The following is a 909008-nucleotide window of genomic DNA, read 5'->3' on the forward strand; positions in this document are numbered from 1 at the left end:
GGTCGGTCCGCCACAGCCGCTGTCACGATAGGTCCGGCTGTTCTGCGACTGTGGCGGACTGCCGTGGCGAACCTCCCGGGTCGCGTGGTCATGCTCTCGGATCTGGTCGGGGGGAGGTGATGGATCGGGCCAGGGCTGAGAGGACGGTTGTCCAGTCGTTGGCCAGGTGTTGGATGTCGGCGGGGTCGAGGAGGGTTTCGGGGAAGCGGAGTTCGGCGACCAGGGCGCCGTCCAGGACGATGGCGGTGATGTCGAGAGGGGCGGCAACGGTGAGGTCGGGGTCGGGCATGGCGTTGTAGAAGGATTCGGTTATCTGGGTCCAGGGGGCGGAGGAGTTCGTGCCGGTGCGGATCTGGCCCAGGTAGTTGAAACAGATTTGGCCGGGCATGGCGGTGGGGAGGTGGCGGGCGGTGTCGGGGTTGAGATAGCGGAGCAGGGGGTAGCCGATGCCCTTGTCGGGGATTGCGTGGAGGCGTCTGCGGACGCCGGCTACGACCGTTGCGATTTCCGGCCCTCCCGCGGCGGCGGCAGCGATGTCGATAGTGGAGAGGTCGACGCGCATGGGGAACATGGTGTTGAACCAGCCGACGGTGCGGGACAGGTCGGCTCCGGCGATCTGCTCCTCGCGGCCGTGGCCGACCAGCCGGAGCAGCACGGATGGGATGTCGCGGTGGTAGCGGCGATGCCATTGGGCCACGGCCACTCCCAGGGTGGCCATGAGGACCTCGCTGACTTCGGCGTCGAGGGCGGCGGGGACCTCGCCGAGGATGGCTGCGGTCACCCGGGGGTCGACTCCCGCGTGGACTCGGCTGCATCGGGAGGTGATGTCGATCGCGGGGTTCAGGGGGCGGAGGCCGGGGAGGGGGTCGGGGCCGTCGAGCATCGACTGCCACATGGGTAGTTCGGCGGTGCGGGCGGGGGAGCGGGCCTCGGTTTCCAGGGCGTGCATCCAGGTGCGCATGGAGGTGCCTGCCGCGTCCAGCACCGGTGTGGCTCCCGCCGCTACCTGCGACCAGGCCGCCGCCAATTCCTCGATGACGATCCGTGCGGACACCCCGTCGAGCACCAGGTGGTGGGCGACCAGCAGCAGCCTGCCGGGGCGCTCGGGGCCGCTGTCGAGCCAGACTGCGCGCAGGACCGCGCCCGTGTGCGGATCCAGTTCGGCCACAGCCGATTCCCATACCTCGCCGAGGGGCGCCGAATCGTCGCCCACCGTCACCTGGCGCAGCAGGGCGGCCGCGTCCACCGATCCGGGCGGATCCGCGATGAGCCGCCAGTCCGGCCGGGCCCCGGTCCCGGTGCGGCGCAGGCGGGCGCGCAGCATGTCGTGCCGGTCCAGCACCGCCTGCAGGGTGGCTGTCAGGCCCGCACGGTCGATACCGCCCGGCAGCCGCACCAGGACCGAGAGGTGGAAGCGGTCGATGCTGCCGCCCAGGTCCATCAGCCAACGCGCCACCGGCGCCAGCGCCATGTCTCCGACACCGCCGCCGGTGATTTCGGCCAGCGCCGGGGCGGTGTCGCCTTCGGAGGTCACCTGCGCCAGGGCCGCCGCGGTCCGCTGTTCGAGCACATCGCGCGGGGTGAATGTCAGTCCGCGGGCACGAGCTCGTGCCACCACCCGGGTGGACAGAATGCTGTCGCCGCCCAGAGCGAAGAAGTCGTCGTCCACGCCGACCCGGTCGATTCCCAGCACGTCGGCGAAAACCGCGCACAGCGCCCCTTGCACGGGACCGGCGGGGGCGCGATAGGCGACGCGCTCGGTCTTCGGCGCGGGCAGGGCCGCTCGATTCAGCTTGCCGTTCGCCGTCACGGGCCACTCGGCCAGTTCGACGAAGTGCGCCGGAACCATATACGGCGGCAAGCGATCCACCGCGAATTCGCGGAGCGCCTCCGGCAGCGGCGCGGATCCGAGGCTGTTCGCGGCCGGCGCGACGGGCAGGATGTAGCAGATCAGCTGGGCGTCCCGCTCTCGATCCGGACGGTGCGCGATGACCACGGCCCGGTCCACCGCCTCGTGATCGGACAGTACGGCCTCGATCTCGCCGGGCTCGATGCGCACTCCGTGTATCTTCACCTGGAAGTCCGTGCGCCCCAAGTATTCCAGCGCGCCCGAGGATCCCCAGCGGACCAGGTCGCCGGTCCGGTACATGCGCTGATCGCGCTCGAAGGGGTTGGCGACGAAGCGATCCGCGGTCAGTCCCGGACGTTGCGCGTAGCCGCGCGCCAGTTGAATGCCCGACAGGTACAGCTCGCCGGGAACTCGGGGCGGCACCGGCCGCAACCAGGCGTCCAGGACGAAGGCACGGGTATCCGCCACCGGCGCGCCGATCGGCACCGGTTCGGAATCGGCGTCGCCGACGGGATGGAAGGTGACGTGGACTGTCGCCTCGGTGGGGCCGTACAGGTTGTGCACGGCGATCTGGCGCCCGCGCAGGCGGGCTGCCAGATCGGCGGGCAGGGCTTCGCCGGAGCAGAAGACCTGGCGCAGGGTGGGACAGGATTCGGGATCGGATTCGGTGAGGAAGACCGCCAGCACCGCGGGGACGAAGTGTGCGAGCGTCACCCGCTCGGCGGCGATGAGTGCGGCCAGGTACAGCGGGTCGGCGTGCCGGTCCGGTTCGGCGATGACCAGTCGGGCACCGGACAGTATGGGCCACAACAGTTCCCAGATCGACACGTCGAAGGTGATCGGGGTCTTGTGCAGCATGACGTCGCCGGGCTCGACCGGATATTCGGTCTGGAACCAGCGGAGCTGGGCGGTGATCGAGGCGTGGGTCACCATGACGCCCTTGGGTTTTCCGGTCGATCCCGAGGTGAAGATGAGGTAGGCGAGGTCGTCGTGCCGGAGCGGCGCGATCCGTTCGGCGTCGCCGATCGGGGTGTCGGCGAAGTCGTGCAGGGCGAGGCGGTCGATCTCCACCGTGCGCACGGCCGCGGGCACCGCGGTGAGCGCCCGGTCCCGGGCGGTGGTCAGGATGCACAGCGGCCGCGCCGTCTCGGTCATGTACGCGATGCGCTCGGCCGGTAGGGCGGGATCCACCGGGAGGTATGCGCCACCGGCCGCCAGGACCGCGTACATGCCGGTCAGCAGATCGATCGAGCGGGTCATGGCGACTCCGGCCACGGTGCCCGGTCCCACCCCGTGCGCGATCAGATATCGCGCCAGGCGGTTCACCTGTCGAGCGAACTCGCCGTAGGTCAGGGATTCTCCCGCGTAGCGCAGCGCCACGGTGTCCGGGCACGCCGCCGCGCGCGCTGCGAACATGGCCGGCACGGTCGAGTCCGACGCCGGATCGGCCAGCGCGGCGCCGATGCCCTGGCTCAGCACCCGGCGTCGCTCGGCGGGGCCGAGCAGTTCGATACGGCCGAGAGGCGTGTCGCCGGGCAGCGTCAGGAACTCGGACACGAAGTGCAGGAGCCGATCCAGCCGCCGCCGGATATCGGGCTCGGTGTACAGGTCGGCATTACCGATGAGGTTCACCGAGATCGGCGCATCGGGGCCGGTGCGGTAGATGTCCATGTGCAGGCCCTCGGTGCGGCCCGCGGTGAGAATCTGGACTTTGCCGAGGGTTTCGCCGAATCGGATGGTGGTGTCGAAGAACAGCAGATCGACCGTCGGCCCGAAGACATCGCGATCACCCTGTGCCGCACCGGCATCCCGGCGAATATCCTCGTACCGGTAGCGGGAATGCCGCAGCGCCGTCGTCACTTCGGCGGTGGCGGCACGGATCAGCTCGTCGCGGGTCACCGGGAATCCGCAATCGAGTCCGACGGGCACGAGATTGGCGAGCATGCCGCCGGAGTGCCTCAGGGCCGCGGTGGTGCGCCGCGCGGTGGCCAGGGAGAGGACGCCGGTGCGCTCGCCCGTCATGGCCGCCTCGAATGCGCACAGCGCCGCCACCAGCACCCGGGCGATACTCGTACGAGCCTCGGCGGCCATGGTCTCCAGCCGGGTGCACAGTGCGGCGGGCAGGGCGCCGTGCGCTCGGATTTCCGGCCGCCCGGACTCCGCGGCGGTGACGCTGCTGGGCCGTCGCAGTTCGGTCAGGCGTCCGGACCAGTAGTCGCGGTCGGAGCGGAAGCGATCCGAGGCGCGATATCGGTTCTCCAGGTCCAGCAGGTCCTCGGCGGACACGCCGCCATAGGGCGCGGGTTCACGGCCCGCGACCAGTGCCGAATAGCGGTCGGCGATCCGCGTCGCCAGTCCCAGCCCGCCGACCCCGTCCAGCACCGCGTGATGCGAGCGCATGTACCAGAAGTAGTGCCCGACACCGACTTTCAGCAATGCCAGCGAGGTCAGCGGATTGTCGATCATGGCCAGCGGCGCGGTGTGGTCGCGGCGCATCCACCGGTGCGCCGCGGCGATCGGATCGGCGTCGGCGGTCAGGTCCAGCGAGCGCATGGGCGGGCCGATGGAATCGGCCAGCCATTGGAAGGGAATGCCGTCCCGTTCGCCGAATCGGATCAATCCGGTGCCGGTCGCGGTGAATTCGTCCGTACAGGCGCGCTCCAGCAGCGGGGCATCGACCGCGCCCGATATCTCGACGCAGAGCGCGACGGTGCCCGCGGAGCCGTCGGCCGGCGGCACGGCCAGCCACTGGCCCAGCTGGGCGCGGGTGAGAGCCAGTGTGGGACGAACGATTTCCACCGAAAGAACTCCTCGAATAGTTGTCGGCGTGCCGAAATACGAGTGCCGGCGCGCCGATCAGGGGATATCCGCGCCCGCGGTCCGGAACTGCCCGGCGAGAAACGCCAGCAGGTCCGCCACCGCGGGCGTCAGCCCGGTGCACTGCCGGGCCAGCCCGGCGATCTGCTCGGCCTCGCGCGCCAGGCATTCCATCGCGACATCGGGTCGCGGGATGTACAGCAATTCGCCCTCCAGCTCGAAGGACGGCCCCGCCGTGCGGCCCGGCCGTCCGGAGGGCAGGGTCACGATCAGCTCGCCGACGGGGCGCAGCACCGCGACCATCAGATCCAGAGACCAATTCATCAGCCGCGACCGCCGCAGATTGCTGTCCGGGCAGTAGCCGAAATGCTGCACCATGAGCTGCATGGCCAGCTGATACGAGCGGTTGAACACGGTCATTGCCAGCCGCGCGGGCGGATGCGTGACGAGATCCTTGGCGGCGTCTCCGGCCCGCAGGGTCGGATTGCGCAGCACCGGGTAGGCTGGGTTCCACGGGATACGCCGTCCCGCAGGGTCTTTCGTGCGCTCGACGGCCAGCGCGTCGGAGATGCGCAGGAAGGTGTCGAAGTGCGACTCCTCCGCGGGTAGCAGCGAGCTGATCTTCCCGCCCTCCCCGTGCTCGGTCACGAAATCGATGGCGAACATCGCGCTCTCGACATCGTCGACCGCCAGCTGATAGTCCGGGTGCACGGCATTGACGGATTCGCGCATGAACAGGTGATGTGTTCCGCCGCTGTGGCCCTTGCGGGCGACCAGCGCGCCCGGCACGCGCTGAATGCCGTCGCGAATGGCGGCGTACAGCTCGCTCAGCGAGCCGTACGCGTGCGCCGCATCGGGCACACCGGTATCCCCGGCGAGGGCGGGCAGCAGATCGAAGGGCTGTTCCAGCGCGGCGAACCGCTGCACGGCAGCGAGACCGAAGGGCTCCAAGGAGAATTCGAGCGGTACGCACACCTGGCCGTTGAGTGCGCCGAAATCCAGCCGCGGCACATGGAACGGGCGGCCCATGGCCATCAGAATGTTGTTGATCGCCAGGAAGTGCATCATCTCCTCCCTGGCCACGTTCAGCAGCGCGCCGCGCCAGCCGTTGGCCAGCGTCCCGGCGCCGCGGCCGCAGGCGAGATCCAATTGCTCGGCACTCCATTCACCCTGTGCCACATACTGTTTCGCGGCACCGTGCGTCGGTATGGAGTACGCCGCGTACAGGTACTGGATCATGACGGCCAATTCGACGGTCAGCGCCTGATCCAGCGCCCGCAGCAACTCCTCCCGCGTGGTGATGACGCCGATCTCGCGGCGGCGCGAGGTCAGGGCGGGCGGCGTCTGCCGTTTCGCCTCGCCCGCTTCGAGATAGCGCAGCAGCAGCCGGATCTGCGGTGTGCCGAGGTCGCGGGTGGACGGCATGTAGAAGGTGCGGTCGCGATGGCGGGCGTCGCTGACGTGCCAGATCAGCCGGGCGTACGGTTCCACCTTGAACTCGTCGGCGAGGCTGAAAACCTCCGCGCGCATGAACGAGTACAGCAGCTCGTAGTACGCGAACACCTCGCGGTAGAGCACGTCGAAGGTGATCTCGTCGTCGGCCAGCTCGTCGAGGTGCCAGTAGTCGGGCAACACCCGCACCGCGAGACTACCGGCGGCGGACCAGTATTCGAACTCATCGTCATTGTCGTAGGCCGCGGTGGCCGTGGCGGCGGGCGGGGAGGGCGTGCCGCCCGGCTGCAGCAGCACCCTGGCGGCCCCGCCCCGCAAGCCCTTGACCGTGACCACGGCACGCCCGCGCGCATCCGTGCCGACGGTGCACTCGGCGGCGTACTCGGCGTCACCCGGGCCCCGGAACGCCACGACGGCAATGTCTTCCGGCCTGGCATCCGCAGCCTGTGCGACCGGATCGAGGGGCAGGGCGCGCGGATTGAAGAACTGCCGTACGTGAATCTCGCTGACATGCGCGGGTTCGCCGCGCACATAGCACCGCAGCGGAATCTCGACCGCGAAGTCCTCTCCGGTGCGGCTGTTGGGATGCTCCAGGAACAGGCACGCGTCATCGGACTGCACGACCGACTCGACCTCCTCCAGGAGCACCCGTCCCCCAGCGGAGATGTGCAGCGCGGCACCGGGATTACCACGCCCGTCGTCGAGGCGGGGCACGGTGACGATGCCCGAGGTTCGTTCGAGCTCCCGGTCCCCGTAGGCGCCGGCCGGGATGACGGCGACGAGTGTTCCGTGCGCCGTGCGCAATTCGAGATCCCCGATATCGGCGGCCGGGACGACGCGATGGGTGGGACCCGGGCCGCGTTGCGCGGCACGGTGTCCGGCGCGAATCGCGGTGACGAGATTCGCGGTCACCTCGGTGTCGCCGATCCGCACGCTCATGGTGTGCAGCGGGGCCGCCGCGCCGCCGGGCCCGCCTGCCGTCGCGCTCAGCAGCCGTCCGGCGGGATAGGTCCGCAATTCGTGTGCCCGCCACGGCCCGACCGTGCCGCGCACATCCCAGTGATCCGGCTCGTCCGGAGCGGTCGGCGTGGCCATATTGGTGAGCGCGAACTGCACCACCAGGCCGTCGGCGGAGCCCGAATCGACGAGCTGCCGCAGCGCGGCCAGGACCGGGGAGCCGGCGGCGCCCGCCAGCCAGTGCAGATCCTCGTCGCCGCGTACCGTGAACTGGTATACCACTGAGCGCCGAAACCATTGTGCGAGTGGATGTTCGCCGACCTCGCGAATATGGGCGAAGTCCTGCCAGCGCGGCGGGCTGCAGCCCTCGACGTCGCCGGTCACCAGATAACCGACCTCGTGCGAGCGCCCGAGCCTGCCCAGCGCCAGTTGCCCGACCATGACCGTGGTGGTCCAGTTCGAGGCCGGATCCACATCGAAGACCCGGGACCGATTGGCGGTGCCCGCGGTGTACTCGCAGTAGTGCCCCCAGAAATCGATCTGCCGCCCCACGATCGGATCCGAGGTGTCCACCAGCCCGGCCACCCGCTCACAGCCGGTCACCGCCGCGTCGATCCAGAAGTGCCCATTGCCCCCGCAGTGTTCGCCGCGTCGTTCCAGGAATTCGACGTATTCGCCGACCGGTCGATCCAGCGGAAACGGCCCGTCATCGGTCAGCGCGCGATTGGTGGCCAAATCCAGTAGTCCGGAGCGCGGCCCGGTCGGCAGCCGCGTCACCGCGACGCCGGAGAAATGCAGCCGCGGTGTTTCGAGGACGCTCATGCACCCTCCTTTCCCGCCGGAATTCGACGGCTCACGGCGCGTCCCACACCGCGCCGGTCATGGTCGGAATCAGATTCGGAGTGATCCGCACGCCCGGCAGCGCCGCCGCGTATTCGCGGGTGAATTCGGAGTCGGTGAGCGGCAGGCAGGTGGCGCTCATTTCCCGCCAGCGCGGATGCAGCATCATGCGCATGGAATCGACGGCGGCCTCCACATCGCCGGAGGCTTCGTAGATGATGCGGGCGGTATCGAACGCGTAGGAGCTCGGCAGCTCGGCCGGGGCGCCGTCCGGGCGGGTGACGTCGATGACGATCAGCCGGCCGCCGGGCGCGACCAGATCGCGCAGCCGTGGCAGCACCATCTGTACGGGACCCATGTGGAATACCGCGTTCACCGACATGACCAGGTCGAATCTGCCGTCTTGGGCCGGGTCGAGGCTGAGGGCGCTGCGGCAGTCGTACCGCACCGGAACCCGGCTGGGTTTCGCCGCCGCGATATCGAGCATGCGCTGGGCGATGTCCACGCCGACGACCTCGTCGTAGCGTTCGGTGAGCAGTACGCAGTTGTTGCCGCTGCCGCAGCCGGCGTCGAGGGCCCGGCTGCCCGGCGGCAATTGCTCGATGAGCCATTTCCGGATCGGGCTGGTGACCGCATCGCGAACCCGGGTGAATCGCTCGTACAGTTCGGCGAGGTCGTCGAAATAGGGTTCGGATTCTGGCACTGGCGTACCGGCTCGAGTGGTCATACCGCGAACGTACGTCCGCCGTCGCGGCGACGTCAGGGCCGAGAGCGGCCCGGACCGGGAAACCGCGCACTCGTGCGGGGTGGCCGCGGGCGAATGCGGGATATGGCGCGGCGGCAGGCGTTCACCCGGATATCGAAACTACACACCGAGGCGGTGTCCGAGCCGTCGAACACATGATGTGGTGCGCCCCGGCCCTTGGGAATACTCGCCGCATGAGCACCGAATTCACGCGGGTCACCGAATGAACAGCGAAGCCGTGCACGCCGACCACGATTGCGATGTGCTCGTCGCCGGAGCGGGCCCGAGCGGGCTGTGCGCCGCACTATTGCTGGCGCAGAACGGAGTTCGAGTACGCGTCCTGGATCCCAAGCACGGTCCGGTCGAGCAGGCGCGCGCCGCCATCGTGCACGCGCGCACCCTGGAGTTGTTCGATCGCCTCGGCGTCGCCGGGCAGGCCGTGGCACGGGGACTGCCCATCACCCATGTGGCCCTGCACGAAACCGGCCGCCAGGTGGGGGAGATGCCCTTGGCGGGCGCGGGCGCCGCCGATCGGACGCGTTTCCCCTACGCCTTGGCGCTGGAGCAATCCGAGACCGAACAGCTGCTGGTGGCCGCCCTCGCGGCGCACCAGGTGGAAATCGAATGGGGTTGTGCCGTCCAGGATCTCATCGAAACAAGCGAAGGTCTGCGGGTGCTCGCGCGACGCGGCGGGACCACCGTGGAGGTGACCGCGCGGTGGGTCGTCGGCGCGGACGGCGCGAGCAGCACCGTGCGGCGGCTGCTGGGACTGGACTTCGACGGCGAAACCTACACGCAGAGCGGCATGCTCGCCGATGTCACTCTCGACGTCGACCTCGGCATCGAGGGGATGCGGCTCAATCTCACCCCCGGCGGCTTTGTCGGGCTGCTCCCGCTGGCCAGCGGACGCTACCGGCTCTTCGGCGTGGTGCCACCGAGTCTGCACCGCGCCCCGGACGCCGGCGGCGCCCCGACCCACGAGGCGTACGCGCCGCTCGACCACGCGGATCTGCAGCGCTGGTTCGACGAGTACTTCCGGGTGGACGCGCGGCTGCGAGAGGTGGTGTGGGCCTCGATGTTCCGCTTCCACAGCCGGATCGCGCAGCGCTTCCGCGCCGGGAACGTCTTCCTCGTCGGCGATGCCGCGCACATCCACAATCCGGCGGGTGGGCAGGGACTCAATCTCGGTGTCGGCGACGCCGTGAACCTGGCGTGGAAGCTCGCCCAGGTGGTCAATGGGCAGGCGCCGGCGTGGCTGTTGGACACCTATGAGGTCGAGCGGCGCCCCATCGCGGCGACCGTGCTGGCGCGCACCGATATCGGCTTCAAACTGGAGACCGCCACCGATGCGGTGGCCGTGTGGATGCGTGCGCACGTCGCCACCCGGCTCATCGGCATTGTCAGCCGGCTGGCGCCGGTGCGGCGACTGTTCTTCCAGCTGTTCTCCCAGTTGTGGATCTCCTACCGGGACAGTCCCGCCGTCGCGACCGCGCGCGGGCGGGGGCCGCGGCCGGGCGACCGCGCACCCTATGCGCCGCTGGCCGAGAGTCCGGACGGCGCGCGCAGTGTGCTGGACTTGACGCACGGAACTGGTTATCACGCTCTGTTTTTCGGCGTCGACGGCAGCGCGCGGGCGGGGGAGCTGGCCGAGCTGCTGGTCACCCGGTACGCGTCGGCGATCTCCTGCCACGTGCTGCCGCGGCAGGAGGCCGCGGCATACGCCGCCTATCGCGTCGACGGCCCCAAGCTGGTGCTGGTGCGCCCGGACGGTCATATCGCCGCCATCGCGAATCCCGTCGACCCCGGCGAGATGGACTCCGTGCTGCGATATCTCGACTGGGTGCTGGTTCCCGTGGTGGCGGCATGACCGGCCGCGTCGCCGTCGTCTCCGGCGCCTCCCGGGGAATCGGTGCGGCGATCATCTGCGAGTTGGCGGCCGCCGGATATCTGACGGTGGGACTGCATGTCCGGCAGACGGATTCATCGGAGGCCGTGCGGGACCGGATCCGGGCCGTCGACTCGCGCAATGCGTTGATGGTGTGCGACACCACCGACCGAGCCCGCGTCGCGGAGGTGTTCGCCCGCATCACCGAGACGATGGGCGCGGTCACCGATCTCGTCAACTGCGCGGGCGTGACCCGGGACGGTCCGCTCGCCCTCATGCCCGATGCGAACTGGGATGACGTCGTGCGCACCAACCTGACCGGAACCTACAATGTGACAAGGCAATTCGTGTATCCCGCCATGCGGAACGGCTTCGGGGTCGTCACGAACATCTCCAGTATCTCCGGTGTGCACGGCAATGCGGGGCAGGCCAACTACGCCGCCGCCAAAGCCGGGCTGGACGGGTTCACCCGATCTCTCGCCAAGGAGGTCGGCAGATCGGGGGTGCGGGTCAATTCGGTCGCGCCGGGCTTCATCGACACCGATATGACCGCCGGACTCACCGAGACGCAGCGCAAGCGCGTCACCTCGTCGATCTCCCTGCGCCGGTTGGGCGTTCCCGGTGATGTCGCGAGCGTGGTCGCATTCCTGCATTCGGCGGGGGCCGGATACATCACCGGACAGACCATTGTCGTGGACGGCGGTACCCGGCTGTGAGCGCCTACGCCTCGTGCACCGGCGTCCCGGATTCGCTGCGCCGCGAGGGCGATGAGGTCGTGCTGGTGAAGCGCATCGCCGCGGACGAACCCTATCTGTCCGGGCACTTTCCCGGTGACCCGGTGTATCCGGGCGTCTTTCTGATCGACCTGTGCCTCAAGATGGTTCCGGAGCTGTCCGGCGCGGCCGCGGACCGCTTCACGCTGCGCTCGGTGCGCTTCTTCAGGCCCATCCGGCCGGGCGACGAGATCACCATCCGCGGATCACGGTCCGGCGCCGGAACCCGGTTCCTCGGACGCACACGGGACGGGACCACAGCGTTCACCCTGCACCTGTCGGGTGATTCGGCATGATCCTGTCCGGTAAAGCGCTGCGGTGCGTGCTGCCACACCGCCCGCCCATGCTGCTGGTCGATCAGGTCGATCTGGATCTCGCGGAGCGAACGGCCGTGGGGCACAAGAGCATTACCGCGGTCGAACCGTGCTACGGCCGGTGCGAATCGACCGGCGGCATCGCCTATCCACCCGGGCTGGTCCTCGAGTCCATGCTGCAAACCTGTGCGGCGCTGTGGGTTTCGCTGCGCCGCGTGGAGGTCGCCGAAGCCGGCGATCCCACCCTGCTGTTCGGGAAGGCGGAGCGGGTGCGGTTTCTCGGGTCCGCCCGGCCGGGACAGGTCCTGTGCCATCACATCGCCATAGCGAAGCAGATCGGCGGGGTCGCCTTCATGAGCGGCCGCACCACGTGCGACGGCGAATTGATGGTCGTCGCCGAATCGCTCGTCGGCGCAACCGGCCGGCCGCGTCCGGACCGGTCCGCATGACACCTATCGACGAAGGAGAGAAAATGGACGGCAATACCATCGAGCGCCGGACCGACCGCCTCGAGACCCTGCGCGGACTGATCGCCGCGGTCCTCGAGATCGAGCCGGAGGAACTGACCGACGAAGGGCAGTTCGGCGAGGAGTACGACGCGGATTCGCTCAGTGCCATCGAGATCCTGTCCCGCATCGACAAGGAGTTCGGCGTCGAGATCCCGACCGCGGAGGTCGAGCGAATGGACAACCTGGTGCACGTGTACGACGTGGTCGCCGCGTACGCCCGCTGGGATGCGCGGTGACCCGCGTCGCCGTCACGGGCCTGGGCCCGGTCTCGAGCATCGGCATCGGGCGGGCGGACTTCGAACGGAACCTGTTCGCCGGTGTCGTCGGCACCAGCGAGATCGAATCGTTCGACTCGTCCGGATTCCGGACCCACCGGGCCGGGGAGGTCAAGGGGTTCGCGCCGGACGACATCTGTGAACACGTGGAGGAGCGGGACTTCGGCAGAACCTCGCTGTTCGCCGCGAGCGCCGCGCGGCTGGCGGTGCGGGACGCCGGACTGTCGGGTGCGGATCTGGCCGCCGCGCGCACCACGGTCTGCATGGGCACGACGAAGGGCGAGTCGCGGGAACTCGAGCATGCGACCGAGCAGTTCTATCTCTCCACACCGGGCCATATGAGCCCCGTGGTCGCCGCCCGGCTGGCGCCCGCCGCCATCACCCGCGCGGTGCGTACGGAGATCGCCGCGGGACCCGGCCCCGACCATCTGTTCGGCACCGCCTGTGCGGCGAGCAACTACTCGATCGCCTACGGCGCATTGCTGATCGAGTCGGGGGCCGCCGATATCGTGGTGGCGGGCGGCGCGGACTCGGTGGTGCGGTGGGCGCACGCCGCATTCTTCCGGGTCGGCGCGCTCGCCCCGGATGTGTGCCGTCCCTTCGACGCCGACCGGCAGGGCATTCTCACCGCCGAGGGCGGCGTGGCGCTGGTGCTGGAATCCGAGACGCACGCCCGCGCACGCGGCGCCGAGATCCTCGCCTACGTGCTGGGCGCGGGCATGAACTGCGACGCCGCACACGTCTCCGCGCCCGATCGCGACTCCATCGCCCGCTGCATTCGCATGGCACACCGGCGCGCCGGGATAGCGCCCGGCGATATCGACTACATCTGCGCGCACGGCACCGGCACCCGAGCCAATGACGCGACGGAGGCCGCGGCCATCCTCGATGTCTTCGGAAGCCAACCCCCGCCGGTCAGTTCGATCAAGTCGATGCTCGGCCACACCATGGGCGCGGCCGCCGGGTTCGGGGCCGTGGCCTGCGTGCTGGCCTTGCTGCGCGGGCAGTGCCCGCCCACCGCGAACCTGCGCCGCCTCGATCCCGCCCTCGGCCTGCCGAATGTGGTGGCGGGCGCCGCGCAGCCCGCCGCGCTGCGCGTGGTGCAGAACCACGGGTTCGCCTTCGGCGGCAACAATGCCATTGTCGTCCTCGGAGCCGCCTGATGTGGATCTCGTGTCAGAGCGTCGGCGCGGTCACGCGATTCGGTCTCGGCTTCGATCCCGGCGCGGACTACACCGGGGCCCCGCGCGGCGACCTCGCGCTGCCGCCGTTCGATGCCAGGGAAGAGCTGGGACGCAAGGGATTCGGCATGCTGGATCGCACCGCCGTGCTCGCGCTGCTCGCCGCGCGCGATTGCCTGGCGGGCCGCGAGATCGACCCCGACGGCACCGGGGTGACGGTGGGCACGACCATCGGGGGATTCGAGGCCGCTGCCGACTTCGCGAGCCGCCCGCTGCTCGAGGAGAAGCCGTATGACGTTCCACCCCTCCGGTTTCCGACTGCGGTCATGAACTTCGCCGCCGGGCAGATCGCCATTCGACACCGGCTGCGCGGCGCCAACACCACCATCGCGGGCGGCGAGTCCGCCGGTCTCACCGCGCTGCGCTACCTGACCACCCTGTTCGAAGCCGACATGATCGAGGCATCGCTGCTGGTGGTGGCCGAGGAACTGTCGCCGCACCGGCTCGCCGCCTGCGCGCCGGCCGCCCGGCCGGCCTGCGCGGAGGCCGCCACGGCCTTCCTGCTCCGGCCGGGCAGTGTGGACGACCGCTTGTTCCGGATGCGCGTGACGCCGCCGGAACCGCCGCCGGACCCCGGGCCGCACCTCGATATCGATTCGTGCCGAAGGTCTTTCGGCAGTGTCGGCGCGGCCGTATTCGGCTGCCAACTGCTCATGGCCCAATCCATGCTGCACGTGGATGCCACACGCACGGTGTCCATTGCCGCCGCGCGCCCCGCCGTGACGCCCGGCTGCGAGGTCGCGCCATGACCCGGGGGATCGACGTCGGTCCGCACCGGGATCGCCACGCAGACCAGGCGAGCCACGCTGCCCACAACCGAGATGGCGCGGTGACCGGCGGAACGGTGGCGTGCACCGAACTCGAGACGGGGACACGGCGGTCGCTGCTGCGGTCCATGCTCGTCGCGCGCGGGATCGACGAGGAGGCGACCCTGCTGCAGAAGCAGGGTGCGGTGGACCTGTGGCTGTCCTGCCGCGGTCAGGAGGCCGCGCAGGTCGGTTCGGCGTTCGGCGCCGGAAGCGATCCGGTCGTGTTCCCCAGCTATCGCGAGCATGCGGTGGCGCTGGTGCGCGGGGTGCGGCCGGAGGAACTGGTCGCGCAATGGGCCGGGCGCACATTGTGCGGCTGGCGGCCCCGCGAGCTGCGGTTCTTTCCCTACACCCTGGTGCTCGCCGCACAGACGCTGCACGCGGTCGGGTATGCGCTGGGCAGGCGGCTGAGCGGGCATGCGGAGCCGGTGCTGGTCTACGTCGGCGACGGAGCGACCAGTGAGGGGGATATGTCCGAGGCGCTGAACCTCGCCGCCGTCGAATCGGCGCCGGTGCTGTTCCTGTGCCAGAACAACGGGTGGGCGATATCCAAACCCGTCGCCGAGCAGATGGCCACCACGCTGGCCGCGCGCGCCGGTGGTTTCGGCATCCGGGCCGCGCGCGTCGACGGCGGCGATCCCGAGATCGTGCACCGCGCCACCGCGCGCGCCGCCGAGAGCGTCCGCCGCACCGGGCAGCCCTATCTCCTCGAAATGAAAGTCGATCGCATGCGCGGGCATTCGACCGCGGATGCGCAACAGCTGTATCGCGATGCGGATGACATGGAGCGCGCCGAGGCCGCCGACCCCGTTGCCGCCTACACCGCGCGGCTGCTGGATGAGCGCGTCGTGGACCGCGAATGGCTGGACACCGTCGCCGCCGAGGTCGCGCACGCCCGGCGGGAGCTGGCGCGGAGGTATCAATCGCGGAGGGATCAATGCTGAACGAGAAGCGGTCGCCATGCCTGGCCGAGGCCATCAATGCCACCCTCGCCGGACTGCTGACCGATGATCCGCGCACCGTCCTGCTGGGCGAGGACATCGGCCGGCTGGGCGGGGTATTCCGGGTTACTCGTGATCTGCGGCGGCGTTTCGGGCCGGACCGCGTGCGCGATACGGTGCTGGCCGAGTCCAGCATCATCGGCAGCGCCATCGGGATGTCCCTGGCCGGGCTGGTCCCCATCTGCGAGATCCAATTCGACGGGTTCGTCTTCCCGGCGGCGAATCAGCTTGTCACCCAGGCGAGCCGAATGGTCGACCGGTGGAACGGCGACCTGGCGCTCAACCTCGTCGTGCGGGTGCCCAGCGGCGGCGGATTCCGCGGCGTCGAACACCACAGCGATTCCAACGAGGCGTTCTTCGCGCACGCGCCCGGGATTTCGGTGGCCTGCCCGTCCACACCCGGCGACGCGGCGCGCATTCTGCGCCACGCCGCGGGTCTCGGCCGCCCGGTCATGATCTACGAGCCGATTCGGTTGTACTGGCGCAGGGAGCTGCCCGAGCGCGCCGACATCGGCGCGGAGTCCGCGACCGGCGCGCGCATCGCCCGCACGGGTGCGGATCTCACGGTCGTGACCTTCGGGGCCATGACCTGCGATGTGCTCACGGCCGCGGCGGCGGCCGACGTGGAGGCCGAGGTCATCGATCTGCGCTGGGTATCGCCCATCGACATCGACGCCATTCTGACCTCGGTCGCCCGGACCGGCCGATTGCTGATCGTGCACGAGGCGGCCGGGTTCGCGGGCATCGGCGCGGAGATCGCGGCGATGGTGTGCGAGAACGGTTTTCATCACTTGCGCGGCCCGATTCGCCGGGTGGCGGCGCGGGGCGGCGGTTACCCGCCCGCCGATTTCGAGAACGACCACGTGCCCGGGGTCGAACGGATCATCGAGGAAATACGGAAGGCGGTCGGATGAATACCCACGCGGCGGTCGTACCGGTCCCGGCGCTCGGCCACGGGCTGGACGAGGCCCTGCTGATCGAATGGCGCGTCGCCGTCGGCGCGCGCGTGCGGCGCGGCGACCTGGTGGCGGTGCTCGAAACCGACAAGGCGGCAGTCGATGTCGTCGCGGAACGGTCCGGGTCGATCGTCGCCCGGTGCGTGGACGCGCGCTCCATCGTCCGGCCCGGACAGCCGCTGTATCGCCTCGCCGCCGAGGACGACGGCGAAGAGTCGGGGGCGCGATGAATTCCGGCATCGTGGATCTCGCGGTGGCGCGGCCGGGCGAGCTCATCGGCAATGAGCGGTTCGAAGCGATCGGGCTGACCGACGAGTGGATCCGCCGCCGCACCGGCATTGCCGGCAGGCACTGGTTGCCCGCGGACGGGTCACTGGCCGAGCTCGCCGCCGCCGCGTGCGCTCCCGTCATCGAACGGACCGCGGACGAGAACGCGATCGGGGCGCTGCTGGTAATCAATACCTCGGCGCGACAGCGCATTCCGGGAATCGCGCAGGAGATCGCCGAGCGCGCCGGACTGACCGGATCGGTCATGGCCCTGGATCTGAACGCGGCCTGCTGCGGATTCGTCTTCGGTCTGGTGAACGCGTTGTCGCTGTGCGACTCCGGCCGGGTCGGATCGGTGCTGGTGTGCACCGCCGAGGCCATGTCCGCGGTGGTGGACCGGACCGACCGCAAGACCGCCTGCCTGTTCGGCGACGGCGCGGCCGCCGTGCTGGTCGCGGCCCGCGCCGAATTCCGGCCCTTCCACTGTGTGGCGGGCGGCGACGGCGCGGGCGCGGCGCTGATGCGGGAGGACCCGGCCGGCGGCATCCAGCTGGACGGAATCTCCGTCTACCACCGTGCGGTCCGCAGGATGAGCGAGTCCGCCCGGCGCTTGTTCGAGGTCGACCCGAAACCCTCTGTGCTGGTGGGGCATCAGGCCAATGGGCGAATCCTCGAGCAGATCCGGCTGCACACCGCCGATCTGGGCGTGCCCTTCGTCAATCGCATCGCGCACTCCGCCAACACCTGCTCGGCGACCATTCCGCTGGCCCTCGCCGACGAACTGGATGCCGCCGCGCTGCCTCCGCGCGGGCGTCTGGGGGCGGTCGCCTACGGCGCCGGTGAATCCTGGGGCGGCGTTTCCGTGGACTACGACCTGCGGCGCGCGGCCGGGCCGCGCGCCGGATGAGGACCGCAGCCGGTCACGCGCGGCGGAGCCGGAGCAGTTCGGGGCCGTGGAAAACCATGTCGTGCGGGTATTCCACGGCCGCCACCGTGCATCGGTCCAGGATCGGCAGCAGCAGGCCGAGGCCGATCTCGAGCTCGGTCCGCGCCAGCGTCGCGCCCAGGCAGTAGTGAATGCCGCGACCGAATCCGAGGTGACCGGCGGTGGGCCGCGCCGGCAGGAAGGCGTCCGGCTCGGCGAAGCGGGCCGGATCGCGATTGGCGGCGCCGAGCATGGCCACCATTTTGGCGCCCCGGGGGATGCGCTGTCCGGCCAGCACCAGATCGTGCTGCGCCCAGCGGGTCACCGCCTGGACGGGCCCGTCGAATCGGATCAACTCGTCGACGGCGCGTGCGTGCAGGCGCGGTGCGGCGCGCAGGCGGGCCGCCGCATCCGGGTGCGCGGCCAGGGTGAGCACCGCCTTCCCGAGCGCGTTCGTGGTGGTTTCGTGCCCGGCCGTCATCAAATGCACACAGGTCGCGGCGAATTCGTCATCGGACAGGCCATCGCAGCGCAGCAGCAGCGAAATCAGATCATCCCGCGGCGCGGCGCGGCGCTGGGCCGCCACGGACAGGAAATAGTCGCGGAGGTCGTGCGCTGCGGCGTCTGCGGCCGCCAGGGTGTCCGCCCGGCCTCCGGCCCGGCTGCTGCTGGCCCCCTGAATGGCGACCGCACGCTCGCGCAGCCAGTCCCAGCGCTCGGCGGGCACCCCCAGCAGTTCACAGATGACCAGGATCGGCAGCGGCGCGGCGAAGGCGCGCACGAAATCGAATTCGGCGGCCGCGGCGATGTCATCGAGCAGCGCCGCGGCGATCTCGGTGATCCGGCCGCGCAGATTCGTCACCACCGTCGGCGAGAACTCCCGGCTCAGTGCCGAGCGAAGTGCGGTGTGCCGCGGCGGATCCAGGAAAACGAGCCAGTTCTCGACCATGGTCCGCAATGCGGCGAATCGGTCGGGCACCAGCGGGCGGGCCGCGCCGTCGGCCGTGTGCGCACGGCGTCCGAAGTCCCGCGCGGCCAGCAGGGTGGTCACCGCGTCATAGCCGAATACGTAATGCGTGCCGTCCTGCGCGCGGTGGACAGGGGCGGCTTCCCGGTAACGCCGGTAGACCGGATAGGGATTCGCGATATCCGCCGCGGCCCAGCCGGTCAGGCCGAAGGGCGGGAGTGTGCTCTCGGTCGTCACGGTCACCTCGCCACCCCGATCGCGCCGCGCACTCGGTCCGCGAGTTGTTCTGGGTTCGTGGGTAATTCGTCACCACGCCAGCCCACATGACCATCCGGGCGGACGAGCACGAACAGGCGCTCGTAGGCGGCGGCGACGCCGGGCACGGTGCACGGCACGATGTGCAACGGCACGTCGCGCGCGCGGAAGGCCGCCTCCAACCGGGGAATCCGCTCGGAGCCGGTGAAGCACAGCAGGACGAAGCCCGCGCCGAAGAGATCCAAGGTGGAGACTCCCGGTGCGATCCAGGCGTGCGGTGCGCGTGAGCCCGGACGCGTATTGGGCCGCCGGTCCGCGACATCGGATGCGCGCACGTCGGGATCGGGCAGCACCAGTGGCGAATCCGGGTAGGCGAAACCGAGATGGATCTCGGGGGCATCGAATTCCCGTTCCACCCCGGACTTTCCGAGCAACTCCCGGACGCGTTTGCGGGCCTGCTCTCCCGCCGCGGAATCCTCGTCCAGTTCCCCGGGCACTCGGCGCCGCATGGCGCGCACCAGATTCCGGTTCGCCTCCTCGATGCCCTCCATGGCGATGGGCCGCCGCTCGGTCGTATAGCTGTCCAGCAGCTGCGGGCCCGCCCAGCCGTCCAAGGCGGCGGCGAGCTTCCATCCCAGATTGGCGGCGCCGCAGATGCCGATATTCATGCCGAACCCGCCCGACGGCGAGAGCGAATGGGCCGCGTCACCGACCAGGAAAACCCGGTCGCGACGGAAATCCTCGGCCACGCGATGCACGAGATGCCATTCATTGTCCGAGATCACCTCCGTCGGGGTGTCGAAGGCGATGGCCCGGCGCACCAGCGTCTCGGCGTCGGCCGTGGATTCCGGATCGCCGTGCAGCCCCACGGTCAGGCGATAGAGTTCGCGACCGTCCAGTGCCCGCACCGGGAAGCGCAGCGCGGAGGAGATCATCAGATAGTAGAAACCCGCGGCGTGTTCGCCCAGTTCGGCGCGCAGCCGCGGTGCGCGGAACAGAATGTTGCGGAAGACCTGGGTCTCGTGCAACGCCGGTGCGGGAATGCCGCAGCCGTGCCGGATGGCCGATGAGGTGCCGTCGCAGGCGATGAGATAGCTCGCGTGCACGAGCGTCTCGGCGCCGGTGGCCACATCGGTTGTGTGCGCGTGGATTCCGTCCTCATCCTGATCGAATCTGTCCAGGCGGACGCGCATGCGCACCGGACCGTCCGGCGCCACGCCGAGCTCCTCGCGCAGCAGGGGCGCGAGCCAGTGCTGCGGGCAGACGGCGTCGGGTTCGGGCGTGTGCCGGAACTCCGGGCGGGTGTCCATGGTGAACCGCGGCAGGCGGAACAGCTCGTGCCCGCCGATCCGGGTGACCCAGGCGCAGTCCAGCGGATGGTCGCCCGGCCAGCCCGCCTGCCGAATCCGGTCCGCGACGCCCCAGCGCCGGAAGTATTCCATCGAGCGCGGCCCGATTCCGCTCACCCGCGGATGCGACAGCGCACCGTCACCGGCTTCCACCAGCACGAACTCCACACCCCGCGAGCGGAGTTCGAGCGCCATGGCCAGTCCGGTCGGACCGCCGCCGACAATGAGGACGTCGGTGCTCTCGACCCTGCGCGCCCTCATGCGGCGCCACCGGAAACGTGCTGGAATCCGTTGACCGACACCGTGATCGCCGGTGGGGCGCAGGCGTCGACAGCAGCCGCGGCGGCCAGGCCCGATTCGATGGCGCCCTCGATCCACGCCGGAGCCGTGGAACAGTGCTCCCCGGCGAAGAACAGCCGCCCCTGCGGCGCGGCGGCGAGCGCGCGTTCCGCCTCGGCGGTGTCGACATCCTTGCTCCAGCGCACCGAGGCCGCGCCCCGGCTCAGCGGATCCTCGCCCCACGCCTGCACCACCGTGTCGAGCACCATGCCCGGCCGGGCCAGTTCCGGGTGGATGGCGCGCAACTCCGTCAGCACCGTGGCGACCCGCTCCCGCGCCGGAATCCGGTCCAGCAGTTCGGCATCCGGACCGATGGTGTAGCTGGCCAGCAGGGCCGCGCCCAGACGCGGATCGTTCTCCACCGGCGGGTAGTAGGTCTGGCGCACGAGGCCGCCGGTGAACGAGCCGCCGCCGGTGATTCCGTCCTGCTCCCAGAAGGCCTCCCGGCAGTGCACGGCGATCTTGGTCGCCGGCCAGTACTGCATATCGTGGATCACCGCGGTCTTGTCGGCGGTCAACCCGGACAGCTCCATACCCCGGACCACCGAGAACGGCACCGTGCACAGCACGTAATCGCAGTGGGCGGTCACGGTGGTCAGGCCGTGCCGCTGCCGCACCAGGACGCCGTCGGGCGTGACGTGCAGGCCCTCCACCCGACGGCCGCGATGCACCGGCCCGCGCAGCCGTTCCGCCAGCCGCAGCGCGATCTGGTCGATCCCGCCCTCCAGCCGGAACAGCGCCGAGGACGTCTCCGTGATGACGTCGTCGAAGAAGTGCTGTAGGCGGCTCGTCGCGGCGAAATCCCGGTGATTGGCGAAGAAGCGGTTCAGGTCGATGCGCTCATCGGCGCCGTGCCGGACGATGAACGGCCGCACGTCGATTCGCTCCAGCAGGTCCAGCAGCTCCACATTCAGATCGGCTTCCAGGGTGCACCGGAACTTCGCGGGCGCAATGGCATTCACACTGGCCGCAAGCCAGGCCGCGCACAGCAGCGTCTCCGCACGGCAGTCGCGGTCCGGTGGTATGGCCTTGCGGAACTCCTCCACCAGGATCGGCGATGCGGCGAGCACGCGGGCATGACCGGCGGGAGTCTCCACGTAGGCGGCATTGTCGGAGAACAGCGTGCGGAACTGCCGGACCCGGTCGGCCAGGCCGAGCTGATCGATCATGCGCATGGTCCGGTGGTGCGCCGCCGGAATGCGCATCGCGCCCAGCTCCGCGATCGGCCCGCTGCCGTGCGGGGTGAAAGCGTGGGTGCGCAGCCGCCCACCCAGGCCGAGGCGCGCCTCCAGCACCCGGACCCGGTGCCCGAGCCGCTCCAGCTCGTGCGCTGCGGTCAAGCCCGCGACTCCCGCACCGATCACGGTGACGTGTTTGGGCCGCACGGCTCTTGCCGCGGTACGGCATTCCTCCGGTAGCAGATCCATCTGCGCTCGCTCCTCCTCGCCTCGGGTGACGACTCGGCCTCCATGCTCGTTTCGGGCAAATGGTCCGCACATCCCGCGCTATCGGAAGCGGCAGGTGGGTTTCGGCGACGCGACTCCCGGTAGCCCCGAGCCGATTTCGGCGCACACCGCACGAGTCGGCGGGATCGTCGCGCCACCGGTCCGGGCGGCGAACCCGGAGCGATACTGGGCATCGCACCAGGGAGGAGAACGGGATGACCGAGCACGGGAATCGCGGCGGCGCGGCCGCCGGCGAAATGGCAAGGAGCATGACCACTTACGACGGCCTGCGGCTCGCGGGCACGGCGGTCGTCACCTCCGGCGCAGGGGAGCACGCCGTTCTGCTACTGCACGGCGAAGGCGCCGACCGCGACCACGGCGGCTTCTTCCCCAGGCTGGCGGCCGAATTCGCGGCGGCGGGCATCGGCAGCCTGCGTTTCGACCTGCCCGGCCACGGCGAGAGCGAGGGGCGGCCGGAGGAGCTCACCCTGTCCGGTCTGCTCAATGTGGTCGATGCCGGACTGCGTGATCTGCGCACCCTGCTGCCGGGCGCGCGGCTCACGCTGTTCGCCTCCGGGCTCACCGGCGGAGTCGCGGCGGGCTATGCGGCCCGGCGCGGGTCCCGGATCGACCGGCTCGTTCTGATCAACCCGCTGATCGACTACCAGCGGCAGTTCGTGGACGAGTCCCCGATGTGGTCGGACGGCCGTCTCGATCCGGACGCGGCCGCCGTGCTGCGCGGCACCGGCCGCCTCGACCACGCGCCCGCGTACGTGCTCGGCCGCGCCATGCTCAACGAGGTGTTCTGGTTGCAGCCGCGCGGCGTGCTCGAGGCGATCACCGCGCCGGTGCTCATCGTGCACGGCGCGGGCCCGACGCCGGTGCCGGTCGACTCCTCGCGCACCGCCGCCGCGGCGCTGCTGTGCCCGCATCGGCTGGTCGAGATCGGCGACACCCAGCGACGGGAATGGCGCGCACCGGTCATTCGCGAATCCATCGAATGGATTCTGGCACCGGTGGATTCCGGCCGCGCCGAGGCCGAACCGCTGCCGACGGCGCGGTGACGCCGAGGGCAGCGGCGGCCCCGGCTCACGGCGCGAGCCGGGCCAGATCCACCCGCGAATTGACATCCAGCTTGCGATAGATCTGGCGGAGATGGAAACCCACGGTATGCGGCGAGATGAACAATTCCCGGGCCACCAGCCGATTGGTCAGGCCGCGCGCCACCAGGCGCGCCACCTTCTCCTCGGTGCTGGTCAGGCTCTCCCACCCGGATTCCGGGCGCGGCGCGTGATTCCAATGGCGTCGCCGGACCCCGAGCCGCCGCAGCCGTCGCCGCACCCGGGCGGTGTCCCGGTCCGCGCCGATGTCCTGATAGGCCGTGGAGGCCCGGATGAGCTGGGCGACAGCGGATTCCCGGTCGGACTCGCACAACAGCACGCCGCAGTCCTCCAAAGCGGTCGCCCGCACCCACGGATCGGCGTAGTCGTCGGCCAGTGCGGCGATGGCGGATCCGTCCCGATTCAGCAGGGCCCGTGCGTGATTCGCCGCCCTGGTGAGGACGGTGTGTCCGGGATTGGCCGCGCCGATCGACTCGGTCTCCCGCACCACGTCACCGGCGACGTCCTCGCGTCCGGCGGCGAGCAGCAGCCGCACGGACGACGGCGTGCCCACCGGATCCGACCGCACCAGGGTACGAACATCGCCCGCTTCCAACAGCATTCGCAGCGCCGATTCGTTCTCCCCGGAGGCCGCGGCCACGAACGCCGCCACCCGGCAGCGCATGATCCACAGCGGATGCTTCTCGTTGCGGGGCACCGTGTGCTCGAGCGCCCGGACCCGTTCCTGCGCCGTCCCCAGATCGCCCCGGCGCAACGCCGTCAGCGCGAGAACCGCGTGGAGCGCGGGCAATGGCAGCGCCATGCGCGTCTCGTGGCAGCGATCCAGGGCGTCGGTCGCATCGGCCTCGGCGCCCGCCAGATCGCCCCGGCCGAGCCGCACCCAGGCCCGCAGGGCCGGCGGTATGGCGGCCAGCACCTCGGTCCGGCTCGATTCGATGAGGGTGGTCAGAGTCGCGATCGCCGTATCGGCTTCGTCGAATCGGTGCAGCCGCATCAACATCCACGCCTGCTGCCACAACGGATACGCCCGCACCACGTCGTTGGACCGTCCGGCTGCCTGCTCGACCGCGTGGAAGGCCTCGTCGATGCGCCCGCCATCCCACAGTGACACCGCGCGCACCACGAAGGCCGCGGCGGCGACATCCTCGCACTGGTTCTCGGGCGCGGCCAGAATGTCCTCGGCCGCTTGGCCGGTGGCCTCGTCACCGGTGAACAGCGCGGCGCTGAGCCGGACCAGCTGGATACAGACGCCGCCGCACACCAGATCACCGCAGGAGCAGACCCGGGAGGTGAGTTTCAGCGCCTCCTCCAGATCGCCGCGCAGCAGATTGATCGTGGCCAGCCCCGCCTGCGCGGTCTGGCCGCTGATACCGGTGCCATTGGGCGTCTGCCAGACGATCTGCCCGGCGATCTCGGCGGCGCGATCCAGGCTGCCGCAGCGCACCAGCGCGGTCATGGCCGTCGAGGCCATGGCGAGGTGGTCCGGCCCGCCACGCTCGGCGATCTCCATACCGCGCACCGCCAGCGTGGCCGCCTCGTCGGGAGCGGCCTCGAGCAGCTGATGCGCTGTGCGGGTGATGGTTTCGATGGCCTCGGCGTCATCCGGCCGGGCGCAGTGCACGAGATGAGCGGCGGCCTCCTCGGTGCTCGCGCCCTCCCTGGCGAGCAGGATGGTCGCGGCCTGGCGATGCAGCAGCGACAGCATCGGCGGCGGAACGCCCGCCAGGACCGCACGCCAGATGGGGTCGCGGCGGAAGGTGAAATCCTCGGACCGGCTGACCAGGATGCCTTCGTTGAGCGCCTCCGCCAAGGGCTGCAACAGGGCCGCGGGCGGTTCGGCGAGCATGTCCGACAGATCCCGGGGCGTGAAGCAGCTGCCGAGCACGGCGGCCACCCGCAGCATGCGGCGGGTCGGCTCGGACAGCGTGCCCAGGCGCTGATCCATCAGCGACTGGAAGCGCCGGGGGATGGGCGCGGGTTCGGCGTGGACCGCGGCGGCGGGGGCATGGCCGCCGTCGGTCAGCCGGGCGACACCGCCTTCGATCTCGATCGCCTTGTCCCGGCGCAGGCCGTGGCACAGGTCGACCAGGGCCCGGACATCGGTGTCCAGACATTCGGCCAGGGCCAGGAGATCCGGATGCGGTGTGGCGTCGAGCAGATCCGCGGCGATCTCGGCCACCGTCGCCGCGGGCAATGCGCCGAGAGGTTCCAGCCATTCGGTGCGCTCGTGCCGGCCCAGAGCGTCCAGTACGGCGGCCGCGGCGCCGTGCGGGTGACCGGAGCGGATGGTGCAGAACCACACCAGCGGATGCTCGTCGAGCCGGATGGCGAGCGCGGCGAGTTCCACTAGCGCGGACGCGTCCAGCCAGTGCAGGTCGTCGAGGGCGATCAGGACGGGACCTCGATCGAGCAGGGTGATGAGCCGGTTCTCCCAGAGCCCGGCGGGTCTGCTCCGTCCCTCGCGGTCCGGGCCGGGCGGGCGCGGTCCGCGCGCGATCGGCCTGCAGGTGCTCGGTGGCCGCGATTCGGCGGGCGCGCTGTGCGGCAGTCGGTCCTCCCATCCGTCCACCACGGCGAAACCGCGCCGCTCGGCCAGGGCCATCGCCTCCCGCAGCAACCGGGTCTTACCGCTGCCCGCGGGCGATTCCAGCAGGATGATCCGGCCGCGGCGGGTGCCCGCCGCGGTGCTCAGGGCGCCGGCGATCCGCTCCACCTGGGCGGTGCGCCCGCGCAGCGGTAGCGGCCGGTTCGATACCGGCCTCGTATTCGTCATGGGGTGATCCCTCGATCATTGTCACGAGATACGCAATTTCAGGGGCGCGAGATTTCGCGAAATGTAATTTCGGAAATTCGCGAAGGAGTGCGCGCCGGCCGCTTGCCGGTGGCCATGATTGCGCTTTATACCGTGACGTTCACGAGTCTCGGAAAATGAAATGCGATCGGGGCGGCGAGGGCGGCGCTCGGTTCGAAACGTCAACCGTAGTCTAGGAATTCATGACTCTCGCGCAATGTCGGCTCTCTCTCGAAACGGTGCGGCCGGGCTGATCGGTGGCCGTCGTTGTCGATTCAAACAGCCGACGCTGAGAGATTGCTGAAGGTTGACTCGGACATCTTCAGCTATTCCCCGAAGGCCATTCCGCATACCGTCGCAGTCCGTAGAGCAGGGGCTCGCGGTCGCAGAGCCGGGTGGTCGCGAAGACCTCGCCGAAGATCACCGCATGGTCGCCGACATCGCGCCGGGACGCGATGCGGCAGTCGGCGATCGTATGCGCGGCCTCGACCAAATGCGGGCCGCCGTGCCCGGGCTCGAATTGCCAGGTCACCCGGTCGAAACGATCCGGCGCACCGGAGGCGAACAGGTCCGCGGTCCGGTGTGCGCCGCGGTGCAGCAGGTTCACGGCGAAGGCGCCCCGCTCCAGCATGGCGTGCAGGGCGGGGCTGCCGCGGCGCACGCAGACCAGCAGCGTCGGCGGGTGCAGCGCCACGCTGCACAGCGAGGAACAGGTCAGGCCGCGCGGCGTGCCGTCCGCGGCCCGGCTGGTCAGCACCGTCACGCCGGTGGGAAAGCGGGACATCGCATCTCGGAAGCCCGCCGGGGTGACGGCGTCGCCGAGCGCCGCCGCCTCGTGGCGCCCGGCAGCGCGCAGCAGTTCGGTCATCGTCGCTCCCTCAATGGAACTCGGGCTCGGTGGGATTCGAGCTCAGTGGAATTGGGCGAAGTACTCGTGCTGAGTGGGCAGCGACTCCCGGAGGCTGCGCGCCTGCGCGGCCACCCGGTCGAACTCGCGCCGGGCGGGCCGGTCGTCGAGCAGGCGCAGGGCCGGTGACGCCTGCAATCGGATGCCGCCGAGGCCGAGCAGCATGCACACGTACGAGTAGGGCTCGAAGCCGTGGTAGTACGGGTACACCGATTCCGAATCGGGCAGCTTGGTGCGCCAGCGCTCGATCCGCTCGGCGAGTTCGCCCGGGATCTCGCGCCGCTTGGTATCGCGCCAGTAGTCGTTGTCCGCGCGCGCCGCGCCGTAGTAGTGCAGCACCAGGAATTCGCGGACGCCGTCCATGCACCGGGCCACCAGCCGGTTGTAGGAGTCGCGCAGGGTCTCGTCCCAGGTCGGGTCGGGGAAGTGCTTGACCAGCTGTTCGATCGCGTGCTGGATGAAGAAGATTCCGGTCGATTCCAGCGGTTCGACGAAACCGCTGGACAGTCCCACGGCCACGCAGTTGCCGACCCAGGATCGCCGGCTGCGGCCGATTCGCATGCGAATGTGGTTGGCCTCCAGGTCATCCGCGGCCGGGCCGACGAAGGCGCGCAGCGTGCGCTCGGCCTCGTCGGCGTCGCAGTAGTCGCCGGAATAGACGTAACCGGTTCCGATGCGGCCGAACAGCGGGATGGTCCAGATCCAGCCCGCGTCCTGCGCGGTCGCGGTGGTGTAGGGCCGCAGCCCGGCCCGGTGCATGTCGACGGGCACCCGGAGCGCGACCGCGCGGTCGTTGGGCAGGCTGTCCTGATAGGACTCGAACGGTTCGCCCAGTGTGTTCTGCAGCAGCAGGCTGCGGAATCCGGTGCAGTCGATGAACAGATCACCGGTCAGCTCACCGTGCCCGCGGGTGCGTACCGAACCGATCCAGCCGCGATCGTCGCGTTCGACGTGGACCACGTCGTCGACTATGTGCCGGACGCCGCGACGCACCGCGTAATCGCGCAGGAAGTCGGCCAGCAGGCCGGCGTCGAAGTGGTAGGCGTAGGGGAACTGGGTGCGCTGCTCGGTGAGGGTGGTGCGGTGCAGGCCCTGCTCGGCGATCTGTTCCTCGAACAGCGCACCATTCAGGTAACGCGGGGATTTCTGGTTGTCGCACAGGGTTCCGACGAGGAAGCAGTCGCTGTCGAACCGGGTGGTCCGGGGGTCGTGCAGCCACCAGTCGGTCAGGCTGAATCCGTCCACCACGCGCTGCCGTTCGAACGGGTGATAGAAGTGGTGGCCCGGTTCGCGCCAGTTCTCGAAGCGGATGCCCAGCTTGTAGGTGGCATTGCAGGCGGGCATCCAATCGGATTCGGCGAGGCCGAGGTATTCGAAGAAGTGCCGGACGGTGCTGAACGTCGCCTCACCGACGCCGATCCTGCCGACGCTTTCCGACTCGACCAGGGTCACCGAGATCCGGTCGCCGAATGCGGCGCAGAGGTACGACGCCGTCATCCATCCCGACGTCCCGCCGCCGACGATCACTACTTTCTCCAACACCTATGTCTTCCTTTCCCATGTGCGGTGTGCGGACGTGTTCGGGCCGGAATCCGGTGCCGATGATCCGGCTCATGGCCTTCCGCAGAATTGGTACGCGCTCGAAAATCACCGGGGCTCTTGGTTTTCCGCCCTCGCGCAGGGCGCCGTCGATCCCGAATCGCTGCACCAGGCGTTGCAGGCCCTGCGACAGCGCGGTGGCGGCCACGCGCCGGCGCCGGACCGCGGCCAGGATCTCGTGATCGAATGCCGCGCCGTACTCCTGAGCCTGGTACAGCGGCCGCCACAGCGTGTTCGCCGCCGCGACGGCATCCTGAACGGCCAGGTTGACGCCGAATCCGGCGACCGGGGACATGGCGTGCGCCGCATCGCCGATGAACAGGATCCCCGGCCGGTGCCAGGCCGGGAGCCGGTCGATCCGGCATTCGAGCGGACTGAGATCGCCGATGCCGCGGATCTCGTCGACCCGGTCGGCCAGAAACGGCACCAGTTCCGCCAGATCCGCGCGGAATTGCGATAAATCGGTGCCGCTCAAGTGTTCGAAGGCGCCTCGGCTGGTCTCGTAGGACATCTGCCAGTACGTGCCGCGGTCGGTGGCGCCGAAGACCCTGCCGTTCCCGATCCGCACGCAGATGCCCTCGTCCGGATCGGTGTCCCGGCGCGAAATCCGGAAGAAGATCACATCCAGCGCGCTGGCGAAGTCCTTGGGAGCCATGCCCATTGCCCGTCGCAGCGCCGAGTGGCGGCCGTCGGCTCCCACGGTCAGCGTGGACCGCACCACGAACTCCCCACCGGGACCCCGCACCCGCACCCCCGCGACGCGACCGCCCGCGCGCACCACATCCACGACTTCGGCGTTCATGATGAGCCGGAACGTCGGATACCGTTCCGCCGCCCGGGCCAGCAAGGTGAGGAAGTCCCACTGCGGCACGAACGCCATATACGGATGACGCACCTTCAGCATCCGGAAATCCGCGATATCGACGCGCCTACCGCCCTGAACCACCCCGATGGTCGAGACGCGCTGATGGGGCAGCGCATGAAAATCCGCCCCGAGCCCGATATCGTCCAGGATGTCGAGAGTGGCGGGATGCACGGTGTCCCCGCGGAAGTCACGCAGGAAGTCGGCATGCTTCTCCAGGACGACGACCTCGATCCCCGCACGAGCCAGCAACAGCCCCAGCATCATTCCGGCAGGACCACCACCGGCGATGCACACGGTCGTCCCCAGCTCGTTCATCGCCGACCGGTCCTGCCCGGCCGAATATCCCCCGAACAGCGATCAGCGCTGGCGCGCAGGTGAATTCGAACCACAATGCCTTCCCTCGTCGCCGGGATGTCGGTCTGATACGACCATCCTGTGCACGACCCACGCACCACACATCCCCGACCGGAGCGAGCAAACGCGCAGTTTCCCGCGCCTGGTCCGCGTGCTACAGACCGACTCGGCCAACCACCTCACGCAATGACGCGGGTTATGGGCAGTCGCGCCAGAACGGCACGGTGGCGCGCGTGTGCCGCTGCCCGCCGGTCGGCGTCCTCGACGCGATCGAACTCCCGGGCCACCGGGTCATTCAGGTCAACCGGTGCGCAGGCAGCGGAACGAGCGTCGGCACACCGCGCAGCCACTGCCGTGCTCTGTAGCCACTGCCGTGCTCTGTCGACGGCGCGAGCCGATTCCGGTGCCCACGGTGGTGGCGAGAGCGCGCGTGGCCGGCGCGGCGAGTCCGTCGTGAGGGTGATCGGGCGGATATCGGGTACCGCGTGGGTGACGGGTGCGATGTGCGGGCTGCTGACGCCGGTGCACTTCGGCGCCGTGTTGACGCTCGCGTTCTGATCGGAGGACGAATGACCCATATCAGCAGCCTCACTTGGGTTTTCACCATCGGCGTGATCGTCGGACTGCTGGCGGTCGATCTTGCCCTCGCCGCGGCGCGCCCGCATCGGGTCGGGTTCGCCGAGGCGACTGTCTGGTCGGTGTTCTACATCGCTGTCGCACTCGGCTTCGGTGTCTGGTTCGCTACGCGCTTCGGCGGTGAGCTGGGCACCGAGTACTTCGCGGGTTACCTGGTCGAGAAGAGTCTGTCGGTCGACAACCTGTTCGTCTTCGTGATCATCATGACCACCTTCGCCGTGCCGGAGGCACACCAGCACAAGGTGCTCACCTTCGGCATCGTGCTCGCCCTGATCATGCGTGCGATCTTCATCGCGCTCGGGGCGACATTGCTGGCGCTGTTCTCGTTCGTGTTCCTGCTGTTCGGCGTGCTGCTGATCTACACGGCCGTGCAGCTGTTCCGCCACCGCGACGAGGACCCCGACATCGAGGGCAATGTCGTGGTCAAGGCGGCCCGCCGGATGCTGCCCATCACCGGCGACTACGTCGGCGGCCGGCTCACCGCCCGCGTCGAGGGACGGCGAATGGTCACCCCGCTGCTCGTTGTCCTGCTCGCCATCGGCAGCGTCGACGTGCTCTTCGCCATGGATTCCATCCCCGCCGTCTTCGGCGTCACCGACCAGCCGTATATCGTCTTCACCGCCAACGCTTTCGCGCTGCTCGGCCTGCGGGCCCTGTTCTTCCTCGTCAAGGGTTTGCTCGACCGCCTGGTGTATCTGTCCGCGGGACTCGCGCTGATCCTGGCGTTCATCGGCGTCAAACTCATCCTGCACTGGGCCCACACCGACATCGACGAGCGAATCCCCGAGATCCCCACTCCGCTCAGCCTCGCCGTGATCATCACCGTGCTCGCCGTCGTCACCGTCGCAAGCCTCGTCAAAACCCGCCGCGACCCCACCGCCACAGCCCATTCGGGCGCACTGCGCGCGCACCCCAGCCGGTCCGCCGCCGACGCGAACCGCTCCGCCCAACGTTGACCGAAACATCTCCCGCCGCACGCGCCGGCTGGAACGTTTGTGATTAGCCGACGATCGGTGGGTATCCGGGCGAGACCCGCGAGGTTGCGGAGGTATTCGAATGCGGGATCGCCCACGTGGCGCCGTCGGGACAAAACGTGAGAATTGCCTGCTCATCGTCTGAATTGCCCCACCGGGATAGCGGCTGGAGCAGTTGGGCTCCCCGTAGGCGTGTTGGACACGTTCGTGGCTACGGGCTGGATGCGAAGCCGATGAGTTCGACCTTCTTCTTTCCGGAGCAGGCCACGAGCACCGCTCCAGGGGCTGCCATCAGCCAGGATTCGTCGCACACCTGGTCAGGGTGGTCGTAGGGGATGCTCTGTACGAGACTGCCGTCGGCGCGGCTCCACGCCCGGACCTCGGGTCGGGCGTCGCCGTCGGGGCCGAGGTAGAGCGCCTGCTCCACCACTTCCGCTGACAGGAACATCGAGTCGTACAGCGCACCTTCCATGCCGGGGAGCGGGTATTTCACCGCACCGGTCTCGAGGGATACCACGGTGTATCGGCCGGGATCCGCTGGCGGCACAGTGGGATCGCGGACTATCGCATCCTGACCGTTCGGATCGGCGGTCTTCACGGAGTAACCCGATCGCGCAGTAACACGGGCGGTGGCAAGCTGTTCCGGCGCGCCGAGGGTGACCATCCCGGTTTGGCCTTCCCAGTCCCAGTCGATCCCAACCGAGTTCCCGTATCCCGTGAGGGTGGTGCTCCGGGAACCGCGGTCTGCAGGACGAGCCGATCGCCCCAGTTCACGCGAGCCGATCCGCGCACCGGTGCGCGGATCCAGAATCGTTGCCTGTATCCAGAATTCGGTGTCGTTGGCGCAGTCGTCCACCCGATAGACGGCCCGGTCGGTGACGGTGACCCGTTGCATCGTGCCCCAGCAGTCGGGCACGCTCGTCTCCGTGGACCATTGCCGCGCCCCGGTGCGGGCGTCGTAACCCGCGATCCTGTCCTCGGACGCCAGCACCAGTGGACCTCGACTGGGCGCGATGCTGGGCACGTGACGGTATCTGCGATCGTCCCTTTCGCCGAGGTCTCGGCTGAAATCCGATGTCTGCCACAACAGTTCACCGGTTGTCGCATCGAGTGCGGTCCAACCGCCGCGGCTCCACTCCGCCAGCACGACGCGCCCGTCATCGCGTGCGCGCAGCGTCTCGGCAGATAAGGTGATCCCGTATTCGCCATCGTGTTCGGCGCCAGTGCGCCGATAATGCCACCGGGGCTCACCGGAGGCGCCGTCATATCCGGTCAATCCCTCCCAGGTGGCGCTGACGAACCCAGCGCCCGCCGCCACGAAGGCACCGGAGGACGGCAGGCTCAGACGATATTTCTCGGTGCCGAGACGATCCGGCACCGCCGCGGGCCCGACCGCGGATGCGGTGACGTGGTCGATATTTCGGCGGTCATCGCCCGCTGTGATCGAGGTGGCCGCGATGCCGGCCGATATCAGCAGCCCGACCACGCTCGACAGAGCCACGACCCAGGTGCGCAGGTCGCGCATCCGCTCGGGCTGGACACCGACGCGCACGCCCAACATCGTGCCCACCACCAGCAGCAGACATGCCGCCACCGCGGTAGGCAAACGTTCGAACCAGGGATACTCGAACCGGATCTGCTGGTATGCCTCGGGTAATCGATTGTTGAACGCCATGTCCGGCAGAACCAGCAGGCAACCCAGCACGGCGGCGGCAACCAGCAAGATCGTGCCGCGGGAGGTTTCCCAGCGCCGCACGAGCCGGACACCGATGAGCGCCACCGTGGTCAGCAGCAGGCCACCGAGCACCACCGCCGCGGTGGCGAAACTATCGGCCACCCCCGACGCCTCCGCGCCACAACTCTTGATCTCGTTGCTCGCACAGCCGACCCAGACGTTCTCGAGGGCCACGGTCGAGGCGAAGAAGCGACTGTAAACCGCCAGGCATGCACCGCCCACAATCAACCCGGCCCCAACCGCCGCGGCCACGGCCCACACCCGCTTCACCCAACGCCCCCTCGGCGGTCGCCCTTCGCTGCGGCGGCAAGCCTACGGGAAGCCCGGGGTGCTTGCGAAAATCGGCTGCGGTGCACCCGAACTGCTGTTCCGGCACAGCAACTTCGAGCACGGAACTCGGGGAGCATATCGAGGAGTCTTCGGTCCGCAGCGCAGGGTCACCGACCTACGAGGATCACCGCCCACCCCAGGTGTCCTGCAACACTGGATGTTCCGCCGATCGCGGGCGCGATCAAACCGATCCCGAACAGCACCGTGAACGCCGCCAGCAACAGTCCCGTGACATCGGTTTGCTTCTTCATCCCCGCCTCACTGCATGCATTGTTTCGAGATAATGCCTCGAGCTTCGGTCGGTACGCGCGTCAGCCGTTGCATTGGGTCGTGACGAGATGGCCTTCGTCGTGCATGCCGGCCGCGCTGCCCACGGGCGGGAGGATGGTGGAGCGGTGCAGATCGGCGAACGCCTTCTCCTCCGCTTCCTCGGGGGTGGCACCCACCCCGAGGCCCTTGAAGGCCGGGCCGTCGTTGCCCATGGTCAGCGCCGCGCACCCGGCGGTCCATTCGAGCTTCGTCGAGCAGTTGCGTGTACCGCCACATTTGTTGATCGCGGCGCGATTGGCGAGGTCCTGGGTCGGGTAGTTCGAGGCGACTCCCCAGCTTCCGTTGTCGGCATAGGCGATCGAGCCGTAGTACTTGCCATCCGGTCCGCGCTCGGCCGCCGCCACCGAACCGCCAACCATGACCAGCGTTGCGGCCGCCGCGGCGATCGTCATGGACCTGAGCACAAACGACATCGAACATCCCCTCGGAGAACACTTTACGAACAAGACGCTCACGATCTTGCTCTGACGGAACACGATCGTTCAAATCGACAGCGGCACAATCCCCAAAATGGGCAACTCGCCGACCTGAGGCGATCACCCACCCGAACCTCGATGGCGTCAAACCAATGGTGTTCACCTCGTGCGGATTGCACCGGACCGGGCTCCGCAGTCGGCGAACCCAGCGTCCGCAGGTGAGTATCTTCGATCACCGGCGCCGGTACGGATTGCCCGAGCCGGTCACGCATTGTGCATCCTGTGGAGCGAGCTTGTCGGCCACGCAACGGATACGGTTCACGCTGTCACCGGCGTTGCGCAAGCTGGGCGTGCAGGGAGGGGATCAGCAGGGCGTTGGGGATGTCGGTGTCCACGTGAAGTGCCTCGGTCTGCGGCCGTCCCGACGGTTGCATGCGCACCCGGCTGCCCACTACATCGACCGTCCATACAGATCCGTCCCACCATCTGTCGCCGCCGGTTCCCGTTGGATCGGCGTACCAGCCCGCTTGCGCCATGGAAAATCCCCCGTGTTTCTGCCGACTGTGATCGCTGCATACCCACGGTCCGGATTGCTGCCGATCGCCCTCACCGCAGCGCAGGGCGCCCGATCCGAGGGCTACAACCGCCGGTCGCCGTCCACGCCGACTGCGCGGATCAGTCCTGCAAGTCGTGTGCGACCTGAACCAGGAACTCGGCCGCCGCCTGCACGTCATCGGCCTCGAGTAGCTCCTGGTGGGGGCTGTCCTTCACGAAACGCATCGCAGCTGACCAGGTTCCATCCTGGACATAGATCTCGGTCCAATACGGCAGTGGGGCACCCGTCCATGCCTTCCCTTCGAAACCCGCCAGGGGCAGGAGGTAGGAAGGGACCTCGAGCGGCTCAGCCGTTCGAGGATTGTGTACTTGCAACACTCCGATCAACTTGCCTCCGGTGTGCCGGCCATTGCAACTGGTCGACCAGCCGACGATGCCCCCTTCCTCGGTGCCGATGGGGCTGTCCGCGTACGCATCGGTGATCAGCAGTTTGCTGCTGAGGAAGCTGCGGAAGCGGTCGCACAACTCGACTCCGTTGTACTTCGACGGCGGGGTAGCAGTGACCGAGATCGAGGAACAGCCGACCAGACCGAACACCGCCGAAATGACCAGCATGACAAGACGCTTCATCGCAAATCCCGCTTCTCGATTGCCGTGGACCGTTCCAGCACCCCGGACACGATCGAACCGCTCCCATCGACTCCGGCCATGACTGCTCCTGGCAGCATCGGATGCAGACCGACTCTCCCGCACCCGCCTACCCCGTCAACTCCGAGAGACACTAGTGCGTGCCTTCGGCCCACGGCATCTCGCCGAGTCGGAGGGTTCATGGACAGCGTCGAACTGATTGTGGTCGTAACGATTGATTCGGTGGGGAGATGCCGCAGGACCATCTCGATGCGCGCGTGGACATCCACCGTTCGTATGCACTTGCCGCGGAGCGGTTGCGCCATCATGCGTCGCTGTGGTGGCCGAATGGGCCGCGTTGTCGGCTGGAAATGGACTGCCCCACGTCGTCGCCTTCGAGTTGCCGTCACCCGGGATAAGCACGCAGGTGCCCGCCAACAGGGTTCCAAAAACCGAGAGAAGGCGCGGCACGCCCCTTGGGGAGGGCTGGTTCGATCGCGGGGGCATCCAATGCGGTTGCAGATAATATGACGACCGGTCTACTATTCTCGGCATGGGAACGAAGGGTGCTGAGACGCGGGGGCGGCTGGTTGCGGCGGCGCGGTCGCTGGTCGAGTCGCGGGGGTATTACGGCACCGGGCTCAATCAGGTGCTGGAAGTTGGTGCGGCGCCGCGGGGTTCGCTGTACTTTCACTTTCCCGGGGGGAAGGATCAGCTTATTGCGGAGGCTATCGCGGAGGCCGGTGCGGAGATCGGCGCGGTGATCGGGTCCGTGCAGGCCGCTGATGCGCGGGGGTTCCTGGAGGAGTTGGTTGATCTGCTCGGTGAGCGGCTCGAGCGGTCGGGGTGGACCGCGGGGTGCCCGATCGCGGGGGTGGCGTTGGATGCGGCCTCGTCGAATGACATTGTGCAGCAGGCTTGTTCGGCGGCGTACGGGCAGTGGGAGGCGATACTGCGGCGTCGGTTGAGCGACTACGGTCATGCGGAACCTGAACGGTTGGCGACGGCGGCGCTGGCGTTGATCGAGGGCGGGATGATTCTGAGCCGGACCCATCGCGATCGGGCTCCGCTGCGGCGGATCTCCGACACCATCTCGACCCTGGTCTGAAATCGGGCCGTCGTGCGGCGGCCCCTTCGTTTGTCCACAGAATATGTAAATCGGTCTACTGAAAGTAGGATGTTGTGAACCACGCTGATTCGATCGTTTTCGGCGCCGCCGGATTCATCGGCCGCTCGCTCGTCGCCGAACTGCTGCGCGACGGGCGCCGCGTCATTGCCGCCGTGCGCGAGGGCGGCCGGGACCGTCTCGCCTCCTGGCTCGCCGATCAGGATGTGGACCGGAGCAAGGTGAGGATCGTGGACGCCGATATCACGCAACCGAACCTCGGACTCGCGGAGGACTTCGACGGCATCCGCGATGTCTACAACACCGCCGCGCTGATGAAGTTCGGGCTGAGTGCCGAACAGGCACAACGGGTCAACCTCACCGGTGCGCTCGAGGTCGTGCGCTGGGCGAGCGCACAACCCGGGCTGCGGCGGCTCGTTCATATCAGCGGCTATCGCGTCACGGTCGGCGGCGGATCCACGGGCGACTACCGTTCCGGCGCGTACGAGGCGTCCAAGACCGAGGCCGATCCGGCGGTGCGCGCACTGGCCGCCGAACTGGGTGTACCGCTGACCATTGCGAACCCGGCGTCGGTGCTCGGGCCCGGCCAGTATTTCGGGCTCGCCGATCTGGTCGAGCAGCTGTGGCGGGGTGCATTGCCCGCGCTGCCGGGGCGGCGGGATACTTTTGTTCCGGTTGTCGGAATCGACTATGTGGCAAGGTTTCTGGCTGCGGTTCCGGCGCTGCCGGAGGCCGCGGGGCAGGCCTACACCCTGCTCGACCCCGCCACCCCCGACCTGCCCGATCTGGTGCGACTGATCGCGGACCACCTGGGTGTCCGCGCCCCGCGCTTCAGCATTCCGGTGCCCATCCTGCGCCTGCTGCCCCGCGCCCTGACCAACGCCGACCCGGAATCACTGGCATTCATCACCGGCGACCGCTACGACACCAGCGCCGCCGACGCGGTGGCGCGCACCATCGGTCTCACGCATCAGCCGGTGGGAGATCTCTTGCGCGCCTGGGCCGATGGCGTCGTCGACAATAGCGTCAGAACGGGGCAGGGACGTCGATGATCAGTTCGGCGGGGTTGGGGTTGGTGCTGACCTGGACGGCAACACGGCCCGAGCCGTCGAGGGTGAAGAAGGCGGCGTGCCAGCCGTAGTGGCCGTCGTATTGGGTGGTGCGGGTTTCGGTTTTGCTGGCGCCGGTGTCCAGGTTGCGCATGGTGACGGTGGTGGAGATTTCGCAGTTGCCGCCGGGGGTCGCGGACATCGAGCCGACAGGGTTGGTGTCGGGGGTGAAGTTCACCGAGACCCTGGCGGTGCTGTCGATGAAGTTCGCGAACTCGCGAGCCTGTTGGCCCTGGCTGGCCGACAGTTCGGCGGTGACCTTGCCGGAACACCCGGGCTCGGGGCCGTTGACCTGGGCCGGCTCGAAGTAGAGCGGGTCTGCGGAGGCTGGACCGGCGGGAATCGAGAATGCCGCTAGGGGCAGGACCGCTGCTGTCGCGATCTTCAGTATGGCTCGCTTCATGGCTCCCATCCTTTCTCGCGTTTACCGCGGAGATTGGGCAACTGGTTGGCAAACCTGCGCTCCAGGCTACCTCCCTCGCGGCCGGTCCGCGCTGGGGGTGAGCGGGGACGGTGGATCCCAGGACCGGGTATGGAGCTGACCGAGAAAGTTCGAATGGAACGGGCGAACCATCGATCGCGCACGACTTCGGCGGAGCCGTATCCTTGCAGGCCGCCCTCCGGCACGGCCGTGATCCATTATCAACTCGCTCCGCGCCACCTCGACGGGCTGGTCGAACCGTGGCTCGCCACCCAATCGGGCCACCCGTCGTGGCCGACACTCCGATCGCTGTGCCCGCCGCGGGCGTGAGTTCGGTGGAACTCGTTCGGCAAACATAGAGCACCGTTATCGGAGATGTCGGTGTCGTGGCGGGGGAGCTGCGATCGGGTGGAAATCGGGCATGGTATAGGGCATGTGTCCGATAGCGCGGGGCTCGCGGTGCGTCGTAGTTTGAAGGACTATCTGTCGTGGTCGAATCAGGCCTAGGGACATGAGATTTCGCATTGGAGCTGAAGGAGATTCGTGCACCGTGAGGTGATCCGTCGAGTCGGCCGGACTGGTTATAACCGCGTCGGCTGCGTCCGTCGGCGGTGCTCGGCGGGGGTCGCGATCTCGTGGTTAACCGAACTGTTGACAGTTCAAGATCGGAACAATACTGTTCAGTAACCATGAATCCTGTGCTGTCGTACGAGAATCCGAGAGGGATCGTTGTGCAAATCCACATCGGCTTCGCGTAGGAGTTGCGATCGGATCCTGTTCGGAACTACCTCCTCGTGCGCGTGCCTCGATCCTCGGGCATGAACCCGCAGCGCTCGAGCCTTCGGCACGACCTGCCGAGCAATTGCGCTATTGATTCCGGTGACACCACCACACCCCTGTCCGGCCTGGCCTTTCAGGGCGCTTTGTCAACCCTTTATGGTGTAGAAATCCGTTGCGCCGAAACGGAATTGTCTGAGTCGGCTCAGCTTACCCAATCTTTACTTCAACGAAACTTAATGAAATCGCAAGTTTAGAACTGCGAATTAGACGGCAGATGTTGACGGGGGGAGCGTGCACTGAGGAAGGATGTTCAGGGGTGTCAGAGGTGACCGGGTCGGCTTTTGCCGTCGCTATTGTTGGCATGTCTCGCAGAATGCCGGACGCGGCCGATCCTGACTTCGCGGACACCACAGGGCAGTTCGACGCGGACTTCTTCGGGATCGCGCCGGACGAGGCCCGGAGCATCGATTCGCGGGAGCTGCTGGCACTGGAGCTGAGCTGGGAGGCGGTCGAGGACGCCGGCCTGGCCGGGGCGGCGCACGATGCCCGGCGATTCGGGGTGTTCCTCAGCGGCATCGGCGGTGGCGGTGCCGAAAACCGTGCAGCCCACCGTATTTCGAACTACTTCCGATTCAACGGCCCGAGCGTCGTGGTCGACAGCGCACAGGATTCCACACCCGCCGCCGTCCAGTTGGCATATGAGAGCCTGCGCAGCGGCGCCAGCGATCTGGCCTTGGCCGGGGAAATCGGGCAGGGCGCGGGCGGCGGTTTGGCGGTGCTGAAACCTCTTGCCCGGGCGGTCGCCGACGGTGACCGGATTCGTGCCGTGATCCGCGGCAGCGCGGGGGATTCGGGTACCGGCGTGATCGTGGAGGAAGCGCCCGCTGTCGACACCGCCGCGTCCCAGAGAGGCGACGCTGCCGGTGCGGTGCCGTGGGTGGTGTCGGCGCGCAGCGAGAGCGGCGTCGGCGCGCAGGCGGCCCGGCTGCGCGAGTGGGTGCTGCGCCATCCGGAGCTGAACGCCGTCGACGTGGCGCACTCGCTGCTCACCACACGTGCCCAAATGGACTGGCGCGGAGGCATTGTCGGACGGAACCGGGAGGAGCTGCTGGCGGGTCTGGCGGCCCTGGCCGACCCGTCCGCGCCCGCGCCGTCGATCGAACCGGTGACCGGGCGGGCCGAGCGGCGGCGGGTCGCGTTCGTCTTCCCGGGCAATGGCAGCCAGTGGGAGGGCATGGCGCTCGGACTGCTGGATGCGGGCGGGGAATTCGCGGAATCCATTGCGGAATGCGAAGCGGCCCTGGCGCCGTACGTCGACTGGTCGCTGACGGCGGTGCTGCGCCGCGAAGCCGGTGCGCCCGCGCTGGAACGCGTGGAGGTGGTGCAACCGGCGCTGTTCGCGGTCATGGTGTCCCTGGCGCGGATGTGGCGCGCGGCCGGGGTCGAACCGGATGCGGTGATCGGCCATTCCCACGGTGAGATCGCCGCCGCCCACGTGGCCGGTGGGCTGTCGCTGGCCGATGCGGGGCGCGTGGTGGCGCTACGATCCCGCGCGCTCGCCGAGGAGCTGGCCGGACGCGGTGGCATGGTCTCTGTCGGGCTCGCCCCGGATGCGGTGCGGGAACGTCTTGCGGCGCAGGGAGATCGGCTGTCTCTCGCGGCGGTGAACGGACCGGCGCAGACCGTCGTGTCAGGTGACGTTTCGGCGCTGGAGGATTTCCTCGCCGACTGCGCCCGCGATGGCGTGCGGGCGCGCCGGGTCGCCATTGATTACGCTTCGCATTCCCAGGCGATCGAGCGAATCCGTGACCGGTTGCTCGACGAGCTCGAGCCGATCCGCCCGCGGTCCGGGACGGTGCCGTTCTTCTCCGCGGTGGTCGCCGGCCGCGTCGATACGGCGGAGCTGGACGCCGAGTACTGGTATCGCTCGGAGCGGGAACCGATCCGCTTCGCCGAGGCCGTATCGGCGCTCATCGCGGACGGGATCACCGGATTCGTCGAGGTCGGCCCGCATCCGGTGCTCGCGATGGGCATCGGGTTGACCGCCGAGGCGGCCGGTGCGGGCGAAGACGTGGCGGTGGTCGGATCGCTGCGGCGCGGCGAGGGCGGCCCGGAACGGTTCCTGGCGTCGCTGGCACAGGCCTACTGCGCCGGATTCCCGGTGGTCCCGCGTGCGCTCGCCCCCGGTGGTGCGCGAGTCGATCTGCCGCCGTACGCATTCCAGCGCCGCACCCCCGGTGCCGGAGTTGCGGATATCGGGGATCGGACCCGAACATGGCACGACGGTCCGCTGGCCCGAAAACTTCTGGATACACCCGAATTCCAGCGCGGCACAATCGTTCTCGACATCGTCCGCGAGCACGCCGCGGCCGTCCTGGGTCACGAGTCGGCCCGATCGATTCACCCCGATCTGCCGTTCACCGAGTTCGGCATCGACTCCGTCAGCGGGGTGGAGCTGCGCAATCGGCTGATCCGCGCCACCGGTCTGCCACTGCCCGCATCACTCATCTTCGATCATCCGACCGCGAATGCCGTTGCGGCACTGCTGCAAGCCCGTGCATCCGGCGCCGAGGCAGGCGGGCGCCGGGTATCGCGGCGCGCGATCGCGGACGAACCCATTGCCATCGTCGGCATCGGCGCCCGCTTCCCCGGCGGGGTGCGCTCCGCCGAGGACCTGTGGAACCTGGTCGACGCGGGCCGGGACGTGATCAGCGAATTCCCCACGGACCGAGGCTGGGACCTGGACCGGCTGTTCGACCCGGACCCCGGCAAGCCCGGCACGGTCTACACCCGCCACGGTGGATTCCTCAGCGATGCAGGTGATTTCGATCCCGGATTCTTCGGCATCAGCCCGCGCGAGGCACTCGCGATGGATCCGCAGCAGCGGTTGCTGCTCGAGACCTCATGGGAAGCCCTGGAAGACGCGGGCATCGACCCGATGTCGTTGCGGGGCAGCGATACCGCCGTATTCGCCGGCGCCTGCTCCTCGGGTTACGCACGCCGGGTGACCGGCGACCTGGAGGGTTACCGGCTGACCGGCACCTCGCACAGCGTCATCTCGGGCCGCATCGCCTACGTGTTCGGTCTGGAAGGCCCGGCGGTGACGGTGGATACGGCATGCTCGTCGTCACTGGTGGCCCTGCACCTGGCCTGCCAGGCGCTGCGCCAGGGCGACAGCTCGCTGGTGCTCGCCGGCGGCGTGACCGTCGCGGCCGGCCCCTCCCTGTTCGTGGACTTCGCCCGCCAGCGCGGCCTGTCGCCCGATGGTCGCTGCAAGCCGTTCTCCGCCGCCGCCGATGGCGTGACATGGTCGGAGGGGTCGGGCGTCCTTGTCCTCGAACGACTTTCGGACGCACAACGGCGCGGCCACACTATCCTGGCCGTCATCCGCGGCAGCGCGGTGAACCAGGACGGCGCGAGCAATGGCCTGAGCGCGCCCAACGGTCCGTCGCAGGAACGGGTGATCGCGCAGGCCCTCGCCCATGCGGGACTCACGGCGGCCGAGGTGGACGCGGTCGAGGCGCACGGCACCGGGACGAAGCTCGGTGATCCGATCGAGGCGCAGGCGTTGATCGCCGCCTACGGACAAGATCGCGGCGATCGGGAACCGGTGCGCATCGGCTCCCTGAAGTCGAATATCGGCCATGCCGTCGCCGCCGCCGGTGTGGCCGGTGTGATCAAGATGGTGCAGGCCATGCGGCACGAGCGGCTGCCGCGCACCCTGCACGCCGAAACGCCGTCGCCGCACGTGGATTGGTCGGCGGGCGCGGTGCGCCTGCTGACCGAGGCCGAACCCTGGAGCGCCGGGGATCGGGTGCGCCGCGCGGGCGTGTCCTCGTTCGGTATCAGCGGGACCAATGCACATGTGATCCTCGAAGAAGCCCCGCCCGCATCGGTGGCGGCCGCCGGGGGCGGCACCGGAGACGATGCGGGGCAGTCGACCGTCACCGTGCCCGTCATCCCATTGCTGGTCTCGGGCAAGGGCGAAGCCGGTCTGCGCGCACAAGCCACCCGGCTGCGCACCTGGCTGTCGGAGCGGCCGGAGATCGATATCGCGGCGGTGGCCCGGGCGCTCGCGACGTCGCGAGCGCAGCTGGATTCGCGGAGCGTGGTCCTCGGCCGCGATCGGGAGGAGCTGCTCGAGCGGCTGGCGAATCTCGCCGAATCGGGGACCGGCGCCGGTGTGATCGCAGGCGTCGTCGGCACGGGCCGCACGGCCTTCCTGTTCACCGGTCAGGGCGCCCAGCGCATCGGCATGGGCGCCGGGCTGTACGAGGCGTTCCCGGTATTCGCCGAGGCGCTGGATTCGGTGTGCGTGCAGTTCGATCCGCTGCTGGGGTGCTCGCTGAAGGCTCTCATGTTCAGCGGTGTCGACGGCGTCGGAGCCACGATGCTGGACCGGACGGAGTTCACGCAGCCCGCATTGTTCGCCTACGAGGTGGCACTGCATCGCCTGCTGGAATCGTTCGGCGTCACCCCGGATGTGCTGATCGGTCATTCGGTCGGCGAACTCGCGGCCGCCCACATCGCGGGCCTGTGGTCGCTCGAGGATGCCTGCCGATTGGTGGCGGCGCGCGGACGCCTCATGGGCGCGCTGCCCGAGGGCGGAGCGATGCTGGCCATCGGGGCATCCGAAATTGAGGTGAACGATGCGATCACCCGGTACTCGGGGCGCGTGTCGGTCGCCGCGGTGAACGCGCCCGAGGGACTGGTCATCTCGGGCGACGAGGACGCCGTCGCGGAGATCGAGGACCTCTTCGCCGAGCGCGGCCGGAAGACTTCGCGGCTGCGCGTCAGCCATGCCTTCCACTCGCATCGCATGGAGCCGATGCTGGCCGAATTCGAGTCTGTCGCACAGGAATTGACCTACAAGCGGCTTCGGCTGCCGGTGGTGTCCAATGTGTCCGGCGAGCTTGCCGGGGACGAGGTGCTCGAACCCGCGTACTGGGTTCGGCAAGTACGGGCCGCGGTGCGATTCGCGCCGGGCCTCGAAACCTTGCTCGCGGCGGATGTGCGCCGGTTCCTGGAAGTGGGACCCGACGCGGTGCTGACCGCGATGGCCCGGCAGACCCTTCCGGAGGGCGCGGAGGCGATTGTCGCCGCGGCCGCGCGCCGGGATCACGATGAGCCCCAGCAGTTCCTGACAATGCTGGCGCAGGCCCACACGGCCGGTGTGCGCGTGGATTGGACGCCACTGTTCCGTCGCGGGCCGGCACCGCGAATTCCCCTGCCCACCTACGCCTTCCAGCGCCAGCGCTTCTGGCTGCCGCCGCGTCCCGAAGCCGCCGGCGGCGACCGGGCCCATCCGCTGCTCACCGGCGTGGTGCCGGTGGCCGGTAAGGAGGAGTTCGTCTGCACCGGCCGCTTCTCGCTGGCCACCGAGCCGTGGGTCGCCGATCACGCGACCTACGGCACCGTCGTGCTACCGAGTGCGGCCCTCGTCGAGTTCCTGCTCACCGCGGGCAGTCGAATCGATTGCGGCGTCGTCGAGGAACTGACCCTGGAAGCCCCGATCCCGCCGTCACACGACGACGAGGTGGAACTCCAAGTGTCGGTGGGGGAGCCCGACCACGCCGGGCGGCGGCAGTTCGGGTTCTACTTCCGTGCGGCGAGCGCGGCCGGTGAATGGGTGCGCAACGCCAGCGGCGTCCTCGCCCCGTCCCGGGGCGGCGAGGACGCGCTGCTGGATCAGCTCCGAGCCGAACCCTGGCCGCCGGCCGACGCCGAAACCCTCGATGCCGCAGCGATTCCCGAGCTGATCGCCGCAGGATCCGGCCTCGAATACGGCCCGGCGTTCACCGGCGTCACCGCCGCATGGCGGCGCGGCGAAACCGTCTTCTCCGAGATCGCCCTGAATACGACCGCCGCGCCCGACTCCGAGCGTTTCGACCTGCATCCGGCCCTGCTCGATCTCGTACTGCACGCCGGACTCGCCGGGCTCCTCTGGCGCGGGCAGGACAGCGATCCGGTCACCGGCCGGTTGCTGTTCCGCTGGGGCGGAGCACGATTGCATCATCCGCTTCCCAAAGCAACGACTCTGCGAGTCATCGCGACCTCCACCGGGCCCGAGACCATTTCCGTTGCTGCCGTCGATGATTCGGGGCAGCCCGTGGTCTCCGTCGACGCGGTCGTCATGCGGCCCTACGACGTCCGGCAACTGCGCGGCGCACTGGCCGGGAACGACACCGACCTCTACGAGATCCAGTGGACGCCCGCACCGGCCGCGAACGTGTCCCCGGCCCGGATGGCCGTACTCGGTTCCGAGCCGATCGCCGGAATCGGAACATTTCGCCCGAGCCTCTCGGAACTCGTTGCCCTCCCAGAGATCCCGGATGTCGTCATATGGGGTCCGGAGGCCGTAGCCGCCGATCCGGCGGCCGTGCGCGCCCACTTGGAAACGGTGCTGGCGACGGTACAGAACTGGCTGGCCGAGGCCCGCGTGGCCGACACCCGGCTGGTTGTATTGACGAGGAACGCTGCCGCACTGCCGGACGAGACACCGAACCTCGCCGCCGCGGCCGTCTGGGGCCTGATGCGCAGCGCCCAATCCGAATATCCGGGCCGATTCATTCTGATCGACACCGATCCCTCGGCCATTGCGGCCCCGAGTGATCCGACGCTCATCGGCGCGGTGATCGCGGCAGGCGAATCACAGGCCGCTGTGCGCGGCGGAACCCTACTCCTGCCGCGACTGGTGCGAGCACGATCCGACCGCAATACCGAGCGGGCACCGCACCAGCGCGATGGGTCCATCATCGACCGGATCAGCGGCCCCTCGGACGGCCACGTCGTTCAGGCCGACGCGTCGCATTCAGACGGGCGCGTCGATCAGGCCGACACGCCGCAATCGAACGGCCGCGTCGCTCGGGGTGACGCTGCGCAGTCGTACGACCGCGCCGCTTGGGGTGATGCCGCGCAGTCGGACGGCCACGTCGCTCAGGGTGAGGCGGCGCGGTCGGGCGGTCGGGTCGGGGAAGCTGGCGCGCCGCAGGCGGATGGTCAGGTCGATCAGGCTGATGCGTCGCAGTCGGACGGCGTCGTCGAGCAGGCCGGCGCGCCGCAGTCGGGCACTGACCTGTTGCGCGACCTCCATCGCCGATCGGGACGAGGCTCGGCGCTGCCGCTCGGTGAGGGCACCGTCCTGATCACGGGCGGTACCGGTGGCCTGGGTGCGCTGATGGCACGGCATCTGGTCGCCGCGCATGGCGTCCGCGACCTGTTGCTGGTGTCCAGGCGTGGTGAAGCAGCCGACGGTGCAAGAAACCTGGTGTCCGAGTTGGCAGCTGCCGGAGCCACAGTCCGGGTGGCGGCCTGCGATGTCGGTGATCGGGAAGCCCTGCGTGCGCTGCTGGAGTCGATCGCGGCCGAGCATCCGCTGACCGGTGTGGTCCATGCGGCGGGTGTCCTCGATGACGGCACGCTCGCGGGTCTCACCGGCGAGCAGTTGGGGCGAGTCTTCATCGCCAAGGCAGAGGCCGCCTGGCACGTGCACGAGCTCACTCGCGGCCTGCACTTGTCCGCCTTCGTCCTGTTCTCCTCTGTTGCCGCCACGATCGGATCGGCAGGCCAGGCCAACTACGCCGCGGCCAATGCCTTCCTCGACGCGCTGGCGCACCGCCGGCGCACCGAAGGACTGTCGGCGCTGTCACTGGCTTGGGGTCCGTGGAACTCGGCGACCGGTATGACGGGTCGCCTGGATCGCAGCGCCGTCGCCCGCTGGGAGCGGCTCGGTCTGCACCCGATCGAGAACGACGAAGGGCTGCGGTTGTTCGATGCGGCCATCGGCCGTGCTGCCGCGCATTTGACGGCGATCCGGTTCGACCCGGCGCAGCTGCGGCGCGAAGCGCGTGACGGCGTCGTGCCGGCGGTGCTGCGCGGCTTCCTGCCCCGCGCCACGGATCGCACTGCGGCCGCGTCGAGTTCGCTGGGCGCCCGGCTGAGTCGGGTGCCGGAGGCGCAGCGCGCCGATGTGGTGCTCGGCCTGGTCCGGGAGCACGTGGCAGCGGTGCTGGGGCACGCCTCCGCCGAAGATATCGGTGCCGGTGAGCGTTTCGACGCCCTGGGCATCGACTCGCTCGGCGGCGTCGAATTCCGCAACCGGCTGTCGAAGGCCTCCGGTGTCCAATTGCCGTCCACCTTGGTCTTCGACCATCCCACCGCCGCGGCCGTCGCCGCCCTGCTGCTCTCCAAGATCGAGGGCACGGAGTCCGGCGCCCAGCCGGCGCGGGTGTCGCGCCGGGCCCGCGTGGACGAGCCCATCGCCATCGTGGGCATGGCCTGCCGTTTCCCCGGCGGCGTCGAATCACCGGATGCGCTCTGGGATCTGGTCGCGACCGGAACGGATGCGACCGGTGAGTTCCCGGCGGACCGCGACTGGGACCTGGAGCGGCTCTTCGACCCGGATCCCGGCACGTCGGGGACGGTCTACACCCGTCGTGGCGGATTCCTCGACAACGCGGGCGATTTCGATCCGGGCTTCTTCGGTATCGGCCCGCGCGAGGCGACGGCGATGGACCCGCAGCAGCGGTTGCTGCTGGAGGTGTCCTGGGAAGCGCTGGAGCACGCGGGTATCGACCCGACCTCGTTGCGCGGCAGCGACACCGGCGTCTACACGGGCGTGATGTACCAGGACTACGAGGCGGTGATCGGCAAGGCCGGTCCCGAGGTCGAGGGCTATGTCCTCACCGGCGGCCTGGGCAGCGTGGTCTCGGGACGGGTGGCCTACGCGCTGGGTTTGGAAGGTCCGGCGATGACCGTCGACACCGCCTGCTCGTCCTCTCTGGTGGCGTTGCACCTGGCCTGCCAGGCCCTGCGTCACGGTGAGAGCTCGCTGGCCTTGGTCGGCGGTGCGACGGTGATGACGACACCGATGGTTTTCCAGGAGTTCTCGCGCCAGCGCGGTCTGGCCCGCGACGGCCGATGCAAGTCGTTCTCGGCCGCGGCCGACGGCGTCGCCTGGTCCGAGGGCGCGGCCGTCCTGGTCGTGGAACGCCTGTCCGATGCCCGCCGCCTGGGCCACGACGTCCTGGCGGTGGTGCGCGGCAGCGCGATCAACCAGGACGGGGCCAGCAATGGCCTGACCGCGCCGAACGGTCCCTCGCAGCAGCGGGTGATCGCCTCGGCATTGGCCAATGCCGGCCTGCGCCCGGAAGACGTGGACGTGGTCGAAGCCCACGGCACGGGAACGGCATTGGGCGACCCCATCGAAGCGCAGGCCTTGATCGCCACCTACGGGCGGGACCGTGCGGGGACGCCGCTGCGTATCGGTTCGCTCAAGTCGAATATCGGTCACTCGCAGGCGGCGGCCGGTGTCGGCGGCGTGATCAAGATGGTGCAGGCCCTGCGGCACGAGATGCTGCCGAAGACCCTGCACGTGGATGAGCTGTCGCCACACGTGGATTGGTCCGCGGGCGCGGTACAGGTGCTGACCGAGGCGCAGTCGTGGTCGGCGGGCGGCGCGGTGCGCCGGGCCGGGGTGTCCTCGTTCGGCATCAGCGGCACCAACGCGCATGTGATCATCGAGGAAGCGCCCGTCCCGACGGTATCGACGACCGAGAATGGTTCGGGCGGGCCGGATATCGATCTCGCCGTCGTGCCGTGGCCGGTGTCGGCCAAGTCCGAGGAGAGCCTGCGTCGGCAAGCAGAGCGGTTGCGGGCGTGGCTGGCCGATCATCCGGACGCCGATATCTGGGCGGTGGCACGGTCATTGGTGGCCTCTCGGGCGTTGCTGGACCATCGGGCGGTCGTCATCGGCCGGGATCGGGACGAGTTGCTGTCGGGCCTGGCCGATCTGGCGGCTGGTTCGCCGAATGCGATCCGGGGAACGGTAGGTTCGGGAAAGACCGCGTTCTTGTTCACAGGTCAGGGCGCACAGCGAATCGGTATGGGCGCGGGCCTGTATCGGGCGTTCCCGGTCTTCGCGGCCGCCCTGGACGAAGTCTGCGCGCAGATCGATCCGTTGCTGGGACGCTCGCTGCGGGACTTGATGTTCACCGATGCCGACGGCGTGTTGGACCGGACCGAATTCACCCAGCCGGCGTTGTTCGCGTTCGAGGTGGCGCTCTTCCGTCTGATCGAATCCTTCGGCATCACACCGGATCTGCTGATCGGCCATTCGATCGGTGAGTTGACCGCGGCGTACATGGCGGGTGTGTGGACGCTCCCGGACGCCTGTGCGATCGTGGTCGCGCGCGGTCGTCTGATGGGTGCCTTGCCACAGGGCGGGGTCATGCTCGCGGTCGCGATGCCGGAAGCCGAGACCACCGATTTGCTCGCCACTTATGACGGTCGAGTGTCGCTGGCGGCGGTGAACGGCCCGTCCTCGGTGGTGCTGTCCGGTGCAGCCGCCGCGATCGACGAGATCGGAGATCGGCTTGCCGGGCAGGGAGCCAAGACCTCCCGGCTGCGAGTGAGCCACGCATTCCATTCGGTCCTGATGGAGCCGATGCTCGACGAGTTCCGCTCTGTCGCCGCGGGATTGACCTACCGGGAACCATTGCTGCCGATCGTGTCGAACCTCACGGCGACCATGGTCACCGGCGAACTGACCGATCCCGAATACTGGGTCGCGCAGGTGCGAGGATGCGTCCGATTCGCACCGGGGATCGACACCCTGATCGAGGCGGGCGCCCGGCGGTTCGTGGAGATCGGACCGGATGCCGTGCTGGCCGCCATGACTCGGCAATGCCTGGCCGAAACACCCTCCGTCGAAGCCAAATCGACGGTGATCGCCACCGCCCGGCGCTCGACCGACGAACCGCCGCAGCTCGTGACCGCGCTCGCCCAGGCCGCTGTCAGCGGTATCGGGGTGGACTGGACACCGCTGTTCGCAGGCCGCTCGATGCAGCGAATGACCTTGCCCACTTACGCATTCGAGCATCGACGCTACTGGGCACGGCCACTCGAAACGCCGGACCCGTGGCAATCGGGCCTGGACCGAGCGGGCCATCCGCTGCTGAACGCCATGGTGCGACTCCCGGACTCCCAGGAGGTGGTGTTCACCGGAAGACTGTCACGATCCGCTCACCCCTGGCTGGCCGATCATACCGTGGCCGGAGTGGTGCTGCTCCCCGGCGCGGCCCTCGTGGACCTGGCTCTGCACGTGGGAACCACGGTGGATTGCCCATGCCTGGCAGAACTGGTGATCGAAGCGCCCCTGCCCATCCCGGCCACCGGGCCCGTCGACCTGCGCGTGGTCGCGGGCGCACCGGATGCCACCGGCGCGCGAACGGTGTCGGTGCACTCGCGCTCGACCACCGCCGGCTCGGAAACGCCGAATGACGATGCGGACCAGTGGATTCGCCACGCCGTCGCGACAGTCACCGATGATTCGGACGCGCCTGCTGTCGACGGTTCGACCACCCGGGTGCTCGCCGGTTCCCCCGATCCTTCCGGCGGGACTGCGGCTGAGCAGCTGAGCTGGCCGCCCGCAGGTGCGACAGCGATCGATCTGGACAATGCCTACGCTCACCTGGCCGAGCGCGGCTACGAATACGGCCCGGCATTCCAGGGCCTGACTGCCCTGTGGGCACGCGGCGGTGAGGTTTTCGCCGAGGTCGTCCTCCCGGAGTCCGCAGGATCGAACGACGCGAGATTCGGTGTACACCCGGCACTGCTGGATGCCGCGCTCCACGCCATCCTGCTCGGCGGCCTCGCTCCCGCCACCGAGTCCGGCCAGATCGCCGTCCCGTTCTCCTGGGAGAACGTCACGCTGTACGCGACCGGCGCGACCACCCTGCGAGTCCGTATCGCCAAGACCGGCTCCGGCCCGGGCGGCGATCGTATAGCCCTCACTCTCGCCGACCCCGCAGGTATGGCGGTGGCCGAGGTGGAAGCCCTGACACTGCGCAGCCTGTCGGCCACTGCCCTCGGCGCAGCGCAACGCCGCACCGAAGGCGTGGGCTACGAAGTGCACTGGATCGCACTACCCGAACCCTCGGGCGAGCCCACAACGGCCGACATCGCAAACGTCGCCGACGTCCCAGGCGGTGCCGACAGCGAGATCCCCGCCGGTGCCGCGAGGGCCGCTGGTTCCGTAGGCGTTCCCGGTGCGGGTGAAATCGTGCCGATCGCGGGGCACGGTGCAACAGAGTCGCGGCTCGATGCGTCCTCGTCGCGCGCTGAGACCGCGACGTTCGACGGTCATCTACAGCCAGCAGCCTGGAGTCCTGACTTCGACGGTGAGGCGCTTACGATCGCGGGTTGCGACGTGATGGTGCTGCGGCTCGACGTGCAGCAGTGGAACGCACTGTCGCCCGCCGAGTCCGCGTCCGCGGAGCGCGCGTCCGTTGAGTCCGTGTCTGCCGAGTCCGTGTCTGCCGAGTCCGCGTTCGCTGATCCCGCGTTCGCTGATCCCGCGTTCGCCGGGGCCCTCGCCGCCGAGCCCGCGTCCGTTGACGCGTCGTCTGCGGAGCTGTCGTCTGCCGAGCCCGCGGCCGTCGAGGGCGATCTTCCCGCGGCGGTACGGGGTCTTGTCGCGAGCGTGGCCGCGCGGGTGCAGCGGCTGCTGGTGCAGGATCGGCTTATTGTCGTGGTGACGCGGCAGGCGGTGGCGGTGCATGCGCACGAGTCGGTTGACCTGGGCACGGCGGCGGCGTGGGGTTTGCTGCGGACTGCGCAGAGTGAGAATCCTGATCGGATTCTCCTTGTGGATGTCGACGACTGGGCGGACGTTCGATCGGCGGTGGCCCTGGCATTGGCTACGGGCGAGGAATCTCAGCAGGCCGTCCGGGGCGGGAAGGCATATGCGCCGCGCCTGGATCGGGGTGAGTCGAGTGCTCTTGATCTCGGGGTGTCGAATTCCCCGGCGTGGGCGCTGACGCTGCGCGACAAGGGCACGCTGGCCGCGGACAACTTCGCGATCGGTGAGCATTCGAGTGCGCTGGAACCGCTTGCGCCGGGGCAGGTTCGGGTGAGTGTGCGGGCGGTCGGGCTCAACTTCCGGGATGTGCTGATGGCACTCGGGACCTACCCGGACAAGGCCGGCCGGCCCGGTGGTGAGGGGGCCGGGGTCGTCGTGGAGGTCGCCTCGGATGTGATCGAATTCGCGCCTGGTGACCGGGTTTTCGGGTTGATCCCGGGTGTCGGATCAATGGCGGTGGTCGACCGGCGACTGCTCGCGCCCATGCCGAGGGGCTGGTCGTTCACTCAGGCGGCGGCGATTCCGATCGTGTATGCGACCGCCTACTACGGCCTTGTCGACCTGGCTGCCGCGCAACCGGGCGAGATGCTGCTGCTGCATGCCGCGACCGGCGGCGTCGGCTTGGCGGCTGTGCAGATCGCGCGGCATCTGGGTCTGCGCCTGCTGGTCACCGCCAGCGAGCCGAAATGGAATGTGCTGCGCGGGTTGGGTTTCGATGACTCCGTCATCGGCAATTCGCGCACCTTGGACTTCGAGCAGAAGTTTCTCGATGTCACCGGCGGTCGCGGTGCGGACATCGTCTTGGACTCGCTGGCAGGCGAATTCGTGGACGCGTCGCTGCGGCTGCTGCCGCGTGGCGGCAGATTCGTCGAGATGGGCATGATCGACCGGCGGGATCCGGTCGAGGTGGCCGCCGAGTATCCGGGGGTCGACTACTTCAGCTTCATGCTGATGGAGGCGGGGCCGGATCGGCTGCGCGAGATTCTGACGGCGCTGGTCGAACTCTTCGAAGCCGGTGCGCTGGCGCCGTATCCGACCATCGCGTGGGATATGCGGCAGGCGCCCGAGGCGTATCGGTACCTGAGCCAGGCGCGGCATATCGGCAAGAATGTGCTCACCGTGCCTGCGCCCTTGCGGCCCGAGGGCACCGTTCTCATCACCGGCGGCACCGGAGGGCTGGGCGCTGTCGCCGCACGGCACCTGATCACCGAGCACGGCGTGCGCAGGCTCATCCTGGCGAGCAGGCGGGGTCCGGATACGCCCGGCGCGACCGAGCTCGTGGCCGAGTTGACCGCGCTCGGTGCGCATGTCGATGTGGTCGCGTGCGATGCGGCCGACCGGGGCGCATTGGAGGCGGTGCTGGCGTCGATCCCGGCGCGGCACCCGCTGACCGCCGTCGTGCATGCGGCGGGTGTCCTGGCCGACGGCGTGTTCGCCGCCATGACCCCGGAGCAGATCACGAAGGTATTGCGGCCCAAGGTGGATGCGGCCTGGAACCTGCACGAGGCGACCAAGGACATGGATCTGTCGGCGTTCGTGCTGTACTCCTCGATCGCCGGTGTGATCGGCAATCCGGGCCAGGCGAACTACGCGGCCGCCAATGCCTTCCTGGACGCGCTGACGCGACACCGGCGCGTGAGCGGGCTGCCCGCGACATCCATCGCCTGGGGTCCGTGGGAGCAGAGCGGCGGTATGACCAGCGGGCTCGGCGCGGCCGACATCGCGCGGTTGCGGCGCGAGGGGCTGCTTCCGGTGGGCGATGCGGACGGTATGGCGATGTTCGATGCCGCACTGGCGGGCGGTCGCCCGGAGTTCGCGGCCATCCGGATCGACCGGACCGCGCTCGGCGAGGCGCGACCGGACGAGGTGCGCGCGGTCATGCGCGGACTGGCGCGCCCGTCGAACCGGCGGGTGGTCGGAACGAGCGCGTCGCCGACGGCGTCGCACGGCGGCACCGCCGGCTCCGCGTCCTTGGTGGCGCGACTGCTCGGCCTCCCGGCGGCCGAACAGGATCGCGTCATCCTCGACGTGATCCGCGCACAGGCCTCGCTCGTCCTGGGCCACGCCAGTGCCGATGCGACCCCTGCGGACAAGCCGTTCAGCGATATCGGATTCGACTCCCTCGGCGTCATGGAATTCCGCAACCGCTTGAAATCCGCTGTGGGCGTGCAGTTGTCGGCCACGGCGATGTTCGACTACCCCACCCCGGAGGCCTTGGCCGGTCATCTCCGGCAGGAGATCGTTCCGGCCGATGATCCGGCGAAACGCCTTGCGGCCGAGGTCGAGTCGCTGGCGCGCAGTTGCGCCGCGGCGGAGCTGTCGGCGGCGCAGCGGTCCGAGATCGCGACCAAGCTGACGGCATTACTGCGTGAGCTCGAAGGCAAGGACGCCGATCTCGACGTGAGCGGCGTCGACGGTCTCGACGACGCGGATGATCGCGAGCTGTTCGACTTCATCGACCAAATCAGTTGACGCAGTTCAACACCCCTCTCAGCTGAGCACCCACGATCTGGAGTTCCACCCATGGCCGACAACGATGAGCTGCGCCGGTATCTGAAGAAGACCGCGAAAGAGCTCTACGAGACCAAACAGCAACTGCGTGCGCTCACCGACCGATCGCGGGAGCCGATCGCCATCGTCGGCATGGCGTGCCGCTATCCCGGTGGGGTGCGCTCGCCGGAGGATCTGTGGCGCACCACGGCCGAGGGTGTGGATGCCATCGGCGGCTACCCGGCCGATCGAGGGTGGGATCTGGACCGGCTGTTCGATCCGGATCCGGATGTGCCGGGGGGCATCTACACCCGGGACGGTGGATTCCTCGATGCCATCGGCGAATTCGACGCGGCCTTCTTCGGGATCGGCCCGCGTGAGGCCGCGGCCATGGATCCGCAGCAGCGGCTGATGCTGGAGGCGACCTGGCAGGCGCTCGAGGACGCGGGCATCGACCCGGTGTCCTTGCGCGGCAGCGACACCGGTGTTTTCGCGGGAGTCATCCACCAGAACTACGGCCCCCGCATCGGCGGGCCGAATATCAGCGCCGAGACCGAAGGCCATGCCTACCTGGGTGTGTCGAACGCGGTGCTGTCCGGCCGGATCGCCTACAGCTTCGGATTCCAGGGCCCGGCCCTGTCGGTCGACACCGCCTGCTCGTCGTCGCTGGTGGCATTGCATCTGGCGTGCCACGCACTGCGACAGGGCGATACGTCCCTCGCGCTCGCGGGCGGCGTGACCGTCATGTCGGATCCATCGCTGCTGATCGCCTTCGCACGCCAGCGCGCCTTGTCGCCGGACGCGCGGTGTAAGGCCTTCGCGGCAGCCGCGGACGGGACCGGATTCTCCGAGGGGCTCGGCGTGCTGGTGCTGGAGCGATTGTCCGACGCTCAGCGGCTGGGTCACACCGTGCTGGCGGTGATTCGTGGCAGTGCGGTCAATCAGGATGGTGCGAGCAACGGCCTGACCGCGCCCAACGGCCCCTCGCAGGAGCGCGTGATCGCGGCCGCGCTGGCGAATGCCGGTCTGGCCCCGTCGGATATCGACGCGGTGGAGGCGCACGGCACCGGCACCATGCTCGGCGATCCCATCGAGGCGCGGGCACTGATCAGCGCGTACGGCACGCGGCGGGAGAGCGGCCCGCTGCGCGTGGGATCGTTGAAGTCGAACATCGGTCACACCTCGGCCGCCGCGGGTGTCGGCGGTGTGATCAAGATGGTGCAGGCCATGCGCCACGGCGTGCTGCCCAAGACCTTGCACGTGGATGCGCCGACCCCGCATGTGGATTGGTCGGCGGGCACGGTGCGGCTGCTGCAGGACAGCGAGCCGTGGCCGGCGGGGGAGCGGGTCCGGCGGGCCGGGGTGTCGTCGTTCGGCGCCAGCGGCACCAATGCCCACCTCATCCTCGAAGAAGCGCCCGCTGCACCGGTCGCCGAAGCACCCGCCGCCCCAGCGCCTGCCGCCCCAGCGCCTGCCGCGCCTGCCGCCCCAGCGCCTGCCGCGCCTGCCGCCCCAGCGCCTGCCGCTCCTGCCGCCCCAGCGCCTGCTGCCGCCTCGGCGCCTGCCGCACCTGCCGCCTCAACACCTGCTGCGCTTTCCGCCTCAGCTCCTGTCGCTCCTGTCGCGTCAACACGGGGCGCATCTGTCGACTCAGCGCCTGCCGCATCTGTCGCCGGAGGAGCGGTCGCATCTGTTGCCGGAGCGTCGGTCGCGCCTGTTGCCGGAGAGCCAGTTGCGCCTGTCACCGGACCGGCTGACGCACCCGCCGCCGGGCCCGTTGCCGGGGCCGAACCGGCTGCGGCTGCGAAAACCGTTGCTGTCGATATCATTCCGCTGCTGATATCGGCGAAGTCCGAGGAAGCGCTGCGTGCTCAGGCGGATCGGCTGCGGCAGTGGTTGATCGCCGATCCCGAGGCCGATGTGTGGGATACGGCCTACTCTCTGGTGACGTCGCGGGCTCAGTTGGACCGGCGCGGTGTGGTTGTCGGGAGTGACCGGGACGAGTTGCTGTCCGGGCTGGCCGATCTGGCCGCGGGTGCGCGGGGCGCGATCGAAGGGCATGCCGGTTCCGATCGGACGGCCATTCTGTTCACGGGCCAAGGCGCGCAGCGCGCGGGCATGGGTGCGGGTCTGTACGAGGCGTTCCCGGTGTTCGCGGCGGCAATGGATGAGATCTGCGCGCAGTTCGATCCGCTGCTGGGCCGGTCGCTGAAGGACCTGATGTTCGCCGACGCCGAGGGCGTACTGGATCGGACCGAGTTCACTCAGCCCGCGTTGTTCGCGTTCGAGGTGGCGCTGTACCGACTGCTCGAATCCTTCGGTGTCACACCGGATGTAGTGATCGGCCACTCGATCGGTGAGCTGGCCGCAGCGTATGTGGCGGGAGTGTGGTCGCTCCCGGATGCCTGCACGCTGGTGGCAGCGAGGGGCCGGTTGATGGGCGCGCTGCCGGTGGGCGGCGCCATGCTCGCGGTGGCGGTCGGTGAAGACCGAGCGGCCACAATCATCGCCGCTTTCGCCGACCGCGTATCGATCGCGGCGGTGAACGGTCCGTCGTCGACGGTGCTGTCCGGCGACGCTGACGTCATCGACGAGATCGAGCAGCAACTGTCCGCCGCAGGCGTGAAGACGAATCGCCTGCGGGTCAGCCATGCGTTCCATTCGGCGCGCATGGATCCGATGCTGGCCGAGTTCCGTGCGGTGGCCAGCGGCATCGAGTTCCGTGCGCCGCGTAAGCCGATCGTGTCCAACGTGTCCGGTGAGCTCGCCGGAAACGCGGTGACCGATCCGGAGTACTGGGTGCGGCAGCTGCGCGGTTGCGTCCGGTTCGCGCCGGGCGTGGACACGCTGGTCGCCAGCGGTGTGCGACGATTCGTCGAGGTCGGCCCCGACGCGGTGCTGGCGGCGATGACGCGCGGCGTGCTGGCCGAGAACCCGGAGATCGAGTCGGCGTCCTCGGTGGCGGCGGCGTCGCGGCGGTCGGTCGACGAGGTCGAGCAGTTCGCTGCGTCCTTGGCGCAGGTGCATGTCGCGGGTGCGCGAGTGGACTGGGCTTCGTGGTTCGCGGGCCGCGCACTGCGCCGGGTTCCATTGCCCACCTACGCCTTCCAGCGTCGCCGCTTCTGGTTGGCGGGCGCGTCCGACGCGCCGCAGTCGTCCGCGGACCACCCCATCCTGACCGGCGTGGTCGGGCTCGCCGCCAGCGACGAGTGGCTGCTGACCGGCCGGTTCTCGCTGCGGACCCATCCGTGGATCGCCGACCACATGACCTACGGCGTGGTCGTCGTGCCCAGCGCGACCTTCATCGAGTTCCTCCTCGTCGCGGGCCGCCGGATCGGTTGCGGTGCGGTCGAGGAACTCACCCTGCAAGCGCCGATCCTGCCGACCACCGACGACGAGGTCGAGCTCCAGGTGCTGGTGCAGGCGGCCGACGAGTCCGGGCGGCGTCCGTTCGAGTTCTACTTCCGCACCTCCTCCGACGCCGAATGGATCCACAACGCCACCGGTGTGCTCGCGGCCGGGGCGCAAGGCGATGCGACGCTGCTGGCGCGCTTGCGGGACGCGCAATGGCCACCGGCCGCCGCCGAAGTCCTCGACAGCGAGCGACTTCCGGAGCGGATCGCCCACCTCGCCGGGCTCGAGTACGGGCCGGCGTTCATCGGAGTGCGCGCCGCCTGGCGGAGCGAGGACGCCGTCTTCTCCGAGATCGCCCTGAACACCGAGGCCGCGCCCGAGCCGGGACGGCACGTCCTGCACCCGGCCCTGCTGGATATGGTCATGCACGCGGGATTCGCCGGATTGCTGTGGCGCGACGCGGATTCCGATCCCGACAGCGGCAGATTGCTGTTCCGTTGGGGCGGCGCACGATTCCACGAGCCGGCCACCGAGGACGGGCAGTGGCCGTCCGAGGTGACCTCGTTGCGAGTCATCGCGGTCGCGTCCGGGCCCGAGACGATTTCGGTCGCGACCGTCGATCCGGACGGCAATCCGATCGTGTCGGTCGACGCGGTGGTGATGCGACCCTACGACGTGAAGGAATTCCGGAGCAGCCTCGTCGGTGACACGGCGGGTCTCTACCGGGTTCACTGGGAACCCACCACCGAGCCGATCACGGGAACCGGCCGCCCCGCACCGTCCCTGGCGGTACTCGGGGACGCGACGGTGGCAGGAATCGGCACGAACTATGCGTCGGTCGCCGATGTCGTTGCGGCCGAGGATATTCCCGCGGCACTGGTGTGGCGGGCGACCGAACCTTTCGCAGCAGGTTCGGCCGTCGCAGGCCCCGAATCGGTACGAGCCGGCGTGCAGGGCGCATTGGCGACGGTGCAGTCCCTGCTCGCCGAGCAACGCCTGTCCGGCGTCCGGTTGGTCGCGGTGACAACCGGCGCCGCCGGACTCCCCGATGAGGCTGCGAACCCGGCCGCGGCGGCGGTCTCGGGATTGCTGCGCAGCGCACAGTCCGAACACCCGGACCGATTCGTCCTCGTCGACGAGGATCCGGCCCGGCCGCTCGACGCCGATCGCATCGCGGCGGTGCTGCGATCGGGGGAGCCGCAGACTGCCGTCCGGGGAGCGGAGATTCTGGTTCCCCGAATGGTGCGCGCCTCCGCGGACTCGGGCCCAACGAAACCGACGTCGCCGGTGGGCGCTGTAACGCGGCCGTCGCTGGCGGACGGGACCGTGCTGATCACGGGCGGTACGGGCGGGTTGGGTGCGCTTTTCGCCCGGCATCTCGTCGCCGAACACGGTGTGCGCAATCTGCTGCTGACCTCGCGCCGGGGACCGGAATCACCCGGAGCCGCCGAACTGGTCGCCGAATTGGCGCGGGCCGGGGCCGAGGCGCGCATCGTCGCGTGCGATGTCACCGACCGCACCGCGGTCCGAAACCTCTTGGAGACAATCGATCCCGCCGCCCCACTGACCGCGGTCGTGCACACCGCGGGAATCCTGGACGACGGCACCATCACCTCGCTGACCGCCGAGCAGCTGGATCGGGTGCTCGCGCCGAAGGTCGACGGAGCCTGGCATCTGGACGAGCTGACCCGCGACATGAATCTGTCCGCGTTCGTCGTGTTCTCGTCGATCGCGACAGTGCTGGGATCCTCGGGGCAGGGCAATTACGCTGCCGCGAACGGTTTCCTGGACGCCCTCGCACACCAGCGGCGGGCCGCCGGGCAGGCCGCCACGTCGCTCGCGTGGGGGCCGTGGAACCAGGGCAGCGGCATGACCGGTGGTCTCGACCGCGCCGCCCTCGCCCGATGGAATCGCCTGGGCCTGAGCCCGCTCGAAAACGGTGAAGGCACAAGACTGTTCGATGAGGCGCTCGCACACACGGACGCCCGGCCGGCACCCATCCGGTTCGACGCGACTGTCCTGCGCCGCGAGTCCGACGCCGACACCGTCCCGGCGGTCCTGCGCGGCTTCGTGCGCCGCCCGGCCCGCCCGGCCCAACCCGCGGCCGGCGCCGCGGCGACGGGCACGCTGGCCGCGCGGCTGGCAGGTGTGCCCCAAGCCCGGCGTGGCGAACTGGTGCTGGAGCTCGTGCTCACCGAGGCCGCGGCGGTGCTGGGCCACGATTCGTCCGCCGATATCCGGCCCGGGCGGCGCTTCGACGAAATCGGTTTCGACTCCCTCGGCGGCGTGGAATTCCGCAACCGGCTCGGCAAGGCCACCGGCCTGCACCTGCCCTCGACCCTGGTGTTCGACTACCCGACCCCGGCGGCGGTCGCGAAACTGGTGCAATCCCGCGTCGAGCCGACGGTCGGCGAACCCGTCCAGAAGACCGCACGCCGCACCCGGGCCGACGAGCCGATCGCCATTGTGGGCATGGCCTGCAAATTCCCCGGCGGCGTCGAATCACCGGAACAGCTCTGGGATCTCGTCGCCTCCGGCACCGACGCCACCGGCGACTTCCCGACCGATCGCGGCTGGGACCTGGAGCGCCTGTTCGACGAGAACCCGGACAAGCCCGGTACCGTCTACACCCGTCGTGGCGGATTCCTCTACGACGCGGGCGATTTCGACCCGGCCTTCTTCGGTATCGGCCCCCGCGAGGCCTCCGCCATGGACCCGCAGCAACGGCTGCTGCTGGAGGTGTCCTGGGAAGCCCTGGAAGACGCGGGCATCGATCCGGCGTCACTGCGCGGCAGCGACGCCGGGGTGTACGTCGGCGCGGGCTACTCGGGCTATGTCGACCGGGTCGCCGGAGACCTGGAGGGCTACCGGCTCACCGGCACCACCAGCAGCGTCATGTCGGGTCGCGTGGCCTACGTCCTGGGCCTGGAAGGCCCGGCGGTCACCGTCGACACCGCCTGCTCGTCCTCGCTGGTCTCCCTGCACCTGGCCTGCCAGGCGCTGCGCCAAGGGGAGAGTTCGCTCGCCCTGGCCAGCGGTGTGACGGTGGCGGCCAGCCCGTACCTGTACGTGGATTTCGCACGGCAGCGCGGTCTTTCGCCCGATGGACGGTGCAAGGCGTTCTCCGCCTCGGCCGATGGCGTCGCCTTCGCCGAGGGCGTCGGCGTGCTGGTGCTCGAGCGGCTCTCCGACGCCCGCCGCCTGGGCCACAACATTCTCGCCCTCGTGCGCGGGACCGCGGTGAACCAGGACGGCGCGAGCAATGGCCTGACCGCGCCCAACGGTCCCTCCCAGGAGCGGGTGATCGCGGCCGCGCTGGCCAATGCCGGTCTGGAGCCGTCGGACATCGACGCGGTGGAAGCCCACGGCACCGGCACGACACTGGGCGATCCCATCGAAGCCCAGGCGCTCATCGCGGCGTACGGGCAGAACCGTGCCGACCGGCCGCTGCGCATCGGATCGATCAAGTCGAATATCGGCCACACGGTGGCGGCGGCCGGTGTCGGCGGCGTGATCAAGATGGTGCAGGCGCTGCGCCACGAAACCCTGCCCAAGACACTGCATGTCGACGCACCGAGCCCGCACGTGGACTGGTCCGCGGGTGATGTCGAGCTATTGACCGAGGCGCAGCCGTGGCCGGCCGGCGGACGGGTCCGCCGCGCGGGCGTGTCGTCGTTCGGTGTCAGCGGCACCAATGCGCACGCGATCCTCGAAGAAGCGCCCGCCCCGGCGGCGGTTGTCTCGGCACCGGCGGCCGATCGCCCCGCCCCGGTCCTACCGATGCTGGTCTCCGCCAAGAACGACACCGCCCTCCGGGCACAGGCGGCGAACCTGCGGCAGTGGCTCGCCGAACACCCCGACGCCGATCCGGCGGATGTGGCGTACTCGCTCATGACAACCCGCGCGCAGCACGAGGTGCGTGCCGTCGTGCTGGGCGGCGATCGCGACGAACTGCTGGCGCGCCTGGCGCAACTGGCCGCCGGATCCGCTACTGCCGGAGTGGTTTCCGGCACGGTCGGCTCCGGGAAGACCGCCTTCCTGTTCACCGGTCAGGGCGCACAGCGAGTGGGAATGGGCGCGGGCCTGTCCGAGTCCTTCCCGGTATTCGCCGCGGCGCTGGAAGAGATGTGCGCGCAATTCGATCCGCTGCTCGAATGCTCCTTGAAGCAAGCGATGTTCACCGGACACCTGCTCGACGATCAGGGAGTCGCCGCGGACACCGGGATGCTGGATCGGACACGGCTGACCCAGCCCGCGCTGTTCGCCTTCGAAGTGGCGCTGTACCGGCTGCTGGAGTCGTTCGGCGTCGTCCCGGATGTGGTGATCGGGCATTCGATCGGTGAACTGGCCGCGGCACACGTGGCCGGCGTGTGGTCACTCGAAGACGCCTGCCGGCTGGTCGCGGCCCGCGGGCGGCTGATGGAGGCGCTGCCGGAAGGCGGCGCGATGCTCGCGGTCGCCGCGTCCGAGACCGAGATCGAGGCGGCGATGGCCGGACTCGGGGATCGGGTGTCGGTGGCAGCGGTGAATGCCCCTGGGGCCGTAGTGGTCTCGGGTGACGAGGACCTCGTCGGCGCGATCGAGCGGCGGTTCGCCGAGCAGGGCCGCAAGACGAGCCGATTGCGGGTGTCGCACGCGTTCCATTCCCACCGGATGGAGCCCATGCTCGCCGAATTCGAGACCGTGGCGGGGAGCGTGGCCTACCACGCCCCACGGATTCCGTTGGTATCCAACCTCTCCGGCCGGATCGCCCAGGACGAGATCCTGGACCCGGCGTACTGGGTGTCACAGGTGCGCGGCGCGGTGCGTTTCGCGCCCGGCGTCGAGTCGCTGGCGGCCTCGGGCGTGCGCCGGTTCCTGGAAATCGGACCCGACGCGGTGCTGGCGGCGCTGACCCGGCAGACCCTGCCCGCGGATATCGAGGCGCGCTCGGTGGTCGCCGCGGCCGCCCGCCGCGATCACGACGAGGTCGGACAGTTCCTGACCATGCTCGGCCAGGCGCACACCGCCGGTCTGGCCATCGATTGGTCGCCGCTGTTCACCGACCGCCGGATGACACGAGTCTCCTTGCCCACCTATGCCTTCGAACACCGGCGGTACTGGCTGGAACCCGCCCTCACAGACTCCGGGCACACCGGTTCGGACCACGCGCTGCTCACCGATGTGGTGCGGGTGGCCGAGCGCGACGAGTGGTTGTTCACCGGGCGGCTCGCGCTGCGCACCCATCCCTGGATCGCCGACCACACCACCTACGGCGTGGTGGTCGTCCCGAGCGCCGCGCTCATGGAGATGCTGCTGGTCGCGGGCCGGCGAATCGGCTGCGAGGTCGTCGAGGAGTTCATCCTCGAAGCGCCGATCCTGCCGCCGCCGGACGGCGCCGTCGAACTCCAGGTCCTGGTGCGCGAACCGGATTCCACCGGACGCCGATCGTTCACGTTCTACTACCGCCTCACCGGCGACAGCGCGGGCATCGAGTGGACGCGCAATGCCAGTGGCGTCCTGAGCGGCCGGCCATTGGTCGACATCGGGCTCATGGATATGCTGCGCACCGCACCGTGGCCGCCGGTCGAGGGCGAACCGGTGGACACCGACTGGATTCCGGCGCACGCGACGCGCGTCTCCGGACTGGCCTACGGTCCCTCGTTCCTCGGCGTCGATGCCGCCTGGCACAGCGGCGGCACGACGTTCTCCGAAATCACCCTGAACCCGGAAGTCCCGGCCGACGGGTTCCAGCTGCATCCCGGACTGTTCGACATGGTGATGCACGCCGGGCTCGTCACCTTGATCTGGCCCGATCTCGGCAGCAATCCGGCCGAGGGCAAACTCTTGTTCCGCTGGGGCGCAACGCAATTCCACACCACATCCAGGGTCACCAGCCTGCGGGTGATGGCCGTCCAGCGCAGCAGCGAGGCCATTGCCGTCGTGGCCGTCGACCAGGACGGAAACCCGGTGGTGTCCATCGACGAAGTGGTCATGCGCTCCTACGACGTCCAGCAGTTCCGCGCCACGCTCTCGGGCGGACGGGCGGCACGGTACGGGTTGCGCTGGGCCGCAGTCGACCTGGCAGGCGGACTCCCGGTGACCGGGAGCATGGCCGTGCTCGGAACCGCGCGTGTGGCCGGAATCGACCAGCGGTACCAGGATCTGGCGGCACTCGCCGCGGCGGCGACCGTTCCGGAGATCGTGGTGTGGACCGAACCCGGTGCACTGCAGGATGGTTCGCGATCATCCGCGAGCGATCGGGTGAAGACCGCGCTCCACACGGTGCGAGATTGGCTCGCCGACGACCGATTCGCGCGGTCACAGCTGGTCGTGGTGACCGCGCGGGCGGCGGCGCTGCCCGATGCGGCGCCGGATACCGCGGCGGCCGCGGTCGCGGGACTGATCAAGAGCGCTCAAACCGAATACCCGGGCCGGATAGTGTTGCTCGACGGCGACGAATCCGAGGGAACCCGCATCTCCGCCGACTCGATCCGCGCGGCGATCGCCACCGGAGAGCCGCAGCTCGCGCTGCGGGGTGACCGCGCCCTGACCCCACGACTGGAGGCGGTGACATCCACTGCCGTGGAACAGGTCTCGTTCGGGTCCGGAACCGTGCTGGTCACCGGCGGCACCGGGGGATTGGGCTCGCTGGTGGCCCGGCGCCTGGTCGCCGACCACGGTGTGCGGCGGCTGCTGCTGGTGTCGCGCCGCGGCGAGCGAGCCGACGGCGCACCGGATCTCGCGGCGGAGCTGTCCGGCCTCGGCGCCGAGGTGAGCATCGCCGCCTGCGATGTCACCGACCGCGACGCACTCCGCGATCTGCTGTCGGGCCTGCCCGCCGAGGCTCCGCTCACCGGTGTCGTGCACACCGCGGGCGTGCTCGACGACGGCACCTTCCACACGCTCACCGACGCGCAGGTCGATCGGGTGTTCGCGCCCAAGGCCGATGCGGCCCGGCACCTGCACGAGCTCACCCGCGACCTGAATCTGTCCGCGTTCGTGCTGTTCTCGTCGATCGCCGGACTGATCGGTTCGGCCGGGCAGGCGAATTACGCTGCCGCGAACAGCTTCCTGGACGCTCTCGCCCTGCAGCGCCGGGCCGAAGGCCTACCGGCGCTGGCCCTGGCCTGGGGTCCGTGGCAGCGGGACCTCGGCATGACCGGCGCATTGGATCGCACCGCCATGAGCCGGTTGGAGCGACTGGGCATGGCCCCGCTCGACCGCGCCGACGGCCTGCGATTGTTCGACGAATCGCTCACCACGGCGGAACCGGTGTCGGCGCTGCTGCACCTGGACACCGACAAGCTGCGCATGGAAGCGCACGGCGGCCTGGTCCCCGCGGTGTTGCGCGGATTCGTTCGGGCGCCCGGCCGCTCGGCCACGACATCGGCCGCCGAACCGGCTCTCGGAGAACGGCTGCACGGCGTGGCGGAGGCCGAGCGCCGGGGCGTGGTCCTGGACCTGGTGCGCGAACACGCGGCGGCGGTGCTGGGCTACGAGTCGATCGACGACATCGGACCCGATCGCGGCTTCGACGAACTCGGCTTCGATTCCCTCGGCGGAGTGGAATTCCGGAACCGGTTGGCGAAGGCGACGGGCCTGTCGCTGCCCTCGACCCTGGTGTTCGACTACCCCAATGGGGGCGAGGTCGCCGGCTACCTGCTGGCGCAGACCGTGGTGACCGCGCCCGCGCAATCGACGCCGGCGGCCGCGGCGCCCGCCGACATCGCGCAGCTCGAGGCGCTGCTCGAACGCATCATCGCCACTGCCGGCGACAGCGACGAAACCGTCGCCGGACTGCGGGGCGTCAACGAGCGCCTGCGCGCCTACCTGGGGGGCCAATGGTCGGAGGGCGAGTTCGACGACCTCGAATTCACCTCCGACAGTGAACTTTTGGATCTGATCGACGAGGAGTTCGGCCCAGCATGAGCAACCCCGGCACCGGCAACGAGGAACGTCTCAGCCGGTATCCGCGGAAGGTGACCGTCCGAACTGATGCCTGCGCGGAGGAAACGCTCGATGTACGAAACTGAAGCCTGCCTCGAAGACGTGCGCAACGTCTTGGTCGCGCCTGCGGCGTTGCGGGACAGCGAATTGTCGGGGACTTCTTCGGGTCCGCGATCACGCCGGAGGAATTGGCATGCCCGTCAACGGCATCATGGCCTTCTGCACCTTCTACGACGGCCTCGACAAGCTGCGGCCCCTGACCGGCGACGCCTTCGACTACGGCGTGCAGCGCATCAGCGGACTGACCGAACTTCGCTTCCGCCTCAAGGATTCGGTCGAAGAGCGCGACAGCCGCACGCTCCCTGCACAATTCGACTTGACCCTCTATCCCGGCTCCGTCTTCTTCATGCCGCTGTCCACCAATCGCCTGTAGACCCACGAGATCCGGCCCTCGACATTGGACGCCGAACTGCTGCCGACCCGCCTCGGATACGTGGTGCGCTGCTCCAACACAGAAGCCGTCCACAAGGACGGCCAGACCTTCCTCGCCAGGAACGGAGACCTGGTGCAGCTCGGGCCGCCCACCCCGGACCTGGGAAAAGGCCGCCGAGGCGCCACCCTCACCAAACCCGATGCGGCAGGCCGCATACCCCTCGTCCGCACCACCACCCGATACCGCAACCCACCCCAGCCCTTCCGCGCCATCCACGAGCGCCCGGCCCACCGGATCCGAACGCAAGCCGGACTCCCACTCGCCTTCAACAACGCTCTACTCGAGACCTACACGAACGCCTACACCACCATGGGCAGCCATTCCGACCAGGCCCTGGACCTGGCCGACGAATCGTTCATCGCCCTCTTCTCCTGCTACCGGCACCCAGAAGCCACCCCACCAAGAATGCTGATCGTCGAACCAAAGGGCTTCCCGGAAAGATTCGAATTCCCCCTGACCCACCACAGCGTCGTCACATTCTCCGTCGCCTCGAACCGCCGACTCATACACAAGATCGTCCTACCCACCCCCGCCCACCTCCCGGACAACCAATGGCTGGGCATAACCTTCCGAACATCGAAAACCCTCCTCCACTTCCACGAAGGCCACCCCTACCTCCCCCAGGGCCCCCGCCTCACCCTCGCCGACGACGACCAGCAACGCGAGTTCTACCAACTCCGGCGCCGCGAGAACAACGAAACAAACTTCACCTACCCCCCGCTCACCTACACCGTCAGCGAAAGCGACCTGATACCACCCGCCCGATCCCGCCCGCTCCTGCCGTAACGACCCCGTGATTCCGAATCAACCGCATCCCAATTTGAAACACCATCGACCGGGAACTGATGGCGGCTCCTTCTCGGACTTCGCCGCCATCAGTTCCCGGTCGCTGTCGTTTCACATGCCGGAGGTCCCGGCCGCCCGGCTGTGGTTGTCGTATGTGCCTGGCGGAGGCCGACAGCGGGCCGGAATCACTTCAGGTGCCGGGTGAAGAACCGGCCCGCTTCCTCGCCTGCGTGTTGCGGGACGCCGGTATGCCCGCCCATGTTGGCGTTGAGCGTCTTCTCCTTGGAACCGAAGGCGTCGAACAGGTCGAGAGACCGCTGCCGGTCGTTTCCTTCGTCGTCCCACTGCAGCAGAACATGCAGCGGGATGGTGACCTGGCGGGCCTGTTCGAGGATGGCGCGAGGGACGAAGCTGCCCGCGAACAGGACGGCGGCGGAGATGCGTGGCTCGACCACCGCGAGGCGGGTGCCGACGGAGATCACCCCGCCCGAATATCCGACCGGACCGCCGATCTCGGGCAGCGCGAGGAGGGCGTCGAGGGTGGCCTGCCATTCCGGGACCGCCTGGTCGACCAGTGGGAGGATAAGGCGATCGATGATGTCGTCGGTGACCGGTTCAGCGGCGGCCAGCGCGCGGCGCAGGTCGGCGCCGGCCTGATCGGCGGCGGCGGAACGGGGTCGTTCACCGCTGCCGGGGAGTTCGATGGTGGCCGCGGCGAAGCCCCCGGCCACGGCGTAGCGGGCCCTGGCCAGCAATCGCGGGTACATCGTGCGCAGTCCGAGACCGCCGGGCTGGCCGAGCAGAATCAGCGGCACCGGTGCGGATGTGGACGCGGGTGTCCACAGGATGCCGGGGACCTCGCCGAGGGTGAATGCGCGCTCGAGCAGGCTGCCGTCATCGAGGCGCTGTTCGGAAGTGAAGTGCATGGTCGTGCCTTTCGGGAGTGCGGTAGAACGGCGCTCCCGGACGACCTATCGCCCGACCGTGACCCCGCAGGGGAGCACCCACGTCGATACTGCGTTCACGGGTACCACCTCCTCGGTCTTGCACGGCCTCCGGCACGGTAGCAGCGGCCGTCGCGGTTCGACAACAGGTTTTGCGGTGGCCCCGTGGCAGGACGCACGCGACTCGGCCCGCGCATGCTCAGGTGGCGGCGTGGTCGAGCCGGACATGACGGAAGCCGGAGACAGTCAATGACAGTGCTGCCAGAACGAGACCTGCGACGGCCGTCCACAGGGCGGCACGGGTCCCCGCCCAGGCGGCGAGCAGACCACCGAGCGGGGCGCCGATCACTATGGCGCCGCGGTTGAGGGAGCGGATGGTCGCGCTCGTTCGGCCCAGCAGCCGGTCCGGTGTGATCGATTGCTGGTAACTCATCTCGAGCGGGCTGTCGATGCCGACGGAAAGCCAGAAGACGAACTGTGCCGCACACAGGAGGGTGAAGCCAGCGGTTCCACTGTGCGCCAAGGGAATCACCTGCCCGCCGACCTGAGCGACCGCCGCGGACTGCTCGAGCCGCGCATTGGCCTGTACCAGTAGCGATCTGGGAACCAGTCCCGGCAGGAACGACCGATGGGCCGCGTCGTAGACCAACGACACCAGCCCGACAGCCAGCACGAGCACGATCAGTATCCGGACCGTCAGCACCTGAGTGAGGACCAGGAGCGGAATGAGGGCCAGCAGCACCGCGCGGGCGAGGTCCGCGCCCACCAGAATCGGCTTGCGCCGGCACCGATCGACGAAGACCCCGGCGAGCAGCCCGAACAGCAAGTAGGGCAACCAGTGTGCCGCCCGCAGAATCCCGAGTTCGAAGGCCGACGCGCCGAGCGTCAGCACCGCGAGCAACTGCAAAGCCTGCGCCGTGACATAGGTCCCGAACATCGACACCGAATCCGCGAACCAGAACAACACGAAGTTCCGCGACGAGCACAGCGTACGCGCGCGTGTCGCCCCCGGATCGGTTTGAAACACCATCGACCGGGAACTGGTGGCGGCCCCTTCTCGGGCTTTGCCGCCACCAGTTCCCGGTCGACGTCGTTTCACATGCCTGCGCGGGATCACGAGGGGCACGAGGCCGGATCGGCGAGCAATTCGGCGAGGAGGACTTCGCCTTCGGGCCAGGGGCCGTGGGCCCCGGTGAGATGTCCGACGGCGCCGATGTCGACCAGGCGTGCGCCCCAGGAGGCCGCGAGGGACGCCGCCCGGCCGGGCGTCATCCACCGGTCATCGCGACTGGCCGCCAGGATCGAGGGAAAGGGAAGCGCCACACGGGGAATCGGATCGAACCCGCGAACCTCCGGCTCGGGATTCTCCTCCACGTCCGCCGGCGTCACCAGCAGCGCGCCGCGCACCGGCCGATTGCCGCCGGCGCCGACCCAGTGCGCGATCGTCAGGCAGCCGAGGCTGTGGCCGACCAGCACCGGCGGCCGGCGACACCGCCCGATTGCCTCATCCAACCGAGCCACCCACGCCCCGCGCCGGGGCTTGTCCCAGTCATCCTGCGCCACCCGGACCGCATCGGGAAGGCGCTCGCACCAGATCGACTGCCAATCCTGCGGCTCCGGTCCATACCAGCCGTCCACGAACAACACCGTCATGAACGCCAGTGTGGCACTACACGTTTGGGGTCGCACTCAACTCGAACCAGCCCGGCGCCCCCAGCGGAGTCCGGCGATTGCGGGCAGTCCGAACCGGCGAGTCGTAGCGTCTCCGCAGTCCTGCCCGCTGCCACTGGCCTAGGTTGCAGTACATGTCCCGATACCAGGTCTTTCGTGCAGCGCACATCGCGGGCCATGTCGCGTGGTGGGCCTTCGTCGTGGCAACCATGCTGGCGGGAGGCATTACCTGGCTCGGTGACGATGTGCAGGACGACTTCGGGTGGACGGCCTACACGCCCCTGTCCGATCAGCCGCGCCGGTACGCGGACTACCTGCCGTCGAACGGGTTCGACGCCATGGGCGCCGTCTCGCTGACCGCGTTCTGCCTGCTGGTGCTGGCGGCGATCGCCGCGGCTGTCACGGCCGGGCGGCTGGCCGCCGGAATCGTCACCGTGGCAGTGCCATTCGCGGCCGGGGCGCTCATCTGGCTCGCGCTGCCACGCGGGCACTCGGGCTTCTCCCTCCAACCCGTTGCCACTCTGGTGGTGATCCTCATGGCAGTCGCGATCCGCGAGGTGTGGGAATGGAGGCTCGCACGCACGGCCGCACGCACATGACCGGCCGCGCAGGGTTCGAAGGAAATAGGCGCAAGGACCGGCCGGGCGACAGCGAGCTCACCTGGGCACGAGTTCCTTGATGAGATGTTCGACGCGGGTGCGGATTTCGTCGCGGATGGGGCGTACGGCGTCGAGGCCCTTGCCCGCCGGGTCGTCGAGTTGCCAGTCGCGGTAGTCGACGCCGGGGAAGTAGGGGCAGGTGTCGCCGCAGCCCATGGTGATGACGACGGTGGAGGATTCGACGGTGTCGGGGGTGAGGATTTTCGGGGTTTGGGCGGTGATGTCGATGCCGAGTTCGGCCATGGCTTGGACTGCGGCGGGGTTGAGGGTGTCGGCGGGGGCGGATCCGGCGGAGCGGACTTCGATGGCGTCGCCGGCGAGGTGGGTGAGGAAACCCTGGGCCATTTGTGAGCGGCCGGCATTGTGGACGCAGACGAACAGGACGCTGGGCTTGGAGTCCATGGGTGGGTGAACACCTTTCCGGGGGTGGGGGACGACGACCTGGTCGGCGATTTCGGCGGGGTGGGGGTAGAGGACCGTGATCAATGCGAGTCCGGCTGCGGCGCCGAGGATTTGGGCGGCGATGAAGGCGGGGGCGCTGGCGGGGGCGATACCGGCGAAGGTGTCGGAGAAGATGCGGCCGAGGGTGACGGCGGGGTTGGCGAAGCTGGTGGAGCTGGTGAACCAGTAGGCGGCGCCGATATAGGCGGCGACCGCGGCGGCGGAGAGGGCGGCCCGGCCGCTGCGGGCGAGGGCGAAGATGACCGCGATCAGGCCGGCGGTGGCGACGATTTCGCCGATGAGGTGGCCGGTGGTGATGCGGTCGTGGGCGGAGATCTGCCAGGCCGGCAGATCGAACATCGCATTGGCCAGGATCGCGCCGGTGACGCCGCCGCCGATCTGGGCGCATGTGTACGCGGCTACCTCGGGCAAGGTGAGTCCGGTGCCGTGGCGACGGCCGGCCCACCAGTCGGCCGCGGAGACAACCGGATTGAAATGCGCGCCGGAGACCGGGCCGAGGACCAGGATCAGCACGCCGAGTCCGAGCACGGTGGCGGTGGAGTTCTCCAGCAGCTGCACCCCGGTATCGCCGGGCGAGAGTTGCCCGGCGGCAATGCCGGAGCCGACGACAATGGCGACGAGCGCGGCCGTGCCGACGAATTCGGCCAGCAGGCGGCGGGGGAGGGCGATCACGAGACCGACTCGACGGCAGCGTAATCCAGCAGCTGCGACAAGCTCGCGAGGGTGGAGGGCACGAGCCGGTAGTACACCCACGAACCCCGGCGTTCACTGGTCAGCAGTCCGGCTTCGCGCAGCACCTTCAAATGGTGGGAGATGGTCGGCTGGGAGACGTCGAAGCCCTCGGAGATATCGCAGACGCAGGCTTCCCGCCCGGCGCGGCCGGCAATGATCGAGAGCAGCCGCAGCCGGACCGGATCGGCCAGCGCCTTGAGCGTGGCCGCCAGGGCGACGGCCTGCGGCTCGGTCAACGGCTCGCCGATCACGGCGGTCGGCTCGCAGTCCCGCGCGGTCACGTCCGTCAACGGCAGCTCTGATTTAGACACGCATCGATATTGATGGATATCGAATCAGCAGGCAAGCAAACATCCGGTGAACGGCCCGGCGAGCGACCCGCGGCCCGGGATCAGGCGCAGCCCGCGCCCCGGCGTTCCAGTAGCACGGTGTCGCGCCATTGCCCGTCGAGCCGGGCGATGCGTTCCCGCACGCCGACGGTGCGGAACCCGGCCGAATGATGCAGCGCGATGCTCGCCCGGTTCTCCGGGAAGATCGAATTCTGCAGCGTCCACAGCCCGTCCCGATCGGCCGCGAGGACCTGGGTGCGCAGCAGGGCCTTGCCGACCCCGCGGCCGCGCATGCCCGCGGCGACGTAGACCGAGGTCTCGGCGACCCCGCGATAGCACTCGCGCGCGGAAGCCGCTGTGGCCGCGGCCCATCCGACGACCCGGCCGTCGATCTCGGCGACCCACCGGTGCCCGGCCAGCCATGTGGCATCGAGTTGGTCGCGGGCGGGGACCTCGGTTTCGAAGGTGGCGTTGCCGGTGGCGATGCCCTCGCCGTAGATGCGCAGCACCGCCTCCCAATCGTCGTCGGCCAGCGCCCGGACGGTGACATCGTCGGGGATGTCGGCGGGGCAGCACGGCTGCGGCGGCAGCACTCCCATGACGACGTCGGCCGCGTGCGGCAGTCCGGTGCAGCACGCGGGGTTGATCGCGACGATCGTGCTGGTGCGGTCCTTGTGGATCGTCACGAATCCGACATCGGCCAGCTTGCGCACATGGTGCGATACCGTCGGCTGCCCGACCCCGAGGGCGTCGGCGATCTCGCCGATGGTCGTACCGGCGGGCTGGGCGGCGACGTGGTGCAGCAGCCGCACCCGGGTGGGGTCGGCCAGGCAGGCGAACCAGCTCGCATAGGTGGTCGCATCCGCGATCGGGAGGGCGTTCACGCGGTGCTCGGTCCGGACGACCGGCATGTCCAGCGACGTCATGATCCCACTATATCGATATTCGTCGATGCTTGCTTTCATCGACGTTCGTCGATACAGTTCTGGGCATTAAATCGATGAGTATCGATGAAAGGATGTCCCGATGAACGAGTTGCCCGTCGTCGTGGTCGGCGCCGGACCGATCGGCCTGGCCGCCGCGACCGAACTGCGCGAACGCGGCCTGACGCCGGTGGTGTTCGAGCGCGGCGCCACCGCCGGCGCCGCGGTCGCGGAATGGAATCACGTGCGGCTGTTCTCCCGCTGGGGCGAGCTGATCGCACCCGCCGCGCGACGGCTGCTCGAATCCGCCGGATGGGTTGCACCCCGGGCTGATTCGTATCCGACCGGCGGTGAGTGGGCCGCGGACTACCTGGCGCCACTGGCGAAGGCCCTGGGCGAGGACGTCGTGCGCCTCGGGGTGGAGGTCACCGGCATCTCGCGGCGCGGCCGCGACCGGGTCGTCGACGCCGGGCGGGACAGCGAACCGTTCACCGTGCGCGTGCGCCACGCCGACGGCCGCGAGGAACGCCTGCTCGCCCGCGCTGTCATCGACGCCTCGGGCACCTGGGGCGGACCCAATCCGCTCGGCGGCGACGGCCTGCCCGCGCTCGGCGAAACCGCTGCGGCACAGGCGATCTCCTACCGCGTCCCCGATCTCGACGACGAGCGGGTCCGTGCCCGCTACGCCGGCGCGCACACCGTGATCGCGGGCAGCGGGCATTCGGCGCTCACCGCCATCGTGGCGCTGGCGGGCCTGGCCGAACAGGCCCCCGGCACTCGCATCACCTGGGTGCTGCGGCGCGGTGAGGTCGGCAATACCTTCGGCGGCGGCGACGCCGATCAGCTGCCCGCGCGCGGCGCGCTGGGTCTGCGCGCCAAGGCGGCGCTCGATCGGGGACTGCTCCAGGTGGTGACCGGATTCCGCACCGCCGCGGTCGAATCCGGTGACGACGGTCGTGTCGCGCTGGTTTCGGAGGCGGGCGCCCGCATCGAGGGCGTGGATGCGGTGGTGACCCTGACCGGGTTCCGTCCGCAGCTGACGTGGCTGTCGGAGATCCGCCTCGGCCTGGACCCGGTCCTGCAGGCTCCCGTGCGCCTGGCCCCGCTCATCGACCCGAACGTGCACTCCTGCGGCACCGTGTATCCGCACGGCGTGACCGAACTGTCCCACCCCGAACCCGGGTTCTACCTGGCCGGGATGAAGAGCTACGGCCGCGCCCCGACCTTCCTCGCCCTGACCGGATACGAGCAGGTCCGCAGCATCGCCGCCGAACTGGCCGGCGACCACGAATCCGCGACGCGGGTGGAATTGACCCTGCCCGAAACCGGGGTCTGCGGCGGCGCGGGCGTGTTCGACGAGCCCGGCACCACCGCCGAGGAGGCGGGCGGCTGCTGCGGCGGTTCCGCTGCGCCGCAACTGATCACCCTCGGATCGGTATCCGGCACGAACTGATTCACCGCCGTACCCACCGCGAAACCGCCGCGCAGGCCGACTCGCTCACCCGAGTCGGCCTGCGCCGGTTACTAATTCAACAGCGCCTGCGCGCTGTGATCGCGGATCACCTGGGCTACCGGGTGGGCGTTCGCGTCCAGGAAGAAGTGGCCGCCGGGGAAGGATTTCGCGGCGAAGGACCCCGAAGTGTGTGCGGCCCAGCCCTCGATCTGCGCGAAGCTCGCGTCGGGGTCGCGGTCGCCGACCAGGGCGACGATCGGGGTGCCGACCAGCGCGCCGGTGCTGCATTCGTAGGTTTCGATGGCCCGGTAGTCGTTCCTGACGATCGACAGAATCAACTGCCGGAATTCCGGGTCCTCGAGCAAACCCGGTGGGGTGCCGCCGAATTCCAGCAGGTGCCCGGCGAGTTCCCGATCGCTCAGCAGGTGCATTCGGATCTCGGGCAACCCGGCCGATGGCGCGCGCCGTCCCGAGGCGAACAGAACCCGTGGGCTCGCGCCGAATTCCCGCTCGAGTCGCCGGCAGGTCTCGAAAGCCACGACCGATCCCATGCTGTGGCCGAACAAGGAGAATTCCCCGGCGTCCCCGAGGGCTTCGTTCAATTCGGGCAGCAAGCCGTCGACGAGGTCCGCGATATTCCCCACGAGCGGTTCGCGCCGCCTGTCCTGTCGCCCCGGATATTGGACGGCGAGCACCTCGTGGTCCGGCCCGACGGCTGCGGCCAAGGGGCCGTACGAGATTGCGGAGCCGCCGGCGTGCGGGAAGCACACCAGCGTGTGAGCGCCATCGCTCGATGCGGGGGACAGGCGACGTAGCCAGCTGTTACCCATGAAGCGTATTGAGCCTTTCGTTCACGGACCGGGCGCATGATGCGCGGATACATCGGCCACCACCTTCGCAAGCGGCGAAGGGCACTCGATGTCGCAACAAGGGCATCCACGGTCATGGATGCTGCCGAATTGCTCGAATAGATTCGTCTGCGCCGACACCCCCAACAACACCGCGTCGGCCCCCCGACTGCCCGCTCTGCCTCCTACCCCGGAGCGGGCAGTCACCTCGCCGGTCAGATATTGACGCCGTAATCGCGGGCGATCCCCGCCAGACCCGCGGCGTAACCCTGCCCGATCGCGCGGAACTTCCATTCCGCGCCATTGCGATACAGTTCGCCGAACACCATCGCCGTCTCGGTGGAGGCATCCTCGGTGAGGTCGTAGCGCGCCAATTCGGCGCCATTGCTGCGATCCACGACGCGGATGAAGGCATTGCGCACCTGGCCGAAGGACTGCTGACGCGCCTGCGCATCGTGAATGGAGACGGGGAAGAAGATATTGGTGATGGTCGGCGGCGTATTGGCCAGATCGACATTGATCACCTCGTCGTCGCCCTCGCCCTCACCGGTGAGATTGTCCCCGGTGTGTTCGATGCTCCCCTCGGGCGACTTCAGGTTGTTGTAGAACACGAAATGCTGGTCCGACAACACCTTCTGATCCGGTCCGCACGCCAGCGCGCTGGCATCGAGATCGAAATCGGTCCCGGTGGTGGACCGCACATCCCAGCCGAGCCCGACCGCCACCGCGGTCAGATTCGGCGCCTGCTTCGACAGCGAAACATTCCCGCCCTTGGCCAGACTGACACCCATAACCATTCCCTCCTGATCAACAATCGAGCCGGCCCCGCGGCAGCGGCCGGCCATTCCGCCCTCGACTGTAGTAGCCCCACCGCCCGCGGCCACCGCAGTTACTCGCCGCCCAGGCGAGTTGCTAATGTTAGCAATCAGGTCATACGGACAACCCGGGTGCGCGGGCCGGGATCAAGGTGCCGAGCCTGGTGGGTCTTGCCCAGCAGCGCGTTCCCGCCGTAACCCGAACCGTAGGACCAGATCTCGCGGCGCTCGGGGAAGTGGGAGATGTACTTGGTCTTGTCGCACGGCCACGGCACATCCTGCTGGCCGGGGCTCAGCGGTGCGCCCACCGAATGCAGGCACTTCACGAATTCGGTGTCGTCGGTGAGCTTCTCCCACACCTGGGCGCCGGACCGGGTCATGATCTGCATCGACACCGCGACGTATTCCGAATCGGTGATCTGCACACCGTATTTGGGATCCTCCGCATCCACCGGCCCCATGCAGAACGCGATCACGTACATGGCGCGACCGGCCATGGAACCCCGGTAGTGCTCGGTCATGACCGTGCGCATGTCCACCGGATCCACCCAGTTGTTGGTCGGCCCGGCGTCGCCGCGCTCCTCCGAGCAGATGAAGGTCCGATCCTCCACCCGCGCCACATCCTCGGGATCGGAGACGCACCAGAAGGAGTTCGGTTTGGCCTGTAGCGGCACGAACGTGCCCTTCGCGACCAGATCCTCGGTGAGTCGATCCCACTCCTCGCGGGAGCCGTCGCAGTAGACGATCCGCTCCGGCGCGGTGAGTTCGGCGACCTCGGCGACCCAAGCCAGGATGCCCTTGTGGTCGGTCGGCGCCAGCGCGATCCCGGCGGTGGTGGGGTCATCGGTCACGACTGCATTCTCCTTCGCAGAAACACTAGGTATTGAGTTTAGAAAATCTGCAACTAGCAGGCGCACGCGCACCCCGCATAGCAGGTTCGAGATCCGGTTACGCGGGCTCTTCGAGCGCTTCGACCTGGCCCGCGACGACGCTGGTGAGGATGATGCGCGCCGTCGCCAGCAGCTCCGCGACCTTGGGGGAGGTCAGCTCATAGGTGACCGAGAGCCCCTCGCGCCGCGCGGTGACCAGCCCGGCACGCCGCAGAATCGACAGCTGCTGCGACAGATTCGCCGCCTCCACCCCGATCTCGGTCAGCATCTCGGATACGGCATGCTCCCGCTGACTGAGCAACTCGAGCACGCGAATACGCACGGGGTGTCCGAGCGTCTTGAAGAAGTCGGCCTTCATCTGATAGAGCGGCCGCTGCATCCCTGGCATCCGAGCCGCTCCTTCCGCTGATGGCGGAATCCTGCCGACGGCCGCCGTATTGATTGCAGAGTTTAGCAAACAGCGCAATCACTCGTCGGCGCGCTGCCCGGCGACGTAGCGGATGACCTCGACGGGGTCGAGCAGGACCAGCCCTTCGATGCCGAGTTCGTCGAGTTGGGGCAGGAATTCGCGGATGCGCCGCTCATCATCGACGATGACGATGGCGACCGGCAGGTCCTGCGACAGCGACAGCAGTCGGCTGGTGTGGATGAGAGAGGTGGCGCCGTAGCCTTCCACGCCATGGAAGACCGACGCCCCCGCCAGCCCCGCGCGGTGGGCGCGATGCACGATCTCCGCCGAGAGCGGTTTGTGATGCCAGGTGTCGCTGTCGCCGATGAAGATCGTCAGCCGTAACGCACTACCCGCCAATCGCATCGAAGCTCACCCTTCCCGTAGTTCGGGTAACGCCGTGCCTTCATGGTCCCAGAAGGGTTGGCGGCCGTCCGGTGTGGGTAAAGAACTGAGCGTCTGTCGTCGTTCGATCTCGGGGGGACCGGTGTCCGATCTTGCTGGCAATAATCATGAAAATTCCACCGCCGCTCCCACATTCGTCTTCGTGCACGGATTGACGAGCAACAGCTTCTACTGGGCGCCGGTGGTTCGCGAACTGGCTCTGCTCGGGCACCGCAGCCTGCCGGTGGATCTGCCCGGACACGGGCTCGGCGCCTCGTTTCCGCTGTCCTACCAGGCGCAGGACATGGCCGCCTTCGCCGCCGGGCCGTCGCCGATGTCCGCGATCACGGTGCAGGACAACGTCGCCCACGTCATCGACGTCGTGCGACAGGTACGTGCCCATGGCCCGGTCATCCTGGTCGGCCACAGCCTCGGCGGCATTACGATCGGCCTGGTCGGCAATGCCATCCCCGAGGCCATCCACCGCATCGTCTACCTCTCCGCCTTCTGCCCCGCCACCCCGGAAGCGCCCAGCGCCATGGCCCTGAGCCAGACTCCCGAAGCCTCGAAAGACGTCCCCACCCCGAACCCGGACCACTCCCTGTTCCTGGGTATGGAGCCGGTCTCGCGCGGCCTCATCCGCTTCAACCTCCGCTCGGCCGACCCCGAAGCCCTCGAGGACTTCCGCCGCACCAACATGCCCGAAGCCACCCTCGAACAGATGCTCCCCCTCCTCAACTTCGGCATGCAACCCGAGGACGCCGCCCACACCAGCTTCGCCGACGCCCGAGTCGACCCCGCCACCTGGGGCCGCATCCCCCGCACCTACATCCGCCTGACCCTCGACAACGTCATCTCCCCGGCCCTCGCCGCCAAAATGATCACCGACGCCGACCACCTCACCCCGGACAACCCCTTCGACGTCCACACCCTGCCGGCCGGCCACGTAGGCGTAATCCTCCAGTCCCGCGAACTGGCCGCCATCCTCGCCGGCCTCACCTGAGCTTTCATGCACAGCATCTGTATGCGATCGCTGTGATCGCGGCGGATTCCCCCGGCGCGGGCGGCGTCGTCGTGGGCTCTGCGAGAACATCCGGCGGGCACGGCACCGGTTCGCAGGAGTCGAAAATTTCCGGGTGCTCGAACAACCACGCCAAACCCCACAGCAGCGCCGCCAGCAGCAGAACCGACACGAACGCAATTCGGAACTTCACCATCCGCATGCTAGTGCGCGACGGGCAGCCGCCCGTCTTGTCGCCCACCTGCGGCGCGACTCCCACCGTCTCCTCTACCGTGGCCTGAGGACGCGGTAGGAATCGGGGTGCGGACATGATGCGAAGGACGATGGCCAGAGAGCTCTACCGGGACGAGATCGATCGGTACGAACCGGTCGGGACGATCGAATTGGCGCTCAACCGGTTCGGCGCCGCCGATATCCACAGCGCCATCGACGAGGTGGCCCGCGCCGCCGCGGAACTGGGCGGCGAGTGCTTCTGGGTATCCGAGAGCCTGGGCGATCGGATTGTCGCCGAGGTGTTCCGGCGGCCGCGCATGCGCTGACAGCGACCCGGGAAACCGGTCGCCCGGGTTCAATGCCGGGTCGGAGCCGGCTGGGGCGGCAGACTGGTCGTATGGAGATCACAGCGGCGGTCGGGGCGGTGCTCGGGGCGTTCGGGTTGTCGGGGGCGGCGGGGCTCAATGCCTGGTTGCCGCTGCTGGTGGTGGGGGTCGCGGACCGGGTCGGGTGGATCGATCTGGGCAGCTCGTACGGGTGGCTGTCGTCTACTCCGGCATTGATCGTTATCGGGGTGGTATTCCTGCTCGACCTCGTGGGGGACAAGATTCCGGCGTTGGATTCGGCGCTGCACGGCATCGGGACGCTGGTGGCGCCCGCCTCCGGTGCGATTCTGTTCGCGGCTGAGACCAGCCTGTCGGCGCAGTTGCCGCCCGCGGTCGCCGCGATTCTCGGCGCCGTCACCGCGGGCAGTGTGCACGCCGGCCGGGCGGTGGCGCGGCCGGTCGTCACGGGAACGACTGCGGGCGTGGGCAATCCGGTGGTCTCGACGGCCGAGGACGGCACCTCGCTCGCGCTCACGATCCTGGCGCTGGCGGTGCCGGTGGTGGCGTTCGTGGTGATCGTGGTCTTGCTGATCGGCCTGGGCTGGTTGGCATTTCGGGCGGCTCGATGGCTGCGTGGTGGGCGCGAGCGCGGGTAGTTCGGGACTAGTGTTGGCCGGTATGGCGAGCAGGGACATTGTGGTGACGGTGGGCGAGGCTGACTGGCGCACGTTGAACGATGCCGCCGAATGCGCGGGGATGAGCGTGGAGGCCTATGTCTCCTGGGGTGTGCGGGTGCTGGCCATGCAGGCCAGACCCGGCGGGGCGAAGCAGGGCGGTGGTGCGGGCAGCCCCAGGGTGGGACGGCGCAAGCCCGGGACCACCGAGGAATCGGAGTCGGCCGCCTGGACCGAAACCTTCTCCGAGCGCCTGTCCCACCGCGCCGACCGGCACCACACCGACTGAGCAAAGCCCGCGGATCACGACCGCCCCGACGCGGCCGCCGCAGGACTCGGGCGTGTGGTCCAGCGGGCGTCGAAGGAGTAGGCGCCTGCGCCGACGAGGAGCAGGAACGCGCTGCCGCACAGTTGGGCGAGGTCGGTGCGGGATTCGTGGAGGAAGTCCCACCAGCCCGACTTGCCGCGGAACAGTGCGGCGTCGCTCCACAGGATGGGCAGTTTGGTGATCAGGAGCGCGCCGAGCATGTTCACGATCATCGGGACCACCGCGAGGCGGGTGAGCAGACCAGCGAGAATGAGTACGCCGCAGACGATTTCGAAAATCCCGTCCAAGGGGGCGAAGAATCCCGGTGCCGGGATCCCGGCCTTGTCGAAGCGGCCGGTGCCGAGAGTATCGGGCCGCAAGAATTTCAGAATGCCTTCGAACAGAAAGATCGCGCCCACGTAGGCGCGGATGAGAATCACCGCGGCGGGCGCCTGGGTCGCGATGACGCGGTCGAGGATACGAGTTCGGTTCTCGGACATGAGCTTTGCCCTCCACATAGGGAATGTCACGGCGAACTGCTTGCCGATCCAGTATCGACCGAGACGGCCCGGCGGCGCAGCGACCAGCGCCCGACCGCGTCGCGGTCAATCCAAGGGGGCCGACCAGCGCAATTGCGTCCCCGAGCCGTCGGCGCCGCGCAGCGCGGCGAAGGTTCCGCCCGCCAGTTCGGCGCGGTGCGCGAGGTTGTCCAGTCCGCTGGGGGTGATGGCATCGGGAATGCCGCGGCCATCGTCGGACACGGTGATGGTGAGATCGTCGGAGACATCGACTCGCACCGTGGGCGTGTCCACCCCCGAATGGCGGATGGCATTGGAAACCGCTTCGCGCACTACCGATTCGGCGTGATCGGCGAGTTCGGGCGCCACGACCGACAGCGAACCGGAGATCCGCGGCGAGGAGCGGATGTCGGCGTCGGCGGTGTGCAGCGCGAGGACGTGTTCGAGCCGTTGGCGCAGCCGGGTGCCGGCGCCGTTGCCGCCGTGCAGGGCGGGATGGTCGCCGATGTTCTGCAGCCGGATCGGCGTGTGCTGGGTGAACAGCAGGCCGAGGACGCCGTGACCGTGGGGCAGGTCCCCGATGAGTGTGCGGGTGTGCCCGTCGATGCCCTGGTAGACGAATTCGGTGAGCCGGCTGTCGCGCCCGCGCACTCCCAGCGCCCCGGAGCGGCAGTCGACCAGGGTGGTGGCGGTGTGCACGATGGTGCGCAAGGTGTCGTCGAGGTTCAGTCCGGAGGTGACGGTGAGCATGGCTTCGACCAGGCCGTCCATGCGGTCGCGAGCGTCGATGATCTGCTCGATGCGGTCCTTGACCTCGATGAGCAGCTCGCGCAACCGCAGCTGGGACAGGGTTTCGAGGACCGAATAGGCGTCACGGGGCTCCGCGCAGCACCGGTGGGGTCCTCCCATTTCTCGACACACGAATCTTGTTTCCCACCAGGGTGGGTCGCGCCTCCCGCGCCGAGGTAGGGCTCAAAGTCACACCTTTTGATAGCGAAAGAAACAGGGGCGGTGATGGTCAGGATGTCGGCGAGTGGTCGCCGGGGCGTGCGCGGGACCGGATCCGCATCCCTCGGCGCCATCCCGATCCGCACCATCACCTGCGGTACGCCGGAATGGATCGGTTTGCGGCTGAAGACCGGGAAGATCTCGGAGACGATGCCGAAGAACGGCAGCGCGATCACATACACCTCGGGATGGCCGAGGAACCAGAACCGGTGCTGGAACAGCATGACGCCGCCGGAGGCCGGATCGTAGATGTGCCCGCCCAGATGCCGGTCGTAGTACAGCGCCAGCGCGGCCGCAGTCAGCAGTGGAAACGCCAGCAGGATAAGGTAACTCGCGACGACGACATTCCAGGTGAAGATCGGCATCCGGAACATGGTCATGCCGGGGCAGCGCAGGCACACCACGGTGGTGAGCATATCGACCGCGCCCAGAATGGTGCCCAGGCCCGAGACGCCCACGCCGAGGATCCACATATCGGCTCCCACGCCGGGGGAGTGGATGATGTCCGACAGCGGGGTGTAGGCGGTCCAGCCGAAATCCGCCGCGCCCGCCGGGCGTGATGAATCCGGCGGTGGCCAGCGTCCCGAAATCGCGGCCAGCGCGGAGTGGATGTCGCTCCTGCGTGAACTGGGGACCGAATTCCACACTGCCGCAGTGGAAATGGATATCGAGCAACTGAGATACCAGTGGACGACGATCAAGCAGACGCCTGCGCGAATACACTGCAATGTAGATATGCGAATTTATGCATGTACGCCGCCGTGTCGCTCGAACATGACGACTGCGCCTGAAGGTTCTACGGGCTCGGACACGTGCCCACGGACTCCAGCGCAGACGAGGGCTGACGGCCCGGTGAGGTGATGACGTTGTTCCCTGGGGTGACCGGCCGGGGAGCGGGATGCTCGGAGCATCACCGGAATCAGGAGACATCATGGCTGACAACGTTCTTCCCGCGCCGGATGCGGGCAACCTTCCGATTGTGGCTGCCTCGGACGGGTCGGAGATCTCCTATCAGGCGGTGGCCTGGGCGGCGGCCGAAGCGGAGTTGCGGGGGTGTCCGCTGCGCATCATCACCTCGTATGCGATCACCGTCGGACAGGATCCGCGGACGGTGTACGGCGCGGCCGAGATGGCCGGGCTGCGGCGGGACGGTGAGCGCGTGCTGGGCGAAGCCCTGCGGATCGCCAGGCATGCCGTGCCGGACGAATCGCTGGAGATCACCACCGAGTTGACCTTCGACCTCATTACGCCGACTCTGCTCGGATTGTCGAAGCGGGCGCGCATGCTGGTGGTCGGCAATCGTGGGCGGGGTGCTGTCCGGCGGGCGGTGCTCGGGTCGGTGAGCACCGCGCTGACGCGGCATGCGCATTGCCCCGTCGCCGTCATTCACGGGCTGTCGGAGTCGGATCCGGGATCGTCCGGCAAGCCGGTGGTGGTCGGCGTCGACGGCACCGAGAACAGCTTGCCCGCAGTCGAAATGGCCTTCGACGAGGCCTCACGCCGCAAGGTGACGCTGATCGCGGTGCACGCGTGGAGCGACACCACCGGCTACGACCTGCCGGTGGTCGGCTGGGACGGGATTCGCGAAACCGAGGATGTGCTGCTGGGGGAGAGCCTGGCCGGATTCGGCGAGCGCTATCCGGACGTGCGGGTGGAGCGGGTCGTGGCCTGCGATACCCCGGTGCGCGCCCTGCTCGAGCAGGCCGACGGCGCCCAGCTGCTGGTGGTCGGCAGCCATGGCCGCGGCGGATTCTCCGGCATGCTGCTGGGCTCGGTGAGCACCGCGCTGCTGCATCTGTCCGGCTGCCCGGTGCTCGTGGTCCGGGAACCCTGAAACGCGAATTCCGAGGAAGGACAACCGATGCCGAGGACACATCCGGATCCCGAGACGCTGCGGGCGGCGCTGACCCTGGCGGTGCGCGCGCCCTCGGTGCACAATACCCAGCCGTGGTTGTGGCGCGTCGGCGACAATACCGTGCACCTGTACGCCGATCACGGCAGGCAGTTGCCGCACACCGATCCCGACTGCCGGGAGCTGGTGCTCAGTTGCGGTGCGGCGCTGCATCATCTAAGCGTGGCGTGCCGGGTGTTCGGCTGGGAGGCCCGGGTGCACCGGCTGCCCAATCCGGCCGAACCGCGGCATCTGGCCGCTGTGGAATTCGCCGCCGCCGCGCCCGATCCGGCGTCGGTGCGCCTGGCCCGGGCCATTTCCCGCAGGCGCAGTGATCGCCGGCGATTCACCTCCTGGGAGGTACCGGCCGGGCAGGTCGCGAGGATCACCGCCACTGGCACCGACCGGGGTGTCACGGTGCACGATATCGATGGGGCGGGCGAGCGGGCCCGCCTGCTGAGCGCCTTCCGGCAGGCCGCGGACGAGCACGCGGGCGATGCCGCCTATCGCGCCGAGCTGGCCGCCTGGAGCGGCCACCACGCGGCGCCGGAGGGCGTGCCCGCCCGCAACGCGGTGCCCGCCATCGACCCCACGGTGCGTCCGTTCGCGCAACCCGCGCTGGCCGAGGCGGTGGTGCGCGATACCGACGAGGCGGCGCGCATGCTGTTGCTGTGCACCGCCGCCAATGATCTGGAATCCTGGCTGCGAGCGGGCGAGGCCGCCAGCACGGTGCTGCTCACCGCCACCGCGCACGGCCTGGCCACCTGCGCGCTCACCGAACCCCTGGAGATCCCGCGGCTGCGTGAACGCATTCGCACCGACATTCTGGGCGGCTTCGGGCACCCGCAGCTGATCATCCGCATGGGCTGGGCGGCGACGAGTGCCGCACCGATCCCGGCGACACCCCGGCGCCCGCTGCACGAGGTCGTGCGGCCGCTGGAACCGGCCGACGCGAGGTGATCGGCGATGGCAGGCAATCCCGTCCCGCTGCTGCGCGTGTGGCGGCTGCAGCCGTGGAACCGTAATCCGCTGATGCGCGGTACGGACCGCTGCCAAGCGGTGATCCGGCTGCTGGTGATCGCCCTGCTGCTGATCGTCGTGCCGGTCGCGGGTGCGGCCGGCACCGCGGGCTACACCCGCACGGCCGACCGGATCGAATCGGAATCGGCCGCGAAAACCCTGGTCACGGCGACCCTGGTGACCGACTCCACGCTGAAGCCGGGAGTCGGTGAATACCAGGCGGGTCGTTACGAAGCGCAGGTGAGCTGGCGGCGGAATGGGAATACCGATACCGGGACGGCGACTCTCGACACGGCGGCGGCGATCGGCTCCGACGTGCAGGTGTGGCTCGACGCGGACGGGCGCCTCGCCGCCCCGCCCCCGGAAGCGGGAACAGCCGTCGGCGACGCGGTCGGTATCGCGCTCACGGTGCTGGTCATCGGCTGGGGCGGTGCGATGGCCCTGCACTGGGGTGTGGTCTGGCTCCTGGACGGACTGCGCAGCCAGCGGTGGGACGCCGAATGGCGTGCTTTCGCCAGACCTATCGGCACCGACTGAGACATCCACGGACTTGGAGGACATCATGACAGAACAAGCCAATTCCCCTGCGAAGCAGTTGAATCCGCCGGTAGTGGTGGCGGTCGACGGTTCGGCCCTGTCGTATCACGCCGCCGCCTGGGCCGCGGTCGACGCCGGGCTGCACGGCTGCGCGCTGCACATCGTCACCTCGGTGGCGGTGCCGACCGGCTTCGGTCCGGGCGCGGTGCTGACGGAGTCGGATATCGAGTGGCTGCGCACCGACGGCGAGCGCGTGGTGACCGAAGCCGCCCGGGTGGCGCGGACGGCGGCCGCCGGTGAGGCCATCACCATCGGCACCGAAGTCACCCTCGAACCGATCATTCCGTTCCTGATCGAGCGCTCGAAGCAGGCCCGGATGGTGGTCATGGGCAGCCGTGGCCTGGGCGCCTTCCAGCGCAGCCTGCTGGGCTCGGTGAGCACCGCGCTGAGCCGGCACGCGCACTGCCCGGTCGCGGTCGTCCACTCCACCGCGGGCACCGATCAGGTGTCGGCGGAGAAGCCGGTGCTGGTCGGCGTGGACGGCTCGCCCACCAGCGTGAAGGCCCTCGAGCTGGCCTTCGAGGAAGCGTCACTGCGCAAGGTGGGCCTGACCGCGCTGCACGCGTGGAGCGATTATCTCGGTGCGGATTACCCGATGCTGCCGGGCTGGGATGTGATCCGGGAGGAGGAGAGCGCGGTGCTGGCCGAACGATTGGCCGGCTTCGGCGAGCGTTATCCGGATGTCGCGGTGCGCCGGATCCTGGTGATGGACCGGCCCGTTCGCTCCCTGCTCGAGGAATCCGAGCATGCGCAACTGATCGTGGTGGGCAGTCACGGTCGCGGTGGATTCACCGGCATGCTGCTCGGATCCACCAGTGCCGCACTGCTGCACAGCGCGGACTGCCCGATCATCGTGGTGCGCGAACGCTGACCGCGGCGCCGTCGCATCGGATTCGATTCCGGTGCGGCGGTTCTGGGTGCGGCGGCGCTCAGTGCAGTGGCACCGACCACCGCAGCCGGGTGCCGCTGCCATCGGCATTGGGCAGAATGGCGAATTCGCCCCCGACCTGCTGGGCGCGGTGCTCGAGATTGTTCAGCCCGCTCGGCGTGATGGAATCCGGAATCCCGCATCCGTCGTCGGACACCACAATGGTGAGGTCGTCCTCGACTTCCACGGTGACGGTGAGGGTTTCGGCCCCCGAATGCCGCACCGCATTGCTGACCGCCTCCCGTACCACCGCTTCGGCGTGATCGGCCAGCTCCGGCTCGACCACCGACAGCGGCCCGGAGATGCGCAGCGAGGTGCGCATCTCGACCGATGCGGTGTGCTGTTTGATGATCTGCTCCAACCGCTGCCGCAGCCGCGTGCTCTGCCCGTTGCCGCCGTGCAGGTCGAAGATGGAGGTGCGGATCTCCTGCACCACGTCTTGCAGATCGTTGATGACCTCCGAAAGGCGTTGCCGCACTTCCGGAGTCCGGGCCCGCGCCACGGTGCCCTGCAGGTTCAGCCCGGCCGCGAACAGCCGCTGGATGACATGGTCGTGCAGGTCGCGGGCAATGCGATCGCGGTCGGTGAGCACATCCAGCTCGCGCATGCGCTGCTGCGCCTCGGATAGCTGAATGGCCAGCGCGGCCTGGTCGGTGAAGGCCGCCGCGAGTTCCAGCAGTTCGTCGGGGAACAGCGGCGCCGCCAGCGGCCGCACCATGACCAGGACGCCGAAGGTGGCGTCCTGGGCGTGCAGCGGCAGGATGAGCGTCGGCCCCGCGTTCGCGATCGGCTTGCCGAGGTCGATATCGTCGGCGCTGTCGAAGCGCAGCGGGGTGCCTTCGGTGAATACCTGGCCGATCGCGGTGCCGACGGTGCGGGCGACCGACACGCTGGGCCCGTCGGCCGGTCCGGACCACTGGGCGATACGCAGCTCCGTGACCTCCTGCGGGGTGCTCTCCGGGTCGTCGTTGACGGCGAGGAATGCCTGCTCGGACTGGGTGAGGGCGCGTGCATGGGCGACCACGTCGGCGAGCACGGCGTCGGCGTCGGTGCCGGCGAGGAATTCGGTGGCGATATCGCGGGTGGCCTCGATCCAGGCCTGCCGGGTCTGGCTCGCCTCGTAGAGCCGCGCATTGTCGATGGCGGTGCCGGCCGCGGCGGCCAGCGCGCGCACGATGACCTCGTCGTCCTCGGTGAACGGGTGCCCGCCGGCCTTCTCGGTGAGATAGAGATTGCCGAAGATCTCATCGCGGATCCGGATGGGAACACCGAGGAAGGTGCCCATGGGCGGATGGTTCTTGGGGAAGCCCACCGATGCGGGGTGGTCGGCCAGATTGAGCAGCCGAATGGGCTGGGGCTGGCTGAACAGCAGTCCCAGGACACCGCGCCCGGCGGGCAGATCGCCGATGTGGGCGGCGGTGACGCTGTCGATGCCCTCGTGAATGAACTGGGTGAGCTGCTGGTCGTGACCGCGGACGCCGAGCGCGCCGTAGCGGGCGTCGACCAGGCTGATGGCGGTGCGGACGATGGTGCGCAGGGTTTGATCGAGGTCGAGTCCCGAGGTGACCGTCAGCATGGCTTCCACCAGGCCGTCCATCCGATCGCGGGCGTCGATGATCTGCTCGACGCGATCCTTGACCTCGGTGAGCAGTTCCCGCAAACGCAATTGCGAAAGAGTCTCGCGCACCGAGTAGGAATCGCCTCGGGGATCCACGGTCATGGTCGTCTTGTCCTGTGTCTGTGGTCGCGATCCGGATGCCCCGCACCGCGTGCCCACATTCTATTTGGACAGGAATTCATTTGTATTCCACGCCGGACCGAGTCGCCGCATACACCCGAAAAGCACAGATTATTCGTCGATCCGGTGGGCGGTCGCGTGCTCGAGCAGGATCCGGCGCTCGGCCGCCGCGACGGTCTTGCGGGTGTGCGCGAGCGCATCGGGGGTCACCGAGACCGACGTGATGCCCATGCGCACCAGGTGTTCGGCGAACTCCGGGTGGGTCGAGGGCGCTTGGCCGCACAGCGAGGAGGTGATGCCGAGCCGGCGCGCGGTGGTGATGATGCGTTCGATCGCGTCGAGCACCGCCGCGTCGGATTCGTCGAACAGCTCGGCGCATTCCTCCGAATCGCGGTCCACGCCCAGCATGAGCTGGGTGAGATCGTTGCTGCCGATGGACACTCCGTCGATGCCCATGCCCACATACTCGGGCAGGCGGTAGATGACCGACGGCACCTCGGCCATGACCCAGCGGTGCAGGCCGCGGTGGCTGCCGAGGGGGCTGCGGTCCACCAGTTCCAGGCAGGCTTCCAGCTCCCAGCGGGTGCGCACGAATGGAATCATCAAGTGCAGGTTGGGGGTTCGCTCCCGGACCCGGGCCAGGGCGGCGAGTTCGAGGGAGAACATCTCCGGTTCGCGGACGTAGCGGTAGCAGCCGCGGAAGCCGATCATCGGATTGTGTTCCCGCGGCTCGTAGCGGGTTCCGCCCTCGAGCGCGCGGAATTCGTTGCTGCGCAGGTCGGTGGCGCGATAGACGACCGGCCGCGGCGCGAAGGCGGAGGTGATGCGATACAGCGCGTCCGACAGCCGCCGGACGAAGGCTTCACCCTGCCCGAGCGCGATGAGATCGCGCGGATGGCGGCCGTCGAGCGCCTGGGTGAGCAGGGTTTCCGCGCGCAGCAGCCCGACGCCGTCGACATCCTGGGCGGCCACTCGTTCGGCCACCTCGGGCAGCGCCAGATTGACGTAGACGCGGGTGGCCGTGGGCTCGGCGGCGATCGGGGCGGCGGCCCGGTCCGTGGCGGTGGCGGATTTTCCGGAACGTCCGGCGCGGATCTGCCCGGCCGTGCCGTCCACGGTGACCTCGGTGCCGGTATGCAGTTCGGTGGTGGCGGTACGGGTTCCGACCACGCACGGCACGCCGAGCTCGCGGGCGACGATGGCGGCGTGGCAGGTCATGCCGCCGCTGTCGGTGACCACGGCCGCGGCGCGCGAAATGGTGGGCAGCCAGTCCGGATTGGTCATCGGGGCGACCAGCACCTCGCCCTCGCGCAGCACCGCGCCCTCCGCGGGGGAGTGCAGGACCCGCACCAGACCGCTGGCGCGGCCGGGCGCGGCGCCCAGCCCGCTCGCCAGCACCCGGCCCGGAACCTCCTGGGCCATCGGGGTTCTGACGCCGGCGTGGTCGGGCAGCATGGTGATCGGGCGGGCCTGCACCAGCCACAGCTGGTCGTCGTCGAAGGCCCACTCGACATCCTGGGGGCGGTCGCCGTGATGCTGCTGCACTCGCAGCGAGAGCCGGGCCACCTCGACGGCTTGTGCATCGGTCAGGACTGGCGCGGCGGTCTCGTCGCCGGTGAGCTCCACGCGCCGATCGCCGTCGGGGCCGGGCACGATGGCGAAACTCTGCTTGCCCGGCCGGGTGGCCAGCAGATTCGGGCCCGCGTGGTCGAGCAGGTAGGTGTCGGGTTCGGTCGCCCCGGACACCACCACCTCACCCTGGCCGCGGGCGGCGTCGATGACGACCCGGTCGCGGCGACCGGTGGCCGGATCGGCGGTGAACGCCACGCCGGCGCTGCGGGCGGTCACCATGCGCTGCACGACCACCGCCATCTCGGGGCGATCGTGCATGCCGCGGCGGGCCCGGTAGGTCAGCACGCGCGGGGTGAACAGCGAGGCCCAGCATTCCACCAGGGCGGTCAGCAGCTGTTGTTCGCCGTGAATATTGGTGCGCGAGAGGTTCATTCCCGCGAACGAGGCCGTGGCGCTGTCCTCGCCCACCGCCGACGAGCGCACCGCGACGCCGATGTCCTCGCCGAGCGTGCGGTAGGCGCCGAGGATGGCCTCGTGCACCGCGGGCGTCAGCGGCGAGTCGTGCACGAGCTCCCGCATCCGGTGGCAGTATTCGTCGAGCCGCTGCTCGTCCGCGCGGGCGCCGCGCAGGGCGGCGTCGAGCGCCTGGGCGTGCAAACCGTCCAGTTCCTGTCCGTGCGGGCCGGCGCAGACCACGTCCTCGTAGCTCGAGCGCAGCACCACGAATCCGGGCGGCACGGGCAGTTTCGCCGCCACCAGCTCGCCGAGATTCGCGCCCTTGCCGCCCGCGCGATCGGCGTCCGCCATCCGCAGCTCACCCAGATCGGCCACATAGTCGCCCATTACGGCTCCGTCCCTCGCGTGTCGTCCCTACCAGCGTCGCTGGCGTGGCCGAGCGGGCGGCAGGGGAGAAGGTCCCGGCCTCGGCGGGCGTTGGACCCGCGCCGCGATCCGACCGGTTCGCGTGACGACGGTCACTCGCCGTGAGGACCTTCGGGACTCACCCGCCCGGTGCGGGCCGCGCAACGATGGAGTGGGTAATACCCATTCGACATAGGTATCGGTCATGACCGAATTACGACCGCTGGACGCGGGATTCATCGAGCTCGAGGATTCCGATCAGCACATCAGTCTTGGAATCGGCGCTGTGGCGATCATTTCCGGGCAGCCACCCACCCGCGCCGAGTTCGCCGACGCCCTGAACGGGCGGCTGGCCGACAATGCCCGGCTGCGCCAGCGCGTGCGGCGTGCGCCGCTGGACCTGGCGACCCCGGTGTGGGAGGACGATCCGAATTTCGATGTGGCGCACCATATTCGCTGGACCGCGCTGCCGGAACCCGCCGACGACGCCGCACTGTTCGAGTTCATCGCCACCGAGCTCGAGGAGCGCCTCGACCGCGATCACCCGCTGTGGCAGTGCGTCGTGGTCGAGCACCTGCGCGATGATCGCTGGGCGCTGCTGGTGAAGGCGCACCACAGCCTGGTCGACGGCGTTTCCGGGGTCACGCTGTTCGCGAGCCTGTGCGATCGCGAGGACGAGGGCCCGCAACTGACCGTGGTCCCCGCCGCGGGCGATGCCGCGCCGCGCACCGGTCTGCTCGATACGGTGACCGGGGCGCTGCGCTGGACCCTCGACGCGCCCCGCGCCCTGACCGGCATGGTGCGCAGCCTGATTCCCATCGTGGTCTCCGTCGTCACCCCGGCCGCCGGGTCCTCGCTCAACGGCCCGATCGGCCGCCAACGCCGCTATGTGGTCGCACGAGTCTCCCTGCCCGATGTCCGCGAGGTCGGCGCGGCCTTCGGCGCCACGGTCAACGATGTCGTCCTGGCGGCGATCGCGGCCGCCTACCGCGCCCTGCTCCTGGGCCGCGGCGAACAGCCCAGCCACGACAAGATGCGCACCCTGGTCCCGGTGTCCATGCGCCCCGAGAACGCGAAATACGTTCTCGACAACCGCGTCTCGGCCATGCTCCCGTTCCTGCCGATCGAGATCGCCGACCCGGTCGAACGCCTCGAGGTCATCCACCGCCGCATGACCAAACACAAGTCGCGCGGTGAGGCCGGCGCCGAGAAGTCCCTGATCACCATGGCTTCCCTGCTGCCCTTCGCCCCCATCGCCTGGACCCTGCGCCTGATCTCGCGCGTCCCCCAGCGCGGCGTCACCGCCGTCGCCACCAATATCCCCGGCCCCCGCCACCCCCTCACCGTGCACGGCCGCAAGGTCCTCGAACTGCTGCCCGCCGTCCCCATCGCCATGCGCCTGCGCACCGGCATCGCCATCCTCAGCTACGGCGACCAACTGAACTTCGGCATCACCGGCGACTACGACACCACCCCCGACATCGACGTCATCTCCACCGGAATCCAGCGCGCCGTCACCGAACTCCTCACCGCCGCCCGGCACGGCGCACCGCACGCATGAAAGACCGAGTCCCCTCCCACCCGGGGCAGTAGTGCTCTACGACGCCGATCCCGCGCCGACAACCATGGGCCTATGCGCAATGACGAGGACACCCAGAGCCGGTTCGTGATCGAGAGATTGACCACGCGTCATCCCGACGTGGCCCCGGGCATCATCACCGCGCTCGTCGGGCACGTCCGAGAATCCTTCGCCGGAGCCCGAATCCGCACCTTCGTCCCCCTGCTGGTCGAACGGCGCGCCGCCGAGCAACTGGCCGCGGTCCGGATCTGACGACCCGACAGCGCCCCGCTCACCCGCACAGCGGGTCGGGCGGGGCGCGGTCGCGTCGGCGGCCGCCGTGCCGTCACAGACCGGTCGGATAGGTCTCCGGTGTCGTTCCGGATTCCCAGCGGCTGCCCGGATACAGCGGCTCGAGCGCGGTGGTGCGGTCGATGTGGACGAGGGCGTCGTAGCGGTCGGCCGGGCGGGCGTGGAAGTAATGGCTCTGACGTTCGGTGGCGGGCTGGTAGATGACGCCGATGGCGCGTTCCAGGCGTGGGGCGCGCAGGATGTCGGCCGCCTCGGGGGAGGCGTCGGTGCGCAGGAACAGCGCCGGCAGGCCGATATCGTGCAGGAGCTCTTCGAGGCTGGTGGGCAGCGGCGGGCGGACGGTCTTGCGCTCGGCGTCGCCGCCCCAGTTGCTCGCCGCGGTGACGGTGCCCGAGCCGGTGGTGAATCCGATACTGCGGCACCGGTCTCCGTGGCGTTCGCGCAGCAGCTGGCCCAGCGAGAGCTGGCCGTCGGCGCCCATCTCGGTGGCGCGGGCGTCGCCGATGTGGGAGTTGTGGGCCCACACCACGATCCGGGCGGGGGCGCCGGGGCGGTCCAGATGGCGCAGCAGCGCGTCGAGGGTGTCGGCCATGTGCTCGTCGCGCAGATTCCACGACGACACCCGATCACCGAACATGGCGCGGTAGTAGGCCTCGGCGTCGCGCACGGTCCAGGCATTGCGCAGGGCGTCGAAATGCGCCTCGCCGTCCTGGATTTCGCCGAGGGCGGGGGTGTTGCGCTGCAGGTCGACCAGCTGGCGCACCACCTCGGCCTGACAGGATTCGCCGGCGCCGAACGCGGCCGCGAATCCGTAGGCCTGGCCGTCGTCGTCGGAGGTGCGGTCGAAACAGGCGTAGCGGCGTTTCGCCCGCTGCGCCGCCGCCGGATCCACCTGCTCGAGGTAGTCGATCACCTGTCGCATGGAGCGGTGCATGCTGTAGAGGTCGAGGCCGTAGAAGCCGGCGCACGCGCCACCGGCGCGGCGTTGCGCGTCATTGTGCAGGCGCAGCCAGTCGACGAACTCGCGGACCACGGTATTGCGCCACATCCAGGACGGGAACCGTTCGAAACCGCTGAGCGCCTGCGCGGGCGATCCGTCGGCGCCGCGGCCCCGCACATAGCGGTCGACGCGGTAGGCGTCGGGCCAATCGGCCTCGGCCGCGACCGCGCTGAAACCGCGCTCGCTGATCAGCCAGCCGGTGATGGCGGCGCGCGCGGCGTAGAACTCCCGGGTGCCGTGCGAGCTCTCGCCGATCAGGACGATGCGGGCATCGCCGAGGAACTCGGGCAGCGCCTGCTCCGGCGGCACGCCCGCGGGCGCTTCGATGGCCGCCGCGCGCAGGACGGCCACCGGATCGACCACGGGCGCGGGCGCGCCGATCGTCGGCGTGGCGAGCAACTGCCGCACCTCGTCATCGGTGACCTGGCTGAAGTTCCAGAACGAATGGCCGACCGCGAGGAACGGGGAAGGCATGGTGGCACAGACCATCTCGTCGACGAGCGCCCCGAACTCGCGGCAGGTGGATTCGGGCGCGGCGGGCACCGCCACCACGATGCGCTCGGGCTCGCCGGCGCGGATGGCCTCGACCGCGGCGAACATGCTCGCACCGGTGGCCAGCCCGTCGTCGACCAGGATGACCGTGCGCCCCGCCACCTCCACGGGCGCGCGGCCGGATCGGTAGGCGCTCTCGCGGCGAGCCAGTTCGCGGGCCTCGTCGCGGGCGATGGAGCGCACCTGTTCGGCGGTGAGCCGCAGCGCCCGGACCACATCGTCGTTCAGCACGACCCGGCCGCCGCCGGCGAGCGCCCCGATGGCGAACTCCGGCCGGCCCGGCGCGCCGAGCTTGCGGACGATGAGGGTGTCCAGCGGAGCGTCCAGGGCGGCGGCGACCTCCCAGGCCACCGGCACCCCGCCGCGGGCCAGGCCGAGCACCACGACGTCCGGATCGCCGCGATAGTGGGCGAGCAAGCGGGCCAGCGTCCGGCCGGCCTCGCTGCGGTCCCGGAAGATCTGCTGCGGTTCGTCCCGCAGGACCGGGGTGGCGTTCATCGGGAGCTCTTGGGGGAGTAGGGGATCGGGAGGCCGAGGGCGGAGCGGTCGCAGGCCAGGATGAGGTCGGTGGCGGTGACGATGCCCAGCAGTGGGCCGCCGGCGTCGGCCACCGCGAGGGCGTCGAGGTGGGGGCGGAGGACGGCGCGGGCGGCGACATCGGCGAGGCGCTCGTCGGGGCCGGCGATGGCGCCCGGGGGCAGGCGGCGGGCGATATCGGCGACTCGGGTGGTGTGGCGGGCGGATTCGGGGAGGGCGGCCACGTCCGACCAGGCCAGGACGGCGATGGGGTGGCCGGTGCGGTCGGTGACCGGGAAGACCCGGTGGCGGGTGTGCACCGCGTCGGAGGCGAGCAGCGCGGGGATGGGCCAGTCGGCGGGGATGGCCAGCGGGTTCGGGGTCATGACCTCGCGGATTCGGGTGTCGCCCAGGCGATGACGCAGGCCGGAGAGGACGAGTTCGGTGTGGGCGGCGGTGTAGAGGAACCAGCCGAGCAGCATGAGCCAGACGCCGCCGAGGTGGCCGATGGCGATGAACTCGGCGAAACCCAGTGCGCCCAGGGCGAATCCGAGGATCTGGCCGCTGCGGGCGGCGTGCGTCTCGGCGCGCAGGCGATCGCCGGTGCGCCACCAGATGATCGCGCGCAGCACGCGGCCGCCGTCGAGCGGGGCGCCGGGCAGCAGATTGAATACGGCCAGCACGGCATTGACGATGGCCAGCCAGCCCAGGGCGGCGGTGAGCGTGCTGCCGGGGGAGACCAGCGCGGTGAGCATCGCGGCAGTGCCCGCCACCGCGGCCAGCAGCAGGCTGGTGCCGGGCCCGGCCAGCGCGATGCGCAGATCCGAACGCGCATCGCGAGGTTCGCCGCTCAGCTCCGACACTCCGCCCAGCAGCCACAGCGTGATGCCCTGCACCTGCACCCCGTCGCGGCGGGCCACGAGGGAATGCGCCAGCTCGTGGGCGAGCAGACAGGCCACCAGTGCGATTGCGCCGGCGATGGCGGTGATCCACACCGTCGCGGTGCTGCCGGTGCCGGACAGGTAGACCCCGAGCACCCAGGCGAACAGGGCGATGGTGACGAGGGCCGACCAGTGCGCCGCGACCCGGACGCCCGCGATTCGGCCGAGTGGGAATGTTGCCTTCAGCATGTCGAATCCTTGGTTCCGGTTCCGATTACGGTCGGTGCTCGCTCGGGCGGGGCCGCGGGGTGCGCACGTCACCGGGCAGCAACAGCAGCGACAGCACCGGGACGGCGAGCGCGAGCAGCGCGAACAGCATGGTGGTGGCCGAGGCGCCGGCCAGCTGGAGTCCGGTGACGACCACCGGCAGGGCGATCACGAACAGTGGGGCATGGCGGATGGTCATGAGGGTGTCCCTCCGAACGGGGCGCGATCGGTGTCAGTGCGGACGGGCGGCGGGTCCGGTCAAGCCCTCCGCGAGCAGGATGCGATGAGCCTGTTGGGCGGCGGAAACCTGTGCGGTGGGGGCGGATTCACTGCCGGGTAGGGCTTCCAGGCCGCGCGCGAGCACCGCGACCGCGTCGGTGAGCGCCTGGATGCGCTGCTCGAGGTCGGCGAGGGGCGCGATATCCGGCGGGGTGAACACCGCCGCCGCCGCGAGGATGTCGCGGAAGTCCGCGCCCAGCAGGATCTGCCGCAGTTTCACCGGCAGCTGCGCGAGCACGTGATCGAGCTGGCCGGGGGAGAACAGTTCGGCGAACGCGTCGGTCACCGCCCCGGCCAGGGTCACCGCGTCCTCGGGGGAAACGCCGGCCTCGCGGGCGAATTGGCCGATGAACGCGGGCCCGTCGTGGGCGACGGGCACGTGGCCGGGGATCCAGCCCTCGTAGAAGATGCCGCGCAGGATCTCGGGCAACTGCGCGCTCAGATGCGCGGCCGCGCCGACGGGCAGGCGGTCGCGCACGGTGTGCAGCCAGGCCCGGACCGCCTTGTGGGCGAATATGCGGTCCTCGGTGCCGAGCCGGTCGGCGACGGTGCGCAGCCATTGGTTGGCGGTGTGCAGAGCCGGGGCGAAGGGGTCGGTGTGGTGGCTCATCGGATGCGCCTTTCAGGGGTGGGTCGGAATGGACTGCGGCCGCTGCAGTCTCAGCTCTTCGGCGATGTGGTAGGACCAGAGGCCGATGGCGGTCCAATCGCGCAGGTCGCCGTAGCGTCCGCCGCCCATGAGGCGGTACAGGATGCGGGCCTTCAAGGAGACGCCGACGCGCTCGTAATGCCCGGCGAAGCAGCGGTATTCCCGTGGGTTGATCGAATCGCGCAGGGCCGCGATCTTTTTCGGCACGCGCCGCCCGACGCGGCGGCCGATGGGGCCGCGCAGGGCCGGTCCGAGCCCGACGCCGAACAGCCACACATCGCGAGAGCCGAGCTCGGCGCGGTGGCTGTGCACATATTCGGTCGCGGCCGGCAGGAAATCCATGTCGTGGACGGCGCTACCCAGGATGACCGCGTCGAAACGGGTCAGATCGGGGGCGTGCTCGACATCGGCGATCTCGACGGTCGCGCCGCGGGCCGACAGATCCTCGCCGATGTACTCGGCGATCTCCCGGGTCGACCCCTGGGCGGTGGCGTAAACGACTGCGATACGGGGCTTGTGCTTTTCCATGTCGCCAGCGTGCCCGTGCACAGTGGCCTGGACGGAGAGGACTCGTGCCCGCACCGGCGGGACCATGGTCACCGCTCAGGACGCCGAGGCGGCCCGTTGCCGGAGGCTGTCGAGGGCCGCGGCGAGCAGCCGCCGGGCCTGCGCGGCGATCGGCTCCAGGGCCGGCTCGGCGGTGACCCGCATGAGCACCTCCGGATCGGCGGCCTCCACCAGGACACCGGTGTCGTCGGCGCGCAGCACGACATTGCACGGCAGCAGCAGCCCGGCCTGCCGGTCCGTGGCCAGGGCGCGGGCCGCCAGCTGCGGATTGCAGGCGCCCAGAATCAGGTACTCCTCGATGTGCTCGCCCGCCTTCTCCCGCAGCACGGCCTGCACATCGATCTCGGTCAGGATGCCGAATCCGTGCTGTTGCAAGGCTTTCCGCGTGCACTCCACCGCCTCGGGGAAGGTCGCGTCGAGATGCACCGCGATGGCCGGCGACGGCGCGACAGGGATCCGGATCTCGGTGATCAGCTGACGGGGATCGCTCACCTCGTCGGGGCCGATGAGATACGCCTCGGTGGGCGGGCCGACCGGCCGGCATCCGTTCTCGTGCAGCCATTCCCGCAGCACCCGGTACGCGGCGTCGATGGTGTGATAGCCGCCGCGATGGCAGGTGCGCGCGATCAGCGCGGGCGGCTGGATGACCAGTTCGGCGCCGGTACTGGGGCCCAGCGTCGGCGCGGTCTCCACGGGCAGCCCGCAGTCCACCGTGATCACGTCCGCGGCCGGCAATTCCCGATGGAACGTGATGGTCGGCGCGCCGCTGGCGGTGAGCCCGGCGCGCTGCGCGACCTCGGTCAGCCGCTCCATGGCGATCACGATGCCCTCGCTCAACAGGTCCGGGCGGATCTCGAGCGGTACGCGCAGCACGGTCTGCGGCGCCGTCTCACACAAGCTCACCCGATAGTCCATCGTCTGCCTCCTCGGTCCGGGTTCCTGCGTCCAGCGTGCGTCCGCTCCGCCGACCGGCCACAGAGGCGAAGGTCCTGCCGCCCCGGGCAGAAGCGCAGTGCCGTTTCCGGCGGAGGCGGAGGTCATCGCGGCAATGGTCTTTGCGCCCTGCCGGAGCGCGGCGCGGTCGGCGTTGACTTGATCCGGGAGGACCCATGAGAACCGTCAGCCGTGAGGGCGTCTCGGAACGCGAACCGATGCGCTGGGCACCTATCGACAAATCCACCGACCAACGATCCGCCGCCAACCTCACCGATTACCGGACGGCGTACCGGGAATTCAGCTGGCGCGCCGCCCGCGCCGCCCTCGGTGACATGCCCGGCGGCGGTACGAATATCGCCTACGAGGCGGTGGACCGGCATCTGGGCACGCCGCGGGCCGATACGGCCGCGCTGCGCTGGCTCGGCGCGAAAGGCAGCCGGGTGAACCTGACCTACGCCGAACTCGCCTCGCTGAGCAATAGATTCGCGGCGGTGCTGCGCGGCATCGGCGTGCGCCGCGGGGACCGGGTGTGCCTGCTGCTGGGCCGCACCCCGGAGCTGTATGTCGCGATTCTCGGCGCCTGGAAGGCCGGATGCGTGGTGTCACCGCTGTTCTCGGCGTTCGGACCGGAACCGGTGCGCCAACGGCTGGAGATCTCCGGCGCCACCACCCTGGTGACCACCACCGAGCACTACCGGCGCAAGGTCGCGCCCCATCGCGCCGCGCTGCCCGCGCTGCGGCATGTCCTGCTCACCGATGCCGGGGTGGAGGCCGAACCCCTCGACGACACCATCGAACTGTCCCTGGCGCTGGCCGCGGCCAGCGACGTATTTCCCATTGTGCGCACCGGATTCGAGGATCCGGCGCTGCTGCATTTCACCAGCGGCACCACCGGGCGGCCCAAGGGCGCGGTGCACGTGCACGGCGCGGTGCTGGCGCACCGCATGTCCGCGCAGTACGCCCTGGACCTGCGGCCCGGCGACATCTTCTGGTGCACAGCCGATCCCGGGTGGGTGACCGGCATGACCTACGGGGTGATCGCGCCATTGTGCCTGGGCGCCACCGTGATCAGCGACGAGGCCGAGTTCGACGCCCGGCGCTGGTACGACATCCTCACCCGCGAGCAGGTGACGGTGTGGTACACCGCCCCCACCGCGCTGCGCATGCTCATGCGCCGCGGTGACGAACTGCCCGCCGGCACGGATCTGTCCCGGGTGCGGTTCGCGGCCAGCGTCGGCGAACCGCTCAATCCCGAGGTGGTGGTGTGGGGTGCGCGCGTGCTGGGCCGCCCGATCCACGACAACTGGTGGCAGACCGAGACCGGCGCGATCATGATCTCCAATTTCGCGGCCGAGCAGATCCGGCCCGGATCCATGGGCCGCCCGCTGCCCGGCATCGAGGCCGCCATCCTGCGCCGCGGCGCCGACGGGCGTGCCGCCGTCGTGGACGGAGCGGTCGAATTCGCCGCCGACGACGAGATCGGCGAGCTGGCGCTGCGCGCGGGCTGGCCCTCGATGTTCCGCGGCTACTGGAACGATCCTGCCAGGTACGCACGGGCTTTCGCCGACGGCTGGTATCTGTCCGGCGATCTGGCCCGCCGCGACGCCGACGGGTATTTTTGGTTCGTCGGGCGCGCCGACGACGTGATCAAATCCGCCGGGCATCTGGTGGGCCCGTTCGAGGTGGAGAGCGCGCTGCTGGCGCATCCGGCGGTGGCCGAGGCCGGTGTCATCGGCACGCCGGACCCGGTGGCCGGGGAGCTGGTCAAGGCATTCGTCCTGCTGCGCCCCGGATATGAGCCCACGCCCGCACTGCACGACGAGCTCATCGCCTTCGGGCGCAAGCAACTGGGTGCGGTGGCGCCCAAACAGATCGTGTTCGCCGACAGCCTGCCGCACACCCGCAGCGGCAAGGTGATGCGGCGACTGCTCAAGGCCCGCGAACTCGGGCTCCCCGAGGGCGATGTGTCGACCCTGGAAGGGGCACCATGACCACCTCGCGGCGGCGGGCCGAATCCGGGCCGCCGAGCAACCGAAATACCCGGCGCGGGCGGAAAACGCCCGAATCCGCGCCTCCGGGTGGGCCGAACGGCGGCGGCGTGGTCGTTCCGGCCCCGGAGGCCGGCTCCGGACCGGGGCGCCGGCCCGCCCCGGAGCCGGGCCCCGGGCCGTTGCACCCGGTCGCGCCGGAGGCGGGCGTCGGGCCGTTGCACCCGGTCGCGCCGGAGGCGGGCGTCGGGCCGTTGCACCCGGTCGCGCCGGAGGCGGGCGTCGGGCCGTTGCACCCGGCCGCTTCGGAAAGGTTCGGGCCGGAGCATTCGCACGTGCCGGTGGCGGAGCGAATCGAGTTGCTGCGGCAGATGATTCGCATCCGGCGCTTCGAAGAACGCTGCGTGCGGCTCTACAGCGCCGAGGCCATTCGCGGCTTCCTGCACCTCTACATCGGTGAGGAGGCGGTGGCCGCCGGACTGCTGGGCGCGCTCGACCCCGGCGACGCGGTGGTCTCGACCTACCGCGAGCACGGGCACGCGCTGGCCCGCGGTGTTCCCATGGCGGCCGTGATGGCCGAGATGTTCGGCCGCGCAACGGGATGCAGTCACGGTCGCGGCGGCTCCATGCACCTGTTCGACGCCGAGCGTCGCTTCTACGGCGGCAATGCCATTGTCGGCGGCGGACTGCCACTGGCGGTCGGGCTCGCTCTCGCCGACGGGCTGCGCGAGCGCGACACCGTGACGGTGTGCCTGTTCGGCGACGGCGCGGTGGCCGAGGGCGAATTCCACGAATGCCTGAACCTGGCGGCGCTGTGGCAGCTGCCCGTGCTGTTCGCTTGTGAGAACAACCGTTACGCCATGGGCACGGCCCTGGACCACGAACACGCGGCCACCGATCTGGCGCTGCGTGCCGCGAGCTATGGGCTGCCGGCCTGGCCGGTCGACGGCATGGATCCGGTCGCGGTGACCATGGCGGCGCGGCGCGCGGCGGAATCGATCCGGGGCGGCGGTGGGCCGTGCTTCCTGGAGTTGCGCACCTACCGTTTCCGGGCGCATTCGATGTACGACGCCGACCGCTATCGGGAACGGTCCGAGATCGAGGAGTGGAAAGCCCGCGATCCCATCCCGCGTCTGGCCCAGGAGCTCAGCGCCGCGGGCGAATGGGGTCCCGAGGACCGGGCGGCGCTGGAAGCCGCGGCCGACGCCGAGATCGATGCCGCGGTCGCCGCGGCCGAATCCGCGCCACTGGAACCGGTGGCCGACCTGACCCGGCACGTGTATGCGGAGCGGACATGACCACCACCTATCGCGAAGCGCTGCGGGAAGCCTTGCGGGAAGCCCTGATCCGCGACGAGCGCGTCTTCCTCATGGGGGAGGACGTCGGCGCGTACGGCGGCTGCTTCGGAGTCAGCCGCGGACTGCTCGACGAGTTCGGGCCCCGGCGCATCCGCGACACCCCGCTGAGCGAATCGGCCTTCGTCGGCGCGGGCATCGGCGCGGCGCTGGGCGGCCTGCGCCCGATCGTGGAGGTCATGACCGTGAACTTCAGCCTGCTGGCCATGGATCAGATCCTCAACAATGCCGCCACGCTGCGCCACATGTCCGGCGGCCAGCTGGGCGTGCCGCTGGTGATCCGCATGGCCACCGGCGCGGGACGTCAACTCGCCGCACAGCATTCGCACAGCCTCGAGGTGTTCTACGCGCACATTCCCGGCCTGCGTGTGCTCTCCCCGGCCACCGTCGCCGATGCGCGCGGCATGCTGTGGACGGCACTGCAGGACCCGGATCCGGTGCTCATCTTCGAACCGATCGCCCTGTACAACAGCGAAGGCGACCTGCCCGCGGACGCCGGGGCGGTCGACATCGACAAGGCGGTCATCCGGCGCGCCGGAACCGATGTCACGCTCGTCTCCTACGGCGGCGCGCTGCGCGTCGCCACCGCCGCCGCCGATCAGTTGGCCGGTGAGGGGATCGACGCCGAGGTGATCGATCTGCGCACCCTGCGCCCCGTCGACGAGACCACGCTGCTGAATTCGATCACCCGCACCCACCGTCTCGTCATCGTCGACGAGGGCTGGCGCAGCATGAGCGTCTCCGCCGAAATCGCCGCCCGCGCAGCCGAACACGCCTACTACGACCTGGACGCGCCCATCGGGCGCGTGTGCACCGCCGAGGCGCCCATTCCCTATGCTCGCCATCTCGAGGAAGCGGCGCTGCCCCAGCCCGACGCCGTCATCACGGCCGTGCACAAGGCGGTGGGCTGAATGGCGGAATTCCGCATGCCCTCACTCGGTGCGGACATGACCGAGGGCACCCTGCTGACCTGGCTGGTTCACCCCGGCGACACCGTGCACGCCGGCGATATCGTCGCCGAAGTGGACACCACCAAGGCGGCCATCGAGGTGGAATGCTTCGACGACGGCGTCATCGGCGAAATCCTGGTGCCGGAAGGAACAACGGTCCCGGTCGGCACCCCGCTGGCAACCATCGAAACCAGCGCCGCCACCGACACCATCGGCGAAAGCACCGGGGCGAAAGCCGTTTCCCCGGCCGCCGAGCCGTTGCCCGCTGCACCCGAGTCGGTGGCTGCCGCATCGGAGCCGGTGCCCGCCGCACCGGGGCCGGTCCTTGCTGCACCTGGGCCGTTGCCCGCCGCACCCGAGCCGGCGGTTGCCGCACCCGAGTCGGTGGTTGCCGCACCCGAGTCGGTGGCTGCCGCATCGGAGCCGGTGCCCGCCACATCGGGGCCGGTCCTTGCTACATCTGGGCCGTTGCCCGCCGCACCCGAGTCGGTGGCTGCCGCACCGCAGCCGGTGGCTGCCGCACCCGAGCCGGTGGTTGCCGCATCTGGGCCGGTGCCCGCCGTACCCGAGCTGGTGCCTGCCGTACCCGAGCTGGTGCCGGCCGCATCGGAGCAGGTGCCGGCCGCATCGGAGCCGGTATCCGCTCGTGCTGAGCTGATACCCGCTGCCGCAGAGGCGGGTTCGGCCGCGAGTGGTCCGCACCGGCACGATGGGAATGGATCCGGGGTGCGGGCGACGCCGCTGGTTCGGCGTCTGGCCGCGCAAGCGGGCATAGACCTGGCCACCGTGCACGGGTCCGCGCCGGGCGGCAGGATCGTGCGGGCCGATGTGGAACAAGCCGTGGCGGATCGCGATGCGGTCCACGACATCGCTCCCGGAAAGTCCGGGCCGGGCGAAGCCGCTGACGCCGCTGGCCGGTCCGGCCGGGGCGGTGCTGCGAGTCGGCCGGGGGCCACTACAGTGCCGGGTCGCGCGGGCCGACGTGCGGACGGTGTCGACGTCCACGCCGGGCCGATCGCGCCGTTGCGTGCCTCCGACGCGGGCGTGCGTGCGGCCGGAGCGGACTCTGCTGTCGCAGAACGGGAGACATCGACTGCCTTGCACCATATGACTCGGGACGGGTGGGTGCGTGCCTCCGGGCTGGCGCGCCGGCTGGCGGGTGAGTTCGGTGTGGATCTGGCCGGCGTGACCGGAACCGGGGCCGGCGGTGCGGTGCGGGCCTCCGATGTGCGGGCGGCGGCCGCGGCGGAGCGGGTGTCCAACACTGTCGCGGCGGAAGGGCTATCTGGCGTTGCCCCGGCGGGGCTAGTGTCCGACCCCGCTGCGGCGGGGCAGGTGTCCGATAGTGCGGCGGAATCGGCTGTCTCGCAGGCGCGCCCGCGGTCGTCGGGTGCCGGTGGGCTGCCTGCGCGTGAACCGGTGGCGATTCGCAAGCAGATCGCGGCGGCCATGACGAGATCCAAACAGACTGTGCCGCACTACTATCTGTCGAGCACCATCGATATGGATGCCGCCACCCGCTGGCTGCGGTCGGCGAATCGCGAGCTGTCGGTCGCGGGCCGGATGGTGCCCGCGGCGCTGCTGCTCACGGCGACGGCGCGGGCCGCGCGGGCGGTGCCGGAACTGAACGGGCACTGGGTCGATGACCGATTCTGCCCGGCGGGGTCGGTGCACCTGGGTGTGGTGGTGTCGCTGCGCGGTGGCGGGATTATCGTGCCGACCATTCCGGATGCGGACACCCTCGACCCGCCCGCCATGATGGCGGCACTGCGCGGCATTGTCGAGCGCACGCGCACGCTGCGGCTGCGCTCGTCCGACACCGTGCCCGCGACCATCTCGGTGACCAATCTCGGTGAGCTGGGCGCGGATTCGGTATTCGGCGTCATTCCCGCCCCGCAGGTCGCCATCGCCGGCTTCGGCGCGGTGAGCGAACGCCCCTGTGCCGTGAACGGATTGCTCGGCGTGCGCGCCCAGGTGACCGCCACCCTGTCCGCCGATCACCGCGCCAGTGACGGCGCGGTTGGGGCCCGCTTCCTGCGCGCTGTCTCGGACCTGCTGCAACATCCAGAGGAGCTGTGAGAACAATGTCCACCACCCTGTCTCGCGAGATCGCCGACGGCATGGTCCGCGCCGCGCTGCGCGGCTTCGCCGGGGAGGCGGAACTGGCCGCGCTGCCGGTCGACGAGCCCTTGCGCCCGGCGCTGGACCTCGACTCGCTGGATTTCCTGACCTTCGTCGAACGGCTCTCCGCTGCGAGCGGACGGCGTATCGAGGAGGACGACTACCCTCGGCTGGCCACCATCGGATCCTGCGTGGAATTCCTCACCGGGACGCACTGACCCGCGGAAACGGGACCTCCGGTCTGGTACCGGGGTATTTGGTCCCTGGGCCCACAGGTTGTGCTCGTTGTTTGCTGAAGCGATCAACGGGACAACGAAGGGCCGACCATGATTACAGCCGCGTCCGAAGCGGTGACCGGGAATCCGGCGCCGTTCACCTGGGTCACCGCGCTCTCGATGATCGTGTTCGGTGCGATCCTGTGGGCGATCGTCCGCTACATGCAACTGCATCCCCGCGCCTCGATGTGGGTATGGGGGCTGTCGATTCTCACCTTCCCCCTGTGGATCTGGGGGCCGGGCCGCGATATCGGGCTGATCAACTGGTTCTCCTGGGCCAAGATCCTCTCGGTGCTCATCCCGCTGACCATCGTCGGCGCGATGCGCGTCTCGGTGGCCGAACAGCGGCCCGGCCGCGTGTGGACGCTGCTGCGCCACCCGCGGTTCCTCTGGTTCCCCTACGCCATCCTGTTCCTCAACATCACCGAGGCCACCCTGCGCGACGCCCAGATCGGCAACTACTGGAACGCCGCCGTCGGCCTCGGGCTCTGCCTCACCATCCCCTACACCCCGCGCTTCTGGGAGATCACCGCCGACGGCAATGCCGAACTCATCGCCTTCACCACCGTCGCCTGGAACTTCGTCTACACCTCGTGGAACCTGTGCTTCACCTACGGCGGCTACCCGCCACAAGAGGAGCATTTCGCCGGCAGCATCTGCATCCTGGCCGTGGCCGAGATCTACCCGCTGGTCATGCGCCGCCCCGAGCTCTACATCATGGCCCGCATCTACACCCTGCCGGTCCTCATGCTCGTGATCGGCATCTACAACATCTTCCCCACCGTCATGCCCTCCGACGGCTGGTTCAACGAACGCGTCTGGATCGTCTGGGGCGCAGCCAATTTCGTACTCATGATCCCAATGCTGTTCTGGCACACCTGGCAACTGCACACCGGGAAGGCGTTCATCACCTTCCGCCGCGGCCGCGCCCGAGCGGAATTCCTCGCCCGCCACGGTGACACCGTCGATCAGCTCATGGCCCTCGGGCGCTCCCTCGACGCCGGAACCGCGGCGCAACGGCCTGCGGCCTCCGCGACCCAGGCCACCGGCCCGGTCACCCCGGTGCGCCCGATCAGTGGCGGGTCCCGATGACGGCCGGGGTCGCGATACTGGTCGCGGCCACGATGGCCCATCCGATCGGGCCCAGCGGCCGGCAGCCGAAGAAGTAACTGGTCGGCGGGAACTGCACCAGAGCGAAAAGCGCTGCCGCCGAGCCCAATCCGGCGGCGAGCACCAGCGGATCGCCGTGCGCGCTGCGCGCGGTCTGCGCCAGCTGGGTGCCGACCAGCGCCGCGAAGCCGACCGTGCTCGCCTGCCGGGGCGGGCACACGACGCGGGCGGCGATCCAGGCCGCCGACGCCGCGGCGGCGGTGGCCAGTGCGCGCGCGGTGACATCGCGTTGCAGGGCATCGCCGACCGCATTGTCGGGGCCCTCCGAGAGCAGCATGTCCGGGGTGACGTCGCGGGGCGGCCGGGCCGCGACCACGAGGGCGGGCAGCAGATCGGTGAGCAGGTTCACCGCCAGCAGCTGGCGGGCGTTGAGTGCCGAGGCCGTCGAGAGCAGGGAGGATCCGACCGTGAAGGCGATTTCCCCGAGGTTCCCGCCGACCAGCATGGACACGCTGTCGCGCACCGAGCGCCACATGGCGCGGCTCTCGATGACGGCGTCGACAATGGTCTCGATGCGCTCATCGGTGACCACGAGATCGGCGGCCTGTTTGGCGGCCGGAGTGCTCTTGGGGCCCAGGGCGATTCCGACATCGGCGAGCCTGATGGCGGGTGCGTCGTTGGCGCCGTCGCCGGTGACGGCGACCGTATGCCCGGCACGCTGCAGGGCGCGCACGATGGCGGCCTTGTGCACCGGGCTGACCCGGGCGAAGACCGCTGTTTCGGCCACCAGCGCGGCCAGTTCCGCCTCGCTGCGCGTCTCGACCTCGGCGCCGGTGATGACGTGGCCGCCGGTGATGACGTGGCCGCCGGTGCGCAGGCCGAGTTCGGTGGCGATGGCCGCGGCGGTGTGCGGATGGTCGCCGGTGAGCATGACGGCGTCCACGCCCGCGGCGCGCAGATCGCGCACCGCCGCGGCGGCGGTCGGGCGGACCGGATCGGCCAGGCACAGCAGACCGGCGAATTCCAGCCGTTCGATCCGATCGGCATCCAGTTCGGAACGCTGCGAGGCCGCGCGTTCGGCCACCGCGAGCACCCGGAAGCCTTGTTCGGCAAGGGTATCGGCGGCCCCGGCGATATCCGCCGCGAGCGTCCCGGTGAGCGGTTCGCTACCGCCGTCGTGGCGGCGGGTGGCGCAGCGCGGCAGCACGATCTCCGGGGCGCCCTTGACGCTGATGAGGTGGCGGCCGTCGGTGCGGCCGAGGACGGCGTGGAAACCGCGCCCCGGCTCGAAGGGCAGCTCCTGCACCATGACCCAGTTCGCTTCCCCCTCGTCCCGCCGCACCTGCGCCGCCTCCGCGCCGCGCGTGACGGCGCGGTCGGTGGGATGGGGCAGGGCGTGGCCGAGCGGATCCACCGGGGTGGCGCGCAGCGCGGCGGCCAGTGCGGCGCGGCGGGCGGGGCGCAGTGCGTCGAGCGGCTCGTGCTCGAATCCGTCACTGACCCGGCGCAATTCGATGTGCCCGGCGGTGAGGGTGCCGGTCTTGTCGAAGCACACCGTGTCGACCCGGCCCAGCGCCTCCAGCGTCCGCGGGGTCCGCACCAGCACATTGCGCCGCGACAGCCGCCGCGCCGCGGCCAATTGCGCGACCGTGGCGACGAAGGGCAGCCCCTCCGGCACGGCGGCCACGGCCAGCGCCACCGCCGAGCCCACGGCGGCGGCCAGCCGCCCGCGCAACAGCCCGATGCCCAGCACCGCGCCCGCGGCGGCGACCGAGATCCGCATGGACAGCACCGTCAAAGCGTCCAAACGGGTTTCGACACCGGCGGCGTTCTCCGCGCTGTCGGCCAGCGTGCCGCTGCGGCCGGTCTCGGTGCCGCCGCCGACCGCGACCACGACGGCGGTGGCGGTGCCCGCGACCACGGTGGTCCCCGCGTACACCATGCTGGTGCGCTCGGCGACCACCGCCGAGTCCACCGGTGCGGGATCCTTGGGTACGGGCAGGGATTCACCGGTCAGGCTGGATTCGTCGACCTCGAGATGCTCGGCCTCGATCAGTCGGCAGTCGGCGGGGACGGCGTCACCGGCGCGCAGCACCACGATGTCGCCGGCGACCAGTTCCTCGGCGGGGGTGATTCTCTCGTGGTCGCGGCGGCGCAGCGTGGCGTGCAGCGCGCCGATATCGGCCAGTTGCCGCACCGCCCGCCCGGCCGCGATGCGCTGCACCGCGCCCAGCAGGGCATTGCCCGCCATGACCAGGGTGACCAGCCCCGCGTCGAGCAGGGAACCGCTGGCCGCCGATATGCCCGCGCCGGCGGCCAGCGGCGCGATGAGCGGGGTGTCGAGCTCGGAAGCCGCTGCCCGCCAGAATGTTTCCCCCGGCGCTCCGGTGTCGGCGGCGGTGCGGCGCTGGGCCGCCTGTTCGGCGGACAGGCCGGGCGGCGCGCTTCCCAGGGCCGCGAGAGCCCGCTCCACCGGCATGGCATGCCACGGCGTGGTGTCGGCGATCGGCGGCGGAGTGCGGCGCGCCAGCGTGCCCACCGACCAGATGCCGCCCGCGACGGCGATCAGGGCCGACAGTCCCACCGGCAGCGCGCCGCGCCGATAGGCGCCACGCGACGGGCCGAGCAGTCCCAGCAGCGCGCCCGACGCCGAACCGAGCAGTGCGAGCCGGACGGCGAATGCACTGTTGGCCTTGGCGGGAGCACAGGCCTGGAGCAGCAGCCAGGCATCGGAAAGCTCTGGGCCGCAAAGGATATCGGCGGCCCACGGTGGTGTGCGGCCGGGTGCGAGCATGCCGATGGCGCAATCGGCGGCGGCGAGTCCGGAGGCATTGTGCCCGGCGATGAGCGCCACCACATGGCCCTCGCGCTGTAATTGCCGCACCGACTCGGCCAGATGCCCGCCGCCGCCGATGCTGCCGTCGGCGCCCACCCGGGCGGCCAGCCCGGACGATCGCGGGGTGATCACGACCCGGCCCACCGCATGCGCGGCGGCCACGACGGCCTCGGTGTGCGGGTCCAGCGCCCCTGTCGCGGTGAGGAGTACATCGGCATCGATGACCACGGTGTCGATGCGATCCAGCCGGTGCAGGGCCTGCGGATCCCGGACGAGATAGCCCCGGCGGGCGAGCAGTCGGCCCAATTCGGCGGCATGGGCGGCCGCGCCCATCCGCGCCGCGCGCGGGGCCCCGAACGAGACCGCGCGGGCCGCCCGGAGTACGCCGCCGGTGGGCAGCAAGGCCGCGGCGGCGCCACCCGTGAGGACACCGGCCCGCTGCGCGTACCGCTCCACGGGACCGGGCGGCAGCGGCACCGGCCGGTCGCCGGACGCCGGTTGCGGCGCGGCCGCCGCCTGCCGGGCATGGGCGGCGAGCTCCGCCGCCCGCTCCTCCCAGGTGTGCCGGCGGGCCAGTGCGGCCGGCAGCTGTACCGCCCGCAGGCCGGCATCGGCCACGGCCGACAGCGGCGTGTGCGCCGCGGCCGCCACCACCGAACCCGCCAGCGCCAGTGCGGCATCCACGCGGACCGCGCCGAAGCGGGCCTGCAGCCCGGCCCGCAGTCCGGGCACCAGATCCACCGCGTGCACCACCGCGATCGTCTCCGGCGGCACCGCCGGCGGCGGCACGATCCGGCCCGCCAACCCGACGGCCGCCCCGAGCAGATCGGCCCCCAGGGCGACCAACTCGTCGAAGACCGGCTCGAAACCACCCGGGTGCATCGGCCGGTCGCGCACGCTGCGGTCCACGCCGAACTCGCGCTCCACCCGCGCCACGGTCTCCCGCAGCCGTGCGACGGTGACCAGATCCGGATCGAAATCGACGACGACATCGCCCAGTACGCCATTGACCGCCGCCCACCGCACCCCGTCGATCGCCCCGACCTCCCGGCGCAGCGCCGCCGCGTATCCGGGCGGCGCGTCGCTCCGGTGCACCGCCCGGGCCTCGATATGCGCGCGGCTCCCGCGCGCCCACGTCTGCCTGCCGGCGAGCTCGTTGCGCACCGCGCGCACCGTGTCCGCCGCGAATCCGGCCACGAACCGGGTGGCCCCCGCGATGCCGAGCACAGCCGAGTTCCTTGCGTCTACGCCGGCGTCTCGAGGATCGCTTTGATGTCCGCCAGGCGTTCGGCCAGGCGCGGCCGCAGCCGGCGTTCGATCAGTGGTCCCAGCCACCGGCCGAAGGCGCGCAAGCGCAGGGTCTCGCGCTGGTGCAGGGTGCTGCCATCCGCGACCGGCTCGATGGCGTAGTCCAGATGCCCGGTCAGCCAGCGGGAGCGGAAATCGATGCCGAGCAGATGCGGCTCGTGCACCTCCGACACGATGTTCTCGACGTGCAACCAGCAGCCGGGTGCGATCCGGACCGCCTCGTGCCAGCGGGTACCGGGCATGGTCGGGCCGGGTGGCTCCTTGTCCATGCGGACGGTCGCGGTGCGGGGAATGGGTTCGAAGTCCTGAATATCGGCCAATAGCGCGAACACCGCGGGCGGCGGGCGCCGAATCGGCACGGAGAGAACGAATATCGCCGGGCGGGTCGAGGCTGGGCGGTCGGCGAGGCCGGGATTCGATGTCTCCATGGAACCAGGGTCGGGGCTCGGCGCCTTGCTGTCGCGGGTCATAAGCCCCTTCCTGAGCGGCCGAAGGTGCCCGCGGCCGGGGTCTTTGGCATCGGTTGGATTCCGGAGGAAACGGGCACAGTCGATATATGAACAGCGACCCGCATACCGGCTCCGCCGGTCGAATCGAGCAGCAGCTCCTCGGCGTGAACTACGAGGTGCGATGGTCGCCGGCGGATTCGGCGTACCTCGCGTTCAGCGGCGACTTCCCGGAACTGATCAATACCGACCCCTGCTCATCGCTGGCGGCGCTCGATGGGCTGGAAGAGATGATTCGCCGCGCCTTGCACGCAGGACCGGACCGGCTGCTGTGCAGCACGTCATCGGAAAAGAGGTGAATCATGGACTGGCCCACCGCGGCGGTGCTCATCGCACTGCTCATCACCGTCGCCGCAATCGTGACGACCTATATCGGCGCCCGCAGCGGCGGGAAGAAATAGACCCGACAGCACGCGAACCCCGTGGGCCCGAACGAAGTCCGAGCCCACGGGGTTCGCGTGTCGTTTATCGCTGGGGCGGTAGGACCCGATCCTCGATCACCTCGACGTGGTGCACCCCGGAGACCACGCGGGTCAGCTCGGCGACGGTGCGCTGTTCGACATCGTCGGCGAACACGCCGCGCACGGTCACGCGGCCATCGGTGACCTCGATGTCCCATTGGCGGCGGCTGCCGGCGTAATCATCGAGCAGCGCACGGATTTTCGCCTCGATGGCGGCGTCGTCGTCGATGAGGGTGCGCAGCAGGTCGCGGCGGGAGACGATGCCGACCAGAATGCCGGATTCCACCACGGGCATGGAGCGCAACTGCCCGGTGAGCATACGGCTGGCGATGGCGGAGGTGTCGGTGCCGGGCGTGATGACCTCTACCGGAACCGCCATGACGGTCGCGACGGTGAGCCCGTCCGGATGCGTGACCGCGAGCGCGTCGGATTCGGAGAATATTCCGACCACCCGGTCCTGATCGTCGACAACCGGCAGTGCGGCGTAGCCGTGCGCGGTCAGCAGTGCGATCGCTTGGCGCAGTGAGGTTTCCGGTCGGACCGTGACGACCGGTCGGCTGAGGATATCGCGTGCGTGCATGGTGATCACCTCGCGGGTGGGTTGGTGGTGGACAGGCGCAGCCCGGCGACGATGGTCTCGGTCCAGGCGTGAATCTCGTTCCAGTCGCGCAGGTCGCCGTAGCGGCCCCCGCCCATCGCGAGATAGACGAGCCGAGCCCACCAGGCGGTCCCGGCGCGATGCATGACACCGGCGAAGGCGTGATAGTCGCGCACGGCGAGGGAATCGCGGACGGCGGCGATCTTGGACGGCACCAGCGCCGCGAACCGGCGGCCGATCGGCCCGCGCAGGGCGGGACCCAGCCCGACGCTGAACAGCCAGACCGGCCGGGCCAGCAGCTCGTCCTGATGGTCATGGATGTAGGCGGTCGCCTGGGGCAGCAGATCGGCGTTGTGGACGGCGCTGCCGAGGATGACCGCACCCGCCCCGGCGATATCCGGCGCCTTGCCGATGTCGGCCACTTCGACCTCGGCCCCCCGCTCGCGGAGTGCGTTGCCGATGAATTCGGCGATCCCCCGAGTCGATCCGGCGGCCGTCGCGTAAAGGATCACGATGTGTGCGGTGTCCTTTGTCATCTGTTCAGCCTGGCCGCACCGTGCTCGGATCGGCAGAGGACTGATGCCTTCGCGCGCGGGACCAACGGCCCCCGCGGGGCCGTCGCGCGTAACGACATCGATCGGCGAAAGGTAACGAAGGCAGTGACTTTCGCTTCTGTGGCCGACCGTGCGCCGGGCGGAGGATCGATACATGGCACGAATCGATTCGCCGACCGGATGGAGGGCGCGGTGAGCGTGAAGTACGAGACACCGGGACTGGGAGCATCGGCGGTGCTGATGGCATTGCGGCTGCCGACGGGTTTGTCGCACACGGTGGGTGAGCTGCGGTACGAGGGGCGATGGTCGGGACGGCGCAGAGCGTTGCCCGTGTCCTTCGTCCGAGCGGGCGACAGCGTGGTCGTCCGGGTTGCGAATGCCGGCACAAAGACGTGGTGGCGCAACTTTCGGGAACCGCACCCGGCGTCGATTCGCATCGACGGGGAGTGGTTCGGCGGCACCGGCCATGTCGTGTGGCCGGCCTCGCTGGAGCACGAGCAGGTCGAAGCGCTCTTCCTGCAAGCGCGGCCGCGGACACAGGCGTCGGCGACCGATCCGTATGTGGTGTTCGATGTGGGGCCGCGGGCCCGATCCGCACCGTCGGCGAGCCTGCGCCGCCGGTGGTTCACCCGGGTGACGCTGGGCGAGTTCCTCGGCTTCGCCGCGCCTGCTCTCGCCGGTGCGCTGGTCGTCGACGGCCGACCGGCCGTGGTCGCGGGCACGATGCTGCTCGCCGGAGCGGTCGAGGGCGCGGTATTGGGCGCCTTCCAGGCCGGCGTGCTGCGAACGGCATTGTCCCGGTTGCGCGTTCGCGACTGGGTGGCGGCCACCGCCGCGGGCGGAATCGTCGCCTGGTCGGTGGGTGTGCTGCTGATGGTGTTCGGTGAGAACCTCGGCGACTGGCCCGTCGGGGCGCAGATACCGGTGATAGCCGCCGGTGCGTTGATCATGGTCTTCGCCCTCGGCAGCGCCCAGTGGGTCGTCTTGCGCCGCTTCACCGATCGCGCCGTGCTGTGGATCTGGGGCACCGCGGTCGCCTGGGTGGCGGGCCTGAGCGCGTTCACATTGGTGACCAGCCCATTGTGGCAGCCCGGCCAGGCGGCGCCGCTGGTGGCGGCGATCGGCGCACTGGGCGGTCTGGTCATGGCGGCGGTGATGGCGGCGGTGACCGGAGCCTTCTTGACCCGAGTGCTGGCGGCCGGACATGCGACGCTCTCGAACTGAGACGGCCGGCCGAGGTCCCGGCACGGTTATCCGGATGGGCGATCAATGGAGGACCTTCGGCCCTGGCGAACCCGCGCGCCCGGTGGTGACATGGAGCGCGGGGTCTGTAGTAGGGGAGCACGGTAGAAAGGGTTGTTGCGACATGCGTCCGTCCGAGTCATGGCCGATCCGGGTGAGACAACACGGAGTGTTGTTCGATGCCGACGCCAGGATGCGAGCGGGTGATACGCGGTGAGCGGGTTCCTCGATGGCGACCTACCCCCGCGGGACACGGTTCACCTGACCCGCGAGGAAGCCCTGCGCCTGCTGTCCAGCGTCTCCTACGGCCGGGTGGTGTTCACCCGGGAAGCCCTGCCCGCGATCCGGCCGGTGAACCATCTGCTGGACGAGGGCGAGATCATTGTCGTACGCACTCGCCTCACCTCACGGCTGACCTCGGCGGTACGCGCCGATGCCAATGTGGTGGTGGCCTACGAGGCCGACGACATCGATCCGATCCGGCAGCTGGGCTGGTCGGTGGTGGTCACCGGCATCGCCCGGACCGTCACCGATCCCGAGCGCGTCGCGCGCTACGAGCGGCTGCTGCGGCCGTGGGTGACCGGCGCCATGGACACCGTGGTCGCGATCGAGCCGACCCTGGTCACCGGCGTCCGGCTGGTGGAAGCGGGCGAGAACGCCGCCGAGAAGTCCGCGTGACGGCCGGCCCGCGCCGGCGCGCGGGCCATCAGCGTGGCAGCGCCGTGCGCAGGCCGCGGGCGATCCAGCCGCCGGCGGCCACCTCGGCCACCGCGGGCAGCCAGCTCTTCGGCGGCGGTGGCGCGACCGATGCGCTGAGCTGGTCGAGCACACTGCGCCGCCGCAGCGTGTCCGCGAGTTCGAGGACCATATCCGGCATTTCGAGAGCCAGGCCGAGGTAGTCGATGCGCTGTTCGGAGAGCATCCCCCACAGATTGCGCGGTGTCGGCAGCAGGGCCATGAGCAGTTGCGGCAGCAGCGGCCGGAAGAGGATCGACAGATCCAATTCCGGCCGGATCACTCGCGCGGTGGATTCCAGGGTGACCAGCGACCGGCACAGCAGCATCAGCTCGCGCGGGAACACGATGCCGAAGGACCCGCCCAGCCCGAGATCGCGCAGCAGCAGCTGCGCCGCGGTCATCCCCGATTCGGCCTCGTACCAGTCCTCGACGAGATCGGCCACGGCATCGCGGAAGCCGCGCGGATCGGCTCCCGGGCGCAGCGTCGACATCCGCAGCAGCTGCATGCCGACCGCGTTGTAGTCGCCGCTGATCAGCGCCAGCAGCATCAGCCCCATCCGGCGCCGCTGGGTGCGGTCGAGCCGGCCGAACATGCCGAAATCGATGAGACAGACCCGATTGCGCGGCAGCAGCAGGATATTGCCCGGATGCGGATCGGCGTGGAAGAGCCCGTCGCTGAACAGCTGCCGTACCATCCAGCTGGCGCCCGCGGCCAGCACCCGGTCCGGATCGATCCCCGCCGCGGCCAGTTCGGCCGCCGGGGCCGGCTCGATACCGTCGATCAGATCGGTGGTCAGCACCCGCGCCGTGCTCAGCGTGCGGTGCACGGCGGGTACCACCAGGCGCTTGTCGCCCGCCGCATTGTGCCGCACCTGCTCGGAAACCGCTGCCTCACGCCGGAAGTCGAGCTCCCGCGTGGTGTAGGCGGTGAGTTCGTCGACCGCCTCGGTGGGCCGGAACGCCAGCGAGCCGTTGCGATGTTGCTCGACTTTCCCGGCCGCCCACCGCAACAGCGCCAGATCGCGGGACACCAGCGCGGCCACCTCCGGCCGCTGCACCTTGACCGCCACCGCCCGGCCGTCCCGCAGCCGGGCCCGATGCACCTGTGACAGGGACGCCGCCGCAAACGGTTTCGGCTCGAATTCGGCGAACAGCCGGTCCAGCGGAGCGCGCAGCTCGGTCTCGATGATGGCCTGCGCGATCTCGGCGTCGAACGACGGCGCGTGGGTGTGCAGCCGCTGCAGCGCCTGCGCATAGGGCAGCGGCAGATAGTCCGGCCGCAGCGCCAGCATCTGCCCGGCCTTGACGAAAGTCGGCCCCAGCTGTTCCAGGACCTCCCGAATCCGTTCCGGCAGTGGCCGTTCGATCGCCATATGGTGCTCGCACTGGCTGAACCCGGCCGCGCAGTGCAGCCGGCACCGCAACGACCCGCACTCCCGCACCCCCAGCGCATCGGCCACCCAATGGGTTTCGCTGGTCCACAGCACCCGGGTGATCTGCGAGATGCGCGACAGCCGGGCCCGGTAGCCCACATGCGTGTTCATGGTGTCCTCCGGAATGCCGAGACGGGGACCGGGCGGGCGGATGTGGTGCGCACGGGTGTGATCCGTTCAGGGGGCGGGCGCGTTCCAGAGCGGAAACCAGCGCTCGAGGTCGGGTTCGATGGGCAATTCCCGCGACAGCGCGGCACGGGCTCGCAATTCGAGGACGGTATCGCGCCGCTGGGGCCCGCTCGGCGCGAACGGGTAGAAGGTGCCGCGTTTGAACAGGTACACCAGGCCGAGCCGGCGCGGCGGCGGGTCATCGGTGACGAAACCGATGACGGTACACAGCAGCAGCGATCCGAAACCGTTGTCCGACAAGGTGGCATTGATCGCGTGCAAGGCCGTCACCAGCGCGGCGGTGTCGGCGCTCGGCCGGCGGCAGACGATCCAGGTGAAGCCGTACTCGTCGGCCGTGACCTCGGTCGTGAGCTCCGGATCCAGCCGCAGCAGCGCCAGGATCTCCTCCCGGGAGCGCCGTGCGCCGCCGCCCTCGGCGTCCCGGAAGCACACCGCGCCCACGCCGCTGGGGTGCAGGGCCAGCGCCGCCTGCAGGGTGCAGGCGGCGGGCGCGACGGTGAACAGCACGTCCAGATTCGGCGGCGCCGCGGGGGTGCGGCCCAGGAGCGCGTCGAGAAAGCCCATGCCGCTCACGCCTCGAGTTCACTGGTCAGCCGGGCGAGCTGGTCGAGCCGAGTCTCGAGGCTGGGGTGGGTGGACAGCAGCGTCGACAGGCCGGCCCCCGCACCGAGCGCGGGCACCACGAAGAAGGCGTTGAACGCCTGCTGGGCGCGCAGATCCCGGCTGGGGATGCGGGAGATATCGCCGCTGATCTTGGTCAGCGCGGCCGCCAGCGCCGAGGGGTGCCCGGTGAGGGCCGCCCCGGCGCGGTCCGCGGCCAGTTCCCGGTAGCGCGACAGCGCGCGGATGAGCAGATAGCTGAGGGCGTAGACGGCCGCCGAGACGGCCATCACCAGCAGCACGACCAGAAAGAGGTTGTCGCCGCGGCGATCCCGGCCGCCGCCGAACATGGTCGAGTACAGGGTGAATCGGGCGACGAGTCCCGCGAGCACGCCGAGGAACGACGCGGTGGTCATGACCACGACGTCCCGGTGCGCGATATGCGAGAGCTCGTGTGCCAGTACGCCGTCGAGCTCCTCCGGGTCCAGCCGCCGCAGCAGCCCCGTGGTCACGCACACCACCGCGCGCCGCGGGCTGCGGCCGGTGGCGAAGGCATTCGGCAGCTCGATATCGGCAATGGCCACCTGTGGTTTGGGCATGTTCGCCGTGGCGCACAGCCGGTCCACGACACCGTGCAGGCGGGGCTCCTGCTCCGGGGTGACGATCCGGCCGTGCATGGCGTAGAGCGCGATTCGATCGGAGAACCAGAACTGTGCCCACAGCAGCGCGCCGACGAGGGCGAGGACCACCACCACCTGCTCGATGAGCATCACCAGCGCGGCGATGAAGGCCACATACACCAGCCCGAGCAGGAATACGGTCAGCGCCATGCGCGCGGTGAGCTGATGATCGGGGCGGAACCTGCTGCGCACGGCGCTATCCCGGGATCAATCCGTCGGATCGCAGCAGCGCCCGCACATCGGCGAGCGGCGTGTCCGCCGCGGGCAGCACGAGATCGGAGGGGAGCAGCGCCTCGGCCGGGACCGCGGCGCCGAGTTCGCCGACGGCCGCGAGCAGTTTGCGCAGGGTGAGCGCGAATCCGACGGCGTCGTCGGCGTCGACCGCGAGCACCAGCTGATCGTCGAGGTCGTTGAGGACGGTGACGTGCGCATCGTCGACGGTGAACTGGCCCTCGCCGAGAATCCGGATGATCATCGCGAGCCCTCCCGCCGTGTCGCGTCGATCATGGTGAGCTGGTTCTTCAAATGCGCGAGTTCGTCCTCGACGGCGCCGGTGCCGCGGGCGGCGTCCAGAGCGGCCTGAATGTCGTCGCGCCCACCCGGTTCCGCGGTCGCATCGTCGAGCGCACCGCTGGCGATGAGCTCGTCGAGCGCCTGCGCACGCGCGCTCAGTTGCGCGGTCTTGTCCTCGGCGCGCTGGATGGCCAGCCCCACATCGCCCATCTCCTCCGAGATGCCGGTGACCGCCTCGCCGATCCGGCTCTGCGCCTCGGCGGCGGTGTAGCCGGCCTTGATGGCCTCCTTGCGGGTGCGGAAGGCCTCGACCTTGGCCTGTAGGCGTTGTGCGGCGGTGGTGAGTTTCGTCTCCTGCGCGGCCAGCTCGTCGTGCTGCGGGCGCAGGCGCTCCCGCTGCTCCTGCACGGCCGCCCGGCGGGTCAGCGCCTCCCGGGCCAGATCGTCTCGGCCCTGTGTGACGGCCTGCCCCGCTTGGCGCTGCAATCGGTCGGCGGACTGCTGTAATTGGTTGTCCTGCAATTCGATGCGCTTGCGGCTGGTCGCGACGTCGGCGAGCCCGCGCTGTACCTGGGCGAGCAGCTCCAGCTGCCGCTGATACGAATAGTCCAGCACCTCACGGGGATCCTCGCTGCGGTCGAGCAGCTTATTGGCCTTGACCCGGAACAACAGGGCCAGGCGGCGGGCGATACTCACGGCTGTTCACTCCTCGAAGAGTCGGTGTACCCACCCTCGCCCGCGCGCGGGCGCGCCGATAGGGACGTTGGTGGCCCATCCGTGGGCACTCGGTCAATTGCTCGCCCGGTCCCGGGTCTTTCGTCGCGCACCCGGGGCTGTTCGGCCCTGCACCGGCTCGGTGGCGCGGCCAATCCTGAAGGCGGGAAACAGATCACGTGTCCGGCAGTGATCCGGAGCGGATCGACGCACTGCCCTCGGTAAGGAGCCGATATGAATCCCGAGAACACCGTCGCCGGGCCGGTCCGGTTACGCGGCGATCTGGACGAACCGCTGTCGCGGTGGTTGTGGCTGGTGAAGTGGATCCTGGCGATCCCGCACTATGTCGTGCTGTTGTTCCTGTGGGTCGCCTTCTGGGTGCTCACGGTGGTGGCGGGTTTCGCCATCCTGTTCACCGGGCGGTATCCGCGATCGCTGTTCGACTTCAATGTCGGGGTGATGCGCTGGTCGTGGCGGGTGCAGTTCTACACCTATGCGGCGCTGGGCACCGACAAGTACCCGCCGTTCACCCTCGGCGCCGCGGACTACCCGGCCGATCTGGAAGTCGACTACCCCGCACGGCTCTCCCGTGGACTGGTGCTGGTGAAGTGGTGGCTGCTGGCCATCCCGCACTATCTGGTGCTGGCGGCCCTGTTCGGCGGTGGCGTCGTGCTCGGCGGCAATGAGAACACCGACGGCACCACCACCATCGGCCTGCTCGGCGTGCTCATCCTGATCGCCGCCGTGGCGCTGCTGTTCACCGGCCGCTACCCGCGCGGCCTGTTCGATTTCGTGCTCGGTGTCAACCGCTGGTTCTACCGCGTCTTCGCCTATGCCGCCCTCATGCGTGACGACTACCCGCCCTTCCGGCTCGACCAGGGCCCGCGGGAGCCGGTGCGGAGCACGCGGACCGCGACGCCCGGCGCCGACCCGGCCGGCACGCTCACCAGCTCAGGGAGCGGCGGCGAGCGCTAGCCCGATCAGCGTGACCACCTTGGCGATCTCCAGCCCGACATACCAGTGGTGCGCGGAGGATCGCGGCAGGTCCGCACCCGCCAGCACACGGTTCGAGCGGCGGGTGAGGACCGGCCGTACCGCCAGCACCTGGACGGCCAGGATCGCGCTCGCGGACCCCAGCCACCACCAGGTCGCGGCCCCGGGGCCCACGCCGGCCGCCGCGGCGAGCAGCGCCACCGCGAGCACGGCCTCGGCGGTGTTCAACGCCCGGAACACGAGTCGGCCGATACCCAACCCCAAGGGCACGGTGATCCCCGGTGCGCGAAACTTCAGCGGCGCTTCGAGAAACGAGATCGCCAATACCATGCCGAGCCACAGCATCGGCAGAAACCACAGCAGGTGCTGCCCAATCGACTTCACGATCATCGACGCTACCCACGCCGGCGACCGTCGCCAGGGTCTTTTGTCCCTTATTGCGTGATCCGGAAAACCGGGTAATCCGCGGCGATGCGCTGATAGTCCGTGAGCGGCGCATTGCGCCCGACCGGAATGTGCGGGCGCGCGCCCGGTGCTATCTGCACATAGCGCCGCAGAACGGGAGGTCTGTCCGTCGGCTCCACCTCGGTGAGGCGGACCTCCTCGCGGCGGCCGTGGCGCAGCACCGCCCGGCCTTGGGCTGCGGCCAGATTGCGCACCCAGTTGACGTCCGGGCCGAGCATCGACACCACATACCGCTGGCCGCCGACCTCGGTGAGCACTATCGGGAACCAGATCAGCCGCCCGCTGCGCCGGCCCACGATGCCGAGCGCGGCCACCCTGCGCGGAGCGACGCCGAGCGCGAACAACCACGCCGACGCCCGATTCTGCACCCGGGCAAACCAATTGGGCCGACCCGTTCGATACAGCCAGCGCAGATAATCGCTGTAGCTTCGCATGACAACCCCGTACGACGGACTCCTCGCCACGGTAACACAGTGCGGCGCAGCCGAATCCCGGCGTGATGCAGGCCGGCCGACCGGCCCGCATCACCCTCCGCCGCCGCTCAGAAGTTGCCGATCACCGAGGTGAACAGGCCGAGAATCAGCTTCACCAGGCCCATGCCGATGCCCGCGGAACCGCTGGAGGCGAGTGAGGATCCGCTGCCGAGGGAATTGCCGCCGCCGCCCGGGGCGGAACCGGAGGCAATGTAGTTCACGGTATCCATGGCGCTCAAGAAAACAGACATAGCTCGAAACCACCTGTCTTGAAATGAATTTCCATCCGAAAGGCATCGGATCGACGATGCTCGGATAAAGGTAACAACCACAACGTAATTCGGTACTCCCCAGACATCCCCAGTCGAAATGCACACGGCCGCTGTGGTTCTACTGAAATATGAATTCCGGAACGGCACGGTTCTCCGCACCCGCTGTCGAGCGGACGGCGGGGGGAGGAAGGTCCCCCGGGATGAGGACCATCCGCCCTGGGGGCCGGCGCCCGTTGCGGCGCACCATGTGTCGATGAAGCTGACGGCCACCACGACCGCGCGGTCGCCCGGCCCCGGCGGCACGGCCGCGGGGCCGGCCCTGTCGTGCCGGCATGTGACCCGGCGATACGGCGATCTCGTCGCCGTCGACGATCTGTCGTTCACGATCGCGCCGGGGGAAACCTACGGGCTGCTCGGCCCGAACGGGGCCGGGAAGACCACGGCGATCTCCATGGTGGCCGGAATCCTCGCCGCGGATGCGGGGGAGATCCGGCTGGCGGGCCGGCGGATGACCCCGCACGCCGTCGCGGTCAAGGCCGAGATCGGGTATGTGCCACAGGAACTCGCGCTGTACCCCGATCTGTCCGCGCGCGAGAACCTGCGGTTCTTCGCCGGGCTGTACGGCATATCGGGGCGGGCGGCGCGGACCCGGATCGCCGAGGTGCTCGACGCCGTGGGGCTGGCCGAACGCGCGGGCGACACGGTGTCGGAGTTCTCCGGGGGAATGCAGCGGCGATTGAACATCGCGACGGGGCTGCTGCACCGGCCGCGGCTGCTGATCCTGGACGAGCCCACCGTCGGCGTCGATCCGCAGAGTCGCAACTCGATTCTCACCGGGGTGGAAGCGCTGGCCGCACAAGGCATGTCGGTGCTCTACACCACCCACTACATGGAGGAGGCGCAGCGGCTGTGCCGGCGGGTGGGCATTCTCGACGAGGGCCGGATGATCGCGGAGGGCACGCCGCGCGAGCTGACCCGGCTGGTCGGTGAGCACGATCGGATTCGACTGGCCGCGGCGGGCGAGGTGACCCGGGCGGCGGCGGACCTGGCCGCGATGGCCGCGGTCGTGCAGGTCGCCGCAACCGCGGACGGGCTCGATCTGTCCGTCGAGGACGCCCGGACCACGCTGCCGGACGTGCTGGCCGTGGTCGGCCGCGCCGGTGCGGTGGTGCGCGCGGTCACCGTGCACGAACCCGATCTGGAGGCGGTCTTCCTCCACCTCACCGGAAAGACCCTGCGGGATTAGGGAGGGCGCGGTGCGAGCGGTGTGGTGGATCGCGGGCAAGGACTTGCGGCAGCGGCTGCGGGACCGCTCCGCGATCCTGCTGGCGGTGGTGCTGCCTGTGGCATTGGCCGGCATCTTCAAGCTGGTGGTCGGTTCGGCGGCGACTCCGCGCGCCTTCGACTACGCCGTGGCCGATCTGGACCATGGCCCGGCCGCAACGGCTTTCACCGCTGAGGTGCTCGGCGGGCCGGCGGTCGACGGCGTGCTCACGGTGCGCCGCGTGGATTCGCGCGCGGAGGCCGAGCGGCTGGCCGCGGACGGCTCCATCGACGCGGCCTTCGTGCTGCCCGCCGATTTCAGCGCCGCCGTGCGGACCCTGGCGCCCGCCGCGATCGAAGTCATCGGCAATGCGGACGCGCCGATCGGCGCATCCGTCGCCCGTGCCCTGGCCGAGTCCTATACCGCTGAGCTGCAATCGGTCCGGGCCGCGGTGGCCGCGGTCGCCGCACAGCGCCCGCTGACCCCGGAGGAGGCCGGACAGGCCGCCGCGCGGGCGCGCGACACCGCCGCGCCGGTCGCGCTCACCGACGGCTCGGCGGCGGCCAAGGTGCTCGACAGCACCACCTACTCCGCCGTCGCCATGTCGGTGTTCTTCCTGTTCTTCACCGTGCAGTTCGGCGTCACCTCGATACTGGACGAGCGCGCGGGGGGAACCCTGCGCCGGCTGCTGGCCGCGCCCATTCCGCGCGGCGCGATCCTGGCCGGAAAGCTCACCGTCAGCGCACTGCTCGGGCTGGCGAGCATGGCGGTGCTGGTCGTGGCCACCTCCGTGCTGCTCGGGGCCCGCTGGGGCCCGCCGCTGGGCGTGGCCGTGCTGCTGACCGCCGGTGTGCTCGCGGCGACCGGCATCACCGCGGTCGTGGCGTCGCTGGCGCCCACCGCGGACGCCGCCGGGAACGCCCAGTCCGTGGTGGCGGTGGTGCTGGGCCTGCTCGGCGGGGCGTTCTTCCCGATCAGCGAGATCGGCGGGCCGATAGCGACAGTGAGCCTGGTGACGCCGCATGCCTGGCTGCTGCGCGGGTTCGGTGACCTGGCCGGCGGAGGAGTGGCCGATATCGGACCCGCCGTGGCGGCGCTCGCCGGGTTCGCGCTCGTCGCCGGAGCCGTCGCCGCCATTCGACTGGGCACGGTGATCCGGCTGTGAGAATCCCGAAACCACTCGCGCTCGCGGCCATCGACCTCCAGCGAAACTCCCGGCAGCGCAGCAACTATTTCTTCGTTTTCGCCTTCCCGATGCTGCTCATCCTGGTTCTGGGGATGGCCTACGGGGGCGGTGTCGAACCGCGGGTGGGCGTGCTGGTCGGCGGCGCCGGGCCGCGGGCCGAGCAGCTGGCGGCCGAGCTGCGGGCGGCCGACGGTATCGACGTGCACGTGATCGGCAGTGAATCCGATCTGGTCAGCCGGGTCGAGCACGGCGAACTCGAAGCGGGCGTGGTGATTCCGGCCGGTTACGACACCGCGGTGGGCGCGCCGTCGGGCGCGGCCGAGGTCCGGTTCCTGGCGCGCCCCGGCATACGAGGGGAGCAGGTGCGCTCGGTGGTGACCGCGGTCGTCGTCCGGGAGGCGAGCATGCTGCGCGCCGCGCGCTTCGCCGCGGCCGAGACCGGCGCCGATTTCACCGGCGCCGTCGCCGGTACCGAGGACGCCGCCGAGCGGACGCCGCGGATCAGCGTGCTCGCCCACAGCGCGGGCACCGCGGATTTCCCGGAAGAGCTGGGGCGCTTCGACACCGGTGCGAGTTCACAACTGGTGCTGTTCATCTTCATCACCTCCTTGACCACGGCGACCGCTCTCATCGAAACCCGCCGCCTGGGCGTCGCCCGCCGCATGCTCGCCTCGCCCACGCACGTCACGACGATCGTGCTCGGCGCGGCCCTGGGCCGCTTCGGCGTGGCGGTCGTGCAGGGCGCGTTCATCATGCTCGGATCGGCCCTGATCTTCGGGGTCAGCTGGGGTGATCCGCTCGCCGCGGTCGTCCTCATGCTGGCGTTCTCCCTGGCGGCCGCCGGTGCGGGCATGCTGCTGGGCTCGACCATGCGTACCGTCCAGCAGGCCATTGCCGTCGGGCTGCTGCTCGGCCTGGGGTTCGCCGCCCTCGGCGGCACCATGATGCCGCTCGAGTTCTACACCCCGGCCGTCCGCATGCTGGCACACCTGACGCCGCACGCCTGGGCGGTCGACGGCTACGCCGAATTATTGCGCCGTGACGGCGGAATCACCGATATCGCCACCGAACTCGGTGTGCTGTCGGCGACCGCCCTCGTCCTGTTCGCGCTCGCGGCCCGGCGATTGCGGCGCTCGATCAGCGCGTGAACCCGGACTCCCCAGTCGTCCCCACTCGAAATACGTTCGGAGACTGTGGTTTTACTGGAATATGAATTCGAAGAAGGGCACGGTTTCGTGCATACGCTGTCTATTCACCGCGCTCGTGACCGCCGGGCTCACCATGGGTTGCGCAGCCGTGGCCTCGGCCGCCGCGCCACCGCCCGCGAGTTGCGCGGCGACATTCAACCTGTTCATTCCCGGCACCTGGGAAACCGACGAGAAGGCCGATCCCACACGGCCCGTGGGCATGCTCGGGCCGATTGCCGAGGCCGTCGAACGCGAGCAGGGGGCGGAATCGGAGATCTTCTTCACGCCCTATATCGCCCGCGCCTTCGACGACGGCCACACCTACGCCGACAGTAAGAACACGGCGATACTCAATGCGGGGAATGTATTGCGCGACTACTTCACGCGGTGCCCGGATGCGTTGTTCACCATTACCGGGTACAGCCAGGGCGCCGATGCCGCCGGCGATATCGCCTCCGCCATCGGCAACGACCGTGGCCCGGTGCCCGCCGACCGGGTGCTGGCCGTCGGCCTGCTCTCGGATCCGGCGGCGGGGACGGCGGGGGAAACCGTTGTCGGGCCGCGTCCGGTCGGCACCGGGATCGCCGATCCCCGGCCGCTGGGCATGGGCGCGCTCACCGGGCGGGTCTCCTCGATATGCCATCCCGAGGATCTGTACTGCGCGATCAGCAAGAGCGACAGTCCATTGCTCGGGCTGCTGGGTTCGGTGCTGAGCAAAACCTCCAGTGGCGCTGCGATATCGGATGAGCCGGGCATGTTCACCGATAGCGCATTCCCCGATACGGCCGACACCACGGATACCGATCTGGGCACGCTCCTCGACGAAGGCATCGATATCGCGGAGTTCTACGCCTCCGGCGTGCACGGGGGATATGGATCTCTCGTGGTCGACCAGCTGGGGCGCACGGCTTTGCAGTGGCTCAGCGATTGGCTGAACCGGCTGATCGGCAGCGCCACACCCGAATAGCACCGAATGGAGAGGCCGGTCCCGAGGGACCGGCCTCTCACTGTGCTGCCGCTCTATCGGCCGAATCGTAGTGCCCGGCCCTATTTCCGGTCACCGTCGCCGAACGGCCAGGCTGCCTCCTCCTCGGACTCGGGCGCCTCCTCCGTCTGCTGCACGGTCCGATCGCCCAGGCTGCCCGGGTACAGGTATTCGTCCGCGGGCCGCTCGGTGCCGTTCAGCCAGGCATCGAAGAAGCCCGTCAGATCCTCGCCGGTGCGGGACTGGAAGAACTCCCGCAATTCCGGGATCGAGGCATTGCCGTTTCGATGGTCCTCCGCGAAATCACGGACCGCGGTGAAGAACACATCGTCGCCGATGGTGCGGCGCAGCGCGTGCAGGAACAGCGGTCCGCGGGAGTAGACGGTGGTGAACTCATTGCCCTTGCCGGCGTCGTAGAGCGGTATCGACCAGATGTCGCGCTGTTCGGCGCGGGCGAGAGCGCGCAGATAGATGGCGTCGGGATCGCGATGGTTCTTGCGTTCCGGCCACAGGATGTCGGCGGTGTAACTGGCGAAGCATTCGTTCAGGCAGACATCACGCCACTGCTTCACCGACACCGAATTGCCCCACCACTGATGGGCGTTCTCGTGGACCACGGTATTCATGTCCGTCCACGGCGCGTAGATGGGCCGGGTCTGGGTTTCCAGCGAGAAACGCAGATCGGTGTCCACATAGATGCCGCCACCGGATTCGAACGGATAGGACCCGTAGAGGTCCTGCAGGACCGTGAGGACGCCCGGCAGCTGCTTCTCCAGTTTCTGCTTCTGCTTGGCCGCGTCGGGGGCGAAGTAGCTCTCCAGATTCACCTTCTCCGACAGCCGCTGTTCGAGCTTGGTGAACTTGTCGATCGCGACCGTGGTCAGATAGCCGATGATCGGGTCCTTCGCCTCCCAGGTGACGGTGTGACCGCCGTCGGCGGGCACATCGCCGGTGCGGATCCCGTTCGACGCCACCTCCCAGCCGGTGGGCACCGTGGCGTGGACGGTGAACGTGGCCTTGTCCAGCGGTGTGTCGTTGAGCGGGTACCACGTGGTGGCGGAATGGGGTTCGCCCGCCGCGAAGGCGCCGCCGGTCGGTGTGTAGGTCCAGCCGTTGCCCTTGGTATCGGCCGCCGTCCCGGCGTAGTCGACGACCACGGTGAACGACTGTCCTTGCGGCAGTGGCGCTCCCGGGGTGATCACGAGTTCGTGTTCCCCCTGCCGCTGGAACTGCGCGGGCGCGCCGTTCACGGCGACGGATTCGACCGGGGGACCGGCGAAGTCGAGATTGAAGGCCGACAGATCCTGGGTGGCCTTCGCGGTGACCGTGGTGGTGCCGTCCAGATGATGGGTCGGCGGGTCGTAGTCGATGGCGACGTCGTAGTGGACGGCGTCGTACCCGCCATTGCCGTCCTGCGGGTAGTAGGGGTCGCCGAGCCCGTCGGAACCGGGTGTGGCCGCGGTCGTGCCCGCGGTGGCGTCGGAGGCGTTGTCGGGCAGCGCGATTGCCGGCGCGGCCGTCATGAGGCTCAGTGCGAGAGCCAGCGCCGAGGCGGAACGAAGGTGGATGGACATGGAACACAATCCCTTTCGCGAAGCATCAAGAGGGGAGGGGGCCGGGCGTCGCACCCGTGCGATGCGACACCCGGCCCCGAAAGCGGTGGGAATCAGGCGGATACGTCGAGCGACGGCATCTTCACGGCCTTGGTGGCCTTGACCACCTGTGCGCAATCGGCGGCGGTCGTGCCCGCCACGTTGTTCTGCACATTCGTCCGGCACGCGGTCGCCAGCGTGCTGCTCAATGTCGAATAAGTGGCATTCGACGACAGCAGGGTCTGCGCCGTGAAGTACAGCTGCGACGCCTTCTCGACGCCGATACCGGAAACGGTTTCACCATTGAGGCTGCCGCCGTCGGTGATCAGCTGCGCGGCCTTGTTGCCCACCCCGCTGTTGATGTGGACGAACGCGCTCTGATTACTGCCGCTGTACCAGTTCGGGCCCCGATAGGTATCCGGATCGCCGAGCGCCCCCGGATTGTTCATATCGCGGATGACCCCGAGGGAACTGCCCTCACCCAGCTTCCAGCGGTTCTGCGGAGTATCGTCCGTGCTGCCATTGGTCAGGTCGGTGAGTTCGCCGAAGATATCCGACATCGATTCATTGATCGCGCCGGATTCATTGCGATAAACCAGCCCGTTGACCCGTTCGGTCACGCCGTGCGTGAGCTCGTGCCCGGTGATGTCGTCGGTGCTGACGCCCTCGCCGTAGGCCATCTGCTCGCCGTTCCAGAACGCATTGGCGTACGGGCAGCCCGGATCGCCGCTACTGGGGTAGGTGCAGACGCGGACGGTGGCGCGCAGCGCCTTGCCATTGCCGTCGCCGGTGTCGAATCCGATCAGGGCGGTCAGATCGCGCAAGGCGGTGTGCTGGGCATAGAACTTGTCGGTGTCACCGAGGAATTGGTAGATATTGTTGACATCGGCCACGGCGGCCGGGCCCTGGCCCTCGGTGCGGGCCGGTTTGATCGCGGAGGTCGCGCCGCATCGGACCGAGGAGTTCGACAGGCTGACAACCTTTCTCGCCGCATCGCAGACCACGCGGTTGATGTGCTTGGTCTCGCTCCACTTGTCGAGCACCTGATCGGTCTTGTTGGCGTCGACGAAGACCGACCAGGTCACCGGCTCGCCATCCTCGACGGTCTCCCCGCCCTTGACCACCGTGACCAGATAGGCCGGGACGGCGACGCTGCGGGCATCGGCCACCGATGCGAGTTTCGGGTCGTACCAGCGGGATTCGGAGCCAGCGACGGTGAGCTGGTCGGCGGGCTGCCCGCTCTCGGCGGCAATGGCGGCGAGCGCGGTCTGCGCGGCGGCCTCCGGCGGGGCGCTCACATCGCCGGGGAACTCGCCCTGCGATTCCTGGGTCAGCGCGCCGGTCACCGAGATGAGCGCGCCGTCGGCGGCCAGTGACTGGGCCACCGACGCGCCGTAGACCGGCACCGAGTTGATCTCCTGGCGCAACCGCACCGTGGAGCCCTCGCCGATCTCGAGCACCTGATCGACGACGAGATCGCCGACCGGCTCACCGCCGAACAGCTTTTCGACCGATTCGGCCTGCGCCGCCGCGGCGGCCGGGGCCTCGGCCGGGGTGCCCGGGGGAGCGGGCACCGGCGCCTTCGGCACCACCTGGGTGACCACGCCCTGCGGGTCGGTCAGCACCTCCTTCGGCGCGGACTCGAGATCGGTGCCCTCCGGCGCCCGCTCGGTCGTGGGTGCCTGCTCGGTAGTCGGCGCCTGCCCCGTGGTGGGGGCTTGCTCGGTCGTCGGGGCCTGCCCGGTAGTGGGCGCCTGCTCAGTGGTCGGCGCCTGCTCTGTGGTGGGTGCCGGCGCGGTGGTGGGCGCCGTTTGGGTCGTGGGCGCGGTCGGGGAAACCGGGGGAGTGGTCGGCTGCTGGGCGAGGGCGCCGTTGCTGGTCGCGAAAACCGTTGCCGCGAAAGCGATCGCCGCGGTGGCGGTGAGGCGCTTCGCCCTTCGATTCATCGAATTCATATTCAAGTAGAACCACGTTCGAGGCGTTTTCCTCGACTGGGGACGACTGGGGAATGCATTGTGCCATAGCGCTATTCGCGCAGAGAAATAGCGCAACCGCGCAACCGTCCACAGGGTCGCGCAGTTACGCTATATCTTTCGAATCAGCGCGTGCCTTCAACTGCGCAGGCGATCGCCGACTCGGGCCGCGAAATCCTGCCAGTTGGCCGCATTCTGCCGCGCCATATCCAGAATGAGGTTCAGGCAGTGCTCGGGAATGCGATCGGCCAGATCCACCGATTGGGTCGGCGTGCGCGGGCTGGCATCGAGCCAGCGCAGCAGCGTGCGTCCCGCCTCGGTCAGCCGCAGCGACGGATCACGTCGCAGACTCTGCAACACCGCCGCGGCGCACACCCGCTCCATCGGCACCGGAGCCGGTGGCGTAATGCCGCCGCCGGCACAGTTTTCGGTGCGACCCTCGCGCTGCGCGGGCGTATCGCGCACCCGCCGCATGCGCCCGTCCCGGCCGAGCCGCTGCCGGGTCTGGGGAACATCCCCAGACGACTGCTTGCGCACCGCGCCGACCGTCTTGTGGTCCAGCCCGGTCACCTCGGCCACCTTGCGATCCGACCAGAGCGGGTACATCCGCATGATCCGCAGCGCCGCCGCCTTGCGTTCGACCACCGAGAGCGGCAGGCCGTGCGTGATATTGGCCCGCACCGCCAGCACGAAGGCCTCCTCCTCGGTGCCGTCGAAGAAGCGCGCTCGAATCATGGTTGCGCCCCTGGATTTCGCGGCTTGCAATCGGTGGGCGCCATCGATCAGCCGCATGGTTTGCCGATGCACGAGGACCGGCGGCAACTCGGTCTCGGCCCGCGCCAGCAGGTTCGTATGCCGGCCGTACTCCGTGCGCACACGCAGTGCGCCACTGGTTTCTATCGAGTCGACGGGAATGTCGACGATCGGGTCCACACTCCCTCCCCTCGTCATGACATCGTCCGCGTCCAAACGGGTTTCGTTCACGGCGGTACTCTCCTGCTCCGAAGCTGCGATCACATTCCGTAGCCCATCCAGCACCCCTCACCGCCGACCCCGAACAGCTCGAAACAACGGCAATGATCGGGAGAGAAGACACCGCGCCGTGTCCGGTCAGTGAAGATCATCCGGTGCGGTCAGCAATATTTCACATTGGAACTTTCGCGGCAATGTTTCCGCGCGCGGGGATTCTCGCAAACCCTTCGGCAGCAGATTGATTCGGTGCGGACATGACCGCATCGCGAAGGCGCGACAGCGCCGACTATCGGCGCGCAAAAGAATCGATCGGCGAGCCCGCAGACCGACTACAACTGCGCCACAGGATATCTCACTCCGGCCTACTCCCATTCCCATTCGCACAATTACTCTCGCAATCCGAACTGTGAAACGTTGCGATGGGGCGTGCGAACAGGTTTCGGCGGCCGATCCGGCGCCGGTAGGGTCCATGGCTGCTCGCGCGAGAGACCGCTGCACCGCCCGGCCACCGTCCGCGGCACGGGGATCGGTCTCATGCCCACCCTGGACGAGGTCCTCGCCGCGTTCCCGGCGCAGCGGCCGGCCACCGAGAATCCGGATCGGGACCGGGCGCTCGGGCATCCTGCTCGTAGCTTCCGGCTCACCCTTCGGTGGCGGCCCGGATCACGGTGAGCAGTTCGCTTGTGCACGTGGTGAGATCGAAGTCGGGATCGGCGGCAGTGCGCGCGATCACGCCATTGCGCAGTGACAGGATGAACCCGGCCATCATATCGGTGTCGAAATCCCGGAATTCGCCCGCACGTTGCCCGCTCGCCAGCAGATCGGCCAGCTTCGCTCGATCCGAAGCCGCCAGGATTGCGGCGTTTTCGCTGTCGGGTGCGGCGGTCTGGATGCGCAGCATCGCCACCAGATGGTTGCGATGCTCGCGCAGGAATTCATTGTTCGCGACTATGAATGCGGCGAGCCGTCCGGCGGCGGTGTCGGCCGCGCTGCGCGCCACCACGAAATCGGTGAATTCGGCCAGAACCGTGCGCATCACCTCCGCGATCAGGTCCTGTTTGCCCGCGAAGTGATACGAGATCATCCCGGTGCTGCTGAGCCCCGCCCGGCGTGCGATGGCGGTGAAAGAGGCACGGGCGTAATCGGTCTCGGCAATCGTGTCGATGGCCGCCCGCACGATCTGTGCGCGCCGGGCCTGCTCGGTCACGGTGAGCGCGTCGCGTTGCTTTGCCGCCACGATCCTCACAGCCCCCTGATCGCGAGCACGAAGGCATGTTGTTGCGGCGCGGCTTGTTGCGGCTCGGCCTCGGCCGGCAATTCGACCTGCAGATCGCCGCCGCGTTGCTGCCAGGCCAACGCGGGCGCGCCACCCACGAGCCCGATTGCGGCACCGGCGGGGATAACCACGTCGCGCAGGGTGATCGCCCCGGCGGGCTGATCGGCGAGCACGATCGCGTACACGGCGTCGCGACCGCTGGTGAACCGCACGGCGTGTCCATCGGTCGTGGTGGTGGAACACCGCTCCCAGGGCACCGTGTCGTAGATTGCGCCCGAATTCCGCGCGAGCCAGGCGCCGAGCGCCCGCAACGGCTCCCGCTGCAGATCGGGTATCCGGCCGCGCCCATCGGGGCCGACATTCAACAGGAGATTGCCACCCTTGGCGACCACGTCCGCCAGCAGGTGGATCACCTCGCCCCCGGTGAGCGTATCCGCGGCGGTTTCCGCAGCGTTGTACCCGAACGACCTGCCCAACCCCCGGGTGAGCTCCCACGCCCCGGACGGAACATCGGCGGGCGCGGCGTATTCATGCGTCGCGAAGTCGTAGTGAAAGTCCTTGGTCGGGTCGGGAATCGGTTTGCCGAGCCTGCCCATCGCCCGCAACGCCACCCCGATGAACCGCAGATACGCCGCCCGGGCGAGCCGATTCCCGGGCAGCTTCGCCTGCACCCAGCGATCGTTCACCACACCATCGGGCACGGCGTCGTAGTAATGCGCCATGATCTCGTGCGGATCCACCTCGGCCGGCCAGCCCATATCGTTCCAAAGAATCGACGGCGCATAGGCATCGATCAATTCCCGCCACTGCGCGGCGGCATAGCGCGCGTACTCCGCCCCCAGCGCCTGATGCCGGATCAGATCGGTCATCGTCCGTATCGGCGTCGTCCGGAACGTCCAGTCCATGCCGCCGCAGTAGTACAGGCCCATCCGCAGCCCCCGCTCCCGGACAGCCCGAGACAGCTCCCCGACCACATCGCGAGGCGACCGATAGTCCTCCGCCACGTGCGGATTACCAATGCCCTTCGGCCACAACGGATACCCATCGAGATGCCGTGACACCAGCACCACATACCGAGCCCCCGCCCCCGCGAACAGCTCCGCCCATTCAGCGAAGTCGACCCGCCGGGCAGCGTCCTCGAAGTCGCCCTGAAAGCCGCTGTACTCGAACCGTTCTCCATAGGTGGCCGCATGATGAATCGCGGTGGGAGACCCCGGAACTCGCATCGAATTGAGATACCACTCGGCATACGGAATCCGATCGGCAGTCGTCGCGCCGCTGCTGAGATCTCGCATGAATGCCGTGTAATCCCCAGCTCCGCCCGCTGCGAACCCCGGCACCGAATACAGCCCCCAGTGCACGAAGATCCCCAGCTTGGCACCGCGGTACCAGTCCGGGACCTGCCGCCCTGCCAGCGACTGTCGATTCGGCGCATAACTCATCGGCACTCCTGGAAGTCGTACGGTCCGCCCTACGGCCAACACTCTTGCTTGGCCAAGCAAAAATCAGCATACATAAGCAAACAGGCTGCCGCCCAGGCTCACTCCACGACCCGCAAATAGCCACTGACCGCCATATCCAATCGCCGACGCTCCGCAGGCCGCAGGCCGCGGCCGGCATCCCAGCGCGTCAACACCATCTCGTCACCCCGCCACTCGGTATGACTCACAGCATCGATATCGACCGCGAAAAACCGCCACGAATCCCGCGGCCGCCACCCACTGCGCGCCTCGACCGCCGCCGCAGTGGCCGCCCGCTGCCCCTCGTCCCCGACCTCCCGAACCCGCCCCCGCACCGAACTCTCGTCCCCCGGCTCCGCGGCATCGCACACCGGCGTTCGCACCAGAGCACGCGGATCACGCCCGAGATCCCGCACCTTGTACGTCCCCGCAATCATCACCAGCATCAATTCGCCACGCACGAAATGGATCTCCACCGGACTGATCCTCGCCGTCCCATCGCGCCGAACCGTCCCCACCAGCCCGAACCCGAACCGAGCAAACCCCGCGCCGACCAGCGTCGCCAACTCAGGCGCCGCCCCCTCGAACTGGCCCCACCTCACCCCTCCACGCTAGCCCCATCCGATCCGAAACGGCATCGACCGGGAACTGGTGGCGGACCCTACTCGGCCGATGCCGCCACCAGTTCCCGGTGATCACTTGACCAGCTCAGTTCCTCGGCTAACCCGTTCAGGGGCGGGATGCAGGGCGCGGTCGAGGCGGGCGGCGAGGAAGCCGAGGGTGGCCAGGGCGGCGACGGTGAGGAGGTCGGTGGGGGAGAGGGGCTCGGTGTGCAGGAGGTCTTGGAGCGGGGGGAAGTAGAGGGCGGCGGATTGTAGTGCGAGGGCGGCTGTTACGGCGACGAGGAGCATGGGGTTGGCGAGGGAGAAGAGGCGTGTTCGGGAGCCCAGGGCTACGCCGAGTTGGGTGGCGCCGAGGGCGAAGAAGGCCATGGTTTGCCAGGGGCGGTCGGTGTGGTGGGCCCAGACTGCGACGCCGAGGGTGACGGTGGTCAGGACGAGGGCGATGCGTAGGACGCGCTGCCACAGGCCTGCGCCGAGAATGCTCTCGGTTGGTGGGCGGGGGGCGCGGCGCATGGTGTTGGGGTCGGCGGGCTCGCCGCCGAGGGCCACGCCGGGGAGGCCGTGGGTGAGGAGGTTGATCCAGAGGATCTGGGCGGGGGTCAGGGGGAGGGGGAGGCCGAGCAGGGGGCCGGCGAGCATGACCGCGATTTCGGCTGTGCCGCCGGATAATCCGTAGACCAGGAAGCGGCGGATATTGGCGTAGATGCGGCGGCCTTCCTCGACCGCGTGGACCACGGTGCCGAGCTCGTCGTTGGCGAGCACCAGATCGGCTGCCTGCCGGGCGACTTCGGTGCCGCGCCCGCCCATGGCCACGCCGATGTCGGCGCGGCGCAAGGCCGGTCCGTCGTTGACGCCGTCGCCGTTCATGGCGACGATCTGGCCGTCGTGGCGCAGCGATTCGATGATGTCGAGCTTCTGGCCGGGGGTGGCGCGCGCGTAGACGGTCGCGTCCGGCAACCGGTCGGGATAGGTGCGGCAGTCGATGACGGGATCGCCGGTGGCGATGATCCCGGTGTCCATGGCGATCGCGCGGGCCGTGCCGGGATGGTCGCCGGTGATCAGCAGCGGGCGGATGCCCGCGGTGCGGCACGCGGCGATGGTGGCGGCCGCGGCGGGCCGGGGCGGATCGAGGATGGCGATCAAGCCGAGCAGGTGCAGCCCGTGCTCGGGATCCTCCGCGGCGGTGGGCATATCGTCGCGATCACCCTGGGCGACGGCCAGCACCCGGAAACCGTCGTGCGCCAGTTCGTCCGCGCGATCGGCCGCGCGCCGCAGCAAGGCCGGATCATCGGCCAGCACGGCGGAATTCAGGAGGGCTTCGGGAGCGCCCTTGCAGATGACGCGAAAGCGGCCGTCGGGTAGCCGGTGCACGGTGCTCATGCGTTTGCGATCGCTGTCGAACGGGCGCTCGGCACAGCGCGGCGACCGGGCCAGCAGCGCGTCGCGATCCACGCCGAACCGGAAAGCCGCGGACAGCAGCGCGATTTCGGTGGGATCGCCCAGGAATGCCTCGCCCTGCTGCGCGCCATCGGGCGGCATCAGGTGCGCGTCGTTGCACAGCGCGGCCGCCGACAGCAGCTGTTCGGCTTCGCCGCGCGGTCGCGCCGCGCTGGCGGGGTCGATGTCCTCCAGCGTGAATTCCGTTGCCGGGGTCCAGATCCGGCGGGCGACCATGCGTCCCTCGGTGAGGGTGCCGGTCTTGTCGGTGGCCAGCACCGTGACCGCCCCGAGCGTCTCGACGGCGGGCAGCTTGCGGATGAGCGCGTGCCGATCCGCCATCCGCCGCGCCCCGAGCGCCAGGCTCAAGGTCACCACGGCGGGCAGCGATTCGGGAACCGCGGCCACCGCGAGACTGATGGCGGTGACGGCCATGAGCTCCACCGATTCACCGCGCGCCAGTCCCAGACCGAGCACGATCAAGCACAGTCCCACGGTGACGGCCGCCAGCAGCCGGCCGACATCGATGAGCCTGCGCTGCAAGGGTGTCAGCCCTTCGCGCTGCTCGAGCAACCGCGCGATGCGGCCGGTGGCGCTGCGCGCGCCGATGGCGGTGACCACGGCCCGGCCGCGGCCCTTCACCACGACGGTCCCGGCCGACAGCGCGCGGTCGCCGGTGACCGATTTGTCCACCGGCACCGATTCGCCGGTCAGGGCGGACTCGTCGACCAGCAGGGACATGGCCTCGGTCACCGTCGCGTCGGCGGGGACGATATCGCCCTCCGCGAGGACCAGCAGATCACCGATCACCACCTCGGCGGCGGGGATCTGCGCCTGCTGCCCGTCCCGGGTCACGCGCGCCGTGGGCGCGGTGAGCTGCGACAGCGCCGAGATCGCCCGGTCGGCACGCAGCTCCTGACCCACTCCCACCGCGGTATTCACCACGACGACGAGCAGAATCACCGACATATCGGTCCAGTCGCCGATCACCGCCGTCAGCGCGGCGGCCACCAGCAACACCATGATCAGCGGATCGCGCAACTGGGTGGCGACGCGCTGCCACCACCGCACCGGCGCTGGCTGGGGCAGGATATTGGCGCCGTCGCGGGCCCGCCGGGTCGCCGCCTCGGCGGACGACAACCCGGCGAACGTGGTGGTCACCGCTACCGCTCGTAGGCTCTGGCGAGGCGCGCACCGATGATCATCGCGATCGCGATCACGAACCCGGCGACGGTGATCACCCGGTTGACGTCGACGGCCGGCTGCCAGCGCAACTGCCCGTCCTTCAGCACGAAGGCGCCGACCGGTTTGGCGCCGATGCCGTAACCGCCGCCGGATCCCTCCTGCCCGTCCTTGTCATGGCCGCCACCGCCGCCCGCGCCCCCGGAGACCGCGGCCGCCGCGATCACCGTGACGCCGTCCCGCTCGACCGGTTCGGCGTAGACGCGTTTCACCGTAGCGCTGTCCTTCGCGGCCGCGAACAGTTCTTCGACCTTCATGATGCTGCCTCCGTGGTAGGTGTCGGGCACTACCCAGTCTCGGTCGGCCCCGGCACCGCGGACAGGGGCCGATGGACCCCGCCACCGTGCGCGAAAGGCCCCAGTGCGCTGCCGCGGTCAGGTTCGCCCGCCCGGAACGGTGAAGGTCAGACTGGCGAGAACCGTTCCGTCCCAGCGCTTACCGCTGAGCGTGACGCTGACCTCGGCGCCGTTGTCGGTGATATCGAGGACGCCGTACTGGCCGCCGCCCGGGAAGACGCCCTCGCTGTACGGTCCGCCCTTGACGCTTCCGGGCCGATCCAGCGCCGCGGCACTGAGAATCGGGAACCCGTACCCGCCGCGCGCGGAGTAGTCGCTGTTGGTGCCGTCGTCGATGGCGACCATGTGCGCGTCACCGGAGACCATCACCAGATTCCGGATTCCGGCGCCGGCGATCGCCTCGCCGATGCGCTGCCGTTCGCCGGCGTGACCGGGCCAGCCGTCGCCGCCGGGCTGTGCACCGCTGATCCAGGGCAGCGAACTGCCCCACACCACCAGGGCGTGCGTGCGGCTCGAGCGCACCAGTTCGTCGATGAGCCAATCGGTTTGGGGCGCGCCGAGCAGCGAATCAGCGGTCTCGGCCGAGCGCGAATCGGTGAGCACGAAACGCACCCGGCCGATGGTGAAGGTCTGATTCACGGTGCCGTCCGGGGAGACGAACCGATAGTGCGGAACCGTGGTGTCGAAGGCGGTCCGGGAGGCCGCCCGTCCCGGGAAGGCCGCACCGGCATCATTGGGGCCGTAGTCGTGGTCGTCCCAGACGTAGGCGATCGGTGCGCTGCGGTAGAACGCCGCTTGTCCGGGCTGTGTCAGCAGCCGGTCGTAGGCGTCGTAGAACGGCCCGGTGGAGGTGGCTTCGATATTCGCGTAGTGCAGGTCGCCCAGTGCGAGGTGGAACAGCGGGTGTTCACCGGTGAGAGCGTCGAAGACGGCCCCGTTGGAGCCGACCCGGGCGCATGCGCCCGCGGTGACCCGGAAGGACATGGGCCCCTCCGATGGCGTCATGAAATGCCCTGTGCCGCGCGAGGAGTCGGCGACGCCGTCGACGACGAGGGTGTAGGTGTAGGCCGTCGCGGGGCGCAGGCCGTCGGCGTTCAGGCGGACGATCCGATGGTCCCCCGCGTCCACCGCCGCCGTGTCCACCGCCGTCGAACCGTCTCGGGGCTGCAGCCGCAGGAAAGCCTCCCGGTGGCCCGATGCGAGCCGCGCGGTGACCGTCACGCCGTCGGCGCGCAGCGCGCCGGACCACACCCATTCGACCCGGTCCACGGCGAGCGCGGGCGCCGTGCTCGCCGGATGCGTGGGACCGAAATAGATGGCGTACACCCGATTCGCGCCCACCCACGTCGTGCCCAGCAGCAGCATGGTCACCAGCGCCAGCACGACCAGCTCCAGCGCGGTGCGGCGATGCTGCCAGCTCAGCCACAGCATGACCGCGGGCACCAGGGCTCCCGCCGTCAGCAGGATGGCATAGCCGGGCTGATACTCGATCGCGGCGAAGATGCCCAGACAGGTTGCGGCGAAAGCGATCAGCACCGCCCCGACCGCCTCCCAGCGCCACCCCACGAGAGCGCCCAGCGACACCACGCCCGCCAGCGCCAGCTGGACCGGCCGCTCGATATCGGAGCCGAAGACGAATCCCTCACCGCTGGCGGGCACGCCGACGGTCACCGTGAGCACGGCCAGGGTCACCGCGACCGCGGCGGCCGACAGATGCGCCAGCATCCGCACCACCGAGGCCGCGGGCACGGTGAACGGAATGGACCCGTGCGGCGGGTGCGGGTGCGCGGACTCGGCCGGCGACCACGGGCAGCCACGGCAGGCGACGTGCGCGCGGGGCGTGTCGATGATCCAGCGTGCCCCGAGGACCAGCATCAGGCCGATGGCCGCACCGCCGAGAACATCGGTGGGCCAGTGCAATCCGTCGGCGACCCGGTCGAAGGCGGTGCCGGCGGCGGCGGACCCGAGCACCAGGGTGAGGGGGGCGACGACCGAACGCCGCCCCAGCAATGTGGCCGCGGCCAGCGGGACCAGCCCGGCGACGATGACGGCCTGGATGACATGGCCGGACGGATAGGAATCCCACGCGCCGGCCAGCGGCCCGTCGGGGGGCCGGAACCGCTCGATGATGCCGCGCAGCACGACACTGGCCAGCAGCCCGAAACCGGTTGCGGCGGCATAGGACACGGCGAGCGCCCGGCAGCGCATGGCGGCCAGGCCGACCAGCACCGCCAAGGCCAGGATCGTGGGCGTGGCGAAGGCCAGATTCGTGAACCGCGTCCAGAACGCGACCGACATGCCGTCGAACCAGTCGGCGACATAATGGTCGAAACCATCCACCACGTAGGGCGAAGCGCCCACGACCAGGGACAGCAGCCCGGATACGGCGGCGGCGGTCATGAATCCGGCCCCCAGCCGCCAGGACGGCCGCCCCTGCCATTGCGCGCCGTCCACCGGCCTGGTGGTCAGCAGTGAGGTGGTGAGCACGCGGTTCAACCGCCGCGGCGGCGTCGGATACCGCGCGAACACGATGGCCGCCACGATGCCATAGCAGCACGCCGCGGCGCCCACCAGCAGCGAAACCCACAGCAGCCAGGCGATATCGGCGACCCAGCCCGGCTGCTGGAAGTAGTTGGCCACCGACCCGATGGTCACGTACACCGTGCCGCCGAGCAGGGCCAGCGCGGTGAGCAGATAGACCGGGCGGGGGCGCAAGCCGCGGCGTTCCGGCGGATCCGGTTCGCGCGCACCGAGAGTCAGGCGCGCGACCGCGTGGCCGTCGATACCGGCGCGTTTGGCGCGTGAGGCGTCGTCGCTGTGGCGCACCAGTTCCCGCAGTTCGCTGGCCAGCCAGAACAGCAGCCCGACGCTCATGACCGCGGGCACGAAGATGTGCAGGCCGTCGGCGCCGAACAGTTCGGCGCGGCGGCGGGCGCGGGCGGAGGATGTCATGACCGGACCTCGTCGTCGAGCAGTGTCACGATGCCGGTGTCGCCGTCGACCTCCACCCGGCGCCCGTCGAGAGCGCGCGCGGCGCCGGGCAGGTTGAACACGGCCGGAACCCCGAATTCCCGCGCCAGGATCGCCGCGTGCGACAGCGGGCCGCCCTGTTCGATGACCATGGCCCCGCAGCGCATGAGCAGCGGCGCCCAGGACGGGTCGGTGGTCACCGCGACCAGCACCTCGTCCAGGCCGATCGGCTGGTCGGATGCGGTGAGATAGCGTGCGGTGCCGCGGAATCGGCCGCTGCCCGCCGCCCAACCGGTGAGCCGCCGGCCGAGGGGTGCGGGTGCGGCGGCGGGCGCGGGCCGCCCGTGGAAGTGCTGTGGCAGCGGATCCTGCTGCTCGTGCCGGGTCAGCCAGCGGCGGCGGCGTTCGAGCAGCGCCGGAGCGGGTGCGGGGCGCCCGCGCAGCGCGCCGCGCACTTCGGCGACGGTGAGCAGTTCGACATCGGCCGGTGCGGGCAGCGCGCCGGAGCCGGCGAGCCGGCGGCCGATCTCGAGGTGCACGCGCCGAATCTCACCGCCCAGCAGCATGATCGCCTGCTTGGCGCGTTCGCGTCGCTCGAGTTGCGCGGCGGCCTCGTGGGCGAGCCGTTCGATCTGCCGTTGCCGCAGCCATCGGCCCGGAGCGGACTCCGGCCAGCGCGTGCTCGCCTCGATGTCGTGCATGACGTGGTCGAAGGCCTCGGGGTGCAGGGCGCGCGCGGCCGGGGGCGGTTCGCGGTGCGATTCGAGCCAGGTCGGGCCGCCCGGTATCGCCGCCGAGGCGCGCGCGGAGACGGTGACGGTCGTGGCGGGGACCGCCAGCAGATCCGCCAGCCGTCCCGCTTCCGGTCCGGGGGCGTAGCGGCCGAGCACCGTCCGCAGCCCGGCGCGGATGGCGCCCGCATCGGCGGCGACGCTGACCTCCGCGGTCATGGCCCGGACCCCGAGGTCGAGCAGCGCGAGCTGGTAGCGCAGCAGCTCGTCGTCCGGCATGGGACCCGGATCCGGTGCGGCAGCGTCGATTTCGCTCGCCGCCCGGATCACCACGTCGGCATCGAAACGAGCCCGCCGGCGCACCGCCGCGGCACGGAGCCGATGCCGGGCCGCCGCCACCCGGGACCGCGCGGGCGCGGTATCGGCGATGCTGCCGCCGAGGTCCGCGTCCAGGGCCGCGCGGCCGTGCACGCGCCGCAGCAGCCGATGCGGCGCCCGCCCGTCGGGCGGCGAGCCGAGCCCGTGCAGCAGGCCGCGCAGCCCCTCCTCGACCAGGAACGAACAGACCTCCCAGCGCAGCGGCGGCAACACCCCGGGCAGCATCTCGGCGATGCCGGCGGTGGTGTGATGGCGGCCGGTGAGTTCGGCGGCCGGGCTGTCGAACGGGTCGGCGGCGTCGGCGCGCACGGTGATGGGCCGCGCCTGCACAATGGACAATCGGCTGCCGTCCCACGCCCATTCGACATCCTGTGGCCGGCCGGCGCGCCGTTCGATCTCCCGCGCGGTCGCCAGCAGCGGGGCCACCTCCGGGCCGGAGCCGGGCGGCGGCGACCCGTCCGCGATCCGCAGCACCCGCGGAGTTCGCTTGCCGGACACCAGCACATCGGCCAATCCGGTGACGGTTTCGATGCGGACCGTCCCATCGGGGCCGGTCGGATCCTGGGTGAAGAGCACGCCGCTGCGCTGGGCGGGCACCATGGGCATGATGAGCGCGGCCATGGCGACGTCGCCCTCGTCGATGCCGAGCGCCCGCCGGTACGCGCGCGGGGCCGCATGGTGCAGCGATGAGAACACCGTCAGGACAGCGTGTTCGAGCGCATCGGCGGCGGCCGCGTCGACATCGAGGACCGATTCGTACTGACCGGCGAAGGACGAGGCGTCCATATCCTCCACGGTCGCCGAGGAGCGCACCGCCACCGCCCGCCCGCCACTGATCCGCGCGACGGCTTCGCGCAACTGCGCGATGATCTCGGTGGGCAGTCCGGCGTGCTGGAACGCGGCATCGATGGCGGCGGCGGGGATCTGCTCGCCGCCGCGCAGTCGTCGCAGGAGCGCGGCGACGTCGGGCTCGGCGGCGACCGCCCGGTAGGCCGCGGCGGTGACGCACGCGGCGGGGGGCACCGGCATGTTCCAGCCGATGAGGCGGTCCAGTGCGGCGGCCTTGCCGCCGACCAGCTGCCCGCCCGCGCCGCTGCCGTCGAGAATGCGGACCGTCTCTGCGCCGGCCGGTGCCGTGACCTGAGAAACGGTGCTGGTCATGAGATTTCACCCTCGTCGGGGCCGCCGGTGAGTCCGGCCCGGTAGGCGGCCACCGCCCGGTCGGCGAGCCGGCCGGTGGGTTCGCCGCCCTCCGCGGCCCGCAGCGTCAGCCAGCGGGCGAGGTCGGCGCGCAGGCTCACCGTGCGCCGCCCGCCCAGCCGGGCGGCGGCGAGCCCGCCGAGCGCCAGGATCGCCGCGAAAATCGCGACCAGGTCCCAGGTCCGCGCGGTCGCGGCGTCGATCAGGCCGATGAGCGCGGCCGCGACGACGGCCAGCAGCAATGCTCGTGCGCGCGAATCGAGGGTCATGCCGGGCCTCCGCGGTGGATGTCATTGCTGAACATGGATTTCTCCTTCATCGGACCGCGGGCGCCGCTGTCTTCCGGTGGCACGCGGCCGTTCAGTCATTCGAGCAATCACGAGAGCGGCGCGAGTAGGGGCCCGGGTCCCCGGATGAAGAGGCATTGGACCTGCGCCCTTGCGCACAATGGAACTACTCGGCCGCCCCCGGGCTGCCGACGATAGGGTCATGACCTATCCCGCAGTATTCATCGCCGGCCTCCGGAAGACGTTCGGCACGGTGGCAGCTCTCGACGGGCTGGATCTCACCGTGAACGCCGGTGAAGTGCACGGATTTCTGGGGCCGAACGGCTCCGGGAAGACGACGACCATCCGAATCCTGCTGGGGTTGTTGCGCGCCGACGGCGGCACCGTCCGGCTGCTGGGCGGTGATCCGTGGCACGATGCCGTCGCGCTGCACGCGCGGCTGGCGTACGTGCCCGGCGAGGTCGCCCTGTGGCCGGGCATTACCGGCGGTGAGGTGATCGACCTGATGGGCCGGCTGCGCGGCGGGGTGGACCGGCGGCGGCGCGCGGAGTTGCTGGAACGGTTCGAGCTGGATCCGCGGCAGAAGGCGCGAGCCTATTCGAAGGGCAACCGGCAGAAGGTCGCGCTGATCGCCGCGCTGGCGTCGAATGCCGAATTGCTGTTGCTCGATGAACCGACTGTCGGCTTGGATCCGTTGAAGGAGGCCGAATTCCGGGCCTGTGTGCGGGAGTTGCGCGAGGCGGGCCGGACGGTGCTGCTGTCCAGCCATATTCTCGCCGAAGTCGAGGCCCTCTGCGATCGGGTGAGCATCATCCGGAGCGGCCGGACCGTGGAGAGCGGATCCCTGGCCGAGCTGCGGCATCTGACCCGCACCACGATCACCGCGGAGACGGAATATCCGGCAACGGGTTTCGAGGATCTGGCAGGGGTGCACAATGTGGTGCGCGAGGATTCCCGCATCGAATTCGATGTCGACACCGCGCATCTGGACACCGCGCTGCGCGCGCTCACCGAGCGCGGCGTACGCGGCCTGACCAGTGTGCCGCCGACGCTGGAGGATATCTTCCTGCGGCACTACCGCTCCGAACCGGTCGGCGCGGAGCTGTCATGACCGCCACCCTCGCCTCCCGTATCGCCGTCGGCGAAATCGGCACGGGCGCGGGCATATTGCTGCGCTTCGCCCTGCGCCGCGAACGCTTCAGCCTGCCCTGCTGGCTGCTCGGCGCGGCGGCGCTGCTGGCCTTCCAGTCCGTCGGCAGCCAGAAGTTCTACGACACCCCGCAGAAGCTGGCCCGGTTGCGCGAGACCATGAGCGGCAGCGCTGCGACCGTGGCCATGGCCGGTCCGACACGGCTGCTCGACACCATCGGCGGCGAGGTCGTCTTCGAGATCTTCGCCTATCTCGCGATCGTGATCGCGCTGATGAACATGTTTCTCGTCGGCCGTCACACCCGCTCGGATGAGGAGACCGGGCGCGCGGAACTGATCCGATCCGCGCGAGTCGGCCGCCGCGCCACCGCGGTCGCCGCACTGGGGTTGGCCGCCCTCGCCGATCTGATCGCGATACCCGTCCTGTTCGCCGCATCGGCCGGAACCGGGTTGCCCGTGGGCGGCTCGCTGCTGCTGGCCGTGGCCGTCGCCGGGGTGGGCATCACGTTCGCGGCGGTCGCGGCGGTCGCGGCCCAGGTGTTCGAAAACCCGCGCAGCGTCTACGGTTCCGTCACGCTGCTGCTGGCGGCCGCGTACGTGGTGCGGGCCGTGGGCGATGTCGGCGACGGCGGCCTCTCCTGGCTCTCGCCCATGGGGTGGGGCCAGCGCACCTATCCGTTCGTGGACGACCGCTGGTGGCCCGTGCTGCTGTTCGTCTTCGCGACCGCCGCGCTGATCGCCCTCGCCTTCGCATTGCTGGACCGGCGCGACTTCGGGGCCGGACTGCTCCCGTATGCGATGGGCCGCCCGACGGCGTCCCGGGCATTGGGGTCGCCGCTCGGCCTGGCCTGGCGTCTACAGCGCGGATCCCTGCTCGGCTGGATGATCGGAGCCCTGACCCTCGGGACGGCCTACGGATCGTTCGTGAACAGCATCCAGGACTATCTGGACGACAACCCCGAACTCGCGGCCTTCATCCCCGGCGGCGCCGACGACGCGGTGAATGCCTATCTGGCCCTGACGATCTCGATGTTCGCGCTGGTGGCCTCCGCCTACGGAATCAGCAGCGTGCTGCGCGCGCACGGCGAGGAGGCCGCCGGCCGCGCCGAGCCGGTGCTCGCCGCCGTCGTGAGCCGCCGCGCCTGGCTGGCGAGCCATCTCACCATCGCCCTGGCCGGCAGTGCGATCGTACTGGCCTGCGGCGGTTTCGCCGCCGGCTCGGCTTACGCCCTGACCATCGGAGACGCGGGTCAGGTCCCGCGTGTCACCACCGTCGCCTTCGTCTACCTGCCCGCGGTCTGGGCGATCATCGCGGTGGCCGTGCTGGCCTTCGGCTGGTTGCCCCGAGCCGCCGCGGCGGTGGCGTGGACGGCGTTCGCCTACTGCGTCGTCGGAGTCCTGTTCGTCGAATCCTTCGATCTGCCGGGCTGGTTCGACGACGCCTCACCGCTCACCCACATCCCCCGGGCGCCGCTGGAATCGGCCACCGCGGCGCCACTGCTGATCGTCGCCGCCGTCGCAATGACATTGGCCGCCCTGGGATTCGCCGGATTCCGGCATAGGGATCTGGACACCTGAGGGCACCCGGGGCACGCGCCCGCCGAGCGTGATTCCGGCAGGGCCTTCGGTCATATCCCCGGGGCCGGCCGTCCTCGTTTCCCACTACCGGATGCCCTATCGATCGATCCGGGCACTGAGCGAGATTGAGTGTGTCGGAACACTATCCATTCCCTTGGGAGGAACCATGAGTCTGCTTCCGGTCCATCGTCAGCCGGGTACGCTGCTGCCCGATTTCGACGATCTCTGGAATGCGTTCGGCGCGCCGCTGGCCGTGCGGGCATCGATGTTCGGTCCGCATCTGCTGCGGGTCGAGGAATCGGTCGAGGAGGGCCGCTACGTCGTTCGCGTCGAAATGCCCGGCATCGATCCGGCGAAGGATGTCGAGGTCACCGTCGGCGACGGACATCTGACGATCAAGGCCGAGCGCACCGAGAAGAAGGAGGACAAGCGGTATTCCGAATTCCGCTACGGCTCCTTCGAACGCACGGTCACCCTGCCCGCGGGCGCACTGGAGGAGAGCGTCGACGCCCGCTACGCCAACGGCGTTCTCACGGTCAGCGTCCCGATGAAGGAGCAGCCCGAGGCGCTGACGCGGAAAGTCGAGGTGAAGTCCGGCGAGTGAGCCACTACCCGTGCCCGCGCCACCATGGCGCGGGCATTCGCGTGCCCGGGTGCCGCGGGACGCTGGACGCACTGCGGCGCAGGGTCGAAATGGGTTGGGCACAAGGTCCTTCTACCCTGCCGGAGCGCGCCGGGATGGCGGATCGTCGAGGGTGACAACGGATCCGCGGCACGACTTCGGGGAGATGAGCGATGGACCCTGTAGCCGATGTGACGATCTCGGCGAGCGTACCGCTGGCCGACGGTGGATGGGATGCGAGCTGGACGGTGCGGGAGAACGGCGCGCGACCGGAAGTGGCGAATCCGGCGGTATTCACCGTGGGGTCCGGCGGCAGCGCGACCCGCGGGATGCCGGAGGAGGACGAGAGCGACCCGGCGGCAGGGGTATTGGTGGCGGGTGTTTATGCGGGCGCGGGGCCCGAACAGCATTTGATGCCGGGACCGGTGTGGACCGCCGTGAGGCTGGACCCGCCCCCGATGGCCGCGGAACGGGTGCTCGACCTGCGCGCGGGCGTGCTGTACCGGGTCGATGTGCTCGGGGATTTCCGCAGTATGCGGTTCGCCTGCGCCGACCGTCCCGGTGTCATGGCCATGCGGGTGGAGACCTCGCCGGCACGCATCGACGCGGGACACCCGCTGTGCGCGGCCTCGCCGGATCCGGCGGCCGTCGTGACCGACATCCAGGTGCGCGCACCCGGCCCTCCGGACACGCGAACCCGCTGTGTGCGAATGGAATCTGACGCGGGCGCTGCGATCGTGTCGGCCGCGGCGCAACGGCGTTCGGACCTGGATGGGCGATGCCGGGTCGACCGGATCGCGGTGGTGCGCGCCGACAGCCCCGCGGCCGACGGCGCCGGGGCGGTGGTCGCGGAATTGCGGCAGGCGTGGAAGCAGGGCGTGGACGATCTGCTGGCCGCGCATCGCGCGACGTGGGCGCGGCGCTGGTCCACCGCCGGCATCGAGCTGCCCGATGATCCCGAGACCGCGCTGGCGGTGCGGTTCGCGCTGTATCAGCTGTGGACGAATGCCGGGCGGCACGGGGAGTCCGCGGTGGGTGCGCGCGGTATCGCCGGCACCGGCTACCGCGGCCATGTGTTCTGGGACGCCGATGTTTTCGTAATGCCCGCGATGGTGAGCATCGATCCGGAGGCAGCCGAAGCGATGGTCACCTACCGGCTGCGGCGGCTCGAGGCGGCGCGGGAGCGCGCTCGCGCGGAGGGATACCGGGGCGCCCGATTCCCGTGGGAGTCGGCGGCCGATGGCGGCGATGTCACCCCGCGCGCCGGATTCCTCGGTGGCACCTCGGTTCCCATCCACACCGGAACCCGCGCGGAACACATCACCGCCGATGTCGCGTGGGCGGCGGACCGCTACGCGCAGTGGACCGGCCGGCGCGATTTCGCCGAGACCACCGCGCGTGAGCTGTTCGTCGAGACCGCCCGTTACTGGGCCTCGCGCGTGCGCGTGGACGCCCTGGGACGGGCCCATCTCGAAGGGGTCATCGGCCCCGACGAATACCACGAATCGGTCGACGACAATGCGTTCACCAATGTGATGGCGCGATGGAACCTGCGCCGCGCCGGGCGGCTCGAACCGCGAAACCGCACGGAAGCAAGGGAATTCGCGGAGTGGCGGGAACTGGCCGATCGCATTGTCGACCAATTGCGACCCGACGGGCGCTACGAGCAGTTCCGCGGCTACTTCGGGCTGGAACCGCTGCGGGCGATGGACGTCGCGCCGCCACCGGTCGCCGCGGACGTCCTGCTCGGTCAGCGCCGGGTCACCGGCTCGCAGCTGATCAAACAGCCCGATGCGCTGATGCTGCACTACCTGGTGCCCGAAGAGGTCGCGCCCGCGACCCTGCGGCCCAATCTCGACTTCTACCGATCACGCATCACGCACGGCTCGTCGCTGTCACCGGCGGTGCTGGCCCTGTTGCTGGCGCGGGCGGGCCGGCCCGACGCGGCGCTGGAGATGCTGCGCCCGGCCCTGCGGGTCGACCTGGACGACCGCACCGGAACCACCGCCACCGGACTGCACATGGCCGCGCTCGGGGGAGTGTGGCAGGCGATGCTCACCGGCTTCGCCGGGGTGCGGGTCCGCGACGGAGTGCTGCGGGTACGGCCGATCCTGCCCGCGCGCTGGTCACGCTTGGCGATCTCCTTCCGCGCGCTGGGACAGGGTGTGCGCGTGGCGGTTTCGCGGACCGGTATCGAGATCCGCACCGACGGGCCGGTGACGGTCGCGGTCGGCGCTCATCCCGCCGAAATCGTGACGGGCGAATCGCGCTGGCCCGCAACAAGGAAAGGAAGACAATGAATCACGTAATCGTCCGCTCCTCGGAGCCGGCCTTCGCGGTCGCCGGAACGCTCGCGAAGGTCATGGAGGCCTCGGTGCACTCGGTGCCCGCCGACATCGCCGCCGCCGACTTCGTGCGGGCGCTCGCCGATCCCGACGCCGTGCTCGGCATCGTCGCCAATGACGACGGAGTATGGGATGTCTTGCGGCGCTGCACGGTTCCCATCGTGGTGGTGCCCGCCGACACGACAGCCGCGCCATACGATATCGACCGCGTGCTGGTGCCGCTGGACGGCACCGACGAGGCCGCGCACGCGGTGTCGGAGACCGTGCGGCTGTTCGGGGCGGCGGGCGTCGAGATCGTCGTCCTGCACGTCTTCGATCGCAGCACCGTTCCCGCACACTGGGATCAGGCGGCGCACGCCCGCGATTCGTGGGAACACGAATTCCTCGCCCGGTACTGCGCGCCCTACTTCCCCGGTCTGTGCCAGACGCTGACGCTGCGCAGCGGGGTGCCCGGGGACGCGATCGTCGATGTCGCGACCGAACAGGCCGATCTGATCGTGCTCGGCTGGTCACAGCGACTGCTGCCCGGGCGCGCGCAGAGCGTGCGCAGGGCCGTCGCGGCCGCCTCGGTGCCGGTCATGCTGGTGCCCACCGCCGCCTGCCGGGAAGCCCGGGCAATGGCCGTGTCCCGCCCCGCCGGCGCGGTGTGAACCCATGAATACGCGAAGACCCGGCGCGGGACCAACGGCCCGTGGTCAGGAGCCGATCGAATCTGCCCGGCCCGGCCGGGCGAGCAGGACGCTGGAGGCAGGACGCCGGAACCGGTTCGGCAAGGCCTTCGGGAAAGGGAAGAGGTCATGATTTCTCCGCACATCCTCTCGGGCAGCGCCAACCCGCGGCTGGCGATGGCGATCGCCGAGCAGTTCGAGACCACCGCCACCGTCGTCGTCCCGGAACGCTTCGCCGACGGCGAGTTGCGCCCGGTCGTGCGGCGCGTTCGCGGCGACGACGTGTACGTGGTGCAGCCGACCGCGCCGCCGGTGAATGATCACCTGGTCGAGCTGCTGCTCCTGCTGGACGCCTGCCGCCGCGAGCGCGCGGGCCGGATCACCGCGGTGGTGCCCTATTTCGCCTACACCCGCCCGGATCCGGGCGCGGTCTCCGGCGCCACGCCCGGTATGCGGATGATCGCGGACGCCATCGCCCGCGCCGGCGCCGATCGGCTCGTCGTAATGGATCCGCACACCACCGAACTCGCGGCCGTCAGCCCGATCCCGGTCGAGACCCTCACCGCCGTTCCCGTCCTGTCCCGGCACCTGGGCTTCGACCCGTCCGGGCACACCGTGGTGGTGGCCCCCGATCTCGGCGCGGCCCGGCTCGCCGAGCGCTTCGCCGCACCCGTGCAGGACACCGTCGCCATCGTGCGCAAATTCCGCCAGAGCGGCGCCGTCGTCAATGCCGTCGAAATCCTCGGCGATATCGAGCGCCGCCCCGTCGTCCTGGTCGACGACATGATCTGCACCGGCGCGACCGTCGAAGCGGCCCTGCGCCTGCTGCACGGCCACGCCGCCGATATCGTCGTCGCGGCCACCCACGGCCCCCTCACCGCCGCCGGCGCCACCCGCCTGCGCGCATTGGGTGTGCGCCGCATCGTGGTCACCGACAGCATCGCCCTGCCCGACACGGCGCCGCCCATCGAAGTGTGCTCGATCGCGCCCCTGCTGGCCGAGGCCATCGCCGATCTGCACAGCGACAGCGACCGGCCACTGGGAAGCACTCTGCAGCCGCTGTGACAACCGGTGTGCGGCCGCCCGGATACCGTTGCGTCCCAGCACCTACGGCCCGTGCGGTCCGATCGCGCGGGCCGGCTTCACGGTCGGCCGGCTGCGCCCGGGCCCGCCCATGCCGCGGGCGAAGAGCAGGGCCGCCACGATCGCGAGTCCCGCCGGCCAGGCCAGCGCGAGCAGCAAGGCGCCGGGCAGATCGAAATCCGCGGTCAGACCGGTATCGATCAGCAGGCGATTGACCGCGTATCCGGGCCACAGGCGCGCCGACGTGGTGGGTTCGGGGCGCAGCATGGTCGATTGGGCGATGCCCAGATCGAGGAACGGGATCAGGAATGCGATGAAGACCCCGGCCACTCGCCCGAACAGCGGGGCCAGAATCGTGCCGACGAGCGCGTAGGTGAGCGCGGTGAGCACCATGGCGGCCGCGAATCCGAAGCCTTGCCGCGGCGTGAAAACCAGTGCGGTGACCGCGATCGCGGCGCCGGTGACCACACCGAGCGCCGCGGCGAGCACGCCGAGCCGCACCCCGGACAGCACGCCGAGCCGGTATCCGGCCAGGTGCAGCCGCCGATCGCCGGGGCCGGTGTCGGCCATGAGGAACAACCCGGCCAGGGTGGCGAGGGCGGCGACCGCGATCGGCGCCATCACTCCGGCATGGACCTCGGGAAACCAGAAGGACGCCACCGTTTCCCGGCCGTCTTCGACCACGGTGAGGGTGATGTCGCGGGCGGGCGTGGTGACCTTGGCGAGCAGGATGAACACCACCGGGACCACGATCAGCAGCACACCGAGAACCGGGTTGCGCCACAGGTCGAGCAGACCCAGTCGCAGCCCCGTGCGCAGCTGCCCGGCCGGGCGGCGAACGGGGGCGGCGCCGCGAGCGCCGCGCATGAGCACGAGGGCACCGATGAGCAGCGCCGCGCCCACCCACAGCAGGGCGAAGCCGAGATCGCTGACCCGGCCGCCGTGCCCGGAGGGCAGGTCCACCATCCACAGCGTCACGAAATGTGTTGGCAGCCAGCGTAGATAGATCTGATCGGAGGCATTCCGGGAGGGGCCGAAGAACACGTCGATGATCCACACGAACAACAGCAGCGCCGCGCCGTTGACCGGGTTGCCGGCCGCGATCGCGATCACCGCCCCGATGGCCAGATAGATCACCGCGAACATCAGTGTCCCGGCCACGGCCCGCACCGGATCGTCCATCCCGGTGCGGACGGCGAGCGCGGCCAGCGACACTCCGGACACGAGCACGGCGAGCAGTCCGTCGGTGCAGGCGCGGGCGGCCACCAGGCGGTGCGGTGGCAGCCCGGCGAGCACCATCCGCCGGTCGGCGGCCCGGGCGGAGCGGACCTGGAAATACATCGCCAGTCCCGCGAGGAATCCCGCGGACCAGCCCGTGACAGCGGTCTCCACCGACATCCCGAGGCCGCCGAGCAGCTCCATGGCATCGGAAATCGCACCGGCCGCGAAGAATACGAACAACGCGGGCACTATCGCCAGGACGAGCAGATTGACCGGATTGCGGGCGTAATCGGTGATGAAGGCGCGCACGAACGGAGCCGGGGACGGAGTCATCGCGGTGTCACCAGACCGTCGCGGACCCGCAGGATCCGGTCGAAGCGGTGCTCATCGGCCACGAAATGGCTGATGATGAGCACCGATCGGCCCGCCGTGCGGCGCTGGGCGACCAGCTCCCAGAACCGGAGGTAGGTGTCCCAGTCGAATCCGGCGTAGGGCTCATCGAGCAGCAGCACCGCCGGATCGGCGAGCAAGGCCAGGGTGAGATTCAATTTGGCCAGCGTCCCGCCCGACAACCGATTGGCGCGGGTCCGGGCGTAACGTTCGAATCCCAGCGCCGCGTACAACTCTCGCTGCGCGCGATGCTGGGCCTCGCGGGTCATGCGGTAGGCGCGGGCGAACAGCTCGATATGCTCGTCACAGGTCAGGCGCTCGTAGACCACGGGCTCCTGCGGGCAGTAACCGAGCACCCCGGAACGAGTGACCGTGCCGGCGTCCGGGCGCAGGTCGCCCACCAGGATTTTCATCAATGTCGACTTGCCCGAGCCGTTTTCGCCGACCAGCCCGACCACCTCGCCGGGGCACAGCGCCATGTCCACGCCGCGCAGCACGGATTGTCTCTGCGCGAAGGGCCGTCCGGTGCGGCGGAAGGACTTCTCGATGCCGGTCGCGACGAGCACCGGATCACAGCGCTGCGGCTCGGCTTCGCGGGCCGCGCCGCCGGGGATCGGAGCGGGGGCGCTCTCAGTGAGATTCTCCGCGACATCATGGGTTTCGCGGGAAACCGTGCGTTCGGTCATAGCGGAACCTGCCCTCCTAGGGTGCGGTCCAGACACCGGTCACCTCGGTGGGCAATCCGGTGAGATGCAATTCCACCGTGTCACCGGAGCGGATCGGGACCTCGAACCGCAGCGTGCCCGCACGATGGTGCCCGCCCGGTCCCGGTCCGTCCCAGGCCGGGGTCGTCGCGACCGCGCTGCCCGCGACCCGCAACGTCGCCGCGGCAGCCGGATCGAGATCCAGTGAGCCGGTGTGGGTTTCGAATTCGATCTCGAACTCGGCGCGCGCGGGCCCCAGTGCTGTCGCGGTCATGGTCACCTCGATGTCACCGGCGCTCGCGGTCCGTGTGCCCAGGCCGCCGGCCTCGTCGCCGACCCGCCCGAACACCACCCATGCCGCGACCGCCGCGGACAACAGGATCAGTACCGCCGGAATCACAATTCGGCGGGTCGGCGGAAACAGACTGGTCATTGCGGCTCACCTCCGGAGAGCACCGGCACCGGTAGCCGGCGCAGCTTGCGTGCGGCGAGCACCACGCCCACCGCATTGACGGCGATTCCGGCCGACATGATCGGCACCCGGAATTCGGTGAGGAACACCGCCGCACCGGATGCGCCGATGACCGGTGCGAGATCGGCGATGTGGTGCGCGCAGCAGGCGACCATGCCCACCGCCGACGCCGCCGCGCCGGTACCGGCCGTCGCGCGCATCGCCTGCTGCAGACGGCGCCGCCGCCGCAGCTCGAGGAACAGCGCGATCTGGGTGCCGAACCCGGCCAGAATCGCCAGCAACCAGGGCCAATCCGCGACGGCCTGCTGCCCGAGATGCTCCACCCCGCCGACCCAGCCGACCACCACGCCATAGAACGCACCCAGTACGGCCGCGCCGACCACTCCGCCACGCAGGCTGCCCGGGCTCATTGCGGGCTCCTCGGTGAAGCCGAGGGCCGCAATTCATTCGCCTCGCCGGATTCCGGCACCGTGATCGGTTGCAGCGCAGGTGTGGTCGCCGGGAGGCGGAGGCGTTTCAGGGCGAGGGCGTTGAGTGCGACGATGAGGCTCGAGCCCGACATGGACAGGGCGGCGATTTCCGGGCGGAGGGTGAGGCCGAGGGCGGGTTCGAAGACGCCGGCGGCGATCGGGAGGGCGATGGTGTTGTATCCGATTGCCCAGCCGAGGTTCTGGCGCATCTTGCGCAGGGTGCCGCGGCCGATGCGCAGGGCGGTGGGCACATCGAGGGGGTCGGAGCGCATGAGCACCAGGTCGGCGGTTTCGATGGCGACGTCGGTGCCCGCGCCGATGGCGATGCCGAGGTCGGCCTGGGCCAGGGCGGGGGCGTCGTTGACGCCGTCACCGACCATGGCGACGATGCGGCCGTCGCGCTGAAGCCGGGCGATCGTGGCCGCTTTGTCGCCGGGCAGCACCTCGGCGATGACCGTGTCGATGCCCAGCCCGGCGGCGATGCGGTCGGCGGTGGCCTGGTTGTCGCCGGTGAGCATGACGACCTCGATGCCGAGATCGTGCAGCGCCGACACGGCGGCGGAGGCGGTGTCGCGGGGTGCGTCGGCTATGCCGATGACCGCGACCGCGGCGCCGTCGACGGCGGCCAGCACGGCGGTGCGGCCGGTGGCGGCGAGCCGGTCACGGTCGGCGGCCAGCTCGCCCAATGGGATTGTCTCGCGCTCGAACAGCTTTCGGTTGCCGACCGCCACGCGCCGGCCCTGCACGGTGGCGATGGCGCCGTGGCCGGGCACACTTTCGAAATCGATGGCGAAGGCGTCGCTCACGCCATGGGCGGCGGCGCGGCGGACGATCGCCGCGGCGAGCGGATGCTCGGATTCGCGTTCGACGGCGGCGATGAGCCGCAGCACCTCCGACTCGGTCCGGCCGGCCGCGGTGATGATCTCGGTGACTTCGGGTTCGCCCTTGGTGAGGGTGCCGGTCTTGTCCATGACCACCACCTGGATGCGCGCCGAGGTCTCCAGGGCCAGAGCGTTTTTGAACAGCACCCCGCGCTGGGCGCCGAGTCCGGTGCCGACCATGACCGCGGTCGGGGTGGCCAGGCCCAGGGCGTCGGGGCAGGTGATGACGACGACGGTGATGGCGAACAGCATGGCGGCGCCGAACGGGCGATCGGTCGCCAGCAGCCACACCGCCAGCGTCAGGCCGCCGCCGATGAGGGCGACCAACACCAGCCAGAAGGCGGCCCGGTCGGCGAGCCGCTGGCCCGGAGCCTTCGAATTCTGGGCCTGCTGAACGAGTTCGACGATCTGCGCGAGTGCGGTGTCGGCGCCGACCTTGGTGGCGCGGACCCGCAGCGTGCCGGTGGTGTTGATGGTCGCGCCGAGTACCGCGGCGCCGGGTTCCTTGTGCACCGGCAGGCTTTCGCCGGTGACCATGGACTCGTCGACCTCGCTGTCGCCGTGTTCGACCACGCCGTCCGCGGCGATCTTCGTGCCCGGCCGGATCAGCAGCAGATCGCCGGCCACCACCTCGGCGGTCGGAATCTCTGTCTCCGAACCATCCCGCAGCACAATGGCTTTCGGCGGAGCGAGATCGAGCAGGGCGCGGATGGCCGCATTGGCGCCGCCGCGGGCGCGCATCTCGAACCAGTGCCCCAGCAGCACGAACGACGCCAGCACCGTCGCGGCCTCGTAGAACACCTCGCCACCGCCGGTGAGGGTGATGACCAGCGAATAGCCCCAGCCCGCGCCGACCGCCACCGCGACCAGCACCATCATGTCCAGGGTCCGCCGGCGCAGCGCGTCGACGGCGCCGGCGAAGAAGATCCGGCACGAGTAGAGGATCACCGGCAGGCTCAGCAGCAGCGCGAAGACGTCCTGGCGCAGCCCGAACGGCACCGGCAACTCCACCCCGAACAGCTGCGTGCCCATCGGCGACCACAGCACGATCGGGATCGAGAACAGCAGCGCCACCAGGAAGCGGTTGCGCATATCGGCGACCATCGCCGCCATCGGCATGCCCTCGTGCGCCATGCCCTCGTGCGCGCCGTGCGCCATGTCCTCGTGCGTCGTGGCCGCTCGCCCGGGCGAGGCCGCCGCTGATCGCTCCGCCATCGGATCGCACAGATGGGCCGGTACCGACCTACCGGCGCAATGGAATCCGCAGTCCCGGATCCAGTCGGCCAACTCGGCCACGGAGGTGCGGTCCGGGTCGTAGACGACGCTCGCCGTCTGCGACACCGGATTGGCGGATACCTCGAGGACACCGGGCCGACGGCCCAGCACGGCCGTGAGCGTGCTCTGCTGGGTAGCCCACAGCATGCCCCCGGCATCGAGAACGGCGGTACTGCGCCGCGTGTGTTTGTTCATCACCGGCCTCCTGTGTCCATGGTCACCAGCGTGGATGAGCCCGTGCCAGGGGCGAAAGTCCGTTTCGGTCAAGGGCTCCCGCCGCCCGCCCGGCGCCATCCGGCCCTGTCGTCGCGCTGTCGGCCGCCGCATCCTCGACAGCACAGCGGTGCCGGCCGGCACCGCGGCGGACCGAGGAGATGAACGGGCCATGACGGAACTGCACCGGATCCTGCACACGATGATGATGTGGCTGCACCAGCAGGGTGTCTTCCCGCCGATGGAGATGGATATGGGCATGATGTGACGGTTCCGAACGGCGGCTGCGCGCGATCGCTGTCATGGTGCGCGCCCGGCGACGGGAGTCCCCCCGGCGTACGTGCCGTGCACATCGACCTTGCCGTCGGCGGCGGGCACCCGAGGTGGCCGCAGGACTTGATCGCGGCGGCTGCCGGTGCGATAGACGGTGACGCCCTTGCAGCCGGCGCGCCAGGCATGGCGGAAGATAGTGCGCACCTGATCGATATCGGCGGATTCGGGCAGGTTAACGGTTTTTGCGACGGCCGCGTCGGTGTGCTCTTGCACGGCGGCCTGCATGCGGACATGCCAGTACGGATCGATCTCGTGCGCGGTGACGAATCGGCGGCGCAGATCGGCGGGGACGCCGGGGTGGGCGGCGGTGCCGGTGGCGGCGATCTCGGCCGCCAGGTCCGGAGTCCAGAGGCCGCGGTCGGCGGCGAGGCGTTCGAACAGCGGCTCGACCTGAACGAAATCGCGTCCCAGCAGATGCCGGGTGTAGGCGAGGGCGAACAGCGGTTCGATGCCCGCGGAGGTGCCGGCGAGCAGGGCGATGGTGCCGGTGGGCGCGATCGAGGTGAGCTGGGCGTTGCGCATGGGCGCCGGCGCTGTCGCGGCCCAGCGGCTGCGGTCGAACAGCGGGAAGGGGCCGCGCTCGGCGGCGAGTTCGCGGGAGGCGGCGTGCGCCCACTGCGCGATCCGCGACATGAGATGGCGGGCGAACGCCACCGCGGGCGCGCTGTCGTAGGGAAGCCCGAGTGCCGCAAGGGTTTCGGCGAGCCCCATGACGCCGAGGCCGATCTTGCGGGTGGCGTGGGCCGCCGCGGCGAGCTCGGGCACGGGATAGTCGGCCACATCGATGACATCGTCGAGAAACCGCACCGCCACCCGCACCGTCTCGGCGAGGCGCTGCTCGTCGAGGCGATCACCGGCCAGGAACCGGGGGAGTGCGAGCGAACCGAGATTACAGGATTCGTACGGGGCCAGCGGCACCTCCCCGCACGGGTTGGTGGCCTCCAACCGGCCCCGTGACGGCAGCGGATTGGCGCGGTTGATGGTGTCCAGGAACAGCATTCCCGGCTCTCCGGAGCGCCACGCCTGTGCCGCAATGGTTTCCAGCAGCGCGCGGGCCGAGATCTCCCGCACCACCCGTCCGGTGTGCGGATCGATCAGCGGATGGGGGCGATCCGCCGTCGCGGCCAGCATGAACTCGTCGGTGACCCCGACCGAGAGGTTGAACGTCGGCAGCGCGGTGGGGCCGGACTTGGCGCGCACGAATTCCTGGATATCGGGGTGGTGCACGTCGAGCACGGCCATGCTCGCACCGCGTCGCCGTCCGCCGCGCCGAATCACCTGTGCGGCGGCGTCGTACAGCTCGATGAACGAGACCGGTCCGCCGGCGCGGGCTCCGGTGCAGGCCACCGCATCGTCGCGGGGACGGAGATGGGAGAACGAGAAGCCGGTCCCCGCGCCGGCCCGATGCAACAACGCCGCGGTGCGCAAAGTGCCGAAGATCGACCGCAGCGAATCCTCGATCGGCAGGACGAAGCACCCCGACAGCACACCCACGCCCGTGCCCGCGTTCATCAATGTCGGTGAGTTGGGCAGGAATTCACGGCTGCGCAGCAGCTCGGCGAACCGCCCTGCCCACTGGTCGGGCTCCCGCGTCCGGTACGCGTCCTCGGCCTGCGCGACGAACCCCGCGACACGGTCCATCATCTGCCCGGCCGTCTCACAGATCCGCCCCTGGTCGTCACGCCGCAGATAGCGCTGTTCGACGACCGTGCGCGCGACCGGCGAAAGACCCAGATCGTCGATATCCGCTGTGCGTCGCGCCTGCGCCATCACCACTCACCTCCGGGCCCAGCATCGACCGCCGCCGTACGTGCCCGCTGCGGTCGAAGGGCCCGAACCCGCCCGCCGAACGACCTCCGCGCGGGCGGGACCGTCCTATCGGAACAGGGTTTCGAGCTTGGTGACGGCTCGGTCCAGTTCGGCGCTCGTGGCGGAGCGGAGCCGGCCGGTGCTCAGCTGCCGCAGTATCGGTCCGCTGAGCACGGTCCGCAGGGTGATGCTGCTCGAACCGCCGTCGATCGGCTGCAACTGCGCGCCGTAGGAGATCAGCAGTCCCGGGGCGGTGGCGCCGAGCTGCAGGGCCGAGGAGGGCGTCCATTCGGTGATCGTCCAGCGGATCGCGTGGACGGCGCCGAAAATCGTCACCTGCTCGGTCGCGGACCGCCCTCGCCTCGGTGGGGACGGCAGGGGCTGCTGCCAATGATCGTGGCACGGCAGCCATTCCCCGCTGCGGGACAGATCGGAGATCAGGGCCCAGACATCGTCACTCGATGCGGACAGTTGGCGCGATGCGGAACTGGACCATCTCATCCCGGGCACTCCCTCTGCGACCGACACCGATTGGTGACACTCCGTCACCAATTGACGCCCGGGCGGCGCGGTGTTGTCAAGATGGGTTCATGCCTTCCCCGCACACCTGGGGCGGCCGCACCGCCGAGGCCCGGCGGGCGGCTCGCCGCGACCGCCTGATCGACGCCGCCATCGACGTCTGGTCCGAAGGCGGCTGGGGCGCGGTGAGTTTGCGCAGCGTGTGTGCGCGGGCCGGTCTGAACGACCGCTACTTCCGGGAGAGCTTCAGCGATCGGGACGCCGTTCTGGTGGCGGCGTGGGACCGGGTGCGCGACGAGACCACGGCCACCCTGACCGCCATTCTGGGCGAGTTCTCCGGCGAGCCCCCACTCGCCGTCTTGTACCGGGCGATCGAGACGGTGGTCGTCAACTTCGCCGACGACCCGCGCCGCGCGCCGGTGCTCTTCGGCGACCACGCCGGCTGCGCCGTCCTCGAGCGCCGCCGCCACCAACTGATCCTCGGCGCGACAGAGGTTCTCGCCACCGGCATGGCGCCGCATCTGCGCCCCGGCCGGGACCGCGAACGGTTTCGCGGATCGGTCCTCATGGCCGTCGGCGGTTTCGTCGAACTGACCACCGCCTGGCGGGCCGGTTTCGTCGCCACCGATGCCGCCGGAATCATCGATCAGACAAAGCATTTCGGGACAGCGCTGGCCGCTTACTACCTCGTGACCGACGGCTGAGGGTAACCTCGGACGGCCACCTCTGCGGCCGAACTCAGCGACAGAGCAGGATCGGGCAGGGGGCATGATGCAGCAGATCCCGGCTCGTCGAACCGAAGAGCGCGGCGGTCGCGGTATTGCGGGCGCGGGTGCCGACCACCAGCAACTGCACCTCGCGCCCCACCTCCGCCAGGACGGTTCCGGGCACACCGGGCACGGCCACCTCGGCGACCTCGACCTCCGGATGCGCGCTGCGGTGCGCGATGAGCGCCTCCGCCAGCACCGCACGCTCGGCGTCCGTGCGATCGGCCGCGCGGCCCACCGGTTCGATACGGGTGGACGGCCAGCAGTGCACGGCCCGCAGCGGCACCCGCAAGGCCGCCGCCAACTCGAATCCCACCTGCACCGCCGTGGCGCTCAGCGCGGTACCGTCCACGCCCACCGCGATCGGTTTGCGGCGGGGGATCGGGCGGCCCGCCGCGCCGCGCCAGACCGCGACCGGGCAGTGCGCGTGGCGGGCGACCTCCATGGTGGTCGGGCCGATGAGCCGGGTGTCCCATGCGGTCTGCGCCCCGACCACCAGCATCCGCGCCCGCGCGCTGAGCGCGACGAGCGCGGAACCGGCTGCCTCCGAGAGGGTCTCGGTGCTGATCGGCAGGTGCGGGGCGCCGCGGCGGACCAGCGTGGCGGCGCGTTGAGCCGCACGGCCGGCGGCGTCGTGCCAGCGCGGCGCACTGGCGATGACCAGCGGTTCGTGAATCGCCTCGGCGATATAGGCCGCCCATCGGACGGCATTGAGCGATGTCGCGGAACCGTCGGTCCCGACGACCACGGCGCTGCGATCGGAACGGCTGTCGGTCATCTCGGCTCGTCAGGCGGCGGGGGTGAGCAGCCCGTAGTGGCCGTCGTAGCGGTGGTAGAGGACGCGGCCGCGATCGGAGGCGCGGTCGCGGTAGAACACGAACGGCCACCCGGTCAGCTCCAGCCGTGCGATGGCGCCGGCGATATCGGTCACCGGCGCGTGCGCCGGGCTGAGAGTGAAGGGCGCGCGGCCGCGCCGGACGGCCTCCGGATGGGGAGTCAGCTGGGCGAGCCGGTACCGGCCGCCACTGCGGTAGAGCACGCTGTCGGTGCGGCTGCCGAGTTCGGTGAACAGCTGGAACTCGTAGTCCATCATCTCCATGTCGAACGCGGCCTCGTCGCAGGTCTGCTCGGCGAGCGCGAATGTCTTGCGGCGCACCACCTCCCGCTGTTCGGCCGCGCGCGGGAAATACGGCAGCGGAATGCGCGGCGGCGCATCGTGCTGCCATTCGTGCGGCCCGGCGGCCGGGCGGCGGCCGCGGATGGCCTCCCAATGCCGGGCGAGCCGTTCGAATCGTTGCTTGAGCCGGGCCGCGAGCCGGTCGACAGCCTCCCGAGTCGTCGGTGCGGTGACCTGCACTCGGATTCCCCGGCCGTTCATGTTCACATTCGCCTGGGCGACAACCGGATTCACCGCGGCCGGATCCCGGTGCCCGGTCAGGCGCACCCGCGCCGACAGCACCGGCTCGGGAGCGCAGGCGAGAATACGGCCGATCTTCTCGCGGGCGTAATCGGCCCCGCCGGCCGAGACATGGTGACCGACCGAAACCTGAACAATAGCATCCGTTTTCGTCGCTCCAGCGCGCATCATTGCCTCCATTCCGGAAACTGTGTCACCGCGGCCACCGCTCACATGAGAGCCGAACGTCACCACGCCCCGGCCCATTCGGCCGCAAAAGGCCCCGAATCCGGCAGCTGCGCCGGTATCACGACGGGGCGCGACCCACCGCCATCGGCAATGGCCGATCGTCCCTTCGAACGGTTGACTTCGGCCCTCCTGCCCATGCCTACCAGCAGCGATGGTGAAGTGATGACGAAGATTTCGAAACCGTCCGCACCGGAACGGCGAGAGCTGGCCGAACGCGTCCTGAACTCGATGGTGCATCGCAGCGAGCAGGTCATGGTGCACGTGCGCTGCGGTCGCGGCCACCATGTGGCCATGGTGCTCGACACCCCGATCGGCCCGGTCTACCAGTCCTCGACCGGACCCCACGCCCACGGCTCGCGCGATTTCGTCGACACCGCCCACGGCGCGCACCGGCACGGCACCCGCTTCGCCGATCTGCTTTCCGGCGACGAACTCTCCGACGACGCCCTCCCGGCATCCTGCGAATGCGGCCCGCACACCTTGTCCCGCACCCGCCTGCAGCAGGCCATCGACGCAGGCGAGCACACCATCCAACTGCCCTGACGGTGACCCCCGGCGTACGTGATCCGCGGACTTCGCACATCGGGAATAGTGTGGATTCCCTGCCGTTGCTTGTGTTTCCGCGTTCAGGCGGCGCCGGGTGCGGTGGGGACGGCGGCGATGATGTCGCGGCGGTCGGCGCGGGCCAGGATGCGCCGGTAGAGGGCCACGTGGTCGCGGGCCATGCGGGTGAGGCCGAAGTGGGTTTCGGCGGCGGTGCGGCAGCCGCGGCGGTCGATGGTGGGTATGCGGTCGATGGCTTGCTGCATGGATTCGTCATCGGCGCACAGGAATCCGGTGCGGCCGTGGTCGACGATCTCGGGGGCAGCGCCCTGGGGGCAGGCGAGGACGGGGGTGCCGCAGGCGAGGGCTTCGGCCATGACGAGGCCGAAGGGTTCGGGCCAGTCGATCGGGTTGAGCAGGGCGTCGGCCGATCGCAGTAGTCGCACCCGGTCCGCGGTGGGGAGTTCCCGGGGCTCGGGATCGTCGGGGCCGAGCAGCGGCCGCACGTGTTGTTCGTAGAAGGCGTGTTCCTCGGCTTCGCGGATCTTGCTGACCAGCACCAGTTTTCGCCCGGCGGCGCGAGCAATGCGGACGGCGCGGTGCGGGCCCTTGGCCGCGCACATGCGGCCGATCCACATCAGGTAGCCCCCGCCGCCGTCACCGTAGCGGTAGGTGTCGAGATCGATACCGTGGTGGATGACCGCGGTGACGGGGATGGGCGCGGCGAATCGCTTCTGCGCGTGGGAGATCGCCACCAGCGCGACCCGGTCGGCGTAGGCGGCGATATTGCGGGAGTTCATGGGATCGAACGGGCCGTGGCAGGTGGACACCACCGGCGGTCCGTCCGGGCGCGGGCCGATGAGCGGGCCCAGGGCGGTGTGGTCGTGGATGATGTCGACGTCGGCGAGTTCCTCGTAGGCGGCCAGCACGTGGGCGGCCTCCGGCACGGCCACGCCGATCGGGCTGAAGGGCTGTTCGTAGAGGTACGACCGTGGTACGGGGCAGGTCGACTCGCCGACGGTGAACAGCCGCACCTGGTGGCCGAGCGCGGCCAGGCCGCGGGCGAGATTGTCGACCATCGCCTCGGTGCCGCCGTAGGCCGGGGGCGGCACGGGAACCCATGGGGGAGCGATCAATCCGATACGCATGACTTCTCCTTTGCTACACCGGCGGCTGTGTGGGATCGCCGATGGTCGTCGACGGGCGCGAGTGTGGTGGGCTCGCGGAGAGTGCGGTAACCCGGGTAGCCGGCGCAGGGCACGATTTCAGAACACCCGATGATCGGTGTCGGGCCGAAGAGGCATTCGTCACCCCGGCGGTTACCGCGGCTGCACGTGTTCGAGCCGAAATCCTCTTGCGGGACCGAGGCTCCCGGCCCATGTCAGGAGGCCGGCCGCGCGGCCGGGCAACGCGCCGCGGGCGACGGTTTTCAGGGACCTTCGTCCATCCGACGACGGCCGGATTCCACTGCCGCGCCCTGGCTGCGGGCGCGCACACTCGGCGCAGTACGTCCACCGAGGAGGGAGAAGACGATGGTCACAGGCATCGTGCTGACCGTCGTGAGCGCGGTGGCGGTGGGATACGCGTGGTGGGCATTCGTCGAACCCCTGGCCAAGCGTCATCGCTCCACCGGCGATCGTCCCACCGCCGCGTCGGCCGTATACCGCCGCGACCCCCCGCTCACCGCGGAGTCCGACACCCGGATACCGCCCCACCTGACCGCCGACTGGGCCGACCACGCCCAGATCTGGTCGGCCCTGCTGGCCGAGAACGCGCTGCTGGCCGACAGATTGGCCAACCGCCTCGACCGGAACACCTACCGCACCCTCATGGCCGAACTGGCCCAGCGCTGTGAGCCGGCCCAGGGCGACCGCAGATGAAACGCGTCGTCGTTTCCCGCTACGGCGGTCCGGAAGTCCTCACCGTGGTCGAGGAACAGCCGCCCGCGCCGGGGCCGGGGCAGGTGTGCGTGCGCGTGCGGGCGGCGGGTGTTTCGTTCACCGACAAGCTGCTGCGGGCGGGCACCTATCCCGGTGGACCGAAGCCGCCGTTCACTCCCGGCTACGAGTTCGCGGGTGTCGTCGAACGGGTGGGCCCGGGATGCTCGGCGCTGCGGCCCGGCGACCATGTGGCCGCCCTGGTGGTGTGGGGCGGATATGCCGAAATGGTCTGTGTCGACGAGGAATTGGCCATCAAGGTGCCCGCGGAGGTGGACCCGGCGGTGCTGGTGAGCGTGATCTTTCCGTATATGACCGCATACCAGCTGATCCACCGGGCGGCGAGAGCCGAACCGGGGGAGACGGCGCTCTATCACGGGGCGGCGGGGCGCGTCGGGGTCGCGCTGCTGGAACTCGCCGAGCCCGCGGGACTTCGTGTGTACGGGACCGCCGCACCGCAGGACTGTGCGCTGGTCGAGAAGCTCGGCGGAGTGCCGATCGACTACACCTCCGAAGATTTCCTGGCCCGGGTGCGCGCCTCGAGCGATGGCGGGGTCGATATCGTGTTCGACGGCATCGGAGGGCCGGTGTCGCTGCGTTCCTATCGGGCACTGCGGCGCGGCGGCAGGCTCGTCCTCTTCGGTCACTACTCGACGCTCGCACGCGGCCGTCGCAGCCGGCGTGGCCTGATCGAGTTCTACGGTTCGGGAGCCGCCGCCATGCTGGCGGGGCTGATTTCGCCCGCGCGGCGGGTGTCGACGTACCGCATCGCGAAACTCCGTGACCGCCATCCCGACTGGTTCCGGACCGACCTGTCCGAACTGATCGGTTTGCTGCGCGAGGGGCGAATCCACCCGGTGGTCGCCGAACGCATGCCGCTGACCGAGGCACGCCGGGCACACGAGCTGCTGGATACGACGGCCGCCACCGGCAAGATCGTCCTCGTTCCCTGATGGGCTGTCATCCTGTGCGGCTGTCGAATTCGGCGCCCAGCGCGGCGGTCAGTTCCGCGAGGTGGGGGAAGTGGTCGGGGTCGGCCGCGATCGTCACGGTGAGTGTGCCCGCGTAGGAGAGCACTTCGAAGTACACCGGGGTGTTGCCGCCGGGGCCGACGCCGATGGGGATCGCCGAGGTGATGGGGAATCCGGCGAATGTCACCTGCTCGGCGGGGCCTCGGACGTGGGAGACCAGGGTGTGGAATCGGTGCTGATGGTTCATGTACCAGCGGAAGGCGCCGAGGGCCGCCAGCGGGCGGAACAGCCAGCCCAGCACGGCGATCGGCGGCGGGCCGGAGGCGGCGGCGCGGTGCGCGCGAACCTGGGCGGCCACCTGCCGAAGCCGTTGCGGCACAGGGCCGGTGGCGGGTACCGATACCAGCATCGGCCCGACCGCATTGCCGAGATTCGGATCAGCGGCGCGGCGGCCGGCGACCGGCACGGTCATGACGATCGGGTCGAGGGATTCTCCGTGCGCCAGCAGCACGTCGTGCAGTGCCGCCGCCACCGCGACGAGCAGAGCGTCATTGGCCGTGGCGTCGTGCCGGTGCGCGGCTGCGCGCAGCGTCGCGAGGTCGGCGCGGGCCACCGCCAGTCGCAGGCGTGGCCCGGTGCGCTGGTTGAGGGATCCCGGCGCCGCCCGAACCGGCCGGAGACCACCCGCGGCGTGCAGGGAACCGCGCAGCATGCGTACGGCCCGGGGCAGGTTCCGCACGGCGCGCCGCCGGGTCGCGAAAGCCTCACGGGCCAAATCGGATATGGCGGGCGCGGGGCGGGGAAAGTCGTCGCGGGCCGGAGCTCGGACCGGCACGTCGACGAGGCCGGCCAGCACCGCGAGCCCGCCGACGCCATCGGCGAGCACATGGTGCAGCACGACCACGAGTGCATGACCATGGTCCGCCATTCCGGTGATCAGCACCGCCGACCACAAGGGCGCGTTCCGCGGCAGCGGGCTCGTGATCACCGCCAGCGCGGTGTCCAGCAGTGCCTGCTCATCACCGGGTGCGGGACATGCGATCGCACGGACATGGTCGTGTATATCGAATCTCGGATCGTCCACCCACACCGGCCCGCCGCACCCGAAGGGCGTGCGAACGAGCCGCTGCCGCAACCGGGGCACGCTGTGCATGCGTTCGGCGAGCAGCCGGCGGGCGCGGTCCAGATCGAGCGTGCCGCCGCCGAGGACCAGGACGGCGCCGAACTGTTCGGGCATCGGCCCGGTATCCATGGCCAGGAATGCCCGATCGGTAGGACTGGCGCGCTCGATCATGACCAGGCAGTCACCGGCTTCCCCTGTCGGATCGATTCACTGTATCCCAATAGTCTTCGCCGACAGCACTATTCGCGTGGCGGAGAGGACTCGGGGCCCGCGGATCCGGGACCAACGTCCCTGCTCGCCGGACCGGTGGAGCGGGCATGGTGAGGCATGCGCTCGTTCATTCGCCGGAGGTGACGCGATGGCATTCGGCCGGAACAGGATTGCGGCACTGGCGGCCGCCGCCGTCGTGGCATTGGTCCCGATGGCCGCCGGGGCCGCGGACGCACCGCCGCCGGCGGCCGCGGTGTTCACCCGCGCCTACGACACGACGACCAAATCGGTGACCCTCACCTTCGACGCGGACTGGTGGAGTCCCGGCAAGCCGGACGACGTGGTGCGCATTCTGCGGGACAACGGGATCGTCGCGGGGTTCTCGCTCACGGGCCGCTATGTCGAGAAGTATCCCGATCAGACGCGGACGCTGCTGGCGGCCGGGCACAAGCTGATCAACCACAGCTACGACCATCCTACTTCACCGGCCTGTCCCAGGCGGACCGCTGGGCGCAGCTGGATCGCGCGGAGGCGGCGTTCAACCGGCTCGGCTACAGCTGCGGCGGTTGGTTCCGCGCCCCCTACCGCGACGGATACCAGGACGCGGGCGTCAACGGTGACCTCGCCACGCACGGCTATTACGTCAACTACGACTGGACCTTCGACACGACGGGATACGCCGGCGCGAGTCTCGACACCATTCTCGCGCGCGTCCGGCAGTACACGGTGCCGGGCGCGACGATCGTGATGCACCTGAGCAACGAGTCGACCGACACCGCGGCGCTGCCCTCGATCATCGCGACACTGCGGAACATGGGCTACGGCTTCACCGATCCCTACCGTTCCGTCACCCGAGGTCTGATCGCGGCCAAGTACGCCGCACTCGGTGCGCGGTCCTCGGTGCTCGGTGCACCGCGCTCGGGCGAGATGGCGGCCACCACGGCCGGAACGAGTGCGGTGCAGTGGTTCGAGCGCGGCCGCCTGTACTGGCGCAACGACATCGGCGCCTTCGAGGTGCACGGCGCGATCGGCGGCAAGTACTTCGGGCTCGGCTCGGTGACCTCGTTCCTCGGATACCCGGTGACGGACGAGACCGCCACTCCGGACGGCGCCGGCCGCTTCAACCACTTCCAGGGCGGCTCGATCTATTGGAGCCCGGTCGGCCAGGCGCACGCGGTCTACGGCGCGATCCGCGACAAGTGGTCCGCAATGGCCTGGGAGCGCGGATTCCTCGGCTACCCGATATCCGACGAAGTCGGCGTGACCGGTGGCCGGGCCTCGCAATTCCAGGGCGGCAACGTCTACTGGTCGGCGGGCACCGCCGCGCACGAGGTGCACGGCGCCATCCTGTCTCGTTACCTCCAGTTCGGCGGCACCGGCAGCACGCTCGGCCTGCCGGTCAGCGACGAGTACGACATCACCGGCGGTCGCCGCAGCGACTTCCAGCACGGCGCGATCGAGTGGAACGCGACCACGGGCGTCGTGACCGTTGTTACCGGCTAGCAGCTGTTCCCGGGCCCGGAACGGCTGCCTTCCGTGCGGTGGCGCGGTTGCGGGTGGGCGGCGCGGAGTGCGAGTGGCCCTAGGTCACTCGTGTCCGGGCACATAGCATCTGACGATGTCAGCGGTGGTGCGGGACCGTAAGGGTATGGCGCTCACCCGATTCGTTCGAGAACTCGACACACGGGAATCCGTGCTCGTCCTGCTGTCCGGATTCGTGGCGATCTGGGCGCTCGCCGGAGCGCTCGGCCTCGTGACGGGAGTGATCGACCTGGGGCCCACCATCAGCGACCGGCTCCCGTTCGACAGTCCGGTCTTCGGCGGCATCGCACTCGCCGTCGTGGTGGGCCTGCCCATGACCCTCACCGCCGTCTTCGCCGCCCGCGCCGACGCCCGCACCCCGGAGCTCGCCATGCTGAGCGGTGGCATGCTGATCTGCTGGATCATCGTGCAGGTGTACACCATTCGCGTATTCGTCTGGCTGCAGCCGGTGTGCGTGGCGCTCGGCCTCGCGGTGCTCGCGCTCGGCATGACCGTGCGTCCGGGCGCGCGCTCCTCGCGGTGATCGGCGGGGCGCGAACGACCATCGAACAGGGCGGACAGCAGGTGAACGGCACATTCCGTGATCCGGGAATCGACGACGGTGAGAAATCGGTGTATCGCATCGGGATCGCCGACCGGTCGCAGAGGTTCCTGGTCGGGCATACCGTCGGACACGACGGCGACAGATACGTGTCGGTGCTGACGGCGGGGGTCGGCGAGAGCTTCGAAATCACCGTGGAGCAGCGGTTCCTGCGGGCAGGAGGGCACCTGCGCGCGGAAAGTTATCGCGCGCGGACGCGGTCCGGCGATGTGGTCGTCTCGCGGGAGGAGGCGTACTTCCTCGGGACCAGGCACCTGCAGTTCGGTGGCGCTATCGAACCGTTCCCGGCGAACGTCATGCCCTTGATCGGCGGTCTCACGCTGCTGCGCGGCCTGGAGTTCCGCAAGGGAGCGAAGGCGGAATTCGATGTGTGGCTGGCATTCTCGGTACACTGGCCACTGCGCACCCGCGTGGAGAAGCTGACCGCCGTGGCAGTGCCGCCGGGTCGGATCGACTGCTGGCAGGTGCGGGTCCGCCCCAGCTTCGCGCACGTGAACACGGTGCTGGACACGGTGATCGCGGGCTTCCTGCCGCCCTTCGTGGCGCATTTCGCCGCGCAGGCGCCACATCGGCTGGTGCGCTTCGGATTTCCCACCGGCCCGATGCCGTGGAACCCGCGCGGCGTACTCGAACTCGTGTCCTGAGGGCTCGGCGCGTCTCAGCGTCCGGTGAATCGGTGCAGGATGCCCACGTTCTCCGGGGGCGGCGACGGCAGCTGGGTGTCGTCGAGGTCGGCGGTCAGTTCGTTGTGCACGTCCACCACGCCGTCGACGGCCTCGGTGAGCACGGTGATGATCTCGATCATGCTCCGCCGCTCCACGTTTCCGCGTAGGGTGACGATTCCGCCGCGGACCTCGACGGTGACCCGGCGCGGCGGCACGGTCATGGCGCGGGTGAGGACCTCCTCGCGGATCTCGGCGGCCAGGTCGGCATCGTGGCGCAGGTAGACCGACAGCAGGTCCTTGCGGCTGACGATGCCGCGCAGTGTTCCGTCGGCATCGAGTACGGGTGCGCGTTTGACGCCGTGGCGGGCCAGGATCGCGGCGGCGGCGGGCAGCCGGTCGTCGGCGGACACCGTCACCACGGGTGCGGTCATCAGGTCGGCGGCGGTTCGGGTCGCGCCGCTGCGGGCGAAAGCCTTGTGACGCAGCAGATGCCACAGCGCGGACCCGTTCGCGCCGCCGGCGCGGGCCTGGCGGCCGAGCAGATCGGCCTCGGACACCATCCCGACCACGCGGCCGTCCGCATCGAGCACCGGGACGCCGCTGACCCGGTGCTCGGCGAGCATGCGCGCCACCTTCCGGAACGGGGCGTCGGCCGGCACCGTCACCACGTCCCGGGTCATGACATCGGCGACTCGTTTGTGCCTCATGAGCTTTCACCTGCCGAAGCGGATTCGGAGTATTGGAGCAGGCCGACGATCGCGCCGCCGGGATCGGAGAACAGCGCGAAGGTCATACCGTCGCCGATCGCCGACGGCGGGACGACGGTCTCACCACCGAGCCCGCGGATCTCGGCCAGTTTCGCCTCCAGGTCCGGCACCCGCACGTAGACGGTCACATACGGCGGAATGTCCGGGCTCGTCTGCATGATTCCGCCTGCCAGGCCGCCTTCCTCGGCATTTACGAGGGTGTAGTCCGGTCCGGCGCCGGTCATCGTCCAGCCGAAAACCTTGCCGTAGAACTCCCGCAGCGCGGCCGCGTCGGGCCCGCCGATCTCCCAATGCACCACTGGTTCACCCATGATCGTCCTTTCGAATCGGCCCCCGTTCCCACGGTGCGGCATCCGACCGGTCCACCGGCAGGGCCGAACGTCCACCGGCGGCGGGCATATCCTCCCTGGGGCGGCACCGCGGCAGGGGCCACAGGCGCACAGTGCAATTCCGGCAATTCGGTTAGGTCGAAATGTCGGCGTATCGGAGTCGCGCGGCCGGTTTAGCTCTGCCTATTCTGGGTAAAGACCGCCCTCGGCGGGTGAGCGGGAGGTGAGGATGTCGGATGTGGACTTCCGCGCGGTATTCGAGTCGGCTCCGGGCCTGTATCTGATTCTCGATCCCGACCTGCGCATTGTCGCGGTGACCGACGCCTACGCGCGGGCGACCATGACCGAGCGAACCCGGATTCTCGGGCGGCACATCTTCGAGGTGTTCCCGGACAATCCGGACGACCCCGAGGCGGAGGGCGTCCGGAATCTGCGGGTTTCGCTGGAGCGGGTCCTCCGCGACCGCTCGGTGGACGCCATGCCCGTGCAGCGCTACGACGTACGGCGACCCGACGGGCAGTTCGACGAGCGGTTCTGGAGCCCGTCCAACTCACCGGTGCTGGGCGCGGACGGCACGTTGCGCTACATCATCCATCGGGTCGAGGACGTCACCGACTTCATGCGCCTGCGGGCCTCCGGCGCCGCCCAGCAGCTCGAGACCGCCGCGTTGCGAGAATCCACCGAGCGGATGGAGGGCGAGGTGTTCGCCCGCGCCCGCGAGGTGGCCGAAACCAGCCGGCAACTCAAGGAGGCCAATCGCGAGCTGGCCGAATTGTATGAGCGCACAAAGGAACTCGATGAACTGAAGAGTCATTTCTTCGCCGGCGTCAGTCATGAGCTGCGCACTCCGCTCATGCTGATCCTGGCTCCGGTGGAGAAGCTGCTGGAAACCTGTACCGATGATCTGCTGCGCGCCGATCTGGAGCTGATCCTGCGCAATGCGCACCTGCTGCTCGGGCAGGTGAACAATCTGCTGGACGCGTCCAAGCTGGAGGCCGGGGCGTTGCGCCCGGACTATGTCCGGGTCGACGCCGCCGCGCAGGTCCGGCTCGGCACCGCGTTCTTCGAAACCGCGGCCGCCGACCGCGGGATCCGATTCGACACCGTGGCCTCGGCGGCGGTCTCCGCGGAAGTGGATCCCGAGCACCTGCAACGGATCCTGCTCAATCTGCTCTCCAACGCCTTCAAATTCACCGAGGCGGGCGGAGCGGTGCGCTGCGCGCTCCGGTACAGCGACGACCATCTGATTCTCGAGGTCGCCGACAGCGGTCCCGGTATCGCCGCCGAGGACCGGCAGACGGTCTTCGAACGCTTCCGCCAGCTCGACGGCGGCAGCACCCGCACCACCGGCGGCACCGGACTGGGCTTGAGCATCGTCCGCGATCTGGTGCGCCTGCACCGGGGCAGCGTGGCGATCACCGACGCGCCGGAGGGCGGTGCCATGGTGGTCGTCGAACTGCCGCGCACGGCGCCGCCGGGCACCGCGGTCCGAGCCTCGGCGGCCAGCGATGCGGACGGCAACCGCGCCCTCGCTGCGGCGACGCTCGCCCAGCTGGCCGCCACGGCCGGTCCGGAGAATCCTGTCGACGCGGACGACGACGAGCCCAAACCGGTGGTGGTCCTCATCGAGGACAATCTCGACCTGAGCAACCTGGTCCGGGAAACGCTGGCGCCGCAGTATCAGGTGATCACCGCCTACGAGGGAGCCACCGGCCTGCGGCTGGCCCGTGCCCACCGTCCCGATCTCATCGTGTGCGACATCATGATGCCGCAGCTCAGCGGTGACGAACTCGTGCGGCGGGTGCGCGACGACCCGGCCCTGCGGGATACCCCGGTGCTCGTCGCCAGCGCGCGCGCCGACGAGCGGACCCGGCTGGGCTTGCTACGCGCCGGCGCCAACGACTTCCTGGCGAAACCGTTCGCGCTCGCCGAATTGCGCGTCCGCGCCGACAATCTGGTGAATATCCGCCTGGCCGAGACGCGGCTGCGCGCCCTGCGGATCGTCAATGAACGCGACCGGATGGCGCGGGAACTGCATCGCACGGTCATCGACCACCTGTTCGCCGTCAGCCTGCGGCTGGGCGGAATCCGGCCGCTCACCCGCGACCCGAAGGCCATTGCCCGCGTCGACGAGGTCATCGGTGAACTCGACGCGATGATGCGCCAGATCCGCCGCACCATAGCCGATCTCGGCGCGGAATCCGGTGAGGGCGCCGGATTCCGGCTGGAGGCAGCCGATATGGTCGGGGAGACGGCCGAATTCCTCGCGGCCCGATCGCAGTTCGACTGCACCGGGCCGGTCGGCACTCTCGACAGCACGCTCGCCCGGCCAACCCTCGAGGCATTGCGCGCGCTGCTCACCACCGTGCGGCGCCGCGCGGTGGCGCAGGAGATCTCGGTGATGGTGGCGCTGGGTGCCGAGCTGACCCTGACCGTCACCGAGCGGGCCGCTGCGGCGACTTCACCGGCCCTGCCGGACCAGGACCTGACATCGCTGCCGGAGCGGCTCGGCCAATACGGTGCGGCCCTGTCGATGACGACACCGGGTCCGGCCACGACCAGCTGGACCTGGACGATGCCCCTCGCCGCGGCCGGGTAGGAACCGCCGGTCGCGTCTCAGCCGTGGTCGAGCTCGGCCGCGATGCCCTTGGCCCAGGACTGAATTCGATTCCGGTCGCGGAAGTCCCCGGAGTGCGTCTTGGCCATGGACGAGGCGGGGAAGCCGCGCGCCGTGCGCTCCAGGCGTCCGCCGAAGAAGGTGAGCCCGCGCGCGTCGAGGCGCTCGGCGACCTTGCGCGCGGAGTTGGCGCCGAAGATCTTTCCGCCGTCCGGCCGGTCGGCCGAATCGTCGAGCGGGCCGCTGCCGAACAGCCAGACCGGCAGGCCGCGCAGGTGGCCGGCGAAATGCCGGGCGAATCGGCGGGCGTCGCGATGCCAGCGGCCGGAATACAGCGCACCGCCGAGAATCACCGCGCCGTAGTCGTCCACCGAGCGCACCTCGCGGGCGGGCCGGACCTCCGCCGTGATCCCCGCCGCCTCGAGCGAATCGCCTATCCACTGCGCGATTTCCGCGGTGCCACCGCGTTTCGAACCGTATGCCACCAGAACGGGTTGCTGGGTCATGGTGGAGCCTCCTTCGCCGTCGGTGCCTTCGATCCCACTCGCGGGCGCGGGCGGCGCACAGGGCCGAAGGTCCTGGCAGGTCGATGCCTTCGACTCACGCTGTGCCGCGCCGGGCTGGGCAGACTCACATCCGGGGTCGCCGACAACGGCGGCCGCCAGGCGAAAGGCGGGCGGTATGGGATCGGGAGCGGTGATCGCGTTCGTGGTCATCGGCGTCATGGTGGCCGCCGTGCTGTGCTTGTGCATCCTGCTGTTCGCGGTGCACTGGACACGCCGGCATCCCGATCGCCGCCACCCCCGGAAGCATCCCGGAGCACGCGTATAGCGCGTTCGGCAGCCATTCGACGGAGTGGTCCATGAGTACGCTCGATCAGGGCGAAACAGCGCCCGGCACAAGCTTTCCCGGCCAGGCCGGGTCGTCCGAGCGGGCGGCCCGGCCGCAGGGATTGACCACGGCCGAAGCGGACCGGCGGCTGGCGGCCGACGGCCCCAATGCGCTGCCCGTGCGGCGCGGCGTCCCCGCCTGGCGTCGCTTCGCCGCCGAACTCGTGCACTTCTTCGCGCTGCTGTTCTGGGTGGCGGGGGGATTGGCCTTCATCGCCGGGATGCCGCAACTGGGCGTCGCGGTGTTCGTGGTGGTGGTGCTCAACGGCGTGTTCGCCTTCGCCCAGGAGCAGCGGGCCGAGCATGCGGCCGAGAAACTGCGGAGTCTGCTGCCCCGGCAGGTCACCGTGGTGCGGGACGGCCACACGATCGAGATCCCCGCCGACCGGCTCGTGATCGGCGATGCGGTGCTGCTGTCCGAAGGCGACCGGGTGTCGGCCGATCTGCGGTTGGACCGGGTGCACGCGCTGGCGGTCGACACCTCGGCGCTGACCGGTGAGAGCGTGCCGGAGCATCCCGCCACCGGTACCGGCGTGCACGCCGGGTGTTTCGTCGTGGAGGGCGAGGCGCGGGCCACCGTGGTGGCCACCGGGGCGCGAACCCGCTTGGCGGGCATCGCGAATCTCACTCAGTCACGGCGGCCTGCGGCCACCCCGCTGCGGCGGGAACTGGATCGGCTCTCACGCATCATGGCCGCGGTGGCGATCGGGGTGGGGGCGGTCTTTTTCGCGGCGGCACTGCTGCTGGGCACGCCCGCTTCGGACGGGTTCCTGTTCGCGGTCGGCGTCACCGTGGCCGTGGTGCCGTGCGGGCTGCTGCCGACCGTGACGCTGTCGCTGGCCATGGGCGCTCAGCGGATGGCCGACCGACATGCGCTGGTCCGGCATCTGGAGGCCGTGGAGACGCTCGGCTCGACCACCTTCATCTGCACCGACAAGACCGGAACGCTGACCCGCAACGAGATGTCGGTGGTCGAGGTCTGGCTGCCCGGCGGCACGGTGCGCATCAGCGGCGAGGGCTATCAGCCAGTGGCCGAGGTGGTGTGCACGCCGTCGAGCAGCCTGGCGGCGGCGCGGCGGCTGGCCTGGGCGGCGCGGCGCTGCTCATCGGGCCGGGCGGTGCCGCGCGACGGCAGCTGGGAGGCGCAGGGCGATCCGATGGAGGCGGCGCTGGACGCCTTCGCGCACCGCATCGGGGCCGAGGACGACAGCGCCGTGTCGCCGGAGCGGGCCCGGTTCCCGTTCGATGCGCGGCGACGGCGCATGTCGATCGTGGTGGGGGAGCGGGTGCTGGTGAAAGGCGCACCGGATGCGATCTTTTCGCGCTGCGCCCCCGATCCGGCGGCGACGGCGGCGCTGCACCGGCTGGCCGGCCGCGGCCTGCGGGTGCTGGCGGTGGCCGAGCGCGCGGTGACCGCCGGGCTGCCCGCCACCCCGGAACAGGCCGAACAGGATCTGACGCTGATCGGTCTGGTCGCCCTGGAGGATCCGCCCCGGCACGGGGCCGCGGACGCCATCGCCGCCTGCCGCCGCGCCGGCATCCGGGTCGCCATGATCACCGGCGATCATCCGGAGACCGCGCGCGCCATCGCCCGTGAGGTGGGACTCGGCGGTCCGGCCGATCCGGTCCATATCGGCAGCGACCTGCCCGGCGACACCACGAAATTGGGTGACCTGCTGGACCGCGACGCCGTCGTGGTGGCGCGGGTGACGCCCGAGGACAAACTCCGGATCGCCGAGGCCCTGCAAGTCCGCGGTCACGTCGTCGCCATGACCGGTGACGGCGTCAACGACGCACCCGCGCTGCGCGCGGCGGCCATCGGCGTCGCCATGGGCCGTTCGGGCACCGATGTGGCGCGCGAAGCCGCCGACCTGGTGCTGCTGGACGACGATTTCGGCACCATCGTGGCCGCCGTGGAACAGGGCCGCTCGACCTACGCCAATATCCGGCGGTTCCTGACCTATCACCTCACCGACAATGTCGCCGAGCTCGCGCCGTTCGTCGTCTGGGCCCTGTCCGGCGGCGGATTCCCGCTCGCCATCGGGGTATTGCAGGTGCTGGCCCTCGATATCGGCACCGATGTGCTGCCCGCCCTCGCCCTGGGCGCCGAACCCCCGGCTCGCCATGTGCTCGACCGTCCGCCGGCGCGCGGGCATCTGCTCGATCGCAAGCTGTTCGCCCGCGCCTTCGGTGTGCTCGGTCCTGTCGAAGCGGTGATCGCGCTGTCCGCATTCGTGCTGTCGGCGCTGGTGTCGGGCTGGCGTCCGGGCGAAGCGTTCCCGACCGGTCCCGCGCTCGCGGCCGCGTCCGGAGCCGCCTTCACCGCGATCGTCTTCGGCCAGGTGGCCAATGCCTTCGCCTGCCGCAGCACCGTTCGCGCGTTCTGGCGCTTGCCGATTCGCACCAATCGCCTGCTGGGCTACGCCGTGCTCGCCGAACTGGCCACCCTGGCCACATTCCTCTACATCGGCCCGATCGCCGGTCTGCTCGGCCATAACGGCCCCACCCTCGCGGGCGCGCTCATCGCGCTGCTGGCCATCCCCGCCGTGCTGCTCGCCGACACGCTCCAGAAACACCTCACCCGGTCGCGCGCTCGGGACCTGCGCGCCGAGCGTGACGGCCGCTCATGACGGGACGATGGTCATCCCGGCGCCTGCCCCTCGGCCCTGTCCGTCGGTGCGCGCTCGGCCGATGCTCGAACTGTCCGCCCCTCCGGCCGGGCACAGGTCGACGGAATCAGGAATATGTCAATGACTTCCACGGATGAGACGGCGAACGCGCCTGCCGCGCCCGCACTTCCGGAATCGAACGACCGAGAACCGGGAACGGGCCGCCGGGCCGTCATGCTCACGCTGGCCACCGTCGGCTTCACGGTCAACTTCTGGGCCTGGGCGCTGCTGAGCCCGCTGGGCCCGCTGTTCAAGGATTCCCTGCGGCTCAGCGCATTCGAACAGGCCCTGGTGGTGGCCGTCCCGGTGGTGGTCGGCTCGCTCGGCCGCATCCCGGTCGGCGCCCTCACCGACCGGCTCGGCGGCCGCGTCATGTTCCCGGCGATCTCGGTGTGCACGATCGTCCCGGTCCTCGCGCTCGGCCTGATCGGCCACGGATCGCTCCCGGCCCTGCTGGCGGGCGGTTTCTTCCTCGGCCTCGGCGGCACCACCTTCGCCGTCGGCGTCCCCTTCGTGACCGCCTGGTTCCCGCCCGAGCGCCGTGGCCTGGCCGTGGGCATCTTCGGAATCGGCACCGGCGGCACCGCCCTCAGCGCCCTGACCACGGTCCGCCTGGTGGATGCCGGCTCACTGAGCACCCCCTTCCTGCTGACCGCGGCCGTCCTCGCCGGCTACGCCCTGATCGCCGCCCTCGTACTCCGCGACGCGCCCGGCCGCGCGATCCCCGCCGAATCGATCATCCACCGCCTGCGCCGCACCGCCCGCCTTCCCGTGACCTGGCAGGCCGCCACCCTCTACGCGGTGTCCTTCGGCGGCTTCGTGGCCTTCTCGGTCTACCTGCCCGCCTACTTGAAAACCGCCTACGCCCTCACCCAATCCGACGCCTCGGCCCGCATGGCCGGATTCGTCCTGCTGGCCGTCGCCATGCGCCCCGTCGGCGGCTGGCTCGCCGACCACGTCGGCCCGGCCCGAGTCCTGACCCTGTCGATGTCCGTCGTCGCCGTCGGCGCCGCCGTGCAAGCATTCACCCCACCCCTGATCCCCCTCGGCACCATCGCTTTCCTGTCCATGGCCGCCGCCCTCGGCGCGGGCAGCGGCGCGGTCTTCGCCCTGGTGGCCGCCACCGCCCCCGCCCCGCAGGTGGGCTCGGTAACCGGCGTGGTGGGCGCCGCGGGCGGACTCGGCGGCTTCGTACCACCCCTGGTCATGGGCGCCGTCTACGGCGTATTCGACTCCTACGCAGTCGGTTTGGCCGCCCTGTCGGCCGTCGCCGCCGCCATGGTGGTCTTCACCGCCACGACGGTGCGACGCGATCCGCCACGCCGGGACGGCCGTGAATCACCCGGCAGTTGAACCCGGCGACCGCACACAGGAAAGCGGCCCGGTCCTCGCTGCCGGTGTCGTTCGGTGGTGCCGTGCGGGCCTTTGGACTCCTGACCGGGGAGCGGCGCCCTGCGACGCTGGGACGGTGGATTCATCCTGTAGGGGAAGGACCTCGCCGTGACCGATACCGCGTACCCGCTGCGTGATCTGACCAAGTGGGTCGCCGCGACGATCACTCGCCGCCGAGTGCATCCGCGGCTCATCCGCGCCGGGGGAGCACTGCACCGGGCGCTGTTCCGGTTCACGCGCGGAGCGGGACCGCTCGGCGCCGACACCCTGATCTTGACCACGCGCGGCCGGTCCTCGGGCAGACCCCGATCGACTCCGCTCTATTACGCTCGATCCGGCGAATTGCTGTACATCGCGGCGTCGTTCGCGGGAAGCGATGCCCCACCGCAATGGTTCCGGAACCTGGTGGCCGACCCGGAGGTCGAGGTCGAGACCGCCGGCGAGCGGCGCGCCTGCGTCGCCCGCGTGCTGACCGACGAGCAGGCGCAGACCGTGTGGCCGAGGCTGGCCGCGATCTACCCGCCGTTCACGCGATACCGTACGCGCACACGGCGAACGATCCCGGTCATCGAACTCCGTCCCGTCGGCGCGACCCGGCATGTGTCGTGAGTTCCGGCCGTGATCGACCGCGGACATGACGGGAACAGCCCGGTCGAAGGAGGTGGCATGGGAACGGCGGACTTCCGCTTCGACGACGTCGTGGTGGTGCGCGGCGATGCGCGGGCGCTCGACGGGTTCAGTGCTGTGGTTCCCGGGCGCGGCGTGACGGCGATCGTCGGGCCGTCGGGGTCGGGCAAGTCCACGCTGCTGCGGTTGTGCAATCGGCTCGAGGTGCCCGCCTCCGGGCGGGTGCTGTTGGGCGGCAGGGATATCGCCGATCTCGATCCGCTGCGGCTGCGTCGCAGGGTCGGCATGGTGTTCCAGCGACCCACGCCGTTCCCCGGGACGATTCTGGAGAATCTGCGTACCGCGAGTCCGGATGCGGGGCGGTTCCGGATGGAACAGGCGCTGGCTCGCGTCGGCTTGCCCGGTTCCTGGCTGGATCGTGACGCGAAAGAGCTCTCCGGCGGTGAGGCGCAGCGAATGTGCTTGGCGCGCACGCTGATCACCGAGCCGGAGGTGCTGCTGCTCGACGAGCCCACCTCCGCGCTCGACGAAGCGGCGGTGGGCGTCGTCGAACGGGCGGTGCTGGCGTTGGCGCGCGACGGCGTGACGGTGCTGTGGGTGACACACGATCCGCGGCAGGTGCGCTTCGTCGCGGACCGGGTGCTGCGCGTCGAGGCCGGACGCTGCGCCGGTCTGGATCCGGTCGACCGGCCGCCGGAATCCCGCACCGAGGTGGTGGGCGCGTGAACGATCTGATCGGAGCCGGTGGGCTGGCGACCTCGCTGGCATTGATCGCCGTCGCGGCCGCCGTCTCACTGTGGCAGCGGCTGGGGCTGGAGCGGCAGATCGTCTGGTCCGCGGCCCGGGCGCTGGTGCAATTGCTGCTCGTCGGAGCGGCATTGACCCTGCTGCTCGAACCGGGCAGATCCGTGGCGTGGTCGTGGCTGTGGGTCGCGGCCATGGTCGCCTACGCCGGCGATGTCGCGCGGCGGCGCGCGCCGGAGGTGCCGCGCGTCATGCCGCTGGCCATTGTCGCGTTCGCCGCTGCCGCCACCGTCACCCTCGGGGTCGTCTTCGGCTTCCGGGTGCTTCCGCTGGAAGCGCGCACACTGGTTCCGATAGCCGGAATGATGGTCGGAAACTCCATGACCGCAACGGTGCTGGCCGCCCGTCGCCTCGTGGACGAACTACGCGACAAGCGCGACGAGGTCGAAGCACGGCTCGCCCTCGGCCATCCCTCGACCAGGGCAGCGACCCCCTACGTGCGCGCGGCATTGCGCTCGGCGCTGACCCCGCAGATCGAGACCACCAAAGCCACCGGCCTGGTCTTCCTACCCGGCGCGATGACCGGCCTCATCCTCGCCGGCGTACCCCCGGTCCAAGCCGTCCTCCTCCAGGCCGTTGTCATGTTCCTGATCCTGGCGTCGGTCGCCACCACCACCGTGGTCGTCACCCTCGGCCTGGTACGCCGCGTCTTCACCACCGACCACCGCCTGCGCCCGCTGCCCCGCCCGGCCTCCGATACCGCCCGCTCCACCGCATGACCGCCGATCGAGCCGAGTCCTCGTCTCGTCGGAGAGTGCAAGCACCGCATACCATTTCGGAGTTGGCTGACCGAGTGCTCGATGGCCGCCGTCGCCGGTCAGGTGCGCGAGCGCGGCGGTCTCTCACCCTTGCTTGCGCAGGCTCATGGGCATGAGGTCGAAATGCAGGGTGGTGGCGCCGGTTTCGCGGTCCTCGGCGAAGAGGACCCGGGCGGTGCCGATGCCGAAGGCGGACAGGTCGATTCGGAAGGCGAAGGGGTCCTTGTCGTCGTCGGGGTGGAGGGGGAGGCCGCGGTAGAGGGAGGGGATGGGGGTGAGGACGCGGAAGACCGGGATGCCGCCGCGGATGCGGATGTCGATGCCGGCGCCGACGCTGAGGCGGGCGCGGATATCGGTGAGGGAGCCGGGGAGGCGGTAGCGGCCGCAGATCTTGGTCCAGATGGCGGGCTGGTGGGGGATATCGGTGCGGATGGTGGGGGCGGGGGCGTTCAGGATGGCGCCCAGCAGGCCGGCTGATTCGCCGGGGAGCCAGAGCAGGGCGCGATGGCCGCCGGTGACGAAGGCCAGGACGGCGGTGTCGTCGTCGTGGGCCAGCCAGAGCTGGGAATTGAAGCCGGGCAGGATGCCCTGGTGTTCGACGACCGCGTGGCCGGCGAGGTCCTGGCGGAAGAAGCTCAGGCCCATGCCGGGTAGCCGGGGGTCCGGGCGGTAGTGCGGTGCGAACATGGTGGCGAGGGTGGCGGGGCGCAGGATGGAACCGTGTGTGTTCGCTCCGCCGCCGAGCAGGGCGGCCGCGTAGCGGGACATGTCTCGCGTGGTGGAGTACGCCGAGGAGGCGGCGGCGGTGACCCAGTCGCGGTGCACCACGGCGCGGGGGCCGCGGGCGCCCACGGTGTATCCGGTGGCGAGCGGCGTGCGGGGCGCATCCCATGGCGTGAGTCCAGTGTCGGTCATCCCGAGCGGGTCGAAGATGTTGTCGCGCAGGTACTCCGGCAGCGGAGTGCCGGAGACGTCCTCGACGATCTGGCCGAGGGTGGCGAAGCCGTGGTCGGTGTAGGTCCAGCGGGTGCCGGGCTCGGCGCGGACGCGCAGCTCGCCGCGGTAGTACTCGGCCAGGGTGGGCAGCGGCCGGCCCGGGTCGACGCTCTCGCCGAAATCGGGGCGCAGCGCCTGGGCGGGGTGCAGGGTCTCGCCGATGCCGGAGGTGTGGGTCAGCAAGTGGCGCAGGGTCGGTGGCCGGAATCGCCCGGAGTCGAGGCGGTAGGCGCGCAGATGGTCGCGGGCGGGTCGAGATCGACGCGGCCGCGTTCCCACAGCTGCATGACCGCGATGGCGGTGAATGTCTTGGTAATGGAGGCGATTCGGAATGCCGTGTCCGGGGTGACCGGCTGTTCCGACTCGATGTCGGCCACGCCTTGGCCGGCGAAGAACTCCAGTTCCCCGTTCCGCACCACGCCGACCGCGAGACCGACGGCGGGATGCCGGTTGAGCAGTCCGCAGACCTGATCCGTCAACGCGATCCGATCGATTCCATGCATGCTGGCTCCATTCGCGTCACCCGACGCCCTGTGCGCCCGGCGGGTTTCATCTGTCGGCCGGACCGCTACCGGTGCTGAGGTTCGCGCAGCTTGCCCCAGAGTTGCAGGGCCTGCGCGATCGTCTCGCTGATCGGGCGATCGGTGTCGAGGGTGCTTGCCTCGGGCCAGGGCGCGGCGTCGGCGGCCATGGCGTCGGCAATGGCGGGCGTGGCCTCCGAATCGCCGTGCGGTCTCTTGCCGATGCGTGCGGCGGCCACCTCACGGGGGCACTCGCAGTGCACGGCGATGAGCTCCGCATGGGTCTGCGCGGCCAGGGCGGCGGCGCGTTCGCGGTGCGCGGCGTCGAGCCAGCTGGCATCGAGAATTACCGAGACGCCTTGACCGAGACGGTTGCGGGCGAGGTCGAGCAGCCGGTCGTAGACGAGGGCGCGGGCGGCGTCGCTGTAGGCCCCCGCACCGTAGTGGCCACCGGCGCCGGCGATGGTGTGCGCGGCGCGCAACCCCGCACGGATCTTATCGGTCGAGATCAGCTCGGCATCGGTGCGGGCCGCGAGTTGCCTTGCCACCGTGGACTTTCCGGTTCCGGGCAGGCCGCCGACCAGAACCATCCGGACCGCGCCCCGCTCGAGATGCCGCACGGCCAGTTTCAGATGGTCGCGGGCGCGGGCGGGCGCGTTCGGATCGCCCTGCCCGGCGCGGATGCGGTCGGTCTTGGCCCGCACCATCGCGCGGTAGGCGATGTAGTGGTGGCGCAGCGCGGCCGGTGGCGCGTCGGCGGCCGCGCGCAGATAGTCGTCCAGGAATTTCTCGGCCAGCAGCGGCCGGCCGCGGAATTCCATGTCCATGGCCAGGAACGCGGCATCGTCGAGGCAGTCGACGTGGCGCAGTTCATCGTCGAAGTCCAGGCAATCCAGGATGCGGAAGCCGTCCGGCAGTACGAAGATGTCCTCGGCGAGCAGATCCCCGTGCCCGTCGACCATGCGGCCGGCGGCGATCCGGGCGGCCAGCAGCGGCGCCCGGCCATCGATGAAGCGCATCGCCAATTCCTCGGTGCGCGTGAGATATTCGGCGTCGACGGGATCGGCGGGCGGCACGACGCGACTGTGCAGCAGGCCGTGCCAGCGCCGGCGCAGCGCCTGCGGCGTCCCGGCCCGGTCGATTTCGTCCCCGCGCCGCGCGGTGGCGTGAAATCGCGCGAGTGTCGTGGCCAGCGTGGACAACTGGCCGGAACTAATGCGATGCTCGGCGAGCATGGTCGCTAACCGGCGCGCGTCGGGCATGCGGCGCATCACCAGCACCGGCTCGCTCGGACCGCCCTGCGGATCGCTGAGATGGGCGATCCCCAGATATACATCCGGCGCCAGGCGGCGATTGAGCTCGAGTTCCCGGCGGCACGCGCGTTCCCTGGCCTCGGCCGTGCCGAAGTCCAGAAAGTCCGTCACCACGGGCTTTTTCGTCTTGTAGGCCCGATCGCCGTACAGCAGCACGACGCCCGCGTGCGTCTCCCGCACCTCGGCGAAGGGCGCATTCTCCATGGCGTTCATCGCGGTAGCGCCTTCGCCGCGGTGGCGGGCAGCGCCGGACTCGACACCGGTCCCGGCATCACCACCACCGGACAGCTGGAGTGGCACACCAATTCGTGGGTGACGCGACCGAGCCGATCCGGACGCAAGGCGTCGGCATCGTGGCCCACGATGACCAATTGCGCCGCGGCGCTGAACCGCTCTATCTCGGCCGGCCCATCACCGACCACGGTGATCGGTCGCACCGTCACCGTGGGGAAGTCGCGCTGGTGGCGCTGGAGCTGGGCATCGGGAACCAGCGCCGCGCCGCCCGCATGCCCGGCCGTCGCGTCCGCCCACGGCCGGGCATGGCCGTTCGACCACACCCGGCCGTGCCAGATACGCGCCACGACCAGGTCGACGCCCCGGTCGCGCGCGGCGCGCAGGCCCGCCAGCAGGGCGGGTTCCGCCGTATCCGACGTGGTCACCACAACCAGGACCGGCCCGTCCGGCACCGCGGAGCGGCGGACCAAGGCCACCGGGCAGCGCGCCTCCCGGGTGACCGCCAGCGCGGTGGAGCCGAGCACCATGTGCGAGAAGAACCCGATGGCGGCCGATCCCAGCACGAGCAAGGACGCGGACGCCGACATCTCGACCAGCAGGCGATCGGCCTGCCCGCGCGCGAGCACCACATCGACCTGCAATGGCTCGGCATCGGGGACCTGCGACTGTTGTGCGCGCACCATCCAGCGCGCATTGTTCAGCGTCCCGAGGGCGCTGCGATAGCGGGTGCCGCCGGGGCGGAACGCCGGTTTGTCGATGGCGGGCAGAATCTGGACCAGCCGTAGCGGAACCCGGCGGGAAACCGCTTCCGCGGCAGCCCATTCGGCGGCGTGCAGGGCGGTGGTGGAACCATCGATCCCGACCACGATCGGTGCGCGCGGATCGGTGTCCGAGCGGCTGCCGATGCGCTCGTCGAGGTGTTTCGCGTCCATGTCCCCAGGCTGCACCGCCGCCGCCGGCCCGGATAGGGACGGCACGCACGAGGCGATGGGACCAAAGCCCTCACAACAGGAGGCTTGCCGACCCTGCTGTGCGCTGCTCGTTCGCGGGAAAGTTGTCGATGCCGGCCCCGACGAGCCGGGGCAGAAATGAGCAGACGATGAACGTCCGACCCCGGGACTGGATGGCTGTACGTGCCCATCGACGCGCGACCGCCGCCGCGAACGCAACCGAGATGTTGCGGGCGACGCTCGATGAGCACCACGAAATCCGGCCCGCGGATGTGGACGAGGTCGCCGATCGGTCAGGTCTGCCCCCGGCCGCCGTGGCCGGCTCAGCCTCCTTCTACGCCGACTTCACGGCGCCGCCGGGCACCCGGATCTGTTCCGGCACGGGGTGTTTCGTCGCCCGCGACGGCCTTCCCGCCGAGCCGGGGCCCTCGGTGTACTGCCTGGGCTGCTGCTATGCGGCGCCTGCCGCGTTGGTGGGCGGGACCCTGGTGGCCGGGCCGGATGGCTCGCCGGCGCCGCCGATCCCGTACGCCTGCGCCGCGCCGGAACCCATTGTGCTGGCCGGACTTTGCGGTGACGACCGGCCCTGGGAGACCTGGTCCTCGATCCTGCGCAACCGGCTGTGGCGTGGCATTCTGGCCGAGATCGCCTGGTCGGGCCTGCGCGGCCGCGGCGGCGCCGAGTACCCGGTGAGCGCCAAATGGCGTGCCGCGCGGGGACTCGCCGGACCGCGCTATGTCGTCGCCAATGGCGACGAGGGTGATCCGGGATCGTACTGCGACCGCCTGCTGATGGAATACGACCCGGACCGGGTGCTCGCGGGCCTGGCGCTGTGCGGCTGCGCCGTCGGCGCGAGCGAGGGCCTGGTGCTGGTCCGCTCCGAGTACCCGGCCGCGGCGGCCGCCCTTCGTACGGCGGTTGAAAAGGCTCGTGCGGCGGGCTATCTCGGCGAGAACCTGTACGGCAGCGGTATCGACTTCGACATCACGGTGCACGACGGTGCCGGATCGTATGTCGCGGGGGAGGAGACCGCACTGCTGCGCTCGCTGCAGGGCTTGCGCGGGAGCGTCCAGGCCCGGCCGCCGTATCCGGCCGAGTACGGGTACCGGGGCAGACCGACCGTCGTCCAGAATGTCGAAACCCTCGCCGCCGTCCCGTGGATCGTGCGGCACGGCGGCGAAGCCTATGCGCGGCTGGGCCGCACGATCGAAACCGGGACCAAACTCGTCTGCCTGAACTCGGAATTCACCACGCCGGGCATCTATGAAGTGGAATTCGGCACGCCGCTTCGGCACATCGTCGAAGAACTCGGCGGCGGGCTGCGCCGGGGGCGTTTGCGTGCGGTACAGATCGGCGGCCCGCTCGGCGGCTTCCTCGCTCCCGAGGAGCTGGACGTCGGCCTGGCAAGCGCCGATCTCGCCGCATACGGTGTCAGCCTCGGGCACGGCAGTCTGGTGGCGATACCCGACGCGGTGCCGCCCGCCGCGCTGCTGCGACACCTGTGGATGTTCGCGCGGCGGGAAAGCTGTGGCGCCTGCGCGCCGTGCCGAGTGGGCACACAACGCGGACTGGAGATGTGCGACGGGGTGGATGAGCAATTGCAGGCTGTCGGAACGCGTTTCGACACGCTGCTGGACATCATGCGGACCGGCAGCCTGTGCGCGTTCGGGTCGGGAATGGCGATCGCGGTGCGCAGCCTGCTCCGCGTGTACGGCACGGAGACGATCGGGGGACTGTGATGGCGCGGGTGTTCGTGGCCGCCAAGGCGGTCGAGATCGACAATACGGCAACGGTTCTGGACGCGATCCGCGCCGCGGGCGGACAGGTGGCCACACTGTGTCACGACGACCGGCTCACCCCGCGCGGATTCTGCCGGGTGTGCCTGGTGCGCGCCGATCACCGAGTGGTGGCCGCGTGCGCGACCCCGGTGCGCGACGGCATGATCATCGAACCGGACAACGAGCAGGCGCGGCGGGCGGCGCGCGGCGCGCTCGAGCTGATCGTGTCCGAACTGCCGCCGCGCGCCCTGGAAATCCCCGCCCAGCACAGCGAACTGGTGCGATTGTGCGAGCAGTTGGGTGTCCACGGCGGTGAATTCGGCGGAGCCCACCGCAGCGGCGGAACCGACGACTCCCATCCCTATATCAGTTTCGATCAGGACCTGTGCATCGCCTGCGGCCGCTGCGTGGCCATGTGTTCGGAGGTGCAGGGCAGTTTCGTCCTGGAACTGTCGGGCCGCGGCTTCGGCACGGTCGTGGCTCCGGGGCACGGCGGTTCGTGGGCGCAGTCGCCGTGCGTGTCGTGTGGGAGTTGCGTCGACTCGTGCCCGACCGGCGCACTGCACGAGAAGCGCGCGGGGCGGCGCACCTTTACCGACACCACGACCACCACCTGCGGCTACTGCGGGGTCGGCTGTGCCCTGGATGTGCACACCGACAGCGCGGGCATCGTCTCGGTCACGCCCACCCGCGACGCCCCGGTCAATCGCGGGCACGCCTGTGTGAAGGGCCGATTCGCGCACGGCTTCGTCAGTTCGGGGGACCGGCTCACCCGGCCGCTGATCCGCTCGGCCGGGCGCGGCTCGCCGCTGCGGCCTGCCACCTGGGACGAGGCGCTCACCGTGGTGGCGCGTGAACTGGCCCGGATCCGCGATACCTACGGCGGCGCGGCCATCGGCATGATCAGCTCGGCGCGCGCCACCAACGAGGAGAACTACCTCGCGCAGAAGTTCGCGCGAACAGTGCTGGGCACCAACAGCATCGACAACTGCTCGCGACTGTGCCACGCGCCCACCGCGGCCGGGCTGAGCGCCTCCTTCGGGTACGCCGGCGGCACCGGATCCCTCGACGACCTGGATCGCGCCGATTGCATCCTGGTGGCCGGAGCCAATCCGACCGAGGCCCATCCGGTGATCGGCTCGCGCATCGTGCACCGTGTCACCGCGGGCGCGTCGCTGATCGTCGTCGATCCGCGCCGCACCGAACTCGCCGACCTCGCCGAGGTGCACCTGCGCGGTGCGCCCGGCTCGAATGTCGCGGTCTTCAACGGCCTGGCCCATGTCCTGGTCGACGAGGGCTATATCGACGACGATTACCTCGAGCAGCGCACCAGGGGATTCGCGGAGCTGATGCGGCTGTTGCGGGACTACCCGCCCGCGCGGGTCGCCGATATCGCCGGTGTTCCGGCGGAATCCGTCCTGGAAGCCGCCCGCTTGTTCGGGCGCGCCGAACATCCGGTCATCGTGTACGGGCTGGGCGTCACCGAGCACGCGCACGGCACCGACGGTGTGCGCACCCTGGCCAATCTGGCTCTGCTGCGCGGCACGGTGGGCACCCCGGACGGGTGTGGCGTGCTGCCGCTGCGCGGGCAGAACAATGTGCAGGGCGCCTCGGACATGGGCGCGCTGCCCGATGTGCTCCCCGGCTATCAGAAGATCGCGGATCCCGCTGTGCGGCAACGCTTCACCCGGGACTGGGGGACGCCGGTCCCGGAGCGGCCCGGTCTGCGCATCCCCGCCATGTTCGGCGCGGCGCTCGATGGCAGCCTGCGTGCGCTCTATGTGATCGGCGAGGACCTGATCACCTCCGATCCCGATGCCCACCACGTCCGCGCCGCGCTGGACGCCTGCGAGTTCGTCATCAGCCAGGACCTGTTCTTGTCCCGCACCGCCGAACAGGCCGATGTGGTGCTGCCCGCCGCCGCCTTCCTCGAAAAGGACGGTACCTTCGTCAATTTCGAGCGGCGCTTCCAACGCGTGCGTCCCGCGCTGGACCCGCCCGGCGAGGCCCGCTCCGATTTCGCCATCCTGCACGCGCTGGCCGGGGCCATGGGCGTGGACCTGGGCTGCCGCACCCCCGCTGCGGCCATGGACGAATGCGCGCGTCTCACACCACTGTTCCGCGGCATATCGCACAGCAGGCTGGACGCGCTCGGCTCCCTGCAATGGCCGTGCCCGGACCGCGGTCACCTCGGTACCCCGTCGCTGTACCAGCACCGCTTCGCCACCCCGGACGGCCGCGCCGCGCTGGCCGCCCGCCCCTACCTGCCGCCGGGCGAGCAGCCCGATGCCGAATACCCCTTCATCCTGGTGACCGGACGCCGCTTGCAGCACTACAACACCGGCTCCATGACCCGCCGCACCCCCAATACCGCACTGCTGGACGCGGAGACCCTCGATCTGGCGCCCGCCGACGCCGCCACCCTCGGCGTCGCCGACGGCGATCTCCTCGAGGTCCGCAGCCGCCGCGGCCGGATCGTGCTGCCCGCCCGCGCCACCGACGAGGTGGTACCGGGTGAGCTCTTCGCCGCGTTCCACTTCCCGCAGGCTCCCACCAACGAACTCACCTCGCGCTGTACCGATCCCGTCACCGACTGCCCGGAATACAAGGTCACCGCCGTTGCCCTGCGCCCTGTCCCACGCCACCACGGAGGTGAACCGTGTCCATCGTGACACTGACGATGAACCCGGCGATCGATATCGCCTCCAGCACCGGCCAGGTGCGGCCGACCGACAAGATGCGCTGCGCGGCACCGCGATTCGATCCGGGCGGCGGCGGGATCAATGTCGCGCGCACGGTCGCGGCGCTGGGTGAGCCGGTGCGCGCGGTGTTCCCGGTGGGCGGCCCCCCGGGCGCGTTGCTCGCGGAGCTGGTGCGCGATTCCGGCGTCCCGGCGCGCACCGTCGAAGTGGCCGGCGCCACCCGGGAGAGTCTCGCGGTCACCGACACCAGCTGTGGCGCGCAATACCGCTTCGTCTTCCCGGGCCCGCGCCTGACCGCACCCGAACAGCATCGCTGCCTGGCCGCAGTGGAACGCGCCGTGCCAGGCGCGCGGTTCGTGGTCGCCAGCGGCAGCCTGCCGCCGGGCGTCGCGGTCGACTTCTACCAGCGCCTGGCCGAACTGCTCGCGGATCTGGACGTCCGTCTGATCCTCGACACCTCGGGCGCTCCGCTGCGCGCCGTGCGCGGCGGGGTGCACCTGGTCAAACCGAGCGTGCGCGAACTCGCCGAGTACGCCGGGCATCCGCTGCCCGATCGGGCCTCGCAGCTCGCGGCGGCGCGGGCGCTGATCGCGGCCGGGGTGAGCGAGATCGTGGTGCTGTCGCTGGGCGCGGATGGCGCCCTGGCGATCACGGCGGCGGGCGCGGAGTATTTCGCGCCCATTCCGGTCACCGTGCGCAGCGGAATCGGCGCCGGCGATGCCATGGTCGGCGGAATCAGCGTCGGTCTGCTGCGCGACTACCCACTCTCGGATGCGGTGCGCTTGGGCATCGCCGCCGCGACGGCGGCGCTCGGTACGCAGGGGACCGGTCCCGGGCATCCGGCGCGCATCGCGGAGCTGTTCAGCGCCGCCGCGCCGGTGCGCTGACGCGCCCGCTACTCCGAAGAATGCTGTGTCGTACGCAGTTTCGACGCCAGCACGGCGGCCTGGGTGCGTCGCTCCATGCCGAGCTTGGCCAGCAGCCGGGAAACGTAGTTCTTGACGGTCTTCTCCGCCAGGAACATGCGTTCGGCGATCTGCCGGTTGGTCAGGCCGTCGCCGAGCAGGTCGAGGAGTTTGCGCTCCTGTTCGGTGAGCCCGGCGAGGGGGCCGTCGGGCTGGGTGCTGCGGCGCAGCCGCTCCATGAGCGCGGCGGCGGCGCGATTGTCGAGCAGGGAGCGCCCGGAGCCGACTTCCTTGATGGCCTTGGCCAGTTCCATGCCCTTGATGTCCTTGACGACGTAGCCGCTGGCGCCGGCCAGTATGGCGTCCATCATGGCCTGTTCGTCGGTGAACGAGGTGAGGATCAGGCAGCGCAGGTCGTCGAGGCGGGAGAGCAGCTCGCGGCACAGTTCGATGCCATTGCCGTCGGGCAGCCGCACGTCGAGGACGGCGACATCGGGGCGCAGCGCGGGAATGCGGGCGAGCGCCTGGGCCACATCCGAGGCTTCGCCCACCACGGAGAGTTCGGGATCGCCTTCGAGCAGGTCGACGAGACCCCGGCGGACGATCTCGTGATCGTCGACTAGAAAAACCTTGATCATGGCCGCATCCGATCTCGTGACAAGTGGTTGTGACGTCCAACATATCGCGCGGTGCGGCACGGCAGGCATGGCCGAAAGTCCCTACCTGCGGCGGTCGAACTCCCCCGGGTCGAGCCGGGGATTTGCTAGCGGCCGGGCGCCGCGGTCACGATCTCGAGAATCTGGCCCAGCGGCAGGCGCGGAGTAGGCCAGGCCGGCGTGTCGTCGTCGGGAATCATCCCCACCCGGACCAGGGCCTGCGGTCGCTGCGGGAGGCCGGTGAGCCTGCGAACAATGGCGCGGCTGTCCGGCAGTTCGATCACGTGGGTGAGCGTGCAGGTGGCGTACCCGGCGACCGTGCACTCCAGCAGCAGCGTGGACAGGGCCTCCCCGCAGTGCACCAGCTCCTCGCCCGTATCGCCGGTCGTGGACAGGACCAGCACGACCGACTGGTCGGCGGTCACCGCGGTCCGCCGGGACAGATCGGGGACGGTGGGCAGCGTGCGGCCGACATCGACGCGCTCGCGCTCCGCCGCGGAGACCAGAGCGCTCGGCGGCACGCCCGTGGTGGCGAAGGAATGCCCTGTCCACCAACGTAATTCGGCCTGGTACGCGTGATCGTAGCGGCGGATGGCGGCGGTGAGCCGGGAGGCTCGCGCCAGGTCGGACCGGGCCTGGTCGGGCAGCGAGGTCAGCACGGCGTCGTCGCGCGGAATGAGTGTGCGCATGACGATCTCGAAGTCGGCCCAGCCCGCGGGCGGGAGGAACGGCAGCCGGTCGGTGTGGCGGCGCTCGATGGCCGCGGCCCGATCCCGGTCGGCCTCGGTGACAATGGGGGCGGGCTCGAAGACGACCGTGGCCAGGTGATCGTGGCGGGTGGGATTGGGGAAGTACGCCACCGTCGCGCACCAGCCGGCCGCCGCCAGCGCGGCCCGCAGATGCCCCAGCGCGATGCCGCAGCTCAGCAGCAGCTGCCTGCCGGAGCTGTCGGTGGACGAAAGCATTCGCGCCGGAACGGAATACAGCTGCAGCACGGCGCCGTCGAACACCCAGCGCCACGGCTGGCTGTTGTGCAGCGAGGGCGCGCGCCCCGCGAGCCGCACGGCCGTTTTGATCGTCTCCACGCCGGGTATCTGGCTCATATGCTCACGCTAAGCGGCGGAATCCCGTGTGGGAGGGGTCCTTGGTCCCTGCTACGCCGGGCTTGGACCCGAGTTCGACATCCCTCGGCGCAGCTGACCCATGGCGATGGGGTCGAGGACCTGCGGCACTTGCCTGCTCATGCCTGATCGTCCCAGGCTGGAAATCGTGCGAGACAGCAAAACGGCGGGCCCGCTGATCGATTCACGCCGCTACGACGCGGTGATCTTCGAGATGGATGGCGCGGCCACCGCCGAGTCGACGATCGCGCTCATCCGGGAGGTGCAGGCCGCGGATCTGGCTACCGCGGTCCACTCCGCGGGGCATGCGGCCGCCGAACTCCTGACCGGCGCCGATATCGGCGACCTGCCGGCGCCGGTGGGCGAACCCGAGGCGGCGCTGCTGCTCGACGCCGCTCGCCGCATGGGCGCCGATCCGGGGCGCACCGTGGTCGTCGAGGACACCGAAGCGGGCGTGACGGCCGGGCGGGCGGGCGGATTCGGCCTGGTCATCGGCGTGGCGCGGGACGGTGACGGCGCTCGGCTGCGCGACCGCGGCGCCGATGCCGTGGTGGACGATCTGGCCGACGTGCGGCTGCGCAGCGGCTTCCGCCGGGTGGCGCGGTTGCCGGACGCGACGGAATGCTGGTCGCGGATCGGCGATCTGCTCGACGCCAGAAATCCCGCGGTCCTGCTGGATTTCGACGGCACCCTCGCCGATATCGTGCCCGAACCGCACGCCGCCGCCCTGGTGGACGGGGCCGCCGATGCGCTGACCAAGCTTGCCGCCCAGTGCCCGGTCGCCATTATCAGCGGCCGCGAACTCGCCGACCTGCGCGAGCACATCGGTGTGGAGGGCATCTGGTACGCGGGCTGTCACGGCTTCGAATTGCTCGCGCCCGACGGCACCGAGCACCTGCACGAGGCGGCCCCCGCCGCCGAAGAGGCCCTGGCGAAAGCGGCGGGCGAACTGCAGGACCGATTGTCCGCGGTCGCGGGTATCCGGGTGGAGCACAAGCGATTCGCCGTCGCCGTGCACTACCGGCAGGTCGCCGAGGCGCAGGTGGAGGAGGTCGTGTCGATCGTGCACGAACTCGCCCGGCACTCGGGTCTGCGCATGACCGGCGGTCGCAAGGTGGTCGAGTTGCGCCCGAATCTGGACTGGGACAAGGGCACTGCGCTGCGCTGGATCCTGGACCACCTCACCGTGCCGGTGCTGCCCATCTACATCGGCGACGATCTCACCGACGAGGACGCCTTCGACGCCGTGGAATCCGATGGCCTCGGCATCGTGGTGCGCCACGACGAGGACGACGGCCGGCGCACCTCTGCGCGATTCTCCCTGGCCGGGCCCGCCAGGGTGCGTGACTTCCTGGACCGGCTGTCCGGGCTGCTGCGGGCCGAGAACGACACCGCCGCTTCGGATTCCTGGATGCTCACCTACGACGGCTACGATCCGGACCGGGAACGCCTGCGCGAAGCGCTGTGCACCGTCGGCAACGGCTACCTCGCCACCCGCGGCGCCGCTCCGGAGTCACGCGCGGGCGACCGGCACTATCCGGGCACCTACGTGGCCGGGGTGTACAACCGGCTCTACGACGAGATCGCCGGGCGCACCGTGGACAACGAGAGCATGGTGAACCTGCCGAACTGGCTGCCGGTGACCTTCCGCATCGGCGACGGCGACTGGTTCGACATCGATGCCGTCGAAATCCTGTCCTACCGGCAGCAATTGGATCTGCGCCGGGCAGTGCTGGTGCGGCGCTTGCGATTCCGGGACGCGTCGGGGCGGATCACCCAGGTGAGCCAGCGGCGCTTCGCCGCCATGCACAGTCCGCACCTGTGCGCGCTGGAGATGTCGGTCACCGCCGAGAACTGGTCCGGGACCATGGTGATGCGCTCGGCCATTGATGGCGGGGTGCGCAATGCGGGGGTCGCCCGCTATCGCAGTCTGGCCGATGCGCATCTCGAGCTGGTGCGGGCCGCCGCGCTGTCGGCCGAATCGGTGCTGCTGACCATGCGCACCACCCAGTCGCGGGTCACCGTGGCGACCGCGGCGCGCAGCACACTGCACCGCGGCGGCGCACCGGTCGCGAGTGCCGCCGAACTCGTCGAACACGACGGGTTGATCGGCCAGGACCGGACGGTCGAGATGAGCACGGGGGAGACCATCACCCTGGAGAAGATCGTCACCGTGGTCACCGGACGCGATCACGCCGTCTCGGCACCCGATGAGCAGGCGGCGCGCTGGCTGGAGACCGCTCCGGATTTCGCCGGGCTGCTGGCCGCGCACACCGCGGCCTGGGAGCATCTGTGGGACCGGCTGCGCATCGATCTCGACGGGGCGGACCGCCCGGTGCGGGTGCTGCGGTTGCATCTGCTGCATCTCGCGCAGACCCTCTCACCCCACACCACCGACCTCGATGTCGGTGTTCCCGCGCGCGGCCTGCACGGCGAGGCGTATCGCGGGCACGTCTTCTGGGACGAGCTGTTCGTCTTCCCGGTGCTCAATCCGCGCTTCCCGGCCTTGACTCGCGCGCTGCTGCGCTACCGGCATCGCCGCCTGCCCGAGGCGCGTCGCGCGGCGGCCGCGGCGGGGTTGAAGGGGGCCTTGTTCCCGTGGCAGTCCGGCAGTGACGGGCGTGAGGAGAGCCAGCGCCTGCATCTGAATCCGCTGTCGGGACACTGGCATCCGGATCCGAGCCAGCGGGCGCATCACATCGGCAGCGCCATCGCCTACAACGTCTGGCAGTACTTCCAGGCCACCGAGGACATCGAATTCCTCACCGAGTGCGGGGCCGAACTGCTGGTGGAGATCGCCCGGTTCTGGGCGAGCCTGGCCGAATACGATCCGCGCCAGGATCGCTACCACCTGCGCGGCGTCATCGGACCCGACGAATTCCACTCCGGCTACCCGCACGCGCCGGGGGACGGGGTGAACGACAATGCCTACACCAATGTCATGGCGGTGTGGGTGATCGAGCGCGCCCTGGAGGCACTGGACCGGATCGCCCCGCGCGCTCGCGCGGAACTGCTGGAGTCGCTGGGGGTTTCGCCCAGCGAGCCCGCGCACTGGGAGGTCGTCGGCCGCCGTATGTACGTCCCGTTCCATGACGGCGTGATCAGCCAGTTCGATGGCTATGATCAACTGGCGGAACTGGATTGGGAGCACTACCGGCAGCGTTACGACGATATCGCGCGCCTGGACCGCATCCTCGAGTCCGAGGGCGACGACATCAACCGCTACCGCGCCGGCAAACAGGCCGATGTGCTCATGCTGTTCTATCTGCTCTCGGCCGACGAATTACGGGAAGTGCTGGGACGACTCGGGTACGAGCTGCCCGGCGCGATGATCCCGCGCACCATCGAGTACTACCTGGCCCGCACCTCGCACGGCTCCACTCTCAGCGCCCTCGTGCACGCGTGGGTGCTGGCCCGCGCCAACCGTCCGCAGGCGATGGAGTTCTTCCACCGCGTCCTCGACTCCGATATCGCCGACATCCAAGGTGGCACCACCGAGGAGGGCATCCATCTGGGCGCCATGGCGGGCAGCGTCGATCTGGTGCAGCGCTGCTTCTCCGGCCTGGAGATTCGCGCGGACCGCCTGATCATCGACCCCGCCTGGCCCGCCGCGCTGGGCGAGCTGACTTTCCCGATCACCTATCGCGGGCATCGCCTCACCGTGCGCATCCACGCCGAGGAGGTCGAGGTTCGCGCCGATCCCGGCAATGCGGCGCCGGTCGAAATCCATTGCCGGGATTGCACCGAGGCGCTGCCGGCCGGATGGACCATGCGGCTGCCGCTACCGCCCAAGCATCCGGTGTCGCCGGAGGGTCACGACCGGAGCTGACCGACGCCCCAGCGCACCAGACCCGCCGCCACCGCGATGTATTCGAAGAAGGCGAGATAGACCAGCACCGCGCCGTACAGGTCGGCCCAGCCGGCCAGCCGCGTGAGCGCGGCGGGTACCGCGATGACCATGAGGACGCCGAGCATTACCGCCGGGATCCCGAGCGAATTCGCGGACGCGTGCGATTTCATGGTCGACAGCCTGCTTCCGCGGGGTGCCGCCGGTGAGAGTCGATCTGCCCGACCGCGGCAGGACCAAGGGCCATTACCGGCCCGAACCGGATGCGGACGATAACCGGCTCACCTCGGATTTCATCGCGGACCCGGCGGTCTTTCGGCCCTGCGGCCGGTGACGATCGGCCGCAGTCGCGGGCCCGGCGGCATTCCTACCGTGAGGTAGGGGCCCGACCGGGCGTCCGGAACCGCACACGGAGGTCGCGATGACACAGCAGGACTATGACGATCCGCATCGATTGGCCTCCGCGGCCGTGGTAGTGGGCGTGGACGGGACGCCGGGAGCCGAGCTCGCCCTGCACTGGGCGGCGCGCTACGCGGCGCGGCACGGGCGGGAATTGCAGATCCTGCACGGACTCGATCTGGTCGGCGTCAGCAAGGTGCTGGGCACTTACGAGGTCGTCATTCCCCGCGTGGTCGACACCATGCGCGCGCACGGCAAGGCGCTTGTCCTGCATGCCGAGCGGACGGCCCACGAACTGGAGCCGGGGGTGCGCGTCTCCGTGCACCTGTCCGCCGACAGCGGCACCAGCCTGCTGCTCGAGCACAGCGCCACGGCCAATGCGGTGGTGCTGGGCGCGACCGGTGACCTCGGCACGCTGGCGCATCTCGGCTCCACGCTGCTCGCGGTGACCGCGCATGCGAAGGGCACGGTGATCGTGGTGCGCCCGGATCCGGACGCCGACAATGCGGTTCGCGACTCCGGCCCGGTCGTCGTCGGCGTCGACGGCAGCCCGGTCAGCGAGGCGGCCATTGCCGCGGCCTTCGCCGAGGCGTCCGAGCGGCGCACGAATCTGGTGGCCGTGCACGTCTGGAGCGACTGGAGTTTCGGCAAATTCGCCGGTGACGACGCCCTGCTGTCGCTGACCGAGCTCGAGGCGGTCGAGGAGATCATCCTCAACGAACGGCTGGCCGGCTATCAGGAGAAGTACCCGGAGGTCGAGGTGAACCGGCGGGTGTATTTCTCCGGCCCGGCCGCCCACCTGCGAGAATGGTCGAAGTCCGCGCAATTGGTGGTGGTCGGCAACCGAGGCCGCGGTGGTTTCCTCGGCATGCTGCTCGGTTCGACCGCGCACAACCTGGTACAGCATGCGCAGTGCCCGGTGATGGTCGTCCATTCCGCACGCTGAAGCGAGGAGTCCTCCCATGACGCGAACCATGACCGGCGCCGGCACCGAGATCGGCGGCGAACTGGCCGATCTCGATGCCTGGTGGCGGGCCGCGAACTATCTGGCGGTCGGGCAGATCTACCTCATGGACAATCCGCTGCTGCGCGAGCCGCTGCGGCCCGAGCACATCAAACCCCGCCTGATCGGGCACTGGGGGACCGTGCCCGGGGTGACGCTGACCTACGCCCATCTCAACCGGGCGATCATGCGCACCGGTCAGCGCATGCTGTTCGTGCTCGGTCCCGGTCACGGCGCGGCCGCGCTCAATGCGGCCACCTGGCTGGAGGGCACCTATTCGCTACGGCATCCCGAGGCCGCGCAGGATCTGGACGGCATGCGAGAGTTGTTCCGGCAGTTCTCTTTTCCCGGCGGCGTGCCCAGCCACGCATCGCCGCATCTGCCGGGGTCCATTCACGAGGGCGGTGAGCTGGGGTATTCACTGGCCCATGCCACCGGTGCGGCGCTGGACAATCCGGATCTGGTGGTGGCGTGCATGATCGGCGACGGCGAGGCCGAAACCGGGGCCCTCGCCACCAGCTGGCATGCGCCATTGTTCCTGGACCGCATCACCGATGGCACCGTGCTGCCGATTCTGCACCTCAACGGCTACAAGATCGCCAATCCGACCCTGTTGTCGCGCATGCTGCGCAGTGATCTGGACGCGCTGCTCAGCAGCCATGGCTGGGAGCCGATCTACGTCGAGGGCAGTGACCCGGCGAAGGTCCACGAACGCTATGCCGCCGCCCTCGACGACGCGCTCGAGCGGATCCGGCAGATTCGCGAGGACGCCAGTCTCGGTGCCGGGCCGCGGGATCCGTGTCGGCCCATGATCGTGCTCGTCACCCCGAAGGGTTGGACGGGACCCAAGGTGGTCGACGACATTCCGGTCGAGGACACTTTCCGCGCCCACCAAGTGCCGCTTTCGGGTGTCCGGGAAGATCCGGAACACCTTGCGCAACTGGAACAGTGGCTGCGTTCCTATCGTCCCGAGGAGCTGTTCGACGCCGACGGCGCGCCCGGGGACCGGATCGCGAGCCTGCACCCCGAACATCTGCGCATGAGCGCCGACCCCGCCGCGCACGGCCACACCAGTGTGGACCTGCGCCTGCCCCGGCCCTCCGACTATGCCGTCGGATTCGAGAGCCCCGCAACGGAATTGGCCGAATCGACCCGTGTGCTCGGCGAATACCTGCGCGACGCCCTGGTCGCGAATCCGCGCAATCTGCTGTTCTTCTCCCCGGACGAGCACACCTCCAATCGCCTCGACGCGGTCCTGGAAGTGACCGGCCGCCGCTGGCGCATCGCGCGCCGCGCCGGTGACGACCGGCTGGCTCCGGACGGCCGCGTCTTCGAAGTGCTCTCCGAACACTTGTGCCAGGGCTGGCTCGAGGGCTATCTGCTCACCGGCCGCCACGGCGTGTTCTCCACCTACGAGGCGTTCGCCCACATTGTCGACTCGATGGTGGTCCAGCACGCCAAATGGCTGCACATGGCCGCCGAATTCCCCTGGCGTGAACCGATTCCCAGCCTCAACTACCTCATCACCTCGCACGTGTGGCGCCAGGATCACAATGGCGCCTCCCACCAGGACCCCGGCTTCATCGACCACGTCCTGGGCAAACGCCCCGAGGTCAGCCGCGTCTATCTCCCCCCGGACGCCAACTGCCTGCTGCACGTCTTCGACCACTGCCTGCGCAGCCGCGGCTATGTGAACGTCGTCGTAGCGGGCAAACAACCGGCCCTGCAATACCTCGACGACGAACAAGCCCGCATCCACTGCGAGCGTGGCCTCGGCGTCTGGGACTGGGCGAGCTCGGACACCGACCGCCCCGCCGACGTGGTCCTGGCCTGTGCCGGCGACGTCCCCACCCAGGAAACCCTCGCCGCCGCAGCCTTATTGCGCGAACTCGCCCCCGAGGTGGCGGTACGCGTGGTGAATGTGGTCGACCTGGCCCGCCTCTTCCCGCCCGACCGGCACCCGCACGGCATCCCCGACTCCGAATACACCCGCATATTCACCGGCGCCCCGGTAGTTTTCGCTTTCCACGGCTACCCGTGGCTCATTCACCGCATCGCCTACCGCCGTCCCGGCCACGACGTCCTGCACGTCCACGGCTTCACCGACAACGGCACCACCACAACCCCGTTCGACATGTGCGTCATGAACGGCATCGACCGCTACCACCTGGCCCTGGCGGCACTCGAGGAAGTCCCCGCCCTGTCTTCCCGTCTGGATTCCCTCCGCGAGCAGCTCCTGTCCCGCCTCGACCACGCCCACACCCATTCCCGCCGCTTCGGCGAGGACCCACCGGAGATCACCGACTGGTATTGGCAGACCTGAAAAGGCACAAGCGAATACGGCTCCGACAGCGATCAGCGGCCGACCGCCCACGTCGCCCGCGCGCCCGGTCCGGGTCGGCGAATCGCGCTGATATGATGCGGACATGATGTTCTTCCACCTGCGCTGACGGTTCCGTCGGCGCAGCGAGGATTCCCGTTGCCGACGAGGCGGGACGACGTGGTGTCGTCCCGAACCGTCCTGTGGGAGAAGAACCTTCATCATGTAAGTTTCGCCACAAGGCCTCCTCACCACCGGCCTGAAACCCCTGTGGACCGAACTACGCCGAGTGCTCAAACCGAAGGCTCAGCCATCGTCCTGATCCCCGACACCAGAGAACTCGCCACCGCGATCCACACCGGATTCACCCCGACACACATCCAGCAAGTCCGCGTATCCGGCAAACCCTCGTTCACCGTCCGCCTCACCCCACCGCCCCGACCATGACAATTTCCTCGTTCGGAGTTGTTCCAGCAGTATGGATTCGATCACACAGCACCGGAAAAGGCCGGTGAACCACCCCTCAGCCCACGCCCCCGGACTGCCCAGCGTGGTCGTCGTCCCGAATCACTGACTGCCTCAACCTGATTGCTGGGCTCGGCGTGGTTAGCATCGCATCATGCGACCGCAATGGCTCATCGATCTCGATGAGGAATTCCCCGGCTCCGCTCTCGTCGCGGCTGCGCTCGACGATGCGCTGATTGTTCAATCGCGGGATGCGATGACCGGACGCTGGCCCGTTGTCCGAGACGGTCGCCCGGTCGTCGGGTACGGGACCATGCCCACGATGAGAAGTCTCCGTCGCGTGCCGCGGCTCGGGGAAGCGGTCTTCGATGACTACACGCTGCTGCGCTGCTCGTTCTACTACCGGCACGTGTACGAGCTGCTGGGACGCACCGCGGTCTTCGTGCCGTTCTCGGCGGTTCCCGGTCTACCGCTGGCGCGAATGTTCGACAGTGAGCAGGTCTTCCTCCGCAGTGACACGAACTACAAGCTGTTTCCCGCAGGCGTGCATGCCATCACGGAGCTGGGGCACTGGCTCGAGACCTACGGCCGGTACCGAGACGAGCTGGTTGTCGTGTCCGAGGTCGTGTCCTTCGAGTACGAGTACCGCTGCTTCTGCCGCGACGGCCGCTTCGTCTGCGGAAGTTCGTATCCGATCGAGCCGTATCTCCCCGTCCCCGATCACGTTCGCGGCTTCGCGGAAACCGCGGCGGGGCGACTGCTCGCTCACGGCTGCACCATGGTCACCGTCGATGTCGGCGTCGGCCCCGACGGCGTGCTTCGCCTCGTCGAGCTCGGCGGTGTGAACAGCTGGGGCATCTACGGATCCGACGTCACCGCCTTCATCGCCGCGATGGAAGCCGAGGCCCTCGCCCGCGCGGACATGTAGTGCATGATCCGCGGCATGTTTCGCAGGCCGAGCGGTGCAAGACCATCCTCGTGGCGAGCCGGTTCGGAACGCACGCACATGGCGCGTACCGAGCGGTCCGAATCGGCCATCGAGGCGTGAGCGGGTCGCTGTCAGGCCGGTTCGCAGATAACCACCGGGATATCCCGTGCGGTGCTGCGCTGATATCCGTCGTACGGGTTGGCGAAGCCGCGGGTGATCTCGGGCCAGAGCTCGGCCTTCTCCTGTGTGGACGCGGTGCGCGCGATGTACGGCTTGGTCTCACCGCGCACGGTGATCTCGACAGTGGGATGGGCAACGAGATTCAGGTACCAGGCGGGGTGGTGCGAAGCGCCGCCGAGCGAGGCGACCAGCACGATCCGCTCCGGAGTGAAAAGGGGCGAGCTCAACAACGTGGAGCGCCGCCGACCGGTCTTGCGCCCGATGGTGTGCAGCTCCAGCGCCTGCATCGAGCCGAGCCGGTGCGGCCAGCGACCGCCGGTCAGCTTCAACAGGGTGCGGTGTCCGTTTTCCAGCACCCATGCGCCGCTTTCGGCGACCCAGTCGGGGGTCTTCTGCTTGTCGCCCATGGCCTCTCCACTTCAGTTGGCCGGCATCTGCTGTCGACATCTTCGCGAGCTTTCGTGACTGCATCATGTGTGGCCGCTGCGAGTCAATGACTGGAGCCGACACGAGCCAGAACACCCTCTATTGCCGATTACCGAGTGGCGGTTGCCGAACAGGCGTTGGTATCGTGCGGGTGATAGTCCGGTGGACCGCACCGCGAGCGCGACGCCATCCACCATCGACCGCACGCGCGGCGGTAAACGCTCGAGGAGGAGCGCGCGTATGCCGATGGTGCGCCGGTTCTGGATCGAATTCGACGTGCGGGAGTGCTCGCCCCCATGGTTCGGAAAAGCCATCGGTGTGACCGGATTCGACGTGCGGGACTGCTTGGCGATGGCGGCGGATCTGATCACCGACGGACCATTGCCGCCCGTGCGTCGAATCGTCGCCGACATCTCCCTGGCCGAGCCCCTCCCCGTGAATCCTCGCGGACTGGGAGTCCCGGTGTGGCGAGGCGTGTGGTACCCACCCCGAAACCTCACAACCGGACCAATCCACGACATCGACCGCAGAGGCGCACCGCCGGACCACCCGGCACCGGTCACAGAACCACTGCGCCGAGCGCGAGTCAGCGAGAGCATGGGCGCGAGCACCGCATGGTGGGACGAGATTCCGCATATCGACGGTCTGCTGTGGCCGCTGGTCGACATGCACCGTGCCCGGTACGCGCGCGGGATGCGGCTCAGCGCTTCGGCACTGCGCGACGCCCTGGCCAGGGATACGACCTATGGGAAGATGCTGTGCGAAGCCCTCGACTTCATGATCGCGTGGCGCCCGACGCCGGAGGAGTGGTTCGACCCGACCGGAATCAGATTCGCTGATCAGTGGGAGTTGGACGAGTACCTACGAGCTTTCCGCGACTACTTGTTCGGAACTCGCCAGGAGCCGATCTGTCCGCCCGGTGCGGGACAGCTTCCACTCGAAGCCGAATCACAGCTTCTGACCGACGACTGAAACCCTCTGGGAGTCAGCGAGTCCTGCGCTTGCCGCCGGACGTTCCGCGCGTCGAGCATCCGGTACTGCCTGCGGGCTGCCCGAAGCGGCCAGGGCCCGCCCACGGGAGATCAACGGGACCGGGGTCAGTCGGCCGCGTTGTGATCGGATCGGGCGTAAAAGTCGATAACCCGAGGCGACAGGAGTTGGCGATGTCCCTACGCGCCGACGGTGGTTACCTGGACCTGTTTCCCGGTCACCGCGTCGTACTGATCAGCGACGGACACGGCGGGTACGAGGGCCCCGCGTATTTCGTGTGCGTGCCCTTGGGGGCTGCCATCACCCTCGAGCAGTGGCTTCCCAAGCTGCGGTGACGCACCCTTCCTCCCAGTGCCACCACCCCTGTTCTGCACCGTGTTCCAACAGCTTGCGGATCTTCGGCAGGTCCGCCTCCGGCGGTACATCCAAGGCCACCATCCGGTAGCGCTCGATGCCTTCGCCTGTCGTACCGAGGTGGTGGAAGGCCTTCAATACGCTCTCCCGAGCGGCAACCGAGCCATTGTCTTTCAACACGATCAACCGGATGGTGCAGTTCTGCGACGGCTGGACCGTCTGACCGGCCCAGAGAACACCCTCATCGTCCGGCTCCACCGTGACGATGTCCCCGCTGGCGGTCCCCCGGACGAACCACGGCGTGTTGTCCAACCGCGCTGTACCGTCACCGAGGTCTACCGCCCACAGGCTTTCGACGCTGACGGGCGGCCAGCCGTTCTCATCGATGTCCATGGCGAAGTGGACTTTCACGTGGTCGTCCCTGATCTCGGTCACCGGCCTATCATCCAACATTCGCAAATGCCGCGGATCGCTCGATTCGAACCGGCTGACACGACGCAGCGGAAGATCAACGGGCGGTGGCTATCCGATCCGGGCCGAACGCACTGATCTGCCGGCACGGCGGCAAGCAGAGCGCTGTCGAAGTAGTCCGCGTCCGCGGAGACCAGCCGGCCGTGCTCGACGACCCGGAAGGTGAGGTTTTCCCGCCTTGGCCCAGAACTGCCCCAGCAATTCCGGCAGGACATCCACGGCCATCTGGTCGACCTCGGGGAAACGCGCGGCCATCATTTCCCGCCACCACGACTGCCACCACTGGAAACGGACCGCTGGATCATCCGGGATCCACGGCCCCTCACTGACGCCTCGTCGTATGTACTGGGCGGTCCCCTGTTTCGATCCCAGGGTGGAGGAGAGCGCGGGTGGCGTAGTGTCGTGGCAACGAGGCCGTTGAGGTCTTCCAAACAAAGGGCGTACCAGTTGTCCGACAAATCTCCGCGTAGCAAGATGTCCAATGCTCAGGGGAAGACCCTGAAGGAGAAACGAGCGGAGAAGAAGGCCAAGTTGGCCAATCCGCAATCCGGGATCGAAGCCACGGAGAACAGAGGGCGGAAGCGCAGGTAGCCAAGGGGTTTCGGCTTCGAGGACGGCGACCGCGCCGACCGGAAGGTCGGCGCGATCGCGTATTCGGTGGCGTGTCAGTGGTGTTTGACGGTGAAGATGTCGGTCAGGGGGCGGCGGGGGGTCGGGGTGGCTTGTTCGTATTCGGGGGCTGCGCCGATGCGGATCACCAGTTGAGGGGTGCGGTGTTCGGGGACGAGGTTGGTGAGCAGGGTTCGGCCGGTGGGCAATTCGGTGATGTGGGTGAGGGCGCAGGTCGCCAAGCCGGCGACCGTGCATTCCAGCAGCACCGCCGAGAGGGCTTCGCCGGTGCGGAGCCATTCGGGCAGTGAATCGCCGGGGGAGCTGAGGACCACCAGGCGGGCGTGGTCTTCGATGATATCGGCGCGCCGCGCGGAGTGCGGGGCGTGCGGGAAGGTGCGGCCCACGCCGACCCGGGCGAATTCCGCATCGGAGACCAGGGCGTCGGAGGGAACTCCTTCGGGCATGCCGGAATGTCCTGCCCACCAGCCGATTTCGGCTTGGTACATCATGTCGTGGCGGCGCAGCGCGGCGGCTTGTTCGGAGGCCGCGGTCAGGCGGGCGCGGGTGTTGTCGTCGATGGTGTCGAGTTCGAGGTAATGGGGCGAGACCAGCATGCGCAGCCGGGGGAGCAGGGCGGGCCAGTCCGGCGGCTCGGACATGGGCAGGCGGTCGGTGCGGCGGCGGTCGATGGCCTCGGCGCGGGCCACCAGACCGGCCGGCGGATGCTCCCAGGGGCGGAAGCGGATTTCGGCGAGATGGCCGGGTTGCAGGGGCTCGGGAACGCGCACGGTGTCGGTGTGCCAGCCCCATGCGCCGAAGGCGGTGCGCACATGGTGCAGCATGGCGCCGCAGCTGATCACCATTTGGCGGCCGCGCGGATCGGCCGCGGTGAGCAGCCGATCGGTATCGGTGTACAGGTGCAGGACGTCTCCGTCGAGGACCCAGCGCCACGGCTGGGTGTTGTGCACCGACGGCGCGCGGGACGCCAGGCGCAGTGCCGCGAGGATCGTCCGATGGTCGGGTCGGGGAACGTTCGAAGCGGTCATATCTCGAGTGTTCGCGTCACGACGGCCGGCGCATACGGGCTTTCCGACCGCTGTTCAGGGCCGTTGGTCACCAGCAGGGACGAAGGCGGCAGCGGCGTCCGCTCGGCGCGCTCCTTGATGCCGAGCAGCATCTTGCGTTCCATCACCAGGCTGCCGGGCTCCATGGCCAGCGACCACGCCAGCCGCCGCACCGGTCCGTTTCCGGGCACGGTGATCCGATTGCGGCTCACCAGCCGCGTGCCCTCGGCGGCCGGATACAGCCCGAACGCCCACACCCAGCGGTGATCTTCGGAGACGAAGACCAGTGCGTGCCCGGGATCGAGCACCGCGACCCGCATTCGCGGCCCCTTCTCGCCGAGGTTCATGACCTCCCCGGCCGCCAAATCCTGGAATCGCGGCAGGATCTCATCGGCGCTGTGCATGTCGAGGCCCATGAGATTCTCGATCCAGTCATAGGTGTACGCCCCGCCGCGCCCCGGACCGATCTGCACCAGCCACGGCCAGATCGCCTCCGGCGCAGCGGAAATCGTGACCGCGCGCGTCGTCACCACATCCGGCTCGGGCAGCAGCCCGTCCCCGGGCATGGCCCGCGCCGCCTCCTCGGCGCTCGCGCCCCAGTGCAAGCACTTCTCGCGCGCCAGCACCCGGTATCCGGCCGCCAACCCCGCCGCCGCCGACACCGCCCCGACCGCACCCGCCGTCATCCTGTTCATCGCATTCCTTCCGATGGTCGATGACCTGATCGTCGGCCGCGCACCGGGTCCGCGAGCAGGGCCACAGGACTGCGGCATCGGTGACCTTCGGCCGTCACATCCACCCCACCGCGCGCGGAATGCTCGATGTCGACACATGATTCCGATCGGGAGCGGAGGCATCACCATGACAGCTCTGGAAGGCAGCAGCGCGATTGTGACCGGCGGCGCGCGCGGCATCGGCGCCGCCATCGTGACCGAACTGGTCAAGCAGGGAATGGGCGTGGTCATCGCCGACCTGCTCGAGCACGACGGCGCCGAGCTGGCGCGAGAGCTGGGCCCGCGGGCCCGCTTCCACCGCCTCGACGTCACCTCGGAGGAGGACTGGCGGCGGGTGCTCGAGGAGACCGAATCCGAATTCGGTCCGCTGTCGGTGCTGGTGAACAATGCCGGCATCCTGAACTTCGGCACCGTGGAGTCCGAATCCCCGGCCCTGTTCCGGCATGTCGTGGATGTGAACCTCTACGGCTCCTGGCTCGGCATGCATCTGGCCGCACCGTTGCTGCGGCGTGCGGGCGGCGGCGTCATCGTGAACATCTCCTCGATCGCGGGCATGGTCGGCTACGCCGGAATCGGCGCCTATGTGGCCAGCAAGTGGGGCCTGCGCGGGCTGACCAAGACAGCGGCGCTCGAGCTCGGCCCGGCGAATATCCGGGTGTGCTCGGTGCATCCGGGCCCGATTCACACCCCCATGACCGCCGGTCTCGGGGAAGCCATTGCTGCCGGGCAGCCGCTGCCGCGGTTCGGTGAGCCCGAGGAGGTCGCGGCCCTGGTGCGCTTCCTGGTCACCGAGGGCAGCTACTCCACCGGGTCGGAGTTCGTCGTCGACGGTGGCGCCATCGCCGGGCAGGCCCCGGTCTTCGAGTCATCGAAAGGATAGTTCTTCATGAAAGGCCGAATTCTGGTCGCCTACGCCACCCGTTACGGTTCGACACGCGAAGTCGCCGAGCGGGTGGCGGACACCCTGCGCGCGGCGGGGCTCGAAGTCGACTGCCGGGCAATGGAAGACGTGGACGCGATCGACGACTACCGCGGCTTCGTCCTCGGCGCGCCGTTCTACTACGGCCGCTGGCCCCGCCCGGCGCGCCGCTTCCTCACGCGCTTCTGCACGACGCTGGGTCATCGTGACGTCGCCGTGTTCGCCACCGGGCAAGTCGATGTGCGCCAGCCCATGTCGGAGGTCAGCGCGCAGATCGAAGCGCTCACAACGCGATACGACTGGCTGCATCCGATCGCCGTCGGAATGTTCGGCGGGCGCTGGGATCCGGCGCTGCTGACCGGATGGCATCGCGTGCTGCGCCGGCTCCCGGCCTCCCCGATGCGGGTGCTGCCCGCCTCGGATCTGCGCAGCTGGCCGGATATCGAGAAGTGGGCGGGCACGGTGGCGACGAAATTGAAGTCGCGTGCCGCGCAGCCGGATACGCCGACTCCCGAGCCCGGCCGGGTATCGCGATCCGGCGCCTCGCTGTCCATGATCGGCGAGTACCTCGCCGATCAGCAGCGTCCGCGCCGGAAGGCTTGAACCCCCGGGTTCAAGCCTCGACGGTGAGGATATCGGCCAGCGGCCGTCGCGGTGTCCGCGGCGGCCGTTCGCCGTCGGGCGCGACACCAATGCGGATCACCACCTGCGGTGTGTTGCGATGCGGAATCAGATCGGCGACGGCCCGCCGGGCGGCGGGCAGCTCGGTGACATGGGTCAGCGTGCACGTCGCCAGCCCCCGCGCCGTGCATTCCAGCAATACCGCCGACAGCGCCTCCCCGGTGTGCAGCCAGCGCGCCACCGTATCGCCGCTGGGCGATCCCAGCACCACCAGCCCCGCCTCATCCTGGAGATCAGCGCGCCGGGCGGAGTGCGACACCACCGGAAATGCGCGTGCCACGCCGACGTACGCCTGCTCGGCCGTGGAGGCCAGCGCCGTGGGCGGGACTCCCTCCGGAGTATCCGGATGTCCGGCCCACCAATCCAATTCATCCTGATACATGGAGTCGTATCGCCGTGCCTCGGTGGCTCGCCGCGAGGCGGCGGCCAGTTGGGTGCGGGCATTGTCGACGAGTACATCGAGCGTCAGATCGTGCGCCGCGACCACGCGGCGCAGGTCGATCACGAGATCGTTCCACCGCGGTGGTTCCCGCAGCGGCAGCCGGTCGGTATAGCGATCCGCGATGGCCCGCGCCAGTGTCGCGGCCTCCGCCGGCGGCTGTGGCCACGGCCGGAAGATGAGCGTCGCCAGATGGTCGGGCCGCTGCGGATCGGGCAGCCGCACCGTCTCGGTGCGCCAGCCCCGCGCCGCGAACACCGTGCGCGCGTGGTGCAGGATCACACCGCAACTGATCACCCATTCCCGTCCGTGCGGATCGGTGGCGAACAGCTGCCGGTCGGTATCGCCGTAGAGGTGCAGCCGGTCGCCGTCGAACACCCAGCGCCAGGGTTGCGTGTTGTGGATCGAGGGCGCGCGTCCGGCGACCCGGATGGCCTCCGTCAGGGTCGCGTGATCCGGCACGCTCGCCGCGGAATGTGTATCTGTACCAGTCATATCGGCGAGTCTGCTCGGCGGGCGGGTGACCGCGGTACGGCCTTAGCGCCCGCATTCCGGGGCCCATGGTCCCACCGGGCCGTTGGTAACCGCAGGTGAGGGCAATCGCCTCTGCCCGCCGGACCGCCGCCGGACGCACAGTGACAAGGCACCGCCGAGCACCGGTTCGGCGGGCTCAACCGCACTGCGAGAGAGGTGCTGTCGTGATGTTCTGGTACGACCACGGAATGAGCGGCTGGGGCTACTTCGGCATGGGTCTGGGAATGCTGCTGTTCTGGGCTCTGCTGATCGCCGGGTTCGCGGTCATGATCCGCATCGCGGTGTCCGACCGCGACCGCCCGGAACCGCCGCGCCCGGAACCGCCCCGCGCGGAAGAAGTTCTCGCCCAGCGGTTCGCGCGCGGCGAGATCGACGACAAGGAATACGCGAGCCGGCTCGCCACCCTGCGCGAGATCGCAGCGACCGGCTAGGGCGCGGCCCGTCGGCGCCGGGAGCGATCCGCGGCGACCGGCTGTGCCGGGCATGGTCAGCGGCCGGGCGCGCCCGCGAGGTATCTGGTCCAGTCGATGCGAGCGAGCAGGACAATGCCCGCGAGCAGCGCGATCTGAACCGCGATGCCGTAAGGCGAAGTCAGCGAGGCCGACAGCGTGTCGCCCAGACTCCGTTCGGCGACCCCGGCCGCGCCGATATAGAGCGAGTAGCTGACCAGCCGCCCCAGCACGTGCGCGACCGCGAGCGGAAGCAGGCGCAGTCCCAGCAGCCCGGCCGCCTCGAACATCTGCGCCGACGGCAGCGGTGACAGCAGGAACAATCCGAGTCCGGCCAGCGATCGGCCACGATGGCCGGTGAGATAGTCCTTGGCGGCTTGCAACCCGGCCTTCCGGTGGTCGCCGAGGCGATTGCGGAGGCGATTGGTCGCCGTGGCGAGGAGATAGCGACCGGTGCCGGAAACACAGGCGCCGATGATGACCAGCGCCACCGGTTCCAGATGCCAGTTCAACCGGAACAGCACCAGCACCAGCGCGGTGGGCGGGCCGAACGCCGGCAAGAGGTTCACCAGGAATACCACGGCGACCACGGCGAGGTAGTACGCCAGCACGGTGCTCGCCGCGTCGTCCGCCATCGCGTTCATCTGTTCCCTCACCTGATATGACTCGTATTCCCCAGTCCACCAGCAGGATTCGACGGTGTACAGGGAACAAGGTCACGTGTGGCGGGGCGATCAGGTCGATGGCCTGGCGGCCTGGGCGCGGACGGCGTCGAGCTGGGTGGGCGTGCCGAGGACGATGAGGATGGTGTCGGCGTGGAGGTGGATGTCGTCGGTGGGGTTGGCGATGAACCGGCCGTTGGCGGTGCGCAGGGCGAGCAGGAGTGCGCCGGTGGTGCGCCGCAGATCGGTATCGAGGAGGGTGTGGCCGATCAGCGGCGAGTGCGCGTCGAGCGAGATTTCCTCGATGCGGTATTCGAGCGCGTCATCGTGCATGACGACGTCGAGGAACTCGGCCACATTGGGCTGCAATGCGAATGCCGCCATCCGGCGGCCGCCGATCAGCTGGGGGTTGACCGCTCGATTCGCGCCGGCGCGCCGCAGTTTGGATTTCGAGCTTTCGGTGCGGGCCCGCGCGATGATCACCAGATCGTCGCGCATGGCCCGGCTCGACAGCGTCACGTAGACGTTGTCGGCATCACTGTCGAGCGCCGCGATGAGTGCGTGGGCGTGGGCGATACCGGCCGCCTCGAGCACGCTGTCATCGGTGACATCACCCAGGATGTGCGGATATTCGATGCCCTGCAACCGTTCCGGATCGCGGTCGACGACCACGATCTGCTTGCCGAGGCCCCGCAGATACTGCGCGGTCGAGCAACCCACTCTGCCCCAGCCGCAGACGATGATGTGCCCGCGCATCCGGTCGATTTCCCGGTTCATTCGTCTCCGCTCCAAGTGGTCGCGTAGATGTTCGTCGATGAGCACTTCCAGCAGCACCCCGAACATATAGAGCACGGTCCCCGCGCCGATCAGGATCAGCGCCATGGTGAACACCTGCCCCACCGGTGTGAGCGGATGCACCTCGCGGAATCCGACCGTCGAAATCGTCGTCACCGTCTGATAGAGCGCATCCAGCGCCCCGAACCCGAGCAGCGTATAGCCGACCGTTCCCGCCAGCACCACCAGCACGAACGCGACCACCACACGGCCGAGGCGACGCATCGGATTCACGCCAAGATTGTGACACCGCCGCGCCTCGCGGCGCGGCTTCCGCCCGGCATCGGTGACCTCTGAGGACTTTCGGCCCTGTCTCACGGCCCACCCTGATGGTGGCATGGGTCTGGTCGTAATCGGTGCACGATGAACAGGATCGGAGGCTTTCGTCCCGTGGGTACAGGCGAGGCGAGGATGGCGACGGAACAATACGTGGAGGTCGCCGGCCGTGGTGACGTGACCGCCATGCAGGTGATGCGAGCCCGCCGGATGATCGGCCAGGTCATGCACCGCCATCATCTCGACGGCCCGGCCCGCGTCCGCCTGAGCGGCGGCTCCACCGACGGCCGCACCGTGACACAGGTGACCCTGCGTTTCGGGCGCACCCCCGTCCGCACGCAGGCCGACGGCCCCGGCGGCTTCGCCCTCACCTTCGCCGCCGAGCGCCTGGACCGCCAATTGGACCGCCTGACAGGCCGCTCCGCGCCCCGCTGGTCCCCGGATCCCAACCGCGCACCCCTGGCGTACGTGACCGCCGACCGTCCCATCGTCCGCCGCAAGTCCGCCGCTCTGCGCACCTGTGGCGTGGTCGCGGCCGTCGCGGCCATGGACGCCATGGATTATGAGGCGCATCTGTTCACCGATACGGAAACCGGCGAGGACGCGATCGTGTATTGGGCCGGCCCCTTGGGTGTCCGGATGGCCCGGCAGCGCCGCACCAAGCCGCCCCGCGACGCCTCGGCCCTGCAACTCACCATGAACCCCCATCCCACCCGCACCCTCACCGAATCCGAAGCCGCCCTGCGCCTCTGCGGTTACGGTCTCCCTTTCCTCTTCTACACCGACCCCGCGGACAGCCGAGGCCGCCTCCTCTACCGCCGCTACGACGGCGACCTCGGCTTGGTCCTGCCGACCGCCGGTTAGCCCGCTGCTACGAGGGCGACAATGTCCTCGGTGCGGACGATTTGGCCGCGGGCACCCCAATTGCCTTCGGGGACTTCGTTGATGTGGACCCAGGCGGAGGCGGTTTCGGTGAAGCGGGCCGGGTCGTCGTCGGCGTCGGCGAGGACGCGGGTTACTCGTTCGACGATGTCGCGGCGTTTGTCGTCGTTCATGGTGCCGGCGGGGACGCCCACTCGGACTACGTATTTCGGCTTTTCTCCGGCGGGGAGCCGGCGGCCGCCGATGAACCAGGCGTCGATCTCGTTGACCACCAGCCAGGAGATGGAGCGGGCCATTTCGGTGTCGGGAGCGCCTTCGGCGAGCATCACTTCCGATACCAGGCGGCTGCCGATCTTCTCGCGGTGCTCCTGGTCGAGGGAACCCTTGGGGACGAACAACTCTACGAACGGCATTGGTTAGTCCTTTCATTGAACTATGCGGACAACGCTACGCCGGGTGAGTTCAATGAATCAACCCTCTAGACTGTGGGCATGCAACGGACCAGCTTCGCGGAGATGCACTGCTCGATCGGGCAGTCGCTGGAACTCGTGGGTGAGTGGTGGACGCCGCTGATCGTGCGGGATATCTACCTTGGGCTGCACCGATTCGACGACATCGCCGAGAATCTCGGGATCTCCCGCAACCTGCTCACGCGCCGGTTCGAGGGCCTCGTCGCCGACGGCATCGTCGAGCGTCGTGCCTACCGGGAGCGACCGCCGCGGTACGAATACCATTTGACCGCAGCCGGTCTCGAACTCGTACCGGTTCTGATGGCGCTCATGGCGTGGGGCGACAAGTGGGCGACCCCGCCCGGCGGACCGCCGGTGCAGCTGGTGCATCAGGACTGCGGCAAGGCGTTCACGCCGCAGGTCTGCTGCTCGGAGTGCGGGGAGCGGGTGCACGCCGCGAAGGTGACGGCTCTGCCCGGGCCCGGCGCGGCTGCCGGTCCGGGGACCCGGGTCCTGGCCCGTCGCAGCGCACTCTGAGGAGTCCCCGTTCAACGAGGACGACTCGATCGAATCCGAGTACTCGGCCGGTTCCTACTACACCTCCCCGCCGATCTGCCGCACTTCAGCGGCTGCGCGCCGGGCGCGGACTGCCTGCTGTTCCAGTGCCGGTCCGATCACCTCTATCTCGTCTCGACCGTGTCTCCCTGACGCGCCTCGCCCTGTTCGCCGGATCGGCCGCCGTTGACGGTGGCCGATCCGCGGGTACGCTATTCGTACGCGTACAAAAATAGGATGGAGAGCGATGAACGCCATCGACCTTGCCGAGCCGGGGGAGCGGGCCGCGGCTGCGGCGGAGTCCGAATCCGCGGCGGGGCACAGCCTTTCGACGCTGCTGCGCCCGTTTGCCGGGGGGTTCGCGGCGGTGGTCGTCCTGCAGGTGATCGGGGCGGTGGCGGGGCTCGCGCCGCTGCTGGCGGTCGTCGAATTGGGGCGGACGCTGTTGTCGCCGGGGCCGATCGATCACGGTCACGTGTGGGCCGTGGTGCTGGTGGGCGCGGCCGGGCTGCTGATCAGGCTGCTGTTCACGGCCGCGTCGTCCGGGGTGGGGCACCTGCTCGACGGGCGGGTGCAGCTCTCGTTCCGGCGTCGGCTGGCCGCGCGGCTGGGGCGGGTGCCGATCGGGTGGTTCTCCCGGCGGCGCACCGGTGAGCTGGCCAAGGTGGTGGGCGATGATGTGAGCGCCGTGCATCCGTTCATCGCACACACGCCGGCGGAACTGGTGTCGGCGTTCGTGGTGCCGCTGGTGTCGGCGGTCTATCTCTTCACCATCGACTGGCGGCTCACGCTGATCACAGTGATTCCGGTGGTGCTGGCAATCGCGTTGGTGCCGTTGATGATGACCGCCACGCGGGTGCGCGAGCAGGAGGAGTTCGATGCGGCCATGGGCCGGATCGCGGATTCGGCCGTGGAATTCGTGCAGGGGATCGCGGTGGTCAAGGCGTTCGGCGGATCCGGGCGGGCGCATCGCAAATTCCTCACGGCCACAGAGGAGTTCGCCGCCACCTTCTATCGGTGGGTGCGTGGTATCTCCGGCATCGCCGCGGGCATGCAGTTGGTGTTGTCGCCGCCGTTCGTGCTGCTGGTCGTGCTGATCGGCGGTGCTGTGCTGATCACGAACGGGGGTCTGGCGCCCGCCGATCTGCTGCCGTTCCTGCTGCTCGGGCTGGGGCTGACGGCGCCGGTGGCGGCGCTCGGTCACGGTTTCGACGATATCCAGGCCGCTCGGCGTGCGGTCGGGCGAATCCAGGATGTGCTTGCGGTGCAATCGCTTCCGGAACCCACGCGGCCGATCGCGGCGCGCGGCCACCGGGTGGAACTGCGCGATGTCCGCTTCGGCTATGACACCGGCGCGGAGGTGCTGCGCGGCATCGACCTGGTGCTCGAGCCCGGGACCGTCACCGCGATCGTCGGCGCGTCGGGCAGCGGAAAATCTACGCTGGTTCAGCTCTTGCCGCGATTCTTCGACCCCACCCACGGGTCGGTCGTGCTCGGCGGCGTCGATCTGCGCGACCTCGACAGCCGCGAGCTGTATCGGACGGTGTCGTTCGTCTTCCAGGACGTGCGCCTGCTGCGCGCCTCGATCGCGGAGAACATCGCGCTGGCGGTGCCGCAGGCCGACCTCGACGACGTGGTGCGGGCCGCGCGACTGGCGCACATCCACGATCGGATTCTCGAGCTGCCACGCGGCTACGAGTCGGTGATCGGTGTGGACGCCAATCTCTCCGGCGGTGAGGCGCAACGGATCTCGGTGGCCCGCGCCCTACTCGCCGACACTCCGGTGCTGGTGCTCGACGAGGCCACCTCGTTCGCCGATCCGCAGACGGAATACGCGGTGCGCCAAGCGTTGACGGCGTCCGGGCGAGATCGGACGGTGCTGGTCATCGCCCATCGCCTGGAGACGGTCGCCGACGCCGACACCGTCGTCCTGCTGGAGAACGGGACGATCGCCGAGTCCGGCGCACCCGCCGACCTGCTGGCCCGCGGCGGCAGGTTCGCCGAATTCTGGCAATCGCGCGCCGCACTCGACCTCACCGATGAGCGACTGCAAGGAGAATTCCGATGATCCGCATGCTGCTGCGCGTGCTCGGCGACGAGTACGCCCGGCCGGTGCGCCGCACCGTGGCCTTGATGACCGTGACCGCCCTCGCCGAAGGCCTGTCCTACGCCCTGCTGATTCCCGTGCTGCGGGCGCTGTTCGGCAGCGATCCCGCCGACGTGTGGCCCGCGCTCATCGCCTTCGGGATCGCGGTCGCGGCGTACGCGATCCTGCGCTATCTCAGCGATCTGTCCGGATTCCGCGTCGGGACAACGCTATTGCGCGGCATGTACCACCGCCTCGGCGATCATCTGGCCCGCCTGCCGCTGGGCTGGTACAGCGCCGACCGCGTCGGTCAGGTGTCGGTCCTCGCGAGTCGCGGTGTGCTGCAAGCCATGAGTGTGATCGCGCATCTGCTGTCGCCGTTCATCTCCGCCTGCGTGACCCCGCTGACCATTGTCGCCGTCATGCTCGCCTACAACTGGCAACTCGGCCTGGCCGCCCTCCTCGCCGCCCCGGCCGTGGCCGCGATCCAGGTCTGGACCGGCCGTTCGATGGCCGTCACCGATGCCCAACGGCACGAACGCGATCAAGAGGCCGCCGGACGCGTCATCGAATACCTCCAGGCGCAACCGGTCCTGCGCGCAGGCGGCCGCTCGACCGAACGCTTCGGATTGCTCGACGACTCCCTGCGCGACGTGCAGCGCGCCACCCGCGCCTCCGCCCTGTCGGCCCTGCCCGGCATTGTCGGCCTGACCCTCGCGGTGCAGCTGGTATTCACCGTGCTCCTGGCTCTCGGCGCCTATCTCGCACTCGGCGGAAGCATCGGCGCCGCAGAGGTGCTGGCCATTCTGGTGCTGGCCGCCCGCTGCGCCGAACCGCTGCTGTCGCTCTCGGATATCGGCGGCAAACTGCGCAGCGCCCGCGCCGAACTGATCCGGCTCGACACGCTGCTGCGCACCGAACCGCTGCCCGAAGCCGCCGAACCGATCCAGCCGCTCGACCACGGCCTGGAGTTCGAGTCCGTCACCTTCCGGCAGAACGGGCGCACCATCATCGACGACCTGTCGCTGTCCGTGCCGTCGGGCCGGCGACTGGCCGTGGTCGGCCCGTCGGGTGCGGGCAAGAGCACGCTGCTGCAACTGATCGCCCGCTTCTACGACGTGGACGCGGGCACGGTCCGCATCGGCGGCGCGGATGTGCGATCGATCGGCGCCGAGGAGCTCATGCGCGATATCGCCATCGTCTTCCAGAACGTCTACCTTTTCGACGGCACCATCGAGGAGAACGTCCGCCTGGGCCGCCCCGACGCCACCCCGGATCAGGTGCGGGCCGCCGCCACCGCGGCGGGCTTGGACGAGGTGATCGAGCGCCTGCCCGGCGGCTGGGACGCAGACGTCGGCGAGGCCGGTGCCCTCCTGTCCGGCGGTGAGCGCCAACGCGTTTCGATCGCCCGCGCCCTGCTGAAGGACGCGCCCGTCGTCCTGCTCGACGAGGTCACCTCCGCCCTGGACCCGGTCAACGAGGCCGCCGTCCACGCGGGCATCGAACGCCTCATGGCGGGCCGCACCGTGGTCATGGTGGCCCACCGCATGCGCACGGTCCAGCGCGCCGACCGCGTCGTCTTCCTCGACAACGGCCGGATCATCGAAACCGGCAGCCACGACGAACTCCTGAATCGAGGCGGCCGCTACGCCGACTTCTGGAACATCGCGCTGGCGACAGCGCGCGACTGACCGCTGCAGATCCGAGGGGACCGCGGCAGGCTAGCGGCCCCGCGGCACCATCCCGTCGACAATGGCCGCCAGCCCCTCGCGATGTGAATCGCGAGTGCTGAGTTCGGCCCAGCGATCGGCGACCGCCGCGATATGCGGGTAGGCGCCGGGCGCCAGATCGGCAATGGCCTGATCGCGATAGATCGCCTTGCCGGCCTGGGCCCGGCGCCGCCCGCTGTTCACCCGGATGAGCAGATTGCCGACGATGTAGTACCAGATCGTGCGATACACATCGACGGCTTGCTCGGGCGTGCAACCGCATTCGACGGCCGCGCCGATGAGGTTCTCGACGAACCAGAGCGCGGTCGGCGCGAACAGATCGTCAGCCGTCAGCACCTCGACGATCCACGCCCGCTCGGACAGCAACTCGTACAGCAGCACCGCCGTCGTGACGAGCCGCTCCCGCGGATCCTCGGGAAGCTCGGGCCGCGGAATGCTCCGCGCATGCGCCTCCAGCACCCGCAGCAACAGCTCGTCCTTGTCGCGCACGTGGTAGTAGACCGCCATCGGCGCGCTGCCCAGCTCGTTCGCCAGCCGCCGCATCGAAAGCTTCTCCGGCCCTTCGGCCGCCAGAATCCGATCCGCCGCGGCGATGATCGCCTCCAGCGACAGACGCGGCGGCCGGCCGGCGCTCTTCACGCGCTCTCCTTCAACGGGCATCCGTCCATCCTCCCCGATGCCCCGCGGCATCCGCCGTCGGCTCGGCGATCAGCCGTCGGCGATCGTGACGGGCGCGGTCACCAGCACTTGCCCGGCGATCGTGCCGAGGGCGCCGATGACGTAGCCGATGGCAATGGAGGCGGGGTATACCCCGGCGGGCGGGGCCAGGACGACGATGGCGGTGGCCGATGCGGTGGCAATCGCGGTGAGCGGGACGAAGGTCCGCATGACGACGGCTCCTCTCACTCGCCGAGGGAAACCCCGTACCCCGCTTCGTAGATGCGGCGGAGTACCTCCCAGGATTTGAACTCGGTATTGGTCTGCACGGAAATGACATGCTCGCCGTCGGCGGTGCTCACCGTGAAGAACATGGTTCCCCAGTAGCTGCCGCCCACCCCGCGCAGCACCCGCCCGTCGGCGGCGGTCTTGTCGAACTCGAACAGGCCCAGGCCGTACCGGGTGTGCGGCAGCCAGTTCGCGCCTTCGGTGGAGACCGTGGTCCACATCTCGTGGTGCTGGCCAGCGGCAGCAGGCTGCCGCTGGCCAGCGCGCTGACGAACCGGATCATGTCGCCGGTGGTGGAGACGATATTGCCGGGCGTCCACGAGGTCTCGAATTCGGTGACATCGAGCGGCGCCAGGCTCGGATCCTCCAGGACCGACTCCCAGTTCTCCGCGGTGACCGTGGCCGTGGCGATGAAAGCCTTTCCGCCGCTGCCGACCTGCGCGTATTCTCCCGGTCGGCGGGGCGCTCCGGTCTCGAGGTCGGCCGCGCCCGCGGTGCCGAACCAGGTCCGGTCCCCGTCCTTGCTGTCGATCACGATGCCGGGGATGCCGTTCTCGGCCACCGCCCAGTCCATGACTTGCTGAATGTCGTTGTGTGTCATAGGACAAGAGTTGCGTTGCATACACGATCCGATCAATCAGCTCTTGCTGAAGCAACGCTGATATGCACTGGTAGACAGGCGAATATCGTTGCGAGCTATTGCTGGGTAATGCAATGATCGTGGTGCGTGAGCGGTGTGGACACGGAGGGATGACGGTTTCGGATGCCTGGAGAAAGGCTTACTCAGCAGGACCGGCGCAGGATCGCCGCGGGCCTGCGTGAAGGGTTGACCTACGCCGCGATCGGACGCCGCATCGGGCGGCCCACCTCGACGATCACTCGCGAGGTGCTGCGCAACGGCGGACCCGGCGACTATCGCCCGGATCAGGCTCACCGGGCCGGTGCGCGAAACACGCACCGGCCCGGCAGCACTCGCCCGAACCGGTCACCCGGCAGCGCGGAACTCGGCGGCCGCGATCCGCGACTCGTGAACGCGGTCGCCGCACGCAATACGGAACTGTTCATCCAAACCGGCCTCCCGCGGATGATGGCCAGGGTGCTGGCCGCCCTTCTCACCGCCGACAGCGGCAGTCTCACCTCGGCCGAACTCGTGCAACGCCTGCGCGTCAGCCCCGCCTCCATCTCCAAAGCCGTCGGCTACCTGGAGGCGAGAGAGCTCATCAACCGCGAACGCGACGCCGAACGCCGCGTGGAACGCTATGTCATCGACGACGACGTCTGGTTCCGGGCCGCCATGGCCAGCGCCCGTATCGACAACCAGATCGCCGCCGCCTGCCGCACCGACGCCCAGCGACTCGGCGCCACCACCCCCGCCGGGGCCCGGCTCGACAAAATGGGCCAATTCCTCCAGCGCGTGAGCGACGATCTGGTCCGCTCGGCCATGCACTGGCGCCAGGTCTACGCCGCCCCTCCGCCCGTCGAAGCCGGCGGCGAAGCGGCGCACTAGATCACGAGGCAGGAACTGCCTAGATCACGAGGCAGGAACTGCCCGCATTGATCCCGGTGCCGACCGTGAGCATGATCGTCTTGGAATCGCCGTCCTGGGTGATCAGGATGGCGTGCGTCCCGGTCGTCGCCGGGGTCCACGGCGCCACATGCGTCTTCGGACTGGAACTCCCTTGCGTCGCGCCGAACCACACGCCGTTGTCATAGAAGTTCATCCCTGCACCGGAGCTCGAGTTCGCGACCACCTGATAGTTGCACCCCGTCCCGAACCCATTGCTGAGGCCACCGCCCGCGATCATGACCTGAGCCCCGATCTCGGCCGCCGCCTGCGGCGCATTGAACCCCACCCCGACGGCCAGCCCGATCGCGATCGATCCAGCGATCCGAAGATTTCCCATCGACTACCGACTCCTCACCTGACATCCGACGAATATCCAGCCATGCTGCCAGGCAACAACTTCCGGCTCTATCGGGCGAATGCCCTACAGTCGATGCGCTAGGCGTGGCGATGGCGGAAGCTGGCGGGAGACATGACCTAGCGGAGGTCGTCGCCGAGCCGGGTGTCGTTCAGGAAGACGGTTCTCGGCGTCAGTGTGTCCTGGGGGTCGCGGGTGCGGGCCTTCTCCCGCTCACGTCGGAATGCGGCTGCCGCATCGCTCCCGGTCTGCGTCTTCGCGAACGCGCTGCTGCGCACGTGGTTGCCGTCCTTCCATCGGCTGAGCAAGGCGGTCGTGATCCCCGCGGCCGTCGGCGAGGCGGGTCACGGGTCGATGGTGCTCGGCGCGTCGCGGAATGAGATCGGGGTGGGGGCACTAGCTTGGCTCTGTCGTTTCCCTATGTGGAGGTGCCTTTGACTGTTGAGAGATCAGTGCACGGCAATCCCACCTTGGTTGATATTTTGTCGGCGCGTGTCAGGGAAACTCCATGTCGGGTCGCCTATTCGTTCTCGAGTTATCGGGAGGAATCCGAGGATTTCGATTACGGGCGGTTGTGGGATCGGGTAGGCGCGCTTGCGGGGCGGGTGCGGGAAGTGACCGCGCGCGGTGATCGGGTGGTTTTGCTGTGCCCGCCGGGGCCGGGGTTCGTCGAGGCGTTCTATGCGTGTTTGGTGAGTGGGCGCATCGCGGTGTCGGCCGCGCTGCCGTCGTCGGTGCGGCATGCGGCGACGCTGGCGGCGATCATTCGCGATAGTGGCGCAATGGCGGCGATTGCGCCGTTGGCGTCGGCGCCGGTCAGTGCTGAGCTGCTCGGGGTGGATATCGAGATTATCGACAGCAGTGCGATCGGGGAGGGCGACGGGTCGCCCGCGTGGTCCGATCCGGGGCCCGCGCCGGATGACGTCGCATTTCTGCAATACACCTCGGGATCGACGGGCATGCCAAAAGGCGTTGTAGTGTTGCATCGGAATCTGACCCACAATCTCGGGCTGATGATGCGGAAGTTCGAGTTGACGCCGGACAGCACGATTGTTTCGTGGCTGCCGCCGTATCACGATATGGGGCTGATTCAGGGGATTCTGCTGCCGATGTTCGGCGGATTTCGGGGCACCCTCATTCCGCCGATGAGTTTTCTGCGGGATCCGCTGACCTGGTTGCGTGCGATATCGGGGCGGGCGCATGTGATGGCGGGCGGGCCCAACCTGGCCTATGGTCTCTGCGTGAAGCGGGTGCCCCCGGCGGAGGCGGCGCAGTTGGACTTGAGCGGATGGGACAATGCCTTCGTCGGCGCGGAACCGGTCGACCCTGGAACGCTGAGGCAGTTCGCGGAGATGTTCTCGGTCAGCGGGTTTCGCGCGGAAAGCTTCATGCACTGCTATGGACTGGCCGAGTCCACGCTGTATGTCACCGGTGGGCAGCGCGGCGCGGGCCCGCGCTCGCGGTACTTCGCCCCGGCGGATCTGGAGCGCGGCATCGCCACGGAAGCACCTCAGGGGCGCGAACTTCTGGGTGTGGGCAGTGCGGACCCGGAACGGATCGCCGTCGTCGATCCCGAGACCCGGCAGCGTTGTCAGGACGATCGGGTCGGCGAAATCTGGCTGCGCAATCCGAGCGTTGCGGCGGGTTACTGGAACAAGGAGGCGGAAACCGAGCGCGTCTTCGGGGCGCGGATCGACGGCGAGGAGGGCGCGAAATACCTGCGGACCGGCGATCTCGGATTCGCGAGCGACGGGGAGATGTATATCTCCGGCCGCATCAAAGAGTTGATGATCGTGCACGGCCGCAATATCTTTCCGCAAGATATCGAGCGCACGATTATCTCGAGCCATCCCATGCTGCGCCCCGGTGGCTGCGCGGTGTTCGCGGCGAGTATCGGCAATGAGGATCGCGTCATGGTCGTGCAAGAACTCAACGACGCACTGGAGTGGGACAGCGCCGCACAATTGGAAGGCTCCATCCGCGATATCGTCAGCCGGGTGCACGCGATCAGCCTGCATCAGGTGGTTTTCGTCGGTAAGGGTGAAGTGCCCAAGACGACCAGCGGCAAGATTCAGCGGCAGCGTTTGCGAGAGGCCTACTCATCCGTAGCGGTATCCTAGGAGAGCGCGAAATGAGTGAATCAGCGCACGGCACCAGCGTTCTGGAATTCTTCGTGGACTGGGTGTCGGCCCGATTGGAGCGAGATTCCGTCGATCCTCATGCACCACTCACCTCGCTGGGCCTCGATTCGGTGAAAGCCGCGGAATTGATGACGATTCTGGAGGACAGGTATCGGACGGAGATCACCGCCGAGGAGATCTTCGACGGCCTGAGCCTGTCCGATATCGCGAAACTGGCCGGCGCGCAGGCGGATCCGGTCGCCGAGAGCTTCGGTGAATCGGCCACGGACCGGCTCGAATTCAGCCTGCTCTTCTTCTCCAGCGACGCCCAGCAGCACCCCGATTCCCGCTACCGGCTGTTGCTCGACAGCGCGCGCTTCGCCGATACGCACGGATTCCAGGCCATCTGGATCCCGGAACGCCACTTCCACAGCTTCGGCGGCCTCTACCCGAACCCGGCCGTGCTCGGCGCCGCCCTGGCCACCGCCACCGAGCGCGTGCGCATCCGGGCGGGCAGCGTGGTTCTGCCACTGCACAATCCGGTCCGCGTCGCCGAAGACTGGTCGGTGGTCGACAATCTGTCGAACGGACGCGTCGACCTGGCCTTCGCCACCGGCTGGAACGCGGACGATTTCGTGCTCGCCGGCGACAACTACGCCGACCGCGTCGAGGTCACCCGCACCGGCATCGAGACCGTGCGGCGGCTGTGGCGGGGCGAGTCGATCGCGCTGCTCAATGGCACGGGCGAAGAGCGCTCGGTGCGAATCTTCCCGGCCCCGGTCCAACCGGCCCTGCCGACCTGGCTCACCTGCAGCGGCGGTATCGAACGGTTCGAGATGGCGGGCGCGCTCGGCGTGAATGTCCTTACCGCCCTGCTGTTCCAAGAGGTCGACGAGCTGGCGGAGAAGGTCGCCGCCTACCGCAAGGCGCGGGCGCACCACGGTCACGGCGCCGAGGAGGGCACCGTCACCGTCATGCTGCACACCTTTCTCGGCGAGCAGGAGGCGCAGGTGCGCAAGACCGTCGAAGGCCCGTTCAAGCGCTACCTCGAGGATTCCGTCGACCTGTGGCGGCGCGGCTCGGCCGCGCTCGACAGCCTGGACGAGAAATCGCGAGCCAAGGTGCTGGACTTCGCCTTCGAACGCTACTACCGCAATAACGGCCTGTTCGGCACGCCGGATTCCACGCTGCCGATGGTGACTCGCCTGCGCGAGATCGGCGTGAACGAGATCGCCTGCCTCATCGATTTCGGCATCCCCGACGGCGCGGTGCTGACGGGCCTGGAATCGCTTGCCGCACTGCATCGGATGGCGTCGCCCGTCCAGTAACTCGTCCCGTAGCCACGAGCCGCAGGAGCAGAATTGACCGGCGTTGGTTCATGTCCTTTTCCGCTGTCGGCCGCGCAGCAGGGCATCTGGTTCGCCCAGCAGTTGACCGGTGCGACGCCGGTCACCAATGCGCTGTGCGTGGACCTGCACGGTGATCTGGATGCCGAGCTGCTGCTGAGCTCGTTCTGGCGGGTGGCGGGCGAGTTCGAGGCCGGCCGGCTGCGCCTGATCGAATCCGATGGCGAGGTGCTGCAGGCGGTGGACCGGCCCCTGGACGAGCCGATCCGGTATCTGGATCTGCGCACCGAGCCCGATCCGGCGGCCGCGGCCGAGGACTGGATGCGCGCCGAATACAGCGCGCCGGTCGACCTGCACCGGGACCGGCTGATCGCGACCGCCGTTCTGCGCGTGGCTGATCGGCGCTGGTTCTGGTACGTGCGCGCCCACCACATCGCCATCGACGGGCTCGCCGCCATGACGATGCTGAGCCGCATCGGCGAGGTGTACACCGCCCTCTCCGAAGGCCGGGAACCAGCGGCCTCGAAGGTGCAGACCTTGGCCGAACTCGTCGCCGCGGACGAACACTACCGGGCCTCCGAGCGTTTCGAGACCGATCGGGAATTCTGGCGTCGACAGCTGGAAGGACTGCCCACACCGGTCAGCCTCGCCGGCAAGAGCGATCAGGCCGACGCGCACCCGATCTCGGTGAGCGGCGCGCTCCCGGCCGAGACCGCCGACCTGCTCGCGGCCGTGGTCAAGGCGGCCTCCACAAATCCGGCGGTGCCGATCCTGGCGGCGTTCGGAGCCTTCCTCGGCCGCATGACCGACAGCGCCGACATCGTGCTGAGCCTACCCGTCTCCGCGCGCGTCACGACCGCGGCCTTGCGCTCGGGCGGCATGCTGGCCAATACCGTCCCGTTCCGCATGACGCTGAATCCGGTTGGGACCGTGGGGGATCTGCTGCACGCGGCACAACAGCGGCTGATCGAGGTACTGCGGCGGCAGCGGTACCGGCAGGAGGACATGTTCCGCGATATGGGCCGCCTGACACCGCAAACCCAGGTGTTCGGACCGTACGTGGACTTGATGATGTTCGATACGAAGATCGTCCTGGGCTCGATCGCCGGGCAGCTGCGGGTGCTGACCCCGGGCTTGGTCTCGGATCTGTCGGTGAGCTTCTATTCCGGTTCCGGATCCGCCGCCACGCGTGTGGATTTCGCCGGCAACCACAATCTGTACACCTCCGCGGAGCTTGCACACCATCATCGGCGGTTCCTGGGGTTCTTCCATGATTTCCTGGCCGCGATCGTCACCGATCCCGCAACGCCGGTGCGTGCCATCGGCCTGCTCGATGCCACCGAGCGCGGATGCGTGCTGCGGGACTGGAACGACACCGCTACCGCCATCGACTCGTCGGCAACCCTCGTCGATATGTTCCACCGCCAGGCCGCGGCGACCCCCGACGCCACCGCTGTGCTCGACGGTGCGCGATCCATTGCCTACCGAGAGCTCAGCGCACACGCGGACCGACTGGCCACGGCGCTCTCGACACGCGGCGGCGGGCCGGAAAGCATTGTCGCGGTGGCCCTTCCCAAGAGCATCGAGCTCATCACCGCGATGCTGGCCATCCTGAAGACCGGCGCCGCCTATCTCCCGCTGGACCCGGCATCGCCGCCGGAGCGGCTCGCCTACATTCTCGCCGATGCCGCGCCCGCACTGGTCATCGTGGACGACAGCACGTCGGCGCTCGTCCGGGCCGCCGACACTCCTGTGCTGCATATCGATCGGATTCCCTCGCACCCCGGCGATGTCGACGCCGTGGCCGCCCGCCCGCGTCCGGGCAACCTCGCCTACCTCATCTACACCTCGGGCACGACAGGAAAACCCAAGGGCGTGGCCATAACTCACGCCAACGCGGTCTCGCTGTTCCAGGGCGCCCAGTCGTGGTGCCGATTCGGCCCCGACGACGTCTGGTCCTGGTGCCATTCCCAGGCCTTCGATTTCTCGGTGTGGGAGATCTGGGGCGCACTCCTGTACGGCGGACGAGTGGTCGTCGTGCCCCGCGGATCGGCGTATTCACCCGCGGAACTGTGGGACCTGCTCGTCGAGCACGGCGTGACCATCCTCAATCAGACGCCCTCCGCCTTCTACGCGCTGCTCGAATCCCGCGCCGCCGCACACGATCACGCCGCCTTGCGCATGGTGATCTTCGGCGGCGAAGCCCTGGACCCCACACGATTACAGCGCTGGGAGCCGATCGAGCATCCGGATGGTCCGGCCATGGTGAACATGTACGGCATCACCGAGACCACCGTGCACGTCACCAGACAACCGCTCGATCACCGCCACTGGACCGGCGGGGAGGGCGTCAGCCCCATCGGTACGCCCTTGGCCAATCTCCGGGTGTACGTGCTCGATTCCTGGCTTCGGCCGGTCCCCGCCGGTGTCGCCGGAGAACTGTATGTGGCCGGAAATCAAGTCGGCCGAGGCTATTACGCACGCTCGGCCCTGACCGCCGCCCGCTTCATCGCCGACCCGTTCGATCCGTCGGGCAGCGGCGGGCGCCTGTACCGCAGCGGTGATGTCGTGCGCTGGACGGACTCCGGCACACTGGAATACCTCGGCCGAGCCGACGAACAGGTGCAGATCCGCGGCTATCGCATCGAACTCGGCGAAATCGAAAGCGCCCTCGCGGCCCAGGACGCCGTCGCCCGCACCGTTGTCACCACCCGCGTCACCGGCTCCGCCGACTCCGGCGCCCAACCGTCCACCCGGCTGGTCGCCTATCTGGTTCCCGACCCCGATCGGGCCCCCGTGGCGGCGAAATGCCTGGAGTTGCAACGCGACGGCGTCATCGACCCCGCCGAGCTGCACGAAATGCCCAATGGCATGCCGGTCGTGGGCCGCAACCGCTCGAATATCGAGTTCCTCTACGAGGAGATCTTCGAACAAGCCGAATACTGCCACGGTGGCGTGACCATCCCGCCCGCGGGCTGCATCGTCGATATCGGTGCGCACGTCGGCATGTTCTCCTTGTACGCCAAGCGCACCTCGCCGGATATCAGGATCTACGCCGTCGAGCCCATGCCCGAACTCCGGCGCATGTACGAGGCCAATTCGGCCATCCACGGCTTGAACGCCACATTGGTGCCCTGCGCGATCGGCGCCGAGGTCACCACCGACGTCTTCACCTACTACCCGGAAATGTCGGTCCTGTCCGGCCGCGGCACCGACAGCAGTGTGCAACGCGACATCCTGGAATCGTTTCTGCACAACGAGTTCAACGAGCAGAGCCGGGACGTGGGGGACAGCTATGTCGACCAGCTGATCGACGACCGCCTCGACTTCGTGCAGGTCGAGGTCCCCGTGCGCACGTTGTCGCACGTCATCGAGGAGCACGGCATCTCCCATATCGACCTGCTGAAGATCGATGTGGAGGGCAGCGAGCTCGATGCTCTGCTCGGTATCGATGCCCCGCACTGGCCGCTGATCGACCGCATGGTGATCGAGGTCCACGATGTCGAGGACCGGCTGACCCGCATCGAAGATCTGCTGCACGCCAACGGATTCACCGTGGACGCGCGGGTGTCGCCCAATGTCATCGGAACCGACCTGCACATCGTCTACGCCGTCCGCAACGCCCACGCCCCGAGCGGCGGCCCCGAGCAGGCGGAAACCGCCGACCTTCTCGAGCCGGACGAGAAATGGTGCGCGCCCGCAGCTCTCGGCAAGCTCGTGCGCCGGCGTCTCGGTGACCGCCTGCCCGGCTACATGGTGCCGGACGTGGTGATGGTGCTCGACAGCCTGCCGTTGACGGTGAACGGAAAGGTGGACAAGGCCCGCCTGCCGGATCCGGTGGCGGCGGGTGCGGGTTATCGCGCCCCGTCCACGCCGACCGAGGAGATCGTCGCGAACGTGTTCGCGGAGGTGCTCGGCCTGGAACGCGTCGGCGCCGACGACGACTTCTTCGTGGCGGGCGGGAATTCGCTGTCCGCCGCTCGCTTGTCGGCGCGGCTGGCGGACGGCGTCGGCATCGCGGTCGGCGTGCGCGATGTCTTCGAGGTGTCGGTCGTGGGGGAGCTGGCCGCGATGCTGGCGGCCCGGGCGGCCGATGCGGGCGTGGGCGTCGGGCCGCAGCTGCGCGCCGTCGAGCGTCCGCCCCGCATGCCCCTGTCGTTCGCGCAGCAGCGCATGTGGTTCGTGAACCGCTTCGAGCCCGCCTCGGTGGCGTACAACATTCCGGTGGTGTTCCGCCTGTCGGGCGCTGTCGATGTGCCCGCATTGGCAGCGGCGGTACGGGATGTGCTGGCGCGGCACGAGGTCCTGCGGACGCGCTATCCCGACACCGATGGTGTACCGCATCAGGTGGTGGCGCCGATCGAGGACCTGACCGATGCCGCCGACGCGAACATGACGCCGGAGCCGGTGGACCCGGCCGGGCTGGAGGCCGCGATCTCCGGCATCGCGACCATGAGCTTCGATGTGGCCGAACGTATTCCGGTACGTGTGCGATTGCTGTCGGCAGGACCGGAGGAATTCGTCCTGATGATGGTGATGCACCACATCAATGCGGACGGATTCTCGATGGCCCCGCTGACCCGCGACCTGGCCGCCGCCTATACCGCCCGCCGTGCGGGAAGGACTCCGGACTGGAAGTCCTTGCCGGTGCAATACGCCGACTACACGCTGTGGCAGCGGGAGCTACTGGGCTCGCCCGACGATCCGGATTCTCTGCTGTCGCGTCAATCGGCGTACTGGCGTTCCCAGCTGGCCGATCTCCCAGAGGTTTTGGAGCTGCCATCGGATCGCCCCCGGCCCGCGGTGGCGTCTCATCGCGGTGCGACGCACGGCTTCACGGTGGAACCGGCGGTGGTCTCGGCATTGCGGGCATTCGCCCAGGCGCGCGGCGTCACCGTGTTCATGGTGTTCCACGCGGCCCTGACCATCGTCCTGTCACGCCTGTCCGGCAGCACCGATATCGCGGTGGGCACACCGGTATCGGGACGCGGATCGGCCGCTCTCGATGACCTGGTCGGCATGTTCGTGAACACCATCGTGCTGCGCACCCGGGTCGATGAATCGCTGCCTTTCACCGAATTCCTGGCCGCGGTGCGCGCCGTGGACCTGGACGGCTTCGCCCATGGCGAGGTGCCGTTCGAGCAGGTGGTGGATGCCGTGGATCCGCCCCGCAGTCAAGCGCACCACCCGCTGTTCCAGGTCATGCTCGCCTTCCACAACCTCGACGAAGTCCGCCTCGACTTCCCCGGACTCGCGGTGACGGCCTCGGGCGCTGCCACCGGCGTCGAACGATTCGATCTGACGCTCACTCTGACCGACGCACCGGATGACACAGGGGCGATGCCAGTCGAGATCGGCTATGCCACCGACCTTTTCGATCCCGGCAGCATCATGAGTTTCGCCCGCAGCCTGCAACTGGCGCTGCGCGCGGTCACCAACGACCCCGCGGTACCGGTCCGCGATATCGATATCGTCCCGGCCCCCGAGCGAGACCGCTTGCTGCGCGACTGGGGTCACCTCGGAGATTCGGGCGGGAAAACCGGCGACCCGGTGACCCTGCCGGAACTGCTCGCGGTCGCGGCGGATAATGCGGACGGCATCGCGATACTGGCGGGCGGAGAACCGATCTCGTATCGAGAACTCGACGAGCGCTCGAACCGCCTGGCGCGTTTCCTCATCGACTGCGGAGTCGGCCCGGAGTCGGTGGTGGTGGCAGCCTTGCCCCGGTCGGCCGAGTGGGTTCTCGCGGTCTGGGCCGTAGCCAGAACCGGCGCGGCCTTCCTGTCCCTGGATCCCGCGCATCCGCTGGAGCGGAATCGGTACGTGTGCGCCGATTCCGCTGCACGAGTGGGCATCACCATCGACCGGTACACCCCAACGCTGCCACCCGATGTCTCCTGGTTGACCCTCGACGACCCGCACACGGCGGCAGCGATCGAACTCTGCGCGGGGACGGCGGTCACCGACACCGACCGGTGTGCGCCGGTGCGCCGGGCGAATACGGCCTACGTGGTGTACACCTCCGGATCGACCGGGCGACCCAAGGGCGTGGCCGTCACGCACTCCGGTCTGGCGGCTCTGACCGCCGACCTGTTGCGGCGCTGCGACATCGACGCCGATTCGCGAGTACTGGCCGTGGCGGCACGGACTTTCGACGCAGCGGTCCTGGAGTTCCTACTGGCAGTGTCCTCGCGCGCAACACTGGTGATCGCGCCCCCGGAGGTGTACGGCGGGCAGCCGTTGCGGGAGCTGTTGCACGAGCAACACGTCACCCATGCGTTCCTGACGCCCTCGGTGGCATTGTCGCTGGAGCCGACCGGCCTCGACGATCTGCGCGTGGTGCTCACCGGCGGCGACAGGTGCTCGCCACAGTTGGTGTCGCGCTGGGCCGCAACCGATACCGCGGGCATCCGACGGGTCCACAACCTGTACGGCCCGGCCGAGGCCACGATCTGGGTCACCGGTACCGAGCTGCGCCCGGATCGGGCGGTGCGCATCGGCGCGCCCATCGCGGGAACCGGCGCCGCGGTGCTCGACGCGTGGCTGCGCCCGGCGCCCAGCGGGGCCGTGGGTGAGCTGTACGTGTGCGGTGCGGGTGTGGCGCGCGGCTACCGCGGCCGGGCCGGTCTGACCGCGACACGATTCGTGGCCAACCCGTACGGCGCGCCGGGAGACCGGCTGTACCGCACCGGCGACCTCGTCCGCTGGGTCATGGACGAATCCGACTCGGGGTCGGGCGTTCTGGAGTTCGTCGGCCGCGCCGACTTCCAGGTGAAAGTGCGCGGGCAGCGGCTCGAGCTGGGCGAGGTCGAGGCCGCACTGGCCGAGGCGGCGGGAGTCGGACAGGCGCTGGCTGTCATTCACGCACCGGGCGCGGACGCCGCGGTGCGGCTGGTGGCCTACGTCGTGGCCCGTTCCGGGTGCGCGGTCGATCCGGCGGCGATCAGGGAATCGGTGGGTGAGCGGTTGCCCGGCTACATGGTGCCGGATGTGGTGATGGTGCTCGACGAGCTGCCCTTGACCGCCAGCGGGAAGGTGGACCGGCGGGCCTTGCCGGCCCCGGTCTTCGCTCCCGAGGCGTTCCGAGCGCCGTCCACCCCGGTCGAGGAGATCATCACCACGGTGTTCACCGAGGTCCTCGGCCTCGATCAGGTGGGTGCGGACGACGACTTCTTCGCTCTGGGCGGTGATTCGATCGTCTCGATCCAGGTGGTGTCACGAGCCCGTGCCCGCGGCGTACTGTTCGGCCCGCGCGATGTGTTCGAGCAGCGCACCCCCGCCCGGCTGGCGCTCATCGCGCGCGCCCTCCCGGATGACCTCGGCGACCAGGCGCCCGAGCCGGTCGGCGGCGGTATCGGCGCCATGCCACTGCTGCCCGTGGCGCGGTGGATGGTGGAGTGGGGCAAGGGTTTCGATCGATTCGAGCAGCACATGGCGCTGCGCATGCCCGCCGGGCTGGAGGAACAGGACGTGCTGGCGGCCCTGGCCGCGGTCCTGGACCGCCACGACGCCCTGCGGTCCCGGCTGCACCGAGACGACACCGGTGCGTGGACCATGGTCGTCGCGCCCGCGGGCGGTGCCGACGCGGCCGGGGTGCTGCATCGCCGCGTGCTCGATCCGGCCATCGACATCGATTCGGCCGACGGCCGTGCGGCGGTGACGGATATCGCCGCCGCCGAACTCTCCGCCGCGGTCCATCGGCTGGATCCCCGGGCCGGGGCGATGATTCAGTTCGTCTGGCTCGAGTCCGCCTCCGCACCAGGGTGGTTGGTGATCACAGCGCACCATCTGGTGATCGACGGTGTGTCCTGGCGGATCCTCCTCCCGGATCTGCTGTCGGCTCTGGAGCAGGCCCGCACGGGTGCGGTGCCGATCCTGGCCCCGGTGGGAACCTCGATGCGACGGTGGGCGCACAGCCTGGAAGCCGCGGCGGCCGACCCGCGCCGAGCCGCGGAATCGAACCTGTGGCGGACGATGGTCACCGGCCCCGATCCACTGTGGGGCGAGCGCGACCTGGATCCGGACCTCGACACCGCGTCGTCCCTGGACCGGGTGCGCCTGGAGCTGCCGGAATCGGTGACCCGCGCCGTACTGTCCCGCGTGCCCGCGGTGTTCCACGGCGGGGTCGAGGACGGGCTGCTGGCGGGTTTGGCTGTGGCGGTGCGGTTGTGGCGCGCACGCCGTGGCATCGACGAGCCGTCGGTGCTGATCCGCCTGGAGGGTCACGGCCGCGAGGAACAGATCGTCCCCGGCGCGGACCTGTCGCGGACGGTGGGCTGGTTCACCTCGATGTTCCCGGTCCGGTTCGACCTGAACGCGATCGATATCTATGAGGCGGCCGCCGGTGGCGCTGCGGTGGCCGAGGCGGTGCTGTCGATCAAGGAGACGCTGCGCGCGATCCCGGACAAGGGGATCGGCTACGGCCTGCTGCGCCACCTCGATCAGCGAGCGGCGCAGGCTCTTCCGGACCACATGCCGGGCCGCATCGGCTTCAACTACCTGGGCCAGGTCTCGCCCGGTGATCTCGGTGCGGGCGGGTTGTACGGCGGCTTGGGAGAATTGGAGATCCCACCGGACCCGGATATGCCGGTGACGCTGGCGGTGGACGTGAGCGCGCTGGTGGTCGACGACCGCCTGCGGGCAGAGATACGGTTCCCGCGCACGCTCCTCGATCGCGATGAGGTCGAGGAATTCGCGCAACTGTGGTCGCACGTGCTGACGGCAATGGCGAGCCATGCCGAACAGCCCGGTGCGGGTGGGCATTCACCGTCGGACTTCGCCCTGGTGCCGCTGACCCCACCGCGGGTGACGGCACTGGAACGCGGCTACCCGTCCCTGACGGATGTGTGGCCGGTGACGCCCTTGCAGGCCGGTCTGCTGTTCCACGCCCACCGCACCGGCAGCGGCGTCGATGCGTATGTCGCGCAGGTGGTTCTGCACGTGGCCGGTGCCCTCGACGTGACGCGCTTGCACGCCGCCGCCACCTCGATGGTGGCGAGCCACGACGTGCTGCGGACCGCGTTCACCGCGACCGGCGCGGGCGAGAGCGTGGCGGTGATCTGCGATGCCGTCGAAGTGCCCTGGCAGGTCATCGATCTGGCCGAACAGCCGGATCCGGAAGGTGCGCTCACACAGTTGGCCGCGGCCGAGAAGGCACGGCGGTTCGATCTCGCCGTCGCGCCATTGATTCGGTTCACCGTGGTCGCGGTGAGTGCGGATCGCTGGGCGCTGATCGTCACCAACCACCACGTCATTCTCGACGGCTGGTCCCTGCCGCTGCTGATCACCGACTTGTTCACCCGATACGTCGACGGCGGTGGCAAGACCGTTCCCGCCGGGTCGTTCCGGCACTTCCTGGCGTGGTCGGCCGCTCGTGACCGCGACGCGGCGCTGGCGGCGTGGACCGCGGCGCTGGACGGCGCCGAGCCCACCCTGATCGCGGCCACCGCCTACACCGATCCGGCCGCGACGGCGGAAGAGTGGATCGAGATCGACAGCACCGGCGCGCAGGACCTGGCGGCCGCCGCGGCTTCCGCCGGCGTGACGCTGAATACCGTGCTGCAATCGGTGTGGGCGATGCTGCTGGCACAGTCGACCGGCCGGACCGATATCGTGTTCGGCGCCACCGTCTCCGGCCGTCCCGCTGAGTTGCCGCAGGCGGCGAGCACGATCGGACTCTTCGTCAATACCGTCCCGGCACGGATCCGACTGGATCCCGCCGAGACCGTCACCGGGTTGTGGACCCGCATCCACGGCGAGCAAGCGGCCCTGCTCGACCACCACCACCTGGGACTGACCGACATCCACGCCGCGACCGGGAACGACACCCTGTTCGACACCGTGATGGTGCTCGAGTCCTATCCCGTCGACCTCCAGCACATCCGGGAGATCACCGGCCGGGGCGACCTGGAGATCACCGGCGTCGCCGCCACCGATGCCACGCACTATCCGCTGACGTGCAGCATTACCGTGCAGGACGGGCTGCGCATCCGATTGCAGTACCGGCCGGACGTATTCGACCAGGCCACGATCACCACCCTCGGCGAACGACTACGGCGGATCTTGCACGCGGTCACCGCCGACCCGGGCGTCCCGGTGCGAAATATCGAGGCACTCACGGCATCCGAACGACAGCGGCTGCGGCGCTGGGGTCACGGCGGCATTGTCGAGACCCTCGGAACACCCGGCATCCCAACCCGTGGCGCGACGCTCCCGGAGTTGCTGGCCGCCGCGGTCGCTCGCCATCCCGAGGGGGACGCGGTGGTGGACCGCGATCGACGCCTCACCTACCGGGAGATGGACATCCGGTCGAATCGCCTGGCGCGCTTCCTGATCGACCGCGGAGTGGGCCCCGAATCGGTGGTGGCGGTGGGGCTGCCGCGCTCGCTGGAATGGGCGCTGGCGGTCTGGGCGATCGGCAAATCCGGCGCGGCGTTCGTCTCACTCGATCCCGAGCATCCGCGCGACCGCAACCAGTTCATGTGCGCTGATTCCGGTGCGCGGGTGGGTATTACGCTGTCCCGCTACACCGGTGCGCTGCCCGGGGAAGAAACGACGTGGCTGGTGCTCGACGATCCGGACACGGCGGCGCGGATCGAGCTGTGCCCGCGCACCCCGGTGGCCGATGCCGGTCCGGGCGCGACCTCCCATCCGGGAAGGGCGGCGTATCTGGTCTACACGTCGGGTTCGACCGGTCGCCCGAAGGGCGTGGAGATCACCCACACCGGCCTCGCCAATGTCTGCGCCGCGCAACGACACCGGTTCGGCACGAGCCCGGATGCCCGGGTGCTGAGCGTCGCCGCCCGCACCTTCGACGCGGCGATCTTCGAACTGCTGCTGGCGATTTCCGGCGCCGGAACGCTGGTCATGTCCACGCCGGAGGTCTACGGCGGCGAGCCCCTGGCGGAATTGATTCGCGCCCACCGCGTCACGCACGCCGTTCTCACGCCGACCGTGGCATGCGCCCTGGATTCCGCCGGGCTCGACGAGCTGCGGGTATTGATCGCGGCGGGCGAAGCCTGCCCACCCGCTCTGCTGTCGCGTTGGTCGCGCACCGATACCGCGGGCAGGCGGCAGGTCTTCAACCTCTACGGCCCGGCCGAGGCCACCATCTGGGTGACCGGCAGCGCCGAGCTGCGCGCGAACGATCCCGTGACCATGGGCTCGGTCATCGGCGGGCTGGACGTGGTGGTGCTGGATCGCTGGTTGCGTCCGGTACCGGCCGGGGTGGTGGGCGAGCTGTATGTGTCGGGAGCCGGTGTGGGACGCGGATATCGATCGCGGCCCGGCCTGACCGCCGTCCGGTTCGTGGCCGATCCCTTCGGAGCGGCGGGCGACCGGTTGTACCGGACCGGCGACCTGGTCCGCTGGGTCGCGGAGGAATCCGGCTCGGGCGCCGGGGTTCTGGCCTTCGTCGGCCGCGCGGACCTCCAGGTGAAGGTGCGCGGCCAGCGGCTGGAGCTGGGCGAGGTCGAGGCCGGGCTGTGCGCGGTGGAGGGCATCGAGCAGGCGGCGGTCGTCGTGCACGCCCATGAGGCCGGTGCGCGGATGGTGGCCTATGTGGTGGCGGACGCGGGCCGTGCGATGAACCCGGCGGCGGTGCGCCGCGCGTTGGGTGAGCGCCTGCCGCGTTTCATGGTCCCGGATGTGGTCATGGTCCTCGACGAGCTGCCGCTGACGGTCAACGGCAAGGTGGACAAGGCCCGATTGCCGGAACCGGTGACGACGGGTGCGCGCTACCGGGCGCCGTCCACGCCGGCCGAGCGGACCGTGGCCGGGGTGTTCGCCGAGGTCCTCGGACTCGATCGGGTCGGCATCGACGACGATTTCTTCGCACTCGGCGGCAATTCGCTGTCCGCGACCCGCGTGGTGGCGCGTCTCGGCGAGGCCGCCGGCGTCACGGTGGGCGTGCGCGAGGTGTTCGAGGCCTCGGGTGTCGCGGAACTGGCGGAGCTGCTCGCCGCGCACCCGGGCTCACCGGCAACCGCTACCCGGCTGGGCCTGCTGGCGCGTCCGGAACGGATGCCCCTGTCGTTCGCACAGCAGCGGATGTGGTTCGTCAACAGGTTCGCGCCGGGTGCGGCGGCGTACAGCATTCCGATGGTGCTCAGGATGTCCGGCGCACTCGACATCGCCGCCCTGTCGGCAGCCGTCACCGATGTGCTGGCACGGCACGAAGTCCTGCGCACGCGGTATCCGGACGCCGACGGCGTGCCGTTCCAATCGGTGGTCCGCGTCGAAGACCTGGCGGATGCGGCGGATATCGACCTCACACCGCGACCGGTGACGGAAAGAGAGCTGACGGCAGCGGTTTCCGTCATTGTCGGCACGGGATTCGATGTGGCGGAACGTATCCCGCTGCGCGTGCGGCTGCTGTCACTGCGACCCGATGAGTTCGTGCTGGTGATCGTGGCGCACCACATCTGCGCCGATGGATTCTCCATGGGCCCGCTGGCCCGGGATCTGGCCGCCGCCTACACGGCCCGATCCACGGGCCGGGATCCAGGATGGGCCCGGCTACCGGTCCAGTACGCCGACTACACGCTGTGGCAGCGCGAACTGCTCGGCTCCGCCGCCGACCCGGATTCGATGCTGGCGCGGCAGCTGACGTACTGGCGCACACAATTGGCGGACCTGCCCGAGGTTCTGGAGCTGCCGTCCGACCGGCCCCGGCCCCCGGTGGCGTCCCATCGTGGCGCGACCCACGGATTCGTCCTGGACGCGCAGGTGGTCCAGGGCTTGCAGGCCGTGGCACGGGCCCAGGGCGCGACGGTGTTCATGATGTTCCATGCCGCCTTGGCGATCGTGCTGTCGCGGTTGTCGGGCAGCGGCGACATCGTGATCGGCACACCGGTGTCCGGCCGCGGCTCGGCGCACCTGGACGACCTGGTCGGCATGTTCATCAATACGATCGTGCTGCGCACGCACATCGACGAGTCCCTGCCGTTCCGCGAACTGCTCGAACACGTCCGCACCGTGGACCTGGACGGCTTCGCCCACGGCGAGGTGCCCTTCGAGCAGGTGGTGGAAGCGCTGGACCCGCCGCGCAGCCAGGCGCACCACCCGCTGTTCCAGGTGCTGCTCGCCTTCCACGATCTCGACCCCGCGAGCGTCGCGTTCCCGGGCCTCGAGGTCACGCCGTCGGGCGCCGACACCGGTGTCGAACGGTTCGACCTGACGCTCACCCTGTCGGACAGGCCGGACCGGAACGGGCAGATACCCGTCGATATCGGCTACGCCACCGACCTTTTCGACCGGGCCACCGTCGTCGCCATGGTCGAACGCCTGTGCCGCGTCCTTCGAGCGGTCACCGCCGACCCCGCAATCCTCGTCCGCGACATCGACACCTTGTCGGGCAGGGAACGACAGCGGCTACTGGCCGAATGGGGCCACAACCTCCCGGTCACCGAACCTGCCACCCTGCCGGAAATGCTCGCCGCCGCCGTGGCGAACAACCCGCACGGTGATGCGGTCGAAGACGGCGACCGGCGGATCCCGTACCGAGAACTCGACGAACAGTCGAATCAACTCGCGCGCTACCTGATCCAGCACGGCATCGGCCCCGAATCGGTGCTCGCGATCGCGCTCTCGCGATCAGTGGAATGGATGCTCGCCGCCTGGGCGGTCACCAAGACCGGAGCGGGATTCCTGTCCCTGGATCCGGCCCATCCACTCGATCGCAACCAGTTCATGTGCACGGACTCCGCTGTGCGGCTCGGTATTACGCTGGACCGGCACACCTCCGCACTGCCCCGGCAGGGCATGTCATGGCTGCTGCTCGACGATCCGGCGGTGACCGCGTCGATCGCACAATGCCCGAAAACCCCTGTGACCGACGCGGACCGCCACGGGGCGCTGCACACCGGCAATACCGCCTACGTCGTCTACACCTCCGGCTCGACCGGCCGTCCCAAGGGCGTCGAGGTCACCCACGCCGGATTGGCCGCGGTCGCCGCCGCCCACTCGAGCCGGTACGCCATCGACGCCGCGGCCCGCATCCTGGGCGTCTCCGCGCGCACCTTCGACGCGTCGGTGCTGGAGATCCTGCTCGCCGTGCCCGCGGGCGCGACCCTGGTCCTGGCGCCCGAGGACGTCTACGCCGGACAGCCTTTGGCCGACCTGATGCGCGAGTGCCGCATCACGCACGCCTTCCTGACGCCGTCGGTGGTGGCCTCGCTCGATCCGCGCGGGCTCGACGCGCTGCGCGTGGTGACGGTCGGCGGTGAACGGTATTCCACCCAGCTGGTGGCGCGCTGGTCGCGCACCGACGGGGCGGGCATGCGCCGGTTCTTCAACACCTACGGGCCCACCGAGACCACCATCATCATGACGATCAGCGACGAGCTGAGCGCCGGCGATCCGCTCGACATGGGTTCGGGCATAGCCGGTATGGACGTGCTCGTCCTGGACGCCTGGCTGCGCCCGGTCCCCGCCGGGGTCGTGGGCGAGCTGTATATCTCGGGTTCCGGTGTGGCGCGCGGATATCGAGGCCGCGCGGGCTTGACGGCCACGCAGTTCATCGCGAATCCCTATGGGAAGCCCGGAGACCGGCTGTATCGGACCGGCGATCTCGTCCACTGGACCGCGTCGCGGCCGGAATCCGGCCGCGACGCCGCGGCCCTGATGTTCGTGGGCCGGGCGGACTTCCAGGTGAAGCTGCGCGGACAGCGCATGGAGCCGGGCGAGGTCGAAGCCGGACTGTGCGAGGTGGAGGGCATTGCGCAGGCGGTCGTGCTCGTGCACGCGGCGCGGGCCGATTCCGGTGCGCGACTGGTGGGATACGTGGTGGCCGGGCCGGGATGCACGCTGGACCCCGCGGTGGTCCGGCGCTCGGTGAGCGAGCGGTTGCCCGGCTACATGGTGCCCGATGTGGTGATGGTGCTCGACGAGCTGCCGTTGACGGTCAACGGCAAGGTGGACAAGGCGAAGCTGCCGGAGCCCGCCGCGGTGGGCGCGGGTTACCGAGCGCCGTCCACACCATCCGAGGCGATCGTGGCGCAGGTGTTCGCCGAGGTGCTCGGCCTGGACCGGGTGGGCATCTATGACGACTTCTTCGCGCTGGGCGGCGATTCGATCGTGTCGATCCAGGTGGTGGCGCGGGCGCGGACACGCGGAGTGGTCTTCGGGCCGCGTGATGTGTTCGAGCAGCGCACCGTCGCGCGATTGGCGGAATGTGCGCGCCACACCGACGGCGAGAACGCTGCCGGGTTGGCCGAGCTGCCCGGTGGCGGGGTCGGCGAATTGCCATTGCTGCCGGTTGCACGGTGGATGGTGGAGTGGGGCAAGGGTTTCGATCGGTTCGAGCAGCATATTGTGCTGCGCTTGCCCGTCGGTGTGGACGAGGCGAGCTTGGCGGCGGCGGTGGGCGCTGTGCTGGATCGCCACGACATGCTGCGTTCTCGCCTGCGGCGCGACGAATCCGGTGAATGGTCGATGCAGGTGGCGGCCCCCGGCAGTCTGGACGCCGCAGCGGTTCTGCTCAGGCGTCCGCTCGACCCGGGTATCGACGTCGACTCCGACGCCGGTCGGACGCTGGTGACGGATCTCGCTGCCGCGGAACTGAACTCCGCGGCAGAGCGGCTGGATCCGGTCGGCGGGATCATGACGCAACTGGTCTGGCTCGACCCCACCGACCACGCGGGTTGGCTGATTTTCGTCGTGCACCATGCCGTGGTGGACGGCGTCTCGTGGCGGGTGCTGGCGCCCGATCTGATGTCCGCGCTCGACCAGGCCATGCACGGCGTCACGCCGGTGCTGGAGCCGGTGGGAACGTCGATGCGAGCGTGGGCGCACGGACTGCTGACCGCCGCGAGCCAGCCCGGGCGAGCCACGGAACTGGCGCTGTGGCAGTCGATGCTGACAGGTCCCGACTCGGCACTCGGCGCCCGCGAGCTCGACTCGGCCGTCGATACCGCGTCGATGCTCGAACAGGTGGACGTGGAATTGCCCGAGCCGGTGACGCGTGCGCTGCTGACCCGGGTTCCGGCGGTCTTCCACGGCGGCGTCGACGACGGGCTGATCGCGGGTCTCGCTGCGGCCGTGCGGATCTGGCGCGCGCGGCGCGGTATCGACGAGACCTCGGTATTGCTGCGTCTGGAAGGTCACGGCCGTGAGGAACAGGTCGTCGGCGGCGCGGACTTGTCGCGCACGGTGGGCTGGTTCACCTCCATGTTCCCCATGCGATTCGACCTGTCCGGCATCGATCTCGACGAGGTGATGGCGGGCGGCGACGCCGTGACGGCGGCGGTGCGGTCGGTGAAAGAGACCATGCGCTCGATCCCGGACAAGGGCATCGGTTACGGCCTGCTGCGCTACCTGAACCCGGAAACCGCTGCGCTGCTGCCGGATCGAATGCCGGGGCAGATCTGCTTCAACTATCTGGGCCGCATCGGGGGCGGCGATGTCGGTGCGGACGGAGTGCACGGTGGCCTGGGTGAACTGATTGCCGCACCCGACCCCGACATGCCGGTGACAGTCGCCGTCGATGTGTCGGCGATCGTCATCGAAGACCGGCTGCGGGTGGTATTCCGGTTCCCGCGCACACTGCTCGATCGCGGCGCGGTCGAGGAACTGGCGGGCTTGTGGTCGCAGGCGCTCACAGCGGTCGCCACCCACGCCGAAATGCCGGGCGCAGGCGGACATTCGCCGTCGGACTTCACATTGGTGACCCTGCCGCAGGCCGGTATCACCTCGCTGGAGCGGCGATACCCGTCGTTGGCCGACGTTTGGCCGGTGACGCCGCTGCAGGCCGGTCTGTTGTTCCACGCGCAGCTGGCCGATGCCGAGGCCGCCACGGATGCCTATGTCGCACAGGTGGTTCTCCACCTGACCGGTGGCCTGGACGCGGAACGCCTGCGAGCGGCGGCGGCCTCGATACTGCGGCGGCACGAGGGTTTGCGCACCGCCTTCACCGCCACGGACAGCGGCGAGCACATCGCGGTGGTCTGTGACGACATTGAAATGCCCTGGAACACCGTGGATCTCACGACTCGGTCGAATCCCGCGACCGCGCTCGACGAGTTGGCCGCACAGGTGAAGGCGGTCCCGTTCGACCTCGCCGAGCCGCCGCTGCTGCGCTGCACCCTGGCCGCCGTGGGAACCGATCGGTGGGCATTGATTCTCACCAACCACCACGTGATCCTCGATGGCTGGTCCATGCCATTGCTCATCACCGAGCTGTTCTCCGCCTACGCCGGACAGCAACCGGCGGCTCCGGCCGGTTCGTATCGGGACTTCCTGGCCTGGTTGGCCGTTCGCGATCACGCGGCGGCCCTGTCGGCCTGGGCGGCGGCCCTGAACGGCGCCGAACCCACCCTCATCGCGGCGGGCGCCGCAGGCGATCCGGCACACGTGGCGGACATTTCGATCACCATCGACAAGGCCGACACCCGCAACCTGGTCGCCGCGGCGGCCGCTGCCGGGGTGACGGTGAATACGGTGCTGCAATCGGCATGGGCGATCATGCTGGCGCAGCTGAGCGGCCGCACGGATCTGATATTCGGTGCGACCGTCTCCGGCCGTCCCGGCGAGCTCCCCGCCGCCGCGCACACCATCGGCTTGTTCATCAATACGATTCCGACCCGGGTCCGGCTCGATCCCGCCGAGACCGTCACGCGGCTGTGGCGCCGTATCCACGACGAGCAGGCGGCCCTGCTCGAGCACCACCATGTCGGACTGCGCGATATCCACGCGCTCACCGGCAACGACAGCCTCTTCGACACCTTGATGGTGCTCGAGTCCTACCCCGTCGACCTGCACGGCATCGCGCACACCGCCGGCGACGGCGATCTCGAGATCACGCGGATCGTGGCCGGCGACGCCACGCACTACCCGCTCACCTGTACCGCGGTTCTTCAGGACGCCTTGCGCATCCGGTTGCAGTACCAGAGTGGGGTTTTCGATACGGCCACGATCGAAGCCTTCGGTGAACGTCTGCGCCACGTGCTGCACGCGATTGCCGGGGACCCCACGATGCTGGTGCGGGATATCGACGTCCTGTCGCCGCCGGAACGGTATCGGCTCCTGCACGAGTGGGGCCGCAACGGTGTGCTGGACCTCGATCACGCCTCCGTTCAGGGCATTCAGGGCGTCGGTGCGAGCGGGCGCGGCCCGGCCACCTTGCCGGATCTGCTGGCGGCCGCGGCAGCCGCCGATCCGGCCGGGGACGCGGTGCTGGACGGTGACCGGCACCTGTCCTACCGTGACCTCGATGAGCGATCGAATCGTCTGGCGCGCTCGCTGATCGGGCGTGGCATCGGCCCGGAGTCGGTGGTCGCCGTCGGTGTGCCGCGATCGCTGGAATGGGTGCTGGCGGTGTGGGCCGTCGCCAAGACCGGTGCGGCATTCGTATCACTGGATCCGGCGCATCCGCAGGAGCGAAACCGGTTCGTGTGCACCGATTCCGGCGTCACCTGCGTACTCGCTCGCAACGATCTCGAGCTCGGCGTGGACGGCGTGGACACCATCCGTCTCGATCGGCTCGACCTCGCATCCGAGAGTCCGGCCGCCGTGCTGGATGCGGAGCGGCGCACGGTGCTGCGTGCGGGCAACCCCGCCTATGTCGTCTATACCTCGGGGTCGACAGGTCGCCCGAAGGGCGTCGAGGTCACCCATGCCGGGCTGGCGGCCTTGATAGCGGATCTGCGGTCCCGGTGCGCGATCGATCCCGCTGCGCGCGTGCTGGGCGTGGCATCCCGGACTTTCGATGCGGCGATCCTGGAATTGCTGCTGGCGGTATCGGGTTCGGGCGCACTGGTGATCGCGCCGCCGGATGTGTATGGCGGACAGCCACTGTCCGAGCTGCTGCGGGACCAGCGTGTCAGCCACGCCTTCCTCACTCCGGCGGTCGCGTTGTCCCTGGAATCGGACGGCTTGGATGGGCTGCGAGTCGTACTGACAGGCGGCGATCGGTGTTCCCCGCATCTGGTTTCGCGATGGGCGGGCACCGACGCGGCGGGCTCGCGCCGGGTGCACAACCTGTACGGCCCCGCGGAGGCCACCATCTGGGTGACGGGCACGGAATTGCCGCCCGGGGGCTCTTCCGGGATCGGCGCTCCGATCACGGGTATGGCTGCGGTGGTGCTGGATTCGTGGCTGCGCCCGGTTCCCGCCGGTGTGGTGGGTGAGCTGTATGTCGCGGGCGCCGGTGTGGCCCGCGGGTATCGAGGCCGATCCTCGCTGACCGCGTCGCGCTTCGTCGCCAATCCGTTCGGGAAGATGGGCGACCGGTTGTACCGGACCGGCGATCTGGTCCGCTGGACGGTCGACGAGAGCGGCTCGGGCGCGGGGGAACTGGTGTTCGTCGGTCGCGCCGACTTCCAGGTGAAGGTGCGCGGTCAACGTCTGGAGCTCGGCGAGATCGAGGCCGCACTGACCGAGGTGGAGGGCGTCGAACAGGCTGTGGCGCTGCTGCATTCGGTTCCCGACGCAGATTCGGCCGCCGGTGCGCGGCTGGCCGGGTATGTGGTTGCGGCATCGGGGTACGACCTCGATCCGGCGTTGGTCCGTGAACGGGTGGGCGAGCGGTTGCCCGGATACATGGTCCCGGACGTGGTGATGGTGCTCGCCGCATTGCCATTGACGGCGAGCGGAAAGGTCGACCGGCGGGCATTGCCCGAGCCGCAGTTCGATTCGCGGGCTTTCCGGGCCCCGTCGACACCGGCGGAGCAACTCGTGGCGAGCATATTCGCCGAGGTCCTCGGGCTTGAACAGGTCGGAGTCGACGACGATTTCTTCGCGCTGGGCGGCGATTCCATCGTATCGATCCAGGTGGTGGCCCGCGCGCGGACGCGGGGCTTGGTCTTCGGGCCGCGCGATGTGTTCGAGCAGCGGACAGCGGCGCGGTTGGCGTCGATCGCGCATGCGTCCGGTGACGGGGTGGACGATGCTTTGGCCGAGCTTCCCGGCGGCGGGGTGGGGGAGCTGCCGTTGTTGCCGGTCGCGCAGTGGATGGTGGAGTGGGGCAAGGGTTTCGCTCGGTTCGAGCAGCATGTGGTGCTGCGCTTGCCGGTCGGAGCGGACGAGGCGAGCCTGCTCGCGGCGGTGGGCGCGGTGGTCGACGGCCACGATATGCTGCGCTCCCGGCTTCGGCTCGACGGGTCCGGCGCATGGTCATTGATGGTGACCCCGCCCGGCAGTGTCGCCGCTGCCACGGTATTGCGGCGTCGCGAGATCGCCGCGGATGCGCATTCGTCGGAGGTCGCGGATCTCGCTGGGGAGGAAGTCAACTCGGCCGCGGACCGCCTGGATCCGGCGGCGGGCACGATGGTGCAGTTCGTGTGGCTCGACGCCGTCGGTGAGCCTGGCTGGCTGGCGGTCGTGGCGCATCACCTTGTCGTCGACGGCGTCTCGTGGCGCGTGCTGGTCCCGGATCTGATGGCGGCGCTGGAGCAGGCGATGCGCGGCGGGACGCCGGTACTGGAACCGGTGGGTACTTCGATGCGGCGGTGGGCGCACGCACTGCGGAACGCCGCTCTGGACCGGAACCGGGTGGGGGAGTTGGGCCTGTGGCAGTCCATGACGGCAGGCGCGGATCCCCTCTGGGGCGGCAGGGATCTGGATCCGTCGCTGGACACGGCGTCGGTCCTCGAGCACGTGGATGTGCGACTGCCGGAATCGGCGACGGGCGCCCTGCTGTCGCGGGTGCCGGCGGTGTTCCATGGCGGCGTCAATGATGGCCTGCTGGCCGGTTTGGCTGCCGCGGTTCGGATTTGGCGGGTTCGACGCGGCATCGGCGAATCCTCGGTGCTGATCCGGATGGAGGGTCACGGCCGCGAAGAGCAGGTCGTCCCCGGTGCGGATCTGTCGCGGACGGTGGGCTGGTTCACCTCCATGTTCCCGGTGCGATTCGACCTCGCGGGCGTCGACGATGTGCTCTCGGACGGGGATGTGGCGGCCCTGGTGTGGTCGGTGAAGGACACGCTGCGTTCGATCCCGGACAAGGGAATCGGGTACGGGATGCTGCGCTATCTGAATCCGGAAACCGCTGCGCTGCTCCCGGATCGGATGCCGGGACGAATCGGCTTCAACTATCTGGGGCGGGTATCGGCGACGGATATCGGGGCCGACGGAGTGCTCGGCGGATTGGGCGAGCTGGAGGTGGCGGCCGACCCGGCGACACCGGTGACGGTGGCGGTGGATGTCTCGGCCATGGTGGTCGACGACCGGCTGCAAGCCGTCTTCCGGTACCCGTCCACCTTGCTGAACCGCGCTGACATCGACGAGTTGGCGAATCTGTGGACCCGGGCGCTCACCACGATCGCCGAGCACGCCGAAAAGCCGGGCGCGGGCGGGCATTCGCCCTCGGACTTCGAACTGGTGACCTTGACTCAGCCGCGGGTAACCACGCTCGAGCGGTTGTACCCGTCGCTGACCGATGTATGGCCGGTGACTCCACTCCAAGCCGGATTGCTGTTCCACTCCCAGTTGTCCGGCAGCGCCCCGACCGACGTCTACACCGCGCAGGTGGTGCTGCGTCTGACCGGGGAGCTGAATCCCGAACGTCTGCGGGCGGCAGCGGCAGCGGTACTGCGGCGACACGACGGCTTGCGCACCGCATTCGCTGCCACCGGTACCGGTGACAGCGTGGCGGTCGTCTGCGGTGAGGTCGAATTGCCCTGGCAAGTCGTGGATCTCACGAGCATTGTCGACGCGGAGACGGCGTTGACAGAACTCGCCGCAGCCGAGCAGGCCCGCCGATTCGATCTCGCCGCGCCGCCGCTACTACGGTTCACCCTGGTGGCCCTGGGTCCCGAGCGGTGGGCATTGATCCTGACGAACCACCACGTGATCCTCGACGGCTGGTCCATGCCCTTGCTGGTCGCCGACCTGCTCACCGCATACCACGGTGCGATGCCGGATGTTCCGGCCGGATCTTTCCGGGATTTCCTGGCGTGGCTGGCATCCCGTGACCGCGAGGCAGGTGGGGCGGCGTGGAGTCGTGCACTCGAGGACGCCGAACCCACCTTGATCGCCGGAACCTCGGGCGCTGCCTCCGGGCCGGTCGCGGATGAGTGGATCACCATTGACAGTGCCACTACCCGTGATCTGATGGCCGCAGCGGCGACCGCCGGCGTGACCGCGAATACGGTGCTGCAATCGGTGTGGGCCATCCTGATCGGTCAGCTCACCGGCCGCACCGACGTGGTGTTCGGTGCGACCGTATCCGGCCGCCCCGGCGACCTGCCCGCCGCCGAACGCACCCTCGGCCTGTTCGTGAACACGATCCCGGCCCGGGTGCGGCTGCGACCGGCCGAGACCGTCGCCGAACTCTGGACGCGAATCCACCACGAGCACACCGCGCTACTGGACCACCAGCACCTCGGCCTGGCGGAGATCCACGCCCTGACCGGCAACGACAGCCTCTTCGACACCCTCATGGTGCTCGAGTCCTACCCCGTCGACCTCCACCACCTCGACCAGGCCACCGGCGACGACAACCTGACGGTCACCGCGGTCACGGCCGCCGACTCCACGCACTATCCCCTGACGTGCAGCGTGATCCTCCAGGACACCGCCCGGATCCGGCTGCAATACCGGACAGACCTGTTCGACGCGGCCGCGAGAGACGGATTCGCCCGCCGGCTGCGAGCAGTGCTGCACGCGGTCACCCGCGATCCGTCGGCGGCGGTCCGTGATGTCGAGATACTGCACGCCTCCGAGCGGCGGCAGCTGCTCGACGTGTGGGGGCGCTACGGCCGCAGTGCTGTTCGCGATGGCGATACCACCGAGCGTGCCGAGACCATGTCGGATCCGGCTGTTCCGGTCCATGAAGCCGGTCTGCTGTCCGCCGGTGACCCTCACCTGCTTCCGCGTGAGCGCGGGAAGGGCGGTGCGTTCGAACCAGTCGGCCGCAGTGTGCCCGGCGACGCTCTCACCTTGCCCGCGCTGCTGGCTGTCGCGGTGGCCGCGAATCCGCAAGGTGCCGTGGTGATAGACGCGGGCCGGACAATCTCCTATGCCGAGCTGGATGAGCGATCGAACCGGTTGGCGCGCTGTTTGATCGGCCGTGGCGTCGGCCCGGAGGCGGTTGTGGCGGTAGGCGTCCCGCGCTCGCTGGAGTGGGTGCTCGCGGTCTGGGCGGTCGCCAAGACCGGCGCGGCATTCCTGTCTCTCGATCCCGCGCATCCCCTCGACCGCAATGAGTCCCTCTGCGCCGATTCCTCGGTGCGAGTGGGTATTACATCCACCGAACACGGCGCGTCCCTGCCGCGCGAGGACGTGTCCTGGCTGATTCTCGATGACCCCGTGGTGGTCGCCGAGATCGACGGTTGCGCACCCGCGCCGGTGTGCGACGGCGATCACCATGGGGCGTTGCGACCGGGCAACCCGGCGTACGTGGTCTACACCTCGGGATCGACGGGCCGTCCGAAGGGTGTCGATGTCACCCACCGCGGCTTGGCGGCGGTGGTCTCGGATCTGGTGCACCGGAGCACGGTCGACCGAGATTCGCGCGTGCTGTGCGTGGCTTCCCGGACCTTCGACGCGGCCATCCTGGAGTTGCTGCTCGCGGTGGCGGGCGCGGGTGCGTTGGTCGTGGCCCCGGTGGATGTGTATGGCGGGCAACCGTTGTGGCGCGTGCTGCGGGACCGGCGGATCACTCACGCATTCCTGACACCGGCCGTGGCGCTGACGCTGGAACCCGCGGGCTTGGACGACCTGCGCGTCGTGCTGACCGGCGGCGATCGGTGCGGACCGCAACTGGTGTCGCGATGGTCGGGCACCGATACCGCGGGCCTGCGGACGGTGCACAACTTGTACGGCCCGGCGGAAGCCACGATCTGGGTCACGGCCGCGGAACTGTCGCCGGGCCGGCAGGCCGGAATCGGCGGCCCGATCCCCGGTGTCGGTGCGCTGGTACTGGATTCGTGGCTGCGCCCGGTGCCCGCCGGGGTGGTCGGTGAACTGTATGTGTCGGGTCCCGGTGTGGCGCGCGGATACCGGGCCCGTTCCGCATTGACGGCCTCTCGCTTCGTGGCCGATCCCTATGGCGCGGAGGGTGATCGGTTGTACCGGACCGGCGATCTGGTGCGCTGGATCGCCGGTGCGGCGGGTTCGGGTGTGCTGGAGTTCGTGGGCCGCTCCGATTTCCAGGTCAAGGTGCGCGGGCAGCGTCTCGAGCTCGGTGAGGTCGAGGCGGCGCTGTGCGAGGTGGCCGGGGTCGAGCAAGCGGTAGCGGTCGTGCACACACCCGACGCGCATTCCGATACCGCCGCGGATACCGGTGTGCGAGTGGTGGGATACGTGGTGGCCGCAGCGGGATGCACGGTGGATCCGGTAGCGGTGAAACGTTCGGTGGGGGAGCGGCTGCCGGGATTCATGGTTCCGGATGTGCTGGTGCTCGACGAGTTGCCTGTGACCGCGACCGGAAAGGTGGACCGGCGCGCACTCCCCGCACCGGTGTTCACCCCGCAGGAGTTCCGTGCCCCCTCGACTCCCGCTGAAGCAGCCGTGACGAGGGTGTTCGCCGAAGTCCTCGGGCACGATCGGGCAGGCGTCGATGACGATTTCTTCGCGCTGGGCGGCAACTCGCTCTCCGCCACCCGGCTGGTGGCGCGGCTCTCCGAGACCCTGGGCGCCGAGGTCGGCGTACGCGATGTGTTCGAGGCTCCCCGGGCGGGTGAGCTGGCTCGGCGGGTGACCGAGCGCGCGGCGGGCGCGGCGGTCACGCCGCGATTGGGCGTGATGGCGCGTCCGGAGCGCGTGCCGTTGTCGTATGCGCAGCAGCGAATGTGGTTCGTGAACAGGTTCGCTCCCGGATCGGTGGCCTACAGCATTCCGCTGGTGCTGCGGCTATCGGGTGCGGTGGACGCCTCGGCCTTGTCGGCAGCGGTGACCGATGTGCTGGGACGGCACGAGGTGCTGCGCACCAGGTACCCGGATGTGGATGGCGTGCCCTTCCAATTCGTGGTTCCTGTCGGGGAGTTGGCGACTGCGGTCGACCTCGACGCGACGCCGGTACCTGTGAGGGAATCCGAGCTGGCGGCCGCGGTGACGGCCGTGGTGTCGACGGGTTTCGATGTGACGCAGCGAATTCCATTGCGGATGCGGCTGCTCCATAGCGGACCCGACGAATTCGTCCTGGTGCTCGTGGTGCACCACATCAATGCCGACGGCTTCTCGATGGCTCCGCTGGCGCGTGACCTGGCCACGGCGTACACGGCGCGCTGCGCGGGGCGTGGCCCGGCATGGACGCCATTGCCGGTCCAGTACGCGGATTACACACTGTGGCAGCGGGAGTTGCTGGGCTCGGCCGACGATCCGGAATCGGTGCTCACGCGGCAGCTCGGGTACTGGACCGGGCAGCTGGCGGGCCTGCCCGAGGTGCTGGATCTGCCGACGGACCGGCCCCGGCCCGCGGTAGCCTCGCACCGGGGTGCGACACACGGATTCACGATCGAACCCGAAATCGTTTCCAGATTGCAGAGTCTCGCGCGGACACAGGGCGCGACGCTCTTCATGGTCTTCCATGCGGCACTGACCATCGTCCTGTCCCGACTGTCCGGCAGCACCGATATCGCGGTGGGCACACCGGTTTCCGGACGCGGATCGGCCCTGCTGGACGACCTCGTCGGCATGTTCGTCAATACGGTCGTGCTGCGCACCCGCGTCGACGAGTCGGTGACCTTCGCCGAGCTGCTCGACCGCGTGCGCGGGGTGGATCTGAACGGGTTCGCGCACGGCGAGGTGCCCTTCGAACAGGTGGTGGAAGCCCTGGATCCGCCGCGCAGCCAGGCGCACCATCCGTTGTTCCAGGTGATGCTGGCCTTCCACAACCTCGATCGGGCGCGCCTGGAACTGCCGGACGTGGTCGTGACCGGCATGGGAGCCGAGACCGGTGTCGAGCGATTCGATCTGACGCTCACCTTGACCGACACACCTGACGACGACGGCGCGATCCCGGTCAACGTCGGCTATGCCAGCGAACTGTTCGACGAGGCCACGATTGCTGGTGTCGCGCACCGGCTGTCGCGGGTGCTGACGGCGATCTCCCAGGAACCGAACATCCTTGTGCGCGACATCGAGCTGCTGTCCGCAGCCGAGCGGCGCCTGCTGCTGCACGAGTACGGGCACGGCGGAGCGCTCGTACCAACAGGTTCGGGCGTCGGTGCGAGCGGTGCGGTCGCGGGCGATCGGACCTTGCCCGGCCTATGGGCCGCCGCGGTGGCGAGTAACCCGCACGGAACCGCGGTCGTGGACGGGGACCGGGCGCTGTCCTACCGGGAGATCGACGAACGGTCCAATCGCCTGGCGCGCTTCCTCATCGGACGCGGTGCGGGTCCGGAATCGATCGTGGCGATCGGCATACCGCGCTCGGTGGAGTGGGTCGTGGCACTCTGGGCGATTGCCAAGACAGGTGCGGCGTTCCTGTCGGTGGATCCGGCGCATCCGGTCGACCGCAATCGCTGGGTGTGCGCCGATTCCGGTGTGCGGGTCGGCATAACACTGGACAGGTACGCGGTATCGCTGCCGGAGGGCACGGCCTGGGTGGTCGTCGATGACCGTGCGGTAGCGGCGGAGATCGACCGCTGCCCGAATGCCGCTGTCACCGAAGCGGATCGGGGCGCGAAGGTGCGGCTCGGCAACACCGCGTACGTCATCTACACCTCCGGTTCGACGGGCCGTCCGAAGGGTGTGGAAGTCACTCATGCCGGGTTGGTGGCGCTGGTCGCGGCGCAAGTGCGTGACTACGGGGTCGAATCCGCTGCACGCGTATTGAGTGTCGCCTCACGGACATTCGATGCCGCGATCCTGGAATTGCTGCTGGCGGTCTCGGGTGGTGGTGCTCTGGTGGTCGCGCCGGTGGATGCGTATGGCGGGCAACCGTTGTGGCAGCTGCTGCGCGAGCAGCGCATCACGCACGCCTTCCTGACGCCTTCGGTCGCGCTGTCACTGGAGTCGGCCGGCCTGGATGATCTGCGGGCCGTGCTGACCGGCGGTGATCGATGCTCGGCGCAACTGGTCGCGCGCTGGTCGCGCACCGACGCCGCGGGCCGGCGCCGGGTGCACAATCTCTACGGACCCGCCGAGGCCAGCATCTGGGTGACCGCGAGCGACGAGCTGCGGCCCGGCGAACCGGTCACCCTGGGCTCGGTCATCGCCGGAATGGATGTGCTGGTGCTGGATTCGTGGCTGCGTCCGGTGCCCGCCGGTGTCGTGGGCGAGCTGTATGTCTCGGGCGCCGGTGTGGCACGCGGTTATCGGGGCCGCCCCGGGTTGACGTCCGCACGATTCGTGGCCAATCCCCATGGGGGAGCGGGGGATAGGTTGTACCGCACCGGTGACCTGGTGCGGTGGGTTGCCGATGGCTCGGCTTCGGGGCCGGGCGCTCTGGTATTCGTGGGCCGCTCCGACTTCCAGGTGAAGGTGCGCGGACAGCGACTGGAGCTGGGCGAGGTCGAGGCCGCCTTGTGCGCCCTGGACGGAATCGAGCAGGCCGTGGCGATCGTGCACACCCCGGACGGTGGGACGGACAGCGCCGCAACCCGATTGGCGGCCTGCGTGACAGCCACACCGGGAAGCCCGGTGGACCCGGTGTCAGTGCGCCGATCGATGGCCGAGCGCGTCCCGGGCTTCATGGTCCCCGATGTCGTGCTTGTGCTCGCCGACCTGCCGTTGACCACCAGCGGAAAGGTCGATCGAAATGCCCTGCCCGCGCCCGTGATCGCACCGCGCATATGCCGCGCACCGAGCACCCCGAGCGAGCGCCTGGTGGCGGAAGTATTCGCCGAAGTCCTCGGCGTGCCCCGGGTCGGCGCCGACGACGACTTCTTCGAACTGGGCGGAAACTCGCTCAGCGCGGTACAAGTCGTCTCCCTGGTGCGGTCGCGCACCGGCAGGCAGCTCCAGTACGGCCACCTGTTCTCCGACGCCACCCCCGCCTCGCTGGCCCGCGCCCTGGACAGCGGTGACCAGCTGAACATTGCACTGGGCGTGCTGACCCCGCTGCGGTCCGCGGGCACCCGCCCGCCGCTGTTCTGCGTGCACCCCGGCGGCGGCCTGGCCTGGGTGTACGGCTCCCTGGCGGGCAACCTGGACCCCGACCGCCCCGTCTACGGCTTGCAGGATCCCTACATCGTCGCCGACGAATCCCGCCCGGAATCGGTTGCCGCCTACGCCGACCGCTACGTCCGCGAGCTTCTCGACCGCTTCCCCGGCGCCACCTACAACCTGCTGGGCTGGTCCCTGGGCGGCCAGATCGCCCACGCCATGGCCGTGCGCCTGCAGGAACTCGGCCACCCGGTCGGCCTGCTCGCCCTCGTGGACGCCAGCCCGGAAACAGGCCCGCACGACGCACCCGAACCTGAGCCGAAGGAGGTGGCGGAAGCCGTCGGCCGCATTCTCGGCGGCTGGCGAGAAGCCCTGGGCCTGGACGATATTCCGGCCATCGACAACCTCGACGAGTTCTACGCCCTGCTCGCCGATCGAATCACCCGGGCCGGAGTCCTCACGCCGCGACACGTCGAACGCGTCCTGGAGAGCTTCTCCAACCCGGTGCCCTACACCCCGGGCCGTTTCACCGGCGACGCGCTGCTCTTCACCTCCGCCCGCGAGCCCGGCCGCGACCGGCTCGCCGACACCTGGCGCGAATACATCACCGGCCGAATCGATCGCGTCCCCATCGACGCCTGGCATACCGGAATGCTCAACGCCGACAAGGCAACCGAGATCGCCCCGATCCTGGAATCCCGCCTCCCCGCCGGAGGTGACTGACCCGGGCGGATATCCACGACGCGGCGTCCGAAAATCGCGTGTAATTCACCGAGATCGTGCTCTACGTTCGGTGCACGGTGCTGACCGTTCGATCCGACCAGGGACGTGCCATGACGGCCGCCGCCGTGACCGTGGTGCTGTGGGCCTCTCCAACTCCAATGGCGCCGCCGTCCACGGCGTCATCCTGTGCGTGCTCGCCGCGGCCAACTGGGCCATCTCGGTCATAGCCCAGAAACCCGCCCTGGCCCACGCCTCGGCCCGGCAAGTCACCACCGGCGGCGGCACGCGCCGCGAACCCCAGGACACCGAGCCGAGATAATCCCTGCGAGATTACGCTGACGACCATGCTGGTGGGACGGGACGCCGAGCTGGCCGAAATCGATGGGCTGCTGGCCGCTGCGGCGGCGGGGCGTGGTCGGGTGCTGGCGATTCGGGGGGAGGCGGGGATCGGGAAGACGGCGCTGCTGGAGTATGCGGCCGGGGCCGCCGGGGGAATGCGGGTATTGCGCGGGGTCGGAATCGAATCCGAGGCCGAGTTGGGGTTCGGGGTGCTGCACATGCTGCTGTATCCCTTCGCGGAACGGATCGACGGGTTGCCCGGACCGCAGGCGGCGGCGCTGCGGGCGGCGTTCGGGCAGGACGAGACGTCGGAGGTCAATCGATTCCTGGTCGGTGCGGCGACATTGACGCTGCTGGCGGAACTGGCTGCCGAGACGCCGACGCTGCTGCTGATCGACGACGCGCAGTGGATCGACCAAAGTTCCACGGATGCGCTGTTGTTCGCTGCCCGGCGGTTCGGTGCGGATGCGATGGCGATGATTCTCGGGGTGCGTGAAACCGCGCTGCCTTTCCCGACTCCGGGGATCGCGACCATGCGGTTGTCCGGGCTGCCGCGGGCGGCCGCCGTCGGCCTGCTCGACCGGCATACGCCCGGCCTCACCGTTCCGGGCCGTGAGCGGGTCCTGGCGGAATCGGCTGGGAATCCGCTGGCCTTGCTGGAATTGGGCGGTGCGCGGCGCACCGCGGAAACCACCGGGCGCATCGATCCGGGGCACGAGGTCGGTCCCGTGGCGGTGTCGTCGCGGGTGCAGGAGAGTTTTCGTGCCCAGATCGCCGAACTGCCTGCGGGCACGAGGACTCTGCTGCTGATCGCGGCGTCGGACAGTGGCGCCGATATCGGCACGGTGTTCGAGGTCGCCGCCCTGCAGGGGCTGTCGAATGCGGATCTGGAGCCGGCGGAGCGGGCGGGGCTGGTCTCCGCCGAGACCGATCGGATCGTCTTCCGGCATCCGCTGATTCGGGCGGCCGTCTATCGGAACGCACCGCATCATCAGCGGATCACCGTGCACGAGAATTTCGCCCGGGCGCTGACCGAGCCCGTGGACGCCGACCGCCGCGCATGGCATCTCGCGGCGGCGACCACCAAACCCGATGAGCGCGTGGCCGCCGCGCTCGAGCAGACCGCTCAGCGTCAGCAGCGCCGCGGCGGCGCCATGGCCGTCTCCGCGGCCTACGACCGTGCCGGACGGCTCAGCGTGGATCCCGAACGGAAGGCGCATCGCATTCTGCTCGCTGCCCGCGCCGCGTACGACGCGGGCAAACCGGATCGCGCCACCCGCCTGGCCGCCGAGGCGGTATCGCTGACCGAGAACCTCGGAATCCACGCCGACGCAACGCATATCCGAGCTCAGGTGGAATACGAGCGGACCTCGCCCGCCGCCGACGCCGAACTCAGTTTGCAGGCGGCGGCGCTGATCGCGGACAGTGAACCCGAGCGGGCGGCGTTCATCTTGGCCGAGGCGATCTGCTGTGCACGGGACGCGGCGGATCGCGAGCTGCTGGTGCGGGGCACCGAGCTGCTGAATTCCATTCGGCTACCCGAGAACTCGCCACTGCGCCCGCACGTGTCGGCGCAGATCGCCTGGGCGGAGCTGCTCGACGGCAACCCTGCCCCTGCGGTAGCGGTCATGGCCGCGCAAATCCGTGCGGCACACGGGGAGTCGGTGGATGACCTGCACAAGATCGTCGCGGGATTCAGCGGATTGATGCTGGCCGACGATGCGGCCACCGCCGCGATCATGGACGAGGTGGTCTCGTGCGCGCGGGCGACCGGTGAGCTGCAATGGATTCCGTACGCGCTCGAACTCGCCGCGCTCGCGCACGCGTTCACCGGCGCCTTCGGCGAGGCCGGAACAGCCGTGGCCGAGGGCATCGCGCTGAGCGAGGAACTCGGCATGCCGACCGAGGCGGCCGCGCTGCGGGCGATCGAGGTATGGCTGGCCGCGGTCGGCGGGGACGAGCCGGGATGCCGGGCCCTGGCCCGCGAGATCCTGCCGGGTCTGTCCGGGACGCACCGGACGCACGCGGCGCTCGCCGAGTGGGGACTCGCGATCGCGGACCTGGCCGGAGGCGATCTGACAGCCGCGGTGGACCGGCTCGACGGCGTCTGCACCGGCCCCGCCGCCCACGACTTCCTCCTCCGCGCCGTGCCCGACCACGTCGAGGCCGCCGTGCGCGGCGGTGACCGCGACCGGGCCGAGAAGCACTTCGCCGCCTTCGGCCAATGGGCCGAGAGCGTCGGAAGCCCTGCGGCGGAAGCACTGTCGAGGCGCTGCCGTGCCTTGCTGTCGACCGGCGACGACGCGGAAGAGCATTATTCAGCCGCGCTCGCGCAGCACGGCAGCCCCTATGACCGTGCGCGAACCCAGCTGGTCTACGGCGAATGGCTGCGCCGCCGCCGCAGACGGTCCGATGCTCGCGGCCAGCTGGTCGCGGCACTGGACACCTTCGACCGCCTCGGGGCACGCGCCTGGGTGAGCCGGGTGCACGCCGAACTCGCCGCGCTCGGCGAGCAGCCGGCGACAGCCCGCCGCACCGATCCGCTCGCCCAGCTGACGCCGCAGGAACTGCAGGTGGTTCGCCTGGCGGCCGCCGGTTACAGCAATAAGGAGATCGGCGCGCGACTGTTCCTCAGCCCGCGGACCATCGGCCATCACCTGTACAACGCCTACCCCAAGCTGGGTGTCGCGCGCCGAGCCGAACTCGCCCAGCTCGGGCTGTGACCTAGCCGAATGACTCATTCGACCCCGGTCATCGTCCCGGGACGCCGGTAAGTCGACCGATGTGGCCGAAACTACTGTCGAAATAGCGTCTTTCGTGTCAGCAGGATTCCCTCGCACGAAAGAGACGCTCATGCTCCTCGAGAACAAGACCGCAGTCGTCTACGGCGCCGCCGGTGACATCGGCTCCGCCATTGCCGCGGGCTTCGCGGCCGAAGGCGCGAACTGCTTCCTGGTCGGCCGCACCGCCGCCACCCTGGACGCCGTCGCCGACAAGATCCGCGCCGACGGCGGCCGCGTCGAGACCGCCGCCGTGGACGCCCTGGATGCCGCCGCCGTGCACGACCACGCCGCCGCCATTGTCGAAAAGACCGGCAGCCTGGATATTTCGGTGAACGTCATCGCCCAGGAGTCGCTGTTCGGCATGCTCGCCGATATCCCGGTGGCCGACTTCGCGCACTCCATGTCCCGGCTCGTCACCTCCCAGCTGATCACCACCCAGGCCGCCGCCAAGCACATGGTCGCCCAGGAATCGGGCGTGATCCTGTTCTTCGGCGGCTCCGATTACGGCAACCGGGCGCCCGGGCTGGGCACCGTGCAGATCGGCAGCGACACCATCGAAGCGCTGCGCCGCCAGTGGGCCTGCGAGCTGGGCCCGCACAATGTCCGCGTCCTCACCCTCCGCACCAGCGGCATCCCGGAATCCCTGCCCGATATCCCGCAGACCGAGATGGCGAAGCAGAGCATTGTCGACAGCACCCTGCTGAAGCGGGCCGCCACCCTCTCCGACGTCGGCCAGGTCGCCGCCTTCGCCGCCTCCGACCGGGCTCGTACGATCACCAATGCCCAGATCGACATTTCGTGCGGCGCCTATGGGGGGTGATCCGCGGTAGCCGGGCCGCCCGCGCTGGTTGGGAGGGTCGCCTGCACCGGCCTCGATCGCAGCGCAGTATGGTTGCCGGACTATCAAGGCATCGAGGGCGAGTCATGCGGGCGGCCCGAACCATCCTGCGCGACAGGTGATTCCGCCACCGGATCGATGCGGGAGAGATGGAAGGATTCAGGGTGGGCGCATCTCCGTTGCTGCGCGGGGTTTTTCGCGACTTACGGGAGAGCTGGGGGCTGGAGGACGACGGCTACGTATTCGAGGGCGGACCGGGACCGATCGGCCGCGTGGACGTCTTCATCTTCCACCCCGCCGACGATGTGCCCATGACCTCGTTCGCCACCATCGGAATGTCGGCGGGCGAACTGCCCACCACCCCCGGACCCGGCAATGGCGGGCGCGCCGAACTCCGCTTCGCCTGCCGGGGCTGGCTCGACCGCTCGGTGGAGGAGGCCATCGCCCGCCAACTGGCCAACCTCGCCGTCTACCCCTGGCTCACCGGAAACCAGGTGAACTGGGGCCACATGATCGAACTCGACGAGGACTTCCCCGGTTTCCCCGGCTGCGACGCCATCTTCGTTGCGGGCCCCCTCACCCCCAACGGCCAGGACTGCATCTGGATCGACGACGAGCCCATCCGCATCATGAACGTCGTCCCCATCACCGATGCCGAACGCGCCCACGCCCGCCGCATGCGCCCGGGTGATTTCCTCGAAGAACTCATGGCCAATGTGGACATCTTCACCAGCCGCGAACCCTGGAGCGGCTAGCTCAGCCGCGCCAGATGCCGCTGTGCAGGAATCGGTCCCACTGATGCCCGCTGAAGACGAGCGCGGGACCGGCGGGGTCCTTGGAATCCCGTATGCCGACGTGACCGGCTTCGTGGCCGACGAAGGCAATCTCGACACACTCGCTGGCATTCGAGGACCGGGAGGATTTGAACCATTCTGCGCCGGACAGATCGATAGTCACGCCGCGTACTCCTTTGCAATTTCGAGCACCATGTCTCTGGTGTCTTGCTCACTCAACGCTACCGCTCGCAACTCCGAGATCGCTTCCCGATAGCGATCGATGACGTCCTCGCGTTCGTGGTAGAGAGCGCCGACCGCACCCTCCAGGTACACCACGGGAGGCACCGTGAGACCGCTGGAGCCGCGCGGAAACTCCAGCAGCGTGAACGATTGGATGTTCAGCCCGCGATGCGGACCGACCCGGAACGGAATGACGCGGATCCGGATATTGTCACGTTCGCCCGCCTCCGCGAGCCAGCGCAGTTGCGCCGCCATGACTGCTGGGCTGCCCGGCTGATGCCGCAGCACGGCTTCGGAGACAAGGGCATTCATCTGGAAGTCGGCATCGTCGAGCCTCGCCTGTCGGCGCGCCGCGAGTTCGACGCGGCGTTCGGTATTCACCGCGGACAACTCCGGGACATCGATTTTGGCGATAGCGCGGCGATAATCGGCAGTCTGGAGAAGTCCTGGGACGAGCACGAGCTGGTGTGAAGTGACGCGGTTGGCCGCGCCTTCCAGCCGTAGATAGCGCGGAAAATGAGATGCCACCTGATCCGCGTACGCCTGCCAGTATCCCTTTGAATTCCCTTGCGCTTTAGCAGTCTTATCCTGCTCTTTGATTTCTCCCCACAGCATCAGCGCTTCAGCCCGCGTCTCGGTGTCAGCTCCGTAGAAATCGAGCAGGCTCTTGAGCTGCGGAGTCGTCACCTTGGTCGGCAGCCCCTCCTCGAGGCGCATGATCGTCTGGCGAGAGACTTCCAGGTGCAGTCCGGCAGCGAGCGTGCTCCGCGCCGCGCGCGTTCGAAGCTCGTACATGAAGTTCCCGAAATCCCTACGAGAGACCGTTGATCCGGCCATTTTGTTAGCCTCGCTATCTGGGGAGTGACTTCCGCGGGCATGTCCGTCGTGGACGTCCAGTGTATTTCAGTGGATGTCCCTTGTGAACGTACAGCATCGCGTGAAATGGGTGTCTACTGAACATGTCCGCCAGCCCACGAACAGTATTCGCGAGGGGCACCGAAATGCTTTGGGAAACAGTTTCATTGGTCGTAGTTCTACTCGGCTGTCTCGCCGCCGTGGCGGGTGCGCTGCGGATCGCTGCCGACGGCCATCTCCCGACTTCACCCGCGCCTGATGCTCCACCGCTCGTAGCCGGTGGCCGTGAACTCCACCGCGTCCCTCTCCGCAATACGCATCGCCTGCGCGGCAAGCATCGGGCGTGGTGACGGCATGCCCTCGGCCGACAGCACACGCGAACTCGAAATCCAGGTCCTGGCAGACGTTATCGCCGCTGCCGAGTTCCTGCTGCAACGCACCGAAGCCGCCGGCAGAGCCGTCGCCGTCCCGCGCCCCGAGGTCTACGCCATCATCATCCAAGCCGTCATGGCCAGTGCTCGCGCCAGCGGCCACTATGGTCCCGGCAGTCTGGCCTATGCACCGCTGCTGGATGCGATTCTTGCCGGGGTCGAGGCGAACCCTTGGGATGCGGCGGTATTCACCGTCCTCATCGAGAGTGTCGTCCTCGATTGAAGTCGGGACACCCAGCCGACGATGCGTGGCCGGTCAGGGCTGGGAGTGCGTGGTGGCCGCGATGGCGCGTTCGCCGATGGCGCGAATGAGCGGAGCCAATTCCGGTGGGGCGAGCAGGGTGTAGGGGATGGGGAGCAGGGCGATGTTGTAGGCGGTGTAGTGGGGTGCGTCAGGGTAGGTGGTGAGGGTGCAGGTGTGCTCGTCGGTGGGCTCGAGCAGGCCCTGGCGTGCGCTCAGGCGGTGACGGGCCGTTTCGACGGGCTCGTGCAGCAGGACGCGGGCTTGGATGGCGCCGGTGCGGCGCAGCGAGCGGGTGAGCCAGGCGGCGGCGTCCATGCCATCGGGGAGTTCGCGGGCGGGCACGCGGAGGCCGGTGCGGTGGACGGCGTCGATGCGGTCCAGGCGGAAGGTGCGCCAATCGCCGCGGTCGGAGTCGAAAGCGATGAGATACCAACGGGTTCCGGCGGCAATGAGGCGATGGGGTTCGACGAAGCGTTTGGAGACGTCCTCGCCGGCCTTGGTGTAGGTGAAGCGGACCTTCTCGTGGGCGCGGCAGGCGGCGGCCAGCGCCGCCAGGGTTTCCGGGGCGATCGGGGACCCGGGCACGGGCAGCACGTCGGCATCGGACACGTCCGAGAGGCGGTGGCGCAATCGGCTGGGCAGCACCTGTTCGAGTTTGGCCAGGGCGCGCAGTGCGGCGTCCTCGATGCCGGTGATCGCGGCGGTGGTCGCGGTGCGCAGGCCGACGGCGATGGCGACGGCTTCCTCGTCATCGAGGACCAGCGGCGGCATGGCGGTGCCCGCGGCCAGTCGGTAGCCGCCGATATTGCCCTGGGTGGCGTGGACGGGATAGCCGAGTTCGCGCAGGCGCTCGATGTCGCGGCGAATCGTTCGCGGGGTGACTTGCAAACGTTCGGCGAGCTCGATACCGGTCCACTCCCGCGGGGACTGGAGCAGGGAGAGCAGTTGTAACAGCCGGCCTGATGGATCACGCACAAACCTCATCCTGACACCTCAATAGGTCATTTGATGACCTATTGGACTTCTAGCGTCGTGGCAACGCGAGTCAACGCAGAATGAAAGGGGTCATCGTGAAGGTCGCGCTTCTCGGCACGAGCATCGCCCAGGCGCACGCCGCCGGGTTCAAGGCTCATCCGGACGTCGACGTGGTCATCTACGGGCACACGCCCGCCAAGGCCGAGCAGATGGGCGCGCGGTTCGGCTATCCGACCACCACCGATCTGGACTCGATCTACGCCGATCCGAGCATCGATCTGATCGACATCTGCCTGCCCACGCGCCTGCACACCGAACACGTCCTGCGCGCCCTGGCCGCGGGCAAGCACGTACTGACCGAACTGCCGCTGGCGCCGGATATGGACGACGCCCGCCGCATCGTCGCCGCCTCGGCCGCGAGTGACAAGCAGGTGTTCGTGGATATGTTCAACCGTTTCGTGCCGCAGAGCCGCATGCTGGTCGACGCCGTCACCGCAGGGGCGCACGGCCGGCTGTTGCAGCTCACGGTGGAGACGAATACAGCGCTGTTGTGGCCGGGCGCGAGCATCGGCTTGAAGGAGATACCCCTGGATTCGATGCTCGGCGATCTCGACACCATCGTCCGGGCGCTGGGCGTGCCCGGTGATATCGAAGTCGCCGCCACAGCCAAGGATTCCGAGGCCGCCGCGGTGGACGCGCTGCTCGCCTATCCGAGCGCGCTCGTCCGCTGCTCGACCTCGTCGATGCTGCCGATGAGCTACGGCTGCCGCGGCGGCTATCGCGCCGTCTTCGAAAAGTCCACGCTCGAATGCACTTTCACCATGGGCTTCGACGGCAAGCCCGACTCCGCCGTCACGCTGTACTCCGCCGCAGGCGCCGACCGCCTCGAGGTCCCCGACGTCAACCAGTACTCCGCCATGATCGACCACGTCCTGGACTGCCTGAACGGCAAGGCCGTCAACACGATCGGACCGGACACCGTACTCGACAGTCTCGACGTGGCGCTGCGCATCGACAGGGCCGTCAGCGGTGTGGCTTGATACGGAGTCGGCGGCGTTGCAGGGCCCACCACAGGCCGAGGATGTGGTCGGGGTGGTTCAGTTCGATGCGGAGAAGTTCCTCAACGCGGCGCGGGCGATAGCGAACCGTCGTGTGGTGCAGGCGCATTGCGGCGGCCCGGCGTCGTCTCGATCTGAAACATCATCGACCGGGAACCGGTGGCGGGCCCTTCTCGGGCTTTGCCGCCACCAGTTCCCGGTCGATGTCGTTTCACATACTGCGGCGGGAGCGGTGTCTGAAGGGGGGCGCCGGTTTGGCTCGGGCGGGTGGGTTGTTAGGGTGGGGGCGTGAATTCTCCGGAGGCATCCGAACGGTAGCCGCCTGGCCTGTGTGCCGGGCGGCGTTGTGAGTGTGGTCGTGCCAGTTGTCGTGTGGCTGGCGGTGTTTGGCTGCTCGCAGCGCCGGACGATGTCCTTTCGTGCGGTCGGGTGCTGGATCACCCGTTATCGCGCCACATCTCGGGTGCCCTGATCGTGGCCCCTGTATCCGGAGAGTTGCCTCTTCATGCCTATTGTCGTTTTCGTGCTCGCGGTCGCGGTTTTCGCCCAGGGCACATCCGAGTTCATGGTCTCGGGACTGCTGGAGCAGATCGCGACCGATGTCGGGATCTCGCTCGGCGCAGCGGGATTGCTGACTTCACTGTTCGCCGCCGGGATGGTGCTGGGTGCGCCGGTCATGGCGATGACGGCCGGTCGGCTGCCGGTCAGATACTCGCTCGGGGCGTTCTTGGCGGTGTTCGCCCTGGCCCACGTAATCGGCGCCGTGACAGACGGATTCGCGATGCTGCTCGTGACGCGTGTGCTCGCCGCGATCTCGAACGCCGGGTTCCTGGCGATCGCACTGGCGGCGCTGCCGCGGCTGGTGGGGCCCGCCGCGGTCGGCCGCGCGACCGCTGTGGTGGTATCCGGGGTGACGGTGGCCTGTATCGCCGGTGTTCCCGCGGGGACGGTGCTCGGCCAATTGTGGGGATGGCGTTCGGCGTTCTGGGCCGTCGCGATCCTCAGCGCGATGGTTCTCATACCGCTGTGGGTGCTGATCGGCCGTGCGATGAGCGAGGCCGGCCAGCATACCGGGCGCGGCCCGTCGATCCTGCGCGAATGGTCGGTGGTGGGCGACCGATCCATCCTCATCGCCGTCACCGCGGGCATCCTGGTCAACGCCGGAACCTTCGCCGGATTCACCTACCTGGGCTCGATCACCGCCGGCGTACCGGGAATGGGTGATCAGTGGGTTCCCGTGGTGCTGGGCATTTTTGGCGTCGGCTCTTTCGTCGGCGTCCTGCTCGGCGGACGCTTCGCCAGCCATTCCGCGCGAGTCATCAAGATCGGAACGTGTGCCCTGATCGGCATCTGGGCGCTGGCCGCGCTGGCCGCACACACGCTCCCCGGCGTTCTGACGGCATCCGCGATAGCGGGTGCGGCCGCCTTCGGCGTCGGCTCCGTGCTGATCGGCACAATCGTGCAATCCGCCGCCCCGACCGCACCCCATATCGCGGGCGCCTTGGCGACAACCGCTTTCAATCTCGGCGCCGTCCTCGGCCCCGCCATTGCCGGTGTGGTCGTCGACAACACCGGCCACCCGTCCTCGGCACTGTGGTCCAGCGCGGCCTTCGCCCTGATCGCGCTGACCGCGGTCCTGCTACCCACCCCTGCGCCGGTGCATTCCCGCGGGTGAACTAGTTCGTACGGATACGGAGGCCGGGATTCTCGGCGAGAACCGCGCTGACGGATTGGGCCACGACTCGAAAGAGATCCTTGCGAGTCTGGTCCTGCCAGCGAGGATCCAGATAGGCCCGAGGATCGACGGGCAGATCCAGCTTGCTCTCCAGCCTGCTGACAATGCCCACGGCCTCCGTACCGGTGATGACCGGCCCTCCGCTGTCCCCGGAGAATTGGAAAGCGGTGTGGCTGAACGACTGCGGCGGACCGTCATCGGAGGGTTCGTCCACGTCGACGATCACCCCGCAGGTGAAGCCGGTGGTATGGCCGAGCTTGCACACGGGAGCGCCGACAATCGGATCGGCGACACCGGTGATCCGCAACCCCTGCATGCCACGGCTGCGAACGAAGTTGTTGTCGAACAATGGCCGGGCCTCGTCATTGATCCGAACAATCGCGTAATCGCGCTCGCTCGTCTTGAACGTCAATGACTTCTTGAAAACGCCGACCGGCGTGTCCACCCCGTTTTGTGTCGACGGCGCGAACACCTGCAATGGATGCGGTTGCTCCTTCTCCGCCTCCATATCGCAATGCCCCGCGGTCACATTGACCGCCGCCCCATCCTGATCCACCCCATTGAAGCCCCAGGAACACATCCCGAAACCCACCTTCTTTCCCCGCGGCGGCATGGCCACGAAGGGATCCCCACCGGCGACCTCCCTCGCCGCCTCCCGTTCCCCGCCCTCCTGCACGGGCGCAGGGCGGGCCGGGGAGCCGGGCAGCTCCACCGTCACCGCATCCCGTACCTCGAATCCGGCCGCAGCGGCCGCACTTCGAACGAGTTCCGCGCCGACATTCGGCGCCAGTGCGAGCACCCCCTGCCCGGCTGCGCCCAACCCCACCTGCTCGACCGCCCCCGGAAACAATTCCCGCGCGGTAGCCGCGAACCCCGCCAATTGCCGCGCCACCCGCGCCCGTCTCAAATACTCCTCCCCGGACATATGCAGATCCCGGGAAATAGCCTCCACCATCTCATCCGGCAACACCCCCATCGGCTGCACAGGCTCGCCCTGCGCCACCACCGGCCCCCCGGCACAGGCAACCATCAGCCCGACCACAACACACCGCCACCAACCCCGCACGCCGAGTCCCTTCCTGCGCTGTCGAACAAACCAAATAGGCCGACAATCCCGGAAAACCGCATCAATAATTCCATTGCACGGCTCTATTTCCCCGCAGGCAGCAATGGGCGCGGCGCATGCACGATTCGCTGGAGGAACGATGCGGGTTAGAACCCCGCCAGGCCGACGTGGCGGTACTTCACGAATGCGCGATCCGCACCAATTGCTTGCCGAGGTTGCCGCCCTCGAAGACCGCGCGCAATGCGCTCGGGGCGGATTCCAGTCCACTGCTCACGGTTTCGGCGATCGTGATATCGCCCCGGGCGTGCCAGTCGCGCAGGGCGGTGAAGGCTTCCGGGAATCGGCCCAGATAGTCGACGAAGATGAAGCCTTCCATACGCGCTCGATCGAGGGCCAGGCGCATGCAATTCCGCGGCCCGTGCGCAGGATCGGAGCCGGTTTTCCGAGTCGAGGGTCGTGCGGAGTGGCGGCAGCCGCGAGGATCGATCAGCCCGCCGCGAAGAAGACCACCACGATCGTGACCACCGAGAGGGCGGCGTAGATCGCCGCCGCGACCCGCAGTCCGAAGCGGAGCAGGGTCCGTTCGGAGGTGCCGGAGTTCTTGGCGTGGTCACCGGCCACGGCCAGGATCAGCATGATCATCGGGAGGGAGGTGAAGACGGCGTGGCCCGCTCCGCTGTTCTGCACCGCCGCGAACCAGGTGTCCAGGCCGGCCGGGGCGAGCTGCTGTTGCAGGGGCAGCATCAGGACGTTGCCGCCGACGTTCGAGCCGGTGACGAAACCGCTGAGCATGCCGAGAGCGGGGGCGGCCAGGGCTACCACCAGCAGCGGGGCCGAGGCGACCGCCGCGCCCAGTTCGGTGATCATGCCGCTGTCGGACATCAGCCGGCCGAGGGCGACGAAGCCGGTCAAGGCGAGCAGCGGGCGGGCGACGCGCACCAGGGCGGCGCGGGCATCCGGGAGGTGCGGGCGGCCGCGGTCCAGCAGCAGGGCGGCGGCCAGCAGCGGCAGACCCGGCGAGGACAGCAGCGCGAAGCTCGCGCCACCGGCGTGCAGGCTCAGCGGCGGGACACCGGCGGCGGTCGCTGCGCGCAGGATCGCGATGCCGCCCAGAACGAGGCCGTACGCCTGCAGGACGGCACGGGGAGGCAGCAGGCCGCCCGTGGCGGGTTCGGCCTGCTTCAGACTGCGCGCACCGCGCCCGTGAATCTCACCGGTCGTCTCGCCGCGGGCGAACTGTGCTGCGGGTGAGCCTGTTTCGGAGTTGTGCCGGTGCCATACGGCGGCCAGCACCAGCGCGGTGGCCGTCGTGAACAGCCCGGCCAGCACGCCCGCCGGTGCGACGATGCCCAGCCGATTGAAGGTCAGCAGTCCGGCCGAGAGCAGAGCGCCCGCGCCGGCGGCGAGGGCCGCGGCGCCCAACCGCCGCGAGGGGCGAGCCAGCAAAGCCGCCCACACGGCCACCAGGGGGAAGACCAGGCTGCTGGTGATCGCAGTCGCGGTGCCCAGCGTCGCCGTCGGAAGACTGATGAGTTCGGCGCCGATCACGGTGGCCAATCCGAGCGTCCCCCACGGCATGATGTTCATCCCGAGCATGGCCTGCCGCAGTGCGGTCGGCGGCGATGCGAGCGCCAGCAGGGCCGGCACGGTGACCAGCAGCGACACCCCGAACCCGGTGAGCGCCTCCACCGTTGGCGCGATTCCCGCGATCACGAGCGCGACCTTCGCGGGGACCGGCAGAGGCAGCCCGCGCACCCATTCCTGCAATGAGTTGTGCACACCGCGGCGGGTGAGCACCTGGCTGAGATAGACACCGGGAAGCATCACCGCGGCCGCATTGAGCACCAGCAGACCGGCTCCGCCCGCGGCCCGGCCGAGCGCGCTACCCGGCAGCGTGAACTCCGGCCGCCACCAGATCAACAGCGCCGCCACGGCGACACCCGCGGCCGCGGCCAGGTGCGCCGGCTTGCGCCATCCCATGATCGTCCCCAGCACGACGACCAGCGGGAACACCGCCAATACCCACATCATCGTTCCCACACGGCCTTTCATCGCTCACAACATTCGCGACAGAGCTTGACGGTCCGTATGGTTCGCGGTCTTGAACAAAAATCTCGAGCGGCCGAGCCGGGCTCAGGGCCGGATCGCCCCCGGCGTCACCCCGAAGTAGCGCTTGCAGATCCGGGTCAGGTGGGCCTGATCGGCGAAACCCGCCGCGACCGCCACCTCCGCCGGCGCCTGCCCGGCCAGCAACAGCCGGCGCGCGCGATTGGCCCGCAACCGCAGCAGATAGGCGTGCGGCGGCAGCCCGTACGCCTCCCGGAAAGCGGGAATCAGCGAGGCCCGCGGCACCCCCGCCGCAGCGCTGAGCTCGGCGACGGTCACGGCCTCACTCCACCGATCGTGCAGCAGCTGGCGAGCCACCTCGATACCCCGCCGCGGCAGCACCCCGCCCGCCGCCACCGGGCCGCGGCGAGCATGTCTGCGCAACACCGCATCCAGCCCCGCCAGCAGCAGCGACTCCGCGGTCAGCGGGTCCCCGGCGAGCTCCTGCTCCCGATGCACCGCCCGCAACCGCGCGAACAATTCGTCATCGCGCACAGCGGTTTCGGGAAACCACACCGCACGCGTACCCAGCCGCTCACCCGCCAGCTCCTCCACCAATGCGGTATCGAAATAGAACATCCGATACCGCCATCCGGAATTCACCGCGGCAAACCCGGTGTGCACCTGCTCCGGATTGATGATCACCAGCTGCCCGGCGGGAATCACCACCTTCCCGCCCGCCATGTGCAGCCCTTCCGCCCCCTCCTCGATAACCCCGACCGACAGCTGCTCATGACTGTGCTTATCGAAGGCGAACGTCTCGAACCGAGCGGTGAGCAGATCCACCTGCGGGCTCGCCGGCGCCGTCCACAGCCGCGCATGCTCACCCACCGATTTCACCTGCGAATGCTAGCAATTCGGTGGCCGAGCGAATCGGCCGGCGCGGGCGCCCGGAAGCTCCACCGGCCGAGATGAGCCACGGGTTGTGGCGAGCGGCGGGCAATACCGTGGCTGTATCAATGTCGTACATCATCAATGTCGTACATCCGAATCCAGGGCGAGTCATGGGCGAGCCGACGGTGCGAGCGTGAACGGAAAACCCGGCGACGCCGGTGGCCGTCGTCGCGATAATTACCGGCGTGGAAGAGGTCGAGGTCGTTGTCGCACACCACGAGCGCGCGACCTTGCGCGTGGGCGAGGTGTTCCTGAAGGTCGACGCTGATCAGGGGCGTACCGATATCGAGGTCGAGGCGATGGCTCTGGCGCCGATCCCGACTCCGGAAGTGTTGTGGCGCAAGCCGCCTGTACTCGCGCTGGCGGCGCTGCCGGGGAGGGCGCTCGGCCGCCTCGGCGAGCCGTCGAGCGCGTCGTCGGCGGCGTGGGCGGCGGCGGGGGCCACCGTACGGAGGCTGCACGACGCACCGCTGCCGCCGTGGACCGGTCGCAGCCTCGATGAGTTCGCGGCGCAGCTCGACTACGAATGTGGGTGGATCGTCGCGAACGGTGTTCTTCCCGCCGAGGTGGTTGGCCGCAACCGGCGGATTGCCGAGGCTGCGCTGCGGCCGTGGACGCCGGTGTTCACGCACGGGGATGTGCAGGTCGCGCATGTGTTCGCCGACGGTGACGAGATCACCGGGGTGATCGACTGGTCCGAGGCGGCGCCGGGCGATGCCATGTTCGACCTCGCCACATTGACGCTCGGCCACGAGGAACATCTCGGCGACGTCGTCGCGGGCTACGGCGGCGATGCCGACCTCGAGGTGATTCGTGCGTGGTGGTCGTTGCGCAGCCTGCTGGGCGTTCGCTGGCTGGCCGAGCACGGCTTCGACCCGAATTCGCCGGGGTCCGAGGTCGACGTGCTGAGAAGACAGGCGGCGCGAGACCGGGCACGAGACGTCCGGTCGGGTCGTCCGGTATGAGGTCTCGGGTCGTCCGGTACGAGGTCTCTCGGCGGCGGTAGGGGACCCGGTGGCCCGGCGCACAACTCCGGGTTGCGGTGACGCGGATCATGGTCACATTTGCACGAAATTTGCTAATGCCGCTCGGATGTCTGGTCGATGATCTCTGCGTGGTCGCTGATCACGCTTTCGAACAGTCCCGTTGTGTGGCGTGCGCGGACCGGGGAGTCGGCCCTTCGACCTTCCGTCCGTGCCGCGAGAAAGGCCGGCAATGAAGCGTTTCGCAGCAGTACTGACAGCTACGACCAGCATGATCGCGGTGCCGCTGATCGCCTCCGCGACCGCGAATGCCGATGTGTGGCAGCCGGCCCCCGGCATTTCCATTCCCCTGCCCGACGGTGTGTTCACCGGCAGTGCCGGCGTGAGGCCGAACCCGGCTCCGGCGCCCAACCCGGGCCCGCCGCCCGTCGAAGGCGAGCCGTGCGGTGACCAGGGCGGCCACTGGGTGCACCTCGACGGCGGCAATGCCGCCCACTACGGCACCGAATGGCTGTGCCGGGTCCCCTGAGAACCACGCCCCGAGGCGCGAATCCCGCGTTGAGCCCGCGAATCGCGCTCGCGCACATGTGAAATGACATCGACCGGGAACTGGTGGCGGCAAAGCCCGAGAAGGGCCCGCCACCAGTTCCCGGTCGATGATGTTTCAGATCGAGACCGCCGGTGCGAGGACCTGTTCGCACCATGTGCGGAAGCTCGTCGGGCCGACGGTCGCCGCGGTGCGCGGGACCCCGTCGTCGAGGCCGTTTTCCTTGGCGCGCATCATGTCGACGTAGGCGGTCGCGATCGGGTCGCCGATGCCTCGCGCGGTCAGGGTGGCGCGGAAGTCGTCGAGGGACTGGTGCCGGTAGCGGATGGGGCGGCCGAATACCTCGGACATGATGTGCGCCATGTCGTTCGGGGTCAGGTCCTCCGGTCCCAGTACCGGGACCTCGCCGGTTCCCGTCCAGGAGCGGTCGAGCAGCAGGTGGGCGGCCGCGGCGGCGATATCGCGGGTGGCGACCATGACGGACGTGCGGTCAGGAGCCACTGTGCCGGTGAAGACGCCGTCGTCTCGGATCGAAACCGCTTGCCACAGCAGGTTGTCCATGAATGTCGGGTTGGCCAGCGCCCGGTAGGCGACGCCCGTGCTCGCGATGAGGTCGTCCATTGCCAGCGAGGCCGTCACATGCCCGGCGCGAGCCGCGACGGGAGTGCCGCGCCCGAGCGCCGAAACGCCGACGACGTGGCCGATTCCGTGGGTGGTGAACGCTTTCGTGGCGGCGCGGGTGAATCCGAGGTACGCGGCGTCCAGGCTCGGTGCGTGCAGATCGGGCGGCGCCAGCCAGAAGACCGCGTCCGCGCCGGTGAAGGCCCGGTCCACGACATCGGGGTCGCCGTGCGATCCGGTGGCGATGTCGACGCGGGCGCGGACCGCCTCCGGGAGTTTGCCGGGGTCGCGCACAATGACGCGCAATTCCTCACTGCGAGTGGGTGTTTCGAGCAGAATCTCGAGCAGTCGGCCGCCGATGTGGCCGGTGGGGGAGGTGATGACGATCATGCTTCGAGTCTGGGGAACGGCGCCTCTCGGCGTCCAAGACCCTTTCCGTCGATTGATACCGTGAGGGTATGGATCTGGATCTGCGCAAGCTGCGCTACTTCGCCGCGGTGGCCGAGCACCGGCACTTCGGCCGGGCGGCGGCGCAGCTCTACATCGCTCAGCCCGTATTGAGTCGCCAGATCAAAGCCTTCGAACAGGAACTGGATTGCGAGCTGTTCGTGCGGACCACCCGCACCGTGGAGCTGACCGCCGCCGGACAGCAGCTCCACGAGGAGGCGCAGCGGATCCTCACGGCCGTCGACGCGGCGGTGCGGCGCGTCCACGATGCCGATCGCGGCGTGCGGCGGCTGGTGATCGCCTTCTCGGCCGGACTGTATGTCTCCGAAGCGATCCGGGAGTTCTCGGTGCGGCGCCCGGAGGTCGAAACCGACGTCGTCCCGGTGCGCTGGTGGGAGCCGGATGCGCCACTGCGTGACGGTCGCGCCCAGATCGGTTACCTGCGAAGGCCTTTCGATGAAACCGGGTTGCGCACCATTCCGGTCGGTCACGACCCCAGGGTTGCCTGCATGCCCGCCACGCACCCGCTGGCCGCGCGCCGCGAACTCACCCGGGCCGACCTCGACGGCGAACGGATGCTCGACACCCCGGCCAGACGGTCATCGTCACTGGAGGAAAAGTTCGAGCGCATCGCTTCCGGGCACGGCCTGGCCCTCGTCCCACTGACCGTGGCCCGCGCCTACGTCCGCCCCGACCTCGTCCACCGCCCCGTCGCCGACGCCCCCGCGGCCGAGACCTGCCTGGCCGTCGCCGCGGACAATCGCGACAAGCTCGTGCGCGAATTCCTCGACATCGCCACCGCGACGCTGCGACCCTGAGCCGCTCGATCGGCCTGCCGGCCGCTACGGAGGGGATCGGATCATGGGTCTGTCTCGTCGAGGACGGCGCCGCAGTAGGGTCGAGATCATGATTGGTGATGGTCCGGACCCGCGGCAGGGTCGGCGGTGGCAGGGGTCCGCCCCGGCCGCCCGCCCCGCCTCTGCCGATCTCGCGGTGAGCCCGTATCGGGTCGATCGGGATCGGATCATCGCCTCCCCGTTCTTCGCCAGGCTCGGGGGAGTGACGCAGGTGGTCAGCGCGAGCGGTTCCAGTCTGCTGCACAACCGGTTGACCCACAGCTTGAAGGTCGCTCAGGTGGGACGGGCGATCGCGGAGCGGCTGGCGGCCGATGAGCGGTTCCTGCCGTTGTTGGATGAGCTCGGCGGTTGTGATCCCGATGTGGTGGAGGCGGCCGGGCTGGCGCACGACCTCGGTCATCCGCCTTTCGGGCATCTCGGTGAGCAGGTGCTCGACCGGCTCGCCCGGGAGCGGTTCGCACTGCCGGACGGGTTCGAGGGCAATGCGCAGAGCTTGCGGATCGTCACCAGCACCGATGCGGGTGGGCCGATCGGGGTCGGGCTCGATCTGACCGCCGCCGTGCGCGCGGCGATATTGAAGTACCCGTGGACGCGCCTGTCGCATCCCGACCCGCATCCCCGCGACATGGCTGATCCGCCACGGGGCGCTTCCGCGCCCGCCGATGCGCCGGACAGCGGGTCGAGCAAGTTCTCCGTGTACATCACCGAACTCGACGAGATGGCCCAGGCGAGAGCGCCTTTCGCCGGGAAGCTGGCGGGCTGGCAGCAGACGGTGGAGGCCTCGGTGATGGATATCGCCGACGACATCGCCTATGCCATCCACGATCTGGAGGACTTCCACCGCATCGGCGTGCTGCAGCACGCGCCGGTCGCCGCCGAGCTCGGCCAATGGCGTTCTCATGCAAGGGAACTCGCCGCGATCGACGACACCGAATTGGCCAAGTGGTCGCGGCGACCCGGGCAGTCCCTCGAGTTGCTGCGTCGCCGGCTGCACAGCAGGGATTCCTGGATCGTGGACGACGATGCCTTCTCCGCCGCGGTGTCGCGGGTGCAGGCGGAGCTGGTGGAAGGTCTGCTCGCCATGCCGTTCGACGGCTCGGCGGAGGCCGAGCAGGCGGTCGGGCGGTTCTCGGCCGGGTGGACGAGCCGGTTGGTGTCCGGGATCGGTGTGGTGCCGGATCCGCCGACGCGGTCCGGGCACGTACTGCTCGCGCCCGCGCAGTGGCACGAGGTTCAGGTGCTCAAGTTCGTGCACAAGCAGTTCGTGCTGCTGCGGCCGGATTTCGCGCTGCATCAGCGTGGACAGGCGCGGCTGGTGACCGCGCTGGTGGAGGCGCTCGACCGCTGGATCGGTGATCGCGACGAGGCGAGCCGGCTACCGCGCCGGCTGCAGGATCTGGCCGAACGCGCCGAGGCCGAATATCGCACGCTCGCCGCAACGGACATGTCCGCGGTGTTCGGTGCGGCAGGACCGACCGGGCGGGTTCCCGAAGTGATCCATGAACTGGCGCGTGGGCGCGCGATCATCGACTTCGTCGCCTCGCTGACCGACAGCCAGGCCGCGGCCTTGCTCGCCGCGCTGTCCGGCCGGACCACCCAGCCCTGGTCGGACATGTTCGTGTTGTAGCGGTGGCCGAGGAGCTGATCCGGCAGCGGGCCGAACGTCAGCGCGCCTGAACCGCGGCTGGGCGCGCAATGCGGTACCGGGACACCGGTTTCGTGGGCTGCCGCCCGGGTAGGCGAGGGACACGACGATCAGAGGAGACCCCGATGAGCACCATCACCGCGTCGACAGAGGTGCACGTGCCCTTGCGTACCGCCTACAACCAGTGGACGCAGTTCGAATCGTTCCCGCATTTCATGGAGGGCGTGGAGCGGATCGATCAGCTCGATGCGACCCATACGCACTGGAAGGTCAAATTCGGTCCGGTGGAACGCGAATTCGATGCGACCATCACCGAACAGCATCCCGATGAGCGGGTTGCCTGGCATTCCGACAGCGGGCCCTGTCATGCCGGGGTGGTCACCTTCCACCGCATCAGCGACGACACCACCCGCATCATCACTCAGATGGATATCGATCCGGAGGGATTCGTCGAGAACGTCGGCGACAAGACCGGGCTGCTCGATCGCCGGATCAAGGGAGATCTGCGCCGATTCAAGGAGTTCATCGAGGATCGGCCGCACGAGACCGGCGCCTGGCGTGGCGATGTGCCACGCCCCGGGCGGTGAGAGGTCAGGCGGTTCCCGGGAAGAAGGAATCGCCGTCCTCGGGTGCGCCGGAGACCTGCCCGCGATGACGGCGGGTCGGCCGGTCATCCTCTGTGTCAACGAGGTTCGGGTCGTCGAGGTCGGCCGTCGATCGGCCGTCGCCCTCGGCGACCTCCTCGGCCAGGCGATCGGCGTGTGATTCGCCCTCACGCTGACCGCGCGCCGTCATCTCGTCACGATCGGCGGCCTGCCACTCGTCGGGCGGCGCGACGACCTCGTCACCGTCCTCGTTTCGGACATCATCGGAATCGAGGCTCTCGGTCGCGTCGAGCATGTCCGCTGGATCGGTTTCAGGGTTCATGCCACGCGGGTGCCCTGCGATAGCGGGACGAAACCGGATGATCATGCCGATTCGGCCTACCCGGGTAATGTCGGCCTACGTGGGACCGGATGACCCGGTCACCATCACCGTTCCCAACCCGGCCGCGCGATATCTACGACGAAACCAAGCTCGAGGCCGAAACCCTCGTCACGAGCGCTCATCACCCGTTCACATCGAGCGTGCTGCGCATCGCCCGCTGCTTCCCCGAGCCGCCCGCCATCCAGGCCGCACACCGCCTCTATCGGGGAGTCGACGTCCGCGACGTCGCTCGCGCGCACCGGCTGGCCGCCGAACGCCCCAATGTCACCGGCACATTCAATATCGCCGGTCCAATGCTGTTCCACCGTCAAGGCTGGCCGTTACCGGTCAAGATCGACCGCGTCTACGATTCGCGCAGCGCGGGCGATCACCTCGGCTATCACCCCGCTCACGGTGTCGCAACGCTCGTACCGGCACCCAGATAGCACCAGATCGTCGATGACCAGGGAAAGTCGGCCTTCTCACTTTCATGTGCGCGCCACCGGCCCGCGTCCCTACTTTCAGATCCATGACGGAGAAGGCAATTCCCAGACTCATGGCCCGATCGATCGACCCGGTGGCCGACTTCTACACCGCCCTCGGTTTCGAGATCACTTTCCGGCAAACGGCGCCCTACCAGTTCCTCAGCGTGAAACGCGGCGGCATCGAGCTGAACTTCTACGGAGACAAGAAGTTCGACCCAACCACCTCCACCCACGGCTGCCTGATCGACACCGATGACGTTGACTACCTGTACGCGGCCTTCACAGAAGGACTCCGGCAAGCCTTCGGATCCGTACCCACACAAGGACTTCCGCGAGTAGGAGCGCTGAAGAACAAAACCTACGGCGTCCGAGAGTTCCTGCTGAACGACCCCGCCGGCAACACCATCCAGATCGCCCAGCCGATCAGCGACGACCAGCGCCACCGCCCGCTCCCGAAAGAAGCCTTCGCCCGCGCCATCCACATGGGCTCTCTCTTCGCCGATTCCAAACAGGACCTGGAACTGGCGGTGAAAGTCCTCGACCGAGCCCTCCATCGAACCGACGAGCAACCAACCCCCACCCAACTCGTCAAACTCCTGGTCCTCCGCGCCGACGTAGCAGTCCGCCAAGGCGATTCGACCCTGGCCGAACGACTACTGACCCGCGCCAGGTCCACCGGAGCCACCGGCCCAGAACTGGCCGACGACTTCCGTCGAGCCGCCGAACTCGAAGCCGGGCTGTGAGTGGAACCCATCCGAGCATGGACGGATATCTCAGCACGACAGGTCCTCTCGGTCACGTCCGCGAGGTCAGCGTGGTGGGCGGAGGATCTTCAGGGCGGCTTTCACTACGGGGGCCGGGACGCGGTCGCGCATGTTGAGGGCGGTGGCTGCGGCTTTGGTGCGGGCTTCGGCGCCGCGGCCGAAGAGTTTGCTCAGGGGGCCGCCGGAGGGGGCGAGGTCGACGTGGAGGGGTGGGCGGTCGGGGGCTGCGCCGAGGGCGTGGGAGATTACTATGCGCTGGATTTCGCTGGTGCCCTCGAAGATGGTGTAGAGCTTGGCGTCTCGGAACCATTTTTCAACGGGGTGGTCGGTGATGTAGCCCCAGCCGCCCAGGGTTTGGATTGCGCGTTCGGTGGCTCGGACCGCTAGTTCGCTGGCGGCGAGTTTGGCCATGGAGCCTTCGCCGCGGTGGAAGGGGACGCCTCGTGCGGCCATCCAGGAGGCGCGCCAGGTCAGCAGGCGGGCGGCGTCGAGTTGGGTGGAGAGGTCGGCGATGGGGAAGGCGATGCCCTGGTTGTCGATGATGGGGGAGCCGAAGGCCTCTCGGTGCTTGGCGTAGGTGGTCATGTATTCGATTGCGGCTCGGGCGATTCCGAGGGCCTGGGCGGCGACCATGGGGCGGGTTTGCTCGAACGTACCCAGGGTTGCCGAGCCGGAGCGGCCGTCGCCGCGGATGGCGGCGCGGCGGGTGGCCAGGGAGCGCTCGAGTCTGTCGATGCCGCCGAGCAGGTGGTCCAGGGGGATGCGGACATCGGTGAACGTCAGCTCGGCGGTGTGGGAGGCGCGGCAGCCGAGTTTGTCGAGCTTGCGGACCAGTTCCAGGCCGGGCGTGCCGCCGGGGACGATGAACAGGGCCTGGCCGCGGTGGCCGAGCTGTTCGTCGACGACGGCGTTCACGACGTGCACGTCGGCGATGCCGCCATTGCCGATCCACATCTTGTGGCCGTTGATGATCCACTCGTCGCCGTCGCGGACGGCGCGGGTGCGCAGGTTGCGCACATCGCTGCCGCCCTCGGGTTCGGAAATGGCCAGTGCCGCCAGTTTCAGATCCCCGGGCGTGCCGAAACATTCGGGGGCCCAGCGCAACATCTGCTCGGGTGTGGCGGCCCGGCCGATCGCCGACAGCGCCAGGGCGGGCATGACGATCGCCAATCCGATCCCGGCGCAGCCCCAGAACACTTCCTCCATGAACATCGGCAGTGACAGCCCGGTCGAATCGCCGATGAGGTCGCGATAGAACAGCGGGCTGTAGAACCCTCGATCGGCGGCCTCCTCCAAGATCGGCCACGGAAACTCCTGGGCCCGGTCATAATGCGCCGCCACCGGCCGGATGCGGTCGCGGGCGAACTCGTGCGCCCGCTTGGCCAGGTCGTGCTGCGCTGCCGTCGGAGTCAGATCGAACGTCACGAATGGTCGATACCCCGTCAGCGCTCCTCGACACGCTGCCGCGCGAAACACCGCTCACGTCAGCGACCGCACCCCCGCGATGTCGTATTCGGCCACCGCGGCGGACCGAATCGCGGCGGTCTGCTCCGCGCTGGGCCCGCTGCCGCGAAACGCCTGCACCGCGGCACGCGTCTCCCAGCGCTCGAAGATCACCACCCGCTCGGGGTCCAGCAGGTCCGCGCTGACGGAGAAATCGAGGCAGCCGGGCGTGGTGCGCGCCTGGTCGACCACGGCGACGCAGCCCGCGAGGTAGGAGTCCCGCTCGGCGGCGTCCACGCGGATATGCCCTGCGACGATGATCATCGGCTGCTCCTGCTCGGCCGGTCACTTGCGCCAGAAGAAATGATGGACCACCGAGCCGCCCGGGCTCGGGACCTTCTCCAGGTGGAAGCGGTCGAGGAGGTCGTCGGGGCTGTTCCAGAGGCGTTCGCCGCGGCCGAGTTCGATCGGCGAGACGGCGAAATGGAGTTGGTCGATGAGGTCGGCGTCGAGGAACTGGCGGACGGTGGCGACTCCGCCGCCGATGCGGACGTCCTTGCCGCCGGCGGCCTCGAAGGCCTGGGCCAGGGCGTCCTTGGGGGAGGCGTCGAGGAAGTGGAATGTGGTCTCGCCCAGCGTGAACGACGGGCGCGCGTGGTGGGTGAGGACGAAGACCGGGGTGTGGAAGGGGGGTTCGTCGCCCCACCAGCCCTGCCAGTCGTAGTTCTCCCACGGTCCGCGCTGCGGGCCGAATTTATTGCGGCCCATGATTTCCGCGCCGATATTGTTGGCGTAATCGCGGGTGATGTAGTCGTCGAGGCCGTAGGTCCCGCCCGGATCGGTGCGGTTGGGCCAGTGCGCGGTGGCGCCCGCCCAGGCGAAGAAGGCGCCCGGGTCGGCGTGGCCGAAGGGACGGTCGAGGCTCTGGCCCTCGCCGGTGCCGTAGCCGTCTGCGGAGACCATGAAGTTTTGAACGCGGACCAGCTGTGCCATGAGAAATCCTTCTGGTTGCAACGTGCAATCGGTTGCGAATCTACCTAGACTGATCTCGTGTCGCAACCAGTTGTTCATCGCAAGCTGCCGGTGCCGCCCGGAAAGTCGGGCTGCCCGATCAATATGACCGTGGAGCTGCTGGGGGATCGGTGGAGCCTGATCGTGTTGCGCGACATGATGTTCGGCGGGCACACGCATTTCCGGGAACTGCTCGCCGCATCCCTGGAGGGCATCGCGTCGAATATTCTGGCCAACCGGCTCGCCAAGCTCGTCGACGCGGGCCTGTTGACCCGGCACGACGATCCGAGTCATCGGCAGAAGGTGGAATACCACCTCACCGAGGCATCCATCCAGCTGGTGCCGGTCCTCGCGCAGCTCGGCGCGTGGGGCGCGGCCTGGTTGCAGACCGCGCCGGAACTGACGGTGCGAGCGGAATTGCTCGCCGCCGGTGGGCCACCACTCTGGGAACGGTTCATGGCCGAATTGCGCGCCACCCACCTGGAGGGCGCGCCCGCCCCCGCGGATGGAGTGCTCGCGGAATTGACCGCCGCCTACCTCGCGGCGGTCGCCGAGTCCTAGGCCATCTCGGCGGCAGCGGTCAGCGCGGCCTGCATGGCGACACTGTGCGATCGACCCGGAACGCTAGTGGCCCTTCGGGTCTCGGAGGCTCTGTCCGCGCTGGGCTCGAACCCTGCGGTGCTCGAGCAGGATCAAGGCGCTGCCGCCGATCAGGCATACCGCTCCCGCGACCGCGGCGATGACGGCCCAGCCGGCGAAGCCGTAGCCGGCGGCGGTGAGTGTCGCTCCGAGACCGACCACGCTCAGCAGGATGAGGATCAGGCCGGGCCAATTGCGGTTGTCGAGAATGGTTTCCCCGGCGTGGGTTCGCGTCGTGCGCGCATCATCGGGGATATCGGCACTATCGGGCATCGGAATTCCTCCTAGCGGCGGTTACCCGCGCTCGACTACAAGATCGGCCGGCCACCGGTCACGGCGACCCGCGCACCGGAGATGTAGCTGCCGTCGTCGCCGGCCAGCAGCACATAGGCCGGTGCGAGCTCGGCGGGCTGACCCGCCCGGCCCAGGGGAGTGTCGTCACCGAACGCGGTCACCTTCTCCACCGGCATGGTCGAGGGAATCAACGGCGTCCAAATCGGCCCGGGCGCAACGCTGTTGACGCGAATCCCGCGCGGGCCCAGCAGTTGCGCCAGGCTGGCCGACAGATTCGCGATCGCGGCCTTCGTGGCGGCATACGGCGCGAGAGTGGGCGAGGGCATATCGGAGTTCACCGAAGAGCTGCCGATGATCGAGGCGCCCGCCTTCATATGCGGGAGAGCGGCTTTCACCAAGGTGAAGTAGGCCGACACGTTCACCTTGAAGGTGTAGTCGAACTCCTCGTCGCTGATTTCCTCGAGATTGTCATGGGTCATCTGATAGGCCGCATTGCTCACCAGCACGTCGATCGTGCCGAATTCCTTGACGGCGGTATCGATCAGGGCATAGCAGCGCGTGCTGTCGGACAGGTCGCCCGGTACGAGAACGGCACGGCGACCGGCATCGCGCACCAGTTTCTCGACCTCCGCGGCATCCTCGTGCTCGCTGAGGTAGGAGAGCACCAGGTCGGCGCCCTCGCGCGCGAACGCGATGGCCACCGCCCGCCCGATTCCGCTGTCCGCGCCGGTGATCACCGCGATCTTGCCGGTCAGCTTGCCCGAACCGCGGTAGCTGTCCTCGCCGCAATCCGGCGCGGGGCGCATCCGCTGCTGTGATCCGGGAACCTGCTGTTGTTGCTCGGGAAATCCCACGATGTACTCCCTTCGGCGCGGATAGGGCGGATGCTGCGGCCATACCCGGGCATCCGGTGCGAAAACCTCGGACGCCGTCACAGGGATTGGCGGGGCGCGGGCGGGGTACGCCGATCAATGCCGGACATTCCCGTAACCGAGGAGTTGCCCAGTGCGGCGTTTCGCGAAAACCGACACCACGAGACCGCTGCCCCGCCCGCGCGGCGAAGTGTCGATGGCGGTGGCCGAGACGCTGCGGCGGCAGGCCGGAACGCCGGTTCCGGTCTGCCGCGACGCCGACCCGTACGGCGATGATCTGCAGCTTGCGCTGCACACCTGCTACGCGCTGCACTACGACGATCTCGAGGGCGTGGATCCGGGCTGGGAGTGGGATTCCGGGCTGCTCGGTCTGCGTGCGGAACTCGAACGGCGGTTCCTGACGGCCCTGCGCGACGGCACGGCCGGAGGTGGCGATCTCGACGCGGAACTCGAGGAACTGCTGACGGTTCCCGCCGAGGAGACCGGTCTCGGCGCCTACCTGCGTGACCACGGCCTACCGTGGCAGCTGCGCGAGTATTTCGTGCATCGCTCGATCCTCCATCACCAGGAGGCCGACCCGTACGCGTGGTTGATTCCGCGGCTGCGCGGGCAGGCCAAGGCCGCGCTGGTCGCCGTCGAATTCGATGAGTTCGGGGGTGGGCGTGGGGATCGGATTCACCACCGGCTCTACGCGGACCTGCTGGCGGGCGCCGGTTTGGATCCGGGCTACCTGCACTATCTGGATGTCGTTCCGGCCCCCATGCTCGCGCTGGTCAACATGATGTCGCTGTTCGGCCTGCACCGCGATCTGCGGGGCTCGGGGATAGGTCATTTCGCGTCCGTGGAGATCACGTCCTCACCGGCGTCCCGGCGTCTGGTCGAGGCGTTGACCAGGTTGGAAGCCGACCCCGCCTGTGTGCTGTTCTACCGCGAGCACGTCGAGGCCGACGCGGTCCACGAGCAGCTGCTGCGCCGTGAGGTCATCGGCGATCTGCTGACCCGTGAACCGGGACTGCGCGAGGACATTGTTTTCGGAATCCAGGCCACCGCACTGCTCGAGGACCGATTCGCCGAGCACGTGCTGACCTGCTGGAATCAGGACCGCAGCTCCCTGCTCGCGGACGTGGCGGGTCCCTCGATCGACCCGCGGGGGACCCGGCATGCGGATTAGCGAGCGGTTCACCGGCTATCCGGTACTCGTGATGTTGATACGCGCACCGGGTGTCTACAAGCCCCAAGCCGATACCCGCATGCTCCTCCGAGCCTTCGCCGACGCGGGTACGCCGCCACACGGCCGGGTCCTCGATGTGTGCACCGGAACGGGCGTGCTCGCCCTTGCCGCCGCCCGGGCCCGCGCCGCCTCGGTGACGGCCGTGGATATCTCTCGTACCGCGCTGGTTTCGGCCTGGCTCAACAGCCGCCTGCGCGGCGCCGGGATCGAGCTCATCCGCGGCGACTTCCGAAACGCGCTGCGCGGGCGGCAATTCGATGTGGTGCTCGCCAATCCGCCCTACATGCCCGCCGCAGCGGCCGGCCCGCCCCGCGGCAGGGATCGATGCTGGGATGCCGGGTTGGAGGGCCGGTCGGCCATCGACGCCCTGTGCCGGCTCGCACCGGAATGGCTGTCCCCCACGGGCTTTCTGCTCATGGTCCACTCCGGGCTCTGCGATGCCGACCGCACCGTGACCGGCCTGCGCGACGGCGGGTTGAAGGCCGCCGTGGTCGCCCGCGCGACCATCCCGTTCGGGCCGGTCTTGCGCCGCCGCGCGGGCTGGCTGACAGCGCGCGGTCTGCTCATGCCGGGCCAGCACGACGAGGAATTGGTGGTGATCCGTGCCGACCGACCCCGAAAGTAACCGGCGGACAATCACTTACACCGCCGACGGCCCGGCCCTGGTCGAGGGCCCGGTGGAGCTCGTCACCGCCGACGGTCGCGTCATCCGGTCCGACCGCTGCGTGGTCGCGCTGTGCCTGTGCCGCCGCTCCGCGATCTATCCGCTGTGCGACACCAGTCATCGCAAGCGCCGGCGCGGCACGGACAAGGGCGATCAGCCGCCGGCTCAGGACGCCGAGCAGAGGGCGGCGTCGACGACCTTCCCGACATCGGCCGTGGCCTGCGACTGCTCGGGAACCTGATTGACGCTCACGGTGACCGCGCGGCCATCGCTGGTGACGCCGCCGCGGGTCTCGAATCCGTCGATATCGCCGCCGTGACCCCAGCTGTCCTTCCCGCAGGACAGCGTCTGACGCATCAAACCCAGTCCGTAGCCGATCGACACGTCCGGAACCGGCACGGGCACTGTGCGTTTCATTTCCGCGAGCTGATCGGCCGGGAGCAGTTCCCCATCCAGCAAAGCCATGAAGAACCGGTTCATGTCCGCGCCGCTCGAGACCATCGCGCCCGCCGCACCCGCCCACGACGGGTTCAAATTCGTGTAATCGACCAGCGTTCCACCCAGCGCGCTGTATCCGACAGGATGCGGACCCCGGATCTCGATCTCCTCGGGCCCCGGATAATAGGTGTCACGCAAGCCCAGCGGCTCGATGATCCGGCGTGTGATCTCCTCGCCGACCGTGCCCCCGGTAACCCTTTCGATCACCATTCCCGCCAGCGCATAGTTGGTATTGGAATACGCCCACTGCGCGCCCGGCTCGAAATCCGCCGGCGCGGTCAACGCATTACGCACAACCTCAGCAATATCGGTCTTCATCCACCGAGTCCGCTCGTTGTAGATATCGAGCTGCCCGGGCTTGGGCGTGACCCCGAACTCCGCCGCATACTCCGGCAGTCCACTGGTGTGCTGCAACAGATTCCGTATCGTAATCCGATTCCCGTCGATCCCCGGCCCCTGCACCACCCCCGGCAGGTACTCCTCCACCGCCGCATCCAATTCAACCTTCCCCTCCGCCGCCAACTGAAGCACGGCAGTCGCCACAAACGTCTTCGTATTGCTCCCGATCCGCACCCGCGCATCCTCGGGAAACGGCGTCCCCCTCTCGACATCCCCCACCCCCGCGGCCCTCACCCACACCCCGCTCCGATCACTGACCACAACCTGCGCCCCCGGCAATCTGTCCCCCGATACCAAATGTTCCAGCGCCGCAATGACTTCCGCCCGCCCGATCTCCGCACCCTCCGCCCGACCCTGAACGACCTCCCCCGAATCGCACCCCGCCAACACAGCGACCGCCACCCCCGCCGCGACCGCGGTGGCCAACACCCGACGACTCTGCCTGATACGCAAAACAATTCCCTTCTGCTGCGGACACAGTCACGCTACGAGTCGCCCCGCCCCCCTCCCCAGCTGGCGAACCCCCTTCTTTCCGGTGGTGCTAACCCCACCATGCCGCCCGTCTCCGCCCCTGGCGACGATCGCCACCGAATCCTGGCTAGCTGTCGACGACCTCGCCTGGTAGGTCATGGCAGCGGCGCGGACCCGAGTCGGTCGAGCTCCGCGCCGATCGCCTGGCGGATGTCGTCATGGCCGGGCGACAGGGCATCCCCCGGATCGTTCCACCGCTCGCGCGGATAGAGCCATACCGGCATGTGCACGAATTCGTCCGGCTCCCAGTCGTATCGCGGCCACACGTGGGCGTGCAGGAACGGATCGGTATTGCCGAGGATTTCCAGGTTCACCCGCCGGAACGCCGGATCCATTCTCCCGCAGACTCGCTCGACGGCTTCGCCGAGGTGATCCATATCGGTCAGGAAGGCGGCGCGCTTGGTGCGTGAAAGGTCGGAAAGCCGCTCCACGCCCGGTTCATCGACGAGCAGGACCGAATAGCCGGGAAGAAATTGGACCTCCCCGATCACCGCGAATCCGCCCGTCAAACGGCGGATGACTGTCGGGTTCTCGCCTCGCAGCGCGGTGCCGATCCGGTCGTGGCGGTAATCGTCACTCATGCGTGTCACCCCAATGAGCTTGTCGCCGTGCATCTACGCGGGATCAAGCATCCTACTTCAGTGACACCACCCGAAGGGTGTGTAGCTCGGAGTCTGCGGGGTCGGGGACGTTCATTCCCACTGCGGTTCCGGAGCGGAGGTAGTCGATTACCGCCTCGTCGATGAGTTCGCCGGGGACGAGGACGGGGATGCCCGGGGGGTAGGGGGTTACTTGTTCGGCGGCTATGCGGCCGGGGGCCTGGTCGAGGGGGACCGATTCGCAGGGGCCGAAGAAGGCGTCTCGGGGGAGCATGACCTGTTCTAGTTGGAGGTCTCGGGGGGAGGGGAGGGTGATGGGTGGGGGTGAGGTGGTGGGGGTGGTGGCGCGCCAAGTGGTGAGGGCGTCCACGAGGGTGTCGATGGTGGTTTGGTCGTCGGAGGTGGAGAGGGTGGCGAGGATGCGGCGGTGGTCGATGAGGCCCAGGTCCAGGCGGCGGTTGGTGCGCAGCCAGTCGGCTATGTCGTATCCGGTTGCGCCGGTGGGGGAGACGTCCATGAGGACTTGGAGGCGGTCCAGGTCGTGGGAGGCTGCTACGCCCAGGAGTTCGTCTGCCATGACGGTGATGCCGGGGATGCGGGCCAGGGCGGAGCGGGCTTTGGCGGCGGTTTCGAGGGCGGCGTCGAAGAGTTCGCGGCCGTGCTGGACCATGGTGCGGCGCCAGCCGTCGATGGCGGCGTAGAGGAGGACGTTGGGGCTGGTGGTCATGAGGAGGTCGGCGCACAGTTCGAGGCGGTCGCGGTCGATGAGGTCGCCTTGGACGTGGAAGACCGAGCCCTGTTCGAAGCCGGTGCCCATTTTGTGGACGCTCACCACGCAGACGTCGGCGCCGGCGTCCATGGCCCAGGTGGGCAGGTCGGGATGGAACGGGAGGTGCGCGCCCCAGGCCTCGTCGACGATGAGGGGCTTGCCGTGTTCGTGGCAGATGTCGGCGATGCTCTCGATATCGGCGCAGGTGCCGTAGGGGCTGGGGCTGACGATGAGCGCCCCGGCCGCGTCCGGATGCCGTTCCCAGCCCTCGCGCACCTGTTCCGGTGAGGGCGGGTGGGAGAAGTGGCGTTCGGCGTCCCAGCGGGGCGCGATCCAATACGGTTGGACGCCGGAGAACACGAGTCCCGCCACGATCGACTTGTGGCTGTCGCGTCCGAGAATCAGCCCGCCGTCACCGCCCGCCACCGCCAGCATGGCGGCCTTGACCGACAGCGAACTACCGCAGGTCGAGAAGAAGGCCCACTCGGCGCCCACCGCATCGGCCATCAACTCCTCGGCGTCGGTGAGATAACCCTGCCGCGCCAGCCGGTCGTCCAACCCCGGTGAGGCCAGCACATCGGCCCGCATCGCCCCGCCCAGGACCTCGAGAATCCGCGGATCCACATTCCGGCCCTGCCGGTGCCCCGGCGGCGTGAATCCATAACGCCCGAGCCTTTGGTAATCGGCCAGCGCGTCGAGAATCGGTGCGCGTTCATGATCCATCGCGGCTGCGATACCCCGGTTTCGCCCTGCCAAACACCCGCATCGCCGTCCCGTGAGCAGATCACCCGCAAACACGTCACTGAGCTGTGGAATCGTAGCGTTGCTGGGCCTGCTCGAACGGTCGGCGCGATCATCGACCGGCGGTTAGCCCCTGCGCCCCGAGTGGCGGCATCGAATCCGGCCGAGTCATCGCTGTGCTGAGCCGTCCGGTGCAGACGATCCAGCCCGCGACCGCCCCGAGCGGCACGGCCAGCAGCAGGGTGACCAGGGTGTCGCCCAGGGGTTCCGCCAGCAGATCGCCGACCAGCAGGGACAGCACCAGGTTGTTGCCGGCGTGCGCGAGGCTGGGCACCCAGATGGTGCGGCTGCGCAGGTAGAGCCAGGTGAGGATGATCTCCTGGGAGAGGAACGACACTGTCCACACGGCCAGCCCGGCGAACACATCGCCGAAATGGACGTAGCCGATGAAGGCCAGCGGGTAGTGCCAGGACGCCCAGATGAGACCCGTTGCGGTGACCGACGCGAGAGGTCGTCCCGGGAACAATCGCGGGCGCAGGTATCCGGTCCAGCCGAACTCCTCGCCGAAGTACAGCGGCGTCAGCACGATCACCGCCGTCAACAGGATCGGCGTCAGTCCGGTGATCGGAATACCGAAATCCGAATCCAGCCATGAGGAGTCCGGCCACCACAACCGGATCAGCACGGCCACGGCAATGCTGGCCACCGCCAGGACCAGCGGACCGAGCCACGCGATCAGATACCACCGGAGTTCGCGAAACCGCGGCGCCAGACCGGCATCGGCGAACCCCTCCCGCGTCACCCAGCGCCGGACGACCAGCGCCGCGACCGCCGGCGCTACCGCCATCGGCAACTGCACGATCGGATTGATCACCGAAAACCCCAGCCACACCACCGCGAACAACAACCAGAGCCAGGAGATCCCGAAGGCGAGCAGCAGAAATACCGCCACCCCCACCGGATTCGCGACCGCTGACCGTCGTTGCCCTGCTCGTCCATCGACCATGCTTCGATCCCACCGCGTCCGGCGACGAAGATCAGCGGTGCGAGCCCCCCTGATTCGAGGTGTAGCGAGCTACACCGCTCAGCCGGCCGGATCGCCGGGAATGCTCCTGGCGGCGTGGAACTTCCGCCAGAATTCACCCAGCGCCGCCGGATCGTCCTCGATCAACTCGCGGAAGCGGTCGATGAATCGCAGTTCGGCTTCGATCAATTCGAGGCGGTAGCGGTATTCGATGAGAAACAGCGCATCGACCTCCCGTGCCCGGTCGAGAACCGCATGCTGTTGCGCGGCCTGGTCCTCGAGGGCCTGCCGGCGCTGTGCGAGCAGCGCGGGAACATCCTCCGGCGGCAGCACGACAATGAGGGACAGCGCCGCCTCGAATTGCCGATACTCCTTGCCCGGCACCGCGACCATCTCCCGCATATGGTCCCGCAGCCGCTCCTCACCGGCCGCCGTCGGGGTGTAGACGGTCCGCTCCGGCCGCTGCCCGTCGCGCTCGGTATGCACCGCGGTGATATACCCGGCGCGAGCGAGCTGGTCCACGACCATGTAGAGCGACGCGTGCTTGTAACCGATATTCCGATCGGCATTGCGCTGCTTGAGCAATTTCCCGATCTCGTACGGGTGCATGGGCCGCTCGAGCAGATAGGCGAGCACCGTGAGCGCGAGCGGATTGTGCAACGGGTCCCGCCGAGTCGCCACGGGCCCCTCCTCGATCACCGGCTACACGTCGAGCTCGATGCGCTCGCTGCGCGCACGAGACACGCAGGGATAGATGATATCGACCCGGTCCCGCTCACCGGCCTGCAGCACATCGTCACGATGATCGGGCACCCCGGCCAGCACCCGGGTGGCGCAGCTCCCGCAGACGCCGTCCTCGCAGGACAGATCGACGGTGGGATCGACCTCCTGAATGGCGGCGAGCAGCGTCCGGTCGGCGGGCACCTGGACGACGACACCGGAACGGCGCAGCACGGCCTGGAACGGCGTGGCGGCCTCGTTCGCGCGATTGCTCGCGGCGAAGCGCTCGGCGTGCACGGCCACGTCCGGGCGTTGCGCCGCAGCGCTTTCCACGGCGCGCAGCAGACCTTCGGGACCGCAGCAGTACACCGCCGCATGGCGTGGCGCTCCGCCCACCAGCGCCGCGAGGTCCGGCCGGGCGTGCGTATCGCCCGGCAGCAGCGTCACCCGATCCGCGTACTGCCCGCGCAGCGCGGCCGCGAATGCCATGGCCGCCAACGACCTGCCGCGATAGATCAGCCGCCAGTCGGCCGCGGAACGAGACAGCCGGTGAATCATCGGCAGGAACGGCGTGATCCCGATACCGCCCGCGACGAACACATACGCGGGCGCGTCGACGAGCGGAAAGTTGTTGCGCGGCCCCCGGATACCGACGCTCATCCCGGCGCGCAGCCCGTGGATCTCCGTCGACCCGCCGCGGCCCGCGGGCTCGTTCAGGACCGCGATCCGATAACAGCCGCGGTCGTCCGGATCGCCGTAGAGCGAGTACTGCCGCACCCGCCCCGACGGCAGCACCACATCGATGTGCGCACCCGGCTGCCACTCCGGCAGCGGCTCCTCCCCGACGGCTCGCAAGGTCAAAGCGATTGTCCCCGTCGCGAGTTCACGGCGATCCGCCACCGTCGCACGAATCTCCCGCGTGGCCGCGCGCGCCGGCAGCAGCCGCCGGCCCCGCCTGGTCTTCCCGCCCGGCTTGTACAACGACAACAGCACCGCGATCACCAGCGCGAGCAATGAGGACCCGAACCCCCAGAAGACCACATCGGCGCCGCCGGTGAGATCCGCGGTCGTGCCGCCCGTGGCGGCCAGCCGCACGGCTTCCGCATGCGCCTGCTCCAGTGCGTCGTGCAGGAATCCGAACGCCATCACCAGCACGCCCACGGCAATGGTCAACTTGATCGTCACCCAGTAATACCTGATCAGCCCCCACCCGGTCGTCACGCCGAGCGCGAGCCCGGTGAGGACGGTGGCGAAATTCGCCCACGGCAGCAGCGTGACGTCGAAGAGCGTCATGAGCTCGTAGGTGGTCACGCTGGTCTCGAGGGTCCCGGTCGTCATGGCCACCACCGCCATGGCCGTAATGGTCAGCGCGATACCCACCCAGCAGGCCGCCGCGACGGCGTGCGCCGCGACCAGCGCCTTGCGCGGTCCGGGCCGCAACTGTCCGGCCAGCCGCGCGACAGCCGGTACGACGAGCCAAGTCGCGAACATCGCCGCTCCATCGCCAATGGCGAACGCCTGCAGCACGGTCGCGACGATCAGCGCCCAGCCCAGCGTCGTCACCAGTGGCCGCGGGACCTGCGGCCACCCCGTCACGAGCGCTGCCAGTCCACCGGCGAGCGCGGCGAGGAAGTACCACATCGGAGCGACCGCATCCGGCAGATACGGCGGGAACAACGGCGGTAGCTGCGCGGCGACGAGCGCGAGAATCGCGAAGCCCGCCAAGTTGTTTCGCGCTCCGGTCGCGGGCCGAGCGGACGGGCGGGCAGGTCGGGTGGCCGGGCGAACAGCGGTCTGGGTCTGCATGGTGCGTCTCCGCGAACTCTATTAGTCGATATCGACTATTCGAGTATGTGCGCCGAACTTGCCCGTCGCCATCGGGAATCACCCTGATACCGGGAAAATCGCAGCGCGGAGCCGGCCGCTCCTCACCCCCGTGGTGCGGGGCCGTCATACCTGAGAGTGATATTCCAAGACCCCTCCGCAGCGGGATGCCGCGGGCGGCAGCGGTTTCTAGCGTCCACAGGGTGAGGAAAGCTTGCCGATCGCGTCGACGCCCGAGCCCGCCGTGGCCGATAGTGATCTCATGACCTGGCTGACCCGAGCGGGCCCGCGGCCATGGTGGGCACCGGTTTTCGCCGCCACGCTGGTGCTCGGCGTGGCGGTGTTCGGCATCGTCACGCACACGCTCATGTCCGATACCGGTCTGTCCGACCGCCGCGCCCTCGGGCTGGCCCTGGTCCAAGCCCTCGCACTGGTGCTGGCGGTGCGGCTTCCGGTGATCGCATGGGCCGCGTCGGCGGCGGCGGTGTCACTGGCGTCGTTCTGGTCCGGCACCGGCCTCTGGGTGGACGCCATGGCCAACAGCTATCTGATGGTGCTCGGCGTCATCGCGCTGACCGTGCCTACCCGGCACGCGGCGGCGTACTGGGGCGCGACCATAGCCGCCGGGCTCGGCCTGGCCGCCGCGCTCCGCCCGCGAGCCTGGCTGCCGGACCTCCTCGAATTCGCGGTCCTGGCCGGCCTGGTCCTGCTCGCCGGCGCCGCGGTGCGCGGCCTGGCGGTGGCCCGGCGCGGACTGCGCGACCAGGAGCAGGCCATGGCCCGCCAGCGCGAGCGAAACGCGGTGCTGGAGGAGCGAACCCGCATTGCTCGCGAACTCCACGATGTGGTCGCGCACCACATGTCGGTGATCGCCCTGCAGGCCGAGGCCGCGCCGTTGCGGGATCCGGAATCCGCGCCGCAGACCTTCGCCGCCATTCGCGAGAGCGCCGTGATCGGGCTCGCGGATATGCGGCGCATCCTCGGCGTCCTGCGTTCCGCCGACACCGGCACGGCTCCCGCGCCCACTCTCGCCGATATCGGCGGCATGGTGGAACTGGTGCGCGGCACCGGAACTCACATCGATCTGGACGTCGAGGGCGATCTCTCGGCCGCCCCGCCCGGCGTCGGCCTGTCGGCCTACCGCATCGCGCAGGAGGCGCTGAGCAATGCCGTCCGGCACGCGCCCGGCGCACCCGTGCACGCGCGAATCACGCTGGACGACAGCCAGATTCGAGTTGACATCGACAACCCGCTCACCGGCCCGGCGCTCACTGCCGGGCGCGGGGGTCATGGTCTCACCGGAATGCGCGAGCGCGCAGCGGCTTTCGGCGGCGCCTGCACCGCCGGGCCGACCGGCGACGGCCGTTTCGTGGTCTCGGTCACGCTGCCGTTGCGGGAGCCGCGATGACATCCATCCGAGTCGTCGTCGCCGACGACCAGCACGTGGTCCGGGAGAGCCTGGCGGTGTTGCTGAATGCCCAGCCCGGCATCGAGGTGGTCGGTCAGGCCGCCGACGGCGAGCAGGCCGTCGCCGAGATCGCGCGATCCCGGCCGGACATCGTGTTGATGGATGTCCGCATGCCCATCCTGGACGGCCTGGAGGCCGCCGCGCACATCACCGCGGCCGACCACCCACCGAAGATCATCATGCTCACCACCTTCGACCTCGACGAATACGTCTACGCCGCCTTGCGCGCCGGCGCCAGCGGCTTCCTGCTGAAAGACGTCTCCGCGCACGCTCTCGGCGATGCCGTGCGCGCGGTGGCCCGCGGCGACGCCATGCTCGCGCCCTCGGTGACCCGTCGCCTGCTGGAGCGGTTCACCCGATTCCCGGATCGGTTCGCGCCGCTGGTCCAGCGATCCGAGGAGCTGACCGCCCGCGAGAACGACGTCCTGGTTCTCATCGCCCGCGGCCTGTCCAATGCCGAAATCGCCGGAGAACTGGTCATTTCCGAGCAAACCGTCAAAACCCACGTGGGCCGCATTCTCGACAAACTGCACCTGCGCGACCGCACCCAGGCCGCGATCTACGCCTACGAGGCCCGCCTGATCCAGCCCGGCTGAGCGCCGGAAGCGGATGGACGCCAGCGGGATTCGTCACATTCGACTTCTAAAACGGGCGACCGGTTTGCCAGACCGGCATCTTTACGGAATCATTACCTACCAGGTGGGCCGGGAAATCTGGTCGGCAAGGGACTCCACGAGTCCGTTTCATCGTGGATCGACCCGAAAGGAGCCGCCCGTGGCATTCACGCATTCCGCGTATTCGACAATGCCGTACCTCTCTCCCCGGACGGCGGGCCGCTAGCCGAACGGCTGTACGCGGCGCCGGTTAGGGTGGGATGTGTGAACGTCGAGGTTACACAGCTGCCCGGCATCGGGGTGCGCAAGGAATTCTCACTGTCGGGCGCCCGTCGCCGGATCGGGATCATCGATCACAAGGACGGCACGATCGACCTGATCGTGAGCAAACCCGGCAATCCCGATGCGACGGACCAGATCCCGCTGTCCGCGCAGGAGGCCACGGTGCTGGCGAATCTGCTGGGCGCACCACAATTGGTGGCGCAGCTGCGCGAGGAGCACCGCGACTACGGAGAGCTCGAGACCCGGCAGTTCACGGTGCGGAGCCGGTCACCGTATGACGGACGGCAACTGGGCGACACCCAGATGCGCTCGCGCACCACGGCTTCCATTGTGGCCGTGATGCGGGCGGGGCATGCGATTCCCTCGCCGGGCCCCGATTTCGTCTTCACCGCCGGGGATGTGTTGGTTGTTGTCGGTACGGCGGAGAGCCTAACGGCTGCCGCCAGAATTTTGACGGATGGCTGAAAGTAGATGGTGGCACACGAAACCGCGCTCGCGCTGATTCAGCTGGGCGCGGTCTTTTTTGGTCTGGGTTTGCTGGGAAGGCTCGCCGCGCGGATCGGGATGTCGCCGATCCCGTTGTACCTCATCGGCGGATTGGTGTTCGGCACGGGCGGACTGGTCGAGCTGGGGCATGTCGACGAGTTCATTCACCTGGCCAGCGAAATCGGTGTGGTGTTGCTGCTGCTGTTGCTCGGATTGGAGTACAGCGCAAGCGAACTGGTGACCGGTCTGCGGGGTTCCTGGCAGGCCGGTGTGGTCGATCTGGTGTTGAACGCGACACCCGGTGTGCTGGTGTCGTTGTGGCTCGGGTGGGGTGTGACCGGGGCGGTCGCCATGGCGGGCGTCACCTATATCTCTTCCTCGGGCATCGTGGCCAAGGTGCTCGGCGATCTCGGCCGGCTGGGCAACCGGGAGACGCCGACCATCCTGTCGATCCTGGTGTTCGAGGATCTGGTGATGGCGGCCTACCTGCCGGTGCTCACCGCCATTCTGGCCGGAGTTGGTTTCGCCGCGGGGCTGAAGACGCTCGGTATCGCGCTGGCCGCGGTGACGGTGGTGCTCGTGGTGGCATTGCGCTACGGCAGGTACGTGTCGATGATCGTCGACAGCGACGACCGCGAGATCTTCCTGCTCAAACTGCTCGGCGCGGCACTGCTGGTCGCGGGTGTCGCGTCCGCGCTGCAGGTGTCGGCGGCGGTGGGCGCCTTCCTGCTCGGCATCGCGATCTCCGATTCCACGGCCCACAATGCCACCAAACTGCTCGAACCCCTGCGGGATCTGTTCGCGGCCCTGTTCTTCGTGCTGTTCGGCCTGACCACCGATCCGCGCAGTATTCCGCCGGTGCTGGGCTGGGCGATCGTGCTGGCCGTGGTGACCACCGCCGCGAAGCTGTTCACCGGCTGGTGGGCGGCCCGGCGCGCCGGGGCCTCGCGCTACGGTCGCGCCCGGGCCGGCGCGGCCCTGGTCGCGCACGGCGAATTCTCCATTGTCATCGCGGGTTTGGCGGTCGCTGCGGGTGCGGTGCCCAGTGAGTTCGCGGCGCTGGCCACCACCTATGTGCTGCTGATGGCCGTGCTCGGTCCGATTGCCGCGCGTGTGGTGGAACCGCTGCTGCGGCAGTTCGAGCGGCCCAAGGCGGTCGTCGACTAGCGGGGTGCGAGGTTGTAGTCGCGCCTTGACGCCGGTGATGGGCGGTACCAGCATGGATGGCGGGGAGTAACAGGTCACCATGAAGGGACCGCCATGGGCAGTGCTGCCGTCATCGAAATCGCGGGGCTGAGGAAGACTTTCGGCCGCACCACGGCTCTGGGAGGATTGGATCTCATCGTGGCGCCGGGGGAGGTGCACGGTTTTCTGGGGCCGAACGGGTCGGGCAAGACCACGACCATCCGGATTCTGCTGGGCCTGCTGCGGGCCGACGCCGGAACGGTCCGGGTGCTGGGCGCCGATCCCTGGGTCGATGCGGTCGCCCTGCACGAGCGGCTGGCCTACGTCCCGGGGGAGGTGGTGTTGTGGCCGGGGATCACCGGCGGCGAGGTGATCGACCTGATGAGCCGGCTGCGCGGCGGGATCGATCGGCGGCGGCGAGACGAGCTGCTGGAACGGTTCGAACTCGATCCCCATCAGAAGGCGCGCGCGTACTCCAAGGGCAATCGGCAGAAGGTCGCCCTGGTCGCGGCGCTGGCCGGAGCCACGGAACTGCTGTTGCTGGACGAGCCGACGGCGGGTCTGGATCCCATCATGGACGCCCGATTCCGCGAGTGCGTCCGGGAGTTGACGCGGCAGGGCTGCACGGTATTGCTGTCGAGCCACATCCTGGCCGAGGTCGAGGCGCTGTGCGAGCGGGTGAGCATCATCCGCCACGGCCGCACCGTCGAGACCGGCACGCTGACCGAGCTGCGCCATCTGACGCGCACCACCATCAGCGTCGAGACCACGGGATCGCCCGCCGAGCTGGAAAAGGTGCCCGGCGTGCACGATCTGTCCGTGAACGGCTCCCACGTCCGGTTCGACGTGGACCCGGCGCATCTGGACGACGCCCTGCGGGCGGTGGCCGCACTGGGCGTGCGCGATCTCGTCAGCACGCCGCCGACGCTGGAGGACATCTTCCTGCGCCACTATCGCGACGAGGCCGAGCCGGTGGGTGAGCGCACATGACGACCGGTGTGACGGGACTGCGCGCTGACACCGCGGGGGCCGGGGTGCTGCTGCGATTCGCCGTGCGGCGGGAGCGATTCCCGCTGCTGGCGTGGCTGTGCGGGGCCGCCGCATTGCTGGCCATGCAATCGCTGAGCAGCCAGCGCTTCTACGACACCCCGGAGAAGCTCGCTCAGCTGCGCCGCACCATGGGCGGCAATGCGGCCGCCGTCGCCATGGGCGGTCCGGAACGCCTGCTGGACACCATCGGCGGTGAAGTGCTGTTCGAGGTGTTCGGCTATGTGGCGATCGTGGTCGCGCTCATGAGCATGTTCATGGTCGGCCGCCATACCCGCACCGATGAGGAGACCGGGCGGATGGAGCTCATCCGTTCCGCGCGGGTGGGTCGGCGGGCACCGGCCATTGCCGCACTGGCGCTCGCCGGTATGGCGGATCTCCTTGCCGGACTGGCGGTTTTCGCCGTCGCCGTCGGAACCGGCCTGCCGGTGGGCGGATCGATACTGCTCGGGGCCGCGATCACCGGAGTCGGGCTGACTTTCGCGGCCCTCACCGCCGTCGCCGCGCAGGTCTTCGAGAATCCGCGCAGCGTCTACGGTTCCGTGGCGTTGTGTCTCGCATTGGCCTATGTGCTGCGCGCGGTGGGTGATGTCGGCGACGGCACGCTGTCGTGGGCGTCCCCGCTGGGCTGGGGCCAGCGCACCTATCCCTATGTCGAGAATCGCTGGTGGCCACTGCTGTTGTTCGTGGTCGCGACCCTCGTCCTCACCGCGCTGGCATTCGCGCTGCTGACCCATCGCGATTTCGGCGCGGGCCTGCTGCCGTACGCCACCGGGCGGGCGCGGGCGACCTGGGCGCTGCGCTCACCGGCCGCATTGGCGTGGCGGCTGCAGCGAGGGACGTTGGCGGGCTGGGTGATCGGCGTGTTCGGGCTGGGCGCGGCCTACGGTTCCTTCGCCGACAGCATCGAGCAGTATCTCGCCGACAATCCGGAGTTCGCCGCCTTCCTGCCCGGCGGCGCGGAGGATGCGGTGAATTCCTATCTCGCGCTGTCGCTGTCGATGCTGGCGCTGCTGGTGTCCGCGTACTCGATCACCGCCGTCCTGCGCGCCCGCGCGGAGGAGGCCGACGGCCGCGCCGAACCGATCCTCGCGGCCCCGGTGAGCCGATACGCCTGGTTCGGCGGTCACCTGGGCGTGGCGCTGATCGGCAGCACGCTGGTGCTGGTCGCGGGCGGCTTCGGTCAGGGCCTGACGCACGGCCTCATGACCGGCGATGCGGGCGAACCGGCCCGGCTGGCCGCCGCCTCCCTCGCCTACCTGCCCGGCGTGTGGACCATCGCCGCCGCGGCCGCCATCGCCTTCGGCTGGCTACCGAAGATCGCGCTGCCCGTCGCCTGGTCGGTCTTCGCCTACTGCGCGGTCGCCACCCTGTTCACCGACTCCTTCGACCTGCCCGACTGGTTCGACGACGCCTCCCCGTTCGCGCACACACCCCTCGCGCCGCTCGAGGGCGTGACCGCGGCGGCGCTGCTCATCCTGTTCGGCATCGGCGCGGCGGGTATCGCGGTGGGACTGACCGGCTTCCGCCGTCGCGACGTGGGCGCCTGACCCCGCCGACCGTGCGGGTATCCACCGGGACCCGCCCGTTCGCAGGGTGACGGGCGTCACCGAAAGATGCTGTCAGGAATTCGGGGCCTGTCTCGTTCAGAGTGCACGCGAACCAGACAGGAGCGAATCATGAAGCACCGCATCGTCGTCCTCGGAGCCGGATACGCCGGAGCCTTCACCGCCGGATACCTGGCCCGCACCCTGCACGCCGACGACGTCGACATCACCGTGGTCAATGCCGAAGCCGATTTCGTGGAGCGGCTGCGCCTGCACCAGCTCGCCGCCGGACACGAGCTGCCGCACCGGCCGCTGGCGGAAGTATTCGCCGGCACCGGCATTCGGCTGCGGCTGGCACGGGTGACCGGTGTCGACGCCGAGCACCGGACCGTCACTGTCGTGGACGGCGAGGGCATCGGCGAGCTCGAATACGACACCCTGCTCTACGCGCTCGGCAGCACCGTCGCCGACCACGGTGTTCCCGGCGTCGCCGAGCATGCCTTCCATGTAGCGGGCCGGCCGTCCGCGCTGCGGCTGCGCGCCCGCCTGGACGAGCTGGGCGAGAACGGGAAGGTGCTGGTCGTCGGCGGCAACCTGACCGCCATCGAAGCCGTCACCGAAATCGCCGAAGCCCGCCCGGGACTCGAGGTGAGCCTCGCCACCAGCGGTGAGCTGGCCGGCTGGCTGGGTCCGAAGGCCCGCCGTCACCTGCTGCGCGCCTTCGACCGGTTCGGCATCACGCTGCACGAGCACACCGCGATCGAGCGCGTCGAGCAGACGGGCGCGGTCGCCGCCGACGGCACCGTCTTCGCCTCGGACGCGACCGTGTGGGCGGCCGGTTTCGCCGTGCACCCGATCGCCGCCGCCAGCGGACTCGCGGTGGAAGCCAACGGGCAGATCACGGTCGACCGTCAGATGCGGTCGATCTCGCACCCGAATGTGTACGTGGCAGGTGACAGCGTCTTCGTCATCGGCGAGAACGGACAGCCCCTGCCGATGTCCTGTGCTTCAGCGGGATTCACCGGCTCGCAGGCGGCGGCCGCGATCGTCGGGGATCTGACCGGCCGCAAGATCAAGGCGACCGCGCTGGCCTATGTCGGCAACCACATCAGCCTCGGGCGCAAGGACGGGATCTTCCAGCTGGTCGACGGTGACGCGCACTCGAAGTCCGGGGCCCTGTGCGGCCGGTCGGCGGCGCGGGTCAAGGCGGCGATCGTGGCGACCAGCGCCTGGGCCATCAGCCGCCCGACCTACGGCATGCCGAGCCGCCGGCACCGGTTGGCAACCACCCCAGCGCATTCGGTCGACATGGTCCCCGCATAGATTGGTGGCCATGGACACTGCCACCGTGGCGAGATTCGAGGCCAGCCGGAATCGGCTGGCCTGCCTGGCCTACCGTCTGCTCGGATCGGCCGCCGACGCCGAGGACACGGTGCAGGACGCGTTCCTGCGGTGGCAGGCCGCCGACCGGGACCACATCGAGGTCCCCGAGGCCTGGCTGACCAAGATCGTCACGAATCTGGCGCTCGACCGCCTCCGTTCGGCGAAACTGCGGCACGAACGCGCGGTCGGCGCCTGGATGCCCGAACCGCTGCTCGACGGCGACCCGATGCTGGGTCCCGCCGACACCGTCGAGCAGCGTGAGTCGGTGACCCTGGCGGTGCTCACCCTCATGGAGCGCCTGTCGCCGGTCCAACGAGCCGTTTACGTTCTGCACGAAGCCTTTTCCTACAGCCATGCCGAAATCGCCGAGATCCTCGGCATCACCGAGTCCGCGAGCCAGCAGCACATCCACCGCGCCCGACGCCGGATCTCCGCCGCCCGCAACGGAATCGGCACCGACCAAGCCTCCGCCCGCCGAATCGTCGAGGCGTTCATCGACGCCGCCTCCTCCGGCCGCACCGAACAATTGGTGGCTCTGCTGACCGCCGATGCGACCGGCGTCTCCGACGGCGCCGGGGGATTGGCCGAGAAGCTCATCCGGTACCTGAACCCCGAACAGATCGCCGCCGCGGTGCGGGCCGGCCTGAAACCGACTCCGGCCAAACGCAAACTCGCCGGCGGCTCGCCGTCCATCCATGCGGGTGTTGTCAACGGTTGCCCGGCCATGCTTTTCACGATCGACGGCCGGGTCGCGGGCGTGCTGATCCTGGAAATGCGTGACGACAAGATCGCGGGCGTCCGCGGCATCGCCGCCCCGGCCCGCATCGCTCGTCTCAGCGCGGCATGGCAGCGGCGGGAGCACGATGCTCCGCTGATCGAGTCATGGTGACGGACCGAGGCGTTCACCGCACCGTCCGCCCAGGGCCCCTCGGTACGGCGACAAATCCATGATCGCCTGCGGGAGGTCCATGATGGTCCGAAGAAGGACAGGATCATGGCGAATCCGAACAGCGCCGCCGCGAACTCTTCGGTGAGGAGATCGGTCAGCCGAGTGCGAAGTAGCGCAGCCACAGGTACGGTGCCGCGATCGCGATGGTGATCGCGGTGACGACGGCGCCCTTGCGGGTGAACTCCCAGAAGGAGATCGGGTGGTCGGAGCGGCGGGCGATGCCGAGCATGACCACATTGGCGCTGGCGCCGATGGCGGTGAGATTGCCGCCGAAGTCGGCGCCGAGCGCCAGCGACCACCACAGCGCGCCGGCCTGGGGATGGTCGAGGCTGCCGACGAGGTCGGCCACGATCGGGCTCATGGTGGCGACGTACGGAATGTTGTCGATGATGCCCGACAGCAGGGCCGAGACGACCAGGATGAGCATGGTGGCCAGCAGGGCGTCGCCGCCGGTGGCCTCGGTGGCCAGCTCGGCGAGGCGTTCGATCACGCCGGTCTTCACCAGGGCGCCCACCATGATGAACAGGCCCGCGAAGAACAACAGGGTCTCCCACTCCACCGCGGAGAGGTAATCGCGCTGGGGGAGTTGGGATATCAGGACCAGCACACCGGCGCCGAGCAGGGCGACCACGGACGGCTCGACGTGCAGGACGGAATGCCCGATGAATCCGGTGAACACCGCCGCCAGCACCACCGCGCACTTCACCAGCAGCCTGCCGTCGCGAATGGTTTCGCGTTCGTCGAGGGACATGATGTCGGCGACGCGTTCGGGATCGACGGTGAACGAGCCGCGGAACAGGCGCGGCAGAATCAGCGTGAACACCGCCAGCTCGATCACCACGATCGGGGCCATGTGGATCAGGAAGTCGTTGAACGACAACCCGGCCCGGCTGCCGATGATGATGTTGGGCGGATCTCCGATGAGCGTGGCCGCGCCGCCGATATTCGACGCCAGCACCTCCGCGATGAGGAAGGGTACCGGGTTGATCGCCAGCCGATCGCACACCAGCAGCGTCACGGGGGCGATGAGCAGGACGGTGGTGACATTGTCGAGGAATGCCGAGGCGACCGCCGTGATGAGCACCAGCAGGATCATGATGCGCAGCGCGGATCCCTTGGCGCGCTTGGCCGCCCAGATGGCCGTGTACTCGAACGCGCCGGTCTGGCGCAGCACCCCGACGATGATCATCATGCCGAGCAGCAGGAAGATGACATCCCAGTCGATGCCGGTCTCGTGGGAGAAGAAGGCGTGTTCGGAGTCGGTGACGCCCAGTGCCAGCACGATGGCGGCGCCGCCGAGTGCCGCGGTGGTCTTCGGAACCCGTTCGCTGGCAATGAGAATGTAGGCCACGGTGAATACCGCCACCGCCACGGCGGTCATCGGGGTCCGCCCCCGATGCGGTCCCGGATACGGGGCGGGATCAGGAGTAGCGCAACATCGCGGCCAGCAGCCGGGACGCGGTGATCACGCCCGCGAGAGCGCCGTTGTCCATGACGGCGATGATCGGGGAGCGGGATCGGGCCATCAGCGCCGCGACCTCGAGCACGGTGTCGTCGGCTCGGACCGGCGGGATCTCGCTGAACTTCTCGGGGATGACATCGCGAACCTTCTTGCCGCGCAGCTTCTCCGCGATCCGGTCGGACATGGCCTCGTTCAGGACCCCCGCCAGCGACGGATCGTCCTGCACATAGGTCGGGACCAGGAACCGCACGACCTGGGAGGCGGGCAGGATGGCCTGTGGCTCGCCCTTGCCGTCGACGACCACCAGACCGGGCAGCCGATGTTCGGCGAGCAGCCGAGCCGCATCCAAGGCGGTGGTGTCCAGACCGACCACCGGGTATTCCTCGGCGATTTGAGCAGCGTGCACACGTGCAGAATACGACTCGGCGGGTTGTCGCCGAGAGGAAAGACGTCGAGGTGGAGCGCATATCCGTCACGCCGACTCCGGTTTCGTCGGGTCACGGTCCGAGGGGTTTCGGACCGCGTATCGCCGACCAGACTTCCCGGCACGCCTACATAAAGATGCCGTAAAAAACGGCCCAAGAGCAAGTCGAACTGCCGTTGACGAACACCATATTCGGAAAGATGGCTACCTCGCTTCCGAGCCGCGCACGACGGGTTCGCGGGCCGAAGGCGTGAGCCTGCGTTCGAAGTAGCGGGCCATCTGTTCCCAGTACACGAGTAGCAGCGCCATCTGCACCAGCGTCGCGACCGCGGCGGGCAGCAGTCGCCGGCGCCGGGCCGAGATCACTGCGACGAGACCGGCCGCAGTGGCGGCGGCGTTCACCGCGAGTGCGGCGTCCCTGGGCCGCTCGGTGATCCACCGCTCCTCGCCCAGTATCACGCGGGTCGCCCAGGCCCGGTCGTCGGCGGGGCGCGGGAAGATCACCGGATTCACGGCGAGCCAGACGCCGACCACCGCCGCATGACTCGGCCGCCGGGTCCACACCGGTACGAGCACCAGCGGGGTACTCGCCCACCGGGTCCACGCGCTCCACGGGTTCGAGTGCCGCGCGAACACCACCCGGCGCCACTTCACCAGTTGCCCAGCCATACCGAATCTCCGTGTCATCCCGTCGCCGTCACCCCGGCGACCACTTCCACCGTAACCACGGTCGCGTCCGGACCTGCGCCATAGATAAAGAGTGGAATCCCCGGTCCAACACATGATCTGCACGATATGCTTTGTAAATCATGTACGCGGGAAGGCGGGTGTGCTGATGGCGGACGGGGATGCGGTTTCCTATGGGCCCGGCGGGCGCGGGTTCTACGGGGCGGTCACGATCAGTGAGCGGGGGCAGATCGTGATTCCGGCGCAGGCGCGGCGTGATCACGGGATTGCGGCGGGGGACAAGTTGCTGGTGCTCGGGGATCCGGAGCAGGGGCTGGCATTGATGAAGCTCGAGGTGCTGATGCGCAACTTGCAGGGGTCGTCGGAATTGTTGCGGCAGATCCTCGAGCAATCCCAAGGAGGTTCCGCGCGAACGGAACCCGATGATGCGTGACGCGATCGTGTGCCGGAATGTGGGGAAGAGTTACGGTGGGCTGCGGGCTGTCGACGGCGTGTCCTTCGCGGTGCGCGCGGGCGAGATATTCGGCATGATCGGGCCGAACGGGGCCGGTAAGACCACGCTCATGGAGTGCGTCGAGGGGATGCGCCGGCCCGATGCCGGCACCATCGAGGTACTCGGGCTGGACCCGATCGGTGATGCGCGAGAACTGCGGGAGCGCATAGGGATTCAGCTCCAGTCCGCGGCGTTGCCGACACGGGTGAAAACCGGTGAGGCGCTCGAACTGTTCGCTTCGTTCTACGATCAACCGGCCGACTGGCGTGCGCTGCTGACGCGATTAGGGCTGCGGGGCAAGGCGAATGTCTATATCGACAAGCTGTCGGGCGGGCAGCGGCAGCGGGTGTTCATCGCCTTGGCGCTGCTCAACAATCCCGACGTGGTGTTTCTCGACGAGCTCACCACCGCGCTGGATCCGCAAGCCCGCCTGGCGATCTGGGACATCATCCGCGATATTCGCGATCGCGGCGCCACGGTCTTCCTCACCACGCATTCCATGGCGGAGGCCGAACAGCTCTGCGACCGCGTCGCCATCGTCGATCACGGTCGTCTCGTCGCGCTGGGTACCGTGCCGGAGCTGGTCGCGGGTATCGCGGCCGAGAGCAGCCTGAGTTTCACCGTCGCCGGCGAGGCGCCGATCGATCGGATCGGCGCGGTGGCCGGCGTGACGCGCATCGATCGATCGGGGTCGCGAATCACGGTGCACGGGAAGGGAAACCGCTATCCGCAGGGTGTGATCGAGGTGCTCTCGGCGGCCGATCTGTGGGCCCGGGACCTGCGCACCGACCAGGCCGGGCTCGAAGAGGTCTTCCTCGCCCTGACCGGTCGCCGGATGCGAGAGGAGCGAGCGGCATGAGCGCGGCCTTCGCCAAACTCCTGGAGATCCAGACCAAGCGGACGCTGCGGGAACCTGCCGCCGCCTTCTTCATGGTCGCCTTCGGCCCCTTGTTCGTCGTGCTCATGGGCACGGTGTTCGGCAATGCTCCCGCCGCGGAATTCGACGGCCGCGGCTACCTCGACGCCAATCTGGTCGGCTTCTCCGCGATCGTCATCGCGATCGTCAGCCTGATCCTGGTGCCCGTCGATATCGTCTCCCAGCGGGAGAACGGCTCGCTGCGCCGCTTCCGCGCCACCCCGCTGCGCCCGCTGACCTACATCGCCGCCGACGTGCTCGTCCGATTCACGGTCTGCCTGTTCAGCATCGGCGCGATGATCGGTATCGGAGTCCTCGTCTTCGGCGCCCGTCCGCACGGCAATCCGCTCGCGGTGCTGGCAGCGGTCGCGCTCGGCGTGCTCGCCTTCCTCGCGGTCGGGTACGCCCTCGCCGCGCTGCTGCCGAGTCAGGCGGTCGCGCAGACCATCGGGAATGTGCTGGTCTACCCGTTGATCTTTCTCTCCGGCGCCGCGGTTCCTCTCGCCGTCCTCCCCGATGGCGTCCGGCGGGCGGCCGAGTTCTCGCCGCTCACCCAGTTGGTCACCTGGCTGCAGGGGTTGTGGAGCAATGGCGCCTGGTCCGATGGTCGGTTGCCGCTCGCGCTGCTGCTCGGGATTCTGGCGGGCGCGACGGCCGTCGCGACCCGCTGGTTCCGCTGGGAGTGAGCGGAGGCGGCGTCACAGATCCTGGGCGGGCCAGCCGGGGAAGGGCGGTTCGGGCGCCGGGGGCGGATTCGCCGGTGCGCCATCCTGTCTCGTGCCCATGACGTCGACGCGCTGGTTGTCGCGGGTCCACGTGGTGCAGTTCGCCGCGAGGGCGGCCTCGTCCGGCGTGCGCGGTGAGGGGCCCCAGGCGGTGGTGACCTGCCAGCCCTCGAAGGCGTTGTAGTTGGGTGCTCGGTCGGTGCGGGCCGTGGTCGACGCCGAGGGTGCGGACGGCTGCGTGGTGCCGGCGGGATCGACGCGCGCCGTCAGCCAGATCGGCCAGCCGGTGGGCGAGGTGCCGCCGAAACCGGTCCGGACCCAGCGATAGGTGGCGCCGCCGTCTCCGGATACCGCGACGCCGTCGAAGTCGAGGCAGTAGGCGGCGGTGAAGCCCTCGGGTCCGGTATCGATCCGCAGAATACGGGCGTAGAAGGTGCCGGCCCAGCGCAGTACCCAGTCGCCGCGGGTGGCGCCGGGCGGGTATTCACCACCCTCGGGAACCCGGAGCCAATCGACCGGTGCGACGGCGCGGGCGTATCCGGGATAGGACAGGTCGGAGCCCACCGCCATCGACAACCGCTTGGCCTCCGCGAAGGCCCGGACGAATACGGCCTCCGGGGTCGCCTGATCAATGGGCTCGGCGGCGCTCCAGCGGAAGGTGAAGTCGCCCGCCCACTCGGTGGGAAAGGTGTAGTCCGCCGCCGGCACCGGCGTCGGATGCGCCGGGCGCGGCGGCGCGGCGGTATCGGCGCGGTGGCCGATGGCACAAGCGGTGGTGACCAGGAACAATAGCGCGACGGCGGTGCACAAACCCGTACGCTGCATCGAGCGCATGAAGTTCGTCCTTAGGTTGGCTGACTTGCCCCGGAAGCGTAGCGCCACGATTGCCGACACGCGCACACAACGCGACGGTCGATGCAGTCGCCTCGAGATTCATAGCCGTCGCGGCCCGATGCGGGCACCTTACATCGATGTGACCAATCGGTAACTGACGGTGTTGCCGGGTATGCGAGGATCTCGGGCGTTGTCGTCACCTCGAGGGAGCACGTGTTTTGACTGAATTTCTGGACACCCTGAACGGGTATATCTGGAGCAAAGGCCTGATCTACCTGTGCCTCGCGGCGGGTGTCTACTTCTCGCTGCGCTCGCGGTTCGTACAGATCCGCCAAATCCCGGAGATGATCCGGCTGATGCTGCAGGGCGAGAAGTCGTCGTCGGGTGTGTCCTCGTTCCAGGCGCTGGCCATGTCGCTGTCCGGCCGCGTCGGCACCGGCAATATCGCCGGTGTCGCCACCGCCATCGCGTTCGGCGGGCCGGGTGCGCTGTTCTGGATGTGGGCGGTGGCGTTCCTGGGCGCGTCGACCTCGTTCGTCGAATGCACCCTGGGCCAGATCTACAAGGCCCGCGATCCGCTCACGGGCGAGTACCGCGGCGGGCCCGCCTACTACTTCAGCAAGGCGATGGCGCATACCCGCGCCGCCTCGGCGTTCAAGGTCTACGGCTTCATTTTCGCGGCCGTGACCGTGCTGGCCTGCGGTCTGCTCATGCCGAGCGTGCAGTCCAACTCGATGGCCTCGGCCATGCATCAGGCCTGGGGCGTCGGCGAATGGGTGGTGGCGGTCGGCACGGTCATCGTGCTGGCGTTCGTGATCATCGGCGGCGTCAAGCGCATCGCGGCCTTCGCCGCGGTCGTGGTGCCGTTCATGGCCATCGTCTACATCGCGCTGGCGCTGGTGGTCGTGATCGTCAATATCGGCGAGCTGCCCGGGGTGCTGCGCCTGATCTTCGCCAGCGCCTTCGGCGTCGACTCCGCCTTCGGCGCGATCATCGGATCCGCGGTCATGTGGGGCGTCAAGCGCGGGGTGTACTCCAATGAGGCCGGGCAGGGCACCGGCCCGCACTCCGCCGCCGCGGCCGAGGTGTCGCATCCGGCCAAGCAGGGGCTGGTGCAGGCCTTCGCGGTCTATGTCGACACGCTGTTCATCTGCACCGCAACCGGATTCCTCATTCTGTCGACCGGCGCCTACCGGGTGTTCGAGGGTGAGTCCGCGAACGGCGCGGTGATCGCCGAGGGCGGCGCGCTGCCCTCGAACGCCGCGGTCGGCCCGGCCTACGCGCAGGTCGGCTTCGACACCATGTGGAGCGGCGCCGGATCCACCTTCATCGCGGTGTCGCTGGCGTTCTTCTGCCTGACCACGATCATCGCCTACTACTACATGGCCGAAACCAACCTGCGGTTCCTGCTCGGCAAGGCCGCGTCCATCCCGGTCCCGTTCATTCGCGGCACCATCGGCTCGAACTCCACCCTGCTGCTGCAAGCGCTCATCCTGGTCTCGGTCGCGGCGGGCGCGGTGTCGACCGCGACCGACGCCTGGACCCTGGGCGATATCGGTGTGGGACTGATGGCCTGGCTCAACATCGTCGGCATCATCATCCTGCAACAACCGGCCTACAAGGCGTTGCGGGACTACGAACGCCAGCAGCAGGCGGGCAAGGATCCGGTCTTCGATCCCGTGGCATTGAGCATTCCCGGCGCCACGTTCTGGGAGACCTACGATCCGCAGGCCGACAAGGAGAAGGCGCCGTCCCTGGCATAGCCGCCGGGACGGCCCGGGTCGAACTCGGGCCGTCCCGCCGGGCTACGCGCCCGCCGCGGGCGGAAAGAATCCCGTCTCGATGAAATAGTCGAAATAGCGGGCGAGTACCGCGGCGCCGACGCCGGGGACATGGACGACGGGGTGGTCGCGGACCGGTTCGCCGGTGGTGTTCCCGGCGTCGCCGGGGGTGGGCTGCGCGGCGTAGTTGGTGCTCAAGGCCGCTGCGCGCGAGAGCGATTCGTCTCCGGAGGCGACGCGTTCCTCGGCGGCCGCCGTCAGTGCTCCGGGGAAGTGCTCGGGCGCGACCAGATTGAGTCGATAGCCCCGTCGCCGGACCTCGTCCACGATCGCGTGCAGCGGCAGTGCGGTGTCCGGCGCCAGGTCCACCGACCCGGTGTGCTCCTGGCCGGAGGCGGAGGCGGAGCGCACGATGGCCGCCGCGACGTGATCGACCGGCAGCATGGCGATTTCGGCGTCGGTGAGGTCCGGGGCGGTGCCGATGACGAGCATCGACCGCAGCATCGTCCACCAGGCGTCATCGGTTCCGGCGGCGCCGGTGCGGGAATCGCCGGTGATCAAACCGGGGCGATAGACGGTGGCGGGTATGCCGCGGTGTGCGGCGGCGCGGACGAGTTGCTCGGCAACCCATTTCGTGAGGACGTAGCCGGGCAGTCCCGTGGGCAGGTCGGTGGTGTGCGGGGCGGAACTGGTCGATACGTAGTGGACCGGTTTGAGCCGGGCGGTGGTGGCCAGCCGCAGAATCTCGCTGGTGCCCGCGACATTCGCCGCGCGCATGCGCTCGTAGGGTTCGAGATGGTTGACCAGCGCGCCATTGTGGTAGATCGCGTCGATGCGCGCACCGAGTTCGGCGAACCGCTGCTCGGTCAGGCCGAGTCGCGGCCGCGCCAGGTCGCCTGGAACGGCGACAATGCGGGATTCCATGTCCGCCAAGGAGATCCGGTATCGCGCCGCGGCTGCCAGGATCCGGGCACGGGCGGCGGCGTCGGCGTCGGCTCGGGAACTTCCCGGGATCTCAGGATTCTCGGGGGCCCGCACGAGGCAGTAGATCGTGGCCCGGGTCCGGTCGAGGAGTTCCCGCAGGAGGAACGCACCCAGGAATCCGGTCGCGCCGGTGAGCAGGATGGCTGCGGGCGCGCCGGGCCGCACCGGAGACCGGCCGACACCGGTGATCGCCGCGTCCAGCACGGTATCGGCCAGCGGATCGGCGGCCGTGGCACCGGAACGCGGGGCGAGATCACCACCGCGCATCACCAGGGCAAGCTCGCCGACCTGCGGATGAGTGAACAAGTGCCGCAACGGCACCGGAACACCCAGGCGTTCGGCCAGCGCCGCCCGCACCTTGACCGCCGACAGCGATGTACCGCCGAGAGCGAAGAAATCATCATCCCGGCCGACCCGGTCGACGCCGAGCACCGTCGCGAAGACCTCCGCGACGATCCGCTCGTCGGCGGTGCCGGGGGCACGGTACGCACGCACGGGGATCCGGGGATCGGGCAGGGCGGCGCGGTCGAGCTTGCCGGTCGTGCCGAGCGGGAATTCGTCCAGGACCATGAGATGCGCCGGAACCATGTAGCCCGGCAGCGTTTCTCGCAGCGAGGCCAGCACCTCGGCGGTGTTCACCGTGGCGGCCTCGGCGGCGCTCACATAGCCGATCAGCTGTTCGCGGCGCACCGCGACCGCCGCGCAGCCGACCGTCGGATGCGCGCGCAGGGCGGCCTCGATCTCGCCCGGTTCGATGCGCTGCCCGCGCAGCTTCACCTGCGCATCGGTGCGGCCGAGGTATTCCAGATCGCCGGTTCGATTGCGGCGCACCAGATCACCGGTGCGATACAGCCGCGTGCCCGCAGGGCCGTGCGGATCGGCGACGAAACGTTCCGCGGTGCGACCGGTCTGGCCCAGATAGCCGCGAGCCAGCTGGGGCCCGGCCAGATACAGCTCGCCGGGTGTCCCCGGCGGGACGGGATGCAGGCGTGCGTCCAGGACGTAGGCCAGGCAGTTCCCGTGCGGACGGCCGATCGGCACCGGGCCGTCACCACGGTCGGTCACGTCGCAGCCGGTAATGGAGACCGTCGCTTCCGTCGGCCCGTACAGATTGTGCAACCGGGCGGCGCAGGCGGCGGTGAACCGGCCGATGGTCGCGGCGGGCAAAGGTTCGCCGCCCACCCACACCGCGCGCAGCGACGACAACGACCGCGGCGGAGCCGAATCCAGCAGGACCTCCAGCAGTGACGGCACGGAGGCCGTCGTCGTCACCCGGTGCTGGGCGATGAGGCGGGCCAGCCGTGCGGGATCGGTGCGTTCCTCCGCTGCGGCGATCACCAGGTGCGCGCCGACGCTGAGCGGCGCGGCATAGCCGATCAGCGACGCATCGAAGGTGGCGGGCACCGACTGGAGCAGAGTATCGGTCGCGGCCAGCCGGTATTCCGCGGTGAGAAAGGAGATCTGGTTGACGATCGCCGCGTGCGGAACGCCTACGCCCTTGGGGCGTCCGGTCGATCCGGACGTGAAGAGGACATAGGCCAGGTCCTGCTCGCGCAGCGGCCGCACGCGGTCGGCGTCGGTCAGCGGTGCGTCCGAGAACGCGGACAGCGCACCGGAATTCGCCGGATCGTCCACGTGCAGAACCGGCCTGTCCCGGATGTCGACGCCCGCACCGGCTGTCAGGACGCAGATCGGGTCCGCGGTGTCGAGGACGTCGGCGATGCGGGCCGCGGGCTGACCGGGATCGATCGGCACGAAGGCGCCGCCGGCCTGCACGATCGCATACATGCCGACGACCAGGTCCGGTGCCGGATGCATCGCGAGGCCCACGGTCGCACCCGGACCCACTCCCATGCCGATCAGCTTGCGGGCCAGCCGATTCACGCGACCGGACAGCTCACCATAGGTCAGCGATCCGCCCGCACCGCTCACCGCCGGCGAGTCGGGGGAGCGGCGGGCCTGCGCGGCGAATCCGTCGAGGAGCAACCGGTGCGGCAGGGGCAGGCGCGGCCCGGCCGCCGCGGCCGGCTGGGCGGTGCGCTCCGGCTCGTCCAGCACCGGCAGATCCCCGGTGGGCCGCTGCGGGTCCGCCACGGCCGCCCGCAGCAGGATGGTCAGCCGGCGGCCCAGGTCCTCGACGGTGGCGGGGTCGAACAGATCCCGCGCGTACCGCCAGGAACAGAACATTCCGGCGGGGCCCTCGGAATCCTCCTGCGGCACAACGGTCAATTGCAGATCGACGGGGGAGACCGCATCGCCGAGGTCGATCGGCGCGATGGTCAGCTCCGGCAGTCGCAAAGCCCGGCCGGGGAAGTTCTGGAACGACAACGCCACCTGGAACAGCGGGTGATGCGCCCGGCTGCGCGGCGGGTCGAGCTCGGCGACGAGCCGCTCGAACGGGATATCGGCATGGCCGAAGGCGTTCAGATCGTTCTCCCGCACCCGGTCGACCAGCTGCGCGAAACTCTCGGAACCATCCGTGCGGGTGCGCAATACGAGGGTATTGACGAACATGCCGACGAGATCGTCGAGTTCGCGCTCGCCGCGCCCGGCCACCGGCGTCCCCACCGCGATGTCCGCGGTGCCCGACAGCCGGGCCAGCAGTAATGCCAGGGCGGCGTGCACGACCATGAACAGTGTGGCGTCGCGATCCCGCGCGAACTGTTCGAGCGTGCGATGCAGGGCCGGATCCAGCTGGAAAGCCTGGGCCGCACCACGATTGCTCGCCACCGGCGGGCGCGGGCGGTCGGCGGGCAGATCGAGCACGGCAGGCAGGCCCGCGAGGGCCTCGCGCCAATACCGCAGCTGTTCGCTCAGCAGCGAATCCGGATCCGTTGCCGCACCGAGCGCCTCGCGCTGCCAGAGCGCGAAGTCGGCGTACTGCACCGGCAGTGGCGTCCACGCGGGTGGCATGCCCTGCGTGCGTGCACCGTATGCCAGCATCAGGTCTCGCGTCAGCGGCGCCAGCGAGGAGCCGTCCGCCGCAATGTGATGGACCACCAGCGCCAGGACGAACTCGGTGTCCGTGAGCCGGAATATCCGGGCGCGCAACGGCACATCGGTTGTCACGTCGAATCCCGTGCTCAGGTATTCGGTGAGTTCCCGGCGCAGCTCGGTATCGGTCGTCTCGGTGGGCGTCAGATCCAGCGTCACCTGTTCGGCGGGCAGGATGCACTGGTAGCCGGCGCCCTCGTGCTCCGGGTAGATCGTGCGCAGCACTTCGTGCCGTTCCAGCACATCACGCATCGCGGCAGTGAGTGCATCGATACGCACACTGCCCGAAAGACGCAGTGCCACCGGAATATTGTTTGCGGGCGACGCCGGATCCAGCCGGGCCAGGAACCACATCCGCTGCTGCGCCAGCGACAGCGGGGTGTGCTCGCCGCGTTCACGGGCGGTCAAGGGCACATACCGTGCGGGCGTGGTGGCGAGCGCGTCCAGGGCCGCCGCCAAGGCCGTCACGGTGGGATGCTCGAATACGGTGCGCGCCGGGACACGGATCCCCAGCGCGGCCCGCAATCGGCCCGCCGCCCGCGTCGCGAGCAGCGAATTGCCGCCCAGCTCGAAGAAATCGTCGTCCGCACTCACCCGGGGCGCGCCGAGCAGCTCGGCGAAGACCTCGGCCACGGTGCGCTCGGCCGGCGTCACCGGTTCCCGATACGCCCGCGCGGTGAACACCGGCTCCGGCAGGGCCGCGCCATCGAGCTTGCCGACCGGCGTGAGCGGAATGCTGTCGATCGCCATAATGGCGGCGGGCACCGCGTGCCGGGGCAACTGCCGTCGCGCACAGTCCCGCAGCGCCTCGGCATCGAACGGCGATCCCGGCGCCGGAACCACATACGACACCAGGGCGTCCGCGCCACTGGGCAGCCGCCGCACCACCGTGGTGGCGAAGGCCGCCGCGGGGGAGCTCATGAGCGCGGCGTCGATCTCGCCCGGCTCCACCCGGAATCCGCGAATCTTGATCTGCGCATCGGTGCGGCCGAGGTACTGCAACCGCGCGATGCCGTCCTCGCTGGTCATCCAGCGCACCAGATCGCCTGTGCGGTAGAGCCGTTCACCGCTGCCATCGGGATGCGCGATGAACCGGGCCGCGGTCAGCCCGGCCCGGCCGTGATAGCCGCGCGCCAATCCCGGTCCCGCCAAATACAATTCGCCCGCCACCCGATCGGGCACCGGCGCCAGGCGCGCATCGAGCACCAGCGCCGTCATCCCGGCGACCGGCCCGCCGATGGTGACCGGATCGCCCGGCAGCAGCTCCTCGCTGATCGTGGCCGCCACGGTCGTCTCGGTCGGGCCGTAGAGGTTGAAGAACGCCCGCCCGTGCGCCCAGCGCTCCATCAGCTCCGCCGGGCACGCCTCGCCGCCGACGATCACCGTGCGCAAGTCCGGGAGATTCGTATTCTCGAGCCCCGCCAGTGCCGCCGGGGTGATGAACGCGTGCGTCACGCACTCGTCCCGCAGCAGCTCGGCCAGTTCGTCGCCGCCGTAGATGTCGGGCGGGACCACGACCATGGTCGCTCCGGCCCCGACCGCGAGCAGCAGCTCCAGAATGGACGCGTCGAAGCTCGGCGAGGCGAAATGCAGGGTCCGCGATGCCGCGGTGGTCCGGAACCGCCGCGCCTGCTCGGCGCACAGTCCGGCCAGGCCGGCGTGCGTCACGGCCACGCCCTTCGGCTTGCCGGTCGATCCGGACGTGTAGATCAGATAGGCGAGGTCCGCGCCGTGCAGCCGCCGCACGCGTTCGCTGAAGTGCACCGGTTCCGCCGCGGCGCGCGCGAGCTCCTCGGCGCATGCGGGGGTATCGAGTTCGAGCCACCGCACGGCCGCATCCAGTTCGCCGCGGAACGCCGACAGCGTCAGCCCGAACGCGGCCCCGCAATCGCCGACCATGTGCGCCACGCGCTCGCGCGGGTAGCGCGGATCCACCGGAACGAATGCCGCCCCCGCCTTGGCCACCGCCCACACCGCGACCACCGAGTCGATGGATCGGGGCAGCGCCAGCACCACCGCATCGCCCGGTCCCAGCCCGCGCCCGATCAGCACCCGCGCCAGCCGTGCGGACCGCGCGTCGAGTTCGGCATAGGTCAGCGACTGACCGGCGAATCGGAGCGCGCACGCCTCGGGATCGAGGTCCACCGCCGTCTCCAGCAGCTGCGGCAGGGTGCATACCCGCGGCTTCCGAATCCGCGGCCGACGGGCACGACGGACCGCGAGAGTCTCGGCAGACACCAGCTCTAACCTTCAACCTTCGATTCGTCGCGCAATTCCGGCTCCTCGACCGTACCAGAGCAACAGTTCAGCTATTTTCCGCTTCGTAGTGGAGAAAATACTGACGCTCCGCCCTCGCGAGTGTGGCCGAAAGTCGAATGCCGCTCCCGCGGTATGCGATTCGCAGAGTGATGGCTACCGGCGCGGCGCATCCCGGCGCCATCGGCCACGAGAGCCCTTGACCTCAACGCGAATTGAGGTTCTAGCGTCGTTGCGGATCGGTCACTACGCGCGAAAAGAGGCTGTTCATGATTCTTGTCACCGGATCGACCGGAAACATCGGCGCCGCCCTGCTGCGGCAATTGCACGACCACGGCGCGGGCCCGCTGCGCGCCCTCACCCGCAATGCCGCCCGCGGCGCCTTCCCCGTGAGCGTCGAGGTGGTCGAAGCCGACTTCGAGGATGTGGCCTCGCTCGAACCGGCCTTCGCGGGCGTGCGATCGATATTCCTGCTGCCGCGGCTCGGCCCCGACGCCGAGATTCTCGCCGCCGCGTGCCGCGCGGGCGTGCGGCATGTGGTGCTGGTGTCGTCGATTACCGTCCAAACCCACCCGCGACTGGGTCCCGCCATCGAGAACGCCGAGGTCGAGCAGCTGCTTCAGCGCAGCGGCATGGACTGGACGATCCTGCGGCCCACGCAGTTCGCGGCCAACAGCCTGATGTGGGCGGACACGATTCGCGCGGGCGAGACGGTCCGCGCGCCCTACGCCGATATCGGGCTGCCCACCATCCACCCGGCCGATATCGCGGCGGTGGCGCGGGTGGCGCTCACCGAACCGGGCCACTACGGCCGGACATACGCCCTGACCGGCCCGGAACGGGTGACGGCCCGGCAGCAGGTCGCGACCATCGCCGCGGCGCTGCGCCGCGAGATTCCGTTCACCGAGATCACCCGGGAGCAGGCGCGCGCATTCATGGTCGCGGTCTTCGGCGATGCCGCCGATGCGGTGCTCGACGTGACCGGCGGCGATATCACCGACGACTCGGTGCGGGTGCGCGACACCGTGGAACGGATCACCGGAATACCGGCCAGGCCGTTCCGGCAGTGGGTCGCCGAGAACAGCGCGGCATTCGATGCGCCCGAGATCGGCGCTGCCGGATCGATCGGCGCTGCCGGATCAGTGACAGAGGAGACGGCCGGCCTGAAGATCAGCTCGCCCGATCGGCGGATCGGGCGAATTTCGTTCGATACAGTTCCTGGGTGAGGAAATCACCTTCGACGCCCGGACGGCCGGCGGAACCCCCTCGGCCACCGGCCCCGATCGATGACATCGACCGGGTGCTGGTGGCCGAACTCTCCCGCGACGGGCGCATCACCAACAATGCGCTCGCGGCCGTGGCGGGCATCGCGCCGTCCACCTGCCTGGGGCGGGTGCGCGGCCTCATCGAGCGCGGCGTGATCCGGGGGTTCCACGCCGATATCGACCCGGCCGCGCTCGGCCGCGCGCTGCAGGCCATGATCGCGGTCCGCGTCACCGCCGAAGCGCGCCACAATCTGGCCGCCTTCGGCGAGCAGATGGCGGCGCTGCCCGAGGTCGAGAACGTGTATTTCATTGCGGGAGCCGATGATTACCTCATCCACGTGGCCACGGCCGACTCCACGCAGCTGCGCGGGTTCGTGCTGGAGCATCTGAGCGCGCATCCGGCGGTGGCCTCGACGGAGACCATTCTCATCTTCGAGCACGTGCGACCCGGCGGGCGGCAGTCGCTGTCCTGACCGCGCCCGCCGGATCGGGATGATCAGGCCACCAGGCTCTGCGCGGTGTAACCGTGTGCGGCGGCGACGGATTCGGACAGCAGCACGCCGTCATGGGTGCTCAGGCCCGCGGCCAGGCCCGGATCGGCGGCCGTGGCGCGCTGCCAGCCCTGCTCGGCCAGGGCGATGGCGTAGGGGAGGGTGGCATTGGTGAGCGCCACGGTCGAGGTGTGCGGCACCGCGCCGGGCATATTGGCCACGCAGTAGAAGATCGAATCGTGCACCCGGTAGGTCGGGTTCTCGTGCGTGGTGGGGCGCGAGTCGGCGAAGCAGCCGCCCTGATCGATGGCGATGTCCACCAGCACCGAACCCGGCTTCATCTGCGCCACCAGCTCGTTCGACACCAGGGTGGGGGCCTTGGCGCCGGGCACCAGCACCGCGCCGATGACCAGATCGGCCTCGCGGACCAGGGTCTCCACCTCGTGGCGGTTGGACATGACGGTGCGCACCTGCCCGTGGTACAGATCGTCGATCTCGCGCAGGCGGGTGATGTTCAGATCCAGCACCGTGACCGCGGCGTGCATACCGTGCGCCACGGCAATGGCGTTGCGGCCGGACACGCCCGCGCCGATCACGACCACATTCGCCGGCCGCACGCCCGGCACGCCGCCCATGAGCACGCCGCGGCCGCCGCCGCTGCGCATCAGATGGTATGAACCGGCCTGCGGCGCAAGCCGTCCGGCGACCTCGCTCATCGGCGCCAGCAGCGGCAGCGAGCCGTCGCGGCCGGTGACCGTCTCGTAGGCGATGGAGGTGATGCCGGAGGCCAGCAGCGCGTCGGTGCATTCCTTGGACGCGGCCAGGTGCAGATAGGTGAACAGCGTCTGGCCCGCGCGCATGCGCGAATACTCCTCGGCCACGGGCTCTTTCACCTTGAGCACCAGATCCGCGATGCCCCACACCTCATCGGCGGTGTCCAGCACCCGCGCGCCGGCGTAGCGGTAGGCGTCGTCCTCGAAGGTGGACCCGGCGCCCGCGCCGGTTTCGATGTACACCTCGTGCCCGCGCGAGACCAGTTCGCGCACACCGGCGGGGGTGCAGGCAACCCGGTACTCGTGGTTTTTGACCTCGCGGGGGATTCCGACCTTCATTTCACACTCCTCGGAGTCATGTCGACTGAACCGGCAGGTCATGCCGGGTGATGGTGTGAAGTATGAAGATTATGCGGGTAGATCGCCATAGTGTTGAAGAATATTCTCTGAACTAGTGGTTCACTATTCGATCCAACGGATCCGTGTCCGATCCGGGCAGATCATCCGAAGCATCTTCGGCCAATCGCGCAAACCTGCCGGTCCGCCCGCGAGGCGGTTTGCGCCGGCTCGATTCATACGGCATCTTTACGGGTACAGCTCTGGCGGAAGGAAATCACGTGGTGTCCAACGCGTTCCGCGACGACCGCGGCGCGAGCCCCGAATACATCACCGTCGGCCTCGGCTGGGACCCCTCCCTGGGGCGCGCCCCCGATATCGACCTCAATATCGCCGCCTTCCTCTTCAGCGCCGACCGACTCGTCGACGTCGTCTACCACGAACAGCTCAACTCCGCCGACGGCGCCGTCCGCCACCACGGCGACAGCATCACCGGCGAAGGCCGCGGCGACAACGAGGTCATCTCGGTGGACTTCACCCGTCTGTCCTCCTCGGTCACCACGGTCCTCTTCCTCGTCACCTGTTACACCGGCCAATCCTTCGCCGAGATCGCCAACGCCTACTGCCGCGTCGTGGACCAGACCTCGAACACCGAGATCGCCCGCAGCCAGCTCAGCGGTCTCCCGAACAGCGGCCTGGTGCTCGGCGCCCTCGACCGCGTCAGCGGCTGGCGATTCCGCCCCATCAACCAGGGCATCGACGCCCAGCACCCGGTCGAAGCCGCCCCGCAATTGGTGTACTACCTGGCGTGAGCCGCGGCGGGCAGGCGGAACAGGGCGAGGCCGTAGGCGATCAGCCAGACGATCCACATCAGCCAGCTGACGAGGCCGATCAGGGTGAGGGGGCCGCCCTGGTCGAGCATGGCCGGGGTCAGGAGGGCGGAGAGGAATTGGCCTGCGGCGGCGACCAATCCGAGGGTGTAGTGCCAGGGGCGGAGCAGATCGGCGTGGCGCCCGGCCAGGGAGAAGCCGAGCAGGGCCAGCGCCAGGAATGTGCCGTTCAGCAGGAAGATCGCGTCGTGGAGGGTCCACAGGCCGGCGATGGCGGGGGTGGAGTGGTCGGGGGTTGCGGCGAGGGCGGAGCGGAGGGCCACCACCATGGCGAAGGCCCCGTTCTGGAGGAGTACTCCGGCGAAACCCACCAGGGCCCAGGCGGATACGGTGCGGCGTTCGGTGGACCAGAGTGCCGCGACGCCGCTGGCGGCGAAGACGGTTGAGAGGATCCAGCCCAGGGGGATGACCGCCATGATCGCGCCGGCGGAGTCGCCGTGGTCGGTGTAGAACGCGGCGACCTTGTCGATGGCAGCGCCGGTTGTGGGTGGACGAATGGGTAGCAGGGCCAGGTTGACGCCGAGAATGACGAGCGCGAAGCCGATGGCGGACACGCCGCCTATCCGGGCGTGGGAGAGGGCGTCCCCACTGGTGAGTTTCTGTATCATATATTCAATATAAGCACCGAAAAATGAAATGGGGAAGAGATGGATTCGGAGCCGGAGCGGCGCCGGTACGACTCGTTGCGCCGGGCGGCGCAGGCGAAGCAGACGAGTGCGGAGATCGCCGAGGCGGCGCGAAAGCTGTTCCTGGCCCATGGGTGGGCGGCCACGACCGTGCGTGATGTGGCGCGGGAGGCCGGGGTTTCGGTGCCCACCGTGTACGCGGCCTACGGGAACAAGTCGGGGTTGACCAAGGCGCTGGTGGATGCGGCCGATCTGTCGGCGGATGCGGCGCGGATGATCGCCGGGCTCGAAGCGGATGCGGGTGATCCGGCGCGGCAATTGGGCGCGATCGCGGGATACGACCGGCGGCTGTTCGAGCGGGCGGGGGATGTGATCATGCTGGTGCGGGAGGCGGGGCGTACCGAACCCGAACTGGCGCAGGCCTATCGGGATGGCCGGGCCGCAGGTGATCGAACCCGCGTGCAGGTGTTCTCGTCCTGGCCGGAGGGCACGCTGCGCGCGGGGCTGGATGTGGCGTCGGCAGTCGATATCTATGCCGCGCTGTGCAATATCGATGTGTATCTGACGCTGACCGTCGAGCGCGGGTGGTCCGCGGATCGGGTCGAGCAGTGGTGGTGCGGAGTGCTGGTCCGCGAACTGCTGGCCTGAATGCGGCCGGCAGTTCGCGGTGGGTTATCCGGCGACCGGCTCGTGGGTGGCGCCGAGGGTGCGGCCGGTGAGTTCGACCGAGCGGATGCGGTCGGCGATCTCGGTGGCGTAGTGGGCGGTGATGAGTTCGTCGGCCCGGATGGAGGCGGCGAAGTCGGCGAGGTAGGCGTCGACCTCGGCGGGGGTGCCCACGGCGGTGTATTTGGTCATGGCCATGAGGTGGCTTCCATTGGGGGAGGCCAGGAATGCGTCGATCTCGGCGTCGGTGTAGTTGGGGGTGGAGGGGCCGCGAGCGATCATGGCGCGAGCGCGGGAGCGGTAGGCGATGGTCTTCTGGGCTTCGGCCGCATCGCGGTCGTCGGCGGCGAAGACATTGATACCGGCCATGACGTAGGGCTCGGCCAATTGCTCGGAGGGCTGGAAGGTTTCGCGGTAGACATCCACCGCCCGATGCAGGGCGTCGGGGGCGAAATGCGAGGCGAAGGCGTAGGGGAGGCCCAGGTGCGCGGCGAGCTGGGCGCCGAACAGCGAGGAGCCCAGGATGTAGAGGGGGACACCGTTTTCCGGGCGCGGGACGGCGTTGACGCCGGGCACGCGGGTATTTCCGTTGAGGAAACCCTGGAGTTCGAGCACGTCCTGCGGGAAGGAATCGGCCGAGGCCGGATCGCGGCGCAGTGCGTACATGGTCTTCTGATCGCTGCCGGGCGCGCGGCCCAGGCCGAGGTCGATACGGCCCGGATGCAGGGTTTCCAGGGTGCCGAACTGCTCGGCGATCACCAGCGGGGAGTGGTTGGGCAGCATGATGCCGCCCGCGCCGAGCCGAATCGTGCTGGTGTGATTGGCGATATGGGCGATGAGCACGCTGGTGGCGCTGGAGGCGATGGAGCGCATGTTGTGGTGCTCGGCGTACCAGACGCGGCGGTAGCCGCTGCGCTCGGCGGCCTGCGCCAACTGCACGCTGTTGCCGAAACTTTCGCGCGCGCTCTGGCCGGGCGCGATGGTCGCCAGGTCGAGGATGGACAGCGCCAGGGGCATGGGAGGACTGCCTTTCGATATCAGAGCCGGCTGTGCAGGAGAGCGGTGAACTCGCGGATGCGGGCCTCGTCGCGGCGGTAGTACATCCATTGACCGCGCCGGGTCGCGGTGAGGAAGCCGGCGCGTTGCAGGATCGCCAGGTGTGCCGAGATGGTGGAGGCGGAGGCGCCCGCCTTCTGCTGGATGAGGCCCGCGCACACGCCCAGTTCGGCCGTATCCGCCGCACGTCCGGGGAAGTGCGTCTGCGGCTGCTTGAGCCACTCCAGGATTCGCAACCGGGTCTCGTTCGCCAGTGCCTTGCACTCGTCGAGCACGCCACCATCCTTCGTTATTTCGCTAATTCCCGAAATTAGTCCGGATGCGGGCGGTTGGCATCGTGACAACGGTCACCTCCGGGCCATCGCGGACATCCCGGCCGAAAAGTTGCGACCGGTTCGCTGAATGTCAGAAGGTTGGCACGATTCGTCATCTCATCAGGCGCTGGATGTCGGATGCGCGCGGTTACTGTGGTCGGCGGTCCGGACAGATGGTGTGCTGCCGGTACCGATCGAGGGGTGAAGGTCTCGCCCTGCGCTCCCGGTGGCTGTCCAATCGCGGGGTGAGACCTTCACGCCGGCAACGCTCGACGTGAGGTGAGTGCGGATGATGGCGACCAGCGCGCAGCGCCTGCTGGCCGAAGTGCTGCCGCGTTACGGGTCGGTGGAGGCCTTCATCGCGGAACTACGCCGCGCGGTGGGTGATCCGCGGCGCGACGATCCGGGTCCCGATCACCCGACGCTCGAATTGCCGCCCGCGCGTGCGCATCCCGTGACCGATATGGGAGGCAGGCATCGGCGGCCGGATCCGGAGTGAACCCGGCGGCGCGGCGAGGGGTCGACGCTGGGGGACTGCTGGATTGTCGTCGATGTGCAGCGCTGGCCCGGATGAGCCAGCAGCCAGGTCGGCGGGAACATGTTCGCAATCCCGTTGTAAGGAAGCCGTCAAGAAACAGCCGGTAGCTGGAGTGCATAACGGCTGGTGGTCGGCGTTTTGCCGCCTCGCGGCCCTATGTGGAGGGCCATTGTCCGGTTTGACGGTTAGCTGAACGGGTACTCGCTATCTTCGTGTGCGGCGTGCAACCGATGTCGCTCGCCGAGGGCGCGAACGTGTCCGCTGTCGAAGAGGATGGGTGATGGGTGCGAACCTGATGATCGTGGAAGACGACGACCGGGTCCGCGGGGCATTGCGGGTCGCCATGGAGGACGAGGGCTACGAGGTCGCCGAGGCCTGGGAGGTGGACGCGGCGCTCGAACATCTCCGCAATCACGGCGAACCCGATGTCATGATCGTCAATCTCATGCTCGGCGATATGGATGGATTCACCTGTATCCGGGAGGTGCGGCGCGATTCGGATGTGCCGATCATCGTCATCAGCGCGCGCGACGACACCCACGATGTGGTGGCGGCGCTGGAAGCGGGCGCGGACGACTTCGTGAGCAAACCGTTCGTCATCAAGGAGATTTCGGCCCGCATGCGCGCGCTGCGGCGCCGGGCCCGGCTGGCGGAGCGGGACAACGGCGCCGACGATCTGCCCGAACCGCTGACAGAGATTGTGCTGGAAGACCATTCGGATCATCCGCTGGTGCTCTCGCCCGACGGCGGCCTGGTGCGCAGGGGTGAGGAACCCCTGCATCTCACCGTCACCGAATTCCGGCTGCTGTGTGAGCTGGCCACCAATGCCGGGCGCGTGCTCAGTCGCGGCGTGCTGCTCGAACGGGTCTGGGACGGAGAGTTTTTCGGTGACGAACGCATTGTAGACGTGCACGTGCGACGGTTGCGGACCAAGATCGAGCGCGATCCCGGGGCTCCGCGCCTGGTCGTCACCGTGCGCGGACTGGGCTATCGGCTCGATGTGCAGAGCGATCGTCATGAGATCGCAAAGATCTCGCACGGGAGTTCGTAAAGTTCCTTTGAAAGTCTGAAGCGGTCATGCAGACACAATTCAGGAACTCTCACGCTAAAACTCAGCAAACCCTGCTGACCAAGCCCGTGCGATCCGCGATGCCACCGGCATCGTCTGTGAAACCATCGATCCTGGTACGCAATCCGTTACTGGACGACGGCGGCCGGATGTGGCGCATCGCCAAGGACTCCCGGGTTCTGGACGCGAATTCGAGCTACGCGTATCTCCTTTGGTGCCGCGACTTCGCGACCACCTCCGTCGTCGCCGAAATCGGCGGTGAAGTAGCCGGATTCGTCATCGGATACGTACGCCCGCAGCAGCCGGACACGCTGTTCGTCTGGCAGGTCGCCGTCGATCACGCCTTCCGCGGTCGCGGCATCGGCGTCGCCATGATCGACGTGCTGCTGGAAAGCCTTGCCGATCAAGGCGTTTCCCTGCTCGAGACCACCATCTCGCCGGACAACACCGCCTCCATCGCCATGTTCGGCGCGCTGGCGCGCCGGCGCCGGTCCGCCATGACCAGAACCCCGCTCTTCACCCCCGGCCACTTCCCCGACAGCCATGAAGCCGAGCTGCTGTACCGCATAGCGCCGGCAAACGATCAGGAGATTCGCCGATGACCACCACCGAGATGACGATCTTCGACGCCCTCGAGTCGAATGTGCGCGGCTACTGCCGCTCCTGGCCGACCGTGTTCGACACCGCCTCCGGTGCCTGGATCCACGACGAGAACGGCCGGGACTACCTGGACTTCTTCGCCGGCGCGGGCGCGCTGAACTACGGGCACAACAACCCGGTGCTCAAGGACGCGCTGCTGGAGTACATCGCCGGCGACGGGATCACCCATGCGCTGGATATGTCGACCGTCGCCAAGCGGCGGCTGCTCGAGACGGTGCAGCGCCTGGTGCTGGAGCCGCGCGGGCTCGACTACAAGGTGCAGTTCCCGGGGCCGACCGGCGCCAATGCGGTGGAGGCGGCGCTCAAGCTGGCGCGCAAGGTGACCGGGCGCACCGAGATCCTGAACTTCACCAATGCCTTTCACGGGATGACGCTGGGCGCGCTGGCGGTCACCGGCAATGCTGCCAAGCGGGCCGGAGCGGGCGTGCCGCTGCAGCACGCCACCTCGCTGCCCTATGACGGCTACCTGGCGGATATGGACACCGATCCGTTCCAGTGGATGGCGCGGGCGCTCGACGACCGCTCCTCGGGGCTGGACAAGCCCGCGGCGGTGATCGTGGAGACCGTACAGGGCGAGGGCGGCGTGAATGTCGCGCGGGCCGAATGGCTACGCGGACTGGCCGATCTGTGCGCGGCGCGGGAGATCCTGCTCATCGTCGACGATGTGCAGATGGGCTGCGGGCGCACCGGGCCGTTCTTCTCCTTCGAGACCGCCGGGATCACGCCCGATATCGTCACTCTGTCGAAATCCATTGGCGGCTATGGGCTTCCGATGGCGCTGGTGCTGTTCAAACCGGAGCTGGACCAGTGGAAGCCGGGCGAGCACAATGGCACCTTCCGCGGGAACAACCCGGCCTTCGTCACCGCGCGGGTGGCGCTGGAGCACTACTGGGGCAGTGACGCCCTGGAGTCGGCGACCCTGGCCAAGGGGGAGCGGGTGCACCGGGCGCTCAGCGGTGTGGTCGCCGCATTCGACGGTCTGTCGGTGCGCGGGCGCGGCCTGGTGCACGGAATCGCGTTCGACGATGCGTCGCGCGCGGGCAAGGTATCGCAGGTCGCCTTCGAGAACGGGCTGCTGGTGGAGACCTCGGGCTCCGAGGACGAAGTGGTGAAACTGCTTCCGCCGCTGACGATTACCGATGCCGAGCTCGATCACGGCCTGGAAATCCTGGCCGCGTCGGTGGATGTGGTGTGCGGCGGGCGGGGGCACTGACATGATCGTGCGCACCACGGCGGAAATCACCGGCACCGACCGCGATGTGGCGGGCGTGGGCTGGCGCAGCAAGCGCATCATCCTCGGCGGCGACGGGGTCGGATTCTCCTTCCACGAGACCACCATCGACGCCGGCAGCGTGCACGAATTCCACTATCGGCATCATGTGGAGGCCGTGTGGCTCATCGAAGGCGAGGGCACGCTCACCGATCTCGACAACGGCGTCACCTATGAGCTCGGCCCCGGCTCGATGTACCTGCTCAACGGCCACGAACGGCACCGGCTCGACGTGCGGGCGCGCATGCGCATGCTGTGCGTGTTCAACCCGCCGGTCACCGGTCAGGAAGTCCATGACGAGAACGGCGTCTACCCGCTCGTAGCGGTTCCCGCCCAGTAACGAATCACAGGAGTCCCCAACGAATGTCGTTGCCCGACACCACCCGCATCGACCGTTACCCCACCCGCACCGCGCAACCGCTCCCGCATGTGGAGCGGACCGACCGCACCGTGTGGGGTGAGATCGGCACCCCGGCCCTGTCGAACTTCGAGGCCGACGGCTTCGCGGTCGTGAACCGGCTGCTCGATCCCGATGAGGTCACCGATTTCGCCATCGCCATCGATCGCCTCGGCCGGGAACCCGAGCTGCGGCTCGATGACCGGGTGATCATCGAAAAGTCCTCCAACACCGTCCGTTCCATCTTCGAGGTGCACAAGCTGAGCCCGATGATCGCGGATCTGGTGCGCGAGACCCGCGTCGCCGGCCTGGCCCGCCAGATCCTGGGCTCGGACGTCTACCTGCACCAGACCCGGATCAACTACATGCCCGGCATGAAGGGCACCGGTTTCTACTGGCACTCGGATTTCGAAACCTGGCACGCCGAAGACGGCATGCCCGCACCCCGCGCGGTGAGCCTGTCCATCGCCCTGACGGACAACTACCCGTACAACGGCAGCCTCATGGTCATGCCCGGCTCCCACCGCACCTTCGTCCCGTGCCAAGGCGAGACCCCGGCCGACAACTACCAGAATTCGTTGCGGGAGCAGCAGATCGGCGTCCCCTCGCCCGCCGACATCGCCGATCTGGCCGGCAAATACGGCATCACCCAGTTCACCGGCCCCGCAGGCTCGGCATTGCTGTTCGACTCCAACATCATGCACGGCTCGTCGAACAACATCACGCCCTATCCCCGCTCGAATATCTTCCTGGTCTTCAACAGCGTGGAGAACACCCTCGTAGACCCCTACGCCGCGGCGTCCCCCCGCCCGACCTACATCGCGAGCCGGGACTTCACCCCCCTCTGACCGCGGCCGCTCCCTCCAATCCGAGCGCACCGCACCCGAGCAGGTCCTCGCACCGTCCCTCCCGCGAGGACCTGCTCGCCTCTCTCGGCTACCGGGCCGTTGTGCGCGAAATACGCCCGCGCGCAACGAGTTCGATCGTCGTCGCGACCGCGCACGACTGCGCGAGCAGCAGTCCCAGCAGGACCAGTACCTGGACAGCGGCGGCCTGCGCCGCGGACCCGCTCGCCATCAGCACTCCGACGAAAGCCCCTGGCAGCGTGACCAATCCGACGGTCCGAGTCTGATCGACGCCCGGCAGCAGGGCATCCCCGGCGGTCGTCCGAATAATCTCGAGCCGCGCATCCCGATCGGTGAACCCCAAACTGAGCGCCGCCTCCACCTCCCCATGGCGATCCCGCAACGTATCCAGCGCCCGCCGACCGGCCAGCGATGTCGCAGTCATGGTGCCCCCCAACACAATCCCTCCGATCGGCACCACCGCCACCCCGGTCAACGGCACCACACCGCTGACCAGAATCGGCGTCAGCGTCGCCACAGCACCCACCCCGATGGACACCGTCACCCACGCCCCCGACCACCCGGCCCCACTCCGCCGCGCCGCCGTGACCACCGCCGCCCCGAACATGACCCCCAGCACCAACACCGACGACCACAACCGCGACAACGCCACCGCCAACACCAACGCCACCACCGTCAGCTGCCCCACCGCCCGCACCGCCGCCCCCGGCGCAACCGCCATCGCCCCCAACCCGGCCACCCGGTAAACCACGACCGTCCCCGCCACCAACACCAAACACAACGCCGCCAACCCCACACTCGGCGTCGCCACCGCGTTCACACCCACCTCCGAAGCTCGGACCATTCCGCTCTGCCGGGACCATACGACGCGCGAGATTTCCTGCGCACACGGCGGTGTTGCCCGTTCGGGACCGGCTCATCCCTCGGCGATGAGCGTCATCCAATTCTGTGGATCCGTCAGAGGGGCGAAACCGGCCTCGGCGTACAGGCTGTGGGCGTCGAATGTCACCAGCGCGATTCGCCTGATCTTGTAGGACGCGAGGTGGTCACGAACTGCGGCGACGAGCCGCCTGCCGAGACCTTTGCCGCGATGCTCGCGATCCACATAGACATCGCAGAGCCAGGCGAAGGTTGCCTTGTCGGTGACAACACGAGCGTAGGCAACCTGCTCCCCGTCGGCGTCGTATACACCGAAGTTCAGTGACCCGCGGATCGCCCGCTCGACGATCTCCCACTCACGTCCCAGCGCCCAGTACGTATCGGTCGACAGCCAGTGGTGGACTCGATCCACGTCGATCCGCTCCGGGTCGACATCGATGCCGTATCCATCTTCATCGCGCGGTGTCATCGCCCGATGCTAACCGCGTGACCATGAACCGATAACGTCTGTCCGCGAAGGCGATAACTCGGAACGAGGGGGAGTCGATGCCTGGGGACGAATCCGCAGTTGTGCGGGTGAAGCGGGGCTGGGCCCAGCACCGGCAGACGCGGTATCGGATCGCGGCAGGCTTCGCGATCCTCGGCGCACTCGTATGGCTCATGCTGGCATTCGGCATGTGGATGCAGTCCCAGGAAGGCAAGTGGCAGGACAACGACTACCTGTCGATCGGCGATTCGACGATCTCCGCCGACGACCTCATGTCGTTGCTCGGCATCGCATTCCTGCTCATCGCCGCCCTGCTGGCCAGCGGCGCGGTATTCCTGTTGCGAGGCAGGCCATCCGGACGCTCCCTAATATTGGCGGGAGCATGGCTGGTCACCCTCGGCCAGTTGTTCGCGGCAGTGCTCGCCCGGATCCCGATCGACGCCTTCTACTACTCCACGCCCCCCAGCCCCGTCTTCATAACGCCGTTGGTGATCTTCCCGCTGCTGACGATCCTCTGCCTGACGGGCCGAGCAGATCCCAGCGGTTCCCCGACACATCGATGAACACGGCAACCCGGCCGTAGTCCTCATCCCGAGGCTCGCTCACGAATTCCACTCCCGCGGAAGCCATCCGACGATAAGCACCATCGAAGTCCTCCACACGAAGAAAGAACCCCACCCGCCCCGCCACCTGGTCCCCAACGACAGTCACCTGCCGCTCGCCATCGGCGCGAGCAAGCAGAATCCCCGTACCCCCGCCCGGCGGCCGCACCACAACCCACCGCTTCGGCCGACCATCATTGGTCACCGACGGCGAATCCTCCGCCAATTCGAACCCGAGCGCCCCCACAAAGAAGTCGATCGCCGGCTCATACTCCGCCACCACGATCGTCACCAGCTCCAAGTGCACGTCCCGAGCCTAAGCCCCTTTCTTTCGCGGGCGGCGATGAATCTCGAGACCGCGCTCCGTCCTATCCGGTGAACGCGCTACCAACCCGGCGCGACCGACCAGAAGGACCCGACATGACCACCGCGAACCCCACCGCCAACTTCTCCACCGACCTCGCCCACCGCCCCGGCAAGACCCGCAACCGGGTGCTGTGGACCCTGCAGATCGTGCTCGGCCTGTTCTTCATCATCGCCTCCGGCGGGCCCAAGCTCGTCATCCCGAACATGCTGATGGACAACGCCCCCGAGAATCTCACCATCCCGCTCGGGCTGCTCGTCTTCATCGGCGTGGTGGAGGTCGCCGGCGGTATCGGCCTGATGGTGCCGCGACTGAGCGCCCTGGCTGCGGCGGGGCTGTCGGTGCTGACCGTGCTCGCCGCGGGGACGCAGGCCTTCATCGCCGACAAGCCGTCGATGGCGATCTTCCCGCTGGTGCTGGCCGCGATCTTCGGCTGGATCGCCTACGAGCGGCGCGCCACCGTCACCGATCTGCGGAACTCGCTGTCGCGGTGACAGATCCATCCGAACGACCGGTGATCGGTGGCCTGGCCCACCGGTCGCCGGTAACGCGTGTCTCGATCGCCTGTCGGGTTGGCGGGCGATCGATGTGGAGCGGAATAAGAGCTGGAGTGGTCGGCTCTGGTCGATGATCATGATCGGGTGTCGAATATCTTCACGTGCTTCCTGCGCGTTTACGCCGCACATGGTCATCGGATCGACCGCCGCGAGGCGGAGTGGATTGCGGCTGCGGTGAGCTCGAACGATGGGGATCCGTGGAGGAGTACGGACGGTTCCTACTGGGTCCCGGTCCATTACCGGGTTCAGGATGGGGGAGGGTATGTCGATATCCAGTACGGCGATGGCAAGGGTATCGGGCTGGAACATTTCATCGACGACAGCTATACCGAGACCCGGTACCGGGCACTGTGGCGACGCAGTCACAACGAGGGCAGTGATGAGGACGTCGTAGCTCGTCGGGACGTCGTGGATGAAGGTCGGGTCTGCCGTTACGGTTTCGACGAGTTGCGGGTCGAAACCACGACCGGTGGATATCCGTCCGCTGGCCTTCCATCGTGGTGGAGACCGGCTGGAGACGGCATCTGGACTATGGCGGTTGTCGGAAGCTATCGCACCGGAAATGACCGCTCTGACATGGGAATCGGACCATGCGCGACGCTGACCGACCGGTCATCGCCGCCGGGGCCATCGGACTTGATGACGCCCACCACGCCTTGCTATTACGGGAATGATGTGTCCGCGGTGGATCCGGCCTGGTTACAGCCGTTGATCAATGGCCACCCCGACGTAGTGCGAGCCCAATGTCGCTGGCGCGGGAGGGTGGTGCACCAAGCCGCCTTTGAAGACACCGAGTGGGGCGGCGTTCAGTGGTGTCACCGCAACGCGGACGACTGGGACAACTTTCTCGATCCTGAATTCCTCCGGTACGAGGGTGTCACTGAGTAACTCGTCGCAGATGAGGTCTACCGACTCGACAGCCGTGACCGGCTCAGGTTGGGCGGAGATTGGTGACTGGTAGGCCGGTATGGGTGCTCAGGTGGGTGGCTACGAGGGAGCGGTGGCAGGCTTCGGGGTCGCGTTCTACGCAGAAGAGGGCGATGGTTCCGGTGGGTGGGAGTTCGGAAAGGAGGGCGGGGAGGTTGTAGGGGGTGAGGATTTCTTGGGTGTAGCGGGTGGTGTAGGCGGGGGAGAGGGATTTGCGGTTGCGTTTGCCTACGCCTTGGCGGGCGTCTTCGCGGTATTGGAGGTGGCGGAGGGCGGTGGTGGGGGCCAGGGCTTTGAGGTGGCGGTAGGGGATGTTTGCGGTGGCTAGGGTGTGTTGGAGGCGGGTGGCGTTGGCCCAGGAGTAGTCGGGGCCTCGGACGCCTCGGCGTTGGCGGAGGTCCAGGAGGAGGTCGACGCCTTCGGTGGTGAGTTGGGTCAGGAAGGTTTCGGCGGTGAAGCCGTAGACGCCGATGGTGGTGATTCGGTTCATTGCAGCTTGGTGGGGGCGTTTTTGTTGGACATGCTGGTTAGGCTGCCAAGGAAACGTGACATCTTGTGTCGGGTATTTCTGAGAAGGTTTTTGCATGCGTGCTGATCGGCTGGTCTCGCTGGTGTTGCTGTTGCGGCGGCACGGGCGGTTGACTGCGCCGGAGTTGGCTCGGGAGTTGGAGGTTTCGACTCGGACGGTGTTGCGGGATATCGAGGCGTTGTCGGCGGCGGGGGTGCCGGTGTATGCCGAGCGGGGGCGGCATGGGGGGTTTGCGTTGTTGCCCGGGTTTCAGACCGAGTTGACGGGGGTGAATCACGAGGAGGCGCTGGCGCTGCTGGTGGCTGGATCGCGGCGGGGCGCACAGGCATTCGGGCTGGGGTCGGCGCTGGCCTCGGCCATGCGGAAAGTGGTCGACGCGTTGCCCGAGAGCAATCGGGTCAATGCGACGGACGCGGCGGAGCGGTTGCTGATCGATCCGGAGACCGATCTGCTCTCCCGGCGACTGGTGGCGGAGGAGGTGCCCGATGCCGTGGTGGCCGAGGTTCGGAAGGCGGTGTTCGCCGGGCACAAGCTGCGCATTCACTATGCGGCCGTGGATCAGAGCCCGAAATGGCGCACGGTGGACCCGATCGGGCTGGTGATCGTGCGCGAGCACGTCTACCTGCTGGCCACGAGGTCGGGTGCGGATCGCACCTATCGGCTGTCCCGGATTCTGGCGGCCGAGGCGCTCTCCGAACCTGCCCAGCGGCCGGAGCGGGTGGATCTGGACCGGGCCTGGCAGGAACGGAGCACGCGGTTTCGGAACGGGGGCGACCTGATCACCGTGCTGGTGCGGGTGGACCCGGCGCGGCGGGAGGAACTGGTGGGCACCGCGCTGGCAGTGCTCACCGAGGAGACCGACGCGGATGGGTGGCTGCGGCTCGAGGTGAGCTTCCAGGATGCGAGACATGCCGAATGGGCGCTGTGGCAGCTCGCCACGCACGCGGAAGCCCTTGCCCCGCAATGGTTGCGGACCTCTCTGAGCGACCGCGCCGCCGCACTCGCCACCCGTTATGGACTGTCACCCTGAGAGGTCGTCGACGCTGGGGGTGGCCATGCGCTCGGCTTCGTCCCCGAACGCTACCCGGCCTATCGAGAGAAGCTGTCCACACCGGTGAGGTCGCGGGACAGGGTCCAGAGGCGGGATGCGGAAATCGGGTCTATCGCCCAGGGTTTGACGCCGCCGATGAGCATGTCGTCGGTGGTGGCGGGGGCGGCGACGGTGCAGTCCTGGCAGTAGGCGCCGCCGTGGGCGGTGAGTTCGGGGGCGGTGGCTGCCCACAAGGCGGTTGCGGCGCCTTGTTCGGGGGTTTTGAAGCCGTCGGCGTGGTGGCCTTCGGAGGTGATCCAGCCTTGGGCGAGTTGTTCCTCGTGGGGGATGTGGCGTTGGAGAGGCGTGAGGATGCTGCCCGGGTGGACGGCGAAGGCGTGGATGTCGTGGGGTGCGGCGAGCGCGTCGAGGTGGACGGCGAACAGGGCGTTGGCGGTTTTGGATTGGGCGTAGGCCGTCCAGTGGTTGTAGGAGTGGCGCAAATGCGGGTCGTCCCAATGGATGTCGGAGAGGAAGTGGCCGGAGGAAGTCACCGAGACGATGCGGGAGCCGGGGCCCAGAGCGGGGCGAAGCCGGTTGACCAGGGCGTAGTGGCCGAGGTGGTTGATGGCCAGGTGGGCTTCCCAGCCGGGGCCGATGAGGTGGCGGGGGTAGGCCATGACGCCCGCGTTGGTGATGATGATGTCGAGGGGGCGGTCGGTGCGCAGGAACCGGTCGGTGAAGGTGCGGACGCTGTCGAGGTCGGCCAGGTCGAGTTCGTGTACTTCGACGTTGTCGAGGTCGTGGAGTGCCTGCCGCGCCAGCGCTGGACGGCGCGCGGGGACAATGACTTTCGCGCCGGCGTGGACCAGGGCCCGGGTGGCTGCCGCGCCGAGACCGGAGTAGCCGCCGGTGATCAGGACGTGCTTGCCGGTGAGATCGATGCCGGCGAGGACCTCGGCGGCGGTGCTGTGGGCGCCGAAGCCCGAGTCGATCGTGTGCTGCGCGGTAGTCCTGGCGTGCTGCTCTGTTGTCATGAGGCGAACGCTAGGATCTAGAGTGCGATCTAGGTCAAGCTCTGGCAGGGCGGTTCAGCGGTAATGAGTGGACTTTCCATTGGCGACGTCGCGGAGGCGACCGGTCTGGGCGTGCACGCCCTGCGGTTCTTCGAGCGCGAAGACCTGTTCCTGCGCCCGATTCCCCGTACCGCTGGTGGGCATCGCAGCTATGACAAAGCGGATGTGGAGTGGCTGCTGCTGTGCAACCGCCTGCGGGAGTCGGGGATGCCGATCGCCACACTCCGGAGGTTTGCGGGGCTGGTGCGGTCCGGGCCGGGCAATGAGCCGGAACGGCTCGCGCTGCTGGAAGAACACGAGCGGGCCGTGCGGGCCAAGATCGCGGATCTCACCGCGAATCTCGAGATCATCCACGGCAAGGTTGTCGCCTACCGGCAGCACGTGCGGGACGGGACCGCCGTGGGCGTGTGGTCGCCGGAACCGCCGGCATAGCCGTTGTCTCCGAAATCGCTGCGGCGCAAAGCCGGGATTACACTCACGTCGGTGGGATTGGTTTTCGAGACGCGGGCTTCGGATTCGCCGTGGATCGACTCCGTGTGGACGTGCCGCAGCGAGCAGGTCGCGGAAATGACCTCGGTGGCGTGCGAGACCTGGGGGTTGGTGTTCTGGAAGCAGGATGGCGTGGCGTACGCGTCGGTCACGGGGCCCGAAAGCCGGACCGGAACCGCGCCGGTGCCCGAAGGGGCGGATTTCGTGGGAATCCAATTCGCGGTGGGCACCTCACTGCGCGCGGTGGCCGCGCCGACCCTGGTCGACAGCGGGATCGTGCTGCCGGATGTGACGCACCGCGGCTTCTGGCTGGACGGCACCCGCTGGGAGACACCGTGTCTGGACGATGCCGAGGCGCTCGTCGAACGGCTCGTCCGAGACGGCGCGGTGGTCCGCGACAGCCTGGTCGCGGACGTGCTGCGGGGCCACCGCCCCGCGGCCACCGATCGCACGGTCGAGCGCCGCTTCCGCGCGGCGACGGGCCTCACCCGGGGCGCGGTGCGGCAGATCGGGCGGGCCCGCACCGCCGCGCTCCTGTTGTCCACGGGTGAGAGCCCGGCCGATGTCGTCGACAAGCTCGCCTACTACGACGAACCCCATCTCGCCCGGGCGCTGCGGCAGTACGTCGGGCGCACCGCGCGGGAACTCCGCGAGGGCCGCGGCGGTGCGATCGCGCTCGATGCCGGTCAGCGCACCACGTCGTAGATGAGCTTGGCGACGCCATTGGAGTAGGTGGCGGACTCGCGCAGGCGCAGGTTCTGCTTATCGCGGTCCGCCCGGCTGAACAGGCTCTTGCCCGCGCCCAGCAGCACCGGGAACACCAGCAGGTTGTAGCGGTCGATCAGATCCGCGTCGGCCAGCCGCCGCGCCAGCTCGGCGCTGCCGTGAATGAAGATCGCGCCGCCGTCGCCCTTCTTCAGCTCGGCGATATCGTCGACCGACCGCAGGATGGTGATCGGACCCCAGCCCTCGATCAGCGCATCGTCTTTGAGCGTGGTCGACACGACGTACTTGGGCAGCTCCTTGTACGCGGCGTGATCCTCGGAATCGCGCCAGATCGGCGCGAACGCCTCGTAGCTGTTGCGCCCGAACATGAGCGCCGAGGTGTCGGCCAGTTCCTCGCCCTTGAGCGAGTACGCCTCGGGGACGAATTCGGTCTCCATCACCCAGCCGCCGCTGCGATGACCCTCGACCTTGCCGCCCGGCGAATCCACCACGCCGTCCAGCGACATGAAGCCCGTGTAGACCAGTTCCCGTGTCAAAACATCCTCCTGAAGATCAGCGGCGAAGTGTGCCGGTCGTAAGCCTACGGACGAGCGCCGCCGCCGTCTTGGACAAAACCGACACGCTTCCGCATGGCTGATCGTCGCACGCTCAGCGGCGCGACCAGCCGGTGTACCCCTCGGCGAAATACGCCGCACCGTGCCGGGACCCGGTGACGAGCGCGAGCTCGGCGCGCTGTCGTTCGCGGTCGAAATCCGAGGCGCCGTCGATGCTGTGCAGCATGGTGGTCGCCCAATAGGAGAAGTGCTGCGCCTTCCACACGCGGTCGAGCGCGCGCGGAGTGTAGCGCTCCAGTGCGTCCTCGTCGCCAGCGAAGTATTCGGTGAGCACCTCGTGCAGGACGCTCACGTCCGCGAGCGCGAGATTCAGCCCCTTGGCTCCGGTCGGCGGAACGGTGTGCGCGGCATCCCCGGCGAGCAGGATCCGGCCGTGCCGCATGGGCGTGGTGACGAAGGACCGGAACGGGAGCACCATCTTCGCGCTGATCGGCCCCTCCTGCAGCGCGAAACCGTTGCCGTTGACGCGGCGGCGCATCTCGGCCCAGATACGGTCGTCGTCCCAATCCTCCGGCCGTTCGGCGGGCGAGCACTGGAAGTACATGCGCTGCATGGCCGGAGTGCGCTGGCTGACCAGGGCGAAGCCGTGCTCGGAGCGGGCGTAGATCAACTCCGGATGGGATTGCGGCGCCTCGGTGAGGAATCCGAACCAGGCGAAGGGATATTCACGGAACCATTCGGTGCGGGAGCCCGGCGGGAAGGCGTGGCGGCAGATCGAGCGGGACCCATCCGCGCCGACCACCAGATCGGCGTCCACTCGCGCGGGCCTGCCATCGGCCTCGACGAAGGTGACCACCGGACGCTCGCCCGAAACATCCACCGCCGTATCGCGAATCCCATACCGCACATCGCCGCCATCGGCCTTACGGCGCTCGGCCAGATCGATGAACACCTCGGTCTGCGGGTACAGCCACACGGATTCGCCCACCAGCTCCTGGAAATCGATGCGGTGATTCTCGCCGTCGAACCGCAGCACCACGCCGTCGTGGCGGTCGCCCTCGGTGACGACCCGATCCGACACCCCCGAATCCACCAGCAGCCGAACCGATCCCGCCTCGAGAATGCCCGCCCGGATGGTGGTCGCGATCTCCTCGTGCGTGCGGATGTCCAGCACCACCGAATCGATTCCGGACCGGTGCAGCAGGTGCGAGAGCATGAGCCCGGCCGGCCCGGCGCCGACGATCGCGACCTGAGTCCGAGTGGATTTCATACGGTTTGCCCCTTCGAAGTCTCGGCGGCCACCGGTGCGGCCGCGCCTGTTGCCAGCCCGGCGACCGCCGCCATGGCGAGCATGCCCAGGCCCGCGACCGCGGCGAAGAAATAGAAGCCCCACGGATACGCCGACCCGGCGGCAATGAGCCATCCGGTGAAGGTCGGACCGAGAATCGCCCCGAGCCGCCCGACGCCCGCGGTCATGCCGAGCGCGGTCGCCCGCACCGCCGCCGGATACGCCTGCGTGACATAGGCATAGATGAGCACCTGCGCCGAGAACACGAAGATGCCCGTGACCAGCACCAGCGCATTGAGCAGCAGGGTGCTCGGCACCTTCACGCTCAACAGCGCGAGCAGTACCGCGGCCGCCGCGAACCACAGCAGCACAATCGGTTTCGTCCCGCGCCTGTCGGCCAGGAGGCCCGCCGCCACCAGGCCGATGATCGCGCCCACGTTCAGCACCAGCAGCAGCGTCAGCGAGGTCGACATGTTGTATCCCGCATCGCGCATGAGCTTCGGCAACCAGGTGTTGAGCCCGTAGACCAGCAGCAGACCCATGAACGACCCGACCCACACGCCCAGCGTGGTGCGCAGATACCGGGGCGCGAGCACGACGGTCGCCGGAACCCGCTCGGGCGCGGCCCGGGCGGCCAGATACGCCTCGGACTCGGGCAGTTTGGCCCACAGCACCGGCAGCAGGAGCAGACCGGCCAGGCCGCCGGCATAGAACAGCGGCTCCCAATGCGGAATCAGTTGCAGCGCCAGCACGGAGGTCAGCACCGCACCGGCGTGATAGCCGGTCATGGTCAGGGTGCTGGCGAAGGCCCGCCGCTCGAGCGGCACCTGCTCGGCCATGAACGTCAGCGCGGTCGGCAGGCAGGCCCCGAGCCCGATCCCGGCAATGAGCCGGAACGCGCCGAAGACGGCGACCGACCCGGCCAGCGGGACCGCGGCGGTGCAGACCGAGAACAGTGCGATGGCGCCCAGCAGGACCTTGCGGCGACCGTATCGATCGGCGACCGGCCCCACCAGCACCGCGCCGATGGCCACGCCGATCAGCGAGATGGTCGCGGCGAATGTCGCACGCGCCGCGGTGAATCCGAGGTGATGCTGCTCGATGAGCGTGGGAATGACCGCTCCGAGAACGACGAGGTCGTACCCCTCGAGCACGACGATGAGCCAGCACAGCACGGCCGGCGTCGACGGCAGTTTCTTCATGATGATGTTCGTTTCTCATGTGTCGGCCCGGCCACAGCCGGCGCCGAATAGTGATGGCAGTCACGGTAGGCTGACCCGCTGGCAGAAATCCAATAGATGTATTTTTCGATTTGTATAGAGGAGATCGATGGCCGCCGAGTTCGACCTGAACCTCGTCCGCACCTTCGTGCTGCTGTACGAGACCCGCAGCGTGACCGCCGCCGCGGAGTTGCTGGGCGTCACCCAGCCGACGGTCAGCTACGGGCTCGGCAAGCTGCGCCGGCGGCTGCACGATGAGCTGTTCGTGCGCGGACCGGGCGGGTTGGTCCCGAGTTCGGAAGCCGAACGGCTCTACCCGCCGCTGCGCGCCGCCATCGCCGAGGTCGATGAAACACTCGGCGCCGCTACGGAATTCGATCCGAGCCGCCCGACACGGTTCTCCCTCGGCCTGTCCGACCTCGGCGAGGTGACCGTGCTGCCGCTGGTGCTGTCCGCCCTGGCCGCGCTCGCACCGCGAGCGAGCCTGGACGTGGAGGCCTTCGATATGGACACCGCCACCGATCGCCTGGCCCGCGGCGCGGTCGACGCCATCGTGGCCAGTCCGGTCCTCGACTCCCCGCGCCTGACCCGGACCCCGCTGTTCCGCGAGGGCTACGCCGGATTGGCCGCGGCCGGGCATCCGCGGCTGCGCGGCGACACCGTCACCGAAGCGGATCTGCGCCGCGAACGCCACATCGTGGTGGAGGGCGTGACCGGACATCCCGGTCCGCGCAAGGCATTACACGATCACGGCCTCGAAGACCGGGTCGCGGTGCGGGTCACCCGCTTCGCCACCCTGCCGTACGTGGTGCAGGACAGCGACCTGGTCGCCATCGTTCCCGAGCGCGTCGCCCGCGCGCTGGCCCGCACCCATCCGGTGCGCGTATTCACCCTGCCGTGGTCGATCGAACCCGTGGAAGTGGCGGCCTACACCCGGCGCGCCCCCGGACGCGGCGCCGCCCAGCGCTGGTTCCTCGGCGTGATCCGGGCCGCACTGCACGACCTGTCCGCCAGCTGACGCACGGTGCTGCGGATTCGCTGTCCTGTCGGCGCGCCCCGCTAATCTGCTGGGATGGTCAGACCGGAGTCGGCGGTGCGTCGCCTGATGCGCGAAACGGGAAAGCTGTTGCAGGCCTACGGGTTCGAGGGCGCCGAGCCGACCTGGACGCGTGCCGGTGCGGGCGGTGTGGCGACGGTCGGCCGCACCCGGGTGACACGCACCTGGACGGCCGGTCAGCAGGCACTGAGCTTCGGGCTGACCCTGGACGCCACGCCGACCGGCTGGTGGGAATTCCGCAACTGGCGCGAGACACGAGCGGGCAAGCCGCCCATCCCGATCGAGCAAGCCGCGGGACCCGGGCTGATCACCGACTTCGGCATCCCGGCCCAATTGTGGTCCCTGCGCGTGGATTCGACCCAGCAGGGCCAGCACGCACGGCAGACCGATATCGACGCCATCCGCGCCGCCCTGCCCAAACGGGTGCACACCTGCGCCCGCGCCGCACTACGGCTCGCCGAACCGGGCCGCTACCTCGAGGAGTTGCTCGCCCGCCCCGACCCCGGAATCGGAACGTGGGAAGCGATCGTGGTCCTGCTCGCCGACCAGGGCCCGAGCCCCGAACTCGACGACGCCATCGAGCAGCTCCGCGCGTGCTACGCGCACCGCGACGCATCGGCCTACGCCGAAGACGTCATCCTCGCCTACGTGAGTTTCCGGGCCGCGCTGGTCTGAAGCAGGGCAGGGAGCGGACATATCCGACTGTGTGGCAATGTGTAGAGCCGGATGTCGGTGTGTGCTCGGAGGGCTGTGGGTTTGGATTCGTGGTTGGGACGCAAGAGTTTTCACCTGATCCGAATCGTGGCCTTCGGTTTAGTGGTGGGTGCGGGGGTTTTCGGGAATCCGGTGCCGGCGGCTGCGGGGGAGGGGGCGGACGCCTATCTGGACGGGTTTGCCGCGGCGGCGAAAACCCCTGTCCTGCAGTGGGCCGACTGCGCTGACGGTTTCCAGTGCACGACCGCGCGGGTGCCGCTGGACTATCAGCGGCCGCAGGCCGAGCAGATCGATCTGGCGGTCATCAAACTGCCCGCCGCCGATCCGGCCGCGCGAATCGGCACGCTGTTCGTCAATTTCGGCGGTCCCGGCGCTTCCGGCGTGGATCGACTACGTGAGCGGGCGAGCTGGCCGTGGCTGTTCTCCACGGAACTGCGCGCGCGGTTCGACATCGTCTCGTGGGATCCGCGGGCCACCGGCCGTAGCGCCACCGCACGCTGTTTCGCCAATACCGAGGAGCAGCTGGCGTTCCTGGGCGGCTACCCGGATATGCCCGGCGACGCCTCGGGCGAGGCGCCGTTCTTCGGCTACTCCAAGGATTTCGCCGATCGCTGCCGCGAATCGGCCGGTCCCATCCTCGATCACGCCTCCACCGCCAATACCGCCCGCGATCTGGACCTGCTGCGTCGCGCGGTCGGCGATGCGCAGCTGACCTATCACGGCATCTCCTACGGCACGCAGCTCGGCGCGATCTACGCCAATATGTTCCCGAGCCGGGTGCGCGCCATGGTGTTCGACGGCTCCCTCGATTTCGAGGGCAATGCCAACGGGCACGGCGGGCAGGGCGCGACCGTACCCCTGGACACCCGGCAGAATGTCGCCTCCGGCATCTCGGCCACCTTCGACGAATTCCTTCGCCTGTGCTCCGCGGCCGGGCCGAAGTGTGCGTTCTCCGAGGGTGATCCGGCCCTGAAATGGCGGGTGCTCGCCGAACGCGCACGCCTGGCCCCGATCCGCGTGAACGGTGAATCGTACACGTATTCGTCGATCATCAATGCGGCAGCGAGCCTTTCGCAGCCGTCGGTGTACCCCGACCTCGCCCGGCTGCTGCAAAGCCTGTTCGATGCGGGCACGACCTTCCCCGGCATTCTGCCGATCGCCGACTCCGCCGCCTACACCGCCAACCGCACCGAGGCCTTCCATGCCATCCAGTGCAGTGACAGCATCGTCCCCACCGATCCGGCCGTCTACAGCCGCGCCGCGATCACCGAGGACCTGCGCGTGCCCTACTTCGGGCGGATCTCGGTCTACTCGGTGATGGCCTGCGCCTACTGGCAGGGCCACGACGCGGACCGCTACACCGGTCCGTGGAATCGGCGGACCTCCGCGCCGATTCTGGTGCTGAACAGCCGATTCGATCCCGCGACACCGCTGGACGGCGCTCGCGCGGGCGCGGCACAGCTGTCCCATGCGCAGGTGGTCGTCGTCGAGGGCGCGGGCCACAGCAGCATGTACGTGCCCAGCACGTGCGCCGAACAGGTCAAGCGGGAATACCTGTTCTCGGGTGAGCTCCCGCCCGCCGGCACCGGATGCGCCGCCGACGCCTCACCCTTCGGCTGATGGCCGTCGTTCCCGGAACCGGCGGCCCGATCGTGCCAGACTGAGCACCGTGAGCGAGCCAAAGATCGAATCCGGCCGGGACGAATCGGCCGACACACCGCCGGACCGGGGCGCCATCATCGGGCAGGGCATCCTCTGGCTCGCCAAATGGTCGCTGTGCATCGTCGCCATCGCCGCGGGCGCGTGGGTGCTCGGCTTCGTCATCGCCAAGTTCTGGGTGGCATTGCTGCCCATGGCTTTGGCGCTGGTGGTCTCGACCGTGCTGTGGCCGCCCACGCGCTTCCTCACCGGGCGCGGCCTGCCGCCCGCCCTGGCCGCCTCGATCACCACGGTCGGATTCCTCGGCATCCTGGCCGGGGTCATCGCGCTCATCGTGCCCTCGGTGGTCGATCAGGCGCCGGAACTGGCCGACCGCTCCACCGAAGGCATCAACAAGGTGCGCCAATGGCTCGAGGGCCCGCCGCTGAACATCCGTGAAGAGCAACTGAATTCGGCGGTCGACGCGATCATCTCGCGCCTGCAGTCCAGCGCCGAGCGCATCGCCACCGGCGTCTTCACCGGCGTCAGCACCGCCACCTCGGCCATTGTCACGCTGTTCCTGGTGCTGGTGCTGACCTTCTTCTTCGTCAAGGACGGGCCCAAGCTACTACCGTGGCTGCATTCCATCCTCGGCAGCCGCAGCGGCCGGCACATCGAAGAGGTGCTGAACCGGGTCTGGGTCACCCTCGGCGGTTTCATTCGCACCCAGGCGCTGGTGAGTCTCATCGACGCCGTGCTCATCGGCGGCGGCCTGGTCATTCTGGGGATTCCGCTGGCCGCGGTGCTGACCGTGCTCACCTTCCTCGGCGGCTTCATCCCGATCGTGGGCGCCTTCGTCGCCGGTGCGCTCGCCGTCCTGGTCGCGCTCGTCAGCAAGGGCATGACCTCGGCGCTCATCGTGCTGGCCATCATCATCGTGGTGCAGCAGCTGGAAGGCAATGTGCTGCAACCGGTTCTGCAGAGCCGCAGCATGCAGCTGCACGCCGTGGTGGTGCTGCTCGCCATTACCGTCGGCGGCGGCCTGTACGGCATTGTCGGCGCATTCCTCGCGGTGCCGACGGCGGCCGTGCTGGCCGTGGTGCTGCGCTATCTGGGCGAGCAGATCGATGCCCGCACCGCCGAGCCCGCACCCGCGCCGGGCGAAGGAGATGTCGAGTAGAGCGTTCGGCTGGCTACTCTGGGTCTGGTGAATGCTCCAGTTGTCGCATTGGTGAAGATCGCCGCTGATCTCGACGCGGTGACCACGACCGGACCCGAGGACGATCCGGCCGAAGCCGGGCTGACGCCGCTGGCCGTCGACTCGATCTGGGAGTCGGTGCAGGCGTGGTACCGGATGGGCACCACGCCCGCCATTCAGGTGTGCCTACGGCGCAACGGGAAGATCGTGCTGAATCGGGCGATCGGCCACGGATGGGGCAATGCGCCCGGTGATGGGCCCGAGGTGGAGCCGATCCCGCTCACCCCCGATATGCCGTTCTGCGGGTTCTCCACCGCCAAGGGCGTTTCGGCGGCCTTGATGTACATGCTCATCGAACAGGGCGCCTTCCGGCCAGAAGACCCGGTCTCCGCCTACATTCCCGAGTTCGCGGCCAATGGCAAAGCCGGCATCACCATCGCCGATGTGCTCTCGCACTCCGCCGGTGTGCCGTTCGTGACCAAGCCGTATCGCGGCTACGAACTCGTCGTCGACGAAGAGGTGGCCGCGCGGGCGCTGGCCGATCTGAAGCCGAGCTGGCCGGCGAACCGCTTCCGCGTGTATCACGCCCTGACCAGCGGGTTGATTCAGCGGCTGCTGGTGCAACGGGCCACCGGCAAGCCCCTGCGCGAGCATCTGAGCGAGCAGGTCCTGCGACCGCTCGGATTCCGCTGGACCAATTTCGGGGTCCGCCCGGAGGAGGTCGACCTGGTCGTGCCCAGCGTCAAGGTCGGCCCGAATCCCTCACGGATGTGGAGCTATCTGGCCCGCAAGGCGCTCGGCGGCGGCATGGGCGGACCCGTGTCCGAGGCCGCCAACCGCGCGTTCCTCACCGCGGAACTGCCGTCGGGCAACCTGGTCACGACGGCCGCGGAGCTGTCGCGGTTCTATGAGATCCTCGCTCGCGGCGGCGAATTGGACGGCGTACGCATCATGCGGCCGGACACGCTGCGGGCGGCGGTGGCCCCGGCCAATCGGATTCCCGGCGCGGCGGGCCGCGTCAGCCGGGCCGGATACGAACTCGGCGCGCGCCGCTCCAAGTTCGGCCGCGACACCGAATCGCATTTCGGCCGCAGCGGTTTGACGACCCAATACGGCTGGGCCGACCCGGCTCGCGGCCTGTCGGGCGCGATCCTCACCAATGGCAAGGCCACCACCGACCTCGATCGGCCCTGGAAGCTGGTCGAGCAGATCTCCGGCACGATCCGCGAACTCCGCCCGGAGGCACAGATCTTCACCCTCTGATCCCGGGTTGCGGGATGGTCGCGGATGGTGATCGGCGGTTGCCGAATCGCGGTGGAGAGCAGGTCTGCGGGAGTAGCATGAAAGCCCGCTGACCTGCGATGGGACTGCGTCGGCGTCTATCACCCGAGGACTCGTCATGAACGGTCTCGCCCAGATCGCCGCACTCGTCGGCGCGATCGCCTACATTGGGGCCGCGCCCCTGGAGATGTTCTTCTACGGCCGCCCCGCCGTCCGCCGACTCCTGCACGTCGACACCGACAACCTCGACGACGTGCGCATGTGGGCCTTCGTCGTCGGATTCCGCAATCTGCTCGGCGGCGTCGGCACCCTCATCGGCCTGATCATCCTGCACAACGGCGACGAGACCGTCGGCCGCACCGTGGTGCTCACCGCCTCCTGGTACATGCTGCTGGCCAGCCTCGCCATGCTCATCGCCGACCTGCTCGGGCTCTGGCGGCCCAAGTGGGGCAGCGTGCTCGGCACCATCGGCTCCAGCCTGCCGCCACTGGTGGCGATCATCGCGGCCTCGGTCTAGGCGGCCGCCGCCTCAGCCGACAATGAGCAGCGGCTGTGTTTCGGTTGCGGGGGAAAGGGTTTCGACAACGGCGGTCAACCGGATCCGTGCGGCCCCGATGGTCCCGGTGAACGCCCGCCGGCCATCGGCGGCCTCCCGATCGGTCGTCGACTCCACCATGTCCAGGGCGCGCGCCCATTGCAACAGCTGCGCGCTCGCCTCGGCATCCGGTAGGTCCGGATGGACGGTGCCCCGGAACTCCGCCTCACCCGACGCGGTCGCGAACCGCGAACAGCAGTCCCACATCCACGTCATGTGCGGCAGCGGCATACCGGCCACCGCGGCGGCATAGGAGTTCACCGTCTGCGAGACGGTGTCGATCGCGGCCATCGTCAGCGAATCGGTCACAGCGACAGGGTGCCATCCGCGCGAACCCGCACGCCGTAACCGCTCACGCGTGTCGGGCAGCCGAACCTGAGAGAACTCCAAGGAGAAGCACAGACTCCTGCCAGAACCGAACGGCAGTCTGGATGCGGAGCGGAGCGGATACGAGAAGTCGAGGTGCGGAATGGTCGAGCTGGAAGTCCACGGGACAACCGTGACGGTGCACGTGACCGGCGCACACCGCGTGCTGGCGCTGCGCGAACACGTGAGCTTCGATCTGAATCAGGTCAGGGGCATTACCAAGGCCGAGGTGGATCTGCGGCCGCCGTGGCTGCGCGCGCCCGGAACCTTCTTCCCCGGTGTGATCGCCGCCGGCACCTTCCGCGGCAAGGGCCGCAAGGAATTCTGGGACACGCTCTTTCACGAACAGGCGGTGCGCATCGATCTGGCCGGGGGCGAGTTCACCCGGCTGGTCATCGACGTGGAGGACCCGGATCAGGCGATCCGGATGCTCGCCGCCGCGGCCTGACGGCTCAGCGTGGCCGTGAGCACGGAGAGCGCGGCGATCCCGCCCAGCACCAGATAGGCGCGGGCGTAGCTGCCGGTCCACGAGGACAGCAGGGTGCCCGCCCACGGGGCCAAGGCCATGACGACGATCATCGGTGCGGTGAGGATTCCGTTGAGGCGGCCGTAATGTGTTGCGCCCCAGCGGTCGGTGACGGCGGTGGCCTGGATCAGGGTGAACAGGCCGCGGATGAGGCCGGAGCCGATCGCGCAGGCGATCAATGTCGTCACGGTGGCGCCGAGACCGAGCAGGGCGGTGGCGATGGCGGTGGCCGCCAGAATGGCGATGGTACGGGTGGTCACCGTGGTGTGCGCGGCCAGCCGCAGGTAGCCGAGGCGGCCGAGCACCTGGCCGGCGCCGCCGAGACCGAGGGCGAAGGCCGCGAGCGCGGGGGAGAAGCCGCGTTCCTGCAGCAGCGGAACGAGATTGAACACCGCGGCCGCGGTGGTGAAGGAGCCCAGGCTCAAGGTGAGCATGAGCGCCCGGAAGCCGCGGCTGCGCACGATGGCGGCGTGATCGGCGAAGCGCGCCACGACCGGAGCGGGCGGATGCGGCCAAGGGCCGCGCAAACCGAACCAGTGCGCGGGCACGGTGATCGCGGCCAGCGCGACGGCGAGCGTGAGATAGGTGGTGCGCCAATCGGAGTGCTCGTTCAGCAGCGCGGTGAGCGGAGCGAAGACGGTGCTGGCGAGTCCGGCGACCAGGGTGACGATCATCAACGCCTTCACCCGCTCGGCGCCCCACCAGCGGGTCAGGGCCGCGAAAGCGGGGGAGTACAGCACCGCGCCCATGGCCGCGCCGCTGGCGAGCCAACCGGCATAGAAGACAAACAGATTCGGCGATACCGCCACGACGAGCAGGGCCAGGGCGCCCAGCGCGGAACCGGCCGTCATCACCGCGCGCGGGCCGCGGCGGTCGAGGATACGGCCGAGGGGGATTCCGATGAGCGCGGCGGCGAGCTGCCCGAGGGAGAAGGCCGCGGTGAGGACCGGCAGTGACCAGCCGGTATCGCGGGAGATGGAAACACCGAGCACCGCGAACGCGTAGTAGAGGATGCCCCAGCTGGTGATCTCGGTGAGGCACAGCACGGCCAGTACGCGCCGCATACCGGGACGGGTGAGACCGCCCGTCTGCGAAGAGGTTTCGGTGTCGGTCATCACCCCATCGTCACCGTGCGCGACCGCGCGCGGGGCGGATCGGGCGAGGCGCGGTGAGGTGACCGTCACTCTCGCCGCCACCGTGGCAGGTCAGCGGCGGCGGCGCAGGACCGATAGGCTGGATGGCGAGTCGCACGTGGTGGAAGGGGTGGCTGAGTGAGTGAGAACCCGATCTCCGCAGCGGCACCGGAATCGAGTGATCCGCAAGCGGTTCTGGAGCGGTCCACGGCCCGCTTGTCCGAGGAGTTCGCCGGCATCTTCGATGCCGACACCGTGGAACGCATGCTGACCTCCTCGTTCGAACGGCTGTCCGCGGTATCGGATCATCCGCAACTGCTCGTCGAGCGATTCGCGCGTGAGCGTTTGACCGCGTCGGCGAAAGCGGAAGGGCGTGCGACGAGCACCGGGCCCGCCGTCTTGTTCGTGTGCACCCACAATGCCGGGCGCTCCCAGATGGCCCTGGGCTTCTTCACCCGTCTGGCCGGTGACCGGGCCTGCGGGTGGTCCGGCGGGTCGGCTCCCGATATCGCCGTGAACCCGCTGGTCGTCACGGCCATGGCCGAACGCGGCATCGATATCGCCGCCGAATTCCCCAAACCCTGGACCGACGAACTCATGCGGGCCGCCGATGTGGTGATCGATATGGGCTGCGGCGACACCGATCCCATCGTCTCCGGCCACCGTTTCGAGCAGTGGCCGCTGCCCGATCCAGCCGGACAAGGGCTCGACGATATCCGCACCATCCGCGATGACATCGAAACCCGGGTGCGCCGCCTGGTTGCCAATCTCGGCCTGGCGGCCCATCCGGACCCGCTCGGCAGCCCCTAGCTGACGGCCTTTTTCACGAGGTCGGCGATTTTCGCTTCGTCGGCGGCGGTCAGAGTCGTAATGCCGAAAGCTGTCGGCCACAGGGTGCCGTCGTCGATATTCGCGATGTCGTTGAAGCCGAAGGTGGCGTAGCGGGTTTTGAACTTGGCCGCCGCCTGGAAGAAGCACAGGACCTTGCCGTCCTTGGCATAGGCGGGCATGCCGTAATAGAGCCGCGGGGCGAGGTCGGGTGCATTCTCCTTGATAATGGCGTGAATGCGTTCGGCGATGGCGCGATCGGATTCCGGCATCTCGGCGATCTTGCCGAGGACATCGTTCTCCCCATCCGCCCTGGTGGCCTTCGAGCCGCGGCGGGCCGCCGTTTTCAGCTCGGCGGCATGCTCCTTCATCGCGGCGCGTTCCTCAGCGGAGAATCCCGCGGAATTCTGGTTCCCGGCGGACTTCTGTGCGGCCATTGTCGAATCCTCCCTACCAGGGTTTTCCTGCTGTCGGATGCAATGTTAGGGACCCAGGCCATCCGGCGGCTTCTGCAAAGCTGATCGGAATTCGAGTCTTCATCATCGATATGACCGCCGAGGTTTCGCCGACCCGTCCGGGGTAATGCTGAAAATATGCTTACCACTCCACGATGGGTCACGCGGAACCGCTTCGCCGCCTGGTCAGGATACTTTTGCATACTGGTTGCCTCGGCAACGCTGGCAATGGCCATCACCGCCGCCGCCTCGGGGCACACGGAGTACGCCATGGTTGCCGGCATCATCTGCGCCGTGACCGCCCTGTTCGGGATCACCATCATGACCACCACCTGGCATCGCGACACCGCGCAGCACCACAATGTGCCCAGCCTGCTCAACGACACCTGGGAGCGCACCCCGCCCTTCGCCCGCCGGCGCGGCAAGCCCTGGGGCATCGAAACCGACCGCAGGCACTGATCGCTCGATCCGGCTTCCGGAGGCCGGACGGTTCGATACCGCGGACGCAGTAGTCGCGCGGCCGCTACGGCGTGTGCAGCAGCGGGGTACGGCGGTGGAGGCAGGGTGAATTGTCCACGCGTGCACGATGATCGGGAGTGGGGCGGGGGGACATGATGAGGGCATCGAGTCGTTCGAGCAAGGAGCATCTCATGTCCGTCCGTCATCTTCCCACCATTGTCCTGGCCGCGCTGAGCGCAGGTATCGCGGTGGCCGCACCGGCGGCAGCGTCGGTTCAGCACAGCGCCGCGGTCACCGGAATGACCTCCGGGCGGCTCGGGCCGACGCTGACCGCGCTGGTGGGGTTGTTCGCGGTGGTGATCGGGGGGCTGGCGCTGGCTCGCGCCGGGCGTCCCGGAACCGGCGATGGGCGGCGAGGAGCCGTGGCGGCAGTGGTGGCGGGGTTGATCAGCACGGTGCTCGGTGGCGTGTTCGCGGCCACCGCGGACGGCGGGCCGGGGACGGGCAACGGGATCGTGGGCGCCTTCATCGCCGTGGTGCTGGGAGTGGTCGGCATGGTGCTCGGCGGGTTGGTGCTCAAGCGCACCCGTATCGGCGTGACCAGGTGAAACACCTCGAGATGGACGTGTCAGGCCGGTGACAGCCCGGTGTCGGGCCGGACGTCGAAAGTTACTGCCATGACGAAGAACAGCATTACCTCGACCAACTCGACCTGGACCGGCATGGTGGCGGTGGACGATACGGCGCTGGCCGTGACGGACACCGGCGGCTCCGGGATCCCGGTCATCTACGCCAACGGCCAGTTCGCCACACAGGGCTACTGGAAGCGGGTCATCGTCGAACTCGGGCCCGAATTCCGGCACATCACCTTCGACGAGCGGGCGCGCGGCAAGTCGCGGAAGTCGGCCGACTACTCCTTCGGAACATGCGTGCGTGATGTCGATGTCGTGCTGGCGGCCCGGGGCGTGGAGCGGGCATTGATCGTGGGCTGGTCCTACGGCGCGTTCGTCGGGGCGCACTGGGCCAGCCGCAATCCCGAGCGGGCCATCGGCGCGGTGCTCGTCGACGGCGCGGAGCCCTACGACTGGCTCGACGACGCCATGGAGAAGCGGATTCGCCGGCTGTTCAAACTGCTGAGCCCGGTCACGGCGCTGCTGCGTCCGACGGGCCTGACCCCGCGAATGACCGCCGCGCAGCAGGCCGAGAGCAATATCGAGCTCGGCAAGATCTCCCGCGCGGCCGATCTGGGCCCGGTGCTCGACGACATCGTCGTTCCGACGCGGTACGTGCTGGCGTCCGGGGCGTCGTTCGGCAGCAAGGGCGACGAGCAGGAGAAGATCCGGGCCAGCCTCGATGCGGTGGTCGCCCGCAACCCGCATCTGCGCATCAGCGCGAAGGTCGCGAGCAACCACGATCACATCCTGCGCAAGGACTTTCGCGCCATCGCCGCGGCCGTGCGCGAGGCCGCCGCTGGTCAGCGGGTGCCGTGACCGACCGCGGTGAAATGCTCGACGAGCAGCCGGGAGACCGGGCCGGGCGCCTCCTCGGGGATCCAGTGCGAGACGCCCGGCAAGACCTCCAGCCGGTACGGGCCGTCGGCGAAGCGGCGTGTCAGCTTCACCCCGGTGCTGTGCACCGCGGTGTCGCTGTCACTCCACACCTGCAGGACCGGGACGGTGACGCGGCCGCGCAGGAAACGCGGGGAGGAGAAGGGCATGCCGCGGTACCAGTGCAGGCCGCCGCGGGCTATCGCCCTGTCGCGCAGGCGATCTGCCTCGCGTTGCGCCATATCGGCGGACTGGCCCGTCTGCCGGAGCATTCGGCGGAACAGGGCGGTGCGCACCGTGAGCTCGGGGAGCAGGGGTAGCTGGAAGAAGTACATGTACCAGGAGGCCACCGACTGCCGGCTCGTCATCATGGCCCGTGCGAAGGCGCCCGGATGCGGGACCGACAGCGCCGCCAGCGACAGGACTCGGTCGGGGCCCGAGATGGCCGCCGCCCAGGCCGCGGCCGCACCCCAATCGTGGCCGACCACGTGCACCGGTCGGCCGATGGAGTCGATGATCGCCAGCACGTCCGCGGCCAGTTCGTCGAGGCGGTACTGCCATCGCCAGCGCGGAGCGGCGGTCGGCGTCGCACCACGCAGGTCCGGCGTAAGGTCCGGTAGCCGGCCTGGTTCAACAGCGCCGCCACGGTATGCCAACTGCGGGAATCCTGTGGCCAGCCGTGCAGCAGCAGGACGGGCTCACCGGTGATCGGCCCGGAATCGCGGACGGGGAATGTGAGATCCCCGCGGTGGAAAGCGGTGATTCGTTCCGGCTCGCTTGCGCCGCCGCCGGATTCGTGAACGGATACTTCGGTCGCCATTGACACCTGCACCTCTCGTGTTCGCAACACTGCCGGTCCAGCGTGTCACACGAAAGCAGTTGGCGCTACTCGCGGTAACATATAAATCTGCCGGATTTCGGGGAGGACCGCGCCCATCCGGAACCGTTCGGGCGACGAATATGCCGCTAAGGCCAGTGCGGCATTGCTGGACCACCCGTTTCGTCCCCTCGTTCCGGGAGGATTCGCATGTCGATCAGCAGGGTTTCGCGACGGCGGCTGTTGAGCACCGCGCTGGCCGCGGGGGTCGTCGCCGGCGCGACCGCGACCACGGCGTGTGCGCCCGTTCCCGCGCAGAGTGCCGAGGGTGATCGCTCCCGCGACCGCAGCGAGTGGCTCGCGCGGCAACTGCTGGGGGTCGACGAGAACGGTGACGACCTCACGCTGGCCTATCTGAAGATCCTCATCGACACCGGCCTGCCCGCCACCGGCAGCCGCAAGAAGATCATTGTCGTCGGCGCCGGACCGGCCGGGCTGTGCGCCGCGAACCTGCTGGCCGACGCCGGGCACGAGGTCACGGTGCTGGAGGCCAACGGGAATCGCACGGGCGGGCGGATCAAGACAGTGCGCGGGGTCTTCTCCGATCCGGCGCTCCATGCCGAGGCCGGGGCCATGCGGTTGTCCAGCGTGCACCCGATGGTGCTGGCGCTCGCGGACAAGCTGGGCGTGCGGCGCAGGCCGTTCTACGGCTCCGACGTGGCCGTGGATACTCGGGCGCCGCTCACGCCTCCGGTGCTCTACCGCTCCTTCACCGGGGAGGAGTGGTCCAACGGGCCGGGGCTCGACTACCGGCCCGCGTCCCCGGTGCGGCGCAGCCTCATCCACGTCAATGGAATGACCTACACCCGTGGGGAATACGCCGCGAATCCCGCCGCGGTCCACGCCGGGTTCGGCTGCGACATGACCGAACCCAGCCGCGCGGTTCTCGGCGCCGCGCTCCGGCAAACCGCACTGACCGATCAGCCGATCCGGCGGCAGATCGACGGCTGGACCGAACTGCTGCACACCTACGAAAACCATTGCCTACGCCGCTATCTCATGGACCAAGGCTGGTCGAAGGAACACCTCGAAACCATCGGCACCCTCGAAAACCTCACCGCCCGACTGCGATACAGCGTCGTCTTCCCCCTCGTCGACCACACTCTGCTCCCGCCCGATATCACCCACTGGGAACTGGAGGGCGGCATGGCCTCGCTCACCGACGCCCTGACCCGGCGGCTCGGCCCGGCAATCCTGATGGGCAAGCGCATGACCCGCCTGGAGCAGACCGACCACGGCGTGCGGATCCGGACCACCGCAGAGACCGGCACCGAACACTCAGACGGCGCCCCGGCCGCCCCGGTCGAATCCTTCGACGCCGATTACGCCATCCTGGCCATCCCGCTCACCGCCGCCAGGTTCTGCACCTTCGACCCGCCGCTGTCCTACGACAAGCGCCGCGCCATCATCGAAATGCACCACGACGCCGCCACCAAAGTATTGCTGGAGTTCAAGACCCGCTTCTGGGAACAAGGCCCCACCGGCTTCCGCGGCGGCCGCTGCACCACCGACTCCCCGAACCGCTCCATCTACTTCCCCTCCCACGTCGAGGACTCCGACGGCGGCGTGGTCCTGGCCTCCTACACCTTCGGCGACGACGCCATGCGCTGGGACTCCCTCACCGAGGGCGAACGCCTCCACTTCGCCCTCTCCGGCCTGCGCGATCTCTTCGGCCCCCGCGTCGACGCCGAATTCACCGGCGTCGGCATCACCCAGAGCTGGGTCCGCGCCCGCTACGCCCTCGGCGAAGCGGCCATCCCCGCCCCCGGCCAACTCCACGAACACCACCGCGCCACCCGCTCGGTAGAAGGCCGAGTCCACTTCGCCGGCGACCACACCAGCCTCAACACCGCCTGGATCGAAGGCGCCCTCGAAAGCGGCGTCCGCGCCGCTCTGGAACTGCACCGCCGCTGACCGCCCCGGCCACAAAGTCGCGCGGCTCTGCACGTTCACCACTCGCCGACTCAACGCCGGTTGCTATGCCTACGCGCGTTCCGACCCGAGTCGAGATCGAGCGAATGACACGTCGCCCGGGCGCATGGGCCGCCCACGAGCGACGTGGTCGTACTTCCAGGTATCAGCGGCGGCCTTGACGCTGCGACGTCGAACGTTCGCCCTGTGCTGCGGGGGCTCCGGCGCGGCGGCGGGAGGTTCGGGCGTGTGCGCGGCCGGTGCCGGATGTCGCTGTGCGCGTGCCGGAACCTCCCGTCGGTCGGTCGTCCCGGCGGTTCGTGGCGCGGCCGTCGCCCGAGGAAGTCCGTTTGCTCCGAGACCAACAGCGGGATCGCGCGTCACTGGCGGCACATGGATCGCCGCGAGTGACGTGGGTGCCCGTGTGAGGTGTCAGCGGCGGCCCTGGCGCTGGGATGCCGAACGGTCGCTCTGTGCTGCGGGGGCTCCGGCGCGGCGGCGGGAGGTTCCGGCGTGTGCGCGGCCGGTGCCGGATGTCGCTGTGCGGGTGCCGGATGTCGCTGTGCGGGTGGCGGATCCGTTGGTGGGGCGGTCGTCGCGACGGTTCGCGGCGCGGCCGCCGGTGGAGCGCGTGGTGTCGGCGTGGCCGGGGGTGCGACGGGCGGCGCCGCGGACGTCCTCGGACTTCGCGCGGCGCGGTCCATTCGCGGTGGTGCGGGATTCCGCGCGCTGGCTGTTGGTCGCACCGCGGGAGGAAGCGGTGGCCGTTGCGCGCGAATCGGTTGTGGCGGCGCGGGAGGTGCTGCCGGTTACTGTGTGCGAACGGCGGTTTCGGGTGCCGCGGGGTGATTCGCTGCCGGCGGTGCGGGGGTTGCCGGTGCCGCGCGGGCCGCTCTTGGGGGAGGCGCCGGTGGAATCGGGACGTGCGCCGCGGCCGTTCGACCGGCGGCCACCGCGAGCAGCGGGCTTTTCGCGGGGCTCGGAAGTCGTTGCGGCGGGCGCCGTTCGGGGTGCTTCCAGGGGTGCGATCGGGCCGACGAGGGCGGTCACCGGGGTGGATTGGGCTGTCACGCGCTGGGGTTCGACGGTGATGCCGGCCTTGCGCAGCAGGGCGGCCACGTCTTTGCGCTGGTCGGGGAGGACGACGGTGACGACGTCGCCGGAGCTGCCGGCCCGGGCGGTGCGGCCGGAGCGGTGCAGGTAGGCCTTGTGCTCGGCGGGCGGGTCGACGTGGACCACCAACTGGACGTCGTCGACGTGGACGCCGCGGGCGGCCACGTCGGTGGCGACCAGGACGCGGGCGGCGCCGTCGGCGAAGGCGGCCAGATTGCGGTCGCGGGCGGCCTGGGAGAGGTTGCCGTGCAGGTCGGTGGCGGGGATGCCGACGGCGGTGAGCTGTTTGGCCAGGCGGCGGGCGTGGTGTTTGGTGCGCATGAACAGGATGCGGCGGCCGGTGCCGGAGGCCAGGGTGGTGATCAGATCGCGCTTGGCGTCGGGGCCGGTGACCTCGAAGACGTGGTGGGTCATATCGGGGACGGGGGAGTGGGCCTCGTCCACCTTGTGCGACAACGGGTTCCGCATGAAGCGCTTGACCAGCTTGTTGACGCCGTTGTCGAGGGTGGCGGAGAACAGCAGGCGCTGGCCGTCGGCGGGGGTGGCGGCCAGGATGCGGGTGACGCCGGGCAGGAAGCCCAGGTCGGCCATGTGGTCGGCCTCGTCGAGAACGGTGACGCGGACCGCGTCCAGGGAGACCAGGCGCTGCTGCATGAGGTCCTCGAGGCGGCCGGGGCAGGCCACGACGATATCGACGCCGGCCTGCAGGGCCTTGGCCTGGCGGTTCTGCGGGACGCCGCCGAAGACGGTGGTGACCTTCAGACCGCAGGCGGCGGTCATGGGTTCCAGGGCGGCCGCGATCTGGGTCACCAGCTCGCGGGTGGGCGCGAGGATCAGGCCCGTGGGATGGCCGGGCTTGCGGGTGCTGCCGACCAGGCGCTCGACCAGCGGAATCGAGAACGCCAGGGTCTTGCCGCTGCCGGTGCGGCCGCGGCCGAGCACATCGTGTCCGGCCAGCACGTCCGGCAGCGTCGCCGCCTGGATGGGCTTGGGCTCGGTAATGCCGTTCGCGGCCAGCGCGTCCACGATCTGCGCGCGCACGCCCAGTGCGGAGAAGGACAGGGCCGGGCTCGATGAACGAGTCGTCATAAGTGTTTCAGGTGCCTTTCGAGCATCGGGGTGAACCGCAGTGGTGCGCAGGACTGTCGTCCCGCCTGCTGATCCGCTGCGTAGCCGACGCGAAGAGAAGACATCCACGACGGAATGAGTATGCAAGATCGCTACTCGACTGCTGAACACCATATCCCAGGAGCCGATCTACGACGTACGTTGGTGGCCAACGTCATCTTCCGTATCAGTGCGGATACGGTCGCGCCAGCCGCGTTTCCCGGATCCGCCCGCGCAGGGTCACCCGCTCACCGAGCTCCCAGTGCTTGCGCTCGACCTCGTCGGCGGAGTCCACCGCGGCCGCCGAGGCCAGCACCCGGCTCTGGTCCTGCTTGGCCAGCTCACACAGCCGGGCGGCCTCGTTGACGGCGTCGCCGATGACGGTGAACTCGTAGCGGCGATGCGCGCCCACATTCCCGGCGACCACCCGACCGGCGGCGATACCGATGCCCGCGTCGAATTCCATGGCGGCATCGCGCAATCGGGACCGGATGGCCCGCGCGGCGGCCAGCGCCGATCCGGCGGCGTCGAGCAGCGGTGCGGGGGTGCCGAAGACGGCGAGCGCGGCATCGCCCTCGAACTTGTTGACGTGCCCGCCGTAGCGTTCCACCTCGTCCACGACGATCTCGAAGAACTCGTTGAGCAGCGCCACGATCTCGTCGGCCGGCCGGGTCGCCGTCATGGTGGTGGATCCGATGATGTCCACGAAAATCGCCGCAGCCTCGCATTCCTCGCCGCCGAGCTCGGGATTGCGGGCCAGCGCCGCCGCCGCGACATCGTGCCCGACATGGCGGCCGAACAGGTCCCGGATGCGTTTGCGCTCACGCATTCCCGCCACCATATGGTTGAAACCGCTTTGCAGCTCACCCAATTCGGTGCCGTCGTAGACGGTGACCACCACATCGAGATCGCCGTCCTCCACCCGGCGCAGCGCGTTGCGCACCCCGCGGATGGGCGCCACCGCCGCCGCGAGGGTCTGCGTCATCAACAGCAGCCCGAACACCAGCGTGGCGCCGCCCAGCGACAGCACGCACACCGCGAGCCGATTGGTGCTGATGTCCATCCCGGCCAGATCCAGTACCGCCACCGTCATCAGCAGGGCGACCGGCGTTCCGGAACCCAGCATCCACACCAGCAGCGAGCGCCCGAAAACCCCGAGCCCGCGCCGTCGCCGTCGCGGCGCGGCCTCCAGGACCCGCGCGGTCACCGGCCGCAAGGCGAATTCCGCCAGCAGATAGCTGTTCGCGCACACGACGATGGCACTGAACCCGGTCCCGAGCAGCACCTTGGGAACGTAGGCGGGATCGACCAGCCCGTAGAGCGGGCTGAGAATCAGCATCCCGCCGAACCACAGCAGCGCCTGCTGCACCACCAGCCGCCGGGGCACCCGCGCGGTGGCGGCCTGCTCGGCCTCGGTCGGCACCCGATCCGGGTCGGTCGCCCACCGCAGCGTCCGCAGGCTCCCCACCGTTCCCCAGACGAACCCGGCGGCGAACGCGGCACTCACATACACGGGCACCGCGACGAAATTCAGCAGCACCGTCTCGCTGGTGAACAGCGGCGGCCCCGGCAATACCACCCCGATGAGCAGGCTGGAGACCGCGATCCCGGTCAAATTGGCGAACACCAGCGGCACGGTCAGCAACAGCTGCACCCGCAACCGCCGCGACAGCGCCCCCTCATCGGCCGACCCGAGCAGCCGCGATCCCCACGGCGCAGCGCCCAGCGCGGCAGGCGTCACATCGCTGTCCACCATGACCTGCAGCCTATGTCGGACCAACCAGTCGGCCCGCGCTGCCCACCCGTCCGTGAGTGTCGCGCCATCGCGACACGTGGCGTGGCTGCGGCCACGAGTTGCCGTGGGCTACCGCGTGCGCAGACGGAAGCCTCGGCCGTCATCCTGGCGTGCCTTTGGCCGGGATCTGCGACAACGCGGTTGATTCCGGCCAAAAGCGCGCCGGAATGACCAAGGACCATTTCCGGCCAGGTGGTCGAGGCGGCTGTGTCCATGAAGAACTTCCGGCTGGGCGGTCGAGGCGGCTGTCTCCATCTAGGACCGGCTGTGGCTATTGCCGAGTGGCTGTGGCCATCGTGAGCGGCTGCGGCTCAGCCTGCTGCGTCGGTCCGGCGGGAGCGCATGTCCACCGTCCAGGCGGCGGCCGGTGAGGGGAGCTGGGGGAGTGCCTCGGAGTGCAGCCAGGTGTCCCACAGCGGACGCAGGGAGGTCGGGCTGTAGTGGGCGGCGAGGTCGGTGAATTCCTCGGTGGAGATCGAGGAGTGGCGGTAGCGGGCGGTCCAGGCGCGCAGGAGGTCGAAGAAGGCGGTGTCACCGAGCTGCAGCCGGAGCGCGTGGAGGGTGAGCGCGCCGCGTTTGTAGACGCGGTCGTCGAACATCAGGTGGGGGCCGGGGTCGGCGAGGAGGAGGTCCTGGGGGAGGCGGGACAGGTTCTGGTGTGCGGTGCGGGCCAGGTGGTCCGCGGTCGGGCCGCCGGAGGCTTCGGACCAGATCCATTCGGCGTAGCAGGCGAAACCCTCGTGCAGCCAGATATCGCGCCACTGGCGGAGGGTGAGGCTGTTGCCGAACCACTGGTGCGCGAGTTCGTGGGCGACAAGGCGTTCCGAGCCGCGATGGCCGTCGCAGTGGTTGGCGCCGAATACCGAGATGCCCTGCGCCTCGATGGGGATCTCGAGTTCGTCGTCGGTGACCACGACGGTGTACGCCTCGAACGGGTACGGGCCGAACTTGTCGATGAACACCTGCATCATGTGCGGCTGGCGCGCGAAGTCGTGATCGAAGTTCGCGCGCAGCCGCGGCGGCAGCACCGCGTGCATGGGCACCGGATCGTGCGAGGTCTCCAGGCGGTGCTTGCGATAGGGGCCGATCTGGATGGTCGCCAGATAGCTGGACATCGGTTCGGGTTGCTCGTAGACCCAGGTGGTCTGGCTCGCCTTGGTCTGCTTGCGCACCAACGTGCCATTGGCGACCGCGTAGAACGGCGAATCGGTGGTGATCGAGATCCGGTAGCTCGCTTTGGAACTCGGGTGATCGTCACACGGGAACCAGGAGGCGGCCCCATTGGGCTGGCTGGCCACCAGCGCGCCCTCGGTGAGCTCCTCCCAGCCGACCTCGCCCCACGGCCCGCGCACCGGTTTCGGCGTGCCCGTGTACTGGATGGACAGCGCCAGCGCCCCGCCCGCCGGAATCTTCTGCTGCGGCGTGATGACCAGTTTCCCTTGCCGGTGCGTGTATTTCGCCGCCTTGGCGCCATTGACGAGCACCTTGGACACCGCCAGCGCCGTCGACAGATCCAGCGCGAACCGATCCCGCGGCCCGGTCGTCACCGCGGTGATATCGGCCCGCCCCGCCAGCCGGTTGCTGGCGACCTTGTAGGTCAGGTCCAGCTCGTAGCGGGACACGCGATACCCGCGATTCCCGTTCTGCGGCAGGTATTCGTCGATGGGTTCCTCGTAGAACTTCCCCGTCATCGCCGCACTGCTTCCGTGCGGCCCGGCCACGGCGCGATCGGATTGCCCCACCACCGGGTGGACGGCGGCACACTGTCACCGCGCATGACCAGCGACGCCGGCCCGACGGTGGCGCCCGCGCCGATCCGCGCGGCGGGCAGGGCGACGCAATGCGGTCCCAGCGTGGCGCCCGCCTCCAGGGTCACGGTGTCCATGGCCATGATTCGATCGTGGAACAGATGGGTCTGCACCACGCAGCCCCGCTCCACGGTCGCGCCGTCGCCAAGAGTCACCAGGTCCGCCTCGGGTAGCCAATAGGATTCGCACCATACCCCGCGGCCGATCTTCGCGCCGAGCCCGCGCAGCCACAGATTGAGCACGGGCGTACCGGTCGCCGCGCGCGCGAACCACGGCGCCGCAACATGTTCCACGAAGGTGTCGGCGACCTCGTTGCGCCACACGAACGAGCTCCACAGCGGATGCTCCTCCGCGCCGATCCGCCCGACCAGCAACCATTTCGCGATGACGGAACTGAGCCCGGCCACCGCGCCCGCGCCCATGAGCACCAGCCCGCTGAGCAGCGCGGCGGGCAGATGACCGAGGGTGCGCGCGAGCCAGGCCAGCGCGAACAGCACCCCGAGTCCGATGCCGAAGGTCACCAGCACCGGAATCAGCCGGCAGGTCTCCACGATGCCGCGCGCGATGCGCAGCCGCGGCGGCGGATCGAAGGTGCGTGCGGTATCGGCGGTTTCGGCCGCGCGTCGCAAGCGCACCGGCGGGCTGCCCAGCCACGACGAGCCCGCCTTGGCCTTGGAGGGCGCGGCCGAAAGCACCGCGACCAAGCCGTTTTTCGGCACGCGCCGGCCGGGCGCGGTCATTCCGGAGTTGCCGAGGAAGGCGCGCTTGCCGACCTTGGCCTCACCGATGCGCAGCCAGCCGCCGCCGAGCTCGTAACTGGCGATCATGGTGTCGTCGGCCAGGAACGCCCCGTCGGCGACGGTGGTGAACTTGGGCAGCAGCAGCACCGTCGACGCTTCCACATGTTTGCCGACCTTGGCGCCGAGCAGGCGCAGCCAGATCGGGGTCAGCAGGCTGGCGTAGAGCGGGAACAGGAAGGTGCGCGCCGAGTCGAGCAGGCGCTCGGTGGCCCAGGCCTGCCAGCCGATCCGGCTGCGGACGGGGTGATAGCCCTCGGTCAGGCCGATGCTGAACAGGCGCACGGCGATGACCGTGATGACCGCGTAGACGCCGAGGCTGAGCAGCATGGCGACCGGCAGGATGGCGAACGCGCGTCCGAGACCCGCGGTGAGCGTGGCGGTATCGCGTATCCACCAGGCGATGAACGCGCCGCCGGTGGCGAGGCCGAGAATCGGCACGGCCGCGAGCACCATGGAGGTGATGCCGAAAACGGCGACCCAGTGCGCGGCCCGCGCGGGCGTGTGGTCGGGCCAGCGATGCTGGGCCTTACCGACTTTCACCGCGGGCGAGCCCGCCCACTCCTGATCGGCCTTCACCTTGCCGGCGACCGCGGAGCCGGGCGCGATCTCGGCATTGCGGCCGATGGTGGTGCCGGGCAAGAGAATCGACCGCGCCCCGACCACCGCGCCCGGACCGATGCTGATCGGCCCGATGTGCACGAGATCGCCGTCGATCCAGTACCCGGACAGATCCACCTCGGGTTCCACGCTGCAACCTTTGCCGAGTTCGAGCATGCCGGTCACCGGCGGCAGCGTATGCAGGTCGACGCCCGTGCCGATCTTGGCGCCGAGCGCGCGGGCGAACGGCACCATCCACGGTGCGCCCGAGAGGTTCTCGGCCCCGCTGGCCTCGGACAGCCGCACCGCGGTCCACAACCGCAGATGCGTCCACCCGCCACGCGGATAGCTGCCGGGCCGCAGCCCCCGCAACAGGATTCGCGAGCCGATCACGCACAGCGTCATGCGCCCGGGCGGCGAGATGAACAGCAGGAAGGCCGCCAGCGCCCACCACCACGACAGCTGCGGCAGCCAGGGCAGCGATCCGGACCAGGCGGCGATATTGCCGACGACACCCAGCCAGGTGAGCCACTGCAATCCGGTCAGCGTGGTCAGCGGAATGGTCGCGAGCACCTGGAACAGCTGCGCGGGCAGGGGAGTGGGCCGCACCAGGCGTTCCTCGACCGCCGCCGCCGGCGCGCTCTCGTCCAGATAGGCCGCCAGCGCGCCCAGCCGGGGATGATCGTAGAGATCGGCGACGGCGATGTGCGGGTAGCGTTCCCGCAGCGCGGCGACGAGCTGCGCGGCGGCCAGCGATCCGCCGCCCACATCGAAGAAATCGGTGCCCGGGTCGGTGACCTCCGCGCCGAGGATCGAATCCCACAGTCCGGCAACCCATTGCTCGGTGGCGCTGAGCCCGGTCTCGGCCTCGGCGGCGGCCGCCTTGGGCAGCGGCCAGGGCAGCGCGTCCCGGTCGACCTTGCCCGAGGTGCGCGTCGGCAGCTCGGCGACCACGGCCAGGCGGGGCACCAGTGGAGCCGGAAGCTGTTCCGCGAGCAGGGTTCTGGCCGCTTTGAGGTCGTATCCGGCCTCGGGCCCGGTGAGGTATCCGACCAGGATCTTATTGCCCGCCTTGGTGCTTCGGATGGCGGCGGCCGCACCGGTCACTCCCGGCAGATGCTGCAGCGCATTGTCGATCTCCCCGAGTTCGATGCGCCGTCCGCCCAGCTTGATCTGATCGTCGGCGCGGCCCAGGAACACCAGGCCCGCACTGTCATTGCGCACCATATCGCCACTGCGATAGGCGCGTTCCCAGCCGACCGACGGCAGCGGCGCGTACTTCTCGGCGTCCTTGGCCGGATCCAGATAGCGCGCCAGCCCGACGCCGCCGATGACGAGTTCCCCGGATTCGCCCTCGCCCACCGGATTTCCGGCCTGATCCACCACCGTGAGATCCCAGCCGTCCAGCGGCAGCCCGATCCGCACCGGGAAGCCGCCGTTCAGCAGCGCGGCGCAGGCCACCACGGTGGCCTCGGTGGGCCCGTAGGTATTCCACACTTCGCGCTCATCGGTCCCGGCCAGGCGTTCGGCGAGCTCCGGCGGCACCGCCTCGCCGCCGAAGATCAGCAGTCGCACCGATTCCAGGGCCTCGGCCGGCCAGGTCGCCGCCAGCGTCGGCACCGTGGACACGATGCTGATCTCCCGGCGCACCAGCCACGGCCCGAGATCCGCGCCCGTGCGCACCAGCGCCCGCGGCGCGGGCACCAGGCAGGCGCCGTGCCGCCAGGCCAGCCACATCTCCTCGCACGAGGCGTCGAAGGCGACCGAGAGACCGGCCAGCACCCGATCCTCCGGGCCGATGGGGGCGTCCTGCAGGAACAGCCGCGCCTCGGCATCGACGAAGGCGGCGGCGTTGCGATGGGTCACCGCAACGCCTTTCGGGGTCCCGGTGGAGCCGGAGGTGAAGATGATCCACGCGTCGTCCGCAGGGGCGGGCGCGGCGACGCCCGCCTCGGTGTCCCTGGATTCGAATGCGGCGGCGGTGGTTTCGATCCCGTCGATGGTGACGATGGCGGTGACCTTGGCCTCCCCGAACACCAGCCGCGCCCGCTCGTCCGGGTCGTCCGCGTCCACCGGCACATATGCCGCGCCCGCGTGCAGCACCGCCAGGATCGTCACGTACAGCGCGCTGGTGCCCGACGGCATTCGCACGCCGACGCGATCACCCGCGCGCACGCCGGCGGCCGCGAGCCTGCCCACTTCCAGGTCGATGGCGGCCAGCAACTCCGCGTAATTGAGCACCGCCTCGCCATCGTCGATGGCGGGTGCGTCCGGATGCGCTCGCGCGGTGGCCGCGAGAATGTCGACCAGGGTGCGGGCGGGCGGCGCGAGTGCGCCTCGCAGCAAGGGGGAAGCACCCATCGCGGTCTCGACCTGCGGCGTCACGCCATGTCCACCTCTCATAGAACGATCAGCGCTGTGCGCGTTCGTTGTTTCACACGAGGGTTACCAGCGGGCAAACTCCACGGTGACCAACCGTCCACTTTACTCGGGCCGGGGTGTCTCACCTGGGCAGACCTGTGGGCACTCCGCTTCGATCAGACCATCCGGCCTGATGTCAGGGTGCACGCCACGCCCAGCCGCGATCGCACCGACCGATAGCGTTGCCGGGTGGAACTGCGACAGTTGCGGTACTTCCTCGCGGTCGCGGCGGAGCGGAACCTCACCCGGGCCGCGGAGGTGGTCGGGATCAGGCCGACCTCGTTGAGCGAGCAGATCATCGTGCTCGAGCGCGAATTCGGGATGGCGTTGTTCGTGCGCACATCCTCGGGCATGACCCCGACGCGGGCCGGTACGCGGTTGCCGGCGCATGCCCGGGCGGTGGTGGAATCGGCTCGGCGCGCCCGGGAACCGGTGCGGGAACTGTTCGCCTGATCCCGCGGCCGGATCAATCCCAGTGCAGGAGTTCGGCGATGGACAGGCGGCCCGTGGGGATCGCCGAAGGCGAGGAAATATCGGCCGGATAGCCGATGGCCACCGCATGTCCCGGCCGCCAGCCAGGGGGAAGATTCAGCAATGCGGCGACCCGGGACACATTGGGATCGGGGTGGAAGGTCGTCGGGCAGGTGCCCAGCCCGAGTTCCCGCGCGGCCAGGCAGATGGACTGGGTGACGCGGCCCATATCGAAAACCGTGTCGGAGAAGCTGTTTTCCACCGACGCGAGCACCAGCACCACGGGGGCCGTCCCCAGATGCACGGCATAGGCGCCGCAGCGGCTCAGCTCCGCCCGCCGCACCGGATCGGTGACCGCGACGAACCGCCACGGCTGGCGGTTGCGGGCCGAACCGGTCCAGCGGGCCGCGTCGACAATCTGCTCGATGAGCGCGCGGCACCGGGTCGGGACGGTATCGGCGGACAGCGCGCAGCGCTTTCAGCGATCGGTGCACCGCGGCCATCCTAGTAGCGGACAATCCGAGGAGATGAACCCCTGTTCCCGGCGGGTTCGGCAACGCCACCGAGGATGACGAAATGACAGCGCTGCATGCGGCTTTCGAGCAGCTCATCGACACCTACTGTGCGGCCTGGAGCGAGAGCGATCCGGCGATCCGGCGCGCGGTCCTCGAGAAGGTGTGGGCTCCCGACGCCACCTACACCGACCCCACGGTGCAGGTCACGGGCCTCGATGGGCTGCTCGCCCACATCGAGACCGTCGCGGCCCGCCGCCCCGGCGCCACCGTGCTGCGGACCAGCCGCGTCGACGCCCATCACGACCTGGCCCGCTTCGCCTGGCACGTGGTGCAGGCGGACGGCACGGCGCTGCCGGACGGCCTGGACCTGATCGAATTCACCGGCGACGGGCGAATCCGCCGCGTCGTCGGCTTCTTCGGACCGCTCTGAGCGCCTACGCCGCGACGGGCCGGGTGCGCCGCCAGGCGTAGCCGAGGAAGGCGATCAAGCCCAGCAGCGGAAGGCTGCTGAGGGTCCAGCTGAGCGCGAGCGGCGGTCCGGGCTGGGGGAGAACCGCCAGGTCACGCAGTTCGCCTTCGCCGCGGCCCTGGGGACCGTCGATGGTGAAGCGGAAGATCCAATTGCCCTCCTTGTTCAGCGACCGGACGTCCAGGCCCCACACATCGCGTTTGCGGGGATGGCGGGAGAGCGGTTCGCCGTAGCGGGTCTTGCCATTGGGCAGGACCTCGGTGAGAGTCCCGGACTTGTCGGCGATGCCGCCGTCGGGGATGAAGGTGAAGTCCAGTGATTGCAAGGCGCGCACGGGCCACTCGCTGAAACCGATGGTGAGGCCGTACGGGCCCGCCTGCACGCGTTCGGTGTGCACGATATTGACCGGTTCGTAGGCGGACGCGGTACCGGTCGTGGCCGTCAGGACAGTAATGAGGGCCAATACCGTTGCGGCGGTGGAGAACAGGCGCGCGATCATGCCCGGACCTCCGTGACCGGGGCGGTCAGGCGCAGCATGAGGCCGAAGCGGCGGCCGAGGAACCCGGCGAGGGCTCCGAGCGCGGCCGCGGCGATCACGGTGGCGATGGTGACCGCCGCGGGCTCGAGGCGCGAGTCGTAGATGATGACCCGCTGCACGGGGGCGAGGGCGGCGATGATCGCACCGCCGCAGGCGCCGGCCAGCGCCGGGAGCAGCCGCGTGCCGCCCGCGGACCGCCGCACCAGCAGATCGATCACCAGACCCACGGCGATCAGGCAGAACGGGATCAGCGCCGGTGTCGCGGGAATCACCCGGATGTGCTCGCGCAGCGGCAATCCCACGTAATCCGCATACGTGCGGGCGGCCCAGGGCGCGAACCACCAGAACACCGCCTGGATCGCCGAGGCGTACACCGCCACGAGGGTCGCGCCGCCCCGCACAAGGGCCGCGCCCACGATCAGCAGCAGGACCACCATGAACGCGGTGACGGCGACCGTCCAGCGGATATTGCCGACAGTGAGCTGCTGGACGGCCAGCGCGGTGACCGTGCTGTCGGTCAGCAGCTGGGCGAGCGCGAACAGGGCGATCAGCCGCCCCCAGCGCTGGGCGCGCGCCGCGGCGAACACGATCACGATGCCCACCGAGATGACCGTGCTGGACAGGAACAATCCGATGTGCGGCGGGGAATCGATGACCGCGTCGAAGCCGTAGACGCTGTGCCACCACAGATCCCACAGTCCGTACAGCAGGAACGACGCCGCGCCCAGGGCGGCGACCATATAGCCCAGCGGTGCGGTGAAGGTGCGGCCGAAGACGCCGATGCCCGGACCGCCGAGCGCACCGTCCACCCGTCGTCCGGCCCGCGCGGCCGCCGTGGTCGCGAGAATGACCGCGAGACCGGTGAATCCGGCGACGGCCGCGCTCGCGTAGATGAACAGGTGCGGCAGGGTGAAGAAGGTGTCCGGGCCGACATCGGAGTGCCACTGGATATCCCAGGTGGAGCCGATCCCGAACGTCGTGCTCGCCAGGAGCAGGATGGACGCGGGCAGCCACGGGCGCAGCGTGAACGGCGCGGCCGCGTCCGCGGTGAGCCCGCGGCCGTCAGCGGTGAGATCCATGCTGTTCCTTTCCTCGATTCGATTGGACTGCATGTCAGTTGGCCTGCGCGGAGAAGGTGGCGCTACCCGAACCCTGCGGTCCCGACAGGTGCACGGCGATCTCCCACTGTCCCGGCATGGGCAGGTGCACGGTGGCGCGATAGCGGCCGGGGGTCACGGTGCCGGCGATGGCGGGCGGGACGGCGTGGCCCATCTGCGGCATGGCGGGTTCCACCGACACTCTGTCCGGGGTCGCGGGAATGCCCTGCTGGTCGGTGATTTCGATGTCGACGGTGTTGTCGCCGGTGCGGGGCGCGCCGTCGGCGATCGTCAGCTGGACGAGATACGGGCCCGCGGTCATGCGCGGCACGGTCTTTCCGCCCGGGCTCGGCCACAGCCACCAGGCCGCCACCGCTGCGGCGATGAGCGCCGCCGCCACGAGGAGTACCCGGCGCGTCCTGACCGTGCCGCCCCTGCGAGGAGTGTCCGGCGCGGTCATCGTGCCGCTCCCGCGCGGACATCGACGGTGGCCGGCACCGTCAGCACCGAATAGCCGCGCTCGGCCTGCACCCAGACCAGATAGCGGCCCGGCAGTGGAAATGTGAAGGTGAACGGGACATCCGGGCCGTAGGCGGCGACCGTTTCGTCCGGTGGCTGCCCGCCCGCCGGGGGCAGCGGCGTCATGGCATGCGCATGCGCCCAGATCGCAGCGGTCCCGGCGGCCGCTCCCGGGGCGATATCGGCGGGCAATGGGCCGACCGCGATGAGGTGGCCGAGCATGCCGAGCCACGGCTGGAGGTCGGCCGCACCGCCGAATGTGGCGGTGAGCGTGGTGGGTTCGCCCGCGACCGGATCGCCGATGACGAGATCCGCCCCGGGCGGGGTGGGATCGGCTGCGCCGGGCGGCGATTCGCCGGTGATCGATACCGTGGACCGCAGCAGCTGCACGCCGCCGCCCCGGCGGGCGATCTCGGCGGCGATCGCGTATTCGCCGGATTCCGCACCGCCCAAGCCGACCTGGAACTCACCCGGGGCGGTGCGAATGGGATGGCGGTGCCACAGGCGGCCGGAGGGGCCGACGACCATCAGATGCAGCAGCGCGTCATCGTTCACCAGCAGATCGTCCACCGGACGCCCGGTGGCGGAGTCGGTCAGCGACAACCGGACCTCGGCGGGCCCGCCGCCGTCCGGCCGGTCGGCACGCACCGTCATATTCACCGGTGGGCGTGAGTATTTCGTGGTCAGCGGCAGATCGACCTCCGGATACGGGTCGCCGACGGTATCCGACGTGGGATCGAGCAGACTGCCCGCCGCGCGCGGCGGTGGCGTGCTCGACGACAGCACCGCACCCGTCACCCCGACGCTGAGCGCGGCGATCATCGCGCCCGCGGCGACCAGCGTCGGCCAGCTCCGCCGAGCCAGGACCGCACTGCCGAGAGCCACCAGCAGCAGTGCGCCCGCCGCACAGAATCCACCGTAAGCGGCTCGCTCCCACGGGGTTACGACCTGCGCCGCGACCACGAAGGGGATGCGGGCCGTGCGCTGGCCATCGGAGACGGTCAACTCCCACGGCCCCGCGTGCACCACCCGCAGCGTCGCTGGATACGGCCCTGGCCGGTCGCCGAGTTCGACACTGGCGGAAGATGTTTCACCAACCTGATCGGTCGGCGCGGCGGTGAGTGTGAGGGTCCCCGCTGCGGTACCGCTGTGGGCCACCACATCCACGCGCAACGGCCCCGGCACGGGCTGGGCCCGCCGCACGATGACCGTCAACTCCCGATCGCCCAGCGACTGGGCGACCGAGAGATCGGCGCCGCTCGCCATCCCATCGGCGCGCACCGGCGGAGCGGTCACCAGCGTCGCGCCCAGCGCGAACGCGCCGAGCACACCCACCACCAGCCAGCCGCGCAAGCGAACGATCAAGGGCCACCGCATTATTCCGAAGGTACCGAAATCGCGGCGGCCAGAAATCCGACCTGCGGAGGATGCCGGAATGGGGCCTTACCGGGGTAAGGTCCGGCTCCGGCGCACTCGGGTGCGGCCCCGGCACCCCGCTCAGGGGGCGATTTGCTGCCCGCTCAGCAGACCGCGCCGCGCCTCGTCCACGGCGTCCGGCCAGGACCCCTCGTTCAGCTCGGTGACGCCCGATTCGCCCATGAAGGCGCTCGAAACGATGACCTCCGGGTTGAGCTCGGCGAGCACGTCGAGGGTCTCCAACAGCGCCTCCCGGTTGCTGTGGCCTTCGATATATCCTGCCCACCAGCCGTTTTCACCCCGCACGATGGTGTCGCCGGTGAACAGATGGCGGCGGCCGGAGACAGTGGCCAGATAGACGGTGCTGCCGGGCGTGTGACCGGGGACCGGAATGACCTCCATATCGCCCAGCGCCGTATGACGTTCGGTGAACGGATCATCCACCGTGGTGGTCTGGACCAAGTGCGCCTCGGACCCGTGAATATGCAGCTTCGCACCGAACCGCTGCTTGATCGTGGCCAACGTCGAGGTGATCTCGTCCTGATGGCTCAGGTACTGGTGGGCGACGCCGCCCAGCTCGGCCATCCGATCCAGTTCACTTGCCAGCGTGGTGTTGTAGAACAGCACATTGCCGTCCGGACGTGTCCACAGATACGCACGGGTGGTCAGCCCGGGAAACGGGTTCTCGGTCTCGGTGACCCACAGGTCGGGGGAGATCTGCTCCATGGTGTGCTCCTTCCGCGGTGGCCTCACGGCCACGGATTTCGCTGTCACCGATAAGGCGCGAGATGCGATCCAGCAATGCGAGATCCGGGTGAGACCAGACGTTCGTGCCCAGCTGCGGCCTGTTCAGAGCGCCCAGCGAATGTCACGCGTGGGCTGATAGCGGCAGACCAGACCGAGCGAAACGCACGCACGCAGGTGCTCGCCCAGCTCGGGATGCCCGTGGTCGATGCGCCGCAAGGTATCCCGTATGCGGGCCGACACGGTCTTGCGCGCCCGTTCGCCCTCGTCGCCGAGTCGCCGGGTACGCCCGGCCAGTCCGGCGGCGCGGCGCAGTTCGTCGAGCAGAGCCGCCCGCTCGGCATCGAGCGCGGCCGCGCGCCGGTCGTCATGGCGCTCCGCGGCCCGGTCGATCTCCTCGTCCAGCCAGTGCAGACGGCGCCGATACTCGGCCTTGGCCCGCTCATCGAGCACCGCGTCCGCACCGAGCCGCCGCGCGGCGCGCGCGGTGTCGTCGATACCGCCGAGCAATTCGAGCGCCGCGACATCCTGCCCCGGATGCGACAGCAACATGTGCAGATCACGCAACCCCTTCGCATCCGGCAGATGCTGCGTGCGCCCCGCGAACCGCAATGTCCACACCGCGTCCTCGAGGCGAAAGACATTGTGATCCGGCTCGATAGCCGAATGCGCCCGTAGCGCCGCCGACCGCACCGGCGACGCGACCCCGGAATCCAGCCGCGCCAGTTCACGTTCCGCCGCCTCCGCCCACGGGGCCGCGCGCAGCCGCCGCGCCGAGGCCATCGCCGCCGTGAATTCCGCTGCGGCGGTGGCAATATCCCCCTCCGCCGCGGCAATCCGCCCGAGCCAATAGGAGTAGGGCCCGTACACCGCGCCGCCGCCCGCCACCACCGCCCACAGCTCACCCAACGGCTCCAGCACCTTCCGCACAGCGGCCCGCAGCCCGGAATCATCCAGCACGACAGCCGCATACGCGAGCGCCACCAACGGCCCAGCATGAAAATGCCGCGGATAATTCTCGAGTAACGCCCACACCCCATCCACCCCACCGCGCACAGCCTCGAGATCCCCCCGCCGCGCAGCCCCGACCAACCGCGGCACAGCCGGATACACCCCACCCAATTCGCGATACCGCACGAGCACGATGTCCGCGTCCCCGCGGAGACCCGTCACATCGCCCCCCTCGCCCATTCCGCCACCACCCGGATCGCGCGCATCGCCGCCCGGGGGTTTCGCGTGGCCGTCGGGGCTCTGTGTGTCGCCGTCGAGCTGCGGTGGGCTGCCGCCCGGGGGTTTCGCGTGGCCGCCGGGGCTCTGTGTGTCGCCGTCGAGCTGCGGTGGGCTGCCGCCCGGGGGTTTCGCGTGGCCGTCGGGGCTCTGCGTGTCATCGCCGAGCTGCGGTGGGCTGCCGCCGAGGTGCGTCGTGTCGCCGCTGAGCTGCGCTGCGTCGCGACCGAGGTTTGTTGTGCCGCCGCTCGGGCTGTCGGCGTCGCCGCGGAACGCTGTTGGATGGGCGCTGGTGCTGCTTACGTCGCCGTCCATCCCGTTCGTCTCGGCGCGCGGGGTGTTCCTGTCGCCGCTCGGGCTGTTCGCTTCGTGGTCAAGGTGTTTCGCGTCGCCGTCCGGGCCGCTCAGGGCATGGCCGGGGTCGTCCGCGCCCAGATCGGCGGTCAGGGCCAGGACCCATCGTTGTTCCAGCCACAGCGGCATGCGGTCGACTTCTCCGATTCGCTCGCCCAGGGCGTACGCGGCGTCGATCGCGCGGGCCGCCTCGTCGAAGCGACCGGCCAGGGTGGCGAGCGCGCCGGCGCGGGAGCGGGCGATGAAGCGCGGGCGGGGCAGTCGCGTGCGCTCGGCGTAGGCCATGAAGTTCGCCTGTTCGGTGTGGGCGCGTGGGTCGCCGAGTTCGAGCAGGGCCGCGATGCGCAGGACGAAGCCTTGGACTCGGAGGTCGTCATCGTGGCTGCGGTCGGCGACCGCCCGGATTTCCTCGGCCAGGGCGAGTCGCCGCGCGGCGGTGCCGGGCCGCCAGAGGGCGTCATGCCTCGCCACCAGGCTCAGGCCCAGTGCGTGGTCGTCGCCGGAGGCCCGGGCCAGCCGGACGGCTTCGGCGCTCATGGTTTCGGCCGTCCGCGTCGAATCCGCGGGCTGCCGGGAGCGGCCGGTATGCACCCGGACCCGGCTCGCGGCAGCGAGCAGGCGCACCGCCAGCGGATCGGAGGGCGGACGCTCCCGGGTGAGCAGGCGGTGGGCTTGGTCGACGAGTTCGATCTCCTGTTCGGCGCGACGTTCCGGGTCGGGCATGCCGAGTTCGTGTAAGCCGAGCGCGGCACGAGCGAACAGTTCGGGTTCGGAGTGTTCGCGGGCCAGTCGCAATACCTCCCGGTAGGTGCGTCGCGCCTCGGTCAGATCACCGGCGTCGTGCGCGGCGGCGGCCAAGTCGAGCCCGAGGCGCCCACGCTGCGCGAACTGCCCGACGGGCACGAGCGACAGCGCACGGCGCAGATGCGTGGCGACCTCACCCGCCGCCATGCGGCCGCAGGCATCCGCCGCGGCGGCCAGCAGGTACCGCAACGCTCGCTCATCCGCGGCCGGGTCGCCCGAGTGCGCCGCCTGATACGCATGCTGTGCGAAATCGCCCGCTGTCGCGCCGGACAATTCACGAGGCAGCCGCTCCAGTGCGGCCAGCACACCTTCGTGCCCGGACCGCATCGCGGCCGGACTCACCCGCCCGAGCAGTGCCTCCCTGATCAGATCGTGCACAAAGGCGAACCGCCCGTCCCCGCGCGAATTCACCAGCCGCGCACGCACCGCCGCAGCGAACGAGGCCGCGAGGTCGACCGGCGCGATGCCTCCAGCCGCGGGCTCGGCCTCCGCTGCGGAGAGCACCCCTTCAGCGGTCGCGGGCGCACGTTCCGCTGCCACGGACGCGGTCCCTGCCGCCGTCGGAGCAGTCACTGCTGTCGTGGGGGTGGCCTCGGCTGTCGTGGGGGTGACCTCGGCCGTCGTGGGGGTGGCCTCGGCCGTTGTGGGGGTGGCCTCGGCTGTTGCGGGGGTGACGTCGGCTGTTGCGGGGGTGACCTCGGCCGTCGTGGGGATGACCTCGGCTGTCGTGGGAGCCTCTGCACCTGGCGCGTGGGTGGGCTTCGTTGCGGCCGTTGAGTTCACCACGGTCGGCGCTGTCCCCGCTGTTGGCGCATCCTCTCTCGTGGCGGGTGAATCCCCCGCGGCGGCACCGCTGTTCACCGGCGCCGGTGCCAGCGATATCGCGGCGGCGACCACCGGGATCGCGAATTCCCGGCCCACGAATGCCGCCGTGGTGAGCGCGTCGAGCACGCGCTCCGGAAGTGGCGTGAGCCGGGCCTCGAGGGTCTGTCGTACGCCCGGCGTGAGGGTTTCGATCGAGCTGCCGGCATGCCAGAGACGGGCGGTCTGTTCGGCGAGGAAAGGATTGCCGCCGGTGAGTACCGCGATGCGGGACACCACGTCGGCGGGCACGGGACCGCCCGTCAGCAGTGCGGCCAATTCGCCGACCTGGCTGCCGGTGAGGCCGGTCAGTTCCACGACGCGCGCTGTCGCCCACAGTTCGGCGAAAGCCTCGTGCAGCGGGTGTTTTTCGGTATCGACCTCGGTGTCGCGGACGGCCGCGACCAAGGCGATGCGCTCGAACCAGGAATGCCGGGCAACGAAGGTCAGCAGCTTCACCGATTCCGGGTCGGCGCGGTGCAGATCGTCGATCACGACGATAACCGGTTGTTGTTGCGCGGCGGCGCACAAGGCGGTGGTTACGGCGTCGCCGATCCGGAAGAGGTTCGTGTTCGGCTGTGCCGCAACCGGTTGGGCGGATCGCGAGGTGCGGGGCGGCGCGGGATCGTCGGTCAGGATGGACAGTGCGGCGCCGGCGGCGTCCGTAATGGCGGTCCACTGGCCCGGATCGCACATGCCGCGCAGGCGGCGCAGCACCTGCAACCACGGCCAGAAGCCGGGAACGCCGTCGCCGCTCCACGCGGTGGCCGTCAAAACCAGTGCGTCGCGGTCGAATTCGCCGACCATCTGGGTGATGAGCGCGGTCTTGCCGATGCCGCCTTCGCCCGCGACCAGGATCAGTCCGCCATGGCTGGATACGGTGCGGCGCAACTCCTCACGCAGCACCGACTCCGCGTTCTCCCGGCCGATCAGCGGCACTCGCCCTCCTCGAAGCTGCTGTTCGAAGCCTATCGGACCGCGCCGTGCACGCGCCGTCCCGATCGCCCGCGAATCGAACCCGCGAATATCGGCCCGCGCGGGCGCTGGCATCGGTAGTGTGTGCTCGTTCCACGTCCGGGATATGCGGTGGTCGGCGCGGGTTTTTGTCGTTCACCGCATGGAGCTCACTCGATGCTGGATCCCATCCCCGCCCGCGCCCCGCAGGCCCCGTTCGACGAGTTCGGTCCGCGCGTGCCGCTCTACACCCCGGAGTTCGCCGCCGATCCGCACCGGGCCTACCGGGAGATGCGGGCTCGGTTCGGGGCACTGGCTCCGGTGGAACTGGCGCCCGGGATTCCCGCCACCCTGGTGCTCGGATATCGCACGGCGGTCCGCATTTTCAATGATCCGGAGCGTTTCCCGGCCGATCCGCGCACCTGGCAGGAAGGGGTGCCCGCCGACTGCCCGGTGCTGCCGATGATGCAGTGGCGGCCGAACGCCCTGCGCAATGCGGGCAATCTGCACGCGCGCTATCGGCAGACCAATACCGCGGGCCTCACCGGCATCGATCGATACCGCCTGCAGGGCACCGTGGCGCGGGTCGCGGTGTCGCTGACCAATTCCTTCTGCGCCACCGGTTCGGCGGATCTGGTGCGCGACTACGCTTTTCCGCTGGCGTTCAAGGTGCTGAACCACCTGCTCGGCTGCCCTGCCGATATCGCCGGCCAGGCGGCGGAAGGCATGCGCGCCATCTTCGAAGGCGTCGGCGCGGGCAATGGCAACAAGCTGCTCATCGACGCCCTGCAGCGCCTGACCCTGTACAAGCGCGCCCAACCCGGCGATGACGTCACCACCCGCATGCTGCACCACCCCGCCGACCTGACCGACACCGAGATGGTGCACCAGCTGGCCACCCTCTACGGCGCGGGCATCGAGCCGCAACAGAATCTGATCGTCAACACCCTGCTGCTCAGCCTGACCGACGACCGCTTCGGCGGCGGCGTCCTGGGCGGTTCCCTCTCCACCCGCGACGCCCTCGACGAGGTCCTCTTCGACGACCCGCCCATGGCCAACTTCTGCATCAGCTTCCCCCGCCAGCCCATCCTGGTGGACGACCGCTGGCTCCCCGCCCACCAGCCGGTCGTCATCAGCATGGCCGCCTGCAACGCCGATCCGGAAATCCGCACCGGCCAGATCTCCGGCAACCGCTCCCACCTGGCCTGGGGCGCCGGCCCGCACGCCTGCCCCGCCAGCTCCCTGGCCTACCTCATCGCCCAGGAAGCCGTCGACCAACTCCTCGACGCCCTCCCCGAAATCCACCTGGCCGTCCCGATCGGCGAATTGACCTGGCGCCCAGGCCCATTCCACCGCGCCCTGACCGCCCTGCCCGTCACCTTCACCCCCTCCCCGACCCTGCCCGAGCCGATCTGATCGGGCGCGCATCCACGGTGAGGTGACCGGGCCAGCAGACACCCCGCCCGGGAACGCTCCCCGCGAGCGTGATCCGGTACCTGCGCGGCGGCCACGTCTACGCCCAGCTCATCCGCTTCGCCCTGGTAGGCGGCGTCAGCAACGCCGCCTACATCCTGCTGTTCCTGGCCGTCCGCGGCATCGGCCCCTGCTCGCCAATATCGCCGGATCGATCGTCAGCACGGTGATCGCCAACGAACTGCACCGCCAGCTCACCTTCCGCGCCGCCGCCCGGGGCGGCTGGCTCACCGCCCAGTGGGAAGCCGGCGGACTGGCGCTGTTCGGCCTGCTGCACAGCACCGCGGCCCTGGCCGCCCTCGACCTCTGCGCACCCGGCCTCGGCGAATTCGCCCGAGCCGGCGCCATCACCGCCATCATGGCGGCAGTCGGTGGCCTGCGCTTCCCGGCCCTGCGCGGCTTCGTCTTCTGAAGCCTCGCCGAGACGCCCGAGCCGACGGCGCACCCGCTCGGGGTGATCGCACGACGATCACGTCAGAAGTAGCCGGTTCTGCCGTCGGCATCCATCCACTCGCCGCGAGCGCCGACGACCCAGTCGTCTATGCGGTCGCAGGTGGCGTAGGAGTAGTTGCCTATCGATGCCCAGGAGCCCGCCTTGCCGTAATAGAGACCTGGCGCGTGAAACTGCTTGCAGGTGATGTGGACCCGGGCGCTGCCGACTCCGGAGCTGCATTTGGCCTTGCGCCCGTCGAGGTCGGCATAGGAGTGGTCCTCGACCGCGCAGCCGGTCGGTGGCGGCCAGCCGGCGTTCGCGGTCGCGGCCGGGACACCGGCCATGGCGGCTGCCATGGTTACGGCTGCGGTCAGGTGGATCGCGAGCTTGGTCGCTGAGACGCCGTTGAACTGAAAATTCGACATGAACCGGACAGTAGGTGCGCTGTTCGCTATCGGCCGATGGATTCGGTTGTGGCCGAATCCATGTCGAATATCCGGCGGGGCCGGTTGTTATGCCGGTCGCTATTCGGAGGCTTCCTCGGCGATGTAGTCCTGATACTCGCTCGCGGAGAGCAGGTCCGTCGGCGCGCTCGCGTCCGTCACGGTGATCTGCACCAGCCAGCCGTCGGCGTACGGGTCGTCGTTGATCTGTTCGGGTTCGGATTGGAGCGAGTCGTTGACGGCGGTGACCGTGCCGGCGAAGGGCATGTACAGCTCGGAGACGGCTTTGACTGATTCGACCGATCCGAAGGGCTCGGCGGCGTCGTAGGTTTCGCCGATTTTCGGTAACTCGACGAACACGCACTCGCCCAGCTGTCGTTGTGCGTAGTCGGTGAGGCCGATGGTGGCGTGATCGCCCTCGAGGCGGGCCCACTCGTGATCCTTGGTGTAGCGCAGTTCGTTCGGAATGGTGGTCATGGCGAACTACCTCCCACTGGCAGCTGCTCGGATCGCGGAAGTGGGCGTAGGCGGAGAGCTGCCCTGACACCCGGGCCGAAACCATTGTGGCAGAGGCGGTCCGGCGACATGCCGGAAAAATCGCGGCCGCGTGCGTGACGTCGCCGCGTCGCTCGAGGGGCGTGTCGCGAGTGACCACGGAGTCGCCTCCGGGCAGTGACCTGCGCCACGGCCGTGGCGCGTCATCGCAGGACCGGGGCGGGAGGCGGTGCGGCGTCCGGTAACGGGAGGTGTGCTCGATTCGGCTTCCGGGTGCTCACGCCGGTAAAATGGGTGGTTCTTGTGTGCCTGCTGGCGGCACAATCGGATCGTTTGTCACCACCGATATCGAGGAGACCCTTGTGATCACCGCGACCGACCTGGAGGTCCGGGCCGGAGTCCGCACTCTGCTGACGGCGCCGGGCTCGGCGCTGCGGGTGCAGGCCGGCGACCGGATCGGCCTCGTCGGCCGCAATGGCGCCGGCAAGACCACGACGCTGCGCATCCTCGCCGGCGAGGGCGAGCCGTATGCGGGCAAGGTGATTCGCTCCGGAGATCTCGGATACCTGCCGCAGGACCCGCGCGAGGGCGATCTCGATGTGCTCGGCCGCGACCGGGTGCTGTCGGCGCGCGGCCTGGACAAGCTGATCCGCGATATGGAGAAGCAGCAGGCCATCATGGCCGAGGTCGCCGACGACAAGGAACGCGAGCGGGCGGTCCGCAAGTACGGCCAGCTCGAGGACCGCTTCTCCGCGCTGGGCGGCTATGTGGCCGAGAGCGAGGCGGCCCGCATCTGCAACAGCCTCGGCCTGCCCGATCGCGTGCTCGCCCAGCCGCTGCGCACCCTCTCCGGCGGTCAGCGCCGCCGTATCGAGCTGGCGCGCATCCTGTTCGCCGCCTCCGACGGCAGCGGCGGCAAGTCCGACACCACGCTGCTGCTCGACGAGCCCACCAACCACCTCGACGCAGACTCCATCAACTGGCTGCGCGGCTTCCTGCAGAACCACGACGGCGGCCTCATCGTCATCTCCCACGATGTCGAGCTGCTGAACGACGTCGTCAACAAGGTGTGGTTCCTCGACGCCGTGCGCGGCGAGGCCGACATCTACAACATGGGCTGGAAGAAGTACCTCGACGCCCGCGCCACCGACGAGCAGCGCCGCGTCCGCGAGCGCGCGAATGCCGAGAAGAAGGCGTCCGCGCTCAAGCAGCAGGCCGCCAAGCTGGGCGCCAAGGCCACCAAAGCCGCTGCGGCGCATCAGATGGTCAAGCGGGCCGAGCGCATGCTGGCCGAGGCCGATGAGGTGCGCGTGGCCGACAAGGTGGCGCGCATCAAGTTCCCCGAGCCCGCGCCCTGCGGCAAGACGCCGTTGATGGCCACCAACCTGACCAAGCTCTACGGGTCGCTGGAAATCTTCACCGGCGTGAACCTGGCCATCGACCGGGGCAGCCGGGTGGTGATCCTGGGCCTCAACGGCGCGGGCAAGACCACCATGCTGCGCCTGCTCGCCGGGGTCGAGACGCTGACGGCCGGGCAGATCGATCCCGGCCGCGGCCTGAAGATCGGATACTTCGCCCAGGAGCACGACACCCTCGACGATCAGGCCACGGTGTGGGAGAACATCCGCCATGCCGCGCCGGATGCGGGTGAACAGGATCTGCGCGGCCTGCTCGGCGCGTTCATGTTCTCCGGCCCGCAGCTGGATCAGCCCGCGGGCACGCTCTCCGGTGGTGAGAAGACCCGTCTGGCCCTAGCCGGACTTGTCTCTTCTGCCGCGAATGTCCTTCTGCTGGACGAGCCCACCAACAACCTCGACCCGATCTCGCGCGAACAGGTCCTCGACGCGCTGCGCTCCTACGCCGGCGCGGTCGTCCTGGTCACCCACGACCCGGGCGCGGCCGAGGCGCTCAACCCCGAACGCGTGATCATGCTGCCCGACGGCACCGAAGATCACTGGTCGCAGGATTATCTGGAGCTCATTCAGCTCGCCTGACGCGCACCCGTCGTCCGCGATATCGCCGGCCGCGCTGCCGCGGACGACACCGCGCGGGTTGCGCTGCCCCGACGCCGATTTCGCGAACCGCGCAGTCTCCGTGATTCTCATCACAACATTTCGTTGATCACAGCCATCCGAGTATCTAACCTGGAATAAGGCGCCCACGGCGACTCGGAGGAAGTCATGAGTGACAGGCCCGGACAGGGTAAAGCCGTATTGGGTAAGGGCACGCGCGTGACGGGAAAGTCGCGAGACCGCCTGCAATCCCAGTTGAAGAAGCAATACGAGGCGGGGGCCAGCATCAGGTCCCTGGCCCGGGAGACCGGGCGGTCGTACGGCTTCATCCACAATGTGCTGGTGGAGTCGCATGTGCAACTCCGCAGCCGCGGTGGGGCCAATCGGCGGAAGTCCACCGCCAAGGCGAGCAGCAAGTAGGCTCGTCGCCCTGAACTTGCGGCGAGAATCGTTGGACACTCCGCGATTTCGCGCGCCGCGAGGCGGTGTTCGGACGGCGGTCGATCGTGTGCGTGCGGCGGCGAACGGGTGCCTGCGCCGATATCAGTGCGGCACGGTGCCGTCGCCGAACACCAGTAGGTTGGCCAGGCTCTCGAAAATCGGCAGACCGGTTTTGATTTCCAGATAGGCGAACTGCCCCTGCGGGTTCACCTCCAGGAACCAGAACTCGCCGTCGCGGCCGACCCGCAGATCCAGCACGCCGAAAGCCAATCCCAGCGTGCCCATCAGGGTGGTCAGGGATTTGCTCACCGAGGCGGGCAACCGATCGGCGGTGAAGGCCACCGAGGTGTCCAGGCGCGAATCCACGCGTCCCACACCGGCTTGCGAATCGATCCGCACCACCCACTCGATCCCGTCCACCCACACGACGCGCAGATCGCATTCGGCGTGGATGTAGTCCTGGAAGATGGTGGGGGAGTTGCGGATCGTGGGCAGGCGGGGGATATCGGCCGCGGTCACGATGCGCGTCTCGGTGAATGTGCCGCGCCCGGTGCCGGTGCGCTTGTAGACCACCGGACCGGGGCGCGACTCGAGGAAGGCGCGCGCCTCCTCGACATCATTGGTGATGAGCGTTTCCGGCACCGCGAAACCCGCGCGATAGGCCGTCTCCAACTGCACGATCTTGCGATTGGCGGTGCGGTCGGCGCCCGGATCGTTGACCCACAGCGCGGGCATCGACCACAGCAGCCCCTGCAGGAAGCCGTCGCATTCGGCCTGCCGGTAGGCGTCGTCCTCGCCGCTGGTGCCCAGCGGCACCCGGCACGGCTGCGGCCGGCGCCACCACACCGCGGTGACATCGTCCAGGCCCAGCACATGGGACAGGCTGCGGGCGGTGCCGTCGCGGCCGAGCCGGAAAGTGCCGTTCTCGCGCGGGAAGTCGCGCATATCGAGTCGAATCGGGCTGTGCGCGTGCAGTTTGCGCAGGGTGGCGGCGAGGGCGTCGCCGTGCAGGTCGTCGGATTCGGTGACCATGAGCACCGATCCCGTTGTGCGGGCGGCCATGCGGGAACTCAGTCCAGGCTGTCGCAGGCGGCGCCGTCGTCGCTGCCGTGATGCGAGCGGGTCTGGCAGCAGGTCATGGTGGCGCCGCCGATACCGGGACGCGTGGTCAATTCCAGTGCGCGCGCCCAGATTTCGGTGAGCTCCCGTAATTCCTCGTCGCCGCGGGCGGGGGTGTGGTCCTGCGGAATGGTCAGCGGGCGGTCGACGAGCTCGATGCGCCGCGGGACGGTGAAATCGGCGGTGGCGCCGGTACGCACACGCACCAATACCGGGCGACCCTCGCAGAAACCCTGCGTGGACTCAATTTCCCAGTCGGTGAGATCGATAATGTCGGCGCGGCGGAAGGTCCAGGTGCCGTCGCTGACGCGCACGCTGATATGCCGGTCGGTGGCGGCCACGAGGTAGCCGGATAGCGGTGCTGCGATGCCTGCGACACTGGTCCAGGCAGGTGGGCGGAGGGCGCCGGTCATGCTGAACTCCGATCTGCTCGGGATTTGCTACGAGGCCGAGCGTGATCTGAATCATATCCCCTGACCGGGGGAGTCCGGTTCGCAACGAAAGATTTCCGCTACTCCGGCAAACTCTGCCGGAGTCCCGGAAACCGCTACGGCCGAAAGTTTTTCGACAGCCCTCGCCCGCGGCTAGAGGCCGAGCACCTCGGGGGAGTCCGACAGCGAGCGGAACACCTCGGCCGGATTCGGAACGAGCTTGCGCGCCTTCAGATCCATGAGTCCGGTCACCACGTCCACCTGTGCGGATACGGTGCCGTCCAGTTTGCGGATCTCCTGGCGCATCTTGAAGACCTTGCCGCCGGTCCATTCGAATTCGCAGCTCACGGTGACTTCATCGCCCAGATGCAGCTCGCGGAAGTACTTGATGTTCGTTTCGAGGACAACCGGCCCCACGCCACTGGCCACCAGCTTCTCGCCGGGCGCACCACTCGAGCGCAGTAGCTCCCACCGTGCGTGTTCGGCGTACTGCAGGTACACGGCCTGGTTCAGATGACCGTTGATATCGAGCTCATAACCGCGCACGGTGACGGGAACGGAGAAAACCATACAACCACCAACCTGTCGTCCGGGGCGTCCATTCCTCATTTTCAGTGGTCTACGGCACAATTCCGGCGATTGCCAGGCTACCCCGGGCAATTCCGGTCGCGGAGGCATTGCCCCGGGTTGGCGAGGTTGGCCGGAACATTACCGCCGGTTCGCAGTGCGCTCGGCCCACCAGCGCGGCGCATCCACGAAATGATTGTCGAACTCCTCCTGGGAGGCCGCCAGATCCTCGAAGGTGGCCTCGCCCTTCCTGATCCGATCCAGCAGCCGGAAGTATTCGAAGCGCTCCACGCCCGGTATGAGCGCGATCATGATCTTCGCCGCGCTGTCCGGCGTCGCCCCGAACGCGTGCGGCATGAATTTCGGCACCACGATCGACCCGCCCGCGCCCACCGTGACGATACGGTCGCCAGCAAGTAGCTGCAGCTCGCCATCGGCCACATAGAACAGCTCATCGGACTTCGTGTGGTAGTGCGGCGCAGCCCCATCCGCGCCCTGGGCCATGGTGACCTCGAGTGTGCTGACCGTGCCGCCGGCCTCGTTCGAATCGATGAGCAGGCGCACGCGGGCGTTCTCGTTCCCGAGGGTCTCGGCCTCGTGCGGCCGGCGGATGGCGACCTGGCGAGCTGTGATGTTCATGGGAAGCTCCGAATTATTCGGTGGTTGATAGTTCGGTACCGAACTATACGGCATCGAATAGAATCCTGTCCATGGGTGAGATGAAGATCGATGCGGTCGACGCCATCGCCGCACAGTGGCGGCGCGAACGACCCGACCTGGACCTCGAGGCCATGGCCATCATCGGCCGCCTGGGCCGCCTCTCGGTCGTGGCGGGCAAGGAGATCGAGGCGGTCTTCACCGCCCACGGCCTGCAACGCGGCGAATTCGATGTGCTCGCCGCGCTGCGCCGCTCCGGCGCACCCTATGAACTCAACCCGTCGGTCCTCGCGGACACCCTGATGCTCTCCCGTGCCGGGATGACCGGCCGCCTGGACCGCCTGGAATCGGCGGGTCTGGTCCGCCGCGCCGCCGACGCGGGGGACCGGCGCGCCATCCGGGTCGCCCTCACCGACCGCGGCCTCGAACTCGTCGACCTGGTGGTCACCGAGCACACCGAGAACGAAACCCGTCTGCTCTCAGTGCTTTCCGCGAAGGACCGCAAGGAACTCGACCGCCTGACCCGCCTCCTGCTCGCGGACCTGGAGGGCCGGCAATAATGTGCGAGCTCGTCGTCAGGGCGTGACGACGAGCAAGTTGTTCCCGGCGAGGACGTAGGCGCGATGGGTCACCGGGTCGATCACGGTCGGCGTTCCCCTGCCCGTGGCATCGCCCAGGCACACCAGGTCCACGCTTGCTCCGCGGATGGGATCGACGAGGGTGAGAAAGCCGCTGGAGCACGTGCCCAGCGGGTCGAGCCCGTTCACATACGCGTTGGTCACGTAGACGGTTCCGGTCGAGGTGTCGAACGCGATGTCGTGGCCCAGCTTGCGGGAGCGCACGGTGGCGGTGACGGCGCGGGTGTTCAGGTCGACGATGGTCAGAACCGTGTTGTACGGCGTGATGGCGTCCTCGTGCGGATCATCGTTGGTCGCATACAGTTTGCCCGCGTGCACCGCGAGCCCGAGCGCGATCGTGTCGATGGTGCCGGTGCGCGTCCCGGTGACGCCGTCGAAGATCCACACCCCCGAATATCCGGAAACGTAGACCGAGTGCGTGTCCCGATCGACCGCTATGGGACCCGGTGGAGCGTCGAGCGCGAATTCGCCGGTGACGGACCGGGTATCGAGATCGACAGCCACCACCGACTGCGGAGCGCCGTCGTCCCCGGCCGTGACATACAGTGCGCGAAGTCCCGGATCGATCGCCATGGCGCCATTGGATTCCCGGCCCAGTGGCACGATGCCAGTGGTCTGCCGCGTGACCGCGTCGATCAGAACGAGGTGCCCCTTGCCCGCCTGGTCGTTCACCGCCATGACCAGCGTGCGACTCCGCTCGTCGACAACCAGTCCAACGGCGGTCCAGTCATTCGCCGCGGCCGGAATCGTGCCCTGCACAGTGTTCGTGCCGAGATCGACGACCCGCACGCTGCCGTTCAGATTCGCGACGAACGCCGTACTCCCGTACAGGGCAATGTGCTCCGGATTTTCCCCAACGGCAATGCTGTCGCTCACGTACGGCCGGGACAGCCCCCCGCCGTCGGCCGACAACGAAAGCTCCCGCGTCACCTCGATATTCGTCGCCGCAACCCCCGCGACCGCGAAGAGCACCCCTACAGCACCGACAATCACCCATTTTCGAAAATGGCTGCCCGGCAAACCATTCCCAGGTCGATACATTCTCTGCCTCTCACACCTTCTCTCCTCGCGGTGTGAATCCTATCCCGTGTGAGGGCGGGTTATCGGATGCGCTGGTAGGCCCAGGCGGTCCGGAAGCGGATCACGAATCCGAGCAGGACGAAGGCGAGGACGCCGCTGCCGAGGTCGGTGACGTAGGTGGCGATCAGCGCGAGGTGGCGGAGGCCGGTGGCGGGCCAATCGACGGCGAAGAATCCGATGCCCTGGAACAGCCAGGTGGGCAGCACGATCCAGAAGACCCACGCCTTGTTCCATACCGCTGCGATGCCGAGCGCGTTCAGGAGGAGGAAGGCGAATCCTACTGTGCGGTAGGCGAGTAGCCATTGGTCGACTTCGGCGGGTTCGATGTCGGTGCGCGCCAGGAGGACTTCCGGGGTGACGTAGCCGAGGACGAGGGCGGTGCCGACCGTGGTGGCGACCGAGTAGACCGACGTGATCCGCTGTAGCGGTTTGGTCCAGACGGTCGCCTCTAGTGAGCCGCGCATTCGTCGACGCTAGTGGCGCTCTTCTGCTGGCGCGTCCGGGGAAACCCCGAAATCCGACGGAGAAACTACCGAACGCTCACGGTTTGCGGCGGATGGAGGCTTCTACGAGGTCGAGGACGGCGGAGAGGTTGTCGTTGGCGTGGCCGGAGGCTATGCGGGCGATGAGGCCGTCGAGGACGAGGTCGAGGTAGCCGAGCAGGACTTCGGTGGGGACGTCGTCGCGGAGGGCGCCTTCGGCTTTGCGCTTCTCCAGACGGGCCACGGTGGCGGCGGTGAGTTCCTCGGAGCGCTGTTCCCAGTTGCTGCGGAAGTCCGGATCGTTGCGCAGACGGCGGGCGATTTCCAGGCGGGTGCCGAGCCAGTCGAAGTCCTCCGGATGCGCGAGCATATCGCGCATGACCTGGACCAGGCCCTGGGTGGCGGCGACTTCGGCCATCCGGCCGGCGTCCTCCTGGGCGAGCGCCAGGAAGAGGGCGTCCTTGTCGCGGAAGTGGTGGAAGATCGCGCCCCGGGACAGGCCGGTCGCCTCCTCGAGGCGGCGGACGGTGGCGCCCTCATAGCCGAATTCGGCGAAGCAGCTGCGTGCTCCGTCGAGGATCTGGCTGCGGCGGGCGGCGAGGTGGTCGTCACTGACCTTGGGCATGGACTCCTCCGAAACGGGGTGTGCGGGATTCCGCACCGGAAGCATCCGGCGCGGAATCCCGCACGAGCGACGAGCGAAGCGATCCGGGCGGATCGCGCGGCGGGCACGGCGAAAACCGGCGCCCGTCACCAGGACTCGGCTGTGAAACAGCCCTTCACAGCCGAGCCGCGGTGTGTTCTTAGCCGCGAATCATATTGCGCAGCACGAACTGCAGGATGCCACCGTTGCGGTAGTAATCCGCTTCACCGGGGGTATCGATGCGGACCACCGCGTCGAAGACGACCTTCTCGCCGTTCTCCTTGGTGGCGGTCACCTTCATGGTCTTCGGAGTCACACCCTCGTTCAGCTTGGTGATGCCCTCGATATCGAAGACCTCGGTGCCGTCCAGGCCCAGCGACTTGGCCGACTCGCCCGCCGGGAACTGCAGCGGGACCACGCCCATGCCGATGAGGTTGGAGCGGTGGATGCGCTCGAACGACTCGGTGATGACGGCCTTGACGCCCAGCAGGCGGGTGCCCTTGGCGGCCCAGTCACGCGAGGATCCGGAGCCGTACTCCTTGCCGCCCAGCACGACCAGCGGGATGCCCGCGGCCTGGTAGTTCTGCGAGGCGTCGTAGATGAACGCCTGCGGGCCACCCGGCTGGGTGAAGTCGCGGGTGTAACCGCCCGAGACGTCGTCCAGCAGCTGGTTGCGAAGACGGATGTTGGCGAAGGTGCCGCGGATCATGACCTCGTGGTTACCGCGCCGCGAGCCCAGGGAGTTGTAGTCCTTGCGCTCGACGCCGTGCGAGTCGAGGTACTGCGCCGCCGGGGTGCCCGGCTTGATCGGACCGGCCGGGGAGATGTGGTCGGTGGTGACCGAGTCGCCCAGCAGCGCCAGCACGCGCGCGCCCTTGATGTCCTCGACCGGGGCGGGCTCGAGCTCCATGCCGTCGAAGTACGGCGCCTTGCGGACGTAGGTGGAGTTCTCGTCCCACGCGAAGGTGCTGCCCTCGGGGGTGTTCAGGCCCTGCCAGCGCGCGTCGCCCTTGAAGACGTCGGCGTAGGACTTGGTGAACATCTCCTTGTTGATCGCCGACTTGATGGTGTCGTCGATCTCCTGCGGGGACGGCCAGATGTCCTTGAGGAAGACGTCGTTGCCGTCCTTGTCCTGACCCAGCGCGTCGGTCTCGAAGTCGAAGTCCATGGTGCCCGCGAGCGCGTAGGCGATGACCAGCGGCGGCGAGGCCAGGTAGTTCATCTTCACGTCGGGGGAGATGCGACCCTCGAAGTTGCGGTTACCGGAGAGCACCGCGGTGACCGACAGGTCGTTGTCGTTGATCGCCTTGGAGATCTCCTCCGGCAGCGGACCGGTGTTGCCGATGCAGGTGGTGCAGCCGAAGCCGCCCACGTAGAAGCCGAGCTTCTCGAGGTACGGCCACAGGCCGGCCTTCTCGTAGTAGTCGGCGACGACCTGCGAGCCCGGGGCCATATTGGTCTTGACCCACGGCTTGGAGGACAGACCCTTCTCGACCGCGTTGCGGGCCAGCAGGGCCGCACCGATCATGACCGACGGGTTGGAGGTGTTGGTGCAGGAGGTGATGCCCGCGACCACGACGGCGCCGTGATCGAGGACGAACTCGCCGCGCTCCGGATCGGAGACCTTGATCGGCTTGGACGGACGGCCGGTGTTGCCGTTGGCGGCCGACGGCAGGATGGCGTCGTCGTCGGCGAAGGACAGCGCGGCGGCATCACTGGCCGGGAAGGACTCCTCGATGGCCTCGTCCAGGTGCGAGTGCGGGGTGACGGCGGCGGGGCCGCTCTCCGCGTCGCTGGTGTAGTTGTGGATGTCCTTGCGGAAGGCGGTCTTGCTCTCCGACAGCAGGATCCGGTCCTGCGGGCGCTTCGGGCCGGCGATGGACGGCACCACGGTGCCCAGGTCCAGCTCCAGGTACTCCGAGTAGGCCGGCTCGTTGTCGGCGTCGTGCCACATGCCCTGTTCCTTGGCGTACGCCTCGACGAGCGCGAGCTGCTCGTCGCTGCGGCCGGTCAGGCGCAGGTAGTTGATGGTCTCCTCGTCGATCGGGAAGATCGCGGCGGTGGAGCCGAACTCGGGGGACATATTGCCCAGGGTGGCGCGGTTGGCGAGGGGCACCTCGGCGACGCCCTTGCCGTAGAACTCGACGAACTTGCCGACCACACCGTGCTTGCGCAGCATGTCGGTGACGGTGAGCACGACGTCGGTGGCGGTGACGCCCGGCTTGATCTCACCGGTCAGCTTGAAGCCGACGACGCGCGGGATCAGCATGGAGACCGGCTGGCCCAGCATGGCGGCCTCGGCCTCGATGCCGCCGACGCCCCAGCCCAGCACGCCCAGGCCGTTGACCATGGTGGTGTGCGAGTCGGTGCCGACGCAGGTGTCCGGGTAGGCCTGGCCGTTGCGGACCATGACGGTGGGGGCCAGGTATTCGATGTTGACCTGGTGCACGATGCCCATGCCCGGCGGGACGACGCGGAAGTCGTCGAAGGCGCCCTGGCCCCAGCGCAGGAACTGGTAGCGCTCGGAGTTGCGCTCGTACTCGAGGTCGACGTTGCGCTCGAGGGCGTCGGCGCGGCCGAAGACGTCGAGGATGACCGAGTGGTCGATGACCATGTCGGCGGGGGACAGCGGGTTGACCTTGTTCGGATCGCCGCCGAGGGCGGTGACGGCCTCACGCATGGTGGCGAGGTCGACCACACAGGGGACACCGGTGAAGTCCTGCATGATCACGCGGGCGGGCGTGAACTGGATCTCGGTGTCGGGCTGGGCGTTGGGGTCCCAGTTCGCGATGGCGCGAATGTGGTCGGCGGTGATGTTCGCGCCGTCCTCGGTGCGAAGCAGGTTCTCCGCGAGGACCTTGAGGGCGTAGGGCAGCTTCTCGGTGCCGGGCACGGCCGACAGGCGGAAGATCTCGTAGGAGTTCTCTCCGACCTGCAGGGTGCCCTTGGCGCCAAAGGTATCGATACTCGTCACGTTCAGCTCCACTCGTCTGTGAATGGTTGGCCACCGGCGGGGCTGTGCCGATGGCTCGTCGAGGCGCAGGCCTCGTCCGTGTTCGAGCCTAACAGTACGCTTGTCCTGTGAACGCACGGGGGAGGGTTCCGACCGGCCAGTGCAGCTTACGGCGTGCCGTGGTGAGGTGATGTGACAAGTTGTCGCGTACTGTGCCTTCGTGACCGTCTCGCGTACCTCGGTTTTCGCGCCCATGAAGGCGGAACTACCGCCGAACACCGACCTGAAGGCAATCCTGCTGGATCTGGCCGATAATCACGTCGCCGCGCCCAAGGGCCGTGATCAGGACAAGCTCGCGGCCATCGCCGCCGACGCGCGTGAGCACGGCATCGATCTCAACATCATTGTGGTGCAGGGTAACCCGGGCATCGAGGCGAACCTGCGCGATCTCGCGACCGAGGTCGGCAAGGAGGAGCACGGCACCGTGGTCGTGTTCGGCGACGACTGGATCGGCACCTACAGCGAGCAGTTCGCCCGTGCGCGCCTGGAAAGGGCCGAGGACAAGGCCAAGTACCTCGGGCCCAATCGCACGTCGGAGGCGGCGCGGATCTTCGTCGATCGGCTCGAGCAGCCGGAGACGGTGTCGTGGACGGTCATCACGCTGGTGATACTGGCGGGTCTGCTCGCGGTGATCGGCGGGCTCTACGTGGTGAAGAGGAAGCGTTCGGAGACGTCTGCCGAGCAGCACACGCCCGTCGCCTGACCGATCTCCCGCTGTTTGCTGCCAGAAGGCAAATCACTGGCAACGAACAAAATTCCTTCGGGTCTCCCTGGCGCGCCTGAAGCCCTGAAACCCATAAGTGTCGTACGGTTTCGCGATGGCACTGATGGGGACAGAGTGTCGTAAGGGGCGACCGGGAGGTGCGATGCGACAGCCGAGGCGGCGACGTCTGCGCACGCTCAGGATCGCTACCGAGTTGCTGGTTGTGCTGATCGTCCTGGTCATCGGGGCGACTTCCGGCCATGCCGTACCGCCGCCACCGCCCAATCCCAGCGACGGCGAGATCGCCGATGCGGGCGCCCAGGTCGATGCGAACCTCGGTGAGGTCGGCGCGCTCATCAATCAGGTGGCCGGTGTCGAACAGCAGCTGCGCCAGCTCGACGATGCCGTCGCCGCCCGCCGCGAAGCCGTCAACAAGGCCCTGGTCGACCTGCAGATCGCCCGCGACGCCGCCGATGCCGCGGCGCGCGCGGTCACCCAGTGCCAGACCGAGCTCACCGCGGCCGGCACGAATGTCGATCGCGCACACGACGATTTCGACAAGTACGTGGCCCAGGTCTACATGCGGCCGGGTTCCACCTCGCTCATCAACTACCTGGCCGCCCCCAGTCCGGAGATCGCGCTGGCCCGCGCCCAGGTGCTGACCATCGCCTCGATGAACCAGCAGGACGTGGTCAACGATCTACGCCGCGCCCAGGTCGATCAGGCCAACAAGACCGCCACCGCCAAGCAGGCCCAGCAGGTCGCCGACGCCGCAGCGGCCGACGCCGAGGTCAAGAAGACCGAAGCCCAGAACGCCGTCGCCGCCGCTCAGGCCGAACTCGACCAGCAGACCACCCGCCGCAACGACCTGCTCGCCCAACGCGATTCGGCCCAGCAGCGCCTGGATTTGGCCCGCTCCCAGGTCGCCGGCCTGCAAAGTCAGCGTGACGCCTACCTGGCCTGGGACCAGCAGCGCCGCGCCGAGGAAGCCGAAGCCCGCCGCGCCGCCGCCGAAGCCGCGGCCCGCGTAGCCGCCGACCGCGCCTCCAACGACCGCGCCGCCGAAGCGGCCCAGGGCCACCGCCCCCACACCGCCCTCGACGACTCACCCCCGCCCTCCCGCTACAACCAGCAACCCGCGCGCCCCAACGGCTCCCGCGCCGACCTCGTCGAAATAGTCGTCGACCGCGCCATGTCCCAACTCGACGTCCAATACGCCTGGGGCGGCGGCGACGAAGACGGCCCCACCCTCGGCATCCGCGACGGCGGCGTGGCCGACAGCCACGGCGACTACGGCAAAGTAGGCTTCGACTGCTCCGGCCTCATGATCTACGCCTTCGCCGGAATCGGCGTCTCCCTCCCGCACTACAGCGGCTACCAATACACCATGGGCACCCGGGTTCCCGTCTCCGACCGCGAACGCGGCGACATGATCTTCTGGGGCCCCGGCGGCAGCCAACACGTAGCCCTCTACCTGGGCAACGGCAAAATGGTCGAAGCCCCCCAATCCGGCGACGTAGTCCGCGTCTCCCCGGTCCGCGAAGACGGCATCATGCCCTACGCCGTCCGCATCGTCTCCTGAGCGAGCCCGCCTGACCTGGAGCTGTTGCCCAGCCAGGCCGAATCATTGCTGCGGCGGCAGCCACCCCGAGTCCGCCAACTGCTGCGCCGGCGAGTCCGCTTGGCGTACTCCGCGGCGGAAGGCTTCCGGCCAACTGGCGAGGGGATCGGCGGCATAGGTTTTGTAGACGTCGATCATGGCGGCGTCGGGACCGAACGGCACGACAGCCCCCGCCGAGGTCCCGACCATCGAGCCGGCTGACCCCAAATCGATTCCCCGGCGGCGCAACCCGGCAGCCAAGCCGGTCATCCACGCAGTCCCGGGAACGCCGCCCCCACCAGCACGACCGAACGCCGAACAGTCCCCCCGGACGTCCGCTCGAAACCAATCTCCATGTGGGCCACACTGACCACGCTGTTCGTCACGCCCGAGCGGGCCGAGACCAGGACCTACGCCTGATGGATCCAAGCGGGTACAATCCGCGTCTCGCTGATCCGCCACCCCGCCGGCGTCCGCACCACGGTGCTGGTCTGCCGGAGACCGCCCGTCTGGTGGGGTGCTTGGGCTGCGCTCGCTCGACTGCTCACGTACCGGCCGAACCCGCCCCCGGGAATCGCCGGCGCGGGACAATGGCGGTAATGCGTTGGCCGGTAGTGGTTCTTGCTCTTGTGGCCCTCCTGGTGGGTGGGTGTGGTTCGCCGCGGTCGGGGGATTCGCCGGGGAGGCCGTCGGCGGGGGCCGGGGTGGATGTTCCGGGGGTGTTGCGGGAGGGGTTGGAGCGGCGGGGGTTTGAGGTTGTGGGGGAGGTGCCCGGGTTGAGTGCGGAGCCCAGGAATATCGGGTCGGGGGAGAGTGGTGGGCGGCCGTGGATCTTGCCTGGGTTCAGTGCGCAGTTGAATGCGGCTCTGCGGATGACCGAGGTGGGGATTGTGCGAGGGGTGGAAGTTGGGTGGTTCCATGTGAATGTCTATGAGTACGCGGGGAGTATTCCTGCGGGGGCCGAGCCTTGTCAGGTGCCGTGGGATCAGCCACTGGAGGGTGCGGACTGTCGGGTGGAGGCGGTGGGTGAGGGGGAATCGCTTGTGGTACGCGACTATTCGAATCTGCGGGAGGTGTACGTCATTCTCGAGGGCACGGTGGTGGGGACGGTTACCGCGGCGGGGGAGTTGAACGGGGAGCTGAGTGCGGCGGCGCCGATCGTGGATCTGGTGCAGCAGCGGGGGATTACGGAAGAATTGGCGGAAGTCGTTCGTTGATCGAGGTACGAGGAGGAACGATGACCGCGGGTGGATACGAGCAGAGCATCGGGCGGGGCGTGGGAGTGGCGCCGGCGGGGATCGGAGGGCGGGCGGTGGCCCGGTTCATCGACTGGATCATTGCCGGGATCATCGGCGCGATCGTGTTCTGGTTGCTGGATCGGGCGGCGGATCTGCCGGGGTGGATTTCGGTCCTGCCGGGGGCCGGGTTCGGATTCCTCTATTTCGTATTGTTCGAGGTGGCGACCGGGTCGACGCCGGGCAAGAAGATTCTCGGCCTGCATGTGAACGGGGCCGGGGGCGCTGCGAAGCCGAATGCGAAGGAGTCGGCGCTGCGCAATGCGTACATGCTGCTCAATCTGATTCCGTGGATCGGCGGGATTCTGTGGTTCTTCGCCGCCATCGGGATCGCGGTCACGGTGAGTGCGAGTTCGACGAAGCAGGGCTGGCACGACAACATCGCGGGCGGAACGCAGGTGGTCAAGGGCTGACGCGGCTTCGGGGCATCGGCATCTCGATGGCCGGGGCGTGCGAGCTGATCGCCGAGGCCATCGAAAGCCGTTGTGGCGGCGGGTGACGAGCGAGTCCGAGATCAGTAGGCGATGAACAGGATTTCGTCGCGGCTGTAGTCGTGGTCGGGGTGCTTCTCCGCCAGGTGGGCCTGGGTCTTCTCGACCAGGTCGTCCTCATCGGTGCCGAGGATGTACTCGCCGCAGGGGCAGTTGAGCCGAGTCTTCATGTGTTGCTGTTCCTTTCGAGGATTCGTCCGGTCCATCGTGCCCGATGCGCGAGCGGTCGCGCAGACGGCTAGGGCTTGAAGCGGCCGGCGAAGGCACGCAGCGGCAGATCCGCGCTGGTGATCACGCCGGGCGGTGCGGCGACCACGGATGTGATGGCGTTGAGGGCGGGCAGGCCGGTGACCGTCATGCCGACCGAGGCGAAGGAGGCGGGGTTGGCGAAGTCGGTGCCGGGTTTGGGGAGGATGCGGTGCTTGCTGGAGATGTAGGGGTCGCCTTGGATTGTGGTGATGTAGCAGCCCTGGACATTCCAGTGCGGGTCGGTGTGCGGTGTCATCTGCCATTCGATGTGGACTTCGACCTTGGGTACGCCGTCGACGATGCCTTGGTACTTCAGGTAGTTCGCGCCGAGTGAGCCCTTGGGCAGGTGGTACCAGCCGAGGTCGATGTCCTTGGTGCAGGCGCCGAGTTCGTAGGTGAAGACCACATCGTCGAGTTCCAGGCCGAAGCAGTCGGCCATGAGGTACACGCCGTCGGCGAAGACCCGGGTTCCCTGCTCCAGCATGGCCGGAAGGGCCGGGTCGTCGATGGGGCGGCCGTAGCCGACCATCTGCCAGGAGTCCACGGAGTGATGGCAGGAGACGTCGACCGATTCGATGACGGTGACATTCTCCAGGTCGGCCACATCGCAGGTTTGGACGATGCCGAGGATCTGCATGAGGCCCGGATTCATGCCGGTGCCGTAGAAGGTGGATCCGCCACGGCGGCAGGCCTCTTCGAGGATTTCGGTGGTGGGCCTGCCGGAGGGATGGGGGTGGTTCCGGTTGCGGTGGTGGCCGGTGATCCAGTCGGCCGTGGTGACGATGTCGATCCCGGCTTCCAGGACCTTGACGTAGAGGTCCTCGTCCGGGAACACGCCGTGGAAGGTGAGCACATCGGGTGCGGCGGCGAGGATGTCGTCGACCGAGCCGGTGGCTATCACTCCGAGCGGTTCGAGCCCGGCGATCTCCCCGGCGTCACGGCCGATCTTCTCCGGTGTGTAGCAGTGCAATCCGATGAGTTCGAGATCGGGGTGATTGCGGATGCGTTTGATCATCTCGGTGCCGACATTGCCTGTGGCGACCTGGAATACGCGGATCGGGGTGCAAGTCTCGCTCATGGTGCGGTCTTTCCGGCTGGGTCTGGATAGAACTGGGCGGCCCACGTCCGCAGCGCCTTGAAGCCGGCGTATTCGGCGCGAGCGAGCGCGGGCGGGTCGGAATAGCGCTGGTGCGACCAGATATGGATGTCGGCGAGGAACTGGCCGATGACGGCCTGGCCGAATTGCGCTGCGCTGCGGGAGGGTTGGCTGCGATCACGGCCGGGCGGGCAGCCGATCCAGACCGTGAACCGCACATCGCAGGTGCCCTCGTCGACCGGGGTGACCGCCGAGATCGTGCGATTGTCGATCATGCCCCAGCTCTTGGTCACCGCCACCCCGAGCCCGGCATTGACGGCCTCCACCCCGCTGCGCACCTCCTCGGCCGACACGCCGGTCTCGGCGTCGAAGGTCACCGTGAAATCCACATACGACACCGGCCCGTCGAACTCCTGGCGAGTGAACGTCGGCACGAACGGCACCTTGTGCACGAACTTGAAGTGCGCGAAGTCGACGCCGTTCTCCAGCACATACTGCGGATGCAATTCCAGGCGTTCCCGATACAGCGTTCCGCCGGGATAGGCGGGGTAGTAGTCGGCGGCGGTGCGCCCGTCGCCGAATCCGGTGAAGACATCGGGCACATCGAAGTAGGGCTTGCGCCCCGCGACGTCATGCCAGATGTAGATGGATTCGTTCCGCTCGATCACGGGATGACTGCGTATGCGCCGCACCGGATTCGGCCGATCCTCGTACGGAATGCGCACATTGCGCCCGTCGCGATCCCACTCCCACCCGTGGAATGGGCAGACGATGCGCTCACCTTCGACATGCCCGCCGAACCCCAGGTGCGCCCCGAGATGCTCGCAGTAGGCGTCCATCACGCTCACCTGCCCCGCCGCCGACCGCCACGCGATCAGCTCGCGCCCGAAGTATTTCATCCGATGCACCGCGCCGACGGGAATCTCGGCCGCCCACGCCACCTGGAACCAGCCGGTCGGGACCATGGACAGCGGTGGTTTCGCCATCCCAGAATGGTAGAGGGTTCTTTGAAACCTGGGAAGACCTGGAGCCATGGCGATTCCACGCCTCGCACGCGCACTAGGATGCCGAAGATGACCGAGACGGAGAGCAACGGCAGGCGCGCCAACCGCCGGGGTATCGCCACCCGCGAGACCATGCTCGACGCCGCAGTGCAGGCCCTCGCCACCGGCGACCGCACCGCGGTCTCGGCCAACCGCATCGCCAAGGAGATCGGCGCCACCTGGGGCGCGGTCAAATACCAATTCGGCGATATCGACGGCCTTTGGGCCGCCGTCCTGCACCGCACCGCCGAACGCCGCGGCGACCTCCCCGTCTCGGTGGTGAATCCGCGAGCGCCCCTGCGCGACCGCGTCGCCGCCACCGTCGAGATCCTCTACCGCGGCCTGACCTCCAGCGATTCCCGCGCCATCGAAACCCTCCGTGCCGCCCTGCCGCACGACCGCGCCGAACTGGAGAACCAATACCCCCGCACCGCAGCCGAACTGGCCTCCTGGAAAGACGCCTGGGCCCATGCCTGCGAGCGCGCCTTCGCCGGACTCGACGTGGACCCCGCGCGTGTGCGCGAGGTCGCCGCCTTCCTCCCCGGCTCGATGCGCGGCATCACCTCCGAGAAACAGCTCGGCACCTATTCCGACCTGGACGAAGCCCGCCGCGGCCTCACCAACGCGATCGTCGCGTATCTCGAGGGCTCGCGGCGGACTCCGTGACGCTCCGCCCTAGGCGGCGGGCTTCCAGTCCACTTGCGGGGAACGATAGAAGTTGATGCCCTGTGCGATCCAGATCTGCCCCTGTTTCGCGAGCCGTTCCCGGTAGTTCTCCCAATTGTGCGTGGCACGCGGGGACCAGGCGATTTCGGCGGCCCCGGCCAGCCTCGGGAATGCCATGTACTCGATGTCGGCGCTGGTCCGCAGCGTCTCCGACCACAGCGGCGCCTCGACGCCGATGATCTGGCTTTCCGAGACGCCCTCGAGGAACGTGGCGGGATCCCAGTCGTAGGCGTCCTTCACCTCGACATAGCCGGCCCAATGCAGGCCGAGCGGGCTATCCGGGTTGTACTTCATATCCAGATACGCCTTGTTGGCCGGCGACATCAGAATCTTGTTGCCCCGCGCCGCGGCCGCCGCGGTATCGGCATTGCGGTTGGCGGTATCCCAATACTGCGGAATCGCCGAGGTGGGCGGATTCGTCACGGCGAAGTTGTGCCAGCCCTGAATCTTCTTGTCGTATTGGGCGGCCAATGGCGTCACCTTCTGAAAGAAGGTGTTGTAATCCTCGGCCGAGGTGTTGTGGGCCTCGTCGCCGCCGAGATCGATATAGGGTCCCGGTGTCAGCGCCGCGATCTCGCGGATGACGTCCTCGACGAATCGATAGGTCGTCGGGCTGGAAATGCACAGTGAGCTGTAACCCACCTCGATATCGGTGCGCGGCGGCACCGGTTTGCCATCGCAGTTCAATTCACCGTAGGAGGCCTGCGCGGCATTGACGTGTCCGGGCATATCGATCTCGGGCACCACGGTAATGTGCCGCGAGGCCGCATAGTTGACGATGTCGGTGTACTGCTCCTGGGTGTAGTAGCCGCCCGGGTCGCCGTTCACCGCGGTCTGCCCGCCGATCTCGGCCAGTCTCGGCCAGCTCTTGATCTCGATGCGCCAGCCCTGGTCGTCGGTCAGATGCAGATGCAGTGTGTTGATCTTGTATTGGGCGATCTGGTCGATATACCGCTTCACCTGATCGGGGGTGAAGAAGTGCCGGGCCACATCGAGCATCGCGCCCCGTCGCTCGAAGCGCGGGTAGTCCAGCACCGTGCCGCCCGCGACCGTCCAATCCCGTTGCTGCACAGACGATTCGTTGATCGCCGCCGGGAACAGCTGCCGCAGCGATTGCACGCCCCCGAACAGTCCGTCGGTGGTGTTGGCACTCAGGGTGATTCCATCCTCGGCCACCGCGAGCCGATAGCCCTCATCGCCGACCTGCGGACCGGCGTCGCCGAGTTCGAAGGTGATCCCCGGCTGCTCCCGGTCGCTCGGATCCACCACCGGGAGTGGGAATCCGGTGGCGGGACGCAACAGGCCGCCCAGGTAGTCGGCGACCTCCTGGGCCTGGTACTCCGCCCGGATCACGCTGTCGGCGGTCAGCGTGAAATTCGCGGTCGAGTCCGGTTCGGCCTGTACGGGAATGGGCACGATATCGGTCACGCTGCGTTCGGTCGGCGGCGGGTTGTTCGCGGCGGCGGAATCGGCCAGAGCGGGCAGGCCGACGACCGCCAGACCCAATGCCGCACCGAATACCAAGGGAGATAGTAGATTTCGCAAGACACACCTCTGGTCCAGTGGAGAGGCGTCAACCATCGCACAGTCGGCCGCGCGGTGGTCTGGGGAATTCGAGTGGGGAATGATTCCGCGGGCGCGAAATCACTGTTCCCCAGTCGGCTGACATGGTCGCAAGTCCAGTTCGAAACGTTAGTCTTTGCCCCTCTCTTCGAGGACGGAGACAATGATGAAATCGAAAGCGTCCCTGCTCATTCAGCTCACCGCCATCGCGCCCTTGGCGCTCGCGGCCACCGGTGCTCTCGCGTCACCCACGGGAGCTGCGCCGCTGAATACGACGACGGTCAATTTCCAATGTCAGGGCACCCCGCCGATCGGCGGTCCCCAGACCATGACGATGACCATCGACGTGACGGGCACAGCACCCGCATCCGCCGATCCCGGCGCCCCCGTCGTGATTACGCTGACACCGGCGGCGGGTTCGGTCCCCGCCACCGCCGGCGGCTACACGATCAACAATGTGCACGACATGCAGCTGCTGGCGCCGTACCCGGCCAACTCGACGTATGTCTCCGCCTCGCTGTCGGGCGGCACGGTCGCCGCCACTCTCGACGACTCGGGCGGCAGGCTCGCGGTCAGGGTGACCGAGCCGATCCGGGGCGGCTCCACCTTCACCCTGCCGTCGATCACGGCCACTGTGACGGCGGGCGATGCGGGCGCCATCACCACCACGCTGGCGGGCACCAGCTATGCCGACCCGGGTCTGACGCTCACCGCCAACGTCCGAACACCCTTCGGCCCCTTGGACATCCCGGTCGCGTGCTACCCCAACCCCGCGCCCACCTTCACCACGACCGCCATCACCAGCCGGGACTGATCAAGACACCGGCCGAAGTGCCTCGCGCGTCAGGTCCGCGAGCGCCGGGTAGCCGTCGACGGCCATGATGAGGTCGGCCTCGGCGAGCAGGGTGCGCAGGACGTGCACGATGCCGTCGGCGCCACCGAGGGCGAGGCCGTAGGCGTACGGGCGACCGATGCCTACGGCTGTCGCGCCGAGGGCCAGGGCCTTGACGATATCGGCGCCGCTGCGGACGCCGGAGTCGAACAGGACCGGGACGCCATTGGCGGCCTCCACGACGCCGGGGAGTGTATCGAGGGCCGGGAGGCCGCCATTGGCTTGGCGGCCCCCGTGATTGGAGCAGTAGATGCCGTCCACCCCGCCGTCGATGGCGCGGCGGGCGTCATCGGGGTGGGAGATGCCCTTGACGATCAGGGGAAGATCGGTCAGGGAGCGGAGCCAGGGGAGGTCCTCCCAGGTGAGCGGGTTGCCGAAGACCTGGATCCAGCGCAGGATCGCCGATTGGGGGTCTTCCTCCGGGGTCTTCTGCAGGGAGGCGCGGAAGACCGGGTCGGTGAAATAGTTGGCCAGGCAGTGGCCCCGGAGTTGGGGGAAGTTGGCGGTGGACAGGTCACGGGGCCGCCAGCCGGTCACCCAGGTGTCGAGGGTGACGACTATGCCCTGGTAACCGGCCTTTTCGGCGCGCTGCACCAGACTGGCGGCGAGATCGCGATCGGTGGGCGTATAGAGCTGGAAAAGTCCTGGGGTGTCGCCGAATTCGGCGGCGACGTCCTCCAAGGGATCGACCGTGAGAGTCGAGGCGACCATGGGCACGCCGGTGCGGGCCGCCGCCCGCGCGGTGGCGAGATCGCCGTGGCCGTCCTGGGCGCACAGGCCGATGACGCCGATGGGGGCGAGGAAAACCGGTGCGGGCAGGGTCATTCCGAACAGGTCGACCGAGAGGTCGCGTTCCTTGGCGCCGACGAACATGCGGGGGACCAGGCCCCAGCGGTCGAAGGCGGTGACATTGGCGTCCTGGGTGCGCTCGTCGCCGGCGCCGCCGGCCACATAGGACCAGATCGAGGGCGGCAGCGCGGCCCGGGCGCGGTCGCGCAGCTCCGCGAAGTGCACCGGCAGGGTGGGAACCACGCCGCGCAGGCCGTTGAAATAGATCTCGTTCTGATAGTCGCCGAACGCCATTGCCGGGACCTTCCTTCCTCGACGGTATGCCGTTCACCGTGCAGGATTAGCCTGTCGATACGGTGCAAGTGCAGGAAAGAAACGGATCGAGTGCCTCTGATGCAGGATAATCGCGAGTTGTTGAGCGAGGACGAGCTCGCCCTCATTCACGCGCTGCAACTGCGGCCCCGGGCCTCGTGGACCGAGCTCGGGACCGCGCTCGGCGTCGACCCGGTCACCGCGGCGCGGCGCTGGCAGCGTCTCAACGGCCGGGGCGCGGCGTGGGTCGGCACCTCTCCCGGTCCCCGGCTGCTCGACCTGATCTGTACCGCGTATCTCGAAATCAGCTGCGCCGCCGGGCAGGCCGCGACCGTGGCCGCCGAGCTGGCGCGGCATCCGCACATGCTCACCCTCGAACGCGTGGCCGGTGGACACCACATCTGGGCCACGGTGGGCACCGGCGATCTGGCCGCCATGTCGCGCTACACCCTCGATATCCTCCCGGCCGTCGCGCACCTCGCCGAGGTCCGCGCGCACCTGATCACCCACCTGTTCACCGAGGGCGGCGACTGGCGCATCGACGCCCTCGCCCCGGATCAGCGCACTCAGCTCGTCACCCCGCCCGCGCGGCCGGCCTCGGCCCGCGACCGCAATCGCGTCACCGACCTCGACCGCGACCTGCTCGCCGCGCTCGCCCACGACGGCCGCGCCTCCTACGCCGCACTCGCCGCCGCCCTCGGGACCGGCACCGCCACCGTGAAACGCCGGATCGACGAGCTCACCCGGCTCGGCCTGCTGCGCTTCCGCTGCGATTTCGCGCGTCCGCTCGGCGGCTGGCCGGTGGCGGTCACCTTCCGCGCCGCTGTGCCCGCGGCCGACCTCCAGCGCATCGGCCATGCCCTCGTCGCGCTGCCGCAGACCCGCAATTGCGCCGCGGTGAGCGGCCCGCACAACCTGGTGCTGCAAGCCAGCCTGCATTCCGTCGCCGATGTGCTGCGCTTCGAATCCCGGCTCACCGCAGAACATCCCGAACTCCATATCGCCGAACGCCTTGTGACACTGCGGCACGAGAAGTTGCTCGGGCACCTGCTCGACCCGCAGGGCCGCTCGATCGCGGTGGTGGTCCCGGATATCTGGAGCGAGCCGGGAATTCGCTACTGACAATGCCGCGCCCGGCGCGGAAGTGACCCTTGCCACTGCCTGGTACGTCGCTGTACCGTCAGACCGGTACACAGGTGTACCACGCTGGGAGATGCGGCATGACCACGGTGAAATTGCCCGACGGGCCAACGACTCCGGACTTTCTCCAAGGGTTGGAGGTGATGGTCGGGCGCACCCGCGCGTGGCGACGCCTGCACGACCGATACGGTTCGGCCTTCACCGTCTATATGCCCCGATTCGGTCGCATGGTGGTGCTGTCGGATCCGGCCGAGGTGAAGGCGCTGTTCACCGCGTCCCCGGAGGTGGCCGACAATGTCGATGTCAATCTCGGGCAGTTCCTCGGGCCGGGCTCGCTGTTCTCGCTGCGCGGGGCCGAGCACCGCAAGCAGCGCAAACTGCTGACCCCGCCGTTCCACGGGCGCAGGCTCGCCGTGTACGAGGCATTGATCGAGGAGGAGGCGGTCCGGGAGTTCGCCACCTGGCCGGAGGGGCGCGAGTTCGCGACCATGGAGTCGATGATGCGGATCACGCTGAATGTGATCCTGCGGGCCGTATTCGGCGCCGAGGGCAAGGAATTCGACGAACTGCGCGAGCTGGTGCCCAAGCTCGTGCTGCTCGGTTCGGCGCTGGCCGCCGTGCCGGTGCCGGAGAAGTTCCTGGGGCGCTTCGGCCCGTGGTCGCGCTTCACCGCCCATCGACGCCACTACGACGAGATCGTCGGCCGGCTCATCGACCGCGCGGCCGCCGATGAGCGACTCGGCGAGCGCGACGATGTGCTGGCGATGATGCTGCAATCGCGATACGACGACGGCGGCGCCATGACCCGCGGTGAAATCGCCGATGAGCTGCTGACCCTGCTCACCGCCGGGCACGAGACCACCGCGACCTCACTGGCCTGGACGGTCGAGCGGTTGCGCAGGCATCCGGATGTGTTGCGGCGCTTGGTGGCCGAGGCCGACGCCGGCGGATCGGAACTGCGGGAAGCGACGCTGCTGGAGGTGCAGCGAGTGCGGCCGGTCATCGATTCGACCGTGCGCAAGGTGCGGGCCGAGTCGCTGGAGCTCGGTCGGTGGACGCTGCCCAAGGGGCAGAACGTGCTGGTCAGCATTCGGCTCATGCACGACAACGAGACGCTCTTCCCGAAGGCCCGCACCTTCGATCCGGACCGTTTCGTCGGCGTCCGGCCGGGCACCTTCAAGTGGATCCCGTTCGGCGGCGGCGCCCGGCGGTGCATCGGGGCGGCCTTCGCCACCATGGAGATGAACATCGTATTGCGCACGCTGCTAAGGGATTTCACACTCGAGCCGACCACCGCGCCGGATGAGCGCACGCACTTCCGGGGGGTCGCGCTGGCGCCCGCCAAGAAGGGCCGCGCCGTCGTGCACCGCCGCCCTCCGCGCCCCGCCGTCGTGACCGAGACGCACAGCGCGCAGGTGACCGCATGACCGAGCGGCTCGCGGATGTGGGCCGCGGCGTCACGCTGTGCTACCGGCGATCGGGCGGTGGCGAGGTGCCCCTGGTTCTGATCGCCGGTCTGGGGCAGCAGCTGCACGAGTGGCCGGACGGATTGTGCGCGTTGCTCGCCGGGCGCGGTTACGACGTCGTTCGTTTCGACAACCGCGATGTCGGCAAGTCGACGCATTTCCGGTATCGGCCGCCGAAGCCGGTGGACCTGCTGCGAAAGCACTGGCACACAGAGCAATACGATCTCGGCGAGATGGCCGCCGATACGGTGGGGCTGCTGGATGCGCTCGGAGTGAAATCCGCGCACCTGGCGGGCATGTCGATGGGCGGGATGATCGCGCAGACCGTCGCGGCCCGTTATCCGGACCGGGTCGCCTCGCTGACCTCCATCATGTCGACCACCGGTGCGGCGCGGGTAGGCCGACCGGCGCTGTCGACCTGGCGATTGATGTTCGCCCGCCCGGCCCGCACCCGCGACGAGCACATAGCGAGCGCGGTCCGCATGTATCGGCACATCTCCTCGCGCGGTTATCCGTTCGACGAGAACGCGGTGCGCATCGCGGCGGCGCTGACCTGGGATCGCGACCCGCGTCCGGCGGCGGGCGTGGGCCGTCAACTGGCGGGCATCCTCAAATCCGGTGACCGCACCGGGGAACTCGCCGCCATCGTGGCCCCGACCCTGATCCTGCACGGTGACCGGGACCTCATGGTGAATCCGACCGGCGCGACGGTCACCGCGCGGGCCATCGCGGGCGCACGGTCGCAGACGCTGCCCGGTATGGGCCACGACCTGCCCGCCGGTGTCTGGCCGGCGCTCACCGATCTGATCGACTCCCACATCCGCACCGCCAGGAGTACCGATGCCCCGCACACGTAGACCACTGTCCGGACATCCCGTCATGATCACCGGGGCCGCCTCCGGCATCGGCCGCGGCCTGGCCCAATTGCTGTCCCGCCGCGGATCACCCGTGGCGATCGCCGATATCGACGAGAGCGGTCTGAAGCAGACCGCGGCCGCGCTGACCGGTCCGGTGCTCACCCGGGCGCTCGATGTGAGCGACGCCGCCGCGCAACTGGCCTTCGCCGCGGAGGTCCGCGACTGGCTGACCGCGCCGCTGGCGGCGGTGTTCAACAATGCCGGTGTCGCGGTGGCGTCCTCGGTGCTCGACGCGGTCCCCGAGGACGACGAGTGGTTGCGTCGGATCAACTTCGACGGTGTCGTCAACGGCACCCGGGCGTTCCTGCCCATCCTGGTCGAGCAGGACATGGGCGTCATCGTGAACACCTCGAGCGTGTACGGGCTGGCCGGCGTGCCGTATCACAGTGCGTACTGCGCCGCGAAATTCGGCGTGCGGGGGTTCACCGACGCCTTGCGCCAGGAACTGCGGGGGACCGGGGTCTCGGCGGTGAACGTGCATCCCGGCGGGATCGCCACCAATATCGCGCGCAATGCCCGGATCCGCAAGGATCCCGAGGGCCGGGGCCGCAGCCCCGAGCAGCTGGTCGCGGAGTTCGAGGCCCTCGCCAAGACCTCGCCGGAGAAGGCGGCCGAAATCATCTGCCGCGGAGTCGAACGCGGCAAGGCGCGCATCATGGTCGGCCCCGACGCGTACGTGTTCGATGTGCTCACGCGGGTCGCGCCGACCCACTACTACGACGTGATCGCGGTGCTCCAGCGGCGGCTCGAGGCCCGCGCCAAGGCGGGAGCCACGGCATGAGCGAGCATTTCGATGTGCTGATCGTCGGTGCCGGCCTGTCGGGCATCGGCGCGGCACACCATCTGCAAGAGGCGTTTCCGGGTCGCAGCTACGCGATTCTGGAGGCGCGCACGGCAATCGGCGGCACCTGGGATCTGTTCCGCTATCCCGGAGTGCGCTCGGATTCCGACATGCACACCCTCGGTTACCGTTTCCGGCCCTGGACGCAGGCCGCGGCGATCGCCGACGGTCCCTCGATCCTGGACTACATTCGCGATACCGCGGCCGAGGGCGGCATCGACCGCCGGATCCGGTTCGGGCACAAGGTGATCGGTGCCGCGTGGTCGACGGCGGACGGGCGTTGGGCGGTGACCGTCGCGCACGATGGCGGGACAGCGACGCTCACCTGCCGATTCCTGTACATGTGCACCGGCTACTACACCTACGATCGCGGCTACACGCCCGAGTTCGCCGGAATCGAGGATTTCCGAGGGCGATTGGTGCATCCGCAGCACTGGCCCGAAGATCTGGAATACTCCGGCAAACGCGTGGTGGTGATCGGCAGCGGCGCGACGGCGGTGACTCTGGTACCGGCGCTGGCCGAGACCGCGGCGCGGGTGACCATGCTGCAGCGCTCGCCGACCTACATCATGTCCATCCCCACCGAGGACGCCGTGGCCACGCGCCTGCGCGCCTGGCTGGGCCCGCGGCGCGCCTACACCATTACCCGCTGGAAGAACGTGCTGATCAGCACGCTGATCTACCAGCTCAGCCGCCGGCGCCCGGTCATGATCCGCGAGCTCATCCGCAAGCAGAACGCGGCGCAGCTGCCCGCGGGCTACGAGGTGGACGTCCATTTCAATCCGGACTACAACCCGTGGGATCAACGGCTGTGCCTGGTGCCCGACGGCGACCTGTTCCGATCGATCCGGGCGGGCCGCGCCCAGGTGGTGACGGATCGGATCGACCGGTTCACGGCCGCCGGCCTGCGGCTGGCCTCCGGCGCCGAGCTGGAGGCCGATATCGTGATCACCGCGACCGGCCTGCAGCTGCTGGCGTTCGGCGGAGTCGAGCTCAGCGTCGACGGCCGCGCCGTCGACCTGCCCGACACCATGGCCTACAAGGGCATGATGCTCAGCGGCGTCCCCAACTTCGCCTTCACCATCGGCTACACCAATGCCTCCTGGACGTTGAAGGCCGACCTGGCCGCCGAATTCGTCTGCCGCCTGCTGCGCCATATGGATTCGGGCGGCTACGACCGCTGCACCCCGTGGCCCGATCCGGATATCGCCAAGGCGCCGCTGCTGGACTTCCAATCCGGCTACGTCCAGCGCGCCATCCACCGCTTCCCCTCCGCCGGTGCGCGCCGTCCCTGGCGGCTGGGCATGAATTATGCCCACGATGTGCTCTCGCTGCGCCACGGTCGCATCGAGGACGGCACTATCCGGTTCGCGCGAGCCACCGATCCGGCGCATGTTCCACTGCGCGCCACGCCGTGATCGGTCCGGCGCGGGGCCAACTAACCTGTTGGTCGTGACCCGCGCCGAGCCCGCCACCAGCACCGCCACCGAGCCCGCACCGGAATCCGCCTTCCGGCGCCGGCTCCTGGAAGCCATGGCCGAGGCCGTCCGCGAGCGCGGCTACCGCGAGACCACCGTCGCCGATGTGGTCCGCAATGCCCGCACCTCCCGCCGCACCTTCTACGAACACTTCGACAGCAAACAGGACTGCTTCATCGCCCTGCTCACCGAACGCAATAACGAGACCATCCAGCAGATCTCCGACGCCGTCGACCCCTCCGCCCCCTGGCGCACCCAGGTCCGCCAGGCCATCCACGCCTGGATCGATGCCTCCCGCCACGACCCCACCATCACCCTGGCCTGGATCCGCGACACCCCCGCCCTGGGCGAGGCCGCCGCCAAACTCCACCACGACGCCGCCGAAGCCTTCATAGACCTCATCCAAAGACTGGCCGCCACACCCGAATTCGACGCCCCCGGCGTCCAGCACCCGCCGAACCGCCGCACCGCCACCTTCCTCTACGGCGGCTTCCGCGAACTCATCGCCTCCACCGTCGAAGCGGGCGGCGACATCCGCGACATCATCGATGTCGCCGTCGACGCCGCCATCGCCGTGGTCGGCCCCCGCTACGAGCCGCGGCGCGGGGAGGAGGCGCAGTAGACCGGCGCGCGGTGGGCCGGATCAGGGGCGGCTCCTCGTCAGTCGGCGCCCCAATGCTGTTCCATGAGAACGCCATTGGCGGCAAGCCAGGACACCGGGTCGATCTTGCTGCCGTTCTGGTCCCAGATCTCGAGGTGCAGGTGCGGGCCGGTGGACTGGCCGCGGTTGCCGACCGAGGCGATCACATCGCCGGCGTTCACGCGTTGGCCGACATGGGCGTAGATATCGTTGACGTGGCCGTAGACGGCAGTGGTGCCGTCGTCCTGCAGGACCCGGACCCAGAGTCCGAACCCGGAGGCCGGGCCCGCCTCGACCACGGTGCCGCCCATGGCCGAGTGGATCGGGGTGCCGAGGGCGTCGGCGATATCGACGCCGTAATGGAATGAGCCCCAGCGGGTTCCGAATCCGGAGCTGATCGCGCCACCCACGGGCAGAACGGCGGGCGGGGCCGCGATCTGCGGGGCGGGCACCAACGGGGCGACCTGCTCCTGGAGGCTCTTGATGGCCTGTTCGGCTTGGGCGAGCGGGCCGCGGATCTCGGCGGGCAGGCCCGCCAATCCGAACGGGGCGGCGGCGGGTTCGACGGTGGGCGCGACTTCCACTGCGGGGGCGGGAATTTCGGGCTCCGGTGCCTCCGCGGGCGCCTCGACCGGGGGAGCGGCCACCGGTGCGGCGCCGGTGGCGGCCGCTATGGCCTCCTCGATCGACTTCAGCACGCTCGCGATCGGATCCGGCTCGACGGGCGGTGGCGCGGGCGTGGCGGCGGCGGGCGTCATCTGCACGGTGGTGGCGAGCAGGGCGCCGGCCGCGACCGCGGCGCCGGAGACGGAGCGGACCCGCCACGAGGCGCCGGTGTCCGCGCGATGGCTTGTGGCCGTACCGGTGTCGATCACACCGAGCAGATCCTGGACGGAAAGGGAGCCTGGGGTATCTCGGTGAAGCGGCACAGCACGTCCTCGGTGGATCAGCGGAGTCCGGGACTCCGGCGAACGATCGATTCTTTGGAGGGTCGACGTTTCAAAAAACTGTACCCAGCCGTGATCATTTCGTTGCCGTTTCCCGGAAATCCGTGCCTCCCATTACCTCACAGGGAATCGACGCGCCTGTGATCCCGCCCGAGCATGAAGGCGAACGAAAGGAATTGCGATGACCGCGACCGCCTCCCATGCCTTCGACACCGACACCGCGAGCACCCGCGTCGGCGACCACGAGTACGCACTCGAGGTCTCCGACCGCTGGAAATCCTTCGGCGGCCACGCCAATGGCGGCTACCTGATCGCCGCCTGCCTGCAGGCCCTGCGCCAGGAACTCCCGCAACCCGACCTGCTCTCGGCCTCCGCCCACTACCTGCGTCCCGGCAGCGTCGGCCCCGCCCGCATCCGCACCGAGATCGCCCGCATCGGCCGCCGCACCGGCACCGGCCAGGCCGTCCTCACCCGCGACGACCGCGAAATCATCCGCGTCCTGGCCACATTCACCGACTTCAACACCGCGCACGGCCGCACCCTGGTCCGCAACGACCCTCCCGCCCTGCCCGCCCCCGACCAGTGCATCGACCCGCTGGCCGCCCTCGGCGCCACCCCCGGCGGCGCCACCATCGGGGAACAGGTGGAATTCCGCGTCCCCGAACTCCCCGGCTTCTGGCGCGGCGAACCAGGAGGCACCACCACCATCGACTGCTGGGCCCGCTTCACCGACGACCGCCCCGCCGACCCCATTGCCCTGGCCCTGTTCGTCGACGCCGCCGCCCCCGTCATCTTCGACCTCGGCGTCCCCGGCTCCTCCACCATCGAACTCACCGTCCACATCCGCCGCCGCCCCGCCCCCGGCTGGCTCCGCTGCCGCATCGCCACCAACTACGTCATCGACGGCTTCCATGAGGAAGACTTCGAAATCTGGGACTCCACCGGCTCTCTCGTGGCCCAGTCCCGCCAGCTGGCCCTCATCCCGTAATGCCGCAACCTCTCAGCACTCTCTCAGCGCAATCTACGGTCTTGCTTAGTAGGTTTCCTACTATGGAGGTCAGTAGATAGCCCGGTGCAAGCAGAGAGGCAATGGCGCCCATGCAGAAACGTCGATCGAACTCGGTGATCCGGAGATCCACGGTCGTGCTCGCCCAGTTGGCGGGCGCGACCGCCGCGGCGGCGGTTCTGGCCGGCCCCGCACTGGCGGAGTCCCCGTCGCGCGAGCAGGGCTCGTCATCGCGTCCCGGTGCGGCCCAACGCGATACGATCGGCGCCCACGCCATCGACCCGCTCGGTCCCCACCATCGTGATGCGAACCCGCTCGACCGGATGCAGCACGCGAATGCCATGCGCGACTATCTGGCCCGTGCCTACCCGGACCAGCAACGGCGCGAAGCCACCCCCGGCGGCGAGACCGCGACCTGGAGCAGGACCCGATCAGCCGACGGCACCGGCTGGGCCGTCTGCCGCCCGCAGGCGGCGTGGTGCTGACCGGCCCGCCCGCGCGGCCCACGCGCCGCGCCCCCATGGCCTCGTTCGCGCTCGCCGCCCTCGGCGGCGTCCTGATCCCCTTCGCGGCACCGGAGGCCCCCGAATCCCGTGCGATCACCCCGGTCGGCGGATGTCTCTGGGCCGGAACGGCTTACGCACCCGGCACCCCCATCGTGGCAGGCGGAAACGAGTACCGCTGTGGCGCCCGGGACAGCGCCCCCTACTGGATCCGCGGCACCGCGACCGACCGCCTCCCCACCGTCCCCAACCCGGGCGCCGCCACCGCCCCAACCGGCCAATTCAGCCCCGGCGCAAGACAACCCGGCACCCCCTATACCGACTCCTGCGTCGGCGCCCAGCTCATCCCCGGCACCGACGACGTCTACCAGGTGGTCCGCCACCCGAACGGCACCCTCCAATGGATGCCCGCCACCACCATTGCCGAATGGTCCTTCGGCCCCGACCCCCGCCCCGACCCCACCTGGCGCACCGCAAGCCTCTGCATCGACGGCAACCTCTCCTAGCGCCGATCGACCCGCCGCGGGCGGATTCTTACATGGTTTTGCCGTTGGCTTGCGGTGGCTCTGACTTCTGGTGCGCAGGATCGGTCTCGACATTCCGGAGAAGTACCGGAATCGGGATCGACGAGGGAGATTCGTATGCGCGGGGTTGTGCGCTCGGCCGTGGGGCTGGCGATGGCCGCAGTGGTGGCGGGCGGGGTGATCGCGGGGTGTTCCAGTGGGGAGTCGGGGGTCGCTGCGCCGGAGTGGTGTCCCACTGTGCCTGGGCATCAGGTGGAGTGCGGGGTGGTGCAGCGGCCTTTGGCGGAGGGGCAGCCTTCGCTCGGTGCTGTGGATGTGCACTATGCGCTGGTGCGGCAGGGGCGAAGTGACTTGGCGAATCAGGGGACGATCGTGCCGAATCCGGGTGGGCCGGGGGTGCCGATGATTTCGCATGCGGCCGAGGCGGCGGCATTGTCGGCGGGGGTGCTGGACGATCACTCGCTGTTGTTGATCGATCCGCGGGGGACCGGGTTGTCGAGTCCGGTGGAGTGTGGTGTGGGGGAGGAGGAGTTCCGGCTCGGGACGCGGGAGCAGCAGCGCGAAGCGGTGGGGCGCTGCGGTGAACGGCTGGGGGCGCGGGCGGCGGGGTATACGTCGGCGGCGACGGCTGACGACTTCAATGCTGTGCGCGAGCATCTCGGGATTCCGAAGGTGGTGTTGTACGGGATCTCGTATGGGACTTACCTGACCCCGGTTTATGCGCAGCGGCATCCGGAGACGGTGCAGTCGATGGTGCTCTCGGGTGCCTATCCGAGCGACTTCGACCGATTGCAGCGGCCCAATGCCGAGGCGGTTTCGCTGGCGCTGCAACGGATCTGCGAGCGCAGCGGGGTGTGCGACGGGAACCAGGCGGTGGCGGATCTGGCGGCGGTGGCGCAGCGGTTGCGGACACAGCCGCTCACGGTCGATGCCGGCAAGCCGGTGCTGCTGACCGAAGGCAAACTCGCCACGCTCGTTTTCGAGGCCGCCACCAGCAATGTGGGCGCGAACCCGCAGGCGATGACCCCGCTGGGCATGCTGCCCGCGGCGCTGCACGCCTCCGTGCGCGGCGACGACAGCAAGCTCGTCGAGTTCGTGCGGGCCACGACCGTGGAACCCGCCTACGAGAACATCAATGCCTACGTCACGGTGACCTGCAACGACTACGCGCCGCTGTGGTCCATGGACGCGAGCATCCCGCAGCGTGAACAGCAGTACCGCGACGCGCTGGCCAAGGCGCCGGCGGGGGTCGGGGCGTTCAGTGCCGAAGGCTTCGGCGAAGGGCAGCGCGACGGCGGCGACTCGTGCATCCGCTGGCCCGGCGTGCCGAACCACCAGCGCCCCGATCAGGTGAGCGACCCGATGCCGGATGTGCCGGTGCTGGTCATCTCCGGTGATCTGGACGCCATCACCCCGGACGCCAACGGCAAGCTCGCCGCCGCGAAATTCCCGCGCTCGACCTTCATTTCGGTGCCCAACACCGGGCATGTGCCGGATATGGAACCCAGCGGCTGCGTCGTGGGCATCATCGGCGAATTCATTCGCACCGGCGCCACCACCGACACCGGCTGCGTGGCCGCGATTCCGCCGATCGCGGTGGCTCCGGTCACCGACTGAGCGGGCCGATTCCGATGACCACGTCCCCCGCCAGCCAGAATAACCCGGTGATTGCCGCAAACTCCGCCGCGCCCGCCCCGACGGTGCTCATCGTCGAGGATGACCCGAATGTGCGTTCCACCCTGGATCAGCTGCTGCGTTTCGAGGGCTACCAGGTGGTGCTCGCCGCCGACGGCCAGCAGGCCCTGGAAGTGCTGGAGCGGCAACGACCGGATCTGGCGGTGGTGGACGTGGCCATGCCGCGCCTGGACGGGCTGTCGCTGTGCCGGATGCTGCGCCGCCGCGGTGACCGCCTGCCCATCCTGGTGCTGACCGCGCGGCACCAGGTCGGCGACCGGGTCGCCGGGCTCGATGCCGGGGCCGACGACTACCTGCCCAAACCCTTCGACACCGAGGAATTGCTGGCGCGGCTGCGGGCGCTGTTGCGGCGCAGCGCGCCCGATCCCGGCCAGGATCCCACGGCCGGACTGCTGACGGTCGCGGACCTGGTGCTGGATCCGGCGGCGCGGGAGGCCCGCCGCGGCGGCGAGCCGCTCGAATTGACCCGCACCGAATTCGACGTCCTCGAACTGCTCATGCGCAACGAACGGGTCGTGCTGTCGAGAGGCCAGATCTACGAGCACATCTGGGGTTTCGACTTCGACACCGAATCCCGCTCGCTGGATGTGTACATCGGGTATCTGCGCCGCAAGACCGAGCAGCACGGCGCGCCGCGGCTCATCCACACCGTCCGCAATGTCGGCTACACCGTGCGGGTGCCGTGATGTTGCGGGCCCGTCTGACCGCGGTGGCGGTGGCCGCGGTGATCGCGGCCATCCTGGTCTCGATGGTCACCGCCTACCGCAGCGTGGCGCCACTGATCGCCGCCGAGGTCGATCGCGGCCTGTCCGATCGCGCCGACACCGTGCTGGCGATCCTGGACGCGGGCGCGCCACTGCCGGTGCGCCCGGACATGACCGAACAGCTGCTGCTGCCCGACGGCCGGGTGCACGTCCTGACCCCGGGCCGCGCGCCCCTGCCGGTCACCGACGCCGACCGCGCCATCGCCGCCGCCGGGCAGGGCACCAATGAAACCGAAATCGATATCGACGCAATCGGTTACGGGGTGCTGACCAAGGCCCGCCCGCACGGCGGGGGCGCGGTCATGGTCAGCCAGAACTACGCCGAGATCGAACGCATCGACGACGAATTCCTCTGGCGCACAGCCTCGATCACCGCCGCCGCGGTCGCGGTGGCGGCGGTGCTGAGCTGGCTGCTGATCGGGCGCATCCTGCGGCCCATCCGCCGCCTGGCCACCGCCACCCGGCACATCACCACCACCCGGGATCTGTCCACCCTGCTGCCCGACCCGGGCACAGGCGAGGTCGGCGAGCTGACGCGCAGTTTCAACTCCATGCTCGCCGCCCTGCGCATGTCCCGGGCCCAGCAGCAACGCCTGGTCCAGGACGCGGGCCACGAACTGCGCACCCCATTGACCTCGGTGCGCGGCAGCGCCGAACTGCTGCAACGCGCCCGCGGCAAACTGAGCCCGGACGACGAAGCCCAGGTCCTCACCACCCTCGTCCAGGAAGCCAAGGCCCTCGACGCCCTGGTCGGCGAGCTCGTCGACCTGGCCACCGACCAGCACACGGCCGAACCGCTCGGCACGGTCGACCTGGCCGACCTGGCCGAGGATTGCGCACAACGATTCCGCCGCCGCACCGGACGCACGATCACCGTCACCGCCGACGATCCGCGCCCGGTGACGGCTCGCCCGCAGGCCCTGGCCCGCGTGGTGGACAACCTGCTCGACAACGCCACCAAATACAGTCCCGCCGACACCCCGGTCGCCGTCCACATCGACCGCACCCGCCTGGTCGTGCGCGATCGGGGCCCCGGCATCGATCCGGCCGACCGCGAGGCGATCTTCGACCGCTTCTACCGCGCCGACCGCACCCGATCCACCCCCGGCTCGGGTCTGGGCCTGGCCATCGTCCACGACATCATCGCCGCCCACGATGGCACCGTTTTCGCCGGCGATCACCCCGGTGGGGGCGCGGAAGTGGGGTTCCGGCTCCCGCCGGGGTGACGCCACCGTTTCAATCCTGCCGCCAATGTGCCATTGACAAGTGGCACATTGGTAACTGATTCTCTAACTATGACGAGAACAGGGTCAACGGCGACCTTCGGCTCGACGGCGGTACCCACAGCGGCCTCGCGGCGCGCGCGGGTGGCGGCGGCCGCGTCGGTGGTCGGCCTGCGACGAATCAATGGCGTACTGCCGCCCAATCGGGTGGGAATTCAAGCCGGACGGGGGCTGATCGCCGGCGTGATGGCCGCCTTCGGGCCGCCGCTGCCGGGCACCCGCGTCACGCAGGTGCGAGCGGGTGCGGTGCGCGGCGAATGGGTGCGGGCGGCCGGTGTGGCTCCGGGCGACCGCGCCATCTATTACGTTCACGGCAGCGGCTATGTGGTGTGCTCGGCCCGCACCCACCGGGGGCTGGCGTCGCGCCTGTCGAAAGTGACCGGGCTGCCGGTGTTCTCGATCGACTACCGGCTCGCACCCGAACATCGGTTCCCCGCCGCGGCCGAGGATGTCGAGGCCGGATACCGGTGGCTGCTGGCCACCGGGCATCGCGCGGAGAACCTGGTGATCGGCGGGGATTCGGCGGGCGGACATCTGGCGCTGGATCTGCTGTTGCAGAACCTGCGCGGGGAAACACCGCAGCCCGCGGGCGTATTCATGTACTCGCCGCTCATGGACCTCAGCTTGACCCTGGCCGAGCGCCGTGACCGGCGGCTGCCCGACCCGATGGCCCCAGCACCGGTCGGGCGGCGGCTCATCGAGCTCTATACCGAAGGGCAGCAGCCGGATTCGCCGCGACTGCGGTTGAGCGTGCCGCCGGGCGCGGCGCTCCCGCCGCTGCTGGTGCAGGCCAGCGCGGGGGAGATGCTCGCCGATGACGCGCGGCAGCTGCACGACATGGCGGTCGCCGCCGGTGTGCGCTGCGATCTCGAGCTATGGCCGGGCCGCATTCACGTTTTCCAGGCCCTGCCATTGCTGGTTCCCGAGGCGGTACCCGCCCTGCGGCGCACGCGGGACTTCATTGCCGAGGCGCTATCCGGCACGGACGCGTCGACCCGGGCGAAGGCAGGCTGATCATGGGAATTCTCGACAGTGTCCTGCCGGTATTCGGTGAACGCCGCACGCGGAATGCGAAAGCGGTGGTGACCGGCGCGGGCAGCGGGATCGGCCGGGCCTTCGCGCTCGAAATCGCCGCTCGCGGTGGCGAAGTGCTGTGCGCCGATATCGACAAGGACCGCGCCGACGAGACCGTCGCGCTGATCGAACGCACCTACGGCCGCTCCGCCTACTCGGTGTTCTGCGATGTGTCCCGCCGCGCGGACGTGGAGGCGCTGGCCGACCATGCCGAGCTGGCCTTCGACGGCCCGCCGACCCTCGTCATCAATAACGCGGGCGTCGGCATCGGCGGAAAACCGGTGGGCGACATCGGCTTCGACGACTGGGAGTGGGCGCTGGGCATCAACCTGTGGGGTGTGGTGCACGGCTGCGAGATCTTCGCGCCGCAGCTGCGCGCGGCCGGGCGCGGCGGCATCATCAATGTCGCCTCCGCCGCGGGATTCGCCGCCGCACCCGGCATGGCCGTCTACAACGTGTCCAAGGCCGGAGTCATGTCGCTGTCGGAGACCCTGGCCGCCGAACTGTCCGGCAGCGGGGTCGCGGTCACCGTGCTGTGCCCGACCTTCGTCAAGACGAATGTGGTGCGCGACGGGCGCATCGGCTCGGCGTCGGCCCGCCTGGCCGATGAACTCATGCGCTGGACCGGGTTCGCACCCGAACGAGTCGCCCGCACCACCCTCGACGCCCACGATCACGGCCGCCTCTATGTGCTGCCGCAACTGGACGCGCACGCCGTCTGGCTGCTCAAACGACAGTTCCCGGCCCTCTACACCCATGCCCTCGGCGTGCTCAACCGGGTGCTCCCGCAGTCCGAGACGATTGGAGTCTGACATGTCCTTCGACTTCGACAATATGCTCGCCAAGATCGCGTCCCGGCAGTGGGCGCTGGCCGATATCGATTGGGACGCACCGGGTGCGGAACTCATCGAGCCCGAACTACACGCGAAACTCAAGCCGTTCATGGCCGATCTCATGTGGATCGAGAATGTCGGCGCGCGCGGATTCGCCGCCATGGCGCAGAAGGCCCCGACCGAAACGCTCAAGCAGATCTACCGGTACTTCCACGCCGAGGAGCAGCGCCACGCCAATGCCGAACTGGCGCTCATGCGCCGGTGGGGGATGCTCGACGGCGACGAGATTCCCGAGCCGAATATCAATGTGAAGCTCGTGATCGACTTCCTGGACAAGCACGCAGACGAGATGTCGCTGTCGTTCCTGGGCACGGTGATCCCCATGCTCGAGGTGGCCCTGGACGGCGCGCTCATCAAGTTCATTACCGACGAGATCTCCGACCCGGTCGCGCAGGAGGTCTTCAAGAAGATCAATGCCGACGAATCCCGGCATCTGGCAACCGATTACGCGGTCATGGAGCTGCTGGGCCACGCCACCGCCCGCAAGCTCGCCATCGATCTGGTCGGCGGCTGGGCCAAACCGTCGTTCATCGTCGGCGTGCTCAGCTACGTGCCGCTGCTGAACAAGATGCGCGACAATATCGTCGACATGGGCGTCGACGAGGAGAAGCTCTACGCCGCCATGCGCCGGTTCCGCGCGGTGGGCGAGCGCACCCCGATCGCCAATCGCGTGCCCATGTACCGCATTGTGAAAATGCACGCCAGCTGGGTGATCGACCGCGGCCACCCCTATCACCTGTTCGCCGACGCCATGGTCGGGCTGACCGCCCGTATCCCGGAACGCTTCCTGAAACCGCAGCCCACGTGGTCGAAGGAACTCACCTACGAGCCGGTCGCATGAACGCCGCGGCGAAGCCACTGGACGTGGCCATCATCGGCGCCGGATTCGCGGGCGTAGGCACCGCGATCCGGTTGCGGCAGAAGGGCATCACCGACTTCGCGATATTCGAGCGGGACGACCGCGTCGGCGGCACCTGGCGCGACAACACCTATCCCGGTGCGGCCTGCGATATTCCGTCGCGCCTGTACTCGTATGCCTTCGCGCCCAACCCGGATTGGTCGCACACCTACTCCGGCAGCGGGGAGATCCTCGGCTATATCGAGGCCATGGTGGAGGAATTCGGCATCGGACCCGGCATTCGATTCGGCCACACCGTCACCGGACTGGAATTCGACGAGCCGAGCGGGCTGTGGGATATCAGCTTCGCGGGCAAGCGGCGAAAGGTGAAGGCGCGCAGCGTCGTCGTCGCCTCCGGTCCGCTGTCGAACGCCAGCCTGCCGAACATCCCGGGCATCGAAACCTACGAGGGCCACAAGATCCACAGCGCCCGCTGGGATCACGACTACGACTTCACCGGCAAGAAAGTGGCCGTCGTCGGCACCGGAGCCAGTGCGGTGCAGATCATTCCGGAGCTGGTCGAGCGGGCCGCCTCGGTGAAGGTCTTCCAGCGCACCCCCGGCTGGGTGCTGCCGCGGGTGAACCGGCGCACCAACCCGCTCACCAAAGAGCTGTACCGGCAGGCGCCGGTCACCCAGAAACTGGCGCGCGACGCCTGGTTCTGGGGCCACGAATCGGTGGCGCTGGGCGTGGTGTGGAATACCCCGCTCACGCGGGTGGTGGAATCGGTCGCCCGGCTGCACCTGCGCTCCCAGGTCGCCGACCCGTGGCTGCGCCGCCAGCTCACCCCGGATTTCCGGGCCGGCTGCAAACGGCTGCTGATCAGCAACGACTACTACCCGGCCCTGCAGCGAGAGAACTGCAAGCTGGTCACCTGGCCCATCGCGCGGATCAGCCCGCACGGCATCCGCACCGCCGAGGGCATCGAGCACCGCTTCGACTGCATCGTGTTCGCCACCGGCTTCGACATCTCCAAGACCGGGGCGCCGATCCCGGTCACCGGGCGCGACGGGCGCGTGCTCGGCGAGGAATGGAGCAGGGGCGCATACGCTTTCAAGAGCGTGACGGTGGAGGGCTATCCCAACCTGTTCCTCACCTTCGGGCCGAACTCCGGCCCGGGCCACAACTCGGCACTGGTCTACATGGAGGCGCAGATCGAGTACCTCACCGACGCCATCGGGGTGCTGCTGGCCCGGGACCTGCGCATGCTCGAGGTGCGCCGCGACCGGCAGGACCGCTACAACGCCCGCATCCAGCGGCGATTGTCGGCCACCACCTGGAATTCCGGCTGCCGCAGCTGGTATCTCACCGAGGACGGCTTCAATGCCACCATGTACCCCGGCTTCGGCACCCAGTTCGTGCGGCAGCTGGCGCAGGTCCGGCTCGAGGACTACGTCCTGACGCCCCGGGACGCGGGCAATGCGGCGCGAACCGCCGGGGATTCGGCCGATGGTCCGAGCGCCGGGCACGGATCGATCGCCACCCTCGGCTAATGTCGACACGAGGTGTGCCGCCCATGCCCTCGGTGCTCACCCGCACCGGGGCGTGGGCGCTGCGCTTCATCGACCGGCAGCCGCGAGACAGGGAGGGCGCGACCAGGATGGCGGAGTACCGCATCGACGATCTCGCCCGCGCCGCCGGCACCACCACCCGCAATGTGCGGGCCTATCAGGAACGCGGCCTGCTACCCACGCCCACCCGGCGCAGCGGCCGCGCCCTCATCTACGACGACTCCCACCTAGCCCGGTTGCGGATCATCGACGCGCTATTGCAACGCGGGTTCACCATCGCCCACATCACCGATTTCATCACCAGCTGGGAAACCGGCAAGGATCTGAGCGAAGTCCTCGGCCTGCAACAGGCCGTCACCGCCACCTGGGGCAAATCCGAAGAGCCCCTGGTGGTTCCGCGAGAACTGGTGGACACCTTCCTCGGCGGCGAGGACGATCCGGTCACCGGCGACGAACTCGACCGCCTCGCCGCCCTGGGGCTGGCCGGACTGGACGACGAGACCGTCGAATTCACCCAGCCCGAACTGCTGGAAACCTTCGCCGCCCTACACGGCTACGGCTTCGGCCTCAACGGCCTCATCGACGTCTACTCCGCCGTGGTGCAGCGGGTCGAGGACATCGCCCGCCTCATGGTCACCGCCGCCAAGGACCAGATCGTCGCCGATCACGGCCCGGGCTGGTTACCGGAGACCGACGCCGAGACCGCCGCGACCACCAAGATGCTCAACCACTTGCGCGAACTGGGCGTCACCGCCGTCCAGAACAGCCTCGCCCAGGCCCTGGACCGCACCCTCGAAAACGAACTCGGCGCCTACCTGGAAACCGCCGCGAAACAGCACGGAGCAGGAAAACCTCCGCAGGGCTGATCGCTTCCGGGCTCTTCGTCCGCGCGTCACGCGAAAGTTTCGTGGCGGCCGTGACCATCGCCGGGCAGGGTATGTCGAGAACGCCTCAGCGGCTCCGTCCCTGTGGTGAATGGCGGCCGACCGGGGGCGCCACGGAATGGAGGGAACCCGCACATGACGCTGCTGCGCATGGACAACGTGAGCATTGTCGTCGAAGACCTCGACGGGGTCATCGCGTTCTTCGTCGAACTCGGTATGGAACTGGAGGGCCGGATGGTGCTCGAGGCCGGCTGGGCCGATCGCATCGTCGGGCTCGATGGTCAGCGAGCCGATGTGGCGATGCTGCGGACTCCCGACGGGCATAACAAGATCGAGCTGGCGAGCTATCTGAAACCGGCGGCGGTCGCCGGACAGCCCGACGCGCCGGTGAACACACTCGGTATCCGTCGCCTCATGTTCGCCGTCGAGGGCATCGACGACGTCCTGGCCCGGCTGCAGGCCCGCGGCGCGACACTCGTCGGCGAGCTCACCCGCATCGAGGACAGCTGGCTGATGTGCTACCTGCGCGGCCCCGAGGGCATCCTCGTCGGGCTCGCGGAGCGCATCGGGTAGGCCCGCGAAAGGAAGTTGCTCCGGGGCATGAACCGGTGAATCGGTGGTAGTGCCGTCGCAAGAGCGCTCTTCACCGAATAACGACCCGTTCGCGCTCACGGGGATCAGTCAACAAGGAGGAGCATCATCATGACGGCAATCAATCACCGCGGCACCGTCCGCCGCTGCGCGTTCGGCGCGGTCCTGGCGGCCGCCGCGCTCGGCGTGGGCGCCGGGCCCGCCCTGGCGGCGCCCGCCGCGCAGCCCGTGGTCAATGACCAGCAGGCCATGGAGATGGCGCGGGACGCCCTGATGGGGGCGACCGTGCAATCGGTGGAACTGGATATGGCCGATGGCAGTCCCGCCTGGGAGATCGATCTGCGGACTCGCACCGGAACCGATTACGAGGTGGAAGTCGATGCCATGACGGGCATGGTGATCTCCATCGAGGAGAGCGCCGCCTGATCCGGACGTGAAACCCGATACCCGGTGTGCGCCGTTCGTTTGCGCGGGCGCGGGCCGGGTATGGCGACGGCACGGATGGCGAATTCGATCCGGGAGGTGTGAAATGCCCAAGGAATGGACCGGCAAGCAGGAACGACAGTACGAGCACATCAAGGAATCGGCCGAGGACCGCGGCGCGAGCACCAAGCGCGCGAAGGAAATCGCGGCCCGCACGGTGAACAAGAACCGCGCCCAGGCGGGTCAGAGCAAAACGGCCAGCCGCAGCTCGGTCAAGGACAAATCCCCGCAGCAGCGCGGCGGGCAGCGGTCCGGGAGCAAGGGCCCGAAGGGGCCGACCCGCGATCAGCTCTACAACGAGGCCAAGAAGCGGAATATCAAGGGCCGCTCCACGATGACGAAATCCCAACTGGCCGAGGCATTGGGTAAGGGCTGAGCACGACCGGGGGAGCGGCGAGCGCCGACGGTTCCCGAAGGACTGCGAAACCACCTGCGGCGCTCTATAATTCGCTGCTGAAGTGAGGTAGTCCGGGCGCCCGGAGCTGTTCGCCCACCGCATCGACGCCGGTCGCGGACCGGAAGGGAGAACCGCTCGTGGGCAGCTTCGCATTGGACGGCAAGGTCGCGCTGGTGACCGGCGGAACGCGCGGAATCGGATTGGCGACCGCGAAGGCGCTGCAGGCCCGGGGCGCGGAGGTGACCATTACCGGCCGTGACCCCGAGAATACGGCCGCCGTCGCCGCGAGCATCGGAAACGGTGTGCTCGGAATCGGCGCGGATGTCGCCGATCGGGAAGCGATCCAGCGCGCCGTGGACGAGACCGTCGCCAAATTCGGCCGCCTCGATGTGGCGGTCGCGAATGCGGGCGTCACCGCCAAAGTGGCCACGGTGCGCGGTATGCCCCCGGAGGAGTTCGAGAATGTCGTCCGGGTGAATCTGCTCGGCGCCTACCACACCGCCTATGCGGCATTGCCGCACATTCTCGAAGGGCGCGGCCATATTTCGCTCGTCGCCTCGATCTACGCCTTCACCCAGGGCGCGTTCGTGGCCCCGTATGCCGCCAGCAAGGCCGGTGTCGAGCAGCTGGGCCGGGCGCTGCGCGTGGAATTGGCCCCGCACGGGGCGAGCACCTCGGTCGTCTATTTCGGCTTCGTCGACACCGATATGGTGCGATTCGACGAGTCGACCGATCCGCTGGGCGCGCGCGGCACCGGATTGGTCCCGTGGCCGCTGAGCCAGCGTCTGACCCCGGAGCAGGGCGCCGAAGCCCTGGTGCGCGGCATCGAGCAACGCGCCGCCCAGGTCGTGGCGCCACGCCAATGGGAGGTGCTGTCCCTGCTGCGCGGCGTGGTGAATCCCGGCGTCGACTTCGTGATGTCGCGATTGCCGCTGATCAGGGACCTGGTCGCGCAGGGCGATCGCGCGAATTCGGACACCGAGATCCGGCACTGAGACACGCCGCGGCAGTCTCGAAAGCCGCCCGCGGCCCCTTCCGACAGGCGCGCGCGGGCGTTTGATCCCAACCGGGTGCGGCAATAGTCGCCGATACCTGGAATAGTTGGGGCGGAACGCACAGAGACTGAGGCGAAAGCGGGGAAATTGGTGGCTTCGACAGATGGTGTGAGCACGGTCAGCACGGCGAAGGAGCCGGCGCCCAGCACCCTCGAGCGCGATGTCCAGACCCTGGAGAAGGCGATCTACGAAGTCAAACGGGTGATCGTCGGTCAGGATCGGCTGGTCGAACGGTTGCTGGTGGGCGTGCTCGCTCGGGGTCACGTACTGCTCGAGGGTGTTCCGGGCATCGCCAAGACCCTCGCTGTGGAGACTTTCGCAAAGGTGGTGGGCGGCAGCTTCTCCCGCGTCCAGTTCACCCCCGACCTGGTGCCCACCGACCTGGTGGGTACGCGCATCTACCGCCAGGGCCGCGAGGAGTTCGACACCGAGCTGGGCCCGGTCGTGGCGAACTTCGTGCTTGCCGACGAGATCAACCGCGCGCCCGCCAAGGTGCAGTCGGCGCTGCTCGAGGTGATGGCCGAGCGGCACGTGTCCATCGGCGGCAAGACCTACCCGATGCCGAACCCGTTCCTGGTCATGGCGACCCAGAACCCCATCGAGAGCGAGGGCGTGTACCCGCTGCCCGAGGCGCAGCGCGACCGCTTCCTGTTCAAGGTGGTCGTGGACTACCCCTCCGTGGAGGAGGAGCGCGAGATCATCTACCGGATGGGCGTCACCCCGCCGGAGGCCAAGCGCATCCTCGATCCGGAGGAGCTGGTGCGGTTGCAGCAGCTGGCCGCCAATACCTTCGTGCACCACGCGCTGGTCGACTACGTCGTGCGCGTCATCGCCGCCACCCGCAAGCCCGCGGAATTCGGCATGAACGATGTGGCCGGCTGGATCGCCTACGGCGCCTCCCCGCGCGCCAGCCTCGGCATCATCGCCGCCGCCCGCGCGGTGGCCCTGATCCGCGGCCGCGACTACGTGGTGCCGCAGGATGTCGTCGAGGTGATCCCGGATGTGCTGCGGCATCGCCTGGTGCTGTCCTACGACGCCCTCGCCGACGAGGTCAGCCCCGATGACGTGATCCGCCGCGTGCTGCAGACCGTGGGCCTGCCGCAGGTGGCCACCCAGGCCGTCGCGCCCGGCGGTTCGGCCGCCCCCGCGCCCATGCCGGCCCCGGCCGCCGCGCCCGCCGCCCCGAACATGGGCCCGCACGGCGGTATTCCGCAGCCGCCGCAGGGCGCGCCGCAGCCCGCCATCCCGCAGCCGCCCAACGGCCAGATGCCCGGGGTGCCCGGCCAGCCGCAGCCCAAGTGAGGCGCGAGCCTCGGATCAGGTTGCGCCCGTGACTATGTCATCGCCCAGCGGTTCCTCACACGCCCCGCCCTCCTTCCGGGCGGGGGAGCTGACCGACCCGCGGTTGTCGGCCGCGTTGAAGACCCTCGAACTCACCGTGCGCCGCCGTCTCGACGGCGTGCTGCACGGCGACCACCTCGGACTGATTCCGGGCCCGGGTTCCGAACCCGGCGACGCCCGCATGTATCAGCCGGGTGACGATGTGCGCCAGATGGATTGGTCGGTCACCGCCCGCACCACCCATCCGCACGTGCGGCAGATGATCGCCGACCGCGAGCTGGAGACCTGGCTGGTGGTGGACTTGTCCGCCAGCCTCGACTTCGGCACCGCCGCTTGCCAGAAGCGCGATCTCGCTATTGCCGCGGCGGCCGCGGTCACCCATCTGACCTCCGGCGGCGGCAATCGGATCGGCGCCATTGTCGCCAATGGCGAACAGCTGATTCGCATTCCGGCCCGCAGCGGCCGGGTGCACGCGCAGTCCATGCTGAAGAAGATCGCCACCACCCCGCATGCGAGCGACGGGGTGCGCGGTGATCTGCGCGGCGCCATCGACTCGCTGCGCCGGCCGCAGCGCAAACGCGGTCTGGCCGTGGTCATCTCCGATTTCCTCGGCGATATCGACTGGCAGCGCCCGCTGCGCGCCATCTCCGGCCGCCATGACCTGCTGGCGGTGGAGGTCCTGGATCCCCGGGATATCTCGCTGCCCGATATCGGCGATGTGGTGCTGCACGATCCCGAGACCGGGCGCACCCGCGAGTTCAGCCTGACGCCCACACTGCGCGACGAATACGCCAAGGCCGCGCGCAAGCATCGCGATCAGGTCGAGCTGGCGCTGCGCAGTTGCGGCGCGCCGGTCATGGCGCTGCAAACCGATCGGGACTGGATCGCCGATGTGGTCCGGTTCGTGTCCACCCGGCGCCACACTTTCGGCGCCCCGAATGCCGGGCGGGTGCCGCGACAGTGAGCATTTCGCATTTCACCTCTCAGTACTGGCTGGCCTTCCTGATCGTGGTGGGGCTCATCGCGCTCATCTACGTGCTGGTGCAGCAGCGGCGGCGCAAGCACGTGCTGCGCTTCTCCAATATGGAGATGCTGGAGAAGGTCGCGCCGAGTCAGCCCGGGCGATTCCGGCATGTGCCGATTGCGCTCATGCTGGTCGGCCTGGTTTTCCTGACCGTCGCGGCGGCCGGTCCGACCGCGGCCAAGAAAGTTCCGCGCAATCGGGCAACCGTGGTGCTGGTCATGGACGTATCACTGTCCATGGAAGCCACCGACGTGCCGCCCAGCCGGCTCCAGGTCGCGCAGAAGGCGGCCAAGGAATTCGCCGACGGTCTCACGCCCGGAATCAATCTGGGCCTGGTGACCTTCGCCGGCACCGCATCGGTGCAGATGTCGCCGACCACCAACCGGGAAGCGGTCAAGGCGGCCATCGACAACATCAAGCTGTCCGAGCGGACCGCCACCGGTGAGGGCATCCTGGCCGGCCTGCAGTCCATCGACACGCTGGCCTCGGTGCTGGGCGGCGCGGAGACCCCGCCGCCGGCGCGCATCGTGCTCATGTCCGACGGCAAGCAGACCGTGCCGGACGACAAGGATGTCGACAATCCCCGCCACGGCTTCACCGCCGCGCGTCTGGCGAAGGAAAAAGGCATTCCGGTGTCGACGATTTCGTTCGGCACCACCTGGGGCACCGTGGAGATCCCGGACCAGGACGGCAAGGGCTCGCAGCGGGTCCGGGTGCCGGTGGACGACGACGCGCTGCGCGAGATCGCGCGACTCTCCGGCGGCGACTTCTACACTGCCTCCAGCCTGGAAGAGCTCACCGCGGTCTACGACACACTCGAGCAACAAATCGGCTATGAGATGACGATGGGTGATGCGAGCCGGCCGTGGCTGCTGCTCGGTCTGCTGGTGACCGCTTCCGGTGTGGTGACCGCACTGCTCTATCGTCAGCGTTTGCCGTAAACGCCGTAACTGCCCGTAAATCGGTACCGCGCGCCGAGTCCCGAACACGAACAGATAGGTTTGCCTCTATGTCGAACATCACACCCCGGTCGGTACTGGTGACCGGCGGAAACCGCGGCATCGGCCTCGCGGTTGCCCAGCGCCTGCTCGCCGACGGGCACAAGGTGGCGGTCACGCACCGCGGTTCGGGTGCGCCCGAGGGCCTGCTCGCGGTGAAATGCGATGTGACCGACTCGGAGTCGGTCGATCAGGCGTTCGCCGAGGTCGAAGCCAAGCAGGGTCCGGTCGAAGTGGTTGTCGCCAATGCCGGCATCGTGGCCAACACGCTGCTCATGCGCATGAGCGAGGACCAGTTCTCGGATGTCATCGACGCCAACCTGACCGGCGCCTGGCGGGTCGCCAAGCGCGCGAATCGCGCCATGCTGCGGGCCAAGTGGGGTCGCATCATCTTCCTCGGCTCGGTCGTCGGCCAGGGCGGTGCGCCGGGCCAGGTCAACTACGCGGCCTCCAAGGCCGGACTGGTCGGTATGGCCCGCGCCATCACCCGTGAGATCGGTTCCCGCAACATCACCGCGAATGTGGTGGCGCCCGGCCTCATCGACACGGACATGACCCGCGAGGAAATGACCGACGAGATGAAGGAATTCGCGCTCAAGGTCATCCCGGCCGGTCGCATGGGCCAGGCCGAGGAGGTCGCCGCGGCCATCAGCTTCCTGGCCTCCGACGACGCCGCCTACATCTCCGGCGCCATCATCCCGGTCGACGGCGGAATGGGTATGGGCCACTGAGCTAGCACACCAATTCCATAGGCCACCACAACTTCTGAACGAGGAGAACCGACCAACCCATGGGTGGATTGCTCGAAGGCAAGACCGTACTCATCACCGGCATCATCACCGACTCGTCCATTGCCTTCCACGCTGCCGCCAAGGCACAGGAGCAGGGCGCGAAGGTCCTGATCACCGGAATTCCGGAGCGACTGCGGCTGATCGACCGGATCGCCAAGCGCCTGCCGCAGGAGGTTCCCCCCGCCATCGGCCTCGACGTCACCAGCGAAGAGGATCTGGCGGCCCTGCCGGAGAAGCTGCGTGAGCTCGCGCCCGAGGGCGTGGACGGCGTGTTGCACTCCATCGCCTTCGCCCCGCGCACCCTCATGGGCCCCGAGGCCCGCCCGTTCCTGGAGGGCCCGGGTCCCGATGCCGCCAAGGCTTTCGAGATCTCGGCGTGGAGCTACGCCTCGCTGGCCCGGGCCGTGCTGCCGGTCATGAACGAGGGCGGCTCCATCGTGGGCATGGACTTCGATCCGCGCACCGCCATGCCGTACTACAACTGGATGGGCGTGGCCAAGGCCGCGCTGGAGTCGGTGAACCGCTATGTGGCGCGGGAAGTGGGCGAGGCCAAGAAGATTCGCTCCAACCTCATTGCCGCCGGCCCCATCAAGACCCTGGCCGCCAAGGCCATCGCCGGCACCGCCACCGATGACGCCAAGCAGCTGAACATGCTGAACACCTACTGGGACGGCGCCTCCCCGATCGGCTGGGACGTGGACGACCCGACCGTGGTCGCCAAGTCGGTGTGCGCGCTGCTGTCGGACTGGCTGCCCGGCACCACCGGTTCCATCATCTACGTCGACGGCGGCGCCAGCCACAACACCTGGTTCCCCGCGGACGGCTTCGCCGCCAACGGGTCCGCCGCTCACTGATTTCGAAGGAGTTCTGTCGTGGCCGCCGTCGAGCAGGTGGAAGCGCTGCTACTGCTGTCTTTCGGCGGCCCTGAACGCCCCGAGGACGTGATGCCGTTCCTGGAGAACGTCACTCGCGGCCGCGGCATACCCCCCGAGCGCCTCGCCGAAGTCGCCGAGCACTATCTGCACTTCGGCGGGGTGTCTCCGATCAACGCCCTCAATCTCGACATCATCAAGGCCATCGAGGCCGAATTCGCTTCGCGCGACATCGATCTGCCGGTGTACTTCGGCAACCGCAACTGGCATCCCATGGTCGAGGCCACCGTCGAGCGGATGCGCGCCGACGGAATCCGTTCCGCCCTGGTGTTTCCCACCTCCGCGTGGGGCGGCTACTCCGGCTGCAAGCAGTACCACGAGGACATCGCCCGAGCCCGCGCCGCGGTCGCCGACGCCCCCGATCTGGTGAAACTGCGCCAGTTCTTCGATCATCCGCTGTTCATCGACGCCTTCGCCGACGCCATCCGCGCCGCCGTCGCCGAGATCCCCGAGGATCGCCGGGATCGCGTCCGCCTCGTCTTCACCGCCCATTCCATCCCGATCTCGGCCGACAATGCCTCCGGCCCACCGGAAGTCACCGGCCTCTACAGCGCTCAGGTCGCCGAGGCGGCCCGATTGTGCGCCGCCGCAACCGGTTTCGACGACTACGACGTGGTCTGGCAGTCGCGCTCCGGCCCGCCCCAGATTCCGTGGCTGGCGCCCGACATCGTCGATCACCTCGACGCCCTGCACGAACAGGGTGTCGACGCGGTGGTGGTGTGCCCCGTCGGCTTCGTCTCCGACCACCTGGAAGTCATCTGGGATCTGGACAACGAAGCCAAGGAGCGCGCCGCCGAGCACGGCATGGCCTTCGCCCGCGCCGCCACTCCCGGTCCGGACCCGCGCTTCGCCCGCATGGTCGCCGATCTCGTCGAGGAGTACCGCAAGGGCGGCACCCCCCTCCGCCTGAGCGCCACCACCAGCCTCGGTTGCACGGTCAACGGGACCCCGTGCGTCGTCGGTTGCTGCGAACTCCCCGCCCGCCCCGTGCGGTCCTGATCGCCGGCCCGGGAGAACCTGGCGTTCACGACCGGGCCGCTGCCTTATTGGGCATCTGACCTGCTAATTGTGTCCGGGGTGTTGACATGGTCGCGGTACCGGACCACGATTTCCTGTGCACCGTTGTCTGAACGGTTGCTGTGAGAGTTCCGTTGGTGGTTCATGTGCCCGCTCAGGCCGGGCCGAATCGAATCGGTACGGAGGTTTCGATGTCACAGCGCAGCAAGGCCAAGTCCAAGGGCGGCAAACACGCCGCCGGCCGCCGCGATCAGGTCGGTCAATCCATCCGGGGCCAGCAGTCGATGCCGGGCCAGCAGTCCATGGAACGCGAGGAGCAGCTGGTCGCGGCCGGGTCCGGTATGGCGGGCAGGCACAACAAGAAGTCCGCGAGGTAGCAGCCGCAGACCTTGTCTCCCAACGCGGTTCGGTGATCGGCCCGGCGTCCGCCGGGCCGATCACGCGCGTCCGGCGGCCGATGCGCCACAGGAGCGGGTCTATCGTTGATTGCCATGGACGCGACCACGGTCAGCGCGGCGGTCCGCGCATCGAACGACCTGACGGCCCGCTGGTGCGGCACCCTGCGGGCGGATGCGAATGCCGTCCTGTCCGGTGCCGGATTGTGGCCGTTGCTCGCGCTGCTGGCCTCGGCCGCCGACGATCCCGCGAAGTCCGAATTGACCGCCGCGATCGGCAGACCCGCCCGCACGTCCCAGGCCGAGGCCGTCGAACTGCTCGACATCATCGACAATGCCGACGCCGCCTCGGCCGCCCTCGCCCTGTGGCTGCGCCCGGGTCTCACCCTCGCCGATCCCGCCTGGTCCGCCGCCCTGCCCGCGGGCACGGTGGAAACCCTGACCGGCCAGGCCCGGGTCGACTCCTGGGTAGCCGAGCACACCCGGGGCCTCATCGAGCAACTCCCCTTGCAGCTCAGCGCCGAAGACATGCTCGTCCTGGCCACGGCCCTCGCCGTCAAGACCCGCTGGACCAAATTCTTCGAACCGACCCGACACACCACCACCGGCCCCTGGTCGGGCCACCGCAACTGGCTCACCCGCACCACCCCCGACCTCGACGCGGTCACCATCCTCAACGGCGAAAAGCCCGTCACCCGCGTAGTCGTCGCCGGCCGTGACGACATCGACGTACACCTCCTGCTCGGCACCCCGGACTCGCCACCCGGCAGCATCCTCGAACAGGGCGTAGCCGCCCTCATCGGCGCGACCCCGATGAACACCGCCGCCACCCTGCCCGTGGGCGCGGAAGGCAACGGCTTCGTCATCCGCAGCGTCGACGGAGCCAAGGACACCCTCCGACTCACCCTGCCCCCATTCAAGATTCGCGCCGCGCACGACCTGCTGGCCCACGCCGATCTCTTCGGTCTGCAAGCAGCCTCCACCCCGCGCATCGGCCAGTTCCCCACCCTCGACAAGAACCTGTTCGTCAGCGCGGGCTCCCAAGACGTGCTCGCCGAATTCTCCGCCGAGGGTTTCGAAGCCGCCGCCGTCACCGCCTTCGCCATGCAGGTCGCCGCCCTGCTGCACCCACCCGGCACCAGGTCCCGGCGCCTGGAACTCACCCTCGACCGCCCCTTCGCCTTCCTCGCTGTCCATCGCGCCACCGGCCTTGTGCTCGTGGCAGGTTGGATCGCCGAACCCTAGAGATCCACGGCTTTGCCCGCACGCGTGCGGCGGGAGGCGGTGGCGCGGTAGTGGGTGGGGGAGACGTCGTAGTGGCGGAGGAAGGCTTGGCGGAGGGATTCGGGGGTGCCGAAGCCGCAGCGGGTGGCTACCAAAGCTACGGGGGTGTCGGTGGTGGCCAGGAGGTGGGCGGCGGCTTCGACGCGGGCGCGGCGGACGTAGCGGCCGGGGGTGGAGTTCAGGTGCTGGACGAACAGGCGGGTGAGGTGGCGGTCGCTGACGCCCTCGCGGGTGGCGAGGGCGGTGGTGGAGAGGTTGTCGGAGAGGTGGGCGGCTATGTGGGTGGCGACTTTTCGGACGAGGGCGTGGTCGGGGTGGGGGGCGGCGGTGTAGATGCTCATCTGGGCCTGGTTGCCGGGGCGCTGGAGGTAGGTGACCAGGCCGCGGGCTACGGCGCGGGAGAGATCGGGGCCGTGGTCCTCTTCGATGAAGTCGAGCATGAGGTCCAGGGCGCTGGTCATGCCCGCGGCGGTGGCGATATCGCCGTCGCGGATGTAGATGGGGTTGGGGTCGACAGTGATGCGCGGGTGGCGGGCGGCCAGGTCGTCGGCGGCGATCCAGTGGGTGGTGGCGCGTTTGCCGTCCAGCAGGCCGGTGGCGGCGAGCAGGGTGGCGCCGGTGCACACCGAGGAGATGCGGCGGGTGACGGCGGCGAGGCGGCGGATGTGGGCGATGAGGCGGGAATCATCCGCTGCCGCTTGATGTCCCAGGCCGCCGGCGATGATCAGGGTGTCCAGCGGGCCGGTGAGGCGCTCCAGGGGGAGTTCGCCATGGAGGCGCAGGCCGGAGTCGCAGGTGATGGGGCGGCCGCCGGGGGTGACGAGGTGGACTCGGTAGGGCGGGCTGCCGCCGAGGCGGTTGGCGCCGTTGAGGGTCGACGTGATGCAGGCGATGTCCAGGAGTTCTGTGCCGTCATAGCCGATGACGGCGACGGCGCGCTCCTGCATGAGGTTCACGATACGGGGATCGGTGTCTGTTCGGACTGATATCCCAAGAAAACGGACATCGGTGGCGGTCGGGATCGAGCGGTCGGCTCGGATGCCGGACGCTGGGGTCATGCGGGTCGATGGCATGGATGTGAGGGATCTCGAGATGGACCGGAATCTGCGGACGGGACCGGCGCATCGGAGGGCGAGAGAATTGGTTTCGGCTGCGGCGCATCGCTGGCCGAGCCTGCTGGCGCTGGTCTTGGCCGTGCTGATCTGGCCGACCGGCGCGGAGTCCACCGTGCGGGTGCTGGCCGCGATCCTGTTGCTCATGCCGTTGATCTACCTGCTCACCGCCGCCGTCGGTCGGCGAGCTGCCACCTGGCCGGTATTCGGTGCGGTGGGAGTGGTTTTCGTGCTCAGTGGCTTGCAGGACCGGCTTCCCGCGTTCGTGGTGCCGGTGGCGCTGGCCGTCCTGGTGTGCGGATGGGCAGCCGTCACAGGACGATTCGATCGCTCGTTCCTGATTCCCGTGCTCGGCATGATCGCCTTCGGAGCCATCGCGATCTCCGCTCAGTACGCCGACCTGAGCGTCGCGCGCTATCTGGTGGCCGGCGGCTGGATCGCGCACGGCCTCTGGGATTTCGCACACCATCGCGCCGATCGGACGGTGGCGCGGTCGTTCGCAGAGTTCTGCGGCGTGGTCGACGTCCTCGTCGGCGGCGTGCTGTTCCTCGTCGCCTGAGCTCAGACCGCACGGACCGCGATCTCCGGATAGCTGACGACCAATCCGGAGCGGTCGTAGACCAGCCGCGCCCGGAAATCGAAGGCGGGGGAGACATAGTCGTAGCACTGCTGCCCGTGATGGTCCTCGATGCGGGTGTAGTGCTGCTCCAGCCGGCCCACCGACAGATCCGCGGCCCGGACATAGGCCGCGGGCGCCTCGGCCCCCGCCCCGACCCCGAGCTCCAGCCGGTGCACCGGGAACGCATTGGTCAGCGCCGAGGATTCCAGATCCACATCGACGCAGCCATCCAGCCGGGGCGCCTTGTCGCCGTTCACCATCCAGTGCCCGTCCCCATCGGCCTCCAGCAGCGCGGTGCGCCGCCCGAACCCGGAGCGCCCGCGCACCAGCGCCGCGCGGGTGACCCAGTGCGCGTCCAGACTCAGCTCGTATTCGACGAACCACGTGCGGTCGTCGTCCACGGCGGTCGTGCAGCCGTGGATGTGATACCCGTTCTCGGCCCGGCGGAAATAGGCGACCTCGAATCCCGTGCGCGCGCCCAGATGCGACCAGGCGGCGGTCGGCGGCACCGCGGCGAACGGCATGACGTCCTCCTTCCCGGATCGGTCCCGTCCATTCTCGCCCACCCGGTGCGGTCGGTATGTGCCGATGCAGCGGCTAACATCGCGGGGCACAACAATTCCGACAGGAGTCACATGTCCACGCCAGGCGGCGAATCACCGTCGTTGCACGAACCTTCACGGCCACCCCTTCCGCCGCTCCAGCCGTATTCGGTCCCGTTCCCGGAGCCGCCGCGCCGACCGGCCGCCGCGCGCGGCACCGCGCTCACCGCGGGCGCCGCGGTCCTGGCGGTCGCGGGCATCGCCGGGGCGCTCGTCTACTACAGCAAGTACTCGGGCGAGCAGGACACGGTGGCCGATCAGCAGACCACCATCACCCAACTGCGCCAGCAGATCTCGGACACCGAGAAGACCGAGAACCGCGAGGCGACCGCCATGCGCGCCGCCTGCGACTTCATGACGACCCTCACCACCTACGACGCCGGCAATCTCGACGCGTACGTCACGGCCGTCCTGAACGGCTCCACCGGTACGTGGAATCAGGACTTCGCCAACAACAGCGGACCCATGCGCGAGGCGATGTCCATCGCCCAATCCCGCAGCAACCCGCTGGAAACGAATTGCGCGCTGCAGTCGCTGGAAGCGCAGACCGCGAAGGTGCTGGTGGTCGTGAAGCAGTCCACGACGGTCATCGACGTCCCCGACCCGCACGTCTTCACCGCACCCACGCTGGTGACCCTGCAGGAGCAGTCCGACGGCCGCTGGCTGGTCAGCGCGACCCAGCCGCTGTGATGCCGTGAGCGAACCGGGCGATCCACACCGGATCGTCCACTCGCCGCGCGCATGTGATCTTCGAAATGTAATCTCCGGCGGGTGAACAGAGCGACGAACACCCCCGTCCGGCGCAGCCAGTCGGCCCCCGCCCGCGCCCCTCGCGCCGCTGCCGCCCCCAAGCGCATGCTCGGCCGTCCCGATGTCTTCGTCTGGCTGCCCGTCGCGGCTCTCCTCGAGGCCGCCTGGATATTCATGCTCGTCGCCGGCTCCTTACCGGTGACCCTCGGCCTGGTCGCCGCCGCCGTCGTGCTGGTGCTCGTCGACTGCTGGTTCAACCGCTGAAAACCCCTGTCACTTCAATACGTTGATCGCGCGGGCGATGACCAGACTCATGGTGATCAGTGAAATCCCCGACTGAATCATCATGAGAAACTTCGCCCACCGCGACATCGGCATCACATCGGTGGGACTGAACGCCGCCGCATTCGTGAACGACAAATACAGATAGTCCGGAAACTGCGGCTCCCACTCCGGATCCGCCGCCGCCGGACTCTGCATCTGCACGAACAGGAAATCCGGATACTGCTTGCGGGCATGTGCCCGCGCCGCCGGCTCGCCCCGATCGAATTCCCAATAGGCGAGCCCGAACACCAGCACATTCGTCAACCAGATCGCCCCACCCGAAACCAGCAGCCCCGCAGCGTCATTGCTGACCGACCCGTCGACGAGCCCGATCACCAGCCGGTCCACCGACCACGCCACCGCCACACTCAGCACCGCGGTCAGAAACAGGCTGGCCCGCCGTAGCCACACCTCCTCCCGATCGATGCGGAACGGGCTGGCCGCGATCAACACCAGCATGAGCGCCAGCCCCAGCCCCGGAATCAGCAACCGCGGCCCCAAGGTGAACTGACTCGGCAGGTAATACTGAATCAGAATGATCGCCACCACCGCCGCCGTGGCCGCCCACCGCGATTCCCCCGCGGTCCTGCGCGCCCAAGCCGGAACCTGATCATCACTCGCCTGCTCGCCGGAACCGGTCACGCCAGCAGTATCACCCGCCGGCGGCCTGCACCCGGCGAGCGACGCAAGACGATCTCCCGTCGATTGGTGTGCGGCAGCGCTATCGGGTGGGAAAGCGCGGCGTCAGCCAGTTCGTGACGTAGGTCAGAACCTCGGGCGCGATGGTGGTTTCGATGGTCGGGTATTCGCTCGGTTTACCGGTCTGTGTTGGTTGCATGAGGTGGTTGAGGCCGGGGAAGACCCGGACGGCGGTGGGTGCGGCCCCATCCTGCCAGCACCCGAACGGAGGTAGCGACAGCGCTACCTTCCGCGTGGGCCCAGCGGTCGTGCCGTCCTACCGACGGTTCGGCATCAGCTGCTGGCCAGTGAGCGGGCGATGACCAGGCGCTGGATCTGGTTGGTGCCCTCGAAGATCTGGGTGATCTTGGCTTCGCGCATGTAGCGCTCGACGGGGAAGTCCATGGTGTAGCCGGCGCCGCCGAAGATCTGGACGGCGTCGGTGGTGACCTTCATGGCGGCGTCGGTGGCAACGAGTTTGGCGACGCTGGCCTGGCGGGAGTAGGGGAGGCCGGCGTCGCGGCGGCGGGCGGCGTCGAGGTAGGTGGCGCGGGCGGAGTCGACGGCGGCGGCCATATCGGCGAGGACGAAGCCGAGGCCCTGGTGGTCGATGATGGGGCGGCCGAAGGCTTCTCGGTCCTTGGCGTAGGCGACGGCGTCGTCGAGGGCGCGCTGGGCGATGCCGGTGGCCACGGCGGCGATGCCGAGGCGGCCGGAGTCCAGGGCGCTGAAGGCGATGGGGAGGCCCTGGCCTGCGGCGCCGATGCGGCGGTCGGCGGGGAGGAAAGCGTCGTCGTAGGCGGCCGTGGTGGTGGGGACGGCGCGCAGGCCCATCTTCTCCTCGGGTTTGCCGAAGGTGAGGCCGGGGGTGTCGGCGGGGACCAGGAAGCAGGAGATGCCGCGCGAGCCTTCGCCGGTGCGGGCGAAGAGGGTGTAGTAGTCGGCCTTGCCGCCATTGGTGATCCAGGCCTTGGTGCCGGTGATGCGGTAGCCGCCGTCGGCCGCGGTGGCGCGGCAGCGCAGGGCGGCGGCGTCGGAGCCGGCGTGCGCCTCGGAGAGGCTGTAGGCGCCGATCAGGTTGCCGGAGAGCATATCCGGCAGCCACTGCGCCTTCTGCTCGTCGGTGCCGTAGGCGAACAGCGGGTGGCAGGACAGGCTGTGCACGCTCACCGCGACCGCGACGGCGGCCCAGCGGGCGCCGAGTTCCTCGAGCACCTGGAGATACACCTCGTAGGGCTGGCCGCCGCCGCCGAACTCCTCCGGGTACGGCAGGCTCAGCAGCCCGGCCGCGCCGAGCGCCCGGAAGGCCTCGTCCGGGTAGCGCTGCTGCTTCTCGAACTCGACGACATTCGGTTCCAGGACCTTGTCGGCGATATCGCGGGTGAGCTCGATGAGGTCGCGGGCCTCGGTGGTCGGGAGCAGACGATCGACGGGCATGGTCATCACAGTACGACCGGCACCCAATTGCGTGCAAGGCAGCACGGAATTTTCTCGGTTGGGTACACTGACCTCGTGGTTTCCACCCTACCCCCTAATAAGCATCAGGAGAAGAGCCTGCGGACGCGGGCGCTGCTGCTGGATGCCGCCATCGACAGCCTCGCGGAGGTCGGGTACGCCAGCGCCTCGATCGCGGACATCACCGCGCGGGCGGGGGTGACGCGCGGGGCGCAGCTGCATCACTTCCATACCCGGCAGGAGTTGTTCGCGCAGACCATCGAGCATCTGACCGAGCGGCAGCGGGAGGCGCTGCAGCGGCGGGTGCGCTGGCTGGGGTCGGTCTCGGCGGGGGAGACGCTGGTGGAGTTCGTGACCGCGCCGTTCGCGGGGAAGCTGGGCAAGGCGGCGGTCGAGCTGTACGTCGGGATCGCCAATGATCGCGAGCTGCGGCGGAATATGCTGCGGGTGCAGCACGATCTGACCGAGGAACTGCTGGATGCGTGTGCGGAGCGGATCGAGGTGGACCGGGAGCGGCTGGAGTCGGCGTTCTGGCTGACCATCAACCTGGTGCGCGGCGCCACCCTCGACGAGATGGTGGGGCGGGATCGGCTGCGCCGCAAGCAGGTTCTGTCGGACTGGGCGCGACTGGCCGACTCCTGGCTGGCCTGAAGCCTTGACAACGCGCGCCGTCCGCGCGATACCGGACTGTCGGAGTTCGGGTTGCGGTGGGGCATGGTGCGAGTGACGCCGGGTATTGCCTCGGGGGAGGCGGCGCTATGGGCATCAGTCGGCGAAACCTGCTGCGGGCGACCGGATTGGGGGTCGGCTGCGCGGTGCTGGGCGCGGGTACGGAACTATCCGCGGATTCGCCTGGCGCGCAGCCGGACTGGGCAGCGCTGCGGAATCGGCTGGCGGGCGGATTGGCACTGCCGTCCGACTCCGATTACGCGACCGCGAAACTGGCGTTCAACACGGCCTTCGACGACCGCCGACCGGCGGCGATCGCGCGCTGCGCCACCGCGTCGGATGTGCAGGCATGCGTCGAGGCGGCGGCCCGGTCGACGCTGCCGATCGCCGCTCGCAGCGGCGGGCACTGCTATGCCGGTTACTCCACGCCCGACAATGGGCTCATCGCCGATCTCGGACCGATGGCGAGCATCGAGGTCCGCCCGGACGGCACCGCCGTCATCGGCGCGGGCGCCCGGCTGATCGAGGTCTACACGGGCCTGGCGAACGCGGGCCGCTGCCTGCCCGGCGGCTCGTGCCCCACCGTCGGCATTGCCGGGCTCACCCTCGGCGGCGGTCTCGGCGTCCTCACCGGCAAGTACGGATTGACCTGCGACACCCTGATTTCGGCGCAGATCGTCACCGCCGACGGCGTGCTGCGCACCGCGTCCGCGGAGTCGGAACCCGATCTGTTCTGGGCCCTGCGCGGCGGTGGCGGCGGCAACTTCGGCATTGTCACCTCGTTCACCTTCCGCACCGCCGAAGCGCCGCGACCGGTCGTCTTCCAGGCGCAATTCCCGGCCGGATCGCTCACCGAGGTCCTGGCCGCGTGGCAATCCTTCACCGCCTCGGCCCCCGACGAATTCTGGTCCACCCTCGGCACCTCCGCGGGCAGCCCGCCCACCTGCCGGATCAACGGCTGTCACGTCGGCACCGAGGCCGACGCGAATACGCTGCTGGACAAGCTGATCGCCGCCACCGGCGCCCAGCCCACCGCCCGGTATTCGATCGCCATGGATTATCTGCAGGCCATGCGATATTTCGCCGGCTGCACGAACTACTCGGCAGCGCAATGCCGCCCGAGTTGGAACGACACCGGCGTCCTACCCCGCGAATCCTTCACGGCGGGCTCCCGCGTCCTGACCGCCGCGCTGCCGGACCCGAGCCGCCTCACGGCGCTGCTCACGGACCGTGAAGGACTGGACGTCCTGTTCGACAGCCTCACCGGCGCGCCCGCCCGAATCGCCGCCGCCGACACCGCCTTCCCGCATCGCGGCGCGCTGGCCACGGTGCAGATCTACGTCGGTGCGGCGACCCCGCAGGCTCGGGCGACGGTCGCCGAGGTCCGCACGGGCCTCGGCGATCTGGCCGGCAATACCGCCTACGTCAACTACATCGAGGCGGATCTCCCCGACTGGGCGGCGGCCTACTACGGTGCGAACGCGCCGCGTCTGCGCCGCATCGCCCAGCGCTACGATCCGGACGCCGTCTTCACCTTCGCCCAATCGGCCACCGAGATCTGACCCGGCACAGTGCGCAATTTCGGTCAAGCAGCCGGTCTGGGCCCCGCAGTACGGTCGATTCATGACGTACTGGACCGAGTTCGAAAAAGCCGCGCCGCGTATTTCGACGATCTTCACGCGACGCCATGCCGCCGCCAAGAATCTGTGCATGCTCGCGACGCTGCGGGCCGACGGGTCCCCCCGGATCAGCCCCATGGAACCGCTGTTCTTCGAGGAGCACCTGGTGCTGATCGGCATGCCCGGCACCACCAAGTTCAAGGACCTGGAACGCGATGCGCGCTTCTGCCTGCACACCGCCACCATGGACACCATGGTCGGCGACGGTGACGCCAAGCTGTTCGGCGTCGTCCGCGATCTGCGGGATCCGGCACTGCACCAGCGCTTCGCGGAGGACTTCTTCGAGAAGAGCGGCATGGATTTCCGCGGGAAGCCCTTCGACCACTACTTCGTCGCCGACATCACCGGCGGCTCGTCGGTGGAGGTGATCGACGGCAAGTATCTGGAGATCACCATCTGGAAGCCGGGGCAGCCCGAGCGCGTGGTACGCAAGGAAGAATGAGCGACAGCCCGCGACGGCACACTGTGCATGATTGCATCGAGTGCAATCATGCACAGTGTGCGCACGTGCGCGATATGCCGAACAAAGCCGATTCCAACGCTTTCCGTCAGGTCGGTAGGGAAAACGGCTCGCGCAGCGTCGATGTCCATCCGCCGTCCGGCTATCGCGAACGCCCCTCCGAGGTCCCGGGCGCGGTGGTGTGGACCCGCGACTTCGCCCTCGACGCCACCACCGCGGTCCTGCCCGACGGCTGCATGGATCTACTGTGGATCGACGGCGCGCTCCGGGTGGCCGGCCCCGACACCCGCGCCTACCACCCGGCGGTCGGTCCCGCCGTCCGCATCTCGGGCCTGCGCTTCTACCCCGGCACCGCTCCGGCGCTGCTCGGCGTCCCCGCCCACGAACTCCGCGACACCCGAGCCGACCTGGCCGACGTCCTCACCCCGGCCCACGCCCGGCACGCGACAGACCTGATCGCCCGCGCCGAGGACCCCATGCACGGCCTGGAATCCGTCGCACACTGGCTGGCCGCCGACACCGACCCCGCCGACCCGATGCTCGCGCACATAGTCACCCGTCTGCGCGCCGGCGCCTCCGTCGCCGCCACCGCCGACCTCCTCGGCCTCGGCCCCCGCCGCCTGCACCGCATGTCCCTCGCGGCCTTCGGCTACGGCCCCAAAACCCTGGCCCGCATCCTGCGCATGCAACGCGCCCTGGCCCTGGCCCGCGCAGGCACACCACTCGCCGAAACGGCGGCCCGCACCGGCTACGCCGACCAGGCCCACCTGTCCCGCGAGATCCGCGACTTCGCCGGCATGCCCATCAGCCGCCTGCTCGGCCCCTGACCGATCAGCCCAGCGCCGCGAACAAATCCACGCTGTTCCCATCCGGATCCAGAACCGTCGCATACCGCTGCCCCCAGAACGCATCGAACGGCTTCAACTCCGCGCGATACCCGGCCCCCACCAACTCCTCGAACTTCGCATCGACCCCCCGCGGATCCGCACACTGAAAAGCCAGCCCGATCCGCCCACCCCCGCGCCCCGCACTCCATTCCGGATGGAACGACCGAATGGTCTCCTCCGTATCGAACGCCAACCGCATCCCCCCGCCCACCTGCGCCTCCACATGGGGCTCCCCGGCGGCCCCCTCCCCGAACTCCACCCCGAGCCGCTCATAGAACCCAATGGCCGCAGCCATATCGCAGACAACAATGCCAATCACATTCAGTTGCACAGTCATACTCGAACCGTAGGAGCGAAAGCACACCCCTGTCTTGAAGAAATCGGACGCCGAGGGGTCGGCTGACGGCCGCTGTCCCGTAGATCACGCGCATCGCCACCACCCACGATCAGATGGTCGCGGCGCGCACCCAAACCCCGTAGCCTGCCCCAGGTTTCATCGACCGGCTCGGGCATATGACACCGCAACTGCGCGGTGAGCCGCGCGATCAGCACCGCATCCTTGTCGTCGGCTTTGTTGCTGGTCAGGTCCTCCGCGCGGCGCGACCAGGCAGTCATCGCCGGTTGCACGCACACGAACGACATACCGCGGTCCGCAGCCACTGCCCAGCACCCGCCAGCGATGACCCGTTGGTTCACACGCCACGCTCGTTCCGGCAAAGCCCGCTCGGGCGGCATGGTCACCGGCCCGCGATGGGACACCAAGCCCGACAAGCGCATCAGGAGGACGTTCCCCACGTCCAGACACCCGAAGCACAGAACGTCCTTCCACGCCGCTGGCCGCGCGGATCGAGTCGGCTGAGCCGCAGCCGCCGAATACACCGAACTGCCGAGTTCGGCGCGTTTCCGGGGGCACGGCCCGGCAAGGGACCGGGCTAGGCCGTGGCACGGTAGGCGCGGGTGAGGATGGCTTCGACTTGTTCGCGGTCGGGTGGTGCGGCGGTGGTCATGCCGCGCACGGTCAGGCCGCTGGCGACCGCGGCCAGGGTTTGCCCGGTGAGCGGATCGGTATAGCGGGCAAAGGAATCGATGCTGGTCTGCATGTTGCGCTCGGCGAGCGGGCGCAGCGCGTCGTCACGCATGGCGGCGGTGTAGAGCTCGAACTCCATCGCCGTCTGGTCGCGAAAGACGGTGTACGCCTTCACCAGTTCCTCGGCCAACGCGGGAATCAACTCCTCGATGCTGGTGAACCCCTGCGCCTCGTGGAATTCATCGACATAGGCGGCGAAACGGTCCGCGGCCCGCTGTAGCGCGGCGTGCACGATGTCGTCGAGGGTCTTGAAGTAGTAGGTCGTCGCGCCGAGGGTGACACCGGATTTCTCGGCGACCGCGCGGTGGGTGAGCCCGGACAGCCCGCGTTCGACGAGGACTTCCTCGGCCGCGGTGATGACCTCCTCGCGGCGACGTTGGGGATCGCGCCGGCGACGCGTAGTTGTTTTCTCGACCATCCCTGCATCCTCTTGCAATCGTCCAGCTATCGGCGCATGACGTCCGTCACATTATGATACACGAGTATCGATACAAATGTACCTTTACTGATGCATCAAAGACGATCGCCACTCCGGCGACGGACACAGCCCACGAAGGAGAGGCACATGAAGATCGCAGTGCTGGGAACCGGCGCCGGTGGCCGCGCCCACGCGGGTGCGCTCGCCGCGCTGGACCATGAGGTGGTCATCGGCACCCGCGACCCGCAGGCCACCCTGGCCCGCACCGAGGGCGACCCGATGATCGGGCTACCGCCGTTCCGCGACTGGTACGCCGAGCACGCCGACATTCCGCTGTTGACCTTCGCCGACGCGGCGGCCCACGGCGAGCTGGTGATCAACGGCATCGACGGCCGCAGCGCCGTCGCCGCCCTCACCCCGCTGCGAAAGCAGTTGGCGGGCAAGGTCCTCATCGACTACGGCGTGCCGATGGTCTACAACCCCGGCTACCAGCACCCGTGGCCCGCGCCGTGGGGAGAGATGCCCGGCCTGGACCCCGTCGAGAGCGACAGCCTCGGCGAACAGATCCAGCGCGCCCTGCCCGATACCCAGGTCGTCAAGAGTTTCGTCACCCAGGTACAGGACGTGGTCGTCGACCCCGAGAGCGTCGGCGGCGGCGACCATCTCATCTTCGTCTCCGGCGAGGACCCGGCCGCCAAACAGGCCGTCACGCACCTGCTGCAGGAGTACGGCTGGACTCAGATCCTCGACCTCGGCGGCATCGCCAGCTCCCGCGCCCAGGAGATGTACTCCCACCTCCACACCGCCATCGGCCTGGCCCTCGGCGACCTCATGGCCCACTGGGGCCTCAAAATCGTCCGCTGACCGGCGGATTCCATCGCTCGACCCCTCGAAAGGAGCTCGATCATGACCGGCTACCCCATCACGTTCGTGGACCACGTCTACGCGCCCGGCGATATGCCGAAGATCAAGGAGTTCTACACGAAGGCCTTCGGATGGAAGATCGACTACGACACCAAGGGCTACGTGATCATGGTGTCGGACTCGGGCATGAAACTCGGTCTGTACCAGATCGATCAGGCCAAGGAAGACTGGGTCGCCGCGGGCGGCAAGAACGAATACGTGCCCGGCAAACCGGTGCTCTACATCGACACCGACGACATCGATGCCACGCTGGCGAAGCTGAAGGACCTGGGCGCGACGATCGTCCTGGACAAAGACCCGGTTCCCGGCATCGGCTTCTGGGCACTCGTCGACGACCCGTGCGGCACCCGCTTCGCCCTTCAACAGATCGCCCGATCCCACTGAACACCCCCGATGCGGGTGGACGCCAGCGAATCTCGCGGCGTCCACCCACACCGCCGCCAACGCACACGGAAGCATCGACCCGACGCACTGCCTTGCCGCTTACAAAGGCTGTTCGGACCGGCCGGGCTGCGGTCCGGCCGAACGGACCATCAGTCGAGTGTGGCGATCCATTCCGTGACGACCCTGACGTAGAGTTCGGGCTCGGGCTCGTGCATGGTGTGGGGGGCGTCGAGCGGGGTGTAGGTCACCGGTTGGCCTGTGGTTTCGAGCAGGCGGCGGGCTTGCTGGGCCTGGATGTCGGTCATCGCGCCCATGAGTTGACCGGTAGTGGGGTCGATCATGTGGAAATGGTGGGTCAGCAAGGCCGGGACCTTGTTCTGCGCCAGCATGGTGGCGTGGTCGCAGCCGGCGTTCGCGGCGTCGGTGACCCACGCCTGGGCCCACTCGGGGTCGTACTCCTTCAGATGCTGCACGGGGGTGGCCGATGCGTTACCGGTATCGTCGCCCATCATGAATCCGATTCCGGGGTGCAGGAATTCGGGTAGTTCACGCGGTGCGGCCTCGATCATGCCCTTCCAGTTGCCGATCGACCATTGCGGGCCGAGCCACTTGGCCCACAGCGCGAAGATCGGACCGAGGGTTTGCGCCATGCCCGGCCCGTAGGGTGGGGTCGCCTGTGCGGAGAACAGTGGCGGATCTTCCAGGATGGCGCCCCGGATCAGGCCGGGTTTGGCGTAGGCGGCCAGGTAGGCGGTGATCACGCCGCCGGAAGAATTACCCGCCACCACAGTCGGCTTGCCGATAACGACGTCGATGAACCGTTCGACGTCGCCGGCCCAGGTGTTGAGGGTGTATCGGCCCGGCGTCCAGGTCGAGCGCCCTTGTCCGCGCAGGTCGATCGCGTAGACCCGGAATCGGTCGGTCAGCAGTCCGATGGCGTTCTCGTATCCCCACCAGGATTCACCCTGGGCGGGGATCAGCAGCAGCGGCGGCGCGGCCGGGTCGCCCTCGGCGACGTAGTTCATGCGGATCTCGCCGAGATCCACGGTGTGCTCGTCGAACTTGTGCGCGACGAAGAGGTCGGCGTGATCGGCGGCTTCGATAATGCTCATGATCGTCGATCCTTTCCTGGGCGGGCGGACCGGCAGTTGAACAGCCTCCACGCTAGTGGTGCCGGCCGACTGCTGGTGATCGTCTGTGAAACCACCGTAGGAACCAGCTAGGGCCGATTTTGTCCTAAGTTCCGTCGCGGGTTGTGTCGCGCGCGCCACAACCTCAACGCACTCATTTGGCTCCCTCTCGATGTCAAGGCGTCGATATGGCTGCGATGCAGGCATGCCAACTCGGTCAGCGGCGGCTGAAGGCGGTGTGGTGGGCGGCTTCGAGCAGTTCGACGAGTTCGCGACCGGATTCTTCGTCGAGGGTGGCGAAGGCGGGAGCGATCAGTTCGTCGGTGAGCGTCTCGGCCGCCTCCCAGCGCTTCCGCAGGTCGGGCGTGATGTCCTCGAAGGGTTCCGGCCAGCCGTACCAACGTGCATGGTCGGCGCCGCCCTTGAGCGGCGATCCCGAAATGAGAACGGCCTGCAGGGGAGTGAGTCCTTGGGCGCGCACCGCGATCAGATGCAAGCCGCCCCGGAGCTCACGGAGCACATGCAGGAGCTGCGCCACACGCCCGGGCGCATCCGCGGCCAGGGGCATTGCGCGCCAGCCCGCGAACAGCGGTGCCCCCGCCACATCCGCGCCCTCGACCACCGGCCGCAGAAGTTCGGCGAGCCGGTCGGCGTCGGCGAAGTCGGCGAGTTTGCGGCGCCCGAAATCCTGGCAGGCGGTGAGATAGTCCGCAGCGACCTTGGCGGCCGGTGCGGGCACCGACTCCCAATGCGCGCGTACGGCTTCCGGAGGGAAGAACCCGAACGCCGCGACCACGACATCGGCGTCCACATCGCCGAGCACCCCGCCTCGCCCGCGGGTATACGGTCCCCAGTAGCCGTCGACTCCCGTCGCTGCCCCGAATTCCTTGGCCTCGCGGCCGATCATGAAGGCGCCACCGAGCTCACCGACATACCTCTTCACCGCCGCAGCCACCGACACGGCCAACCCCCTTCTCCTGTAAGACAACTCGCCCACCCTATCTCACTATGGTCGACTATTGCCAGATGCGGCGAGCCGGCGACCAGAGGAGTCGGATTCTCGGCCCGTGAAACGACGTCGACCGGGAACTGGTGGCGGCAAAGACCGAGAAGGGCACGCCACCAGTTCCCGGTCGATGGTGTTTCACAGCTGGATGCTGTCGATACGCTCGCACATGCCGAATTGCGTGCGGGTCTGCTGCTTACGCGCGCCACACCTCCTACGAGGCTTTCTGGGTACTTCTGCCTGGTCGTCGTGGTTTCGTCAATTCAGGATCTCGCCACGCACGACGGTCGATAGCCGATCCCGCCAGATCTGCAACTGTTCGGGTGTGAGCCGTGTCCAGTCGGTGACCTCGCCAACGATGCGCAACGGTGCGCTACTGCGGTACGACCGGGTTGGGTTACCGGGAAAGTTCTTGTCCGTTACGTTCGGGTCGTTCTCGAATTCCCCGGTCGGCTCGACCGCGTATACCCGCGGAATCGCGTCACCCCCCTGCCAGTTCTACGGCGATTTCCGCTGCGAGGCCTGCACCATCGACAAGAGCGGTGAAATAGATGTGGTTCATCACGATCTCCGGGCGGTAGTTGGATGGGCGGCCCGCAGTCAGGAACTCGCCCACGCGCAGATCCGCGATCGTGCCGTGGAAGAACGGTCCATCATCGAGCATTCCGGACACGTGAATCCTTCCTCTACCTGGTGGAACGAGCGATTCTGCCGCATCGCCCGGGTCTTGCCGCAAGCCCCGGCCTGTGTCATATCCTGAAGGTAGAGGCCGTGAGGCGGGTAGCCGTTGGCGGGTGGCGCCGAGGTCATCGCCGCGGGGGACAGGCAGTGGGGGTGTTTCTCAGCGGGCGGCAGCACCCCGCAGTCTCGATTGATCGGACGACGGGGTGCGTGCGAGAGGCTACGGATCAGCGTTCGCGGCGGTAGAGCCGCATGGTCAGCGGGCCGAATATCGCAATGAGCGCGGTGCAGGTGACGAGCACCCGGCCGATCTCGGTGGCGACCGTGTCGCCGTGCATCAATCCGCGTACGGCGGTGACCAGGTGCGTGATCGGGTTGAGGTCGACGACCGTTTCGAGCCAGCGGGGGAGGGTGGCGGGGTCGATGAAGATATTGCTGACGAAGCTCATCGGGAAGGTTACGAGGATGGCCAGGAACATGACCGATTCGGGGGTGCGGGCGAGGAGGGCGAGGGTGGTCCAGACCCAGGACAGGCTCCAGGCGAACAGGAGGACGAGGCCCGTGCCCGCGAGGAGTCCGGGCATGCCCGCATCGGGGCGGAAGCCGAGCAGGACACCGGCCCCCGCGATCATGGTCGCGGCGATCGTGTAGCGGGTCAGGTCGGCCAGAAGTGCTCCGACCAGGGGGGCCGGTTGCCAGATGGGCAGGGAGCGGAAGCGGTCGAAGACGCCTTTCGTGATATCGGCATTGAGTGCGACCGCGGTGGATTGGGTGGTCATGGTGACCGTCATGACCAGAATGCCGGGTAGCACCGACTGCAAGTATTCACCGGTGGAACCCGCCAGCGCGCCGCCGAAGAGGTAGGTGAACATGACCAGCATCATGAGCGGGAAGACGGTCACGTCGGAAAGCTGGTCGGGGACATGCTTGATGCGCAGCACGGCGCGCCAGGCGAAGGTCATGGCGGTGGCCGCTCCGCTCGGACGCGGCGGGCGCAATGGATCGGCAGCACCGGGGGCGGGGAGGGGGACGACGGTACTCATGCCGGGATCTCCTCGGGAGCATCGGATCGGGCGTGGCGTCCGGTCAAGGCCAGGAAGACTTCGTCGAGGCTGCTCTGGCCGACGCCGAAATCGCTGACTTCGATTCCGGCGCGGGCGAGTTCGCTCAGCGCGGCGCCGGCACGGCCGGAATCGGTGAGACGGGCCGACAGCGCCACCGGGTCCTCCGCGACGTGGACGGGCACGGCCAGGACTCGGGTCAAGATGGCCTGCGCGTCACTTCGCCGTTCCGGCTCGCGCAGCCGGACATGGACCGCTCCGGCGCCGACGGACTGCTTGAGTTCGGCGGTCGTGCCCTCGGCGATGACGCGGCCGTGGTCGATGACCGCCAGGCGGTCCGCCAACCGGTCGGCCTCCTCCAGATACTGGGTGGTCAGCAGCACCGTGGTCCCGCCGGATGTCAATGCCCGCACCACATCCCAGACCTGATTGCGGCTGCGCGGATCGAGGCCGGTGGTCGGTTCGTCGAGGAACAGCAGCGCCGGGGTGACCACGATGCTCGCGGCGATGTCGAGCCGTCGGCGCATACCACCGGAATAGCGTTTCGCCTGCCGGTCCGCCGCCGCTTCCAGACCGAAGGCGGCCAGCAGTTCGCGGGCCCGTTCGGCGGCGGCGCGCCGCCGGTGGCCGAGCAGCCGGCCCATGAGCACGAGATTCTCCATGCCGGTGAGATCCTCGTCGACCGAAGCGTATTGGCCGGTGAGGCTGATGCGGGCGCGCACCGCCTCGGTCTCGGCGACGACATCGTGGCCGAAGATGAGCGCCCGGCCCGCGGTGGGACGGATCAGCGTGGCGAGCATGCGGATGGTGGTGGTCTTGCCCGCGCCGTTCGGTCCGAGAAACCCGTACACACCACCGTCCGGAACCCGCAGATCGACACCGTCGACCGCGACGGTCCCGCCGAACTCCTTGCGCAGCCCTTCGGCGTGAATCGCGTACGAGGCCATGGTTTTTTTCCTTCCTGCTCGGGTCGAGGCGTCAGCGCTCGATCGCGGTCCGGCGCAGCCGCAGCACCTCGTCCACGCCGAAGAGCCACAGCCCGAGCCGTTCCGAACGCGACTGATATCGGGCGACGGATGCGGCGGGCACCAGTTCGGGCTCGGACACCTCGTAGACCCCGCCCTCGTGAATCACCTCGGCGGTTCCGGCCGCCGCGAGATTCGCGAGCCAATCGGTGCGCGGGCCGTAGGGCAGCGAAATGAGGAAGTCGTCCCCGGCTTCGGTAATGCCGACCGGAGTCTCGTAGACCTTGCCGCTGGACCGGCCCGTATGCCGGATCACCGAGGCGCCCGCGCCGGGGCGACCGGCGGCCTTCATGGCGCGCGGGTTGGTGAACCAGCGGTTGAAGCGGCGCACCGCCGTGAGCCCGGGGGCGTAGCCCGTGCGCATCACCACCACCAGGAACACGCCCGCGGCCAGAGCCAGGCACACCGGCGCCCCCGCGCCGATCGCGATCCACATCCACATGACCACACCACTCTCTTACGTTGTAAGTCTTATGACGTAAGGGAAGCATTACAACGTAAGGCTGTCAAGAGCGGGGAACCTTACCGCGTACGGTAAATTGGAGCGCTATGGTCACCGATCAACGTCCCCGGCTGAGCCGGGCGCAGATTCTGCAGGCCGCCGTCGCCCGGGCCGACCGGGACGGGGTCGAGGCGGTCACCATGCGCAATGTCGCCACCGATCTGGGTGTCGAGGCGATGTCGCTCTACTACCACGTGGCCAACAAGGCGGAACTGCTCGACGGCATGGCCGAGGTGGTCGTCGATACCATCAACGAAGCCGTCGCGCCCCTGGTGGCGGGCTCGGCCGACGAGTGGAAACCGGTGCTGCGCAAGCGCATTCTCACCGCCCGCACGATCCTGCTCCGGCATCCGTGGGCCCCGGCGCTCATCGGTACGCGCTCCCCGATGACGCTCTCGCTCATCACCTACTTCGACGCGGTGATCGGGCTGCTGCGGATCGGCGGCTTCACCTACGACCAGGCCCATCACGCCATGCACGCCCTCGGCAGTCGCGCACTGGGTTTCACGCAGGAGTTGTTCGGTCCGCCCACGGACCAGAGCGAGGACGAGGCAGCCGCTCAGCTCCTGGCCATGGCCGACCGATTCCCGCACATCGCGGGCATGGTGACCGAAGCGGCGCACGAGGATTCGGCCGAGGCGACCCTGGGCTGGTGCGACGACCAGACCGAGTTCGAATTCGGCCTCGACCTCATTCTCGACGGCCTCGACCGACTGCGCGCCGCCACCGCGACGCGCTGACATCCGGCGCGGCGGCGCACCTCAGAGTCCGAGGGCGGACCACATCGCGTCGAGCACCCGCCGGCGGCGGTCGGCGGGCCAGGGGAGTCCTTCGTCGAATCCGGTGACCACCAAGCCGTCCACCGTCACGTCCAGCACGTCGCAGGCCGTGGCGATGTCGGGGATTCCGGTCTCGGCGAGCAGGTTTCGCACGCGCTCATCCCACCAGCGGTTGAACTCGTCGAGTTCGGCGCGCAGCACCGGTTCGGTGCGGGCGGCGAGCACCAGGGCCAGCCAGAGGCGATGGGTGCGCTCGCCGGGGGTGAGGACCGCCCAGTCGATCAAGGCGCGCAGTCCGGCCGCACCGCTCGCGCCGCCGATGGCGGCCTCGGCCTGCGCGCGGCGGGCCTCGATCTCCTGGCGGACCGCGGTGCGCAGCACCTCGTCGCGGCCGCCGACGACGTAGGTGATCGCCGAGGTGGAGGAGCCGAGGCGCTCGGCGATCGCGCGGATGGTCACCGCGCCGAAGCCATCGGTGACGGCGATGGACACCACGGCGTCGCCGACCGCGGCGAGACGTTCGGCGGAATCGACCTGACGGGGCATGGGCACAGCATAGCGTTTTGTGAAACACTGGTTTTAAAACATGTGTTTTACGAAAGGGAGATGTCATGGACAAGACGACCGTCGCGATCGTCGGCGCGGGCTTCGCCGGGCTCACCACGGCGCGGGCCTTGCGGGCTCGCGGTGTCGACGTGCTGGTGCTGGAATCGGCGGGCCGGGTCGGCGGGCGCGCGCTCACCGAGGTGTCGGCGGCGGGCACGCCGGTCGATCTGGGCGGGCAGTGGATCGGGCACGATCACACCCGGATGAGTGCGCTCGCAGCCGAATTCGGCATGACGCTGTTCCCGACGCACACGGCGGGGACGACCCTGATGGTCGATGGGACCCGCAGGCTCGAGACCATGCCGGGGACGATGGCCTCCGCGGGAATCGCCCTGCTGCGGCTGGAGTTGATGGCTCGCACCGGCCGGGGTTCGGACCGGACGACCGTGGCCGAGTGGCTATCCCGGATACCGGGCGAACGAACCCGGCGGCTGCTGGACGTGGTGTTGTCCGAGGCGCTGGCCATCGATCTCGATCAGGTGTCGCTACGGGCATTGACGACCGGGATCACCTCCGCGGGCGGCCTGCGCGTCATGCTCGGCACCGCGGGCGGCGCGCAGGACTGCCTGCTGTCCGGCGGCGCCGGCGGCCTGGCGCGGGCGCTGGCCGCCGACCTCGGATCCCGCGTGCACCTGAACCGTCCGGCGACGGCCATCACGCGCACGGTCGACGGTGTCGTTCTCGATACGCCCGCCGGACCGGTCCATGCGGCGCGGGCAGTGGTCACGGTGCCGCCGCCGGTCGCCGCGGGCATCCGGCACGACCCGCCGTTGCCGCCGGAACGCAGTGCCGCGGAACGCAATACCGTGATGGGGACCATGTACAAAGCGATCGCCGTCTACGACGCGCCGTTCTGGCGGGAGCGCGGCCTCAGCGGCGAACTCGTCTCCCTGGACGGCCCGGTGCCCGCCGCATTCGACATCTCGCCGCCCGGCGGGCCGGGGCATGTGGGAGTCCTGGTCCCGGGCCGTGCCGCCCGCGCTCTCGATGCGCTCACGCCCGCCGACCGCCGGGACATCGTTCTCCGCGCGCTGTCCCGCCACCTCGGCGACCGCATGATGAATCCGCTGAGCTGGCACGAGAAGTCGTGGCATCTCGACCCGCACGTCGGCGGCGGATACTCGGCCCTGCCGAAGCCCGGCCACCTGTCCGCGCTCACCCGCGCGGGCGCCGCCACCGGCCGGGTCCATTGGGCGGGCACCGAAACCGCGCCGCGCTGGACCGGCTACTTCGAAGGCGCAGTGCGCTCCGGCGAGCGCGTTGCGGCGGAAGTCTCTGCCGCACTGAGCTTCTCGGCGCTGACCGCCCAGGCGTGACGGCTGCCGCCGCTGTCGAGGGCCGGGTGCGGCCACGGTCGAGGGCCGGGTGCCGCCCCTGTCGACGGCCGGGCGCCGCCGCTGTCGAGGGCCGGGTGCCGCCACGGTCGACGGCCGCGTGCCGCCACGGTCGAGCGCCACGTGCCACTACTGCCGACGGCTACTTACCACCACTGCGTGACGGCCGCGATCTGCCGCCCCAGCTCGGGCGCCAGGGAGCGGACATAGCTGGCGGTGAGGTGGTGTTCATCGCGGTAGATCAGGACATTGCCCTCGGCGACACGGCAACGGTCCGAACGGCAGATGGCATTGGACAGGTCGAGCGGATAGATGTTCGGGTAGGCCGCGGCCGGCTCTTCCGCCGGGTCGAGGAGGTCCAGGGCGACGGCGCGCGGCACGCCGCAGCTCTCCGGAGTGGTGTCGCGCTGGGCCAGGCAGTCCACGGCGCGGTAGAAGACGCCGCCGTGCCGCAACCGCGGAGTATCCCGCAGCGCGAGCACATTGAGGCCGCGCTCCGACAGCGCGGTCCACACATCCAGGAACTCCGGCGGCACCTCGTCGCCGTCGGCGTACGGGCGAAAGCGTGTGGAAACGGTGAACACCCAGTCGGGTCGATCCACCGCGAGCCGCTCGAGCACCTCCTCCGACCATTCCCGGCATTCGGGGAACGGCGCTTCTTCGTAGGAGGGCTGGTCGGCCAAGGTCAGCGGGCAGTTCTCCTTGAGGAAGGTGACCACGCGGAATCCGTAATCGCGGGACAGGAGTTCGAGGGCGGGAATCCACTGCTCGGAATGCGAGCCGCCGACCACCGCGATGGCACGGTGGGCGGCGGTGTCGCCGTAGGTGCAACTGCGCACCTCCCGGTCCGGAGTGATGCAGCCGTCGAGCGTCGGCGCCGGCGCGTCCGCGAAGCCCTCGAGCAAGGAGGGGCGCAAGGGTTCGGGCGCGGGATCGATCCCGTCGATCAGGGCGGCGGCTCCCGGATACCGGTTGGGCACGAGCACCTGCGGCGGCTGGGGCGGATTCGTCATGGCGACCACCTGCCAGCCGGAGGCGGAGACCAGCACGCTCACCCCGGCGGTCGCCGCCAGCACACCCGCGCCGCGGCGATACCACGTGGGCGCGGTCGCATTCGTGCCCGATCGTCGCCGCAAGGGCGCCTCGATCAGCCGTGCCGTCGCCAGCGCCAGCAGCAGGGATACGGCGATCACCAGCAGTCCGTCGCCGAATCGCGCATGCTCACGCCCGGTTTCGGCGAGGTAGAAGATGAGGATCGGCCAATGCCAGAGATAGAGCGGATAGGCGAGAACGCCGAGCTCGGTGCAGACCCGGCTGGCGAGAACGCGATTCGCCCATGGGCGCCCGGCAGCCGGGACGTGCAGGCCCGACAGGATGAGCAGGAGGGTGGCGGCGACCGGGAACAGCGCCGCCGGGCCCGGAAAGTGTGCCGCGCCGTCGATCAGCAGACCGCAGCTGACCACCATGCCCAGGCCGAGAATCCCTGCGGCCCACCGCATCCAGGCCGGAAGGGAGATCCAGGGAACGGCCACCGCCAGCGCCGCCCCGGTCAGCAGCTCCCATGCCCGGGCGCCGCTGTCGTAATACGTCCACGCCTGATGCTGGGCCGAGCCGATGGCGGCATACCGGAAGGAAACGACCGCGCCGAGGAGCAGCAGCGACAACAGCGCCACGCGGTGCCGGTCCCACTGCGGGCGCACCCGCGCCCACAGGGCGATCACCACCAGGATCACCAGATAGAACTGGCCTTGCACCGCCATCGACCAAAGATGCTGCAGCGGGCTGATCGACGGATCCGGCGCCGCGTAATCCAGCTCCGCAATGGCCAGATACCAGTTCTGGAAATAGAAGCCCGACGCCAGCAACTGTGCCGAGATGTCGCTCCACTGCGTGTACGGCCGCGCGACCACCGTGGCAATGGCGATCGCGGCGAGCACCACCACCAGCGCCGGCAGCAGCCTGCGACCGGTACGCCGCAGTGTTGCCCCCGCACCCGCACGTCCGGTCTTCTCGATGTGCCGCAAGAGCATTCCGGTGAAGAAGAATCCGGACAGCACCAGGAAGACGTCCACGCCGCCGGACACCCGCCCCATCCACACGTGGAACGCCACCACCAGCGCGATCGCCACCCCGCGCAACCCATCCAGGTCATCCCGATACGGGTGCTCGGATGTGCTCTCCGGCAGCCGATCCCGAGTTTCCGACCCGGTGGACAACAATGGCCCCGGGGTAGCAGCGCGCACAGTAACTCCCACGAACGAACCGTCCCCGCCCGGGCAACACGGCGGGGCGTGCCGACCGGACGCCCCGGCACCGCGCCCTAAGATGCCCGAGTGATTGCGCCGGAAGCAAACTCGGTCCCGAACCGGTGCGACGAGAACCCGATTCCCACGGGAATTCCGCGCCGAACCCGGGTCAGGATCCGCCGCGGAGCGTGTCGGTGGCGTCGGCGACGCGGTCGTTGGTGGCGGCGACGAACGTCAGCAGCAGGTCCAGTTCGCCGTCGTCGTAATCCTCGAGGTCCGCGCCGATCGCGGCGCCGAGGGTGGCGAACAGCGGGGACACCGCGGTGCGCGCCGTGTCGTTCAATCCGATCAGCACCCGGCGGCGATCGGCCGGATCCGGTTCGCGGCGTAGATATCCCGCGCGCTCGAGCCGGTCGATCATCGCCGTCACCGCGCCGCCGCGGGTGATGCCGATGCGTTCGGCCAGCTGCCCGGGCGTTTGCGGCCCTTCGAGGCTCACCAGGTTGAGGCAGCTCAGATCCGTCACCGTCATGCCCAGCCGCGCCGCGACCGCCGAGTGGAACACCACGGTGCGCGTGGCCTGTATCCGCAGTTGCGCCTGGAGTGATTTCAGGGTTTCGGTCCGGGTCGTCCCTGATCGAGAACATGACGAGGACGCGCACGATCCTGCTGTGGCTGCTGGTGATCTTCGTGGGCATACAGTTCGGCGCCGGTTGGTACGAGAAGCTCGCGATTGTCGAATTGTGGTCCACCGCACCGCCGGAGCAGGTGCTCGCCACCATGGAGGAATCCGGTATGCACCGGGCGGGACGCGCCTTCTGGCCCTTCGTTTCCCCGGTGGTGGCTCTGCTCGCGGTGGTGAACCTGGTCATCGCCTGGCGCACCCCGGCGGTGAACCGGCCGTGGTGGCTCGCCGGCGCCGCGACGATGACCGTCTACGCCGTTGTCAGCCACGCCTATTTCGTTCCGCAGATGCTGATGTTCCAATCCGGCGGCGGCGACTGGAGCCCGGACCGCATCGACACCTTCGTGACCTGGTGGACCGGCCTCAATTACGTCCGCATGGCGATCGGCGGAATCGGCTGGCTGTGCCTGCTGCGTGCCCTGTCACTGGTGGCCGCACCGGCCGCCGCGCCGGAATCGCCTGCGGCTACCGTGAAGAGATGAGCGACGCCCCACGCCGGACACCGCGGCAGCGGCGGTCTCGTGAGACGGTGACCATCATCGTGGAGGCCGCCGCCCAGGTGTTCTCGCGCGAGGGTCTCGCGGCCACCACCAATCGCATCGCCGAGCGGGCCGGTGTGTCCATCGGCACGCTCTACCAGTACTTTCCGGATAAGTTCGCGGTGCTGCACGCGGTGGCCGAACGGCATGTGAGCGAAGGCGGCGCGCGGCTCGGCGAGGTGTTCGCGCGGCTGCGGCGGACCGAGCCACCATTCGAGGAGACCCTGTCCGCGATCGTCGAGGTCGTGGTGGATCTGCACCGGGATCGGCCGGTGCTGCACGGGCTCATGCATCGGCTGGCGCCGCGGAATGCGGCCGAGCTGGCCGCGATTCGCGCATTCGAGGATTATCTGGTCGACGAGATCACCTATCACCTCGTGCGGTGCGATCGGGGTGGGGCCGACCCGGCATTCATGGCCCGAACCGTGGTGCACGGGGTCGACACCCACCTGCATCGGGTGCTCATCCATCGGTCCGTCGATATGGGGCAGGTCACGGAGTTGGTGAACCGGCTGCTGGGGGAGTCGAGCCGGTAGTCTCGAGGACGTCGCGCAATGCGTCGGCCAATTGGGTCACGCCGGGTTCCTCGATGGGGAAATGCCCGCAGCCGTCGAGGAGTACGAGGTCGGTCGGTGCGGCGATGCGTTCGAGGAATCGGATGCTCAGCTCCGGTGGCGTCCAGCGATCGGCGGCCGGATGCACCAAGGTCACCGGTGCGGCGCGGAAGTCCTCCGGCGGCGTGTGCCGGTAACCGAGGAAACTGCCCAGGAATCCGAGCGGCACATGCACGCCACCGCCTTTCGGATCGGTGGCGCACAGCCGGGACAGTCGCGGATCCAGGCTCATGTTCCGCATGTCGACCAGCCAGCGGATCGGCACCCGCACACCGCCCAGCAACGGCTCCATCGTGCGCAACAGCGTCGGCGCCAGCGGCCCGGTGAACGACCAGCGGGCCGCGGCGCGCCGGGCCGCCGGATCGGCGGGATCGAGCAGACACGTCGCTACCACATGCGCCACCGCGCCGGTCCGGGCCGCGACCTCGTAGGCCAGCATGCCGCCCACGCTCGCACCGAACAGCACCAGCGGCCGATCATCGGATTCCGTTTCGGCGGTGACGAACTCGCACAACAGATCGACCCAGTCCCGGTAGCGCACCGACCGCGGATGCGGTTCGGCGGTGTCGCCGTAGAGCGGCAGATCGATGGCGGCGATCTCGGCGCCCTCACGCGCGCCCTGCGCGGCGAGCGGCCACAGCAGTCCCGCATGACCACCCGCGCCATGGATCGCCAGTACGCGCACCGCCGCCTCGGGGGCGAGCGCCCGCGCCACATGAACCCGGCGGCCGCGCCACTCCCACCAGGTCGAGGCGGGTGCGGCCGGTGACTCCGGAAAGTAGTGGGAGGGCAGGAACTTCACATATCGGAGGTAGTCCACCCCCTCAGCGTCATGGCGTGCGAGCGCGCTGACAACTCGCGTTCGGTCTCTCCGGGTGCGCCCGGAAAACGCCTCCGGACCTGCGGCGACGAGGCCCGTGCCGCGCACGGGCGCGGTGCTGCTCAGATTTCGCCCGCCTAGACGCGTAACCGATGTGTTACGCTTTCCGGGTGGACGAAGCCGCCGCGGCCATTGCCGATCCGGTCCGCCGGGAGATCCTCACCATGCTCCGCGGGGCCCGGTTGACCGCCGGGGAGATCGCCGGACGATTCGACATCAGCCGGCCCGCCATCAGCCGGCATCTGCGCGTGCTGCGCGAAAGCGGGCTCGTGCACGACGAATCGGCCGGACGACAGCGCTTCTACACCCTCGACGTCGAGCCGCTCCGCGAAATCTCGGACTGGATAGCCGAATTCGACCGGCGCGCCCCCTGGGAACAACACCTCGACGCCCTGGAGACCGAGGTCTACCGAACCCGCCGCGAACGCCGCGCCGGATCCCCGGACAACCGGACCACAAGGGAGAACACCGCATGACCACCACCCCCACCGGCCGCATTCTGCGCACCCCCGCCGGCCGCGACCTGATCCTCACCCGCACCTTCCGCGCCCCCATCGACGACGTCTGGGCGAGCGTCACCGAACCCGACCGCACCGCCCGCTGGTACGGCCCCTGGACCGGCGAGCCCGGACCGGGCCGAAACATCAAGGTGCAGATGCTCTTCGAGGAATCCCAGCCCTGGCTGGAAATGCACATCGTCGCCTGCGAACCACCTCGCCACCTGACCCTCACCGCCGTCGACGAACACGGCAGCTGGCACCTCGAACTGGAACTCGCCCAGCAGGCGGACACCACCGAACTCCGCTTCACCCACCACCTGGACCCCGACGCCGACCCCGCCGGCGTCGGCCCCGGCTGGGAGTACTACCTCGACATGCTCGTAGCCTCCCGCACCGGCGGCGATCTCCCCGATTTCGCCGACTACTTCCCCTCCATGCAGCCCTACTACGAGCAGCAGACCGCCGCCGCCTCCGAGTAATCGGCCCCTACCGAGCTGGACGTGCGATCACCGGGAAACTGTGGCGGCGAATCGCGAGAAGGCACCGCCACCAGTTCCCGGTCGGCGATATTTCAGATCGCGGCGGGCGCGAGTGGTCCCGGCCGGGCGGAGGCCACACTCAACGTGGGGCTCGCACCAGCGCACCTGCGGTCGGCAACCTGGCGTCCCAGCCGCCGATCACTCCATGGGCGCGCCGCTGCCCGCTGGTGCGCCGCTGCCTGCTGGTGCGCCGCTGCCTGCTGGTGCGCCGCTGCCTGCTTGTGCGCCGCTGCCTGCTTGTGCGCCGCTGCCTGCTTGTGCGCCGCTGCCTGCTTGTGCGCCGCTGCCTGCTTGTGCGCCGCTGCCTGCTTGTGCGCCGCTGCCTGCTTGTGCGCCGCTGCCTGCTTGTGCGCCGCTGCCTGCTTGTGCGCCGCCGCTTGCTTGTGCGCCGCCGCTTGCTTGTGCGCCGCTCGCCACTTCCGGTACCAGCATGCCGATTGCGAGCACGCGCGCACGATATGGTGATGGTGAATTCGATTGAGCGGCAAGGGTGTCTCGTCGAGCGCGTCAAATTGCCGCTGGGTCTGGACCGGCGTGTGCTCAGCTCGGCGGGTGCGGGATGAACGGGGGCGGGAGGGCTTGTTGGGCGGGTTTGACGCCCTTGGTTTCGTCAGCGGGCGTGGACTGCTGCCAGGCGGGCCGCGCGGATGGCGTTCCAGAGGGGGCGCAGGAGTGCTTCCTGGGCGGCGGCCGCGGTCGCGGAGGTCGGCGCGGCAGCGGGTTCGCGCTCGGCGACGGTGAGGATCGCTGCGACTTGATCGGCGGTATCGAGGATCCGCCGGGCGCGCAGGGGCATCGAATCCGGGTAGCCGTGGCGGGAATACGCGGCCAGCTCGTCCTCGATGAGGTCTCGGGGTGGCGTGCCGCCCGAGCCGAGTCCGGTGGTCTGCAAGCGCTGCAAGGCGTCGGCGGCCTCGCGTACGGCTTGCCGCATCGAGTACTCGGCTTCGCCCAGTGGCATATCCGGTTCGATGGCCGGCGGGATGGGAGTCGCGTAGACCCGCCATTGCAGGGTTTCGTCGTCGGACCAGAACGGGACCAGTCCGGTGCCCTCCTGGCCGGGCACTCCGATGAAAAGTCCTTCGCCGGCTTCGGTTGCGGCGGCGGCGAATTCGCTTCCCACCGGTAGTCCGCGCACATCACCGGGCACCGGCAGCACCAGGCGGACCTGCGCGTCGGGCCCGTGCAGGGCCTCCCGGATCAGCTTGAGCAGCACCATGATTCCGGCCCCGGCCGCGCCTTCCTCGGCGGCCCACGGCAGCCCGGTGTGCCCGCCGGTGACCGGGTCCCCGGCGGCGACGGTCTGCAGCGGCGCCCATACGCGCAGGGCGTCCAGTACGTCGTCGGGTGCGCTGCGGCCCGCCAGCCAGGAGCCGGCCCAGACCGTCAGCGTGGCGCTCGGGGAACTCATGTTCAACAGGATAACTGGCTGGCAGCTAAGGCTCTGTGACGAAATCGATCAGTCGTTCGACGGCTCCGATGAGAGGGGTCTCCAGGTCGCGGAAGGAGTTGACGCCGTTGTAGACCCGGCGCCAGCCGTCTTGCGGTGTGCCCCAGCGCAGGCGGCGGCAAATGCCGGTTTTCCAGTCTTCGCCGCGGGGAACGTCGGGCCAGGCGTCGATGCCCACCGCGGCGGGACGCACCGCTTGCCAGACGTCGATGTAGGGGTGACCGGTGACCAGGACGTGCGGTCCGAGTCCGGTGGTGAGGTTGGTTTCCTTCGAGCCGGTGACCAGGTGGTCGACGAGGACGCCGACGCGGCGACCGGGGCCGGGTTCGAATTCGGCGAGTCTGGCAGCGAGGTGGTCGAGGCCCTCGAGCTGTTCGACGACCACGCCCTCGACGCGGAGGTCGTGGCCCCAGACGCGCTCGACGAGCGCGGCGTCGTGCACGCCCTCGACCCAGATGCGGCTGCCGCGGGCCACCCGTGCGCGCAGGCCCTCGACGCGCGTGGAACCGGACGCCGAGCGGGTCGGCTGCTTGGGCGGCGCGGCGGTCGGGCGCACCAGCGTGACCGGTTGCCCGTCAATGAGAAACGCCGCTTCCCGCAAGGCGAACAGCCGCACCCGGCCGTGCCTGTCCTCGAGTTTCACGAACTCGCCGTCGTAGCTGCGATCGAAACCCACTACGGCGCCGCAGAATCCGGTGGCGGCGTCCTCGGCGACGAGATCGCGTTCGGCCACCACCCTCGGAACCTCGCGCTTCCGGGTCCGGGAATGGCCGGAAAAGATGTCGCCGCCATAGATGTCACGCCCACTCACCCGAACGAAGGTACCGGTCCGGGCGGCGACCGGCCCGGTGCGACGCGGCGCGCGGCGTGAGATCCACGCAACGATCGGCAATCCGGGCGATCCGTGCGCGATCCGCCGCGGATGTCCAGCGCGGGGGTCCGATGCTCGCGACTGGAGTCGGGCCCGCGGGACCCGGTCGCGGCTTGCGCGCTCGGTTCGGATGTTCGGTGCGGGGTGTGGTGCTCGCGATCGGAATCGGGCCTGGGGGCCGCGGTCGCGGCTTGCGCGCTCGGTTCGGATGTTCGGTGCGGGGTGTGGTGCTCGCGATCGGAATCGGGCCTGGGGGCCGCGGTCGCGGCTTGCGCGCTCGGTTCGGATGTTCGGTGCGGGGTGTGGTGCTCGCGATCGGAATCGGGCCCGCGGGAGCCGGTCGCAGCCTGGGTGCTCGCTTCGGCACCTGGAACGCGGTCGCCGTGCCGACGCTCGCACCGGTGGCGGGATTGCGGCGGGGCGGGCGGCCCGGATATGCGCACCGCCGATCTTCGGCCGACGGACCGGGGAACGATTACTGTTGATGTCGTGGCCGCAATCATTTGGCTGGTCGCGGGGATTCTCCTCGCGGCGGCAGAGATGCTCGTCGGTGATCTCACCCTGCTCATGCTGGGTAGCGCCGCACTCGTCACGGCCGGTTGGAGTGGTCTGACCGGGACCGGGGTGGTCGTGGATGCCATCGTCTTCGGCATCACGGCCGCGGCCCTGATCCTGCTCGTTCGCCCAGTTCTATTGCGGCGCTACGCGACTCCACCGCCGACGCCGACCAATGTGGACGCGTTGCAGGGCAAGACCGCGAAGGTGCTCGAGACGGTCGACGAGAACGGCGGCCGGGTGAAATTGGACGGGGAAGTATGGAGTGCCCGCCCATTCGACTCGTCGGAGAGCTATTCCGAGGGCACGACCGTCTATGTCATGAGGATCGACGGCGCGCACGCCGTCGTGTGGAAAGGTCCATAACAGATGGCCGTATTGATAGTCGCCGCCGTCCTGGTGCTGCTGGTCGTGGTGGTCGTGTTCAAGTCGGTGGCGCTGGTGCCGCAGGCGGAGGCGGCGGTCATCGAACGGCTGGGCCGGTATTCGCGCACCGTGTCCGGGCAGCTGACCTTCCTGGTGCCGTTCGCCGATCGCATTCGCGCCAAGGTGGACCTCCGCGAGCGGGTGGTGTCCTTCCCGCCGCAGCCGGTGATCACCCAGGACAACCTGACCGTGCAGATCGACTCGGTGGTCTACTTCCAGGTCACCAGTCCGCAGGCCGCGGTCTACGAGATCAGCAATTACATTGCCGCCGTTGAGCAATTGACCATCACCACGCTGCGCAATGTGGTCGGCGGCATGACCCTGGAGGAGACGCTCACCTCCCGCGATCAGATCAACAGCCAGCTGCGCGGCGTGCTCGACGAGGCCACCGGGCGCTGGGGACTGCGGGTGTCGCGCGTCGAACTCAAGGCCATCGATCCGCCGCCGTCGATTCAGGAATCGATGGAGAAGCAGATGAAGGCCGACCGCGAGAAGCGCGCCATGATCCTCACCGCCGAGGGCCAGCGCGAGGCGTCGATCAAGACCGCCGAGGGCCAGAAGCAAGCGCAGATCCTCGCGGCCGAGGGCTCCAAGCAGTCCGCGATCCTGTCCGCGGAAGGTGAGCGGCAGTCCCGCATCCTGCGCGCCCAGGGCGAGCGCGCCGCGGCCTACCTGCAGGCGCAAGGCCAGGCCAAGGCCATCGAGAAGGTCTTCGCCGCCATCAAGTCCGGCAAGCCCACCCCCGAGCTGCTGGCCTACCAGTACATGCAGACGCTGCCGCTGGTCGCCAAGGGCGACGCCAACAAGGTGTGGCTGGTGCCCAGCGACTTCGGCAAGGCCCTGGAAGGGTTCGCCCGCGGCTTCGCCACCAAGGGCGAGGACGGCGTGTTCCGCTACGAGCCCGCGCCCGACGGGGAGACCACCGAACGGCCCGAGGACGACTCTGACGAGGTCGCCGACTGGTTCGATACCGCCACCGATCCGGCCGCCGAACGCGCCGTGCGCGCCGCCGAGGCCGATGCGCGGGCTCCGGTGGACACCGGGGCGCTGCCGCAGGGCTCGCGGCTGCGCTCGGACAAGCAGGAGGAGTTGGAGCAAGGCGGGCCGCAGCAGCAGCCGCGCCCGCAGCAGCCCGCACCGGGCCAGCACCAACAGGGGCCGCAGGCGCGCCGCCCGGAGCAGCCCGGCGACCAGCAGTGGCCGCCGCCCCCGCCGCGCCCCTTGGGCCGCTAGGCCCTCAGCCCGCCGGCTCCTGGCCCGCCGGCACTTCGTAGAGGCCCCCTCGACGCACCGTCGAGGGGGCCTCTTCCGTTACCGATTCCCGAAATACGCGAGCGGAATCACGTTTATCCGGTGACCTCCGCCACAAAACTCGCTACAAATCACAGAATTGTTATTCACGTTTCCTCCGATTTCATCTGCAATAACGGCGTGAGTAATGCGAATGCTCGGTTGTCAATTGCCGCGTGATCACTCTGTGATTCGACGTGATTGTTCCGTTATGGTCGTCTGCGGCTCGGACACAGGCCGAGCCCGACCTCGAACCGCCGAACATCGGTAACCTCGTCCCGCGGTTCGCAGTGCAACCGACATCCCTGGGGACGGGGACCCGCGGCTTTCCTCGCGAGATCGGGTGAGGCGCAGAGCGCGGGCCGCATGGGCGCAGGCCAGGAATCCCTATGCATCGCAAGTTCAGCACCCGCATGTTCGCCGCCACCGCCGCCGTCGCCGCCATCGCGTCCGTCCCGTTCGCGCTGACCACCGCGACCGCCTCGGCCGAAGGCCACAACTGGGACGCCGTCGCGCAGTGCGAGAGCGGCGGCAACTGGGCCATCAACACCGGTAACGGCTACTACGGCGGCCTGCAGTTCAGCCCGAGCACCTGGGCGGCCAACGGCGGCTCCGGCAACCCGGCCGACGCCAGCCGCGAGGAGCAGATCCGCGTCGCCGAGAACGTCCTGGCCACCCAGGGCCCCGGCGCCTGGCCGGTCTGCGGCGCCCACCTCTGACGCCACCGCAGCCTCATCCGATGGCCCCGTCCGCAATTGCGGACGGGGCCATCGCTTTTCATTCGACTGCGTCGATACACGACCTGAGGCATACTGTGTGGTAGCCATTTTCGCCGACGCCGACGTCGGCGAACCGGGGGGTCGTATAGGGCATGACAACGCGCAGAGCGATACTGCGAGCGGGTGTACTTCTCCCGCTGGCCACGGCCTGCGCGCCGAATGTCCTACTCGGTGATCGCGACAAGGTGCGAATCGCGGTGCCCTGGAGCGGATTCGAATTGCTGGCTTTCGATGCGGTTCTTGCGCGTGCCCGCGAGCGCGCCGCGAAACTGGGCATGCGCCGCGAAACGCAATTGATCCTGCTCGGCGACGATATCGACACCGCGTTCTCGGCGCGGGGCGCATCCGCTCCGGAAATCGTCATGCTGCCGCAGATCGGGCGAATCCGGGAGTTGCTCGCGGACAAGAATTCCCCACCGGCTATCGGCAATGAGCTCTGGGAGGACCGGGTCGGGCTGCGGTACGGACAGCACTGGGACCATGTGCTGCGCCGCAACGGACTGCTCGGCCGCGACGAGGTGCGGTACGGGCTGCCGTTCAAGAGCGCGCAGAAATCACTGATCTGGTACGACCGGCAGACCTTCGAAACGCACGAGAAATCGCTCGGCGCACACGGTTTGGGGGAGCCCGACTCGTGGACCGTCGCCGACTGGCAGACCGCCATGACGGCCCTGGAACCCAGCGGGGTGCGCCTGCTGGCCTTCGGCGCGGCCGACGGCTGGGTGGTCACCGACCTCTTCGAGAACCTGCTGCACGCCGAATCACGCTCGGTGTACACGGAATTGGAAACCGGAACCACCCAATGGCGATGGGATCAACCGGAGGTGCGGGCCGCCCTGCGCCGCATGGGTGAACTGTGCGCTCACCCGGCCGCCTTCCCCCGCGGCCTGGCCGTCGCCCTGACCCGGCAGTTCCCCGATGCCGTCCGCGATGTCTTCGACCACCGCCGCGCCCTGATGGTCGCCGCGCCGGACTTCGCCGAACCCTATGTGCACCGCAGCCTGGTGAACTCGGGCCGCAACACCGGCATCGTCGGCATCCTGCCCTTCCCCGCCCTCGCACCCGGTAGACAGCGCCCCCTCATCGGCGCCGGCGATGTCATGGTGCTGACCGGCGAGGCGGGCGCCGATGCCCGCACGCTGCTCGGCGAACTGGCCGCACCCGACGCGGCCACGCCGTGGATCGACGACATCGGCGGCTTCGTGGTGCCGAACCTGCGCAGCACACACCGCCATTCCCCGCACATGAACCCCGTCGCCCGCGAGCTCGATTCCTGGTCCAGCTTCGACCTGTCCGACCGCGTCGGCGCCGCCGGCGGCCGATGGGGCCTGCGCCGCATCCTCACCGACTACCTGCTCGACATCGCCGAGTCCGGCGTCGCGGGAGTCGAGGTCGCCGTGGACCGAGTGATCGCGAAGCTCGGCGAGTTCCGGACGGGCGGCTTCCCATGACCGCCCCGGAATTCGACCCGCGTGTCTTCGAAACCCCCGATCTGCGAATGGAACTGGCCACCCGCCGGCTGTCGGGCCCACTGATCCCCGGCCACCACCCGCGACGATGGTTCGGCTGGGCGGTCCGGATACCGGCATTCGTATTGATCGGCGTCCTGCTCGTGGCTCCTGTCGGGCGGACGGTGTGGCTGGCGGTCGATGCGCGGCCGGTGGTGGCGGGCGGTTGCGGTCTCGCCGTCCTGTGCGGGATCGCGGACACCGTCGTGGGCCGGACGCGGCGCTGGCTGTCGATGCTGGGACTGCTGATCGTCGGCGTGGTGGTGGTCGCGGCATTCGGTGCGGCGGGCACCTGGGCGTACGTGCGGACGCTGGGCTGGGTGCTGTGGGGAGTGTTCCTGGTACTGCTCGCACTGCTGCTGGCCTGGGTCAGCCGCGGTCCGCGCCGGGCGTGGCCGCCGCTGGTGCTGCCGTTCGGAATCTCCGCGTTCGCCTCGGGCATCGCGTTCCGGCTGATATTCGAATCGGGCGGTGACGCCGGGCGATTGGACGATGTCGGCGAGTACCGGTGGCTGTTCGTCGTCATGCTCGGGCTGGCATTCGCCTGGACATGGCTGGGTGCGCTGGCCGGGATGTGGCGAGCGGCCATTATCGGGGTGGAGGCCGATCCCGTGCAGTCGCGGACGATGCACGGGCCGGACATCGGCGCCCCCGGGCCCGGCGGTTTCGTGCGGAGACAGGCGCGGCGGCTGCGGAACCAGATCCGCATGCTGCACGAGGCACGCAAGTTGCTGCATCCGACCCTGCTGATGCTCGGGCTGATCGTCGGTGTCGCGGCGGCACGGGTTTTCGACGTCGTCCTGATCGCGGTGCCGGGCCCGCTGCAACCGTCGGCCGAGAGCGCCACCGTGCACTGGTGGTATCTGGCGGGCACGTCGGGATTCGGCGACGGGTACGCGGCCGCCTACGCACTGCCGCTGGCCGTTCTCATCGGCCTGACCGCATGGGTGTTGCAGCCCGATATGCGCCGCTACCGCAGACCCGGACCGGAATCCCGTGCGCCGGAACGGGATTCGGACCGGTCGCGCCTGTCGTGGCGGTCCTGGGTGTGGCGATTGCTGCTGCTGGTGCCGGTGCTGTTCCCGATCGGCTGGCTGATCTGGGTGGCGTTGCGGCAATCGCATGGCTTCGGAGCCGCGGGCGTGCGCTGGGCGTGGAGCGATGCCGCGCTGTGGCGTTCGCTCGAGACGACACTGTGGGTGAGTTCGCTGGCGACCCTGGTGGTGGTGACCGCCGCGGTGCCGGTCGCCTTCGTGCTGGCCGAACTCGCACCGGGGCAATGGATATCGCGTATCGCGCTGCCGCTGGTGGTGATCCTCACCGTCATGCCCGCGCAGCTCTACGGCGGCCCGATCCGGACCCTGCTGGATACGTGGGGCTTGTCCGGCAGCCGCATTCCGCTGATCTTCGTGCACGCGGCCGCCGGTCTGCCCATGGCGATTCTCATTCTGCGCGGCGCGCTACTGGCTCCGCCGGATTCGCCGGCCGCCGACGCGCTGCACGGATTGGCAAGGCCCGCAACGATTCGGCGGCGGTTCCTGGAGATGGCGGGTCCTGCGATCGGGGCGGTGGCGGTCCTGGAATTCATCCAGGTGTGGAACGATTTCTTCATCGGCCTGCTGATCGGCGGTGTCGGTGAAACCCCCTGGTCGCGGCTGCTGTGGGGCGAAGCCCGCCAATTCCACGAGAACGCCAGCCATCTCGCGGCGGGCGCACTGCTGTCGGCGATCCTGCCCGTCGTGCTGCTGCTGTGCACGTGGCGGCGCTGGGTGGTGCCCGGCATCACCGGGGTACGGCAATGACCCAGCCCGAGCAGCCCAGCGGACAGTCGCCATTGATCGCCACACCCAGGTCGTCGCTGTGGCGCGGTGTCCTCGCTACGGCCTCGGCGGTGGCCACCGCGCTCATCTACCAGCTGGCTCGCACCCTGGTGGTGGACGCCTTCGGTGACAATCCCGCGGTGAAGCCGTACCTGCAGGCGCTGCTGTGGTTGCCGGTCGTGATCGTCGCCCCGGCCGGCGCGTACGTGCTGTACCGGTCCGCGGGGCTGATGCGGGAACGGCGCCGCCGTGCCCGGGAGGCGGATGTGCTGGCCGGTTTGACCGGGCCGGGCCCGGTTGCGGTCGAAGGCGACTCGGAGGAACGGCAGGGGATTCGTCCCGGTGTCAACGCGGTGGTGCAGCAGGACGGCGTCCACGCCGTAATACGGGTGCTGCGGACCTTGCCCGTGCGGACATACTGCCGGACCGGATTCATGGTCATGCTGGGTGCGATGGTCGAGGCGCCGGCCCGCATACCCGCCAGTGAGGCGCAGCAGTGGAATCCACCCCCCGGCGCCCCCGCCGTCGTGCTCGCCGAGCTCTTCACGCGCGGCGAATTGCAGCTGGATGGACCCGATGGGTACCGGCGGACTCGCGACGAGTCCGACACGATGCCGGATGCGCCGGAAGCCGTGGTCGCCGCCATGCGCGCGGCCGCATTGCCCGCGCTGCTCGCCCATCACGCCGACCGTGCGAGCCGGTGGACGATCGCCCTCGACACCGTCGCCCTCGGCGCCGCCGCCCGCCGATGGTTCGACCGGGAGGGACCCTACCTACGGACCCTGGTCATCGAGTGCGGTGCGCCCACCGCACCGATCCTGCCCGCGTCCGCCGTCCATGACCTGGCACGGATAGCGGATGCGCTCGACGCTTGGTATGGACAGCTCGGCACGGACGAGGACGGACCGCTGCCCGCCGCGGGCCTCAGCCTTCCGAATGCTCTGCTGCGGATTCGGGGCATCGAGAACGACGCGGCGGCACAAGAATTGGCGGCCATCCGCCGCGGCACGGACTTCGGCCCGCAGCGAAAGCGTGCCCGCGGGCGATTCCGCTCGAGCCTGGCCGCCCGCAAGGAACATCGCCGCGCCCAACGCCTGCTCCGCCCGGCCCCCGCGCCCGCACCGGCCCCCGGCGTCTCAGCGGCCGTCGCGCGTGCCGGTGCGGTGCAGCGCCGGTTGGCCACCGCCGAGCGGTCCTTCGAATCCGCATGGTGGCTGCTGCCCCGCGCCGACGTCAAAGGAGAGGTGTGCACCCTGGTGAATCTCGCCGTCGTGCATATTCACCAGGGCCGCTACGACGCCGCCGGCGATCGACTGGAACTCGCCGAAGCATTGACCCGCAACGGCATCGACCCCGCCGGCCGCGCCCACACCCACGAAACGATGGGCGTAATGATGTGGGCAAAGAAGGAACCGGAAGCCGCAGCGCGCTGCTGGCAAGCCGCACTGCGCGACTACCGCGCCCTCCGCGACAACCCCGGAATCGCCCGCTGCCTGCAACATCTCGGCTCGGCCGCAGTGGCCGCGCCGCGCCGCATCGGCGGCCTCCTCCTGACGGGCGACGACCGCCTGACAACCGCCGAAGTCCTGCGCCAGGCCACCGGCTGGCTTGCCGAAGCCGAGCGCCTCGGAACGACCACCGGGCTCGCCCGCGACTACCGAGCCGAAGCAGTCGGCCTGCTTCCCGACGCCATCACCCCACTGAACGCCATCGACCGCTGGCCCCTCCCCGAGGACGGCGACACCTGACCCGGCGGCAATCCGTTCCCATTCGTCCAAGCGGCGTCCGCGCTGCGGGTGCACACTGGCTTCATGACCTTGACCTGGCAAGACGTTGTGGCGTTCGCGACCACGCTCCCGGCGGTGGAGGAGGGGACCTGGTGGCGGAGTCCGGGGCTGAATGTCGCGGGCAAGAGTTTCGCGCGGTTGCGGAGCGAGGCCGAGGGCGGGCTGGTGTTGCGGTGTGAGCCCGAGGAGAAGGAGGCGCTGCTCGCTTCCGGGGATGACGCCTTCTACACCACGCCGCACTATGACGGGTCGCCGTACATTCTCATCGACCTGGATCGGGTGGATGAGGATCAGTTGCACGAATTGATCGACGGTGCGTGGTGGTTGTCGGCGCCGGCCCGAGTCCGCAAGCAGCGCGAACGTGATGATGCCCGGGGCTGATTCGCTGCTCAGCAGAAGGTGATGAGGGTTTTGTTCGCCACCGAGACGCGCGCCGCCTCGTAGAAGAGCAGCCAGGTTTCTCGTTCGCGGTAGAAGGGGTGTTCGTCGTCATCGCCGTGTTCGGCCATGATCCTGGCGATTTCGGCATCCGACAGTTCGTCGTCGACCAGGGTGATTCCGAGGTAGGGGGCGACGTATTCGAGTTCGCGCAGCAGTCCGTCGCTGGATCCCACCATGCCGCCGGGCAGGCCCAGCTCCTCGTCGGGAAAGAGCACCTCGTCGAAATCCACCGGTACGTAATAGCCTTCGCAGTCCGAATGGCACAGCAGATGCGATTCGAACATGTACATGAGGCTGTCCACCGCCTCGTCTTCGGTGGGATCCTCACCCTCCGCGACGGGCGTGAGCGGCTCGTCGGGGTACTCGTGGGCGCGTGCGTAGGCGCGGCGCAGGTAGTGCACGAAGCTATAGGGAACACTGCCGAGCGTGTCTCGCGCGGTCGCCGGGCCGCGCGTCGTCGCTTCGTGATGCGGCGAAAGCCCTTCGTGCAGTAGCAGATCGTTGATGGCGCGCAGTTGATCGCGCAGCTCGTCGACCTCCTCGGGATAGTCGGTGTCCTGCAGTGCGTCGGCGAAAACATGTGTCGCTACGGCCAGCCCCATGCGGGTGAGGCTAGCGGCCCGCACCGACATCCGTGAGCGGCCCACCGCACCTATATCAACGCCGACCCCGTCACCGCGCTGTTGCTGAACTACGGCCGCATCTCGCAGTGGACGCCGGCGCTCACCGGTCGCGTGCTGACCCGGGGTCGAAAGCCTTGGCTCGCGGCCGGATTCGCGCGCCGCTGCCTCTCGGCCCAGTCGGTCGCGAAGTTGCCGCGCGATCACGGCACAGCGGGGTTGATCTGCGCATCGGGGAACCACCCTCAGGGGACCCGGATCCGGCACCCGCACCGGCCCCTGAAATTAGCCCTATTCAGGCGTTTTCCCTGCGAAATCACATGCGATTCCCAGGAAATGGGTCTTCCATCGAACATGTGCGCCGCCCTCCGGCGCACCTCGTCCGAGAGAGGAATCGCCATGCCCGCCAAGTCGATCTTCACCGCCCGCCGCACCGCCGCGCGGGTCCTCGTCGCCGGGATGCTGGCGGTGGTTCCCCTCGCCACGGTGGCCGCCGCCGCCAGCGCGCACGCCGACACCCCGCCCGCGAGCACCGTCCCGGACCCCGGCACCGATCCGGCGATCATGCTGCTGATGAACCAGACCCCGCCGGACATGATCAATCTGCAGCAGCGCCACCAGAATCGGCCCTGCCCTTAATTCGCGGCAGCCTCGAGCGCGCGGTCGGGATCGCTCTCCGGGGTGCCGAGCCGGCTGTCGAGAACCAGCCCCGCGACGCCGAGCAGCACACACAGCGCGGTCACGATGATCTGCCCGGCATCGGTTTCCCCGGTGAGGGCATTGCCGAGCATGACGGTGGCCACCGTGCCCGGCAGAATGCCCACGACCGTGGCGAGAAAGTAGGGCAGCATCCGGACCGAGGACAGCGCCGCGCAGTAATTGACCACCGCGAAGGGCGCGAAGGCGATCAGCCGCAGTGATCCGACCGCGAGCCAGCCGCGGCGGGCCAGGCGCGCGTCCACCGCCCGCACGGTCGGATGGGTGAGGCGTGCACGGACCCGTTCCTTGTCGAGGGTGCGGACCAGCAGCAGCGCCAGCACCGCGCTCACGGTGGTGGCGGCGACGGCCAGCGACAGGCCCAGCGCCGATCCGAACAGCATGCCCGCGCTCAGGGTGAAAACCGTGCGCGGGAACGGGAGAATGCACACCAGGGTGTGCACCACGAAGAACACCAGCGGCAGCCACGGGCCCACCGAATCGGCCCACACCCGTATCTGTTGTGGTCCGGGATGCGGTGCGAACGCCGCCAGCGCCAGCACCGCTACGCCCGCGAGCAGCAGCGCCAGCACGCGCGGTTGCCGCAGCCGCGCGAGCAGTTCGGGCAGTCGGCTCAGCGGTCGGCGGCGGCGCTCGAGCGGCGCGGGCGGGCTTGTTGGCACCGCGCCAGGTTACCCGCCGGTAGCGAGACTCGGGCGACAGTAATCGGAAAGGTGTGGTTAGCATCAGGGGACAGACGATGAATGCTCGTTAACCGAAGTGCCCGCTGAGCTGTATGAATGCGGTCGAAAGCGGGCATTGAAGTCGGGGAGTGGAAGAAGGAACAGCAGCTATGCCGATTGCTTCAGACCCGGACGCCGATCCGGTGCCCGGGTACGCCGCCTGGCGCAAGGGTGTCGCCGGAGTGCTGGCCAAGGCCCGCAGGGTGGACGTATCGGAACTGCCGGAAGAGCCGGAGAAGCTGCTCGCGGTCTCGACCTATGACGGGCTCACGGTCAACCCGCTGTACACCCGGCGTGACGAGCTGCCCGAACAGCCGCTGCCGGGGCAATTCCCGTTCGTGCGCGGCGGAGACGCCACCCGCGACGTGCATCGCGGCTGGTTCGTGAACCAGCGCTTCGGCGGTCCGGACGCCGAGGCGGTCAACGCGAAGATCATGGGCGCGCTGGAGAACGGCGTGAGCGCGATCGGGCTGGGCGTGGGGGAGCGCGGCGTCCCGGTCGCCGGGATTCCGGCCGCCCTCTCGGGCCTGCTGTTCGAGCTGGCCCCGCTGACCCTGGACGCCGGCCCGGACGTGACCGCGGCTGCGGCCCAGGTGTTCTCGGTGCTCGACGGCTACACCGCGGAGAACCGCAAGGACATTCGCGTGCAGCTGGGCGCGACGCCGCTGACGAGCCTGTTCGCCGGCACCTCGGCCATCGACCTGGACGCCGCGATCGCCCTCGCCCAGCAGGCGGTGGCCCGGCCCGAGACGGTGCGCGCGATCACGGTGTGCGGCGTCGCCTTCCACAATGCCGGGGCCTCCGACGCCCAGGAGCTGGGCGCGGCCGTGGCCGCGGGCCTGGCGTACCTGCGCGCGCTCACCGACGCGGGCGCGGACATCGTGGACGCCCTCGAGCAACTGGAATTCCGCTTCGCCGCCACCGACGACCAGTTCGAGACCATCGCCAAATTCCGTGCCGCCCGGCGACTCTGGGCGCGCGTGGCGCAGGTCTGCGGCGCGCCCGACTACGGCAACGCGCCCCAGCACGCCATGACCTCCCCGGCCATGATGACCCAGCGCGATCCGTGGGTGAACATGCTGCGCACCACCCTCGCCGCCTTCGGCGCGGGCGTGGGCGGCGCGGACATCGTCACGGTGCTGCCCTTCGACAATGCCCTGCCCGCCGGGGAACTCGGTGTCTCGCAGGCCTTCTCCGAGCGCATGGCCCGCAATACCCAGCTGTTGCTGCTCGAGGAATCCCACCTCGGCCACGTGCAGGATCCGGGCGCGGGCTCCTGGTACGTCGAATCCCTCACCGACGCGCTGGCCGCCAAGGCGTGGGAGTTCATGCAGGAACTGGAGGCCGTCGGCGGCTACCTGGCCGCCCTGGAGTCCGGACTGCTGGCCGAGCGCATCGCCGAGACCAAGACCAAGCGCGATTCCGATGTGGCGCACCGCAAGACGGCCGTCACCGGCGTGAACGAATTCCCGAACCTGGCCGAGGAACCGCTCTCGGAGGCGGCGCGGCTGGCGAGCCCGGTGTCGAGCTACGGCGCGGCCTTCGAGGCGCTGCGCAACCGCAGCGACGCCTACCTGGTCGCCCATGGCGCACGGCCCAAGGCGCTGCTGGTGCCGCTGGGCCCGGTTTCGGAGCACAATGTGCGGGTCACCTTCACGGCCAACCTGCTGGCCTCCGGCGGTATCGAATCGATCAATCCGGGCGCGCTGGTCGGGGCTGGGATCGGCGCGGCGGCAACCGAATCCGGTGCGGCGCTGGCGGTGCTGTGCGGTTCCGACGCCCGCTACGGCTCCGATGCCGGTGCGGCCGTGGCGGCGCTGCGCGAGGCGGGCGTGACCACGGTGCTGCTGGCCGGTCCGGAGAAGGCGGTCGCCGACCTGACCGGCGCGCAGCGGCCGGACGGATTCCTGACGGCGCGGATGGATGCGGTGACGGCGCTGTCCGGCCTGCTGGAAAAGCTGGGAGCATAGAGATGAGTGACATCAAGCATCTGATCGGCAATTTCGCCGAGGTTCCGCTCGGCGAGCCCGCGGCCGCGACGGTCGAGGCCACCGCGGTGGACGCCTTCGTCAAGGAGGCCGCGGCCGCCAATAACTATGCGCCCGAACAGCTCACCTGGGCCACGCCCGAAGGCATCGACGTCCCACCGGTTTTCACCAAGGCCGACCGCGATGCCATTGCCGCCGCGGGCTATCCGCTCGACAGCGTGCCCGGCGTGGCCCCGTTCGTGCGTGGTCCGTACCCCACCATGTACGTGAACCAGCCGTGGACGATTCGCCAGTACGCCGGATTCTCCACCGCCGCTGATTCCAATGCCTTCTACCGCCGCAACCTGCAGGCGGGCCAGAAGGGCCTGTCGGTGGCCTTCGACCTGGCCACCCACCGCGGCTACGACTCCGATCACCCGCGCGTCACCGGCGATGTGGGCATGGCCGGTGTGGCCATCGACTCCATCCTGGACATGCGGGAGTTGTTCGACCACATTCCGCTGGACCAGGTCTCGGTGTCGATGACCATGAACGGCGCGGTGCTGCCCATTCTCGCGCTCTACGTCGTGGCCGCCGAGGAGCAGGGCGTCAAGCCCGAACAGCTGGCCGGAACCATTCAGAACGACATTCTGAAGGAGTTCATGGTCCGCAACACCTACATCTATCCGCCCAAGCCCTCCATGCGGATCATCTCCGACATCTTCGCCTTCACCTCCGCGAAGATGCCGAAGTTCAACTCGATCTCCATCTCCGGCTACCACATTCAGGAAGCCGGGGCCACCGCCGACCTGGAGCTGGCCTACACCCTCGCCGACGGCGTCGAGTACATTCGCGCCGGCATCGAGGCGGGCATGGAGGTCGACAAGTTCGCCCCGCGCCTGTCGTTCTTCTGGGCCATCGGCATGAACTTCTTCATGGAGGTCGCCAAGCTGCGCGCCGGGCGCCTGCTGTGGAGCGAGCTGGTCGCCAAGTTCGAGCCCAAGAGCGCCAAATCCCTTGCGCTGCGCACCCATTCGCAGACCTCGGGCTGGTCGCTCACCGCGCAGGACGTGTTCAACAATGTGGCCCGCACCTGCGTGGAGGCCATGGCCGCGACCCAGGGCCACACCCAGTCGCTGCACACCAACGCCCTCGACGAGGCCCTGGCCCTGCCGACGGACTTCTCCGCCCGCATCGCCCGCAATACCCAGCTGCTCATCCAGCAGGAGTCGGGCACCACCCGGCCCGCCGACCCGTGGGGCGGCTCCTACTACGTGGAATGGCTCACCCACCAGCTCGCCCAGCGCGCCCGCGCGCACATCGCCGAGGTGGAGGCGCACGGCGGTATGGCGCAGGCGATTTCGGAGGGCATTCCGAAGCTGCGCATCGAAGAGGCCGCCGCCCGCACCCAGGCGCGCATCGACACCGGCCAGCAGCCGGTCATCGGCGTCAACAAGTACCAGGTCGAAGAGGACACCCCGATCGAGGTGCTCAAGGTCGACAACACCCGCGTGCGCGCCGAGCAGAACGAGAAGCTGAAGCGGCTGCGCGCGGAACGGGATTCGGCCGAAGTGGAGCAGGCCCTGGCCGAATTGACCCGTGCCGCAGCCTCGTCCGAGGGCGGCATGGAGAACAACCTCCTCGCACTGGCCATCAATGCCGCGCGCGCCAAGGCCACCGTCGGCGAGATCTCCGACGCCCTGGAAAAGGTCTACGGCCGCCACCAGGCCGAAATCCGTACGCTCTCCGGCGTTTACCGTGAAGAGGCGGGCAAGGTGACCAATATCAGCCGGGCCATCGATCTGGTCGAGGAATTCGCCGAAGCCGAGGGCCGCCGCCCCCGCATCCTGGTCGCCAAGATGGGCCAGGACGGTCACGACCGCGGTCAGAAGGTCATCGCCACCGCCTTCGCCGACCTCGGCATGGACGTCGATGTGGGCCCGCTGTTCCAGACCCCCGAAGAGGTGGCCCAGCAGGCGGCCGACAACGACGTGCACATCGTCGGCGTCTCCTCCCTGGCGGCCGGCCACCTCACGCTGGTGCCGGCCCTGCGGCAGGCACTGGCCGATGTCGGCCGCCCCGACATCATGGTCATCGTCGGCGGCGTCATCCCGCCCGGCGACTTCGCCGAACTCTACGAGGCCGGCGCGGCCGCCATCTTCCCGCCCGGCACGGTGATCGCCGACGCCGCCGTCGACCTCATCAAGAAACTGGCCGAATCCCTCGGCCACGAGATCGGCACCGGCGCGGCCGAATGAGCAGCCGGACGCGCAGGCGGCGGCGCACCGTGACCATCGAGTGCGCCGCTGGTCCGCGCAGCGGGGGGCGTGGCGAGAACAGGCACCGCGCTGTTGCGGGAAGGCGCACGGCATGAGTGGACGAGCGCGTGTGCGGCAGCGCAGCGTGATCACGGAGTGGGCCGCGGATTCGCGGAGCCGGCATCGTACGAGCGGCCGGCTACACGCGTGGCAGCGCACCGTGCTCACGGAGTGTGGAGCTGGTTCGCCGAGCAGGCGCGGTTCGAGCGGTCGAGCGTGCGGGCAGGCGCGTGGCGTGCATGCGCGGCGGCCTGTCTCCGAGCGGAAGGTCAGGGCATGAGCGACGCCGCACGGGGCGCCGAGGGCGGGCACGGCCCTCGGCTCGGTACTACGGCGGGTGTCGCGATGTCCGGCGGCGCAAGACCGGCAGCGGCCGCCGGGGCGCGGCGGACCATCGACGTGGACGCTCTCGCGGAGCAGATCCGCGGCGGGCAGCGAGCGGCGTTGGCGCGCGCGATCACGCTGGTCGAATCCACGCGCGCGGATCATCGGGAGCTGGCTCAGCAGTTGTTGCTGCGGCTGGCTCCGGCCGAGGACGCCGTCGTGTCCAATCGCGTGGGCATCACCGGTGTGCCGGGCGTGGGCAAGTCGACCTTTATCGATGCGCTCGGCATGTACCTGATCGGTGAAGGCCATCGGGTCGCGGTGCTGGCGGTGGATCCGTCCTCCACCCGCACCGGCGGTTCCATTCTCGGCGACAAGACCCGCATGGCACGGCTGGCGGTGGAGCGGGACGCGTTCATCCGGCCCTCGCCGACCGCGGGCACGCTCGGCGGCGTCGCCAAGGCCACCCGCGAGACCATCGTGCTGCTCGAGGCGGCGGGATACGACGTGATCCTGGTGGAGACCGTCGGCGTCGGGCAGTCCGAGGTGACCGTGGCCAATATGGTCGACGTCTTCTGCTTCCTCACCTTGGCTCGGACCGGCGATCAGTTGCAGGGGATCAAGAAGGGCGTGCTCGAGCTGGCCGACCTGGTCGCGGTGAACAAGGCCGACGGCAAGCACGAGCTCGAGGCCAAGACCGCCGCGCGTGAGCTGAGCGGGGCCATGCGGTTGATTCATCCGCGTGAATCCCTGTGGCATCCACCGGTATTGACGATGAGCGGGTTGAACGGCACCGGGCTGGACCGGTTCTGGGATGTGGTGCTCACCCATCGCCGAGTTCTCACCGAGGCAGGGGAATTCGCGGAGAAGCGCCGGAGGCAGCAGATCGACTGGACGTGGACCATGGTGCACGACAACCTGCTTCGCCGGCTCACCGACAATCCGGCGGTGAAAGCGCTTCGCCCGCAGGTGGAGAAGCAGATCCGCGATGGTTCGCTCACGCCCGCCCTGGCCGCGGAGGAGATCCTGCGCGCCTTCGACGCGAGGGGCTGATCGATGCTGGACGAGCAGGTGCGATTCCGGGACGGTACCGCGGCCGACGCGGAGGCGATCGCCGCACTGCACACGGCGAGCTGGCGCACGGCCTATGCCGGGATCATGCCGCAGGCCTACCTCGAAGGGCCGCTGCTGGAAGAACGCCGGGCCCTGTGGCGGGACCGCCTCGCCGCGGGCAGCGCGTCCGGCCACCTGATCATTGCCGAATCCGGGGCCGACCTGGCCGGATTCGCCTACCTCAGGCCGCGCGCGGACGGCCGGATCCTGATCGACAACCTGCACGTCCATCCCGGCCGCAAGCGCTCCGGCCTGGGCGGGCGGCTGCTGCACCGGGCCTTCGAATGGGCGGCGGCCGCGCATCCGGGCAGCGTGGTCTACCTGGAGGTCCTCGCCGCCAACGCCCCGGCCATCGCCTTCTACGAACGGCACGGCGGCCGCCGAACCGACCGTCGCACAGCGGTTTTCCCGCAGGGCTTCGCGCTGGACGAGTACGAGTACACCTGGCCGCAGGTAGTCCCCGCCGATCTTGGTGGCCGGAATTAGGTAGGCAACTACTCGCGCGTAAATGTGTGAGATGTCTGAATCTGGGAATTAGGAAAACGGTTCCTACCCCAGGGAGTTCGACATGAATAGCGCCGATGCGGTCCGCCGACCGGTGAGTCGGCCGGGAACACTGCCACACTTCGCGGTGTGCGTCGCCGACATCACCGTCGACGGCGGCACGTCGATGCCGATGCTGTGCCTGCTCACCCCCGACGGTGAGCTCATGGTCCCGACCGGCTGGCAGGATCCACTCGTCGAAGAGGGAATCGAGCACGAGGTGCAGGTGGAGTTCCGCCCGCAGTGGGCCGAACTGCACCCGGACCAACTGGTGCCCCCGGTTCCCGAGGAATACCCGCTGTGGCGACTGAAAGCGCGCGTCCCGCTGGCCGGTCGGGAGATGAAGCCGGTCCGGCTGCGCGTGTCCTCGGGGGTTCCGAAGTCGCTGAGCTCCGGCATACCCCGGCGCGTCCCCGATGGCACCGTCCAGCGCTACCTGCTGCGGCTCGGGGCCGCGGCGGCGGGCATGCTCTCCGCCTATTTTCTGGGTCGGCTGGTGCTGCGCGCCTACCACGCGGTCGCCACGCGCCTGGCCCGGCGACGCTGATCCCGATCGTCGAAGCCCGGCAGCCGCAGCCGGATTGCGGCCGCCGGGCTCGCTGCCGTCGGACGTGGAACTATGTTCTTTCTGCAATGACGGCGTGTTCCTACCAGGTGTACTCCGGATTGGTTACGTCGCGACAAAACTTCCGCCCACCCCACCACCGAGGGCGATCCTGAAAGCAGCGGCGCTGGTCTCGCGGCGCGCGATGCCGGCGCGGCACGGCATTGCGTTCAGGAAGGAGCGCCGTCATGAACCCCGAGACCCCCGTCGCCGAACCCGAGCGGCCCGCCGCCTATCCGGTGCAGCTGCGCGGTGATCTGGACGAGCCACTATCGCGCTGGCTATGGCTGGTGAAGTGGATCCTCGCGATCCCGCACTACCTGATTCTCATCCTGCTGTGGATCGGCTTCCTGCTGCTGACCATCGTGGCGTTCTTCGCCATTCTGATCACCGGCCGGTACCCGCGGTCCATCTTCGATATCACTGTCGGCATCATGCGCTGGTCGTGGCGGGTGATGTTCTACAGCTACAACGCACTCGGAACCGATCGGTATCCACCATTCTCGCTGCATCCCGACGACGGCTATCCGGCCGATCTGTCCATCGAGTATCCGGAGCAGCTGTCCCGCGGCCTGGTCCTGGTGAAGTGGTGGCTGCTCGCGATCCCGCACTACCTCATCGTGTGGGCCATGACCAGCGGTTCCCTGGTCATCGACGTGGAGTCGGACTACTTCAACTTCATGCCCGCGCTGCTCGACGTGCTGGTCCTCATCGCCGCGATCGCGCTGCTGTTCACCGCCCGCTATCCCCGCGGCGTCTTCGACTTCGTCTTGGGCGTCAACCGCTGGGCCTACCGGGTGCTCGCCTACGCCGCGCTCCTGCGCGACGACTATCCGCCGTTCCGTCTCGATCAGGGCGCGCGCGAACCCGCACTCTGAAGATTCTTCGTGCAACCGGAGCGCACGGGCGGATCATCGAAAGGAGAGGGCCACGCGATACCGGAAGTGAGATCGAAGCGATGGGCGGGCACGATCAGGTCGAAACCGGCACGCAGACTCCGCATGTCGGGGCGGCGTCCGGACAAGGGGGGCAGACGCCCGCTCATGTCGACGGGCAGGTGGTCGCGCACCTGCCCGCCGGCCCGCCGGGTCAGGACCCGCGCTGGACGGTGGGGGAGAACCCCTTGCGGCACAATGTATCCGACATCTCGGTCTTCACCATCGGCGCCGGCGCGGTCGCGACCCGCGGCGTGCCCGAGGAGTCCGAGGCCGGCGCCGGACCCGAGACGCTGATCTCGGGTGTGTACATCGGCGCTGGTCCGGAGCAACATTTGCTGGAGGGGCCGCGCTGGACCCGGGTCGACGTGGATCCGCCTCAGGCGGCGCAGCGTTTTCTGGACCTGTACGGCGGTGTACTGCATCGTGTGGAAGCGGTGGGAGACGGCACCTTTCGCAGTATCCGGTTCGCGTGCGCGGACCGGCCCGGGGTGCTGGTGATGCGCGTGGAGACCACGCGCGAGCTGAACCCGGGTCCGCCGGTGCGGAGACCGGGCATCGAGTCCGGCGTGCGCACCACCGACATCGATATCGAGGATCTCGCCCCCGATGTCGAAACCCGCTGTCTGCGTGTGGAATCCGATACCGATGGCGCGGTGGTGACGGCGGGTGCGCAACGGCGCACCGCGGCCGGGCTGGACCGGATCGCGGCTGTGGTCGCGGATTCGGCGACGGGGGACGGCGCGGCCCGATCGCGGCGGATGCTCACCCAGGCGTGGGAAACCGGGGTTGACAGCTTGTTGACCTCCCATCGCGCGGCCTGGGCGCGCCGCTGGGCCACCACCGGGATCGATCTTCCCGATGATCCCGAGACCGAGATGGCCGTCCGGTTCGCCCTGTTCCAGCTGTGGTGCAATGCGGGCGCACACGGTGAGAACGCGATCGGCGCGCGTGGCCTGTCCGGTTCCGGGTACAGCGGTCACGTGTTCTGGGACTCGGACGTGTTCGTGCTGCCCGCCCTGGTCAGCATGGATCCGGACGCGGCGGCCGCCATTGTCGCCTACCGGGTCAACCGCCTGCCCGCCGCGCGCGAACGCGCGGCGGCCGAGGGCCGGCGCGGCGCGCGCTTCCCCTGGGAGTCGGCGCTGGACGGCACCGATGTCACCCCGCGCAGCGGATTCCTCGGCGGCATACCGGTTCCCATCCTCACCGGCACCCGCGAGGAGCACATCACCGCCGACGTCGCCTGGGCCGCACACCATTACGCCGAATGGACCGGCGACACCGAGTTCCTGGAGACCACCGCTCGCGATCTGCTCGTCGACACCGCCCGCTACTGGGCCTCGCGCTTGGACGAGGATTCCGAAGGCCGCGCGCACATCTCGAACATCATCGGTCCGGACGAGTATCACGAATCCGTCGACGACAATGCCTACACCAATGTGATGGCCCGCTGGAATCTGCGCCGCGCCGCCCGGCTGCAACCGCGAAACGCCAGGGAGGCCGCCGAATTCGCACAATGGCGGGATCTGGCCGACCGGGTGGTCGATCAACTGCATCCCGACGGCCGCTATCAGCAGTTCACCGGCTATTTCAGCCTGGAACCGCTGCTCGCCGCCGATGTCTCCCGACCGCCGCTGGCCGCCGACGTGCTGCTGGGCCAGCAGCGCGTGGCCCGCTCGAAACTGATCAAACAACCCGACGTGCTGATGCTGCACCACCTGATCCCCGAGGAGCTCGAACCCGGATCGCTGCGGGTCAACCTCGACTACTACGCCCCGCACACCACCCACGGCTCCTCGCTCTCGCCCGCGATCATGGCCGCGCTGCTGGCCCGCGCGGGCCGCCCGGACGAAGCCCTGGAACTGCTGCGCGCCGCGCTGCGCCTGGACCTCGACGATCGCACCGCCAGCACCGCCTCCGGCCTGCACATGGCCACCCTGGGCGGGGTGTGGCAGGCGATGCTCGCCGGCTTCGCGGGCGCGCGGGTGCAGGACGGCGTGCTGTCCCTGCAACCCGAATTGCCCAGTGCCTGGCGCGAACTCGGGATCGCCTTCCGCTGCCTGGGCCGCCGCGTGCGGCTGCGGATCACGCCGCGCGGTGTCGGCGTGCGCAGCGACGGGCCGATCCGGATGGCGATCGGAAAGCGGTCGCCGGTCGTGGTGACCGGCGATCTGTGGTGTCCCTGGTCGGAGGAGGAACACAGTGAATGACATCCTGGTCCAGCCCACGGACGCGGCCACGGCGGTGGCCGCCTCCCTTGCCGATATCGTGGCCGCGCGGGTGCGCCCGGTCGCCGCGGGCGCGTCGGAAGCGGAGTTCCTGCGCGATCTCGGCCATCCGGACGTCGTGCTCGGCGTCGCCGCCCTGGACGGGGGTGGCTGGTCGATTGTCGAAGGATCCACCAAACCCGTTGTGCTGGTGCCGCATTCGCTGCGGCTGGGCGCGGACGTGATCAAGCGCGTGCTGGTCCCGCTGGACGGCACCGAGGAGGCCGCGCACGCCGTCGCCGAATCGGTGTGCCTGTTCCGCGCCGCCGGCACCGAGATCATCGTGCTGCACGTGTTCGACCGCAGTACCGTGCCCGCCTGCTGGGATCAGCCCGCGCACGCCCGCTCGGCCTGGGAGGAGGAGTTCCTGGCGCGTCATTGCGTGCCGTTCTTCGACGGCCCGCCGCCGCTGGTGACGCTGCGCAGCGGGCATCCCGGCGAGAATGTCGTCCAGGTCGCCGAGGACACCGCCGATCTGATCATTCTGGGCTGGTCGCGGCGGCTGCTGCCGGGCCGCGCCCAGACCGTGCGCACCGCCATCGCCGGGGCCTGCGTGCCGGTCATGCTGGTGCCCACGCACGCGCCGGCGCAGCAGACCAGCTGGGTGACACGGCAGGGCGCGGCGGTATGACCGACCGCGATCCCGACGAACCGGTCATCGACGCCCGGCTGCACGATGCGGTCATCTTCGATATGGACGGCGTGGTCACCGATACCGCCTCCATTCACGCGGCCGTGTGGACCGTGCTGTTCGACGAGTTCCTCGCCCGCCTGCCCGCCGCGCCGGAGGAGAATCATTCGCCGTTCACGCGCGCGGACTACCTGCGCTACGTGGACGGCAAGCCGCGCTACCGCGGCGTCGCGGATTTCCTTGCCGCGCGCGGCATCTCGCTGCCCTGGGGCGAGCCCTCCGATTCCGAGGGCGCGAATACCGTGTGCGGCCTGGGCAATCGCAAGGACCGGCTGTTCCGGACCCGCATCGCGAGCACCGGGGTCCCGGTCTTCCACTCGACGGTGGCGCTGGTGCGGGAACTGAACGCCGCGGGCGTGGCCACGGCCATCTTCTCCGCGAGTCGCAATGCCTCCGAGGTGCTTTCCGCGGCCGGGATCGGCAACCTGTTCGCGGTGCGCGTGGACGGCGTGGTCGCCGACGAGCTCGGCCTGACCGGAAAACCCGATCCCGACATGCTGGTCGAGGCCGCCCGCCGGGTGCACGCCGAGCCCGGCGCGACCGTGGTCGTCGAGGACGCGGCCGCCGGTGTGGAGGCGGGCAAACGCGGCGGTTTCGCCCTGGTGATCGGCATCGACCGCGGCGGCAATGGCGAGGCCCTGCGCGCGGCCGGGGCGGATCTGGTCGTCGAGGATCTCGGGGAGATCGACTTCGGCGGCCTGTGAGCGGCCGCCGAGTTCGGCGCACGGGGTGAGACCGAGCGGTACTGTCGGGATCTGATGAACCGATACGCGGTATCGCTGCTGCCCGGCCTCGACCAGTTCCGCGGGTATCGCCCCGCCTGGCTGCGCGCCGACACGCTCGCCGGGATCACGGTGGCCGCCTACCTGATTCCCCAGGTGATGGCCTATGCGACGCTGGCCGGTCTGCCGCCGGTCGTCGGCTTGTGGTCGACCATCGCCCCGCTGCTGGTGTACGTCCTGCTGGGCACCTCGAAACGATTGTCGGTCGGCCCGGAATCGACCACGGCGCTCATGACGGCGGTGGCGCTGGCGCCGCTGGCGGCCGGGGACGCCGGACGTTATGCGGCCCTGGCCGCCGGGCTCGCGCTGCTGGTGGGCGTGCTCGGCATTGCCGGCGCCTTCGCTCGCCTGGGGGTGCTGGCCGATCTGCTGTCGCGGCCGGTGCTGGTCGGCTATCTCGCGGGCACGGCCGGCATCATGATCGCCAGCCAGCTCGGCAAGGTGACCGGCGTCGAGGTGGACGGCGGGACCATTCCCGAGCAGGTGCGGTCCTTCACCGGGCATATCGAGGACCTGCACTGGCAGACGACGGTGCTCGCCGCCGTCACTCTGATCGCGCTGATCGTGCTCGCCCGGCGGGCGCCGCGTGCACCCGGCCCGCTGCTGGCGGTGCTGTGCGCCTCGCTCGCGGTGTGGGCATTCTCATTGCAGCGGTACGGAATCCATGTCGTGGGAGCGATTCCGGCCGGATTCCCGTCGCCGGGCATACCGGATGTCGGCCCCGGGGATCTGGCCGTGCTGATCGTGCCGGCCATCGGTATCGCCCTGGTCGGATTCTCCGACAATGCGCTCACCGCACGCGCTTTCGCCGCCCGCCACAACGAGCGCATCGACGCCAATCGCGAACTGGGTGCACTGGGCGCGACCAATATCGCCACGGGCCTGCTGCACGGTTTCCCGGTGAGCTGCAGCGGCAGCCGCACCACCATCGCCGATGTCTCCGGGGCGCGGACGCAGCTGTATTCGGTGGTCTCGGTGGCGACGATCCTGGCGGTGCTGATCGGCGCGCGCGGTATCCTCGCGAGTTTTCCCACCGCCGCGCTCGGCGCGCTGGTGTGCTACGCCGCCCTGCGCCTGATCGATATTCCCGAATTCCAGCGCATTGCCCGATTCCGGCGCAGTGAACTGGTGCTGGCGCTCAGCACGACCGCCGCGGTGCTGGTGTTCGGCGTGCTCTACGGCATCGGTATCGCCATCGCGCTGTCGGTGCTGGACCTGCTGCGCCGGGTGGCGCGCGGCCACGACGCCATTCAGGGATTCGTCCCCGGCCTGGCGGGCATGCACGATATCGACGACTACCCGGAGGCGAAAGTCGTTCCGGGCCTGGTGGTCTACCGCTACGACGCGCCGCTGTGCTTCGCCAATGCCGAGGATTTCCGCCGCCGCGCGCTGGCCTCCGCCGCCGCGGCGGGCGCGGGGCACGGCCCGGTGCGCTGGTTCGTGCTCAATGTGGAGGCGAATGTGGAGGTCGACCTCACCGCGCTGGACGCGATGGAGCAGCTGCGCGCCGAATTGGAGTCCCGCGGAATCGTTTTCGCTCTCGCCCGGGTGAAACAGGACCTGCGCGAGGCGTTGGCGGCGGCCGGGCTCGTCGACCGCATCGGCGCGGACCGGCTCTACCCGACCTTGCCCACCGCCTTGGCCGCCTACCGGCAACAAACGGGTGAATCCGGGCCCGGCGACCCGCCCGGGCAACGATCGTGACGTTTGCGAATGGGATTGCCGGATCGACCGACTTCGTCGTTCCCGGCCCGGACGCCAATCGATCAGCGCTACGGTAGTGCACGTGAGCAGGCCACCGATGGGGTTCGACCCTCGCAAATCGACATCGGCGCGTGTCCTGAACTATCTGCAAGGCGGAAAGGACTCCTTCAGCGCGGATGAGAAACTCGCGCGCGAGATGCTGTCCATAGCCCCCGACACCAAGTCGATGGTGTGGTTCAGCCGCCAGTTCCTGGTCGGCGCGGTCCGGCTCGCGGCCGAGGCGGGTGTCCGGCAGTTCCTCGATCTGGGCGCGGGCATGCCGTTCGAGCCGACCGTGCACGAAACCGCGCAGGCGATCCACCCGGACGCCCGGGTGGTCTATGTCGACTTCGACCCGGTGGCGGTCGCGCATTGGGACGGCTTGTACTCGGGCACACCGGGTGTCAGCGCCCTGCTGGGCGATGTGTGCCGCCCCGACGAGATCCTGGACGAGGTGGTGGACCGAGCGCTGCTGGATCTCGGCGAGCCGGTGGCGGTGCTGCTCATCGGCGTGCTGCCGTTCATTGCCGACGAGGAGGATCCGGTGCGGATCCTGGCGCGCTTCCGCGACCGGATCGCGCCGGGAAGCTATCTCGTGGCCACGCACAGCGGCAGCGAGAGCAATCCGGAACTGCTGCGGCATATCAGCGCGGCCACCAGCCAGACGGCGCACCCCATCGTCTTCCGCCCGGCCGAACAGGTGGCCGCCTTCTTCGCGGGCTTCGAACTGATCGACCCGGGCGTGGCGACCATTCAGGAGTGGCTCGATCCCAGCCTGCCCGCAACCGGATTGGTCACCCACGGCGCGGTGGGCATCAAACCCGGCGCGGACGCGGGTTAGAGCCCCGCGGTCCAGTCGGCGGCGGCATCCACCGCTGTCCCGCGGTTTCCGGACAGCATCACATTGTGGCCGGAATCGGGAATCAAGGTCACCCGCAGGCGGGCGGCGGGGGAGTAGTAGGCCGATTCCAGCGCTTCGATCGCGGCGACCGAGGAACAGTCGGCGCCGCCCTCGGCGCAGAGCAGAAAGTCGTGCCGGCCCTGGATGATCAGCACCGGGACATCGATGGACCGCGTCAGATCGCTGGTGGCGTAGGTGAAGGCGCCGGCGAATTCGGCGGCCGACGTGGCGTCCTTATTGGCCTCGTCCCACGCCATGATGTCCGAATTCGTCTCGCCGGCATGGTAGAAGAGCTGACCGCGGCTGCCGGGCAGGGTGGTCCAATAGCCGGGGTCGAGGTTCGCCGCCTGGAATCGGGGATCGAGGGAGGCGGGGCGGAAATTCGCCGCGGCCGTGAGCACGCCGACGCCGATCGGCACCACGTGCAGCATGCCGGTGATGATGAGCCCCTGCACATCCCGGTAGGTCACCGCCTCCTGCCAGGCGACGATGGACCCCAGGGAGTGCCCGACCGCGATCACCGAGCCGAAGCGGGTGTCCCCGAAAGCGCCCGCCTTCAGCTTCTGAACGATCTGATGCACGACCAGCGCATCGTTCTGGACAGTGAGTTCGGTGCTGAGCGGGCGTGAGCTCTGCCCCTGGCCGATGCGATCGATGGCGAAGGTGGGAATGCCCTTGGCCGCCATGGCGCGGGCATAGGAGTAGGAGCCGTCACCGTAGGACGGATTCCAATAGGAATGGTTGTAGTACGCGCCGTGCAGCAGCAACTGCACGGCCCGTCCGTCGACCAGGTCGGCGGGGCGCGCACACAGCTCGCCCCACACCTGCAGGGACTCCGGTGCGCCGGCGGTCAAGGTCACCGGAATCGACGGGTAGGAACGGCATTCGACCCCCGCCGGCGCCGCCGAGGCGACCGCCGCGGGGACCGCCGAGATGCTCGTGCCCACCGCGAGGACCGTTGTCGCGACCGCGATCACGAACCCGCGCATCTTGTTCGTCATGTGGATGCCCCCAGCTCTTCGGCCAGCGCTTTGAGGGCGCTGGTCGCCGCCTGAAACCTCTCCTGCGATCCGTATCTGCCCATCCCGCATTCGGTCGAGATGCCGAAGGGATGGTGGAGAACTCGCGCCGCCGCGTCGGCGCGTTGCCGTGCTCCGGCCAGACCGTCCTGGTGGTGCACCAAGCCGAGATACAGCTCGGTGCCCGGATCGAAGGTGACGGCGGCGAGTGGATGGTAGTGCTCGGCGGAGCGCCATTCCAGCGGGATCGACAGATGCACGAAATCGATCCTCCGGTCCAGGTTCTCGCGGAGGCCGGACCAGATTTCGGCCAGGCAGGCGGAACTGGGCGCGCTCGGGTGCGCGAACGATTCCGAATTCCCGTAGCAGAGGTGATATCCCAGCTCGACGTCGTCCGGAATCCAGGAGCCGATCCGCACCATCGACTCGAGGATTCGCGCATTGCTCCCCAGCGCATTGGGCAGCATTCCCTCCCAGGTCACCACCTCGACGGGAACGTCCCACTGGATGGCGAGTTCGGAATGCGGCAGCGCGTCGAGAATCTCCTCCACCGATGCCCGCAGCTGCGCTTCGTAGGCGGGCAGGGTCCGCACCTGTGAGTCGGTGGCGACGAAGATCCCGACCGGGGTCAGCGGGCTGGGAATCGGGAAGAGGAACTTGGCTCCGGCGGGCAGCGTCCCGTCCTGTTCGGCCCGCTTGAAGGCGGCGTAGGAGGCCTTGGCCGCAGCGGGGTAGCCGAACGGCTCGAATCGCACCTGCGCCGCCGTCACGCCGGGACGCAGCCGGACGCAGGTCAGCGGAATCAGCTGCCCGGGTTCGGGTTCCGCGGGCTCGAATGCCGGATTGCCGGTGAAGAAAGGGCGCTGCGTGAAGATGAAGCCCGCCCGCACCCCGGTCTCGTCCGGTACCCGATGCACCCGTGACCCGAACTCGTCGTGGATCCACCGGAAGGCGTCTCGCGTGGTGGCGAAGGGCAGGCTGCCGCACAGGTGCACGCCCGGGAAACGCTGCCGTTCATCAGTCACGACGGTCAGCCTCGGCCAGCAAGAGTCGAACCTCCCGAACTTCCATCCGCCGGTCCACGTGATCGAGATCACGTTAGCAGATATGCACTTTCGCGGATTCGTTCTCGCGTTCACCGACCGGAAAGTTCGCGGCGGATCAGGCCCGGCGGGACAGCAGGGCGACCGGGACGGCCAGCGCGACGAGGGACAGGACCGCGAGCAGGCCGTAGCCGCCGAGGGCGAAGCCGATGGTGGAGGCCAGGGTCGCCACCGCCGAACCGCCCCACACCCGGGATTCCACCGCGCCCTCGAGCCGCATCTGCTCCACCTCGGGCAGGCTGCCCGAGAGCAGGCTGCTCGCACCCACATAGGCGAGGTTCCAGCCGTAGCCGAGGACGAACAGCACGATCGCGAGGGCGGGCCCGCCGGCGGACCCGGCGGCGACCGTCGCCGTGGACGAAACAGCCAGCAGCGCAAGCCCGCCGGCAATGATCGCCCGGCCGCCGAAGCGATCGCAGAGCAGGCCCGACACCGGTGCGAGCGCGAACATGCCGAAGGTATGGGCGGAGATCATCGCGCCCACGGTGTGCAGGCCGTGCCCGTGCTGGTGGATGGCGAGCGGCGCGGCGGTCATGATCGTCGTCATGACGATCTGCGCGACGAGCATGGTGGCCAGCGCCAGCCGCATGGGCGGCAGGGGCGTGGCCGTCGCGGCGGGCACCGTGTAGGTCCCGCGGCGCAGGGTGGTGGCGGCGAGCGCCGCGAGCGCCACCGCCGTCGTGCCCAGCAGGAACACCCCCGTCGAAGCCTCCAGCCCGCTCGCGGCCGATACGGCCGAGAGCGGCGCCAGCAGCAGCGGACCGCCCACGGCCCCAATGGTTCCCGCCCACACCACCACGGCCAGAATCGTGCCGGGCCGCCCCGGCCGCAGATCCGCGGCCACATAGCGGGACAGCTGCGCGGCCGAGTTGCCGACGCCGAGCAGCACCATTCCCGCGACCAGCGACCACACCGTCGCCGTCGACAGCACCGCGAGCAGACCGCCCACCGTCCCGATCGCATACCCGGCGACCAGCCCGGCGCGCCGCCCCCACCGCGACATGACGGCGGTCAGCGCCGCCGCGCCGATGGCGGTGCCGATCACCCCGGCGGCGCTGGGCAGCCCGGACCAGGCCGCTCCCCACGCCTGCGCGGCGACGAGCGTGCCCAGGGTGCTCGCGGTCACCATGGCCAGGCTCATGCACGCGGCGCCCACGAACAAGGCCACCAGCCAGCGCCGCCGGACCACCGGTTCGCGGGTCTCGATTGCTGTCATACGACAAAACTAGAAGCCGGTCAGGGCGCAAAGAATAAGATGTACAAGGAGATTCGGCCGGTGCGATTGCCGATCGAAACGCGTTCGGGAGGTATCGGTTTACAGATGGACAAACCCCTGGACGACCTCGACTGGCGCATCCTCGCCGAACTGCAGGCCGACGGCCGCCTGTCCTACAACCAGCTCGCCCGCCGCATCCACCTCTCCGCCCCCGCCGTCGCCGACCGCGTCCGCAAGCTCGAGGAGGCGGGCGTCATCACCGGCTACGAGGCCCGGGTCGACCCCCGCCGCACCGGCCAGCCGGTCCTGGCCTTCATACAGCTCCGCTGCGCCCTGGGCCGCTGTCTGCTGAAAACCAGTACCGCCGAGGCCTATCCGGAAGTCGTGGAGGTGCACAAACTCAGCGGCGCGCACTGCACCCTGCTCAAGGTCCGCTCCGCCTCCCTGCAGCATTTCGAAGGCCTGGCCGAGCGCATCGGCGAACACGGCACCATCGAAACCCACATCGTGCTGTCCACCCAGTACGAAGCCCGCTCGGTCGTGCCGGTCGACGTGGACCGCCCGGTCAGCAACCCGAGCGGCTGGCCACACCGGTAACCGTCACGGCCTGGTCGGCTGGGGAGTTCGCGCCGCGGTCAGTCGAGTCCGAAGATCCGGGCGGCGTTGTGGTGGCAGACCTGGCGCAGCCAGTCCTCGCCCAGGTCCAGGCGTTCCAGTGCGTAGAGGGCATGGCCGTAGGCGTAGGGGATGTTCGGGAAATCGCTGCCGAAGAGGATGCGGTCGCCGAAGTATCGGAGTCGCTCGCGTGCGGCGGCGGGGAACGGGTCGGCGGATTCGAAGAAGTCGGTGAAGGTCATGGTGGTGTCGAACAGGACGCCGTCGTAACCCTGTGCGATGTTGAGGAATTCGGTGTATTCGGGCGCGCCCATGTGCGCGATGATCAGACGCAGGCGCGGGAAGCGGCGCAGCAGTGCCGCGATCGGCTCGGGGCCGGTGAATTCCCCGGCGGCGGGGCCGGATCCGCAGTGGATGATGATCGGGATGCGGGCGTCTTCGAGCTGTCCCCACACCTTGGCGAGCAGCGGGTCGCCGGGGTGGAAGTCGCCGACCTGGATGTGCACCTTGAAGATCCGCGCACCGGCCTCGAGGGCGGCCTCCACATAGCTGTCCGCGCCGTGCTCGGGGAAGAAGGTCGCGGTGTGCAGGCAATCCGGGGTGCGCGCGGCGAAGTCGGCCGTCCACTCGTTGAGCCAGGCCGCCATATCCGGCTTGTGGGGATACACCAGCGAGGTGAAGGCCTGAACGCCGAAGCCGCGCAGCGTCTTCAGCCGCACCTGCTCCTCGTCGCGGTAGGTGATCGGCCATTCCCGGTCCCCGATGAGCGGCCCGGCCGAGTCGAAGTACTCCCACACCTTGCGCATGACCTGCTCGGGCATGAAATGCGTGTGGATGTCCACGATTCCGGGCAGCCCCAGCCGCTCGCGGAATCCGGTGACGTATGCGGCGTCGGCCTCGTTCACCGGCTCGCCCGTCCGTCCTGCGGCGGATACACTGTCCACGCGAAATCGCCGACCCGGTCGATGAGCCGGTCGAAGAACTGGTCCGGGTCGGTGCCGATCACGATGTCGGCGTTGGGTTCCCGCCCCCACATGCCCGCCCAGTCGGCGACCGTGGTGGCGCGGGTGAGGGTCCCGGTGAGCTCCACGTCCACCGTCGCGGGCCTGGTGATCGCCAGCCCGGGATCCAGGGCGACCGCCGCCGCGAACGGATCGTGCATATGCGCGAGATACCCCTGGTCGTAGAGCTTGTGGAAGTCGAAGTAGAACCGCACCGCATCGGTCAGGTGCCGGATGATCGGATTGCTTGTCGCCGACCGGATCTCCGGCCCGTCGCTCTCCGACACCATCTCGACGGGGGCGCTGCCCGCCCGCTCGGCCAGCAGCGCCAGATGCTTGGGCCGCATCTCGATGGTCTCGGTGATGTCGAGCGCGCACACGATCGGCCGCCGATCCGCCGGCGCGGCGGAGAAGGCGTCGAACACCTCCTTGGCGGCCTCCGGATCGACGTGCACGTTCCACTCGTTGGTGGGCGTGGTGTTGCCGGGATGATTGAACGCCCCGCCCATGATCACCAGCCGCCGCAGCAGCCGGGGGAGTTGCGGCTCCAGCCGCAGCGCCAGCGCCAGATTGGTGAGCGGCCCGGTGCACAGCCCGACGATCTCGCCCGGATGCTCCCGCACCAGGTCCACCCACATGCGCGCGGCCGTGCGATCCGAGAGCCGCCGATCCGAGACCGGCAACTCCGCGTACCCGATCCCTTGCGGCCCGTGCGTGTCCTCGGTGGTCCGCAGCGGAATCGCCAGCGGCTCCTCGGCGCCGAGCGCCACCTCGATCCCGGGGGCCCGGCACAGGTCCAGCCAGGCCAGATTGTTCGCCGCCACCGCCGGTGCGGGCACATTGCCCGCGGTGGCGGCGATTCCGATGATCTCGGCCTCGGGGGAGGCGAGCAGATAGAGCAGGGCCAGCGAATCGTCGATGCCGGTGTCGACGTCCATGATGATCTTCTGCGCCACGGTTCGAGCCTATCCGCAACCCGGTACGCGGGATGATCGAGCCGTCAGTAGGTCGGCAGGACGTAGTCCTCGGTCTTGTCCAGCATTTTCATCATGACCGGCTTCATGATCCGAGTGGTCATGAACTTGCCGATGAGCTGCCCGGCCCGGACCCCGAACTCGGAATTGGGCACCATCATCTTGATGCCGCCGCCCGGCAGCTCCTTGGCCTTGTCCAGGAACGGCGTCACCGCCGCCTCGTAGCGCGCCAGCGCGCCGTGCGGATCGCCCGGGGTGGCGGCGATTTCACCGCCCAGGATGTACGCGCCGACCAAGGCCATGGCGGTGCCCATCCCGGTCATGGGGGAGCCGCAGAAGCCGGCGTCGCCCAGCAGCGTGACCCGCCCGGCCGACAGGTGCGGCATGTCCACGCGCTTCAGTTCGTCGAAGTAGAAGTCGGTCGCGGAGTCCATGGCGGCGAGCACCTGCGGCGCCAGCCACCCCGCATCGGCGAGCATCTCGCGAATGCGCCGCTGCTGAGCCTCGGGATCGCGGCGCAGCTGCGGATCCTGATCCAGGCGCAAGGTGATGATGGCCTTGGAGGTGGCCGGATCGGCATCGGCGCGCACGCCCACCGAGGCGCCGGGTCGCACGTGCATGGTCATCCAGCCCGGTTCGGCGTCGGCCGGGGTGGGCATGGTGAAGAACGACATGTAGCCGCCCAGGTAGGTGCTGAACTGCTCCTCGGGGCCGAAGGCCAGACGCCGGGTGGCCGAGTGCACGCCGTCCGCGCCGATCACCAGGTCGTAGCGCTCGGTGCGCCCGGAGGTGAAGCCGACGGCGACGCCGGTCTCGTCCTGGTCGAGGGATTCGACCCAGTCGCCGTAGCGGTAGTCGAGACGCGCTGCGACGGAGGCGAGTTGGTCGAGCAGCACCTCGTTGAGATCGCCGCGGGTGATCTCGATTTCCGCGACCGCGCCCTTGCCGTCGAACATCTCGGCGGGCATGCGGTAGATGTCGCGGCCCGCGTGGTCGACCAGGTTCATGCCGAGCTCGTGCAGCTGGTGCTCGCGGATGCCGGGCATCAGGCCCATGCGCTCGGCCACCTCGCGGCTGGGGCCGCGCAGATCGACGGCCTGTCCGCCCGGCCGGGGAGCGGCGGCCCGCTCGACCACGGTGGTGGCGATGCCGGCGCGGAGCAGTTGCAGCGCAACGGCATTGCCGGCGATGCCGCCGCCGGCGACGAGGACGCGGAGGTTGGCGGTGGTGCTCATATCGGAACTCCTGTGGGGGTAGAACGTCTGTCTAAGACATATGTCTAACAGACTCTCGCACGATTGTCTAGAACAAATGTCTAAGACGCTGCTAAGGTGGGGTTATGGGAAATCGAGAAGACCTGTTGACGGGAGCGCGCAAGGCCATCCTCGATCGCGGTCTCGCCAAGGTCACCGCACGCGATATCGCCACCGCCGCCGGAGTGAGCCTGGCCGCCATCGGCTATCACTTCGGCTCCAAGGACCGCCTCGTCACCGAGGCGCTCACCGAGGGCGTGGGCGGCGCCATCGGCGATGACATGGACGCGGTCATCAAGGACGCGGGGGAGGGGCACACGCTCGGCGAGGCATTGGCGGACACCTGGAACGGGCTCATCGATGTCGCCCTGCGCAATCATGAAGCGCTGTTGCTGAGCATCGAGAACGGCATTCGCATCGCCCGCGATCCGGAATCGCAGGGCTTCATGGCCGAGGCCACCGGCCATGCCTACGCCGATCTCGCGGCAGCCGTGCGCGAGGCCCACCCGGACCTGTCCGACGAGCAGGCGCGCGCCGTGGGGAAGCTGTTCTACGTGCTGTTCCAGGGCATGGCGGTGCAGTCGCTCATCGCACCGGCGGCCGAACTGTTCGACGGCGACGATCTGGTGCGGGCGGTCGCGGCCGTGCGCGGCGAGTGATCGGGCCGGTGGCGGGGTCCGATGCGGCCGGGGTGTGAATCCGGCTCAGCCGCCCGGAATCCGCCGCAGCCGGGTCAGTGCGATCACGGCCAGCAGCAGCGCGGCCGCGGCCGCGATGGCGGAGGTCAGGTGCATGCCCGTGAGGAAGGCCTGTTTGGCCGATTCCGCCACCGCGGCGCCCAGCTTCCCGGGCAGGGCATCCGCGACCACCATTGCCGCGCCGAGGGTGTCGCGCGCGGTATCGGCATCCGCGTCCCGCAGGCCGTAGGGGAGCGTGGTGGCCAGCTGCCCGCGATAGATGGCGATGCTGATGCTGCCCAGGATCGAAATGCCCAGCGCGCCACCGAACTCCGCGCCGGTCTCGGAGAGTCCGGAGGCGGCCCCGGCCTGTTCGGGCGGCGCGGTGCCGACGATCAGCTCGGTGGTGATCCCGAAGACCGGCGCCAGCCCGAACGCCACCAGCAGCGAGGCGGTGATGGTGAGGCCCACCCCGCCCTCCGCGGTGATCCGGGTCAGCATCAGCAATCCGGTGCCCGCCATGGCCATTCCGCCGCCGAGGATGTACGCCGGTCGCACGATGCGCCCGATCCGCGGACCCAGCTGCGAGCCGATCATGAAGCCCAATCCGGCCGGGATGGTGCAGATTCCGGCTTCCAGCGGCGACATGCCCAGCACCAGCTGGAAATACTGGCCGACGAACAGGAAGTACCCGAACGCCACGAAGATCGAGACCAGATTGATGGCGAGCGCGGTGCGGAAGCTGCCCAATCGGAACAGGCGCAGATCCAGCATGGGCTCACTGGCGGTGAGCTGCCGGCGCACGAACGCCCCGCCCACGATGAACCCGGCCGCGAGTGCGCCCAGCGCCACCGAACCCGGTCCGTCCTGGGCGAATTTCTTCATGCCGAAGACCACCAGCAGCACCGCGCCGGTGCACATGGCCGCGCTGATCAGATCCAGCCGGCCCGCCTCGGGATCCCGGTACTCCGGCAGCACCCGCGGCGCGAGAATCAGCAGCAGCGCCATGACCGGCACCGCGAGCAGGAATACCGCGCCCCACCAGAAGTTCTCCAGCACGAGCCCGCCCGCGAGCGGGCCGATCGACCCGCCGACCGAGTAGGAGCCCACCCAGACGCCGACGGCGATGGAGCGCTGCGCCGGATCGCGAAACATGGTGAATATCAACGACAGTGTGGACGGCGCGAGCGTGGCCCCCGCGATGCCGAGCAGGGCGCGGCAGCCGATCAGCACCGGCGCCGAGGGCGCGAACGCGGCGATGATCGACACCAGCGCGAACGCGCCCGCCCCGGTCATGAGGAGTCGTCTTCGCCCGATTCGGTCGCCGATGGTTCCCATGGTGAGCAGCAGCCCGGCCACCAGGAACCCGTAAACGTCGATGATCCACAGCAATTGGGAGCTGCTGGGCCGCAGTTCGGCGCTGATCTGGGGCACGGCCAGGTGCAGGACGGTGAGATCCATCGAATACACCAGGCAGGCCAGGGCGAGCACCGCCAATCCAGTCCACTCCCGCCGGCCCACCTTGGTCGAACCTGTTGCTATGGCGCCAGTTAGCAGGGGGGCTGGTGTGTCCACGATGACGTCCTCCATCCACACCGGCACACGAGTGCCGGCAATAACGATGTCGGTTTCAGGATCCCATCTATTAACGACACAAAAAGCGGCTCTACGAAGGTAATTCGCACAATTCGCGAATGACTTTGCGAGTGTGCGTGCAGGCGGCTGTATACGCCGTCGAAGCTATGCCCCGGCGCTATTCCGAACTGTCCGGTCGGTCATGCCAGCACAGGGCATCGTCGCCGTAGGCGGGCGCGGGCCACGGATAGTCCGAATACTCGGCGAAGGCGGGCGCGGCCGTCGTCACCCTGCCGTGGGTGCGGGCGTACTCCGGTCCCGGAATCCGCGGCGGCGGGTGCCCGGGGGTCCGCCCCGGTGCGCCGAGCAGCCAGGATGCGGTGCGCGCCAGCGCAACTCGCACATCACGTCCGGCGCCATCCGAGTCCCGCGCGAGGAGCGCGTCCAGGACTCCGGTCGCGAGCAGATACCCGCTGGCGTGATCGAGGGCCTGCGCCGGCAGCGCGCCGACCGGCGTCCCGGGCTCGGCGTCCCCGCGCGGAGCCTCGATAAGCGATATTCCCGAGGCGGCTTGGACAATGCTGTCGAAACCACGCCGATCACCCCACGGACCGTGCTCACCCCAGGCCGAAACGCGGCCGTGCACAATTCCTGGCCGAATGTCGTTGGCCACCAGACCCAGCCGTGTCAAAGCGCCTGGTCGGTAACCTGTGATGAGCACATCGGCGTTACTCAGCAGTTCCTGTGTATGAACTAGTTCGATATGCAAATCCGACAATGCGGAACGTTTGCCCTGGCAGGTGTCGAGGTACTGCCATTCGATTTCCGGCAGCCCCGGCGGGTCGATTCGCAGCACGTCCGCGCCCAGCATGGCCAGTGCCCGGGTGGCTACCGGTCCCGCGATGACACGTGTCATATCAAGTACCCGCACCCCGCGCAGCGGCAGCATGCCCGTTGCGCCAGAGGGGGATTCGACAACGCCTACATCCGCGCGCCGCTCGACCGCGACCAGGGGCCCGGCGGCGGCGGACTTGCCCTGCGGGCTGTCCGACCACTCCTGTTCGGTCCGCACCCGCGCGGCGATCGCCCCCGATTCGGCGGCCCGATCCTCGATTTCCTGCGCGGGCAGTGCGGCAATCCGGGCAACGACCGCATTACGACCGGCATCGGCCGGTAATCCGAGAGCTGTCAACAGACGCGCGCGATGATGCGAATAGTTTGCGTGCGTTCGCACCATGCCATCCGCAGCCGGGAAAAAGCCCGACAGCTCGGCGAAAATATGGGGCGGTGCGCCATCGAGCCGAAATAGCTTCTCACTGGAGAATGCCGCGGCCACCCGTCCCGGGTCCGGCGTTCCGCCCAAGGGCTCCAGCCCGCGTGCGACCCGCAGCCGGTCGGCCGCCCGCGCGAAGCTCGCCACCGCGCCCCCGGCCAGCGCCCACACCGGCAGTGTCGCAGCCAGATACGCGCCGGGATCGACGGCGGGCATACTCGATCCGGTGATCCCGATCCCGGACTCGTACTCGCGGATCAACTCTGCGTAGGCAGCCACGAGTCCGACCCTAATCGCGTGACGAATCCCTAAGGAGAAACCGGCATATGGCAAATCTCACCGGCACCGCCTGGCTGCGCGAACTGCGCCCCGATCCCGCCCCGCGAACCGTGCTGGTGTGCCTGCCGCCCGGCGGCGGCTCCGTCACCGCCTATCGGCCCCTGGCACAGCGATTCGGCGCGGGCACGGCCGTGTTCGGCGTGCAGTACCCCGGCCGCCAGGATCGCCTGGGCGAACCCGCGATTCCGGTCCTGACCGATCTCGCCGCCCGCATCGCGGGGGAGCTGCTGCGCTGGCCCGCCACCACTCCGCTGGCGCTGTTCGGCCACAGCATGGGCGCCACCGTCGCCTACGAAACCGCTCGCGCGCTCGAATCCGCCGGCCGCGAACTGACGCGCCTGATCGTCTCCGGCCGCCCCGCACCGGCTTTCGCCGAACCCGGCCGCCTGCACCTGGGCTCCGACGACGCCCTCATCGGCGAACTCGAGCGCCTCGCCAACGACCCGTCCTCGGTCGCCGTGCTCCGCGCCGAGCCCAGCCTGGCCGAACTCGTCCTCCCGCCCCTGCGCAGCGACTACCAGGCCGTCGAAACCTACCGCTACCAGCCCGGCACCCCCCTGCGCTGCCCCCTGACAACATTCGTGAGCACCGCCGACCCGACGACCTCGATCGCCCAAGCCGAAGAATGGCGCGACTACACGAGCGCGGACTTCGATACGGCCACCTTCTCCGGCGGCCACTTCTACCTCGACCTGCCCGAGAATCAATCCGCCTTGGCCGAAGCCATCACCCGTCGCCTGAACAACACGGCGAACCCGGCCCAGGACACCAGCACGGCAACCACCACCAACGCCCGCACCAGCCCCAGCGCATTCTCCGGATAGATCACGCCCGTGAGGTAGTGATCGATGAACCCGCTGGGCGGCAATCCGGCCTGCCCAGCCTCGCGCCGCGCCCAATCCTCCACATAGGTGAGCGGACAGTCGTATCCGATCAGCACCGTCCCGAACCCCCACCCGACCGCCACCAGATGCCACCAGATGGTGCGCGGCCACCGCCACGCCAGAAACCCGCCCACCACCACATACGCCACGAACGCGAAATGCACTCCCGCGGTGAGATCGGCGAGCAGCCGATAGATCATGGCACCAGGATAGGAGCGTCCGCTCGGCGGAGTAGGGGAGTGGTTCAGCGAATGCGAGCATACCGATATGCGCATCCAGGCATGAGATCGACCAGCCTGTCGGCCGCACCGCCCGGGAGTGGAGTCCAGAAAGCGTAAGGAAGCACACCCCGAATCAGGGCGGACAAGTCTCTCGCCTGGCCTTCGCATTCCGATGTCCATTGCATACCAGTACGCGCATATGCGCATCTAACTATGTATCCACCCATCACCCTACACCCCAACCCACCCAACCTCCTGACCAAAAACAGCCAAGACAAACAAGGAGAAGGCACAAGCACAGGTTCAAAGGTGAAGCCGCAGAGCGCTGATGCCGCAGAGATGCGGGGTTCGGGCGCGAAAGCCGCAGCGCATGCGGAGCTGAGACTCGAGGCGAAGCCACAGAACTGCGGTGCGAAGCCACCAGGGCCAGGGCTCGGGGCCGAAGACCCAGAGCGCCGCAGGGTTGGGGGTTCCGGCCGAGTCCCCGGAGAGCCGCGGGGTTGGGGGTTCGGGGGCGAAGCCCCTGAGAGCCCCCGAGAGTTGGGCCTACCAGTTGGAGGGTGCGTAGTCCTTGAGGAAGACGCCGTGCAGGTCCTCACCGGCTTCGCCGCGGACGATCGGGTCGTAGACGCGGGCGGCGCCGTCGACGAGGTCGAGCGGGGCGTGGAAGCCCTCTTCGGCCAGGCGGATCTTGGTGTAGTGCGGGCGCTCGTCGGTGATCCAGCCGGTGTCGACCGCGGTCATGAGAATGCCGTCGGTCTCGTACATTTCGCGAGCGCTGGTGCGGGTGAGCATGTTCAGCGCGGCCTTGGCCATATTGGTGTGCGGGTGGCCGGGGCCCTTGTAGCCGCGGGCGAACACGCCCTCCATGGCGGAGACGTTGACGACGTACTTGCGGCGGGCCGCGGCGGCGGCCATGGCGGGCCGCAGGCGCGAGATGAGGATGAACGGCGCGGTGGAGTTGCACAGCTGCACCTCGAGCAGTTCGGTGGCGTCGACCTCGCCGACGTTCTGCACCCAGCTGTTGGTGTGCGCCAGATCGGGCACCAGGCCGCCGGCGTCGATGGCCACGCCCTGTGAAATGCGTTCGGGGGTGGCCGATCCCGCGACCAGGGCCAGGTCGGTGATCTCGGCGGCGGTGAGGGTCGGTGCGAGCGAGGCGGTCAGAGCGGTCGGGTGCGGTTGCATGGTCTTGCCGAAGGTGATGACATCGGGCAGTTCGCCGGCGGGCAGCGGACCGTTCTCGGCCTCGACGAGCGCGCTGTAGGCGCCGGGGGAGCGGCGCACGGTCTGCGCGGCGTTGTTGATCAGGATGTCGAGCGGCCCCTGTGCGGCGATGTCGTCGGCGAGCGCGACGACCTGTGCGGGATCGCGCAGGTCGATGCCGACGATCCGGAGCCGGTGCAGCCAGTCGGCGCTGTCGGGCTGGGCGGCGAAGCGGCGAATGGCGTCATTGGGGAAGCGGGTGGTGATGGTGGTGTGCGCCCCGTCGCGCAGCAGCCGCAGCGCGATGTACATGCCGATCTTGGCGCGGCCGCCGGTCAGCAGGGCGCGCCGCCCGGTGAGGTCGGTGCGGGCATCGCGTTTGGCGTGGCTCTTGGCCGCGCAGTCGGGGCAGAGCTGGTGGTAGAAGGCGTCGACGCGGGTGTAGCGCTGCTTGCAGATGTAGCAGGGTCGAGGCCGCAGCAGTTCACCGGCGCTGGCGCCTTCGGTGCTGGAGCTGATCGGAATGCCCGCGGTCTCGTCGTCGATCCGATTGGGCGAGCCGGTGGCGGTGGCCGCGATGACGGCGCGGTCGGCCTCGGAAATGGCGTCGCGCGCCTCGATGCGGCGGCGCTGCTTGAACTTCTTGAACATGTGGCTCACGGCCCGCTGCACGGTCACCGAGTCCGGATGCGCCTTGTCGAGCTGTCCGGCCTGTTCGAGAACCCGCAGGCAGATGGCCAGGTCCCGGGGGTCGATAGCGGCCTCGGCGGTGTCGCTGGCCGAGGTGTCGATCGGGTACGCCGTGGTGCTGTTCTCGGCCATCGGGGTGTGCGGTGATCCTTCGTGCGGGGGTCGTTGACCCGACCATTGTCGCATCGTGGCGGGGCTGTCCCCGCCATGGGCCGCGGCGGCCGACACGGGTGGGGCCCGGCCGTTGGTGTCGGGCCGGGCCCCGTAAGGCGTGTGCTGTTCTTATTCGGTTTCTTATTCGGTTGTGGCGCTCACGGGTTCGAGGGCGGCCGCGTCGTCGTCGCGGGCGAGTTCGCGGGCGCGTTCGGTGAGCAGTGTGAGCAGTGGGGGCGGGATTTCGTCGCGGACTTCGCGCAGGGCGTTCCACACCAGGTCCGGGGTGTCGGGGGTGAGCGCGGAGAGGAATTCCTCGAGGTCGTCCATGCCGGCGATGATGTCGAGGACGCGGGCGCGGCCGGTCTGGTCCTGGGCGAGGGCGACGTCGACGAGGGTGTGGATATTGTCGCTGCGGGAGGCGGTGAGCAGGGCGGCGAGCAGTTGCTCGCGGGTGAGGTCGCCGAGGCAGGAGGCCAGGGCGGGTTTGGTGGTCTCGGGCAGGGCGTCGACCAAAGGCAGTGCCTGCGACCACAGTTCGTGTTCGGCGGTGCTGGTGATGACGGCGCGCAGGACGTCGGGTTCGGACATGATCGGCAGGGCGGCCATGCGGCGGCGGTTGTCGTCGGTCATGGCGAGGGCGATGGGGATCATGGCGTCCCAGAGCCCGGCGGTGTCGGCGGCGCGGATGAGTTCGGTGAGGCGGTCGTCGGTTTGGTCGCCGACGCGGGCGGCGACGAAGGCCAGGGCCGGGGCGGGCAGGTGGCCGGCGAGGGGGAGCAGGTCGAGCCATTGGCCGCCGTCGAGGGCGGTGTCCATGATGGCGGCGATGACCGGTTCGGTGTGCACGGGTGGGCGTTCGGCGAACAGGCGCAGGCTGTCGTGGCTCATGGCGCTGGTGATGGGCAGCAGGGTGGGCCAGGCGTTGAGGTCGTGGACGGCGTGGATGATGGCGTCGAGGATGTCGGCGCCGAGGCCGGCGGTGATGTCGCCGATCCAGGCGCGGTTGTGGGGTGCGATGGAGTCGAGCAGGTCGATGCCTTCGGCCCACATGTTTTGTTCGGCGGCGGCGCGGATGATGCCGGCGACGCGGTCGGAGACGATGTGCAGGACATTGTCGATGGCGGATTTGTCTTCGAGCAGGAAGCCGATGCGCAGCAGGTCGACGTCGCTCATGACGGGGGCGGCGGCGCGCAGGGCGGGTTCGGGGACGACGTGCACGAAGCGGCCCATGGTGATGTGGTCGCCGCGGGTGAGCAGTTCGCGGGCGACGTCGGCGACCATTTTGGGCGGGACGGCGGCGATGATGTCGGCGGTGCGGCGCGGGTCGAGTTGGACCGAGCATTCGGCGAGGAAGCGCGCGGGCAGGGCTTTGGCGATGTCGATGGCGCGGTGGGGGTCGACGGTGCTGGCGGTGGCCGCGCACAGGACGGGTCCGAAGGCGCGTTCGGCGACCTTGGCGCTGATGGCGACGGGTACCAGTTTGCTGGCGGAGGCGATGCCTTTGAGTTTCTTGGCGTCGCGGTCGAAGAGCAGGTCGGTGGCGCGTTCGCGGAATTCGCGGATGGCGGCGGGTGGCAGGTCGACGAGGAAGTCGAGTTCGGTGGCGTCGGTGATGCCGAGCAGGCGCGCGAGTTTGGTGGTTTCGGCGACGGCTACGAGGTGTTCGCTCACAGGCCCAGTGCTTTCTTGACGGCCGGGCGCATGAGGCGCGGCACGAAGTCGAGGGAGGTGCCGATGGCGGCGTCGAGGTTGTCGGCGCGGCGTTGCAGTGCGGTGCGCAGGAGGCGGTCGAGTTCGGCGAGGTCCGTGTCCGGGAGCCGGTGGAAGGCGTCGGGCAGGGGGGCCTGCAGGGTGGTGCTGAGTTGGTGTGCGGCGTCGGACATCGGCGTCTTTCCGGGTCGTGGGCACCGGTGCGTACCGGCGGTACGGTTACCGATACTGGCAGTACGGTGCATGCGAAATCAATCCCGGTCGGTTGACCTGAAATGTGGCTTCAGTCACTCGCTTACCCGAGATGAGTGCGGGTATGCGCGCGGGGTATCGGCCGTACCGGCGGTACGTATACACTTCCGGCTGTGGCTCGTACCAGTGCCGGACCGGCTTCTCGCACCGTGGTGACCCGCGACGACATCGTGGATGCGGCCATCCGGGTGATCGATCGCGACGGCCCGCGCCCCAGCATGGACGACATCGCGCGCGAGGCGCGCATCACCAAACCGCGGCTGTACCGGCAGTTCGCCGACAAGGCCGATCTGTTCACCGAGATCGCCGCGCGCATGTCGCGGCTGGCCTTCGCCGCGGCGGGCACCGATATGACGCTCATGCTGGCGCCGCCGCGGGTGGCGCTGCGGCGGGTGTTCGAGCAATACGCGCGGGGAATCCTGGAGCACCCGAATGTCTTCCGCTATCTGGGCCAGGCCCCGGCCATGCAGCAGTCGGGGGTGCTGCAGTTCGATCTGGGCCGCGACGCCGCGCGGCGGCTGACCAAGATGGCGCGCCAGGTCGCCGAGGCGGTGCCGCTGGACGTCGCCGGCATCGACTACTTCTCGCGCGCGGTGATCGGCGTGGTGGTGGCCATCACCGATCTGTGGCTCGCCGATTCCGACACTCCGACCGAATCGCAGACCGCGGAATTCATCGATCAGGCCACCGAACTGGTGTGGGGTCTGATGGATGGGTTCCTGCGCCGCCAGGGCGTCGAGGCCGATCCGGACACGCCGATTTTCACCACGCTCGCCGAGGTCAACCAGGCTCGCTCGGGCGAGCGCTGACACGCGGCCGGGCGCGCATCGCCACCCTGTTGACACTTCGCCAATAGCCGTGCACCCTTGTCACGAGGCGCGTGAGCGCACGGTTGCGACGTGAAGGAACTTTCGATGACACGCCCCGCATGGAGCGACGACGAGGTCGAGGCGGTTCGTGGTCTGGCGACCACCTTCTTCGAGAAGGAGGTGATCCCGCACGAGGAGAAATTCATCGCCCAGGGACATCCCGACCGCGCCCTGTACCGGCGCGCCGGTGAACTGGGCCTGCTGTGCGCGGCCATCCCCGCCGAATACGGCGGTGGCGGCGGCACCTTCGCGCACGAGGCGGCCATCATCGAGGCCCAGACCCACACCGGCGACGGCGCGCTGGGCATGTCGGTGCACTCCTCGATCATCGCCCCCTACATTCACCAGTTCGGCTCCGAGGAGCTCAAGCGGCGCGTGCTGCCCAAGGCGGCCAGCGGGGAGATGCTGCTCTCGATCGGCATGACCGAACCCGGCACCGGCTCGGACCTGCAGAACATCAAGACCCGCGCGGTGCGCGAGGGCGACGAGTACATCATCACCGGCCAGAAGATCTTCATCTCCAACGGCTGGCTGTGCGACGGCATCATCATCGCCGCCAAGACCGACTCCAGCCAGGGCGCGGCCGGCATCTCGCTGATCTTCGCCGAGGTCTCCGACGAGACCCCCGGATTCACGCGCGGCCGCATCCTGTCCAAGATCGGCGGCAAGGGGCAGGACACCGCCGAGCTGTTCTTCGACGGCGTGCGGGTGCCGGCATCGAATCTGCTGGGCGAGGCCGAGGGTCGGGGCTTCTATCAGATGATGCAGATGCTGGCCCAGGAACGCCTGGTGACCGCGATCCTGGCGGTGGCCATGACCGAGAAGGCGGTCGAGCTGACCGTCGACTACACCAAGGGCCGCGAGGCGTTCGGCAAACCGCTGTTCGCCATGCAGAACACGCGATTCGAGCTCGCGGAATGCGCCACCATCGCCAAGGTGGCCCGGGTGTTCCTCGACGACTGCATCGGCAAGCACCTGCGCGGTGAGCTCGACATTCCCACGGCGGCGATGTCGAAGTACTGGTTGACCGACCAACTCGGTAATGTGGTGGATCGCTGCCTGCAACTGTTCGGCGGCTATGGCTACATGACCGAATACCCGATTTCCCAGTTGTACACCGGCGCCCGGGTTCTGCGGATCCTCGCGGGCGCCAACGAGGTGATGAAGGACCTCATTGCCCGCTCACTCTGACATCACGATCGAGCCGAACCCCACCGGCGGTGCCGCGCGCACCGCCGCCGGCTCCACCGGCCCTGCCGCCCATGGCACGGCCGAGGCCGACGCGCGTGCGCGGCGGCGACGGCTCGAACCCGACGAACGCCGCGCGCAGATCCTGGCCTGCGCCATCGAGATGTTCGGCGAACGGCCGTACGCGGCAGTGTCCACCGCCGAGCTGGCCCAGCGGGCCGGGGTGGCGCGCGGGCTGATCAACCACTATTTCGGCAACAAGCGCGACCTGTATCTGGCGGTGGTGCGGCGCATGGTGACCCTGCCGCGGCCGGACAATATGGTGGTGCCCACCACCGGCAGCACCCGCGAGCGCATCGACGCGAGCGTGTCGTGGCTGCTGGACACCATCGGCGAGCACGGCACCACCTGGGTGAAGGTCACCGGGCTGGAGGGCATCGGCGACGATCCGGAGGTGCAGCGCATCCTCGACGAGGCCGACAATGCCGCCGCCGAACGCGTGGTGCAGATGGTGGGGCTCAGCGATTCGCTGCACAGCGCCGAATTGCGGGCCCTGGTGCGCTGTTACGGCGGGCTGGTGAAGGCGGCGGGCCGGGAGTGGATCGTGCGCGGCAGCCTGAATCGGGCGCAGGTGCACAATCTGCTGTGCGACACGCTCACCACGCTGATCACCGAATCGTTCCCGAAGGTGAACGGCAGCAACTGAATCCGGTGCGAACGGCCCGGTGACCTCATTGAGGTCGCCGGGCCGTTCGCCGTCCGGCATGGGAATGCTCCCGAAGGTTGGAAGGGAGCGACAAATGGACCGGGCTGGTGCTGTCCGTTCTCGCCGAGGGCCCGCGCCGCTACGCCGAAATCGGTGACACCGTCGCCGCCCTCGGCGACAAGATGCGCACCGAGCCCCCGCGCACCCTCGAACGCGACGGCCTGGTCGCGCGCACCGTCACCGCGCAGGTGCCGGTGCGCGTGGACTACGCGATCACCCGGCTGGGCGCGAGCCTCATGCCGGTGCTGCGGTCGGTGTGCGAGTGGGCCGAGGCGAACACGGACGAAGTGCTCACCGCCCGGGAGAATTTCGGTACCGAGAACACAATCCGATCGGGGAATGCCGTCCGATCGTGAAGTGTTGGCTGCCGGTATGGCAAAGGATGATCTCGGCAAGATCGGTGTCTGGCAGTACTACACGGCGCTCACCCCCGCCGCGATGCGTGAACTCGAACAACTCGGCTACGGCGCCGTCTGGCTCGGCGGTTCCCCGCCCGCGAACTGGGACGGCTACGACGCCCTGCTGGAAGCCTCCGACACGATCACCCTCGCCAGCAGCATCGTCAATATCTGGGCCTCCCCGTCCAAGGACGCCGCCGCCGCCTTCCACCGCCTCGACGACCGCTTCCCCGGCCGGTTCATCCTCGGCGTCGGCGCGGGCCACCGCGAGCACACCGACGCCTACACCAAACCCTATGACGCCCTGGCCGCCTACCTCGACGACCTCGACGCCGCCGGCGTCCCCGCCGCCCAGCGCGCCCTGGCCGCCCTCGGCCCGCGCGTGGCCACACTCGCCCGCGACCGCACCCTGGGCCCCCTGCCCTACCTGACCGTGCCCGAACACACCGCGAGCCTGCGCGAACTGCTCGGCCCCGACACCTTCATCGGCGTCGAGCACAAGGTCGTCTTCGACGAGGACCCCGAGCGCGCCCGCGCCACCGGCCGCGACACCGTCGGCTACTACCTGGGCCTGAGCAACTACACCAACAACCTGCGCCGCTTCGGCTTCACCGACGCCGACCTCACCGCCCCCGGCACCGACCGCACCATCGACGCCCTCGCCGTGCACGGCACCCCCGAGCAGATCGCCGACCAGCTCACCGCGCACCTGCGCGCCGGCGCCGACCACGTGGCCCTGCAGATCCTCGGCAGCGACCACCTGCCGGCGCTGCGCGCCCTGGCACCTGTGCTGGCCGAGAGGGCCAATCGAGGCTGCAGGGAAGCCGGATGAGGCGGAATCGGCGTCGAGCGCGGTCCATACGCCGAGCAGGTTCCGCACGCCGAGAGCGGTAGGCGCGCAACGCATCCAGCCCCCGGCACACTGCAACTGCACCTGATGCCGGACGCCCACCGCATTTCGCGGTCGACACTGATCGGTGTCAGCGTGAAATGCGGTGCGACCCAACTCGCATCCGGCGCCGACCGCTATTCCCGCCAGCCGCGCAATTCCACGCCGCGGGCGATGTCGACGCGGAAGCCGACGGTGATCTCCGCGGTCGCGCTCGGGTCGAGGGGCAGCTCCCAGGTCAGTTCGCCGAGGTCGGTGCGCTGCTTGGGGTCCGGGCGGCAGGTGATGTCCTTGACGGTGATGGCGTCGTCGCGGGACACCGGGATCTGGTCGAGGACAGTGACTTTGGTGGCGCGGCGGCCGTAGTTGCCGACCTTGATGCGGTAGCCGAGCTCGCGGCGGGTGGTGCCGCCGAGGACGGCCTTGCCCGCGGTGCGTTTGATCAGGTCGCGTTCGACGCGAATGCGGTCGTCCACACCGAGATTCAGTTCGATCTCCTCCTGCGGGGCCCACACCTCCAGGGTGGTGGTGCCGACGAATTCGGATTCGTGGAAGACCGAGGCCTTGCCCGGGCGCAGGGTGTGCTCGGAGGTGTTGACCGCGGTCGCCCGCAGGAACGCCTCCGGGCCGTGCACCGGGGCGGTCACATGGTCGAGGGCGGCGGCCAGGTCGATGACGGCGACGGTGGCGCGGTGCGCGGTGCCGTCGCTGGGCACCGCCACCGGTCGCGCGGGCCGGTAGGTAGTGGCCGCCGCGCCGTGCTCCACGGCCGGTTCGGCGGCCGCGGCGAAATCGGCCGGCTCTTCGTGCGCCTCGGCCCGCGTGGGTGCGGCGCGGCGCATCACCGCACCGCCCGGCGCCGGTGGCGGCGCACCGTAGGCGGCCGGTGCGCCGACCGCCATCGGCGGCATGGGCGGCGGCATGCGGTCGAGAAACCACGGATTCAGTTCCGGCAGTTGCGCGGTGATGGCCGGGCGCGCGGTGGACAACGCCAATTCGCCTTCGGGCCAGTCCTCCCCGGTGCTCTGGGTGATCTCGGCATGCCAGGTGAGGGTGAGCTGCTCGCCCCGCAACCGGATGTCATAGCTCGACGTCCACCGCGCGTCGTCGATGACATAGGACAGTTCGATCTCGATCTCCCCGCCCGACCGCACCTCCAGGTCGACCACGACCATGCGCCGATCCGGTTGACGCTGCTTGCGATGCGCGGCGATCCGGCGTTCGAGCGAACGCAGCTCCTCGTCCTGCCGCAACCGCTGCCCCGCCAGCTCCCGTTTGCGGGCGAGCACCGCCGCGGTCTGCTCGGCCAGCGCATCGGTGAACCCGGCCACCCGATCCGGGTCGACCTTGCCCTTGGCCACGGTCCGCGCGAACGCGCTACCGGCCTCGCGCCCGAGCGTGGCGAGCACTTCGGCGCGCCCGTCCTCGACCGCGACATGGTCGGCGGTCTCGGCCAATGCCACCCGCGCCGCGGTGAGCTGCCGCTCCAATTCCTGCACGGTGGCATCGGGCGAGCGTGGATGCTGCTGCATGGCGACATCCACGCCCACTACGCTGGCGTCCCCGCGCCCGTTCACCCGCACCGAATCCCGCAGCAAACCGATCGGTAGTCCGCCGACCTCGATGCGCTGGGCCCCGGCCTCGACCGCGACGACCGCGCGCCGGGTGATACGCGCCTGGCCCGGATAGACGACAACAGCGACGATCGGTGCATCCACAGTGGTCACGCCGCGAGGCTACCCGCGCCCCGCCCGCCCCGCGACGATGTTTCGACCGCCACCGAAATCGGGACGCCCCGGTGCGGGAGCAGCAGCCGTCGGCCCGGCCGTTCGCCGAGCACTGCCCGTCTGGGCAGCGCGGCCGTGGCGCATCGCCGCGCGCTGCGGGGCGCCCGGTGCATCGCGACGATGATTCGCGCGCAACTGAACTCGCCGCGGGGCCGAGGAGCTCGTCCGGAGGCCGCTGCGCGTCGCGGGAGCGAGGCGACGATAGTCTCGCGCGGCGCACACTCATCGCAGTTTCGAGAACCCGCCCGCGCTGGCGCACGAGGTCGTGGTCGAGACACTGGAGCGGGCACTGGCGGAGCGCGCCGAGGCCGATCCGTCGGATGTGGACGCGCGCGCCTGCGACGGATACGACGACGTCCGCAGCTTCTTGGGCTTGTGGTGAGACGGATCTAGTCGCCGTTGTCCTTTCGCGCGCGGCTGGGCTGCACACGGGACGGCTCGTTGGGCATTTTCGGGTATTGGGGTGGCCAGGGGGCGTCCTGGAGGCCGGCGGCCATGTCCTCGGCGGACATGTCGAGGAGGGGTTCGATGGATTGCGGGGTGCGGTCGGCCCAGGGGTCGCCGTGTTCGGCGACGCGGGCGGGCACGGTGGCGATGGTCATGTCGTCGTTGGTGACGGTGGGCAGGTCGTCCCAGGAGATGGGGGTGGAGACCTGGGCGCCGACCTTGGGGCGCACGCACCAGGCGCCGAAAACCGTTTTGTGCGGGGCGTTCTGGTTGTAGTCGACGAAGACGCGGGAGCCGCGTTCCTCTTTCCACCAGGCGGCGGTGATGGTGTCGGGGTGGCGGCGTTCGAGTTCGCGGGCCAGGGCGACGGCGGCGGCGCGCACCTGGTAGCCGTCCCAGCGCGGGTGCAGCAGGGCGTAGAGGTGCAGGCCGCGCGAGCCGGAGGTTTTGATGCGCACGTCGATGCCGAGTTCGGTGCACAGTGCGCGGGTTTGGATCGCGGCGGCGCGCAGGTCGTCGAAGGAGATGCCGGGTGAGGGGTCCAGGTCGATGCGCAGCTCGTCGGTGGCGCCGGTGGGGGGCAGGACTTCACCGGCGGCGTCGTAGACGGTGGGGGAGTCGGTGCTGCCGGGATCGGCGTGCGTGGGCCAGACGTGAAATCCCAGGCAGCCCAGGTTGACCGCCCACAGGATGTGCGCCATGTCGGCGGCGACGAGGGCGTCGCTGGTGGTGCCGTTGGGGGTGGAGACCACCGTGGTCTGCAACCAGTCGGGCACCGATTTCGGGACGCGTTTCTGGAACCAGGATTTGCCCGACGCGCCCTCGGGATAGCGTTCCAGCAGCACCGGCCGGTCCTTGATGGTGTTCATGATCGGATCGGCGACGGCGAGATAGTAGTTGACCAGATCGAGTTTGGTTTCCCCGCGCTTGCTGAAATAGATCTTGTCCGGGTTGGAGATGGTGACGGTGCGCCCGTCGACCTCGATGTCGGTTGCCGCGCTCACGGTTTGGCGCCTCTCGCTTCGTCGAAGATGGTGGCGAGTTCGGCGGGCGCGACCTCGTCGAGCTGGGCGTAGGTGCACGATTCGGGCGTGCGGTCGTCACGGAAACGCACCAGGCGCCCGCCGTGGCGGAACCGGCCGGCCATGACGTGCTCGTAGCGGACCTCGGCGACCAGTTCCGCGCGCAACGGCTCCCACGACAGATCCTTGCCGCCGGTCCAGCGGCTCACCCCGCCGGGCATCTTGCCCTCGGCCTTGGCCTGGGCGGCGGCATCGGCCCAGTTCTTCCACGGATGATCGTCGAGCGCGTGCTCGCGCAGCGGCGCCAGCTCTGCGACCAGTTCCTTGCGGCGGGCGGCGGTGAAACTGCTGGCCACCCCGACGTGATGGAGATTGCCGTCCTCGTCGAACAGCCCCAGCAGCAGTGAGCCCACGCCCGCGCCGTCCTTGTGCCAGCGGAATCCGGCGACCACGCAGTCGGCGGTGCGCTCGTGCTTGATCTTCAGCATGACCCGCTTGTCCTGCAGGTAGGGCAGATCCGCGGCCTTGGCCATCACCCCGTCGAATCCGGCGCCCTCGAAGCGGGTGAACCAGTCGGTGGCCACCTCCGGGTCGTCGGTGATCGGGGTCAGATGCAGCCGGTTGATCCCGTCCTCCTCGCCGTCGAGGACCGTTTCGAGCAGCCGGCGGCGTTCGTGGAAGGGCCGCTCGGTCAGATCCTCCGCGCCCAGGGCGAGCAGATCGAAGCCGACGAAACTGGCCGGAGTCTCGGCGGCGAGCTTGGCGACCCGCGAGGCCGCCGGATGCAGCCGCTGCTGCAGGGTGTCGAAGTCCAGGCCGTTCTCGGTGACGACCACGATTTCCCCGTCGAGGACGCACTTGTCGGGCAGCGCCTTGCCCAGCAGTTCCACCAGTTCGGGGAAATACCGGGTCAGGGGGCGGTCGTTGCGCGAGCCCAGTTCGATCTCGTCGCCGTCGCGGAAGACGATGCAGCGGAACCCGTCCCATTTGGGCTCGAACAGCAGCCCGGGTTCGCGCGGCACCGTCGACACGGATTTGGCCAGCATGGGTTTGACGGGCGGCAGCAGGGGCAGCTCCACACGACCTCCTCGGGTAGCGGTTACCCAGGTAGACGCCGTGACCGGCCCGGATTCACCGGTCGGCGGTTCCCCAAGATCGTACCGACCGGGTCGGACAGTTCAGTGAAGACAACCCGGCACGACGTGCATCACCGCACCGACTGCAATCGGGTCGTGATCGGGCTGCCGCCCGCCGAATTCAGTTCTCGATCCAGCCGTGCTGATCGGCGAAGGCCGTCAGCCGGTCGCGGATGGTGAGAATCTCCCCGGCCGTCAAGGCCGGTGACGCATCGAGCAGCAGTTCGGTGATGAGCCGTTTGTGCTCGGCCTCGCTGAGCTGCCCGCCCGCGCGTTTGTCGTTCTTGTGCCGGACCGGCGCGACCGAACCGCCGACCAGGGCCAGGTTGATCGCCTTCGGCCCCCGATCGCCCTCGGTCACATCGAATTCGAACACCCGCCCCTGCCGCAGCTCGTCTTCGTCCAAGCCGATGTCGTTGACATGGACGAACACGTCCGGCCCCCCGTCTTCCGGACGGATGAAACCGAAACCCCGAGAGCTGTCGAACGACACCAATTTCCCGATGGACACCTTAAAACACCCGCTCCTCGTCGCCGCGTCCCTCTGGTGGGACTTTAGTCGGCAGGTCGATCATTGTTGGAAGAAAGTGCCTTTTGCAACGAATCGAACACCGTCAGCCCCTGCCCCACCATGCCGGTGATCATTTCCCCCACCCCGTCGGGGCCGTTGAGCACGGTCACATTGGCATCGGCCAGGCCCACCGCGGCATGTTTGACGATCTCGGGCAGCTGCTCGATGAGCAGCTGGTCCAGGGCGATCCGGTTGTGCGAGGCGGCGGCCTCGGCCTGGATGCGGGTGCGGTCGGCTTCGGCCTCGGCCAGGATGCGCACCCGTTCGGCCTCGGCCAGTGCGGGTTTGACCACTTCGGCCTGCAACTGCTGTTCGCGCAGTTCGGCCTCCTTGCGGGCCTGCTCGGCCTGGGCGGCGAGCACCTCCTGCAGGGCGACGGCCTGGGCGAGCGGACCCGCTTGGGCGGCTTCGGCATTGGCCTTGTCGATATCGCGCTGGTACTGCGCGCGCAGCACCGCGGTCTGGCGGGCGTATTCGGCCTGGCGGCGCAGCGATTCCTGTTCGGCCTCGGCGGCGGCCTGGGCGGCGGCGGCCTGGGCGATCTGGGCGTCGCGCTGCACGGCGGCATTGTGCGGGGCGGCCAGGGCGGTGATGTAGCCGAGGCCGCCGTCGTCGATGGACTGGATCTGGAAGGAGTCCACCCACAGCCCGATATTGCTCATCTCCACCTTGGAGGCTACGAGGACCTCGTCGGCCAGGCGCTGGCGTTCGCGGATGATCTCCTCCACCGTCATCGAGCCCACGATGGAGCGCAGGTGCCCGGAGAAGATGCGCCCGGTCAGCACCGACATCTCCTGTTCCTGTTCGGACAGGAACCGTTGGGCGGCATTGACGATGGAGCCGGTGTCGTTGGCGACCTTGAACGCGATGACCGCGCGCACATCCAGCTGGATGGCCTGTTTGGTGACGCAGCGTTCCTTGATCTCGGCCTCGAACATGGCCAGCGACAGATACCGCACCTTGCGGAAGAACGGCATCACCCAGGCGCCGTGGCCGATGACCACGCGGAACGGTGCGTTGTCCTTGGTGCCGCCGCCGGAGACCAGCATGGCCTCGTCCGGATCGGGCACATGATATCCGAGCACGATTGTCTCTCCCCTCGAAAATGAAAACGTCTCTGCGACTTGTCAATCGCCGGGAAGGGGGATCCACGCAACAACATCGACGAGCCGGCCGGGATGGGCGGCCACGATGAGCACGCTGGCGCCGGCGGGCAGCGGCTCGTCGGCGCGCGCGATGTACGACTCGGTTCCCCCTCGGATGGCGACGAGCACCTCGCCCAGCGCACCGGCGCCGCGCAAGGGTGTGGTGAGCGTACCGGTCAGCCCCACAACCGGGTCGGACATGTCGGGAAGCTCCTCCTCGCGCGGTGAACAGTCAGACTACGCGGTGAAATCGGCAGGTGAGAGGGCGGATTGGGAATCGATCACCGAGGCGGTAACCCCAAGGTTGCTACCGCTCGGTATGATTGGCCGGGTTCGTGCCGCAACCGATGCTCCGCTCTCGCGAGAGGACAGCTATGGCCAAGCGCGCCAGACCCGCCGATCCCGTGGATTCCACCGGCAAACCCGTTGCGCCCGAACCTGATCCGGGCGATCCCTCGGAATTCGAGATTCGCGCCGAAGCCCTCGCCGACGCCGCGGCCGCCGATTTCTACGACAATGACGAGGGCTGGCCGCCGCCGGGCTGATCGCGTCCCCGGTTATCTCCGCGTGAACGGCGCTGCTCCGGCGCGTCAACCACGGCGAAATTGTGCTGGTTCCCCATCCTCCGACCTGGCAGGCTGAAGCGGTGACCACTCCTCCGGATATACCGACCGGCGATCCGACCGACGACAAACTCGACGCCCGCGTCTTCAAGATCGCCGGCGTCGTGGTGCTCGGCGCCATCATGTCGATCCTCGACGTCACCGTGGTGACCGTCGCGATCCCGACCTTCATGAAGCCCGAGGTCTTCGACACCACCTATGCCATCGCGGCGTGGACGATGACCGGCTACACCCTGGCCCTGGCCACCGTCATCCCGCTCACCGGCTGGGCCGCCGACCGCTTCGGCACCAAACGCCTGTACATGACCGCGCTGGTGCTGTTCGTGCTCGGCTCGGTGCTGTGCGCCACGGCCTGGAACATCCAGTCGCTCATCGCCTTCCGCGTCCTGCAGGGCCTGGGCGGCGGCATGCTCATGCCCCTGGGCATGACGATCATGACCCACGCCGCCGGGCCGCACCGCATCGGACGGGTCATGGCGGTGCTCGGGGTGCCCATGCTGCTGGGCCCCATCGGCGGCCCGATTCTGGGCGGCTGGCTCATCGACAGCTTCTCCTGGCACTGGATCTTCCTGATCAACCTGCCCATCGGCATCATCGCGCTGGTCTACGCGTTCATCGTGCTGCCCGCCGACAAACCCGAGCCCTCGCAGTCCTTCGACTTCCTCGGCATGCTGCTGGCCTCCCCGGGTCTGGCGCTGTTCCTCTACGGTGTGTCCTCGATTCCGGAGGCGGGGACCGTGGCCTCGCGCAAGGTGCTCATTCCGATGATCATCGGCGCGGCTCTGCTGGTGGCGTTCGTCTTCCACGCCCTGCGCGCGGTGCATCCGCTCATCGATCTGCGACTGTTCAAGAATCCCTCGCTGCGCTACGCGGTCATCACCATGACCCTGTTCGCCATGGCGTTCTTCGGGTCCGGTCTGCTGCTGCCGTCGTATCTGCAACAGGTGCGCGGGGAATCGACGTTGATGGCGGGGCTGCTGATCGCGCCGCAGGGGTTGGGCGCCATGCTGACCATGCCGGTGGCAGGCCGGCTGGTCGACCGGATCGGACCCGGCAAGATCGTGCTCACCGGTATCGCGATCATGTCGGTGGGGATGGCGTTCCTGACCCAGGTCGGCGCCGACACCTCCTATCCGCTGCTGCTGGGGGCGCTGTTCGTGATGGGTCTGGGCATGGGCTGCACCATGATGCCGACCATGACCGCGGCCATCCAGACGCTGACCCACGCGCAGGTGGCGCGCGGGTCGACGCTGATGAACATCGTCAACCAGACCGCCGGATCCATCGGCACCGCGGTGATCTCGGTGGTGCTGACCAATCTGCTGCTGGATCGGCCCCTCGCCGGGGCGGCCATCGGGTCGCGCAGCAATCCGGCGATCGCCGAGCAGTTGCCGCCCGGGGCGCTCGACGAGGGGTTCGCGCAGGCGGCCACCGCGTTCGGGCACACCTTCTGGGTGGCGCTGATCCTGTTGCTGCTCACCCTGATTCCGGCGTTCTTCCTGCCGCGCACCAAACCCAAGGCCCCCGAGGGCGCGGACGCGGCCGCCACCGTCGTGCACTAGCACCCGACCCGCGCGGGCCGCGCACGTGGTGTGGCGGCCCGCGCGAGGCGGTTATCGGTCGGCGGACAGGTCCGCGGCCGGGTCGACGGTGATACGGCCGGAATCGGTGTCGTAGTCGTACAACTCGCCGTAGCGGCCCCAGTCGATGGCCAGCTCCAGCTGGCGGCGGGCGTCCTCGTCGGAGAAGCCGCGCCGCAGCAGATCCAGCACGAAATCCGCGCGCACGCTGCCGTCGGCGCTGCCGATGAGCGCGCTGCACACGGTGCGCACCAGCGGGGCGCGCCGGCGCGCCTGGTCGGCGAAAATGCGTTTGGAGCCCTGGATGTCGGCAGTGACGAGGCGCGCGCCCACAGTGGTGAGGATGACATCGCCGGAGTCGACGGTGAGGAAACCCAGCAGGGCGGCGGCATCGACGAGGGGCAGCAGGTCGTCGAGTTCGAAGTTGAGTTCGTCGGCGACCTCGGGCAGATCGGCGCGGCCGTGGCTGCCCCACACCAACTCCAGCAGGCCCGCGATGCCGCCGACCGAGGCGTCGGGCAGCGGGGTGGCGAAGGGGGTGGCCGAATCCGGTGTGGCGGTGGCGATTTCGGTGTCGCGGCCGGTGAGCAGGCCGTAGATGTGGTCGACCAGGGCGGCGAAGCCGGGGGCGCGGCGATTGCGCGGGCGCGGCTGGTCGACGCCGACCTCGGCGATGATGTGGCCGGGATTGGCGCCCAGCACCACCACGCGGTCGGCCAGCAGCACCGCCTCCTCGATATTGTGGGTGACGATGCAGATGCATTCGGTGGGGAAATCGGTGGTGGCCCACAGGTTCACCAGTTCGGTGCGCAGGTTCTCCGCGGTCAGCACGTCCAGGGCGGAGAAGGGTTCGTCCATGAGCAGCAGGTCCGGTTCCAGCACCAGGGCGCGCGCGAAGCCGACGCGCTGGCGCATACCGCCGGACAGCTCCTTGGGGTAGGCGGTCTCGAAACCGTCCAGGCCGATGCGGTCGATGGCGGCCAGGGCGCGGCGGCGCCGCTCGGCGGGGGCGATGCCGCGCGCGGCCAGCCCGAGTTCCACATTGTCCTGCACGCTCAGCCACGGCATCAGCGCAAAGGACTGGAACACCAGGGCCGCACCGGGATTGGAGCCGGTCAACGGGGCGCCGCGGTAGTCGACGTGGCCGCCGGTGGGGGCCAGCAGCCCGGCGATAATGCGCAGGATGGTGGATTTGCCCGAGCCGGAGCGGCCCAGCAGCGCCACGATCTCGCCCTCGCGCAGTTGCAGATCGACCCGGTCGAGCACCTGCAGGGGTTCGCCGCCCGCGCCGGTGAACGACATGCGCACCCCGCGCAGGTCCATCAGGACCTCGCCGGTGGTGACCGTGTGTGTCATGGGGGATCTCCCGTCTACAGCGAGTAGCGGCGTTGCGCGAGCGCGTACAACCGCCGCCAGAACAGTCGATTGATGCCGACGACGAAGATGCTCATCACGAGCACCCCGACCAGGATGCGCGGGAAGTCGCCCACCCGGGTGGCGTCGGCGATGTAGGAGCCCAGGCCGGTGGCGACCAGGGTGGTGGGACCGAATTCGACGATCTCGGCGACGATGGAGGCATTCCATGCCCCGCCCGCCGCGGTCAGCGCGCCGGTCACATAGGAGGGGAAGATGGCGGGCAGGATCAGCTTGCGCCACCACAGGTTTCGCGGCAGCCGCAGATTGGCCGCGGCTTCGCGCAGATCGTTGGGGACCGCGGCGGCGCCGGCGATCACATTGAACAGGATGTACCATTGCGCGCCCAATGCCATGAGCGCGATCGCCGCCCACTGCAGGCTCGCGCCGGTGGCCACCAGGACCGCGGTGACCAGGGGGAACAGGAAGTTGGCGGGGAAGCTGGCCAGCACCTGCACCACCGGCTGCGCCAGGCGGGTGACCTTGGGGTTCAACCCGATCCACACCCCGATCGGCACCCACACCGCGCTCGCCACGATCAGCAGCACGATGACCCGGCCCAGGGTGAGCACGCCCAGGAACGCGGCGTGGGCGAGTTCGCCGAAGCCGACGGTGGTGTGAATGTAGTGCAGCACCAGCACCGCGCCCACCGTCAGCGCGACCGCGACCACCGCGCCGAAGACCACATCGGCGACGCGGCGCCGCAGCACCGGCACATAGAGCGGGCGCTCGGCCAGCCCGAACACGGCCATGCCCCGGTCGATCGGATACACCAGCGGACCCAGCGCCCGGCCCAGCCCGCCGGGAATGTGGGAGCGGCGCAGCAGATCCAGCACCAGCGAGCGCGGGGCGTCGGCGGATTCGGAGTCCTCGACGCGGAAACGCTCCGCCCACACCGTGATCGGCCGCCAGAACACCACATTGAGCCCGATCACCAGGATGATCATGGTGGCCACCGCCAGCATCACCTTGCCGGTGTCGGATTCGGCGGCCGCGCCGGCCACATAGGAGCCGATGCCCGGCAGCGCGTACTCGCGATTGTTGACGCTGATGGCCTCGGCGGCGGTGAGGAAGAACCAGCCGCCGCCGAAACTCATCATCGCGTTCCATACGAGGGGGAACATGCCCGAGGGCACATCCACCCGCCAGAACCGCTGCCAGCGCGACAACCGCAGATTGCGGGCGGCCTCGTCGAGTTCACGCGGCTGCGCGATCAGCGACTGATAGAACGCGAAGGTCATGTTCCACGCCTGCGAGGTGAAGATCGCGAAGATCGACGCGGCCTCCAACCCCAGCGACGAGCCGGGGAACAAGGCGATGAACCCGGTGATGGTGATCGACAGGAATCCCAGGATCGGCACCGACTGCAGAATATCGAGCAGCGGCAGCAGCACCTTCTGCGCACGCGGCAGCCGGGCGGCGGCGGTGGCGTAGACGAAGGTGAACGCGATCGACAGCCCCAGCGCGGCGAACATGCGCAGCAGCGAGCGGGCCGCATAGTAGGGCAGCTGATCCGGGTCGGTGGACACCGCGGCGGGGGCGTCGGCCTGATCGAAGGGCACGTTCATCCCCGCCGACACCTTCACCGTCACCCAGATCAGCACCGCCGCCCCGACGAACACCGCCGCATCCGCCCACCGCGAGCGCGGCCGGTCCAGTCCGGGATGCGGCGAATACGCCCGCACCCGCGTCACTGCTCGGTCACCTTCTCCGGCACGATGCGCCAGGCGACGCTGGTCACCGACGGCTCCAGGCTCAACCGGCTCACCGCCGTCTCCATCTGCCGGTCGTCGCGGCGGTCCCCGGTCAGCTCCGCGCGCACCTGCACCCGGCCCGCCACGGTGTCGTGGCTCGAGATCGACACCAGCCGGAAGTCGGTGCGCGTCAACGACTGCACCAGCAGCGCCCGCACATGCGCCTCGTGCGCGTCATCGGTGTCGGCGGTGAACGCGTACAGCGCCTCGGTCTCGCTGCCGTCGGCCACCGGCCGATCCACCGCGCGCGCCGCGGTGCGCAGCGCGGTGTTCACGATGACCACCACCACCGTGCCCGCGGCCGCGGTGGAGAACATGCCCGCCCCCGCCAGCGCACCCACAGCAGCCGAGCACCACAGGGTGGCCGCGGTATTGAGGCCGCGAATGTTGAACCCATCGCGCAAGATCACGCCCGCACCCAGGAACCCGATGCCCGACACGATCTGCGCCGCCACCCGCGTCGGATCCGCGGTGGCCCCGGCGAACCCGTGCGCCGACAACAGCACGAACAAGGTCGCACCCGCCGCCACCAGCGCATTCGTCCGCAACCCGGCCATCCGGGCCCGGTACTGCCGCTCGAATCCGATGATCGCGCCCAGCCCGACACCGGCCCCGAGCCGCAACAGCATTTCCCACGTCGTCACGACGCCTCCCACACAGAGATCGGCGCACTCGAGAAACCGACGCTACCCGGACGCGGGCAGCACGCGGCAACGAAAAGGAGTGTCGCCTAGTGAACGATTGGCTAACGGAACTCTGTCCGCTCCATCCGGCACGACAACCACCTCCTCCACACCGCGCACACGCGCCGAAAAGGGAGTGGAGACCTGCGCGACCCGCGAGGTAGGGGCACCACTCCTCGTAAGACCTTCAGCACTGCACGGCGTGAACCCACCGCCAGGGTGGGAGCCGGTCGGAGCAACCCCTTAATCCGGGGAAGCCTGTCCTGACCATTGGCGTCTCTCGACGTTTCCGGTCGCCGGCCTGTATCCGCGCAGGAACCTCAGCTAACGACGGCACCTTGCGTCAGCGAGTAAACACCCGCCCCCACCGCCGACGCAACCCGATGTGGCCCCCGTCGCACCCCGCGACCGGCGCTGACATCGTGTCGCAGGCGCCCGCGGCGTGCATCCCGCAGCGCGAACCGATCCCGCACCGGCAGCGACGAGAGTTCGGCGCGATCGGGCCGGGCCGGCAGCGGGCGGCGACGCGGCAACCGGGCGAAAAGCCTTCTCACAGAAGCGATCACAGTTCCACCCTTCAGGCTCGCATCGAACCGGCAGCGGTTCGGGTTCAGCGGCCGGGCAGTCCGGCCCATCGCGGCACCCGCTGCCGGTAGGCGTCGTAGGTCGCACCCCACCGCTTGTGCAGAGAACGCTCCTCCCAGCGCACGAGCCCGGACACGACAGCGGTCCACGCCGCCAGGCCGCCGGCCACGGGCAGGCTGCCGAACCAGGCCGCCCAGCCGGCCCACAGGGTGAGCTGGGCGAGGTACATGGGGTTGCGGGAGAGGCGATAGGGGCCGGCCTGAGCCAGATACCCGGGTGTGAGGGCGACCTGCCATCCCGGCGGAGCCACCTCGAGATGACCGGCCACGGTCCAGACGTACAGGCCCACGCCGGCGCCCAGGACCGGCACACCGGCCGCCACGTTCGCCAAACCTGGCCGGTCGCGGCGCCAGCCGTGACGCGCGCCGAGGCTCGACGCCGCGATGGGCAGAACCGCGAAGGCCGTGGTGTGCGCCGCGGTCATGAGAGCGAGAGCGGGGATGGGAGGGATCGTTCCGCGCACGAGATTCAGCCTAGGTCCGTTCGTCGCGTCGCGGCCCCGAATCATCCCGGCGCACGGTGAGCGCGGCAGCGCGGCCCGGTCGCGTGGTCGTCCGCGGCACGCGTCGAAATCCGTTGGGGGATTTGATCTTCGGGGCGAAGATACCGAACGATATGTTCAAATGAACTGCGCCACGGGATGTTTCGCGCGGTCCTACCATGGTTCGACCGACCGGTCGAGCATGGAGGACGCGATGCGCAAGCTGACCATCGACAATCTGTACGACGATCTCATGCAGTGGGTGGCGGCCGATGTGGCCGCGGTGAACGAGGCGCTGGCCGTGTCGAAGAACAGCGGCTGGGAGCAGTGGTGTGTGGTGCAGTTCCTGCGCTGGCAGCATCACCAGCGCAGCGCCGAGCGCGGGGTGAACTATCAGCGGGAGCTGACCATCGCGCGGCGGCGCTACGACATCGCCTACAACTGCGAGGCCGAGGAGGGCGCGGGGGAGTATCCAGTGCTGCTGACCCAGTGGAAGGCGATGAAAGACCGGGTCAGCTATGACATTTTCGGCGATATCGGCACCCTCACCGAGGTCGGCAAGCATTGGCGCAACCTCGGGCGGCGGTGGGTGCCGGTGATCGTCGGATTGTCCACCAGCGGGGCGGAATTCCCGGGAGTCAAGGAATTGCCGGGCATCCCGAGTGCGCAGGTCCGGGTGTTCGTGTCCACCGACAAGACCTGGGAGCGTTTCCAGAACGCCTTCTGAGCCGGCCGCCTCAGCCGCGGTACATGCCGCGGTAGGCGGCGATGGTCTGCACCAGATGGTCGACGATCTGCTCGCGGGTGGCGCGCAGGGTGCCGTTGAGCCAGGCCGAGAACATGCCCGCATTGCCCGAGGCCATGGTGACCGCGGCGACGCGGCGCTGCACCGGATCGTCGATGTGGGCGAACAGGTGGTCCTGGATGAGGCGGGTGAAGGCGGGCATGACCGCGATGGTGGTCTGGCCCAGACCCGTCGAGGAATACGGTTCGACCAGGAAAAGCCGGGATTTGCGGGGGTCCTCGAGCACCTTGTCGACCAGGATCTCCGACAGGGCGCGGTCGCGGGTGGGGTCGTCGGCGACCGCGAAGGCGGTCATGGGTTCGAGGAATTCGTCGGCGATCTGGCGGTAGAGGACGTCGAGCAGTTCGTCTCGGCTGGCGAAGGATTCGTAGAAGTAGCGGTCGGTCAGGTTGGCCTTGCGGCAGACCGCGCGCATGGTGACCGCGCCCGCACCGGACTCGCCGATCAGGTCGAGGGCGGCGTCGAGCAGGGCGGCGCGGCGCGCCTCACGGCGTTCGGTGAGGGTCGTTCCGCCCCAGATGCGGGGTTCGGCGTCGGAGGAGGGCTGGCCTGTCTGCACCGGGTCCAGGGTAGTGCCCGGCACCCGGTGTGCGCGCACACCGGGTGACCGATGCCCCGATGAGCGGGTCAGCGCAGCACCACGCAGGCGCTGCCGAGGTTGACCCCGGTGCCGACCTCGAAGTAGTCGGTGGCCGCCGAACCCCAGTAGGAGTCGGCGTAGATGCGATGCCATCCGGTGGCCTGCGGGGTCCAGGTGGTGGTGGCGCGGCCGTCGCGGCCCAGGGTCACCGAGTGCGGGTTGAACGTGCCGTAGGCGCCGATGTCGTAGAACCAGGCCGCATCCCCGGCGCGGCCTTCCACGGTGACGGTGTAGGAGCAGCCCGAACCGTAGCGCGCGCCGCCCAGGGAGATGGAGTTGCTCGACGAGACCTCCACGCGCCACACCTCGGCGGCGGCGGTGGGCGCGGTGAGCACCGCGGCCGAGGCCAGGGCGGCGAAGGTGGTGGCGGCGGTGGCGAAAGCCGATGTGCGGGACCGGATCATGGGTGATCATCCCCTTGCAGGAAGAGCGGATCAGGAAAACTGCCGATGGATGGGCAGGCCACTCCCCGCAGCGCGCACTGCCCGGCGACGCCATTGGCGCACATACGCCAGTGTCGGCGCATCACCGCGGCGACACGCGCGGAACGGACTATGCGTTCGGTAACCGGTCGCAGTGCATGCGCCGCTCCGGAACCTCGGCTATCGCAGCGCTATCCGAGCAGTTCGTCGATGTAGCACCAGCGCCAGGATTCCCCGGGTTCCACGCTGCGCATCACCGGATGCCCGGAGGCGGCGAAATGCTTCTCGGCGTGGCGGCCGACCGAGGAGTCGCAGCAGGCGACGTGCCCGCAGTCCAGGCACATGCGCAGATGCACCCATTCCAGGCCCTCGTCCAGGCATTCGCCGCACGCGTCGGGGGTGTCGGGCACCTGCACGGTGGGCGCCTCCCGCAGATGTGTGCAGTCGCCGGACATGGTGGCGGTCAACGGTTCCCCGGTCTCGCCGGCCTCGGCGATGCGGTCGATGGTGGATTCCTCGATATCGAGGGTGGCCATCACCTGCTGCAGCACCTCGTGATCGACGGTGCCCGCATCGCGCACGGTGAGCACGGTGTCGCGTTCGGCGGCCAGCATGGCCAGCCGCAGCCGCCGGTATTCGCCGCTGGGGGTGATGCGCTGGGATTCCGAGCGCCCCAGCAATTCCCACGCCGAGCGCGCCCGCATGGTGACCCGATTGCGCAGCGCCGCCACCACTTCCGGCGGCGTGTCGGGGGTGATGTTGGCTTCCAGGGCCGCCAGCCCCGCCGCGGTGGCCTGCTGCAGCAGATTGGCCTCCTGCAGCAGATCCTCGGCGTGGCTGGGCCCGCGCAGCCGCAGCGCCCGCACCAGCCACGGCAGCGACATGCCTTGCAGCAGCAATGTTCCGGCGACCACCACCACCGCGAGCAGGATCAGCGTCGCCCGCTCGGGCGTGTCCTCGGGCAGCAGCAGCGCCGCGGCCAGGGTCACCACCCCGCGCATGCCCGCCCACGACACCACCGCCGGCCCGGTCCAATGCGGTTTCGGCTTGCCCAGCCGTCGCCCTTCCACCCGCCAGGCCAGCAAGGTGGAGGGGAACACCCACAGCGGGCGCGCCACGATCACCGTCACCAGCACCGCCGCGCAGGTGAGCAGCAGCGTCGAATGCGGCAGATCGCTGTGCCAGGCGTCCTCCACGAAATGGCGCACCTGCAACCCGATGAGCAGGAACACCGCGCTCTCCAGCAGGAACGCGATGGTGCGCCAATTGGTGTGCTCGGAGATGCGCGAGGCCGCGCTCTGCCAGCGCGGCGCCTGATAGCCGAGAATCAGCCCGCAGGTGACCACCGCGATCACCCCGGAGGAATGCACCGCCTCCGCCGGCAGATACGCCAGCCACGGCGCCAGCAGCGACACACTCGTATCCAGCACCGGATCGCTGATGCGCCGGCGCAGGAACGCCAGCACCAGCGCCGCCGCCACCCCGATCAGCGCACCGCCCCCGGCCGCGGCAAGGAAATCCGCGCCCGCCTCCCACAGGGTGATCGTCCCCGCCATCGCGGCGATCGCCGTGCGCAGCGTGGTCAGCGCGGTCGCGTCATTGAACAGCGACTCACCCTCGAGCAGCGTCACGATCCGCCGCGGCATCCCCACCCGCCGCGCCACCGCCGTCGCGGCCACCGCATCCGGCGGCGCCACCACCGCCCCGATCGCCACCGCCGCCGCGAACGGCACCGGCAGCAGCCAATACACCACCGCCCCCACCGCGAACGCGGTGAACAACACCAGCCCCACCGACAGCAACGTGATCGACAGCTTCTTGGGTTTGAAATCGACCAGCGAGGTCCGAATCGCGGTGGTGTACAGCAACGGTGGCAGCAACCCCAGCAGCACCAGCTCGGGTTCCACATCGACTTCGGGCACGAACGGCAGATAGGAGGCGATCACCCCCGCCACGGTGAGCACGAACGGCTCCCCGAAACCGAACCGGCGGGCCAGGGCCGCCAGCCCCACCGCCACCGCCACCAGCACGACGAGCCCGAACGCGACCTCCACAAACGATCATCGTGCCAGCCCAGGTGTGTCGCGCCCGCACCGGCCATGGCGTGTCGGCGCTGTGGGCGGCGCCGGCCCCGCACCGGCTGCCCGAATACGGCCGGGCACAGGCGATGTCCCAGATCTCCCCGCAGGCGAACTGAGAGCACCAGCCCATATCTGGCACGCCCGCCCGAGGACCGACAGCGCCGCCGCGAACGCGGGCCGACGTCGTGCGCCCTCCGCAGGAGAGCCGACAGTGCGGCCGCGAACGCGGGCCGACGTCGTGCGCCCTCCGCGGGAGCACCGACAGTTGGGCCGCGGATGTGGACTGTCGCCACCCTACGAGCGGCGCGGCGCGGATTCCAGGGGCTTGCCCGCGTCGCGCCAGGCGGTGATGCCGCCGGCGAGGCTGGTGGCGTCGAAGCCGGCGCGGCGGGCCAGGGCGGCGAAGCGCAGGGACAGCTCACCGACGGGGCAGACGAAAACCAGTGGGCGCGAACGGGAGAACGGGATGCCGTGGGTGAACATGTCCTCGAGTTGGTCGTCGCGGATATTGAGCGCGCCGGGGACGTGGCCGATGCGGTAGGCCATGGCGCCGCGGGTGTCGACGATGGTGGGGCGCGCTTGCCGGTCGAGGGCCTCGAGGGCGTCGGGGGACAGGGTGGGGGTGGCGGCGAGTTCGGCCGGCGACGGGCCGGTGGCGCGGGCGGGGCGGCCGAAGAGTTCGGGGCGGCGTTTGCGGATGTAGGACAAGTACGGTTCGAGGCGGTCACAGACGATGAACACCGCGATCAGGGGGCGGTCGGGGGGTGAATGGTCCACGGCGGCCAGGTGATCCAGGGCGGCGGCGTAGGTGGCGCCGCTGGTGGGTCCGGCCAGCACGCCGTGGCGGGTGGCCAGCTCGACGGTGGCCTCGACGGCGCGTCCGGCCTGCACCGGGACGATGCGGTCATAGAAGTCGGGCTGGAACAGGCCCACGTCCCACAGTTCGGTTTCCGAGCGGATGCCGGGAATGAAGTCGCTGCGTTCGGAGACCACCGCGATGGTGCGCAGCTCCGGATTGTGTTTGCGCAGAAAGGTCGCCGCGCCACGGGTGGAGCCGGTGGTGCCCAGCCCGCCGAGCAGCACATCGACCCGGGTGATGCCGTCGCGGGCCAGATCGTCGTGGATCTCGCGGCCGGTGCCCTCGTAGTGGGCCTCGATGTTCTTCTCACTCGTGTACTGCGAGAGGTGATGCCAGGCGTGCGGGTCGCGGGCCATGGTGGCTTCGATGACCGAGTAGACGTCGTTCGGCGCGGTGGGATCCGGGCATTCCGACAGCCCGGGCAGCTCCTCGATCTCGGTGCCGAACAGTTGCAGCATCTCGCGCACCTCGGCGACCTTGATGCGGTTGGTGACCGCCCGCAGCCCGATGCCGTGCAGGGCGCCCAGGATGCGCAGCGCCTTGGCGGTATTGCCGCTGGAGGCCTCGATGAGAGTGCGCCCGCCGGTGGTGATCTCGTCGAGTTCGTCGCGGAGCATGCCCCACGCGACACGGTCCTTGACCGAGCCGAAGGGGTTGCAGGATTCGAGTTTGGCGTAGAGCTCGATATTCGGCAGTCCGTGCACCGCCGGATCCAGCCGCAGCAGGGGAGTGTTGCCGATGAGCTCGGTGATGTGGTCGTAGCGCATCAGTGCACCCCGTGCCATTGCGGTACCGACCGGCCGGGCTCGTAGTCGTGATCGCGGCACACCCGGAAACCGCGCTCGTGCACGGTGACCGCGAGCTTGGGCGGCAGCGGATGCATCGACGCACACGCTGCCGACAGATCCATGTGGTAGGCCCCGGTATTGGGGAACACCAGCAGATCACCGGGTTGCGGCCGGTGCGGCAGCCACACCTTGTGATTGGTGATCAGATCGCGTTCCAGGCACAACCGCCCGGCCAGGAACACCCCCACCGCAGCGGAATTCGGCGCGGCGTGCGCGCGGGCGGGCAGCAGCAGCGGGTCGACCATCACCTCCTGATCGGCCGGGGTGACGGTGTCGCGGCTGACATCGAGATTGACCAGGGTCGCCCCGTCGGCGGTCTGCTTGACGAATTCGACGCGGGCGACGGTGATCCCGGCGTGATCGACCAGCGCCTTGCCCGGCTCCAGCCAGATCTCCAGCAGATTCTCCGCCGCCACCTGCGCGATGGTGCGCCCGCCGTGCGCGTCGAGCCCGGCGGTGAGCAGATCGGCCAGCATCGCCTCGGCGGGCACGGTGTTGGCGTATTTGTGGAACACCGGGGTGCCGTGCACGGCGCCGCCGTCGAGATGGAAGCCGAAGGTGTTGCCGCCCCACGCCATCGGCTCCCCGCGCCCCAGCAGCGATTCGCGCAGCGCGACCACATAGGCGTCGAAGGCGTCGGCGTCGGCGGTGAACACCTGCCGGAAGCCGCCGCCGATATCGAGCACCGTCGGGGTCAGGCCGTGTTCATAGGCGCGTTCGGTCAGCTCGAGGCAGGTGTCCACGGCGCGGATGCGTTCGGCGGGTTCCCCGGAGTCGATGTGGAAGGCGAAGCCCGCGAACGCGATCCGCTCCCGGTGCGCGGCCAGCACCGCCAGCGCCTCCTCGACCTGGGCCAGCGGCACCCCGAACCGGCTCACCGGCGCGCCCGCGAAACCGGACAGTCGCACCAGCACCGGCACCGGCACCCGCGCCCCCGCGGCGGCCAGCTCGGCGATGCGCCGCAGCTCCCACACGTTGTCGACATTGACGGTCATCCCGGTGCCCAGCAGCGCGCGCAGGAACACCTCGCCCTTGGGCCCGGTCACCTCGATGCGGTCGGCCGAGAAGCCCGCGCGCACCGCCCCCGCCAGCTCCGCCGCCGAGGCCACATCGATGCCGATCCCGGCGTGCTCGGCGGTGCGCACGAACGCCGCGGACTGATTGACCTTGTGCGCGTAGCAGATCCGATACCGGCACGGCTGGGCCTCCAGCACCGCCCGCAACCGGGCGAGATTGTCGGCGAACACCTGCGGGAACACCAGATGCGCCGGGGACCCGAACCGGTCCAGGGCGTCCTCGGCCGCGCCGGGCGCATCGAGGAACGCGCGCACCAGCGGATGAATCTTCGCCGGCAGTCGCGGCGCGGTCGCAGCCGTCATACGGCCGTTTCCGTGGCGGCCGGGGCGGGCAGTTCGACGGTCGGGTTGTAGCCGCTGTCGCGCAACGCCTCGAAGGCGCGATGGCGGTTGCGGGGACTGCGGAATTCGGCGGTGACGCGCTTGCTGATCAGGTCGATCTCGTGCACCGCGATATCCATCGACTCCAGCACCCCGGTAATGGTGCGCACGCAATGCTTGCACGTCATGTCCGGGACGTAGAACAGCTGATCGGCCGCGGCCAGTTCGACACTGTCGGAACCGGTGTCGGCGGGCACCTCGGCAATGCTCAGTCGCCCCACCACCGCGGTGAACAGCTCGGTGAACTTGTCCACCACCACCGGCAGCAGACTGTAGTGCGCGCCGTCGAGCTGATGCGGCATGGCCGCCAGGCAGGCCGGGCGGGTGCCCGGCGGCAGCAGCGCGTACTGGCGCGAGATCAGGTCCAGCTCTTCGTGATAGCGGGCGATGGCCTCCTCGACGGTCAAACCCTCCACATGGGTCGCGCGGCGCATGGTGCGATGGGCGTCCTCGATGGTCATGTCCTTCATCGCGCGCAGCGTGGCGACCGTCTCGGCGGAATAGCGGACCGTGCCGTCGGGCTGGGTGGCCAGGGTGACCGCGATCATGCCGCGCCGATAGCTCGAGGCCTGCAACTCCCAGAACCAGCGGGTCGCGACCGCGGAGTAGATGCCCGAATCCCGCATGCCCGCCGCGAATTCGGCCGGGGTGCGATAGGGCGTCCACCGCGCCAGCAGCGCGTGCTGGGCCAGCGCCCGCCCGCACGCCTCGATCCCGACCCGGAAGATCTCGGCCGGTTCGTGATCGGTGGTGGTGCCCGCGAGCACCGCGCGCTCGCGCTCGGACAGCCCCGCGATGCGGCGGGCCAGCGCCGCATCGGCTTCGATCGAATGCCACAACCCCAGCACCGCCTCGCGCATGGCGATGGGCACGATCGGTCCCAGCCCGCCGGCGTGGAAATACCCGGTATTGGGCACGCCGTCGCTGTCGGTCCAGGCGATGCGGTGGGTGGCGCTGGTGACCTGCTCGGCGCGGCAGGGGCGCATGAACCGTTCCAGATACAGCCGCTGCGACAGCGTCAGATGCGATCCCGGCTCGAAACGCACCGGCGTGCACGTGTATTCGATGCGGCGTGCCGGTGGTGCGGCCGGGGTGAGGCCCAGTCCGGGGCGGGCCAGACCGGCCAGCACGCGGGAGGCGGCGCGGCGGTCGTAGCGGGGTGGATGGCCGTTGCTCGTCATGTGACCTCCTCGGCAATCGTGGCGACACACTGGGCGAACCGGTCGATCTCCGCGGCGCTGGTGTAGAGGTGGGTGCTCACCCGCACCGAATCCTCCTCCGCGCCGGCGTCGCCGGGTACGCAGTGCGCGCCGCTGCGAACCAGGAATCCGAGCTCGCCGAGCACGAAACCCAGGTCGCCGGAACTGATTCCGGGCACGGTGAAGGAGACGATGCCGTAGCCGGTTTCGCACGGGGCGTGCGCGGGACCGGGCGCGAACTCCAGCCCCGGCACCGCGCGCAGGCCCGCGAGCAGCCGCTGGGTCAGCGTCCGATTGTGGGTGTGGATGGTATCGAGCCCGAACTGCTCGAGCACCTCGAGCGCCGCACCCAGGGCCAGGATGCCGGGCAGATTGTGGGTGCCGCCCTCGAGCCGGTGCGGCATCGCGCCCCCGGAGAACTCCGAATCCACCAGGGACACACCGGAATTGCCGCCCGGCAGGAACGGTGTCAGCTCGTCGTGGCGGCGCCTACGGCAATACAGCACCCCCGTGCCCGGCGCGCCGAACATCTTGTGCGCGGAGAACACCGCGAAATCGGCCCCGAGTTCCTCCACCCGCACCGGCAGATGCCCGCCGCTCTGACTGCAATCGAAACACAGCGCGATCCGCGGATCGATGCGCCCGCGCAACTCCTCGAGGGTGGTGAGCCCCCCGAACACGTGATGCAGATGCGCCACCGTGATCAACCGCGTCCGCGCGCCGATCCGCGCGGCCACATCCTCGACATCGGCCTCGCCCAGCGCGGTCACCCGATACGGCACCAGCGTGATGCGCCGTCCGAATCCGGCCAGCAGCCGCCGCAGATGCTGCCACGGATACACATTCGACGCGTGATCGCGCGGACTGTAGAGAATCTCGTCCCCATCCCGCAGATTCGTCAACCCCCACGCCAGCGCCACCGCATTCAACCCCGCCGTCGCACCCCCGGTGAACACCACCTCATCGGGCTGCGCCCCGATGAACCCCGCCATCCGCTCCCGCACCCGCTCGATCTCCCGCGTCAGACTCGACGCCCACGCATACGTCCCCCGCCCCGCATTGGCCGTGCGCGACCGGTGATACCGATGCACCACCTCGATCACAGCAGCCGGTTTCTGCGTGGTCGACGCCGAATCCAGATACACCTCCGCGGTGTCGGCAAGCGCGGGAAACATCCCGCGCACAGCCGATCCCGCCGGTCCCCGGGCGGCGGCGAGCCCGGCGGTGTTCGCAGGCGCAGAGGACCGCACCGTGCCGCCTCCCTCCCAGGAGTACGCGCTGGACGCCACCAACGATACGCACTTTTGGACACCGCCCGAAGCTTCTCGCGTGCAACCCCTTTCGTCGACACCGCTTCGTTACCGCACCGAACAGAACCCGCCCCCACCGCAACCGCCACCCACACGCCGATGACATGCCGGTTCAGCCCCCGCCACCGCCCAACCCACCCGGTGCACCCGATCATGGCGTCCCCGCAGTGTCCGATTGCCGCCGGAACCCGCCCGCACCGCAGGCCGCTCGTCGCGAATCGAACGCGGCACCACCGAACCATCGGCGACTCCGACGGGTCGGCGAGTAAACCGTCCGGGCCGCCCGCCCAACCGATCATGGCGTCCGATTGCCGCTGGATCGGCCTGGCTCACCCGTCCCAGCTCGCCCGCACGCTCACAGGGCCCTCCAGCGATGGACGGCACGTTCATCCTCATCCCGCGCCAACCACCCTGGGGCCGGGCCCCAAGAGTGAAACGACGCCGACCGGGAACTGGTGGCGGCATTTCGCGAGAACCCCCCGCCACCAGTTCCCGGTCGGTGAAGTTTCAGATTTGTGGCGACCTCCTGGACCCCGCGCACCGGCCGATGCGGGCGCTGCCCGGCGCGGATCGAGCACCTGCCCGGGCTGCTGGTGAGCGCCCACGGCGGCGCGGAACCATCGTCGGGGCGAACCCGAAGCCGCTGAAGATCCTCGGCCGGAATGTTCGGTGGCGCGGCGGCCACGCGCGGCACGTTCGGATGGTCGTCGCGACCACACCCGGGAACCGGCCCGAGGCCGTGGGCGCTGCTGGGCGCGGATCGAGCACCGCGCCGGGGCCGGTGGTCAGCGCCCACGGCAGCGCCGAATCACCGTCGGCGACAACGGGTCAGCGTTCGGGGCCGCCGGGGTTGCAGAGGGCGTTGACGGTTTCCTGGTAGCCGACGGCGGGGCGCCAGGGTTCGAGGTTCCAGCTGGGTTTGTTGGGGGCCACGACGCGGGCCCAGTCCCAGTGGCAGAGGAATTGGTCGCGCATGCCGGGGGTGTCGGCGTCGGGGGTGGTGGTGAGGATTTCCTGCCAGGCGCGGTCGCCGGCGGTGGGGAAGGTGTCGCGGCGGCCGGCTTCGGTGGGGTAGATCAGCAGTCGGGGGCCGTCGATCGTGTCGGTCCATTCGGTGCGGTCGATGAGGGGCTGGCCGGCGTAGGGGTCGACGGTGGGGACCGGGGTGGCGGGGGTGAGAGGGGGCAGGGTGGGGTCGGCGCCGGAGCCGGAGCCCGCGGGGGTGGTGGCGGGGGCGGCCTGGGTGGCCGATTCGAAGGGGACGGGGGCGGGTTGCTCCTCGATGGAGCCGACCACGACGGGGGCGGACTCCTCGGCGGCGCCGCAGCCGGTTAGTACCAGTGCCAGCGCGAGCGCGGCCAGGCCACCGGATAGTTTCCGCGACTGCCGCATGGGCGGTGCCCCTTCCTCGCTGCGCTCACCATGTCTGACCAGCATTGCCGACCGTCATCGCCCGATCACGATTCCATCATCGCCGCAGAAATGACGGTGTCGCGGATTTGCCAGCGGTGGCACTGTGGCCCAGACAGCCCCTACGATGTCACGCGGCGGATGGTTCCCGAAACCCGGGTCCGTCCACCACCGTGGTACCGCTGGACCGACTGTAGGGGCAGGATGTGACAACGCCGACTGTGAAATGTCTTGTCTGGGAACCGGACAACACCCTGTGGGACGGCGTGGTGAGCGATTCGAGCGCCGGCGCACCGCGTCCCGACGCCGTCCGCGCCCTGCGCATTCTCGCCGAACGCGGCATCATGCACGCCGTCGCCAGCCGGGGCGAGCACGCCTGGACCGTGGAGCACCTGCGCCGCTACGCGCACCTGGAACGCTTCGCGGTCATCGAGGCGGGCTGGGGCCGCAAGTCCGCGGCCATCTCCCGCATCGCCCACACCCTCGGCGTCGACCTCGAACAGGTCGGCTACATCGACTCCGAACCCCTCGAACGCAGCGAGGTCGCCCACGCCCTGCCGCAGGTCCGCTGCTACGCCGCCCGCCACGTGGACGTGCTGCCCGCCCTGCAGGAATTCCGCGCCCCGGTCGGCGACGTCCCCCCGCCCACCTCACCCATGGGCTTCGCCCACATCCACGCCCGCTGACCGTGGCGGTGCCGGGCGGCGCGCCTCACCGCCCGGCACCGCCGCAGTCGCCTCACTCGATCATCCGGAAGCGCGGATGCCGCAGCCAGGCGTCGAGGAATTCCGCGTCGCCCACATGCGATTGGCGTGGCTGCCTGCGCGATCCGCGATCGACGACATGGACCCGGCCCGGCAGTTTGCCCCGCGCGCACCCGGAACTGAAACGACGCCGACCGGGAACTGGTGGCGGCATTTCGCGAGAAGCCCGCGCCACCAGTTCCCGGTCGGTGATGTTTCGGATCGGCGGATCAGGCCGATTCCATGTCCCCGCTGGTGATCCGGACGATCGGCAGCACCAGCGCCGCCGGTGCGCTCGCCGGCACCACCGGGTGCGCGGGTGCAACCGGTGCAATGCGGCGGTAGCCGCTGCCCTGCGCGGGGCGGGTGTCGACCTCACCCTTGTTCGGCCACATGGCCGCCGCGCGCTCGGCCTGGGCGGTGATGGTCAGCGACGGGTTCACGCCCAGATTCGCCGAGACCGCCGCGCCGTCGACGACACTGAGCGTCGGATAGTTGTAGACGCGGTGGTAGGGGTCGATGACCCCGGAGTCGGCGTCCGCGCCGATCACCGCACCGCCGAGGAAATGCGCGGTGAGCGGAATATTGAACACCTCGCCCCAGGACCCGCCGGCCACGCCGCCGATGTTCTCGGCCACGGCGCGGGTGACCTGGTTGCCGACCGGGATCCAGGTCGGATTCGGTTCGCCGTGGCCCTGTTTGGAGGTGAGCTTGCGCCCGAACAGCCCGCGCTTGGTGTAGGTGGTGATGGAGTTGTCCAGATGCTGCATGACCAGCGAGATGATGGTGCGCTCGCTCCAGTTCTTCACCGACATGAACTGGATCAGCGTCAGCGGATGCAGCAGCACCGTCCACAGGAACCGCATCCAGCGCGGCATCCGCCCGCCGCCGTCGACCATGAGGGTCTGCAGCAGGCCCATCGCATTGGAGCCCTTGCCGTAGCGGACCGGTTCGATGTGGGTGTCGGGGGTGGGGTGGATGGAGGAGGTAATGGCGACGCCGCGGGTGAAATCGCGGTTCGGGTCGACCTTGCGGGTGGCCGCGCCGACGATGGATTCGGAATTGGTGCGGGTCAGCACGCCCAGCCGCGGCGACAGCGCGGGCAGGATCTCCCGGTCGCGCATGGCGAACAGCAGCTGCTGGGTGCCGCGGGTGCCGGCGGCCAGCACCACGTGCGCGGCGGTGTAGGTCTTGGGCTGTTTGCGCACCCAGGCGCCGGTGCGTTCGGTGTCGACATCCCAGCTGCCGTCGGGCAGCGGCCGGATCGCGGTCACCGTGGTCATCGGAACGATCTGCGCCCCGGCCTTTTCCGCCAGATACAGGTAGTTCTTCACCAGGGTGTTCTTGGCATTGTGGCGGCAGCCGGTCATGCACTCGCCGCATTCGATGCAGCCGGTGCGCTGCGGTCCGGCCCCGCCGAAGTACGGGTCGTCCACGGTCTTGCCGGCCTCGCCGAAGAACACCCCGACCGGGGTCTGCACGAAGGTGTCGCCCACGCCCATGTCCTCGGCGACCTGTTTGAACACCTCGTCGGCGGGGGTCATGTGCGGATTGCGCACCACGCCGAGCATTTTCTGCGCCTGCTCGTAGTAGGGCATGAGCTCATCGCGCCAGTCGGTGATATCGCGCCACTGCGCGTCGGAGAAGAACGGCTGCGGCGGCACGTACAAGGTGTTGGCGTAGTTCAGCGAGCCGCCGCCCACGCCCGCCCCGGCCAGGATGAGCACATCGCGCAGCGGGTGGATGCGCTGGATGCCGTAGCAGCCCAGTTTCGGCGCCCACAGGAATTTGCGCAGATCCCAGCTGGTTTCGGGCAGTTCGTCATCGGCGTAGCGCTGCCCGGCCTCGAGCACCCCGACCCGGTAGCCCTTCTCCACCAGTCGCAGCGCGGTCACACTGCCGCCGAATCCGGACCCGACGATGAGCACATCGAAATCGGTCTCACGCTGGGTCATCGGAACTCCCTTGTCGTCGTCGACAGTGTGGCGGCGGTTACGCTAACGCGGACAGTTGCCACTGTCAACGTTCGCGTGTCGCGCTCTCTATGCTGAGTCGCGTGGACCGACACAGCGCCGTGGCGACGGGCCGATACAGCCGCACGCAACTCGCCGAACTCAGCGGCGTGCCCGCCCGCACGATCCGCTACTACCACTCCCTGGGCGTGCTGCCCAAGCCCGGCCGCGCCGGCAAGGAGGCCGTCTACAGCGACGAGCACCTGGACCGGTTGACCGCCATCGCCGCCATGCAGGCACGCGGGTTGCGCCTGGAGGCCATTCGTGAGGTATTCGAGGCCGAAACCGCCCGCGACGGCGACTGGCGGGCGGTGTTCGACCCACGCTACTCCGATCCCTCCGACGCCCCGGTGACCGTCACCGACGAGGGCCTGTCGGACCTGCTCGGCGATCGGCGCACCGATATCCTCGACGAACTGCTCGCCGAGGGCTACCTGCAGCGCACCCCGGCCGGCTGGCACATCCCCGAACCGGCCATGCTCACCGGCGCCCTGGTCCTCTACGACGTCGGCACCGACATCGCCTTGTCGGGCACCCTGCGCAAACTCATCCGCACCCATATCGCGGCGCTGGCCGACGATATGGTCCGCGCCTTCCGCGAGGCCGCCACCACCAGCTACGGCGGCGAGGACATCGACATCGACCTGGACCGCTTCCGCGACCGTTTCCGCGCCGCCGCCCGCGAGGTCGGCGGCGCCACCCTCGTGGCCGAAATCGAGCGCGCTGCACGCGAACTGGATCCTCCGCGCTGAGCACCTGCGGTGCGGTTCGTGTACCTCTGCGCACGCCGCGCGCCGGGATGACCGCCAGGACTTCTGCCCACGCGCTTGGTGGGGTGCGCGGTCAGTCGACGGTGACGGGGGAGTCGCAGCTGGCGGGCGGATCGACCAGATGGCATTCGGAGGGGCCGCGCACCGGGCGATAGGAGGCGGGCAGGCCGTTGGCGGCGACGATCTGGCGGTAGGTGTCCACGGCCTCGGTGGGGCGGCGGGTCAGGTTCGGGTCGGACAGCACGTCGACGGTGTAGAGGCCGAAACGCGGCGTGTAGGAACCCCATTCGTAATTGTCGGTGAGGCTCCAGTAGTTGTAGCCGATGATGTTCATACCGTCGGTCCTGGCGCGTTGCAGCCAGTAGACGGTGTCGCGCAGATGATCGGAGCGGGTGTAGCCGTCGGCGCGGGGCTTGCCGTCCTCGGTGGGCATGCCGTTCTCCACGATCCACAGCGGCTTGTCCGGGAACAGGCGCGAATAGTGTTGCAGCGCATAGTAGATGCCCTCGGGCCGCACCGGCAGGTCCCACATGCCCACCGGCGGGGGCACCGAGCCGTCGGCCCGGGCGACGGTTTCGGCGTCATCGGATTGCAGGCCGAAGTAGTAGTCGACGCCGACGAAATCCAGCTTGTCGCCGATGCGGTCGATCAGCGGTCCGTTGACCCGCGTCTCCGCGCCCGCGACGTAGCCGACATTGCTGGTGACCTGCGCGCCCGGCTGCACCTGATGGATGTAGTCGTAGGCCCCGTTGTGCACCGCGGCGATCCGGTCGAGCATCTCCTCGGGGTTCTGATCGTTCTGGCGCACCTCGTGCATGATGTAGGCGACCGGCTCGTTGACGGTGACCCACAAGGGATTCAACCCCGCGTAGCGGTCCACGACCATGCGCATATTGGCCAGCCAGTCCTCCACGATGCCCGGATTGCGCCAGCCGCCGCGCGCGGCCTCCCAGCCCGGGTACACCCAGTGGTCGAGGGTGAGCATGGGCCGCATACCGGCTTGCACGATGGTAGCGATGAGGTCGTCGTAGAAGGCGAAGCCCGCCTCGTCCCAGCGGTCCGGGGTGGGTTGCAGGCGCGCCCATTCGATGCCGACGCGGAACACCTTCACCCCCAGCCCGGCGGCCAGGGCGATGTCATGGGGGTAGCGGGAGCGGAAGTCGATGGACTGGGCGTAGCGGTCCCAGTCCGGATTGGCCTCGATGTAGCGCAGCCAGTTGCTGTCGGCGGAGTGCCCTTCGGATTGGAAGCCCGAGGCGGCCACGCCCCACAGGAAGTCCGGGCCCAGCACACCGGGTGTGGTGGCGGAGGCGGCCGGCGGGGTGGCCGCGCCGATTCCGGCGACCGGCAGCAGCGTCGAGGTCGCGGCGAGCGCGGCCGCGACGAGGCGGGACAGCCGTGTGCGCATCGGGACTCCTTCTCGGGACGCTGGGTCGACAATGTCCCGATCGGAGCGTAACTGCCGATTAGCTGGATTCCCGTGCAGGACGAGGCGTGTCGCGCTGGCAACCGGCCGAAGCTGCCCGTCGGCGTACCCGTGGCCGGGAGGGGTGTTCGCGGTCTCCTCGGCGCGGCCGGGGCGGCCTGCTCAGCGCGGCAGGGTCACCGGATCGGTGCAGCTGGCGAGCGCGTCCACCAGCGAGCAGCTCGCCGGTGCGCGGGTGGGCAGATAGTCCCCGGGCACGCCGCCGTCGCGGGTGATGGCGGCGTAGGCGGCCACCGCGTCGGTGGGGTGGCGGGTCAGGGACGGGTCGCCCGGCACGTCGACGGTGTAGAGGCCGAAACGCGGTGTGTAGGAACCCCATTCGTAGTTGTCGGTGAGACTCCAGTAGTTGTAGCCCATGACGTTCATGCCGTCGGCGCGAGCACGCTGGATCCAGTAGACGGTGTCGCGCAGATCGTCGGCGCGGGTGTAGCCGTCGGTGCGCGGGGCCCCGTTCTCGGTGGGCATGCCGTTCTCGACGATGTAGAGCGGCTTGCCGGGGAATCGCTGGGAGAAATGGCGCAGCGTGTAATAGATGCCCTCGGCCTGCAACGGCAGCTGCCACAGCGCCGACCGCGCGAACGCGGTGTACTGCGCGAGGGTGTCCGGCGACATGCCGTAGTAGTAGTCGATGCCGATGTAGTCGAGCTTCGCCGCGATCTTGTCCAGCATCGGCCCGTTGACGGCATTGTCGGCGGCGGGAATGTAGGCGACATTGCTGGTCACCATCGCGCCCGGCTGCACGGCGTGGATGTAGTCGTAGATGCTGTTGTGCGCCACCGCGAGTCGGTCCTGCATGGCAGGCAGTTCGCTCAGCGCCAGCCCGCCGTTGCGGACCTCGTTCATCATGTAGGCGGCCGGTTCGTTGATGCTCACCCACAGCGGATCGGCGGGCGCGTACCGATCCACCACCCGGCGCATATTCCTCAGCCAGTCCCCGACCATGTCCGGATTCGCCCAGCCGCCGCGCTCGGCCGCCCATCCGGGATACACCCAGTGGTCCAGGGTCAGCATGGGCCGCATCCCGGCCGCGCGGATGGCGGCGACGACCTTGTCGTAGAAGGCGAATCCGCTCTCGTCCCACACTCCCGGCCGCGGCTGCACCCGCGCCCATTCGATGCCGATGCGATAGACGCCGACGCCCAGGCTCTGGGCCAGCGCGATATCGGAGGCGTAGCGGGTGTAGAAGTCGACGCTGTTCTCGTACGGGTCGTACTCGGGGTGCGAGGCGATATAGCGGGTCCAATTGCTGTCGGGCGCATGGCCTTCGGACTGGAATCCCGAAGCCGCCACACCCCAGTGGAACCCGGGGCCGACGGCGGGCAGGCTCGCCGGTGCGGGCGCCGCGGCCGCCGGTGTGGCGCAGGCGAATACGGCCAGTGTGGCGGCGGCGAGGGCGGCCACCGAGTGGCGGCGGGTGTGTGATCGCATGGGACTCCTCCGGCTCAAACCGAACTGGGCGGCCGTCCAGCATTATGGCGGACCCGCGCCCTCAGGACACGCGGTTCGGCCGAATGCGCGGAGTCGACCTCGAGATCGAGATAGCGCGAGGCTAATGCCGCGGCGCCGAGATCCTCCAGCACCTCGAATCCCGTGTCGCGCAGCATCTCGGCGAGCACGCCCGCGCCCGCGGCCGGATAGTCGAAGACGATCTGCGAGCCCGCGGCCAGCGTCGCGGCCCGGTGCAGGCGGCCCAGCGCCGCGGCGCACTCGCGCCGCGCACCCAGCTCGATCACGAACGCCGGGCTCGCGCGGTCGAAACCCGGTGCCGCGCAGACGGTATCGAATTCGGCGCGGGTCAGCTGCCACACCCGCAGGTCCGGATACGGATTGTGCGCGGCGAAGGTGTCCAGCCCCGTCCCGATCAGCACCGCCTGCCGTATCCCCGCGGACACGGCCTCGGCGAGGCGATCCTCGGCGAAACGGCAGCGCGCCGCGGTGAGCAGCCGGCGGTGGCTGCGCCGGCGCTGTGGCGGCGGCGGTGCGGGCCGCCCGTCACAGCCGGCGTGGGGTTCGCCGGTCGCGGTCGTCATGGCCGGTCTCTTCTCCGATGGTGCGGGTCAGTCGCCGCGCTGCCACGGCCCCGCGGGCGGCCAGCCGGGAATCTTCGGCATCTTCGGCATTTCCGGCAGCGGTGGCATATCGGGCATGGGCGGCAGTGGCGGCATCGGGGGGACCGGCGGGATTCCGCCCGCGCCGAAGCGCTGGAACGCGGCCTGGCGCGAGGTCCCGAACACCTCCCCGATCTCGGCCCAGGTGCGGCCCTCCTCGCGCGCCTGCGCCACCAGGGAGCGCAGCACATCGTCGACGACATTGTCGAGGCTGCGCGCCGCCCGCAGGGCGGCCATCACCGACGGCGCCGGTGTTCCGGCGGCCGGGTGCAGCACCTCGGCCAGGAATTCGGCGTTGGTGGACAACAGTTTCGCGAGTACCGCGCGTTCGTCGGCGGGGTCTCGCCGGGGAGTATCGGCCATATGTAAACGATGCCTTTACACGAATTGGGTTGTCAAGGAATGATTTACAAGATCAACTGGCTGGAGGTTTGCTGATCCGCCCGGCGCGGTGCCCGGCGCGCCGACGGCGCGGGACCCGCCTGGATTGCTGTTTTCCCGGCAGCTGCGTTTACGCTTTCGCCGGATACGTCCGGCGCGACCGGAAATCCGGGGGATCTGTAGCAAATCCGGGTCGCCGGCGATATGCCGACGGCGACCGACCAAGCTCGGCCACTGCGTGCACTTACCCGGCTCGACGAACAGGAGCGGTGATGAGCCACGACGACGATCCGCGCGGCGCGACCCCGGAGGAGGACCCGGCCGGCCGGGTGGTGAACCTGCTCGGCTATGCGCCGCCGACCAATCCGGATCTGTCCCCGCCGCGAGATCGCGTCCCGCCCCAGCGCGCCGAGAGTCTGGGCGACCGTGTCGCCGGCGCCGATACCGTCTGGAACCACACCGATTTCGCGACCCGGCTCAACAAGCTCTTCGACGCCGGGGCCCCGGCCGATCGCCGCCCGCACACCACCGCCGAGGTGGCGGCCGCGCTGACCGCCGCGGGCCACCCCATCTCCAAGCCCTACCTGAGCCAGCTGCGTTCCGGTCAGCGCACCAATCCCTCCGACCAGACCGTCGCCGCCCTGGCCAGGTTCTTCCGTGTCCGCCCCGACTATTTCTTCAGCGACCGCTACACCGCCCGGGTCGACAACGATCTGCGCCTGCTCACCCGTCTGCACGGCGCCGGCGTGCGCCGCCTGTCCGCGCGCGCCTTCGATCTGAGCGAGGAATCGCAGAACCTGCTCACCAGCATGGCCGAGAAACTGCGGCTGAGCGAAGGCCTGCCCAAGATCCCGCCCGACGGTTCCGAGTAGTGAATCACCCTGGCGTGCACATCATCGGAGGCATGGATTTGGCGCGAGCGGCACGCGAGCGGCACGACCAGGGTTTCACCGTCCTGCCCCGTCATCCGCCCGCGCAGGTGCTGGCCCCGGCCACCGCCGAGCGCGGCGAGATGTTCCCCTCCGCAGCGGATTACCACTCCGGCGCCGACCCGCGCCGGGAACGCTTCCAGCGCGACGAGTTCGACGGCATCGACCGATTCCCTTCGCCGCCACCGAACTGACCCGTCCCGGCGGCGCCCGCTATTCGCTGCACGTGAGTTTCCGCCGCGCCGAAGCCGAATGGGCCCAGCGTCACGCCTGGGCCGACCGCAGCCGCGAACCGGCCTGGCCCCTGGCGCTGACCTCGCGGAAGTCCTACCCGGGTGGCGAGCTCACCCGCCCGATGGCTTGTTCCGCCTCGGCGACCAGCCGGACCACCAGATCGGCCGCCGACTCCAGCGCGGTCACCAGGCCGACGCCCTCGCCCGCCCAGATCGGCGCGGCCTGCGGATCGTCGCGGTATTCCTGTTGCGCGGCCGCGAGATCGGCCAGCAGTTCGGGCTCGCGGCCGCGCCAGCGGTCCAGGAACGCATTGCGCAGCGTCCGCGCGGGATACTCCGCGGGCCAGCCGGCGCCGCGGGCGATATCGAGAATGCGATTGCGTTCGGTGTCGTCGCCGCTCGCATCGAGCAGGGCCTTGGCCCCCTCGACGGTGATCAGCGCTTCCGGCGTCGCTTGAAACCTGGTGCCCAGCAACGCACCCGACGCGCCCAGCACCAGCGCCGCCGCCAGCCCGCGCCCGTCGCTGATCCCGCCCGCCGCCAGCACCGGCGTGCCCCCGGCCAGATCGGCGACCGCGGGCACCAGCGGCAGCGTGCCGCGCGAGCCCTCGCCGTGCCCGCCCGCCTCGCTGCCCTGCACGATGAGCACCGAGGCGCCCGCATCCAGGGCGCGGCGCGCGGCGTCGAGCCCGGTGACCTGGATCAGCAGCGGGATTCCCGCGGCGCGAACCATCTCGGCGAAGGGCGTCGGATCGCCGAAGGACAGCATGATCGCCGCTGGCGCCCGTTCGACCGCCCAGGCCACGGTGGCCGGTTCGACCGCCCAGGTCTGGAATCCGATGCCGAAGGGCCGAGTGGTGTTGGCCCGCGCCAGCTGCCACTCCCGTTCGAGCCACGCGATCTGTTCGCGCCCGCCCCCGATCATGCCGAGCGCCCCGCCATTGGACACCCCCGCCGCGAGCGCGCCGCCGGCGATCCCGCCCATGGGCGCCGACACGATCGGATGCTCGATTCCGAACAAACGCGTGAATGGTGTTGTCAGAACCATCGATTCATCATGGCAGCCCGGCGACCGGTGACGGGGCGGTATCGCGGTGCGCCCTACGGCGCCCGGAAGCCGCCGATCTGCTGCTCGAGCAGTTCGGCCAGCCGCAGCGGGGTGCGGTCCTCGAACATCGGGCCGATGAGCTGCACGCCCACCGGCAGGCCCTCGGGGGAGCGGCCGGCCGGGATGGCGGTGGCGGGCAAGCCGGGCATGGTGGCCATACCGGCCCAGACGAGCTGGTCGAAGTACGGGTACTCGACACCGTCGATATCGATGCGCCGGTCCTCGAGACCGCCGTCGTGGTTGTGCGGGAAGGCGGGCGTGGGCGTGATGGGGCAGACCACGGCATCGAATTCGGCGAAGAGCTGCCGCCAGCCGTGGCGGTGCAGTTCGCGGCGGTGGTTCGCCGCGACCCAGTCGCGGTGGCTGAGCACCGTGCCGCGCAGCCGCGCCGCATCCAGGCTGCGGTCGTCGGCGTTCAGGGCGGCGGCGTGGGTCCGCAGCTGTTCGTACACCTCGGCGGGCAGACTCGCGGCGGCGTTCGACAGCATCAGCTGCATGTAGAGCGTCGCCGCCGCGGCCGGATCGGGCAGCAGCGGACTGTGCCGTTCGACGCGGGCGCCCGCCTCGGCGAGCGCCGCGGCGACCCGGTGCACCCCCGCCCGTACCGCCGCACCGGTCGCTATGAGCGGATGGTCCTCGAGGATCAGGACCCGGAACTCGGACAGCCGCTCGTGGCGCGCGGGCGGCAGGGCGAGGTCATAGGCGATGCCGTGGGTCAGCGGGTCCGGTCCGGCCATGACGTCGAGCAGCAGGGTGAGGTCGCGGGCGGTGCGCGCCATCGGGCCGACCACGGCGAGGTCGAGCTCGGCCGGCAAGGGCGGCGCGGGTGGCGCGACCATGCCGCGGGTCGGCGCCAGCCCGAGGGTCGGCTTGTGGGCGTAGATGCCGCAGAAATGCGCGGGGGTGCGCAGCGAACCGGCGAGATCGGAGCCGATGGACAGCGCGCCGAATCCGGACGCCAGGGCCGCCGCCGAACCGCCGGACGAGCCACCCGAGGTGCGGTCGTGATCCCACGGATTATTGGTGGTGCCGTAGATGTCGTTGAAGGTCTGGATATCTCGCAGCGTCGCCGGCACATTGGTCTTGCCGAGGATCACCGCGCCGGCGGCCCGCAGCCGCGACACCTGGACCGCGTCCTCGGCCGGGACGTGGTTCGCGTGCTGCGGCATGCCCCAGGTCGTGGGCAGCCCGGCCATGTCGTAGGACTCCTTGACCGTCACCGGAATGCCGAGCAGCGGCCGGTCCTCGCCGCGGGCGCGCGCCTGATCGGCCCGGTGGGCGGCGGCGCGCGCACTGTCGAAGGTGCGCACACAGATCGCGTTGATCGCCTTGTCGTCGCGCTCGATCCGGGCGATCGCCTCGTCGGTCAGTTCCACCGAGGTCACCGCACCGGCACGCAAGGCAGTTGAAAGCTCTTCGGCCGAACGAAAACTCCACTCCATGAATTCGACGGTATTGACCTGCCGCGGCGGGCATAAAATGGTGATCCGCGCAATCAGTGACGGCGAACGGGTGGCCTTCGGTTCGAATCGACGCACTCGTTCTAACGAATCCCCAGGTCACGAGGTCGGCACAGTCGGCGCGATCGGCGCAGGCCATGAAATGCCGTTTCACACAACGGGACAGTTCTCACAAGGGCTACCGTGTTCCCCGTCCGCATCCTGGCGGGCGGTGCGGTGGTGCATTCGATGCAATTCCGCAGGGTTCGCCGTTACAGTCCGAGTTTGGTGACGGCGTTGTCTTCCAAGGGGTTTGCGGTGCGGATGTAGCCGTGCACGGTGCGCGGGTTGGACCAGCGGCCCTGGCGCATGATTTCGCGGTCGCTGGCCCCGCCGAGGGCGGCCTGGGTGGCGAAACCGGCGCGCAGGGAATGACCGGAGAACAGGGCGGGGTCCAGGCCGGCGCGGGCGGCGTAGCGTTTGATCAGTTCGGCGACGGCGCGGCCGGACATGGCGGTGGCGGCGATGGCGCCGTGGCGGGAGATGGTGGGGAACACGGGCAGTTCCGGATCGGGCAGGGTGGTGCCGGTGAAGCCGTGGCAGCGGTGGATGCGGGAGTCGGCGGGCGGGTTGTCGGCCAGCCAGGCGCGCAGGCCGCGGCCTGCGGTGTGGTGGGCTTCGCGCAGGCGGGTCCAGTCGGCGAAGGCGCAGACCGGGCAGGTGCGGGGGCGCTGGCCGCGCGGGAGGGCGACGCGTTGCTCGGTGATGCCGGTGGGATCGGTTTTGGTGGTGGGCAGCTGGATCAGCAGCAGGGGTTCGCCGCTGGCGTGATCGGTGTCGACGCGGATATCGCCCAGGCGCAGGCCCGCGATCTCGCTGCGGCGCAGCGCCCCTGCGAAACCCACCAGCAGCAACAGCATGTCACGGCGGCGGGCGGGTTCGGTGGGCCATTCGGGGGCGGGCAACTCGGCCAAGAGCTGGTCGAGGGTGTGCAGCAGCACGGGGCGCTTGCGGCGGGGCTGGGCGCGGCGGGTGCGGCGAATACCGCGCAGCGTCAAACGCACCACGTCCGCGCGGGTCGGTGCGGCCAGGCCGTTGGCGGCGTGCACGGCGGCGATGGCGGCGGCCTTGCGTTCCAGAGTGGCTGCGCTGTAGGCCCATTCGCCGCCCGCGCGGCGGGCGTCGGCGGCCGCGGCCAGGTACACCGCCACATCGAGAGGATCCGCGGGCAGGGCCTGGCGGGCCTCGGCGGCGCACCAGGCCGACCACGCCACCCAGTCGGTCCGATAGGCGCGCACCGTATTCGGCGACTGCGAGGCCTCCAGATAGCGGTGCAGCGCCCCGGCCTGGTCGGCGTCGAATCGCTCCCGCACCAGCCGCAGCGCCGCCGCGTCCACCAGGACGCTGCGCACTCCGCGGCGCAGTTCGGTCTGCACCGAATCCGGCAGCGCCACAGCGGCGGACCGCGCCTGCACTATCACTATCTGCTCGTCGGTCACTTCGTTCTCTTCACGGGTGCGGTCGGCTCGGACACACGCTGGGCATACCCGACCGATCGTATTCGCCTGCGCCCGAACCGCGTCGCCGACATACGGAACCGCCGCCGGGCTCCGACGCGGCGTTGCCGCGACCCGAGGGTGCGGGCCGCGGCATCGGTGATACAGGAGCGCCGGTTACTTGTTCCAGATGGCGGCGACGCGCTGCTCGTCGCCGATCTGGTAGTAGTGCGTGCGCACGAGGCGGTAGCCGTTGGCGGTCATCTGGTTCGAGGTGGCGAAGAAGGCGTCCTCGGTGATGTCGTGGCGCGCCTCCCACGCCCGCCCGTCGTTCTTCTCCCAGATGCCGACGAACCGCGACGCCCCGTCGACCTCGTAGCCGCGCACCTGGGTCAGGCGGTAGCCCTGGGCCAGCAGCGAGTCGAATTCGGCCTGATGCTCGGCGCCGGTGAGGTTGTTGCGGTAGACGGTGGTCTCCTGCTGCGGTGCGGCGTCGCCGCCCTGGGCGAAGGTGACCGTCCAGTGCCGCAGATCGCCCTCGTAGATGACCGCGACGCCGACCCGGGTCAGCTGGCCGTCGAGCATGATCGCCTTGTGCCCGGCGGAGTTCCACCAGAAGTCGATGGCGTCGGCGGCCTCGACGCCGGTGCCGTAGAAGTTGATTTCGGCGATCTTCAGCGAACAAACCCCGCAGCGCGGCATCGGCGACCGTGGTCCCCGGCGCCGACCGGGTCGCCGGAATCCCGGTCACCCCCGGCCGATCGGCGCTGCCGGTGAAGGCCGCGACGATCCCGCCGACGATCGCCCCGGTGGTGGCCAGGTGATTTCAGGAGGGCAGGCCGGTGAGGCGGGCGCTGTCGGTCCACAGTGCCCGCGCCAGTTCGTCATTGCGGGCGAGGGTGGATGGATCGATCCAGGTGAGTGTGCCGCGTCGTAGGGCCGCGTAGGTGTGGCCGGGTGGGGGCGTGGTCGTGCCGAGGGCGAGGTCGGTCAGGGCGGCGGCGGCCGCGGCGCGGGTGTTGAGGACGGGGCTGAAGCGGCGGATCGGGGCGCCCAGCGGGCCGCCGAACAGTGTCCACGCGAAACGCAACGGCAGGGCCAGATCCCGGGCCAGGCCGGTGCCGAAGACCTGGCCGGGATCGTAGGCGATGGCGGTGAGGTGGCGCGCCTCGCGATCGGGATCCGCGTGCAGGGCGCGGACGGTGAGGACGGTGCAGAGTTTGGCGGCGGTGTAGGCGTGCTGGCCCGCCTTGGCCGGTTTGGGATGGCGGTCGGGATCGCGCTCGGGGTGGGCGAGCAGCTCGGCGTCGGCGTGGCGCGGGGGCTCCAGGCTGGCGCCGGTGGCCGGGTCGTGGGTTCCGCTGGTGGTCAAGATGATTCGCGCCTTGTCGGCGACGGTGGGCAGCAGCAGGCGGAGCAGGAGATAGTGGGCGAGGTGGTTGACGGCGAAGGTTGTCTCGTAGCCGTCGGGGGTGCGGCCGGTGTCGTCGGGGTGGATGCCGCCGGCGTTGAACAGCAGGACGTCGATGCGGGAGTCGCCGAGCTGTGCGCGTACTTCGGCGGCGAAGGTGCGCACCGAGTCCAGGCGGCTGAGGTCCAGCGGGAGCGTGTCGGGGGCGGGGGATCGGGCGCCGAGCAGCAGGCGGGTGCCCGCGGTCGGGGTGAGTCGCTGGACGGCGAGGGCGCCGAAACCGGAAGTGCCACCGGTCATTACGATGGTCGTCACGATTGTTCCCCTTCGAGTGCGAACGATCGGCTGACACTTGCGAGTATCGCGCGCCGTCACGTGACAACGCGGGCCGCCGGGGCAGGTCTGGACGCACCAGCAGGAGTTTCGGACTCCCTGCGACAACCTTCGGCGCGGATGGTCTTGGGGGTGCGCCGGATTGGCCTAGTCGGGGAGCATGGGCACGGACATGCCTTCACCGCGACGCAGTAGCGCCGCACGAGTGACCGCGCCCGCGCCGAAGCGGGTGTGCAGCGCGTCCAAGGTCGAATCGAGAGTCGATGCGGCGCGCGGTTCCAGCGGCAAGGTGAGCTGCATGGTGTCGGCGTCCTCGAGATTGGTGAGCGAGAGGCCGATGAGGGTCAGCCCGCGGTCGTGGATCAGGGGCATCGCCGCACCCAGCAGCGTGCGCGCCGCGTGCAGGACGGCCGCGCCACTGTCGGTGGCCTCGGGCAGGGTGTGCGAGCGGGTCGCGCGGCCGAAATCATCGAATCGCATGCGCAGCACCACGGTTCGGCAGACCCGGTTGGCCGCGCGCAGCCGCCGGCCGAGCCGATCGGCCAGCCCGTGCAGGTAGGCCTCGAGTTCGTCATCGGTGCGGGTGCGGCGGCCGAGGGCGCGTTGCGCGCCGATCGAGCGCCGCCGCCGTCCGGTGTCGACGCGCCGCGGATCGCGCGCCCACGACAGGGCGTGCAGATGCCGCCCGGACGCCGCGCCGAGCGCCGCCGCCAAAGGCCCCTCACCCATCTCCGCCAACTGCCCCACCGTGGTGATCCCGCGTTCGCGCAGCGCCCGCGCGGTCACCTCGCCGACGCCCCACAGCCGCTCCACCGGCAGCGGATGCAGGAACGCCAGCTCCCGATCGGGCGGAACCTCCAGCAGCCCATCGGGTTTGGACACCGCACTGGCCACCTTGGCCAGAAACTTGGTGCGTGCCACTCCGACCGAGATCGGCAACCCCACCTCGGCGCGCACCCGGTCCCGCAGTCCGCGCGCGATATCCACCGGCGCCCCCGCGATCCGCCACAACCCGCCCACATCCAGAAAGGCCTCATCGATCGAGATCCCCTCCACCTCCGGCGTGGTATCCCGGAAGATCTCGAACACCGCCTTACTGGCTTGCGCATACGCGCCCATCCGCGGCGGCACCACGATCGCCTGCGGGCACAGCCGCAGCGCCTGCCCCGCATTCATCGGCGTCCGCACCCCGAACGCCTTCGCCTCATAACTCGCCGCCAGCACCACCCCGCCGCCGACGATCACCGGCCGCCCCCGCAGCCGCGGATTGTCGCGCTGCTCGACCGAGGCATAGAACGAGTCCAGATCCGCATGCAGAATCGAGGCCCGCACGGGCCGTCGACCACTGCTTTCGAAACCGGACACGAACATATGTTCGCATACGGCCCCCGCTGGTGATCAAGCTCCCGGCGAGATCACCAAGTCGGGCCGGTCCTCACCGGACGCGGTCTCGCCCCCCGGTTCTCTCCCGGAATCTCGGTGAACGTTCACGCCGGTAGGTGGTTGGGGGAGTTGGGGACCGCGATGTCGAACCGCCAGGGTCCGGGGAGGCCGGGGCGGGCGGCGGCCCGGGTGTGCAGGCGCAGGTAATCCGCGCGGTACAGGTCGATGGCGCCGAGGGAGGTGAGGTGGCTGGAGGTGACCTGGCAGTCGATCAGGGCGAAGTCCCAGGCGGCCAGTTGGCCGCAGAGCCAATACAGCGCGACCTTGGAGGTGTCCCGGGCGCGAGAGAACATGGACTCGCCGGCGAAGGAACGTCCGCATGCGACGCCGTAGAGGCCGCCGACGAGTTCGCCATCGCGCCATACCTCGACCGAGTGCGCATGACCGAGCTCGTGCAGCCGCAGATAGGCCGCCAGTATGTCGTCGCCGATCCAGGTTCCGGCCTGCTTGTCACGCGGTCCCGCGCACTGCGACATCACCTCGGCGAAGGCGCGATCCATGGTCACCCCGTAGTCGGCCTTGGCGACGGCTCGGCGCAAGGACCTGGACACCCGCAACTCGCTCGGCACCAGGATGCTCCGCGGATCCGGGCAGTGCCAGTGGATCGTTTCGCCGGGGTTGTACCAGGGAAAGATGCCCGCGGAATAGGCGTCCAGCAGCCGCTCCGGCGACAGATCCCCGCCGAGCGCGACCAGCCCGGACGGATCCGCGAACTCGACAGGCGGGAAAGGCTGATCCGGATCGGCCAGATACATCCGCATCAGGTCGGCAGCGTCGGTCACCGGAGGGCACCGTGGATTCGGGTTGTGGCGGCGACTATCGACGTCAAGGCGCGTAGGGACATGTCGAGATCGTGCATGGCGCTGGAGATCTTGTCATGCGCGCGGCGCAGGTTGTCGAGCAAGGCGGGACAGGACGCCGCCAATCCAGTGTCGGTGACCGGCAAGTTTTCGCTCTCGAACCTGGTCAGCGAAGTGCATGATCTATCATGTTTCACTGGTTCGCTCTGTCGCACGAAGATCGCCCACACCTTCTCTGAAATACAGGCCCTGACACCAGGTCCGACTATCGGTTCGCCAGGATTTCCGACCAGGAGGTTCCACTCGTGAACGGTCGATCACTGCTGATTGCTTCCGCGATTGCTACTGCCGCAGGACTGTCCTGCGTGTGCCCGGCCGCCGCGCAGGAGTTCGCGGCCGGGGTGAACTGCAGCGGCCTGACATGCGAGAACGCCACCGATGAGTCCTTCGTCGTCTCCGGTGTGGCGAACTGCCTGCCCAACCCGGCCACCACCCCGTCGCTGCCGGGACAACCACCGGTTCCACAAGCGCCCTACCAGAACGCTTTCAGCGCGGTCGTCGGCCCGCATTCGACGGTCACCCTCACCCCCGCGTGCCGCGGCGGCGATTCACTGACCGGCTGGAACCTCACCGGCGCCGCCCCCGGCACCGGCATGCCCTCCGGCTCCGCGGGTTGAATGAACGGATCGACCGAGACATAGGCGTTGAGCTCGTCGCTCGCGCACGTCGTGGCTGTCGCCCCAACGCGCGCAGCCGGATCAGGGCATCCGGACGCACGAGCTGCCGGTATTCACCCCGTTGCCCACCACCTCGACCGGTTTGGCTCGGCCGCTGGCCAGGCCACCGGGTTCGATCTGGATGACGGAGATCATGTGCACACCCTGCCAGCCCGGAGTCCAGACGATCGAAACGGTGCGGCTGTCGGGATGGAAGTCGACCATCCCCGGAATCGGCACGGCATGGTCGTAGAAAATCACCTCCCCGGGCTGCGGTGGGGCGGTGACATCCGCTGCGACGACGTAGGCGCAACCGGCCAGCGGCCCGTCCGGGCCGGTGGGGACACGCAGGCCGGTGACGGCCGCGGCAGCGGTCGGCGCCGACACGATCGGCACGGCGGCCACCGCGGCGAACAGCGTTGCAAGGCAGCAGGTTCGGGTCATTCGCGGGACCATGAAGGTCTCCTCCCGGCGGGGAGGAGTCGGGCGGGTAGACGGCGAGTGCGGCTCCATGACGTCCTCTCGGTACGTGAGGTCCGGGCACCGGTCCGAGCAAGATCGAGTTTATCGCCCGTCCGATTGGTCGGATTTCCGAGACGGACGATCGCGGCACGGCGTAGAGTCCGGCATCGGCGTATTGATCTTGGTCGCGGCCCTCACGACGACTCCGAGCCGTCGTGGTCGCGAGAGCACGACGAATCGGCACTGTCGGCCCAGATCCGGCTCGCACGGACCGAAACCACGAGTCCGGACCGGGTCTCCGAGCGGGAGAAGACGCTGATGTCGCTGTCACACAAGGCATTCGGTCTGTGCGCATCGATCGCGGTCGCCGCGGCCGCCCCCGGTATCGCGACCGCCGAACCCGGACCCGACGGCCGCTACTACGGCTCCCTGGCCGCCGAAGTCATCGGCGACCAGGTGCACATCGTCTGGGCCCTCAACTACCCCGACTGGGCGGAATCGGACGCGAGCGTGCTGTCGAGGTGCACCACCGCGAATTGCACCGTCATGGCCCGCTTCAGCAACGGATGCGGCTCCATCGCCATCCGCAACGGCGTGCTGATGGGCGGCACCGGCTTCACCCGAGCCGACGCCGAGAACGCCGCCACCGCCGCCTTCGGCCCCCCGGACCTCGCATCCATGAGCGCCGGCGGCGACCCCTTCCCCACCGTGATGCACACCGACTGCACCGCCCTCTCGGGCTGAGCCCGACAGGCAACGCTGGTACGTTCGCGGAGATCCGGCCAACGGAGACAGACGCTGGCCGGCGAGCCGTGATCGCCTCTGCCCGAGCCCGCGCCATATGCCCGAGCCGGCGTGGGCCACACGGAAGTTCGGCTACGTCGGAACCCATCCGTTGCCGGGGATGTAGTCCGCCCCAGCGCAGTGCATCCGCGTGCTCTTTCACCAAACGGCGTTGGCCGTTGCGGAAAGGTGAAGCCTGCGGCGTCAGTCTGAGTCAGGTCCGTGTCAGGTCCGTGTCAGCCAGATCGGCGAAAGTACAAACCGCCCGGTGTGATCAGCACCTGGGCGATCACCGGCGATCGGCGATCACCGCTTTCGAAACTCAGGAGGAATTTTGACACGTGAACTGGTCTACACGGGCTTCATGTCGCTCGACGGTGTAGCGGACTCGCCGGGCGGCAAGGAGGAAGGGCACCGCAGTGGCGGTTGGGTGATGGACACCGAATTCGTTCCCGAGGCCTACTCGCTCAAGGGCGAAGAACTTGCCGACACAACGGCATTGATGTTCGGTCGCCGCAGCTATGAGGCGTTCGCTCCGTTCTGGCGCGACTCCGCCGACCACGCCGCGTACAAGGAGCTTCCGAAGTACGTGGTCTCCACCAGCCTCACCGACGACGCTGTCGTCGAGGGCTGGGGCCCGATCACGATCCTGCGCTCCACCGAGGATATCGCCGAGCTGAAGAACGGCGATGGCGGTGCGGTCTTCATCCACGGAAGCGCCGAGCTGGCCCGGCGGCTGGCGGACGCTGATCTGATCGACCGGTACAACCTGCTCGTGTTCCCAGTACTGCTCGGGGCGGGCAAGAGCCTGTTCAGCCGGTCGGACCGGGACAAGCAGCAACTGCGCCTGCGGGAGTCGGCGACCTACTCCAACGGCGTGGCCAAGCTCGTTTACGACGTCGTGCACTAAGCAGGCGTTGTCGTGCGGTACGTCCGACGTACCGCACGGCGGCGAGAATCGAGCGCCGCGCCGAACGACGGATCAGTGCACCTGGAGCTAGGGCCTCGGAACCATCTGTTACTGATCACCCAACACGCCTTCGGCGCATAGTCTCCGACACGCCGAACAATCGAGCGGTTGGTTAAGACTGGAGTTTCCATTGCCGAAGTGCCGAGGAGACAATCCATGACCGAACCGCGCGAAGACGAATTCGCAACTGAGGGTGGGGAAGCGGCCGCCAACGAGACCGAGCAGGAATCCATGATCGAAATCGACCAGGACGCCAAGTTCTGGGCCGAGGAAAAGTAGCAGCTCGCACCAATGTCAGCGGGCCTTCCGTTCACAGCTGGCCCGCTGGCGACCTGCCCTCCTTGTTCGAGGGAACATCCGGCCGTCGGTGCGCGCTGTTCGCTGCGGGAATCGCGGTGGTGCCCGCATGGGATCGTTCCGAGCGTTTCTATCGGTTCGGCTGGCTTCCTTTCTGGGCGTTGTCAGCGTGCTGGACAGCTGCTGTGGTGCTTCTCGTCCTCCGGCCAGTTGATCTTTCCCCGATCGGCGCGGTCGGTGCGGGGCGGCAGGGCGGCTGCTGTTCCGCCGCGGCGGATCGCTCGAACCGAAGGTGCTGCCCGGACCGGGTCTGCCGAACGGCGTGATCCCACCGCATGATGGTGGCGGCCGCCTCCATGTGTGCTTCGCCGTATCCGAGGACGAACTGGCCGAGTGGGAGACCCACTTGGACGCGCACGGCATCCCGATCGAAGGCCGGACCAACTGGGCACGCGGCGGCCGCAGCATCTACTTCCGGGATCCCGACGAGCACCTCCTCGAACTCATGACACCGGGCAACTGGCCGACCTACTGACACTTCTGGCTCAGAGCGCCCGGCAGGGCGGAACGCCGGGCCGTGGCGGCCCGGCAAGCGCCTGGCAAGCTGGACGCGGTGTGGAAGATCGTGGGTGCGGCGGGCCTGCTGGTGGTGATGACCGGGTGGTTACCCGCGGGCAAGGCCTTCGAGGTGGGCGTGACGCGGGCGGTGCCGATTCTGGGATTCCTGATCGCGGTGACGGTGCTGGCCGAACTCGCCGAGGCGGCGGGGGTCTTCGATGCCGCCGCCACCTGGTGCGCGCGCCTCGGGCGCGGGTCCACACCGCTGCTGTTCGGCCTGGTGGCGGTGCTGGCCACCGCGACCACCATCGGCATGAGCCTGGACACCACGGCCGTGCTGCTCACCCCGGTCGTGCTGGCGCTGACGGCGCGGCTGGATCTGTCGCCGCTGCCGTTCGCGCTACTGGTGATCTGGCTGGCCAATACCGCGAGCCTGCTGCTGCCCATCTCCAATCTGACGAATCTGCTTGCGCTGCAGCACAGTCGGATGTCGACGCTGGAGTTCGCCGGACGCATGGCGCTGCCCCAGCTGGCGGCGGTCGCCATCACCGTCGTGTTCCTGGCCGTGCTGTTCCGGCGCACGCTGACCGGCCGCTACCAGGCGCCCGAGCACACGCCACCGGGTGATCGGGCCACCTTCGGCGTCAGTGTCCTCGCCTGCGTGGGCTTCGTCGCCGCGGTGACCGCGGGCGCCGCACCGTGGCTCGCCGCCACCGCCGCGGCCGGAATCGTCTTCGCGGTCTTCGCGGTGCGGCGGCGAAAGCATCTGCGCTGGGGCCTGTTTCCGTGGCGGCTGGTGCTCACCACCGAGGGGCTGTTCCTCACCGTGACCGCGCTGGTCGAACACGGTCTCGGTGAGCTGCTGACCCGCTGGGCGGGCCACTCCGGGCCGGGCGCCGCCCTGCTCGCGGCCGGTTCGGCGAATCTGGTGAACAATCTCCCCGCGTATCTGGCCATGGAGACCGCGATTCCGCCCGGGTCCGGCGACGGCCTGTTCGAGATCCTGCTGGGCACCAACATCGGTCCCCTGGTGACCATGTGGGGTTCGCTGGCCACCCTGCTGTGGGCCGACCGCTGCCGGGCCCGCGGAATCACCATCCACCCGGGCCGATTCGCCGCGATCGGCCTGGCCGGCATGCCATTGGTCCTGCTCGGCGCCTGGGCGGCGCTGGGCGTCTGAGCCTCGCCGGGCGGGGCGCGACCGCTAACCGTCGGTGCCGAGGGCGTCGGCGTTGGAGAGCCGCCCGACCACGAGCCGGTTGAGCCAGCCCGGGCTCAGCGTCATCCCCGCATTCAGCAGTTTGGTCTGCCAGCCGACCAGCCGGTGCGGATCGTAGGCGCGGGTCCGGGTCGCGGCCCGCCACACCTGGTCGGCGACATCGGCGGGAGTCAGATGCACGCCCAGCGACTTCGCACTGTCGGCACCGCGATTCACCTCGTCCACCATATGGGTGGCCACGAACAGCGGCAGCACATCGCAGACGCCGATCCCGTACCGCCGCCATTCCAGATCGAGGGCTTCGGTGAGGCTGCGCACCGCGGCCTTGGACGCGGCGTAGGCGGCCAGGCCGGGCTGCCCGTACAGCGCCGAGGCCGAGGCCAGGTTCACCACCCGGCTCCCGGCCGTCGCGCGCAGATACGGCAGCGCGCAATGGCATCCATTGAGCACGCCGTTGACGTTCACCTCCAGCACCCGATGCTGCGCCTCGAGCGGAATCTCGCCGAAGGCCCCGGACACCAGGATTCCGGCATTGTTCACCAGCACGTCCAGGCGCCCGGTCGCCGCCACGAACCCGGCCAGCGCCGTGCGCCACCCCTCCGGGTCGGTCACGTCGAAGCCGCCGGTGATCGTGGGCCCGCCGATCTCGTCGGCCACCGCGCGCACCGCGACGGGATCGATGTCGTAGAGCCCGACCGTCCATCCTTCGACCGCGAACCGTTGTGCGATGGCCCGGCCGATGCCGGCGCCCGCGCCGGTGACGAATACCGCGCGATCAGACATGCGCCCTCCTGTGTCCGGACCCGGCCCTCGGGTCGATCAGGTCCAGGGCAAGCATCCCGCAGCACGCAGCCGCGCCGCCAACCCGGACTTGATGGTCGCACTGGATCCCTTGCCCGCCGCCAGCGCGACCAGCAGATCGCCGCCGAGCCCGGCGCCGAGGGAGCAGCCCAGCAGGTTCACATCCACCGAGATGTTCTCATCGGCGCGTTCCGGCGCGGGCTCATCGGCCCGGGCCGGAGCGGCCGTGGCCACGGTGGCGGCGAGCGCCAGGGCGATGGTGCCGGTCGTGAGGGATCGCATGCACAGCCTCCTGAGTGGTCGGTTCTGTTGCCGGACAGCCAATCCGATTCGCGACATCGGCCGCAACCTGTGAGCGGTTCCGCGACAATGAACACAGGGAGGTTTACATGGCGCCAAAGATCTGGCCCTTGGAATTCGGCCACCTCGTCACCTCTCCGTTCGGCCCGCGCGCCGGTGGTTTCCACTGGGGCGTCGACTTCGGCTTCCCCGGCGGCTCGGCCGACCGCCCGGTCTTCGCCTGCCAGGGCGGCTATGTCATGTACTCCGGCGCCGCAACGGGTTTCGGCCTCTGGGTGGTCATCGATCACCCCACCGCCGATGGTGCGGGCACCACCGTCTACGGCCATGTGCGTCCCGAGGTCCGCGTCGGCCGGCGGGTGGAGGCGGCCGAGCGCATCGCCACCATCAATCCCGATCGCCGCACCAATGGCGATGTCGCCCCGCACCTGCACCTGGAATGGCATCGCACCGTGTGGGCCCCGCCCGGGCCCGATCGCCTCGATCCGATGCCGATGCTCGCCGGTGCGGCCTACCCGGTGGCGCCGCAGGCGGTGCTGCTCGGCCGCTGACTGCTCAATTCCGCTCCAGCGGAACAGCTTTCATAGCCTCCCCCCGCATGGCCGGGCGGTGGTGGATGCGCTGGGCCTCGAGCGCGTTCCTTGCTGCGCGCCTTCCTCGACGGCTTGCCGTAGCCGCCCCTCCGCCGCTTCCGCCGCGACGCCTGCCCTTCGGCCTTCCCCCGCGCCACCGCCGAACGCCCCGGCTGACTCACACCGACCCGAGGAATCGGTCCAGTCGCTCGGCGAAACCCGGTGCGGCCGCGACGAAATGCCCCGCACCGGGCGCGACGACCCGTTCCGCGTCCAGCACCCCGGCCAGCCCATCACAGATGCTCTCCACCGCCGGGGTGTGTCCGCCCGAGGCGATCAGCACCGGAACCCCGTACTCACGGATCGCGTCCAATGCGGGCCGGGCCTCCCCGGGCAGCCGCCCGCCGTGTGCTCGTCGCACCGCCGCCACCGTTCCGGCGGGAATCGGCTGCCCCTGCGGCACCGGCGCCCCCGCCACCGCGAGGAACTCGCGCAGTCCCGCCTCGTCCGCGTCGAGCCCGCGGGTGAGCATGGCATCGCCCAGCTCCCGCAATCGCAGCACCTGCGGATCATCCGGCGCCACGAAATACAGCGGCGGTTCGATAATCGTCAGCGAGCGAACGGATTCCGGGCGCCGCCCCGCCGCGATCAGCGTGCCGAGCGTCCCATACGAATGCGCGACCACATGCGGCCGATCCACGCCCAACACCGCCGCGAGATCCGCGGCGTCAACCTCGAAATCCTGCCCTTCGCCCACCGGCGGCGGACTCGGCGCGTATCCCCGCCGATACACCGACGCCAGCCGCCACCGGCCCCGCAACGACTCCAGTCCGGCCCACGTGGTCCTCGGGCTCGCCCCGCCGTGCACGAGCACGACATCCGGCCCGCACCCCTCCCGCACCACCGTGACCGGCTGCTCTGCGCTCACCCCGTCCACTGTAGGTGCGCGCCGACACCCAGGGAATGGGACGGATGTATCAGTCCCCGGGGCTCGGTGCTCCTTGGCCGAAAATGTTGTGCCCGCCGCCCTCCATGCCTGCGCCACAGGAACAACGGCCTACCCGGGGGATGGTTCCCCCAAGCGTGACGCCGACCGCTGGCGATCAGCGCCCGCGCGCAGTCAATGCCGTGCGCGCGGTCTCGAACCACGCCTGCGTCCCCACCAATCCCGCCTCGATATCCTGGCGCGCCCCATTGAACCCGTACAGCTGCCCAGCGAACCGCGTCAGCACCGACCCCTCGTGCTCCTCGAGCTCCTCCAGCATCGCGGCATCCGCGAGCAGGTACGCGACACCGGCCAGCTCACCGTTGGACCACTCCGAACGGTAGGCCTCCCACCCTTTGTCCCTGACCGCCACAGCCCGCTCGACCAGCTCCGCCCGCAACGCATCCCGGTCGGCATCGCTGGGCTTCCGCGTCTGAAGGTGTTTCCAGCTCACCGGTTCAGCATCGGACATCTCGAATCCCTCGCTTCCGAATCTGTCGGTCCGGTCCAGCGCACTGTATCTCCTGCCGTCGAGCCGGAGCGCGGCGCGGTCAGTGGGCGGGCGGCCGCGACTGGTACGGGCGTACAAGCGAGCACAGTTTTCGCAGAGATTCGTCGTGCTTACGTTGCGTTGGCCGCCACCAAACGAAACGTATTGTTCGGCCGGTCACGTTGAGGAAGTCGGGCCGCCTGACCGCCGATAAGGTTCACTTATCGGAGGTCAGAGTGGCGGGGAATGATTTGGGGCGGTTTGGGTTTCGTTTCGTGTTGTTCCGTTGGTAATGACGAAACCAACGCTACGATTTGCGAGTGTCTACGACGATTTGCAACTACCCCGGGTGCACGAAGCCGATTACGCGTGGCGGGGGGCCGGGGCGGCCTTCGGAGTACTGTGATCATCCGGATCACACGCGGTGGAGGGCGTGGCGGGAGCGGCAGCGGCGGCAGCAGGGGGAGGGTGAGGTTGGGGCGGCGAACGTCACTGTGACGCAACAGGGTCCGGTGACTGTGGCGCGGTTGCGGGCCGATGAGTTGCTCGGGCAGTTTCGGGCGGTGGCCGATCAGCTCGGGACGACGTTGAATGCGGCGGTGGCGGAGTTGTCCACATTGGCCGATCCCGCGGTGGCCGAGGCGCAGGTGCAGGCCGTGCAGGCGGATGCGGCGCGGCGGATTGCGGAGGCGGAGGTTGCCACGGTGGCGGCCGAGCAGGCGCGGCGGGAGGCCGAGGAGGCGCGGGCGGCGGCGGAATCGGCTGCGGAGGATGCGGCTTCGGCTGCGGAGGCGGCGGAGGCGCGGATCGCGGAGGCGTTGAGTGCGCGGGATGACGCCTTGCGGGAGGTGGAGCGGGTGACCAAGCAGGCCGCCGATGATGTGTTCGCGGCGCGGGCGGAGGCGGAGGCGGAGATTCGCAGTATTCGGCGGGAGGTGGCCGAAGAAGTGGAGCGGGCTCGGGAGCAGGCGCGGGAGGAGATCGAGCTGGCGCGGTCGAAGGCGGCGACCGAGGTCGAACAGGTGCGGCGGGAGACGACGCAGCGGATTACGGCGGCGGGTGCGGAGCGTGATCTGGCCGTGCAGCGGGCCGCCGATGCGGAGCGGGCGATCGAGCGGGCCGAAGCCGCGGTGGCCGAACGCAATCTGGCGGTCGTCGAGACGCGGGAGGAGCTGACCCGGGTGCGCGGGGAGCTCGAGGGGGTGCGGGGCGAGCTGGCCGAGGCGCGCAGGCAGGCCGCGGCGGATAGCGGGCGGGTGCGGACGGAATCGGCTGCGGCGCTGGAGACCGCGCGGCAGGAGGCGGCCGAACGGCTGGCGGCGCTCGACGATGCGCGCGCGCAGACACTGGCCCGCGCCGAGCGCGCGGAGCGGCAACTCGACGAACTCCTCGCGCGCCGCGACCCGCAGGCGGAGCCGTCGCGCTGAGACCGGCCGACGAGTGGGCCGCCATCACGAACCGCGGTCGGCGGCAACCGGATCGCACGGAGGAATCCCGTCGCGTCGATGCGCTCGGCCACGCCGTCGCGGGTGGGCCATCCGGCCGTTTGATCAGTAGATTCGTACTTTAGGGATTTAACGGACAAAGCGGTGATTCATCGCAGAATTCCCGTGCCGCACACTCGTTTTGCAAGACCCGTAACGAATGACTCGCACGCAGATATGTCATCCCGGGTGGCTTCGAGTCCTACATATTGCTGGATGTGAGCGGGTATCGTCATCTATCGAAAGGCGCCTCCGCACGGTCCCGATCTGGAATGATCTTCCGATCGCGGTCCGATTGGCCGGCGGGCCGCCCGTGCGATCACTGACCACCGGTGCACGGAGGGTAAAGGGGTGTGACGACTTGAATATCAACGCCATGCGAGCGCGGCAGTCACGGCCGAGTGTGGCCCGTGTCTACAGCTACGTTCTCGGCGGGCGCGACAACTACGGCGTGGACAAGGATCTCGGTGACTACTTCACCGGTGACCTGCCGGGTTCGGAGCTGCTGGCCATCACGAACCGCGAAGCCGTGCTTCGCGCTGCGCGGGCCATGGCCGCCGAGGGCATCCGTCAAGTCATCGATATGGGCTGCGGGCTGCCGGCCGCGGTCAATGTGCACGAGGTGGTGCGAGCCGAGCAGCCCGACGCCCGCATCGTCTACATCGATGACGATCCGTTCGTCGCCGCGCACGGTCGCGCGCTACTCGCGGTCGACGAGAACATCGTGCTGCTCGAAGCGGATGTGCGCGATCCCGCCAGCATCCACAAGCATCCGGATGTGCAGCGGCTCATCAACTTCGACGAACCGGTCGGCATCCTGTTCGCGGTGACCCTCAGCTTCGTGAACGACGACGAGGACCCGGCCGGCGTGGTGCGCTACTGGTCGGATCTGGCCGCACCCGGCAGCCTGTTCTATATCGCCCACTTCCAGAAGGGCGGCGACCGCGAGGCGCAGGAGACCGAACGCAAGATCCTGGAGGCGTTCGGCCGCGGCACCTGGCGCAATCACGAGGAGATCCGGTCCTACTTCGGTGATCTGGAGATGCTCGAGCCCGGCCTGGTGCCGTGCGCGGACTGGCGGCCCGACACCGAGCCGCGGCCGAATGTGGAGCAGTGGACCAAGCTGATCGTCGGCGGGCTGGCCCGCAAGCAGTGAGGGCCCGCCGGTAAATCGGTTGGCCGCATCGGAGGGTCGTGCCAGACTCGAACGCATCCGCGCGTGAAAGGCTGGGTACGACCCTCTGCTATGTCCGTGATTTCGTGGGCCGAAGACGACTCCACCCGTTGCGCTCGCTGGCATTCCGAGAACGACAGCGCGCCACCCAGACGCATCGTCGTCGCCGACGATCGGATGACCGCCGACACCGCCTACAAACTGGCCTGCGAAGGCACCGGGCTGCTGTGGCGCGGTGACTACCACAATGCGCGGAACCTGTTGAACGCCATGGGCCGCCGCATCGATCGCAAGCCGCGCCCGAGCGGCGCGAATCCCGCCGAATGCTTCCACCTGCACCGCCGCGCCCGCAGGCATCGCGCCCGGGTCCTGGGCCGGGTGCTGGTGGAACTGAACCACGATCACGCCCTGACGCTGCGGCGCGCACCCGCGGTCCGGCAGGCGTGCACGGAAGCCTATGGGCCGCCGCAGGATTCCCGCGTCGTCGCCCTCACCGAACTCCTGGGCCTGATCGGCGCGCACGAATGGCGCGCCCGTGGTGTGGAGGTGCCCGCGCTGGGTGCGCGCATCCACCCGCACTACGGGGTGTTCTCCCCGGTGCGCGGCGAGTACGTCGACCTGGTCGCGCGGGCGCAACTCCCGGATCGATTGCCGCGCAACGCATTCGACCTGGGCACCGGCACCGGTGTGCTCGCCGCCGTACTGGCCGGGCGGGGCGTGGACCGCATTGTCGGCACCGACAACAATCCCCGCGCGCTGATCTGCGCCCGCGACAATATCCGCCGCCTGGGGCTGACCGACCGGATCGCCATCACCGGCCCGGCGCTCTACCCGCCCGGCCGCGCCGATCTCATCGTCTGCAACCCGCCGTGGCTGCCGACCCGCCCCACCTCCGCGGTGGAAACCGGTGTGTACGACCAGGACAGCGTCATGCTGCGCGGCTTCCTCGCCGGCCTGGCCGAACATCTCGAACCCGGGGGACAGGGCTGGCTGCTGCTCTCGGATCTGGCCGAACGCCTCGGCCTGCGCGACGAGAACGAAGTCCCCGCCCTCATCGCCGAGGCCGGTCTGGAGGTGCTGGACAAGACCGGCACCAGCCCCCGCCACCCCCGCGCCCGCGACGCGACCGATCCCTTGCACACCGCCCGCGCCGCCGAAGTGACCTCCCTCTGGCGCCTGGCCCCGCGCACCTGACCCGCCGCGCCCCGGACACCGGACCTGTCGCGACCTAGTCGGCCGTGCGCGGGGCCCGCCACATCGGCCAGATCAGCGGTCCGCCCTTGGTGGCGTCGAGTTCACCGGTCTTCACGAATCCGAACCGCTCGTAGTAGGGCACATTGTCGGGCTTGCTGGATTCCAGATAGGCGGGTGCGCCCTCGGCGTCGCAGCGGTCCAGCCGCGAATTGATCAGCGCCTGACCGTATCCGCGCCCGCGCGCCGCGGGCAGCGTGCCGATGAACGCCAGATACCAGTGCGGTTCGCGCGGATGCGCCTGCGCCATCCGATCGGACATGGCCGCGCCCAATGGCAGCCGGGAGCGGAAGGCGCGCGCCAGCCCCGGCAGGCAGCGCAGGGTGGTGAGCTTGGAGGTGTGCCAGTGCCCCGGCGGCGCCCACACCGCCGCGCCGACCATGACCCCGTTGTCGTCCAGCGCCACTTCCACCCCGCCGTGGTCGAGAAACTGATGGCGGGTGAGGGTGCCGAAGAAGAGGGCCGCGCGCTGGGGGCGCACCGCCGCATCGGGGATGAACCAGCTCATGATCGGATCGTCGGTGAAGGCGATGCCCAGCACACGCCCCAGATCGGGGATATCGGATTTCAGTGCCGGGCGAACGGTGATCTCCATGAGTTCACGGTACGGCGTCGAAGCGCTCCGGCCGAGTGCTCGCGAGGCGACTGGTCGCTTCGTGGTCATGGGTGGGGATAACCGTGGCCAGGCGCCGCGCCAGGTGCAGTCGATGCAAGGTCTTGAACGCCAGATCCCGGTCGGTGTCGACGAAATTGCCCGGGAAACTGGATTTCTGGCGCACATTGTCGATTTGCAGTGTGTGCCAGGCGGAATCGCCGGCCAGCAGCACCCAGCCGTGTTCGGTGTGCGCGAGCACGCCGATGCTGCCGGGCGTGTGGCCGGACAGGTCCACCAGCACCACGCTGCCGTCCCCGAACAGGTCGTGACTGCGGGTGAAGGTGAGCACCGGCGGGCCGTCGAGGTCGTACTCCACGACCGGCCGGTCGCGCAGCGAGGCGCGCACCCCGCCCACGGGCGCGATCGGACCGGACATGACCCAGTCGCGTTCGACGCGATGCAGGTGCACCGGCAGCCCGGGCATATCGAGCAGCCCGCACACGTGATCCCAGTGCGCGTGGGTGGGCAGCGCGAACTGCGGCGCCGGCAGCCCGGGCAGCTGCGCGAGCGCGGTCATGGTGGGGATGGTGCTCGCCGGCGGGCGCACCACCGCCCGCAAGACGGACGGCAGTTCGGCGAGGGCGCGGTGCTCGGCGTCCTCGCACACGCTCGGATCGACCAGGAACGCCGCCTCGGGATGCTCGACCAGGAACGAGGTCAGCGAATTGGTGATCCGCCGCGGCGTGAACCGGCCCTCCACGATCACCGCGGTCGGCACCTCGCGCGGCGCCTGCGGCAGTGCGGTCACGCGCACGGTGCGCTGCGGCACGGGCAGTCCCGCATCGGTGATCGACCGCAGGAACCGCTGGTCGGCCGGGCGCGGGCGCACCGCGCCGGTGATCAGACCGGTTGCCGCGACGCAGCATTGGACAAGGCTGGGGGTACGAACTGGATCGGACATGGACGAACGTTAATACTTGAGGTCGACGTGAAGTAAAGAGGTGAATTCATGACCACTGTCGACGCGGTCCGCATCGGCGACGCCGCCGCGGTGCTCGGCATCGAGGCCCATGTGCTGCGGCACTGGGAATCGGTCGGCCTGCTCCATCCGCCGCGCACACCGTCCGGGCATCGGCACTACGACGAGCAGACCCTGCATCGGGCGCGGCTCATCCGCATCCTGCAGCGCACCGGATTGTCGCTGGAGCAGATCCGCCGCCTCGGCGCCGGCGCTCGCGCGGACCGGCTGGCGCTCATCGCGGACAAGCGCGCGGAAGTACAAGAGCGCCTCGCATTGCTGCGCGCGACCGACCGGTTCCTCGAGCATCTCACCGAGTGCCGGCACCCGATCATTGCCGAATGCCCCGAGTGTGTGGGGTTCGCGACCGCCGATCAGCGCGGGCGGCGTTCCCCGGTCGAGCGGTGAGCCCGCCGCTACGGCGCTGTGGGATCGTCCTTCAAGTCCTTGTACGGCGAGCGGAACAACCCCTGCTGCGGGGATTTCAGCGGTAGCGGCGGCAGCGTGTCCTGATGCCCGCGGGTCGGTGAGCAGAATTTGAAAGGCCCGTCGCTGTCGAACAATTCGCGCATGTGCGGGTCGCCGTGATCCAGGAACCACACGCTCAATCCGGTCTTGCCGTCGGTGCGGTAGTGCTCCCAGGTGCGCCAGACCGCGTCCAGTCGCGCGACCGCCTCCGCGTGTTTCCACCACTCCGGGCACCACTTCCGGCGCGAATGCTCGGTCACGTCGCGCCGGTACACCAGGCTCAGATAGTTCTCGACGAACTCCACCACCGAGTCGTAGATCATCGGCGTCGGTCGGCTGTCACTCATGGGGTCTATCAAACCCCGAATCCGCGCCCCCGGGAGTCGTTGGCGGTCAGGATGACTCGCGCACCATGGGCGGGGACGTGGGTGATATTGCGGATGCGCGCGCGTTCGGCGGATTCGCCCGAGGGCAGCGAAAGCCGGTAGCGGGTAAGGATTTCCCGCAATACCGCCGTGCCCTCCATGAGCGAGAAGCCCGCACCGAGGCAGCGCCGCACGCCGCCGCCGAAGGGCAGCCAGGTATTCGGGGCGATGGTGCCGTCGAGGAAACGGTCGGGCCGGAAGCGGGCGACGTCGGGATAGGCGTCGGGACGGCGATGGGCGAGCAGGATCGAGGTGGACACGACGGTGCCCCGGGGCAGGTTCACGCCGCCGATGGTCATGTCGCGGGTCAGTTTCCGGCCGGTCGCGGCGATCACGGGCCGCAGCCGCAGGGCTTCCTTGAGCACGGCCTCCAGATACTTGTCGTCACCGTCGTGGGCGGCCCGGCGGGCGGTGACCTGGATATCGGGTGCGGCGGCGAGTTCATGGCAGGTCCACGCCAGCGCCGAGGCGGTGGTCTCGTGACCGGCCAGCAGCAAGGTGATCAGCTGATCGCGCAACTCCGCATCCGACAGCGGCGTATCCGAGGGATTCTCCCCGGACCCGACCGCCAGCAGCCGCGACAGCACATCGGCCCGCTGCGCGAGATCCGGATGCGCGCGCCGCTGCGCGATCTCCCGGTACAACAGCTCGTCGATGGCGATCTGATTGTCGCGGAACCGTTTCCACAGCCCGAACCGCTGCAGCCGTGGATCGCGCCATCCGAAGAACACCAGAGGATTCACATTCACGATGCGCCGCAACCGCGGCGCCAGTTCGGCGCGCCGCCGCTCGTCGGTGAGCCCGAACACCACCTGCAGGATCACATCCAGGGTGAGCTCGTTCATCCGGTCCAGGGTGTGCACCGTGGACCCGTCGGCCCAGCGATCGACATGCGTTTTCGCGATGGACTCCACCAGCCCGCGATAGCCGCGCAGCGCCGACCCGGAGAACGCGGGCATGAGCAGCCGCCGTGCCCGGGCATGCTCGGCCTCATCGGTGAGCAGCACCGAATGCTCGCCCATGATGTACACCAGCAGTCGATTGCCCTCTCCGGCATGCAGATCCGCCGGATCGGCGGCGAAGATCTCGCGAATGTGCTCGGGGCGGGAGAACACCACCAGATTCTCCGCATACGGCGGCACCAGGTGCAGCGTGAACACCTCGCCGTAGCGGCGCGCCGCCAGCCCGAGCAGGGCACCGCGCCATTTCGCGTACATCGCGGTCTGCACGGCCCGCGGCAATCGCGGTCCGGGTGGAAATGTCGTGGTCACGGTGCCGATCCCTTCGCCTGCGCCGCAGCGGAAAACCCCCGCTGTCCAGCCTAGGTCGCGCGGGCCGCGTTCGGGCGGTCCTGAGCGGAGGCCGTCGGCCGGTCAGGGCTTGGCGGTAGCGGCGGCGCAGCGGCGGGCCAGGCGGTCGATCTGCTCGACGAGTTCGGGGGGCCCGGTGACGGTGAAATCGGTGTCGATGGAGGTGATCATCCACGACAGCGCCCACGGGGAATCCGCGCCGAGGTGCAGCAGGCAGCTGGCGTCGTCGATGGCCTCGAGCACGCCCATTCCCGGCCAGATCCGCTCGGACAGTTCGGCGGCGGAACGATGCAGGACGACCGTCGCGCGATGCGGCCACGCAGTGCTGGACAACTGATTCGACAGGTAGACCACGACATCGCCCTCGGGTGGCTCACGGGGCGGGAAGCGCGGTCCGGTGGGGATGCGGGGGTTGAGCCGGTCGACGCGATAGGAGCGCCAATCCTCGGCCCGCACATCCCAGGCCACCAGGTACCAGTGCCGATTGAAGTTCACCAGCGCCTGCGGTTCGACCTCCTTGATCGACTGCCGCCCTTGATAGTTCGTGTAGTCGAAGCGCAGCCGCTCGTGCCGGTTGCAGGCGTCGGAGATGGCGATGAGCGCCTCGGGCTCCACCCGCGGCGCCTCGGTCTGCACGCGAATCACCGAGCGCTGCAAGGCGCGCAGCCGATGCCGCAGCCGCGACGGCATGACTTGCTCCAGCTTGGCCAGCGCGCGCAGCGACGCGTCCTCGATGCCGGCCACGGTGCCGCCGGTCGTGGTCCGCAGCCCGACCGCCACCGCGAGGGCCTCCTCGTCGTCGAGCAGCAGCGGTGGCAGGGTGCTGCCGGCCGCGAGCCGATATCCGGCGGTGCCCTGCACGGCATCGACGGGGTAGCCGAGTTCCCGCAGCCGGTCCACATCCCGGCGCACGGTCCGCGTGCTCACCCCGAGCCGGGCGGCCAGATCCGGACCGGACCAATCGCGGTGGGTCTGCAACAGCGACAGCAGGCGCAGCAGTCGAGCCGATGTTTCGAGCATGGCGCCAGATTGCCATCCGCTTAGGACAGAACTTGGCCCAAGGGCCTCATACGTTTACCCCATGACGAACTTCGAGCCCTTCCGCATCGACATCCCGCAGGCCGCCCTCGACGATCTGAACGCACGCCTCGCCAATACCCGCTGGCCCGACGAACTGCCCGGCGTGGACTGGAGCTACGGCATCCCCACCGCCTATGTCCGCGAGATCGCCGAGTACTGGCGCACCTGCTTCGACTGGCGGGTACAGGAGGCGATCCTGAATCAGATTCCGCAATTCGTCACCGAAATCGACGGGCAGCGCCTGCATTTCACGCATGTCCGGTCTCCGGAGGAGAACGCCGTGCCGCTGGTGCTGGTGCACGGCTGGCCGTTCCAGGATTTCACCGAGGTCATCGGCCCGCTCACCGATCCGCGTGCGCACGGCGGCGCCGCGGAAGACGCCTTCCACCTGGTGATTCCGACTCTGCCCGGCTTCGGTTTCTCCGGCCCGACCCAGCGGCCCGGTGACGCGGCCACCGAGCGCGGCGCGGAATTGATCGCGAAACTCATGGCCGCCCTGGGCTACGAACGCTACGGCGCGCAGGGCGGTGACGCGGGCTCGTTCATCGCGCCGCAGCTGGGGCGCATCGACACCGAGCATGTCGTCGGTGTGCATCTCAACGACCCCATCACCATTCCGTCCTGGGACGACGACGGCTCCGCCTACAGCCCCGCCGATCAGGAAAAGATTGCCGCCCTGCAGGATTGGAGCAGCCAGGACACCTCCGGCTACGCCGGCATGCACTCCACCCGCCCGCAGACCCTGGCTCCCGCCGTCTCCGATTCCCCGGCGGCCACCCTCGCCTGGATCCTGGACGTGGTCCACACCTTCGCCGATCCCGCCACATCCACCCCCGACGAGGCCATCGACCGCGACATGCTGCTGACCAATATCGCGATCCTCTGGTTCACCAACACCGCCGGCTCCTCCATGCGCCTGTACAAGGAATCCCAGCAGTGGGGCGCCGATCTCCCCAACTCCGGCGTCCCGACCGGCATTGCGGTCTTCCCCAGCGGCACCGTGATCCGCGGCATCGCCGAGAAGCAGAACACCGTCGTGCACTGGTCCGAATTCGACCGCGGCGGCCACTTCGCCGCCATGGAAACCCCCGACCTGCTCACCACCGATATCCGCGAGTTCTTCCGCAAACTCCGCTGACCGGCCCCCGGCGCGTTCGAGATGGCGCGCTGAACTGGGTGTCGGCAACGAAGTCTCGTAGCCGATCGCTATCGCGTCTACACTTTGCTCAGTCGAAATTCTCGGTGAACCAGGACACCGCCGTGACGACGAGCAAAGATCACCAGTCGCCGGAAGCTGTTGCCGCACAGTCGGCGGGCGCGGCGGCGCCGGTATCGGACAGGCGGCTGCTCGCGGCGCGGGCGGAGCATTTGTCCTGGTGTGTGCAATTCGGACTCGATCAGCCCGAGACGCTGCAGCAGGTGCTGGGCGCGGCGAACGAGCTGCGTGACGCACCGGATCTGAGCACGGCCGCGGAGCGCATGCTCGAGCACGCACTCACGGTGACGGCCGCGGATTTCGGGAATGTGCAGATTCTCGATCGCGACAGCGGGGCCTTGCGAATCATCGCGCAGTCCGGATTCGCCGAGGAATTCCTCGAGTATTTCTCGGTGGTCGACGATACCGCCTCGGTATGCGGGCGGGCGGTGCAGGCGAGCGCGCAGATGGTGGTCGGTGACGTGGTCATCGATCCGGGCTTCGCGCCGCATCGGGATATCGCCGCCGCCAGCGGTTTTCGCGGCGTGCAGTCCACGCCGCTCCTGGACCATACGGGGCAGGTGGTCGGTATGTTGTCGACCCACTTCCGGCATCCGCATCAGCCACCGCAGGGCGAGCTGGCCCTGCTGGCGCTCTACGGCGACTTCGCCGGTGAGATCGCCGCACGACTGGTGCGGCCTTCGGTCTCGGAATCGGCCGGGGGGACGCCGGGCTGGGCGGCGGCCGGGCGTGGTCTGCGGCGGTTGCGGCCCATCGATGTGCACACCGAGATCACCGAGCGCCTCGGCGCCGTGGAGCTGACCTTGAAGGCGGCGCTGGATCGCAGCGATGATCCGGTCGCGCGCGATCGGATCGCTTGGGCGCTGGGCGAACTCGACGATGTGACCGAGCAGGTCCACCAGCTGTGCCGATCTCCCGAGGGAGCGGGTGAGCACGAACGGTGCAATTCGGCGGCATTCGCCGAACTGGGGGATCGGCTGGTGCGGACGCTGTTCGACGGCGGGTTGCAGCTGCATCGCGCGCGCGTGGCCCTGGAGGGCGGCCGGCTCACCCCGGCGGCGGCCGCCGCCGCGCTCGAAGCGGTCGAGCGGGCGGCCGACGATTTGGACGAGATGATTCGCGATACCGGTATGACCATGCTGGCCCTGACCTCGGCGGTACCGCTCGCCGAACTCGGTAAGCGACGGCGTCGCCGATGATCGCCCCGGCCGAGGGTTCGGTTCGGCCGCCATGCCCGAGGAGGCATTGCGGCTGCTGGCTACCGGGACACCGCGTCATCGCCATCGACCCCGACATCATTACCGGCATCCGGTTTCTCAGGCCCCGCGACACCAGCCCGGCCCGATAGGCGGGCGTCCCCGCGCGGCTGTTCGGCCGATTGTGCGAGTGCCCGGTACAGCCAGTGCTGTGCGGCGCCGGCGGTGGTGGTACCCGTGATCTCGGTGGTGCGTGTCCAATACCGGTGAATACGTGGGTCGTTGTCGTCGGCGCCGTGCAGGAGCCGGCGCCGGAATTCGGCGGTGACGCGCTCGCGGCGGGCGGTGGCGTGGGCGGTGAGGAAGCGGTGCAGGCCGGCGCCCGGGCGCGGTGCGATGTGGGCGGCGACGAGCGGGTCGACGATGCCGCAGGCTTCGGCCACGCCGGTGAGCAGTGCGCGTTTGTCGTGGATGGCGGTGGGATCGTGCCGCCACAGTTGGCGGGTCAGCGCGGTGGCCAGCGCCGGATCGGCGGCCGCGGTGACGAGTTCGGCGTAGGCGACGACCTGGCGGGGCGTGGGATCGGCCGGTGGGGACGGGATGTTCATGTCGGCGAAGCCGTCGAAGACACCCGGCTGTATCGGGGCGAGGACCCGGCGCCAGAACGCGATGAGGGTGTCGTGGGCGGCCTGGCGGTGCTGCACGGCGGCCAGCAGTTCCAGTCGTGTGGCACGCTCGGCCGGCAACGCCTCCTCGACCGCGACCAGTGCTGCCCGTCGCCAGGTCAGTGCGCCCAATTCGGTGTCCAGTGCGGCTCTTTCGGCGGCGATGGCCTCGGCGAGGCAGGTGGTCTCGGTGAGCACCGCGACAATGGCGTTCAACCCCAGGCCGAGCGTGCGCAGCCGGCGCACCAGCTGCAGCCGGTCGACCACGGTCGCGGGATCGAACAGCCGATGCCCGCCGGTGCTGCGCTGCGGTTCGAGAATCCCTTCGTCGCAGTAGAAGCGGATGGTGCGCACCGGAACCCCGGTGCGCCGGGACAACTCGCCGATGCCCACCAGGCCGTCACGGCGTGTGCTGTTGGTCACGATCGCTGGAACCTCCACCCGACTGGAATTTCTACGGTACTGGAACACCCCTGCGCACAAGGAGTTCCGCACATGGCCGCACACACCATGACCACCGATCAGATCTGGTCCGCCGTCGCCGCCGAGCGCGCGAGCCTGGTCGAACTACTGCGCCCCCTGCCCGCGAGCGCCTGGGACCACGCCTCGCTCTGCGCGGGCTGGCGGATACGCGATGTCGTCGCCCACGTGATCCTCTCGGCCGACTCCGGTCTCGGCTCGATCCTGATCAACCTGATCCGCGCCCGCGGCGACTTCAACCGCCTGGTCCGCGACACCGCCATCCGCCACGCCGACACCCGCACCCCCACACGCCTGCTCGACGAACTCTCCGACACCATCCCCACCCGCGTCACCCCGATCGGCACCACCCCGGCCGACCGCCTGATGGACCTCCTCGTCCACGGCCAGGACATCGCGATCCCCCTCGGCATCCCCCGCGACATGCCGATCCCCGCCGCCCGAGTGGCCCTCGACCGAGTCTGGCACGGCGGCTTCCCCTTCCACGCCCGCAAGAAATTCGGTGCCTACCACCTGACCGCCACCGACTGCACCTGGACCGCCGGCACCGGCCCCACCGTCGAAGGCTCCGTCACCACCCTGCTGCTCCTGATCACCGGCCGCCATCCCGCGCCCGGTCGGCTCACCGGTCCGGGAGCGGCCGAGTTGATCGCCGCTCGCTCGATCTCCTGACCGCGGCCGGCGGGAGCAATCCGTCGGCGACCGCCTGCCACGCCGGAGGTGCTGGTATGCGGCGCGCGGTGCGGACATGCCGTGTGTGCAAACCTGCGGTTAAAAGGACTAATCGGTCATATCATTGCGCTATGCCCACCACCCGAATCGAGGGGCGTACTGCGGTGTTTGCCGACTGGGCTTGGCAGGCACTGCTGGTCACCGGTGTATGTTCGGTGGCGCTCGGCCTGGTGCTGCTGGCGTGGCCCGGCAAGACGGAGACGGTGGCGGGGACGCTGAGTGCGCTGGTGCTGTTGAGTAGTGCTGCGGTGCAGTGGATCGTGGCGTTCGGGACGCGGATCTCGACGCCGCTCAAGGTGCTCGAGTTCGGCAGCGGGACGGTGGCGCTGCTGCTGGGGCTGTGGTGCTTCGACAGCGGGCAGTGGGTGTTGTTGCTGGCGTTGTGGATCGGCATGGGGTGGATGATCCGCGGGGTCGTGCAGGCCATTGTGGGCGCCTGGTCGGAGGAGTTCGCGGGGGCGGGGCGGCAGGAAGTGGTGGGGTTGTGCACCACGGTGATGGGAATCGTGGTGGCCGTGGTGCCGTTCGGGTCGATGATGGCGCTGGCGCTGGCGGTCGGCCCGTATCTGATCCTGCTGGGGATCAGCGAGATTCTCACCGCGGCCCGGGTGGATCGGGGCGCGGTGCAGGCGATTCCGGAGGGCGGGCCGTCGGCCCTGTGGAACTGACGGCCCGCGCTCCGGTCAGCGCGCCGGAATGGTGGTGGCGAGCCCGGTGCCGGGCCAGCACTGGAATCCGGTCGGCAACTGCTTACCGCTGTTGAGCAGGTCGAGGCACTTGGACACCAGCACATTCGGGTCCTTCAGCGATTCGGTGAGCAGCCGGTTGGCCTCGGCCTCGGCGACCGCGGTGCGCTGCTTCTGCTCGGCGATGCGGGTGTCGGCGATCTGCGCCTGATACGCGTTGATCTTGGCTTGGGTCTGCTGATCGAAGTGGACGATGGAGATGATGACGTTCTGCACGTCGATCTGCCCGCCGATCTTCGCCTTCAGCTTCTCGGTGGCCTGCACCGACATATCGGTCAGATTGGGCCCGCCCGCATTCTGCGGTTCGAGCGGGTTGTAACCGGCGAAGATCTCGTTGAGGGTGGCATTGAGCTCGCGGGTCACCAGGCTGTCCTTGATATTGGCGATGGTGTGGTAATCCCGGAACAAGGTGTCCGCGGCCGCGTGATGGATGCGCCAGCGCACCGTATTGTCCACGCACGCCGTGGAATTGTTGGCCAGCCGGATGGAACTGCCGCCGGAGCAGGTGTTGTCCTTGAATCCGCCGAGCTGATTATTGGTCTGGATGGTGCCGTCCAGCTCCGGGACCTTCTGCCACGGCCAGATGAAATGCAGGCCGTTCTCCTTGGTGCCCACCGGTTTTCCGAACGAGGTGACGATGCCGACATTGCGGGTGGAGACGATGCTGGTCGAGGACACGACCAGCAGGATCAGGCCGAGGGTGAGCAGCCCGAGCGCGGTGGCTCTGGTCGGGCCGCGGTCGGCATAGGGCCGCCCGCGCATGCTGATCAGCACGATCGGGGCCGAGACGAGTATCAGGACGGCGAGCAGGAACAGCCAGGGCATCACATCTCCTCGGGCAGACGGCGCAGCGTGCTACAGCTTGTCACGAATACCGCTGAAACACCGGTGTTCCCAAGCGCATTGGGCTAGCGTGGACGGCGTGTCGGAGATCGATCGGCTCTGCGAGGTGAGCCGGGTCGCACGCGCCGACGTCGAAGCGCTCGGCGATCTCGGCGAGGACCGCCACGCCGTGCTGCGCGCCGCCTACGAGCACGCCCGCGACCACCGCGAGCGCGAACTGGGCGACGCCGTCGACAACGGACTCACCCTGCTGCCGGCGATGATCCGGACCGCGGTGCGCCGCATCCTGTTCTCCTGACGGGCAGGCCGAGGCCGGGCTCGTGAGGAACCGACGTCCATGGGGGGACCATGACGAATCTCGCCGCCCGTGCGGAAGTGATCAAACTCGCGCGCGAATTGCACACCGCCCCTGAGGATCTGGCCTTCCTGCTGGACAGCGACCCGGCCGCCATCCGGCGTGTGCGCCAGGGCATGCACCACAGCCTCGACGCCCGCTACCGGCCCATGTTCCAGCGCGTGGCCCGGGTCAGCGCCCTGGTTCCGGACCGGCTGTCGATCACCATCGCGATCCGCTTCTTCGGCCCGATGCTGTGCGGCATGATCGCCAGCTCTCTCTCACCCGCCCGCGCCACCGCGCTCATCGGCCATATCCCGCGCGACTTCCTCGCCGACGTCGCCGCCTACGTCGATCCGGAGGCGGCCACCCCCATCGTGCGCGCCTTCGACACCGACATCCTGGTGCCGGTCATGCAGGACCTGCTGCGCCGCAAGGACTTCGTCACCCTCGCCCGCTTCCTGGTCGCCGCCACCGACGAGCAGCTGCTGGGCGTGCTCCCGCACATCGAATCCGGCGAGGACCTGCTCATGGTGGGCTTCAACGCCGAACTCGACGCGGTCTCCGACCGCTTCGAACTCGTCCTGGGCGCCATGCCGGAGCACCGGGTGCGCGACCTGCTGCAGTCCGCGCACGACCTGGACCGCTTCGCCGAGGCGCTGACCTTCCTGCAGTTCCTCACCCCCGAGACCCTCGGCCGCGTCGCCGACATCGCCGCCGAGATGGGCCCGGAACTGCTCACCCACATGGTCGACGCCACCCGCCGCGAAGTCTCCTGGGCGGAACTGATCCCGGTCGCGGCCACCATGTCCCCGGACAACCGCCAGCGCTTCCTCGACCTCGAAATCTGGGACGCCGCGGCCCTCACCGCCATGGCCGAGGAGATCGAGCGCAGCGGTCACTGGCCCGCGCTGCTCGAAGCGGTCGACGAGAAACGCGCGACCCTCGACTGACCCCGAACCATAGAAGAACGGGGCAGCTCGCCCACGGCGCGCCGCGCTGACACAGCTCGGCGGCTTCGACAATTTCGTCGGAGCCGCCGGATGGATCAGCTGCGCGCGGCGATCCGGTGGTCACCGGATCGCGGTCTCGCTACTTGTTCACTTTGCCGACCGCGCTGTCTCTGCGGCGGCGGATTTTGATACCCAGTTTTTCGGCTTCGCGGCGGCGTTCTTCACGCTGTTCGGGGGTCAGCTTCACACGCTCGACGCGCAGGGTCTCTTGCGTCAACGCTCCCATTTCACGTCTCCCTCACAAATCCCTGGATGCGCCACATATTACGCGCCTCATCCCAGCCGACACCACTGATGAAGTAGCTGCGCGCGTCGATGAGCAGGACCTCCCTCTCGGTTTGGATGGCAGCGAGCTCGCCCAGGCGTAGCGCCGGGGTGCCTACGGGCACGATCAAATCCAGGATCACCGCGGGCCGGTGACGAATCGAGCGCGGCGGATAGGCCGTCCCACACGTCGACATGAACCCCCTGTGTATGAATTCTTCTTCGACCAGCGCGTATGCCGATTCTGCGTCGCTAATGTCGAAGTCTGAGGCTGCGGCCTCGCGGGTGACGCGCACCGATTCGGGAAGCGGGTATTTTGCGAGCCCGGACCGGATTAGGTCGATGTAGCGGGCAACGAGCAGCGACCGACCCCCGCCGTTCCAAAGTGCGCTGTTGACTTGCTCGAAGAAGTTGTATGCATACGCGCGGATCGCTCCGCGTTCTTCGGGGGTCAGCAGAGATAGGTCTTGGCGGGCGAGTGCTGTCTCTGCCAGCCGGGTCCTCAGGAAAGCGTCGTCTCCGTCGTCCACATCCACCACATGCGGATTGTTGCGCATCACGACCCTCGGCCTGCTCGATATCCAGGACGAAGGATCGGGATCTATTGCGCCGCTCGACCCGGCGTGCCGTGGTGGTGGGATTCGATGTGGGGCTGCTGGTTTCGATCGCGATGGTCGTGCTCTAGACGTTCCGGGCCGATCTGCCGTCGTACTGGTCTGGGGTGTAGGAGCTGGCGAATCCGTTCATGACCCTGGGCTATGTCGCCACCATCGTGTGATTGACCCGTCGCGCTTGGGCCGGTGCGGTGGCGTGACTGGCGCCGCTCGTGGTCGTCGCGATCGCGCTGGTGACTTTCGCCGTGCAGCTCCGGGCGAGCGCGTGGTGGCTGCGGGCGGTGACCTACCGGTCGGTCCCGCCCTGGCGGAAGGCGTCGGCGTGAACGGTGGCCCACTGTGCGAAGGTGCGCGGGGCGCGGCCGGTGATCTGCTCGACGGTGGGGCGCACAATGGACTCGTCGATGGCGCCGTCGACATAGAAATCGAAGAAGGCGTCGACGTACTCGACCGGCGTGGTCTGCAGCATCTCGGCGCGGGCCTCGGCATCGGTGAGGCTCACCGCGCGCAGCTCGCGGCCGAGCACCTGGGCGAGGATGACCACCTGATCCAGGGGCCGCAAGGCCTCCGGCCCGGTGGGCCACAGGATCTCACCGCGCAATGCCTCCTCGCGGAAGGCGTGCGCGGCCACGGCCGCCAGATCGTAGGGATCCAGGCAGGCGGTGCGCACCTGCGGGAACGGGACCCGCACGACATCACCGGCGGCGAGCTGCGGCAGCCAGCGCAGGGCATTGGAATCGAAGGCGCACGGCCGCAGAATCGTCCACGCCGCACCGGATTCGGTGACTTCCTGCTCGGATTCCGCCATGTAGCGGGTGACGGCATTGGTCCTATCCCCGGTGCCCGCCGACACCCCCGACAGCTGCACGATGTGCTCGACACCCGCCTTCGCCGCCGCCTGCGCCACGCCCGGATATCCGGGCAGCAGGAACAGCGCCCGCACGCCGTCGAAGAGCGGGGCGAGGGCATCGGGCGCGGTCAGATCCGCCGCGACCGCCTCGACACCGGGCGGCAGCTCGGCGCGCCGTGGATCGCGAACCAGCGCCCGCACCGGCTCGCCCCCGCCCGCCAGCGTCTGCGCCAGCTCCGCCCCGACATTGCCGGTCGCACCCGTCACCACGATCATGTCGCATCCCGTCACCCGTGCGGCCCCACCGGCCACCCACGTTCAGGAATACACGAAAAATCAACGGCTAGAACGAGATCGGCCGCAATCCTGACAAGATCACAATGAATCAGGGCAGGTCATGGGCGGTGTCATGACGCGGCTGATACAAACCCACCGCACCGGCCCCCGGCACCCGCAGGTAGGTGAGCAGCCCCCAGCCCGCATCCGTGACCTCGGCGGTGAATTCCACGCCCGTGGCGCGCAGCCGCGCCACGGTGGCCTCGAGGTCGTCGCACATGAAATAGAGCTCGGCCCGGCCGCTCTCGCCGGGCCCCGACGGATGCACCGCCAGCTCGGCCGGTGGCGATTTGAAGATCAACCAGCCGTCGTTGGCGTCGACGTTGGGCAGCTCGAGCACATCCCGGAAGAAGGCCCGAGCGGCCCCGGCATCGGTGGCGGAGATGATCAGGTGCGCTCCATTGATCATTCCCGGACGCTAACAGCGCACCCGCCGACACCGGCGCAACCGAGCCGGTCTCGACGGGTCAGGAAGGCACGGGGGAGAGCAGCGAGGTGATGAGCTGCCCGGCGAACGCCGCGGGCTCATCGGTGAAACCGCTGTGGCCGCCCGGGAATTCGGTCACCGCCAGGCCCAGCTCGGCGGCGAGCACCGCGGCCGGGCGCGCGGGCAGCTGGGCGCCGGTCTCGCGGCCCGAGGCCAGAACCAGGCGATCGGCGACCGGGCGCAGCGCTTCGATATCGGGACTGTAGGAGGTGAACTGCCGCAGTTCGTGTTCCATCATGAGCGGGCCATTGGCCAGCAAGCGGCCGATCATGGCCGCAGCGCGAGGCGGAAGGCCGGCCGGGTCGGGCATGGGCTTCATGGTGCCGCCGATGCCCTCGAGGAACCGCGCGCCCGCCGCGCCGGGTCCCGCGGTGCGGAACAGGGTGTACACCTCCTCGACGAACGCCGACTGCGCCTCGGCATCGGGCAGGACCGCGAAGCACGGCGGTTCGTGGGCGACCAGGCGGTGCACGCTTTCCGGATGCCGGGCCAGCAGATCCAGCGCGACGATCGCGCCGCTGCTGCCGCCGAACACATACGCCGGTTCATCGGTGAGCGTGGCGATCAGCTGATAGGCGTCATCACTCTGCACATCCACGCGCTGATCCTGCGGCCCGTCGTCGAGAGTGCTGTGCGAGTACCCGCGCGGATCCAGCGATACCACGGTGAACCGTTCGGCGAGCGCATCGGCGATCGGATCGAACACCGCCGCATCACCCCCGCCGCCCGGCAGCAGCAACAGCAGCGGCCCGTTGCCCCGCACCTCGTAGAACAGGCGCGCGCCGGGCACCCGCAGATAATCGTGTCTCATCGGTCCTCCTGACTGTTCGGCCACTGCAGCAACAGCAGATGCAGGGCATCGAGAATGCGGGGCCACGAGCTGTCGGTGGCCCGCGAATGCGCGAACCCGCCGCTCGTCTCGAGCGTGGCGTACCCGTGAAAAGTGCTGCGCAGCAACCGGCTCGCGTCGATCATGGCGGCCTCGTGCAGGTCATAGGCCCGCAACATGGCCGCGGTCAACTCGATACTGCGCTGCGCGGCAGGCGAATCGGCGGCCGCGGCCGGATCGATTCCACTCTGGCTCGCGGCATACCGCCCCGGAAACTCGCGCGCGTAGTCCCGATACGCGTTCGCGAACGCGATCAGCGCATCCTTCCCCGACCGCCCCGCCACCGCCGCCGCAATCCGATCCGCCATCTCCCCGGTCGCCAGCAGCGCCACCCGCGTGCGCAGATCCCGCACATTGCGCACATGGGAGTACAGGCTCGGGTCCTTCACGCCGAACTTCTTGGCCACCGCCGCCAGCGTGACGTTGTCGAACCCGATGTCATCGGCCAGCTCGGCGGCCACACGCGTGATCCGCTCGGCGGTGAGTCCTGCACGGGGCGCCATCCGCCTCCTTCCTAAGTTGATTAGGCTGAAACCTAATATACATAGGTTCGGGAACCCGTGCGGGACCCGCCTACAAGTGCGTGCACGCAGCTGCTCGCGACCTGCACGTCGCGGTCGGCGGTGCCGCCGGAGACGCCGGCCTGCCGCCGATCACCCTCCGGCGCAAGGAAACTGACCACTGTGGCGGACACCGATGATTTCTCGGCGCGGGTACCGTCGGAAGTGGTGCCGTGCCGTTCGATCACCGGGAGTGCCCATGACCTCGACCGCCCCCGTCAGCACCGGGACCCTGACGGTCCCCGATGGCGTTCTCTACTACGAATTGCGTTGCGGGCCGCCGCGACTCGCCTGGTGATCGGCATCGGCGACAGCTCCGCCGGCCAGTTCTGCGACCGCACGTCGCGGGCGCTGGGCGCGCTGCTGGATATCGAGCCCGTGCTGTTTCCCGGCGGGCACACCGGGTTCATGGAGCACCCGGACGTGTTCGCCAAGCGTCTGCGGGACGTCCTGCAGATCGGAGATGAGTTCTAGGGCGCGAGGCCGCCGGGGGACACTTCAGCCCGGTTGGAAGAACTCGAGCATTCTCCGGGCTGCGTCGGGTGACATCAGCAATTCCTGCAAGTCCGCCGACATCCGGGCGGCCGCGCCGGTGCGTTCGAACATCTCGCGTTCGTATTCCTCGACGGCAGTGGGCAAGTCGTGCGGGTGCGCGGCCAGCGCGAGCCCGAGCACCGCGCCGTCGAGCAGGGCCATATTGGCGCCCTCACCCACCGGCGGCATCAGGTGCGCGGCATCGCCGACCAGCGTGACACCCGGGGTCGGCGGCCAGGTCAGGCCGACCGGCAGCGTGGTGATCGCGCGCGGCACGATCGCGTCGTCGCAGGCCGCGATCAGCGCGGTGAACCGCGGGTCCCAGCCGGAGAGCAGCTCGATCAGCCGCGCCCGGGCGGCGGCCGGGTCGTCGAACGGGATTCCACTGGCGGCGAACCAATCCTCGCCGGTGTGGTAGAAACTGACGCCGATGCGCACCCGGCCATCGCCATTGCGCTGCGCCGCGAGGGACACGCCATTGCCGAGCACCCAGTAACTGCCGCGCCCGACCATCGCCGCGAGGTCCGGATGGGTGCGGTCGATGTCGGGAATGCCGACCTCGACGACATTCTGGCCGATATGCACCGGGCGGGCGTCGGTGAGCAGCGCGCGGACCCGGGACTGCGCACCGTCCGCGCCGACCAGCAGGTCACAGGTCGCCGTGCCGCCATCGGCGAAGTGCAGCAGGCCGTTCTGGGCGGATGCGAACGCGCGCCCCCAGCGCACCATGCCGTCGGGCAGGGAATCCAGTAGCAGGTCGCGCAGATCGGCACGGTCGACCTCGGGTCGCGCGAGCGGGGCGTCCGCGGGGGTGTCCTCCCGCAGCAGCAAGGTGCCGTCCGGCTCCAGCAGGCGCATGTCCTGCCCTTCGCCGCGGGCGATCGCATGGAATTGATCGATCAGGCCGGCCGCCCGCAGCGCCTCCTGCCCGGAATGGATATCGAGCATGCCGCCCTGCCCACGCGCGTCGCGCGCGAGTTCGCGTTCGTAGACGACGGCGTCGATGCCGTTCACGTGCAGTATCCGGGCCAGGGCCAGGCCGCCCGGTCCGGCTCCGACGATCGCGATGTCCATGACTCTCCTTCGATACACCGTATTTGCCAATACACTGTATCGCGGCATGCGATGTATCGTCGGCGGCATGTTGGTGTGGGAACGGCCGGAGCCGCCGGATCGACCGGCGCCCGCCCCGCTGAACCGGGAGCGCATCGTCCGAGCGGCGATCGAACTGGCCGATGCGCACGGCCTGGATGCGGTATCGCTGCGCAAGGTCGCCGCCGCCCTCGACGTCGGGCCGATGCGCCTCTACGGCTACATCGCCACCAAGGACGAACTGCTCGACCTGATGGTCGATGCCGTCTACGCCGAGATCCGCCCGGCCGGAGACAGTTGGCGCGAAGCGCTGAGATCCCTCGCCGAAACCACCCGTCAGGCCGTCCATCGGCACGAATGGCTCGCCGACCTGATCGGCGGCCGACCCCAGCTCGGCCCGCACGCCCTGGCCAGGGGCGAGGCCGTGGTGTCCGCGATGGCCGACCTCGACGTGGACGCCGTCATGCCGATCGTCGACGCGGTCACCGCCTACGTCATCGGCGCGGTCCGCCGGGAGATCACCGAACGCCGCGCCGAACGGGCCACCGGCATGGACCAGCGGCAATGGCAGGCCGCCTTCGGCCCCTACCTCGAACGCACCTTCGCCACCGGCCGATTTCCGGCCCTGGCCACCGTCATCCGCGACGCCGCCCACCTCGACCCCGACCAAACCTTCCGCACCGGCCTCGACTTCCTCCTCGACGGCATCCAGGCCCGCCTGGGCTAGGGACGCCCGGCGTGCGGCGCCGGAGCCTGCACGGAGAGCACCTGTCCGGTGCGGTCGTGCTCGGACATGCCTTCGGCGCCTTTCCATTCCGCGGCGACCACGAACAGGGTGCGGCCGTCGGCCCCGCCGAGCATGCAGGCGAACGGGCTGCGGTCGAGGGGGACCTCGGCGAGGACCTCGCCGCCTTCGCGCACGCGCAGGCAGCGTTCCATGGCGGCGCACCAGACCGCGCTCTCGGCGTCGACGCAGATGCCGTCGGGGTAGCCGTCGACGTCTGCCCAGATGCGGCGGTCGGTGAGGGCGCCATTGTCGCCGATGTCGAAGGCGGTCAGGCATTTCGCGTAGGACTCGGCGACGATGAGGGTCGCGCCGTCGGGGGTGATGGCCATGCCGTTGGGAAAGCGCAGCCCCTCGGCGACGGGGTAGGCCCGGCCATCGGGCAGGACGACCGCGATCATGCCGGGCTGCGGTTCGGCGCCGCCCATCATGTCGAACCCGATGCAGTTGATGTAGGCGTTGCCGCGGGAATCGACCACGATCTCGTTCCACGGGTATTCGGAGAGGTCGTCGAGTTCGGCATGGACGGTCAGCGAGCCGTCGTGTTCGCGGCGCAGCAGTGTCGGTTCCCCGGCGTTCGACAGGACCAGCAGGCGTCCGTCGGGCAGCCAGTCGAAACAGAAGGGCATGCCGTCCATGGTCAGTTCGACTCGCCGGTTCCCGTCCTCGTCGACGGACATGATTTCGCCCGTGAGCCAATCCGAGAGCCACAGCCGCCCGTCGTGCCAGCGCGGGGACTCCCCGAGCGCCAGCCCTTCCAGCAGCACCGCCGGCGCCATCGACAAGATCTTGGACATACGTCACCTCCGGATTCGAGTCGTCTGCAATGCAGACGGCGCCGGTCTGCGGAATTCATCGCTCGCCGCCGGAATCGGAGAACCGAATCTCACCCGGAGGTAATACCGAGGTATTATGGTCGCAGATCGTGGAGTTCGAATGGTGGATCGGCAGTGACCACTACCTGAAATGGTCGGACGTCGCGGCCTGGGAAGTGATGGAGGTGCTGTACTCCCCGCATCGGTGGCCGCGCGCGGCGACCACGCGGGACGGGCTACCGGTGCTCACCGTCTGGGGCCGCACCGAGGAGGGCCGGGCCATTGTCGTGATTCTGCGACCGCTGCGATCGTCCGAGAAGTGGCAGATTCTGATGGCGGTGCCGATGGAACCACGCCAGCTCGAGGAGTTCACCGCATGGGAGGCACACCAATGAGCACAATGCACGATCCGATCTCCGGCGAGGACCCCCGCAAGTTCCTCGACTCGCTCGTCTTCACCGACGCGCCCGAAATGCCTGCTCTGCCGCCGAGTTCCGCGGAGATCGAGCAGGGCATGGTCACCACCTCGCTCAAGCTGCCCAAGGATATGCGCGACCGGGTGCGGGAGGTGGCGGCCGATCACTGCGTCACGGCGTCCATGCTCATTCGCCAGTACATCGAAATGGGTTTGGCCGCCGAGCAACCCGACCGGCTGATCCCGCTGTCGGATGCCATCCGGGTGCTGAGCAACCTGCGTCCGACCGCCTGACGGAAATCCTCGAGAAAATTTCGAGCGGTGGATGTCGAGAACCCGGTCGTGGCTTCGTCCCCGGGGTGAATACGGCCGCACGGGCCGTACCGCACAGAGGAGAACATCATGGCCAAGTACCTGTTGCTCAAGCACTACCGCGGCGCCCCGGCCGCGGTCAACGACGTGCCGATGGATCAGTGGACGCCCGAGGAGATCTCGGCGCACATCCAGTACATGCGCGATTTCGCCACCCGGCTCGAAGCCACCGGCGAGTACGTCAGCGAGCAGGCGCTGGCCCCGGAGGGCGCCTTCGTCCGCTACGACGGGGAGGGCCGCCCGCCGGTCACCGACGGCCCGTTCGCCGAGACCAAGGATCTGATCGCCGGCTGGATGATCATCGATGTCGACAGCTACGAACGCGCCGTGGCACTGGCCGGTGAGCTGTCCGCGGCGCCGGGCGCGGGCGGCAAGCCGATTCACGAGTGGCTCGAACTGCGCCCGTTCTACACCGCGGCGCCGACCGTCACCGAGTGAGCCACGGTGGACGAGACCCTGCTGCGGTCCCTCACCCCCACGGTGATCGGGATCCTCGTCCGCCGCGGAGCCGATTTCGCGGCGGCCGAGGATGCCGTGCAGGAAGCCCTGATCGAGGCCGTGCGAGTGTGGCCGCAGCAGCCGCCGCGCGATGCCAAGGGCTGGTTGGTCGCCGTGGCCTGGCGCAAGTTCCTCGACGCCGCCCGCGCCGACAGCGCACGGCGACAGCGCGAGGAACTCGTGGACGCCGAGCCCGCGCCCGGTCCGAGCGAGGGGGTCGACGACACGCTGCAGTTGTATTTCCTGTGCGCGCATCCTTCGTTGACGCCGGCCTCGGCGGTCGCGCTGACCTTGCGGGCGGTCGGCGGTCTGACCACCAGACAGATCGCGCAGGCCTACCTGGTGCCGGAAGCGACCATGGCGCAGCGCATCAGCCGGGCCAAGCGGACCGTCGCACAGGTGCGGTTCGACCAGCCCGGTGATGTCGCCACGGTGCTGCGGGTGCTCTATCTCGCGTTCAACGAAGGCTATTCCGGCGATATCGATCTGGCGGCCGAGGCGATCCGGCTGACCCGGGAGCTGGCGGCGCAGATCAAGCACGAGGAGGTGGCGGGTCTGCTCGCGCTCATGCTGCTGCATCATGCCCGCCGCCCGGCCCGCACCCGGCCCGACGGCAGCCTGGTGCCGCTCGCCGAGCAGGACCGCGGGCTGTGGGACACCCGGCTGATCGCCGAGGGCGTCGACATTCTGCAGGCGGCGCTGGCCCGGGATCGCTTGGGGGAGTTCCAGGCTCAGGCCGCCATTGCCGCGCTGCACGCCGATGCTCGTACCGCCGAGGAGACCGACTGGGTGCAGATCGTCGAGTGGTACGACGAATTGCTGCGGCTGACCGGCAATCCCGTGGCGCGGCTCAATCGCGCCGTCGCGGTCGGGGAGGCCGACGGGCCGCGGGCAGGTCTGGCCGCGCTGGCCGAACTCGATCCCGCGCTGCCGCGTCACACCGCCGCCGCGGCCTACCTGCACGAGCGCGCGGGCGACACCTCGACCGCGGCGCGGCTCTACAGCGAGGCCGCTCGCGCGGCGACCACGCTGCCCGAACGCGACCATCTCACCCGCCGGGCCGCCCGGCTCAATGCGCGGCTGCGCGGCTGACTCAGGCGCGCGAAACCCGAAGATCCACCCGGTATTCCGACTGCGGGATGGTCTCGATGGATCCGCCGGGCCGCAATGCCACCAGGTGAATGCGGTAGCTGTCGACCGCGAGTTCGTCGGCCGGGGGCTGGACATTCAGGTCGTGCTCGGCGGCCGTGCCATTGCTCGTCACCGTCAGCGCGATTGTCGCATCGCCTTCCCATACGCACCGGATGTCGGGTTCCTCCGGGCAACGGCTGTCATTGGATACTCCGCGGAACAGCACGGTGAGGCGGTCGTCGTCGAGGTGGGCCGTCGCGCCGGTGGCGAGGGTGAAGTCCGCGCCGAGATCGGCAGTCACGCTGCCGGGCACGGTGTCCGGTCCGGGTCCGGCCGGGGGCGGGGCGGCGGGGCTGCCGCACGCGGGCAGCACCGAGAGCAACGCGAGCATTCCCCAGCGGGCCAGATGTTTTCCTCCCATGCCTACCCAGCCTGGCATACCGTGCATTGCTGCTCTAGATGCACATGTGCCCGCTCTGCCGGGCAGGGCGGGCACATTCGGAGGGTGGATCAGCGCTGCGTCGCTGCCCAGTCGCGCACTGCGGCGACGAACTCCTCGGGCGCGTCGGACTCCACATAGGTGCCCGCGCCCTCGACGATCACGGTCTTGTGGTCGGGGAAGGTCGCTTCCAGGCGCTCGCGCTCCTGCGGGCGGAAGGCGATGTCGGCGTCGCCCCACACGATCAGTGTCGGCAGGTGAGCGAGATCGGGAAGGCCGGCCTCGACTTCGGCGAAGAAGGCCCGGCTGGCGAGGAGCCGATGGGGCAGTACGGCGGAGGCTTGACGCCGCTCGGGGGTGTCCAGTGCCCGCCGGTAGTGGATCATCTCGGCCGCGGCCGGCGTCCGCCGTCGGTGCCCGGTGGGGATGAACGCGTTGACGAGCAGGTTGGTCCGCCGGACCAGGAACCGGCTCGCGGGATTTCCGATGAGGTGGGAGAACGCCTCGAAGTGGAGGACGCCATTGGTCGGCCAAGCCCAGGTATTGGCGAGCACCAGCCGGTCGAAGACGCCCGGCCGCCGCTGCGCGGTGGCCAGCCCGATCACCCCGCCCCAGTCCTGCCCGACCAGGGTGATCCCGTCGAGGCCGAGCGCGTCGACGAACCCGGTGACCACGTCGGCGTGCTCCTCGGGCAGATAGCGGTACCCGGGCTTCGGCGTCGACAGCCCGAAGCCCGGGTAATCGAGGGCGATGCACCGGAAGTCGTGACGTAGCGCCCGGATCACATCGCGCCAGAGGAACGACCAGGTCGGGTTGCCGTGCAGGAACAGCAGTGTGGGTCCGGAACCCTCGTCGACGTAGTGCACGCTGTGCCCGTCGATCTCGGCGAAACGACTCTCGAACGGGAACAGTTCGTCGTCGACCCAGTCGGGTCGCACGCTCTCGGTGGTATCGGCCATGGCGTTCCCCTCTCGCCTCGGTCCTGCGGTAGACTTGAGCCTTTCAAGTGGACTTGAGAATATCAAGCAGAAGGAAATGATGCGCGGTTACGGCCAATACTGCGGGCTCGCCCGATCCCTCGAAGTCGTCGGCGATCGCTGGAACCTGCTCATCGTCCGGCAGCTCCTCATCGCCCCCGCCCGCTACCGCGACCTGATCGACGGCCTGCCCGGCATCGCCACCAATCTGCTCGCCGACCGCCTCCGCGACCTCGAATCCGCGGGCGTGGTCGAGCGCCGACTGGCCGGCGCGGGCAGCGTGGTCGAATACGCCCTCACGCCGTGGGGCGCCGACCTGCGCGGGCCGATCGAAAGTCTGATCCGCTGGTCCACCCCGCTGATGGTGCGCGGCCCCGAAGGTGACGCCTTCCGCCCCGAGTGGCTCGCCCTCGCGGTCCCCGCTCTGCTCGGTACCCGCGTCGAACCCCGCCCCTCGGCCACGATCGGCCTCGAGATCGGCGGCCCGCTCCTCCAACTCCGCGCTGTACCAGCCGGTTTCGAGGTCGGCCCGCACGATGGCGGCGACCTCGACGCCATCGTCCGCACCGATCCGGCCTACGTCCTCGCCCTCTCCGCCGGCGCCCTCACTCTCGGCGACGCCCTCGCCTTCGGGCTGGTCGAGATCGACGGCGACGAGTCGATCGTCCGCACGGTCTTCGCCGCCTGACGGGTCCGCTGCGTCAGGCGCGCGATGTCGGCATCCCGCGGAGATACCGCCGCACCTGCCACCTCCGGGCGGAGGTCAGGCGAGGCGGACGTCCGCGGTGGCGAGGCCGAAGATCTTGCGGCCGGCGGATTTCGCGGTGATGACGACGACAGCCGTTCTGGTGTCGGGGTCGAGGGACTTGATGCGGCCGGTGAATTCCACGATTCCGGGGGAGTCGGATTCGATGACCGTGTAGTTCGACAGGCGGACCCCGTAGCGGGTGAGCGCGGTCGGGTCGCCCAGCCACGCGGTGACGAATCCCGCGCCCAGGCCCATGGTGAGCATGCCGTGGGCGATGACATCCGGCAGGCCCGCGAGGGCGGCGATCCGGTCGTGCCAGTGGATCGGGTTCACGTCACCGGAGACTCCGGCGTAGTTGACCAGGTCGCCGCGGGTCAGGCGCACCGAACGGGCGGACAGCTCGTCGCCGACGGTCAGGTCCTCGAATCGGAGCGCGGTGCGCGGGTTACGCGTGCGCGAGATCGGCGAAAGACGTGCGGCGGGTAGGGAATCCGTTGCTGCCGGCGCCACGGCTTCCACATCGGCTGATGCGGCCGCGGCCCGCGAAGCCGTATCGAGCCCGGTCATGATGACGCGCTCGATCGTGTCGCTGATGCCGGCATCGACATCGGCGTCGGTGATGCCCACGACGGTGGTGTGCATGATCTGCACGATGTCACCGGTCTGATCGGTGAAGGTGTTGGTGATGGTGAGCAGATCCCTGCCCGCAATCCGGCGCACCGAGGACAGCTCCACATCGCTGACCAACCGATCACCGGTCACCACCGGCTTGTACACCTCGAAAACCTGATCGGTCTGCACGAACGTGTCGTAACCGGCCATGACCGTATCCAGCAGCCGGCGATTGGCCAGCATCGCGGCGGTCGAAATGAACGTGGTCGGCGCAACCAGCCCGGCATACCCGAGTTCACCCGCGGCCGCCTCACTCCAGTGCACCGGATGAAAATCCTGCACCGCCCGCGCATACTCCCGGATCTTCTCCCGCCCCACCTCGTAGTAGTCGTCCGTCCGGTAACGATGCCCCACCAGCCCGGCCACATCGAACGCCGCTTCCACCAAAACTCTCCTCCATCGGGTCCTTCACCACCCGTAACCGACTCCGGCAGCACCGAATCCACGAGTGAAGCCCCACCTTCTCACACGACCGCGCCCAGGAACACGCCAGCGCACCCCCGCCGAATCAACCGAGGCCCCGTCTCCGTTCAGACGCCGCTCTCCGCGATCGGACCACCGTTCACCGCCCGCCCGGCTTCCTCATCGGTAACCGGCGGCAAGGGTGGCCGCTACGGTGAACGACGCTCGGGTCGTTGGCGTTTCGGCAAACGGTGGTGGTCGGTACACAATCCCGACTAACGTGGTGTGTTGATGAATGACAGGCCTCGGTGACCCGGCTCGGTTGTCACCCTATTGCCGGAGTCCCAGCGCGGACGATCGGGGAGGTTCGGGATCGAGGCAGGTCTGTCGAGAGTTGCCAGGAGCTCATTTCCGACGCGCTGATCCAGGAGTTGGCCATGATCGACTTGATCGGAGGACCGCTTCGCGTAGCGGGGCGGCCAGGGCAGAAGAAGGGCAGCATGTAGTGAATCTTCGTGACGTCCCGTGCGGACCAGGGCGTGTGCCGATTCTCGGACACGGCTGGAGAATGCGGCGTGATCCGGTCCAGTTCATGGCGGATCTGGCTGGCGTCGGAAAAATAGTTCGGGTCGATATCGGCACTCGCGTTGTCTACGTCGTTACCGATTTCCAACTACTCCACAAGATGTTGGTAGAGAACTCCGACGCCTACGAGCGAGGCCTTCTCTTCGAACGCATCCGGCTCATTTTCGAGGAATCGCTGATCGTCGCGGATGGTCAGCAGCACAAGGATATTCGTCGTCTGGTGCAACCAGCGTTTCATCGAGCGGAGTTGGAAGGCTACGCGCCGATCTCGAAGCGTAACGCGGATGCGCTGGCGAGTTCATGGCGACCGGGCCAGATTGTCGAGACCCGTTCCGCGCTGTTGGATCTGGTGATTACCGACCTGCTCGAGTCCATGTTCTCGCACGAGCCCGATGCCGGCGAGCTGCAACTCATCTCGGGCCTGATCGAGAGCATAGGCGCGGGCGCCATAGTGGGCAGTGTGCTGCCGAAGCGACTGGCGAGCCTGCCCTTGCCGGTGAACCGCAAATTCCTGTCGGCCGGCACGCGACTGCGGGACTATTGCCGGGAGCTGATCGTGGCGCGCCGGCGCAGCGGTGAGCGCCGGAACGACCTGATCGATATCCTGCTGAATTCGCCTGGGGGCGAAAACCGTAGCGACAAGTTCCTGGCGGAGCAGGCCGTGACGATCCTCTTCGGCGGAATCGACGCCTTGACCGCCACGCTGAGCTGGGCGCTGTACGAGTTGTCCCAGCGTCCGGAGGTGGCTTCGACACTGCGGCACGAGATCTTGGACGCGGAAGGACTCGACCCCCGAAAACTCGATCAGCTCGACTACCTGAATTGTTTCCTGAACGAGGTCACGCGAATCCATTCGCCGATACTGCAGACCAGACGCAGTGTCACGACAGTCGAACTCGATGGATTCACATTTCCCGCCGGAACCGATATCGGATACAGCATTGCGGCGGTCCACTACAACCCTCGTATTTTCGCCGAGCCGAATACCTTTGATCCCGATCGGTGGTCGCCGTCGAACCCTGGGTCGAAAAACCGGAGCTTCGTTCCGTTCAGCATGGGCAATCAGATGTGTGTCGGTCGAAATTTCGCGTGGGTGGTACTGCAGACGACTCTGCACAGTCTGCTGTCGCAGTGGGAGTTCCGGCCGGTCTCGACCAAGAAGCTCCCGCGGGTGATGGGGCCCATCCCCGGGCTGAGAAGGCTTCCGCTGGAGGTTCGTCCCGCCGTCGCGTGAACAATCGGCGCCGCGGTCACCGGGCCGGTGACCGCGGCTAGCTTTTGCCTGATTCGGTGGGTGCCGTCCTACGATGCCCGGATATGCGGCGAATGAGGAGGGGCAGCACGGCTGCGGCGACGAAAAGGGTGGCGGCGACGAGGATGAAGTAGAGCAGCGATCCGGTGCGGCCGAAGCGGGGGACGAAAGCGACTTGCTGGCCTGTCGCGGCGACGGCGTTGAGGAACGGGGCGTAGGCCTGCAGGGTGAATCCGTGGGGGAGCAGATTCATGGCGCTCTCGGCTACATAGACCCAGAACAGGAGAACGGCGACGGCGGCGGACGGCGCGCGAATCAGCGACCCGACCGCGATGCCCACCCCGCATGCGGCGAACGCGTAGACCGGGACGGTCCAGAGGAACCGGACACCGGCCGAGTCGGTGATGTCCACGCCCCCATAGAGTTCAGGGAACTGCAGGGGCAGTGTGACCATCACGACGATGAGCAGCACGAGTGTCGATATCGCCGCGATGGCGCCGTAGTAGATCCACCGGGCCAGCGCGGCCGTCCAGAGCCGGGGGAACAGGAAGGTGTTGAGATCGCTGGTCCGACCGCGTCGCTGGGTGCCGTGGGCGTAGGCAGCGGTGACCATCATGACCGAGACGGAAAAGGTCATCACCCAGTACACGGAGTTGACGGTGGATACCGGGGCTACGAAACGCTGTCCGGGCAGAGTGGCGAGTCGTTCTGCGACGGCGGCGATTGCGAAGGTGACGACCAGCGGCAGGACGAAGGTGAGCGGCACGGCAACGGTCCACAGGAAACTGCGCCCGGTGGTGCGGGTCCATTCGGCGGCGATGCCGCGGCAGAGGAGGGTGGCCGCAGCGGGGCTGTTCATGAGGCCGCGCCGGACGCGAGGCGGGTGGGCAGCCCGGCAATTCGCACGTAGGCGTCTTCGAGGCCGGTCTCGTCGGGCCCCAGCGTGCTCATGAGGTGGGCGAAAGGCTGGTCGGCCAGAATACGCCGGTTGCCGAGGATGACGATGTGGTCGGCATTGCGTTCGACCTCGTCGAGCAGGTGCGTGGCGACCAGGACACAGGTCCCGGCATCGGCCAGGTCGCGCAGCAATTCGCGTATCCAGCGGATACCCGCGATGTCGAGGCCGTTGAGCGGCTCGTCGAGCAGCAGGGTCCGAGGCTCGCAGAGCAGTGCGGCGGCGATGCCGACGCGTTGGAGCATGCCGAGCGAATAGTGCCCGAGTCTGCGATCGGCGACCGGGACCAGATCGACGATCTCGAGCACCTCGCCGACCCGGCCGGTGGGGATGCCGCGGGCACGAGCGATCCAGCGCAAATGCCGGCGTGCGGTGTGGCGCGGGTCGAACGCTCGGTAGTCGAGGTGCATTCCGAGCGTGGCAGCGGTGGTGTGATGGGCGCGGACAAGGGTGCCGTCGACCCGGACGGTCCCAGCGGCGGGCGCGACGAGGCCGCAGATACACCGCAGCAGCGTGGTCTTGCCGGTGCCGTTGAGACCGATCAGGTAGGTGACCGCCCCGTCTGCCACGGTGAGTTCGGGGACTTCCAGGACGGTCACGCCCGGGTAGCTCAGGGTGAGATCACGAATATCGATCACGGTGCCCGGAGCTGATCAGAAGTTGCAGGACATCGACAGTCCCACGGCCTTGATGCCCTCGCACACAGAGCTGTTGGAGAGCTTCCAGACTCCGTCGATACGCTTCCAGACCACGCGCGCGGTGATATCCGGCCGCCCCACCGACTTGGTGCGCAGCATCGCGGTGTGCACGTCGCCGTCGTGGGTTTCCGGACCGCTGATCTCATTGGATCCGTACGGAGCCCGGAACATACCGGTGTTGTAGAGGGCGTTCGCGACCGGGACCGCCCCCATACCGCCTTCCATATTGGCCGCTTTGGCCTCGTCGGAGACGCCGGGCGTTTCGATCAGGAACACGACCTGCTCCTGGAGATCGGCCACGGTGGGAACGTCTTTGGTGATAAGGAAATTGCCGGGCGCGGCAAATGCGGTAGGGGCATTGACAACCGAGGCGCCGGTCGAGGCCACAGCGACCGTCATGATCGACGACACGACACCAGCGACAATATTGAAGGACTTCATCTCTTCATCCTCTGATCAACTGGGACAGCGCCTGATGCACGCTCGAATGTGCAGGCGGCCAACAACAAATTGGCGCATCAAAGAATACTCGCGCTCACAGCCGTTTCCTCAGGGTTTGCGGCCGATAGCGCCGAGCATGACCATCCGCGTGTCCGGCAAGCCGGGGCGGAGCCACTGCTGAACCGGCACCACGCCGGGTTCGAACAACTCGAAGCCGGCAAGGAATGCCTGCGTCTGCGCCGTGGACCGAAAGGTGACCTGGGCCGGAGTGTTGTCGGTGCCGGTGAGCACCCGGAGTATCTCTGGATCGGACTCGGAGGACCCATGACTGATCGCCAGGTAACTACCCGGTGCCAATTGATCACGGAAGGCGGCGACGATCTCGGCGGGGCGTTCGTCGTCCATCACGTAATGCAGCACGCCGGAGAGTATGACGGCTACCGGCTCGTTGAAATCGATCAGAGCGCGGTCGCTGAGTTGATCGAGAATGTCATCGGGACAACGAATGTCGCCCATCAGTGCGGCGACTCCGGGCGGCCCGGCTAGCAGCGCGTCGCAGTGGGTGACCACGACCGGGTCGTAGTCGACATACACCACCCGCGCCGATGGCTCGATCTCGCGAGCCGTCTCGTGCACGCTGGGCGAGACCGGGATCCCCGAGCCGAGATCGAGGAACTGACGGATACCGGCATGAGCGGCCATCTCGACCGCTTTCAGCAGGAAACCCCGGGTGAACCAGACCAAGGTCTTGAGTTCGGGTACGCGAGAGAGCATTCGACCGGCCATCTCCCGGTCGGTCTGGTAATTGTCCTTCCCGCCCAGCAAGTAGTCGTACAACCGGGCGGAACTCACCTCTTCGGGGTCGAGCGAGTCCGGTTTCCGTCTAAGCTCCGACGCAGGTCCTTCTGCACCTTCGGCCACGGATGTAACCGTAGCCGACCGCTACGCCGGGTGTGCGCGAATCGCCATCCCGGTCGAGCCATCGGCGTACGCCGTTCCGGCGCAACATGATTCGACACGCCACAACAGGCCGACAGGTATTACTCCCCGCCGCTGTCGCGGGTCGGGCCCGGATCCGTCTCGGCCAAGGCGACCGCCTGCGCCACCGCGGACCGTGCCCGGTCGACGGTCGCGTAACGGCCCAGACCGCAGGGGGCCGCGACGTCCAACCGGCCGCCGTAGGCCGACTCCGCCGCCGCCAGCGCCTGTCGTGCCTGCGCGAGCGGTTGCTCCGGATGGGCGAGTCCGGCGATGACACGCGTGGTGGCAGGCAATTCGAGGCGTGTCAGCGGCGCGTAGTACCGCGGCCGAACCGGCGCCTGCGTGCCGTCGCCGATGGGCAGGTGGACGAACTCGAGCTGCCTTCCCGCGGGCCAGTGTCGCGCTATCGCGTTGGCCAGCGCGACAACCGGGGCCGTCGACCTCGGTCGCACGACCGGTTTGTCGTCGAGGCTCCCGTAGCACAGGTGCACGCCGAATCGGGAATCATGGGGGGCCCGGGCGACCAGGCGTGCGATCGCTCGACCCGCCGCGGTGGCCGGTCCCTGCCGCAGCAGCGCGGGTGTCCCCGCGCAGAGCAGCGTCTCGGCTGCCAATTCGAGTTGGAATACGACGTTGTCCCGCAACGCCTCCTGGATACGGACGATCTCCCGCACCGTGGCGTCGACAAGCGGGCGGTAGTAGGGAAAGCCTCGACGCCACACGAGCATGCGCGCCTCGAAGGCGATGAAACCGATGACGAAAGGTGTCGGTATACCGACCTGCAAGCGCAGTCCGGGATCGGTTCGGTGCCGGCGAACCAGCGCGTCCCCGGCGCGCACGGCCTCCTGCGCATAGCCGAGCGCGGCGTCGATATCGGCCTCGGCCAGCGATCGGCCGGCCCGCAGCCGAAAGGTGTCGCGGGAACGCAGCGTGGACCAATCACCGCGGCGCACCGGCGCCAGCGCCGGGATCCCGCCGAGCCGGTCGATGATGGGTCTGACGTACCACTGGGCGCGATACGGATCGGCTTCACAACCCGGAACCATGCCATCGAGGAATTCACCGGCTGTGTCGACAGCGAACGCCATAGCCTTCTCGGGACTGTCCAACTGTGCGGGCAGACTGCCCACAAAGTGAACCCTACGCTTGGGCTGCACGGCGCCAGTCTCGCATATCGACCGTCCCGAGACGTGCGGTCCGGTGATTCCGACCGCGTCCGGCTTCGCGGTGATGGTGATATGGGACAGGCCCACCGCAGGGGGCGGTGGGCCTGTTCGGGTGGGCGCGGTCAGCGGGTGAAGGTGGCGGCTTTGTCGGCGAGATCGAGCAGGGGTTGGGGGAAGATGCCGAGGACCAGGGTGGCGGCGGCGGTGAGGGCGATGACGGTGGTGGTGAGGGTGGGGTAGACGAGGGTGGGCGGGGTGGTGGGGGGATCGGTGAAGAACATGAGGACGATGACGCGGATGTAGAAGAAGGCGGCGATGGCGCTGGTGATGACGCCGACGATGACCAAGGGGACGGCACCGCCGGAGGAGGCGGCTTCGAAGACGGCGAATTTGGCGATGAAGCCGCTGGTCAGGGGGATGCCGGCCATGGAGAGCAGGAAGAGGGAGAAGATGCAGGCGAGCCAGGGGGAGCGGCGGCCCATGCCGGCCCAGGCCGGGAGTGTGGTTGCCTCGTCGCCGTTTTCGTCGCGGACCAGGCTGACCACGGCGAAGGCGCCGAGGGTGCCGAGGCCGTAGACGGCGAGATAGAACAGGGTGGAGGAGACGCCGGCGTCGTTGGCTGCGACCAGGGCGGTGAGGATGAAACCGGCGTGGGCGACAGAGGAATACGCGAGCATGCGCTTCATGTCGGTTTGGGTGATGGCCAGCACCGCGCCGACCACCATGGTGGCGATGGCGACGGCGGCGAGGATGGGACGCCAGTCGTCGCGCAGGCCGGGGACCGCGATGTACAGGATGCGCAGCAATGCACCGACTGCAGCGATCTTGGTCGCGGCCGCCATGAAGGCGGTCACCGGTGTGGGCGCGCCCTGGTAGACGTCGGGGACCCACGACTGGAACGGCACGGCACCGATTTTGAAGAGCAGGCCGACGGCGAGCATGGCCACGCCGAGGATGGCGAGGGTGTGCGATTCGGTGGTGTCGCGGGCGACGGCGTCGGCGATGCCGGAGAAGCGGACGGTGCCGGCGTAGCCGTAGAGCAGCGCCATGCCGTAGAGGAAGAACGCCGAGGAGAACGCGCCCAGCAGAAAGTACTTCAGCGCCGCTTCCTGTGACAGCAGCCGGCGCCGCCGGGCCAGGCCGCACAGCAGATACAGCGGCAGCGACAGCACTTCCAGGGCGATGAACATGGTGAGCAGGTCGTTGGAGGCCGGGAAGAGCATGAGCCCGGCGACCGCGAACAGGGTGAGCGGGAAGACCTCGGTGGTGGTGACTCCGGCTCGGGTGGCGGCGATTTCGTCGGAGCTGCCCGGGGTGGCCGCCGCCTGCGGGGTGAAGGCGTCCACCCCGCGCGCGGCGGTCAGGCTCCAGGTGCCCGGTCCTTCGCGGCGGATCGGCATGCGGTCCGCGCGGCGTTCGGCGATGAACAGCACTCCGAGGATGGACACCACGAGGATGGTGCCCTGCAGGAACAGCGTCACCCCGTCGATGGCGACCGCGCCCACGACCGCGGTGGCGGTGGTGCCGCGCAGTCCGATGACCGCGCCGAGCGCGACACCCATGCCGCCGAGCGCGAGGATCAACTGCACGATGTAGCGGGATCGCCTGGGCGCGAACGCTTCCACCAGGACCGCGGCCACCGCGACCCCGAACACGATGAGCAGGGGCGAGAGCGCACGGTATTCGATCGACGGCGCGGGCACCGCTGCGGCGAGCCGCAGATCGGCGGCGGCGGCGTGGAGCAGGGGTCCACTCATTTGTGCGCACCTCCGGTGTGCGTCTGGGCTGCTTCGGGCGTGACGGCGGGCGCCGGATCGTGCTGGCCGATGGTGGTGAGGGTGTGGGCGACGGCCGGATCGATGGTGTCCAGCACCGGTTTCGGGTAGAAGCCGAGGAACAGCAGCGCCCCGATCAACGGCACGACCACGACGAGTTCGCGCGGCAGCAGGTCGTAGAGCCGTTCGTTGCCGGGCTTGACCGGTCCGGTCATCATGCGCTGGTACATCCACAGCACGTACAGCGCGGCCAGCACCAGCGCCGACGCGGCGAAGACGGCCGCGACCGGGTAGCGGGTGAAAGTGCCGATCAGCACCAGGAATTCGCTGACGAACGGCGCCAGTCCGGGCAGTGACAGCGTGGCCAGACCGGCGATGAAGAACGTCCCCGCCAGTACCGGCGCGACCTTCTGCACTCCGCCGTAGTCGGCGATGAGCCGGGTCCCCCGGCGCGAGACCAGGAATCCGGCGATGAGGAACAGCGCCGCGGTGGAGATGCCGTGGTTGACCATGTACAGCGTGGCCCCGGTCCCGCCCTGGGTGGTGAGCGCGAAGATGCCCAGGATGATGAATCCGAAGTGCGAGATCGAGGTGTAGGCGATGAGCCGCATGACATCGGTCTGCCCGATGGCCAGCAGCGCGCCGTAGATGATGCCGATCACCGCGAGCACGCTGATCACCGGCGCGTAGTAGGACGAGGAATCCGGGAACAGCAGCAGGCAGTAGCGCAGCATGCCGAAGGTGCCGACCTTGTCGACGACGGCCATCATGAGCACCGCGCTCGCCGGGGTGGCGGCCACGGCCGCATCGGGCAGCCAGGTGTGCAGCGGCCACAGCGGCGCTTTCACCGCGAAGGCGAACATGAATCCGAGGAACAGCGCGTTGAGCACCACCGGTCCTGCGCCGAGCTGCCCGGAGTTGGCGGCCTCCATGACGGCCCGGAAGTCGAAGGTGCCGTTGCCGTTCGTGCCGAGGCCCTCGCGCGCGGTGAGCACGTAGAGCCCGATGACCGCGGCCAGCATGATGAGCCCGCCGAACAGGTTGTACAGCAGGAATTTCACCGCCGCGCGCGAGCGCTGCGCCCGGATGGCCAGATCCTCGGTGCGCGGGCCGAACCCGCCGATGAGGAAGTACATCGGGATGAGCATGACCTCGAAGAACACGTAGAACAGCAGAATGTCCAAGGCCACGAACGAGATCAGCACCATGGCCTCGACGACCAGGGTCAGCGCCATGTAGTAGTGCGCGACCCGCCGCCCGGAGCCGACCTCGCGCTCGTCCTGCCAGCCGGCGAGGATGAGCAGCGGCACCAGGCCCGCGGTGAGCAGCACCAGCACCAGCGCGATGCCGTCGAGCCCGAGGGTGTAGCCGGCGCCGAAGGCCGGGATCCACTGGTGTGATTCGACGAACTGGTACTGCTCGCCGCCGGGTGCGAATTCGATGGCGAGCCAGATCCCGACCCCGAGCGTGCCCAGCGAGACCGCCAGCGCGAACGAGCGCGCCGCGGTCCGCCAGTTCGCCGGGAACAGCAGCACCAGCGCGGCTCCGGCCAGCGGAACCGCCCACAGCGTTGTCAGCCAGGGAAAGTCACTCAAAACAACCTCACCGCCAGCAGGGCAGCGGCCACCAGGGCCGCGCCGGTGAACATGGACAGGGCGTAGGAGCGCACGAAACCGGTTTGCACGCGGCGGATTCGGCCCGACAGGCCGCCGATGACCGCGGCGGTGGTGTTGACCAGGCCGTCGATGCCGCGATTGTCGACGAACACCAGCGAGCGGGTCAGATGCTGGCCCGGGCGCATGAACGCGGCCTCGTTGAAGTCGTCGCCGTAGAGATCCTTGCGGGCGGCCGCGGTGAGCGGGGTGCCCGCGAGGGCGACCTTGGGGATCTCGTGGTGGGCGTACTGGTCGTAGGCCACCCACACGCCGGCGGCCACGACGGCCAGGGCGAAGAAGGTGATGGCCCACACCGGGATGATCGGTTCGCCGTGGTGGGAGCCGACGACGGGTTCGAGCCAATTCTGCAGCGCCGAACCGTAGGCCAGCAGCGCACCGGAGGCGACGGAGCCGATGGCGAGCAGGATCATCGGCCCGGTCATGGAGGCGGGCGCCTCGTGCGGATGGGTGCCTTCCTTCCAGCGGCGTTCGCCGAAGAAGGTGAACAGCATGACGCGGGTCATGTAGAAGGCGGTGATGCCCGCACCGGCCAGCGCCGCCAATCCGGTGACGATGCCGCCGAATCCGCCGTGCGCGAACGCGGCTTCGATAATGCGGTCCTTGGAGAAGAAGCCCGCGAACGGCGGCACCCCGAGGATGGCCAGATACCCGAATCCGAAGGTGACGTAGGTGATCGGCAGCAGCTTGCGCAGTCCGCCGTAGCGGCGCATATCGGTTTCGTCGTTCATGGCGTGCATGACCGAGCCCGCGCCGAGGAACAGTCCGGCCTTGAAGAAGCCGTGCGTGAGCAGGTGCATGATGGCCGCGGCGTACCCGACCGGTCCGAGGCCGGCGGCCAGGATCATGTACCCGATCTGGCTCATGGTCGAGGCGGCGAGGGCCTTCTTGATGTCGTCCTTGGCGCAGCCGATGATCGCGCCGTAGAGCAGGGTGACCGCGCCGACCGCCATGACCGCGGCCTGCGCGCCGGGCGCGAGATCGAAGATCGGGTTCGACCGCGCGATCAGGTACACCCCCGCGGTGACCATGGTGGCCGCGTGGATGAGCGCCGACACCGGGGTCGGACCCTCCATGGCGTCCCCGAGCCAGGACTGCAGCGGCACCTGCGCGGATTTACCGCACGCGCCGAGCAGCAGCAGAAGCCCGATGGCCGTGAGGGTTCCGCTGCCGGCCTGATCGGCGGCCCCGAACACGGTCTGGAAGTCCACCGACCCGAAGGTGGCGAACATGACCATCAGGGCGATGGCCAGTCCCATGTCGCCGACCCGGTTGACGATGAACGCCTTCTTGGCCGCCGTTGCGGCCGAAGGCTTCTGATACCAGAACCCGATCAGCAGGTACGACGCCAGGCCCACGCCTTCCCAGCCCAGGTAGAGCACCAGGAAGTTGTCGGCCAGCACGAGCACGAGCATGGCCGCCAGGAACAGGTTGAGGTAGGCGAAGAACCGCCGCCGATCCGGATCGTGCGACATGTAGCCGACCGAATAGATGTGGATGAGCGAACCGACGCCGGTGATCAGCAGCGCGAAGCACATCGACAGCTGATCGATCTGCAGTGCGAAGTCGACCTCCAGCCCGGTGACGGGCACCCAGCTGAACAGGTTGTAGTGCACCGCGCGTGCGGCGTCGGCGCGTCCGAGCATCTCGGAGAACGCCCACACCGCGACCCCGAAGGACGCCAGCGCCATCGCGCACCCGAGGACGTGCCCCCATTTATCGCTGTATTTGCCGAGCAGCAGCAGGATCACGGCCCCGCCGAGGGGCAGGGCGGGCAGCAGCCACAGCATCATCTGTGCGGTATCCATGTCAGTACCGCAGCAGGTTGGCGTCGTCGACCGAGGTCGAGCGGCGGGCGCGGAAGATGGTCATGATGATGGCCAGGCCGACCACGACCTCGGCGGCGGCGACCACCATGGTGAAGAAGGCGAACACCTGCCCGTCGAGATTGCCGTGCAGCCGGGCGAAGGTGACGAAGGCCAGGTTCACCGCATTGAGCATGAGCTCGATGCACATGAACACGACGATCGCATTGCGCCGCACCAGCACTCCGGCCGCGCCGATGGTGAAGAGCAGGGCGGAGAGATACAGGTAATTGTCCGGGTTCACCGCAAGCCTTCCGTGTCATGTCGGCGGCCACGGGGCCCTTCGTGGTTACGCAGGCTGCCGCCTTCGGGCCTGACGTGTCCGCCGGGGTGGGAGTCGTTGCCGCCGTTGCCGTTCGGGGCGTCACCGTTGCCATTGCCGTTGCCCACCGACAGCACCGCGGCTTCCTCGTGCGCCCGGTTGCGCCGGTGCCGCAGGATGGTGCTGACCGAGAGCTCCTCGAAGGAGCCGTCGGGCAGGCGGGCGGGCGCGTCGACGGCATTGTGGCGGGCGTACACGCCGGGCGTGGGCAGCGGCGTGACCCGTTTGCCGTCGCGGAAGCGCTGTTTGGACAGTGCGCGCTGATCGGTGCGCGGCCCGAACCGTTCCCGGTGCGCGAGCACCATGGCCCCGATGGTGGCGGTGATGAGCAGCGCGCCGGTGAGCTCGAAGGCCCAGATGTATTGCAGGAAGATCAGTTCCGCGAGCGCCCCGATGGTGTCGTCGCCGCCCAGGCCCGGCCCGGTGTCGGCCACGCTGGGTGCGGCCATGCCGCGGGCGATGGCGGCGATGAGCAGCATGCCGAAGCCGACGCCGACGATGAGCACCGCCAGCCGGTGCCCGCGCAGGGTCTCCTTGAGCGATTCCGCGGAGTCGACGCCGACGAGCATGAGCACGAACAGGAACAGCATCATGACCGCGCCGGTGTAGACGACGATCTGCACCACGCCCAAAAACAGTGCGCTCTGGGCGATGTAGAACACCGACAGCGTGATCATGGTGGCGGCCAGGCACAGCGCGGAGTGCACGGCCTTGCGCGCGCTCACCATGCCGAGGGCCCCGACCACGGCGACGACGGCGAGGATCCAGAACATGACGGCCTCGCCGGTGCCGGTGTGGGTGACCAGCTCCTGCGCCGGCTGGGCCTGATTCGCGACCGTGTAGACCGTGCTCACGACTTGGTCCCTCCTTCGGCTCCGGCGAGTTCGCCGGGCGCGCCGGGGACTTCGCCGCGGTAGTAGGAGCCTTCGTCGGCGCCCGGGTACATGGCGTGCGGCGGGGCGAGCATGCCCGGCTCCATGGGGGCGAGCAGGTTCTTCTTCTCGAGAATGAGGTCGGCGCGATTGTCGTCGGCCATCTCGTAGTCGTTGGTCATGGTCAGCGCCCGGGTGGGGCAGGCCTCGATGCACAGGCCGCAGCCGATGCAGCGCAGATAGTTGATCTGGTAGACCCGCCCGTACCGCTCACCGGGGGAGTACCGTTCGGTCTCGGTGTTGTCCGCGCCCTCGACGTAGATGGCGTCGGCCGGGCAGGCCCACGCGCACAGCTCGCAGCCGATGCACTTCTCCAGGCCGTCGGGATGCCGGTTGAGCTGGTGCCGCCCGTGATAGCGCGGCGCGGTCGGCGTCTTGACCTCCGGGTACAGCTCGGTATTGGGCTTTTTGAACATGGTGGCCGCGGTGACCGCGAACCCGCCGAGCGGTTCCAGCAGACCGGGTTTGGGCGCGGTGGCCGCCGGTTCGGACGGCATGGGCGGCACCGGGAAATCGGAGTACATGGTGGTCGCGTCCGCGTCCGGGGCGGCCTTGGTGCGGTCGTCTCCGGCGTGCCCGGCCTTGAGCACCAGCCCGATCAGCAGCAGCGCCACCACGATTCCGCCGATCACCATGCCCGGGGTCTGCACGTTCATGCCCTCGTTCTGCAGCACCCGCAGGGTGGCCACGAACATGACCCAGGCGAGGGAGACCGGGATGAGCAGCTTCCAGCCCAGGTTCATGAACTGGTCGTAGCGCATGCGCGGCAGCGTGCCGCGCAGCCAGATGAACACGAACAGGAACGCCCACACCTTGGCGGTGAACCACAGCATGGGCCACCAGCCGGAGTTGGCGCCGGCCCACAGGCTGATCGGGAACGGCGCGTGCCAGCCGCCGAAGAACAGCGTGGTGGCGAGCGCGGAAACCGTTGCCATGTTGATGTATTCGGCCATCATGAACATGGCGAACTTGAGCGAGGAGTATTCGGTGTGGAAGCCGCCGACCAGCTCGCCCTCGGCCTCGGGCAGGTCGAAGGGGGCGCGGTTGGTCTCGCCGACCATGGACACCGCGTAGATGAGGAACGAGGGCAGCAGCAGGAACACATACCAGGTTCCGTCCTGCGCCGCCACGATGCCGGAGGTGGACATGGTGCCCGAGAGCAGGAACACCGCCGCGAAGCACAGCGCCATGGCGATCTCGTAGGAGATGACCTGCGCGGTGGAGCGCAGCCCGCCCAGCAGCGGGTACGTGGACCCGGAGGCCCAGCCCGCGAGCACGATGCCGTACACGCCGACCGAGGCCATGGCCAGGATGTAGAGCACGCCCACCGGCATATCGGTCAGCTGCAGCGGCGTGCGCTCCCCGAACATCGACACCTCGGGCCCGAACGGGATGACCGCGAACGCCATGACCGCGGGGATGAGCGAAATGACCGGCGCCAGAATGAAGATGGGCTTGTCCACGATGGCCGGGACGATGTCCTCCTTGAGGAGCATCTTGACCCCGTCGGCGATGGACTGCAGCGAGCCGCGCGGCCCGACCCGGTTGGGGCCGACGCGCATCTGCATGTAGGCCACGATCTTTCGTTCCGCGTACACCGCCAGCATGGGGGTGAGCAGCAGGAAGACGAAGATGCCGAGGGATTTGACCAGCACCAGCCACCACGGGTCGTGGCCGAACATACTCAGATCACTCACGGTGGTCCTCCCGTCGGATGCGCACGAGGTGGCCGGGTGTGGTGCCCAGCTGCACCAGCACGTCGGAGCCAGGGGAATTCATGGGCAGCCACACCACCCGCTCGGGCATCTCGGTGATGACCAAGGGGAGGGTGATCTGGCCGTGGTCGTTGCTGACCGTCACCGGATCGCCGGTGGTGGCGCCGATTTCGGCGGCCGTGGCCGGTGCGAGCCGCACCACGGTGGGGCGGGCGGTGCCGGCGAGATTGGGTTCGCCGTCCTGCATCTTGCCGCGGTCCAGGAGCATGCGCCACGAGGCGAGCAGCGCGGTGCCCGAGGACGGTTGCGCGATGGGGTGCGGCCGGTGCACGGGGGTGGGGGCCGCGGGTCCGTCCCAGGCGCCCAGGTCCGCCAATTCCGCGCGGGCGCTGGCGGCGTCGGGCAGGCCGAGGCGGATGCCCATGTCCTGGGCGATGGCGTCGAGGACCCGGTATTCGGGCATGGGCGCGGCCTCGCGGCGCACGGTGGCATCGCGCAGGGCGGCGTCGAATTGGCGGTGGCGGCCTTCCCAGGTGAGGAAGGTGCCGGCCTTCTCCATGGCGGAGGCGACCGGGAACACCACATCGGCGCGATCGCTGATATCGCTGCGCCGCAATTCCATGCTGACCACGAAGCTGGCGGCGTCGATGGCCTGCAATGCCGCGTGCGGGTCGGGCATGTCGCCGACCTCGACACCGGCGATGAGCAACGCGCCCAGGGTGGGTGCGGCGGCGAGGATGGCGGCGGTGTCGCGGCCGGGGGCGACCGGCAGCTCCTCCACCCCCCAGGCCTCGCGCACCTGTTGGCGCGCATCGGCATCGGCGATCGGCCGGCCGCCGGGCAGCAGCACCGGCAGCGCGCCGGCTTCGAGGGCGCCGCGTTCCCCGGCGCGGCGCGGGACCCACGCCAGTCCGGCTCCGCTCTCGTCGGCCAGGCGCGCGGCCGCGGCGAGCGCGCCGGGAATCCCGGCGAGGCGTTCTCCGGCGAGCACGATCGCCCCGGGCTGGCGCAGCATGGCGGCGACCAGCTTGATGTCCTCGTAGGCCAGTGTGCTGGAATCGGTTTCGCCGGTGCGCAGGGCGTCGAGGTGATGGGGTTCGGTGCCCGGCGCGGTGGGCAGCAGGGTGCCCGACATGCGCTGCAGGCCGCGCGTGGCGTAGGGCGCGAGGGAGTAGACGACGGTGGCGCCCTTGCGTGCGGCCTTGCGCAGCCGCAGGTACACCATCGGCGATTCCTCTTCGGGCTCGAATCCGACGAGCAGCACGATGGGCGCGCGTTCCAGGGCCGCGTAATCGACGGTGATGCCCCGCCCGGCGATCTTGGCGGCCAGGAAGTCGGCTTCCTCCGCGGAGTGTTCGCGGGCCCGGAAGTCGATATCGTTGGTGCCCAGCGCGACTCGCGCGAACTTGGCGTAGGCGTAGGCGTCCTCGAGGGTGACGCGCCCGCCCAGCAGCACCCCGGCATTGCCGTGTGCGGAGGCCAGTCCGCGCGCGGCGGCGGTGATGGCCTCCGACCAGGAGGCCGGTTGCAGGCTGCCGTCCCAGGAGCGCACCAGCGGCGTGGTGAGCCGGTCGCGTTCGGTGGCGTAGGCGAAGGCGAATCGGCCCTTGTCGCAGTTCCATTCCTCGTTGACCTGCGGGTCGTCCCCGGCGAGGCGGCGCATGACCTTGCCGCGCCGATGGTCGGTGCGCTGGGCGCAGCCCGAGGCGCAGTGCTCGCACACCGCCGGGCTCGACACCAGGTCGAAGGGCCGCGCCCGGAACCGGTAGGTGCTGCCGGTGAGCGCGCCGACCGGGCAGACCTGCACGGTATTGCCGGAGAAGTAGGAGTCGAACGGTTCCCCGGAGGCGATGCCGACCTGTTCGAGCGCCCCGCGATCCATCAACTCGATGAACGGATCACCGGCGATCTGCTGGGAGAAGCGGGTGCAGCGCGCGCACAGCACGCAGCGTTCCCGGTCGAGCAGGATGGCCGAGGACAGTGGAATCGGTTTGGGGTAGGTGCGTTTCACCCCGTCGAATCGGGATTCGGCGCGCCCGTTGGACATGGCCTGGTTCTGCAGCGGGCATTCCCCGCCCTTGTCGCAGACCGGGCAGTCCAGGGGGTGGTTGATGAGCAGCAGCTCCATCACCCCCTCCTGGGCCTTCTCGGCCACCGGGGAGGTGAGCTGGGTGTGCACCACCATGCCGTCGGCGACCGCCATGGTGCAGGAGGCGACGGGTTTGCGCTGGCCCTCCACCTCGACGATGCACTGTCGGCAGGCGCCGACCGGATCGAGCAGCGGGTGGTCGCAGAAGCGGGGGATCTGGATGCCGACGAGTTCGGCGGCGCGGATCACCAGCGTGCCGGCGGGCACCGACACCGTGGTGCCGTCGATGGTGACGCTGACCATGTCGGCGGGGGTGACGCCGCCGCTGGTGCTGGAGTTGGCTATGGCTGTCATCGCACTCCTTCGGCCCAGGCGGTGGACCGGGCCGGGTCGAACGGGCAGGCGCCGAGCCGGATGTGGTCGGCGTACTCGTCGCGGAAGTACTTCAGGGAGGAGAAGATCGGGCTGGCGGCGCCGTCGCCGAGGGCGCAGAACGATTTGCCGTTGATGTTGTCGGCGATATCGAGCAGCTTGTCCAGATCGGTGTCGTCGCCGTGCCCGTTCTCCAGGCGTTCCAGGAGCTGGACCAGCCAGTAGGTGCCCTCGCGGCAGGGGGTGCATTTGCCGCAGGATTCGTGGGCGTAGAACTCGGTCCAGCGCAGCACGGCGCGCACCACGCAGGTGGTGTCGTCGAAGATCTGCAGCGCCTTGGTGCCGAGCATGGAGCCGGCGGCGGCGACGCCTTCGTAGTCGAGGGCGACGTCGAGGTGTTCGGCGGTGAAGATCGGGGTGGAGGAGCCGCCCGGGGTCCAGAACTTGAGGGTGTGCCCGGCGCGGATGCCGCCCGCGTAGGTCAGCAACTCCCGCAAGGTGATTCCCAGCGGCGCCTCGTATTGCCCGGGTCGTGTCACGTGACCCGAGAGCGAGTAGAGGGTGAATCCGGGTGATTTCTCGGTGCCGAAGGAGCGGAACCAGTCCACGCCATTGGCGATGATGGCGGGCACGGAGGCAATGGATTCCACATTGTTGACCACGGTCGGGCAGGCGTAGAGACCCGCGACGGCCGGGAAGGGGGGCCGCAGCCGCGGCTGGCCGCGGCGGCCCTCGAGGGAATCGAGCAGCGCGGTTTCCTCCCCGCAGATGTAGGCGCCCGCACCGGCGTGCACCACGATCTCCAGGTTGTAGCCCGAGCCCTGGATATTGCGGCCGACATAGCCTGCCGCATAGGCCTGTTCGACCGCGGCCTGCAGCCGCCGCAGCACCGGCACCACTTCGCCGCGCACGTAGATGAAGGCGTGCGAGGCGCGAATGGCGAAGGCCGCGATGATCACTCCCTCGATGAGGGTGTGCGGGGAGGCCAGCATGAGGGGGATGTCCTTGCAGGTGCCGGGTTCGGACTCGTCGGCATTGACCACCAGGTAGTGCGGTTTGACGGTGCCGTCGGGGCCGGGGCCCTGCGGGATGAAGCCCCATTTCAGGCCGGTCGGGAAGCCCGCGCCGCCGCGCCCGCGCAGTCCGGCGTCCTTGACGGTGGCGATGACCTCGTCGGGGTCCATCTTCAGCGCCTTGGGCAGGGCCCGGTAGCCGCCCTGGCGGCGGTAGGCGGCCAGGGTCCAGCCGTCCGGGTCGCCCCAGTGCTTGGACAGGACGGGGGTGAGGGCGGTCGTCACTGGGCGCCTCCGTCGGTCGAATCCTGTTCGGCGACATGCAGGCCCGCGAGGGTGGCGGGCCCGGGCGCGCCATCGGTGGCGCCCGGGCGGGCGTCGGGGAATCCGGCGAGAATGCGGGCGGTTTCGCGGAAGGTGCACAGCGGCAGGCCGCTGCGCGATCCGGTCACCTGCTCGCCGCGGCGCAGCGCGTCGACCAGGGCCTTGGCCGATGCGGGGGTCTGGTCGTCGAAGAACTCCCAGTTGACCATCATGACCGGCGCGTAGTCGCAGGCGGCATTGCATTCGATGTGCTCGAGGGTGACCGCGCCGTCGGCGGTGGTCTCCCCGTGCCGAATCCCCAGGTGCTCCTGCAACTCGGCGAAGATCTGGTCACCGCCCATCACTGCACAGAGTGTGTTGGTGCACACCCCGACGTGATAGTCGCCGGTGCGGTTGCGCCGGTACATGGAGTAGAACGTGGCGACCGCGGTCACCTCGGCATTGGTCAATCCCAGCTGCTCGGCACAGAATTCGATGCCGGTGCCCGAGACGTAGCCCTCCACCGATTGCACCAGGTGCAAAAGGGGAAGCAGTGCCGAACGCGCATGCGGATAGCGGTCGATGATCTCGGTGGCCTCGAGTTGCAGCCGGTCGTGCACCTCCTGCGGGTACGGGATCGGCCGCACGGTCAGGTTCAGCAGAATCTCTGTCATCGGTCCACCCCGCCCATCACCGGATCGATACTGGCCACCGCGGCGATGACGTCGGCGACCATGCCGCCCTCGCACATTGCCGCCACCGCTTGCAGATTCGTGAACGACGGGTCGCGGTAGTGCACCCGGTAGGGGCGGGTGCCGCCGTCGCTGATCATGTGCACGCCCAGTTCGCCGCGCGGGGATTCCACCGCCACGTACACCTGCCCGGGCGGCACCCGCAGGCCCTCGGTCACCAGTTTGAAATGGTGGATGAGGGCCTCCATGGAGGTGCCCATGATCTTGGAGATGTGCTTCGGCGAATTGCCGAGGCCGTCCGGCCCGAGCTGCAAGTCGGCAGGCCACGCAATTTTCTTGTCCTCCACCATGACCGGTCCGGGCCGCAGCTTGTCCAGGCACTGCTCGACGATCTTGAGCGATTCCTTCATCTCGTTGACCCGGATGAGGTAGCGGCCGTAGCAGTCGCAGCCGGTGTCGACCATGACGTCGAATTCGTAGTTCTCGTACCCGCAGTAGGGCTGGGCCTTGCGCAGGTCGTGGGGCAGGCCGGTGGAGCGCAGCACCGGGCCGGTGACGCCCAGGGCCATGCAGCCGGTGAGGTCGAGCACCCCGACATTGCGGGTGCGGGCCTTCCAGATGGGGTTCTCGTTGAGCAGCAACTCCATGTCCCGCAGCCGTTTCGGCATGAGGTCGAGCAGATCGCGGACCTTCTGCACGCCGTCGTCGGGCAGGTCCTGGGAGACGCCGCCGGGGCGGATGTAGGCGTGGTTCATGCGCAGCCCGGTGATGGTCTCGAACACGTCGAGGATGAGTTCGCGTTCGCGGAAGCCGAACAGCATCGGGGTGAGCGCGCCCAGTTCCATGCCGCCGGTGGCCAGGGCCACCAGGTGCGAGGAGATCCGGTTGAGCTCCATGAGCAGCACGCGGATCACCGTGGCGCGCTCGGGAATGTCGTCGGTGATGCCGAGCAGCTTCTCCACCCCGAGGCAGTAGGCGGTCTCGTTGAAGAACGGCGAGAGGTAGTCCATGCGGGTGACGAAGGTGACGCCCTGCACCCAGCTGCGGTATTCGAGGTTCTTCTCGATGCCGGTGTGCAGGTAGCCGATGCCGCAGCGGGCCTCGGTGACGGTCTCGCCCTCGATCTCGAGAATCAGGCGCAGCACCCCGTGCGTGGAGGGGTGCTGGGGGCCCATGTTCACGACGATGCGTTCCTCGGCGACCCCGTCGAGGGTCGCGGAGATCTCGTCCCAATCGTTGCCGACGAGGGTGACCGTGCGTTCGGGTCGTTCCTGCGTGTGCGATTGGGACCGAATATCGGTGTTGTTCATTACGAGTAAGCCCTCCGCTCGTCGGGCGGCGGGATGCGCGCGCCCTTGTACTCGACCGGGATCCCGCCGAGCGGGTAGTCCTTGCGCTGGGGATGCCCGCGCCAGTCGTCGGGCATGGCGATGCGGGTCAGCGAGGGGTGACCGTCGAAGAGGATGCCGAAGAAGTCGTAGGTCTCCCGCTCGTGCCAATCGCAGGTGGGGTACACCGCATACAGCGACGGCAGGTGCGGATCGGCGTCGGGGACCGACACTTCCAGGCGCACCCGCCGGTTGTGGGTGATGGAGTTGAGGTGATACACCGCGTGCAGTTCCCGGCCGGTGTCCTCGGGATAGTGGGCGCCGCTCACCCCCAGGCACAGCTCGAAGCGCAGGGCTTCGTTGTCGCGCAGGGTCTTCGCGACCAGCGGCAGGTGCTCGCGGCGCACGTGCAGGGTGAGCTCGCCGGCGAAGACCACGATCTTCTCGAGGGCGTCGGTGAACCCGATGCCGCCGGTGCTTTCCAGCACGCGATGCAAGATGGCGACCAGTTCGTCGAAGTAGCCGCCGTAGGGGGGCGCGCTGCCGCCGGGCAGGCTGATGGTGCGCACCAGCCGGCCGTAGCCGGAGGTGTCGCCGGTGCCGGAGACGCCGAACATGCCTTTGCGCACGCCGATGACTTCGTCGGCGGGCGCGGGGATCTCGGCGCCCGCGGCGTCGGACCGGTGCTCGGATGCTTCGGGATCGATCGGCTGGTTCGACTCCCCGTGCTGGTCTGTCACGGTGTCCTCCGGGGGACTCTCGGTGCCGGCCGGTGTATCGAAACTCATCGCAGCAGCCCCTTCATCTGGATGGTGGTGGGGCTGGCGAGCGCGGCGGCCTCGGCGGCGCGTACGGCCTCTTCGCGATTGACGCCGAGCGGCATCTCCTGAATCTTCTCGTGCAGCTTGAGGATCGCGTTCAACAGCATCTCCGGCCGCGGCGGGCAGCCGGGCAGGTAGATGTCGACCGGCACGACGTGGTCGACGCCCTGCACGATGGCGTAGTTGTTGAACATGCCGCCCGAGGAGGCGCACACGCCCATGGCCAGCACCCATTTCGGTTCGGTCATCTGGTCGTAGACCTGGCGCAGCACCGGGGCCATCTTCTGGCTCACCCGGCCCGCCACGATCATGAGATCGGCCTGGCGCGGGGAGGCGCGGAAGGCCTCCATGCCGAAGCGGGCGATATCGAATCGCCCGCCGCCGGTGGCCATCATCTCGATCGCGCAGCACGCCAGGCCGAACGTCGCCGGCCACAGCGAGCTCTTGCGCAGATAGCCGGCCAAATCTTCCACCGTGCTCAGCAGGAACCCGCTGGGCAGTTTCTCCTCGAGACCCATATCGGACTACATCTCCCGTGGCTCATCTGATCCCGCCCCGCGGGCGGGAAGCACTATGTCGAATCCCCCTCGGCGCCAATCCCTTTCACGCTGATCAGTCCCAGCTGAGCCCGCCTCGTTTCCACTCGTAGGCGTAGGCCACCGAGACGTTGAAGATGAACAGCGCCATGGCGAGAAGCCCGAACACCCCGAGCGAGTCGAAGTGCACGGCCCACGGGTAGAGGAACACGATCTCGATGTCGAAGATGATGAACAACATGGCGGTGAGGTAGTACTTCACCGGAAAGCGTTGCCCGGCAGCATTTCCCGGCCCGCCGGCCACGGCGTGCGGGGTCGGCTCGATACCGCACTCGTAGGCCTCGAGCTTGGCCCGGTTGTAGCGCTTGGGTCCGATGAGGGCCGCGAGCCCCACGGAGAACAGCCCGAACGCGGCGGCTACCGCGCCGAGAACAAGCGTCGGCACCTCGATATTCACAACAGACAACCCCTCCTGCGGACTGGACGCGTACGGACGGCAGCTGCCGAGGCGGGCCGACATCGTCGTCTGCCGTGCCAGTCACACCCCAGGGCGCGTCGCTGCACGACGGCGCGGGGACTTCGGGGACTGACGCGGCGGCTGGACTGATACCGATCCCGCGCTCGTGTGAGCTACGGCACAGCCTACAACTCGGACGGCACCATACACGACGTTTCGCGGTGGGTGTTTGATCGAATTCGGAACGGTCTTTTATGACCGATTGGACGGAATCGCGAATGTCACGTGACGTTGAATGCCCGTTCCGCAGGCATGTTTACGGCCGGGACCCATGAGGGATCCCGGCCGGGAAGAGCGGGCGCGCCGCGCGGCTCACGCCGCCGAGCGACTCCGCAGCACACCGAGCACCGCATCGGTGAGCCGGATGGGATCGATGGGATGGGAGACCGCGGCATCGGCGCGCGACCAATTGGCCAGCCACACATCATCGGGCCGGCCGGTGAGCACCACGATCGGCGGGCACTCGGCGATCTCGTCCTTGAGCTGTTTGGCCAGCCCGAGCCCGCCGGTCGGGGCGGACTCGCCGTCGAGGATGAGCAGATCGAAATCCCCGGCGTCCATGCGCTCGACGACGATCGGCCCGGTGGCCACCTCGTGGTAGTCCAGGGGCGGCAGGTCCGGATGCGGGCGTCTGCCCAGCGCCAGCATGACCTGGCTCCGGGTATCGGCGTCATTGCTGTAGACGAGAACCCGCACCGCGGCGGGACGTTTCGCATCGGCCACGACCGGAATGCTACGTCCCCACACCGCGCCCGCGTGGCAGCTTCGCCCGAACCGGTGCGCGCGTCGCCGCGGGGCAATGGCGAGCAAGCCAAGGCAATGGCAATGGATTCGCAAGTCGGGGCCGGTACCATCCGGCGAATGAGGGGAGATCTCAGTCAATTGCTCATCGACACCGATGTGTGGACCGATGAGATGGTGGGGGAGGCCGGGATTCCGGTGATCGACGTGCCGCTGGTGAGCGTCGGCAGCGGGATCGGGTCGTTCGTGCTGTTCGACCGGTTGCGCATCTACGGGGTGCCGGCGGCGGCCATGGCGGTGCTCGGGCCGCAGGAGGTGCCGTGGGGGTCCTACGAATATCTGACCCGGGTCTCGCAGATTCCGCGCCGGGAACGGCTGCGCAGCGATTCCACCGGCAACCCGGACAATCTGTGGGGCTTTCCCGGTTATGCGCTGCGGGAGGCGGTTGCGGAGAAGACGCTGCGGCCGCTGTGGAATGTGTTGGTGGAGCCCATTTTCGCCACGTACTACACCCCGCGCGCCGGGCAGGTGTTCACCGCGATGGAGCGCGAATACCATCGGGTCGACTATGCGCGGTCACTGTACAAGGGGCATGTGCGCATGGTGCGCAAACGTCACGGCGGCGGCTATTTCACGATTCTCACCCCGCCCGAGCGGGCCACCGCCACCAAGCGAATCGCCTTCCGCAGCAACTATGTTCACATCGCGGTCGGGTATCCGGGGCTGCGGCTGCTACCGGATCTGCAGGCCTACCGGGAGAAGTACCGCGACCCCACCCGGGTGGTGAACGCCTACGAGCCGCACGAGCACGTCTATCAGGCGCTGCAACGGCGGCCCGGCACGGTCATGGTGCGCGGCGGCGGCATTGTTGCCAGCCGGGTGCTGCAGCGGCTCATCGACGATCGGGATCGGCTGCGGCTCAATACCCAGATCCTGCATCTGTTCCGCACGTATGTGGCCGGGCCGCACGGGCCGAGTATCTTCATGCGCCGCAAGGGCGGTCACGGCTGGGCGTATCAGGGGTTCAACTGGCCCAAGGGCACCTGGGGCGGGCAGTACAAGCAGCGGCTGCGCACACTGGAGGGCCGCGAGCGCGCCGAATTCCTCAACATCATGGGCGGCACCAACACCCCGATCCGCAAGAACTGGCGCGAACAGTTGCGCCGCGGCCGCGCGCAGGGCTGGTATCAGATCATGGTCGGCACCGTGCGCGAACTCACACCCGACCGCACCCGCCCCGGCGTGCTCACCACCGTGCTGCCGGACAATCATGCGCCCTTGCCTTTCCCGCAGCCCGATCGCCCCACCGATGTGCACGCCGACTACATCATCGACTGCACCGGCCTGGAGGCCGATATCCGCGAGCACCGGCTGCTGGCCGATCTGCTCGACCACACCGGCGCCGGCCGCAATCCGCTGGGCCGCCTCGATGTCGACCGCACCTTCGAGCTCATCGGCACCCGCAGCGGCACCGGTCGCGTCTACGCCGCCGGCAGCGCCACCCTCGGCGGCTACTACGCCGGGGTCGACACCTTCCTGGGCCTGCAATACGCGGCCCTGGAAATCTCCGACGATCTGGCCGCCCAGGGCTTCTGCCCGCGTTTCGGCCCCTTGCGCTCGTTGCGCCAATGGCGGCTGTGGGTGATGAACAAGAAGATCGGTTCCTGACTTCGGCTCACCCGGGCCACGGATTCCGGCGAGGATTCACCCGAGCCTCACCCAAGGATGTGCATGACCCCGACACTCAACGGCCGCATACAGACTCGCCTCGTGCTCCTGGGCATCATCGGTGTCCTGGTCGCGCTGGTGCTCACCCCCGTGCTCCCGACCGGCCCGCTCTCCCTCGCGCAGTCCTATCGGGTCACCCTGTCGATCCTGCTCGCGGTCGTGGTGGCCGGGGTGGCGTGGGAGCTGCTGTATCACTTCCTGCAGCAATTCCGATGGGAGAAGGACTGGCCCACCCTGTTCGGGCTGGTGACCATCGTCAACGAGGGTCTGCTCATGTGGGTGCTGGTGCGCCACACGACGATCGTGCTGCCGTCGTCTCTGCGGCCGTCGCTGCCCGCGTTCGCGATCCACTTCACGCTGACCTGGCTGGCGTTCTGGTTGTTCGTGAACGGGCCGGTGCGGGTGCTGCTGCCGCGCTGGCGATTCAACGGGGGACGGATCGTATGAGCGCACGGGCGGAAGTGGTTCCCGGCGCGCACCTCGTGGCCCGCGTCGACGGGGTCGTGGTGGTCGTGGCCCACCGCGACGCGGACCCGATCACCGCCGACTCCACCGCGATCACGGTGCTCGAGACGCTGCTGCAGCTGGTGCGCGAGGCCGCCTCGCGCGAAACCCGCCGCACCGGGCGCACTTTCGCCCGCCTGGTCAGCACCTGGCTGATGAGCCGCGAGGACGAGGAGCGGGTCGAATTCGGGGTGCTGACCCCGGGCCAGCGCGGGCTGGCGGTGTTCCTGCACGGCGGGGTCACCGCGGTGCTCGATCATGGTGAGCGCGTGGAGATCCTGCACGGCCGCGATGCGGGCTTCAGCGTCGACCGGGTGGTCAGCCCCATGCCCGCCCGCGCCGCCGCGGTCTTCATCGACGAGGAGTCACCGCGCGAGGATCTCCCGCCGCCGGGGGTCTGGTCGCTGCGCGAGGGCCGCCTGCCCGGCGGCGGGGCCGTGCTGTGGCTCGACGACCAGGACGAACCCGCCTCCGGCGCAGCGACTCCCAAGCTCCGCAAACCCCGCGCCCGCACCCCCGATCCCGCGCCCGCCGAGGATCCCGAAACCGATCATCTCGCCGAGGAACCGGTCAACGGCGCGCAGGTGGCGTCGAAGGCCGCCGGCGCGGGCGCGGCCGCCGCCCGGGCCTCGCGCGCCGCCGCGGCCTCGTCTGCGCCTGTCCCGCAACGACATTCCACCCCCACCCCGGCGGCTCCTCGCGGTGTCACCGTGCGCGGGTTCACGTGCGCCCGCCACCATCTCAACGACCCGCGCGTCTCCTTCTGCGCGGTGTGCGGCATTCGCATGGATCAGCTCACCTGCGTGCTCACCGAGGGCCTGCGCCCGCCGCTGGGCGTGCTGCTCCTCGACGACGGCACCTCCTATGTGCTGGACACCGATATCGTCATCGGCCGCGAACCCGAACGCTCCACCCAGGTCCGCCACGGCGCCCACCCGATCCGCATCGAGGACGCCTCCGGCGGCATGTCGCGCGTGCACGCCGAAATCCGGCTCATGGACTGGGAGGTGACGGTCATCGACCGGGGTTCGGCCAACGGCACCCACATCCGCCCGCCCAATCATCCGGTCTGGATTCGCGCGACGCCTGGTCAGCCGGTCATTCTCGACCCCGGCACGCAGATCCTGCTGGGCGGGCGCACCTTCACCTTCGATTCCCAGCACGGGCAGATCTAGCCGCGGGACCTGAGCGGGGAGGGGGGTCGGGGACGGGAAGCAGGAGCGTCTCAACTGCTTTCCCTTTCCAACTTATATCGCACCCGGGGGCTTGCGGCAAGGCCCCGGGGGTGCCGCATACTCGCTGGTCGATGCCAGGAGCTGCGGAAAGGGAGGGCGACATGACTGCTCGCGGAGATGAGGACGAACTGCGGTCCGAGCGGGACTATGTGGCGGGACTCTACGAGCGGCTCGATGCCGAGCGGGCACGGGTGCGCGGACGCTACGGGGCGGCGTTGCGCGAGCACGGCGGGTCGGTGCTCGAGCGCGATGCCGAGGTGCGGGCGCTGGGCAGGGAGGCCAAGCGCCTGGATGTGGCCGACAACGGTTTGTGTTTCGGGCGGTTGGACACGGTGTCGGGGGAACCGCTGTATATCGGCCGGATCGGGATCTACGACGAGGGCAACGAGTTCGAGCCGCTGCTGCTGGACTGGCGGGCCCCGGCCTCGCGCGCGTTCTACGTGGCCACCGCCGCGCATCCGGAGAACATGCGCCGGCGCCGCCAGTTCCACACGCGGGGAAGGGAAGTGGTGGATTTCACCGATGAGGTGCTCGGTCGTCCCGGTGGGGACGCGCGCGGGGATGCGGCGCTGCTGGCGGCGGTCAACGCGCCGCGCGGGGCGGGCATGCGCGACATCGTGGCGACGGTGCAGGCCGAGCAGGACGAGATCATCCGGCTCGACCATCCGGGCGTGCTGGTGATCGAGGGCGGGCCGGGGACCGGCAAGACCGTGGTGGCGCTGCACCGGGTGGCGTATCTGATGTACACCCAGCGCGCGCAGATCGAACGCCACGGGGTGCTGGTGGTCGGGCCGAATCCGGCGTTCCTGCAGCACATCGGGCGGGTGCTGCCCTCGCTGGGCGAATCCGATGTGGTGTTCCTGACCACCGGCGATCTGGTGCCGGGGCTGCGCGTCACCGCCGAGGACGCGCCGGAGGCCGCGCGGTGCAAGGGGTCGTTGCAGATTCTGGAGGTGCTGCGGGCGGCGATCGCCGATCGGCAACGGCTGCCGGAGTATCCGCTGCCGATCGAGCTGGGCGGCGTGACCACCCGCATCGATGCCGAGATCGCCGGATGGGCGCGCGAGGAGGCGCGGGCCAGCGGTCTGGCCCACAATGACGCGCGTGCGGTGTTCGTGGAGGTGCTCACCTGGGCGCTGACCGAACGCGCGATCGCGCGCATCGGCCAGGGCTGGCTGACCCGATCCGATCGCGAGGCCTGGGAGCAGCTGCGCACGGATCTGCGCGCCGAGCTCGCCGCCGACGACCGGTTCACCGCCGCCCTCGACGAGCTGTGGCCGATCCTGACCCCGCGGACGCTGCTGGCGGAGCTGTACACCTGTCCGGAACGTCTGGCGGCGGCGGGCGGGCACCCGGCGCTGTTGCGGGCGGACGGCGAGGCGTGGACGGTGTCGGATGTGCCGTTGCTCGACGAGCTGGTGGATCTGCTGGGACGCGACGAGCCCGAGGACCGCGGCGCCGAGCAGGAGCGCGCGGCCGAGGCCGCGTATGCCGCCGGGGTGCTGGACCTCATGGTCGGCCGCGAGGACCACATGGACGACGAGGACCATCTGTTCGCCACCGACCTGCTCTACGCCGAGGATCTGGCCGAGCGGTTCCTCGAGCGCGACACCCGCGAACTCGTCGAACGCGCCACCGCGGACCGGGATTGGACCTACCGGCACGTCGTGGTCGACGAGGCGCAGGAGCTCTCGGCGATGGAGTGGCGCGTGCTGATGCGGCGCTGCCCGGGACGGTCGTTCACCATCGTCGGCGATCTCGCCCAGCGCCGTTCGGCGGCGGGCGCGACCGATTGGGGCGCCATGCTGGATCCGTATGTGCCCGGCCGCTGGCTGTACCGGTCGCTGACGGTGAACTACCGCACCCCGGCGGAGATCATGGCCGTCGCCGGGCAGGTGCTCGCCGAGTTCGCGCCGGGTGTGCAGCCGCCCGAATCGGTGCGCGCCTGCGGCGTGCCACCCTGGTCCCGGCAGGTCACCGATGACGAATTGGCTTCCGCGATCGGGGAATTCGTGCGCGAGGAAGCCGGTCGCGAAGGCACCAGCATCGTGATCGGGCCGCCCGGGGTGCCGGGCACGGTGCCCGCCGCGGAAACCAAGGGCCTGGAATTCGACGCCGTGCTGGTCGTGGACCCGCAGCGGATCCTCGCCGACGGCCCGCGCGGCGCGGCCGAGTTGTACGTCGCCCTGACCCGCGCCACCCAGCGCCTGGGCGTCCTGCACCGCGACCCGCTGCCGGCGGCGTTGTCGGGCCTGTCGCGACCCGGCGCGCCCGTACGCGCCGGGTGAGCCCGCCACCACCGCCACGATCACCACCGCGATCCCGATTCCGTGCCTGTCTCGACCGCTGAACCACCGTGCCGCCGTGGGCATTCGGCGCTCCCCTCCCCGCATCACCGTGAAACGACGCCGACCGGGAACTGGTGGCGGGGCCTTCTCGAGCTCTGCCGCCACCAGTTCCCGGTGATCATCTGCCCAGTTCCGCTTACGGTGGGACTAGATGCTGACCAGGAAGAAGCTGGTGGGCAGGTTCACCACGACGCGCTCGTAGATTTCGGCCTGCAGCGCGATGCCGGGTTCGGCGAAGGTGCCCGCGGGTGGTTCGGCGAAGCGGATGACCGAGCGTCCGGCGTCGAAAAGCTGGGCGCCGTGGCCGAAGTCGCCGACCAGGGCGGTGCCGGGATCGACCAGGCGGGTGCGGACGATGAACACGCCGTTGTCCTCGAGGTCCTGCATGAGCCGGCCCGCGCCCAGGGCGAGGTAGTAGTCGGCCGGATTGATGATCAAACCGTCGGCGGTGCCGCCCATCTGCTCGACCTCGTTGCAGGCCCGCAGGACGGTGGAGGCGTACGGCCCGGGTGAGGTCATGCGCTCGCCGCCCGCCATGGCGAGCAGCCCGTGCGGGCCGCACAGGATGGTGTGGTTCTCGGCGGTGCACAGCCGCACGATGAGCCGGTAGTTGACGAAGGCCTCGAAGGTGTCGGGATCCTCCCACAATCGGTCGGGCACCTGCACCCAGGCGGTGGTGGTGAGCAGCTCGGGAATGGGCGATTTGTGGAAGCGGCTGGCCAGCTCGCGCCGCACCTCGGCTCCGGCGATGGGGGTGTCGCCGGGGGTGGGCAGGGTTTCGTGCCAATAGAATTCGCGCGGATCCCGGGACAGGTCGATGGTGCGCAGCATGTTGCGGGCCGGATAGCGGGATTTGCGCCGGGAGCTGGTGAGCGAGTCGGTGATGGTGACGTCGTAGTCGACCGCGGCGTGCAGGCCGTCGCGCGCACAGGCTTCGACGAACATCCGCCCGGGGGAGAATTCGCGTTTGCGGTCGGCGACGACCTGCGCCAGTGTCGGTTTGATGGTGTCGGACTTCAGCATGTCTGCTCCCGGGGGGCGTAGTGGGTGGCGGAGGCGCCGAGCACGCTGGCGCCGCCGTCGATGAGCTGGACGGTGCCGGTGATGTAGCCGGCGCGGGTGCTGGCCAGAAACGCTGCCGCAGCGGCGATTTCCTCGGAGCGGGCGATGCGCCCGAGTGCGGTGTGCGCGCCGACGGCCGCGAGCGCGGTCGCGACGTCGTCGCCGCGTTGGGCGACAACGCGTTCCAGCAGGGGTGTGTGGGTGGCGGCGGGGGCGAGCACGTTGACGGTGACGCCGTCGCGCCCGGTGTCGGCGGCCAGGGCTTGGGCGAAGCGCACGATCGCTGCCCGGGTCACCCCCGACAGTGCCAGCCCGCTGTTGGGCACGGCGGCGGTTTCGGAGGCCACGAACAGAATTCGCCCCCACCGTCCGGCGCGCAGGTGTGGCAGCGCGGTGAGGGCGAGGTCGACCGCGGGCAGGAGCACCGTGTCCACGGCGGCCCGGTAGTCCGCGGGTGCGAAGGCCGCGGCCGGGCCGGTCGGCGGGGTGGGGCCGCCGGCGACCACGATGTGCAGGGCCCCGAATTCGGTGGCCACCTCCTCGATCCAGCGCGCGGTCGCGGCGCTGTCGGTGATGTCCACGGCGGTGGCGTGCACGCGCCCGTGCGCCGTCTCCTTGACGAGGCGTTCGGCCTCGGCGAGCCGGGCCGGGTCGCGGGCGCCCAGGGCGATGTGCGCGCCTTCGGCGGCCAGTTCGCGGGCGATGGCCAGCCCGATGCCGCTGGATCCGCCCGCGATGAGCGCGACCTTGTCGGTCAGTCCCAGATCCACTGTCGCTCACGCCTTTCCAGTGCCGGTGAGGTAGCCGTAACGCCAGGCCAGCGGCCAGGACAGGGCGGTGACGGTGCGCCGGGCGGGGGCGGGCAGCCCGGCGCGCCAGGCGTCGTCGGTGGGACGGATGAGGGTGGCGCCGGTGTGGAAGCGGTCGGGGTTGCCGGTGACGGTGTGGTTGCGGTGCAGTTCGACGGTGCGCCCGCGCATCGGGTTGGTCGCCGGGTCGGCGCCGCACAGCCGCAGCAGCGCGTCGAGGGTGGCGGCCGGGTCGGCGATGAAGTCCTCGTACCGCAGGAACATCGACCGGTGCCGATGCCGGCGGGTGAGCGCGTGCGCGGCGAGGTTGAATCCGGTCCAGTATCCGGTGGACTTGCCCGGCGGCAGGGCGTAGACGTATTCCTTGGGCTTGCTCCAGGATTGGGCTGTCGCGCGCGGATCGCGTACCAGGTGCACGTAGTAGGGGGTGATGCCGTCCAGGTGGGCCAGCAGCGCCGATTCGCCGGGCATCTTGGAGGTGTCGACGATGACGCGGGAGTCGCTGCGTTCGGCGATGGCGTGGTAGACCTGGCCCATCAGGTCGGCGTGCGCGCGCAGATCGGCGTTGTAGATCCCGCTGCGCAGCACCCGCCAGGTGTGGCGGGTGCGGACCGCGGCGAGCTGGCGGCGGATGACGGTGTCGGCGTGGGCTTCCAGGGTCGTGCCGGGGGGCCGCCCGAGGGGCAGGATGGCCGACCAGTAGGGGCAGTCGACGAGTTTGAGCCCGCACCCGCATTGTTCGTTGGCGCCGCGCCCGGCGGCGTTCTTCCACAGGAAGTGCAGTTCGCCGACGTGGAAGAAGCCGGGGATCTCGTTGAGGATATTGCCGATGATGGTGCTGCCGTTGCGGCACCAGCCGGTGATGGCCAGGACCGTGAGCTGCGGTGTGGTCGTCATCTGCCGACTCCCTTCTCGGCCGGTGCTGAGACCGGTTGCCCAATCGTGTAACCCAGGGCCGCCGCGGCCAGGGCGCAGCCCGCGGCGGCCACGAACACGGCCTGATAGCCGAATCCGGCGGCGATGGCCCCGGTGGCCGGGCCCCACACGAACAGGCCCAGATCCCAGAACGAGGTGTAGGCGCCCAGGGCCGCGCCCTGTTTGGTGGCGTCGGCGCGGTTCATGACCAGCAGCGCCAGCGACGGGTGCAGCAGCGAGAACCCGGCGCCCATGACGAGCACGCCGGCGATCGCGACGGGCAGGTTCGGGGCGGCGGCGATGATGAGCAACCCGGCCGCTTCGCCGATGCCGGAGGCCGTGGCCACGCGGCGGGGGCCGAGCTGGTCGGGCAGGTGCCCGATGAACAGCCGGGTGCCGGCGTAGACGGCGCTGAAGACGCTGAGCACGACGGCGCCGGAACCGATTCCGCGCAGGTCCAGGTCGCGGATAATGAAGGCGGCCAGGCCCACGTAGCCGGCGGCGGCCAGTGCGAGGGCCAGGCCGGGCAGCGCGGCGGGCCGCAGCATCAGCCCGCGGCCCCCGCCGGGCGCGCTGGCCGGTGGCGGCGTGACCGTGCTGATCAGGGCCATACCCACCACGGGCAGAGCGGCACAGAAGAGCCAGACCGCGCCGACGCCGAGGCTGCCCAGGGCGGCGCCGGCGGCGGTGCCCAGGGAGATGCCGCCCCACATGGCGACCCCGTAGAGCCCGATCACCTGCCCGCGCCGCTGCTGCGGGGCGAGCGCGACCGCCCACGCCGCGCCCGCGGTGAACAGGGCGGCCTCGCCCAGGCCCGCGAGCAGCCGCACCGCCAGCAGCCCGGCCAAACCGAGCGGCACGAAATACAGCATCCCGGCGACGGCGACGGCCGCTGCCCCGAATCGCATGACGGTGCGCGGCCCGTGCCGGTCGGCGAGCCCGCCGAACCAGGGGCGAGTGAGCAGCGCGGTGAGCGCGGTGGCGGTGACGGCGAGCCCGACCGCGAGATCACCGGCACCGAATTCGGCGCGGACGTGGCCGGGCAGCACCGGAATGGCCGCTGCCAGACCGAGATAGCCGCAGAACAATCCCCCGAACACCCCGGCCAGCGCCAGGCGCGGCAGTGCGCCCGTCTGCGAGGATGCGGTCATCGGTGCCCGGCCGGTGCGGACATCGGGTCGGCCTCGGCGCTGGGCAGCGCGGCGGCGACCTTGCGCACGGCCGCGACGAGATCCGCGCAGTCCTCCGGTGTCAGCGTCGAGGACAGCGGCACGTCCACCGCCTCCCGCAGATAGCCGGTGGCGCGGGGCAGCAGCCGCTGCACCGCGCCGGTGTCCATGCCGCGGAACAGGAACCGCCAATTCCAGAAGGCGCGAATATTGTGATCGGAGTCCGAGCCCAGATTGCGGGCCTCGATGCCTTCGGCGCGCAGGGCCTGTACGAACCACGGCGCGCGGGCGCCGCCGACCCGGAAGATGAAGGCCTCGCCGAGGTAGGCGCCGGGCGCGACCGGGCGGCGGATGGCGATGGCGTCGAGGTCGGCGAGCGCGGCGGCGACGCGGTCGTAGTTGCTGCGGAAGGCCGCCAGCCGCAACGGTAGTCGCGCCAGTTCCGAGCGCAGCAGGGCGGCGCGGATCTCGTCCATGCGGAAGCTGAACAGCGGCAGGTCCAGATCGGTGGCCAGGGGTGGTTCGCCGCCGGGGAAGTGCCGCCGCAACCGGCCCTCGTAGGCGCCCGACAGCACGGTGGCGCGCGCGAACAGGGCGCTGTCGTCGGTGAGCAGGAACCCGCCCTCCCCGCTGTTGAGCGATTTGTCGGACTGGGTGCTGAATGCGCCCGCCAGCCCGAAGGTGCCCAGCTTGCGGCCGTCCAGCTCGGCCCCGAGCGCCGGGACGGCGTCCTCGAACACCGGCACGCCCTGCTCGTCGGCGAAGCGCAGCAGCGCGGCCATGTCCCCGGCGAATCCGCGCATGTGCACCACCACGATCGCGGTGATGCGCGGTGTCCAGCGGCGGCGCAGATCCTCGATGTCCAGGTGCAGGTTCTCGTCGACGTCGACGAGGAAGGGCGTGCACCCGGCGAGCAGGATGGCACTCGGGGTGGCGGCGAAGGTGAAACCGGGACAAGCGATCAGACTGCCCGGTTCGATCCCGGCGGCCATGATGGCCAGCGCCAGCGCCGTGGTGCCCGACGAGGTCGCCAGGGCGTGGCGGGAGCCGAAGAACTCGCACAGCTCGGCCTCGAACCGCGCGCACTCGGTGTCCTGCGGGGGCCGGTAGTCGTAGCGGAAGTACAGGTGGCTGCGCAGCGCGCGCAGGGCCGCGTCCTCATCCTCGGGATGCACGCACACCGCGCCGCGGTCGTAGGTGGGCCAGGGTGTTCGCCGCACCGGATCGCCGCCATGAAGAGCCAACAAAGAGTCGTCAATCCCGCTGTGCGCCATAGGGTTTCCTGTCAGAACTGCCGATCTCGGATCGGCGCTGCCGCCTGATTGTCGGCAAGGGTACGCCCAATTGTTCGCTTGCACAGACAATCTCGGCAACTTCGCTGTGAAACCGGCAGTCTGCGAATCTGTTTCATGAAACATGCGGAGTTGCTAGCCGTTTTGCTCAGCACCGCCGATTCTGACCGTTCGGTGACGGAGCCGGGTCGCGGTGGCGCAGCGCATTACGGTGGGACGAAACGCCGACGAGGGACAAGGAGCGGTCATGGGCGCCGACACCGGGGATGTCGTGGTCATCGGGATGGGGCCGGGCGGTGAGGACGCGGCGACCCGGCTGGCGCGCGCCGGGCTGTCGGTCATCGGCGTGGAAGGCCGGCTCGTCGGCGGCGAATGCCCCTACTACGCGTGCGTGCCCACCAAGGCCATGGTTCGCGCGGCGGGCGTGCTGGCCGAGGCGCGGCGCGTGGACGGGCTGGCCGGGACCTCGACGGTGACACCCGAGTGGGGTGTGGTGGCCGCGCGGGTCCGCGAGGAGATCACCGACAACTGGGACGACGCCGCCGCGGTGGAGCGCTTCGAGAAGGCCGGGGGCCGGCTCGTGCGCGGGTGGGGGCGGATCTCGGCGCCGGGCGAGGTGACCGTGGCGACCGAGACGGGGGAGCAGGTGCTGCGGGCGCGCCGGGCGATCGTGCTCAATCCCGGGACCGCGCCGCTGATCCCGGCGCTGCCGGGGCTGGAGGGCACGCCCTACTGGACCAACCGGGAGGCCGTGGCCATCACCGCGGTGCCCGAGTCGCTGATCGTGCTCGGCGGCGGCCCGGTCGGGGTGGAGTTCGCGCAGATCTTCGCGCGCTTCGGGGCGCGGGTCACGGTGGTGGCGCATCGGCTGCTGCCCCAGGACGAGCCGGAGGCCGGGCAGCTGCTGGCGCAGGTGTTCGCGGCCGAGGGCATCACGGTGCGCGCCGGGCGCGGCCGCGCGGTGCATCACGACGGCGCGCGGTTCACCGTCGAACTCGACACGGGCGACCCGGTGCGCGCCCGGCACCTGCTGGTGGCGACCGGGCGGCGCACCAACATCGCCGGCCTGGGTCTCGGCGTTGTGGGTGTGGACGAGGACGCGAAATCCATTCCCGTCGATGAGCGCATGCGGGTCGCCGACGGCGTGTGGGCCATCGGCGATGTCACGGGTCAGGGGGCCTTTACGCATGTGTCGATGTATCAGGGCCGCATCGCCGCCCAGGACATCCTGGGCGAACTCGCCGAGCCCGCGCAGTACCGGGCCGTGCCGCGGGTGACGTTCACCGACCCGGAGGTGGGCTCGGTGGGGCTGAGCGAGGAACGCGCGACCGCCGCCGGGCTGAGCGTGCGCACCGGCTGCGCGCAGATCCCGTCCTCCACCCGCGGCTGGCTGCACAAGGCGGGCAATGCCGGGTTCATCAAGCTCGTCGAGGACGCCGAGCGCGGTGTCCTGGTGGGCGCGACCTCGGTGGGCCCCGACGGCGGCGAAGTGCTGGCCGCGCTGGCGGTGGCGGTGCACGCCCAGGTGCCCACGCGCGCGCTGCGGGAGATGATCTTCGCCTATCCGACCTTCCACCGCGCCATCGAGCCCGCGCTGGACGCCCTCGTTTCCGGTTAGACATCGCCGCGTAATCGTTGCTGTTCACCGGCTGGTAAACGGTCCATGCTGAGAGGCAGCGGTGATCGGATCACACGGGTGGTGGACATATGCGAATCTCGGAAATCCTGCGTCGTAAGGCGACCGGCGTCATCACGATCGCACCGGATGCGACCGTGCGCGAACTGCTACGAGTCCTCGCGACACACAATGTCGGCGCGGTGGTGGTCTCGCCGGACGGGGTGGAGATGGCGGGCATCGTCTCCGAGCGCGATATCGTGCGCAACCTGCACAGCGACGGGGCGGCGCTGCTGGAGGTGCCGGTCTCGGAGATCATGACCGCCACCCTGCACACCTGCTCGCCCGAGGACCGGGTGGAGACGCTCAACCACACCATGACCCGGCATCGGATCCGGCATCTGCCGGTCATGGAGGGCGGGCGGATGGTCGGCATCGTCAGCATCGGCGACGTGGTCAAGAGCCAGATCTCCGAGCTCGAGACCGAACGCGAACACCTGGTTCGTTATCTACAGAGCTGAGCGGCGGCGACCGCGCCGCGGCACGGGTCAGCTCGCGCGGTCTTCCAGCACATCGGCGAGGGTGTCGGCGCCGGTGGCGATCGCGATGGCCTGGTTGAGGTCCAGGTGCAGCACCAGATCCGCGACCGCCGCCGGCCCGTCGTGATGGGTGAGACCGGTCTCGGTGATGACGTAGTGGAACACGCTCTCGCCGATGTGCACGGTGACCGTGCCCGCCGCGATCCGCTGGGCCAGCGCGCGTCCCAGCGGCAGGGCGAACCAGTGCGCGCGCACCGCGTCGGTGGCGCGCCGCTCGCCCAGCAGCGGGGTGCCCCACGCGGACAGGGCGTCGAGCACGGTGCGCAAACCCGCACCGGCTGCGGTGAGTTCGTAGACCGCGGTGGAGGTGCGGGGTCCGGCCTTGCGGCGGGTCAGGATGCCGTCGCGTTCGAGGTCCTTGAGCCGCGCCGCCAGCATGTCGGTGCTGATTCCGGGTAGGTCGGCGAACAGATCGCTGTATCGGCGCGGCCCGGAACACAATTCGCGGACCACCAGCAGGCTCCAGCGATCGCCGACGGTGTCGAGGGCGCGGCTGAGCGCGCAGTAGTGGTCATAGCTTCGGCGTGGCACGCTCCCACTGTAACCAAGAACTTGGAAATTCAAAGTGCAAACTTGGATTTACCAAGTAGAGTGTGCGGCAACGACTTCGAGAAGAGGATGTTCATGCAGGTCAAGCAGTCGAGCAAGCTGGCGGGAGTGTCGTATGAGATCCGCGGTCCGGTGGCCGAGCACGCGGCCCGGCTCGAGGCCGAGGGCCATCACGTGGTGAAGCTCAATACCGGCAATCCGCTGACCTTCGGGTTCGAGGCGCCGGCGGAGATCCTGCAGGACATCGTGCGCAACCTGCCCGCCTCGGCCGGCTACGTCACCTCCAAGGGGCTGCTCTCGGCGCGGCGCGCGGTGGTGCAGTACTACCAGACCCTGGGCGTGGACGGGGTCGACGTGGAGGAGGTGTTCCTGGGCAACGGCGTCTCCGAGCTGATCATGATGGCCATGACGGCGCTGCTCGAGACCGGTGACGAAGTGCTGGTGCCGGCGCCGGACTTCCCGTTGTGGACCGCGGCCACGGTGCTCAATGGCGGCCGGCCGGTGCACTACCTCTGCGACGAGGGCGCGGACTGGTTCCCGGATGTGGCCGATATCGAGGCCAAGGTGTCCGATCGCACGCGCGCGATCGTGCTCATCAATCCGAACAATCCCACCGGTGCGGTGTATTCGCCGGAGGTGGTGCGCCAGGTCCTCGAGGTGGCGCGCCGCCACAATCTGGTGGTGTTCGCCGACGAGATCTACGACAAGATCCTCTACGACGATCTGACCCACACCGCCACCGCGGCGCTGGCCCCGGATCTGCTGGTGCTGACCTTCTCCGGGCTGTCGAAGTCCTACCGCGCGGCCGGTTTCCGGTCCGGGTGGCTGGTGGTGTCGGGGCCGACGCAGCACGCGCAGAACTATCTCGAGGGCCTGACCATGCTGGCGGGGTTGCGGTTGTGCGCGAATGTGCCCGCGCAGCAGGCGATTCAGGCGGCGCTGGGCGGGCATCAGAGCATCTACGATCTGACCCTGCCCGGTGGCCGGTTGCGCGAGCAGCGCGATCGCACGTGGGAGGCGCTCAATGCGCTGCCGGGCATCTCGTGTGTGAAGCCCAAGGGGGCGTTGTATGCGTTCCCGCGCATCGACCTGGAGGTGTATCCGATCCGCAGTGACGAGCAGTTCGTGCTGGATCTGCTGTTGCAGGAGAAGATTCACATCGTGCAGGGCACGGGCTTCAATTGGCCGCGCCCGGATCATTTCCGGATCGTGACGCTGCCGCACGCCGATGATCTGGAGGCGATCATCGAGCGCATCGGCCGGTTCCTGGCGACCTACCGCCAGTAGTCAGGGCCGGAACTCCTGGGCCTTGGTCTTGGCGCCCTGCACCATCACGTGCCAGGCTTCCGGGTCCCCGCGCAGCAACGCCAGGCCCATGTCCTTGATCTGCTCGTAGGTGGCGTGCGGCGGGATGGGCGGGACCTCCGGATCGCAGTGCACGTCGATGAGCACCGGGACCTCGGCGGCCAGGGCGCGGTCCCAGGCGGGGGCCAGGGCGTCGGGGTCGTCGATGGGGATGGCCTGAAAGCCCATGCAGCGGGCCAGATCGGCGTAGGAGACGTCGGGCAGGGTTTGCGACTGCTCGAATTTGGGGTTGCCGCCCATGGCGCGCAGTTCCCAGGTGACCTGGTTGAGGTCGTTGTTGTGGAACACGCACACGATCAGGCGCGGGTCGCTCCAGTCGCGGTGGTAGCGGGCGATGGTGAGCAGTTCGGCCAGCCCGTTCATCTGCATGGCCCCGTCGCCGACCAGGGCGATGACCGGGCGGTCGGGGTGGGCGAACTTGGCGCCGAGGGCGTAGGGCACCCCCGAGCCCATGGTGGCCAGGGTGCCCGACAGGGAGCCGCGCATCTCGCCGCGCAAGCGCAGGCAGCGGGCGTACCAGTTGGTGGAGGAGCCGGAATCGGCGGTGACGACGGCATTGTCGGGCAGGCGCTGCGACAGCTCCCACACCACGCGCATGGGGTTGACCGGTTCGGCGTCGAGCATCGCCTGGTGTTCGACGGTCTCCCACCAGCGGGTGACGTGGTGTTCCACGGTTTCGCACCATTCCAGGTCGCGCCGCGGTTGTAGCAGCGGGATCAGTTCGCGCAGGGTGGTTTTGGCGTCGCCGACGAGGTTGACCTCGGTGGGGTAGCGGATGCCGATCATGGTGCCGTCGATGTCGATCTGCACGGCGCGGGCCTGATCGAGGTCGGGCAGGAACTGGGTGTAGGGGAAATTGGAGCCGATGATCAGCAGGGTGTCGCAGTCGCGCATGAGCTCGTAGCTGGGGCGGCTGCCGAGCAGGCCGATCGCGCCGGTGACGAACGGCAGATCGTCGGGCAGCACGTCCTTGCCGAGCAGGGCTTTGGCCACGCCGGCGCCGGTGATGTCGGCGACCTGGAGCACTTCGGCGGCCGCGGCGCGCGCGCCCTGGCCGATGAGGATGGCCACGCGGTCGCCGGCGTTGATCACCGCGGCGGCGCGCTCGAGGTCGGCGCGCGGGGGCACGGTGATGGCGGGCAGTGCGCCGGGCGCGCTGGAGGGGGCCTGTTTGAACTCGTGCCGGGGTGGTTCGTAGGTCTGCTCCTGCAGGTCGGAGGGGATGATCAGCGCGGTGGGGGCGCGGCGGGTGGCGGCGGTGCGGAAGGCGCGGTCGAGGGCGTTGGGCAGCTGGCTGGGGACGTTGACTTCGACGAGGTAGTCCGAGGCGACGTCCTTGAACAGCGCTTGCAGGTCCACTTCCTGCTGGTAGCTGCTGCCCATGGCGCTGCGCGCGGTCTGCCCGACAAGGGCGACCACGGGGACGTGGTCGAGTTTGGCGTCGTAGAGCCCGTTGAGCAGGTGGATGGCGCCGGGTCCGGAGGTGGCCAGGCAAACCCCTACGCGCCCACTGAATTTCGCGTAGCCGACCGCGGTGAAGGCGGCCATTTCCTCGTGGCGGGCCTGGATGAACCGCGGCTGGTTGCCGGCGCGCCCGAGGGCGGCGATCAATCCGTTGATCCCGTCGCCGGGGTAGCCGAAGACGTGGTCGACGCCCCATTCGCGCAACCGCTGCACCACATGATCGGAAACATCTGTCGACATCGGCCTTCTCCATCCGCTGCTCGTCATCGCTGTCGAGGGCGAGCTACCCGCTGTGGTGAGGCTCAATCGCCGCGTGCGATCACGACGGAGGGGAGGGAAAAAATTCTTGAAGAAATTTCGGCGGATATGTCGAAGGGCGGGGGCCGGTTCCGACCAGAGTGTGCAAGCAGCTCACCAACCTCGCAAGGAGCCCGCCATGTCCACCACCGTCAACACCTTCTTCTGGTTCGACAACCAGGCCGAGCAGGCCGCCGCCTTCTACACCTCGGTGGTTCCCGAATCCCGCATCGTCGATATCACCCGCACCCCCGACGGCGCGGTGTTCACCGTGCAGCTGGAGCTGGCCGGGCACGCGGTCACCCTGCTCAACGGCGGGCCGGGCCATGAGTTCACCGATGCGGCCTCGATCCAGGTCGTGGTGGACACCCAGGCCGAGATCGACCAGCTGTGGGAGGCGCTGACCGACGGCGGCGAGCCCGGGCCGTGCGGCTGGCTGACCGACAGGTACGGGGTGAGCTGGCAGGTGGCCCCCGCCGATCTGCCGAAGCTGATGGCGGCCACCGACCCCGCGCGCCTGGCCGCGCTCACCACGGCGCTGCGCGGCATGTCGAAAATCGATGTGCAGGCGCTGCGCGACGCCTACGATCGCGCCTGATCACCCTGGTGGAACGGGAGGTTCGCGGCGGCGCGAACCTCCCGTTCCGTTTATCCCTCGTCGAGGGCGTCGATGAGCGTCTCGAGCGAGGACAGCAGGGTCCGGCGCTGCCCGTCGTCGAGGTGCGCCATGGCCGCGGCGAAGCGCTGGATGCGCGCGGAGGTGAGGCCGGTGACCAGGTCGTGGGCGCTCGGGGTGGCCGAGAGCAGTTGGGCGCGACCGTCTTCGGGGTCGGCGTCGCGCACGATGTAGCCGCCCTTCTCCAGGCTCGTCACCACTCGCGACATGGTCGGGGCGCTGACGCGCTCGATCGTGGCGAGATCGCCCAGGCGCATCGGCCCGGAGCGTGCCAGCGACGCCAGCGCGGAGGCCGCGCCGGGGCTGAGCGCACCCAGATCGCCGGAGTGCCGCAGCAGTCGCAGCAGCCGGCCGATCGTGTGATACAGCTCGGCGGCCGCGCCGAGCTGGTCGGTGTCGGCGACGCCGGCGGCCTTCGAGCTCATCGGGTGCCGTGCCTCCTGGTTGTCGGTCAGATGCCCGCGCGGTCGGCGGCGCGCAGTTCGGCGGATTCGTCGTGGGCGGGGCCGCTGCCGGCGAACCACGAGGCCACCGCGCCGATCAGCATCATAATCGCGGCGCCCAGGAACACGACCACCAGTCCGGAGTGGAAGGGCCCGGAGATCAAGTGGGGGAAGAACTCCTGACCGGTGAGGGTCTCGGTGTGCACGCCCGGCTGCGCGAGTGCGCCGCTGGGGCCCAGCAGCTCCTCGATCGGGTTGTAGCCCAGGAACGCGGCGAACAGGCTGCCCACCGGCGGCAGCCCGGCCGCCTGCTCGGCGACCGCGGCGGGCACGCCCTGGGCCCGCAGGCCCTCGTTCATGGCGCCGGGCAGCGGGTCGGACAGGCCGATGACCATGAGGGAGAAGAAGATTCCCATCGACAGCGCCATGCCGCCGTTGAGCAGGGTGGCGCGGATACCGGAGGCGACCCCGCGCTGGGCGGCCGGGACGCTGTTCATCACCTCGGCGGTATTGGGGGAGGTGAACATGCCCGAGCCGAGGCCGTTGAGCAGCACGATGGCGGCGAACACCCGGTAGTCGAAGTCGACCGGGATCACCACGAGCAGCACGAAGGTGGCCGCGACGAGGAGCATGCCCGCGGTGGCGAACGAGCGCGCGCCGTAGCGATCCGACAGCCAGCCCGACACCGGGCCCGCGGCCAGGAACCCGATCGTCAACGGCAGCAGGTAGATTCCCGCCCACAGCGGGGTGACCTCGAAGTCGTAGCCGTGCAGCGGCAGCCAGATCCCCTGCAGCCACACGATCAGCATGAACTGCAGCCCGCCGCGCCCGATCGAGGCCATCAACCCCGCCAGGTTCCCCAGCCCGAACGCGCGGCGGCGAAACAGCGACAGCTCGAACATCGGCGCCGCCACCCGCGTCTCGATCCAGCAGAACAGCGCGAGCAGCGCGAATCCGCCCGCGACGGAACCGATCACCCACGGATTGGTCCACCCGGTGTTCGCGTCCCCGTAGGGCTGGATCCCGTAGGTGATGCCCGTCAGCAGCGCGGTCAGCCCTAGCGCGAAGGTGATCGTGCCCGGCCAGTCCAGCTTCCCCGGTGTCCGCGTCCCCACCTCGCGCAGCGACCGATACGACCACACCGCCCCCAGCACCGCGAACGGCACGCTCACCCAGAACACGGCCTTCCAATGCCATTCCGAGAGCAGCCCGCCGATCACCAGGCCCAGGAACGTCCCCGCCACCGCCGCCACCTGATTGATGCCCAGCGCGAATCCGCGCCGCTGGATCGGGAACGCATCGGTGAGTATCGCCGCCGCATTCGCCATCAGCATCGCCCCGCCGACGCCCTGCACCAGCCGCCACCCGATCAGCCACAACGCCGCGCCGCCGCGGTCGAAGGGCACGAACGACAACGCCACCGCCGACACCGCGAACACCACGAACCCCAGGTTGTAGATCCGCACCCGCCCGTACATGTCCCCCAGCCGCCCGAACAGCACCACCAGCACCGCCGACACCAGCAGAAACCCCATCAGCAGCCACAGCAGATACCCCACGTTCCCCGCCGCCAGGGGATTGAGGTGAATCCCCCGGAAAATGGCCGGCAGCGAGATGATCACGATCGACGAATTGATCGTCACCATGAGCATCCCCACCGTGGTGTTCGACAACGCCACCCACTTGTACCGCGGGTGATCATGATCCACCCGCAACCGCCGGCGAATCGTCCGAACATCCCCACGATCGAGATCAGTGACAGTCGAGGCCATTTCGCCTCCCGGAATCGAGCGGTCAGAACAACGCCTCAATATAGTTGCATGTTGCTAACTAACCAACCGGGAGTGATCCCATTCACCGGGCCGTGCCCGCGTACCAGCCACTCCGCTGGCGGCACGGCACGGCGGATATTCGGATGACGTCGTCGCCCTTAGGTGATCTACTGGGGCACTTGATGATCGACACGGGAGCCTTCGGGTGGCACACCGCAACACAGACGTCTCCGACCTGCCGGGGCTGTGGGAATTTCCCGGCTACGGGATGCGCCTGACCTACGACGCGGAAGAGGTGGCCGACGAATCGCAGGTGTGCGATATCGCGCTGCGGGCCATCTTCGGCGGTCCCAACGCCTTCTTCCGGCCATTGTCGCTGGGCCTCACGCCTGCGTACTGGGATTACGAATGCGACTACCCCCTGCGAACATCGCTGCCGGGCCCGCCCGCACGGGCGATGTGGCGCGCTGATCTGCCGGGCGATGTGCGAGTGTGGACCACCTGGGTCGGGGAAGAGGTCCATCTGGTCGACGAGCTGAACTACGAGTCGGCGAGGCGGTTCGTCCGCGCAGCGTTGGAACCGGACGGCTCGGGACTGCCGATCGGCTGGGATGTCATGGAAGTACGGGCATCGACCGTGCGCCTGCCTGCCGGATCCGAATTCAACACGGACGGTTCCATTTCCGTGCGCGACAGAATCTGGGCTCTGGACTATCCGGTCGAGTCCGTGTCGGGTACACACTGGGTGTCCGGGCCGCAGGCGGGTGTTCTGGAGCCGCCGATCGGAATCCGGATCTGCCGAGACTTCTTCGAGCTGACGCTCGACATCGCGGTGTACTGGTATCTGTGGGTGCCGCGATCGGTCGTCGGCGCACGGGGCGGCCAGGGCTACCCCGAACTCCGCGACTGGATCCGAACCCTCCTGGCAGCAGGATGGACCTGGGATCAGGACGCGGGCGTGCCCTCGGCGTGATGGCATCGACCGGGAACTGGTGGCGGCAAAGCCCGAGAAGGGTCCGCCACCAGTTCCCGGTCGATGCTGTTTCAGATCGAGAGGCGCGCGCTCACCGTCGTCGGCGAGTGCTACCGGTGCGTCCTCGGCACCGCCGCGAGCCATTCGGCGACCGCGGCGAGATCGGCGCGGCGCAGACCCGTTGTCGGGTCGACGCGGAGCAACAGTGCTCGCCCGCGGTGATGCTCGGCCACCCAGTCGCGGTCGGCCGCACCGATCTCGTCGTCGATCCACACGAAGGCCCGTCCGGCGGCCCAGTCGACCAATGTGCGGGTCTTCCAGTGCAATCCGAACCACGCGTCGACGCGATCATCGGGCCGTTCGGGCCACTGCACCACCGCCAGCGTGGGCAGGCCCAGGATCGGTCCCACCGTTTGGTTGGCCTCGTCCATCCAGGTCGTGGCCCACACCAGCTCGCAGGGCAGCGCCGCCAGCAGTGGCCCGAGGGCGGGATCGAGCCGGGCCGCCAGCGGATTCGCCCCGCCGTGCGGTTCGAGCAGTGGTGCGGAATCCGGGCGCGGTCCGGGCGTCGCGCCGAACGGGATCAGTGGTCCGTCGATGTCGAGGAACAGCAGCGGTGCGGGCGGGGTATGGCTCATCGTGCCTTGTGCGTGCGGTGGCGGCTGGTGAGGGCGGCGAGGGGGACGACCGCGACGGCGAGGAGGCCACCGGCCAAGGCGAGGGCGGGGTAGCTGGTGGCGGCGACCATCAGGCCCGAGCCCATGCCGCCGGTGGCTCCGGCGATGGCGATGGAGACGTCGACCGCGCCTTGGGTTTTGGCGCGGGTGGCCAGGGGGACGGTGTCGGTGATGATGGCGGTGCCGGCGACCAGGCCCAGGTTCCAGCCCAGGCCGAGCAGGGCCAGGGCGGCGGCGAGCAGGACGACCGAGTCGGCGGGGGCGGCCGCGGCGAGGGCGCCGGCGGCCAGGAGGGTCACGCCGGAGGCGGCGGCCACGGGCAGGCGGCCGTGGCGGTCGACGAGCCAGCCGGTCAGGGGTGAGGGCAGGTACATGGCGGCGACGTGGATGGCGATCACCAGGCCGGCGGCGGCGGTGCCGTGGCCGTGGTCGTGCATGTGGACCGGGGTCATGGTCATGATCGCGACCATGACCAATTGGGTCAGCGCCATCACCAGACCGCCTACGGCGACACCTTTTTCGGAGCCCTCGGTGCGGTCGGGCGCGGGGGCGGTCCCGGACGTTGCCGGGGTGTCGGGGTCGCCGAGGGCGCGAGCCAGCAGCAGCGGGTCGGGGCGCAGCCAGACGGCCAGCACGAGGGCGGCCAGGGCGTAGGCGAGGGCGGCGAGCAGGAAAGGGCCGGCCAGATGGGGGATGCCGAGGGTTTCGGCGAGAGAACCGGTGGGGGCGGCGAGATTCGGGCCGACGACGCCGCCGAGGGTGGTGGCGACCAGGACGGTGGACACGGCGCGGCCGCGGTGGGAGGCGGTGGCCAGGTCGGCGCCGGCGTAGCGGGCCTGTAGGTTGGTGGCGGTGCCGGCGCCGTAGACGAACAGGGCCACAAACAGCAGGGGCGGGTTGTCCAGGACGGCGGCGGCGATCACGCCGATGCTGCCCAGGGCGCCGGTGAGGTAGCCGGCGGCCAGGCCGGGGCGGCGGCCGCGGCGCTGGGAGAGGCGGCCGACGGCGATGGCGGCGACCGCGGAGCCGGCGGTGAACAGGCCGCTGGGCAGTCCGGCCAGGCCGGTGGAGCCGAGCATGTCCTGGGCGAGCAGGGCGCCGACGGTGATGCCCGCGGCCAGGCCGGCGCCACTGAGGATCTGCGCGGAGACCAGGACGGTCAGGATGCGCCGCTGCGCGTGGGCGGCCTCGGGGGCGGTGACGGAGGAACTGGTGGAGCTTGCGGTGCTGGACACGGATTTCTTTCGCTGACACGGGGGAGCCATCGGTGCGGGCGCGTCCCGCCGGGATGTTCTACGCTATTCCAAAGAACTTTGGAATAAGCTATTCCAGGCAGCAGGGGAGAAGCAAGCGTGCAGGAGCGTCCCGGCCTCGAGGCCGCCCTCTTCGACGAGATCGCCCGCGTCGGCAAGGCGCTGGGCAATGGCCGCCGCCTGCAGATCCTGGATCTGCTCGCCCAGGGTGAGCGCACCGTCGAATCCATCGCCACGGCAACGGGAATGAACCTGACCACCGCCTCGGCGAACCTGCAGACCCTCAAAGCCGGCGGCCTGGTCGAGTCCCGCCGCGACGGCACCCGCCAGCACTACCGGCTCGCCGGTCCGGACGTGGCCCGCCTCTACGCCCAGGTCCACGCCGTCGCCCGAGCGCATCTGGCGGCCGTGGCCGCGACCGCCGCCGACGTGCTGGGTTCGCCCGATTCGGCCATCACCCGCGAGGAGCTGATTCGCCGTCGCGACGCCGGCGAGATCACCCTCATCGATGTCCGCCCCCGCGAGGAGTACGACGCCGGCCACATCCCCGGCGCCATCAATGTCCCCCTCGTCGAATTGTCCACGCGCCTGGCTGATCTGCCCGCCGGTCGCGAGATCGTCGCCTACTGTCGTGGCGCGTACTGCGTGATGGCACCGGATGCAATCCGCATCGCCGAGCAGGCCGGGCACACGGTGAAACGTTTCGACGAGGGCATGCTCGAATGGGCGCTGGCCGGTCTGCCGGTCGAAGGCGCTTCCGCCGCAACGACCTAGGGCGTCCGCCGCCGCAGCGAACGTAGGGCTTGCGCCGCGGCGACACGCGTAGGGCGTCTGCCGCGGCATCGAAGGTGCTGCCGCCGCGGCGGCTCGGCCGCTGGGGGGTGATTGCCGCAGGTCCGGATCCGGCTGCTCACCCGCACCGGTCCGCGACTGCTCGCCGTGGATCCGCGGTGGCGGGTCACCTCGTCCCCGGCGCTGATGGGTGAGCTCAAAGCGTTGCTCGGGCCCGGCTGCCTCGCACCGTGAGCGCGGGCGAGAATCCCGCTCCTGCGGCCGATCCGGGCCGCCGTCCATGATCGGTGGCCGCAGCATTGCGCTCTCGCACGTGGTCCCCGAGCCGCGGCCGCGGTCGGTCCCGGCCCGGTCGGTCCCGAGCCGCAGCCGGTGGTCGGTGGTCAGTCGCGGACTGCGGCGGCGGCACGCGGGCGCCAGCTGTTGCCGGGCACGGTCCAGCCCCGGGCCTTGATCATCTTGCGGGCGGCGCGTTTGTTGCGGCCGATGAGCCGGTCCAGGTACAGGTGCCCGCGCAGGTGGTCGGTTTCGTGCTGCAAGCAGCGGGCGAAATAGCCGGTGCCCTCGACGCTGATCGGCTCGCCGTACAGGTCGACGCCGGTGACCTTGGCCCAGTGGGCGCGGCCGGCGGGGAACCATTCCTCGGGCACCGACAGGCAGCCTTCGAGGTCGTCGTCGGGATCGGGCATGGTTTCGGGGATCTCGGAGGTTTCCAGCACCGGGTTGACGACGTGGCCGCGGCGGCGCACACCCTGGTCGTGCAGGTCGTAGACGAACACCGCGCGCGGGTCGCCGACCTGGTTGGCGGCCAGTCCCGCGCCGGTGGCGGCGGTATTGGTGTCGAACAGGTCGTCGATGAAGGCGGCGAGCTCGGCGTCGAAGACGGTGACGGGGACGGCGGGGGCGGCCAGGCGGGGATCGCCGGCGATGAGGATCGGTCGGACAGCCATGCGATGAGGGTACTCAAAATTGAGTAGTTGTGTCAGACTAGCCCCCGTGAACGAGACCCGGCTGTTCCTGCTCGCCGCCTTGGCCAAGCGCGGGCCGATGCACGGTCATCAGCTGCGCCGCGATGCCCGCCTGGATCGGGCGGATCTGTGGTCGCGGGTCAAACCGGGTTCGCTCTACAGCGCCCTGCATCGCATGGCCGACGAGGGCCTGATCCGCCCGCTGCGCACCGAGCAGCCCGGCGCGCTCCCGGCGCGCACGGTCTACGAGATCACCGAGGAGGGCCGGCGCGAACTGCGTGCGCTGCGCGACGAGGCGCTCACCGAGGTCGACCTGCGCCCGGACCCGGTGGATCTGGCGTTGGCGGTGAGCGCCGATCTGGATCGGGACCTGTTGCGCGGCTACCTCGAGGACCGCATTGCCGCGTTGCGGGCGCGCGCCTCGCGCATCGACCATCAGGTCGAGCGTCGCTGGCCGGATCAGAGCGCGGCCGACGATCTCATCGTCGAGCACGCCCGCATGCGCATCGACGCCGAGATCGCCTGGCACGACAAGGTTCTGGCCACTGTCGACGACCTCGACCCGCCACGCTGACCCGATCCGCGGGCCGTGGTGTGCCCGGCCGGGGTCAGGCGGCGCGAAATGCCTTGTCGCCCACGCGGGCCGGATCGGTGATGTGGGACAGGAACAGCCGGGCGGCGGGGGCGGGGGTGCGGGTGGTGACGGCGTGCCAGGGCCGGTTGAGCGGGGTGCCGTCCACGGGCAGGATTTCCAGATGGTTGCCCCAGAGGTCGGTTTCGATGGCGTCGGAGTGAATCAGGGTGATGCCCAGGCCTTCTCGCGCGGCGGCCAGCGCCGCGCCGTGGGTGCCCAGGGTCAGGGTGGGCGGGCGGATCTGCAGGCGGTCGAACAGGGCGAGGGTGGTGTCGCGGGTGCCCGAGCCCTTGCCGCGCAGCAGCCAGGTGGCCTCGGCGGGATCGGGCCAGCGTCCGGGCGCGCCCACGACGACGAGCTGGCTGGGCCGCCGCGCCCGGGTGACGAGGCCGGCGTCGCGGGGTGGGCGGCCGGCGACGACGAGATCTGTTTCGTGGTGGGTCAATTCGACGAACAGCACATCACGCGGCTGGATGGAGAGCCCGAGTTCGATCTCGGGGTAGCGGTGCCGGAAGGAGGCCAGCAGCCGCAGCAGCACGAACTCCCCGGCGGTGGCGACCACCCCGATGCGCAGGCGCCCGGTTTCGGCGGCGCGCACCGCGGCGTGGGCTTCTTTCATCAATCCCAGGATGCTGCGGCAGTAGTCGGCGTAGACGCGCCCGGCTTCGGTGAGGGCGATACCGCGCCCGGATTTGGTGACGAGTTTGGCGCCCAGCTGTTTTTCGATGTGCGCGACCGCGGCGGAGGCGGCGGCTTCGGTGATGTGCAGTTGGGCGGCGGCGCGGCGGATGCTGGAGTGGCGGGCGACGGCCAGGAATGTTTCCATGCGGACCGCGCTGACGCTACCCATCCACCGACGGTAGCAAACCCGACTAAATGGTTGAGCGAGTCGGTGAACAATCGAATTGTTTGTCGTTAACGCGCCCGTCATCCTGGGAATCGCAAGTGGCCCAACCCGGTTCGCAGGAGGAATGATGGCCGACGATCAGAACGGCGGACGCGGTCGCTGGGATCCGGGCGTGCAGTCGTATGCGTCGATGGGATATTACGCCCCCGACTACCAACCCACCGACACCGATGTGCTCGCGGTGTTCCGGGTGACCCCGCAGCAGGGGGTGGATCCGATCGAGGCCTCGGCCGCGGTGGCCGGTGAATCCTCCACGGCCACATGGACGGTGGTGTGGACCGACCGGTTGACCGCGCACGACCGCTACCAGGGCAAGTGCTATCGGGTGGAGGAGGTGCCGGGCCGGGCGGGTGAGTACTTCGCCTATGTGGCCTACGATCTCGATCTGTTCGAGGAGGGGTCGATCACCAATCTCACCTCCTCGGTGATCGGCAATGTATTCGGTTTCAAACCGTTGCAGGCATTGCGGCTGGAGGATATGCGGATTCCGGTGCCCTATGTCAAGACCTTTCAGGGCCCGCCGCACGGAATCGTTATGGAAAGGGAATATCTCAATAAATACGGGCGCCCGCTGCTGGGTGCGACGGTGAAACCGAAACTGGGGTTGTCGGCCCGCAACTACGGGCGCGTGGTGTACGAAGCGTGCAAGGGCGGTTTGGATTTCACCAAGGACGACGAGAACATCAACTCCCAGCCGTTCATGCGCTGGCGCGACCGGTACCTGTTCGCCATGGAGGGCGTCAACCGCGCCATCGCCGAGACCGGCGAGTTGAAGGGCCATTATCTCAATGTCACCGCCGCGGACATGGAGGACATGTACGAGCGCGCCGAGTTCGCGAAATCGCTGGGCAGCGTGATCATCATGATGGACCTGACGGTCGGTTACACCGCCATGCAGTCGATGTCGAAGTGGGCGCGCCGCAATGGCATGCTGCTGCACCTGCACCGGGCGGGGCATTCCACCTTCACCCGGCAGAAGACGCACGGGGTGAGTTTCCGGGTGCTGGCCAAGTGGTGCCGGCTGATCGGGGTGGATCACCTGCACGCGGGCACCGTCATCGGCAAGCTCGAGGGCGACCCGCACACGGTGCGCGGCTTCTACGACACGTTGCGCGACAACCACATTCCCGCCAATGCCCGCAACGGCATCTTCTTCGACCAGCACTGGGCGAGCCTGCCCGGGGTGCTGCCGGTGGCCTCGGGTGGCATCCATGCCGGGCAGATGCATCAACTGCTGGATCTGTTCGGCGATGACGTGTGCCTGCAGTTCGGCGGCGGCACCATCGGCCATCCGATGGGCATCGCCGCGGGCGCGGAAGCCAACCGGGTGGCCCTCGAGGCCGTGGTGAAGGCCCGCAACGAGGGCCGCGATCTGCTGAAGGAGGGCCCGGATGTGCTGCGCCAGGCCGCGCAGGTGTGCCGCCCGCTGCAGGCGGCCCTGGATGTGTGGGGTGATGTCAGCTTCGACTACACCTCCACCGACGCCCCCGATGCCGTGCCCACCGTCACCCGCTGACCCGTCTCCGGTGACCGAAAGACAGGACTCCGTCATGTATCTGCGCCAGGGCACCTTCTCGCACCTGCCCGCACTCACCGACGCCGAGATCGCCGCGCAGGTGCGCTACGCGCTGCTCAACAACTGGCCGGTGTCGATCGAGTACACCGACGATCCGCATCCGCGCAATGTGTACTGGGAGATGTGGGGGCTGCCGCTGTTCGATCTCGACGAGCCCGACGGGGTGCTCGCCGAGGTCGCCGCGTGCCGGGCGACCTTCCCGCGCCACTACATTCGCCTCACCGCCTACGACGCCTCCTACACCCGGCAGACCACGGCGTTGAGTTTCCTGGTGCAGCGCCCCGATCACGAGCCCGGATTCCGTCTCGCGCGCACCGAGTCGCAGGATCGCCGCCAGCGCTACGGTTTCCACTCCTATGCCACCGATGCCCGCCCGGGTGAACGATACGGCGACTGAACGGCGGCGAGTGTGAGAGGTTTAAGGTGAGCACGGAATTCCCCGCGACGCCGGGTGCCCGGGCGCCTGCAACCGGACACTCCGGCAACGGGTTCCATATGCATCGGCCCGGAGCCACGAGCCCCGCGCCGGCGCGCGGTACGGCCGCCGACGGTCCCCGACCGGAGGACGCGGCGGCCGACCACCAGCCGCTGGCCTCCGACGCCGTGCTGGATCTGTCCACCGATATCGCCGGGAAAGATGTCGAGGACACGCTCACCCGCCTGGATGCGGAACTGATCGGTTTGGCCAATGTCAAGCGGCGCGTCCGCGAAATCGCCGCCCTGCTGCTCATCGATCGCGCCCGCCGCCGTTTCGGCCTGCAGGCCACCCGCCCCACCATGCACATGTCCTTCACCGGCGGCCCGGGCACCGGCAAGACCACCGTCGCGCTGCGCATGGCGCAGATGCTGCACGCGCTGGGCTATATCCGCAAACCCAAGGTGCACACCGTCACCCGCGACGATCTGGTCGGCCAGTTCATCGGCCACACCGCCCCGAAAACCAAGGAGGCCCTGGCCAAGGCCGCGGGGGGTGTGCTGTTCATCGACGAGGCCTACTACCTGTTCCGGCCGGAGAACGAACGCGACTACGGCCAGGAGGTCATCGAGATCCTGTTGCAGGAGATGGAGAACGAGCGCACCAGCCTGGTGGTCATCTTCGCCGGCTACCCCGACCGCATGGAGACCTTCTTCTCCGCCAATCCGGGCCTGTCCTCGCGGGTGGCCCATCACATCGAATTCCCGGACTACACCCACGCCGAACTCATGGCCATCGCGCAACTCATGGTGGCGCAGGAGAATTTCCGGTTCGACGACGACGCGGCCCGCGCCTTCGCGCAGTATCTCGACCTGCGGATGGCGCGCCCGCGGTTCGCCAATGCCCGCAGTGTGCGCAATGCCCTCGACCGCTGCCGGCTGCGCCAGGCCAAACGCCTGGTCGAGTTGGGCCGGCCGCTGAGCCGCACCGATCTGATCACCCTCACCGGCGATGACGTCCACGGCAGCAGTGTGTTCGCCCAGGCCCCGACCGAAGGGGCCTCCCCATGAGGAAATGAGAGGGCCGATGCCCGAAGGATTGAAGACCCTCACCCGCTACACCATCGAGTCCGAGCATCGCCATCCCGGCTCCTCCGGTGAGTTCTCGGCGCTGCTCAATGTGCTGGCCACCGCCACCAAGATCATCGCCAATCAGGTGACGCGCGGCGCCATCGTGGGCTCGCTCGGCGCGGCGGAGGCGGACAATCTGCCGGTCACCGTGCACCGCAAGATGGATGCCATCGCCCACGACATCATGGTCGCCGAAAGCCAATGGACCGGACTGCTCTCGGCGCTGGTGTCGGAGCAGATGAGCGGATTCCACGCGGTGCCCGCCGAATACCGGCGCGGCAAGTATCTGCTCGCCTTCGATCCGCTGGACGGGTCGAGCAATATCGACGTGAACCTGCCCGTGGGCACGATTTTCAGTGTGCTGCGCGCCCCCGAGGACGGGCGCGAGACGGCGGCGGCGGATTTCCTGCAGCCGGGCGCGCAGCAGGTGTGCGCGGGATTCACCCTCTACGGGCCCGCGACCATGCTGGTCATCACCGTCGGCGACGGCGTGGACGGGTTCACCCTGGACCGGGAGGTGGGGGCGTTCGTGCTCACCCATCCGCGCATGCGGATTCCGGAGAACACCTCCGGCTTCGCCATCAATGCCGCCAACGAACGCTTCTGGGAGCGGCCGGTGCGCCGGTATGTGCACGAATGCCTGGAGGGCGTGGACGGCCCGCGCGGGCGCGATTTCAATATGCGCTGGGTCGCCTCGCTGGTGGCCGACACCTTCCACATCCTCACCCGCGGCGGGATGTATCTGTATCCGCGCGACACCCGGTCCCCGGATCGTCCGGGCCGGGTGTCGCTGCTCTACGGCGCCAACCCGATCGCCTTCATCGTCGAGCAGGCCGGCGGGGCCGCCACGACGGGGCATGCGCGGGTGCTGCAGGAGCGCCCGCGGGAGCTGCATCAGAAGGTGCCGTTCATCTTCGGCTCCCGCACCGAGGTCGAGCGCATCGTGCGCTATCACGCCGAACCCGACGAGGGCCCGAGTTTCGATGCCTCGCTGTTCGGTTCGCGGTCGCTGTTCCGGTCGGCGCGACGGTGAGCGGCGGCGCGCAGGCGCGTTGTCCGGCAATCGAGGAGGTGCCATGTCGGTCAAGAATCCCGTGGTCGCGATCACCGGGTCCTCCGGTGCGGGGACGACCAGCGTCACCCGGACCTTCCAGGAGATATTCCGCCGGGAGGGGATCAATGCGGTGATCGTGGAGGGGGATTCGTTCCACCGCTACGACCGCAACGAGATGGCCCTCGCCATGGCCGAGGCCGAGCGGTCGCGCAATCTGCACTTCTCCCATTTCGGGCCGGAGGCCAATCTGCTGGCCGAGCTCGAGGCGCTGTTCCGCGATTACGGGGAGACCGGGGTGGGGTCGGTGCGCCGGTATCTGCACGACGAGAACGAGGCCAAACCCTACGGGCAGCCGGCGGGCACGTTCACCCCGTGGGAGGAGCTGGCGCCGGGCAGCGATCTGCTGTTCTACGAGGGCCTGCACGGGGCCGCGGTCACCGACGGCATCGATGTGGCCCGCTATACGGATCTGCTGGTGGGGGTGGTGCCGATCGTGAATCTGGAGTGGATTCAGAAGGTGCACCGCGACAAGACCGAACGCGGGTATTCCAGCGAGGCCATCATCGACACGATCCTGCGGCGCATGCCCGATTACGTCAAGCACATCTGCCCGCAGTTCTCCCGCACCTACGTCAATTTCCAGCGGGTGCCCACCGTCGACACCTCCAATCCGTTCACCGCGCGCACGATTCCGACCGCGGACGAGTCGTTCGTGGTGATCCGCTTCGCCGATCCGAAGGTCATCGACTTCCCGTATCTGCTGTCGATGCTGCACGATTCGTTCATGTCGCGGCCCAACAGCATCGTGGTGCCGGGCGGGAAGATGGACCTGGCCATGCAGCTGATCTTCACCCCGCTCATCCTGCGGCTGATGGACAAGCGGCCCAAACGCCTGCGCTGACAACGAATCCGGCGACCACCCTGGTGGGCGGCCGCCGGATCATGGTGCGGGAGTGCGCGAGTCATCGTTCCTTGGTCACAGTTCCTTGGTCAGAGTTCCTTCGGCACGCCCTTGGTGCCGGACCTGACCTGGAAGGCGCTGACGATCTCCATGATGCCGAGGAAGATCAGCCACCAGCCCGCCACCAGCGTCAGGGCGACGATGGAGGAGAACGGCACCGCGATCAGCCAGCCGCCGCCGATGATGAGCACGATGCCGAAGAAGATCATCCAGCCGCGGCCGGGCATACCGTCGGCGGAGACGCCGGTGATCAGCGAGGCGACGCCGCGGAAGATCCAGCTGATGCCGATCCAGATGGCCAGCAGCAGCACCGCGGTGGCCTCGCCGCTGTCGCGCCAGTCGTGGAAGCACAGAAAGCCCAGGATCAGCGACAGGATGCCGCTGACGAAGGACAGGATGCGCATGCCCGCGCTGATGTGCACCCCGAACGCGGCGATGAGCTGGAAGACACCGGAGACGATGAGATAGACGCCGAACAGCACGCCCGCCACCAGGATGGTCTTCCCGGGCCAGGCCAGGATGAGGATGCCCAGCACCACCGAGAGGATGCCGGTGAGCAGGATCGACTGCCATGCGCCGCGGGCCAGAGCATGCAGCGGCCCTTCGGTAACTTCCTCTTTGCTGGTTGTCATGAGCTGGAGGATATGCCCAGTCAATGAGCTTTGCGGTTAATTTGCCCGGCGTGGTGTCGAGCTGTGACGGTGCTCAACCGGCATCGGCCTGGCGGCGTCGGGTGCGGCGCACCCAGCGGATGTCGGCGCGCCAGGTGTAGGCGGCGACCAGGGCCGAGCCGACGACGGCGGCATCGAGCATGAACGGGCCGTCGACCACCAGGCTGACCAGGCCGCCGATCACCGCGCCCAGGGTGAACGACCCGTACTGCACGCCGTAGCCGATCCAGTCGCGGAAGCTGCCCCCGGCCAGGTGCCGCTCGATGCCCTGGGCGAGCTTGACCAGGGTGCCGGTGACATAGGAGACCGGTATCGACACCTCGCCGTTGCGGACGAAGGAGGTGTTGAGCGCGCCCATGCCGAAGGCCACCAGCAGGATCGGGCCCAAACCGATGCCGACGCCCTGCTTCTCCTGGATGAAATCCACGATCACCGCGCCGATCAGCGCCAGGGTGGTGAGCACGGTCGCGCCGTGGGGATGATTGGTCCACAGATGCCGCCGGCACACCGAGGCGATGATCACCCCGGCCACGAAGCACAGGATCAGCAACGCGGCGCTGCGCGCGAGGGTGTAGTCGCCGAGGAAGGCGCCAACGGTGGCGCGTTCGGTATTGCCGGTCATGAAGGTGACGAAGTATCCGGCGGAGTGGGCGTAGGCGGCGGCGCCGACGAACCCGGCCAGCATCGACAGCGCCGCCGACAGCCGCATCTCCAGATCCCAGAAGGGCTCGGTGTCCTCGGTGCCGGTCGTGGTCATGCACCCCAGGCTAGCAACCGGCAGGCAAATATTCGGTGTGAGGAAACTCCACCCGCGCACCGGCGCGTAACCGTGCGGTACAGTGCTGATGTTAACCGGAATTCTCATCGCTTCCGGTAGGCACGAGCAAGGAGAAGCCATGACCTCCGCCGTCATCGTCGACGCTGTCCGCACACCGTCCGGGAAGGGGAAACCCGGTGGTGGACTGTCGGATGTGCATCCGGCGACGCTGCTGTCGGGCGTGCTGTCCACGCTGGTCGAACGCACCGGCATCGACCCGGGGCTGATCGATGATGTGATCGGCGGTTGCGTCACCCAGAGCGGCGAGCAGGCGTTCAATATCTCCCGCACCGCGGTCCTGGCCGCCGGATTCCCCGACTCGGTGCCCGCCACCACCGTCGACCGCCAGTGCGGATCGAGCCAGCAGGCCGCCCACTTCGCCGCCCAGGGCGTGCTCGCCGACGCCTACGACATCGCCATCGCCTGCGGCGTGGAATCGATGTCGCGGGCGCCCATGTTCTCCAATGCCCAGGGCCGCGACGCCAACCGCGGCCCCCTCGCGCACCGCTACCCCGACGGCCTCGTCCAGCAGGGCATCGCGGCCGAGGTGATCGCCGCGCGCTGGAAGTTCGACCGCACCGCCCTCGACGAATTCTCCGCACGCTCACACCAACTGGCCGCTGCCACCGCCGCCGCGGGCGGTTTCGACAACGAACTCGTGCCCGCGGGCAGCCTGACCGCCGACGAAACCATCCGCCCCGCCACCACCGTGGAGGGTTTGGCCGGGTTGCAGCCCGCCTTCACCGACGCCGAGTTCACAGCCCGCTTCCCCGAGATCGAGTGGTCCATCACGCCCGGCAATTCCTCCCCGCTCACCGACGGCGCCTCGGCCACCCTGATCATGAGCGAGGAAAAGGCCACCCAGCTCGGCCTGCGCCCGCGCGCCCGCTTCCACTCCTTCGCCGTCACCGGCGACGACCCGCTGCTCATGCTCACCGCCGTCATCCCCGCCACCCGGAAAGCGCTCTCGCGCGTGGGTCTCACGATCGACGACATCGACGCCTACGAGGTGAACGAGGCCTTCGCCCCCGTCCCGCTGGTGTGGGCGCGCGAACTGGGCGCGGATCCGGCCAAACTCAATCCGCGCGGCGGCGCCATCGCCCTGGGCCATCCGCTCGGCGCCTCGGGCACCCGCATCCTGTCGACGCTGCTCAACCATTTGGAGCAGACCGGCGGCCGCTACGGCCTGATGACCATGTGCGAGGCCGGCGGCCTGGCCAACGCCACCATCATCGAACGGCTCTGACGAAACAGCGTGCGGCAGTACCGGTTCGGCGGGCACCATCGATCTGCTGATCGTTCCGGAGGCCGATCACTCTCCGCCGGTGCGCAACCGCGGTGTCGGGATCACCTCGTAGGGTGATCCCGACACTGCGACGATCACGACACGATGCGGGAGACAACGGTGCGGCTTACCTGGGATCAGGTGTTTACCTGGCGCATGGGACAACAGTTCGTCGCACCGCGCTCCGGTGCGACACCCGTGGCGATCGTGGGCCGCATCTGCGGTGTGCAGGCGCAGGTGACCTCGGCCGCGGAAACCGCGGTGGCGCTGCGACGCAGCAAGGGTGGCCCGGGCGCGGTGGTGCAGGCGCTCGCCGAGAAGAAGCTGGTGAAGACCTGGGCCATGCGCGGCACCCTGCACGCGCTGCCCCCGGAACTCGCCGCCAGCGTGCTCTCCCTCATGGGATCGGCGCGTACCTGGGAAAAGCCGTCCTGGACAAAGGCTTTCGGCGCGACCCCGGACGACATCGGCGCCCTGGTGACCGCACTCGCCGATATCCTCGACGACGCCGTGCTCACCCGCGAGGAACTGGTGTCGGCGATCGTCGCGCAGAAGCGATTCCACCCCCTCGCCGAACAACTGCGCTCCGGCTGGGGCGCGGTCCTCAAACCCCTGGCCTGGCAAGGCGCGCTGTGTCACGGACCGGCACAGGGCAACTCCATCACCTTCGCCAGCCCCGCGCACCTGATCCCCGGCTGGCCGGGCATCCCGGATCCGGATGCGGCGGCCCCCGAGATCATCACCGCGTATCTGGCCGCGTACGGCCCGGCCACCCCCGAATCCTTCGATGCCTGGCTCAGCCGCGGCAGCCTCCGCAAGGCGACGCTGCGCCGCTGGTTCGCCGAACTCGGCGACCGCATCACCGAGGTCGACGTCGAAGGCCGCACCGGATACATCCTCACCGACAGCCTCGACGCCCTGGCCGCCACCGAACCCACATCGTCGGTGCATCTGCTGGGATCCTTCGACCAGTACGTGCTCGGCCCCGGCACCAACGACGAGGCACTGCTCTCGAAAGCCCACCGCGCCAAGGTGAGTCGCACCGCCGGCTGGATCTCACCACTGGTCCTGGTCGACGGCCGCATCGCCGGCACCTGGGACACCGACGCCGACGACCTCGTCGTCACCATGTTCGACAACGCCCCAGCGCCCCTGGCAGAACTGGAAGCCGAAGCCGCCCACGTGGCCCGCGCCCTCGGCCGCCGCGGACTCAGCGTGCGCGTCGGCTGAGGGCGGCGCTGGGCGACCAGCGACCGACCGCGCGGGTGACGGGTTCGGTTGCGCGCTCACGAATTCGCGCCGCAGCCCCGCACTGCGTCGCCGGTGGGTGGGGGATGCGCCATTCCACCGATGATCGGCGGTGCGCGGCGCCACCCGCTCGGGCGGCTAGGCCGGGGGCGCGGGCGAGTGGGGGAGCAGGTCGGGGGTGCGGGCGCCGGGGCCGAGGACGGGGTGGATGTCGCGGCCGGCGAGGTGGTCGCCGCATTCGGAGCAGACCGGTTGCACGGTCATGGTGTGGCCGCAGGTGTCGTGGACGGCTTCGACGGGCGGGCCGTCCGGGGCGGCCCAGGTGTCACCCCATTGGCGCATGGCGGTGAGCACCAGCCACAGGGACCGGCCCTTCGCGGTGAGCGTGTAGTCGTAGCGCACCGGGTTCTCCTGATACGGCACCTTGTCCAGGATGCCTTGGGCGACAAGGTGATCCAGCCGCTGGGTCAAGACGTTGCGGGCGATGCCCAGACGGGAGCGGAAGTCGTCGAAGCGGGTGATGCCGAACAGGGCGTCGCGCACGATCAGCAGGGTCCACCAGTCCCCGACCACCTCCAGGCATTGGGCGATGGAGCAGTTCATGTCCTCGAAGCTGGTGCGGCGCATGCCCCGAGCATAGTCGGTTGCTTGAAAAGACTCACTGGCCTATCGTCCGTTTCATGATGCAACTCACTGGGCGGTCGGTGCGGACACTCTTCGCGCTCGACGCGGCCGGGCCACGAACATGGGAAGCCACCGTCGACACGAGCTGGCGGGGGTGGAGCGGACCGCACGGCGGAGTGATCGCCGCACTGCTGATCGAGGTGGCGCGCGCGGCGGCGCCGCAGGCCGGCTCGGCGCAGGCCCGCCAGACCCGCCGGGTCCTCGGCTGACTCAGGAGAATCAGTGAACAGCATTGTCGTAGCGAAGAATCCGCGCGCGATCTCCCCGCGCGCCGTACTGGGCATCGTGGCGGTCGGTGTGCTGCTGTCGAGCCTGGACCTGTTCATCGTCAACGTCGCACTGCCGCAGATCGCCGCCGACTTCACCGGGGCGCGGATCTCGGAACTGTCGTGGGTGCTCAACGCCTACGCGATCGTGTTCGCCGCACTGCTGGTGCCGGCGGGCCGCCTCGGTGATCGCGGCGGGAATCGCACCACCTTCCTGATCGGGCTCGCCGTGTTCGTGCTCGGGTCGGCGCTGTGCGCGCTGGCGTGGAATACCGGTGCGCTGGTGGGGTTCCGGGTCCTGCAGGCGGTGGGCGCGGCCATGCTGACCCCGGCCTCGCTGGCCCTGGTGCTGGCGGCGACCCCACCGCGGCGGCGCGCCACGGCGGTGCGGTTGTGGGTGGCCTTCGGCGGGCTCGGCGCCGCCCTGGGGCCGGTGCTGGGCGGTCTGCTGGTCGAACTGCATTGGCGCTGGGTGTTTCTGGTGAACGTGCCGATCGGCGTGGTGGCGCTGGTGGTCGGGCTGCGGCTGCTGCCGAACCCGGCCGGTGACGGCGGGCGCCTGCCCGACCTGGTCGGCGCACTCACGCTCATCGGGTCGGTGGCGGCGTTCATCCTGGCACTGGTCAAGGGGGAGGACTGGGGCTGGGGCTCGGCCGGGGTGCTCGGCGGTGTCGTGGCGGCGGTGGTGCTGGGCGCGGCCTTCGCGGTGTCCTCGCGCAGCCATCCCAGCCCGGTGGTCGATCCGGCGCTGCTGCGACTGCCCAACTTCGCGCTCATGCTCGGCAACACGCTGCTGTTCACTATCGCCTTCGCGGGCATGCTGCTCTCGGCGGTGCTGTGGTCGCAGAACGTGTGGGGGTGGTCGGCGCTGCAGACCGGGCTGGCGATCGCGCCGGGCCCGCTGGTGGTGCCGATCGTGGCCGTGCCGGCGGGCCGGCTCATCGCCCGGCTCGGGGCCGGGCCGGTGCTGGCCGCGGGCGGAGTGGTGTTCGCGGCCGGAATCCTGTGGTGGGCAACGGCGATCACGCTCACCCCCGATTACGCGGGCGGGCTGCTCGGCGGCATGCTGGTGACCGGGCTCGGCGTCGGGCTCACCCTGCCGACCGGTTTCGCGGCCGGGACGGCGGGCCTGCCGCCGCAGCGGTTCGCAACCGGTTCGGCGGTGCTGTCCATGGCCCGCCAGCTCGGATTGGCCATCGGCGTCGCGACAGTGGTGGCCGTCCTGGGCGCGCCCACCGAGCCGCACGCGACCCTGGCAGCGTTCCAGCGCGGCTGGTACGTGATCGCGGGCGCGGCGGTACTGGCCGGTGCGGTCGGACTGGCCGCACGACTGCCGCGCCCGGCCCCCGCCGCATAACCCCCCGAAGGTCCGGTGGCCCGGCGGCCCCGCCGGCGACGACGGGCCACCACGCATCCGACCACAGGCGGGTTTCGGGCCCCCGGCATTCTCAGGGAGCGACTCAGGGGTTGTCCGGATGTCCCGCCGGGGCGGCCGCCCTACCGTCGAGGGATGCGAACTCTACCGGCGCTGTCCGTGCTGACTCTCCTTGCGGTGGCGGGATGTTCGGCCACGACGACCAGCCCGCCGACGGCACTGACCACCAGCCCCGGCACGGTGCCCGCGAGCACCGTCGACCGGGTGCGCGAGGACATCGACGCGCTCACCCGCTCCGGCGTCGCCGGGGTGATCGCGACCCTCACCGGCAATGGGCAGACCCTCACCCTGACCTCCGGCGTCGCCGATCGTGCGACGGGCGCGCCGATTCCGCTGTCACCGCCGCAGGAGGTGCGCGTGGGCAGCATCTCCAAGTCCTTCACCGCCGCCCTCGTCCTGCAACTGGTCGCCGAGAACCGGGTCCGCCTCGACGATTCCGTCGACACCTACCTGCCGGGGCTGCTAACCGGCGAGGGCATCGACGGACGCCGCATCACCGTGCGCCAGCTGCTGCAGCATCGCAGCGGACTGCCGGAATTCAGTGACCTGCCCGAGGTCGACGAGTACCGCGCCGGAGTCGAGGGCCGCACCTTCACCCCCGCCGAGATGGTGGCCCTGGCCCTGCGCCGGCCCGCGCAATTCGCGCCGGGCGAGCAGTACAAGTACACCAACACCAACTACACCGTCGCCGGCATGCTCGTCGAAAAGGTCACCGGCAGACCGTATGCCGACGAGCTCACCGGCCGCATCCTGACCCCGAACCAGCTCACCGGCACCTACCTGCCCGCCACGGGCGAACTCGATTTCCGCGGCCCGCACCCGCAGGGCTACGCCACCATCGACGGCGTGCGCGTCGATGTCACCCGCTCCGAACCCTCCACCCCGTGGGCGGCCGGTGCGCTCATCTCCACCGGCAACGACCTCAACCGCTTCTACCTGGCCCTGGTCGCCGGGCAGGTGGTGGCCGGGGCGCAGCTGAGCGAGATGATGGCGGGGGAGTCGCCCGTCGTCCCCGACAGCCCGCTGCGCTACGGCATGGGCCTGGCCACCACCGAACTATCCTGCGGGGCACAGTATTACGGGCACTCCGGCGGAATCTACGGTTATCTCACCCTGTCCGGGGCGACCCGCGACGGGCGCGCGGCCACCATCGCCATGACCGAGATGCCCGAGGGCGAACTGGACATGGTGGAGTTGCTCGACCACGCGCTGTGCCCGTAACCGGGGAAGATCTTGCCGTTCCACCACCAATCTACTACGTTCCGTAGTAAGAGCTTGGTTGACGGAAACGGAGACAGCGCAATGCCCTTCACCCCATCCACCCACTGCTGCGTGGTCGGCGGCGGCCCCGCCGGCATGATGGCGGGCTTGCTGCTGGCCCGCGCCGGCATCCGGGTCACCGTCCTGGAGAAGCACGCCGACTTCCTGCGCGACTTCCGCGGCGACACCGTCCATCCCGCCACCCTGCGCCTGCTCGACCAACTCGGCCTCGGCGAACGCTTCGCCCAGCTACCACAACGCAAACTCGAGCACATGCGCATGCACATCGCCGACCGCACCATCACCGTCGCCGACTTCCGCCGCATCCCCGGCCGCCACCGCTACATCGCCATGGTCCCGCAATGGGACTTCCTCGACCTGCTGGCCACCGCCGCCCTCGAACAACCCACCTTCACCCTGCGCATGTCCGCCGAATTCACCGGCCTGCGCACCGAATCCGGCCGCGTCACCGGCGTCGAGTTCCGCAACCGCGACGGCGAACTCGAAACCCTGACCACCGACCTGGTCCTGGCCTGCGACGGACGCGGCTCCGCCGCCGCGGCCGCAGCCGGCCTGCACCAGGAACTCGACGACATGCCCATGGACGTCTGGTGGCTGCGCATCCCCACCGCCGGCGCACCCCACCGCGACAGCCAGGTCTACGCCCGCTTCGACACCGGCCGCGCCGCGGTCACCCTCGACCGCGGCGACTACTACCAAACCTCCTACCTCATCCCCAAGGGATCCGACGAACGCCTGCGCGCCCGCGGAATCGACTGGCTGCGCAACGATCTCGCCACCCTGTTCGACTGGCCCGCCGGCACCCTCGACGCCATCCGCACCTGGGACGACGTCAAACTCCTCGACGTCACCGTGGGCCGGCTCCCGCGCTGGTACACCGACGGCCTGCTCTGCCTCGGCGATGCCGCCCACACCATGTCGCCCGTCGGCGGCGTCGGGGTCAACCTCGCCATCCAGGACGCCGTCGCCGCCTGCCGCCTGCTCGCCCACCCCCTGCTCACCGGCACCCTCACCACCGCCCACCTCGCCAAAGTCCAACGCCGCCGCCGACTCCCGACCGCCCTGACCCAGCAATCCCAGCGCGGCGACCACGACCTGCTGCGCCGCTCCCTCAACGGCACCCTCACCACGGTCCCCACACCCCTGCGCCTCATCCACCGCATTCCCGCACTCGCCGCCGTGACCGCCTACCTCGGCGGCGTCGGCCTGCGCCCCGAACCCGCCCCCGGTTTCGCCCGCGCCTAGCCACCGAACCGTGCCGGTGCGGGCAGCCGCGAAGGACCGCCTGCACCGATCCACCAATTCTTTTGTCACAGTGACGTTTTGGGGCCGCGATCGGAGGTCGAGCCAGGGGAGGGGCGGACCGAACACTCCCGCCGACCCGGGCGTGTCGTAGTCCGATTTCCGCCGACCGGTACGCAACGATGAGGTCCTGAGAACCGGTACCGCAACAGGTAGGGAGACAGCAATGCTCGCACTCGGGTTCTTCGGCTGGATCATCATCGGCGGCCTCGCCGGCTGGCTCGGCAGCAAACTCATGGGCACCGACGCCCAGCAAGGCATCATCCTCAATATCGTCGTCGGCGTCATCGGCGGCCTGCTGGGCGGCTTCCTGCTCAAACTCCTGGGCGTGGACGTCCGCGGCGGCGGCCTCCTCTTCAGCTTCCTCACCTGCCTCGGCGGCGCGGTCCTGCTGCTGTTCATCGTCGGCAAGGTCACCTCCCGCAGGTAAACCCATCCCGCCGCCTCCCCGGGACAACCCCCCAATACGTCACTGTGACGAATTACCGGGGAGCGGCGGGGCCACAGGGGAGCAGCACCGAACCCCGAACCAGCCCCGAACACCGAAATCCGGAAAATTTCCGACCCAACCACCCGCTGCGCGAAAGAAAAATTCCGGCAGTGGTTTTCCCTCCAGAAGCCGGGCCCGCATACCGAACGAGCAGCACCCGGCAGCCGGGACAGCGGATCGCCCAGGAAGCCACCGGACCGCGGAAACCCATGTGGCACACGATAATTACCTGCTCCGGCGCACGCCGTAAGACTACCGATAATTGACATTATGTTAAGTAATGCGCACGGGGTCAGCCCTGACCCATCCCCTCCGTGCGCAGACCTACGACCAGACCAGCGTGATCTCTCCCGCGCGCACCTTGCCGAAGAAGCGTTTGCCGATCTGATCGCCGTCGTGGTTGTAGCTGTTCATCAGATCGGCCAGTTCCTCGGCAAGGGCCCGCAAGGCTGGGCTGACCGATTCCAGGCCCTGATCGGCGATGTGACCCCATGCGGTGGGCACGTTGTCGATGGTGATGAGAATTGTCGCGTCGTACGGGGTTTCGACCGTATAGGTGATCTCATCGGGAGCGTCACGGATGGGATTGGGCTCGGTCAACTCCCCCGCCTGGACGGGCATCGGGAAGATCCGGGCGAAGACGATGTCCTGGCGGATCGATTCGGCGATGTCGTCCAGGCTCGCATGGCGGCCCACACGGTGGTGACGCGTCCCGTAGCTGCGGTCCCCTGTGTGCATCGTGCGCGCATCGGCGGAGGACTTGCGCAGAATGCGGTCGAGCATGCGCTGGGCGGCGGCGCGTTCGGATTCGCCGGTGCGCGGGTGGTCAATGAGCTCGCGCAGGCGGGTGATGCGCTGGATTGCGTTCGCTGCCATCGGTTTACCGCCCTTCGCCGACTGTTCTGGCCTGGATGCTAGTGCACGGGTGGTCTCCCCTGCCCCGCGTATGGGTCAGTCGAGGACCGCAGTGGCCTCGACTTCGACGAGGAGATCGGGTTCGCCCAGAGCGGCGACACCCAACAGGGTGATCGGCTTGACCGGATCAATGCCCAGTTTCGCGGCGGCGCGGGCGACTCCCTCACCCAGCAGCGGCATCTTCTCCTCCGACCAATCGACCACGTAGATGGTGAGTTTGGCGACGTCGTCGAAGCTGCCGCCGAGATCGGCGAGGGCGGTGGCGATATTCAGGTAGGCCTGTTCGACCTGGGCGGCGAAGTCGCCCTCCCCCACCTTGTTGCCGTCGGCGTCGCGGGCCACCTGGCCGGCCAGGAAGACCAGACGTGAGCCGGTGGCAACCGAAAGCTGGCGGTAGACCTCGGGTTTCGGCAGTCCGGCGGGGTTGTGCAGGGTGACGGCCATGGGTGGGCTCCTTTCGACTGGGCTAAACCATAACAGCGTTATGTATAGTTTGGCCATGGTCAGGACGAAGGATCCGGCGGTGCGGGCACGGCTCATCGATCGGGCGGCGCAGCTGCTGGCCGCGCGGGAGCCGGTCACGTTGCGCACCCTGGTGGCCGGGACCGGGGTGTCGACCATGGCGGTCTACACCCACTTCGGTGGGATCGACGGGCTGTGGCGGGCCGTGCGCCAGGAAGGGTTCACGCGCTTGGCGGCCGCGCTGGAGACCGTCGAGCAGACCGGGGACGCCGTGCGGGATCTGACAGCGCTGGGGGCGGCGTACACGGTCAATGCGCTGGCCGATCCGGACCTGTACCGGGTGATGTTCGACGCGACGGCCGAGCTCGAGGACGCCGCGGCCGCCGACGAGACCCTGCACGCGCTGGTCGCCGCGATCGAGCGGGCCAAGGCGGACAAGCGGTTCGGGCCACAGGTGGACGCGGTGGAGCTGGCCACGCAGAGTTGGATCATCGGGCACGGGCTGACGGCGCTGGTGGCCACCGGGCCGCTGCCGCGCGAGACCCTCGCGCAGGCGGTGCCGATGCTCACCGCGCTGTACGTATCGGCCGGTGATGAGCGGCGGCGCTGCCAGGCCTCGGTGCGGGCAGGCTGGCAGGCCGCGCTCGGGTAGGAATCAGCGGGATGCGAAAACCATGGCGTGGCAGGCCGACAGCAGGGTGATCAACTCCTGCGCGGCCGCGTCGTCGAGCACCGCGAACGCAGGGGCGATGAGATCGTCGGTGATGGTCTCGGCCTGCATCCAGCGGCCCTTCAGCTCGGCGGTGATCTCCTCGAACGGCTCCGCCCAGCCGTAACGGCGCGCCTGCTCCTCACCGCTGGTGATGGGCGACCCCGCGATCAGGACCGCCTGCAGCGGAGTCAGGCCCGAGGAGCGCACGGCCATCAAATGCAGGCCGCCGCGCAATTCCCGCAGCACCTGGATCAGCTGCAGCACCCGCGCCGGAGCGTCCGCCGCGCGCGGCATGGCCCGCCAGCCGGCGAACAGCGGCGCCCCGGCCGGATCGGCGGCATCGGCCACCGCGGCAAGGAGTTCGGCCAGGCGCCCGGCCTGCTCGAACTCGGCCAGCTTGCGGCGCCCGAAGTCCTGGCAGGCCTGCAGATAGCCCTCCGCTCCCTTGGCGGCGGGCACGGCGGCGGTGGCTTCCCAGGCGGCGCGCACCGAATGGGCGGGGAAGAATCCGAAGGCCGCGGTCACCACGTCGGCGTCGACATCGCCCAGCACTCCCCCGCGCCCGCGGGTGTATCCGCCCATGAATCCCTGGACTCCGGTGGTGGCGGCGAAGGCCTTCGCCTCCCGGGAGAACATGTATCCCCCGCCGACCTGCTGGATCTGATCCTTCACCGCGGACGCTACCGACATGTCCGTTCCTCTCTGAGCGGAAAGCGTATTCTCCCCGAGACTATTTCACCGCTGTCGCGGCGACGTCCACGGCCCGCGCTATCCGGTATCTCACAGTTCCGGGACCGCGAAACCGCAGGGGCGGCAACCATTTTCGTTTCGCCGTTTCCTGGCTCACACCAGGTCCTGGACGGAAGCCCCGTTAGATCAGCTAACCTTCCTGCGGTGCTAGGACATTCACATGCGACCAGCGGCGCGCTCGCCTGGTCAGCGGCGGCCGCTGCGCTACCGCTCACCGTATTGACCTATCCCGCAATGCAACCCGGATCGATCCGCCCGGTCGACCTGGTCATGGGGACCTTCCTCACCGCGGGAGCGGCGCTGCTGCCCGATGCCGACCACCCCAACGGCACCATTTCGCATGTGCTGGGACCGATTTCGCACTACGCGTGCCGGTTCATCTCCTGGATCTCCGGCGGGCACCGCCACGGCACCCACTCACTGCTGTTCGTCGGCGCCGCCGCCTACGGAACCTGGGCCGGCGAACACTGGATCGGACGGCCCTTCACCCTCGCCCTCGTATTCTTCCTCCTCGCCCTGGCCATCAAAGCGCTCGGGCTCGCGCCGCGAGGCGAGGGCATCAAATCCTGGGGCACCGTCATCATTCTCGCCACCTGCGGGACCTTCGCCATCGACCACTGGATCAGCGACAAACCCGCCTGGCTGCCCTTCTCCGTGGGATTGGGCGCGCTCGCCCACCTCATCGGCGACTGCCTCACCGTGCGCGGCTGCCGACTGCTGTGGCCGCTGGACATCAAGACCCAGATCCCCCTCATCGACCGCACCGGCAACAAGATGGAGACCCTCATCCTGGTGCCGCTGTTCGCGCTCGGGACCGTCGCGCTGCTCTGGTACACGATCACTCACCAACCGTGAGTGAAAGAGGGCGGGGGCCAAGCCCCCGAACCCCCCTTGGAAAGGGATTGCGGGGCTGGGCCCCGAACTCTTAGAAGGGGATCACGGGGGCTGGGCCCGCGTGACCCCTTACGTATGATCCCTTGGTCACCGAAACCGGGTAGGAACGGAGAGAAATGAGCGATCGGGAAGAACTCAGCTGGGAGCTGTTCGGCGACGCGAGCCGGGAACTGGCACAGCAGATCGCCGACGACGGGTTCGAACCCGACCTCATCCTGTCCATCGCACGCGGCGGGCTGTTCGTCGCCGGCGCGCTCGGCTACGCCCTCGACGTGAAGAACCTCCACGTCATGAACGTCGAGTTCTACACCGGCGTGGACCAGCGCCTCGACATGCCCGTCATGCTGCCGCCGGTCCCCAGCGCCGTCGACCTCACCGGCGCCACCGTCCTGGTCGCCGACGACGTCGCCGACACCGGCAAAACCCTGAAACTGGTGCGCGACTTCTGCTCCCACCACGTCGCCGAAGTGCGCTGCGCGGTCATCTACCAGAAGCCGCACTCCGAGGTCGACTGCGAATACGTGTGGAAGGCCACCGACCGCTGGATCAACTTCCCCTGGTCGGTGCAGCCGCCCGTCGTCAAACGCGAAGTCCGCGTCCTCGACGCCTGACCTCCCGCACACGGCAACGCGCCGGGTTCGAATCGAACCCGGCGCGTTATTCGTTGCGTGCGAAAAGCCTCAGACCAGCTCGGCCGACAGAATGGTCACGCCCGACAGATCCACCGGGACATCCCCGTGGCCGTTCTTGTTGCCGGTCGACACACCCTCGATGGCATCCACCACCGCGGTGCCGTCCACGACCTTGCCGAACACCGCATAGCCGAAACCATCCTGGCCCGGGTAGTTCAGGAAGCCATTGTTGCTGGTGTTGATGAAGAACTGCGCGCTCGCCGAATGCGGCGCCGAGGTCCGCGCCATGGCGACGGTGTACTTGTCGTTCTTGAGCCCATTGGCCGCCTCGTTCTCCACGGTCTGCGGAGCCGGCTTCTGCTGGAACTCAGGGGTGAACCCGCCACCCTGAATCATGAAGTTCGGGATCACCCGGTGAAACACAGTGTTCGCATAGTGGCCGGCCTTGACGTAGTCGACGAAATTCGCGACGGTCTTCGGCGCCTTGGCCTCATCGAGTTCCAGGGTGATATCCCCGGCGGAGGTCTTCAGGAGCACTTTGGTCATGCAGCCCATCGTATGGGAGGCGAAAACCCAGCGACCGCCCGGCATCGACTGCACCCGTGCAGCGACCGCAAACGGTTGTGGCCCAACAACCCGCCGTTCGTATCCCGAACACCACGGTCCCCGGCGCACCCGACGCCGTGACCAGCGGCAGGAGCCCGTCACGACCACCTCCGAACCCACCGGCGAGCACGCCCACACCCGGCCCATCGCCGCCGCCGAACCGGGGTCGCCGTGGTATCGGCCGTCTTTCGAGCGGATATGACGTAGCTGCTTGGTAGAGCATGGTTTTCACAATGCGGCAGCAGTTGGCCGAACGCGGCGAATCCCGGGAGGATCGCCAGGCGTTATCGGACGAGCTGTCTGAATACACGATGCTGCGAGGACTGAAACCGCTACCACCGGAAAGGGGTTGACCACCCGCCCTCACAATATATAGTCACATTCGCATGTATTCACGAATGGAAGGTAGGCCGATGGCCGACACACTCCCCGCCGGTACGCAGCGGGACCCGACGCCGGATCCGGCGCTGATCGGGTCGCTGATGCTGTGGACGCCGTTTGCGGTGTTCATCGTGCACACGCTCGAGGAGCTGCCCGGTTTCGAGGCCTGGGTGAGTACGCATTTCGCGCCGCTGACCACCGCGACATTCGCGGTCAGCCACATCCCGTTGATCCTGCTGGTGCTGCTGTGTTCCTGGCGGGCGACGCGACCGAACGCGGTCATCGGATGGGTCGTCCTGGCCCTCGCGTTGCAGTGGCAGTTCGCGGTCAACGCCGTGTTCCACCTCGCCACGGCGGCCTGGTTCGGTGACTACTCGCCCGGCATGGTCACCGCCGCCACCGTCGCTTTGCCGGCCACGCTGCTGGTCTTCACCTGGCAGCGGCGCGAAGGCCTGCTCACCGGCGCGCAACTGACCGCCGCTGTCGGGATCGGCACCGCGGTGGCCGCTGCCGCGATCGGAGTGCTGTTCCTCGGCTGATCCGGCCGATATCTCCCGCTACCCCGAAGAACCGCGACCTCAGAAAAGGATCGATCTCATGTCCCGTCTCCCCCAACCGGCCCGCATCCGCTACCACGAGGAAATGCAGGCCGCCAGGACCACACCCGACCCGACCCAGCGCTGGACCCACCTCGAACGTGCCCACATCCTGTCCCAGCCCGACCCGTGGCTGCACACCCGCAACCACATCGCCATGTTCGCCCTCGCGGTGCGCCAGCGCGATCGCCGTGAAGCCCTCGGCCAGATCGTGCGCATCATCGTCGCCGCACCCGGATCACTGGCCGGCCTCGCCCCGGAAGGCAACACCGGCCGCGCCGATGTCGGGCTACGCCAAACCATGCCCACACCCCCCGACCTCGCAGTCCTGCTGAACCCGGCGGCGGCATAACCCACCGATCCGCCCGTACCTGGATAGCGACCGGTTATCCAGGTACGGGCAACTTCGGCCCCGCAACCCTCCCAATCGAATTCGAGGGCGTTCCCCCTTCCTCTATGGAAGAGGACCTGCTTGGGTCGGTTCGTGATGTATCGACCCAAGATGAGCCCAGTCTTGCTTGAATCGAACATTCATGCGTAGATGCGCATAGGGTCATTTCCTAATGTTCATTGAGGCCTCGCAAGGGGGCTTCGGTCAGGCCTCGTACAGCTCCAGCGGTAGATCATCGGGATCCGAGAAGAAGGCGAACCGCTTGCCCGTGTACTCGTCGATGCGCACCTCCTCCACCGGAATGCCCTGGGCCGCCAATTCGGCCAGGGCCTCCCCTACATCCGGGACCACGAAGGCCAGGTGCCGCAGGCCGGCGGCCTCGGGGCGGGACGGTCGCGGCGGCGGGGACGGGAAGGAGAACAGCTCCAGCCGACCACCGTCGGGCAGCGCCAAATCCAGCTTGTACGAGCGTCTTTCCGCTCGATAGTGCTCGGCGATCACCCGCAGTCCGAGCACTTCGGTATAGAAGGTCTTCGACTTCTCGTAGTCCGTCGCGATGATCGCGACGTGATGGATTCGCTGTAGGCGCACCGCTCGACGCTAGCCGAGCGGTGACCACTCCCCTCCCCCAGCCGGTGGGCTCGGGTCAGCCCAGGGTCTTCTGCAGGTCGTCGAGCACGCGCATGGCGCCGATCGGGCCCAGGCCCAGGAACCACACTTCGTCGTCGACGCGGACGGCGTGACCGGATTTCACCGCGCCGAGGTTCGGCCACAGCGCGCCGGAGACGACGGCCTGCTCGTCGGGGGCGGGGCCCGAACCCAGGCTGGAGTAGAAGATCCAGTCGGCGTTGGCCTCGTCGATGCGTTCCTTGGAGATCTCCACGGCCAGTTCGTCGATGTTCTGGTTCGCCGGACGGGGCAGGCCGATGTCGGTGAGGATGACGCCGATGAAGGACTTGTTGCCGTAGAGGCGGATCTTGCCGTTCATGAAGCGCAGCAACGAGATCTGCGGGGCGCCGGTCAGGCCGGACTTCACCTGGTTGGCTTTGGTCTGGTAGTCGTTGAGCAGCGTGGTGGCCTGGTTCTCTTCGCCGAGGGCGGCGCCGACCAGCTGGAAGTTCTCCTTCCACGGGAAGCCGGGGCGGATGGAGAACACGGTGGGGGCGATGGCCGACAGCTGCGGGTACAGGTCGGCGGCGCGTAGTTTGCTGCCGAGGATGAGGTCCGGTTTGAGGGCGGCGATCTTCTCGAGGTCGAGGGTGTTGATCGGGCCCACGGTGGGGATGTTGGCGACGCGGTCGGCGAGATAGGACGGCACGCCGGTCTGTCCGGTGTTGGTGGCCATGCCGACCGGTGTCACGCCGAGGGCGAGGACGGCGTCGAGTTCACCGGAGTCGAGGACGACGACGCGGGTCGGCTTCTGTTCGATGCGGGTGGTGCCCATGGCCTGAGTCAGGTTGCGCGGGAACACTCCCGGGCCGACGTCGGCTTTGAGGTTGGCGGTCTCGATATCGGCGGTGGCGAAGAGTTTGCCGCCGGTGGCGACGTCGGCGTCGCCGTGGGAGCCGGGTCCGCCGGTGGTGGCCGGGGTGGTGGCGGGTTGGCTGCAGCCGGTCAGCAGGACGGCCGCGGCGGCGGCGACTGCGGCCATGGTTTTCCATCTGGCCATCGAGGGGTTTCCTTTCTCCTAGGACCGGGCGGCGCCGGTGCGGTGTCGGCCGATCGGGACGACCAGCGGGGTGCCCGAGACGGGGTCGGTGATGATGTGGGCGGGCATGCCGAAGACGTCGCGGACCAGGTCGGCGGTGAGGATGTCGGCGGGTGGGCCTTCGGCGGCGATGGCGCCGTTCTTCATGGCGATGAGGTGGTCGCCGTAGCGGGCGGCGAGGTTGAGGTCGTGCAGCACCATGACGACGGTGGTGGCGTCGGTGTGGTTGAGGTCGGCGAGCAGGTCCAGGACTTCGATCTGGTGGCTGATGTCGAGGAAGGTGGTGGGTTCGTCGAGCAGCAGCAGCGGGGTGCGCTGGGCGAGTGCCATGGCGATCCAGACGCGCTGGCGTTGTCCGCCGGAGAGTTCGTCGACGGCGCGGGCGGCGAGTTCGACGGTGTCGGTGGCGGCGAGGGCGCGGGCGACGGCTTCGTCGTCGGCGGGGGTCCAGCGGCGGAACATGCCCTGGTGGGGGTAGCGGCCGCGGCCGACGAGGTCGGCGACGGTGATGCCTTCGGGTGCGGTGGGCGATTGGGGCAGCAGGCCGAGGACGCGGGCGACGTCTTTGCTGCGCATCGATGAGATGCGTTGTCCGTCCAGGTAGACCGCGCCGTGGGTGGGGGTGAGCAGGCGGGCGAGGCCGCGCAGCAGGGTGGATTTGCCGCAGGCGTTGGTGCCGACGATGATCGTGGTTTTGCCTTCGGGGATGCGGACGGTCAGGTCGTCGACGATGGTGACCGGGCCGTAGCCGAGCCGCAGGTGCTCGGTGTGCAGGGTGGGTCTCACGGCATTCCCTTTCAGACGCGGCCGGTGCGGTGGGCGGTGGCGAGCAGCCACAGCAGGTACGGTGCGCCGACCGCGCCGGTCACGACGCCGACGGGCAGTTGGGTGGGCAGTAGGTGGGCGGCGGCGAAGTCGGCGAGCAGGACGACGAGGGCGCCAGTGAGGGCGGAGGGCAGTAGGGCGATGCGGCCGCCGCCGAGCAGCCGGGTGGCGATGGGATTGGCGACGAAGGCGACGAAGGAGATCGGGCCGGCGACGGCGGTGGCGAATGCGGCTGCGGCGGTGGCGATCAGGAGTAGGAGCAGGCGGGTGCGTTCGACGTGCAGGCCCAGGCCGGCGGCGCTGTCGTCGCCGAGTTGCAGGGCGGTGAGGGTGCGGGCGAGCAGGATGGCGGCGGGGGTGAGTGCGAGGAGTGCGAGGGCCAGGGGTGTGACGTCGTTCCAGGTGCGGCCGTTGAGGTTTCCGGTGAGCCAGACCAGTGCTTGTTGGGCGAGGGCGACGTCGGCCCAGGTCATGAGGTAGGAGACGACGCTGGTGAGGACGGCGCCGATGCCGATGCCGATCAGGACGAGGCGGTAGCCGTTGACGCCGCCGCGGCGGGCGAGCAGGTAGATGCCCGCGCCGGTGCCGACCGCGCCGGTGAAGGCGGCGAGGGACAGGGCGGCGCCGGAGAGTCCGAACCAGATGAGGCCCATGACGGCGGCGGCGCTGGCGCCTTGGGAGACGCCGATGACGTCGGGGCTGGCGAGTGGGTTGCGCAGGAGTTGTTGGAAGAGGGTGCCGGCGATGCCGAAGGCGAAGCCGACGAGGAGTCCGGCGGTGGCGCGGGGCAGGCGGAGTTGGTTGATCACGTAGGAGTCCTGGCCGCCGGAGTTGCCGAAGAGGATGGCGGGCAGGTTGCTCACGGGCACGGAGTAGGCGCCGACGGACAGGGATAGGGCGAAGATCGCTGCGAGCGCGATGAGCAGGCCGAGGGTGATGAGGCGGGCTCGGGCGGCGCCGCGGCCGCGGGCGGCGTGCACGCCGGCGAGGGCCTGGGTCAGGTCGATGGTTTTCGGATTGCTCACGCGGACACCAGCTTGCGGCGGCGGACGAGGGCGATGAAGATCGGTGCGCCGATGATGGCGGTCAGTACGCCGACTTGGACTTCGGCGGGGCGGGCGATGACGCGGCCGGCGACGTCGGCGATGAGTAGCAGGATGGGTGCGAGCAGGGCGGCGTAGGGCAGCAGCCAGCGGTGGTCGGGGCCGGTGAGCAGGCGTGCGGCGTGCGGGACGATGAGGCCGACGAAGGCGATGGGGCCGGCGATGGCGGTGGCGGCGCCGGAGAGCACGATGACGGCCAGTGCCGCGGTGGCGCGGGCGACGGCGACGTTCTGGCCGAGGGCGCGGGCGACGTCTTCGCCGAGGGCGAGTGCGTTGAGCATGCGCGCGGAGGCGAAGGCCAGTGCCAGGCCGACTGCTAGGAATGGCATGGCCTGCATCAATGTCGGGAGGTCGCGTTCGGTGAGTGCGCCGACCTGCCAGAACCGGTATTGGTCGAAGGTGGTGGTGTCGGTGAGCAGTAGGCCGCTGGTCACCGACTGCAAGGCTGCGGTGACTGCCGCGCCGGCCAGTGCCAGTTTCATGGGTGTGGCGCCGACTCGGCCGAGGGCGCCGATGCCGTAGACGAGTGTGCCCGCGGCGGCGGCGCCGGCGAAGCCGAACCACACGTAGCCGGTGACGGTGGTCAATCCGAGGGTGCTGATGCCGAGGACGACGAACAGGGCTGCGCCGGCGTTGACGCCGAGTAGTCCGGGATCGGCGAGTGGGTTGCGGGTCGCGCCTTGGATGATGGCTCCGGAGAGTCCGAGGGCGACTCCGGCGAGTATTCCGGCGAGGGTGCGCGGTAGGCGCAGGTCGTGCACGACCACGTGGTCGAAGTTGGTGGGGTCGTAGTGGGTCAGCGCTGCGAGCACTGTTGCGGGTGTTAGTCCGCGTGAGCCGATGGCGATGCTGAGTATGACCGCGCCCGCGAGTACGGCCAGCAGGACGACGACGCCGGTCGCGAGCGGGAGCGTCCTGGCACGGTCGTGCTGCATGTTCGGTTCCGTCACCTTCGACTCTCGAATTAGGCTTGCCTACCCTATTCACCTGCGGCGGTGATGGCAAATAGGCAGCGACTGCCAGTTGTCAGCCGTGGAATTCGCGATAGACCGCGGCCGCACCCGGATGCAACGGCACCGTTCCCGTCCCGATGAGCGAACGCGCCGTGAGGAATTGCGTGCCCGCCGCCTCCGCCGGAATCAACGCATCAGCGCGGGTGAGCAGCAACCGCGTCAGCGCCGCCGCGGTCCGCTCCGCCAGGCCGGCCGCCGCGACCAGCAGATTCGCCACCCCGATGGTCTGCACGGCCGCACTGCCGGGATAGGTGCCCGCCGGAATCAGCACCGGATCGTAGAGGTATCCGAACCGATCGCGCATCGGCGTGGTCAGCGCCCCCAGATCCAGCAGCCGCAACCGCGCATCGGCCAGCGCGGGCGTGGGCACTCCCCCGGCCCACAGCAGTGCGTCCAGCCGCCCCGCCAGCAGCGCCTCGGCCGCCTCCCGCAACGGCAGGTGGGTAATGGTGAGCTCACCGAGCGCCAGCCCCGCCGCCAGCAGCAGCTTCTCCCCTGTCCGCGTCGCCCCCGACCCCGCCGCCCCGAGATTGATGCGCGCGCCCCGCAGATCGGCCATCGACTCCAGCCGGCCGTCGGCTCTGACCGCCACCTGCAGGTAGTTCTCGTACACCCGCCCGATCGCCGGCGGCGGCTCCTGATTGCTGGTGATCGAATCCGCCAGCACCAGAGCGGCATCGGCGTTCCCGGCGGCCAGCAGGGACAGATTCTCCAGCGACCCGGCCGTGGTGATCGGATCGATGCGCAGCCCGCCCTCGGCCGCCACACGCGACAGCAGCTGTGCGAACGCGTGATAGAAGCCGCCGACCTCCCCGGCCGCCAAGCGGATCACCGGCACACCGCCGCCCCCGCATCCCGCCACCGCCCCGGCCACGCCCAGCCCGGCGGTGAAAGCCGCCGCGTAGCCGAGGAATTCACGCCGCGTCGGCCGACCGCCTGCGCGCGGGTTCATTCGTGCACCGCCGCAGGCAGGTCGACGACGACGGCCACACCGTGCGGTTCGCCCGATTCGACGGTGAGCCTGCCATTGCGGGCGGCGGTGAGCGCGGCCGCGATCGGCAACCCCAGCCCGGAGCCGCCGATCCCGGCGGCAGCAGCGCCACGATAGAAGCGCGTGGTCAGCTCGGGCAGTTCGGCGGCGGGAACGCCGGAGCCGTTGTCGGCCACGGTGAGTACGACCCGGCCGTCGCGGGCCGCGACCGTGACCCGCGTGTGGGCGCCCGCACCGGCGTAGCGGCAGGAATTGCTCAGTGCGACATCGAGAATCTGCGCCAGTGCGTCGGCGGAGATGGCGGCCTCGGCCGGCTGGAATTCGGCGGCCAGGGTCATCTCGGCGCGCTCGTAGGCGGTCTGCCAGGCGTCGATGCGGTCCTGCACGACCTGCACGGCGTCGCAGGATTCGGTGGCGGGCGGCCGGGCGGGGTCGAAGTCGTGGGCTTCGGCGACGGCGAGGGTGAGCAGGCCGTCGAGCAGGGCGGTGAGGCGTTCGACTTCGCGGGTGGCGCCGTGGAAGGTGGCGGCGGCGTGGGCGGGGATGGCCGGTTCGAGGGAGTCCAGGCGAATGGTCAGGGCGGCGAGGGGGTTGCGCATGGCGTGGGCGGTGTCGTCGACGAGGCGGCGTTGGGCGGCGGCGGAGTCGCGGACGGCGGCGGCCATGGTGTCGACGGATTCGGCGACGGCGCGCAGTTCGGGTGGGCCGCCGTGGCGGCGGGTGACCGCGGCCGGGGTGCGCGGGGTGGGCAGGCTGGCGGTGAGTTCGGCGACGGCGGTGGACAATCCGGCCAGGGGGCGCAGCACCCAGCGGGACAGGACCAGGGCGAGGGCGGTGAACACGGCCATGGCCAGCAGTGCGCCCACGGCGACGATGGTCCAGATGTAGGTGATGTCGGTGCGGGCGTCGGCGGTGGAGGCGCCGATGAGGACCGCGCCGTCGACGTGGGCGTCGCTGCCGACGGGGCGGGCGATGAGGACGGTGTCGGGGCTCCACGGGCTGAGCCGGCCCACCGCGGCGGCGCGCTGGTTGCGGCGGGCGGCGCTGAGCGCGGCGGTGACCACCGGGTCGGCGGCGTCGACGCCGGCGTTGACGATCGGCACGCCGCGGGCGTCGACGACGAGCACGGGTTCGCCGTAGAGGTCGTGGTAGTGGTCGATTTCCATCACCAGGGCGCGGCGGTCGCCGACGGCATTGGCGGTGACGGTGAGGGCGGCGAAGCGGTCGGCGTCGCCGGTGCGGCCGAGGACCAGTTCCTGGGTGCGGCTGGTGGCGGCGGTCAGGCACAGCGGTACCGCGAAGGCGAGGACCGCCAGGGTGGAGAACACGGTCAAGGCGATGAGCAGGCGGCGGCGCATGTGCTAGTCGCCCCAGCGGTAGCCGTAGCCGCGGATGGTGGTGATCAGGCCGGGCCGGTTCAGCTTGGCGCGCAAGCCCGTCATGTGCACATCGAGGGAGCGTGACACCGCGACGAAGGCGTCGCCCCAGATGCGGTCCATCAATTGCTGGCGGCTCACCGCCGCGCCGGGGCGTTCGGTGAGTGCTTCGACGAGTTCGAATTCCTTGGCGGTGAGCGCGATTTCGGCCCCGGCGACCTCCACGCGCCGGGCCGCCAGGTCGACGCGCACGTCCTGGGTCTGCACGATGCGCGCCGGCGGGGCGGCGATCTCGGGGCGGCGGCCCAGCACGTTCTCGATGCGGGCGAGCAGTTCGGCGATGCGGGGCGGCTTCACCACGTAATCGTCGGCGCCGCCGCGCAATCCGCGCACGATGGAGCGTTCGTCGCTGCGCGCGGTGAGGATCACCACCGGCACCCCCGACACCTCTCGCAACTGGCGCAGGATGTGCAGGCCGTCGGCGTCGGGCAGGCCCAGGTCGAGGACGACGGCGTCGTAGCCGCGGTGGGCGGTGAGCAGGTCGGCGCCGCGGCGCATGCGGTCGGCGTGGTGACCGCGGGCGGTGAATGCCTCGACGAGTGCGTCACCGACGCCGTCATCGTCTTCGACGACTGCCAACCGCATGGGCTCGTTTTCTCTCGTGAACAGGAGGGGAAAAGGTTACCGGGTTCCCGCCGCATCGCGGGAACCCGGTAACCGGGGGTGGATCAGCGGATCGGGTCCGGCGGCGCTGCCGGGTGGATGGCTGATCCGCGGGCGGGCGCCGGCGCCGGGCGGGTCCGGCGCCCGCCGGTCAGTGCACCTGCACCGAAACCGATTCGGGCTTGGTGAGGTCGGTGGCCTGCGCTTCGGCGTCGATGTGGGATTCGGCGGAGGTTTCGCGCATGAAGAAGTAGGTGACCAGCGAGATCAGGATGCAGCCGGACACGTACCAGAAGTACAGCGACTCGTGGCCGGCCTTCTTCAGGGCGAGGGCGATCATTTCCGCGGTGCCGCCGAAGATGGCGACGGTCAGCGCGTACGGCAGGCCCACGCCCAGGGCGCGGATCTTGGTGGGGAACAGCTCGGCCTTCACGATGGCGTTGATGGAGGTGTAGCCGGTGATGATGACCAGTGCGCCCAGCATGAGCGCGAACGCGGCGATCGGGTTGGTGGTGTCGCCCAGCACCGTCATCAGCGGCACGGTGGCCAGGGTGCCGGTGACGCCGAAGGTGATCAGCAGCTTGCGGCGGCCGATGCGATCGGAGAGAGCGCCGGCGAGGGGCTGCAGCACCACGAACACCAGCAGTGCCACGAAGTTGATCCACGCCACCGTCGACTTGGAGATACCGGAGGTGTTGACCATGTATTTCTGCATGTAGGTGGTGTAGGTGTAGAACGCCACCGTGCCGCCGAGGGTGAGCCCGACCACGAGCAGGCATTCGCGCGGGTACTGCAGCAGCACCTTCAGCGAGCCGCGCTTGGACTTCTCCTGCGGGGCAGCCGATTCCGCGCGGAACGATTCCGACTCCTCCATGCTGCGGCGCAGCCACATGACGATGAGCGCACCGGCCGCGCCGATCAGGAACGGAATCCGCCAGCCCCACGAGTACATCTGCTCGGAGGACAGGAACTGCTGCAACACGATCTGCACCCCGAGCGCGGTCAACTGCCCCGCCACCAGCGTCACGTACTGGAAGCTCGAGTAGAACCCGCGCTTGCCCTGCGACGCGACCTCCGACAGATAGGTCGCGCTGGTGGCGTACTCACCGCCCACCGACAACCCCTGCAGCAGTCGCGCCAGCAGCAGGATCACCGGCGCCGCCAACCCGATGCTGGCATAGGAGGGCGTCAGCGCGATCAGCAGCGACCCGGCCGCCATCACCGTCACCGACAACGTCAGCGCCGCCCGCCGCCCGAACTTGTCCGCATACCGCCCCAACGCCCACCCGCCGATGGGCCGCATCAAGAACCCGACCGCGAACACCGCCGCCGTCGACAGCAACTGCGCGGTCGCATCCCCCTCGGGAAAGAACGCCTTGGCGAAATACACACTGAACGCCGCATAGACGTACCAGTCGTACCACTCGACGAGATTGCCGATCGAGCCGCGCAACACGTTCGCGACGACCCGACGCTCATTGGCGGGTTGTGTCGTTGTCACTGGGTCACTCCTTGTCCGGGGACGCCCTCATCGCATCCCGCACCCACTGTGGCGGCCGACACAGCCCCGCAGAACCCCTCCGCCGCTTTCCTAACACTCCCTTAGGACGGAAGTTCATCTCGAGGTCTCATGGACACCAGGTCGCCGGGGGCAACGGAACAGACCGCATGGTTCAGAATCGCGAATGTTCCTACTTTGCTCCACGATTGAACGGATCCAGCTCCTCGAGCTACTCCGAGTTGTCGACCACCGCGGCACGTACCGCGCGGTCGATGCAGTTGCCGGGCGCCATGCCCCGGTTGTACCCAGGTTGGCGAAGCCGCTCAGGTATGGAGTGGCGTTCTGCGATGTCGAGATCCCTCGCGGCGCCAGTAACGTGGTAGCTACCCATCCCGATGTGACGCATGCCACACAATCACTGGATGGAAGGAGTGACGCAATGACGCGTCGAATCCTCTTCGCAGCTGCCTTGATGGCAGCAGGCATCGTCGGCGCCGGCACCGCATCCGCGGACGTCGGCGTCGACACGAATGTCTCGGCCGAGACGCAGGCCGGACCATTGAGCGCGACGGCATCGTCCGACTCGTCGACCACTGGCGGGACAGGCTCGGTACAGACCGAGCAGACGGTTCTCGTCGGCGTTTACGGCGATCCGACCCAACCGGGCGAGGGAACCAAAGTCGTTGAGGCGCTGGCCGACTACTTGGTTTCCGTCAACTGACCGCACGAACCGATCCACCCGGCAGCGATCTCGGTCCCGGGCAGGCCGGCGTCTCGGCGGGCACGGCAGGCCTGCAATCCGCGCCGCGGTCTGCAAACCGCGATCCGCGCCGCGGTCCGGAACCGTGGGCCGTGAGCCGTGAGCCGTGAGCCGTGAGCCGTGAGCCGTGAGCCGTGAGCCGTGAGCCGTGAGCAGGGAAACCCGTGGAGCGGCCGCGCACTTCGGCACCGCGGCCCGCGATCCAATGTCGGCAATCCCGCCCGGCGGGCAGCGTGGCGGTTCTACCGTCAGTGCAAGCCGGTGGTGAGTGGAACGAGAGCTGTTATGAGTGAGTTGACGACATCGTGTGCGGCCTTCCAGGCGGTGGCCGCGATCGACCCGGATGCGGTGGCGGTGCGGTCGGTGGGCGGGACACAGGCGCTGACCTGGGGCGAGTATGCCGCGCAGGTGCGGGCGGTGGCGGGCGGACTGGCCGCGCTGGGCATCGGGCGCGGGGACACCGTGGCATTGATGATGAGCAATCGGGTGGAGTTCTATCCCCTCGAGGTGGGCGCCCAGCACACCGGGGCCACCTCGTTCTCGGTGTACAACACCCTCACCGCCGAACAGTTGAACTATGTGTTCACCAATGCCGGCAACAAGGTGGTGATCTGCGAAGCCCAATACGTGGATCGGGTGCGCGCGAGCGGGGTCGCGATGGAGACCATCGTGTGCGTGGATCGCGCGGTGCCGGGCACGCTGAGCGTGGAACAGCTGATCGGGCTGGGGCGCAACGGCTTCGACTTCGACGCCACCTGGCGGGCGATCACGCCCGAGGACATCGTCACCCTGTGCTACACCTCCGGGACCACCGGGAATCCGAAGGGCGTGGAGATCTCGCACGCGAACCTGGCCTTCGAATGCCAGGCGTACGCGTCGGTGATGCCGGTGGAATTCGGCGACCGCATCACCTCCTATCTGCCGACCGCGCACATGGCCGACCGGGTGACCGCGCTGTATCTGCAGGAATTCTTCGGCACCCAGATCACGGTGGTGCCCGATCGCACGCAACTGCCCGCCGCGCTGGCCGATGTGCATCCCACCATCTGGGGCGCGGTGCCGCGGGTGTGGGAGAAACTCAAAGCGGCCGTGGAATTCTCCGTCGCCAGCGAATCCGACCCGGCCCGCAAGGCCGCCCTCACCTGGGCCCTGGACGTGGCCGCGCGCAAAGCCGCCGCGCAATTGGCGGGCGTGCCCCTCGACGACACCCAAGCCGCCGAATGGGCCAAGGCCGATGAGCTCGTGCTGTCCACACTGCGCACCAAACTCGGTCTCGACCAGCTCAAATGGGCGCTGTCGGGCGCCGCGCCGATCCCGGCGGAAACACTGGGGTTCTTCTTCGGGCTCGGCATCCCGATCTCGGAGGTGTGGGGCATGTCCGAGCTCACCTGCGTGGCCAGCGTCAGCCCGCCCGGGCAAGCCCGCCTCGGCACCGTCGGAAAACTACTGCCCGGCCTGGAATCCGCCATCGCCGAAGACGGTGAATTCCTCGTCCGCGGCCCCCTGGTCATGCGGGAATACCGCAAGGAACCGGAGAAGACCGCCGACGCCCTCGACGCCGACGGCTGGCTGCACACCGGCGACATCATCACCGAGGACGAGGACGGCTACCTGCGCGTGGTCGACCGCAAGAAGGAACTCATCATCAACGCCGCCGGAAAGAACATGTCCCCGGCCAATATCGAGAACACCGTCAAAGCCGCCACCCCGCTCGTGGGCGCCCTCGCCGCCATCGGCGACCGCCGCCCCTACAACACCGCCCTCATCGTCCTCGACGCCGAATCCGCCGAACCCTATGCCGCCCAACACGGTCTGCCCGACGCCTCGGCCAAGGCCCTGGCCGCCGACCCTGCGGTCATCGCCGCCATCGCCGCGGGCGTCGCCGCCGGCAACACCAAACTCTCCCGCGTCGAGCAGATCAAACGCTTCACCATCCTGCCCACCTTCTGGGAACCCGGCGGCGACGAAATCACCCTCACCATGAAACTGCGCCGCAAACCCATCGCCGAGAAATACGCCGCCGAAATCGAAACCATGTACTCCCCCACCCTCCCCGACGGCGTCCACGAACCCGCACAACCCGATTCGACAACCCCCACGCCATAAGACACGCCCGGTGTCGATCCGACGAGTACCGCGGACCAGGTCCGACGCCGTCGGCGAGACAGGCCGCGACACGTGCGCGCACCGCCGCACAGTGTGAAACGACACCGACCGGGAACTGGTGGCGGACCCTACTCGGCGAATGCCGCCACCAGTTCCCGGTGATCGCGCGTCCAGCACTCGCGTATCGCTGTCAGCGCCAACGGATCAGACTCGCTGGCCTACGAAAATGCCTCGCGGACGCCCACGGCGGAGCGGGTGAGGGCGAGCCCACCGCGAAGATCGGGTTCGAACCCACGATCGGGTACTCGCTCGCGGTGACCATGGTGGCTACGTGGATGAGCGCGACACCGGCGTGGGGCCCTCCCATGAGTCGGGCGACCACCGAGCCAGCGCAGCCCGGCCGCTGCCGCGGGAAAGATGCCGGGTGTCGGGGTTCACGATTCGAGCAGGGCTCCCGGTAACGGGTGACGTCGGCACGGGTGCGGCGGCGGCCACATCAAGGCTCGACCGGGTGAGCGGTCAACCGGGCCGGTGCGAGTGGTCCCCCTGATCCCCACCTGCTGCCAGCGGCGGTTTTCGTCACCCCTTTATTTCAGAGCGTTTGCTCTGTTATCGTTCGCGCATGCCCAGACCCCGCGTGCACGATCCGGACGGCGTGCTCGACGCCGCCGAATCGCTGGCCGCGCGTTCCGGGGCGGCCGCGGTCACCATCCGGGCCGTGGCCGCCGCGACCGGGGTGTCCAACGGCGCGATCTATCACAGCTTTCCCTCGCGCGCGGATCTGCTGGGGCGCACCTGGATTCGCGCGGCGCAACGATTTCTGGAGGTGCAGCAGGAACTGGTGCAGGCCAGCTCGGATTCCGGTGCGGACGCGGTGGTGGCCGCCGCCGACGCCCCCGCGGCGTTCGCGCAGCGCTTCCCCGAATCCTCCCGGCTGCTGCTCACCGTGCGCCGCGGCGATCTGCTCGGCGACGAGCTGCCCGCACCGGTCGCCGCCGAACTCGATCAACTCGATCGCCGACTGCTCGAACTGCTGAAGCAACTGGCCCGAGACCTGTGGGGCCGCAAGGATTCCCGCGCCGTCGACGTCATCACCACCTGCGTGGTGGACCTGCCCACCGCGATCCTGCTGCAACGCGACCGCCTCGCCGGCCCCGTCGCCCGCGAACACCTGCGCGCCGCCGTGCGCGCCGTACTGGCGGTCGGGCCCCCGCCGTGATGACTCCTCGCGCCGGGCGCTCCGCCCTCGACTCGCAGGTTCCCGGACCCGAGACCGTCCATCTCGCCCGCGACAACCGCCACCTGCGGACATGGCGCCCACCTCTGGGCAAGGCCGTGCCCGCCGCGTCGAGCGGCCGGACTGTAGCCCGGCATCCCCCTGCGAGCGAGGCAACAGCCAGAGCTGCTCGACTTGCTCACCTTCCCGCTATGAGCGAGACAGCAACCGGAGTCGTTCAGCCCGCTCGCCTTCCGGCCGTGTCGGCATGGCGCCGGTGGGTTCGCAGACGGGATGCTTGCGGCCCCGGTGAATCCGTCCTTCCTGTTCCTCGAACCGCCCAACGGCACCGCCTGCGCCGCTTCGCTTCGAATCTGTCTGCAATACCTTGATTTTCGCGTAACACAACGATGAAGGAACCCTCATGACCGCGACCCTCACCTACCGCGACAAGATTGCCGTGCTCGATCTCGGCGAGGGCGAGAACCGTTTCTCACCCGAGTTGCTCACCGAGATCAACGCTCACCTCGACGCCGCCGTCGCCGAGGGCGCGCATGCGCTGGTCACGACCGCGACGGGCAAGTTCTACTCCAACGGGTTGGATCTGGAGTGGCTGGCCGCCCACAGTGAGCGCGCCGAATGGTATGTGGCCCAGGTGCAATCGCTGCTGGCGCGCCTGCTCACCTTCCCGCTGCCCACCGCGGCCGCCCTGCCCGGTCATGCCTTCGGCGCCGGCGCCATGCTCGCGCTGGCCCACGACTTCCGGGTCATGCGCGCCGATCGCGGCTTCTTCTGCTTCCCCGAGGCCGATATCCGCATCCCCTTCACCAAGGGCATGGCCGCGCTCATCCAGGCCAAGCTCACCCCCAAGTCCGCCGTCGCCGCCATGACCACCGGTCACCGCTTTCCGGCGCCCGAAGCCCTCACCCACGATCTGATCGACGCCACCGCCGAGGCCGGCGCTGTTCTCGACACCGCCGTCGCCCGGCTGCTGCCCCTCGGCGCCAAGGACCCGGGCACTCTGGCCGCGATCAAAACCGTCATGTTCGCCGACGCGGCCGCCGCTCTCACCCTCGCGTGAGGCCGGACGCGGAGGCGGAGAACCTCATGGGCGAGTTGGTGTTGTCCACCGATGACCTCGACGCGGCGGTGGAGAGTCTCGTTGATGTCTGTGCGGAGTTCGGGGCGGCCTGCGCCGGGGCGCCGACTCTCGCGGAGTTGCTGGAGATCCTCGGCTGGGCCATCCCGGACGAGGGAGAGTATGCCGCCGGATCCTTCACCCTACCGTTGAAGCTGTCCGCGACGCTGACGGGCGGGCAGCGCTATCGCAGCGAGCAACCCTCGCGGGTCGGTGAGCTGAACGATGGCGTGTTCGTCGATGCGCAGGATCTCAACGTGGCTGTCCTGCAGCGGATCTGCGAGATCACCGGTGCTCTCGCCACGCCGCAGCAGTTCGCCACCGTGATCCTGGCGGCGCTGCGTACCGGGCGAGTGCGGCTGGCCGACATCCGTGGATCCGACATCCAGGCCCTGACAGCCCCCCGCGCCCGGTACGCACGGAAGGCCATCCCCGGCGACCTGTTCGCCGTTCCCGTCGGACCGAGCGCCTACCGGATCGCCGTGGTGATCACCAGAAACCGGTTCGGTACCGCCGTGGGCCTGTTCGAGGGCCACTCCGCCGACGGGCAGGCGAACGCGAGAATTCTGGCATCACCGCGCCCCCACCCCGTCTACACCGAGGAGAGCCTCATCAAGGACGGCACCTGGATTTTCGTCGGCCACAACACCGACGTGCTCGCCGGCTTCCCCGCCGATCCGGAGATCTACCACGCCCCGCACGTCTGGCCAGGGGTCGATACCGGCGAATTCGGTGCTGCCGAGACCGCCGACGAGCGCATACGGATGATCGACAGCAGCGAAGCACGCGATATCGGACTGGCCGACAACAGCTATCGCCAGAGCATGACCGCCGAGTACTTACAGCACTTGCTGGCGGCGGAGTAGAACGACCGGCTCATTGGTGCGGTGCTGGAGCATCGGCGCGGCGCAGGTGCGGCAGCAGATGCTCGGCCACCGCGGCCGGGCGTTCGGCGTGCAGGAAATGACCGCAACCGGGCAGTTCGGCATGGGTTGCCCCGGCGCGGGCGGACAGGGCGCGTTGCAGACCGGCGGACAAGGCGCCGTCGCGGGCTCCGGCCAGGGTGAGCGTCGGCAGCGGAGCGGGCGGGGCCAGCAGGACCTCGAAGAACTCCCGCGTTCTGCGGCGGTGGATCGTGAACAGGGAGCGGTAGTAGCGGGTCGCCGCCCAGGCTCGCGCGGGATCGGTGAAAACCCCTGCGGTGGGGGCGAACTCGGCGTCGGTGAAATCCCAGCCCGGTGACCAGCGCCGCCACAGGCTGCGCACGAACGCCGCCTCGTCGCGGGCGAGCAGCCGCGGGGAGGCGCCGGACTGCACGATCGGGATGTAGAACGACAGCATCATCTGGCGGGGCAGATAGCGCAGCGCCTGCGGGGCGAAACCGTCGCCGAAGGGCGGAATCGCCAGCAGGGTCTGGGAAAGCCACTGCCGGGGCTGCTGTTTGGCCAGCACCTGGGCGACGAACGCGCCCCAGTCGTGGCCGACCAGATGGGCGGGTGGTGCACCCAGTTCCCGATGCCAGGCCGCGATATCGGCGCTGACGGCCAGCAGGTCGTAGCGGGCGTCGCGCGCGGCCGAGCCGGGGGTGTAGCCGCGCAGCCACGGGGCCAGCACCTGATAGCCGGCATCGAGCAGCAACGGGATCAGACCGTCCCAGCTGTGCGGAGTATCCGGAAAACCGTGCAGCAGCAGCACCAGCGGCGCCTCGGGCGAGCCCGCGTGCCGCGCCGTCAGCACCAGCCCGTCGCGCTCGAGCGTCCGCGTGGATTCGATGAACTTCGCCGCAGTCATGGGGCCTCTCTTCCAGTCTCGCCGGTCATTCTCGCCGCGCCCCACCGATTCCGCTGTTGGACAGCCGATCACCGGGAACTGGTGGCGGCATTGTGCGAGTAGTGCCCGCCACCAGTTCCCGGTCGGCGTTGTTTCACAATCGGCGCCGGTGTCAGCGACCGCGCCAGACCGGGGCGCGCTTCTCCACGAAGGCGCGCATGCCCTCACCGGCGTCCTGCGACGACAGCGCCACCGCGGCCACCTGCCCCTGACGGGCGAAGGCTTCGGCGGTCGACCAGTCCGGGCACCGCTCGATGATCTGCTTGCTGGCGTCGACGCTCAGCGGCGCGTTGACCGCGACCCGTTCGGCCAAGGCCACAGCGGCGGTGAGCGCCTGGCCCGGGGCGGCGACCTGATTGATCAACCCCAGCTCCGCGGCCCGGGCGGCGGTGATGGGATCCCCGGTCAGCGCCAACTCCATGGCGATGGCCCGCGGCAGCCGCTGCGACAATCGCAGCACCCCGCCGCCGACCGCCACCAGGCCCCGCTTGACCTCGGGGATACCGAACACCGAATCCTCCGCGGCCACAATCAGATCCGCCGCCAAGGCCAGTTCGCAGCCACCGGCCAGCGCGGGGCCTTCGACCGCGGCGATCAACGGCTTCGCCGGCGGCTGGGCGACAATGCCGAGAATGCCGCGCTTCTCGGTGACCGGCACCTCGCCGCGCGCGGCCGCCTTGAGATCCATTCCGGCACTGAAGTACCCGCCCGCCCCGGTGAGGATGGCGATGCGAATCTCAGGGTCGGCCTCGTAGGCGTCGATGGCCCGCTCCAGGCCCCGCGCCGTGGCCAGGTCGATCGCATTGCGCGCCTGCGGGCGATTGATCGTGATGATCATGATGTGCCCACGCCGCTCCACCAGCACCGGGGCCGGCGGCGGTGGCGGCAATGCCACGCGCTCGGCGCTCTCGAGCCGAATCCCCGTGCCGGACACGGTCACCGGCAGACCCAGCAGATCGCCGTCGGCGGGCCAGCCGCCCGCGTCGGCATCGTCCGTGGCAGTGGTGGGCACCGCGGGATCTGCGGTGGTATCGGCAGGCGTCGAGGGGTGGTCCGCGATGTCCTGCGACGCGGTGGTCGCGCCTCGGGCGGCCGGCGACGTATCGGGGTCGCGCGCGACGTCCTGCGACGCGGTGGTCACACCTCGAGCGGGCGGCGACGTATCGGGGTCGCGCGCGATGTCCTGCGACGCGGTGGTCGCGTCCGGGTCGGTTTGCGACAGGTGTGGTTCGGCGGGGGTGGGCCGGGTTCCGGCCGTGTGCTGGGTTGCCGCCGTGGGCCGGGTGGCGGCCGTAGGCTGGGTGAGGACTGCCAGCAGGTGGGAGTCGGTGCTGCGCAGCAGGGTTCGGTCGCCATCCGGGGTGAGCAGGCTAAGGATGATCGATTCGGGGTGGCCGTCGCGGCCGTACGGGAGGGTGTAGGCCTCCACGACGGCCGGGCCCTCGTAGCCGAGGCGGGCGCGGCGGGCCGGCGGGTGGTCGATGATCGGGGTGAGGTGTGCGTACGGGGTCGCGGGCGGGGTCGCGGAGTAGACGGCGAGGGCGTGTTTGGTGAGATACCAGCCCAGGGAGGTGGCCAGGCCGTAGGCGTGCGGGTCGGCGCGCAGGGCGGTGACGAGGGTGGCGATGGCGTGGCCGCCGTAGTTGTTGCCGGGGCCGCCGGCGAAGGTGAGGCCGCCGGTGAGGGTCAGCGGACGTTTGGGGTCGTCGGTGGGCAGGCCCAGTTCGCGGGCCGCGATCTGGACGGCGACCGGGAAGCAGGCGTAGAGGTCGACATGGGTGATGTCGTCGATGCTCACCCCGGCGTGGGCGAGGGCGGCCGCGCCGAGGGCGCGGATGGCCGGGGAGGCGGCCAGATCGGCGCGCTCGGTGACGAACCAGTCGTCCGTGCCGGAGGCGGCGGCGTGGATGAACACCCATTTGTCCTGCGGGATGCCGGCGGCTTCCGCGGCGGCGGCGCTGCACAGGATCAGCCCGCTGGCCATGTCGACCTGCAGGTTGGCGCATTCGAGTTTGGTGTAGGGGGCCGAGATCATGCGATTGGCGTCGGTGACCGTGGCGATCTGCGCGGCGGTGAACTCCTGCGGCTGCCAGGCCTGCGGATTCGCCGCGGCCACCGTCGAGAAGCGCGACCACAGCTCGGCGATCGCGCGGTCGTGCTCGGCGGGCGTGCGCCGCAACCGGCCGCGGTTGGCCGATTCCAGCAGCGCGTACATATTGATCGGGGCCTGTAATCCCGCGGCGGCCTCGGCGGGATTATTGGCCGGTTTGTCGATGCCGACGGTGCGGGTGGGCCGCACCTGCGAACCCTGGACGGGCCAATCCAATTCGATGCCACCGCGTTGCGCGGCCGCCTGGGTGGCGCCCGCCTCGGCGCCGGTGACCAGCACGATGTCGTAGTCTCCGGCGGCGATGGCGGCCGCGGCCTCGTTGACCACCAATTGGCCGCCGTCCCCGCCGAACGGACTGGACTGCACCGTGTCCACCCGCCCCGCCCCGAGCTGCTCGGCCACCAGCGCGCCCAGATCCCGGTACTGCCACGAGGTCGGCGCGACCGCGAACACCGCGTCCGCGCCGGTGAGCACGGCGTCTCCGGCACCGGTGTCGGCGGCCGCGGCACGCAAGGCCCGCACCGCCAGGATCGACGGATCGGCGAAACCCGGATCCGGGGTACGGTTCACGACCTGCCCGACCCCGACCAGCACCGGCGTCGTCGGCGCCAGCACCACACCGGAAGCCCGATGCCGCACCGCCTTCCGCGTCGGCCGCGTCGCCACCGGCCCGGACGTGATCATCGACGGCAGCACGGCCAGCGAATCACGCAGCGCGTCACCGAGTCCGCGCGCCACCGTCGCCCCCAGCGGCCCCTCCACCGGCTGTCCCGCCAGGCCCGCGTCCACGTACACCGTCGACCCGGAACCGCTGGGCGCCACCGTGACCCACAAACCCAGCGACAGCCCCTGCGGCCCGCTGCCGCGCAACACCATCCCCGTCTCGCCGACCTCGCCGACGGTCCACCGCAATTCCGCAGGGATACCCATGAATTGAGCCACCTGCACGAACTCGGCCCCCTCCACCGCCACACCCGGCGGATCGCCGCGCCATCCGGCATGGAAGGTGACCCACTGCGGCATCCGCCCCAGATCCGACAGAAACGCCCGCGCCGACGCCGCATCCACCTCGAGCGGCTGACGCGCGTGCGCGGTCCGCGCGAACCCCGCCAGCCCCTCCGGCGGCACATGATCCCCGAGGTCGACCGGCGCCGATTCACTTGCGCGCCCGGTCAATCCGGCCAGCAGCTCCCGCACGATCCGCGGATCCCGGCGCACGCTGTCGAGCAACTGTCCACCGGCCCGCAACTGCTTGCGCACCGCCCGCCCCTGCTCGACCACCGCACGCAATCGCTCGAAACCGGGCACCGCGGTCACGGCAACCTCCTCATTGAGGGTAAGAGACAATCTGATACACACCGTATCGCCAACCCCCGCCGCACGGCAGCCCGAACCCGTCCCGCCACACCCGGCCCACCCGGACTCCCGGACCCAACACACGGTGGGCACGCAGCGCGACACACCTCGGACCATCCCCCGGCGCGCCCAAGTGCCCACGGGCCAGCAGGGAGAATGCCCCTACGACCGAAGCGCCCAACTGGAGATCGCCCTGGGCGCCTCCGAGTTCCCGCAGCGCCGGTCCAGCGTCGCTTGCGGTCGCTGCGGGGGTGCAGTCGATGCCGGGCGGTCGCTGGGTTTTGGCCTCCATATGACCGCTTCCCGGGCACACCCATCACCCCGCGCGGGCCCGCAACCCGCTGGCACGACGGCATCGCGACGGTCGCCGACGTGACACTCGAAGAGCTGCAACGCTTCAACGCCTACGCCCGCAACGCGCCCCGGGTCTTCGCCATGGACGGTGAACCGCTCGCGCTGGTGCGCGTCGACCTCGCACCGCGTGCCCGACCGCGCGCTCGGATCGCATCCGAACCTCCTTCACCCGCACGCGCGCCGACCGTATGCAAGCACCGATGCGAGCGTGTTCGCCGCACGCAGAGATGGCATCGAGAACCGCTGGGCGCCAGCGTGACCGGCGAATCCAGCGGCGACCGCCGCGGCTCCGCCGCCGCGCAACGCCATTCCCGCACGCGACCTGCGTCTGAACTTGCTCGCCGGGGCTATCGGCCACGTCGCGTCGCATAGGCCGCGCGGACCGCACAATCGCGCCCAACCGATGCTCGCCCCGCCGCGGTGCCACGCTGGTGCGCGGCTGAGACTGGTGCGTGGCCCGATCTCGGCCACGCACCAGCGATCCTCCAGCCGATGTGGAAGGGCTGGAGGCGGATGCCCAGCAGCCCGAACCAATGCGGAACGGCTGGACGCGGACGCCCAGCAACCCGAACCAATGCGGAACGGCTAGAGGCGAATGCCCAGCAGGGCGTCCACGGCGTCGGAGACCAGGGTGGGGGCGGTGGTGTCGGGGCCGCCGTAGGTGAGGGCCTGGTGGGCCCAGCTGTCCACCGCGGCAAGGGCTTTCGGGGTGTCCAGGTCGTCGGCCAGGTGCTGGCGCAGGCGGGCGACGGTGTCGGCGGCGGACGGGCCCGAGGCGAGGGCGGCGGCGGTGCGCCAGCGGTCCAGGCGGGTGAGGGCCTCGGTGAGAACCGCGTCCGACCATTCGCGGTCCTGGCGGTAGTGGCCGGCGAACAGGCCCAGGCGGATGGCGGCCGGGTCGGTGCCGGAGCGGCGGAGTGCGGAGACGAACACCAGGTTGCCGCGCGATTTGGACATTTTTTCGCCGTCGAGGCCGATGAGGCCGGCGTGCACGTAGTGACGGGCGAAGCGGCGGCCCTTGACCAGGGCCTCGGCGTGCGCGGAGGAGTATTCGTGGTGCGGGTAGATCAGGTCGCTGCCGCCGCCCTGGATGTCGAATTCGGTGCCGATGCGGTTGAGGGCGATGGCGGCGCATTCGATGTGCCAGCCGGGGCGTCCGGCGCCGAAGGGGGCGGGCCAGGACGGTTCGCCGGGGCGTTCGGCCCGCCACAGCAGGGCGTCGATGGGGTCGCGCTTGCCGGGGCGGTCCGGGTCGCCGCCGCGTTCGGCGAACAGCGTTTCCATGGTGGCGCGGTCGTAGCCGGATTCGTAGCCGAACTGCTCGGTGGCGTCGTGGCGGAAGTAGATGTCGGGGTACTGCGGGTCGTCCACGACGTAGGCGGCGCCGGAGGCGAGCAGCTTGTCGACCAGCTCCACCACTTCCTGCACCGATTCGATGGCGCCGATGTAGTGGCGCGGCGGGATCACCCGCAGCGCCGCCATGTCCTCGCGGTAGAGGTTGATCTCGCGGGCGCCCAGGTCGCGCCAGTCGATGCCGTCGCGGGTGGCGCGTTCGAACAGCGGGTCGTCGACGTCGGTGACGTTCTGCACGTAGTGCACCTCGTGCCCGGCGTCGCGCAGCAGGCGCTGCACCAGATCGAAGGTGAGGTAGGTGGCGGCGTGGCCGAGGTGGGTGGCGTCGTAGGGGGTGATCCCGCAGACGTACATGGTGGCGGTGGGCCCGGGGGTGACCGGACGGACCTGCTTGTCGGCGGTGTCGTATAACCGCAACGCCGGTCCGGATCCGGGAACGGTCGGGACAGCGATATCGGACCAGGACTGCATGAATCGAGGTTAACGGTGAACGCGACGTCCACCCCGCGCACCCCCGGCCCGCACCGGCCCGGCGCACTGCGGTAGGGCGGGGACGACCTGCACCTTAGTGACTCATGCGCATCCGTCAATGGTTGAAATCATGATGCATGCAACGTTCGGCGCGCCCCGGAGGTGAATTCAGAACGCGGGCCAGGGAATGGGGCGCGAGGAATCCGGCAGCGGCATGACCGGGTCGTCGAGCAGTGCGCGCCCGCGCGCCTCGAGGGCTTCGATCTCGGCGTCGGTGATCAATTCCGCCAGCCGGTCGCCGAGCTCCCCGGGGATGGCTTTGACCAAAACCGTGATGTCGGTGAGCAATTCCTCGGCGATGGGCTCGCGCGCCCACCCCCACAGCACGGTCCGCAGCTTCGGTTCGGCGTGCAGGCAGATGCCGTGATCGACGCCGTACACCCGCCCGTCGAGCCCGCGCAGCGCATGCCCGCCCTTGCGATCGGCATTGTTGATCAGCACATCCAGCACCGCCATGCGCTGCAATCCCGGATCGTCGGCGTGGATCAGCGACACCCGGTGCCCGGACCCGTCCAGGGCGCGCAGCACCTCCAGATACCCGTCGGGAATCTGCCCGACCGGGCACAGGTCCACCAGTTCGGGCGTGTCGTCCTCGACGATGTCGATCCAGCGTTGCACCATGCCCGGCCCGTAGGGCCCGTCGCGCAGGAGGGTGCGCGGAATCACGCCCCACCCCAAGGCTTCCGACACCAGATACGAGCCCACCTCGCGCCCGGCGAGGGTGCCGTCCGGGAAATCCCACAACGGCCGCTCCCCGCGCACCGGCTTGTACACCACCCGCACGCCCTCGGCCTCGCAGACCAGGGTGGCGTTGGAGGCGGTGGTGACCTGCCCGAGCACCGTCAGCTCGGCGGTGGCCACGGGGTCGGTGCTCACCGTTCAGTCCTCGATATCGGGGGCGGGGAAGATATCGCCGCGCTTGTAGCCGTTGGTGCGCACGCACATGTGCCCGGCCGGGGACAGCGGCTCCCCGCACAGCGGGCACGGCGGCCGTCCCGCGGCGATCACCCGCGCCGACCGTAAGGCGAATTCGCGGGCCTGCACCGGGGTGAGGAACACCCGCACCGCGTCGGGACCCTCCTCGGTGTCGTCGAGCACCACCGATTCGTCCACCTCGGTCTCGGTGATGGCCAGCAACTCCACCACTACCGCGCCCGCGTCGGCGTCCCAGCCCAAACCCATGGTGCCGACCCGGAATTCGGCATCGATGGGGGTGACGAGCGGGTCGACGTCGGCGACGTCGGCGGGTTGCGGCGGGACGGGCGTGCCGAAACGGCGCGCCACCTCGTCCAGCAGTAGACCCATCCGATCGGCCAGCACCTTCACCTGCTGCTTTTCCAGCAGCACGCTGACCACGCGCGGTTCCTGCACGGCTTGCAGGTAGAAAGCGCGGTCGCCCGGCTCGCCGACGGTGCCGGCGATGAAACGATCGGGGGTGCGGAAGATATGGATTGCTCGGCCCATGGCACCTCCTGACAGCTGTTTCACTTAAGAATCGGGGCGTTCCGCAACCCCATTATCCGTACCCGGGGTGATACCCGTTTCACCCCCGGGAACCGGCGCCGCTCTGGAGTCGCCGCCGGACCGTGGCGAAATCGCCGCCAGCGACGACAGATCCGCGCCGGTGTCGTTCACCCGCCACACATATGGTGCGGTGGGGGTGTAGCGGACGACGCTGAGCGAGGCCGGTTCGACCACGATGCGCTGGAAGCCGTCGAGGTGAATGCCGAAGGCGTCGGCCAGCACGGACTTGATCACGTCGCCGTGCGTGCACGCCACCCACAGCACATCGCCGCCGTGCTTGTCGGCGAAGGCGCGGTCGAGTTCGCGGATGGCGGACACCGCGCGGAACTGTACGTGCGCCAACGCTTCTCCGGCGGGGAACACCGCTGCCGAGGCGTGTCGCTGCACCACCTTCCACAGCGGTTCGCTCACCAGATCGGCCAGGGCCTTGCCCGTCCAGTCGCCGTAGTCGACTTCCAGCAGGCGTTCGTCGGGTTCGGCGTCGAGTCCGAGCTTGTCGGCCAGGGGCGCGACGGTGCGCTGGCAGCGCAGCAGCGGGGAGCACACGATGTGCTCGATGGGCAGCGAGGACAGCCGGTCGGACACCGCGTGGGCTTGTTCGCGCCCGCGTTCGGTCAGATCGACGCCCGCGCTGCGGCCGGCCAGAGTGCGGGCAGTGTTCGACGTGGACACGCCGTGCCGCAACAGGATCACCGTCACCGTGCCAGCCTAGTCGCTAGGTCGCCGAGACGACGCCGGTCGCCAGCAGGCCCATCACGGTCAAGCCGAGGGCGATGCGGTAGCCGACGAACCAGTTCAGCGAATGATCGGTGACGAAACGCAGCAGCCACGCCACCGAGGCGTAACCGGCGGCGAAGGCGATCACGGTCGCGACCAGCAGTTGCAGGCCCGAGGCATTGAGGCCCGCACCGGCGGGTTCGAAGGCGTCGGGCAGCGAGAACAGGCCGGAGGCGACCACGGCGGGAATGGCCAGCAGGAACGAGAAACGCACGGCCGCTTCACGAGTCAGGCCGCAGAACAGACCGGCCGTGGAGGTGGCGCCCGAACGCGACACGCCCGGGATGAGGGCCAGGCACTGCGCGAAGCCCATGATGAGGCCGTCGCGGGTGGTCAGCTGCTCGATCGGGCGGCGCTTGGACCCGTAGTACTCGCCGGCGGCGATGACCAGGGCGAACACGATCAGCATGGTGGAGATCAGCCACAGATTGCGGGCGCCGGTGCGGATCTCGTCCTTGAACAGGAAGCCCAGCACGCCGATCGGGATGGTGGCGATGATCACGTACCAGCCGATGCGGTAGTCCAATTCGCGCTGCGCCTCGGAATCCAGGCCGTAGCCGGCGTCGGTGTAGACCGGCAGCACCTGGGTGGGCTGATCGTGCAGCGGCACGGTCTGGCGCTTGCGCGCGGTCAGGCGCAGATACAGCGTGCTGAACCAGGCCACCACGATGCGCCAGATGTCCTTGGCGAAGTACACCAGCACCGCGGCCTCGGTGCCCAGCTGGGTGACCGCGGTGAACGAGGCGCCCGCGTCGTCGCCGAAGAACACCGCCGAGACGATCCGCAAATGCGCCGACGACGAAATCGGCAGAAACTCCGTCAAGCCCTGCACCAGGCCCAGCACCAGGGCCTGCACCCACGTCATCGACTCGCCCACACACCCTCCAGATCTGTCAATCGTCTTCCACCGCTGGAGGATTGGCGACACTCCAGACGGCCCGTGCATGCCGCGCAGCACATCCCCGGCACCGCAGCGACCCTACAGGGCGCGCCGTGGCGGCGAACACCGGAACGGCCCAACCACCCTGTCGGCCCGCCCGGCCGTGACCGGCGCGCGACCACCACGATGACGGTGCGAACCCCATCGCGAGGGTGACACAGGCCGGACCATCGCGGTGGAGCGAATCCGAGCGGCGGAGACCGCGGGTCGATCGCGGGGGTGGCGCAGATCCGCCCGGTGTCCTCCTCACGCCCCGCTCGTGTCCGCGCGAGGCATACCCGGGGGAATGCGACGAGTGCGCTTAGGCTGACGCGTGTGACGAAAGTGCAAGCGCGGTGATGGAACAACGGACGGTGGGGCGCAGCGGCCTGCGGGTCTCCCGACTCGGGCTGGCCACCCACACCTGGGGCAGGGAAACCGACGCCGAGGACGCGGGCGCGCAACTGGAGGCGTTCGTGGAGGCCGGCGGCACCCTGGTCGACACCTCCCCCGCCTACGGTGACGGCGCCGCCCAGCACATCCTCGGTGAACTCATCGGCGAAATCGGGCGCGAGGAACTGGTTTTGAGCGGCTGTGCCGGACAGACCCCGGTGCTCACCGATCCCGCCGCCGGGCCCGCGCCGCAACCGCTGCGCTGGCAGATCGACGCCTCCCGGCGCACCATGATGCGCCAGCTCGACACCACCTTGCAGGTACTGGGCACCGACTATCTCGACGTGTGGACCGTCGCCGCCTGGGATCCGCACACCCCACTGGAGGAGATCGCCGCCACCCTCGAATACGCGGTGCGCTCCGGGCGCGTCCGCTACGCCGGGGCCCGCGGCTACGACGGCTGGCAGCTGGCCACCCTCGCCGCGGCCGCGCCCCTGACCGCCGCGCAAACCCCCTACTCGCTGCTGGCGCGCGGGGTCGAACACGAATTCGTGCCCGCCGCACAGCATCACGGCATCGGCGTCATCGCCACCGCGCCCCTGGCGGGCGGCATCCTCACCGGCAAATACCGTGACGGCGTGCCCGCCGACTCCCGCGGCGCGGACGAGGCCACCGCCGCCGAGATCACCGCGGGTCTCGACGACCGCGCCGTGCGCGTGGTCGACGCCGTCGTCACCGCCGCCGACGGCCTGGGCACCTCTCCCCTGGCCGTGGCGCTGGCCTGGATCCGGGATCAGCCCGGCGTGGCCAGCATGCTCGTCGGCGCCCGCGATATCGGCCAGCTCACCGGAATCCTGGCCGCCGAAACCCTGGAACTGCCCCGCGCCATCGCCGCCGCACTGGGCGACGTGAGCGCGCGCACGGAATGAGCCAGGCTAGCCTTGCCTGCATGAGGAGTTTCGTGAGTGCTCGATCATCCGGCGTCCTGCGCACCCTGCTCGTTCTGCTCACCGGAACCCTCGCCCTCGGCGCCACCGCCTGCGGTACCGGCGGGGATGCCGCGACCGGCGGCCACGGCCCCGCCACCGCGACCCTCGCCGATGCGAACCCGGTCCCGATCGGGCCCGCGCCCACGCCGACGCTGCCGGTGACCGTGCGCTCCTTCGACGGCAGCGACGTCACCGTCACCGACGTCGGCCGCATCATCGCCGCCGACCGCTACGGCACCCTCGTCCAGACCGTCGTCGCGCTGGGACTGGGCAACAATCTGGTCGGCCGGTCCACCAACGCGCCGCCGGTCGCCATGAACCTGCCCACCGTGACCGCCGGGTCCGGCACGCTGAATGTGGAAGCCGTTGCGGCGCTGCAACCCTCGGTATTCCTCACCGACACCACCAGCGTCACCGCCGTCATGCGCGACCAGTTGCGCGCGCTGGGCATCACCGTCGTCTACTTCGACCCGCAGCGCACCATGGACGGTGTCGTCCCGATGATCGACGCCGTCGCCGCCGCCCTCGGCGTGCCCGAGGCGGGCAAACGGCTCGCCCAGCGCACCACCGACGAGATCGCCGCCGCTACCGCATCGGTGCCCCCGCACGACAAGCCCCTGCGCATCGCGTTCCTCTACCTGCGCTCCACCGCCATCACCATGATCGCCGGCCCCGGCTCCGGCGCCGACCAGCTCATCACCGCCCTCGGCGGCGAGGACGCCGGCACCGCCTCCGGAATCACCGAACCGTTCATCCCCATCACCAGCGAAGCCCTCATCGCCGCCGCCCCCGACGTCATCCTCCTCATGTCCGACGGCCTGGCCTCCGTCGGCGGCGTCGACGGCCTGGTGAAAATCCCCGGCCTGGCCCAAACCCCCGCCGGCAAGAACAGGCGCGTCGTCGACATGGCCGACAACGTCATCCTCTCCTTCGGCCCCAACACCGGCCGCGTCGTCGCCGCCCTCGTCCAAGCCGTCTACGGCGAAAAGACGGCATGACCGACACCAACCCCCAGGACGGGACCGCGCACAACCCGCCTACGCACGCGCCCAACCCACCCGACCACGCGGAACCACCTGTCACACCACCTGATTCGCCTCCGCGAACGCAAGCAGCATCTACCCGAGCCAACGGCAGCACGGCAGACATCGACCACGGCGCGACACAACCCGGCAGTGCCGCCGACGCCGCGGCGACCAACGCCACGCGGGCAGATCCGAATTCGGCCGCCGGTGCGACCGCGCAGGCAGCAGCTTCGCCGTCGCCGACCGGCGCGGCAGGGACCGCGGATGGTCCTGACTGTGCAGCGGATTCGCCGGCTGCGCCACCTGATTCGCCGCTACGCACCCCGGCGTGGTCCGCAGGCGAGACCACTGCTGCCGCAGCGAACGCGGATGGGCGGGCACGGATGAGCGCTGGGCGCCACCGGTCTGATTCCGGCGCGAGTGGCCACTCGCCAACCGGGGGCGCAACGGCACGGGGCGTGAGTGATACGGCGAACGCGGCCGTACGTGAGGGCGACTCCAGGGTCGGCGGTGGTCGGTCGCGGCGGTGGTCGCGGACTGCAGTGATCTTCGCGGTGGGGATTGCGGTGTTGGTGGGGCTGGCGTTGGTTTCGGCGGCGGTGGGGCAGGTTCCTACCAGTGCGGCGGAGGTGGCGGGGAGTTTCTTTCATCGGATCGGGCTGGAGTGGGGGCCGATGCCGGCGCATCCGGCTGGGGATGTGACGTTGTGGGAGGTGCGGTTTCCGCGGGTGGTGCTCGCGATTCTGGTGGGGGCCGCACTGGCTACAGCAGGTGCACTGTTGCAGGGGGTGTTCGCCAATCCGCTGGCTGAACCCGGCGTGATCGGTGTATCCGCTGGGGCGGCGGTGGGTGCGGGCACCGTCATTGTGGTCGGGGGTGCGTTCGCGGCTGCTTGGTCGGTGGCGGCGGGGGCGTTCGCGGCGGGGCTGCTCACGACGACGCTGGTGTATGTGCTGGCGCGGTCGAATGGGCGGACCGAGGTGGTGACGCTGGTGTTGACCGGTGTGGCGATCAATGCGTTCGCGGGTGGGTTGATTTCGTTCTTGCTGTTCACCGCGTCGCCGGCGGCGCGGGATCAGATCGTGTTCTGGCAGTTGGGCAGTCTCAATGGGGCGACCTGGCAGTCGGTGGCGGTGGTCGCGCCGCTCACGCTCGTGGGGGTGGCGGCCGCGGTGTTGATGGCGGCGAAGCTGGATCTGCTGGCGCTGGGGGAATCGGCGGCGCGGCATCTGGGTGTGGATGTGGAGCGGTTGCGGCGCAATGTGATCGTGGTGGTGGCGGTGCTGGCCACGGCGGGGGTGGCGTTCACCGGGATCATCTTGTTCGTCGGGTTGATCGTGCCGCACCTGGTGCGGATGCTGGTGGGGCCCGCGCATCGGGTGCTGATTCCGTTGAGCGCCATTCTCGGCGCGGTGGTGCTGCTGGCCGCCGATATCGGGGCCCGGGCGCTGGTGCACAATGCCGATCTGCCGTTGGGCATGCTGACCTCGCTGGTCGGCGGGCCGTTCTTCTTCTGGCTGCTGCGGCGCACGCGCGCCCGATCGGGAGGATGGGCGTGAGTACTCTATTGCGTAGCGTCTCCGGGGTTTTCACGCGCCGCCATGAACTGCCGGGTACGCCCGGACCGGGCGCGGTCACCATGCGGGCGCGCGGGGTCGGGCTGGAACGCAATGGCGGGCGGCGAGTGCTCGACGAGGTCGACTTCGAGGTGGTCGCCGGGCAGATCGTCGCGCTGGTCGGGCCCAATGGGGCGGGTAAGTCCACGCTGCTGGCGGCGCTGGCCGGGGAGCTGGAGCCCGATGCGGGGACCGTGGAACTCGACGGGCAACCGCTCGCTCACTGGGCGCCGGTCGATATGGCACGGCGGCGGGCGGTGCTGCCGCAGAACCACACCGTCGGATTCCCGTTCACCGCACGCGAAGTCGTCGCCATGGGCCGTGCCCCGTGGGCGCGCACCGTACGCCAGGACGAGGACGACAAGCAGATCGCCGCCGCCTTGCGGGCCACCGACGTGGAACACCTTGCCGGACGGCAGTTCCCGGCCCTGTCCGGCGGTGAACGCGCCCGCGTCGCGCTGGCGCGGGTGCTGGCGCAGGACACCGCCACCCTGCTGCTGGACGAGCCGACCGCCGCGCTCGACCTCGGCCATCAGGAACAAGTGCTGCGACTGGCCCGCGAGCGTGCCACCGCCGGAGCCGCCGTCGTGGTCGTCGTCCACGACCTCGGCGTCGCCGCCGCCTACGCCGACCGCGTCGCCGTACTCGATGCCGGGCGCATCGCCGCGGACGGGCCGCCACGCGAGGTCCTCACCGGCGAGCTGCTCTCCCGCGTCTACCAGCACCCGGTCGACGTGTTCGACCACCCGGTCACCGGCGCGCAACTGGTACTGCCTGCACGCGGCAGGCTCACCTAGCCGGACACCCACCTAGCCGGACGCCACCCCACCTAGCCGGACACCCATCTGGTCGGGACACCCACCTGGTCGGGACACCCACCTGGTCGGGACACCCACCTGGTCGGACAACTCACCTGGTCGGACACCCACCTAGTACACCCACTTGATCGGACAACGCGCCTTGTCGGACGCCTTGCGGGCTCGGGGCGACTCACTCGGTCGGTCGACTTGCCGGAGCCGGGGCGACCCATCCGGGTGGTACTGCACCCGTACCGGACCATCGGCGCGCTGTGCGTAGCGCTGCCCGTCCGTCGGTGTCGCGCATAACGCCAGCGGTAGGGCGAAGGACCCCGCAGGCGTAAGCGCGGGCACGCCGCGCGAAAATTGCTGGGCGGTCGCCCAATAGTGTGGGTAGGCTGTGCGGAGTTGCCTCGGCGACCAGCGTTCGTATTCACCGGATTCAGGGACCAGGGAGTGATGTTGATGACCGCGCGCATGGCCGTCGCCGCCAGCCGGATCACCGCACGCTCCGCGGCGACGGCCTGACCCGTCCCGTCGCACCGCTCGCGCCTTGACGCGCCGAGCGGCTCCTCGAATACGAAAGGGTTTGTGCCGCCGATGAGCACACACCAGTCCTGGAATACGCGCGCCGAGAATCCGGGCGAGCACGCCCTCGTGCACGCCATTACGCTCGCCGCGTTCGACACACCGTTGGAAGCCGGAATCGTCGAGGCCCTGCGCACCGACCCCGGTTGGATCGACGGGTTGTCCCTGGTCGCCGTCGACACCACCGATACGCCGATTGCTCATGCCTTGCTGACGCGCAATCACATCGGTGACACCGAAGCGCTGTGCCTGGCGCCGGTGTCGGTGCTGCCGCGCTACCAGCGCAGCGGCGCGGGCAGCGCCGTCGTGCGGGCGGCCTTGGAAACCGCTGCCGCGCACGGGGAACGATTCGTCACCGTGCTCGGGCATCCCGAGTACTACCCGCGGTTCGGGTTCACCCGCGCCTCGCTGCACGGGATCCGCATGAGCCTCGAGGTTCCCGACGAGGCGCTCATGGCCATGGCGCTGCGGCCCGGCGACACCCTGCCCAGCGGAGTCATCCGCTACGCCGCGCCGCTCGAAGGCTGATCGGAAGCCTTGCGGAAAACCGTGGGGCCGGGAACGTTTCGCACGTCCCCGGTCCCACGGGTCCGCTCACCGCGACCCCGCGTCCTCGCTTCGGGCGACCGCGCCGCGCGAAATAGCCGTGCCCCACGAATTTGCACTCCAAGCCCGCCAGATCCACGACGTCCCGCTCCACTCCGGCGAGGTCCACTGCTGCGAGCGCCACCCCGGCCAGGCCCACCCCAGCGAGCGCGACCGCGGCCCGGTCGATCGCGGCCTGCCACTTCGGGCCCACCCCAGCCAGCGCAACCGCCGCTTGGTCGATCGTGGCCGGTGCCACCTCGGCCCACCCCAGCGAGCACCACCGCGGCGTGGGCATCCCGGTCGGCCTCACTTCGGGCTGGCTCCAGCGCGGCCGCAACCATGGCGACTAGCGCCACACCAGTTTGAGCACCGCCGGCGTCAGCAGCATGCGAATCACGGTGGCGTCCAGCAGCAATGCCGCGATCATGCCGTAGGCGATGTACTTCATCAGCACCAGGTCCGAGAAGCCGAACGCGCCGGTGACCACGATCAGGATCGCGGCGGCCGAGGTGATCACGCCGCCGGTGTGGGCGATGCCGTAGCGGATCGCTTCCGGCGGTGGCGCACCGTCGGCGCGGGCCTCGGCCATGCGCGATTGCAGGAACACCTCGTAGTCGGTGGACAGCCCGAACAGCACGGTCACGATCAGCACCAGCACCGCGAACATGAGTGGGCCGGGGGTGAAGTCGAAGATCTCCGCGCCGTGGCCTTCGACGAAGATCCAGGTGAGGATGCCCAACGTGGAGCCCAGGCTGAGCGCGCTCATCGCCACGGCCTTCACCGCCAGCACCAGGGACCGGAAGGCCGCGTACATCAGTGCCAGTGCCGCCACGATCAGGATCGCCGCCAGCAGCGGCAGGCCCTCGATGAGCCCGTAGATGCTGTCGCGTTCCAGGGCGGGCACTCCGGCGACCATGACCTGCACGCCGGGCGGATCCTCGATGCCGCGCAGCGCCGAGATCACCGTTCCGGCATCGCGTTTGTCGATCAGCCCGCTGCCGAGCACGGTGATGCCGTCCTTGGTCGGGGCGATCGGATCGAACGGTCCGGTCGTGTACTGCGCGGTGACCGCATTGGCCTCGAAGCGGATATCGGAGAGCTGCTGCGGATTCGCGTCCACCACAACCAGTTTCAGCGGTTCGGTGCGGAAGGTCGGGAACAGCCGGTCGAAGTCCTGCTGTGCCACGCGCGCCGGATTGTCCGCCGACAGATAGCGTTCGCTCAGTCCCCCGAATTCGATATTGCGGAACGGCAGGATCAGCACCAGCAGCCCCAGCACCACCGGCACGATCACCAGCCACGGCTTGCGCATGGCGAACAGCGCCAGCCGGGAGAAGAATCCGGCGTCGATCTGCTCGGCGGTGCGGATGCTGGCGAAGCGGTGCCAGCCCAGGAAGTCGATGCGCCGCCCCACGATCGACAAGGCGGCGGGCAGCACGGTCACCGACAGCACCGCCGCCAGCAGCACCGAGGAGATGCCGCCCAGCGGCACCGAGCGCAGCACCCCGTTCGGGTAGATGAACAACGCGCCCAGGCTGACCGCGATGATTCCCGCCGAGAACAGCACTGTGCGCCCAGCGGTGGCGACGGTGCGGGCGGTGGCGTCCTCCACGCTGCGCCCGGCGGCCAGTTCCTCCCGGAACCGGGTCACCGCGAACAGGCCGTAGTCGATGGCCAGGCCCAGGCTCACCAGCGTGACCACCGCGGAGGCGAACACATTGACCTGCAGGTGGTCGGTTAGCATCCGCATGATGCCCTGGCTGCCCAGGATGGTCATGCCGCCGATGAGCACCGGTAGTAGCGCGCCTACGACGCCGCCGAACACGAAGTACAGCAGGATCGCCACCAGCGGCAGCGCGATCAGCTCCGCGCGATGGATATCGCGCTGCATACCGGTGTTGATGCCCTCCACCACCGGCTGCAATCCCGCCAGCTGCACCGTCGTGCCGCCGGGCCCCGAACCCGCTGTCCCGGCGTGGAATTCGCCCTTGATCGCCAGGTAGTTGTCGACGGTGTCGGTGCCGCCGCCGCCCTGCAGGCCGATGCTGGCGAAGGCGTGGGTGCGATCGGCGGTGGCGAACGCCCCCATCATGGGCCCGTCCCAATACGAGTCGATCTTGAAGATCTGCTCGGATCGCGTGCTGCGCAACCGATTCAGCTCCGCGGCCACCGCAGTCCGGATCGGCTCGTCGTCGAGGGTGTGCCCGGGCGGTGCGGTGTAGAGGACGATCAGATCGCTGTCGGTGTCGCGGCCGAAGGTGGAGTCGGTGAGCTTGGAGGCCGCCACCGATTCGCTGGATTCGTCGAACCAGCCCTCCTGGGTGAGATGATCACCCAGATCGCGCCCGTAGAACCCCGAGGCCAGCACCGCCAGGGCGAACAGCGCGAACACCAGGTACCGGTTGCGGTGGATCAGGCGCCCCCACCGCAGGGATCCGGTTTCCAGCATCAGCCGCAGGCCGGCGTGGAGTAGTCGGCCGAGCGCAGGATGCCGCACAGATCGGTGCGCGAGATCTTCCAGCGCCCGTCCTTGTGCACGAAATGCACCACGGTGGTGCGCACATTGGTGCCGGTGCCGTCCTTGTCCAGGCTCAGCGTCGCGGTCAGCGTGCCGTCGTGGTTGTCGAACACCGGGTCACGCACGCCGTAGACGGCCTTCGGGTTCTCTTCCAGGGCCTTGTACATGTCGGGGATGGCATCCTTGAACGCCTCTCCGTCCTCGATGAGCGCGGTGCGCTCGGCATCGGGCAGCGCCGGATCCAGCGCGGCCTTGATCTGCGCGTCCAGTTCGGCCGCGGTCGGGATGGGTGCGCGCACCGCGCTGCTGGCCGCGGCGGCGGCCGAGGAGGAGCTCAGCGCGGCATAGGCCGAGGAGCGGGCGGCGGCCACCGAGGCGTCGTCGTCATTGCCGCCGCCGCAGCCGGTCACGGCGGCGGCGAGCGCGGCGAGAGTCACTGCGGTGGCGGCCGGTCGTCGAAAAGCCATCAACTTCCTCGGATGCTCGAACTGCGGTTGGATGCCGTTAGTTTGTCATGCGCACGGCGCGAGGCTGATTCGCACGTCACACGACCGCGTTTCGGCGGCGTCCCCACCGCGATCCGCGAGCAAGTTCACATGCCGTCGATGACCGCGCCCAACCGCCCCAGCAGCGCCCGCACCGTGGTGGCCTCGCGCGGTTGCGCCGACGGCACCGGTACCGCCTGTGGGATCAGATCGCGGACCAGTGCGATCACGCTGCGTTCGTCGTCGAGATCGATATCGGTGACCGGCGCCTCGGCCACGGCCACCACATCCTCGGTGGCCGGCACCGCCGACTCCAGATCGGGCCGATAGATCTCCAGGGTCAAGGTCGCCCGCAGCGTGCGGAAAGCGAACGATCGCCCATCTCCGGTAACCCCGAATCCGTGCGCGTAACGACCCACGGTCACGTCTTCGACGGTGAAGCTCGAGGTGTGGTCGGTTTCCAACAGAAACTCCCTGACAGTGCCCACTCTTGATTCCACCGTAACCGCATCCACCGACACCGCCACCGAAAACCCATGTCACGTCATGTAACTCGGGAGGATTCGGACGCGCGACGGATGGGCAATCGGTACAGCACACCGTCTCGGCGCGCCGCCGCGACACCCCCGCCCACCGGGCGGGGAAGGGGATCATGGTCAGATTAGGTAGCACGCATGATTTTCGGTTGTCGGTCAGTTAAGGAGTTCGCTGCATGCGCCGTCGCGGCTGGATCCGGTCGGCCCTCGCGGGGGTGACAGCGGTGACCCTGCTCGCCGGATGTTCGTCGGGTGACGACTCCGGCGACAAGCCGACCCGCGAGCCCGCCACCGCGGCTGCCGCGCCCGCCGCGACCGCGCCCGCCGGCGAGGTGATCCCGAGCGCGGGCATCGGCGCGCTGCTGGCCGAACCGGCCACCGGGGTGCTGGCGCTGCTCACCGAGCCGGGCACGCTGACCCTGCGCGATCCCGCGGGCGCCACCCGCACGGTGCCGCTGCCCGCCGCGGCCACCGCCCTCGCGCCCGGCAAGCCCGGGGAGATCCTGCTCGCCGCGCCCGGGAAGGCGCTGCGGGTGGACGCGGCCTCCGGCGCGGTCACCGAACTCGCCGTCGACGGGGACGTGCGCGCGGTCGCGCTGCGCGCCGACGGGGATCTCGTCGCCGGGCTCGCCACCGGGCCGGTACTGCTGCTGGCTCCCGACGGCACTGTGCGCCAGCGTATTTCGGGCCTGGTCTCGGCCGATGCCATCGACACCGCCGACGAGGCGGTCATCGTGCTCGATCGCCACCAGACCACCGTCTCGGAACTCAACCTCGCCGACAACCGCCCCGGGCTGACCCTGCGCGCCGGCGACGGGGCCACCAACATGATCGGCGACCACTTCGGCCGCCGCATCGTCACCGACACCGCCGGGAACGAACTGCTGGTCTACACCGCCGATCCATTGGTCCTGCACCAGCGTTTCCCGGTAGGCTCGTCGCCCTACGCACTCGCCTACGATCAGCGGTCCGAGACCGTGTGGGTGACGCTGACAGGCAGCAACGAAGTCGTCGGCTACGACCTGTCGACGGGTATACCTGTGGAGGTGGGGCGCTTCCGGACGGTGCGCCAGCCCAACACGGTGACCATCGACGAACGCACCGGTGACATGTTCGTGGGATCCGCGACCGGCGACGGTCTGCAGCGGATCGCCGCGGACCTGCGGAAGAGAGGGCAGTGATGGCTCGGGCCTCACGATCAGCGCGGACTACGCGCACACTACCGGCGGACTGGGAGGACACTTCCAGCGACGAGTACGAATACATTCCCCTGCGACTACCCCGCGAGATGAATCGCGTCACCGCCTCCATGCGCCTGGCCATCCAGGCGGAGTTCGGTGGCTGGGAGTTGTCGCGGGTGCGTGCCTACACCGACGGCAGTCGTCGCGTGCTGCTGCGCCGCCGCAAGAGCTCCCTGCTATCCCCGACACCCGAGGCGGTGATGTGACCCGCATGGCACCCACGACGAGCACAGCCGAGCGTCTGTACGCCCTGCTGTTGAAGGTGATGTTCCTGCTGCCGCCGGAACGCATCCACCATCTGGCCTTCGGCGCCATGAAACTGGCCGCCCGGTTCGCGCCGGGCCGCCGGTTGACGTCGACGCTGTTCGTCGCCGACGATCCGATCCTGCGCAGCCGGGTGTTCGGCGTGGACTTCCCCGCGCCGCTCGGCCTGGCGGCCGGCTTCGACAAGAACGCCGAGGGCGCCGACACCTGGGGCCCACTCGGCTTCGGCTACGCGGAAATCGGCACCGTCACCGCCCAGGCCCAGCCCGGCAATCCGGCGCCGCGCCTGTTCCGGCTGCCCGCCGACCGCGCGCTCATCAACCGCATGGGCTTCAACAACTTCGGCGCGGCCGCCGCCGCCCAGCACCTGGCCCACCGCCGCCCCGGCGGCGTGCCGCTGGGCGCCAACATCGGCAAGACCAAGGTCGTCGAACCCGAGGACGCCGCCGCCGACTACGCCATCAGCGCGAAACTGCTGGGCCCGCTGGCCGACTTCATGGTCGTCAATGTCAGCTCCCCCAACACCCCCGGCCTGCGCGACCTGCAAGCGGTCACCTCCCTGCGCCCCATCCTGCAGGCGGTCCTCGACAGCGTGTCGGTCCCCGTGCTGGTCAAGATCGCCCCCGACCTCTCCGACGAGGACATCGACGCCGTCGCCGACCTCGCCGTCGAACTCGGCCTGGCCGGAATCGTGGCCACCAACACCACCATTCGCCGCGACGGCCTCGCCACCCCCGCCGACGCCGTCGCGGCCCTCGGCGCGGGCGGCCTCTCCGGTCCGCCCGTCGCCGACCGCTCCCTCGAGGTGCTGCGCCGCCTCTACGCCCGTGTGGGCGACAAACTGGTCCTGATCTCGGTGGGCGGCATCGAAACCGCCGACCAGGCCTGGGAACGCATCCTCGCCGGCGCCTCCCTCCTGCAGGGCTTCACCGGTTTCATCTACGGCGGCCCCCTGTGGGCCAAGCGCATCCACCGCGGCATCGCCGACCGCCTGCGCGCCGGCGGCTACGCCAGCCTCTCCGAAGCCGTAGGCGCCGGCCACACCACCCGCGCCTGACCCGAATTCGCCCTACCGGCAACCGAACCGCCGCGCCGCCAGCGCCGGCGGAGCTTTGCCGGGTGCGTTCGGCGAAGCTCGGCACGCCGGCGAAGCTCAGCAGTGATCAGCCATGGCCGCGACCCTCGAGCGTCAAAGCCTGCCGACGACGCTCGAGCGGGTCATGTTCGCCTGCTGGACACACGATCACCGGGAACTGGTGGCGGCATTCGCCGAGTAGCGTCCGCCACCAGTTCCCGGTCGGTGTCGTTTCACACTGCGTGGCGGCGCATCTGCCTGGTTTCGATCACCCCCATAGGTGCTGGGAGCGGGCGCCGGAGGTGGACGGGGGGTGGTCGGGTGTATACCAGCCCAGGGGCGTCGGGTCGGTCGCACCGAACTCGTCGGTCCAGGCGGCGGGCAGTTCGCCGTGCACCCGCTCGACCGTGCGGCGGGCCAGCACGAGCACCGCCTGCTCGACGGCGATGCCGAGGCGGGCGGCGCGGTCGTCGGCCCAGCCGTGGGCGGTGGTGTCCTCGACAATGGCGGGATCGGAGAGGATCTCGTCCAATTCCATTCCCGCCCGGGCCTGCTCACGCGTGAGCCGATGCTCCGGCAGCCAGCTCAGCCGCCACACCATCTCCCCCCGCCCCGACACCCGGAACGCGTATTCGGGACTGACATCGCTCACCATCGCCTCGGGGCTGATATCGATCGTCACAACTGCAACCTCCCTGACCGTTCGCAGGTCCTTTCACCCCTCATCGAATGCCGAATGGTCGGTATTAACGAATACCCCGAATCCGTCCGATTCACCGGAATTCTCATAACCGCCTCCTCCCCACTAATACGGACATCGCGTCCTCCACGCTGACCCCCAACTCCTCCGCACTGACAATCGCCCGCGCCGCCAAGATCATGTCCCGCCGAAAATGATTCCCGGAAAAGATCTCCGCCAACTCCATCCCCGCCAGCGCCTGCCCCCGCGACACCAGCCGATGCGGCAACCAACTCAACCGCCACTCCAACTCCCACCCATCAGCTACCCGATGCGCCGCCTCATCGGTGAGATCACTGGTCATCTGCCAATCGGCCACATAAATAGTCACGGTCTCCCCCGTTCCAGCATTCGCTGATGCAACACCGCCATCACATGCTGCACCGTGGTCCCCAACTCCGCGGCAATCTCCGCCGCCCGCTCCCCCGGTTCCTCTGTCCCACTACACATTTCAGTGAGCTCCAGCGCCGCCCTGGCTTGCTCTCTGGTCAGCAGCGGTTCGGGCCGCCAGCTCAACTCCCAGGCCGGCTCCGCGCGCCCGGCCAGCCGGCGCGCCCACTCCTGGGTGGTACTACTGGTAAGGGATCGACTGCTCTCGTAGATCACGACGGTTCTCCAGAAGGGTGGGAAGTCATCGCCGCCGTGCAGCAACCTCATTCGGCAACACCGGAGGCCGGCCGACCCACTGCTGAGATCGACCGGCTGTGCCGGGTGCAGAATATGTGGCGATATCCAGAGCGACGAGGAACTGATTTGATCGGATGTGTCCAGAGGGCTTGATATTCGCCTAGGCACCCATCCCATTCGGTTCCAGCTCGGTGTCGGCCTCGCTGCGTGCGGCGTTTCGACCCCGGCGAATGCGTCGTTTGAGGAGAGTCACTCCCATCACCAGAACCTCCCGAACAGTCTGGTGGAGGCGTTTGTTCGCCTAACCCAGGATGGCATTTGCCGTTTGGTTCCGGCAATTGCCGTTGCCACAATGGAATTGACGGGTTTTCTGTCCGATAAACCTGGCCGACGGTATCATTGAGGGCGAATGACGAGACACCATCTTCCCCAAGATCCCGGGATGGTCGCCGTCCGCGGGATCCTCATTCGCCTGCGCAAGCGTTCAGGCTTGAGCTCGGATCGATTGTCCAGCACCGAGATCGACGTCACGACCCTGCTGCAGCTCAGCGTGGTCCGGCGTTACGCACACCTGAGCCGGATGACGGCGGAACAGGCACTTCCACGAGTCATCGGGCACCTCGCCTGCCAATTGCCGCCCACCCAGCGCCTCATCGTCGATGCCGAACTGCGCCTGCGCCTGTTCCATGCCGACCCACCACCGGGCATCGACCTCGACCAGCTCTATGCTCCCGACCTCGGCCAACGTCGCCGCTACATCACCGAGCGGTGGCGCCGGCTGCACGAGGCACTGGGCGCCGCCGACGTCCCGCCCGCCCCGACCGCACGCACCCTACGGGATTCGCCCGAACGGGACGCGTTCACCGCGCTGGCCGAATTGCTCACGGCCGGATCCGAACTCGATATCGCGAGCATGGCCAAGCAGGATGCCCCAGACGCGAACCTGACATCGGCGCACGCGACCGTCACGGTGGTCGGTGACGCGGCCACCGACTACATCAATGTGGTGGAGAAGTTCCCCGAGCCCGGCACCTCGATCTGGGGCGACCTCAAACGGCACCCCGGCGGCAAGGGCCTCAATCGCGCCGTCGCGCTCGCCAAGCTGGGCTTGGACGTGCAACTGATCGCCACGATCGGCGCCGACAGCGACGGCGAGAAGATCCTCGACTATCTGCACAAAGAACATGTCGACACCAGCCTGGTGAAGGTCATGGCCGGATACCCCACTCCTGTGGCGACCGTGGTCACCCTGCTCTCCGGTGAGTCCTACTCGATTGCGTTCCGCAAGGATCGGCTCGGGCTCAGCGGCACCGATCTCGACAGTGCCGCGGTCCATCAAGCCCTGCGATTCTCCGATGCGGTGCTGGTGACCTTCGAGCAGCCGATCGATATCGTCGCGCAGGTCCTCGGGGTGGTACACAAGCTCGACCCGCCGCCCTGGCTGATCGTGAACGCCTCGCCGCCTACGATTCTGCCGGGACATCTGCACGAGCACCTGGAAGCCGTCGATTACTTCATCGGCACCGCCGACGAAGTCGCGGCCACCTGGCCGCTGAGCAGCCCCGAGGAATCGACCGACCGCCTGTTACGCCGAGGCGTCGGTGCGGTGTGCACCGTGGACGGCTCCGGCTGCACCATCCGGACATTGACCGAGGAATTCCGCATCCTGCACCAGAACAATTCCAGTGATCGGGCGGCCGGCGCGTCCCCGGCGTTCTCCGCCGCGCTGGTTTACCGGCTGACGAAGAACGGCCGCACGGCCGAACGGGCCGACTTCACCTGGGCCACCGCGGCCATCTCCGCGCGCAGTTCCGGCCCGAACATCCCGGCCTCCATGCCTTCGCTCCAGGGGATCGACATGGTGGCCGGGGGCGGTAACCTGAATAAGGCCACCGCATTTCACGAAAGCTCGTAACTGCCGTGCCGAGACTTCGCCTCCGAGCGGTGTCATCGGCGTAGGGAGCAACGGATGCCGTGGGCCGACAACATGATCCACGTCGTTTTCTGCCTGTCGGAGACGCAACACTTCTTCAGTCGCAAGGGTCGCAGACTCACGATCCGAGTCGTCGCCGTGGGCGATCACGACAACAACGGGCACGCACTGATTTTCGGCGACAAGCTGGTCGACGGTTGTCTGGTGCGAATCCATTCACGGTGCCTCTATGGCGAAGTGCTGGGCTCCGACGATTGCGACTGCGGTCGCGAGCTGGACATGTCGCTGGATCTGATCCAGCAGGAAGGTTCCGGCATCCTGATCTATCTGGAACAGGAGGGCCGCGGCGCCGGATTGATCGCCAAAGCCAAGGGCTACCAGCACAGTGAACGCACCGGCGCGGACACTTTCACCAGCTACGAGGCCCTGGGCATTCCGGCCGACCTGCGCAGCTACGACGACGCGGCCGCCATGCTGGTGGCGCTGGACCTGCGCTCGGTGCGACTGCTGACCAACAATCCGGAGAAAGTGGCCGCGGTGCGCGCCGCCGGGTTGACGGTGACCGCGGTACCGGTGCATGCCCCGCCGCGCAGCGAACGCGCGCGCCGCTACCTCGAAGCCAAACGCCTACGCGGACACCATCTCCCGGACTACGACCGCAGAATGCAGCGCCTGCTGCTGTCACACCAGCGAATGCTGCGCCGCCCGACGCGCCCGGTCGCCGTCGCCGTCGGGGTGGGCGCCGCCGGCGCCGTCGGCATGCTCATCGGCCGCCGCCGCGCACCCGCGTCCGCGACCTAACCGGCGCCGGTCGCTCCCACCACGGCGATAAGGCTTCCCGCCAGCGCCACGAATCCGCCCAGCAGCACGAATCCACCGAACGCGACCAGGGCGCCCGCGCCGGCGACGACCGTTGCCATAACCGGCACCAGCAGGCGGGACCGATAGTGGAAAGGCAGGCGGTGCCTGCCGTGGCGCCGTTTGGCCGTCAAATACCGCGCGGCGCGGCGGCTCTCCGGCGTCGTATGCACCGGGACAGCGGTCACCGCCAGCCCGGCGTCACGGACCGCGGCCACCTTTTCCGGATTGTTGGTGATCAGCCGCACCGAGGACAGGCCCAGCGTGGCAAGGCTTTTCGCCGCAGACCCGTAACAACGACGATCGGGCTCCTCGCCCAGCATGGCGTAGGCGGTGAAGGTGTCGACGCCGAGTTCCTCGGTCAGCTGCAAGCCACGCGCTTTGGTTGCCAGCCCCGCGCCGCGGCCCTCCTGCTCCAGGTAGATCAGCACGCCCATCCCTTCGTGCTGAATCATGTCCATGGTCCTGGCGAGCTCGGGGCCGCAGTCGCAATCCTGGGATCCGAGCACGTCTCCGTAGAGACATCGGGAATGGATGCGCACCAGGCAGTGGTCGGTGATCGAGCCGAACACCAGGAGATGGCCACCGTCGATACCGACGTCGAGAGGTTCCACCCGCACCCGCATCTCCTGGCCCTTGCGGGTCAGCTGATGTTCGGTGGTCGGCAGCTCGTCCAGGCGCAGCGGTCGCCGTTTCTTCCAACTGCTGGGAGCGATCGGATCGGTGAGTCGCCGAATGCGCTCTCGGCGCCGCGCGAGGGTGAGGCCGCCCTCCGTGGGCGGCTGGACTGTGGTGGACAAGCCAGGAGATCCTCCGTCATTGGTGCTCCCGCTCGATGGAGGGGCGCAGGGATGATGTGGGGTTCATCTCTCTTATCGGCTGAGCGCGAAGAGCGTATATATCGCGGCAATCTTGCCTGGATGCCGGGTCCGTGTACAGATGTCGACGCTGGACACGCCTGCGGCTTCGATGCTGCGCTCTTCCGCCTGCCCGCAGCTGGATGATGCTGTGCCGCCGGCGGTCTCGGCACTCAATGGTCGATTCCGAACTCGCGTGAGCCGCGCGGCGTCGAAGGTGGCACGGCGGCATCCGGCAAATCACTGGCTGTCACAGCCGGGGCAGTACCCGTGGATGGTGGTGGACCGCTGCCGAACGCCCGGTTCGGGGGCTGCCGGTCCCTCACAGGAGGGCATCTGGTGTTGTGCGCGACACAAGCGTCAATTTGTGGCTACGATGAGTGAGCCGCGCCACAGTTGGCGTGCGGCCATCGCGTGAGTCGGTGCGGTTATCTCTCGGGACGACGGGGTTCGCGCAGGTAGATGGGGTGCGCTTGTGGCGGGTGCGAGCGAGAGGCAATCGGGAAAAGGGTTATGACGACAGACATCGGCTATACGCACAAATCGGGCAAAACGGTCTTCACTATTCCGGAGGCGTTTCAGGAGACGGTGACGCTGCGACCTGAGCAGGTGGCGTTGCGGACGGTGGGGGGTACCCAGCAGATCACGTGGCGGGAGTACGCGGAGCGGGTGCGGGTGCTCGCGGCCGGGCTCGCGGGGCTGGGTGTGCGGCACGGGGACACCGTGGGGATCATGCTGACCAATCGGCCGGAGTTCAATCTGGTCGATACCGCCGCGCTGCATCTGGGTGCGACGCCGTTCTCGATCTACAACACCAGTTCGGCCGAGCAGATCAATCATCTGTTCACCAATGCCGAGAACAAGATTGTGATCACCGAACCGGTGTTCCTCGACGCGGTGCGCGGGGCGGGGGTGGAGCTCGAGCACATCGTGCTGGTGGAGGGCAGCGCCGAGGGGGCGATCACCCTCGCCGATGTGGAGGCCGCGGGGGCCGAGGATTTCGACTTCGAGACCGCGTGGCGGGCGGTCAAGCCCGATGATGTCGCTACGCTCATCTACACCTCCGGGACGACCGGGCCCTCGAAGGGTGTGGAGCTGACGCACTCCAATGTGGTCGCCCAGATCGTGGGGCTGGTCAATGGGCCGCTGGTGGTCGGGCTGGACGACCGGTCGGTGTCGTATCTGCCGGCCGCCCATGTCGCGGACCGGATTTCCGGGCACTGCGCCAACCTGTTCACCGGTGTGCAGATGACCACCGTGCCGGATCCGCGGGAGATCGCCGCCGCACTGCCCGATGCGCGCCCGACCGCGTTCTTCGGGGTGCCGCGGGTGTGGCAGAAGATCAAGGCGGGCATCGACGCCAAGCTGGCCACCGAACCCAGCGGGGTGAAGAAGGCCTTGGCCAACTGGGCCATCGGGGTCGGCGTGAATGCCGCGCGCGCCGATCTGGCCGGCAGCGGGCGGGGTGCGCTGCTGGACGTGCAGCACAAGATCGCCGACGCGCTGGTGTTGTCCAAGCTGCGCCACGCGCTGGGCTTCGACGAGCTCAAGGTCGCCGCCTCCGGCGCCGCCGCCATTCCGCCGGAGACCCTGGAATACATGCTGGGCCTGGGCTTCACCGTCACCGAGGTGTGGGGCATGTCGGAGACCTCCGGCGTGGGCACCTACACACCGCTGGACAAGCCGCGGCCGGGCACGGTGGGAATCGTGTTGCAGGGCACCGAGATCAAGCTGGCCGAGGATGGGGAGCTGCTGATTCGCGGCGCCATCGTCACGCGCGGCTATCGCAAGATGCCGGAGAAGACCGCCGAGGCCATCGACTCCGACGGCTGGCTGCACACCGGCGACGTGGCCACCATCGACGGCGACGGGTACGTCACCATCGTGGACCGCAAGAAGGAACTCATCATCAACGAGGCGGGAAAGAACCTGTCTCCCACCAATATCGAGAACACCGTCAAGGCGGCCTCCTCGCTGGTCGGTCAGGTGGTGGCGATCGGCGACGCCAAGCCGTTCATCGCGGCGCTGGTCGTGCTCGACCCCGACACCGCGGTCGTGCGCGCCAAGGCCCTGGGCGCTCCCGACGCCGATCTGAAGACGCTGTCCACCCGCCCGGAGATCATCGACGAGATCAAGGCCGCGATCGCCACGGCCAACGCGAAACTCTCCCGCGTGGAGCAGATCAAGCGCTTCGTCATTCTCGACCAGGGCTGGGAGCCCGGCGGTGACGAACTCACCCCCACCCTCAAGCTCAAGCGCAACCCGATCACCACCAAGTACGCGACCGAAATCGCCTCGCTGTACACGACTCCCGCCCCCGAGGGCGTCATCAACCTGTCCTGACCCGCACCAGCACCGCGGCCCCGGGCGTCCCGCCCGGGGCCGCGGTCATGTCCCGATCAGAAACGACGCCGACCGGGAACTGGTGGCGGCGGCTACTCGGCAAACGCCGCCACCAGTTCCCGGTGATCACTTGACCAGCACCGCACCGGTCACGGGAAGCCCAGCGGATACGCCACATCGAAGGCGTACACCTCCCCCGTATACCAGAACAGCAGGGCCGCAGACGTTTCCGGTGACTCCAGCCGGCAGTAATGCAACCCGGTCACATGCACCGGCCGCCGCGGACCACACCGCTCCACCACTCCGGGCTCGCCCACCGGCCCCGACACCTCGAACCACTGCCCCGACACCACCACGGTGTCGGGCCCATCCCACATCCAGCCCACGCGTCCGAATACGAAGACCGAATACCCGAACAGCAACAGCCCCGGCGCGAGCACCGCGAGCACCACATCCCGCACCGCACGCCGCGGACGGCATGGCCCGACCTGCCTTTTCCCCACCCCGATCCGCGACGCGCCGCCGAGCGACGGTGACCATCGACGAGCTGCGGTCGAACCAGACCACCGTCGCCCGCCCGGCCCCTGGGGCACTTCGTCCATGGTGGCCCGCCGCCGAGCGCCGGACCGCTGCGATGCATTACGCGCTATCGGCCACCACCGGCGAACAGGCCAACGCGACAGTCCATGCGCCTCACGGCACATCATCGACCACCAGCTGCCGGGCCACCGCTGCGTCCCGCGAGCCGCTCGCGTACTACCGGCCGCCAGATGCTCTGCCCGGCCTGGATGGTGTCGGAGGCACGACGCGGAGCCGAACACACCACCGCGTGGCGAGCTGCTGCCGCGGGTTGCCGGGCACCTCTTGCCGCCCGGCATTTCGTTCATGTCCCCCATCACGGGCTCTACTGGCGTGCGCTGCTGCACACCTGATGCACGAGAGCATCCATGGCGGAGGCGATTCGGCCCATTTGGGCGTGGCTGTGGTCGGCGGTGTCGTATTCGACCTGGATGGTGAGGCGGTTGCCGACGGTGAAGATGGTCATTTTCGGTGGCATGCCCGCGGCCATGGCGAAGACGTCGTCGCGGATGAATTGCAGGTCTTCGGGCAGGGCATGGACTGGTATGCGGCCGATATTGGACAACGCGAGGGTTGGCGGTGCGGCGAAGAGGGCGGCGGTCATCGGGTCGAGATCGGTTTGGGAGGCGCGCATGAACAGTGCCGGGAAGTGGGTGTCGAGGGTGGCGGCCATGCCGGCGGCCACCATTGTGGCGAGGGCGATGGGATCGGCGCCGGGTTCGGCGACGACCGGTGTGCCGGTGCCCGAGGCGCAGTTGAGGATGACCGAATCGGGCACGGGTGGGGACAATTCGCTGCGCAGGTCCGCCGCGTGACCGCAGAGCAGCGGTAGCGGGCCGGGTTCGGGGAACTCGGCGCGCGCCGCGGCCATGGCTGCGCCGCTGAGCAGGCTGTTCACCGAGAGTCCTTGGGCGCGTGCGGTGGCGATGACGGCGGTGGTGTGTTCGGCGGTCAGTTCGATGCGGCGCATGGCCAGTCGCTCGCTCGGATCACCGACGCCGTCACCGTCGCGGGGCAGCGTGCGCGGGGCCGCCGCGGGATCCATTCCCGCGGCCGTGGTGCGCACTCGGGCGAGGAAGGCTTCGACTGTCTCGTCGCCGAAGAGGGCGGCCAGTTGGGTGTCGACACCGGGGATCAGGGTGTGGTCCGAATTCGACAGGGGCAGGGGGGATCCCGCGAGGTGGGCGGTGTAGCGGCGCCACAGTTCGGTGAGCAGGGCGAAGGCCGAGCGGCCGTCGGCTATGCCGTGGTGCAGGATCAGGACGATTCGGGTGCGGTCGGGCTCGCGCAGCAGTTGGGCGTGGAAGAGGCCGGTGTGCCACTCCCGGGGGGAGTTCACGAGTTTTCGGTAGTGGCCGGCGGCGGCGTCGATTACTTCGAGGGCGGGTTGGTAGCCGTCGGTGAGGACGAAGCGCTGGGCGCCGGCGGGGTCGGTGACGACCGAGGCGCGCAGCAGAGCGTGGTTGGCGGCCAGTTCGGTGAGGACCCGGCCCAGGACGGCGGGGTCGATCGGGCCGCGGACGGTGGAGCCGATGAACAGCGGCATGCCGCCGATCGGTATGCCGCCGAGGTGGGTGTCGCGGGCGAAATAGCTGATCTCGAAGGGGGAAAGCACACGCTGGGTGGTCATGGGGCCGAACATACACACGTTTCAAACGCTTGTCACAGACGAATGTCTGAAACGATCGTCAGACTCTCTGTTAGGCTGGTTGCCGTGGGAACCCGAGAAGATCTGCTGGCCGGCGCCAAGCAATGCCTGGCCGAACACGGGCTGGCGCGCACCACCGTGCGGGATATCGTCGCCGCGTCCGGCACCAATCTGGCCGCCATCAACTACCATTTCGGCACCCGCGACCGGTTGCTCAATCAGGCGATGATGGAGTCCACCGGCGAGGCGGTGACCCGGATCTTCGAATCCCTGCCCGCCGATGCGGCCAGCGATCCGGGCGAACGGCTGAATGCCTTCTGGCGCAAGCTGCTCGACTCCTTCGCCGCCGACCGCGAGCTGTGGACGGCCAATATCGAAGCCATGGCCCAGGCCGTGCGCTCCCCCGAGCTGAGCGCCGAGATCGGCACCGCCCAGCAGCGCGCCCGCGAGGGGCTCGCCGACTCGCTCGGCCACTCCGACCCGCACATCGGCGCGGTCCTGCAGACCCTGATCGGCGGTCTGCTCGCCCAATCGCTCATCGACCCGGCCGGAGCCCCGTCGGCAGAGGACCTGACCAAAGGCCTACGCGCCCTGGCGGATCTGCTCGGCTCCGACCGGTCGTAACCAGCATTCGGCAGGGCCGGCGCGGACGAAAGCCTTCAAAACCCCGACCGCGCGCAGCGATCGCTCACCCGCACCCGGCGGCTTCGACGACCTCCGAATCGAAGCCCGGTCGGGCGGACACGCCTGTCGATACGACAGTGGCCCAGGACCTTTCGTCCTGGGCCACAGTGGTGAACGGCGCGCGTCAGTTCTGTTCGTAGGTGGCGATGATCTGGGCGCGGGCGATGGCGTGGGAGAACAGGTTGAAGCCGAGGTAGGCGGGGGTGGCGTCGGCGGGGATGCCAAGGGATTCCACGTCGACGGCGTGCACGGTGATGAAGTAGCGGTGGTAGCCGTGACCGGCGGGCGGGGCCGCGCCGACGTAGCCGGGGAAGCCGCCGTCGTTGCGCAGTTGCACGGCGCCGGTGGGGAGGGCGCCGCCTTCAGAGCCCGCGCCGGCGGCCAGCGAGGTGACCGCGGCCGGGATGTCGGCGACGGCCCAGTGCCAGAAGCCGGAGGCGGTGGGGGCGTCCGGATCGAAGACGGTGATGGCGAAACTCTTGGTCTCGGCGGGGAATCCGGACCAGGACAGCTGCGGGGAGATGTCCTTGCCGCCTGCGCCGAAGACGCCGGAGACCTGGTCGTTGGCGAACGGCTGGCCATCGGTGACATCGGTCGAGGTCACGGTGAAAGTGGGCAGTTCCGGCAGCGGGGCGTAGGGGTTGTAGCTGTAGTCGGGCACGAGCGAGTCCTTTCGAATCAGCAGTTCAGCAGGAAGTGTTCCAAGACGCGGGTGCCGAATTCCAGTGACTGCACCGGAACTCGTTCGTCGACGCCGTGGAACAGGGCGGTGAAGTCGAGCTCGGGCGGCAGCTGCAGGGGCGCGAAACCGAAACAGCGAATGCCCAGGCGGGCGAAGGCCTTCGCATCGGTGCCGCCGGAGAGCATGTAGGGCACCGTGCGGCCGTGCGGGTCGTGGGCCAGGATGGCGTCGTTCATGGCGTCGACGAGATGACCGTCGAAAGTGGTTTCGTAGGAATCGAGTTTGGTGATCCACTCGCGTTCCACGTCCGGGCCGATGAGCGCGTCCACCTCGCGTTCGAAGGCGGTCTGGCGGCCGGGCACCACCCGGCAGTCCACCACGGCCTCGGCGGTCTGCGGGATCACATTGGCCTTGTAGCCCGCGCGCAGCATGGTCGGATTGGCGGTATCGCGCAGGGTGGCGCCGATAATGCGGGAGATGGTGCCCAGTTTCGCCAGCTGGCCCTCGATATCCGAGCCGGCGGGATCGAATTCGAGCCCGGACTCCTCGGCGACCGCAGCCAGGAACTCCGCCACCGAATCGGAGACGACCAGCGGGAAGGTGTGGGTGCCCAGCCGCGCCACCGCCTGCGACAGGATGGTGACGGCATTGTCCTCGTGCAGGAACGACCCGTGCCCGGCACGCGCCTTGGCGCGCAACCGCATCCAGCCCAGGCCCTTCTCCGCGGTCTCCACCAGATACAGCCGTCGCTCGCTGCCGTCGGGGCGCGGCACGGTCAGTGAGAAGCCGCCGACCTCGCCCACCGCCTCGGTAATGCCCTCGAACAGATCGGGCCGATGCTCCACCAGCCACTGCGAACCCCAGCGCCCGCCGTTCTCCTCGTCGGCGAGGAAGGCGAAGACGATATCGCGCGGCGGCACCGTGCCCTCGATCTTGAACTGGCGCGCGATGGCCAGCATCATGCCGACCATATCCTTCATATCGACCGCGCCGCGCCCCCACACGTACCCGTCGCGCACGGCCCCGGAGAACGGGTGCACGCTCCAGTCGGAGGCCTCGGCCGGCACCACGTCGAGATGCCCGTGCATGAGCAGCGCGCCGCGCGCGGAATCCGCGCCCTTCAACCGCGCGAACACATTCCCGCGCCCGGGCGCCCCGGATTCCACGTACTCGGTGGTGTACCCGACCTCGTGCAGTTTCTCGGCCACCCATTCGGCGCATTCGCGCTCGCCTTTGGTGGTTTCCAATTCGCCGGTGTTGGAGGTGTCGAACCGGATCAGCGTGCTGACCAGGTCCACGACTTCCGCGACGGCACGGGACGTGCGAGTTTCACCAGTTTTCGACACTTCCCTTTCCTACCACCTCGCCGCGCTCCCGCCGCCGGGTGCTCGACCCGGGCGCACCGCAGCCGCAGGTCGGCCCGCCTCGCCCGATTCGAATCAGCCGTCGCACAAGGGCCTTCGATCCGCGGCTCAGCGCAGGACGCGCAGGGTGGCGGTGAGGGTGGCCAGCGGCGAGTCCAACCGCTGATCGGCGATGCGGCGTTCGAGGACGTCCGGGTCCAGGCGGGTGGAGGTGGCCCACAGCTCCGCGATGTGGGCTTGGACGTCGACATCGGTGGCGGCCAGCACCCACAGCAGCGGCGCCCACAACCGGGCGGCCTGGGCGATGGCGGGCAGCATGATCAGGGTGTAGGGATCCAGCGCCGCCAGCTGCGTCCCGGCGCGGCGGCGCACCGAATCGGGGGTGCGGGCCAGCGGTTCGAGAACGCCGCGCCACAGCGACAGATCGCTGGTGCCGTCGACGGCGGCGACGAGGTATTCGGCGATTTCGCCCAGCACCGGGTTGAGGGCCAGCCGCGTCAGGGCGGCGGGGCTGAGCTGGCCGAGGAACCGCAGCATCTCCGGGGTGGCCCCGGCGTGCAGGAAGGTGACGATGAGATCGGCGATGGCCGAGGGCGGGGCCACCTCGAAGAGAATGTCGCCGACGGCGGCGATCACATCGGGGGCGCAGCGGGCGAAGACCGACAGCGCCGCCAGGCGCAGGTCCTTGGAGCCGTCGACGACGGTGATCAGCAGTCGCGGAATCCGCTGGCTCTCACCGGAAAGCAGCTGCCGCACAATGGCGCTGATGCTCTCGCTGGAATAGGCGTAGGCGGCCGACCGGATCAGCCCCTCGTCGTCGGGGACGCCGGTCTCCACGGCGGCGATCAATTCCGGTGTGGCATAGGCCAGGAACGGCCCCGCGGTGATGTAGTCGCGACGGCGCAGCAATTCGTTGACAATGGCCACCACCGGCGCGGCGGGCGCGTCGTCGGCGAGCTGGCCGACGGTGCGCGGATCCAGGTACGGCGCGCAGTCCGCGGCATAGGACACATCCAGGCGGGTGAGCGCGTCGATCGCTTTGCGCGGATGCCGCACGCCCACCGCGCCCGCGGCCCGTCCGGTCATGGCCGGGGGCACCAGGCGTTGCACGATCGGCAGCGAGACCGCCAGCGGTATGACCGGCACCAGGGCGCTGATCCGCTCGAAAACCGGTGCGTGCTGGTCGAACAGCTTGCCCGCCATGCGTTGTTGCAGTTCGTGCAGGCGCGCGGGACCCAGCTTCTCCAGGTGCGCGAGCTGTTCGACGGGAACGTGCAGGGTTCGCGCCAGGAGGACGAGCTGGGCTCGCGTCACCGAATCGGTCATAAGCCCGGCCGGGTCGTGTGTAATCCGGTTCGGCCGAATCCGGCTCTGGCAGACATCATTTCCCCGTTTCTCCGGCGACAGTGCCTGGACACCCCGCGTTCGACCGCCCATCATAGAGCGGCGAATGTCGCAAAAATCGCAAACAGTGCAGACTCCCAATACGCCGCAGGGCGCCGCCATGAGTCGTCCAACGGGCGCGCAAGAGGTACGCAAGGCGGCGCAAGCGCCCGGTAAACGCCGGTGCGCACCGTGAATTCATGAACGAGACACGTGATGTGGTGGTGGTCGGCGCCGGACCGGTCGGGCTCATGCTGGCCTGCGAATTGCGGCCTGCCGGGGTGGATGTGCTGGTGGTCGAGCGGCTCAGCGAACCGGATATGACGGTCAAGGCCGGTGCGATCAACGTGCCGACCGCGCAGGCGATGGATCGGCGCGGACTCCTCCCGCAACTGGTCGAGGCGCAGCGGGCCGTGCTGGCGCGAATCGGGCAATTCAGCGGGTCCGGGCCCGCGCGGTCGAACGGGCGACCCCCGCTCTTCGGGCATTTCGCCGGAATCATGCTGGACCCGGCCCTGATCGACCTCGACGATCCCGCCTTCGCCGGTGTCGGGCCCGCCGGGCAAGCCACCTTCGTCGCGCAGCAGGCCATCGAGTCGATCCTCACCGCCCGCGCCGCCGAACTCGGCGTGGAGGTGCGCCGCGGGGTGACGGTGCGCGAATTCGCCGACGACGGTGTGGGAGTCACCGTCACCTGCGGTGATCGGGTGGTGCGCACCGGCTGGCTGGTCGGCTGCGACGGCGGCCGCAGCACCGTGCGCAAACGCGCCGGCTTCGACTTCCCCGGCCTGGATCCGGAGATCACCGGACGCCAGGCGCTGGTCGACATGACCGGCACCGCGGGCCTGCGCACCGGCTGGAACACCACGCCCACGGGCATCTACGTGCACGGCCCCATGCCCGGGCGCCTCCTCACCGTCGAGGTCGACGGCCCGCCCGCCGACCGCGACGCCCCCGTCACCGCCGACGAACTGCGCGACAGCCTGCACCGCGTCTCCGGCGTGCGGGTGCATATCGAGGCGGTGCATTCCGCGACCCGCTTCACCGACAACACTCGCCAGGTCCCGGACTACCGCCGCGGCCGTATCCTGCTGGCCGGCGATGCCGCGCACGTGCATTCCCCTTTCGGTGGCCAAGGCCTCAACCTGGGCATGGGCGATGCGGTCAACCTCGGCTGGAAACTGGCCGCCGTCATCCGCGGCTGGGCCGACGAGGACCTGCTCGACACCTACACCGCCGAACGCCACCCCCTCGGCGCCTGGGTCCTGGAATGGACCCGCGCGCAAATCGCACTCATGCGCACCGATCCCCGCAGCCGCGCCCTGCGCACCCTGACCACCGAACTCCTGGCCTCCACCCCGGCGGCCACCACCGTCTTCAAGAAGATCTCCGGCGTCCTGCACCGCTACGACCTCGGCGACGACCACCCCCTCGTCGGCGCCGCCGTCCCCGACCTCGACCTGGCCGACGGCACCCGCATCGCCGAGCATTTCACCGGTGGCACCGGCATCCTGCTGGACTGCACCGACTCCCCCGCCCTGCGCGCGGCCGCCGCCCGCCACTCCGGCCGCATCCAACTGGTCACCACCAAACCCGCACAGCCAACGGACTTCTCGGCCCTGCTCGTACGCCCCGACGGCATCGTCGCCTGGGCCCGCGACACCGCCGACCTCGAGGGCCTCGAACCGGCCCTCACCCGCTGGTTCGGCCCCGCCCACTGATCCGCGCCGCCCGGAAGCGATCGTGAGAGCCCCGCTCCGGCAGCGCGCCCCCGGCCACCCATGGCCGATCGGCGGCAGCGCCCCCCCGCAACCCATGGCCGCTCGCCGGCACTGCGGCGCGCGCATCCGGTCACCACGCGCGAGCGCGACCCCCAACGCACGATGTCGCCACACGCGAGCGCGGCCCCAGCGCACGATCTCGGTAGCCCTGCGCACATTCGGGTGGTCATCGGCCGACTCGCCCCGCCCACGGACTGCGCGCGGGGCCACCCACAACTGCTGGACGCGCGATCACCGGGAACTGGTGGCGGCATTCGCCGAGTAGCCCCCGCCACCAGTTCCCGGTCGGCGTCGTTTCAGATCGCCGGGCGCGGCGCGCGACGGTCTCGACCCGGTCGGAGTTGTCTCAGAGCGGGCAGCTCGGGTCAGGCGAAGACGTGGACGCGGCCGGAGCCGTCCCGGAACGCGCGGCCGCGGCCAGGCGACGACGTGGACACGCCCGGAGCCGTCCCGGAACGCGCAGCCGCAGCCAGGCGACGACATGAACGCAGCCGAAATTGTCTCGAAGCACGCAGCCGCAGCCAGGCGACGACATGGACACGGCCGGAGTTGTCTTGGAACGCGCGGGCGGGGTCAGGCGACGACGTGGACGCGGTCGGCGCCGATGCGGACGATGCGGCGCTTGCCCCATTCGCCCAGGGCGGTGAGGGCCTCGTTGAGGGCGACGCCCTCTTCGGTGAGCGAATACTCCACGCGGGGTGGGATTTCGGGGTAGATCTCGCGGTGCACGATGCCGTCTTCGGCGAGTTCGCGCAGGTGCTGGTTGAGCATCTTCTCCGAGACGCCGGGGAGGCCGCGGCGGAGTTCGCCGAAGCGGCGGGGGCCGTGTTCTTTCAGCTCCCACAGGATCAGTGATTTCCACTTGCCGCCGACCACGTCCATGGCGGCGTCGATCCCGCAGAAGTATGGCCCGTGTCTCTTCTCGCCCATTACTCGTCCTCACTGCCTGCGAACACACCGAAAAGTAAGTATCCAGCCAAAATAGTGCGTACTTGTGGGTCAACACGAGACGGGGCAACCTCGATTCCAGCGCGCGCCGAGCACAGACGGAAACGAATCGAAGGAGTTGTCCCCCAATGACGAACACCCAGTACGGCCCGGTGACGCTGCTCGGCCTCGGCGCCATGGGGCAGGCCATGGCCGCGGCGCTGGTCAAGGCCGGTGTGCCGACCACGGTGTGGAATCGCAGCGCGGGCAAGGCCGGTGAGCTGGTGGCCGCGGGCGCGGTGGAGGCGGCGACGGTGGCCGAGGCGGTACGCGAGGCCGGGGTGGTCATCGCGGTGCTGCTCGATCACGCCTCGGTGCACGAGACCCTGGATCCGGTCGTCGGGGAGCTGGCGGGCAAGCAGCTGATCAACCTGACCAGCACCTCGCCCGAGGAGTCCCGGGAGCTGGCGCGGTGGGCGGCCGGGCACGGCATCGAGTTCGCCGACGGCGGCATCATGGCGATTCCGCCCATGATCGGCGCGCCTGGGTCGGCCATTCTCTACAGCGGCACCCACTCGGTCGTGGAGGCCAATCGCCAGGTGCTCGAGCTGTTCGGGACCGCCGAATTCCTGGGCGAGGACACGGGATTGGCGGCGCTGCTCGACTTCGCGCTGCTGACGAGCATGTACGCCATGTTCGCCGGCTACTTCCAGGCCGCCGCCCTGGCGGGCACCGCGGGCATTTCGGCCACCGAGTTCGGTGAGCGCGCCGCGGCGTGGCTGACGGCCATGGCGGCCGGGATGCCCGAATACGGCAAGAAGATCGACTCCGGCGACTACTCCGCCGACGTGCAGCATCTGGCCTTCCAGAAGGCGGCGGTCGATGCCATGGTGCGGGCGCACCGCGACGCCGGAGTCTCCACCGAGGTCATCGGCGTGGTGCAGTCGCTCATCAACCGCCAGGTCGAGGCCGGGCACGGGGCGGCGGCGTTCGAGCGCACCATCGAGGAACTGCGCTGAGCCGGGCGCTGCGGCCGCAAGCCCGGCTGCGATGGCACACGCTGCAAGACAGCGCATCCGGCATGCTTCCCCGGATTGCACCCACTGCACTGTGAGGAGCCCGCTCGCCCGAGGAACCCGCTACCTGAGGAACCCGCTGCCTGAGGAGCCCGCTGCCTGAGGAGTCGCCGCCTGAGGAGTCGCTGCCCGACGAGTCGCCGCCTGACGAGTCGCCGCACTCCGAGGAGCCCGCCGAGATCGCGTGAGACCCCGCCGCATACACCCTGCGGCGGGGTCTCACGCGTTCCGCGACAGCTCAGTGCGCGGACTGCAAGATCGCAGTCAATGCCGAAAGCCGCTCGCCCAGATCCTGTTCGGCGATCTGGCTCGCCAGCTCCTCGCGCTGCTCGGGCCCCAGTCGCGACCAGGCCGCACCGAGTCGCTCCAGCGCCGGAGGACGCAGCTGCGAGACGAATCGCAGCGTCTCCGGCACCGCCCCCGCGGTAATGAAATCTCCGGTCAACTCCGCGATCTCCGCGGCCGAGCCGAGGTCGAGCAGGATATCGCCGAGCCCTTCGATCACATCGGCGTCGCAGCGCGCGAATACCGACAGCGCCGCCAGCCGCAGCTCCGTGGACCCCTGCAGGATGGTCCGCACCAGCTGCGGAATCCGCTGTCCTTCACCGGTGAGCAGATGCCGCACAATGGTGCTGATGCTCGTGCTGGAGTAGGAGTACGCCGCCGAGCGGATCATGCCCTCGTCGTCGTCGACGCCCTGCTCCACCGCCTTGATCAATTCCGGTGTCGCATAGGCCAGGAACGGCCCCGCCGTCACATAGTCGGCGCGCCGCAGGATCTCGTTCACGATCCCCACCACCGGTCCCGGCGGCGCCACGTCGGCCAGCTGCCCGACGGTGTGCGGATCCATGTACGGCGCGGCGTCGGCGGCATAGGCCGGTTTGAGCATGCCGACGGCTTCGGCCGCCTTCTTCGGATGCTCGACCCCGATGGCGCCCGCCGCCCGCCCGGCGATGACCGGCGGGACGATCCGCTGCACCAGCGGCAGCGAAATGCTCAGCGGAATGACCGGCACCAGCATGCTCAATCGCGCGAAGGTCGCATTGTGCTGGGCGAAAATGACTTTCGCCATGCGTTCCTGCAGCTCGTGCAGCCCGGCCGCGCCCACCTTCTCCAGATGGGTCAGCCGGTCGTCGGATACGTGCAGAGTCCGGGACAGCAGCGTGATCTGCGCCCGGGTCACCAGATCGCTCATCTCCCCTACCCGAGCGCGTTGCCGAACATGATCTTCTTGGCCGCGGTCCGCAGCGGCCACGGCAGCGCGCCGACGGTCTTGTCGACGGCCTCCACCATGTCGGCGGTCTCCTTGCGCTGTGCGTGCCGGAACATGGCCAGCAATTCCGCGGTCTCGGCCTCGCTCAGCAGATCCAGCGCCGCGAGCGGCCCACCCAATTCGTGCTCGAGTTCGCCTCTGGCGCTCATGGTTCTCCCCTTTCCCGGATGACCGGGATCACTCATTCGCCCCCCACTTGACCACAAATCCGAGGCCCGGACAAACCGGTCCGCACGCAGATCGACCCCCGCTCCCACGAATTGACGGCAGGTGCCATCGGTTACCGCAGGTCAGCCCCGTTACCGGCGGCGATCAGGCCGATCCGCCGCCGATGCGCGAGGCAGTCGTGCGCAGTTCACCAACGACGTTCCGCGCGCCCGGCGGTCCGGCGCGGTGCCCTCGATCGGCCCGTATCCGGGTCGTGGCCGGTTGCCTGGTCGCGGGTCGGGCCCGTATCCCGCTGACCGCGCTGGGCACGCCGGAGGTCCCGGCCCCTGAGGAGGCCAGGACCTGGCGCACGCACAAGTCCGACCCCGCGCGTTCATGCTGCTGCACAGCTACGCCCCGCGCGCGGTCCGCATCCCGGTCACGGACCGGCGGACCCGACCTCGTACGTCTACGTGTCGACGCGTACGCCGGAGCGGCTCGTGACCGCGCTCGGCGTCCAGCCTTCACAGCGCCCGGTCCCCCGGGCACCTGACCTTCGCGGCGCCGGTCTCCGGGACGCCTAGCCTTCGATCTGCTTGCGAGCGGGTTCAGCGGGTGGCCACCGGCACAGCGCGCGCACCGAGACAGTTGGGTGCTTCTTCGGTTGGAGTTCACTCGCCATTCGTCGCACGGGTCCCCTCGGGAACCTCGGGCCTTGGACGATCGGCGACGTGCGCATTGTTCAGCTGGCTAATTTCTACGGCCCGCGCTCCGGGGGGCTTCGCACGGCGCTGCATCATCTCGGCGAGGGGTATGTGGCCGCCGGGCACGAGGTGGTGCTGATCGTGCCCGGGCCGCGGCGCGGGGAGGAGCTGCTGCCGTCGGGAGTCTTGCGGATAACCGTTCCGGCGCCGGCGATTCCGTTGACCGGAGGATATCGGGCGGCGGATCCGCGGCGGGTGGCCGATGTGCTCGCCGGCTTGCGGCCGGATGCGCTCGAGGTGTCGGATCGGTTGACGCTGCGGGGTTTCGGGCGGTGGGCGCGCCGGCGCGACGTGCTGTCCATGATGATCTCCCATGAGCGGCTGGACCGGCTGCTGGGGCAGGTGCTGCCCGGGCCGGCGGCGCGGCGGGCGGCCGACGCGGCCAATCGGCGGACCGCGCAGAATTACGACATCGTGGTGTGCACAACGGCTTTCGCGCGCGAGGAGTTTCAGCGCATCGACGTGGAGAATGTCGCGCTGGTGCCGCTGGGAGTGGATCTGGACATGTTCTCCCCCGCGCGCCACGATCTGCGGTTGCGGACCCATCTGGGCGCCGACGATCATCCGCTGCTGGTGCACTGCGGGCGGCTGTCGGTGGAGAAGCGGGTGGACCGCAGCATCGAAGCCGTCGGCCGATTGCGTCGTGAAGGGCTCGACGCACGGCTGGTGGTCGCCGGTGACGGCCCCCGCCGGGAAGCCCTGGAACGGCGCGCGCGGGCCATCCCGCCCCTGCGTGACGGCTTGTCGGCCGTGCATTTCACCGGATTCATCGACGACCGGACGACTTTGGCGACGCTGCTCGCCACCGCCGATGTCTCCCTGGCTCCCGGACCGCACGAAACCTTCGGGCTCGCCGCGCTCGAAGCGCTCGCGGCCGGGACCCCGGTCGTCGCGAGCCGCTCCTCGGCGCTGGCCGATATCGTCACCACCGAATGCGGCGCGGTCGCCGACGATCATCCCTCGGCCTTCGCGCACGCCGTCACCGATGTGCTCGCCCGCCCGCCGGCCCAGCGCCGCCGGGCCGCCCGGACCCGCGCCGAACAGTTCACCTGGCCGGCCGCGGTCTCGGGCATGCTGGAGTTGCTGACGTTCGCCTGATCCGGCTAGTCGCGTGACGGATCCGGTTGCCAGGCAATGTATTCGCGTCCCGCGGCGGCCGCGGCGGTCTGCGCGGAATTCAGCTGGAACGGGGTGATCCCGCCCGCCTGCCACGGCCCGACCGATCCGGCCGCGATCGCGGCATCCGACTTGGGCACCAGGCCGATCTCGCTGCGCACCACCGTGACCGGGCGGTCGGCGAGGGTGAACCAGTCCAGATCGAGGAAGTCGTGGCTGCCGCGGGTCAGCGCCCCGCGCCGCATGGCATCGGCCAGCCGACCCGCCATCCCGCTCGCGCGCAAATGCCCTTCATCGGCTTCGAACAAACCCGCCCCCGCCCGCAGGTAACCCGTCTCGAACAACGAGATCACCATGGCCAGCAGGCTGAACGCCCGCGGATCGTCATTGGCGCGCGCCATGAACGCGAACACCTCGATCTCGTTCTCCAGCGTCGTGCCGTACCCGGCCAGCACATGCACCCAATCGTGCTGCGCCAGCAGCGGCGGCGCCGACCCGGGCAGACCGGGCGTCACGAACCCCCGATCCCGATAGAAATCGGCCACGCCACGCCCCAGCGTGCCCACCGGCAGCTCCCACAGCTGCGCCCACCGCGCCGCCAGCCCCGGATCATCGGTCACCGCACTCCACGACGAGTCCAGCCCCTCGGTGTGCAGCGCATGCAGCCGCTCCGCATCCACCCCGCCCAGATACCCGTTGCGCGAGAAGTCCACCGCCGCCAGATCCACCGCCCCCTCGGCGTACTTCTCCGCCACCGCGATCATGTCGTCATCCACCCCCAGCGCATCCGCGAACTCCCGCAGCCGCCCCGCCACCTGCGCCGGCAGCGGCCGCACCACCAGCGCCGACAGCAGCATGGTCTGTACGATCCGCTCCCGGAAGATCCGATTGCGCCGCGCCAGCCCCGCCGCGAACTCCCCCGCCGAAACCGGTTCCAGCTCCGCCAACTCCACCGCATGCCCCGTCATCGACAGAAACAACGCCGGAATCAGCAACTCCTGCAACGCCGTCAGCCCACCCTCCCCGCGCGCCGCACTGACCACCCCGCGCGCCAGCAACCGCACCTCCCCCGCATCAGGTGGAGTAAGAAGCACTTCGGCCATCGCACAACCTTCCCGGCACCCGCCGTGATCGATCCGAACACGGCCATTCTCGACACCAATCCCCTTCGCCGCGCGCCGATTTCACTACCGGCGTACCCACTTGGGTCGAATGCCCGATACAGGCGTCATGACAGACAGCGGACCCGGCCCGCTTCGCCCGATAGCTCCCGGACATCCCCCCGAACACCGGCGATCGAATACCCGATGTCGCATCCCGCGCCCCACCGAGCACTCGATATGACACACCATGCATCCGAGCACCCGCTGCCACATGACCGAAGGTGTAAGAACAGCTGCCATTCCACCCGGACGCGTCCTTCGGCGTACGCCCGTACCTCGCGATGCCCTCGCCCGAGACGTTGCGCACGAGCGGGCACTCCTGCCATTTCTCGTCGGGATCTCGATGAGCGCCGCATGCGCGACGCTCGGCATTGCCGTGATCGCGTCCTCCATGTCCACGGAGGAGATCCACTTGCGGCGGTCGGCGTAACGCGTCCGGCAGCAACAGACGCATGGCCGCCGTTCCCGCCACCCCACCGACGCGGCACATCTGCTGCGCCTGAACATCCGCGACAGCCTCGGCAGAGCGCCGGACAGCGAATCGTGCGGGGTCCGATCAGGTCGATGCGATCGGGCAACTGCGATTTCGCCCAGGCCTGCTTCGTGGTGCGTCCGCACCTCGTCGAGCGTGATCGCGGCATTCCCGGCCGGACGATGCATACGAGCGGATGCTCCTGCCACTTCTCCGCTGGACCTGGCGAGGCCCGTCGTCCGGTCGCCGGTCCGGAACGGCGAAGCTCTCGCCACCGTCAGCATGGCGCGTCAGGTAGCGACGGATACGTGGCCGCAGCCCCGCCGAACCGGCGCATCTGCTGCGCCTGAACATCCGCGAGATGGAGCGACCGAGTTCGCGAACGGTCGTGCGGAATCGGTGGGTGGTAGCAGCAAGACCGTGACCATGGCGAACATTGAGCCGAGCGGCTGCCGCCCACCCGGGCCCGAGCGCGGACGAACTCGGGGTTGAACAGCGGCGAATCCTCGTGCATCACCGGATGAATCCGGCCGTGTTGATGAAGGCGGCCGAACCGGCTGTGACGGAGCGGGTTCCGGTGCGGGGAGCTGTCGCCGAGCACGCGCGAAATGCCGAGGCGCGCAGCGGGGTCGGGCGGCTAGCCTGCCGGTTGTGAACCATGTGCTGACCAGTGAACGGCTGAGCTTGCGGCCCGTGACGGCGGAGGACCACGAGGTCTTGTTGGCGCACTGGACCGATTCGCGGGTGCGGGAGTTTCTGTTCGACGGGGGTGTGCCGGCAGCGAGTGAGATCGCCGAGGCGATCGACGGCAGTGTGCGCACTTTCGCGTCGGAGGGTTACGGGATCTGGCTCGTACGACTGCGGGATTCGGGCGAGCCGATCGGTGTGGCCGGATTGCGGCCGTTGGACGAGCTCGGGCTGGAGGTCTTCTACAGTCTGAGCCCCCTCGTGTGGGGCCGGGGACTCGCGACGGAAGCGGCACGGGCGGTGGTCGACTGCGGGCTCGACGTGCTCGGGCTGCCGCACGTGCTCGCGGAGGTCGATGAGGGCAATGTGGCCTCGATCGCCGTGGTCGAGCGGCTGGGAATGACGCCGTTCGCGGTGGTGCCCGGGGTGCTCGGTCCGATGATCCGGTATCGGGTGTCGCGGTAGCGGGGCGGGCGGGAGTCTCTCGGAGAGTCCGGCGAATCGGGCCGGTCGGATGGTTGTCCGCGAGCCGTCCGCGATTTTCCGGCAATCTTCTCTACGGTGGTGGGCGCTCCGCTGTCACGGAACTGCCCGCCTGCCCGAAGGTGTTGTCGAATGCCGTGTGTACGCGCTGTATCCGTTGCTGGCGTGCTGGCCGCATTGGCGGTGAGCGGGCCCTGCTGGTTCGCGGCGCCCGCGGCCGCGGATGTCATCGAGCTGCTGTGCAGCGCGTCCGCGCAATCGTGCAGCGTGACGCCGTTGCGGCCCGCGCCCGCTGCGATTCCGGCGCCCACGGGGACGCATCGGGTCGGGCGGATCGATGCGCGTCTGGCGGACGGCGGGCGCGAACTCATGGTGTCGGCGTGGTATCCGGCGGTGGCGGACGAGCGGCCCGCGCCGTACCTGCCGGCGGGCACGATGGCCGGGCGGGCCCATATCGCCTGGCAGGCGAGCAATTGGTTGCCCGTCTTGGCTGCCGCGCCCCTCGTGGGCGCGACCGCACCGGCGAGCTGGGGTGCGCCGGTGGATCCGGCGGCGGGACCGTTGCCGGTGCTGGTGTGGTCGCCCGGTTTGGGTACGCCGCGCTGGCTGGGGTCGGGGCTGGCCGCGGATCTGGCCTCCAAGGGCTGGCTGGTGGTGACCGTCGATCACACCGGGGAATCACCGGTGGTCGAATTCCCCGGGGAGCGAATCATTGTCGGGCAGCCGGTGAACATCACCGACCGGGAGGCGATGCGGCGGGCGCTGGAAACACGGGTCGCCGATATGCGCCTGGTGCTCGACAGCCTGCCCGGATTGCCGGAGGTCGGCGCGCGCATCGAGCCGGAACGGATTGCCGCGGCGGGGCATTCGTACGGCGGCTACACCGCGGTGCTGACCGCGGCGCGCGACGATCGGGTGAAGGCGGCGGTGGTGCTCGACGGGTCGGTGGCCTTCCTGGAACCCAGCGAGCTCGAGCGCGCCGGGGTGAATCGCCCGGTGCTGGTGCTGGCGGCCGGGGATATGGTGCACGCGAGCTGGATCAGCTTCGGGCAGGTGACGCCGGGACCGTTCGCGCTGGCGACGATTCGCTCCGGGGCCCATTACGTGTCGACGGATCTGCCCGCCCTCGGCGGAACACCGGTGCTGTGCGGCACGGTCCCACCCGACCGCGCGGCCATGATCACCCGCGCGGTCACGGCCGGATTCCTCGACAAGTGGATGCACGGCGGTCCGGAAGACTACGGCACCTGGCCCGAACTCGATTGGCGCACACGCTGACCGGCACCCTCGCCGCAATCGAACCTCCGGCCAGCCATGCGGGCACGGAACTCGCTGACCGCCACCGGACGGCGGCGAGCGCACCCGCAGCGCGAACGCTCGCGCCGTCAACCGAACAAGGTCCGCCCCGGCAGTGCCCGGCGGACCACCTGTCGTTCAGTCCTCGACCTTCAATCCCGCGGCCGCCGCGAATGCCGGGGCCAGTTCCATCAGCTGCCCGTGATTGACAACCGCTCCCCGTAGTGATCCGATGCCGTCGGCCACGGTGAGCATCGGGGCCCCGCGGAAGTCCACGTTCTTCATCGTCGTCTTGTTCACCAGCAGCCCCTGCACGCGTGAGCCGGGGAAGCTGAGCGAGGTCAGCTTCGCGTCGCCGAAGTCGACATCGCGCAGGGTGCAGTCGCGGAAGACCACGTCCTGCAGCCGGGCCGTGCGGAAGTTCACGGCGTCGAACTTGCAGCCGGTGAAGGTCACTCGCCGGATCGACGCGCCGACGGCTTCGACTCCGGCCCAGGCGCTTTCGATGACTTCCCCGTCGAGCCAGCTGGACTCGCTCAGCATGGTGCCCGCCATGTTCACCTGCCGCAACCACACATCGGTGAACCGGCTGTGGGACAGATTTCCGCCGGTGAAGCTCAACTCGGACAGCGCTGATTCGTTGAATCGCACATTGCGCAGTTCGGCCCGCTCGAGCTCGCGATCGGTGACCCGCACGCAGTCGTATTCGCCCTCGATCGCGAGCTCACCGTCGAACGATTCCACGAAACGGGCGTAGGGCAGATCCTCGAAGGCAGTCGGCATCCTTCGACCTTATCCGCCCCCACCGACCACGTTCAGAGGCGGCGGATGCGGGTGATCCAGGCCGCGAAATCGGCGAGGCCCTCCGGCGACACCTCGAGTCCGCCGATCTGCTCCGGCGTGGCATCCCCGGCCCGCCCGCGATACCGCGCGGGTTCGAGGGACTCCAATTCCCAACCCGCACCGAAGGATTCGCGAATCACCTCGGCCGCGATCCGCGGCCCGATACCCGGTTCGGCATTGGACAAGGCCAGCACGTGCAGCGTCCCGCCCGGTTTGAGCACCGCCGCCAGACTGCGCACATACGCCGCCCGCAACTCCGGCTCGGTGCCGAACACATGGAACAGCGCACTGTCGACGACCGTGTCGAACGCCGGCGCGGATCCGGCCGGATCGCCCGCGAAGTCCGCGCGATTGCCCAGCTCGAGCGCATCGGCGACCTCGAATCGCGCCTGCGGCACCCCTTGGGACACGGCATTGTCGTGTGCGTAGGCGACCGCGCTCGGCGACAGGTCCACGCCCGTCACGTCGTAGCCGAGCCGCGTCAGCAGAATGGTGTGCTCCCCCGCTCCGGCGCCGGGATCGAGCACCCGTCCGCGAATGGCCCCCTGCTGTTCCAGCGCCACGATGGCGGGCTGCGGCTGCCCGATCACCCACGGCGCGGTGTCGTTGTCGTACACGGTGTTCCAGAACTCTGCTGATCGCGTCATACCCCCACCCTGCAACCTCGACCCCACTCGAGGTCAACCGAATCCCCGGCTCGCCGCGCGCCGTCCCCGGCCGGGCGGATTCCTCACGCGGGCAGATGGTGGCGCAACAGCACCGCGAGCTGCGCCCGCGCGTCGTCGAACGGCACGCTCGATTTCAGCGCCCGGCTCTGCACGATGGCCCCCTCGATCACCGACACCAGCAGCCCGGCCACCGACCGCGCCGTCGCGGATTCCACTCCGGCCGCCGCGAGCCCTTCGGCGAGCCGTCCGGTCCATTCCCCGAACGCCTGCCCCGCCGCCGACTGCACGGCCGGATCCAGCTCGTCCAGCGCGGCCGCCATCATGAACGATCCGGCTCGGTACTCGCTGGATTCGAGCTGGACCCGCCAGAACGCCAGCAGCTCGTCGAGCCACTTTTCCGGCGCGGACGCCCGGGGCAGGGCGTCGGCCATCCGGCTCACGTGCTGGTACACCAGCCTGGACACGATGCGGGTGGCGGCCTCGACCAGTTCTCCCTTGCCCGCCGGGAAGTGCTGATACAGCGAATTGCGCGAGGCGCTGCTGCGTTTGAGCAGTTCACTGAGCCCGGCGGCGTGCACGCCGTGCTCCTGGACGGTGGCGATGGTGCTCGCGATCAATCGGGCCCGCGGTCCGGCGGCCATGGATCATCTCCTCCAACCCTTGTGTGAACCGATCGGTCCATGTTAAACGTTATCCCGTGTGAACCGATCGGTTCACAACGGAGAGGAACCCATGCCCGCGTCCATCGCCACCGCAACCCCGGTCACCCATGCCGCGCTGCTCGGCCTCGGGGCCTACCGCCCCCGCCGGATCGTCCCCAATGCCGAGATCGTCGACCGCATCGATTCCTCGGACGAATGGATCCGGACCCGCTCGGGCATTGCCGCCCGCCGCTGGGCGGACAAGGACGAGACCATCGTCTCGATGAGCGTGGCCGCCGCCCGCGACGCGCTCAGCGCCGCCGGGGTGACCGCCGAGCAGATCGACGCGGTGGTGCTGGCCACGTCCTCGCAGATGGTGCTGGGCCCCTCGGCGGGCGCGGTGGTGGCGACCGAACTCGGCATGCACGACACCGCCGCCTACGACGTCTCGGCCGGCTGCGCCGGGTTCTGCTACGCGCTGGGCAATGCCGCGAGCCTGGTGCGCGCGGGCCAGGCCCGGCACGTGCTGGTGATCGGCGTGGAACGGCTCTCGGACCTGCTCGATCAGTCCGACCGCACCTGCGCGTTCATCTTCGCCGACGGCGCGGGCGCGGTGGTGGTGGGACCGGCCGAGGCCGAGGGCATCGGCCCGACCGCCTGGGGCTCGGACGGCAGCCAGACCGCGGCCATCAAGCAGGACAAGGACTTCCAGGAGTACTTCGCCGAGGTCGCGGCGGCCGAGGCGAGCGGCGGGACGTCGGTGCGGCCCTATATCCGGATGAACGGTGCGGCGGTATTCCGCTGGGCTGTCACGTTTTTGGAGAAGGCGTGCCGGGACGCGCTGGATCGCGCGGGGGTGAGCGTCGAGGATCTGGACGCGTTCGTGCCGCACCAGGCCAACGGCCGCATCACCGACGCACTGACCCGAGCGCTGGGCATGCCCGAGACGGTCGCGGTCGCGCGCGACATTATCGAGACCGGAAATACCAGCGCCGCATCCATTCCCATGGCCATGGAGCAGTTGCTGCGCTCGGGCGAGGCCAAGCCCGGCGATACGGCGCTGCTGCTGGGATTCGGTGCCGGACTGGCGTACGCGGGCCAGGTCGTGCGCCTGCCCGCGGTCGCCTGAGCGAGTGACCGTGGCGGCCCGGTGACCGCACCGGGCCGCCGCGAAGACTCATCGCAAGGGGCCGAAGAACTTCCGCAGATCCCCCGCCAGCAGGTGCGGGGCCTCCATGGCCGGGAAGTGCTGGCCGCGTTCGAATTCGGTCCAATGCGCATCGGCCGGGGCCGGGACGATCCGGCGCACGGTCTCGTCCGCGCCGAAGACCGCGTACCCCTCCGGAACCTGCACCGGTGAGCCCCAATCGTGGGAGTGGGCCTGCTCGTAGAGGGTGTGCGCCGCACCGACACCGGAGCCGGTGAACCAGTACAGGCTCACGGTGGTCAGCATCTGATCCCGATCGATCGGCAGATCGGTCCACCGCTCGAAACTCTCCGCGATCCAGGCCAATTGGAAGATCGGGGAATCGGCCAGGCCGTACCCGATGTTCTGCGGGCGGCTGTTCTGGATGGCGAGATAGCCCGAGCCGTCGGTCCGGAACTCCTCCATGCGCGCCAGGATCAGTTTGTCCACCGGGTCATTGGGATCCAGGCGATCGGCCATACCGGGAATGAAGGTGGCGGTCGCCGCCGCGGTCATGGGATCGGTCACCACGTGCACGCCGAGCACATGCTCACCGTCGAGTCCGGCCACCGCACCGGACACCCCCGCACCGACATCACCGGCATGCAGGCCGTAGCGCTGGTAACCGAGCCGGCTCATCAACTCGATCCACGCCCGCGCCGTGCGCGACATCGTCCAGCCGGTGGCCGAGAGCGGGCTCGACAGGGTGTAGCCGGGCAGCGACGGCGCGACGACGTGGAAGGCCGGGCCCTCGGCCGGGTTCACCAGCAGGTCGATGAGGGTGGTGAATTCCGCGACCGAGCTGGGATAGCCGTGCGTGATCAACAGCGGCGTCGCGTCCTCGCGCGCGGAGCGCACGTGCAGGAAATGGATTCGCTGCCCGTCGATCTCGGTGGTGAACTGCGGAAAGGCATTGAGCGCGGCTTCCTGTGCCCGCCAATCGAATCCGGTCCGCCAGTACTCGGCGAGCTCGCGCAGGTGATCGAGCGGAACACCGCGCTCCCATCCGATGCCGGGCAGGGTGCCGGCCCAGCGAGCGTGCGCGAGCCGCTCGTGCAGGTAGTCGATTTCGGACTGCGGGATATCCAGGCGGAAGGGGCGAATCTCAGTGCTCATCAAAGGACTCCGTTCGATCAGGGCTATCAAATCACGCGCTTTTCGTGCTGTCAGGAGAACTCTACGAAGCAATGCGGACAGCTTCGTTCCTAGTTCCAGCCGTTTGCCGAAATGGCAAAAGCGGTTGTGCGACGCCGGGCAGCACAGCATCGTGGACACCGTGACCCGCATCGAGAAGGCGCAGCAATGCCTGTGGAACGGCACCGGCGGACAGAACTGGGTTATCGCGCAGGAACTGCTCGACCGGATGTACCGGCCGTTCGAACCGATCCTCGCCGACGCCGTCTCCCCCGGCGCGCGGGTCCTCGATGTCGGCTGTGGTTCGGGCGCCACCACGGTCGCCGCCGCGCGGCGGACCGGTGAGCCGGAAAACTGTGTCGGCGTGGATATTTCCGAGCCCATGATCGCCGCCGCCCGGGAGCGCGCCGAGCAGCAGGGCCTGGCGGTGCAGTTCCTGCGGGCCGACGCCGCCGCCTATGCGTTCCAGCCCGCCTCCTTCGATGCGATCATCTCCCGCTTCGGCGTCATGTTCTTCGACGATCCGACCGCCGCGTTCGCCAACCTGCGCGCCGCCGCCCGCGACGGCGGCACGCTGCGCTGCATCGTCTGGCGCGGTCCCGAGGACAACCCGTTCATGACCACGGCCGAACGCGCCGTCGCGCATCTGCTGCCGGAGCTGCCGCCTCGAATCCCCGACGCCCCCGGCCAGTTCGGCTTCGCCGACCCCGCCCATGTGCGGGCCGTCCTCGGCGACAGCGGCTGGACCGGCATCGATATCGCGCCCTTGGACATGCCGTGCGCCATGCCCGCCTCCCAGCTGCCGCGCTACCTGTCCCTGCTCGGCCCGGTCGGCCGCGCCCTCAGCGTCGCGGACGAGACCACCCGCGCGCGGGTGCTCGAGACCCTCGTCCCCGCCTTCCGCGGCTACGTGCACGGCGGCGAGGTCCGCTACACCGCCGCCTGCTGGCTGATCAACGCCCGCGCGGCCGGATCCGGCGCGGCCTGACTCCGGGGCGGCGCGGGCGGTTCACTAGGCTCTGGCACCTATGGCCCTCAGCGCAACCCTGCACCACTTCACCGTCCATCTCGCCGACGTCGATCGCGGCGTCTACGAGGAACTGGAGTTGCGGGTCGCGCGCCACCCCTCGGAGACCGTCGAGTTCATGCTCACCCGGGTGCTGGCCTACTGCCTGGAATACGAGGAGGGCATCGCCTTCAGCGAGGGCGGGGTCTCCTCCACCGACGAACCGGCGGTGCTGGTGCGCGATCTCACCGGCCGCATCACCGCCTGGATCGAGATCGGCGCGCCGGATGCCGATCGCGTGCATCGCGGCAGCAAGCTCGCCGATCGCGCCGCCGTCTACACCCATCGCGATCCGGTCAAGGTCGCGGCCCAGTTGTCCGGCAAGCGGATTCATCGCGCCGAGACGATTCCGCTCTACAGCTTCGACCGCGCGTTCATCGATGCGGCGGCTGCGCTGATCGATCGCCGCAATACCGTCACCGTGTCGGTCACCGAACGCGAGCTGTTCCTGGAGATCAACGGCGCCGGCCTCGGCACCAGCGTGGAACAGCAGCTGCTCGGCTGACCGGTCAGGGCTCGTCGTCCGGATGCAGCAGCCGTTGCGGTCCGGCGCCGTGCGCGGCGAGGGTATCGCTGGGATTGAGCACATAGCAGCGGCGCAGCGACAGGCAGCCGCAGCCGATGCAGCCGGTCAGCTCACGCTGCAACTGCTCGATTTCCCGTCTGCGCGCCTCGAGGTGATCGCTCCAGCGTCCGGCGATGCGATCCCAGTCGCGTTTGCTCGGCATGCGTTCCGCGGGCAGCCCGTCGAACGCCTCCGCCACCTCGGCGAGCGGGATGCCCAGGCGTTTGGCGAACAGCACCAGCGACAGCCGCCGCAGCACGTGCCGCGGGTAGCGGCGCTGATTGCCGGAGGTGCGGACCGAGGTGATCAGGCCCTGCTCCTCGTAGAAACGGACCGCCGAGGTCGCGACGCCCGCGCGCCGGGCGAGTTCGCCGATGGTGAGCAGATCGGTGGGTGCGGCCATGAAACTTCCTCTTGACTTCAAGTTCGCTTGAAGTTCTAGCGTAGCGCGAGTGACTGCAACCTCCTCGAATGCCGCAGCCGGAGCGGAGAATACGAACGACGACAGTGCATCGGAGCCGACCGCCGAAGGCACCGGACGGTGGTCGGAGCTGTTCGCCGGACGCTATCCGGCCACCGTGCTCGTCCTCGCGGGCGGTGTGGCGCTGTACGCGATGAATCTCTACTTCACCGCAGCGCTCATGCCCTCGATCGTCGAGGACATCGGCGGCGACCGGTATTACGCCTGGGTGGCGACCGGGTTCCTGATGGCCGCGGTGATCGCCTCCATGCTGGTCAGCCGCGTCCTCGCCGCCGCGGGCGCGGCCGCCGCATATCTGCTGGGCTTTCTGGTGTTCGCCGCGGGCGCCGCGATCAATGCGCTGAGCCCGACCATGGAGGCGCTGGTGGCGGGCCGCGTGGTGCAGGGCTTCGGCGGCGGTCTGCTCGCGGGGCTCGGCTATGCCGTGATCAGAACCGCGCTGCCGAGCCAGCTCTGGGGTCGCGCGGCCGGGCTGGTCTCGGCGATGTGGGGTGTGGGCACCCTCGTCGGCCCTGCCCTCGGCGGTGTCTTCGCCGAGCTGGGCGCGTGGCGGTGGGCCTATGCGCTATTGCTCGCGGTGGCGCTACTGCTGGCCGTCCTCACCCGGAAAGCCTTGCCGCGCAGCGCACAATCGGCCGGTGAGCACAGCCCGATCCCGGTGGCGCCGCTGGTGCTGCTGACCCTGGCTGCGAGCGCGTTCAGCCTGAGTTCGACAGTCTCCCCGGGCGCGCCGACCGCGGTTGCCCTCGGCGTGGGCGCGCTGCTGCTGGCGGCCTTCGTCCTGGTCGAGGCCAAGGGTTCGGTGAGCGTGCTGCCCCGGCTCACCTACACGCCCGGCAACTCGCTCAAGTGGATCTACCTCACCGTCGCGGCCCTGTGCGCGGGCGTGATGACCGAGAACTTCATTCCCCTGTTCGGCCAGAAGCTCGGCGGCCTCTCGCCCTTGGTCGCGGGCTTGCTCGGCGCGGCGCTGTCGGTCGGATGGGTGGTGGCCCAGATCTTCAGCGTCGAACTCGCCGCCACCGCCGCGCGCCGCGCCATCCGCATCGCCCCGCTCATGCTCACCGGTGGCCTGCTCGCCTACGGCCTCCTGCAAACCGACGACGCCTCGACCGCCGTCGTGATCCTGTGGGCGGCTGTGCTCTTCATCGCGGGCCTCGGTATCGGCCTGGCCTTCCCGCACCTGAGCGTCGCCGCCATGGGCAGCACCGACGACCAGGCCGAAGGCGCGAAAGCCGCTGCCGCCCTGAACACCACGCAGTTGATCGCCTACGCCGTGACCTCGGCCATCGCGGGCACGCTCATCCGCCTCGGTGACGCATCGCTGGTCGATTCCGCCCGCCTGATGACCTTCGGCATCGCCGTGCTCACCGCGCTGGGGACGGCGACCGCGGTATTCGCGACCCGCCGCCCCCGCGGCGATCGGTGAAGGTCACGGGGTGGCGGGCACGATGGGCGGGACATAGTCGAAGGTCATGCCGAGCAGCCACACCAGCAGCAGGACCACCGGCAGATGGAACAGGAACTGCAAGAACGTGAATCCGACGAGGTCGCGGGCGCGCAGCCGCAGCACCGCCAGCAGCGGCAGCATGAAGAACGGGTTGATGAGGTTCGGCAGCGCCTCGGCCACATTGTAGATCTGCACCGTCCAGCCGAGATTCATCCCGACGTCGGTCGAGGCCTGCATGACATACGGGGCCTCGACCAGCCACTTGCCGCCGCCGGACGGGATGAAGATGCCCAGCACCACGGTGTAGAGGGCGATGACGACGGCGAAGGCTCCCCCACCGCCGATATTGGTGAAGAATTCCGCCAGGTGATGCGAAACCGTGTACCCGCCACGGCCTTTCGCCTTGGTGAGGATGGCGGCCATGGCGGCGTAGAGCGGGAACTGGACGAGAATGCCGGCCGTGGCGGGCACGGCGAGCGAGACCGCCTGCAGGAACTTGCGCGGCGTCCCGTGCAGCACCAAACCGAGCATGAGGAACACCAGCAGATAGCCATTGAGGCTGCTGACCACGGTGAGCACCGGTTTGGCGGCGAACTGGGAGATCAACCAGCCCAACGTCAATACCCCGGCCAGGATCGGCAGGATGCGGCTGTACTCGAGCCATTCCCCCGGGCGAGACCGCGGCGCCACGTCCGCGGGCTGGTCGTCCAGATCGACGGCCAGATCCTGCGCGGTCTTGATCGCCGCGCCCTTGGGCGCCGAGAAGTGCGCGATCAGCACGGTGAGCGCCATGATGATCGCGCACGTCAACAGCGACTGCCAGGTGAAGATCGTAGTCCCGAAGTCGAGCACGCCGGTGATCTTCAACAGCGCGGGCGGCAGCGAGGCGGCGGTGGCCTGCAACTGCGCGGCCGAGGACGAAATGCCCAGCGCCCACACCGCACCCAATCCCATGAACGCCGCCGCGCCCAGCGCGCGATAGTCCACCCGCAGATCGGTCCGCCGGGCGATCGCCCGCGCCAGCAGACCGCCGAACACCAGGCTCAGTCCCCAATTCAGGAATGAGATCGACATCGAAAGGAACGCAACGAAACTCACCGCACCCGCCGCGCTGCGCGGCACCGTGGCCAGCCGCTCGATCAACCGGGCCACGGGCGGCGAGGTGGCGATGACGTATCCGGTCAGCACCACCATCGCCATCTGCAGGGTGAACGCCGTCAGATCCCAGAACCCGTCACCGAACGCATTGGCCACCGTCCGCGGCGACGACCCATTGGCGAGCGCGGCCACCGCCACCAGCACGACACCGGCCAGCGCGACGACATACGCGTCGGGAAACCACTTCTCCGTCCACCCGGCGAGCGACTGCGCGATCCGCGCCAGCCCCTTCTCCGACGTGGTCGCCTCGTTCCTGTCGGGACTGGTGTCTGCGCTGGCGGACGTCATACCGGCGTTCCTCTTCTCTCTCTCGCACCCGAGCCCCGCCCGACGCATGTGACGCGCCGCACAAGGCCCGGTCGCCGAGTATCGAGTCCCCGGTCGTCTGCGGACAAGAGGGAAAAATGCACGGATCCTGTGCGAATTTGCAGAAACCGCCGGTGATGTGGAGCTATGCCCCGTCCTCGCGGCCGCGGATCATGCGCCTGCGGCGCACACGGCGGCGAACTGCACGACGCCCGCCCCCGCGATGAGGGCGAGAGCCCAGGTCACGTGCGTGCCGATCGGCTGGACGCTTCTCGCGGTCTCGCTGGAGGTCATAGCGGATTCCTCTCCGGGAGAGCCGGTTCTGCGCGGGGTGCGCCTATCCGTTGGGGGCGGTGGTCAGCCACGCGGCGGAGTCAGCGGGCAGCGTGTGGCGCACACCGGGTTGAGACGCGGCGATGACGGTGCAGGCCGCGGGCAGGTCGATTGCGCGGGAGGTGGTGTTGACCCAGCACTGAGCGCTGCCGCGGGCGAAGGCGAGCACCCCGGGTGGGGTTTCCAGCCATTCGATGACGGGTTCGGCGGCAGCCCAGAGTATCTGCCGCTGCGCCAGCGCGTGCCGGTAGAGGCCGAGGAAGGAATCCGGGTCGAGGCGTTGGGCCGCGACGGTGCGTGCGGCCCAGTGTCCCGGTTGCGGCAGCCAGGTGGGTGCGGTGGCGTGCTCGGGCGAAAAGCCGTACGGCGCACTGTCACCGGACCACGGCATCGGAATGCGGCAGCCGTCGCGACCGACGTCGGTGTGGCCGGATTGTTCCCAGGTGGGGTCCTGCCGGACGGCTGCGGGGAGGTCCTCGATCTCCTCGAGGCCGAGTTCGTCGCCTTGGTAGATGTAGGCGGTGCCGGGCAGGGCGAGCTGGAGCAGGGCGGCGGCCCGGGCTCGGCGGCGGCCGAGTTCGTGGTCGGGCGGTTCGGTCGCCCAGCGGGCGCGTTCCCAGTGCGGTTCCACCGGATGAGCGGGCTGGGAGCGGGAGTAGCGGGTGACGACGCGCGGGATGTCGTGGTTGGACAGCACCCACGTGGATGGTGCGCCGACCGTGTCCGCCTGCGCGAGGGCGTCGTCGATGACGGCGCGCAGCCCGTCGGACCGCCACGGGGCGCGCAGCAGATCGAACTGGAAGGCGGTGTGCAGTTCGTCGGGCCGCACGTAGCGGGCCAGCCGCTCATTGCCGGCGACCCAGGCCTCGGCGACGAAAAGCTTTGGCGGGATGTATTCTTCGGCGATCTCGCGCCACTGCCGGAACACTTCGTGCACCCCGTCCTGATCCCACGCCGGATGGTCGGTGATGGCCGCCAGGCCAGCGGGCGGCCGCGGCCCGGCGTCGGGGAGCGCGGGATCCTTGACCAGACCGTTGGCGACATCGATGCGGAATCCGTCGATGCCCAGGTCGAACCAGAACCGCAGGATCCGCTCGAACTCCCTGCGCACCCGCCGGTTCCGCCAGTTGAGGTCGGGCTGGCCGGGCGCGAACAGATGCAGATACCACTGGCCGTCCGGCGTGCGCGTCCACGCCGGGCCGCCGAAGATGCTGGCCCAATCATTGGGCGGCAGGTCACCATTCGGTCCACGGCCCGGCCGGAACCAGTAGCGGTCCCGGGCACTGGACGACCGATCGCTCAGTGCCGCCTGGAACCACGGGTGCGCGCTGGAGGTGTGGTTGGGCACGATATCGAGCAGAATGCGCAGCCCGAACCGGTGCGCGCCGTCGATGAACTCCTTGGCGTCGGCCAGAGTTCCGTAGTCGGGGTGGATATCCCGGTAGTCGGCCACGTCGTACCCGGCATCGGCCAGCGGCGAGGGGTACCACGGCGAAAGCCACAGCGCGTCGACCCCCAGCGCCGCCAGATAGGGCAGCCGCTTCCGCAACCCCTCCAGATCGCCTGCGCCGTCGCCGTTTCCATCACAGAAACTGCGCAGGTACACCTGATACACCACCGCCGTCCGCCACCATGCCGTGCCGGTCATGTCACTCCTACGAAAAAATTTGCGTAGCTTGTCATTCGGGCTGAGAAAACTTACTTGAGTGTCCGTCCGGACAAAGACGGAAGTCAACGCGTTTCAAGAGCCGTATACGGTGCCGATCAACAGAATTCGCGCCTACCTCAACGCAATTTATTGCGTAACGGCTACGCTGGACTGCGTGAGCCCGAAACGCGTCCGGATGTCCGACATCGCCGCCCAGGTCGGCAATGTCTCGATCGCGACCGTCTCGCGCGCACTGCGCGACGAGCCCGGCGTCTCACCGGCGGTGCGCGAGCGCATTCGGCAAGTGGCCGAAGAGCTTTCCTACGCCGTTCTCCCGGAAAGCGCGGGCCGCGTCGCGGTCGTCACGCCGGTGGTCGAAACCTGGTTCTACTCCACCGTCGTCGCCGGCATCGAAGCCGAACTCCGCGCGGCCGGCCTGGACCTGCACCTGTGCTGCCTGCCCACCGCCGCCGAACGCCGCGACTTCTACCGCCGCCCGGGCCTGCGCCGACGGGCCGACGGCCTCATCGTCGTCGCCGCGCCGATCGACCCCGCCGACCGTGCCCACCTGACCGAATCCGGTTGCCCGGTAATAAGCGTCGGCGCCCACGCCGAGGGGCAGCCCAGCGTCGGCTTCAATGACACCGCAGCCGCCGAGAAAGCGGTGGCCCACCTCGTCCACCAGGGCCACACCCGCATAGCGATGATCCGCGCCGAATCCATCGACGGCACCCACTGGGACTCCGACCTGGACCGCCACGCCGGCTACCGCTCCCAGCTCCGCAAAGCCCACATCCCCGTCACCCCCGACTACGAGGTCTCCGTCCCCTGGGGCATAGACGAAGGCGCCCAGGCCATGCAACGCCTCCTCAGCCTCCCCCACCCCCCGACCGCCGTCTTCTGCCACTCCGACGAACTGGCCGCCGGCGCCCTTCGCACCCTCCGCCACGAGGCCGGCCTCCGCGTCCCCGAATCCATGTCCGTCATCGCCATCGACAACCACCCCATCGCCGACATGATCAACCTGACCACCGTCGAACAACCGGCCCGCCACCAGGGCGCCCTGGCCGCCCGCGCGCTGCTCGATCACCTGCACAATCGCGCTCCCCTCCCGGCGAAACCGGAGGTCCTCGACGCCGACCGAATCATCTTCCGCAGCTCGACGGCCGCCCCGAACGAGGCCGCACGAACTCGCCGGAAAATACCCCCGAAATGACCAGCAGGTGAGCCTACTCTAACTTAGACGTGCCTTGCCTAAGCGGGGCTCGTAGAAGTGAGTCTGGAGTGCCCATGCGTGCTGTTCGTATTCCTGCCGTCGTCGCCGCGGTCGCGGCGGTCGCCGCCGTCGCGGGGTGCACCGCGAAGACCGACGGGGCGGGCGATGCCCAGACCATTGCGGTGACGGCCACCGACAGCTCGTGTGAGGTGTCCAAGCAGGAGGTTCCGGCCGGGCACATCACGCTGGCCGTGGAGAACAAGGGCGAGAAGGTCACCGAGGTCTATCTGCTCTACCCCGACGACCGGATCGTGACCGAACGGGAGAATATCGGCCCTGGCACGAAGGCCGAGATCACCGCGGAGGTCGCTGCCGGCGAGTACGTCATCGCCTGCAAGCCGGGCATGAAGGGTGACGGGATTCGGCAGCAGGTGCGGGCCACCGGCGATGGTGTGCCGGCGCAGCGCGATCCGCGGTTGGATGCCGCGGTGGCGGCCTATCGCGGGTATGTGCAGCAGCAGGCCGATGAGACCCTGCCGCTGGTGCAGACCTTCGTCGCGGCCATCGAGAAGGGCGATATCGCCGCGGCCCGGCAGGCGTACGCGCCCTCGCGCATCGGCTGGGAGCGCACGGAGCCGGTCGCGGAGTCCTTCGGCGATATCGATCCCAAGGTCGATGTGCGCGAGGACGGGTTGGAGGAAGGCCAGGAGTGGACCGGCTGGCACCGGCTGGAGAAGGCGCTGTGGCAGGACAACAAGATCGGCCAGGAGGAGCAGGACCTGGCTCGCCGCCTGGTCACCGATCTGCAGGACTGGCAGCAGCGCGTCGGAACGGCCGAGATCACCCCGACGGGAATGGCCAATGGCGCCAAGGAACTGCTGGACGAGGTCGCCACGGGCAAGGTCACCGGTGAGGAAGAGCGCTACAGCCACACCGACCTGGTCGACTTCCACGCCAATGTCGAGGGCGCGCAGAAGTCCTATGAACTGCTGAAGCCCGTTGTGGCCGAGAGCGATCCGGCGCTGGTCACCGAACTGGACAAGCAGTTCGCGGCGCTGTACGCGCTGCTGGCGGTGCACCGCGCGGGCGACGGCTTCGTCTCCTACGACAAGGTCGGCGACGCCGAGCGCAAGACGCTGTCGGACGGGGTCAACGCGCTGGCGGAGCCGCTGTCCAAGCTGGCCGCCGCCGTCGTGAAGTAGTCCTGCGATGGCGACCGAACAGAACTCCCCCAAACCGTCGCGCCGTTCCGTCCTGGGCTGGGGTGGGGCCGGGCTGCTGCTCGGCGCCGCCGCGGCCGGTGGCGGGGCGGCGATCATCCGCAGCGATGACCGGCCCGTCGTGAATATGGGCGCCGCGGTGCCGTTCTGCGGCGAGCATCAGGCCGGTATCGCCACGCCGGTCCAGGATCGGCTGCACTTCGCCGCCTTCGATGTGACGACCGATTCGCGTGACGCGCTGATGGCGCTGCTGAAGGAATGGACGGCGGCCGCCGCGGCCATGACCGAGGGCAAGCCGGTGGGCGCGGGCGCGATCGGCGGGATTCCCGAGGCGCCGCCGGACGACACCGGTGAGGCCTTCGGACTCGAGCCGTCCCGTCTCACCATCACCATCGGCTTCGGCCGCTCGCTCTTCGACAAGGACGGCAAGGACCGATTCGGGCTGCGGAATCAGTTGCCCGAGGCCCTGATCGAGCTGCCGAAGTTCCCCGGCGACAATCTCGACCCGAACCGCAGCGGCGGTGATCTGTGCGTGCAGGCGTGCGCCGACGACCCGCAGGTCGCCGTGCACGCGATCCGCAATCTGGCGCGCATCGGCTTCGGCAAGGTCGCCGTGCGCTGGTCCCAGCTCGGCTTCGGCAAAACCTCCTCGACCACGCCCGAGCAGCAGACGCCGCGCAACATGATGGGCTTCAAGGACGGCACCCGCAATATCGCGGGCACCGACACCGAGGCCCTCGACCAGCACGTGTGGGTGCCCGCGCAGAACGCGCACACCTGGCTGGCCGGCGGCAGCTACCTCGTCACCCGGCGCATCCAGATGCGGATCGAGACCTGGGACCGCACCTCGCTCAAGGAGCAGGAGGACATCTTCGGCCGCACCAAGGGCGAGGGCAACGCATACGGCAAGCAGCACGAGCACGACGAGCCGGATCTGCAACTGCTGCCCGCGGTGTCGCACGTCCGCCTCGCGCACCCCGACACCAATGGCGGAGCGCGCATGCTGCGTCGCGGCTACTCCTTCACCGACGGCACCGACGGGCTGGGGCGGCTCGACGCCGGCCTGTTCTTCATCGCCTACCAGAGCGATGTGCGCACCGGCTTCATCCCGGTGCAGCAGAGCCTCGCCCGCAGCGACGAACTCAACGAGTACATCCAGCACGTCGGCTCCGGGGTGTTCGCCATCCCGTCCGGCGTCCGCGGCCCCGGCGACTGGTGGGGCCGCGCACTGTTCGAGGGGACGGCCTCCTAGATGTTCGCCAACTACCTGATCGGCCTGCGCGAGGGTCTCGAGGCCGCCCTCGTCGTCTGCATCCTGGTCGCCTACCTGGTCAAGGTGGACCGCCGAGACGCCTTGCGCCCCATCTGGATCGGCATCGGCGCGGCCGTCGCCCTGAGCCTCACCTTCGGCGCGATCCTCGAATACGGCTCCCAGCAGCTGACCTTCGAAGCCCAGGAGCTCCTCGGCGGCGGCCTGTCCATCATCGCCGTCGGCCTGGTCACCTGGATGATCTTCTGGATGCGCCGCACCGCACGACATCTCAAGGCCGAACTGCACGGCCGCCTGGACCAGGCCCTCGCCATCGGCACCGGCGCACTCGTGCTCACCGCCTTCCTGGCCGTCGGCCGCGAGGGCCTGGAAACCGCCCTGTTCCTCTGGCGCGCAGTCAAATCCACCGGCGACGGCTCGACCCAGCCGCTGATCGGCGTCCTCCTCGGCCTCACCACCGCCGTGGCCATGGGCTGGCTCTTCTACCGCGGAGCCCTCCGCATCAACCTCGCCCGCTTCTTCACCTGGACCGGCGGCCTCCTGGTGGTCGTGGCCGCCGGGGTCCTCGCCTACGGCATCCACGACCTCCAGGAAGCCCGCGTCCTCCCCGGCCTCGCCGACAAGGCCTTCGACATCAGCTCCACCATCCCCCCGGACACCTGGTACGCCACCCTCCTCAAGGGCACCCTCAACTTCCAGCCCAACCCCACGGTCCTCCAGGTCACGGTCTGGCTGCTCTACCTCATCCCCACCCTCATCCTGTTCCTCCGCCCCCAGCGAACCCCCGCTCCCGCGGTCGGCAGCACCGAGTCCGGTGACGCCCAGCAGGTAGGACACGAATAAGCACAGCGCCGCAGCGGCGTGACCATTGACGAGCCGGCGACGAGGATTCAGTCCGATTGCCGGGTGCGAAGGTGATGCGTCAGGCTGTGGCCGAGTTCTGGTGTCAGCGAGCTCCTGCCGGTGAGGCGGCGTGAACGCACTCACCCGTCCAGGTAGGCCGTTCGGGTCGTTCTACGGCGATGCCGTCACGGGTACGGGCGGCGCGGTGCCGCGACCCCACCAATATCCATGCGTACCAGCTCGACACCCAGATCGATCTGCTGCACCGCCTGCTCGGCAACCGCCTCGGCGGCCGCATCCACGAACAACAGCCGGCACTCGGAATCCCCGAGAATATCAGCGATCTCGCTCCCCGTGAGCCGCCAGCTGACCGGCACCAGCACCACGCCGACATCCGCCGCCGCGATCAGCAACTGGTAGAGCCGCTCACTGTCCCGCCCGCGATGCCCGACCCGAGCCCCCGCCCCAGCAGCGCAGTGGCCACCCGGCACGAGACCCGATAGAGGCTGTCGAAGGCCGTCCCGTGCGGTGCTGGTCGAGCATCTCGGTACGGGCAACCCGACCTGCACGGACAGAAAAGTCTCGGAAAAGACTGGAACGGAATGCTTTGTTCCGCTAGTATCAGTATCAGAACGAGGCATTCCGTTCAGGAACACGAGGAGAGATCAATGTCCGACATCCGCCCCTTCCGTATCGAGATCCCGCAGGCCGACCTGGATGACCTGAACTACCGCCTGGCCCACACCCGGTTCGCCGCCGAACTGCCCGCCGAGACGTTCGCGGGCAAGGTGGACCTCGGTATCCCGGTTCCGCCGGGCTGGGAGTACGGGGTGCCCGGTGCGTTCGTGCAGCCGCTCATCCAGCGGTGGCGCGATGAATTCGATTGGCGCGCGGTGGAGAAGAAGCTCAACTCCTACCCGCACTTCGTCACCGAGATCGACGCGCAGACCATCCACTTCGTGCACGTGCGCTCGGCGAACCCGGACGCGACTCCGCTCATGCTGACCCACGGCTGGCCGAGCTCGTTCGTGGAGTACCTGGGCCTGGTCGACAAGCTGACCGACGAATTCCACCTGGTGATCCCGTCCTACCCCGGGTTCGCCTTCTCCGGCCCGACCCGCGATATCGGCTGGACGCCCGAGCGGATGGCCGCCGCGTATATCGAGCTCATGCGCCGGCTGGGTTATGAGCGTTACGGCGTGCACGGCAATGACGGCGGCGCCATCGTATCGCCCGAAATGGGCCGTCTCGCACCGGAGAACGTCATCGGCGTGCACGTCAATCAGATCTTCTCCTTCCCCAAGGGCGAGCCGGGCGAGTTCGACGGCCTCAGCGAGCAGGACATGATGGGCATCCAGTTCGGGCAGAAGTTCCTGGAGCACTCCATCCACGACTTCACCCAGCGCGCCCAGCCGAGCACCCTGGCCCACGGCCTGTCGGACTCGCCGTCCGGTCAGCTCGCCTGGAGCGGCCAGCTGCTGGGCACCCTCGACCCCGACGACATCCTCACCAATGTCGCGATCTACTGGTTCACCAACACCTCGGCCTCCTCGGCCCGGTTCTACTACGAGAACGCCAAGGGCACCCACGCCACCGAACCCACCACCGTCCCGATCGGCCTGGCCTCCTTCGGCTACGACTTCAAACCGCCGCGCAAGTTCGCCGACCGCGACCACGCCAATATCGTGCAGTGGAACGAGTACAGCGAAGGCGGGCACTGGGCCGCCTACGAGGTGCCCGACCTGCTGGCCGCCGACATCCGCGGCTTCTTCGCAAAGCTGAAGTAGGCCGAGCGGATCCGTCCGGCCCCCGCCGAGTCATCGGCGGGGGCCGGGGCCGTTCCCGGTGCGCCGCAACTGCCTGGCCAGCCACAGCACCACACCGAAGCCGAAGGCCGCATCGGCATTGGACACCAGCGCGGAGGTCGGGAATACGATGGCGTGGCGCAGGCCCGCGTCGGCGTGCTCGCACAGGCGGGACAGAATCTCGCGGGGCGTGCCGATCAGCAGCCATTCGTAGAGAACTTCGTCCGGGACTTCGGCAATCGCTTCGCGCACTTCGGTTCTGGTGAGTTCGTGCGGCATCAGATCGCGCAGGCCGCCGAAATCCGCCCCGAAAGGATGCTTCGCGCCGCAGCGCGCCCACACCGTGCCGGGTGCGAACAGTCCGATATAGCGGACCGAGGGCGCTCGCAGCAACCGCCGGATGCCCGCGCGGGTGCGCGCGGTGACAATGGTGAACATCTGGGCGGGAACGATCTCCCCGGGATCACGACCCGCGGCCCGGGCGGCTTCGTGGACCAGTTGCAGTTTCTGCCCGTATTCCTCCGGCGACAGCGACTCCCACGGATACCAGCCGTCGGCGTACCGACCGGTCAGTGCGAGCATTCGCGGACCGTGCGCACCGATCCAGATCTGCGGCATCCGGTCCGGCGGTGCGGTCAAATCCAAGGGCGCACCGTCGAGTTGGTAGTACTTGCCACTGAACTCGATCGGTTCGGTCGCGGTCAGCGCGGCCCGGATCACCTGTAATGCCTCCTCGAGCCGATCCACCGGACGATTCCAGGTGAACCCGTACGGATCGAGGTTCTCCCGCTCTCCCGACCCGAGCCCGAGGATCGGCGGCGCCTTCGTCATATGCGCCAGCGTGAGAAACGCCTGCGCCAGCAGGACCGGATGCCGCCGATGCGGATCGGTCACCCCCACACCCAATTGCACCCGCCCCGCACCCGCCGCCAGATGCGCCAGCAGCGTGGCGAAATCGAACTGCTCGTCCGGACTCCGAATCCCCTTGGCCTGCGGCGTGAAATCGGTATCCCACACCGCCCGCGGGAACACCCCGATCAAGTGATCCGGCGTCAACAGCGAGTCCAACTGCCCGAACCTGGCCATTCGCACCGCCATCCGAGCCGCGCCCAATGGCGGATTGATCCCCGCGAGCGTCCCCACCTTGAACGACGTCCGATCCTGTGCGCCCGACACAGCGGCCTCCTCTCCCCGGCCCAACCGGCCGCGCTGTGCCGATTATCCCGTCGCACACCGTTTCTCGTTCGCCGTTCGAACGTCCGTCAGCCTCGGGTGATGGGCTCCCGGTAGGCTTGCGGACCTACCGGGAGGCAGCGGGGGTCAGCCGGCGGCGGATGCCCGCCGGTAGTCGGTGGTCATGAACAGTGTCCAGGCGCCGTCCTCGCCGAGCATCTGCGACCGCAGCACCCAGTGGTCGTCATCGACGAATTCGACGATGTCCTGATAGCGGGCCGTCTTGTTCTCATCGCTCATGGACGGCCCCTCGGAGTCGAGGGTCAGCACCGCGCCGCCCGGGTCGCGCACTCCCTCGTACACGAACATGTGCGGCATCATGGACCCGAGCCAGGTGCCGACGTACTTCTCCCGTCTCGGGTCGTATCCGAGCGTGAAACTCCAGGTCGCGGGCACACCGTCCGGGGTCGTGCCGTGCCCTTCCGAGCGGACCCAGAAATCGCCCAGCGCAGTGAACCGCTCCGCCCCGGTGGACTGCTCCTCCGGTTGCCCCGGCCCGGCGTCCATCCGCCCCTCGAAGACCCACTCGCCGATCAGTTTGTGCAGCCACTCGTGTTCGACCTGCGGCTTGGCCTCGTACATATCGTTCCTCCCTGGAGTGGAAGTTGTCGGAATGCCTTACCGCTGTCCATCTTTCACCGCCCGCCCGGCGCGGCGCGGACGAATCTCGCGATGATCTCGATGCGACGGCCGGTCGGCCGGTCAGTGCGGGCCGCGGCACGCACGGATTCGGCCCAGGCGAGACCGGCCGCGACCAGGACCCCGACCGCCTCGCCGAGGGGCTCACCTTCGTCTCCGATGAAATGAACGGCCCACCCTCGGGCAGGCAACCCGGGCGATCATGGCATTCGGCGGAATTCAGGACTGCCGCCTGCAGCTGCCCGACGCCCCGCATGATCGGCTGCGCACGGCCGCGGTCGGCGCCGCGCTCGCGGTACTCGCCTCGGCGGTAACCATTGACTCGGTACACCATTGACTCGGAGGGTGGTTGGTGCTGCGCTGGACGCATGGACGACCGCGCCGCCGTCGAATTGGTCGCCCGGGCTCGGGAAGCGATCTCGGCTGCCGCGATACCCAACCGTTTCCTCGATCTGCTCGAGCACGGCCGCGTTCCGATCGCGCGACTGACCTGGCTCGCCGGTGAGGAATACCGGATCGTGGACAGCGACCGCCGCAGTTTCGCGCTCTTGGCCGCACGCTACCCGGAACCGCCGGCCGGGGCGTTCTTCCTGACTCTCGCACAGGGCGAATCGCAGGCCTTCGGTTTGTTGCACGACTTCGCCGCCGCGCTCGGCATGAGCGAGAAGGACCTTCGCGCCCACGAACCGCACCCGTCCGCCCAGGCGTATCCGGCCTACCTCGCCCAGCGTGCCATGTTCGGGACGGCGGCCGAGGTGGCGCTCGCCATGCTGGCCAACCTCGAGGAATGGGGAACCTACTGCGCCCGAATGGCTTCGGCCTTGCGCACCCGGTATCGATACCCCGACAAGGCGGTGGCCTTCTTCAGCTTCTTCGCCGAATCGCCCCCCGAATTCCCCGAACAGGCGGCCGCGGTCGTCGCGGCCGGACTCGCCTCGGGTGAATCGCCCGCGGACATCTCCCGGGCGCCACGGCTCCTGCACGCCTACGAGACGGCGTTCTGGGATGCCATGGCAGCGGATCTCACCTAGGACCGGATCGCGCAAACCGCCGTTACCTGCGGCTCGGCGACCGGCCGCGGTACTAGCCTGGGGCTACCCGGGGCCACGACCGTTCGTGATGCACCGAACCGGGCAGGAAGGGGTAGTCGCGTGGTGCACCATCAGCGAGACCTGGCCGGCGCTCAGGGTGAGCACTGGCAAGCCACCTATGCAGCCCATCCGGGCATGTACGGCGATCAACCCTCGATGCCCGCCGTCCATGCCGCCCGGTTGTTCCACGACGCCGACGTCACCGATGTGCTCGAACTCGGCGCCGGCCACGGCCGGGACGCCCTGTACTTCGCCCGTCAAGGGTTCTCCGTGGTGGCCGCCGACTTCAGCTCCGTCGGCTTGGACCAGCTCCGGGACGCGGCCCGCCACCAAGGTGTCGCCGAACGGGTCACCACGGTGGTCCACGACGTTCGCGACCCGCTGCCACTGCCCGACGCCTCGGCGGATGCGGTCTTCGCGCACATGCTGCTGTGTATGGCTCTGTCCACCACCGAGATTCACGCGCTCGTCGCGGAGGTTCGTCGTGTGCTGCGCCCCGGCGGCGCGTTCGTCTACACCGTTCGCCACACCGGCGACGCCCATTACGGCGCCGGGACCGCGCACGGCGACGACATCTACGAACACGGCGGCTTCGCCGTCCACTTCTTCGACCGAGCCCTGGTCGACAGTCTCGCCGACGGCTGGAGCCTGACCGGTGTCGACGCTTTCGAGGAAGGCGAACTGCCACGTCGATTGTGGCGTGTCACGATGCGGCTACCCGCGTAGCGAAGGGCGGGTGGGCCTGGTTGGTCCACTTCGCCGTGTCGGTCCTCCTCGATGGCACGGGTTGGGCGGCATACATTGTCGTTTTTCCGGCACGTCAGGTCATGGGGACCGGTCGGTTGCGGGCGTAGATTTCGAGGTGCCGACACCCCCGAAGAACACCGCGTCGGCAAACCCCTCGATTGCCCGCTCTGCGCCTAGCTCCCAGAGCGGGCTTTCCTTGTCCGCGGCTGTGATCAGCCCGCTCGCACGCGAACCGGCCGTCGGCACGGGCGGCTGCTGCGGCGGCGCTGCCCCAACAGCCGTCCCCTCTCTCCCGTGGCGCAACCACACCCACACGACCGGTTCCGCAACGAAAAGCTATTCGACGCACCGGTTTCGGCGGAACCGATTCTGCGCAGGCGTTCTTGCGCACGAGTGCCGGGGTGGTCCGCGGCTGTGCCCAATCCGCCGACCGAGCCCGGAATCTCAGCCCGCCGGGCTGGATGCCGAAACGAGCGGCGAACGAGCCCCTGAACCCGCTCGCGGAGTTGTAGCCCGACGACATCGCGACATCGACGACCGCCTGACTGTTGGCCGGGTCGGCGAGCCGCTCGTACGCGCGCTGCGGCCGGGTTTCGCGCAACAGCTCACCGTCACGCGGGCGGAGCGAACCCAGCGGGCGGCGCTGGATCCGGAACACCGAAGTCCACACTGCCTCACGCAGCCGCACCCCCGCTCTCCCCGTCCCACGGACAGCAACTCTTCGAAGCGGGCGACGGTGTCCTCGGCCGACGCTCGCCCGTCGACAACCGGGACGTCGGCCATGAGCCGCCACAGATCGCCGCGATCATCGTTGCCGCGCATGGGAATTGCCAACAGCAGTCCATCCCGGTGACGGAAACCCGCCGAGGCGGAGCGGTCCCGGTCCCAGTCCGCCCGCACATCCGCGAGCAGGGAGTGCAGTCGAACGGCGTCGAGATGTCACCGGCCGGACGGAGTTCCCGGGGAAGGGAATCCGAAGGCCCGGCGGTAGTCCCGCGGTGCGGTGCCGACCTGGCGCACGAAGTGATGGCGCAGGGTGACCGCGGAGCCGAAGCCCGCCTCCTCGGCAATCCGGTCGACGGGCAGGTCGGTGGTTTCGAGCAGTTGCTGCGCACGATGGATGCGGGCGCTGAGGAGCCATTGCAGGGCGGTCGTGCCGAGCTGGGCGCGGAAGCGCCGTTGCAGGGTGCGGATGCTGAGGCCGGCGTGGTCGGCGATATCGGTGAGGGTGAGGGTGCGGGTGAGGTTGCGCTCGATCCAGTCCAGGACGGGCTGCAGGGCGGTCGCGTCCTGCGGCGGTTTGTGCTGGACGATGAATTGCGCTTGGCCGCCGTCGCGTTGGGGCGGAAGCACGATCAATCGCGCGGTTTCGGTGGCCACATTCGACCCGTAGTCGCAGCGGATCATGTGCAGGCACATATCCAGGCCCGCGGCGGCGCCCGCGGAGGTGAGAATCGCGCCATTGTCGACGAAGAGCACCGCGGGGTCCACGTCGATACGCGGATAGGTCTCGGCGAGCTGATCGCAATAGCGCCAGTGGGTGGTGGCGCGCAGGCCGTCCAGCAGACCCGCGGCGGCCAGCGCGAAAGCCCCGGTGCAGATGGAGGCGAGGCGAGCGTCGCGCGCCGCCGCCCGGCGGATCGCCTCGACCAGTTGCCGATCGGGATCGAAGATGCTCGCCGCGCCCGGAATGATGACCGTGTCCGCTTGGTCGAGAGTCCGCAGCGGCCAATCGGGCCGCAGCGTGAAGCATTGCTGACGCGATGCCAGCGCCGGAGTGGTGTCGCCGCAGATCCGGACCTGGTAGCCGCGACTGCCATCGCGCAAAGCTGCGGCTGCGAAGATCTGCGCGGCTCCCACCAGGTCGAAAGCGTTCACTCCGTCGGGTACTGCGATTGCCACCACCCGCATGTCGCGATCTTAACGAAACCGGACGCGAGCGTCACTGGTTGCCAGATGATCGCCAGCTCACGATTAGGTCACTTGACCAGCGTTATTGATCCGGACGAAAGGGTGCCTGACATGAAACGAATCATTCGCCGCCCGGTGCGCGGCGCGGCGGTCGTCGCGACGGCCGCGATTATTACGCTCGGCGCGAACTCCACTGTGGCGCAGGGTGACCCGGGCCCGGTGCCGCCCGGATACACCGGATCGCACGCCGCGGACACCGCCGGGTACGGTCCGGAACTGCCCGACGAGGTCGCCGCCGTCGTATACGGCTTCTTCAATCCCGACGTCGCGCCCCAGGGCGCGAACGACTGGGGATGCAAACCCGACGCGGCGCACCCGCGGCCGGTGGTGCTGGTGCACGGCACCTGGGCCAATGCCTTCGCGGCCTACTCCTACATGTCGCCCCAGCTCGCACGGGCCGGATATTGCGTGTTCACTTTCAACTACGGCCGTCCCAACACTCCCGGCCCCGGCCTCGACGCCGTCTTCCCGGGCGCGACCGGCGATATCGACGAATCCTCCGCGCAGCTGGCGGTTTTCGTCGACCGCGTACTTGCCGCCACGGGCGCGAGCCAGGTGGATCTGATCGCGCACTCCCAGGGCGGACTGGAATCGCGTTACTACCTGAAGTTCGACGGCGGAGCGAACGAGCAGGATCCCGCGCGGAACAAGGTCGAGCACCTCATCACCTACGGCGCCACCAACCATGGCACCTCACTCAGCGGCATCGGCACACTGGTGCTGGCCATCCAGTCCAAACTTCCCCCCGGCTCCATCGACCTGCACGTGCCGTTCGAACAAGCCCTGGGACCCGGCGCCATCCAACAGGTCTACGACTCGCCGGTGATCGCGAAACTGAACGAGGGCGGCGACACCGTCCCCGGCGTGGACTACACCATCGTCGGCGACCGCTACGACGAAGTGTCGACACCGTTCGACGACACCTTCCTGACCCCCGGACCCGGCGCCACCGTAAACAATATCGTGCTCCAAGACGGTTGTCCGGCAGACACTTCCGACCACAACTCGATGCTGTACTCACCTCGAGCCGTGTCCATCGCACTGCACGCCCTCGACCCGCTCGCCCATCCCGACCTGGTCTGCGCCGGCAACCCCTGGCTCTTCTGATTTCGATCCGACCGAGTGCACGGCACGCCACGGCCGCGGCGACAATGCCGCGATTACGCTACGACGGTGTCAGCACTGCATTCGTCGGAATCCGCCGGGCCGGCCCGAGCCTCCACCATTGACGACCCTGCCGGTTCGGCGCCCTGGCGCGGCGATGTCCTGCTGCGTCCGGGTGTGCTCGCCTTCAGTGGGTCGATCGGCGCGACCGGCAGGCACGCTCATCACGCCGTCCAAGTGATGATCAGCACCAGCCCGGTGACCGTTGCCGGCGACGACGTGGAGCACTCGGGCACGCACCTGATCGTCCCCGCCAATGCGCCACACCGGATTCTCCTCGGCGCCGCAACGGGTATCGCGGTATTCCTCGACCCGGACAGCGTCGCCGGACGTGCCGCCGCGCACCGCGCCCATAGTGCCGGGTGGTCCGCTGGACCGCCGCTGTCGCCACCGGATCACGAGGTGACGCTCGCCGCGACCGTTGCCGAGTTGATGACGGCATTGGCGCCGGGCGGGGCGGCCGTCCCCGGTGCCGAGCGCCACCCGGCGGTGGCCGCCGCACTGGACTGCCTGCCGGACCTCGCCGCGGCCGGGACCATACACGCCACCGATCTCGCTGCCCGCGTTGGTATTTCGGCTAGCAGGCTCACCCACTTGTTCACCGCCGAGGTGGGGCTGCCACTACGGCGCTATGTGCTCTGGTTGCGCTTGGTGATCGCCAGGGACTCGGTGGCCGACGGAGCCGACCTCACCACCGCCGCGCACGCCGCCGGGTTCGCCGACAGTGCTCATCTGACCCGTACCTGCCGGGAGATTTTCGGCCTGCCGCCCTCCGCTCTGAGCCGGAATCTCGCCTGGCACAACGATTCGCGATAGCCGAATCGTTCAAGCCGAATCCGGCGTCGAGCAAGCACGCTCGACCCCATGCACACCACAACACTGTCCACGGCGCAGCGGATCACTCGGTACGCCTATGTACCGCTCATGCTGCTCGGGCTCAACGGACTCGGCATCGCGATCACTGCCGCGGGCGCTCCGAAGTACTGGCTGCTGGCGATCCTGGCCGTCGCGATCACGGCTTCGTTTCTCGCCGAACGGATCATCCCGTACGAGGCGGACTGGAACCACGATCTCGGCGACAGCCGTCGTGATCGCATCCACGCGGTGGTCAACGAATCCCTGATCCTGGTCAGCGTCGCCGCCATTCCCCTGCTCGCCGCGATCGTCCCGGCTCCTGCACTCTGGCCGGGTGACTGGCCCTTCGCACTCCAGGTCGTCACGGCCATCCTGATCGCCGACTTCGGCATCACCACGATGCATCTGGCCAGCCACAAGATCGGGCTGCTGTGGCGATTCCACGCCGTGCACCACAGCGTCACCCGCTTCTATGGACTCAACGGCCTGATGAAACATCCGGTGCACCAAACCCTCGAAATGGCCGCCGGTGTCGCTCCCCTGATCCTCATCGGCCTCCCCGTCGAAGTCGCCTCCGTCCTCGCCCTCGCCGTCGCCATCCAGTTGCTGCTCCAGCACTCCAATGCCGACTACCGCGTCGGCCCCGCCAAATACCTGCTCGCCCTCAATGAAGGCCACCGCTTCCACCACCTCAAATGGGCCGGTATCGGCGATGTCAACTTCGGCCTTTTCACCCTGCTCTGGGACCACCTCTACCGCACCTACTCCTACGATCCCGGCCGCCGCTTCACCACCGAACACCTCGGCATGGCAGCCAAGCCCGACTATCCGGTCGACTACACCCGGCAACTGACCTACCCGTTCAAACCCGCCGGCGCCTGCGAGATCACCACCCCGAAGTAGCGAGGCGGGCCGTGGCCGCCGCCGCGGACGAGCCAGATTCCTTTCTCTGCATTCCTCGCCGAGGTCCTGCCGAGCCACTGATCCGAGTTCTCGGCAGGATCGTCATGGCCGCTGTTCGTCGACCCCGCCACGGCCGGCCGCCGGCAGTGGCGGGCCCCAGGAAACAGGTCCGTCGCCGAGTGCCAGATGCGATACCACGGCGCCCGACCACATCAGAAAGGCAGGAGAGGATGTGATGTGGCGCACAGCATCCCGGACGGGCCGGTCCGGGGATTGCGCTCAGACCAGTCCGTGTTCGTGGGCGAAGACCACGATCTGCACGCGATCGCGCAGGCCGAGCTTGCGGAGGATCGCGCCCACATGGGTTTTCACCGTCGACTCGCCGGCGAAGATCAGGTTGGCGATCTCGCTGTTGGAGTGGCCCCGGGCTACGGCGGCGAAGACTTCTCGCTCTTTCTCCGTGAGCGTGCCGTAGGCGGCGGGAATCGGTGTGCGGGAACGGAATCGGCCGTCCAGCAGAGTGGCGAGGTCGGTGGGTGCGAGGACCGCATTGCCGGTGTGGACGGTGCGGATGGCCTCGCACAGCTGCGCCGGTTTGCTGTCCTTGAGCAGAAAACCGCTGGCTCCGTGGCGAATTGCGGTGGCTGCCCGGTCGTCCAGGTTGAAGGTGGTGAGGACCAGGACCCGCAGTGGTTTGGTGCGGCGGTCGGCGCGCTCGGGAGCGAACAGCTGCCGGGTCGCCTCCACGCCATCCATCTCCGGCATGCGGATATCCATCAGGACCACGTCCGGCTCGAGCTCGTCGACGCGTGCGAGCGCCTCGAACCCGTCCCCGGCGTGACCGACGACCCGCAGGCCCGGCTGGGCATCGATGATCACCGCGACGCCGGTGCGGAACAATTCCTGGTCGTCCACCAGGAGCACCCGGATATCGTCGGCGTCGGTCACGGCACGAGCCTACGCATGGGCACCCAGGCGGTCACCGTGAAGGCCGAGCCGCCGACCTGCGCGAAGTCCGCGCACCGGATATCGAGACGTCCGCCCACCGACTCCAGTCGCCGCCGCATGCCGCCGAGCCCGCTGCCGCCGGCGTCCGCCGGCTCGCCCGGAGCGACCGCATTGACGGTCTCGATCCGCAGTTCGTCGGCCCAGCACAATTCGACGTTGATCGGAGTGGCCCGGTTTCCGTGCCGGATGGCATTGGTGAGCATTTCCTGCAGCACTCGATACGCCACCGTGGCGAGCTCGGGCGCGAGGGTCCGCGCGGTGCCCAGCTCCGCGAGGACGACCTCGTGCCCGCTCGCGCGAACTCCGTCGATCAGCGTGCGCAGTGCACCCGGTCCGGCATCGGACGATGCTGTGGCGGTGAGGACCTGGCGCACATCCTGGAGCGAGGACCGGGCCAGGTCGGCGATATTCGCCATGGACTGCCGCAGCGCGCCGGTGTCCGTGTCGGCGATGTACCGGGCGGATTCGGCCTGCGCCAGGATCACCGCCAGGGAATGCCCGACCACATCGTGCACGTCCCGGGCGAGCTGGGCCTGCTCCTCGCGCAGCGCGGCGATCTCCCGGGCCTGTTCGCTCTCGCGATGCGCCCGCGCGGCATCCGCTTCGGCCGCGCGCTGCGAATCCAGCGCCCGATCGGCCCGATCGGCGGACCGCCGCAGTGCCGACCCGGCCCACCAGCAGACGCCGAAGAGCAGCAGCACGAGCAGCGCGCCGTATCGGCCCCATTCCAGCGCCGCGGGCACGGCGACCACCGGAATCGCGAGCGCGCCGAGCACCCCGCTCGCCCGGTCGCCCCAACGCGCTCCCGCGAACACGGCCGCCGCCAAGGCGACTTGCACCAGCAGGACCGGCACGCTCGCGACGACCTGGTATCCGGAGATCAACCAGATCACAGCGACCGCCACGGCCGGCCACCGTCGGCAACACCCGACCGCCACCGCCGTGGCGACGACCACCGGCACGACACTGCCCCGATTGGGAAACACGTCGTAGTGGACGCTGACCAGCAGCTCCACCGCGCCGGCGAGCAGCACGACCAGCGCGGCCGCGATGTCCGGCGCCCAGCCGCGCCGCGAGCCCTTCACCTGTCCTCCTGGTAAGCCGGAAACGACCGGTCCGTCTGCTGAAGCGTCCGTACGCAATCGAACCACGACAGCCTGCGAGCCGCGTCTTGCCGGCGGGCGCCGTGTCGCGCGAGCAGCGGATCAGTACTCGTGGTCCGTACCGCGTGAGCCCTGGCGCACCACGCCGAATCGGACGAGAACGCCGACGATCAGGACGCTCGCCCCGAACAACCCCGCGATCAGCCCCAGCAAGGCGGCCGGCTGACCACTCTCGCCACCGGCCGAGTCGGCGGCAAAGGCCCCGGCGACCACTAGGACCGCCACGGCGACCGCCAGCCCGCCGAGCACCCACACGGCCCGAAACATGCCGACCTGGGCGGGCGAGGCGACATCCCGCCAGCGCGGGCGTACGGGGGAAACATTGTCGCGGGTACTCATATTCGTCTCCTTCGGCATCTCTGCTCTCATGCATCCGTCTCCACCGAGCGACTCGGCGACGGCCATCTCCGACTGTCGCTCGAGCCGGCCGACCGCCGCCTCCACCGCAGGTACCGAACAGCTGACCTCAGGTACCGTCTACCGCCTTCGACCGGCTAGGGGTTTTCCTCGTGGGTCGAGCCGTAGTAGTCGACGTGATAGTCGCCCACCCGCCGGGCGTGGTCGCTCAGGCCGAGGTCTCGTGGGGAGGCGACATCCAGGACGCGCAGTGTCGACCATCATCCGGGCCGGGCGGGAGCCGTCCAGCTCACCGATGCCGAAATCCCCTGAGTGATAGGCGCTTCGATCCACTGGTCGAAGACGCACGCCACACAACCGCAATCCTCGATCTACTGCTGTGGCAGTAGGCCCGCCGCGATGGAAGAGGTGCCGCCGACGCCGGACCGGCCAACGCGGCCGCCAGCGCGAGGTACAGCGAATCCCGCTCGGCAGCAATCAGGTTGTCGCGCAGTTCGACAGCGTTCTGATCAGGCGTAGGGGACCGATACGGTGATAACCCGCGCACCGGAAGCGCCACCTCGCGCCAGGCTGCGGGAACCTCCCGGGCATCCTCGTCGAGATTGCCACGCTCGTGCTCTGTCTCGAACTGCCCGCACTCGAGCAAACGGGACCGACACCTCGACCGTCTCGGGCAACGACTGAGCCCTCCCTCCCAGACATGCGCACTGACAATGCCATGCTTCGCGATATGCGCTGCCCCGGCAAGGGCATCGCGGACCGAATCGCCTGCGCTGCAGTGGAGTTCGATGGCACGAACCGCGCGGTGCGACGATAGGCGAATCGCAGCACCGAACGGGCGAGGTGCGAATCAGTCGATCAGCTCGTCCAGATACTTGTCGGGGTTCTCGAGAAAGGCCCGGGTGAGGCGGTAGTGCTCGGTGTCCTCGTACTCGACGAGTTCGTAACCGTCCGCACCGATTTGGTAGATCCACGCATCGGGGTAGGACATGAGGATCGGCGAGTGGGTGGCGATCACGAACTGGGATCGGGCGCGTACGAGTTCGTGCATGCGGGCGATCATCGCCAGCTGACGGCTCGGCGACAGAGCGGCTTCCGGCTCGTCCAGCACATAGAATCCGTGCCCGCCGAAGCGGTGCATCATCAATGCGAAGAACGACTCTCCGTGGGACTGCTCGTGCAGCGAGACACCGCCGTAGGAGGCGATCACCGGCGGCCCGGGGGCGGGCTGGCGGTCCAGCTCCTCGATATTGGTGGCCACGTTGAAGAAGCTTTCCGCGCGCAGGAAGAACCCGTCCCGCGGCTTGTGCACCGACTTCACCAGTCGCAGATGCTCATAGAGACTCGAGTGCGAGCCGCGGGTCGAGAAGTTGAAGTTCTTCGTTCCGCCCTCCGGGTTGAAACCCCACGCTGTGGCAATGGCTTCCAGCAGCGTCGACTTGCCGCTGCCGTTCTCGCCCACGATGAACGTCACCCGCGGATGCAGCTCCAGTTCGGATAGCCCGCGCACCACGGGCAAGGAGAATGGATACCGGTCGAAAGACGGCACCGTGGGGCGGTCGAGAACGACCCGTCGAGCGTAGGACGCGTTCACCACTGATCCTCCACGGTATTCACACTCCGAGTCTCCTCACCCGCCGCCAATCGAGCGTCAGTTCTTCTGCGGAACGGCCGCCGGGGCAGGGTCTGTCGCGGCCCAGCCGATGACCATGCCGGCCGAGGCGCCCAGAACCGCGCCCGGGAGAAGTCCGACGATCGGCAGCACGACGAAACCGATCAGCGCCCCGCTGGCCGCGCCCACGACCATGTTCCGCGTCGGTCGATCTTCCCACTGCTGGTGGGCGAGATCGGCGGCGGCATCGACATGGGCCTCGCGGAACTGTGCGTGTTGATCAGGACTCCGCTGGACCGACCGGGGCCCGCGGATCGAGGACTGGAATACTGACGCAGTGGTCTTGATGCCCGAACCGCACGAGGCCGTGGTCCCGGAGCCGATCACGGCGGACGCACCCGGGCCGATTCCCCGCCCACTGTTGACGCAGTCGTGGCTCGACCTGGCCTTTCTGCACTGGGTCGCCGATCCCGACGACGTCGCTCCGCTGCTGCCGCCGGGCACCGTTCCCGACACGCTGAACGGGTCAACCTATATCGGGCTGGTCGCCTTCCGGATGCATCGGGTCGGCTGGTGGCGACTTCCGGGGCTGCCCTACCTGGGCACTTTCCCCGAAACCAATGTCCGCCTGTACTCCGTGGACGCCCACGGACGGCGGGGGGTGGTCTTCCGTTCCCTGGACGCGTCACGGGTGGTGCCGGTAGCCGTCGCGCGGACCGGATTCCGGCTGCCCTACATGTGGTCGCGCATGACCATCCGCCACGACGGCGAGCGCATCACCTACACCGGCACTCGCCGCTGGCCCGGCCCGCGCGGCGCGGGCAGCCGGATCACCATCGGCGTCGGCGAACCGATCACCGAGCCCACCGACCTGGAACACTTCCTCACCGCCCGCTGGGGAATGCACAGCACATTCTTCGACCGCCAGATGTTCCTGCCCAACACCCACCCCCGCTGGACGCTGCACCGAGCCGAACTACTCGAATGCGAGGAAACCCTGATAGCCGCGGCCGGACTCCCGACCCCGCAGCTCCCCCCGGCCAGCGTGCTCTACTCACCCGGAGTCCCGGTGCGTTTCGGCCGCCCCGCCCGCCCCGCGGGCATCCCAACCCCGTGACCACACCCAATCCAGTTGCGACACACCCGATTACCACATGCCGCGCGGGTGGTCAGCCGTCGATCCCAGCCGCAGGCACGCGGCCGAGCTGCGGTCCTCGAGCCGATAGCCGTCTTCCTTCAAATCGCGACCGCCGCCGGGCCACCCGAACCGCAGTAATCCCCCGACATGTGAAACGACGTCGACCGGGAACTGGTGGCGGCAAAGCCCGAGAAGGGTCCGCCACCAGTTCCCGGTCGACGATGTTTCACAGCCGGATGCAGTCGGCTCGCCCGCACATGCCGAATTGAGGACGGTCTCTCAACTATTCATGGTCGGGGTGGCTTCGGCGCAGGGCGGCGCCAGCCCTTCGAGACACCGCCCGCCCCATTCAAACCCCCACTGCTGCAACAGCTTCTGAACACACAGCGAGGGTGTGTCCCGCCTGCTCGGTGCCGTGATCGAAGGGCAGGGCAGTGACGTCATCGGCGAGCGCGTCCGGCAGGTCGGTGAGTCCGCGAACGTACTCTCACAGCCGCGTTGCGGGCTGTCCGAAGCGGCCGGCGCCGGCCCACGGGAGATCAACGGGGCCGGGGTCAGTCGGCCGCGTTGTGATCAGATCAGGCGTAGAGTCGATAACCCGAGGCGACAGGAGTTCACGATGTCCCTACACGCCAGACCAGCGATGGTCCGGACCGCTGCGATCGCTGTGGCCGTAGGTGTCACCACGCTCTTCGGCACGGTCGGTCAAGCGTTCGCCGACGTCGAACCCGGCGCCTACACGTCCACGACATGGTCGTCTGGCATCGTGCTCCTGCAACGCGACGCGCGCGTCGAGGGCGGGGACCTGGTCCTGATAGGGCGTTACCCCATTCATTCGACGCCCGACGGTGGTTACGTGGACCTGTTTCCCGGCCACCGCGTCGTACTGATCAGCGACGGACACGGCGGGTACGAGGGCCCGGCGTATTTCGGTGGAGCGGTGGTCGGCGCCATCACGCTGACCCCCCAACGCTGACCGATCGACCGCCCCCATCTCTGATGGGGGTCGCGCTTCCTCGACTATCTGATGCTGCGTGCAGGGTGAACGCACCATGCCTGTGTGAGCTGGGTGAGCACGTGAGCGGGAACAGGCCGGAGACGTCGCCACCGTGGGGAGCGCGAGATGGTCAGCGATCGACTCTGCCGATGAGGCCGCCGGTCCGGGTACCGGCATTATCGGCGGAGATTACCGCGCAGAGGATGCCGCCGCTTGGGACCATCCAGTAGTCCAGATGGCTGTTTCTCGACAGGATTTCGCTCAGCTGCCGTTTGCAGAAACCCCAGGCGTCGTACCCGCCGGACGGATGCCGATCGACGGCGGACAGGTCCGCCTCGAGGATCACTTCGCCGTAATGCGGACCCGAACACGGCTTCACGTGTACCGATTCGTCGAATCGGGTGCTGTAATCCCAGCAGTCGCCGACCTCGAGGTATGTGTGATCCTTGGACCCGCCGTCGTAGAAGTACAGCATTACCGCGCCGACCGCGAGGCCGAGTGCGCCGACCGCGACGCCGAGCGCGGCGACCGCGACGCCGAGCGCGACGCCGACTGCGGCGACCGCGGTACGAATACGCATGGTCCAGAACTCTAGTTGTCCTACACACCAAACGAAATGGCGTGTGCACGCCGCCGCACAGATCGACGCAACCGACACAGCCGAGCGACGCGTACAGCCGAAATGCGCACCTGCACAAGAACTCCACGAGACCGGCCGGGTCCGTGGGCGCAGCCAGGCCAGGGTCGGGAACCGCTATTGGGTTCGATATTGGGCATCCTCGGAGCCGTGCTCGGCGCCGTGCTGGGTATCGTGGCGGGACTGGTCTGGCTGGTCGGAATCATCGTGTCCGCCACCATTATCCTGGCCCCCATCGGCATCCCCCTGGTGAAGCTCGGCAAGCCGCTCCCAGCAGGCGCGCGGCCTCGTCCGTGCGGCCTGGGGCCGATTCAGCCTCGAACCCTTCGCCTGAATCGGCCGGCGGCGAATGCGATCGCTGCGATCACAAGCATCAACCAGCCTCCGGTCAGCGGGAAGTAGATGACGGTCAGCGGAATACCGACCGCGAGCAGATACCAGCCGACGGCAACCGGCGTCGTGCCGGTGGCAATCAGGATCCGCCGGGTGAGCGAACCCAATGCCAGCAACGCGATTCCCGCGATCAGAAACCAGACACTGGCCTCACGTTCGAAGTGGTCGGGGCTGTCCCGATCGGCCGCCGCCGCCCACACACCGTCACGGACGATGCCCGACCAGGCATTGGGCCGAACAAATGCCCACACGAAATGCACTGCGGCAGCAGCGAATATCAGGCGGTGCACCCACGGGCACAGCGCGCTCGCCGAGAGCCGTTCTCCGGCTGCGCGAGTCAGATCGGTCATCGTGGAATCACCTTCCGGTTCCAGAGAGGTACCCGAATCAGGATATAGAGCAATCCTTCCAATACGGAAGGTTCCGTGCCGATGACACCGACCACACTGCCCGACGACCCGCCCTCGACCACATTGGTCTATGCCTCCACTCGCAACTCGTCGGAGCGCGAGGCGTCACCGCGCCCGGTCGCGGGTGAATATGAGCACCGCGTCGTCGTCCACGCTGATGCTCGCCCCGTACTCGACGGGCTTGTTGTCGTAGACGATTCCGCGTCCGTCGGGCAGGTAGCCGCGCCGGACATGGAGGCGCTGCGCGGACCCGCAGTCGGCATGCAGGCCAGCCCCGAGACCCACGGCCTCGCATCGTTGCCGCGCCACGTCGTCGATCGCGTCCAGCAGCATCGCGCCGATGCCACGGTTGCGGTACAGCGGCAGTACGTTCAGATCCTGAATCTCCGGAATCCCGTTGGCACGGAAGGGCTCGTACGCCGAGGCCCACAGCAGCGTGCAGTATCCGGCGAAGCTGCCGCCACGGTCCGCGACCAGGCGTACTCGCGCGCCTCTTCCGCCCACAGCCGCGATGGGCATGTCGGCAGTACACCGTATATCCCGGTGCTGCGGCCGCGGTGCCGAAGAATGCCCGCATGCGAACAGCCCAAGCTGGTTTGGTCGTATGCCTGGTCGGGGCGCTGCTGGGGGCCGCGGCGCCCGCCGTCTCCGCGCAGCCCCCGCCACAGCAGGTCGACTCGGTCGCCTCCCGGCTGCTGCTGGGTGTCGCCGGACTGCCGCCGATGCCGGCGTTGGCCGAGATCACGCGGCAACTGTTCGGACCCGAGGGCCGGTACCTGCCGTGGGCCCATCAACTGCCGCCGCTGCCGGTCCCGCACACCGAACAGGTCAGACCGTGCCCCAGCGGCGGGCCCGAATGCATCACGAAGGTCATCGAGGAGATGGAACGCCGCGGCGCGGTCATGATCGCCGATTGCGACGACAACGCCCTCATGCTGCTGTCCTACCTCACCGCCACCAAGGCCACCCAGAACATCGTCGGCAGCGGCGGATTCGACGACCCGGTCTTCCTGCGCAACTGGGACGTCCACTTCGCCGACTACTACTTCCGCGCCCTCGACGACTACTACGGCGGCCATCCCGACAGCGTTCCCGGCGCGTGGCGCACCGCCTTCCAGGCCGCCGACACCCACTCGGTGACCGTGCTGGCCAACGCGGTGCTCGGCTTCAACGCCCACATCACCCGGGACCTGCCCTTCGTCATCTCCGAACTCGGCGTGACCGCACCCGACGGCACCAGCCGCAAACGCGACCACGAACGCGCCAGCCAAATGCTCTCCGAATACCAGCACGAGGTACTGACCACCCTGGCCGACATGTACGGCGACGCCGACCCCACCCTGCGCGCCGGCGCCAACCTCGAACCCATGGTCTACATGGCCTTCACCCAAACCATCCAAGCCTGGCGCGAATACGCCTGGCGCGCAGCCGAACAACTACTCCTGGCCCCGACCCCCGCGGACCGCGCACTGGTAGCCGGCCAAATCGAACACCTCTCACAAACCCTCGCACACATCATCCGGACCCTGTTCGCCCGCGACGACCCGCCCCCGCATCACGGCCCGTGCCCGAAACTGGGCTGACACGGTCACCGCCGCACAGTGGTGCGCGAGTCGGGCGGTATCAAACGGAGGTAGCGGCGCGGGTGGGCGCACAAGAGCGCAGGAAGGGATTGCGGGCACGGGGATGCCGGGGATCGGGTGATCGGGGAACCGCGGGGTCGGCGGTCATGGCGGACGCCATGACCGATTCCCACCATGGGTGCAACGGGCTCGGGTCGGGCCACCGCACCACCGCGGTGTCCGGTTCCTGGTGCGCGGTGTAGGTGTGGACGGGGTCAGTAGGCGAGGCAGCTGTAGTCATCGTCGTAATCGCTGGGAACGGGGGTGATCCAGTTCTGGTCGAGGCGGTCGGTGAGGTCGGCGGTGTCGAAGACGGGCCGGGAGCGTTCGGCCACGGGTTGCACTGCGGCGGCGTCCAGGCCGAGGTCACGGTCGCGCTCGTCGACGAGGGCGTGTTGCTCGGCGCGGTCGAGGTCGCTGCCGGCCGGTACGAGCGTGGTCATCGCGATCTCCTTTCTCGCACAGGGAATCTCGCACTCGGACGTAAGGCGTCCATCGGCATGGACGCCACCTCCGGTTCACTCCATTCTCGATCGAAGGAAACCTAGATAATCTCTGTCATCTGACAGAGATAATATTTAGCACTCGGCCCGACCGAGTGCAAGTAGGACAGAGAGGTAATCTTCAGGAGTCGATCATGAGCGAAGAACGGGAGCCGCAGCAGATGCCAGGACAGGGACAGGACCATCTGCCACGGGCCGGGCAGGCGGTGTACGCGATATCGGTGGCGGCCGAACTCGCCGGCGTGGGCGTGCAGACCCTGCGCCTCTACGAACAGCACGGCCTGATCACCCCGGTCCGCAGCAGCGGCGGCACGCGCCGCTACAGCGGCGACGATCTCGCCCGCCTGGCCCGCATCACCGCCTTGACCGGACAGGGAATCAACCTCGCCGGTATCGCGCGCATCCTCGACCTCGAAGACGCCAACGCCGCGTTGCGCGCGAGCAACGACGCCCTCACCGCCGAGCAGATCCACCGCCCGCAACCGGGAACGCCCCACCTCTGACGAACCACCGGCCACGCCGCCTCGGCTCCCGCATCCACGTCGAGAGCACCCATGCCGATCGGACCCGGCCCGAGTTCATTGCCGTGCCGAACAATGGTCCCCGGGATCGGAGCGGATCGCGGCAGCCGAACATCGCACACCCGTTGCCGCAGTCGAGCAGCCGAATAGGCTGTTCGGCCGATGTCGGCGTTCTGTCGCGTGATCAGCATGGGAGGGGACCGATACCGGCCCGATCCGCTAGGGGTGCAATGATTCCCGCCGCCGAGCGGCCCGTCGGATGGCTCGCGCTCTTCCGGCACCCGGGGGAACCGTCTTGAGCAGGCGAATGAGCGATTTGACGCCGCACGTCTCCGCACGGCACAGGTTCGGCGCCGAGCTGCGCCGGCGACGCATCCAGCGCGGATTCTCGCAGGCCGAGCTGGGCCGGAGGATCTTGCACAGTGCCTCCACGGTCGCCAAGGTCGAGACCGCCCAGCGCTGGCCGAGCCGGGACTTCGCCGAGCACAGCGATTCGGTTCTCGGGACCGGCGGGGAACTCCTGCGGCTATGGCACGAGGCGCACCTCGAACGCACCGATCAACAGGTCACCGCGCCGAAGTCGGTCGTGGAGCAGCATCTCGTGGAGAACCACCCGGAAATCGAACCGTTCACCGAGTTGCTGTCCAGGCTGGTCACGATCTGGATGGACCTGCGCGGCACCGAAACCTGGCCCGGGATCCGGGCTCTGATCATCGCCCGGCTCGATGCCGACCTGTGCCTCGAGTCGGAGTATTAACAGCGATTCGAATAGGTCCGAATCGTGTACAGCAGCACATTTTCGGACAGACATCCTGTCCATTTCCGAATATTGCGGCAGGCTTGCGCACCACGTTGAATCGAAGAGGGAAGCGAAATCCCTTCACTTCCTGCCGAAATCGCGGCAAATAGGTACAACGAATTGGATACGGAAATGTCGAAGAAGTGCAACCCCGGCGACGGCTGCTACGGCAAGGGCGTCAAGGGCGAGGATGACGGCGGCGAGTTCACCCCCGGACTTTCTCACCCGGACACCATTTGGGCCCTGCTCGAGGACCTCGACCGGACCCTGGCCGACGCCCAGCGCGTGCTGGTCCAGGCCCGGTAACAAGATCGGGTGAACCGGGAGCGACAGCATGTCGAAGGACGGAATTTCTCGAAGTAGGTTGGCGCTGTGGTTCGCCTGGCCGGCGATAGCTGGCGAATTCGGCCCGGCCGAACCATTCGAAAACGGCAAAGACATGGTCGTCGAACCGCCATGGCCGGAGCCGGATAATTCGATCAAAAACCTCCGCAGGGAATTCGGCGAGTCCATTCGGCGTGCGGTCGGGGACAGCGAGGGAATTGCCGTGCAATTATCCGGCGGGCTCGATTCCCTCGCCGTTCTCGCCACCGTGGTCGCGGAATTCGGCGCGGAACGCCGCATTTCCGCGATCACGATCGAGATGATCGATGACCGTGGGCGATCGAACGTGCCGATCGTCGCCGGCCTGCTCGAGGCGCTCGGATCGCCATGCGATCTGCATACCGCCGACCTGGCACGCAAACCCGCCGGGCGGCCCGCCTGGGATGCGGCGGGACCCCGGCTCGACGCCCTGCCCGATGCCAATCGGGTCGCCGTCGAATTGGCCTACGACGCCGGGGCCACGGTTCTGCTCAGCGGTGACGGCGCGGACGAACTGCTCGGCAGCACCCAGTTCCTGACGCAGAACCTCCTCCGCGCCGGAGACGCGCGGCACCTGCCGCGCTACTGGGACGATCACCGGGGCGCATACCATCCGGGCGCAACGCTGGAACTGCTCGCGCTCTCGGCGCACCAGCTGTCCCCGCGCCGCCGCGCCATGCTCTATCTCGCTTGCTCGTGGCCCGATCTGTGCAAACGACGAACGCACGAATTCCTGACCGAGGGATACCGCGGGCTGGTAGACAGCTGGACGACCGCCTGGGTCCGGTCACTGGTCCACCTGCACGCGACCAATCATGCCGCGTTCGCACCAATGGAGGCGTGGAGCGATCTCTATCCGCACCAGCGGTTACGGACGCCGGGACTCATACCGAAACGCGATCCCTTTCTCGATCCGGAATTCATCGATCGTGCCCGGCGGCTTCCGCTGGATCGCCGGTACGACCCCGCCTACCCGCACCGCTACTGGCGGCGAAAGTCCCAGGTGCTCGAGCTCATCCCGCCGCGGATCCGGCCGCGGTTACCGACGGCCAAACAGATATTCAGCCGTGCCGTCCTGAGCCGCATCGAGCGGCCATTCGTTCCCGAGAACCTGATCGAGAGCGGCATCCTCGAACCGGATTACCCGAAGCGCGAATCGAACGCCCTGATCACGTTGCGCGTCATGGAAGTCGAACAGTGGCTGACCGAAGCCCTGGAGCGCGGTCACCGCCTCACCGACTGAATCACGGCCTGCGCGAGGAGAACCGCGAGGAGAACAATGTCCCCGATATCGGATCGCAGTGTCGTCGGCCTGCGCCGGATGCTCTCCTGGGCACGAGGAGATCGCTGGCGCTTTCTTTCGGCGGCGGCCTGCGCTCTGCTCGGCGCGGCCTGCGGACTCGTCCAGCCGGTGATAGTCACCAGGACCGTCGAACGAGCGTCGGCCCATGCCGCGATTGTGCTGCCGCTCGCGCTGCTCACCGTGCTGTTTCTGCTCCAGGCCGCGCTCAAGGCCTATTCGACCTACAAACTGGATCAGGCCGGCGAGAGCATCGTCCTGCGCCTGCGCGTCCTGTTGATCGATCACCTGCTGCGCCTGCGCATTTCGGTTTTCGGCGAACAACGACTCGGTGACTTGATCTCGCGCGCGACGACGGATACCACGCTGCTGCGGGACGCGATCGCCTACCAGGTCGTCGGAGCGGTCGTCAACTGCGTCGTCGTCGCGGGCGGCGTGACCATGATGGTCGTACTCGATCCCCTGCTGGCCGCGGTCGTCCTCGTCATAGTGGCCACCTCGATGACCGTCGTCGGATCCGTGCTTCCGCGCATACGGCACTCCGTGGAGGCCGCGCAGGACGCGACCGGTCGCCTCGCTTCGGAATTGGAGCGCGTGCTCAGCGGCATTCGCACGGTGCGGATCCACAACCGGGAACCACGGGAATCGGAATCCTTGCAGGGCACCGCACAGCACATCTACGACCACAATCTGCGGGCCGCCAGGGTGGGAGCCGTGGTGTCACCGGCCATCGATCTGGGCGCCCGGGGATCCTTCATCCTGGTGATCATCGTCGGCCTGGCTCGCGTGTCATCGGGCGCGATGACGATCGGCGATCTGGTCGCCTTCCTGCTCTATGTGGGCTATGTTTCCGGCCCGGCGTCGGGACTGCTCGACATCGCCCGCGCGGTGCAGACCGGTCTGGCGGCGCTGCGGCGCGTCGAGGGGATTCTGGTACTCCCGGTCGAGCAGGATCGCGAGCGCGAGGATTCGCCCGAAGCCGGCCGAAATGGCCTGGTGGTGCACGATATCCGTTTCCGCTACGGCGAACGCACGATCCTCGAGGATATTTCGATCCGGTTGCCCCACAACAGTTATACCGCCCTGGTCGGCCCGTCCGGCGCCGGGAAGTCGACCATGGTCGATCTGCTGACACGCTTCCACGAGCCGGAGGCCGGCGAGATACTGCTCGACGGCCGCAGCGCGACCCGCAACTACACGCTGGCGCAATGGCGGGCCAAGGTCGGTCTGGTCGACCAGGGCAACAGCCTGATGTACGGCACCCTCAGAGAGAACATCGCTTACGGCGTCGACGACGTCGACGAGACGGCGCTGCACCAGGTCATCGGCGTCACCGGTCTGCCCGCGGTCCTCGACCGGCTGCCGAACGGGCTCGATACGCAACTCGGCGAACACGGATCCGCACTCTCCGGCGGCGAGCAACAGCGAGTCGCCATCGCCCGGGCGTTGCTCAAGCGCCCCGAGATCCTCATCCTCGACGAGCCGACTTCTCACCTGGACGCCGCCAACGAAGAACTCCTGGTGCGAACGCTGCGCCGAATCTCCGCCCACTGCATCCTGCTGGTGATCGCGCACCGACCGGCGACGGTGCGGCACGCCGATCGGGTAGCCGTGCTGGACGGGGGCAGGATCGTCGCCCTCGGCGACTACGAAGACGTCCGGCATCTGCTGGGGCCCAGGACATCCCCGATACACAACGGGCACCCGCGAACCCTGATCGACTAGCCGACCGCCGAAACCATCCGCTTCACATGCGAGTTGGTCCCGTCAAACGAGCGTCGCATCACACCGTTGCTCCCCGGCCGGATGCCAGCAGCAGTTCCGGTTCGAGGCAGTTGCGGCGGGTGATGAGTGCGGCCGCGCCGCGGGTGACCGCGCCGGCCGCCAGCGGTGAGACGGCGAGGGTGACCGGGCGGCGGGCCGCGGCGAGGACTCCGATGCCGAGTTCGGCGCGCACGCCGGGGGCGAGGTCGTCGAAAAGGCTTGCGTAACAGCCGCCCAGCACTACGGTCGCGACATCGCAGACATTGATCAAGGACGCGAGGGCGGTGCCCAGCGCCGAGCCGGCGCAATTGACGGCGGAGCGGCTGTGCGTATCGCCCTGACGCAGGGCGCTGCACAGCGCATCGAGTCCGGGCGCGCCCGCGGCGGCGAGGATCGCCTGCAACCCCGCGTATTGCTCGACGCAACCGTGGCCGCCGCAGGCACAGAGACGACCGCCGCGCTCGATGACGACGTGCCCGAGCTCACCGGCGAACCCGCCCCGCCCGCGAAACAGCGACCCGCCCAGCACGATTCCGGCACCGATACCGACATCGCCGGAGACATAGACGAAGTCGTCCCCGGCCAGGCGATGCGGCCACAGGTGAGCGAGGGCGGCGAGATTGGCCTCGTTGTCCACCGCCACCGCCGGCTCCCCGAGCGCGGCGGCCAGGCGGTCGCCGATGCGAACATCGGTGAGACCGGGCACATTGGGGGCGTGCACGACCGTCCCCTCGCGCACGATGCCGGGCACGGCCAGCCCGATTCCCAGTAGTGCCACACCCGATTCGGTGATCGTGGCGCGAACGAGGTCGGCGAGCCGGTCGATCAGGTCATCGGCGCCGCGGTGGCGATTGTCGAGGTCGATGTGCCGTTCGGCCACGGTGGTCCCGTCCAGTCGTTGCACGGTGACACCGAGGTGGCGCACATTGATCTCCGCGCCGACCGCAACGGGGGCCTCCTCGGCGAACCGCAATGGCCGTGACGGCCGTCCGCGCCCGGTGTTCACGACCGGGTCCTCGGTCAGAATCCGTTGCCGCAGCAGCGGTTCCACCAAGCTCGCGACGGTGGCCTTGGTCAGGCCGGTGCGCGTGGCGAGCTCGGCCCGCGAAGCCGGGCCGTCGAGCACGGCCCGCAGCAGCGCCTGCAGATTTCCGGTGCGCACCTGCCGCAGGTGGACCGGGCCCGGCAGCGGACTCATCGCTCGAGGTACTTGGACTGGGCGGCCCGGTAGCGCTCCCGCACCGCGTCCGCCGCCGGAGCCTCGTAGCGCCGCACCGGGGTCGCCGATTCGGGCCACTCGGGGGCCTCGGCACCGCCGCGCAGCGCCCACGCGGCCTGCCGGGCCGCGCCGTCGGCGACGTATTCGCCGGGCTCGGGCGCCAGCACCCGCACGCCGAACACCGTGGGCGCGATCTCCCGCACCGCCGCGAGCGCGGCCGCGCCACCGGTCAACCGCACCACGTTGATCGAAATGCCTTGGGCGGTCAAGGCTTCCAGCCCGGCGGCGATCCCGCACAGCATGCCCTCCACGGCGGCGCGGGCGATATTGGCCGGTGACGCGGTGGCGGTGGTGAGGCCGTGCAGCGCGCCGGTCGCGTGCTGCTGCCCGGCCACGCTGATCGCCGCGACATCGGCGAGACCGCCGGCGTCGGCGAAGGCCGCGCGCAGCGCGGACCGCCAGACTTCCGGATGCACCTCGGTGCCGGGCGGATGCGCCGCCCGGCCGGACCGCACCAGTCGCCCGGTCTCGGCCTCGCGGATGACGACCTTGCACGACTGGGTCGAGGAATCGACCCCCGCGACCAGTGTCATCCGCCTCACCGTGCGCCGAGCAGATGTTCCAGCGCCAGCTGGTTCAATCGGACGAATCCGTATCCGCGTGCACCGGCCGCGTCCGGATCGAAGTCCGGGTCGGATTCCGCCAGCAGACCCGCGTACCCCTCCCCCGCGGCCAGCGTCGGGGTGCGCAGGTCGCCGACCCCGGCCGCGGACAACGCCTCCCGCACTTCCGGATCCGCGCGGAAGGCGCGGGCGCGCTCCTTCAACAGCAGATACGTGCGCATATTCGCGGCTGCCGAATCCCACACGCCCGCAATGTCTTCGGTCCGTGACGGCTTGTAATCGAAGTGCCGCGGGCCATCGTAGGCGGGCGCCCCGCCCGGGCCGCCGTTCTCCAGCAGGTCGACCAGGCTGAACGCGTTCATCAGATCGCCGTGCCCGAACACCAGGTCCTGGTCGTATTTGATACCGCGCTGGCCGTTCAGATCGATGTGGAACAGTTTGCCCTGCCACAGCGCCTGCGCGATCCCGTGGACGAAGTTCAATCCCGCCATCTGTTCGTGCCCCACTTCGGGATTGACCCCGACCAGCTCCGGATGCTCGAGCGTGGTGATGAACGCCAGCGCGTGCCCGACGGTCGGCAGCAGGATGTCCCCGCGCGGCTCGTTGGGTTTGGGCTCGAGTGCGAAGCGCAGGTCGTACCCGCGATCGCGGACGAATTCGGTGAGCACGTTCACGCTTTCGCGGTAGCGGTCCAGCGCCGCACGCATATCCTTGGCGCTGTCGTACTCCGCGCCCTCGCGCCCGCCCCACAGCACGTAGGTCCGCGCACCCACCTCGGCCGCCAACTCCACATTGCGCAGCACCTTCCGCAGCGCGAACCGGCGCACGCCCCGGTCGTTGCTGGTGAACCCGCCGTCCTTGAACACCGGATGCGTGAACAGGTTGGTGGTGACCATCGGCACCACCAATCCGGTCTCCGCCAACGCCTTTCGCAAACGCTCGATCCGCCGCTGCCGTTCGGCGGCGGAAGCCCCGAACGGGACCAGATCATCGTCGTGGAAGCTCATGCCGTAGGCGCCCAGCTCCGCGAGCCGATGCACGGCCTCGACCGCATCCAATTCCGGCCGGGTGGCATCCCCGAAGGGGTCTCTCCCCTGCCATCCCACCGTCCACAAACCGAACGAGAACTTATCCATAGGAGTCGGTGTCGGCATATCCATCCCCAACTTTGTTCAGGCATTGAACTAAGTAGGGCCGAGCCTACTCACGACCCACACCACCCACCCGGTGATCGATCGAATACGCTGTGCAGCAGGATGATTCATGAGCCGACTCGGTCACCGAGCCGCTGACACGCGCGGCATCACCGCCCGCATCGTCGGCGATGGTCGAACGCCGACGATGCGCCGGGGTGCGGGCGCGCCCCTACCCCGGCGGCGTGGTCGACCCGGCGGGTGGCCAGGTCGCCGCAGCGGTCAACCCGGCATTGCCGCGCCGATGACGATGACGTCGTAGTCGCTCACCCGCGCGCCGCCTCACGCTCGAGCTGCGCGGTGGCCTCGGCCTTGATCCGTTCGAACTGCTCCCCCATGCGCGCGGCCAGCGCCTGGGCCGCCGACAGCGGGCGCACCATGACCATGAAATCGTCGATCTTGCCGTCGGCATCGGAATGCAGGAAGTCGCAGCCGGTGATCTGTTTGCCGTCCACGGTCGCCTCGAACACGAACGCATGGTCACGCCCGCCCGCGTCGGCGATCTCCCGCACGTAGTGGAAGTCCTCGAACACGCGCATCACGGCGCGCAGGATGGCCGCGGTGATCGCCTTGCCCGGGTACGGCTTGAACGCCACCGGGCTGGTGAACACCACATTGTCGGCGAGCAGCGCCTCGATCGCCGCCTCGTCGCGGGCCTCCACGGCCGCTCGGAAGGGATGCATGTCCTTCACCTCTCATAGTCAACTAGTTGAATAGGTGACTCGAACCGTATCCGGCGATCTTCGGGGCGTCCAGGCCCATAAGGACAAATATTTGAATAGTCTCCAGAAGTGCTAAATTGGGCGAATGGCGCTACGTAACGCGGTGCTGGCCGCCCTGCTCGGCGGCGAGGCGTCCGGCTATGAGCTGGCCAAGAGCTTCGACGCCTCGGTCGCGAACTTCTGGATGGCGACCCCGCAGCAGCTGTACAAGGAACTCGAGCGCATGGCCGCCGACGGGCTCATCGAGACCCGGGTCGTCCAGCAGGAGCGCCGCCCCAACAAGCGCCTGCACACCATTACCGCCGCCGGGCGCGCCGCCCTGCGCGAATTCATCGACACACCAGCCAAACCCACCGCCATCCGCGACGAGATGCTGGTGAAGGTCCAGGGCATGAGCGCCGAGGACGCCCCGGCGGTCCGAGCCTCGGTCGCCGAACAGATGGAGTGGTCGAAGGCGAAACTGGCCCGCTACGAACGCCTGCGCACGCGCCTGCTCGACGGCCGCAGCGAACCGGCCTACTTCGCCGAGGCCGACCGGATCGGCCCGTATCTGACGCTGTTGCGCGGAATCTCCTTCGAACAGGAGAACATTCGCTGGTCCGAGTTCGCCCTCGCGGCGATCGATCGGCGCATCGCCGCGCCCGCATAGCATCTCGCCATGGCTGCCGCCGACGCGATACCGAGTCGGCGGCAGCGGCCTTGTCTGCGTGCGGTTACGAGTCCGCGCGGGTCCTTGCGCAGCATCTTGCTCCGACCGGATGCCGTGGGCCGATTCGTCAGCCGCCTCACCGCGCCGCCCGCAGTCCTGCGCTCCTCACCTCCGGCCCGCCTCGGCGGCGATCTCAGAGATCTCACCCGCCACGTCCTGCAAGACCGTCTGTTCGGCGTCGATCGCCGACAATAGTCCGGCCAGCCCCGGCGATTCGGTCACCAGTTCGTCCAGAGCGCTGCGCATTTCGGGCATCAGCGTTCACCCCTCATGAAGATTCGTGCGCACCTGCGCACACGGCCACCCTGCAAGTGCTCGTTCTACCATCCCCCGACTCGCCGCGCCACCGCAGCCAGGTCGGCAAAACCCCACTGAACGATCGGCCGAATTCGCGCCGGCAATGCTGAGAAAACCATTGTTCCAGCGGTGATCACCGAGGTGGTCGGCGTGGCGGAACCCGGCAGATCCGCGACGGAGTCGAGCGCCTCGACCGCCGCGGCCGTCGCTTTCCCGCGCGTGGTCGGCCTGCGCCCGGTTTCGTCCACCGTGCACCGTCTCGCCCGCCCATGTCACACCTGCGCGGCCTGCGTCGTCATCCCGATGAACCCGAACGAGAGACCAGGATGATGAACAACACGAACACCAACCCGCACAGCAAGATTGCCGTCACCGGCGCCACCGGCCGACTGGGCCGCCACGTGGTCGACGTGCTGCGGGAACAGGGCCATGAGATCGTCGAGATCTCCCGCTCCCACGGCGTCGACATCGTCACCGGTGAGGGCCTGGCCCAGGCCCTGGCCGGAGTCGACATCATCATCGACGCCGCCAGCACCCCCTCCCCCGACCTGGCCGAGGCCACCGAATTCTTCACCGCCTCCGCCCGCAATCTGCATGCGGCCGGCCGAGCCGCCGGCGTGCAGCGCCTGGTGGTGGTGTCCATCATCGGAATCAATGCCGCCGCAGCGGGATACAACCTCGCCAAGCAGATCCACGAGCAGGAGGTCCTCACGGGCCCGCTCCCCTCGGCCATCCTGCGCGCCGCGCAATTCCACGAGTTCGTGGAACTGTTGCTGCGCTGGGGGATTCGCGGCGATGTCGCCCATCTCCCCCGCATGCGCACCCAACTGGTCGCCGCCCGCACCGTCGCCGAGGAACTCGTCCGCGTCGCCCTGGACCCGAATGCCACCGCGGCCCTGCCGTTCCCGGAGGTCGCGGGACCCCGCGAGGAGCGTCTCGCCGACGCCGCCGCGCTGATCGCCGAGCGTCTCGGCCTCGACGTCCGCATCGAAGAGGTCAGCGACCCGGCCAATCCGGACACTCCGCTCAACGAGAACGGCGGCCTACTGCCCAACGCCCATGCCGTGCTGGCCGGCCCCACCTTTGTCGAGTGGGCCGCCCGCAATATGCGCCCGAACTGAACATCGTCGGAGTAGCCGCCGAGGGCAGCCTGCCGGAAGGCTTACGGCACAACAACGGCGGGGTCTATTCCGGCCTCATCACCGCCGCCATCGAAGGGCTCGCCAACGAATATCCCGAGGTGCGCAGGGTCCTCGAGAAGAATCTCGATCCTCTCGGCCGAGCAGTGCGCCGAAGACCTGCTACGCATGTTCGGCCTCTCACCCGAGGGAGCTCGCGAGATCTGCCACCGCCCACTACCCCCGCTCAACCCGCCGCGCACCTCAACCCCCTGGACCCGGCGGTCGGCCGGCTACAGCAGGCTGCGGTCGCTGGTGGCGTTCACCGAATCGGGCAGGTTTACCGAATGGCTTCGTCGGCGAGGCGTTGCAGGTAGACGGCGAATTGGCGGCGGTCGCGTTCGCTCCACGCCGCGGTGAGCTGATCGAAGCACCGGCGTTGCCAATCGTGGGATGCGGCCAGTAGGTCGTGTCCGCTGCCGGTGAGTCGCACGGTGACACGGCGACGGTCGTGGGCGGAGTCGCTGCGGGTGAGATATCCGGCGGCGACTGCGTCGCGAACCATGCGGCTGGCGCCGGAGTGGTCGAGGCCGAGCTGCTCGGCGACGTCGGCGACAGCGGCTTCCCGCCCTGTCCGCAGCGCGGCGGCGACGGCTTCCACGACCTGAATGTGCTGCACGCGCAGCCGGTCATGGTCGAGATCGGCGCCGGCGTGGGTGAATGCCTGGTTGGTCCAGCGGCGCGACCAGAAGCGGACCAGCCGGAACAGTGCCGGACCACCGTCGACGGCATGGCCGGAGCCGGTCTCCGCGAGACCGGCCGTGGTTGGGGTGGTTCGAGTATCGCGTGTGCCCACGCTCGACATTGTATGCGAACTGCATGTATATTTGCGTGCGTATCGCATACGAAAATGCCTTCCAGATCCGCTACGCAGGAGGTGGCGATGTCCATCGTTCTCAATCACACGATCGTCCCGGTGACCGACAAGCAGTCCGCAGCAACGTTTTTCGCGGAACTGATGGGACTGGCGGTTTCCGCCCCGCACGGGCCGTTCGCGCCCGTGCGAGTCAACGACGATCTGACTTTCGACTTCGACGACCGTGGGCGTGTCGAGCCCGGTCATTACGCCTTCCTCGTCGACGACGACACGTTCGACGCCGTGCTGGGGCGGCTGGCACAGTGGCCCGCCGTCGACTACGGATCCGGCCCCGAACACGGGTGGGACCGGCAGATCAACCACCTGGGTGGTGGGCGCGGAGTCTACGTTCGCGACCCCGACGGGCACAGCTACGAGCTCTTCACCGCCGTACCCTGAACCATCGCCGTTCCGTCGGACCGCACCGGCTACACGACTGCGACGTCCAGATCCGAGAGGGCATCGTTCCGCATGGCCTCTCGGGGCACGCACAGGCCGAGGTAGGCGCCAATCGAGCCCCGCCGCTCGACCGCCTAGTACTCGAGTCCGATATGCCGTAGTACCGCAGTCCGATATGTTTGCGGCACTTGGGTTTCTACGGTTCGATCATGCGCCTACGAGCCTTCGTTCTCCCGATCTGCACTGCCATGGTGGCCCTGTCGGCCTGCACGATCGATTCGGCCGGATCCGCCTCCAAGGCTCCGGTCGCAGTTGCCGGTCAGGACGGTGTGCGCGCCGACCTCGATGCGCTGACCCGGTCCGGCGCTGTCGGAGCCCTTGCCACGCTCACCGACAACGAGGCGAGCACCGTGGTGACCTCCGGCCTCGCCGATATCACGACGGGACGCCCGATCCCCGCCGATGCGCCCCAGTATGTGCGGGTCGCCAGCATCACCAAGACCTTCACCGCCGCGATCGTGCTGCAACTGGTCGCCGAGGACCGGGTCGACCTCGACCAGCCGATCGACGCCTATCTACCGGGTCTGCTCATCGGCGAGGGCATCGATGGGCATGCCATTACCGTCCGCCAGATCCTGGGGCACCGCAGTGGATTACCCGCACCGGCCGAATCGGAGGCGGACGAATACGAGGCGGCGCGGGACGGCCGCACCTACTCCCCCGCGCAGGCGATCGCGCTCGCTCTGCGGCATCCGGCGCAGTTCGCTCCCGCGGCCCAACTCAAATACACCAACACCAATTACATCGTCGCCGGCATGCTCATCGAGAAAGTGACCGGCCGGTCCTACACCGATGCGTTGCGCGACCGCATCCTCATCCCGCTGGGTCTGTCGCACACCTATCTACCGGCCGCCGGCGAAACCGATCTGCGCGACCCGCATCCGACCGGATACGCCACCATCGACGGCACCGTCACCGACCGGACACGTATCGAGCCCTCGTTGCCGTGGACCTCGGGCGCGCTGGTCAGCACCGGCGCCGACCTGAACCGTTTCTACGCCGCGCTGCTGGCCGGGCGGGTGGTGCCACCGGCTCAACTGCGGCAGATGCTGGACGGAGTGGACATGGGCCGCGGAGACGGCATGTCCTACGGGCTCGGCGTCGGATACGCCCAACTGCCTTGCGGTGCAGAATATGTCGGCCATGTCGGCGGCGTTCCCGGCTTCTCGAACATCTCCGGCGCCACCGCCGCCGGGCGCGCGGTCACCATCTCGTACACCGGCACACCCACCACCGTCGACATCGTCGGCTTGCTCACTCACGCGCTGTGCTAGCGACCGTGCCCGAGCCGAACACCTCCGCCCAGCACGTCTCGAGTTCTTTCCGGCCCGCGTCGTTGAGCGTGTAGAACTTCCGCGGAGGTGTTGCGGCTCGTACAGGTCCGTTCACTAGCAGAGACCAACGCCGCGGGTGCGGTCGGCAGTTCCGGACCGTGGCATCGCGCATCGCATCGTGCTGCGGCGGCGATAAATCGAAGGGCCGGTGGACTTTTCGTCCACCGGCCGTTCGCGTCCGATCTTCGGCTAGCTCTGCGGGGCGCACTCGCGGCGGGGGTTACCGGCGAGGGCGTCCACCAGGTACTCGGGGCGCTGGACCTGGATCAGTGAGGCGCGGTCCGGGACGCGCAGGCACAGGCGCGGGCCGGCGACGCCCCGGGGGGCGTATTCGCTGGCGAAGGCGCGGGACATGGTGTCGTCGGAACCGTAGAGAGCGTCGCAGGCGGCCTGGTCGGGTTCGGCTTGGCCGTAGCATTTGAACCAGTTGGCGGAGTAGGTCACCGACATGGCGGGCGAGCGTTTGTTGCGGGGCAGGCCCAGCCAGTTGATGGAGTCACCGTGGCTGCCGTTGGCGATGATGATCGACTGCAGGGCGGCGGTGGTGCCCTGGCGGAGCTGGTCGGAGATCTTGTCGGTGGTGCCGAACGGGCCGTCGGTGGGGTTGAACAGGGGCTGGTAGAAGTTGCTGATGCCGTAGGTGGACAGGCCGGGGATGTCGTAGTCGGCGGTCTGGTACTGCACGGGGACGGGGGCGTGCATGTTCTGGAAGCCCGACATCAGCGATGCGGCGGACACCGTGGGCAGCGGGCGGCCGTCCCAGCCGTGGCCCTTGGCCTGCCAGTCGAGGTAGGCGGAGACGCCGACCGCGCCGATGGATTGGCCGTAGACGCTGATGTGGTCGATGTCCATCAGGTCGATCCATGGGTTGCGCTGGTTGGCGCCGACGGGGGCGTAGGCCGGGTCCTGGCGGACCAGGCGCGGCACCATGAGCACATTGTTGAGTTCGTTGCGCAGGTCGATGATGGGGGTGATGTCGTCACCGTGCACCCAGCGGATGCCGTCCTGGGCGGACCAGCAGCTCGACGGGGAGAAGCAGTCCTGAATGGTGAACTGCGGCAGGAACATATCCAGTGCGGTGCCGGGGCTGTCGGGCTGACCGGCCTGGGAGAGGCTGACGGCGATGAAGCCGTTGCGCACGTAGGTCTCGGTGTACATGGCGATGTGGCTCATGGTCTCACCGGCGCCGGGCATGCCGAAGGCCACCGGGTATTTCCGGCCGGATTCGGCGGCGCCTTCGGGCAGCCACACCATGGCCGACATGGGAATGCCGCGCGAGCCGACGATCTGGATCTTGTGTACGTCGCCGAGCTTGAAGTCCGCGCCCGCGGTGTCGCCGGGAACGCAGGCACCGGACCGTGTTTCGTAGAAGACGCTGCCGTCGTCATTGAGGCAGGGGTAGCGGAACTTGGCCGACATGAACGCCGGGTTGTCGTAGACGTCGTCGAGCGCGACATCGGAGGTCGCCGAGGCCGGCATCGGCCAGGTGACGGCGGCGTCGGCGACACCGAATCTGCCGTCGCCGTTCCAGTCGGGCAGGTAGTCCGGGTGCGGCGGGAAGTTGACGCCGAGACCCTCGAGGTGGGCGACCAGATCCCACGCCTGCTGCGCCGCGGTGAGAATCTTCTGCTGGGCGTCGGGGCCGGTGAAGGTGTCGGGATTGAACAGATCCCCGAAACCGCCCTGCCAGTTGCCGGTGATATCGGTGATGCCGGCGCGGACCAGGTAGTCGAGCAGGCCCGGGGCGGTGAGATCGCGCAGCGTGCCGCTGAGGATGCCGTCGATCAGGTTCAACGGCTCCAGCAGGTAGCTGGGATCGGGGCGCGGGTCCGGCGGCGGGGCCGGTTCGGCCGAGGCCGGGGTCGGCGTTCCGCCCATGACGGACAGCGATAGCGCCGTGGCCATGGTCACTGCGGCCTTCATCAAGCGACGGGGATGACGCACCCGATCCTCCTGCGGTCGAACATCATTGATCGTCGGCATTCGGGAGCACGGACCGGGCGGGCATCCCCGACCGGAGGCCCCCGAGCCTCACGCCGACATTAAGCTGCGACATGCGCCACACCTGAGGACCTTTGTCGCCACCCCATTGACAGATTGCGCCCACCGCCGTTCGCGGGCGGCCCGCACGGATCTCACGATGCCACCGGTGGCCTGGCGCAACCGATCTGGAGTGCGTCCAAGCCCGCCGGGGACGCCGAAACCGCGCGCCACACCACACGACAGGCGCGGGCTCAGCCGTCTGTGCCCAGAACCGCCCGCAGCTGCGGACGTTTCGGAACCGCGCCGTCGCGCGACGATCGGCCGCGCAGCCTACGACCGATCCAGGGCGTGAGATGGAATACCGCCCACCGTAATTCGACCGCGAGCAGGCGAGCGAAGGCTTCGGCCGCCACGGGCGGCAGCGGATCACGCCAGCTCCCGTCGAATCCCGGCAGGCCGAGGGTCTCGGCGACGGCGTGCGCGACCAGGCTGTGGCCCAGCGAGTTCAGGTGCAGACGGTCGTCGGACCACACGCGCGCGTCCACGATGGCCGGGCAGGGCTCGAAGTCCACGACCGTGACCCCGTGGCGGGCGGCGAGACGGCGGACGTCGGCATTGACGATGCGCACCCGGTCCGACAGCGGCCGCGCGACGGGCGTGATCGCGCCGAGGTCGGGGAAGGTGAAGGTGATCACCCGCTCCGCCGCGCCGCCCAGGGTGGCGTACATCGCGCCGAGGTCGGAAATCAGTGCGGCGCGGTCGAATCGGGGCCGGAGGAGGTCGTTCATACCGGCGACCACGGTCACCAGATCGGGTTCCAGCGCCACCGCCGCGCGCAGCTGCGCGCGGCGGATATCGGCCGCGCGGCTGCCCCGGATCGCGAGATTGGCGTACCGTAGCAGCGGATTCGTCTCGGCGAGGGCGACGGCGAGGCGATCGGCCCAACCGCGGTAGCCGCCGTCGGGCAGCGGATCCCCGACCCCTTCGGTTTGGCTGTCGCCGATCGCGACATAGCGCTCGAATCCCATATCAGGCCGCCGTCGAGACCGGTGCCGGGCGAGCCGCAGCACCCGGTACCACGGCGCTGACCCGCACCCGGTATTCCTGTGGCGGGCAGCCCTTCCAGCGGCGGAAGGCCCGATGAAGGCCGCCGCCGCGGCGCGGCAACGGCAGGTCCCAGTCGAACTGCGTGGATTCGGTCATGGGCTCAGTTGATGAATCGGAAGCAGGCGCGCTGACCGCGGTCGCCCACGGTGGCGGAGGACAGGCACACCATACGATAGTCCTTGGCCGGCCGCTTGCTCAGGAAGCCGTAGATGTAGCCGCCGGAGCACTGCGTGGCCAGCGGGTGCACTTCCTGCTCACCGGTTTTCGTTTCGAAGACGATGGACCCCTCGGCGCAGTGCACATCGATGAAGGGCGCCATATCGGCGAGCCAGCCGAGCAGGAAGACCTGCCAATCCGGATTGAGCGCCCACACCGCGCCGTCGTAGGTCACCCCGGCCGGGAACTGATTGGTGTGCTTGAAATCGAAGCCGAGAATATTGACATTGAAGTTGAACGGCGGAAGCAGCGGCGGCGCAGTGGTTTTCGCCGGTTCGGGCGACACCGCCGGCGGGCTCGGTTCGACCGGGTCCGCGCCCGCGGCCGGAAGCGCCGCGGCCATCGCCAGCGCCACACCGCACAGGCCGGTGAGCAGCCTGGTGGGGGTCTTGTTCATCGGGGAGCTCTCAATCGTTCGGGAAGCGGAAGCAGGTTTCGGTGCGCTGTTCGACGACGGTCACCACGCCGCACATTTCGGCGTACTCGCCGGCGGGGCGGCGCGCGACGAGCAGATACGGGAAGCCGCCGCCGCAGGCGGTGCCCACCGGAATCGTCTCGGGCTCACCGCTTTTCGGATAGAAGACGAGTTGTGCGGTGGCGCAGGTGTTGTCGAAGGGCGCGGCGTCGGCCAGCAGGCCCAGCACTCCGGGCGGAATCACGGGGTTGAGCGTGATGATGTCGCCGTCGAACAGCGTGCCGTTGGGCACGGTGGTGAAGTGGTTGATGCCCGTGCCGCCGAAGCTGGTGCCCCACGACAGCGTGGGCTCCACCGCCTCGGCCTCGGGTGCGCCGAGGGTGGCGGCGAGCATTCCACCGCACGCGATCAGTGCCGAGGGTAGGGATTTCCGCATGGCTCAGCCTCTCTGCGCGGAGCGGTTGATGAGCACGGCGACGTCCTCGGACAGGCTGCTCATGGTGATCAGGTCGGGCCGGCCGTTGTTGTCGAGGTCGGCGGTCAGCGCGGCCTGCGGGCCGAGTCCGATGGTGTGCTGCTCGGCGAAGGTGAAGCCGCGCCGCCCGTCGCCGGTGAAGATCATCGCGGTGGACGGGAAGTACTGTCCGGCCGCGAGGTCGTTGACACCGTCGCCGTCGAAGTCTCCGATGGCCACCGCGCACGGCGCCAGCGCCGGTCCGACCAGGTGCGGCGGGGTGAAGTTGCCGCGCCCGTCGCCGTAGTGGATGCCCGCGCTGAAGCCCGCGATATTGGCCGTCACCAGGTCCAGATTGCCGTCGGAGTCGACGTCGGCGAGTTTCAGGTCTTCGCTCGGCAGGGTGGCGAGATTCCACCGCGGAGCCTGGAATCCGCCATTGCGGTCGTTGACCATGATCCACACGCCGGAGGTGGCCAGATCATGGAATGCCAGGTCCGGGTATCCGTCGTTGTCCACATCGCCGGCCAGCACGCTGGCTTTGGAGAGCCCGACGCCGAACCACTGCGGCGCGCCGAAATGCCCTTGCCCGTCGCCCCGCATGATGCCCACCCCGCCGGGCACCGGGAGCAGGCTGTTGAAGGCCAGATCGACCGCACCGTCCTGATCGAAATCGGCCAGCGTCACCCCGAAGGGGATGCCGCCGGTGCGGTAGGTGACGTTCGGGTTGAAGTCGGTGGAGTACGTCCGGTCGATATGGAAGACGCCCCGGCCGTCATTGAGCGCCACCGCCAGGCTGAGGAAGTCCCCGACCACCAGATCCGGACTGCCGTCGCCGTTCAGGTCCGCCGCGGCCACCGCGTTCGCGCCGATCTCGGTGTTCACGAACTGATTTCGCCGCAATCGACCGGTGCCGTCGCCGAACAGCACGCCGACACCGTCGACGAGTCCGGTGGCGGCCACATCGGCGAATCCATCGCCATTGAAGTCCGCGGTGGCCATGGTCTGCGAGCCCACGCCTGGGCCGAGGCCGCCCACGTTGTACTGCACGGATTCATGGAAGAGGGGGTTGGGTCCGCCCGAACCCGAGGCGGATCCGGAGGACAGCGGCTCGGCCGCGGCAGCCGCCGCGCCCCCCAGGGTGAGGGTGAGGGCCGCTCCCGCGGCGCACAGGCGGCGCAGGCCAGTCTTAGTCGTGTACAAGGGTTTTCCTCAGTGTCGGCCAGTGACGAATCGACCGTATGAGCCGGATGTGACGCCAGTCATGGCACCGATCGCCAGAGGATTGATCTTCCAGGCCACACCCGCGCGCGGCGGCGAGAACAGCGGTGGCGGTCCCCCGGCCCGGCCATAGTCTGCGGGCCATGAGGTCTCATGTCTTGGTCTGCGCCGCGATGGTCGCGGGTGCGACGCTCACGGGCGGGCAGGCGGTCGCCGCGCCGCCGTCGGGTTCGGGCGGCGGCGGTATGTTCTCGGATCCGTACTTCTTCGATACCGGCACGGCGCCCTGGATCACCCGGGGCGCGGACGTCAATCGCGACGGCAGGGCGGATATCGTCACCGCGAATGCGCTGTCCTTGCCCGAAGGACCCGTTCAGCTCGGGCTCGAGGGTGTGTCGGTGCTGTTGAACACCACCCGAACCGGCGCTCCCGCACCGAGTTTCACCCCGCCGAAGCAGTTCGACGCAGGATTCGGCACGCTGTCGGTGGATTTGGCCGATCTCGACGGCGACGGTGCGCCGGAGATCATCACCTCCAACTTCTTCGACATCGGCAATGCGGGGGTGTCGATTCTGCGCAATCTGACGCCCGAGGGCGCGGCCACGGCCGATTTCGCCGCACCGCAGCACGTCGCCACCGGAGCGTTCCCGTCCCTGGTGCGTGCGGTCGACCTCAATGCCGACGGCAAACTCGACCTGGTCACCGGTGACGCCGGTATTCCGTTCGGGCTCGGCGTCTCGGTCATGCTGAACACCTCCGCGCCCGGCGGGCCGATCAGCTTCACCGCACCCACCCAGTTCCTGGGCGGCAGCGTCTCCGAGGGCCTGGCGGTCGGCGATATCAACGGTGACGGCCTGCCCGACGTGATCTCGGCCAACACCACCACCCAGAATGTGGCGGTGCTGGTGAACATCACCACGCCCGGTTCGCTGCGGCCCGCCTTCAACCTCACCGAGGAATGGGTCGTCACGCCCACCGATGCCGCACTCGAGGACATCGACGGCGACGGGCGGCTGGACATGATCGTCTGCCGCACCGCCGGCGGGTTCACCGTCCGTCTCAACCGCACCGCTCCCGGCGCGCCCACCGCCGAATTCGGGGAGGACGTGGTCATGGACCTGGTCGGCCAGGTGACCGCCTCGCACGGCACCATGGGCGTGGTCACCGAGGGCGTCGCGGTGGCCGACTTCGACGGCGACGGCAGCGTGGATATCGCGGTCAACAACGACTTCCCGGTTCCGGGGTATGCGGTGGCGGTCTTCACCAACCACACCCGGCCGGGTGCGCGCACCGCGGCTCTGTCCGGCCCGGACGGCTACGACGGATCCGGTCTCATCATCGGCACCAACTCCATCACGACCGCTGATTTCAACGGTGACGGCAAGCCCGATCTGGCCACCGGCAATGTTCCCAGCGTCGCGGTGGATCAGACCGTCGTGGTGCACGGCGGTATCTCGGTCCTGATGAACACCCGACCGTAATCGCTTCGCCCGCAACGCGAAATGGCCCGCGCAGTGCGCGGGCCATTTCCCTGTCCGGCGTATCGCCTCAGGCGTAGGTGTAGTCGCCGATCGGGAATCGGCCCTTCTTGAGGATCGCGCCGTTGGCGCCGAAGCGCACCAGCGAGGGATCACCATGGGGGTCGAGGTAATAGGAGTTCGACGTCAGGCAGGTCGGGTTGATGATGATGCTGTCGCCGGTCAGCTCGGTCATGCGATCCAGATACCGGGCGTTGGCGCGCTCGGTCACCTCGAAAACCTGTGCGCCCCGGTTCCGCAGCTGCTCGAACAGCCGTTTCAGGTGTCCCATCTGCTCTTCGATCGTGTAGAAGTACGACAAAATGTTGAACGAGTACGGGTTGTTCAAGCCGACGAAGTTGGGGAAGTACGGCACGGTCACGCCCTCGTAGGCCTGGAATCGATTCTCCCGCCACCACTTTCCGAGATCCCGGCCCTCCCGGCCGATGATCTCGAAGGCCGGGAAGTTGGTCTCCCACAGGCTGAATCCCGTGGCCAGCACCAGCGTGTCGATGACGATCTTGGTGCCGTCGGCGGTCACGATGCCGTCCGGTTCGATGCGCGCGATGGGCGTGGTCTCCAATCGCACGTTCGGGCGGTTGAACATGGCGAAGTAGTGGTTCGAGAACGTGGGCCGCTTGCAACCGAATTCATACCGTGGAGTGAGCTTTTCGCGCGTGGTCCGATCTCGCACCTGGAGGCGGAGGTGGGCGCGTCCGATGGCGGCGGCGGTCTTGTTGAGGAACCGGAACCGGCGATAGTGCAACTGCCCGGCGATCAGGGTCTGCAGCATTCCGGTGTTCGCGAGGCGCATGACCCGCTGGGCGGCGGGCACTCTGGCGAACACCGCCTGCACCGGTTGCGGGATCGGGGCGTCCACCTTGGGTACGACCCAGATCGGCGTGCGCTGATAGACGGTCAGTTCCGCCGCGGTGCGGGCCAGTTCGGGCGCGGCCTGCACCGAGGTCGCCCCGGTGCCGATCACCGCGATGCGCCTGCCCGCCGGATCGAAGGAATCGTCCCACTGCGCGGTGTGGATCACCGTGCCCGCGAAGCTGTGCAGACCCTCGATATCGGGATTGCGCGGCTGCGAAAGATAGCCGGTCGCACCGATCAGATAACGCGCGGTAATCGGCTCCCCCGCCGCGGAGGTGATCACCCAGTACCGCCGCTCGGCGTCCCAGCGCGCGCTCGAGACCGAAACCCCGAACCGCATATGCCGCCGCAGGTCGTATTTCTCCGCGATGTGGGACGCGTAGTGCTTCAATTCCGCGCCCGGGGCGAAAATGCGCGACCAGTACGGGTTCGGTTCGAAGGAAAAGGAATACGACACCGACGCGATATCCACCGCGATGCCCGGATATCGGTTGACGTGCCAGGTCCCGCCGAGATCCCGCTCCCGATCGAGAATGAGGATATCGTCGATCCCCTGCCGCCGCAGCTGGATCGCCGCTCCCATCCCGCCGAACCCAGCGCCGACGATCACCACCTCGTGCTGCGGCCTGCCCATGTGGATTCCCTCCATCGTCATTGATTGCAATGCGGCCCTGGTCCGCACCGTTCGACGGTAAAATCCGGCGCTCGTGCCGGGCATGGCAGAACGCGCCATCGGATGTGCCGATCACGCCGCCTTCTCCAGCGCACTGAAATTCAGGACGAACGGGTCCCCGACGATTCCGCCGAACCGAAGCGGATCGGCCGTGCGACGACGGCGTTCGGGGCCGGATCGATAAAGCTCATGGCGCGCTCGGCCAGGGCGGCGATGGTCAGGCTCGGATTGACACCGATATTCGCGGGCAGTGCCGCACCATCGGTGACCAGCAGGTTCCGGTAGCCGAAGACGCGGTGGCGGTCGTCGATCACGCCGTGTTCGGCGTCCGCGCCGATGGCCGCGCCGCCGAGGATGTGCACGGTGCTCGGGATCGAGAAGATCGCCTCGGACACAGCGGCTTTCACAATGCCGCCGGTTCGCTCGGCGATCCAGTTCGCGGCCCGGTACCCGGCCTCGACGTAGGTGGGGATCGGGTGGTCCGGGTCCTGCTCAGTGGTGAGCACCGGATAGCCGCCGGGGAGCCGGAAACGCACCCGCAGGGCCATCGCGTTCTCGTGTGCCTGCATGGTGGTCAGGACTATGGACCGCGCCGCCGAGCCTTTCGGATTGTTGGCGCGGGCGAAGCGCAGGGGGTGGCGCAGCGCGTCGAGCAGGAAGTGCGGCAGCCGGGTCAGCTTGCCGCCCTCGGTGATCGCCGGACTGGTGAGCAGGGACAGCACGTCGCTGGTGCCGCCGTAGGTGGCGGGCTGGATGTGGGTGTCGGCATCGGGCGCAAAGTCCGACATGACCGCCACGCCGCGAGTGAACTCGCGGCTGTCGTCCGGGGTGCGCACCACGAGCACCGTTTCGCTATTGGTGCGCACCAGCTCGCCGACCCGGTCCGACAGGGCGGGCAGCGCGCCGTTCGCCTTGCAGCGCAACAACAGTCGCACCGTGCCCAGCGCGCCCGCCGCCAGCACGACCCCCCGCGCGGTCACCGTCCGACGGTCCCGCCGCAACCACGCGCCGGTGCGTTCGGCGGTCACCGCGTAGCCGGACACGCCGGTCGGGTCGCCGTCGAGCGGGCGGATGTCGATCACCGTGCGTGCGGGCAGGATGTCGGCGCCGCGCCGCTCGGCGAACCACAGGTAGTTCTTGTCGAGGGTGTTCTTCGCGTCGTACCGGCAGCCGATCAGACAGGAGCCGCATTTGTTGCATCCGGTGCGGTCCGGGCCTTCGCCGCCGAAGTACGGGTCGGGCACGGTCTTGCCGGGATCGCCCAGGAATACCGCGACACTGCTGCGAGTGTGCTTGTCGCCCAATCCGTTCGACTCCGCGTACGCGCGCAGCAGCAACCCGGCGGGGGTGTCCTCATCGTAGGGCGTGACGCCCAGCATGCGTTCGGCCGTGCGGTAGTGCGGGTCGAGCTCGGCCTCCCAGTCGGTCAGCCGCGCCCACTGCGGGTGGCGCAGGAAGGCGGGCTGCGCGCGGTAGAGCGCATTGCCGTAGACCAGCGAGCCGCCCCCGACGCCCGCGCCGGTGGCGATCAGCGCATCCTTGAACAGGGTGGTCTTGACGATGCCGCGCAGCCCGAGCCGCGGAGCGAAGAAGTACCGGCGCAGGTCGGCGGCGCTCGCGGCGAAGTCGGCGGCGGCGAACCGGTAACCGGCCTCCAGGACCGCCACCCGGTAGCCCTTCTCGGCCAGCCGCAGCGCACTCACGCTGCCGCCGAATCCGGAGCCAACGACGATCCAGTCGTAGTCGAACTGTGTCACAACCCCATTCCTTCTCTTCGGAATTCAGCGTCGCAGAGGCCGCATCATCCGGTGTTGGCCGATGCCGTCACGCTGTTGACCCGGTCCGCCAGACTGCGCCGGTCCCCTGGTGGCGGGGCCGGCTCGCCGTTTCAATGCACACCGTGAATGCTCAGCGCCCCGCGGAACTCATCGGCACCTGGAAGCTGCTCTCGCTGCGTCAGGAACGAACCGATGGATCGGCCACCGAGCCGATGGGCGCCCGCCCGCTCGGCTACCTCACCTACACCGAGACCGGGCACGTGCACTGCATCCTCGGCCCGGCCGGACGCCCGAAACTGGGTGCGCAGCCCGACGAGTTCGCCGCCCGCGACGGACTGGCCCGCGCCGTGTTCGCCCTGCCGAAGCTGCCGAATCTGCTGCGCCTGGGCATCGCCACCGTGCGGACCGTCGTGTACGCCGGCACCTGGGAAGCACAGGGCGACACCGTCATCCATCATGCCGAGATCGCCGGCCTCCCGGACTGGGACGGCACCGACATCGTGCGCGAGTTCGAGGTCGACGACAAGGCGCTGCGACTGATCGCCCGCTTCCCCACCAACCGCGTCGTCGTGGACTGGCGGCGGGTCTGACCCATGACCGGTCTCCGCACCTGGGGTGCGCGCACCGCACTCACCCGGCCCGGCACCCCGATCCTGCGCCCGGCCACCCGGGACGACCTGATCGCGGCGGTCGGGTCGGGACGCTTCCGCCGCCTGCGCGCCGTGGGCTCGGGCCACAGTTTCAACGAGATCGCCGCCGCCGCACCCGATTCCGTCACCGTCGTGCTCGACCGGCTCAACCGTGTGCTCGCGGTGCGCCGCTACGACACCGAACGCCCGCAACCGCCCATGCCCGCGGCGGTCGGCACGGTCACCGTCGAGGCCGGCATCACCATCGACGCCCTGCTCGGCGAACTCCAGGCCCGCGGCCTCACGCTGGTCAATGTCGGCGCGATCCGCGCACAGACCATCGCCGGCGCGATCAGCACCGGCACTCACGGCGCGAGCATCCATGTCGGTTCGCTCAGCTCGCTGGTGGTGTCGCTGACGCTGGTGCGCGCCGACGGCACCGTCCACACCCTCACCCGCGACGACCCCGGCCGGGCCGACCTGTTCCGTTGCGCCTGTGTCGGTCTCGGCGCCCTGGGCATCGTGGTCGAGGTGGAACTGGAGGTGGTGCGCGCGTTCACCCTGCATCCCGTCAAGCGCATGCTGTCGGTCGAGCAATTCCTGACCGACGGCGAGGACATCGCTCGCAAGCATCCCTACGCGCGCTTCTACTATTTCCCCTACACCGACCACATCGAGTGCGTCACCGACCTTCCGACCGACGAACCGGTCGCGCCGCCGAGCGTCTCGGCCGCCGCGCAGCGCTGGATCCGCGGCACCCTGCTCGACCGCCATCTGGCGGGCGCCCTCTTCACCGCCGCCGCGACGATACGCCCGCAGCGTTCGATTCCGGCGGCCATCCGCCTGGCCGCCGCCACCCGCGGACCCGGCACCGGTCGCGCCGACGCCTCCTGGCGCTGCCTGACCCTGCCCGACCTGCCGCCGCGCCATATCGAAATGGAATGGTCGGTCCCCCTGGCGGATTGGCGCGCAGCCGTCACCGCCCTGCACACCACCATGGGGTCTCGCTCCACCCCCGCCTTCCTCGCCGGCTTCGTCGCATCGCTGCGCTTCGTAGGCAGCGACGGAGACATCGCCTTGAGCAACAACTTCCGCCGCGAGAGCCTCACCATCGACATCATGCAGTTCCACGCCCTCGACCACCGCCCGTACTTCGCCGCCGCCACCCGCGCCATCCACTCCGCCGCCACCGGCGCCGTCCGCCCGCACTGGGGCAAGGTCTTCGACCTCTCCCACGCCGAACTCGCGCCGCTCTACCCCGATTTCGCGGTGTTCGAGCGCGTGCGGGCGGCACAGGACCCCGAGGGCGTCTTCGTCAATCCGTGGCTGGCACGCGTACTGGATCTCCAGTAGCCACCGGCAGGCCCGCGCACTCGACAATCTCACCGATCTACACAACTGAGTAGGGAATTTTCACCGTGGACGCACTGGGCTGGCCTGCACCGGGGACGCCGCGACTGCACCCGCGCGGGGCGTGGCTGCGTTACCTTTTACCGGGCACCACGCAGATCGTGTGGATCGGCACGGTGCACCCGCGGCTGCTGGCCGTGCTGTTCGCCCTGGAGGCGCCGGCCGAATTCGGTCAGGCGCTGCTGGCGCGCATGCGGCACCGCGATATCGAACTCGTCGTGCTGCGCGCCAGCTGGAATGCGGGGCACGTCTATCACTATGCCGCGCACGCGTTGTGGGCACGAGTGCGTGAAAGGGCGGGCTTTCTGGACTCGGTGCGCGCCGGTCCCGCCGACGCCCGGTGGAACGACCGTCAGTCCGCCCTGCTGCTGGCGGCCGACGAATTGCACGACGAGCTCGCCATCTCCCCGGCCACCGTCGCACGGCTGCGCCAACTGGGGTGCAGCGATCGTGAGCTGATCGAAATCTGTTTCATCACAGCGCATTATCAGCTCATCGGCATGCTGGAGGAGAGCGTCGGCATGCCGCCCGAACCGGCGCTCGGTCGCCCGAGCGTCAGCACCGGCCCGCAGCCGCGCCGGCCGCGCGCCGGAATCCGGAGCCGGGCTCCCGGCCTGGATCCCGCCTGCCCATGGACGCCCGGCGACGCGGCGTTGGCCCCGCATCGGCCGCTGCGCACCATTCTCGGCTGGTACGGCCGCACCATGGCACGCGTCAGCACCGTGAACGCGGCCGAAGTCATTGCTGCACTGAACCATTCGACCAGTCCGAACGACGAGCCGCCGGGCGTGCTGCATCGTGCGGTCACCGAACTGGACCGTGAGTTCTTCCTTTCCGATGACACCTGGCGGGAACTGCGCGGCCGCTGCACCGTCCGGCAGATCATGGAATTGTGCACGCTCGTCGGGCACTACCGCACCTACGAAATGATCGCGAACACCATGGCCGCGGGATCCTGAAATCAGTTGGCATCGATCGTCAATCGGCTGGCGAATCACATCATGTTCTGTCGTGCGGCGGATTCTTACGCTCTCGAGGTCCGTGCGCTTCGCCCGGGCGCGGAATATCGGAAGGGCAGAGCCGTGAAACTCGAGACAGATGTCGCCGCCCGCACCGATGCGGCACCGCATTGGCGGGCGGCATCGGTCGAGCGCATCCCCGATCTCGGCAAGTTCTCCAGGACACACACCCTGACCTGGATCGCCGGCCGCCTGGGCGGTCGTATCGGCGGCGGAGGGCGGATCAAGGTCCTCGAGGCGATGGGGCGCAGCGGAGGGATGGCCCTGAGCTACGCTCCACTCGGTATCCGACTCGTGTTGCGCAGCAAACTGACCCGGGTGGACTGCGAACTGGCGACCCTGCGCACCGCCTGGAATGCGGGCGCGCGCTACGAATGGCATCACCACGTGTACGCGGCGCGATTCAGCGGGTTGTCCCTGGCCACCGTCGAACGCGTCGCCGTGGGACCGGAGGCCGAGGGCTGGACCGGACAACAGCGGCTGCTGCTGCGCGCGGTCGACGAACTGCACGCCGATCGCATGATCTCCGAGCCCACATTCGAGGCCCTGGCCCGCCATCTGTCCGATGCGCAGATAGCCGACCTGTGCATGCTGGTCGGTCATTACGACATGCTCGCCATGCTGCTCAAGACGCACGGCATCGAGCCCGAACCCGGCATGTGGCGACGCGGTGCGCTGAAGTGGGTGCGCGATCACGAATCCGGAGACGGCATAGCCCCGGAGTGGCTGCCCACCTTCAACCGCTACATCACCAACCCGCTGACCCGCCTCTACGCCGGAAAAATCCCGCCCTACAGCGTGATCCACCATCAGGGCCGCAAGTCCGGCAAGCCGTACGCCACCCCGGTGGTCGCGAACTACGCCGAGGGCCTGCTGATCGTGCCGCTCCCCTACGGCAGCAGATCCGACTGGCTGCGCAATGTGCGCGCCGCGGGCGGCGGTACGGCCACCTATCGGCGTACCACCCGGAAGTTCACCAACCCGCGCGTGGTCGACGCCGCCGGGGCGGCCGAACTACCCGAGCGGGTGCGCCGCTACACCCGCCTGGTGCAGGTCCTGGTCGCCGATCTCGCGGACTGAACTCAGCCGATCCACGCCGGTCTCAGTGCGTGACAACCGCATTCGGAATCCGCGCCATGGCCGCTTCGGCCATGGCGCAGATGGTCAGGCTGGGATTGACGCCCACGTTCGCGGGCACCGCCGAACCGTCGCACACCAGCAGGCCGGTGTAGCCGAAGACGCGGTGGTAGCGGTCGATCACCCCGTGGCCGGGATCCTTGCCGATGACCGCGCCGCCGAGGAAATGCGCGGTCATCGGCGCGGATCCGAGCGTCTCACCGAGCGCGGCGAGCGGGCGGCCGTTCATCTTCCGGGCCGCCAGCGCGGCCACGCGCCGCGCGATCCGCACCGCCGACTCCCCCTCTGGCGCCGCCCCCACCGCCTCGGTCTGCAGGCGTCCCGGCCCGAATCCGTGCCGCAGCCGCAATGCCACGTCGGTGCCGCGCATGATCGTGAAGATCACCGTGCGCCGCGACCAGTGGCGGTGGCGTAGGAGCTGCCACAGATATCGCGGATAGCCCGCCAGGAACTGCGCCCAGCGTCCCGGCAGCGACTCCGCCGTGGTCGCGGGACCGTAGACCAGCGACAGCAGCGCACCGCCGTCGCCATAGGTGTTGTTGGTGAAATGCGTGTGCTCGTCCAGGAAGATGCTGGAGGTGATGGCCGCGTCACTGCGGTAGTCGGCGTCACCGGCCACGGTGGAGGCGGCCGGAATGGATTCGTCATTGGTGCGGACCATCTCACCGAGCCGGTCCGACAGCGCGGGCAGGGACCCGTTGCGCTTGCACGCGGCCAGCAGCTCATTGGTGCCCAGCGCGCCGGCGGCGACCACGACCCCGCGGGCGGTGAAGTGCCGTGCGGCACCGGGAAGTACCCCCGGGCGGCGGACGGTGAGGCGGTAGCCGTTCGCACCGGTGCCACCGTCCAGTGGCGCGATGTCGACGACCTTCGAATCCGCGAGCACCGTCGCTCCGGCGTGCTCCGCCAGCCACAGGTAGTTCTTCGGCAGGCTGTTCTTCGCCCCGTAGCGGCAACCCAGCATGCACTGGCCGCACCGCACGCATCCGGTGCGCGCCGGCCCCGCGCCGCCGAAATACGGATCGGGAACCGTCTTTCCGGACTCACCGAAGAACACCGCGACCGGAGTGCGCCGATAGCCCTGCGGCACACCGAGTTCCACCGACAGCTCGCGCATGAGACCGTCCACCGCACGCACGCCCTGATACGGCTCCACTCCGAACATGCGGGTGGCCGTCGCGAAATGCGGCGCCAATTCCGCTCGCCAGTCCGCTAATTCGGCCCATTGCGGATGCCGGTAGAAGTCGTCGCCCTGCGGCTGGTACATGGTGTTCGCGTACACCAGGCTGCCGCCGCCGACACCCACCCCGGCCAGCACCATCGCGTGCCGGTAGGGCGCCAGGCGCAGAATGCCGCGCAGGCCGAGCGCGGGCAGCCACAGGAATCTCCGCAACTGGGACGCCTTTTCGGCGAAGTCGGCGTCGGCGAATCGGCGGCCCTGTTCGAGCACCCCGACCCGGTACCCCTTCTCGGACAGCCGCAGCGCCGAGACACTGGCGCCGAATCCACTGCCGACCACGATCCAGTCGAAGTCGAAATGCTGCTGCCGGGGCTGAGAATTTTCCACGTCGCGACCTCCACGCTGCCGATTTCCCGGGGGACGGTATCGGTGGATTCGCGCGCTCCGCCAGCACCGCGGCAGCCGCGCGATTGACAGTTTCGGACGCGACCCGGCGGGCTACACGGTCACCGCCACCCGGGACGCCGCCGCTCGCCCGCCACGTGCCCGGTACTCCTGGGGCGGGCAGCCCTTCCAGCGCCGGAATGCCCGGATGAACGACGCCGCCTCGGCGTATCCCAGTCGGGCGGCGACCTGATCGGTGGTCATGTCGGTGTGATCGAGCAGTTCCTCCGACAATGCCTGCCGCACCTCGTCGAGCAGCGCCCGGAACGAGGTGCCCTCCTCGTTGAGCCGCCGCGACAGCGTCCGGGCGCTCATGTACAGCTCCGCCGCCACCGTCGCCTGATCCGGCAGCTCCCCCGGATCTCGCACCAGCAGATCCCGCACCGAACCCGCGACCCCGGTGCGGGCGTGGCGGCGCACGAGCAGATCCCGGCACAGTTGCTCACAGGTGCCGCGCGCCCACTCATTGGCCTGCGGCAGCGGCAGATCCAGGAACGCCGCGTCGAACACCGCCTCGTTGGCCCGCGCCCCGAAGACCGGCCGCACGCCGAACACGGCCGTGTGCCGGGTGATGTCGGCGGGCGCCTCATGACGAAACGTCAAGCTGCGCAATGGAATCGCCGCCGAGAACAGCTCCCGGCCCAGGGTGTGGATACCGGTCATGACCCGTTCGGCGAGGAAGGCCCGCACATCGGGGGGAACCTCGTGATCGTCGAAACGCAGATGGGCCAGCCCGTCGCGTTCCTCGAATTCGACCTGCCCGAAGGCGAACGCCAATTCCACGTAGCGTAGTGCGACCTCCACGGCGTCACGCAGGGTGCGACTGCTCAGCAGGGCCAGGCCCCAGGGCCCGTACAGGGAGATGTGATACCGGCTGCCCGCCTCGACGCCCAAACCGGGCACATCACCGCAGCGGGCCAGCAGATTGCGCACCACCGTGAGTTCCTGTCGCGCGGTGATCTCGGCATTCGGATCGATCACCGCCTCGGGCGCCAGACCGGTTCCGGCCAGACAGGCCCCGGCGGGCACCCCGCGCTCCTCCGCGAGCCGCGTCAAGACGTGAACGCTGGAGGTATTTCTCAGCAAATCCCAGTCGAACATGTGCCCGGTGTCCTCATCGACGTCCATCAACTGCGTTCCCGCACGTGGTGTGGCGAGATACATCAACTCCACGCCCTGCGGTGTGGTCCAACTTACACAACAGGCTGTACCAGACGGTAGCCACTGATTGCATGCGTTTGATTCCAGCTGCCACCCCATGGTCCGAATACGCCTGATTCTTCCTGGTGAGGGCCAGTTCCGGGCTTCGATTCCTACGCTGATCCGACCGCGAAACCGGAAATTCGAGCGAGGGAGAGGTGGCGCTGTGCGGACCGAGGATGTGCTGGAGACCGCCGGAGGGATCCAGCTGAGCATGGTGGCCCAGACGATACCCTTGGCCGAAGACCTCCCGAACTACCCGCGGGAGTGCGACATTCTGCGGCATCTGCGGGTCAAATGGGCCGACGCCGAGGACGATCCGGCGCGGGCCGACGCCGTCATCGTGCTGCTGCCCGGCGCCATTGCCGGCGCGCGCTCGCTGCAACCGCTGAGCCGCAATACGATTCGCAATCTGCGCGCCGCGGGTGTGACCGCCGAAGTGTGGGTGATCGACCGCCGCGCCAATGGTGTCGAGGACCATTCCGCCATCGAGGCGGCCGTGGCCGAGGGCGACTATCACCTGGCCTTCGACTACTTCTACGGCGGCCGCACGGTGGGCGGCCGCGTCTTCGACGGTTTCCGGTCCGACCGCGAGCTGGGCTTCCTGGCCGAATTCGGGATGGCGCGCACGGTCGAGGACCTGCACGCGGTCGTGAGCCGGGAGATCCCGGATCCCGACGTGCGGGCGGAGAAGATCTTCCTGGGCGGGCACTCCCTCGGCGGCATTCAGGCCGGAACCTACGCGGCGTGGGATTTCGGCGGCCGACCCGGACACGAGCAGATCGCCGGACTCATCGCCCTCGATACGATCACCCATCTCGACCCGCTGCGACTGGCCACCCGGCCCTTGCCGGCCCGCCTGCTGCGCGCGGCGGCGCGGGGCATCGAACGCGCGCCGGCCGCCATGCGGCGCGGGATCCTGCCGCGCAGCACCGCCGTATTGCGGGGTGGTTGGGGCAACCCCGAGGCCTTCGCCCTCATCGCGGCCATCGCGGTGGCCGCCCTGCAGGCGCCCGAGGCGGAAACCGATATTCTGCGGCTGCTGCCCGACACCGGCACACCGCGGATCACCCTGCGTGGTTCCACCGCCCGGACGTGGCGCGAATTCCTCACCGGCACACCGGATTATCGCAATCTCCGGATGACCAATCAGGCTTTGCTGGGCCTATTCGGCGGCGCGCACACCTCGATCAATATGGGGGTGCTGTCCATGAGCTGCGGAACCTTCGACAGCGAAGCCGTGGCCCCGCGCAGCTTTCCGCTCTCCTTCGAGGCCGGCCAGCTCCCCGGCGTGCGCCCGCTGTACCGGGCGATCTGCGGCACCGCACCGCGCCACAGCCCGACCTCGTTCGACGAGCTGTACCGCTGGCGCGACCACGACCGTTGCGGAACCGCGGACGCACCAAGGCAATCCACGCGCAGCGGCATTCCGGTCGCCACGGCCGCCAGTGAGGTGGTCAGCATCGCGGAGCTGGCCACCATGCTGGCCGGCGGGCGGGTCAATGTGTTCGAGGACTACTTCCCGAACCGCCAAAGCCTCGACGCCGCAGCCGTTCTCGGCGGCTGCCGCACCGGATCACTGGCGCCCATCCGGCACGAGGCGGGCGCGGCGCGCCTGCCGCACGTGAACCTCATGGGCGACTCCAGTTTCACCAAGGCGCTCATCGGCTGGGGCGTGTATCCCGAGAACGCGCGCTGGTTTCCCGGCTACCTGCACTGCGATGTGGCCGCGGGCGCGGATCCCCGAGCCGACGGCTCCCCCGAACCGATCGCCGCCGCCCTCGCCGACTTCGTGCGCGCGCACCTGCCCGCCGTCCCGCTCGCGTCCTAGCGGCTCGGCCGGCAGGGGGCGCGATCGCAGTCGGAAAAGGTCAACCGCCTGGCCTGCCATGCCATGGGCCGTGCCGGGCAGCACTGCATACCGTGCACAAAAGATATTCGGCCGAACGGTTTTCCGGTATCCGGCCCGGAGGACATCAGTGAGGAAACACCACATGCAGACCGAGTCGCCGACCCGGATGCGGGGCGATACGATCACGGCCCTGCAGATCGTCCGCCGCAACTTCTCCGCCGTCGCCATCGCGGGCCTGCGCACCTTCGGGCGGACGGTCGACCTCGGCGTCGAAACCCTCCGCGGAACCGGCGCCGATCTGCTCACCCGGAGATTCCAGTGGCGCGAAATGCTGCACCAGGCCTGGTATCTGATCACCGTCACCGCACTGCCCGCCGTTCTCATGGCGGTGCCGTTCGGCGTCGTCGTCTCGGTGCAGGTCGGCAATCTGATTCACCAGCTGGGCGCGGATTCGCTCATCGGCGCGGCCGGCGGGCTCGGCGTGATCCAGCAGGGCGCGCCCATCGCCACGGGCCTGCTGCTCGGCGGGGCGGGCGCCTCGGCCATCGCCTCGGATCTGGGGGCCCGCACAGTGCGCGAGGAGATCGACGCGCTGCGCACCATGGGCATCAATCCGGTGCACCGGCTGGTGATTCCGCGGGTGGCGGCCATGGTCGTGGTGGCGCCGCTGCTGAACATCCTGATCATCTTCGTCGGCATCGTGGCCGGATACTTCGTGGCCATCGGCGCGCAGAATGTGACGCCGGGCAGCTACTGGACCACCTTCGGCGCGTTCACCGTGCTCACCGATGTGTGGATCTCGCTGGCCAAGGCGGTGCTGTTCGGATTCCTGGTGGTGATCGTGGCCTGCCAGCGCGGGCTCGAAGCCAAGGGCGGCCCGCGCGGGGTGGCCGACGGGGTCAATGCGGCGGTGGTGCTGTCGGTGGCGTCGATCATCGTGGTGAATCTGGCGATCACGCAGGTGGTCACCATGTTCCTGCCCATGCGGGTGGCGTGATGACAGCCGCACCGTACGCCCCCAAGGGCTTGAATTGGGTTGTCCGCCTGTACAACCGGCGCGGGCGCACGCTCGGGCCGCTGGAGGGCATCGGGTTCGCGCTCGGGTTCGTCGGCCAGGCACTGGCCGCGATTCCCCTGGCACTGCGTCACTATCGCGCCGAGATGCTGCGCAATATCAGCGATATGACCTGGGGGCGTGGATCGTTGATCGTCGGCGGCGGCACGGTGCCCATGCTGGTGGTGCTGGGACTGGCCATCGGAGCGGGCGTCGGCATTCAGACCTTCGCGGCGTTGGACATGATCGGGCTCGGATCGGTCACCGGGGTGGTGTCGGCCTTCGCCAATACCCGCGAGCTCGCACCCATCGCCGCGGCCGTGGGCTTCGCCGCGCAGGCCGGCTGCCGGATGACCGCCGAGATCGGCGCCATGCGGATCTCGGAGGAGATCGACGCGCTGGAGTCCCTCGGGCTGCGCTCGATTCCGTTCGTGGTGAGCACCCGGGTCGTCGCCGGGGCCATCGCCATCGTGCCCACCTTCCTCATCGCGCTGATCCTGTCCTATCTGGCCAGCTCGACCGTTGTGGTACTGCTGCACGGGCAGGCCGGTGGGGTGTACGACCACTACTTCTTCCAGTTCACCAGCGGTTACGACGTCCTCGCCGCGGTGGCCAAGATCCTGGTGTTCGGCGTGGCGGTCATCCTGATCCATTGCTACTACGGCTTTTTCGCCGCCTGCGGCCCCGAGGGCGTGGGCATCGCCTCCGGGCGCGCGGTGCGCGCCAGCTTCGTGGCCATCGTCGGCCTGGACATGGTGCTCACCCTGCTGCTGTGGGGCGTCAATTCCTCGATCGAATTCCCCGGGTAGGTCATGCCGAACTATGCAGTCCCCGGAGTCAGCATCAGCCGCACGCGGTCGCGCGCGGCCGGTGCGCTCGCCGTACTCGCCGTCGCGACGGCGGTGCCGCTGTGGAACACCTACGGTGAGCGCGCCGCCGGCGAGCACATCCGAATCCACTTGCGCACCGAGCAGATCGGTGAGGGCATCGTCAGCGGCGCCGCCGTGCGCTACGACGGGGTGGCGATCGGCGCCATCACCGCTGTCGAACCCATCGACCAGAGCCACCAACTGCTGACCCTCGAGCTGGACACGGCGCAGTCCGAGGGGCTCACCGACGCCCTCACCGTCGACTACGCGCCGGAAAACCTTTTCGGGATCAGCGCGGTGGCACTGCGCGACGGCGCCGGCGGCGCACCGCTGCTCGACGGGCAGCGCATCGACCTGGCCGGCAGGGTCACCGATGTGACCATGGGGGCGCTGCTGCGCTCGCTCACCGAGACCAGCACCGAGGTGCTCACACCCGAGCTCACCGCACTGGTGACGCAGCTCAATGGCGATCTGCGCGCCTTCACCCCCATGGTCGAGGCGGTCGTCACGCTGAGCCGCCTGGTCGCCGACACCCAGCACTACCCCTCGTCGTATCTGCTGGACAAATACGCCTCGTTCTTCAATGGCTTCGGCGCCTTCACCTCGGCCACGTTCCGGCTGGCCAAGGCAATCATGGACATCGAGATCTTCGTGACCGAGCGCGACCGCTACGACGCCTCCGTGCACATGCTGCGCCGCAATGTGCTCGAACAGCTGGCCGCCACCTTGACCTCGGTCGACTCGACCTTCGGCGGGCTGCTGGATCCGCTGGTCCCGGTGGTCGAGGCGCTGGCGGCGACCGTGCCGAATCCGGCTGTCTCCCATGCGGAGGCGACCGAGCTGATCCAGCGGCTCGACCGCATCTTCGCAGACACGCCGGACGGTCCGGCCGTGAATGTCGGCGTCACACTGCGCGGCGTGCCCGCCGTCGGCATTCCACTGTTCGGGCAGCAGACGTTCGCGGCGCTCATCACACCGGCGGGGGAAACGCGATGAGGCAGCGGTCGACTCACGCGGTGCTGTGGCGGCTCGGACTGTTCTCCACGGCCATGCTGGCATTGCTGCTGGTGGTGATCAGCGCCATTCTGCGGCCGGTCGGCGGCGATACCGTCTCGTATCAGGGCGAATTCACCGATGTGAGCGGTCTGAAGGTCGGCGACGATGTGCGGATGTTCGGTGTGCAGGTCGGCAAGGTCACCGGGATCGAGCTGCGGGGCACACACGGTGTCATCGACTTCACCGTGCGCGGCGACCGGCCGGTGTACACCAGCAGCGGGCTGGCCATCCGATACCAGACGCTGACCGGTCAGCGGTATGTCGATGTGCGGCAGCCGGATTCGTCCGGAGAGCGGTTGCCGGCGGGTGCGCTCATCGGGGTGGAGCGGACCGTCGCCTCCTTCGATATCACGCAGCTGTTCAACGGCCTGCAACCGGTGCTGGCGGAGTTCTCCCCCGGTGCGCTGAACAAGTTCACCGAGAACGTGCTCGCGGTGATCGAGGGCGATGGTGACGGCATCGGCCCGGCACTGGATGCTTTCGAACAGCTCAGCCGCTACGTGTCCGATCGGCAGGCGGTGCTGTCGCTGATTCTGTCCAATCTCCAGGCGATCTCGAGCCAGATCGGCGGCAAGTCACCGCATCTGGTGACGCTGCTGCGCGGTATCGCCGACGTGTTCACCGCGTTCCGCACCGAACTCGACGGGCTGCTCGACTTCGCCGCCGTCGCCCCCTCGGCGCTGGGTCCGCTCAACAGCCTGCTGACTTCGCTCGGATTCACCGAGAACGCGAATCCGGTGCTGGAACACGATCTGCGCCTGCTGTTCCCCGATCCGGATCAGGCGCTCGACGTCCTGGGCCGGCTGCCCGGCCTGCTGCAGTCCCTCGCGAATCTGCTGCCGCCCGCCGATGCTAGCGCGAGCCGGATCGACCCGACCTGTTCCAAGGGCGCCGCCGAGGTGCCCGCGCCGTTCTCGGTGCTGATCAGCGGCCAGAGGATCTCGATATGCAAGAACTGACCGTGACCGCGCCGAAAACCACCGCCCGCAGGGGATTACGGTCGCGGCTGAGCGCCCTGGCCGGCGGGCACGACCCGTACGAGGCGGCCGCGGCCGGACGGGAACTGAGCCTCGGACTGATCGGCGTACTCGCCTTGGCGGTGATGGTGTTCGTCACCGGCCTGGTCTATGTGCTGTCCCTCGGCAAGGCCACCTACACCGCCGAACTGTCCGAGGCTCGCGCCGTGCGCGCCGGGGACGAGATCCGTATCGCCGGAATCCATGTCGGCTCGGTGAAATCGCTGGAGCTGCTGCCGGACCGGGTGCGCATGACCTTCACCGTCAACGACAACGTCTTCCTCGGCGATCGCACCAGCCTCGAGGTGCGCATGCTCACCGTGGTCGGCGGCCACTACATCGCCGCCTTTCCGGCCGGTGACCGGCCGCTCGGCGGCCGGGCCATTCCCGCCGACCGGGTTCGCCTGCCCTACAGCCTGATTCGCACCATCCAGGACGCGGCCACACCGATCTCCGAGGTGGACGGCGACACCCTGCGGAGAAACTTCGCGGCACTGCAGGATTCGCTGTCGAACAGCCCGGATGCGCTGCGGCGCATGGGCGGCGCCGTGGAATCACTGGTGACGCTGATCAACCGGCAGAACACCGATGTGTCGCGCGCCCTGACGGTCATGGACGAATACCTCACCACCGTGGACACCAACAAATCGCTGCTGGGCACCTTCGTGCGCAAGATCGGACAGCTGGAAACCGACGGTCTGGCGAAGAAGACCGAGATCGCCGAATCGCTGCGGGTGACCGGTGAAGTGCTGTCCCGGATCGCGGCCATCGAACCGGCCTGGCGCGGCGAGCTCGAGCCGCTGGCCGACAAGCTCGCCGAATCGGTTCCCGCACTGGAGGATCTGGGGCGGCGCTTCGATCAGGCGCTCACCGGGCTGGGCGCTATCAAGACCCGGTTGACCACCGCGGTGACACCGCAGGACGGGCTGGTGGTCGACCAGTCGGCGATCACCCTCACCGGCCCCTCGGTCTGCGTCCCGCTGCCGGGCAGGAGCTGCTGAGATGAAACGCATCCTCGCAGCCCAGGGTCTGGTCACCGCGGTCGGCGTGCTCGCCACGCTGTTCCTCGCCGCCGCCGGATATCTCATCGCGTTCGACCCGATGCGGCCGACCCACGCCTACTGCGCGATCCTGCCCGATTCCATCGGCCTCTACGAGGGCAACCACGTCACCATGCTGGGCGTCCCGGTCGGCACGGTGACCGCGGTCGAACCCGAGAACGGCTCGGTACGGGTGGAATTCGCGATCGATGCGAAGCATCCGCTGACCGGACAGGTCAGCGCCACCACGGTGTCGGACACCATCGTGGCCGACCGGAATCTGGAAGTGGTGAGCGACAACACCTCTCCCGCTCGATGGGACCGGAAGACCTGCATAACGAAGACATTCACCCCCAAGAGCCTCACCCGGACGCTGGAGGCCTTCTCCACGCTGGCCGACGAGCTCACCGGACACGGTGACCCGGCCGAACAGGACCGGCTGCGAGAGAGCGTGAAAGCCTTCGATCAGGCCACCGCGGGATCCGGGCAGAAGCTCAACCAGCTGATCAAGGATCTGAGCGCCGCCCTGAACGGACGCGACGCGGGCATCGGTCATCTGGGTTCGCTGCTCGACGCCTTCGGCTCGGTGGTGGAGAGCATCGCGGTCAACTGGGGCGACATCAAAGTGGCGCTGACCCAGGCCGATGAGGGGCTCGGCTTCATCAACGAGGTATGGCAGCGCACCACGCAGATCGTGGACTCGCTGCTGGTCATCCTGCCGTGGTTCAACACCATCGCGCACAAGTACGGCCGGTCCATCCTCAACGGCCTGGATGCGGCGGTGCCGAAACTCGAACTGCTGGCGGCGCAGGTCAGCAGCCTGCAGCAGCTCATCGACATGATTCCGGCGATCGTGTCGGCGTTCGAGCGGTTCATCGATCCGCAGACCGGTCAGGCGCGCCTGACCTACGCCGCGCCGCGGGTGGCGCTGCCGATGGAGAGCGCCGAACAGGTGTGCGCGGTCGTCAACTCGCTGGCTCCGGGCAGATGTCGCGGCGCCGAGAACGGTCTGGTGAATGTGGACCTGGTGCCGCTGGTCCTGGGAATGGCGGGGACGCAATGAAATACGGGGACACGGCCGCACCGTCATCGGCCCGGCGCATGCTCGCCGCGGCGCTGGCCGGCGTCGCGGCGCTACCGGCGGCTTGCGCGTTCGATCCGGCGTCGGTGCCCATGCCGGGCGCCGCGGTGCCGGGACCGACCTACCGGGTGCACATCGAATTCGCGAACGCGCTGAACCTGCCCGCCCAGGCCAAGGTGGTCGCCAATGGCGCCAAAATCGGCAGCCTGCGCTCGATCGGCGTGGTCGACCCCGGTCCGTCGACCCCGGGCCGCGTGCGAGCGGTGGTGGAGATCTCCAGCGCGGTCACCCTGCCCGCGACCACCACCGTGCAGTTACGCCAGAACACCATCCTGGGTGATGTCTACATCGGACTCACCACTCCCCCGGGCGATTTCGGCGCGACGATCCCGCCGGGCGGCACCATCCCGCTCGACCGGACCAAACCCGCACTGCAAGTGGAGGATCTGCTGGCCGGGCTGTCGACCTTCGTCGGCGGCGGTGCGCCACAGCAGATTCAGGAGATCATCAACCAGACCAATGCCGTCCTGCCGGGCGACACGTCGGAAACGGCACGGATTTTCGACCGGCTCGGCACCAATGTCGAAGACCTGGCGGCCCATCAGGATGTGCTGGACCGGTCCCTGGACGCCTTCGAGCGCGATCTGGAAGCGGTGCTGGAGAATCCGCGGGAACTCGACGCCCTGCTCAGTGAACGCGGCGCGCGGGAGATTCCGGCGGATGTGCAGTCGCTGGTGAACACCCTCGGTATCGTCGGCTCACTCGGCGTCATCGGGCACGCGGTGGTACCGCTGGCCCCGCTGCTGAGGTCCGCGGACGCGGCGGCCAAGGCGTTCGTCCCGCTGCTGCTGGCGCACAATCCCCTGGATCTGACCGCGCCGTCCAATCTCAACCGTCTCGTCGCCCTGTTGCGCGACAAGATCATTCCGTTCGTCGAGCGCGGCGCGAAGGTGAACTTCACCGGTGTGAGCGTCGAGGGCACGGCCGGCGAGGTGCCCGCCGACGCACAGATCGACGCGATCGTGCGCGCCCTGCGCATGCTCGGAGTCGTCCGATGAGAACACGCGCGTGGCCGTCCCTGCTCAGCATCCTCGTCATCATGGTGCTCGGCAGCGTGTACCTGGCGGTCGGCGTGGTCCGGGTGCACTGGTTCTCCGAGCGCATCACCGCGACCATGAGCCTGCCGGAATCCGGTGGGCTGCTGCCCCGTTCGAAGGTGCTGCTATCGGGCGTCGAGGTCGGGCGCGTCACCGAGGTGACCCATGTGCCGGGCGGGGTGCGCATCGGCCTCGATATCGGCGCCGACCATCCGATCCCCGCCGCCAGCCCCGCGCGCATCGAAAGCCTGTCCGGTCTCGGCGAGGCGTATCTGGAATTCCAGCCTTCCTCCGGAGCGGGTCCCTACCTGCGCGACGGCGACATCCTGCGGGCCGACGCGGTGAGCGCACCGGCCTCCATCCCCGACATCGCACGCAGCACCACCGACCTTGTGCGGCAATTGGATCCGACCGCACTGGCCTCCATCGTGCACACCTTCGGCCAGGCCGTGGCCGGCACCGAAACCCTGATTCCGGAACTGTCGCGATCGACCAACCTGCTGGCCGCCACCCTGCTCAGCCGCACCGACCTGATCCGCCGCATGCTGCTGGCCATGCAGGCCAACGCCACCGATATGGACTGGGCGGAACCGGCGCTGCTGGACGCCTCCGGACCGTGGGCCGATTTCGGACCCCGCGTCGCCGAGGTCGCCGACTCCATCGCCCGCGTCATCCGCGCAGGCAACGCACCGGACTCCTTCCTCGAGAACACCGACACCGCCCTGGGCCTGTCCCCGTTCCTGGCCGAACTCACCGAAGAACTCGACGCCATGGGCCCCGCCATGGCCCCCTACGGACCATTGCTCGCACCCCTGTACGCCCTGGCCACCCCGATCATCAGCCAACTGGACCTGGGTGCGCTCATCAGCCAGGCATTGCACGCCACCACCCCCGACGGCACCCTGCGCCTGCAGATCACCGTCGAATAGCCCGTTCGAACACAGTGGGAGACCCGATGACAACGCAACCGGACAAGCCGACCGAAACCACCGACGACGCCACCGAACCCGTTGCGGCAGAAGCGAAATCCGCACGCCCGACGCGGCCGAACCCACCACGCCGCGCCGTCTCCGTCCCGCTCTCCACCCTCGCACTGTCGGCCGCCCTCACCGTGGCGACCCTCGCCGCACTCATCCTCGGCGCCTTCCTGGTGGCGGCCCGCGACAATCTCGCCGAACGCGACGCCGCGGCCACCGCCAATTCCCGTGCCGAACAAGCGGCCACCGACTACGCCGTCGGCGCCTCCACGGTCAACTTCGCCGACTTCAACGCCTGGGTCGCCCGCCTGAAGGCCAATACCGTTCCCGCCCTGTCCAACAAGTTCGACGCCACCGCCCCCAAACTCCAAGAGCTCCTCACCCCCCTGAAATGGACCTCCACCGGCCAACCCATCACCGCCAAGGTGGTCTCCGAATCCAACGGCCTCTACAAGGTCAACGTCTTCGTGAACGTCTCCTCCACCAACGCCCAGAACCCCGACGGCGCCCAAACCACCGTCACCTACAACGTCACCGTCGACCGCGACACCGACTGGAAGATCACCGACGTCGGCGGCATCGACGGCGCACTTCCACTCGGGTAGCCGGCGTCGGCATCGCCAATGATCACAAAGTGAAATCCATAGCAAGCCAACACAACTTGGGCCCATGCACGATCGATCCGACCCTTCGCGGACCCGGGCCTGGACGGTAGATTCGATCGCGAATTCGATCGCGAAGCATGAAGGGTTGATATGCATCGCCGTTTGACAGCCCTGCTGGGCCTAACCGGGCCCCTGTTCGCTCTCGCCGGCGGCGTTACCGCTCCCCAAGCCGCCGCGACGACAACGGCCGTATTGGCCCCGGGGGTTTCGTGCACCGACTTCTGGTGCCGCAACGACACCGACGACACCTACCGTGTAGACGTGATCTTCAACTGCGGTTTCGGAGTGGAACGCGTCACCCGGGCCTACCTTCCGGCGCACAGGACATCGAGCGTGAGCGGCGGATGCGGTAGTAGCAGCGAGCCCTGTTCGACCGACATCACCGGCTCGTGCAGCCACGCCAACCCGATCTTCGGGATCAGATACGACAACGTGGTGATCGACAACGGCCCGATTCCACCATGGCCCTTCGGCGGCACCGGCTCATCATTCTGAACCGATCCGCTACGACGAGACCACCACCGCTACCCGAGTGAATCTCCCCCGCGATGCGGAGTCCGGGCCGACATCGTTCGGCGTCGGGCCGCGCACCGCTTCTCGCATCCGGTCCCCGAATTCGTCGTACGACACCGAGAGCGGTTCACCGAGTTCGGCATCCTAACCAGGGCAAGACACTGCTGCCGGGTGGTTCCCCGAGACAACGGTACACCGTCGTGGACATGTTCGAGCCCGCCTGAGCCTGCGGCAGACCTGCCGACCCCGCCACCCTCGGCACTGCGGCCCGCGGATCGACGGCACCGAATGAGTCCGGCACCGAGCTGCCCGAGGACGCGCTGATCACGCTCGGCATCGCAGAGCGCCGTCATCGAGGTCTGGTAAAGGCTCCCCGTCGAAAACCCCGCCTGAGCGGACCACACCCCGAGTCCGGACCGGCCAGGAAAGGATCGGGAATTCACACGAAAGCACGTCAACCCTCGCGGGATCAGGCCCAGCCAACTCCGATCTCGAGAACTGTGTATTGCATCGATGGTCACCGGCGCGGCCGCGCCGGTGAGGCGTGTGTCGGCGCCGTTTCCCGGCATGCCGCCGGTAGCGTTCCGGTGGTGGACAGGCGAGCCCTCCTCCTCGCCGCCGGGCTGGTTCCGCTGCTCGGCGCGTGCGGTCGCGGAACCGAGCACAGCAGCGCTGATCGGACGACGACGTCCGCCACCGATTCCCCGCCCGGCCCCGGCGCGGACCTGGTGATGATCATCCGGCACGCCGAGAAGCCCACCGATTCCGGCGCACCGCACGGCATCACCGCCGACGGGGACCGGGACCCCGACTCCCTCACCGTCCTCGGCTGGACCCGCGCAGGCGCCCTGACCGGCCTGTTCGACCCTCACACCACCGACGACGAACCCGCGCCACTGCGCCCCGGATTGGCGCGCCCCGCAACGATTTTCGCCGCCGATCCCGGCAGCCACGGCAGCAAACGCCCACTGCAGACCATCACACCGCTGGCCGCCGACCTCGGTCTGACGCCGAATACCAGCTTCGCCAAAGGCCAGGAAAAGGAGCTGGCTGCCGCCCTGACGACCGCGACGGCACCGGTCCTCATCTGCTGGGAGCACCAGAACATCGCCGCCATCCTCGACGCCATGGGCACGATCACCCCGGCACCCCCGAAATCCTGGCCCGCCAACCGCTTCGACATCGTCTACGTCCTGCACCGCACCCCCGAAACCTGGACCTTCACCCAGCTCCCCCAGTTGCTGCTGTCCGGCGACAGCCCGGCCCCGATCACCTGAGCGAGGGCGTCGACGTGCCGCAGGAAGGGGTGCAGGCCCTCCCCCGCGGCGTCCTGACCGACGCCACCGAGCCGGTCGCCACCGACGTCCACACCTAATACGAGACACCCAGCGGGCACGCGTCCAGCAACTCCTACGTCCAGCCCGGAGGCGGCATCGCCACCGAAACCACGACACCCGACGGGCAGACCATCGTCACGCTGTCCCGGCCGAACCCCGACGGGACCCTCGACACACAGCCGATCGTTGGCACCGCCCTCAACGACAAGGGTGAGGTCGTGCTGCTCCAAGGCGACGGGCAGGTCTACAACGCCACGACCGGCCAGTTCGAAGCGATGACCGAGAAGGTACTGGAAACCGCAACCAAGGACGCACCGAAATTCCTCACCGGGCAAACAGTCACACAAGGGTCGAAACTCCTGGCCCCCCAGGCGCAGAACTTTGCCCTGGCGGGGTTACTGGACGGCAGCGCATCGCTGGTGGACAGAAGTCTGCTCGCGGCCGAATACACAACCAAGTTCGGCCGGTTCGGCGCACCGATCATCTCGGCCCCGGTCGGCATCTACAGGGACATCCGATCGGGTGTCGACCCCGGAGAAGCAATCACATCTGGCGTGGTAGGAGCCGACGTAACCGTCGCCGCACCCGCAGTGCTCGGCACCGGGTTCCTGCCCGGGCTCGCCGCAGCCGGTATCGGACTCGGCGCCTACTACGGCACAAATGGCTGTACGGAAAGATTTTTGGATGACGCGGCAAACGATATCCCCTCCCCGAGCGGAACCGCTTCCGCCCTCAGTGGCCTGAAAGGTGGCGACCATGTTCTGGAAATACGTGGTGTGGATCGTCAAGTGTGTCGGCTATTGGATCGGCGCATTGATCGCCGGTGGGGCATCCGGGGTAGGTGACCTCGGTCCTGCACCCACGCGGCCCCGCAGACAACGGACCTACCCCTATGACAAGACATCCACCCCGAAGGAACAGAAAGAATGATGATCGCACGCTCGTCCGTTCCTCGCTGGCCCGCCATTTTGCTGTTAGCCGCCTGGGTCACGTTCGTCATCCTGGTCGGCCTCGCCCGGGGACTCAGCATGCCGACCCACGCTCGAATCGTATTCGGCGTCACCGCGATAGCGATCGGCACGCCATTGCTCATCGCTACCGCCGGGTCCGTTCGCATGGCACTTCATCAGCGTGCCCGGAACGCCGTGTGCCAATAAGGCAGTTCCCCAAGCGATACGGGTCGGTGCGTTGTGACCCAACGGTGCAGCCCATTTCTATCGGATGACGCTGGGCCAGGTTGTGCAGGGCTCGGGGCTGGTCTGCCGCGATATCGACACGCATCGTTCGCCGCCGGGGACACGAAATACCTTGTTGTGGAGATTTTTACAGCGATGTGGGCGACGCTCCCGGGTAGGGGCACCGGGCCGAGTCCCTGGTATCGGGGGCCGATGATAACGACTCGTCTTGCCATGGCGTCGATCGCTGGTCTCGGGTGGGCAGGTAGCGCGGGACCTCGTTCGCGGCGCGGCGGGCGCGCACGATCACCTCGGTATCGCCCCTGACCCGGCTGCGCGAGCCGAAGGTGAAGCGGGCTTCGTCGACCGCCGGCAGGCAGGGCTCGAGGTCGAGGCGGCCGAACAACCGCTGGGTCACCATGGCCGATTCGACGAGGAAGAACGTGCTGCCGGGGCAGCGATGCGGTCCCACGCCGAAGGGGATGAAGCCGTAGCGATCGGGGGTGGTGCCGAGCCAGCGTTCGGGGCGGAACTGCTCCGGTTGCGGGTACAGCTCGGCGTTGTAGTGCACCGCGGTCGTCGGAATGTAGATCATGGTGCCCTTGCGAATTCGATAGCCGCCCACCGCGATATCGCGGTAGGCCGGGAACGGCATGGCGGCGATCGGGGGCGGCTCCATGCGCAAGGCCTCCATCCCCACCGCCTGGGCATAGCGATCGGTCCGGCCCGCACGCGCCTCGGCGATCGTCTTCTCCCGGGGGCCCGCATTGTGCATCAGGTACTGCGCGGACCAGTCGTAGGACTTGACCGAGGTGTCGTGCCCCGCGAGCACCATGGTCGCGATCGCGTCGCGCAGCCGCTTGTCGGTCCATGCCGGGCTCTCCCCCGCCCCGTACCGGATGAGCCGGGCGGCGATGCTGTCATTGGGCCGGACCCGCAGCTCGGCGATCTTGCGATAGATCAGCGCATCGCAACGCTTGCGGAGGCGGTAGCCCTTCCTGGCGAAGAGTCGAGACGGCATATCGGGACGGGCCGACAGCTCCGCGGGGTGCTTGCCGCGACGCAAGGTGATCATGGCCGTGAACATGTAGGTGAGCAGCCGTCTGCCATTCTCCGTCTCCGACTCGATATAGTCCGTCACGGCACGGAGCGCGGCACTCAACTCATCGAAATCAGAGCAGTCCCAACCGAATACGACACGCAGAATCACCTCCTGGGTGAATCGGGTGTGGAAGTCGTGCAGTTCGACGCGGGTACCCAGCGGAAGTTCGTCGATCCTCCGGTCGAGCAGTTCCACAATCCGCTCTCGATAGCTCTCCACCCGCGCCGGCGTCAGTTCCGCCGCGATCGCCCGCCGCATCCGCACATGGTCGCGGCCGCCGAGCGTGAACGGGCCCTGCGCGCCGGTCAGATAGAGCAGGAACTTCTTGAAGGCCTCGTAGTCCAGCTGATCCGCCGGCAGCGAACACAGCTCCCGCACCAGCCGAGGCTCGGTGATCAGCACGGTCTCGCCGAAGAATCCGTCGATATAGGAGTCCGCGACATAGTTCCGCAGCAGCCAGGGCAGATTCGGAAAGGGCATCCGATAGATCGGGCCGGCATCGCGCAGTTGCTCACCGGGATCGTCGATCCACCCGGAGAAGACCATGAGCAACTTCGCCAGCTCGGGAAGATTACGCCAGGATCTCGGCACGAGCGGCAATCCTCGGACGTCTTCCCCGACTTCGGTTGCCGGCGTGCGCTTCTGGTCGAGAGTTCTCGTTGTCATCCGTGTGTCCTCCGCTGCGGTAGTCGGCGGGTCCCGAATACGGGCCGGGGGCAGAGCGGCGCCGCCACCGAAACTAGGTGCGCCCGACAGCGATCCACCCAAATCCCGCTGTGCCAACACCAACGCGGGCTCGGCGCAAACCACCTTCGGACTCGCCGCGCAAATCGATACCTCGCGGAATCGCAACGTCACTTGGATGGCCGTTCACACGATCGCAGGTGTGAGCCGCCCTGCCGGGGCGGGCAGATGGGGATACGGATCAGGTGTTAGCGTCGAACACGCACTTGAAGCACTTTCCGCAATGCCGCCATGGACCTGTTCGCCCAATACGGCGAATCCCGGGTCTCGGCAGTCCATCGTCATCTCGTCGGTTCGGACCTACACCAGCTCACGAACTACCAAGCCAAGCCGGTGATTCGGAACCGTTACACGGCATCCGCGATCAGGCGACTGTTGGCGAGGTTGCGGCCCAGGCGCCCTTCGGATCGGCCTAGACGGCTCTCATGCGTCTGGTGTCGTATGCCCATATCGCGATCTCGACGCGGTTGCGGGCGCCGAGCTTGGTCATCAACGATGCGACGTGGGTCTTGACAGTGCTCAGGCCGACGAAGAGTTCGGTGGCGATCTCGGCGTTGGTCCGGCCCCGGGCCACCAGCGCGAGCACCTCCTCCTCACGCTCGGTGAGCGGGTCGATGGGCTGAACCGGTGCCACCGGCGCCTGGTCGGCGAAGGTCGCCAGCAGCCGGCGGGTGACGTTGGGTGCGATCAGCGCGTCGCCGTTGGCCGCCGCGTGGATGGCCTGCACGAGGAGCTCCGGCCCGGCGTCTTTGAGCAGGAAGCCGCGGGCGCCGGCGCGTAGGGCGCCGAGGACGTACTCATCGAGGTCGAAGGTGGTGATCACGACGACCGCCATCGGGTCGGTCACGTCCGGCCCGGCCAGGCGCCGCGTCACCTCGACGCCGTCGAGCCCGGGCATCCGGATGTCGACGAGGAGGACATCGGGGCGCAGCCGGGTTGCCAGGTCGAGCGTTGCGAGCCCGTCTGCTGCCTCCCCCACGACCTCGAGGTCGGGTTGCGCGCCGAGGATCATTACCAGCCCGGTCCGGACCAGGTCCTGGTCGTCGGCTACGACAACACGGATGCTCATGCCGGCACCTCCACCGGCAGCACCGCCTCGACCACCCAGCCACCCGCGGGCCCCGGCCCCGCGGAGAGCGATCCGCCGAGGAGCTGGGTGCGTTCGGCCATGCCCAGCAGGCCGAACCCGGGCTCGGGGACCGGCCCCGGCTCGGTCTGTCCATCGTCGCTGATACGCAGTCTGACAGCGTCGCCCTCCCGGCGTACGTCGATCCCGACGCGGGTCGCGCTCCGAGCGTGCCGTACGGCGTTGGTCAGCGCCTCCTGCGCGAGCCGGTAGAGCGCGGCGTCCACGGGTCGTGCCAGCCGGGTCAGCGAACCGTCCAGCGAGACCTCGACGGTGGGCGTCACGTCGGCGCGCGCCAGAGCAGGCAGGTCCGCGACACCCAGCGGCGGTGAGTAGGCGGCGGCTTCGTCCTCACGCAGCACCCGCACCATGGATCTCATCTCTGCCAGGGTTCGCGACGCTTCGGACTCGATCGCGGCCAGGACCTCGGCAGCCTTCTCCGGCTGAATGCCAGCGACCACGCCACCGGCCTGCGCCTGCACCACGATGGCCGAAACGTGGTGGGCCACAGTGTCGTGCAGCTCGCGCGCCAGCGCCACCCGCTCCTGATTGCGGATCTCACGCTGTTGCCGATGCCAGAGATCCGCGCGATAGCGGAACACCGCCGCGAGGGCGACGAACAACAGCAAGAGAACGCTTCCGCCGAAAACGTCGGCCCAGCCGGCGGAAGCGGCGTACATCCCCAGCGCGACAACGACTGTCACGAACGCCGTCCCCAAACCCATCTCCCGTCCCGAGCCCCACCGCACCAGAGAGTAAAGCAGGATCAGGACGGCCAACATCGAGTAGAGGCCGAGGTCTCCGGCGTGCGCGGTCAGTTCGAGGACCGCGAGCAGCCCGGCGACGCCCCACCCGACCAGGGCCGCCATCAGGGGGCGGCCCCGCCGCCAGAGCAGGGCCGGCATCAGCACCAGGGCGAGCATCACCACCAGGGGTCGCCGGTCCAAGCCCGGCCGAACGATGCCCTCGACCAAGACGGCGGCGGCGAACACGCCTGCCAGCAGCCAGTCGAGACGACCGATGGATGGGGCGTCAACAGGCCGCGGCTCATGCCAGATGGAGCGCCGGACAGTGACCACGGCTTCATCCTAGGGAGCGGCGCGCCTCGGCGTACCCGCCGAAAGTACGAGAGCGGGATCATGCCATCGGCCAGGCGAACTCCGGCCTCCGGGCCGGTGTGCCCACCGCGGGGCTCAGCAATCGTGGACCTACCGATTCGCACCACACCGGAGCCCATGATGAGAACACGCCAACCTGCCACCGCACTGGAAGACCAGCCGATCCCGGTGCGAGCCAAGCTCGCCGCAGCGTGGACGAGCTTCATGTTCCTGTACGCCTACGTGGACATTCTCAACTTCTTCACGCCCGGCGTCGTCGAAGACATCCTCGACGGCAGGGTCTTCGAATTCGCTCTCTCCCAGACCTTTTCGACCACGGCACTGACCCTCGTGGCCGTCCCGATCTTCATGGTCGTGCTGTCGATGACGCTGCGCGCCAGGGTGAACCGCATCGCGAACCTCATCGTGGCTTCGCTCTACGTCCCCGTCACGGCATTCAACATCGTGGGCGCGTCCTGGCTGTACTTCTACGGCCTCGGCATCGTACTGGAATTGATCCTTCTCGCCCTCATCCTGCGGTACGCCTGGACCTGGCCCCGCACCGCGCCTTCGACGACCATGGCGACCAGTCCGGACCGTGAAACCGTTCGTGCCCAACAACAAGCGTGAACCAAGGATCACCGTCACGCAGGTACAGGCCTTTGGCGACCGGATTGCAGGAACGCAATTGCAGTGTGCGCCAATCGATGCGTGCAGCCATCACCGCCGGGAGGACCGCACGCATTTTCCCGGCTATCTCGGCGGCTCCGGCGATGAGCTTGCGGAACACGGCGTCGTGCGGAGTTGACGGTTGATCGGCCACGAGTAGGCAAACTATCCCGAGACATCCCGCCAGACACCAATATCGCGCGAGCGAAGCTAGCTTGTTCGGATCGATAGTTCCAGCCCCGATTACCATGGTCACGGATAGCGGGCATTCCGTGGAATCATCGGTCGACGTGATCAACAGACGAATCTCCAGGATTGGACTTCTCGCTCCCGCCGCGGCTATCGCGTTCGGCCCCCTGACCGCCGTACCCGCGAGCGCGGACACGCCGTTCACCGCCCCCGAGGTGAGCTTCACCGGCGCCAATGTCGGCACGGTGAGCGCCACCCTGCGCAATCCGAACGACCGCGGAACATGCTGGGCGGAAGCCGCCATCAACGGTCAACGCGTCTTCTTCGGCGACAGCAAACCCCTGGACGGCTACGAAGAGCCCGCCCGCAACGAGACGCTGGCCCGCGCCGGCCAGACGATCACGGTGACCCTCAGCGGACTCGAGCCGGGTTCGATCATCGACACCCGAGGCGGCTGCGTGAACAAGTGGGAAGAGGAGTTCACCGTCTTCACCCAGATCACGGTCCCCGCCACCGGCAAGCCCGCTACCGGCAGCTTCGGCCTTTAGACAGAAGAGCGTGAATGCCATTGCATCGCAAAGGCATTCACGCTCAATTGTGTCCGGAAGGCGACACGACCACTGCGCACACGCCTTCCACCAGCGAAAGCTTCTGCGAATCGGCGGATAGACCGCGGTCAATCCGTGACTAGGCCTTCGGAGGAACCTGTCCAAAGCGGATCGCGTGAGTTTCAGTAGTCGGGCGGCGTTTTCGGGGGCTTTTTTTCGGGTCGCAGGCACCGCCAACCGATCCAATAGACGCTGAGAGTTCCTGCAGCGCAAGTGATTCAACAAACTTCACTGACGTGTACCGCGCCCCGGCGTCGCTGTGGTGGATCAGGCCGGGCTCGATCGGGTGCCCGTAATGATCACGCCGCCACACGGCCATGTTGAGCGCCTTGGACACCAGCGAGGTCGTTTTAGTCGCGGCCGTGGTCCAGCCGACGATCGCCCGGGAGTAGGCGTCGAACACGAACGCCACATACGCCCATCCGGTCCACGGTGCAGAACGCGACATCATGGCCGCGGCGGCGCAGGAAGCGGGTCATTTTCCGGCGGCCATACATCTGCTCGGCCGCCCCACCAGATCACGTAATACGTTCTCCACGTCAGCATCTGCGATATCGCGCGCCGATGGTGGTCGACGTCGCGCCTTGCGATAGATCCCGGGCGCGATCTGGATTCCCTGCGCGGTCAGCGCACGACAGATCGACTCGACGCCGAAGACCTGGCGGTATTCGTCTATGAACCCGACGATCAGCGGCGTCGCGGGTCGAGTTCCCGCGCAAAAAAGAGCCGAGGCCGCTTTCAGGATCTCGTTGGCCTGCTCGAGATCTCGGACCCCTTTGCGCAGCCGCGCCGGCTCCTCACGCTCGGCCCCCGACAACCCCGCACCGGCCTTGCCGGTCGGCGGCGCGCCCTGCGCGAGCGCCTTCTTCACCCACACGCGCAACGTCTCGTAATGCACGTCCACCAGCGGGCCGATCGCGCGGGCGGCGGCATACGGAGACTCGAACTCATCGAGGCGCTCGAGGACCAGACGGATGGCCCTCTCACGAACCTCGGGCGAGTAACGCTTCGTCATGATGGGAACCATCTGGGAGTCGGGGGCCTGCTGGTCTATCAGAGCGTGCGGCTGTCGATCGCCGAGCGGCGCCGCGACCTCGCGGTCACCGGCGCCCTGGGCGCCGCGCCGTCGTTGCTGGCAGTCGGGTTCTTCACCGAGGCGATCGTTCTCGGCGTCGTGGGATCGCTCGAGGGTGTCGTGGCAGGAGCTCTGCTGGCCAGGCCTCTGGTGGCAAGCGCCAGTGATCTGATCTCCCAATACCTGGGTGTGGCGGTGCCGGTGGCGGGCGGTATGTCGGCCTACTGGGTCGGTGCGATCGGGATCGTTTTGGCCGTCGTCGCCGCGGCAGTGCCCATCGTGTCGTTGCGGCATATCGAGCTCGCGGGCGAGTTGTCTGGCCGTTCGGAGCGTGACAACGCCGCGCCGCGCAGTTTGTGGCTGCGATGTGGGCTGCTGGCCGCGACCGGGGTGGCAGCGATAGCCGCCACCCGACTCGCCACCGCACGCGGCGGATTGCGTCTGTGGGAAAACGCTCTGGCCAACGCCGGTGTCGTCATCGCGTTGGTCGCCTTGCTGGCCCTTGCCGGTGTGCTGGCCGCGCAACTGCTGCGCGTCCGCAGTCTCGACCTGGTCGTAGGGCGCCTGCCAGCGCTGGTGCAGGTCGCGTTTCAGGGACTTCGAGGTGACACCGCCCGCACGGCCGCCCTCGCTGGAGCAGTCGCAGTACCGGTCGCAGTATCGGTCTTGTTGTCGGGTCTGCTGCTATCCATCAACCGCAGTTCCGTCGACCTCGCCGACGTTCAGGCAGCCGGGCGCGTTGCGGCTACCACCACCCGATTCAGCGACTACGGACCGCTCGATTCGAAATTCTCGAGCAAGACCACCGCCGGGCTGCAGGCACTGTCGTCGGTAGCAGGAATCTCGCGGATGACCGAGATCGAGGTCGGTCATCGCGCCGGGAAACTGATCTATATCCAAGCGCAGGACAACCTTTCGTTCCCCTACGCGACGCAGGCAGGGCTCGCTCCGCAAGCAGCCCTCGACGCCGGACAGTTGGTCATCGGTGGGATGCTCGCACGCGAGGACGGCATCGGCCCAGGCGACCAGCTGTCGTTGCCGACCCTGACAGGGATGCAGAGCTTCACCGTCGACTCGGTGATCGCGACACCGGAATCCGGTGGCCGCACAATACATATGCCCTACCAGCAAGCCGAGCAATTGTTCGGACCCCAGCGCCCCGGCCTGCTGTTTATCACCCCTGCACCAGGGGCCACGACCGGTGATGTTATGCGCGACATCGCCTCGGCCTCCCTCGACCAGCCGGTCCGTGTCCGTGACACCGCCGGATACGCGGCCGAAATCGCCTCGGATGTCTCACGATTCCTCGCACCGATGTCCACCCTCAAATTCGGCTTGCTCGCTGTGTCACTCATCGCCGTATCGGCGGCACTGCTGCTCGTCGGTATCCGCCGGCGTCGCGAGATCGCGACGATGCGCGCGCTCGGAGCCACTCCCGCACACGTGTTCATCGTCGCCATCATCAGGAGTTGCCCAGCCCATCCGGGGACCGACCGCGATGGGCGACGTGGGGCCAGCCACCAAGGCTTTCAAGGGGCAGTGGCTGGCACTCAGCCATTCTGTGCCGCCCGCGCCCTGCGCAACAGGGACCATCGACCCGCCGCTGCGGGACCTTCGTCCTCGCGGCGCCACAGCATGTTCCGCGCAGTCGGCCGATCGGACCGGATCCCCTGCCGCCTCGGCGCGGCCGAGCCGCGAGTCCTATTCACAGTGCCGTCGTGGTGCGGTATCCTCGCCGGATCGACACCCGACGGCGACGAAAGGTGGGCACTCGGAAGGGTCCCTCCGCCACCGCCGGGCTATCCGAGATCACCTCGGCTGGGCTCAACAGCCGAGGTGCCACACGCCGGAAGGTGGAACGGCGCGCAGATAGCATTCGGCGTCCCCTGCTCCGGAAACCTACTACCGCAACCGATTCCGGGACGCCGAACCTTCGCCGCAAACAGTGGCCAGCGGTCATCCCCACGGGCGCTGATGGGAGAGAACAAGGACCTTGGTCCCGAATCAACCATTCGGGACCAAATCCCACCGGTACGCCGGATCGGTGTCCAAAGTCCCGCGTCGGATGCCTTTCGTCATCGTGCCCGGACCCTCCCGATGGCGCATCGTTACTGCGATGGACAGCGCGCCGGCATCGGAGCACGACAAGCCTTCACCGGCTGGGCGACAGGTCCGGGTGTTCCTCGTCGACAGCGAATTACCCGTCCGCCCGCCAGGCACGGGCGATTCTCGACCTTGATCCGAAACTGGTCGTGGTCGGTGAGGCAGCCACGCTGGCCCGCGCGCGCACGCTCCTCCGCTGCTCAATCCGGACGTCCTCGTCCTGGAACCGCGACTGCCCGACGGCGACGGCCTCACCCTGTGCCGAATCCCCTTGACCGACAGGACGTATACCCGCTGTTTGGTCGTGACATCCACCATCGACCGCACGACCGTCCTCAATGCGGTACAGGCCGGCGCATCGGGATATCTGGTGAAATCGACGGCATTGCCGCTGACCGATTCGGTCAAAACCATCGCGGTGGGCGGCGCACTGCTCGACAGCCTCGCCGCACCCGTGCTCATGCGGGAGCTCCGCCGACGCAGCGCCGACGACCGGGAGGCGCTCGCCGGACTCTCTACCCCTGAATTGGCGATCCTGTGGTTGCTCGCCGAGGGTCTGACCAACCGGGAGATCGCGGTCCGAATGTTCTGGACCGAGAAGACCGTCAAGAACTACGTCACTCGGGTGCTGGGCAGACTGCGGCGCCGCACCCAGGCCGCGATACTCGCCGCCCGCGTCCGTGATGTCAGGGCTCATCCCCGAGACACGAACTGAACAAGCGCCCGGCGACGATCAATGGCGATCGGACGCCGCCATCCGGCCCCAAGAACCGGTGCCACTGCGGAAATAGCGGCACCGAAGACATCGAACGCCGACCGGACGGCGTCACGCGCCGATGTAGACCGACTTCAGGCTCTGATAGCCGGTCAGGGCCTCCGGGCCGAACTCGCGGCCGTAGCCGCTGTCGCGCACCCCGCCGAACGGGGAGCCGATCGAGACCGGATAGCCGTTGATACCGATCGTTCCGGTGCGCACCCGCGCCGCCACCGTCTGCGCACGGACATGATCGCCGCTGAAGACCACGCCACCGAGTCCGTACGCGGAATCGTTGGCCAGCCTGATCGCGTCGGCGTCGTCGTCGAAGCCGATGACAGCCAGGACCGGTCCGAAGATCTCCTCCTGCGCGATGACGGCCGAGTTGTCCACGTCGGCGAACACCGTCGGCTCGATGAACCAGCCACGATCGAATCCGGCGGGGCGGCCGCCGCCGAGCACCAATCGCCCTTCGCTTCTTCCCTTTTCGATGTACCACCGCACCCGCTCCCGATGCTCGGCGGTGGCCAGCGGGCCGATCTCGGTGCCCGGATCGAGCGGATCACCGATCTTCATCGTCGCGAGCCTGGCCACCAGCGCGTCGACGACCTCGTCGTATCGATGCCGCGGCGCCAGGATGCGACTGCACGCGACGCACGTCTGACCGTTGTTCATCAGGGTGATGAATTCCAGGTCCGGCATGAGGACATCGAGATCGGCGTCGTCGAGGATGATGGCCGCCGACTTGCCGCCCAACTCCAAGGTCACCGGACGCAGCAGCGGCGCGCAGGCCGCGGCCACCGCACGCCCGGCCTCCGTCGAGCCGGTGAAGGCCACCTTGTCCACGCCGGGATGGGCGACCAGGTAAGCGCCGACCTGCCGGTTCGCGGGCACCCAATTGAGCACGCCAGCCGGAAACCCCGCCGCCACAGCGGCTTCCGCCATCAGATAGGAATCCAGCACGGTGCTCGGCGACGGCTTGACCACCACGGTGCAGCCCGCCGCGAGCGCCGGGGCGATCTTGCTCAAGGCCAGTACCACCGGATAGTTCCACGGGACGATCGCCGCGACGACACCGATCGGGCCGGCGGTCACCTCGGTGGCGATCCCGCCCTGTGAGGCACGGATGTCCGTGGCGGGCGTGGTCGCGATCAGATCGGCGTAGTAGCGCACCAAACCGATCGCGAACGCGCCCTCGAACGCCTCGCTCAATCTGATCGGCATGCCGTTCTGACTGCTCACCGTGCGTGTCAGCGCACACGCGCGGCGCTCCAGTTCATCGGCGAACCGGCGCAGCAGCGCGGCCCGGTCCGCCCGCGTCAGCTCGGACCAGGCCGAGCCGGTCAAGGCGCGGCGTGCGGCCGCCACCGCCCGGTCCACATCCGCGGGCATCGCCTCGGGCGCGGAACCCAGCACCTCACCGGTGGCGGCATTGAGCGCGGTGAAACGCCGGGACGACGTGGGGGGCAGCCATCTTCCGTCGATGAAGAGGGAACTGTGCTCGATGGTCATGGGATTCCTCACGGACGCAGCATTGTTCGATGATCACCGGCCTGTGCTCCCGCACCGGCCGGTCCTGCCATCGTGCGTTCGGCCAGCGCGGCAGGCCAGGTGCGAATGTCGCCGAAAACACCGGATTCTGCTGTGCGGGTGCACATTCCAACTCCGTCCCGCACCCACGCACCGGACGTAGCATCAACGCATGACATCGGCACAACTACCGCCGACCGCGATCGGCGGGATGCCGGCCCGGCGACTGCTGCCCAGACTCGACGAACTGACCGATGATCTGATCGCCCGAATACTCCAGGGCGACCACGCCTATGCCGAGGCCACCCTGCTCGGACCGGAGCTGCTCCGGTCGTCGGTCCGGACCAACCTCGCCGCCATGCTCGGCCAACTCGCGGGAACCACACCCGCACGCATCGACCCGGCTGTCGCCGCCGGCCGGATGAAAGCCGAACGCGGCGTTCCACTGCCGGCCCTGCTGCACGCCTACCGCCTCGCCGGGCGACTGCTCTGGCAAGAACTCGCCGGGGAACCGCACGCGCACTCACCCGCCGCGCTCACCGGCACCGCGACGGCGATCTGGCAATTGATCGACGAGTACTCGGGCATCGCGGCCGATGCCTACGCGGAGTTCCTGGCCGAACGCACCCGGCACGACGAGCAGGCGCGTCGATCTCTCCTCTGTTCCGTCCTGGACGGCGCCGCCCCGGACCAGGATCTCTGGGACGCGGTGCGCGCCCTGCGCTTGCCGACGCACGGTCAGTTCGCGGTGGTCGCCGCCGAACTCGACAGCTCCGGCGCCGCACAACCCGGACGCCTGGAGAATCGCTTGCGCGCGATCGGCATTCACTCCGCGTGGCTGCTCGGCGACGACGGCTGCACGGGGCTGCTCAGCCTGCCGACCACGGCGATTCGGCGCAATGTCGGCGCGGTCATCGCCGCGACCGGCATCACGGCGGCCGGCGTGAGCCTGCTGTTCCCCGATCCGGCGCGAGCCCGCGAGGCGGTTCGTCAGGCGCGGCTCGCGCTGTGCTGCGCGACGCCCGGCACCGAGCCGGTGGTCGAATACGGAGATCACCCGATCCGGCTGCTGCTCGCCAACGCCCCGCGCGCGGGCCATGAGCTCAGCCGGGCGATTCTGGGAGCGCTACTGGATCTTCCGGAACCGGAACGCGGCGAGTTGCTGGGAACACTGCGCGCGTGGTTCGACTCCGGCGGCTCCATCGTCCGGGTCGCGGCACGACTCCACTTCCACCGCAACACCATTCACCAGCGACTGCGCCGAGTCGAAGCACTGACCGGGCGCAGCTGCGCCGACCCGCGCACCGCCGCCGAACTCTACGTCGCGCTGCTCGCGCTGCCGACCCAGCCACGCCGGCCAGCGTTCGGCCACCCGGACAGCGAGACGTGGGATCGAACCGAGCCCACGGCGAGCGGTGGCGAGACGCCGCCACCCGATCGACGGTGACCGAACGCGCCGAAGTTGTTCGATACACCCGGTGACCGTACCCCGGCCGATATCGAGTGATGAAAAATTCTCATCTCGGCTTCGAATACGCTCGCCGCACACTGAATTTCACAGCGACAACAGCAATGATGATCGGATCGACGGGAAATTCCGTTCGCACCACGCCCACCCGGGCAGCGCCATTCGCCCACTCATCCGCATCGAGGTTCAGATATGGACGGACAATTCCCGGCGGCCGGCGCGACCTCGGAAGCCCACACCATTGTGGACCTGCTGCACGCCCTCGCGTCGACCCGGCCCGACGACCCGGCCTACACCTTCCTCGGGCAGCGATTCGGCGGCGGGCACGTTCGGCACCTGACCTGGCACCAGGTGTGCAGGCAGGCGTCGACCGTGGCCACCAACCTCCGATTCCGCTGTGCGGCCGGTGCGCGCGTCACGATCGCCGCACCCCTCGGCTCGGCGTACGTCGCGGCGCTGCTCGGCACCCTGCAAGCCGGATGCACGGCGGTACCGCTGGACGAACCCGGCACCGAAAGCGGGATGGTTCCGGTGCTGCGGCGCAGTCGGCCCGCCGTGCTGCTCGCCGCCGCGACGTCCGCGGATGCCGCGTCCGCCGCGGTCCGAACCGCCGATCCGCTGCGGCACGTCGCGACACTCACCATCGAGCAACTGGCACCGCTGCGACTGCCCCGGCCAACCGGGCCCGATCGCCTCGCCTACCCCGATATCGCGGTGCTGCGCTACGACGCCGGGCCGCCGCCCGGCGAACCCACCGCACTGACACATTCCGCGCTGCTCGCCCACGCCGGCGCGGCCGCGACAGCCACCGTCCTCCCCCCGCTCGCTGCCGCCTGGCGCGTCTGGGCCCGCCCGGCGCCGCTCGAGGCGGTCTGCGCGACCGTCGCGCTCGAAGGCCACCTCATCGTGTCCGGCCCGGCGGCGGTGCTGATCCACGGAACGAACCGCCCCGCCGCACACCCCATTCCCGGCAACGCTCACCGATTCCGCTCGGCGTGAATTTCGCCGCTCATTTGATCGGAAGACCTGCTACCAATTCGATCAGATGATTCATGCAACATATCCCGAGAATTGTTCATATTTCTTCGCCTATGCACGAATTCCATTCCGGAACAGTCGATCGAACGATTAATTTTCCACTGCACGAACTCGCATCGAAACATTTCGATACGGGCGAAACAAAGGAAGGGAATCATATGATCCACTCGACCACCCGTCTGATGCGCCGCACTCCCGGCATCGTGATTCGCGCGATGCTCATCGGCGGAACCGCCCTGACGTCGGCGGCGCTGAGCCAGCCGATCGCCTCCGCCCAAGGGCTGCCAGTCATCACCGGCTCGGCGGACGGTGCAGCCTCCAGCGGCAGTGCGGACCAGACACCCGCGCCCACTCCCGCTCCCCAGCCTGCCTCGCGCAAGCATGAGGACAACAGCACCACCGTCGTCGTCGTGGTCCCGCCCACCCCGCCCGCGCCGTCGACCGGCAGCGCGGGCACGGGAAGCTTCACCGGCAGCAGCGGCCTGCGGTACTGATCCATCGCGGGGGGACACCATAGTCCGGCGGGCGATTTCGCCCGCCGGACTCTCGGCTGCGCCGGGACCGGCGCGGCCCGCACACCGCTCGGCCTTCAGGCCCGCCCGGCCCTCGCCTCGTCCGATCCCTCCACTTCCACCTTCGGCACGATGCGGGCCAGCCATCGCGGCATCCACCACGCGCGATCACCGAGCAGCGCCAGCACTGCCGGGACCAGGGTCATACGGATCACGAAGGCATCCAAGAAGACCGCGGCCGCCAGCCCGAAACCCATCATCTGGATCATCGGGTCGTCACTGCCGGCGAACCCGGCGAACACCGCGATCATGATCGCCGCCGCGGCCGCCACCACGCGCGCACTGTGCCGGAAACCCGTCACGATGGCCTCGCGCGCACTCGCACCGTGCGCGAACGCCTCCCGAATCCGGGTCACCAGGAAGATCTCGTAATCCATCGCGAGTCCGAACACCACTCCGATCAAGAAGATGGGCATGATGCTGAGCACCGGTCCGGTCTGCTCGACCCCGAAAAGCCCTGCCAGCCAACCCCATTGGAAGACCATGACAACCAGTCCGAGAGCCGCGCCGACCGACAGCAGAAACCCGAGCGTCGCCTTGATCGGCACCGCCACCGAAGCGAAGACCATCGTCAGCATCACCATCGCCAGACCCGCCAGCACCGCGAGGTAGGGCCCCAGCGCCGACGTCACCCGCTGCGAGAAATCGATCGCCACCGCCGTCGCCCCGGTCACCATCATGGTCGAACCGGTGGCCGTCTTCAGATGACCGGCTTCGGCACGCACGGCGCGCACCACCTGCCCGGTCTCGGCGGAGCTCGGGCCGGTCGCAGGAATGACGGTGAACACGGCCGTGCGACCGGCTGGATCGAGGACGGCGGGCGAAACCGAGACGACATCGGGCGTCGCCGCGAGCATCGCGCCGGCCTGCGTCACCGCCGCCTGCGGGTCCGGCGCGCCCACCACGTCCACGACGACGGTGAGCGGACCGTCGAAACCCGGGCCGAAGCGCGCGGCGATCGTGTCGTACGCCTGACGTTGCGTCGTCGAGGGCGGCAGCGACCCGTCACTGGGCATCCCGAGATCCAGGCCACGCACCGGCAGCGCCAGCAACGCCGTCGCGGCAATGCCGACCAGAAGCACCGGCACCGGGCGGCGGCTCACGAACTCGGCCCAGCGGGCACTCGCGCTCCGTCGTTTCCACCGAACCATGGCCTGCCCCACCAACTTCACGTCATCCGGCCCGTGTGCCGCGCTCGTCTCGACCCAGCGATACGCGCGCGGCATCACCGCGCGGTGCGTGAATCCGAGCAGGGCGGGCAGCAGAGTCACCGCGATCGCGACCGCCACGGCCACCGCGCCCGCCGCCGCGACCCCCATTCGGGTCAGCGCGGGAATGCCCACGACAGCCAGCCCGCACAGGGCGATCAGCACCGTCAGCCCGGCGAACACCACCGCCGATCCCGCGGTCGCCACCGCACGACCCACCGCCTCCTCCGGCGCGAAACCCGCCGCACGCTCGCCGCGGTAGCGGGCGAGGATGAACAACGCGTAGTCGATGCCCACCGCCAGCCCCAGCATGGTCGCGAGAGTGATTGTCGTGCCGGACATCCCGATCGCGACAAGCGCCCCCACGCTCACTCCGATCCCGATCAGCGCGGTCACCAGCGGCACAGCGGCGGCCGCCAGCGCGCCGAAGGTGATCATCAATACGATGGCGGCGACAACGATGCCGATGACCTCCGAGGCGGCACCGACCTCGGGCGGACTGCGCAGAGCCGTCCCTCCGACGTCCACGGTGATTCCGGCGGCCGCACCCGCCGCGACCGCGGCGGTGAGCGCCGCACGGGCGCCATCGGTCACGTCGGCACTGGTGACGGCGTACGTCACGGTCGCGTATGCGGTGCCGCCGTCGGCGCTCACCCCGCCGCTGCGGAACGGATCGGAGACCCGCTGCACCTGCGCTCCCGCCCGCACGCCCGCGAGAATGTCCGCCACGGCGTCCGGATAGGGTGCGGCACTGATTCGCCGTCCCTCCGGTGCGGTGAAGACGATTCGCGCTTGCGCGGCGCCGGGAGTGGTGCCGGGAAACCGCTCGGCGAGCAGGTCGGCCGCCCGCTGAGACTCCGAATCCGGAATCGTGAATACATCCGGCGCCGCCGCCGGGCCGGTGGCCGCCGCGGCGATCATCGTGGCGAGAATCCCCAGCCAGAGCGCGACGAAACCATACCGCTTGCGGAAAGCGAACCGCCCCAAACGATTCAAGACTGTGGCCATAACTACCGATCCTTTCGGCAGTTCCGGTGGCAGCAGCGCGGGCGCACAGCGGCCCAACGCAGATCGGCGGCCGACGGCGGCGCTGCGCGCTGCCATCGGCCGCTACCGGAACTGGTATCTGCGGCCGCGGCGACCTACACGCCGCCGCGGCCCCGTCTCATTTGCCCGACGAGCCCAACATGGACGAGCCGGCCGTGAGGAATTCACGGATCGGTTTGAGGAGGTCCATCCACCTGCTGAACTCCGGAAAGAAAATCGACTTCACGAAGGTCGCGTTCTGGATGACATCCATTTGCTCAATTACATTGTTCATGACATCGAACCTACGTTCCGGATGATGCGGCGTACACATTCCTCCGGCAAATCCGAGTCGAATCCGAAAAATATTCCGGTTGGCCGAATCAACGGAAAATGCGAAGCTCCTCGCAAACAACGAACGAGCGGCACCACCTGGGGAACTGGGTCACAGGTGGTGCCGCCATCGTCACCTTTCCGAATAGTCACAAGGGGCGGATCCCGCAACCCCGGAAAGGCATTTCCTACTCTAAATTTCCGGCACCGGGGAAATCCATCGGCGGGCCGGAAAGCCGAGCGAGAGGTGAGCCGGTCTCACGATTCGGCGAGCGCGGACGCCACGAGGCGCCGATCGATGCCGTCGGCCGGCGCCGCGCCCGACCGGCGATCACGCACCCCGTTTGGGCGCGGACATGCCCGACGAGGTCGCCGCGAACGCGCCCGCGACCATGTCGCCGATCAACTCCAGCGCCTCGGCACACGCCTCGGGCGCACGATCCTCGAGCACCAGGCGCACGCATGCGGTGGTCAGGACCGTCGACCCGACTTCGATCACCAGACTGGCTTCGTCGGCGTCCTCCGCGGCCAGGTACGACCCGCTCACGCAGTAGATCCCGACCGCGACCCTGGCCACCGAGCGGGTGATGACCACCTGCAGACCGTCCCCGGTCTCGGCGGGAAGCTCCTGTGTCAGGATGCGGACCAGGCCACGATGCTGGGACAGCACCGAGAAGACCGCGCGCGTCATGGCCACCACGGCATCCCGCGGCTGCGCGTGGCCGTGCACGGCCAATTTCAGGAACACCGCGTCGAGTTCGGCCTGGATCCGCGCCGCCGTGCGCGCCTGCAGCGCGCGGACGAGATCGTCCTTGTCCGCGAAGTAGCGATACAGCGTGCCGACTCCGATACCGGCACGCTCGGCCACCGCATTGGTCGTCAGATCCACATATCCGGCACGCGCGAGCACCTGCGCCGTCGCCTCGATAATGTGCTCCCGGGTCTGAATTGCCCGCGATTGGACAGGCCGGCGACGCGCTCCGTCGGCGCTCTTGCTGCCGAAGCCGATCACAGTGTCCCGATCATTCATTCGCTGCGCTCCATCTGTACTGCTGGTGGCTGTGAAATACCCGGTCAGGCACCTCGTCGGTCGAGCTGTGGAATCAGGTCCCGGGATCGTGCGGGACCTAGGGCGCTCAGGTGCGGTCATCGAATCCGCGGGCCGCTGCGAGCAGGCGGGGAACCGACCATCGCGACCAGGTGCGCACGAGGACCGCGACCACCAGCGCTCCCGGCAGCCAGCGGGCGGTGTCGAAACGCATCTCGTAGTCCAGCCGAGTGCCGTCGCGCAGCGGACTCAGGGTTATCCGGCCGACGTGCCGTCGCACCGGTCCCCGGACCGTGCGGTACTCGATCACCCCCGCCTCCTCGTCGTGCACCGTGATCACCTCGTGCAGCGGCCATACCCCGAGTACGCGCGGCGCGCGAACCGATTGCAGGCCATCGAGATTCACCGGGCTCACACTGTCGCGCACCCGGCGCTGCGACATCGGCCACAGCTCACCCCACCGCTCGGTGAGCACGGCGAACACCACGGCCGGAGGCTGCGGCACGAACTCCCCCAGCCGGATGTGCCGGCGTTGGCCCGTCGGCCGCGGCGGCGTCACCGACGGCGATCGGCCCGCCGTCCGCACCAGCAGCCAATCCCGGATGAACGGGAAGACATCGGTGGCGGCATCCCGGCGCAGCAGCATCGTTTCGTGCCCGTGGTCGCGCCGGAATCCGGTGCGCCGCGCCGCCGATTGCACTCGGGTATCGGCAGATCCGAGCGTTCCGGCGAACTCCGCGCACCGGCGGGCGGGCGCGATACGATCACGCGGGCCGGTCAGCGCCAGCACGGGATACCGCGCGTCGTCGCGGACGGCGCCGCGTCGGCCGCGCGCGTCCGCGCACCATTCGACCGCGTCGGCCAGACTCTCGCGCGGATCGTCCTCGGTACCCAAACCCATTCTCCGAGTGGGGATCACCGTTTTCCACCGCCGGTTGCGGAGCAGCGTCGCGACCAGGCGGCTCCGCAGCAGCGGGACCTCGAGGGCACTGGCGATCAGGATCACCCCGTCGACCCGGTCGCGCTCGACGTGGCCGTCGAGGGCGCGGGCCAGCGCCACACCACCGAAGGAGTGGGCGAGCCAGAACGCGCCGCGCCCGGTCGCCGCCGTGACGACACGCTGGGTCGTCGGCAGGTCGTACCGCACGGCCTCGGCCCACCCGCTGCGGACGCCCGGCACGAGCGCAACGCCGCCGGTGCCGCGACGCTCGCTCACCCACACGTCGAAACCCGCGTCCGCCAGCGCGGCTGCCAGCCCGGTTCCCTCGGCGGTGAGGAAGACCCGTCGATTGTCGAACATTCCGGGTGCCAGCACGACCGGCTGCCCGGCCGGATCTCCGAGCCGGGTGAGCCGGAACCGGCCCCCGTCCGGGCTGGTCACGACCCTCCATCGGATCCACCGGCGCCCGGCGGGTTCGTCCTGCCATCCGGCCTCGATGCTCTCACGGTTCACGCGCTGCGCTCCCGCTCTCAGTTGCCGCTCACGGTGCTCGAGCAGGTCGCCTCGGGCGTGTCGGCGGGGCGGTTGAGACCGGGCCACACGATCGCGCAGGTGCGTTCCACCGTCGTCACGGCGGCCTCGGCGGCGAAGGTGAGATAGCTCAACCCGGCGGTCCACTCCGCGCTGCCCGCTTCCCCGAAAGCTCCGAGCGATCCCGGCAATCCGTCCCGGATCATGTCCGGACTCCAATTGCGGAAGGTCAGCACGGTCGACAGCGATGCGACACCCTCGGCGTAACCGGGAGGGCCGGTCTGCGCGCCGAAGGCGAGCACGTGCAGTTCACGGTCGAGCCGCAGGCGCAGCGAACGGAATCCCGCCACCGCGGGGCCGCCGGAGCCGACGACGGCGGTGACGACGGGCTCGATCGCCGGTAATGGTCCATACGGACCATGGTCGGGGTCGATGAGCGCACCGATCGGGCCCGAGGGCCCATCCGGCCACGAGTAGGACTGCGAGGCCACCGCACGCGACTCCTGGAAAGCGCCCTCCAGGACCACGCCGTAGACCGTCAGCCGGTAATCGACCGGCTGGTCCGGCAGACACTCGGCGGAGGTGCAGAAGAGCTGGAGCCGTGCGGTGACCGGGACCGCGTAGGCTCCGGCACGGGCATCGTATTGCGGATCGCCCAGCCCGAATTCGATCATGCCCGGTTTGGCCGCGTCGCCGAGCGACAGCAGGTCGTACCCGTTCAACAGGGCGGTCCGGCCGGTGCCCGCACGCGGTGACGGCTCGGGGACCGACAGCACGCCGCTCGCTTCGAGGATCGAGCCGCGCGCGCCGGTGAGGCGCATGGTGACCGAGCCGGACGCGGACCGGACCCCGGGCGCGGAAACCGCGGTCACCGCCGTGGTCGCGCTCATCGTGTCCGGGCCGGATCCTGATGCCCCCGAACGGATCACGCGCGCGCTGCACTCGCGGCCGTCGCACTGCCGGCCGTCGACGAAGTCCCCGAGCCGGTTGACGCGGTGGTTGTAGCGCCACGTGGCGCTGCCGCCGTTCCAGAGGAAGAACGTCGACGACGTGGCACCCGAGGCGGCGGCAGTGCCCTCGGCGAACACGGTGGCCGCCAGGACGGTCACCGCGAGGACCACCGCTCGCAGCCGCCGGACGGTTCTGATCTGCTCGGGCATCGGTCCTCCTCGACGCAAGGATCGGCAGGATGTCGAGACTGCCGAACTCTGCAAAGAACGCTAGATGTTTGCCGACCGCCGGTCGTCACACGCGGGAGGCAGGGCCGCTCCCCCGTAAGAGTGAGCCGGCCCGCGTGCGCACCCGCGATGGCTCAGCCCGGCCGGGCCACCCCGTGCCGATGGGCGTAGACGACAGCCTGCACCCGATCGCGTAATCCGAGCTTGGCGAGCAGGCGGGAGACATGGGATTTGACGGTCTGCTCCCCCACCCCGAGTTCGCTCGCGATCTCGATATTGCTGTAGCCCTCGGCGAGCAGTTCGAGCACCTCGTGTTCGCGGGAGGTGAGCAGATCCAGTTCCGGCGGGGTGGGCGTCGCGCTCAAACCGGTCGCGATGCGCGCGGCCAGCCTGCGGGTGACCGACGGATCGATGAACGTGTCGCCACGCGCGGCGATCCGGACGGCTGCGAGCACCTCCTCGGGTGGGAGGCTTTTCAGCAGGAAACCGCTCGCACCGGCTTCGAGGGCACGGCGCAGATGGTCGTCGCTGTCGTAGGTCGTCAGCACGAGCACCCGGGTGTTCCGGGTCGCCGCGACGATCTCCGAGATCGCGGAGATGCCATCGAGTTTGGGCATGCGCAGGTCCAGGATCGCCACATCCGGTGTCGTGCGGGCGATCTCGCTGACGGCGCTGCGACCGTCCGCCACCTCCGCGACGCAGACCAGATCGGGCGCGCGGTCGATCAGGGCGCACAGCGCCGTACGGAACATCTCGTGGTCGTCGGCGACGAGCACCCGAATCCGGCTGTCTGTCGCGCTCATTGCGCTCCGAGGGGGACGTGCACCACGCCGCGCCAGCGATGGCCGCTGTCGTCCAAGCCGAATTGCGCACTGCCGCAGAACAATCGAACGCGCTGCTGGATGCCATCCAGCCCCCTCCCGGATACAAACGAAACCTGCTGTGGTGCAACAGTATTGACTGCTTCGATGGTGATCCTCCGAGGGCGTTGGTCGATGGCGAGCACGGCTTCGCGGCCATCGCCGTGGCGCAGCATATTGGTCAGCAGCTCTTGCACAATGCGATGCAGAGCGACATCCAGCGATTCGGGCACGCGCACCGGATCTCCCGTACGGCGCAACTCGACTCGCAACCCCGCGGCCCGGACACTGCGAAGAAGCCCGTCGATATCGGCCAGGCCGGGCTGGCTGTCCTGCTCGGGCTGCCTACCGTGCAACAGGTCCAGTTGCCTGCGGAGGTCGGCCATCGCCGCCCGGCTGCTGGACTCCACGGCGAGAAGCGACTGCCGCACCGAAGGATCCGCCGCCCCCGTCAGGGCCATGCGCGCGAGCCCCGCCTGCATGAGGATCGCGCTGACGTGGTGGGAGATCACATCGTGCAGATCGCGCGCGATGGCCTCACGTTCCCGGACAACAGCGTCCGCCACCGCCCGGCGCTCGCGCTCGCGCTGCCGCCGCGCCGCATGCTGAAGTTCATCGATATACGTCTGCTGGCCCGTGGTGAAGCGCCCGACCATCCACGGAATCGCACTGCTGGACACGACCATGACGAGGAACAACCGCCAATCGGAGGTCGCTCGGCTGTGGCCCAGCAGATGCAGCGCGGCGGTGCCGCAGCCGAAGAGCACCAGCGCGGCGATGCTCACCGGCCCCGCCGTCCACGCGCCCACCCGATAGGAGGCGACGACCATCCCGATGCTCAGCAGCGCCGGATACTCGCCCAGGTTGCCCGTCCCCCACACCACCGCCAGCCGTACCGCCACCTGAGCGACGGCAACCACCAGCACCGTCGAGATCGGCGCGGCCAGCCACAGATCGACGGCCACGATCGCGAAGGTGAGCGCTGCCAGGTGGAGCGGATCATCGTCGGCGATATCGGCCAGCAGGAACGCCGACGCGTCCAGGGCAGCCGCGGTGACCGCGATGAGCAGCGATTGCCGCGCCAGCGACCTGCTCTCCTCCACCCGACCTCCGTCCGCCTGCCCGAGCCGATCATCGCTCGCCCACAGCACATGAGCCGAGGCCAAGCATGCCCGACGCAAGCCTCCACCCGCGTGCTTCGGCCCGAGGACACGCGGGCCCGAGCGCGGCGCCCGGCGTTCGAGATTCACCGGATCGAAAGTACGCCGCGCGAGCCCGCCGCTACCCCTGCACGCGGGGGAGCCTCCCTCCCTCCGAGGAGGGAGTCCGATGGCCTCCGAAGAGTGATGACACCGACGGAGGCCGAACCTACCGTCAGCGTGGACAGGTGCGGCGCCGAACGCGATCGGACAAGGAACTCTCGAGTATGGAATCGAACCGCGGCACTCCGGGTAGCAGACCGTCACTGCCGGTCGCGGACCAGTTCGCGCTTGAGGATCTTGCCCGTCACGGTCATCGGCAGCGCGTCCCGGAACTCGACGATGCGCGGGTACTTGTGCGCGGCCAGCACGGCACGCGACCAGTCGATGAGCTCCCGCTCGGTCAGCGCCGCGCCCGGCCGCCGGATCACGAACGCCTTGATCTCCTCGCCGTGACTGTCGTGCGGCACCCCGACAACGGCGGCCAGGCTCACGTCCGGGTGGGTGACCAGAACTTCCTCCAATTCCCGTGGATAGACGTTGAATCCGCCGCGGATGATCATGTCCTTCTTGCGGTCGATGACATAGAAATAGCCGTCCGCGTCCCGGGTGCCGATGTCGCCGGTACGCAACCAGCCGGCGCGATCGATCGCCTGTGCGGTGGCGTCCGGCCGGTGCAGATAGCGGCGCATCACATTGTGGCCGCGCACGCAGATCTCGCCGGGCTCGTCGACGTCAGCGACGCTGCCGTCGTCGCGGACGACGCGCACCTCGACGCCCCACACCGGCAGGCCGATCGATCCGGGCCGACGCGGACGGTCGAACCGATTGAAGGTGACCAGCGGGCTGGTCTCCGACAACCCGTAACCCTCCAGAATCGGTACACCGAAACGCTTTTCGAATTCCTGCAACACCTCCAGCGGCAGCGCGGACCCGCCTGCCACCGCGCACCGCAGATGCGCCGCGATGCCGGCGATGTCGGCCCGGTCGGCGTCGAACACAGTGAGCAGCGCCCAGTAGGCGGTCGGCACGCCCGCGAAGAAGGTCACCCGCTCCTGCCGCATGAGCGCCAGCGCGCCGGCGGGGTCGAAGCGTCGTTGCAGGATCAGCGTCGCCCCGTGCGCCAGACCGGAGTTCATCTGCACCGTCTGCGCGAAGGTGTGGAACAGCGGCAGCGACACCAGGTGGACGTCGTGCGGATGCGGGCCGAAGGTGCGGTAGTAGAGCAGGGCGTTCTGGACCAGGTTGCTGTGGGTGAGTTCGGCGCCTTTCGGCCTGCCGGTGGTGCCGCTGGTGTACAGCACCACCGCGGTTTCGTCTTCCGCGGTGGGAATCCCGGGGAACCGGTCCTCCCGGCCGGCGGTGAACCGGGCCAGCGTCTCGCCGGGCACGCCCGCCGTGTCGGCCTGCGGGTCGTCGGTGACCACCACCAGCAGCGTGCAGCGCGGTGCGGACTCGAAGGCGCGCACGCCGGCCGCGCCCACCGGCAGCGCGTCGTCGCCTTCGTAGCAGAACAGGGCGGTCGCGCCGGAATCGATGAGCTGGAAGGCTATTTCGCGATCGCGCAGCAGGGTGCTCAACGGCACCACCGCCGCACCCGCCTTGAGTATCCCGTAGTAGACGGAGAGGAACTCCGGCACATTCGGCACGCACATGGCCACCCGGTCCCCAGGACGGATGCCGCGGGCCACCAGAGCGTCGGCGATGCGGCTCGCGGCGGCGTCCACCTCGCGGTAGGTCAGCCGTCGCGCGCCTGCCGCAACGGCCTCGCGATCGGGCCACTCGCGTGCGGAATGTTCGAGCAGGACAGCGAGATTGAGCATGGATACCTCCGAGCACGTGCGACGATGCTCCACCCTGACCCACGGCGGCTGCCGCGCGTAAGTGACCGGTTCACAGACCTCGGTGGTGCCGCGTCACTGGACGATCTCGTGGCCGGGGCGCCGCCCGAGCGCCGGGTGTGGCAGCGGGCCGCGATGCAGCGGCGAGAGCATTCGAATGGCGAGGACGAGTTCCGCGACGTCGGTGAACCGCCGCAGGTCGCATCCGGTGCGTTCGGCGATGCGCTCGAGCCGGTTGTAGGCGGTGTTGGGGTGCATGTACATGCGCTCGGCGGTCACCTTGGCGTTGAGATCGCTCGCGACGTACCCCAGCAGCGTGTCGATGAGTTCTCCGCCTCGCTGCGCGTCCCCTTCCACGAACTGCCGCACGCTGGGCCGGATCATCCGTCGCGCCGTGGGATCGTCCCGGGTCACCAGGTAGTCGAAGGCCGACAGGGCGGGCAGGGCGGCGACCCCCGCACGAGCGCCCAGCGCGTCGCGGGCCGCGGCGGCCTCGCCGTACCCCTCGGGGACCTCGCCCGGACCGGTCAGCACCGTACTCACGCCCAACGCCAGTTCTGTTCCCGAATCACCCAGTGTGGCAACCGCTTTCGACAGACGATCGAGCACTTCCAGCACGTCGGACGGGACCGGGGCTACCGCCACGATCTCCTGATGCCGCACCATGCCGACCCCCGGCGAGCCACGGCCGACGGCCTTGCGGATGGCCGAGCTCGCCTCCCGCAGCATCCGGTCCGCGGGCAGCGCGGCCACCGGCGCCGCGGCGACGACGACCAGCCCGGCGGCGCCGTCCAGTCCGGCGGCGCGCAACAGCGACCTTTTCGGCCCGCCGGGAATGTCCCGGCGGGCCAGCAGATCTTCCAGCACGTCGCGCCGCAGGCGATCGCTGTCCGCCAGTTCGTACTGCTGGGCGCGCAGATACGCTTCCGCGGCCAGCGAACTGCCCACTTCGATCAGGCGCATCACCTCCCCGGCCAGTGCCAGCCCCGCCTGCTGCGCCGTGGCATCGCCGTGCGCCGCCGTGACGACGCCCTCCCACAACGTCAACTGCCCGATTCGGAAGGCGCGCAAGAAGTCCGGCAGCGCCACGCCCTGCCGCACCCGCTCCCGGGCGTGCGCCGCCGTTTCCGGGAAGTCCTCGCGGCAAGCCGGTCGCCGCCGCCGCGCACAGGTCAGCAGCACCCCGAACACCGCTGTCACGTGGTCGGTCAGCTGTCCCCGCAACCGCGGATCGGCGTTGGCCGCGTACGCCGGGACCTGCGCCCAGATCGCGTGCACGGCACGCGCGACCAGTTCGTCGAACGAGGCTTCGACGACACCGAGCACCGTCGCGACCTCCGGCGTGGGACCGAATGTCGCCATATCCCGCGCGACTGCTCGAACCATAGGAATTCCATACCTCCGGCAACTGTGTTCACGTCCTTGTGGCCGGGCCACAACGCCCGAGCGCCGAACCTGGCTTCCGTCCCGGTGCATCCCCCCGGGATCGGCGCGAATAGTGGAGGGCGGCGCCGCACAGTCCACGCCCCCGCACCCTTCCGACAGGAGCGATTCGTGAAAGTTCTGTTCGTACTGACCTCCCACGACACCCTCGGCGACACCGGCGAGAAGACCGGATTCTGGCTCGAGGAGTTCGCGGCACCCTATTTCGTGCTGCGCGACGCCGGCGTCGAGATCACCCTCGCGTCTCCGGCGGGCGGGCAACCGCCGCTCGACCCCAAGAGCGATCTGCCTGCCTTCCAGACCGAGGACACCAAGCGCTTTCAGGCGGATGAGGCCGGCCTGGCCGCACTGGCGGCGACGATCCCGCTGGATCAGGTGAAGGCCGCCGACTTCGACGCGGTCTTCTATCCCGGCGGCCACGGACCGATGTGGGACATGCCGGACAATCCGGTGTCCATCGCGCTCATCGAGGAATTCGTGCGGGCCGGCAAGCCGGTGGCCGCTGTCTGCCACGCTCCGGTCGCCCTGGTCAATGTTCGCGACGACGACGGGAAGTACCTGGTGGCAGGGAAATTGGTCACCGGATTCACCAATTCCGAGGAGAAGGCCGCAGGACTGGACGAGGTCGTGCCGTTCCTGCTGGAGGACCGGCTCGTCGAACGCGGCAGCCGGTTCAGCCGGGTCGTGGACCACGCACCGCACATCGAGGTCGACGGACTTCTCATCACCGGCCAGAACCCGGCGTCCTCGGCCCCGGCCGCGGCGGAACTGCTGCGCCGGTTTCAGCAGGCCTGACCGGCCGGGCCGGGCGGACCACGATCCGCCCGGCCCACACCGGACCGCCTGTCGGAGGTGATCCGGGCATTCCCTCCTGCCACCAGCGGAAAGGACTACACCGTGCCCACCAGAACCTGGTTCATCACCGGCGCCTCGCGCGGCTTCGGACGAGTGTTCGCCGAGGCCGCCCTCGACCGCGGCGACCGGGTCGCCGCCACCGCGCGGCACCCCGAAGCCCTGCACGATCTCGAGCGCCGATTTCCGGACACCGCACTGGCGCTGCCGCTGGATGTCACCGATCACGATGCCGCGTTCGACGCCGTCCGCCGTGCGCACGAACATTTCGGCGCACTCGACGTGGTCGTCAACAATGCCGGGTACGGACTGTTCGGATTCGCCGAGGAAGCCAGTGAACAGGAGGCGCGGCGGCAGCTGGAAACGAACTTCTTCGGCACCGTCTGGGTGAGCCAGGCCGCGCTGCCGATCATGCGCGCTCAGCGCCGCGGCCACATCGTGCAGATCTCGAGCTTCGGCGGCATCGTCGCGGTGCCACACTTCAGCATGTACGTCGCCAGCAAGTGGGCGGTCGAGGGCTTCTCCGATGTGCTCGGCCAGGAGATGGCGAACTTCGGGGTGCACGTCACGATCGTCGAACCCGGCGGGTACGCCACCGATTGGGGGCACGGTTCCGCGGCGCATTCGGCGCACCTGCCCGCCTATGACGCGATCCTCCCGCGCCCGTGGGGTGAGGGCGGATTCGATCCGAGCGCGGCCGGTCCGGCGCTGCTGGCCATCGTCGACGCGGACCGTCCACCGCGCCGGGTCGCCTTCGGCTCGGGCCTGGTCGACATCTTCGAGCGGGTCTACACCCAACGGCTGCTCGAGTGGCGCACCTGGGAGCGGATCTCCGATGCGGCCGGCGGATCGGTCCGCTGACATCGGCGATGTCCCGGCGCCCCCTGAGGCTGCCGGGCAATGGTCCGGAAAACGTTCTGCCCCTGAGATTCCCGGGTGAGCGACACTCGGCGCTGCGGTCAATGTCCGGACATCCCACCGTCCACCGGCAGCGTGATGCCGGTGATGTAGGACGACGCGTCGGCGGCCAGGAACAGCACCGCCGCGTCCAGTTCCTGCTGTACGCCGCGCCGACCCAGTGTCGAGGTCTCGCGGAGGAAATGCGCGAGCCGATCCTGCGGAACCTCCGCCGACATCTCGCTGTCGAAGTAGCCGGGCGCGACGGCGTTGACGCGAATTCCCTTGCGCCCGGACCACTGTTGCGACAGATCACGGGTGAGCCCGATCAAGCCCGCCTTGCTGGCCGCGTACGCCGCCTGCGGCGCAAAGGATTTGACGAGGCCGAGCACACTGGCGACATTGACGATGCTGGAGCCGGGAGGCATCACCCGCGCACTTGCCTGCGCCATCCAGTAGGCGCCCAGCAGGTTCACGTCGACGACGCCGCGGAACTGCGCGGGGGTCTCCCGCAATGCGGGGACCGCGGCGCCGACGCCGGCGTTGTTGATCAGCACGTCCACCCGCCCGAAGCGCCGCACGGCCGCCGCGACCAGCGCGTCGCAGTCCGCGGGGTCGGTGACATCGGTCCGTTCGGCCAGCGCGCGACGCCCGGTCGCGGCGATCCGGTCGGCGACGGCGTCGAGCCGTTCGGCGCGCCGCGCACCGAGCACCACGTCCGCGCCCGCCTCGGCGAGCGCCGTCGCGAAGCCCACGCCCAGCCCGGAACTGGCGCCGGTCACCACCGCCACCTTGCCGTCGAGGCGGAACAAATCCAGCACTGTCATCGATACGGACCTCCAAATCCCTTGTACGGTGCGGTAATCGCGCGTTCCTCAGCGCGCGGCGGCGAGCAGGGCACGGCCCTCCCGCGCAATGCGCACGACCTCCGGACCCAGGTCGCCGAAATCCTGACCGCCCATGGCGCCGGCGGCGGCCCGTGCCGCCACACCCTGGGCGATGATCGCGAACTTCAGGTGCGCGAATGCCTGGTAGTAGGCGATGTCGCCGACGTCGCGGCCGGTCCGCTCGGCATAGCGATCGACCAGTTGGGCCCGGGTCGGGAAGCCCGGCAGTTCGGTGACGGTGGGGCTGAGCAGCCGCTGCGGCTCGCCGGGCTCGCGCCAATAGAACAGCAGCAGCCCGAGATCGCTGAGCGGGGCGCCGAGCGTGGAAAGCTCCCAGTCGAGCACGGCCCGCACCCGGCCCGGGTCGGTGGGGCTCATCAGGCAGTTGTCGAGCCGGAAATCACCGTGTACCAGGCAGGATCCGCTGTCCGCGGGCATGCGGTCGGCGAGCTCGCGGCCCAGCGCGGTGAGATCGGGAACGTCGACGGTTTTCGCGTGTTCCCATTGCTGCCGCCAGCGCCGCAGTTGCCGTTCCAGGAATCCGGTGGGCCGCCCGAAGTCCGCCAGCCCGGTCCGGGCCGGGTCCACCTGATGCAGTTCGGCCAGCACGTCGATCAGTGCTTCGGCCAGCCGCCTGCGGTCCTCGACCAGCGGTGCGTAACCGGGTGGAAGCTCGCCGCGGATCACCTGGCCGGGCACCTTCACCATGACGTAGAAGGGCGCGCCGATGAGATCCGGTGTCCGTTCGAAGGTCAGCACCGGGGGCACCGGCACCCGACTGTCGGAGAGGGAGGTTTGCACCCACACCTCCCGCTCCATGTCGTGCGCACGTGGCAGCAGCACACCGCTCGGTGGCCTGCGGAGGATGACCTGTCCTGCGGCGCAATCCAATTCGAAGGTCAGATTCGATTTGCCGCCCGCGATGAGCGTGGCGGTGAAATCCCGCCAGGCCGGATCGCCGAGCCGCTGCGCCAGCACCGGACCGAGTCGTTGTGGCCGGATCAGCTCACGCAATTCACCGTCGGCGTCCACCGCGGGGACCTCCACCATGCGCACCACCCTTCGCGCGTCGTCACCCGATCGATCGATCGGTAGGAAATGATGGTTAGAATTCTGAATCTCGCTGTACCGCAAGGTCAACGGGTCACCAATCACTCAGCAACGTGTTCATTTGTTCAGATATTCTGAACATGAAGGAGAGCAGCGGAATCATGCGAGCAGTCACGATCCAGGACGGAAACTTCGTGGTCTCCGACGTCCAGGACCCACGCCCGGCCGCCGGAGCGGCCCTGATTCGCGTCCACGCCGCGGGCCTGAACGCCGCCGATCTCCTGCAGGCCCGCGGCGGCTACCCGGCGCCGCCCGGTTGGCCGCAGGACATCCCCGGGCTGGAGTTCGCCGGAGTGATCGAGCGCCTCGGCCCCGGCACGAGCGGATGGTCGATCGGCGATCGGGTCATGGCCCTGGTGGGCGGCGGGGCGCACGCGCAGCGACTGACGGTGCCGGCCGACGCGCTGCTGCCGATCCCCGACATCATCGACGACGTCGCGGCGGCGGGTTTCGCCGAAGCGTTCTCCACCGCCTGGGACGGACTCGTCGATCAGGCCGGCGTGCGCGCCGGGGAGCGAGTGCTGATCACCGGCGCGGCGGGCGGTGTGGGCACGGCCATGGTGCAGGTGGCCGCGCTGGCCGGAGCCGACGTGGTCGCCAGCGTGCGCAACCGCGGCCTGCACGAGCGAGTCCGCGGGCTCGGCGCGGACATCCGGGTCGTGACACCCGAGCAGGAGCGCGCGCACGGCCCCTACGATGTCGTGGTCGAACTCGTCGGCGGCCCGGACTGCCTGGATCGGGTGGCCTGGCTCAATACCCACGGCCGCGTCCTGGTCATCGGCGTGGGCGCGGGCTCGCACACCTCGATCCACCTGTTCGATCTCATGGTCCGACGCGCGCGGGTGCTCGGTTCCACGATCCGCGCCCGCTCCGACGCCGAGAAGGCCGCACTCGCCCAGCGCGTGCGTTCAGAACTGCTCGGCCATCTGGCCGGCGGCCGGGTGCGGGTGCCGGTGGACAGCGTCCACACCCTCGATGAGGCGCCGCGCGCGTACGAACGACTCGGCGCCGCAGGCAAATTCGGCAAGGTGGTGCTGCGCTTCAGCTGACGCGGCCCGCCGGGGCGTCCGGCTGATGACCGAGCAGGCCCAGCGCGAACTGTGCGTAGTCGGCGGCGATGCGTTCGGGGCTGGACGGGCCGCCGGACCGGAACCACTGCGGCAGCGACGTGCACATGGTCGCGATCGCGCGTCCCGCGTGCCGTGGGCTGCCGGTGCTGAACAGGCCCGCCCGGACCCCGTCGGTGATCTCGCTGTCCAGCAGGTGTTGCAGGTCGTTGCGCATGGCGCTGATGCGTCGCCGGTTCGCCGGTTCGAAGCTGCGCATCTCGCTCGCACCGATCAGCGCCAGCTTGCGCCGGTGCGTGTGGAACAGGGCCAGCGCCTCGACCATGTATCCGAGGCGCTGGGCCGGATCCGCCCCGTCGTCACGCGCTGCGGGCACCCGGGTGAACAGTTCGTCCAGCGCCACGTCCAGGCACGCGACCAGCAGATGCTGTTTGCTCCGATAGTGGTGGTAGACACCGGGAACGCTCATGTGCGCGCGCCGGGCGATGGACCGCATGGTCGAGCCGTGGTAGCCCTTGTCGACGAAGTCGTCGATCGCGGCCCGCAGCACCGGGTCGATGGGCAACGGCCCGAACACGCGCCAGTCCCCCGCCGCGCGGGTCCGGGCGGGCAACGGTGCGGCGGTCGGCGCGCCGTTATCCGAATTCGGTTCGGCGGGGAGGTAATCGAGCAGCTCCGTCGCGCTGGTGTCCAGGGCCGCGGCAATCGCGTGCAGCCGCCCGACGTCGACGCGGGTCTTACCGTTCTCGATCGCACTGATCGTCGCGGGGCTCACCTCGATCCGGCGGGCGAGCTCGCGCAGCGAAACTCCGCGCTGAGACCGCGACTCCCGGATGGCGCGACCGACCTCTTGCGCCGATGTCGCACTCACGTTCACCGACATTCGTTCAGAATAGCTGAACAGCTGAACAGACTCCAGCCTCCGCTTCCCACTGTTCAGCATTGACGTTCAACTGATTTGAATGGAAACGTGGCGTGCATCACTTTCACTACCTATCGATCGATCGGTCTGGAGAATGCTGAACACTCCGGGCCGGCCGATCGAAATCCGTACCGGGAGCGCCCATGTCTGTCTCTCCACCCCCCACCACATCGTCGATGCGACGCCTGGCGTGGGCAAGCCTGCTCGGCACCACCATCGAGTTCTACGACTTCCTGATCTACGGAACCGCCGCGGCGCTGGTGTTCAACGAGGCGTTCTTCCCCGCGCTCGGTACCGCGGCGGCCACCACACTGTCGTTCGCGACCCTCGGCGTGGCCTTCGTCGCCCGCCCGCTCGGCGCAATCGTGTTCGGCCACTTCGGCGATCGGATCGGACGCAAGCACACCCTGATCGCCACCCTGCTGCTGATGGGCCTGTCCACGGTGGCGGTCGGACTGCTGCCGACCACCGATCGGATCGGTGTGGCGGCCCCGATCCTGCTCGTCGTCCTGCGCGTGTGCCAAGGGCTGGCGGTCGGCGGGGAATGGGCCGGGGCCACGCTGCTCACCGCGGAGAACGCGCCCGAGGGCAAACGCGGCGCGTACGCGCTGTACCCCCAGCTCGGCCCGTCGCTCGGCTTCGTCCTGGCCAGCGCCACCTTCCTGGTCTCCCGGCTGACGATGAGCGCCGAGTCCTTCGCGGCCTGGGGGTGGCGAATCCCCTTCCTGCTCAGCATCGTTCTCATCGGAGTCGGCCTGTACCTGCGCACGAGCATCCAGGAGACGGACGCCTTCCACCGCGACGCCGGGAACACCGGATCCTCGAAACTGCCGTTGCTCGAGTCGATCACCCGGCAGCCGCGCGAGATCGCGCTCGGCGCGGGTGCCGTCACCATGTGCTTCGCCTTCTACTACATCGGCGTGACCTATCTGACCAGCTACGGGACCACCCGGCTAGGGCTTTCCCCGGCCGCGGTGCTGGCGGTGGGCCTCGCGACCGGCGGCACACTGGCCGTCAGCACGATCGTCGGCGCGTACCACAGCGACCGCATCGGACGGCGGCGCATGATGGCCATCGGCAACCTGTGCTCGATCGTGTTCGCGCTGTTGCTGTTTCCCATTCTCGACATCGGAACAACCTGGTCGTTCGTGCTGGGCGCATGCCTGTCGCAAATCGGTGTCGGGCTCGCCTACGGGCCGGTCGGCGCGATGCTGCCGGAACTGTTCGCCACGCGATACCGCTATACCGGCGCGGGCATGGCCTACAACCTCGCCGGCGTCCTCGGCGGCGCCGTGACGCCACTGCTCGCCGTGCAACTGCGGGAGCACTTCGGCAGCATCTCCATCGGCGTCTATCTCGCGGGCGTGGCCACCGTCAGTCTGCTGTGCGCTCTCGCCTGCGGCGAGACCAGCGGGCGCCGACTCGACCACGACCGGGTGGACCACGCGATCGGCCACGCGACCGCGCACTCCGAACCCTGAGCATCAGGACGTCGTCGAGTAGGCGGGCGCGATGGGGCGAGGTCTCCTCCCTGGGACCTCGCCCCATCGCGCGTCAGCCGGTGATCTCCGCGGCCGCGCGATATCCCGATTGGATGGCCCCGTCGAAGTACCCGTTCCATCGGGTGGCGGTTTCAGTTCCGGCCCAATGCAATACGCCGATCGGAGCCCGCAGCGCCGGACCGTAAGCGGTCCAGGCGCCGGGTGCGAGGTGACCGGAGAAGCAGCCCCGTGTCCACGGTTCGGCGCACCAGTCGAACTCCACGAAATCGGTTGCGGCGCGCGCGGGCTCGCCGAACAGCTCGGCCAGCCGGTCCAGCACGGCGTCCCGGCGCTCCCGGGGGCCGAGCGCACGCAGGCGGTGCGCGTCGCTCCCGTACGCGAAGGAGGTCAGCACCGCGCTGGTCGCGCCGGGCGCGGTGTTGTCCACGGTCTCGGTCAGAATTCCGGTGCTGGAGTTGCTGACTCCCGACAGTCCGGCATCGCGCCAGAAGGGTTCGGCGTAGACGGCGTGGAGTTTGAGCGCGTACCCGGCGGCCATGCGCTGGGTGAGGCCGTCGCGCTGCGGGGGCAGTGCGGGCTCGTACTCGATGCGCCCCGCCAGCACCGGCGGCACCGCCACGATGACCTGCGCCGCCTCGAAGACCGCGCGGTCGGTGATCACTCGGGCACCCCGTGCGGAATGTTCGATTCGACGCACCGGTGAGCCCAGAACGACTGTGCCGGAAGGTAAATCGGCGGCCATCCGCTCCGCCAAGGCCTGCGGTCCGCCCACCACCCGGTGCGACTGCGCGCCGCCCTCGATGCCGAGGAGGATGTCCAGGCCCTCGGCGCTGGCGATGTAGAACAGCGTCTCGAGCACCGACACCTCGATGGCGTCGGCCGAGAGCAGCATGCCCGCCGTGGTCCGGCCCACCGTGCGCGCGACCGCCTCGTCACCGGTGCGCGCGGCCAGCCACGACGCGAGCGTCTGACCGTCCCACTCCCGCGACGCCGGGTGGCTCCACGGCTCGTCGGTCGGCAACTCCCGGCTGAGCCGATCCAATTCCCCGCGCAGACTCAGCACCGCGTCGGGCATGTCGTCACCGCGACGGCCCTCGTACTCCATGATGGCCGTGCCGTGCTGCGGAGTCGGGTAGGTCGCCAGACCGTACTGCGAGATCAGCTTCTGCACTTCGTGCTGGGTGGGGCCGACCCACTGGCCGCCGAGGTCCAATTGCGTTCCGTCGGGCAGGATTCGCGTCAGCACCCGTCCGCCCACGCGGTCGCGCGCTTCCAGCACCGCCACGCGCAGGCCCGCGCCGGTCAACCGGTGCGCGGCAGCCAGTCCGGCGAATCCGGCGCCCACGATCACGACGTCGGCATCGCGGTTGTCACCCATCTCGTCCTCCTCTACTCGCTGTTCCATTCCTTGATCAGCCGCACGGTACTGTTCCGAATATCAGTGCGCGCCACCGAGATTGAGGATGAGGACGCCCGCGACCAGCAGCACGACACCGATCACTCCGGTCGGGGTGAGGGACCCGCGCGGGAACAACGCGGCAACGATCACGATCGCCGTCTCGCCCAGTGCCGCCCACATCGCGTAGGCGATGCCCACTTCCATCCCGGCCTCGTGCGCCCTGGACAGCAGGAAACGCCACACCGCAGGCCCCCGGACACCCCGGCGTGGGCCGCAGCCGGCGGAATCCGCCGGTGGATTTCCTCAGACTGGGACCGATCACCTCGGCGCAAATCGCCACTGCCGGATACACATACGCGACCATGTGGCACCTCCATACCGGGCGGAAATGCGGGACGCCGCCACATCCGGGTGTTTGCCACATGATAGCCATCATCGCCGCGCTCGTCCTGCCGCGCTGACGCATGTCGAGGTTCCGGACTGGGAGCCCTGGCGGTGCTACCTGTCAAAGCCAGGTGCAGCGGGATCGCTTGCGCGGCCCGATGCCGGGCGGGCCGCCGCCCCCGGTTCGAGGCCGTCCGGAATCCAGCGCCCGCGCGGGACATGCGGTTCGGCGAGGACACGGTGGAGGTAGCGCGCGAGGATCTCCTTGGTCAGGGCCGGCTCTTCGACACCCGTGCCGCGCAGGTGCTCCGCCACGTTGCGGGTGCCCCACCGGTAGGTGTTCTGATACAGCTCGACGGTGCATTTGCCGTCCAGCACCCGATCGCAGTACATGCTGCGCAGCGGATACAGGGGCGCCATCGGGTCGTCCTTCCAGAGATCGACCCAGTCGGTGAAGGGCAGCACCTGGAAGCGGTAGCCGAAATACTGCTCGAGCAGTTCGAAGAATCCCCGGAGCGTGACGATGCGGTCCTGGGAGGGAACGATATTGAAGTTCTTTCCGGCGGCGCGGGGCTGAGCGCCGATGGCCACGAGCAGCGTCCACGCAGGCGCTGCGCCACAATCTCGCTCAGCGCCTCCAATTCGCCATAGGTTGTCGAAACGCCGCTTTCGACAACCGCCGGGCGACCACGATTCTCCCGCGCAGCGGATTCGAATAATTCCACGACCGAAAGGCGCCGCATAGCGAAAGACCCCGCGCTTGAAGGGGATTGTCGATATGCAGCTCGGCTGCTGCACGCATTCGAGAATACTCGTTCAGATAAGTCGGTGTCCAGAACCCGCTACTGCGGGCATTCAAACCCCCTCTCAGAGAACGGCTTTCGCTCCGGTCAGGGACTCCGAAAGCACCCAGAGCCGTTCGGCGAGGTCGTTGTCCAGCGCCTGGCTGTTACGCGGTTCCTCCAGTTTCAGCCGATGGAAGTACTTTCCGTCGATCGGATCCGCGGTCGTCGCCAGCTGAAGCAGCGGTTCGGCACCTTTGTCCGGCTTGATGAAGAACGGCCGGCCCAGCGGCGAGCGAACCAATCGGCCGAAACCGAAGGGGACATTGTCGTAGACGTGGGTCGCCACAACGCCCGGGTGGAACGCGGCGGTGGTGAGCCCGCGTCCGGCGGTCCGGCGCGCGAGCTCGCGTGTGTACAGGATGGTCGCCAGCTTGGCCTGACCGTAGGCGGCGAACTGGCTGTACGGTCCCGTGCGGGCGTTCACCGTATCCAGATCCAGCTTCGCGAATCGGTATGTCGTACTTGCGGTATTGAGCACTCGCGCCCGTGATTCGACCAGGCGATCCAGCAGCAGTGTGGTCAGCAGGAACGGCGACAGGTGGTTGACCTGGAAGGTCGTCTCGTTGCCGTCCGGGGTGATGAGCCGTTCCGCCCATGCCCCACCCGCGTTATTGGCGAGAATATCGATGCGCGGGTACCGGTCGAGCAGGTTGTGCGCGAGTGCGCGCACGTCGTCGAAACGCGTGAAGTCGGCGAGATAATGGTCGGCCCCGATTCGCTCGGCGACGGCGGTGGTTCGGTCGGGTGTGCGCCCTACCACGGCGACTTTCGCACCCAGTGCCGCGAATTTCGCGGCGGCTTCCGCCCCGATTCCGGAGCTCGCGCCGGTCACGACGACGGTCTTGCCGGTCAACGCTTTATCAGTCATTTTGTGGCTCCTTGTGTTTCGCAGTGTACGATGTGGGATCGATTGCCGAAGAAGGTGATTGCTGCACAGTAGCCGCATTCAACGAGTCTTCGATCTTGGCGAGCAGCCGGATGGTCTCGGTCCGCTCGGCCGAGTCGAGCCGACCGGTCACACCGGCTTCCAGTTGGGCCCAGGCGTCGCGGACCTGGTCCCGGACCGCGAGACTGGCGCGAGTGGGCTCGATGATCGTGACACGCCCGTCCTCGCGACTCGGTCGCCGTCGCACGAACCCGGCATGTTCGAGCCTTTTGACGGTGCGTGCGATGGTGGCGGCATCGGAGTCGAGCATCCGCACCAGATCGGTCTGCCGCTGCGGTCCCAGGTCCCACAGCTGCATCATCACCAGCTCCTGCCCTGGGTGCAGCCCGATCCGGCGCAGCAGCTGCTTGGCGAGCAGGCGATGCAGCCGCATGACGCGCAGGAGGGCGTGGGTGATCGCTTCGGCCTGCACCGTCGGCGGCAGCGGTACGTCGCCGAGATGTTGCTGATCCGGGCTGCGGCCCATGTTTCTCCTCACCTTTGCTGTTCGAACAATGACTGTGGAGACACGCGGTTCGACGCTGACGCTACCCACAATATTCCCGCTCTCACGGCACGATACGAGCAGGATCTGGCAATTCTCGACCGCGATAGTGAGTGGCATCACCCGGAATGCGGGATATCGGCGGCGAATTTACTTGTTCGGACAGGAACCGGGATGGCTTCGCCCGGCCGATCTGCTCGACATTCGCGAGAAACGAGGTTCCATCATGACGACAGCCGAGAGCAAGGCAGTGCTGACCGAGTTCTTCGCCCGGCTCGCCCGAGGCGATCAGGCCGGTGCGCTGGATTTGGTGGCCGACGATGTGACACACATTGCGGTCGGATCCACGAAGGTTTCCGGAATTCACCAGGGCAAGGCCGAGGTGATCGACGATTTCTTCACGCCGGTCTTCGCCGTGGTGCCGACGCTGACCCAGGTGGTCGACAATCTGATCGCCGAGGGTGATTTCGTCGTGGCGCAGACACATACCTCGGCCACGACCGTCACCGGCAGACCCTATGAGCAGTCGTATGCGCATGTGGTCCTGATTCGCGACGGGCTGGTCCGGAAATGGACCGAGTACACCGATACCGAGGCCGTCACCGCTCTGTTCGCCTAGCGACTGCACCGCTCCAATCCACGAGAGACCTCCCGAGAAAGGTTGCAGATGAAGAAGATCCACGCTCTCGGCGCGTTCGCCGCGGTGGCCGCGCTCGCCCTGACCGGCTGCTCCGAATCGGCCGCCGCGCCCGAAATAACGCCCTATGGCGGGCATTTCATCGCCGAGATCGACAACGGCGTCGTGTTCGATCTCCAATTCAGCCCGGACGGTAAACAACTCACCTATAAGTATCTCGCCGGAGGTCAGGGCGATGAGACCGTCGACCCGGTCATCGCCAAGGTCGCCGACCAGACATACCTGATCACCTGGTTCGAACCCAAAACCGGCTACACCGTCACCCATGTCGAGAACTACCGGGACGGCAAGATCGACCTGACCTGGTCCTACCCGAAACCCGATGGCTCGCACGGTCTCGAATTGCACACCGCCGCCATCAAAAAGGCCGAATAGCACCACCATTCATCGCTGAACCACCCATCCGGAAGGAAGTCAATGACAATTGCCAAGGGTTGGAAACTGCTGGCCGCGACGGGCGCGCTGGCCATCGCCGCCACCGCCGCCGGGTGCGGCTCGAACGACGAGGACACCACACTCCAGTGGACCGCGGTGCGTGCGAACGAAGCCGGATTCTCCCGGGCACCGGTCATCCTGACCGCCGGCGATGAATCGGTGCTCATCGATGGCGGATTCACGCTGCCGGACGGGACGGCGGTCGCGGACCGGATCGCATCGATCGGCAAGCCGCTGACGACGGTCTTCGTCTCGTCGAGCGATCCCGACTACTACTTCGGCCTGCGCCCGATCACCCAGAAGTACCCTGACGCCAAGGTCATCGCGCCGGCCGATGTGGTCACGGCAATCCATGGCAATGTCGAAGGCAAGATCGCCACCTGGTCCCCGCAGCTCGGCGACAACGGTCCGCGCACGGTGGCCGACGTGGTGATCCCCGAACCCAGCACCGCCACGGACCTGACCGTCGGCGGCCACACCGTCGACATCGTGCGGGCCGACGATCTCGACCGCTACTACCTGTGGTCCGGCGACCTCGACGCCATCTTCGGCGGCAACCTCGTCTTCTCCGGCGAGCATGTGTTCATCGCCGACCTGCCCAGCGCGGCCCAACGCCGCGCGTGGATCGCCAATCTCGATGCTATGATCGCCCGCAATCCGAAGATCGTGGTCGCCGGGCACGCGGCCTCGGGCACCGACAACGGCATCGACGCTCTCCGTTTCACGCGTGACTACCTGACGGCCTTCGACGAGGCCGACGCCCGTACCGCCAATAGCGCCGAACTCGTCGCCGCGATGCAGCAGCGCTACCCGGGACTGCCCGGGGTCACCGATCTCGAACTCAGCGCCAAGGTCGTCAAGGGTGAAATGCAGTGGGGCTGAACAACTCCCGGAGGCAAGTCGGCGGTCGAGGAGCCGGGCACGATTCGGTTCCTCGACCGGCGAGCGCGGGCAGTGATCGGTGGGCCGTCGACGCGCCCGTGGGCGGTGTCAGTGAGGGAGCCGGGCGAGTGCCGAACCCTGCGCCGCGAGGTCGGAGTAGGCCACGGCCGCGCCGCTGGACCACAGTTTCTGCGCCATGATCGGCAGGCGCGCCCGCGCCGCCGACTCGATCTGATCCATGGTCATGGCGTGCGGATCGTCGCACCAGATCGAGACCTGCGAGCCGTGCGGGGCGCTACCGGCGGGCAGCCGGTCTCCGTTCACGAACAGGCCCGGATCCCAGGCGTAGAGCGCCTCCGGCGGCAGGCTGAGCGGTTTGGCATTGCCGCCGGTGACGAAGTAGGTGGGAGTGAAGGCCGCATTGATGAGCCGGTGCCCGGCCGCGGCGAAATCCGCCGCGGTGCGGCCCGGGCCGAACCAGGGCAGATTATTGCCGTAGGACCAGAAGCCGATCACGATCGACGGATCGATGCCGAGTTCACCCGGGTAGTTCAGCCCGTCGTTCCACATGACGGTGGTCTTGCCTGCCGCGCGCACGATCCGATCGGCCCAGTTCACATAGCCCTTGAACACCTCGGTGGGGTGCGCACCGGGACCGTAGCGCTGGATGGCGTACTCCCCCAGCTGCGGGTAGCGGGCGTAGTCGGCGAGGTATTCGTCGCCGCCGATATGCCAGAAGCGGCCGGGGAACAGCGGAAGGTATTCGCGCAGAAGGTCTTCCATGAGCTCGTAGGCGGCCGGTTGGGACAGGTCGATCTTGGCGGCGGAGCCGCCGCCCACCAGGCTGTCGCGCACCTGATCGGCGGTGCTGGTGGTGGCGGGCCGCAGTTGCAGGTCGGGATGCTGGGCCAGGATCGCGCCCATGTGGCCGGGCATGCCGATCTCGGGAATGATCTCGATGCCGTAACCGGCGGCGTAGGCGATCAGGTCCGCGATCTCGGCCTTCGAATAGTGTTGCGGTGACGTGATTTCCGGATGCCTGTCGCTGGCCAATCGGAACCCCTCGTTCTCCGACAGGTGCAGGTGCAGGTAGTTCATCCGCAGGTAGGCGAGCTCACGGACGCGTCGGCGCAGCCACTCCACGGGGAAGAACTGGCGTCCGGTGTCGACCAGCAGACCGCGCAGGGGGAACTCCGGCCAGTCCTCGGCGACGCCACCCGGCAGGATGGCCGACTGGTGCAGCCATTGCAGCACGGTCTGCGTCGCGTGAATGACGCCGAGTTCGGACCGCGCCGAGATCGACACGTGATCCGCGGCCTCGATGCGGTAGGACTCCGGTTGAACCGGGGCGGAATCTGCCAGCCGGACGGTGATATCCCCGGCCCGCGCCGGGCCGCCGCCGGCCACGGTCACCGCCGTCCCGGTCATCGCGCGCAGATCGTCCGCGAAACGTTGTGCCACGCCGGAGAGTTGGGCGTCGGTGACAACCCGCGTCTCCGGGGTGAACGCGAACGTGCCCGGACCCGCTGTCCACGAACGGATTTCGGGCACGGTTCGCGGTGGCGCCGCGGCGGTGTCCGGGCCGGCGGCGGCCAACGGCGAGCGGGTGGCCGCCGCGAGTGCGGCGGCCCCCGCGGCGATCAGCAGGCTACGTCTTCTCATGTTTCGCCTCAGCCCAATCAATTCGTGCCACTACCTGTTTCACGCCGGGACGTTCCGGATCCAGCCACCACGAAACCATGCCGCGCGACAGAGTGCAAACAATTGATTGCATGCCGCAACCGTTGGACAGCGTAACGGTATCCGATCGTGGGCCCGTGGGCCGGTTACTTGCGCTTGAATTGGGAGATCCGCGCTCGGGAGAGCCCGGTCGCGCGGGCCAGCTGGTCGCCGGTTCCGTATCCGCCGCGCTCGTAGGCGTCGCGAATGAGGTCACCGAACTCGGCGTCCAACCGCCGGATGAGGGCCTGCGCCCGCTTGCGCTGCGCGCGATTGGTGCGGATCAGGCGCAGGACGGGATCGTCGGAGGAGAGCATGGCGTTCAGCAGTCCACTGCGGTTGACATCGAGAACCCGTGCTCAGGCCAGCAGCTTGCCGTCGGCGACATTGCCCGCCTCATCGACGCCGATGATGAACTCGGCCACCCGCTCACCGAAGGACAGCGTCAGTTCACGGCGCATGTCCAGCATGATGGCGGTGCGCAGCGACATGGCGATCCGCTCCAGCCGGACCATGCGCGCGTCCGCCTCCTCGTCGTCGGCGTTGCTCGAGCTGTACTCCTCGACCAGTTCGGAACAGATGTTTCCGAGCGCCTCGATCATCAGGTCGCGAGTCGGGTTGGGCACGAGTTCTTCTCCATCATTGCGTCGTGGGGCGGGCGGGCGCTCAGCCGCAGACCGGCCCGGTGTAGTTCGGGTCGAGCGCCTTCTTCACCACGTAGGCGACGGTCGCCGACTCCGGCATCTTGCCGTGTTCCACCTGGTCGGCGGCACACACATCCTGCACCCAGAGATTGCGCACGCTGGCTCCCGGACCGGCCTCGAGGAAGGTCTTCTCGGGCGGGGTGGAGGTCTTGTCGTAGCGGGTCGCGACCACGGTGTAGGCGATGCCGGCGTCGGTGTCGCCGTCGGCGTTCAACTGGGTGATGAAGTCGCTGCCGATCAATTGCTGGACGGAAGCCAGACCGACGACCCGGGCAATCGGGCCACCCGCCGAACCGGACGAACTCCCCGCGGAACCGGACGAACTGCCGGCGGATCCGGACGAGCTGCCCCCGCTGCCCGACGAACTGCCCGCCGAACCCGACGAGCTCCCGGCCGACCCGGACGAGCTGCCCGCCGAGCCCGACGAGCTCCCGGCCGACCCCGACGAACTGCCGGTGGCGAGGTAGCCCAGACCGTCCATGGTGGTGCCGTGGTTGGTCGCGCCCAGGGTGATCAGCTTGCCGACCTTGTTCTTCGACGGATCGACATGATCGGCGCCGCCCTCGAATCGAAGGTACTGCCGGGCCATGGTTCCGCCCTGCGAGTGGCCGACGATATCGACCTTGGACGCCTTAGTGGCCGCCAGCACCCGATCCACGAACCGCGCCAGCTCCTTGGCGGACTTGCGGATGTCACCGTTGGCATAGGACCCCGGCTTCGCACCCATGATGCTCGAGGTGTCCTTGCCGTAGTTCAGCGAGAACACACAGTAGCCCAGCGACTTCAATTGCGGCGCAAGTGTATTCCACGCGTTCTGATTGGACCAGGTGCCGTGCGCGAGCACGACCGGATTCGGATGCGCCGCCGACGGCGTGCAACTCCAGTCATTGGCCCCCGGCGGGTCGATGCTGCCGTCCCCGGCCCCGCTCTCGTACGGGCTCGCAGCCCCGCCGGATCCCGAGCCGCTCCCCGAGCCCGACCCACTCGAACCAGCGGTGGATCCGAGAATCTCCGCCCCCGAAGCACTTTCGGACACTGAAGGCCGCAGATCGAGCGGTTCCGCGAACGCCGGAGCACCCGCGGCCGCCACGCCGACCAGCAAAGACAAGAGGGCACCACCGGCTCCGAGCTGCACGGACCGACTGGGGCGCACCACGAACATCAGAGAAATCCCTTCCAACGAACGAGCGAACGCCGACACTCGACGTGATCAGCGCACCGAACCCACGGTTCCGAGCCGCTCCCCGAGATGCACTGCACACCAGGACGATCCACGTTCGTCATCGCGAGCCGCCCACACAGTCGACCCGCTCTCGAATAGTTGCTGCATACTTGCCCAGCCACTAAACCATGCAGGCATGAAGGATGCAACTAGCCGGTTGCAGAGCGCAAACAACTCTTGGTGACAAGGTGTCCCACCACCGCCGTCTCAACACCCCGGTTCATCCCCGCCCCCGATGTCATGCCGAGATGCCGGCCAATCGAGCCAAGTGCGCGACCTCGGTTCGAGTCAACGGGTTGTCGCGCCGCAAGAGCTGCTGCACGCAGTGGTAGGCGCCGACATCGAAACGGATGGCCTCGGGTGAGATATTCGCGATCCGCATGAGCACCAACGTCGCCGCGGTGTCGTCGCGCCGCATCAGCGATGCCCGCGCCTGGCACACGTGGTAGGCGATGCGCCGCTCGAGCGGCAGTTCCTCCGGCAGCTCCACCGTGGCGGCAAGCCGAATAGCCCTCTCCGGATCATGACGCACCAGGGCGATTTCCAATTCGGCAATACTCACGTCGACCATCTGTCGAAACCCCTGTTCACATGGAGGATTCCCATGCGCACTCGACTCATCACCCTCACCGTCTCGGCCGTAGCTGTCACCGCATTGGCCGGCGCGGGAGCGGCCACGGCCGCCACACCGCTGGTCGGGCCCGGCGCGGTCGGGGTCGAGCTGTCACCCGGTAAGACCGCGGCGCTGGCCGACAGTCCGGTACCGGCCGTGGTCGACACCCTCGTCCCCTACGACCTGACGACGGTGTCGCTGGCGCCCAGTTCACAACTGGAAGCCGACGACGCCTGGCGCTTCGCGTCGCTGCACGACATCATCGGCGAAACCGTCGACCACCCCGGCGGGCACGTGGTGCTCGGGATTGCCGCCGAGGATGGCCTGATCGTGATCCAGGACTGGTAACCGTCGCGACGCAGCCGTGGCACGGCCCTGCGAGACCGAGCGCGGCTCCAACCCGGAGCGGGGCGGACCACAACCGCCCGCCCCGCTCGGCCCATAACGCAACCGCTGCGGATTACCCAGCGCTGCAACAGGTTTCACTGTCGCAAGTTCGACGATCGCTACGGGAGTACGACCACTACCTCGCCCAGCTGCCGCCGGTCGACGTCGACGCGTTTCGACGCCGCCGGATTGGTCCGCGATCACGCCCGGCCGGGTTGTTCCGGCCAGAACCTCGATACCCGACATGCGGGAACGGAGCGAACACTCATGAGAATCTCGCGGATCGCCGCCGTCGGTGCGGCACTCACCGCCATGATCGGACTCGGCGCGGTCGCCGGACATGCCGCCCCACCGACCGCGGTGCTCGGTGGCAGCTCAGGCATTGTGCTAGGCGCTTCTACACGCTGCTCGCTGGCCGCGATCGGCGACGACGCGGCGGGTCGACTGGTGGGACTCACGGCCGGGCACTGCGCGCCCACGGGCACGGCGGTGCGCGCTGAGCAGGCCCTCGATGTCGGTGTCCTGGGCACGGTCGCGTTCTCCGACCGCGGCGCCGACCTGGACTATGCCGTGGTGGAATTCGATGGCGCGAAAGTGACCGCGGTCCGCAGCGTCGGCGCAACGACGATCGCGGGTATCGGCGCCGCCCCGAGCCCGGGCGCGACGGTCTGCGCCAACGGACGTTCGAGCGGATTCGACCGCGGCGTCGTCTGGGGCTCGCTCAACGGGCAGGTGATCACCCAATCCTGCTCGACACCAGGCGATTCCGGCGGTCCGGTCACCATGGGCGATCAATTGATCGGCATGAACCTGGGGTGTCTGACCGTGCTCGGGCCGGTCTCCATGAACATCCCGTGTGTCAACGCCGCCATGCCCGTGCACGCCCCGGAACGATTCCGCCCCATCGACCAGATCCTGCAAGCCCTCGACGCCGCCGGCGGAGTCGGAGCCGGATTCCGGCCGGTCTGACGCTGCGATCCGACGGGCCAACAGGATTCGGTGATCGCGGGTCACGAGTCCGGGAGCGTCACATTCTCCACCGCCCAGCGGTTGAGCGCGAGCAGGATGTCGCTGAGGGACTCGCCCTTGTCGGTGAGGCGGTAGTCGATGCGCACCGGGGTGGTCGGTTGCACGACGCGCTCGACCAGGCCGTCGGCTTCGAGGTCCTTCAGGCGGCGCGAGAGCATCGCGTCGGTCATGCCCGGTATCGCGGCCGCGAGGTCGCTGAATCGCTGCGGCCCGGTCAGGAAAGCACGCAGGATGAGCGGCACCCAGCGGCGGGCGATCATCTCGACGGCGGCGGCGTAGTAGGGGCAGTACGGGCCCAGTTCGGACCGGTTCAGTGTTGCCATAGTCACCTTCCTGCTAACTATAGAAATTATAGCTCCTTCTAGAATGATATCTAGGCAGAGGGAGAACCGGAGGTGGTCTCCGGCTCTTCCCCCACTGGAAGGGAGCAGGCATGTACGAGTACGACACTCTCCGAGTTCGCAGTGCCGATGGCGTCGTCTGGGTGACGCTGGACAATCCGCCGCTCAATCTCGCGAGCCTCGAACTCGGCGCTGATCTCACACGATTCGTGGATGAGGTGGCCACCGACGACGAGGCGCGGGTGATCGTGTTCCAGTCCGCGCTGCCCGATTACTTCATCGCGCACGTCGACGTCGCGGAATTGGACTGGCCGGAGACGCCGCCCTACTGGGCGGTACTGAAGAAGCTGAGCACGCTGCCGAAGGTCTCGATCGCGAAGATCGCGGGACGGGTGCGCGGGGGTGGCTCGGAGTTCGCGCTCGCGTGCGACATGCGCTTCGCCTCGGCGGAGCGGGCGGTGTTCGGGCAACCCGAGGTAGCGGTCGGGATGGTGTTCGGCGGCGGTGCGACCCAACGACTTCCGCGATTGATGGGGCGCGGGCGCGCGCTCGAGGTGATTCTCGGCGCCGGTGACTACCCGGCGGAACTGGCGGAACGGTACGGCTGGATCAACCGTGCGCTGCCCGACGCCGAACTCGACGACTTCGTCGACGCCCTGGCCCAGCGCATCGCCGCGTTCCCGCCACACGCCATCGCCGCCGCCAAGGGACTCGTCGACCGCATCACGCTGCCGAGCAGCGCGGAGCTGGCCGCGGAGTACGCGGCGACCAAAATCGCCATGGCCGAACCGGAATTCGCGCGCCGCATCGGCCGGCTGTTCGAACTCGGCCTGCAAACGCCCGGGCCGGTCGAGTACGACCAGGCCCGCTATCTCGCGGAGCTGTGACCGGCCCGGGTACACGACCCGCACAAGGAGTTCTTTGCCTTTGCCAGCGGCCTTTGGCAGGATCATCGGGTGCCCTGGGACCAAGCCCAGCTGGAACGATGGCGTCAGTGGGTGAACGCGATCAGCGGCGGTGCGAGCATTCGTGAGATCGGACGCCGCATCGATCGATCCGATATGACGACCGCGTCCCAGCTGGCACTACGAGATCGCGACGATGGTCGCACACCGATTCCGCATCCGGAGGCCGTGGTCGCCTTCGCGCGCGCCCATGGCGCGGACCCGAAGCGAGCCTTGGTCGCCGCGGGTGTGCTCACCGAGGAGGAGGCCACCCGCGGCATCCAGACGCATGCCCTGGCGGACATGAGTCTGGAACAGCTCGGCGAGCTGCTCACGGCGGCCGCGGCGGAGGTCCAGGCCCGCGCGCGGGCACAGACCGCGAAACCCAGGAAATCCCGGCGCGACGGGCTGGGAGAAAGGCTGCTGGGGTGGACTACGGATACGTGATCGCGCTGGTCCTCACCACGGTCGTACTGCTGGTGCGGGTGACGCTGTGGCGCAAGGATCCGGGTAGCCGGCCGGTCACGGTGGTGACGGGTCTGGTTGTCGTCGCCATCATCACCCATCACCCGCGGGTGCTCGACGAACGCTGGCTTTTCGACCACGCCCCGTCGTGGCTGCATCTGGCGAATGTCACCAACGTGGTCGGCGAGCTGGTGGCGCTGGCCATCGCCGGATATATGGGCGTGAAGGTCGCTCGGGCGTGGCTGGCGGATCGGCTGATCCCGTTCATCGTGGGCACGACCGGCGCGATGATGCTGGCACTGCTGGTGCTGTGGCAGATCAGCGATGCCAGCCGGATACCCACCCGGAATCTGTCCGATCTCGGCGGGCTCGCGAGGGTGTACTCCGTGCTCGCGTCGATCGGCCTGATCCTGGCCGGTGTGGCGGTCTGCGCGTCGGTCACGCTGATCAGGAATGCCCCGCTGGGCCTTCGTCTTGTCTTGGCGCCCATGGCCGTGGCCGCCGCGGCGGCGGCGTTTGTCGGCGCGTTGCACCTGGTCGAGGTGTTGAGCCACACCGATCTCCCCTACTCCGATCCCGCCCTCTCCGGGCCCGCCGCGAAAATCGGAATCGCCTGTTTCGCCGTGTCCGCGACTCTCGACTATCTGGTCCGCAGAGCGACCGCGAACACACGGCAGTCCGGCACGCCCGTCCCGAACTGACCGGCCGGGCCCGATCCGCCGCGGGCAGGCTGTCGCCGGGGATCGATGCCCATGACGCGCGAAGACCCCCGAGTGGTGCGCAGTGCCACAGGCACGTCGCCCCGATCGGAGGTCTTCGCGGATTCAATTCACCCGCCGTCGATGACGGCGGCGGCCGCTAGAGAACGGCCGAGCCCAGAGCCGCGCCGAGGGCCATGATCGGACCGAGGACAACCGCCTCGACGATCGGGCCGATGGCGAGGATGGCGGAGCCGAGAGCGAGTTCGACGGATCCCATTATTCTTTCCTTTCCATTTCTTTCTCAGGGGGAATCGTGGACGACGGCGTGCCGCTCGGCACGCATCGCCGTAATGAGGCGAATGTCGTTCACTCGCAAGCTATTCCGTCATTGTCGCGGTCCAGCTTGGCGCGATAGCCCGGCTCGCCACGGTAGATGGGTGCGGCGCCCGCGGCCTTGGCCTCACTGCAATTGGCGTAGTACGGACCGGATTCGGAGGGAGCCGCCTGCGCGATTTCGGTCGCGCCGAGAGCGACGGCCATCGACGACATGGCGAGTACAGCGAGCTTTTTCATGTGACTCCTCGGGTAAAAGGAACTGTGTGCGGACATGCGGAGGCGAGCGAAGCGTTCCGGTTCGCGAGCGACCGCCGGGCGACAGCGGACGACGGCATCGCGTGATACCGATCCGCTGTTTGGGGGAGATCCGTTGTGATACCCGCGAATTCGTGCGGGTGCGCGTTACCCCTCGACGAGGTCGTCGCAGTTGGACCTGGCGGTGCTCCAGGTCGCGCCGTGACCTCCGATTCCGGCCTTCAACGTCAATTCATAAGGGTCGACGCCGTCAGGTAGCGAGAACGCGAGAGTGTAGTTCTCGGACTGCCCGACGGATTTGAACCTGGTCTTGTCACTGCCGGTGGAGTACACGAGGTCGTTGTCGTATTTTCTGCCGTCCGTGCCGATCAGGACGGAGTCGACACCGAGGCGGAAGGTTGCACTGTCTCCGGCTTTCGGCTTGTGCACGCGCAGATCCACGAATGCCAGCCGCTGTCCGTCGCGCGTCTCGACTACGGGCTGCTGGGGCCGGAAACATAGGCCATCCGCGCACTGGATGTAGCCGCTCGCGAGTGCTGTGGAGGGCGACGTCGTCGCACCGCCGCCGGAAGGCCCCGTGATCGCGGGGGCCGAGGACGCGGCGGCGGCCGCGTCCGGTATCGGGGCCTCGGGATCGTCGAACGCACCGATCACGACGCTCAATCCGACCGCGGCCGCCGCGCCGGCGAGGACCAGCTTCGTGCGTCCGGGCCGCATCGGCTTCGTTGTCGGTCGGTTCGTATCGAGAGTCATCGGGAGCGAATCCTGAAGCGTCGGCGTCGTATGACGACCAGCCGGGTTGCTGATCGATTGCCCACATTCAAGCACGCATCCGAGGCGGATGCAAACCATTGATTGCTCACCGCAATGTCTTCTTGGCAGTTACGTGGGGTTCCCGATCGCCTGCCGCGCACACCGATCGAAGACTCCGCGCGACCGTCACACGAACCGGCAACAGCCGAGGTTGCCGCCCAATACCCTCGTGTGGCAAGACATTTCGCACATCCACCGAGGGTGGGGTTCCGTGAACGATATCGTCGTGATGACCGACTTCGGTTCCACCGAGGGCAGCCGCGCGTATCTGACCCGCGCCGTGCAGACGCTGACAGGTCGTCCGCCCGCCGTGATCGACGCCCGCCGCTTCTACGACGGGGGCGACGGACGGATCCGATGGAGCGGATCGGCTCCGGTCCTCGAGATTCCCGCCGAGGGCGTCCGCGTCTGCCCGGTGATCCTGATCGTCTATGAGATCCCCCCTGCCGACCGGCCTCGGCTGGCCCCCTTCCAGGAGATGATCGGGCGCGGCAGCATTGCCTGCCTCGGGCTCGACGCCGCCGCGTGGCACGCGGCGACCGACAAGCAGCACATGATCGAGCGATTCCACGCGGCAGGCGTCGCACAGATGGAATCGATTGTGCTGCACCAGCCTTCCGCTTCGGTCGCCTGGGAATCCTTCCAAAGTCTGGGCGGTGACGTGTGGACCCGTCCGGCGGTTGGCATGGGCGGCCGGGACGTATTCCACGTCACCGACGCCGAGCAGCTTCACGAAGTCGTCGCGCGGTACGGGCGCGGCGGACAGAAGTTCGTATTGAGCCGTGACGCAGGCAATTTCGATGTGTGGGGGCGGCGTCACCAATACCGCGTGGTCGTGCTCGGCGACCGGGTGCTGCGAGTATGCGAGCACGTGCAGACGGACCCGGAGCTGCCGTGCAACGAGTCCCGGGGAGCCCATTCGGCCCTGCTCGGGCGGGACGCGCTCGCGCCGGATCTGGCGAAGCTGGCGGTCGAAGCGACCCGGGCGCTGGGACTTCCCTTCGGTGGCGTCGATCTCGCCGTGGAGAACGGCGGAGTGGTGTTCGAAGTCAATGTCCATCCGGTGCTGAGCGGCGCCCAGGGCTTCGAAACAGTCGCGATCCCTTATGTGCAAGCGCATCTCATCGCATCGGCGAGTGGACACGGTGACACCTTCCCCGGCGCGAGCGTCCGGCCCGGCAGGAGCTGACGAGCGAAAATCACGGCGCGTCTCGACGCCGCCACGCGGAAAAACCTGAAATCATTGCTGTGCAGTTGCTGAACCGAGTCCGGCCTGCCGCCGGAGAGGAAGGACTTCCATGTCGGAATGTCGAGCATCGCATCGTGCGACGGCCGGTCGATTCCCCGCGCACCCCTCGCTCACCCGTCCGACCGGCACCGGGACGGAGGCGCGCAGCGAATGACCGCCACCGGCAACCTCACCGCCCAGCGTGCCGCCGAAATCGTCCGTGACGCATACATTTACGGATACCCCCTGGTCCTGGAGCATTTCACCGCACGGCAGGCCACCAATGTCGCGGCGCCGGCGCAGCCGTTCGGCCCGACGAACCAGATCGCCCATGCGCGGGTACTGCCCGGCCCCGAGTTCCGTATCGTGATCCGACCCAATGTGGACACGCTCTATTCCTCAGGATTCATCGATCTCGGCGCGGAGCCGCACGTGCTGTCGGTGCCGGCGACCGACCGGTATTTCATGATTCCGCTCTACGACGCCTGGACCAATGTCTTCGCGGTGCCCGGCACCCGCACCACCGGACCCGGCACGGCACACGAGTACCTGCTCGTGCCGCCGCACTGGACCGGGCAGGTGCCGTCGGGACTGGAGTTGCTGCGCGCGCCGACCCGACTGATGAGCCTGATCGCCCGTACCCAGGTCAATGGCGAGACCGATCTCCCGGCCGTGCACGCGGTGCAGGATCGCATCCGCATCACGCCGCTGAGCGGATACGGCGATCCGGCCTTCACTCCCCCACCCGGCCCGGTCGATCCGTCCATCGATATGACGACCCCACCGCCGGTCACCGTCGCTCAGCTGGAGCCGGCCGCCTTCCTGCGGCTGCTCGCCGACCTGCTGGTGGACAACCCGCCCACCGCCTGCGACTACCCGATCCTGCATCAACTCGAGCGCATCGGCCTGCGCGCCGGGCTGCCCTACACGGTGCCGGATGCGCTGCGCGACACCGTGATCGAGGGCGTCGCCGCCGGGCGGGCGGCCGTGGTCGAGGAGTACGACCGGCTCAACGGTGCGGACCGCACCGGCTGGGTGTACACCACCGAGGGCGGTTCCTACGGCGTGAACTATCGGCTGCGCGCGGGAGTGGCCGCCTGGGGCCTCGGCATGAACCTGCCCGACGACGCCATCTATCCCTCGATCGCACTCGACAGCGACGGCGCGCCGCTCGACGGGGCGAACCGCTATGTGCTGCGCTTCGAGGCGGGGCAGCTGCCGCCGGTGCACGCGTTCTGGTCGGTGACCGCCTACGACGCCGAGGGCTACCTGATTCCCAATCCGCTGCGCCGCTACGCCCTGGGCGACCGCAGTGGACTGGTGCCCGACCCGGACGGTTCGGTCGAGCTGCTCGTGCAGGCCACCAGCCCCGGGGCCGACCGCGAAACCCAATGGCTCCCAGTACAACCCGGCCCGTTCAACCTGATGCTGCGACTGTATTCACCGGCCCGCAGCCTGCTCACCGAGAGCTGGACCCCACCACCGGTGCGGCGCGTCGACTGACTCCGCCGCGCGTAACCAGCGGTGCGACACCACATGTCGCACCTCGGATGCGGTTATACGGCGCCGCACCGGTATCGGGCCTGGACCGGGCCCTCGCGGCGGTACCGGTGCGGCAGCGGCGAACGCGTCCGGGACACCGAGGCGCACCCGCCGACCGGCTCGCGCGGGCGGCGAGCTCGTGTCCGCATATCTCGCTCCCGCAGGGTCGCGCGGGAACGACCCGCGGGAGCACGGGCGCCGGCACGCAGGTAGCGCGTTCCCACGCGACTCGGCCGAGCAAGGCCCCGCGAAATCATTCTGGCGCAGCGTAATCCAATAGCTCGCGCTCGCGCCCAGTCGATTCGTTTGCCGGTCAACGCCTTCGTTCACTGGCTACCATCGACCTCAGGGCACGCACGTGGAACTGAAAGTCGAGCGAGGGGCGAATGGCGGGTTCCGTGACCACCATCGATGTCGAGCGAACCCAGATACAAGCCGATCGGGCCGAAATCGCGGTCGAGCTCGTGCAGCGCCGGATCGTCGATCATCGCGCCCGCATCGCGGTGACCTCCCCGGAGCGGATGGATATCGGAGTGCACTCGGCGGCCACCGATGCGCTCGGCGTCTCCCTGCTGCGTTTCACCGGGATCAGCTATCGCGCCGAAGTCGAACCGTCCGACCACGATGTGCTGGTGGGGCAGCTGGTCGACGGCCGAGGACACCTCACCACCCCGCACGATCGGCTGGCCATGACGCCCCGGGATGTGTTCATGGCATCGGCCGACTTCGCAATGGTGGCCGAGATGCAGGATCTGGTGTTCAACCTGGTTCGCATTCCACTCGCCGACGTCGCCGACTGCGCCGCCGAGGTCTGCGATCTGTCCCCGCAAAAGCCGCTGCGATTCCACGCTGTCACTCCGATACCGAGCGCTCGCCGGATCTGGCAGGACACGTCGATGCTGCTACATCGGCAGCTCGTCGACCCCGGCTGCGACCGCATCAATTCGCTCGCCCTGCACGGGTTGAATCGGATGGCGGCCGCCGCGCTGCTCACGGCCTTCCCGAACACCACCATGACCACCGCCCGCCAGCGCGGGCCGGGGCCCACGACCCCGGCCACGATCCGGCGCGCGATGCAATTCATCGAGGATCATGCCGCCGAGCCGTTGACACTGGCCCGCATTGCCGCGCACGTGCGGGTGACGCCGCGCGCCCTGCAGACCGGTTTCCGCTCTCATCTCGACACCACCCCACTCGGCTATCTGCGTCGTGTCCGGCTCGAACACGTCCACCGCGAACTGCAGGACGCCGACCCCACCCAGGGCGCCACGGTGGAGGGCATCGCGGTGCGCTGGGGCTTCACCCATCCCGCCCGGTTCGCCGCGTGGTACCGGCAGACCTACACCGTGCTGCCGAGCCACACCCTCCGCAGCTGACAACGGCGACCGACGCGCGAGAATCTTTGTCCCGCACGCGTTTCCCACCTTGGTCGTTCGATATCACGACAACGCGCCGCGAGATTATGGGCCGGCCTTCCCGGCCGTGCCATCCGTGCCAGGCGGGACGCAGCCGCCGCAACAGGATCGAGCAGCCGAGGCAGCCGACGACGATGACCGCGGCCACCAAAGCGGGCACCGGTGATCGGGGGGCACCCGGCGGGAAGATCATCCAGCGGTCGGCCGCGCCCAGGACCTCGTCGAAGTGGCCACGGCTCGAGAAATCGCGGAGCGCGAGCACCACCGACGGCTGCAGCACGAGCACCGCCGCAAGGACGCGCGCGGGAGCAATCGCCACCGAGGTCGTCCCGAAACAGCATCCCGCGAGCAGGGCGAGCAGGGCGGTGGCGCCGATCACCGGTAGCGGCTGCGGCACTCGCACCGTCAACGCGACGACGCCAGCCAGCCCCGCGAGGAGCGACAGGACGAGAGCCGGTGCGGGACGGCGTGTTCCGACCAGCATGCCGACCGCGAGCAGGGCGGCCGCTGGCAGCACGGCCCATCCGGGAATCCCGAGGGGAGTCACGGCGCCGCCGACCGCGGAGAGCCCGACTGCCAGGACCACCGCTTCCCCGTCCCGCCCCGGAACGCTCAGCGCCGCGAGCAGTGTGGCGGCGATTCCGACGGCAACCGCCGCCACGACGGCCGGTCCGCTGTCACCGTGCCGCACCAGCCATTCGGCCCCCAGCAAGCGCGCCACGATCAACTGAACCGCGCCGACGACGGGCAGCACCGGAACGTGAGCCAGGCCCATCGGCGGATGCGCGTCGTCTCGATGCGAGATCGCCGCGATCACCGCCACCGCGAGGGTGAGCGCGATCAGCCACAGCGGTGGGACCTCGAAACCCGGCCAGGTCCGATCGATCGCCGTCTGTTCCAGCACTCGCCCGTGCGGCCCGGGCAGCGCGAGCCCGACTGCCATGCTGCCCAGCAGGCCCGCCGTCCACCCCATCGCGGGCATCCGATGCCCCAGCACTGCGACACCGACAGCGCCGAGCACGACTCCGCCTGCCGCGGTGTCGAGGAAGTTCAAGGTGATCAGGAGGGTGTCCGCGTGTGCGGTGCGCCCGACCAAGTGGTCGGCCAGTAGCACCGTCAGACCCGAGACGGCCACCACCCATGCCGATCTCGCGCGGTCGATCGCATGCACCACAACGGCGGTGACCATCGCCAGTGCCGCGCCCACCGCGATTGCTTGCGGGTGCTCGTAGGCCAGCAGATTCAACTGCACGCGCGCCGAATCCCCGGTATCGGCGAATTCGATCGGCAGCACCACCGACATGCCGGCGACCAGCGCTGCGAGCAGTGCCGCGAGCGTGCCCACGGCAGCGGGATCACGCACCCACCGGACAGGGTCCGCCGACGCACCGGTGCTCATGCGACACACCCCGGCGGCGGCGATGCGCCCGAGCCCAGCCGGAGCGGTCACCGGCTGCACGACGTTGTCGAAGATCGAGGCGAAGCGGTGGCGGTTCCGCACGACCGGAGGCGATGTCGTTTCGCAACGGCCACATCGATACGTGGCGTCGCCGCCGGAACTCCTGACTGTGTGCTGACCACGCATCCTCCTCGTCGGGCATCGCAACGCGCACAGCGGATTCCGGCCATGTCATCGATCCCTCGCGCGGACGCCGAACCCGCTGAGCCTGTTGCCTATCCGTGCCGGAACACGCATCCTCCGCCCATGCCCGCTCGAACGGATGACGATCCGGAACCTGCAGCGAGAATGCGGTTTCATTGTGCGGATCTGGATCCTCGGCCGGCTTGATGCGTGGAGACAACATTTTGATTCTCGAAGACATGCGGGTCGTTCGATACCGCTGCCGCGGCCGCGTACGGTCCACCGGTTCCCGAGAACATGGTCGACCGCGCCGCCCCTCGAGCGGCGTGCCGCACAAATCGCGTCCAAATGCCGGAACCCTTTGACCCCCACGGTAATTCGGAGTTTCGAGCCGGGCGGATCACCGGTCCGCGTTAGAAGGTGAGCGTGCGTGTCTACTCGGATCGCGCGGAGGGAATGCTCCAGATCAATTCGGTCCCGGCCCCGAGGGCCGCCGGTCGGCAGGTGAAAGTGCCGCCGTGGGTTTCCGCGCGGGCACGCATAGTGGCCAGGCCGCTGCGGCGGGTGACTGCGCCGATACCGCAGCCGTTGTAGCGGACGGTCAGCACGCACTCGGCTGCCGACGAGCGGATCTCGATGGTGACGGTGGCGGCGTTCGCGTGGCGGGCGACGTTGGACAGAACATCGACGCCCTGGCGGGGCACGGCGGCAATCGATTCGCCGACAGCAAGCGGTTCCTGCTGACGGAATTCCGGCTGTACGCGCTGCGGCACCCCGAAGCCGCTGCGCGCCTTCGCGATTACGACCGGGCTTCGCCGACTGGTTCGCCGCGGTCATCGAGCAGATCGCCGCCGCGTCGGACATCTCCCTGCCCGCACCCGCGAAACAGATCGCGCTGATGACGCTGGCCATGGAGCACGGCATCGCCACCCTCGCGCACATCGATCCCGAACAGGTTCCGCACGAGGCATTCCTGGATTCGCTGACCCTGTTCAACCGTGCCTTCAGCGCGTTGGCGCGCACGGAAACCCGCGCACCCGGCCCGGCCGGCGCACCGGCACCCGAGCCCGGACGCGGCATCGAGCACTCCCCACGTCCCCCTGATCCCACCCCTGCCGCGGCACCGGACCCGGCGCACGGGTGTACTCAATGGAGGCGCTCCCGCAGGAACGTGACCGCATCGGCGAGTGCGGACTCGCCTTCAGGATGGGCGGCTTTGTCCTTGAAGAACTGCACGAAGCCGTGCTCGGAGCCAGGATAGACGCGATGCCCGGCCGGCACGCCGGCCGCCGTCAACGCTCGGGCGTAGGAGACGCACTCCTCGCGCAACGGATCGTATTCACCGACGAGGACCAGTGCGGGCGGTAGACCGGCGAGCTCTCCCCGCAATGGGGAGACCAGCGGGTCGTCGACGGTGATCCCCCCGGGCAGATACGCGCGCAGGGCGGTGCTGTTGACCAGCCGGGTGGGAAAATGATCCTGCCCGTACTGCTCCCAGGATGCGGTATCCATCGCGTTGCCCACACTGGGATAGAACAGCAGTTGGGCAGACAGGTTGGGGCCGTTGCGGTCTCGTGCGCAGGCGGCGGCCGCCGCCGCGAGGTTTCCCCCGGCGCTGTCACCGCAGACGACCAGACGGGTGGGATCCGCGCGCAGCTCATCGCCGTGTTCGGCGACCCAGTCGAGTACGGCGAGCAGGTCGTCGAGGCCCGCGGGGAATCGGTGTTCCGGGGCCAGCCGCCAGTCCACCGAGACCACGAGCATCTCGGCTCGGTTGGCCAGTGCCCGGCACAGCACGTCGTGGGTGTCGAGGTCGCCGGAAACGAATCCGCCGCCATGCGCGAACACCATGATCGGTAACGGCTGGGAGTCCCGTCTGTGCGGACGGTAGGTCCGCACGGTGACGCAGCGGTCCGGTGCGGTGGCGGGGATGGCCATTCGGCGCAGCTCTGCGACGGGGTCGGGGTCACCGGCGGTCGGCATCAGCGCCCAGTAGTTCTCACGCATGCCGCGTACGAAGGTGATCAGGTCGGGATCGTTCGACATGACTACGCCGTTCTCGGTGCTTTGCCCGCCTTGATCGGAGCGGTCGAGGCCGGGGGCAGAAAGAGGTGTCCGCGGAGGCCGCCTACGGTGGTTCGGAACGTGACCAGGCACCAGGTGAACAGCAGGCCCACGAAAGCGATGACGGCGGCGACCCGGAACGCGGGCAGGCCGGTGTGTGCGGCCAATTGCGCGGTGCCCGTCACGAAGGTGCCGACGGGGAAGGTCAGGCTCCACCAGGTCAGCGCGAAAGGCATTCCCGCACGGACGGTTCGGAGAGTGAGCGCGGTCGCCAACGCGATCCACAACACCGCGAAGCCCCAGACCGGAGTGCCGAAGACGACGGCGAAGACCTGCATCCCGCCCGCGATGTCCGGGGCGGCCGCCAGATGCGCGTTGCTCCCGAGCAGGCCCGCGGCCGTGACGGATTGGCCGAGCGGTCCGAGCACGATCCAGAGCGTGGGGACGCGTGCGGTCCCGGAGCTGCCGAAGTGCGTGAGGCGACTCCAGATCATCGTGATGATGATGATCGAGGCGATCAGCGACAGCCCGAACATCGCGTAACAGCCGTACAGCAGTGTCGCCCGGCCGGATCCGGGTGCCAGATGCGGGATGAGCAGTGCGCCGGTCGCCGCCGACACCATCGGCGGCACCACGGGCATCAACCATCCGCCGAACGCGCTGTCGGACTCGACACTGTGCTGGGTGAACATCACGTACGGCACCCTGACGGCCGTGAACAGACCGCCCACGGTGCCGGCCGACCACAGTATCCAGTCGAGCGCCACCGCCGCGTCCGCACCCAGGATCGGCTGCCCGACCAGGAGAGCTCCGGCCCCGACGGTCAGGAACGCCATGGGCGCGGCGCCGTAGAAATGCGCCATCTGTGGGTGGTACATGTGACTGCGCGCCACGGCCGGGTGCCGGATCCAATGCACGGCCATCGCGATGACGAGCGCGATCAGCATCACCGCCGCTACTACCCAGACGATCCGAGCGAACGTCGGCAGTCCCGGGATCCGCACCGGCAATGTGGCCGCCGCGGTCGCGATGATGCCGGTCCCCATGACCGGCGCGAACCAGTTGGGGCCCAAATGACCGAACACCTGCCCCGGCGACTCCAGCGAAGACAACAGCCGCCGCCGAGTCACCGGGCCGCTTGCGCGAGCGCTGTCCATGGGGACAGTCAATCAGCTATCCCGGGGAGAACCGGTGAGCGATCCCCGGTGTGTGCATCGTGATATCGCTACAGTTTCGCCGCGGCGATAACCGGAGCCAGCCCGTCCGGGGTCATCAGGGCCGCCGGGTCATCGACCAGTGTGCCGTTGACGAAGACACTGGGCGTCGAATTGAGGCCGGTGTTCAATACCGCCCGAGTTTCGTCTTCGATGTAGTCGGCGTAGATATTGTCCCGAATGTGCTGGGCGACAGTGGGATCGGTGTATCCGGCGGCGTGGGCGACCGCGATGAGCTGGTCGTCGGTCATGCCGTTGCCGCCTTCCCCGGGCTGTGCGGCGAACATGAGCTCGAGCCAGTGAGGGAACTTCGCGGGATCGTGCGAGGCGACGACATAGGCGGCATTGGCGGCACGCGATGAGTAGCGGTTGCCGTTGGAGAAGCGGTCGAGGAACGAGATGATGTTGTATTCGACGGAGATCGTGCCCACGGCGAGTTCGGCTTCGATCAGGGCGGCATTGGCCTGATCGTACATTCGGCATGCCGGGCATTGCAGATCGGTGATCTCCTGGATTCGCACGGGCGCCTGGGGTGCGCCGACCCGGATGGCGCCGCCGGGGGTGACATTGGCCGGCACCGTGGCGCTGGTGGAGACTTCGGGGGCGAATCCTGCTGTTCTCGCATCTCCCGCATTCGATTTCAGGCCCGCGATGCTGATGCCGATGGCTGCGATGAGCCCGATCATCGTCGTGGCTACGACGACCTGGAACTGGACCCTGCGACGCCGGTCGGCAGCTGCGGCCACCACGAGCGGATTCCTGCCTCGTGCAGAAGAATTAGTGCGCATGAAACCGCCGTCGCCCCTTTATGAGAATGGTTGATCAGTTCGACAAATGGTCACTCCGATATTCAGGGTGGCGCACGGGACACGGTATGGAGTACCCGCCCTGCAGCTATGGGGGCATAGAAACAATCTATGTCCGCCGTGACGCGGTCACGGCGCAGCGGGCAGGATCGGCGGGACATAGTCGAACGTCGCGCCCAGCAACCGTACCCCGACATCGGTCGACGATTGCATGACGAACGGGGCTTCTGTGGCGTGATCGAGCCCCATGACAGCGGATACACCGCGTGGCGCCAGCAGGATCGACAATGCGCCGGCCTCCACCTCTGTAGCGCGCAACGACAGCTTCGGCGCGGCCAACGTCGGACTGTGGCGGATGTCAGCGGCAATGGAACGCCGAGAACCCGGGCAAGTACTCGCGCTCGCGCCGAAACTGCGCCCGAACGATTTGCCCAACGGAGGGCGTCGCGCGCCGTACTTCGTCGAGATCGGCCGCGCGCACGCCATGCAACGGAACTGTCAAAGTTCGCTGCACGCGTTGTTGCGCGCCGAAACCGCCGCGCCCCAACATGTTCGGAACATGACCACGGTCCGCGAGATCACCGGCCACATGATGCGCACTGCCCGCAGGGAGCTGACCACCGGCGAGCTCGGCAAGTTCGCACGGCGGGTGGGAGTTGTGCCCGCCTAACGGCGACCTTGGGACAGCCCGTTGCAGGGCCCAGAGCACGAAAACGGGCGGTCGTGGAGATGTTCTCCACGACCGCCCGTCCTCATACTTCTGTGTCCGGAGGGGGACTTGAACCCCCACGCCCTAATACGGGCACTAGCACCTCAAGCTAGCGCGTCTGCCATTCCGCCACCCGGACCGGTGGTGCTCAGCAAGGTTATCGGATGAGACCGTATGGACCAAATCGGCCGATTACGGGCGTTTCCTCCGCTGATGGTGGCGGTGGGGATGGTTGCCGCCGGGCCTGGGTCGGCCCGGCCGGCGACCCCCAAGATTAGGAGCTCAACGCTTCCAGCAGGGCGGCGCGCTGACGGGAGCCGAGGCCGCCGATGCGGCGGTCGGCGGGGATTTCCGCCTCGTCCATGAGCTTGGCGGCCTTGACCGGGCCGATGCCCGGCAGGGCCTTGATGACCGCGGCCACCTTGGTCTTCTTGACCAGGTCTTCCTTGTCGGCGCGCTTGAGGACCTCGGCCAGGCTGACCGAACCCTTCTTGACCTGCGCGATCAACTCGGAGCGGGCCTTGCGCACCGCGGCGGCCTTGGCCAGCGCCTCGGAGCGTTGTTCGGGGGTCATCGTGGGCAGAGCCATATGTCCTTACCTTTCACTCGTTCGCTGGTACGTCGGCCACGAGTAAACATGACGACTGGCCGGGCGCCTGCACGACACACCGCGCGGACCGGGCGGACACGTCGAGTGACATGCGAAAACCGGTCAGTTTCCCAGGTCGTCTGACCAGGTGTTTGCTGCCGAAGACACCTGGCAAATACGGGGCTCATCGGCCGCAATGGGGACTACGGTGGGCGCGAACAGCACACACGCACCGGTGAAAGGCGGGGCAATGCAGGGGTCGTATCCATGCGCCGAGTGGAGCACCACCGAACTACCACTGGCCGACCGATACGACAGTGCGGAACCGGTGACCTGGAACGGAGCCAAGGTCTATCCGGTCCACCAGGTGATCGTCGGCCTCTCCCCCACCACCGTGACCCTGAATCTGCGCGCCGCCGCGCCCCGGCGCGGGGTGCGCAGCCTCGGCATGGGCATGGGTGTCGAGGGCGGTCACGTGCTGCTGAACGGCCGCCAGTTGACGGGGGTTGACGTCTGGACCGACGCCATGACCGGAGGTATCGAACTGCGGGTCTGCCCAACCGAATCCGAGGCCGCCATCTCGCTCACCCCGGTCTGGGTGGACGACACCGACGCCGTGCTGTCCTGGTCGGGCAACTACGGCATGCTCATCACCCGCGAACGCAGCCGCACGGTGCTGCATTGCAGTACCGGTGTCGGGCCGCCGGATTTCACCGAGCTCGTCGTGGAGCTGAGCACCGCCCCCACCCCGCCCGATCCCATCCCCGCGCCCGAGGCCAGTCGCTACAGCGGCGCGCTGTACGAGCTGGCGGTCGCCATGCACGGTCGCGGCGAGGAGGATCAGGCGTGCGAACTGTGGTCCCAGGCGGCCGCTTTCGGGCATCTGGCCGCCGCCTACGATCTGGGTGTCGTCCGCTTCCGCCGCGGCGACCTCGCCGAGGCCGAACGCTGGTGGCGCACCGCCGCCGATCACGGCGACGTGCGCGCCATGGCGGGTCTGGCCGAAGTGCTGGACCGGCGCGGCAATGTGAGCGAGGCGCGTGTGTGGCGCGCGGCGCTCACTGCGGAATCGCACTCCGAATAACTTTGCACCCGTTGCCATTCCGGGCGCGGCTCAGCGGGCCGCGCCCGGTGGCGAGCAGGTCAGTCCAGGCAGAATTCGTTGCCCTCGGGATCGGTCATGACGATGAACCCGGATTCCATGGGCGGCGCGGGATCGACCCGGCGCTGCCGCTTGGCGCCCAGCGCGACGAGCCGATCGCACTCGGATTCCAGGGCCGCCATCCGCTCCTCGCCCTGCAGGCCGGGAGCCGCCCGCACGTCGAGGTGCACGCGGTTCTTCACGACCTTGTCCTCCGGCACCTGCTGGAAGAACACGCGCGGGCCGACCCCGTCCGGATCCTCGATGGCCGAGCGGGTATTGCGCTGGTCCTCCGGCACGCCGATGCGGGCGAGGAACTCGTCCCAGGCGGCCAGCGGGTCGGCGCCCGCGGGCAGGTCGACGCCCGGCGGGCCGGGGTGGACGTAGCCCAGCACATCGCGCCAGAAGGTGGACAGCGCCTTCGGGTCGTGGGCGTCGAAGGTGACCTGGATGTGGCGGCTCATGCGGTTGCTCCGTTCGTGTGCGAGTAGCGGTCGTGCGGCGGGAAGCCCTCAGCCGCGCGCATGGGTTCCGGATTTGTAGCGGCGCAGGTATTCGCCGGTCAGCGAGACCGGGTCCGCGAGCAGCTCGGCGGGCGTGCCGGTGAAGACGATTTCGCCGCCGTTCTTGCCGCCGTCCGGGCCGAGGTCGATCACCCAGTCGGCGTGCGCGACCACGTCGAGATTGTGTTCGATGACGATCGCGGTGTTGCCGCGTTCGACGAGCCCGTCCATGAGGGCGAGCAGGGTGTCGACGTCGGACATGTGCAGGCCGGTGGTGGGTTCGTCGAGCACGTAGACGGTCCCGGTGTTCTGCAGCTGGGTGGCGAGTTTGATGCGCTGGCGTTCACCGCCGGACAGGGTGCTCATGGCCTGCCCGAGGCTGAGATAGTCGAGCCCTACTTCGATCATGGTGCGCAACTTGGCATTCAATGCTTTTTCCGGGAAGAACTCTACGGCTTCCTCGGCCGACATTTCGAGCACATCGGCGATCGACTTGCCACGCAGGTGCAGGGCGAGGACGTTCTCGGAGAAGCGGCGGCCGTCGCAGGATTCGCAGTGGGTGGTCACCGGATCCATGTAGGCGACCTCGGTGATGATCACGCCGCGGCCCTCGCATTCCTTGCAGGCGCCGTCGGAGTTGAAGCTGAACAGCCCGGCCGGTTCGCCGGTGGCCTTGGCGAACAGCTTGCGGATGGGATCCATGAGGCCGAGGTAGGTGGCGGGGGTGGAGCGTGAGGAGGCTCCGATGGCGGACTGGTCGACGAATACCGAATCCGGGTAGCGGGACATGAATTCGTCGCGGATGAGGCTGCTCTTGCCGGAGCCGGCGACGCCGGTGATGGCGGTCATGATGCCGGTCGGGATGCCGATGGACACGTTCTTGAGGTTGTGCGCCGTCGCATTCTCGACTCGCAGTTCGCCCGTGCCGCTGCGGAATTCCTGCTTCACCCGGAATTCGCGGCGCAGTCCCTGCCCGGTGAGGGTGTCGGCGGCGCGCAGTTCCTCGAAGCTGCCGGTGAACATGATCGACCCGCCGTGCACGCCCGCCCGCGGCCCGACATCGACGATGTGATCGGCGATCTGGATGACATCCGGATCGTGTTCGACCACCAGTACCGTATTGCCCTTGTCGCGCAGGGCTTCCAGCATCCGGTTGAGCCGGCCCACATCGCGCGGATGCAGTCCCACGCTGGGTTCGTCGAAGATGTAGGTCATCCCGACCAGGGTGCTGCCCAGATGCTTGATCATCTTCAGCCGCTGGCCCTCACCGCCGGACAGGGTCGAGGTGGGCCGGTCCAGGCTCAGATATCCGAGCCCGATATCGGCGACCCGGCCCAGGGCGATCCGGCAGGCCTCGGCCAGACCTTGTGCGGCGGGATCTTTCACCGCGTCGAGCACCTCGACGAGATCGGTGATCTGCAGCGCCGTCCACTCCGCGATATTGCGCCCGTCGATCTTGGTGGCCAGGGCCTTCTCATTGAGCCGTGCACCGTGACAGGCCGGGCACACGCCCTCGGTGAGGAACTTCTGGATCTGCTCGCGCGTCTTCTCCGACAGCCCAGAGGTGTCGCGTTTGAGCTTGGACCGCGTGAACTTGTCCACCAGGCCTTCGTAGTTGGCCTTCCAACTGCCCTTGTTGAAGGTCAGCTCCACTTTGCCGCCGCTGCCGTGCAGCAGATCATGCCATTCCGCATCGCTGTAGTCGGCGAGCTTCTTGTCCAGGTCGAAGCGCCCCGAGTTGCCGTAGAGCTGCCAATCTCCGCTGCCCACACCGTATCCCGGCAGCAGGATGGCGCCTTCGTTCAGCGATTTCGAGCTATCCACCAGCTTGTCGGGATCGGCGCTGATGGTCATGCCCAGCCCGTCGCACTCCGGGCACATGCCCTGCGGGGTATTGAAGGAGTAGTCGAAGACCAGCCCCGTGGACGGCGATCCGAAGCGGGCGAACATGGCGCGGATCATCGAGTAGATGTCGGTCATGGTCCCGACCGTCGAGCGCGGCCCGCCGCCGACCGGTTGCTGATCGATGATCACCGGCGCCGTCAGATTCTCGATCGCCTCGGCGTGCGGCCGCTCGTAGCGCGGCAGGAAGTTCAGGATGAACGCCGGAAAGGTCGCATACAGCTGCCGCTGCGACTCCACCGCGATGGTGTCGAACACGATGGACGACTTGCCCGAACCCGACACCCCCGTGAAGACGGTGATCTGGTTCTTGGGGATCTCGAGAGAAATGTTGCGGAGATTGTGCTCGCTCGCACCGAGCACTCGAATCGTTTCGCCGGAGGCAATAGGCATCCCACAACCATGCCGCCAAGTCGCCTCCGACGTGCGGCGAAATGTGACGCAACTCACATCATTTCCCGAGGATCTCCGGGTCCGCCCCTGATTGCCGATGGTTGGCGGCCATCTACAGTGGCGGTCGATCGCGGCACCCGAATCCGCCGCGCGCGACGACGAGGATGCACATGAAGACCTTGCGATGGACCACCGGCGCAACCGCCGCCCTGTTCGCCGTGACCCTGCTGTCCGGCTGTACCGATGTCGAACGCGCCCTGAACAAGGGCGGCGACACCACGTGCAGCGACTACCTGAAGCAGGATGCCGACACCCAGCGCATGACCGTCACCAAGGCCATCAAGCAGCAAACCGGCAGCGACAATGAACCCCCCGGCACCAACGTCGACATCTCCATGGCCGCCGTCCAGGCGCTGTGCCGAGTCCAGGCGAACGAGAACACCCCCATCCGGGACGCCGACTTCGCCGGCATCTTCTTCAACAAGTAGCCCCCGAAAACCGCCTCCGACAAGGGCTTTCGCCCCGATTTTTATTTTCGGCCACCCCTCCGCTAATCTTATGGAGCACCACCGGTCCGGGTGGCGGAATGGCAGACGCGCTAGCTTGAGGTGCTAGTGCCCGTATTAGGGCGTGGGGGTTCAAGTCCCCCTCCGGACACAGATCGACACGAAAGCCGTTGCATAGCAACGGCTTTCGTTCGTCTGTGGCGGGTGATCATGCGATCGGTTGCGAGCCTTCGCTTTTCGCCGTGGCGCGGACCCACGGCCAGGTCATCAGCGCCCACACGACGAGGAGCACAGCGGTCACGGTGAGCAGGTACCAGGGCCAGGGGCCGAGCACATCGAGCAGTGACACGGTCGCGGGTTTGCGGTTGAGGAAGCCGTAGTTGGTGCCGGCGGCCGAGTTGACGGTGAAGGTGACCACCGCCCACACCGCCGTGGCCAGCACGGCGATCCGGTAGCTGCGCCAGTCCGGGCGCATGCCGATGCCCCAGGTCAGGTAGATCGCCGCGCAGACCACCATCAGGTGGATCGCCCAGAACGCCAGGAATTCGTAATGCGGGAAGTCCGGGCTCTCCAGCGCCGGTGAGACGAGCGCCTGCGTGCTCAGCGTCAAGCACCAGTAGTAGGTCAGCGCATAGGCCCAGCGCCGGTGCGACCACAGGGCGTACGCGGCGACAATGGTCGCCAGATCGGTCAGGCGCAAGGGAATCGAACGGGCGACGGTCGGCGGCAATGCGACGGCCAGGTAGATCACCAAGTACAACACCAGCGTCGCGGCACCGAAGCCGCGGCTGAAACGCCGCGCGGCGCGGGGGTTGCGGTGTCCGCGTCCGATGCGCACGACCAGCGCGGCCAGCACGACGAACAGGGCCAGCACGATCCAGTGCGACGGACCGTACGAGACGAACTCACGCTGTGCCGACACCTATCAACTCTAGGAGAACGCACAAGAGGGTGAGCGGCCGGTTCGTCCACGCTGCCGTAGACGGTGTGGGTTCGCACGCGGCGATCCGGGCGCGACACGCCCACGCATCACACCACAGTCCTATTCCATGCCATACCAAGGGATTACATCGAACGAGATTCCTGTCGATAGCTTCGGATCGTCAGCCCCCGCCCCGGCACCCGGGTGACGGTGGTATCGCTGATCCGACCCTCAGGAAGATCTATGACGACATCTGCCTTGGTCCCGGAGTCCACTCCGCCGTCGTCGCGGCGCGGCGCCGGCGGTGATTACGCTCGTTTGTTGCGCCGGATTTCCGAGGCGGGACTGATGGATCGGCGTCCCCTCTATTACGTGCTCCGGCTCGGTCTGGTCGGGTTCGCGTTCGCAGCCGGGTGGGCGGCGTTCGTCCTGGTCGGCGACTCGTGGTGGACGCTCGCGGTGGCGGCGTTCATGGCCGTGGCGTTCGCGCAGGTCGCCCTGGTCATGCACGATGTCGCGCACCGCCAGGTCTTCCGGCTGCGGCGGCCGACGGAAATCATCGGCCGGGTGGTCGGCAATGCCGGTATCGGGCTGGCGTACGGCTGGTGGCAGGACAAGCACACCCGCCATCACGCCAACCCGAATCACGAGGAACTCGATCCCGATGTCGCGCCCGACATCCTGCTCTGGTCACAACGGCAGGCGCGGGCCAGCCGTGGCCTGCCCCGTCTCATCGGAAGGTCGCAGGCCTACTTGTTCTTCCCCCTGCTGTTGCTGGAGGGCCTGAATCTCCATGTGGCCGGCGTCCGCGCGCTCCGAAATCGATCCGTCAAACACCGCGCGCTGGAGGGCGCACTGCTCTTCCTCCACTTCGCCGCCTACCTGATCGCACTGTTCGCGGTCCTGCCCGCCGACAAAGCCTTCGCATTCCTCGCCGTTCACCAGGCCCTGTTCGGCCTGTACATGGGCTGCATCTTCGCCCCGAACCACAAAGGCATGCCGACCTTGACCGGCAACGACCGCCCCGACTACCTCCGCCGCCAAGTACTGACCTCCCGCAACGTCCGCGGCGGCCTATTGACCGACCTCGCGCTCGGCGGCCTCAACTACCAAATCGAACACCACCTGTTCCCGAGCATGCCGACCCCGAACCTGCGCCACGCCCAGAAAGTCGTCCGCGACTACTGCTCCGAAATCGGTGTCCCCTACCACGAGACAGGCTTGATCGCCTCTTACCGAGAGGCCCTGCAGCACCTCCACCACGTCGGCGCACCCCTCCGCACCCCCGGCCACTGACGCCCGGATCCTTTGGACCGCAACATCTCTGGCGCCTCCATCGATGGCGACGGGACATCGAGCACGGTGCGGGCCCATCCCGCCGACTCATTGCCCGTACCTACTGCTGGAATACCGTTTCGATCGTATCGGCGGTGAGGACGCGGGCGGTCCACTCCCGAAGTTGGTCGACGCTCGCATTGTGGGCAGTATCGGCAACATGTGCAGGGACCGGCCCGAACCGCAACGCCAGCAGTTCGAGGAGTGTCTCTGCCCGCCCCTCTGCTTTGAGCCGGTCTGCGGTGGTCATCAGTGTCTCCTTTTTCGCCTCGGTCCCGAGCTCGTCGACCACGGGAGCTGCTGTCGAGGTCGATCACCTCGGACAGATCCAAGGGGGCGGTCCAAGGTCCACCACCGGGGGGTGTCGGTGTCGTTGTAGGTGTCGATGTGGGGTTTGCCGGGTGGGATGGTCACGGGCTCACCGGTTTTCAGGAGGCGGTGCGGCGACCGAGGCGGTAGCGGGCGTGCGGGCCGGAGAGCAGGAGGGAGTGTTGGGTGATGCCGGGGTGGATGTGGGCGGGTGATTTTCCGCTGTGCGGGGCAGACGGCTACGCAGTAGCCGGAACGGGATCGGGGTTGGAAGGACAGCCTCTGCCAGACCATGAGAGTTTCCGTGCGCGGCGAAAGATCGTCGGTGCGACGACCGCTGATCAGCGCGGGTTGACCAGACGGGTTTCGTAGGCGTAGATGGCGGCCTGAGTGCGGTCGCGCAGCTGGAGTTTGTCGAGGATGCGGCCGACGTGAGTCTTGACGGTCTGCTCGGAAATCGACATCTCCCTGGCGATTTCGGCATTCGACAGGCCGCGGGCGATGAGCACGAGGACTTCGGTCTCGCGGGTGGTGAGGTCGGCGGGCTTCTCGCCGGACGGGGCGGGCCGGTCCTGGCGGGCGAACTCGGCGAGCAGGCGGCGGGTGACCGACGGGGCCAGCAGGGCTTCGCCCGTCGCCACGATTCGGACCGCGTCGCCGAGGGATTGGGCGGAGGACTCCTTGAGCAGGAAACCGGAGGCCCCGGCGCGCAGCGCGGCGTAGACGTAGGCGTCGAGGTCGAAAGTGGTCAGGACGATGACCCTGGTGGGGCCGGCGGCGGTAATGGCGCGCGTGGCTTCGATGCCGTCGCAGACCGGCATGCGGACATCCATCAGGACCACATCCGGATTCAGGCGTTCGGTTTCCTGAATGGCCTGGCGGCCGTCGGCGGCCTGGCCGACGACTTCGATATCGGGCTGGGTGTCGAGCAGGACCGCCAACCCCTCGCGGACCAGTTCCTGATCGTCCGCGATCAGCACGCGGACGCTCGACGGCGCGTCACCCCGCGGTTCCTGAGCCTGGAATTCGTGCTCCGCCAACGGAATCGACCCCTCCTGTTCGGACGACGCGGCCCATCCACGCCGTCGCGACTCGTACCACCCTGCGACACAGCGTAATCGCGCGGCGGCGGTGGCACCGGACCGGCGGGTCCCTCTCAGGTACTACTCCAGAACTTGGCTCTGACGATGGATGTGGCTCGATGCTCCGAAAAATACGATCGGATACATGATCGAAGCACGCAGCTTGACCAAGTACTACGGCAAGACTCGCGCCATCGAAGATCTCACCTTCACCGTCCAGCCCGGCCGAGTCACCGGGTTCCTGGGGCCCAACGGCTCCGGGAAATCGACCACCATGCGGTTGATGCTCGGCCTGGACACCCCGACATCGGGCGAGGTCAGCGTGGTCGGGCGCCGCTACAGCGACCTCATGTACCCGCTGCACACCGTCGGCGCCCTACTCGACGCCGGCGATGTGCTGCCCTCCCGCACCGCCGCCAATCACCTGGCATTCCTGGCCGCCAGCAATGGGATTCCGCGCCGCCGCGTCGACGAGGTGCTCGACCGGGTCGGGCTCGCGGAGGTCGCCGATATGCGCGTCAAGGGCTTCTCCCTCGGCATGCGGCAGCGGCTCGGCGTGGCCGCGGCGCTGCTCGGCGATCCGTCGGTGCTCATTCTGGACGAACCCGTGAACGGCCTGGACACCGAGGGAATCCGGTGGATCCGGCAGACCCTGCGGGCCATGGCCGACGAGGGCCGCACGGTGCTGCTGTCCAGTCACATGATGAGCGAGACCGAGCTGGTCGCCGATCATCTGCTGGTGATCAGCCGCGGCACCATAGTCGCCGATGAGCCCACCGCCGATTTCGTGGCGCGCAATGCCGAACCGCGCGTGCGGGTCCGGGGCAGTGATCTGGCCGAGCTGGCGCGCGCCCTGGGCGATCGCATGGAGATCCGCGGCGATGTCGGCACCGTGCGCGGCGTCCCCTCCCGCGAGGTCTGGCGGGCCGCGGCCACGCGCGGCGTCGTACTCGACGAGCTGACGCCCATCAACGCGTCGGTCGAAGAGGTCTTCACCCGGCTGGTCAGCGGCCAGCACACCTTCCAGGACAGCGACATACTCCAGGAGTCGGCATGACCGCCACCGCCACCACCGCGAAAATCCGGACCACCACCACGACGACCTCGGCGATTCCACCCTGGTCGGTGGTGCGCAGCCAGGCCCTGTCCGAGCTGATCAAGATCCGCTCGTCGCGGGCGCTGTGGCTGCTGCCGACACTGGCCCTGGTGATCGGTCCGATCACCGCGTCGATCGTGGGCCTGTCCAACAGCCTCGAACCCACCGATACGGTGCTCGGCGGGGCGTTCACCGCGATGACACTGCCCATCGCGCTCATCGGGGCGTGGGGCGCGCTGGTCATGTCCACCGAGTACACCTCGGGCACCATTCGATCGGTGCTCGCGGCGACGCCGCAGCGCGACGGCGTGTTCGCGGCGAAGGTCCTGGTGGCGACCGCGGTCAGCACCACGCTGGGCGTGCTGGCCACGATGCTGACCTATCTGGTCGGCGTGCTGGCCATCGATGGATCCAAATACGCTGCGGGCGACCCTTTCCCGGGACTACTCGGCATTATCGCGGTATTCCCCGCGGTGGCGCTGTTCGGCCTGGCGCTCGGTGTGCTGCTGCGCAGCTCCGCCGGCGCGGTGGCCGCGGTGAGCGCGCACGTGGTGCTGCCGGAGGCCGCCTCGGCGACCGCATTCGGCGAATTGCACAAGCTGGCGACCATTCAGGCGCCCAGCGCGGTGGTCGGAAAACTGTCGCAAAGCGCGGATGCCGCACCGGAACTCATCGGTTCGCTGGGCGGCTGGCCGCGATTGGCGATCGTCGTCGCCGTCACGCTCACCGTATTGACCTTCGCACGCCGTGCCCTGAATCGCAGAGACGTCTGAATTCGCAGGATAACCGCTGATTCACCAGACATGGGAGCACAGATGACACAGTCAGCCGGGCGGGCCCTGGTCCGCCTCGGATACCAGATGCCCGACTTCAACTTCGGCGCCACCGTCGACAAGCTCTTCCCGGCGGTCGTCGCGCAAGTGCAGGAAGCCGAGCGATCCGGATTCGACACGGTTTTCCTGACCGACCACTTCTATCAGCGATTCGGCCCGCCGTCCGGTCCGACGCTGGAGGCGTACACGACGCTCGGCGGAATTGCCGCCAGTACCGAGAAGATTCAACTGTCCACCTTGGTGACCGGCAACACCTATCGCAATCCGGCATTGCTCGCCAAGACGGTCACCACGCTCGATGTCATCAGCCGGGGCCGGGCCATGCTCGGCCTCGGCGCCGGCTGGTTCGAACTCGAACACCTCTCCTACGGCTACGAATTCGGTTCGTTCACCGACCGATTCGAAAAGCTCGACGAAGCGCTGCAAATCATTACGCCGATGCTGCGCGGCTCCCGCCCGAGTTTCGACGGCACATGGTATCGGGTCTCGAATGCGATCAACGAGCCGCGCATCCGTGACGATCTGCCCATCATGCTCGGCGGCGCGGGCGAGAAGAAGACCTTCGCGCTCGCGGCCCGATATGCCGATCATCTCAGCATCGGCTGCGACGCGGCGGACCTGCCGCGCAAACTCGCGGCATTGCGGCAGCGCTGTGCGGAAATCGGCCGCGACCGTTCCACTCTCGACGTCAGCTACCTGGCCTTCGTGGTCATGGACGAGAGTTCCGAGCGTGCGCACACCATGATCGACGAGATGTTCGCCGCCCGGGTGGGCGATCCGGCGAAGGTCGATCGGGTGCGCGCGTCCATGGCCGGCAAACTGTTCATCGGCACACCGGACGAGGTCGCGAAACAGCTCTCGGATCAGGTGCTGGCCCACGGCGTCGACGGACTCGTTGTCAATATGGTGGCCAATGGCCACCGGCCGGGTGTCCTCGAGATGGCCGGCGAGACCCTGAGCGCTCTGCTCGCGCCGTGACGGCAACGGTTGCCGCAGCTCGATCATGGTGTGCGGCAACCGATTCAACCACCGGCCCGGTGAAATCCGCCGGGCGCGGGAGGATCGTTCGACCGGCGCGCGGCGCCCTCGAACAGCGCTGTCGCGCGTTGACAGCCTCACAGTCCGAAATGTATAGTCCGGCCCACAGGATGAGACCCGGATAGCGGAGTGTGTGAATTTCCAACTACCTGAACGAATTTCACACCGATCCGGGGCGGGGGCCGCGCCGCTCGAGCTGCGACCGGCCTACCGCACCGTTGTATGCGACGCCCCGAAATCGATTCGTCGCTATCCGATATAAGAGGAGTGAGCTGCTTTGTCCAAACTCAAGCTCAGCCCGACATCATATTTGGTCCTCAGTTTGGTGGCACGTACGGGACCATGTACACCGTTCGATATCAAGAAACATGTGGACCGCTCGATCGGCTTCTTCTGGTCGTTCCCTCATTCCCAAATCTACGCTGAGCCCGAGCGTCTCACCGAGAAGAAGTTGCTATCGGGATATCAAGAGCCGACGGGCCGTCGGCGACGAATCTATAGTATCACCGATCTCGGCAGGGCAGAACTGGAAGAATGGCTCACGTGCGGCGCCGACACGCCGACGCACGAGCTGCGCGACAGTGGTTTGCTCAAACTGTATTTCGGGAGCCTGTCCTCTCCGCAGGACGTCGCCAAGGTCGCCGACGGCGAGAAGCTGGCGCATCAACAACGCCTGGATCGCTATCAGAACGCGCACAATTCGTTGTCCCGGGATCCCGACAGCGATGCCAACGAACTGCTGGTACTCGAATTCGGCATCCGCTACGAAACTCTCGCCGTGGAATTCTGGGACCGCATCGAACAACGCCGCTAGGCTGCGGAAATACCGTTGGACAGACCTGTTCGCACGGCCCGGCACAACTCACATCGCATCGGCGCGCACCGCATCCGCCTCGGCGACGAGCGATTGGATGCGGCGCGCGTCGCCCGCGGAGTAGTTGGCGATCTCGGGATAGGCGCGCTTGCACAGCCCGGTCAACACCCGCCCCGGGCCCACTTCGATGAAGGCGTCGACGCCGAAATCGTGGACCGTCTGCAGGCTTTCGCTCCAGCGCACGGATCCCGCGAGCTGCGCGCGCAGCGCCTCCCGCGCCCGCTCCCCCGTCGTCACCGGTTGCGCGGTGACATTCGCGATGACCGGAATCACCGGATCGGCGAACCGGACCCGGGCGAGCTCGGCGGCGAACTCGGCCTCGACGGCGGCCATCATCGAACTGTGGAACGGCGCGCCGACCTTGAGGCGCTTCACCTTCACCTCGGGCAGGCCGAGTCCGGTTGCCCGGGAGGTGAATTCCGTGACGCCGGCGACGCTGCCGGAGACGACGGTCTGATCGGCGGCGTTGTAGTTCGCGACCTCGACCACCTCCCCGGTGTCGTCGCGGACGGCGGCGCAGATCCGCTCGACCTCGGCGCCGGGCAATCCGAGCGCGGCGGCCATGGCGCCAGGTGTCGATTCGTTCACCTCCGCCATCAGCATGCCGCGCCGCCGCACCAGCACGAGCGCGTCGGTCCAGTCGAGCACGCCGGCGGCTACCAGCGCGGTGTACTCGCCGAGGCTGTGCCCGGCCACGACCACGGGTGCTGGCAATATCTCGGCTAGCACCCGGTGGGCGGCGAGGCTCGCAATGAAGATCGCGGGCTGGGTGATGTCGGTGCGCTCCAGCCGGTCCTCCGGTCCGGCAAAGCACAATTGCGAGAGCTCGAATCCGAGAATGTCGTCGGCGGCGCGGAACAAGGGGGCGACGATATCCGGATAGGTGTCGCGCAGATCACGTCCCATCCCGACGCGCTGTGAGCCCTGGCCCGGAAACAAGAATGAGGTCGATTGCATGTCGATACTCCAACCGATACTACGGGTAGCAGAAACTCCGGCGGCTGCGAGCCGCACGGCAGAGGGGCATTTCGTCGCGCCATCGAGACCACTCCCCCCGAAGGCGATTATGCGCGCCCGGCGGCAGTAGTTCAATTGCTACCAGAATTGCGGTGAGCGCGCACTGTGATGCGGTCGCTAATTACCTGTCACGTCATGTGACTCAAACAATTCCAGCTGGTCTGTATTTCTCATTGCGAATAATCGCATGATCGAAAACAAGTCGTACGACCGACCAATTAATGGCCCTTGATACAACTCGGTGAATTTCAGGTATCGCAGTGGTTCGCGATCGTCGGCGCCGAGCACGGGACCACGGCTTTCGCCGGTGCGCGCGATTTGCCCCCGATACTGTCGGCTACCAGCGCCGTCGCACCGGCGGGAACAATGAGATGCCAAGCAGCGCTGGTGAATTCATCGCCCGCGATCGGTTGATTCCTGTGACGAGCGTCACGTTTTATCCGGTTGCAGCACCTTAATTCGCAATGGATCATCGGTTTCGGAAAGTGTGGATGCGATCGTCCGATCCGTACTGTGCCACCTTTCCGTAGCTGACCCCTGGGGAGGGCTCTTATGTCAGCAAGTCATTCAGGCAGAGCCGCTTTGGTCACCGGTGGATCGGGTGGGATCGGGCGCGCAATTTGCCGCCGGCTCGCATCGGACGGCGCATTCGTCGCCGTTCACTACTTTCGCGGCGAAGCGGCCGCCCGAGAAGTCGTCGAGCAGATCGAGCGCGATGGTGGAAAAGCCATCGCGGTCCGCGGCGATATTTCCGACTACGACGACGCGGAAGCGATCGTCGCGGAGGTGCTGGCGAATGCCGGACGCCTCGACATCCTTGTCAACAATTCCGGCATCACCCGCAATCAACTGATCATGAAGATGACGGACAGCGATTGGCTCGACGTCATGCGGGTCAATTTCGGAGGCGTCTTCAATGGCACCCGGGCCGCCTGCGCCGCGCTCGCGCGGCAGGACGGCGCGGCGATTGTGAACGTCTCCTCGGTCATGGGTGAACGCGCCTGGATCGGCGCCTCCGCCTATGCCGCCTCGAAGGCCGCGATCAACTCTTTCACTCGGGCATCGGCGCTCGAGTTCGCTCGATTCGGGATTCGAGTTAACGCCGTGCTACCCGGATTCGTGGAGACCGAGCTGATCGCCGACGTGCTCACCGCGAGCGCGGGCGACGGCGTGCTCGGCCAGGTGCCCATCTCGGGCGCCACCAGGCCGGATGAGGTCGCGGAGCTGGTGTCGTTCCTGGCGGCGCCGCACTCCGAGCACCTCAGCGGCGCGACCATACCGATCGACGGCATGAGCGGCGGCGTCCTCATGCTCGGCAAACCACTCAAGAAGAACGCCCGCCGCTAGCGGGCGCCATTACCCACACCCGGTACGCCACTCGTAAATCACGAGGGCGCAACCGATTTCGTTCCGCCGCCGGATGGGCGCGCGGAGTTCCGGCGATCGCGCACATCGAACCGTGCGAACGATCCATCACCGATAAGGGGTACAACCATGTCCGAAACCAGTGTCATCGACACCGTCCGCGAAATCGTCGCCGAGGCCGTCGCTCTGGATGTCGACGAGGTCGGCGCCGATGCGACGCTGTTCGGGGAGGTCGGCGCGGAGTCGATCGATCTGCTCGACATCCTGTTCCGGATCGAGCGCCGCCTCGGCGTCAAGATCACCACCAATGAACTGAGCGAGCGCATCCAGGGCGGTATTCCGGACGAGCAGTTCGGCACCGACGACGGCCTCGTCTCCGATATCGGGCTGGCGCAGCTGGAAAAGGTGATGCCGCAGATCGATCCGGCGGAGCTGAGCGGCAAACTGCCCGCCGAGGACGTGATGAGCCTGTTCACCGTGCGCAACCTGGCGAATATGGTCGAACAGCACGTGCCCGCGGCGAGTTGAGCCATGCGATTCCATCTGGTCGACCGCATCGACACGGTCGAGCCCTGGGCTCGGATCGAGGCGGTCAAGTTCACCAGTTCCAGCGAACCCTATTGGGCCACAGATGATCACGGCAGTCACATGCCGGTGCCCATCCAGCTCGAGGTGCTCGCCCAGAGCGCGGCGTGGCTGGTCTATCTGAGCACCGACCGCAAGCACCGAGCGGTGCTGCTGTCGGTGGGTGCGGTGACGGCGCGCTCGCGCGTGCATCCCGGCGACGATGTGGTCGCCACGGCCGAAATCCGTTCGGCCGGAGACACGATCGTGCTGTCCGGACAGCTGCGGGTGGGCGATCGGATCGTCGTGGAGGTCGAGGACCTCATGTGCGCGCTGGTGGACGCCGAGACGCTCGAGGATCTCGACTCCGTGCGCGGCCGCGAAGAACTACTGCGAAGCGGGAACCAACCATGAACAACGAGGTAGTCATCACGGGCATCGGTGCGGTGACCCCGGTGGGAAATACGGTGGCGGACACCTGGTCCGCGCTGACCGAGGGCCGCAGCGGGGTCGGGCGGATCGAGACCTTCGATCCCAGCTCGTTCGTCGTGCAGATCGCCGGCATGGTGCGCGGTCTGGCCCCCGCACCGCACCTGCTGCGCACGCAGCGCTGGGACCTGCTCACCCGGGCGGGCGGATTCGGTGTGGTCGCCGCGGCGGAAGCGCTGGTGCAGGCGGGTGACATCGAAACGCACGATCCGGCGGACCGGGGCGTGTTCGTAGGCGGCCACGTCGGCCGGCCCGAAGCCGCCGAACTGGCCGAAACCGGGCGCCTGCGCCGCGAAACCGATGGCGCGGTCATCTATCGCCGCGATCCGGAGAGCACCTGGCGCTGCGATCAGGGCGTCGACCTGTCCGCCATTGCCGAGGTGGGCGACTGCCGCGGGCCGATGAGCGGCATCAGCACCGCGTGCGCGTCGGCGACCCACGCCATCGGCGAGGCCTTCCGCCGCATCCAGGCCGGTGAGATCACCATGGCCGTAGCGGGCGGGCAGGACTCCCTGACCACCTGGCTCGACGTCACCGGGTTCACCCTGCTGGGCGCGCTGACCACGAAGTACAACGACAATCCGACCAAGGCCTCCAAGCCCTTCGACGCCAACCGGGACGGTTTCGTGCTCGGCGAGGGCTCGGTGCTGGTGGTGCTGGAGAACCGGGAGATGGCCGAGGCGCGCGGCGCGCGAATTCTCGCACGGCTCACCGGATATGCCGCGACCATGAACGCCTACCGGATCACCGATTCCCCGCCCGACGGCGGCGGATCCATCACCGCCATGGCCAATGCCCTCACCGATGCGGGCGTGGATCCGAACACCGTGGACTGCGTGTACGCGCACGGCACGAGCACCCACGGCAACGACATCTCCGAGACCGCGGCCATCAAGAAGGTGTTCGGCGCGCACGCCTACGAGCTGCTGGTCACCTCGCCCAAGTCCATGACCGGGCACCTGACCGCCGGCGCGGGCGGGCTGAACCTGCTGGCCGCGCTGTGCGGCTTCGAGTCCGGCCTGGTGTCGCCGACCATCAACTACGAGGAACCCGATCCCAAGCTCGATCTGGACTACGTCCCGAATCACGCGCGGGAGGCGGATCTGTCTGTCGCGCTGGTGAATTCGTTCGCCTTCGGCGGCACCAACGCCTCGCTGGTGGTGGAGGCGCCATGAGTGTCGACGCCATCGAGACCGCGCCGCGCTGGGACGGCGGCACCGGGCTGCGGGTGCCGCCCGATGCGCTCGCCCTGGCGGGCGGTCTGTGCCTGGATCGGATCGTCGAGCTGCACATCGGGACCCGCGCGGTCGCGCGGGCGAATGTGCCGCACACGCTGACCGTGTTCGACACCCATTTCCAGCGCTTCCCGGTCCTGCCCGGCGTCCTGATGATGCACGGGCTGGCGAATCTCGCCGGCACCCTGCTGGCTGCCACCGCCGGCGGGCGGTGGCAGCTCACCGGCGCGCGCCGAATGCAGTTCCGCCACTATGTGCGCCCCGGCGACCAGCTCCGGCTGGAGGTGGACCTTCGTGCCCGCGAGGACGCGCACGCGCGGTTGTCCGGCCGGATCACCTGTGCGGACACCGTGGTGGTGCTCGCGCGTGAGCTCACCATGACCCACGACTCGGGTCGAGGGAAGGAAAACCCATGAACCGCGTTGTCATCAGCGCCATCGGGGCGGTGTCGCCCCTCGGAATCGGATTCACCCAGACCTGGAAGGCCCTGCTCGCCGGGCACAGCGCCGTGCGCCGCATCGCCGGCTACGACCCGTCCTCGCTGCGCACCACCTACGGCGCCGAGATTCTCGATTTCGATGCGAAACCCTTTGTGCGGAACCGGAAATCGCTGCGTCTCATGACGCGGGCGAATCAGATGGGGCATGCTGCGCTGCGGCTCGCCACCGATGAGGTGGGCATCGATCCGACGACACCCGGCAACGATATGGTCGGGGCCTATCTGGCCAGCGAGAATCAGATCTCCGATCCGCTGCCGGTCATGGAGCCGACCATCGAGGCGCGCAACCCCGACGGGTCGGTCGATATCGACCGGCTCGGCCGGGCCGCGGCGGGGATGTACCCCCTCTTCTTCGTCGAGGGCCTGCCGTCCGCCGAAATGTACTTCCTGTCCGAGGAATACGGCTTCGCCGGTCCCAGCGCCTTCCAGTCCGGCGCCGCGGACGCCGGCATCAGCGCCATCGGCAACGCCTACCGCGCCATCGCGCGCGGCGAGACCGGTATCGCTGTCGCGGGCGCCTTCGACGACGGCATCTCATGGTGGTGCATGTCCAAGCTGGACCGCACCGCCCTGCTCACCGATCGCGAGGACCCCGCCGCCGTGCGGCCCTACGACCGGAACGCCACCGGCACGGTGCTCGGCGAAGGGGCGTGCGTGCTCGTCCTCGAGGAGTACGCGGCGGCCGCCGCGCGCGGCGCCGAACCCTACGCGGAGATCGTCGGCTTCGGCGGCGGCTGGGAACCCGTGGCGCCGGGCGAGATCTGGGGCGACGGGTCCGCGCTGGCCACCGCCGTCCGGAAGGCGCTGCGGGAAGCCGGAATCGGTGGCGCCGATATCGGTTACGTGGCGGCCGACGGTGCGGCCGTTCCGCGGGCCGACGCCGCGGAGGCGCGGGCCCTGCGCAGCGCGCTGGGCGCGGGCGCGGACACCGTGCTGGCGAGCAGCGTGCAACCCGCGGTCGGCCAATTGCTGTCCGCCGCAGGGTCGTTGAACACCGCCCTGGCCGCCGCGGCGCTGCGCGAGGGCGCGGTGCCGCCGACCTTGAACCTGGAAAACGCCGCCCCGGACTGCGATCTCGACTGGGTCCCCGGCACGGCGCGCGAACTGCGCTCCGACTACAGCCTCGCGGTCGGCCGCGGCCTCAATGGCCAGGCCGCGGCGCTGGCCTTGAAGCGCCTCTGAGATCGGCAGGTCTCGATATGAACAGGAGTGCCCCCGTGCAGAAACGAGAAGATTTCGCGCAGACACCGCTGCAGACCGTTGTCGTCGTCGCCGTCGGCGCCGTGACCTCGCAGGGTGATACGGCCAAAGCGCTGTGGGACGGCGTGAGCACCGGCCATGTCGCCATCCGTCCGGTGGAACACCTGCCGATGGATGGCTATCGCACCCGGATCGGCGGTGAGGTGCGCTCCCCCGTGCCGCCGTCGCCGGTCGCCGCCGAGGTGGGCGGATTCCGGGATCGCGCTTTCGATTTCGCGTTCGCCGCCGCCACCGAGGCCATGGACGCGGCCGGCGCGCTGATCGCCGAGGTGGAGCCGGAGCGGCGGGCCATCGTGCTCGGCACCTGCAATGCCGGGCTGCTGAGCACCCTCGAATGGCTGGGCGACGGCAGCGGCGACGGCGCCGCGGAACTGGCCATGTACGGTCCGCCGCAGGCCATTGCCGAGTCGCTGGCGGCGCACTTCCGGTGCGCCGGGCCGGTGCTGTCGGTCAATACCGCCTGTGCGGCGGGGGCGAATGCGATCGGCTACGCCGCCGACCTCATCGCCTTCGGCCGCGCCGATATCGTGCTCGCCGGCGGGACCGATGCGCTGTCGGATGTGGCGTACGCGGGCTTCAACTCGCTCGGTTCGCTGTCGCCGACACCGGCCGCACCGTACCAGGACAAGCGCACCGGGCTCTCGCTCGGCGAGGGCAGCGGCATGCTGGTGCTGGCGCGCGCCGATCTGGCGGCGGCCGCCGATATCGAAGCGCTCTGTGAGGTGCGCGGTTACGGGCTGTCCGCGGACGGCTATCACCCGACCGCGCCGCGCCCCGACGGGACGGGCGCGGCGCGCGCCATTCGGTCCGCCATCGAGTGGGCGGGACTGCGCGACAGCGATATCGGCTACATCAACAGCCACGGCACCGGCACTCCGCGCAATGACAGCGCCGAGGCCAAGGCGACGCGGCTGGCCCTCGGCGACGCGGCCGATGCGGTGCCGGTGAGCAGTTCCAAGTCCATGATCGGGCATCTGCTCGGCGCCGCGGGCGCGGTGGAGGCCATCATCACCGTCGGCGCGCTGCGCAATGGCGTGCTGCCGCCGACGGCGAACCTGCTGCGGCCCGATCCGGAGTGCGTGCTCGACCATATTCCCGTCGAGCCTCGAATCGCGAGGGCGCACACCGCGATTTCCAATAACTTCGCGTTCGCGGGCGCGAATGCGAGCGTGGTCTTCGCGGACCGCCCGGCCGCGGGCGCGCGGCCGGCGGTGCGGTCGACCCGGGTGGTGGTGACGGGCGCGGGCGCGGTCGGCGCGGCCGGTATCGGCGTGCAGGCGGCGCTGAGCGCGATCGCCGAGGGCCGCGACTGCGCGCGCCTCGCGGACGGCATGCGGCTCGGCCTGATCGAGGCCGATCCGAGCGATCACCTCACGCGCCGGGAGGCCCGCCGGATGGACCGGCTCGGGCTGCTGTCCACCTTCGCGGCGAGCCAGGCGCTGGAAACCGCCGGCGCCGAGTTGATCTCGGAGGATCTCGATCAGGTCGGCGTGGTCTTCGGCACCGGGCTCGGGCCGATGCAGGCCATGGAGCAGTTCGTCCGGCCGCTGCGCGAGGAGGGTGCGGCGGCGGCCAATCCCGCCGTGTTCCCGAACACGGTGTACAACGCCGCCGCCGGCAGCGTCGCCACCCTGCTCGGTGCGCTCGGGCCGACCTCGACGGTCACCGCCGGTCACGCGGCGGGCGCCAACGCCCTCTGCTACGGCTACGACCTGGTGTCGGTCGGGCGTGCGACCGCCATCCTGGCCACCGCGGCGGACACCATCACCCCACTGGTGGCGCGCGGTTATCAGCGTCTGGGTCTGCCCATGGGAGCACAGGATTCGTTCGCCCTGGCCGAGGGTGCGGCGACCGTCGTCCTGGAGAGCTACGACAATGCCCGCCGCCGCGGCGCCACCGTGTACGCCGAGGTGCTCGGGCACGCCGCCGCCTCCGATGCGCTCGGCGTCGGCCGCACCGATCCGAGCGGTGCGGGCATGGAGCGCGCCATGCGGACGGCCATCGAGAGCGCCGGATTGACCGTCGCCGATATCACGCAGGTGTGGACGAACGAGGTCGGGCTGCTCGCCGTCGACGCCCCCGAACAGCGGGCCCTGCGGCGGGTTTTCGGCGACGGCGGTCCGGAGCGCATTGCCGCCAAGCGGGCGCTCGGCGAGCAGATCGGCGTGGGCGGGCTGCTGGCGGCGGCGCTGGCCGCATTCCACCCGGGCCGCACCCGGCCCGGCGCCGTGCTGGTGAACAGCTCCTCGCTCGGCGGCACCCATTTCAGCATCGTGCTGGCGCCGGTGAGCTGACGGTTGATCGAGATACGAAGGACGACAACGGATATGGCAACGAACGTATTCTCCGCCCGGATCGTGGGCACCGGCAGCTACCTGCACGGCGACGCCATCGACAACAAACAGGTCGAGGCGCTGCTCGGCCCGGTGCCCGAGGACATCCTCGAGGGCATCCAGGTCAAGGAGCGGCACTGGATGATCGATCCGGAGACCGGCGAACACCTGGTGACCAACTCGGAGATGGCCGCGGGGGCCGCTTCGGCGGCCCTCGAGCGGGCCGGGATGGAGCCGGGCGAGGTCGATCTGATCGTCATGTCGACGGCCAGCCCGGAGCATCTGCTGCCGCCCGCGGTCACCTATGTCCAGCAGCGGCTCGGCATCGACGAGTGCGCCACCATCGAAGTCCGGTCCGGCTGTGCGGGTTTCGTCGAAGCCGCCGATATCGCACGGGGCTATCTGGAGCGCGGGGCCTTCCGCACCGCGCTGGTGATCGGTAGTGAAGCCATCTCACCCCTGCTGGTCCCCATGTACCGCGGTATCGATCCGGAGCGGATCCGGATGCGGGATCGGTTGGTGGCCTACACCTTCGGTGACGGCGCGGGCGCGATCGTGCTGCGCGCCGAGGAGGCCGCGCCGGATTCGCGCTCCGGTGTGCTCGGCTCCTCCATCCTGACGATGGGCGGCGCCAAGAAGCCGGGCATGCAGGTCATCGGCGGCTCGACCCACGCACCGCAGCATGAACAGCAGCAGGCCAAACGACTGCTGGACCTCAAGGTCGACGTCGTCGAATCCGGAAAGTACATCCCGCACATGATCACCCGATCGCTGCGGGACCTGCTGCGGGCCAGTGACCTTGCGGCCGAGGACATCGCGCTGTGGGTCGTGCCGGAGGGCAATGCCGGGTATATGACCAGCGAACTGGAGGCGGCCGGGCTGCTCACCGACGAGTGGCTCGCCTTGCGCGACAAGGTGTACGAGAACATCGAGCGGGTCGGCGCCACCGGTTCGGCGGCGGTGCCGCTGGCCCTGGACGAGGCCGCGCGCACCGGCCGGATCCGGGCCGGGGACACGGTCATCCTGCTGGCCATCGAGACCAGCAAATGGAAGTACGCCGGCATGACCCTGGTCTGGGCCTGACCATGACGGCCATCGCATCGGGCCGCTTCCGCACCCGCGCGGGAACGCTCGAATACGCCCATGTCAGCGGGGACGGCGGACCCACGCTGTGCCTGCTGCACGGGCTGGGCGCACGCTGGCAGACCTTCCGGCTGCTGGTGCGCACCCTGGGACCCGGCTGGAATATCTACGCGCCCGATCTGCGCGGGCACGGCCGATCCGATTGGGTCGCCGGCCATTACGCGCTGGCCGATTTCGCCGCAGATATCGAGCAGTTCCTCGCCGAGGTGGTGGCCGGGCCGGTGGTGCTGGTCGGACATTCCATGGGCGGCTGGATCTCGGCGATGGTCGCCGCGGCCCGGCCGGAGCAGGTGCGGGGCGTGGTCATCGTGGACTCCGCCCTGTACCGGCTCAGCCAGGACCAGCGCGACGCCATGATCCCCTACGCCAATCCGAACCATGCCATGCGCTCGATCGCGGTATCGCTGCGCCTGGCGGACCCGGAGTTGAACCAGCGCTGGGTGGAAGGCCGCAACCAGCGCGAGCAGGATCCCGACGAGATGCTGTCCCGGCTCCGCTGCCCGGTGCTGCTCATCCAGGGCGATCCGGCCGCGGGCGCGCTCATGGCGCCCGCGCACGTGCCTCGCGCGCTGTCGCGGCTGGCGGACGGCTCGCATGTCTTCGTGCCGGGCGCGGGTCACGCCGTGCACGCGGACGCGCCGGGTCCCGTCGCCGACGCGCTGCGGGAGTTCATCGCGCAGCGGGTGCACAACTCAGAGCTGAACGGAGAAGTCCGATGACCGAATTGATCGACGCTGTCGGCAGAAGCGGCAGCGACCAGGAAATCACCTGGATGAAGTGCCCGTCCTGCGGGGAGTACCAGTACAAGCCGCAGTTGGAGCGCAACCTGCAGGTGTGCGCCCGCTGCGGGCATCACCTGCGCATCGGCGCGCGGCGGCGGCTGGCGTTGCTGCTCGACGAAGGCTCCTGGGTGCCAGGCGATTACGACGATATCGAGACTCGCGATGTGCTCGAATTCCGCGATCACAAGCCCTACCGGCAGCGGATCGAGCAGGCGCGCGCCAAGACCGGCGAACGCGATGCCGCGCTCTTCGGGGTGGGCACGATCGACGGCGCGCCGCTGGTGGCCGCGGTCATGGAGTTCGGTTTCATGGGCGGTTCCATGGGCGCCGCCGTCGGTGAGGCGATCACCCGCGCCGCGGAGTTCGCTCTGGAGCAACGACTTCCGCTGCTGCTCGTGTGCGCGTCGGGTGGCGCGCGGATGCAGGAGGGCAGCATCTCGCTCATGCAGATGGCCAAGACCAGCCAGGCCATCGCCCGCATGCACGAGGAAGGTCTGCTGGTGGTATGCCTGCTGACCGATCCCACCTTCGGCGGGGTCACCGCCTCCTTCGCCATGCTCGGTGACGTACTGGTGGCCGAGCCGGGCGCGCTCATCGGGTTCGCCGGGCCCGGCGTGATCCGGGAGACCATCGGCGAGGATCTGCCGCCCGGATTCCAGACCGCGGAATTCCTGCTCGAGCACGGGCTGCTCGACGCGGTCGTGCCGCGCGCGCAACTGCGGTCGTACCTGGCGAAAGTCGTCGCCGCACATACGTCGAGACCAGCCCATGGTCCGCGGGTGCCGCCGGTGGCGATCACCGACCCGGATGCCGTGACCGCGCGCCCGGCGGCGGAGACGGTCAAGATCGCCCGCGAACGCGAGCGGCCGACCACGCTGAGCTTCGCGGCGGTCGCCTTCGACTCCTTCCTGGAGCTGCGCGGTGACCGGATGTTCGCCGACAGCACGGCCCTGGTCGGCGGCCCGGCCACCCTCGGCGGCCGCACGGTCATGCTGATCGGTCACGAAAAGGGCAGCGACACCAGGGAATCCATTGCCCGCAACTTCGGCATGCCGGAGCCGGAGGGCTACCGCAAGGCCCTGCGGCTCATGCGGCACGCGGCGAAATTCGGCATGCCGATCATCACCCTGATCGATACGCCGGGCGCCTATCCCGGCGTCGGCGCCGAGGAACGCGGGCAGGCCGGCGCCATCGCGCAGGCGATCATGGAGTCGAGCCGGTTGCCGGTGCCGATCATCGCCGTCGTCACCGGTGAGGGCGGCAGCGGCGGCGCGCTCGCCCTCGGCGTCGCCGACACCGTGCTGATGTTCGAGAACTCCTACTACTCCGTCATCAGTCCCGAGGGTTGCGCCGCCATCCTGTGGGGCAGCCGCAGCGCCGCGTCGGAGGCCGCCCAGGCGCTGAAAATCACTGCGGCCGAACTGCTTCGGCTCGGCATCGTGGACGGCGTCATTCCGGAGCCGGACGCCGCCGGGCCCGACATCGTCACCATGGCCGCCGACCTGCGGGCGGCGCTCGCCCATGCGCTGGACCGGCTCTGCGCCGTGCCCGGCCCCGACCTCGTCGACGCGAGGTACCGCAAGTTCCGCGAATTCGGATCATGACAAACCTGTCGATTGGAGAACACCGATGAGTACCGACAAATCGCTGACCACGGACAAATCGCTGAGCCACATGATCCGCGAGGTGCGCGGCATGGTCGCCGACCTGGATCCGCAGCCGCGCCGGCTGCGGATCCGCGCCGGGGAGTACGACCTCGAAATCGAATGGGCCGAGGACTTCGCCGCCCCCGCCCCGCGCCCCGACCGGATCCCCGCCGCGTCCCCGGCGGGCGAGGAGGACGACACCTCGACCCTCGCCATCGAATCGCCGCTGGTCGGGCATTTCTTCCGCGCTCCCGAGCCGGGGGCCGAACCCTTCGTCGCGCCGGGCGATTACGTGGAGGAAGGCCAGGTCGTCGCCATCGTCGAGGCCATGAAGCTGATGAACCGCATTACCGCACCCGGTGCGGGACGGGTCGTGGCGATCCTGCCCGCCGATGGTGATGTGGTCGAGTACGGGCAGCGCCTGATCCTGCTGGAGCCGGGCGAACCCGCGCGCATGGAGATCGCGTCATGACCGAGGCCGTGGCCGACAGCGAGCGGCCGATCAAGACCGTCCTGGTGGCCAATCGCGGCGAGATCGCGCTGCGGGTCGTGCGGGCCTGCCGGGAGCTCGGAATGCGCAGTGTGGTGGTCTATTCCACCGCCGACGCCGATACGCTGCCGGTCCGGCTGGCCGACGACGCGGTGTGCATCGGACCGCCGGAACCGGGCCGCAGCTATCTCAACATTCCCAATGTCATCGGCGCCGCCCTGCGCACCGGCGCCGACGCCGTGCATCCCGGATACGGATTCCTCTCCGAGAACTCGGATTTCGCGTCGGTGTGCGCCGAAGAGGGCCTGGTCTTCGTCGGGCCGTCGCCGGAGACCATGGCCAGCCTGGCCGACAAGGCGGTGACGCGGGCGCTCATGAGCGCGGCGGGGCTGCCGCTGCTGCCGGGCACCACCGCGACGCTGAGCGGGGCGGAGGAAGCCGAGGAGATCGCCGACCGCATCGGGTATCCGGTCATCCTCAAGGCGGCCGCCGGCGGTGGCGGTCGCGGTATGCGGGTGGTCCGCGCGCGCGAGGAGATCGCGGACGCCTATCGCAGGACGCAGACCGAGGCCAGCCTGGCCTTCGGCGACGGCAGTCTGTACGTGGAGCGCTATCTCGAGGGCGCCCGCCATATCGAGGTGCAGATCCTCGCCGACCGGCACGGCAATGTCGTGCATCTGGGTGAACGCGATTGCTCGGTGCAGCGCCGGCATCAGAAGCTGCTCGAGGAATCGCCCTCGCCCGCATTGGATGACGCCCAGCGCGCCGCTATCGGCGCGGCCGCGGTGGCCGGGGCGCGCTCGGTCGGATACGAGGGCGCGGGCACCATGGAGTTCCTGCTGGATCGCGACGGCGGGTTCTGGTTCATGGAGATGAACGCGCGTCTGCAGGTCGAGCATCCGGTCACCGAAATGGTGACCGGGCTGGATCTGGTGGCCGAACAGCTGCGCGTGGCGCAGGGGCTGCCGCTGCGGATTCGGCAGTCCGACATCGTCTTGCGCGGGCACGCCATCGAATGCCGGATCAATGCCGAGGATCCGGCGCGCGATTTCGCGCCCTCGACGGGGCGTGTCGGCAGCTACCGCCCGCCCGCGGGGCCCTGGGTGCGGGTGGACAGCCATCTGGAGGAGGGCATGTCGGTCTCGCCCTATTACGACGCCATGCTGGCCAAGGTCATCGTCTGGGCCGCGGATCGCACCGCCGCGATCGATCGCATGACCCGGGCCCTCGACGAGCTCGTGCTGACCGGTCCGGGGCTGACCACCTGCGCCGGATTCCATCGCGACGCGATTCTGGCCGATCCCGAATTCCGTTCCGGCGATTTCGATCTCGACTTCGTGAACCGCATCACCCGCACACACCAGGAGCGCACATGACCACATCGAACGGCCGCGTGATCATTCTCGGCGGCGGCATCGGCGGGCTCAGCGCCAGCATCGCGCTGCGCCGGGTCGGGATCGTGGCGCCCCTGTTCGAGCAGGCGCCCGCCTTCGGCACGGTCGGCGCCTCGCTGCAGATCTGGGTCAAGGGCATGAAGGCGTTCGCCGAACTGGGGCTCGCCGACGAGATCCGGCGGCGCGGGGCGGAGGTGCATCGCCAGCAGTTCTTCAATCAGAACGGCACGCCGCTCTATCACGCGCCGCTGGCGGAGCTGGCCGAGATGTACGGTGCGCCACTGCCGGTCATGATCCGGCGGTCGGATGTGATCGAAACGCTGGCCGGGTCACCGGATCTGGGGCCGATCCATCTCAATCATCGTGCGGTCAGCGTCGAACAGGATGCCGAGGGCGTCACCGTGACGTTCGAGAACGGTCGGGTGGAGCGCGCGGAGCTGCTCATCGCGGCCGACGGCATCAACTCCCAGACGCGTCAGAAGATCTTCCCGCAGGTCGAACTCCGCACGGCCGGTTACCGTCTGGTGCACGCGGTGGCGCAGCACGAGCCGCCGTTCGGGGCCAACAGGTTCACGCTGTTGTTCGGCCGGGGCAATCGCATCGTGATCAAGGACTGCGGCAACAACCACATCTTCTGGGTCGCGGGGCTGGCGACGCCGACGCTGTCGCTGGACGAATCGAACGAGGTCGTCAAGAAGGATCTGGTGCGCCGGTTCGAGGTCTTCCCGGAACCGGTGCGGAAGCTCATCGCCGATACACCGCCGGAGGTGATGCTGCACCACGGCGTCCGGGCGCTGGGGCCGATGCCGGCGTGGAGTTCGGGCCGGATCGTGTTCCTCGGGGATTCGGTGCACGCGGTCACGCCCAATCTGGGCCGCGGCGCGAGCGAGGGCATTGTGGACGCCATCGTGCTCGCCGGCCGGATTCTGCCGATCGATCTGCGCGATCGGGCGGCGCTGGGCCGGGCGCTGGCGGCCTATGAGGCGGCGCGGCGGCCGGAAACCGAGGCGCTGCAGAAGGCGTCGTGGAAGATCGGCACCATCTCCTCCTGGGAGAGCTATGCGGCGACCAAGGCGCGGGATCTGATGATGAAGACGGTCGTGGGCAAACAACAGGTCGCGCGCATGCACAATGAATTCCGAGTCGAGGTGCCGTCGCTGCCGCATCCGGTGGAATAGCGCATCCCTCCTGAGGGCTACGCCGGGATATCCCTCTCGCGCGGGATGTGTTCGGACGGTGCGAAATATACCGTTGTTCCCATGATCGTGGTCACCGAATCATTGACCAAGAGTTATGACGAAAAAGTAGCCGTCGACAATGTGAGCCTCACCGTGCGGGCCGGGGAAATCTATGGTTTCCTCGGTCCGAACGGCGCGGGAAAGACCACGACGCTGCGCATGCTGGTCGGGCTCATCGAGCCCACCGGCGGCACGGCCCGTGTACTGGGCCGCGCCCCCGGCGATCCCGCTGCCCTGGCACGCCTGGGTGTACTCATCGAAAGCCCCGGGTTCTATCCCTATCTGTCCGGACGGGACAATCTGCGAGTCATGGCTCGCTACCGCGGAATACCCGATTCCGCCGTCGACAGCGTGCTCGCGCGAGTAGGTCTCGCGACGCGCGGCGACGATAAATTCCGCACCTATTCCCAAGGTATGAAACAACGGCTGGGCGTCGGCTGTGCTTTGCTCGGCGATCCGGAGTTGCTGATTCTGGACGAGCCGACAAATGGATTCGATCCCGGCGGCATGGCCGAAATGCGGGCGCTGATCACGGATCTCGCCGGGACCGGGCACACGATTCTGCTCTCCAGCCATCTGCTCGCCGAGGTGCAGGAGATCTGTGATCGGGTCGGCGTGATCAACGACGGGAAGCTGATCGCCGAATCCACCGTCGCGGAAATGCGGGGCCGCACCACGATTCTCGTCAAGGCCGAGCCCCAGGACGTCGCCCTGGCTGCGGTACGCGGGATCGGCGCGGACGCCGCGCCCACCGTGGCCGGGATCCGGATCGACGCGGGCGCCGAGGCGGCCCCGCGCATCGCGCGGGCGATCATCGACGCGGGGGCCGAGCTGCATGAATTGCGAACCACCGGACGATCCCTGGAAGAAGCGTATTTCGAGATGACCGCGATGGACGTGGAGGCGGTGTCATGAGACAGAGCATCCGAGCCGAACTGCTGCGGCTGCGCCGGTGGCCGGTGCTGTGGGCGCTGGTCGTGGTGTGGTTCACGCTGAATCTGACCTTCATGTATCTGCTCAACTACATCAGCTACACCTCCGGCGGGGGCGGCGAGGATGCCGAGCAGACCCCGGAGCAGCTGCTCGCGCAGATGATGCCGGCGGTGGTGCCGGAGGAATTCGTCGGCGGCACGGTCTTGTTCGGCGGCGCGCTCATGCTGATCCTGGGCGCGCTCGCCACCGGCAGCGGCTACGGCTGGGGCACCTGGAAAACCGCCTTCACCCAAGGCCCTTCGCGTGTCACGGCGCTGCTCGGCACCGTGGTCGCCCTGCTCACGGTCGCCGTCGCCGTCGTGCTCGGCGCGTTCGCCGCGGATCTGACCGTCGCCACCGTCATCGCCGCGGTCGAGTCCCAGCCGATCACACTGCCGTCGCTCGGCCGCTCGCTGGCCGGAATCGGCAGTGGCACAGTGATTCTCGGCATGTGGACCATGCTGGGCGTGCTGATCGGCGTCCTGGCGCGCGGTCCCGCGCTGGCGGTCGGGCTCGGACTGGTGTGGGTCCTGGTGCTGGAGAACGTGCTTCGGTTCTTCGGCGAGCTGCTAGGCAGCGCGGGCACGGTGACCGACTATCTGCCCGGCTCGGCGGCGGGCTCGCTGGCGGGCGAGCTGCGCACCCTCGGCGGGGAGACGACCCCCGGCGTCCTGAACGTGCTGTCCTGGCCGGAAGCGGTTGCCGCGCTCGCGGTCTACGTGCCCGCCTTCGTGCTCGCGGCCGTGTGGCTGGTCCGCCACCGCGACTTGACCTGATCAGGTGCCCGGGCGAGAACCCATGACGGACAAGGATGGACGTATGAAGAGCATCGCGGCGCGCGTGCTGGAGGCCTGGCCCATCCGGCTCGCGCCATGGCAGGTCTTGCTGCTGACCACCGTCGCGGCCGCGGCGGCCGCCGCGGTGGTCTTCACGACCCTGCTCGCGTCCACCGACCTCGCCGCGCCCGCGGCGGTCGGGCTCGCGGTCCTGCAGGGCCTCGCGGTCTTCGTGGCGACGCGATCTCCGTATCCGGGCTGGGCGCTGTCGCTGCTCACCCTGGCCGCCGCCTCGGTGCTCACCGACACCGAAGTGGAACTGTGGGTCGATCCAGTCCTCAACAGCCACTTCATCGTGCTGGGCATCGGCGCGATCCGGGCGACGGCCCGCGCCGCCGCGGTGGCCTGGGCCGCGACGGTCGCGACCGCCCTCGCCGTCGCCCTCTACCTGCGCCCCACCGAATGGCCCATGGGCGTACTGGGCGCGGCCCTGGTGTCCGGATTGGTGCTGTCCACGGTCATCGCCGTGCGCGACCTGGCCGCCACCAGCACCAGCCTGCGCCGCGAACGCGACACCACCGAACGCCAGCGCCAGCTCACCGCCCTGTGGGAGGAACGCGCCCGCATCGCCCGCGAACTCCACGACGTGGTCGCCCACCACATGACCGTCATCGCCATCCAAGCCGAGGCCGCCCAGCACCAGGACCCGCACCTCGACCCCCGCACCAAGGCCCGCCTCGCCACCATCCGCACCAGCGCCACCGTGGCCCTCGGCGAAATGCGCCACATCCTCGGCGTCCTCCGCACCGGCGACACCACCCTGCTCCCCCAGCCCACCCTCCCCGACATCCCCGATCTCATCGCCTCCGTCCGCGCCGGCGGCACCCACATCGATCTCACCATCACCGGCGACACCGCCAAACCCCCCGCCAGCGTGGGCCTCTCGTCCTACCGCATAGTCCAGGAAGCCCTCAGCAACGCCATCCGCCACGCCCCCGGCTCCCCCGTCGCCATCGACATCACCATCACCCCCCAGCAGGTCCGAATCCGCGTCGACAACCCCCACACCCCCGGCTCCCCCGCCACCCCCGGCTCCGGCCACGGCCTGCTCGGCATGCGCGAACGCGTCACCATGCTCGGCGGCACTCTCGACGCCGGCTCCAACGGCCACGGCAAATACACGGTGGCCGCGGTGCTTCCGCTCCACGGTGGGGATCTGTCCCCTGAGCCGGCGCGCTCGGCCGACGCCGCCGGGGAAGCCTGACCCGGTAACGTGCGCAGTCAGAAGGCGGGCACGTCGCTCGTGGTGGCATTGCCGTCGGGCGTGGGCTTCAGGCCGAGGGACCAGATGGTCCACTCGTCGAAGGGGTCGTCGAACTTCTCGAATCCGCGGTTGCGGGTGAAACTCAGGGTGGCCTCGTCCCAATCGGTGCCGGTCTTCAAGTAGACGGAGTACGTGCCGGAGATCCCGTTGATGGTGGCTTCGGAATTGGCCTGCACGTACATGGTCGCCTGCGGGTTCTTGGGATCGTCGTTGGTCACCACCACCGCGACATCCTTGGCGTCGTCATTGATGACGCGCAGCGTCCCCGAGCCCACCAGGCCGCTCTGGACGAAGATCTGGCCGTTCTCGCCACGGCGATTGAGCAGCGGTGGCGGCGTTGTCGTGGTGGTGGTCGGCTTGATCGTGGTGGTGACGGGCCGGGTCGTGGTCGTCGGCGCGCTGCGGCTCCACTCCTTCCGGGTATCGCATCCACCCACCGCTACCGCCGCCGTAATCATGGCCACGACAAGCCATAGTCGCCTCGACATGATTTCCCCCTGCGCTCATGTTCGGAGGACCGGACCGGCTCCCCGGTTCCAGTATTGCGCGCAATAAGGAAGGCTGTCACGGCGATTGGCGTCGCGGCGCAATCATGCGGCGGCGATAATCCTCGGCGGGAGGATATTCCGTGAAAATGAATGCGATTATTCTTCCGCCGCAGCGCGTTCCAGGGCAGCGAGATCGATCTTCTTCATCGATTCCAGAGCCTTGTTGACGCGGTCGGCGCGGGCCGGGTTCGAAGGGTCGGCGAGCTCGTAGTAGCGCTTGGGCGTAACCTGCCAGCTCACACCGTATTTATCGGTGAGCCAACCGCATTGGATCTCCTGGCCGCCGTCGGCGGTGAGCGCGTTCCAGTAGTAATCGACCTCGGCCTGGTCCGCACAGTCGATCATCAGCGAGATGGCCCCATTGAAGGCCCAGTCCATCTTCCCGCCATTGAGTGCGGTGACCTTCTGACCGTTGATCTCGAAGTCCACGACCATCACCTCCCCGGCCTTACCGGGGAAGGCGTCGCCGTACGGAACGACAGAATTGATCTTGGAGTTCTTGAAGATCGAGGTGTAATACTTCGCGGCCTCTTCACCTTCATTGTCGAACCACAGACAGATTCCCAGTCCACTCATCGCAATCATTCCTTTACTCGTGCTGGTACCGGCTATTGCCACCAGTAGAGACGGAAGAAGCGCCCGAAACTCATCGACAATAGCCGGACTCACTGCTCCGAGTCAGCCGCGTAGCACGAGTTGGGTGAAGGCGTGAAGGGCCGCGTCGATGGGGTGGGGTTGGGGCTTGCCCGTGGGGTCGAGTCGGTTCCAGCGTTGCAGGTTCACGGCGAGGGACAGTTGGCGGTTGCCGTCGGCGCGGGTCATAGAGATGGCGCCACCGCCCCAGGTCGAACCCTCGTGGCCCCAATAGGTGCCGTGGCCGGGGAGGGTTGTCTTCTGGAGGCCGAGGCCGTAGTCGAGGGTCTTGCCGTCGAAGGCGATGACGGGGACCGTGCGCTGCATGTGGGCGAGCGATGCGCTGCTGATGATGTTTCCGGACAGCAGGAGAGCGTAGAAGCGGTTCAGGTCGGCGACGGTCGAGATCAGTGATGCGGCCGGGCCGACGAACGACATGTCGTAGATGCTGAAGTCACGCGGGGGGTCGATCATGCCGAACCAGGACTCGTAGTGATGGGAGTACGGTCCGCTGATGGGCGGGTCGGAGGGGAGTTCGGTGTGCTGCAGGCCGGCGCGCTCGATGACGTTGCGGGTGATGTATTTGGCCGCCGGGATTGCGGTGATCGACTCCAGGAGTTGGCCCAGGAGCAGGTAGTTGGTGTTCGAGTACACCCCGGGTGCGCCGCCGGGGGCGCCGGTGGCGGGCGCCGCGACGCCCAGTGCGATCAGCTCGGCCGGGTCGAATCTGGTGAAACGGTGGTCGTGCAGGCTGTGCGGGGTCGTTTTCGCCATGGCGGGGAAGGCCGCGAGGGACGGGTAGGCGTACGGGAGGTATTCGGCGAGGCCGCTGGTGTGGTTGATCAGCATCCGGATGGTGATCGCCGCGCCGCGGTCGCCGGGAACCAGTTCCGGCAGATAGCGGCCGATGGGATCGTCCAGGCCGAGGTCGCCCTGGTCGACCAGCTGCAGCACCGCGGCGGCGGTGAAGGTCTTGGTGAGGCTGCCGACGCGGTGCCGCATCGCGGTCGTGACGGGGCGGCCGGTGGCGACATCGGCCACTCCGGCTGCGCCGCTCCAGGTTTGGTCGTTGTCGCGCACCTCGGCGAAGACGCCGGGGACGCCCGCGTGATGGATGTTCTCCAGGGCGGTCTGCAATTTCTCGGGATCGAGTGTGGTGGTCACGGCACCCACTATCGACCCGGCGATACCTCGGAGTATTGGAAAAATCTTCCCCACGCCCGGTGCCGGCGCTGGGCGATGGCGGGCAGATAGTGCGTGGTCAGCGCCCTCGGGGTGCGGCCGGTGAAAATCGATACGTCCCGGCACAGATGCGCCTGATCGGTGTACCCGCAGTCCATGGCGACGTCGGCGGCGGGCCGGTCCGCCAGCAGACCGTCCACCGCGGAGCGAAACCTGACCAGCATGGCCGCCCGCTTGGGCGTCAGTCCGATCTGGGATTCGAACCGGGCCCACAACCGCTTGTGACTCCAGCCGAGGGACTCGGCGAGCCCGCCGATCTTCACCTGCCCATTGGATCCGATAATGCGCTGCCAGGCTTCGACGACCTCCGCATCGGGCGCCCGCATCGGCCTGTCACGCTGCGCCAGGAACGATTTCGTCACCGCGAACCGCTCGTCCCAGCTCCGGCCGGAGGCAAGCCGTTCGCGCAGTCGCCCGGCCCGCGCTCCCCACAGGTCCTCGAGCGCCACAGCGCCGCGGCCCAAATCGCTCGGGGCGATGCCCAGGAGCGCATACGCCTGCATCGGCGAGAAGCGAACCTCGATGCACTGCGCCCGCGCGCCACGAATGCGCATGGCCTCGAGGGGAAGTCCCGCGACGAACCCACCGACGGTTCGCCGCCCGCTCGCATCCTCGATGGTCAGCCCGCCGTCCCCGAATTCGATCAGCACGGTCACCGCCGCCGCCGCGGCGACCCGCAGATCCAGCTCGGCGCCACCCACCTGGCGATATCCGATGAGCTTGGCCCCCAGCGGCACGTCGTACGCCGGACCCGCGAAATCCCACCCCACATCCGAATCGCACCCGATGTCCGCAGTCCTCACCCTAATTAGGCTAGACGACAAGTCATCCCACCTTTACGGTGGACCGATGGCATCGGTCAAACAGATCCAAGTCACTTTCGACTGCGCGGACCCCGAGCGCGTCGCTCGTTTCTGGTGCGAGGTCCTGGGATACGTGGTACCGCCGCCACCGGAGGAGTTCGCCAGCTGGGACGACTTCCATCGCGCGCAGCCGCCCGAGAAACGGGGCGCATGGTTCGTGGCCATGGACCCCACCGGCGTGGGCCCGCGCCTGTATTTCCAGCGTGTTCCCGAGGGAAAGGTCGTCAAGAACCGCGTGCACCTCGACGTGCGGGTCGCCACCGGGCTGGTGGGCGAGGAGCGCCTGGCCGCACTCGAAGCCGAATGCGCCCGGCTGATCCCGCTCGGCGCCACGCGCGGGAAATTGCTGCTCGCCGATGAGGAGAACGAGTCCTGCCTGAACATGCAGGACATCGAGGGCAACGAATTCTGTCTCGACTGATCAAGTAGCGGAGGCGCGCGGGGCGCGGCGGGCGGCGACCGAGCCGAAATGCTCACGGTCGGCGAGGAATCCCTCCGGGCATCCACTACAAAACCGGCTCCGACCTGCTCGATTATCTCGTCGATCGCACGGATTTCGATTACCGCGACGGCTATGTCGGTCTCTTGCGCGAACCCGGTCCGGGCATCCGGATCGACGAGCAGGCCGTCGCGCGCGCCGCCGAGATCGGCCACCGCTGGCGCAACCCCGTCTGGCAGCACAAGGACGGGTCGTTCGCCGAATGGTGAAATCTGTTGTGCCTCAGGGCTCTCCGGGACCGTCGGTGAGCATGGCCAAGGCGTCGCGCAGGGCGGTGTCGCTGGGCGGGTAGTCGTGCCAGCGCGCGCCGATGTGATCGTCGGGCCGGACGAGCAGAGCGCCTTGCAGGCCCAGCCCGTAGTGGGCCGCATGTTCGATTGCCAGCGGCTCGATCCGCAACGGCCAGTGCGGGATTCGGCAGCGTTCCCAGCGGTCCGGATCCGGGGTCAGCAGCGTGAACCACTCGCCGAGGGTGTCGAGCGTCGATCGCTGCGGCGTGAGCCACAGGTGCGGCAAGCGCTGGCCCGGGATGGCCGCGGGGGTGAAGGCGGTGGCGGGCGCGCCGCCGGGCAGGGCCGCGCCGGACGGTGCACTGCCGTCGGACAGCACGGCGGCGGAGTTGTAGGTGACGCCGAGCAGCAGACCCCGCTGATCGGAGAACTGCGTGGTCCACGGCGGTTCGCCCGTCGGTGCGCCCGCCGCACCGTCATCCGGCGCCCGTCGCGAGGTCTGCACCCGGATCGCCAGCCGGGCATTGGCCACGGCCTGCCGCAGCGTCCGGTGGGCGGCGGGAAGCCGTTCGGGCTCATAGGTTTCCAGCAATCCCGGCCCGGCCCAGCCGTGCAGCACGCCCGCCAGCTTCCAGCACAGATTGTGCACATCGGCGAGCCCGGCGTTCATTCCCAGACCGCCGTTCACCGGGACCGCGTGCGCCGCATCCCCGGCCAGCAGGATGCGCCCGCGCGCGAACCGGTCGGCCACGAAGGCGTTCATCACCCAGTGCTGCACCCGCAGCACCTCGGGTTTCACCTCGCTGCCGGGACCGACGGCGCGCGACACCAGCGCCGCCCAGTCGGCGGTCGCGGCATCCTCGGGAGTGCGCCCGAACCACGCCCATCCGCCCTCGGGATACAGCGGCGCGAACGAGCCGTGCCTGGTGAAGTACACCCCGGCGGGCTGCGTGGCCGACAGGTCGCGCAGGTCAGCGTCGAACACCACGGTGGTGAACCGCCCGAGCGCGCCCGGCCCATTGGTGCCGATGCCCAGCCGCTGCCGGACAGTCGAATTCGCGCCGTCGGCGGCGAGCACATAGCGCGCCCGCAGCTGCGAGCGCCCGCCCCCGCCCAGATCGGTGAGCACGGCCGTCACGCCGTCGTCGTCCGCGATCAGATCGGTGAGCTCCACCCCGAACCGCACCGGCGTATCGCCCGCGCCGAGCAGGATGGGTTCCAAGCGGTCCTGCGAGGTGACCACACCGATCTCCGGGCTCTCCGCGATCGCCCCGTTGATCCCGACCATGGCCGCCGACGCGAAATCGCTGTCGCGCAGGGTGTCCCGGAAACGCGCCCGCCCGAACTCCGGCGCGAACCCCACCCGGGTGATCTCGGCGGCCAGCCCGAGCCGCCGGAAGATCTCCATCGATCGCATATTGACCAGCCGTGACCGCGGAAACGGCGGCAGCCCACCGTGTTTCTCGACCAGCACCACCCGCACGCCCCAGCGCTCCAGCAGCGCCCGCGCGGTCAGCCCGACCGGCCCGCCGCCGACCACCAGGACGTCGGCCACATCGCTTACTTCCGGCATGTCGAGCTCCCGCCCGTCGGCATGGCACAGCTTCGAACGAATCCCCGCCTATAGCTTCCCACTCCCGCGCACCCGCCGCCCGTGATCGCGATGAGTTCGCGCGGGTATCCGCGTCAGTACCAGTGAGCGTCGTCCGACGTCGCACGGCGCTGCCGGTACGAGACACACGGAGGACATCATGACGACCACACCGCACGATCCGGCCACCGAGCTGCCCGGCCGTCCGCCCATTGCCGACCTTGCCACCTGGCAGGCCGCCCGCGCCGAACTGCTGGTCCGCGAGAAGGCGCACACCCGCGCGGGCGACGCCCTGGCCGCGGAGCGCCGCCGGCTGCCGATGGTGGAATTCGACGGGAAGGTCGAGGTCGTCGGACCCGAGGGCCCGACACCGTTCCTCGACCTGTTCCAGGGCCGCGACGAACTCGTGTGCTATCAGCACATGTGGTGGGACGGCGCACCGCACCAAGGGCAGTGCGAGGGCTGCACCACCACGGTCTGGCATCTGAAGGACGCGGTCTACCTCAATGCCCGCGGCGTCTCCTTCGCGGTCCTGACCTCGGGGCGATGGGGGGAGGTCGCCCCGTACGTCGAGTTCATGGGCTACACCCAGCCCTGGTACTCGGTGCGCGGCCTGGACGAACCGGTCGGCGGCGCACCGGGTTACCTGAGTTGCTTCCTGCGCGACGGCGGCCGCGTATTCCTCACCTACTCCACCACCAGCCGCGGCACCGAGCTGGTCAACGGGTCCATGGCCCTGCTCGATGTGACGCCCTACGGCCGCGGCGAGGCGTGGGAGGACCATCCGCACGGCTGGCCGCAGGGGCGTGAATCATGCTGGTACTGGCGCTCGGACGCCGACGGCAACGCCACCTGGGGTGAGACCAGCCGGCCTGTTCCGCAGTGGACCCGGCCCGGCGCGACTCCGGTCGAAACCCTGGGACGGCCCGAGCACTACTGCTGATGAAGCGCAACCGAATCCGCACTACGGCAGCTTGATCGGCCCACGTAGCTGACGCGCCGCCGCGCCGAACCAGCCGAGGTCGTATCGGCCGTCCTCGGCCAGGAATGCCGCGCGCAATTCGTACCAGCGCAGGCCCGGATGGCGATGATGCACGCCGTGCAGGTTGAAATTCAGCGCGAACCGCTCGAGCGCCCGCGGTAGGCGCAGATTCAGCGCTTCGAGCGGCGCGTCCAGATCGGTGCCGTAGTGATAGGCGTTGTCCGACACCGAGATGATCACCGCGCGCCCGCCGAGCGCGGCCAGCAGCATCCAGGCGTGCGCACCGTAGGCGGCGAGCGCCGCGGCGTAGAGCGCGACGATCGCGGCGGCATCGATGCGGAACTGCCGCAGCACCTTCGGTTGTGCGAGGCGCTCGAACAGCGGTCCGGAGACGGTGTCGGGCGAGTCCAGGCGACGGGCGAGCCGGCGCAGCGCGGCGGCGGGGAAGGCGGCGAGCAGGAGCGCGGACACCTCCAGCAGATACAGCCCGCCCAACAACCGCAAGTAATACCCGGGCGCGGTCCGCACCCAGCTCGAGGTCGCCGGGTCATAGATCTCGGTCCGCTCCCGGGTCCGGCTGAACCGGTGATGCAGCAGATGCCCGGTTTTGAGCAGGGCGAACGGCGAGCCGTACAGCACCGCCAGCGCCCGCCCGCAATGATCGTTGAGACCGCGCCGAGCGGTCAGCGTGCCGTGAACGGATTCGTGAACAACCGACCAGAACGGCGTGGTCGACAGCACCAGCGGCACCAGCAGCCAACCCCAGCTCACGCTGCGCGGCAACAGGATCAGCGGTAGCGCGAACAATTGAAACAGCCCGCCCGCACTGGCGGCGGCGGCCAGCCACAGCGAGACGGATCGTTCCGGACGTCGGTTCCTGCGAGATGCGGGCATGGCGGCAGATGCCTTCGGCATGCCACCAGAATAGGTTCGCGCGGACGCCCCGTCGTGGTGAGAGTGCAACGGCATAATCGCTTGTCGCACAAGGTTTTCAAAGTGCGAATCGGAGGTGAACGGTCAGTTTCCGTCGGCTTGATTTCCGGCGGCGGGCGCGCCCAGGGCCGTGCGGATCGTTTCACGGAGCCAGCGTTGGGCGGGGTCGGCGTCGAGGCGGGCGTGCCAGAGCAGGCGGACTTGGACTTCCGGCAATTCGGCTGGGATGGGGAACCAGCGGAGGCCCAGCGGCGGTGCGTACTGTTCGGCCAGGCGTCGGGGAACCAGGCCGACGTAGTCGCTGGCGGAGACCAGCAGGATGGCGACGGCGTAGGTGGGGACGACGGCGGCGACGTGGCGTTGCAGGCCCGCGGCCTCGAGCGCATCGTCGAGCGGGCCGCGGGCGCGGCCGCGGCGGGAGGCCGATACGTGGGCGTGCCGGGATAGTTGGCGCAGGGTGGGGCGACGGTGGCGGCCCAGTGGGCTGGCGGCGCCGACGATGCCGACGACCTGTTCGCGGTAGAGCAGGGTGCTGCGGATGTCGGGGGCGGTGACTTCGCCCGCACCGATATCGAGGTCGACCGAACCGTCGCGCAGGGCTTCGGGGCTTTCGCTGCCTTCGGCCACGAACCGGAGCGTGACATTCGGCGCGAGGGCGGCGGTGGCGTCGACGGCGGCGGTGGCGAGGGTGGCCGCTACGCCGTCGTTGATGCGAATCGTGAAGGTGCGCTTCAGCTCCACGATCGGGATCGTCCGGTCGGCGCTGATCAGCGCGGCCGCCTCGTCGAGCAGTGAACGCACCCGCGGCGCGGTGCGCAGGGCGAACGGGGTCGGGGCCATGCCGCGACCGGCGCGCACCAGGATCGGGTCGTGCATGGCCCGGCGCAGCCTGCCGAGCGCGCGGCTCGTGGCGGGGATGGACAGGTGCAGGCGTTCGGACGCCGCGGTGACGCTGCCCTCCTGGAGTAGTGCGTCGAAGACGCGCAGGAGGTTCAGGTCGAGCTGCTCGGCGGGCATTGTTGCATCGTATGCAACTGTTGATTGCCAAAGTTGCGTGGCACGAAGAATGGCGGGATTTCTACCGTCGTAGCCATGTCATGGAATGTCTCGACCAGCAAGCCCTCGACCGCGCCGCGTGAGCGACCCGTGCGGCCGGTGTCGCAGCGCGGCTTGCTCACCGTCATGTGCGCCTGCGTCGCCCTCGTCGTCGGCATGGTCGCCGCCATCAACCTCGCCGTGCCCATGCTCGCCGCGAGCGATCTGCATCCATCCGCCTCGGCGCTCATCTGGATCGTGGACACCTACGTGATCTGCTTCGCCTGCTTGGTGATTCCGGGCGGCGCGGCGGGAGACCGCTTCGGCCGCAAGGGCGTCCTGCTCACGGGGCTGCTGCTGTTCGCGGCGGGCGCACTGCTGTCGGCGGTGGCGCCGAATGTGGCCGCCCTGCTGGCGGGGCGCGCCATTACCGGTGTCGGCGCGGCGGCGGTGCTGCCCAATACGCTCGCGATCCTGCTGCATGCCGTGCCCGCCGACCGCAAGGCCGCGACCGTCGCGACCTGGGCGTCGATGACCGGTATCGGCGGGGTGGCGGGCAATGCGGGCGGTGGTGCGGTGCTGACGAGCGGATCCTGGCGCTGGCTGTTCGCCGCCGCCGTCCCGCTCGCGCTGCTGCTGGCCGCGCTCGCCGCCCGGATCGCGCCGGTGTCGGCGCGGCACGACCGCCGTCTCGATCCGCTCGGCACGGTCTTGCTGGTGGCGGCCTCGGTCGCACTGCTGGTCGGCATTGTCGAAGGCCCGGAAGCGGGTTGGAGCAGCGCCGTGGTCATTACCGGGTTCGTCAGCGCGGCCGTGCTTTTCGCGGTGTGGACCGTGGTGGAGTTGAAGATCGAGCATCCGCTGCTCGATCCCCGCCTGCTGCGCATTCCGGCCCTGCGCTGCGCCTGCCTGGGTATGACGACGGTCTTCTTCGGCATGTTCGCGCTGTTCTACGTCAATGCCTCGTTCTTGCAGTACGGCAAGGGATTCGGTGTGCTGCAAACCGGTTTGGGCGTTATCCCACTCACGCTGCCCATCATCGTCGGCGCACGCTATGTCGGACGCCTGTCGCAGCGCATCGGCTTGGACGCCACCATCGCGCTGGCCTTCCTCTTCGTCGGCGGCGGCCTGCTCGGCCTGTCCACGACCGGTGCGCACACGCCGTACCTCGGCTATGCCGCGTGGCTCGTGGTCACCGGAATCGGTGTGACACTGGCCCTTCCGACGCTGTCCGGGGTCATTGCGGGCGCACTGCCCGCGGCGCAGGCCGGAGTCGGCACCGGATTGCAGGCCACCACCCGTGAATTCGGCAGCGCCCTCGGCGTGGCCGTCATCGGCACCATCCTGACAGCCCGCTTCGTCGACGCGCTGCCATCGGATATCCGTGCCGTCCACGATCCGCACACCGTCGCCCGAGCCCTCGCCGCGACCGGCCCGTCCCGGTCCGCCGAGGTGATCACCGCCTTCGTCTCGGCCGCGGACGCCGGGTTGCGGATGATCGGTGTGGCCGTGCTGATCCTCGGCGCGCTGGTCGTGGCCCAGTCGCTGCTGTCACGCCGCACCGCCGCAGCCCCGGCGTAACGGCTGGTTGTGGTGGCGACCGCGTGCACGGATCGACCGGCAGGCACGACCGTCACACCCGCCGATTCGCCGTTCGTCGCCACCGTTCCACCGGCGGACACGCGGTGCCCCGACTAGGATTCGCCATTGCCGAGCCGGCGCACCAGCCATGCCAGCGACATCGGATAGCGGTAGTCGATGCCGCCGTGCCCGGCGTCGAACAGCTCGAAGTGGATGATCTCCGGATCCACGTCGCCGGCCAGCAGGGCATTGCGGAAGGCCTTCGCGCCGATATCGAGGTACCACTCGTCCCGGGTGCCGCCGTCGATCCAGATCGCCCGCATCGACCGCAGCGCCTCGGCGTGGCCGGGCACCATGCGCACCGGGTCCCAGGCCAGCCATCGTTGCCACACCTCGGGTTTCAGGACGCCGGTGTGCGGATCGAACGGTAGCTCGGGCCGCCCGTCCACCGCGGGCGAGAAGCAGGCCGCGACGCCGTAGAGGGTGAGCAGGTCGTGGTCCTCGGGTTCGGTGAAGGACACCCGCTCGTTGAAGCTCTCCCACCAGCGGTGGATATCGCCGTCGTAGCGGCGCAGATGCCGTACCGCCTTGGCGAATTCGGGGATGTAGCTGAACTCGTAGAGCGCGTCCCCGGCATGGGTCGCCAAGGCGCCGAACAGATCCGGGCGCAGCATGGGCGTGATCATGGCGCCGAAGCCGCCGCTGCTCTTGCCCATGATGGCGCGATGGTCCCGATCGGCGAGCGTGCGGTAGTTGGCGTCCACCCACGGCACCACCTCGTCACACAGATACGAGTGGTAGAGCCCGGTTCCGGAGGAGTCGACGAACTGGCTGCCGCCGTAGGCGGTCCACGCGTCGACATAGACCACAATGGCCGGCGGCGCCGTTCCGGCGGCGAACACCTCGTCGGCGGTCTCGGGGAACGGGCGGCGGAACGGCATCCGGTTGCGCCACATGGCGATATGCCCGGTGTACCCCTGGATCACGTACACCACCGGGTACCGCCGCTCCTCCTCGTCGTACCCCGGTGGCACGTACACCCACAGCGGCCGCTCGTGCGGATCCTTCAACGGGTTGTCGCGCAGCAGCGCGCTGTCGATGGTGTGCTCGTCGAGACGTCCCGCGAGTTCGGCAGACCATGGCAACATCCACACCACGCTAGTCCGCTGTACAGCGAACGGTCCAGGGAATCTCGAATCAGCGAAATCACGTCCGGCAGATGGGTTTCCAGCAGCCAATGCCCACCGTCGAGCAGGTGCGGCTCGGCCTCGGGGTGATCGCGGTGGTAAGCGTGGGCCGCCGCGTCGGGCATGTACCCGTCGTGGCGGCCCATGCGATGAGCGTCGGCGGCCGGTGTTCGCGCAGACAGCGGGCAGTTCCCCGATGAATTCGTCGCGGAATCCCGCCTCGCTCACGGCCGCCGCGAGCACCCCGGTGAAGCGCCGCAGGAATTCGGTGTAGGCGTCGAAGGTGCCCGGGAAGCCCGCGGGCGCATCGGTGTAGCCGAATCCTGGCAGATCGGGGGCCACCGTCCGCCAACTGTCGGCGAGGGTCGGCATCAGGTCGCGGAATTCGAACGACGAGCACGGATAGCCGTGGGGCAGCAGCAGAATCGGCCCGTCGCCGGGACCTGCTTCGCGATAGAACGTGTCGATGCCGTCGACGGTGATCCCGCGGTGCCGGACGCCACTCATCTCTTACCCTTCTCGCGGTGTATCGATCTCGATGTCGACATCGACGACCACGCCGTAGTGATCACTGGGCCAGACCCCGTCGACCGGCTCGTCGAAGGCCAGGCGCGCGGCGCGAACCGCGCAGCGGGCCCGCGGATGCGCGTGCCACGATCCGGTGAACACGTAGTCGAGCCGCCGCCGATGCCCCGGCTGGCGCACGATCTGATCGAACAGCGCGGCGGCATTCGCATTGTCGACACTCCAGGTATGCCCCGGGCCGTCTCCGGCAATCTCCCAGGCGTCGTGATAGTGCACGCTGCGCCCCGACAGTGATTGCCGGCCGGTGAGATAGCGGATGCTCGCCGCGTCCGGCTCGGCATTGAAATCACCGGCGATGATCGTCGGCAGGTCGGTGCGATGCCGCGCATCCAGATCGGTGAGCGCCAGCGCCTGCTGTTCGCGCACGGCCTCGTCGTCCAATCGCCATGCCGCCGTGGCGGAAATGAACAGCACCTCGCCCACCTCCGGCAACGGCACCTTGACCGCCACCGTGCACCAGGGCACGTCCGCGGCGCCCGCCACGCGCAGATCCAGGACTTCCACAATGTGATGCGGCCAGCGGCTGGCCACCGCATTGCCGCCGTAGCGGCCGACGAATGGCGGCGTATAGGGCAGCCCCGCGGACTGGTGGGTGCCGTGCAATCCGGTGCCCTCCAGCAGTTCGTCGAGGTGACCGTCGTCGACCACCTCCTGGAGTGCCACCAAATCGGGTTCCAGCCGCCGCAATTCCTGATTGAGCAGCTCGAGTCGCCGCTTGTCGCCTTCGCGATTCTGGACATTGATGGTGACGATTCTCAAATGCATTGCTCTGCTTCACCTTCCCGGGTCGAATACGACGGACAACGCCCGGGCACCGGTGAACCGTGCCCGGGCGTGTAGTTCTCGTTATCCGAGCTGCCCGACCCGGTAGTTCCCGCCGGCCTGCTGGGTGATCACGTTCAACCGGTTGAAGGCATTGATATTGGCGATGAGCGCCACCATCGCGCCGATCTGGTCCTCGTCGAAATGCTTGACGACATTCGCCCAGGCCGCATCGGTCACCCCGCCCGCCGCATCGGCGATACGGGTGCCCTGTTCGGTCAATTCCAGTGCCGCCCGCTCGGCCTCGGTGAATACCGACGCATCCCGCCAGGCCGCCACCAGATGCAGGCGCACGGCGTCCTCTCCGGCGTGTGCGGCCTCCTTGGTGTGGATATCCACGCAGGCCCCGCATCCATTGATCTGGCTGGCGCGCAACCGCATCAACTCCTGGATCGCGTACGGCAGCGTCGAGTCCGCGACCACCTTGCCCGCCGAGACGAGATACTTCAGGGATTTGGCCGCGATCGGGCTCTCCAGCAGATTCAGGCGAGCTTCCATCATGTGCTCCTCACGTCGTCGATGCCTACATTCCTCCGACGAGACAGCACGGCGGAATGTGAGGCCGACGCTCAGGGAGCGTTGCTGTTTCGCCGTCGAATCAGCAGCGGGAGGCTCGTCAGGGAGACGAGTACGAGCAGGACGGCCACCGATACCCGGAAGGCGGTGACGAAGACCGTCCCCGACAGGCTCCGCGCGGCGTCCTGGACGACCGGCGTCACTTGTTCGGCGATCTTGGCGGCGCCGGGCTGCTGGTTCGAGGCCGCGGAGTGATCACAGCCGTCGGGGGTTCGTTCCGGTGTGGGCGATTGCAGTTGCAGGGTCGCGCAGCGGGCGAATTCGCCGGCAATGGTCGGGGCGAACGGGGTGACCGCCGTGAGCTGCTGCTGGAGCCGGTCGCGCTCCTGGCTCACGGCCGCGGGCGCCGCGACGGCGATGGCATGGAAGAACAGGATGCCGATCAGCGCCACGCCCAGGGAGTTCCCGACCTGCTGGGCGGTGGGCACCAGGCCGGAGGCGGAATCGATGGAGCGCGGCGGGACGGCCTCGACGACCGCGATCTGCAGGCGCGCGGCCGCCGCGCCCACGCCCAGCCCGCCCAGGATCAGCGGGATCATCAGCACCGGCCACGACAGCGTGGCAGGTGACGGTTCCAGGGCCAGCAGCCAGCCGGCCAGCAGCACGCCGAACAGGGCACAGCCGATGCCGATCAGCCGGTTGCCGAGCAAGCCCGCCAATCGCGGGGCGGACAGTGCGCCGATGACCGCGCCCGCCGAGAACGGCAGCGTCGCCACTCCCGTGCGCAGCGCGCTGTAGCCGAGCCCGAATTGCAGCGACACCGACATGGTGAAGAGGTAGGCGCCGAAGACGCCGTACACCACCAGACAGGCCAGGATCCAGCCGAAAAACCGTGGGGCGACGAACAATCCGGGATCGATCAGGGGTGCTCCGCCGCGCGCGGCCACCCGGCGTTCGTGGACGACGAAGGCCGCGAAGATCGCCAGCGCGCCCGCCAGCATGGCGAGAATCGGTGGCGACCAGCGGTGTTCACGGCCGATCGAGAGCCCGTAGATGAGCAGGAACAGCCCGGCCGTCGCCAGCACCGCGCCCACCGCGTCGAGGGCGCAGCGTTCCCGCTCCACCGATCCGCGCAGGTGCCGGGCGGCCAAGGCGAGCGCCACCGCGCCGGGGATCAGATTCACCAGGAAGATCGAACGCCAGGACAGGTCGAGGGGATTCGTGCCGAGCAGCACTCCCCCGATGAGCGGCCCCAGCATGGCCGCGGTGCCCGCCGTCGCGCCGTAGAGCGCGAAGGCGAGATTGCGGCGCGCGGTATCGGCGAACCGGGCACTGATAAGGGCGATCGGCTGTGCCGAGACCGCGCCGGCCGCGGCGCCTTGCAGCACGCGCGCGGCAATGAGGGTGAGCGGGGTCGGGGCCAAGCCGCACAGCACCGAGGCGGCGACGAAGACCGCGAGCGCGGCGGTGAAGAAACCGCCACGGCCCCAGCGCATTCCCAGCCGCGCGCTCGGCAGCAGCGCGCACGCCAGTGCGACGGTGTACCCGGTGAGCATGAGCGAGGATTCGGCCGAGCTCGCGCCGAGATCGCGCACGATATCGGGAATCGCGACGGTCACGATCGTCGCATCGACCATTTGCATGAAAACGGCGATGAAGACCGCCGCCACCCCGGCCCACACGGTGGAATTCCGTGCGGGGCGCGGGGTTTCGAGAGGGATGTCGAGTGCGCTCACGGAGGGCCCGTCACGCGACGTCGCGGGAGAGCGGACCGGTTCCGGAATGCGCGATCGATTCCATGACCCGGGTGAGGACATCGCAGTAGCGCGTCATCGCGCCGCCGGCGATCGGGGTGTCGGGGAACAGGGAGGCCGCCCAGATCATGTCCTCGGTGCGCTGCACCCAGGTGTAGACCTCTTCGGAGGTGCCGCGACTGCCGAAGAAGGAGAAGTCCAGGGCGGAGAACAGCTCGGCGCCGGGCAGTTTCCGCAGATCCAGGAACGACAGCATGGGCGCCACCCAGCCGCGCCGCACATGGAACCCCTCGTGCGATTCCAGCAATTCCACCACCCGGTGCAGGGAGACGTTCGACAGCCATTTTCCGGCGGTGAAGGCGGCATCGGCGCGCTGCGCCGTCGCGGCGAAACCTTCCGCGGGATCGAATTCGAAGGCAATGGGGATCAGGCTCGCATACCAGCCGACGGTGCGATGCTCGGCGGCGCCGGTGCGGGTGTTCTTCGGCGACAGATTGAAGTACCGGGTGCGGCCCGACAGCTGGTAGTCGGCGTAGGCGGCCGCGGCGAAGACGCCGGACACCAACCGCACTCCGGCTCGGGCGCATTCGGCTTCGAAGGCGTCGGCCAGCGGTCCGGACAAGAGGACCCGCCGATCCGAGGCCGCCGAGGCGGACACCTTCGCCTCGGGGTCCTGCAGTGGCAGCGGGAAACTCGGCAGGCGGCCGCCATTGGCCAGGATGCGGTCGGCCCATTCGGTGATCTGGGGCGAATGCGCGGCGAGTTCGGCCGCTTGCGCGCGTTCGCGCTCGCAGTACTCCCGGTAGCTGCCCACCGGGATTTCCGCCAGCCGCGTCGCCGCGGTGGGATCGAAATACAGCTGCACGAGTTCGCCGCTGATGATGCCGCCGGAGACGGCATCGGTATTGAGGTGATCGCAGGCCACCACCACGGTGAACGAGCCGCCGTGATCGATGACGGCGAAGGTGAAGCAATCCCAGCTGGTCGGGCCGGGGGTGACCCGCTGCAGAATGCGGCTGATCAGCAGGCCGTCGATCTCACCCCAGGAATCGGCGGCCAGATCGATGTCGTCGGCCGCCAGCACGCGCCGCTGGATCCGGAGTTCGTCGTCGATTTCGAACCAGCTGTGGAAGGCGTCGTGGCGGCGCACCACCGCCGTGGTGGCGCGGACCAGCGCCGGGATGTCGGGTTCGCCTTCGAGGGTGAACGCGCACAGGATGAGCCGGTCGAAGCGGCCGCCGGTCTGCTTGGCGGTCCGCGCCATTTCCAGGTAGGCGTCCTGCTGGAAGGACGGCGGGGTGTCGTCGGCGCGGGCGCGGATGGCCGCCGCCCGCGCGCTCTCGGTGGGACGGATGATCGTCAGCCGGCCGCCCTTGGGCCGCCAGTCGTCGATGAGCCCGCTCTGCATCATGATTGTTGCCTCCTTGCTTTTTCCAGAGCGGTTTTCAGGACGCGATCCGCAGCAGCGAATTCATCGGCGGCCGATGCTCGGTATGCAAGGCGGATTCGCGCGGCGCGAAACCTTCGGTGCCCAGCGGGAATTGGACGATGCCGGCGCCCGAATCGGGCAGACCGCACCGTTCCAGCGCCGTGGCCATGATTTGGCGGCTCATGACGCCCAATTCGTGCAGTGGGCGGTTGCGGTGTTTGCGCACGCCCAGGTCGACCTGGCCGATGGCCGAGGCTCCGTACATGTCGTACACATCGATGAGCAGACCGATTTCGACGCCGTAATGCGGTGCGAAGGCGAGCCTCTCGAGCGCATCGCGGGTCGCGGCGTATTCACCGCCCAGCGGTTGCACCACATGGCGCAGTCCGGGCCGCAGCGCCGCCAGCAGCGGCCGCGCCACGAGCTCGGTCACCCGGCCGCCGCCGGATTCGTCGAAGGTCTCGCCGACGAGCAGGGGCCGACGGTAATAGGCCTTGCTGAACACCAGCGATTCATCGAGCAGCAGCGGCCCGATGAGTTTGGGCACGAATTGCGGATCCGGATCGATGAGATCGGAATCCATGAACATGACGATGTCGCCGGAGGCCACCGCCAGCGACCGCCACAGCACCTCGCCCTTGCCGGGCACCGGCGGATGCTCGGGCAGCACCTCCTCCCGGCTCACCACCGTGGCGCCGGCCTCGGCGGCGACGCGCATGGTGGCATCGGAGGACCCGGAATCCATGACGATCAATTCGTCCACCAGCCCGGGCGGCAGGGAGCGGACCGCGTGGACGACATCGGCCACGGTCGCTTCCTCGTTGAGTGCGGGGAGAACGACGGAAACCGTCCTTCCGCGTTTTGCGGCGATCAGGTCGTGCGCGCTCCAATGCGGTGCGGACCAGGTGCGAATATCGCCGTGGAACTCATTTACCAACAGATCGGCCATTTCGACCACCTATCAGAAGAGATGTACTGTGTGAGGTACCGGGTGAGCCGCAGACTCGCACTCATTGCGAACCACGGCAAGGGTTTTCGGAAGTGGTCGTGATCACTTCACCACCCGGTGGGTGTAGGGATTCGAGAATCGCCGCGCTGCGATGATCGGACAGTACAACTCGTTTGCTCGGCTAGCTATCTGAGATATGAATCTTTCAGGTGGAAGTAACCTGCCATTAACCAATTTGGGTATAGCTCAGGCAATTCGGGCATGTTCGCCCGGCATGAAAGTGACGGCAATCGCAGAAATGGCGAAAAGTGATTGCCGCTGCGTTATTTAAATCGTTCTGATCATTTTGATGAAATCCTAACAGGGTGAGATCACCGCGGTTGATCACAGTTCTTGATCGAATAGCGCACCCGGCCGCGGATCGAGCGCGAAAGCGCCTGCCGGGCAGTATGATTGAACCCCTTCCGAGGTTTTTCCGAGCGAAAGGCTGGACGGGTCATGGGCAGTGAGCAATCAAGAACCTGGGTGGCGGGCGTCGCGGTTCTCGCAGGTGTGGCGGCCGCGGGGTTTGCCACGGCGGGCCCGGCGCAGGCCGACCCCCTGTGGCCCGGCGGTCCCGATATCCCGGGCATCCCCTCGATCATTCCGCCGCTCCCGGCTCCCGTGGTGGTCGCACCCTGCGCGCCCGAGGCGCGGCTGTGCCTGCAGTTGTCCACGAACGAGGCCTGGCTGGTGGAGGACGGCCGGGTCATCTACGGTCCGACCCCCATCTCCCACGGCCGGCCCGGCTACCGCACCAATGTGGGCACCTTCGACGTCGACTTCAAACGCGAGGACCACTGGAGCACCCTGCACCACGTCCCGATGAAGTGGGCGGTCTTCTTCGACGGTGATATCGCCACCCATATCGGTCCCATCGAGGAGCAGTCGCACGGGTGCATCCGGATGACGCCCGAAGGCGCGGAGAAGACCTTCTACCACCTGAACCCCGGCGATATCGTGCAGGTCGTTCCGTAAGGCCGCCGATTCAGTTCACATCCCCTGTGCCGCTGCGAGTTTCGCGATGCGTGTCGGAGAACGCGCTGCTGCCCGCGGTGGCCAGCACGACCTCGCGTTCCTCGATGAGCCACTTGCCGCACACGCAGCGCAGGTAGCGGATGGCGCCGTGGGCGGATACGAGCGCCGGTTCGGACCAGGAGCAGGCGGGGCAGGTAGCGGACATGTCTCCACCCTGATGTAATGGTCTAGTGCATTTCAACCCTTACGGGGGCGTCGCGGCGGAATTGGCCGCCCGGCTGGTGAACGCCGCCCCGGACCAGGATCTCGGAAAGCTGCTGGCCGAATCCGATTACAAGCCACTGGGTCCCGTCAACGCGGACCAGCATGCCGAACTCCGGGCTTGGACAAGGGAACTCGACGCGGTCTTCACCGGCCCTTCCGTCGAGCTGCTCAATGCCCTGCTCGCGAAAACGACCAGCCGCCCGTACATTTCGACCCACGACGGGCGCGCGCCGCACCTGCACTACTCCGACGAGACCGCGCCCGTGGACGAACGGGTGAAGGCTTATACCGCCTTCGGCCTGGCCGCCCTGTTCTGCGAGGATCCGTCCCGCATCGGCCGCTGCGCGCGGGAGGGCTGCGACATCGTCTTCGTCGACACCTCCCGCAACGGACGCCGCCGCTTCTGCTCGACCCGCTGCTCGACCCGGGTGCATGTGGCCGACCATCGCCGCCGGCAGGTCTCCTGACCGGACATTTCCGGCAACATGCAACCATCGGTTGCGCATTGACCGATAGCGGACTACCTTGATGTGCAACAAAAGGTTGCGTATCGAGAAAGGTCCCGAACATGGAGTACGGCAGCATCGAACGTGAGATCTATGTCGACGCCTCCCCCGACGTGGTGTTCGAGGTCGTCAGCAAGCCCGAGCACATCAACGAATGGTGGTCCGACGACTCCTCGTTCGAGGTGAAGCCCGGGGCGGTCGGCGAGCTGGTCTGGGGTGAACGCGTCGATGTCGAGGCCATGCTGGTGGTGGAGGTCGATCCGCCGCGGTTGTTCTCCTTCCGCTGGTGCTATCCGGACAGCACGGTCGCCGACGACGCGAAATCACTGCTGGTCACCTTCGAGCTCACGCCGATCGGCGCGGGCACCCGCATCCGGCTCACCGAGTCCGGCTGGCGCGAACGCGGCTGGGAGGCCGCCCAGCTCGAGGAGATGTACCGCGAGCACATCATCGGCTGGGACACCTTCGTCCCCCGGCTCGGCGAGTACATCGCCGAACTGGTGTCCACCCGATGAGCACCCTGGTCGACGACGAGCTGTGGTCCGCGGTCGGCGATCCGACCCGGCGGCGCATGCTCGACCTGCTCCTGGCGGCCGGCGATGGCACGGCCACCGGCCTCAGTGAGCAACTGCCCGTGACACGGCAGGCCATCGCGAAACATCTCGGCGTGCTCGACCGGGTCGGCCTGGTGCACGCCACGCCCGCCGGGCGGGAAAAGAGGTACCGCGTGGACGAAGCGCAACTCGCGCGGGCCGTCGCGCAACTGTCCTCGGTCGGGGCCGCCTGGGATGCCAGGCTGCGCCGCATCAAGACCATCGCCGAGGCCATTCAGCGCGCCCAGGATCAGCGCGACACCGAATAAGAATCACTCTCGAAGGAAGAAATGCAATGGTCGACATCCTGCACAAGGTTGGCATCAAATCCCCCGCCTCCGCGGTCTACACCGCGCTCACCACGCCCGAGGGCCTGGCCGGCTGGTGGACCACCGACACCAAGGGCGATGGCGCGAGTATCGGCGGCGAACTCCAATTCCGGTTCGCCGCAGGTGGATTCGATATGAACGTCCGCGACCTCGACCCGGGCAAGCATGTGCTGTGGGAAGTGGTCGACGGACCCGAGGAATGGATCGGCACCCACGTCGACTGGACCCTCACCCACTCCGACGACTACACCACCGTGCTGTTCAAGCATCGCGACTGGAAGGAACCGGTCGAGTTCATGCACCACTGCAGCACCAAGTGGGCCACCTACCTGGTGAGCCTCAAGCAACTGCTCGAAACCGGCACGGGCGCCGCCCACCCCGACGACGTCAAGATCGATAGCTGGGACTGAGAGCCCACCGCGCGTAGTTCTACCCGCCACGCCGGGTGTTTCCTCCCCTGCCCACCCGGCCCGGACCCCCATACGCTGCGGAGCATGCCACATGCTCCGCAGCCCGACTCCACCCCGCTCGCCTGGAAAGAAGCCCTGTGGGGCGCCCTCACCGCCCTCGTCGCCGCGCCTGTCGCCGCCGCCCTGGTCGCAAGCCTCTACCGATTCCCGGTCCCCCTCTCCGGCTACGCCCGCGGCCTCCGCGAAGCCCCCGTCGCAGCCCTCGGAAGCCTCTTCTACCTAGCCCTGGGCGGCGCATTCCTGCTCGGATTCCTCGGCGCTGCGGGCGGTTTCATCGCATCCCGAGTCTTCCCCCGCAATCCCCGGCCCGCCCGACGCCTCACCCTGCTCATCGCAGTACTCACCGCCTTACTCGGCGCGATCGCCTTGGCAGTCCTGGAACTCATCGTCGGCCCGTGGTAACCAGGTACGCCCACACCTCCCCGCGGCGTGGTCCGGTCACCGATCGGTGTCCGAGCCGTCCATTGCGGCGTATTCGGCAGCGAGCTCGTCGTAGTACTCGGGTGAGGTCTGGCCCAGCTCCCGCTCGACGGCGGCGGCGTGCGCCACGGCCCGGTTCATCCGATCCTGCCGCAGCAGCCGTTCCAGGACGGTAGCGATGCCGGCGTTTTCCGCGGCGGCGACCGGCTTGGCGTGCTCGAGCAGGTCCTCGTCGAGACGGACGGACGTCGAGACCTTCATGCGCGCAACCGTACCGTCCTGATGTATTGCACACCAGTGGTGCAATTCGGCCGCGCAGAGTGAATGCTCAACGGCCACACACCCCGAAGGCCCCGGCTGGCGAGCCGGGGCCTTCGGGGTAGATCGGGCGAAACTCCTTGACTACGCGTGGATTTCGCTGCGGTCGCCGCTCCAGAGGGTGTGGTACTTGCCTTCGGCGTCGATGCGCTCGTAGGTGTGGGCGCCGAAGAAGTCGCGCTGGCCCTGGGTGAGGGCTGCCGGGAGGCGTTCGGCGCGGAGGGCGTCGTAGTAGGACAGGGAGGAGGCGAAGGCGGGGACGGGGATGCCGAGCAGGGTCGCGGTGGAGACCACGCGGCGCCAGCTGTCGATAGCGGTTTCGATGGCTTCGCGGAAGTAGGGGGCCAGGATCAGGGACGGGAGTTCGGGGTTCTCCTCGTAGGCGTCCTTGATGCGGTTGAGGAAGCGGGCGCGGATGATGCAGCCGCCGCGCCAGATGGTGGCCAGGTCGCCGGGGTTGAGGTTCCAGTTGTATTCGGCGCTGCCGGCGGCGATCTGGTCGAAGCCCTGGGCGTAGGCGACGATCTTGGAGGCGTAGAGAGCCTGGCGGATGTCCTCGGTGAATTGGGCGATGTCGGTGGGCTTTTCGGCCAGGGTGCCCGAGGCCAGGCCCTGCGCGGCCTTGCGCTGGGCGCGGGAGCCGGACAGGGCGCGGGCGAAGACGGCCTCGGCAATGCCGGTGACCGGGATGCCCAGGTCGAGGGCGGACTTGACGGTCCAGCGGCCGGTGCCCTTCTGCTCGGCGGCATCGACGATGACGTCGACGAGCGGCTTGCCCGTCTTGGCGTCGACCTGCTCGAGGACCTCGGCGGTGATCTCCACGAGGTAGGACTCCAGATCACCGGAGTTCCACTGGGTGAACACGTCCGCGATCTGCTTGGCGTCGAAGCCGAGGGCGTCGCGGAACAGGTGGTAGGCCTCGCCGATGAGCTGCATATCGGCGTACTCGATGCCGTTGTGCACCATCTTCACGAAGTGGCCGGAGCCGTCGGGGCCGATGTGGGTGCAGCAGGGGGTGCCGTCGACCTGAGCCGCAATGGATTCCAGCATGGGGCCCAGCGACTCGTAGGACTCCTTCGGGCCGCCCGGCATGATGGCGGGACCGTTGAGCGCGCCCTCCTCGCCGCCGGAGATGCCCGCGCCGACGAAGTTCAGGCCGCGCTCGGCCATGGCGGCCTCACGGCGAATGGTGTCGGTGTAGAGGGCGTTGCCGCCGTCGATAATGATGTCGCCCGGCTCCATGACCGCGGCCAGCTCTTCGATGACGGCGTCGGTGGGCTCGCCCGCCTTGACCATGATCAGCACCCGGCGCGGCTTCTCGAGGGCCGCGACGAACTCCTCGATGGTCTCGGTGCGCACGAAGTCGCCGTCGTCGCCGTGTGCCTCGAGGAGCGCGTCGGTCTTGCCGACGCTGCGGTTGTGCAGCGCCACGGTGTAGCCGTGCTTGGCGAAGTTGCGGGCGATATTGCTGCCCATGACCGCCAGGCCGGTGACTCCGATCTGGGCACGCGCTGTAGAGGTCGCCATGACTTGGCCTCTCTCCGTTCGGTAGTTGCGGGACCGCGCGAGGTGAATCGGCGGGCGGCATCCGGGCGGGATTCCCGTGACGCCTCGCCCCCTTTTCTACTACCTCGCCTCCGGGGCGCCGTGATGGTGGTGCGGTTCGGTCGGTCGCAAAGCGCCACGGGCAGTTATGGGAACGTGTTCTAATTCTTTGACCTAGATCACATTTGGATCCGGTGCGCTATGGCAAGGCAGGGGGCGCGAGGATGGTTTCCCACAGGACATGGGTCGTCAGGTCGGCGGGGCTGGGACTGGTCACCGTGATCGCGATGGTGATCACGCTGTGCCTGATGAGTTTCGCGGGCGGGTTCGAGGACACCACGCAGGTGACGGTCACCGCGCCGCGCAGCGGTCTGGTGCTGGATCCCGAGGCAAAGGTGAAGTTCCGCGGGGTGGAGATCGGGCGGGTGGCCGCGATCGACAGCACGGCCAACGAGGCCCGGGTGGTGCTGGATATCGACCCCGAGATACTGCGGCTGGTGCCCGCCGATGTCTCCGTGGATATTCGCTCCACGACCGTGTTCGGGGCGAAGTACATCAACTTCACGGCGTCCGCTCAGCCGTCCCGGGAATCACTGAAACCCGGTGCGGTCATACCCGCTTCGAATGTGACGGTGGAGTTCAACACGCTGTTCCAACACCTTTCGGACATCCTCGCGCAGGTCGAACCCGAAAAGCTCAATGCCACACTGCAAGCCCTCGGCGCGGCCCTCGACGGGCGCGGGGAGGATCTCGGCCGGATCCTCGCCGGCAGTGACGCCGTTCTGCGCGAGCTCAACCCGGTCCTGCCCGCGCTGCGTCACGACCTGCAATCCACCACCGCGGTGACCGGCCTGTACAGCGACACCGTCCCGGACCTGTTGCACACCACCGACAATGCCGCCGTCACCGCCGCCGCCCTGGTCGACGGTCAGCTCCGCCTCGACGCGCTGCTGGCCAACCTCATCGGCCTGGCCGACACCGCGACCCCTGTCCTCGCCGACACCGCATCACCGCTCGTCCAAGCCTTGCGCCTGCTGCGCCCCACCACCGAGACGCTCTACGAATACCGGCCGGCGCTCTACTGCACCATCGTCGGCCTCGGCACGAACATGCCCCTCATCGCGTACCTGTTCGGCGGCGGCCCCGACGCCGCCGTCTTCTTCAACGCCAGCCTCATGCCCGCGGGCGAACCCTACAAATATCCCGAAGATCTGCCGATCGTGAACGCCACCGGCGGCCCGCACTGCGAAGGCGTGCTCGACCACATTCCGGGCACCACCGCCGATTACCTCGTCACCGATACGTCGGAAGGCCATATCTGGCATCCGCAGACGCACCCGAGCCCGGTCGCCGGAACAGTCTTCGAATTCCTGTATCCGCTGCCCCGCTGACGACTCAGACCGTTGACGGCACTCGCGCACCGCGGGTGCGGCGTGTTCGAGTTTTCTTGGGGCGCAGGGCTTCCAATCGCGCCGCTGCGGCATCGAGGAACAACTCCAGGGCGTAATCATAAGAATTGCGGCGCATTTCGGGTTGCAGCAGTGGGGAGAGGGCGGTCAGATGGGGGTGGGTTTCGGCGGGAAGGGCCGGGTAGATCTCGTCCCAGATGCGGAAGTCGGCCTGTTTCGCGGCGGGCGGCAGGGCGGCCCAGCAGGCCTGCTGGGTGCCGCTGGACATACCCTGTTCGACCAGGACGTGGTAGAGGCGGACCGCTTCCTCGTCCGGAAAGCCCGCGCCGCGCAGCACTCCCAGGATCGTATTGATCGCGGTCGCCTCGTGGCGGCGGCCGGTGGTCCGGTACATGGTGAGGGCGGCGACCTGGGGGCAGTCGAGGTAACTGTCGCGGATGCGATGACCGATGGCACGGAGATCCTGTAGCCAGTCGCCGGTTGGTTGCCAGCCCGCCAGGGAGCGGCCGATGAGCAGGTCGCCGACGGCCAGCAGGAGATCGTCGGTTCCCGCGAAGTAGCGGTAGAGCGCGGTGGGGTCGGCACCCAGTGCGGCGCCCAGGCGGCGGACGGACAGGCCGCCCGCGCCGTGCTCCTTCATCAGGCGCAGCGCGGTCTCGACGATCAACTCCTCCGAGAGGATCGCGCCCTGTTTGCTGGGGCGGCGTCGGCGGCGGGGAGCGCCGGGACTGCGGGAGTCGCTCATGCGGGGCACCTTATGTCAACAGTATTGACCTAAAGATACGTCGACATTTCTCATGTGCTAACCAAAACGGCACATTTCGGAAGTTGAAGCTCATGGCCACAGATATGCGAAGATCCCTCGGCGTACTCGACAACGTCGTGATCGCCGCGTCCACCACCGCCGTCACCACCAGCATCGGAATCGGACTCGGGCTCACGGCCGCCATTGTGGGGCTGCATCTGCCGATCGTCATGGCCTTGGCCATCGTGCCGGTCGCCTGTATCGCGGGGGCGTACGCGCGGCTGAATCGGGTCGAGCCCACTGCGGGCAGCACCTATGTGTGGGTGGGACGGTCGCTGAATCCGTGGCTCGGATTCCTGTGCGGCTGGGTGATGACCTTCAGCATGGTGCTGTTCCTCGCCTACACCACCACCGTCACCGGATCGGCGATGCTCGCGCTGGCGGGCGAGGCCGGGCTGGGGCGGATCGGCGGGCTGGAACTGCGGCCGGAATCCACGCTGCAATCCACGCTCGCCGGGCTGCTGGTGCTGGTGGCGGCGGTGCTGACCGCGGCGGTGGGGGTGAGCCTGGCCGCGAAATTCCAGCGGGTGCTGCTGATCTTCGAATACCTTGTGCTGCTGGGATTCTGCGGCTACGGCCTGGTCGCGGGCGCCCAGCCGTTCAGCCTGGACTGGCTCAACCCCTTCGATATTCCCTCGACCACGGCCTTCGCGCAGGGCATGGTCACCGCGGTGTTCTGTTACTGGGGATTCGACGCCGCGTTCAGCATGAGCGAGGAATGCCACGACAGCCGCACCGCCGGGCGCGCCGGAGCCACCACGCTGCTGCTGGCGCTGGGGCTATTCCTGTTGGCTTCCTTCGCATTTCAGCGCGTACTGCCGCTGGAGGAATTGGCCGGGCACGGCGCGGAGGGGCTGGTGTACTTCGGGTCGGCCCTGACCGCCGCGCCGCTGACGCTGCTGCCCATGATGGCGCTGACCTTCTCGACGGTGGCGTCACTGCAGTCCAGTGTGCTGCCCACGGTGCGCGGCATGTTCGCCATGAGCCGGGATCGCACGCTGGGCCCGGTGTGGTCGCGCGTGCACCCGCGCTACGGCACCCCGGCCGCGGGCACTATCGCCCTCGGCGCGCTCGGGCTGCTGGTTTGCGTTGTGGCGCTGGCGATTCCGAAGGTGCCCGATCTGATCAATGCGACCGTGAGCGCGATCGGGATCGTCGTCGCCCTCTACTACGGCTCGACCGCCCTGGCCGCCGCGGCCCGCTTCCGCGATCTGCTGCGCACGAGCGCGCGGGACGCGCTGGCGGCGGTGATCCTGCCGGTCCTCGGCGCGGCCATGCTCTTCGCCCTCGCCGGCTATCTGTGCTGGAGTTACGCCACCAGCACCGACCACTACGAGATCGCGGCCGGCAATGGCTGGTTCGTGCTGTCGGTGCCCGCGTTCATGGTGCTCTCCGGCGTCGCGGTCGGCGCGTGGGCCAAATGGGTCCGCAAATCCCCCTACTTCCGGCGCACCGCGCCCGGAATCCTGGTCGGCGGCGAACCAGGCATCATCGAATCATCGCCCGCCGCAGCGTTGCCTCCCACCACCGTTGTCAGGAGTAACTGAATGTCCTACGCCGACCTAGTCTTCACCGGCGGCAGTGTCCTCACCATGGATGCCGCGCGCAGCCGCGCCACGGCGCTGGCGGTCACCCGCGACCGCATCAGCGCCGTCGGGCACGCGGAGGTGCGCGAATACATCGGGCCGCAGACCGAAGTCGTGGATCTGGCCGGGCGGGCGCTGCTGCCCGGTTTCCAGGACGCGCATGTGCACGCGGCCGCGGCGGGCATCGAGCTGGGCGAATGCGATCTCACCGGGACGACCGAGCTCGCGGAGTATCTGCGCCGGATCGCGGCGTATGCCGCGGCCGATCCGGGGCGGGAGTGGATCACCGGCAGCGGGTGGTCGATGGAGAGCTTTCCCGGTGGCATCCCGACCCGGCAGCAGCTCGACGCCGTGGTCGCCGACCGGCCCGTGTACCTGGTCAATCGCGACCATCACGGTGCGTGGGCCAATACTCGCGCGCTCGAATTGGCGGGCATCACCGCCGATACGCCCGATCCGAGTGACGGGCGCATCGAACGCGACGCCGAGGGTGTGCCCGGCGGCATGCTCCAAGAGGGAGCCATGCACCTGGTCGACCGCATCATCCCGCCGGTCACCGCCGAGGAGCGCCTGACCGGGCTGCTGCGCGCCCAGGCCCGGCTGCATTCGCTCGGCATCACCGCCTGGCAGGAGGCCATCGTCAGCGCCGACGGCGGTCCCATGGACCACGCCGCCACCTATCACACCGCCGCCGGGCGCGGCCTGCTCACCGCCCGCGTGGTGGGCGCTCAATGGTGGGAGCGCGAGCAGGGTTCGGAGCAGATTCCCGCAATGATCCTGCGCCGCAAGCAGTTCAGCGCCGGCCGCTTCCGCCTGGACACGGTGAAGATCATGCAGGACGGCGTGGCCGAGAACTTCACCGCCGCCATGACCGAGCCCTACAAGGATCACAAAGGCTGCTGCACCACCAATAGCGGCCTCAGCTTCGTGGACCCGATCGCCTTGCGCGACTACGTCACCGAACTCGACGCCCACGACTTCCAGGTCCACTTCCACGCCCTGGGCGACCGCGCCGTCCAGGAAGCGCTCAACGCCCTCGAGGCCGCCCTCGGTGCCAACGGCCAGCGCGGCAATCGCCACCACCTCGCCCACCTGCAAGTCGTCCACCCCGACGACATCACCCGCTTCTACCGCCTGGGCGCCATCGCCAACCTCCAACCCCTGTGGGCCGCGCACGAACCCCAGCTCGACGACCTGACCCTCCCCTTCCTCGGAGGCGACCTCTCCGCCCGCCAGTACCTCTTCGGCGATCTGGCCCGCGCCGGCGCGACCCTGGCCTGCGGCAGCGACTGGCCCGTCAGCGACCCCAACCCCTTGGCGGGCATTCATGTCGCCGTCAACCGCGTCCACCCCGGCTCCGACCTGCCCCCGCTACTCCCCGACCAGCGCCTCGACCTCATGACCGCCCTCGCGGCCTATACGGCGGGCTCGGCCCACGTCAACCGTCTCGACGACACCGGCAGCCTGCTCCCCGGCAACCTCGCGGATCTGATTGTCCTGGACCGCGACCCGTTCCACGTCTCCCCCACCGAGATCGCCGACCTCACCGTCGCCCAAACCTACGTCGGCGGCACTCGGGTATTCGGCTGATCTCCGTCCCGCGAAATTCAGTGGCGCACCACCCGCGGCGCTTGTTAGCGTTCTCGTCAACAACGATCACGAAAGGCACAGCGATGACCCGGTATTCGTACACCACGCTCGCGTGGTCGCGCATAACCCGTGAACGCTGTGCACTCGAATCGTTCTCGCGGCGCCGCACCGGCCTGCGGGGTGATCCGTAACAGGGGGCCTTCTCCCCTGCCGAAGGGTCGCTCCACTGGCTGAACCGCCAACGGAGCGGCCCTTTTTCATTTCATACCGATGCCTTCGTAGCTCAACCGGACAGAGCACCTGAATTCGAGTCAGGCAGATAGGGGTTCAAATCCTCTCGAGGGCTCCACGGCGCAGTTGCTCTGCTGGCACGGGCAGTCTGGTTTTCACCCAGAATCCACGTCGGTTCGATTCCGATCTGCGTCACCGAGGCCTCGTGCTCTGCTGGTCGGGCACCCTGACTCTCACTCAGGACGACGCGGGTTCGATTCCCGCCGAGGTCACCACGGACTCTCACCTCATGACCGCTCTCACGGGCCGCACTGCGGGTTCGGCCCACAGCAACCGTCGCACCGACAACCGCAGCCCCCTCCCCGCGAGGACAGCACCGAATCATTCGGGCACGCCCGAATCATCATGAACGGCAGTCGAAACTCGATAGCGTCGATCAAACCGGCCGCACGGCGATCGGGCCCGACTCCTCGGGGTGGAAATGGATTTCACGTACATCCCGCCGGATGGCATCGCCGCAGCCGCGTGATCTCGGTCCGCTGAAAGGAAGTCGGATATGCAATGCCGGAGATTCGGTCTCGCCGTCGGCTTCGTGCTCGTCGCCATGTCGATCATCGGTTGCAGTGGTGCGGAATCGGCAACCGATGAACAGAAGATCGAGCAGACGCTGCGGGCTGTGACGGAAGCCGAGGACATATCGGCAAGAAGGCCGTTCATGTGTGCCGCGATTCGCGAGATATTCGACGCCGCTTCGCCGATACCTACGCTTCCGGCGGACGTTTCGCTGCCGCCGGAATTCCAGGTGGAGCAGGACACACTGAAGGCTGAGCTCGATGCCTTGTATTCGGCGCTGCCCGCTGTGCCCGAGACCATCGAGCTGACCAAGATCGCCAAGATCGAGATCCGGGGCGACACCGCCACCGCGGAGGTGACGACCGTCAGTGCCGGAATGGAATCGACGGGCGAAGTGTCGCTGCGCCGGGAGGGGGACGAATGGAAGCTCTGCTCCGACGATTTGGCGCCTTGACCTGCCGCCGGAAGCGCCTCGGGCTGATCGCCGGATCTTCGGTGCTCATGCTCGCCGGGACGATGGCCGTACTGTTCGGCAGCAGCTCTGGACCTCAGGATGAGAAGGAAATCGAAACCGTGCTGCGCGAGGTGCTCGCCGCGCCGGACCCGTTCGTCGTCATCGATCACTACAGCACGGAACTACGCGAGCGGTACGAAAACAATCCACTGGATGCCGTTCGGCAGGCGGACCGCGGCATCGTCACACATGTTGAGAACATCGTGATAACAGGGGATCTCGCCAATGCCGAGGTAACCATCGAGTGGAATGACGGGTATGAGGCGACCGACATCTTCTTCCTGCGGAGGGAGGACGGGAGATGGCGGTACCTGCATTGAAGCGACCACCGGAGGCCCTGCCGCGGCGACTCGGTATCCCACTGGTCGTCGTTCTGTGGACGACGCTCGTCACAGTCATTGGTTCCGCTTCGCCATTACCCGACGACTGCGTCAGCTTGCTGCGTGAGGCACAGGCACACAATCGAGAGGCTGCCGTCCACAACGCGAATCCGCCGAACCCGCACAATTACGCTGCGGTCCAGGCATACAACGCCGCCGCGGCCACCGGAAACGCACGCGGCATCCAGATCATGTCGAAGGCTCTGAGCTGCACAATCGACGCCCCGGCCACGGCGGGCGCGACGAGGCCGACAGCGGCACCGTCCACCGGCTCCGCACCGAGCAGCGCGAAAACCGCTGCGGCGGCCTACTCTCCGCCGGGGACCACCGCGGCCGAAGCCGAGAACGAACCGATCGCGACGAAGATCAACTCGCCCGAGTATCGCGCCAAATACCTGCTCCCGGACGAGGTCAATGGCATCATCCGCCCCAGGAACAACTTCGCGATCGACGAGAACGGCATGGTCGTACCGCCGATCCGAATTGATCCGAGCGATCCTTCCCGCTTCATCACGGTCGTCGAGGAGGGCCAGCCACCGGGGTATGTGCCTGGCAGCGACAAGCGTGCCGGCATCGAACCCATCGAACAGATCGAACTCGGAACCCTTCAAGATGCCGCGGTTCTCGCATTGCACGCGATTACGAATCGGCAGTGGGCGGCATTGATCGCACAGCGCGATGCGGAGATCACGGCGACCGGACGGGTATCGCCGGAAACCGCGGCGCAGATGAAAGAGGTCTACGATGCGCGAAGTCAGGCGCTCGCCGAGCTCGGCACCCTCGCACGCCAGCACATGCTGCGCAATCAATATCCCCGCACAGCCTTCTACGTCGAGCAGATCGATGACCCTGTCACGAAGAGGCGTGGCGGCTTCGACAGTGTCTACGAAATAGTCGACAAGGCAAGCGGTGGGTGCACGATCCTGATCATCGCCGAAAAGGGACCCGGTGACGAACTGAACGTACGCCCGGGGGCGCAGGGCCTGCACTACCAAGAAGGGACGCGCGGGTATCTCGACGCGACGGTCGAGGCGATGACGACATCGGAATCCGCTGTCGATCGCGCTCTCGCGAACCGCCTGACCGACCCCGGCACCTGCAAGGTCGAGTACGTACTGGTCAGAGCACTGGTCACTCGGATAAAGGTCAATGGAGTCGTCACAAACGAGTTGCTCGTCGGTTTCGACAGCCGGCAGTTCCGCGTCGATGAACCGAGCTCGCCGACACATGTGGACGCACCGTCCGGTGTCCCCCGGGATTTCACCGCCGAGGACCGCCGCGCGATCGACGATTACATCTCGACGAACCATTGGTGGATCAATAGATACAACCATGACAACCACAGCGTGCCCCGGGCGGAAGCCAGGCTGGATCTGGAGCAGCGCTCGCGAGCCATCTCCACTGCTTTGGCAAAACTACCGCCGTACACGGGTGTCGTACTTCGGGGAATCAATCTGTCGGACAAGCTCCTGGAGAAATACAAACCCGGAGCTGCGATTCTCGAGCCTGCTTTCACAAGCTCCTCGATCGACAGACCCCGCCAGGGAAACACCCAGTTCACCATCGAATCGAGAAACGGAAAGTGCCTTGTCCCGCTTGGGATTCCGATATTGGAGAATGAGGCTCTCTTCGATCGGGGCACGCGGTTCGAAGTTCTCACTCACGAGATTGTTAACGGCGTCCATCACATCAGACTCCGAGAGCGGGCCTGACATCGACGCCCCATTCGAAAGGCAGCACGATGAGCACCACTTTGATGCGATCGAGGACAATGTACTTGTTCGCCCTGATAATGCTCGCACTCGCCGGGTGCACCCAGGAGCAACTCGAGGACCGGAGCGGACCATCGGATGCCATCCACGACGTCGACTACGTCGAGGTCTATCGCAACACCGACAGCTTTCCGAATATCGCGCGGGTCTGCGTGAGTGGCATAGCATTCGCCGCAACCTCGACTGGTCGCGGCGAATCCGCCGGGGCGGGTCCGATCGTCCGGGTAACAGAGTGGGACAGCTTCTGCGCCACCAAGTAGTACGGGCATGCCTCAGTGCACGGGCTGCAGTTCGCGCACCACGTCGACGCTGAGGAAATGCGGGGCGTTGAGGACGTTACGCAGCATGAAGCGGATGAATATCGGCATGGCGGCGGCGGTTTCGTCGCGGTAGAGGTGGGGGTTGCGGACTTCGTAGCGGTGGCGGCGGGTGTGGAGTTCGCACCCGCCGGCGGCGAGAACATTACGGACCCAATCGGATTCGGGGCCATAGGTGAGGGCGATGACGTAGCCGCCGTCGCGGCGGAAGGCCCACAGCGGGGTGCGGAAGGTCTTGCCGGATTTGCGGCCGCGGTGGATGACGACGGCCCAGCCCGGCGCCCAGGGGGCGATGAACTTGGTGAGGCGGTTGAGGCCGTTGCGGTTGGCTCGGGCGACCCATCGTGGAGCAGGCATTGCAAGAACTCCTCAGTTGTGGAATTTCTCCACCCAGGCTAGCGCCGGCGTCGACAAGAAGTCAACGCTTGTAGAATTCCTGGCACTATGCCACCGATTGGACGACGACCGGGTAAGACCGGCACGCGTGACGTGCTGCTGGAGACGGCGCGGCGCAGGTTTGCCGAAGGCGGATACGAGAAGACGACCGTGCGGGAGATCGCCACGGCCGCCGGGGTCGATCCCGGGTTGATCAGGCACTACTTCGGCAGCAAGGCGGAGTTGTTCCGGGCGACCATGGGCTGGCCGTTCGAACCGGCGGATATCGCCGCACGGATCACCGCGGGTGATCCCGGCGACATCGGCGAACGACTCACCCGAGTGTTCTTCGAAGCCTGGGATCACCCGGAATCACGAGCCCCACTACTGGCCATCCTGCGCGGGGCGGCGACCCATGAGGAGTCGGCAACCCTGGTGCGGCAATTCATTCAGGGACAGGTATACGCACAGATCGCGGCCGTCCTCCCCGGTCCCGATGCGGAATTACGGATCGATCTGGCCATGGCGCAACTCCTGGGCGTCGCGTATCTCCGCTACATCCTGCGGGTCGAGCCGGTGGCCTCGGAATCACTGGCGGAGTTGACGGCCCGGCTCGCACCGGTGATCAGCGGCCATCTGAGCGGCTGACGGGCCGTGCGCGATGTTCGCCCGATGACCGGTGTGATCACGTGAGTCGCATGTGCCACAGGATCATCATCGGAATGCCGGCGTTCGCGGCTTGGGCGGCCTCCGGTATCAGGGCGGTCAGCGACCACGGCCAGATGTTCCAGGGGCCTGGTTCGGTGGCTGCCTCGGATGTGGTTGTGGGGGCGGGCGGTTCATCGCAGGAGTGGATCCGGAATCCGGAGGCCAGTGCGGCGCGGAGATAGTCGCCGGTGCGGTGGTGGTGGGACCGCACTCGTCCGGGTGCACCGTCCGCGCGGCGGATTGTCGGAACATGGGTGCGCGCAACCTGTTCGGGGTGCACATCGGCGATGACGAGGTGGCCGCCGGGGCGCAGGACGCGAGCGAACTCGGCGAAAACCGGGCGCAGCTCGGGCACGTGGCTCAAGGCCAAAGAGCAGGTCACGATGTCCGCCGCGGCGTCGTCGACCGGTAGGTCATCGAGGCCGCCGAGTCGGAAGTCGGCTTGCGGCAGTCGCTTCCGGGCGAGCTCGAGCATCTCGGCCGACCGATCGACGCCGAGTACCGCATGGCCGCAGTCGGCAAGCATTGCGCCGACCCGGCCCGTGCCGCAGGCCGCGTCCACTGCGAGGCCGGGCGGCGACTCGCCTGCCACCGCCCGGATCAACGGTTCGTCATAGTCGAATGCTGGATTGCCGGGACTGTCATAGGCCGCGGCCCAGAGGCCGTAACCCTCGGCGACGTCCACGTGCTCGACCTCCACCCCGGCTTCGTCGAGCGCTCCGTCGTCCAGGAACTTCCGGATCTCGGCAATGCGGGCCTCGGTGAACGCCCGATCGTGCTCCCCGGCGAACGCCCGCAGCAGCGCGGCCCCTTCCAGCCCCAAAACATACGCCAGCGCATGTTCATATGCCATGGTCGCCAAGCTAGTTGCCCGCCGCGACTCGAGGCCAATGATTTTCCTGGCGCCTGCCCACCCGCGAACTGTCGCGGTAGCACGCTGTCAGCGCGGACCGTCCCGCGCGATCCTTCGAGATACGGCTGGCTCATCGGTGTCCGAAAACACGCTCGCGCCTCCCCTTTGCGGCTCAGTGCCCTGGGCGTTCTGATGTGGCGGCGGTCGGCGTCGGCCACGCGCTAGATGTCGTCGTCGAGCGGATCCAGGTCGATCCTGATTGTCAGCATGCGGCCGCCAGCGGCCAAGCGGCGCAGCGCAATTCCGTCGAGTTGATAGAACGGGCGGCCGCGGCCCAGGCTGCGGTGGCGGGCCGCGGCGTCGTCTTCCGGGAGCAGCGTCGCGGTTCCGGTGCGCCAGCGCAGGGCGATGCCGTCGCGGAGCTTTCCCGGGCGGGCTCGGACGCGGACGCGCGGGTTGGCCTCGATATTGCGGACGAACTGGGCGCTGGCGCCCAGGCCCGCAATCAGCCAGAAGACGTCGCCGTCGAGGCCGTTGGCGACCGGGACCCGGCGTGGCAGGCCGCTGCGCCGCCCGATCGTCTCCACGACCGCGTAGGTGGGTGGGCCGAGGCGTTCGACGAGCGCCATGATCAAGGGATTGAAGGTGCGCAAGAACGCCCGTTCGTAGCCCTTCAACGCGGTCATTCGATTCCTCCCCGCACCGTTGTGTGCCGTCGCATTCCAACGTACGCCGGTGCGGTTCGCGGGTTGCGGTGCGGTGGGCGCGAATCGGTGATCCGGTGGACGGTCTTCTGACAGAGTGAGCGGATGCGGCGTTGGTGGCTCGTTGCGTTGTCGGCGGTTGTGCTGGCAGCCGGATGCACTGGGGCGGAGTCTGTTTCGGAGTGGCAGGAGTTGGACCCACTCGGAGATGGTGCGCGGGTGGCGGAATTCGTGCGGGTCGGGGACGAGGTGCTGGCGTTGGGGTCGGTGCCGGGGACGGACGGGCGGGCGCCGGCGGCCTGGGTCAGCGGGGACGGGAGCGACTGGCGGGCGGTCGCGGTGGAGCCCAGGAGCGGGTACGGGTTTGTGGCGGAGTTGATTTCGGCGGGGGCGGGGGAACGGGTCGTGGCGTTGGGGCAGGCGTTCGGTGGGGCGCACAGTAATCCGCGAATGACGGTGTGGAGTGGAGGCACGGGCGGGCTGGTGGAGCATCCGCAGGTGGTGGAGATGTTCGGGGGGCCGCGCGCTATCGCGGTGCTGGGGGCCGCGGCGCTGGGAGGCGTGGATCTGCTGATCGGCGGATGGGGTGGGCCGCTGGGGTACGGGGTTGCGGTGTGGACTTCGCGGGATGGCGCCATGTGGGTGCGGCGGGCGGATGATCCGGCGCTGGCGTCGGGGGCCGGTGAGCAGACCGGAGCGGCCGAGGTGACCACCGGGCCGGAAGGGTTCGTGGTGGTGGGGCATACATTGCGGGAGGGAGCGCCGCGGCCGTTGGAGTGGGTGTCGGCCGATGGGTTCGCCTGGGAGCGGCGGGAACTCGACGGGGTCGGGGTGCTGGCCACTCGGGTGGGGTGTGGTTCGGCGGGCTGTACGGTCTTCGGGCAGACGACGGGGACGCCGGCGCGGATCATGTGCTGGCCGGGTGCCGGCGCGGTTGCCGTGGGCGGGCCGACTGCGAACTCGGTGGACGTGTTGCAGGTGCTCACCGGAAGCGCTCGGGTGGTGACCGCGTTCAAACTCGACGGGGTCGTGCACCTCGCGTCGACCGCATCGAATTGCTCGGATTGGCAGGAGATTCCGATGCCGGTCGCGGCGGCTCGGGCCAGGATGGTGGAGCTGCCCGGCGGCGGGCTGCTGCTGGCGACCACCGAGGACGAGGGCAGCCGGTTGTGGCTGCGGGCCGGTGCGCGATGACCTTCGAACAAGGAGGAATCTTGTCCATTATCGATGTGTGGGCGCAACATCCGACATTGCGCCTGGTGCAGCACGACATGTTCGATTCGCTGCGCCGATGGGGTGCGCCGCTGCCCACCGAGCAGCCGCCGGTGGCCGCGACGCTCGCGCTCATGGATGCCGCCGGGGTGGATACCGCATTGATCTGCGCCTGGTACGGCCCGGAGGGCGTGCTGATCTCCAATGACGAGGTGGCGGAATTCGTGGCGGATTCCGGTGGACGGCTGGTGGGCGTGGCCTCGGTCGACTTGCGCAAGCCCGTGGCCGCCGTGCGTGAATTGCGCCGTGCCGTCACCGAATTGGGTATGCGGGCACTGCGCATCGTGCCGTGGCTGTGGGGGCTGCCGCCCAATGACCGGCGCTACTATCCGCTCTACGCCGAATGCGTGGAACTCGGTATCCCTTTCTGCACGCAGGTCGGCCACACCGGCCCGCTGCGCACCTCCGAGACCGGGCGTCCCATCCCCTATCTCGATGATGTCGCGCTCGACTTCCCGGAACTCACCATTGTCGGCGGCCATATCGGTTATCCGTGGACCACCGAAATGATCGCCCTCGCCACCAAATACCCGAATGTGCACATCGACACCTCCGCGTACACGGTGCGCCGTTATCCGCCGGAACTCATCGCCTATATGAAAACGCACGGGCGTCGAAAAGTATTGTTCGGCACCAATTTTCCCATGATCACGCCGGACCGGGCATTGAAGGGAATCGACGAGCTCGGCCTCGACGACGAGGCCCGCGAGCTGTTCCTGTCGGGCAATGCCCGCCGTGTGTTCGGGCTCGACCCCGGACACACGGCGTGACAGCCGGTCACCGGTCCCGGTGCGCGACCAGTTGCGCCAAGGCGGTCAGGTCCCCGACCGCCAGCTCCGCCGGCAGCGCGTTGAGCGCCGCCCGCAATGCCGCATCGGCCCGCCGCAGCGTCCGATGGCGGCCGCCGGCCTCCTCGATGAGATCGGCGGCCCGCGCTGCCCGGGACGGCGTCATCGGGTTACGGGCCTGGTAGAGCCGCGCGAGCTCGCGGCCGGGCCCGGTATCGGAGGCGAGTGCGCACACGACCGGGAACGACTGCTTGCGGTGAATCAGATCGCTGTGCGCGGGCTTGCCGGTGACGGCCGGATCACCCCAGATATCGATCGCATCGTCGATGAGCTGGAACACCAGCCCCAATTCGGCCCCGAAGGTGTGCATGGCCGACACCACCCGGTGGTCGGCCCCCGCGCACAGTGCTCCCAGCGCGCACGCACACGCCAGCAGCGCCCCGGTCTTCCCGGCCGCCATGGTCAGATATTCGTCGATGCTCACCGTGGAACGCGTCTCGAAGGCGCAGTCGGCGTACTGCCCCCGGCACAGGGTGACGGTCGCGCGGGCCAGCCGGATCACGGCCTCGGAGGTCACCTGCTCGGGTACGCCGTCCGATAGCACGCCGAGTGCCAACGCCTGCAACGCGTCTCCCAGGAGCGTCGCATTGGTTTCGCCCCAGATTCGCCAGACTGTCGGCCGCCCGTGCCGCATCGGGTCGCTGTCCATGATGTCGTCGTGCACGAGGGAGAAGTTGTGCAGCAGTTCCACGGCCGCCGCCGCGTGCACGGCCTGTTCGGTGGCGCCGCCGCAGGCGGTGGCCGCCGCGAAGGTGAGGGCCGGGCGTAGCGCCTTGCCCTGGACCCCGGAGATCTCGTTGCCGTCGGTGTCACACCAGCCGAAGTGGTAGCCCGCCATGCGATCCAGCGGCTCCGCCAGCAGGGCCACCGCCGACCGTAGCACGGGCTCGATCGCCTGTCTGGCCTCGGTTAACTGTTTGCGTGCCAGCCGCTCTATTCGGCAGTCGAAGGAATGTTGCCCGGATTCTGCTGCACGTGGGCAGATTTCGCTGTGCCCGGCCAGATTGGCCACCGCCGGCCGTGACAGTCCCCACCGTCGCCGGCCCTCATGACGTTGTCCCGCTGTGGAATTGGTGTGTTTCGACGCTCGCATAATCGGCCCCGTTCACTTTCGGACACGGCCTCCCGACCACCCGGTGACAGACGGGCGGCCATGCGTAGCAGGTAGCTCATGGTCCCATCGACACGCGAAGGGATCGGGTGGCCTGCGGATTTCAGTTCGGCAACAGCCTGGTGGCCGCTGTTCAAGTGAGCGGCAATCCGTGTTCGAGAGCCTCGATGGGGGCGCTCGTGTAGCGCGCGGCCTGATAGTGATAGTCGAGGTTCGCGCGTACATAGACGGTGTAATTATTTGCAGTAGCTAGAGTGTCGTCCTTATCGCGTCCGGTGATCCCGGCGTCGTCGAGTTCCGCCGGTAGGCGTTCGAGGGCGTCGGTCATGCGCTGGATGCATTCGGTCAGCATCCCGTTCACGAGGTCGTAGGCCTGTGCTCGGTCGTAGCCGTAATGGTATTCGGCCAGCAGCACCGAGTTGTAGAGATATCCGGAGGCCTCGTCGGAGGCCACCGACAGCACATCGTTGAACAGGCCCATATGCTCGACCGCGGCCTCGCGCAGCCCGCGCATGGACGGCAGATGCCGCGCGCCCGCCGACAGGTCCACACCCTCGGCGATCTCGCTGATATCGAGAAATACGAACAGCGCCACGCCATCTCGGCGATGGGCGCGATAGGTCTGCAGATCGGGCAGACTGCCCGATAGTCGCCCGACGGCCTCGGTGTAGTAGGTCCACAGCCACGCGCGGATCTCGGCCTCGACGCTGACCCGCCACTGCGCCGAGCGGCCCTCCGACAGCCGCCGCCACAGATCAGCGAATGCCACGGCGAGCACGCCGGATGTTTGCCCTGCACCGTCGAATACCGCGCTCAGTGCCGTGATCGCATCCAAACATCGGCCCGGATCCGGGATTTCGATGTCGAACTGGTCGTCCACTATGAAAGCCCATGCGGTGTACTGCGAGAGCAGTGCGAGATCGCCCACCCCGGCCCGAGGGCACCACAGGGCGTACATGCGCGCGGGGCGGGTGCGTTCCATGCGCCGGCGCGTGAGCTCCGACGGCACCAGCTCGAAGGTCTCGAGCCAGCCCCACATCGCCGCCTCTGCCTCGATTTCCGCGGGATTGAGGCCCGCTGAATCGAAGGGCATGAAGAATTCGGTTGGTTCCATTGAAACTACCTATCCCCCAACTACTCTACCCACCCATTTGGAATCATTGCGACATTTCGGACAGCTTCTCTCAAAGGTAGCCCGAACCAGGCGGAAAGGGGAACCAGCCGTTCACTAGAGAACGCGAATCCGGCTTTCCGGTGGCAAGATCATCCAATCACGACCGGTCTGAACGAGATCGTTTGCATCCCCGCATCTTTCGGATACGCCAAGGTAGACCGGGTTACCGCAGGTAGACGAGTTGGAGCCAAGATCATCCAGAGTCGGGTTCCATGATCGCTCCAACTTTCGCCGGTTTCAGCTCCTCCAGGAACGCGGAGTTGTCCGCCACCGGATGCAGGTACCCCGCGGGTCGATGTAGCGGTCGGTGACCGCCGGCGCACCGCCCGCATGACCAGTTGCGCACTGGTGCGCTGCCGGTCGCCGGACCCCCGGCTACATGGGTCGCGACATGTCTCGCAGGTTGCCCCACGTCACCCAATCGACCGACGAGTCGGCCTTCGCGCGGTAGAGGACATCGTCCGCCGAAGCGGGTTCGACCATCCCGCCGCGAAGGTTCAATAGGATTGGCGTGTCGTCGAACTCGGGCTGCGATGCCTGTTTGTGCCACCTCAGCTCGTCCGTGAGCCACTGTGGCAAGTGCCCCTTTGCCGTGCTTGCACTTGTCCTGCCGGAAGGCAACGCCGCCGAAGGTCGGTTTGATCACGGTCGTGCCGACGCGCCTGACCGCGCCCCTCGAGTCCGAGCCGGCCTACCGGCGGACCTGGCGTACCCGGGATGAGGCCGAGAACGCCCTGTTCGCCTACATCGACGGCTGGTACAACTCCCAGCGCATTCAGAAGAAGGCTGGGCCGGCGATCACCGGTCTCCGGATTAGCGGGGGAACCTCAGGCGGCCATTGGCTTTATTTCCTGGTGACTGTGCAGGAATGACCCGTACTGAACACAAGGCGCGCGGGGATGCCCCCGGCATGGGCAGGTAGGGTCGGGGCGTGCAGCGTCGGCA

General features: G+C 68.8%; 846 protein-coding genes, 5 tRNA genes, 16 pseudogenes, 1 riboswitch and 1 other annotated feature. Of the genes and pseudogenes, 433 read left to right on the forward strand and 434 right to left on the reverse strand.

All coding sequences use genetic code 11. The features are described from left to right. Nucleotides 1–88: 88 nt before the first annotated feature. From ACYQ5L_RS16645 to ACYQ5L_RS16655, 3 genes are read right to left on the reverse strand one after another with little or no spacing between them, the layout of a single operon-like run. Complete coding sequence (locus ACYQ5L_RS16645) at nt 89–4648, reverse strand: amino acid adenylation domain-containing protein (protein ID WP_459958582.1); 4560 nt, start codon at nt 4646–4648, stop codon at nt 89–91. A gap of 57 nt (nt 4649–4705) precedes the next feature. Beyond that, complete coding sequence (locus tag ACYQ5L_RS16650) at nt 4706–7897, reverse strand: ferritin-like domain-containing protein (RefSeq protein WP_459958587.1); 3192 nt, start codon at nt 7895–7897, stop codon at nt 4706–4708. A gap of 31 nt (nt 7898–7928) precedes the next feature. Beyond that, entirely contained in the window at nt 7929–8642 is a 714-nt protein-coding gene (locus ACYQ5L_RS16655) for a class I SAM-dependent methyltransferase (protein WP_459958589.1), read from the reverse strand. A gap of 241 nt (nt 8643–8883) precedes the next feature. Between ACYQ5L_RS16655 and ACYQ5L_RS16660 the strand changes: the two genes are divergently transcribed. From ACYQ5L_RS16660 to ACYQ5L_RS16710, 11 genes are all read left to right on the forward strand, one after another. After that, nucleotides 8884–10527: an FAD-dependent monooxygenase gene (locus ACYQ5L_RS16660; protein WP_459958593.1), complete on the forward strand. Its 1644-nt coding sequence runs from the start codon at nt 8884–8886 to the stop codon at nt 10525–10527. Beyond that, nucleotides 10524–11261 (forward strand): 3-oxoacyl-ACP reductase FabG, encoded by a 738-nt coding sequence (gene fabG / locus ACYQ5L_RS16665; RefSeq protein WP_459958596.1) that lies wholly within the window; start codon nt 10524–10526, stop codon nt 11259–11261. Before ACYQ5L_RS16660 ends, fabG begins: the two co-directional genes overlap by 4 nt. Next, nucleotides 11258–11614 carry a 3-hydroxyacyl-ACP dehydratase FabZ family protein gene (locus ACYQ5L_RS16670; protein ID WP_459958599.1) on the forward strand — a complete coding sequence of 119 codons (357 nt, stop codon included), beginning with the start codon at nt 11258–11260 and terminating at the stop codon, nt 11612–11614. The genes fabG and ACYQ5L_RS16670 overlap by 4 nt, the downstream gene beginning before the upstream one ends. Beyond that, nucleotides 11611–12081, forward strand: a complete 471-nt coding sequence (locus tag ACYQ5L_RS16675) for a 3-hydroxyacyl-ACP dehydratase FabZ family protein (RefSeq protein WP_459958602.1) — start codon at nt 11611–11613, stop codon at nt 12079–12081. The genes ACYQ5L_RS16670 and ACYQ5L_RS16675 overlap by 4 nt, the downstream gene beginning before the upstream one ends. 23 nt (nt 12082–12104) lie before the next feature. After that, a complete protein-coding gene (locus ACYQ5L_RS16680; protein ID WP_379195433.1) occupies nt 12105–12377 on the forward strand; it encodes an acyl carrier protein in 273 nt (90 codons plus the stop codon). Beyond that, the gene (locus tag ACYQ5L_RS16685; RefSeq protein ID WP_459958605.1) at nt 12374–13579 is read left to right on the forward strand and encodes a beta-ketoacyl-[acyl-carrier-protein] synthase family protein; all 1206 of its coding nucleotides are present in this window, start codon (nt 12374–12376) and stop codon (nt 13577–13579) included. The genes ACYQ5L_RS16680 and ACYQ5L_RS16685 overlap by 4 nt, the downstream gene beginning before the upstream one ends. Continuing rightward, nucleotides 13579–14406, forward strand: coding sequence for a beta-ketoacyl synthase N-terminal-like domain-containing protein (locus ACYQ5L_RS16690; protein WP_459958608.1), 828 nt, complete (start codon nt 13579–13581; stop codon nt 14404–14406). Before ACYQ5L_RS16685 ends, ACYQ5L_RS16690 begins: the two co-directional genes overlap by 1 nt. A gap of 80 nt (nt 14407–14486) precedes the next feature. Next, nucleotides 14487–15410 carry a thiamine pyrophosphate-dependent dehydrogenase E1 component subunit alpha gene (locus ACYQ5L_RS16695; protein WP_459958610.1) on the forward strand — a complete coding sequence of 308 codons (924 nt, stop codon included), beginning with the start codon at nt 14487–14489 and terminating at the stop codon, nt 15408–15410. Next, nucleotides 15404–16381 carry an alpha-ketoacid dehydrogenase subunit beta gene (locus ACYQ5L_RS16700; protein ID WP_459958613.1) on the forward strand — a complete coding sequence of 326 codons (978 nt, stop codon included), beginning with the start codon at nt 15404–15406 and terminating at the stop codon, nt 16379–16381. The genes ACYQ5L_RS16695 and ACYQ5L_RS16700 overlap by 7 nt, the downstream gene beginning before the upstream one ends. Continuing rightward, on the forward strand, nt 16378–16653 hold the full coding sequence (locus ACYQ5L_RS16705) for a lipoyl domain-containing protein (protein WP_379195442.1): 276 nt from the start codon (nt 16378–16380) through the stop codon (nt 16651–16653). The genes ACYQ5L_RS16700 and ACYQ5L_RS16705 overlap by 4 nt, the downstream gene beginning before the upstream one ends. Further along, nucleotides 16650–17597 (forward strand): 3-oxoacyl-[acyl-carrier-protein] synthase III C-terminal domain-containing protein, encoded by a 948-nt coding sequence (locus tag ACYQ5L_RS16710; protein ID WP_459958617.1) that lies wholly within the window; start codon nt 16650–16652, stop codon nt 17595–17597. Before ACYQ5L_RS16705 ends, ACYQ5L_RS16710 begins: the two co-directional genes overlap by 4 nt. 13 nt (nt 17598–17610) lie before the next feature. Here ACYQ5L_RS16710 and ACYQ5L_RS16715 read toward each other — a convergent pair whose 3' ends face one another. Genes ACYQ5L_RS16715 through ACYQ5L_RS16725 form a run of 3 tightly spaced genes read right to left on the reverse strand, consistent with a single transcriptional unit; the run spans nt 17611 to nt 21952 of the window. Beyond that, a complete protein-coding gene (locus ACYQ5L_RS16715; protein ID WP_459958619.1) occupies nt 17611–18825 on the reverse strand; it encodes a cytochrome P450 in 1215 nt (404 codons plus the stop codon). Next, nucleotides 18822–20447, reverse strand: coding sequence for an FAD-dependent monooxygenase (locus ACYQ5L_RS16720; protein WP_459958620.1), 1626 nt, complete (start codon nt 20445–20447; stop codon nt 18822–18824). The genes ACYQ5L_RS16715 and ACYQ5L_RS16720 overlap by 4 nt, the downstream gene beginning before the upstream one ends. Continuing rightward, nucleotides 20444–21952: a flavin monoamine oxidase family protein gene (locus ACYQ5L_RS16725; RefSeq protein ID WP_459958621.1), complete on the reverse strand. Its 1509-nt coding sequence runs from the start codon at nt 21950–21952 to the stop codon at nt 20444–20446. Before ACYQ5L_RS16725 ends, ACYQ5L_RS16720 begins: the two co-directional genes overlap by 4 nt. A gap of 233 nt (nt 21953–22185) precedes the next feature. Here ACYQ5L_RS16725 and ACYQ5L_RS16730 point away from each other — a divergent pair, with 233 nt between their 5' ends. Further along, entirely contained in the window at nt 22186–23034 is an 849-nt protein-coding gene (locus ACYQ5L_RS16730) for an alpha/beta hydrolase (RefSeq protein WP_459958622.1), read from the forward strand. A gap of 25 nt (nt 23035–23059) precedes the next feature. Here the strand turns inward: ACYQ5L_RS16730 and ACYQ5L_RS16735 are convergent, their stop codons facing one another. From ACYQ5L_RS16735 to ACYQ5L_RS16750, 4 genes are all read right to left on the reverse strand, one after another. Then, nucleotides 23060–25864, reverse strand: coding sequence for a helix-turn-helix transcriptional regulator (locus tag ACYQ5L_RS16735; protein ID WP_459958623.1), 2805 nt, complete (start codon nt 25862–25864; stop codon nt 23060–23062). Between the two features lie 340 nt (nt 25865–26204). Further along, the gene (locus tag ACYQ5L_RS16740; RefSeq protein ID WP_459958624.1) at nt 26205–26750 is read right to left on the reverse strand and encodes a flavin reductase family protein; all 546 of its coding nucleotides are present in this window, start codon (nt 26748–26750) and stop codon (nt 26205–26207) included. Nucleotides 26751–26792: 42 nt separating this feature from the next. Then, entirely contained in the window at nt 26793–28286 is a 1494-nt protein-coding gene (locus ACYQ5L_RS16745) for a tryptophan halogenase family protein (RefSeq protein ID WP_459963444.1), read from the reverse strand. Further along, nucleotides 28195–29568: an FAD-dependent oxidoreductase gene (locus ACYQ5L_RS16750; protein WP_459958625.1), complete on the reverse strand. Its 1374-nt coding sequence runs from the start codon at nt 29566–29568 to the stop codon at nt 28195–28197. The genes ACYQ5L_RS16745 and ACYQ5L_RS16750 overlap by 92 nt, the downstream gene beginning before the upstream one ends. Before the next feature lie 608 nt (nt 29569–30176). Here ACYQ5L_RS16750 and ACYQ5L_RS16755 point away from each other — a divergent pair. Continuing rightward, the gene (locus ACYQ5L_RS16755) at nt 30177–31199 is read left to right on the forward strand and encodes a TerC family protein (RefSeq protein WP_459958626.1); all 1023 of its coding nucleotides are present in this window, start codon (nt 30177–30179) and stop codon (nt 31197–31199) included. A gap of 229 nt (nt 31200–31428) precedes the next feature. Here ACYQ5L_RS16755 and ACYQ5L_RS16760 read toward each other — a convergent pair whose 3' ends face one another. From ACYQ5L_RS16760 to ACYQ5L_RS16780, 5 genes are all read right to left on the reverse strand, one after another. Beyond that, on the reverse strand, nt 31429–33222 hold the full coding sequence (locus ACYQ5L_RS16760) for an outer membrane protein assembly factor BamB family protein (RefSeq protein ID WP_459958627.1): 1794 nt from the start codon (nt 33220–33222) through the stop codon (nt 31429–31431). Nucleotides 33223–33389: 167 nt separating this feature from the next. Continuing rightward, nucleotides 33390–33533, reverse strand: coding sequence for a hypothetical protein (locus ACYQ5L_RS16765; RefSeq protein ID WP_459958628.1), 144 nt, complete (start codon nt 33531–33533; stop codon nt 33390–33392). Nucleotides 33534–33593: 60 nt separating this feature from the next. After that, nucleotides 33594–34004: a DUF4189 domain-containing protein gene (locus tag ACYQ5L_RS16770; protein WP_459958629.1), complete on the reverse strand. Its 411-nt coding sequence runs from the start codon at nt 34002–34004 to the stop codon at nt 33594–33596. Between the two features lie 350 nt (nt 34005–34354). Next, the gene (locus ACYQ5L_RS16775; RefSeq protein WP_459958630.1) at nt 34355–34762 is read right to left on the reverse strand and encodes a DUF2510 domain-containing protein; all 408 of its coding nucleotides are present in this window, start codon (nt 34760–34762) and stop codon (nt 34355–34357) included. Beyond that, nucleotides 34704–35213 carry a hypothetical protein gene (locus ACYQ5L_RS16780; protein ID WP_459958631.1) on the reverse strand — a complete coding sequence of 170 codons (510 nt, stop codon included), beginning with the start codon at nt 35211–35213 and terminating at the stop codon, nt 34704–34706. Before ACYQ5L_RS16780 ends, ACYQ5L_RS16775 begins: the two co-directional genes overlap by 59 nt. Nucleotides 35214–35763: 550 nt before the next feature. Between ACYQ5L_RS16780 and ACYQ5L_RS16785 the strand changes: the two genes are divergently transcribed. Together ACYQ5L_RS16785 and ACYQ5L_RS16790 are read left to right on the forward strand one after the other, a co-directional pair. Then, entirely contained in the window at nt 35764–36318 is a 555-nt protein-coding gene (locus ACYQ5L_RS16785) for a TetR/AcrR family transcriptional regulator (RefSeq protein ID WP_459958632.1), read from the forward strand. 74 nt (nt 36319–36392) lie between these two features. Beyond that, complete coding sequence (locus ACYQ5L_RS16790; protein ID WP_459958633.1) at nt 36393–37388, forward strand: SDR family oxidoreductase; 996 nt, start codon at nt 36393–36395, stop codon at nt 37386–37388. On the opposite strand, the gene ACYQ5L_RS16795 is transcribed toward ACYQ5L_RS16790, so the two are convergent. Further along, nucleotides 37363–37848: a hypothetical protein gene (locus ACYQ5L_RS16795; RefSeq protein ID WP_459958634.1), complete on the reverse strand. Its 486-nt coding sequence runs from the start codon at nt 37846–37848 to the stop codon at nt 37363–37365. The genes ACYQ5L_RS16790 and ACYQ5L_RS16795 overlap by 26 nt on opposite strands. Nucleotides 37849–39055: 1207 nt before the next feature. Here ACYQ5L_RS16795 and ACYQ5L_RS16800 point away from each other — a divergent pair. The 4 genes and pseudogenes from ACYQ5L_RS16800 to ACYQ5L_RS16815 all read left to right on the forward strand — a co-directional run. Beyond that, nucleotides 39056–53758, forward strand: a pseudogene (locus ACYQ5L_RS16800) (SDR family NAD(P)-dependent oxidoreductase); the annotation flags it as partial. 78 nt (nt 53759–53836) lie between these two features. Beyond that, nucleotides 53837–65041: pseudogene (locus ACYQ5L_RS16805) on the forward strand (SDR family NAD(P)-dependent oxidoreductase); the annotation flags it as partial. A 211-nt stretch (nt 65042–65252) separates the two neighbouring features. After that, nucleotides 65253–65492, forward strand: a complete 240-nt coding sequence (locus tag ACYQ5L_RS16810; RefSeq protein ID WP_459958635.1) for a hypothetical protein — start codon at nt 65253–65255, stop codon at nt 65490–65492. 24 nt (nt 65493–65516) lie between these two features. Beyond that, on the forward strand, nt 65517–66338 hold the full coding sequence (locus tag ACYQ5L_RS16815; protein WP_459958636.1) for a hypothetical protein: 822 nt from the start codon (nt 65517–65519) through the stop codon (nt 66336–66338). A 185-nt stretch (nt 66339–66523) separates the two neighbouring features. On the opposite strand, the gene ACYQ5L_RS16820 is transcribed toward ACYQ5L_RS16815, so the two are convergent. From ACYQ5L_RS16820 to ACYQ5L_RS16830, 3 genes are all read right to left on the reverse strand, one after another. Then, entirely contained in the window at nt 66524–67264 is a 741-nt protein-coding gene (locus tag ACYQ5L_RS16820; protein WP_459958637.1) for a dienelactone hydrolase family protein, read from the reverse strand. A 217-nt stretch (nt 67265–67481) separates the two neighbouring features. Next, nucleotides 67482–68249 carry an MFS transporter gene (locus ACYQ5L_RS16825; protein WP_459958638.1) on the reverse strand — a complete coding sequence of 256 codons (768 nt, stop codon included), beginning with the start codon at nt 68247–68249 and terminating at the stop codon, nt 67482–67484. A 146-nt stretch (nt 68250–68395) separates the two neighbouring features. Next, nucleotides 68396–68935 carry an RBBP9/YdeN family alpha/beta hydrolase gene (locus tag ACYQ5L_RS16830; RefSeq protein ID WP_459958639.1) on the reverse strand — a complete coding sequence of 180 codons (540 nt, stop codon included), beginning with the start codon at nt 68933–68935 and terminating at the stop codon, nt 68396–68398. Between the two features lie 152 nt (nt 68936–69087). On the opposite strand from ACYQ5L_RS16830, the gene ACYQ5L_RS16835 reads away from it, so the two are divergent. Next, on the forward strand, nt 69088–69552 hold the full coding sequence (locus ACYQ5L_RS16835; RefSeq protein WP_459958640.1) for a hypothetical protein: 465 nt from the start codon (nt 69088–69090) through the stop codon (nt 69550–69552). 57 nt (nt 69553–69609) lie between these two features. Here the strand turns inward: ACYQ5L_RS16835 and ACYQ5L_RS16840 are convergent, their stop codons facing one another. The 4 genes and pseudogenes from ACYQ5L_RS16840 to ACYQ5L_RS16855 all read right to left on the reverse strand — a co-directional run bounded on the left by ACYQ5L_RS16840 (nt 69610) and on the right by ACYQ5L_RS16855 (nt 72061). Further along, nucleotides 69610–70014, reverse strand: a complete 405-nt coding sequence (locus ACYQ5L_RS16840; protein WP_459963445.1) for an arsenate reductase ArsC — start codon at nt 70012–70014, stop codon at nt 69610–69612. A gap of 24 nt (nt 70015–70038) precedes the next feature. Continuing rightward, nucleotides 70039–70746 (reverse strand): annotated as a pseudogene (locus tag ACYQ5L_RS16845) (aquaporin); the annotation flags it as partial. After that, nucleotides 70743–71117 carry an ArsR/SmtB family transcription factor gene (locus ACYQ5L_RS16850; RefSeq protein WP_459958641.1) on the reverse strand — a complete coding sequence of 125 codons (375 nt, stop codon included), beginning with the start codon at nt 71115–71117 and terminating at the stop codon, nt 70743–70745. The gene ACYQ5L_RS16850 and the pseudogene ACYQ5L_RS16845, both read right to left, overlap by 4 nt. 80 nt (nt 71118–71197) lie before the next feature. Next, nucleotides 71198–72061, reverse strand: coding sequence for a helix-turn-helix domain-containing GNAT family N-acetyltransferase (locus ACYQ5L_RS16855; RefSeq protein ID WP_459958642.1), 864 nt, complete (start codon nt 72059–72061; stop codon nt 71198–71200). 100 nt (nt 72062–72161) lie between these two features. Here ACYQ5L_RS16855 and ACYQ5L_RS16860 point away from each other — a divergent pair, with 100 nt between their 5' ends. Beyond that, entirely contained in the window at nt 72162–73511 is a 1350-nt protein-coding gene (locus ACYQ5L_RS16860; RefSeq protein WP_459958643.1) for an NAD(P)-binding domain-containing protein, read from the forward strand. 71 nt (nt 73512–73582) lie between these two features. On the opposite strand, the gene ACYQ5L_RS16865 is transcribed toward ACYQ5L_RS16860, so the two are convergent. From ACYQ5L_RS16865 to ACYQ5L_RS16885, 5 genes and pseudogenes are all read right to left on the reverse strand, one after another. Continuing rightward, nucleotides 73583–74341 (reverse strand): thioesterase II family protein, encoded by a 759-nt coding sequence (locus ACYQ5L_RS16865; RefSeq protein ID WP_459958644.1) that lies wholly within the window; start codon nt 74339–74341, stop codon nt 73583–73585. 233 nt (nt 74342–74574) lie between these two features. Beyond that, nucleotides 74575–75150, reverse strand: coding sequence for a TerD family protein (locus tag ACYQ5L_RS16870; protein WP_459958645.1), 576 nt, complete (start codon nt 75148–75150; stop codon nt 74575–74577). Between the two features lie 194 nt (nt 75151–75344). Beyond that, nucleotides 75345–76025: pseudogene (locus ACYQ5L_RS16875) on the reverse strand (phosphoenolpyruvate carboxykinase (GTP)); the annotation flags it as partial. 97 nt (nt 76026–76122) lie between these two features. Next, the gene (locus tag ACYQ5L_RS16880; RefSeq protein WP_459958646.1) at nt 76123–76452 is read right to left on the reverse strand and encodes an ArsR/SmtB family transcription factor; all 330 of its coding nucleotides are present in this window, start codon (nt 76450–76452) and stop codon (nt 76123–76125) included. A gap of 78 nt (nt 76453–76530) precedes the next feature. Then, on the reverse strand, nt 76531–76878 hold the full coding sequence (locus ACYQ5L_RS16885) for a DUF190 domain-containing protein (RefSeq protein ID WP_459958647.1): 348 nt from the start codon (nt 76876–76878) through the stop codon (nt 76531–76533). Between ACYQ5L_RS16885 and ACYQ5L_RS16890 the strand changes: the two genes are divergently transcribed. Beyond that, the gene (locus ACYQ5L_RS16890) at nt 76838–77899 is read left to right on the forward strand and encodes an alpha/beta hydrolase (protein WP_459958648.1); all 1062 of its coding nucleotides are present in this window, start codon (nt 76838–76840) and stop codon (nt 77897–77899) included. The two genes, ACYQ5L_RS16885 and ACYQ5L_RS16890, sit on opposite strands and share 41 nt — an antisense overlap. Before the next feature lie 4 nt (nt 77900–77903). Here the strand turns inward: ACYQ5L_RS16890 and ACYQ5L_RS16895 are convergent, their stop codons facing one another. After that, nucleotides 77904–78158 carry a hypothetical protein gene (locus ACYQ5L_RS16895; RefSeq protein WP_459958649.1) on the reverse strand — a complete coding sequence of 85 codons (255 nt, stop codon included), beginning with the start codon at nt 78156–78158 and terminating at the stop codon, nt 77904–77906. Nucleotides 78159–78225: 67 nt separating this feature from the next. Between ACYQ5L_RS16895 and ACYQ5L_RS16900 the strand changes: the two genes are divergently transcribed. The 3 genes from ACYQ5L_RS16900 to ACYQ5L_RS16910 all read left to right on the forward strand — a co-directional run bounded on the left by ACYQ5L_RS16900 (nt 78226) and on the right by ACYQ5L_RS16910 (nt 79419). Then, a complete protein-coding gene (locus tag ACYQ5L_RS16900; protein WP_459958650.1) occupies nt 78226–78456 on the forward strand; it encodes a hypothetical protein in 231 nt (76 codons plus the stop codon). A 71-nt stretch (nt 78457–78527) separates the two neighbouring features. Beyond that, nucleotides 78528–79112, forward strand: coding sequence for a DUF4126 domain-containing protein (locus ACYQ5L_RS16905; RefSeq protein WP_459958651.1), 585 nt, complete (start codon nt 78528–78530; stop codon nt 79110–79112). 22 nt (nt 79113–79134) lie between these two features. Then, entirely contained in the window at nt 79135–79419 is a 285-nt protein-coding gene (locus tag ACYQ5L_RS16910; RefSeq protein ID WP_459958652.1) for a hypothetical protein, read from the forward strand. Between the two features lie 14 nt (nt 79420–79433). Here ACYQ5L_RS16910 and ACYQ5L_RS16915 read toward each other — a convergent pair whose 3' ends face one another. The 4 genes and pseudogenes from ACYQ5L_RS16915 to ACYQ5L_RS16930 all read right to left on the reverse strand — a co-directional run. Further along, a complete protein-coding gene (locus ACYQ5L_RS16915) occupies nt 79434–79937 on the reverse strand; it encodes a DoxX family protein (protein ID WP_459958653.1) in 504 nt (167 codons plus the stop codon). A gap of 105 nt (nt 79938–80042) precedes the next feature. Next, the gene (locus ACYQ5L_RS16920) at nt 80043–80324 is read right to left on the reverse strand and encodes a sensor histidine kinase (RefSeq protein WP_459963446.1); all 282 of its coding nucleotides are present in this window, start codon (nt 80322–80324) and stop codon (nt 80043–80045) included. Between the two features lie 111 nt (nt 80325–80435). Then, nucleotides 80436–80864, reverse strand: a pseudogene (locus tag ACYQ5L_RS16925) (histidine kinase); the annotation flags it as partial. Nucleotides 80865–81031: 167 nt separating this feature from the next. Continuing rightward, nucleotides 81032–81551, reverse strand: a pseudogene (locus ACYQ5L_RS16930) (cbb3-type cytochrome c oxidase subunit I); the annotation flags it as partial. A 343-nt stretch (nt 81552–81894) separates the two neighbouring features. Here ACYQ5L_RS16930 and ACYQ5L_RS16935 point away from each other — a divergent pair. The 4 genes from ACYQ5L_RS16935 to ACYQ5L_RS16950 are packed head-to-tail and all read left to right on the forward strand — an operon-like array spanning nt 81895 to nt 85342. Continuing rightward, nucleotides 81895–82797 carry a universal stress protein gene (locus ACYQ5L_RS16935; protein ID WP_459958654.1) on the forward strand — a complete coding sequence of 301 codons (903 nt, stop codon included), beginning with the start codon at nt 81895–81897 and terminating at the stop codon, nt 82795–82797. Between the two features lie 27 nt (nt 82798–82824). Continuing rightward, complete coding sequence (locus ACYQ5L_RS16940) at nt 82825–83814, forward strand: Acg family FMN-binding oxidoreductase (protein WP_459958655.1); 990 nt, start codon at nt 82825–82827, stop codon at nt 83812–83814. A 6-nt stretch (nt 83815–83820) separates the two neighbouring features. Then, a complete protein-coding gene (locus ACYQ5L_RS16945; protein ID WP_459958656.1) occupies nt 83821–84411 on the forward strand; it encodes an Rv1733c family protein in 591 nt (196 codons plus the stop codon). A gap of 25 nt (nt 84412–84436) precedes the next feature. Beyond that, nucleotides 84437–85342, forward strand: coding sequence for a universal stress protein (locus ACYQ5L_RS16950; RefSeq protein ID WP_459958657.1), 906 nt, complete (start codon nt 84437–84439; stop codon nt 85340–85342). Between the two features lie 58 nt (nt 85343–85400). On the opposite strand, the gene ACYQ5L_RS16955 is transcribed toward ACYQ5L_RS16950, so the two are convergent. Then, entirely contained in the window at nt 85401–87119 is a 1719-nt protein-coding gene (locus ACYQ5L_RS16955) for a GAF domain-containing sensor histidine kinase (RefSeq protein WP_459958658.1), read from the reverse strand. A gap of 129 nt (nt 87120–87248) precedes the next feature. Then, nucleotides 87249–89552 (reverse strand): phosphoenolpyruvate synthase, encoded by a 2304-nt coding sequence (gene ppsA / locus ACYQ5L_RS16960; RefSeq protein ID WP_459958659.1) that lies wholly within the window; start codon nt 89550–89552, stop codon nt 87249–87251. Between the two features lie 223 nt (nt 89553–89775). On the opposite strand from ppsA, the gene ACYQ5L_RS16965 reads away from it, so the two are divergent. Together ACYQ5L_RS16965 and ACYQ5L_RS16970 are read left to right on the forward strand one after the other, a co-directional pair. Then, nucleotides 89776–91131, forward strand: a complete 1356-nt coding sequence (locus tag ACYQ5L_RS16965; RefSeq protein ID WP_459958660.1) for a wax ester/triacylglycerol synthase family O-acyltransferase — start codon at nt 89776–89778, stop codon at nt 91129–91131. A 72-nt stretch (nt 91132–91203) separates the two neighbouring features. After that, the gene (locus ACYQ5L_RS16970; protein WP_459958661.1) at nt 91204–91401 is read left to right on the forward strand and encodes a three-helix bundle dimerization domain-containing protein; all 198 of its coding nucleotides are present in this window, start codon (nt 91204–91206) and stop codon (nt 91399–91401) included. Between the two features lie 73 nt (nt 91402–91474). Here ACYQ5L_RS16970 and ACYQ5L_RS16975 read toward each other — a convergent pair whose 3' ends face one another. The 6 genes from ACYQ5L_RS16975 to ACYQ5L_RS17000 form a co-directional block, all read right to left on the reverse strand. Then, nucleotides 91475–93490, reverse strand: a complete 2016-nt coding sequence (locus tag ACYQ5L_RS16975; RefSeq protein ID WP_459958662.1) for an erythromycin esterase family protein — start codon at nt 93488–93490, stop codon at nt 91475–91477. After that, the gene (locus tag ACYQ5L_RS16980) at nt 93487–94638 is read right to left on the reverse strand and encodes a site-2 protease family protein (protein ID WP_459958663.1); all 1152 of its coding nucleotides are present in this window, start codon (nt 94636–94638) and stop codon (nt 93487–93489) included. Before ACYQ5L_RS16980 ends, ACYQ5L_RS16975 begins: the two co-directional genes overlap by 4 nt. Before the next feature lie 25 nt (nt 94639–94663). Further along, nucleotides 94664–94855, reverse strand: coding sequence for a hypothetical protein (locus ACYQ5L_RS16985; protein WP_379193447.1), 192 nt, complete (start codon nt 94853–94855; stop codon nt 94664–94666). 33 nt (nt 94856–94888) lie between these two features. Further along, nucleotides 94889–95545: a DUF2267 domain-containing protein gene (locus ACYQ5L_RS16990; protein ID WP_459958664.1), complete on the reverse strand. Its 657-nt coding sequence runs from the start codon at nt 95543–95545 to the stop codon at nt 94889–94891. A gap of 12 nt (nt 95546–95557) precedes the next feature. Beyond that, nucleotides 95558–96112, reverse strand: a complete 555-nt coding sequence (locus ACYQ5L_RS16995) for a flavodoxin domain-containing protein (protein WP_459958665.1) — start codon at nt 96110–96112, stop codon at nt 95558–95560. Nucleotides 96113–96187: 75 nt separating this feature from the next. After that, nucleotides 96188–97192 (reverse strand): DUF302 domain-containing protein, encoded by a 1005-nt coding sequence (locus tag ACYQ5L_RS17000; protein ID WP_459958666.1) that lies wholly within the window; start codon nt 97190–97192, stop codon nt 96188–96190. 110 nt (nt 97193–97302) lie between these two features. Here ACYQ5L_RS17000 and acsA point away from each other — a divergent pair, with 110 nt between their 5' ends. The 6 genes from acsA (at nt 97303) to ACYQ5L_RS17030 (ending at nt 104868) form a co-directional block, all read left to right on the forward strand. Beyond that, complete coding sequence (gene acsA / locus ACYQ5L_RS17005; protein WP_459963447.1) at nt 97303–99078, forward strand: acetate--CoA ligase; 1776 nt, start codon at nt 97303–97305, stop codon at nt 99076–99078. 332 nt (nt 99079–99410) lie between these two features. Further along, nucleotides 99411–100373, forward strand: a complete 963-nt coding sequence (pdhA, locus tag ACYQ5L_RS17010; protein ID WP_459963448.1) for a pyruvate dehydrogenase (acetyl-transferring) E1 component subunit alpha — start codon at nt 99411–99413, stop codon at nt 100371–100373. Next, nucleotides 100370–101341: an alpha-ketoacid dehydrogenase subunit beta gene (locus tag ACYQ5L_RS17015; protein ID WP_459958667.1), complete on the forward strand. Its 972-nt coding sequence runs from the start codon at nt 100370–100372 to the stop codon at nt 101339–101341. Before pdhA ends, ACYQ5L_RS17015 begins: the two co-directional genes overlap by 4 nt. 15 nt (nt 101342–101356) lie before the next feature. Then, the gene (locus ACYQ5L_RS17020; RefSeq protein ID WP_459958668.1) at nt 101357–103459 is read left to right on the forward strand and encodes a 2-oxo acid dehydrogenase subunit E2; all 2103 of its coding nucleotides are present in this window, start codon (nt 101357–101359) and stop codon (nt 103457–103459) included. 5 nt (nt 103460–103464) lie between these two features. After that, nucleotides 103465–103719: an acyl carrier protein gene (locus ACYQ5L_RS17025; RefSeq protein ID WP_459958669.1), complete on the forward strand. Its 255-nt coding sequence runs from the start codon at nt 103465–103467 to the stop codon at nt 103717–103719. A gap of 108 nt (nt 103720–103827) precedes the next feature. Continuing rightward, entirely contained in the window at nt 103828–104868 is a 1041-nt protein-coding gene (locus tag ACYQ5L_RS17030; protein WP_459958670.1) for a hypothetical protein, read from the forward strand. Here the strand turns inward: ACYQ5L_RS17030 and ACYQ5L_RS17035 are convergent. Continuing rightward, complete coding sequence (locus ACYQ5L_RS17035; protein WP_459958671.1) at nt 104849–108949, reverse strand: HAD-IC family P-type ATPase; 4101 nt, start codon at nt 108947–108949, stop codon at nt 104849–104851. The genes ACYQ5L_RS17030 and ACYQ5L_RS17035 overlap by 20 nt on opposite strands. A 17-nt stretch (nt 108950–108966) precedes the next feature. Beyond that, nucleotides 108967–109500, reverse strand: a complete 534-nt coding sequence (locus ACYQ5L_RS17040) for an SRPBCC family protein (protein ID WP_459958672.1) — start codon at nt 109498–109500, stop codon at nt 108967–108969. Nucleotides 109501–109586: 86 nt separating this feature from the next. On the opposite strand from ACYQ5L_RS17040, the gene ACYQ5L_RS17045 reads away from it, so the two are divergent. Further along, nucleotides 109587–109835 carry a hypothetical protein gene (locus tag ACYQ5L_RS17045; protein WP_459958673.1) on the forward strand — a complete coding sequence of 83 codons (249 nt, stop codon included), beginning with the start codon at nt 109587–109589 and terminating at the stop codon, nt 109833–109835. Nucleotides 109836–110001: 166 nt separating this feature from the next. Here ACYQ5L_RS17045 and ACYQ5L_RS17050 read toward each other — a convergent pair whose 3' ends face one another. Together ACYQ5L_RS17050 and ACYQ5L_RS17055 are read right to left on the reverse strand one after the other, a co-directional pair. Beyond that, nucleotides 110002–110577 (reverse strand): CBS domain-containing protein, encoded by a 576-nt coding sequence (locus ACYQ5L_RS17050; RefSeq protein ID WP_459958674.1) that lies wholly within the window; start codon nt 110575–110577, stop codon nt 110002–110004. 5 nt (nt 110578–110582) lie between these two features. Beyond that, nucleotides 110583–111131, reverse strand: coding sequence for a flavodoxin domain-containing protein (locus tag ACYQ5L_RS17055; protein ID WP_459958675.1), 549 nt, complete (start codon nt 111129–111131; stop codon nt 110583–110585). A 210-nt stretch (nt 111132–111341) separates the two neighbouring features. Here ACYQ5L_RS17055 and ACYQ5L_RS17060 point away from each other — a divergent pair, with 210 nt between their 5' ends. Continuing rightward, the gene (locus ACYQ5L_RS17060; protein ID WP_459958676.1) at nt 111342–112373 is read left to right on the forward strand and encodes a PNPOx family protein; all 1032 of its coding nucleotides are present in this window, start codon (nt 111342–111344) and stop codon (nt 112371–112373) included. Nucleotides 112374–112604: 231 nt separating this feature from the next. Further along, complete coding sequence (locus ACYQ5L_RS17065) at nt 112605–113069, forward strand: pyridoxamine 5'-phosphate oxidase family protein (RefSeq protein WP_459958677.1); 465 nt, start codon at nt 112605–112607, stop codon at nt 113067–113069. 28 nt (nt 113070–113097) lie between these two features. Here ACYQ5L_RS17065 and ACYQ5L_RS17070 read toward each other — a convergent pair whose 3' ends face one another. From ACYQ5L_RS17070 to ACYQ5L_RS17090, 5 genes are all read right to left on the reverse strand, one after another. Continuing rightward, nucleotides 113098–114672, reverse strand: coding sequence for an ABC1 kinase family protein (locus tag ACYQ5L_RS17070; protein ID WP_459958678.1), 1575 nt, complete (start codon nt 114670–114672; stop codon nt 113098–113100). A gap of 66 nt (nt 114673–114738) precedes the next feature. Then, nucleotides 114739–115314 (reverse strand): PspA-associated protein PspAB, encoded by a 576-nt coding sequence (gene pspAB, locus ACYQ5L_RS17075; RefSeq protein ID WP_459963449.1) that lies wholly within the window; start codon nt 115312–115314, stop codon nt 114739–114741. A 5-nt stretch (nt 115315–115319) separates the two neighbouring features. Then, on the reverse strand, nt 115320–116222 hold the full coding sequence (htpX, locus tag ACYQ5L_RS17080) for a zinc metalloprotease HtpX (RefSeq protein WP_459958679.1): 903 nt from the start codon (nt 116220–116222) through the stop codon (nt 115320–115322). 4 nt (nt 116223–116226) lie between these two features. Then, the gene (gene pspAA / locus ACYQ5L_RS17085) at nt 116227–116505 is read right to left on the reverse strand and encodes a PspA-associated protein PspAA (protein ID WP_459958680.1); all 279 of its coding nucleotides are present in this window, start codon (nt 116503–116505) and stop codon (nt 116227–116229) included. Further along, complete coding sequence (locus ACYQ5L_RS17090; RefSeq protein ID WP_459958681.1) at nt 116502–117239, reverse strand: PspA/IM30 family protein; 738 nt, start codon at nt 117237–117239, stop codon at nt 116502–116504. The genes pspAA and ACYQ5L_RS17090 overlap by 4 nt, the downstream gene beginning before the upstream one ends. Before the next feature lie 279 nt (nt 117240–117518). On the opposite strand from ACYQ5L_RS17090, the pseudogene ACYQ5L_RS17095 reads away from it, so the two are divergent. Further along, nucleotides 117519–118232, forward strand: a pseudogene (locus ACYQ5L_RS17095) (DUF4389 domain-containing protein); the annotation flags it as partial. Here ACYQ5L_RS17095 and ACYQ5L_RS17100 read toward each other — a convergent pair. The 3 genes from ACYQ5L_RS17100 to ACYQ5L_RS17110 all read right to left on the reverse strand — a co-directional run bounded on the left by ACYQ5L_RS17100 (nt 118209) and on the right by ACYQ5L_RS17110 (nt 119439). Continuing rightward, entirely contained in the window at nt 118209–118634 is a 426-nt protein-coding gene (locus tag ACYQ5L_RS17100; RefSeq protein WP_459963450.1) for a hypothetical protein, read from the reverse strand. The pseudogene ACYQ5L_RS17095 and the gene ACYQ5L_RS17100 sit on opposite strands and share 24 nt — an antisense overlap. 50 nt (nt 118635–118684) lie before the next feature. Next, nucleotides 118685–119083 (reverse strand): nitroreductase family deazaflavin-dependent oxidoreductase, encoded by a 399-nt coding sequence (locus ACYQ5L_RS17105; RefSeq protein ID WP_459958682.1) that lies wholly within the window; start codon nt 119081–119083, stop codon nt 118685–118687. A 173-nt stretch (nt 119084–119256) separates the two neighbouring features. Further along, nucleotides 119257–119439 (reverse strand): hypothetical protein, encoded by a 183-nt coding sequence (locus ACYQ5L_RS17110; RefSeq protein ID WP_379193428.1) that lies wholly within the window; start codon nt 119437–119439, stop codon nt 119257–119259. Nucleotides 119440–119713: 274 nt separating this feature from the next. Here ACYQ5L_RS17110 and ACYQ5L_RS17115 point away from each other — a divergent pair, with 274 nt between their 5' ends. From ACYQ5L_RS17115 to ACYQ5L_RS17130, 4 genes are all read left to right on the forward strand, one after another. Then, nucleotides 119714–120706, forward strand: a complete 993-nt coding sequence (locus tag ACYQ5L_RS17115; RefSeq protein ID WP_459958683.1) for an ABC transporter ATP-binding protein — start codon at nt 119714–119716, stop codon at nt 120704–120706. A 10-nt stretch (nt 120707–120716) separates the two neighbouring features. Then, on the forward strand, nt 120717–121889 hold the full coding sequence (locus ACYQ5L_RS17120) for an ABC transporter permease (RefSeq protein ID WP_459958684.1): 1173 nt from the start codon (nt 120717–120719) through the stop codon (nt 121887–121889). Further along, the gene (locus tag ACYQ5L_RS17125; RefSeq protein WP_459958685.1) at nt 121886–123058 is read left to right on the forward strand and encodes an ABC transporter permease; all 1173 of its coding nucleotides are present in this window, start codon (nt 121886–121888) and stop codon (nt 123056–123058) included. The genes ACYQ5L_RS17120 and ACYQ5L_RS17125 overlap by 4 nt, the downstream gene beginning before the upstream one ends. A gap of 115 nt (nt 123059–123173) precedes the next feature. Further along, nucleotides 123174–124064 (forward strand): cutinase family protein, encoded by an 891-nt coding sequence (locus ACYQ5L_RS17130; RefSeq protein WP_459958686.1) that lies wholly within the window; start codon nt 123174–123176, stop codon nt 124062–124064. A gap of 80 nt (nt 124065–124144) precedes the next feature. Here ACYQ5L_RS17130 and ACYQ5L_RS17135 read toward each other — a convergent pair whose 3' ends face one another. From ACYQ5L_RS17135 to ACYQ5L_RS17185, 11 genes are all read right to left on the reverse strand, one after another. Continuing rightward, nucleotides 124145–125656 carry a M1 family metallopeptidase gene (locus ACYQ5L_RS17135; RefSeq protein ID WP_459958687.1) on the reverse strand — a complete coding sequence of 504 codons (1512 nt, stop codon included), beginning with the start codon at nt 125654–125656 and terminating at the stop codon, nt 124145–124147. Nucleotides 125657–125748: 92 nt separating this feature from the next. Next, nucleotides 125749–127620 (reverse strand): M4 family metallopeptidase, encoded by a 1872-nt coding sequence (locus tag ACYQ5L_RS17140; protein WP_459958688.1) that lies wholly within the window; start codon nt 127618–127620, stop codon nt 125749–125751. A gap of 165 nt (nt 127621–127785) precedes the next feature. Then, complete coding sequence (locus tag ACYQ5L_RS17145) at nt 127786–128631, reverse strand: ParB/RepB/Spo0J family partition protein (protein WP_459958689.1); 846 nt, start codon at nt 128629–128631, stop codon at nt 127786–127788. A 628-nt stretch (nt 128632–129259) separates the two neighbouring features. Continuing rightward, on the reverse strand, nt 129260–129856 hold the full coding sequence (locus tag ACYQ5L_RS17150; protein ID WP_459958690.1) for a TetR/AcrR family transcriptional regulator: 597 nt from the start codon (nt 129854–129856) through the stop codon (nt 129260–129262). A 5-nt stretch (nt 129857–129861) separates the two neighbouring features. Beyond that, nucleotides 129862–131337 carry an alpha-L-fucosidase gene (locus ACYQ5L_RS17155; protein ID WP_459958691.1) on the reverse strand — a complete coding sequence of 492 codons (1476 nt, stop codon included), beginning with the start codon at nt 131335–131337 and terminating at the stop codon, nt 129862–129864. Nucleotides 131338–131435: 98 nt separating this feature from the next. Next, nucleotides 131436–131831, reverse strand: a complete 396-nt coding sequence (locus ACYQ5L_RS17160; protein WP_459958692.1) for a hypothetical protein — start codon at nt 131829–131831, stop codon at nt 131436–131438. A gap of 219 nt (nt 131832–132050) precedes the next feature. After that, the gene (locus tag ACYQ5L_RS17165; RefSeq protein WP_459958693.1) at nt 132051–134576 is read right to left on the reverse strand and encodes a cation-translocating P-type ATPase; all 2526 of its coding nucleotides are present in this window, start codon (nt 134574–134576) and stop codon (nt 132051–132053) included. Between the two features lie 2 nt (nt 134577–134578). Beyond that, nucleotides 134579–134914, reverse strand: coding sequence for a spore germination protein GerW family protein (locus tag ACYQ5L_RS17170; protein ID WP_459958694.1), 336 nt, complete (start codon nt 134912–134914; stop codon nt 134579–134581). Nucleotides 134915–135031: 117 nt separating this feature from the next. After that, nucleotides 135032–137905: an alkaline phosphatase D family protein gene (locus ACYQ5L_RS17175; protein WP_459958695.1), complete on the reverse strand. Its 2874-nt coding sequence runs from the start codon at nt 137903–137905 to the stop codon at nt 135032–135034. Continuing rightward, nucleotides 137902–140193: a PEP/pyruvate-binding domain-containing protein gene (locus ACYQ5L_RS17180; RefSeq protein ID WP_459958696.1), complete on the reverse strand. Its 2292-nt coding sequence runs from the start codon at nt 140191–140193 to the stop codon at nt 137902–137904. The genes ACYQ5L_RS17175 and ACYQ5L_RS17180 overlap by 4 nt, the downstream gene beginning before the upstream one ends. Continuing rightward, nucleotides 140190–140501 carry a hypothetical protein gene (locus ACYQ5L_RS17185; RefSeq protein ID WP_459958697.1) on the reverse strand — a complete coding sequence of 104 codons (312 nt, stop codon included), beginning with the start codon at nt 140499–140501 and terminating at the stop codon, nt 140190–140192. Before ACYQ5L_RS17185 ends, ACYQ5L_RS17180 begins: the two co-directional genes overlap by 4 nt. Before the next feature lie 220 nt (nt 140502–140721). Between ACYQ5L_RS17185 and ACYQ5L_RS17190 the strand changes: the two genes are divergently transcribed. From ACYQ5L_RS17190 to ACYQ5L_RS17215, 6 genes are all read left to right on the forward strand, one after another. Continuing rightward, on the forward strand, nt 140722–141630 hold the full coding sequence (locus ACYQ5L_RS17190) for an ABC transporter ATP-binding protein (protein ID WP_459958698.1): 909 nt from the start codon (nt 140722–140724) through the stop codon (nt 141628–141630). Beyond that, nucleotides 141627–143246: an ABC transporter permease gene (locus tag ACYQ5L_RS17195; RefSeq protein WP_459958699.1), complete on the forward strand. Its 1620-nt coding sequence runs from the start codon at nt 141627–141629 to the stop codon at nt 143244–143246. The genes ACYQ5L_RS17190 and ACYQ5L_RS17195 overlap by 4 nt, the downstream gene beginning before the upstream one ends. A 166-nt stretch (nt 143247–143412) precedes the next feature. Continuing rightward, the gene (locus tag ACYQ5L_RS17200; protein WP_459958700.1) at nt 143413–143850 is read left to right on the forward strand and encodes an Hsp20/alpha crystallin family protein; all 438 of its coding nucleotides are present in this window, start codon (nt 143413–143415) and stop codon (nt 143848–143850) included. Between the two features lie 191 nt (nt 143851–144041). Next, nucleotides 144042–146168, forward strand: a complete 2127-nt coding sequence (locus tag ACYQ5L_RS17205) for a glycosyl hydrolase family 65 domain-containing protein (protein ID WP_459958701.1) — start codon at nt 144042–144044, stop codon at nt 146166–146168. Further along, on the forward strand, nt 146165–146863 hold the full coding sequence (locus ACYQ5L_RS17210; RefSeq protein WP_459958702.1) for a universal stress protein: 699 nt from the start codon (nt 146165–146167) through the stop codon (nt 146861–146863). Before ACYQ5L_RS17205 ends, ACYQ5L_RS17210 begins: the two co-directional genes overlap by 4 nt. 147 nt (nt 146864–147010) lie before the next feature. Next, nucleotides 147011–147946 (forward strand): ribose-phosphate diphosphokinase, encoded by a 936-nt coding sequence (locus tag ACYQ5L_RS17215; protein WP_459958703.1) that lies wholly within the window; start codon nt 147011–147013, stop codon nt 147944–147946. Between the two features lie 42 nt (nt 147947–147988). Here the strand turns inward: ACYQ5L_RS17215 and ACYQ5L_RS17220 are convergent, their stop codons facing one another. The 7 genes from ACYQ5L_RS17220 to ACYQ5L_RS17250 form a co-directional block, all read right to left on the reverse strand. Further along, nucleotides 147989–149518 carry an ABC transporter permease gene (locus ACYQ5L_RS17220; protein WP_459958704.1) on the reverse strand — a complete coding sequence of 510 codons (1530 nt, stop codon included), beginning with the start codon at nt 149516–149518 and terminating at the stop codon, nt 147989–147991. Continuing rightward, nucleotides 149515–150141: an ATP-binding cassette domain-containing protein gene (locus tag ACYQ5L_RS17225; RefSeq protein ID WP_459963451.1), complete on the reverse strand. Its 627-nt coding sequence runs from the start codon at nt 150139–150141 to the stop codon at nt 149515–149517. The genes ACYQ5L_RS17220 and ACYQ5L_RS17225 overlap by 4 nt, the downstream gene beginning before the upstream one ends. Nucleotides 150142–150277: 136 nt before the next feature. Further along, nucleotides 150278–150712 carry a hypothetical protein gene (locus ACYQ5L_RS17230; protein WP_459958705.1) on the reverse strand — a complete coding sequence of 145 codons (435 nt, stop codon included), beginning with the start codon at nt 150710–150712 and terminating at the stop codon, nt 150278–150280. Then, the gene (locus ACYQ5L_RS17235; RefSeq protein WP_459958706.1) at nt 150709–151161 is read right to left on the reverse strand and encodes a hypothetical protein; all 453 of its coding nucleotides are present in this window, start codon (nt 151159–151161) and stop codon (nt 150709–150711) included. The genes ACYQ5L_RS17230 and ACYQ5L_RS17235 overlap by 4 nt, the downstream gene beginning before the upstream one ends. Next, the gene (locus ACYQ5L_RS17240) at nt 151158–153572 is read right to left on the reverse strand and encodes a heavy metal translocating P-type ATPase (RefSeq protein ID WP_459958707.1); all 2415 of its coding nucleotides are present in this window, start codon (nt 153570–153572) and stop codon (nt 151158–151160) included. Before ACYQ5L_RS17240 ends, ACYQ5L_RS17235 begins: the two co-directional genes overlap by 4 nt. A gap of 318 nt (nt 153573–153890) precedes the next feature. Continuing rightward, nucleotides 153891–155693, reverse strand: a complete 1803-nt coding sequence (locus ACYQ5L_RS17245) for an adenosylcobalamin-dependent ribonucleoside-diphosphate reductase (RefSeq protein WP_459958708.1) — start codon at nt 155691–155693, stop codon at nt 153891–153893. A gap of 105 nt (nt 155694–155798) precedes the next feature. Next, nucleotides 155799–156233 carry an SRPBCC family protein gene (locus ACYQ5L_RS17250; protein WP_459958709.1) on the reverse strand — a complete coding sequence of 145 codons (435 nt, stop codon included), beginning with the start codon at nt 156231–156233 and terminating at the stop codon, nt 155799–155801. 89 nt (nt 156234–156322) lie between these two features. Between ACYQ5L_RS17250 and ACYQ5L_RS17255 the strand changes: the two genes are divergently transcribed. Continuing rightward, the gene (locus tag ACYQ5L_RS17255; protein ID WP_459958710.1) at nt 156323–156955 is read left to right on the forward strand and encodes a TetR/AcrR family transcriptional regulator; all 633 of its coding nucleotides are present in this window, start codon (nt 156323–156325) and stop codon (nt 156953–156955) included. A 34-nt stretch (nt 156956–156989) separates the two neighbouring features. On the opposite strand, the gene ACYQ5L_RS17260 is transcribed toward ACYQ5L_RS17255, so the two are convergent. Beyond that, nucleotides 156990–157796 carry a universal stress protein gene (locus ACYQ5L_RS17260; protein WP_459958711.1) on the reverse strand — a complete coding sequence of 269 codons (807 nt, stop codon included), beginning with the start codon at nt 157794–157796 and terminating at the stop codon, nt 156990–156992. Nucleotides 157797–157805: 9 nt separating this feature from the next. Beyond that, nucleotides 157806–158606: a ribosome hibernation promotion factor gene (locus ACYQ5L_RS17265; RefSeq protein WP_459958712.1), complete on the reverse strand. Its 801-nt coding sequence runs from the start codon at nt 158604–158606 to the stop codon at nt 157806–157808. A gap of 219 nt (nt 158607–158825) precedes the next feature. Here ACYQ5L_RS17265 and ACYQ5L_RS17270 point away from each other — a divergent pair, with 219 nt between their 5' ends. Next, on the forward strand, nt 158826–159206 hold the full coding sequence (locus ACYQ5L_RS17270; RefSeq protein ID WP_459958713.1) for a hypothetical protein: 381 nt from the start codon (nt 158826–158828) through the stop codon (nt 159204–159206). 83 nt (nt 159207–159289) lie between these two features. Here the strand turns inward: ACYQ5L_RS17270 and ACYQ5L_RS17275 are convergent, their stop codons facing one another. Then, a complete protein-coding gene (locus ACYQ5L_RS17275; RefSeq protein ID WP_459958714.1) occupies nt 159290–160354 on the reverse strand; it encodes a glycosyltransferase family 4 protein in 1065 nt (354 codons plus the stop codon). Between the two features lie 384 nt (nt 160355–160738). Between ACYQ5L_RS17275 and ACYQ5L_RS17280 the strand changes: the two genes are divergently transcribed. After that, the gene (locus tag ACYQ5L_RS17280; protein ID WP_459958715.1) at nt 160739–161086 is read left to right on the forward strand and encodes a hypothetical protein; all 348 of its coding nucleotides are present in this window, start codon (nt 160739–160741) and stop codon (nt 161084–161086) included. Continuing rightward, nucleotides 161083–162096, forward strand: coding sequence for a medium chain dehydrogenase/reductase family protein (locus ACYQ5L_RS17285; RefSeq protein ID WP_459958716.1), 1014 nt, complete (start codon nt 161083–161085; stop codon nt 162094–162096). The genes ACYQ5L_RS17280 and ACYQ5L_RS17285 overlap by 4 nt, the downstream gene beginning before the upstream one ends. Nucleotides 162097–162103: 7 nt before the next feature. Here the strand turns inward: ACYQ5L_RS17285 and ACYQ5L_RS17290 are convergent, their stop codons facing one another. Beyond that, complete coding sequence (locus tag ACYQ5L_RS17290; protein ID WP_459958717.1) at nt 162104–163408, reverse strand: wax ester/triacylglycerol synthase domain-containing protein; 1305 nt, start codon at nt 163406–163408, stop codon at nt 162104–162106. 250 nt (nt 163409–163658) lie between these two features. Here ACYQ5L_RS17290 and ACYQ5L_RS17295 point away from each other — a divergent pair, with 250 nt between their 5' ends. From ACYQ5L_RS17295 to ACYQ5L_RS17310, 4 genes are all read left to right on the forward strand, one after another. Further along, nucleotides 163659–164195 (forward strand): polysaccharide deacetylase family protein, encoded by a 537-nt coding sequence (locus ACYQ5L_RS17295; RefSeq protein ID WP_459963452.1) that lies wholly within the window; start codon nt 163659–163661, stop codon nt 164193–164195. Between the two features lie 65 nt (nt 164196–164260). Next, nucleotides 164261–164950: an LGFP repeat-containing protein gene (locus ACYQ5L_RS17300; protein WP_459963453.1), complete on the forward strand. Its 690-nt coding sequence runs from the start codon at nt 164261–164263 to the stop codon at nt 164948–164950. Between the two features lie 115 nt (nt 164951–165065). Next, nucleotides 165066–165512: a hypothetical protein gene (locus tag ACYQ5L_RS17305; protein WP_459958718.1), complete on the forward strand. Its 447-nt coding sequence runs from the start codon at nt 165066–165068 to the stop codon at nt 165510–165512. 41 nt (nt 165513–165553) lie between these two features. Further along, nucleotides 165554–166234, forward strand: a complete 681-nt coding sequence (locus ACYQ5L_RS17310; protein ID WP_459958719.1) for a hypothetical protein — start codon at nt 165554–165556, stop codon at nt 166232–166234. Between the two features lie 14 nt (nt 166235–166248). Here the strand turns inward: ACYQ5L_RS17310 and ACYQ5L_RS17315 are convergent, their stop codons facing one another. Together ACYQ5L_RS17315 and ACYQ5L_RS17320 are read right to left on the reverse strand one after the other, a co-directional pair. Beyond that, entirely contained in the window at nt 166249–166962 is a 714-nt protein-coding gene (locus ACYQ5L_RS17315; RefSeq protein ID WP_459958720.1) for a CBS domain-containing protein, read from the reverse strand. After that, nucleotides 166959–167333, reverse strand: coding sequence for a VOC family protein (locus ACYQ5L_RS17320; RefSeq protein ID WP_459958721.1), 375 nt, complete (start codon nt 167331–167333; stop codon nt 166959–166961). Before ACYQ5L_RS17320 ends, ACYQ5L_RS17315 begins: the two co-directional genes overlap by 4 nt. Nucleotides 167334–167580: 247 nt before the next feature. On the opposite strand from ACYQ5L_RS17320, the gene ACYQ5L_RS17325 reads away from it, so the two are divergent. Further along, entirely contained in the window at nt 167581–169950 is a 2370-nt protein-coding gene (locus ACYQ5L_RS17325; protein ID WP_459958722.1) for an ATP-binding protein, read from the forward strand. A gap of 17 nt (nt 169951–169967) precedes the next feature. Here ACYQ5L_RS17325 and ACYQ5L_RS17330 read toward each other — a convergent pair whose 3' ends face one another. Beyond that, the gene (locus tag ACYQ5L_RS17330) at nt 169968–170474 is read right to left on the reverse strand and encodes a flavodoxin domain-containing protein (RefSeq protein ID WP_459958723.1); all 507 of its coding nucleotides are present in this window, start codon (nt 170472–170474) and stop codon (nt 169968–169970) included. Between the two features lie 175 nt (nt 170475–170649). On the opposite strand from ACYQ5L_RS17330, the gene ACYQ5L_RS17335 reads away from it, so the two are divergent. From ACYQ5L_RS17335 to ACYQ5L_RS17360, 6 genes are all read left to right on the forward strand, one after another. Further along, nucleotides 170650–170799: a hypothetical protein gene (locus ACYQ5L_RS17335; RefSeq protein WP_459958724.1), complete on the forward strand. Its 150-nt coding sequence runs from the start codon at nt 170650–170652 to the stop codon at nt 170797–170799. Between the two features lie 31 nt (nt 170800–170830). Beyond that, a complete protein-coding gene (locus ACYQ5L_RS17340; protein WP_459958725.1) occupies nt 170831–173488 on the forward strand; it encodes a cation-translocating P-type ATPase in 2658 nt (885 codons plus the stop codon). Nucleotides 173489–173608: 120 nt separating this feature from the next. Further along, entirely contained in the window at nt 173609–174880 is a 1272-nt protein-coding gene (locus ACYQ5L_RS17345; RefSeq protein ID WP_459958726.1) for an MFS transporter, read from the forward strand. Between the two features lie 147 nt (nt 174881–175027). Further along, nucleotides 175028–175528: a nitroreductase/quinone reductase family protein gene (locus ACYQ5L_RS17350; protein ID WP_459958727.1), complete on the forward strand. Its 501-nt coding sequence runs from the start codon at nt 175028–175030 to the stop codon at nt 175526–175528. A gap of 57 nt (nt 175529–175585) precedes the next feature. Further along, nucleotides 175586–176272, forward strand: a complete 687-nt coding sequence (locus ACYQ5L_RS17355) for an ABC transporter ATP-binding protein (RefSeq protein WP_459958728.1) — start codon at nt 175586–175588, stop codon at nt 176270–176272. Beyond that, nucleotides 176269–177069: an ABC transporter permease gene (locus ACYQ5L_RS17360; protein WP_459958729.1), complete on the forward strand. Its 801-nt coding sequence runs from the start codon at nt 176269–176271 to the stop codon at nt 177067–177069. Before ACYQ5L_RS17355 ends, ACYQ5L_RS17360 begins: the two co-directional genes overlap by 4 nt. A 123-nt stretch (nt 177070–177192) precedes the next feature. Here ACYQ5L_RS17360 and ACYQ5L_RS17365 read toward each other — a convergent pair. The 3 genes and pseudogenes from ACYQ5L_RS17365 to ACYQ5L_RS17375 form a co-directional block, all read right to left on the reverse strand. Further along, a pseudogene (locus ACYQ5L_RS17365) lies at nt 177193–178607 on the reverse strand (serine hydrolase domain-containing protein). A 65-nt stretch (nt 178608–178672) separates the two neighbouring features. Further along, nucleotides 178673–180151, reverse strand: coding sequence for a bifunctional aminoglycoside phosphotransferase/ATP-binding protein (locus ACYQ5L_RS17370; protein WP_459958730.1), 1479 nt, complete (start codon nt 180149–180151; stop codon nt 178673–178675). Beyond that, nucleotides 180148–181104, reverse strand: coding sequence for a universal stress protein (locus ACYQ5L_RS17375; RefSeq protein WP_459958731.1), 957 nt, complete (start codon nt 181102–181104; stop codon nt 180148–180150). The genes ACYQ5L_RS17370 and ACYQ5L_RS17375 overlap by 4 nt, the downstream gene beginning before the upstream one ends. Nucleotides 181105–181271: 167 nt before the next feature. Here ACYQ5L_RS17375 and ACYQ5L_RS17380 point away from each other — a divergent pair, with 167 nt between their 5' ends. Genes ACYQ5L_RS17380 through ACYQ5L_RS17390 form a run of 3 tightly spaced genes read left to right on the forward strand, consistent with a single transcriptional unit; the run spans nt 181272 to nt 186489 of the window. Continuing rightward, a complete protein-coding gene (locus ACYQ5L_RS17380) occupies nt 181272–182861 on the forward strand; it encodes an NADH-ubiquinone oxidoreductase-F iron-sulfur binding region domain-containing protein (protein WP_459958732.1) in 1590 nt (529 codons plus the stop codon). Further along, on the forward strand, nt 182861–185572 hold the full coding sequence (fdhF, locus tag ACYQ5L_RS17385; RefSeq protein ID WP_459958733.1) for a formate dehydrogenase subunit alpha: 2712 nt from the start codon (nt 182861–182863) through the stop codon (nt 185570–185572). Before ACYQ5L_RS17380 ends, fdhF begins: the two co-directional genes overlap by 1 nt. Beyond that, nucleotides 185560–186489 carry a 1-phosphofructokinase family hexose kinase gene (locus ACYQ5L_RS17390; protein WP_459958734.1) on the forward strand — a complete coding sequence of 310 codons (930 nt, stop codon included), beginning with the start codon at nt 185560–185562 and terminating at the stop codon, nt 186487–186489. The genes fdhF and ACYQ5L_RS17390 overlap by 13 nt, the downstream gene beginning before the upstream one ends. Nucleotides 186490–186497: 8 nt before the next feature. On the opposite strand, the gene ACYQ5L_RS17395 is transcribed toward ACYQ5L_RS17390, so the two are convergent. Continuing rightward, nucleotides 186498–187145, reverse strand: coding sequence for a response regulator transcription factor (locus ACYQ5L_RS17395; RefSeq protein ID WP_459958735.1), 648 nt, complete (start codon nt 187143–187145; stop codon nt 186498–186500). A gap of 125 nt (nt 187146–187270) precedes the next feature. Beyond that, nucleotides 187271–188266, reverse strand: a complete 996-nt coding sequence (locus ACYQ5L_RS17400; protein WP_459958736.1) for an Acg family FMN-binding oxidoreductase — start codon at nt 188264–188266, stop codon at nt 187271–187273. Between the two features lie 166 nt (nt 188267–188432). Between ACYQ5L_RS17400 and otsB the strand changes: the two genes are divergently transcribed. Continuing rightward, nucleotides 188433–192113, forward strand: a complete 3681-nt coding sequence (gene otsB / locus ACYQ5L_RS17405; RefSeq protein WP_459958737.1) for a trehalose-phosphatase — start codon at nt 188433–188435, stop codon at nt 192111–192113. Here otsB and ACYQ5L_RS17410 read toward each other — a convergent pair. After that, nucleotides 192098–192304 carry a hypothetical protein gene (locus ACYQ5L_RS17410; RefSeq protein ID WP_459958738.1) on the reverse strand — a complete coding sequence of 69 codons (207 nt, stop codon included), beginning with the start codon at nt 192302–192304 and terminating at the stop codon, nt 192098–192100. The genes otsB and ACYQ5L_RS17410 overlap by 16 nt on opposite strands. Nucleotides 192305–192552: 248 nt before the next feature. Between ACYQ5L_RS17410 and ACYQ5L_RS17415 the strand changes: the two genes are divergently transcribed. The 3 genes from ACYQ5L_RS17415 to ACYQ5L_RS17425 all read left to right on the forward strand — a co-directional run bounded on the left by ACYQ5L_RS17415 (nt 192553) and on the right by ACYQ5L_RS17425 (nt 197246). Then, on the forward strand, nt 192553–193476 hold the full coding sequence (locus ACYQ5L_RS17415; protein ID WP_459958739.1) for a universal stress protein: 924 nt from the start codon (nt 192553–192555) through the stop codon (nt 193474–193476). 16 nt (nt 193477–193492) lie between these two features. Then, nucleotides 193493–195856 carry a phosphoketolase family protein gene (locus ACYQ5L_RS17420; protein WP_459958740.1) on the forward strand — a complete coding sequence of 788 codons (2364 nt, stop codon included), beginning with the start codon at nt 193493–193495 and terminating at the stop codon, nt 195854–195856. Nucleotides 195857–196640: 784 nt separating this feature from the next. Continuing rightward, complete coding sequence (locus ACYQ5L_RS17425) at nt 196641–197246, forward strand: ATP-grasp domain-containing protein (RefSeq protein ID WP_459958741.1); 606 nt, start codon at nt 196641–196643, stop codon at nt 197244–197246. Between the two features lie 131 nt (nt 197247–197377). Here the strand turns inward: ACYQ5L_RS17425 and ACYQ5L_RS17430 are convergent, their stop codons facing one another. Beyond that, nucleotides 197378–197833 (reverse strand): nitroreductase/quinone reductase family protein, encoded by a 456-nt coding sequence (locus tag ACYQ5L_RS17430; protein WP_459958742.1) that lies wholly within the window; start codon nt 197831–197833, stop codon nt 197378–197380. Nucleotides 197834–198092: 259 nt separating this feature from the next. On the opposite strand from ACYQ5L_RS17430, the gene ACYQ5L_RS17435 reads away from it, so the two are divergent. Together ACYQ5L_RS17435 and ACYQ5L_RS17440 are read left to right on the forward strand one after the other, a co-directional pair. Further along, nucleotides 198093–198824 (forward strand): hypothetical protein, encoded by a 732-nt coding sequence (locus ACYQ5L_RS17435; protein WP_459958743.1) that lies wholly within the window; start codon nt 198093–198095, stop codon nt 198822–198824. A gap of 191 nt (nt 198825–199015) precedes the next feature. Continuing rightward, on the forward strand, nt 199016–199177 hold the full coding sequence (locus ACYQ5L_RS17440) for a hypothetical protein (protein ID WP_459958744.1): 162 nt from the start codon (nt 199016–199018) through the stop codon (nt 199175–199177). Here ACYQ5L_RS17440 and ACYQ5L_RS17445 read toward each other — a convergent pair. From ACYQ5L_RS17445 to ACYQ5L_RS17455, 3 genes are all read right to left on the reverse strand, one after another. After that, the gene (locus ACYQ5L_RS17445; protein ID WP_459958745.1) at nt 199143–199631 is read right to left on the reverse strand and encodes a DUF4265 domain-containing protein; all 489 of its coding nucleotides are present in this window, start codon (nt 199629–199631) and stop codon (nt 199143–199145) included. The genes ACYQ5L_RS17440 and ACYQ5L_RS17445 overlap by 35 nt on opposite strands. A 701-nt stretch (nt 199632–200332) precedes the next feature. Continuing rightward, nucleotides 200333–201325, reverse strand: coding sequence for an Acg family FMN-binding oxidoreductase (locus ACYQ5L_RS17450; protein WP_459958746.1), 993 nt, complete (start codon nt 201323–201325; stop codon nt 200333–200335). Further along, on the reverse strand, nt 201322–202038 hold the full coding sequence (locus ACYQ5L_RS17455) for an SRPBCC family protein (protein WP_459958747.1): 717 nt from the start codon (nt 202036–202038) through the stop codon (nt 201322–201324). The genes ACYQ5L_RS17450 and ACYQ5L_RS17455 overlap by 4 nt, the downstream gene beginning before the upstream one ends. 166 nt (nt 202039–202204) lie before the next feature. Between ACYQ5L_RS17455 and ACYQ5L_RS17460 the strand changes: the two genes are divergently transcribed. After that, nucleotides 202205–202957, forward strand: a complete 753-nt coding sequence (locus ACYQ5L_RS17460; protein ID WP_459958748.1) for an SDR family NAD(P)-dependent oxidoreductase — start codon at nt 202205–202207, stop codon at nt 202955–202957. A gap of 6 nt (nt 202958–202963) precedes the next feature. Then, the gene (locus ACYQ5L_RS17465) at nt 202964–203599 is read left to right on the forward strand and encodes a flavodoxin domain-containing protein (protein WP_459958749.1); all 636 of its coding nucleotides are present in this window, start codon (nt 202964–202966) and stop codon (nt 203597–203599) included. Between the two features lie 10 nt (nt 203600–203609). Here ACYQ5L_RS17465 and ACYQ5L_RS17470 read toward each other — a convergent pair whose 3' ends face one another. Further along, nucleotides 203610–204611 carry an Acg family FMN-binding oxidoreductase gene (locus ACYQ5L_RS17470; RefSeq protein ID WP_459958750.1) on the reverse strand — a complete coding sequence of 334 codons (1002 nt, stop codon included), beginning with the start codon at nt 204609–204611 and terminating at the stop codon, nt 203610–203612. 206 nt (nt 204612–204817) lie between these two features. On the opposite strand from ACYQ5L_RS17470, the gene ACYQ5L_RS17475 reads away from it, so the two are divergent. Beyond that, nucleotides 204818–205081 (forward strand): SHOCT domain-containing protein, encoded by a 264-nt coding sequence (locus ACYQ5L_RS17475; RefSeq protein ID WP_459963454.1) that lies wholly within the window; start codon nt 204818–204820, stop codon nt 205079–205081. 56 nt (nt 205082–205137) lie between these two features. On the opposite strand, the gene ACYQ5L_RS17480 is transcribed toward ACYQ5L_RS17475, so the two are convergent. Further along, complete coding sequence (locus tag ACYQ5L_RS17480; protein WP_459958751.1) at nt 205138–205743, reverse strand: hypothetical protein; 606 nt, start codon at nt 205741–205743, stop codon at nt 205138–205140. Between the two features lie 90 nt (nt 205744–205833). After that, nucleotides 205834–206820 carry a potassium channel family protein gene (locus ACYQ5L_RS17485; protein WP_459963455.1) on the reverse strand — a complete coding sequence of 329 codons (987 nt, stop codon included), beginning with the start codon at nt 206818–206820 and terminating at the stop codon, nt 205834–205836. Between the two features lie 186 nt (nt 206821–207006). On the opposite strand from ACYQ5L_RS17485, the gene ACYQ5L_RS17490 reads away from it, so the two are divergent. Further along, nucleotides 207007–207735 carry a sigma 54 modulation/S30EA ribosomal C-terminal domain-containing protein gene (locus ACYQ5L_RS17490; protein ID WP_459958752.1) on the forward strand — a complete coding sequence of 243 codons (729 nt, stop codon included), beginning with the start codon at nt 207007–207009 and terminating at the stop codon, nt 207733–207735. Here ACYQ5L_RS17490 and ACYQ5L_RS17495 read toward each other — a convergent pair. After that, nucleotides 207732–208166 carry a tautomerase family protein gene (locus tag ACYQ5L_RS17495; RefSeq protein ID WP_459958753.1) on the reverse strand — a complete coding sequence of 145 codons (435 nt, stop codon included), beginning with the start codon at nt 208164–208166 and terminating at the stop codon, nt 207732–207734. The genes ACYQ5L_RS17490 and ACYQ5L_RS17495 overlap by 4 nt on opposite strands. A 78-nt stretch (nt 208167–208244) precedes the next feature. Here ACYQ5L_RS17495 and ACYQ5L_RS17500 point away from each other — a divergent pair, with 78 nt between their 5' ends. The 3 genes from ACYQ5L_RS17500 to ACYQ5L_RS17510 all read left to right on the forward strand — a co-directional run bounded on the left by ACYQ5L_RS17500 (nt 208245) and on the right by ACYQ5L_RS17510 (nt 212534). Then, nucleotides 208245–208739, forward strand: coding sequence for a winged helix-turn-helix transcriptional regulator (locus tag ACYQ5L_RS17500; protein ID WP_459958754.1), 495 nt, complete (start codon nt 208245–208247; stop codon nt 208737–208739). Between the two features lie 265 nt (nt 208740–209004). Then, nucleotides 209005–210825: an ABC transporter ATP-binding protein gene (locus tag ACYQ5L_RS17505; protein ID WP_459958755.1), complete on the forward strand. Its 1821-nt coding sequence runs from the start codon at nt 209005–209007 to the stop codon at nt 210823–210825. Next, on the forward strand, nt 210822–212534 hold the full coding sequence (locus ACYQ5L_RS17510; RefSeq protein WP_459958756.1) for an ABC transporter ATP-binding protein: 1713 nt from the start codon (nt 210822–210824) through the stop codon (nt 212532–212534). The genes ACYQ5L_RS17505 and ACYQ5L_RS17510 overlap by 4 nt, the downstream gene beginning before the upstream one ends. A 30-nt stretch (nt 212535–212564) precedes the next feature. Here ACYQ5L_RS17510 and ACYQ5L_RS17515 read toward each other — a convergent pair whose 3' ends face one another. From ACYQ5L_RS17515 to ACYQ5L_RS17525, 3 genes are all read right to left on the reverse strand, one after another. Next, the gene (locus ACYQ5L_RS17515; protein ID WP_459958757.1) at nt 212565–213212 is read right to left on the reverse strand and encodes a TetR/AcrR family transcriptional regulator; all 648 of its coding nucleotides are present in this window, start codon (nt 213210–213212) and stop codon (nt 212565–212567) included. A 69-nt stretch (nt 213213–213281) separates the two neighbouring features. Further along, complete coding sequence (locus tag ACYQ5L_RS17520) at nt 213282–213461, reverse strand: hypothetical protein (RefSeq protein ID WP_459958758.1); 180 nt, start codon at nt 213459–213461, stop codon at nt 213282–213284. Between the two features lie 14 nt (nt 213462–213475). Continuing rightward, nucleotides 213476–213739 (reverse strand): hypothetical protein, encoded by a 264-nt coding sequence (locus ACYQ5L_RS17525; RefSeq protein WP_459958759.1) that lies wholly within the window; start codon nt 213737–213739, stop codon nt 213476–213478. Between the two features lie 3 nt (nt 213740–213742). Between ACYQ5L_RS17525 and ACYQ5L_RS17530 the strand changes: the two genes are divergently transcribed. Both ACYQ5L_RS17530 and ACYQ5L_RS17535 read left to right on the forward strand, forming a co-directional pair. Beyond that, entirely contained in the window at nt 213743–214102 is a 360-nt protein-coding gene (locus ACYQ5L_RS17530) for a hypothetical protein (protein ID WP_459958760.1), read from the forward strand. Between the two features lie 179 nt (nt 214103–214281). After that, nucleotides 214282–215025: a GbsR/MarR family transcriptional regulator gene (locus ACYQ5L_RS17535; protein ID WP_459958761.1), complete on the forward strand. Its 744-nt coding sequence runs from the start codon at nt 214282–214284 to the stop codon at nt 215023–215025. Nucleotides 215026–215044: 19 nt separating this feature from the next. On the opposite strand, the gene ACYQ5L_RS17540 is transcribed toward ACYQ5L_RS17535, so the two are convergent. Further along, on the reverse strand, nt 215045–215422 hold the full coding sequence (locus ACYQ5L_RS17540) for a hypothetical protein (protein ID WP_459958762.1): 378 nt from the start codon (nt 215420–215422) through the stop codon (nt 215045–215047). Nucleotides 215423–215559: 137 nt separating this feature from the next. Next, on the reverse strand, nt 215560–215718 hold the full coding sequence (locus tag ACYQ5L_RS17545) for a hypothetical protein (RefSeq protein WP_459958763.1): 159 nt from the start codon (nt 215716–215718) through the stop codon (nt 215560–215562). A gap of 174 nt (nt 215719–215892) precedes the next feature. Here ACYQ5L_RS17545 and ACYQ5L_RS17550 point away from each other — a divergent pair, with 174 nt between their 5' ends. From ACYQ5L_RS17550 to ACYQ5L_RS17580, 7 genes are all read left to right on the forward strand, one after another. Beyond that, entirely contained in the window at nt 215893–217560 is a 1668-nt protein-coding gene (locus ACYQ5L_RS17550; RefSeq protein WP_459958764.1) for a fatty acyl-AMP ligase, read from the forward strand. A gap of 11 nt (nt 217561–217571) precedes the next feature. Then, complete coding sequence (locus tag ACYQ5L_RS17555) at nt 217572–218888, forward strand: MupA/Atu3671 family FMN-dependent luciferase-like monooxygenase (RefSeq protein WP_459958765.1); 1317 nt, start codon at nt 217572–217574, stop codon at nt 218886–218888. Nucleotides 218889–218921: 33 nt separating this feature from the next. Continuing rightward, nucleotides 218922–247616: a non-ribosomal peptide synthase/polyketide synthase gene (locus ACYQ5L_RS17560; RefSeq protein WP_459958766.1), complete on the forward strand. Its 28695-nt coding sequence runs from the start codon at nt 218922–218924 to the stop codon at nt 247614–247616. A gap of 139 nt (nt 247617–247755) precedes the next feature. Further along, a complete protein-coding gene (locus ACYQ5L_RS17565; RefSeq protein ID WP_459958767.1) occupies nt 247756–247935 on the forward strand; it encodes a hypothetical protein in 180 nt (59 codons plus the stop codon). A gap of 25 nt (nt 247936–247960) precedes the next feature. Then, nucleotides 247961–250678, forward strand: coding sequence for an ATP-binding protein (locus tag ACYQ5L_RS17570; RefSeq protein ID WP_459958768.1), 2718 nt, complete (start codon nt 247961–247963; stop codon nt 250676–250678). A gap of 130 nt (nt 250679–250808) precedes the next feature. After that, nucleotides 250809–251558 carry an SDR family NAD(P)-dependent oxidoreductase gene (locus tag ACYQ5L_RS17575; protein ID WP_459958769.1) on the forward strand — a complete coding sequence of 250 codons (750 nt, stop codon included), beginning with the start codon at nt 250809–250811 and terminating at the stop codon, nt 251556–251558. Nucleotides 251559–251740: 182 nt separating this feature from the next. Beyond that, nucleotides 251741–252331: a suppressor of fused domain protein gene (locus tag ACYQ5L_RS17580; protein ID WP_379202858.1), complete on the forward strand. Its 591-nt coding sequence runs from the start codon at nt 251741–251743 to the stop codon at nt 252329–252331. A 1-nt stretch (nt 252332) separates the two neighbouring features. Here the strand turns inward: ACYQ5L_RS17580 and ACYQ5L_RS17585 are convergent, their stop codons facing one another. Continuing rightward, the gene (locus ACYQ5L_RS17585; protein ID WP_459958770.1) at nt 252333–252533 is read right to left on the reverse strand and encodes a DUF397 domain-containing protein; all 201 of its coding nucleotides are present in this window, start codon (nt 252531–252533) and stop codon (nt 252333–252335) included. Further along, nucleotides 252530–253387 carry a helix-turn-helix domain-containing protein gene (locus ACYQ5L_RS17590; protein WP_459958771.1) on the reverse strand — a complete coding sequence of 286 codons (858 nt, stop codon included), beginning with the start codon at nt 253385–253387 and terminating at the stop codon, nt 252530–252532. The genes ACYQ5L_RS17585 and ACYQ5L_RS17590 overlap by 4 nt, the downstream gene beginning before the upstream one ends. 345 nt (nt 253388–253732) lie before the next feature. On the opposite strand from ACYQ5L_RS17590, the gene ACYQ5L_RS17595 reads away from it, so the two are divergent. Then, on the forward strand, nt 253733–254101 hold the full coding sequence (locus tag ACYQ5L_RS17595) for a hypothetical protein (protein ID WP_459958772.1): 369 nt from the start codon (nt 253733–253735) through the stop codon (nt 254099–254101). Between the two features lie 33 nt (nt 254102–254134). Here the strand turns inward: ACYQ5L_RS17595 and ACYQ5L_RS17600 are convergent, their stop codons facing one another. Beyond that, entirely contained in the window at nt 254135–255097 is a 963-nt protein-coding gene (locus tag ACYQ5L_RS17600; RefSeq protein WP_459963456.1) for a helix-turn-helix transcriptional regulator, read from the reverse strand. A 95-nt stretch (nt 255098–255192) separates the two neighbouring features. Between ACYQ5L_RS17600 and ACYQ5L_RS17605 the strand changes: the two genes are divergently transcribed. Then, on the forward strand, nt 255193–256137 hold the full coding sequence (locus ACYQ5L_RS17605; RefSeq protein WP_459958773.1) for a Gfo/Idh/MocA family protein: 945 nt from the start codon (nt 255193–255195) through the stop codon (nt 256135–256137). On the opposite strand, the pseudogene ACYQ5L_RS17610 reads toward ACYQ5L_RS17605, so the two are convergent. Continuing rightward, nucleotides 256121–256285 (reverse strand): annotated as a pseudogene (locus ACYQ5L_RS17610) (helix-turn-helix domain-containing protein); the annotation flags it as partial. The gene ACYQ5L_RS17605 and the pseudogene ACYQ5L_RS17610 overlap by 17 nt on opposite strands. A gap of 375 nt (nt 256286–256660) precedes the next feature. On the opposite strand from ACYQ5L_RS17610, the gene ACYQ5L_RS17615 reads away from it, so the two are divergent. Beyond that, nucleotides 256661–257830: a Cmx/CmrA family chloramphenicol efflux MFS transporter gene (locus ACYQ5L_RS17615; protein ID WP_459958774.1), complete on the forward strand. Its 1170-nt coding sequence runs from the start codon at nt 256661–256663 to the stop codon at nt 257828–257830. A 1-nt stretch (nt 257831) separates the two neighbouring features. Here the strand turns inward: ACYQ5L_RS17615 and ACYQ5L_RS17620 are convergent, their stop codons facing one another. The 4 genes from ACYQ5L_RS17620 to ACYQ5L_RS17635 form a co-directional block, all read right to left on the reverse strand. After that, nucleotides 257832–258932, reverse strand: coding sequence for a S1 family peptidase (locus ACYQ5L_RS17620; RefSeq protein ID WP_459958775.1), 1101 nt, complete (start codon nt 258930–258932; stop codon nt 257832–257834). Nucleotides 258933–259134: 202 nt separating this feature from the next. Further along, nucleotides 259135–259332 carry a hypothetical protein gene (locus tag ACYQ5L_RS17625; protein ID WP_459958776.1) on the reverse strand — a complete coding sequence of 66 codons (198 nt, stop codon included), beginning with the start codon at nt 259330–259332 and terminating at the stop codon, nt 259135–259137. A gap of 110 nt (nt 259333–259442) precedes the next feature. After that, nucleotides 259443–261008: an L-lactate permease gene (locus tag ACYQ5L_RS17630; protein WP_459958777.1), complete on the reverse strand. Its 1566-nt coding sequence runs from the start codon at nt 261006–261008 to the stop codon at nt 259443–259445. Nucleotides 261009–261089: 81 nt separating this feature from the next. Then, a complete protein-coding gene (locus tag ACYQ5L_RS17635; RefSeq protein ID WP_459958778.1) occupies nt 261090–261902 on the reverse strand; it encodes an AraC family transcriptional regulator in 813 nt (270 codons plus the stop codon). A gap of 239 nt (nt 261903–262141) precedes the next feature. Here ACYQ5L_RS17635 and ACYQ5L_RS17640 point away from each other — a divergent pair, with 239 nt between their 5' ends. After that, nucleotides 262142–262921: a phosphotransferase family protein gene (locus tag ACYQ5L_RS17640; RefSeq protein ID WP_459958779.1), complete on the forward strand. Its 780-nt coding sequence runs from the start codon at nt 262142–262144 to the stop codon at nt 262919–262921. A 250-nt stretch (nt 262922–263171) separates the two neighbouring features. After that, nucleotides 263172–263468 carry a hypothetical protein gene (locus ACYQ5L_RS17645; protein ID WP_459958780.1) on the forward strand — a complete coding sequence of 99 codons (297 nt, stop codon included), beginning with the start codon at nt 263172–263174 and terminating at the stop codon, nt 263466–263468. 135 nt (nt 263469–263603) lie between these two features. Here the strand turns inward: ACYQ5L_RS17645 and ACYQ5L_RS17650 are convergent, their stop codons facing one another. Next, on the reverse strand, nt 263604–264497 hold the full coding sequence (locus ACYQ5L_RS17650) for an NAD(P)H-binding protein (protein WP_459958781.1): 894 nt from the start codon (nt 264495–264497) through the stop codon (nt 263604–263606). Between the two features lie 68 nt (nt 264498–264565). Between ACYQ5L_RS17650 and ACYQ5L_RS17655 the strand changes: the two genes are divergently transcribed. The 3 genes from ACYQ5L_RS17655 to ACYQ5L_RS17665 all read left to right on the forward strand — a co-directional run bounded on the left by ACYQ5L_RS17655 (nt 264566) and on the right by ACYQ5L_RS17665 (nt 267643). Further along, complete coding sequence (locus tag ACYQ5L_RS17655; RefSeq protein ID WP_459958782.1) at nt 264566–265372, forward strand: LysR family transcriptional regulator; 807 nt, start codon at nt 264566–264568, stop codon at nt 265370–265372. Between the two features lie 88 nt (nt 265373–265460). Beyond that, entirely contained in the window at nt 265461–267038 is a 1578-nt protein-coding gene (locus ACYQ5L_RS17660) for a deoxyguanosinetriphosphate triphosphohydrolase family protein (RefSeq protein WP_459958783.1), read from the forward strand. Nucleotides 267039–267181: 143 nt separating this feature from the next. Next, on the forward strand, nt 267182–267643 hold the full coding sequence (locus ACYQ5L_RS17665; RefSeq protein WP_459958784.1) for an SRPBCC family protein: 462 nt from the start codon (nt 267182–267184) through the stop codon (nt 267641–267643). A gap of 4 nt (nt 267644–267647) precedes the next feature. Here the strand turns inward: ACYQ5L_RS17665 and ACYQ5L_RS17670 are convergent, their stop codons facing one another. Then, on the reverse strand, nt 267648–267983 hold the full coding sequence (locus tag ACYQ5L_RS17670; RefSeq protein WP_459958785.1) for a hypothetical protein: 336 nt from the start codon (nt 267981–267983) through the stop codon (nt 267648–267650). A gap of 89 nt (nt 267984–268072) precedes the next feature. On the opposite strand from ACYQ5L_RS17670, the gene ACYQ5L_RS17675 reads away from it, so the two are divergent. Further along, nucleotides 268073–268468 (forward strand): NAD-dependent epimerase/dehydratase family protein, encoded by a 396-nt coding sequence (locus ACYQ5L_RS17675; RefSeq protein ID WP_459958786.1) that lies wholly within the window; start codon nt 268073–268075, stop codon nt 268466–268468. An 83-nt stretch (nt 268469–268551) separates the two neighbouring features. Further along, nucleotides 268552–269250, forward strand: a complete 699-nt coding sequence (locus ACYQ5L_RS17680; RefSeq protein WP_459958787.1) for a bleomycin resistance protein — start codon at nt 268552–268554, stop codon at nt 269248–269250. A 66-nt stretch (nt 269251–269316) separates the two neighbouring features. Here the strand turns inward: ACYQ5L_RS17680 and ACYQ5L_RS17685 are convergent, their stop codons facing one another. Genes ACYQ5L_RS17685 through ACYQ5L_RS17695 form a run of 3 tightly spaced genes read right to left on the reverse strand, consistent with a single transcriptional unit; the run spans nt 269317 to nt 271707 of the window. Next, complete coding sequence (locus tag ACYQ5L_RS17685; RefSeq protein WP_459958788.1) at nt 269317–270696, reverse strand: acyl-CoA dehydrogenase family protein; 1380 nt, start codon at nt 270694–270696, stop codon at nt 269317–269319. Between the two features lie 54 nt (nt 270697–270750). Beyond that, nucleotides 270751–271038 (reverse strand): putative quinol monooxygenase, encoded by a 288-nt coding sequence (locus tag ACYQ5L_RS17690; RefSeq protein ID WP_459958789.1) that lies wholly within the window; start codon nt 271036–271038, stop codon nt 270751–270753. A gap of 21 nt (nt 271039–271059) precedes the next feature. Continuing rightward, nucleotides 271060–271707 (reverse strand): dihydrofolate reductase family protein, encoded by a 648-nt coding sequence (locus tag ACYQ5L_RS17695; protein ID WP_459958790.1) that lies wholly within the window; start codon nt 271705–271707, stop codon nt 271060–271062. Between the two features lie 57 nt (nt 271708–271764). Here ACYQ5L_RS17695 and ACYQ5L_RS17700 point away from each other — a divergent pair, with 57 nt between their 5' ends. Then, nucleotides 271765–272286 carry a winged helix-turn-helix transcriptional regulator gene (locus tag ACYQ5L_RS17700; protein ID WP_459958791.1) on the forward strand — a complete coding sequence of 174 codons (522 nt, stop codon included), beginning with the start codon at nt 271765–271767 and terminating at the stop codon, nt 272284–272286. 63 nt (nt 272287–272349) lie between these two features. On the opposite strand, the gene ACYQ5L_RS17705 is transcribed toward ACYQ5L_RS17700, so the two are convergent. Further along, nucleotides 272350–272637, reverse strand: coding sequence for a hypothetical protein (locus ACYQ5L_RS17705; protein ID WP_459958792.1), 288 nt, complete (start codon nt 272635–272637; stop codon nt 272350–272352). Between the two features lie 35 nt (nt 272638–272672). After that, a complete protein-coding gene (locus ACYQ5L_RS17710) occupies nt 272673–273512 on the reverse strand; it encodes an SDR family oxidoreductase (RefSeq protein WP_459958793.1) in 840 nt (279 codons plus the stop codon). Between the two features lie 151 nt (nt 273513–273663). Here ACYQ5L_RS17710 and ACYQ5L_RS17715 point away from each other — a divergent pair, with 151 nt between their 5' ends. Genes ACYQ5L_RS17715 through ACYQ5L_RS17725 form a run of 3 tightly spaced genes read left to right on the forward strand, consistent with a single transcriptional unit; the run spans nt 273664 to nt 275666 of the window. Next, entirely contained in the window at nt 273664–274701 is a 1038-nt protein-coding gene (locus ACYQ5L_RS17715; RefSeq protein ID WP_459958794.1) for an iron-containing redox enzyme family protein, read from the forward strand. Beyond that, nucleotides 274691–275386 carry a HemK2/MTQ2 family protein methyltransferase gene (locus ACYQ5L_RS17720; protein WP_459958795.1) on the forward strand — a complete coding sequence of 232 codons (696 nt, stop codon included), beginning with the start codon at nt 274691–274693 and terminating at the stop codon, nt 275384–275386. Before ACYQ5L_RS17715 ends, ACYQ5L_RS17720 begins: the two co-directional genes overlap by 11 nt. After that, complete coding sequence (locus tag ACYQ5L_RS17725) at nt 275364–275666, forward strand: CDGSH iron-sulfur domain-containing protein (protein WP_459958796.1); 303 nt, start codon at nt 275364–275366, stop codon at nt 275664–275666. Before ACYQ5L_RS17720 ends, ACYQ5L_RS17725 begins: the two co-directional genes overlap by 23 nt. Here ACYQ5L_RS17725 and ACYQ5L_RS17730 read toward each other — a convergent pair. The 6 genes from ACYQ5L_RS17730 to ACYQ5L_RS17755 all read right to left on the reverse strand — a co-directional run bounded on the left by ACYQ5L_RS17730 (nt 275591) and on the right by ACYQ5L_RS17755 (nt 282512). After that, nucleotides 275591–276751, reverse strand: coding sequence for a serine hydrolase domain-containing protein (locus ACYQ5L_RS17730; protein ID WP_459958797.1), 1161 nt, complete (start codon nt 276749–276751; stop codon nt 275591–275593). The two genes, ACYQ5L_RS17725 and ACYQ5L_RS17730, sit on opposite strands and share 76 nt — an antisense overlap. A 197-nt stretch (nt 276752–276948) precedes the next feature. Further along, complete coding sequence (locus tag ACYQ5L_RS17735) at nt 276949–277434, reverse strand: diadenosine tetraphosphate hydrolase (RefSeq protein WP_459958798.1); 486 nt, start codon at nt 277432–277434, stop codon at nt 276949–276951. Nucleotides 277435–277486: 52 nt separating this feature from the next. Beyond that, nucleotides 277487–278944, reverse strand: a complete 1458-nt coding sequence (locus ACYQ5L_RS17740) for an aminotransferase class I/II-fold pyridoxal phosphate-dependent enzyme (protein ID WP_459958799.1) — start codon at nt 278942–278944, stop codon at nt 277487–277489. Between the two features lie 130 nt (nt 278945–279074). Continuing rightward, nucleotides 279075–279968 carry a CPBP family intramembrane glutamic endopeptidase gene (locus ACYQ5L_RS17745; RefSeq protein WP_459958800.1) on the reverse strand — a complete coding sequence of 298 codons (894 nt, stop codon included), beginning with the start codon at nt 279966–279968 and terminating at the stop codon, nt 279075–279077. 78 nt (nt 279969–280046) lie between these two features. Then, the gene (locus tag ACYQ5L_RS17750) at nt 280047–280667 is read right to left on the reverse strand and encodes a PadR family transcriptional regulator (protein WP_459958801.1); all 621 of its coding nucleotides are present in this window, start codon (nt 280665–280667) and stop codon (nt 280047–280049) included. 21 nt (nt 280668–280688) lie between these two features. Beyond that, on the reverse strand, nt 280689–282512 hold the full coding sequence (locus ACYQ5L_RS17755; protein WP_459958802.1) for a PDR/VanB family oxidoreductase: 1824 nt from the start codon (nt 282510–282512) through the stop codon (nt 280689–280691). Between the two features lie 232 nt (nt 282513–282744). On the opposite strand from ACYQ5L_RS17755, the gene ACYQ5L_RS17760 reads away from it, so the two are divergent. The 8 genes from ACYQ5L_RS17760 (at nt 282745) to ACYQ5L_RS17795 (ending at nt 291431) form a co-directional block, all read left to right on the forward strand. Further along, complete coding sequence (locus ACYQ5L_RS17760; RefSeq protein WP_459958803.1) at nt 282745–283938, forward strand: sensor histidine kinase; 1194 nt, start codon at nt 282745–282747, stop codon at nt 283936–283938. Continuing rightward, nucleotides 283935–284594, forward strand: a complete 660-nt coding sequence (locus ACYQ5L_RS17765; RefSeq protein ID WP_459958804.1) for a response regulator — start codon at nt 283935–283937, stop codon at nt 284592–284594. The genes ACYQ5L_RS17760 and ACYQ5L_RS17765 overlap by 4 nt, the downstream gene beginning before the upstream one ends. A gap of 282 nt (nt 284595–284876) precedes the next feature. Next, nucleotides 284877–285359, forward strand: coding sequence for a cation:proton antiporter regulatory subunit (locus ACYQ5L_RS17770; RefSeq protein ID WP_459958805.1), 483 nt, complete (start codon nt 284877–284879; stop codon nt 285357–285359). Nucleotides 285360–285365: 6 nt separating this feature from the next. Continuing rightward, on the forward strand, nt 285366–286547 hold the full coding sequence (locus ACYQ5L_RS17775; protein WP_459958806.1) for a cation:proton antiporter: 1182 nt from the start codon (nt 285366–285368) through the stop codon (nt 286545–286547). Nucleotides 286548–286640: 93 nt separating this feature from the next. Further along, entirely contained in the window at nt 286641–287555 is a 915-nt protein-coding gene (locus tag ACYQ5L_RS17780; RefSeq protein ID WP_459958807.1) for an ABC transporter ATP-binding protein, read from the forward strand. Then, entirely contained in the window at nt 287552–289162 is a 1611-nt protein-coding gene (locus ACYQ5L_RS17785) for an ABC transporter permease (RefSeq protein ID WP_459958808.1), read from the forward strand. The genes ACYQ5L_RS17780 and ACYQ5L_RS17785 overlap by 4 nt, the downstream gene beginning before the upstream one ends. Nucleotides 289163–289291: 129 nt before the next feature. Next, nucleotides 289292–290482, forward strand: a complete 1191-nt coding sequence (locus tag ACYQ5L_RS17790) for an NAD(P)/FAD-dependent oxidoreductase (protein ID WP_459958809.1) — start codon at nt 289292–289294, stop codon at nt 290480–290482. 10 nt (nt 290483–290492) lie between these two features. Continuing rightward, nucleotides 290493–291431: a sigma-70 family RNA polymerase sigma factor gene (locus tag ACYQ5L_RS17795; RefSeq protein WP_459958810.1), complete on the forward strand. Its 939-nt coding sequence runs from the start codon at nt 290493–290495 to the stop codon at nt 291429–291431. Nucleotides 291432–291585: 154 nt separating this feature from the next. Here ACYQ5L_RS17795 and ACYQ5L_RS17800 read toward each other — a convergent pair whose 3' ends face one another. The 3 genes from ACYQ5L_RS17800 to ACYQ5L_RS17810 all read right to left on the reverse strand — a co-directional run bounded on the left by ACYQ5L_RS17800 (nt 291586) and on the right by ACYQ5L_RS17810 (nt 294160). Continuing rightward, nucleotides 291586–292872 carry an ArsB/NhaD family transporter gene (locus ACYQ5L_RS17800; RefSeq protein ID WP_459958811.1) on the reverse strand — a complete coding sequence of 429 codons (1287 nt, stop codon included), beginning with the start codon at nt 292870–292872 and terminating at the stop codon, nt 291586–291588. Nucleotides 292873–292912: 40 nt separating this feature from the next. Beyond that, a complete protein-coding gene (locus ACYQ5L_RS17805) occupies nt 292913–293359 on the reverse strand; it encodes a CBS domain-containing protein (protein WP_459958812.1) in 447 nt (148 codons plus the stop codon). 222 nt (nt 293360–293581) lie between these two features. After that, nucleotides 293582–294160 (reverse strand): DUF6653 family protein, encoded by a 579-nt coding sequence (locus ACYQ5L_RS17810; protein ID WP_479684939.1) that lies wholly within the window; start codon nt 294158–294160, stop codon nt 293582–293584. A 52-nt stretch (nt 294161–294212) separates the two neighbouring features. Here ACYQ5L_RS17810 and ACYQ5L_RS17815 point away from each other — a divergent pair, with 52 nt between their 5' ends. Genes ACYQ5L_RS17815 through ACYQ5L_RS17825 form a run of 3 tightly spaced genes read left to right on the forward strand, consistent with a single transcriptional unit; the run spans nt 294213 to nt 296159 of the window. After that, nucleotides 294213–294497: an AbrB/MazE/SpoVT family DNA-binding domain-containing protein gene (locus ACYQ5L_RS17815; RefSeq protein WP_459963457.1), complete on the forward strand. Its 285-nt coding sequence runs from the start codon at nt 294213–294215 to the stop codon at nt 294495–294497. Nucleotides 294498–294516: 19 nt separating this feature from the next. After that, a complete protein-coding gene (locus ACYQ5L_RS17820) occupies nt 294517–295416 on the forward strand; it encodes an ABC transporter ATP-binding protein (RefSeq protein WP_459958814.1) in 900 nt (299 codons plus the stop codon). Further along, entirely contained in the window at nt 295413–296159 is a 747-nt protein-coding gene (locus ACYQ5L_RS17825; protein ID WP_459958815.1) for an ABC transporter permease, read from the forward strand. The genes ACYQ5L_RS17820 and ACYQ5L_RS17825 overlap by 4 nt, the downstream gene beginning before the upstream one ends. Nucleotides 296160–296171: 12 nt before the next feature. Here ACYQ5L_RS17825 and ACYQ5L_RS17830 read toward each other — a convergent pair whose 3' ends face one another. After that, nucleotides 296172–297032: a hypothetical protein gene (locus ACYQ5L_RS17830; RefSeq protein ID WP_459958816.1), complete on the reverse strand. Its 861-nt coding sequence runs from the start codon at nt 297030–297032 to the stop codon at nt 296172–296174. Nucleotides 297033–297250: 218 nt separating this feature from the next. Between ACYQ5L_RS17830 and ACYQ5L_RS17835 the strand changes: the two genes are divergently transcribed. Further along, nucleotides 297251–298795: an alanine/glycine:cation symporter family protein gene (locus tag ACYQ5L_RS17835; protein ID WP_459958817.1), complete on the forward strand. Its 1545-nt coding sequence runs from the start codon at nt 297251–297253 to the stop codon at nt 298793–298795. A gap of 42 nt (nt 298796–298837) precedes the next feature. On the opposite strand, the gene ACYQ5L_RS17840 is transcribed toward ACYQ5L_RS17835, so the two are convergent. Further along, nucleotides 298838–305029, reverse strand: coding sequence for a non-ribosomal peptide synthetase (locus tag ACYQ5L_RS17840; RefSeq protein WP_459958818.1), 6192 nt, complete (start codon nt 305027–305029; stop codon nt 298838–298840). Nucleotides 305030–305316: 287 nt separating this feature from the next. On the opposite strand from ACYQ5L_RS17840, the gene ACYQ5L_RS17845 reads away from it, so the two are divergent. Next, nucleotides 305317–306273: an NAD(P)H-binding protein gene (locus ACYQ5L_RS17845; protein WP_459958819.1), complete on the forward strand. Its 957-nt coding sequence runs from the start codon at nt 305317–305319 to the stop codon at nt 306271–306273. Further along, on the forward strand, nt 306270–306785 hold the full coding sequence (locus ACYQ5L_RS17850; RefSeq protein ID WP_459958820.1) for an Lrp/AsnC family transcriptional regulator: 516 nt from the start codon (nt 306270–306272) through the stop codon (nt 306783–306785). The genes ACYQ5L_RS17845 and ACYQ5L_RS17850 overlap by 4 nt, the downstream gene beginning before the upstream one ends. A 23-nt stretch (nt 306786–306808) precedes the next feature. Here the strand turns inward: ACYQ5L_RS17850 and ald are convergent, their stop codons facing one another. After that, a complete protein-coding gene (gene ald / locus ACYQ5L_RS17855) occupies nt 306809–307915 on the reverse strand; it encodes an alanine dehydrogenase (RefSeq protein WP_459958821.1) in 1107 nt (368 codons plus the stop codon). Nucleotides 307916–308193: 278 nt separating this feature from the next. Here ald and ACYQ5L_RS17860 point away from each other — a divergent pair, with 278 nt between their 5' ends. After that, the gene (locus ACYQ5L_RS17860) at nt 308194–308724 is read left to right on the forward strand and encodes a TerD family protein (protein ID WP_459958822.1); all 531 of its coding nucleotides are present in this window, start codon (nt 308194–308196) and stop codon (nt 308722–308724) included. On the opposite strand, the gene ACYQ5L_RS17865 is transcribed toward ACYQ5L_RS17860, so the two are convergent. Next, a complete protein-coding gene (locus tag ACYQ5L_RS17865; RefSeq protein WP_459958823.1) occupies nt 308712–309410 on the reverse strand; it encodes a hypothetical protein in 699 nt (232 codons plus the stop codon). The two genes, ACYQ5L_RS17860 and ACYQ5L_RS17865, sit on opposite strands and share 13 nt — an antisense overlap. A gap of 39 nt (nt 309411–309449) precedes the next feature. On the opposite strand from ACYQ5L_RS17865, the gene ACYQ5L_RS17870 reads away from it, so the two are divergent. Then, nucleotides 309450–310076: a TetR/AcrR family transcriptional regulator gene (locus tag ACYQ5L_RS17870; protein ID WP_459958824.1), complete on the forward strand. Its 627-nt coding sequence runs from the start codon at nt 309450–309452 to the stop codon at nt 310074–310076. A 24-nt stretch (nt 310077–310100) separates the two neighbouring features. On the opposite strand, the gene ACYQ5L_RS17875 is transcribed toward ACYQ5L_RS17870, so the two are convergent. Both ACYQ5L_RS17875 and ACYQ5L_RS17880 read right to left on the reverse strand, forming a co-directional pair. Then, entirely contained in the window at nt 310101–311111 is a 1011-nt protein-coding gene (locus tag ACYQ5L_RS17875; RefSeq protein ID WP_459958825.1) for an LLM class flavin-dependent oxidoreductase, read from the reverse strand. Nucleotides 311112–311131: 20 nt separating this feature from the next. After that, complete coding sequence (locus ACYQ5L_RS17880) at nt 311132–311425, reverse strand: ArsR/SmtB family transcription factor (RefSeq protein ID WP_459958826.1); 294 nt, start codon at nt 311423–311425, stop codon at nt 311132–311134. A 328-nt stretch (nt 311426–311753) separates the two neighbouring features. On the opposite strand from ACYQ5L_RS17880, the gene ACYQ5L_RS17885 reads away from it, so the two are divergent. The 6 genes from ACYQ5L_RS17885 (at nt 311754) to thpD (ending at nt 316246) form a co-directional block, all read left to right on the forward strand. Continuing rightward, nucleotides 311754–311963 (forward strand): hypothetical protein, encoded by a 210-nt coding sequence (locus ACYQ5L_RS17885; RefSeq protein ID WP_459958827.1) that lies wholly within the window; start codon nt 311754–311756, stop codon nt 311961–311963. 319 nt (nt 311964–312282) lie between these two features. Further along, nucleotides 312283–313053, forward strand: a complete 771-nt coding sequence (locus ACYQ5L_RS17890; RefSeq protein WP_459958828.1) for a response regulator transcription factor — start codon at nt 312283–312285, stop codon at nt 313051–313053. Nucleotides 313054–313079: 26 nt separating this feature from the next. Next, the gene (ectA, locus tag ACYQ5L_RS17895) at nt 313080–313673 is read left to right on the forward strand and encodes a diaminobutyrate acetyltransferase (protein WP_459958829.1); all 594 of its coding nucleotides are present in this window, start codon (nt 313080–313082) and stop codon (nt 313671–313673) included. Next, entirely contained in the window at nt 313670–314944 is a 1275-nt protein-coding gene (gene ectB, locus ACYQ5L_RS17900) for a diaminobutyrate--2-oxoglutarate transaminase (RefSeq protein ID WP_459958830.1), read from the forward strand. Before ectA ends, ectB begins: the two co-directional genes overlap by 4 nt. 1 nt (nt 314945) lies before the next feature. Beyond that, nucleotides 314946–315341 (forward strand): ectoine synthase, encoded by a 396-nt coding sequence (locus tag ACYQ5L_RS17905; protein WP_459958831.1) that lies wholly within the window; start codon nt 314946–314948, stop codon nt 315339–315341. 23 nt (nt 315342–315364) lie between these two features. Beyond that, complete coding sequence (gene thpD, locus ACYQ5L_RS17910) at nt 315365–316246, forward strand: ectoine hydroxylase (protein WP_459958832.1); 882 nt, start codon at nt 315365–315367, stop codon at nt 316244–316246. Between the two features lie 88 nt (nt 316247–316334). Here the strand turns inward: thpD and ACYQ5L_RS17915 are convergent, their stop codons facing one another. Next, a complete protein-coding gene (locus ACYQ5L_RS17915) occupies nt 316335–317108 on the reverse strand; it encodes an ABC transporter permease (protein WP_459958833.1) in 774 nt (257 codons plus the stop codon). 72 nt (nt 317109–317180) lie between these two features. Beyond that, nucleotides 317181–317612 (reverse strand): GNAT family N-acetyltransferase, encoded by a 432-nt coding sequence (locus ACYQ5L_RS17920; RefSeq protein ID WP_459958834.1) that lies wholly within the window; start codon nt 317610–317612, stop codon nt 317181–317183. A gap of 77 nt (nt 317613–317689) precedes the next feature. Here ACYQ5L_RS17920 and ACYQ5L_RS17925 point away from each other — a divergent pair, with 77 nt between their 5' ends. After that, nucleotides 317690–318193, forward strand: a complete 504-nt coding sequence (locus ACYQ5L_RS17925) for a hypothetical protein (RefSeq protein WP_459958835.1) — start codon at nt 317690–317692, stop codon at nt 318191–318193. Here the strand turns inward: ACYQ5L_RS17925 and ACYQ5L_RS17930 are convergent. Further along, entirely contained in the window at nt 318105–318539 is a 435-nt protein-coding gene (locus ACYQ5L_RS17930; RefSeq protein ID WP_459958836.1) for a VOC family protein, read from the reverse strand. The two genes, ACYQ5L_RS17925 and ACYQ5L_RS17930, sit on opposite strands and share 89 nt — an antisense overlap. A 113-nt stretch (nt 318540–318652) precedes the next feature. On the opposite strand from ACYQ5L_RS17930, the gene ACYQ5L_RS17935 reads away from it, so the two are divergent. Together ACYQ5L_RS17935 and ACYQ5L_RS17940 are read left to right on the forward strand one after the other, a co-directional pair. Next, nucleotides 318653–319090 carry a DoxX family protein gene (locus tag ACYQ5L_RS17935; protein ID WP_459958837.1) on the forward strand — a complete coding sequence of 146 codons (438 nt, stop codon included), beginning with the start codon at nt 318653–318655 and terminating at the stop codon, nt 319088–319090. Between the two features lie 147 nt (nt 319091–319237). Then, the gene (locus ACYQ5L_RS17940; protein ID WP_459958838.1) at nt 319238–320041 is read left to right on the forward strand and encodes a hypothetical protein; all 804 of its coding nucleotides are present in this window, start codon (nt 319238–319240) and stop codon (nt 320039–320041) included. Nucleotides 320042–320084: 43 nt separating this feature from the next. Here ACYQ5L_RS17940 and ACYQ5L_RS17945 read toward each other — a convergent pair whose 3' ends face one another. Further along, nucleotides 320085–320570, reverse strand: coding sequence for a DUF488 domain-containing protein (locus ACYQ5L_RS17945; protein WP_459958839.1), 486 nt, complete (start codon nt 320568–320570; stop codon nt 320085–320087). Nucleotides 320571–320664: 94 nt separating this feature from the next. Between ACYQ5L_RS17945 and ACYQ5L_RS17950 the strand changes: the two genes are divergently transcribed. Beyond that, complete coding sequence (locus ACYQ5L_RS17950; RefSeq protein WP_459958840.1) at nt 320665–321639, forward strand: helix-turn-helix transcriptional regulator; 975 nt, start codon at nt 320665–320667, stop codon at nt 321637–321639. 59 nt (nt 321640–321698) lie between these two features. On the opposite strand, the gene ACYQ5L_RS17955 is transcribed toward ACYQ5L_RS17950, so the two are convergent. Beyond that, nucleotides 321699–322676 carry an oxidoreductase gene (locus ACYQ5L_RS17955; protein WP_459958841.1) on the reverse strand — a complete coding sequence of 326 codons (978 nt, stop codon included), beginning with the start codon at nt 322674–322676 and terminating at the stop codon, nt 321699–321701. Between the two features lie 63 nt (nt 322677–322739). Between ACYQ5L_RS17955 and ACYQ5L_RS17960 the strand changes: the two genes are divergently transcribed. Then, nucleotides 322740–323147: a MerR family transcriptional regulator gene (locus tag ACYQ5L_RS17960; protein WP_459958842.1), complete on the forward strand. Its 408-nt coding sequence runs from the start codon at nt 322740–322742 to the stop codon at nt 323145–323147. A gap of 51 nt (nt 323148–323198) precedes the next feature. After that, nucleotides 323199–323909, forward strand: a complete 711-nt coding sequence (locus ACYQ5L_RS17965; protein WP_459958843.1) for a helix-turn-helix domain-containing protein — start codon at nt 323199–323201, stop codon at nt 323907–323909. Here the strand turns inward: ACYQ5L_RS17965 and ACYQ5L_RS17970 are convergent. The 3 genes from ACYQ5L_RS17970 to ACYQ5L_RS17980 form a co-directional block, all read right to left on the reverse strand. Next, nucleotides 323891–324466, reverse strand: coding sequence for a dihydrofolate reductase family protein (locus ACYQ5L_RS17970; RefSeq protein ID WP_459958844.1), 576 nt, complete (start codon nt 324464–324466; stop codon nt 323891–323893). The genes ACYQ5L_RS17965 and ACYQ5L_RS17970 overlap by 19 nt on opposite strands. A gap of 112 nt (nt 324467–324578) precedes the next feature. Next, entirely contained in the window at nt 324579–325754 is a 1176-nt protein-coding gene (locus tag ACYQ5L_RS17975; protein WP_459958845.1) for a 4-hydroxybenzoate 3-monooxygenase, read from the reverse strand. After that, entirely contained in the window at nt 325751–326974 is a 1224-nt protein-coding gene (locus ACYQ5L_RS17980; protein ID WP_459958846.1) for an MFS transporter, read from the reverse strand. The genes ACYQ5L_RS17975 and ACYQ5L_RS17980 overlap by 4 nt, the downstream gene beginning before the upstream one ends. A 127-nt stretch (nt 326975–327101) precedes the next feature. Between ACYQ5L_RS17980 and ACYQ5L_RS17985 the strand changes: the two genes are divergently transcribed. The 6 genes from ACYQ5L_RS17985 (at nt 327102) to ACYQ5L_RS18010 (ending at nt 333397) form a co-directional block, all read left to right on the forward strand. Continuing rightward, nucleotides 327102–328010: a LysR family transcriptional regulator gene (locus ACYQ5L_RS17985; protein WP_459958847.1), complete on the forward strand. Its 909-nt coding sequence runs from the start codon at nt 327102–327104 to the stop codon at nt 328008–328010. A gap of 54 nt (nt 328011–328064) precedes the next feature. Next, nucleotides 328065–328724 carry a hypothetical protein gene (locus tag ACYQ5L_RS17990; protein WP_459958848.1) on the forward strand — a complete coding sequence of 220 codons (660 nt, stop codon included), beginning with the start codon at nt 328065–328067 and terminating at the stop codon, nt 328722–328724. Nucleotides 328725–328817: 93 nt separating this feature from the next. Then, on the forward strand, nt 328818–330383 hold the full coding sequence (locus ACYQ5L_RS17995; RefSeq protein ID WP_459958849.1) for an alpha/beta hydrolase: 1566 nt from the start codon (nt 328818–328820) through the stop codon (nt 330381–330383). A 49-nt stretch (nt 330384–330432) separates the two neighbouring features. Then, on the forward strand, nt 330433–331581 hold the full coding sequence (locus ACYQ5L_RS18000) for an AI-2E family transporter (protein WP_459958850.1): 1149 nt from the start codon (nt 330433–330435) through the stop codon (nt 331579–331581). 27 nt (nt 331582–331608) lie between these two features. Next, nucleotides 331609–332862, forward strand: coding sequence for a serine hydrolase (locus ACYQ5L_RS18005; protein WP_459958851.1), 1254 nt, complete (start codon nt 331609–331611; stop codon nt 332860–332862). Nucleotides 332863–332998: 136 nt separating this feature from the next. Further along, the gene (locus ACYQ5L_RS18010; RefSeq protein WP_459958852.1) at nt 332999–333397 is read left to right on the forward strand and encodes a DUF1304 family protein; all 399 of its coding nucleotides are present in this window, start codon (nt 332999–333001) and stop codon (nt 333395–333397) included. A 12-nt stretch (nt 333398–333409) separates the two neighbouring features. On the opposite strand, the gene ACYQ5L_RS18015 is transcribed toward ACYQ5L_RS18010, so the two are convergent. Continuing rightward, nucleotides 333410–333784 carry a hypothetical protein gene (locus tag ACYQ5L_RS18015; protein WP_459958853.1) on the reverse strand — a complete coding sequence of 125 codons (375 nt, stop codon included), beginning with the start codon at nt 333782–333784 and terminating at the stop codon, nt 333410–333412. A 160-nt stretch (nt 333785–333944) separates the two neighbouring features. Here ACYQ5L_RS18015 and ACYQ5L_RS18020 point away from each other — a divergent pair, with 160 nt between their 5' ends. Further along, nucleotides 333945–334289 (forward strand): hypothetical protein, encoded by a 345-nt coding sequence (locus ACYQ5L_RS18020; protein ID WP_459958854.1) that lies wholly within the window; start codon nt 333945–333947, stop codon nt 334287–334289. Here ACYQ5L_RS18020 and ACYQ5L_RS18025 read toward each other — a convergent pair. Further along, the gene (locus tag ACYQ5L_RS18025; RefSeq protein WP_459958855.1) at nt 334256–335482 is read right to left on the reverse strand and encodes an MFS transporter; all 1227 of its coding nucleotides are present in this window, start codon (nt 335480–335482) and stop codon (nt 334256–334258) included. The genes ACYQ5L_RS18020 and ACYQ5L_RS18025 overlap by 34 nt on opposite strands. 156 nt (nt 335483–335638) lie before the next feature. Here ACYQ5L_RS18025 and ACYQ5L_RS18030 point away from each other — a divergent pair, with 156 nt between their 5' ends. Next, nucleotides 335639–336310: an arsenate reductase ArsC gene (locus ACYQ5L_RS18030; RefSeq protein ID WP_459958856.1), complete on the forward strand. Its 672-nt coding sequence runs from the start codon at nt 335639–335641 to the stop codon at nt 336308–336310. Here ACYQ5L_RS18030 and ACYQ5L_RS18035 read toward each other — a convergent pair. Then, on the reverse strand, nt 336307–336765 hold the full coding sequence (locus ACYQ5L_RS18035) for an iron chaperone (RefSeq protein ID WP_459958857.1): 459 nt from the start codon (nt 336763–336765) through the stop codon (nt 336307–336309). The two genes, ACYQ5L_RS18030 and ACYQ5L_RS18035, sit on opposite strands and share 4 nt — an antisense overlap. 246 nt (nt 336766–337011) lie before the next feature. Here ACYQ5L_RS18035 and ACYQ5L_RS18040 point away from each other — a divergent pair, with 246 nt between their 5' ends. The 3 genes from ACYQ5L_RS18040 to ACYQ5L_RS18050 all read left to right on the forward strand — a co-directional run bounded on the left by ACYQ5L_RS18040 (nt 337012) and on the right by ACYQ5L_RS18050 (nt 338732). Next, entirely contained in the window at nt 337012–337242 is a 231-nt protein-coding gene (locus ACYQ5L_RS18040) for a hypothetical protein (protein WP_459958858.1), read from the forward strand. Nucleotides 337243–337433: 191 nt separating this feature from the next. Beyond that, complete coding sequence (locus ACYQ5L_RS18045) at nt 337434–337850, forward strand: DUF6223 family protein (RefSeq protein WP_459958859.1); 417 nt, start codon at nt 337434–337436, stop codon at nt 337848–337850. A 69-nt stretch (nt 337851–337919) separates the two neighbouring features. Next, a complete protein-coding gene (locus tag ACYQ5L_RS18050; RefSeq protein ID WP_459958860.1) occupies nt 337920–338732 on the forward strand; it encodes an alpha/beta fold hydrolase in 813 nt (270 codons plus the stop codon). Here the strand turns inward: ACYQ5L_RS18050 and ACYQ5L_RS18055 are convergent. Further along, the gene (locus ACYQ5L_RS18055) at nt 338717–339445 is read right to left on the reverse strand and encodes an alpha/beta fold hydrolase (protein WP_459958861.1); all 729 of its coding nucleotides are present in this window, start codon (nt 339443–339445) and stop codon (nt 338717–338719) included. The genes ACYQ5L_RS18050 and ACYQ5L_RS18055 overlap by 16 nt on opposite strands. Nucleotides 339446–339816: 371 nt before the next feature. On the opposite strand from ACYQ5L_RS18055, the gene ACYQ5L_RS18060 reads away from it, so the two are divergent. After that, nucleotides 339817–341580, forward strand: a complete 1764-nt coding sequence (locus ACYQ5L_RS18060; RefSeq protein WP_459958862.1) for a flavin monoamine oxidase family protein — start codon at nt 339817–339819, stop codon at nt 341578–341580. A 429-nt stretch (nt 341581–342009) separates the two neighbouring features. Here the strand turns inward: ACYQ5L_RS18060 and ACYQ5L_RS18065 are convergent, their stop codons facing one another. The 4 genes from ACYQ5L_RS18065 to ACYQ5L_RS18080 all read right to left on the reverse strand — a co-directional run bounded on the left by ACYQ5L_RS18065 (nt 342010) and on the right by ACYQ5L_RS18080 (nt 351158). Then, entirely contained in the window at nt 342010–343779 is a 1770-nt protein-coding gene (locus ACYQ5L_RS18065; protein WP_459958863.1) for a DEAD/DEAH box helicase, read from the reverse strand. Nucleotides 343780–343984: 205 nt separating this feature from the next. After that, the gene (locus ACYQ5L_RS18070; protein ID WP_459958864.1) at nt 343985–345553 is read right to left on the reverse strand and encodes an adenylate/guanylate cyclase domain-containing protein; all 1569 of its coding nucleotides are present in this window, start codon (nt 345551–345553) and stop codon (nt 343985–343987) included. 350 nt (nt 345554–345903) lie between these two features. Continuing rightward, nucleotides 345904–347283 carry a M1 family metallopeptidase gene (locus ACYQ5L_RS18075; RefSeq protein ID WP_459958865.1) on the reverse strand — a complete coding sequence of 460 codons (1380 nt, stop codon included), beginning with the start codon at nt 347281–347283 and terminating at the stop codon, nt 345904–345906. Further along, complete coding sequence (locus ACYQ5L_RS18080) at nt 347280–351158, reverse strand: Pls/PosA family non-ribosomal peptide synthetase (RefSeq protein ID WP_459963458.1); 3879 nt, start codon at nt 351156–351158, stop codon at nt 347280–347282. The genes ACYQ5L_RS18075 and ACYQ5L_RS18080 overlap by 4 nt, the downstream gene beginning before the upstream one ends. 249 nt (nt 351159–351407) lie before the next feature. On the opposite strand from ACYQ5L_RS18080, the gene ACYQ5L_RS18085 reads away from it, so the two are divergent. Next, nucleotides 351408–351671 carry a LysR family transcriptional regulator gene (locus tag ACYQ5L_RS18085; RefSeq protein ID WP_459958866.1) on the forward strand — a complete coding sequence of 88 codons (264 nt, stop codon included), beginning with the start codon at nt 351408–351410 and terminating at the stop codon, nt 351669–351671. 13 nt (nt 351672–351684) lie between these two features. On the opposite strand, the gene ACYQ5L_RS18090 is transcribed toward ACYQ5L_RS18085, so the two are convergent. Next, entirely contained in the window at nt 351685–352155 is a 471-nt protein-coding gene (locus tag ACYQ5L_RS18090) for a nitroreductase family protein (protein WP_459963459.1), read from the reverse strand. A gap of 110 nt (nt 352156–352265) precedes the next feature. Here ACYQ5L_RS18090 and ACYQ5L_RS18095 point away from each other — a divergent pair, with 110 nt between their 5' ends. Beyond that, nucleotides 352266–352634 (forward strand): nuclear transport factor 2 family protein, encoded by a 369-nt coding sequence (locus ACYQ5L_RS18095; RefSeq protein ID WP_459958867.1) that lies wholly within the window; start codon nt 352266–352268, stop codon nt 352632–352634. Nucleotides 352635–352638: 4 nt separating this feature from the next. Here ACYQ5L_RS18095 and ACYQ5L_RS18100 read toward each other — a convergent pair whose 3' ends face one another. From ACYQ5L_RS18100 to ACYQ5L_RS18125, 6 genes are all read right to left on the reverse strand, one after another. Next, complete coding sequence (locus tag ACYQ5L_RS18100; RefSeq protein ID WP_459958868.1) at nt 352639–353172, reverse strand: hypothetical protein; 534 nt, start codon at nt 353170–353172, stop codon at nt 352639–352641. Beyond that, nucleotides 353169–354290, reverse strand: a complete 1122-nt coding sequence (locus tag ACYQ5L_RS18105) for a hypothetical protein (protein WP_459958869.1) — start codon at nt 354288–354290, stop codon at nt 353169–353171. Before ACYQ5L_RS18105 ends, ACYQ5L_RS18100 begins: the two co-directional genes overlap by 4 nt. Nucleotides 354291–354324: 34 nt before the next feature. Continuing rightward, nucleotides 354325–354768, reverse strand: a complete 444-nt coding sequence (locus ACYQ5L_RS18110; RefSeq protein ID WP_459958870.1) for a FixH family protein — start codon at nt 354766–354768, stop codon at nt 354325–354327. Continuing rightward, the gene (locus ACYQ5L_RS18115; RefSeq protein WP_459958871.1) at nt 354765–356192 is read right to left on the reverse strand and encodes a hypothetical protein; all 1428 of its coding nucleotides are present in this window, start codon (nt 356190–356192) and stop codon (nt 354765–354767) included. The genes ACYQ5L_RS18110 and ACYQ5L_RS18115 overlap by 4 nt, the downstream gene beginning before the upstream one ends. A gap of 132 nt (nt 356193–356324) precedes the next feature. Beyond that, nucleotides 356325–356969 (reverse strand): MBL fold metallo-hydrolase, encoded by a 645-nt coding sequence (locus ACYQ5L_RS18120; protein ID WP_459958872.1) that lies wholly within the window; start codon nt 356967–356969, stop codon nt 356325–356327. A 123-nt stretch (nt 356970–357092) separates the two neighbouring features. Beyond that, complete coding sequence (locus ACYQ5L_RS18125) at nt 357093–361172, reverse strand: AAA family ATPase (protein ID WP_459958873.1); 4080 nt, start codon at nt 361170–361172, stop codon at nt 357093–357095. A gap of 192 nt (nt 361173–361364) precedes the next feature. Between ACYQ5L_RS18125 and ACYQ5L_RS18130 the strand changes: the two genes are divergently transcribed. The 3 genes from ACYQ5L_RS18130 (at nt 361365) to ACYQ5L_RS18140 (ending at nt 363072) form a co-directional block, all read left to right on the forward strand. Beyond that, nucleotides 361365–362603 (forward strand): cytochrome P450 family protein, encoded by a 1239-nt coding sequence (locus ACYQ5L_RS18130; protein WP_459958874.1) that lies wholly within the window; start codon nt 361365–361367, stop codon nt 362601–362603. Nucleotides 362604–362671: 68 nt separating this feature from the next. Further along, nucleotides 362672–362830 carry a hypothetical protein gene (locus ACYQ5L_RS18135; protein WP_459958875.1) on the forward strand — a complete coding sequence of 53 codons (159 nt, stop codon included), beginning with the start codon at nt 362672–362674 and terminating at the stop codon, nt 362828–362830. Next, nucleotides 362827–363072 (forward strand): hypothetical protein, encoded by a 246-nt coding sequence (locus tag ACYQ5L_RS18140; protein WP_459958876.1) that lies wholly within the window; start codon nt 362827–362829, stop codon nt 363070–363072. The genes ACYQ5L_RS18135 and ACYQ5L_RS18140 overlap by 4 nt, the downstream gene beginning before the upstream one ends. Nucleotides 363073–363134: 62 nt before the next feature. On the opposite strand, the gene ACYQ5L_RS18145 is transcribed toward ACYQ5L_RS18140, so the two are convergent. After that, the gene (locus ACYQ5L_RS18145; RefSeq protein WP_459958877.1) at nt 363135–363518 is read right to left on the reverse strand and encodes a hypothetical protein; all 384 of its coding nucleotides are present in this window, start codon (nt 363516–363518) and stop codon (nt 363135–363137) included. A 99-nt stretch (nt 363519–363617) separates the two neighbouring features. Beyond that, complete coding sequence (gene gcvH / locus ACYQ5L_RS18150) at nt 363618–364013, reverse strand: glycine cleavage system protein GcvH (RefSeq protein ID WP_459958878.1); 396 nt, start codon at nt 364011–364013, stop codon at nt 363618–363620. A 380-nt stretch (nt 364014–364393) separates the two neighbouring features. On the opposite strand from gcvH, the gene ACYQ5L_RS18155 reads away from it, so the two are divergent. Together ACYQ5L_RS18155 and ACYQ5L_RS18160 are read left to right on the forward strand one after the other, a co-directional pair. After that, the gene (locus ACYQ5L_RS18155; RefSeq protein ID WP_459958879.1) at nt 364394–366025 is read left to right on the forward strand and encodes an ABC-F family ATP-binding cassette domain-containing protein; all 1632 of its coding nucleotides are present in this window, start codon (nt 364394–364396) and stop codon (nt 366023–366025) included. 186 nt (nt 366026–366211) lie between these two features. Further along, nucleotides 366212–366463, forward strand: a complete 252-nt coding sequence (locus tag ACYQ5L_RS18160; RefSeq protein ID WP_067536715.1) for a helix-turn-helix domain-containing protein — start codon at nt 366212–366214, stop codon at nt 366461–366463. Between the two features lie 123 nt (nt 366464–366586). Here ACYQ5L_RS18160 and ACYQ5L_RS18165 read toward each other — a convergent pair whose 3' ends face one another. From ACYQ5L_RS18165 to ACYQ5L_RS18180, 4 genes are all read right to left on the reverse strand, one after another. After that, nucleotides 366587–367546, reverse strand: coding sequence for an MvdC/MvdD family ATP grasp protein (locus tag ACYQ5L_RS18165; RefSeq protein WP_459958880.1), 960 nt, complete (start codon nt 367544–367546; stop codon nt 366587–366589). Between the two features lie 8 nt (nt 367547–367554). Beyond that, the gene (locus ACYQ5L_RS18170) at nt 367555–368016 is read right to left on the reverse strand and encodes a hypothetical protein (RefSeq protein WP_459958881.1); all 462 of its coding nucleotides are present in this window, start codon (nt 368014–368016) and stop codon (nt 367555–367557) included. Between the two features lie 171 nt (nt 368017–368187). Continuing rightward, nucleotides 368188–368604 carry an acyl-CoA thioesterase gene (locus ACYQ5L_RS18175; protein WP_459958882.1) on the reverse strand — a complete coding sequence of 139 codons (417 nt, stop codon included), beginning with the start codon at nt 368602–368604 and terminating at the stop codon, nt 368188–368190. Between the two features lie 138 nt (nt 368605–368742). Further along, nucleotides 368743–369240 (reverse strand): cupin domain-containing protein, encoded by a 498-nt coding sequence (locus tag ACYQ5L_RS18180; protein ID WP_459958883.1) that lies wholly within the window; start codon nt 369238–369240, stop codon nt 368743–368745. 71 nt (nt 369241–369311) lie between these two features. Here ACYQ5L_RS18180 and ACYQ5L_RS18185 point away from each other — a divergent pair, with 71 nt between their 5' ends. Further along, entirely contained in the window at nt 369312–369818 is a 507-nt protein-coding gene (locus ACYQ5L_RS18185; protein WP_459958884.1) for a MarR family winged helix-turn-helix transcriptional regulator, read from the forward strand. Nucleotides 369819–369833: 15 nt separating this feature from the next. Here the strand turns inward: ACYQ5L_RS18185 and ACYQ5L_RS18190 are convergent, their stop codons facing one another. The 4 genes from ACYQ5L_RS18190 to ACYQ5L_RS18205 form a co-directional block, all read right to left on the reverse strand. After that, complete coding sequence (locus ACYQ5L_RS18190; RefSeq protein WP_459958885.1) at nt 369834–370889, reverse strand: YncE family protein; 1056 nt, start codon at nt 370887–370889, stop codon at nt 369834–369836. 107 nt (nt 370890–370996) lie between these two features. Beyond that, nucleotides 370997–371440 carry a hypothetical protein gene (locus tag ACYQ5L_RS18195; protein ID WP_459958886.1) on the reverse strand — a complete coding sequence of 148 codons (444 nt, stop codon included), beginning with the start codon at nt 371438–371440 and terminating at the stop codon, nt 370997–370999. Nucleotides 371441–371516: 76 nt separating this feature from the next. Further along, a complete protein-coding gene (locus ACYQ5L_RS18200) occupies nt 371517–372083 on the reverse strand; it encodes a TetR/AcrR family transcriptional regulator (RefSeq protein ID WP_459958887.1) in 567 nt (188 codons plus the stop codon). A 178-nt stretch (nt 372084–372261) separates the two neighbouring features. Next, nucleotides 372262–375075, reverse strand: coding sequence for an aconitate hydratase (locus ACYQ5L_RS18205; protein ID WP_459958888.1), 2814 nt, complete (start codon nt 375073–375075; stop codon nt 372262–372264). 199 nt (nt 375076–375274) lie between these two features. On the opposite strand from ACYQ5L_RS18205, the gene ACYQ5L_RS18210 reads away from it, so the two are divergent. Both ACYQ5L_RS18210 and ACYQ5L_RS18215 read left to right on the forward strand, forming a co-directional pair. Next, entirely contained in the window at nt 375275–375817 is a 543-nt protein-coding gene (locus ACYQ5L_RS18210; RefSeq protein WP_459958889.1) for an Rv1476 family membrane protein, read from the forward strand. A 163-nt stretch (nt 375818–375980) separates the two neighbouring features. Further along, nucleotides 375981–377399, forward strand: coding sequence for an NlpC/P60 family protein (locus ACYQ5L_RS18215; RefSeq protein ID WP_459958890.1), 1419 nt, complete (start codon nt 375981–375983; stop codon nt 377397–377399). A gap of 42 nt (nt 377400–377441) precedes the next feature. Here the strand turns inward: ACYQ5L_RS18215 and ACYQ5L_RS18220 are convergent, their stop codons facing one another. Then, a complete protein-coding gene (locus ACYQ5L_RS18220; RefSeq protein WP_459958891.1) occupies nt 377442–377600 on the reverse strand; it encodes a hypothetical protein in 159 nt (52 codons plus the stop codon). Nucleotides 377601–378391: 791 nt separating this feature from the next. On the opposite strand from ACYQ5L_RS18220, the gene ACYQ5L_RS18225 reads away from it, so the two are divergent. Together ACYQ5L_RS18225 and ACYQ5L_RS18230 are read left to right on the forward strand one after the other, a co-directional pair. Beyond that, a complete protein-coding gene (locus tag ACYQ5L_RS18225) occupies nt 378392–378634 on the forward strand; it encodes a hypothetical protein (RefSeq protein WP_459958892.1) in 243 nt (80 codons plus the stop codon). A 20-nt stretch (nt 378635–378654) separates the two neighbouring features. Then, nucleotides 378655–379125, forward strand: coding sequence for an RDD family protein (locus ACYQ5L_RS18230; protein ID WP_459958893.1), 471 nt, complete (start codon nt 378655–378657; stop codon nt 379123–379125). A 101-nt stretch (nt 379126–379226) separates the two neighbouring features. On the opposite strand, the gene ACYQ5L_RS18235 is transcribed toward ACYQ5L_RS18230, so the two are convergent. From ACYQ5L_RS18235 to ACYQ5L_RS18245, 3 genes are all read right to left on the reverse strand, one after another. After that, nucleotides 379227–379373 carry a DUF1059 domain-containing protein gene (locus ACYQ5L_RS18235; protein ID WP_459958894.1) on the reverse strand — a complete coding sequence of 49 codons (147 nt, stop codon included), beginning with the start codon at nt 379371–379373 and terminating at the stop codon, nt 379227–379229. A 68-nt stretch (nt 379374–379441) separates the two neighbouring features. After that, a complete protein-coding gene (locus tag ACYQ5L_RS18240) occupies nt 379442–380530 on the reverse strand; it encodes an NAD(P)H-dependent amine dehydrogenase family protein (protein WP_459958895.1) in 1089 nt (362 codons plus the stop codon). Next, entirely contained in the window at nt 380527–381534 is a 1008-nt protein-coding gene (locus tag ACYQ5L_RS18245; protein WP_459958896.1) for a 3-ketosteroid-9-alpha-monooxygenase, oxygenase component, read from the reverse strand. Before ACYQ5L_RS18245 ends, ACYQ5L_RS18240 begins: the two co-directional genes overlap by 4 nt. A gap of 87 nt (nt 381535–381621) precedes the next feature. Between ACYQ5L_RS18245 and ACYQ5L_RS18250 the strand changes: the two genes are divergently transcribed. Further along, nucleotides 381622–382257 (forward strand): TetR/AcrR family transcriptional regulator, encoded by a 636-nt coding sequence (locus ACYQ5L_RS18250; RefSeq protein ID WP_459958897.1) that lies wholly within the window; start codon nt 381622–381624, stop codon nt 382255–382257. A gap of 9 nt (nt 382258–382266) precedes the next feature. Here ACYQ5L_RS18250 and ACYQ5L_RS18255 read toward each other — a convergent pair whose 3' ends face one another. Beyond that, complete coding sequence (locus ACYQ5L_RS18255) at nt 382267–383862, reverse strand: beta-N-acetylhexosaminidase (RefSeq protein WP_459958898.1); 1596 nt, start codon at nt 383860–383862, stop codon at nt 382267–382269. 184 nt (nt 383863–384046) lie between these two features. Here ACYQ5L_RS18255 and ACYQ5L_RS18260 point away from each other — a divergent pair, with 184 nt between their 5' ends. Further along, nucleotides 384047–384694, forward strand: a complete 648-nt coding sequence (locus ACYQ5L_RS18260) for a hypothetical protein (RefSeq protein ID WP_459958899.1) — start codon at nt 384047–384049, stop codon at nt 384692–384694. Here ACYQ5L_RS18260 and ACYQ5L_RS18265 read toward each other — a convergent pair whose 3' ends face one another. Further along, on the reverse strand, nt 384695–385855 hold the full coding sequence (locus ACYQ5L_RS18265; protein WP_459958900.1) for an alpha-hydroxy-acid oxidizing protein: 1161 nt from the start codon (nt 385853–385855) through the stop codon (nt 384695–384697). It abuts the gene before it with no gap. A gap of 99 nt (nt 385856–385954) precedes the next feature. On the opposite strand from ACYQ5L_RS18265, the gene ACYQ5L_RS18270 reads away from it, so the two are divergent. The 6 genes from ACYQ5L_RS18270 to ACYQ5L_RS18295 all read left to right on the forward strand — a co-directional run bounded on the left by ACYQ5L_RS18270 (nt 385955) and on the right by ACYQ5L_RS18295 (nt 392337). Further along, entirely contained in the window at nt 385955–386995 is a 1041-nt protein-coding gene (locus ACYQ5L_RS18270; protein WP_459958901.1) for an Lrp/AsnC family transcriptional regulator, read from the forward strand. 98 nt (nt 386996–387093) lie between these two features. Then, nucleotides 387094–388440: a cytochrome P450 gene (locus ACYQ5L_RS18275; RefSeq protein ID WP_459958902.1), complete on the forward strand. Its 1347-nt coding sequence runs from the start codon at nt 387094–387096 to the stop codon at nt 388438–388440. Continuing rightward, on the forward strand, nt 388437–389336 hold the full coding sequence (locus tag ACYQ5L_RS18280; protein ID WP_459958903.1) for an alpha/beta fold hydrolase: 900 nt from the start codon (nt 388437–388439) through the stop codon (nt 389334–389336). Before ACYQ5L_RS18275 ends, ACYQ5L_RS18280 begins: the two co-directional genes overlap by 4 nt. Continuing rightward, nucleotides 389320–390177, forward strand: coding sequence for an SDR family NAD(P)-dependent oxidoreductase (locus ACYQ5L_RS18285; protein WP_459958904.1), 858 nt, complete (start codon nt 389320–389322; stop codon nt 390175–390177). The genes ACYQ5L_RS18280 and ACYQ5L_RS18285 overlap by 17 nt, the downstream gene beginning before the upstream one ends. Continuing rightward, on the forward strand, nt 390174–391655 hold the full coding sequence (locus tag ACYQ5L_RS18290; RefSeq protein WP_459958905.1) for a flavin-containing monooxygenase: 1482 nt from the start codon (nt 390174–390176) through the stop codon (nt 391653–391655). The genes ACYQ5L_RS18285 and ACYQ5L_RS18290 overlap by 4 nt, the downstream gene beginning before the upstream one ends. A 34-nt stretch (nt 391656–391689) precedes the next feature. Beyond that, complete coding sequence (locus ACYQ5L_RS18295; RefSeq protein WP_459958906.1) at nt 391690–392337, forward strand: TetR/AcrR family transcriptional regulator; 648 nt, start codon at nt 391690–391692, stop codon at nt 392335–392337. A 38-nt stretch (nt 392338–392375) separates the two neighbouring features. Here ACYQ5L_RS18295 and ACYQ5L_RS18300 read toward each other — a convergent pair whose 3' ends face one another. Then, entirely contained in the window at nt 392376–393230 is an 855-nt protein-coding gene (locus tag ACYQ5L_RS18300) for a M23 family metallopeptidase (RefSeq protein WP_459958907.1), read from the reverse strand. Between the two features lie 253 nt (nt 393231–393483). Here ACYQ5L_RS18300 and ACYQ5L_RS18305 point away from each other — a divergent pair, with 253 nt between their 5' ends. The 23 genes from ACYQ5L_RS18305 to ACYQ5L_RS18415 all read left to right on the forward strand — a co-directional run bounded on the left by ACYQ5L_RS18305 (nt 393484) and on the right by ACYQ5L_RS18415 (nt 414606). Further along, nucleotides 393484–394290: a thioesterase family protein gene (locus ACYQ5L_RS18305; protein WP_459958908.1), complete on the forward strand. Its 807-nt coding sequence runs from the start codon at nt 393484–393486 to the stop codon at nt 394288–394290. Nucleotides 394291–394400: 110 nt separating this feature from the next. Continuing rightward, a complete protein-coding gene (locus ACYQ5L_RS18310; protein ID WP_459958909.1) occupies nt 394401–394793 on the forward strand; it encodes a hypothetical protein in 393 nt (130 codons plus the stop codon). After that, on the forward strand, nt 394784–395317 hold the full coding sequence (locus tag ACYQ5L_RS18315; protein WP_459958910.1) for a hypothetical protein: 534 nt from the start codon (nt 394784–394786) through the stop codon (nt 395315–395317). The genes ACYQ5L_RS18310 and ACYQ5L_RS18315 overlap by 10 nt, the downstream gene beginning before the upstream one ends. A gap of 171 nt (nt 395318–395488) precedes the next feature. After that, complete coding sequence (locus ACYQ5L_RS18320) at nt 395489–396952, forward strand: alpha/beta fold hydrolase (RefSeq protein WP_459963460.1); 1464 nt, start codon at nt 395489–395491, stop codon at nt 396950–396952. Nucleotides 396953–397002: 50 nt separating this feature from the next. Then, complete coding sequence (locus ACYQ5L_RS18325; RefSeq protein ID WP_459963461.1) at nt 397003–397716, forward strand: response regulator transcription factor; 714 nt, start codon at nt 397003–397005, stop codon at nt 397714–397716. Next, nucleotides 397716–399020, forward strand: coding sequence for a HAMP domain-containing sensor histidine kinase (locus ACYQ5L_RS18330; protein ID WP_459958911.1), 1305 nt, complete (start codon nt 397716–397718; stop codon nt 399018–399020). Before ACYQ5L_RS18325 ends, ACYQ5L_RS18330 begins: the two co-directional genes overlap by 1 nt. 69 nt (nt 399021–399089) lie before the next feature. Next, entirely contained in the window at nt 399090–400091 is a 1002-nt protein-coding gene (locus tag ACYQ5L_RS18335; RefSeq protein ID WP_459958912.1) for an alpha/beta hydrolase, read from the forward strand. 2 nt (nt 400092–400093) lie between these two features. After that, nucleotides 400094–400963, forward strand: coding sequence for an SDR family NAD(P)-dependent oxidoreductase (locus tag ACYQ5L_RS18340; protein WP_459958913.1), 870 nt, complete (start codon nt 400094–400096; stop codon nt 400961–400963). A 1-nt stretch (nt 400964) separates the two neighbouring features. Further along, a complete protein-coding gene (locus tag ACYQ5L_RS18345; RefSeq protein ID WP_459958914.1) occupies nt 400965–401885 on the forward strand; it encodes a ferritin-like domain-containing protein in 921 nt (306 codons plus the stop codon). Beyond that, nucleotides 401882–403435: a flavin-containing monooxygenase gene (locus ACYQ5L_RS18350; protein ID WP_459958915.1), complete on the forward strand. Its 1554-nt coding sequence runs from the start codon at nt 401882–401884 to the stop codon at nt 403433–403435. The genes ACYQ5L_RS18345 and ACYQ5L_RS18350 overlap by 4 nt, the downstream gene beginning before the upstream one ends. Next, entirely contained in the window at nt 403435–404319 is an 885-nt protein-coding gene (locus ACYQ5L_RS18355) for a MerR family transcriptional regulator (protein WP_459958916.1), read from the forward strand. Before ACYQ5L_RS18350 ends, ACYQ5L_RS18355 begins: the two co-directional genes overlap by 1 nt. A 153-nt stretch (nt 404320–404472) precedes the next feature. Then, nucleotides 404473–404910, forward strand: coding sequence for a VOC family protein (locus ACYQ5L_RS18360; RefSeq protein WP_459958917.1), 438 nt, complete (start codon nt 404473–404475; stop codon nt 404908–404910). A 129-nt stretch (nt 404911–405039) separates the two neighbouring features. Then, nucleotides 405040–405354 carry a PepSY domain-containing protein gene (locus ACYQ5L_RS18365; RefSeq protein WP_459958918.1) on the forward strand — a complete coding sequence of 105 codons (315 nt, stop codon included), beginning with the start codon at nt 405040–405042 and terminating at the stop codon, nt 405352–405354. 103 nt (nt 405355–405457) lie between these two features. Further along, entirely contained in the window at nt 405458–405787 is a 330-nt protein-coding gene (locus ACYQ5L_RS18370) for a plasmid stabilization protein (protein WP_459958919.1), read from the forward strand. Nucleotides 405788–405945: 158 nt separating this feature from the next. Beyond that, nucleotides 405946–406803, forward strand: a complete 858-nt coding sequence (locus ACYQ5L_RS18375) for a short-chain dehydrogenase/reductase (protein WP_459958920.1) — start codon at nt 405946–405948, stop codon at nt 406801–406803. Between the two features lie 150 nt (nt 406804–406953). Next, nucleotides 406954–408165 (forward strand): AAA family ATPase, encoded by a 1212-nt coding sequence (locus ACYQ5L_RS18380; protein WP_459958921.1) that lies wholly within the window; start codon nt 406954–406956, stop codon nt 408163–408165. Between the two features lie 34 nt (nt 408166–408199). After that, nucleotides 408200–409168, forward strand: a complete 969-nt coding sequence (locus ACYQ5L_RS18385) for a DUF58 domain-containing protein (protein ID WP_459963462.1) — start codon at nt 408200–408202, stop codon at nt 409166–409168. Next, nucleotides 409165–410169, forward strand: a complete 1005-nt coding sequence (locus ACYQ5L_RS18390; RefSeq protein ID WP_379199005.1) for a VWA domain-containing protein — start codon at nt 409165–409167, stop codon at nt 410167–410169. The genes ACYQ5L_RS18385 and ACYQ5L_RS18390 overlap by 4 nt, the downstream gene beginning before the upstream one ends. A gap of 68 nt (nt 410170–410237) precedes the next feature. Next, complete coding sequence (gene fabG1, locus ACYQ5L_RS18395) at nt 410238–410957, forward strand: 3-oxoacyl-ACP reductase FabG1 (protein WP_379199007.1); 720 nt, start codon at nt 410238–410240, stop codon at nt 410955–410957. Between the two features lie 59 nt (nt 410958–411016). Beyond that, nucleotides 411017–411871 carry an NADH-dependent enoyl-ACP reductase InhA gene (gene inhA, locus ACYQ5L_RS18400; protein ID WP_459958922.1) on the forward strand — a complete coding sequence of 285 codons (855 nt, stop codon included), beginning with the start codon at nt 411017–411019 and terminating at the stop codon, nt 411869–411871. Nucleotides 411872–411889: 18 nt separating this feature from the next. After that, a complete protein-coding gene (locus tag ACYQ5L_RS18405) occupies nt 411890–412948 on the forward strand; it encodes a ferrochelatase (protein WP_459958923.1) in 1059 nt (352 codons plus the stop codon). A gap of 209 nt (nt 412949–413157) precedes the next feature. Further along, a complete protein-coding gene (locus ACYQ5L_RS18410; protein ID WP_459958924.1) occupies nt 413158–413343 on the forward strand; it encodes a hypothetical protein in 186 nt (61 codons plus the stop codon). 114 nt (nt 413344–413457) lie between these two features. Then, nucleotides 413458–414606, forward strand: a complete 1149-nt coding sequence (locus tag ACYQ5L_RS18415; protein WP_459958925.1) for a serpin family protein — start codon at nt 413458–413460, stop codon at nt 414604–414606. Here the strand turns inward: ACYQ5L_RS18415 and ACYQ5L_RS18420 are convergent. After that, nucleotides 414603–415592, reverse strand: coding sequence for a GlxA family transcriptional regulator (locus ACYQ5L_RS18420; protein WP_459958926.1), 990 nt, complete (start codon nt 415590–415592; stop codon nt 414603–414605). The two genes, ACYQ5L_RS18415 and ACYQ5L_RS18420, sit on opposite strands and share 4 nt — an antisense overlap. Before the next feature lie 109 nt (nt 415593–415701). Here ACYQ5L_RS18420 and ACYQ5L_RS18425 point away from each other — a divergent pair, with 109 nt between their 5' ends. Further along, the gene (locus ACYQ5L_RS18425; protein WP_459958927.1) at nt 415702–416316 is read left to right on the forward strand and encodes a hypothetical protein; all 615 of its coding nucleotides are present in this window, start codon (nt 415702–415704) and stop codon (nt 416314–416316) included. Between the two features lie 2 nt (nt 416317–416318). Here the strand turns inward: ACYQ5L_RS18425 and ACYQ5L_RS18430 are convergent, their stop codons facing one another. Next, entirely contained in the window at nt 416319–416900 is a 582-nt protein-coding gene (locus ACYQ5L_RS18430) for a putative glycolipid-binding domain-containing protein (protein WP_459958928.1), read from the reverse strand. A gap of 111 nt (nt 416901–417011) precedes the next feature. On the opposite strand from ACYQ5L_RS18430, the gene ACYQ5L_RS18435 reads away from it, so the two are divergent. Both ACYQ5L_RS18435 and ACYQ5L_RS18440 read left to right on the forward strand, forming a co-directional pair. After that, nucleotides 417012–417668 carry a hypothetical protein gene (locus tag ACYQ5L_RS18435; protein WP_459958929.1) on the forward strand — a complete coding sequence of 219 codons (657 nt, stop codon included), beginning with the start codon at nt 417012–417014 and terminating at the stop codon, nt 417666–417668. An 81-nt stretch (nt 417669–417749) separates the two neighbouring features. After that, nucleotides 417750–417992, forward strand: coding sequence for a hypothetical protein (locus ACYQ5L_RS18440; RefSeq protein WP_459958930.1), 243 nt, complete (start codon nt 417750–417752; stop codon nt 417990–417992). Nucleotides 417993–418001: 9 nt separating this feature from the next. Here the strand turns inward: ACYQ5L_RS18440 and ACYQ5L_RS18445 are convergent, their stop codons facing one another. Both ACYQ5L_RS18445 and ACYQ5L_RS18450 read right to left on the reverse strand, forming a co-directional pair. Next, nucleotides 418002–418694 carry a hypothetical protein gene (locus ACYQ5L_RS18445; RefSeq protein ID WP_459958931.1) on the reverse strand — a complete coding sequence of 231 codons (693 nt, stop codon included), beginning with the start codon at nt 418692–418694 and terminating at the stop codon, nt 418002–418004. 330 nt (nt 418695–419024) lie between these two features. Further along, nucleotides 419025–420167, reverse strand: a complete 1143-nt coding sequence (locus ACYQ5L_RS18450; protein ID WP_459958932.1) for an acyl-CoA dehydrogenase family protein — start codon at nt 420165–420167, stop codon at nt 419025–419027. A 75-nt stretch (nt 420168–420242) separates the two neighbouring features. On the opposite strand from ACYQ5L_RS18450, the gene ACYQ5L_RS18455 reads away from it, so the two are divergent. The 4 genes from ACYQ5L_RS18455 (at nt 420243) to ACYQ5L_RS18470 (ending at nt 423820) form a co-directional block, all read left to right on the forward strand. After that, the gene (locus ACYQ5L_RS18455) at nt 420243–420836 is read left to right on the forward strand and encodes a TetR family transcriptional regulator (RefSeq protein ID WP_459958933.1); all 594 of its coding nucleotides are present in this window, start codon (nt 420243–420245) and stop codon (nt 420834–420836) included. 107 nt (nt 420837–420943) lie between these two features. Next, nucleotides 420944–422416 (forward strand): FAD-binding oxidoreductase, encoded by a 1473-nt coding sequence (locus ACYQ5L_RS18460; protein ID WP_459958934.1) that lies wholly within the window; start codon nt 420944–420946, stop codon nt 422414–422416. A 61-nt stretch (nt 422417–422477) separates the two neighbouring features. Beyond that, nucleotides 422478–422975: a pyridoxamine 5'-phosphate oxidase family protein gene (locus ACYQ5L_RS18465; RefSeq protein ID WP_459958935.1), complete on the forward strand. Its 498-nt coding sequence runs from the start codon at nt 422478–422480 to the stop codon at nt 422973–422975. Between the two features lie 74 nt (nt 422976–423049). Further along, entirely contained in the window at nt 423050–423820 is a 771-nt protein-coding gene (locus tag ACYQ5L_RS18470; protein WP_459958936.1) for a helix-turn-helix domain-containing protein, read from the forward strand. A gap of 4 nt (nt 423821–423824) precedes the next feature. Here ACYQ5L_RS18470 and ACYQ5L_RS18475 read toward each other — a convergent pair whose 3' ends face one another. From ACYQ5L_RS18475 to ACYQ5L_RS18485, 3 genes are all read right to left on the reverse strand, one after another. After that, nucleotides 423825–424217 carry a VOC family protein gene (locus tag ACYQ5L_RS18475; protein WP_459958937.1) on the reverse strand — a complete coding sequence of 131 codons (393 nt, stop codon included), beginning with the start codon at nt 424215–424217 and terminating at the stop codon, nt 423825–423827. Continuing rightward, nucleotides 424214–424522, reverse strand: a complete 309-nt coding sequence (locus ACYQ5L_RS18480; protein WP_459958938.1) for an IS110 family transposase — start codon at nt 424520–424522, stop codon at nt 424214–424216. Before ACYQ5L_RS18480 ends, ACYQ5L_RS18475 begins: the two co-directional genes overlap by 4 nt. 290 nt (nt 424523–424812) lie before the next feature. Beyond that, entirely contained in the window at nt 424813–425385 is a 573-nt protein-coding gene (locus ACYQ5L_RS18485; RefSeq protein WP_459958939.1) for a TetR/AcrR family transcriptional regulator, read from the reverse strand. A gap of 147 nt (nt 425386–425532) precedes the next feature. Here ACYQ5L_RS18485 and ACYQ5L_RS18490 point away from each other — a divergent pair, with 147 nt between their 5' ends. Then, entirely contained in the window at nt 425533–426249 is a 717-nt protein-coding gene (locus tag ACYQ5L_RS18490; RefSeq protein WP_459958940.1) for an NADPH-dependent F420 reductase, read from the forward strand. A gap of 42 nt (nt 426250–426291) precedes the next feature. Further along, on the forward strand, nt 426292–426693 hold the full coding sequence (locus ACYQ5L_RS18495; RefSeq protein ID WP_459958941.1) for a VOC family protein: 402 nt from the start codon (nt 426292–426294) through the stop codon (nt 426691–426693). Nucleotides 426694–426842: 149 nt separating this feature from the next. On the opposite strand, the gene ACYQ5L_RS18500 is transcribed toward ACYQ5L_RS18495, so the two are convergent. From ACYQ5L_RS18500 to ACYQ5L_RS18525, 6 genes and pseudogenes are all read right to left on the reverse strand, one after another. Further along, nucleotides 426843–427805 carry an alpha/beta fold hydrolase gene (locus tag ACYQ5L_RS18500; RefSeq protein WP_459958942.1) on the reverse strand — a complete coding sequence of 321 codons (963 nt, stop codon included), beginning with the start codon at nt 427803–427805 and terminating at the stop codon, nt 426843–426845. A 235-nt stretch (nt 427806–428040) separates the two neighbouring features. Continuing rightward, nucleotides 428041–428784 (reverse strand): SCO6745 family protein, encoded by a 744-nt coding sequence (locus tag ACYQ5L_RS18505; RefSeq protein WP_459958943.1) that lies wholly within the window; start codon nt 428782–428784, stop codon nt 428041–428043. 303 nt (nt 428785–429087) lie between these two features. Next, nucleotides 429088–429493: pseudogene (gene arr, locus ACYQ5L_RS18510) on the reverse strand (NAD(+)--rifampin ADP-ribosyltransferase). A 244-nt stretch (nt 429494–429737) separates the two neighbouring features. Next, nucleotides 429738–430553 (reverse strand): ABC transporter permease, encoded by an 816-nt coding sequence (locus tag ACYQ5L_RS18515; protein WP_459958944.1) that lies wholly within the window; start codon nt 430551–430553, stop codon nt 429738–429740. Continuing rightward, on the reverse strand, nt 430550–431518 hold the full coding sequence (locus tag ACYQ5L_RS18520; RefSeq protein ID WP_459958945.1) for an ATP-binding cassette domain-containing protein: 969 nt from the start codon (nt 431516–431518) through the stop codon (nt 430550–430552). The genes ACYQ5L_RS18515 and ACYQ5L_RS18520 overlap by 4 nt, the downstream gene beginning before the upstream one ends. 31 nt (nt 431519–431549) lie before the next feature. After that, nucleotides 431550–432038: a nitroreductase/quinone reductase family protein gene (locus tag ACYQ5L_RS18525; protein ID WP_459958946.1), complete on the reverse strand. Its 489-nt coding sequence runs from the start codon at nt 432036–432038 to the stop codon at nt 431550–431552. 107 nt (nt 432039–432145) lie between these two features. Here ACYQ5L_RS18525 and ACYQ5L_RS18530 point away from each other — a divergent pair, with 107 nt between their 5' ends. Continuing rightward, nucleotides 432146–432838: a TetR/AcrR family transcriptional regulator C-terminal domain-containing protein gene (locus tag ACYQ5L_RS18530; protein ID WP_459958947.1), complete on the forward strand. Its 693-nt coding sequence runs from the start codon at nt 432146–432148 to the stop codon at nt 432836–432838. A 21-nt stretch (nt 432839–432859) separates the two neighbouring features. Here the strand turns inward: ACYQ5L_RS18530 and ACYQ5L_RS18535 are convergent, their stop codons facing one another. Then, entirely contained in the window at nt 432860–433423 is a 564-nt protein-coding gene (locus ACYQ5L_RS18535) for a TetR/AcrR family transcriptional regulator (RefSeq protein WP_459958948.1), read from the reverse strand. Between the two features lie 65 nt (nt 433424–433488). Here ACYQ5L_RS18535 and ACYQ5L_RS18540 point away from each other — a divergent pair, with 65 nt between their 5' ends. Then, a complete protein-coding gene (locus ACYQ5L_RS18540) occupies nt 433489–434799 on the forward strand; it encodes a flavin monoamine oxidase family protein (protein ID WP_459958949.1) in 1311 nt (436 codons plus the stop codon). A 164-nt stretch (nt 434800–434963) separates the two neighbouring features. Here ACYQ5L_RS18540 and ACYQ5L_RS18545 read toward each other — a convergent pair whose 3' ends face one another. Beyond that, entirely contained in the window at nt 434964–437060 is a 2097-nt protein-coding gene (locus tag ACYQ5L_RS18545; protein WP_459958950.1) for an acyltransferase family protein, read from the reverse strand. 172 nt (nt 437061–437232) lie between these two features. Further along, nucleotides 437233–437631, reverse strand: a complete 399-nt coding sequence (locus tag ACYQ5L_RS18550) for a MarR family winged helix-turn-helix transcriptional regulator (protein ID WP_459958951.1) — start codon at nt 437629–437631, stop codon at nt 437233–437235. A 77-nt stretch (nt 437632–437708) separates the two neighbouring features. Between ACYQ5L_RS18550 and ACYQ5L_RS18555 the strand changes: the two genes are divergently transcribed. Both ACYQ5L_RS18555 and ACYQ5L_RS18560 read left to right on the forward strand, forming a co-directional pair. Beyond that, entirely contained in the window at nt 437709–438230 is a 522-nt protein-coding gene (locus ACYQ5L_RS18555; RefSeq protein WP_459958952.1) for a DUF1772 domain-containing protein, read from the forward strand. After that, nucleotides 438227–438823 (forward strand): TetR/AcrR family transcriptional regulator, encoded by a 597-nt coding sequence (locus tag ACYQ5L_RS18560; RefSeq protein WP_459958953.1) that lies wholly within the window; start codon nt 438227–438229, stop codon nt 438821–438823. The genes ACYQ5L_RS18555 and ACYQ5L_RS18560 overlap by 4 nt, the downstream gene beginning before the upstream one ends. On the opposite strand, the gene ACYQ5L_RS18565 is transcribed toward ACYQ5L_RS18560, so the two are convergent. Then, on the reverse strand, nt 438780–439721 hold the full coding sequence (locus ACYQ5L_RS18565; RefSeq protein WP_459958954.1) for an alpha/beta hydrolase: 942 nt from the start codon (nt 439719–439721) through the stop codon (nt 438780–438782). The genes ACYQ5L_RS18560 and ACYQ5L_RS18565 overlap by 44 nt on opposite strands. A 170-nt stretch (nt 439722–439891) precedes the next feature. Between ACYQ5L_RS18565 and ACYQ5L_RS18570 the strand changes: the two genes are divergently transcribed. Continuing rightward, complete coding sequence (locus ACYQ5L_RS18570) at nt 439892–440257, forward strand: metalloregulator ArsR/SmtB family transcription factor (RefSeq protein ID WP_459958955.1); 366 nt, start codon at nt 439892–439894, stop codon at nt 440255–440257. After that, complete coding sequence (locus ACYQ5L_RS18575; protein ID WP_459958956.1) at nt 440254–440760, forward strand: SRPBCC family protein; 507 nt, start codon at nt 440254–440256, stop codon at nt 440758–440760. The genes ACYQ5L_RS18570 and ACYQ5L_RS18575 overlap by 4 nt, the downstream gene beginning before the upstream one ends. A gap of 92 nt (nt 440761–440852) precedes the next feature. Here the strand turns inward: ACYQ5L_RS18575 and ACYQ5L_RS18580 are convergent, their stop codons facing one another. From ACYQ5L_RS18580 to ACYQ5L_RS18590, 3 genes are all read right to left on the reverse strand, one after another. Next, entirely contained in the window at nt 440853–441308 is a 456-nt protein-coding gene (locus tag ACYQ5L_RS18580) for a hypothetical protein (RefSeq protein WP_459958957.1), read from the reverse strand. A gap of 122 nt (nt 441309–441430) precedes the next feature. Continuing rightward, nucleotides 441431–442231: a hypothetical protein gene (locus ACYQ5L_RS18585; RefSeq protein WP_459958958.1), complete on the reverse strand. Its 801-nt coding sequence runs from the start codon at nt 442229–442231 to the stop codon at nt 441431–441433. Nucleotides 442232–442256: 25 nt separating this feature from the next. Next, entirely contained in the window at nt 442257–443081 is an 825-nt protein-coding gene (locus ACYQ5L_RS18590) for a DUF3097 domain-containing protein (protein WP_459958959.1), read from the reverse strand. Between the two features lie 549 nt (nt 443082–443630). On the opposite strand from ACYQ5L_RS18590, the gene ACYQ5L_RS18595 reads away from it, so the two are divergent. From ACYQ5L_RS18595 to ACYQ5L_RS18625, 7 genes are all read left to right on the forward strand, one after another. Further along, nucleotides 443631–444062, forward strand: a complete 432-nt coding sequence (locus ACYQ5L_RS18595; protein ID WP_459958960.1) for an NfeD family protein — start codon at nt 443631–443633, stop codon at nt 444060–444062. A 3-nt stretch (nt 444063–444065) separates the two neighbouring features. Further along, nucleotides 444066–445355 (forward strand): SPFH domain-containing protein, encoded by a 1290-nt coding sequence (locus ACYQ5L_RS18600; RefSeq protein ID WP_459958961.1) that lies wholly within the window; start codon nt 444066–444068, stop codon nt 445353–445355. Nucleotides 445356–445801: 446 nt separating this feature from the next. Continuing rightward, entirely contained in the window at nt 445802–446131 is a 330-nt protein-coding gene (locus ACYQ5L_RS18605; protein ID WP_459958962.1) for a transglycosylase family protein, read from the forward strand. 152 nt (nt 446132–446283) lie between these two features. Then, entirely contained in the window at nt 446284–447642 is a 1359-nt protein-coding gene (locus ACYQ5L_RS18610; protein WP_459958963.1) for an ABC transporter substrate-binding protein, read from the forward strand. Then, nucleotides 447639–449501 (forward strand): ABC transporter permease family protein, encoded by a 1863-nt coding sequence (locus tag ACYQ5L_RS18615; protein WP_459958964.1) that lies wholly within the window; start codon nt 447639–447641, stop codon nt 449499–449501. The genes ACYQ5L_RS18610 and ACYQ5L_RS18615 overlap by 4 nt, the downstream gene beginning before the upstream one ends. Then, nucleotides 449498–451267, forward strand: coding sequence for a tetratricopeptide repeat protein (locus ACYQ5L_RS18620; protein WP_459958965.1), 1770 nt, complete (start codon nt 449498–449500; stop codon nt 451265–451267). The genes ACYQ5L_RS18615 and ACYQ5L_RS18620 overlap by 4 nt, the downstream gene beginning before the upstream one ends. 63 nt (nt 451268–451330) lie before the next feature. Beyond that, nucleotides 451331–451687, forward strand: a complete 357-nt coding sequence (locus tag ACYQ5L_RS18625) for an MmcQ/YjbR family DNA-binding protein (protein ID WP_459958966.1) — start codon at nt 451331–451333, stop codon at nt 451685–451687. 8 nt (nt 451688–451695) lie between these two features. Here ACYQ5L_RS18625 and ACYQ5L_RS18630 read toward each other — a convergent pair whose 3' ends face one another. Beyond that, complete coding sequence (locus ACYQ5L_RS18630) at nt 451696–452349, reverse strand: hypothetical protein (protein ID WP_459958967.1); 654 nt, start codon at nt 452347–452349, stop codon at nt 451696–451698. A 417-nt stretch (nt 452350–452766) separates the two neighbouring features. Between ACYQ5L_RS18630 and ACYQ5L_RS18635 the strand changes: the two genes are divergently transcribed. After that, a complete protein-coding gene (locus ACYQ5L_RS18635; protein ID WP_459958968.1) occupies nt 452767–453006 on the forward strand; it encodes a hypothetical protein in 240 nt (79 codons plus the stop codon). Here ACYQ5L_RS18635 and ACYQ5L_RS18640 read toward each other — a convergent pair. Continuing rightward, on the reverse strand, nt 453003–453683 hold the full coding sequence (locus tag ACYQ5L_RS18640; RefSeq protein ID WP_459963463.1) for a TVP38/TMEM64 family protein: 681 nt from the start codon (nt 453681–453683) through the stop codon (nt 453003–453005). The genes ACYQ5L_RS18635 and ACYQ5L_RS18640 overlap by 4 nt on opposite strands. 233 nt (nt 453684–453916) lie before the next feature. On the opposite strand from ACYQ5L_RS18640, the gene mutA reads away from it, so the two are divergent. The 11 genes from mutA (at nt 453917) to ACYQ5L_RS18695 (ending at nt 467937) form a co-directional block, all read left to right on the forward strand. Then, nucleotides 453917–455776: a methylmalonyl-CoA mutase small subunit gene (gene mutA, locus ACYQ5L_RS18645; RefSeq protein ID WP_459958969.1), complete on the forward strand. Its 1860-nt coding sequence runs from the start codon at nt 453917–453919 to the stop codon at nt 455774–455776. 2 nt (nt 455777–455778) lie between these two features. Further along, on the forward strand, nt 455779–458031 hold the full coding sequence (gene scpA, locus ACYQ5L_RS18650; protein ID WP_459958970.1) for a methylmalonyl-CoA mutase: 2253 nt from the start codon (nt 455779–455781) through the stop codon (nt 458029–458031). A gap of 405 nt (nt 458032–458436) precedes the next feature. Next, nucleotides 458437–459468 carry a methylmalonyl Co-A mutase-associated GTPase MeaB gene (gene meaB / locus ACYQ5L_RS18655; protein WP_459963464.1) on the forward strand — a complete coding sequence of 344 codons (1032 nt, stop codon included), beginning with the start codon at nt 458437–458439 and terminating at the stop codon, nt 459466–459468. Between the two features lie 3 nt (nt 459469–459471). Next, complete coding sequence (locus ACYQ5L_RS18660; RefSeq protein WP_459958971.1) at nt 459472–460014, forward strand: GNAT family N-acetyltransferase; 543 nt, start codon at nt 459472–459474, stop codon at nt 460012–460014. Between the two features lie 82 nt (nt 460015–460096). After that, nucleotides 460097–460618, forward strand: coding sequence for a hypothetical protein (locus ACYQ5L_RS18665; RefSeq protein ID WP_459958972.1), 522 nt, complete (start codon nt 460097–460099; stop codon nt 460616–460618). A 245-nt stretch (nt 460619–460863) separates the two neighbouring features. Further along, nucleotides 460864–461553, forward strand: coding sequence for a DUF4389 domain-containing protein (locus ACYQ5L_RS18670; RefSeq protein ID WP_459958973.1), 690 nt, complete (start codon nt 460864–460866; stop codon nt 461551–461553). A gap of 80 nt (nt 461554–461633) precedes the next feature. Then, a complete protein-coding gene (locus tag ACYQ5L_RS18675; protein WP_459958974.1) occupies nt 461634–463823 on the forward strand; it encodes a glycosyl hydrolase family 65 domain-containing protein in 2190 nt (729 codons plus the stop codon). After that, a complete protein-coding gene (locus ACYQ5L_RS18680; RefSeq protein WP_459958975.1) occupies nt 463816–464511 on the forward strand; it encodes a universal stress protein in 696 nt (231 codons plus the stop codon). Before ACYQ5L_RS18675 ends, ACYQ5L_RS18680 begins: the two co-directional genes overlap by 8 nt. Then, the gene (locus tag ACYQ5L_RS18685) at nt 464508–465275 is read left to right on the forward strand and encodes an HAD family hydrolase (protein WP_459958976.1); all 768 of its coding nucleotides are present in this window, start codon (nt 464508–464510) and stop codon (nt 465273–465275) included. The genes ACYQ5L_RS18680 and ACYQ5L_RS18685 overlap by 4 nt, the downstream gene beginning before the upstream one ends. Nucleotides 465276–465329: 54 nt before the next feature. Then, a complete protein-coding gene (locus tag ACYQ5L_RS18690; protein ID WP_459958977.1) occupies nt 465330–467057 on the forward strand; it encodes a SulP family inorganic anion transporter in 1728 nt (575 codons plus the stop codon). Between the two features lie 82 nt (nt 467058–467139). Then, entirely contained in the window at nt 467140–467937 is a 798-nt protein-coding gene (locus ACYQ5L_RS18695) for an SAM-dependent methyltransferase (RefSeq protein ID WP_459958978.1), read from the forward strand. Here the strand turns inward: ACYQ5L_RS18695 and ACYQ5L_RS18700 are convergent. The 3 genes from ACYQ5L_RS18700 to ACYQ5L_RS18710 form a co-directional block, all read right to left on the reverse strand. Then, on the reverse strand, nt 467934–468998 hold the full coding sequence (locus ACYQ5L_RS18700; protein WP_459958979.1) for an alpha/beta hydrolase: 1065 nt from the start codon (nt 468996–468998) through the stop codon (nt 467934–467936). The genes ACYQ5L_RS18695 and ACYQ5L_RS18700 overlap by 4 nt on opposite strands. After that, nucleotides 468995–470041, reverse strand: a complete 1047-nt coding sequence (locus ACYQ5L_RS18705; RefSeq protein WP_459958980.1) for a hypothetical protein — start codon at nt 470039–470041, stop codon at nt 468995–468997. The genes ACYQ5L_RS18700 and ACYQ5L_RS18705 overlap by 4 nt, the downstream gene beginning before the upstream one ends. Before the next feature lie 136 nt (nt 470042–470177). Beyond that, on the reverse strand, nt 470178–471335 hold the full coding sequence (locus tag ACYQ5L_RS18710; RefSeq protein ID WP_459958981.1) for an MFS transporter: 1158 nt from the start codon (nt 471333–471335) through the stop codon (nt 470178–470180). A gap of 105 nt (nt 471336–471440) precedes the next feature. On the opposite strand from ACYQ5L_RS18710, the gene ACYQ5L_RS18715 reads away from it, so the two are divergent. Beyond that, on the forward strand, nt 471441–471932 hold the full coding sequence (locus ACYQ5L_RS18715) for an Lrp/AsnC family transcriptional regulator (protein WP_379199111.1): 492 nt from the start codon (nt 471441–471443) through the stop codon (nt 471930–471932). Between the two features lie 38 nt (nt 471933–471970). Here the strand turns inward: ACYQ5L_RS18715 and ACYQ5L_RS18720 are convergent, their stop codons facing one another. The 3 genes from ACYQ5L_RS18720 to ACYQ5L_RS18730 form a co-directional block, all read right to left on the reverse strand. Continuing rightward, complete coding sequence (locus tag ACYQ5L_RS18720; RefSeq protein WP_459958982.1) at nt 471971–472855, reverse strand: amidohydrolase family protein; 885 nt, start codon at nt 472853–472855, stop codon at nt 471971–471973. Next, the gene (locus tag ACYQ5L_RS18725) at nt 472852–473889 is read right to left on the reverse strand and encodes a nucleoside hydrolase (protein WP_459963465.1); all 1038 of its coding nucleotides are present in this window, start codon (nt 473887–473889) and stop codon (nt 472852–472854) included. Before ACYQ5L_RS18725 ends, ACYQ5L_RS18720 begins: the two co-directional genes overlap by 4 nt. A 62-nt stretch (nt 473890–473951) precedes the next feature. Then, a complete protein-coding gene (locus ACYQ5L_RS18730; RefSeq protein ID WP_459958983.1) occupies nt 473952–475160 on the reverse strand; it encodes an FAD-dependent monooxygenase in 1209 nt (402 codons plus the stop codon). A gap of 104 nt (nt 475161–475264) precedes the next feature. On the opposite strand from ACYQ5L_RS18730, the gene ACYQ5L_RS18735 reads away from it, so the two are divergent. Beyond that, on the forward strand, nt 475265–475837 hold the full coding sequence (locus tag ACYQ5L_RS18735) for a TetR/AcrR family transcriptional regulator (RefSeq protein WP_459958984.1): 573 nt from the start codon (nt 475265–475267) through the stop codon (nt 475835–475837). Between the two features lie 45 nt (nt 475838–475882). Here the strand turns inward: ACYQ5L_RS18735 and ACYQ5L_RS18740 are convergent, their stop codons facing one another. Together ACYQ5L_RS18740 and ACYQ5L_RS18745 are read right to left on the reverse strand one after the other, a co-directional pair. Next, on the reverse strand, nt 475883–477445 hold the full coding sequence (locus ACYQ5L_RS18740; protein WP_459958985.1) for an MFS transporter: 1563 nt from the start codon (nt 477443–477445) through the stop codon (nt 475883–475885). A gap of 163 nt (nt 477446–477608) precedes the next feature. Next, a complete protein-coding gene (locus ACYQ5L_RS18745) occupies nt 477609–478919 on the reverse strand; it encodes a CoA transferase (RefSeq protein WP_459963466.1) in 1311 nt (436 codons plus the stop codon). Between the two features lie 110 nt (nt 478920–479029). On the opposite strand from ACYQ5L_RS18745, the pseudogene ACYQ5L_RS18750 reads away from it, so the two are divergent. Further along, nucleotides 479030–479728: pseudogene (locus ACYQ5L_RS18750) on the forward strand (thioesterase II family protein); the annotation flags it as partial. A 17-nt stretch (nt 479729–479745) separates the two neighbouring features. On the opposite strand, the gene ACYQ5L_RS18755 reads toward ACYQ5L_RS18750, so the two are convergent. From ACYQ5L_RS18755 to ACYQ5L_RS18770, 4 genes are all read right to left on the reverse strand, one after another. Next, nucleotides 479746–480126: a DUF2784 domain-containing protein gene (locus ACYQ5L_RS18755; RefSeq protein WP_459958986.1), complete on the reverse strand. Its 381-nt coding sequence runs from the start codon at nt 480124–480126 to the stop codon at nt 479746–479748. Between the two features lie 567 nt (nt 480127–480693). Beyond that, complete coding sequence (locus tag ACYQ5L_RS18760; protein WP_459958987.1) at nt 480694–482175, reverse strand: SDR family NAD(P)-dependent oxidoreductase; 1482 nt, start codon at nt 482173–482175, stop codon at nt 480694–480696. A 162-nt stretch (nt 482176–482337) separates the two neighbouring features. Further along, nucleotides 482338–483870 (reverse strand): hypothetical protein, encoded by a 1533-nt coding sequence (locus ACYQ5L_RS18765; protein ID WP_459958988.1) that lies wholly within the window; start codon nt 483868–483870, stop codon nt 482338–482340. After that, nucleotides 483867–484082: a hypothetical protein gene (locus ACYQ5L_RS18770; RefSeq protein ID WP_459958989.1), complete on the reverse strand. Its 216-nt coding sequence runs from the start codon at nt 484080–484082 to the stop codon at nt 483867–483869. Before ACYQ5L_RS18770 ends, ACYQ5L_RS18765 begins: the two co-directional genes overlap by 4 nt. Nucleotides 484083–484274: 192 nt before the next feature. On the opposite strand from ACYQ5L_RS18770, the gene ACYQ5L_RS18775 reads away from it, so the two are divergent. From ACYQ5L_RS18775 to ACYQ5L_RS18795, 5 genes are all read left to right on the forward strand, one after another. After that, entirely contained in the window at nt 484275–484970 is a 696-nt protein-coding gene (locus tag ACYQ5L_RS18775; protein ID WP_459958990.1) for a TetR/AcrR family transcriptional regulator, read from the forward strand. Nucleotides 484971–485075: 105 nt separating this feature from the next. Next, nucleotides 485076–486221, forward strand: coding sequence for an acyl-CoA dehydrogenase family protein (locus tag ACYQ5L_RS18780; RefSeq protein ID WP_459958991.1), 1146 nt, complete (start codon nt 485076–485078; stop codon nt 486219–486221). Between the two features lie 139 nt (nt 486222–486360). Continuing rightward, nucleotides 486361–486924, forward strand: coding sequence for a TetR/AcrR family transcriptional regulator (locus tag ACYQ5L_RS18785; RefSeq protein WP_459963467.1), 564 nt, complete (start codon nt 486361–486363; stop codon nt 486922–486924). A gap of 77 nt (nt 486925–487001) precedes the next feature. Beyond that, nucleotides 487002–487340 carry a winged helix-turn-helix transcriptional regulator gene (locus ACYQ5L_RS18790; protein ID WP_459958992.1) on the forward strand — a complete coding sequence of 113 codons (339 nt, stop codon included), beginning with the start codon at nt 487002–487004 and terminating at the stop codon, nt 487338–487340. Between the two features lie 16 nt (nt 487341–487356). Continuing rightward, on the forward strand, nt 487357–488214 hold the full coding sequence (locus ACYQ5L_RS18795) for an LLM class F420-dependent oxidoreductase (protein WP_459958993.1): 858 nt from the start codon (nt 487357–487359) through the stop codon (nt 488212–488214). Between the two features lie 194 nt (nt 488215–488408). Here ACYQ5L_RS18795 and ACYQ5L_RS18800 read toward each other — a convergent pair whose 3' ends face one another. The 6 genes from ACYQ5L_RS18800 to ACYQ5L_RS18825 form a co-directional block, all read right to left on the reverse strand. Next, on the reverse strand, nt 488409–489998 hold the full coding sequence (locus tag ACYQ5L_RS18800; RefSeq protein ID WP_459958994.1) for a mucoidy inhibitor MuiA family protein: 1590 nt from the start codon (nt 489996–489998) through the stop codon (nt 488409–488411). Between the two features lie 449 nt (nt 489999–490447). Beyond that, nucleotides 490448–491509 carry a DNA polymerase domain-containing protein gene (locus ACYQ5L_RS18805; protein ID WP_459958995.1) on the reverse strand — a complete coding sequence of 354 codons (1062 nt, stop codon included), beginning with the start codon at nt 491507–491509 and terminating at the stop codon, nt 490448–490450. Then, on the reverse strand, nt 491506–492606 hold the full coding sequence (locus ACYQ5L_RS18810; RefSeq protein WP_459958996.1) for an ATP-dependent DNA ligase: 1101 nt from the start codon (nt 492604–492606) through the stop codon (nt 491506–491508). Before ACYQ5L_RS18810 ends, ACYQ5L_RS18805 begins: the two co-directional genes overlap by 4 nt. A 178-nt stretch (nt 492607–492784) precedes the next feature. Continuing rightward, nucleotides 492785–493174, reverse strand: coding sequence for a cold-shock protein (locus ACYQ5L_RS18815; protein ID WP_459958997.1), 390 nt, complete (start codon nt 493172–493174; stop codon nt 492785–492787). Nucleotides 493175–493218: 44 nt separating this feature from the next. Beyond that, entirely contained in the window at nt 493219–494319 is a 1101-nt protein-coding gene (locus ACYQ5L_RS18820) for an SPFH domain-containing protein (RefSeq protein ID WP_379199140.1), read from the reverse strand. 42 nt (nt 494320–494361) lie between these two features. After that, entirely contained in the window at nt 494362–494580 is a 219-nt protein-coding gene (locus ACYQ5L_RS18825) for a hypothetical protein (protein ID WP_459958998.1), read from the reverse strand. A 173-nt stretch (nt 494581–494753) separates the two neighbouring features. Between ACYQ5L_RS18825 and ACYQ5L_RS18830 the strand changes: the two genes are divergently transcribed. Together ACYQ5L_RS18830 and ACYQ5L_RS18835 are read left to right on the forward strand one after the other, a co-directional pair. Further along, complete coding sequence (locus tag ACYQ5L_RS18830; protein ID WP_459958999.1) at nt 494754–494924, forward strand: hypothetical protein; 171 nt, start codon at nt 494754–494756, stop codon at nt 494922–494924. Nucleotides 494925–495025: 101 nt separating this feature from the next. Next, complete coding sequence (locus tag ACYQ5L_RS18835; RefSeq protein ID WP_459959000.1) at nt 495026–496564, forward strand: DHA2 family efflux MFS transporter permease subunit; 1539 nt, start codon at nt 495026–495028, stop codon at nt 496562–496564. A gap of 51 nt (nt 496565–496615) precedes the next feature. Here the strand turns inward: ACYQ5L_RS18835 and ACYQ5L_RS18840 are convergent, their stop codons facing one another. From ACYQ5L_RS18840 to ACYQ5L_RS18855, 4 genes are all read right to left on the reverse strand, one after another. Further along, a complete protein-coding gene (locus ACYQ5L_RS18840) occupies nt 496616–497938 on the reverse strand; it encodes an ABC transporter ATP-binding protein (RefSeq protein ID WP_459959001.1) in 1323 nt (440 codons plus the stop codon). 14 nt (nt 497939–497952) lie between these two features. Then, complete coding sequence (locus ACYQ5L_RS18845; RefSeq protein WP_459959002.1) at nt 497953–499689, reverse strand: ABC transporter permease; 1737 nt, start codon at nt 499687–499689, stop codon at nt 497953–497955. Then, nucleotides 499686–500393: an MgtC/SapB family protein gene (locus tag ACYQ5L_RS18850; RefSeq protein ID WP_379204819.1), complete on the reverse strand. Its 708-nt coding sequence runs from the start codon at nt 500391–500393 to the stop codon at nt 499686–499688. Before ACYQ5L_RS18850 ends, ACYQ5L_RS18845 begins: the two co-directional genes overlap by 4 nt. A 203-nt stretch (nt 500394–500596) precedes the next feature. Then, a riboswitch (M-box (ykoK) riboswitch) is annotated at nt 500597–500771 on the reverse strand. A 271-nt stretch (nt 500772–501042) separates the two neighbouring features. Beyond that, the gene (locus ACYQ5L_RS18855) at nt 501043–501540 is read right to left on the reverse strand and encodes a methyltransferase family protein (protein WP_459959003.1); all 498 of its coding nucleotides are present in this window, start codon (nt 501538–501540) and stop codon (nt 501043–501045) included. 232 nt (nt 501541–501772) lie between these two features. On the opposite strand from ACYQ5L_RS18855, the gene ACYQ5L_RS18860 reads away from it, so the two are divergent. Then, on the forward strand, nt 501773–502285 hold the full coding sequence (locus ACYQ5L_RS18860; protein WP_459959004.1) for a hypothetical protein: 513 nt from the start codon (nt 501773–501775) through the stop codon (nt 502283–502285). Between the two features lie 10 nt (nt 502286–502295). Here ACYQ5L_RS18860 and ACYQ5L_RS18865 read toward each other — a convergent pair whose 3' ends face one another. The 3 genes from ACYQ5L_RS18865 to ACYQ5L_RS18875 form a co-directional block, all read right to left on the reverse strand. Next, complete coding sequence (locus ACYQ5L_RS18865; RefSeq protein ID WP_459959005.1) at nt 502296–502922, reverse strand: TetR/AcrR family transcriptional regulator; 627 nt, start codon at nt 502920–502922, stop codon at nt 502296–502298. Nucleotides 502923–502990: 68 nt separating this feature from the next. Beyond that, nucleotides 502991–503407 (reverse strand): hypothetical protein, encoded by a 417-nt coding sequence (locus tag ACYQ5L_RS18870; RefSeq protein WP_459959006.1) that lies wholly within the window; start codon nt 503405–503407, stop codon nt 502991–502993. 209 nt (nt 503408–503616) lie between these two features. Then, the gene (locus tag ACYQ5L_RS18875) at nt 503617–505479 is read right to left on the reverse strand and encodes a Na+/H+ antiporter (protein ID WP_459959007.1); all 1863 of its coding nucleotides are present in this window, start codon (nt 505477–505479) and stop codon (nt 503617–503619) included. Nucleotides 505480–505490: 11 nt separating this feature from the next. Between ACYQ5L_RS18875 and ACYQ5L_RS18880 the strand changes: the two genes are divergently transcribed. Next, nucleotides 505491–505622, forward strand: a complete 132-nt coding sequence (locus ACYQ5L_RS18880; RefSeq protein WP_459959008.1) for a hypothetical protein — start codon at nt 505491–505493, stop codon at nt 505620–505622. Nucleotides 505623–505800: 178 nt separating this feature from the next. On the opposite strand, the gene ACYQ5L_RS18885 is transcribed toward ACYQ5L_RS18880, so the two are convergent. From ACYQ5L_RS18885 to ACYQ5L_RS18905, 5 genes are all read right to left on the reverse strand, one after another. Further along, entirely contained in the window at nt 505801–507150 is a 1350-nt protein-coding gene (locus tag ACYQ5L_RS18885) for a pyridoxal-phosphate dependent enzyme (protein WP_459959009.1), read from the reverse strand. After that, nucleotides 507132–508592, reverse strand: a complete 1461-nt coding sequence (locus ACYQ5L_RS18890) for an alanine racemase (RefSeq protein ID WP_459959010.1) — start codon at nt 508590–508592, stop codon at nt 507132–507134. The genes ACYQ5L_RS18885 and ACYQ5L_RS18890 overlap by 19 nt, the downstream gene beginning before the upstream one ends. Beyond that, entirely contained in the window at nt 508589–509851 is a 1263-nt protein-coding gene (locus ACYQ5L_RS18895; RefSeq protein WP_459959011.1) for a heavy-metal-associated domain-containing protein, read from the reverse strand. The genes ACYQ5L_RS18890 and ACYQ5L_RS18895 overlap by 4 nt, the downstream gene beginning before the upstream one ends. After that, the gene (locus ACYQ5L_RS18900) at nt 509848–511044 is read right to left on the reverse strand and encodes an aminotransferase class V-fold PLP-dependent enzyme (protein WP_459963468.1); all 1197 of its coding nucleotides are present in this window, start codon (nt 511042–511044) and stop codon (nt 509848–509850) included. The genes ACYQ5L_RS18895 and ACYQ5L_RS18900 overlap by 4 nt, the downstream gene beginning before the upstream one ends. 963 nt (nt 511045–512007) lie before the next feature. Continuing rightward, nucleotides 512008–512571, reverse strand: coding sequence for a DUF2599 domain-containing protein (locus ACYQ5L_RS18905; RefSeq protein ID WP_459959012.1), 564 nt, complete (start codon nt 512569–512571; stop codon nt 512008–512010). A gap of 224 nt (nt 512572–512795) precedes the next feature. Between ACYQ5L_RS18905 and ACYQ5L_RS18910 the strand changes: the two genes are divergently transcribed. Next, complete coding sequence (locus tag ACYQ5L_RS18910) at nt 512796–513275, forward strand: hypothetical protein (protein WP_459959013.1); 480 nt, start codon at nt 512796–512798, stop codon at nt 513273–513275. 52 nt (nt 513276–513327) lie between these two features. On the opposite strand, the gene ACYQ5L_RS18915 is transcribed toward ACYQ5L_RS18910, so the two are convergent. Together ACYQ5L_RS18915 and ACYQ5L_RS18920 are read right to left on the reverse strand one after the other, a co-directional pair. Then, the gene (locus tag ACYQ5L_RS18915) at nt 513328–513507 is read right to left on the reverse strand and encodes a DUF6368 family protein (RefSeq protein WP_459959014.1); all 180 of its coding nucleotides are present in this window, start codon (nt 513505–513507) and stop codon (nt 513328–513330) included. 55 nt (nt 513508–513562) lie between these two features. Continuing rightward, complete coding sequence (locus ACYQ5L_RS18920) at nt 513563–515287, reverse strand: GMC oxidoreductase (RefSeq protein WP_459959015.1); 1725 nt, start codon at nt 515285–515287, stop codon at nt 513563–513565. A 101-nt stretch (nt 515288–515388) separates the two neighbouring features. On the opposite strand from ACYQ5L_RS18920, the gene ACYQ5L_RS18925 reads away from it, so the two are divergent. Continuing rightward, complete coding sequence (locus tag ACYQ5L_RS18925; protein WP_459959016.1) at nt 515389–516096, forward strand: MerR family transcriptional regulator; 708 nt, start codon at nt 515389–515391, stop codon at nt 516094–516096. Between the two features lie 91 nt (nt 516097–516187). Here the strand turns inward: ACYQ5L_RS18925 and ACYQ5L_RS18930 are convergent, their stop codons facing one another. The 4 genes from ACYQ5L_RS18930 to ACYQ5L_RS18945 form a co-directional block, all read right to left on the reverse strand. Next, nucleotides 516188–517522: a family 1 glycosylhydrolase gene (locus tag ACYQ5L_RS18930; RefSeq protein ID WP_459959017.1), complete on the reverse strand. Its 1335-nt coding sequence runs from the start codon at nt 517520–517522 to the stop codon at nt 516188–516190. Nucleotides 517523–517702: 180 nt separating this feature from the next. Next, nucleotides 517703–519028: a family 1 glycosylhydrolase gene (locus tag ACYQ5L_RS18935; RefSeq protein ID WP_459959018.1), complete on the reverse strand. Its 1326-nt coding sequence runs from the start codon at nt 519026–519028 to the stop codon at nt 517703–517705. Nucleotides 519029–519042: 14 nt separating this feature from the next. Then, nucleotides 519043–519630, reverse strand: coding sequence for a class I SAM-dependent methyltransferase (locus tag ACYQ5L_RS18940; protein ID WP_459959019.1), 588 nt, complete (start codon nt 519628–519630; stop codon nt 519043–519045). A 27-nt stretch (nt 519631–519657) separates the two neighbouring features. Continuing rightward, complete coding sequence (locus ACYQ5L_RS18945; RefSeq protein WP_459959020.1) at nt 519658–520071, reverse strand: hypothetical protein; 414 nt, start codon at nt 520069–520071, stop codon at nt 519658–519660. Between the two features lie 434 nt (nt 520072–520505). Here ACYQ5L_RS18945 and ACYQ5L_RS18950 point away from each other — a divergent pair, with 434 nt between their 5' ends. Both ACYQ5L_RS18950 and ACYQ5L_RS18955 read left to right on the forward strand, forming a co-directional pair. After that, a complete protein-coding gene (locus ACYQ5L_RS18950; RefSeq protein WP_459963469.1) occupies nt 520506–520961 on the forward strand; it encodes a helix-turn-helix domain-containing protein in 456 nt (151 codons plus the stop codon). A gap of 32 nt (nt 520962–520993) precedes the next feature. Then, nucleotides 520994–521212, forward strand: coding sequence for a hypothetical protein (locus ACYQ5L_RS18955; protein ID WP_459959021.1), 219 nt, complete (start codon nt 520994–520996; stop codon nt 521210–521212). Nucleotides 521213–521345: 133 nt separating this feature from the next. Here ACYQ5L_RS18955 and ACYQ5L_RS18960 read toward each other — a convergent pair whose 3' ends face one another. The 7 genes from ACYQ5L_RS18960 to aat form a co-directional block, all read right to left on the reverse strand. Continuing rightward, nucleotides 521346–522299, reverse strand: coding sequence for an NAD(P)H-dependent flavin oxidoreductase (locus ACYQ5L_RS18960; protein ID WP_459959022.1), 954 nt, complete (start codon nt 522297–522299; stop codon nt 521346–521348). Nucleotides 522300–522352: 53 nt separating this feature from the next. Next, nucleotides 522353–523801, reverse strand: coding sequence for an amidase (locus ACYQ5L_RS18965; RefSeq protein WP_459959023.1), 1449 nt, complete (start codon nt 523799–523801; stop codon nt 522353–522355). Nucleotides 523802–524070: 269 nt separating this feature from the next. After that, complete coding sequence (locus ACYQ5L_RS18970; RefSeq protein WP_459963470.1) at nt 524071–525273, reverse strand: site-specific integrase; 1203 nt, start codon at nt 525271–525273, stop codon at nt 524071–524073. 198 nt (nt 525274–525471) lie between these two features. Next, nucleotides 525472–525996: a CAP domain-containing protein gene (locus ACYQ5L_RS18975; protein ID WP_459959024.1), complete on the reverse strand. Its 525-nt coding sequence runs from the start codon at nt 525994–525996 to the stop codon at nt 525472–525474. 124 nt (nt 525997–526120) lie between these two features. After that, nucleotides 526121–527020 carry an SDR family NAD(P)-dependent oxidoreductase gene (locus ACYQ5L_RS18980; protein ID WP_459959025.1) on the reverse strand — a complete coding sequence of 300 codons (900 nt, stop codon included), beginning with the start codon at nt 527018–527020 and terminating at the stop codon, nt 526121–526123. 165 nt (nt 527021–527185) lie between these two features. Continuing rightward, on the reverse strand, nt 527186–528409 hold the full coding sequence (dinB, locus tag ACYQ5L_RS18985) for a DNA polymerase IV (RefSeq protein ID WP_459959026.1): 1224 nt from the start codon (nt 528407–528409) through the stop codon (nt 527186–527188). Between the two features lie 116 nt (nt 528410–528525). Further along, nucleotides 528526–529263, reverse strand: coding sequence for a leucyl/phenylalanyl-tRNA--protein transferase (gene aat, locus ACYQ5L_RS18990; protein ID WP_459959027.1), 738 nt, complete (start codon nt 529261–529263; stop codon nt 528526–528528). 323 nt (nt 529264–529586) lie between these two features. On the opposite strand from aat, the gene ACYQ5L_RS18995 reads away from it, so the two are divergent. Then, nucleotides 529587–529958, forward strand: coding sequence for a hypothetical protein (locus tag ACYQ5L_RS18995; RefSeq protein ID WP_459959028.1), 372 nt, complete (start codon nt 529587–529589; stop codon nt 529956–529958). A gap of 81 nt (nt 529959–530039) precedes the next feature. Here the strand turns inward: ACYQ5L_RS18995 and ACYQ5L_RS19000 are convergent, their stop codons facing one another. Beyond that, entirely contained in the window at nt 530040–530441 is a 402-nt protein-coding gene (locus ACYQ5L_RS19000) for a hypothetical protein (RefSeq protein WP_459959029.1), read from the reverse strand. 336 nt (nt 530442–530777) lie between these two features. Between ACYQ5L_RS19000 and ACYQ5L_RS19005 the strand changes: the two genes are divergently transcribed. From ACYQ5L_RS19005 to ACYQ5L_RS19025, 5 genes are all read left to right on the forward strand, one after another. After that, a complete protein-coding gene (locus ACYQ5L_RS19005; protein ID WP_459959030.1) occupies nt 530778–531203 on the forward strand; it encodes a DUF4189 domain-containing protein in 426 nt (141 codons plus the stop codon). Between the two features lie 373 nt (nt 531204–531576). After that, nucleotides 531577–532152, forward strand: a complete 576-nt coding sequence (locus ACYQ5L_RS19010; protein WP_459959031.1) for a dihydrofolate reductase family protein — start codon at nt 531577–531579, stop codon at nt 532150–532152. A 216-nt stretch (nt 532153–532368) separates the two neighbouring features. Next, the gene (locus ACYQ5L_RS19015; protein WP_459959032.1) at nt 532369–532491 is read left to right on the forward strand and encodes a hypothetical protein; all 123 of its coding nucleotides are present in this window, start codon (nt 532369–532371) and stop codon (nt 532489–532491) included. A 340-nt stretch (nt 532492–532831) separates the two neighbouring features. Then, the gene (locus tag ACYQ5L_RS19020; RefSeq protein ID WP_459959033.1) at nt 532832–533044 is read left to right on the forward strand and encodes a VOC family protein; all 213 of its coding nucleotides are present in this window, start codon (nt 532832–532834) and stop codon (nt 533042–533044) included. 42 nt (nt 533045–533086) lie between these two features. Beyond that, nucleotides 533087–534247, forward strand: a complete 1161-nt coding sequence (locus ACYQ5L_RS19025) for an ArsB/NhaD family transporter (RefSeq protein ID WP_459959034.1) — start codon at nt 533087–533089, stop codon at nt 534245–534247. Nucleotides 534248–534271: 24 nt separating this feature from the next. On the opposite strand, the gene ACYQ5L_RS19030 is transcribed toward ACYQ5L_RS19025, so the two are convergent. Together ACYQ5L_RS19030 and ACYQ5L_RS19035 are read right to left on the reverse strand one after the other, a co-directional pair. Next, complete coding sequence (locus ACYQ5L_RS19030) at nt 534272–535069, reverse strand: SDR family oxidoreductase (RefSeq protein ID WP_459959035.1); 798 nt, start codon at nt 535067–535069, stop codon at nt 534272–534274. 36 nt (nt 535070–535105) lie between these two features. Beyond that, entirely contained in the window at nt 535106–535369 is a 264-nt protein-coding gene (locus ACYQ5L_RS19035) for a hypothetical protein (protein WP_459959036.1), read from the reverse strand. A gap of 107 nt (nt 535370–535476) precedes the next feature. Here ACYQ5L_RS19035 and ACYQ5L_RS19040 point away from each other — a divergent pair, with 107 nt between their 5' ends. Further along, on the forward strand, nt 535477–535938 hold the full coding sequence (locus ACYQ5L_RS19040) for a M23 family metallopeptidase (RefSeq protein WP_459959037.1): 462 nt from the start codon (nt 535477–535479) through the stop codon (nt 535936–535938). Nucleotides 535939–536137: 199 nt separating this feature from the next. Here ACYQ5L_RS19040 and ACYQ5L_RS19045 read toward each other — a convergent pair whose 3' ends face one another. Together ACYQ5L_RS19045 and ACYQ5L_RS19050 are read right to left on the reverse strand one after the other, a co-directional pair. After that, the gene (locus tag ACYQ5L_RS19045) at nt 536138–536887 is read right to left on the reverse strand and encodes an alpha/beta fold hydrolase (protein ID WP_459959038.1); all 750 of its coding nucleotides are present in this window, start codon (nt 536885–536887) and stop codon (nt 536138–536140) included. Nucleotides 536888–537062: 175 nt separating this feature from the next. Continuing rightward, nucleotides 537063–537416, reverse strand: coding sequence for a hypothetical protein (locus ACYQ5L_RS19050; protein ID WP_459959039.1), 354 nt, complete (start codon nt 537414–537416; stop codon nt 537063–537065). A 530-nt stretch (nt 537417–537946) separates the two neighbouring features. Between ACYQ5L_RS19050 and ACYQ5L_RS19055 the strand changes: the two genes are divergently transcribed. The 3 genes from ACYQ5L_RS19055 to ACYQ5L_RS19065 all read left to right on the forward strand — a co-directional run bounded on the left by ACYQ5L_RS19055 (nt 537947) and on the right by ACYQ5L_RS19065 (nt 541286). Further along, on the forward strand, nt 537947–538861 hold the full coding sequence (locus tag ACYQ5L_RS19055; RefSeq protein ID WP_459959040.1) for a coiled-coil domain-containing protein: 915 nt from the start codon (nt 537947–537949) through the stop codon (nt 538859–538861). Nucleotides 538862–539294: 433 nt separating this feature from the next. Then, entirely contained in the window at nt 539295–540074 is a 780-nt protein-coding gene (locus ACYQ5L_RS19060) for an SAM-dependent methyltransferase (protein ID WP_459959041.1), read from the forward strand. Nucleotides 540075–540164: 90 nt separating this feature from the next. Further along, nucleotides 540165–541286, forward strand: coding sequence for a methyltransferase (locus ACYQ5L_RS19065; RefSeq protein ID WP_459959042.1), 1122 nt, complete (start codon nt 540165–540167; stop codon nt 541284–541286). Nucleotides 541287–541320: 34 nt separating this feature from the next. Here ACYQ5L_RS19065 and ACYQ5L_RS19070 read toward each other — a convergent pair whose 3' ends face one another. Together ACYQ5L_RS19070 and ACYQ5L_RS19075 are read right to left on the reverse strand one after the other, a co-directional pair. Continuing rightward, nucleotides 541321–541938 carry a GNAT family N-acetyltransferase gene (locus ACYQ5L_RS19070; RefSeq protein WP_459959043.1) on the reverse strand — a complete coding sequence of 206 codons (618 nt, stop codon included), beginning with the start codon at nt 541936–541938 and terminating at the stop codon, nt 541321–541323. Between the two features lie 4 nt (nt 541939–541942). Further along, nucleotides 541943–542899, reverse strand: coding sequence for an MBL fold metallo-hydrolase (locus ACYQ5L_RS19075; RefSeq protein WP_459959044.1), 957 nt, complete (start codon nt 542897–542899; stop codon nt 541943–541945). A gap of 48 nt (nt 542900–542947) precedes the next feature. On the opposite strand from ACYQ5L_RS19075, the gene ACYQ5L_RS19080 reads away from it, so the two are divergent. Further along, nucleotides 542948–543364, forward strand: coding sequence for a MerR family transcriptional regulator (locus tag ACYQ5L_RS19080; protein WP_459959045.1), 417 nt, complete (start codon nt 542948–542950; stop codon nt 543362–543364). A gap of 8 nt (nt 543365–543372) precedes the next feature. On the opposite strand, the gene ACYQ5L_RS19085 is transcribed toward ACYQ5L_RS19080, so the two are convergent. The 3 genes from ACYQ5L_RS19085 to ACYQ5L_RS19095 all read right to left on the reverse strand — a co-directional run bounded on the left by ACYQ5L_RS19085 (nt 543373) and on the right by ACYQ5L_RS19095 (nt 546179). Beyond that, the gene (locus tag ACYQ5L_RS19085) at nt 543373–543771 is read right to left on the reverse strand and encodes a DUF4913 domain-containing protein (RefSeq protein WP_459959046.1); all 399 of its coding nucleotides are present in this window, start codon (nt 543769–543771) and stop codon (nt 543373–543375) included. Between the two features lie 8 nt (nt 543772–543779). Then, the gene (locus ACYQ5L_RS19090) at nt 543780–545066 is read right to left on the reverse strand and encodes a cytochrome P450 (RefSeq protein ID WP_459963471.1); all 1287 of its coding nucleotides are present in this window, start codon (nt 545064–545066) and stop codon (nt 543780–543782) included. 156 nt (nt 545067–545222) lie between these two features. Further along, entirely contained in the window at nt 545223–546179 is a 957-nt protein-coding gene (locus ACYQ5L_RS19095) for a helix-turn-helix transcriptional regulator (RefSeq protein WP_459959047.1), read from the reverse strand. Between the two features lie 61 nt (nt 546180–546240). On the opposite strand from ACYQ5L_RS19095, the gene ACYQ5L_RS19100 reads away from it, so the two are divergent. Then, entirely contained in the window at nt 546241–547377 is a 1137-nt protein-coding gene (locus tag ACYQ5L_RS19100) for an epoxide hydrolase family protein (RefSeq protein WP_459959048.1), read from the forward strand. Nucleotides 547378–547499: 122 nt separating this feature from the next. After that, a complete protein-coding gene (locus tag ACYQ5L_RS19105) occupies nt 547500–548654 on the forward strand; it encodes a GAF domain-containing protein (RefSeq protein WP_459959049.1) in 1155 nt (384 codons plus the stop codon). 59 nt (nt 548655–548713) lie between these two features. On the opposite strand, the gene ACYQ5L_RS19110 is transcribed toward ACYQ5L_RS19105, so the two are convergent. Next, complete coding sequence (locus tag ACYQ5L_RS19110; RefSeq protein WP_459959050.1) at nt 548714–549739, reverse strand: MerR family transcriptional regulator; 1026 nt, start codon at nt 549737–549739, stop codon at nt 548714–548716. A gap of 72 nt (nt 549740–549811) precedes the next feature. Here ACYQ5L_RS19110 and ACYQ5L_RS19115 point away from each other — a divergent pair, with 72 nt between their 5' ends. Both ACYQ5L_RS19115 and ACYQ5L_RS19120 read left to right on the forward strand, forming a co-directional pair. After that, nucleotides 549812–550468 (forward strand): maleylpyruvate isomerase family mycothiol-dependent enzyme, encoded by a 657-nt coding sequence (locus ACYQ5L_RS19115; protein ID WP_459959051.1) that lies wholly within the window; start codon nt 549812–549814, stop codon nt 550466–550468. Between the two features lie 131 nt (nt 550469–550599). Beyond that, nucleotides 550600–551196, forward strand: a complete 597-nt coding sequence (locus ACYQ5L_RS19120) for an HdeD family acid-resistance protein (protein WP_459959052.1) — start codon at nt 550600–550602, stop codon at nt 551194–551196. A 15-nt stretch (nt 551197–551211) separates the two neighbouring features. Here ACYQ5L_RS19120 and ACYQ5L_RS19125 read toward each other — a convergent pair whose 3' ends face one another. Beyond that, nucleotides 551212–552099 carry an SPFH domain-containing protein gene (locus ACYQ5L_RS19125; RefSeq protein WP_459959053.1) on the reverse strand — a complete coding sequence of 296 codons (888 nt, stop codon included), beginning with the start codon at nt 552097–552099 and terminating at the stop codon, nt 551212–551214. Nucleotides 552100–552196: 97 nt separating this feature from the next. Between ACYQ5L_RS19125 and ACYQ5L_RS19130 the strand changes: the two genes are divergently transcribed. After that, entirely contained in the window at nt 552197–552415 is a 219-nt protein-coding gene (locus tag ACYQ5L_RS19130; RefSeq protein ID WP_459959054.1) for a hypothetical protein, read from the forward strand. A 50-nt stretch (nt 552416–552465) separates the two neighbouring features. Further along, nucleotides 552466–553404, forward strand: a complete 939-nt coding sequence (locus ACYQ5L_RS19135) for a hypothetical protein (protein ID WP_459959055.1) — start codon at nt 552466–552468, stop codon at nt 553402–553404. A gap of 139 nt (nt 553405–553543) precedes the next feature. Here ACYQ5L_RS19135 and ACYQ5L_RS19140 read toward each other — a convergent pair whose 3' ends face one another. The 6 genes from ACYQ5L_RS19140 to ACYQ5L_RS19165 all read right to left on the reverse strand — a co-directional run bounded on the left by ACYQ5L_RS19140 (nt 553544) and on the right by ACYQ5L_RS19165 (nt 557407). After that, entirely contained in the window at nt 553544–553690 is a 147-nt protein-coding gene (locus tag ACYQ5L_RS19140) for a hypothetical protein (RefSeq protein ID WP_459959056.1), read from the reverse strand. A gap of 1 nt (nt 553691) precedes the next feature. Beyond that, a complete protein-coding gene (locus tag ACYQ5L_RS19145) occupies nt 553692–554285 on the reverse strand; it encodes an ADP-ribosyltransferase (protein WP_459963472.1) in 594 nt (197 codons plus the stop codon). Between the two features lie 343 nt (nt 554286–554628). Then, nucleotides 554629–555468: an NAD(P)H-binding protein gene (locus ACYQ5L_RS19150; protein ID WP_459959057.1), complete on the reverse strand. Its 840-nt coding sequence runs from the start codon at nt 555466–555468 to the stop codon at nt 554629–554631. Nucleotides 555469–555577: 109 nt separating this feature from the next. Further along, nucleotides 555578–555937 (reverse strand): VOC family protein, encoded by a 360-nt coding sequence (locus tag ACYQ5L_RS19155; protein WP_459959058.1) that lies wholly within the window; start codon nt 555935–555937, stop codon nt 555578–555580. Between the two features lie 58 nt (nt 555938–555995). After that, complete coding sequence (locus ACYQ5L_RS19160) at nt 555996–556826, reverse strand: alpha/beta fold hydrolase (RefSeq protein ID WP_459959059.1); 831 nt, start codon at nt 556824–556826, stop codon at nt 555996–555998. Beyond that, nucleotides 556823–557407: a TetR/AcrR family transcriptional regulator gene (locus ACYQ5L_RS19165; protein WP_459959060.1), complete on the reverse strand. Its 585-nt coding sequence runs from the start codon at nt 557405–557407 to the stop codon at nt 556823–556825. The genes ACYQ5L_RS19160 and ACYQ5L_RS19165 overlap by 4 nt, the downstream gene beginning before the upstream one ends. Before the next feature lie 180 nt (nt 557408–557587). On the opposite strand from ACYQ5L_RS19165, the gene ACYQ5L_RS19170 reads away from it, so the two are divergent. Further along, nucleotides 557588–557938, forward strand: coding sequence for a hypothetical protein (locus ACYQ5L_RS19170; protein WP_459959061.1), 351 nt, complete (start codon nt 557588–557590; stop codon nt 557936–557938). Nucleotides 557939–557962: 24 nt separating this feature from the next. Here ACYQ5L_RS19170 and ACYQ5L_RS19175 read toward each other — a convergent pair whose 3' ends face one another. After that, entirely contained in the window at nt 557963–559072 is a 1110-nt protein-coding gene (locus ACYQ5L_RS19175; RefSeq protein ID WP_459959062.1) for an FAD-dependent oxidoreductase, read from the reverse strand. Nucleotides 559073–559139: 67 nt separating this feature from the next. Between ACYQ5L_RS19175 and ACYQ5L_RS19180 the strand changes: the two genes are divergently transcribed. Next, the gene (locus ACYQ5L_RS19180; RefSeq protein WP_459959063.1) at nt 559140–559817 is read left to right on the forward strand and encodes a TetR/AcrR family transcriptional regulator; all 678 of its coding nucleotides are present in this window, start codon (nt 559140–559142) and stop codon (nt 559815–559817) included. Here ACYQ5L_RS19180 and ACYQ5L_RS19185 read toward each other — a convergent pair. Continuing rightward, nucleotides 559814–560671, reverse strand: coding sequence for an SMP-30/gluconolactonase/LRE family protein (locus tag ACYQ5L_RS19185; protein ID WP_459959064.1), 858 nt, complete (start codon nt 560669–560671; stop codon nt 559814–559816). The two genes, ACYQ5L_RS19180 and ACYQ5L_RS19185, sit on opposite strands and share 4 nt — an antisense overlap. Nucleotides 560672–560799: 128 nt before the next feature. Between ACYQ5L_RS19185 and ACYQ5L_RS19190 the strand changes: the two genes are divergently transcribed. From ACYQ5L_RS19190 to ACYQ5L_RS19205, 4 genes are all read left to right on the forward strand, one after another. Next, a complete protein-coding gene (locus ACYQ5L_RS19190; RefSeq protein ID WP_379204309.1) occupies nt 560800–561084 on the forward strand; it encodes a hypothetical protein in 285 nt (94 codons plus the stop codon). Next, nucleotides 561081–561398: a CYTH domain-containing protein gene (locus ACYQ5L_RS19195; protein ID WP_459959065.1), complete on the forward strand. Its 318-nt coding sequence runs from the start codon at nt 561081–561083 to the stop codon at nt 561396–561398. Before ACYQ5L_RS19190 ends, ACYQ5L_RS19195 begins: the two co-directional genes overlap by 4 nt. Before the next feature lie 108 nt (nt 561399–561506). Next, complete coding sequence (locus ACYQ5L_RS19200; RefSeq protein WP_459959066.1) at nt 561507–561914, forward strand: YciI family protein; 408 nt, start codon at nt 561507–561509, stop codon at nt 561912–561914. A gap of 6 nt (nt 561915–561920) precedes the next feature. Further along, nucleotides 561921–563066 (forward strand): RNA polymerase sigma factor, encoded by a 1146-nt coding sequence (locus ACYQ5L_RS19205; protein ID WP_459959067.1) that lies wholly within the window; start codon nt 561921–561923, stop codon nt 563064–563066. A gap of 1 nt (nt 563067) precedes the next feature. Here ACYQ5L_RS19205 and ACYQ5L_RS19210 read toward each other — a convergent pair whose 3' ends face one another. Together ACYQ5L_RS19210 and ACYQ5L_RS19215 are read right to left on the reverse strand one after the other, a co-directional pair. Further along, entirely contained in the window at nt 563068–563526 is a 459-nt protein-coding gene (locus ACYQ5L_RS19210; RefSeq protein ID WP_459959068.1) for a hypothetical protein, read from the reverse strand. Nucleotides 563527–563615: 89 nt separating this feature from the next. After that, nucleotides 563616–564503, reverse strand: coding sequence for an alpha/beta fold hydrolase (locus ACYQ5L_RS19215; protein WP_459959069.1), 888 nt, complete (start codon nt 564501–564503; stop codon nt 563616–563618). Nucleotides 564504–564582: 79 nt separating this feature from the next. On the opposite strand from ACYQ5L_RS19215, the gene ACYQ5L_RS19220 reads away from it, so the two are divergent. Then, nucleotides 564583–565209, forward strand: a complete 627-nt coding sequence (locus ACYQ5L_RS19220; protein ID WP_459963473.1) for a winged helix-turn-helix transcriptional regulator — start codon at nt 564583–564585, stop codon at nt 565207–565209. A 75-nt stretch (nt 565210–565284) separates the two neighbouring features. Here ACYQ5L_RS19220 and ACYQ5L_RS19225 read toward each other — a convergent pair whose 3' ends face one another. Further along, on the reverse strand, nt 565285–566328 hold the full coding sequence (locus ACYQ5L_RS19225; RefSeq protein WP_459959070.1) for a fused (3R)-hydroxyacyl-ACP dehydratase subunits HadA/HadB: 1044 nt from the start codon (nt 566326–566328) through the stop codon (nt 565285–565287). A 310-nt stretch (nt 566329–566638) separates the two neighbouring features. Here ACYQ5L_RS19225 and ACYQ5L_RS19230 point away from each other — a divergent pair, with 310 nt between their 5' ends. Then, nucleotides 566639–568162: a cytochrome P450 gene (locus ACYQ5L_RS19230; protein ID WP_459959071.1), complete on the forward strand. Its 1524-nt coding sequence runs from the start codon at nt 566639–566641 to the stop codon at nt 568160–568162. A gap of 37 nt (nt 568163–568199) precedes the next feature. Here ACYQ5L_RS19230 and ACYQ5L_RS19235 read toward each other — a convergent pair whose 3' ends face one another. The 19 genes from ACYQ5L_RS19235 to ACYQ5L_RS19325 form a co-directional block, all read right to left on the reverse strand. Next, nucleotides 568200–569039, reverse strand: coding sequence for an ABC transporter permease (locus ACYQ5L_RS19235; RefSeq protein ID WP_459959072.1), 840 nt, complete (start codon nt 569037–569039; stop codon nt 568200–568202). Beyond that, nucleotides 569036–569773 (reverse strand): ABC transporter ATP-binding protein, encoded by a 738-nt coding sequence (locus ACYQ5L_RS19240; protein WP_459959073.1) that lies wholly within the window; start codon nt 569771–569773, stop codon nt 569036–569038. The genes ACYQ5L_RS19235 and ACYQ5L_RS19240 overlap by 4 nt, the downstream gene beginning before the upstream one ends. Before the next feature lie 15 nt (nt 569774–569788). After that, nucleotides 569789–570274, reverse strand: coding sequence for an MTB12 C-terminal domain-containing protein (locus ACYQ5L_RS19245; protein WP_459959074.1), 486 nt, complete (start codon nt 570272–570274; stop codon nt 569789–569791). Nucleotides 570275–570382: 108 nt separating this feature from the next. Further along, nucleotides 570383–571195, reverse strand: coding sequence for an SAM-dependent methyltransferase (locus ACYQ5L_RS19250; protein WP_459959075.1), 813 nt, complete (start codon nt 571193–571195; stop codon nt 570383–570385). Between the two features lie 119 nt (nt 571196–571314). Continuing rightward, nucleotides 571315–572343 (reverse strand): hypothetical protein, encoded by a 1029-nt coding sequence (locus ACYQ5L_RS19255; RefSeq protein ID WP_459959076.1) that lies wholly within the window; start codon nt 572341–572343, stop codon nt 571315–571317. Between the two features lie 200 nt (nt 572344–572543). Continuing rightward, complete coding sequence (gene nuoN / locus ACYQ5L_RS19260; protein WP_459959077.1) at nt 572544–574178, reverse strand: NADH-quinone oxidoreductase subunit NuoN; 1635 nt, start codon at nt 574176–574178, stop codon at nt 572544–572546. After that, entirely contained in the window at nt 574175–575791 is a 1617-nt protein-coding gene (locus ACYQ5L_RS19265; protein WP_459959078.1) for an NADH-quinone oxidoreductase subunit M, read from the reverse strand. Before ACYQ5L_RS19265 ends, nuoN begins: the two co-directional genes overlap by 4 nt. Continuing rightward, the gene (nuoL, locus tag ACYQ5L_RS19270; RefSeq protein ID WP_459963474.1) at nt 575788–577659 is read right to left on the reverse strand and encodes an NADH-quinone oxidoreductase subunit L; all 1872 of its coding nucleotides are present in this window, start codon (nt 577657–577659) and stop codon (nt 575788–575790) included. Before nuoL ends, ACYQ5L_RS19265 begins: the two co-directional genes overlap by 4 nt. A 19-nt stretch (nt 577660–577678) precedes the next feature. Further along, on the reverse strand, nt 577679–577978 hold the full coding sequence (nuoK, locus tag ACYQ5L_RS19275; protein WP_067538598.1) for an NADH-quinone oxidoreductase subunit NuoK: 300 nt from the start codon (nt 577976–577978) through the stop codon (nt 577679–577681). Further along, complete coding sequence (locus ACYQ5L_RS19280; RefSeq protein ID WP_459959079.1) at nt 577975–578910, reverse strand: NADH-quinone oxidoreductase subunit J; 936 nt, start codon at nt 578908–578910, stop codon at nt 577975–577977. The genes nuoK and ACYQ5L_RS19280 overlap by 4 nt, the downstream gene beginning before the upstream one ends. Beyond that, a complete protein-coding gene (gene nuoH / locus ACYQ5L_RS19285; RefSeq protein WP_459963475.1) occupies nt 578907–580670 on the reverse strand; it encodes an NADH-quinone oxidoreductase subunit NuoH in 1764 nt (587 codons plus the stop codon). Before nuoH ends, ACYQ5L_RS19280 begins: the two co-directional genes overlap by 4 nt. A gap of 7 nt (nt 580671–580677) precedes the next feature. Beyond that, a complete protein-coding gene (locus ACYQ5L_RS19290) occupies nt 580678–583146 on the reverse strand; it encodes an NADH-quinone oxidoreductase subunit G (protein ID WP_459959080.1) in 2469 nt (822 codons plus the stop codon). Continuing rightward, nucleotides 583143–584462, reverse strand: coding sequence for an NADH-quinone oxidoreductase subunit NuoF (gene nuoF, locus ACYQ5L_RS19295; protein ID WP_459959081.1), 1320 nt, complete (start codon nt 584460–584462; stop codon nt 583143–583145). The genes ACYQ5L_RS19290 and nuoF overlap by 4 nt, the downstream gene beginning before the upstream one ends. Continuing rightward, nucleotides 584459–585154, reverse strand: a complete 696-nt coding sequence (gene nuoE, locus ACYQ5L_RS19300) for an NADH-quinone oxidoreductase subunit NuoE (RefSeq protein ID WP_459959082.1) — start codon at nt 585152–585154, stop codon at nt 584459–584461. Before nuoE ends, nuoF begins: the two co-directional genes overlap by 4 nt. Continuing rightward, nucleotides 585151–586482 carry an NADH dehydrogenase (quinone) subunit D gene (gene nuoD / locus ACYQ5L_RS19305; protein WP_459959083.1) on the reverse strand — a complete coding sequence of 444 codons (1332 nt, stop codon included), beginning with the start codon at nt 586480–586482 and terminating at the stop codon, nt 585151–585153. The genes nuoE and nuoD overlap by 4 nt, the downstream gene beginning before the upstream one ends. Continuing rightward, entirely contained in the window at nt 586482–587288 is an 807-nt protein-coding gene (locus tag ACYQ5L_RS19310; RefSeq protein ID WP_459959084.1) for an NADH-quinone oxidoreductase subunit C, read from the reverse strand. The genes nuoD and ACYQ5L_RS19310 overlap by 1 nt, the downstream gene beginning before the upstream one ends. Next, nucleotides 587285–587839, reverse strand: coding sequence for a NuoB/complex I 20 kDa subunit family protein (locus ACYQ5L_RS19315; RefSeq protein ID WP_379204682.1), 555 nt, complete (start codon nt 587837–587839; stop codon nt 587285–587287). The genes ACYQ5L_RS19310 and ACYQ5L_RS19315 overlap by 4 nt, the downstream gene beginning before the upstream one ends. 94 nt (nt 587840–587933) lie before the next feature. Continuing rightward, nucleotides 587934–588314 carry an NADH-quinone oxidoreductase subunit A gene (locus tag ACYQ5L_RS19320; protein WP_459963476.1) on the reverse strand — a complete coding sequence of 127 codons (381 nt, stop codon included), beginning with the start codon at nt 588312–588314 and terminating at the stop codon, nt 587934–587936. A 372-nt stretch (nt 588315–588686) separates the two neighbouring features. Then, on the reverse strand, nt 588687–589097 hold the full coding sequence (locus ACYQ5L_RS19325) for an Rv3143 family two-component system response regulator (protein WP_379204680.1): 411 nt from the start codon (nt 589095–589097) through the stop codon (nt 588687–588689). 138 nt (nt 589098–589235) lie between these two features. Here ACYQ5L_RS19325 and ACYQ5L_RS19330 point away from each other — a divergent pair, with 138 nt between their 5' ends. From ACYQ5L_RS19330 to helR, 4 genes are all read left to right on the forward strand, one after another. Next, entirely contained in the window at nt 589236–590783 is a 1548-nt protein-coding gene (locus tag ACYQ5L_RS19330; RefSeq protein WP_459959085.1) for a hypothetical protein, read from the forward strand. Nucleotides 590784–590846: 63 nt separating this feature from the next. Then, a complete protein-coding gene (locus ACYQ5L_RS19335; RefSeq protein WP_459959086.1) occupies nt 590847–591290 on the forward strand; it encodes a DUF1129 domain-containing protein in 444 nt (147 codons plus the stop codon). Continuing rightward, the gene (locus tag ACYQ5L_RS19340) at nt 591287–592522 is read left to right on the forward strand and encodes an FHA domain-containing protein (protein ID WP_459959087.1); all 1236 of its coding nucleotides are present in this window, start codon (nt 591287–591289) and stop codon (nt 592520–592522) included. The genes ACYQ5L_RS19335 and ACYQ5L_RS19340 overlap by 4 nt, the downstream gene beginning before the upstream one ends. Before the next feature lie 161 nt (nt 592523–592683). After that, a complete protein-coding gene (gene helR / locus ACYQ5L_RS19345; protein WP_459959088.1) occupies nt 592684–594870 on the forward strand; it encodes an RNA polymerase recycling motor ATPase HelR in 2187 nt (728 codons plus the stop codon). 207 nt (nt 594871–595077) lie between these two features. Here the strand turns inward: helR and ACYQ5L_RS19350 are convergent, their stop codons facing one another. Genes ACYQ5L_RS19350 through ACYQ5L_RS19370 form a run of 5 tightly spaced genes read right to left on the reverse strand, consistent with a single transcriptional unit; the run spans nt 595078 to nt 600105 of the window. Continuing rightward, on the reverse strand, nt 595078–595953 hold the full coding sequence (locus tag ACYQ5L_RS19350; protein ID WP_459959089.1) for a family 3 encapsulin nanocompartment shell protein: 876 nt from the start codon (nt 595951–595953) through the stop codon (nt 595078–595080). Continuing rightward, nucleotides 595947–596762: an SDR family NAD(P)-dependent oxidoreductase gene (locus tag ACYQ5L_RS19355; protein WP_459959090.1), complete on the reverse strand. Its 816-nt coding sequence runs from the start codon at nt 596760–596762 to the stop codon at nt 595947–595949. Before ACYQ5L_RS19355 ends, ACYQ5L_RS19350 begins: the two co-directional genes overlap by 7 nt. 6 nt (nt 596763–596768) lie before the next feature. Beyond that, on the reverse strand, nt 596769–597698 hold the full coding sequence (locus ACYQ5L_RS19360) for a sulfotransferase (RefSeq protein WP_459959091.1): 930 nt from the start codon (nt 597696–597698) through the stop codon (nt 596769–596771). Further along, nucleotides 597695–598867, reverse strand: a complete 1173-nt coding sequence (locus ACYQ5L_RS19365; RefSeq protein WP_459959092.1) for an MFS transporter — start codon at nt 598865–598867, stop codon at nt 597695–597697. The genes ACYQ5L_RS19360 and ACYQ5L_RS19365 overlap by 4 nt, the downstream gene beginning before the upstream one ends. Then, nucleotides 598864–600105, reverse strand: coding sequence for a DegT/DnrJ/EryC1/StrS family aminotransferase (locus ACYQ5L_RS19370; RefSeq protein ID WP_459959093.1), 1242 nt, complete (start codon nt 600103–600105; stop codon nt 598864–598866). Before ACYQ5L_RS19370 ends, ACYQ5L_RS19365 begins: the two co-directional genes overlap by 4 nt. A gap of 319 nt (nt 600106–600424) precedes the next feature. Between ACYQ5L_RS19370 and ACYQ5L_RS19375 the strand changes: the two genes are divergently transcribed. Next, nucleotides 600425–601795, forward strand: a complete 1371-nt coding sequence (locus ACYQ5L_RS19375) for a dihydrolipoyl dehydrogenase family protein (protein ID WP_459959094.1) — start codon at nt 600425–600427, stop codon at nt 601793–601795. Between the two features lie 89 nt (nt 601796–601884). Then, nucleotides 601885–602313, forward strand: coding sequence for a CBS domain-containing protein (locus tag ACYQ5L_RS19380; protein WP_459959095.1), 429 nt, complete (start codon nt 601885–601887; stop codon nt 602311–602313). A gap of 27 nt (nt 602314–602340) precedes the next feature. Here the strand turns inward: ACYQ5L_RS19380 and ACYQ5L_RS19385 are convergent, their stop codons facing one another. After that, the gene (locus ACYQ5L_RS19385) at nt 602341–602922 is read right to left on the reverse strand and encodes a winged helix-turn-helix transcriptional regulator (RefSeq protein WP_459959096.1); all 582 of its coding nucleotides are present in this window, start codon (nt 602920–602922) and stop codon (nt 602341–602343) included. A 93-nt stretch (nt 602923–603015) separates the two neighbouring features. Between ACYQ5L_RS19385 and ACYQ5L_RS19390 the strand changes: the two genes are divergently transcribed. Continuing rightward, entirely contained in the window at nt 603016–604227 is a 1212-nt protein-coding gene (locus ACYQ5L_RS19390) for a pyridoxal phosphate-dependent aminotransferase (RefSeq protein ID WP_459959097.1), read from the forward strand. Here ACYQ5L_RS19390 and ACYQ5L_RS19395 read toward each other — a convergent pair whose 3' ends face one another. Then, nucleotides 604228–606009, reverse strand: a complete 1782-nt coding sequence (locus tag ACYQ5L_RS19395) for a thiamine pyrophosphate-requiring protein (protein ID WP_459959098.1) — start codon at nt 606007–606009, stop codon at nt 604228–604230. 196 nt (nt 606010–606205) lie between these two features. Here ACYQ5L_RS19395 and ACYQ5L_RS19400 point away from each other — a divergent pair, with 196 nt between their 5' ends. Beyond that, a complete protein-coding gene (locus tag ACYQ5L_RS19400) occupies nt 606206–606664 on the forward strand; it encodes a VOC family protein (protein ID WP_459959099.1) in 459 nt (152 codons plus the stop codon). Between the two features lie 50 nt (nt 606665–606714). Here ACYQ5L_RS19400 and ACYQ5L_RS19405 read toward each other — a convergent pair whose 3' ends face one another. Together ACYQ5L_RS19405 and ACYQ5L_RS19410 are read right to left on the reverse strand one after the other, a co-directional pair. After that, nucleotides 606715–607167 (reverse strand): MarR family winged helix-turn-helix transcriptional regulator, encoded by a 453-nt coding sequence (locus ACYQ5L_RS19405; RefSeq protein WP_459959100.1) that lies wholly within the window; start codon nt 607165–607167, stop codon nt 606715–606717. A 26-nt stretch (nt 607168–607193) separates the two neighbouring features. Next, entirely contained in the window at nt 607194–608957 is a 1764-nt protein-coding gene (locus ACYQ5L_RS19410) for an MFS transporter (RefSeq protein WP_459959101.1), read from the reverse strand. A 205-nt stretch (nt 608958–609162) separates the two neighbouring features. Between ACYQ5L_RS19410 and ACYQ5L_RS19415 the strand changes: the two genes are divergently transcribed. Then, the gene (locus ACYQ5L_RS19415) at nt 609163–609930 is read left to right on the forward strand and encodes a hypothetical protein (RefSeq protein ID WP_459959102.1); all 768 of its coding nucleotides are present in this window, start codon (nt 609163–609165) and stop codon (nt 609928–609930) included. Between the two features lie 110 nt (nt 609931–610040). Here the strand turns inward: ACYQ5L_RS19415 and ACYQ5L_RS19420 are convergent, their stop codons facing one another. After that, entirely contained in the window at nt 610041–610568 is a 528-nt protein-coding gene (locus ACYQ5L_RS19420; RefSeq protein ID WP_459959103.1) for an HAD domain-containing protein, read from the reverse strand. Then, the gene (locus ACYQ5L_RS19425) at nt 610565–611842 is read right to left on the reverse strand and encodes an MFS transporter (protein ID WP_459959104.1); all 1278 of its coding nucleotides are present in this window, start codon (nt 611840–611842) and stop codon (nt 610565–610567) included. Before ACYQ5L_RS19425 ends, ACYQ5L_RS19420 begins: the two co-directional genes overlap by 4 nt. 117 nt (nt 611843–611959) lie before the next feature. On the opposite strand from ACYQ5L_RS19425, the gene ACYQ5L_RS19430 reads away from it, so the two are divergent. Further along, on the forward strand, nt 611960–612634 hold the full coding sequence (locus ACYQ5L_RS19430; protein ID WP_459959105.1) for an ArsR/SmtB family transcription factor: 675 nt from the start codon (nt 611960–611962) through the stop codon (nt 612632–612634). Between the two features lie 111 nt (nt 612635–612745). Beyond that, nucleotides 612746–612886, forward strand: coding sequence for a hypothetical protein (locus ACYQ5L_RS19435; RefSeq protein ID WP_459963685.1), 141 nt, complete (start codon nt 612746–612748; stop codon nt 612884–612886). Between the two features lie 149 nt (nt 612887–613035). Here the strand turns inward: ACYQ5L_RS19435 and ACYQ5L_RS19440 are convergent, their stop codons facing one another. Further along, a complete protein-coding gene (locus ACYQ5L_RS19440; RefSeq protein ID WP_459959106.1) occupies nt 613036–613602 on the reverse strand; it encodes a peptide deformylase in 567 nt (188 codons plus the stop codon). 46 nt (nt 613603–613648) lie between these two features. On the opposite strand from ACYQ5L_RS19440, the gene ACYQ5L_RS19445 reads away from it, so the two are divergent. Continuing rightward, on the forward strand, nt 613649–614194 hold the full coding sequence (locus tag ACYQ5L_RS19445) for a PadR family transcriptional regulator (protein ID WP_459959107.1): 546 nt from the start codon (nt 613649–613651) through the stop codon (nt 614192–614194). Nucleotides 614195–614228: 34 nt separating this feature from the next. On the opposite strand, the gene ACYQ5L_RS19450 is transcribed toward ACYQ5L_RS19445, so the two are convergent. After that, nucleotides 614229–615104 carry a LysR family transcriptional regulator gene (locus tag ACYQ5L_RS19450; protein WP_459959108.1) on the reverse strand — a complete coding sequence of 292 codons (876 nt, stop codon included), beginning with the start codon at nt 615102–615104 and terminating at the stop codon, nt 614229–614231. Nucleotides 615105–615228: 124 nt separating this feature from the next. On the opposite strand from ACYQ5L_RS19450, the gene ACYQ5L_RS19455 reads away from it, so the two are divergent. The 5 genes from ACYQ5L_RS19455 to ACYQ5L_RS19475 all read left to right on the forward strand — a co-directional run bounded on the left by ACYQ5L_RS19455 (nt 615229) and on the right by ACYQ5L_RS19475 (nt 620237). Further along, on the forward strand, nt 615229–616677 hold the full coding sequence (locus tag ACYQ5L_RS19455) for a form I ribulose bisphosphate carboxylase large subunit (RefSeq protein ID WP_459959109.1): 1449 nt from the start codon (nt 615229–615231) through the stop codon (nt 616675–616677). Nucleotides 616678–616687: 10 nt separating this feature from the next. Next, nucleotides 616688–617134 (forward strand): ribulose bisphosphate carboxylase small subunit, encoded by a 447-nt coding sequence (locus ACYQ5L_RS19460; RefSeq protein WP_459959110.1) that lies wholly within the window; start codon nt 616688–616690, stop codon nt 617132–617134. A 98-nt stretch (nt 617135–617232) separates the two neighbouring features. Then, nucleotides 617233–618222 (forward strand): AAA family ATPase, encoded by a 990-nt coding sequence (locus ACYQ5L_RS19465; protein WP_459959111.1) that lies wholly within the window; start codon nt 617233–617235, stop codon nt 618220–618222. A 16-nt stretch (nt 618223–618238) separates the two neighbouring features. Next, complete coding sequence (locus tag ACYQ5L_RS19470; RefSeq protein WP_459959112.1) at nt 618239–619315, forward strand: class 1 fructose-bisphosphatase; 1077 nt, start codon at nt 618239–618241, stop codon at nt 619313–619315. A 43-nt stretch (nt 619316–619358) separates the two neighbouring features. Next, entirely contained in the window at nt 619359–620237 is an 879-nt protein-coding gene (locus tag ACYQ5L_RS19475) for a phosphoribulokinase (RefSeq protein ID WP_459959113.1), read from the forward strand. Between the two features lie 89 nt (nt 620238–620326). Here ACYQ5L_RS19475 and ACYQ5L_RS19480 read toward each other — a convergent pair whose 3' ends face one another. Continuing rightward, nucleotides 620327–620929, reverse strand: coding sequence for an HdeD family acid-resistance protein (locus tag ACYQ5L_RS19480; RefSeq protein ID WP_459959114.1), 603 nt, complete (start codon nt 620927–620929; stop codon nt 620327–620329). Nucleotides 620930–621002: 73 nt separating this feature from the next. Next, nucleotides 621003–621725 carry a YoaK family protein gene (locus tag ACYQ5L_RS19485; RefSeq protein WP_459959115.1) on the reverse strand — a complete coding sequence of 241 codons (723 nt, stop codon included), beginning with the start codon at nt 621723–621725 and terminating at the stop codon, nt 621003–621005. Between the two features lie 139 nt (nt 621726–621864). On the opposite strand from ACYQ5L_RS19485, the gene ACYQ5L_RS19490 reads away from it, so the two are divergent. After that, nucleotides 621865–623031, forward strand: a complete 1167-nt coding sequence (locus ACYQ5L_RS19490) for a thiolase family protein (RefSeq protein ID WP_459959116.1) — start codon at nt 621865–621867, stop codon at nt 623029–623031. Nucleotides 623032–623226: 195 nt separating this feature from the next. Then, nucleotides 623227–624300 carry a winged helix DNA-binding domain-containing protein gene (locus ACYQ5L_RS19495; protein WP_459959117.1) on the forward strand — a complete coding sequence of 358 codons (1074 nt, stop codon included), beginning with the start codon at nt 623227–623229 and terminating at the stop codon, nt 624298–624300. A gap of 156 nt (nt 624301–624456) precedes the next feature. Here the strand turns inward: ACYQ5L_RS19495 and ACYQ5L_RS19500 are convergent, their stop codons facing one another. Further along, the gene (locus ACYQ5L_RS19500; protein ID WP_459959118.1) at nt 624457–624945 is read right to left on the reverse strand and encodes a winged helix-turn-helix transcriptional regulator; all 489 of its coding nucleotides are present in this window, start codon (nt 624943–624945) and stop codon (nt 624457–624459) included. Between the two features lie 53 nt (nt 624946–624998). Between ACYQ5L_RS19500 and ACYQ5L_RS19505 the strand changes: the two genes are divergently transcribed. The 5 genes from ACYQ5L_RS19505 to ACYQ5L_RS19525 all read left to right on the forward strand — a co-directional run bounded on the left by ACYQ5L_RS19505 (nt 624999) and on the right by ACYQ5L_RS19525 (nt 629716). Next, nucleotides 624999–625211 (forward strand): hypothetical protein, encoded by a 213-nt coding sequence (locus ACYQ5L_RS19505; protein WP_459959119.1) that lies wholly within the window; start codon nt 624999–625001, stop codon nt 625209–625211. 13 nt (nt 625212–625224) lie between these two features. Further along, nucleotides 625225–626625 carry an MFS transporter gene (locus ACYQ5L_RS19510; RefSeq protein WP_459959120.1) on the forward strand — a complete coding sequence of 467 codons (1401 nt, stop codon included), beginning with the start codon at nt 625225–625227 and terminating at the stop codon, nt 626623–626625. 153 nt (nt 626626–626778) lie between these two features. Next, the gene (locus tag ACYQ5L_RS19515; protein ID WP_459959121.1) at nt 626779–627924 is read left to right on the forward strand and encodes a serine hydrolase domain-containing protein; all 1146 of its coding nucleotides are present in this window, start codon (nt 626779–626781) and stop codon (nt 627922–627924) included. Nucleotides 627925–628005: 81 nt separating this feature from the next. Continuing rightward, a complete protein-coding gene (locus tag ACYQ5L_RS19520; protein WP_459959122.1) occupies nt 628006–629229 on the forward strand; it encodes an FAD-dependent oxidoreductase in 1224 nt (407 codons plus the stop codon). A 223-nt stretch (nt 629230–629452) separates the two neighbouring features. Further along, on the forward strand, nt 629453–629716 hold the full coding sequence (locus ACYQ5L_RS19525; protein WP_459959123.1) for a GlsB/YeaQ/YmgE family stress response membrane protein: 264 nt from the start codon (nt 629453–629455) through the stop codon (nt 629714–629716). 384 nt (nt 629717–630100) lie between these two features. Here ACYQ5L_RS19525 and ACYQ5L_RS19530 read toward each other — a convergent pair whose 3' ends face one another. Then, nucleotides 630101–630652: a hypothetical protein gene (locus ACYQ5L_RS19530; protein WP_459959124.1), complete on the reverse strand. Its 552-nt coding sequence runs from the start codon at nt 630650–630652 to the stop codon at nt 630101–630103. A 75-nt stretch (nt 630653–630727) separates the two neighbouring features. Beyond that, nucleotides 630728–631135, reverse strand: coding sequence for a RidA family protein (locus tag ACYQ5L_RS19535; RefSeq protein ID WP_459959125.1), 408 nt, complete (start codon nt 631133–631135; stop codon nt 630728–630730). Nucleotides 631136–631190: 55 nt separating this feature from the next. On the opposite strand from ACYQ5L_RS19535, the gene ACYQ5L_RS19540 reads away from it, so the two are divergent. Next, nucleotides 631191–631805, forward strand: coding sequence for a TetR/AcrR family transcriptional regulator (locus tag ACYQ5L_RS19540; RefSeq protein WP_459959126.1), 615 nt, complete (start codon nt 631191–631193; stop codon nt 631803–631805). Between the two features lie 3 nt (nt 631806–631808). Here the strand turns inward: ACYQ5L_RS19540 and ACYQ5L_RS19545 are convergent, their stop codons facing one another. Continuing rightward, nucleotides 631809–632555 (reverse strand): SCO6745 family protein, encoded by a 747-nt coding sequence (locus ACYQ5L_RS19545; protein ID WP_459959127.1) that lies wholly within the window; start codon nt 632553–632555, stop codon nt 631809–631811. A 204-nt stretch (nt 632556–632759) separates the two neighbouring features. Between ACYQ5L_RS19545 and ACYQ5L_RS19550 the strand changes: the two genes are divergently transcribed. After that, the gene (locus tag ACYQ5L_RS19550) at nt 632760–633470 is read left to right on the forward strand and encodes a metal-dependent hydrolase (RefSeq protein ID WP_459959128.1); all 711 of its coding nucleotides are present in this window, start codon (nt 632760–632762) and stop codon (nt 633468–633470) included. A 155-nt stretch (nt 633471–633625) separates the two neighbouring features. Next, the gene (locus tag ACYQ5L_RS19555) at nt 633626–634120 is read left to right on the forward strand and encodes a phosphoribosyltransferase (RefSeq protein WP_459959129.1); all 495 of its coding nucleotides are present in this window, start codon (nt 633626–633628) and stop codon (nt 634118–634120) included. Nucleotides 634121–634189: 69 nt separating this feature from the next. On the opposite strand, the gene ACYQ5L_RS19560 is transcribed toward ACYQ5L_RS19555, so the two are convergent. Next, nucleotides 634190–634687: a peptidylprolyl isomerase gene (locus tag ACYQ5L_RS19560; protein WP_459959130.1), complete on the reverse strand. Its 498-nt coding sequence runs from the start codon at nt 634685–634687 to the stop codon at nt 634190–634192. Between the two features lie 473 nt (nt 634688–635160). Between ACYQ5L_RS19560 and ACYQ5L_RS19565 the strand changes: the two genes are divergently transcribed. Both ACYQ5L_RS19565 and ACYQ5L_RS19570 read left to right on the forward strand, forming a co-directional pair. Continuing rightward, the gene (locus ACYQ5L_RS19565; RefSeq protein WP_459959131.1) at nt 635161–635667 is read left to right on the forward strand and encodes an HXXEE domain-containing protein; all 507 of its coding nucleotides are present in this window, start codon (nt 635161–635163) and stop codon (nt 635665–635667) included. Nucleotides 635668–635725: 58 nt separating this feature from the next. Next, a complete protein-coding gene (locus tag ACYQ5L_RS19570) occupies nt 635726–636076 on the forward strand; it encodes a DUF3703 domain-containing protein (protein WP_459959132.1) in 351 nt (116 codons plus the stop codon). Between the two features lie 243 nt (nt 636077–636319). On the opposite strand, the gene gloA2 is transcribed toward ACYQ5L_RS19570, so the two are convergent. The 9 genes from gloA2 to ACYQ5L_RS19615 all read right to left on the reverse strand — a co-directional run bounded on the left by gloA2 (nt 636320) and on the right by ACYQ5L_RS19615 (nt 645295). Further along, nucleotides 636320–636706: an SMU1112c/YaeR family gloxylase I-like metalloprotein gene (gene gloA2 / locus ACYQ5L_RS19575; protein ID WP_459959133.1), complete on the reverse strand. Its 387-nt coding sequence runs from the start codon at nt 636704–636706 to the stop codon at nt 636320–636322. 55 nt (nt 636707–636761) lie between these two features. After that, entirely contained in the window at nt 636762–637784 is a 1023-nt protein-coding gene (locus ACYQ5L_RS19580) for an ABC transporter substrate-binding protein (RefSeq protein WP_459959134.1), read from the reverse strand. Nucleotides 637785–637802: 18 nt separating this feature from the next. After that, the gene (locus tag ACYQ5L_RS19585) at nt 637803–638609 is read right to left on the reverse strand and encodes an ABC transporter ATP-binding protein (protein WP_459959135.1); all 807 of its coding nucleotides are present in this window, start codon (nt 638607–638609) and stop codon (nt 637803–637805) included. Between the two features lie 11 nt (nt 638610–638620). After that, nucleotides 638621–639673, reverse strand: a complete 1053-nt coding sequence (locus ACYQ5L_RS19590; protein ID WP_459959136.1) for a FecCD family ABC transporter permease — start codon at nt 639671–639673, stop codon at nt 638621–638623. After that, on the reverse strand, nt 639670–640686 hold the full coding sequence (locus ACYQ5L_RS19595) for a FecCD family ABC transporter permease (protein WP_459959137.1): 1017 nt from the start codon (nt 640684–640686) through the stop codon (nt 639670–639672). Before ACYQ5L_RS19595 ends, ACYQ5L_RS19590 begins: the two co-directional genes overlap by 4 nt. Nucleotides 640687–640777: 91 nt before the next feature. Beyond that, nucleotides 640778–641716, reverse strand: coding sequence for a TAXI family TRAP transporter solute-binding subunit (locus tag ACYQ5L_RS19600; RefSeq protein WP_459959138.1), 939 nt, complete (start codon nt 641714–641716; stop codon nt 640778–640780). Next, nucleotides 641713–643113 (reverse strand): sensor histidine kinase, encoded by a 1401-nt coding sequence (locus tag ACYQ5L_RS19605; protein WP_459959139.1) that lies wholly within the window; start codon nt 643111–643113, stop codon nt 641713–641715. The genes ACYQ5L_RS19600 and ACYQ5L_RS19605 overlap by 4 nt, the downstream gene beginning before the upstream one ends. A gap of 3 nt (nt 643114–643116) precedes the next feature. Then, on the reverse strand, nt 643117–643776 hold the full coding sequence (locus tag ACYQ5L_RS19610; RefSeq protein WP_459959140.1) for a response regulator transcription factor: 660 nt from the start codon (nt 643774–643776) through the stop codon (nt 643117–643119). Between the two features lie 169 nt (nt 643777–643945). Continuing rightward, on the reverse strand, nt 643946–645295 hold the full coding sequence (locus ACYQ5L_RS19615; protein ID WP_459959141.1) for an MFS transporter: 1350 nt from the start codon (nt 645293–645295) through the stop codon (nt 643946–643948). Nucleotides 645296–645734: 439 nt separating this feature from the next. Here ACYQ5L_RS19615 and ACYQ5L_RS19620 point away from each other — a divergent pair, with 439 nt between their 5' ends. From ACYQ5L_RS19620 to ACYQ5L_RS19640, 5 genes are all read left to right on the forward strand, one after another. Then, a complete protein-coding gene (locus ACYQ5L_RS19620; protein ID WP_459959142.1) occupies nt 645735–646016 on the forward strand; it encodes a profilin in 282 nt (93 codons plus the stop codon). Nucleotides 646017–646340: 324 nt separating this feature from the next. Continuing rightward, on the forward strand, nt 646341–648161 hold the full coding sequence (gene fadD11 / locus ACYQ5L_RS19625; protein ID WP_459959143.1) for a fatty acid--CoA ligase FadD11: 1821 nt from the start codon (nt 646341–646343) through the stop codon (nt 648159–648161). A gap of 622 nt (nt 648162–648783) precedes the next feature. Further along, entirely contained in the window at nt 648784–649380 is a 597-nt protein-coding gene (locus ACYQ5L_RS19630) for a TetR family transcriptional regulator (RefSeq protein ID WP_459959144.1), read from the forward strand. Nucleotides 649381–649801: 421 nt separating this feature from the next. Continuing rightward, the gene (locus ACYQ5L_RS19635; RefSeq protein ID WP_459959145.1) at nt 649802–650458 is read left to right on the forward strand and encodes an enoyl-CoA hydratase-related protein; all 657 of its coding nucleotides are present in this window, start codon (nt 649802–649804) and stop codon (nt 650456–650458) included. Between the two features lie 26 nt (nt 650459–650484). Beyond that, nucleotides 650485–651381, forward strand: a complete 897-nt coding sequence (locus ACYQ5L_RS19640; protein ID WP_459959146.1) for a hypothetical protein — start codon at nt 650485–650487, stop codon at nt 651379–651381. Nucleotides 651382–651391: 10 nt separating this feature from the next. Here ACYQ5L_RS19640 and ACYQ5L_RS19645 read toward each other — a convergent pair whose 3' ends face one another. The 8 genes and pseudogenes from ACYQ5L_RS19645 to ACYQ5L_RS19680 all read right to left on the reverse strand — a co-directional run bounded on the left by ACYQ5L_RS19645 (nt 651392) and on the right by ACYQ5L_RS19680 (nt 661227). Beyond that, nucleotides 651392–652306 carry an alpha/beta fold hydrolase gene (locus ACYQ5L_RS19645; RefSeq protein ID WP_459959147.1) on the reverse strand — a complete coding sequence of 305 codons (915 nt, stop codon included), beginning with the start codon at nt 652304–652306 and terminating at the stop codon, nt 651392–651394. A gap of 151 nt (nt 652307–652457) precedes the next feature. Continuing rightward, nucleotides 652458–653183, reverse strand: coding sequence for a crotonase/enoyl-CoA hydratase family protein (locus ACYQ5L_RS19650; protein ID WP_459963477.1), 726 nt, complete (start codon nt 653181–653183; stop codon nt 652458–652460). A 465-nt stretch (nt 653184–653648) separates the two neighbouring features. After that, nucleotides 653649–655928: pseudogene (locus ACYQ5L_RS19655) on the reverse strand (SRPBCC family protein); the annotation flags it as partial. Between the two features lie 822 nt (nt 655929–656750). Next, the gene (gene mshC / locus ACYQ5L_RS19660) at nt 656751–657989 is read right to left on the reverse strand and encodes a cysteine--1-D-myo-inosityl 2-amino-2-deoxy-alpha-D-glucopyranoside ligase (protein WP_459959148.1); all 1239 of its coding nucleotides are present in this window, start codon (nt 657987–657989) and stop codon (nt 656751–656753) included. Nucleotides 657990–658157: 168 nt separating this feature from the next. Continuing rightward, nucleotides 658158–658925 carry an SCO1664 family protein gene (locus ACYQ5L_RS19665; protein WP_459959149.1) on the reverse strand — a complete coding sequence of 256 codons (768 nt, stop codon included), beginning with the start codon at nt 658923–658925 and terminating at the stop codon, nt 658158–658160. Nucleotides 658926–658928: 3 nt separating this feature from the next. Further along, nucleotides 658929–659513 (reverse strand): DUF3090 domain-containing protein, encoded by a 585-nt coding sequence (locus ACYQ5L_RS19670; RefSeq protein WP_459959150.1) that lies wholly within the window; start codon nt 659511–659513, stop codon nt 658929–658931. A gap of 24 nt (nt 659514–659537) precedes the next feature. Next, on the reverse strand, nt 659538–660272 hold the full coding sequence (locus ACYQ5L_RS19675; RefSeq protein WP_379193181.1) for a histidine phosphatase family protein: 735 nt from the start codon (nt 660270–660272) through the stop codon (nt 659538–659540). Between the two features lie 16 nt (nt 660273–660288). Further along, entirely contained in the window at nt 660289–661227 is a 939-nt protein-coding gene (locus ACYQ5L_RS19680) for an undecaprenyl-diphosphate phosphatase (RefSeq protein WP_459959151.1), read from the reverse strand. A 401-nt stretch (nt 661228–661628) separates the two neighbouring features. On the opposite strand from ACYQ5L_RS19680, the gene ACYQ5L_RS19685 reads away from it, so the two are divergent. From ACYQ5L_RS19685 to ACYQ5L_RS19705, 5 genes are all read left to right on the forward strand, one after another. Next, the gene (locus ACYQ5L_RS19685; RefSeq protein ID WP_459959152.1) at nt 661629–662591 is read left to right on the forward strand and encodes an aldo/keto reductase; all 963 of its coding nucleotides are present in this window, start codon (nt 661629–661631) and stop codon (nt 662589–662591) included. A gap of 20 nt (nt 662592–662611) precedes the next feature. Then, a complete protein-coding gene (locus ACYQ5L_RS19690; RefSeq protein WP_459959153.1) occupies nt 662612–663649 on the forward strand; it encodes a heme/hemin ABC transporter substrate-binding protein in 1038 nt (345 codons plus the stop codon). 572 nt (nt 663650–664221) lie between these two features. Beyond that, nucleotides 664222–665235, forward strand: a complete 1014-nt coding sequence (locus ACYQ5L_RS19695; protein ID WP_459963478.1) for a FecCD family ABC transporter permease — start codon at nt 664222–664224, stop codon at nt 665233–665235. Continuing rightward, complete coding sequence (locus ACYQ5L_RS19700) at nt 665226–666089, forward strand: heme ABC transporter ATP-binding protein (RefSeq protein WP_459959154.1); 864 nt, start codon at nt 665226–665228, stop codon at nt 666087–666089. Before ACYQ5L_RS19695 ends, ACYQ5L_RS19700 begins: the two co-directional genes overlap by 10 nt. A gap of 600 nt (nt 666090–666689) precedes the next feature. Next, on the forward strand, nt 666690–667205 hold the full coding sequence (locus tag ACYQ5L_RS19705) for a GNAT family N-acetyltransferase (RefSeq protein WP_459959155.1): 516 nt from the start codon (nt 666690–666692) through the stop codon (nt 667203–667205). A gap of 406 nt (nt 667206–667611) precedes the next feature. On the opposite strand, the gene ACYQ5L_RS19710 is transcribed toward ACYQ5L_RS19705, so the two are convergent. The 3 genes from ACYQ5L_RS19710 to ACYQ5L_RS19720 all read right to left on the reverse strand — a co-directional run bounded on the left by ACYQ5L_RS19710 (nt 667612) and on the right by ACYQ5L_RS19720 (nt 670732). Beyond that, nucleotides 667612–669714, reverse strand: a complete 2103-nt coding sequence (locus ACYQ5L_RS19710) for an MMPL family transporter (protein ID WP_459959156.1) — start codon at nt 669712–669714, stop codon at nt 667612–667614. Further along, entirely contained in the window at nt 669714–670250 is a 537-nt protein-coding gene (locus ACYQ5L_RS19715) for a WKL family lipoprotein (protein ID WP_379193188.1), read from the reverse strand. The genes ACYQ5L_RS19710 and ACYQ5L_RS19715 overlap by 1 nt, the downstream gene beginning before the upstream one ends. Nucleotides 670251–670375: 125 nt before the next feature. Next, nucleotides 670376–670732: a hypothetical protein gene (locus ACYQ5L_RS19720; RefSeq protein ID WP_459959157.1), complete on the reverse strand. Its 357-nt coding sequence runs from the start codon at nt 670730–670732 to the stop codon at nt 670376–670378. 248 nt (nt 670733–670980) lie between these two features. Between ACYQ5L_RS19720 and ACYQ5L_RS19725 the strand changes: the two genes are divergently transcribed. Genes ACYQ5L_RS19725 through ACYQ5L_RS19735 form a run of 3 tightly spaced genes read left to right on the forward strand, consistent with a single transcriptional unit; the run spans nt 670981 to nt 673366 of the window. Then, on the forward strand, nt 670981–671985 hold the full coding sequence (locus ACYQ5L_RS19725; protein ID WP_459959158.1) for a YncE family protein: 1005 nt from the start codon (nt 670981–670983) through the stop codon (nt 671983–671985). Next, nucleotides 671985–672251, forward strand: a complete 267-nt coding sequence (locus ACYQ5L_RS19730; RefSeq protein ID WP_459959159.1) for a DUF5703 family protein — start codon at nt 671985–671987, stop codon at nt 672249–672251. The genes ACYQ5L_RS19725 and ACYQ5L_RS19730 overlap by 1 nt, the downstream gene beginning before the upstream one ends. 35 nt (nt 672252–672286) lie before the next feature. Continuing rightward, nucleotides 672287–673366, forward strand: a complete 1080-nt coding sequence (locus tag ACYQ5L_RS19735) for a quinone-dependent dihydroorotate dehydrogenase (protein ID WP_459963479.1) — start codon at nt 672287–672289, stop codon at nt 673364–673366. Between the two features lie 286 nt (nt 673367–673652). On the opposite strand, the gene ACYQ5L_RS19740 is transcribed toward ACYQ5L_RS19735, so the two are convergent. From ACYQ5L_RS19740 to ACYQ5L_RS19750, 3 genes are all read right to left on the reverse strand, one after another. After that, complete coding sequence (locus ACYQ5L_RS19740) at nt 673653–674066, reverse strand: hypothetical protein (protein ID WP_459959160.1); 414 nt, start codon at nt 674064–674066, stop codon at nt 673653–673655. Nucleotides 674067–674169: 103 nt separating this feature from the next. After that, nucleotides 674170–674454, reverse strand: coding sequence for a hypothetical protein (locus ACYQ5L_RS19745; RefSeq protein ID WP_459959161.1), 285 nt, complete (start codon nt 674452–674454; stop codon nt 674170–674172). Continuing rightward, nucleotides 674451–674729 (reverse strand): hypothetical protein, encoded by a 279-nt coding sequence (locus ACYQ5L_RS19750; protein ID WP_459959162.1) that lies wholly within the window; start codon nt 674727–674729, stop codon nt 674451–674453. The genes ACYQ5L_RS19745 and ACYQ5L_RS19750 overlap by 4 nt, the downstream gene beginning before the upstream one ends. 511 nt (nt 674730–675240) lie before the next feature. On the opposite strand from ACYQ5L_RS19750, the gene ACYQ5L_RS19755 reads away from it, so the two are divergent. Continuing rightward, nucleotides 675241–676665: a carbohydrate kinase family protein gene (locus tag ACYQ5L_RS19755; RefSeq protein ID WP_459959163.1), complete on the forward strand. Its 1425-nt coding sequence runs from the start codon at nt 675241–675243 to the stop codon at nt 676663–676665. Between the two features lie 54 nt (nt 676666–676719). Continuing rightward, nucleotides 676720–677484, forward strand: coding sequence for a GTP cyclohydrolase II (locus ACYQ5L_RS19760; protein WP_459959164.1), 765 nt, complete (start codon nt 676720–676722; stop codon nt 677482–677484). Here the strand turns inward: ACYQ5L_RS19760 and ACYQ5L_RS19765 are convergent. Further along, a complete protein-coding gene (locus tag ACYQ5L_RS19765; protein WP_459959165.1) occupies nt 677481–678341 on the reverse strand; it encodes a GTP cyclohydrolase II in 861 nt (286 codons plus the stop codon). The two genes, ACYQ5L_RS19760 and ACYQ5L_RS19765, sit on opposite strands and share 4 nt — an antisense overlap. Before the next feature lie 570 nt (nt 678342–678911). On the opposite strand from ACYQ5L_RS19765, the gene ACYQ5L_RS19770 reads away from it, so the two are divergent. Next, nucleotides 678912–680741: an AMP-dependent synthetase/ligase gene (locus ACYQ5L_RS19770; protein WP_459959166.1), complete on the forward strand. Its 1830-nt coding sequence runs from the start codon at nt 678912–678914 to the stop codon at nt 680739–680741. A gap of 149 nt (nt 680742–680890) precedes the next feature. On the opposite strand, the gene ACYQ5L_RS19775 is transcribed toward ACYQ5L_RS19770, so the two are convergent. After that, nucleotides 680891–681193 (reverse strand): hypothetical protein, encoded by a 303-nt coding sequence (locus tag ACYQ5L_RS19775; RefSeq protein WP_459959167.1) that lies wholly within the window; start codon nt 681191–681193, stop codon nt 680891–680893. Nucleotides 681194–681645: 452 nt separating this feature from the next. Beyond that, nucleotides 681646–682950, reverse strand: coding sequence for a phthiocerol/phthiodiolone dimycocerosyl transferase family protein (locus tag ACYQ5L_RS19780; RefSeq protein WP_459959168.1), 1305 nt, complete (start codon nt 682948–682950; stop codon nt 681646–681648). 84 nt (nt 682951–683034) lie between these two features. On the opposite strand from ACYQ5L_RS19780, the gene ACYQ5L_RS19785 reads away from it, so the two are divergent. Then, nucleotides 683035–683592: a TetR/AcrR family transcriptional regulator gene (locus ACYQ5L_RS19785; protein ID WP_459959169.1), complete on the forward strand. Its 558-nt coding sequence runs from the start codon at nt 683035–683037 to the stop codon at nt 683590–683592. 184 nt (nt 683593–683776) lie between these two features. Here the strand turns inward: ACYQ5L_RS19785 and ACYQ5L_RS19790 are convergent, their stop codons facing one another. From ACYQ5L_RS19790 to ACYQ5L_RS19800, 3 genes are all read right to left on the reverse strand, one after another. Next, on the reverse strand, nt 683777–684313 hold the full coding sequence (locus ACYQ5L_RS19790; protein ID WP_459959170.1) for a YbhB/YbcL family Raf kinase inhibitor-like protein: 537 nt from the start codon (nt 684311–684313) through the stop codon (nt 683777–683779). Between the two features lie 17 nt (nt 684314–684330). Further along, nucleotides 684331–685680: a M20/M25/M40 family metallo-hydrolase gene (locus ACYQ5L_RS19795; protein WP_459959171.1), complete on the reverse strand. Its 1350-nt coding sequence runs from the start codon at nt 685678–685680 to the stop codon at nt 684331–684333. A gap of 126 nt (nt 685681–685806) precedes the next feature. Beyond that, nucleotides 685807–687012, reverse strand: a complete 1206-nt coding sequence (locus ACYQ5L_RS19800) for a hypothetical protein (RefSeq protein ID WP_459959172.1) — start codon at nt 687010–687012, stop codon at nt 685807–685809. 269 nt (nt 687013–687281) lie between these two features. On the opposite strand from ACYQ5L_RS19800, the gene ACYQ5L_RS19805 reads away from it, so the two are divergent. Beyond that, nucleotides 687282–688802 (forward strand): FAD-dependent monooxygenase, encoded by a 1521-nt coding sequence (locus ACYQ5L_RS19805; protein WP_459959173.1) that lies wholly within the window; start codon nt 687282–687284, stop codon nt 688800–688802. A 633-nt stretch (nt 688803–689435) separates the two neighbouring features. Here ACYQ5L_RS19805 and ACYQ5L_RS19810 read toward each other — a convergent pair. Next, entirely contained in the window at nt 689436–689792 is a 357-nt protein-coding gene (locus ACYQ5L_RS19810) for a winged helix-turn-helix transcriptional regulator (RefSeq protein WP_459959174.1), read from the reverse strand. Between the two features lie 146 nt (nt 689793–689938). Between ACYQ5L_RS19810 and ACYQ5L_RS19815 the strand changes: the two genes are divergently transcribed. Then, nucleotides 689939–690808 (forward strand): imine reductase family protein, encoded by an 870-nt coding sequence (locus ACYQ5L_RS19815; RefSeq protein WP_459959175.1) that lies wholly within the window; start codon nt 689939–689941, stop codon nt 690806–690808. Nucleotides 690809–691103: 295 nt separating this feature from the next. Here ACYQ5L_RS19815 and ACYQ5L_RS19820 read toward each other — a convergent pair whose 3' ends face one another. Continuing rightward, the gene (locus ACYQ5L_RS19820; protein ID WP_459959176.1) at nt 691104–692060 is read right to left on the reverse strand and encodes a hypothetical protein; all 957 of its coding nucleotides are present in this window, start codon (nt 692058–692060) and stop codon (nt 691104–691106) included. A gap of 5 nt (nt 692061–692065) precedes the next feature. Then, nucleotides 692066–692287: a hypothetical protein gene (locus ACYQ5L_RS19825; RefSeq protein ID WP_379193207.1), complete on the reverse strand. Its 222-nt coding sequence runs from the start codon at nt 692285–692287 to the stop codon at nt 692066–692068. Between the two features lie 182 nt (nt 692288–692469). Between ACYQ5L_RS19825 and ACYQ5L_RS19830 the strand changes: the two are divergent. The 3 genes and pseudogenes from ACYQ5L_RS19830 to ACYQ5L_RS19840 form a co-directional block, all read left to right on the forward strand. Then, nucleotides 692470–692664: pseudogene (locus ACYQ5L_RS19830) on the forward strand (hypothetical protein); the annotation flags it as partial. After that, a complete protein-coding gene (locus ACYQ5L_RS19835; RefSeq protein ID WP_459963480.1) occupies nt 692633–692869 on the forward strand; it encodes a DUF3093 family protein in 237 nt (78 codons plus the stop codon). The pseudogene ACYQ5L_RS19830 and the gene ACYQ5L_RS19835, both read left to right, overlap by 32 nt. A 147-nt stretch (nt 692870–693016) precedes the next feature. Continuing rightward, on the forward strand, nt 693017–694147 hold the full coding sequence (locus ACYQ5L_RS19840) for a glycosyltransferase (RefSeq protein WP_459959177.1): 1131 nt from the start codon (nt 693017–693019) through the stop codon (nt 694145–694147). 5 nt (nt 694148–694152) lie between these two features. Here ACYQ5L_RS19840 and ACYQ5L_RS19845 read toward each other — a convergent pair whose 3' ends face one another. Next, nucleotides 694153–695268 carry a hypothetical protein gene (locus tag ACYQ5L_RS19845; protein WP_459959178.1) on the reverse strand — a complete coding sequence of 372 codons (1116 nt, stop codon included), beginning with the start codon at nt 695266–695268 and terminating at the stop codon, nt 694153–694155. A gap of 1183 nt (nt 695269–696451) precedes the next feature. Between ACYQ5L_RS19845 and ACYQ5L_RS19850 the strand changes: the two genes are divergently transcribed. Together ACYQ5L_RS19850 and ACYQ5L_RS19855 are read left to right on the forward strand one after the other, a co-directional pair. Next, a complete protein-coding gene (locus ACYQ5L_RS19850; protein WP_459959179.1) occupies nt 696452–696952 on the forward strand; it encodes a GNAT family N-acetyltransferase in 501 nt (166 codons plus the stop codon). A gap of 150 nt (nt 696953–697102) precedes the next feature. Further along, on the forward strand, nt 697103–698248 hold the full coding sequence (locus ACYQ5L_RS19855) for an alpha/beta hydrolase family protein (RefSeq protein WP_459959180.1): 1146 nt from the start codon (nt 697103–697105) through the stop codon (nt 698246–698248). 156 nt (nt 698249–698404) lie between these two features. Here the strand turns inward: ACYQ5L_RS19855 and ACYQ5L_RS19860 are convergent, their stop codons facing one another. The 3 genes from ACYQ5L_RS19860 to ACYQ5L_RS19870 all read right to left on the reverse strand — a co-directional run bounded on the left by ACYQ5L_RS19860 (nt 698405) and on the right by ACYQ5L_RS19870 (nt 700418). Next, nucleotides 698405–699049, reverse strand: a complete 645-nt coding sequence (locus ACYQ5L_RS19860; protein ID WP_459959181.1) for a pentapeptide repeat-containing protein — start codon at nt 699047–699049, stop codon at nt 698405–698407. A 32-nt stretch (nt 699050–699081) separates the two neighbouring features. Then, nucleotides 699082–699756: a class I SAM-dependent methyltransferase gene (locus tag ACYQ5L_RS19865; protein WP_459959182.1), complete on the reverse strand. Its 675-nt coding sequence runs from the start codon at nt 699754–699756 to the stop codon at nt 699082–699084. An 83-nt stretch (nt 699757–699839) separates the two neighbouring features. Next, on the reverse strand, nt 699840–700418 hold the full coding sequence (locus tag ACYQ5L_RS19870; RefSeq protein ID WP_459959183.1) for a TetR/AcrR family transcriptional regulator: 579 nt from the start codon (nt 700416–700418) through the stop codon (nt 699840–699842). 91 nt (nt 700419–700509) lie between these two features. On the opposite strand from ACYQ5L_RS19870, the gene ACYQ5L_RS19875 reads away from it, so the two are divergent. After that, nucleotides 700510–701547, forward strand: coding sequence for a beta-ketoacyl-ACP synthase III (locus tag ACYQ5L_RS19875; protein ID WP_459959184.1), 1038 nt, complete (start codon nt 700510–700512; stop codon nt 701545–701547). 48 nt (nt 701548–701595) lie between these two features. Here the strand turns inward: ACYQ5L_RS19875 and ACYQ5L_RS19880 are convergent, their stop codons facing one another. Then, nucleotides 701596–702720 (reverse strand): epoxide hydrolase family protein, encoded by a 1125-nt coding sequence (locus ACYQ5L_RS19880; RefSeq protein WP_459959185.1) that lies wholly within the window; start codon nt 702718–702720, stop codon nt 701596–701598. A 160-nt stretch (nt 702721–702880) separates the two neighbouring features. Between ACYQ5L_RS19880 and ACYQ5L_RS19885 the strand changes: the two genes are divergently transcribed. After that, nucleotides 702881–703726, forward strand: coding sequence for a class I SAM-dependent methyltransferase (locus ACYQ5L_RS19885; protein ID WP_459959186.1), 846 nt, complete (start codon nt 702881–702883; stop codon nt 703724–703726). A gap of 40 nt (nt 703727–703766) precedes the next feature. Continuing rightward, nucleotides 703767–704309, forward strand: a complete 543-nt coding sequence (locus tag ACYQ5L_RS19890) for a YaeQ family protein (RefSeq protein ID WP_459959187.1) — start codon at nt 703767–703769, stop codon at nt 704307–704309. A gap of 4 nt (nt 704310–704313) precedes the next feature. On the opposite strand, the gene soxR is transcribed toward ACYQ5L_RS19890, so the two are convergent. Continuing rightward, on the reverse strand, nt 704314–704772 hold the full coding sequence (gene soxR / locus ACYQ5L_RS19895) for a redox-sensitive transcriptional activator SoxR (RefSeq protein WP_459959188.1): 459 nt from the start codon (nt 704770–704772) through the stop codon (nt 704314–704316). A 49-nt stretch (nt 704773–704821) separates the two neighbouring features. Here soxR and ACYQ5L_RS19900 point away from each other — a divergent pair, with 49 nt between their 5' ends. Further along, nucleotides 704822–706279, forward strand: a complete 1458-nt coding sequence (locus ACYQ5L_RS19900; protein WP_459959189.1) for an MFS transporter — start codon at nt 704822–704824, stop codon at nt 706277–706279. A gap of 3 nt (nt 706280–706282) precedes the next feature. Here ACYQ5L_RS19900 and ACYQ5L_RS19905 read toward each other — a convergent pair whose 3' ends face one another. The 3 genes from ACYQ5L_RS19905 to ACYQ5L_RS19915 all read right to left on the reverse strand — a co-directional run bounded on the left by ACYQ5L_RS19905 (nt 706283) and on the right by ACYQ5L_RS19915 (nt 709745). Next, nucleotides 706283–707746, reverse strand: a complete 1464-nt coding sequence (locus ACYQ5L_RS19905; protein ID WP_459959190.1) for a short-chain fatty acid transporter — start codon at nt 707744–707746, stop codon at nt 706283–706285. A gap of 189 nt (nt 707747–707935) precedes the next feature. Then, complete coding sequence (locus ACYQ5L_RS19910; RefSeq protein WP_459959191.1) at nt 707936–708058, reverse strand: hypothetical protein; 123 nt, start codon at nt 708056–708058, stop codon at nt 707936–707938. 43 nt (nt 708059–708101) lie between these two features. Next, complete coding sequence (locus ACYQ5L_RS19915) at nt 708102–709745, reverse strand: glycoside hydrolase family 13 protein (RefSeq protein ID WP_459959192.1); 1644 nt, start codon at nt 709743–709745, stop codon at nt 708102–708104. A gap of 175 nt (nt 709746–709920) precedes the next feature. Between ACYQ5L_RS19915 and ACYQ5L_RS19920 the strand changes: the two genes are divergently transcribed. The 4 genes from ACYQ5L_RS19920 (at nt 709921) to efeU (ending at nt 714294) form a co-directional block, all read left to right on the forward strand. Beyond that, nucleotides 709921–710961, forward strand: a complete 1041-nt coding sequence (locus ACYQ5L_RS19920; RefSeq protein WP_459959193.1) for a LacI family DNA-binding transcriptional regulator — start codon at nt 709921–709923, stop codon at nt 710959–710961. A 74-nt stretch (nt 710962–711035) separates the two neighbouring features. Next, complete coding sequence (efeO, locus tag ACYQ5L_RS19925) at nt 711036–712163, forward strand: iron uptake system protein EfeO (RefSeq protein ID WP_459959194.1); 1128 nt, start codon at nt 711036–711038, stop codon at nt 712161–712163. Nucleotides 712164–712170: 7 nt separating this feature from the next. Next, entirely contained in the window at nt 712171–713433 is a 1263-nt protein-coding gene (efeB, locus tag ACYQ5L_RS19930) for an iron uptake transporter deferrochelatase/peroxidase subunit (RefSeq protein ID WP_459959195.1), read from the forward strand. Next, on the forward strand, nt 713434–714294 hold the full coding sequence (efeU, locus tag ACYQ5L_RS19935; RefSeq protein ID WP_459959196.1) for an iron uptake transporter permease EfeU: 861 nt from the start codon (nt 713434–713436) through the stop codon (nt 714292–714294). It begins immediately after the preceding gene. A gap of 185 nt (nt 714295–714479) precedes the next feature. Here efeU and ACYQ5L_RS19940 read toward each other — a convergent pair whose 3' ends face one another. Then, a complete protein-coding gene (locus ACYQ5L_RS19940; RefSeq protein WP_459963481.1) occupies nt 714480–714935 on the reverse strand; it encodes an AMP-binding protein in 456 nt (151 codons plus the stop codon). 27 nt (nt 714936–714962) lie between these two features. On the opposite strand from ACYQ5L_RS19940, the gene ACYQ5L_RS19945 reads away from it, so the two are divergent. Next, a complete protein-coding gene (locus ACYQ5L_RS19945) occupies nt 714963–716081 on the forward strand; it encodes an epoxide hydrolase family protein (RefSeq protein ID WP_459959197.1) in 1119 nt (372 codons plus the stop codon). 30 nt (nt 716082–716111) lie between these two features. Here the strand turns inward: ACYQ5L_RS19945 and ACYQ5L_RS19950 are convergent, their stop codons facing one another. After that, on the reverse strand, nt 716112–717275 hold the full coding sequence (locus ACYQ5L_RS19950; protein ID WP_459959198.1) for an LLM class flavin-dependent oxidoreductase: 1164 nt from the start codon (nt 717273–717275) through the stop codon (nt 716112–716114). Between the two features lie 144 nt (nt 717276–717419). Then, complete coding sequence (locus tag ACYQ5L_RS19955; protein ID WP_459959199.1) at nt 717420–717914, reverse strand: DUF1579 domain-containing protein; 495 nt, start codon at nt 717912–717914, stop codon at nt 717420–717422. Between the two features lie 425 nt (nt 717915–718339). Between ACYQ5L_RS19955 and ACYQ5L_RS19960 the strand changes: the two genes are divergently transcribed. Together ACYQ5L_RS19960 and ACYQ5L_RS19965 are read left to right on the forward strand one after the other, a co-directional pair. Then, complete coding sequence (locus ACYQ5L_RS19960) at nt 718340–719002, forward strand: thiaminase II/PqqC family protein (RefSeq protein ID WP_459959200.1); 663 nt, start codon at nt 718340–718342, stop codon at nt 719000–719002. A gap of 120 nt (nt 719003–719122) precedes the next feature. Then, nucleotides 719123–719788, forward strand: coding sequence for a class I SAM-dependent methyltransferase (locus tag ACYQ5L_RS19965; protein WP_459959201.1), 666 nt, complete (start codon nt 719123–719125; stop codon nt 719786–719788). A gap of 960 nt (nt 719789–720748) precedes the next feature. On the opposite strand, the gene ACYQ5L_RS19970 is transcribed toward ACYQ5L_RS19965, so the two are convergent. Beyond that, a complete protein-coding gene (locus tag ACYQ5L_RS19970) occupies nt 720749–721720 on the reverse strand; it encodes a GlxA family transcriptional regulator (RefSeq protein WP_459959202.1) in 972 nt (323 codons plus the stop codon). A 111-nt stretch (nt 721721–721831) separates the two neighbouring features. On the opposite strand from ACYQ5L_RS19970, the gene ACYQ5L_RS19975 reads away from it, so the two are divergent. From ACYQ5L_RS19975 to ACYQ5L_RS19985, 3 genes are all read left to right on the forward strand, one after another. Next, on the forward strand, nt 721832–722887 hold the full coding sequence (locus ACYQ5L_RS19975) for an esterase/lipase family protein (protein WP_459959203.1): 1056 nt from the start codon (nt 721832–721834) through the stop codon (nt 722885–722887). Nucleotides 722888–722953: 66 nt separating this feature from the next. Further along, nucleotides 722954–723760, forward strand: a complete 807-nt coding sequence (locus ACYQ5L_RS19980; RefSeq protein WP_459959204.1) for a helix-turn-helix transcriptional regulator — start codon at nt 722954–722956, stop codon at nt 723758–723760. 48 nt (nt 723761–723808) lie between these two features. Then, nucleotides 723809–724702, forward strand: a complete 894-nt coding sequence (locus tag ACYQ5L_RS19985; RefSeq protein ID WP_459959205.1) for a sterol desaturase family protein — start codon at nt 723809–723811, stop codon at nt 724700–724702. Nucleotides 724703–724981: 279 nt separating this feature from the next. On the opposite strand, the gene ACYQ5L_RS19990 is transcribed toward ACYQ5L_RS19985, so the two are convergent. The 5 genes from ACYQ5L_RS19990 to ACYQ5L_RS20010 form a co-directional block, all read right to left on the reverse strand. Next, nucleotides 724982–725650, reverse strand: coding sequence for a response regulator (locus tag ACYQ5L_RS19990; RefSeq protein ID WP_459959206.1), 669 nt, complete (start codon nt 725648–725650; stop codon nt 724982–724984). Then, nucleotides 725647–726795, reverse strand: coding sequence for a sensor histidine kinase (locus ACYQ5L_RS19995; protein ID WP_459959207.1), 1149 nt, complete (start codon nt 726793–726795; stop codon nt 725647–725649). The genes ACYQ5L_RS19990 and ACYQ5L_RS19995 overlap by 4 nt, the downstream gene beginning before the upstream one ends. 120 nt (nt 726796–726915) lie before the next feature. Beyond that, nucleotides 726916–727212, reverse strand: coding sequence for a hypothetical protein (locus ACYQ5L_RS20000; protein WP_459959208.1), 297 nt, complete (start codon nt 727210–727212; stop codon nt 726916–726918). 868 nt (nt 727213–728080) lie between these two features. Then, on the reverse strand, nt 728081–728824 hold the full coding sequence (locus ACYQ5L_RS20005; protein WP_459959209.1) for an AAA family ATPase: 744 nt from the start codon (nt 728822–728824) through the stop codon (nt 728081–728083). A gap of 57 nt (nt 728825–728881) precedes the next feature. Further along, nucleotides 728882–729031, reverse strand: a complete 150-nt coding sequence (locus ACYQ5L_RS20010) for a hypothetical protein (protein WP_459959210.1) — start codon at nt 729029–729031, stop codon at nt 728882–728884. A gap of 157 nt (nt 729032–729188) precedes the next feature. On the opposite strand from ACYQ5L_RS20010, the gene ACYQ5L_RS20015 reads away from it, so the two are divergent. Continuing rightward, nucleotides 729189–729959 (forward strand): YqjF family protein, encoded by a 771-nt coding sequence (locus ACYQ5L_RS20015; RefSeq protein ID WP_459963482.1) that lies wholly within the window; start codon nt 729189–729191, stop codon nt 729957–729959. A gap of 415 nt (nt 729960–730374) precedes the next feature. Further along, nucleotides 730375–730956 carry a hypothetical protein gene (locus ACYQ5L_RS20020; RefSeq protein WP_459959211.1) on the forward strand — a complete coding sequence of 194 codons (582 nt, stop codon included), beginning with the start codon at nt 730375–730377 and terminating at the stop codon, nt 730954–730956. A 151-nt stretch (nt 730957–731107) separates the two neighbouring features. Here ACYQ5L_RS20020 and ACYQ5L_RS20025 read toward each other — a convergent pair whose 3' ends face one another. From ACYQ5L_RS20025 to ACYQ5L_RS20035, 3 genes are all read right to left on the reverse strand, one after another. Then, nucleotides 731108–731557, reverse strand: coding sequence for a hypothetical protein (locus ACYQ5L_RS20025; protein WP_459959212.1), 450 nt, complete (start codon nt 731555–731557; stop codon nt 731108–731110). Between the two features lie 368 nt (nt 731558–731925). Next, nucleotides 731926–732357 (reverse strand): DUF6463 family protein, encoded by a 432-nt coding sequence (locus ACYQ5L_RS20030; RefSeq protein WP_459959213.1) that lies wholly within the window; start codon nt 732355–732357, stop codon nt 731926–731928. A gap of 165 nt (nt 732358–732522) precedes the next feature. Beyond that, entirely contained in the window at nt 732523–732936 is a 414-nt protein-coding gene (locus ACYQ5L_RS20035; protein WP_459959214.1) for a GNAT family N-acetyltransferase, read from the reverse strand. Nucleotides 732937–732992: 56 nt separating this feature from the next. Between ACYQ5L_RS20035 and ACYQ5L_RS20040 the strand changes: the two genes are divergently transcribed. Next, a complete protein-coding gene (locus ACYQ5L_RS20040) occupies nt 732993–734000 on the forward strand; it encodes a DUF5995 family protein (protein WP_459959215.1) in 1008 nt (335 codons plus the stop codon). Between the two features lie 254 nt (nt 734001–734254). Here ACYQ5L_RS20040 and ACYQ5L_RS20045 read toward each other — a convergent pair whose 3' ends face one another. After that, complete coding sequence (locus ACYQ5L_RS20045; protein ID WP_459959216.1) at nt 734255–734482, reverse strand: hypothetical protein; 228 nt, start codon at nt 734480–734482, stop codon at nt 734255–734257. A 221-nt stretch (nt 734483–734703) separates the two neighbouring features. On the opposite strand from ACYQ5L_RS20045, the gene ACYQ5L_RS20050 reads away from it, so the two are divergent. The 5 genes from ACYQ5L_RS20050 (at nt 734704) to ACYQ5L_RS20070 (ending at nt 739250) form a co-directional block, all read left to right on the forward strand. After that, complete coding sequence (locus ACYQ5L_RS20050; RefSeq protein ID WP_459963483.1) at nt 734704–735045, forward strand: MerR family transcriptional regulator; 342 nt, start codon at nt 734704–734706, stop codon at nt 735043–735045. Between the two features lie 325 nt (nt 735046–735370). Then, entirely contained in the window at nt 735371–735820 is a 450-nt protein-coding gene (locus ACYQ5L_RS20055) for a helix-turn-helix domain-containing protein (RefSeq protein ID WP_459959217.1), read from the forward strand. Nucleotides 735821–735994: 174 nt separating this feature from the next. Then, nucleotides 735995–736168 carry a lariocidin/triculamin family lasso peptide core domain gene (locus ACYQ5L_RS20060; RefSeq protein WP_459959218.1) on the forward strand — a complete coding sequence of 58 codons (174 nt, stop codon included), beginning with the start codon at nt 735995–735997 and terminating at the stop codon, nt 736166–736168. Nucleotides 736169–736301: 133 nt separating this feature from the next. Further along, entirely contained in the window at nt 736302–737468 is a 1167-nt protein-coding gene (locus tag ACYQ5L_RS20065) for an asparagine synthase-related protein (RefSeq protein WP_459959219.1), read from the forward strand. 36 nt (nt 737469–737504) lie between these two features. After that, nucleotides 737505–739250, forward strand: a complete 1746-nt coding sequence (locus ACYQ5L_RS20070; RefSeq protein WP_459959220.1) for an ABC transporter ATP-binding protein — start codon at nt 737505–737507, stop codon at nt 739248–739250. Between the two features lie 58 nt (nt 739251–739308). Here the strand turns inward: ACYQ5L_RS20070 and ACYQ5L_RS20075 are convergent, their stop codons facing one another. The 4 genes from ACYQ5L_RS20075 to ACYQ5L_RS20090 all read right to left on the reverse strand — a co-directional run bounded on the left by ACYQ5L_RS20075 (nt 739309) and on the right by ACYQ5L_RS20090 (nt 743007). Next, on the reverse strand, nt 739309–740487 hold the full coding sequence (locus tag ACYQ5L_RS20075) for an ROK family protein (RefSeq protein ID WP_459959221.1): 1179 nt from the start codon (nt 740485–740487) through the stop codon (nt 739309–739311). After that, a complete protein-coding gene (locus ACYQ5L_RS20080) occupies nt 740484–741101 on the reverse strand; it encodes an FGGY-family carbohydrate kinase (protein WP_459959222.1) in 618 nt (205 codons plus the stop codon). Before ACYQ5L_RS20080 ends, ACYQ5L_RS20075 begins: the two co-directional genes overlap by 4 nt. A gap of 5 nt (nt 741102–741106) precedes the next feature. Then, complete coding sequence (gene xylA, locus ACYQ5L_RS20085) at nt 741107–742285, reverse strand: xylose isomerase (protein ID WP_459959223.1); 1179 nt, start codon at nt 742283–742285, stop codon at nt 741107–741109. 305 nt (nt 742286–742590) lie between these two features. Beyond that, on the reverse strand, nt 742591–743007 hold the full coding sequence (locus ACYQ5L_RS20090) for a nuclear transport factor 2 family protein (RefSeq protein WP_459959224.1): 417 nt from the start codon (nt 743005–743007) through the stop codon (nt 742591–742593). A 124-nt stretch (nt 743008–743131) separates the two neighbouring features. On the opposite strand from ACYQ5L_RS20090, the gene ACYQ5L_RS20095 reads away from it, so the two are divergent. Then, nucleotides 743132–743695, forward strand: coding sequence for a PadR family transcriptional regulator (locus tag ACYQ5L_RS20095; protein WP_459959225.1), 564 nt, complete (start codon nt 743132–743134; stop codon nt 743693–743695). A gap of 165 nt (nt 743696–743860) precedes the next feature. Here the strand turns inward: ACYQ5L_RS20095 and ACYQ5L_RS20100 are convergent, their stop codons facing one another. Beyond that, nucleotides 743861–744010 (reverse strand): hypothetical protein, encoded by a 150-nt coding sequence (locus ACYQ5L_RS20100; protein ID WP_459959226.1) that lies wholly within the window; start codon nt 744008–744010, stop codon nt 743861–743863. Between the two features lie 368 nt (nt 744011–744378). Here ACYQ5L_RS20100 and ACYQ5L_RS20105 point away from each other — a divergent pair, with 368 nt between their 5' ends. Both ACYQ5L_RS20105 and ACYQ5L_RS20110 read left to right on the forward strand, forming a co-directional pair. After that, entirely contained in the window at nt 744379–745173 is a 795-nt protein-coding gene (locus ACYQ5L_RS20105) for an SDR family oxidoreductase (RefSeq protein WP_459959227.1), read from the forward strand. Continuing rightward, nucleotides 745143–745547 carry a lipase family protein gene (locus ACYQ5L_RS20110; RefSeq protein ID WP_459959228.1) on the forward strand — a complete coding sequence of 135 codons (405 nt, stop codon included), beginning with the start codon at nt 745143–745145 and terminating at the stop codon, nt 745545–745547. Before ACYQ5L_RS20105 ends, ACYQ5L_RS20110 begins: the two co-directional genes overlap by 31 nt. Here the strand turns inward: ACYQ5L_RS20110 and ACYQ5L_RS20115 are convergent. Then, complete coding sequence (locus ACYQ5L_RS20115; protein WP_459959229.1) at nt 745511–746026, reverse strand: MarR family winged helix-turn-helix transcriptional regulator; 516 nt, start codon at nt 746024–746026, stop codon at nt 745511–745513. The two genes, ACYQ5L_RS20110 and ACYQ5L_RS20115, sit on opposite strands and share 37 nt — an antisense overlap. 87 nt (nt 746027–746113) lie before the next feature. Between ACYQ5L_RS20115 and ACYQ5L_RS20120 the strand changes: the two genes are divergently transcribed. Continuing rightward, nucleotides 746114–746485 carry a VOC family protein gene (locus ACYQ5L_RS20120; protein WP_459959230.1) on the forward strand — a complete coding sequence of 124 codons (372 nt, stop codon included), beginning with the start codon at nt 746114–746116 and terminating at the stop codon, nt 746483–746485. A gap of 209 nt (nt 746486–746694) precedes the next feature. Beyond that, complete coding sequence (locus ACYQ5L_RS20125) at nt 746695–747819, forward strand: serine hydrolase domain-containing protein (RefSeq protein WP_459959231.1); 1125 nt, start codon at nt 746695–746697, stop codon at nt 747817–747819. 249 nt (nt 747820–748068) lie between these two features. Here ACYQ5L_RS20125 and ACYQ5L_RS20130 read toward each other — a convergent pair whose 3' ends face one another. The 6 genes from ACYQ5L_RS20130 to ACYQ5L_RS20155 form a co-directional block, all read right to left on the reverse strand. After that, entirely contained in the window at nt 748069–749823 is a 1755-nt protein-coding gene (locus tag ACYQ5L_RS20130) for an alpha/beta hydrolase family protein (RefSeq protein WP_459959232.1), read from the reverse strand. 290 nt (nt 749824–750113) lie between these two features. Beyond that, nucleotides 750114–750890 carry an SGNH/GDSL hydrolase family protein gene (locus ACYQ5L_RS20135; RefSeq protein WP_459959233.1) on the reverse strand — a complete coding sequence of 259 codons (777 nt, stop codon included), beginning with the start codon at nt 750888–750890 and terminating at the stop codon, nt 750114–750116. Between the two features lies 1 nt (nt 750891). Beyond that, nucleotides 750892–751065 carry a hypothetical protein gene (locus tag ACYQ5L_RS20140; protein ID WP_459959234.1) on the reverse strand — a complete coding sequence of 58 codons (174 nt, stop codon included), beginning with the start codon at nt 751063–751065 and terminating at the stop codon, nt 750892–750894. Nucleotides 751066–751069: 4 nt separating this feature from the next. After that, nucleotides 751070–751582: a hypothetical protein gene (locus ACYQ5L_RS20145; RefSeq protein ID WP_459959235.1), complete on the reverse strand. Its 513-nt coding sequence runs from the start codon at nt 751580–751582 to the stop codon at nt 751070–751072. Nucleotides 751583–751592: 10 nt separating this feature from the next. After that, nucleotides 751593–752036, reverse strand: coding sequence for a hypothetical protein (locus tag ACYQ5L_RS20150; protein WP_459959236.1), 444 nt, complete (start codon nt 752034–752036; stop codon nt 751593–751595). A gap of 3 nt (nt 752037–752039) precedes the next feature. After that, nucleotides 752040–753257 (reverse strand): FG-GAP repeat domain-containing protein, encoded by a 1218-nt coding sequence (locus tag ACYQ5L_RS20155; protein WP_459959237.1) that lies wholly within the window; start codon nt 753255–753257, stop codon nt 752040–752042. Nucleotides 753258–753418: 161 nt separating this feature from the next. Between ACYQ5L_RS20155 and ACYQ5L_RS20160 the strand changes: the two genes are divergently transcribed. After that, nucleotides 753419–754756, forward strand: coding sequence for an FG-GAP repeat domain-containing protein (locus ACYQ5L_RS20160; protein ID WP_459959238.1), 1338 nt, complete (start codon nt 753419–753421; stop codon nt 754754–754756). Nucleotides 754757–754823: 67 nt separating this feature from the next. Here ACYQ5L_RS20160 and ACYQ5L_RS20165 read toward each other — a convergent pair whose 3' ends face one another. Further along, on the reverse strand, nt 754824–756302 hold the full coding sequence (locus tag ACYQ5L_RS20165) for a flavin-containing monooxygenase (RefSeq protein ID WP_459959239.1): 1479 nt from the start codon (nt 756300–756302) through the stop codon (nt 754824–754826). Between the two features lie 140 nt (nt 756303–756442). Further along, nucleotides 756443–758098 (reverse strand): GMC oxidoreductase, encoded by a 1656-nt coding sequence (locus tag ACYQ5L_RS20170; RefSeq protein WP_459959240.1) that lies wholly within the window; start codon nt 758096–758098, stop codon nt 756443–756445. Nucleotides 758099–758241: 143 nt separating this feature from the next. On the opposite strand from ACYQ5L_RS20170, the gene ACYQ5L_RS20175 reads away from it, so the two are divergent. The 4 genes from ACYQ5L_RS20175 (at nt 758242) to ACYQ5L_RS20190 (ending at nt 762257) form a co-directional block, all read left to right on the forward strand. Further along, complete coding sequence (locus ACYQ5L_RS20175) at nt 758242–758709, forward strand: lipocalin-like domain-containing protein (protein ID WP_459959241.1); 468 nt, start codon at nt 758242–758244, stop codon at nt 758707–758709. Between the two features lie 3 nt (nt 758710–758712). Then, nucleotides 758713–760101: a D-arabinono-1,4-lactone oxidase gene (locus ACYQ5L_RS20180; protein ID WP_459959242.1), complete on the forward strand. Its 1389-nt coding sequence runs from the start codon at nt 758713–758715 to the stop codon at nt 760099–760101. 65 nt (nt 760102–760166) lie between these two features. Further along, a complete protein-coding gene (locus ACYQ5L_RS20185) occupies nt 760167–761117 on the forward strand; it encodes a carboxymuconolactone decarboxylase family protein (protein WP_459959243.1) in 951 nt (316 codons plus the stop codon). Between the two features lie 123 nt (nt 761118–761240). After that, the gene (locus tag ACYQ5L_RS20190) at nt 761241–762257 is read left to right on the forward strand and encodes a nitroreductase family deazaflavin-dependent oxidoreductase (protein WP_459959244.1); all 1017 of its coding nucleotides are present in this window, start codon (nt 761241–761243) and stop codon (nt 762255–762257) included. Between the two features lie 22 nt (nt 762258–762279). On the opposite strand, the gene ACYQ5L_RS20195 is transcribed toward ACYQ5L_RS20190, so the two are convergent. Together ACYQ5L_RS20195 and ACYQ5L_RS20200 are read right to left on the reverse strand one after the other, a co-directional pair. Beyond that, nucleotides 762280–763881, reverse strand: a complete 1602-nt coding sequence (locus ACYQ5L_RS20195) for a GMC oxidoreductase (protein ID WP_459959245.1) — start codon at nt 763879–763881, stop codon at nt 762280–762282. A 111-nt stretch (nt 763882–763992) separates the two neighbouring features. Then, entirely contained in the window at nt 763993–765102 is a 1110-nt protein-coding gene (locus ACYQ5L_RS20200; protein ID WP_459963484.1) for an AraC family transcriptional regulator, read from the reverse strand. Nucleotides 765103–765304: 202 nt separating this feature from the next. Between ACYQ5L_RS20200 and ACYQ5L_RS20205 the strand changes: the two genes are divergently transcribed. From ACYQ5L_RS20205 to ACYQ5L_RS20250, 10 genes are all read left to right on the forward strand, one after another. Continuing rightward, nucleotides 765305–766969, forward strand: a complete 1665-nt coding sequence (locus tag ACYQ5L_RS20205) for a hypothetical protein (protein WP_459959246.1) — start codon at nt 765305–765307, stop codon at nt 766967–766969. A 163-nt stretch (nt 766970–767132) separates the two neighbouring features. Beyond that, nucleotides 767133–767987 carry an MlaE family ABC transporter permease gene (locus tag ACYQ5L_RS20210; RefSeq protein WP_459959247.1) on the forward strand — a complete coding sequence of 285 codons (855 nt, stop codon included), beginning with the start codon at nt 767133–767135 and terminating at the stop codon, nt 767985–767987. Continuing rightward, nucleotides 767987–768853, forward strand: coding sequence for an MlaE family ABC transporter permease (locus ACYQ5L_RS20215; RefSeq protein ID WP_459959248.1), 867 nt, complete (start codon nt 767987–767989; stop codon nt 768851–768853). The genes ACYQ5L_RS20210 and ACYQ5L_RS20215 overlap by 1 nt, the downstream gene beginning before the upstream one ends. Nucleotides 768854–768856: 3 nt before the next feature. Then, nucleotides 768857–769909 (forward strand): MlaD family protein, encoded by a 1053-nt coding sequence (locus tag ACYQ5L_RS20220; RefSeq protein WP_459959249.1) that lies wholly within the window; start codon nt 768857–768859, stop codon nt 769907–769909. Continuing rightward, nucleotides 769906–770928 (forward strand): MlaD family protein, encoded by a 1023-nt coding sequence (locus tag ACYQ5L_RS20225; protein WP_459959250.1) that lies wholly within the window; start codon nt 769906–769908, stop codon nt 770926–770928. Before ACYQ5L_RS20220 ends, ACYQ5L_RS20225 begins: the two co-directional genes overlap by 4 nt. Beyond that, complete coding sequence (locus ACYQ5L_RS20230; RefSeq protein WP_459959251.1) at nt 770916–771986, forward strand: MlaD family protein; 1071 nt, start codon at nt 770916–770918, stop codon at nt 771984–771986. The genes ACYQ5L_RS20225 and ACYQ5L_RS20230 overlap by 13 nt, the downstream gene beginning before the upstream one ends. 1 nt (nt 771987) lies before the next feature. Continuing rightward, entirely contained in the window at nt 771988–773088 is a 1101-nt protein-coding gene (locus tag ACYQ5L_RS20235) for an MlaD family protein (RefSeq protein ID WP_459959252.1), read from the forward strand. Then, nucleotides 773085–774164, forward strand: a complete 1080-nt coding sequence (locus ACYQ5L_RS20240; protein ID WP_459959253.1) for an MlaD family protein — start codon at nt 773085–773087, stop codon at nt 774162–774164. Before ACYQ5L_RS20235 ends, ACYQ5L_RS20240 begins: the two co-directional genes overlap by 4 nt. Continuing rightward, nucleotides 774161–775132, forward strand: a complete 972-nt coding sequence (locus tag ACYQ5L_RS20245) for an MlaD family protein (RefSeq protein ID WP_459959254.1) — start codon at nt 774161–774163, stop codon at nt 775130–775132. The genes ACYQ5L_RS20240 and ACYQ5L_RS20245 overlap by 4 nt, the downstream gene beginning before the upstream one ends. Before the next feature lie 26 nt (nt 775133–775158). Next, nucleotides 775159–775785, forward strand: coding sequence for a hypothetical protein (locus ACYQ5L_RS20250; protein WP_459959255.1), 627 nt, complete (start codon nt 775159–775161; stop codon nt 775783–775785). A gap of 365 nt (nt 775786–776150) precedes the next feature. On the opposite strand, the gene ACYQ5L_RS20255 is transcribed toward ACYQ5L_RS20250, so the two are convergent. Beyond that, the gene (locus ACYQ5L_RS20255) at nt 776151–776291 is read right to left on the reverse strand and encodes a hypothetical protein (RefSeq protein ID WP_459959256.1); all 141 of its coding nucleotides are present in this window, start codon (nt 776289–776291) and stop codon (nt 776151–776153) included. Nucleotides 776292–776948: 657 nt separating this feature from the next. Between ACYQ5L_RS20255 and ACYQ5L_RS20260 the strand changes: the two genes are divergently transcribed. The 3 genes from ACYQ5L_RS20260 (at nt 776949) to ACYQ5L_RS20270 (ending at nt 778852) form a co-directional block, all read left to right on the forward strand. Continuing rightward, nucleotides 776949–777635, forward strand: a complete 687-nt coding sequence (locus tag ACYQ5L_RS20260; RefSeq protein WP_459959257.1) for a hypothetical protein — start codon at nt 776949–776951, stop codon at nt 777633–777635. 278 nt (nt 777636–777913) lie between these two features. Then, the gene (locus tag ACYQ5L_RS20265) at nt 777914–778540 is read left to right on the forward strand and encodes a hypothetical protein (protein ID WP_459959258.1); all 627 of its coding nucleotides are present in this window, start codon (nt 777914–777916) and stop codon (nt 778538–778540) included. 81 nt (nt 778541–778621) lie between these two features. Continuing rightward, the gene (locus ACYQ5L_RS20270) at nt 778622–778852 is read left to right on the forward strand and encodes a hypothetical protein (protein ID WP_459959259.1); all 231 of its coding nucleotides are present in this window, start codon (nt 778622–778624) and stop codon (nt 778850–778852) included. Between the two features lie 166 nt (nt 778853–779018). Here ACYQ5L_RS20270 and ACYQ5L_RS20275 read toward each other — a convergent pair whose 3' ends face one another. The 3 genes from ACYQ5L_RS20275 to ACYQ5L_RS20285 all read right to left on the reverse strand — a co-directional run bounded on the left by ACYQ5L_RS20275 (nt 779019) and on the right by ACYQ5L_RS20285 (nt 782921). After that, nucleotides 779019–780638, reverse strand: coding sequence for a cytochrome P450 (locus ACYQ5L_RS20275; protein WP_459959260.1), 1620 nt, complete (start codon nt 780636–780638; stop codon nt 779019–779021). A 490-nt stretch (nt 780639–781128) separates the two neighbouring features. Continuing rightward, entirely contained in the window at nt 781129–781785 is a 657-nt protein-coding gene (locus ACYQ5L_RS20280; protein WP_459959261.1) for a response regulator, read from the reverse strand. After that, entirely contained in the window at nt 781782–782921 is a 1140-nt protein-coding gene (locus ACYQ5L_RS20285; RefSeq protein WP_459959262.1) for a sensor histidine kinase, read from the reverse strand. The genes ACYQ5L_RS20280 and ACYQ5L_RS20285 overlap by 4 nt, the downstream gene beginning before the upstream one ends. 156 nt (nt 782922–783077) lie before the next feature. Between ACYQ5L_RS20285 and ACYQ5L_RS20290 the strand changes: the two genes are divergently transcribed. The 3 genes from ACYQ5L_RS20290 to ACYQ5L_RS20300 all read left to right on the forward strand — a co-directional run bounded on the left by ACYQ5L_RS20290 (nt 783078) and on the right by ACYQ5L_RS20300 (nt 784345). Then, nucleotides 783078–783569, forward strand: a complete 492-nt coding sequence (locus ACYQ5L_RS20290) for a DUF6326 family protein (protein WP_459959263.1) — start codon at nt 783078–783080, stop codon at nt 783567–783569. Continuing rightward, complete coding sequence (locus tag ACYQ5L_RS20295) at nt 783550–783747, forward strand: hypothetical protein (RefSeq protein ID WP_459959264.1); 198 nt, start codon at nt 783550–783552, stop codon at nt 783745–783747. Before ACYQ5L_RS20290 ends, ACYQ5L_RS20295 begins: the two co-directional genes overlap by 20 nt. Before the next feature lie 151 nt (nt 783748–783898). Continuing rightward, nucleotides 783899–784345, forward strand: a complete 447-nt coding sequence (locus ACYQ5L_RS20300; protein ID WP_459959265.1) for a hypothetical protein — start codon at nt 783899–783901, stop codon at nt 784343–784345. Between the two features lie 139 nt (nt 784346–784484). Here the strand turns inward: ACYQ5L_RS20300 and ACYQ5L_RS20305 are convergent, their stop codons facing one another. Together ACYQ5L_RS20305 and ACYQ5L_RS20310 are read right to left on the reverse strand one after the other, a co-directional pair. Beyond that, the gene (locus tag ACYQ5L_RS20305) at nt 784485–784856 is read right to left on the reverse strand and encodes a DDE-type integrase/transposase/recombinase (protein WP_459959266.1); all 372 of its coding nucleotides are present in this window, start codon (nt 784854–784856) and stop codon (nt 784485–784487) included. A 24-nt stretch (nt 784857–784880) separates the two neighbouring features. Next, the gene (locus ACYQ5L_RS20310) at nt 784881–785420 is read right to left on the reverse strand and encodes a transposase (protein ID WP_459963686.1); all 540 of its coding nucleotides are present in this window, start codon (nt 785418–785420) and stop codon (nt 784881–784883) included. Further along, nucleotides 785004–785133: a sequence feature (AL1L pseudoknot), on the reverse strand. It overlaps the preceding gene by 130 nt. 30 nt (nt 785421–785450) lie before the next feature. On the opposite strand from ACYQ5L_RS20310, the pseudogene ACYQ5L_RS20315 reads away from it, so the two are divergent. The 3 genes and pseudogenes from ACYQ5L_RS20315 to ACYQ5L_RS20325 form a co-directional block, all read left to right on the forward strand. Further along, nucleotides 785451–785768: pseudogene (locus ACYQ5L_RS20315) on the forward strand (FtsX-like permease family protein); the annotation flags it as partial. Between the two features lie 2071 nt (nt 785769–787839). Beyond that, nucleotides 787840–787905: pseudogene (locus ACYQ5L_RS20320) on the forward strand (hypothetical protein); the annotation flags it as partial. Between the two features lie 204 nt (nt 787906–788109). Next, entirely contained in the window at nt 788110–788298 is a 189-nt protein-coding gene (locus ACYQ5L_RS20325) for a response regulator transcription factor (RefSeq protein WP_459959267.1), read from the forward strand. A 111-nt stretch (nt 788299–788409) separates the two neighbouring features. Here the strand turns inward: ACYQ5L_RS20325 and ACYQ5L_RS20330 are convergent, their stop codons facing one another. Continuing rightward, complete coding sequence (locus ACYQ5L_RS20330; protein ID WP_459959268.1) at nt 788410–789849, reverse strand: aldehyde dehydrogenase; 1440 nt, start codon at nt 789847–789849, stop codon at nt 788410–788412. Between the two features lie 190 nt (nt 789850–790039). Here ACYQ5L_RS20330 and ACYQ5L_RS20335 point away from each other — a divergent pair, with 190 nt between their 5' ends. From ACYQ5L_RS20335 to ACYQ5L_RS20345, 3 genes are all read left to right on the forward strand, one after another. Further along, nucleotides 790040–791314, forward strand: a complete 1275-nt coding sequence (locus ACYQ5L_RS20335; protein WP_459959269.1) for a PucR family transcriptional regulator — start codon at nt 790040–790042, stop codon at nt 791312–791314. A gap of 213 nt (nt 791315–791527) precedes the next feature. Further along, nucleotides 791528–792334: an AMP-binding protein gene (locus tag ACYQ5L_RS20340; RefSeq protein WP_459959270.1), complete on the forward strand. Its 807-nt coding sequence runs from the start codon at nt 791528–791530 to the stop codon at nt 792332–792334. Between the two features lie 92 nt (nt 792335–792426). After that, complete coding sequence (locus ACYQ5L_RS20345; protein ID WP_459959271.1) at nt 792427–792867, forward strand: hypothetical protein; 441 nt, start codon at nt 792427–792429, stop codon at nt 792865–792867. A 95-nt stretch (nt 792868–792962) separates the two neighbouring features. Here ACYQ5L_RS20345 and ACYQ5L_RS20350 read toward each other — a convergent pair whose 3' ends face one another. From ACYQ5L_RS20350 to ACYQ5L_RS20390, 9 genes are all read right to left on the reverse strand, one after another. Continuing rightward, nucleotides 792963–795257, reverse strand: a complete 2295-nt coding sequence (locus ACYQ5L_RS20350) for an MMPL family transporter (protein ID WP_459959272.1) — start codon at nt 795255–795257, stop codon at nt 792963–792965. Between the two features lie 61 nt (nt 795258–795318). After that, nucleotides 795319–795474, reverse strand: a complete 156-nt coding sequence (locus ACYQ5L_RS20355) for a hypothetical protein (RefSeq protein WP_459959273.1) — start codon at nt 795472–795474, stop codon at nt 795319–795321. Between the two features lie 369 nt (nt 795475–795843). Continuing rightward, the gene (locus ACYQ5L_RS20360) at nt 795844–796542 is read right to left on the reverse strand and encodes a TetR/AcrR family transcriptional regulator (RefSeq protein ID WP_459959274.1); all 699 of its coding nucleotides are present in this window, start codon (nt 796540–796542) and stop codon (nt 795844–795846) included. A gap of 106 nt (nt 796543–796648) precedes the next feature. Beyond that, nucleotides 796649–797941 (reverse strand): serine aminopeptidase domain-containing protein, encoded by a 1293-nt coding sequence (locus ACYQ5L_RS20365; protein ID WP_459959275.1) that lies wholly within the window; start codon nt 797939–797941, stop codon nt 796649–796651. A gap of 89 nt (nt 797942–798030) precedes the next feature. After that, nucleotides 798031–799191, reverse strand: coding sequence for a hypothetical protein (locus ACYQ5L_RS20370; RefSeq protein ID WP_459959276.1), 1161 nt, complete (start codon nt 799189–799191; stop codon nt 798031–798033). A 152-nt stretch (nt 799192–799343) separates the two neighbouring features. Next, nucleotides 799344–800012: a response regulator gene (locus tag ACYQ5L_RS20375; RefSeq protein WP_459959277.1), complete on the reverse strand. Its 669-nt coding sequence runs from the start codon at nt 800010–800012 to the stop codon at nt 799344–799346. After that, on the reverse strand, nt 800009–801172 hold the full coding sequence (locus ACYQ5L_RS20380) for a sensor histidine kinase (protein ID WP_459959278.1): 1164 nt from the start codon (nt 801170–801172) through the stop codon (nt 800009–800011). Before ACYQ5L_RS20380 ends, ACYQ5L_RS20375 begins: the two co-directional genes overlap by 4 nt. 359 nt (nt 801173–801531) lie before the next feature. After that, nucleotides 801532–803091: a long-chain-fatty-acid--CoA ligase gene (locus ACYQ5L_RS20385; RefSeq protein ID WP_459959279.1), complete on the reverse strand. Its 1560-nt coding sequence runs from the start codon at nt 803089–803091 to the stop codon at nt 801532–801534. A gap of 93 nt (nt 803092–803184) precedes the next feature. Next, complete coding sequence (locus tag ACYQ5L_RS20390) at nt 803185–804495, reverse strand: PucR family transcriptional regulator (RefSeq protein ID WP_459959280.1); 1311 nt, start codon at nt 804493–804495, stop codon at nt 803185–803187. Nucleotides 804496–804663: 168 nt separating this feature from the next. Between ACYQ5L_RS20390 and ACYQ5L_RS20395 the strand changes: the two genes are divergently transcribed. Beyond that, the gene (locus tag ACYQ5L_RS20395) at nt 804664–805347 is read left to right on the forward strand and encodes a type 1 glutamine amidotransferase domain-containing protein (protein WP_459959281.1); all 684 of its coding nucleotides are present in this window, start codon (nt 804664–804666) and stop codon (nt 805345–805347) included. 102 nt (nt 805348–805449) lie between these two features. Further along, nucleotides 805450–806265, forward strand: coding sequence for an SDR family NAD(P)-dependent oxidoreductase (locus ACYQ5L_RS20400; RefSeq protein WP_459959282.1), 816 nt, complete (start codon nt 805450–805452; stop codon nt 806263–806265). A gap of 98 nt (nt 806266–806363) precedes the next feature. Here the strand turns inward: ACYQ5L_RS20400 and ACYQ5L_RS20405 are convergent, their stop codons facing one another. Both ACYQ5L_RS20405 and ACYQ5L_RS20410 read right to left on the reverse strand, forming a co-directional pair. Next, nucleotides 806364–807128, reverse strand: coding sequence for an SDR family NAD(P)-dependent oxidoreductase (locus tag ACYQ5L_RS20405; protein WP_459959283.1), 765 nt, complete (start codon nt 807126–807128; stop codon nt 806364–806366). A 48-nt stretch (nt 807129–807176) separates the two neighbouring features. Beyond that, a complete protein-coding gene (locus ACYQ5L_RS20410; protein ID WP_459959284.1) occupies nt 807177–808238 on the reverse strand; it encodes a phosphotransferase family protein in 1062 nt (353 codons plus the stop codon). Between the two features lie 161 nt (nt 808239–808399). On the opposite strand from ACYQ5L_RS20410, the gene ACYQ5L_RS20415 reads away from it, so the two are divergent. Beyond that, nucleotides 808400–809347 carry an alcohol dehydrogenase catalytic domain-containing protein gene (locus ACYQ5L_RS20415; RefSeq protein WP_459959285.1) on the forward strand — a complete coding sequence of 316 codons (948 nt, stop codon included), beginning with the start codon at nt 808400–808402 and terminating at the stop codon, nt 809345–809347. On the opposite strand, the gene ACYQ5L_RS20420 is transcribed toward ACYQ5L_RS20415, so the two are convergent. Beyond that, the gene (locus tag ACYQ5L_RS20420; protein ID WP_459959286.1) at nt 809340–810248 is read right to left on the reverse strand and encodes a TetR-type transcription factor C-terminal domain-containing protein; all 909 of its coding nucleotides are present in this window, start codon (nt 810246–810248) and stop codon (nt 809340–809342) included. The two genes, ACYQ5L_RS20415 and ACYQ5L_RS20420, sit on opposite strands and share 8 nt — an antisense overlap. A gap of 215 nt (nt 810249–810463) precedes the next feature. Here ACYQ5L_RS20420 and ACYQ5L_RS20425 point away from each other — a divergent pair, with 215 nt between their 5' ends. Then, nucleotides 810464–811768 carry an MFS transporter gene (locus ACYQ5L_RS20425; RefSeq protein WP_459959287.1) on the forward strand — a complete coding sequence of 435 codons (1305 nt, stop codon included), beginning with the start codon at nt 810464–810466 and terminating at the stop codon, nt 811766–811768. Nucleotides 811769–811841: 73 nt separating this feature from the next. Here ACYQ5L_RS20425 and ACYQ5L_RS20430 read toward each other — a convergent pair whose 3' ends face one another. The 5 genes from ACYQ5L_RS20430 to ACYQ5L_RS20450 all read right to left on the reverse strand — a co-directional run bounded on the left by ACYQ5L_RS20430 (nt 811842) and on the right by ACYQ5L_RS20450 (nt 815829). Then, the gene (locus ACYQ5L_RS20430; protein WP_459959288.1) at nt 811842–813167 is read right to left on the reverse strand and encodes a flavin monoamine oxidase family protein; all 1326 of its coding nucleotides are present in this window, start codon (nt 813165–813167) and stop codon (nt 811842–811844) included. A 60-nt stretch (nt 813168–813227) separates the two neighbouring features. Then, nucleotides 813228–813431, reverse strand: a complete 204-nt coding sequence (locus tag ACYQ5L_RS20435; RefSeq protein ID WP_459959289.1) for an SMR family transporter — start codon at nt 813429–813431, stop codon at nt 813228–813230. A 255-nt stretch (nt 813432–813686) separates the two neighbouring features. Then, nucleotides 813687–814163 (reverse strand): hypothetical protein, encoded by a 477-nt coding sequence (locus tag ACYQ5L_RS20440; protein ID WP_459959290.1) that lies wholly within the window; start codon nt 814161–814163, stop codon nt 813687–813689. 276 nt (nt 814164–814439) lie between these two features. After that, nucleotides 814440–815285 (reverse strand): SDR family NAD(P)-dependent oxidoreductase, encoded by an 846-nt coding sequence (locus ACYQ5L_RS20445; RefSeq protein WP_459959291.1) that lies wholly within the window; start codon nt 815283–815285, stop codon nt 814440–814442. Beyond that, nucleotides 815278–815829 (reverse strand): MarR family winged helix-turn-helix transcriptional regulator, encoded by a 552-nt coding sequence (locus tag ACYQ5L_RS20450; RefSeq protein WP_459959292.1) that lies wholly within the window; start codon nt 815827–815829, stop codon nt 815278–815280. The genes ACYQ5L_RS20445 and ACYQ5L_RS20450 overlap by 8 nt, the downstream gene beginning before the upstream one ends. 244 nt (nt 815830–816073) lie before the next feature. On the opposite strand from ACYQ5L_RS20450, the gene ACYQ5L_RS20455 reads away from it, so the two are divergent. The 3 genes from ACYQ5L_RS20455 to ACYQ5L_RS20465 are packed head-to-tail and all read left to right on the forward strand — an operon-like array spanning nt 816074 to nt 817861. Further along, nucleotides 816074–816466, forward strand: coding sequence for a nuclear transport factor 2 family protein (locus ACYQ5L_RS20455; RefSeq protein ID WP_459959293.1), 393 nt, complete (start codon nt 816074–816076; stop codon nt 816464–816466). Nucleotides 816467–816514: 48 nt separating this feature from the next. Beyond that, on the forward strand, nt 816515–816919 hold the full coding sequence (locus ACYQ5L_RS20460) for a MoaF-related domain-containing protein (RefSeq protein WP_459959294.1): 405 nt from the start codon (nt 816515–816517) through the stop codon (nt 816917–816919). 42 nt (nt 816920–816961) lie between these two features. Further along, a complete protein-coding gene (locus ACYQ5L_RS20465; protein WP_459959295.1) occupies nt 816962–817861 on the forward strand; it encodes an MBL fold metallo-hydrolase in 900 nt (299 codons plus the stop codon). Nucleotides 817862–817969: 108 nt separating this feature from the next. Here the strand turns inward: ACYQ5L_RS20465 and ACYQ5L_RS20470 are convergent, their stop codons facing one another. The 5 genes from ACYQ5L_RS20470 to ACYQ5L_RS20490 all read right to left on the reverse strand — a co-directional run bounded on the left by ACYQ5L_RS20470 (nt 817970) and on the right by ACYQ5L_RS20490 (nt 822077). Further along, nucleotides 817970–819523: a family 20 glycosylhydrolase gene (locus ACYQ5L_RS20470; RefSeq protein WP_459959296.1), complete on the reverse strand. Its 1554-nt coding sequence runs from the start codon at nt 819521–819523 to the stop codon at nt 817970–817972. 164 nt (nt 819524–819687) lie between these two features. Continuing rightward, nucleotides 819688–819897: a hypothetical protein gene (locus ACYQ5L_RS20475; protein WP_459959297.1), complete on the reverse strand. Its 210-nt coding sequence runs from the start codon at nt 819895–819897 to the stop codon at nt 819688–819690. Nucleotides 819898–819939: 42 nt separating this feature from the next. Then, nucleotides 819940–820206 (reverse strand): hypothetical protein, encoded by a 267-nt coding sequence (locus tag ACYQ5L_RS20480; protein WP_459959298.1) that lies wholly within the window; start codon nt 820204–820206, stop codon nt 819940–819942. A gap of 40 nt (nt 820207–820246) precedes the next feature. Continuing rightward, nucleotides 820247–821392, reverse strand: coding sequence for an esterase/lipase family protein (locus ACYQ5L_RS20485; RefSeq protein ID WP_459959299.1), 1146 nt, complete (start codon nt 821390–821392; stop codon nt 820247–820249). Nucleotides 821393–821744: 352 nt separating this feature from the next. Next, nucleotides 821745–822077 carry a hypothetical protein gene (locus ACYQ5L_RS20490; protein ID WP_459959300.1) on the reverse strand — a complete coding sequence of 111 codons (333 nt, stop codon included), beginning with the start codon at nt 822075–822077 and terminating at the stop codon, nt 821745–821747. Between the two features lie 33 nt (nt 822078–822110). Here ACYQ5L_RS20490 and ACYQ5L_RS20495 point away from each other — a divergent pair, with 33 nt between their 5' ends. Together ACYQ5L_RS20495 and ACYQ5L_RS20500 are read left to right on the forward strand one after the other, a co-directional pair. Continuing rightward, nucleotides 822111–822467, forward strand: coding sequence for a hypothetical protein (locus ACYQ5L_RS20495; protein ID WP_459959301.1), 357 nt, complete (start codon nt 822111–822113; stop codon nt 822465–822467). A gap of 306 nt (nt 822468–822773) precedes the next feature. Beyond that, entirely contained in the window at nt 822774–823475 is a 702-nt protein-coding gene (locus ACYQ5L_RS20500) for a S1 family peptidase (RefSeq protein WP_459959302.1), read from the forward strand. A 41-nt stretch (nt 823476–823516) separates the two neighbouring features. Here the strand turns inward: ACYQ5L_RS20500 and ACYQ5L_RS20505 are convergent, their stop codons facing one another. Then, the gene (locus ACYQ5L_RS20505; RefSeq protein ID WP_459959303.1) at nt 823517–823858 is read right to left on the reverse strand and encodes a winged helix-turn-helix transcriptional regulator; all 342 of its coding nucleotides are present in this window, start codon (nt 823856–823858) and stop codon (nt 823517–823519) included. A gap of 110 nt (nt 823859–823968) precedes the next feature. Here ACYQ5L_RS20505 and ACYQ5L_RS20510 point away from each other — a divergent pair, with 110 nt between their 5' ends. The 3 genes from ACYQ5L_RS20510 (at nt 823969) to ACYQ5L_RS20520 (ending at nt 825986) form a co-directional block, all read left to right on the forward strand. Beyond that, nucleotides 823969–824763 carry an enoyl-CoA hydratase/isomerase family protein gene (locus tag ACYQ5L_RS20510; protein WP_459959304.1) on the forward strand — a complete coding sequence of 265 codons (795 nt, stop codon included), beginning with the start codon at nt 823969–823971 and terminating at the stop codon, nt 824761–824763. A 69-nt stretch (nt 824764–824832) separates the two neighbouring features. Continuing rightward, complete coding sequence (locus tag ACYQ5L_RS20515) at nt 824833–825267, forward strand: hypothetical protein (RefSeq protein WP_459959305.1); 435 nt, start codon at nt 824833–824835, stop codon at nt 825265–825267. Next, nucleotides 825249–825986, forward strand: a complete 738-nt coding sequence (locus tag ACYQ5L_RS20520; protein WP_459959306.1) for a hypothetical protein — start codon at nt 825249–825251, stop codon at nt 825984–825986. The genes ACYQ5L_RS20515 and ACYQ5L_RS20520 overlap by 19 nt, the downstream gene beginning before the upstream one ends. 366 nt (nt 825987–826352) lie before the next feature. On the opposite strand, the gene ACYQ5L_RS20525 is transcribed toward ACYQ5L_RS20520, so the two are convergent. Continuing rightward, complete coding sequence (locus ACYQ5L_RS20525; protein WP_459959307.1) at nt 826353–826559, reverse strand: excalibur calcium-binding domain-containing protein; 207 nt, start codon at nt 826557–826559, stop codon at nt 826353–826355. A 165-nt stretch (nt 826560–826724) separates the two neighbouring features. Continuing rightward, nucleotides 826725–827330: a hypothetical protein gene (locus tag ACYQ5L_RS20530; RefSeq protein ID WP_459959308.1), complete on the reverse strand. Its 606-nt coding sequence runs from the start codon at nt 827328–827330 to the stop codon at nt 826725–826727. Between the two features lie 271 nt (nt 827331–827601). On the opposite strand from ACYQ5L_RS20530, the gene ACYQ5L_RS20535 reads away from it, so the two are divergent. From ACYQ5L_RS20535 to ACYQ5L_RS20545, 3 genes are all read left to right on the forward strand, one after another. Next, nucleotides 827602–828579 (forward strand): ATP-grasp domain-containing protein, encoded by a 978-nt coding sequence (locus ACYQ5L_RS20535; protein ID WP_459959309.1) that lies wholly within the window; start codon nt 827602–827604, stop codon nt 828577–828579. A gap of 210 nt (nt 828580–828789) precedes the next feature. Continuing rightward, nucleotides 828790–830121: a DUF1254 domain-containing protein gene (locus tag ACYQ5L_RS20540; RefSeq protein ID WP_459959310.1), complete on the forward strand. Its 1332-nt coding sequence runs from the start codon at nt 828790–828792 to the stop codon at nt 830119–830121. A 437-nt stretch (nt 830122–830558) separates the two neighbouring features. Then, nucleotides 830559–831536: a helix-turn-helix transcriptional regulator gene (locus tag ACYQ5L_RS20545; RefSeq protein WP_459959311.1), complete on the forward strand. Its 978-nt coding sequence runs from the start codon at nt 830559–830561 to the stop codon at nt 831534–831536. Here ACYQ5L_RS20545 and ACYQ5L_RS20550 read toward each other — a convergent pair. From ACYQ5L_RS20550 to mihF, 9 genes are all read right to left on the reverse strand, one after another. Continuing rightward, on the reverse strand, nt 831460–833076 hold the full coding sequence (locus ACYQ5L_RS20550; protein ID WP_459959312.1) for a hypothetical protein: 1617 nt from the start codon (nt 833074–833076) through the stop codon (nt 831460–831462). The two genes, ACYQ5L_RS20545 and ACYQ5L_RS20550, sit on opposite strands and share 77 nt — an antisense overlap. A 515-nt stretch (nt 833077–833591) precedes the next feature. Next, the gene (locus ACYQ5L_RS20555; RefSeq protein WP_459959313.1) at nt 833592–833930 is read right to left on the reverse strand and encodes a sensor histidine kinase; all 339 of its coding nucleotides are present in this window, start codon (nt 833928–833930) and stop codon (nt 833592–833594) included. 26 nt (nt 833931–833956) lie between these two features. Beyond that, nucleotides 833957–834121, reverse strand: a complete 165-nt coding sequence (locus tag ACYQ5L_RS20560) for a hypothetical protein (RefSeq protein ID WP_459959314.1) — start codon at nt 834119–834121, stop codon at nt 833957–833959. 182 nt (nt 834122–834303) lie between these two features. Continuing rightward, nucleotides 834304–835203, reverse strand: coding sequence for an alpha/beta hydrolase (locus tag ACYQ5L_RS20565; protein WP_459959315.1), 900 nt, complete (start codon nt 835201–835203; stop codon nt 834304–834306). Nucleotides 835204–835205: 2 nt separating this feature from the next. Continuing rightward, nucleotides 835206–836378, reverse strand: a complete 1173-nt coding sequence (locus ACYQ5L_RS20570) for a TDT family transporter (RefSeq protein ID WP_459959316.1) — start codon at nt 836376–836378, stop codon at nt 835206–835208. Between the two features lie 68 nt (nt 836379–836446). Further along, a complete protein-coding gene (locus ACYQ5L_RS20575) occupies nt 836447–837184 on the reverse strand; it encodes a DsbA family protein (protein WP_459959317.1) in 738 nt (245 codons plus the stop codon). Nucleotides 837185–837370: 186 nt separating this feature from the next. Then, nucleotides 837371–837580 carry a hypothetical protein gene (locus ACYQ5L_RS20580; RefSeq protein WP_459959318.1) on the reverse strand — a complete coding sequence of 70 codons (210 nt, stop codon included), beginning with the start codon at nt 837578–837580 and terminating at the stop codon, nt 837371–837373. Between the two features lie 424 nt (nt 837581–838004). Then, nucleotides 838005–838089, reverse strand: a tRNA-Leu gene (locus ACYQ5L_RS20585). Between the two features lie 135 nt (nt 838090–838224). Continuing rightward, on the reverse strand, nt 838225–838539 hold the full coding sequence (gene mihF, locus ACYQ5L_RS20590; protein ID WP_379193294.1) for an integration host factor, actinobacterial type: 315 nt from the start codon (nt 838537–838539) through the stop codon (nt 838225–838227). Between the two features lie 250 nt (nt 838540–838789). Here mihF and ACYQ5L_RS20595 point away from each other — a divergent pair, with 250 nt between their 5' ends. Further along, nucleotides 838790–839623, forward strand: coding sequence for a tetratricopeptide repeat protein (locus ACYQ5L_RS20595; RefSeq protein ID WP_459959319.1), 834 nt, complete (start codon nt 838790–838792; stop codon nt 839621–839623). 59 nt (nt 839624–839682) lie between these two features. Here ACYQ5L_RS20595 and ACYQ5L_RS20600 read toward each other — a convergent pair whose 3' ends face one another. Both ACYQ5L_RS20600 and ACYQ5L_RS20605 read right to left on the reverse strand, forming a co-directional pair. Next, complete coding sequence (locus ACYQ5L_RS20600; protein WP_459959320.1) at nt 839683–840144, reverse strand: VOC family protein; 462 nt, start codon at nt 840142–840144, stop codon at nt 839683–839685. 48 nt (nt 840145–840192) lie between these two features. Further along, complete coding sequence (locus tag ACYQ5L_RS20605; protein WP_459959321.1) at nt 840193–842478, reverse strand: ATP-binding cassette domain-containing protein; 2286 nt, start codon at nt 842476–842478, stop codon at nt 840193–840195. 170 nt (nt 842479–842648) lie between these two features. Here ACYQ5L_RS20605 and ACYQ5L_RS20610 point away from each other — a divergent pair, with 170 nt between their 5' ends. Together ACYQ5L_RS20610 and ACYQ5L_RS20615 are read left to right on the forward strand one after the other, a co-directional pair. Further along, nucleotides 842649–842966, forward strand: coding sequence for a hypothetical protein (locus ACYQ5L_RS20610; RefSeq protein ID WP_459959322.1), 318 nt, complete (start codon nt 842649–842651; stop codon nt 842964–842966). 84 nt (nt 842967–843050) lie between these two features. Beyond that, nucleotides 843051–843135: transfer RNA gene (locus tag ACYQ5L_RS20615), tRNA-Leu, on the forward strand. 57 nt (nt 843136–843192) lie between these two features. Here ACYQ5L_RS20615 and ACYQ5L_RS20620 read toward each other — a convergent pair. Further along, nucleotides 843193–843906, reverse strand: a complete 714-nt coding sequence (locus ACYQ5L_RS20620) for a YwaF family protein (RefSeq protein WP_459959323.1) — start codon at nt 843904–843906, stop codon at nt 843193–843195. 348 nt (nt 843907–844254) lie between these two features. Here ACYQ5L_RS20620 and ACYQ5L_RS20625 point away from each other — a divergent pair, with 348 nt between their 5' ends. Beyond that, nucleotides 844255–845202 (forward strand): fatty acid desaturase family protein, encoded by a 948-nt coding sequence (locus ACYQ5L_RS20625; RefSeq protein ID WP_459959324.1) that lies wholly within the window; start codon nt 844255–844257, stop codon nt 845200–845202. A gap of 100 nt (nt 845203–845302) precedes the next feature. Here the strand turns inward: ACYQ5L_RS20625 and ACYQ5L_RS20630 are convergent, their stop codons facing one another. Next, nucleotides 845303–845491 carry a hypothetical protein gene (locus ACYQ5L_RS20630; protein ID WP_459959325.1) on the reverse strand — a complete coding sequence of 63 codons (189 nt, stop codon included), beginning with the start codon at nt 845489–845491 and terminating at the stop codon, nt 845303–845305. 400 nt (nt 845492–845891) lie between these two features. Beyond that, a complete protein-coding gene (locus ACYQ5L_RS20635) occupies nt 845892–846596 on the reverse strand; it encodes a response regulator (RefSeq protein ID WP_459963485.1) in 705 nt (234 codons plus the stop codon). Between the two features lie 181 nt (nt 846597–846777). Here ACYQ5L_RS20635 and ACYQ5L_RS20640 point away from each other — a divergent pair, with 181 nt between their 5' ends. The 4 genes from ACYQ5L_RS20640 to ACYQ5L_RS20655 all read left to right on the forward strand — a co-directional run bounded on the left by ACYQ5L_RS20640 (nt 846778) and on the right by ACYQ5L_RS20655 (nt 850413). Continuing rightward, on the forward strand, nt 846778–847689 hold the full coding sequence (locus ACYQ5L_RS20640) for an ATP-binding cassette domain-containing protein (protein WP_459959326.1): 912 nt from the start codon (nt 846778–846780) through the stop codon (nt 847687–847689). Then, entirely contained in the window at nt 847686–848501 is an 816-nt protein-coding gene (locus ACYQ5L_RS20645; protein WP_459959327.1) for an ABC transporter permease, read from the forward strand. The genes ACYQ5L_RS20640 and ACYQ5L_RS20645 overlap by 4 nt, the downstream gene beginning before the upstream one ends. Before the next feature lie 42 nt (nt 848502–848543). Further along, nucleotides 848544–849539: an LLM class F420-dependent oxidoreductase gene (locus ACYQ5L_RS20650; protein WP_459959328.1), complete on the forward strand. Its 996-nt coding sequence runs from the start codon at nt 848544–848546 to the stop codon at nt 849537–849539. Between the two features lie 385 nt (nt 849540–849924). Continuing rightward, on the forward strand, nt 849925–850413 hold the full coding sequence (locus ACYQ5L_RS20655) for a PadR family transcriptional regulator (protein WP_459963486.1): 489 nt from the start codon (nt 849925–849927) through the stop codon (nt 850411–850413). A gap of 48 nt (nt 850414–850461) precedes the next feature. Here ACYQ5L_RS20655 and fabD read toward each other — a convergent pair whose 3' ends face one another. Further along, nucleotides 850462–851430: an ACP S-malonyltransferase gene (gene fabD, locus ACYQ5L_RS20660; RefSeq protein ID WP_459959329.1), complete on the reverse strand. Its 969-nt coding sequence runs from the start codon at nt 851428–851430 to the stop codon at nt 850462–850464. A gap of 642 nt (nt 851431–852072) precedes the next feature. Between fabD and ACYQ5L_RS20665 the strand changes: the two genes are divergently transcribed. From ACYQ5L_RS20665 to ACYQ5L_RS20740, 16 genes are all read left to right on the forward strand, one after another. Continuing rightward, nucleotides 852073–852837 carry an SDR family NAD(P)-dependent oxidoreductase gene (locus tag ACYQ5L_RS20665; RefSeq protein ID WP_459959331.1) on the forward strand — a complete coding sequence of 255 codons (765 nt, stop codon included), beginning with the start codon at nt 852073–852075 and terminating at the stop codon, nt 852835–852837. 147 nt (nt 852838–852984) lie between these two features. Then, a complete protein-coding gene (locus tag ACYQ5L_RS20670) occupies nt 852985–853383 on the forward strand; it encodes an acyl carrier protein (protein ID WP_379193313.1) in 399 nt (132 codons plus the stop codon). Nucleotides 853384–853386: 3 nt separating this feature from the next. Continuing rightward, the gene (locus tag ACYQ5L_RS20675; RefSeq protein ID WP_459959332.1) at nt 853387–853833 is read left to right on the forward strand and encodes a hotdog family protein; all 447 of its coding nucleotides are present in this window, start codon (nt 853387–853389) and stop codon (nt 853831–853833) included. Continuing rightward, nucleotides 853830–855083 carry a beta-ketoacyl-[acyl-carrier-protein] synthase family protein gene (locus tag ACYQ5L_RS20680; protein WP_459959334.1) on the forward strand — a complete coding sequence of 418 codons (1254 nt, stop codon included), beginning with the start codon at nt 853830–853832 and terminating at the stop codon, nt 855081–855083. The genes ACYQ5L_RS20675 and ACYQ5L_RS20680 overlap by 4 nt, the downstream gene beginning before the upstream one ends. Continuing rightward, nucleotides 855080–855559 (forward strand): 3-hydroxyacyl-ACP dehydratase FabZ family protein, encoded by a 480-nt coding sequence (locus ACYQ5L_RS20685; protein WP_459959336.1) that lies wholly within the window; start codon nt 855080–855082, stop codon nt 855557–855559. Before ACYQ5L_RS20680 ends, ACYQ5L_RS20685 begins: the two co-directional genes overlap by 4 nt. After that, nucleotides 855556–856824: a beta-ketoacyl-[acyl-carrier-protein] synthase family protein gene (locus tag ACYQ5L_RS20690; protein WP_459959338.1), complete on the forward strand. Its 1269-nt coding sequence runs from the start codon at nt 855556–855558 to the stop codon at nt 856822–856824. The genes ACYQ5L_RS20685 and ACYQ5L_RS20690 overlap by 4 nt, the downstream gene beginning before the upstream one ends. A 35-nt stretch (nt 856825–856859) precedes the next feature. Continuing rightward, nucleotides 856860–859196: a beta-ketoacyl synthase N-terminal-like domain-containing protein gene (locus ACYQ5L_RS20695; protein WP_459959340.1), complete on the forward strand. Its 2337-nt coding sequence runs from the start codon at nt 856860–856862 to the stop codon at nt 859194–859196. 33 nt (nt 859197–859229) lie between these two features. Beyond that, entirely contained in the window at nt 859230–860318 is a 1089-nt protein-coding gene (locus tag ACYQ5L_RS20700; protein WP_459959342.1) for a 3-oxoacyl-ACP synthase III family protein, read from the forward strand. A 2-nt stretch (nt 860319–860320) separates the two neighbouring features. Further along, the gene (locus ACYQ5L_RS20705; protein ID WP_459959343.1) at nt 860321–861097 is read left to right on the forward strand and encodes an alpha/beta fold hydrolase; all 777 of its coding nucleotides are present in this window, start codon (nt 860321–860323) and stop codon (nt 861095–861097) included. Next, nucleotides 861094–862764: an acetyl-CoA carboxylase carboxyltransferase subunit alpha gene (locus tag ACYQ5L_RS20710; RefSeq protein ID WP_459959344.1), complete on the forward strand. Its 1671-nt coding sequence runs from the start codon at nt 861094–861096 to the stop codon at nt 862762–862764. The genes ACYQ5L_RS20705 and ACYQ5L_RS20710 overlap by 4 nt, the downstream gene beginning before the upstream one ends. A gap of 25 nt (nt 862765–862789) precedes the next feature. After that, nucleotides 862790–863278 (forward strand): acetyl-CoA carboxylase biotin carboxyl carrier protein, encoded by a 489-nt coding sequence (locus ACYQ5L_RS20715; RefSeq protein ID WP_459959345.1) that lies wholly within the window; start codon nt 862790–862792, stop codon nt 863276–863278. Continuing rightward, nucleotides 863275–864672: an acetyl-CoA carboxylase biotin carboxylase subunit gene (accC, locus tag ACYQ5L_RS20720; protein WP_459959346.1), complete on the forward strand. Its 1398-nt coding sequence runs from the start codon at nt 863275–863277 to the stop codon at nt 864670–864672. Before ACYQ5L_RS20715 ends, accC begins: the two co-directional genes overlap by 4 nt. Then, complete coding sequence (locus ACYQ5L_RS20725; protein WP_459959347.1) at nt 864669–865868, forward strand: FAD-dependent monooxygenase; 1200 nt, start codon at nt 864669–864671, stop codon at nt 865866–865868. The genes accC and ACYQ5L_RS20725 overlap by 4 nt, the downstream gene beginning before the upstream one ends. Nucleotides 865869–865949: 81 nt before the next feature. Then, nucleotides 865950–866843: an ABC transporter ATP-binding protein gene (locus ACYQ5L_RS20730; RefSeq protein ID WP_459959349.1), complete on the forward strand. Its 894-nt coding sequence runs from the start codon at nt 865950–865952 to the stop codon at nt 866841–866843. Then, a complete protein-coding gene (locus ACYQ5L_RS20735) occupies nt 866840–867676 on the forward strand; it encodes an ABC-2 transporter permease (RefSeq protein WP_459959350.1) in 837 nt (278 codons plus the stop codon). The genes ACYQ5L_RS20730 and ACYQ5L_RS20735 overlap by 4 nt, the downstream gene beginning before the upstream one ends. Before the next feature lie 43 nt (nt 867677–867719). Further along, complete coding sequence (locus tag ACYQ5L_RS20740; RefSeq protein WP_459959351.1) at nt 867720–868940, forward strand: sensor histidine kinase; 1221 nt, start codon at nt 867720–867722, stop codon at nt 868938–868940. 17 nt (nt 868941–868957) lie between these two features. Here the strand turns inward: ACYQ5L_RS20740 and ACYQ5L_RS20745 are convergent, their stop codons facing one another. From ACYQ5L_RS20745 to ACYQ5L_RS20760, 4 genes are all read right to left on the reverse strand, one after another. Beyond that, nucleotides 868958–869488 (reverse strand): hypothetical protein, encoded by a 531-nt coding sequence (locus ACYQ5L_RS20745; RefSeq protein WP_459959352.1) that lies wholly within the window; start codon nt 869486–869488, stop codon nt 868958–868960. A gap of 156 nt (nt 869489–869644) precedes the next feature. Beyond that, a complete protein-coding gene (locus tag ACYQ5L_RS20750; RefSeq protein ID WP_459959353.1) occupies nt 869645–870124 on the reverse strand; it encodes a VOC family protein in 480 nt (159 codons plus the stop codon). 102 nt (nt 870125–870226) lie between these two features. Beyond that, nucleotides 870227–871345, reverse strand: coding sequence for a serine hydrolase domain-containing protein (locus ACYQ5L_RS20755; RefSeq protein ID WP_459959354.1), 1119 nt, complete (start codon nt 871343–871345; stop codon nt 870227–870229). A gap of 8 nt (nt 871346–871353) precedes the next feature. Further along, entirely contained in the window at nt 871354–872226 is an 873-nt protein-coding gene (locus ACYQ5L_RS20760) for an AraC family transcriptional regulator (RefSeq protein ID WP_459959355.1), read from the reverse strand. A 46-nt stretch (nt 872227–872272) separates the two neighbouring features. On the opposite strand from ACYQ5L_RS20760, the gene ACYQ5L_RS20765 reads away from it, so the two are divergent. After that, nucleotides 872273–872707, forward strand: a complete 435-nt coding sequence (locus tag ACYQ5L_RS20765; protein WP_459959356.1) for a VOC family protein — start codon at nt 872273–872275, stop codon at nt 872705–872707. Nucleotides 872708–872871: 164 nt separating this feature from the next. Continuing rightward, nucleotides 872872–872994 carry a hypothetical protein gene (locus ACYQ5L_RS20770; protein ID WP_459959358.1) on the forward strand — a complete coding sequence of 41 codons (123 nt, stop codon included), beginning with the start codon at nt 872872–872874 and terminating at the stop codon, nt 872992–872994. A 13-nt stretch (nt 872995–873007) separates the two neighbouring features. On the opposite strand, the gene ACYQ5L_RS20775 is transcribed toward ACYQ5L_RS20770, so the two are convergent. Then, complete coding sequence (locus ACYQ5L_RS20775) at nt 873008–874588, reverse strand: FAD-dependent monooxygenase (protein ID WP_459959360.1); 1581 nt, start codon at nt 874586–874588, stop codon at nt 873008–873010. Between the two features lie 178 nt (nt 874589–874766). Between ACYQ5L_RS20775 and ACYQ5L_RS20780 the strand changes: the two genes are divergently transcribed. Beyond that, nucleotides 874767–875549 carry a DUF899 family protein gene (locus ACYQ5L_RS20780; RefSeq protein WP_459959362.1) on the forward strand — a complete coding sequence of 261 codons (783 nt, stop codon included), beginning with the start codon at nt 874767–874769 and terminating at the stop codon, nt 875547–875549. A gap of 21 nt (nt 875550–875570) precedes the next feature. Here the strand turns inward: ACYQ5L_RS20780 and ACYQ5L_RS20785 are convergent, their stop codons facing one another. Then, nucleotides 875571–876503, reverse strand: a complete 933-nt coding sequence (locus ACYQ5L_RS20785) for a fatty acid desaturase (RefSeq protein ID WP_459959364.1) — start codon at nt 876501–876503, stop codon at nt 875571–875573. A 102-nt stretch (nt 876504–876605) separates the two neighbouring features. Beyond that, nucleotides 876606–877538, reverse strand: a complete 933-nt coding sequence (locus ACYQ5L_RS20790; protein WP_459959366.1) for a LysR family transcriptional regulator — start codon at nt 877536–877538, stop codon at nt 876606–876608. A 75-nt stretch (nt 877539–877613) separates the two neighbouring features. Here ACYQ5L_RS20790 and ACYQ5L_RS20795 point away from each other — a divergent pair, with 75 nt between their 5' ends. Further along, a complete protein-coding gene (locus tag ACYQ5L_RS20795) occupies nt 877614–879137 on the forward strand; it encodes an MFS transporter (RefSeq protein ID WP_459959368.1) in 1524 nt (507 codons plus the stop codon). A gap of 113 nt (nt 879138–879250) precedes the next feature. Here ACYQ5L_RS20795 and ACYQ5L_RS20800 read toward each other — a convergent pair whose 3' ends face one another. From ACYQ5L_RS20800 to ACYQ5L_RS20830, 7 genes and pseudogenes are all read right to left on the reverse strand, one after another. Then, nucleotides 879251–880285 carry an alpha/beta hydrolase gene (locus tag ACYQ5L_RS20800; protein ID WP_459963487.1) on the reverse strand — a complete coding sequence of 345 codons (1035 nt, stop codon included), beginning with the start codon at nt 880283–880285 and terminating at the stop codon, nt 879251–879253. Nucleotides 880286–880633: 348 nt separating this feature from the next. Next, nucleotides 880634–880831 (reverse strand): annotated as a pseudogene (locus ACYQ5L_RS20805) (alpha/beta fold hydrolase); the annotation flags it as partial. A 3-nt stretch (nt 880832–880834) separates the two neighbouring features. Next, nucleotides 880835–881674 carry an endonuclease/exonuclease/phosphatase family protein gene (locus ACYQ5L_RS20810; protein WP_459959370.1) on the reverse strand — a complete coding sequence of 280 codons (840 nt, stop codon included), beginning with the start codon at nt 881672–881674 and terminating at the stop codon, nt 880835–880837. 81 nt (nt 881675–881755) lie between these two features. After that, a complete protein-coding gene (locus ACYQ5L_RS20815; RefSeq protein WP_459959372.1) occupies nt 881756–882229 on the reverse strand; it encodes a carboxymuconolactone decarboxylase family protein in 474 nt (157 codons plus the stop codon). A 71-nt stretch (nt 882230–882300) separates the two neighbouring features. Further along, nucleotides 882301–883983, reverse strand: coding sequence for an MFS transporter (locus ACYQ5L_RS20820; RefSeq protein ID WP_459959373.1), 1683 nt, complete (start codon nt 883981–883983; stop codon nt 882301–882303). A 10-nt stretch (nt 883984–883993) separates the two neighbouring features. Then, complete coding sequence (locus ACYQ5L_RS20825) at nt 883994–885412, reverse strand: condensation domain-containing protein (protein ID WP_459959375.1); 1419 nt, start codon at nt 885410–885412, stop codon at nt 883994–883996. A 34-nt stretch (nt 885413–885446) separates the two neighbouring features. Beyond that, on the reverse strand, nt 885447–886379 hold the full coding sequence (locus ACYQ5L_RS20830; RefSeq protein WP_459959377.1) for a glucosyl-3-phosphoglycerate synthase: 933 nt from the start codon (nt 886377–886379) through the stop codon (nt 885447–885449). A 498-nt stretch (nt 886380–886877) separates the two neighbouring features. Between ACYQ5L_RS20830 and ACYQ5L_RS20835 the strand changes: the two genes are divergently transcribed. Continuing rightward, entirely contained in the window at nt 886878–887396 is a 519-nt protein-coding gene (locus tag ACYQ5L_RS20835; protein ID WP_459959378.1) for a L,D-transpeptidase, read from the forward strand. A 10-nt stretch (nt 887397–887406) separates the two neighbouring features. Here ACYQ5L_RS20835 and ACYQ5L_RS20840 read toward each other — a convergent pair whose 3' ends face one another. Further along, nucleotides 887407–887601 (reverse strand): hypothetical protein, encoded by a 195-nt coding sequence (locus ACYQ5L_RS20840; RefSeq protein ID WP_459959381.1) that lies wholly within the window; start codon nt 887599–887601, stop codon nt 887407–887409. A 25-nt stretch (nt 887602–887626) separates the two neighbouring features. Between ACYQ5L_RS20840 and ACYQ5L_RS20845 the strand changes: the two genes are divergently transcribed. The 5 genes from ACYQ5L_RS20845 to ACYQ5L_RS20865 all read left to right on the forward strand — a co-directional run bounded on the left by ACYQ5L_RS20845 (nt 887627) and on the right by ACYQ5L_RS20865 (nt 889960). After that, nucleotides 887627–888127, forward strand: a complete 501-nt coding sequence (locus tag ACYQ5L_RS20845) for a CGNR zinc finger domain-containing protein (RefSeq protein ID WP_459959384.1) — start codon at nt 887627–887629, stop codon at nt 888125–888127. Nucleotides 888128–888228: 101 nt separating this feature from the next. Beyond that, nucleotides 888229–888681: an SRPBCC domain-containing protein gene (locus tag ACYQ5L_RS20850; protein ID WP_459959387.1), complete on the forward strand. Its 453-nt coding sequence runs from the start codon at nt 888229–888231 to the stop codon at nt 888679–888681. Beyond that, the gene (locus ACYQ5L_RS20855) at nt 888678–889028 is read left to right on the forward strand and encodes an ArsR/SmtB family transcription factor (RefSeq protein WP_379193347.1); all 351 of its coding nucleotides are present in this window, start codon (nt 888678–888680) and stop codon (nt 889026–889028) included. The genes ACYQ5L_RS20850 and ACYQ5L_RS20855 overlap by 4 nt, the downstream gene beginning before the upstream one ends. A gap of 26 nt (nt 889029–889054) precedes the next feature. Continuing rightward, nucleotides 889055–889498 carry an SRPBCC family protein gene (locus ACYQ5L_RS20860; RefSeq protein WP_459959390.1) on the forward strand — a complete coding sequence of 148 codons (444 nt, stop codon included), beginning with the start codon at nt 889055–889057 and terminating at the stop codon, nt 889496–889498. An 84-nt stretch (nt 889499–889582) separates the two neighbouring features. Further along, nucleotides 889583–889960 carry a hypothetical protein gene (locus tag ACYQ5L_RS20865; RefSeq protein ID WP_459959393.1) on the forward strand — a complete coding sequence of 126 codons (378 nt, stop codon included), beginning with the start codon at nt 889583–889585 and terminating at the stop codon, nt 889958–889960. A 36-nt stretch (nt 889961–889996) separates the two neighbouring features. Here ACYQ5L_RS20865 and ACYQ5L_RS20870 read toward each other — a convergent pair whose 3' ends face one another. Together ACYQ5L_RS20870 and gndA are read right to left on the reverse strand one after the other, a co-directional pair. Beyond that, complete coding sequence (locus ACYQ5L_RS20870) at nt 889997–890239, reverse strand: hypothetical protein (protein ID WP_459959395.1); 243 nt, start codon at nt 890237–890239, stop codon at nt 889997–889999. 141 nt (nt 890240–890380) lie between these two features. Further along, on the reverse strand, nt 890381–891823 hold the full coding sequence (gndA, locus tag ACYQ5L_RS20875) for an NADP-dependent phosphogluconate dehydrogenase (protein WP_459959397.1): 1443 nt from the start codon (nt 891821–891823) through the stop codon (nt 890381–890383). A 242-nt stretch (nt 891824–892065) separates the two neighbouring features. On the opposite strand from gndA, the gene ACYQ5L_RS20880 reads away from it, so the two are divergent. Continuing rightward, complete coding sequence (locus tag ACYQ5L_RS20880) at nt 892066–893232, forward strand: MCE family protein (RefSeq protein WP_459959399.1); 1167 nt, start codon at nt 892066–892068, stop codon at nt 893230–893232. Nucleotides 893233–893236: 4 nt separating this feature from the next. Here the strand turns inward: ACYQ5L_RS20880 and ACYQ5L_RS20885 are convergent, their stop codons facing one another. After that, nucleotides 893237–893995, reverse strand: coding sequence for a TetR/AcrR family transcriptional regulator (locus ACYQ5L_RS20885; RefSeq protein WP_459959400.1), 759 nt, complete (start codon nt 893993–893995; stop codon nt 893237–893239). A gap of 92 nt (nt 893996–894087) precedes the next feature. Between ACYQ5L_RS20885 and ACYQ5L_RS20890 the strand changes: the two genes are divergently transcribed. The 9 genes from ACYQ5L_RS20890 (at nt 894088) to ACYQ5L_RS20930 (ending at nt 900961) form a co-directional block, all read left to right on the forward strand. After that, nucleotides 894088–895602: an APC family permease gene (locus tag ACYQ5L_RS20890; protein WP_459959402.1), complete on the forward strand. Its 1515-nt coding sequence runs from the start codon at nt 894088–894090 to the stop codon at nt 895600–895602. Next, nucleotides 895603–897231, forward strand: a complete 1629-nt coding sequence (locus ACYQ5L_RS20895) for an amidohydrolase (protein WP_459959404.1) — start codon at nt 895603–895605, stop codon at nt 897229–897231. Between the two features lie 272 nt (nt 897232–897503). Further along, nucleotides 897504–897580, forward strand: a tRNA-Arg gene (locus ACYQ5L_RS20900). A 1-nt stretch (nt 897581) separates the two neighbouring features. Continuing rightward, a tRNA-Glu gene (locus tag ACYQ5L_RS20905) sits at nt 897582–897657 on the forward strand. A 4-nt stretch (nt 897658–897661) separates the two neighbouring features. Further along, nucleotides 897662–897737: transfer RNA gene (locus ACYQ5L_RS20910), tRNA-Glu, on the forward strand. A gap of 317 nt (nt 897738–898054) precedes the next feature. After that, the gene (locus tag ACYQ5L_RS20915; protein ID WP_459959405.1) at nt 898055–898489 is read left to right on the forward strand and encodes an Rv0361 family membrane protein; all 435 of its coding nucleotides are present in this window, start codon (nt 898055–898057) and stop codon (nt 898487–898489) included. Then, nucleotides 898456–898869 (forward strand): nuclear transport factor 2 family protein, encoded by a 414-nt coding sequence (locus ACYQ5L_RS20920; RefSeq protein WP_459959407.1) that lies wholly within the window; start codon nt 898456–898458, stop codon nt 898867–898869. Before ACYQ5L_RS20915 ends, ACYQ5L_RS20920 begins: the two co-directional genes overlap by 34 nt. Next, a complete protein-coding gene (locus tag ACYQ5L_RS20925) occupies nt 898851–900641 on the forward strand; it encodes a hypothetical protein (RefSeq protein ID WP_459959409.1) in 1791 nt (596 codons plus the stop codon). Before ACYQ5L_RS20920 ends, ACYQ5L_RS20925 begins: the two co-directional genes overlap by 19 nt. A 29-nt stretch (nt 900642–900670) precedes the next feature. Further along, nucleotides 900671–900961, forward strand: coding sequence for a hypothetical protein (locus ACYQ5L_RS20930; RefSeq protein WP_459959411.1), 291 nt, complete (start codon nt 900671–900673; stop codon nt 900959–900961). Nucleotides 900962–900973: 12 nt separating this feature from the next. Here the strand turns inward: ACYQ5L_RS20930 and ACYQ5L_RS20935 are convergent, their stop codons facing one another. Further along, a complete protein-coding gene (locus ACYQ5L_RS20935; RefSeq protein ID WP_459959412.1) occupies nt 900974–901375 on the reverse strand; it encodes a nitroreductase family deazaflavin-dependent oxidoreductase in 402 nt (133 codons plus the stop codon). An 87-nt stretch (nt 901376–901462) separates the two neighbouring features. Between ACYQ5L_RS20935 and ACYQ5L_RS20940 the strand changes: the two genes are divergently transcribed. Beyond that, on the forward strand, nt 901463–902041 hold the full coding sequence (locus ACYQ5L_RS20940) for a TetR/AcrR family transcriptional regulator (protein ID WP_459959414.1): 579 nt from the start codon (nt 901463–901465) through the stop codon (nt 902039–902041). 37 nt (nt 902042–902078) lie between these two features. Here the strand turns inward: ACYQ5L_RS20940 and ACYQ5L_RS20945 are convergent, their stop codons facing one another. Both ACYQ5L_RS20945 and ACYQ5L_RS20950 read right to left on the reverse strand, forming a co-directional pair. After that, a complete protein-coding gene (locus tag ACYQ5L_RS20945) occupies nt 902079–902954 on the reverse strand; it encodes a class I SAM-dependent methyltransferase (protein WP_459959417.1) in 876 nt (291 codons plus the stop codon). A gap of 221 nt (nt 902955–903175) precedes the next feature. Beyond that, the gene (locus tag ACYQ5L_RS20950) at nt 903176–903640 is read right to left on the reverse strand and encodes a nitroreductase/quinone reductase family protein (protein ID WP_459959419.1); all 465 of its coding nucleotides are present in this window, start codon (nt 903638–903640) and stop codon (nt 903176–903178) included. A gap of 237 nt (nt 903641–903877) precedes the next feature. On the opposite strand from ACYQ5L_RS20950, the gene ACYQ5L_RS20955 reads away from it, so the two are divergent. Then, entirely contained in the window at nt 903878–904852 is a 975-nt protein-coding gene (locus ACYQ5L_RS20955) for a hypothetical protein (RefSeq protein ID WP_459959420.1), read from the forward strand. A gap of 77 nt (nt 904853–904929) precedes the next feature. Next, on the forward strand, nt 904930–905700 hold the full coding sequence (locus tag ACYQ5L_RS20960; RefSeq protein WP_459963488.1) for an amidohydrolase family protein: 771 nt from the start codon (nt 904930–904932) through the stop codon (nt 905698–905700). Between the two features lie 7 nt (nt 905701–905707). Here the strand turns inward: ACYQ5L_RS20960 and ACYQ5L_RS20965 are convergent, their stop codons facing one another. Further along, entirely contained in the window at nt 905708–906646 is a 939-nt protein-coding gene (locus ACYQ5L_RS20965) for a polyprenyl synthetase family protein (protein ID WP_459959421.1), read from the reverse strand. Between the two features lie 376 nt (nt 906647–907022). Next, nucleotides 907023–908003 carry a terpene synthase family protein gene (locus tag ACYQ5L_RS20970; RefSeq protein WP_459959422.1) on the reverse strand — a complete coding sequence of 327 codons (981 nt, stop codon included), beginning with the start codon at nt 908001–908003 and terminating at the stop codon, nt 907023–907025. A gap of 698 nt (nt 908004–908701) precedes the next feature. Between ACYQ5L_RS20970 and ACYQ5L_RS20975 the strand changes: the two genes are divergently transcribed. After that, nucleotides 908702–908935: an IS3 family transposase gene (locus ACYQ5L_RS20975; RefSeq protein ID WP_459959423.1), complete on the forward strand. Its 234-nt coding sequence runs from the start codon at nt 908702–908704 to the stop codon at nt 908933–908935. The last annotated feature ends 73 nt before the right edge of the window (nt 908936–909008 follow it).

The sequence above is a fragment of the Nocardia sp. IFM 10818 genome (assembly GCF_054655275.1).

Bases quoted from the DNA above. Each gene is read 5' to 3' on its own strand.
- ACYQ5L_RS16650 (WP_459958587.1), bottom strand. From the start codon at position 7,897: ATGAGCGTCCTCGAAACACCGCGGCTGCATTTCTCCGGCGTCGCGGTG.
- ACYQ5L_RS16655 (WP_459958589.1), bottom strand. From the start codon at position 8,642: ATGACCACTCGAGCCGGTACGCCAGTGCCAGAATCCGAACCCTATTTC.
- ACYQ5L_RS16660 (WP_459958593.1), top strand. From the start codon at position 8,884: ATGAACAGCGAAGCCGTGCACGCCGACCACGATTGCGATGTGCTCGTC.
- fabG (WP_459958596.1), top strand. From the start codon at position 10,524: ATGACCGGCCGCGTCGCCGTCGTCTCCGGCGCCTCCCGGGGAATCGGT.
- ACYQ5L_RS16675 (WP_459958602.1), top strand. From the start codon at position 11,611: ATGATCCTGTCCGGTAAAGCGCTGCGGTGCGTGCTGCCACACCGCCCG.
- ACYQ5L_RS16680 (WP_379195433.1), top strand. From the start codon at position 12,105: ATGGACGGCAATACCATCGAGCGCCGGACCGACCGCCTCGAGACCCTG.
- ACYQ5L_RS16690 (WP_459958608.1), top strand. From the start codon at position 13,579: ATGTGGATCTCGTGTCAGAGCGTCGGCGCGGTCACGCGATTCGGTCTC.
- ACYQ5L_RS16700 (WP_459958613.1), top strand. From the start codon at position 15,404: ATGCTGAACGAGAAGCGGTCGCCATGCCTGGCCGAGGCCATCAATGCC.
- ACYQ5L_RS16705 (WP_379195442.1), top strand. From the start codon at position 16,378: ATGAATACCCACGCGGCGGTCGTACCGGTCCCGGCGCTCGGCCACGGG.
- ACYQ5L_RS16710 (WP_459958617.1), top strand. From the start codon at position 16,650: ATGAATTCCGGCATCGTGGATCTCGCGGTGGCGCGGCCGGGCGAGCTC.
- ACYQ5L_RS16720 (WP_459958620.1), bottom strand. From the start codon at position 20,447: ATGAGGGCGCGCAGGGTCGAGAGCACCGACGTCCTCATTGTCGGCGGC.
- ACYQ5L_RS16725 (WP_459958621.1), bottom strand. From the start codon at position 21,952: ATGGATCTGCTACCGGAGGAATGCCGTACCGCGGCAAGAGCCGTGCGG.
- ACYQ5L_RS16730 (WP_459958622.1), top strand. From the start codon at position 22,186: ATGACCGAGCACGGGAATCGCGGCGGCGCGGCCGCCGGCGAAATGGCA.
- ACYQ5L_RS16735 (WP_459958623.1), bottom strand. From the start codon at position 25,864: ATGACGAATACGAGGCCGGTATCGAACCGGCCGCTACCGCTGCGCGGG.
- ACYQ5L_RS16740 (WP_459958624.1), bottom strand. From the start codon at position 26,750: ATGACCGAACTGCTGCGCGCTGCCGGGCGCCACGAGGCGGCGGCGCTC.
- ACYQ5L_RS16745 (WP_459963444.1), bottom strand. From the start codon at position 28,286: ATGACGGCGTCGTACCTCTGCGCCGCATTCGGCGACCGGATCTCGGTG.
- ACYQ5L_RS16750 (WP_459958625.1), bottom strand. From the start codon at position 29,568: ATGAACGAGCTGGGGACGACCGTGTGCATCGCCGGTGGTGGTCCTGCC.
- ACYQ5L_RS16755 (WP_459958626.1), top strand. From the start codon at position 30,177: ATGACCCATATCAGCAGCCTCACTTGGGTTTTCACCATCGGCGTGATC.
- ACYQ5L_RS16765 (WP_459958628.1), bottom strand. From the start codon at position 33,533: ATGAAGAAGCAAACCGATGTCACGGGACTGTTGCTGGCGGCGTTCACG.
- ACYQ5L_RS16770 (WP_459958629.1), bottom strand. From the start codon at position 34,004: ATGACGATCGCCGCGGCGGCCGCAACGCTGGTCATGGTTGGCGGTTCG.
- ACYQ5L_RS16775 (WP_459958630.1), bottom strand. From the start codon at position 34,762: ATGACGTGCAGGCGGCGGCCGAGTTCCTGGTTCAGGTCGCACACGACT.
- ACYQ5L_RS16780 (WP_459958631.1), bottom strand. From the start codon at position 35,213: ATGAAGCGTCTTGTCATGCTGGTCATTTCGGCGGTGTTCGGTCTGGTC.
- ACYQ5L_RS16785 (WP_459958632.1), top strand. From the start codon at position 35,764: ATGGGAACGAAGGGTGCTGAGACGCGGGGGCGGCTGGTTGCGGCGGCG.
- ACYQ5L_RS16795 (WP_459958634.1), bottom strand. From the start codon at position 37,848: ATGAAGCGAGCCATACTGAAGATCGCGACAGCAGCGGTCCTGCCCCTA.
- ACYQ5L_RS16810 (WP_459958635.1), top strand. From the start codon at position 65,253: ATGCCCGTCAACGGCATCATGGCCTTCTGCACCTTCTACGACGGCCTC.
- ACYQ5L_RS16820 (WP_459958637.1), bottom strand. From the start codon at position 67,264: ATGCACTTCACTTCCGAACAGCGCCTCGATGACGGCAGCCTGCTCGAG.
- ACYQ5L_RS16830 (WP_459958639.1), bottom strand. From the start codon at position 68,935: ATGACGGTGTTGTTCGTGGACGGCTGGTATGGACCGGAGCCGCAGGAT.
- ACYQ5L_RS16835 (WP_459958640.1), top strand. From the start codon at position 69,088: ATGTCCCGATACCAGGTCTTTCGTGCAGCGCACATCGCGGGCCATGTC.
- ACYQ5L_RS16840 (WP_459963445.1), bottom strand. From the start codon at position 70,014: ATGGACTCCAAGCCCAGCGTCCTGTTCGTCTGCGTCCACAATGCCGGC.
- ACYQ5L_RS16855 (WP_459958642.1), bottom strand. From the start codon at position 72,061: ATGACGTCGCTGGACATGCCGGTCGTCCGGACCGAGCACCGCGTGAAC.
- ACYQ5L_RS16860 (WP_459958643.1), top strand. From the start codon at position 72,162: ATGAACGAGTTGCCCGTCGTCGTGGTCGGCGCCGGACCGATCGGCCTG.
- ACYQ5L_RS16865 (WP_459958644.1), bottom strand. From the start codon at position 74,341: ATGGGTAACAGCTGGCTACGTCGCCTGTCCCCCGCATCGAGCGATGGC.
- ACYQ5L_RS16870 (WP_459958645.1), bottom strand. From the start codon at position 75,150: ATGGGTGTCAGTCTGGCCAAGGGCGGGAATGTTTCGCTGTCGAAGCAG.
- ACYQ5L_RS16880 (WP_459958646.1), bottom strand. From the start codon at position 76,452: ATGCCAGGGATGCAGCGGCCGCTCTATCAGATGAAGGCCGACTTCTTC.
- ACYQ5L_RS16890 (WP_459958648.1), top strand. From the start codon at position 76,838: ATGAAGATCGTCAGCCGTAACGCACTACCCGCCAATCGCATCGAAGCT.
- ACYQ5L_RS16885 (WP_459958647.1), bottom strand. From the start codon at position 76,878: ATGCGATTGGCGGGTAGTGCGTTACGGCTGACGATCTTCATCGGCGAC.
- ACYQ5L_RS16900 (WP_459958650.1), top strand. From the start codon at position 78,226: ATGATGCGAAGGACGATGGCCAGAGAGCTCTACCGGGACGAGATCGAT.
- ACYQ5L_RS16905 (WP_459958651.1), top strand. From the start codon at position 78,528: ATGGAGATCACAGCGGCGGTCGGGGCGGTGCTCGGGGCGTTCGGGTTG.
- ACYQ5L_RS16910 (WP_459958652.1), top strand. From the start codon at position 79,135: ATGGCGAGCAGGGACATTGTGGTGACGGTGGGCGAGGCTGACTGGCGC.
- ACYQ5L_RS16915 (WP_459958653.1), bottom strand. From the start codon at position 79,937: ATGTCCGAGAACCGAACTCGTATCCTCGACCGCGTCATCGCGACCCAG.
- ACYQ5L_RS16935 (WP_459958654.1), top strand. From the start codon at position 81,895: ATGGCTGACAACGTTCTTCCCGCGCCGGATGCGGGCAACCTTCCGATT.
- ACYQ5L_RS16940 (WP_459958655.1), top strand. From the start codon at position 82,825: ATGCCGAGGACACATCCGGATCCCGAGACGCTGCGGGCGGCGCTGACC.
- ACYQ5L_RS16945 (WP_459958656.1), top strand. From the start codon at position 83,821: ATGGCAGGCAATCCCGTCCCGCTGCTGCGCGTGTGGCGGCTGCAGCCG.
- ACYQ5L_RS16950 (WP_459958657.1), top strand. From the start codon at position 84,437: ATGACAGAACAAGCCAATTCCCCTGCGAAGCAGTTGAATCCGCCGGTA.
- ACYQ5L_RS16955 (WP_459958658.1), bottom strand. From the start codon at position 87,119: ATGACCGTGGATCCCCGAGGCGATTCCTACTCGGTGCGCGAGACTCTT.
- ppsA (WP_459958659.1), bottom strand. From the start codon at position 89,552: ATGGGCGACTATGTGGCCGATCTGGGTGAGCTGCGGATGGCGGACGCC.
- ACYQ5L_RS16965 (WP_459958660.1), top strand. From the start codon at position 89,776: ATGACCGAATTACGACCGCTGGACGCGGGATTCATCGAGCTCGAGGAT.
- ACYQ5L_RS16970 (WP_459958661.1), top strand. From the start codon at position 91,204: ATGCGCAATGACGAGGACACCCAGAGCCGGTTCGTGATCGAGAGATTG.
- ACYQ5L_RS16975 (WP_459958662.1), bottom strand. From the start codon at position 93,490: ATGAACGCCACCCCGGTCCTGCGGGACGAACCGCAGCAGATCTTCCGG.
- ACYQ5L_RS16980 (WP_459958663.1), bottom strand. From the start codon at position 94,638: ATGCTGAAGGCAACATTCCCACTCGGCCGAATCGCGGGCGTCCGGGTC.
- ACYQ5L_RS16985 (WP_379193447.1), bottom strand. From the start codon at position 94,855: ATGACCATCCGCCATGCCCCACTGTTCGTGATCGCCCTGCCGGTGGTC.
- ACYQ5L_RS16990 (WP_459958664.1), bottom strand. From the start codon at position 95,545: ATGAGCCACCACACCGACCCCTTCGCCCCGGCTCTGCACACCGCCAAC.
- ACYQ5L_RS16995 (WP_459958665.1), bottom strand. From the start codon at position 96,112: ATGGAAAAGCACAAGCCCCGTATCGCAGTCGTTTACGCCACCGCCCAG.
- ACYQ5L_RS17000 (WP_459958666.1), bottom strand. From the start codon at position 97,192: ATGACCTCCGCCTCCGCCGGAAACGGCACTGCGCTTCTGCCCGGGGCG.
- acsA (WP_459963447.1), top strand. From the start codon at position 97,303: ATGCGCTGGGCACCTATCGACAAATCCACCGACCAACGATCCGCCGCC.
- ACYQ5L_RS17015 (WP_459958667.1), top strand. From the start codon at position 100,370: ATGACCACCACCTATCGCGAAGCGCTGCGGGAAGCCTTGCGGGAAGCC.
- ACYQ5L_RS17020 (WP_459958668.1), top strand. From the start codon at position 101,357: ATGCCCTCACTCGGTGCGGACATGACCGAGGGCACCCTGCTGACCTGG.
- ACYQ5L_RS17025 (WP_459958669.1), top strand. From the start codon at position 103,465: ATGTCCACCACCCTGTCTCGCGAGATCGCCGACGGCATGGTCCGCGCC.
- ACYQ5L_RS17030 (WP_459958670.1), top strand. From the start codon at position 103,828: ATGATTACAGCCGCGTCCGAAGCGGTGACCGGGAATCCGGCGCCGTTC.
- ACYQ5L_RS17040 (WP_459958672.1), bottom strand. From the start codon at position 109,500: ATGACCCGCGACAGCAAGGCGCCGAGCCCCGACCCTGGTTCCATGGAG.
- ACYQ5L_RS17045 (WP_459958673.1), top strand. From the start codon at position 109,587: ATGAACAGCGACCCGCATACCGGCTCCGCCGGTCGAATCGAGCAGCAG.
- ACYQ5L_RS17050 (WP_459958674.1), bottom strand. From the start codon at position 110,577: ATGCACGCACGCGATATCCTCAGCCGACCGGTCGTCACGGTCCGACCG.
- ACYQ5L_RS17055 (WP_459958675.1), bottom strand. From the start codon at position 111,131: ATGACAAAGGACACCGCACACATCGTGATCCTTTACGCGACGGCCGCC.
- ACYQ5L_RS17070 (WP_459958678.1), bottom strand. From the start codon at position 114,672: ATGAACACGCATGTGGGCTACCGGGCCCGGCTGTCGCGCATCTCGCAG.
- pspAB (WP_459963449.1), bottom strand. From the start codon at position 115,314: ATGGGCTTTCTCGACGCGCTCCTGGGCCGCACCCCCGCGGCGCCGCCG.
- pspAA (WP_459958680.1), bottom strand. From the start codon at position 116,505: ATGATCATCCGGATTCTCGGCGAGGGCCAGTTCACCGTCGACGATGCG.
- ACYQ5L_RS17110 (WP_379193428.1), bottom strand. From the start codon at position 119,439: ATGTCTGTTTTCTTGAGCGCCATGGATACCGTGAACTACATTGCCTCC.
- ACYQ5L_RS17115 (WP_459958683.1), top strand. From the start codon at position 119,714: ATGAAGCTGACGGCCACCACGACCGCGCGGTCGCCCGGCCCCGGCGGC.
- ACYQ5L_RS17135 (WP_459958687.1), bottom strand. From the start codon at position 125,656: ATGTCCATCCACCTTCGTTCCGCCTCGGCGCTGGCTCTCGCACTGAGC.
- ACYQ5L_RS17140 (WP_459958688.1), bottom strand. From the start codon at position 127,620: ATGAATCGAAGGGCGAAGCGCCTCACCGCCACCGCGGCGATCGCTTTC.
- ACYQ5L_RS17155 (WP_459958691.1), bottom strand. From the start codon at position 131,337: ATGAGTTATGCGCCGAATCGACAGTCGCTGGCAGGGCGGCAGGTCCCG.
- ACYQ5L_RS17170 (WP_459958694.1), bottom strand. From the start codon at position 134,914: ATGAAGGTCGAAGAACTGTTCGCGGCCGCGAAGGACAGCGCTACGGTG.
- ACYQ5L_RS17175 (WP_459958695.1), bottom strand. From the start codon at position 137,905: ATGACATCCTCCGCCCGCGCCCGCCGCCGCGCCGAACTGTTCGGCGCC.
- ACYQ5L_RS17180 (WP_459958696.1), bottom strand. From the start codon at position 140,193: ATGACCAGCACCGTTTCTCAGGTCACGGCACCGGCCGGCGCAGAGACG.
- ACYQ5L_RS17185 (WP_459958697.1), bottom strand. From the start codon at position 140,501: ATGACCCTCGATTCGCGCGCACGAGCATTGCTGCTGGCCGTCGTCGCG.
- ACYQ5L_RS17190 (WP_459958698.1), top strand. From the start codon at position 140,722: ATGACCTATCCCGCAGTATTCATCGCCGGCCTCCGGAAGACGTTCGGC.
- ACYQ5L_RS17195 (WP_459958699.1), top strand. From the start codon at position 141,627: ATGACCGCCACCCTCGCCTCCCGTATCGCCGTCGGCGAAATCGGCACG.
- ACYQ5L_RS17200 (WP_459958700.1), top strand. From the start codon at position 143,413: ATGAGTCTGCTTCCGGTCCATCGTCAGCCGGGTACGCTGCTGCCCGAT.
- ACYQ5L_RS17205 (WP_459958701.1), top strand. From the start codon at position 144,042: ATGGACCCTGTAGCCGATGTGACGATCTCGGCGAGCGTACCGCTGGCC.
- ACYQ5L_RS17210 (WP_459958702.1), top strand. From the start codon at position 146,165: ATGAATCACGTAATCGTCCGCTCCTCGGAGCCGGCCTTCGCGGTCGCC.
- ACYQ5L_RS17215 (WP_459958703.1), top strand. From the start codon at position 147,011: ATGATTTCTCCGCACATCCTCTCGGGCAGCGCCAACCCGCGGCTGGCG.
- ACYQ5L_RS17220 (WP_459958704.1), bottom strand. From the start codon at position 149,518: ATGACTCCGTCCCCGGCTCCGTTCGTGCGCGCCTTCATCACCGATTAC.
- ACYQ5L_RS17230 (WP_459958705.1), bottom strand. From the start codon at position 150,712: ATGACCAGTCTGTTTCCGCCGACCCGCCGAATTGTGATTCCGGCGGTA.
- ACYQ5L_RS17235 (WP_459958706.1), bottom strand. From the start codon at position 151,161: ATGAGCCCGGGCAGCCTGCGTGGCGGAGTGGTCGGCGCGGCCGTACTG.
- ACYQ5L_RS17240 (WP_459958707.1), bottom strand. From the start codon at position 153,572: ATGAACAAACACACGCGGCGCAGTACCGCCGTTCTCGATGCCGGGGGC.
- ACYQ5L_RS17245 (WP_459958708.1), bottom strand. From the start codon at position 155,693: ATGGCGCAGGCGCGACGCACAGCGGATATCGACGATCTGGGTCTTTCG.
- ACYQ5L_RS17250 (WP_459958709.1), bottom strand. From the start codon at position 156,233: ATGAGATGGTCCAGTTCCGCATCGCGCCAACTGTCCGCATCGAGTGAC.
- ACYQ5L_RS17255 (WP_459958710.1), top strand. From the start codon at position 156,323: ATGCCTTCCCCGCACACCTGGGGCGGCCGCACCGCCGAGGCCCGGCGG.
- ACYQ5L_RS17260 (WP_459958711.1), bottom strand. From the start codon at position 157,796: ATGACCGACAGCCGTTCCGATCGCAGCGCCGTGGTCGTCGGGACCGAC.
- ACYQ5L_RS17265 (WP_459958712.1), bottom strand. From the start codon at position 158,606: ATGATGCGCGCTGGAGCGACGAAAACGGATGCTATTGTTCAGGTTTCG.
- ACYQ5L_RS17270 (WP_459958713.1), top strand. From the start codon at position 158,826: ATGACGAAGATTTCGAAACCGTCCGCACCGGAACGGCGAGAGCTGGCC.
- ACYQ5L_RS17275 (WP_459958714.1), bottom strand. From the start codon at position 160,354: ATGCGTATCGGATTGATCGCTCCCCCATGGGTTCCCGTGCCGCCCCCG.
- ACYQ5L_RS17280 (WP_459958715.1), top strand. From the start codon at position 160,739: ATGGTCACAGGCATCGTGCTGACCGTCGTGAGCGCGGTGGCGGTGGGA.
- ACYQ5L_RS17285 (WP_459958716.1), top strand. From the start codon at position 161,083: ATGAAACGCGTCGTCGTTTCCCGCTACGGCGGTCCGGAAGTCCTCACC.
- ACYQ5L_RS17290 (WP_459958717.1), bottom strand. From the start codon at position 163,408: ATGATCGAGCGCGCCAGTCCTACCGATCGGGCATTCCTGGCCATGGAT.
- ACYQ5L_RS17295 (WP_459963452.1), top strand. From the start codon at position 163,659: ATGGCCGCCGGGGCCGCGGACGCACCGCCGCCGGCGGCCGCGGTGTTC.
- ACYQ5L_RS17300 (WP_459963453.1), top strand. From the start codon at position 164,261: ATGGGCTACGGCTTCACCGATCCCTACCGTTCCGTCACCCGAGGTCTG.
- ACYQ5L_RS17305 (WP_459958718.1), top strand. From the start codon at position 165,066: ATGTCAGCGGTGGTGCGGGACCGTAAGGGTATGGCGCTCACCCGATTC.
- ACYQ5L_RS17315 (WP_459958720.1), bottom strand. From the start codon at position 166,962: ATGAGGCACAAACGAGTCGCCGATGTCATGACCCGGGACGTGGTGACG.
- ACYQ5L_RS17320 (WP_459958721.1), bottom strand. From the start codon at position 167,333: ATGGGTGAACCAGTGGTGCATTGGGAGATCGGCGGGCCCGACGCGGCC.
- ACYQ5L_RS17325 (WP_459958722.1), top strand. From the start codon at position 167,581: ATGTCGGATGTGGACTTCCGCGCGGTATTCGAGTCGGCTCCGGGCCTG.
- ACYQ5L_RS17330 (WP_459958723.1), bottom strand. From the start codon at position 170,474: ATGACCCAGCAACCCGTTCTGGTGGCATACGGTTCGAAACGCGGTGGC.
- ACYQ5L_RS17335 (WP_459958724.1), top strand. From the start codon at position 170,650: ATGGGATCGGGAGCGGTGATCGCGTTCGTGGTCATCGGCGTCATGGTG.
- ACYQ5L_RS17340 (WP_459958725.1), top strand. From the start codon at position 170,831: ATGAGTACGCTCGATCAGGGCGAAACAGCGCCCGGCACAAGCTTTCCC.
- ACYQ5L_RS17345 (WP_459958726.1), top strand. From the start codon at position 173,609: ATGACTTCCACGGATGAGACGGCGAACGCGCCTGCCGCGCCCGCACTT.
- ACYQ5L_RS17355 (WP_459958728.1), top strand. From the start codon at position 175,586: ATGGGAACGGCGGACTTCCGCTTCGACGACGTCGTGGTGGTGCGCGGC.
- ACYQ5L_RS17370 (WP_459958730.1), bottom strand. From the start codon at position 180,151: ATGAACGCCATGGAGAATGCGCCCTTCGCCGAGGTGCGGGAGACGCAC.
- ACYQ5L_RS17375 (WP_459958731.1), bottom strand. From the start codon at position 181,104: ATGGACGCGAAACACCTCGACGAGCGCATCGGCAGCCGCTCGGACACC.
- ACYQ5L_RS17380 (WP_459958732.1), top strand. From the start codon at position 181,272: ATGAACGTCCGACCCCGGGACTGGATGGCTGTACGTGCCCATCGACGC.
- fdhF (WP_459958733.1), top strand. From the start codon at position 182,861: ATGGCGCGGGTGTTCGTGGCCGCCAAGGCGGTCGAGATCGACAATACG.
- ACYQ5L_RS17395 (WP_459958735.1), bottom strand. From the start codon at position 187,145: ATGATCAAGGTTTTTCTAGTCGACGATCACGAGATCGTCCGCCGGGGT.
- ACYQ5L_RS17400 (WP_459958736.1), bottom strand. From the start codon at position 188,266: ATGAGCCAGATACCCGGCGTGGAGACGATCAAAACGGCCGTGCGGCTC.
- ACYQ5L_RS17410 (WP_459958738.1), bottom strand. From the start codon at position 192,304: ATGAAATCGCACGCGTCCGCGAATTCGCTCGGGATCCCGGCGGTAATG.
- ACYQ5L_RS17415 (WP_459958739.1), top strand. From the start codon at position 192,553: ATGACACAGCAGGACTATGACGATCCGCATCGATTGGCCTCCGCGGCC.
- ACYQ5L_RS17420 (WP_459958740.1), top strand. From the start codon at position 193,493: ATGACGCGAACCATGACCGGCGCCGGCACCGAGATCGGCGGCGAACTG.
- ACYQ5L_RS17425 (WP_459958741.1), top strand. From the start codon at position 196,641: ATGAGAAGTCTCCGTCGCGTGCCGCGGCTCGGGGAAGCGGTCTTCGAT.
- ACYQ5L_RS17430 (WP_459958742.1), bottom strand. From the start codon at position 197,833: ATGGGCGACAAGCAGAAGACCCCCGACTGGGTCGCCGAAAGCGGCGCA.
- ACYQ5L_RS17435 (WP_459958743.1), top strand. From the start codon at position 198,093: ATGCCGATGGTGCGCCGGTTCTGGATCGAATTCGACGTGCGGGAGTGC.
- ACYQ5L_RS17440 (WP_459958744.1), top strand. From the start codon at position 199,016: ATGTCCCTACGCGCCGACGGTGGTTACCTGGACCTGTTTCCCGGTCAC.
- ACYQ5L_RS17450 (WP_459958746.1), bottom strand. From the start codon at position 201,325: ATGACCGCTTCGAACGTTCCCCGACCCGACCATCGGACGATCCTCGCG.
- ACYQ5L_RS17455 (WP_459958747.1), bottom strand. From the start codon at position 202,038: ATGAACAGGATGACGGCGGGTGCGGTCGGGGCGGTGTCGGCGGCGGCG.
- ACYQ5L_RS17460 (WP_459958748.1), top strand. From the start codon at position 202,205: ATGACAGCTCTGGAAGGCAGCAGCGCGATTGTGACCGGCGGCGCGCGC.
- ACYQ5L_RS17465 (WP_459958749.1), top strand. From the start codon at position 202,964: ATGAAAGGCCGAATTCTGGTCGCCTACGCCACCCGTTACGGTTCGACA.
- ACYQ5L_RS17470 (WP_459958750.1), bottom strand. From the start codon at position 204,611: ATGACTGGTACAGATACACATTCCGCGGCGAGCGTGCCGGATCACGCG.
- ACYQ5L_RS17475 (WP_459963454.1), top strand. From the start codon at position 204,818: ATGTTCTGGTACGACCACGGAATGAGCGGCTGGGGCTACTTCGGCATG.
- ACYQ5L_RS17480 (WP_459958751.1), bottom strand. From the start codon at position 205,743: ATGAACGCGATGGCGGACGACGCGGCGAGCACCGTGCTGGCGTACTAC.
- ACYQ5L_RS17485 (WP_459963455.1), bottom strand. From the start codon at position 206,820: ATGCGTCGCCTCGGCCGTGTGGTGGTCGCGTTCGTGCTGGTGGTGCTG.
- ACYQ5L_RS17490 (WP_459958752.1), top strand. From the start codon at position 207,007: ATGGCGACGGAACAATACGTGGAGGTCGCCGGCCGTGGTGACGTGACC.
- ACYQ5L_RS17495 (WP_459958753.1), bottom strand. From the start codon at position 208,166: ATGCCGTTCGTAGAGTTGTTCGTCCCCAAGGGTTCCCTCGACCAGGAG.
- ACYQ5L_RS17500 (WP_459958754.1), top strand. From the start codon at position 208,245: ATGCAACGGACCAGCTTCGCGGAGATGCACTGCTCGATCGGGCAGTCG.
- ACYQ5L_RS17505 (WP_459958755.1), top strand. From the start codon at position 209,005: ATGAACGCCATCGACCTTGCCGAGCCGGGGGAGCGGGCCGCGGCTGCG.
- ACYQ5L_RS17510 (WP_459958756.1), top strand. From the start codon at position 210,822: ATGATCCGCATGCTGCTGCGCGTGCTCGGCGACGAGTACGCCCGGCCG.
- ACYQ5L_RS17520 (WP_459958758.1), bottom strand. From the start codon at position 213,461: ATGCGGACCTTCGTCCCGCTCACCGCGATTGCCACCGCATCGGCCACC.
- ACYQ5L_RS17525 (WP_459958759.1), bottom strand. From the start codon at position 213,739: ATGTGGACCACGGTCTCCACCGAAGGCGCGAACTGGCTGCCGCACACC.
- ACYQ5L_RS17535 (WP_459958761.1), top strand. From the start codon at position 214,282: ATGCCTGGAGAAAGGCTTACTCAGCAGGACCGGCGCAGGATCGCCGCG.
- ACYQ5L_RS17540 (WP_459958762.1), bottom strand. From the start codon at position 215,422: ATGGGAAATCTTCGGATCGCTGGATCGATCGCGATCGGGCTGGCCGTC.
- ACYQ5L_RS17555 (WP_459958765.1), top strand. From the start codon at position 217,572: ATGAGTGAATCAGCGCACGGCACCAGCGTTCTGGAATTCTTCGTGGAC.
- ACYQ5L_RS17570 (WP_459958768.1), top strand. From the start codon at position 247,961: ATGCTGGTGGGACGGGACGCCGAGCTGGCCGAAATCGATGGGCTGCTG.
- ACYQ5L_RS17575 (WP_459958769.1), top strand. From the start codon at position 250,809: ATGCTCCTCGAGAACAAGACCGCAGTCGTCTACGGCGCCGCCGGTGAC.
- ACYQ5L_RS17590 (WP_459958771.1), bottom strand. From the start codon at position 253,387: ATGTACGAGCTTCGAACGCGCGCGGCGCGGAGCACGCTCGCTGCCGGA.
- ACYQ5L_RS17615 (WP_459958774.1), top strand. From the start codon at position 256,661: ATGCCTATTGTCGTTTTCGTGCTCGCGGTCGCGGTTTTCGCCCAGGGC.
- ACYQ5L_RS17625 (WP_459958776.1), bottom strand. From the start codon at position 259,332: ATGGAAGGCTTCATCTTCGTCGACTATCTGGGCCGATTCCCGGAAGCC.
- ACYQ5L_RS17630 (WP_459958777.1), bottom strand. From the start codon at position 261,008: ATGAAAGGCCGTGTGGGAACGATGATGTGGGTATTGGCGGTGTTCCCG.
- ACYQ5L_RS17645 (WP_459958780.1), top strand. From the start codon at position 263,172: ATGAAGCGTTTCGCAGCAGTACTGACAGCTACGACCAGCATGATCGCG.
- ACYQ5L_RS17650 (WP_459958781.1), bottom strand. From the start codon at position 264,497: ATGATCGTCATCACCTCCCCCACCGGCCACATCGGCGGCCGACTGCTC.
- ACYQ5L_RS17655 (WP_459958782.1), top strand. From the start codon at position 264,566: ATGGATCTGGATCTGCGCAAGCTGCGCTACTTCGCCGCGGTGGCCGAG.
- ACYQ5L_RS17660 (WP_459958783.1), top strand. From the start codon at position 265,461: ATGATTGGTGATGGTCCGGACCCGCGGCAGGGTCGGCGGTGGCAGGGG.
- ACYQ5L_RS17665 (WP_459958784.1), top strand. From the start codon at position 267,182: ATGAGCACCATCACCGCGTCGACAGAGGTGCACGTGCCCTTGCGTACC.
- ACYQ5L_RS17670 (WP_459958785.1), bottom strand. From the start codon at position 267,983: ATGAACCCTGAAACCGATCCAGCGGACATGCTCGACGCGACCGAGAGC.
- ACYQ5L_RS17675 (WP_459958786.1), top strand. From the start codon at position 268,073: ATGACCCGGTCACCATCACCGTTCCCAACCCGGCCGCGCGATATCTAC.
- ACYQ5L_RS17680 (WP_459958787.1), top strand. From the start codon at position 268,552: ATGACGGAGAAGGCAATTCCCAGACTCATGGCCCGATCGATCGACCCG.
- ACYQ5L_RS17690 (WP_459958789.1), bottom strand. From the start codon at position 271,038: ATGATCATCGTCGCAGGGCATATCCGCGTGGACGCCGCCGAGCGGGAC.
- ACYQ5L_RS17695 (WP_459958790.1), bottom strand. From the start codon at position 271,707: ATGGCACAGCTGGTCCGCGTTCAAAACTTCATGGTCTCCGCAGACGGC.
- ACYQ5L_RS17705 (WP_459958792.1), bottom strand. From the start codon at position 272,637: ATGCCCGATAGTGCCGATATCCCCGATGATGCGCGCACGACGCGAACC.
- ACYQ5L_RS17720 (WP_459958795.1), top strand. From the start codon at position 274,691: ATGCGGATTAGCGAGCGGTTCACCGGCTATCCGGTACTCGTGATGTTG.
- ACYQ5L_RS17735 (WP_459958798.1), bottom strand. From the start codon at position 277,434: ATGAGTGACGATTACCGCCACGACCGGATCGGCACCGCGCTGCGAGGC.
- ACYQ5L_RS17740 (WP_459958799.1), bottom strand. From the start codon at position 278,944: ATGGATCATGAACGCGCACCGATTCTCGACGCGCTGGCCGATTACCAA.
- ACYQ5L_RS17745 (WP_459958800.1), bottom strand. From the start codon at position 279,968: ATGGTCGATGGACGAGCAGGGCAACGACGGTCAGCGGTCGCGAATCCG.
- ACYQ5L_RS17755 (WP_459958802.1), bottom strand. From the start codon at position 282,512: ATGCAGACCCAGACCGCTGTTCGCCCGGCCACCCGACCTGCCCGCCCG.
- ACYQ5L_RS17765 (WP_459958804.1), top strand. From the start codon at position 283,935: ATGACATCCATCCGAGTCGTCGTCGCCGACGACCAGCACGTGGTCCGG.
- ACYQ5L_RS17775 (WP_459958806.1), top strand. From the start codon at position 285,366: ATGGTGGCACACGAAACCGCGCTCGCGCTGATTCAGCTGGGCGCGGTC.
- ACYQ5L_RS17780 (WP_459958807.1), top strand. From the start codon at position 286,641: ATGGGCAGTGCTGCCGTCATCGAAATCGCGGGGCTGAGGAAGACTTTC.
- ACYQ5L_RS17785 (WP_459958808.1), top strand. From the start codon at position 287,552: ATGACGACCGGTGTGACGGGACTGCGCGCTGACACCGCGGGGGCCGGG.
- ACYQ5L_RS17790 (WP_459958809.1), top strand. From the start codon at position 289,292: ATGAAGCACCGCATCGTCGTCCTCGGAGCCGGATACGCCGGAGCCTTC.
- ACYQ5L_RS17795 (WP_459958810.1), top strand. From the start codon at position 290,493: ATGGACACTGCCACCGTGGCGAGATTCGAGGCCAGCCGGAATCGGCTG.
- ACYQ5L_RS17800 (WP_459958811.1), bottom strand. From the start codon at position 292,872: ATGACCGCCGTGGCGGTGGCGGTATTCACCGTGGCCTACATTCTCATT.
- ACYQ5L_RS17810 (WP_479684939.1), bottom strand. From the start codon at position 294,160: ATGTGTTGGACCGGGGATTCCACTCTTTATCTATGGCGCAGGTCCGGA.
- ACYQ5L_RS17815 (WP_459963457.1), top strand. From the start codon at position 294,213: ATGGCGGACGGGGATGCGGTTTCCTATGGGCCCGGCGGGCGCGGGTTC.
- ACYQ5L_RS17825 (WP_459958815.1), top strand. From the start codon at position 295,413: ATGAGCGCGGCCTTCGCCAAACTCCTGGAGATCCAGACCAAGCGGACG.
- ACYQ5L_RS17830 (WP_459958816.1), bottom strand. From the start codon at position 297,032: ATGCGCTCGATGCAGCGTACGGGTTTGTGCACCGCCGTCGCGCTATTG.
- ACYQ5L_RS17845 (WP_459958819.1), top strand. From the start codon at position 305,317: ATGATTCTTGTCACCGGATCGACCGGAAACATCGGCGCCGCCCTGCTG.
- ald (WP_459958821.1), bottom strand. From the start codon at position 307,915: ATGAAGGTCGGAATCCCCCGCGAGGTCAAAAACCACGAGTACCGGGTT.
- ACYQ5L_RS17865 (WP_459958823.1), bottom strand. From the start codon at position 309,410: ATGATACAGAAACTCACCAGTGGGGACGCCCTCTCCCACGCCCGGATA.
- ACYQ5L_RS17870 (WP_459958824.1), top strand. From the start codon at position 309,450: ATGGATTCGGAGCCGGAGCGGCGCCGGTACGACTCGTTGCGCCGGGCG.
- ACYQ5L_RS17875 (WP_459958825.1), bottom strand. From the start codon at position 311,111: ATGCCCCTGGCGCTGTCCATCCTCGACCTGGCGACCATCGCGCCCGGC.
- ACYQ5L_RS17885 (WP_459958827.1), top strand. From the start codon at position 311,754: ATGATGGCGACCAGCGCGCAGCGCCTGCTGGCCGAAGTGCTGCCGCGT.
- ACYQ5L_RS17890 (WP_459958828.1), top strand. From the start codon at position 312,283: ATGGGTGCGAACCTGATGATCGTGGAAGACGACGACCGGGTCCGCGGG.
- ectA (WP_459958829.1), top strand. From the start codon at position 313,080: ATGCAGACACAATTCAGGAACTCTCACGCTAAAACTCAGCAAACCCTG.
- ectB (WP_459958830.1), top strand. From the start codon at position 313,670: ATGACCACCACCGAGATGACGATCTTCGACGCCCTCGAGTCGAATGTG.
- ACYQ5L_RS17905 (WP_459958831.1), top strand. From the start codon at position 314,946: ATGATCGTGCGCACCACGGCGGAAATCACCGGCACCGACCGCGATGTG.
- thpD (WP_459958832.1), top strand. From the start codon at position 315,365: ATGTCGTTGCCCGACACCACCCGCATCGACCGTTACCCCACCCGCACC.
- ACYQ5L_RS17915 (WP_459958833.1), bottom strand. From the start codon at position 317,108: ATGGTCCGAGCTTCGGAGGTGGGTGTGAACGCGGTGGCGACGCCGAGT.
- ACYQ5L_RS17920 (WP_459958834.1), bottom strand. From the start codon at position 317,612: ATGACACCGCGCGATGAAGATGGATACGGCATCGATGTCGACCCGGAG.
- ACYQ5L_RS17925 (WP_459958835.1), top strand. From the start codon at position 317,690: ATGCCTGGGGACGAATCCGCAGTTGTGCGGGTGAAGCGGGGCTGGGCC.
- ACYQ5L_RS17935 (WP_459958837.1), top strand. From the start codon at position 318,653: ATGACCACCGCGAACCCCACCGCCAACTTCTCCACCGACCTCGCCCAC.
- ACYQ5L_RS17945 (WP_459958839.1), bottom strand. From the start codon at position 320,570: ATGAACCGAATCACCACCATCGGCGTCTACGGCTTCACCGCCGAAACC.
- ACYQ5L_RS17950 (WP_459958840.1), top strand. From the start codon at position 320,665: ATGCGTGCTGATCGGCTGGTCTCGCTGGTGTTGCTGTTGCGGCGGCAC.
- ACYQ5L_RS17955 (WP_459958841.1), bottom strand. From the start codon at position 322,676: ATGACAACAGAGCAGCACGCCAGGACTACCGCGCAGCACACGATCGAC.
- ACYQ5L_RS17960 (WP_459958842.1), top strand. From the start codon at position 322,740: ATGAGTGGACTTTCCATTGGCGACGTCGCGGAGGCGACCGGTCTGGGC.
- ACYQ5L_RS17975 (WP_459958845.1), bottom strand. From the start codon at position 325,754: ATGAAATCCACTCGGACTCAGGTCGCGATCGTCGGCGCCGGGCCGGCC.
- ACYQ5L_RS17980 (WP_459958846.1), bottom strand. From the start codon at position 326,974: ATGAAGAAACTGCCGTCGACGCCGGCCGTGCTGTGCTGGCTCATCGTC.
- ACYQ5L_RS17985 (WP_459958847.1), top strand. From the start codon at position 327,102: ATGGCCGCCGAGTTCGACCTGAACCTCGTCCGCACCTTCGTGCTGCTG.
- ACYQ5L_RS17990 (WP_459958848.1), top strand. From the start codon at position 328,065: ATGGTCAGACCGGAGTCGGCGGTGCGTCGCCTGATGCGCGAAACGGGA.
- ACYQ5L_RS18010 (WP_459958852.1), top strand. From the start codon at position 332,999: ATGAACGGTCTCGCCCAGATCGCCGCACTCGTCGGCGCGATCGCCTAC.
- ACYQ5L_RS18020 (WP_459958854.1), top strand. From the start codon at position 333,945: ATGGTCGAGCTGGAAGTCCACGGGACAACCGTGACGGTGCACGTGACC.
- ACYQ5L_RS18025 (WP_459958855.1), bottom strand. From the start codon at position 335,482: ATGACCGACACCGAAACCTCTTCGCAGACGGGCGGTCTCACCCGTCCC.
- ACYQ5L_RS18035 (WP_459958857.1), bottom strand. From the start codon at position 336,765: ATGGCCGCACAGAAGTCCGCCGGGAACCAGAATTCCGCGGGATTCTCC.
- ACYQ5L_RS18040 (WP_459958858.1), top strand. From the start codon at position 337,012: ATGGCCATCACCGCCGCCGCCTCGGGGCACACGGAGTACGCCATGGTT.
- ACYQ5L_RS18045 (WP_459958859.1), top strand. From the start codon at position 337,434: ATGTCCGTCCGTCATCTTCCCACCATTGTCCTGGCCGCGCTGAGCGCA.
- ACYQ5L_RS18050 (WP_459958860.1), top strand. From the start codon at position 337,920: ATGACGAAGAACAGCATTACCTCGACCAACTCGACCTGGACCGGCATG.
- ACYQ5L_RS18060 (WP_459958862.1), top strand. From the start codon at position 339,817: ATGTCGATCAGCAGGGTTTCGCGACGGCGGCTGTTGAGCACCGCGCTG.
- ACYQ5L_RS18065 (WP_459958863.1), bottom strand. From the start codon at position 343,779: ATGACGACTCGTTCATCGAGCCCGGCCCTGTCCTTCTCCGCACTGGGC.
- ACYQ5L_RS18070 (WP_459958864.1), bottom strand. From the start codon at position 345,553: ATGGTGGACAGCGATGTGACGCCTGCCGCGCTGGGCGCTGCGCCGTGG.
- ACYQ5L_RS18075 (WP_459958865.1), bottom strand. From the start codon at position 347,283: ATGACGGGGAAGTTCTACGAGGAACCCATCGACGAATACCTGCCGCAG.
- ACYQ5L_RS18080 (WP_459963458.1), bottom strand. From the start codon at position 351,158: ATGGGTGCTTCCCCCTTGCTGCGAGGCGCACTCGCGCCGCCCGCCCGC.
- ACYQ5L_RS18095 (WP_459958867.1), top strand. From the start codon at position 352,266: ATGACAGCGCTGCATGCGGCTTTCGAGCAGCTCATCGACACCTACTGT.
- ACYQ5L_RS18100 (WP_459958868.1), bottom strand. From the start codon at position 353,172: ATGATCGCGCGCCTGTTCTCCACCGCCGCAACGGTATTGGCCCTCATT.
- ACYQ5L_RS18105 (WP_459958869.1), bottom strand. From the start codon at position 354,290: ATGGATCTCACCGCTGACGGCCGCGGGCTCACCGCGGACGCGGCCGCG.
- ACYQ5L_RS18110 (WP_459958870.1), bottom strand. From the start codon at position 354,768: ATGACCGCGCCGGACACTCCTCGCAGGGGCGGCACGGTCAGGACGCGC.
- ACYQ5L_RS18120 (WP_459958872.1), bottom strand. From the start codon at position 356,969: ATGGAGCAGATCTCCCCCGACCTGTGGGTCACCGAGACCGAGAACCCG.
- ACYQ5L_RS18130 (WP_459958874.1), top strand. From the start codon at position 361,365: ATGCTGGATCCCATCCCCGCCCGCGCCCCGCAGGCCCCGTTCGACGAG.
- ACYQ5L_RS18145 (WP_459958877.1), bottom strand. From the start codon at position 363,518: ATGTCGAATTTTCAGTTCAACGGCGTCTCAGCGACCAAGCTCGCGATC.
- gcvH (WP_459958878.1), bottom strand. From the start codon at position 364,013: ATGACCACCATTCCGAACGAACTGCGCTACACCAAGGATCACGAGTGG.
- ACYQ5L_RS18160 (WP_067536715.1), top strand. From the start codon at position 366,212: ATGAGTGACAGGCCCGGACAGGGTAAAGCCGTATTGGGTAAGGGCACG.
- ACYQ5L_RS18165 (WP_459958880.1), bottom strand. From the start codon at position 367,546: ATGGCCGCCCGCACAACGGGATCGGTGCTCATGGTCACCGAATCCGAC.
- ACYQ5L_RS18170 (WP_459958881.1), bottom strand. From the start codon at position 368,016: ATGACCGGCGCCCTCCGCCCACCTGCCTGGACCAGTGTCGCAGGCATC.
- ACYQ5L_RS18175 (WP_459958882.1), bottom strand. From the start codon at position 368,604: ATGGTTTTCTCCGTTCCCGTCACCGTGCGCGGTTATGAGCTCGATATC.
- ACYQ5L_RS18180 (WP_459958883.1), bottom strand. From the start codon at position 369,240: ATGAACATCACAGCTCGCCAGGTCGCCATCCGCCGGCCGCACGAGGCC.
- ACYQ5L_RS18185 (WP_459958884.1), top strand. From the start codon at position 369,312: ATGGGTGAGATGAAGATCGATGCGGTCGACGCCATCGCCGCACAGTGG.
- ACYQ5L_RS18195 (WP_459958886.1), bottom strand. From the start codon at position 371,440: ATGCGCGGCTCACTAGAGGCGACCGTCTGGACCAAACCGCTACAGCGG.
- ACYQ5L_RS18200 (WP_459958887.1), bottom strand. From the start codon at position 372,083: ATGCCCAAGGTCAGTGACGACCACCTCGCCGCCCGCCGCAGCCAGATC.
- ACYQ5L_RS18215 (WP_459958890.1), top strand. From the start codon at position 375,981: ATGCGACAGCCGAGGCGGCGACGTCTGCGCACGCTCAGGATCGCTACC.
- ACYQ5L_RS18230 (WP_459958893.1), top strand. From the start codon at position 378,655: ATGACCGCGGGTGGATACGAGCAGAGCATCGGGCGGGGCGTGGGAGTG.
- ACYQ5L_RS18235 (WP_459958894.1), bottom strand. From the start codon at position 379,373: ATGAAGACTCGGCTCAACTGCCCCTGCGGCGAGTACATCCTCGGCACC.
- ACYQ5L_RS18240 (WP_459958895.1), bottom strand. From the start codon at position 380,530: ATGAGCGAGACTTGCACCCCGATCCGCGTATTCCAGGTCGCCACAGGC.
- ACYQ5L_RS18245 (WP_459958896.1), bottom strand. From the start codon at position 381,534: ATGGCGAAACCACCGCTGTCCATGGTCCCGACCGGCTGGTTCCAGGTG.
- ACYQ5L_RS18250 (WP_459958897.1), top strand. From the start codon at position 381,622: ATGACCGAGACGGAGAGCAACGGCAGGCGCGCCAACCGCCGGGGTATC.
- ACYQ5L_RS18260 (WP_459958899.1), top strand. From the start codon at position 384,047: ATGAAATCGAAAGCGTCCCTGCTCATTCAGCTCACCGCCATCGCGCCC.
- ACYQ5L_RS18265 (WP_459958900.1), bottom strand. From the start codon at position 385,855: ATGGCGTTCGGCGACTATCAGAACGAGATCTATTTCAACGGCCTGCGC.
- ACYQ5L_RS18270 (WP_459958901.1), top strand. From the start codon at position 385,955: ATGCAGGATAATCGCGAGTTGTTGAGCGAGGACGAGCTCGCCCTCATT.
- ACYQ5L_RS18275 (WP_459958902.1), top strand. From the start codon at position 387,094: ATGACCACGGTGAAATTGCCCGACGGGCCAACGACTCCGGACTTTCTC.
- ACYQ5L_RS18280 (WP_459958903.1), top strand. From the start codon at position 388,437: ATGACCGAGCGGCTCGCGGATGTGGGCCGCGGCGTCACGCTGTGCTAC.
- ACYQ5L_RS18285 (WP_459958904.1), top strand. From the start codon at position 389,320: ATGCCCCGCACACGTAGACCACTGTCCGGACATCCCGTCATGATCACC.
- ACYQ5L_RS18290 (WP_459958905.1), top strand. From the start codon at position 390,174: ATGAGCGAGCATTTCGATGTGCTGATCGTCGGTGCCGGCCTGTCGGGC.
- ACYQ5L_RS18305 (WP_459958908.1), top strand. From the start codon at position 393,484: ATGACCGCGACCGCCTCCCATGCCTTCGACACCGACACCGCGAGCACC.
- ACYQ5L_RS18310 (WP_459958909.1), top strand. From the start codon at position 394,401: ATGCAGAAACGTCGATCGAACTCGGTGATCCGGAGATCCACGGTCGTG.
- ACYQ5L_RS18320 (WP_459963460.1), top strand. From the start codon at position 395,489: ATGGCCGCAGTGGTGGCGGGCGGGGTGATCGCGGGGTGTTCCAGTGGG.
- ACYQ5L_RS18330 (WP_459958911.1), top strand. From the start codon at position 397,716: ATGTTGCGGGCCCGTCTGACCGCGGTGGCGGTGGCCGCGGTGATCGCG.
- ACYQ5L_RS18335 (WP_459958912.1), top strand. From the start codon at position 399,090: ATGACGAGAACAGGGTCAACGGCGACCTTCGGCTCGACGGCGGTACCC.
- ACYQ5L_RS18340 (WP_459958913.1), top strand. From the start codon at position 400,094: ATGGGAATTCTCGACAGTGTCCTGCCGGTATTCGGTGAACGCCGCACG.
- ACYQ5L_RS18345 (WP_459958914.1), top strand. From the start codon at position 400,965: ATGTCCTTCGACTTCGACAATATGCTCGCCAAGATCGCGTCCCGGCAG.
- ACYQ5L_RS18350 (WP_459958915.1), top strand. From the start codon at position 401,882: ATGAACGCCGCGGCGAAGCCACTGGACGTGGCCATCATCGGCGCCGGA.
- ACYQ5L_RS18355 (WP_459958916.1), top strand. From the start codon at position 403,435: ATGTCGACACGAGGTGTGCCGCCCATGCCCTCGGTGCTCACCCGCACC.
- ACYQ5L_RS18360 (WP_459958917.1), top strand. From the start codon at position 404,473: ATGACGCTGCTGCGCATGGACAACGTGAGCATTGTCGTCGAAGACCTC.
- ACYQ5L_RS18365 (WP_459958918.1), top strand. From the start codon at position 405,040: ATGACGGCAATCAATCACCGCGGCACCGTCCGCCGCTGCGCGTTCGGC.
- ACYQ5L_RS18370 (WP_459958919.1), top strand. From the start codon at position 405,458: ATGCCCAAGGAATGGACCGGCAAGCAGGAACGACAGTACGAGCACATC.
- ACYQ5L_RS18385 (WP_459963462.1), top strand. From the start codon at position 408,200: ATGTCATCGCCCAGCGGTTCCTCACACGCCCCGCCCTCCTTCCGGGCG.
- fabG1 (WP_379199007.1), top strand. From the start codon at position 410,238: ATGTCGAACATCACACCCCGGTCGGTACTGGTGACCGGCGGAAACCGC.
- inhA (WP_459958922.1), top strand. From the start codon at position 411,017: ATGGGTGGATTGCTCGAAGGCAAGACCGTACTCATCACCGGCATCATC.
- ACYQ5L_RS18410 (WP_459958924.1), top strand. From the start codon at position 413,158: ATGTCACAGCGCAGCAAGGCCAAGTCCAAGGGCGGCAAACACGCCGCC.
- ACYQ5L_RS18415 (WP_459958925.1), top strand. From the start codon at position 413,458: ATGGACGCGACCACGGTCAGCGCGGCGGTCCGCGCATCGAACGACCTG.
- ACYQ5L_RS18420 (WP_459958926.1), bottom strand. From the start codon at position 415,592: ATGCAGGAGCGCGCCGTCGCCGTCATCGGCTATGACGGCACAGAACTC.
- ACYQ5L_RS18425 (WP_459958927.1), top strand. From the start codon at position 415,702: ATGCGGGTCGATGGCATGGATGTGAGGGATCTCGAGATGGACCGGAAT.
- ACYQ5L_RS18430 (WP_459958928.1), bottom strand. From the start codon at position 416,900: ATGCCGTTCGCCGCGGTGCCGCCGACCGCCGCCTGGTCGCATCTGGGC.
- ACYQ5L_RS18435 (WP_459958929.1), top strand. From the start codon at position 417,012: ATGTCCACGCCAGGCGGCGAATCACCGTCGTTGCACGAACCTTCACGG.
- ACYQ5L_RS18450 (WP_459958932.1), bottom strand. From the start codon at position 420,167: ATGCCCGTCGATCGTCTGCTCCCGACCACCGAGGCCCGCGACCTCATC.
- ACYQ5L_RS18460 (WP_459958934.1), top strand. From the start codon at position 420,944: ATGGGCATCAGTCGGCGAAACCTGCTGCGGGCGACCGGATTGGGGGTC.
- ACYQ5L_RS18465 (WP_459958935.1), top strand. From the start codon at position 422,478: ATGACGTACTGGACCGAGTTCGAAAAAGCCGCGCCGCGTATTTCGACG.
- ACYQ5L_RS18470 (WP_459958936.1), top strand. From the start codon at position 423,050: ATGCCGAACAAAGCCGATTCCAACGCTTTCCGTCAGGTCGGTAGGGAA.
- ACYQ5L_RS18475 (WP_459958937.1), bottom strand. From the start codon at position 424,217: ATGACTGTGCAACTGAATGTGATTGGCATTGTTGTCTGCGATATGGCT.
- ACYQ5L_RS18480 (WP_459958938.1), bottom strand. From the start codon at position 424,522: ATGTCGTTCGTGTGCGTGCAACCGGCGATGACTGCCTGGTCGCGCCGC.
- ACYQ5L_RS18485 (WP_459958939.1), bottom strand. From the start codon at position 425,385: ATGGTCGAGAAAACAACTACGCGTCGCCGGCGCGATCCCCAACGTCGC.
- ACYQ5L_RS18490 (WP_459958940.1), top strand. From the start codon at position 425,533: ATGAAGATCGCAGTGCTGGGAACCGGCGCCGGTGGCCGCGCCCACGCG.
- ACYQ5L_RS18495 (WP_459958941.1), top strand. From the start codon at position 426,292: ATGACCGGCTACCCCATCACGTTCGTGGACCACGTCTACGCGCCCGGC.
- ACYQ5L_RS18500 (WP_459958942.1), bottom strand. From the start codon at position 427,805: ATGAGCATTATCGAAGCCGCCGATCACGCCGACCTCTTCGTCGCGCAC.
- ACYQ5L_RS18515 (WP_459958944.1), bottom strand. From the start codon at position 430,553: ATGAGTACCGTCGTCCCCCTCCCCGCCCCCGGTGCTGCCGATCCATTG.
- ACYQ5L_RS18520 (WP_459958945.1), bottom strand. From the start codon at position 431,518: ATGGCCTCGTACGCGATTCACGCCGAAGGGCTGCGCAAGGAGTTCGGC.
- ACYQ5L_RS18525 (WP_459958946.1), bottom strand. From the start codon at position 432,038: ATGTGGATGTGGATCGCGATCGGCGCGGGGGCGCCGGTGTGCCTGGCT.
- ACYQ5L_RS18530 (WP_459958947.1), top strand. From the start codon at position 432,146: ATGGTCACCGATCAACGTCCCCGGCTGAGCCGGGCGCAGATTCTGCAG.
- ACYQ5L_RS18535 (WP_459958948.1), bottom strand. From the start codon at position 433,423: ATGCCCCGTCAGGTCGATTCCGCCGAACGTCTCGCCGCGGTCGGCGAC.
- ACYQ5L_RS18540 (WP_459958949.1), top strand. From the start codon at position 433,489: ATGGACAAGACGACCGTCGCGATCGTCGGCGCGGGCTTCGCCGGGCTC.
- ACYQ5L_RS18555 (WP_459958952.1), top strand. From the start codon at position 437,709: ATGACGAGGACGCGCACGATCCTGCTGTGGCTGCTGGTGATCTTCGTG.
- ACYQ5L_RS18560 (WP_459958953.1), top strand. From the start codon at position 438,227: ATGAGCGACGCCCCACGCCGGACACCGCGGCAGCGGCGGTCTCGTGAG.
- ACYQ5L_RS18575 (WP_459958956.1), top strand. From the start codon at position 440,254: ATGACCACCACCCCCACCGGCCGCATTCTGCGCACCCCCGCCGGCCGC.
- ACYQ5L_RS18585 (WP_459958958.1), bottom strand. From the start codon at position 442,231: ATGAGTTCCCCGAGCGCCACGCTGACGGTCTGGGCCGGCTCCTGGCTG.
- ACYQ5L_RS18600 (WP_459958961.1), top strand. From the start codon at position 444,066: ATGGCCGTATTGATAGTCGCCGCCGTCCTGGTGCTGCTGGTCGTGGTG.
- ACYQ5L_RS18605 (WP_459958962.1), top strand. From the start codon at position 445,802: ATGCATCGCAAGTTCAGCACCCGCATGTTCGCCGCCACCGCCGCCGTC.
- ACYQ5L_RS18610 (WP_459958963.1), top strand. From the start codon at position 446,284: ATGACAACGCGCAGAGCGATACTGCGAGCGGGTGTACTTCTCCCGCTG.
- ACYQ5L_RS18615 (WP_459958964.1), top strand. From the start codon at position 447,639: ATGACCGCCCCGGAATTCGACCCGCGTGTCTTCGAAACCCCCGATCTG.
- ACYQ5L_RS18620 (WP_459958965.1), top strand. From the start codon at position 449,498: ATGACCCAGCCCGAGCAGCCCAGCGGACAGTCGCCATTGATCGCCACA.
- ACYQ5L_RS18625 (WP_459958966.1), top strand. From the start codon at position 451,331: ATGACCTTGACCTGGCAAGACGTTGTGGCGTTCGCGACCACGCTCCCG.
- ACYQ5L_RS18630 (WP_459958967.1), bottom strand. From the start codon at position 452,349: ATGGGGCTGGCCGTAGCGACACATGTTTTCGCCGACGCACTGCAGGAC.
- ACYQ5L_RS18635 (WP_459958968.1), top strand. From the start codon at position 452,767: ATGCCCGCCAAGTCGATCTTCACCGCCCGCCGCACCGCCGCGCGGGTC.
- mutA (WP_459958969.1), top strand. From the start codon at position 453,917: ATGCCGATTGCTTCAGACCCGGACGCCGATCCGGTGCCCGGGTACGCC.
- scpA (WP_459958970.1), top strand. From the start codon at position 455,779: ATGAGTGACATCAAGCATCTGATCGGCAATTTCGCCGAGGTTCCGCTC.
- meaB (WP_459963464.1), top strand. From the start codon at position 458,437: ATGTCCGGCGGCGCAAGACCGGCAGCGGCCGCCGGGGCGCGGCGGACC.
- ACYQ5L_RS18660 (WP_459958971.1), top strand. From the start codon at position 459,472: ATGCTGGACGAGCAGGTGCGATTCCGGGACGGTACCGCGGCCGACGCG.
- ACYQ5L_RS18665 (WP_459958972.1), top strand. From the start codon at position 460,097: ATGAATAGCGCCGATGCGGTCCGCCGACCGGTGAGTCGGCCGGGAACA.
- ACYQ5L_RS18670 (WP_459958973.1), top strand. From the start codon at position 460,864: ATGAACCCCGAGACCCCCGTCGCCGAACCCGAGCGGCCCGCCGCCTAT.
- ACYQ5L_RS18675 (WP_459958974.1), top strand. From the start codon at position 461,634: ATGGGCGGGCACGATCAGGTCGAAACCGGCACGCAGACTCCGCATGTC.
- ACYQ5L_RS18685 (WP_459958976.1), top strand. From the start codon at position 464,508: ATGACCGACCGCGATCCCGACGAACCGGTCATCGACGCCCGGCTGCAC.
- ACYQ5L_RS18690 (WP_459958977.1), top strand. From the start codon at position 465,330: ATGAACCGATACGCGGTATCGCTGCTGCCCGGCCTCGACCAGTTCCGC.
- ACYQ5L_RS18700 (WP_459958979.1), bottom strand. From the start codon at position 468,998: ATGACGAACAAGATGCGCGGGTTCGTGATCGCGGTCGCGACAACGGTC.
- ACYQ5L_RS18710 (WP_459958981.1), bottom strand. From the start codon at position 471,335: ATGACAGCAATCGAGACCCGCGAACCGGTGGTCCGGCGGCGCTGGCTG.
- ACYQ5L_RS18715 (WP_379199111.1), top strand. From the start codon at position 471,441: ATGGACAAACCCCTGGACGACCTCGACTGGCGCATCCTCGCCGAACTG.
- ACYQ5L_RS18725 (WP_459963465.1), bottom strand. From the start codon at position 473,889: ATGGACGTCGACACCGGCATCGACGATTCGCTGGCCCTGCTCTATCTG.
- ACYQ5L_RS18730 (WP_459958983.1), bottom strand. From the start codon at position 475,160: ATGAGCACCACCGCCAACCTCCGCGTCCTCGTCGCCGGCGGCGGCATC.
- ACYQ5L_RS18735 (WP_459958984.1), top strand. From the start codon at position 475,265: ATGGGAAATCGAGAAGACCTGTTGACGGGAGCGCGCAAGGCCATCCTC.
- ACYQ5L_RS18740 (WP_459958985.1), bottom strand. From the start codon at position 477,445: ATGGAGGACGTCATCGTGGACACACCAGCCCCCCTGCTAACTGGCGCC.
- ACYQ5L_RS18745 (WP_459963466.1), bottom strand. From the start codon at position 478,919: ATGCCCGCCGTCGATCCCGGCGCGTATCTGGCTGCGACACTGCCGGTG.
- ACYQ5L_RS18755 (WP_459958986.1), bottom strand. From the start codon at position 480,126: ATGATCTATCGGCTGCTCGCCGATCTCACCGCGGGAGTGCATTTCGCG.
- ACYQ5L_RS18760 (WP_459958987.1), bottom strand. From the start codon at position 482,175: ATGGCCGAGAACAGCACCACGGCGTACCCGATCGACACCTCGGCCAGC.
- ACYQ5L_RS18770 (WP_459958989.1), bottom strand. From the start codon at position 484,082: ATGTCCGACGCCGCACACCAACTCAGCACCACCCTGCAGGCCCCCCTG.
- ACYQ5L_RS18780 (WP_459958991.1), top strand. From the start codon at position 485,076: ATGACACGCCCCGCATGGAGCGACGACGAGGTCGAGGCGGTTCGTGGT.
- ACYQ5L_RS18795 (WP_459958993.1), top strand. From the start codon at position 487,357: ATGGCAAAGGATGATCTCGGCAAGATCGGTGTCTGGCAGTACTACACG.
- ACYQ5L_RS18825 (WP_459958998.1), bottom strand. From the start codon at position 494,580: ATGTCCGACCCGGTTGTGGGGCTGACCGGTACGCTCACCACACCCTTG.
- ACYQ5L_RS18830 (WP_459958999.1), top strand. From the start codon at position 494,754: ATGGCCAAGCGCGCCAGACCCGCCGATCCCGTGGATTCCACCGGCAAA.
- ACYQ5L_RS18840 (WP_459959001.1), bottom strand. From the start codon at position 497,938: ATGACACACACGGTCACCACCGGCGAGGTCCTGATGGACCTGCGCGGG.
- ACYQ5L_RS18860 (WP_459959004.1), top strand. From the start codon at position 501,773: ATGCGCAAGCTGACCATCGACAATCTGTACGACGATCTCATGCAGTGG.
- ACYQ5L_RS18870 (WP_459959006.1), bottom strand. From the start codon at position 503,407: ATGATCCGGTCCCGCACATCGGCTTTCGCCACCGCCGCCACCACCTTC.
- ACYQ5L_RS18885 (WP_459959009.1), bottom strand. From the start codon at position 507,150: ATGGCACGGGGTGCACTGATGCGCTACGACCACATCACCGAGCTCATC.
- ACYQ5L_RS18890 (WP_459959010.1), bottom strand. From the start codon at position 508,592: ATGACGGCTGCGACCGCGCCGCGACTGCCGGCGAAGATTCATCCGCTG.
- ACYQ5L_RS18895 (WP_459959011.1), bottom strand. From the start codon at position 509,851: ATGACGAGCAACGGCCATCCACCCCGCTACGACCGCCGCGCCGCCTCC.
- ACYQ5L_RS18900 (WP_459963468.1), bottom strand. From the start codon at position 511,044: ATGTTTCCCGCGCTTGCCGACACCGCGGAGGTGTATCTGGATTCGGCG.
- ACYQ5L_RS18905 (WP_459959012.1), bottom strand. From the start codon at position 512,571: ATGCGGCAGTCGCGGAAACTATCCGGTGGCCTGGCCGCGCTCGCGCTG.
- ACYQ5L_RS18915 (WP_459959014.1), bottom strand. From the start codon at position 513,507: ATGCCGCCACCAGTTCCCGGTCGGCGTCGTTTCAGTTCCGGGTGCGCG.
- ACYQ5L_RS18920 (WP_459959015.1), bottom strand. From the start codon at position 515,287: ATGACCCAGCGTGAGACCGATTTCGATGTGCTCATCGTCGGGTCCGGA.
- ACYQ5L_RS18930 (WP_459959017.1), bottom strand. From the start codon at position 517,522: ATGCGCACACGGCTGTCCCGCCTCGTCGCGGCCGCGCTCGCCGCGACC.
- ACYQ5L_RS18935 (WP_459959018.1), bottom strand. From the start codon at position 519,028: ATGCGATCACACACCCGCCGCCACTCGGTGGCCGCCCTCGCCGCCGCC.
- ACYQ5L_RS18940 (WP_459959019.1), bottom strand. From the start codon at position 519,630: ATGACGACCGCGACCGGCGAACCCCACGCCGGCTGTGACGGGCGGCCC.
- ACYQ5L_RS18945 (WP_459959020.1), bottom strand. From the start codon at position 520,071: ATGGCCGATACTCCCCGGCGAGACCCCGCCGACGAACGCGCGGTACTC.
- ACYQ5L_RS18955 (WP_459959021.1), top strand. From the start codon at position 520,994: ATGGATTTGGCGCGAGCGGCACGCGAGCGGCACGACCAGGGTTTCACC.
- ACYQ5L_RS18960 (WP_459959022.1), bottom strand. From the start codon at position 522,299: ATGGTTCTGACAACACCATTCACGCGTTTGTTCGGAATCGAGCATCCG.
- ACYQ5L_RS18965 (WP_459959023.1), bottom strand. From the start codon at position 523,801: ATGGAGTGGAGTTTTCGTTCGGCCGAAGAGCTTTCAACTGCCTTGCGT.
- ACYQ5L_RS18975 (WP_459959024.1), bottom strand. From the start codon at position 525,996: ATGCCGCGCTGCGGGGTTTGTTCGCTGAAGATCGCCGAAATCAACTTC.
- dinB (WP_459959026.1), bottom strand. From the start codon at position 528,409: ATGTTCGTGTCCGGTTTCGAAAGCAGTGGTCGACGGCCCGTGCGGGCC.
- ACYQ5L_RS19000 (WP_459959029.1), bottom strand. From the start codon at position 530,441: ATGACCCGAACCTGCTGCCTTGCAACGCTGTTCGCCGCGGTGGCCGCC.
- ACYQ5L_RS19005 (WP_459959030.1), top strand. From the start codon at position 530,778: ATGTCGCTGTCACACAAGGCATTCGGTCTGTGCGCATCGATCGCGGTC.
- ACYQ5L_RS19015 (WP_459959032.1), top strand. From the start codon at position 532,369: ATGACCGAACCGCGCGAAGACGAATTCGCAACTGAGGGTGGGGAAGCG.
- ACYQ5L_RS19030 (WP_459959035.1), bottom strand. From the start codon at position 535,069: ATGTCTGATCGCGCGGTATTCGTCACCGGCGCGGGCGCCGGCATCGGC.
- ACYQ5L_RS19035 (WP_459959036.1), bottom strand. From the start codon at position 535,369: ATGCGATCCCTCACGACCGGCACCATCGCCCTGGCGCTCGCCGCCACC.
- ACYQ5L_RS19040 (WP_459959037.1), top strand. From the start codon at position 535,477: ATGGCGCCAAAGATCTGGCCCTTGGAATTCGGCCACCTCGTCACCTCT.
- ACYQ5L_RS19050 (WP_459959039.1), bottom strand. From the start codon at position 537,416: ATGTCCGATGCTGAACCGGTGAGCTGGAAACACCTTCAGACGCGGAAG.
- ACYQ5L_RS19060 (WP_459959041.1), top strand. From the start codon at position 539,295: ATGCGAGCGCGGCAGTCACGGCCGAGTGTGGCCCGTGTCTACAGCTAC.
- ACYQ5L_RS19065 (WP_459959042.1), top strand. From the start codon at position 540,165: ATGTCCGTGATTTCGTGGGCCGAAGACGACTCCACCCGTTGCGCTCGC.
- ACYQ5L_RS19070 (WP_459959043.1), bottom strand. From the start codon at position 541,938: ATGGAGATCACCGTTCGCCCGGCACTGAAATCCGATATCCCCGATCTG.
- ACYQ5L_RS19075 (WP_459959044.1), bottom strand. From the start codon at position 542,899: ATGTCCGATCCAGTTCGTACCCCCAGCCTTGTCCAATGCTGCGTCGCG.
- ACYQ5L_RS19080 (WP_459959045.1), top strand. From the start codon at position 542,948: ATGACCACTGTCGACGCGGTCCGCATCGGCGACGCCGCCGCGGTGCTC.
- ACYQ5L_RS19085 (WP_459959046.1), bottom strand. From the start codon at position 543,771: ATGAGTGACAGCCGACCGACGCCGATGATCTACGACTCGGTGGTGGAG.
- ACYQ5L_RS19090 (WP_459963471.1), bottom strand. From the start codon at position 545,066: ATGTACGCGAAATGGCGCGGTGCCCTGCTCGGGCTGGCGGCGCGCCGC.
- ACYQ5L_RS19095 (WP_459959047.1), bottom strand. From the start codon at position 546,179: ATGCTCGAAACATCGGCTCGACTGCTGCGCCTGCTGTCGCTGTTGCAG.
- ACYQ5L_RS19100 (WP_459959048.1), top strand. From the start codon at position 546,241: ATGACGAACTTCGAGCCCTTCCGCATCGACATCCCGCAGGCCGCCCTC.
- ACYQ5L_RS19115 (WP_459959051.1), top strand. From the start codon at position 549,812: ATGGCCGCACACACCATGACCACCGATCAGATCTGGTCCGCCGTCGCC.
- ACYQ5L_RS19120 (WP_459959052.1), top strand. From the start codon at position 550,600: ATGCCCACCACCCGAATCGAGGGGCGTACTGCGGTGTTTGCCGACTGG.
- ACYQ5L_RS19125 (WP_459959053.1), bottom strand. From the start codon at position 552,099: ATGCCCTGGCTGTTCCTGCTCGCCGTCCTGATACTCGTCTCGGCCCCG.
- ACYQ5L_RS19135 (WP_459959055.1), top strand. From the start codon at position 552,466: ATGACGAATCTCGCCGCCCGTGCGGAAGTGATCAAACTCGCGCGCGAA.
- ACYQ5L_RS19140 (WP_459959056.1), bottom strand. From the start codon at position 553,690: ATGGGAGCGTTGACGCAAGAGACCCTGCGCGTCGAGCGTGTGAAGCTG.
- ACYQ5L_RS19145 (WP_459963472.1), bottom strand. From the start codon at position 554,285: ATGCGCAACAATCCGCATGTGGTGGATGTGGACGACGGAGACGACGCT.
- ACYQ5L_RS19150 (WP_459959057.1), bottom strand. From the start codon at position 555,468: ATGATCGTGGTGACGGGTGCGACCGGCAATGTCGGGGCGGAGCTGGCG.
- ACYQ5L_RS19155 (WP_459959058.1), bottom strand. From the start codon at position 555,937: ATGATCAATGGAGCGCACCTGATCATCTCCGCCACCGATGCCGGGGCC.
- ACYQ5L_RS19160 (WP_459959059.1), bottom strand. From the start codon at position 556,826: ATGAGACACGATTATCTGCGGGTGCCCGGCGCGCGCCTGTTCTACGAG.
- ACYQ5L_RS19165 (WP_459959060.1), bottom strand. From the start codon at position 557,407: ATGGCGCCCCGTGCAGGACTCACCGCCGAGCGGATCACGCGTGTGGCC.
- ACYQ5L_RS19175 (WP_459959062.1), bottom strand. From the start codon at position 559,072: ATGGACATCGCGATCGTCGGAGCCGGACCGGGCGGCCTGGCCCTGGCC.
- ACYQ5L_RS19180 (WP_459959063.1), top strand. From the start codon at position 559,140: ATGTTGGTGTGGGAACGGCCGGAGCCGCCGGATCGACCGGCGCCCGCC.
- ACYQ5L_RS19185 (WP_459959064.1), bottom strand. From the start codon at position 560,671: ATGTCCAAGATCTTGTCGATGGCGCCGGCGGTGCTGCTGGAAGGGCTG.
- ACYQ5L_RS19195 (WP_459959065.1), top strand. From the start codon at position 561,081: ATGAGCACAATGCACGATCCGATCTCCGGCGAGGACCCCCGCAAGTTC.
- ACYQ5L_RS19200 (WP_459959066.1), top strand. From the start codon at position 561,507: ATGGCCAAGTACCTGTTGCTCAAGCACTACCGCGGCGCCCCGGCCGCG.
- ACYQ5L_RS19210 (WP_459959068.1), bottom strand. From the start codon at position 563,526: ATGGGAGGAAAACATCTGGCCCGCTGGGGAATGCTCGCGTTGCTCTCG.
- ACYQ5L_RS19215 (WP_459959069.1), bottom strand. From the start codon at position 564,503: ATGGCCGATACCACCGAGAGCGTGCGACCCGACTGGGTCGACGACGAA.
- ACYQ5L_RS19220 (WP_459963473.1), top strand. From the start codon at position 564,583: ATGCGCGGTTACGGCCAATACTGCGGGCTCGCCCGATCCCTCGAAGTC.
- ACYQ5L_RS19230 (WP_459959071.1), top strand. From the start codon at position 566,639: ATGACAGGCCTCGGTGACCCGGCTCGGTTGTCACCCTATTGCCGGAGT.
- ACYQ5L_RS19235 (WP_459959072.1), bottom strand. From the start codon at position 569,039: ATGAACAGCCCCGCTGCGGCCACCCTCCTCTGCCGCGGCATCGCCGCC.
- ACYQ5L_RS19245 (WP_459959074.1), bottom strand. From the start codon at position 570,274: ATGAAGTCCTTCAATATTGTCGCTGGTGTCGTGTCGTCGATCATGACG.
- ACYQ5L_RS19255 (WP_459959076.1), bottom strand. From the start codon at position 572,343: ATGGCGTTCGCTGTCGACACAGCCGGTGAATTCCTCGATGGCATGGTT.
- nuoN (WP_459959077.1), bottom strand. From the start codon at position 574,178: ATGAGTGGACCCCTGCTCCACGCCGCCGCCGCCGATCTGCGGCTCGCC.
- nuoL (WP_459963474.1), bottom strand. From the start codon at position 577,659: ATGCTGTGGCTGCTGCCCGCCCTGCCCCTCGGCGGGGCCGTGATCCTG.
- nuoH (WP_459963475.1), bottom strand. From the start codon at position 580,670: ATGTTCGGCCACGACCCGTGGTGGCTGGTGCTGGTCAAATCCCTCGGC.
- ACYQ5L_RS19290 (WP_459959080.1), bottom strand. From the start codon at position 583,146: ATGACAGCCATAGCCAACTCCAGCACCAGCGGCGGCGTCACCCCCGCC.
- nuoE (WP_459959082.1), bottom strand. From the start codon at position 585,154: ATGACAGAGATTCTGCTGAACCTGACCGTGCGGCCGATCCCGTACCCG.
- nuoD (WP_459959083.1), bottom strand. From the start codon at position 586,482: ATGAACAACACCGATATTCGGTCCCAATCGCACACGCAGGAACGACCC.
- ACYQ5L_RS19310 (WP_459959084.1), bottom strand. From the start codon at position 587,288: ATGAGTTTCGATACACCGGCCGGCACCGAGAGTCCCCCGGAGGACACC.
- ACYQ5L_RS19315 (WP_379204682.1), bottom strand. From the start codon at position 587,839: ATGGGTCTCGAGGAGAAACTGCCCAGCGGGTTCCTGCTGAGCACGGTG.
- ACYQ5L_RS19330 (WP_459959085.1), top strand. From the start codon at position 589,236: ATGAGGGGAGATCTCAGTCAATTGCTCATCGACACCGATGTGTGGACC.
- ACYQ5L_RS19335 (WP_459959086.1), top strand. From the start codon at position 590,847: ATGACCCCGACACTCAACGGCCGCATACAGACTCGCCTCGTGCTCCTG.
- ACYQ5L_RS19340 (WP_459959087.1), top strand. From the start codon at position 591,287: ATGAGCGCACGGGCGGAAGTGGTTCCCGGCGCGCACCTCGTGGCCCGC.
- helR (WP_459959088.1), top strand. From the start codon at position 592,684: ATGACTGCTCGCGGAGATGAGGACGAACTGCGGTCCGAGCGGGACTAT.
- ACYQ5L_RS19350 (WP_459959089.1), bottom strand. From the start codon at position 595,953: ATGCTGAAGTCCGACACCATCAAACCGACACTGGCGCAGGTCGTCGCC.
- ACYQ5L_RS19360 (WP_459959091.1), bottom strand. From the start codon at position 597,698: ATGACGACCACACCGCAGCTCACGGTCCTGGCCATCACCGGCTGGTGC.
- ACYQ5L_RS19365 (WP_459959092.1), bottom strand. From the start codon at position 598,867: ATGACCGCATCCTCGCAGACGGGCGCACTGCCGCGCCTGGCGCTGGCC.
- ACYQ5L_RS19375 (WP_459959094.1), top strand. From the start codon at position 600,425: ATGGGCGCCGACACCGGGGATGTCGTGGTCATCGGGATGGGGCCGGGC.
- ACYQ5L_RS19380 (WP_459959095.1), top strand. From the start codon at position 601,885: ATGCGAATCTCGGAAATCCTGCGTCGTAAGGCGACCGGCGTCATCACG.
- ACYQ5L_RS19390 (WP_459959097.1), top strand. From the start codon at position 603,016: ATGCAGGTCAAGCAGTCGAGCAAGCTGGCGGGAGTGTCGTATGAGATC.
- ACYQ5L_RS19395 (WP_459959098.1), bottom strand. From the start codon at position 606,009: ATGTCGACAGATGTTTCCGATCATGTGGTGCAGCGGTTGCGCGAATGG.
- ACYQ5L_RS19400 (WP_459959099.1), top strand. From the start codon at position 606,206: ATGTCCACCACCGTCAACACCTTCTTCTGGTTCGACAACCAGGCCGAG.
- ACYQ5L_RS19405 (WP_459959100.1), bottom strand. From the start codon at position 607,167: ATGAGCTCGAAGGCCGCCGGCGTCGCCGACACCGACCAGCTCGGCGCG.
- ACYQ5L_RS19410 (WP_459959101.1), bottom strand. From the start codon at position 608,957: ATGGCCTCGACTGTCACTGATCTCGATCGTGGGGATGTTCGGACGATT.
- ACYQ5L_RS19420 (WP_459959103.1), bottom strand. From the start codon at position 610,568: ATGAGCCATACCCCGCCCGCACCGCTGCTGTTCCTCGACATCGACGGA.
- ACYQ5L_RS19440 (WP_459959106.1), bottom strand. From the start codon at position 613,602: ATGGCTGTCCGACCGATCCTCATCGCCGGCGATCCCCGCCTGGCCGCC.
- ACYQ5L_RS19450 (WP_459959108.1), bottom strand. From the start codon at position 615,104: ATGGGTAGCGTCAGCGCGGTCCGCATGGAAACATTCCTGGCCGTCGCC.
- ACYQ5L_RS19455 (WP_459959109.1), top strand. From the start codon at position 615,229: ATGGCCGACGATCAGAACGGCGGACGCGGTCGCTGGGATCCGGGCGTG.
- ACYQ5L_RS19465 (WP_459959111.1), top strand. From the start codon at position 617,233: ATGCATCGGCCCGGAGCCACGAGCCCCGCGCCGGCGCGCGGTACGGCC.
- ACYQ5L_RS19470 (WP_459959112.1), top strand. From the start codon at position 618,239: ATGCCCGAAGGATTGAAGACCCTCACCCGCTACACCATCGAGTCCGAG.
- ACYQ5L_RS19475 (WP_459959113.1), top strand. From the start codon at position 619,359: ATGTCGGTCAAGAATCCCGTGGTCGCGATCACCGGGTCCTCCGGTGCG.
- ACYQ5L_RS19480 (WP_459959114.1), bottom strand. From the start codon at position 620,929: ATGACAACCAGCAAAGAGGAAGTTACCGAAGGGCCGCTGCATGCTCTG.
- ACYQ5L_RS19485 (WP_459959115.1), bottom strand. From the start codon at position 621,725: ATGACCACGACCGGCACCGAGGACACCGAGCCCTTCTGGGATCTGGAG.
- ACYQ5L_RS19490 (WP_459959116.1), top strand. From the start codon at position 621,865: ATGACCTCCGCCGTCATCGTCGACGCTGTCCGCACACCGTCCGGGAAG.
- ACYQ5L_RS19495 (WP_459959117.1), top strand. From the start codon at position 623,227: ATGGGACAACAGTTCGTCGCACCGCGCTCCGGTGCGACACCCGTGGCG.
- ACYQ5L_RS19500 (WP_459959118.1), bottom strand. From the start codon at position 624,945: ATGCGCCGCACCAGCTTCGAGGACATGAACTGCTCCATCGCCCAATGC.
- ACYQ5L_RS19505 (WP_459959119.1), top strand. From the start codon at position 624,999: ATGATGCAACTCACTGGGCGGTCGGTGCGGACACTCTTCGCGCTCGAC.
- ACYQ5L_RS19515 (WP_459959121.1), top strand. From the start codon at position 626,779: ATGCGAACTCTACCGGCGCTGTCCGTGCTGACTCTCCTTGCGGTGGCG.
- ACYQ5L_RS19520 (WP_459959122.1), top strand. From the start codon at position 628,006: ATGCCCTTCACCCCATCCACCCACTGCTGCGTGGTCGGCGGCGGCCCC.
- ACYQ5L_RS19525 (WP_459959123.1), top strand. From the start codon at position 629,453: ATGCTCGCACTCGGGTTCTTCGGCTGGATCATCATCGGCGGCCTCGCC.
- ACYQ5L_RS19530 (WP_459959124.1), bottom strand. From the start codon at position 630,652: ATGGCAGCGAACGCAATCCAGCGCATCACCCGCCTGCGCGAGCTCATT.
- ACYQ5L_RS19535 (WP_459959125.1), bottom strand. From the start codon at position 631,135: ATGGCCGTCACCCTGCACAACCCCGCCGGACTGCCGAAACCCGAGGTC.
- ACYQ5L_RS19540 (WP_459959126.1), top strand. From the start codon at position 631,191: ATGGTCAGGACGAAGGATCCGGCGGTGCGGGCACGGCTCATCGATCGG.
- ACYQ5L_RS19545 (WP_459959127.1), bottom strand. From the start codon at position 632,555: ATGTCGGTAGCGTCCGCGGTGAAGGATCAGATCCAGCAGGTCGGCGGG.
- ACYQ5L_RS19555 (WP_459959129.1), top strand. From the start codon at position 633,626: ATGAGCGATCGGGAAGAACTCAGCTGGGAGCTGTTCGGCGACGCGAGC.
- ACYQ5L_RS19560 (WP_459959130.1), bottom strand. From the start codon at position 634,687: ATGACCAAAGTGCTCCTGAAGACCTCCGCCGGGGATATCACCCTGGAA.
- ACYQ5L_RS19565 (WP_459959131.1), top strand. From the start codon at position 635,161: ATGGCCGACACACTCCCCGCCGGTACGCAGCGGGACCCGACGCCGGAT.
- ACYQ5L_RS19570 (WP_459959132.1), top strand. From the start codon at position 635,726: ATGTCCCGTCTCCCCCAACCGGCCCGCATCCGCTACCACGAGGAAATG.
- ACYQ5L_RS19580 (WP_459959134.1), bottom strand. From the start codon at position 637,784: ATGGCCAGATGGAAAACCATGGCCGCAGTCGCCGCCGCCGCGGCCGTC.
- ACYQ5L_RS19595 (WP_459959137.1), bottom strand. From the start codon at position 640,686: ATGCAGCACGACCGTGCCAGGACGCTCCCGCTCGCGACCGGCGTCGTC.
- ACYQ5L_RS19600 (WP_459959138.1), bottom strand. From the start codon at position 641,716: ATGAACCCGCGCGCAGGCGGTCGGCCGACGCGGCGTGAATTCCTCGGC.
- ACYQ5L_RS19605 (WP_459959139.1), bottom strand. From the start codon at position 643,113: ATGCGCCGCCGCCTGCTCATCGCCTTGACCGTGTTCTCCACCCTGGCG.
- ACYQ5L_RS19610 (WP_459959140.1), bottom strand. From the start codon at position 643,776: ATGCGGTTGGCAGTCGTCGAAGACGATGACGGCGTCGGTGACGCACTC.
- ACYQ5L_RS19620 (WP_459959142.1), top strand. From the start codon at position 645,735: ATGACGCGTCGAATCCTCTTCGCAGCTGCCTTGATGGCAGCAGGCATC.
- fadD11 (WP_459959143.1), top strand. From the start codon at position 646,341: ATGAGTGAGTTGACGACATCGTGTGCGGCCTTCCAGGCGGTGGCCGCG.
- ACYQ5L_RS19630 (WP_459959144.1), top strand. From the start codon at position 648,784: ATGCCCAGACCCCGCGTGCACGATCCGGACGGCGTGCTCGACGCCGCC.
- ACYQ5L_RS19635 (WP_459959145.1), top strand. From the start codon at position 649,802: ATGACCGCGACCCTCACCTACCGCGACAAGATTGCCGTGCTCGATCTC.
- ACYQ5L_RS19640 (WP_459959146.1), top strand. From the start codon at position 650,485: ATGGGCGAGTTGGTGTTGTCCACCGATGACCTCGACGCGGCGGTGGAG.
- ACYQ5L_RS19645 (WP_459959147.1), bottom strand. From the start codon at position 652,306: ATGACTGCGGCGAAGTTCATCGAATCCACGCGGACGCTCGAGCGCGAC.
- ACYQ5L_RS19650 (WP_459963477.1), bottom strand. From the start codon at position 653,183: ATGATCATCACGATCAATCGCCCGCAGGCGCGCAATGCGATCGACCTG.
- mshC (WP_459959148.1), bottom strand. From the start codon at position 657,989: ATGCAGTCCTGGTCCGATATCGCTGTCCCGACCGTTCCCGGATCCGGA.
- ACYQ5L_RS19670 (WP_459959150.1), bottom strand. From the start codon at position 659,513: ATGGGCCGAGCAATCCATATCTTCCGCACCCCCGATCGTTTCATCGCC.
- ACYQ5L_RS19685 (WP_459959152.1), top strand. From the start codon at position 661,629: ATGGAACAACGGACGGTGGGGCGCAGCGGCCTGCGGGTCTCCCGACTC.
- ACYQ5L_RS19690 (WP_459959153.1), top strand. From the start codon at position 662,612: ATGAGGAGTTTCGTGAGTGCTCGATCATCCGGCGTCCTGCGCACCCTG.
- ACYQ5L_RS19700 (WP_459959154.1), top strand. From the start codon at position 665,226: ATGGGCGTGAGTACTCTATTGCGTAGCGTCTCCGGGGTTTTCACGCGC.
- ACYQ5L_RS19705 (WP_459959155.1), top strand. From the start codon at position 666,690: ATGAGCACACACCAGTCCTGGAATACGCGCGCCGAGAATCCGGGCGAG.
- ACYQ5L_RS19710 (WP_459959156.1), bottom strand. From the start codon at position 669,714: ATGCTGGAAACCGGATCCCTGCGGTGGGGGCGCCTGATCCACCGCAAC.
- ACYQ5L_RS19715 (WP_379193188.1), bottom strand. From the start codon at position 670,250: ATGGCTTTTCGACGACCGGCCGCCACCGCAGTGACTCTCGCCGCGCTC.
- ACYQ5L_RS19725 (WP_459959158.1), top strand. From the start codon at position 670,981: ATGCGCCGTCGCGGCTGGATCCGGTCGGCCCTCGCGGGGGTGACAGCG.
- ACYQ5L_RS19730 (WP_459959159.1), top strand. From the start codon at position 671,985: ATGGCTCGGGCCTCACGATCAGCGCGGACTACGCGCACACTACCGGCG.
- ACYQ5L_RS19760 (WP_459959164.1), top strand. From the start codon at position 676,720: ATGCCGTGGGCCGACAACATGATCCACGTCGTTTTCTGCCTGTCGGAG.
- ACYQ5L_RS19770 (WP_459959166.1), top strand. From the start codon at position 678,912: ATGACGACAGACATCGGCTATACGCACAAATCGGGCAAAACGGTCTTC.
- ACYQ5L_RS19780 (WP_459959168.1), bottom strand. From the start codon at position 682,950: ATGACCACCCAGCGTGTGCTTTCCCCCTTCGAGATCAGCTATTTCGCC.
- ACYQ5L_RS19805 (WP_459959173.1), top strand. From the start codon at position 687,282: ATGAACGAGACACGTGATGTGGTGGTGGTCGGCGCCGGACCGGTCGGG.
- ACYQ5L_RS19810 (WP_459959174.1), bottom strand. From the start codon at position 689,792: ATGGGCGAGAAGAGACACGGGCCATACTTCTGCGGGATCGACGCCGCC.
- ACYQ5L_RS19815 (WP_459959175.1), top strand. From the start codon at position 689,939: ATGACGAACACCCAGTACGGCCCGGTGACGCTGCTCGGCCTCGGCGCC.
- ACYQ5L_RS19820 (WP_459959176.1), bottom strand. From the start codon at position 692,060: ATGAGCGATCTGGTGACCCGGGCGCAGATCACGCTGCTGTCCCGGACT.
- ACYQ5L_RS19825 (WP_379193207.1), bottom strand. From the start codon at position 692,287: ATGAGCGCCAGAGGCGAACTCGAGCACGAATTGGGTGGGCCGCTCGCG.
- ACYQ5L_RS19845 (WP_459959178.1), bottom strand. From the start codon at position 695,268: ATGGCCGAAGTGCTTCTTACTCCACCTGATGCGGGGGAGGTGCGGTTG.
- ACYQ5L_RS19855 (WP_459959180.1), top strand. From the start codon at position 697,103: ATGCCGTGTGTACGCGCTGTATCCGTTGCTGGCGTGCTGGCCGCATTG.
- ACYQ5L_RS19860 (WP_459959181.1), bottom strand. From the start codon at position 699,049: ATGCCGACTGCCTTCGAGGATCTGCCCTACGCCCGTTTCGTGGAATCG.
- ACYQ5L_RS19865 (WP_459959182.1), bottom strand. From the start codon at position 699,756: ATGACGCGATCAGCAGAGTTCTGGAACACCGTGTACGACAACGACACC.
- ACYQ5L_RS19870 (WP_459959183.1), bottom strand. From the start codon at position 700,418: ATGGCCGCCGGACCGCGGGCCCGATTGATCGCGAGCACCATCGCCACC.
- ACYQ5L_RS19875 (WP_459959184.1), top strand. From the start codon at position 700,510: ATGCCCGCGTCCATCGCCACCGCAACCCCGGTCACCCATGCCGCGCTG.
- ACYQ5L_RS19880 (WP_459959185.1), bottom strand. From the start codon at position 702,720: ATGAGCACTGAGATTCGCCCCTTCCGCCTGGATATCCCGCAGTCCGAA.
- ACYQ5L_RS19890 (WP_459959187.1), top strand. From the start codon at position 703,767: ATGGCCCTCAGCGCAACCCTGCACCACTTCACCGTCCATCTCGCCGAC.
- soxR (WP_459959188.1), bottom strand. From the start codon at position 704,772: ATGGCCGCACCCACCGATCTGCTCACCATCGGCGAACTCGCCCGGCGC.
- ACYQ5L_RS19905 (WP_459959190.1), bottom strand. From the start codon at position 707,746: ATGACGTCCGCCAGCGCAGACACCAGTCCCGACAGGAACGAGGCGACC.
- ACYQ5L_RS19910 (WP_459959191.1), bottom strand. From the start codon at position 708,058: ATGACCTCCAGCGAGACCGCGAGAAGCGTCCAGCCGATCGGCACGCAC.
- ACYQ5L_RS19915 (WP_459959192.1), bottom strand. From the start codon at position 709,745: ATGACCGGCACGGCATGGTGGCGGACGGCGGTGGTGTATCAGGTGTAC.
- efeO (WP_459959194.1), top strand. From the start codon at position 711,036: ATGCGTGCTGTTCGTATTCCTGCCGTCGTCGCCGCGGTCGCGGCGGTC.
- efeB (WP_459959195.1), top strand. From the start codon at position 712,171: ATGGCGACCGAACAGAACTCCCCCAAACCGTCGCGCCGTTCCGTCCTG.
- efeU (WP_459959196.1), top strand. From the start codon at position 713,434: ATGTTCGCCAACTACCTGATCGGCCTGCGCGAGGGTCTCGAGGCCGCC.
- ACYQ5L_RS19940 (WP_459963481.1), bottom strand. From the start codon at position 714,935: ATGCCTCGTTCTGATACTGATACTAGCGGAACAAAGCATTCCGTTCCA.
- ACYQ5L_RS19945 (WP_459959197.1), top strand. From the start codon at position 714,963: ATGTCCGACATCCGCCCCTTCCGTATCGAGATCCCGCAGGCCGACCTG.
- ACYQ5L_RS19955 (WP_459959199.1), bottom strand. From the start codon at position 717,914: ATGTACGAGGCCAAGCCGCAGGTCGAACACGAGTGGCTGCACAAACTG.
- ACYQ5L_RS19960 (WP_459959200.1), top strand. From the start codon at position 718,340: ATGGACGACCGCGCCGCCGTCGAATTGGTCGCCCGGGCTCGGGAAGCG.
- ACYQ5L_RS19970 (WP_459959202.1), bottom strand. From the start codon at position 721,720: ATGCGGGTGGTGGCAATCGCAGTACCCGACGGAGTGAACGCTTTCGAC.
- ACYQ5L_RS19975 (WP_459959203.1), top strand. From the start codon at position 721,832: ATGAAACGAATCATTCGCCGCCCGGTGCGCGGCGCGGCGGTCGTCGCG.
- ACYQ5L_RS19985 (WP_459959205.1), top strand. From the start codon at position 723,809: ATGCACACCACAACACTGTCCACGGCGCAGCGGATCACTCGGTACGCC.
- ACYQ5L_RS20000 (WP_459959208.1), bottom strand. From the start codon at position 727,212: ATGAGTACCCGCGACAATGTTTCCCCCGTACGCCCGCGCTGGCGGGAT.
- ACYQ5L_RS20015 (WP_459963482.1), top strand. From the start codon at position 729,189: ATGCCCGAACCGCACGAGGCCGTGGTCCCGGAGCCGATCACGGCGGAC.
- ACYQ5L_RS20025 (WP_459959212.1), bottom strand. From the start codon at position 731,557: ATGCGTATTCGTACCGCGGTCGCCGCAGTCGGCGTCGCGCTCGGCGTC.
- ACYQ5L_RS20030 (WP_459959213.1), bottom strand. From the start codon at position 732,357: ATGACCGATCTGACTCGCGCAGCCGGAGAACGGCTCTCGGCGAGCGCG.
- ACYQ5L_RS20035 (WP_459959214.1), bottom strand. From the start codon at position 732,936: ATGCCCATCGCGGCTGTGGGCGGAAGAGGCGCGCGAGTACGCCTGGTC.
- ACYQ5L_RS20040 (WP_459959215.1), top strand. From the start codon at position 732,993: ATGCGAACAGCCCAAGCTGGTTTGGTCGTATGCCTGGTCGGGGCGCTG.
- ACYQ5L_RS20045 (WP_459959216.1), bottom strand. From the start codon at position 734,482: ATGACCACGCTCGTACCGGCCGGCAGCGACCTCGACCGCGCCGAGCAA.
- ACYQ5L_RS20050 (WP_459963483.1), top strand. From the start codon at position 734,704: ATGCCAGGACAGGGACAGGACCATCTGCCACGGGCCGGGCAGGCGGTG.
- ACYQ5L_RS20055 (WP_459959217.1), top strand. From the start codon at position 735,371: ATGAGCGATTTGACGCCGCACGTCTCCGCACGGCACAGGTTCGGCGCC.
- ACYQ5L_RS20060 (WP_459959218.1), top strand. From the start codon at position 735,995: ATGTCGAAGAAGTGCAACCCCGGCGACGGCTGCTACGGCAAGGGCGTC.
- ACYQ5L_RS20065 (WP_459959219.1), top strand. From the start codon at position 736,302: ATGGTCGTCGAACCGCCATGGCCGGAGCCGGATAATTCGATCAAAAAC.
- ACYQ5L_RS20070 (WP_459959220.1), top strand. From the start codon at position 737,505: ATGTCCCCGATATCGGATCGCAGTGTCGTCGGCCTGCGCCGGATGCTC.
- ACYQ5L_RS20075 (WP_459959221.1), bottom strand. From the start codon at position 740,487: ATGAGTCCGCTGCCGGGCCCGGTCCACCTGCGGCAGGTGCGCACCGGA.
- ACYQ5L_RS20080 (WP_459959222.1), bottom strand. From the start codon at position 741,101: ATGACACTGGTCGCGGGGGTCGATTCCTCGACCCAGTCGTGCAAGGTC.
- xylA (WP_459959223.1), bottom strand. From the start codon at position 742,285: ATGCCGACACCGACTCCTATGGATAAGTTCTCGTTCGGTTTGTGGACG.
- ACYQ5L_RS20090 (WP_459959224.1), bottom strand. From the start codon at position 743,007: ATGCATCCCTTCCGAGCGGCCGTGGAGGCCCGCGACGAGGCGGCGATC.
- ACYQ5L_RS20095 (WP_459959225.1), top strand. From the start codon at position 743,132: ATGGCGCTACGTAACGCGGTGCTGGCCGCCCTGCTCGGCGGCGAGGCG.
- ACYQ5L_RS20100 (WP_459959226.1), bottom strand. From the start codon at position 744,010: ATGCCCGAAATGCGCAGCGCTCTGGACGAACTGGTGACCGAATCGCCG.
- ACYQ5L_RS20105 (WP_459959227.1), top strand. From the start codon at position 744,379: ATGATGAACAACACGAACACCAACCCGCACAGCAAGATTGCCGTCACC.
- ACYQ5L_RS20120 (WP_459959230.1), top strand. From the start codon at position 746,114: ATGTCCATCGTTCTCAATCACACGATCGTCCCGGTGACCGACAAGCAG.
- ACYQ5L_RS20125 (WP_459959231.1), top strand. From the start codon at position 746,695: ATGCGCCTACGAGCCTTCGTTCTCCCGATCTGCACTGCCATGGTGGCC.
- ACYQ5L_RS20135 (WP_459959233.1), bottom strand. From the start codon at position 750,890: ATGGGATTCGAGCGCTATGTCGCGATCGGCGACAGCCAAACCGAAGGG.
- ACYQ5L_RS20140 (WP_459959234.1), bottom strand. From the start codon at position 751,065: ATGACCGAATCCACGCAGTTCGACTGGGACCTGCCGTTGCCGCGCCGC.
- ACYQ5L_RS20145 (WP_459959235.1), bottom strand. From the start codon at position 751,582: ATGAACAAGACCCCCACCAGGCTGCTCACCGGCCTGTGCGGTGTGGCG.
- ACYQ5L_RS20150 (WP_459959236.1), bottom strand. From the start codon at position 752,036: ATGCGGAAATCCCTACCCTCGGCACTGATCGCGTGCGGTGGAATGCTC.
- ACYQ5L_RS20160 (WP_459959238.1), top strand. From the start codon at position 753,419: ATGAGGTCTCATGTCTTGGTCTGCGCCGCGATGGTCGCGGGTGCGACG.
- ACYQ5L_RS20165 (WP_459959239.1), bottom strand. From the start codon at position 756,302: ATGGGCAGGCCGCAGCACGAGGTGGTGATCGTCGGCGCTGGGTTCGGC.
- ACYQ5L_RS20180 (WP_459959242.1), top strand. From the start codon at position 758,713: ATGACCGGTCTCCGCACCTGGGGTGCGCGCACCGCACTCACCCGGCCC.
- ACYQ5L_RS20200 (WP_459963484.1), bottom strand. From the start codon at position 765,102: ATGTATCTCGCCACACCACGTGCGGGAACGCAGTTGATGGACGTCGAT.
- ACYQ5L_RS20210 (WP_459959247.1), top strand. From the start codon at position 767,133: ATGCAGACCGAGTCGCCGACCCGGATGCGGGGCGATACGATCACGGCC.
- ACYQ5L_RS20215 (WP_459959248.1), top strand. From the start codon at position 767,987: ATGACAGCCGCACCGTACGCCCCCAAGGGCTTGAATTGGGTTGTCCGC.
- ACYQ5L_RS20220 (WP_459959249.1), top strand. From the start codon at position 768,857: ATGCCGAACTATGCAGTCCCCGGAGTCAGCATCAGCCGCACGCGGTCG.
- ACYQ5L_RS20225 (WP_459959250.1), top strand. From the start codon at position 769,906: ATGAGGCAGCGGTCGACTCACGCGGTGCTGTGGCGGCTCGGACTGTTC.
- ACYQ5L_RS20230 (WP_459959251.1), top strand. From the start codon at position 770,916: ATGCAAGAACTGACCGTGACCGCGCCGAAAACCACCGCCCGCAGGGGA.
- ACYQ5L_RS20235 (WP_459959252.1), top strand. From the start codon at position 771,988: ATGAAACGCATCCTCGCAGCCCAGGGTCTGGTCACCGCGGTCGGCGTG.
- ACYQ5L_RS20240 (WP_459959253.1), top strand. From the start codon at position 773,085: ATGAAATACGGGGACACGGCCGCACCGTCATCGGCCCGGCGCATGCTC.
- ACYQ5L_RS20245 (WP_459959254.1), top strand. From the start codon at position 774,161: ATGAGAACACGCGCGTGGCCGTCCCTGCTCAGCATCCTCGTCATCATG.
- ACYQ5L_RS20250 (WP_459959255.1), top strand. From the start codon at position 775,159: ATGACAACGCAACCGGACAAGCCGACCGAAACCACCGACGACGCCACC.
- ACYQ5L_RS20270 (WP_459959259.1), top strand. From the start codon at position 778,622: ATGATGATCGCACGCTCGTCCGTTCCTCGCTGGCCCGCCATTTTGCTG.
- ACYQ5L_RS20275 (WP_459959260.1), bottom strand. From the start codon at position 780,638: ATGACAACGAGAACTCTCGACCAGAAGCGCACGCCGGCAACCGAAGTC.
- ACYQ5L_RS20280 (WP_459959261.1), bottom strand. From the start codon at position 781,785: ATGAGCATCCGTGTTGTCGTAGCCGACGACCAGGACCTGGTCCGGACC.
- ACYQ5L_RS20290 (WP_459959263.1), top strand. From the start codon at position 783,078: ATGATGAGAACACGCCAACCTGCCACCGCACTGGAAGACCAGCCGATC.
- ACYQ5L_RS20305 (WP_459959266.1), bottom strand. From the start codon at position 784,856: ATGATGTCGCGTTCTGCACCGTGGACCGGATGGGCGTATGTGGCGTTC.
- ACYQ5L_RS20310 (WP_459963686.1), bottom strand. From the start codon at position 785,420: ATGACGAAGCGTTACTCGCCCGAGGTTCGTGAGAGGGCCATCCGTCTG.
- ACYQ5L_RS20330 (WP_459959268.1), bottom strand. From the start codon at position 789,849: ATGACCATCGAGCACAGTTCCCTCTTCATCGACGGAAGATGGCTGCCC.
- ACYQ5L_RS20335 (WP_459959269.1), top strand. From the start codon at position 790,040: ATGACATCGGCACAACTACCGCCGACCGCGATCGGCGGGATGCCGGCC.
- ACYQ5L_RS20340 (WP_459959270.1), top strand. From the start codon at position 791,528: ATGGACGGACAATTCCCGGCGGCCGGCGCGACCTCGGAAGCCCACACC.
- ACYQ5L_RS20345 (WP_459959271.1), top strand. From the start codon at position 792,427: ATGCACGAATTCCATTCCGGAACAGTCGATCGAACGATTAATTTTCCA.
- ACYQ5L_RS20350 (WP_459959272.1), bottom strand. From the start codon at position 795,257: ATGGCAGCGCGCAGCGCCGCCGTCGGCCGCCGATCTGCGTTGGGCCGC.
- ACYQ5L_RS20355 (WP_459959273.1), bottom strand. From the start codon at position 795,474: ATGAACAATGTAATTGAGCAAATGGATGTCATCCAGAACGCGACCTTC.
- ACYQ5L_RS20360 (WP_459959274.1), bottom strand. From the start codon at position 796,542: ATGAATGATCGGGACACTGTGATCGGCTTCGGCAGCAAGAGCGCCGAC.
- ACYQ5L_RS20370 (WP_459959276.1), bottom strand. From the start codon at position 799,191: ATGCCCGAGCAGATCAGAACCGTCCGGCGGCTGCGAGCGGTGGTCCTC.
- ACYQ5L_RS20375 (WP_459959277.1), bottom strand. From the start codon at position 800,012: ATGAGCGCGACAGACAGCCGGATTCGGGTGCTCGTCGCCGACGACCAC.
- ACYQ5L_RS20385 (WP_459959279.1), bottom strand. From the start codon at position 803,091: ATGCTCAATCTCGCTGTCCTGCTCGAACATTCCGCACGCGAGTGGCCC.
- ACYQ5L_RS20390 (WP_459959280.1), bottom strand. From the start codon at position 804,495: ATGGTTCGAGCAGTCGCGCGGGATATGGCGACATTCGGTCCCACGCCG.
- ACYQ5L_RS20405 (WP_459959283.1), bottom strand. From the start codon at position 807,128: ATGACAGTGCTGGATTTGTTCCGCCTCGACGGCAAGGTGGCGGTGGTG.
- ACYQ5L_RS20410 (WP_459959284.1), bottom strand. From the start codon at position 808,238: ATGGTGGAGGTCCCCGCGGTGGACGCCGACGGTGAATTGCGTGAGCTG.
- ACYQ5L_RS20415 (WP_459959285.1), top strand. From the start codon at position 808,400: ATGCGAGCAGTCACGATCCAGGACGGAAACTTCGTGGTCTCCGACGTC.
- ACYQ5L_RS20420 (WP_459959286.1), bottom strand. From the start codon at position 810,248: ATGTCGGTGAACGTGAGTGCGACATCGGCGCAAGAGGTCGGTCGCGCC.
- ACYQ5L_RS20425 (WP_459959287.1), top strand. From the start codon at position 810,464: ATGCGACGCCTGGCGTGGGCAAGCCTGCTCGGCACCACCATCGAGTTC.
- ACYQ5L_RS20430 (WP_459959288.1), bottom strand. From the start codon at position 813,167: ATGGGTGACAACCGCGATGCCGACGTCGTGATCGTGGGCGCCGGATTC.
- ACYQ5L_RS20445 (WP_459959291.1), bottom strand. From the start codon at position 815,285: ATGACTGATAAAGCGTTGACCGGCAAGACCGTCGTCGTGACCGGCGCG.
- ACYQ5L_RS20450 (WP_459959292.1), bottom strand. From the start codon at position 815,829: ATGGGCCGCAGCCCGGATCAGCAACATCTCGGCGACGTACCGCTGCCG.
- ACYQ5L_RS20455 (WP_459959293.1), top strand. From the start codon at position 816,074: ATGACGACAGCCGAGAGCAAGGCAGTGCTGACCGAGTTCTTCGCCCGG.
- ACYQ5L_RS20460 (WP_459959294.1), top strand. From the start codon at position 816,515: ATGAAGAAGATCCACGCTCTCGGCGCGTTCGCCGCGGTGGCCGCGCTC.
- ACYQ5L_RS20465 (WP_459959295.1), top strand. From the start codon at position 816,962: ATGACAATTGCCAAGGGTTGGAAACTGCTGGCCGCGACGGGCGCGCTG.
- ACYQ5L_RS20470 (WP_459959296.1), bottom strand. From the start codon at position 819,523: ATGAGAAGACGTAGCCTGCTGATCGCCGCGGGGGCCGCCGCACTCGCG.
- ACYQ5L_RS20475 (WP_459959297.1), bottom strand. From the start codon at position 819,897: ATGCTCTCCTCCGACGATCCCGTCCTGCGCCTGATCCGCACCAATCGC.
- ACYQ5L_RS20490 (WP_459959300.1), bottom strand. From the start codon at position 822,077: ATGGTCGACGTGAGTATTGCCGAATTGGAAATCGCCCTGGTGCGTCAT.
- ACYQ5L_RS20495 (WP_459959301.1), top strand. From the start codon at position 822,111: ATGCGCACTCGACTCATCACCCTCACCGTCTCGGCCGTAGCTGTCACC.
- ACYQ5L_RS20500 (WP_459959302.1), top strand. From the start codon at position 822,774: ATGAGAATCTCGCGGATCGCCGCCGTCGGTGCGGCACTCACCGCCATG.
- ACYQ5L_RS20505 (WP_459959303.1), bottom strand. From the start codon at position 823,858: ATGGCAACACTGAACCGGTCCGAACTGGGCCCGTACTGCCCCTACTAC.
- ACYQ5L_RS20510 (WP_459959304.1), top strand. From the start codon at position 823,969: ATGTACGAGTACGACACTCTCCGAGTTCGCAGTGCCGATGGCGTCGTC.
- ACYQ5L_RS20525 (WP_459959307.1), bottom strand. From the start codon at position 826,559: ATGAAAAAGCTCGCTGTACTCGCCATGTCGTCGATGGCCGTCGCTCTC.
- ACYQ5L_RS20530 (WP_459959308.1), bottom strand. From the start codon at position 827,330: ATGACTCTCGATACGAACCGACCGACAACGAAGCCGATGCGGCCCGGA.
- ACYQ5L_RS20540 (WP_459959310.1), top strand. From the start codon at position 828,790: ATGACCGCCACCGGCAACCTCACCGCCCAGCGTGCCGCCGAAATCGTC.
- ACYQ5L_RS20565 (WP_459959315.1), bottom strand. From the start codon at position 835,203: ATGTCGAACGATCCCGACCTGATCACCTTCGTACGCGGCATGCGTGAG.
- ACYQ5L_RS20570 (WP_459959316.1), bottom strand. From the start codon at position 836,378: ATGGACAGCGCTCGCGCAAGCGGCCCGGTGACTCGGCGGCGGCTGTTG.
- mihF (WP_379193294.1), bottom strand. From the start codon at position 838,539: ATGGCTCTGCCCACGATGACCCCCGAACAACGCTCCGAGGCGCTGGCC.
- ACYQ5L_RS20595 (WP_459959319.1), top strand. From the start codon at position 838,790: ATGCAGGGGTCGTATCCATGCGCCGAGTGGAGCACCACCGAACTACCA.
- ACYQ5L_RS20600 (WP_459959320.1), bottom strand. From the start codon at position 840,144: ATGAGCCGCCACATCCAGGTCACCTTCGACGCCCACGACCCGAAGGCG.
- ACYQ5L_RS20605 (WP_459959321.1), bottom strand. From the start codon at position 842,478: ATGCCTATTGCCTCCGGCGAAACGATTCGAGTGCTCGGTGCGAGCGAG.
- ACYQ5L_RS20610 (WP_459959322.1), top strand. From the start codon at position 842,649: ATGAAGACCTTGCGATGGACCACCGGCGCAACCGCCGCCCTGTTCGCC.
- ACYQ5L_RS20625 (WP_459959324.1), top strand. From the start codon at position 844,255: ATGGATCGGCGTCCCCTCTATTACGTGCTCCGGCTCGGTCTGGTCGGG.
- ACYQ5L_RS20630 (WP_459959325.1), bottom strand. From the start codon at position 845,491: ATGACCACCGCAGACCGGCTCAAAGCAGAGGGGCGGGCAGAGACACTC.
- ACYQ5L_RS20640 (WP_459959326.1), top strand. From the start codon at position 846,778: ATGATCGAAGCACGCAGCTTGACCAAGTACTACGGCAAGACTCGCGCC.
- ACYQ5L_RS20645 (WP_459959327.1), top strand. From the start codon at position 847,686: ATGACCGCCACCGCCACCACCGCGAAAATCCGGACCACCACCACGACG.
- ACYQ5L_RS20650 (WP_459959328.1), top strand. From the start codon at position 848,544: ATGACACAGTCAGCCGGGCGGGCCCTGGTCCGCCTCGGATACCAGATG.
- fabD (WP_459959329.1), bottom strand. From the start codon at position 851,430: ATGCAATCGACCTCATTCTTGTTTCCGGGCCAGGGCTCACAGCGCGTC.
- ACYQ5L_RS20670 (WP_379193313.1), top strand. From the start codon at position 852,985: ATGTCCGAAACCAGTGTCATCGACACCGTCCGCGAAATCGTCGCCGAG.
- ACYQ5L_RS20675 (WP_459959332.1), top strand. From the start codon at position 853,387: ATGCGATTCCATCTGGTCGACCGCATCGACACGGTCGAGCCCTGGGCT.
- ACYQ5L_RS20680 (WP_459959334.1), top strand. From the start codon at position 853,830: ATGAACAACGAGGTAGTCATCACGGGCATCGGTGCGGTGACCCCGGTG.
- ACYQ5L_RS20685 (WP_459959336.1), top strand. From the start codon at position 855,080: ATGAGTGTCGACGCCATCGAGACCGCGCCGCGCTGGGACGGCGGCACC.
- ACYQ5L_RS20690 (WP_459959338.1), top strand. From the start codon at position 855,556: ATGAACCGCGTTGTCATCAGCGCCATCGGGGCGGTGTCGCCCCTCGGA.
- ACYQ5L_RS20700 (WP_459959342.1), top strand. From the start codon at position 859,230: ATGGCAACGAACGTATTCTCCGCCCGGATCGTGGGCACCGGCAGCTAC.
- ACYQ5L_RS20705 (WP_459959343.1), top strand. From the start codon at position 860,321: ATGACGGCCATCGCATCGGGCCGCTTCCGCACCCGCGCGGGAACGCTC.
- ACYQ5L_RS20710 (WP_459959344.1), top strand. From the start codon at position 861,094: ATGACCGAATTGATCGACGCTGTCGGCAGAAGCGGCAGCGACCAGGAA.
- ACYQ5L_RS20715 (WP_459959345.1), top strand. From the start codon at position 862,790: ATGAGTACCGACAAATCGCTGACCACGGACAAATCGCTGAGCCACATG.
- accC (WP_459959346.1), top strand. From the start codon at position 863,275: ATGACCGAGGCCGTGGCCGACAGCGAGCGGCCGATCAAGACCGTCCTG.
- ACYQ5L_RS20725 (WP_459959347.1), top strand. From the start codon at position 864,669: ATGACCACATCGAACGGCCGCGTGATCATTCTCGGCGGCGGCATCGGC.
- ACYQ5L_RS20730 (WP_459959349.1), top strand. From the start codon at position 865,950: ATGATCGTGGTCACCGAATCATTGACCAAGAGTTATGACGAAAAAGTA.
- ACYQ5L_RS20735 (WP_459959350.1), top strand. From the start codon at position 866,840: ATGAGACAGAGCATCCGAGCCGAACTGCTGCGGCTGCGCCGGTGGCCG.
- ACYQ5L_RS20740 (WP_459959351.1), top strand. From the start codon at position 867,720: ATGAAGAGCATCGCGGCGCGCGTGCTGGAGGCCTGGCCCATCCGGCTC.
- ACYQ5L_RS20745 (WP_459959352.1), bottom strand. From the start codon at position 869,488: ATGTCGAGGCGACTATGGCTTGTCGTGGCCATGATTACGGCGGCGGTA.
- ACYQ5L_RS20750 (WP_459959353.1), bottom strand. From the start codon at position 870,124: ATGAGTGGACTGGGAATCTGTCTGTGGTTCGACAATGAAGGTGAAGAG.
- ACYQ5L_RS20765 (WP_459959356.1), top strand. From the start codon at position 872,273: ATGGCATCGGTCAAACAGATCCAAGTCACTTTCGACTGCGCGGACCCC.
- ACYQ5L_RS20775 (WP_459959360.1), bottom strand. From the start codon at position 874,588: ATGCCGGAAGTAAGCGATGTGGCCGACGTCCTGGTGGTCGGCGGCGGG.
- ACYQ5L_RS20780 (WP_459959362.1), top strand. From the start codon at position 874,767: ATGACGACCACACCGCACGATCCGGCCACCGAGCTGCCCGGCCGTCCG.
- ACYQ5L_RS20785 (WP_459959364.1), bottom strand. From the start codon at position 876,503: ATGCCGAAGGCATCTGCCGCCATGCCCGCATCTCGCAGGAACCGACGT.
- ACYQ5L_RS20790 (WP_459959366.1), bottom strand. From the start codon at position 877,538: ATGCCCGCCGAGCAGCTCGACCTGAACCTCCTGCGCGTCTTCGACGCA.
- ACYQ5L_RS20795 (WP_459959368.1), top strand. From the start codon at position 877,614: ATGTCATGGAATGTCTCGACCAGCAAGCCCTCGACCGCGCCGCGTGAG.
- ACYQ5L_RS20800 (WP_459963487.1), bottom strand. From the start codon at position 880,285: ATGTTGCCATGGTCTGCCGAACTCGCGGGACGTCTCGACGAGCACACC.
- ACYQ5L_RS20810 (WP_459959370.1), bottom strand. From the start codon at position 881,674: ATGCATTTGAGAATCGTCACCATCAATGTCCAGAATCGCGAAGGCGAC.
- ACYQ5L_RS20815 (WP_459959372.1), bottom strand. From the start codon at position 882,229: ATGGAAGCTCGCCTGAATCTGCTGGAGAGCCCGATCGCGGCCAAATCC.
- ACYQ5L_RS20825 (WP_459959375.1), bottom strand. From the start codon at position 885,412: ATGATGCAGAGCGGGCTCATCGACGACTGGCGGCCCAAGGGCGGCCGG.
- ACYQ5L_RS20830 (WP_459959377.1), bottom strand. From the start codon at position 886,379: ATGGCCGATCTGTTGGTAAATGAGTTCCACGGCGATATTCGCACCTGG.
- ACYQ5L_RS20835 (WP_459959378.1), top strand. From the start codon at position 886,878: ATGGGCAGTGAGCAATCAAGAACCTGGGTGGCGGGCGTCGCGGTTCTC.
- ACYQ5L_RS20840 (WP_459959381.1), bottom strand. From the start codon at position 887,601: ATGTCCGCTACCTGCCCCGCCTGCTCCTGGTCCGAACCGGCGCTCGTA.
- ACYQ5L_RS20850 (WP_459959387.1), top strand. From the start codon at position 888,229: ATGGAGTACGGCAGCATCGAACGTGAGATCTATGTCGACGCCTCCCCC.
- ACYQ5L_RS20855 (WP_379193347.1), top strand. From the start codon at position 888,678: ATGAGCACCCTGGTCGACGACGAGCTGTGGTCCGCGGTCGGCGATCCG.
- ACYQ5L_RS20860 (WP_459959390.1), top strand. From the start codon at position 889,055: ATGGTCGACATCCTGCACAAGGTTGGCATCAAATCCCCCGCCTCCGCG.
- ACYQ5L_RS20865 (WP_459959393.1), top strand. From the start codon at position 889,583: ATGCCACATGCTCCGCAGCCCGACTCCACCCCGCTCGCCTGGAAAGAA.
- ACYQ5L_RS20870 (WP_459959395.1), bottom strand. From the start codon at position 890,239: ATGAAGGTCTCGACGTCCGTCCGTCTCGACGAGGACCTGCTCGAGCAC.
- gndA (WP_459959397.1), bottom strand. From the start codon at position 891,823: ATGGCGACCTCTACAGCGCGTGCCCAGATCGGAGTCACCGGCCTGGCG.
- ACYQ5L_RS20880 (WP_459959399.1), top strand. From the start codon at position 892,066: ATGGTTTCCCACAGGACATGGGTCGTCAGGTCGGCGGGGCTGGGACTG.
- ACYQ5L_RS20885 (WP_459959400.1), bottom strand. From the start codon at position 893,995: ATGAGCGACTCCCGCAGTCCCGGCGCTCCCCGCCGCCGACGCCGCCCC.
- ACYQ5L_RS20890 (WP_459959402.1), top strand. From the start codon at position 894,088: ATGGCCACAGATATGCGAAGATCCCTCGGCGTACTCGACAACGTCGTG.
- ACYQ5L_RS20895 (WP_459959404.1), top strand. From the start codon at position 895,603: ATGTCCTACGCCGACCTAGTCTTCACCGGCGGCAGTGTCCTCACCATG.
- ACYQ5L_RS20920 (WP_459959407.1), top strand. From the start codon at position 898,456: ATGGAAGCTCTGCTCCGACGATTTGGCGCCTTGACCTGCCGCCGGAAG.
- ACYQ5L_RS20925 (WP_459959409.1), top strand. From the start codon at position 898,851: ATGGCGGTACCTGCATTGAAGCGACCACCGGAGGCCCTGCCGCGGCGA.
- ACYQ5L_RS20930 (WP_459959411.1), top strand. From the start codon at position 900,671: ATGAGCACCACTTTGATGCGATCGAGGACAATGTACTTGTTCGCCCTG.
- ACYQ5L_RS20935 (WP_459959412.1), bottom strand. From the start codon at position 901,375: ATGCCTGCTCCACGATGGGTCGCCCGAGCCAACCGCAACGGCCTCAAC.
- ACYQ5L_RS20940 (WP_459959414.1), top strand. From the start codon at position 901,463: ATGCCACCGATTGGACGACGACCGGGTAAGACCGGCACGCGTGACGTG.
- ACYQ5L_RS20945 (WP_459959417.1), bottom strand. From the start codon at position 902,954: ATGGCATATGAACATGCGCTGGCGTATGTTTTGGGGCTGGAAGGGGCC.
- ACYQ5L_RS20950 (WP_459959419.1), bottom strand. From the start codon at position 903,640: ATGACCGCGTTGAAGGGCTACGAACGGGCGTTCTTGCGCACCTTCAAT.
- ACYQ5L_RS20960 (WP_459963488.1), top strand. From the start codon at position 904,930: ATGTTCGATTCGCTGCGCCGATGGGGTGCGCCGCTGCCCACCGAGCAG.
- ACYQ5L_RS20970 (WP_459959422.1), bottom strand. From the start codon at position 908,003: ATGGAACCAACCGAATTCTTCATGCCCTTCGATTCAGCGGGCCTCAAT.